This is a genomic window from Pseudomonas sp. R3-41 (assembly GCF_054161485.1).
The window spans coordinates 229,062-1,151,807 of record NZ_CP096421.1; the positions used below are offsets into that span (position 1 = coordinate 229,062).

At 61.2% G+C, this 922,746-nt stretch carries 816 protein-coding genes, 13 tRNA genes, 6 rRNA genes, 1 other RNA gene, 8 pseudogenes and 1 riboswitch (1 of these 845 cut by a window edge); of the genes and pseudogenes, 466 read left to right on the top strand and 378 right to left on the bottom strand.

Annotated features, from left to right (window positions below):
- The 3 genes in view from tssM (M1D99_RS00965) to M1D99_RS00975 are tightly spaced (each overlapping or abutting the next) and all read left to right on the top strand, a layout consistent with a single transcriptional unit that may run on beyond the window.
- Positions 1-671, top strand: partial view of a type VI secretion system membrane subunit TssM gene (gene tssM, locus M1D99_RS00965; RefSeq protein ID WP_458131286.1) — the final stretch only. Its footprint begins 2,797 nt before the window's first position; only the last 671 of its 3,468 coding nucleotides appear in the window; its start codon lies beyond the left edge, outside the window; it ends in the stop codon at positions 669-671.
- Positions 671-1,396: a PP2C family protein-serine/threonine phosphatase gene (locus tag M1D99_RS00970; protein ID WP_458131287.1), complete on the top strand. Its 726-nt coding sequence runs from the start codon at positions 671-673 to the stop codon at positions 1,394-1,396. The genes tssM (M1D99_RS00965) and M1D99_RS00970 overlap by 1 nt, the downstream gene beginning before the upstream one ends.
- Positions 1,393-2,325 (top strand): serine/threonine-protein kinase, encoded by a 933-nt coding sequence (locus tag M1D99_RS00975; RefSeq protein ID WP_458131288.1) that lies wholly within the window; start codon positions 1,393-1,395, stop codon positions 2,323-2,325. Before M1D99_RS00970 ends, M1D99_RS00975 begins: the two co-directional genes overlap by 4 nt.
- A gap of 334 nt (positions 2,326-2,659) precedes the next feature.
- Here the strand turns inward: M1D99_RS00975 and M1D99_RS00980 are convergent, their stop codons facing one another.
- From M1D99_RS00980 to M1D99_RS01015, 8 genes are all read right to left on the bottom strand, one after another.
- Positions 2,660-3,340, bottom strand: coding sequence for a hypothetical protein (locus tag M1D99_RS00980; RefSeq protein WP_346343471.1), 681 nt, complete (start codon positions 3,338-3,340; stop codon positions 2,660-2,662).
- Between the two features lie 9 nt (positions 3,341-3,349).
- Positions 3,350-3,937 carry a hypothetical protein gene (locus M1D99_RS00985; RefSeq protein WP_186729954.1) on the bottom strand — a complete coding sequence of 196 codons (588 nt, stop codon included), beginning with the start codon at positions 3,935-3,937 and terminating at the stop codon, positions 3,350-3,352.
- Between the two features lie 107 nt (positions 3,938-4,044).
- Complete coding sequence (locus M1D99_RS00990; protein WP_434573534.1) at positions 4,045-4,518, bottom strand: SMI1/KNR4 family protein; 474 nt, start codon at positions 4,516-4,518, stop codon at positions 4,045-4,047.
- Positions 4,519-4,605: 87 nt separating this feature from the next.
- Positions 4,606-5,223: a hypothetical protein gene (locus M1D99_RS00995; protein WP_434573536.1), complete on the bottom strand. Its 618-nt coding sequence runs from the start codon at positions 5,221-5,223 to the stop codon at positions 4,606-4,608.
- A 121-nt stretch (positions 5,224-5,344) separates the two neighbouring features.
- The gene (locus M1D99_RS01000) at positions 5,345-5,779 is read right to left on the bottom strand and encodes a tetratricopeptide repeat protein (protein WP_027912816.1); all 435 of its coding nucleotides are present in this window, start codon (positions 5,777-5,779) and stop codon (positions 5,345-5,347) included.
- A gap of 14 nt (positions 5,780-5,793) precedes the next feature.
- Entirely contained in the window at positions 5,794-10,182 is a 4,389-nt protein-coding gene (locus M1D99_RS01005) for an RHS repeat-associated core domain-containing protein (protein WP_458131289.1), read from the bottom strand.
- A 431-nt stretch (positions 10,183-10,613) separates the two neighbouring features.
- A complete protein-coding gene (locus M1D99_RS01010) occupies positions 10,614-11,048 on the bottom strand; it encodes a DcrB-related protein (protein WP_109752757.1) in 435 nt (144 codons plus the stop codon).
- Between the two features lie 18 nt (positions 11,049-11,066).
- Positions 11,067-12,998: a type VI secretion system Vgr family protein gene (locus M1D99_RS01015; RefSeq protein WP_458131290.1), complete on the bottom strand. Its 1,932-nt coding sequence runs from the start codon at positions 12,996-12,998 to the stop codon at positions 11,067-11,069.
- A gap of 276 nt (positions 12,999-13,274) precedes the next feature.
- Here M1D99_RS01015 and M1D99_RS01020 point away from each other — a divergent pair, with 276 nt between their 5' ends.
- The 4 genes from M1D99_RS01020 (at position 13,275) to M1D99_RS01035 (ending at position 15,903) form a co-directional block, all read left to right on the top strand.
- Complete coding sequence (locus M1D99_RS01020; protein ID WP_207966150.1) at positions 13,275-13,709, top strand: DcrB-related protein; 435 nt, start codon at positions 13,275-13,277, stop codon at positions 13,707-13,709.
- A gap of 35 nt (positions 13,710-13,744) precedes the next feature.
- Positions 13,745-15,040, top strand: coding sequence for a PAAR domain-containing protein (locus M1D99_RS01025; RefSeq protein WP_434573544.1), 1,296 nt, complete (start codon positions 13,745-13,747; stop codon positions 15,038-15,040).
- Positions 15,037-15,570, top strand: a complete 534-nt coding sequence (locus M1D99_RS01030) for a hypothetical protein (RefSeq protein ID WP_018611734.1) — start codon at positions 15,037-15,039, stop codon at positions 15,568-15,570. Before M1D99_RS01025 ends, M1D99_RS01030 begins: the two co-directional genes overlap by 4 nt.
- Before the next feature lie 66 nt (positions 15,571-15,636).
- Positions 15,637-15,903: a hypothetical protein gene (locus M1D99_RS01035; protein ID WP_458131291.1), complete on the top strand. Its 267-nt coding sequence runs from the start codon at positions 15,637-15,639 to the stop codon at positions 15,901-15,903.
- A gap of 167 nt (positions 15,904-16,070) precedes the next feature.
- Here M1D99_RS01035 and M1D99_RS01040 read toward each other — a convergent pair whose 3' ends face one another.
- The 11 genes from M1D99_RS01040 to tssA all read right to left on the bottom strand — a co-directional run bounded on the left by M1D99_RS01040 (position 16,071) and on the right by tssA (position 28,998).
- The gene (locus M1D99_RS01040; protein ID WP_458131292.1) at positions 16,071-18,011 is read right to left on the bottom strand and encodes a type VI secretion system Vgr family protein; all 1,941 of its coding nucleotides are present in this window, start codon (positions 18,009-18,011) and stop codon (positions 16,071-16,073) included.
- Between the two features lie 159 nt (positions 18,012-18,170).
- Positions 18,171-20,849 (bottom strand): type VI secretion system ATPase TssH, encoded by a 2,679-nt coding sequence (gene tssH / locus M1D99_RS01045; protein WP_458131293.1) that lies wholly within the window; start codon positions 20,847-20,849, stop codon positions 18,171-18,173.
- Entirely contained in the window at positions 20,842-21,891 is a 1,050-nt protein-coding gene (tssG, locus tag M1D99_RS01050; RefSeq protein WP_186710273.1) for a type VI secretion system baseplate subunit TssG, read from the bottom strand. The genes tssH and tssG overlap by 8 nt, the downstream gene beginning before the upstream one ends.
- Positions 21,855-23,714 carry a type VI secretion system baseplate subunit TssF gene (gene tssF, locus M1D99_RS01055; RefSeq protein WP_186710267.1) on the bottom strand — a complete coding sequence of 620 codons (1,860 nt, stop codon included), beginning with the start codon at positions 23,712-23,714 and terminating at the stop codon, positions 21,855-21,857. Before tssF ends, tssG begins: the two co-directional genes overlap by 37 nt.
- On the bottom strand, positions 23,711-24,223 hold the full coding sequence (tssE, locus tag M1D99_RS01060; RefSeq protein ID WP_039593609.1) for a type VI secretion system baseplate subunit TssE: 513 nt from the start codon (positions 24,221-24,223) through the stop codon (positions 23,711-23,713). Before tssE ends, tssF begins: the two co-directional genes overlap by 4 nt.
- On the bottom strand, positions 24,217-24,642 hold the full coding sequence (locus tag M1D99_RS01065) for a hypothetical protein (protein ID WP_434573554.1): 426 nt from the start codon (positions 24,640-24,642) through the stop codon (positions 24,217-24,219). Before M1D99_RS01065 ends, tssE begins: the two co-directional genes overlap by 7 nt.
- On the bottom strand, positions 24,642-25,094 hold the full coding sequence (locus M1D99_RS01070) for a type VI secretion system amidase effector protein Tae4 (RefSeq protein ID WP_039593611.1): 453 nt from the start codon (positions 25,092-25,094) through the stop codon (positions 24,642-24,644). Before M1D99_RS01070 ends, M1D99_RS01065 begins: the two co-directional genes overlap by 1 nt.
- Positions 25,095-25,175: 81 nt before the next feature.
- The gene (locus tag M1D99_RS01075; protein ID WP_003177228.1) at positions 25,176-25,664 is read right to left on the bottom strand and encodes an Hcp family type VI secretion system effector; all 489 of its coding nucleotides are present in this window, start codon (positions 25,662-25,664) and stop codon (positions 25,176-25,178) included.
- A 209-nt stretch (positions 25,665-25,873) separates the two neighbouring features.
- Entirely contained in the window at positions 25,874-27,370 is a 1,497-nt protein-coding gene (tssC, locus tag M1D99_RS01080) for a type VI secretion system contractile sheath large subunit (protein WP_458131294.1), read from the bottom strand.
- A gap of 2 nt (positions 27,371-27,372) precedes the next feature.
- Entirely contained in the window at positions 27,373-27,879 is a 507-nt protein-coding gene (gene tssB / locus M1D99_RS01085) for a type VI secretion system contractile sheath small subunit (RefSeq protein WP_003177230.1), read from the bottom strand.
- A gap of 81 nt (positions 27,880-27,960) precedes the next feature.
- A complete protein-coding gene (tssA, locus tag M1D99_RS01090; RefSeq protein ID WP_458131295.1) occupies positions 27,961-28,998 on the bottom strand; it encodes a type VI secretion system protein TssA in 1,038 nt (345 codons plus the stop codon).
- A 416-nt stretch (positions 28,999-29,414) separates the two neighbouring features.
- Between tssA and tagH the strand changes: the two genes are divergently transcribed.
- From tagH to tagQ, 12 genes and pseudogenes are all read left to right on the top strand, one after another.
- A complete protein-coding gene (gene tagH / locus M1D99_RS01095; protein ID WP_458131296.1) occupies positions 29,415-30,947 on the top strand; it encodes a type VI secretion system-associated FHA domain protein TagH in 1,533 nt (510 codons plus the stop codon).
- Positions 30,948-31,015: 68 nt separating this feature from the next.
- Positions 31,016-31,522 (top strand): type VI secretion system lipoprotein TssJ, encoded by a 507-nt coding sequence (tssJ, locus tag M1D99_RS01100; protein WP_060740022.1) that lies wholly within the window; start codon positions 31,016-31,018, stop codon positions 31,520-31,522.
- Positions 31,523-31,537: 15 nt separating this feature from the next.
- Positions 31,538-32,872: a type VI secretion system baseplate subunit TssK gene (tssK, locus tag M1D99_RS01105; protein ID WP_116833753.1), complete on the top strand. Its 1,335-nt coding sequence runs from the start codon at positions 31,538-31,540 to the stop codon at positions 32,870-32,872.
- A 6-nt stretch (positions 32,873-32,878) separates the two neighbouring features.
- Positions 32,879-34,189: a DotU family type VI secretion system protein gene (locus tag M1D99_RS01110; protein ID WP_458131297.1), complete on the top strand. Its 1,311-nt coding sequence runs from the start codon at positions 32,879-32,881 to the stop codon at positions 34,187-34,189.
- On the top strand, positions 34,186-37,686 hold the full coding sequence (gene tssM / locus M1D99_RS01115) for a type VI secretion system membrane subunit TssM (protein WP_434573564.1): 3,501 nt from the start codon (positions 34,186-34,188) through the stop codon (positions 37,684-37,686). The genes M1D99_RS01110 and tssM (M1D99_RS01115) overlap by 4 nt, the downstream gene beginning before the upstream one ends.
- Positions 37,683-38,336 (top strand): type VI secretion system-associated protein TagF, encoded by a 654-nt coding sequence (gene tagF / locus M1D99_RS01120; protein WP_411385963.1) that lies wholly within the window; start codon positions 37,683-37,685, stop codon positions 38,334-38,336. The genes tssM (M1D99_RS01115) and tagF overlap by 4 nt, the downstream gene beginning before the upstream one ends.
- Complete coding sequence (locus tag M1D99_RS01125) at positions 38,337-39,068, top strand: PP2C family protein-serine/threonine phosphatase (RefSeq protein WP_186710243.1); 732 nt, start codon at positions 38,337-38,339, stop codon at positions 39,066-39,068.
- Positions 39,065-42,166 carry a serine/threonine-protein kinase gene (locus M1D99_RS01130; protein ID WP_458131298.1) on the top strand — a complete coding sequence of 1,034 codons (3,102 nt, stop codon included), beginning with the start codon at positions 39,065-39,067 and terminating at the stop codon, positions 42,164-42,166. The genes M1D99_RS01125 and M1D99_RS01130 overlap by 4 nt, the downstream gene beginning before the upstream one ends.
- Positions 42,166-42,882 (top strand): ABC transporter ATP-binding protein, encoded by a 717-nt coding sequence (locus M1D99_RS01135; RefSeq protein WP_458132176.1) that lies wholly within the window; start codon positions 42,166-42,168, stop codon positions 42,880-42,882. Before M1D99_RS01130 ends, M1D99_RS01135 begins: the two co-directional genes overlap by 1 nt.
- Entirely contained in the window at positions 42,882-44,078 is a 1,197-nt protein-coding gene (locus M1D99_RS01140; protein WP_458131299.1) for an ABC transporter permease, read from the top strand. Before M1D99_RS01135 ends, M1D99_RS01140 begins: the two co-directional genes overlap by 1 nt.
- Positions 44,071-45,799, top strand: a pseudogene (locus tag M1D99_RS01145) (formylglycine-generating enzyme family protein). The gene M1D99_RS01140 and the pseudogene M1D99_RS01145 overlap by 8 nt, the downstream one beginning before the upstream one ends.
- Before the next feature lie 85 nt (positions 45,800-45,884).
- A complete protein-coding gene (gene tagQ, locus M1D99_RS01150; RefSeq protein WP_250962955.1) occupies positions 45,885-46,826 on the top strand; it encodes a type VI secretion system-associated lipoprotein TagQ in 942 nt (313 codons plus the stop codon).
- A 364-nt stretch (positions 46,827-47,190) separates the two neighbouring features.
- On the opposite strand, the gene M1D99_RS01155 is transcribed toward tagQ, so the two are convergent.
- Positions 47,191-47,319: a DUF6124 family protein gene (locus M1D99_RS01155; protein WP_458131300.1), complete on the bottom strand. Its 129-nt coding sequence runs from the start codon at positions 47,317-47,319 to the stop codon at positions 47,191-47,193.
- Between the two features lie 241 nt (positions 47,320-47,560).
- On the opposite strand from M1D99_RS01155, the gene M1D99_RS01160 reads away from it, so the two are divergent.
- A complete protein-coding gene (locus tag M1D99_RS01160) occupies positions 47,561-47,941 on the top strand; it encodes a helicase (RefSeq protein ID WP_458131301.1) in 381 nt (126 codons plus the stop codon).
- A gap of 210 nt (positions 47,942-48,151) precedes the next feature.
- On the opposite strand, the gene M1D99_RS01165 is transcribed toward M1D99_RS01160, so the two are convergent.
- From M1D99_RS01165 to exbB, 6 genes are all read right to left on the bottom strand, one after another.
- A complete protein-coding gene (locus M1D99_RS01165; protein WP_186706905.1) occupies positions 48,152-49,549 on the bottom strand; it encodes an aminoacyl-tRNA deacylase and HDOD domain-containing protein in 1,398 nt (465 codons plus the stop codon).
- A 79-nt stretch (positions 49,550-49,628) separates the two neighbouring features.
- Positions 49,629-51,704: an ATP-dependent DNA helicase RecG gene (recG, locus tag M1D99_RS01170; protein ID WP_411385958.1), complete on the bottom strand. Its 2,076-nt coding sequence runs from the start codon at positions 51,702-51,704 to the stop codon at positions 49,629-49,631.
- A 9-nt stretch (positions 51,705-51,713) separates the two neighbouring features.
- Positions 51,714-52,634 (bottom strand): hydrogen peroxide-inducible genes activator, encoded by a 921-nt coding sequence (locus tag M1D99_RS01175; RefSeq protein ID WP_186706903.1) that lies wholly within the window; start codon positions 52,632-52,634, stop codon positions 51,714-51,716.
- A 325-nt stretch (positions 52,635-52,959) separates the two neighbouring features.
- Positions 52,960-53,715: an energy transducer TonB gene (locus M1D99_RS01180; RefSeq protein WP_186730335.1), complete on the bottom strand. Its 756-nt coding sequence runs from the start codon at positions 53,713-53,715 to the stop codon at positions 52,960-52,962.
- Entirely contained in the window at positions 53,712-54,140 is a 429-nt protein-coding gene (exbD, locus tag M1D99_RS01185; RefSeq protein ID WP_053126573.1) for a TonB system transport protein ExbD, read from the bottom strand. Before exbD ends, M1D99_RS01180 begins: the two co-directional genes overlap by 4 nt.
- A gap of 6 nt (positions 54,141-54,146) precedes the next feature.
- Positions 54,147-55,130 carry a tonB-system energizer ExbB gene (gene exbB / locus M1D99_RS01190; RefSeq protein ID WP_434573579.1) on the bottom strand — a complete coding sequence of 328 codons (984 nt, stop codon included), beginning with the start codon at positions 55,128-55,130 and terminating at the stop codon, positions 54,147-54,149.
- 186 nt (positions 55,131-55,316) lie between these two features.
- On the opposite strand from exbB, the gene M1D99_RS01195 reads away from it, so the two are divergent.
- On the top strand, positions 55,317-56,174 hold the full coding sequence (locus tag M1D99_RS01195) for an SDR family oxidoreductase (protein ID WP_186706900.1): 858 nt from the start codon (positions 55,317-55,319) through the stop codon (positions 56,172-56,174).
- A gap of 133 nt (positions 56,175-56,307) precedes the next feature.
- Here the strand turns inward: M1D99_RS01195 and M1D99_RS01200 are convergent, their stop codons facing one another.
- The 6 genes from M1D99_RS01200 to M1D99_RS01225 all read right to left on the bottom strand — a co-directional run bounded on the left by M1D99_RS01200 (position 56,308) and on the right by M1D99_RS01225 (position 61,613).
- Positions 56,308-57,048 carry a hypothetical protein gene (locus M1D99_RS01200; RefSeq protein WP_458131302.1) on the bottom strand — a complete coding sequence of 247 codons (741 nt, stop codon included), beginning with the start codon at positions 57,046-57,048 and terminating at the stop codon, positions 56,308-56,310.
- 55 nt (positions 57,049-57,103) lie between these two features.
- Positions 57,104-57,484, bottom strand: a complete 381-nt coding sequence (locus M1D99_RS01205) for a RidA family protein (protein WP_186706898.1) — start codon at positions 57,482-57,484, stop codon at positions 57,104-57,106.
- A gap of 35 nt (positions 57,485-57,519) precedes the next feature.
- Positions 57,520-59,625 (bottom strand): bifunctional GTP diphosphokinase/guanosine-3',5'-bis pyrophosphate 3'-pyrophosphohydrolase, encoded by a 2,106-nt coding sequence (spoT, locus tag M1D99_RS01210; protein WP_053126562.1) that lies wholly within the window; start codon positions 59,623-59,625, stop codon positions 57,520-57,522.
- A gap of 60 nt (positions 59,626-59,685) precedes the next feature.
- The gene (rpoZ, locus tag M1D99_RS01215) at positions 59,686-59,949 is read right to left on the bottom strand and encodes a DNA-directed RNA polymerase subunit omega (RefSeq protein WP_003177259.1); all 264 of its coding nucleotides are present in this window, start codon (positions 59,947-59,949) and stop codon (positions 59,686-59,688) included.
- A gap of 167 nt (positions 59,950-60,116) precedes the next feature.
- On the bottom strand, positions 60,117-60,737 hold the full coding sequence (gmk, locus tag M1D99_RS01220; RefSeq protein WP_053126561.1) for a guanylate kinase: 621 nt from the start codon (positions 60,735-60,737) through the stop codon (positions 60,117-60,119).
- 12 nt (positions 60,738-60,749) lie between these two features.
- Positions 60,750-61,613, bottom strand: coding sequence for a YicC/YloC family endoribonuclease (locus tag M1D99_RS01225; RefSeq protein ID WP_434573584.1), 864 nt, complete (start codon positions 61,611-61,613; stop codon positions 60,750-60,752).
- 265 nt (positions 61,614-61,878) lie between these two features.
- Between M1D99_RS01225 and rph the strand changes: the two genes are divergently transcribed.
- The 3 genes from rph to gltS all read left to right on the top strand — a co-directional run bounded on the left by rph (position 61,879) and on the right by gltS (position 64,563).
- On the top strand, positions 61,879-62,601 hold the full coding sequence (gene rph, locus M1D99_RS01230) for a ribonuclease PH (protein WP_003177262.1): 723 nt from the start codon (positions 61,879-61,881) through the stop codon (positions 62,599-62,601).
- Positions 62,602-62,631: 30 nt separating this feature from the next.
- On the top strand, positions 62,632-63,000 hold the full coding sequence (locus M1D99_RS01235; protein WP_186706896.1) for a DUF4870 domain-containing protein: 369 nt from the start codon (positions 62,632-62,634) through the stop codon (positions 62,998-63,000).
- A 354-nt stretch (positions 63,001-63,354) separates the two neighbouring features.
- A complete protein-coding gene (gltS, locus tag M1D99_RS01240; protein WP_458131303.1) occupies positions 63,355-64,563 on the top strand; it encodes a sodium/glutamate symporter in 1,209 nt (402 codons plus the stop codon).
- Positions 64,564-64,656: 93 nt separating this feature from the next.
- On the opposite strand, the gene M1D99_RS01245 is transcribed toward gltS, so the two are convergent.
- A complete protein-coding gene (locus M1D99_RS01245) occupies positions 64,657-65,436 on the bottom strand; it encodes an exodeoxyribonuclease III (protein ID WP_013694557.1) in 780 nt (259 codons plus the stop codon).
- An 82-nt stretch (positions 65,437-65,518) separates the two neighbouring features.
- Here M1D99_RS01245 and pyrE point away from each other — a divergent pair, with 82 nt between their 5' ends.
- On the top strand, positions 65,519-66,163 hold the full coding sequence (pyrE, locus tag M1D99_RS01250; RefSeq protein WP_186706893.1) for an orotate phosphoribosyltransferase: 645 nt from the start codon (positions 65,519-65,521) through the stop codon (positions 66,161-66,163).
- Positions 66,164-66,208: 45 nt separating this feature from the next.
- Here pyrE and M1D99_RS01255 read toward each other — a convergent pair whose 3' ends face one another.
- From M1D99_RS01255 to coaBC, 6 genes and pseudogenes are all read right to left on the bottom strand, one after another.
- Positions 66,209-67,078: a hypothetical protein gene (locus M1D99_RS01255; protein WP_186706892.1), complete on the bottom strand. Its 870-nt coding sequence runs from the start codon at positions 67,076-67,078 to the stop codon at positions 66,209-66,211.
- Complete coding sequence (locus M1D99_RS01260; protein WP_458131304.1) at positions 67,066-68,124, bottom strand: type IV toxin-antitoxin system AbiEi family antitoxin; 1,059 nt, start codon at positions 68,122-68,124, stop codon at positions 67,066-67,068. The genes M1D99_RS01255 and M1D99_RS01260 overlap by 13 nt, the downstream gene beginning before the upstream one ends.
- A gap of 244 nt (positions 68,125-68,368) precedes the next feature.
- Positions 68,369-69,274 (bottom strand): acetylglutamate kinase, encoded by a 906-nt coding sequence (argB, locus tag M1D99_RS01265; RefSeq protein ID WP_003206871.1) that lies wholly within the window; start codon positions 69,272-69,274, stop codon positions 68,369-68,371.
- A 27-nt stretch (positions 69,275-69,301) separates the two neighbouring features.
- A pseudogene (locus M1D99_RS01270) lies at positions 69,302-70,705 on the bottom strand (phosphomannomutase/phosphoglucomutase); the annotation flags it as partial.
- Positions 70,706-70,957: 252 nt separating this feature from the next.
- Positions 70,958-71,413 (bottom strand): dUTP diphosphatase, encoded by a 456-nt coding sequence (gene dut, locus M1D99_RS01275; protein ID WP_186706889.1) that lies wholly within the window; start codon positions 71,411-71,413, stop codon positions 70,958-70,960.
- Positions 71,414-71,417: 4 nt separating this feature from the next.
- Positions 71,418-72,626, bottom strand: coding sequence for a bifunctional phosphopantothenoylcysteine decarboxylase/phosphopantothenate--cysteine ligase CoaBC (coaBC, locus tag M1D99_RS01280; protein WP_003206865.1), 1,209 nt, complete (start codon positions 72,624-72,626; stop codon positions 71,418-71,420).
- A gap of 145 nt (positions 72,627-72,771) precedes the next feature.
- Between coaBC and radC the strand changes: the two genes are divergently transcribed.
- Entirely contained in the window at positions 72,772-73,446 is a 675-nt protein-coding gene (radC, locus tag M1D99_RS01285) for a RadC family protein (RefSeq protein ID WP_186706888.1), read from the top strand.
- A gap of 86 nt (positions 73,447-73,532) precedes the next feature.
- Here the strand turns inward: radC and M1D99_RS01290 are convergent, their stop codons facing one another.
- On the bottom strand, positions 73,533-75,119 hold the full coding sequence (locus M1D99_RS01290; protein ID WP_434573591.1) for an ABC transporter substrate-binding protein: 1,587 nt from the start codon (positions 75,117-75,119) through the stop codon (positions 73,533-73,535).
- Between the two features lie 436 nt (positions 75,120-75,555).
- Here M1D99_RS01290 and rpmB point away from each other — a divergent pair, with 436 nt between their 5' ends.
- Both rpmB and rpmG read left to right on the top strand, forming a co-directional pair.
- Complete coding sequence (gene rpmB / locus M1D99_RS01295; protein ID WP_003177273.1) at positions 75,556-75,789, top strand: 50S ribosomal protein L28; 234 nt, start codon at positions 75,556-75,558, stop codon at positions 75,787-75,789.
- Between the two features lie 11 nt (positions 75,790-75,800).
- Positions 75,801-75,956 (top strand): 50S ribosomal protein L33, encoded by a 156-nt coding sequence (rpmG, locus tag M1D99_RS01300; protein WP_003177274.1) that lies wholly within the window; start codon positions 75,801-75,803, stop codon positions 75,954-75,956.
- Positions 75,957-76,032: 76 nt separating this feature from the next.
- On the opposite strand, the gene M1D99_RS01305 is transcribed toward rpmG, so the two are convergent.
- Both M1D99_RS01305 and M1D99_RS01310 read right to left on the bottom strand, forming a co-directional pair.
- A complete protein-coding gene (locus tag M1D99_RS01305; RefSeq protein WP_189674365.1) occupies positions 76,033-76,278 on the bottom strand; it encodes an I78 family peptidase inhibitor in 246 nt (81 codons plus the stop codon).
- Positions 76,279-76,436: 158 nt separating this feature from the next.
- Complete coding sequence (locus tag M1D99_RS01310) at positions 76,437-76,808, bottom strand: cupin domain-containing protein (protein WP_186706885.1); 372 nt, start codon at positions 76,806-76,808, stop codon at positions 76,437-76,439.
- A 245-nt stretch (positions 76,809-77,053) separates the two neighbouring features.
- Here M1D99_RS01310 and M1D99_RS01315 point away from each other — a divergent pair, with 245 nt between their 5' ends.
- Both M1D99_RS01315 and M1D99_RS01320 read left to right on the top strand, forming a co-directional pair.
- Positions 77,054-78,547 (top strand): aldehyde dehydrogenase, encoded by a 1,494-nt coding sequence (locus M1D99_RS01315; protein ID WP_003206859.1) that lies wholly within the window; start codon positions 77,054-77,056, stop codon positions 78,545-78,547.
- A 322-nt stretch (positions 78,548-78,869) separates the two neighbouring features.
- Positions 78,870-80,012 carry an MFS transporter gene (locus M1D99_RS01320; RefSeq protein WP_186730327.1) on the top strand — a complete coding sequence of 381 codons (1,143 nt, stop codon included), beginning with the start codon at positions 78,870-78,872 and terminating at the stop codon, positions 80,010-80,012.
- 187 nt (positions 80,013-80,199) lie between these two features.
- Here M1D99_RS01320 and M1D99_RS01325 read toward each other — a convergent pair whose 3' ends face one another.
- Complete coding sequence (locus tag M1D99_RS01325) at positions 80,200-81,765, bottom strand: phospholipase D family protein (protein ID WP_434573594.1); 1,566 nt, start codon at positions 81,763-81,765, stop codon at positions 80,200-80,202.
- Between the two features lie 61 nt (positions 81,766-81,826).
- Positions 81,827-83,260, bottom strand: coding sequence for an aminotransferase-like domain-containing protein (locus tag M1D99_RS01330; RefSeq protein WP_186706882.1), 1,434 nt, complete (start codon positions 83,258-83,260; stop codon positions 81,827-81,829).
- Positions 83,261-83,439: 179 nt separating this feature from the next.
- Here M1D99_RS01330 and M1D99_RS01335 point away from each other — a divergent pair, with 179 nt between their 5' ends.
- Positions 83,440-83,685, top strand: a complete 246-nt coding sequence (locus M1D99_RS01335) for a DUF1127 domain-containing protein (protein ID WP_186706881.1) — start codon at positions 83,440-83,442, stop codon at positions 83,683-83,685.
- Positions 83,686-83,802: 117 nt separating this feature from the next.
- On the opposite strand, the gene M1D99_RS01340 is transcribed toward M1D99_RS01335, so the two are convergent.
- A complete protein-coding gene (locus M1D99_RS01340) occupies positions 83,803-85,116 on the bottom strand; it encodes an NAD(P)/FAD-dependent oxidoreductase (RefSeq protein WP_458131305.1) in 1,314 nt (437 codons plus the stop codon).
- Positions 85,117-85,261: 145 nt separating this feature from the next.
- On the opposite strand from M1D99_RS01340, the gene M1D99_RS01345 reads away from it, so the two are divergent.
- Positions 85,262-85,615, top strand: a complete 354-nt coding sequence (locus M1D99_RS01345; RefSeq protein WP_003206850.1) for a YkgJ family cysteine cluster protein — start codon at positions 85,262-85,264, stop codon at positions 85,613-85,615.
- Positions 85,616-85,767: 152 nt separating this feature from the next.
- Here M1D99_RS01345 and M1D99_RS01350 read toward each other — a convergent pair whose 3' ends face one another.
- Positions 85,768-86,256 (bottom strand): Lrp/AsnC ligand binding domain-containing protein, encoded by a 489-nt coding sequence (locus M1D99_RS01350; RefSeq protein ID WP_003206849.1) that lies wholly within the window; start codon positions 86,254-86,256, stop codon positions 85,768-85,770.
- A gap of 155 nt (positions 86,257-86,411) precedes the next feature.
- On the opposite strand from M1D99_RS01350, the gene dadA reads away from it, so the two are divergent.
- The 6 genes from dadA to M1D99_RS01380 all read left to right on the top strand — a co-directional run bounded on the left by dadA (position 86,412) and on the right by M1D99_RS01380 (position 92,541).
- Positions 86,412-87,716 carry a D-amino acid dehydrogenase gene (gene dadA / locus M1D99_RS01355; protein ID WP_186706879.1) on the top strand — a complete coding sequence of 435 codons (1,305 nt, stop codon included), beginning with the start codon at positions 86,412-86,414 and terminating at the stop codon, positions 87,714-87,716.
- The gene (locus tag M1D99_RS01360) at positions 87,688-88,041 is read left to right on the top strand and encodes a RidA family protein (RefSeq protein ID WP_186706878.1); all 354 of its coding nucleotides are present in this window, start codon (positions 87,688-87,690) and stop codon (positions 88,039-88,041) included. Before dadA ends, M1D99_RS01360 begins: the two co-directional genes overlap by 29 nt.
- 97 nt (positions 88,042-88,138) lie before the next feature.
- Positions 88,139-89,212, top strand: coding sequence for an alanine racemase (gene alr / locus M1D99_RS01365; protein ID WP_458131306.1), 1,074 nt, complete (start codon positions 88,139-88,141; stop codon positions 89,210-89,212).
- A gap of 128 nt (positions 89,213-89,340) precedes the next feature.
- The gene (locus M1D99_RS01370) at positions 89,341-89,889 is read left to right on the top strand and encodes a cupin domain-containing protein (RefSeq protein ID WP_003206841.1); all 549 of its coding nucleotides are present in this window, start codon (positions 89,341-89,343) and stop codon (positions 89,887-89,889) included.
- Between the two features lie 183 nt (positions 89,890-90,072).
- Positions 90,073-90,483, top strand: a complete 411-nt coding sequence (locus tag M1D99_RS01375; RefSeq protein WP_186706911.1) for a c-type cytochrome — start codon at positions 90,073-90,075, stop codon at positions 90,481-90,483.
- 135 nt (positions 90,484-90,618) lie between these two features.
- Positions 90,619-92,541 (top strand): acetyl-CoA hydrolase/transferase C-terminal domain-containing protein, encoded by a 1,923-nt coding sequence (locus tag M1D99_RS01380; protein ID WP_458131307.1) that lies wholly within the window; start codon positions 90,619-90,621, stop codon positions 92,539-92,541.
- A gap of 120 nt (positions 92,542-92,661) precedes the next feature.
- On the opposite strand, the gene M1D99_RS01385 is transcribed toward M1D99_RS01380, so the two are convergent.
- Positions 92,662-93,234, bottom strand: coding sequence for a xanthine phosphoribosyltransferase (locus M1D99_RS01385; protein ID WP_434573604.1), 573 nt, complete (start codon positions 93,232-93,234; stop codon positions 92,662-92,664).
- A gap of 55 nt (positions 93,235-93,289) precedes the next feature.
- A complete protein-coding gene (rep, locus tag M1D99_RS01390) occupies positions 93,290-95,299 on the bottom strand; it encodes a DNA helicase Rep (protein ID WP_186706875.1) in 2,010 nt (669 codons plus the stop codon).
- Between the two features lie 274 nt (positions 95,300-95,573).
- On the opposite strand from rep, the gene M1D99_RS01395 reads away from it, so the two are divergent.
- Positions 95,574-97,244: a putative bifunctional diguanylate cyclase/phosphodiesterase gene (locus M1D99_RS01395; RefSeq protein WP_434573606.1), complete on the top strand. Its 1,671-nt coding sequence runs from the start codon at positions 95,574-95,576 to the stop codon at positions 97,242-97,244.
- A gap of 108 nt (positions 97,245-97,352) precedes the next feature.
- Here the strand turns inward: M1D99_RS01395 and M1D99_RS01400 are convergent, their stop codons facing one another.
- A complete protein-coding gene (locus M1D99_RS01400; RefSeq protein WP_458132177.1) occupies positions 97,353-98,747 on the bottom strand; it encodes a NorM family multidrug efflux MATE transporter in 1,395 nt (464 codons plus the stop codon).
- 159 nt (positions 98,748-98,906) lie between these two features.
- Between M1D99_RS01400 and M1D99_RS01405 the strand changes: the two genes are divergently transcribed.
- The 3 genes from M1D99_RS01405 to M1D99_RS01415 all read left to right on the top strand — a co-directional run bounded on the left by M1D99_RS01405 (position 98,907) and on the right by M1D99_RS01415 (position 103,584).
- Positions 98,907-99,827: a LysR substrate-binding domain-containing protein gene (locus M1D99_RS01405; protein ID WP_186730321.1), complete on the top strand. Its 921-nt coding sequence runs from the start codon at positions 98,907-98,909 to the stop codon at positions 99,825-99,827.
- Positions 99,828-100,013: 186 nt separating this feature from the next.
- Positions 100,014-101,990, top strand: a complete 1,977-nt coding sequence (locus M1D99_RS01410; RefSeq protein WP_186730320.1) for a methyl-accepting chemotaxis protein — start codon at positions 100,014-100,016, stop codon at positions 101,988-101,990.
- 379 nt (positions 101,991-102,369) lie between these two features.
- A complete protein-coding gene (locus tag M1D99_RS01415) occupies positions 102,370-103,584 on the top strand; it encodes an aldose 1-epimerase family protein (protein WP_186730319.1) in 1,215 nt (404 codons plus the stop codon).
- 6 nt (positions 103,585-103,590) lie between these two features.
- On the opposite strand, the gene M1D99_RS01420 is transcribed toward M1D99_RS01415, so the two are convergent.
- The gene (locus M1D99_RS01420; RefSeq protein ID WP_186706870.1) at positions 103,591-105,084 is read right to left on the bottom strand and encodes a YifB family Mg chelatase-like AAA ATPase; all 1,494 of its coding nucleotides are present in this window, start codon (positions 105,082-105,084) and stop codon (positions 103,591-103,593) included.
- Positions 105,085-105,329: 245 nt separating this feature from the next.
- Here M1D99_RS01420 and M1D99_RS01425 point away from each other — a divergent pair, with 245 nt between their 5' ends.
- Positions 105,330-106,571, top strand: coding sequence for a sensor histidine kinase (locus M1D99_RS01425; RefSeq protein WP_458131308.1), 1,242 nt, complete (start codon positions 105,330-105,332; stop codon positions 106,569-106,571).
- A 53-nt stretch (positions 106,572-106,624) separates the two neighbouring features.
- Here the strand turns inward: M1D99_RS01425 and M1D99_RS01430 are convergent, their stop codons facing one another.
- Positions 106,625-106,885, bottom strand: coding sequence for an accessory factor UbiK family protein (locus M1D99_RS01430; RefSeq protein ID WP_053126510.1), 261 nt, complete (start codon positions 106,883-106,885; stop codon positions 106,625-106,627).
- 413 nt (positions 106,886-107,298) lie between these two features.
- Here M1D99_RS01430 and glnK point away from each other — a divergent pair, with 413 nt between their 5' ends.
- The 4 genes from glnK (at position 107,299) to sutA (ending at position 110,070) form a co-directional block, all read left to right on the top strand.
- On the top strand, positions 107,299-107,637 hold the full coding sequence (glnK, locus tag M1D99_RS01435; RefSeq protein WP_002555808.1) for a P-II family nitrogen regulator: 339 nt from the start codon (positions 107,299-107,301) through the stop codon (positions 107,635-107,637).
- Positions 107,638-107,670: 33 nt separating this feature from the next.
- Positions 107,671-109,005, top strand: coding sequence for an ammonium transporter (locus M1D99_RS01440; protein ID WP_186706865.1), 1,335 nt, complete (start codon positions 107,671-107,673; stop codon positions 109,003-109,005).
- Between the two features lie 213 nt (positions 109,006-109,218).
- A complete protein-coding gene (locus M1D99_RS01445) occupies positions 109,219-109,644 on the top strand; it encodes a secondary thiamine-phosphate synthase enzyme YjbQ (RefSeq protein WP_186706864.1) in 426 nt (141 codons plus the stop codon).
- Positions 109,645-109,746: 102 nt separating this feature from the next.
- Entirely contained in the window at positions 109,747-110,070 is a 324-nt protein-coding gene (gene sutA / locus M1D99_RS01450; protein WP_072406034.1) for a transcriptional regulator SutA, read from the top strand.
- A gap of 347 nt (positions 110,071-110,417) precedes the next feature.
- Here the strand turns inward: sutA and M1D99_RS01455 are convergent, their stop codons facing one another.
- The 6 genes from M1D99_RS01455 to lptM are packed head-to-tail and all read right to left on the bottom strand — an operon-like array spanning position 110,418 to position 115,028.
- Entirely contained in the window at positions 110,418-111,122 is a 705-nt protein-coding gene (locus tag M1D99_RS01455) for an HAD family hydrolase (protein ID WP_186730150.1), read from the bottom strand.
- Positions 111,119-112,018, bottom strand: coding sequence for a tyrosine recombinase XerC (xerC, locus tag M1D99_RS01460; RefSeq protein WP_186706862.1), 900 nt, complete (start codon positions 112,016-112,018; stop codon positions 111,119-111,121). Before xerC ends, M1D99_RS01455 begins: the two co-directional genes overlap by 4 nt.
- 2 nt (positions 112,019-112,020) lie before the next feature.
- Positions 112,021-112,743 (bottom strand): DUF484 family protein, encoded by a 723-nt coding sequence (locus M1D99_RS01465; protein ID WP_053126501.1) that lies wholly within the window; start codon positions 112,741-112,743, stop codon positions 112,021-112,023.
- Positions 112,744-112,756: 13 nt separating this feature from the next.
- Positions 112,757-113,587 carry a diaminopimelate epimerase gene (dapF, locus tag M1D99_RS01470; protein ID WP_434573615.1) on the bottom strand — a complete coding sequence of 277 codons (831 nt, stop codon included), beginning with the start codon at positions 113,585-113,587 and terminating at the stop codon, positions 112,757-112,759.
- A 4-nt stretch (positions 113,588-113,591) separates the two neighbouring features.
- Positions 113,592-114,839, bottom strand: coding sequence for a diaminopimelate decarboxylase (gene lysA, locus M1D99_RS01475; protein ID WP_186730152.1), 1,248 nt, complete (start codon positions 114,837-114,839; stop codon positions 113,592-113,594).
- Between the two features lie 9 nt (positions 114,840-114,848).
- Positions 114,849-115,028, bottom strand: coding sequence for an LPS translocon maturation chaperone LptM (gene lptM, locus M1D99_RS01480; RefSeq protein WP_018605419.1), 180 nt, complete (start codon positions 115,026-115,028; stop codon positions 114,849-114,851).
- A 184-nt stretch (positions 115,029-115,212) separates the two neighbouring features.
- Here lptM and cyaY point away from each other — a divergent pair, with 184 nt between their 5' ends.
- From cyaY to rnk, 3 genes are all read left to right on the top strand, one after another.
- The gene (gene cyaY, locus M1D99_RS01485; RefSeq protein WP_250964771.1) at positions 115,213-115,545 is read left to right on the top strand and encodes an iron donor protein CyaY; all 333 of its coding nucleotides are present in this window, start codon (positions 115,213-115,215) and stop codon (positions 115,543-115,545) included.
- A gap of 4 nt (positions 115,546-115,549) precedes the next feature.
- Positions 115,550-115,768: a DUF1289 domain-containing protein gene (locus M1D99_RS01490; protein WP_207963785.1), complete on the top strand. Its 219-nt coding sequence runs from the start codon at positions 115,550-115,552 to the stop codon at positions 115,766-115,768.
- A gap of 285 nt (positions 115,769-116,053) precedes the next feature.
- A complete protein-coding gene (rnk, locus tag M1D99_RS01495; protein ID WP_186706858.1) occupies positions 116,054-116,464 on the top strand; it encodes a nucleoside diphosphate kinase regulator in 411 nt (136 codons plus the stop codon).
- Positions 116,465-116,477: 13 nt separating this feature from the next.
- Here the strand turns inward: rnk and M1D99_RS01500 are convergent, their stop codons facing one another.
- From M1D99_RS01500 to M1D99_RS01510, 3 genes are all read right to left on the bottom strand, one after another.
- A complete protein-coding gene (locus M1D99_RS01500; protein ID WP_458131309.1) occupies positions 116,478-119,318 on the bottom strand; it encodes a class I adenylate cyclase in 2,841 nt (946 codons plus the stop codon).
- Positions 119,319-119,485: 167 nt separating this feature from the next.
- The gene (locus tag M1D99_RS01505; RefSeq protein ID WP_157711860.1) at positions 119,486-119,731 is read right to left on the bottom strand and encodes a TIGR02647 family protein; all 246 of its coding nucleotides are present in this window, start codon (positions 119,729-119,731) and stop codon (positions 119,486-119,488) included.
- A 233-nt stretch (positions 119,732-119,964) separates the two neighbouring features.
- The gene (locus M1D99_RS01510; RefSeq protein ID WP_434573620.1) at positions 119,965-120,249 is read right to left on the bottom strand and encodes a hypothetical protein; all 285 of its coding nucleotides are present in this window, start codon (positions 120,247-120,249) and stop codon (positions 119,965-119,967) included.
- A gap of 124 nt (positions 120,250-120,373) precedes the next feature.
- Here M1D99_RS01510 and M1D99_RS01515 point away from each other — a divergent pair, with 124 nt between their 5' ends.
- On the top strand, positions 120,374-121,033 hold the full coding sequence (locus M1D99_RS01515; protein ID WP_458131310.1) for a glutathione S-transferase family protein: 660 nt from the start codon (positions 120,374-120,376) through the stop codon (positions 121,031-121,033).
- Between the two features lie 135 nt (positions 121,034-121,168).
- On the opposite strand, the gene argH is transcribed toward M1D99_RS01515, so the two are convergent.
- Positions 121,169-122,563: an argininosuccinate lyase gene (gene argH / locus M1D99_RS01520; RefSeq protein ID WP_434573622.1), complete on the bottom strand. Its 1,395-nt coding sequence runs from the start codon at positions 122,561-122,563 to the stop codon at positions 121,169-121,171.
- 462 nt (positions 122,564-123,025) lie between these two features.
- Here argH and M1D99_RS01525 point away from each other — a divergent pair, with 462 nt between their 5' ends.
- The 7 genes and pseudogenes from M1D99_RS01525 (at position 123,026) to rsd (ending at position 129,566) form a co-directional block, all read left to right on the top strand.
- Positions 123,026-123,772: a LytR/AlgR family response regulator transcription factor gene (locus M1D99_RS01525; RefSeq protein WP_060740100.1), complete on the top strand. Its 747-nt coding sequence runs from the start codon at positions 123,026-123,028 to the stop codon at positions 123,770-123,772.
- A 137-nt stretch (positions 123,773-123,909) separates the two neighbouring features.
- Positions 123,910-124,851: a hydroxymethylbilane synthase gene (hemC, locus tag M1D99_RS01530; protein ID WP_411385931.1), complete on the top strand. Its 942-nt coding sequence runs from the start codon at positions 123,910-123,912 to the stop codon at positions 124,849-124,851.
- Positions 124,848-125,594: pseudogene (locus M1D99_RS01535) on the top strand (uroporphyrinogen-III synthase); the annotation flags it as partial. The gene hemC and the pseudogene M1D99_RS01535, both read left to right, overlap by 4 nt.
- A gap of 36 nt (positions 125,595-125,630) precedes the next feature.
- Complete coding sequence (locus M1D99_RS01540; RefSeq protein ID WP_458132178.1) at positions 125,631-126,764, top strand: uroporphyrinogen-III C-methyltransferase; 1,134 nt, start codon at positions 125,631-125,633, stop codon at positions 126,762-126,764.
- Positions 126,761-127,993: a heme biosynthesis HemY N-terminal domain-containing protein gene (locus M1D99_RS01545; RefSeq protein ID WP_458131311.1), complete on the top strand. Its 1,233-nt coding sequence runs from the start codon at positions 126,761-126,763 to the stop codon at positions 127,991-127,993. The genes M1D99_RS01540 and M1D99_RS01545 overlap by 4 nt, the downstream gene beginning before the upstream one ends.
- A gap of 396 nt (positions 127,994-128,389) precedes the next feature.
- Entirely contained in the window at positions 128,390-128,932 is a 543-nt protein-coding gene (locus tag M1D99_RS01550; RefSeq protein WP_458131312.1) for a disulfide bond formation protein B, read from the top strand.
- 175 nt (positions 128,933-129,107) lie between these two features.
- Positions 129,108-129,566 (top strand): sigma D regulator, encoded by a 459-nt coding sequence (gene rsd / locus M1D99_RS01555; protein WP_458131313.1) that lies wholly within the window; start codon positions 129,108-129,110, stop codon positions 129,564-129,566.
- Positions 129,567-129,626: 60 nt separating this feature from the next.
- Here rsd and M1D99_RS01560 read toward each other — a convergent pair whose 3' ends face one another.
- A complete protein-coding gene (locus M1D99_RS01560) occupies positions 129,627-130,292 on the bottom strand; it encodes an FKBP-type peptidyl-prolyl cis-trans isomerase (RefSeq protein WP_458131314.1) in 666 nt (221 codons plus the stop codon).
- A gap of 191 nt (positions 130,293-130,483) precedes the next feature.
- Here M1D99_RS01560 and M1D99_RS01565 point away from each other — a divergent pair, with 191 nt between their 5' ends.
- Positions 130,484-131,686 carry an AlgP family protein gene (locus M1D99_RS01565; RefSeq protein ID WP_434573628.1) on the top strand — a complete coding sequence of 401 codons (1,203 nt, stop codon included), beginning with the start codon at positions 130,484-130,486 and terminating at the stop codon, positions 131,684-131,686.
- On the opposite strand, the gene M1D99_RS01570 is transcribed toward M1D99_RS01565, so the two are convergent.
- Complete coding sequence (locus M1D99_RS01570; RefSeq protein ID WP_434573630.1) at positions 131,683-132,147, bottom strand: TIGR02444 family protein; 465 nt, start codon at positions 132,145-132,147, stop codon at positions 131,683-131,685. The two genes, M1D99_RS01565 and M1D99_RS01570, sit on opposite strands and share 4 nt — an antisense overlap.
- Before the next feature lie 50 nt (positions 132,148-132,197).
- Here M1D99_RS01570 and M1D99_RS01575 point away from each other — a divergent pair, with 50 nt between their 5' ends.
- The 3 genes from M1D99_RS01575 (at position 132,198) to M1D99_RS01585 (ending at position 135,469) form a co-directional block, all read left to right on the top strand.
- Positions 132,198-134,108, top strand: coding sequence for an ATP-binding cassette domain-containing protein (locus M1D99_RS01575; RefSeq protein ID WP_434573632.1), 1,911 nt, complete (start codon positions 132,198-132,200; stop codon positions 134,106-134,108).
- A complete protein-coding gene (locus M1D99_RS01580; RefSeq protein WP_186706844.1) occupies positions 134,108-134,689 on the top strand; it encodes a mechanosensitive ion channel family protein in 582 nt (193 codons plus the stop codon). Before M1D99_RS01575 ends, M1D99_RS01580 begins: the two co-directional genes overlap by 1 nt.
- A gap of 147 nt (positions 134,690-134,836) precedes the next feature.
- Positions 134,837-135,469: a LysE family transporter gene (locus M1D99_RS01585; protein ID WP_434573634.1), complete on the top strand. Its 633-nt coding sequence runs from the start codon at positions 134,837-134,839 to the stop codon at positions 135,467-135,469.
- 224 nt (positions 135,470-135,693) lie between these two features.
- Here M1D99_RS01585 and M1D99_RS01590 read toward each other — a convergent pair whose 3' ends face one another.
- From M1D99_RS01590 to M1D99_RS01605, 4 genes are all read right to left on the bottom strand, one after another.
- Positions 135,694-136,437, bottom strand: coding sequence for a penicillin-binding protein activator LpoB (locus M1D99_RS01590; RefSeq protein WP_434573636.1), 744 nt, complete (start codon positions 136,435-136,437; stop codon positions 135,694-135,696).
- A 3-nt stretch (positions 136,438-136,440) separates the two neighbouring features.
- Positions 136,441-137,028, bottom strand: a complete 588-nt coding sequence (gene lpoB / locus M1D99_RS01595; RefSeq protein WP_053126460.1) for a penicillin-binding protein activator LpoB — start codon at positions 137,026-137,028, stop codon at positions 136,441-136,443.
- 206 nt (positions 137,029-137,234) lie between these two features.
- Entirely contained in the window at positions 137,235-137,606 is a 372-nt protein-coding gene (locus M1D99_RS01600; RefSeq protein WP_186706841.1) for a YcfL family protein, read from the bottom strand.
- An 18-nt stretch (positions 137,607-137,624) separates the two neighbouring features.
- Entirely contained in the window at positions 137,625-139,019 is a 1,395-nt protein-coding gene (locus tag M1D99_RS01605) for a COG3014 family protein (protein ID WP_434573638.1), read from the bottom strand.
- 316 nt (positions 139,020-139,335) lie between these two features.
- Here M1D99_RS01605 and M1D99_RS01610 point away from each other — a divergent pair, with 316 nt between their 5' ends.
- Together M1D99_RS01610 and M1D99_RS01615 are read left to right on the top strand one after the other, a co-directional pair.
- A complete protein-coding gene (locus tag M1D99_RS01610; protein WP_434573640.1) occupies positions 139,336-141,234 on the top strand; it encodes an FTR1 family protein in 1,899 nt (632 codons plus the stop codon).
- Positions 141,235-141,381: 147 nt separating this feature from the next.
- Positions 141,382-141,837 carry a YaiI/YqxD family protein gene (locus tag M1D99_RS01615; protein ID WP_186706838.1) on the top strand — a complete coding sequence of 152 codons (456 nt, stop codon included), beginning with the start codon at positions 141,382-141,384 and terminating at the stop codon, positions 141,835-141,837.
- 135 nt (positions 141,838-141,972) lie between these two features.
- Here the strand turns inward: M1D99_RS01615 and elbB are convergent, their stop codons facing one another.
- Positions 141,973-142,641, bottom strand: coding sequence for an isoprenoid biosynthesis glyoxalase ElbB (elbB, locus tag M1D99_RS01620; protein WP_434573642.1), 669 nt, complete (start codon positions 142,639-142,641; stop codon positions 141,973-141,975).
- A gap of 124 nt (positions 142,642-142,765) precedes the next feature.
- On the opposite strand from elbB, the gene M1D99_RS01625 reads away from it, so the two are divergent.
- Positions 142,766-144,013, top strand: a complete 1,248-nt coding sequence (locus M1D99_RS01625) for a sterol desaturase family protein (RefSeq protein ID WP_434573644.1) — start codon at positions 142,766-142,768, stop codon at positions 144,011-144,013.
- On the opposite strand, the gene M1D99_RS01630 is transcribed toward M1D99_RS01625, so the two are convergent.
- A complete protein-coding gene (locus tag M1D99_RS01630; protein ID WP_186706835.1) occupies positions 143,994-144,617 on the bottom strand; it encodes a DedA family protein in 624 nt (207 codons plus the stop codon). The genes M1D99_RS01625 and M1D99_RS01630 overlap by 20 nt on opposite strands.
- Positions 144,618-144,821: 204 nt before the next feature.
- Between M1D99_RS01630 and hemB the strand changes: the two genes are divergently transcribed.
- Together hemB and ppk1 are read left to right on the top strand one after the other, a co-directional pair.
- Entirely contained in the window at positions 144,822-145,835 is a 1,014-nt protein-coding gene (gene hemB, locus M1D99_RS01635; protein ID WP_072405986.1) for a porphobilinogen synthase, read from the top strand.
- Positions 145,836-145,852: 17 nt separating this feature from the next.
- Positions 145,853-148,069 carry a polyphosphate kinase 1 gene (ppk1, locus tag M1D99_RS01640; protein WP_434573646.1) on the top strand — a complete coding sequence of 739 codons (2,217 nt, stop codon included), beginning with the start codon at positions 145,853-145,855 and terminating at the stop codon, positions 148,067-148,069.
- 179 nt (positions 148,070-148,248) lie between these two features.
- On the opposite strand, the gene ppx is transcribed toward ppk1, so the two are convergent.
- From ppx to M1D99_RS01665, 5 genes are all read right to left on the bottom strand, one after another.
- Positions 148,249-149,751, bottom strand: coding sequence for an exopolyphosphatase (ppx, locus tag M1D99_RS01645; RefSeq protein WP_434573648.1), 1,503 nt, complete (start codon positions 149,749-149,751; stop codon positions 148,249-148,251).
- A gap of 120 nt (positions 149,752-149,871) precedes the next feature.
- The gene (locus M1D99_RS01650; RefSeq protein WP_431080720.1) at positions 149,872-150,606 is read right to left on the bottom strand and encodes an amino acid ABC transporter ATP-binding protein; all 735 of its coding nucleotides are present in this window, start codon (positions 150,604-150,606) and stop codon (positions 149,872-149,874) included.
- On the bottom strand, positions 150,593-151,243 hold the full coding sequence (locus M1D99_RS01655; protein WP_434573651.1) for an amino acid ABC transporter permease: 651 nt from the start codon (positions 151,241-151,243) through the stop codon (positions 150,593-150,595). The genes M1D99_RS01650 and M1D99_RS01655 overlap by 14 nt, the downstream gene beginning before the upstream one ends.
- Complete coding sequence (locus tag M1D99_RS01660) at positions 151,240-151,908, bottom strand: amino acid ABC transporter permease (RefSeq protein WP_053126440.1); 669 nt, start codon at positions 151,906-151,908, stop codon at positions 151,240-151,242. The genes M1D99_RS01655 and M1D99_RS01660 overlap by 4 nt, the downstream gene beginning before the upstream one ends.
- Before the next feature lie 21 nt (positions 151,909-151,929).
- Positions 151,930-152,715, bottom strand: a complete 786-nt coding sequence (locus M1D99_RS01665) for a transporter substrate-binding domain-containing protein (protein ID WP_413793149.1) — start codon at positions 152,713-152,715, stop codon at positions 151,930-151,932.
- A gap of 254 nt (positions 152,716-152,969) precedes the next feature.
- Here M1D99_RS01665 and M1D99_RS01670 point away from each other — a divergent pair, with 254 nt between their 5' ends.
- The 6 genes from M1D99_RS01670 to M1D99_RS01695 all read left to right on the top strand — a co-directional run bounded on the left by M1D99_RS01670 (position 152,970) and on the right by M1D99_RS01695 (position 159,173).
- A complete protein-coding gene (locus tag M1D99_RS01670) occupies positions 152,970-153,677 on the top strand; it encodes a FadR/GntR family transcriptional regulator (RefSeq protein ID WP_186730165.1) in 708 nt (235 codons plus the stop codon).
- Between the two features lie 121 nt (positions 153,678-153,798).
- On the top strand, positions 153,799-154,128 hold the full coding sequence (trxA, locus tag M1D99_RS01675) for a thioredoxin TrxA (protein WP_003206727.1): 330 nt from the start codon (positions 153,799-153,801) through the stop codon (positions 154,126-154,128).
- Between the two features lie 241 nt (positions 154,129-154,369).
- Entirely contained in the window at positions 154,370-155,629 is a 1,260-nt protein-coding gene (rho, locus tag M1D99_RS01680) for a transcription termination factor Rho (protein ID WP_003206716.1), read from the top strand.
- A 124-nt stretch (positions 155,630-155,753) separates the two neighbouring features.
- Complete coding sequence (gene ubiD / locus M1D99_RS01685; protein WP_039590257.1) at positions 155,754-157,220, top strand: 4-hydroxy-3-polyprenylbenzoate decarboxylase; 1,467 nt, start codon at positions 155,754-155,756, stop codon at positions 157,218-157,220.
- On the top strand, positions 157,220-158,188 hold the full coding sequence (locus tag M1D99_RS01690; protein WP_434573654.1) for a CDP-6-deoxy-delta-3,4-glucoseen reductase: 969 nt from the start codon (positions 157,220-157,222) through the stop codon (positions 158,186-158,188). Before ubiD ends, M1D99_RS01690 begins: the two co-directional genes overlap by 1 nt.
- A 316-nt stretch (positions 158,189-158,504) precedes the next feature.
- On the top strand, positions 158,505-159,173 hold the full coding sequence (locus M1D99_RS01695) for a gamma-glutamylcyclotransferase (protein ID WP_434573656.1): 669 nt from the start codon (positions 158,505-158,507) through the stop codon (positions 159,171-159,173).
- Here the strand turns inward: M1D99_RS01695 and glpT are convergent.
- Positions 159,149-160,498 (bottom strand): glycerol-3-phosphate transporter, encoded by a 1,350-nt coding sequence (gene glpT, locus M1D99_RS01700; protein WP_434573658.1) that lies wholly within the window; start codon positions 160,496-160,498, stop codon positions 159,149-159,151. The two genes, M1D99_RS01695 and glpT, sit on opposite strands and share 25 nt — an antisense overlap.
- Positions 160,499-160,822: 324 nt before the next feature.
- Here glpT and M1D99_RS01705 point away from each other — a divergent pair, with 324 nt between their 5' ends.
- On the top strand, positions 160,823-161,428 hold the full coding sequence (locus M1D99_RS01705) for an energy transducer TonB (RefSeq protein ID WP_434573660.1): 606 nt from the start codon (positions 160,823-160,825) through the stop codon (positions 161,426-161,428).
- 41 nt (positions 161,429-161,469) lie between these two features.
- On the opposite strand, the gene M1D99_RS01710 is transcribed toward M1D99_RS01705, so the two are convergent.
- The 3 genes from M1D99_RS01710 to M1D99_RS01720 form a co-directional block, all read right to left on the bottom strand.
- Positions 161,470-161,745: a bacteriocin immunity protein gene (locus tag M1D99_RS01710; RefSeq protein ID WP_434573662.1), complete on the bottom strand. Its 276-nt coding sequence runs from the start codon at positions 161,743-161,745 to the stop codon at positions 161,470-161,472.
- Positions 161,742-164,069, bottom strand: a complete 2,328-nt coding sequence (locus M1D99_RS01715) for an S-type pyocin domain-containing protein (protein ID WP_434573664.1) — start codon at positions 164,067-164,069, stop codon at positions 161,742-161,744. The genes M1D99_RS01710 and M1D99_RS01715 overlap by 4 nt, the downstream gene beginning before the upstream one ends.
- A 429-nt stretch (positions 164,070-164,498) precedes the next feature.
- Positions 164,499-165,476 (bottom strand): NADPH:quinone oxidoreductase family protein, encoded by a 978-nt coding sequence (locus M1D99_RS01720; RefSeq protein ID WP_434573666.1) that lies wholly within the window; start codon positions 165,474-165,476, stop codon positions 164,499-164,501.
- Between the two features lie 150 nt (positions 165,477-165,626).
- On the opposite strand from M1D99_RS01720, the gene M1D99_RS01725 reads away from it, so the two are divergent.
- On the top strand, positions 165,627-166,043 hold the full coding sequence (locus M1D99_RS01725; protein WP_186707593.1) for a flagellar basal body-associated FliL family protein: 417 nt from the start codon (positions 165,627-165,629) through the stop codon (positions 166,041-166,043).
- A 140-nt stretch (positions 166,044-166,183) separates the two neighbouring features.
- On the opposite strand, the gene M1D99_RS01730 is transcribed toward M1D99_RS01725, so the two are convergent.
- Positions 166,184-166,636, bottom strand: coding sequence for an EVE domain-containing protein (locus M1D99_RS01730; RefSeq protein ID WP_434573668.1), 453 nt, complete (start codon positions 166,634-166,636; stop codon positions 166,184-166,186).
- 194 nt (positions 166,637-166,830) lie between these two features.
- On the opposite strand from M1D99_RS01730, the gene M1D99_RS01735 reads away from it, so the two are divergent.
- Complete coding sequence (locus M1D99_RS01735) at positions 166,831-166,977, top strand: hypothetical protein (protein WP_162893876.1); 147 nt, start codon at positions 166,831-166,833, stop codon at positions 166,975-166,977.
- A gap of 35 nt (positions 166,978-167,012) precedes the next feature.
- Here the strand turns inward: M1D99_RS01735 and M1D99_RS01740 are convergent, their stop codons facing one another.
- The 4 genes from M1D99_RS01740 to M1D99_RS01755 all read right to left on the bottom strand — a co-directional run bounded on the left by M1D99_RS01740 (position 167,013) and on the right by M1D99_RS01755 (position 168,466).
- Positions 167,013-167,618, bottom strand: coding sequence for a 5-formyltetrahydrofolate cyclo-ligase (locus M1D99_RS01740; protein ID WP_186707591.1), 606 nt, complete (start codon positions 167,616-167,618; stop codon positions 167,013-167,015).
- Positions 167,619-167,732: 114 nt separating this feature from the next.
- Positions 167,733-167,912, bottom strand: a non-coding RNA gene (ssrS, locus tag M1D99_RS01745) — 6S RNA.
- Between the two features lie 30 nt (positions 167,913-167,942).
- A complete protein-coding gene (locus M1D99_RS01750; RefSeq protein ID WP_053126417.1) occupies positions 167,943-168,260 on the bottom strand; it encodes a cell division protein ZapA in 318 nt (105 codons plus the stop codon).
- Complete coding sequence (locus M1D99_RS01755) at positions 168,257-168,466, bottom strand: TIGR02449 family protein (protein WP_003177365.1); 210 nt, start codon at positions 168,464-168,466, stop codon at positions 168,257-168,259. Before M1D99_RS01755 ends, M1D99_RS01750 begins: the two co-directional genes overlap by 4 nt.
- A gap of 129 nt (positions 168,467-168,595) precedes the next feature.
- Between M1D99_RS01755 and M1D99_RS01760 the strand changes: the two genes are divergently transcribed.
- The 8 genes from M1D99_RS01760 to gcvH all read left to right on the top strand — a co-directional run bounded on the left by M1D99_RS01760 (position 168,596) and on the right by gcvH (position 177,685).
- On the top strand, positions 168,596-169,150 hold the full coding sequence (locus M1D99_RS01760; RefSeq protein WP_058542287.1) for a YecA/YgfB family protein: 555 nt from the start codon (positions 168,596-168,598) through the stop codon (positions 169,148-169,150).
- A gap of 25 nt (positions 169,151-169,175) precedes the next feature.
- Positions 169,176-170,510 carry a Xaa-Pro aminopeptidase gene (pepP, locus tag M1D99_RS01765; RefSeq protein WP_434573673.1) on the top strand — a complete coding sequence of 445 codons (1,335 nt, stop codon included), beginning with the start codon at positions 169,176-169,178 and terminating at the stop codon, positions 170,508-170,510.
- A complete protein-coding gene (gene ubiH / locus M1D99_RS01770) occupies positions 170,507-171,694 on the top strand; it encodes a 2-octaprenyl-6-methoxyphenyl hydroxylase (RefSeq protein WP_458131315.1) in 1,188 nt (395 codons plus the stop codon). The genes pepP and ubiH overlap by 4 nt, the downstream gene beginning before the upstream one ends.
- Before the next feature lie 67 nt (positions 171,695-171,761).
- Positions 171,762-172,979: a 2-octaprenyl-3-methyl-6-methoxy-1,4-benzoquinol hydroxylase gene (locus tag M1D99_RS01775; protein ID WP_186730176.1), complete on the top strand. Its 1,218-nt coding sequence runs from the start codon at positions 171,762-171,764 to the stop codon at positions 172,977-172,979.
- 240 nt (positions 172,980-173,219) lie between these two features.
- A complete protein-coding gene (locus M1D99_RS01780; RefSeq protein WP_434573675.1) occupies positions 173,220-174,224 on the top strand; it encodes an extracellular solute-binding protein in 1,005 nt (334 codons plus the stop codon).
- A 170-nt stretch (positions 174,225-174,394) separates the two neighbouring features.
- Entirely contained in the window at positions 174,395-176,011 is a 1,617-nt protein-coding gene (locus M1D99_RS01785; RefSeq protein WP_434573677.1) for an ABC transporter permease, read from the top strand.
- A gap of 155 nt (positions 176,012-176,166) precedes the next feature.
- The gene (gcvT, locus tag M1D99_RS01790; protein WP_434573679.1) at positions 176,167-177,249 is read left to right on the top strand and encodes a glycine cleavage system aminomethyltransferase GcvT; all 1,083 of its coding nucleotides are present in this window, start codon (positions 176,167-176,169) and stop codon (positions 177,247-177,249) included.
- Between the two features lie 52 nt (positions 177,250-177,301).
- Positions 177,302-177,685 (top strand): glycine cleavage system protein GcvH, encoded by a 384-nt coding sequence (gene gcvH / locus M1D99_RS01795; RefSeq protein WP_434573681.1) that lies wholly within the window; start codon positions 177,302-177,304, stop codon positions 177,683-177,685.
- 180 nt (positions 177,686-177,865) lie between these two features.
- Here the strand turns inward: gcvH and M1D99_RS01800 are convergent, their stop codons facing one another.
- The 5 genes from M1D99_RS01800 to M1D99_RS01820 all read right to left on the bottom strand — a co-directional run bounded on the left by M1D99_RS01800 (position 177,866) and on the right by M1D99_RS01820 (position 182,098).
- On the bottom strand, positions 177,866-178,186 hold the full coding sequence (locus M1D99_RS01800) for a DUF2388 domain-containing protein (RefSeq protein ID WP_186707601.1): 321 nt from the start codon (positions 178,184-178,186) through the stop codon (positions 177,866-177,868).
- A gap of 65 nt (positions 178,187-178,251) precedes the next feature.
- The gene (locus M1D99_RS01805) at positions 178,252-178,701 is read right to left on the bottom strand and encodes an NfeD family protein (RefSeq protein WP_186707584.1); all 450 of its coding nucleotides are present in this window, start codon (positions 178,699-178,701) and stop codon (positions 178,252-178,254) included.
- Between the two features lie 9 nt (positions 178,702-178,710).
- The gene (locus M1D99_RS01810) at positions 178,711-179,631 is read right to left on the bottom strand and encodes an SPFH domain-containing protein (RefSeq protein ID WP_186707583.1); all 921 of its coding nucleotides are present in this window, start codon (positions 179,629-179,631) and stop codon (positions 178,711-178,713) included.
- A gap of 198 nt (positions 179,632-179,829) precedes the next feature.
- Complete coding sequence (locus tag M1D99_RS01815; protein WP_186730173.1) at positions 179,830-181,614, bottom strand: GspE/PulE family protein; 1,785 nt, start codon at positions 181,612-181,614, stop codon at positions 179,830-179,832.
- A 145-nt stretch (positions 181,615-181,759) separates the two neighbouring features.
- On the bottom strand, positions 181,760-182,098 hold the full coding sequence (locus M1D99_RS01820; RefSeq protein ID WP_434573683.1) for a hypothetical protein: 339 nt from the start codon (positions 182,096-182,098) through the stop codon (positions 181,760-181,762).
- A 125-nt stretch (positions 182,099-182,223) separates the two neighbouring features.
- Between M1D99_RS01820 and M1D99_RS01825 the strand changes: the two genes are divergently transcribed.
- The gene (locus tag M1D99_RS01825) at positions 182,224-182,694 is read left to right on the top strand and encodes an Lrp/AsnC family transcriptional regulator (protein ID WP_186707580.1); all 471 of its coding nucleotides are present in this window, start codon (positions 182,224-182,226) and stop codon (positions 182,692-182,694) included.
- A 152-nt stretch (positions 182,695-182,846) separates the two neighbouring features.
- On the opposite strand, the gene M1D99_RS01830 is transcribed toward M1D99_RS01825, so the two are convergent.
- Complete coding sequence (locus M1D99_RS01830; protein ID WP_458131316.1) at positions 182,847-184,214, bottom strand: CYTH domain-containing protein; 1,368 nt, start codon at positions 184,212-184,214, stop codon at positions 182,847-182,849.
- Between the two features lie 147 nt (positions 184,215-184,361).
- On the opposite strand from M1D99_RS01830, the gene argE reads away from it, so the two are divergent.
- From argE to M1D99_RS01845, 3 genes are all read left to right on the top strand, one after another.
- Positions 184,362-185,519: an acetylornithine deacetylase gene (argE, locus tag M1D99_RS01835; protein WP_434573687.1), complete on the top strand. Its 1,158-nt coding sequence runs from the start codon at positions 184,362-184,364 to the stop codon at positions 185,517-185,519.
- A gap of 137 nt (positions 185,520-185,656) precedes the next feature.
- The gene (gene argA / locus M1D99_RS01840) at positions 185,657-186,955 is read left to right on the top strand and encodes an amino-acid N-acetyltransferase (RefSeq protein WP_053126389.1); all 1,299 of its coding nucleotides are present in this window, start codon (positions 185,657-185,659) and stop codon (positions 186,953-186,955) included.
- 460 nt (positions 186,956-187,415) lie between these two features.
- Positions 187,416-188,750: an OprD family porin gene (locus tag M1D99_RS01845; RefSeq protein ID WP_434573689.1), complete on the top strand. Its 1,335-nt coding sequence runs from the start codon at positions 187,416-187,418 to the stop codon at positions 188,748-188,750.
- A gap of 79 nt (positions 188,751-188,829) precedes the next feature.
- Here M1D99_RS01845 and hepT read toward each other — a convergent pair whose 3' ends face one another.
- Positions 188,830-189,258, bottom strand: a complete 429-nt coding sequence (hepT, locus tag M1D99_RS01850) for a type VII toxin-antitoxin system HepT family RNase toxin (protein WP_434573691.1) — start codon at positions 189,256-189,258, stop codon at positions 188,830-188,832.
- Positions 189,248-189,643, bottom strand: coding sequence for a type VII toxin-antitoxin system MntA family adenylyltransferase antitoxin (mntA, locus tag M1D99_RS01855; RefSeq protein ID WP_434573693.1), 396 nt, complete (start codon positions 189,641-189,643; stop codon positions 189,248-189,250). Before mntA ends, hepT begins: the two co-directional genes overlap by 11 nt.
- Positions 189,644-189,975: 332 nt before the next feature.
- On the opposite strand from mntA, the gene M1D99_RS01860 reads away from it, so the two are divergent.
- From M1D99_RS01860 to M1D99_RS01890, 7 genes are all read left to right on the top strand, one after another.
- A complete protein-coding gene (locus M1D99_RS01860; protein ID WP_024617266.1) occupies positions 189,976-190,614 on the top strand; it encodes a peroxiredoxin in 639 nt (212 codons plus the stop codon).
- A gap of 312 nt (positions 190,615-190,926) precedes the next feature.
- Positions 190,927-191,520, top strand: coding sequence for an NADPH-dependent FMN reductase (gene ssuE, locus M1D99_RS01865; RefSeq protein ID WP_434573695.1), 594 nt, complete (start codon positions 190,927-190,929; stop codon positions 191,518-191,520).
- 90 nt (positions 191,521-191,610) lie between these two features.
- Complete coding sequence (locus M1D99_RS01870; RefSeq protein WP_186707574.1) at positions 191,611-192,576, top strand: sulfonate ABC transporter substrate-binding protein; 966 nt, start codon at positions 191,611-191,613, stop codon at positions 192,574-192,576.
- A 24-nt stretch (positions 192,577-192,600) separates the two neighbouring features.
- The gene (gene ssuD / locus M1D99_RS01875; protein WP_186707573.1) at positions 192,601-193,749 is read left to right on the top strand and encodes an FMNH2-dependent alkanesulfonate monooxygenase; all 1,149 of its coding nucleotides are present in this window, start codon (positions 192,601-192,603) and stop codon (positions 193,747-193,749) included.
- A 7-nt stretch (positions 193,750-193,756) separates the two neighbouring features.
- Positions 193,757-194,539, top strand: a complete 783-nt coding sequence (gene ssuC / locus M1D99_RS01880; protein WP_434573698.1) for an aliphatic sulfonate ABC transporter permease SsuC — start codon at positions 193,757-193,759, stop codon at positions 194,537-194,539.
- The gene (gene ssuB / locus M1D99_RS01885; RefSeq protein ID WP_186730212.1) at positions 194,536-195,342 is read left to right on the top strand and encodes an aliphatic sulfonates ABC transporter ATP-binding protein; all 807 of its coding nucleotides are present in this window, start codon (positions 194,536-194,538) and stop codon (positions 195,340-195,342) included. The genes ssuC and ssuB overlap by 4 nt, the downstream gene beginning before the upstream one ends.
- A gap of 106 nt (positions 195,343-195,448) precedes the next feature.
- Complete coding sequence (locus tag M1D99_RS01890; RefSeq protein WP_003177394.1) at positions 195,449-195,664, top strand: TOBE domain-containing protein; 216 nt, start codon at positions 195,449-195,451, stop codon at positions 195,662-195,664.
- A 147-nt stretch (positions 195,665-195,811) separates the two neighbouring features.
- Here the strand turns inward: M1D99_RS01890 and M1D99_RS01895 are convergent, their stop codons facing one another.
- Positions 195,812-196,447, bottom strand: a complete 636-nt coding sequence (locus tag M1D99_RS01895; RefSeq protein ID WP_434573700.1) for a TetR/AcrR family transcriptional regulator — start codon at positions 196,445-196,447, stop codon at positions 195,812-195,814.
- A 286-nt stretch (positions 196,448-196,733) separates the two neighbouring features.
- Positions 196,734-198,110 (bottom strand): glutamine synthetase family protein, encoded by a 1,377-nt coding sequence (locus tag M1D99_RS01900; RefSeq protein ID WP_014340747.1) that lies wholly within the window; start codon positions 198,108-198,110, stop codon positions 196,734-196,736.
- 278 nt (positions 198,111-198,388) lie between these two features.
- On the opposite strand from M1D99_RS01900, the gene M1D99_RS01905 reads away from it, so the two are divergent.
- The 8 genes from M1D99_RS01905 to M1D99_RS01940 all read left to right on the top strand — a co-directional run bounded on the left by M1D99_RS01905 (position 198,389) and on the right by M1D99_RS01940 (position 207,555).
- On the top strand, positions 198,389-199,165 hold the full coding sequence (locus M1D99_RS01905; RefSeq protein ID WP_434573702.1) for a gamma-glutamyl-gamma-aminobutyrate hydrolase family protein: 777 nt from the start codon (positions 198,389-198,391) through the stop codon (positions 199,163-199,165).
- A 40-nt stretch (positions 199,166-199,205) separates the two neighbouring features.
- Complete coding sequence (locus M1D99_RS01910; RefSeq protein WP_053126367.1) at positions 199,206-200,564, top strand: glutamine synthetase family protein; 1,359 nt, start codon at positions 199,206-199,208, stop codon at positions 200,562-200,564.
- A gap of 58 nt (positions 200,565-200,622) precedes the next feature.
- On the top strand, positions 200,623-201,987 hold the full coding sequence (locus M1D99_RS01915; RefSeq protein WP_434573704.1) for an aspartate aminotransferase family protein: 1,365 nt from the start codon (positions 200,623-200,625) through the stop codon (positions 201,985-201,987).
- Positions 201,988-202,169: 182 nt separating this feature from the next.
- On the top strand, positions 202,170-203,267 hold the full coding sequence (locus M1D99_RS01920; RefSeq protein WP_434576339.1) for a polyamine ABC transporter substrate-binding protein: 1,098 nt from the start codon (positions 202,170-202,172) through the stop codon (positions 203,265-203,267).
- 186 nt (positions 203,268-203,453) lie between these two features.
- Complete coding sequence (locus M1D99_RS01925; protein WP_434573706.1) at positions 203,454-204,551, top strand: polyamine ABC transporter substrate-binding protein; 1,098 nt, start codon at positions 203,454-203,456, stop codon at positions 204,549-204,551.
- 60 nt (positions 204,552-204,611) lie between these two features.
- The gene (locus tag M1D99_RS01930) at positions 204,612-205,754 is read left to right on the top strand and encodes an ABC transporter ATP-binding protein (RefSeq protein WP_030138093.1); all 1,143 of its coding nucleotides are present in this window, start codon (positions 204,612-204,614) and stop codon (positions 205,752-205,754) included.
- Entirely contained in the window at positions 205,751-206,671 is a 921-nt protein-coding gene (locus M1D99_RS01935; protein WP_434704234.1) for an ABC transporter permease subunit, read from the top strand. The genes M1D99_RS01930 and M1D99_RS01935 overlap by 4 nt, the downstream gene beginning before the upstream one ends.
- Complete coding sequence (locus M1D99_RS01940) at positions 206,668-207,555, top strand: ABC transporter permease subunit (protein WP_186707565.1); 888 nt, start codon at positions 206,668-206,670, stop codon at positions 207,553-207,555. The genes M1D99_RS01935 and M1D99_RS01940 overlap by 4 nt, the downstream gene beginning before the upstream one ends.
- Positions 207,556-207,890: 335 nt before the next feature.
- Here M1D99_RS01940 and M1D99_RS01945 read toward each other — a convergent pair whose 3' ends face one another.
- From M1D99_RS01945 to M1D99_RS01955, 3 genes are all read right to left on the bottom strand, one after another.
- Positions 207,891-208,232 (bottom strand): carboxymuconolactone decarboxylase family protein, encoded by a 342-nt coding sequence (locus M1D99_RS01945; RefSeq protein ID WP_014340738.1) that lies wholly within the window; start codon positions 208,230-208,232, stop codon positions 207,891-207,893.
- Between the two features lie 105 nt (positions 208,233-208,337).
- Positions 208,338-210,743, bottom strand: a complete 2,406-nt coding sequence (locus M1D99_RS01950) for a penicillin acylase family protein (RefSeq protein ID WP_458131317.1) — start codon at positions 210,741-210,743, stop codon at positions 208,338-208,340.
- Positions 210,744-210,849: 106 nt separating this feature from the next.
- The gene (locus M1D99_RS01955; RefSeq protein WP_434573711.1) at positions 210,850-211,437 is read right to left on the bottom strand and encodes a DUF6436 domain-containing protein; all 588 of its coding nucleotides are present in this window, start codon (positions 211,435-211,437) and stop codon (positions 210,850-210,852) included.
- Between the two features lie 108 nt (positions 211,438-211,545).
- Between M1D99_RS01955 and bipL the strand changes: the two genes are divergently transcribed.
- A complete protein-coding gene (bipL, locus tag M1D99_RS01960) occupies positions 211,546-212,493 on the top strand; it encodes a phospholipase BipL (protein ID WP_458131318.1) in 948 nt (315 codons plus the stop codon).
- A 131-nt stretch (positions 212,494-212,624) separates the two neighbouring features.
- Here bipL and M1D99_RS01965 read toward each other — a convergent pair whose 3' ends face one another.
- On the bottom strand, positions 212,625-213,368 hold the full coding sequence (locus M1D99_RS01965) for a DUF2059 domain-containing protein (RefSeq protein ID WP_434573715.1): 744 nt from the start codon (positions 213,366-213,368) through the stop codon (positions 212,625-212,627).
- 153 nt (positions 213,369-213,521) lie between these two features.
- On the opposite strand from M1D99_RS01965, the gene M1D99_RS01970 reads away from it, so the two are divergent.
- Together M1D99_RS01970 and M1D99_RS01975 are read left to right on the top strand one after the other, a co-directional pair.
- Positions 213,522-214,154 carry a 2OG-Fe(II) oxygenase gene (locus M1D99_RS01970; RefSeq protein ID WP_434573717.1) on the top strand — a complete coding sequence of 211 codons (633 nt, stop codon included), beginning with the start codon at positions 213,522-213,524 and terminating at the stop codon, positions 214,152-214,154.
- 2 nt (positions 214,155-214,156) lie between these two features.
- Positions 214,157-214,648 carry a 2-thiouracil desulfurase family protein gene (locus M1D99_RS01975; protein WP_434573719.1) on the top strand — a complete coding sequence of 164 codons (492 nt, stop codon included), beginning with the start codon at positions 214,157-214,159 and terminating at the stop codon, positions 214,646-214,648.
- A gap of 197 nt (positions 214,649-214,845) precedes the next feature.
- Here the strand turns inward: M1D99_RS01975 and M1D99_RS01980 are convergent, their stop codons facing one another.
- Complete coding sequence (locus tag M1D99_RS01980) at positions 214,846-216,219, bottom strand: GTPase/DUF3482 domain-containing protein (protein ID WP_458131319.1); 1,374 nt, start codon at positions 216,217-216,219, stop codon at positions 214,846-214,848.
- Positions 216,212-217,579, bottom strand: a complete 1,368-nt coding sequence (locus M1D99_RS01985) for a DUF2868 domain-containing protein (protein WP_458131320.1) — start codon at positions 217,577-217,579, stop codon at positions 216,212-216,214. The genes M1D99_RS01980 and M1D99_RS01985 overlap by 8 nt, the downstream gene beginning before the upstream one ends.
- Positions 217,580-217,665: 86 nt before the next feature.
- Here M1D99_RS01985 and M1D99_RS01990 point away from each other — a divergent pair, with 86 nt between their 5' ends.
- Positions 217,666-218,178: a dihydrofolate reductase gene (locus M1D99_RS01990; RefSeq protein WP_186730226.1), complete on the top strand. Its 513-nt coding sequence runs from the start codon at positions 217,666-217,668 to the stop codon at positions 218,176-218,178.
- Positions 218,179-218,292: 114 nt separating this feature from the next.
- Here the strand turns inward: M1D99_RS01990 and M1D99_RS01995 are convergent, their stop codons facing one another.
- Positions 218,293-219,684: an L-cystine transporter gene (locus M1D99_RS01995; RefSeq protein WP_434573726.1), complete on the bottom strand. Its 1,392-nt coding sequence runs from the start codon at positions 219,682-219,684 to the stop codon at positions 218,293-218,295.
- 242 nt (positions 219,685-219,926) lie between these two features.
- Here M1D99_RS01995 and M1D99_RS02000 point away from each other — a divergent pair, with 242 nt between their 5' ends.
- Positions 219,927-220,982: an HAD family hydrolase gene (locus tag M1D99_RS02000; RefSeq protein WP_434573728.1), complete on the top strand. Its 1,056-nt coding sequence runs from the start codon at positions 219,927-219,929 to the stop codon at positions 220,980-220,982.
- Positions 220,983-221,217: 235 nt separating this feature from the next.
- Here M1D99_RS02000 and ilvD read toward each other — a convergent pair whose 3' ends face one another.
- From ilvD to M1D99_RS02015, 3 genes are all read right to left on the bottom strand, one after another.
- Positions 221,218-223,059: a dihydroxy-acid dehydratase gene (gene ilvD, locus M1D99_RS02005; protein ID WP_434573729.1), complete on the bottom strand. Its 1,842-nt coding sequence runs from the start codon at positions 223,057-223,059 to the stop codon at positions 221,218-221,220.
- A gap of 447 nt (positions 223,060-223,506) precedes the next feature.
- Positions 223,507-224,703: a class I SAM-dependent rRNA methyltransferase gene (locus M1D99_RS02010; RefSeq protein WP_003206543.1), complete on the bottom strand. Its 1,197-nt coding sequence runs from the start codon at positions 224,701-224,703 to the stop codon at positions 223,507-223,509.
- Between the two features lie 111 nt (positions 224,704-224,814).
- Positions 224,815-225,354: a type 1 glutamine amidotransferase domain-containing protein gene (locus M1D99_RS02015; protein ID WP_434573731.1), complete on the bottom strand. Its 540-nt coding sequence runs from the start codon at positions 225,352-225,354 to the stop codon at positions 224,815-224,817.
- Positions 225,355-225,587: 233 nt separating this feature from the next.
- Between M1D99_RS02015 and M1D99_RS02020 the strand changes: the two genes are divergently transcribed.
- The 3 genes from M1D99_RS02020 to M1D99_RS02030 are packed head-to-tail and all read left to right on the top strand — an operon-like array spanning position 225,588 to position 227,620.
- On the top strand, positions 225,588-226,403 hold the full coding sequence (locus M1D99_RS02020; RefSeq protein WP_434576340.1) for an HDOD domain-containing protein: 816 nt from the start codon (positions 225,588-225,590) through the stop codon (positions 226,401-226,403).
- 30 nt (positions 226,404-226,433) lie between these two features.
- On the top strand, positions 226,434-227,246 hold the full coding sequence (mutM, locus tag M1D99_RS02025) for a bifunctional DNA-formamidopyrimidine glycosylase/DNA-(apurinic or apyrimidinic site) lyase (RefSeq protein ID WP_186707547.1): 813 nt from the start codon (positions 226,434-226,436) through the stop codon (positions 227,244-227,246).
- Positions 227,247-227,299: 53 nt separating this feature from the next.
- A complete protein-coding gene (locus M1D99_RS02030; RefSeq protein WP_186707546.1) occupies positions 227,300-227,620 on the top strand; it encodes a multidrug transporter in 321 nt (106 codons plus the stop codon).
- Positions 227,621-227,783: 163 nt separating this feature from the next.
- On the opposite strand, the gene M1D99_RS02035 is transcribed toward M1D99_RS02030, so the two are convergent.
- From M1D99_RS02035 to M1D99_RS02055, 5 genes are all read right to left on the bottom strand, one after another.
- Positions 227,784-228,035, bottom strand: a complete 252-nt coding sequence (locus M1D99_RS02035) for a YfhL family 4Fe-4S dicluster ferredoxin (protein ID WP_003195146.1) — start codon at positions 228,033-228,035, stop codon at positions 227,784-227,786.
- 133 nt (positions 228,036-228,168) lie between these two features.
- Positions 228,169-228,648, bottom strand: coding sequence for a pantetheine-phosphate adenylyltransferase (gene coaD / locus M1D99_RS02040; RefSeq protein WP_003177462.1), 480 nt, complete (start codon positions 228,646-228,648; stop codon positions 228,169-228,171).
- A 239-nt stretch (positions 228,649-228,887) separates the two neighbouring features.
- Positions 228,888-230,483, bottom strand: coding sequence for a GMC family oxidoreductase (locus M1D99_RS02045; protein ID WP_434573737.1), 1,596 nt, complete (start codon positions 230,481-230,483; stop codon positions 228,888-228,890).
- A gap of 148 nt (positions 230,484-230,631) precedes the next feature.
- Complete coding sequence (locus M1D99_RS02050; RefSeq protein WP_434573739.1) at positions 230,632-231,177, bottom strand: twin-arginine translocation pathway signal protein; 546 nt, start codon at positions 231,175-231,177, stop codon at positions 230,632-230,634.
- Between the two features lie 27 nt (positions 231,178-231,204).
- Positions 231,205-232,635 (bottom strand): coniferyl aldehyde dehydrogenase, encoded by a 1,431-nt coding sequence (locus M1D99_RS02055; protein WP_458131321.1) that lies wholly within the window; start codon positions 232,633-232,635, stop codon positions 231,205-231,207.
- Positions 232,636-232,783: 148 nt separating this feature from the next.
- On the opposite strand from M1D99_RS02055, the gene M1D99_RS02060 reads away from it, so the two are divergent.
- Together M1D99_RS02060 and M1D99_RS02065 are read left to right on the top strand one after the other, a co-directional pair.
- Positions 232,784-233,455 (top strand): TetR/AcrR family transcriptional regulator, encoded by a 672-nt coding sequence (locus tag M1D99_RS02060; RefSeq protein ID WP_060740184.1) that lies wholly within the window; start codon positions 232,784-232,786, stop codon positions 233,453-233,455.
- A gap of 34 nt (positions 233,456-233,489) precedes the next feature.
- Positions 233,490-234,344, top strand: coding sequence for a sulfurtransferase (locus M1D99_RS02065; protein ID WP_186707542.1), 855 nt, complete (start codon positions 233,490-233,492; stop codon positions 234,342-234,344).
- A 192-nt stretch (positions 234,345-234,536) separates the two neighbouring features.
- Here the strand turns inward: M1D99_RS02065 and M1D99_RS02070 are convergent, their stop codons facing one another.
- Genes M1D99_RS02070 through M1D99_RS02085 form a run of 4 tightly spaced genes read right to left on the bottom strand, consistent with a single transcriptional unit; the run spans position 234,537 to position 239,016 of the window.
- Complete coding sequence (locus tag M1D99_RS02070; protein WP_434576342.1) at positions 234,537-235,535, bottom strand: hydrolase; 999 nt, start codon at positions 235,533-235,535, stop codon at positions 234,537-234,539.
- A 31-nt stretch (positions 235,536-235,566) separates the two neighbouring features.
- Positions 235,567-236,178: a 16S rRNA (guanine(966)-N(2))-methyltransferase RsmD gene (gene rsmD, locus M1D99_RS02075; protein WP_458131322.1), complete on the bottom strand. Its 612-nt coding sequence runs from the start codon at positions 236,176-236,178 to the stop codon at positions 235,567-235,569.
- Positions 236,178-237,668 carry a M16 family metallopeptidase gene (locus M1D99_RS02080; RefSeq protein ID WP_434573744.1) on the bottom strand — a complete coding sequence of 497 codons (1,491 nt, stop codon included), beginning with the start codon at positions 237,666-237,668 and terminating at the stop codon, positions 236,178-236,180. The genes rsmD and M1D99_RS02080 overlap by 1 nt, the downstream gene beginning before the upstream one ends.
- The gene (locus tag M1D99_RS02085) at positions 237,661-239,016 is read right to left on the bottom strand and encodes a M16 family metallopeptidase (protein WP_458131323.1); all 1,356 of its coding nucleotides are present in this window, start codon (positions 239,014-239,016) and stop codon (positions 237,661-237,663) included. The genes M1D99_RS02080 and M1D99_RS02085 overlap by 8 nt, the downstream gene beginning before the upstream one ends.
- A gap of 344 nt (positions 239,017-239,360) precedes the next feature.
- Here M1D99_RS02085 and ftsY point away from each other — a divergent pair, with 344 nt between their 5' ends.
- From ftsY to rpoH, 4 genes are all read left to right on the top strand, one after another.
- On the top strand, positions 239,361-240,800 hold the full coding sequence (ftsY, locus tag M1D99_RS02090; protein ID WP_434573747.1) for a signal recognition particle-docking protein FtsY: 1,440 nt from the start codon (positions 239,361-239,363) through the stop codon (positions 240,798-240,800).
- Positions 240,797-241,468, top strand: a complete 672-nt coding sequence (ftsE, locus tag M1D99_RS02095; RefSeq protein WP_003177474.1) for a cell division ATP-binding protein FtsE — start codon at positions 240,797-240,799, stop codon at positions 241,466-241,468. The genes ftsY and ftsE overlap by 4 nt, the downstream gene beginning before the upstream one ends.
- Entirely contained in the window at positions 241,465-242,487 is a 1,023-nt protein-coding gene (ftsX, locus tag M1D99_RS02100; protein WP_186707535.1) for a permease-like cell division protein FtsX, read from the top strand. Before ftsE ends, ftsX begins: the two co-directional genes overlap by 4 nt.
- Before the next feature lie 112 nt (positions 242,488-242,599).
- The gene (gene rpoH, locus M1D99_RS02105) at positions 242,600-243,454 is read left to right on the top strand and encodes an RNA polymerase sigma factor RpoH (protein ID WP_003177476.1); all 855 of its coding nucleotides are present in this window, start codon (positions 242,600-242,602) and stop codon (positions 243,452-243,454) included.
- Between the two features lie 196 nt (positions 243,455-243,650).
- Here the strand turns inward: rpoH and mtgA are convergent, their stop codons facing one another.
- Positions 243,651-244,373, bottom strand: a complete 723-nt coding sequence (mtgA, locus tag M1D99_RS02110; RefSeq protein WP_434573750.1) for a monofunctional biosynthetic peptidoglycan transglycosylase — start codon at positions 244,371-244,373, stop codon at positions 243,651-243,653.
- Positions 244,374-244,446: 73 nt separating this feature from the next.
- Between mtgA and M1D99_RS02115 the strand changes: the two genes are divergently transcribed.
- The 4 genes from M1D99_RS02115 to trmB all read left to right on the top strand — a co-directional run bounded on the left by M1D99_RS02115 (position 244,447) and on the right by trmB (position 246,717).
- Entirely contained in the window at positions 244,447-244,827 is a 381-nt protein-coding gene (locus M1D99_RS02115) for a DUF423 domain-containing protein (RefSeq protein WP_186707533.1), read from the top strand.
- Positions 244,828-244,932: 105 nt separating this feature from the next.
- On the top strand, positions 244,933-245,133 hold the full coding sequence (gene thiS, locus M1D99_RS02120; RefSeq protein WP_163006804.1) for a sulfur carrier protein ThiS: 201 nt from the start codon (positions 244,933-244,935) through the stop codon (positions 245,131-245,133).
- Between the two features lie 54 nt (positions 245,134-245,187).
- A complete protein-coding gene (locus M1D99_RS02125; RefSeq protein ID WP_003177480.1) occupies positions 245,188-245,982 on the top strand; it encodes a thiazole synthase in 795 nt (264 codons plus the stop codon).
- A 9-nt stretch (positions 245,983-245,991) separates the two neighbouring features.
- A complete protein-coding gene (gene trmB, locus M1D99_RS02130) occupies positions 245,992-246,717 on the top strand; it encodes a tRNA (guanosine(46)-N7)-methyltransferase TrmB (RefSeq protein ID WP_181288180.1) in 726 nt (241 codons plus the stop codon).
- Between the two features lie 145 nt (positions 246,718-246,862).
- On the opposite strand, the gene M1D99_RS02135 is transcribed toward trmB, so the two are convergent.
- The 9 genes from M1D99_RS02135 to M1D99_RS02175 form a co-directional block, all read right to left on the bottom strand.
- Positions 246,863-247,186: a DUF3392 domain-containing protein gene (locus M1D99_RS02135; RefSeq protein WP_014340681.1), complete on the bottom strand. Its 324-nt coding sequence runs from the start codon at positions 247,184-247,186 to the stop codon at positions 246,863-246,865.
- A gap of 18 nt (positions 247,187-247,204) precedes the next feature.
- Positions 247,205-248,404 (bottom strand): radical SAM family heme chaperone HemW, encoded by a 1,200-nt coding sequence (gene hemW / locus M1D99_RS02140; RefSeq protein WP_434573753.1) that lies wholly within the window; start codon positions 248,402-248,404, stop codon positions 247,205-247,207.
- Positions 248,401-248,997, bottom strand: coding sequence for an RdgB/HAM1 family non-canonical purine NTP pyrophosphatase (gene rdgB, locus M1D99_RS02145; RefSeq protein ID WP_250963760.1), 597 nt, complete (start codon positions 248,995-248,997; stop codon positions 248,401-248,403). Before rdgB ends, hemW begins: the two co-directional genes overlap by 4 nt.
- On the bottom strand, positions 248,994-249,428 hold the full coding sequence (locus tag M1D99_RS02150; protein ID WP_186707531.1) for a DUF4426 domain-containing protein: 435 nt from the start codon (positions 249,426-249,428) through the stop codon (positions 248,994-248,996). The genes rdgB and M1D99_RS02150 overlap by 4 nt, the downstream gene beginning before the upstream one ends.
- A 25-nt stretch (positions 249,429-249,453) precedes the next feature.
- Positions 249,454-250,074 carry a methionine biosynthesis protein MetW gene (gene metW / locus M1D99_RS02155; protein ID WP_053126236.1) on the bottom strand — a complete coding sequence of 207 codons (621 nt, stop codon included), beginning with the start codon at positions 250,072-250,074 and terminating at the stop codon, positions 249,454-249,456.
- A gap of 7 nt (positions 250,075-250,081) precedes the next feature.
- Entirely contained in the window at positions 250,082-251,221 is a 1,140-nt protein-coding gene (gene metX / locus M1D99_RS02160; RefSeq protein ID WP_046063237.1) for a homoserine O-succinyltransferase MetX, read from the bottom strand.
- Between the two features lie 265 nt (positions 251,222-251,486).
- Complete coding sequence (locus tag M1D99_RS02165) at positions 251,487-252,077, bottom strand: YggT family protein (RefSeq protein WP_072405911.1); 591 nt, start codon at positions 252,075-252,077, stop codon at positions 251,487-251,489.
- A gap of 10 nt (positions 252,078-252,087) precedes the next feature.
- A complete protein-coding gene (gene proC, locus M1D99_RS02170; RefSeq protein WP_434573757.1) occupies positions 252,088-252,906 on the bottom strand; it encodes a pyrroline-5-carboxylate reductase in 819 nt (272 codons plus the stop codon).
- Between the two features lie 35 nt (positions 252,907-252,941).
- Positions 252,942-253,628: a YggS family pyridoxal phosphate-dependent enzyme gene (locus M1D99_RS02175; protein WP_434573759.1), complete on the bottom strand. Its 687-nt coding sequence runs from the start codon at positions 253,626-253,628 to the stop codon at positions 252,942-252,944.
- A gap of 53 nt (positions 253,629-253,681) precedes the next feature.
- Between M1D99_RS02175 and M1D99_RS02180 the strand changes: the two genes are divergently transcribed.
- On the top strand, positions 253,682-254,716 hold the full coding sequence (locus M1D99_RS02180; protein WP_053126225.1) for a type IV pilus twitching motility protein PilT: 1,035 nt from the start codon (positions 253,682-253,684) through the stop codon (positions 254,714-254,716).
- 174 nt (positions 254,717-254,890) lie between these two features.
- On the opposite strand, the gene M1D99_RS02185 is transcribed toward M1D99_RS02180, so the two are convergent.
- Positions 254,891-255,502 (bottom strand): C40 family peptidase, encoded by a 612-nt coding sequence (locus M1D99_RS02185; protein WP_186729237.1) that lies wholly within the window; start codon positions 255,500-255,502, stop codon positions 254,891-254,893.
- A gap of 248 nt (positions 255,503-255,750) precedes the next feature.
- On the opposite strand from M1D99_RS02185, the gene M1D99_RS02190 reads away from it, so the two are divergent.
- Positions 255,751-256,179, top strand: coding sequence for an NINE protein (locus tag M1D99_RS02190; RefSeq protein WP_057449544.1), 429 nt, complete (start codon positions 255,751-255,753; stop codon positions 256,177-256,179).
- A 132-nt stretch (positions 256,180-256,311) separates the two neighbouring features.
- Here the strand turns inward: M1D99_RS02190 and M1D99_RS02195 are convergent, their stop codons facing one another.
- The 7 genes from M1D99_RS02195 to gshB all read right to left on the bottom strand — a co-directional run bounded on the left by M1D99_RS02195 (position 256,312) and on the right by gshB (position 262,357).
- Complete coding sequence (locus M1D99_RS02195; RefSeq protein ID WP_427002102.1) at positions 256,312-257,583, bottom strand: dihydroorotase; 1,272 nt, start codon at positions 257,581-257,583, stop codon at positions 256,312-256,314.
- Entirely contained in the window at positions 257,580-258,584 is a 1,005-nt protein-coding gene (locus tag M1D99_RS02200) for an aspartate carbamoyltransferase catalytic subunit (RefSeq protein ID WP_003177495.1), read from the bottom strand. Before M1D99_RS02200 ends, M1D99_RS02195 begins: the two co-directional genes overlap by 4 nt.
- Positions 258,585-258,608: 24 nt before the next feature.
- Positions 258,609-259,115, bottom strand: coding sequence for a bifunctional pyr operon transcriptional regulator/uracil phosphoribosyltransferase PyrR (gene pyrR / locus M1D99_RS02205; RefSeq protein WP_053126217.1), 507 nt, complete (start codon positions 259,113-259,115; stop codon positions 258,609-258,611).
- Between the two features lie 84 nt (positions 259,116-259,199).
- Positions 259,200-259,637, bottom strand: a complete 438-nt coding sequence (gene ruvX / locus M1D99_RS02210; protein ID WP_003177497.1) for a Holliday junction resolvase RuvX — start codon at positions 259,635-259,637, stop codon at positions 259,200-259,202.
- Positions 259,637-260,206 (bottom strand): YqgE/AlgH family protein, encoded by a 570-nt coding sequence (locus tag M1D99_RS02215; protein ID WP_186710357.1) that lies wholly within the window; start codon positions 260,204-260,206, stop codon positions 259,637-259,639. Before M1D99_RS02215 ends, ruvX begins: the two co-directional genes overlap by 1 nt.
- Positions 260,207-260,430: 224 nt before the next feature.
- Positions 260,431-261,327 (bottom strand): energy transducer TonB, encoded by an 897-nt coding sequence (locus M1D99_RS02220; protein ID WP_434573766.1) that lies wholly within the window; start codon positions 261,325-261,327, stop codon positions 260,431-260,433.
- A gap of 76 nt (positions 261,328-261,403) precedes the next feature.
- Positions 261,404-262,357 carry a glutathione synthase gene (gshB, locus tag M1D99_RS02225; RefSeq protein ID WP_434573768.1) on the bottom strand — a complete coding sequence of 318 codons (954 nt, stop codon included), beginning with the start codon at positions 262,355-262,357 and terminating at the stop codon, positions 261,404-261,406.
- A gap of 224 nt (positions 262,358-262,581) precedes the next feature.
- On the opposite strand from gshB, the gene M1D99_RS02230 reads away from it, so the two are divergent.
- The 6 genes from M1D99_RS02230 to M1D99_RS02255 all read left to right on the top strand — a co-directional run bounded on the left by M1D99_RS02230 (position 262,582) and on the right by M1D99_RS02255 (position 272,819).
- Positions 262,582-263,010: a response regulator gene (locus M1D99_RS02230; RefSeq protein WP_092170757.1), complete on the top strand. Its 429-nt coding sequence runs from the start codon at positions 262,582-262,584 to the stop codon at positions 263,008-263,010.
- Between the two features lie 49 nt (positions 263,011-263,059).
- Positions 263,060-263,425, top strand: a complete 366-nt coding sequence (gene pilH / locus M1D99_RS02235) for a twitching motility response regulator PilH (protein ID WP_018609535.1) — start codon at positions 263,060-263,062, stop codon at positions 263,423-263,425.
- 10 nt (positions 263,426-263,435) lie between these two features.
- Positions 263,436-263,975: a chemotaxis protein CheW gene (locus M1D99_RS02240; RefSeq protein ID WP_186729233.1), complete on the top strand. Its 540-nt coding sequence runs from the start codon at positions 263,436-263,438 to the stop codon at positions 263,973-263,975.
- 206 nt (positions 263,976-264,181) lie between these two features.
- Positions 264,182-266,242: a methyl-accepting chemotaxis protein gene (locus tag M1D99_RS02245; RefSeq protein ID WP_458131324.1), complete on the top strand. Its 2,061-nt coding sequence runs from the start codon at positions 264,182-264,184 to the stop codon at positions 266,240-266,242.
- 189 nt (positions 266,243-266,431) lie between these two features.
- On the top strand, positions 266,432-272,365 hold the full coding sequence (locus tag M1D99_RS02250) for an Hpt domain-containing protein (RefSeq protein ID WP_458131325.1): 5,934 nt from the start codon (positions 266,432-266,434) through the stop codon (positions 272,363-272,365).
- Positions 272,358-272,819 (top strand): chemotaxis protein CheW, encoded by a 462-nt coding sequence (locus tag M1D99_RS02255; RefSeq protein ID WP_458131326.1) that lies wholly within the window; start codon positions 272,358-272,360, stop codon positions 272,817-272,819. The genes M1D99_RS02250 and M1D99_RS02255 overlap by 8 nt, the downstream gene beginning before the upstream one ends.
- Before the next feature lie 198 nt (positions 272,820-273,017).
- On the opposite strand, the gene M1D99_RS02260 is transcribed toward M1D99_RS02255, so the two are convergent.
- Positions 273,018-273,515, bottom strand: a complete 498-nt coding sequence (locus tag M1D99_RS02260) for a hypothetical protein (protein ID WP_458131327.1) — start codon at positions 273,513-273,515, stop codon at positions 273,018-273,020.
- A 418-nt stretch (positions 273,516-273,933) separates the two neighbouring features.
- On the opposite strand from M1D99_RS02260, the gene M1D99_RS02265 reads away from it, so the two are divergent.
- The 10 genes from M1D99_RS02265 to madM all read left to right on the top strand — a co-directional run bounded on the left by M1D99_RS02265 (position 273,934) and on the right by madM (position 282,304).
- A complete protein-coding gene (locus tag M1D99_RS02265) occupies positions 273,934-274,563 on the top strand; it encodes a nucleotidyltransferase domain-containing protein (RefSeq protein WP_458132112.1) in 630 nt (209 codons plus the stop codon).
- A 487-nt stretch (positions 274,564-275,050) separates the two neighbouring features.
- On the top strand, positions 275,051-276,721 hold the full coding sequence (mdcA, locus tag M1D99_RS02270; protein WP_458131328.1) for a malonate decarboxylase subunit alpha: 1,671 nt from the start codon (positions 275,051-275,053) through the stop codon (positions 276,719-276,721).
- Positions 276,722-277,597: a triphosphoribosyl-dephospho-CoA synthase gene (locus M1D99_RS02275; RefSeq protein WP_186710367.1), complete on the top strand. Its 876-nt coding sequence runs from the start codon at positions 276,722-276,724 to the stop codon at positions 277,595-277,597.
- A complete protein-coding gene (locus tag M1D99_RS02280; protein WP_207966832.1) occupies positions 277,597-277,896 on the top strand; it encodes a malonate decarboxylase subunit delta in 300 nt (99 codons plus the stop codon). The genes M1D99_RS02275 and M1D99_RS02280 overlap by 1 nt, the downstream gene beginning before the upstream one ends.
- A complete protein-coding gene (locus M1D99_RS02285) occupies positions 277,889-278,740 on the top strand; it encodes a biotin-independent malonate decarboxylase subunit beta (protein WP_434573778.1) in 852 nt (283 codons plus the stop codon). Before M1D99_RS02280 ends, M1D99_RS02285 begins: the two co-directional genes overlap by 8 nt.
- Positions 278,737-279,540 (top strand): biotin-independent malonate decarboxylase subunit gamma, encoded by an 804-nt coding sequence (mdcE, locus tag M1D99_RS02290; RefSeq protein ID WP_458131329.1) that lies wholly within the window; start codon positions 278,737-278,739, stop codon positions 279,538-279,540. The genes M1D99_RS02285 and mdcE overlap by 4 nt, the downstream gene beginning before the upstream one ends.
- Complete coding sequence (locus M1D99_RS02295; RefSeq protein ID WP_458131330.1) at positions 279,534-280,157, top strand: malonate decarboxylase holo-ACP synthase; 624 nt, start codon at positions 279,534-279,536, stop codon at positions 280,155-280,157. Before mdcE ends, M1D99_RS02295 begins: the two co-directional genes overlap by 7 nt.
- The gene (gene mdcH / locus M1D99_RS02300) at positions 280,154-281,074 is read left to right on the top strand and encodes a malonate decarboxylase subunit epsilon (RefSeq protein WP_458131331.1); all 921 of its coding nucleotides are present in this window, start codon (positions 280,154-280,156) and stop codon (positions 281,072-281,074) included. Before M1D99_RS02295 ends, mdcH begins: the two co-directional genes overlap by 4 nt.
- Before the next feature lie 67 nt (positions 281,075-281,141).
- The gene (madL, locus tag M1D99_RS02305; protein WP_186710375.1) at positions 281,142-281,534 is read left to right on the top strand and encodes a malonate transporter subunit MadL; all 393 of its coding nucleotides are present in this window, start codon (positions 281,142-281,144) and stop codon (positions 281,532-281,534) included.
- Positions 281,535-281,539: 5 nt separating this feature from the next.
- Positions 281,540-282,304, top strand: coding sequence for a malonate transporter subunit MadM (gene madM, locus M1D99_RS02310; protein ID WP_186729218.1), 765 nt, complete (start codon positions 281,540-281,542; stop codon positions 282,302-282,304).
- Positions 282,305-282,416: 112 nt separating this feature from the next.
- Here madM and M1D99_RS02315 read toward each other — a convergent pair whose 3' ends face one another.
- A complete protein-coding gene (locus M1D99_RS02315) occupies positions 282,417-283,331 on the bottom strand; it encodes a LysR family transcriptional regulator (protein WP_186707073.1) in 915 nt (304 codons plus the stop codon).
- 299 nt (positions 283,332-283,630) lie between these two features.
- On the opposite strand from M1D99_RS02315, the gene trhA reads away from it, so the two are divergent.
- Positions 283,631-284,248 (top strand): PAQR family membrane homeostasis protein TrhA, encoded by a 618-nt coding sequence (gene trhA / locus M1D99_RS02320; RefSeq protein WP_122567374.1) that lies wholly within the window; start codon positions 283,631-283,633, stop codon positions 284,246-284,248.
- Here the strand turns inward: trhA and M1D99_RS02325 are convergent.
- On the bottom strand, positions 284,236-285,159 hold the full coding sequence (locus tag M1D99_RS02325) for a LysR family transcriptional regulator (protein WP_458131332.1): 924 nt from the start codon (positions 285,157-285,159) through the stop codon (positions 284,236-284,238). The genes trhA and M1D99_RS02325 overlap by 13 nt on opposite strands.
- A gap of 105 nt (positions 285,160-285,264) precedes the next feature.
- Between M1D99_RS02325 and M1D99_RS02330 the strand changes: the two genes are divergently transcribed.
- Together M1D99_RS02330 and M1D99_RS02335 are read left to right on the top strand one after the other, a co-directional pair.
- On the top strand, positions 285,265-286,506 hold the full coding sequence (locus M1D99_RS02330) for a D-amino acid dehydrogenase (RefSeq protein ID WP_458131333.1): 1,242 nt from the start codon (positions 285,265-285,267) through the stop codon (positions 286,504-286,506).
- A gap of 21 nt (positions 286,507-286,527) precedes the next feature.
- A complete protein-coding gene (locus tag M1D99_RS02335; protein ID WP_458131334.1) occupies positions 286,528-287,430 on the top strand; it encodes a transporter substrate-binding domain-containing protein in 903 nt (300 codons plus the stop codon).
- Positions 287,431-287,571: 141 nt separating this feature from the next.
- Here M1D99_RS02335 and M1D99_RS02340 read toward each other — a convergent pair whose 3' ends face one another.
- A complete protein-coding gene (locus M1D99_RS02340; RefSeq protein ID WP_434573793.1) occupies positions 287,572-288,291 on the bottom strand; it encodes a 16S rRNA (uracil(1498)-N(3))-methyltransferase in 720 nt (239 codons plus the stop codon).
- A 168-nt stretch (positions 288,292-288,459) separates the two neighbouring features.
- Positions 288,460-289,866: an adenosylmethionine--8-amino-7-oxononanoate transaminase gene (locus tag M1D99_RS02345; RefSeq protein WP_207966844.1), complete on the bottom strand. Its 1,407-nt coding sequence runs from the start codon at positions 289,864-289,866 to the stop codon at positions 288,460-288,462.
- 222 nt (positions 289,867-290,088) lie between these two features.
- On the opposite strand from M1D99_RS02345, the gene M1D99_RS02350 reads away from it, so the two are divergent.
- From M1D99_RS02350 to M1D99_RS02365, 4 genes are all read left to right on the top strand, one after another.
- Complete coding sequence (locus M1D99_RS02350) at positions 290,089-291,852, top strand: flavin monoamine oxidase family protein (protein ID WP_434573797.1); 1,764 nt, start codon at positions 290,089-290,091, stop codon at positions 291,850-291,852.
- A 368-nt stretch (positions 291,853-292,220) separates the two neighbouring features.
- On the top strand, positions 292,221-292,382 hold the full coding sequence (locus M1D99_RS02355; RefSeq protein WP_434573799.1) for a hypothetical protein: 162 nt from the start codon (positions 292,221-292,223) through the stop codon (positions 292,380-292,382).
- A 239-nt stretch (positions 292,383-292,621) separates the two neighbouring features.
- On the top strand, positions 292,622-293,173 hold the full coding sequence (locus M1D99_RS02360) for a cytochrome b (protein WP_434573801.1): 552 nt from the start codon (positions 292,622-292,624) through the stop codon (positions 293,171-293,173).
- A 32-nt stretch (positions 293,174-293,205) separates the two neighbouring features.
- Positions 293,206-293,787 carry a YceI family protein gene (locus M1D99_RS02365; protein ID WP_186707081.1) on the top strand — a complete coding sequence of 194 codons (582 nt, stop codon included), beginning with the start codon at positions 293,206-293,208 and terminating at the stop codon, positions 293,785-293,787.
- 253 nt (positions 293,788-294,040) lie between these two features.
- Here M1D99_RS02365 and M1D99_RS02370 read toward each other — a convergent pair whose 3' ends face one another.
- The 4 genes from M1D99_RS02370 to ahcY form a co-directional block, all read right to left on the bottom strand.
- The gene (locus M1D99_RS02370) at positions 294,041-295,909 is read right to left on the bottom strand and encodes a DEAD/DEAH box helicase (protein WP_186729204.1); all 1,869 of its coding nucleotides are present in this window, start codon (positions 295,907-295,909) and stop codon (positions 294,041-294,043) included.
- A 261-nt stretch (positions 295,910-296,170) separates the two neighbouring features.
- Entirely contained in the window at positions 296,171-296,950 is a 780-nt protein-coding gene (locus tag M1D99_RS02375; protein ID WP_186729202.1) for a substrate-binding periplasmic protein, read from the bottom strand.
- Between the two features lie 199 nt (positions 296,951-297,149).
- Entirely contained in the window at positions 297,150-297,995 is an 846-nt protein-coding gene (metF, locus tag M1D99_RS02380; protein WP_186707084.1) for a methylenetetrahydrofolate reductase [NAD(P)H], read from the bottom strand.
- A 188-nt stretch (positions 297,996-298,183) separates the two neighbouring features.
- Positions 298,184-299,593 carry an adenosylhomocysteinase gene (gene ahcY / locus M1D99_RS02385; RefSeq protein ID WP_434573804.1) on the bottom strand — a complete coding sequence of 470 codons (1,410 nt, stop codon included), beginning with the start codon at positions 299,591-299,593 and terminating at the stop codon, positions 298,184-298,186.
- 23 nt (positions 299,594-299,616) lie between these two features.
- A riboswitch (S-adenosyl-L-homocysteine riboswitch) is annotated at positions 299,617-299,723 on the bottom strand.
- A gap of 192 nt (positions 299,724-299,915) precedes the next feature.
- On the opposite strand from ahcY, the gene M1D99_RS02390 reads away from it, so the two are divergent.
- Both M1D99_RS02390 and M1D99_RS02395 read left to right on the top strand, forming a co-directional pair.
- Positions 299,916-300,317, top strand: coding sequence for an acyl-CoA thioesterase (locus M1D99_RS02390; protein ID WP_072346269.1), 402 nt, complete (start codon positions 299,916-299,918; stop codon positions 300,315-300,317).
- 313 nt (positions 300,318-300,630) lie between these two features.
- A complete protein-coding gene (locus M1D99_RS02395; RefSeq protein ID WP_186729198.1) occupies positions 300,631-301,512 on the top strand; it encodes a formate/nitrite transporter family protein in 882 nt (293 codons plus the stop codon).
- A gap of 4 nt (positions 301,513-301,516) precedes the next feature.
- Here M1D99_RS02395 and M1D99_RS02400 read toward each other — a convergent pair whose 3' ends face one another.
- Together M1D99_RS02400 and M1D99_RS02405 are read right to left on the bottom strand one after the other, a co-directional pair.
- Positions 301,517-303,460, bottom strand: a complete 1,944-nt coding sequence (locus M1D99_RS02400; protein ID WP_458131335.1) for a patatin-like phospholipase family protein — start codon at positions 303,458-303,460, stop codon at positions 301,517-301,519.
- Positions 303,461-303,699: 239 nt separating this feature from the next.
- Positions 303,700-304,860 carry an MFS transporter gene (locus M1D99_RS02405; RefSeq protein ID WP_458131336.1) on the bottom strand — a complete coding sequence of 387 codons (1,161 nt, stop codon included), beginning with the start codon at positions 304,858-304,860 and terminating at the stop codon, positions 303,700-303,702.
- Between the two features lie 302 nt (positions 304,861-305,162).
- Between M1D99_RS02405 and M1D99_RS02410 the strand changes: the two genes are divergently transcribed.
- Positions 305,163-305,996 carry an EamA family transporter gene (locus M1D99_RS02410; protein WP_186707088.1) on the top strand — a complete coding sequence of 278 codons (834 nt, stop codon included), beginning with the start codon at positions 305,163-305,165 and terminating at the stop codon, positions 305,994-305,996.
- Positions 305,997-306,046: 50 nt separating this feature from the next.
- Entirely contained in the window at positions 306,047-306,430 is a 384-nt protein-coding gene (locus M1D99_RS02415; RefSeq protein ID WP_186707089.1) for an MAPEG family protein, read from the top strand.
- 154 nt (positions 306,431-306,584) lie between these two features.
- On the opposite strand, the gene mltA is transcribed toward M1D99_RS02415, so the two are convergent.
- Positions 306,585-307,772: a murein transglycosylase A gene (gene mltA / locus M1D99_RS02420; protein ID WP_434573811.1), complete on the bottom strand. Its 1,188-nt coding sequence runs from the start codon at positions 307,770-307,772 to the stop codon at positions 306,585-306,587.
- A gap of 125 nt (positions 307,773-307,897) precedes the next feature.
- Here mltA and M1D99_RS02425 point away from each other — a divergent pair, with 125 nt between their 5' ends.
- Positions 307,898-308,347 (top strand): c-type cytochrome, encoded by a 450-nt coding sequence (locus tag M1D99_RS02425; RefSeq protein ID WP_186707091.1) that lies wholly within the window; start codon positions 307,898-307,900, stop codon positions 308,345-308,347.
- Positions 308,348-308,435: 88 nt separating this feature from the next.
- Here M1D99_RS02425 and M1D99_RS02430 read toward each other — a convergent pair whose 3' ends face one another.
- On the bottom strand, positions 308,436-308,831 hold the full coding sequence (locus tag M1D99_RS02430) for a DUF1090 domain-containing protein (RefSeq protein WP_186707092.1): 396 nt from the start codon (positions 308,829-308,831) through the stop codon (positions 308,436-308,438).
- Positions 308,832-308,921: 90 nt separating this feature from the next.
- Entirely contained in the window at positions 308,922-310,595 is a 1,674-nt protein-coding gene (gene ligB, locus M1D99_RS02435) for an NAD-dependent DNA ligase LigB (RefSeq protein ID WP_458131337.1), read from the bottom strand.
- 207 nt (positions 310,596-310,802) lie between these two features.
- Here ligB and M1D99_RS02440 point away from each other — a divergent pair, with 207 nt between their 5' ends.
- A complete protein-coding gene (locus tag M1D99_RS02440; protein ID WP_186707094.1) occupies positions 310,803-311,423 on the top strand; it encodes a LysE family translocator in 621 nt (206 codons plus the stop codon).
- Positions 311,424-311,642: 219 nt separating this feature from the next.
- Here the strand turns inward: M1D99_RS02440 and metK are convergent, their stop codons facing one another.
- Both metK and M1D99_RS02450 read right to left on the bottom strand, forming a co-directional pair.
- Complete coding sequence (gene metK / locus M1D99_RS02445; protein ID WP_186729192.1) at positions 311,643-312,833, bottom strand: methionine adenosyltransferase; 1,191 nt, start codon at positions 312,831-312,833, stop codon at positions 311,643-311,645.
- A 19-nt stretch (positions 312,834-312,852) separates the two neighbouring features.
- Positions 312,853-313,847: pseudogene (locus tag M1D99_RS02450) on the bottom strand (ArsR/SmtB family transcription factor).
- A gap of 270 nt (positions 313,848-314,117) precedes the next feature.
- Here M1D99_RS02450 and tkt point away from each other — a divergent pair.
- From tkt to fba, 6 genes are all read left to right on the top strand, one after another.
- On the top strand, positions 314,118-316,115 hold the full coding sequence (gene tkt / locus M1D99_RS02455; RefSeq protein ID WP_186707097.1) for a transketolase: 1,998 nt from the start codon (positions 314,118-314,120) through the stop codon (positions 316,113-316,115).
- A 152-nt stretch (positions 316,116-316,267) separates the two neighbouring features.
- Positions 316,268-317,323 carry an erythrose-4-phosphate dehydrogenase gene (epd, locus tag M1D99_RS02460; RefSeq protein WP_250965091.1) on the top strand — a complete coding sequence of 352 codons (1,056 nt, stop codon included), beginning with the start codon at positions 316,268-316,270 and terminating at the stop codon, positions 317,321-317,323.
- A gap of 24 nt (positions 317,324-317,347) precedes the next feature.
- A complete protein-coding gene (locus M1D99_RS02465; protein WP_434573820.1) occupies positions 317,348-318,511 on the top strand; it encodes a phosphoglycerate kinase in 1,164 nt (387 codons plus the stop codon).
- Positions 318,512-318,542: 31 nt separating this feature from the next.
- Entirely contained in the window at positions 318,543-318,767 is a 225-nt protein-coding gene (locus M1D99_RS02470; RefSeq protein ID WP_122566574.1) for a hypothetical protein, read from the top strand.
- 56 nt (positions 318,768-318,823) lie between these two features.
- The gene (locus M1D99_RS02475; protein ID WP_434573822.1) at positions 318,824-319,159 is read left to right on the top strand and encodes an MliC family protein; all 336 of its coding nucleotides are present in this window, start codon (positions 318,824-318,826) and stop codon (positions 319,157-319,159) included.
- A 244-nt stretch (positions 319,160-319,403) separates the two neighbouring features.
- Positions 319,404-320,468, top strand: a complete 1,065-nt coding sequence (fba, locus tag M1D99_RS02480) for a class II fructose-bisphosphate aldolase (RefSeq protein ID WP_003177554.1) — start codon at positions 319,404-319,406, stop codon at positions 320,466-320,468.
- A gap of 60 nt (positions 320,469-320,528) precedes the next feature.
- Here the strand turns inward: fba and M1D99_RS02485 are convergent, their stop codons facing one another.
- The 5 genes from M1D99_RS02485 to M1D99_RS02505 form a co-directional block, all read right to left on the bottom strand.
- Positions 320,529-320,843, bottom strand: coding sequence for a type II toxin-antitoxin system RelE/ParE family toxin (locus M1D99_RS02485; RefSeq protein WP_434573824.1), 315 nt, complete (start codon positions 320,841-320,843; stop codon positions 320,529-320,531).
- Entirely contained in the window at positions 320,844-321,122 is a 279-nt protein-coding gene (locus tag M1D99_RS02490; protein WP_434573826.1) for a ribbon-helix-helix domain-containing protein, read from the bottom strand. It abuts the gene before it with no gap.
- 628 nt (positions 321,123-321,750) lie between these two features.
- A complete protein-coding gene (locus M1D99_RS02495) occupies positions 321,751-322,035 on the bottom strand; it encodes a fructose-bisphosphate aldolase (RefSeq protein WP_458131338.1) in 285 nt (94 codons plus the stop codon).
- 464 nt (positions 322,036-322,499) lie between these two features.
- A complete protein-coding gene (locus M1D99_RS02500; protein ID WP_053126121.1) occupies positions 322,500-323,168 on the bottom strand; it encodes a polysaccharide lyase family 7 protein in 669 nt (222 codons plus the stop codon).
- A gap of 527 nt (positions 323,169-323,695) precedes the next feature.
- Positions 323,696-324,367, bottom strand: coding sequence for a polysaccharide lyase family 7 protein (locus M1D99_RS02505; RefSeq protein WP_458131339.1), 672 nt, complete (start codon positions 324,365-324,367; stop codon positions 323,696-323,698).
- A 323-nt stretch (positions 324,368-324,690) separates the two neighbouring features.
- Here M1D99_RS02505 and M1D99_RS02510 point away from each other — a divergent pair, with 323 nt between their 5' ends.
- Genes M1D99_RS02510 through M1D99_RS02520 form a run of 3 tightly spaced genes read left to right on the top strand, consistent with a single transcriptional unit; the run spans position 324,691 to position 327,662 of the window.
- Entirely contained in the window at positions 324,691-326,814 is a 2,124-nt protein-coding gene (locus M1D99_RS02510) for a putative bifunctional diguanylate cyclase/phosphodiesterase (protein ID WP_434573832.1), read from the top strand.
- 43 nt (positions 326,815-326,857) lie between these two features.
- Positions 326,858-327,361 carry a M48 metallopeptidase family protein gene (locus M1D99_RS02515; RefSeq protein WP_186707108.1) on the top strand — a complete coding sequence of 168 codons (504 nt, stop codon included), beginning with the start codon at positions 326,858-326,860 and terminating at the stop codon, positions 327,359-327,361.
- Positions 327,362-327,365: 4 nt separating this feature from the next.
- A complete protein-coding gene (locus M1D99_RS02520; RefSeq protein WP_186707109.1) occupies positions 327,366-327,662 on the top strand; it encodes a winged helix-turn-helix domain-containing protein in 297 nt (98 codons plus the stop codon).
- Positions 327,663-327,790: 128 nt separating this feature from the next.
- Here M1D99_RS02520 and M1D99_RS02525 read toward each other — a convergent pair whose 3' ends face one another.
- Positions 327,791-328,243: a GNAT family N-acetyltransferase gene (locus M1D99_RS02525; RefSeq protein WP_186707110.1), complete on the bottom strand. Its 453-nt coding sequence runs from the start codon at positions 328,241-328,243 to the stop codon at positions 327,791-327,793.
- A 260-nt stretch (positions 328,244-328,503) separates the two neighbouring features.
- Here M1D99_RS02525 and M1D99_RS02530 point away from each other — a divergent pair, with 260 nt between their 5' ends.
- Entirely contained in the window at positions 328,504-329,241 is a 738-nt protein-coding gene (locus M1D99_RS02530; RefSeq protein ID WP_186707111.1) for a substrate-binding periplasmic protein, read from the top strand.
- Between the two features lie 121 nt (positions 329,242-329,362).
- On the opposite strand, the gene yccS is transcribed toward M1D99_RS02530, so the two are convergent.
- The 12 genes from yccS to M1D99_RS02590 all read right to left on the bottom strand — a co-directional run bounded on the left by yccS (position 329,363) and on the right by M1D99_RS02590 (position 347,522).
- Entirely contained in the window at positions 329,363-331,546 is a 2,184-nt protein-coding gene (gene yccS / locus M1D99_RS02535; RefSeq protein WP_186707112.1) for a YccS family putative transporter, read from the bottom strand.
- A gap of 236 nt (positions 331,547-331,782) precedes the next feature.
- Entirely contained in the window at positions 331,783-332,961 is a 1,179-nt protein-coding gene (locus M1D99_RS02540; protein WP_411385845.1) for a BaiN/RdsA family NAD(P)/FAD-dependent oxidoreductase, read from the bottom strand.
- Positions 332,962-333,122: 161 nt separating this feature from the next.
- Positions 333,123-334,460, bottom strand: coding sequence for an ATP-dependent RNA helicase DbpA (gene dbpA, locus M1D99_RS02545; protein WP_238349432.1), 1,338 nt, complete (start codon positions 334,458-334,460; stop codon positions 333,123-333,125).
- Positions 334,461-334,780: 320 nt separating this feature from the next.
- Complete coding sequence (mdtD, locus tag M1D99_RS02550) at positions 334,781-336,208, bottom strand: multidrug transporter subunit MdtD (RefSeq protein ID WP_186707115.1); 1,428 nt, start codon at positions 336,206-336,208, stop codon at positions 334,781-334,783.
- Between the two features lie 225 nt (positions 336,209-336,433).
- On the bottom strand, positions 336,434-337,771 hold the full coding sequence (locus tag M1D99_RS02555) for a TldD/PmbA family protein (RefSeq protein WP_434573837.1): 1,338 nt from the start codon (positions 337,769-337,771) through the stop codon (positions 336,434-336,436).
- Positions 337,771-339,213, bottom strand: a complete 1,443-nt coding sequence (locus M1D99_RS02560; protein WP_434573839.1) for a TldD/PmbA family protein — start codon at positions 339,211-339,213, stop codon at positions 337,771-337,773. The genes M1D99_RS02555 and M1D99_RS02560 overlap by 1 nt, the downstream gene beginning before the upstream one ends.
- A gap of 668 nt (positions 339,214-339,881) precedes the next feature.
- A complete protein-coding gene (gene betA, locus M1D99_RS02565; RefSeq protein WP_434573841.1) occupies positions 339,882-341,585 on the bottom strand; it encodes a choline dehydrogenase in 1,704 nt (567 codons plus the stop codon).
- A gap of 219 nt (positions 341,586-341,804) precedes the next feature.
- Complete coding sequence (gene betB, locus M1D99_RS02570; protein WP_458131340.1) at positions 341,805-343,277, bottom strand: betaine-aldehyde dehydrogenase; 1,473 nt, start codon at positions 343,275-343,277, stop codon at positions 341,805-341,807.
- Positions 343,278-343,356: 79 nt separating this feature from the next.
- On the bottom strand, positions 343,357-343,977 hold the full coding sequence (gene betI / locus M1D99_RS02575) for a transcriptional regulator BetI (RefSeq protein WP_186707120.1): 621 nt from the start codon (positions 343,975-343,977) through the stop codon (positions 343,357-343,359).
- Between the two features lie 505 nt (positions 343,978-344,482).
- The gene (gene choV, locus M1D99_RS02580; protein ID WP_186707121.1) at positions 344,483-345,661 is read right to left on the bottom strand and encodes a choline ABC transporter ATP-binding protein; all 1,179 of its coding nucleotides are present in this window, start codon (positions 345,659-345,661) and stop codon (positions 344,483-344,485) included.
- Positions 345,658-346,503, bottom strand: a complete 846-nt coding sequence (choW, locus tag M1D99_RS02585; RefSeq protein WP_014340605.1) for a choline ABC transporter permease subunit — start codon at positions 346,501-346,503, stop codon at positions 345,658-345,660. The genes choV and choW overlap by 4 nt, the downstream gene beginning before the upstream one ends.
- Positions 346,504-346,574: 71 nt before the next feature.
- Positions 346,575-347,522: a choline ABC transporter substrate-binding protein gene (locus M1D99_RS02590; protein WP_186707122.1), complete on the bottom strand. Its 948-nt coding sequence runs from the start codon at positions 347,520-347,522 to the stop codon at positions 346,575-346,577.
- 424 nt (positions 347,523-347,946) lie between these two features.
- Between M1D99_RS02590 and M1D99_RS02595 the strand changes: the two genes are divergently transcribed.
- Both M1D99_RS02595 and gbdR read left to right on the top strand, forming a co-directional pair.
- Positions 347,947-349,323: an L-serine ammonia-lyase gene (locus tag M1D99_RS02595; RefSeq protein WP_434573845.1), complete on the top strand. Its 1,377-nt coding sequence runs from the start codon at positions 347,947-347,949 to the stop codon at positions 349,321-349,323.
- Between the two features lie 576 nt (positions 349,324-349,899).
- On the top strand, positions 349,900-351,003 hold the full coding sequence (gbdR, locus tag M1D99_RS02600) for a choline metabolism transcriptional regulator GbdR (RefSeq protein WP_042731607.1): 1,104 nt from the start codon (positions 349,900-349,902) through the stop codon (positions 351,001-351,003).
- A 127-nt stretch (positions 351,004-351,130) separates the two neighbouring features.
- On the opposite strand, the gene M1D99_RS02605 is transcribed toward gbdR, so the two are convergent.
- The 6 genes from M1D99_RS02605 to choX all read right to left on the bottom strand — a co-directional run bounded on the left by M1D99_RS02605 (position 351,131) and on the right by choX (position 356,607).
- On the bottom strand, positions 351,131-351,394 hold the full coding sequence (locus M1D99_RS02605; protein WP_186707124.1) for a hypothetical protein: 264 nt from the start codon (positions 351,392-351,394) through the stop codon (positions 351,131-351,133).
- A 371-nt stretch (positions 351,395-351,765) separates the two neighbouring features.
- Positions 351,766-352,929, bottom strand: coding sequence for a gamma-butyrobetaine dioxygenase (locus M1D99_RS02610; RefSeq protein ID WP_458131341.1), 1,164 nt, complete (start codon positions 352,927-352,929; stop codon positions 351,766-351,768).
- 20 nt (positions 352,930-352,949) lie between these two features.
- On the bottom strand, positions 352,950-353,426 hold the full coding sequence (locus tag M1D99_RS02615; RefSeq protein WP_186707126.1) for a thioesterase family protein: 477 nt from the start codon (positions 353,424-353,426) through the stop codon (positions 352,950-352,952).
- A 126-nt stretch (positions 353,427-353,552) separates the two neighbouring features.
- Positions 353,553-354,518, bottom strand: coding sequence for an L-carnitine dehydrogenase (locus tag M1D99_RS02620; RefSeq protein ID WP_434573850.1), 966 nt, complete (start codon positions 354,516-354,518; stop codon positions 353,553-353,555).
- Positions 354,519-354,702: 184 nt separating this feature from the next.
- Entirely contained in the window at positions 354,703-355,590 is an 888-nt protein-coding gene (locus tag M1D99_RS02625) for a beta-keto acid cleavage family enzyme (protein ID WP_434573852.1), read from the bottom strand.
- Between the two features lie 72 nt (positions 355,591-355,662).
- Positions 355,663-356,607, bottom strand: a complete 945-nt coding sequence (choX, locus tag M1D99_RS02630; protein WP_186707129.1) for a choline ABC transporter substrate-binding protein — start codon at positions 356,605-356,607, stop codon at positions 355,663-355,665.
- 187 nt (positions 356,608-356,794) lie between these two features.
- On the opposite strand from choX, the gene M1D99_RS02635 reads away from it, so the two are divergent.
- Together M1D99_RS02635 and M1D99_RS02640 are read left to right on the top strand one after the other, a co-directional pair.
- Complete coding sequence (locus M1D99_RS02635) at positions 356,795-357,754, top strand: GlxA family transcriptional regulator (RefSeq protein WP_186707130.1); 960 nt, start codon at positions 356,795-356,797, stop codon at positions 357,752-357,754.
- Positions 357,755-357,822: 68 nt separating this feature from the next.
- Entirely contained in the window at positions 357,823-359,007 is a 1,185-nt protein-coding gene (locus M1D99_RS02640; protein ID WP_458131342.1) for an AAA family ATPase, read from the top strand.
- A gap of 170 nt (positions 359,008-359,177) precedes the next feature.
- Here the strand turns inward: M1D99_RS02640 and M1D99_RS02645 are convergent, their stop codons facing one another.
- The 4 genes from M1D99_RS02645 to M1D99_RS02660 form a co-directional block, all read right to left on the bottom strand.
- Positions 359,178-359,594, bottom strand: coding sequence for a DUF3010 family protein (locus M1D99_RS02645; protein WP_458131343.1), 417 nt, complete (start codon positions 359,592-359,594; stop codon positions 359,178-359,180).
- 32 nt (positions 359,595-359,626) lie between these two features.
- Entirely contained in the window at positions 359,627-359,950 is a 324-nt protein-coding gene (locus M1D99_RS02650) for a helix-turn-helix domain-containing protein (protein WP_003206335.1), read from the bottom strand.
- Positions 359,934-360,188: a type II toxin-antitoxin system RelE family toxin gene (locus tag M1D99_RS02655; protein WP_434573859.1), complete on the bottom strand. Its 255-nt coding sequence runs from the start codon at positions 360,186-360,188 to the stop codon at positions 359,934-359,936. The genes M1D99_RS02650 and M1D99_RS02655 overlap by 17 nt, the downstream gene beginning before the upstream one ends.
- Positions 360,189-360,276: 88 nt before the next feature.
- A complete protein-coding gene (locus M1D99_RS02660; RefSeq protein ID WP_186707151.1) occupies positions 360,277-360,678 on the bottom strand; it encodes a lysozyme inhibitor LprI family protein in 402 nt (133 codons plus the stop codon).
- Between the two features lie 233 nt (positions 360,679-360,911).
- Between M1D99_RS02660 and M1D99_RS02665 the strand changes: the two genes are divergently transcribed.
- From M1D99_RS02665 to M1D99_RS02710, 10 genes are all read left to right on the top strand, one after another.
- Positions 360,912-361,889: a dipeptidase gene (locus M1D99_RS02665; protein WP_030139307.1), complete on the top strand. Its 978-nt coding sequence runs from the start codon at positions 360,912-360,914 to the stop codon at positions 361,887-361,889.
- Between the two features lie 78 nt (positions 361,890-361,967).
- Positions 361,968-362,498 carry a DUF5943 domain-containing protein gene (locus M1D99_RS02670; RefSeq protein WP_018612374.1) on the top strand — a complete coding sequence of 177 codons (531 nt, stop codon included), beginning with the start codon at positions 361,968-361,970 and terminating at the stop codon, positions 362,496-362,498.
- Positions 362,499-362,513: 15 nt separating this feature from the next.
- Positions 362,514-364,574: a dimethylglycine demethylation protein DgcA gene (gene dgcA, locus M1D99_RS02675; protein WP_072405833.1), complete on the top strand. Its 2,061-nt coding sequence runs from the start codon at positions 362,514-362,516 to the stop codon at positions 364,572-364,574.
- Positions 364,575-364,738: 164 nt separating this feature from the next.
- Positions 364,739-366,688 carry a dimethylglycine demethylation protein DgcB gene (gene dgcB, locus M1D99_RS02680; RefSeq protein WP_186729161.1) on the top strand — a complete coding sequence of 650 codons (1,950 nt, stop codon included), beginning with the start codon at positions 364,739-364,741 and terminating at the stop codon, positions 366,686-366,688.
- Complete coding sequence (gene etfA / locus M1D99_RS02685) at positions 366,688-367,908, top strand: electron transfer flavoprotein subunit alpha (RefSeq protein WP_458131344.1); 1,221 nt, start codon at positions 366,688-366,690, stop codon at positions 367,906-367,908. Before dgcB ends, etfA begins: the two co-directional genes overlap by 1 nt.
- Positions 367,909-367,923: 15 nt before the next feature.
- Positions 367,924-368,694, top strand: coding sequence for an electron transfer flavoprotein subunit beta (gene etfB, locus M1D99_RS02690; RefSeq protein ID WP_434573864.1), 771 nt, complete (start codon positions 367,924-367,926; stop codon positions 368,692-368,694).
- Positions 368,695-368,880: 186 nt separating this feature from the next.
- Positions 368,881-369,447, top strand: coding sequence for a GNAT family N-acetyltransferase (locus M1D99_RS02695; RefSeq protein WP_434573866.1), 567 nt, complete (start codon positions 368,881-368,883; stop codon positions 369,445-369,447).
- Positions 369,448-370,602: 1,155 nt separating this feature from the next.
- On the top strand, positions 370,603-374,055 hold the full coding sequence (locus M1D99_RS02700; protein ID WP_434573868.1) for a GMC oxidoreductase: 3,453 nt from the start codon (positions 370,603-370,605) through the stop codon (positions 374,053-374,055).
- Between the two features lie 153 nt (positions 374,056-374,208).
- Positions 374,209-376,077 carry a c-type cytochrome gene (locus M1D99_RS02705; RefSeq protein WP_458131345.1) on the top strand — a complete coding sequence of 623 codons (1,869 nt, stop codon included), beginning with the start codon at positions 374,209-374,211 and terminating at the stop codon, positions 376,075-376,077.
- A 27-nt stretch (positions 376,078-376,104) separates the two neighbouring features.
- Entirely contained in the window at positions 376,105-377,349 is a 1,245-nt protein-coding gene (locus M1D99_RS02710) for a metallophosphoesterase (protein ID WP_458131346.1), read from the top strand.
- 114 nt (positions 377,350-377,463) lie between these two features.
- Here the strand turns inward: M1D99_RS02710 and gbcA are convergent, their stop codons facing one another.
- Positions 377,464-378,759, bottom strand: coding sequence for a glycine-betaine demethylase subunit GbcA (gene gbcA, locus M1D99_RS02715; protein WP_434573874.1), 1,296 nt, complete (start codon positions 378,757-378,759; stop codon positions 377,464-377,466).
- 283 nt (positions 378,760-379,042) lie between these two features.
- Between gbcA and gbcB the strand changes: the two genes are divergently transcribed.
- The gene (gene gbcB / locus M1D99_RS02720; RefSeq protein WP_186707142.1) at positions 379,043-380,143 is read left to right on the top strand and encodes a glycine-betaine demethylase subunit GbcB; all 1,101 of its coding nucleotides are present in this window, start codon (positions 379,043-379,045) and stop codon (positions 380,141-380,143) included.
- 242 nt (positions 380,144-380,385) lie between these two features.
- Here gbcB and M1D99_RS02725 read toward each other — a convergent pair whose 3' ends face one another.
- A complete protein-coding gene (locus M1D99_RS02725) occupies positions 380,386-381,426 on the bottom strand; it encodes a threonine aldolase family protein (RefSeq protein WP_250962164.1) in 1,041 nt (346 codons plus the stop codon).
- 193 nt (positions 381,427-381,619) lie between these two features.
- On the opposite strand from M1D99_RS02725, the gene M1D99_RS02730 reads away from it, so the two are divergent.
- The 8 genes from M1D99_RS02730 (at position 381,620) to fdhA (ending at position 391,757) form a co-directional block, all read left to right on the top strand.
- The gene (locus M1D99_RS02730; protein WP_458131347.1) at positions 381,620-382,324 is read left to right on the top strand and encodes a TraX family protein; all 705 of its coding nucleotides are present in this window, start codon (positions 381,620-381,622) and stop codon (positions 382,322-382,324) included.
- 309 nt (positions 382,325-382,633) lie between these two features.
- Positions 382,634-383,887, top strand: coding sequence for a serine hydroxymethyltransferase (gene glyA / locus M1D99_RS02735; RefSeq protein ID WP_003206308.1), 1,254 nt, complete (start codon positions 382,634-382,636; stop codon positions 383,885-383,887).
- A 22-nt stretch (positions 383,888-383,909) separates the two neighbouring features.
- Positions 383,910-385,160, top strand: a complete 1,251-nt coding sequence (locus M1D99_RS02740) for a sarcosine oxidase subunit beta (protein ID WP_003177603.1) — start codon at positions 383,910-383,912, stop codon at positions 385,158-385,160.
- 14 nt (positions 385,161-385,174) lie between these two features.
- Positions 385,175-385,504: a sarcosine oxidase subunit delta gene (locus M1D99_RS02745; RefSeq protein ID WP_186707145.1), complete on the top strand. Its 330-nt coding sequence runs from the start codon at positions 385,175-385,177 to the stop codon at positions 385,502-385,504.
- Positions 385,501-388,518 (top strand): sarcosine oxidase subunit alpha, encoded by a 3,018-nt coding sequence (locus tag M1D99_RS02750; protein ID WP_458131348.1) that lies wholly within the window; start codon positions 385,501-385,503, stop codon positions 388,516-388,518. Before M1D99_RS02745 ends, M1D99_RS02750 begins: the two co-directional genes overlap by 4 nt.
- Before the next feature lie 194 nt (positions 388,519-388,712).
- Positions 388,713-389,345 (top strand): sarcosine oxidase subunit gamma, encoded by a 633-nt coding sequence (locus tag M1D99_RS02755; RefSeq protein ID WP_458131349.1) that lies wholly within the window; start codon positions 388,713-388,715, stop codon positions 389,343-389,345.
- A 160-nt stretch (positions 389,346-389,505) separates the two neighbouring features.
- Positions 389,506-390,363, top strand: a complete 858-nt coding sequence (gene purU, locus M1D99_RS02760; RefSeq protein WP_053126032.1) for a formyltetrahydrofolate deformylase — start codon at positions 389,506-389,508, stop codon at positions 390,361-390,363.
- A 194-nt stretch (positions 390,364-390,557) separates the two neighbouring features.
- Entirely contained in the window at positions 390,558-391,757 is a 1,200-nt protein-coding gene (gene fdhA, locus M1D99_RS02765) for a formaldehyde dehydrogenase, glutathione-independent (RefSeq protein WP_122566627.1), read from the top strand.
- A gap of 95 nt (positions 391,758-391,852) precedes the next feature.
- On the opposite strand, the gene M1D99_RS02770 is transcribed toward fdhA, so the two are convergent.
- Complete coding sequence (locus M1D99_RS02770; protein ID WP_458131350.1) at positions 391,853-392,926, bottom strand: RHS repeat-associated core domain-containing protein; 1,074 nt, start codon at positions 392,924-392,926, stop codon at positions 391,853-391,855.
- A 128-nt stretch (positions 392,927-393,054) separates the two neighbouring features.
- On the opposite strand from M1D99_RS02770, the pseudogene M1D99_RS02775 reads away from it, so the two are divergent.
- Positions 393,055-393,162: pseudogene (locus M1D99_RS02775) on the top strand (hypothetical protein); the annotation flags it as partial.
- 88 nt (positions 393,163-393,250) lie between these two features.
- Here M1D99_RS02775 and M1D99_RS02780 read toward each other — a convergent pair.
- From M1D99_RS02780 to M1D99_RS02800, 5 genes are all read right to left on the bottom strand, one after another.
- Positions 393,251-394,270 carry an RHS repeat-associated core domain-containing protein gene (locus tag M1D99_RS02780; protein WP_458131351.1) on the bottom strand — a complete coding sequence of 340 codons (1,020 nt, stop codon included), beginning with the start codon at positions 394,268-394,270 and terminating at the stop codon, positions 393,251-393,253.
- A 28-nt stretch (positions 394,271-394,298) separates the two neighbouring features.
- On the bottom strand, positions 394,299-394,511 hold the full coding sequence (locus tag M1D99_RS02785; protein WP_434573886.1) for a cold-shock protein: 213 nt from the start codon (positions 394,509-394,511) through the stop codon (positions 394,299-394,301).
- A gap of 189 nt (positions 394,512-394,700) precedes the next feature.
- Entirely contained in the window at positions 394,701-394,973 is a 273-nt protein-coding gene (locus M1D99_RS02790) for a hypothetical protein (RefSeq protein WP_458131352.1), read from the bottom strand.
- 469 nt (positions 394,974-395,442) lie between these two features.
- Positions 395,443-396,018, bottom strand: coding sequence for a hypothetical protein (locus M1D99_RS02795; RefSeq protein WP_434576345.1), 576 nt, complete (start codon positions 396,016-396,018; stop codon positions 395,443-395,445).
- Between the two features lie 105 nt (positions 396,019-396,123).
- On the bottom strand, positions 396,124-396,546 hold the full coding sequence (locus M1D99_RS02800) for a DUF3757 domain-containing protein (protein WP_434573888.1): 423 nt from the start codon (positions 396,544-396,546) through the stop codon (positions 396,124-396,126).
- Between the two features lie 300 nt (positions 396,547-396,846).
- On the opposite strand from M1D99_RS02800, the gene M1D99_RS02805 reads away from it, so the two are divergent.
- A complete protein-coding gene (locus M1D99_RS02805; protein ID WP_434573890.1) occupies positions 396,847-397,422 on the top strand; it encodes a DUF2780 domain-containing protein in 576 nt (191 codons plus the stop codon).
- A 33-nt stretch (positions 397,423-397,455) separates the two neighbouring features.
- Here the strand turns inward: M1D99_RS02805 and M1D99_RS02810 are convergent, their stop codons facing one another.
- From M1D99_RS02810 to M1D99_RS02820, 3 genes are all read right to left on the bottom strand, one after another.
- Positions 397,456-397,860, bottom strand: coding sequence for a DUF3757 domain-containing protein (locus tag M1D99_RS02810; RefSeq protein ID WP_434573891.1), 405 nt, complete (start codon positions 397,858-397,860; stop codon positions 397,456-397,458).
- Between the two features lie 236 nt (positions 397,861-398,096).
- Positions 398,097-399,110, bottom strand: a complete 1,014-nt coding sequence (locus M1D99_RS02815) for an RHS repeat-associated core domain-containing protein (RefSeq protein ID WP_458131353.1) — start codon at positions 399,108-399,110, stop codon at positions 398,097-398,099.
- An 80-nt stretch (positions 399,111-399,190) separates the two neighbouring features.
- Positions 399,191-400,084 (bottom strand): acyltransferase, encoded by an 894-nt coding sequence (locus M1D99_RS02820; RefSeq protein WP_434573893.1) that lies wholly within the window; start codon positions 400,082-400,084, stop codon positions 399,191-399,193.
- A gap of 353 nt (positions 400,085-400,437) precedes the next feature.
- Here M1D99_RS02820 and rloA2 point away from each other — a divergent pair, with 353 nt between their 5' ends.
- The 4 genes from rloA2 (at position 400,438) to creD (ending at position 404,716) form a co-directional block, all read left to right on the top strand.
- The gene (rloA2, locus tag M1D99_RS02825) at positions 400,438-400,944 is read left to right on the top strand and encodes a retropepsin-like aspartic peptidase RloA2 (protein WP_434573895.1); all 507 of its coding nucleotides are present in this window, start codon (positions 400,438-400,440) and stop codon (positions 400,942-400,944) included.
- Between the two features lie 69 nt (positions 400,945-401,013).
- Positions 401,014-401,694, top strand: coding sequence for a two-component system response regulator CreB (gene creB / locus M1D99_RS02830; RefSeq protein WP_186706919.1), 681 nt, complete (start codon positions 401,014-401,016; stop codon positions 401,692-401,694).
- Positions 401,694-403,112: a two-component system sensor histidine kinase CreC gene (gene creC, locus M1D99_RS02835; protein WP_434573899.1), complete on the top strand. Its 1,419-nt coding sequence runs from the start codon at positions 401,694-401,696 to the stop codon at positions 403,110-403,112. The genes creB and creC overlap by 1 nt, the downstream gene beginning before the upstream one ends.
- Before the next feature lie 230 nt (positions 403,113-403,342).
- Positions 403,343-404,716, top strand: a complete 1,374-nt coding sequence (creD, locus tag M1D99_RS02840) for a cell envelope integrity protein CreD (RefSeq protein WP_458131354.1) — start codon at positions 403,343-403,345, stop codon at positions 404,714-404,716.
- A 181-nt stretch (positions 404,717-404,897) separates the two neighbouring features.
- Here creD and M1D99_RS02845 read toward each other — a convergent pair whose 3' ends face one another.
- The 8 genes from M1D99_RS02845 to M1D99_RS02880 all read right to left on the bottom strand — a co-directional run bounded on the left by M1D99_RS02845 (position 404,898) and on the right by M1D99_RS02880 (position 414,282).
- Positions 404,898-405,527, bottom strand: a complete 630-nt coding sequence (locus M1D99_RS02845; RefSeq protein ID WP_434573903.1) for a glutathione S-transferase — start codon at positions 405,525-405,527, stop codon at positions 404,898-404,900.
- Between the two features lie 175 nt (positions 405,528-405,702).
- Complete coding sequence (locus tag M1D99_RS02850; RefSeq protein WP_346343465.1) at positions 405,703-405,882, bottom strand: hypothetical protein; 180 nt, start codon at positions 405,880-405,882, stop codon at positions 405,703-405,705.
- Positions 405,879-407,009, bottom strand: a complete 1,131-nt coding sequence (locus tag M1D99_RS02855; protein ID WP_186706923.1) for a PepSY-associated TM helix domain-containing protein — start codon at positions 407,007-407,009, stop codon at positions 405,879-405,881. Before M1D99_RS02855 ends, M1D99_RS02850 begins: the two co-directional genes overlap by 4 nt.
- 222 nt (positions 407,010-407,231) lie before the next feature.
- Positions 407,232-409,670 (bottom strand): TonB-dependent siderophore receptor, encoded by a 2,439-nt coding sequence (locus tag M1D99_RS02860; protein ID WP_458131355.1) that lies wholly within the window; start codon positions 409,668-409,670, stop codon positions 407,232-407,234.
- Positions 409,671-409,903: 233 nt separating this feature from the next.
- Positions 409,904-410,878, bottom strand: a complete 975-nt coding sequence (locus M1D99_RS02865; RefSeq protein ID WP_434573907.1) for a FecR domain-containing protein — start codon at positions 410,876-410,878, stop codon at positions 409,904-409,906.
- Positions 410,875-411,393, bottom strand: a complete 519-nt coding sequence (locus tag M1D99_RS02870; RefSeq protein ID WP_018607416.1) for an RNA polymerase sigma factor — start codon at positions 411,391-411,393, stop codon at positions 410,875-410,877. Before M1D99_RS02870 ends, M1D99_RS02865 begins: the two co-directional genes overlap by 4 nt.
- Before the next feature lie 250 nt (positions 411,394-411,643).
- Positions 411,644-412,351: a 3'-5' exonuclease gene (locus tag M1D99_RS02875; RefSeq protein ID WP_458131356.1), complete on the bottom strand. Its 708-nt coding sequence runs from the start codon at positions 412,349-412,351 to the stop codon at positions 411,644-411,646.
- Complete coding sequence (locus M1D99_RS02880; protein ID WP_346343466.1) at positions 412,348-414,282, bottom strand: putative nucleotidyltransferase substrate binding domain-containing protein; 1,935 nt, start codon at positions 414,280-414,282, stop codon at positions 412,348-412,350. The genes M1D99_RS02875 and M1D99_RS02880 overlap by 4 nt, the downstream gene beginning before the upstream one ends.
- Before the next feature lie 257 nt (positions 414,283-414,539).
- Between M1D99_RS02880 and M1D99_RS02885 the strand changes: the two genes are divergently transcribed.
- Positions 414,540-414,986 (top strand): response regulator, encoded by a 447-nt coding sequence (locus tag M1D99_RS02885; RefSeq protein WP_053126003.1) that lies wholly within the window; start codon positions 414,540-414,542, stop codon positions 414,984-414,986.
- 241 nt (positions 414,987-415,227) lie between these two features.
- On the opposite strand, the gene M1D99_RS02890 is transcribed toward M1D99_RS02885, so the two are convergent.
- Positions 415,228-417,405, bottom strand: a complete 2,178-nt coding sequence (locus tag M1D99_RS02890; protein WP_458131357.1) for a malate synthase G — start codon at positions 417,403-417,405, stop codon at positions 415,228-415,230.
- A 525-nt stretch (positions 417,406-417,930) separates the two neighbouring features.
- Between M1D99_RS02890 and M1D99_RS02895 the strand changes: the two genes are divergently transcribed.
- Positions 417,931-418,449, top strand: coding sequence for a glycine cleavage system transcriptional repressor (locus M1D99_RS02895; RefSeq protein WP_186706929.1), 519 nt, complete (start codon positions 417,931-417,933; stop codon positions 418,447-418,449).
- A gap of 217 nt (positions 418,450-418,666) precedes the next feature.
- Here the strand turns inward: M1D99_RS02895 and rarD are convergent, their stop codons facing one another.
- The 5 genes from rarD to M1D99_RS02920 form a co-directional block, all read right to left on the bottom strand.
- A complete protein-coding gene (rarD, locus tag M1D99_RS02900; RefSeq protein WP_411385808.1) occupies positions 418,667-419,554 on the bottom strand; it encodes an EamA family transporter RarD in 888 nt (295 codons plus the stop codon).
- Between the two features lie 224 nt (positions 419,555-419,778).
- Positions 419,779-420,753 carry a serine/threonine protein kinase gene (locus M1D99_RS02905; RefSeq protein WP_434573914.1) on the bottom strand — a complete coding sequence of 325 codons (975 nt, stop codon included), beginning with the start codon at positions 420,751-420,753 and terminating at the stop codon, positions 419,779-419,781.
- A gap of 198 nt (positions 420,754-420,951) precedes the next feature.
- Positions 420,952-422,847, bottom strand: a complete 1,896-nt coding sequence (locus M1D99_RS02910; protein WP_458132113.1) for a PhoX family protein — start codon at positions 422,845-422,847, stop codon at positions 420,952-420,954.
- A gap of 67 nt (positions 422,848-422,914) precedes the next feature.
- Entirely contained in the window at positions 422,915-423,679 is a 765-nt protein-coding gene (locus tag M1D99_RS02915; protein ID WP_458131358.1) for a TOBE domain-containing protein, read from the bottom strand.
- A 58-nt stretch (positions 423,680-423,737) separates the two neighbouring features.
- Positions 423,738-424,478 carry a double zinc ribbon domain-containing protein gene (locus M1D99_RS02920; RefSeq protein WP_458131359.1) on the bottom strand — a complete coding sequence of 247 codons (741 nt, stop codon included), beginning with the start codon at positions 424,476-424,478 and terminating at the stop codon, positions 423,738-423,740.
- Between the two features lie 90 nt (positions 424,479-424,568).
- On the opposite strand from M1D99_RS02920, the gene bioB reads away from it, so the two are divergent.
- The 11 genes from bioB (at position 424,569) to M1D99_RS02975 (ending at position 437,759) form a co-directional block, all read left to right on the top strand.
- A complete protein-coding gene (gene bioB, locus M1D99_RS02925) occupies positions 424,569-425,624 on the top strand; it encodes a biotin synthase BioB (RefSeq protein WP_458131360.1) in 1,056 nt (351 codons plus the stop codon).
- 151 nt (positions 425,625-425,775) lie between these two features.
- Positions 425,776-426,954, top strand: coding sequence for an 8-amino-7-oxononanoate synthase (gene bioF, locus M1D99_RS02930; RefSeq protein WP_186729614.1), 1,179 nt, complete (start codon positions 425,776-425,778; stop codon positions 426,952-426,954).
- Entirely contained in the window at positions 426,947-427,678 is a 732-nt protein-coding gene (locus M1D99_RS02935; protein WP_434573924.1) for an alpha/beta fold hydrolase, read from the top strand. Before bioF ends, M1D99_RS02935 begins: the two co-directional genes overlap by 8 nt.
- On the top strand, positions 427,671-428,483 hold the full coding sequence (bioC, locus tag M1D99_RS02940; RefSeq protein ID WP_186706938.1) for a malonyl-ACP O-methyltransferase BioC: 813 nt from the start codon (positions 427,671-427,673) through the stop codon (positions 428,481-428,483). Before M1D99_RS02935 ends, bioC begins: the two co-directional genes overlap by 8 nt.
- Positions 428,480-429,160: a dethiobiotin synthase gene (gene bioD, locus M1D99_RS02945; RefSeq protein WP_186706939.1), complete on the top strand. Its 681-nt coding sequence runs from the start codon at positions 428,480-428,482 to the stop codon at positions 429,158-429,160. Before bioC ends, bioD begins: the two co-directional genes overlap by 4 nt.
- A 121-nt stretch (positions 429,161-429,281) precedes the next feature.
- Positions 429,282-429,578, top strand: coding sequence for a pyrroloquinoline quinone biosynthesis protein PqqE (locus tag M1D99_RS02950; protein ID WP_434573927.1), 297 nt, complete (start codon positions 429,282-429,284; stop codon positions 429,576-429,578).
- Positions 429,579-429,854: 276 nt separating this feature from the next.
- Entirely contained in the window at positions 429,855-431,660 is a 1,806-nt protein-coding gene (locus M1D99_RS02955; RefSeq protein WP_053125979.1) for a phenylacyl-CoA dehydrogenase, read from the top strand.
- Between the two features lie 366 nt (positions 431,661-432,026).
- Positions 432,027-433,316, top strand: coding sequence for a GGDEF domain-containing protein (locus M1D99_RS02960; protein ID WP_434573929.1), 1,290 nt, complete (start codon positions 432,027-432,029; stop codon positions 433,314-433,316).
- 91 nt (positions 433,317-433,407) lie between these two features.
- Positions 433,408-435,204 (top strand): acyl-CoA dehydrogenase C-terminal domain-containing protein, encoded by a 1,797-nt coding sequence (locus tag M1D99_RS02965; protein WP_458131361.1) that lies wholly within the window; start codon positions 433,408-433,410, stop codon positions 435,202-435,204.
- A 271-nt stretch (positions 435,205-435,475) separates the two neighbouring features.
- On the top strand, positions 435,476-437,254 hold the full coding sequence (locus M1D99_RS02970) for an acyl-CoA dehydrogenase C-terminal domain-containing protein (protein WP_458131362.1): 1,779 nt from the start codon (positions 435,476-435,478) through the stop codon (positions 437,252-437,254).
- A 346-nt stretch (positions 437,255-437,600) separates the two neighbouring features.
- Positions 437,601-437,759, top strand: coding sequence for a YqaE/Pmp3 family membrane protein (locus M1D99_RS02975; protein WP_003177654.1), 159 nt, complete (start codon positions 437,601-437,603; stop codon positions 437,757-437,759).
- A 128-nt stretch (positions 437,760-437,887) separates the two neighbouring features.
- Here the strand turns inward: M1D99_RS02975 and M1D99_RS02980 are convergent, their stop codons facing one another.
- From M1D99_RS02980 to M1D99_RS03020, 9 genes are all read right to left on the bottom strand, one after another.
- The gene (locus M1D99_RS02980; RefSeq protein WP_458131363.1) at positions 437,888-439,717 is read right to left on the bottom strand and encodes an alpha/beta hydrolase family protein; all 1,830 of its coding nucleotides are present in this window, start codon (positions 439,715-439,717) and stop codon (positions 437,888-437,890) included.
- The gene (pqqE, locus tag M1D99_RS02985) at positions 439,683-440,813 is read right to left on the bottom strand and encodes a pyrroloquinoline quinone biosynthesis protein PqqE (RefSeq protein ID WP_434573937.1); all 1,131 of its coding nucleotides are present in this window, start codon (positions 440,811-440,813) and stop codon (positions 439,683-439,685) included. The genes M1D99_RS02980 and pqqE overlap by 35 nt, the downstream gene beginning before the upstream one ends.
- Positions 440,806-441,081, bottom strand: coding sequence for a pyrroloquinoline quinone biosynthesis peptide chaperone PqqD (gene pqqD / locus M1D99_RS02990; protein ID WP_434573939.1), 276 nt, complete (start codon positions 441,079-441,081; stop codon positions 440,806-440,808). The genes pqqE and pqqD overlap by 8 nt, the downstream gene beginning before the upstream one ends.
- Positions 441,078-441,830, bottom strand: a complete 753-nt coding sequence (gene pqqC / locus M1D99_RS02995) for a pyrroloquinoline-quinone synthase PqqC (RefSeq protein WP_186729607.1) — start codon at positions 441,828-441,830, stop codon at positions 441,078-441,080. Before pqqC ends, pqqD begins: the two co-directional genes overlap by 4 nt.
- A 214-nt stretch (positions 441,831-442,044) precedes the next feature.
- Positions 442,045-442,956: a pyrroloquinoline quinone biosynthesis protein PqqB gene (gene pqqB / locus M1D99_RS03000; RefSeq protein WP_434573943.1), complete on the bottom strand. Its 912-nt coding sequence runs from the start codon at positions 442,954-442,956 to the stop codon at positions 442,045-442,047.
- Between the two features lie 80 nt (positions 442,957-443,036).
- A complete protein-coding gene (gene pqqA, locus M1D99_RS03005; RefSeq protein ID WP_003177660.1) occupies positions 443,037-443,111 on the bottom strand; it encodes a pyrroloquinoline quinone precursor peptide PqqA in 75 nt (24 codons plus the stop codon).
- 170 nt (positions 443,112-443,281) lie between these two features.
- Positions 443,282-445,714 (bottom strand): pyrroloquinoline quinone biosynthesis protein PqqF, encoded by a 2,433-nt coding sequence (pqqF, locus tag M1D99_RS03010; protein ID WP_434573945.1) that lies wholly within the window; start codon positions 445,712-445,714, stop codon positions 443,282-443,284.
- 62 nt (positions 445,715-445,776) lie between these two features.
- Positions 445,777-446,571 carry a carbon-nitrogen hydrolase family protein gene (locus M1D99_RS03015; RefSeq protein WP_411385795.1) on the bottom strand — a complete coding sequence of 265 codons (795 nt, stop codon included), beginning with the start codon at positions 446,569-446,571 and terminating at the stop codon, positions 445,777-445,779.
- A 12-nt stretch (positions 446,572-446,583) separates the two neighbouring features.
- A complete protein-coding gene (locus M1D99_RS03020; RefSeq protein ID WP_434573947.1) occupies positions 446,584-448,266 on the bottom strand; it encodes a flavin monoamine oxidase family protein in 1,683 nt (560 codons plus the stop codon).
- A 276-nt stretch (positions 448,267-448,542) separates the two neighbouring features.
- Between M1D99_RS03020 and M1D99_RS03025 the strand changes: the two genes are divergently transcribed.
- Both M1D99_RS03025 and M1D99_RS03030 read left to right on the top strand, forming a co-directional pair.
- Entirely contained in the window at positions 448,543-448,908 is a 366-nt protein-coding gene (locus M1D99_RS03025) for a type II toxin-antitoxin system RelE/ParE family toxin (RefSeq protein WP_186706952.1), read from the top strand.
- Positions 448,901-449,215, top strand: coding sequence for an XRE family transcriptional regulator (locus M1D99_RS03030; RefSeq protein WP_186706953.1), 315 nt, complete (start codon positions 448,901-448,903; stop codon positions 449,213-449,215). The genes M1D99_RS03025 and M1D99_RS03030 overlap by 8 nt, the downstream gene beginning before the upstream one ends.
- A gap of 59 nt (positions 449,216-449,274) precedes the next feature.
- On the opposite strand, the gene M1D99_RS03035 is transcribed toward M1D99_RS03030, so the two are convergent.
- Both M1D99_RS03035 and M1D99_RS03040 read right to left on the bottom strand, forming a co-directional pair.
- On the bottom strand, positions 449,275-449,736 hold the full coding sequence (locus M1D99_RS03035; protein WP_018607342.1) for an Lrp/AsnC family transcriptional regulator: 462 nt from the start codon (positions 449,734-449,736) through the stop codon (positions 449,275-449,277).
- A gap of 36 nt (positions 449,737-449,772) precedes the next feature.
- On the bottom strand, positions 449,773-452,061 hold the full coding sequence (locus M1D99_RS03040; RefSeq protein WP_434573950.1) for a hypothetical protein: 2,289 nt from the start codon (positions 452,059-452,061) through the stop codon (positions 449,773-449,775).
- Between the two features lie 287 nt (positions 452,062-452,348).
- On the opposite strand from M1D99_RS03040, the gene M1D99_RS03045 reads away from it, so the two are divergent.
- Positions 452,349-452,600, top strand: coding sequence for a helix-turn-helix transcriptional regulator (locus M1D99_RS03045; protein WP_434573952.1), 252 nt, complete (start codon positions 452,349-452,351; stop codon positions 452,598-452,600).
- Positions 452,601-452,677: 77 nt separating this feature from the next.
- Here M1D99_RS03045 and M1D99_RS03050 read toward each other — a convergent pair.
- From M1D99_RS03050 to rpsU, 5 genes are all read right to left on the bottom strand, one after another.
- Positions 452,678-452,754: transfer RNA gene (locus M1D99_RS03050), tRNA-Ile, on the bottom strand.
- Positions 452,755-452,769: 15 nt separating this feature from the next.
- Complete coding sequence (locus M1D99_RS03055; protein WP_458131364.1) at positions 452,770-456,513, bottom strand: bifunctional diguanylate cyclase/phosphodiesterase; 3,744 nt, start codon at positions 456,511-456,513, stop codon at positions 452,770-452,772.
- Positions 456,514-456,640: 127 nt separating this feature from the next.
- Positions 456,641-458,488 carry an RNA polymerase sigma factor RpoD gene (rpoD, locus tag M1D99_RS03060; protein ID WP_186706958.1) on the bottom strand — a complete coding sequence of 616 codons (1,848 nt, stop codon included), beginning with the start codon at positions 458,486-458,488 and terminating at the stop codon, positions 456,641-456,643.
- A gap of 67 nt (positions 458,489-458,555) precedes the next feature.
- Positions 458,556-460,514 carry a DNA primase gene (gene dnaG, locus M1D99_RS03065; RefSeq protein WP_024616738.1) on the bottom strand — a complete coding sequence of 653 codons (1,959 nt, stop codon included), beginning with the start codon at positions 460,512-460,514 and terminating at the stop codon, positions 458,556-458,558.
- 478 nt (positions 460,515-460,992) lie between these two features.
- Positions 460,993-461,208 carry a 30S ribosomal protein S21 gene (gene rpsU, locus M1D99_RS03070; RefSeq protein WP_002551877.1) on the bottom strand — a complete coding sequence of 72 codons (216 nt, stop codon included), beginning with the start codon at positions 461,206-461,208 and terminating at the stop codon, positions 460,993-460,995.
- Between the two features lie 199 nt (positions 461,209-461,407).
- Here rpsU and tsaD point away from each other — a divergent pair, with 199 nt between their 5' ends.
- A complete protein-coding gene (gene tsaD, locus M1D99_RS03075; RefSeq protein ID WP_186706959.1) occupies positions 461,408-462,433 on the top strand; it encodes a tRNA (adenosine(37)-N6)-threonylcarbamoyltransferase complex transferase subunit TsaD in 1,026 nt (341 codons plus the stop codon).
- Between the two features lie 8 nt (positions 462,434-462,441).
- On the opposite strand, the gene plsY is transcribed toward tsaD, so the two are convergent.
- Positions 462,442-463,011 (bottom strand): glycerol-3-phosphate 1-O-acyltransferase PlsY, encoded by a 570-nt coding sequence (gene plsY, locus M1D99_RS03080; RefSeq protein ID WP_003206189.1) that lies wholly within the window; start codon positions 463,009-463,011, stop codon positions 462,442-462,444.
- A 74-nt stretch (positions 463,012-463,085) separates the two neighbouring features.
- Between plsY and folB the strand changes: the two genes are divergently transcribed.
- Positions 463,086-463,439 (top strand): dihydroneopterin aldolase, encoded by a 354-nt coding sequence (folB, locus tag M1D99_RS03085; RefSeq protein ID WP_039590767.1) that lies wholly within the window; start codon positions 463,086-463,088, stop codon positions 463,437-463,439.
- Positions 463,430-463,948, top strand: coding sequence for a 2-amino-4-hydroxy-6-hydroxymethyldihydropteridine diphosphokinase (folK, locus tag M1D99_RS03090; protein ID WP_186729599.1), 519 nt, complete (start codon positions 463,430-463,432; stop codon positions 463,946-463,948). The genes folB and folK (M1D99_RS03090) overlap by 10 nt, the downstream gene beginning before the upstream one ends.
- 131 nt (positions 463,949-464,079) lie before the next feature.
- Here folK (M1D99_RS03090) and M1D99_RS03095 read toward each other — a convergent pair whose 3' ends face one another.
- The 11 genes from M1D99_RS03095 to M1D99_RS03145 all read right to left on the bottom strand — a co-directional run bounded on the left by M1D99_RS03095 (position 464,080) and on the right by M1D99_RS03145 (position 478,169).
- Positions 464,080-465,306 (bottom strand): multifunctional CCA addition/repair protein, encoded by a 1,227-nt coding sequence (locus tag M1D99_RS03095; RefSeq protein ID WP_434573957.1) that lies wholly within the window; start codon positions 465,304-465,306, stop codon positions 464,080-464,082.
- Positions 465,307-465,369: 63 nt separating this feature from the next.
- Positions 465,370-466,935 carry a SpoVR family protein gene (locus tag M1D99_RS03100; RefSeq protein WP_186706962.1) on the bottom strand — a complete coding sequence of 522 codons (1,566 nt, stop codon included), beginning with the start codon at positions 466,933-466,935 and terminating at the stop codon, positions 465,370-465,372.
- The gene (locus M1D99_RS03105) at positions 466,932-468,203 is read right to left on the bottom strand and encodes a YeaH/YhbH family protein (RefSeq protein WP_003206179.1); all 1,272 of its coding nucleotides are present in this window, start codon (positions 468,201-468,203) and stop codon (positions 466,932-466,934) included. The genes M1D99_RS03100 and M1D99_RS03105 overlap by 4 nt, the downstream gene beginning before the upstream one ends.
- A 113-nt stretch (positions 468,204-468,316) precedes the next feature.
- The gene (locus tag M1D99_RS03110; RefSeq protein ID WP_003177689.1) at positions 468,317-470,239 is read right to left on the bottom strand and encodes a PrkA family serine protein kinase; all 1,923 of its coding nucleotides are present in this window, start codon (positions 470,237-470,239) and stop codon (positions 468,317-468,319) included.
- Between the two features lie 299 nt (positions 470,240-470,538).
- Entirely contained in the window at positions 470,539-470,868 is a 330-nt protein-coding gene (gene glpE / locus M1D99_RS03115) for a thiosulfate sulfurtransferase GlpE (RefSeq protein WP_434573960.1), read from the bottom strand.
- Between the two features lie 32 nt (positions 470,869-470,900).
- A complete protein-coding gene (locus M1D99_RS03120) occupies positions 470,901-471,776 on the bottom strand; it encodes a symmetrical bis(5'-nucleosyl)-tetraphosphatase (protein ID WP_434573961.1) in 876 nt (291 codons plus the stop codon).
- On the bottom strand, positions 471,776-472,156 hold the full coding sequence (gene apaG / locus M1D99_RS03125; RefSeq protein WP_434573963.1) for a Co2+/Mg2+ efflux protein ApaG: 381 nt from the start codon (positions 472,154-472,156) through the stop codon (positions 471,776-471,778). The genes M1D99_RS03120 and apaG overlap by 1 nt, the downstream gene beginning before the upstream one ends.
- A gap of 116 nt (positions 472,157-472,272) precedes the next feature.
- Complete coding sequence (rsmA, locus tag M1D99_RS03130) at positions 472,273-473,091, bottom strand: 16S rRNA (adenine(1518)-N(6)/adenine(1519)-N(6))-dimethyltransferase RsmA (RefSeq protein ID WP_186706966.1); 819 nt, start codon at positions 473,089-473,091, stop codon at positions 472,273-472,275.
- Positions 473,088-474,077: a 4-hydroxythreonine-4-phosphate dehydrogenase PdxA gene (pdxA, locus tag M1D99_RS03135; RefSeq protein WP_186729596.1), complete on the bottom strand. Its 990-nt coding sequence runs from the start codon at positions 474,075-474,077 to the stop codon at positions 473,088-473,090. The genes rsmA and pdxA overlap by 4 nt, the downstream gene beginning before the upstream one ends.
- Positions 474,074-475,390, bottom strand: a complete 1,317-nt coding sequence (gene surA / locus M1D99_RS03140) for a peptidylprolyl isomerase SurA (RefSeq protein ID WP_139197732.1) — start codon at positions 475,388-475,390, stop codon at positions 474,074-474,076. The genes pdxA and surA overlap by 4 nt, the downstream gene beginning before the upstream one ends.
- On the bottom strand, positions 475,371-478,169 hold the full coding sequence (locus tag M1D99_RS03145; RefSeq protein WP_434573966.1) for an LPS-assembly protein LptD: 2,799 nt from the start codon (positions 478,167-478,169) through the stop codon (positions 475,371-475,373). Before M1D99_RS03145 ends, surA begins: the two co-directional genes overlap by 20 nt.
- 130 nt (positions 478,170-478,299) lie before the next feature.
- On the opposite strand from M1D99_RS03145, the gene M1D99_RS03150 reads away from it, so the two are divergent.
- The 3 genes from M1D99_RS03150 to M1D99_RS03160 are packed head-to-tail and all read left to right on the top strand — an operon-like array spanning position 478,300 to position 480,762.
- Positions 478,300-479,325 (top strand): aminoglycoside phosphotransferase family protein, encoded by a 1,026-nt coding sequence (locus tag M1D99_RS03150; RefSeq protein WP_434573968.1) that lies wholly within the window; start codon positions 478,300-478,302, stop codon positions 479,323-479,325.
- Positions 479,322-479,993, top strand: coding sequence for an N-acetylmuramate alpha-1-phosphate uridylyltransferase MurU (gene murU / locus M1D99_RS03155; protein ID WP_458131365.1), 672 nt, complete (start codon positions 479,322-479,324; stop codon positions 479,991-479,993). Before M1D99_RS03150 ends, murU begins: the two co-directional genes overlap by 4 nt.
- Position 479,994: 1 nt before the next feature.
- Complete coding sequence (locus M1D99_RS03160) at positions 479,995-480,762, top strand: TerB family tellurite resistance protein (RefSeq protein ID WP_434573970.1); 768 nt, start codon at positions 479,995-479,997, stop codon at positions 480,760-480,762.
- Positions 480,763-480,941: 179 nt separating this feature from the next.
- Here M1D99_RS03160 and M1D99_RS03165 read toward each other — a convergent pair whose 3' ends face one another.
- Positions 480,942-481,934: an alpha/beta hydrolase family protein gene (locus tag M1D99_RS03165; protein WP_434573972.1), complete on the bottom strand. Its 993-nt coding sequence runs from the start codon at positions 481,932-481,934 to the stop codon at positions 480,942-480,944.
- Positions 481,935-482,008: 74 nt separating this feature from the next.
- On the opposite strand from M1D99_RS03165, the gene M1D99_RS03170 reads away from it, so the two are divergent.
- The 10 genes from M1D99_RS03170 (at position 482,009) to trpE (ending at position 494,585) form a co-directional block, all read left to right on the top strand.
- Positions 482,009-484,405 carry a PAS domain-containing sensor histidine kinase gene (locus tag M1D99_RS03170; protein WP_458131366.1) on the top strand — a complete coding sequence of 799 codons (2,397 nt, stop codon included), beginning with the start codon at positions 482,009-482,011 and terminating at the stop codon, positions 484,403-484,405.
- Positions 484,406-484,610: 205 nt separating this feature from the next.
- Positions 484,611-485,240 (top strand): response regulator, encoded by a 630-nt coding sequence (locus tag M1D99_RS03175; RefSeq protein WP_003206156.1) that lies wholly within the window; start codon positions 484,611-484,613, stop codon positions 485,238-485,240.
- 346 nt (positions 485,241-485,586) lie between these two features.
- Positions 485,587-486,711, top strand: a complete 1,125-nt coding sequence (locus M1D99_RS03180; RefSeq protein WP_053125916.1) for an ABC transporter ATP-binding protein — start codon at positions 485,587-485,589, stop codon at positions 486,709-486,711.
- Positions 486,712-486,760: 49 nt separating this feature from the next.
- A complete protein-coding gene (locus M1D99_RS03185) occupies positions 486,761-487,804 on the top strand; it encodes an ABC transporter substrate-binding protein (RefSeq protein ID WP_003206153.1) in 1,044 nt (347 codons plus the stop codon).
- A 225-nt stretch (positions 487,805-488,029) separates the two neighbouring features.
- Complete coding sequence (locus tag M1D99_RS03190) at positions 488,030-489,277, top strand: ABC transporter permease (RefSeq protein ID WP_186706974.1); 1,248 nt, start codon at positions 488,030-488,032, stop codon at positions 489,275-489,277.
- 13 nt (positions 489,278-489,290) lie between these two features.
- Positions 489,291-490,115 carry an ABC transporter permease gene (locus M1D99_RS03195; protein ID WP_186706975.1) on the top strand — a complete coding sequence of 275 codons (825 nt, stop codon included), beginning with the start codon at positions 489,291-489,293 and terminating at the stop codon, positions 490,113-490,115.
- Between the two features lie 201 nt (positions 490,116-490,316).
- Positions 490,317-491,465: an iron-containing alcohol dehydrogenase gene (locus M1D99_RS03200; RefSeq protein WP_458131367.1), complete on the top strand. Its 1,149-nt coding sequence runs from the start codon at positions 490,317-490,319 to the stop codon at positions 491,463-491,465.
- Between the two features lie 78 nt (positions 491,466-491,543).
- On the top strand, positions 491,544-492,218 hold the full coding sequence (rpe, locus tag M1D99_RS03205) for a ribulose-phosphate 3-epimerase (protein WP_186706977.1): 675 nt from the start codon (positions 491,544-491,546) through the stop codon (positions 492,216-492,218).
- Entirely contained in the window at positions 492,215-493,033 is an 819-nt protein-coding gene (locus M1D99_RS03210; protein WP_186729591.1) for a phosphoglycolate phosphatase, read from the top strand. The genes rpe and M1D99_RS03210 overlap by 4 nt, the downstream gene beginning before the upstream one ends.
- Before the next feature lie 70 nt (positions 493,034-493,103).
- Entirely contained in the window at positions 493,104-494,585 is a 1,482-nt protein-coding gene (gene trpE, locus M1D99_RS03215; protein ID WP_434573982.1) for an anthranilate synthase component I, read from the top strand.
- A gap of 225 nt (positions 494,586-494,810) precedes the next feature.
- Here trpE and estP read toward each other — a convergent pair whose 3' ends face one another.
- Positions 494,811-496,718, bottom strand: a complete 1,908-nt coding sequence (gene estP, locus M1D99_RS03220; protein ID WP_434573984.1) for an esterase EstP — start codon at positions 496,716-496,718, stop codon at positions 494,811-494,813.
- Positions 496,719-497,128: 410 nt separating this feature from the next.
- Between estP and M1D99_RS03225 the strand changes: the two genes are divergently transcribed.
- Genes M1D99_RS03225 through M1D99_RS03240 form a run of 4 tightly spaced genes read left to right on the top strand, consistent with a single transcriptional unit; the run spans position 497,129 to position 500,319 of the window.
- Positions 497,129-497,722 carry an aminodeoxychorismate/anthranilate synthase component II gene (locus M1D99_RS03225; protein WP_434573985.1) on the top strand — a complete coding sequence of 198 codons (594 nt, stop codon included), beginning with the start codon at positions 497,129-497,131 and terminating at the stop codon, positions 497,720-497,722.
- A gap of 9 nt (positions 497,723-497,731) precedes the next feature.
- A complete protein-coding gene (gene trpD / locus M1D99_RS03230; protein ID WP_092146427.1) occupies positions 497,732-498,781 on the top strand; it encodes an anthranilate phosphoribosyltransferase in 1,050 nt (349 codons plus the stop codon).
- Complete coding sequence (trpC, locus tag M1D99_RS03235; RefSeq protein WP_186729588.1) at positions 498,778-499,614, top strand: indole-3-glycerol phosphate synthase TrpC; 837 nt, start codon at positions 498,778-498,780, stop codon at positions 499,612-499,614. Before trpD ends, trpC begins: the two co-directional genes overlap by 4 nt.
- A 3-nt stretch (positions 499,615-499,617) precedes the next feature.
- On the top strand, positions 499,618-500,319 hold the full coding sequence (locus M1D99_RS03240; protein ID WP_434573988.1) for a lipoate--protein ligase family protein: 702 nt from the start codon (positions 499,618-499,620) through the stop codon (positions 500,317-500,319).
- Here the strand turns inward: M1D99_RS03240 and crp are convergent.
- Complete coding sequence (gene crp, locus M1D99_RS03245) at positions 500,316-500,960, bottom strand: cAMP-activated global transcriptional regulator CRP (RefSeq protein ID WP_458131368.1); 645 nt, start codon at positions 500,958-500,960, stop codon at positions 500,316-500,318. The two genes, M1D99_RS03240 and crp, sit on opposite strands and share 4 nt — an antisense overlap.
- Positions 500,961-501,195: 235 nt before the next feature.
- On the opposite strand from crp, the gene M1D99_RS03250 reads away from it, so the two are divergent.
- Positions 501,196-501,618, top strand: a complete 423-nt coding sequence (locus tag M1D99_RS03250; protein ID WP_003206127.1) for an OsmC family protein — start codon at positions 501,196-501,198, stop codon at positions 501,616-501,618.
- A 129-nt stretch (positions 501,619-501,747) separates the two neighbouring features.
- On the opposite strand, the gene coq7 is transcribed toward M1D99_RS03250, so the two are convergent.
- From coq7 to hemJ, 6 genes are all read right to left on the bottom strand, one after another.
- Complete coding sequence (gene coq7, locus M1D99_RS03255) at positions 501,748-502,395, bottom strand: 2-polyprenyl-3-methyl-6-methoxy-1,4-benzoquinone monooxygenase (protein ID WP_060740380.1); 648 nt, start codon at positions 502,393-502,395, stop codon at positions 501,748-501,750.
- 75 nt (positions 502,396-502,470) lie between these two features.
- Entirely contained in the window at positions 502,471-502,809 is a 339-nt protein-coding gene (locus tag M1D99_RS03260; protein WP_003316306.1) for a histidine triad nucleotide-binding protein, read from the bottom strand.
- Positions 502,810-502,892: 83 nt separating this feature from the next.
- Positions 502,893-503,681 (bottom strand): SDR family NAD(P)-dependent oxidoreductase, encoded by a 789-nt coding sequence (locus M1D99_RS03265; RefSeq protein ID WP_434573992.1) that lies wholly within the window; start codon positions 503,679-503,681, stop codon positions 502,893-502,895.
- 62 nt (positions 503,682-503,743) lie between these two features.
- Positions 503,744-504,709: a DUF805 domain-containing protein gene (locus M1D99_RS03270; RefSeq protein WP_186706986.1), complete on the bottom strand. Its 966-nt coding sequence runs from the start codon at positions 504,707-504,709 to the stop codon at positions 503,744-503,746.
- 51 nt (positions 504,710-504,760) lie between these two features.
- The gene (locus tag M1D99_RS03275; protein WP_186706987.1) at positions 504,761-505,729 is read right to left on the bottom strand and encodes an NAD(P)H-dependent flavin oxidoreductase; all 969 of its coding nucleotides are present in this window, start codon (positions 505,727-505,729) and stop codon (positions 504,761-504,763) included.
- A gap of 35 nt (positions 505,730-505,764) precedes the next feature.
- A complete protein-coding gene (gene hemJ / locus M1D99_RS03280; RefSeq protein WP_186706988.1) occupies positions 505,765-506,196 on the bottom strand; it encodes a protoporphyrinogen oxidase HemJ in 432 nt (143 codons plus the stop codon).
- Positions 506,197-506,331: 135 nt separating this feature from the next.
- Between hemJ and argC the strand changes: the two genes are divergently transcribed.
- A complete protein-coding gene (argC, locus tag M1D99_RS03285) occupies positions 506,332-507,366 on the top strand; it encodes an N-acetyl-gamma-glutamyl-phosphate reductase (protein ID WP_458131369.1) in 1,035 nt (344 codons plus the stop codon).
- Between the two features lie 141 nt (positions 507,367-507,507).
- Entirely contained in the window at positions 507,508-507,858 is a 351-nt protein-coding gene (gene erpA / locus M1D99_RS03290; protein WP_003177727.1) for an iron-sulfur cluster insertion protein ErpA, read from the top strand.
- 67 nt (positions 507,859-507,925) lie between these two features.
- Here the strand turns inward: erpA and M1D99_RS03295 are convergent, their stop codons facing one another.
- Both M1D99_RS03295 and M1D99_RS03300 read right to left on the bottom strand, forming a co-directional pair.
- Positions 507,926-509,017 carry an anhydro-N-acetylmuramic acid kinase gene (locus M1D99_RS03295; RefSeq protein WP_458131370.1) on the bottom strand — a complete coding sequence of 364 codons (1,092 nt, stop codon included), beginning with the start codon at positions 509,015-509,017 and terminating at the stop codon, positions 507,926-507,928.
- A 2-nt stretch (positions 509,018-509,019) separates the two neighbouring features.
- On the bottom strand, positions 509,020-510,438 hold the full coding sequence (locus M1D99_RS03300; protein ID WP_434573997.1) for a peptidoglycan DD-metalloendopeptidase family protein: 1,419 nt from the start codon (positions 510,436-510,438) through the stop codon (positions 509,020-509,022).
- A 212-nt stretch (positions 510,439-510,650) separates the two neighbouring features.
- On the opposite strand from M1D99_RS03300, the gene tyrS reads away from it, so the two are divergent.
- From tyrS to bfr, 56 genes are all read left to right on the top strand, one after another.
- Complete coding sequence (tyrS, locus tag M1D99_RS03305) at positions 510,651-511,850, top strand: tyrosine--tRNA ligase (protein WP_434573999.1); 1,200 nt, start codon at positions 510,651-510,653, stop codon at positions 511,848-511,850.
- A gap of 550 nt (positions 511,851-512,400) precedes the next feature.
- A 16S ribosomal RNA gene (locus tag M1D99_RS03310) occupies positions 512,401-513,937 on the top strand.
- 123 nt (positions 513,938-514,060) lie between these two features.
- Positions 514,061-514,137, top strand: a tRNA-Ile gene (locus M1D99_RS03315).
- Positions 514,138-514,147: 10 nt separating this feature from the next.
- A tRNA-Ala gene (locus M1D99_RS03320) sits at positions 514,148-514,223 on the top strand.
- Between the two features lie 241 nt (positions 514,224-514,464).
- A 23S ribosomal RNA gene (locus tag M1D99_RS03325) occupies positions 514,465-517,356 on the top strand.
- Positions 517,357-517,513: 157 nt separating this feature from the next.
- A 5S ribosomal RNA gene (gene rrf / locus M1D99_RS03330) occupies positions 517,514-517,629 on the top strand.
- Together the 16S, 23S and 5S rRNA genes with 2 tRNA genes alongside form the textbook arrangement of a ribosomal RNA operon.
- A gap of 133 nt (positions 517,630-517,762) precedes the next feature.
- Complete coding sequence (gene birA / locus M1D99_RS03335) at positions 517,763-518,719, top strand: bifunctional biotin--[acetyl-CoA-carboxylase] ligase/biotin operon repressor BirA (RefSeq protein WP_434574001.1); 957 nt, start codon at positions 517,763-517,765, stop codon at positions 518,717-518,719.
- Complete coding sequence (locus M1D99_RS03340; RefSeq protein ID WP_434574003.1) at positions 518,709-519,458, top strand: pantothenate kinase; 750 nt, start codon at positions 518,709-518,711, stop codon at positions 519,456-519,458. Before birA ends, M1D99_RS03340 begins: the two co-directional genes overlap by 11 nt.
- 7 nt (positions 519,459-519,465) lie before the next feature.
- Positions 519,466-519,921 carry a hypothetical protein gene (locus M1D99_RS03345; RefSeq protein ID WP_434574005.1) on the top strand — a complete coding sequence of 152 codons (456 nt, stop codon included), beginning with the start codon at positions 519,466-519,468 and terminating at the stop codon, positions 519,919-519,921.
- A gap of 142 nt (positions 519,922-520,063) precedes the next feature.
- Positions 520,064-520,148: transfer RNA gene (locus tag M1D99_RS03350), tRNA-Tyr, on the top strand.
- Between the two features lie 24 nt (positions 520,149-520,172).
- A tRNA-Gly gene (locus M1D99_RS03355) sits at positions 520,173-520,246 on the top strand.
- Positions 520,247-520,272: 26 nt separating this feature from the next.
- Positions 520,273-520,348 (top strand) — tRNA-Thr (locus M1D99_RS03360).
- Between the two features lie 84 nt (positions 520,349-520,432).
- Complete coding sequence (tuf, locus tag M1D99_RS03365; protein ID WP_458131371.1) at positions 520,433-521,626, top strand: elongation factor Tu; 1,194 nt, start codon at positions 520,433-520,435, stop codon at positions 521,624-521,626.
- A 53-nt stretch (positions 521,627-521,679) separates the two neighbouring features.
- A tRNA-Trp gene (locus M1D99_RS03370) sits at positions 521,680-521,755 on the top strand.
- A gap of 45 nt (positions 521,756-521,800) precedes the next feature.
- Positions 521,801-522,169, top strand: coding sequence for a preprotein translocase subunit SecE (gene secE, locus M1D99_RS03375; protein ID WP_003206102.1), 369 nt, complete (start codon positions 521,801-521,803; stop codon positions 522,167-522,169).
- Positions 522,170-522,178: 9 nt separating this feature from the next.
- Complete coding sequence (gene nusG / locus M1D99_RS03380) at positions 522,179-522,712, top strand: transcription termination/antitermination protein NusG (protein ID WP_003186097.1); 534 nt, start codon at positions 522,179-522,181, stop codon at positions 522,710-522,712.
- 117 nt (positions 522,713-522,829) lie between these two features.
- Positions 522,830-523,261 (top strand): 50S ribosomal protein L11, encoded by a 432-nt coding sequence (rplK, locus tag M1D99_RS03385; RefSeq protein WP_003210097.1) that lies wholly within the window; start codon positions 522,830-522,832, stop codon positions 523,259-523,261.
- A complete protein-coding gene (gene rplA, locus M1D99_RS03390; RefSeq protein ID WP_003186095.1) occupies positions 523,261-523,956 on the top strand; it encodes a 50S ribosomal protein L1 in 696 nt (231 codons plus the stop codon). The genes rplK and rplA overlap by 1 nt, the downstream gene beginning before the upstream one ends.
- A gap of 198 nt (positions 523,957-524,154) precedes the next feature.
- Positions 524,155-524,655: a 50S ribosomal protein L10 gene (rplJ, locus tag M1D99_RS03395; RefSeq protein ID WP_003206099.1), complete on the top strand. Its 501-nt coding sequence runs from the start codon at positions 524,155-524,157 to the stop codon at positions 524,653-524,655.
- 78 nt (positions 524,656-524,733) lie between these two features.
- Complete coding sequence (gene rplL / locus M1D99_RS03400) at positions 524,734-525,099, top strand: 50S ribosomal protein L7/L12 (RefSeq protein WP_003206098.1); 366 nt, start codon at positions 524,734-524,736, stop codon at positions 525,097-525,099.
- Between the two features lie 220 nt (positions 525,100-525,319).
- Positions 525,320-529,393 carry a DNA-directed RNA polymerase subunit beta gene (rpoB, locus tag M1D99_RS03405; RefSeq protein ID WP_053125867.1) on the top strand — a complete coding sequence of 1,358 codons (4,074 nt, stop codon included), beginning with the start codon at positions 525,320-525,322 and terminating at the stop codon, positions 529,391-529,393.
- A gap of 64 nt (positions 529,394-529,457) precedes the next feature.
- Positions 529,458-533,657 (top strand): DNA-directed RNA polymerase subunit beta', encoded by a 4,200-nt coding sequence (gene rpoC, locus M1D99_RS03410; protein ID WP_047230482.1) that lies wholly within the window; start codon positions 529,458-529,460, stop codon positions 533,655-533,657.
- Positions 533,658-533,873: 216 nt separating this feature from the next.
- Positions 533,874-534,245 carry a 30S ribosomal protein S12 gene (rpsL, locus tag M1D99_RS03415; RefSeq protein WP_003186084.1) on the top strand — a complete coding sequence of 124 codons (372 nt, stop codon included), beginning with the start codon at positions 533,874-533,876 and terminating at the stop codon, positions 534,243-534,245.
- A gap of 102 nt (positions 534,246-534,347) precedes the next feature.
- Positions 534,348-534,818 (top strand): 30S ribosomal protein S7, encoded by a 471-nt coding sequence (gene rpsG / locus M1D99_RS03420; protein ID WP_003186074.1) that lies wholly within the window; start codon positions 534,348-534,350, stop codon positions 534,816-534,818.
- Between the two features lie 30 nt (positions 534,819-534,848).
- A complete protein-coding gene (gene fusA, locus M1D99_RS03425) occupies positions 534,849-536,954 on the top strand; it encodes an elongation factor G (RefSeq protein ID WP_053125865.1) in 2,106 nt (701 codons plus the stop codon).
- Positions 536,955-536,984: 30 nt separating this feature from the next.
- Entirely contained in the window at positions 536,985-538,178 is a 1,194-nt protein-coding gene (gene tuf, locus M1D99_RS03430; RefSeq protein ID WP_003186071.1) for an elongation factor Tu, read from the top strand.
- 157 nt (positions 538,179-538,335) lie between these two features.
- Positions 538,336-538,647 carry a 30S ribosomal protein S10 gene (rpsJ, locus tag M1D99_RS03435; RefSeq protein ID WP_003186070.1) on the top strand — a complete coding sequence of 104 codons (312 nt, stop codon included), beginning with the start codon at positions 538,336-538,338 and terminating at the stop codon, positions 538,645-538,647.
- Between the two features lie 80 nt (positions 538,648-538,727).
- Positions 538,728-539,363: a 50S ribosomal protein L3 gene (gene rplC / locus M1D99_RS03440; RefSeq protein ID WP_003186059.1), complete on the top strand. Its 636-nt coding sequence runs from the start codon at positions 538,728-538,730 to the stop codon at positions 539,361-539,363.
- A gap of 12 nt (positions 539,364-539,375) precedes the next feature.
- Positions 539,376-539,978 carry a 50S ribosomal protein L4 gene (gene rplD, locus M1D99_RS03445; protein WP_003186057.1) on the top strand — a complete coding sequence of 201 codons (603 nt, stop codon included), beginning with the start codon at positions 539,376-539,378 and terminating at the stop codon, positions 539,976-539,978.
- Complete coding sequence (gene rplW / locus M1D99_RS03450; RefSeq protein ID WP_002555488.1) at positions 539,975-540,274, top strand: 50S ribosomal protein L23; 300 nt, start codon at positions 539,975-539,977, stop codon at positions 540,272-540,274. The genes rplD and rplW overlap by 4 nt, the downstream gene beginning before the upstream one ends.
- Positions 540,275-540,288: 14 nt before the next feature.
- Positions 540,289-541,113 carry a 50S ribosomal protein L2 gene (gene rplB / locus M1D99_RS03455; protein WP_003186055.1) on the top strand — a complete coding sequence of 275 codons (825 nt, stop codon included), beginning with the start codon at positions 540,289-540,291 and terminating at the stop codon, positions 541,111-541,113.
- A gap of 16 nt (positions 541,114-541,129) precedes the next feature.
- Complete coding sequence (rpsS, locus tag M1D99_RS03460) at positions 541,130-541,405, top strand: 30S ribosomal protein S19 (protein ID WP_002555486.1); 276 nt, start codon at positions 541,130-541,132, stop codon at positions 541,403-541,405.
- Between the two features lie 11 nt (positions 541,406-541,416).
- A complete protein-coding gene (gene rplV / locus M1D99_RS03465; RefSeq protein WP_003103908.1) occupies positions 541,417-541,749 on the top strand; it encodes a 50S ribosomal protein L22 in 333 nt (110 codons plus the stop codon).
- Between the two features lie 13 nt (positions 541,750-541,762).
- Positions 541,763-542,449 (top strand): 30S ribosomal protein S3, encoded by a 687-nt coding sequence (gene rpsC / locus M1D99_RS03470; RefSeq protein ID WP_003176422.1) that lies wholly within the window; start codon positions 541,763-541,765, stop codon positions 542,447-542,449.
- 12 nt (positions 542,450-542,461) lie between these two features.
- Positions 542,462-542,875 carry a 50S ribosomal protein L16 gene (gene rplP / locus M1D99_RS03475; RefSeq protein WP_003186052.1) on the top strand — a complete coding sequence of 138 codons (414 nt, stop codon included), beginning with the start codon at positions 542,462-542,464 and terminating at the stop codon, positions 542,873-542,875.
- Positions 542,875-543,066, top strand: coding sequence for a 50S ribosomal protein L29 (gene rpmC / locus M1D99_RS03480; protein ID WP_002555481.1), 192 nt, complete (start codon positions 542,875-542,877; stop codon positions 543,064-543,066). Before rplP ends, rpmC begins: the two co-directional genes overlap by 1 nt.
- Positions 543,067-543,068: 2 nt before the next feature.
- On the top strand, positions 543,069-543,335 hold the full coding sequence (gene rpsQ, locus M1D99_RS03485) for a 30S ribosomal protein S17 (RefSeq protein ID WP_003176419.1): 267 nt from the start codon (positions 543,069-543,071) through the stop codon (positions 543,333-543,335).
- A gap of 23 nt (positions 543,336-543,358) precedes the next feature.
- Positions 543,359-543,727 carry a 50S ribosomal protein L14 gene (gene rplN / locus M1D99_RS03490; protein ID WP_002555479.1) on the top strand — a complete coding sequence of 123 codons (369 nt, stop codon included), beginning with the start codon at positions 543,359-543,361 and terminating at the stop codon, positions 543,725-543,727.
- An 11-nt stretch (positions 543,728-543,738) separates the two neighbouring features.
- Positions 543,739-544,053 (top strand): 50S ribosomal protein L24, encoded by a 315-nt coding sequence (gene rplX / locus M1D99_RS03495; protein WP_003186046.1) that lies wholly within the window; start codon positions 543,739-543,741, stop codon positions 544,051-544,053.
- 20 nt (positions 544,054-544,073) lie between these two features.
- On the top strand, positions 544,074-544,613 hold the full coding sequence (gene rplE / locus M1D99_RS03500; protein WP_003186044.1) for a 50S ribosomal protein L5: 540 nt from the start codon (positions 544,074-544,076) through the stop codon (positions 544,611-544,613).
- A 13-nt stretch (positions 544,614-544,626) separates the two neighbouring features.
- Positions 544,627-544,932 carry a 30S ribosomal protein S14 gene (gene rpsN / locus M1D99_RS03505; protein WP_003186042.1) on the top strand — a complete coding sequence of 102 codons (306 nt, stop codon included), beginning with the start codon at positions 544,627-544,629 and terminating at the stop codon, positions 544,930-544,932.
- A 210-nt stretch (positions 544,933-545,142) separates the two neighbouring features.
- A complete protein-coding gene (gene rpsH, locus M1D99_RS03510; RefSeq protein WP_003186040.1) occupies positions 545,143-545,535 on the top strand; it encodes a 30S ribosomal protein S8 in 393 nt (130 codons plus the stop codon).
- Between the two features lie 12 nt (positions 545,536-545,547).
- A complete protein-coding gene (rplF, locus tag M1D99_RS03515) occupies positions 545,548-546,081 on the top strand; it encodes a 50S ribosomal protein L6 (RefSeq protein WP_003186039.1) in 534 nt (177 codons plus the stop codon).
- Positions 546,082-546,091: 10 nt separating this feature from the next.
- Entirely contained in the window at positions 546,092-546,442 is a 351-nt protein-coding gene (gene rplR / locus M1D99_RS03520) for a 50S ribosomal protein L18 (RefSeq protein WP_003186037.1), read from the top strand.
- A 3-nt stretch (positions 546,443-546,445) separates the two neighbouring features.
- Entirely contained in the window at positions 546,446-546,946 is a 501-nt protein-coding gene (rpsE, locus tag M1D99_RS03525; protein WP_003186035.1) for a 30S ribosomal protein S5, read from the top strand.
- 2 nt (positions 546,947-546,948) lie between these two features.
- Positions 546,949-547,125, top strand: a complete 177-nt coding sequence (rpmD, locus tag M1D99_RS03530) for a 50S ribosomal protein L30 (RefSeq protein WP_010438202.1) — start codon at positions 546,949-546,951, stop codon at positions 547,123-547,125.
- 3 nt (positions 547,126-547,128) lie between these two features.
- Positions 547,129-547,566: a 50S ribosomal protein L15 gene (rplO, locus tag M1D99_RS03535; RefSeq protein WP_003186032.1), complete on the top strand. Its 438-nt coding sequence runs from the start codon at positions 547,129-547,131 to the stop codon at positions 547,564-547,566.
- Entirely contained in the window at positions 547,567-548,895 is a 1,329-nt protein-coding gene (gene secY, locus M1D99_RS03540) for a preprotein translocase subunit SecY (protein WP_018612224.1), read from the top strand.
- Positions 548,896-548,925: 30 nt separating this feature from the next.
- Positions 548,926-549,042 carry a 50S ribosomal protein L36 gene (rpmJ, locus tag M1D99_RS03545; protein ID WP_002555468.1) on the top strand — a complete coding sequence of 39 codons (117 nt, stop codon included), beginning with the start codon at positions 548,926-548,928 and terminating at the stop codon, positions 549,040-549,042.
- Between the two features lie 130 nt (positions 549,043-549,172).
- On the top strand, positions 549,173-549,529 hold the full coding sequence (rpsM, locus tag M1D99_RS03550; RefSeq protein WP_003194635.1) for a 30S ribosomal protein S13: 357 nt from the start codon (positions 549,173-549,175) through the stop codon (positions 549,527-549,529).
- A gap of 30 nt (positions 549,530-549,559) precedes the next feature.
- The gene (rpsK, locus tag M1D99_RS03555; protein WP_002555466.1) at positions 549,560-549,949 is read left to right on the top strand and encodes a 30S ribosomal protein S11; all 390 of its coding nucleotides are present in this window, start codon (positions 549,560-549,562) and stop codon (positions 549,947-549,949) included.
- A gap of 18 nt (positions 549,950-549,967) precedes the next feature.
- Positions 549,968-550,588: a 30S ribosomal protein S4 gene (gene rpsD / locus M1D99_RS03560; RefSeq protein WP_003176404.1), complete on the top strand. Its 621-nt coding sequence runs from the start codon at positions 549,968-549,970 to the stop codon at positions 550,586-550,588.
- Positions 550,589-550,610: 22 nt separating this feature from the next.
- Entirely contained in the window at positions 550,611-551,612 is a 1,002-nt protein-coding gene (locus M1D99_RS03565; RefSeq protein WP_003186012.1) for a DNA-directed RNA polymerase subunit alpha, read from the top strand.
- Between the two features lie 42 nt (positions 551,613-551,654).
- Positions 551,655-552,041: a 50S ribosomal protein L17 gene (rplQ, locus tag M1D99_RS03570; RefSeq protein WP_003186009.1), complete on the top strand. Its 387-nt coding sequence runs from the start codon at positions 551,655-551,657 to the stop codon at positions 552,039-552,041.
- 223 nt (positions 552,042-552,264) lie between these two features.
- Positions 552,265-553,713: a catalase gene (locus M1D99_RS03575; protein WP_458131372.1), complete on the top strand. Its 1,449-nt coding sequence runs from the start codon at positions 552,265-552,267 to the stop codon at positions 553,711-553,713.
- Positions 553,714-553,871: 158 nt separating this feature from the next.
- On the top strand, positions 553,872-554,336 hold the full coding sequence (bfr, locus tag M1D99_RS03580; protein ID WP_186729628.1) for a bacterioferritin: 465 nt from the start codon (positions 553,872-553,874) through the stop codon (positions 554,334-554,336).
- 92 nt (positions 554,337-554,428) lie between these two features.
- On the opposite strand, the gene uvrA is transcribed toward bfr, so the two are convergent.
- A complete protein-coding gene (uvrA, locus tag M1D99_RS03585) occupies positions 554,429-557,263 on the bottom strand; it encodes an excinuclease ABC subunit UvrA (protein WP_186729629.1) in 2,835 nt (944 codons plus the stop codon).
- A gap of 179 nt (positions 557,264-557,442) precedes the next feature.
- Here uvrA and M1D99_RS03590 point away from each other — a divergent pair, with 179 nt between their 5' ends.
- Positions 557,443-558,840: an MFS transporter gene (locus tag M1D99_RS03590; protein ID WP_186707728.1), complete on the top strand. Its 1,398-nt coding sequence runs from the start codon at positions 557,443-557,445 to the stop codon at positions 558,838-558,840.
- A 9-nt stretch (positions 558,841-558,849) separates the two neighbouring features.
- A complete protein-coding gene (locus M1D99_RS03595; RefSeq protein ID WP_003206078.1) occupies positions 558,850-559,371 on the top strand; it encodes a single-stranded DNA-binding protein in 522 nt (173 codons plus the stop codon).
- Between the two features lie 127 nt (positions 559,372-559,498).
- Here the strand turns inward: M1D99_RS03595 and M1D99_RS03600 are convergent, their stop codons facing one another.
- Positions 559,499-560,566 carry a LacI family DNA-binding transcriptional regulator gene (locus M1D99_RS03600; protein WP_458131373.1) on the bottom strand — a complete coding sequence of 356 codons (1,068 nt, stop codon included), beginning with the start codon at positions 560,564-560,566 and terminating at the stop codon, positions 559,499-559,501.
- Between the two features lie 211 nt (positions 560,567-560,777).
- Here M1D99_RS03600 and M1D99_RS03605 point away from each other — a divergent pair, with 211 nt between their 5' ends.
- Positions 560,778-562,094: an MFS transporter gene (locus M1D99_RS03605; protein WP_186707724.1), complete on the top strand. Its 1,317-nt coding sequence runs from the start codon at positions 560,778-560,780 to the stop codon at positions 562,092-562,094.
- A complete protein-coding gene (locus M1D99_RS03610) occupies positions 562,091-564,478 on the top strand; it encodes a TIM-barrel domain-containing protein (protein WP_458131374.1) in 2,388 nt (795 codons plus the stop codon). Before M1D99_RS03605 ends, M1D99_RS03610 begins: the two co-directional genes overlap by 4 nt.
- A gap of 48 nt (positions 564,479-564,526) precedes the next feature.
- Here M1D99_RS03610 and M1D99_RS03615 read toward each other — a convergent pair whose 3' ends face one another.
- Together M1D99_RS03615 and M1D99_RS03620 are read right to left on the bottom strand one after the other, a co-directional pair.
- Positions 564,527-565,003, bottom strand: coding sequence for a hypothetical protein (locus tag M1D99_RS03615; protein ID WP_458131375.1), 477 nt, complete (start codon positions 565,001-565,003; stop codon positions 564,527-564,529).
- 230 nt (positions 565,004-565,233) lie between these two features.
- Positions 565,234-565,791 (bottom strand): cysteine hydrolase family protein, encoded by a 558-nt coding sequence (locus M1D99_RS03620; RefSeq protein WP_434574023.1) that lies wholly within the window; start codon positions 565,789-565,791, stop codon positions 565,234-565,236.
- 98 nt (positions 565,792-565,889) lie between these two features.
- Here M1D99_RS03620 and M1D99_RS03625 point away from each other — a divergent pair, with 98 nt between their 5' ends.
- The 3 genes from M1D99_RS03625 (at position 565,890) to M1D99_RS03635 (ending at position 569,073) form a co-directional block, all read left to right on the top strand.
- Positions 565,890-566,885 (top strand): GlxA family transcriptional regulator, encoded by a 996-nt coding sequence (locus M1D99_RS03625; protein WP_458131376.1) that lies wholly within the window; start codon positions 565,890-565,892, stop codon positions 566,883-566,885.
- Positions 566,886-567,221: 336 nt separating this feature from the next.
- The gene (locus tag M1D99_RS03630) at positions 567,222-568,325 is read left to right on the top strand and encodes a DUF3182 family protein (protein WP_458131377.1); all 1,104 of its coding nucleotides are present in this window, start codon (positions 567,222-567,224) and stop codon (positions 568,323-568,325) included.
- Positions 568,315-569,073 carry an alpha/beta hydrolase family protein gene (locus M1D99_RS03635; protein ID WP_250962630.1) on the top strand — a complete coding sequence of 253 codons (759 nt, stop codon included), beginning with the start codon at positions 568,315-568,317 and terminating at the stop codon, positions 569,071-569,073. The genes M1D99_RS03630 and M1D99_RS03635 overlap by 11 nt, the downstream gene beginning before the upstream one ends.
- A gap of 160 nt (positions 569,074-569,233) precedes the next feature.
- Here M1D99_RS03635 and M1D99_RS03640 read toward each other — a convergent pair whose 3' ends face one another.
- The 4 genes from M1D99_RS03640 to M1D99_RS03655 are packed head-to-tail and all read right to left on the bottom strand — an operon-like array spanning position 569,234 to position 573,252.
- Entirely contained in the window at positions 569,234-570,235 is a 1,002-nt protein-coding gene (locus M1D99_RS03640; RefSeq protein ID WP_458131378.1) for a lysylphosphatidylglycerol synthase domain-containing protein, read from the bottom strand.
- Entirely contained in the window at positions 570,222-571,520 is a 1,299-nt protein-coding gene (clsB, locus tag M1D99_RS03645) for a cardiolipin synthase ClsB (protein ID WP_458131379.1), read from the bottom strand. Before clsB ends, M1D99_RS03640 begins: the two co-directional genes overlap by 14 nt.
- Complete coding sequence (locus M1D99_RS03650; RefSeq protein ID WP_434574032.1) at positions 571,517-572,329, bottom strand: endonuclease/exonuclease/phosphatase family protein; 813 nt, start codon at positions 572,327-572,329, stop codon at positions 571,517-571,519. The genes clsB and M1D99_RS03650 overlap by 4 nt, the downstream gene beginning before the upstream one ends.
- A complete protein-coding gene (locus tag M1D99_RS03655) occupies positions 572,326-573,252 on the bottom strand; it encodes a DUF72 domain-containing protein (RefSeq protein ID WP_434574034.1) in 927 nt (308 codons plus the stop codon). Before M1D99_RS03655 ends, M1D99_RS03650 begins: the two co-directional genes overlap by 4 nt.
- 288 nt (positions 573,253-573,540) lie before the next feature.
- Here M1D99_RS03655 and M1D99_RS03660 point away from each other — a divergent pair, with 288 nt between their 5' ends.
- The gene (locus M1D99_RS03660; protein ID WP_458131380.1) at positions 573,541-575,628 is read left to right on the top strand and encodes a mechanosensitive ion channel family protein; all 2,088 of its coding nucleotides are present in this window, start codon (positions 573,541-573,543) and stop codon (positions 575,626-575,628) included.
- A 144-nt stretch (positions 575,629-575,772) separates the two neighbouring features.
- Here M1D99_RS03660 and M1D99_RS03665 read toward each other — a convergent pair whose 3' ends face one another.
- Positions 575,773-580,086 carry a DEAD/DEAH box helicase gene (locus M1D99_RS03665; protein WP_458131381.1) on the bottom strand — a complete coding sequence of 1,438 codons (4,314 nt, stop codon included), beginning with the start codon at positions 580,084-580,086 and terminating at the stop codon, positions 575,773-575,775.
- A gap of 284 nt (positions 580,087-580,370) precedes the next feature.
- Between M1D99_RS03665 and M1D99_RS03670 the strand changes: the two genes are divergently transcribed.
- Both M1D99_RS03670 and M1D99_RS03675 read left to right on the top strand, forming a co-directional pair.
- A complete protein-coding gene (locus M1D99_RS03670; RefSeq protein ID WP_053188636.1) occupies positions 580,371-581,255 on the top strand; it encodes a sugar nucleotide-binding protein in 885 nt (294 codons plus the stop codon).
- Positions 581,248-582,177: an NAD-dependent epimerase/dehydratase family protein gene (locus M1D99_RS03675; RefSeq protein WP_186707697.1), complete on the top strand. Its 930-nt coding sequence runs from the start codon at positions 581,248-581,250 to the stop codon at positions 582,175-582,177. The genes M1D99_RS03670 and M1D99_RS03675 overlap by 8 nt, the downstream gene beginning before the upstream one ends.
- Before the next feature lie 205 nt (positions 582,178-582,382).
- Here the strand turns inward: M1D99_RS03675 and M1D99_RS03680 are convergent, their stop codons facing one another.
- The 5 genes from M1D99_RS03680 to M1D99_RS03700 form a co-directional block, all read right to left on the bottom strand.
- The gene (locus M1D99_RS03680; RefSeq protein WP_186707695.1) at positions 582,383-583,081 is read right to left on the bottom strand and encodes an OmpW/AlkL family protein; all 699 of its coding nucleotides are present in this window, start codon (positions 583,079-583,081) and stop codon (positions 582,383-582,385) included.
- Between the two features lie 257 nt (positions 583,082-583,338).
- Positions 583,339-583,857, bottom strand: a complete 519-nt coding sequence (locus tag M1D99_RS03685; RefSeq protein WP_434574042.1) for a DUF3299 domain-containing protein — start codon at positions 583,855-583,857, stop codon at positions 583,339-583,341.
- Positions 583,858-583,868: 11 nt separating this feature from the next.
- On the bottom strand, positions 583,869-585,134 hold the full coding sequence (locus M1D99_RS03690; protein ID WP_458131382.1) for an ABC transporter permease: 1,266 nt from the start codon (positions 585,132-585,134) through the stop codon (positions 583,869-583,871).
- A gap of 1 nt (position 585,135) precedes the next feature.
- Positions 585,136-585,846 (bottom strand): ABC transporter ATP-binding protein, encoded by a 711-nt coding sequence (locus M1D99_RS03695; protein WP_186707691.1) that lies wholly within the window; start codon positions 585,844-585,846, stop codon positions 585,136-585,138.
- A gap of 159 nt (positions 585,847-586,005) precedes the next feature.
- On the bottom strand, positions 586,006-586,599 hold the full coding sequence (locus M1D99_RS03700; protein ID WP_458131383.1) for a DUF2796 domain-containing protein: 594 nt from the start codon (positions 586,597-586,599) through the stop codon (positions 586,006-586,008).
- A gap of 120 nt (positions 586,600-586,719) precedes the next feature.
- On the opposite strand from M1D99_RS03700, the gene M1D99_RS03705 reads away from it, so the two are divergent.
- Positions 586,720-587,067: a hypothetical protein gene (locus M1D99_RS03705; protein WP_458131384.1), complete on the top strand. Its 348-nt coding sequence runs from the start codon at positions 586,720-586,722 to the stop codon at positions 587,065-587,067.
- Here the strand turns inward: M1D99_RS03705 and trxA (M1D99_RS03710) are convergent.
- The 3 genes from trxA (M1D99_RS03710) to M1D99_RS03720 all read right to left on the bottom strand — a co-directional run bounded on the left by trxA (M1D99_RS03710) (position 587,061) and on the right by M1D99_RS03720 (position 589,231).
- Positions 587,061-587,933: a thioredoxin gene (gene trxA, locus M1D99_RS03710; protein ID WP_186707688.1), complete on the bottom strand. Its 873-nt coding sequence runs from the start codon at positions 587,931-587,933 to the stop codon at positions 587,061-587,063. The genes M1D99_RS03705 and trxA (M1D99_RS03710) overlap by 7 nt on opposite strands.
- A 180-nt stretch (positions 587,934-588,113) precedes the next feature.
- Positions 588,114-588,770, bottom strand: a complete 657-nt coding sequence (locus M1D99_RS03715) for a class I SAM-dependent methyltransferase (RefSeq protein ID WP_458131385.1) — start codon at positions 588,768-588,770, stop codon at positions 588,114-588,116.
- Positions 588,767-589,231 carry a YbaY family lipoprotein gene (locus tag M1D99_RS03720; RefSeq protein ID WP_186707686.1) on the bottom strand — a complete coding sequence of 155 codons (465 nt, stop codon included), beginning with the start codon at positions 589,229-589,231 and terminating at the stop codon, positions 588,767-588,769. The genes M1D99_RS03715 and M1D99_RS03720 overlap by 4 nt, the downstream gene beginning before the upstream one ends.
- Before the next feature lie 127 nt (positions 589,232-589,358).
- On the opposite strand from M1D99_RS03720, the gene nrdR reads away from it, so the two are divergent.
- The 12 genes from nrdR (at position 589,359) to M1D99_RS03780 (ending at position 598,328) form a co-directional block, all read left to right on the top strand.
- Complete coding sequence (gene nrdR / locus M1D99_RS03725; RefSeq protein WP_163006734.1) at positions 589,359-589,823, top strand: transcriptional regulator NrdR; 465 nt, start codon at positions 589,359-589,361, stop codon at positions 589,821-589,823.
- Complete coding sequence (gene ribD, locus M1D99_RS03730) at positions 589,820-590,953, top strand: bifunctional diaminohydroxyphosphoribosylaminopyrimidine deaminase/5-amino-6-(5-phosphoribosylamino)uracil reductase RibD (RefSeq protein ID WP_434574048.1); 1,134 nt, start codon at positions 589,820-589,822, stop codon at positions 590,951-590,953. Before nrdR ends, ribD begins: the two co-directional genes overlap by 4 nt.
- A gap of 46 nt (positions 590,954-590,999) precedes the next feature.
- A complete protein-coding gene (locus M1D99_RS03735; RefSeq protein WP_186729645.1) occupies positions 591,000-591,662 on the top strand; it encodes a riboflavin synthase in 663 nt (220 codons plus the stop codon).
- A 16-nt stretch (positions 591,663-591,678) separates the two neighbouring features.
- Positions 591,679-592,770: a bifunctional 3,4-dihydroxy-2-butanone-4-phosphate synthase/GTP cyclohydrolase II gene (gene ribBA, locus M1D99_RS03740; protein WP_053125811.1), complete on the top strand. Its 1,092-nt coding sequence runs from the start codon at positions 591,679-591,681 to the stop codon at positions 592,768-592,770.
- Between the two features lie 246 nt (positions 592,771-593,016).
- Entirely contained in the window at positions 593,017-593,493 is a 477-nt protein-coding gene (gene ribH, locus M1D99_RS03745) for a 6,7-dimethyl-8-ribityllumazine synthase (RefSeq protein WP_003206025.1), read from the top strand.
- The gene (gene nusB / locus M1D99_RS03750; protein WP_186707683.1) at positions 593,490-593,990 is read left to right on the top strand and encodes a transcription antitermination factor NusB; all 501 of its coding nucleotides are present in this window, start codon (positions 593,490-593,492) and stop codon (positions 593,988-593,990) included. The genes ribH and nusB overlap by 4 nt, the downstream gene beginning before the upstream one ends.
- 174 nt (positions 593,991-594,164) lie before the next feature.
- Positions 594,165-595,130 (top strand): thiamine-phosphate kinase, encoded by a 966-nt coding sequence (gene thiL, locus M1D99_RS03755; RefSeq protein WP_186729646.1) that lies wholly within the window; start codon positions 594,165-594,167, stop codon positions 595,128-595,130.
- A complete protein-coding gene (locus M1D99_RS03760) occupies positions 595,127-595,630 on the top strand; it encodes a phosphatidylglycerophosphatase A family protein (protein WP_053125805.1) in 504 nt (167 codons plus the stop codon). The genes thiL and M1D99_RS03760 overlap by 4 nt, the downstream gene beginning before the upstream one ends.
- Before the next feature lie 11 nt (positions 595,631-595,641).
- Positions 595,642-596,400 (top strand): substrate-binding periplasmic protein, encoded by a 759-nt coding sequence (locus tag M1D99_RS03765; protein WP_186707681.1) that lies wholly within the window; start codon positions 595,642-595,644, stop codon positions 596,398-596,400.
- Between the two features lie 109 nt (positions 596,401-596,509).
- Entirely contained in the window at positions 596,510-597,127 is a 618-nt protein-coding gene (gene ribA / locus M1D99_RS03770) for a GTP cyclohydrolase II (RefSeq protein WP_014340439.1), read from the top strand.
- A complete protein-coding gene (locus M1D99_RS03775) occupies positions 597,124-597,543 on the top strand; it encodes an MFS transporter (RefSeq protein ID WP_458131386.1) in 420 nt (139 codons plus the stop codon). The genes ribA and M1D99_RS03775 overlap by 4 nt, the downstream gene beginning before the upstream one ends.
- Positions 597,543-598,328 carry a cobalamin-binding protein gene (locus M1D99_RS03780; RefSeq protein WP_458131387.1) on the top strand — a complete coding sequence of 262 codons (786 nt, stop codon included), beginning with the start codon at positions 597,543-597,545 and terminating at the stop codon, positions 598,326-598,328. The genes M1D99_RS03775 and M1D99_RS03780 overlap by 1 nt, the downstream gene beginning before the upstream one ends.
- 111 nt (positions 598,329-598,439) lie before the next feature.
- Here the strand turns inward: M1D99_RS03780 and M1D99_RS03785 are convergent, their stop codons facing one another.
- The 5 genes from M1D99_RS03785 to M1D99_RS03805 form a co-directional block, all read right to left on the bottom strand.
- Positions 598,440-600,326 (bottom strand): TonB-dependent receptor domain-containing protein, encoded by a 1,887-nt coding sequence (locus M1D99_RS03785; RefSeq protein ID WP_458131388.1) that lies wholly within the window; start codon positions 600,324-600,326, stop codon positions 598,440-598,442.
- 149 nt (positions 600,327-600,475) lie between these two features.
- Positions 600,476-602,374, bottom strand: coding sequence for a 1-deoxy-D-xylulose-5-phosphate synthase (gene dxs / locus M1D99_RS03790; protein ID WP_458131389.1), 1,899 nt, complete (start codon positions 602,372-602,374; stop codon positions 600,476-600,478).
- 113 nt (positions 602,375-602,487) lie between these two features.
- Entirely contained in the window at positions 602,488-603,375 is an 888-nt protein-coding gene (gene ispA, locus M1D99_RS03795; RefSeq protein WP_186707676.1) for a (2E,6E)-farnesyl diphosphate synthase, read from the bottom strand.
- Positions 603,372-603,614, bottom strand: coding sequence for an exodeoxyribonuclease VII small subunit (locus tag M1D99_RS03800; protein ID WP_003185917.1), 243 nt, complete (start codon positions 603,612-603,614; stop codon positions 603,372-603,374). Before M1D99_RS03800 ends, ispA begins: the two co-directional genes overlap by 4 nt.
- A 219-nt stretch (positions 603,615-603,833) precedes the next feature.
- Positions 603,834-604,970: a Fic family protein gene (locus M1D99_RS03805; RefSeq protein ID WP_458131390.1), complete on the bottom strand. Its 1,137-nt coding sequence runs from the start codon at positions 604,968-604,970 to the stop codon at positions 603,834-603,836.
- Between the two features lie 476 nt (positions 604,971-605,446).
- On the opposite strand from M1D99_RS03805, the gene M1D99_RS03810 reads away from it, so the two are divergent.
- Positions 605,447-606,235, top strand: a complete 789-nt coding sequence (locus M1D99_RS03810; protein ID WP_458131391.1) for a YfaP family protein — start codon at positions 605,447-605,449, stop codon at positions 606,233-606,235.
- Positions 606,236-606,749: 514 nt separating this feature from the next.
- On the opposite strand, the pseudogene M1D99_RS03815 reads toward M1D99_RS03810, so the two are convergent.
- Positions 606,750-606,856 (bottom strand): annotated as a pseudogene (locus tag M1D99_RS03815).
- A 42-nt stretch (positions 606,857-606,898) separates the two neighbouring features.
- Between M1D99_RS03815 and M1D99_RS03820 the strand changes: the two are divergent.
- The 13 genes from M1D99_RS03820 to M1D99_RS03880 all read left to right on the top strand — a co-directional run bounded on the left by M1D99_RS03820 (position 606,899) and on the right by M1D99_RS03880 (position 622,857).
- Positions 606,899-607,978, top strand: a complete 1,080-nt coding sequence (locus tag M1D99_RS03820; RefSeq protein WP_434574063.1) for a DUF2138 family protein — start codon at positions 606,899-606,901, stop codon at positions 607,976-607,978.
- Entirely contained in the window at positions 607,963-608,622 is a 660-nt protein-coding gene (locus M1D99_RS03825) for a DUF1175 domain-containing protein (RefSeq protein ID WP_186710539.1), read from the top strand. The genes M1D99_RS03820 and M1D99_RS03825 overlap by 16 nt, the downstream gene beginning before the upstream one ends.
- The gene (locus tag M1D99_RS03830) at positions 608,619-613,187 is read left to right on the top strand and encodes an alpha-2-macroglobulin family protein (protein ID WP_458132114.1); all 4,569 of its coding nucleotides are present in this window, start codon (positions 608,619-608,621) and stop codon (positions 613,185-613,187) included. Before M1D99_RS03825 ends, M1D99_RS03830 begins: the two co-directional genes overlap by 4 nt.
- 1 nt (position 613,188) lies before the next feature.
- Positions 613,189-614,808, top strand: coding sequence for a DUF2300 domain-containing protein (locus tag M1D99_RS03835; RefSeq protein ID WP_458131392.1), 1,620 nt, complete (start codon positions 613,189-613,191; stop codon positions 614,806-614,808).
- Positions 614,809-614,811: 3 nt separating this feature from the next.
- Complete coding sequence (locus M1D99_RS03840; protein WP_186710535.1) at positions 614,812-615,642, top strand: YfaP family protein; 831 nt, start codon at positions 614,812-614,814, stop codon at positions 615,640-615,642.
- A 490-nt stretch (positions 615,643-616,132) separates the two neighbouring features.
- Positions 616,133-616,714: a YjfI family protein gene (locus M1D99_RS03845; protein ID WP_250962602.1), complete on the top strand. Its 582-nt coding sequence runs from the start codon at positions 616,133-616,135 to the stop codon at positions 616,712-616,714.
- A gap of 22 nt (positions 616,715-616,736) precedes the next feature.
- On the top strand, positions 616,737-617,435 hold the full coding sequence (locus M1D99_RS03850) for a PspA/IM30 family protein (RefSeq protein WP_186710531.1): 699 nt from the start codon (positions 616,737-616,739) through the stop codon (positions 617,433-617,435).
- 281 nt (positions 617,436-617,716) lie between these two features.
- Positions 617,717-618,751 (top strand): ion channel, encoded by a 1,035-nt coding sequence (locus tag M1D99_RS03855; RefSeq protein WP_434704060.1) that lies wholly within the window; start codon positions 617,717-617,719, stop codon positions 618,749-618,751.
- Complete coding sequence (locus M1D99_RS03860; protein ID WP_458131393.1) at positions 618,738-619,400, top strand: DUF2491 family protein; 663 nt, start codon at positions 618,738-618,740, stop codon at positions 619,398-619,400. Before M1D99_RS03855 ends, M1D99_RS03860 begins: the two co-directional genes overlap by 14 nt.
- A gap of 15 nt (positions 619,401-619,415) precedes the next feature.
- Positions 619,416-619,844: a DUF350 domain-containing protein gene (locus M1D99_RS03865; RefSeq protein WP_014340424.1), complete on the top strand. Its 429-nt coding sequence runs from the start codon at positions 619,416-619,418 to the stop codon at positions 619,842-619,844.
- A 19-nt stretch (positions 619,845-619,863) separates the two neighbouring features.
- A complete protein-coding gene (locus M1D99_RS03870) occupies positions 619,864-620,565 on the top strand; it encodes a DUF1190 domain-containing protein (protein WP_186729654.1) in 702 nt (233 codons plus the stop codon).
- 12 nt (positions 620,566-620,577) lie between these two features.
- Positions 620,578-621,735, top strand: coding sequence for a glutathionylspermidine synthase family protein (locus M1D99_RS03875; RefSeq protein WP_186729655.1), 1,158 nt, complete (start codon positions 620,578-620,580; stop codon positions 621,733-621,735).
- Positions 621,736-621,981: 246 nt separating this feature from the next.
- Positions 621,982-622,857: an MBL fold metallo-hydrolase gene (locus tag M1D99_RS03880; protein ID WP_434574075.1), complete on the top strand. Its 876-nt coding sequence runs from the start codon at positions 621,982-621,984 to the stop codon at positions 622,855-622,857.
- A gap of 163 nt (positions 622,858-623,020) precedes the next feature.
- Here M1D99_RS03880 and M1D99_RS03885 read toward each other — a convergent pair whose 3' ends face one another.
- From M1D99_RS03885 to M1D99_RS03910, 6 genes are all read right to left on the bottom strand, one after another.
- Positions 623,021-623,953 carry a phosphatidate cytidylyltransferase gene (locus M1D99_RS03885; protein ID WP_053125762.1) on the bottom strand — a complete coding sequence of 311 codons (933 nt, stop codon included), beginning with the start codon at positions 623,951-623,953 and terminating at the stop codon, positions 623,021-623,023.
- A gap of 1 nt (position 623,954) precedes the next feature.
- Complete coding sequence (locus tag M1D99_RS03890; protein ID WP_458131394.1) at positions 623,955-624,575, bottom strand: lysophospholipid acyltransferase family protein; 621 nt, start codon at positions 624,573-624,575, stop codon at positions 623,955-623,957.
- 175 nt (positions 624,576-624,750) lie between these two features.
- Positions 624,751-625,206 carry a hypothetical protein gene (locus tag M1D99_RS03895; RefSeq protein WP_434574077.1) on the bottom strand — a complete coding sequence of 152 codons (456 nt, stop codon included), beginning with the start codon at positions 625,204-625,206 and terminating at the stop codon, positions 624,751-624,753.
- A complete protein-coding gene (locus tag M1D99_RS03900; RefSeq protein ID WP_458131395.1) occupies positions 625,196-626,539 on the bottom strand; it encodes a phosphatase PAP2/dual specificity phosphatase family protein in 1,344 nt (447 codons plus the stop codon). Before M1D99_RS03900 ends, M1D99_RS03895 begins: the two co-directional genes overlap by 11 nt.
- Positions 626,539-628,296 (bottom strand): bifunctional alpha/beta hydrolase/class I SAM-dependent methyltransferase, encoded by a 1,758-nt coding sequence (locus tag M1D99_RS03905; RefSeq protein WP_458131396.1) that lies wholly within the window; start codon positions 628,294-628,296, stop codon positions 626,539-626,541. The genes M1D99_RS03900 and M1D99_RS03905 overlap by 1 nt, the downstream gene beginning before the upstream one ends.
- Positions 628,297-628,306: 10 nt before the next feature.
- Positions 628,307-628,930: a CDP-alcohol phosphatidyltransferase family protein gene (locus tag M1D99_RS03910; protein ID WP_434574083.1), complete on the bottom strand. Its 624-nt coding sequence runs from the start codon at positions 628,928-628,930 to the stop codon at positions 628,307-628,309.
- Positions 628,931-629,472: 542 nt separating this feature from the next.
- Here M1D99_RS03910 and M1D99_RS03915 point away from each other — a divergent pair.
- The 20 genes from M1D99_RS03915 (at position 629,473) to M1D99_RS04010 (ending at position 668,906) form a co-directional block, all read left to right on the top strand.
- On the top strand, positions 629,473-629,880 hold the full coding sequence (locus tag M1D99_RS03915) for a DUF6088 family protein (RefSeq protein WP_411385746.1): 408 nt from the start codon (positions 629,473-629,475) through the stop codon (positions 629,878-629,880).
- Positions 629,861-630,823: a nucleotidyl transferase AbiEii/AbiGii toxin family protein gene (locus tag M1D99_RS03920; protein ID WP_434574085.1), complete on the top strand. Its 963-nt coding sequence runs from the start codon at positions 629,861-629,863 to the stop codon at positions 630,821-630,823. The genes M1D99_RS03915 and M1D99_RS03920 overlap by 20 nt, the downstream gene beginning before the upstream one ends.
- Before the next feature lie 130 nt (positions 630,824-630,953).
- Entirely contained in the window at positions 630,954-635,729 is a 4,776-nt protein-coding gene (locus M1D99_RS03925; protein ID WP_458131397.1) for an RHS repeat-associated core domain-containing protein, read from the top strand.
- On the top strand, positions 635,726-636,106 hold the full coding sequence (locus tag M1D99_RS03930; RefSeq protein WP_458131398.1) for a hypothetical protein: 381 nt from the start codon (positions 635,726-635,728) through the stop codon (positions 636,104-636,106). The genes M1D99_RS03925 and M1D99_RS03930 overlap by 4 nt, the downstream gene beginning before the upstream one ends.
- 589 nt (positions 636,107-636,695) lie before the next feature.
- Complete coding sequence (locus M1D99_RS03935; protein WP_250964866.1) at positions 636,696-637,949, top strand: cystathionine gamma-synthase family protein; 1,254 nt, start codon at positions 636,696-636,698, stop codon at positions 637,947-637,949.
- Positions 637,950-638,083: 134 nt separating this feature from the next.
- The gene (locus tag M1D99_RS03940) at positions 638,084-639,514 is read left to right on the top strand and encodes an amino acid permease (protein ID WP_186730268.1); all 1,431 of its coding nucleotides are present in this window, start codon (positions 638,084-638,086) and stop codon (positions 639,512-639,514) included.
- Between the two features lie 56 nt (positions 639,515-639,570).
- Entirely contained in the window at positions 639,571-640,455 is an 885-nt protein-coding gene (locus tag M1D99_RS03945; RefSeq protein WP_458131399.1) for a LysR substrate-binding domain-containing protein, read from the top strand.
- 30 nt (positions 640,456-640,485) lie between these two features.
- The gene (gene thrC, locus M1D99_RS03950; protein WP_458131400.1) at positions 640,486-641,850 is read left to right on the top strand and encodes a threonine synthase; all 1,365 of its coding nucleotides are present in this window, start codon (positions 640,486-640,488) and stop codon (positions 641,848-641,850) included.
- A gap of 11 nt (positions 641,851-641,861) precedes the next feature.
- On the top strand, positions 641,862-642,299 hold the full coding sequence (locus tag M1D99_RS03955; RefSeq protein WP_053188548.1) for an Lrp/AsnC family transcriptional regulator: 438 nt from the start codon (positions 641,862-641,864) through the stop codon (positions 642,297-642,299).
- A gap of 819 nt (positions 642,300-643,118) precedes the next feature.
- Positions 643,119-644,177 carry a homoserine dehydrogenase gene (locus M1D99_RS03960; protein WP_458131401.1) on the top strand — a complete coding sequence of 353 codons (1,059 nt, stop codon included), beginning with the start codon at positions 643,119-643,121 and terminating at the stop codon, positions 644,175-644,177.
- Positions 644,174-645,586, top strand: a complete 1,413-nt coding sequence (locus tag M1D99_RS03965) for an aldehyde dehydrogenase family protein (RefSeq protein ID WP_458131402.1) — start codon at positions 644,174-644,176, stop codon at positions 645,584-645,586. The genes M1D99_RS03960 and M1D99_RS03965 overlap by 4 nt, the downstream gene beginning before the upstream one ends.
- A gap of 566 nt (positions 645,587-646,152) precedes the next feature.
- Positions 646,153-647,427 (top strand): glycoside hydrolase family 68 protein, encoded by a 1,275-nt coding sequence (locus M1D99_RS03970; protein ID WP_458131403.1) that lies wholly within the window; start codon positions 646,153-646,155, stop codon positions 647,425-647,427.
- A 742-nt stretch (positions 647,428-648,169) separates the two neighbouring features.
- On the top strand, positions 648,170-648,529 hold the full coding sequence (locus tag M1D99_RS03975; protein ID WP_458131404.1) for a DUF6124 family protein: 360 nt from the start codon (positions 648,170-648,172) through the stop codon (positions 648,527-648,529).
- Between the two features lie 227 nt (positions 648,530-648,756).
- Positions 648,757-649,020 (top strand): helix-turn-helix transcriptional regulator, encoded by a 264-nt coding sequence (locus M1D99_RS03980; protein ID WP_060614165.1) that lies wholly within the window; start codon positions 648,757-648,759, stop codon positions 649,018-649,020.
- On the top strand, positions 649,020-650,333 hold the full coding sequence (locus tag M1D99_RS03985; RefSeq protein WP_458131405.1) for a type II toxin-antitoxin system HipA family toxin: 1,314 nt from the start codon (positions 649,020-649,022) through the stop codon (positions 650,331-650,333). The genes M1D99_RS03980 and M1D99_RS03985 overlap by 1 nt, the downstream gene beginning before the upstream one ends.
- 707 nt (positions 650,334-651,040) lie before the next feature.
- The gene (locus M1D99_RS03990; protein ID WP_458131406.1) at positions 651,041-653,905 is read left to right on the top strand and encodes an SNF2-related protein; all 2,865 of its coding nucleotides are present in this window, start codon (positions 651,041-651,043) and stop codon (positions 653,903-653,905) included.
- A gap of 14 nt (positions 653,906-653,919) precedes the next feature.
- Positions 653,920-658,860, top strand: coding sequence for an Eco57I restriction-modification methylase domain-containing protein (locus tag M1D99_RS03995; RefSeq protein ID WP_458131407.1), 4,941 nt, complete (start codon positions 653,920-653,922; stop codon positions 658,858-658,860).
- Positions 658,860-660,464, top strand: a complete 1,605-nt coding sequence (locus tag M1D99_RS04000) for an HNH endonuclease (protein WP_169893913.1) — start codon at positions 658,860-658,862, stop codon at positions 660,462-660,464. Before M1D99_RS03995 ends, M1D99_RS04000 begins: the two co-directional genes overlap by 1 nt.
- 13 nt (positions 660,465-660,477) lie before the next feature.
- Positions 660,478-666,810 carry a DEAD/DEAH box helicase gene (locus tag M1D99_RS04005; RefSeq protein ID WP_458131408.1) on the top strand — a complete coding sequence of 2,111 codons (6,333 nt, stop codon included), beginning with the start codon at positions 660,478-660,480 and terminating at the stop codon, positions 666,808-666,810.
- Positions 666,807-668,906, top strand: coding sequence for a UvrD-helicase domain-containing protein (locus M1D99_RS04010; protein WP_458131409.1), 2,100 nt, complete (start codon positions 666,807-666,809; stop codon positions 668,904-668,906). Before M1D99_RS04005 ends, M1D99_RS04010 begins: the two co-directional genes overlap by 4 nt.
- Before the next feature lie 290 nt (positions 668,907-669,196).
- Here the strand turns inward: M1D99_RS04010 and M1D99_RS04015 are convergent, their stop codons facing one another.
- From M1D99_RS04015 to exaC, 13 genes are all read right to left on the bottom strand, one after another.
- Positions 669,197-669,595, bottom strand: a complete 399-nt coding sequence (locus M1D99_RS04015) for a hypothetical protein (RefSeq protein WP_458131410.1) — start codon at positions 669,593-669,595, stop codon at positions 669,197-669,199.
- Positions 669,570-670,739, bottom strand: coding sequence for an ImmA/IrrE family metallo-endopeptidase (locus M1D99_RS04020; protein ID WP_458131411.1), 1,170 nt, complete (start codon positions 670,737-670,739; stop codon positions 669,570-669,572). Before M1D99_RS04020 ends, M1D99_RS04015 begins: the two co-directional genes overlap by 26 nt.
- Entirely contained in the window at positions 670,736-672,109 is a 1,374-nt protein-coding gene (locus M1D99_RS04025) for a 7-cyano-7-deazaguanine synthase (protein WP_458131412.1), read from the bottom strand. The genes M1D99_RS04020 and M1D99_RS04025 overlap by 4 nt, the downstream gene beginning before the upstream one ends.
- Positions 672,109-672,648, bottom strand: coding sequence for a hypothetical protein (locus tag M1D99_RS04030; protein WP_458131413.1), 540 nt, complete (start codon positions 672,646-672,648; stop codon positions 672,109-672,111). Before M1D99_RS04030 ends, M1D99_RS04025 begins: the two co-directional genes overlap by 1 nt.
- Before the next feature lie 879 nt (positions 672,649-673,527).
- A complete protein-coding gene (locus M1D99_RS04035) occupies positions 673,528-674,259 on the bottom strand; it encodes a LexA family transcriptional regulator (protein ID WP_458131414.1) in 732 nt (243 codons plus the stop codon).
- 194 nt (positions 674,260-674,453) lie between these two features.
- Complete coding sequence (gene ppa, locus M1D99_RS04040; protein ID WP_186613746.1) at positions 674,454-674,981, bottom strand: inorganic diphosphatase; 528 nt, start codon at positions 674,979-674,981, stop codon at positions 674,454-674,456.
- Between the two features lie 111 nt (positions 674,982-675,092).
- Positions 675,093-675,905 carry a M90 family metallopeptidase gene (locus M1D99_RS04045; RefSeq protein ID WP_458131415.1) on the bottom strand — a complete coding sequence of 271 codons (813 nt, stop codon included), beginning with the start codon at positions 675,903-675,905 and terminating at the stop codon, positions 675,093-675,095.
- A gap of 5 nt (positions 675,906-675,910) precedes the next feature.
- Complete coding sequence (locus M1D99_RS04050) at positions 675,911-676,567, bottom strand: DedA family protein (protein WP_305491160.1); 657 nt, start codon at positions 676,565-676,567, stop codon at positions 675,911-675,913.
- A gap of 633 nt (positions 676,568-677,200) precedes the next feature.
- Entirely contained in the window at positions 677,201-677,665 is a 465-nt protein-coding gene (locus M1D99_RS04055) for a GNAT family N-acetyltransferase (protein ID WP_186706590.1), read from the bottom strand.
- Between the two features lie 107 nt (positions 677,666-677,772).
- Positions 677,773-678,597, bottom strand: a complete 825-nt coding sequence (gene eutC / locus M1D99_RS04060) for an ethanolamine ammonia-lyase subunit EutC (protein ID WP_458131416.1) — start codon at positions 678,595-678,597, stop codon at positions 677,773-677,775.
- A gap of 10 nt (positions 678,598-678,607) precedes the next feature.
- The gene (locus M1D99_RS04065) at positions 678,608-680,002 is read right to left on the bottom strand and encodes an ethanolamine ammonia-lyase subunit EutB (RefSeq protein WP_458131417.1); all 1,395 of its coding nucleotides are present in this window, start codon (positions 680,000-680,002) and stop codon (positions 678,608-678,610) included.
- Between the two features lie 57 nt (positions 680,003-680,059).
- Positions 680,060-681,508, bottom strand: a complete 1,449-nt coding sequence (gene eat / locus M1D99_RS04070) for an ethanolamine permease (protein WP_053125697.1) — start codon at positions 681,506-681,508, stop codon at positions 680,060-680,062.
- A 280-nt stretch (positions 681,509-681,788) separates the two neighbouring features.
- Positions 681,789-683,309, bottom strand: coding sequence for an acetaldehyde dehydrogenase ExaC (gene exaC / locus M1D99_RS04075; RefSeq protein ID WP_030140394.1), 1,521 nt, complete (start codon positions 683,307-683,309; stop codon positions 681,789-681,791).
- Positions 683,310-683,916: 607 nt separating this feature from the next.
- Here exaC and M1D99_RS04080 point away from each other — a divergent pair.
- The 4 genes from M1D99_RS04080 (at position 683,917) to M1D99_RS04095 (ending at position 688,329) form a co-directional block, all read left to right on the top strand.
- Positions 683,917-685,821 carry a sigma-54-dependent Fis family transcriptional regulator gene (locus tag M1D99_RS04080; protein WP_434574131.1) on the top strand — a complete coding sequence of 635 codons (1,905 nt, stop codon included), beginning with the start codon at positions 683,917-683,919 and terminating at the stop codon, positions 685,819-685,821.
- 252 nt (positions 685,822-686,073) lie between these two features.
- Complete coding sequence (gene mpl, locus M1D99_RS04085) at positions 686,074-687,423, top strand: UDP-N-acetylmuramate:L-alanyl-gamma-D-glutamyl-meso-diaminopimelate ligase (RefSeq protein WP_186706585.1); 1,350 nt, start codon at positions 686,074-686,076, stop codon at positions 687,421-687,423.
- On the top strand, positions 687,420-688,052 hold the full coding sequence (gene ubiX, locus M1D99_RS04090) for a flavin prenyltransferase UbiX (protein ID WP_053125690.1): 633 nt from the start codon (positions 687,420-687,422) through the stop codon (positions 688,050-688,052). The genes mpl and ubiX overlap by 4 nt, the downstream gene beginning before the upstream one ends.
- A complete protein-coding gene (locus tag M1D99_RS04095) occupies positions 688,045-688,329 on the top strand; it encodes a YceK/YidQ family lipoprotein (RefSeq protein WP_458131418.1) in 285 nt (94 codons plus the stop codon). The genes ubiX and M1D99_RS04095 overlap by 8 nt, the downstream gene beginning before the upstream one ends.
- A 285-nt stretch (positions 688,330-688,614) precedes the next feature.
- Here M1D99_RS04095 and M1D99_RS04100 read toward each other — a convergent pair whose 3' ends face one another.
- The 3 genes from M1D99_RS04100 to M1D99_RS04110 all read right to left on the bottom strand — a co-directional run bounded on the left by M1D99_RS04100 (position 688,615) and on the right by M1D99_RS04110 (position 691,560).
- A complete protein-coding gene (locus M1D99_RS04100; RefSeq protein ID WP_186706583.1) occupies positions 688,615-689,256 on the bottom strand; it encodes an oxidoreductase in 642 nt (213 codons plus the stop codon).
- A 27-nt stretch (positions 689,257-689,283) separates the two neighbouring features.
- On the bottom strand, positions 689,284-691,002 hold the full coding sequence (locus M1D99_RS04105) for a C13 family peptidase (RefSeq protein WP_434574136.1): 1,719 nt from the start codon (positions 691,000-691,002) through the stop codon (positions 689,284-689,286).
- Positions 691,003-691,104: 102 nt separating this feature from the next.
- On the bottom strand, positions 691,105-691,560 hold the full coding sequence (locus tag M1D99_RS04110) for a MaoC family dehydratase (RefSeq protein ID WP_186730290.1): 456 nt from the start codon (positions 691,558-691,560) through the stop codon (positions 691,105-691,107).
- Between the two features lie 349 nt (positions 691,561-691,909).
- On the opposite strand from M1D99_RS04110, the gene M1D99_RS04115 reads away from it, so the two are divergent.
- The 3 genes from M1D99_RS04115 to M1D99_RS04125 are packed head-to-tail and all read left to right on the top strand — an operon-like array spanning position 691,910 to position 693,589.
- Positions 691,910-692,275 carry a CidA/LrgA family protein gene (locus tag M1D99_RS04115; protein WP_250965055.1) on the top strand — a complete coding sequence of 122 codons (366 nt, stop codon included), beginning with the start codon at positions 691,910-691,912 and terminating at the stop codon, positions 692,273-692,275.
- The gene (locus M1D99_RS04120) at positions 692,272-692,988 is read left to right on the top strand and encodes an LrgB family protein (RefSeq protein ID WP_053125679.1); all 717 of its coding nucleotides are present in this window, start codon (positions 692,272-692,274) and stop codon (positions 692,986-692,988) included. Before M1D99_RS04115 ends, M1D99_RS04120 begins: the two co-directional genes overlap by 4 nt.
- Before the next feature lie 10 nt (positions 692,989-692,998).
- Positions 692,999-693,589: an LON peptidase substrate-binding domain-containing protein gene (locus tag M1D99_RS04125; RefSeq protein ID WP_186706578.1), complete on the top strand. Its 591-nt coding sequence runs from the start codon at positions 692,999-693,001 to the stop codon at positions 693,587-693,589.
- Positions 693,590-693,742: 153 nt separating this feature from the next.
- Here the strand turns inward: M1D99_RS04125 and M1D99_RS04130 are convergent, their stop codons facing one another.
- Positions 693,743-695,059, bottom strand: coding sequence for a bifunctional DedA family/phosphatase PAP2 family protein (locus M1D99_RS04130; RefSeq protein ID WP_458131419.1), 1,317 nt, complete (start codon positions 695,057-695,059; stop codon positions 693,743-693,745).
- Positions 695,060-695,393: 334 nt separating this feature from the next.
- Positions 695,394-696,071 (bottom strand): DNA-3-methyladenine glycosylase, encoded by a 678-nt coding sequence (locus tag M1D99_RS04135; RefSeq protein ID WP_250965058.1) that lies wholly within the window; start codon positions 696,069-696,071, stop codon positions 695,394-695,396.
- Positions 696,072-696,475: 404 nt separating this feature from the next.
- On the opposite strand from M1D99_RS04135, the gene M1D99_RS04140 reads away from it, so the two are divergent.
- From M1D99_RS04140 to M1D99_RS04200, 13 genes are all read left to right on the top strand, one after another.
- The gene (locus M1D99_RS04140) at positions 696,476-697,747 is read left to right on the top strand and encodes a glutamate-5-semialdehyde dehydrogenase (protein WP_186730293.1); all 1,272 of its coding nucleotides are present in this window, start codon (positions 696,476-696,478) and stop codon (positions 697,745-697,747) included.
- Positions 697,748-697,775: 28 nt separating this feature from the next.
- Positions 697,776-698,450, top strand: coding sequence for a nicotinate-nucleotide adenylyltransferase (gene nadD, locus M1D99_RS04145; RefSeq protein WP_458131420.1), 675 nt, complete (start codon positions 697,776-697,778; stop codon positions 698,448-698,450).
- Positions 698,451-698,521: 71 nt separating this feature from the next.
- A complete protein-coding gene (gene rsfS / locus M1D99_RS04150) occupies positions 698,522-699,016 on the top strand; it encodes a ribosome silencing factor (protein WP_186706573.1) in 495 nt (164 codons plus the stop codon).
- A gap of 9 nt (positions 699,017-699,025) precedes the next feature.
- Positions 699,026-699,493: a 23S rRNA (pseudouridine(1915)-N(3))-methyltransferase RlmH gene (gene rlmH, locus M1D99_RS04155; RefSeq protein WP_047229490.1), complete on the top strand. Its 468-nt coding sequence runs from the start codon at positions 699,026-699,028 to the stop codon at positions 699,491-699,493.
- Between the two features lie 10 nt (positions 699,494-699,503).
- Positions 699,504-701,399, top strand: a complete 1,896-nt coding sequence (mrdA, locus tag M1D99_RS04160) for a penicillin-binding protein 2 (RefSeq protein WP_186730294.1) — start codon at positions 699,504-699,506, stop codon at positions 701,397-701,399.
- Between the two features lie 31 nt (positions 701,400-701,430).
- Complete coding sequence (gene rodA / locus M1D99_RS04165) at positions 701,431-702,534, top strand: rod shape-determining protein RodA (RefSeq protein WP_186706612.1); 1,104 nt, start codon at positions 701,431-701,433, stop codon at positions 702,532-702,534.
- Positions 702,535-702,551: 17 nt separating this feature from the next.
- Complete coding sequence (gene mltB / locus M1D99_RS04170) at positions 702,552-703,562, top strand: lytic murein transglycosylase B (protein ID WP_186706571.1); 1,011 nt, start codon at positions 702,552-702,554, stop codon at positions 703,560-703,562.
- A complete protein-coding gene (locus tag M1D99_RS04175; protein WP_186706570.1) occupies positions 703,562-704,587 on the top strand; it encodes a septal ring lytic transglycosylase RlpA family protein in 1,026 nt (341 codons plus the stop codon). The genes mltB and M1D99_RS04175 overlap by 1 nt, the downstream gene beginning before the upstream one ends.
- Positions 704,588-704,895: 308 nt before the next feature.
- Positions 704,896-706,053 (top strand): D-alanyl-D-alanine carboxypeptidase family protein, encoded by a 1,158-nt coding sequence (locus tag M1D99_RS04180; RefSeq protein WP_186706569.1) that lies wholly within the window; start codon positions 704,896-704,898, stop codon positions 706,051-706,053.
- Between the two features lie 81 nt (positions 706,054-706,134).
- On the top strand, positions 706,135-706,410 hold the full coding sequence (locus M1D99_RS04185; protein WP_053125656.1) for a DUF493 domain-containing protein: 276 nt from the start codon (positions 706,135-706,137) through the stop codon (positions 706,408-706,410).
- Entirely contained in the window at positions 706,410-707,057 is a 648-nt protein-coding gene (gene lipB / locus M1D99_RS04190; protein WP_186730295.1) for a lipoyl(octanoyl) transferase LipB, read from the top strand. The genes M1D99_RS04185 and lipB overlap by 1 nt, the downstream gene beginning before the upstream one ends.
- Before the next feature lies 1 nt (position 707,058).
- Positions 707,059-708,081, top strand: a complete 1,023-nt coding sequence (gene lipA, locus M1D99_RS04195; RefSeq protein ID WP_014340371.1) for a lipoyl synthase — start codon at positions 707,059-707,061, stop codon at positions 708,079-708,081.
- A 1,696-nt stretch (positions 708,082-709,777) separates the two neighbouring features.
- Positions 709,778-710,710, top strand: a complete 933-nt coding sequence (locus M1D99_RS04200) for a S66 peptidase family protein (RefSeq protein ID WP_458131421.1) — start codon at positions 709,778-709,780, stop codon at positions 710,708-710,710.
- 129 nt (positions 710,711-710,839) lie between these two features.
- On the opposite strand, the gene M1D99_RS04205 is transcribed toward M1D99_RS04200, so the two are convergent.
- The 5 genes from M1D99_RS04205 to leuS all read right to left on the bottom strand — a co-directional run bounded on the left by M1D99_RS04205 (position 710,840) and on the right by leuS (position 717,042).
- Positions 710,840-712,162 (bottom strand): lytic murein transglycosylase, encoded by a 1,323-nt coding sequence (locus M1D99_RS04205; protein ID WP_434574147.1) that lies wholly within the window; start codon positions 712,160-712,162, stop codon positions 710,840-710,842.
- Positions 712,163-712,234: 72 nt separating this feature from the next.
- Positions 712,235-712,399: an alternative ribosome rescue factor ArfA gene (gene arfA / locus M1D99_RS04210; protein WP_030140368.1), complete on the bottom strand. Its 165-nt coding sequence runs from the start codon at positions 712,397-712,399 to the stop codon at positions 712,235-712,237.
- Positions 712,400-712,662: 263 nt separating this feature from the next.
- Complete coding sequence (gene holA / locus M1D99_RS04215; protein WP_186706565.1) at positions 712,663-713,700, bottom strand: DNA polymerase III subunit delta; 1,038 nt, start codon at positions 713,698-713,700, stop codon at positions 712,663-712,665.
- 39 nt (positions 713,701-713,739) lie between these two features.
- Entirely contained in the window at positions 713,740-714,345 is a 606-nt protein-coding gene (locus tag M1D99_RS04220; protein ID WP_186706564.1) for an LPS-assembly lipoprotein LptE, read from the bottom strand.
- Between the two features lie 90 nt (positions 714,346-714,435).
- Positions 714,436-717,042, bottom strand: a complete 2,607-nt coding sequence (gene leuS / locus M1D99_RS04225) for a leucine--tRNA ligase (RefSeq protein WP_186730299.1) — start codon at positions 717,040-717,042, stop codon at positions 714,436-714,438.
- Between the two features lie 293 nt (positions 717,043-717,335).
- On the opposite strand from leuS, the gene M1D99_RS04230 reads away from it, so the two are divergent.
- Both M1D99_RS04230 and M1D99_RS04235 read left to right on the top strand, forming a co-directional pair.
- Positions 717,336-717,656, top strand: a complete 321-nt coding sequence (locus M1D99_RS04230; protein ID WP_434574152.1) for a hypothetical protein — start codon at positions 717,336-717,338, stop codon at positions 717,654-717,656.
- 103 nt (positions 717,657-717,759) lie between these two features.
- Complete coding sequence (locus M1D99_RS04235) at positions 717,760-718,521, top strand: YdcF family protein (protein ID WP_458131422.1); 762 nt, start codon at positions 717,760-717,762, stop codon at positions 718,519-718,521.
- Between the two features lie 142 nt (positions 718,522-718,663).
- On the opposite strand, the gene lnt is transcribed toward M1D99_RS04235, so the two are convergent.
- The 5 genes from lnt to miaB form a co-directional block, all read right to left on the bottom strand.
- Positions 718,664-720,187, bottom strand: coding sequence for an apolipoprotein N-acyltransferase (gene lnt / locus M1D99_RS04240; protein ID WP_434574156.1), 1,524 nt, complete (start codon positions 720,185-720,187; stop codon positions 718,664-718,666).
- A 27-nt stretch (positions 720,188-720,214) separates the two neighbouring features.
- Positions 720,215-721,054: an HlyC/CorC family transporter gene (locus M1D99_RS04245; protein ID WP_186706560.1), complete on the bottom strand. Its 840-nt coding sequence runs from the start codon at positions 721,052-721,054 to the stop codon at positions 720,215-720,217.
- A 40-nt stretch (positions 721,055-721,094) separates the two neighbouring features.
- Positions 721,095-721,553, bottom strand: coding sequence for an rRNA maturation RNase YbeY (gene ybeY, locus M1D99_RS04250; protein ID WP_186730301.1), 459 nt, complete (start codon positions 721,551-721,553; stop codon positions 721,095-721,097).
- A complete protein-coding gene (locus M1D99_RS04255) occupies positions 721,546-722,556 on the bottom strand; it encodes a PhoH family protein (RefSeq protein WP_434574158.1) in 1,011 nt (336 codons plus the stop codon). Before M1D99_RS04255 ends, ybeY begins: the two co-directional genes overlap by 8 nt.
- A gap of 217 nt (positions 722,557-722,773) precedes the next feature.
- Positions 722,774-724,102 carry a tRNA (N6-isopentenyl adenosine(37)-C2)-methylthiotransferase MiaB gene (gene miaB / locus M1D99_RS04260; RefSeq protein ID WP_434574160.1) on the bottom strand — a complete coding sequence of 443 codons (1,329 nt, stop codon included), beginning with the start codon at positions 724,100-724,102 and terminating at the stop codon, positions 722,774-722,776.
- A 133-nt stretch (positions 724,103-724,235) separates the two neighbouring features.
- On the opposite strand from miaB, the gene M1D99_RS04265 reads away from it, so the two are divergent.
- Positions 724,236-724,565, top strand: a complete 330-nt coding sequence (locus tag M1D99_RS04265) for a DUF1820 family protein (protein ID WP_003185742.1) — start codon at positions 724,236-724,238, stop codon at positions 724,563-724,565.
- A gap of 167 nt (positions 724,566-724,732) precedes the next feature.
- Here M1D99_RS04265 and M1D99_RS04270 read toward each other — a convergent pair whose 3' ends face one another.
- The 4 genes from M1D99_RS04270 to M1D99_RS04285 all read right to left on the bottom strand — a co-directional run bounded on the left by M1D99_RS04270 (position 724,733) and on the right by M1D99_RS04285 (position 728,258).
- Positions 724,733-725,287 (bottom strand): tetratricopeptide repeat protein, encoded by a 555-nt coding sequence (locus tag M1D99_RS04270; RefSeq protein WP_053188388.1) that lies wholly within the window; start codon positions 725,285-725,287, stop codon positions 724,733-724,735.
- A gap of 217 nt (positions 725,288-725,504) precedes the next feature.
- Positions 725,505-726,788 carry a glutamate-1-semialdehyde 2,1-aminomutase gene (gene hemL, locus M1D99_RS04275; RefSeq protein ID WP_186706555.1) on the bottom strand — a complete coding sequence of 428 codons (1,284 nt, stop codon included), beginning with the start codon at positions 726,786-726,788 and terminating at the stop codon, positions 725,505-725,507.
- 28 nt (positions 726,789-726,816) lie between these two features.
- Positions 726,817-727,443 carry a thiamine phosphate synthase gene (thiE, locus tag M1D99_RS04280; protein ID WP_458131423.1) on the bottom strand — a complete coding sequence of 209 codons (627 nt, stop codon included), beginning with the start codon at positions 727,441-727,443 and terminating at the stop codon, positions 726,817-726,819.
- 17 nt (positions 727,444-727,460) lie between these two features.
- Positions 727,461-728,258, bottom strand: coding sequence for a hydroxymethylpyrimidine/phosphomethylpyrimidine kinase (locus tag M1D99_RS04285; RefSeq protein ID WP_186706553.1), 798 nt, complete (start codon positions 728,256-728,258; stop codon positions 727,461-727,463).
- 408 nt (positions 728,259-728,666) lie between these two features.
- On the opposite strand from M1D99_RS04285, the gene M1D99_RS04290 reads away from it, so the two are divergent.
- The 4 genes from M1D99_RS04290 to M1D99_RS04305 all read left to right on the top strand — a co-directional run bounded on the left by M1D99_RS04290 (position 728,667) and on the right by M1D99_RS04305 (position 735,704).
- Positions 728,667-731,051: a 7TM diverse intracellular signaling domain-containing protein gene (locus M1D99_RS04290; RefSeq protein WP_458131424.1), complete on the top strand. Its 2,385-nt coding sequence runs from the start codon at positions 728,667-728,669 to the stop codon at positions 731,049-731,051.
- Between the two features lie 70 nt (positions 731,052-731,121).
- Positions 731,122-732,771 (top strand): acyl-CoA dehydrogenase family protein, encoded by a 1,650-nt coding sequence (locus tag M1D99_RS04295; protein ID WP_458131425.1) that lies wholly within the window; start codon positions 731,122-731,124, stop codon positions 732,769-732,771.
- 714 nt (positions 732,772-733,485) lie between these two features.
- Complete coding sequence (gene amn / locus M1D99_RS04300; protein ID WP_186706611.1) at positions 733,486-734,985, top strand: AMP nucleosidase; 1,500 nt, start codon at positions 733,486-733,488, stop codon at positions 734,983-734,985.
- 152 nt (positions 734,986-735,137) lie between these two features.
- Entirely contained in the window at positions 735,138-735,704 is a 567-nt protein-coding gene (locus tag M1D99_RS04305; RefSeq protein WP_207967024.1) for a pseudouridine synthase, read from the top strand.
- Here the strand turns inward: M1D99_RS04305 and M1D99_RS04310 are convergent.
- Both M1D99_RS04310 and M1D99_RS04315 read right to left on the bottom strand, forming a co-directional pair.
- A complete protein-coding gene (locus M1D99_RS04310) occupies positions 735,699-735,908 on the bottom strand; it encodes a DUF2788 domain-containing protein (RefSeq protein ID WP_003228500.1) in 210 nt (69 codons plus the stop codon). The two genes, M1D99_RS04305 and M1D99_RS04310, sit on opposite strands and share 6 nt — an antisense overlap.
- Before the next feature lie 250 nt (positions 735,909-736,158).
- Positions 736,159-736,638: an Lrp/AsnC family transcriptional regulator gene (locus M1D99_RS04315; protein ID WP_003185723.1), complete on the bottom strand. Its 480-nt coding sequence runs from the start codon at positions 736,636-736,638 to the stop codon at positions 736,159-736,161.
- 414 nt (positions 736,639-737,052) lie between these two features.
- Between M1D99_RS04315 and M1D99_RS04320 the strand changes: the two genes are divergently transcribed.
- The gene (locus M1D99_RS04320; RefSeq protein WP_458131426.1) at positions 737,053-738,060 is read left to right on the top strand and encodes a DUF6515 family protein; all 1,008 of its coding nucleotides are present in this window, start codon (positions 737,053-737,055) and stop codon (positions 738,058-738,060) included.
- A gap of 145 nt (positions 738,061-738,205) precedes the next feature.
- On the opposite strand, the gene M1D99_RS04325 is transcribed toward M1D99_RS04320, so the two are convergent.
- Together M1D99_RS04325 and M1D99_RS04330 are read right to left on the bottom strand one after the other, a co-directional pair.
- Positions 738,206-739,099, bottom strand: a complete 894-nt coding sequence (locus M1D99_RS04325) for a cation diffusion facilitator family transporter (RefSeq protein ID WP_186706549.1) — start codon at positions 739,097-739,099, stop codon at positions 738,206-738,208.
- Positions 739,100-739,127: 28 nt separating this feature from the next.
- Complete coding sequence (locus M1D99_RS04330) at positions 739,128-739,547, bottom strand: hypothetical protein (protein WP_053125612.1); 420 nt, start codon at positions 739,545-739,547, stop codon at positions 739,128-739,130.
- A 95-nt stretch (positions 739,548-739,642) separates the two neighbouring features.
- Between M1D99_RS04330 and hrpB the strand changes: the two genes are divergently transcribed.
- Positions 739,643-742,159, top strand: a complete 2,517-nt coding sequence (hrpB, locus tag M1D99_RS04335; RefSeq protein WP_458131427.1) for an ATP-dependent helicase HrpB — start codon at positions 739,643-739,645, stop codon at positions 742,157-742,159.
- 134 nt (positions 742,160-742,293) lie between these two features.
- On the opposite strand, the gene M1D99_RS04340 is transcribed toward hrpB, so the two are convergent.
- The gene (locus M1D99_RS04340) at positions 742,294-743,373 is read right to left on the bottom strand and encodes an endonuclease/exonuclease/phosphatase family protein (protein WP_434574172.1); all 1,080 of its coding nucleotides are present in this window, start codon (positions 743,371-743,373) and stop codon (positions 742,294-742,296) included.
- Positions 743,370-744,029: a YciC family protein gene (locus M1D99_RS04345; protein ID WP_186706546.1), complete on the bottom strand. Its 660-nt coding sequence runs from the start codon at positions 744,027-744,029 to the stop codon at positions 743,370-743,372. The genes M1D99_RS04340 and M1D99_RS04345 overlap by 4 nt, the downstream gene beginning before the upstream one ends.
- A 176-nt stretch (positions 744,030-744,205) precedes the next feature.
- Here M1D99_RS04345 and M1D99_RS04350 point away from each other — a divergent pair, with 176 nt between their 5' ends.
- The 3 genes from M1D99_RS04350 (at position 744,206) to M1D99_RS04360 (ending at position 746,196) form a co-directional block, all read left to right on the top strand.
- The gene (locus tag M1D99_RS04350; protein ID WP_434574174.1) at positions 744,206-744,955 is read left to right on the top strand and encodes a DUF2076 domain-containing protein; all 750 of its coding nucleotides are present in this window, start codon (positions 744,206-744,208) and stop codon (positions 744,953-744,955) included.
- A gap of 128 nt (positions 744,956-745,083) precedes the next feature.
- Positions 745,084-745,563, top strand: coding sequence for a LabA-like NYN domain-containing protein (locus M1D99_RS04355; protein WP_053125603.1), 480 nt, complete (start codon positions 745,084-745,086; stop codon positions 745,561-745,563).
- Between the two features lie 21 nt (positions 745,564-745,584).
- Positions 745,585-746,196, top strand: a complete 612-nt coding sequence (locus M1D99_RS04360; protein WP_186730605.1) for a 3'-5' exonuclease — start codon at positions 745,585-745,587, stop codon at positions 746,194-746,196.
- 128 nt (positions 746,197-746,324) lie between these two features.
- Here M1D99_RS04360 and M1D99_RS04365 read toward each other — a convergent pair whose 3' ends face one another.
- Complete coding sequence (locus M1D99_RS04365; protein ID WP_053125600.1) at positions 746,325-746,777, bottom strand: Lrp/AsnC family transcriptional regulator; 453 nt, start codon at positions 746,775-746,777, stop codon at positions 746,325-746,327.
- A 161-nt stretch (positions 746,778-746,938) separates the two neighbouring features.
- On the opposite strand from M1D99_RS04365, the gene yedA reads away from it, so the two are divergent.
- Together yedA and M1D99_RS04375 are read left to right on the top strand one after the other, a co-directional pair.
- On the top strand, positions 746,939-747,841 hold the full coding sequence (gene yedA / locus M1D99_RS04370; protein ID WP_186706543.1) for a drug/metabolite exporter YedA: 903 nt from the start codon (positions 746,939-746,941) through the stop codon (positions 747,839-747,841).
- Positions 747,842-747,899: 58 nt separating this feature from the next.
- Positions 747,900-749,237 carry a DEAD/DEAH box helicase gene (locus M1D99_RS04375; protein WP_434574181.1) on the top strand — a complete coding sequence of 446 codons (1,338 nt, stop codon included), beginning with the start codon at positions 747,900-747,902 and terminating at the stop codon, positions 749,235-749,237.
- A 111-nt stretch (positions 749,238-749,348) separates the two neighbouring features.
- Here the strand turns inward: M1D99_RS04375 and M1D99_RS04380 are convergent, their stop codons facing one another.
- Together M1D99_RS04380 and M1D99_RS04385 are read right to left on the bottom strand one after the other, a co-directional pair.
- Complete coding sequence (locus M1D99_RS04380; protein ID WP_434574183.1) at positions 749,349-750,590, bottom strand: TIGR03862 family flavoprotein; 1,242 nt, start codon at positions 750,588-750,590, stop codon at positions 749,349-749,351.
- 279 nt (positions 750,591-750,869) lie between these two features.
- A complete protein-coding gene (locus M1D99_RS04385; RefSeq protein ID WP_458131428.1) occupies positions 750,870-751,790 on the bottom strand; it encodes a histone deacetylase family protein in 921 nt (306 codons plus the stop codon).
- Between the two features lie 74 nt (positions 751,791-751,864).
- On the opposite strand from M1D99_RS04385, the gene M1D99_RS04390 reads away from it, so the two are divergent.
- The 3 genes from M1D99_RS04390 to M1D99_RS04400 all read left to right on the top strand — a co-directional run bounded on the left by M1D99_RS04390 (position 751,865) and on the right by M1D99_RS04400 (position 753,999).
- On the top strand, positions 751,865-752,434 hold the full coding sequence (locus tag M1D99_RS04390) for a GNAT family N-acetyltransferase (RefSeq protein ID WP_434574185.1): 570 nt from the start codon (positions 751,865-751,867) through the stop codon (positions 752,432-752,434).
- 105 nt (positions 752,435-752,539) lie between these two features.
- Positions 752,540-753,409 (top strand): acyl-CoA thioesterase II, encoded by an 870-nt coding sequence (tesB, locus tag M1D99_RS04395; RefSeq protein ID WP_039594097.1) that lies wholly within the window; start codon positions 752,540-752,542, stop codon positions 753,407-753,409.
- Positions 753,406-753,999: an HAD family hydrolase gene (locus M1D99_RS04400; protein ID WP_186706538.1), complete on the top strand. Its 594-nt coding sequence runs from the start codon at positions 753,406-753,408 to the stop codon at positions 753,997-753,999. Before tesB ends, M1D99_RS04400 begins: the two co-directional genes overlap by 4 nt.
- Before the next feature lie 143 nt (positions 754,000-754,142).
- Here M1D99_RS04400 and M1D99_RS04405 read toward each other — a convergent pair whose 3' ends face one another.
- Both M1D99_RS04405 and ypfJ read right to left on the bottom strand, forming a co-directional pair.
- Entirely contained in the window at positions 754,143-755,090 is a 948-nt protein-coding gene (locus tag M1D99_RS04405) for an alpha/beta hydrolase (protein WP_458131429.1), read from the bottom strand.
- Positions 755,091-755,975 carry a KPN_02809 family neutral zinc metallopeptidase gene (gene ypfJ / locus M1D99_RS04410; RefSeq protein WP_186706536.1) on the bottom strand — a complete coding sequence of 295 codons (885 nt, stop codon included), beginning with the start codon at positions 755,973-755,975 and terminating at the stop codon, positions 755,091-755,093.
- Positions 755,976-756,227: 252 nt separating this feature from the next.
- Between ypfJ and M1D99_RS04415 the strand changes: the two genes are divergently transcribed.
- A complete protein-coding gene (locus tag M1D99_RS04415; protein WP_186730609.1) occupies positions 756,228-757,106 on the top strand; it encodes a DMT family transporter in 879 nt (292 codons plus the stop codon).
- A gap of 220 nt (positions 757,107-757,326) precedes the next feature.
- Here the strand turns inward: M1D99_RS04415 and M1D99_RS04420 are convergent, their stop codons facing one another.
- The gene (locus M1D99_RS04420) at positions 757,327-758,664 is read right to left on the bottom strand and encodes an MFS transporter (RefSeq protein WP_434574194.1); all 1,338 of its coding nucleotides are present in this window, start codon (positions 758,662-758,664) and stop codon (positions 757,327-757,329) included.
- A gap of 269 nt (positions 758,665-758,933) precedes the next feature.
- Here M1D99_RS04420 and quiC point away from each other — a divergent pair, with 269 nt between their 5' ends.
- Positions 758,934-760,835: a 3-dehydroshikimate dehydratase QuiC gene (gene quiC / locus M1D99_RS04425; RefSeq protein ID WP_458131430.1), complete on the top strand. Its 1,902-nt coding sequence runs from the start codon at positions 758,934-758,936 to the stop codon at positions 760,833-760,835.
- Positions 760,836-760,937: 102 nt separating this feature from the next.
- Complete coding sequence (locus M1D99_RS04430; protein ID WP_186706532.1) at positions 760,938-761,615, top strand: TetR/AcrR family transcriptional regulator; 678 nt, start codon at positions 760,938-760,940, stop codon at positions 761,613-761,615.
- A 117-nt stretch (positions 761,616-761,732) separates the two neighbouring features.
- On the opposite strand, the gene M1D99_RS04435 is transcribed toward M1D99_RS04430, so the two are convergent.
- The 4 genes from M1D99_RS04435 to M1D99_RS04450 all read right to left on the bottom strand — a co-directional run bounded on the left by M1D99_RS04435 (position 761,733) and on the right by M1D99_RS04450 (position 765,686).
- The gene (locus M1D99_RS04435) at positions 761,733-762,584 is read right to left on the bottom strand and encodes a shikimate dehydrogenase (RefSeq protein WP_186706531.1); all 852 of its coding nucleotides are present in this window, start codon (positions 762,582-762,584) and stop codon (positions 761,733-761,735) included.
- 5 nt (positions 762,585-762,589) lie between these two features.
- A complete protein-coding gene (gene aroQ, locus M1D99_RS04440; RefSeq protein ID WP_434574198.1) occupies positions 762,590-763,030 on the bottom strand; it encodes a type II 3-dehydroquinate dehydratase in 441 nt (146 codons plus the stop codon).
- Positions 763,031-763,314: 284 nt separating this feature from the next.
- A complete protein-coding gene (gene trmA, locus M1D99_RS04445; RefSeq protein WP_186706529.1) occupies positions 763,315-764,394 on the bottom strand; it encodes a tRNA (uridine(54)-C5)-methyltransferase TrmA in 1,080 nt (359 codons plus the stop codon).
- Positions 764,391-765,686, bottom strand: coding sequence for an NCS2 family permease (locus M1D99_RS04450; RefSeq protein ID WP_434574202.1), 1,296 nt, complete (start codon positions 765,684-765,686; stop codon positions 764,391-764,393). Before M1D99_RS04450 ends, trmA begins: the two co-directional genes overlap by 4 nt.
- 204 nt (positions 765,687-765,890) lie before the next feature.
- On the opposite strand from M1D99_RS04450, the gene M1D99_RS04455 reads away from it, so the two are divergent.
- Together M1D99_RS04455 and M1D99_RS04460 are read left to right on the top strand one after the other, a co-directional pair.
- Entirely contained in the window at positions 765,891-766,346 is a 456-nt protein-coding gene (locus tag M1D99_RS04455) for a DUF4879 domain-containing protein (RefSeq protein ID WP_458131431.1), read from the top strand.
- Positions 766,347-766,507: 161 nt separating this feature from the next.
- The gene (locus tag M1D99_RS04460; RefSeq protein WP_434574206.1) at positions 766,508-767,074 is read left to right on the top strand and encodes a DJ-1 family glyoxalase III; all 567 of its coding nucleotides are present in this window, start codon (positions 766,508-766,510) and stop codon (positions 767,072-767,074) included.
- 6 nt (positions 767,075-767,080) lie between these two features.
- Here the strand turns inward: M1D99_RS04460 and M1D99_RS04465 are convergent, their stop codons facing one another.
- On the bottom strand, positions 767,081-767,368 hold the full coding sequence (locus M1D99_RS04465) for a HigA family addiction module antitoxin (protein ID WP_186730615.1): 288 nt from the start codon (positions 767,366-767,368) through the stop codon (positions 767,081-767,083).
- Between the two features lie 15 nt (positions 767,369-767,383).
- Positions 767,384-767,662 carry a type II toxin-antitoxin system RelE/ParE family toxin gene (locus M1D99_RS04470; protein ID WP_434574210.1) on the bottom strand — a complete coding sequence of 93 codons (279 nt, stop codon included), beginning with the start codon at positions 767,660-767,662 and terminating at the stop codon, positions 767,384-767,386.
- A gap of 191 nt (positions 767,663-767,853) precedes the next feature.
- On the opposite strand from M1D99_RS04470, the gene M1D99_RS04475 reads away from it, so the two are divergent.
- From M1D99_RS04475 to M1D99_RS04485, 3 genes are read left to right on the top strand one after another with little or no spacing between them, the layout of a single operon-like run.
- On the top strand, positions 767,854-768,381 hold the full coding sequence (locus tag M1D99_RS04475) for a (2Fe-2S)-binding protein (RefSeq protein WP_186706524.1): 528 nt from the start codon (positions 767,854-767,856) through the stop codon (positions 768,379-768,381).
- Complete coding sequence (locus M1D99_RS04480; RefSeq protein WP_434574213.1) at positions 768,378-769,379, top strand: FAD binding domain-containing protein; 1,002 nt, start codon at positions 768,378-768,380, stop codon at positions 769,377-769,379. Before M1D99_RS04475 ends, M1D99_RS04480 begins: the two co-directional genes overlap by 4 nt.
- Positions 769,379-771,580 (top strand): xanthine dehydrogenase family protein molybdopterin-binding subunit, encoded by a 2,202-nt coding sequence (locus M1D99_RS04485; protein WP_458131432.1) that lies wholly within the window; start codon positions 769,379-769,381, stop codon positions 771,578-771,580. The genes M1D99_RS04480 and M1D99_RS04485 overlap by 1 nt, the downstream gene beginning before the upstream one ends.
- Here M1D99_RS04485 and M1D99_RS04490 read toward each other — a convergent pair.
- The gene (locus M1D99_RS04490) at positions 771,577-772,815 is read right to left on the bottom strand and encodes an MFS transporter (protein ID WP_434574217.1); all 1,239 of its coding nucleotides are present in this window, start codon (positions 772,813-772,815) and stop codon (positions 771,577-771,579) included. The genes M1D99_RS04485 and M1D99_RS04490 overlap by 4 nt on opposite strands.
- A gap of 519 nt (positions 772,816-773,334) precedes the next feature.
- On the opposite strand from M1D99_RS04490, the gene M1D99_RS04495 reads away from it, so the two are divergent.
- The 3 genes from M1D99_RS04495 to M1D99_RS04505 are packed head-to-tail and all read left to right on the top strand — an operon-like array spanning position 773,335 to position 775,960.
- Positions 773,335-774,774 carry a cytochrome ubiquinol oxidase subunit I gene (locus tag M1D99_RS04495; protein WP_434574219.1) on the top strand — a complete coding sequence of 480 codons (1,440 nt, stop codon included), beginning with the start codon at positions 773,335-773,337 and terminating at the stop codon, positions 774,772-774,774.
- A 3-nt stretch (positions 774,775-774,777) separates the two neighbouring features.
- A complete protein-coding gene (gene cydB / locus M1D99_RS04500; RefSeq protein ID WP_053125566.1) occupies positions 774,778-775,785 on the top strand; it encodes a cytochrome d ubiquinol oxidase subunit II in 1,008 nt (335 codons plus the stop codon).
- A gap of 10 nt (positions 775,786-775,795) precedes the next feature.
- Positions 775,796-775,960 (top strand): DUF2474 domain-containing protein, encoded by a 165-nt coding sequence (locus M1D99_RS04505; protein WP_003205785.1) that lies wholly within the window; start codon positions 775,796-775,798, stop codon positions 775,958-775,960.
- A gap of 40 nt (positions 775,961-776,000) precedes the next feature.
- Here M1D99_RS04505 and M1D99_RS04510 read toward each other — a convergent pair whose 3' ends face one another.
- Entirely contained in the window at positions 776,001-777,137 is a 1,137-nt protein-coding gene (locus M1D99_RS04510) for a methyltransferase (protein WP_186706519.1), read from the bottom strand.
- A gap of 181 nt (positions 777,138-777,318) precedes the next feature.
- On the bottom strand, positions 777,319-778,032 hold the full coding sequence (locus M1D99_RS04515) for an autoinducer binding domain-containing protein (protein WP_186706518.1): 714 nt from the start codon (positions 778,030-778,032) through the stop codon (positions 777,319-777,321).
- 279 nt (positions 778,033-778,311) lie between these two features.
- Between M1D99_RS04515 and M1D99_RS04520 the strand changes: the two genes are divergently transcribed.
- Positions 778,312-779,088 carry a ferredoxin--NADP reductase gene (locus tag M1D99_RS04520; protein WP_434574222.1) on the top strand — a complete coding sequence of 259 codons (777 nt, stop codon included), beginning with the start codon at positions 778,312-778,314 and terminating at the stop codon, positions 779,086-779,088.
- A 2-nt stretch (positions 779,089-779,090) separates the two neighbouring features.
- On the opposite strand, the gene mscL is transcribed toward M1D99_RS04520, so the two are convergent.
- The gene (gene mscL, locus M1D99_RS04525; RefSeq protein ID WP_003205779.1) at positions 779,091-779,504 is read right to left on the bottom strand and encodes a large-conductance mechanosensitive channel protein MscL; all 414 of its coding nucleotides are present in this window, start codon (positions 779,502-779,504) and stop codon (positions 779,091-779,093) included.
- 281 nt (positions 779,505-779,785) lie between these two features.
- Between mscL and katB the strand changes: the two genes are divergently transcribed.
- From katB to radA, 3 genes are all read left to right on the top strand, one after another.
- Positions 779,786-781,327, top strand: coding sequence for a catalase KatB (gene katB / locus M1D99_RS04530; protein ID WP_458131433.1), 1,542 nt, complete (start codon positions 779,786-779,788; stop codon positions 781,325-781,327).
- Between the two features lie 171 nt (positions 781,328-781,498).
- Positions 781,499-782,026 carry an ankyrin repeat domain-containing protein gene (locus M1D99_RS04535; protein ID WP_434576350.1) on the top strand — a complete coding sequence of 176 codons (528 nt, stop codon included), beginning with the start codon at positions 781,499-781,501 and terminating at the stop codon, positions 782,024-782,026.
- 41 nt (positions 782,027-782,067) lie between these two features.
- Positions 782,068-783,435 carry a DNA repair protein RadA gene (gene radA, locus M1D99_RS04540; RefSeq protein ID WP_030140305.1) on the top strand — a complete coding sequence of 456 codons (1,368 nt, stop codon included), beginning with the start codon at positions 782,068-782,070 and terminating at the stop codon, positions 783,433-783,435.
- A 207-nt stretch (positions 783,436-783,642) separates the two neighbouring features.
- On the opposite strand, the gene M1D99_RS04545 is transcribed toward radA, so the two are convergent.
- The gene (locus M1D99_RS04545) at positions 783,643-783,999 is read right to left on the bottom strand and encodes a PilZ domain-containing protein (protein ID WP_434574228.1); all 357 of its coding nucleotides are present in this window, start codon (positions 783,997-783,999) and stop codon (positions 783,643-783,645) included.
- 158 nt (positions 784,000-784,157) lie between these two features.
- On the opposite strand from M1D99_RS04545, the gene M1D99_RS04550 reads away from it, so the two are divergent.
- The 3 genes from M1D99_RS04550 (at position 784,158) to yjiA (ending at position 787,559) form a co-directional block, all read left to right on the top strand.
- Positions 784,158-786,224 carry a carbon starvation CstA family protein gene (locus M1D99_RS04550; protein ID WP_434574230.1) on the top strand — a complete coding sequence of 689 codons (2,067 nt, stop codon included), beginning with the start codon at positions 784,158-784,160 and terminating at the stop codon, positions 786,222-786,224.
- A 15-nt stretch (positions 786,225-786,239) separates the two neighbouring features.
- The gene (locus M1D99_RS04555) at positions 786,240-786,437 is read left to right on the top strand and encodes a YbdD/YjiX family protein (RefSeq protein WP_434574232.1); all 198 of its coding nucleotides are present in this window, start codon (positions 786,240-786,242) and stop codon (positions 786,435-786,437) included.
- 153 nt (positions 786,438-786,590) lie between these two features.
- The gene (gene yjiA / locus M1D99_RS04560) at positions 786,591-787,559 is read left to right on the top strand and encodes a GTPase (RefSeq protein ID WP_434576353.1); all 969 of its coding nucleotides are present in this window, start codon (positions 786,591-786,593) and stop codon (positions 787,557-787,559) included.
- Between the two features lie 140 nt (positions 787,560-787,699).
- Here yjiA and M1D99_RS04565 read toward each other — a convergent pair whose 3' ends face one another.
- The 6 genes from M1D99_RS04565 to M1D99_RS04590 all read right to left on the bottom strand — a co-directional run bounded on the left by M1D99_RS04565 (position 787,700) and on the right by M1D99_RS04590 (position 796,989).
- A complete protein-coding gene (locus tag M1D99_RS04565; RefSeq protein ID WP_186730502.1) occupies positions 787,700-788,392 on the bottom strand; it encodes a GntR family transcriptional regulator in 693 nt (230 codons plus the stop codon).
- A 22-nt stretch (positions 788,393-788,414) separates the two neighbouring features.
- The gene (locus M1D99_RS04570) at positions 788,415-789,119 is read right to left on the bottom strand and encodes an FCD domain-containing protein (RefSeq protein ID WP_186730503.1); all 705 of its coding nucleotides are present in this window, start codon (positions 789,117-789,119) and stop codon (positions 788,415-788,417) included.
- Positions 789,120-789,178: 59 nt separating this feature from the next.
- Positions 789,179-790,492, bottom strand: a complete 1,314-nt coding sequence (locus tag M1D99_RS04575) for a C4-dicarboxylate transporter DctA (protein WP_458131434.1) — start codon at positions 790,490-790,492, stop codon at positions 789,179-789,181.
- Between the two features lie 396 nt (positions 790,493-790,888).
- Positions 790,889-791,419: a hypothetical protein gene (locus tag M1D99_RS04580; RefSeq protein WP_434574235.1), complete on the bottom strand. Its 531-nt coding sequence runs from the start codon at positions 791,417-791,419 to the stop codon at positions 790,889-790,891.
- Positions 791,420-791,626: 207 nt separating this feature from the next.
- Positions 791,627-792,880 (bottom strand): serine hydroxymethyltransferase, encoded by a 1,254-nt coding sequence (glyA, locus tag M1D99_RS04585; RefSeq protein ID WP_039593914.1) that lies wholly within the window; start codon positions 792,878-792,880, stop codon positions 791,627-791,629.
- 260 nt (positions 792,881-793,140) lie between these two features.
- Positions 793,141-796,989 (bottom strand): sensor domain-containing protein, encoded by a 3,849-nt coding sequence (locus M1D99_RS04590; RefSeq protein ID WP_434574237.1) that lies wholly within the window; start codon positions 796,987-796,989, stop codon positions 793,141-793,143.
- Between the two features lie 271 nt (positions 796,990-797,260).
- Between M1D99_RS04590 and ettA the strand changes: the two genes are divergently transcribed.
- Positions 797,261-798,925: an energy-dependent translational throttle protein EttA gene (gene ettA / locus M1D99_RS04595; RefSeq protein ID WP_186613001.1), complete on the top strand. Its 1,665-nt coding sequence runs from the start codon at positions 797,261-797,263 to the stop codon at positions 798,923-798,925.
- A gap of 65 nt (positions 798,926-798,990) precedes the next feature.
- On the opposite strand, the gene lanM is transcribed toward ettA, so the two are convergent.
- The 5 genes from lanM to M1D99_RS04620 form a co-directional block, all read right to left on the bottom strand.
- Positions 798,991-802,086, bottom strand: a complete 3,096-nt coding sequence (gene lanM / locus M1D99_RS04600; RefSeq protein WP_458131435.1) for a type 2 lanthipeptide synthetase LanM — start codon at positions 802,084-802,086, stop codon at positions 798,991-798,993.
- Positions 802,087-803,455: 1,369 nt separating this feature from the next.
- The gene (locus tag M1D99_RS04605; protein WP_186709812.1) at positions 803,456-803,947 is read right to left on the bottom strand and encodes a GreA/GreB family elongation factor; all 492 of its coding nucleotides are present in this window, start codon (positions 803,945-803,947) and stop codon (positions 803,456-803,458) included.
- A gap of 58 nt (positions 803,948-804,005) precedes the next feature.
- Positions 804,006-804,362: a hypothetical protein gene (locus M1D99_RS04610; RefSeq protein WP_434574242.1), complete on the bottom strand. Its 357-nt coding sequence runs from the start codon at positions 804,360-804,362 to the stop codon at positions 804,006-804,008.
- A gap of 100 nt (positions 804,363-804,462) precedes the next feature.
- A complete protein-coding gene (locus M1D99_RS04615) occupies positions 804,463-806,316 on the bottom strand; it encodes an Lnb N-terminal periplasmic domain-containing protein (RefSeq protein ID WP_458131436.1) in 1,854 nt (617 codons plus the stop codon).
- Positions 806,317-806,403: 87 nt separating this feature from the next.
- Positions 806,404-806,892 (bottom strand): DUF3015 domain-containing protein, encoded by a 489-nt coding sequence (locus M1D99_RS04620; RefSeq protein ID WP_030140293.1) that lies wholly within the window; start codon positions 806,890-806,892, stop codon positions 806,404-806,406.
- 274 nt (positions 806,893-807,166) lie between these two features.
- Here M1D99_RS04620 and M1D99_RS04625 point away from each other — a divergent pair, with 274 nt between their 5' ends.
- The 4 genes from M1D99_RS04625 to M1D99_RS04640 all read left to right on the top strand — a co-directional run bounded on the left by M1D99_RS04625 (position 807,167) and on the right by M1D99_RS04640 (position 811,698).
- Positions 807,167-809,605, top strand: coding sequence for a Lon protease family protein (locus M1D99_RS04625; RefSeq protein WP_186709818.1), 2,439 nt, complete (start codon positions 807,167-807,169; stop codon positions 809,603-809,605).
- A 309-nt stretch (positions 809,606-809,914) separates the two neighbouring features.
- Entirely contained in the window at positions 809,915-810,256 is a 342-nt protein-coding gene (locus tag M1D99_RS04630) for a PA4575 family protein (RefSeq protein WP_013694243.1), read from the top strand.
- A 131-nt stretch (positions 810,257-810,387) separates the two neighbouring features.
- On the top strand, positions 810,388-810,876 hold the full coding sequence (locus tag M1D99_RS04635; RefSeq protein ID WP_186709819.1) for a TIGR00645 family protein: 489 nt from the start codon (positions 810,388-810,390) through the stop codon (positions 810,874-810,876).
- A gap of 204 nt (positions 810,877-811,080) precedes the next feature.
- Positions 811,081-811,698: an FKBP-type peptidyl-prolyl cis-trans isomerase gene (locus tag M1D99_RS04640; RefSeq protein WP_186709820.1), complete on the top strand. Its 618-nt coding sequence runs from the start codon at positions 811,081-811,083 to the stop codon at positions 811,696-811,698.
- Between the two features lie 136 nt (positions 811,699-811,834).
- Here the strand turns inward: M1D99_RS04640 and M1D99_RS04645 are convergent, their stop codons facing one another.
- The 3 genes from M1D99_RS04645 to M1D99_RS04655 all read right to left on the bottom strand — a co-directional run bounded on the left by M1D99_RS04645 (position 811,835) and on the right by M1D99_RS04655 (position 813,807).
- Positions 811,835-812,092, bottom strand: coding sequence for a PA4570 family protein (locus M1D99_RS04645; RefSeq protein ID WP_003205743.1), 258 nt, complete (start codon positions 812,090-812,092; stop codon positions 811,835-811,837).
- A 205-nt stretch (positions 812,093-812,297) separates the two neighbouring features.
- Positions 812,298-812,639, bottom strand: a complete 342-nt coding sequence (locus M1D99_RS04650; RefSeq protein ID WP_139649853.1) for a zinc ribbon domain-containing protein YjdM — start codon at positions 812,637-812,639, stop codon at positions 812,298-812,300.
- A gap of 199 nt (positions 812,640-812,838) precedes the next feature.
- Positions 812,839-813,807 (bottom strand): polyprenyl synthetase family protein, encoded by a 969-nt coding sequence (locus M1D99_RS04655; protein WP_458131437.1) that lies wholly within the window; start codon positions 813,805-813,807, stop codon positions 812,839-812,841.
- A 239-nt stretch (positions 813,808-814,046) separates the two neighbouring features.
- On the opposite strand from M1D99_RS04655, the gene rplU reads away from it, so the two are divergent.
- From rplU to M1D99_RS04685, 6 genes are all read left to right on the top strand, one after another.
- Entirely contained in the window at positions 814,047-814,361 is a 315-nt protein-coding gene (rplU, locus tag M1D99_RS04660; protein WP_003176051.1) for a 50S ribosomal protein L21, read from the top strand.
- A 35-nt stretch (positions 814,362-814,396) separates the two neighbouring features.
- Complete coding sequence (gene rpmA / locus M1D99_RS04665; RefSeq protein WP_003176049.1) at positions 814,397-814,654, top strand: 50S ribosomal protein L27; 258 nt, start codon at positions 814,397-814,399, stop codon at positions 814,652-814,654.
- A gap of 190 nt (positions 814,655-814,844) precedes the next feature.
- Positions 814,845-816,068 (top strand): Obg family GTPase CgtA, encoded by a 1,224-nt coding sequence (gene cgtA / locus M1D99_RS04670; RefSeq protein WP_458131438.1) that lies wholly within the window; start codon positions 814,845-814,847, stop codon positions 816,066-816,068.
- A 324-nt stretch (positions 816,069-816,392) separates the two neighbouring features.
- Positions 816,393-817,511, top strand: a complete 1,119-nt coding sequence (proB, locus tag M1D99_RS04675) for a glutamate 5-kinase (RefSeq protein WP_030140287.1) — start codon at positions 816,393-816,395, stop codon at positions 817,509-817,511.
- 9 nt (positions 817,512-817,520) lie between these two features.
- A complete protein-coding gene (locus tag M1D99_RS04680; protein WP_434574253.1) occupies positions 817,521-817,976 on the top strand; it encodes a CreA family protein in 456 nt (151 codons plus the stop codon).
- A 298-nt stretch (positions 817,977-818,274) separates the two neighbouring features.
- Positions 818,275-820,284 carry a hypothetical protein gene (locus tag M1D99_RS04685; RefSeq protein WP_458131439.1) on the top strand — a complete coding sequence of 670 codons (2,010 nt, stop codon included), beginning with the start codon at positions 818,275-818,277 and terminating at the stop codon, positions 820,282-820,284.
- A gap of 331 nt (positions 820,285-820,615) precedes the next feature.
- Here M1D99_RS04685 and rpsT read toward each other — a convergent pair whose 3' ends face one another.
- Complete coding sequence (rpsT, locus tag M1D99_RS04690) at positions 820,616-820,894, bottom strand: 30S ribosomal protein S20 (protein ID WP_003185593.1); 279 nt, start codon at positions 820,892-820,894, stop codon at positions 820,616-820,618.
- A gap of 254 nt (positions 820,895-821,148) precedes the next feature.
- Between rpsT and murJ the strand changes: the two genes are divergently transcribed.
- The 6 genes from murJ (at position 821,149) to ispH (ending at position 828,665) form a co-directional block, all read left to right on the top strand.
- Positions 821,149-822,687: a murein biosynthesis integral membrane protein MurJ gene (gene murJ, locus M1D99_RS04695; RefSeq protein WP_434574257.1), complete on the top strand. Its 1,539-nt coding sequence runs from the start codon at positions 821,149-821,151 to the stop codon at positions 822,685-822,687.
- A 129-nt stretch (positions 822,688-822,816) separates the two neighbouring features.
- Complete coding sequence (gene ribF, locus M1D99_RS04700) at positions 822,817-823,755, top strand: bifunctional riboflavin kinase/FAD synthetase (RefSeq protein ID WP_186709827.1); 939 nt, start codon at positions 822,817-822,819, stop codon at positions 823,753-823,755.
- A 13-nt stretch (positions 823,756-823,768) separates the two neighbouring features.
- Complete coding sequence (ileS, locus tag M1D99_RS04705) at positions 823,769-826,600, top strand: isoleucine--tRNA ligase (RefSeq protein WP_458131440.1); 2,832 nt, start codon at positions 823,769-823,771, stop codon at positions 826,598-826,600.
- Positions 826,593-827,105 carry a signal peptidase II gene (lspA, locus tag M1D99_RS04710; RefSeq protein ID WP_186709836.1) on the top strand — a complete coding sequence of 171 codons (513 nt, stop codon included), beginning with the start codon at positions 826,593-826,595 and terminating at the stop codon, positions 827,103-827,105. Before ileS ends, lspA begins: the two co-directional genes overlap by 8 nt.
- Positions 827,098-827,535, top strand: a complete 438-nt coding sequence (fkpB, locus tag M1D99_RS04715) for an FKBP-type peptidyl-prolyl cis-trans isomerase (protein ID WP_458131441.1) — start codon at positions 827,098-827,100, stop codon at positions 827,533-827,535. The genes lspA and fkpB overlap by 8 nt, the downstream gene beginning before the upstream one ends.
- 182 nt (positions 827,536-827,717) lie before the next feature.
- Entirely contained in the window at positions 827,718-828,665 is a 948-nt protein-coding gene (ispH, locus tag M1D99_RS04720) for a 4-hydroxy-3-methylbut-2-enyl diphosphate reductase (protein ID WP_122564938.1), read from the top strand.
- Here ispH and M1D99_RS04725 read toward each other — a convergent pair.
- On the bottom strand, positions 828,619-829,158 hold the full coding sequence (locus tag M1D99_RS04725; RefSeq protein WP_458131442.1) for a GspH/FimT family pseudopilin: 540 nt from the start codon (positions 829,156-829,158) through the stop codon (positions 828,619-828,621). The genes ispH and M1D99_RS04725 overlap by 47 nt on opposite strands.
- Positions 829,159-829,286: 128 nt before the next feature.
- Here M1D99_RS04725 and M1D99_RS04730 point away from each other — a divergent pair, with 128 nt between their 5' ends.
- The 9 genes from M1D99_RS04730 (at position 829,287) to M1D99_RS04770 (ending at position 837,581) form a co-directional block, all read left to right on the top strand.
- Positions 829,287-829,757: a GspH/FimT family pseudopilin gene (locus M1D99_RS04730; RefSeq protein WP_186730515.1), complete on the top strand. Its 471-nt coding sequence runs from the start codon at positions 829,287-829,289 to the stop codon at positions 829,755-829,757.
- On the top strand, positions 829,754-830,215 hold the full coding sequence (pilV, locus tag M1D99_RS04735; protein WP_186709844.1) for a type IV pilus modification protein PilV: 462 nt from the start codon (positions 829,754-829,756) through the stop codon (positions 830,213-830,215). Before M1D99_RS04730 ends, pilV begins: the two co-directional genes overlap by 4 nt.
- Positions 830,212-830,925, top strand: a complete 714-nt coding sequence (locus tag M1D99_RS04740; protein ID WP_458131443.1) for a PilW family protein — start codon at positions 830,212-830,214, stop codon at positions 830,923-830,925. The genes pilV and M1D99_RS04740 overlap by 4 nt, the downstream gene beginning before the upstream one ends.
- A gap of 5 nt (positions 830,926-830,930) precedes the next feature.
- The gene (locus M1D99_RS04745; RefSeq protein ID WP_458132115.1) at positions 830,931-831,410 is read left to right on the top strand and encodes a pilus assembly PilX family protein; all 480 of its coding nucleotides are present in this window, start codon (positions 830,931-830,933) and stop codon (positions 831,408-831,410) included.
- Positions 831,397-834,498, top strand: coding sequence for a pilus assembly protein (locus tag M1D99_RS04750; protein ID WP_458131444.1), 3,102 nt, complete (start codon positions 831,397-831,399; stop codon positions 834,496-834,498). The genes M1D99_RS04745 and M1D99_RS04750 overlap by 14 nt, the downstream gene beginning before the upstream one ends.
- An 11-nt stretch (positions 834,499-834,509) precedes the next feature.
- Complete coding sequence (locus M1D99_RS04755) at positions 834,510-834,908, top strand: type IV pilin protein (RefSeq protein ID WP_186709852.1); 399 nt, start codon at positions 834,510-834,512, stop codon at positions 834,906-834,908.
- A 55-nt stretch (positions 834,909-834,963) separates the two neighbouring features.
- A complete protein-coding gene (gene thiO, locus M1D99_RS04760) occupies positions 834,964-836,064 on the top strand; it encodes a glycine oxidase ThiO (RefSeq protein ID WP_458131445.1) in 1,101 nt (366 codons plus the stop codon).
- A 208-nt stretch (positions 836,065-836,272) separates the two neighbouring features.
- Positions 836,273-836,437 carry a hypothetical protein gene (locus M1D99_RS04765; RefSeq protein WP_434576665.1) on the top strand — a complete coding sequence of 55 codons (165 nt, stop codon included), beginning with the start codon at positions 836,273-836,275 and terminating at the stop codon, positions 836,435-836,437.
- A gap of 778 nt (positions 836,438-837,215) precedes the next feature.
- Complete coding sequence (locus M1D99_RS04770) at positions 837,216-837,581, top strand: DUF6124 family protein (RefSeq protein ID WP_458131446.1); 366 nt, start codon at positions 837,216-837,218, stop codon at positions 837,579-837,581.
- Positions 837,582-837,767: 186 nt separating this feature from the next.
- On the opposite strand, the gene M1D99_RS04775 is transcribed toward M1D99_RS04770, so the two are convergent.
- The 4 genes from M1D99_RS04775 to M1D99_RS04790 form a co-directional block, all read right to left on the bottom strand.
- Positions 837,768-839,111, bottom strand: coding sequence for a sigma-54-dependent transcriptional regulator (locus M1D99_RS04775; RefSeq protein WP_458131447.1), 1,344 nt, complete (start codon positions 839,109-839,111; stop codon positions 837,768-837,770).
- Positions 839,108-840,697 (bottom strand): two-component system sensor histidine kinase NtrB, encoded by a 1,590-nt coding sequence (locus tag M1D99_RS04780; protein WP_458131448.1) that lies wholly within the window; start codon positions 840,695-840,697, stop codon positions 839,108-839,110. Before M1D99_RS04780 ends, M1D99_RS04775 begins: the two co-directional genes overlap by 4 nt.
- On the bottom strand, positions 840,687-840,923 hold the full coding sequence (locus M1D99_RS04785; RefSeq protein WP_186708979.1) for a PP0621 family protein: 237 nt from the start codon (positions 840,921-840,923) through the stop codon (positions 840,687-840,689). The genes M1D99_RS04780 and M1D99_RS04785 overlap by 11 nt, the downstream gene beginning before the upstream one ends.
- A 332-nt stretch (positions 840,924-841,255) precedes the next feature.
- A complete protein-coding gene (locus M1D99_RS04790; protein ID WP_458131449.1) occupies positions 841,256-842,272 on the bottom strand; it encodes an outer membrane protein assembly factor BamD in 1,017 nt (338 codons plus the stop codon).
- A 150-nt stretch (positions 842,273-842,422) separates the two neighbouring features.
- On the opposite strand from M1D99_RS04790, the gene rluD reads away from it, so the two are divergent.
- From rluD to M1D99_RS04830, 8 genes are all read left to right on the top strand, one after another.
- The gene (gene rluD, locus M1D99_RS04795; RefSeq protein WP_212798930.1) at positions 842,423-843,385 is read left to right on the top strand and encodes a 23S rRNA pseudouridine(1911/1915/1917) synthase RluD; all 963 of its coding nucleotides are present in this window, start codon (positions 842,423-842,425) and stop codon (positions 843,383-843,385) included.
- Positions 843,382-844,107 (top strand): peptidoglycan editing factor PgeF, encoded by a 726-nt coding sequence (pgeF, locus tag M1D99_RS04800; RefSeq protein ID WP_458131450.1) that lies wholly within the window; start codon positions 843,382-843,384, stop codon positions 844,105-844,107. Before rluD ends, pgeF begins: the two co-directional genes overlap by 4 nt.
- A 130-nt stretch (positions 844,108-844,237) precedes the next feature.
- On the top strand, positions 844,238-846,802 hold the full coding sequence (gene clpB / locus M1D99_RS04805) for an ATP-dependent chaperone ClpB (RefSeq protein WP_186708990.1): 2,565 nt from the start codon (positions 844,238-844,240) through the stop codon (positions 846,800-846,802).
- Positions 846,803-847,116: 314 nt separating this feature from the next.
- A tRNA-Asn gene (locus tag M1D99_RS04810) sits at positions 847,117-847,192 on the top strand.
- Between the two features lie 7 nt (positions 847,193-847,199).
- Positions 847,200-847,276 (top strand) — tRNA-Pro (locus M1D99_RS04815).
- A 5-nt stretch (positions 847,277-847,281) separates the two neighbouring features.
- Positions 847,282-847,357 (top strand) — tRNA-Lys (locus tag M1D99_RS04820).
- Positions 847,358-847,451: 94 nt separating this feature from the next.
- A tRNA-Pro gene (locus M1D99_RS04825) sits at positions 847,452-847,528 on the top strand.
- 147 nt (positions 847,529-847,675) lie between these two features.
- Positions 847,676-849,301, top strand: a complete 1,626-nt coding sequence (locus M1D99_RS04830) for a methyl-accepting chemotaxis protein (RefSeq protein WP_458131451.1) — start codon at positions 847,676-847,678, stop codon at positions 849,299-849,301.
- Between the two features lie 211 nt (positions 849,302-849,512).
- Here the strand turns inward: M1D99_RS04830 and M1D99_RS04835 are convergent, their stop codons facing one another.
- The 5 genes from M1D99_RS04835 to M1D99_RS04855 all read right to left on the bottom strand — a co-directional run bounded on the left by M1D99_RS04835 (position 849,513) and on the right by M1D99_RS04855 (position 853,360).
- Positions 849,513-850,811 carry an NAD(P)/FAD-dependent oxidoreductase gene (locus M1D99_RS04835; RefSeq protein ID WP_186709009.1) on the bottom strand — a complete coding sequence of 433 codons (1,299 nt, stop codon included), beginning with the start codon at positions 850,809-850,811 and terminating at the stop codon, positions 849,513-849,515.
- 60 nt (positions 850,812-850,871) lie between these two features.
- Complete coding sequence (locus M1D99_RS04840) at positions 850,872-851,045, bottom strand: DUF3094 family protein (protein ID WP_039593877.1); 174 nt, start codon at positions 851,043-851,045, stop codon at positions 850,872-850,874.
- Positions 851,046-851,097: 52 nt separating this feature from the next.
- Positions 851,098-851,625, bottom strand: a complete 528-nt coding sequence (locus M1D99_RS04845) for an MOSC domain-containing protein (RefSeq protein WP_186709012.1) — start codon at positions 851,623-851,625, stop codon at positions 851,098-851,100.
- Positions 851,622-852,248: a DUF1780 domain-containing protein gene (locus tag M1D99_RS04850; RefSeq protein ID WP_186709015.1), complete on the bottom strand. Its 627-nt coding sequence runs from the start codon at positions 852,246-852,248 to the stop codon at positions 851,622-851,624. The genes M1D99_RS04845 and M1D99_RS04850 overlap by 4 nt, the downstream gene beginning before the upstream one ends.
- A gap of 218 nt (positions 852,249-852,466) precedes the next feature.
- A complete protein-coding gene (locus M1D99_RS04855; protein WP_186709018.1) occupies positions 852,467-853,360 on the bottom strand; it encodes a LysR substrate-binding domain-containing protein in 894 nt (297 codons plus the stop codon).
- Between the two features lie 151 nt (positions 853,361-853,511).
- Between M1D99_RS04855 and M1D99_RS04860 the strand changes: the two genes are divergently transcribed.
- The 3 genes from M1D99_RS04860 (at position 853,512) to M1D99_RS04870 (ending at position 854,910) form a co-directional block, all read left to right on the top strand.
- Positions 853,512-853,925: a tautomerase family protein gene (locus tag M1D99_RS04860; protein ID WP_434574286.1), complete on the top strand. Its 414-nt coding sequence runs from the start codon at positions 853,512-853,514 to the stop codon at positions 853,923-853,925.
- Between the two features lie 19 nt (positions 853,926-853,944).
- Positions 853,945-854,631 (top strand): energy-coupling factor ABC transporter permease, encoded by a 687-nt coding sequence (locus M1D99_RS04865; RefSeq protein WP_186730376.1) that lies wholly within the window; start codon positions 853,945-853,947, stop codon positions 854,629-854,631.
- A 63-nt stretch (positions 854,632-854,694) separates the two neighbouring features.
- Positions 854,695-854,910 (top strand): hypothetical protein, encoded by a 216-nt coding sequence (locus M1D99_RS04870; RefSeq protein WP_053125334.1) that lies wholly within the window; start codon positions 854,695-854,697, stop codon positions 854,908-854,910.
- A gap of 146 nt (positions 854,911-855,056) precedes the next feature.
- Here the strand turns inward: M1D99_RS04870 and yacG are convergent, their stop codons facing one another.
- From yacG to pilB, 5 genes are read right to left on the bottom strand one after another with little or no spacing between them, the layout of a single operon-like run.
- Positions 855,057-855,263 (bottom strand): DNA gyrase inhibitor YacG, encoded by a 207-nt coding sequence (yacG, locus tag M1D99_RS04875; protein ID WP_458131452.1) that lies wholly within the window; start codon positions 855,261-855,263, stop codon positions 855,057-855,059.
- Complete coding sequence (gene coaE / locus M1D99_RS04880) at positions 855,260-855,883, bottom strand: dephospho-CoA kinase (protein WP_434574291.1); 624 nt, start codon at positions 855,881-855,883, stop codon at positions 855,260-855,262. The genes yacG and coaE overlap by 4 nt, the downstream gene beginning before the upstream one ends.
- A 12-nt stretch (positions 855,884-855,895) precedes the next feature.
- A complete protein-coding gene (locus tag M1D99_RS04885) occupies positions 855,896-856,765 on the bottom strand; it encodes a prepilin peptidase (protein WP_458131453.1) in 870 nt (289 codons plus the stop codon).
- A gap of 1 nt (position 856,766) precedes the next feature.
- Positions 856,767-857,984, bottom strand: a complete 1,218-nt coding sequence (locus M1D99_RS04890) for a type II secretion system F family protein (RefSeq protein ID WP_186730373.1) — start codon at positions 857,982-857,984, stop codon at positions 856,767-856,769.
- A 2-nt stretch (positions 857,985-857,986) separates the two neighbouring features.
- On the bottom strand, positions 857,987-859,687 hold the full coding sequence (gene pilB, locus M1D99_RS04895) for a type IV-A pilus assembly ATPase PilB (protein ID WP_458131454.1): 1,701 nt from the start codon (positions 859,685-859,687) through the stop codon (positions 857,987-857,989).
- A 224-nt stretch (positions 859,688-859,911) separates the two neighbouring features.
- Between pilB and M1D99_RS04900 the strand changes: the two genes are divergently transcribed.
- Positions 859,912-860,334, top strand: coding sequence for a pilin (locus M1D99_RS04900; protein ID WP_186709061.1), 423 nt, complete (start codon positions 859,912-859,914; stop codon positions 860,332-860,334).
- Between the two features lie 343 nt (positions 860,335-860,677).
- Complete coding sequence (locus M1D99_RS04905) at positions 860,678-861,031, top strand: BON domain-containing protein (protein ID WP_186709064.1); 354 nt, start codon at positions 860,678-860,680, stop codon at positions 861,029-861,031.
- Between the two features lie 330 nt (positions 861,032-861,361).
- On the opposite strand, the gene M1D99_RS04910 is transcribed toward M1D99_RS04905, so the two are convergent.
- The 14 genes from M1D99_RS04910 to dksA all read right to left on the bottom strand — a co-directional run bounded on the left by M1D99_RS04910 (position 861,362) and on the right by dksA (position 880,975).
- Entirely contained in the window at positions 861,362-861,658 is a 297-nt protein-coding gene (locus M1D99_RS04910) for a DUF2845 domain-containing protein (protein WP_186709067.1), read from the bottom strand.
- 1 nt (position 861,659) lies between these two features.
- Entirely contained in the window at positions 861,660-864,593 is a 2,934-nt protein-coding gene (locus M1D99_RS04915; RefSeq protein ID WP_458131455.1) for a DUF748 domain-containing protein, read from the bottom strand.
- Between the two features lie 120 nt (positions 864,594-864,713).
- Positions 864,714-865,730: a class I SAM-dependent rRNA methyltransferase gene (locus M1D99_RS04920; protein ID WP_458131456.1), complete on the bottom strand. Its 1,017-nt coding sequence runs from the start codon at positions 865,728-865,730 to the stop codon at positions 864,714-864,716.
- A gap of 238 nt (positions 865,731-865,968) precedes the next feature.
- Positions 865,969-867,906 carry an acetate--CoA ligase gene (gene acs / locus M1D99_RS04925; RefSeq protein ID WP_458131457.1) on the bottom strand — a complete coding sequence of 646 codons (1,938 nt, stop codon included), beginning with the start codon at positions 867,904-867,906 and terminating at the stop codon, positions 865,969-865,971.
- A 191-nt stretch (positions 867,907-868,097) separates the two neighbouring features.
- Positions 868,098-869,762 (bottom strand): glucose-6-phosphate isomerase, encoded by a 1,665-nt coding sequence (gene pgi, locus M1D99_RS04930; protein WP_186709079.1) that lies wholly within the window; start codon positions 869,760-869,762, stop codon positions 868,098-868,100.
- A gap of 372 nt (positions 869,763-870,134) precedes the next feature.
- Complete coding sequence (panC, locus tag M1D99_RS04935) at positions 870,135-870,995, bottom strand: pantoate--beta-alanine ligase (protein ID WP_458131458.1); 861 nt, start codon at positions 870,993-870,995, stop codon at positions 870,135-870,137.
- Complete coding sequence (panB, locus tag M1D99_RS04940) at positions 870,992-871,792, bottom strand: 3-methyl-2-oxobutanoate hydroxymethyltransferase (RefSeq protein ID WP_186709086.1); 801 nt, start codon at positions 871,790-871,792, stop codon at positions 870,992-870,994. The genes panC and panB overlap by 4 nt, the downstream gene beginning before the upstream one ends.
- Positions 871,793-872,165: 373 nt before the next feature.
- A complete protein-coding gene (gene folK, locus M1D99_RS04945; RefSeq protein WP_458131459.1) occupies positions 872,166-872,651 on the bottom strand; it encodes a 2-amino-4-hydroxy-6-hydroxymethyldihydropteridine diphosphokinase in 486 nt (161 codons plus the stop codon).
- A gap of 3 nt (positions 872,652-872,654) precedes the next feature.
- Positions 872,655-874,052, bottom strand: coding sequence for a polynucleotide adenylyltransferase PcnB (locus tag M1D99_RS04950; RefSeq protein ID WP_434703928.1), 1,398 nt, complete (start codon positions 874,050-874,052; stop codon positions 872,655-872,657).
- Between the two features lie 717 nt (positions 874,053-874,769).
- Positions 874,770-876,203: a sigma-54-dependent transcriptional regulator gene (locus tag M1D99_RS04955; protein WP_434574308.1), complete on the bottom strand. Its 1,434-nt coding sequence runs from the start codon at positions 876,201-876,203 to the stop codon at positions 874,770-874,772.
- Positions 876,204-876,225: 22 nt separating this feature from the next.
- On the bottom strand, positions 876,226-879,180 hold the full coding sequence (locus M1D99_RS04960; protein ID WP_186709097.1) for a sensor histidine kinase: 2,955 nt from the start codon (positions 879,178-879,180) through the stop codon (positions 876,226-876,228).
- Entirely contained in the window at positions 879,164-879,340 is a 177-nt protein-coding gene (locus M1D99_RS04965) for a hypothetical protein (protein ID WP_003176118.1), read from the bottom strand. Before M1D99_RS04965 ends, M1D99_RS04960 begins: the two co-directional genes overlap by 17 nt.
- Before the next feature lie 77 nt (positions 879,341-879,417).
- On the bottom strand, positions 879,418-880,299 hold the full coding sequence (gene gluQRS, locus M1D99_RS04970; RefSeq protein ID WP_458131460.1) for a tRNA glutamyl-Q(34) synthetase GluQRS: 882 nt from the start codon (positions 880,297-880,299) through the stop codon (positions 879,418-879,420).
- Positions 880,300-880,531: 232 nt separating this feature from the next.
- The gene (dksA, locus tag M1D99_RS04975; protein WP_186709115.1) at positions 880,532-880,975 is read right to left on the bottom strand and encodes an RNA polymerase-binding protein DksA; all 444 of its coding nucleotides are present in this window, start codon (positions 880,973-880,975) and stop codon (positions 880,532-880,534) included.
- Between the two features lie 337 nt (positions 880,976-881,312).
- On the opposite strand from dksA, the gene M1D99_RS04980 reads away from it, so the two are divergent.
- The gene (locus M1D99_RS04980; protein ID WP_186730366.1) at positions 881,313-882,485 is read left to right on the top strand and encodes a pyridoxal phosphate-dependent aminotransferase; all 1,173 of its coding nucleotides are present in this window, start codon (positions 881,313-881,315) and stop codon (positions 882,483-882,485) included.
- Positions 882,485-883,231, top strand: a complete 747-nt coding sequence (gene sfsA, locus M1D99_RS04985) for a DNA/RNA nuclease SfsA (protein ID WP_458131461.1) — start codon at positions 882,485-882,487, stop codon at positions 883,229-883,231. The genes M1D99_RS04980 and sfsA overlap by 1 nt, the downstream gene beginning before the upstream one ends.
- Here the strand turns inward: sfsA and M1D99_RS04990 are convergent.
- Entirely contained in the window at positions 883,187-883,504 is a 318-nt protein-coding gene (locus M1D99_RS04990; RefSeq protein WP_186709124.1) for a Rieske (2Fe-2S) protein, read from the bottom strand. The two genes, sfsA and M1D99_RS04990, sit on opposite strands and share 45 nt — an antisense overlap.
- 248 nt (positions 883,505-883,752) lie before the next feature.
- On the opposite strand from M1D99_RS04990, the gene M1D99_RS04995 reads away from it, so the two are divergent.
- Genes M1D99_RS04995 through M1D99_RS05010 form a run of 4 tightly spaced genes read left to right on the top strand, consistent with a single transcriptional unit; the run spans position 883,753 to position 887,303 of the window.
- The gene (locus M1D99_RS04995; RefSeq protein WP_434574315.1) at positions 883,753-884,631 is read left to right on the top strand and encodes a heme/hemin ABC transporter substrate-binding protein; all 879 of its coding nucleotides are present in this window, start codon (positions 883,753-883,755) and stop codon (positions 884,629-884,631) included.
- Between the two features lie 50 nt (positions 884,632-884,681).
- Positions 884,682-885,665, top strand: a complete 984-nt coding sequence (locus M1D99_RS05000) for a FecCD family ABC transporter permease (RefSeq protein ID WP_186709154.1) — start codon at positions 884,682-884,684, stop codon at positions 885,663-885,665.
- Positions 885,665-886,432, top strand: coding sequence for a heme ABC transporter ATP-binding protein (locus M1D99_RS05005; RefSeq protein ID WP_186709128.1), 768 nt, complete (start codon positions 885,665-885,667; stop codon positions 886,430-886,432). Before M1D99_RS05000 ends, M1D99_RS05005 begins: the two co-directional genes overlap by 1 nt.
- A 16-nt stretch (positions 886,433-886,448) precedes the next feature.
- Entirely contained in the window at positions 886,449-887,303 is an 855-nt protein-coding gene (locus tag M1D99_RS05010; RefSeq protein WP_458131462.1) for a ChaN family lipoprotein, read from the top strand.
- A 222-nt stretch (positions 887,304-887,525) separates the two neighbouring features.
- Here M1D99_RS05010 and M1D99_RS05015 read toward each other — a convergent pair whose 3' ends face one another.
- From M1D99_RS05015 to M1D99_RS05025, 3 genes are all read right to left on the bottom strand, one after another.
- Entirely contained in the window at positions 887,526-887,798 is a 273-nt protein-coding gene (locus M1D99_RS05015) for a TfoX/Sxy family protein (RefSeq protein ID WP_003205623.1), read from the bottom strand.
- A gap of 222 nt (positions 887,799-888,020) precedes the next feature.
- Positions 888,021-888,362 (bottom strand): pentapeptide repeat-containing protein, encoded by a 342-nt coding sequence (locus M1D99_RS05020; protein WP_186709138.1) that lies wholly within the window; start codon positions 888,360-888,362, stop codon positions 888,021-888,023.
- Positions 888,363-888,453: 91 nt separating this feature from the next.
- Positions 888,454-890,010 carry an AAA family ATPase gene (locus tag M1D99_RS05025; RefSeq protein WP_186709139.1) on the bottom strand — a complete coding sequence of 519 codons (1,557 nt, stop codon included), beginning with the start codon at positions 890,008-890,010 and terminating at the stop codon, positions 888,454-888,456.
- Positions 890,011-890,128: 118 nt separating this feature from the next.
- On the opposite strand from M1D99_RS05025, the gene mrcB reads away from it, so the two are divergent.
- From mrcB to M1D99_RS05040, 3 genes are read left to right on the top strand one after another with little or no spacing between them, the layout of a single operon-like run.
- Positions 890,129-892,447: a penicillin-binding protein 1B gene (gene mrcB / locus M1D99_RS05030; RefSeq protein ID WP_458131463.1), complete on the top strand. Its 2,319-nt coding sequence runs from the start codon at positions 890,129-890,131 to the stop codon at positions 892,445-892,447.
- Between the two features lie 16 nt (positions 892,448-892,463).
- Positions 892,464-893,183, top strand: a complete 720-nt coding sequence (locus M1D99_RS05035; protein ID WP_186709143.1) for a hypothetical protein — start codon at positions 892,464-892,466, stop codon at positions 893,181-893,183.
- The gene (locus tag M1D99_RS05040; RefSeq protein WP_458131464.1) at positions 893,183-893,512 is read left to right on the top strand and encodes a YqcC family protein; all 330 of its coding nucleotides are present in this window, start codon (positions 893,183-893,185) and stop codon (positions 893,510-893,512) included. Before M1D99_RS05035 ends, M1D99_RS05040 begins: the two co-directional genes overlap by 1 nt.
- A 6-nt stretch (positions 893,513-893,518) precedes the next feature.
- Here the strand turns inward: M1D99_RS05040 and M1D99_RS05045 are convergent, their stop codons facing one another.
- Positions 893,519-893,941 (bottom strand): DUF4124 domain-containing protein, encoded by a 423-nt coding sequence (locus M1D99_RS05045; protein ID WP_186709148.1) that lies wholly within the window; start codon positions 893,939-893,941, stop codon positions 893,519-893,521.
- Positions 893,942-894,341: 400 nt separating this feature from the next.
- On the opposite strand from M1D99_RS05045, the gene M1D99_RS05050 reads away from it, so the two are divergent.
- The 14 genes from M1D99_RS05050 (at position 894,342) to M1D99_RS05115 (ending at position 909,880) form a co-directional block, all read left to right on the top strand.
- On the top strand, positions 894,342-896,066 hold the full coding sequence (locus M1D99_RS05050) for an acetolactate synthase 3 large subunit (RefSeq protein WP_186709149.1): 1,725 nt from the start codon (positions 894,342-894,344) through the stop codon (positions 896,064-896,066).
- Between the two features lie 2 nt (positions 896,067-896,068).
- The gene (gene ilvN, locus M1D99_RS05055; RefSeq protein WP_003176102.1) at positions 896,069-896,560 is read left to right on the top strand and encodes an acetolactate synthase small subunit; all 492 of its coding nucleotides are present in this window, start codon (positions 896,069-896,071) and stop codon (positions 896,558-896,560) included.
- A 45-nt stretch (positions 896,561-896,605) separates the two neighbouring features.
- Positions 896,606-897,622 (top strand): ketol-acid reductoisomerase, encoded by a 1,017-nt coding sequence (gene ilvC, locus M1D99_RS05060; protein ID WP_003185459.1) that lies wholly within the window; start codon positions 896,606-896,608, stop codon positions 897,620-897,622.
- Between the two features lie 144 nt (positions 897,623-897,766).
- The gene (pssA, locus tag M1D99_RS05065; protein WP_053125264.1) at positions 897,767-898,612 is read left to right on the top strand and encodes a CDP-diacylglycerol--serine O-phosphatidyltransferase; all 846 of its coding nucleotides are present in this window, start codon (positions 897,767-897,769) and stop codon (positions 898,610-898,612) included.
- 75 nt (positions 898,613-898,687) lie between these two features.
- Entirely contained in the window at positions 898,688-899,701 is a 1,014-nt protein-coding gene (gene msrP, locus M1D99_RS05070) for a protein-methionine-sulfoxide reductase catalytic subunit MsrP (protein ID WP_458131465.1), read from the top strand.
- Complete coding sequence (gene msrQ / locus M1D99_RS05075) at positions 899,701-900,321, top strand: protein-methionine-sulfoxide reductase heme-binding subunit MsrQ (protein WP_434574326.1); 621 nt, start codon at positions 899,701-899,703, stop codon at positions 900,319-900,321. Before msrP ends, msrQ begins: the two co-directional genes overlap by 1 nt.
- A gap of 554 nt (positions 900,322-900,875) precedes the next feature.
- Positions 900,876-902,412 (top strand): 16S ribosomal RNA (locus tag M1D99_RS05080).
- A gap of 160 nt (positions 902,413-902,572) precedes the next feature.
- Positions 902,573-902,649: transfer RNA gene (locus M1D99_RS05085), tRNA-Ile, on the top strand.
- 30 nt (positions 902,650-902,679) lie between these two features.
- Positions 902,680-902,755, top strand: a tRNA-Ala gene (locus M1D99_RS05090).
- Positions 902,756-903,001: 246 nt separating this feature from the next.
- Positions 903,002-905,893, top strand: a 23S ribosomal RNA gene (locus M1D99_RS05095).
- 157 nt (positions 905,894-906,050) lie between these two features.
- A 5S ribosomal RNA gene (gene rrf / locus M1D99_RS05100) occupies positions 906,051-906,166 on the top strand.
- A gap of 148 nt (positions 906,167-906,314) precedes the next feature.
- Positions 906,315-906,974 carry a paraquat-inducible protein A gene (locus M1D99_RS05105; RefSeq protein WP_434574328.1) on the top strand — a complete coding sequence of 220 codons (660 nt, stop codon included), beginning with the start codon at positions 906,315-906,317 and terminating at the stop codon, positions 906,972-906,974.
- Positions 906,961-907,584, top strand: a complete 624-nt coding sequence (locus M1D99_RS05110; protein WP_434576356.1) for a paraquat-inducible protein A — start codon at positions 906,961-906,963, stop codon at positions 907,582-907,584. The genes M1D99_RS05105 and M1D99_RS05110 overlap by 14 nt, the downstream gene beginning before the upstream one ends.
- Entirely contained in the window at positions 907,577-909,880 is a 2,304-nt protein-coding gene (locus M1D99_RS05115) for a PqiB family protein (RefSeq protein WP_186729801.1), read from the top strand. Before M1D99_RS05110 ends, M1D99_RS05115 begins: the two co-directional genes overlap by 8 nt.
- A gap of 195 nt (positions 909,881-910,075) precedes the next feature.
- Here M1D99_RS05115 and mksF read toward each other — a convergent pair whose 3' ends face one another.
- Genes mksF through mksB form a run of 3 tightly spaced genes read right to left on the bottom strand, consistent with a single transcriptional unit; the run spans position 910,076 to position 914,884 of the window.
- Positions 910,076-912,916 carry an Mks condensin complex protein MksF gene (mksF, locus tag M1D99_RS05120; protein WP_458131466.1) on the bottom strand — a complete coding sequence of 947 codons (2,841 nt, stop codon included), beginning with the start codon at positions 912,914-912,916 and terminating at the stop codon, positions 910,076-910,078.
- Complete coding sequence (gene mksE / locus M1D99_RS05125; protein WP_014340217.1) at positions 912,913-913,614, bottom strand: Mks condensin complex protein MksE; 702 nt, start codon at positions 913,612-913,614, stop codon at positions 912,913-912,915. Before mksE ends, mksF begins: the two co-directional genes overlap by 4 nt.
- Positions 913,604-914,884 carry an Mks condensin complex protein MksB gene (gene mksB, locus M1D99_RS05130; protein ID WP_411385637.1) on the bottom strand — a complete coding sequence of 427 codons (1,281 nt, stop codon included), beginning with the start codon at positions 914,882-914,884 and terminating at the stop codon, positions 913,604-913,606. The genes mksE and mksB overlap by 11 nt, the downstream gene beginning before the upstream one ends.
- Positions 914,885-915,064: 180 nt before the next feature.
- On the opposite strand from mksB, the gene M1D99_RS05135 reads away from it, so the two are divergent.
- Both M1D99_RS05135 and rimI read left to right on the top strand, forming a co-directional pair.
- Positions 915,065-915,844: an energy transducer TonB gene (locus M1D99_RS05135; protein ID WP_434574333.1), complete on the top strand. Its 780-nt coding sequence runs from the start codon at positions 915,065-915,067 to the stop codon at positions 915,842-915,844.
- Positions 915,837-916,289: a ribosomal protein S18-alanine N-acetyltransferase gene (gene rimI / locus M1D99_RS05140; protein ID WP_047229376.1), complete on the top strand. Its 453-nt coding sequence runs from the start codon at positions 915,837-915,839 to the stop codon at positions 916,287-916,289. The genes M1D99_RS05135 and rimI overlap by 8 nt, the downstream gene beginning before the upstream one ends.
- 250 nt (positions 916,290-916,539) lie before the next feature.
- Here rimI and M1D99_RS05145 read toward each other — a convergent pair whose 3' ends face one another.
- Positions 916,540-916,944: a serine kinase/phosphatase gene (locus M1D99_RS05145; protein ID WP_434574336.1), complete on the bottom strand. Its 405-nt coding sequence runs from the start codon at positions 916,942-916,944 to the stop codon at positions 916,540-916,542.
- Between M1D99_RS05145 and M1D99_RS05150 the strand changes: the two genes are divergently transcribed.
- Together M1D99_RS05150 and can are read left to right on the top strand one after the other, a co-directional pair.
- On the top strand, positions 916,943-917,071 hold the full coding sequence (locus M1D99_RS05150; protein ID WP_264083867.1) for a hypothetical protein: 129 nt from the start codon (positions 916,943-916,945) through the stop codon (positions 917,069-917,071). The two genes, M1D99_RS05145 and M1D99_RS05150, sit on opposite strands and share 2 nt — an antisense overlap.
- Before the next feature lie 5 nt (positions 917,072-917,076).
- Positions 917,077-917,721: a carbonate dehydratase gene (can, locus tag M1D99_RS05155; protein ID WP_458131467.1), complete on the top strand. Its 645-nt coding sequence runs from the start codon at positions 917,077-917,079 to the stop codon at positions 917,719-917,721.
- 10 nt (positions 917,722-917,731) lie between these two features.
- On the opposite strand, the gene M1D99_RS05160 is transcribed toward can, so the two are convergent.
- The 3 genes from M1D99_RS05160 to M1D99_RS05170 form a co-directional block, all read right to left on the bottom strand.
- Positions 917,732-918,259 (bottom strand): SET domain-containing protein, encoded by a 528-nt coding sequence (locus tag M1D99_RS05160; protein WP_186704993.1) that lies wholly within the window; start codon positions 918,257-918,259, stop codon positions 917,732-917,734.
- Positions 918,260-918,440: 181 nt separating this feature from the next.
- Complete coding sequence (locus M1D99_RS05165; protein ID WP_458131468.1) at positions 918,441-919,601, bottom strand: hypothetical protein; 1,161 nt, start codon at positions 919,599-919,601, stop codon at positions 918,441-918,443.
- A 112-nt stretch (positions 919,602-919,713) separates the two neighbouring features.
- Complete coding sequence (locus M1D99_RS05170; protein WP_458131469.1) at positions 919,714-921,132, bottom strand: short-chain fatty acid transporter; 1,419 nt, start codon at positions 921,130-921,132, stop codon at positions 919,714-919,716.
- Positions 921,133-921,434: 302 nt separating this feature from the next.
- Between M1D99_RS05170 and M1D99_RS05175 the strand changes: the two are divergent.
- Both M1D99_RS05175 and M1D99_RS05180 read left to right on the top strand, forming a co-directional pair.
- Positions 921,435-922,121, top strand: a pseudogene (locus M1D99_RS05175) (PAS domain-containing protein); the annotation flags it as partial.
- A 108-nt stretch (positions 922,122-922,229) separates the two neighbouring features.
- Positions 922,230-922,661, top strand: a pseudogene (locus M1D99_RS05180) (methyl-accepting chemotaxis protein); the annotation flags it as partial.
- Positions 922,662-922,746: the final 85 nt, after the last annotated feature.

A 922,746-nucleotide genomic window follows, 5' to 3' on the forward strand; every position in this document is an offset into this window, starting at 1 on the left:
ACAGCTTTTATGGCAAGGCGATCAACAAGCGGTACCCGTTCAGCGCCCACAGTGCCAGCGACGTTGCGCTCAACGACTTCCGGGTATTTTTCAAGGACCAGGGCATCGTCGATCGATTCTTCAACCACTACATGCAGCCCTTCATCAGCGGCCCCGAAGGAAACTATCGCCTGCGCAGCATCGACGGCCAGAGCTTGCCGATGTCCCGGCTCTACCTGGATCAGATGGCGACCGCGCAGACCATCCGCCGGAGCTTTTTCGCCGACAACCCGAACGAACCGCGAGTGCAGTTCAAGCTTGAACCGTACACGTTGGATCCAGCGGTGAGCCGTGCTGAATTCCGCTTTGGCGACCAGACGCTTGAATACCGCCACGGTCCGATCCTGCCGATGGCGTTTACCTGGCCAAGTGACGCGCAGGATGGTCGAACAGCCTTGGTGTTGGACAAAATGGTCGGACGCGGCATCGGCATAGAAAAAAATACCGGGCCGTGGTCACTGTTTCGTTTGTTCGACCTGATGCAGAGCGAATACCTGACCGGGCGCGATGTACGCGTGTTGAAGGCGGACTTGGGTGGCCTGCGTGCCAATTATTTGCTGACGAGCCAGCGCACACCGAACCCTTTCGACATGAGCGTGCTGCGTACATTCCGTCTGCCGGCGCAGCTTTGATGCCGCCATCAGGCCCCTGGCGCAGCGCCGCGCGTACGCATCCCGGCAAGACCCGGGCACGTAATGAGGATGCCTTTCTCGACAGCTCACAATGGGGAATGTGGGCTGTCGCTGACGGTATGGGCGGCCACTCGGGCGGTGACATCGCCAGCCAGTTGATCGTGGCCAACCTGACGGAACTGCCAGTCTGCCGGGACTTGGATCAACGTTCCAAAGCGGTGCGTCAATGCCTGCGCTGGACCAATCGGCGGCTGAGCCAGGAGCTTACCGTCACCGAAGATCATCCCGGCATTACTGGCAGCACGGTGGTGGTGCTGCTGCTGCAAGGGAACCGCGGCGTGTGCATTTGGGCGGGCGATAGCCGTTGTTATCTGTGGCGCGGCCGACGGTTGTACCAATTGACCAAGGATCACTCATTGCAACAGCAACTGATGGACACGCAACACATCAGCCGCGATGAGGCCGGTGCTCACCCTGCGGCCAAAGCGTTGACCCGCGCAGTGGGCGCCGCGCCAGAACTGAAGTTGGAGGTGTTGGAACTGGATGTTCACCCGGGCGATACGTTCCTGCTGTGCAGCGACGGTCTGTATCAGGGCTTTGGCGCACTGGCCCTTGGCAACGCCTTGAGCCTGACTTCGCCATGTAAGGTCCTGGAGCAGCTTTTCGATGTCGTCTTGCGTGGCCCGGCGCGGGATAACCTGACCGCCGTAGTGATCCGAGCGTGAATGAAGAGGGTGGCCATCCTACGTATTTCGCCTTTGCCAACCCGGTGTCCGCTGTGGCATCCGGTCAGCGTTGCCTCAGCGAAGCGCCGGACCTACTCGCGGGACGCTATCGCCTCGAACGCTTGCTGGGGGCGGGCGGCATGGGTGTTGTTTACCGCGCGCGGGATTTATTGCATGAACAATATGCCGACCCCGATCCGTACCTTGCGTTGAAATTGCTCAGTGGAGCATTCGACGAATCAGCCGATGCGAGTGCGCTGCTCTACAGCGAGTTCGCCCTGATGCGGCGATTGCACCACCCAAATATCTTGCGTCCCTACACCTTCGAAGTGGATGCCGCCCAACGGCGGGCTTTCATCACCATGGAGTTGATGCGCGGGCTGACCCTGGACCAATTGCTGTGCGAACGCCCCCTGGGGCTGCCTTGGCCCGAACTGAAGGCGATCGCCGTGCCGCTGCTCGATGCCCTGGCGTATGCCCATGGACGTGGTGTACTGCACGGCGATATGAAGCCCAGCAACATCCTATTGAGTGAAGAAGGCCTGCGCCTGTTCGATTTCGGCTTGGGCCTGGCCGAGGAGGGTCCTTCGCAGCACCTGCCGAACCTCAACCGTGAACGCCTCAACGCTTGGACCCCAGGTTACGCGGCGCCTGAACTGCTTGAAGGTGCGCCCCTATCAGCGAGTGCCGATGTCTATGGCGTGGCTTGCGTGTTGTATGAACTGGCGAGCGGCAAACACCCGTTCCGGCGCTTACCCGCCACTCAGGCTCGCGATGCCCGGCTGGATCGTTCACTCAAGGCACCGCGCAACCTGCCCAGGCATTGCTGGCCGGCGCTGCGAATGGCGTTGGCGTTTGATCCAGGGCAGCGTCGTATTAGTTCGGCTCGATTGCGTGATGCCTTGGGTGGAGTGTCGTCCTGGTGGTGACATTCTCCCTGTGTGCGAGCTTGCTCGCGAAGGCGGCAGCACGGTACGCACCAGGTCTTAAAAGACACTCGGTCCCCGTGGCGAGGGAGCTTGCTCCCGCTCGGCGGCGCAGCCGTCGTAAACCGGCTGATGCGGTGTGTCTGTAGGAATGCGCCGGCCTGTTTTGGGGCGGCTTCGCCACCCAGCGGGAGCAAGCTCCCTCGCCACGGGATTTGCGTTTCGGATCAAATCCTGTGGCGTTCGCGCATCGGCATTTCACCCGTTTGTAATGGGGGCCGTGATCGATGCGCTGCAGCGCTCGTCGGCCAACGGCACGTCGCTCCTTGGATGGCTGTCAAAGCTTGTCCAGGCTAGACACCGTTGTGGTGTAGAAGGCCACGCCCGACTTGTCGATGACTTTTATTCTGCCGCCTTCCTCCTTCAGGTCTTTGAGGTACGGACCGAACGCTATTTCGTCGGGCGCGGTTCGCAGGATTTCTTTGTCGAGTACCGGTGTGTCTTTCCTCAAGACCTTGAGGTTCATGAGGAAGCAGTCGATGGTTAACTGGCACTCCAGGGCGCAGACATAGTCCGACCCTTTTATTTTTTTCTGCTTGAAGGTCCACTCGTTTTTATAGTGGTTGCGGCGGAACTCATCCATTGCGTTTTTCAGCAGATCAAGCGGCAAGGCTATGTGCGGGCGGCATGTTTCCAGGCCTTCCAGCAACCGTTGTATAAAGAACTCATTGAGCTCGTTGACCGATGTGCATTTTTTATACTGTTCGGTATCCAGGCTGACATTGACGATGAGCGCGCCGCTGGAGTTTACATAGGGCTCGTTGACGGTTTGGCGGGTGCCGACAAAGCAGATTTTCTTGAAGTTGGGCGTTTCGAATTTCTCTGCACTCAGGTGGCGCTCAAGAAAATTGCAGATCGATCGGCTTTGGTCGCGAAACGGATGAATAATGTCGTCGCTGAATTCGCCCAGGTCGGGGTATAGGTAAATTTCTTTTAAGATCATGATTTTGACGCTCACGCCGCCGGTCTATCTAAGCGGCACAGGTAAGCGGCGGGTTAACGGCCTTAGGCTCTCACGGTCCGTCCAAAGCCCTGGGAAGACTTCGAACTTCAGATCGTCGCGGTTAACGCCAGTATCGAAATAGCGGCACAACCTGTCGCTCAAGTCTTCATCTCCCCACATATTGGTGAGCTCGTATTTCTCAATGACGTCGCGGTTTTTCGAAAGCTTCAGATCTTCTTTCAGTGCGGGCACCAAGCTGTAATCGGCAGCGCAATCTGTGCCGATATCGATCAGGTCGGCGCCACGAAACGGGAAACCACCTTCAAAGTTGACGTGTGGCCTGAGCCAATAACGTTCATGGTCTGACAGGGTCAAGGAGGTTGTGCAGGTTAGTTTTTCCACCGCCAGCCGTTGGGTAACCACTTTTCCTACGAAGCCGCTGAATAAAATCATGCTGTTATCCAGTACGAGGTCGGGCCAGGTGCCGTCCTCGCTTTTCACGTCGTAAAAACGCATGACTGAATGCTTGGTCATTTGACCCAAGGTGTATAAATCGTCTCGCAGTTTGAGGCTGACTAGATCGCCTTCCTTCAAGGTGATGCGCTTGGCCATGGGTTCACTCCATTCCGAATATATTGATGATGCTCACGAGCACCGGCCCGCCCGTGCTCCTCGACCTTTGCTGGCGTTTCAGATCAAACCCTGTGGCGTTCGCTGGTTTATTCCTCGTCCAAATCTTCCTCATCGATCAGCCCTTGAACGAAGCGGAGGAAATTCGAGCAGACCAGCTTTTCGGATTGAGCCTGATTCTCTTCAGGGCTGAGGTCGCTATCGAAGCTATCAGTCGTGAAATAGCTAACGGCTTCGGTATCAAGGTTCAGGCAAAAGAAGTTGCCACCCCAGTCATTTGCGAAAGGTAAGAGGTGTGCAGGAAGTACCTGTTTCTTCAGCATCAACTGGTAGGTGGACAACACCGTGGATTCACCATGAGCGATCGACTTGAAGGTAGCCACTTCGATGGGATCGAAAAAGTCTTCGCTGACCCAATAAGCTCGTTCCGGCATGCCGCCGTTGTACTTGAGGTAATGGTTTCGAAAGGGAGCCGGTAGCTTCTTGCCGATGACGGACTCCAGATAATCCAGGTCCGCTGGCGTAAGGGCTGCTTCGCCACCTGAGAATGCGTTTTCAAGCACAGCGATCTCCGAGTATGGGTAGGGATGCGTTGCTGAAGAGGCTCTGCCAACATTCCGCTCGACTTCTCCTATAGCTATTAAGCATTTTCACTCAAGTAGGTTTTTCGCTAACGCCAAGTCGAACTGCTTATTCCCAAATATCGATTTAGTAGCCAGGGCTTTCTTGAGCACATCCGAATCCAGGCTCAGATTGTTTTTGTGCGCTGCAAAGACAATCGTCAGGAATGGAAACGCATAGTTATCCGGCTCGGCCAACACGTCATCGATTAATGCGGGCGAGCCAAGAACGCTGTGCTCTGCCTTGGGCAGGAAAAATTTTTCGAGCCGTTCGCTTATTTTTTTGACGGTTGCGCTGATGGCTTGAGAGGACGGGGTTCTGATGATGCCGCCCAGCTCGTCACCGAATTGCTTTGCTTCCTCCGACAAGGAACTCTTCGACAAAAACGATGCGTTCAACAGCCGGCTTTCGTAGGGCGGGGATTGCTCTTTGCAGAAGCTGAAAGCCTCGCAGGTATAGATCTCCAACCCCGCGTAATAGCCGTCGGCCTTGGTCAAGTGTTGAACGTAGATTTCCCCAAGCTTTTCCTTGGCAGCGAGCAGGTCAAGTTTGTTTTTGCTGGCCTTCAGGTCCAAGTGGGGTGACGTTGTTTGCTTCAGCGCCGCCAGTAACTCCGCTTCTAGGTGCTTGCGAATTTCCACACTCATGACGTAGACCTGAGCGAGTCTCGTGGGGCAATCACTTCATGCTCATCCGTTGGCTCGATCGGCATATAAATGTCAAAGCTTGTCCGGGCTAGAAACCGAGGGCTCTAGAGCCATGCTTTGGTCAGGCCTTTTTTTCCAAGTAAAACTTCAGATATTTTTTGGGTCTTTCTTGAAAGGCTCGAGCTTTGCCGAAGCTGTAGGCGTCATCAAAGTACCTATAAGCCTGCGCGTGGTCTCCCAGCTCAAAATAGACCATTCCCAGGTTAATCAGCGGCCCTGTATCGATATCCGATTCCCGGCCATCCAAGGTCTTTTGTGCCCAGTCTTTAGCAGCCTCGAAATCCCCATTGTCAAAATGCAGGTTGAAAAAAGAACCTGTGACCCAGGCTGACAAAGGTGTCCATTCCAGCTTCGGTTCAGGAAGCAATTCCCAAGCTTTTTGGTACAGGGCTTGAGCTTCATTTTTTTTGTTTTGCTCATCGAGTTCATTACCCGACGCCATGATGCGCATTACTTCGTCTGCCAGCGTCGGGCTTTCATCTGCCAAGTCTTTCATATGACGTTCCTTTACTAGTAAATGGGCTTTTCTGCGGGGCCAATAAAATCGCCGGGGTCCCTATATCGATCCGTCAGGAGCGCGCCTTTGGAGCGGTTATGGGAATAATATTCCAGCTCATAATTGTCAGGGTCGCGCATCCATCCCCTCACTTCTTTGGTTTTAGCCCCATGGAAACCGCCTTTGGAGTTCCAGTATTTAACGGCATCCGTTTTATGAGCCATGTCGGCGTCTTTAATGGAATACCATTTCTTGTCGGTGCTCTGGAATCTCATGTTTTTCCCGGTGCCGATTATTTTACCTTCGGCTCTCATCCGCGCGATCACCGCTTTGCCGGTACGGCTGCTCTTCCCAGGGGTTCTGCCTACAGAGTTCAGGCGACAAGATAGACCCAATGGATCGATCCATCCAAAGGGGTTGGGACTGTAGGCGTAAAAATTCAGACCACCGTTCAACCCAATCGGATCCGGCGTAGTAAACCGCCCCACATCCGGATCATAAAACCTGAACGTATTGAAATGCAGCCCGGTTTCCCGGTCCAGGTACTGCCCCTGGAACCGCAAATTCTGCTCTTCGATGTAATACGGCTCGCGCACCTCTTCCAGCGTGTTGCCCCACACCCGATACGTCGCCAGCCAAACGTTGTGTCCGTCGGCTTCGGTGAGTTGTTCCGGCAGGCCGTTGAGGTCGTTGTGGTAGTAGCGGATCTTTTGCAGCGGGCCGCTGCCGTCGACGCGGGCCAGGGGTTCGTAGCCGTCGTCTTCGTAGAGGTACAGGCTGGTTTGCTGGTGGCGGTGTTCCTGCAACAGACGCATGCCGTCCCAGGTGAAGCGGGTTTCCCCCAGCGGGTAACCATTGTTGTCGTGCTCGGCCTTGGCGATGCGCCGGCCCAGCGGGTCGTAGGCCATTTTCACCACGCTGCCGTTGTCGTTGCGCACTTCAATCAAGCGGCTTTCGGCGTCGTAGGCGAAGTGCTGCACGCCACGTTTGGCGCTGCGTTTTTCGATCATCCGGCCAAAGGCGTCGTAGCGGTAGCGCTTGTCCTGGTAGGTCAGCAGTTTGTTGTGCACCACCAATCCGGCGCCGGGGGCCGGGCCGTCCAGCAGGTTGGCGGCGGCGTCGTAGGTGAATGTTTCGCGCTGGCCGTGCAGGCTGTCCTGGCTGGCGATGATGCGGCCGGTGGCGTCGTAGTGCAGGAGCTGGCGCTGTTGCGCGGCGGGTTGCTGGTCGAGTTTGCCGATGAGGTTATCGGCGGGGTCGTACTCGAAGTGTTTTTGCACCGCCGCCGGCAACAGCGAGGGTTGGCTACTGTGGCGGCGTTGTCGCGTGCGCAGGCGGCCGCTGCGGTCGTATTCGCTGCGGGTGCTGATCTGCCCTTGGGTGCGCAGCACTTCGCGGTGCAGGCGGTCGCGTTCGAAGTCGCTGATGACCTGGCCGTCGAGATTGATCTGGTGCAGATGACCACTGCCGTAGTACAGGCGGTTGACCCAGCGGCCATCGGGCAGTTGGGTCTGGATCAGGTTGCCGAGTTCGTCGTAGTGGTGTTGCAGGCTGCCGCCGGCGCTGTTTTCGGCGAGCAACTGGCCGAGGGCGTCGTAGGCGAAGCTCAGGGTTTGCGCGTTGCCCTGCAGGTCGGTGAAGGTGACGGCGGTGAGTTGGTCCAGCGGGTCGTAACTGTATTCAGTGCGGCCATCGTCGGTGACTTTAGCGATCAACCGGCCCACGGCGTCGCGTTCCAGGCGATGGACGATGGGCGCCGGCGGTGCTTCGGTAATAATCGCCAGGCCCGTGCCGTATGGCGCAGGCATCGCCGTTACTGCCGCGACGTTGTCGAGGCGGTCGTAGTCGTAGCGCTTGGCGCTGCCATCCAGGTCGTGTTGTTCGATCAACCGATCGCCGATATCCCAGGCAAACCGGTAGCTCTCGCCATTCTCGTTGGTCAGCGCTTGCAGCCGGCCGAAGCTGTCGTAGGCGAACTGCACCTGCCGGCCCTGGGCGTCGGTGCGTTGGCGGACCTGACCGCGGCGGTTGTGCTGGTAGAGCGTGGTATGCCCGGCCGGGTCGGTGTAGCTGATGAGTTGGCCGGCGGTGTCGCGCTGGTAATGCTCGGTGCGGCCGTCCGGCAATTGGCTGCCGAGCAGCCGGCCTTGGGCGTCGTAGCTGAATTGGGTGCGTTCGCCGAGGGCGTCGGTGATGGTGTGCAGGTAACCGCGCGCGTCGTAGCTGAAGCGCGTCGGGTAACCCGAGCAATCGACGTGTTCCACCAGTTGGCCGAACGGGTTCCAGCGCAGCTTTTTGCTTTTGCCGGTGGCGTCGATGATTTCCACGACCTGGCCGTGGGCGTCGTAGCGGTAGCGGGTGATGTGGCCCAGCGGGTCGGTTTCCGCTGTGCAGTTGCCGCGCTGATCGTAGCGGTATTTCCAGCTGTGGCCGGCGGCGTTGGTGTCCGCCAGCGGCAGGGCCCAATGTTCGAGCCATAGGGTAGATTCGCTGCGGCCCAACGGGTCGGTTTCGCTGATCAGGTTGCCGGCGTCGTCGTAGTTGAATTGATACTGACCGCCCTGCGGATCGGTAGCACTGAGCATCTGGCGCTCATCGTTCCACTCGAACAACCACGTCTGGCCGAGGTTGTCGCTGAACCGGGTGATCTGGTGCTGGCTGTTCCAGTGCCGAATGCTGACCCGTTGCAGGCTGTCGATGATATGGGTGATGCCAGCGGCAAGGTCATAGTCGAATTGGTAGGCGTCGCCTTCGTCGGTCCAGTGCCGGACCACGCGCCATTCCTGGTCGTCGATCAGGGCCCATTCGTAGGAGCAGTGCAGGCCGCTGGGCAACTGGTGCTCGACCATCCTTTGCCCGGCGTCGTAGCGGAAGCGCCGTTGGACCTGGCCGGTGGCATCGCGCACTTCGGCGAGGGTGTTCGCCGCGTCGTAGGCGTAGCTGACCAGCACTTCGCGGGATTGGTCGGGGTAGAGGCGCTCGATGTGGGTGACGCGTTCGCCTTCGCGAATCAGCTCGACTTGCACCAGGTCGAAGGTGTCGCGCAGCCGCACCAGGCGTCCGGCCTCGTCGTAGTCGAGGTGGATGCGGTTGTCGTTGCGGTCACCCAGTTGGCTCAGGCGCAGGTGCGAAGGGTTGGCGGGCGAAGGTTCGAACAGACGGTACAGGCCGTCTTCGCTTTCGATCAGCAATGGCCCATCCACATGGCGGCGCACGGCCAGGCCTTCGCCGGCGCTGAACACCGCGCCGCCCAAGGGAATGGAGCCCATGTCGATGGGCCGGCCTTGTTCGTCGGTGTAGACCAGGGTTTCGCCGCCGTCGGGGTGGGGCAGGATCTCTACTTGGACTTCGTAGGCCACGCTCCAGCCGGCGCCGAACAAGGTATCCCGGCGTTCGTCGCGGCTGTTGTACACGCGTTGCCAGTCGATGGGCAGGATGCCGGGCAAGACGAAATCCAGCTCCTCGTCACCGCCCAGCACTTTGGCCCCGGTGGCGGCATGCACCGGGTTCGACGAACCCATGGCCGCATTGGCCGCTGCGTTCGCCGCGCTGCTGGCGGCCATGGACACCGCGCCGCCCACCAGCATGCACGGCAGTTTGCTGAAGAACTTGCCCTTGCCGCCCTTGAGCATCAGCAGCGCGGTGACTGCCAGGCCGACGCCCGGGGTCTTGCCGCTGCGAATCTCGCGTACCACCACCGAACCGCCGCCGATGGTCACGTTGGGCGAGATCAGCCCGGCCGACACCACCGTCGCATCGCAGGTGCTGCGGTCGCCACTGCGCACGGCGGGCTGGCCGTTGATGGTGACCTTTTCCGAGCCTTCGGCCATGAACTGCGGTGGCATCGGTGGGTGCTTGGTGCAGATCACCAGGTCTTCTGGCCGGGTCTCCGTACCGGGGGCCGGCGAGGCGACGGTGGGGCGCCACATCTGCGAAAAGAATTCCCCGGCCATGTCCAGGTAACTGGCTTCGGCTTCTTCTTCCGGCTCGGGCATGTCCAGTTCGGTGCCGGCCGGCGCGACGTGGGACACAACAGCGCCGGCGGCGCGGGCCGAGGGGATGTTGTTGGTAAAGGTATCTTTGGAGCCGGTGAGGATGTTGGCCTGCACCGTGGGCGGAAAGAGGGCGTTGCCGATGCCCTCGCATATATTGCTCAGGCCTTTGTCGGCCCCGGTCTTGCTCATGGCCAGGCCGACAATGGTGCCCACCACCAGGCCCAGGACGAAGCAGCCCAGGCCGCCGGTGACCACGGTGATGCCCGTGGCCGCGACCACGGCGGCGGTCGCCAGGGCGGTGATCGCGATGTTCGCCGCCACTTCCAGGACGCCGCCGAGGATGTCGGCCATCATCGAGGTATGGCTGAGTGCATCGCCCAGGCGGGCGGCCCAGAGCGCGTCAGACATGCAAGTCGCTCAGGTGGACAGGGTGGCTGTGGAGTGTGTGTTCAAGCAATTTGATGCCTTCCATTGCGCCGGTGTCCTTGTGGGTGACGTCATGCTGATTGATGCCATTTCTGGCGCTTGATCCGCTTTGGTTTGAGACGATTACAGAGCGGGTGCTTTTGTTCCATCTTCAACTTCCCAACCACCGTCAATCCCCCTGTGGGAGCGAGCCTGCTCGCGATGGGGCCCGATCAGTCAACCTCATCAGCGTCTGACCCACTGCTTTCGCGAGCAAGCCCGCTCCCACATTTGATCCGGGGTGAGTTCGAATTCCCTGGCCGCCGCTAATCCCCTGTGGGAGTGGGCTTGCTCGCGAAGGCGTCGGTACATCCGGCACCCATATAGCTGACCCATCGCAATCGCGAGCAGGCTCGCTCCCACAGGGATGGTCGTCAGGCCGGGGTATCGAACACCAGCGAACCCTTGATCGTCGCCCAATGCGCCGCTTCGGCATCGCCCAGTTTCTCGGCTTTCACGTAACTCAGGGCCAGCATCTTGCGGGTGCCGGGCAGTACCAGTGCGAGCTGATACTGGAAAACCTTTTCATTGCCTTTGTTGAACTGGCTGCGCAATTCGATGGCTTCGACTTCCTGGTTGGCGCCCACGCGCACGGTGGCGCCCGGCTGGCAGCGCAGTTGCTGGACCTGTTTTTCCAGGCGCTTGAGTTGGTCGTCGAGGTTGCTTTGCAGGGTCTCGCCTTCGGCCAGCAAGCTGCGGCTGACGATCAGGGAAGTACCCAGTTCAGGAAACTTGAGGATATTGATCGTCGCGTCCAGCAACTCGCTTGGCGGCAGTTGGAGCTGGAATTCGTTGAGGCGGTAAGTCATGGCGCTTGAATCTCGAAGTTAGCCCTTGGGGAACGCGGCGCTGATGTTGGCGTCGATGCTGCCCTTGACGCCTTGGCCCTCGGGCGTGGCACCGGGGCCGCCGCCGTTGTTCAGGTGCAGCACGCCGCCGGTGTTGAACTCGGCGTCGCCGCTGGCGTAAAAGCTGATCTGCACGCCGGTCAGGTTGATCTGGCCGCTGGCGTTGAGCTCCAGGATGCTTTCACCGCACACCAGGCGCAGGTTTTCACCCACCTCGATGACGTAGCTCTGGCTGATGCTGTCGGTCTTGCGCTGGCCCACCGAGAGGATGTCTTCCTGCTTGACGATGCGCAGGCGGTTGTTGCCGATGGTCACCGTTTCGTTGTGGCCGATGCTTTTGTTGCGGTCGTGGCCCACCGAATGGCTTTCATCCACCTCGACCACGATGTCCTGGTTGCGCTCGGCATGGATGTACAACTGCTCGGCGCCTTTCTTGTCTTCCATGCGGATTTCATTGAAGTTCGCCGGCGTGCCGCCCTTGCTCGAACGGCTTTTCATGCCGCTCTGAGTCGCGTTATCTGGCAGGTCGTAGGGCACGGTCTGTTCGGCGTTGTAGACGCGGCCGGTGATGATCGGGCGGTCTGGATCGCCCTCGAGAAAGCTCACGATCACCTCCTGGCCGATGCGCGGGATTTGCATCGAGCCCCAGTTTTTCCCGGCCCAGGATTGCGACACACGGATCCAGCACGAGCTGTTCTCGTTGGACTGGTCGTGACGGTCCCAATAGAAATGCACCTTCACCCGGCCGAACTGATCGGTCCAGATTTCCTCGCCCTTGGGACCGACCACCAACGCGGTTTGCGGGCCCTTGACGATGGGCCGGTGAGTAATCGCCAGCGGGCGATAACTCTGCTGGGCATCGATGCAGGTCAGGCTGCTTTCGAACTGCGCGGTTGGCGCGCCGCCACCGGTCTCGCCGCTTTCCTGGGAGAGGTAATAGCGAGCGCCGACGATCAGGTATTCGCGGTTCTGGTCCTGGCGGCTGAAACCGGTGAGGCTGAACAGATGCCCCGAGCCCAGGCCTCGGGCATTGCCCGCCAGTTCGACTTGCTCGTGCAGGGTCTGCAAGGCCTCGATGCGGGTGCGGGCGTAGTGTTCGCCGTCCTCGCTTTGTACATAGGTGCCGGGATAGTCGTAGAGCGGATAATCGCCGGCGGTGTGCGGACGGGGCATGGCCGAGCGCACGTCGATGCGCGCGCTGGGGCGTTGGAAGTCGTAGTCATTGAGCTCCAGCGAGCCCGGTTGGACTTCCTGGGCCAAGTGCCAATCATGAATATGATCGCGCTCGCGCTGTTGCTCATTCTTAGGGTAGTAGGGCACCGAACCGTAGCCGGGTGCCGTGGTGTGGGCGCCGTAAGCATCCGCCAACACAAGTACATGTCGGCCCTGCTCGTGACGGAAGAAATAGTAGATCCCTTCCTGCTCCATCAGCCGGCTGACGAAATCAAAACTGGTCTCGCGATACTGCACGCAGTACTCCCACTCCCGATAGGGGTGGCTCAAGGCGTCTTCGAAATCGGAAAAACCCAGGTCGCGGAACACCTGCTTGATGATCTGCGGGATGGTGAGGTTCTGGAAAATCCGGCAATCGGAAGTGCGGCTCAGCAGCCACAGCCACGGGCGCAAGGTGGCCTGGTAGCTGGCGAACTGGCCCTGGTCGACGTTCTGGCTGCAACGGGCGACGATGCCATGGAAGTAGCGTTCGCCACCACCGTCGAGCTGCAGGCTCACGCACATGGGCTTGCCGAGCAGTTGGTTGAGGTCGATGGCGTTGTCCAGCGAATGCAACTGCAACTCGTAGTTGAACAGCCGCCCCAGCTCTTCGCCGCCGCCCATGTCTTTGAGCAGCAGCACCTCAGGTCCGAGGGGGCTGGTAATCTTGGCCAGGCGTGAGGCTTGGTTGAATAACATCAATTATCCCTTGTTGATGCCTTGCATCCTTGTAGGAGCTGTCGAGCAACGCGAGGCTGCGATCTTTGCCCAGACCCTTGAGTCTAAAGCGAAAGATCAAAAGATCGCAGCCTTCGGCAGCTCCTACGAGGCGCTTGATCGCCGGAGTAGTGACGCTGATCGCATAATGTAGTTTGTTACGCGGGGCAGAGGAACCCGGTTCTTGATTGTTCCCAGGCATTACTTGAATATCTGCTCCTTCGCGCGTCACCTCACGTCCCATGGAAAGCGATTACTGTGACCTCTTACCGCATTCAAGAAGCCGATCTCGAAATCCCCGATGCCTGGCAGGACCAGAGCATCAATATTTTCAAGCTGCCGGCCGTCGGTCCCGCTAAAGAAGCCAGTTTCGTGATCAGCCGCGATGCCACCCAGGGCGACGCGCCCTTTGCCGAGTACGTGGACCGCCAGCTCAAAAGCGCGGAGCAGCAACTGCCGGGCTTCAAGCTGGTCCAGCGCTGGGACACGGTGCTGCAGGGGCTCACCACCACGTTGCTGGATTACACCTGGCAACGGGAGGGGCGTGAACTGATGTTGCGCCAGGTGTTCATCGAGCGTAAGCCGGCGGTGCTGATCACCACCCTGACCACTACACCGAGCGATTTCCCTTATCACGAGCCGGCCTGGAAGCTGGCGATGCATTCGTTCAAGCCACAGCCTCCGATTGCCTGAGCATCGACACGTCCCACTGAGTACTCATACACATCATGGATGCACAGGCTGCAGCACGTCTGGGTGATGAAATAGCCCACGGGTTCGGGTTGGCCGCGATGGTCGCCGGAGCCGTGGCCGGCGCCTTGATCGGCGCCGCGGTCGTTGCCGCGACGGTGGCCACGGGTGGAGTGGCCCTGGCGATCATGGCCGGCTCGATTGCCGCCGGCGGCTTGTCGATGTTCCAGATCGTCAAAGGCCTTTCCACCATCTTCAACCTGCCCGAGCCCACCACGGGGGCGTTGATCATGGGCAGCTTCAACGTCTACATCAACGACCGCAATGCCATGCGGGCGGGCGAAGACGTTTCGTCGTCCTGCACCGGGCTGCCGATGAACCACCCGATCTGGCCCTTCCCGGTGTTGATCGCCGAAGGCAGCGCCACGGTGTTCATCAACGGCAAGCCGGCGGCGCGCCTGCACAGCAAAATGGTCTGTGGCGCTCACATCAAGACCGGCAGCCCGAATACCTTCATCGGTGGGCCGACGGTGTCGGTGGCGTTTGTCCTGGATCTTGAAGGGTGGATGCACACGGGGTTGGAAGCGTTGGGGATGCTGGCCATGGGGGGCGCGGCGATTCTCGCGGCCATGGCCGGCGTTGCCGCTTTAGTCGGTTTTGTGGTGATCGGCGGCACGATGATGGCTGGCATGGCGTTGCTAGGGGATTTGGGGGATCGCTTGGGGCCGGGTTACCGGGACCTGCTGCAGGGCGTCGCGGGAATGGCGCTTTTGGGCCTGGGCCCGAAAATGGCAAAAATCGGTACGGCGCCCAAACCGCGCTCGGTGAGCTTCAAACCGGGCTACACGTCAGAGGATATCGCTGCGATACCCAAGTTGAGCCGGCCCAATCCTGCCGATTACCTTGAGGCCTCCTATATCGACAAGCATCTCAAAGTCTTTCAGGATGAAGGCGGTGCGTTTCTGTTTACCCCCGATGACATTGCCAACCCCATGTATGGAACCTTTAGCGACACTAAGTACGTCATGGCCAAGTCAGACCTGCACGGTGTGGTCGCCGAGTTTAAGAAAACCGGTGATCTTTCCATTCTGGAGACCGCTTTGGGTTATGAACCGGGCAGCTTCACCGGCAAGGAGATTTACATGATGAACCTGGAAAATCCCAAGGTTGTCATGCCCTCCGGTAACGAGCGCGGAGCGAACCCGTTATGGCGCCCTGGCGGCCTGACCCATCCCGGCGGTATGCGTGAAGCGGTATTGGATAAGGTGGCCATCCCACACAATAACGACATCAATTTCCTGCTCGCGAACCCGGATGTAGTGAGAATCCAATGAGTGCCACCCTAGATAACGTATTGCTGTTGGCCCTGGCCAATGATGAGCTGGATAAATTCCTTGTCGGCGAGCCGTTCTACTTCCAAGAAGCCCAGAACGATAACGAAGAACCGCAGAACATCGTCGCGGCCTTCGATTTGCTGGTGCTGCGTTACTGGCAACAGACGCGTGACCCTCAGTTTCCTGGGCGTTTCGTGGCGGCTTTGCTCAAGATTCTCGCGACTTACCCGGATCGTAATCGGGCGATTTATGTCGCTGCGGTGTGGGTCTGGTACTACCGGTTTTGCCTGAGCAAGAAGCAGGCGCAGCCCGAGGGGCTTTATGCCGACCTGTTCGAGGTCGATATGGGGGCCGTGGCGCTGGCCCTCCAGCGGCAGCTTGAGCTCAACAAGGCTGAGCTTGTTCAGGACACGCGGTGGGCGGGCGGCACCTGGAACAGCCAGAACGGCTTGTGGGGGCCACTGATGCGCACCGCCCTGGTTGTCCGGGATAAGCTGGGCGGCCCTGACTTCGTGCCGGCCAATCTCTGAGTGATGAATGATGTGCTGAAGGCCTACGTGGAAAGAGCCGACGGTGCCTCGATTCGAGTTCGAATCATGGATAACACGCTGGACTCTCCCCTGAGTGCCCTCGGGTTTTCGAATGCGACAGAACAAGCTACCTACCTTTTGCACGTCGCGGACGACAAGCAGAAGGCTAAGGTCTTCGATGAGCTCCGTTCATTGGGCGTGGCCTTTTCGGCGGGCAAGGAATGGTGCCCCTCCGAAGTGTTCAAATATCTTCGTGACGAGCAACTGCTGAGCGGCAAGTACTTGCGAGTCGCGTGGACGCAGCCCGGTCAGTATCGGCTTACGAACGAGTGAAATTTGAAGATAGACTCTGTGGCGAGGGAGCTTGCTCCCGCTTGAGTGCGAAGCACTCACAAAGGGGGGCTGCTTCGCAGCCCAGCGGGAGCAAGCTCCCTCGCCACGGGATCATCGTTTACTTAAGTGAGCAGCGTTGCAGCCAGGGGTTGCTCCGGTGGTGAACATCAGTGTTTGGCCCTTGTTGGGAACAACGCTTTTACTGCCGCATCGATAACACCCTTGATGCCCTTGCCCTTGGCATCCACTTCGCTGGCGCCTCCGGAGTTCAAGTCCAAACGGCCGCCGGTGTCGATGTTGCCATTGCCGCTGGCGTAGATATTGAACGCAGTGCCCGAGATGTTGATCTCGCCACTGGCATTGAACTCCAGCACGCTTTTGCCACACACCAGTCGAATCTGCGAGCCCGCTTCCACGAGGTATTGGGTGCTGATGCTGTCGCTCTTGGTGCCGCCGACGAGCAAGGCATCGTTGCGCTGCACGGCCCGCAGTCTGTCTTGGCCAATGCGTACGGTTTCGTTGTGGCCGATGCTTTTATTGCGGTCGTGGCCTACCGAATGGCTCTCGTCTACCTCGACCACGATGTCCTGGTTGCGCTCGGCATGGATGTACAACTGCTCGGCGCCTTTCTTGTCTTCCATGCGGATTTCGTTGAAATTCGCTGGCGTGCCGCCCTTGCTCGAACGGCTTTTGGTGCCGCTCTGGGTGGCATTGGCGGGCAACGCATAGGGCACAGTCTGTTCGGCGTTGTACACGCGACCGGTGACGATAGGCCGGTCGGGGTCGCCTTCAAGGAAGCTGACGATGACCTCCTGACCAATGCGCGGTATCTGCACCGAGCCCCAATTCTTGCCGGCCCATGCCTGCGACACCCGAATCCAGCACGAGCTGTTCTCGTTGGACTGGTCGTGACGGTCCCAGTAGAAATGCACCTTCACTCGGCCGAACTGATCGGTCCAGATTTCCTCGCCCTTGGGCCCGACCACCAGCGCGGTCTGCGGGCCTTTGACGATGGGACGATGGGTAATCGCCAAGGGGCGATAGCTTTGCTGGGCATTGATGCAGGTCAGGCTGCTTTCGAATTGTGCTGAAGGCGCGCCGCCCCCGGTCTCGCCACTTTCCTGGGAGAGGTAATAGCGAGCGCCGACGATCAGGTATTCGCGGTTCTGGTCCTGGCGGCTGAAGCCGGTGAGGCTGAACAAATGCCCGGAACCCAGGCCCCGGGCGTTGCCCGACAACTCGACCTGCTCATGCAAGGTCTGCAAGGCCTCGATGCGCGTGCGGGCGTAGTGTTCGCCGTCGGCGCTTTGCACGTAGGTGCCGGGGTAGTCGTAGAGCGGATAGTCGCCAGCGGTGTGCGGACGGGGCATGGCCGCACGCACATCAATGTGTGCACTCGGGCGCTGGAAGTCGTAGTCGTTGAGCTCCAACGAACCCGGTTGGACTTCCTGGGCCAGGTGCCAATCATGAATATGATCGCGCTCGCGCTGCTGCTCATTCTTCGGATAGTAGGGCACCGATGCGTAGCCGGGTGCAGGTGCGTGGGCGCCATAAGCGTCGGCCATCACCAGTACATGACGGCCCTGCTCATGGCGGAAGAAGTAGTAAATGCCTTCCTGTTCCATCAAGCGGCTGACGAAATCAAAACTGGTCTCGCGGTACTGCACGCAGTATTCCCACTCGCGATAAGGCCGGCTCAGGGCGTCTTCGAAATCGGAAAAGCCCAGGTCGCGGAACACCTGCTTGATGATCTGCGGGATGGTGAGGTTCTGGAAGATCCGGCAATCGGAAGTGCGGGTCAGCAGCCACAGCCACGGGCGCAAGGTGGCCTGGTAGCTGGCGAACTGGCCGTGGTCGACGTTCTGGCTGCAACGGGCGACGATGCCATGGAAGTAGCGCTCGCCACCACCGTCGAGCTGCAGGCTCACGCACATGGGCTTGCCGAGTAGTTGATTGAGATCGATGGCGTTGTCCAGCGAATGCAACTGCAACTCGTAGTTGAACAGCCGCCCCAGCTCTTCACCGCCGCCCATGTCCTTGAGCAGCAGAACCTCGGGTCCGAGGGGGCTGGTGATCTTGGCCAGGCGGGTGGCTTGGTTGAATAACATCGAGGGTCTCGTGCAGGTTGAATAGCTAAAGGAGCGCAATCCCCCAATGTGGGAGCGGGCTTGCTCGCGAAGGCGGTGTGTCAGCCAACATCAATGTCGCTGACAGATTGCATTCGCGAGCAAGCCCGCTCCCACAGGGGATAGAGGTGTTCCTAACAGTCAAGCCGCGTCGCTGAAATCGTACTTCAGTTCGTTGTCCACGGCGCTGATCCGCACCCCGGCCAGGGCCTTGCCTTCGAGCATGCGGGTCAGGAACTCGCGGCTCATGTCCGGCAGCAGGCTATTGGTCAGGATGGTGTCGATCATGCGCCCGCCGCTTTCGGTTTCGGTGCAGCGCGAGACGATCAGATCGATCACCGCGTCGTCGTAGTCGAAGGCGACTTTGTGGGTGCTCTCTACGCGCTTCTTGATGCGGTTGAGTTGCAGGCGGGTGATGGCCTTGAGCATCTCATCGCTGAGCGGGTAGTACGGGATCGTCACCAGGCGGCCGAGCAAGGCCGGCGGGAAAATCTCCAGCAGTGGCTGGCGCAGGGCCTTGGCGATTTCTTCCGGCTCGGGCACGTTCTGTGGGTCCTTGCAGACCTGGGCGATCAGCTCGGTGCCGGCGTTGGTGGTCAGCAGGATCAAGGTGTTCTTGAAGTCGATCACCCGGCCTTCGCCGTCCTCCATCACCCCTTTGTCGAACACCTGGAAGAATATCTCATGCACGTCCGGGTGGGCTTTTTCCACCTCGTCCAGCAGCACCACGCTGTACGGTTTGCGCCGCACGGCTTCGGTCAGCACGCCGCCTTCGCCATAGCCGATGTAGCCCGGTGGCGCGCCCTTGAGGGTGGACACGGTGTGGGCTTCCTGGAACTCGCTCATGTTGATGGTGATGACGTTCTGCTCGCCGCCGTACATGGCTTCGGCCAGGGCCAGGGCGGTTTCGGTCTTGCCCACGCCGGAGGTGCCGGCAAGCATGAACACGCCAATCGGCTTGCTCGGGTTGTCGAGGCCGGCGCGGGAGGTCTGGATGCGCTTGGCGATCATCTGCAAGGCATGGTCCTGGCCGATGATGCGTTTTTTCAGGTGCTGGTCGAGGTTGAGCACGGTTTCCAGTTCGTTGCGGGCCATGCGGCCCACCGGGATACCGGTCCAGTCGGCGACCACCGAGGCCACGGCCTGGTAATCCACGGTCGGCAGGATCAGCGGGGTTTCGCCTTGCAGGGCGGTCAGGCGCTGTTGCAGGTCCACCAGTTTTTCGCGCAGGGCATGGCTGGTTTCGCTGCCGTCTTCGCTGTCCACCACGCCGACGCGTTCGCGCAGGGTAGCGCGAGTTTCCAGCAGTTCGTCCACCAGGGTTTTCTCTTCGGCCCAGCGGCTTTCCAGCTCGGCCAGGCGCTCGCGCTCGGCGCTCAGCAGGCTTTCGCTGTGGGTCTGGCGAGTGCCGATGACCACGCCAATCGCGTGCTCACGGGCGATGATTTGCAGCTCGGTTTCCAGCGCTTCGATGCGCCGCCGGCTGTCGTCCACTTCGGCCGGCACGGCGTGCAGGCTGATGGCGACGCGGGCGCAGGCGGTATCCAGCAGGCTCACGGATTTGTCCGGCAACTGGCGCGCGGGAATGTAGCGGTGGGACAGCTTGACCGAGGCTTCCAGGGCTTCGTCGAGGATCTGCACCTGGTGGTGTTTTTCCATGGTCGAGGCCACGCCGCGCATCATCAGCAGGGCCTTGTCTTCCGATGGCTCGGCCACTTGCACCACTTGGAAACGGCGGGTCAGGGCCGGGTCTTTTTCGATGTGCTTCTTGTACTCGGCCCAGGTTGTGGCGGCCACGGTGCGCAAGGTGCCGCGGGCCAACGCCGGTTTGAGCAGGTTGGCCGCGTCGCCCGTGCCGGCGGCGCCACCGGCACCCACCAGGGTGTGGGCTTCGTCGATGAACAGGATGATCGGCTTGGGCGAGGCCTGGACGTCTTCGATGACCTGGCGCAGGCGCTGTTCGAATTCGCCTTTCATGCTGGCGCCGGCCTGCAGCAGGCCCACGTCGAGGCTGCGCAATTCCACGTCCTTGAGGGCCGGTGGCACGTCGCCGGCGACGATGCGCAGGGCGAAGCCTTCGACCACGGCGGTCTTGCCCACGCCGGCTTCGCCGGTGAGGATCGGGTTGTTCTGCCGGCGGCGCATGAGGATGTCCACCAGTTGGCGGATCTCTTCGTCACGGCCGACGATCGGGTCGAGCTTGCCGCTGCGGGCCTGCTCGGTGAGGTCGACGGTGAAGCGCTTGAGGGCTTCCTGCTTGCCCATGGCGGCCGGGGCCATGGCGCCGCTGGCTTCACCCGGCACGGCGCCGGCATTGAAACCGTCGCTGGCGGTCAGGGCGTTTTCCGGCGAGTCGCCGACGTATTCGTCAAAGCGCTCGCTCAAGGCTTCGACCTTGACCTTGTCGAACTCCGACGACAGGCCCAGCAGCGCGTGGCGCAGGCTCGGCGTCTTGAGGATGCCCAGCACCAGGTAACCGGTGCGCACCTGGCTTTCGCCGAACATCAGGCTGCCATAGACCCAGCCACGTTCCACGGCTTCTTCCACGTGGGAGGACAGGTCGGTGATCGACGTCGACCCCCGTGGCAAACGATCCAGTGCCTCGGTGAGGTCGCGGGCCAGGCGCGCCGGCTCGATGTTGAACTGGCGGATGATGCGGTGCAGGTCCGAGTCCTGCAGTTGCAGCAACTGGTGAAACCAGTGGGCCAGTTCCACATAAGGGTTACCGCGCAACTTGCAGAACACGGTGGCGGCTTCGATGGCTTTGTAGGCCACGCTGTTGAGTTTGCCGAACAACGCGGCGCGACTGATTTCACCCATGCTCATGGCTCCTTGAGGTCTGTGAGGTGTTGGCCTGTTCGGCGTAATGCCGGGCCAGTATTAAATCGTTGGCATCTTTTTCAGGACGTCCCAGCCAGGTGTTGAAGCCCAGGCGGAAACGGCCATTGAGTTGTAGTGCGGGCACTTCGGGCTGTTCCAGGACCAGGTTCAGGTCCCAGTCCAACTCGTGGCCCAGGTATTCGGCAACCCAGGCCACCAGCTCGTTGAACGGTTGGCTGCCGGGCAGCATGCCCATGTAGTCAACGAGCTTGAGTGGCCCCAGGCGAATGCGGAATTTGTGCTGGCGGTCCCACACGAAACGGCCCAGGCAGAAGTCCACGCCCAATTGCGCGTTGACACCGACGCGGCTGCGTTCCGGCAGTTCCAGCCATTGGCCGACGTATTCTTCGATCTCCACCGGCAGGCCGAAGTACTCGCTGAGGATCGCTTTCAAACCGTCCGGGTAGCGGGTCTGCGCCGACAGGTGGCCGCTGTAGTGCAGCTTCGCCGTGTCGGGGATCAGCCCTTGGTTGAGCAGGCTTGGCATGCCCCGGCCGCTGAGTGCCGCCAGGCGCGCCGACCAATAGTCATCGTTGGGGCGGTCATGGCTGACCGTCGGCCGCGCTTCGGCCCAGGCCCGGTAGAACAGGCTGAGCAGGCGATGGTGGAACACATCGAGAAAGCGCTTGCTGGTGCTGTCGCCATTGTTGCGCTGGCGCTCGCGCACGTATTCGGTGATGTGCAACGGCATCGGGCCGTTGGGGCCGCCGAGGCCGAAGAAGAATTGCTCCAGGCGCGCCGGCGTACCGTCGCCGCCCGGTTGCACCGAGGCGAGGGTGGCCGGGGCGAAGGTGCAGTCGGCCTGTTGTCCGAGGCGCAACGGGTCATCGGCCAGGCGCAGGGAATGGCCCAGGCGCGGCAGTTCGGGGGATTCGCACTCGATGCGCCGCAACGCCTGGAAGAAGTCGTATTCCCAGGGTTCCTGGTGCATCGCCTCCAGGGTACTCACAGGGTCGGACGACGTCCGGGCTTGGCTTTCCATCGCATGATCTCGCCGCGTTCGGTGGTACGGATCACCGTCTCGGTAAAACTGTTGATCGACACGTAGCGTGCCAGGAAGCGCTCGAACACCGCACCGAGCAGGAACACCCCGGTGCCGCGAAACGCGTTTTCATCAAATTCCAGGGTGATCTCCAGGCCTCGACCGAACACGATCGGGCCGGGCATCGGCAAGCGCCGGGTGCAGGCCTTGCTGCTGACTTCCCGCAGGCCTTCGATCTGCAATTGCAGGGCCGCGTCGTTGCTGTCGCCGTACAGGCGCAGCAGTTCGCGCAGGGCGGCGGCGCCTTGGCCTTGTTCGCTCAACGACAAGTAGTTCAGCGACAACTGGCTGATCAGCCGCCAGGCCTTGGCGTCGTGGGCATGGCTGGCCCGGGGTCGACTGGGGCCGGCCACGCAGCGCACGGCGCCCACCGGGGCACTGTCGGCCAGGGTGAAATCGGTCTTGCCGTTGCCCACGCTCATGAACAGCGGCAGGTCGCGGTTGGTGCACAGCGCGGTCACGCCGAGTTGGCGCAGGTCGTGGCGATAGGGCGCTTGCTGGCTGTCCACCAGGCTGACGAAGGTTTCGCTGCCGATGTAGGTCGAGCGCGGGCCGTTGCGACGTTGGTCGCTGGACAGCACGCGCGGTTCGCGGCGTACGGTGTAGTAGGCCTGGTCGCGGCCATAACGGGACGGATCGCGCACGGCGTAGAACGGCAGGAACGGTTGCTCCGGCCCGGTGCCGTGGCCAGTGAGGCCACTCAAGGAATGCACTTCGAAATCCATCGGCCGGGTGCGGTCGGCGATCACGTGGTGTTCGTTGACCCGTTCCGACAAGTGAATGCGATCCAGGCGCTTGGGAAACAGGTTGATGGCCGGGGTGCAGAACGGCAGGAACTGCGAAGCGCCGACGCTGCCTTCCAGGCTCGGATCGTGACGGTCGAACAGCACGATCAGCTCCAGCTCCTGGCCATCGCAGCGCTTGACCGCGCGACTCAACTGGGTGAAGTCGACAAACAGGAAACGGTGGGGCAGGGCAAAGTATTCCTGCAACAGGCGATAGCCCTGGAAGGCCCGCGACACCACCGGCAACGCGGCATCGGCGTCGTCGAAACCGCGCGAGCGCAACGCATCCTGGGGCAGCCGCTCCACCCAGTCGCCGCCGGGCTTGCGGGCGAACACCGCGCAGGCATTGCCCAGCAGTTGTTCATAGAGGCGGAAAGGTTGCTCATCGGCACCGCTCAAGTACAGCGGCAGGTTGTCCAGGGCCAGGCTGTTGAACGGCAGCTCGGCGCCGGTGCGCAGGGTCAGGCGCAGGCCGGCCTTGGCCTTCGGTTCACTGGCGGCCAGGCGCCCGAGCACGGCGGACGGATTGCCGAAATACTCGGCCTGGCTGACCTGCAACGGCCACAACGTCACCGCGTGGGCGGTGCGGTACTCACAGCAGGTCTGGGTTTCGCGACCCAGGGCGGCGCGCAGGACGGTGTCGCGAGGCAGCGGGAAACCACTGCTCAGCGAGCCTTCGTCCGGGTCGGCCTGCATTTGCACCACGGTCATCGACGGCGTCGGCGCCAGGTAATGCGGGTAGGCGATTTCCAGCAGGTTGTGGGTGAAGGTCGGGTACTCGGCGTCGAGCTTGAGCTGAACCCGGGCCGTCAGGTAGGCGAAGCCTTCGAGCAGGCGCTCGACATACGGGTCGGCGCAGTCCATGCCGGCCAAGGTCAGCCGACTGGCGATCTTGGGATATTCCTTGGCGAACTCCGCCGCGCTTTCGCGCACATGGTGCAGTTCCTGGTTGTACAGCTCCAGCAGGCGCGGGTTCATGGGCGTCTCCGCTGGTCGGCGTTGACCACGCGCACATGGCCGGTTTCCAGGTCCAGGTCGGTCTGCAGCATCAGCCGCAGCGGCACCGGCTGGGCCCAGAGGTCGCCTTCGATCTCGAAACTCAACGCGTTATGGTTCATCTCGGCCGTCGCCCGGGCCCGCACTCGCAGGGTGTGGCGCAGGATCCGCGGTTCGAAGGTGGCAATGGCCTGGTGGATCAAGGTTTCCAGGGCCGAGACATCGACGTTCGACGCGCTGTTGCCGGCCAGGGCCGGCAACCCGAAATTCACCACCGAAGTGCCTGCCGGGGTATGCAGCGTGGCATCGGCGTCGAGCAATGACGTGGTGTTGAGCAGCCACGCCAGGTCACGCAGCACCGAGGCCTTCAATTGGGTCAGGGAGAGCACGCGCTTGTCGGCGCTTTCCTTGGGGTTGGTCGGATCGTCGTCGGTCAACCGGTCCAGCAGGGACGGTTGCAGGCGATCGCGGGTGGCAATTTCGGTTACCACGTGAAAGGCGCTACATACATTTTTTGGTCGCCGCCGGAGCCGCAAGCCGCATAGACGCTGACCGTTCCCGCCTCGAAACCTGCCGGCATCTGACGAATAGCCTGCATTTTGCTCAGGCAATCGCGGCTGGGGGCCGGCATGTGTTCACTGCGCCAGACCGCCAATATCGGAATGTCATTGAACATTTCCACGCGCAGCTTCTGCTGTTTATCCAGACTGAAGCCGCACGGCCATTCCATGTCCAGCTTCATGCGGCTCTGGTCGGGCTTGACCAATGTGCATTGGCCTTGGTCGTCAACCAGGCTGAGCGACTGACCCACGAAAACGGCCTTGGTCGTCAGCGTATCGGCATGCTCGGCGCATGCGCTCAGGCTGACCAGGCTCATGGCCAGGCCTGCGGCGAGCAGGGGCTTTTTCATTACGCGAGCTCCCAGAACCAGACGGCTTTGGATCTGTAGAAAAGATCGTTGGTTTGGGTCAGGCCACGGTTCCATAAATCGATATGGTCACCGGTACGGCCTTCTGCGGACTCCCCTGATTGCTGGAAGCAGTCCTTGAAGAAAATCAGTCCGGTTTTTCCCATCAATTTGCGACGTTCCTCGGCACTGTTGCCCAGGATGGTTGGCCGTCCGAGATGATGTTTCCACAACCAATTGGCCAGCGATTCGGCGCCCCTGGCGTGTTCATGCGCACACTTGGGTTCGGTGTAGGTGGATTTGTTGACCTTGATGGTCTTCTCCGCATTGAGCGTCAGGCTCATGCGTATGGCGCATTGGTTTGCCCAGGGGCCTTCACAAGGTTTTGCGTCGGGGTGGGCCACCAGCAGATCGGAATACGCTTTCCACAAATTGACAAACGAAGGCTTGGCCATGACTCAGATACCACGTGGGAAAGGGTTGGATTCGAGCAAGCACCAAACACCCCCGGCGCGTGGCACCGGGGGCGTGTTCGATTACACCTTGATGTTCTGACGGATGTTCCAGCCGAACTTGACCGGACCGCCTTCCTTGGTGCCGTCGGCTTTCTGTGGCTGGTAGTCCACCAGCACCTTGGCGAAGTTCAGGGTGACGTTTTCGGTCAGGCGATCATCGCTGCCCGAGCCGCCAGTGCTCAGGGACGTGACCAGCACTTCTTCCAGGTTGATGATCATGTACTCGACCTGGCTTTCACCGCCGGCCTTGCGCACGGTCAGCTTGACCTTGTCGATGTGCTTGCCGCTGGCGCAGTGCATCATCAGGTTCGGCGACGCCTTGTCGACGTACTTGGTCAGGGACAGGTCCTGGACGTTGACCTTGCCCGCACCACCGCCGCTGCCGACGTGCATGTTGCCGGACTGGGACATGCCCCAGCTCCAGTTCAGGACGTCGATCTCGTCCTTGTGGGCCTTGTCCATGGACTCGCCCTTGATGTCGCCAATCTTGATGAAAATATCAACAGCCATGTTTTCTCCCTGTGTGGTCTTTACCACATTGTTTGGTTGACGCTGACCTTGCGAAATTACTTTGAATGTCAGTCAAGACACCGAACCTGTGGGAGCGGGCTTGCTCGCGAATGCGGTGGATCATCCAACATCGCAGCCGACTGACCTGACGCCTTCGCGAGCAAGCCCGCTCCCACACAGGAGCGAGCCCTTTCCAACTAAACCTCTGTTTACGCGCCCTTGGCCGAAGGCAGTTTCGATACCAGGCGCAGCGACACGGTCAGCCCTTCGAGCTGGTAGTGCGGGCGCAGGTAGAACTTGGAGTTGTAGTACCCCGGGTTGCCTTCGACTTCTTCGACGATCACTTCAGCAGCAGCCAATGGATGCTGGGCCTTGGTGGTCTCGGTGGAGTGCGCCGGGTCACCGTCGACGTAGTTGAGGATCCAGTCCTGCAACCAGCGCTGCATCTCGTCCTTCTCTTTGAAGGAACCGATCTTGTCGCGCACGATGCACTTGAGGTAATGGGCGAAACGGCAGGTGGCGAACAGGTACGGCAGGCGCGCGGCCAGGTTGGCGTTGGCGGTGGCGTCCGGGTCGTCGTATTCGGCCGGTTTCTGCAGCGACTGGGCGCCGATGAAGGCCGCGAAGTCGGTGTTTTTCTTGTGCAGCAGCGGCATGAAACCGTTCTTCGCCAGTTCCGCTTCACGGCGGTCCGAGATGGCGATCTCGGTCGGGCACTTCATGTCCACGCCACCGTCGTCGGTCGGGAAGGTGTGGGCTGGCAGGTTTTCCACTTCGCCGCCGGACTCCACGCCACGGATGCGCGAGCACCAGCCGAAGTGTTTGAACGAACGGTTGATGTTCACCGCCATCGCGTAGGCAGCGTTGGCCCAGGTGTACTTGGAGCTGTCGGCGCCGTCGGTGTTTTCTTCGAAGGCGAAGGCTTCCACCGGGTCGGTCTTGGCGCCGTACGGCAGGCGCGCCAGGAAGCGCGGCATGGTCAGGCCGATGTAGCGCGAGTCTTCCGATTCACGCAGCGAGCGCCAGCCGGCGTATTCCGGAGTGGTGAAGATCTTGGTCAGGTCGCGCGGGTTCGACAGTTCCTGCCACGAGCCCATGCCCATCACGGTCGGCGAAGCCGCGGCGATGAACGGCGAGTGCATGGCCGCGCAGACTTTCGACAGTTCGCCCAGCAGTTCCACGTCCGGTGGCGACTGGTCGAAGTAGTAGTCGCCCACCAGGCAGCCGTAAGGCTCGCCGCCGAACTGGCCGTATTCTTCTTCGTACATCTTCTTGAAAAGCGGGCTCTGGTCCCACGCGGTGCCCTTGAATTTCTTCAGGGTCTTGTGCAGGTCGGTCTTGGAGATGTTGAGCACGCGGATCTTGAGCTGCTCATCGGTCTCGGTGTTGTTGACCAGGTAGTGCAGGCCACGCCAGGCGCTTTCCAGTTGCTGGAAGTCCGGGTGATGGATGACCTGGTTGACCTGGGCGGTGAGCTTGGCGTCGATGGCGGCGATGATCGATTCGATCGACTTGATGGCGTCGTTGGACACCAGGTCGGTCTGCGCCAGGGCCTGCTCGGCCAGGGTGCGCACGGCCGTTTCAACGGCTTCGCGGGCACGCTCGGTCTTGGGCTTGAATTCTTGCAGCAGCAGGGACGCAAACTCGCTGGTTTCTTGGGTTGCGCCCAGGTTCTGCGCGCCTTCGCGGGCGGTATTGTCAGTCATGATCATTGGTCCTGTGCTGGCTTCGGCGCGCTCGCCAGGGCCTGCAACAGCGCTGGGTCCTTGATCGCCTTCATGATGATTTCTTCGGCACCGGTCTTGCCGTCCATGTAGGTCAGCAGGTTGGCCAATTGGGTGCGCGCTTCGAGCAGCTTGTTCAGCGAGTCGACCTTGCGGGCGACGGCCGCCGGGCTGAAGTCGTCCATGCTTTCGAACGTCAGGTCCAGGCTCAGGTTGCCTTCGCCGGTCAGTTCGTTAGGCACATGGAACGCCACGCGCGGCTGCATGGCCTTGAGGCGCGAGTCGAAGTTGTCGACGTCGATCTCGAGGAACTTGCGGTCGGCCACCGGTGCCAGAGGCTCGGCGGGCTTGCCGGCGAGGTCGGCCATGACGCCCATGACGAAGGGCAACTGGACCTTTTTCTCGGCGCCGTAGAGCTCGACGTCGTACTCGATCTGCACTCGAGGCGCGCGGTTGCGCGCGATGAATTTCTGAGAACTTTGCTTCGCCACGTTGCTGCTCCTGGTCGCTTGAGCGACGGTGTTGGCGTCATCGGGGGTGCCGGTGACGTGACTGCGTGATCCGCTCGCTTTTTATTCGCTGTCTGGGCCGCGCAGGTTTTCAAATTGGCTCATGCCGTCGGGAATCAGGTTGCGCACGATGGCCGCGAAGTCGGCGTGCACCAGATTCTTGGCCCGGTTCAACAGCACCGGCAGCGGGCTGGAGGGCTCATGACGGGTGTAGTAAGCGAGAATCCGGTCCAGGCTGCGCAGCACATCGTCGCGGTTGTTGATGTCGCCGCTGACGGTGCTGGTGTTGGTGTTGCGCGGTGCGCTTGGCGCGCTGGCATATTCTGTTGTTGCGTCGCTGTCATCGCTGACCGGGTCGGCCTGGGCGCTGTCGCCGCTCTGCGGGGCGAACTGACCGAGAATCTGCAGGGCCATCTTCAGCGGCTGCTTCAACGGGCCGAGGTCCACGCCTTGGGCGGAACCGACCTGGTCGCTGACTTGCTGCTCGATGGCTTCGGCGGCACTACGGGCTTCGAGCAGGGCGGCACGGATGATCTCCAGCTGCTCGGGATCGCTGTCGAGCAGGGCCCCGGCGAGCTGTTCGGCGCCGAGGTTTTCATCCGGGAAACTTTGCAGGCCGCTGGCATTGGCGGCGGCGCGCAGGCTGACGGCACCGAAGGTGCGCGAACGGGTCAGGATGCTCTCGCGCAGCAGGCGGATAGTGACATCGGACGTCAGGCCGGCGAGGGCATTGATGCGCACGGTGGGGTCGTTGTCGTCATCGGCGTCCAGGCGCGGATGCAGTTCGGCCCAGTATTGCTTGAGCAGCTCGCTGATCAGCGTCAGCACACGGGCCATGCCCGGCAGGCCTTCGAGGGCCAGGGAGCTTTGCATCAGGTAATGGGTGATGCGCAGGTCTTTGCTGCGCGCAAGCAAGTCCAGGCTCTGCTGCTGGATGCTGCGCCATTCAGGGGGTTCGGCAGGCAGGATCGAATCGCCCATGCTGCGCTCGGGTTGGCCCCGGGAGTCGCGTTCCAGGCGCAGGAAATCCGCGTCATATTCCAGGTCTTCACCGCACGGCGAAGTCGCGGAAACGGCGGCGAGCAGCAAAGGCACATCCACTTGGATCGATCTCCCTATCACCCGCTTGAAGAAGTCGGGCAGTTCACACGCAAGTTTCGGATGAAACTCCACATGTTCCTTGACGGTAATGGCCCTTTAGATCTTTGATGATTTTAAAGTGCCATCATGTATATTCAAGAAGTTGTGCATTTTTGGTGTAGTACTTATCGCTTGTCAAGGTAAGCTATTTCGCCTGTGTATGCCCTATGTAACAGTTGTGATGCGCTTAACAGCCTGCCCGACCCACCGGTCGAAGCGGCAACTGACGTGGGGTTTTTGTCACGCAAGCCGGTTATGATCAGTAATCATGCTGGCAAAAAGCCGTTCCGACGGTTGTTGGCAAGGTTGCCGGCGGGTCGTCAGGGCCTCAAACCCTCACTCCCGCCCGCGCGCGAAGTATTCAGCAAGGAGGCAAGATGCCGCTGTGTTTGACTATCACTAGTTATCACAAAATTACCCCAGGCCAGTGTTCTGAAAAGTCCATGGACCAGGGGGTGATGGCAATTGGCCGCAATTCCGATAATGACTGGGTATTACCGGACCCCGAGCGTCTGGTTTCCGGTAAACATTGCGTTATCCAATACAAAGACGGGCGTTATTACTTGACCGATAACAGCACCAATGGTGTGGAATTGGTCAAGGCCGGCGTGCGCCTGCGCAAGGGCAACAGCGAACCCCTGCAAGACGGCGAAGTGATCCGCATCGGTGATTATGAAATCCAGGCCCGCGTGGATTTCAGCCTGCCGGTCACCGACAGCAACCCGTTCGCCGAGTCCCCCAGCAGTTTCGAGGCCTTGATGGGGCAACAGAGCGCGCCGGCGTATGCGCCGTCTCCGATTCCCGGACCGTCACCGGTTCAGGTGCCTGCGCATTTCCAGGGTGTGTCGGCCATGGACACCCTGCCGGACCTGTTCGATTTCTTGGCCCCGAGCAGCGTCCCGCCGGCCACCCAGCCTGACCATGTCCCGGCCGAGCAACACAATTTCCGCCCGCCGACGCCGATTGCCCAGCCGAGCCCGCCGCCGGTGATAGCGCCGTCCGCCTCGGTGATTCCGGACGACTGGGACCCGTTCAGCGACAAGCCTGCGCCGGTGGCGGTTGCGCCGCTGCCCGTGGCCCCGCCGCCGGTGCCGTTACCGCCGGTGGTCGAGCCAGTCGCGACGCCTGTTGCGCAGCCGCCGCTCGCCGACATCTTTGCTGACATCATTGCACCGCCGCCGGCCCCCGTGCCTGAAGCGTCGGTCACCCGCGTCGAGCCCCCGGTCGCACCGCCAGTTGCGCCAGTTGCGCCAGTTGCTCCGGTTACCCCGGTTACCCCGGTGGCTCCAGTGAGTCCGACTGCTCCGGCCGAGTCTGCCCAGCCCGACTTGCTGCAAGCCTTCCTGCGCGGTGCCGGGCTGGACCAGTTGCGCCTGGACAAGGCCAACGCCGAAGCGCAGATGGAAAACATCGGGCGCAGTTATCGCTTGATGGTCGAAGGCCTGATCGATGTGCTGCGCGCCCGCAGCAGCCTCAAGGGTGAATTCCGTATCCAGCAGACGATGATCCAGCCGGTGGAAAACAACCCGCTGAAGTTCGCCCCCAATGTCGATGAAGCCCTGTTGTTGCTGTTGCGCCACGGCAACCAGGCGTTCATGGCCCCGGACGCGGCGGTGCGCGACAGTTTCGATGACTTGCGCGCCCACCAGTTGGCGGTGATGGCCGGTGTTGAGGCGGCCATCAAGCATTTGCTGGGGCGCTTCGAGCCGTCGCAACTGGAAGAGCGCATGGCCAAGCCCGGCGGCCTGTCGGGTATTTTCAGCGGCTCGCGACAGGCTCAGTACTGGCAGCAATTCACCGAGCTCTACAGCAACATTTCCCGGGAAGCCCAGGAGGATTTCCAGGACCTGTTCGGTCGCGAGTTCAGTCGCGCCTACGAAGAACACAGCACGCGACAGCGACGCCGTTGAGCGGCGTCGCCTTATAACAATACTGATAAGCCCACAACGGATAGCTCAAACGTCATTGAGGACGCAGGATGATTCCCAGGTTTTTACTCGCAGTCGCCACCGCGCTTCTGCTGACGGCGTGCGCCAAGGATGCGGCCAACCCCCAGCCCGAAGAAGCTGAGGCCGACACCGCCGCCATCGAGCTGCATTTCCATGCCATTGCCGGTCTCAACCCCGGCGCCACCGGCCAGCCGGCCCCGGTCCGGGTGCGCATTTTCGAACTGAAAAATGCCGCGACCTTCGGCCGCTCCGATTATTTCGCCTTGGCCGAACGGGCCCAGGCCACGCTGGGCGCCGACCTGATCGACCAAGACGAGGTGCTGATCCAGCCCGGCCAGCAATTGAGCCTGCAACGCGACCTCGACCCGGCAACGCGGCACATCGGAATACTGGTGGGCTATCGCGAGCTGGACCAGTCGCTGTGGCGCACGGTGATGAATGTCCCGGCGCGCGAATACACCGAATACCAGATCAGCCTCGATGTGCGCGCCGTGCGCAGCGCCGTCGTCGTTCCCCCATCCAGCCCTGCCCAATAAGCAATCGGAGCCCCCATGTCCTGGAACAATCGCGTGGTCTGGTCGGAAGGCATGTTCATTGGAACGCAGCACTTCCAACAGCATGACCGTTACCTGGAAAACCTCATCGACGCACGCAGCCGCCCGTTGTCGGCCGGCGCCTGGGGTTTTTCCGAATTGCTGATCGACCAGGGCCTGCTGGCCCAGGGCAAGCTGGCGATCATTTCGGCGCGGGGCCTGTTGCCGGACGGTACGCCGTTCAATATTCCCCAGGATGACCTGGCGCCAACCCCGCTGAACGTCGATGACAACCTGCGCGATGGCCTGGTGTACCTGGCCTTGCCACTCAAGCGTGCCGGTGCCCGCGACACCGTGGATGAAGGCGAAGACCTCGGCGCTGCGCGGTATGTGAGCCAGGTCTGCGAAGTGCGCGACGACAACGCACCGTTCGAAAACCGCGCGCCGGTGGCCCTCGGCTCCCGGGCGCTGCGGTTGCTGACCGAACAGGATGGCATCGGCGACTACGCCGCGATCGGGGTGGTGCGCATCAAGGAAAAACGCGCCGACCGTGCGTTGGTGCTCGACGACGCCTACATCCCGCCGCTGCTGGATGTGATCGCCTCCAAGCCGCTGGCGGCGTTCCGCAGTGAACTGCTGGGCCTGCTGCACCAACGCGGCGAAGCCCTGGCCGGGCGGGTGGTGGCGTCCGGCGCCGGTGGCGCCTCGGAAATTGCCGACTTCATGCTGTTGCAACTGGTCAACCGCGCCCAGCCGCTGATCCAACACCTGAGCCAGTTGAGCCCGCTGCACCCCGAGCGCTTCTACAGCGAACTGGTGAGCCTGGCCGGGGAGTTCTCCACGTTCACCGCCTCCGGGCGACGACCGCAACAGTACCCGCCTTACCAGCACGATGACTTGGCGCTCAGCTACGCGCCAGTGATGCAAGCGCTGCGCGAAGCCCTGTCGATGTTGATCGACAGCAAGGCGACGCCGATTCCGATTGTCGAAAAAGCCTACGGCATCCACGTGGCGATGCTGGCCGACAAGACCCTGCTCGACAGCGCCAGTTTCATCCTGGTGGTGCGCGCCGACGTGCCGGCCGAAACCCTGCGCAGCCGTTTCGGCCAGCAGAGCAAGGTCGGCTCGGTGGAGCACATCCGTGACCTGGTCAATCTGCAATTGCCGGGCATCGGCCTGTTGCCGTTGCCGGTGGCGCCACGGCAGTTGCCGTACCACGCCGGTTCCACCTACTACGAACTCGACCGGGGCAGCGATCACTGGCAGCAGTTGAGCAACTCCGGCGGCTTTGCGTTCCACATCGCCGGCCAGTTCCCAGGGCTGAACCTGGCGTTCTGGGCGATCCGAGGATAATTCGCGATGAGCAACGACGATCGTACCCAGTTCATGCCGACGCCCGGTGGCCGTGGCGCCGATCCCTTTCGCCCGGACCCTGGCCGGCCCCAGCCTGCGCCGACGTCCGCGCCGCTGTCGATGCCGGCCGCGCCGGTCCTGACCGGCAAGGCCCAGGGCCTCAACCCGCTGGAAAGCGCCGCTGGTCCGTTGCTGGCCCTGCTGACGCGCCTGCGCAACACCATCGCCCACCCGGCGCCGGCCAGTTTGCGTGCACAGCTGCTGGCCTACCTGCGCCAATTCGAAGAGCGCGCCGAGGCCGCCGGCGTGGTGCGCAACGATGTGTTGCTGGCCCGCTACGCCTTGTGCACCGCCCTCGACGAAGCGGTGTTGAGCACCCCATGGGGCGGCACCAGCGACTGGGGCAAGCAAAGCCTGCTGATCACCGTGCACAACGAAGCCTGGGGCGGCGAGAAGGTGTTCCAGTTGCTGGAGCATTGCCTGCAAAGCCCGCGCGAGCGCCTGTATCTGCTGGAACTGCTGTACCTGTGCATGTGCCTCGGCTTTGAAGGTCGTTACCGAGTGATGAACGACGGTCGCAGCCAACTGGAAGCGTTGCGTGAGCGCACCAGTGCGGTGATCCGCAGCGCCCGGGGCGACTACGAGCGCGAGCTGTCGCCGCACTGGCGTGGGGTCACCGTGGCCCGCGATCGCCTGGCGCAATTCATGCCGCCATGGATCGCCGTGGCCATCGGCGTGGCCCTGCTGCTGGCATTGCTGTTCGGCCTGCGCATGAAGCTCGCCTCGGATGCCGAGCCGGTGTTCAAGAACATTCATTTCCTCGGTGAAATCCCGGTGCAGACCATCGACCGCCCCGTGGTGCAGCCCAAAGTGATCGAGCGCCCACGCCTGGCCGGCTTCCTCGCCGACGAAATCCGCGCCAACCGCATTGCGGTGGAAGATGCCGTCGACCGCTCGGTGGTGACCATCCGTGGCGATGAACTGTTCGCCTCGGGCAGCGCCAGCATCAAGGACGATTTCCAGCCATTGATGCTGCGCATCGCCGATGCGGTGCGCAAGGTCAAGGGCCAGGTCCTGGTCACCGGCCACAGCGACAATCGCCCGATCGCCACCCTCCGGTTCCCGTCCAACTGGGCGTTGTCCGAAGCGCGGGCGCAATCGGTGCTGCAAATTCTCTCGGCCAAGACTGGCCAGCCCGAGCGCTTCAGCGCCGAAGGCCGCAGCGACACCGAACCGTTGGCATCCAACGCCACCACAGAGGGGCGTGCGCGCAACCGTCGGGTTGAAATCACAGTATTGGCGGAGGGGGTCGAGTGAAGGCGTTTTTCAGTTTTATGACCCGCTGGGTCATCCCATTGCTGGGGCTGATCGCCCTGAGCCTGATCATCTGGTTCGTCGGCCCGCTGCTCGATTGGCTGGTGCCCGAAGGCCGGCGCTGGGCCTTGATCATTCTGGTGTTCGCGGTGTGGATCGCCTATCGGGTGTTCCGCATCATCCAGGCCCGCCGTCAGGCTGCCGAAGTGATGCGCAGCCTGGCCGCGCAAACCCCGCCGGACCCGACCAGCATCGCCACCGCCGAAGAACTCGAAACCCTGCGCCAGCGCATGGACGAAGCCTTGGCCCTGCTCAAGAAAGCCAAGCTGGGCGGTGACGAGCGCCGTAACCTCTACGAGCTGCCGTGGTACGTGATCATCGGCCCGCCGGGTTCGGGCAAGACCACCGCCCTGGTCAACTCCGGGCTGCATTTCCCGCTGGCCGCGCAATTGGGCGCCGGTGCCGTGCGCGGTGTCGGCGGTACGCGCAATTGCGATTGGTGGTTCACCGACCAGGCGGTCCTGCTCGACACCGCCGGCCGCTACACCACCCAGGACAGCGACGCGACCATCGACAAGGCCGCGTGGCTGGGCTTCCTCGGCCTGCTGAAAAAACAACGGGCCCGACGTCCGATTGACGGGGCGTTCATCGCCATCAGCCTGTCCGACCTGCTGCTGGGCAGCGACGCCGAGCGCGCCGCCCACGCCGCGGCGATTCGCTTGCGGATCCAGGAGTTGTACACCCAACTGGGCGTGCGCTTCCCGATCTACCTGATGCTGACCAAGCTCGACCTCGTGCCGGGGTTCATGGAGTATTTCGACACCCTGAGCAAGGAAGAGCGCGCCCAGGTCTGGGGCATGACCTTCGCCCTGGACGATGGCAAGAGCAACGACAGCCCGCTGGCGTACCTGCAAAGCGAATTCACCGGCCTTGAGCAGCGCCTCAACGACCGCCTGGTGGAGCGCCTGCAACAAGAGCGTGACCCGGCGCGGCGTGACCTGATCTACGGCTTCCCGCAGCAGTTCGGCGCCTTGAAGGATTGCCTGCAAAGCTTCCTCGAGGGCGTGTTCAAACCCAACGCCTTCGAAGAGCGGGTGTTGCTGCGCGGCGTGTATTTCACCAGCGGCACCCAGGAAGGCAGCCCGATCGATCGCCTGATCGGCTCCATGGCCCAGAGCATGAACCTGGACCGCCAGCACCTGGCGCGCCAGACCGGCACCGGGCGCAGCTACTTCATCGAAAAACTCTTCACCGCCGTGGCCTTCGCCGAGCGCGGGCTGGTGGGCGTCGATCCGAAAGTCGAGCGTCGACGCAAGTGGATCGCCCGCGGTGTGCTGGCCTCCACGGTGGTGTTGGTGCTGGTGGTCAGCACGTTGTGGTGGGTCAGCTACCGGGCCAACCAGGCCTACATCGCCCAGGTCGATCAGAAGGTCGCGCCATTGGGCCAGACCGTGCAGAACCTCAGCCCGGCACAACGGGATGTGCTCGCGGTGTTGCCGCTGCTCAACGCGGTGAAGCACCTGGCCGACGACGCCCCGAGCTGGGCCGAAGGCCTGGGCCTGTACCAGGGTGACATGCTTGAAGCCGAGTCCGGCAGCGTCTATCGCAAGCTGCTGATCGCGGTGTTCGCGCCACGCCTGCTGACGCGCATCGAAGAGCAACTGCACAGCGGTGGCAATTCGGATTTCCTCTACGAAGGCTTGAAGGCCTACCTGATGCTCGCCGACACCGAGCATTACGACGCCGACTTCATCAAGGCCTGGATCGCCCTGGATTGGGATCGCAGCCTGCCACGGGATTTGCCGGCCGAGCAGCGCCAGGCCCTGACCGGGCATTTGCAGGCGCTGTTCGAACGGCGTCCGCCCCTCGCGCGCCTTGACCCGCGCCTGGTCGAAGACCTGCGCCGCCAGTTGCAGCAATTGCCGGTGGCCCAGCGGGTTTATGACCGGATCAAGCGGCAGAAACTGCCCGAAGGCATCCCGGACTTCCGCATCAACGAAGCCGCCGGGCGTGACGCAGCGCTGGTGTTCAGCCGCAAGAGCGGCAAGCCATTGGGCGAACCCTTGAGCGGGTTCTTCACCGTCAAGGGCTACCGCCAGGGTTTCTTGCTCAGCAGCCTGAGCCAGACCGGCACCCTGGCCGAAGAGCAATGGGTGCTGGGCCACGAAGAGGCCGACCAGCAGAACGTCGCCAGCCTGGCCGCCGACGTGCGTCGCCTGTACTTCCAGGATTATCTGCGCCAATGGGACGCCTTGCTGGCCGACATCGACTTCGTGCCGATCACCAGCGTGGCCCAGGCCGCCGATGTGCTGCGGGTGATTTCCGGCCCGACCTCGCCGTTGAAAAAACTGCTGGTGGCGGTGGCGAAGGAAACCGACCTGCAACAGGACGAACGCCTGCTGGCCGCCCAAGGTGCGCCGGTAGAAGGCGGTGTGGACAAACTCAAGGAACGCCTGGGCAGCTTGCTCGGCCAGGAGCAGGCGACGCAAAACGCACCGGCGCAAAGCGATGACCCGATCACCGCGCACTTCGCCGAGCTCAACAGCATCGTCAGCAAAAGCGAAGGCGAGCCGGCGGCTATCGACGGCCTGCTGGCGGACATGAACGCCCTGTACGTGCAGGTCAGCGCCATGGTCGGTGCCAGCGGCGACGCCTTGCTCGGCGAAGCCAAGAACCAGGCCTCGGCCGCCGCCACCCGCGTCAGCCTCAACGCCGAACGCCAGCCGCCGCTGGTGCAGGGCCTGGTCAAGTCGGTGGTCAACTCCACCACCAACAGCATGATGGGCGGGGTGCGCAACCAACTGAACGCCGCCTGGACCAGCGAAGTGGTGAACATCTATCGCCAGTCCCTGGCCGGGCGCTATCCGATGTCGCCAGGCAGCGCGCGGGACGCGACCCTGGATGACTTCGGCCAGTTCTTCGGCGTCGGCGGGGTGATGGACAACTACTTCCGCAAGTACCTGCAACCTTACGTCGACACCTCGACCCCGACCTGGCGCTGGCAGCCGGGCGCGGCGCAGAAGCTCGGCATCGCCCCCGGCGTGCTGCAGACCTTCCAGCGCGCGGCGACCATCCGCGACGCGTTCTTCCGTTCCGGCGGCACCCAGCCGATGGTGCGTTTCGAGCTCAAGCCGGTGGCGATGGACTCGACCATCACCCAGTTCCTGCTCGACCTCGACGGCCAGCAACTGAGCTACGACCACGGCCCGAGCCGCCCGACCGCCATGCAGTGGCCGAATCCGGGCAGCATCGGCGTGGTGCGGATCTCGATCATGCCGCCGTCGTCCAACGGTCGCTCCGGCATCACCCTGGATGGGCCGTGGGCCTGGTTCCGGCTGCTGGAGCAATCGGACCTGACCGCCGGCAACTCGCCGGATCGCTTCAACCTGCGGCTGCGGGTCGACGGCGCCAGCGCCTCTTATGAGCTGCGGGCCAACAGCGCCTTCAACCCATTCAAGAGCCGGGTGCTTAGCGGCTTCAGCCTGCCGGAGCGGCTATGAGTACACCGGGCTTCTATGGAAAGTTGGCCAGCCGCGGTGACTTCGTCAGCCGTGGCTTGCCCCAGGGCTTTATCGGCCCGTGGGATTCGTGGCTGGCGGCGGGTTTGCTCGCCAGCCAGACCAGCCTCGGCGAGCGCTGGCTGGACGCCTATCTGGTCAGCCCGCTGTGGCGCTTCATGGTCGCGCCGGGGGTGTGTGGCCCGGACGCCGCTGTTGGGGTGGTGATGCCGAGCATCGATCGGGTCGGTCGTTATTTTCCGCTGACCATTGCCGTGCTGCTGGAGCCCGACGCGGACCCGGCCTCGGTGGTGGGCGGTGCGGACGAGTGGTTCGAGCGGGTCGAAAACCTGTTGTTGAGTACGTTGAGCGTCGAGGCCAGTTTCGAGGCGTTCAACGAACAACTGGAAACCCTCGGCAGCCCGATGTACCTGCCGCGCACGCCGAGCAGCCGTTTCGCCAGCCTGCACCGCTTCGATGCCAGCGACCCGCAGCGGCGCATGAGCGCCCTGGCCGAGGCGGCCTGTGAAGGTGTGAGCCTGTGGTGGGGCCAGGGATCGGAGCGCATTGCCCCGGGTTTGATGCGCTGCCAGGGATTGCCGGCGGCGGCTGATTTTGCGCAATTTTTGCTCGGCCAAGAAGGTGTTGTGTAGATGCGTCCAAGTGCCGGAAAAGCAATCAAGTCTGCAAGCAAGAGCCATGTCGGGATGGTCCGCCAGGTCAATGAAGACGCCTGCCTGGACCTGCCGGAAAACGGCCTCTGGGTCGTTGCCGACGGCATGGGCGGGCACGCGGCGGGCGACTACGTCAGCAGCCTGATCGTCGACAGCCTGCGCGGCATTGCCGTGGGGCGTTCGCTGGACGAATACGTCGCGGCGCTGCAAAGCGACCTGCTGCGGGTCAACGCCGCCGTGCGGGAGGAAACCGCCAACCGTGGCGTGACGATGATGGGCAGCACCGTGGTGGTGCTGGCCGTCCGCGACCTGCGTGGCATGTGCCTGTGGGCCGGTGACAGCCGTTTGTATCGCCTGCGCGACGGCGTGCTCGAAGGCATCTCCCGGGACCACAGCTATGTCCAGGACTTGCAGGACAGCGGCCTGCTCAGCGAAGCCGAGGCGCGCGTGCATCCACGGGCCAACATCGTCACCCGGGCCATCGGCGTCGAGGCGCAACTGAACGTGGCGCTGACCGAACTGTTGCTGGTGCCTGGCGACAGCTACTTGTTGTGCAGCGACGGGCTGACCAAGACCGTCGAGGACGATGAAATCCGCGAAGTGTTGAGCCACGACGAGCCCGGCGAAATCGCCAGCAGCCTGGTGTCCCTGGGCCTGATGCGCGGCGCGCCGGACAACATCACCGTGGTGGTCGTGAAGGTGCCGTCATGAGCTTGACCTTGAACATTGTCATCCCCGGCTACGACATCGAAGGGCCGATCGGCGAAGGCGCGATGGCCAGTGTGTATCTGGCGACCCAGCGTTCGCTGGAGCGCAAGGTGGCGTTGAAAGTCATGGCCGCCGCCCTGGCCGCCGACCCGACTTTCTGCGAGCGTTTCCTGCGCGAAGGCAAGACCCTGGCGCGCTTGTCGCATCCGCACACCGTCACCATCCATGACATCGGCAACGTCGGTGAGCTGTATTACATGGCGATGGAATACCTGCCCAACGGCACGCTCAAGGAACGCATCGCCGCGGGCCTGACGCCGGAGCAGGGCCTGACCTACATTCGCCAGATCGCTTCAGCATTGGGTTATGCCCACGGGCTGGGCCTGGTCCACCGTGACGTCAAGCCGGCCAACATCCTGTTCCGCGCCGATGGCACGGCGGTGCTGTCGGACTTCGGCATCGCCAAGTCCCTCGACGACCGCACTCAGTTCACCCAGGCTGGTTTTGCTGTGGGTACGCCCAGCTACATGAGCCCGGAACAGGCCCGTGGGCAAGACATCGACGGCCGCGCCGACCTGTATGCCCTGGGCGTGGTGCTCTACGAAATCCTCGTCGGCAAACTGCCGTACACCGGCAACGACGCACTCTCCACGGCCCTGGCGCACCTGACCGAGCCGTTGCCGGAGTTACCGGTGCATCACGGCCGTTACCAGGACGTGTTGCGCAAGTTGCTGGCGAAGGACCCGGCGGAGCGTTTCCCGGATGCGGCGGCGTTGCTGCGGGCGTTGGATAACCTGCCTGAGGCATCGGCGGAAGCGACGCTGATCCGGCCGTTGTCGTTTGAACTGCCGGCCACGCCGCCTGCGGTGGATGACTTGGCGGGTTTGACGCCCATGTCCATCGATATTCCGAGCGGCCCGGCTTATTCCCCACCGCCGTCACAACCGCAGTCCAAACCCGTTCCGCCGCCGATAAAACCGACGGTTCAATCCTCGGTGTCGGAGCAGCGCAAGGGGCCGGTGTTCGCCCTGGCCGCCGTCGCGGTCGCCGTGGCGCTGGCGTTGGGTGGCGCGGGTTATTGGTGGTTGGCCGGTGACGATGGCAAGGACGTGAAGACGCCCGTGGCCACGAACACCTCGGTCAAACCACCGGAAGTGAAGCCGCCGAAGGCCCCGGAAGTGCCGGCGGTCAAACCGCCCGTCGTCCCTGCGGCTCAGCCCCCCGTGGCGACCGAGGCCGATGGCGGCCAGCGTCCGCTCTTGATGGCCGGCAAGAAAACCCTGTTCCAGCGCGTGCTCAGCAAGCCGGGGGCGAAACTTGCCGAGGCGCCGGGCGCCGCACCGGGCAAGGCCCTGCCAGCGTTTTCGGTGTTGTATGTGTACCAGCGCAAGGACGTGGATGGCAGCGCCTGGGTGCGCGTCGGCGCGGCCACTGACGGGCGCAGCGACGGCTGGTTGCCCGCCGCTCAGGTCAGCGACTGGAAGCAGAGCCTGGTGCTCAAGTTCACTGAACGTTCCGGCCGTGCGCCGGTGATGTTCCTGCGTCAGCCCGGCGAGGTGGAAAAACTCCTGGCTAACCCTTCGGCGGCCAAGAACGTGCTGCTCAAGGCCCAGCAGAGCCCCCAGGAAGACCAGCAAGTGCTGGCCCTGGAACCGGCCGCCAGCGCCGTGCCGCAGAGCCAGTTCTACCTGTTGCCGATCTTCGATTCCCGCGAGAGCCTCGATGAGAACGGCCAGCCGGTGCAGTTGCTGAATGTGGCGTCCATCGATCCGGGCAACACGCCCAGGGCTTCGAACAACAACACGCCGATCACCACTGCCAACGCCGACGCGTTCCGCACCGCCGTGGTGCTGGTGGTGGACACCACCGTGTCGATGCAGCCCTACATCGATCAGGTGCGCGATGTGGTTCATCAACTGCAAACCCGCATCGCCGAGCGCGGCGAGTTGGACAGTGTCAGTTTCGGCATGGTGGGTTTTCGCAGCAGCATCCAGAAAACCCCGGGCCTGGAATACGTCGCCAAGACCTTGATCACCCTCGAACAGGGCCGCGACCCGCAACGCTTCATGGAGCTGGCGCGGCAGGTCAAGGCCTCCACGGCGTCGAGCCATTCGTTCAACGAAGATGCGTTCGCCGGGGTCATGCAGGCCGTCGAAGGCATGGACTGGTCCGGTTACGGCGGGCGCTTGATCCTGTTGGTCACCGACGCCGGCGCCCTGCGCAAGAACGACCCGTTTGCCGCCACGCAAATGAACGAGGCCGAAGTGCGCCAGGCGGCGCTGGGCAAGCAAATCAAGATCTACGCCCTGCACCTGCTCAGCGACGCGGGCAAGAAAACCCATGCCGGCGCCCAGAGCCAATACCGGACCCTGACCGCCGACGCCAACCCGCAGATCGGCGACCTGTACATTCCAGTGCCGGGCGCCGACGTGCGCAAATTCGGCGAGCGGGTCGACGAGATCGGCTCGGTGTTCGCCGACCTGGTGCACCAGGTGCGCAGCAATAAGCCGCAAAGCGTGCCGCTGCTCAGCGCCGCGCCGAGCCTGGCCGACAAATCGGCGGCGGTCGGCTACGCGATGCACATGGACTTTTTGGGGCGTAAATCCGCCAGCCAGGCGCCGCAACTGGTCAGCGCCTGGACCGCCGACCGCGACTTGACCAACCCGGCGCTGCCGGCGTTCCAGGTCTGCGTGATGCTGACCAAGCTGCAACTCAACGACCTGCAGCAGTCGCTGAAGCTGATCGTCGACGCGGCCCGCAAGACCCAGAGCTCGCCCAAGGATTTCTTCCAGGAAATCGCCAGCGCCAGTGCCTACATGAGCCGCGACCCGTCGGCCCTGCGCAAGGGGGGCAACCTTGCCGATGGCGGGATTCTCGGCGAGTACCTGGAAGGGCTGCCGTACCGCAGCAAGTCGCTGAACATGACCCAGGACCTGTGGCTGTCCTTGAGCGTGGCCGAGCAGGAAGATTTCATCGACGAGCTGGATTCGAAAATCCGCCTCTACGAAACCTTCCACAACGACCTCGCCAACTGGGTGCGCTTCGGCGACGCCGAGCCGGGCGACGCCTTGTACCGCGTTCCGTTGTCGACGCTGCCGTGATGCTGACCCTGAACGCCGTGCACAAAAGCCGGGGCGCCGGCAGCCAGCGCTACAGCCTGGTGATTCCACGGCTGTATTTGCGCGGCGGTGAACAACTGGCGGTGGTCGGCCCCAGCGGCTGTGGCAAGAGCACCTTGTTGGATATGTTGGCGCTGGTGTTGGCGCCGGATCAGGCCGGGCAGTTCGATTTCACGCCCGCCGACACGCCGCTGGACATCGCCAAATTGTGGCGTGCGTCGCAACAGGGCACCTTGGCCGAGCTGCGCAGCCGTTACCTGGGTTATGTTCTGCAAACCGGCGGCCTGCTGGGTTTTTTGGATGTGCGTGGCAACATCGCGTTGTCGCGCAAATTGCTGGGCTTGAAGGATGACGCTAGCGTGACGCGCCTGGCTGGGCAGTTGGACATTGCCGATCAACTGGACAAGAAACCGGCGGACTTATCCGTCGGCCAACGCCAGCGGGTCAGTTGTGCCCGGGCGTTGGCCCACGGCCCACGCCTGTTGCTGGCCGATGAGCCGACCGCCGCCCTCGACCCGCTGAACGCCGAGCGCGTCATGCAGTTGCTGGTGGCCCAGGCCCGCGAACACGGCGTCTGCTGCGTAGTTGCCACTCACGACGAAGCGCTGGCCCGGGCCAGCGGCTTGCAGGTACGGCGCATCAGTTGCCGTCGCGATGCCGACGGCGGTGTCACCGCCACACTCGGGGAGGCCCGCTGATGCGCGGCGCGCTGGTGGCTTCCCTGGCCTGGCAGGATTACCGCAACGATGCCTGGCTGTCGGCCTGCTCGGTGCTGGCTTTGGTGGCCGTGGTGGCGCCGTTGCTGGTGCTGTTCGGCCTGAAGTTCGGCCTGGTCAGCAGCCTGACCGAGCGCTTGCAGAACGACCCTGCCACCCGGGAAATCATCCCCTTGGGCGGCGGTCGCTTCAGTGCCGAATTCGTCGAACAATTGAGCCAGCGCGGTGATGTGGCCTTTGCCTTGCCGCGCACCCGGCAGATCGCCGCCACGGCGGATTTGAGCGGCGAGGCGTCGGTTGTCACGGTCGAGATGATTCCCACCGCCGCCAACGATCCGTTGTTCGATCACTTGCCGGTGCCCCAAGGCTTGGATCAAGTGGTGCTCAGCCAGACCGCCGCTGAAAAACTCGGGGCCAAGGCGGGGGATTGGCTGCAGGCCAGTTTCGGCCGGCAGGTGGCCGGTCGCAGCGAGGCCCAGCGCACCCGCGTGCAGGTGCTGCAGGTGCTGCCACTGGAAGCCTTCGCCCGGGACGGCCTGTTCGCGCCGCTGGCGTTGCTGGAGGCGGCCGAGGATTACCGCGACGGCCGTGCCGTGCCTGCGTTCGGCTGGCCGGGCGATGCGGTGGGCGAGGCCGGGCAGCGCGTGTATCCGGCGTTTCGCTTGTATGCTCGCAGCCTCGGCGATGTCGAGCCGCTGCGGCAGTATTTCGCCGGGCAGAACCTGTTGGTATCGACCCAGGCCCAGACCATCGCACAAGTGCAATCGTTGAGCCGCAACCTGTCGATCGTGTTCTGGATCATCGCCGGGTTGGCCTTGGCCGGCGCGTTCGCGGCGATCTTTGCCGGTGCCTTGGCGGCGGTCGAGCGTAAGCGTCGGGAATTGTCGGTGTTGCGCCTGTTGGGGGTTTCCACCGCGGCGCTGTTGCTGTTCGTGGTGTTGCAGGCGCTCTACAGCGCCACGTTTGCGGCCCTTCTGAGTGCCGGCCTGTATGGCCTGGCGCAGTCGGGCCTGAATTATTTATTTGCACAGATGCCCGGCGAATACGCCAGTCATCTGTTGGTGCGTCACTACACCTTGGCCCTGGTGGCCGTGCTCGGCGTCAGCGCCGTCGCGGCGGCTTGCGGCGGCTGGCGAGTGGCGCGCATCCAGGCGTGTGAAGGAATTCGCGATGTATAAGTTATTGGGCGCCGCCGTGGCGCTGAGCCTCGCCAGCCTGACATGGGCTGATGAAGCGACGGACAAGCTGGACAACCCCAAGCCATTGCCCGACGACGTCAGCCTGCCGCTGCCGTGCGAAGGCCAGATGGTGTTCCGCTACGTCTACATCCTCGCCCAGGGCACCCTGGACGACCGCGAGATCAGCCTCGGCTACCCGTTCAGCGAAGGCGAGGCGGGCTATCAGCAGTCGTTCATTTCCGGCTACCGGCGCGACTTCATCAACGGCCAGTTCACCCTCAAGGACCTGCCCAAGGACTGGAACACGACCATCACGCCGTTGATGCCCAAGACCGACGCCAAGACGCCGCTCAAGCCGATGCTGTACTTCATTGGCAAGTACGAGGTCACGGCCCGGCAATACGCCCAAGTCATGGCCCAGGCCCAATCGCTTGCCAGCGGTGAGCCGGCCCCGGCCTGCGAAGCCTTGCAAGCCGATTTGCCCCAAGGCGTGGCCGGGCGTTTGCCCAAGGTGAAACTGTCGAAATTCGAGGCCGAGCGCTTCTCGGCGGTGTACAGCGCCTGGCTGATGAAATACCACAAGGACCTGCTGCCGGTGAGCGGTCGCGGCACCTCCGCCGAAGACGGCGGGCTGGGTTTCGTGCGCTTGCCAACGGAAGTCGAATGGGAATTCGCTGCCCGTGGCGGCCAAGCTGTGAGTCGTCAGGACCTGGAGGGGCGTCTGTTCCCTCGGCGCCTGGAAGGCAGTGAAAGCGACGGGCCCCTGGCCGATTGGGCGGTGTTCAACCAGGTCGCCGGCGGCACTGGCCAGGCGGCGCGGCTGATGCCCATCGGCACCAAGCTGCCGAACCCCATCGGCTTGTTCGATGTGGTAGGCAACGCTGCCGAGATGGTCCAGGAATCCTTCCAGTTGGTGCATGCCGGTCGCCGCCAGGGGCGCCTATGGCGGCTTCGTGGTCAAGGGCGGCAACTACCTGGAAGGCGAGGGCACGCTGTTCACCGGCATGCGCCGCGAGTACCCGTTGTTCACGGCAGATGGCACTGAGCAAAGCAACGAGACCACCGGTTTTCGCGTGGCCGTCGGCGCGTTGTCGGCGCCGCGTTCGCGCTACAAGGAATTGTTCGCCCAATGGCAGAAAGAGGGGCGGCTCGCGTCGCTGACCGACGCCATCGACGACGCCGACGACCCGACCAAGCGCCTGGACAGCATCATCGCCGCCAGCGTCGATCCGCGCCTGCAAGCCGAACTGGGCCTGGTCAACGAGGAGCTCAAGCGCAACGTCTCACTCATCGCCCAGCAGCGCGAGGAAGCGGCGGGCAACCTGATCCAGTCCTCGGCCCTGGTGGCCGAGACCGTCAACAACTACAACATTCGCCTGACCAATCTGCAGAACAGTCGGCAAGCCGCCTTGGACGCCAAGGACGAGGCCAGCGCCACGCTGTTCGCCACGGCCATCGACAACGGCCGCAGCGCGCTGGATGGCGCGGTGGCGATCTACATCGACAACCTGGCCACCGGCACGCGCTACACCGATGCCGTGATCCAGGCGCAGTTTCAGCGCATCAAGGAAGAATTGGAGCGCAAACCGGTGCTGGGCAAGAGCCTGGTGGCGCGTGCAACGTTATTCGTTCGTCATGTCGGGGATTATCGTCAGCAAAAACGAGCCGACCCGGCGGCGATATTGAAGGAATTGCTCGCATCGAACGCTCAGCGGTCTTGAGTGTTCGTTGTCAGCGAGCTTGGAAGGGACTCAGGCGGCGATAGCGCCGTGCTGAGCTGGTCAACACTTAAAAGAGAACACAACTATGCTTTTCTCCCGTAAACCTTTGGCTTCGGTTTCCAAGCGTCACTTGCTGATGGTCGCTGTCGGCTTCAGCACCGTACTGACCGGCTGCGCCACGTCGCCGACGTCCAAGGTCGCGTCGAGCACCAAGGTCGAGTACTACCCGAACTGCTACGAGCCGGTGCAGCACTTGCGCGCCACCGAAGGCAACATGACCAAGTCGGTTGTCACCGGTGCGGCCGTTGGCGCGGTCGGCGGGGCGCTGCTGGGCGCCCTGACCGCTGACAAGGAAGATCGTGGTCGCAACGCCGCCATCGGTGCCGCGGGCGGCGCCTTGGCCGGTGGTGCCGCCGGTTATTACACCGAGCGCCAGAAGCAGATCGCCGATGACAACATGCGCATCGCTTCCTACGCTGCTGATGTCAGCAAAAGCGCTTCGGACATCGACCGTAGCACCGCCTACGCCAAGACCTCGCAGCAGTGCTACCAGAACGCGTTCAGCAAACTGGTTGCCGACCGCAAGGCCAAGACCATCAACGACACCGAGGGCCGTAAGCGCCTGGCGGAAATCGTCGCTGGCCTGAAAGAGTCGAACGACCTGATCGTCGCGGTCAACGGCAAAGCCTCCGAAGACCTGAACAACTACACCCAGGCCTACGAGAAAGACCTGCAGCAAGTGGGTGTGCAGCGTACTGACGTGGTGACCGTGGCCACTGCCGATACCACGCAGGTTGTGGCGGCTCAGACCAGCACCAAGACCAAGAAGAAAGTGACGCCGGCGAAGAAGAAAGAGCTGCCAGTCGTGCCGAAAGAAGCGGTCGCCACTGAGAAGACCTTGCAGGACGCCAAAGCCAAGCAAGATCAAAGCAAGCAGGTTGCCAGCGCGGGTACCACCCAGGTCAACAGCATGTGCAAAAACCCGGACCTGGGCGACTGGGCACCGGTTCCTTGCCCGAATGTTTGATTGAGTGAGGGTGGCTGATCACTTCCCTGGAGTGGTCACTGCTTTAAAACCTGTGGGAGCGAGCTTGCTCGCGATAGCGCCGGTTCAATTGGCATCTTTGTCGACTGACCCACCGCCATCGCGAGCAAGCTCGCTCCCACAGTTGTTTTTGGGGTGATCGAAATGTCCGCAACACCCCCAATCCCCTGTGGGAGCGGGCTTGCTCGCGAAGGCGTCGGTTCAGCTTGCATCATTGTTGCCTGACACTCCGCTATCGCGAGCAGGCTCGCTCCCACAGTGGATTGGGCTCCGGTTCGAAACAGAACCCTGTGGGAGCAAAGCTTGCTCGCGATGGCGCTGGTTCAGCCTGCATCAATGCAAAGCTCTATACCTTGGCCCCAGGCGCCACCGCCTCCTTGGTTTCCAAATGATCCAACGCCCGCTCGACCAACAACTGCACCCCATCGGCCATGCGACTGATCGCCAGGGCGACACAGCGGCGTGGGTCATTCACATCGTTAATGTCCGAGGGTTTGGCAGGGGAAAAGGAGCAAAGGATCGCAGCCTTCGGCAGCTCCTACGGAAATCGATGTAGGAACTGCCGAAGGTTGCGATCTTTTGATTTTGAATTCGTGACTTAGCAGTCATCTTTCGCGAAAACCAGCTGATCTTCCGCTAAAGCGATCCGATGATGGCGTTGCGCCGAAGAATCGCTAAACTGCCAGCCATTGATCTTTTCTCACGAGGCTGTGCCCATGAAATTTCGTTTTCTGTTGTGGATGCTGGGGTTGTTGATGGGCAAGGCCAGCCGGACCAACCCGGCGTTCCAACAGCAGTTGGGCGACAAGGAGTTGGTGTTCCAGTTGCAAACCCTGGACGGCAAGGTCGCCCGGCATTTCACCGTGAAAAACCAGCGCATCACTAGCCAGTCCGGCACTTACTCGGAGCCTGCGTTCGCCATTGCCTTCAAGGACGCCGCCTATGGCTTCGCGACGATGCAGGCCAAGAACAAGCAGTTGGCATTCATGACGGGGATTCAGGACAAGTCGATCCAGATCAAGGGCAACCCGGCGCTGGTGATCTGGTTCCAGGGGCTGACCAAGTACCTGAAGCCGAGGAAACCTAAAGCCAAGTGACTCCCCTGTGGCGAGGGAGCTTGCTCCCGCTGGGCGGCGAAGCGGCCCCAAACGGATTGACACGGTCTTCCAGGCAGATCGCGTCGGCAGGTTTTGCGGCTGCTACGCAGCCGAGCGGGAGCAAGCTCCCTCGCCACAAAAGCTCTTCAGTCAGCAGCCAATGAGCTCATCAGGCAGTTAGCCATCAATGAGCTATGAATCAGCCGGGCATCAGTGGCCGAACTGCGAAGCCAGTTCCCGCAGCAGCACTTCGGCCTCAAGCACCTTGCTGACCACATCGTTGGCCTTTTCCCGGGTCAGGCCCACACGTTCGAGCAACGCATCCGGGATGTCTTCATCCGGGCCGGAGCCGATGCTGCGCGAGCGCAGCAAGCGCACGGCCAGGCATACCAGGTTCGGGTAGGCGGCGTATTCGCCGTCGTAGTGCGGGTCGTGCTGGAAGCGCAGGGCGGTGGCCAGTTCGTCGGGCATGTCCCAGTAGCGCATCAGCCAGGCGCCGATCTGCTCGCGGCTGATGCCCAGCAAGTGTTGCTCCACGTAGCTGTGGCACAGGTGCGGGTTGACCTCCAGGTGTCGGCAGATCAGCGAGAAGTGCGGCGGGAACACATGGGCCAGCAGTAGATAACCAAAGTTGTGCAGCAGGCCGGACAGGTAGGTCAGGCCGCCTTCGGGACGCTGGGCCCGCGGCATGGCGCGGGTCAGGCCTTCGATGACGGCGGCGGTGTAGATCGACTGGTGCCAGTACGGCGTGGTGTGTTGCGGGTGGTCCTTGGGCAGGCTCAGGGTTTTGCCCAGGGCCAGGCCCAGTGCCAGGTTGATCACCAGGTCGAAGCCCAGCACGCGGACGATGGCGTCTTCCACCGAGCGAATCTTGCCGGGCGAGGCGTAGTAGGGCGAGGCGGCCCAGCTCACCACTTGCGCGGCCAGGGCTGGATCGGTCTCTACCACACCGGTGATGTCATCGATGGTGGCGTCGGGGTCGACCCGCAGCTTGATAATTTTTTGCGCGGTTTCAGCCAGCGGCGGGATCTCGATGGTTTCTTCCAGCCGTTGCTGGATACGCCGGGCGGTAAACGCTTGCACAGCCTGGGTGATTTCCGCGCGGTCGTCGTGCGGGCGGTCCAGGTTGGGGGTGATGTTGCTCACGGCTTCGCCAAATGTCGCGGCGCTGGCCTTGGTGAGCATGGTCTTGAACGCTTCGCTGGTCACTTCCAGCAGCAGCCCCGGCTCGCCGGAGTTGATCAGCAATTTGGGTTCGCGCAGCAGGCTTTCTTCGTACAGGCACGGTGAGCTGGTCAGCGCCGGCAGGCCGGGCAGCAGGCTCAGGCTGTGTTTGCCGAGCATGCGCTCCAGGCGTTCGGTCGGCACCGCCGTGAGCTTGCGACCGGTGAGTTCGGCCAGGCGATTGAGGTCCAGCAGCTGGCTTTGTGGAAACAGCACCATGAGCGCGCCAACGGCATCGTGCAGCAACACCGCCTGCACCTTGCGGGCTGGGTTCAGGCCGGGTCGTTCGAGTACTTCGTCATAGCCGATGCCCAATTTCTCGAGCAACAGCCGAATAACAGACGGAGCGTGCGGGGCTTCGGGGACGAGGGCAGCTTCTGTCATGGTCTGTATCCGTTTTCCTACAAGTTGGTCAGTATAACCAGCTTGTCCGGCACGCGGGTCTTGAAAACTGAGCGCGTGCTCACACTTGGCCGTATTGCTGCCCATGACGCAGCCAGCGATCCAGCAGCGGGCTGACGTGGTCGGGCCAGCGTTCCAGCAGGGCCTGGGCGGCGTCGCGTACGGCGGGGAGCAGATCGGCGTCGCGCATCAGGTCGGCTACCTTGAATTGAAGCAGACCGGTCTGGCGCGTGCCGAGCATTTCACCGGGGCCGCGCAGTTCGAGGTCTTTTTCGGCGATGACGAAACCGTCGTTGGTTTCGCGCATGATCCCCAGCCGTTGGCGCCCGATCTGCGACAGTGGCGGGTGATAGAGCAAGACGCAATGGCTGGCGGCGCTGCCCCGGCCCACCCGGCCGCGCAGCTGGTGCAACTGCGCCAGGCCCAGGCGCTCGGGGTTTTCGATGATCATCAGGCTGGCGTTTGGCACGTCGACGCCGACCTCGATCACCGTGGTGGCGACCAGCAGTTGCAGGGCGCCGGCCTTGAATTCAGCCATGACCGCGGCTTTTTCGACGGGTTTCATGCGGCCGTGGATCAGCCCGACCTTCAACTCGCCGAGGGCGGCGGTGAGGTCCTCGAAGGTGGTTTCGGCCGCCTGGCAGGTCAGCTCTTCCGACTCTTCGATCAACGTACACACCCAATAGGCCTGCCGTCCTTCGGCGCAGGCGCTGCGCACGCGCTCGATCACTTCCACTCGTCGGGTATCGGTCACCAGCACGGTGTTGACCGGTGTACGGCCGGGGGGCAGTTCGTCGAGGATCGAGGTGTCGAGGTCGGCGTAGGCGCTCATCGCCAGGGTCCGTGGAATCGGCGTGGCGGTCATGATCAGTTGGTGAGGGCACATGCGCCCACCCACGCCTTTCTGCCGCAAAGCCAGGCGTTGTTGCACGCCGAAGCGGTGCTGTTCGTCGATGATCACCAAGGCCAGGTTCTTGAACTGCACTTCATCCTGGAACAGCGCATGGGTGCCGACCACCATCGGCGCGCCTTCGGCGATCTGCGCCAGGGCGGCGGCGCGGTTCTTGCCCTTGAGCTTGCCGGCCAGCCAGGCGACTTCAATGCCCAGTGGTTCGAGCCAGCGCTGGAAGGTGATGAAATGTTGCTCGGCGAGGATCTCGGTGGGCGCCATCAACGCCACTTGATAACCGGCTTCCAAGGCCTGCAGCGCGGCGAGGGCGGCAACCACGGTCTTGCCGGCGCCGACATCGCCCTGGATCAGCCGCAGCATCGGCTCGGGCTGGCTCAGGTCGTAGGCGATTTCGTTGCCCACGCGTTGCTGGGCGCCCGTTGGGGTGAAGCCGAGGTTGGCCAGGTAGCGGGCCGGCAGGTCCTTGGCCTTGGGCATGGCCGGGGCGCGCAGGGAACGCAGGCTTTCGCGCAGGCGTTGCTGGGACAGTTGATGGGTCAGCAGTTCTTCGAACGCGAGGCGATGCTGGGCCCAGTGATGGCCGAGGGCGAGTTCGTCGACGTCGGCATCGGCGGGCGGATGGTGCAGGTAGCGGATCGCATCGGCCAGCGGCGCCAACTGGTAATCCCGGGCCAGTTCCGTGGGCAGCCAGTCGGGCAGGCTGCTGGGGCCCAGTAGCGTCAGGGTTTGCTGGCAGAGCTGGCGCAAACGTTGTTGGGTCAGGCCTTCGGTGAGCGGATAGACCGGGGTCAGGGTTTCATCCACGGGCGGCGGCTCGTCACCGGTAATGCTGCGGTATTCCGGGTGATAGATCTCCAGCCCCGACGCCCCGGGCCGTGCTTCGCCGTAGCAACGCACGCGGGTGCCGCGCTTGAGACCTTCCTTTTGCGCATTGCTGAAGTGATAGAAACGCAGGCTGAGCCCACCGGTGCCATCCTGCAGGCGCACCACCAGGCTGCGACGACGGCCCATGACTACATCGGCGCCGCTGACGGTGCCTTCGATCACCGCGTCCTGCCCCGGGCGCAGATGGCCGATGGGCACCACGCGGGTGCGGTCCTGATAGCGCAACGGCAGGTGAAACAGCAGGTCCTGGAGGTTTTCCAGGCCGACCTTGGCCAGTTTCTCGGCCATGGCTTCACCGACACCCTTGAGTGTCGTAACCGGCACTTTCGACAGCTCAGTCATGGCAGCGGCTTACTTGGCAGCGGGCGGCTTGGCCACGGAGCACAGGCGGATCGAGTCGGCGAGGATTTCGATGGCCTTGGGCCGCGGGAAGCTGGCGCGCCAGGCGATGGCAACGGTGCGGAACGGCACGGGTGGCGTCAGCGGGCGGACTTCGATCACGCCAGGGGAGTAATGATGGCTGTCCACCGCCGACAGCGGCAGGATCGAAATACCCAGGCCGGAAGCGACCATGTGGCGAATGGTTTCCAGGGAGCTGGATTCCACCGTGGTGTGCTTGGCGCCTTCGCTGCCCTTGGTCAGGGTCGGGCAGGCTTCGAGCACCTGGTCGCGGAAGCAGTGGCCCTCGCCGAGCAGCAGCAGGCTCTTGTCGTTGAGCAGGGCGGCGTCGATGGTTTTTTTCTGGGTCCAGGGGTGCTCTGCCGGCATCAGGACGTAGAACGGTTCGTCATAGAGCGGCAGGGTCAGGACGTCGGCTTCGTTGAACGGCAGGGCGATGATGATCGCGTCCAGCTCGCCGTTGCGCAGCTTGTCGCGCAGCACGTGGGTGAAATTTTCTTCGATGTACAACGGCATCTGCGGGGCGACCCGGTGCAGTTGCGGAATCAGGTGCGGGAACAGGTACGGGCCGACGGTGTAGATCGCGCCGACTTTCAGCGGGGCGGTCAATTGGTTCTTGCCGGCCTGGGCCAGTTCGCGAATGCCTTGGGCCTGTTCAAGGACCTTCTGTGCCTGGGCGACGATGCCTTCGCCTACCGGGGTCAGGCGCACGGCGCTTTTGCTGCGCTCGAAAATCAGCACACCGAGTTCGTCTTCAAGTTTTTTCACACCCACCGACAGCGTCGGCTGGCTGACGTGGCAACGCTCGGCCGCATGGCCGAAATGCTGCTCTTGGGCGAGGGTCACGATGTAGCGTAATTCTGTGAGGGTCATGGCGAGCGTCCGTGAAGTTGCGAGCCAAGCATACCGGCTGCAATCGATAGACGCACGTTATCAGACTGGGGGTGCGGTGGGACACTGGCGAATGTCTGTGGGGCGTTGCTGGATATGAAAAAGGCATCTTTCGATGCCTTTATGTCGGTTGTGCTCATTGTGGCGAGGGAGCTTGCTCCCGCTGGCCTGCGCAGCAGGCCTCTGGTGCGGCGAACGCGGTCTGCCTGATGCAGCACATTCGCTGGTTTTGGGGCCGCTTCGCGGCCCAGCGGGAGCAAGCTCCCTCGCCACAGGATTCAACCTGCCATCGGGTTGCCAGATTGAGTCACCGCCGGCGCTTGTCGATGGAGTACACGAACGGTGCCGTCAGTTCGATGGTGCCGTTGGTCAGTAACTCCGCCGGTGGCTTGGGTAACGGCTGGGCGCGGCGGATCATCTCCAGGGTAGCCCGGTCCAGCAACTCCGTGCCGGAACTGCCCACCAATTCGAATGACAACACGTTGCCGTCGGCATCCACCACGAAACGCAGGCGGTTGGTGCCTTCCTTGTTCATCTGCTGGGCTCTGGGCGGGTACTTCTTGTACTTGCCCAGATGCGCCAGCAGTGTGCCCTGCCAATTGGCCTTGGCAGCCGATTGCGCGGGCGACGGGCCAGGCGCCGGTTGCGCGGACTTCTCGGCCACTGACTGGGTGGGCGGCGTGTCGCTGGGCTTCTGCTCCGACGGCTGTTCCTTCGGCGGCTCAGGTTTTTTCTCCACCGGTTTGGGCTTGGGCGGTTGAGGCTTGGGCTTGGGCTTGACCGGCTTGGGCACGGCGATTTCAGGCTTCGGTGCTTCGGCGAGTTTAGGCAGCGGCAGCTCTTCCACCGGCTCGGGCGGTTGCGGCGGTGTGACGACTTTTGGCGGTGCCGGTGGCGGCGGGGCTGGGACCGGCGCCAGCTCGACCATCATCGCCTGGGGCGGCAACTCGATGGGTGCTCGCGTGGTCCAGTTCAGCGCCAGGGCGATGGCGAGCGCATGCACGCCCAGCACCACTGCCAGGCTACCGCTGTAACGCGTCAGCTTTTGGCGCGTCGTGATCATTTTTTAGGCGCCGTCTCGAGTCCGACCAGGCCGACTTTCAGGTAGCCGGCGCTCCGCAGCGCGTCCATCACGCTCATCAGGTCGCCGTAGTCCACGCCTTTATCGGCCTGGAAGAAGATCGTCGTGTCCTTCTTGCCCTGGGTCTTGGCGTCGAGGGTCGCGCCGAGGGTGTCGGCCTTGACCTCTTCCTCACCGAGGAACAGGCGCTGATCGGCCTTGACGCTGAGGAACACTGGTTTCTCCGGCCGCGGCGAAGGCTTGGCCGTCGACGCCGGCAGGTCGACCTTGATGTCCACGGTGGCCAGCGGGGCGGCCACCATGAAGATGATCAACAGCACCAGCATCACGTCGATGAACGGCGTGACGTTGATTTCGTGGTTCTCGGCCAGATCGTCGTCTGCGCCTTCTTTCAAATGCAGGCCCATGGCCGATTACCCCACTTTCACCATGTGTGGTTGCGAGCCACGCTCGGGCGGCAAGTGGTCGAGGTCACGGCTGACCAGCAGCAGGACTTCAGCCGAAGCGTCGGAAACCTGGGCCTTGTAGCCGGCAATGGAGCGGGCGAAGACGTTGTAGATCACCACCGCCGGGATCGCCGCGACCAGGCCTAGTGCCGTTGCCAGCAGGGCTTCGGCAATACCCGGAGCGACGACGGCGAGGTTGGTGGTCTGGGTCTTGGCGATGCCGATGAAGCTGTTCATGATGCCCCACACGGTGCCGAACAGGCCGACGAACGGCGCGGTGGAACCAATGGTGGCGAGCACGCCGGTGCCGCTGCTCATGTTGCGACCGCAGGCGGCGACCAGGCGCTCGAGGCGGAAGCTCACGCGCTCCTTGATGCCTTCCTTCTCGCGGCTGTTGGCCGACAGGCGCATCTCTTCGAGGGCGTCATGCACCAGCAGGTTGGCGAGGGTGCCTTCCTTCGCGGCGGTGGCGCTGGCTTCCTTGAGGGTGGCTGCTTTTTTCAGGGCGGCGATTTCACCGCGCAAGCGACGCTTGGCACCCAGCAGCTCGAAGCCTTTGGCGATCCAGATGGTCCAGGTGATGATCGAGGCGATGGCCAGACCGATCATCACGATCTTCACGATGATGTCGGCGTTCTGGTACATGCCCCATGGCGACAGGTCGTGGGCCATGCCCAGGGTATTGTCGGCTTCGAGCACTTCAGGTGCATCGGCCTCGACGGCTTGGGCCGGGTCGGTGGCGGCCGGCGTCGCAACGGGAGCGGCTGGATCGGCAGGCGCCTGGGCAGCAGCAGGTGCGGCGGCCGGAGTCGTCGCTGGGGTCGTGGCGGGCGCCTGTGCATCGGCGAAGGCCACGGCAGGTGCCAGCAACAGGCTGAACAACAAGGCGGCTACCGTGCTCCAGGCACGAGGTCGATTGGTTGGCGAAGCGGGGGATAGAGAGCGTTTCATGCTGGCCGGACCTGAGAAAAAAGGAGGTTGATGTTCTTCCAGGCCTCGTGGGCCGAGAACAAAAGTGGCGAGCATTATTGCAAGTAATTCTTGTTAACAAAAGTAATACAGTTACTTTTTTTGTCGCATGGCTAGCCGCTCATCCCCCACGGAGGCTAGTCTGCGGCTTTGCCAGAGGAGTTCTTGATGTCCGCGCCTTCTGTTTTGATCGCCGGCTGCGGTGATATCGGCGGCCGCCTGGCCAGCCAGTTAGTGGCCGAACATTGGCAAGTCCATGGCCTGCGGCGCACGGTTTCGAACTTGCCGGCGGGTGTCATCGGGGTGGCAGGGGATTTGTTCAGCGAGCAATGCCCCGCCGACTGGCCCACCGGGTCCCTGGATTACCTGGTGTACAGCGCGGCGGCCACCGACCATGACGAGGCGGGCTATCGCAGCGCTTACGTCGAAGGGTTGCAGCATGTGCTGGGCTGGCTGAAGCAGCATGGCCAACGGCCCAAGCGCCTGTTGTTTGTGTCCAGCAGCAGTGTGTATGGGCAGCAGCAGGGCGAATGGGTGGATGAAACGTCGCCCACCGTGGCCGGCGGATATTCCGGTCGATTGATGCTCGAAGCCGAGCAAGTCGCCCTGGACAGCGGCATTCCGGCCAGTCGCGTGCGCCTGACCGGCATTTATGGTCCAGGTCGGGAGTGGTTGCTGAGCCAGGTGCGCCAGGGTTATCGCGTGGTGATCGACCCGCCGCTGTACGCCAATCGTATCCACGCTGACGACGCGGCCGGCTTGCTGGCGTTTCTGCTGGAGGCTGATCGCCAAGGCAAGGTGCTGGACGACTGCTACATCGGCGTCGACAATGCCCCTGCGCCGTTGGCCGAAGTCGTGGGCTGGCTGCGGGAATTCATGGGTGTTACCGAGTGGGCCGAAGATGCCAGCGTGCGGCGCGCCGGCAGCAAGCGCTGCAGCAATGCCCGGGCGAAGGCCTTGGGCTGGACGCCGCGTTATCCGAGTTTTCGCGAGGGGTATGCGGCGATTCTGGAAGGGCGCTGCTGATTCGCCTGACACCCCAAAGCACCTGTGGGAGCGGGCTTGCTCGCGAAGGGGCCCTGACATTCAACATCTTCGTTGACTGTCATGCCGTCTTCGCGAGCAAGCCCGCTCCCACATGAGAGTTGCGTCGTGGCTCCTACTGCTTTTCAAGCACCCACTGCCGGTTGCCCGGCGTGAACGACGGCATTTCATCCGCCAATGCCGCATTCACGGTCTGGAAAATTTCCAGCTTCTTGCCGTCGCGGGCAAAGATCCATGTATTGCCCTGGCCGTTTTGTTGCAGCCAGATGTTGTCGTTGCCGCCGCTCATGGAGGCGCAATCGCCGGCCAGGCACAAGGCGTAGCGATCGGCACCCGGCAGGCCGCTGACCTGGCCGTCGGGCTGGAATTGCACGGTGGCGCCCTGGCCGGGGCCGCTGGCGATGTTCCAGGTGCCACCCAGGTAGGCGGCATACAGCGCGCGCTCGAAACTGGCACCGATGGGTGCGCCTTCCGGTACCTGCACTTGCGCGCGGTCGAACACCTGTTGCGGTTCGTTCTCGGTGGCGGCCTGGCTCAACTGGTCGCCGTCGCGCTTGAGTTCGCTGGCGGAGCTGCCGTAGAAGTCGACTTTCCAGGCGCCGTCTTCTTCGCCCAGCAACTTGCCTTCGACGTTTTCAAAACCGTTGGTATAGCGCGCCTGGCCGGCCCGGGTGTTGACGTCCCATTCCAGGTTCGGGCCATAGCCTTGCAGCGCTTCGCGCAGCGGGCCGCCCTTGGCGGCAGCGTCGATGGCCGCCTGGTTGATCCAGGTGCCGCTGATGTCACGGTCGGCAGGGTCGCTGGCGCAGCCGCCCAGAAGCAGGGCTGCCAGCGAGAGAGCAAGCGCTTTGCGCATGGTGGAATCCTTTCAAGACGAAAACGGCGCAGCGGGGGAAGCTGCGCCGACCTTATTACTCGAGGACCAGGATGGCATCCATCTCGACCTGCGAGCCCTTCGGCAGGGCCGCTACGCCGATGGCGGCGCGGGCAGGGTAGGGCTGGTCGAAGTATTTGCCCATGATCTCGTTGACCTTGGCAAAGTGGCTCAGGTCGGTGAGGAAGATATTCAGCTTGACGATGTCCTTGAACGAACCACCGGCAGCCTCGGCTACGGCCTTGAGGTTTTCGAACACCTGCACGGTCTGGGCTTCGAAGCCTTCCACCAGTTCCATGGTTTTCGGGTCCAGTGGGATCTGGCCCGACATGTACACCGTGTTGCCGGCCTTGATCGCCTGGGAATAGGTGCCGATGGCGGCTGGGGCCTTGTCGCTGGTGATTACGGTCTTGGTCATCGATGACTCCTTGTAAGGAATAGGCTATTGAGGCGTTATGCGCGCATCCGGGTGATGCGGATAACGCCGGTCAGGGCGCGCAGCTTCTTGATTACGCGGGCCAGGTGCACACGGTCGTGCACGCTGACCACCAATTGGACGACGCTGATGCGACCATCGCGCTCGTCCATGCTGATTTTTTCGATATTGCCGTCGGCGGCGTTGACGCTGCTGGCCAGCAGGGCGATCAGGCCGCGCTGGTGTTCCAGCTCGACTCGCAGCTCGACATTGAACTCGCCAGTGACATCCTTGGCCCACGAAAGCTGGATGCATTTTTCCGGGTTGTGGCGGATTTCGCTGATGTTGCGGCAGTTGTCCAGGTGCACCACCATTCCCTTGCCGGCGGACAGGTGGCCGACAATCGGATCGCCCGGGATCGGCGTGCAACACTTGGCATAGCTGAGCACCAGGCCCTCGGTGCCGCGAATCGCCAGCGGGCCTTCGGGGCTTGGCAGCTGTTCGCCTTCGCCGAGCAGGCGACGGGCGACGACATAGGCCATGCGATTGCCCAGGCCGATGTCTTCGAGCAGGTCTTCGATCAATTCGAGACGGTATTCGTGGAGCATCACCTGCACCCGCTCACCCGGAATCTTGTCCAGGGAGCTGTCGAAGCCGTTCAGGACCTTGTTCAGCAGGCGTTCGCCGAGGCTGATGGATTCGGAGCGACGTTGCAGCTTCAGCGCGTGACGGATGTGCGTGCGGGCCTTGCCGGTGACCACGAAATTGAGCCACGCCGGGTTGGGGCGCGCGCCGGGGGCGCTGACGATCTCCACCGTGGAGCCACTTTGCAGCGGTTCGGACAACGGTGCCAGGCGGCGGTTGATGCGACAGGCAATGCAGCTGTTGCCGACGTCGGTGTGCACCGCATAGGCAAAGTCCACGGCCGTGGAGCCCTTGGGCAGCTCCATGATTCGGCCCTTGGGCGTGAAGACGTAGACCTCGTCCGGGAACAGGTCGATCTTCACGCTCTCGATGAATTCCAGGGAGTTGCCGGCGCGCTGCTGCATTTCCAGCACGCCCTTGACCCACTGCCGGGCGCGGGCGTGGGTGCTCTTGGGCTGTTCGTCACCGCTGGATTTGTAGAGCCAGTGGGCGGCGATGCCGTTGTTGGCCATCTCTTCCATTTCACGGGTGCGGATCTGGATTTCGATCGGCACGCCGTGCATGCCGAAGAGCGTGGTGTGCAGCGACTGGTAGCCGTTGGCCTTGGGGATCGCGATGTAGTCCTTGAAACGCCCCGGCAACGGTTTGTACAAATTATGCACAGCACCCAGCACGCGGTAGCAGGTGTCGACCTTGTCGACGATGATCCGGAACGCGTAGACGTCCATGATCTCGTTGAAGGCCCGGCGCTTGCCGCGCATTTTCTTGTAGATGCCGTAGAGATGTTTCTGGCGCCCGCTGACTTCGCCTTCGATGCCGTCGATGGCCAGGCAGTGGCTCAGGGACTCTTCGATCTTGTTGACGATTTCCTTGCGGTTGCCCCGGGCGCGCTTGACGGCCTGGTTGATCCGCGCAGAACGCATCGGGTGCATGGCCTTGAAGCCCAGGTCTTCGAACTCGATGCGGATGGCATGCATGCCCAGGCGATTGGCGATGGGGGCGTAGATTTCCAGGGTTTCCTTGGCGATGCGCCGGCGTTTTTCGCCGGACAGCACTTCCAGGGTGCGCATGTTGTGCAGGCGGTCGGCGAGCTTGACCAGGATCACGCGGATGTCGCGTGCCATGGCCATGGCCATTTTCTGGAAGTTTTCGGCCTGGGCCTCAGCCTTGGTCTCGAAGTTCATCTGGGTCAGCTTGCTGACCCCGTCGACCAGTTCGGCCACGGTTTCGCCGAACTGCGCTTGCAGCGCTTCCTTGGCAATGCCGGTGTCTTCGATCACGTCATGCAGCATCGCCGCCATCAGGCTCTGATGGTCCATGTGCATGTCGGCAAGAATGTTCGCCACCGCAAGCGGGTGCGTGACGTACGCCTCGCCGCTGCGTCGGCGTTGGCCGTCGTGGGCTTGTTCGGCGTAGAAATAGGCTCGGCGGACCAGGTTGACCTGGTCCGTGCCGAGGTAGGCCGATAAGCGATCGGCGAGGGCGTCTATGCTCGGCATGATGGTGACTCCTGCCGTTTGCTGTGACCCCGCGCCGTGCTACGTCGACCAGGCATAGGCTTAGACCGCCTCGTTGGACTCGTCCTCGAACGCTGCGAACAGCGGTTCGTCTTCGACGATCTCAGCGTTGGCGATGAACTCGTAGCTCATCAGGCCTTCGGCGATTTCACGCAGCGCTACCACGGTAGGCTTGTCGTTTTCCCACTGGACCAATGGCTCTTTGCCGCCGGTGGCCAGTTGACGGGCACGCTTGGTAGAGAGCATGACCAGCTCAAAGCGGTTTTCCACGTGTTCTAGGCAGTCTTCAACGGTTACGCGGGCCATGGTATTCCTCGGAGCGAATGCAATATGCGCGCTGCCCGGTTGGGCGAGCGGACTCGGCAGTTTAAAAAAACACCAGCGTTTAGGGAAGCGCTGATTTTTTAACCAAACCCCTCGGCGCGCTGCGAGTACCAATGTAAAGCCGTCGCAGCGGTTTTGGGAAGGGCTGTTCAGCCCAGTAGTTCGGCCAATAATTTACCGAAACGTTGCTGCTGGCGTTTCTGTTGCAGCTGGCTGGCGCGGAAAATCGCCTTCAGGTCGTCCAGCGCGTGGGCGAAATCGTCGTTGATGATCAGATAATCGTAGTCGACGTAGTGGCTCATTTCGCTGACCGCTTCACGCATCCGGCCTTCGATGATCTCGTCGCTGTCCTGGCCGCGGTTGGTCAGGCGCTGGCGCAAGGCCTGTTGGCTCGGGGGAAGGATGAAGATCGAGCGGGCCTGGGGCATCAGCTTGCGCACCTGCTCGGCGCCTTGCCAGTCGATTTCCAGGATCAGGTCATGGCCTTCGTCGAGGGTCTGCTGCAGATAGCTTTGCGACGTGCCGTAGAGGTTGCCGAAGACTTCGGCGCGCTCCAGGAAGTCGCCGTGCTCGGCCATTTTCACGAACTCTTCGCGGTCGACGAAGTGATAGTTCACGCCGTTGACTTCGCCTGGGCGCATGGCACGGGTGGTGTGCGAGACCGAGACGCGGATCTGCGGCTCGGCGTCGATCAGCGCCTTGACCAGGCTGGTCTTGCCGGCGCCCGAGGGCGCGGAAATGATGTAGAGAGTGCCGGTGCTGTGGGTCATGTCGGGTTAGCCTTACTCAATGTTCTGCACTTGTTCGCGCATTTGCTCGATCAACACTTTGAGGTTGACCGCTGCCTGGGTGCTGCGCGGGTCGAAGGCTTTGGAGCCCAGTGTATTGGCTTCGCGGTTGAGCTCTTGCATCAGGAAGTCGAGGCGGCGACCGGCCGCGCCGCCGGACTTGAGCACCCGGCGGACTTCGATGATGTGGGTGCTCAGGCGATCCAGTTCTTCGGCCACGTCGCTCTTTTGCGCGAGCATGACCATTTCCTGTTCCAGGCGTTGCGGGTCCAGCTCGGCCTTCATGTCGGCGAAACGATCGAGGACCTTCTGGCGCTGGGTGGCGAGCATCTGCGGGACCAGCTCGCGCAGGGTGCCGACGTCTTCTTCGATGGAGGTCAGGCGCTCGTTGATCAGCCGGGCCAGCTCCGCGCCTTCACGCTCGCGACCGGCCTTGAGCTCTTTCAGGCCTTGGTTGAACAATGCCAGCGCTTCCGCGTTCAGCGCCTGGGGGTCGCTCGCGTCACCCACCAGCACGCCGGGCCAGGCCAGGACTTCCAGCGGATTCAGGGCCGCGGGGTTTTTGATCAGGCTGGCGACGGTTTCGGCGGCAGCGACCAACTGCGCGGCGCGCTCGCGGTCCACTTGCAGGGGTTTGCCAGTGCTTTCTTCGGTGAAACGCAGGGTGCATTCCAGCTTGCCTCGGGACAGGCCCTGGCGCAGCGCTTCGCGTACGTTGCCTTCCAGGTCGCGGAAGGACTCGGGCAGGCGCAGGTGCGGCTCCAGGTAACGGCTGTTGACCGAGCGCAGCTCCCAGCTCAGCGTGCCTTGGGCCCCGGCTTTCTCGACGCGGGCGAAGGCGGTCATGCTGTGCACCATGGGGGTTCCTCGCAATGCAGGCCGGCCACAACCAATGGGTGCGGGGCCTGGGATCTGTGGATAAATGCTGAAGGACAGCAAAGGCGCGGGATTGTAGCGCAGTGGGACCCAAGCGCCCAAACAGCTCCGGCAACAAACCGCTGCAGCCCGTCGGCCGGGGCTTCGGGCGCGTTCACCGGTCGCGTCAGCTTTTTTAAACTGCCCTCTGGCGGCCCACGGCTCTATAATGTCCGGCAGTTTTCCGTCCTCTGTACAGGTGTTCCCTATGAAACGTCCAAGTGGTCGCGCTGCCGATCAGCTTCGCTCGATCCGCATTACCCGCAACTACACCAAACACGCCGAGGGATCTGTACTGGTCGAATTCGGTGATACCAAGGTCATCTGCACCGTCAGCGTCGAAAACGGCGTACCACGGTTTCTCAAGGGTCAAGGCCAGGGCTGGTTGACCGCCGAATACGGCATGCTGCCGCGCGCCACCGGCGAGCGGAACCAGCGTGAGGCCAGCCGTGGCAAGCAGGGCGGCCGCACCCTGGAAATCCAGCGTCTGATCGGTCGTTCGCTGCGCGCTGCGCTGGACATGTCCAAGCTGGGCGACGTGACGCTGTATGTCGATTGCGATGTGATCCAGGCCGACGGCGGCACGCGTACGGCTTCCATTACCGGGGCCATGGTTGCGCTGGTCGATGCCTTGAAAGTGATCAAGAAGCGCGGCGGCCTCAAGGGCGGTGACCCGCTCAAGCAAATGATCGCCGCCGTGTCCGTGGGCATGTACCAGGGCGAGCCGGTGCTGGACCTGGATTACCTGGAAGATTCCGCCGCCGAGACCGACCTGAACGTGGTCATGACCAGCGCCGGTGGTTTCATCGAAGTCCAGGGCACCGCCGAGGGCGCGCCGTTCCAGCCGGAAGAATTGAACGCTATGCTGGAATTGGCGAAGAAAGGCATGAACGAGATCTTCGAACTGCAAAAGGCCGCCTTGGCCGACTGATCGTTGTGCGCTTCAGACAAGGAGAATGTCATGAGTGATGAGCAAGTCCTGTTGCCCCAGCCGAGCAAAGAAGTGCGGCAATGGGCGATGTTTTGTCACCTGTCTGCACTAGTGGGAATTTTCATTCCGTTCGGTTCGCTGATCGGGCCGCTGGTCATCTGGCAGATCAAGCGTGAATCCGACCCGTTCATCGATGCCCAGGGCAAGGAGGCGCTGAACTTCCAGATCACCGTGGCGATCGCCGCGGCGATCAGCCTGCTGCTGATGATCGTGGTGATCGGCTTCTTCCTGTTCGGCCTGGTGGCCATCGGTGCGCTGGTGCTGACGATCATTGGCGGCGTGAAGGCCAATGAAGGGCAGCCGTATCGGTATCCGTTTACCTGGCGGTTGGTTAAATAATCTTCCACGCTGCTCAGAAAATGCCCCGTCTTATCGGGGCATTTTTTTTGACGTCTTAATTGTTTCTCTTTATGTACGATGCCCTTTGCGCACAAAGTTGTTGTGCTTGTATATTGGCCTTACATTTTTAGTCACAACTGCACAGTTTCAGGGCGGTCTCTGTGCTTGGCAATAAGACTCTACGATTGATAGAGTTGGCCCAAGTTATATTCCTTCAGAAATATTTCGATATATTCAGACCATTGAAGGTCATTGAATTTAAAGACAATTAGTGTTGAGGAATCAACCTGTTCAAGAGGCGTGTCCAGGTAAAAAATTCGTCCTTGAAAAGATATGAAAAAAGATTAAGTAATTATGTTTCAGCTCGATTTCTATGGAACCCTTGTCGCCGCCTCGTTAGTGCTTCTGTTGGGGCGCGGCCTTGTTACACGTGTTGGTTTTCTGCGTGCCTACAATATCCCTGAACCTGTAGCGGGTGGGCTGGTAGTTGCCCTGGCGCTCTTGGCTTTGCGGGGACTTGAAGTTGAAGTTCGGTTTGATACTTCTCTGCAAACACCGTTGATGCTGGCGTTTTTTGCCACGATCGGCCTCAGTGCAGATTTGGCCAGCCTGAAGAAAGGCGGGCGCGTCGTGGGGGTTTTCCTGCTCGCGGTGGTTGGTCTGCTGGTGGTTCAGAATGCCATGGGTATCGGGCTCGCAAAAGCGCTGGGGCTCGATCCGTTGATGGGGTTGCTGACAGGCTCGGTCACCTTGGCGGGCGGTCACGGTACAGGCGCGGCGTGGGGGTCGGTGTTCAGTGAGAAATACGGTCTGGCTTCCGCCTCCGAACTTGCGATGGCTTCCGCGACGTTTGGCTTGGTGTTGGGTGGCTTGATCGGTGGGCCGGTTGCGCGGTTGCTCATCAAGCGTGTCCAATCACCCGGCGGCCTTGAGCCAGAAAAAACCCGGATGCCCAAGGGCTTCGAGCAGCCAAACAAAGAGCGCTCGATAACGGCGTTTTCGTTTATCGAGACACTTGCTTTGATCGCGGTCAGCCTGTTGGCCGGCACGCTCTTGAATGGGCAGCTCCACGGTACTGCATTCGAATTGCCGACGTTCGTTTGCGTCTTGTTCGTAGGAGTGGTCTTGCGCAACGGGCTTTCGGCACTTGGCTTGTATCAAGTATTCGAACGAGAAGTATCCGTGCTTGGCAACGTCAGCTTGTCGTTGTTCCTGGCGATTGCCTTGATGTCACTCAAATTATGGGACCTGGCCTCATTGGCCTTGCCGATCTTCATCATCCTGGCGGCGCAGACATTGGTTATGGCACTGTTTGCGATTTTCGTGACGTTCAGGATCATGGGCAGTCACTACGATGCCGCGGTATTGGCGGCGGGACATTGCGGTTTTGGGCTGGGCGCCACGCCGACGGCCATCGCCAACATGCAAGCTGTGACGCAGCGCTACGGACCTTCGCAAATAGCGTTTCTGGTGGTGCCGATGGTGGGAGCGTTCTTCATCGATATCATTAACGTCATCGTCATCAAGTTGTACCTGGCCCTGCCGTTTTTCGCCGTGACTTGATGTTCTGGGCGGTAGCGTGCTCCATGAAAAATGCCCGTATCTTGCGATACGGGCATTTTTTGTCCGGTCTACCGGAGGCTATCGCCGATACGCTTAGATGGTCAGCGTCCAATCGTAATCCACGATCAGCGGCGCATGCTGCGAGAACCGTGGCTGGCGCGGCAGGCGGGCGCTGCGTACGAAGCGGCGCAACCCGGGCGTCAGCAGCTGGTAGTCGAAACGCCAGCCGAGGTTGAGCATCTCGGCCTGCTCGTTGTCTGGCCACCAGCTGTACTGGTCGCCTTCACGGCTGACTTCACGCAGGGCGTCGACATAACCCATGTTGCCAATGATCTCGTCCATCCAGGCCCGTTCCGGCGCCAGGAAACCAGGAGATTGCTGGCTGTCGCGCCAGTTCTTGATATCCAGCTTCTGTTGCGCCACGTACAGCGAGCCACAATAAATGTACTCGCGACGTTTGCGCCGCTGTTTATCAAGGTAACGGGCGAAGTCGTCCATCAACTTGAATTTCTGATTCAAATCTTCATCGCCGTTCTGCCCCGAAGGGAGCAGCAAGGTCGCGATGCTGACCTTGTCGAAATCGGCTTGCAGGTAGCGCCCGTAGCGGTCCGCCGTCTCGAAACCGAGACCGTTGATGACAGCCTTCGGTTGCAGCCGCGAGTACAAAGCCACGCCACCCTGGGCGGGGACTTCGGCATCGCAGGCATAAAGGAAGTAACCATCCAGTTGGAAGGCTGCATCGTCCAGTTCAAAGGCGGAGGCGCGGGTGTCCTGCAGGCAGATGACGTCGGCATTCTGTGCTTGCAGCCAACTGAGCAAACCACGCTCGACTGCAGCCTGAATACCATTGACGTTCACACTGATGATCCGCATAAATGGCCCCAAAAATCACGTGCGTGTATGATACACGCCGTGTACCTATTTAGCTAAATCCGCGGTATTTGAGGCTTTTTTCATGCAGGCGTATCAGCGCGATTTCATTCGCTTTGCCATCGATCGCGGCGTTTTGCGCTTCGGTGAATTCACCCTCAAGTCCGGGCGCACCAGCCCGTACTTCTTCAATGCGGGCCTGTTCAACAGCGGAACCGCCCTGGCACAGTTGGGCCGGTTCTATGCCGCAGCCATCGTCGAGAGCGGCATCCCGTTCGACGTATTGTTTGGCCCGGCCTACAAAGGCATCCCGCTGGCTGCCACCACCGCTGTGGCCTTGGCCGAACACCACGGCCGCGACCTGCCCTGGTGCTTCAACCGCAAGGAAGCCAAGGCCCACGGCGAAGGCGGCAGCCTGGTCGGCGCGCCGCTGACCGGCGAAGTATTGATCATCGACGACGTGATCACCGCGGGCACCGCCATTCGCGAAGTGATGCAGATCATCGGTTCCCAGGAAGGCGCCAAGGCCGCTGGTGTGCTGATCGCCCTGAACCGCCAGGAGCGCGGCAACGGCGAGCTGTCGGCGATCCAGGAAGTGGAGCGCGATTTCGGCATTCCAGTGGTCAGCATTGTGTCGCTGAACCAAGTGCTGGAATTTTTGGCCGATGATCCGCAGCTCAAGCAGCATTTGCCGGCAGTGGAAGCCTACCGCGCCCAGTTCGGCGTCTAAAAACCAAGGCCCCGGAAACAGGGCCTTGTTTTTTTCAGTGAATGTTCACTCCCGTAAATGAAGGGCGCGAAGTAAGGCATCCACTTGCCCGAAAGCATCCTGCTGCCACTGATCTGGCGTCCGATCCTCAAGGATCTGGCTGTCTTCGACGAAACGCCTTACGGACGTCGGGCCATAACCGTCGGCAATATCAAATTTCTGGCAGATGTACAGAAAGCCTTGCTCGCCACTTCCGGTTTCAAGTACGGGGCGGCATTCCTGCGCGAGCGCTGCTATGCCGCCCGGAAAATTGCGAACGCAATAGTAAATGTCGTAGGCGTCTTTCTGCTTGTGTCGTCCATTAAGGGCATAGCCTTTCATTGCGAGCAGTGCCGGGATAGAGCACACGGCAACCTCGACTCGATTTGTACCGCCGGTAGGCATAGGTCCTTCAATTGCGACCATCTGATAAAACCGCATTGCCAGGTCGGCACCGTCGGCACGTTGAACTGCAAAGTCGCTCAGAATGGGCGGTTTGTTTTGAATGATCGCAGCATCGCGTGGCATCAAGAAATCCACGATCACATCTATCGGGGCTCCCCCGTCATCCACGGGAACCTGGCGAACGAGTTGAAAGCGTCGTAACTCTCCTCTCTGCTCGTACCCATTGCCCATCAAGGCTTCGACCAGAGTCGCGTACTCGCCATCACCCAGTGCTTCTGCATCAAGGCTCAAGTCGACATCGAGTGTACCGACATGCTGCATATCGTCATTTGCAAGGAGCAGCCATGGCACTGCACCGCCAATCACTGCGAACTTTCCTTTGAAGCTACCCAGGATCTGACCCATTTCGACGAGTACTGCTTTAACTGCCACCGTCGTCCTGTCTTCATAATCCGAGGCCGATTGAGGTTCCTGCGGTACTACCGGGGCCATGTCAGTTTTTCCTGGCGTAGATATTCGGCCGCTTCCTTTGCGCGCTCGCCAGCAATGGATAGGTCCAAATAGGTTTGAACGGGGCTGGTGCATATCGCATCGGGCGCCGCTTCGACGACGTCCAAAAGGAGCCCTTCGTCCTTAGGGAGGGTAATCACCACATTTTCACCCTTGGTGACGGGGACCAGTTGCAAAGCTGTGATTAATTTTTCCAGGCCTTCACTGTCGGCGTAAAAATAATTCGTGCTGACTCGGGCGTAGGGGGCGAGCCATTGTGCGGCGGAAAACGAGGAAAATACCGTGCGTCCATTGCCTTTTTCGCCGATTACGCTGCGTGCCGCATTCTCCAGGGAGCTGCCGTGTAAGGCGGTATAGAATTTTTTACGCTCCCCGGATGGAGCCTCATAGGCTTGGACCCATGCATCCAGAAGCGATTGAGGATCGCACAGGAAAAATCCATCGCGTGTTGCTTGTCCCCATTCGCGATCAAGTAGGGCCGTGCGCACATTGCTGACTTGGCCCAAGCTCACATTGGCTGCCTCGGAGAGTTCTATCACACGCCATGCATGATCGGGCTCGCGCAACATCGTACGAAGGATCTGTGCTGACTTCGGCTTGAAGAGAGATTTCAGCCCTCTGTTTTCCGAGGGCGGCTTTTCTGCGACTTGGTGGTCGATGAATACACCATCGAACGACAGCCAGGCATTGCCCTCCAGATCCAGATAACCCACGCCTTTTTCCCGGCATGCCTGTCTCGCAGCAAGCGAAAGGTAGGGGGCTATCACGATAGGCGTGATCTCTGTACTCCTTTCACTGACGTAGTCGCGAAGTTGGAGTATGGCTGCGGTAACAAATCGGGGCTGTCCGTTGGCTTTGATGTCGCAGGCCAGGAAATGCGATTTTCCCGAAGCGTCTATTTCAACGATGAGATCAGGGGCCCAGGTTTTGGCTGGCAGCGAGATCTTCACGCTTTTTATCTCGATGACCGGTACTTTGCCTAGGAGGTCTTGAAGCGCCTCTTTCGCGTTTATTGTGAGTATTTTCATTGACAGAGACCTTTTCAACGAATGCTGAAACTACCAATTTCAGTGAAAGTAGTCCACGTATTTCAGCAAAATGGGTGGTTTCAGCGTTTGTTGAAATGGCACCATCGCTGAAAATCAAGACAGGGTAAGCTTGATGTCTTCTTGCTCGCGAAAAAAAACGCGAGCCCTGCCAGTGCAAAATGGACTTCATGTTTTGAATCCACTTTGAAAACTGCCAAGGATCGCGATTTTGGTGTGTCAGCTATCAGGGACGCTTGCGATTGCTGATCAACGTACCCACGCCGGTATCGGTGAAGATCTCCAGCAGGATCGCATTGGGCACCCGGCCGTCGATGATCAGCGAGCTGCCGACGCCGCCCTGTACCGCTTCCAGCGCGCAACGAATCTTCGGCAGCATGCCGCCGTAGATGGTGCCGTCGGCGATGAGGTCATCGACCTGCTGGGTCGACAGTCCGGTCAGGACCTTGCCCGACTTGTCCATCAGGCCGGCGATGTTGGTCAGCAGCATCAGCTTTTCAGCTTTCAGTGCCTCGGCAACCTTGCCTGCCACCAAATCGGCGTTGATGTTGTACGACTCACCGTTGGCGCCCACGCCGATGGGCGCGATGACCGGGATGAAGTCGCCCTTGACCAGCAGGTTCAGCAGGTCGGTGTTGATGCCGACTACTTCGCCCACATGACCGATGTCGATGATTTCCGGCTGGGTCATCTCCGGGGTCTGGCGGGTGACGGTGAGTTTCTTCGCCCGGATCAGCTCGGCGTCCTTGCCCGTCAGACCGATGGCGCTGCCGCCATGGCGGTTGATCAAGTTGACGATGTCCTTGTTGACCTGGCCGCCCAGGACCATCTCCACCACATCCATGGTCTGTGCATCGGTCACGCGCATGCCGTCGATGAAGTGACTCTCGATCGACAGGCGCTTGAGCAGGTCGCCGATCTGCGGGCCACCACCGTGTACGACCACCGGGTTGATGCCCACGGCCTTCATCAGCACGATGTCGCGGGCGAAGCCGGTCTTGAGCTCCTCGCTTTCCATCGCGTTGCCGCCGTATTTGATCACCAGGGTCTTGCCGACGTAGCGTCGGATATAAGGCAACGCTTCGGACAGGACCTTGGCGGTGTTGGCGGCGGCTTCGCGTTCGAGGGTCATTCAGGGCTCCGGTAGTGCTTCAAAAAATCAAAACGGTAGTTGGAGATCAGGTGCAACACGTTTGAGTTGGGCGTGGAATACGTCCTTGATGCGCTGCAGTTCCGCCTCGTTGTCGGCTTCGAAACGCAGCACCAGCACCGGTGTGGTGTTGGAGGCGCGGACCAGGCCCCAGCCTTGTGGGTAGTCGACCCGCACACCGTCGATGGTGGTCAGTTCGGCGCCTTCGCCCCACTGGGCGTCGTGCAGAGCATCAATGATGCTGAATTTGCTCTCTTCGGTCACATGGATATTGATTTCTGGCGTAGAAATATCGTTCGGGAAGGTCGCGAACAGTTCTTCGGCCGTGGATTTTTCCTTGCTGAGGATCTCCAGCAGGCGCGCGGCGCTGTAGATGCCATCATCAAAACCGAACCAGCGTTCCTTGAAAAAGATGTGGCCGCTCATTTCGCCGGCCAGCAGGGCGCCGCTCTGTTTCATTTTCTTCTTGATCAACGAGTGACCGGTTTTCCACATGAGCGGGCGACCGCCATATTCCTTGATCAGCGGCACCAGGCGACGGGTGCATTTCACGTCGAAAATGATCTCGGCATCGGGGTTGCGCGCCACCACGTCCTTGGCAAACAGCATCAGCAGGCGGTCCGGGAACACCACGCTGCCGGTATTGGTCACCACGCCCACGCGGTCGCCGTCGCCGTCGAAGGCCAGGCCCAGGTCGGCGTCGGTTTCCTTGACCTTGGCGATCAGGTCTTGCAGGTTTTCCAACTTGCCCGGGTCCGGATGGTGATTAGGGAAGTTGCCGTCGACTTCGCAGAACAACGGGATAACTTCGCAGTTCAGGGCTTCGATCAGTTGCGGGGCGATCACGCCGGCCGCGCCGTTGCCGCAATCGACCACCACTTTCAGGCGGCGGGAGAGCTTCACGTCCTTGACGATCTCGTCGTTGTAGCGAGGGAGAATGTCGACCTTGGTCACGCTGCCCTGGCCGCTGCTCAGGTCGTTGGTCTTGAGGCGGGTGTGCAGGGCCTGGATCTGCTCGTTGGCGAGGGTGTCGCCGGCGATGACGATCTTGAAGCCGTTGTAGTTCGACGGGTTGTGGCTACCGGTGAGCATCACTCCGGATTTACCGGCCAGCACGTTGGCGGCGTAATACAGCGCGGGCGTCGGCACCAGGCCCACGTCGCTGACGTGGCAGCCGCTGTCGGCAACGCCTTTGATCAATTGTTCGACCAGCTCGGGGCCCGACAAGCGGCCGTCACGGCCGACGCACACGTTCGGTTCGCCCTGGGCCAGGCTCTGGGAGCCAATGGCGCGGCCGATCCAGTAGGCGGTTTCGGCGGTGAGGGTTTCCGGTACCACGCCACGGATGTCGTAGGCGCGGAAAATGCTTTCAGGGAAGATCGGGGCGATTGCGGCTGGGGTGTTCATGGGCGGGGCGCTCTATCAGGAAAGTGACTGGACAGGCCGACACTGGGTGTCGGCAGGCTCAAGCTGAAGGGTATGACGGCGTTTTTGACAGAGAGTTCGTGGTGGGAAAGTGCCATGAGACAGCGGTACCCCGGCCTCGCTCGCCTAATACATTGATTCCGGATGGGAAACCTAGCAGAAAGCCATTGCGCATTTTTTGTCCTGAAACAGAAGCTTCATGAGCGGGCCGGGCAGGACGCCGGGCCCGCAATCGAGCGGTCAATGGCTGCCGGAATGTCCAAAACCACCGGCGCCGCGCTGGCTCTCGTCGAATTCGTCGACCAGTTCGAAGTGGGCCTGGACCACCGGCACCAGTACCAACTGCGCGATGCGCTCGCCCACGGCAATATTGAAGGCCGTTTGGCCGCGGTTCCAGCACGACACCATCAGTTCGCCCTGGTAGTCGGAATCGATCAGGCCCACCAGGTTGCCCAGCACGATGCCGTGTTTGTGGCCCAGGCCCGAGCGCGGCAGGATCAGCGCGGCCAGGCCCGGGTCGCCGATGTACACCGACAGGCCGGTAGGAATCAGTAGGGTCTGGCCTGGCTCCAGGATCGTGTCCTGCTTGAGCATCGCCCGCAGGTCGAGGCCGGCGGAGCCTGGTGTGGCGTATTGCGGCAGCGGGAATTCGCTGCCGATGCGTGGGTCGAGGATCTTGGCTTGTAGAGCGTGCATGACATTAAACCTGGTTCAGACGTTCGGCGATGAAAGTGATCAGCTGGCGGGCAATCTTGCTCTTGCTGGTCTGGGCGAAAAGTGTGGCGTGCAACTGGCGGTCGATCACGCTGCAGGCGTTTTCTTCGCTGTTGAAGCCGATGCTCGGGTTGGCCACATCGTTGGCGACGATCAAGTCGAGGTTCTTGTCCTTGAGCTTGCGGGCGGCGTAATCGAGCAGGTGTTCGGTCTCGGCGGCGAAGCCGACACTGAACGGTCGGTCGGGGCGGGTGGCGATGCTGGCCAGGATGTCCGGGTTGCGCACCATTTGCAGGAGCAGGCCGTCGCCGCTTGTAGGGTCTTTCTTCAATTTTTGCGGGGCAACGACTTCGGGGCGGTAGTCCGCTACCGCAGCCGAGGCGATGAACAGGTCGCAGGGGATGGCCGCTTCGCAGGCCGCGAGCATGTCCCGGGCGCTGACCACGTCGATGCGCGTGACTCGGTCCGGGGTCGGCAGGTGCACCGGACCTGTGATCAGCGTCACCCGGGCGCCGGCTTCGACGGCGGCTTCGGCCAGGGCGAAGCCCATTTTTCCGGAGCTGTGGTTGGTGATGTAGCGCACCGGGTCGATGTTTTCCTGGGTCGGCCCGGCAGTGATCAGCACATGCTTGCCGGTCAGGGCCTGGCGCTGGAAGCAATCGGCGGCGCACTGGGCCAGGTCGGTAGCCTCAAGCATGCGCCCCATGCCGACGTCGCCGCAGGCCTGGCTGCCGGAGGCTGGGCCGAAGACTTTCAGGGCGCGGCTTTCCAGCAATTGCAGGTTGGCCTGGGTGGCCGGATCGCGCCACATGGCCTGGTTCATGGCGGGGGCGACGGCGACCACGGCGTCGGTGGCAAGCACCAGGGTGGTCAGCAGGTCGTCGGCGATGCCTTGGGCCAAACGGGCGATCAGGTCGGCCGTGGCCGGGGCGATCAGCACCAGGTCGGCCCACTTGGCCAGTTCGATATGGCCCATGGCGGCTTCGGCCGCCGGGTCGAGCAAATCCAGGTGGACCGGGTGGCCGGACAGGGCTTGCATGGTCAGCGGGGTGATGAACTCGCTGCCGCCACGGGTCATGACGACCCGTACTTCCGCGCCCTGGTCGATGAGTCGGCGAACCAGCTCGGCGCTCTTGTAGGCGGCAATGCCGCCGCCGACGCCCAGAACGATGCGTTTCCGATACAGCCGCTGCATAGGCCTGCCTTTCGATTTCAGTGGTCAGTGCAAGGCGAACCCCTTGGCAGCAGCCTGCCAGGGTGCAAATCGCCTGCAAAAAAGATGGGCTACGATATCACAGCGACCGCTACGGAACAGCGGCGCCCACAATCAGGGAGATGCCATGAGTATTCGTGACTGGCCCGCGGCCGAGCGACCGCGGGAGAGGTTATTGGCGCTGGGGGCGGGGAGTCTTTCGGACGCCGAGCTGCTGGCGATTTTTTTACGCACCGGGGTGTCAGGCAAAAGCGCGGTGGATCTGGCGCGACAACTGTTGATTCAATTTGGCAGCCTGCGCGCGCTGCTTGAAGCCGATCAGATTACATTCAGCAATCATATGGGGCTCGGGCCGGCGAAGTTTGCCCAGTTGCAGGCGGCTCAGGAAATGAGTCGGCGGCACTTGGCTGAGCGGGCACGGGAAAAGACATCACTGGAAAGCCCATTCGCGGTGCGTGAATACCTCAAATCCATGCTGCGCCACGAACCCCACGAGGTGTTCGGTTGCCTGTTTCTCAATTCCAAGCACCAGGTGCTGACCTTCGAGGCGCTGTTTCGCGGTTCTATCGACAGCGCCAGTGTCCATCCCCGGCAGGTGGTCAAGCGCGCCCTGGCCCATAACGCCGCTGCGTTGATCCTGTGCCACAACCACCCCTCCGGCAACGCCGAGCCCAGCCAGGCCGACCGTGTGCTCACTGAGCGGCTCCAGGAGGCCCTGGAGTTGATCGATGTGCGGGTGCTCGACCATTTCATCGTTGGCGATGGGGAACCGTTGTCGATGGCGGAGCGGGGGTGGATGTAGGCCGGGTCTGACGAAGCGAGGCCCTTTGTGGGAGCGAGCTCGCTCCCACAGGGACCATTGCAACTTCAAATGTCCGTGGGCTGGGGTTACTTGAGGCTGACCTTGGAGTAGTCCTGCCGCCCAAACGGGCTCACCCCATAACCCTGCACATCCTTGCGGGTAAGCGCGAAGGCAGTGGGGTGGGCCAGGGGTAGCCACAGGGCCTGCTGCTGGATCTGGGCCTGGGCCTGTTCGTAGAGCTTGGCGCGCACGCCTTGTTCGCCGGTGGTCTTGCCGGCGCTGATCAGTTTGTCCAGGTCCGGGTTGCAATAACGGGCGAAGTTGGTCCCGGACTTCACCGCCGCGCAGGAAAACTGCGGCGTGAGGAAGTTGTCCGGGTCGCCGTTGTCGCCGGCCCAGCCCATGAACAGCAGGTCATGCTCGCCGGCCTTGGCGCGGCGGATCAGTTCGCCCCATTCGATCACGCGGATTTCCGCCTGGATGCCGACTTCCGCCAGGTCCGATTGCAGCAGCTGTGCGCCTAGGCTTGGGTTGGGATTGAGCAGGCTGCCGGAAGGGCGCGTCCAGATGGTGGTCTTGAAGCCTTCCTTCAAGCCGGCCTTGGCCAGCAAGTCGCGGGCCTTGGCCGGGTCGTGGGCATAGCCCGGCAAGTGCTTGGCATAGCTCCAGGTGTTCGGTGGGTAAGGGCCGCTGGCGGCTTCGGCGGTGCCTTCGAAGACGGTCTTGAGGTAGCTGGCCTTGTCGAAGGCCAGGTTGATGGCTTGCCGCACCTCGGGCTTGTCCAGGGGCGGATGCTGGCTGTTGATCGCCAGGAACGCGGTCATGAAGGCCTCGGTCTGGGCCACGCTCAGGGTCGATTCCTGCCGGGCGGCCTGCACATCCAGCGGCTTGGGCGACAGGGCGATCTGGCATTCGTTGCGGCGCAGTTTCTGCAGTCGCACGTTGGCGTCCGGCGTGATGGCGTATATCAGCGGGTCCACCTGGGGCTTGCCGCCGAAATAGGCGTCGTTGGCCTTATAGCGAATCGAGGCGTCCTTCTGGAATCGGCTGAAAATGAACGGGCCGGTGCCGACCGGCTGGCTGTTGAGTTTTTCCGGCGTGCCGGCCTGCATCAACTGGTCGGCGTATTCGGCCGAATAGATGGAGGCAAAACCCATGCTCAACGTCGCCAGGAACGTCGAGTCGGCGTGATCGAGGGTGAAGCGCACGGTCAGCGGATCCAGGGCGTCGATTTTCTTGATCAGCGCCGGCAACTGCATGGACTGGGCGTGAGGGAAACCGCTTTGCGCGACCTTGTGCCACGGGTTCGCCGGATCGAGCATGCGTTCGAAGCTGAACTTCACGTCCTCGGCGGTCAGGTCGCGGCGCGGCGTGAAGTAATCGGTGCGGTGGAACTTGACCTGCGGCCGCAGCTTGAACACGTAGGTCAGGCCATCGGTGGAGACTTCCCAGCGCTCGGCCAGGCTGGGGACTACTTTGCCGCTGGCGGTGTCGAAATCCACCAGGCGGTTCATCAGCACGTCGGCAGAGGCATTGGTGGTGGTCAGGGAGTTGTACTGGACGACATCGAACCCTTCCGGGCTAGCTTCGGTGCAGACGCTCAGGGCGGCGGCGAATACCTGCGGGGTGATCAGCAGAGGGGCGAGCAACAACGGTAGGGCAGCGAGGCGCATGGTCGGTTTCCTGTGCAAGTCGAAGGCCCATCTGCGAGTGCAGTCTGGAAAAGGCCTACCCTAGTGGGCTCGCTGCCAAATGACTATCCCCTTTTTGCATTTTCCGGCACGCTGCGGCGACGTTTGGGTGGCCAAAACCTGTCGTATGTGAAAAAAACCTGCGTGCGGCGACGAGCGGTAAGGGGTGGCGCCAGCCTCTGTCCCCGCCGTCCCGGGCGGTTGGCCGATGATTCTCCAGGAAGACAAATCACATCGGCTGTTGTTGCACTGTGGTCTTTCTGGTATAAAGCAGCGCTCTTTTCTAGGGGCCCGGTTCCTTCACTGTAGGTGTAGCCGGTAAGACCCTTAAAGAAACGCGGCGCCTGGCGCCAAATGACTGAGAGATTAAGCGGCCAACCCATGCCGGGTTGGGCATGTGGTTTTAGAGGGCTGAGGCATGTCGAGAGTCTGTCAAGTTACCGGTAAGGGTCCGGTGACTGGGAATAACATTTCCCACGCAAACAACAAAACCCGTCGTCGTTTCCTGCCGAACCTGCAGCATCACCGCTTCTGGGTTGAAGAAGAGAAACGTTTTGTGCGTCTGCGCGTATCTGCCAAAGGCATGCGCATCATCGACAAGCGTGGCATCAGTGTCGTGCTGGCCGAACTTCGTCGCGATGGCAAGGTTTAAGGGAGCTAATCATGCGTGAATTGATTCGTTTGATCTCGAGCGCCGGTACTGGTCACTTCTACACTACCGACAAGAACAAGCGTACTACCCCGGACAAAATCGAGATCAAGAAATATGATCCGGTTGTTCGCAAGCACGTGATCTACAAGGAAGGCAAAATCAAGTAATTGATTTTTCCCTTCTTACGAAAAAGGCCCGTATCGCGAGATACGGGCCTTTTTTGTTGTGTTTTGGTCCTGTGGATCAACCGCATTTAATGCCGACGATGATTCCGTCGACATCCGTTACAAGGTTGATGCGTCGCGGGCGCAGATCGTAGGTTATAGGGTGTTTCGGGCCTGCGGGGCGAACCTGGGCCCCGTTGGCCAGCGCGCGAACTTCTTCACGCAGCTCGCGGGTGTATTTTTGGCCAATGGTGTACTGGGCGATAGCGATATCGCACTGGTCGTCTGGCATCGGCACGACAACGGTGTCGTTTTGATTCGGCATTTCTAGCTTCCTTGCTGATCGTTAAAAAGAAAAGGCACTCACCGGTTGGGTTGGTCGCGCATCCTGCGCGTCCCGCTGCGACGATAAATTGCGCGGTGCCTATGGCAGGTTTTAATCGTCACCGTGGCGATTGACCAATGATTTAGTGTCACGGTCTTTTACGGCGCGGTCTTGGCCTGTTCAAACACCACATAGATCTTGCGGCACGGCTCCAGCACTTCCCAGGTGCCCTTGAACCCCGCTGGGATCACGAAGCGGTCGCCGGCCCGCAGGGTCTTGGCGTTGCCGTCATTGTCCCGCAGCACGGAAACGCCCTGGACGATCTCGCAGTATTCATGCTCGGTGTAGTTGACCGTCCACTGGCCAATGGCGCCTTCCCACACGCCAGCGTTCATTTGCCCACAGGGGCTGCTGTAGTGGTTGAACACGGCTTGTTCGGGATCGCCCTTGAACACCTTGGCCGGGTCCGGGCGATAACGTTCGGCGGTGGTATTGGCCTGGCTGAAGTCGACGATGTCCTGAATGCTCATGCGGGTGATCCCCAGTGATCGCTTGGAAAGGCCTCGAGTCTATGTTTATTAAAACGAACATCGCAAGGCCGTTTGCCACCGTTGTGTCAAATATATTGAAACATGACCAGCCGCTGGTTTAGGGTGGCGGGTGCCCCGTACCAATTACAGCGCCGAACAGCGCCGAAAGCAGGCTGGCCGGGCAGAATTCTTTTGAGCGCTGCGCATTGCGCGGCGTTCGTACTCAATAAGAGGAGGACACACGCATGACCACCCTGACTCGTGCCGATTGGGAACAACGCGCCCGCGACCTGAAAATCGAAGGCCGCGCCTTTATCAACGGTGAGTACACCGATGCGGTGTCCGGCGAAACCTTCGATTGCCTCAGCCCGGTCGATGGCCGCCTGCTGGGCAAGATCGCCAGCTGCGACGTGGCCGACGCCCAGCGTGCCGTCGAGAATGCCCGCGCCACTTTCAACTCCGGCGTCTGGTCGCGCCTGGCGCCAAGCAAGCGCAAAACCACCATGATTCGTTTCGCCGGCCTGCTCAAGCAGCATGCCGAAGAGCTGGCCCTGCTTGAAACCCTCGACATGGGCAAGCCGATCAGCGACTCGCTGAACATCGACGTGCCCGGCGCGGCCCAAGCGTTGAGCTGGAGCGGTGAAGCCATCGACAAGCTCTACGACGAAGTGGCCGCCACGCCGCACGATCAATTGGGCCTGGTGACCCGTGAGCCGGTGGGTGTCGTGGGCGCGATCGTGCCGTGGAACTTCCCGCTGATGATGGCCTGCTGGAAGCTCGGTCCGGCGTTGTCCACCGGTAACTCGGTGGTGCTCAAGCCGTCGGAAAAGTCCCCGCTGACCGCCATCCGCATCGCCGCGCTGGCGATCGAGGCCGGCATTCCGAAAGGCGTGCTGAACGTGCTGCCAGGCTACGGCCACACCGTCGGCAAGGCCCTGGCCCTGCATATGGACGTCGATACGCTGGTGTTCACTGGCTCGACCAAGATCGCCAAGCAATTGATGATCTATTCCGGTGAATCCAACATGAAGCGCATCTGGCTGGAAGCCGGCGGCAAGAGCCCGAACATCGTGTTCGCCGATGCTCCGGACCTGCAGGCCGCGGCCGAATCCGCTGCCAGCGCCATCGCCTTCAACCAGGGCGAAGTCTGCACCGCCGGCTCGCGGCTGTTGGTGGAGCGTTCCATCAAGGACACGTTCCTGCCGCTGGTGATCGAAGCCCTCAAGGGCTGGAAGCCGGGCAACCCCCTGGACCCGGCGACCAACGTCGGCGCCCTGGTGGATACCCAGCAGATGAACACGGTGTTGTCCTACATCGAGGCCGGTCACAGCGACGGCGCCAAACTGGTCGCCGGTGGCAAGCGCATCCTTGAAGAAACCGGCGGCACTTATGTCGAGCCGACGATTTTTGACGGCGTGAGCAATGCCATGAAGATCGCTCAGGAAGAGATTTTCGGCCCGGTGTTGTCGGTCATCGCCTTCGACACCGCCGAGCAGGCCATTGAAATCGCCAACGACACGCCGTATGGCCTGGCTGCAGCGGTATGGACCAAGGACATCTCCAAGGCTCACCTCACCGCCAAGGCCCTGCGCGCCGGCAGCGTATGGGTCAACCAGTACGACGGCGGCGACATGACCGCACCGTTCGGTGGCTTCAAGCAGTCGGGCAACGGTCGCGACAAGTCGCTGCATGCGTTCGACAAATACACCGAGCTGAAGTCGACCTGGATCAAGCTTTGACATGGGCGGCCCCGGACCCTGTCCGGGGCTCCATGCAGCGCTGATTCTTTTGTGGGAGCGGGCTTGCTCGCGAAAGCGGTTTAACATTCAGCAACTAAGTTGACTGGCACTCCGCCTTCGCGAGCAAGCCCGCTCCCACATTGGTTGAGAATGAGCGGAAGATTGGCGGTCGAAACAGATCCCCTGTGGGAGCGAGCCTGCTCGCGATAGCGGTATGACAGTCGACGACTTTGTTGAATGTTGCTCCGTCATCGCGAGCAGGCTCGCTCCCACATTTGTTTTGCGTAGGGCTTGAAACATCACTGTCCACAGGAGCGTGGAAATGCGTTGGGCAACCTATTTCGCCGTGTTGGCGTCTGTCCTGAGCGTCGGCCTGGCCCTGGGCGTGAGCATGCCGCTGGTATCGCTGCGCCTGGAGGGCTGGGGTTATGGCTCGTTCGCCATTGGCGTGATGGCTGCGATGCCGGCCGTGGGGGTGTTGCTTGGGGCCAAGGTGTCGAGCCGTCTGGCGGCGCGGTTCGGCACGGCGGCGTTGATGCGCCTGTGCCTATGGGGTGGGGCAGTGTCCATCGGGCTCCTGGCGCTACTGCCCAGCTATACAGTCTGGTTGCTGTTGCGCCTGATGATCGGCGTGGTTCTGACCTTGGTGTTCATTCTGGGTGAAAGTTGGATCAATCAGTTGGTCATTGAAAAATGGCGTGGACGGCTGGTGGCGCTATACGGCAGCAGCTACGCCCTGAGCCAGTTGTCTGGCCCGCTGCTGCTGGGCGCCCTGGGGACCGATCATGACTACGGGTTTTGGGTGGGCGTTGGGCTGTTGTTGATCGCACCCTTGTTGCTGCTGGGCCGTAGCGGTGCACCCAGCAGTGAGGCCGGCAACGTCACGTTCAGTGATTTATGGGCGTTCTGCCGCGGCTTGCCAGCGATTGCCTGGGCGGTCTCGTTGTTCGCTGCGTTCGAGGCGATGATCCTCACCTTGCTGCCCGTGTATTGCCTGCGCCAGGGCTTCACGGCTGACATCGCGCTGGCGATGGTCAGCACCGTGGTGGTCGGCGATGCCTTGCTGCAGTTGCCCATCGGTGCCCTGGCCGATCGTGTGTCTCGCCGGGCTCTGTTGACGGGGTGTGCGGTGGCATTGATGTTATCGAGCCTGGCGGTTCCGCTGCTGATCGATACCCTGCTGATCTGGCCGCTGTGGGTGCTGTTCGGCGCCAGCGCAGGCGGTTTGTTCACGTTGTCGCTGATCCTGATCGGCGAGCGTTACCGCGACGATGCGCTGGTTCGGGCCAACGCCCATGTCGCGCAACTGTGGGGGCTCGGTTGCCTGGTCGGCCCGCTGGTGGCGGGGGCGGGCAGCCAATGGATCAGCGGCCATGCGCTGCCTTTGTTCATGGCGGCCGGGGCGTTCGGGCTGGTGATCCTGCTGGTTCGCCAGGGGGCGTTTGGGAGCACCCAGCCCGCTTGAACACCCGAAACCCTGTAGCAAGGGGGCTTTTGTGGCGAGGGAGCTTGCTCCCGCTCGGTTGCGCAGCAACCGCAAAGCCGGGACTGCTTCGCAGTCCAGCGGGAGCAAGCTCCCTCGCCACAAAAGCGGTCTGCCACAAGGCAGGCTGTCCACAAAGCGGTCTGCCACAAAAGCGACCTGTCCGCCTCTAAAGCATCCGCTCCAGTCCGATCGTCGTGCTGAACCAGGCATTGAACCGGCGCCACCAACTGCCCGGTTCTCGGGCCAGGTCGTGGATCTGGCCGTTATCTTCGGTGGTCCACACAAGCGTTCCATCTTCCAGCCTCGCCTGGTAGCTCAAGGCCGGCGCCATGCCTTGCAAGGCCAGCTCACGGACTTGTCCGGCGAGTTCAGGGCTGTCCACCAGCACGCCGACTTCGGTGTTCCATAGCACCGAACGCGGGTCGAAATTGAACGAGCCAATGAAGGATTTCTGCTGGTCGAAGATGATCGCCTTGCTGTGCAGGCTGGAGTCCGATTCGCCGTAGGACTTGCTGTAGAACAAGTGAGCGCTGCCGCCGGTGTCGCCCGGTTGCCGTCGCAACTCGAACAGGCGCACGCCATGTTGCAGCAGGGCCTTGCGGTACGGCGCGTAGCCGCCGTGCACGGCGGGCACGTCGGTGGCTTCCAGGGAATTGGTCAGCAGGCTCACCGACACACCGGCGTCTGCGCGACTGGTCAAGTACACCAAGCCTGGCTGGCCGGGGACGAAGTAGGCGGAAATCATGATCAGTTCTTTGCTGACGCCCGTCAGTTCGGGGGCCAGTTGGGTGGTCAGCAATAGCTGCGGGTCCGGTTCACCCTTGGCCAGCACTTTACTGGGCGCGTCCCACAGCGCCTGGTTCCAGGCCCAGATCAACTGGTCGCGCCACGTATCCAGGCGCGGTTGGGTCTTGTAGGCAGTCAATTGCTGGTAAAGCGCGTGGTTTTCCTTGTGGGTCTGCTCCAGCGACTCTTGCAGGCGCAGCCGACTGTTGGCCAGGTCCTTGGGCGTGGGGCGATGGGACAGGAACTGTTCGATGGGTTTGCTCAGGGCGCTGTTCCAGTACTGGTCGAAACTGTGGCCCAATTGTTCGGCCACCGGGCCGACGCCGAGCAGGTCGATGTCGGTGAAGTTCAGGTTGGGTTCGGCGTCGAAATACTCATCGCCCAGGTTGCGGCCGCCGACGATGGCCATGCTGTTGTCGGCCAGCCAAAGCTTGTTGTGCATCCGCCGGTGTTGCAGCGACAGGTTGAACAGGCGCCCGAGGCCACGGGTCACGCCGGTAGCGCGTCCGAGGTGCAGCGGATTGAACAGGCGGATCTGGATCTGTGGGTGAGCGGCAAGGGTCGCGATGATCTGGTCGAGGCCATCGCTGGTGGTGTCGTCCAGCAGGATCCGCACGCGCACGCCGCGGTCGGCGGCCTTGAGCAATTCATCCACCAGCATTCGAGTACTGATGCCGTCGTGGACGATGTAGTACTGCAAATCCAGGCTGCCTTGGGCGTTGCGAATCAGCTCGGCTCGGGCGGTAAAGGCCTCGGTGCTGTCCGATAGCAGCCGAAAGCCTGAGCGTCCTTCGTGGGGCGCGGCCTGGGCCTGGACCGAGCGGCCGAACGAGGATTCGGCGGCGGGCAAGGCCTGGGAGGGCTCACGGGTGACATCAAGACCGGCGCAGCCGCTCAGCAGTGAGGCGACTAACAGCAACGCAGGCAGGATCGGTCTGGATCTCACGTAGGATCGTTCCGCTTGTTGGTGGTGATCGGCTGTTGAGTGCTGCTTCCCTGGTTAACGTTCAGACGACATCGCGCTGGGTTTCGTTCAACAGTGCGATGGCGGCCGCTCCGACCTTGCGCACAGCCTCTTCGATCTGGGCCGTTGGCTTGGCAGCGTAGTTCATCCGCAGGCAGTTGCGGTACTTGCCCGATGCCGAAAAGATGCTGCCGACGGCGACCTGTACGCCTTGGTCCAGCAGGACTCGATTGAGCTTCAGCGTATCGAAGCCGTCGGGCAGTTCCACCCACAGCATGAAGCTGCCCCGCGGGCGGCTGGCACGGGTACCCGCTGGGAAATAGCGGCTGACCCAGTCAATCATTGCGTCGCGATTGCGCTGGTATTGCGTGCGCATACGCCGTAAATGGGGTTCGAAGTGCCCGCCCTTGAGAAACTCGGCAATGGCGATCTGCGGCTGTGGCGCGGTAGAGCCGGTGCTGATGTATTTCATGTGCAGCACCCGCTCCAGATACCGGCCTGGCGCGACCCAACCAATGCGCAGGCCAGGCGCCAGGGTCTTGGAAAACGAACTGCAGAGTAAGACGCGGCCGTCTTCATCGAACGACTTGATGGTGCGTGGGCGAGGGTAGGTGTAGGCCAACTCCCCATACACATCATCTTCAATAATCGCCACGTCGAAGCGTTGCGCCAGGTTCAGCAGCGCGCGTTTATTGGCGTCGGGCATGATGTAGCCCAATGGGTTGTTGCAGCTGGGAGTCAACTGTATGGCCTTGATAGGCCATTGCTCCAGGGCCAGTTCCAGCGCATCCAGGCTGATGCCGGTAAGCGGGTCGGTGGGAATCTCCAGGGCTTTCATGCCCAGGCCCTTGAGGGTTTGCATGGCCCCGTGAAAGCTGGGTGAGTCCACCGCGACGATATCGCCTTGTTCGCAGGTGGCGCGGATGCTGACCGACAGGGCTTCATGGCAGCCGGTGGTGACGATCAGGTCATTGGGGCCCAATTGGCAGCCGGAGTCCAGCGACAGCCGGGCGATCTGCTCGCGCAACGCGAGGTTGCCGTAGATGTTGTCGTAATACAGGCCCGGCATGTCTTGTCGGCGGCTGATCTGCGCCAGGCTGCGTAGCAGCGGTTTCATGGTCGGCGAATGGATATCCGGCATGCCTCGGCCCAGTTGCACCACGTCCGGGCGCGGCACGGCGCGTATCAGTTCCAGCACCTGGTCCCATTGGGAAATGTCCACGGGGCGCTGGGCCGGGCGGCCAATCACCGGCAGGTCCGGCAGTTCACGGCTCACGGGCACGAAATAACCTGACTTGGGTCTCGGCATCGCCAGCCCGCTGTCTTCGAGCACGCGATAGGCCTGCTGCACCGTACTCAAGCTGACCCCATGCTCCGTGCTCAATGCCCGTACAGAAGGCAGCCGGTCGCCAGGACGGTAGAAGCCCTGTTCGATGCGGGTGCCGAGCAGTTCGGCGAGGTTCACATAGAGGGTCATGGTGCGCTCCCGATGAGATGAGCAACTGCAACCGATACAGTTGAGTCGGAAAATGACGATTCAGTGCCGGAAATACTAAATCTGTATGCTTATAAAAGAATTGTGTTGAATCTGTATTGCTTTTAGCCGTCCGCGCATCATGAAACCTCTGGCTACCCAAGTAAACAGGAGCGATCAAAATGAACGGCTTGAGCGATGTGCGGCTGACGTTACACAGTCAGGAACTGGCGGCAGGGCAAGAGAAAGGGCTGCGCAGCGCGACATTGCGCAATGCACCGTCCGGCCTCGGTCGCTGGGGCCTGTTCTGGCATCGTCTGCATACACGCAAGGCCTTGTTGGAACTTACACCCGAACAGTTGCATGACGTCGGGCTGAGCCGAGAGCAGGCGCGGGAGGAGGGGCTGAAGCCGTTCTGGCGGCTTTGACGTGATCAAGAACCTGTGGCGAGGGAGCTTGCTCCCGCTCGGTTGCGCAGCGACCGCAAAATCGTAGGGTCGCTGCGCAACCCAGCGGGAGCAAGCTCCCTCGCCACGGTTGTTGGGCTAGACCAACTCTTTCAACCGATGCCACAACATCCCCAACGCCAACAACGGCGAGCGCAAATGCTTGCCACCCGGAAAGGTCATGTGCGGGACCTGGGCGAACAGGTCGAAACCGCTGCTCTGCTGCCCACTGATGGCTTCGGCCAACAATTTGCCGGCCAGGTGCGTGGCATTCACGCCGTGGCCGGAATAGGCTTGGGCGTAATACACATTGGGTTGGTCCTTGAGCCGGCCGATCTGCGGCAAGCGGTTGGCACCGATGCCAATCATCCCGCCCCATTGATAGTCGATGTTCACGCCCGCCAATTGCGGGAACACCTTGAGCATCTTCGGACGCATGTAGGCGCCAATGTCCTGCGGGTCGCGGCCGGAATAGTGACAGGCCCCGCCGAACAACAAGCGACGATCGGCCGAAAGCCGGTAGTAATCCAATGCCACCCGTTGGTCGCAGACCGCCATGTTCTGCGGCAACAACGCCTGTGCCTGCGCTTGGCTCAAGGGTTCGGTGGCGATGATGTAGCTGCCGGCCGGCAACACTTTACCGCCGAGTTGCGGGTTGAGTCCGTTGAGGTAGGCGTTGCAGCCCAGTACCAGCGTCTTGGCGTGGACCGAGCCCTGTTGGGTGTGCACCTTCACTTCAGGGCCGTAGTCGATACGCGTGACCGCCGATTGCTCGAACAGCCGGACCCCCAGTTGCTGCGCGGCGGCGGCTTCGCCCAAGGCCAGGTTAAGCGGATGCAGATGGCCCGAGCCCATGTCGATCAATCCGCCGACGTAGCGATCCGAGCCTACGACGCTGTGCATTTCGTCGGCTTGCAGCAGTCGGGTCGAGTGGCGATAACCGAGGCTGCGCAGTTCTTCGGCGTCTTCGGCGAAGCCTTCCAGATCGCCGGGTTTGTTGGCGAGGTCGCAGTAGCCCCAGGTGAGGTCGCAAGGAATCTGGAAGCGCTCGACCCGCTGCCGAACGATTTCCACCGCCTCAAGGCCCATGAGCTTCATCTGGCGCACGCCGTCGGTGCCGATGATGGGCGCGAACTGGTCGAGGCCATGGCCGACGCCACGGATCAATTGGCCGCCGTTGCGCCCGCTGGCGCCCCAGCCGATCCGGTGCGCCTCCAGCAGCGCCACGCTCATGCCGCGTTCAGCCAGTTCGATCGCCGTGTTCAACCCGGAGAACCCGCCGCCGACGACGCAGACGTCCACCCGCAACTCCCCCTGCAACACCGGATGGTCCGGTTGCGGCAGGCTGCTGGCGGCGTAGTAAGAGGCGGCGTGCGCGTGGTTCGGGACAGGTTGCTGAACACGGGCGTTCATGTGCGTAATCCTGATTGTTCTGTTTGAGAAATTTTACGGAGCATAAGCCGGGGATTCCTCCTCGGGCAACACCGGTCGGTTGGCGCTGTCTGGTCCGCGGCTTTTAAGGCAGAATCCCGGATAGTCCTTCTCGGTAACCGTCTCGATGAGCTGCAACAGTCAAAAAATTCGCACGCTACGCCAGCAGATTCCCTCGTTCGAGTGCGTACCGGGCTGCCATGACTGCTGCGGTCCGGTCACCACCTCGCCCGAGGAGATGGCCCGCTTGCCTCGCAAGACCCGCGCCGAACAGGATGCGGCCATGGAAGCGCTCGACTGCGTGCACCTGGGGCCCAACGGTTGCACGGTCTATGACGAACGTCCGCTGATCTGTCGGCTGTTCGGCACCACGGCGACCTTGCCGTGTCCCAATGGCCGGCGGCCGGTGGAACTGATTCATCCGCGGGTGGAGAAGCAGATTCATGAGTACATGGCCAGTACTCGGCAGGTGTTGGTCTAGCAGGCAGGGATACCGAGTCGCGGCCTTCGCGAGCAAGCTCGCTCCCACAATGGAACTCCGTTGCCCACAAGAAGGTAATCACCACCGCGCGATGTGGGAGCGAGCTTGCTCGCGAAAGCGGTCCTCCAGGCAACCATTGCCTGGAGCCAGGCTCAATCCGGAATCGGCAGGTTCAAGCTCTCCTTCACTTCTTCCATCACGATGTAGCTCTTGGATTCGCGCACGTGGGGCAACTTGAGCAGGATGTCCCCCAACAGTTTGCGGTATGAGGCCATCTCGGAAATCCGTGCTTTCACCAGGTAGTCGAAATCTCCTGACACCAGGTGACATTCCAGCACATGAGGCAATTTCAGCACGGCGCGTCGGAATTCTTCGAAGGTGTCGCCGGATTTGTAGTCGAGGCTGATTTCGACAAACACCAGCAGGCTGCCCTTCAAGTGCTGCGGGTTGAGCCGGGCGTTGTAGCCCATGATGATCCCTTCGCGCTCCAGGCGCCGTACCCGCTCGGTACAGGGTGTGGTGGAGAGACCGACCTTTTCCCCCAGCTCGGTGAAGGAGATCCGTCCGTCCGCCTGGAGGATCCGCAGGATGTTGCGGTCGATCTTGTCCAGCTCGCGTTTGGTCTGGGTGTTGGTACGCACAGGTGATGCGCCTCCATGAAAAGGGGTTTTGCCGAGAATTCTCGCCAAATATAGGTGTTTATATAGTGAAAAGCACTGGCTGATCTTTTTTACACTGCGCCCATCAAAGCTATGTACAACAAACGTCAGCGGTTATCCGCGATGAGGGCATCAACATGCGCGTTCTGGTCTTGGGTAGCGGCGTCATCGGTACCGTCAGTGCTTATTACCTGGCTCGTGCCGGGTTTGAAGTGGTGGTGGTCGACCGTCAGCCAGCACCTGCCATGGAAACCAGTTTCGCCAATGCCGGTCAGGTGTCGCCGGGTTATGCCTCGCCGTGGGCCGCGCCGGGCGTGCCGCTCAAGGCCATCAAATGGCTGCTGCAACGCCATGCGCCACTGGCGATCAAGGCCACTGCCGACATCGATCAATACCTGTGGATGGCGCAGATGCTGCGCAATTGCACCGCCAACCGCTACGCAATCAACAAGGAGCGCATGGTCCGCCTGTCCGAGTACAGCCGTGACTGCCTCGACGAACTGCGCGCCGAAACCGGCATCGCCTACGAAGGCCGTAGCCTCGGGACTACGCAGCTGTTCCGCACCCAGGCCCAGCTCGATGGCGCGGCGAAAGACATCGCCGTGTTGAAAGAGTCCGGCGTACCGTTCGAAGTACTCGACCGCGAAGGCATCGCCCGGGTCGAACCGGCCCTGGCCAACGTCACCGACATCCTGGCGGGTGCCTTGCGCTTGCCCAACGACCAGACTGGCGACTGCCAGATGTTTACCACGCGCCTGGCAGAAATGGCGGTGAAGCTGGGCGTGCAATTCCGCTTCGGCCAGGACATCCAACGCCTGGACTTCGCGGGTGATCGCATCAACGGCGTGTGGATCGACGGCAAGCTGGAAACCGCTGACCGTTATGTGCTCGCCCTGGGCAGCTATTCGCCGCAACTGCTCAAGCCCCTCGGGATCCGTGCACCGGTGTATCCGCTCAAGGGTTACTCCCTGACCGTGCCGATCACCAACCCGGCCATGGCACCGACCTCGACCATTCTCGACGAAACCTACAAGGTCGCGATCACCCGCTTCGACAATCGCATTCGGGTGGGCGGCATGGCGGAAATCGCCGGTTTTGACCTCTCGCTGAACCCACGTCGGCGCGAAACCCTGGAGATGATCGTCAACGACCTTTATCCTCAGGGCGGCGATTTGGCCCAGGCCAGTTTCTGGACCGGCTTGCGTCCGACGACCCCGGACGGCACGCCAATCGTAGGCGCCACACCGTTCAAGAATCTGTTCCTGAACACCGGCCATGGCACCCTTGGATGGACCATGGCCTGTGGTTCCGGTCGCCTGTTGGCCGACCTGATGGCAAAGAAAAAGCCGCAGATCAGCGCCGAAGGCCTCGATATTTCCCGTTACGGCAGCAAACACCAGGAGTCTGCAAAACATGTCAATCCAGCGCCAGCTCACCAATGACCGCATGAGCCAGGTTGTCGTGCACAACGGCACTGTTTACCTGGCCGGGCAGGTCGGCGACGACATGAACGCCGGTATTGAACAGCAGACCCGCGAATGCCTGGCCAATATCGAACGCTTGCTGGACCTGTCCGGGACTGACAAGACGCGGCTGTTATCGGTGACGATCTACCTGAAGGACATCGAGGCCCATTTCGCAGGCATGAATGCCGTCTGGGACCAATGGTTGCCCAAAGGCGTCGCCCCGGCCCGTGCCACGGTTGAGGCCAAGCTGTGTGAACCGGAGATTCTGGTGGAGCTGTCCGTCGTGGCCGCGCTGCCTTAATTCCCGGCCGAAACGATCCCTCTTCCGGCGCTGCGGGCGGTTCATGCCGTCAGCCCGCGCCGGTTTTTTATTGATGACCGCCTAGAAGCCTGCCGCCATGCGTCCTGCCCGTGCCCTGATCGATCTCCAAGCCCTGCGTCACAACTACCAATTGGCCCGCGAAGTCACGGGGGCCAAAGCCCTTGCGGTGATCAAGGCCGACGCCTATGGGCACGGCGCGGTGCGTTGCGCCGAGGCGCTGCAGGACACGGCGGACGGGTTTGCCGTGGCCTGCATCGAAGAGGCCCTGGAATTGCGGGCCGGCGGGATTCGTGGGCCGATCCTGCTGTTGGAAGGGTTTTTCGAAGCCGATGAGTTGCCACTGATCGTCGAGCACGATTTCTGGTGCGTGGTGCATTCGTTGTGGCAGCTTGAAACGATTGAAAAAGCCCCTCTGAGCCAGCCGATCACCGTCTGGCTCAAGCTCGATTCCGGCATGCACCGGGTCGGCCTGCATCCGACGGATTACCAGGCCGCCTACCGTCGCCTGCTCGCCAGCGGCAAAGTGGCGAAGATTGTGTTGATGAGCCACTTCGCCCGTGCCGATGAACTGCACGATCCCAGCAGTACCGAGCAGTTGGCGATCTTCGACAAAGCCCGCCAGGGCCTGGTGGCGCCGATCAGCCTGCGCAATTCACCAGCGGTGCTAGGCTGGCCGCAGATACCCAGCGACTGGGTGCGCCCGGGCATCATGCTCTACGGGGCCACGCCTTTTGATCAGCCCAACGCTGTCGCCTCGCGCTTGCAACCGGTGATGACCCTGGAGTCGAAAGTCATCAGCGTGCGCGAATTGCCTGCCGGCGAGCCGGTGGGCTATGGCGCTCGCTTTGTGACCACGCAACCGACCCGGGTGGGCGTGGTCGCCATGGGTTATGCCGACGGCTACCCACGCCAGGCCCCCACCGGTACGCCGGTGCTGGTGGAGGGGCAGCGCAGCCAGTTGGTGGGCCGGGTGTCGATGGACATGCTGGCTGTCGACTTGACTCATTTGCCCCAGGCCGGGCTCGGCTCGACCGTGGAGTTGTGGGGCAAGCACATCCTCGCCAGCGATGTCGCCAAGGCCGCCGACACGATTCCTTATCAGATTTTCTGCAACCTGCGGCGGGTGCCACGGCTCTATTCCGGGGCCTGACACGAAGCGCAACCTACCGAAAGTCGCTTCACCGCACAGGATTCGGGTCAAAGTGTTGTAAATACTGAACGCTGTCGCCATGATAACGCTCACTTTCCACACAACCTGATTCCCTGGAGGCTCCAGCATTGGACGTCGGTGAACGACTGCAATCCATTCGTAAACTCAAAGGCCTTTCCCAGCGTGAACTCGCCAAGCGCGCGGGCGTCACCAACAGCACTATTTCGATGATCGAGAAGAACAGCGTCAGCCCCTCGATCAGTTCGCTGCGTAAGGTCCTTGGCGGGATTCCCATGTCCATGGTCGAATTTTTCTCCGAAGAGATCCTCCAGGAGAAACCGACCCAGATCGTCTACAAAGCCAACGAACTGATCGACATCTCCGACGGCGCCGTGACCATGAAGCTGGTGGGCAGGGCACACCCGAGCCGGGCGATTGCCTTCCTCAATGAAATCTATCCACCGGGTGCCGATACCGGTGAAGAGATGCTCACCCATGAGGGCGAGGAAACCGGGATCCTGGTGGAAGGGCGGCTGGAATTGGTGGTCGGCGTCGAAACCTTCGTGCTCGAAGCCGGCGACAGCTATTATTTCGAAAGCACCAAGCCGCACCGTTTCCGTAATCCGTTCGACGTGCCGGCGCGACTGATCAGCGCAGCCACACCGGCCAATTTCTAGACCGAGAGGCGCCAGGCCCGCGTGGCCAAGGCGCCCGCTTGTTGGGCTGTCATGACAAACAAGACCCTTGTGACTTTGGGGTTGTTTCAGAGTGACAGGCTTACCGCTATACTTGCGCCCGCCTGCAAACCGTGGCCGCAGGCGTGACTAGCCACCATTGAGGGTGTACGCGTGAACCTAATTATGAAAATGCTGGCTGCACCAGCAACCGTATTGGCCCTATGGGCTGCGACCGCTCAAGCGGCGCCGAACGACGAAATCGCCAAGCGCCTTGAACCCGTCGGCCAGGTCTGCGTCCAGGGCAAGGAATGCAAGGGTATGGAAGTCGTGGCTTCGGCTGGCGGCGGGGCTGCCAAGACGCCGAAAGACGTGATCGCAAAACACTGCAACGCTTGCCACGGCACTGGCCTGCTGGGCGCGCCGAAAATCGGCGACAAGGCTGCCTGGAAAGAGCGCGCCGACCACCAGGGTGGTCTCGATGGCATCCTGGCCAAGGCGATTACTGGCGTGAACGCCATGCCGCCTAAAGGCACCTGCGCCGACTGCTCCGATGACGACCTCAAGGGCGCCATCAAAGAGATGTCTGGCCTGTAATACGCCAACATCTTTCACAAAAAAGCCGCTTACGAGCGGCTTTTTTGCGCCTGGGATTTTTCGGGGCTGTTCATCGCAACCAAGACCCGGCAAGCTCGGTCCAACCCACATTCATGGAATGTCCTGGAGGGTCCGATGGTGCAGTTGTGTTCAATCGAACAGGCGGTGGATGACGTGCTCGAGCGCCTGCCGGCGCATATTCATCTCGGCATGCCCCTGGGGCTGGGCAAGCCCAACCTGTTCGCCAACGCGCTGTACCGGCGCATCGCGCAACTGCCCGAGCGACAGCTGACCATCTACACCGCCCTGAGCCTGGGCCGGCCGAACCTGGGCGACGGTTTGCAGAAGCGCTTCCTCGAACCCTTTATCGAACGGGTCTTCGGTGATTACCCCGAGCTGGATTTCTTGGCGGACCTGCAGCGGGACAGCCTGCCGGCCAACATCCGCGTCCAGCAATTCTTCATGCAGCCCGGCAGCCTGCTGCATAGCACGTCGGCCCAGCAGGACTACGTCAGCAGCAACTACAGCCATGCGGCCCGGGACATCAACGCCGCCGGCTTGAACCTGGTGGCGCAACTGGTGGCGAGCGCCCCGGAGCACCCGGATCGCCTAAGCCTGAGCTGCAACCCGGACATCACCCTCGACCTGCTGCCGATGATCGCCAAGCGGCGCGAGGCCGGGGAGACCATTCTCATGGTGGGCCAGGTCCATAGCGACTTGCCCTACATGCCCGGCGACGCGGAAGTCGGCATCGACGCTTTCGACCTGTTGATCGACGAGAAGGACAGCCACACGTTGTTTTCCACGCCGAACATGCCGGTGGGTTTCCAGGATCATCTGATCGGTCTGCACGCCAGTACCCTGGTGCGCGATGGCGGTACGTTGCAGATCGGTATCGGCTCGATGGGCGACGCATTGACCGCGGCACTGCTGGCGCGCCAGGCCGATAACGCCGGCTACCAGGCGTTGCTGGCGGAGCTGAACCTTAGCCAGTGGGCGCAATTGATCGAGCGTGAGGGCGGGGTCGAGCCGTTTGCCAAAGGGCTTTACGGTTGCAGTGAAATGTTCGTCAACGGTTTGCTGGCGCTGGCGGAGGCCGGGATCATCCGGCGCAAGGTCTACCCCGACGAGGCGACCCAGGAGCGGGCCAATGCCGGGACGCTCGACGAGGCGGCGCAACCCGACGGCATCTGCATACACGGCGGATTCTTCCTCGGCCCGCGCAGTTTTTACGAGCGCCTGAGCGAGCTGCCGCAAAGCCGTCTGCGCGAATTCAACATGACGCGCATCAGTTACATCAACGAGCTGTACGGCCAGGAACAGCTCAAGCGCCTGCAGCGCCTCGACGCCCGTTTCATCAACACAGTCTTCACCATGACCCTGATGGGGGCCGGGGTGGCCGATCAGTTGGCAGACGGGCGGGTGCTCAGCGGTGTGGGCGGGCAGTACAACTTCGTTGCCCAGGCGCATGCGCTGGAGGGCGGACGCTCGATCCTGCTGCTGCGCAGTTGGCGTGAGGCCGGGGGCGAGATCAGCTCGAATATAGTCTGGGAGTACGGCCATTGCACGATTCCCCGGCACCTGCGGGACATCGTGATCACCGAATACGGCATCGCCGACCTGCGCGGCAAGACCGACGCGGCAGTGATCGAGGCGTTACTGAACATCAGCGACTCACGCTTCCAGCCCGGGTTGATCGAGCAGGCGCAAAAGGCCGGCAAGCTGCCGAAGGATTTCCGTCTCGATCCGCGGTTCGCCGACAACACCTCGGAGCGGTTGCAGGCGATCCAGGCACGCCATCCGAACCTGTTTCCCGAGTATCCGCTGGGCTGTGATTTCGATGGGCTGGAGCGGGACCTATTACGGGCGCTGAACTGGCTCAAGAGCAAGTTCAAGCTCACTGAGATCCTGGAGCTGGGCAAAGCCGCGCTGGATGCACCGGAGCCCTGGGAATATGCCGGGCATCTGGAGCGGATGCAGTTGACGAGTCCCGAGGGGTTGAAGGAGGAATTGGCCCAGCGGTTGCTGCTGGCGGGGCTCAAGGCGACTGCGCCATAGCGGTATATACATTCCCCTGTGGGAGCGGGCTTGCTCGCGAATGCGGTGTATCAGTTAGCATTGATGTGGCTGACACACCGCATTCGCGAGCAAGCCCGCTCCCACAGGGGTATGAGGGGGTTATTCGATGAAGGTCACAACCCCACCCGCCAGCGACTTCACCCGAGCCAACGACTCGACGCGATAGCCCTGTGCATCCAATTCCGCGCGGCCGCCCTGGAATGACTTCTCGATCACGATCCCCAGACCTGCCACGGTGGCGCCGGCCTGCTTGATGATGGAAATCAGCGCCTGGGAGGCTTTGCCGTTGGCCAGGAAGTCATCGATGATCAGCACCCGATCACTGCTGGTCAGGTGACGCGGGCTGATGGCGACGGTGCTTTCGGTCTTCTTGGTGAACGAATACACGGTGGCCGACAGCAGATTCTCCGTCAGGGTCAGGGACTGTTGCTTGCGGGCGAAGATCACCGGCACGCCAAGGTTCAGCCCGGTCATGATCGCCGGGGCAATGCCCGAGGCTTCGATGGTGACGATCTTGGTAATGCCAGAATCCTTGAACAGCGCGGCGAATTCGTCGCCGATCAGCTTCATCAATTGCGGGTCGATCTGGTGGTTGAGAAACGCATCAACCTTCAGGACCTGGTCGGACAGCACGATGCCTAGCTCGCGGATTTTCTGGTGCAGGGCTTCCATGAAGCCTCCTCTGATGGCGCGTGAGCGCCTGAAGTCGATGAAAAAGTAAATGATTCTAGCGCTTTAACATCGCGCGTATATCCGCCAGGGCACTGTTGCCGCGAACGACTTTGACTTCCGTTGGCGTGTCGTCATTGCCTTCCCAGGCCAGGTCGTCCGGCGGCAGTTCATCGAGAAAGCGGCTCGGTGCGCAGTCGATCACTTCGCCGTATTGCTTGCGCTTGGCGGCGAATGTGAAGGCCAGCGTCTGGCGTGCCCGGGTAATGCCGACATAGGCCAGGCGCCGTTCTTCCTCGATGGTGTCGGCCTCGATGCTGGAACGGTGCGGCAGGATTTCCTCTTCCATGCCCATGATGAACACGTAGGGAAACTCCAGGCCCTTGGAAGCATGCAGCGTCATCATCTGCACGCCTTCGGCGCCTTCTTCCTCTTCCTGCTGGCGCTCGAGCATGTCCCGCAGCACGAGTTTGCCGATGGCGTCCTCGACCGTCATGTCGCCGTCTTCGTCTTTTTCCAGGGTGTTCTTCAACGCCTCGATCAGGAACCAGACGTTGCTCATCCGGTAGTCGGCAGCCTTGTCGCTGGAGCTGTTGGTGCGCAGCCAGTTCTCATAGTCGATATCCATGACCATGCTGCGCAGCGCCGAGATCGGATCTTCCCCGGCGCACTGCTCGCGGACCTTGTCCATGAAGCGCTTGAAGCGCGCCAGGCGATCGGTGAAGCGGCTGTCCAAGTGCTCGCCCAGGCCGATTTCATCGGTGGCGGCGTACATCGAGATCTTGCGCTCGGTGGCATAGTTGCCGAGTTTTTCCAGGGTGGTCGAACCGATTTCCCGGCGCGGCACGTTGATCACCCGTAGGAAGGCGTTGTCGTCGTCCGGGTTCACGATCAGGCGGAAGTAGGCCATCAGGTCCTTCACTTCCTGGCGTCCGAAAAAGCTGTTGCCCCCCGACAGGCGATAAGGCACCTGGTGATGCTGCAATTTCAGCTCGATCAGCTTGGCCTGGTAGTTGCCGCGGTACAGGATCGCAAAGTCGCTGTACGGCCGGTCGGTGCGCAGGTGCAGGCTGAGGATTTCCATGGCCACGCGCTCGGCTTCGGCGTCTTCGTTGCGGCAACGGATCACGCGGATCTCGTCGCCGTGGCCCATCTCGCTCCACAGCTGCTTTTCGAACTCGTGGGGGTTGTTGGAAATCAGCACGTTGGCGCAGCGCAGGATGCGGCTGGTGGAGCGGTAGTTCTGCTCCAGCATCACCACTTTGAGCGACGGGTAGTCTTCCTTGAGCAACATCAGGTTTTCCGGCCGCGCGCCGCGCCAGGCATAGATCGACTGGTCATCGTCACCCACCACGGTGAACTGGTTGCGCTTGCCGATCAGTAGCTTCACCAGCAAATACTGGCTGGCGTTGGTGTCCTGGTATTCGTCCACGAGCAGGTAGCGGACCTTGTTCTGCCATTTTTCGAGAATGTCGGCGTGGTCCTGGAACAGCTTGACCGGCAACAGGATCAGGTCGTCGAAGTCCACCGCGTTGAACGCCTTGAGCGTGCGCTGGTAGTGGGTGTAGACGATGGCGGCCGTCTGCTCCTTGGGGTTGCGGGCGTTTTCCAGGGCCTCGGGCGGCAGGATCAGGTCGTTTTTCCAGGCGCCGATCATGTTCTTGATCTCATCCACGCCGTCGTCGCCCGAATATTCCTTCTGCATGATGTCGGTCATCAGGGCCTTGACGTCGGTCTCGTCGAAAATCGAGAAGCCCGGTTTGTAGCCCAGCCGCGCGTGTTCCTTGCGGATGATGTTCAGGCCCAGGTTGTGGAAGGTACAGACTGTCAGGCCGCGACCTTCGCCGGCGCGCAGCAGGCCGCCGACCCGCTCTTTCATTTCCCGGGCGGCCTTATTGGTGAAGGTCATGGCGACGATGTACTGGGCGCGGATGCCACAATTCTGGATCAGGTGCGCGATCTTGCGGGTGATCACGCTGGTCTTGCCGGAGCCTGCACCGGCGAGCACCAAAAGAGGGCCGCCGACATAGTTCACGGCTTCTTGCTGCCGGGGATTGAGTCGGGACATGACAGGGTTCAGGGAGTCGTTTGCGAAATGGGCCGGCATTTTAACAGGCTCAGAGAATTGTGCTGCTCTGTCCGACTTGTGACGCACACAGGATTGTCATTTGCCGCTTTTGTCACTTTCACGCAGGATGTGGAGCCAATTGGGTCCTGCGTAGCATTTCGAGCGGAAAAAACCACCGAAAAGCGCGTGTTTGAGAACCATTGGCATTGGTCATTGCCCATCGGCAGGTCATAATGCCCGGCGCCTACCACCTTGCAGAGTCTAGGGAGTCAGCTTGTCAACGCCTGTCGAACCCTTGCGTTTGCTGTTATTGGCCCAAGAGCCAGAGTGGGCAGCAATCTTGCGCGAGTGCCTGGTGCCCTTGGGGCCATCGGTCGTGTTGATCAGCGCCCCGAGCTGGGAGTCAGTCTGCAGCCTGTTCGAAGACAATCGCAATGCGGTGTTGCTGACCGTTGCGGCGTTGCAACCGGCGCCGGGTCGTTGCAGCCTGCCAACCATCCTGTTGCTCGAGCACGAGCCGGCGGCTGCCCCCGACGGTGTCAGCGACTGGTTGGTGCGCGACGTGCTCGACGGTGCGACCCTGCGTCGTTGCCTGCGCCATGTGCGTGAACGCGGCGTGCTGGAAAACACCTTGCAGCGCCTCGCCGAACAGGACCCGTTGACAGGCATCGCCAATCGCCAGGGCTTCCAGACCTTGCTGGCGGCGCGCCTGGCGGAAAACGACGGCCGTGGCCTGGCGCTCGGTCACCTGGACCTGGACAACTTTCGCCACGCCAACGACGCCCTCGGCCACCAGGCCGGTGACCGCTTGATCCTGCAAGTGGTGTCGCGTCTCAAGAGCTCGCTCGAGGCCGGCGATCAATTGGCGCGATTGGGCAGTGATGAGTTCGCCCTGTTGATCGACACCCGCCGCGCACCACAGCGGGCCGAGTGGATGGCCGAGCGTATTACCGAGGCCTTGGCCGAACCTTATTGGGTGGACGGTGAAAGCTTGCTGATCGGCTGTAGTCTGGGCGTCGCCCATGCCCGCGCCCAGGCCGGCGCCGATCCGCTGATGTGGCACGCCCACATCGCCATGCAACAGGCCAAGAGCACCCAGGGCTGCACCTTTCATATCTTCAACGAGCGCATCAATCGCAATGCCCGCAGCCTCGCCGACCTGGAAAGCGAGCTGCGCCGGGCACTGCGCCGCGACGAGTTGGAACTGCATTACCAGCCCCGATTGAACCTCGATGGCGGCCACATCGTCGGCCTCGAAGCCCTGGTGCGCTGGCGTCACGGCGAGCGCGGCTTGCTGCCGCCGAGTGAGTTCGTGCCGCTGGCCGAACAGAGCGGCCTGATCGTGCCGCTGGGCTACTGGGTGATTTCCCGGGCGCTGCGGGACATGCAGGCCCTGCGCGAGCGAGGGCTGGCGCCGTTGCACATGGCGGTCAACCTGTCGTTCCGGCAGTTCCAGGACAGCCAGTTGCTGCCGACCTTGAGCCGGCTGATTGCCGAGCGGGGTGTCGAGGCGCAATGGCTTGAATTCGAACTCACCGAAACCGCCGTCATGCGCCGCAGCGAACTGGTCAAGCAGACCATGGATGCCTTGGGCCGCCTGGGGGTGCGCTTCTCTCTGGACGACTTCGGCACCGGCTTCTCGTCGTTCGTGCACCTCAACAGCCTGCCGATCGCCTTGCTCAAGATCGACAAGAGCTTCGTCGGCGGCATGGAACAGCGCGAAGAGAACCGCAAACTGGTGCACGCCATGATCAACCTGGCCCACAACCTCAACCTGGAGGTGGTGGCCGAAGGTGTGGAAACCCAGGAACAACTGGACCTGCTTCGCGGTTTCGGTTGCGACCAGGTGCAGGGTTTCCTGATCAGCAAGCCGTTGCCGTTGCCGGAGTTGGTTGAATATTTGACGTTCGAGGGTGATCAGCAGTCGATGCTGGAAATCAGCTGACACAAAACCCTGTGGGAGCGGGCTTGCTCGCGAAGGCGGTGAATCAGTCGATATATGTCTGGCTGATACGCCGCCTTCGCGAGCAAGCCCGCTCCCACATAGTGAACCTCAGTCGGCTTGGATGCTTTCGAAACGCCGCAGTCCAGGCTCACTGCGAATCATCCGTTTCATCTTCCATTCGAACGCCAGCGTCAGGCTCACGGCCGCACAGGCCAGCCCCAGGGCCAGGCCCCACCAGACACCGGTTGGCCCCCAGTTCAAGTGGAAAGCCATCCACCACGCCGACGGCGCACCGATCAGCCAATAGCAACCCAGGCCCACCAGGAAGGTGGTCTTGGCGTCCTTGAGTCCGCGAATGCAGCCCATGGCGATGGTTTGCGTGCCGTCGAACAGCTCGAACCACGCCGCCACCGCCAACAGGCTCACCGCCAAGTTGATCACCTCGCGAAACGCCGGGTCGTCGTGGTCCAGGAACAAGCCGATCAATTGATGGGGCAACAACCAGAACACCATGGCGAACGCCAGCATCGCGGCCGCGCCGAAGCCGATCCCGACCCGCCCGGCCAGGCGCGCCATCAGCAGTTGCCCGGCGCCGTAGTGCTGGCCGATGCGCATGGTGATGGCGTAGGACATCCCGGCCGGCACCATGAACGCCACCGAGACGATTTGCAGGGCGATCTGGTGAGCCGCCAACGGCGTGCTGCCCATGGTGCCCATGCACAGCGCGGCGAACGCGAACAGCCCGACCTCCACTGCGTACGTGCCGCCAATTGGCAGGCCCAGGCGCCACAGTTCCTTGAGGTATTGGCGGTTGGGCCGCGACAGCCCATCCAGCAGCGGATAGGCACGGTAGGCCGGGTGCCGATGGATGTGCCAGGCCAGCGCCAGGGCCATGCAATTGGCGACGATGGCCGTGACCAGGCCGATGCCCATCAAGCCGAGTTTCGGCAGGCCGAACATGCCGGTGATGAGCGCGTAGTTGAGCAGGAAGTTGGCCACCGTACCGCCGAGGCTGATCACCATTACGGGTGTGGCTCGGCCGATGGCGCTGGTAAAGCCGCGCAGGGCCATGAAGCTCAGGTAGCCGGGCAGGGCGAATGGCAGCGCCAGCAGGAACTGCCCGGCGGACACTACGTTGGTTTCGGTCTGGCCGAACATCAGCAGCACCGGCTTGAGGTTCCACAGCAGAAACCCGGCCATCAGCGCCATCAACCAGGCCAGCCATAATCCGGCCTGGGTCAGCCGGGTAGCGCCCTCGACATCGCCTGCGCCCTGGCGAATCGCAACCAGGGTGCCCACCGCGGCGATCACGCCGATGCAGAAGATCGACACGAACGAATAGGTGGCCGCCCCGAGCCCGCCACCGGCGAGGGCTTCGGGGCTCAGGCGCGCCATCATCACGGTGTCGGTGAGCACCATCAGCATGTGCGCCAACTGCGAGGCAATCAACGGCCCCGCCAGCCGCAGGATGGCCCAGAGTTCGGTACGCACCGGATGCCGCATGATCATCACGCTCCCTGTTCAAAGAAGGCAGTAAAGCGACGATTCTCGGCGCTCTAGACGGATTGCACAAAAGGATAAAAAAGATCGCTGGCATGATTAAAACTCATGCTGGGCGCGTTTCTGGTAGGGTTTGCAAACACCGCCATGGAGCTTTTTGCGATGCCTCGTCGTCTTCCTCCGCTTTATGCGCTGCGGGCATTCGAAGCCGCGGCACGCTACAGCTCGTTCACCCGGGCCGCCGAAGAGCTGTCGATTACCCAGAGCGCCGTCAGCCGGCACATTCGCACCCTGGAAGATCACTTTGCCTGTCGGCTGTTCCAGCGCAGCGGTCGCAACTTGCAATTGACCGAGGCGGCACGGCTGCTGCTGCCGGGCGTGCGCGAAGGTTTCATGGCGCTGGAGCGGGCCTGCCACACCTTGCATGGCGAAGACGGCATCTTGCGCATGAAGGCACCCTCCACATTGACCATGCGCTGGCTGTTGGCGCGCCTGAGCCGTTTCCGGCATCTGCAGCCTGGTAACGAAGTGCAACTGACCAGTGCCTGGATGGACATCGATTCGGTGGACTTCAACGTCGAGCCCTTCGATTGCGCCGTCTTGCTGAGTAACGGGCATTTTCCGGCGGACTGGGAGGCCAGTCTGCTGTTCCCCGAGGAGTTGATTCCGGTGGGCGCGCCGAACCTGCTGAACGATCAGCCCTGGGATGTGGCGCGGTTGGCCAGCGCCGAACTGCTGCACCCGACGCCGGATCGCCGGGACTGGCGCAACTGGTTGCAACGCATGGGCCTGGCCGACAAGGTCTCGCTCAAGGGTGGGCAGGTGTTCGATACCCTGGAGCTGGGCATGATCGCGGCGGCACGCGGCTATGGGGTGTCCATGGGCGACCTGCTGATGGTGGCCGAGGACGTTGCCCAAGGGCGCCTGAGCCTGCCATGGCCGACGGCGGTTGCCAGTGGCGAGCACTATTACCTGGTCTGGCCGAAAACCCGGCCGGGGGGCGAGCGTTTGCGCCGGCTCAGCGACTTCCTCCAGGGTGAGGTCAAGGCCATGCAGTTGCCCGATGTGCAGCGTCTGGGCTGAAACGTTGCAGTTGGCGTGCTAGCCACTTGGCATTAATCCGTCCAAACCGCTCAAGTATTTGGCTTTGCCGCCGAATCCGTGAAGATGGAACCCTCGTTCAGAAAGGGTCTACTTACACCTCACCCGAATAAAATGCCGAGCGTGCGACGTGATCAGGATGATCCGGTCTCTCGGCCAGGAGCCGTCATGTCTCAACCCCGCGCCCGGATCGCCTCGCAGCTAGGCCTTGCCCTTGCCGTGATACTGGCGGTCGTGATCTCCGGCAGTACCGTCTTCGCCCTGCGTTCGCTGGACACCGCCAACCTTGCCACCCGTGAAGAGCACTTGGCCAGCGAAGCGCGCCTGATGGCCGATCAGCTCAATACCTTCCACAGCACCTTGCGTGAGAGCACCCAGCGCTTGGCCGGCCTGTTCGAAAAGCGCTTCAGCGCGGGTTTGACCGTGCATCCAGACCAGCCGGTGACGGTGGCGGGCGTACAGACCCCAGGCTTGAACCTGGGCAGCGAGGTGTTGAACAACAACTTCAAGGAAGTGGATGACTTCAAAGCGATGACCGCCGGTGTGGCCACGATATTCGTGCGCAGCGGCGACGATTTCATTCGCGTCAGCACCTCCGTCAGTAAACAGGACGGCACGCGGGCCATCGGCACTGTGCTCGACCGCGCCGGTCCAGCCTACGGTCCGGTGATCAGCGGGCAGAGCTACATCGGCCGGGCCCTGCTGTTCGGGCGCTTCTACATGTCGCAGTACACGCCCGTACGCGACAGCAGCGGCAAGATCATCGCCGTGTTGTATGTAGGCTTCGATTACACCGATGCGCAAAACGCGCAGTTCGAAAACCTCAAGCGTTTCCGCATTGGGCAGACCGGTTCGCTGGCCTTGTTGGATGAGCAAAACAAATGGCTGGTGCCGCCGGCAGGTGTACAGGCGCTGGATAATGCGACCGTGGCCATTACGGGCCTGATCAAAAAACCGGGCAAGGGTGCGTTCTGGGCCGATACCGCCGAAGACTTCTACAGCGTTGCCGTGCCGTTCGAGGGTGGGCCGTGGGCGGTGGTGGCGAGCATGCCGAAAACCGAGATCCGCGCCGTGACCTGGAGCGTCGGTACGCAGTTGGCCATCGGCAGCCTGCTGGCGATGCTGTTGGCGGTCGGCTCGGCGATGTGGTTGTTGCGTAGCAAATTGGCACCGCTGGGGGATTTGGTGCGCCAGGCCGAAGCATTGGGCGCTGGCGACCTGAGCGTGCGCCTGAACGTATCGAGCCATGACGAAATCGGTCAGCTGGCCCGTGCCTTCAACCAGATGAGCCAGGCCCTATCGACCATGGTCGAGCACATCCGCAAGGCCTCCCAGGAGGTCAACAGCCGCGCCCAGGCCCTGTCCGGGTTGTCCAGCGGGGCGTACGAGGGCATGGAGCAGCAGTCCGGCGAAATCACCAGCATGGCGGGCGCGGTGGAAGAGTTCAGTGCGACCTCCTTGAACATTGCCGACAACATGGGCAACACCGAACGCCTGGCCCAGGAGAATGCCCAGCAAACCCGCATTGGCCGGACCTCGATGGATGAGGCGTCGTCGTCCCTGGAACAAATTGCCGGCGCGCTGAACAGCACGGCCTCGGTCATCAATACCCTGGGCCAGCGTTCCCAGGAGATCGGCGGCATCGTCGGTGTCATCACCTCGATTGCCGAGCAGACCAACCTGCTGGCCTTGAACGCCGCCATCGAGGCCGCCCGCGCCGGCGAGCAGGGCCGTGGTTTCGCCGTGGTGGCCGATGAAGTCCGCAGCCTGGCGTCCCGCACCCGCCAGGCCACAGACGAAATCTCCAGCATGATCAATAGTATCCAGCAGGAAACCGGCAATGCCATCAGCACCATGGAGCAGGGCAACCTGCTGATGCAGGAAGGCTTGTCGCGCAATGCCAACGTGGCCTCGGCCCTGGCGCGCATCGACGAGCAGAGTCGCTCGGCAGGCCAGCAATTCGCGGCGATCACCACCGCCACCCAGGAACAAAGCAGCACCGCGACCCTGCTCAGCAGCAACCTGCAGAGCATCGCCATGGCCAACAGCGAACAGCGCCAAGTAGTCTCGAACCTGGCGCTCACCGCCAAAGAACTGGAAAAACTCGCCCAGGACCTGCGCCAAGAGGTGGATCGGTTCCGCTGAGGCCTCTGCAACCACCGCGAGCAGGCACCCCCGCGATTAATGTGGGAGCGAGCCTGCTCGCGAAGGCGTCTTGTCAGTCACATCTCTGTAAGCTGACCCACTGCCATCGCGAGCAGGCTCGCTCCCACAAGGGAGTTTACGGGTGATCCCTCTTCTTGCGCCTGCCTGGAATCAGTGTGGGAGCGGGCTTGCTCGCGAAGGCGGCAGTCCAGTCACCCTCATCTCAACCTGACCCACCGCTATCGCGAGCGAGCCCGCTCCCACAAAAGCCCTCAATCCAATGGTCCATCCTTTTTTAAGATTATTGCTGTTTTTTAGCTTGCTGAAACGTTTCTTCAAGTCTATAAAAACCGCACAACTCCAATAAAAGGTCGTGACCATGACTCCGCTCAAACTGCTCGTTACCCTTGGCGCCTTGGGCGCTGCTTCCCATGCGATGGCTTGGGATTACGTCCTGCTGGATACCGATAAAGCCGCCCAACCCTGGCAAATCACCAGCCAGCAACTCGGCGTGAAGACCGACAAACCCTTTTCCGTGACGATGCGCACCCTGCACGGTGGTCGGCAGGAAGGTGTCAGCGTGGTCGACATTGACAACGGCACCCTGAAGCTTTCAGTGGTCCCGACCCGTGGCATGAATGTGCTGCAGGCATCGGTTGGCGACGTGCGCATGGGATGGGATTCGCCCGTCAAGGAAGTGGTCAACCCGGCGTTCATCGAGCTCAACGGCCGAGGCGGGTTGGGTTGGCTTGAAGGCTTCAACGAGCTGGTCACCCGCTGCGGCTACGAATGGGTCGGCCATCCCGGCATGGACAATGGCGAGCTGCTGACCCTGCACGGTCGCGCCGCGAATATTCCGGCTAACAAGGTCACCTTGCACATCGATGAGAAACCGCCCTACGCCATTACCCTGCGGGGCGAGTTGAAGGAGCAGGCCTTCAAGAAGGTCGATTTCTCGGTGCAGACCGAACTGGTCACCGAGCCCGGCAGCGTGACGTTCGCGCTCAACGACACGCTGACCAACAACGGCGATTACCCGAAGGAATATCAAGCGCTCTACCACAGCAATTTCAGCACGCCTTTCCTGGAGCAGGGCGCTCGTTTCGCGGCACCGGTCAAGCAGGTCTCGCCGTTCAACGATAAGGCCAAGGGCGACTTGGCCGACTGGCAGACCTACCGGGGTCCGACCAAGGATTACGACGAAACCGTTTATAACGTCGTGCCCTACGCCGACGCCAAGGGCGACACCCTCACGGTGTTGCACAACAAGGCCGGCAGTCTCGGGGTGTCGGTGGGCTTCAATACCAGCACGCTGCCCGTGTTCTCCCTGTGGAAAAACACGGATACCCAAGGCCAGGGCTACGTGACCGGGCTGGAGCCAGGCACCAGTTTTTCCTATAACCGCCGGTATCAGCGCCCCTTGGGCCTGGTGCCCACCATCGCGCCGAAAGAGCACAAGCAATTCCAGATCCACTACAGCCTGTTGGCAGACAAGGGCGCTGTGGATAAGGCGCTCAAGCGCATCGATACGATCCAGAACGGTCAAAAAACCGAGGTTCGGCAAACACCGTTGGTGGACCTGAGCAAGCCATAAAGCGGTTCAAGCCGTAGCCGGCCGGTACTGCAACGCTTCGGCCAGGTGCTCGCGGCGAATGCTCCCCGCTTGCTCCAGGTCCGCCAATGTCCGGGCGACCTTGAGCAAGCGATGGGCGGCGCGCAGCGACAGCGTCAGCCGCTCGCAGGCGGTTTCCAGCCAGGTTTCATCGGTTGTGGATAACTTGCAATGCCGGCGCAACCCCGGCAGATCGAGGAAGGCATTGGCGCAGCCCTGGCGTTCCTGCTGGCGCTCCCGGGCTTCGGCGACGCGCTCGGCGACCGTGGCCGTATCGTCCCCGGGTTCGCGCTTGGGGTTCAAGGCCGTGGCTTCCCGGGCGACGGTCAGGTGCAGGTCGATGCGGTCCAGCAGCGGGCCGGAGAGTTTGTTGCGGTAGCGCTGCACCATGTCCGGTGTACAGGCACAGCGGCCACTGGGTTCGCCAAGATATCCACAGGGGCAGGGATTCATCGCCGCCACCAACTGGAAGCGCGCCGGGAAGCGCACCCGGTCACGGGCGCGAGACACCACGATGTGCCCGGACTCCAGCGGTTCTCTCAAGACCTCCAACACCTTGCGGTCGAATTCCGGCAATTCATCCAGAAACAGCACGCCATGGTGGGCGAGGGTGATCTCCCCTGGCTGCGGTTTTGACCCGCCACCGACCAGCGCTGGGCCGGAAGCCGAGTGGTGTGGCTGGCGAAACGGACGTTGCGGCCAATGGCTCAACGGCACGCAACTGGCCACCGACTGAATGGCTGCGACCTCCAGGGCTTCGCTCTCGGCCAGTGGCGGCAGCAGCCCGGGCAAACGGCTCGCCAACAGGGTCTTGCCAGTGCCCGGTGGCCCGCTGAACAGCAGGTTGTGAGCCCCCGCCGCGGCAATCAGCAACGCCCGCTTGGCCGCGGCCTGGCCTTGTACTTCATTCAGGTCGGGGTAAGGTTTGCTGGCCGAAAGCAGCCCATTGGAAACGAACGGCTCGACCGGCGTGTGACCGTTGAAGTGCGCCACCGCTTCCAGCAGATGGTCCACGGCGATCACCTTCAGCCCCGAGGCCAGGCAGGCTTCCTCGGCATTGGCCCGTGGCACCACCAGCATGCGCCCGGCCTTGCGCGCCGCCAGCGCCGCGGGCAATACCCCGCGCACCGGGCGTACTGCGCCAGACAAGGCCAGTTCACCGAGGCATTCCACGTCGTCCAAGGTCAGGGTCGGCACCTGCACGCTGGCCGAGAGGATGCCCAGGGCAATGGCCAGGTCGAAGCGGCCGCCGTCTTTTGGCAGGTCCGCCGGCGCCAGGTTCAGGGTGATGCGCCGCGCCGGAAAATTCAGCCCCGAGTTGATGATCGCGCTGCGCACCCGATCCTTGCTTTCCTTGACCGCCGCTTCCGGCAGGCCAACCATCGTCAGCGACGGCAAGCCATTGGCCAGGTGGACTTCAACGGTAACGGCAGGCGCCTCGACCCCTACTTGGGCGCGGCTGTGGACAATGGCAAGCGACATGAATCGTTCCTTGAGTGGATGGGGCGCCGCGTCCTGCGGCTCCTGAAGGTTAGTCGTGGGGATGAATTTGGGCGCGGCAATTGAGGGGCGAAAATTTGGCAGGATGTTTCGACAGCCAGTGACAATCGATACGGTTCAGCGCAGGCCATCCTTAACCCGCTCAAGCGCAATGCCCGGGACCGGCCTAGACTCCGTTTTGCCCAGTCGGCACTTGGCGGTATCAACGGCACAGGGAGGAAGTGGCCATGAACGATCTGCTGGCTCTGTTAACCGACAAGCGCTTCATGCCCCATGGGCACTGCTACATGTGGCGGCCGGATCTGCTGTGGACCAATGTGATCGCCGATGGCTTGATCGCCCTGTCCTACGTCACCATCCCCTTCACGCTCCTGTACTTTATCCACAAGCGCAAGGACGTGCCGTTCGATTGGATGCTGGCGGCCTTTGGCGTGTTTATCCTGGCCTGCGGGACCAGCCATGTGATGGAGATCCTGACCATCTGGCAGCCTTATTACTGGCTGATGGCGCTGGTCAAGGTAATCACCGCGATTGCCTCGGTGATTACCGCCATCCTGCTGGTCCGGCTGGTGCCGGCGGCCCTGAAGATTCCCAGTCCGCGACAATTGGCCAAGGTCAACGACGAGTTGCGCGAGGCACAGGCCGAACTGGTGACCACCGCACGCCGGGCCGGCATGGCGGAGATCGCCACCAACGTATTGCACAACGTGGGCAATGTGCTCAATAGCGTCAACGTGTCAGCCCAGGTCCTCTACGAGAAGGTGCACACCTCCAAGGGACCAGGGGTGGCCAAGGTCGCTCAGTTGATGAAGGAGCATCCCGATGACCTCGGTGACTTCATCAGCAGCGATCCGAAAGGGCGCGCGCTACCCGATTATCTCGACAAGCTGGCCGATGCGCTGGCCGTCGAGCAGCAGGGCATGATCGCCGAATTGGCGCAGTTGACCCGCCGAATCGACCACATCAAGGAAATCGTCGCCACCCAGCAATCCTACGCTGGCAATGCCAGTGTCTTGGAGCCGGGCTCGCTGCAAGAGTTGGTAGAGGATGTCGTGCGCATTTGCGATGTGTCCCTGGCCCGCCACCACATCACGCTGATCAAGGAATTCAGCGATACCCCGCAAATGCCGTTGGATAAGCACCGAGTGCTGCAGATCCTGGTCAATCTGATCAACAACGCCAAGCAGGCGCTGGACGCAGGTACGAACCGGCCGCCGCAGATCGTCTTGCGCCTGAAGATCGTTGACGAGGGGCGCGTCCGGGTCGAGATCGAGGACAACGGCGAGGGGATCGCGCAGGACAATCTGGCGCGGGTGTTCGAGCACGGCTTCAGCACGCGTGTCGACGGCCATGGTTTTGGCCTGCACAGCTGCATCCTGGCTGCGCACGAAATGGGCGGCGATCTGACCGTGCAGAGCGCCGGGCCGGGCTGCGGCGCGCTGTTTATCCTGGAGCTGCCGCGGCACTGACCCCGGACCCATCTCAACATGTTGCGAGGGGTTGAGTGGCCCGCAGGGGCTGCTTATTCCTGTGCCGGAGCCAGTCGCGCTTCCAGCTCCGCGACCTTGGCCTCCAGGCTTTCGAGCCGTGCCCGGGTCCGGGCCAGCACGACCATCTGGCTGTCGAATTCTTCCCGGCTGACCAGGTCCAGCTTACTGAAGCCGCTTTGCAGCAGGGCCTTGAACTGGCTTTCGATTTCGCTTTTGGGCAGCGGCGTGTCACCACTCAAGAGGCGGGAGGCGTGGCCGCTCAGGGCGTCGAGGAGGTCTTTGGGCGCAAGCATGTGCAGGTGTCCTGGAAACGATGGCGGGCAGTGTACCACGCAGTGTCTATAGTCAATTCGCAAGCCAGATGCACGCTTTTCGCGCATTGCGCCGGGCGTTGCTGCACTGTTGTTGTGCGTAACGTTGCGGTTCATGCCGCAGTGCACGTCGAGCAGGTGGCCAAGAGATTGAAATCAGAGGGTTTGGGTGCAGATGGCAAGGTTTCTGCTTAGAGGCTGATGACCCATGCACTGATGCAGTCGCTGTGACGAATGCAGTGCAGCAGGCGGAACGGGGAGTTTCGTCAGGATCGGTTAACTGGCACCTGTCGGGCAACTTGGGCCGACGACGCGTTACAAAGCCAGGCACTGCGCTTAGACTTGAGTCGGGTTTGTTTTCCTGGGGCAAGTCCACCAATTCGGGAGAAAGTTTCATGAAGCTAGTCACTGCCATCATCAAGCCGTTCAAGTTGGACGACGTGCGCGAGTCGTTGTCCGAGATCGGCGTGCAGGGCATTACCGTTACTGAGGTCAAGGGCTTCGGTCGGCAGAAGGGCCACACCGAGCTGTATCGCGGCGCGGAATACGTGGTCGATTTCCTGCCCAAGGTGAAGATCGATGTCGCCATTGACGACAAGGATCTTGACCGGGTGATCGAGGCAATCACCAAGGCCGCCAACACCGGCAAGATCGGTGACGGGAAGATCTTTGTGGTCAATCTGGAACAGGCTATCCGCATCCGTACCGGCGAAACCGATACCGACGCCATCTAAGCCGCCAAACCCAACGCCCCAGGAGAAAACAATATGACTCTGCGTAAATTCGCAGGGCTAGGAGCCCTGTTGTCCTTCGCAATGCCTGGCCTGGCCATGGCAGAAGAAGCGGCAGCCCCTGTCCTGAACTCCGGCGACACCGCCTGGATGCTCACGGCCACTATTCTTGTACTGTTCATGACCATTCCCGGCCTGGCACTGTTCTACGGTGGCATGGTCCGGTCGAAAAACCTTCTTTCCGTGATGATGCAGTGCTTTGCCATTACCGGTCTGATCAGCGTCCTGTGGGTCATCTATGGCTACAGCATCGCGTTCGACACCACCGGCATGGAGCAGGGCGTCGTCAATTTCAACTCCTTCGTCGGTGGCCTGGGCAAGGCGTTCCTGGCGGGCGTCACGCCGGCGAGCATCACCGGTCCGGCGGCGCTGTTCCCTGAAGCGGTGTTCATCACTTTCCAGATGACCTTCGCCATCATCACCCCGGCCCTGATCGTCGGCGCATTTGCCGAGCGGATGAAGTTCTCCGCCATGCTGATCTTCATGGGCGTGTGGTTCACCCTGGTGTATGCACCGATTGCGCACATGGTCTGGTCCGGCAACGGCGGCCTGATGTGGGACTGGGGCGTGCTGGACTTCGCTGGCGGCACCGTGGTGCACATCAACGCCGGTATCGCAGGTCTGGTGGCGTGCCTGGTATTGGGCAAGCGCAAAGGCTTCCCGACTACCCCAATGGCGCCGCACAACCTGGGTTACACCCTGATGGGCGCGGCCATGCTGTGGGTCGGCTGGTTCGGCTTCAACGCCGGTTCTGCTGTCGCCGCCAACGGCACCGCCGGCATGGCGATGCTGGTGACCCAGATCGCGACCGCTGCGGCGGCGCTGGGCTGGATGTTTGCCGAGTGGATCACCCACGGCAAGCCAAGCGCACTGGGCATTGCCTCGGGCGTGGTGGCCGGTCTGGTTGCAATTACCCCGGCTGCCGGTACCGTGGGCCCGATGGGCGCCTTGGTCATCGGCCTGGCGGCGGGCGTGGTGTGCTTCTTCTGCGCTACCACCCTCAAGCGCAAGCTCGGTTATGACGATTCCCTGGACGCCTTCGGCGTACACGGCATCGGCGGTATCCTCGGCGCGATCCTGACCGGTGTGTTCGCCGCTCCGGCACTGGGTGGCTTCGGCACCGTGACCGACATCGGCGCGCAAGTGTGGATTCAATTCAAAGGCGTGGGTTTCACGGTGGTCTACACCGGGATCGTCACCTTCATCATCCTCAAGGTGCTGGATGCCGTCATGGGTCTGCGTGTCACCGAGGAAGAAGAAGCCGTGGGCCTGGACCTGGCTCAGCACAACGAGCGTGGCTACAACCTGTAAATACGCGCCCATAAAAAATGCCCGGTTCGCCGGGCATTTTTTTGCCTGGAATTTGTCATTGCTCACAGGATGCGGCGGTTTTTCCGACGCCTTTTGTTGTGGATGCGACATGGGTTTTTATACCGCCAAAGGCTTACATCGAAGCAAGAATATTAGGGCCTTTGTTTTTTCCCAGAGCGCGCTAGAATGCGCGCCGAACGTGCGGAGATCTGTATGTGGCAACAGACGCTGATAACCCTGCGGGCAAGGCCCCGGGGCTTTCATCTGGTGACGGACGAGTTGCTGGCCGGCCTGCCTGAACTCAAGGCGTGTCGTGTTGGTCTGTTGCATCTGTGGCTGCAGCATACCTCGGCCTCGTTGACCATCAACGAGAACGCCGATCCGGCGGTACGTCGAGACTTCGAACGATTTTTCAATCGGCTGATCCCACAAGGAGCCGCCGGTTATGAGCACAACGACGAAGGCCTGGACGACCTCCCGGCGCACTTCAAGGCCAGCGTGCTCGGTTGCCAGCTCAGCCTGCCGGTTACGGCAGGAAGGCTGGCGTTGGGAACCTGGCAAGGTGTTTATCTGGGCGAGCACCGTGATCACGGCGGTGCTCGTAAAGTCCTCGCCACCTTGTACGGTGAAGAGGCATAACCGCTGATTGCCGGCGGATGTTGAATTTTTTCTGGCAGCCTTCGAACAGATGGCGAAGCTGGGCTATAACTAATCTGCTTTTCGCAAGTCATGAGGTAGAACATGAGCGACGATGATCTGGAAAACGACGACCTCGAAGTAGGCGACGAAGACGAGACCGAAGAAGGCCTTGAAGTGGCGGCGGAAGACGTTGCCGAAGACGATGGCGCCGACGTTCCGGCTCCTACCGCCAAAGGCAAGGCCAAGGCGGCTGTGTCGGTCGACGAATTGCCGAGCGTAGAGGCCAAGAACAAGGAGCGTGATGCGCTCGCCAAGGCCATGGAGGAATTCCTGGCCAGGGGCGGTAAAGTGCAGGAAGTGGAGGCCAACGTGGTCGCTGATCCGCCCAAGAAGCCAGACAACAAGTACGGCAGCCGCCCTATCTGAGTGTCTGCTTCTTGCTTGCTGAAAAAGCCCGCCGTCGCTGCGGGCTTTTTCATGGGCGCAGAGCTTCGGTGCACCGCAGTTCCAGGGTGGGAGCGAGCTTGCTCGCGATGACTTCAGCCCAGACAACCCAATCCGGTGGTGAGGGAGCTTGCTCCCGCTCGGCTGCGCAGCAGTCGCTAAACCGGTCGAAGTGGTCTGCCTGGAAATACGCCGGGGCCCGCTTCGCAGGCCAGCGGGAGCAAGCTCCCTCGCCACGGATCGGTTTGAGGCTCAGGCGGCGGATGGGGGCCGTCTTCGCGAGCAAGCTCGCTCCCACATAGGGATTTGAGGCGCTGCGAAGCAGGGGGTCAGGGCTGGCTATGCCACCCTGCCAATAACCCCGGCAGTTCGGTCAGGCTGCGAATTTCCGCGTCGGGCGCGTGCGCGGCATCCCAGGCCTTGCCCGTCGGGTTGAACCACACCGCGCGCAGGCCGGCCTGTTGGGCGCCGGCGATGTCGTCGCCCGGGTGATCGCCGATATGCACGGCCGTCTGCGCCGTTGCACCACCGCGCTGCAGGGCTTCGTGGAACAGCCGGGCGTCTGGCTTGGCGATGCCGATGTCTTCGGCGCACAGGGCAAACTTGAAGTAGTCGGCCAGCCCGAGGCGACGCACATCGGCGTTGCCGTTGGTGACGACGCCAAGGGCGAACTGGTTGGCGAGGATTTCCAGGGTTGGCTCGACGTCGGGGAAGACCTCCAGTTGATGCCGGGCATGGAGGAATGCCTCGAATCCCTGGTCTGCCAACTCCGAGGCTCGCCACTGATCATAACCGGCGTCTTGCAGCGCCCGGAACAGCACTCGCCGGCGCAGTGCACTGATGCGGTGCTTGAGGTTCGGCTCTTCGCTGAGCACTTGCGTGCGGATCGCCCACAGGCGCTCCACCGGGAAATCGCCCAGGTCGGGCGCGTTGTCGGTCAGCCATTGGCGGAGTACGGCTTCGGCGCTGGCGATCACCGGGGCGGTGTCCCACAAGGTGTCGTCCAGGTCGAAAGTGATGAGCTCGATGGTCATGATTCGTCGCCCTTGATGCGTTTGGCCCTGGGGTGGGCACTGTCATAGACCGTTGCCAGGTGCTGGAAATCCAAATGGGTGTAGATCTGTGTGGTCTTGATGTCCGAGTGACCCAGCAGCTCTTGCACGGCGCGCAGGTCCTGGGAGGATTCCAGCAGGTGGCTGGCGAAGGAATGCCTGAGCATGTGCGGGTGCAGGTTCTGCCCCAGCTCGCGTTCGCCGGCGGCCTTGACCCGCAACTGGATCGCCCGCGGGCCGAGGCGCCGACCGCGTTGGCTGACGAATACCGCGTCGTCGGCAGGGTTGGCCAGTGCTCGCAGGGGAAGCCACTGCTCCAGGGCTTCACGGGCCTTGCGGCCGACGGGCAGCAGGCGGGTCTTGCTGCCCTTGCCGAGTACCTGGACCATGCCATCGGCCAGGTCCAGTTGATCCAGGTTGAGCCCCGTCAGCTCTGAAAGCCGCAGGCCGGAAGAATAGAACAGCTCGAGAATCGCCTGGTCGCGCCGGGCCAGGAAATCATCCTCGACGGCGCCTTCAAGCAATTGCAGGGCGCGGTCGGTGTCGAGGGTCTTCGGCAGCCGGCGTTCGCCCTTGGGCGGCGCCAGGCCGGTGGCCGGATCGTGATCGCACAGGCCTTCGCGATTGAGGTAGTGATACAGGCCACGCACCGCCGATAACAGGCGCGCCAGGCTGCGGGAGGATTGGCCTTGTTGATGCAGGCGGGCGATCAGGCTGCGCAAGCGCTGGATGTCCAGGGCCGACCAACTGCCGATGTTCTGCTTCTGGCACCAGCCCAGCACTTTTTCCAGGTCGCGGCGATAGGCCGATAACGTGTGGGGCGACACCTGGCGCTCACTGCGCAGGTGTTCGCAGTAGGCGTCCAGTTGCCGTTCCATGATCAGCGTACCGGGCGCAGCGAGCCGGCGACCCTTGGCAGCACCCGGCCGGTGACTTCGGCGATGTAGCTCAGGAACAGCGTGCCCACCGAACTCTTGTAGTGCTGCGGATCGCGGCTGGCGATGGCCAGCACGCCGTGCACGCCCTGGTGGGCGATGGCGACGACGGCAGTGGAGCCGATCTGCTTGCGTTGTTCTTCGCCAAACAGGAAATCCAGCTCATGCTCGCGCAGGCTGCCGCTGACGCTTTTGTCTTCCGTGAGCAGGCCGCCAATGGCCGTCTGCGCTTCGGCGTGGGTCACCCAGCGGCCCACCGGCATGGCGTTGTCGCCGAACAGGATCAGGCTGACGAAGGGCACCTGGAAATCCTGGCGCAGGCTGTCTTCGACGCTCATGACCAGGTCTTCAAGGGTGCTGGCGTCCATCAGGGCCAGGATCAGCCGACGGGTCTTGTCGAAGAGCCGGTCGTTGTCCCGGGCCACGTCCATCAGGTGCGACAGCCGATGGCGCATTTCGATGTTGCGCTCGCGCAGGATTTTCATCTGGTGCTCCACCAGCGACACGGTATCGCCGCGCCGGTGGGGGATGCGCATCGTCGCAAGCAGTTCTTCATGCTCGACGAAGAAGTCCGGATGAGCCTCCAGGTAAGCAGCCACGGCCGCGGTTTCTGGAAGACTGGGGGATTCGTCGGGCTGTGGGGCTGGAACCTGTGGCTGATCGGTCATGGGTTTGGCTCACTCAAAGACGAACTTGTCCTTCGTATACGCGCACTGCCGGGCCGGTCATCATCACCGGCTGGCCAGGGCCTGCCCATTCGATGGACAGGCGCCCGCCGGGCAGGTCGATCAACAATGGCGAATCCATCCACCCCTGGCTGATCGCAGCGACGGCGGCGGCACAGGCGCCGGTCCCGCAGGCCTGGGTTTCCCCGGCGCCGCGTTCCCAGACGCGCAATTGTGCGCGGTGGCGGTCGATGACTTGCAGGAAACCGACATTCACCCGCGCCGGAAAGCGCGAATGGTGTTCGATTTTCGGCCCCAGTTCATGCACCGGGGCACTGTTGATGTCGGTCACGCGCAGCACGGCATGGGGGTTGCCCATGGAGACCGCCGCCAGCTCCACCGGGGTGCCATCGACGTCCACCTGATAGCTCAAGGCCTGGGCCGGCGCCTGGAACGGGATGTCCGCGGGCACCAGGCGCGGAGCGCCCATATTGACGCCGATCTGGCCGTCGCTGCGCACATCGAGCTCGATGATGCCGCTCTTGGTCTCGACGCGGATCTGCCGCTTGGCGGTCAGGCGCTTGTCCAGCACGAAACGGGCGAAGCAGCGCGCGCCGTTGCCGCATTGCTCCACTTCCGAACCGTCGGCGTTGAAGATCCGATAGCGAAAATCCACGTCCGGGTTGTTCGGCGCCTCGACGATCAGCAACTGGTCGAACCCGATGCCGGTGTGGCGGTCGCCCCATTGCTTGGCATGCTTGGGCTGGATGTGCGCGTGCTGGCTGACCAGGTCGAGGACCATGAAGTCATTGCCCAGGCCGTGCATCTTGGTAAAACGCAGCAGCATGGTTTTACTCCGGCAGCAGGCTTTCGCCGGCAAACAACTCGGCTACCGTCTCGCGGCGACGCACTTCGAATGCCTGATCACCGTCCACCAGCACCTCGGCGCAGCGGCCGCGGGTGTTGTAGTTGGAACTCATGACAAACCCGTAGGCACCGGCCGAATGCACGGCCAGCAAGTCGCCTTCTTCCAGCGCCAGCTCCCGGCCTTTTGCCAGGAAATCACCGGTTTCGCAGATCGGCCCGACGATGTCGTAGGGGCGGGCCGCGGTGTCGCGAGGGCGCACGGCGGTGACGTCCATCCACGCCTGGTACAGCGCCGGGCGGATCAGGTCGTTCATGGCCGCATCAACGATGGCGAAATCCTTGTGCTCGGTGTGCTTGAGGTATTCGACCTGGGTCAGCAGCACGCCGGCATTGGCCACGATGTAGCGGCCGGGCTCGAACATCAGCGCCAGGTCGCGACCGTCGAGGCGTTCACGCACGGCCTTGATGTAGTCGGCCACCAGCGGCGGCTCTTCATCGCGATAGCGCACGCCGACACCGCCACCCAGGTCGATGTGACGCAGGTAGATGCCGCAGTCGCCGAGGCGGTCGACCAGCGCCAGCAGGCGGTCGAGGGCATCGATGAACGGTTCGAGGGTGGTCAGCTGCGAGCCGATGTGGCAATCGACGCCCAGCACTTCCAGGTTCGGCAGTTGGGCGGCGCGCACGTACACATCCTCGGCGTCGGCAATGGCGATGCCGAACTTGTTTTCCTTCAGGCCGGTGGAAATGTACGGGTGGGTGCCGGCGTCGACGTCCGGGTTCACGCGCAGGGAAACCGGCGCGCGGACGCCCAGCTCGGCGGCGACGACTTGCAGGCGCTCGAGCTCATCGGTGGATTCAATGTTGAAGCAGTGCACGCCGACTTCCAGGGCGCGGCGCATGTCTTCGCGGGTCTTGCCGACGCCGGAGAAGACGATCTTGTCGGCGCTGCCGCCCGCGGCCAGCACACGCTCGAGCTCGCCACCGGAGACGATGTCGAAACCGGCGCCCAGGCGTGCGAGGACGTTGAGCACGCCCAGGTTCGAGTTGGCTTTTACAGCGAAGCACACCAGGTGCGGCATGCCTTCGAGGGCATCGGCGAATGTCCGATATTGCGCTTCGATGTGGGCACGGGAATAGACGTAGGTCGGCGTGCCGAAACGCTCGGCGATCGCGGACAGGGCAACCCCTTCCGCGAACAGCTCCCCGCCACGGTAGTTAAAAGCGTCCATGGCGTTCCCTTAGTAAGTGGTGTGGGTGTCGTGCGAGTGTGACTTGGATTGCGACGACTTGGCCTGTTCTGCTTGTTCTTCGGGAGACTTGCTGTCATCAGGCAGGTACAGCGGACCCTTTTGACCACAAGCTGTCACGAGGCAGGCAACCGCGACGAGCGCAGCAAGGGAAGAGATCAGGCGCTTCATGGCGAAATCCTTGAAAATGCGTTAATTGCGCCGGAGTATACCGGCCACCCGTCAGCTTGCCTATGCAACGGGGCGCCCGTCCGGCGGCACTGGGGTCGTCAGTCGGTATATCCTTTGCAATCGCCGGGAAGCGTCCGTATCTTGCGGCGCTTGAGCATGAGCAGACATTTTCGAGGTTGCCGCAATGAGTTTGACTGAAGCCCGTTTTCACGATCTGGTCGATGCGACCCAGCAAACGCTGGAGGATGTGTTCGATGACAGTGACCTGGACATCGACCTGGAAATCTCCGCCGGTGTCCTCACCGTCAAGTTCGAAAACGGCAGCCAACTGATCTTCAGTCGCCAGGAGCCGTTGCGGCAGTTGTGGCTGGCAGCGGTCTCCGGCGGCTTTCATTTCGACTATGACGAAGAAAGCGAACGCTGGATGTGCGACAAGAGCGAAGAGCAACTGGGCGAGATGCTCGAGCGCATCGTCAAGCAGCAGGCTGGCGTGGAACTCGATTTCGAAGGCCTGTGACGGCGTGAGCCAGACCGCCCCGCCACGGCCACCCAAGCCGCTCTACAGCAACGTCAGCCCCGCCGTACCGTCGCCATGTACCGGCGTGTGCAAGTTGGATGAACGCAAGGTCTGCCTCGGATGTTTGCGCCATGTGGAAGATATCCGCGAATGGCGCTCAGCCGATGACGAGCGCCGGCGGGTCATTTGTGCCGAGGCGCTCAAGCGCAGACTCTTGAAGTAGCCAACACCTGATGGCCAGGCTTTTTGTGGCGAGGGAGCTTGCTCCCGCTCGGCTGCGCAGCAGTCGCAGTTTTTTGGGGTCGCTTCGCAACCCAGCGGGAGCAAGCTCCCTCGCCACAAGGGTTCGGTGGTGTCCATGGGCAGGGCAAATCCTGCCCGGGTTGTTTATTTATTGAGCTGTGGTAGTGTCCGGCTACGCCTCAACTTATCGAGGCCCGTGAAAACCCCGCCTTTTTGTGGCGGGGTTTTGCTTTTTTTGTGCAGAAGAAAGGAGTCTGCCTGGATCATGACCGCACCTTCCATCACCCTTACCCGCCTGGACGTACAGCGTCTGGAACGCCTGATCGACAGTCTTGATGAAACGCTGCCGGGCGTGATTGCGTTGCAAACTGAACTGGATCGCGCCGAGAACGTGGTGGGCCACGAAGAAGTGCCTGCCGATGTCGTGACCATGAACTCGCGCGTGCACTGCCGCGAAGAAAGCAGCGGCAAGGACTATCACCTGACCTTGGTTTATCCACAGGACGCCAAGGCCGACGAAGGCCGGATCTCGATCCTGGCGCCGGTGGGCAGTGCCTTGCTGGGCCTGAAGGTCGGCCAGCACATCGACTGGCCGGCCCCGGGCGGCAAGACGCTGAAGCTGACCTTGCTGGACGTCGAATACCAGCCCGAAGCCGGCGGTGATTTTCAGCTCTGAGTGCCCGGGCGCATCAGGCCAGGGCCAGCGCCTCGTTCAGGGCGCGTTCCAGGTCGGCCTTGTAGCGCAGGTACAAGTTTGTTGAGCAGGCACCGTCGCCCACCAGTCCCGAGAGGTCCAGGTCGGTGATGTAGCAGCGATAGCGCTGGGCTTCGCGGCGCTGTTCGACGATCTCCCTGGCGACCACGCGGAACAGCTGGTCGCCATGCTCCAGTTCGGAAAACTCCTGTTGATCGCAGTACAAGGTGACGTGCACCTGCCCGTGCGCCGCTTTGCCGATGATCGCCTGCACGTCATAGAACGGTTTGTTGACCGGCATCTGCGGGGCTTGCCGCGCTTCGATCCGTCGTGCCCGGCCACCCGAAGGCAGCAATTGGTAGTACAGGGTTTCCAGGCTTAGCGGCTGGGCGGCATCCAGCGGCAGCAAGGCGTCGCGGCGGTACAGCACCGATTGCACAAAGCGCTGCAGCGGCACCAGCAGGCTTTGTTCGTCGTGATACGGCACGTGTTGTTGCCACAGCGCGTTGAATTCATCGAGCACGTACAGGTCGGCCTCGTCCTCGTTGGTCCGGTAGAACACCTGGATGCACTCGGGCTGCCCCATGGGCAGGATCAGCGCCAGGTCATGGTCTTCCAGCGCCATCGGGTCCAGGTGCAAGGGGCTGTAGGCCGTCAGTTCTTCGCCCAGGTAATCCATCAGCGCCGACAAGCTGCCCAGGGCTACGTGATTGACCTGGCCGGGCACCAATTCCAGCACGTGATAGTGCTGCTGGACCTGAAGCAGGTAACGGTAATTGAGCCTGCTCAATAACAGGGTCTGGGCTGTTTCGATGACGTCCTCGACGCGCCGCGCAATGAACTGGGCGCGGTTGTGGCAGAAGCAGCGCACCTGCAAGCGCGGCTGGCGCTGGGTGACGGGCAGGTCGTTGAGATAGTCGCGCAGGCAATCGAGCAGGGCGTGTTCGCCGTCGAAACGGTTGACCAGCACCTCATTCCAACTATTGAGCGTGACTTGGTCGAGGGTCAGCACCAGGTTTTCCCGGACCCCGGCATAGCTCAGGGAATCGGTACGCTCGGTGGTCATCAGAATGTTCAAGTCGCGGTGGTGCTTGAGCGGGTCGACGCCGACGTTCACCAGGATCAACACTTCGCTGGGCACGCTGGCCCGCAACAACTGCGCTTCGTCCACCGTAACCAGGGGCAGGGCGATGGATTGCTGCAGGCTTCCCAGCAGGTTGAACAGTTCGAACTCGCTCAGGTCGCTGCTACCTGGGTGTAGCGCCAGGCGCGTGCTGCTGTCGATCACGCCGTTGCGATGACACCAGGTCAGCAGTTCCAGCAACTCCCGGCAGCGCTTGATCGGCGCGAAGTTCTCCCACTCCAGGGCGTTGAGGCTGCCGTTGTACAGGCCCCACTGGTTCTGCCCGGGTTCTTTCTTGTTGGGCGACTGGACCAGGGTCAAGGTGTCTTCGGCCAGGTCCGGCGCGATGCCGGGGTTGATGAACTCGACCTTGTCGGCCTTGCGCTCGAAGGCGGCGTACAACCGCCGGCCCAGCACGTTGAGATCGCGCTTGTTGATCAGGCTGACGGTTTTCTCGGTGCGGGCGAACTGGGTCAGGAAGCGGTAGCTGTGGGTGAGTTCGTTGACCAGGGCGCGCCGCTCGTGGCTGACCTGGCGGACTTTCCACTGGCTGCGGCTGTCCAGCAAGGCCAACTGACGCTGGTCCCAGCCCCACTCCCGGGCCAGTCGCTCAAGCAGTACCCGTTGCCAGCCATTGCTGCGCGCCTGGCCGGTGAGTTTGCGATTGACCTTCAAGTACAGCGCGCGGCGGATCAGCTCCAGGCGTTCGGGTTCGCCACGGGCATTGAGGTATTCCTCGATGCGGCGGTAAACCAGCATGTATGGGTCCAGCTCTTCCAGGTCCAGGCGATTGGCAAACACCGCCTGCTTGAAACGCAGGCTCAGGCAGCGCACGTTCGGGTGTTCGCTGGCATAGACTTCGGTCAGCAGCAGCTTGAGCACGGACTTATAGGGCGATTCGATGCCCTTGAACAGTTGCCAGAGCCCGGCACCGACGAATTCGCCTGGCGGGATGTAGGCCAGATGCCCAAGGTCCAGGGTTTCATCCGCACGAATGAAACGCTTGGACATCAGCGTATGGGTGTATTGCTCGTAGTTCTCTTCTTCATAGACCGGCACCAGCCACCAGATCGGTGTGCGCCCGGCCAGCCAGATCGCGGTGCGGTAGAACTCGTCGAGCAACAGGTAGTGCTGGGTGGTGCCGCAATCGTCGGAACTGAGCTGGTTGTCCCGCTCGCCCCGCACAAAACGCGCCGGGTCGATCAGGAAAAAGTGCGCTTCGGCGCCCTGGGTCGCGGCCCATATCTCCAGCAACTGGCATTTCTTGCGCAGCTCGGCCAGCTCATCGTCGCTCAGGTCCGGCCCGTGGCAGACCCACACGTCCATGTCGCTCTGATCGGCCTGGGCCAGGGTGCCGAGGCTGCCCATCAGGAACAGGCCCAGGATCGGGCGAGGCGGGTTGCCGCCGTGCCGAGGCTTGTAGGAAAACGAACGGGTCAGCCGCTGGGCTTCGGCAAGGACGTCGGCGTCAGGCTCGTAGTTCGACAGTCCGGCAGGCGTGCTGCCGGAGACGTAGCCGGGCAGCAGCGGATGGTTGACGTGGAAGAACAGCGGCAGCAACGTCAGCACGCCTTGCTGGCGCGGCGACAGGCCTTCGAGGGCGCGCTCCATCCGCACGGTGTTGAGCTTGAGGAAACGTGCGCGCAACTGGCTCAGCACCTTGCGGTCGATTCCTTCGTCCAGATCGGGGCGTATTTCGTGGTTGCGGGTCATGTCGGCTCAAACCGGCTCGCGGCGTCGAACGTGGGGTGATGGCAGGTTAGCGCCCGGTCTTGGGAATACTTAAGCTGAAAACAGGATTTTGAGGTTGGTTTTTTACGCAGGGCGCCAGTGCGCCGGCGGAAATCCCGTAGAGGAGATTTCCGTGGGCGGCAGGGGGATCAGGCGGTTTCTTGAACGCTGAGAATAGTCAGGACCGTTTGTACATTCTGCGCGGCATCACGCCCAAGGCTGGTCAGGTAGCCACCATCGGGTTGATCGATCAGCTCTTTTTCGAACAGGCGTTGGGCAGCGGCAATCGCTTTAGGGGCAGCGGTCTGATGAATTTTCAGGCCTTCCTGGGAACTGTCCAGGTTGAAGAGTGCGAGGATTTCCAGTTCGGCAACCAACTCAGGGGTAAGCGACATAAGGACTCCAGACTTTCTAGGAATTTGGTCGACAGCGTCACTAAGGTGAGCGCACTCGGCCGAGCTGTCCAGTGTCAGTGTCATGCTTTTTTTGTTTAAAGCGATTCTTTTGTGGCGAGGGAGCTTGCTCCCGCTGGGACGCGAAGCGGCCCCAATAGCTTGACGACTGCTGCGCAGCCGAGCGGGAGCAAGCTCCCTCGCCACAAGAGCGGTCCAGTTTTCACAAGAGCGGTTCAGTTTTTTTCCGGCGGCAACTCGGGGAGGGCACGCAAGGCGGCTTCGTACCACTCGGTATTGAACGGGCGGTCCTCTTCCAGGATCGCGTCGATTTCCACCGCGAGCACATGGGCCATCAAGTTGAGGATTTCTTCGCGCTCATAACCCACCAGGGTCAATTTATTGAAAACGGCCTTGGCCGCTGGCGGGTTGTCACTCTCGATCTGGTTTTCAATCGCCTCGATCAGCGTGTTCTCGACGAACGCTTCTTCTTCGTTGTCGATATCGGTTGGCTCGCTCATGGCAGGCTCCTGTAGGAAAGGCCGCCAGTTTACCTGCATTCAGCGTCGTGATGCGCCTGGCAGGAAACGCCTCGACGGTCTATAACGCAAGGCTGCCCACCCCGCACGGCCTGGAGGCTTTGTAATGCTCAAGCTTTATGGTTTCTCCGTCAGTAATTATTACAACATGGTCAAGCTGGCGCTGCTGGAGAAGGGCCTGCCCTTCGAAGAGGTCCAGTTCTTCGGCGCCCAGACCCCGGAAGCCCTGGCCATCAGCCCGCGCGGCAAGGTGCCGGTGCTCAAGACCGAACAGGGTTTTATCAACGAGACCAGCGTCATCCTCGAATACCTCGAGCAGACCCAGCCGGGTAAAGCCTTGCTGCCAGCCGACCCGTTCGAGCGCGCCCAGGTGTTGGCCTTGTGCCGGGAAATCGAGTTGTACATCGAGCTGCCCGGACGGGCCTGCTATGGCGAGGCGTTCTTCGGTATGCAGGTGGCCGAGGCCATCAAGGAAAAATCCAAGGCCGAATTGCTGCTGGGGTTCGCCTCGCTCGGTCGACACGGCAAGTTCTCGCCCTACGTGGCGGGCGACAGCCTGAGCATTGCCGACCTGTATTTCTACTACAGCCTTTCGCTGGCTTTGCAGGTGGGCAAGAAGGTCTTCGATATGGATCTGCTGGCGGACATGCCGGCGGCCAAGGCACTGATGGAGCGGTTGGGGGAGAACCCGAACGTGCAGCGGATCGCGGCGGACAGGGAGGCAAAGATGCCGGCGTTTTTGGCGAGGATTGCCGCCAAGAAGTGAGTTTTGTGGCGCCTTCTTAAAGGACGCCTTCGCGAGCAAGCCCGCTCCCACATGGGATCTCCATATTCACCAAGATTTTGGGTCCACTGGAGATCCCATGTGGGAGCGGGCTTGCTCGCGAAGCTTTTTAGCTTTTTAGCGGCTGGCGAGCAGCGCCTGGCCACGCACCACGGCTGCCTTGACCTGCGCCGGCGCGGTGCCGCCGATGTGGTCGCGGGCATTGACCGAGCCTTCCAGGGTCAGCACGGCAAACACGTCCTGCTCGATCTGATCACTGAACTGGCGCAGTTCGTCCAGGCTCATTTCTGCGAGGTCCTTGCCACTGTCTACGCCGTATTTCACGGCATGGCCGACAATCTCATGGCAATCGCGGAACGGCAGGCCGCGGCGTACCAGGTAATCGGCCAGGTCGGTGGCAGTGGAGAAGCCGCGCAGGGCCGCTTCGCGCATCACCGCGTGCTTGGGCTTGATGGCCGGGATCATGTCGGCGAAGGCCCGCAGCGAATCGCGCAAGGTATCGGCGGCGTCGAACAGCGGTTCCTTGTCTTCCTGGTTGTCCTTGTTGTAGGCCAGCGGCTGGCCTTTCATCAGGGTCAGCAGGCCCATCAGTGCGCCGAACACCCGGCCACTCTTGCCGCGCACCAGTTCCGGCACGTCGGGGTTTTTCTTTTGCGGCATGATCGAGCTGCCGGTGCAGAAGCGGTCGGGCAAATCGATGAATTGGAACTGCGCGCTGGTCCACAGCACCAGCTCTTCGGAGAAACGCGACAGGTGCATCATCGCAATGCTTGCGGCGGCGCAGAATTCGATGGCGAAATCGCGGTCCGAGACATTATCCAGAGAGTTGCCGCCGACGGCGTCGAAGCCCAGCAACTGCGCAGTGTATTCACGATCGATCGGGTACGTGGTGCCGGCCAGCGCGGCGCTGCCCAGGGGCATGCGGTTGGTGCGCTTGCGGCAGTCCACCAGGCGCTCGTAGTCGCGGCTGAGCATTTCGAACCAGGCCAGCATGTGATGCCCAAACGTTACAGGTTGGGCGGTCTGCAGGTGCGTGAAGCCCGGCATGATGCTCTCGGCCTCGCGCTCGGCTTGCTCCAGCAGGCCTTTTTGCAAGCGCGTGATTTCGCCCAGGATCAGGTCGATTTCATCCCGCAGCCACAAGCGGATGTCAGTGGCGACCTGGTCGTTGCGGCTGCGGCCGGTGTGCAGTTTCTTGCCGGTCACGCCGATGCGGTCGGTCAGGCGTGCTTCGATATTCATGTGCACGTCTTCAAGGTCGACGCGCCAGTCGAACTGGCCGGCCTCGATTTCAGTTTCGATGGTCTTCAGGCCGTCGATGATGCTGTCGCGCTCGGCATCGGTGAGCACGCCGACCTTGGCCAGCATGGTGGCGTGGGCGATCGAACCCATGATGTCGTGGCGATACAGGCGCTGGTCAAAATTGACGGAGGCGGTGAAGCGGGCGACGAAGGCGTCGACGGGTTCACTGAAGCGGCCGCCCCAGGACTGATTGGTCTTGTCAGTGCTCATGAATTCGCTCGTGATCGGCTGTGGAGAAAGTAGCGGTTAAAGGCTGCGGCGGATGATAGCAGGGTTGCCGGGACTGGCGCTGGCACTGGTCGGAAGGTTTTTCCGATCGGGCCTTGGGATCCAAGAAGGTTTTCGCACAACGATATTTTTCGATTGAGCAATATCGTCGTGGCAACCGTCTACAGTGGACGGTAGGACTTTTGCTTTTTCCATCCATGGCGCACCGGAAAAATAGAAGAAGGGGGAGCTCATATTGGTCAGATCGACAGTTAACAATCCCTACGGCGACGCCGTGCGACAACGGGCCTCGGGCATCGGTCGGCAAGCGCTGGTAAAGATAGACAACCGCCTCGCGGCACTTTTTGGCCCTCGAACGAGTCTTAGCGTGGATCGCGGTGACGGATGTCACTTCCCCTGTCTACGCTATCCTTGTGCGAGACTCACGCAGGAATCCAGCGCAATATGAATGTCCTGATCGTTGATGACGAACCACTGGCCCGCGAGCGCCTGAGCCGAATGGTTGGCGAACTCGAGGGTTACAGTGTCCTGGAGCCGAGCGCCACCAATGGCGACGAGGCATTGGCCCTTATCGACAGCCACAAGCCGGATATCGTGCTGCTCGACATTCGCATGCCTGGCCTGGACGGCCTGCAAGTGGCGGCGAAGTTGTGTGAACGAGAATCGCCGCCCGCCGTGGTGTTCTGTACCACCCGGGACGACTTCCCACCCGAGGTGTTGCAGGCCGGTGCCGTGGGCTATCTGGTCAAGCCCGTGGCGTCCGAGGCGTTGCTCGAAGCCTTGCGCAAGGCCGAGCGGCCCAACCGCGTGCAACTGGCGGCGCTGACCCGCCCGGCCGCCGAAAGCGGCAGTGGCCCACGCAGCCACATCAGTGCGCGCACCCGCAAAGGCATCGAGTTGATCCCCTTGAACCAGGTGGTCTATTTCATTGCCGACCACAAGTACGTGACCTTGCGTCATGAGAGTGGCGAGGTGTTGCTGGACGAACCCCTCAAGGCCCTTGAGGACGAGTTCGGCGAACGCTTCGTGCGTATCCATCGCAACGCCCTCGTGGCCCGCGAGCGCATCGAGCGTTTGCAGCGCACCCCCCTTGGGCATTTCCAACTGTTCCTCAAGGGCCTCAATGGCGACGCGCTGATTGTCAGCCGACGGCATGTGGCCGGCGTGCGCAAGATGATGCAGCAGCTTTAGCCGGGCGGTCCAAGGCGTTCAAAGCGTTTCATTTCGGGGATCTGGCGGCCAGGGAGGCCTTGAGGTCGTGATTCAAATCAAAGCGGTTTTGGCTGAGCTGTTATTATCTGCCGTATCTTTTAAGTACGGATTGATCCATGTCCCCTCGCGAGATCCGCATCGCCACCCGTAAAAGTGCCTTGGCCCTCTGGCAGGCCGAATACGTCAAAGCCCGCCTGGAAGCGGCCCATCCCGGGCTGAGCGTGACCCTGGTGCCCATGGTCAGTCGCGGTGACAAGCTGCTGGATTCGCCGCTGTCGAAGATTGGCGGCAAGGGCCTGTTCGTCAAGGAGCTGGAAACTGCGTTGCTGGACAACGAAGCCGACATCGCCGTGCACTCGATGAAAGACGTGCCCATGGACTTCCCCGAAGGCCTGGGCCTGTTTTGCATCTGCGAGCGAGAAGACCCCCGCGATGCGTTCGTCTCCAACACGTTTTCCAGCCTTGAGGCGCTGCCTGCCGGGAGCGTGGTCGGCACGTCCAGCCTGCGTCGCCAGGCACAATTGCTGACGCGGCGCCCGGACCTGCAAATCCGTTTCCTGCGTGGCAACGTCAACACACGCCTGGCCAAGCTCGATGCCGGCGAATACGACGCCATCATCCTCGCCGCCGCCGGCTTGATCCGCCTGGGCTTCGAAGACCGCATCACCTCGGCCATCAGCGTCGATGACAGCCTGCCGGCCGGCGGGCAAGGGGCGGTGGGCATCGAGTGCCGTAGCGCCGACAGCGACATCCATGCCCTGCTGGCGCCGCTGCATCATGCAGACACCGCCACGCGGGTGTTCGCCGAGCGCGCGCTGAACAAACATCTCAATGGCGGTTGCCAGGTGCCAATCGCCTGTTACGCCGTGCTGGAGGGTGAGCAGGTCTGGTTGCGCGGTCTGGTGGGGGATCCCAACGGCGGCCGACTGCTTAGCGCCCAGGCGCGGGCGCCGCGCCACGATGCCGAGGCGCTGGGTGTACGCGTGGCTGAAGACCTGCTGAGCCAAGGCGCCGCCGACATCCTCAAGGCGGTCTACGGCGAGGCCGGCCACGCGTGACGGGTTGGCGGCTGTTGCTCACCCGGCCGGCGGACGAGTCGTCGGCGCTGGCGGCGGTTCTGGCCGAAGCGGGGGTCTACAGCAGCAGCTTGCCGTTGCTGGAGATCGAGCCGGTCCCGCTGTCCGATGCCGGTCGCGCGATATTCCAGGCGCTGGATCAATACGCTGCCGTGATCGTGGTCAGCAAACCGGCCGCACGCCTGTGCGTCGAGCTGCTGCGCCAATACTGGCCCCGGCCTCCGGATCAACCCTGGTTCAGCGTGGGCGCGGCCACCGGACAGATCCTCGCCGATGCCGGCCTCACCGTGTTTTATCCCGATCACGGCGATGACAGCGAAGCCTTGCTGGAACACTTGGTCTTGCGCCAGGCTGTATCGCGGCCCGACCCCAAGGTCTTGATCGTGCGGGGCGAAGGCGGCCGCGGCTTGCTGGCAGAGCGTTTGCGTGAGCAAGGTGCTAGTGTCGATTACCTGGAATTGTACCGACGCCACTTGCCCAGTCATGGCGAAGGGGCATTGCAGGCATTAGTCGAAGCGGAACGCTTGAACGCCCTGATGGTCAGCAGTGGGCAGGGCTTCGAGCATTTGCAGCGGCTGGCCGGCGATGCGTGGCCGGCCCTGGCGCGCTTACCGTTGTTTGTGCCAAGCCCAAGGGTGGCCGAGATGGCGCGTGCCGCCGGGGCCCGAACAGTTGTGGGTTGCCGTGGCGCCGATGCCGCGGCTTTGCTGGCGGCGTTACGGGAACACTCCGTGCCGTTTTCTAATGCAAAGGATGGATACGTGAGCGAAACAGCCTTGCCAAAAGAAGATCTGGACCAGCCGGCGATCGATGCGCCGGTTGAAACCCCGCCTCCCGTAGCGCCGCGTCGTGGCAACGGGCTGGCCGTTGTTGCACTGTTGCTCGGCGCTGCCGGCGTAGCCGTTGGCGGTTGGGGCGTATGGCAGGTGCGTCACCTGCAAACCAATAACCAGCAGCAGTCCGCCCAGGTCCAGGCGCTGAACGACCAGGCCCAGGCCCTCAAGCTCAACGAGCAACGCCTGAGCGAGCGCCTGGCGCAATTGCCCCCGGCTGAAGAGTTGGAAGAGCGGCGGCGCCTGGTGGCCCAGTTGCAGAGTGACCAGCAACACTTGAATCAGCGCCTGGAAACCGTGCTCGGTGCCAGCCGCAAGGACTGGCGCCTGGCAGAGGCCGAGCACCTGTTGCGCCTGGCCAGCCTGCGTCTTTCCGCCCTGCAAGACATCAACAGTGCCCAGGCGCTGGTCCAGGGCGCTGACGAAATCCTGCGGGAGCAGAACGACCCTGGTTCGTTCGCCGCCCGCGAGCAATTGGCCAAGACCCTCGCTGCGCTGCGCAGCACCGAACAACCGGATCGCACCGGGCTGTTCCTGCAATTGGGTGCCTTGCGTGACCAGGTGCTGCAACTGACCGAACTGGCACCGGAGTACAAGGATCGCGGCGAATCGCTGCTGGGCCTGACCGCCGACGGCGATGGAGCCAGTCGGTGGGCGCAGTGGTGGGATCAGATCTCGCGCTATATCCGCATCGATTTCAACGCGGACGAGAACGTTCGTCCGTTGCTGGCCGGGCAGAGCCTCGTGCAAGTGCGCCTGGCCCTGAGCCTGGCGCTGGAGCAGGCGCAATGGGCCGCCCTCAACGGCCAGGCGCCGGTCTACACCCAGGCGCTGACCGAGGCGCGGGATGTGTTGAAGAACAACTTCAACCAGGACAACCCGCAAAGCAAAGTCATGCTCGAGCGCGTGGGTGAGCTGGCCAAGCAACCGGTGACGGTGGTCACCCCGGACCTGACCGGCACGCTGAGCAGCGTCCAGGCCTACCTTGAGCGCCGCAACCTCAATGCCGAGGAATCGGTCAAGCCGCTGCCCGCGCCTGGCGCGCAGGAGGCCACGCCATGAAACGTCTCTACGTGATTCTGTTCGTGGTCATCGCCGCCGCCGGCTTGCTGGGCGTGGCGATTGCCGAGCATTCGGGTTACGTGCTGGTGGCGTACAAGAACTTCCGTTATGAAGCCGGCCTGTGGGTCACCCTGGCGCTAGTGGCGGTGCTCTGGCTGCTTTGGCGAGGCCTGAGATTCCTGGTCGGGCTGGTGACCACGTCCAGCGGCGTAGTCAACCCGTGGTCGCGGCGCAACCGCAGCCGTCGGGTGCAAGTGGCGATCGAACACGGCCAGTTGGACCTGGCCGAAGGTCGCTGGGCCAGTGCCCAGCGCCACCTGCACCGTGCCGCCGAAGCCGAGCGCCAACCGCTGCTGTATTACCTGGGGGCTGCCCGCGCGGCTAATGAACAGGGGCTTTACGAACAGAGCGACAGTTTGCTGGAGCGCGCCCTGGAGCGTCAGCCCCAGGCGGAACTGGCCATTGCCCTGACGCACGCGCAACTGCAGACGGACCGGGGCGACACGGACGGCGCATTGAGCACGCTGCAGGCCATGCATGAGCGTCATCCCCATAACGTCCAGGCCCTGCGCCAATTGCAGCGACTGCATCAGCAGCGCGGCGACTGGTCGGCGGTGATCCGGCTGTTGCCGGAGTTGCGCAAGGATAAAGTCCTGCCGCCGGCTGAATTGGCTGAACTGGAACGGCGTGCCTGGGGCGAAAACCTCACCCTGGCGGCCCACCGTGAAGAGGACGGCAGTGTCGGTTTGCAGTCGCTCAATCGGGCCTGGCAACAGCTGACCTCCGCACAGCGCCAGGAACCGGCGTTGGTATTGGCCTATGCCGAGCAACTGCGTCAGTTGGACGCTCAGGTCGAAGCCGAAGAGGTGCTGCGCGGCGCGCTCAAGCGTCGCTACGACAGCCACCTGGCGCGTCTATATGGGCTGGTTCGTGGCAACGATCCGATCCGCCAACTGCAAACGGCCGAGGGCTGGCTCAAGGACCACCCGGCCGATCCAAGCCTGTTGCTGACCCTGGGGCGCCTGTGCCTGCAGAACAGCTTGTGGGGCAAGGCGCGGGATTACCTGGAAAGCAGTTTGCGGGCCCAGCGCAATCCCGAAGCCTGCGCCGAACTGGCGCGCCTGCTGGCGCAACTGGGGGATGCCGAGCGCAGCAACCAGTTGTTCCAAGAGGGGTTGGGGTTGCTGGATGAGCGCCTGCTGGCTGCGCCGCTGCCGGTTCCGGCTTAGGTGTTGTCCACTTGAGAGGGGTATGACTCATTCTTGAAAAGGGTATGAACCATTGTGGCGAGGGAGCTTGCTCCCGCTCGGCTGCGCAGCAGTCGTAAAAAACCTGCTCACTGTTTTCCTGACGCACCGTGTTGAATGGCTTTGGGGCTGCTGCGCAGCCCAGCGGGAGCAAGCTCCCTCGCCACGGGTTGGTGAACCTTAAATGCGCTGTTGCGAATACGGTTTTGGGGCTTTGGTCATACCATCAGTAAAGTCCTACAGCTCATCGCGCCGTATCCTTCTCGGCCTGTTGGGAATTCCCTACACCCCTGGTGAAGTGTCTGCGCGGGGCTGCCTTGAAAGGCCCGAGGGCTTTCCTCTACCGTAACAGCTTGTCTCTTCTGTTACGGAATCGCCATGTCTTTGGCCAGCTCACGTTTCTTGTTTCTCATGGCTTCCATCGCCGCCGCCCTGGCTTTGGGCATTAGCACGTATCTGGAATATTCGGTCGGCCTGGCGCCTTGCAGCCTGTGTGTCTTGCAGCGGTTGTGCCTGATGCTGTTCCTGGTGAACAGTCTCGTGGCCTGCGTACAGGGTCCAGGCCAAAGAGGCACGCTCTTCTACGGTACGGCAGGGCTGGTTTTTGCAGCGGGGGGAATGACCCTGGCCTGGCGTCAGGTCTTGATGCAAAGCGATTCGTTCGAGCCGTTTGCTGATTGTGTTGCCCAGCCCAAGCTGATGGATTCGTGGTGGTGCGCGTTGCATCGTATCTTTGATGGCACCGTCGACTGCGCGAATATCACTTGGACGTTGTTCGACATGAGCATCCCCGAGTGGAGCTTGTTGTTTTTTCTTGCGGTGTCCAGCGTGATGACCTATCTGCTGCTGCGCCTTGCCTGGAGTGCTCTGGTACAACCGCTCAGCGGCGAGACGTCGCAGTTGGTCCGGGCCGTGGATTAAACACTTGTATGAACTTTATCTCCTGCGTACCTTGAAGCCGTTGTCGTGCGGGCATAATCTGGCCCGCACGTGTTATTGGAATTGTGCCGCTCGATCATGTTGTGTCTGGCTTGTCCCTGTTCCATCAGGCGTGCACAGGCTGCGAGGGGCATGACTCACAAGGGAAGAAATCACCATGCTCGAAAGTTGTCAGAATGCTCAGGAACGCTGGGGTGGGGTGCATCTGTTGATCGATCGCTGGCTGCAAGAGCGTCGCGAACTGATTCGGGCCTACGATGATCTTGGCGGCAAGCCTGAAGCCCTGAGCGAAAGCCGCAAACCCTTGCAAGAGTTCTGCGGTGTGCTGGTCGACTATGTGTCTGCCGGTCATTTCGAGATCTATGAACAACTGACGGGCGAGGCCAAGGCCTTCAACGACAAGCGCGGCCTGGAATTGGCCGAGACGATTTACCCGCGCATCGATGTCATCACCGAGAAGCTGCTGGCGTTCAACGACCTGTGCGATGAAGGCAAGTGTGTAGCGGAAAAATTCAAGGAGCTGGGCGGCTTGCTGCACGAGCGTTTCGAATTGGAAGACTGCCTGATCGAAGTGCTGCACAACGCTCACAAGGAAGAAGATACCGTCCAGGCCTGAGGCCTCGCGGTCATGAAAAAACGGTGCGCATTGCGCACCGTTTTTTTTATTGGGTCAACGTCAGGTCGTCGCGCCCAGCAACTCGATCTCAAACACCAATGGCGTGTACGGCGGGATCACATCCCCGGCCCCTTCAGCGCCATAGGCCAGGGACGACGGAATCACCAGTCGCCATTTCGCGCCGACCGGCATTTGCGGCAATGCACTGCGCCAACCGTCAATCACACTGTCGAGGTTGAACCATTGTGCCTGGCGGTTGGAATCGAATACGGAGCCGTCCGGCAGTCGACCGGTATACAGCACCTGGACCTTGCCATGAGGGCCGGCCTTCGCGCCATGGCCTGGCTTGATTTCGGTCAGCAGGATGCCGTCTGCCAGTTGCTGGACGCCGGGTCGGTTCTTTTCTTCGACGAGAAATTGTTGCTCGGTTTTCAATGCGGCTTCGGTCTGCGGCGTTGTCGAAGGCGCGTTCAGTTGCGCCTGGTGCTCGGCCAGGATTTGTTCGATGCGTTCATCCTTGAGCGCCAGCGGCTTGCCCAGGTAGGCCTGTTGCAAACCTTCGACCAAGGCTTTGATCTGCAGGTCCGGCACGTCCTGGCGCAGGCGTTCGCCAAGGCTGGCGCCCAGGCTGTAAGCCAAATCGTGGGCATCGTTTACGCTGGTTTTTTCAGCGGCCTGGACCGTGGCGCAAGCCATGCACAGGAGTAAAAACAGGTGACGCGACATGTGTGCTCTCCGGCCTCGAATCGAGGAATTATGCCAGTGCCGATATCTGTAGAGGTGGATTGCCAAGGCACTGGCGCAGAAGATTTTTCCTCCCTTGCAACGCAACGTCTTGTGTACTGTCAACATGCCCTAGCGGCGGTTGCAGCAGAGGTCTAGTATGAGCCGCACTCACGTCAGTCAGGAGGTAAACCATGTCGGCCACCAAGAAGCCTGTAAACACTCCGTTGCACTTGCTCCAACAACTCTCGGGCAGCCTGCTCGAACATCTGGAAAATGCCTGCTCCCAAGCGCTGGCTGATGCTGAAAAACTGCTCGCCAAACTGGAAAAGCAACGCGGCAAGGCGCAGGAAAAACTGCACAAGTCGCGCACCAAACTGCAAGACGCAGCCACCGCTGGCAAGGCCAAGGCCCAAGCCAAGGCTAAAGACGTCGTGAAAGAGCTCGAAGACTTGCTCGATGCCTTGAAGGATCGTCAGTCCGAAACCCGCGCCTACATTCTGCAACTCAAGCGTGATGCCCAGGAAAGCCTGAAACTGGCCCAAGGCGTCGGTCGCGTGCAAGAAGCCGCGGGCAAGGCGCTGTCGCTTCGTGCTGCCAAGCCTGCCGCTGTATCGGCCAAGAAGCCGGCGGCTAAACCCGCCGTGGCAAAAGCACCGGCCAAAGTCGCTGCCAAGCCTGCCGCCAAAGCACCGGCCAAAGTCGCTGCCAAGCCTGCCGCCAAAGCACCGGCCAAAGCCGCCAGCAAGCCGGCTGCCAAACCCGTCGCTGCCAGCGCTGCAAAACCTGCGGCGAAAAAACCAGTCGTCAAGGCGGCTGCCAAGCCCGCTGCAAAAACGGCGGCCGCTAAACCTGCCGCTGCCAAGCCTGCTGTAAAAGCGGCTGCTAAACCTGCCGCCAAGCCTGCGGCAAAAGCTGTCGCCAAACCTGCCGCTAAAACAGCCGCCGCTAAACCGGCTGCCAAAGCGCCGGTAAAAGCCACTGCAAAACCGGCTGCCGCCAAGCCTGCTGCCAAACCGGCAGCGAAGCCTGCGGCAACCAAAACGGCTGCGGCCAAGCCCGCTGCAAAAACCGCTGCCAAGCCAGTCGCTGCCAAAGCCCCTGCCAAAACCGCGGCTAAACCCGCTGCCAAACCGGCCGCGGCCAAGCCTGCAGTTGCGAAGCCAACGGCTGCCAAGCCAGCCGCCGCGAAACCAGTTGCTGCCAAGCCCGCCGCGAAACCGGCCGTGAAAAAACCAGCCGCTGCAAAACCTGCGACTGCGCCAGCCGCCAAGCCCGCAACATCGGCTCCGGCTCCGACCGCGGCACCTGCGCCAACCGCCAGCACGCCGGCCGCGGCGACCAGCCCAGCTGCCGTTGCGCCGACCGCCAGCAGCACCCCAACCAGCGCTTCCTAAGTGCCGGACACCGCGACGCGCAGCTGATGCAGCGCGTCGCGGCTCGCGGGTTCGGCATTCGCCGCCAGCCCTTGCAGCCATTGCGCTGAATCGTTCTGTTGTGCCCCCGGCCAATCCATGGCCAGCGCTTCCAATCTTTCCAACAATCGCCGTTCGGCGGCCAACTCCAGCTGCTTGACCTGTTCGCGCAGGCCATTGAGTGCCGTGTCCTGAAGGGCGCCGGCTTTCCATTGGTTGCGAAGCGTACGCAGTGGCCGCACCACCTCGGTCTCCCACGGCTCGGCCATTCGTCGAAGTCGCTGCAGCCGGTGTTCATTGCAGGCCACGCCGCGCTGCGCCAGCCACAGGCCACAAAGCAGCAGGCAGACGTTGGCGCCGGCGTCTTGTGCCGCCAGGCACGCAGGCTCTACGCCAGGCTTGGCATAGAGGTCGAGGGAAAAACTCCACAGGTCAGGGGACATCGTGCTACTCGCGCCAGTTGCGAGCGAAGCTGGTAGACTCCGCCGCCATTATGATCCGACTTCAGAACCTGACTTTACAGCGTGGCCCGCAACGTCTGCTAGAAGACGCCGAGCTGACCCTGCACGCCGGCCACAAAGCCGGCCTCATCGGTGCCAACGGCGCCGGCAAATCGAGCCTGTTCGCCTTGCTGCGAGGCGAGTTGCACCCGGACTCGGGCGATTGCCTGCTGCCGGCCGACTGGCGCATCGCCCACATGCGCCAGGAGGTCGACACCCTCGAGCGCCTGGCGGTGGACTACGTGCTCGATGGCGACCTGCGCCTGCGCCAGGTGCAACGTGACCTGGCGGCGGCGGAAGCGGCCCACGACGGTGCCGCACAGGCCCGCCTGCATTCGGAACTCGACAGTGCCGATGGCTACACCGCCGATGCCCGCGCGCGCAAATTGCTCGCCGGGCTGGGCTTTACCAATGAGCAGATGGATCGCCAGGTCGGGGACTTCTCCGGTGGCTGGCGGATGCGCCTGAACTTGGCCCAGGCATTGATGTGCCCTTCGGATCTGTTGCTGCTTGATGAGCCGACCAACCACCTGGACCTCGACGCCATCATCTGGCTCGAAGACTGGCTCAAGAGTTACCCAGGCACGCTGCTGCTGATTTCCCATGACCGCGATTTCCTCGACGCGGTGGTGGATCACGTGGCCCATGTCGATCAGCGCAAGCTCACCTTGTATCGCGGCGGCTACAGCGCCTTCGAGCGCGCGCGTGCCGAACGCCTGGCCCAGCAACAGCAGGCCTACGAGAAGCAACAGGCGCAACGTGCGCACATGGAAAGCTACATCGCCCGCTTCAAGGCCCAGGCCACCAAGGCCCGCCAGGCCCAGAGCCGGATCAAGGCGCTGGAGCGGATGGAAGAACTATCGGCGGCCCACGTCGATTCACCGTTCGATTTTGTCTTCCGCGAATCGACCAAGATCTCCAGCCCATTGATCGACCTGTCCGACGCGCGCCTGGGCTACGGCGACAAGACCGTGCTGGAGAAGGTCAAGCTGCAACTGACCCCTGGAGCGCGGATCGGTCTGCTGGGCCCCAACGGTGCCGGTAAGTCGACCCTGATCAAGAACCTGTCCGGCGAACTCGAGCCTCTGGCCGGGCGCCTGACCCGAGGTGAAAACACCGTCGTCGGCTACTTCGCCCAGCACCAGCTCGACTCCCTGGATTCCAAGGCCAGCCCGCTGCTGCACCTGCAACGGTTGGCGCCGACCGAGCGCGAACAGACCCTGCGCGATTTCCTCGGTGGTTTCGATTTCCGCGGGGCGCGCATCGACGAGCCGGTGCTGAATTTCTCCGGTGGCGAAAAGGCCCGTCTGGCACTGGCATTGATCGCCTGGGGCCGACCGAACCTGTTGCTGCTCGATGAACCGACCAACCACCTGGACCTGGAAATGCGCCTGGCCCTGACCATGGCCTTACAGGAATTCAGTGGCGCGGTATTGGTGGTGTCCCACGATCGGCATTTGCTCAAGAGCACCACGGATAACTTCTTCCTGGTCGCCGATGGCAAGGTCGAGGAGTTCGACGGTGACCTGGAGGACTACGCCCGTTGGCTGGTGGAGTACCGCCAGCGCAACGCGCCGGTCAGCAGCACACCGGTCAACCCGGACAAGACCGACAAGAAAGCCCAGCGCCAGGCCGCCGCCGCACTGCGCCAGCAACTGGCGCCGCACAAGCGCGAGGCCGACAAGCTCGAAGCCGAGCTGGGCAAGCTGCATGAAAAACTGCAGAAAATCGAAACCAGCCTGGGCGACAGTGGTCTCTACGAGGCAGCGCGCAAGGATGAGTTGCGTGACCTGCTGGCCGAACAGGCCAAGCTGAAGGTCCGGGAAGCGGAGCTCGAGGAGGCTTGGATGCACGCGCTGGAATTGCTGGAAAACCTGCAAGCGGAGCTGGAGGCGTTGTCCTGATGGAAGCGTTGGCGTTGCCTGTCCCTGTCATGTGGATCGAGCCGATCTGGCTCGGTGTGCAAATCCTGCTGATCCTGGTGGCCGGTTATGTCTCGCAGCGCTTCGTCGCGCGTGCGCTCACGGGCCTGGGTGAGCGTTACCCGCTCCCACCCCAACTGGTGATTATCCTGCGGGGTGTGCTGCGCTGGCTGATCATGGGCACTGCGGTGCTGGTGGTGCTCGAACGCCTGGGTGTCTCGGCCACGGTGCTGTGGACGGCGCTGTCGGGTTTTGTCGCGGTGGCAGCGGTGGCGTTCTTCGCCATCTGGAGCGTGCTGTCCAACCTGTTCTGCGCCGTTTTGATCTACACCGTGGGACCCTTTCGCCTGGGCGATGTGGTCGAGTTGGTGGATAGCACCGACAAGCCCGGTATCAAGGGGCGCGTGGTGGCAATCAATCTGCTGTACACCACGCTGATCGAACCCGAGGAACTCGGCACCGGCAGCGCGATGGTGCAAGTGCCCAACAGCCTGTTCTTCCAGCGCTCGGTGCGGCGCTGGCGCGGCAGTGAGGCGTTTCCGGTGGGTGGGTTCGTCGAATAACGCATAGGGCCGCTACGCGGCCCAGCGGGAGCGAGCTCCCTCGCCACGGTGTTTGCATCGACTCAAATGCGTGTGCAAAAAACGATGGTCAACGGCGTGACGGCGCATTAGCTTAGTCGTTTCGACGAATCCGAGCCGGGGAGTGCAATGGTGCTGGAAACATGGTTGGCGTTTTTCGCTGCGTGCTGGGTGATCAGTCTTTCGCCGGGTGCCGGCGCGATTGCATCGATGTCCAGCGGTCTGCGATATGGCTTTTGGCGCGGTTACTGGAACGCCTTGGGCCTGCAATTGGGCCTGGCGTTGCAAATCCTGGTCGTTGCCGCCGGTGTTGGCGCGATCCTCACGGCGTCGGCCACTGCGTTCTATGCCATCAAGTGGTTCGGCGTGGCCTACCTGGTCTACCTGGGGGTCAAGCAGTGGCGAGCCATTCCCGGCGACATGACCGACGACGCGGCCCCACGGCCCATAGGTAAGCCCCTGGCGCTGGTGTTTCGCGGTTTCCTGGTCAATGTCAGCAACCCCAAGGCGCTGGTGTTCATGCTGGCGGTGTTGCCGCAGTTCATCAATCCCCATGCACCGTTGATCCAGCAGTACCTGATCCTGGGCGTCACCATGATCGCCGTCGATCTCATCGTCATGGCCGGGTACACCGGGTTGGCGTCTAAAGTCCTGCGTCTGTTGCGCACACCGAAACAACAGCGGCGGATGAACCGTGCCTTCGCGGGTATGTTCATTGGCGCGGCGGGTTTGCTTGCGACGATCAGAAAGGCTGCTGCATAAAGCAAAACCTGTGGCGAGGTAGCTTTTGTGGCTGGCTTTTGTAGAGGGCTTTTGTGGCGAGGGAGCTTGCTCCCGCTGGGCTGCGAAGCGGCCCCAAGATCTTGCGGTCGCTGCGCAACCGAGCGGGAGCAAGCTCCCTCGCCACAAAAGCATTCAGCTCATCACAGAAGCTAAAACAGCTAGCTCGCCACAAGAGCCGCTAAACAGCTACCCGACGGTATGACTCAGCGCAAGATCACCGGCGCCGTATCCCGAGGCAGGTTATTGCGCTGTACCGGTTCGCCAGGTTGCTCGTAGCTCGGGCCGCCGAGTTGTTCGCTCAGTTGCCGCGCCACGTCTTCACCCAGGGCCTTGGACACTTCGCGGACCACCCGCGGGCGGTTGAGGCTGATGCGTGCGTCCCGGTGGTTCAGCAACTTGGTGTCCTGGCCTTCGCCCATGGCCGTGAAGGCCGAGGTGATCTCGTAGGTCTTGGTGTTGATCAGGCTGAAGTCCGCCACCAGGGTCAACGCCAGCACAGCCGAGTAGCTGTCGGTATGGGCCAGCTCGTTGATGTCGCGGGTGAAATCGATGTCCGACACGGTGCCGAACAGCACGTAGTCGGCACCCTTGAAGTTGCCGGCCTTGATGCGCTTGATCACGTCATACACGTCGCCACTGGATGCCGCCGTGTGGGGCGTGCCCTGGGTCAGCTGGAACATGCCGCTGCGCAGGATCTCGCCCTTGATGTCGCCGGTGAACTTGCGCAGTTCGCCCTGCTCGATGTAGCTGCTGGTGGCTTCCATCTCGTCGTAGCTCGAGGAAGCGCTGGCGCTGTAGGGGGTCGCCTGGAAGTTGCTCTGCGCCGAAACGGTGTGGATGTATTCCTCCACCCGTTCCTGGTACGCCAGGTCGGTTACCGCGACTTTTGGGGCCGCCTGGGCACTGAATGCGCAGGCCAGGGCCATGATGCCTATCCATGTGCGCATGGCTTAGCGCTCCGTGGTCTTGCGGATTTCTTTTTCGTCCATCCACTCGGCCAGACCGCTCTCGACGTCGATCAATTGCAGGCTGAATTTGTAGAAGACGTCCTTGTAGTCGCTGCTGCGCTTGACGATCGAGCTGATGGAGCCCTCGAGGCGGTACTTGGCAGCGATCATGTTGCCGGTCTTGGCCACGGTGCTTTTCTTGTACAGGCCGCTCTGGTTCTGCAGCTTGAGCTGGTCGACCTGGCTTTCCATGGCGGTGTTGTCGCTGGCGAAACGGGCCGCGCCGGTCTTCATCAACTGGGTCTTGATGCTGGTGGTGATTTCGCGGGTGTCGATGTATTCGCTGGTCTTGTTCTTCACGTCATAGACCTGGACAACCGGGCGACCCTGCAGGATGCCGGACTGGGCCAGGGAGCGGGTCATGGACTCGGCGATCATTTGCAGGTCGGTGGAGCCGAACTCGTTGGTCACGGTTTCCACGGCCTTGGTATCGCCGTAGCTGATGTTCTTGTTGCCCAGGACCGGCGAGTTGTTGGCACAGCCGCTGACCAGCAGGGCGGCGAGGGCGAGGGAGGAAATGCGTACGAACATGTGGGGGCTCTCGAAAACTGAATGAATATGGGCTTAGGTGCAATGCCGATCGGTAAAGGAACTTGTGCCGACGGTCCCTGTGGCGAGGGAGCTTGCTCCCGCTCGGTTGCGTAGCGACCGCAAGATCTTGGGGCCGCTTCGCGGCCCAGCGGGAGCAAGCTCCCTCGCCACAGGTCCGGTGCTGGCTTGACCGACCGGGATCAGGCTCAAGGGGTATTGATTTCCAAACGGAAGTCCACGGCCTTGGGTGTCGGTGCGATGGCCGGCAGGAAACTGGTCTGTTCGCCATACATCGTCAGGCTTTTCCAGGTTTCTTCTTCGGCGATCGGAAAGCCTTCCGGCCCCAGCCAGGCAAAGCGGTAATACATCGTCTTGTTGTTGTAGCTGGTATTGCTCAACTGGACATTGACGGTCATGTAGCCGTTTTCCCGGGCCACGCGCATGGCGCCGACCACGATGTTCTTGGTCTTGCCCATCGCCACGACCTTGCTGGCGGCGCTGCCCGGCTCCGGTGGCGGCGGGGTGGCGCAACCGGCCAGCAAGGCCAGGGCGCCGACGGCGATCAGTTTTAAACGCATGTGAACAAGACTCCGTTCTTAAGGTTGCTTGAGGGCAATGGCGGTCGGGTTGGCGCTTGGTATCACCTGGGCCGCCAGGCCGCCGGCGAACACTTGGTTACCCACCGCTCGCAGCGTGATGACCTGGTAGCGCTGGTCGACGGTGACCTTGACCACCGAACCGCCCACCGCGCTTGGCAGGGTGACCTGGTGCTCGCCTTTCTTCAGGCGCAGGCGCACCACTTGGGTGTAGTCGGGCAGGGTGCGCCAGGTCCGGGTGTCGGCGCCTTCGAGTACCGCCGAGGTAAGACCCACGGCCAAGCCGGCCAAGGGATTGGTTTCGTTGATTTGCTTTTGCGCCACGCCACGGGTGACGGCGCGCACGGTGGTGCGCAGGATGATGCCCGGCATGTCGTCGCGCAGGGCCCGGCGGGACATGGCGGTGGTGCTGTTGAGCTGGGTCAGGTCCAACTGGCGGCCATCGACACCGATCTGGCCGAAGGTGGCTGTGGAGGTGTCAGGCTTGATCAGCGGGAACGACAACGGTGTGATGACCAAGTTGCCGCTGATCGGCAGCGGAAGGGGAATGCGGATCGAGTCCCGGGACGGCGCCAGGCCACTCTGCACCACGATCAGGATGTCGCTGTCATCGCTTTTGGCGGCAGGCTTGTCCAGGTCGCGCAGGGCCTGCTCCAGCAATGGCGTGTTGGGGCGCAGTTCGGCGGCCTTGCGATAGCCCGGCGCGGCCAGGTCTTTTTCACCCAGGGCTTCGTAGACGAAACCGGCCAGGTAGTGGCTGAACGCGCTTTGGTAACTGTTTTTGAGGCCGACGACTTCCGGGGCGTCGAGGCTGGCCACCGGGTAACCCTGGAGGTCCTTGTATTCGGTCCTGACCCCTTGTTTCTCGGCTTCCTCCTCGCGCTTGAGGTATTCCTTGTCCCGCAGGTCGGCGATCACCGCTTCGCGTTCGTGGGTCTTCTTGATCTGGGTCCGGGCGCCGTCGAAGTCGTTCACTGCCAGCAGATTCAAGGCCATCTGCGTGGTCAGCATGACCTTTTCGTAATCGTAGCCTTCGTAGCGGCGGACTTTATCGTTGACCAGGAAGCTGCCGAACTGGGCCAGGTACTTGGCTGTGTCGAGCTTGACCGCATCCTCCCACTGGCCGACCTGCTGATCGGCGCTGTTCCAGGCGGTCTGGCTGCCGGACAAATCGCCCTTGGCACGCAGCAGCTCACCTTTCTCGAAGTAATACAGCAGGTCTTTGTCCTGGCTGGAGTTGTTCTTTTCCAGCAGGGTCAACGCGCCGTCGACGTTGCCGGACGCCAGCTGCTGGTTGGTCTGGGCCAATTCGCTGTCGTAGTTGCGAAAGGCCGAGCAGCCGGACAACAAGGTGATCGCGCCGAGGGCGACCGAAAGAACGGCACGGGATGCCATGAACATTTTCTTCCCTGATAGCAGCCGGGGGTGTGCGGGCCGGGCTGGAGCGATCCCACGGACGAGCGTCGAAACGCTGTCGGTTCCTCATAAAAAGAGGAGCTTTTATGCCATCGAATGATAAGAAGGCCGCGGGATTATAAACATGGCGCTTGGCTATGTAATGGCTTTTCAATTGCGAAATGCTGTTTTTGTGACATCACCTCCAAAGCATGAAAATCCGATGAAAATCGGCTCCCCAGGCACATCCGCCCTTGAGCCAAAGCCATTGGAAGTGAACAATGTGTTACTTCTTATTACCAACCGAGAGTCATTCATGACTGCGCCGTTCCGTTTGCTGGCCTGGCTTGTATTGCCATTGCTTGCGCTGTGCAGCACTTCGCTGCTGGCCGACACCCTCGAAAGTGCCCCCCAGGCGCTGCATTTATTGGATTACATCGGGGCGGATTACCCGGCTACGGTCGAGGCAGGCAAGGTCATCGACGAGGCGGAGTACCGCGAGCAGTTGGAGTTCACCCAGGCGCTGGAAGGGTTGATCGTCGGGTTGCCGGCCAAACCGGAAAAGGCCGAGTTGGTCCAGGGCATCGGCGCCTTGCGCACGGCGATCACCCAGCGCCAGGACGGCGGCGAAGTCGCCCGCCTGGCGCGGCAGCTGGGGGCCAAGCTGGCGGTGGCATATGAAGTCAGCCAAGCGCCGGTCATCACTCCCGATCCCATTCGCGGTGCGCCGTTGTATGCGCAGAATTGTTCGGTGTGCCACGGTGCCAGCGGTGCCGGCGACGGTCCTGCCGGTGTTGGCCTGGAACCGCCGCCCGCCAACTTGCGGGACGCCCAGCGCCTGGATCGCCTGAGCCTCTATGGGATCTACAACACCCTCGGCATGGGCATCGAAGGCACCGACATGCCGGCCTTCGCCGATCAGCTCGACGACCGTCAACGCTGGGACCTGGCGACCTACATCGCCAGCTTCAGCGCCGACCCGGCCGCGGCCAAAAGTGAACAAGTCTTTAACCTCGCTGACCTGGCGCGCCAGACCCCGGGCGAAGTCCTCGCCGCGCAAGGCCCGGCGGCGGCGGCGACATTCCGTGCCCAGCGTGCCCAGCCGCCACAGGTGCAACGTGGCCCGGCGCAGTTGCTCGACTACACGGCCGCTACTCTGGACAAAAGCATCGCGGCGTATCGCGCCGGTGACCATGACCAGGCCTACGACCTGTCGGTCGCGGCTTATCTGGAAGGTTTCGAGCTGGTGGAAAGCTCGCTGGACAATGTCGATGCCAACGTGCGCAAAGACACCGAAAAGGCCCTGATGGCCTACCGTCAGTCGCTGCAGGACGGTCTGCCGGTGGAGCAGGCCGAACAGCGCCTGGACGCGGCCAAGGCCAAGTTGAAAGCGTCCGCCGACTTGCTGGGCGGCGATGGCTTGAGCTGGTCGCTGAGCTACATCTCCGGCTTGCTGATCCTGCTGCGTGAAGGGTTGGAAGCGATCCTGGTGCTGGCGGCAATCCTGGCATTCCTGCGCAACACCGGCCAGCAGTCGGCGGTGCGCAGCGTTAACGTCGGTTGGGGCCTGGCGCTGCTGGCCGGCCTGGCGACCTGGGGCCTGGCGGCGTATGTGATCGACGTCAGCGGTGCCCAGCGCGAGTTGCTCGAAGGCGCGACGGCGTTGTTCGCCAGCGTGATGGTGCTGTGGCTGGGCGTCTGGATGCACGACCGTCGCCACGCAGCGGCCTGGCAGGACTACATCAAGAGCAGCCTGGTGGGCGGCGGTGGTCGTTTTGGTTTTGCGATCCTGGCGTTCTTCTCGGTCTATCGCGAACTGTTCGAAGTGATCCTGTTCTACGAAACCCTGTGGCTGCAAGCGGGCCCTGCCGGGCACAACGCGGTGCTGGCCGGCGGTGCGACGGCGCTGGTGTTGCTGGTGGGGTTGGCCTGGGTGATCCTGCGCGGCTCGGCGAAACTGCCGCTGACGCTGTTCTTCAGCATCAACGCCGCGTTGTTGTGCGCGCTGTCGGTGGTGTTCGCCGGTCATGGCGTGAAGGCGTTGCAGGAAGCCGGGATTTTCGGCACCCATCCGGTGGCGTTCTTCGACTTCGACTGGCTGGGCATTCATGCCGATGCCTATTCGCTGGCCGCGCAAGTGGTGGCGATCGTGGCGATCGTGGTGCTGTATGGGCGCAGTTGGGTGGCGGAGAAGCGTCGGGTGCAGGTTTCCTGAAAAGCGGCATTCGCTGCGCTCATGATCGCGAGCAAGCTTTGCTCCCACACAAGCCTGCTCCCGCACAAGCCTTGCTCCCACAGCCAGCACTTACCTGTGGGAGCAAGGCTTGCCCGCGATGCTTTTTAATTTAGAGGAAGCCACTCAATGCGCGTATGGATCGACGCCGACGCCTGTCCCAAGGCGGCGAAGGAACTGGTGGTCAAGTTCGCCTTGAAGCGCCGGTTCGAGGTGGTGCTGGTGGCTGGCCAACCGCAGATCAAGCCGGCCCTGGCCTGTGTGAAGTTGATCGTGGTGCCCAGCGGCCCTGACGCGGCGGACGATTACCTGGTGGAGCACGCCGTGCCGGGTGAGCTGGTGATCTGCAGCGACGTGCCCTTGGCCGACCGGTTGGTAAAGAGGGGCGTCGCCGCCCTGGATCCGCGGGGCAAGGAGTTCGACGCGCAAAACATGGGCGAGCGCCTGGCGGTGCGCAACCTGTTCACCGATTTGCGTGAGCAGGGGCATATGGGTGGCGGCCCGGCGGCGTACAGCGAGCGGGACAAGCAAGGATTTGCCAATGCGCTGGATCGGATCCTGACTCGGTTGACTCGAGTTTCCTGAGTCTTGCCTCAATTCCCTTGTGGGAGCGGGCTTGCTCGCGAAGGCGTCGGTTCAGTTGGCTCATCGATGACTGACACACCGCATTCGCGAGCAAGCCCGCTCCCACAGGAAGAAGGTTCAGGAGCGGTTGCGGGGTCAGGCGTCGTTCTCGTGCGTCAATTCCAACACCCGGTCCACCAGCTTGTTGATGCCCGAAGCCGCTTCGCTGATGTTCTGCGCCAGCATGTAGGCCGGGGTACTGACCAGTTTGCGCGCGCGGTCCTCGACGATGTCGGTCACCGCGCAGTCTTCGTGGGTACCGCCCATTTTGCTCACGGCCGCCGCCGTGTCCGGGTCGTTGCCGATGGTGCAGGTCACCCCCGGGCCATAGATTTTTGCTGCCAGGGCCGGGGAGATGCAGATCAGCCCCACCGGTTTACCGGCCTCGGCAAAGGCCTCGGTCAAGGCCAGGACTTCTGGCTGGACCGTGCAACCGACGCCTTCGACGGCAAAGTTGGAGAGGTTTTTCGCCGAGCCAAAGCCACCGGGTACGATCAGCGCATCGAAATCGTCGACGTTGGCGTCACGCAAATCCTTCACGTTGCCCCGGGCGATCCGCGCGGACTCCACCAACACGTTGCGGCTCTCGGGCATCTCCTCGCCTGTCAGGTGATTGATCACATGCAACTGGGCAATGTCGGGGGCGAAGCACTGGACCTGCGCCCCGCGCTGATCGAGGCGCAGCAAGGTGATCACGCTTTCGTGGATCTCGGCGCCGTCATACACGCCACAGCCGGAAAGGATCACTGCAATTTTTTTGCTCATGGGCTTTTTCTCCAGATTCATGGCGTTAAATGTCTACTAATTTGTCACTCGTTGCCATAGGGGGATCGGGCAGCTACACCTAACCTGCCGGTTATCTCCCTGCCTCGCCTGCCCGGGTTGCGTCATGAACTTCATCCTGTATGCCGTGCCGTTCTTCTTTGTGCTGATTGCCGTCGAGTTGTTGGCCGATCGCTGGCGGGGCGTGAGCCACTACCGCGTGGCAGACGCGATCAACAGCGTGAGCACCGGCGTGCTGTCGACCACCACCGGCCTGCTGACCAAAGGCGTGGGACTGGTGACCTATGCCTTTGCGTTGAAGCACCTGGCCGTCATCGAGCTCCCTGCCGACCGGGCCTGGACCTGGGTGTTTGCCTTTGTGCTCTACGACTTCTGCTATTACTGGCTGCACCGCATGGGGCATGAGCGCAACATCCTCTGGGCCGCCCATTCGGTGCATCACCAGAGCGAGGACTACAACCTGTCCACCGCGTTGCGCCAGACCAGCACCGGCTTCCTGTTGAGCTGGGTCTTCTACGTCCCGCTCGCCGTATTGGGCGTGCCGTTGGTGGTCTTCGTCAGCGTTGCGGCGTTGAATCTGCTGTACCAGTTCTGGGTCCACACCCAGCACATTCCCAAGCTCGGCTGGCTGGAGTGGTGTTTCGTGACGCCGTCCAATCATCGTGCCCACCATGCACAGAACCCTCTCTACATGGATCGCAACTACGGCGGGGTGTTCATTATTTGGGACCGTCTGTTTGGCACCTTCCAGGAAGAAGACGATAACGAGCCGGTGATTTTTGGCGTGACCACGCCGCTGGCGAGCTGGAATCCGTTGTGGGCCAACCTGCAGTTCTATGCCCAGCTGTGGGCCGATGCGCGGCGAGCGGGGCGCTGGTGGGACAAGCTGCGAATCTGGTTCATGCCCACCGGTTGGCGTCCGGCGGATGTCGCGGCCCGGTACCCGCTGAACAAGCCGGACTTGAGCCAGTTCCGCAAATTCGAAGTGCCGCTGGACCTGCGCCAGCAGTGGTACGCAGGGCTGCAGTTCGGCGTCTACATTGCCTTGGGCAGTTATTTGATGAACCTTGAAGGCAGCCTGCCGGTCGCCGCCCTGGTGCTGGGTTGGGGCGCGGTGGCGTTCGGTCTGTTCGTGTTGGGCGTGGCCCTGGAGAATCGCCCGTGGGCGCTGAAGCTGGAGCTGTTGCGGCTGGCGTCGAACCTGCCGCTGGTATGGCTGGCGCCCTTGGCCGGGTTGTGGCCGGCCAGCGCTGTGATGAGCCATGGGGCCTGGGTCGGGCTGCTCAGCTACAGCCTGCTCAGCGGCATCGGGCTGTACTGCTGCCGCAGCCGGTTTACTCGGTTGGCGTCGTAGGCTCGGCAGACTTGGCTTGTTCGAGTCGCTCGGCTTCGAGGACTTTCTTGGCCAGCCGCGCATTCTTGATGCGCCGGCGCAGCCACAGGACCAGGCCCAGCACCAGCAGCGCGCCGAGCACCCACAGTTCGTATTTCTTGATGCTACCCAGCATGCCTTCCAGCACCGCGCCGAAGTGGTACGCGGCGGCGGCCAGGGCCGTGGCCCAGATTGCCGCGCCGATGCCGTTGAGCAGCAGGTAGCGGCCCGGCGGGTAGCCTGACAGGCCGATGGCCACCGGCATCACCGTGCGCAGGCCGTAGACGAAGCGGAAACTCAGGACCCAGATGTCCGGATGCCGGCGGATGTGCTCCAACGCGCGATCGCCCATCAACTGCCAGCGCGGCTTGCGCGCCAAGAGCTTGCGGCCGTGCTTGCGCCCCAGGAAATACCACAGCTGATCGCCCGCGTAGCTGCCGCAGAACGCCACGACGACCACCAGGTTGATGTCCATGTAGCCACGGAACGCCAGGAAGCCTGCGAGCACGAGGATGGTTTCGCCTTCGAAGAACGTGCCGATAAACAGGGCCAAGTAGCCGAAGTCATGCAGAAATTGTTGGAGCATTGTCTGGGTGCTGGCGAAATGAACGCGCAGCCTAACCCTTCGGGCACATTCAGGAAAGTATCGAAATGTGTCTCGACGTGAACAATTCCTACAGAAGACAATGACTGCGACTACCGGTCGCGCTTTCGCACAACTGTCACGCGTTCGTCATAATGGCCGCTTATAACTGTCACGCTCGCCCGTCTGCGGGCTCAGGAGTCTGCCGTGAGCTTTACCCCCGCCAATCGTCTGTTCCCTGCTACCCGTCTGCGTCGCAACCGCCGTGATGAGTTCTCTCGTCGGCTGGTGCGTGAAAACGTGCTGACCACCGATGACCTGATCCTGCCGGTGTTCGTGCTGGACGGTGAGAACCGTCGCGAAGCGGTGGCGTCGATGCCCGGGGTGGAGCGCCTGACCATCGACCTGCTGCTCGAAGAAGCCGCCCACTGGGTCGAGCTGGGCATTCCGGCGCTGGCCCTGTTCCCGGTTACGCCGCCGGCGCTCAAGTCCCTGGACGCCGCCGAAGCCTGGAACCCGGAGGGCATTGCCCAACGTGCGACCCGTGCCCTGCGTGCGCGTTTCCCGGAACTGGGGGTGATCACCGACGTGGCGCTGGACCCGTTCACCACCCACGGGCAGGACGGTATCCTCGACGAAGAAGGCTATGTGCAGAACGACATTACCGTCGATGCGCTGGTCCGGCAGGCGTTGTCCCATGCCGAGGCCGGTGCCCAGGTGGTAGCGCCGTCGGACATGATGGACGGGCGCATCCAGGCGATCCGCGAAGCCCTCGAGGTCGCCGGTCACGTCAATGTGCGGATCATGGCCTACTCGGCCAAGTACGCCAGCGCCTATTACGGCCCGTTCCGCGATGCGGTCGGCTCGGCGCTGAACCTGGGCAAGGCCAACAAGGCCTCTTATCAGATGGACCCGGCCAACAGTCAGGAAGCCTTGCACGAAGTGGCGGCTGACTTGTCAGAAGGGGCAGACATGGTCATGGTCAAGCCTGGCATGCCCTACCTCGACATTCTTTGCCGGGTCAAAGACGAATTCAAAGTGCCGACCTTTGTTTATCAGGTCAGCGGCGAGTACGCCATGCACATGGCCGCGATCCAGAACGGTTGGTTGGGCGAAGGGGTGATCCTGGAGTCCTTGACCGCTTTCAAACGCGCAGGCGCTGATGGCATCCTGACTTACTTTGCCGTGCGCGCCGCCCAATTGTTACGAGAGCAGAAATAGCCTCCCAGGAACTTGCGATGAATACCGAAGGACTCACAGAAGTTGCCGTAAAAGACGCTCAACCCGTGGTCGAGCCAGTCGCCGAGACACCGCCGGAGCTGGAGCCCGCTCCCCCGGCTGTGGTCGAGCCTGCCCCGGCGCCGGCGATTGCTATTCCGAACCTGGATGACAGCAGCCTGTACATCCATCGCGAGCTGTCGCAACTGCAGTTCAACATCCGCGTGCTGGAGCAGGCGCTGGACGAGTCCTACCCGCTGCTGGAGCGGCTGAAGTTCCTGCTGATCTTTTCCAGCAACCTGGACGAGTTTTTCGAAATTCGTGTGGCCGGCCTGAAGAAGCAGATCACCTTCGCCCGTGAACAGGCCGGCGCCGATGGTCTGCAACCGCACCAGGCCTTGGCGCGCATCAGCGAACTGGTCCACGGTCATGTGGACCGGCAGTACGCGATCCTCAACGACATCCTGTTGCCGGAGCTGGAAAAGCACCAGGTGCGCTTCATCCGCCGGCGCAACTGGAACACCAAGATCAAGACTTGGGTGCGCCGCTATTTCCGCGACGAGATCGCACCGATCATTACGCCGATCGGCCTCGATCCGACGCACCCGTTCCCGCTGCTGGTCAACAAGAGCCTGAACTTCATCGTCGAGCTGGAAGGCATCGACGCCTTCGGTCGCGATTCCGGCCTGGCGATCATCCCGGCGCCGCGCCTGTTGCCGCGCATCATTCGTGTGCCGGAAGACGTCGGCGGCCCCGGGGACAATTATGTGTTCCTGTCGTCGATGATCCACGCCCACGCCGATGACCTGTTCCAGGGCATGAAAGTGAAGGGTTGCTACCAGTTCCGCCTGACCCGTAACGCCGACCTGTCGGTGGACACCGAGGACGTCGAAGACCTGGCCCGTGCCCTGCGCGGCGAGCTGTTCTCCCGTCGCTACGGCGATGCGGTGCGCTTGGAGGTGGCCGACACCTGCCCCAAACACCTGTCCGACTACCTGCTCAAGCAGTTCAACCTGCACGAGACCGAGCTGTACCAGGTCAACGGCCCGGTCAACCTGACCCGACTGTTCAGCATCACCGGCCTGGACAGCCATCCGGAGCTGCAATATTCGCCGTTTACGCCGCAGATCCCGAAATTGCTGCAAAACAGCGAGAACATTTTCAGCGTGATCAGCAAGCAGGACATCCTCCTGTTGCACCCGTTCGAGTCGTTCACGCCGGTGGTCGACCTGCTGCGCCAGGCCGCCAAGGACCCCCACGTCCTGGCGGTGCGCCAGACCCTGTATCGCAGCGGCGCCAACTCGGAAATCGTCGATGCCCTGGTGGACGCCGCGCGAAACGGCAAGGAAGTCACGGCGGTGATCGAATTGCGCGCCCGCTTCGACGAGGAATCCAACCTGCAACTGGCCAGCCGCCTGCAAGCGGCAGGCGCGGTGGTGATCTACGGCGTGGTCGGCTTCAAGACCCACGCCAAGATGATGCTCATCCTGCGCCGTGAAGCCGGTGAGATCGTGCGTTACGCCCACTTGGGCACCGGCAACTACCATGCCGCCAACGCCCGCCTGTACACCGACTACAGCCTGCTGACCTCCGACGATGCCTTGTGCGAGGACGTCGGCAAGCTGTTCAGCCAGTTGATCGGCATGGGCAAGACCCTGCGCATGAAGAAACTGCTGCATGCGCCGTTCACCCTGAAAAAGGGCATGCTCGACATGATCGCCCGGGAGACGCAGTTCGCCCTGGATGGCAAACCGGCCCACATCATTGCCAAGTTCAACTCGCTGACCGATCCGAAGATCATCCGGGCGTTGTACAAGGCCAGCCAGTCGGGCGTGCGCATCGACCTCGTGGTGCGGGGCATGTGCTGCCTGCGGCCGGGCATTCCGGGGGTGTCCCACAACATCCACGTGCGCTCGATCATCGGGCGGTTCCTGGAGCACACGCGGGTGTTCTACTTCCTCAACGGCGGTGAGGAGCAGATGTTCCTGTCCAGCGCCGACTGGATGGAGCGCAACCTCGACAAGCGAGTTGAGACCTGCTTCCCGGTGGAAGGCAAGAAGCTGATCCTGCGGGTCAAGAAGGAGTTGGAAAGCTACCTGACCGACAACACCCACAGCTGGAGCCTGCAGTCGGATGGCCGTTACATCCGCAACACGCCGACCGGCAACCAGAACCCGCGCAGCGCCCAGGCGACCTTGTTGGAGCGTTTGAGCAGCCCGGTGTTGGCGGTTCGTTAAAAGCTCGAAGGTTGGGTGGCAGGCTTAGCTTTTGTGGCGAGGGAGCTTGCTCCCGCTGGGCCGGTCCGACGCTTCGGGCGCAGCAGCCCCAACTCTTGGGAGGGCTTCGCCCTCCAGCGGGAGCAAGCTCCCTCGCCACAATGGATTGCAGTTGGGCCACTAGGGACTCCAGCAAGCAATCAGTGGATGTTCAACACAATCCCGACCCGCGTCAGCCATTCCGCTTCCTGGGCGAAGTCGGCCTGGGTCAGTTGGTTCTCTTCCAGCCAGCCGTCGGGAAACATCACGTCCAACTGATCGCCGTCGGCATGCAGGGCCACTTGCGGCATTTCCTGGGTGCCACGGATGTGGTGGAACAGGATCGCAAAACGCAGCAGCACGCACAGGCGAATCAGCTTGATGCCGTCGTCGCCGAACTCGGCGAATTTATCCTTGGGAATGTTGCGCCGATGGCCGCGTACCAATAGCGCGAGCATCTGCTGGTCTTCCCGGGAGAAACCCGCCAGGTCGGAGTGCTCGATCAGGTAGGCGCCGTGCTTGTGGTAGTGATAGTGGGCGATGTCCAGGCCCACTTCATGGACCTTGGCGGCCCAGCCCAGCAACTCACGCCAGACCCCGTCGTTAAGGTCCCAATCGTCGGCGACCTGGTCGAAGGCATGTAGCGCCTTGCGCTCGACCCGTACGGCTTGTTCCAGGTCGACGTGATAACGCTCCATGAGCGAGCCCAGGGTGCGTTCACGCACGTCTTCGTGATGATGCCGTCCCAGCAGGTCGTAAAGCACGCCTTCGCGCAGGGCGCCCTCGCAGTGGTCCATGCGTTGCAATTCGAGGGCGTCGAAAATCGCTTCGAGGATCGCCAGGCCCGCCGGGAAAATCGCCCGACGGTCGGGCTTGATGCCTTCGAAATCGATCTTGTCCGCCTCACCGAGCTTGAACACCCTGCGCTTGAGCCAGGCCAGGCCCTCGGCGTTGACTTCGCCAGTGCCGTGGCCACCCGCCTTGAGCGCCAGGCCGATGGCCCGGATGGTCCCCGAGGAGCCGATGGCTTCGTCCCAGGTCAGGCGATGCAGGGCGTGTTCGATGCTCATGATTTCCAGGCGCGCCGCCGTATAGGCCTGGGCATAGCGGGCCGGGGTGATCTTGCCGTCGCGGAAATAACGCTGGGTGTAGCTGACGCAGCCCATCTGCAGGCTTTCGCGCAGCAGCGGCTCGAAGCGCTGGCCGATGATGAACTCGGTACTGCCCCCACCGATGTCCGCCACCAGGCGCTTGCCCGGGGTGTCGGCCAAAGTATGGGAAACGCCCAGGTAGATCAGGCGGGCTTCTTCACGGCCGGAGATGACTTCCACCGGATGGCCGAGGATGGCTTCGGCGCGGCGGATGAACTCGCCCCGGTTGCGTGCCTCGCGCAGGGCGTTGGTGCCGACGATCCGCACCGCGCCCAGGGGCATGCCGTTGATCAGTTGGGCGAACCGCTTGAGGCAATCGAGCCCGCGCTGGATGGATTCTTCGCTCAGTTGGCGTTCTTCATCGATGCCGGCGGCCAGTTGGACCTTCTCGCCGAGCCGCTCAAGAATGCGAATTTCCCCGTTCTGGGCCTTGGCGACGACCATGTGGAAGCTGTTGGAGCCCAGGTCGATGGCGGCGATCAGGGACAGATTCTTGGCTTGGGATGGCGGCATGGTCAAAAAGTCTCGGTCGATAACCTTGCCATCCTGCCACGATCGACCGCTTACGCCAACGCACCTGAAGCAAACCCTTGAGCCAGAGCCATTCGCAGGATGCTTCTGTGGCAGTAAAGATCAGGCAGGCTCGACCGTGCCGATGAAGTTAGCCAGTTCGGCCGTCTGCGGATTGGCGAACAACACCTTGGGATCGCCCACCTCATGCACCTTGCCCTGGTGCATGAACACCAGTTTGTCGCCGACTTCCCGGGCGAAGCGCATTTCATGGGTGACCATGATCAGCGTCATGCCTTCCTTGGCCAGTTGTCGCACCACGCTGAGCACTTCGTTGACCAGCTCCGGGTCCAGGGCCGAGGTGATTTCGTCGCACAGCAGCACTTTCGGCGACATCGCCAGGGCGCGGGCAATCGCCACCCGTTGCTGTTGGCCGCCGGACAAGCGGTCGGGGAAGGCATCGAATTTCTCGCCCAGCCCGACCCTTTCCAGCATCTGCCGCGCCAGCTCGGCCGCCTTGGCCTTGGGCACTTTTTGCACAACCTGCGGCGCGAGCATGACGTTCTCACCGACCGTCAGGTGCGGAAACAGGTTGAACTGCTGGAACACCATCCCGACTTTCTGCCGCAGGCTGCGCAGGTCGGCGCGGGCCGCATCGAGGTATTCGCCGTCGACTTCGATCACGCCATCGTTGATCGACTCCAGGCCATTGAGGGTGCGCAGCAAGGTGGATTTGCCCGAGCCGCTGCGGCCGATGATCGCCACCACCTGGCCTTCCTCGACACTCAGGTCGATGCCTTTGAGCACGTGATGATCGCCGTAGTATTTATGCAGGGCGGTAATTCTAAGCAGAGGCATGCAGTCTCCTTTCCAGGTAGCGCGCACTGAGGGACAAGGGGTAGCAGAGCAGGAAGTAACCGAGGGCGACCAGGCCATAGACCATGAACGGCTCGAACGTGGCGTTGGCGAGCATGCCGCCGGTCTTGGTCAGTTCGGTAAAGCCGATGATCGACGTGACAGCCGTACCTTTGACCACCTGCACGGAAAAGCCCACGGTCGGCGCCACGGCGATGCGCAGGGCCTGGGGCAGGATCACGTAGCGCAACTGTTCGAGCGGGTTGAGGGCCAGGCTTGCGGAGGCTTCCCACTGGCCATCGGAAATCGAGTCGACACAACCGCGCCAGATCTCCGCCAGGTAGGCGCTGGTAAACAGCGTCAGGGCAATCGCCGCCGCCATCCACGGTGAAATCTCGACGCCGGCCAAGGCCACGCCAAAGAACACCAGGAACAACTGCATCAACAGTGGCGTGCCTTGGAACAGCTCGATGTAGGTGCGGGCGATGTTGCGGGGCAGGGCGCGTTTGGAGATGCGCAGGACCATCACCAACAAACCGATCACGCCGCCGCCGATAAACGCCACCAACGACAGCGCCAAGGTCCATTGCAGCCCGGTGAGCAGGTTGCGCACCACGTCCCAGAAAGTGAAATCGCTCATTGGCTGCTCCTGGCAATGTAGCGACGCCCGACCCAATTGAGGAACTGGCGGATCAACAGCGCCATGCACAAATAGATCAGCGTGGTCAGCGCGTACGTTTCGAACGCGCGGAAGTTGCGCGACTGGATGAAGTTGGCGGCAAAGCTCAATTCTTCGGTGGCGATCTGCGAACAGACCGCCGAGCCGAGCATCACGATGATGATCTGGCTGCTCAGGGCCGGCCAGACCTTGCCCAGCGCTGGCAGCAGCACCACGTGGCGGAAGGCCTCGAAGCGGCTCATCGCCAGGGCCGCGGCGGCTTCCAGTTGCCCCCGTGGGATCGCCTGGATGCCGGCACGGATGATCTCGGTGGAGTAGGCGCCAAGGTTGATCACCATCGCCAATACCGCGGCCTGCCATTCGGAAATCTGCAGGCCCAGGGACGGCAAGCCGAAGAAGATGAAAAACAGCTGCACAAGGAACGGCGTGTTGCGGATCAACTCCACGTACACGCCGAAGATCGCCGCGAACGGGCGAATGTTCCACGCCCGCACCACGGCCCCGACGATGCCCAGGCTGACCCCGAGCAACGTGCCGATGGCCGTCAGTTCCAGGGTGAACAACGCACCGCGCAACAGCAGCTCGGTGTTTTGCACCACCGGTAGAAAATCGAACTGATAAGCCATGCTCAGCCTCTCAAGCGACGGTCAGAGATCGGCCGGCAGCGGCTGCTTGAGCCAGGTCTGGGAGTTTTTCTCCAGGCTGCCATCGGTCTTGGCGGTGGCCAGGATCTGGTTGACCTTGTCCAACAGCGCCGGCTCGTTCTTGTTCACGCCCACGTAAACCGGTGAGTCCTTGAGTTTTACCTTCAGCGCCGGAACACGCTTGGGGTTGCGTTCGCTGATGGCGACCATCACCACGTTGCCGCTGGCGATCAGGTCCACCTGGCCGGCCAGGTAGGCGGCGATGGTCGAGTTGTTGTCTTCGAAGCGCTTGATGGTGGCGCCTTCGGGGGCGACTTTGGTCAGCTCGATGTCTTCGATGGCGCCACGGGTGACGCTGATGGTCTTGCCCTTGAGGTCGTCCAGGGTGTTGATGGCGGCATCAGGCGGGCCGAACACGGCCAGGTAGAACGGCGCATAGGCGCTGGAAAAGTCGATGACCTTTTCCCGCTCCGGGTTCTTGCCCAGGCTGGAAATCACCAGGTCGACCTTGCCGGTGGTCAGGAACGGGATGCGGTTGGTGCTGTTGACGGGGGTCAGTTCAAGCTTGACCTTGAGCTGGTCGGCCAGCAGCTTCGCGGTGTCGATGTCCAGGCCGCGGGGTTTCATGTCCGGGCCGACCGAACCGAAGGGCGGGAAATCCTGGGGCACGGCGACCTTGAGGGTGCCACGCTTGACCACGTCTTCCAGGCCGTCGGCGTGGGCAGGCAGCTGACAAAGCATCAGGCTGGCGAACAGGGCTGTGAGCAGGGCGCTGCAACGCTGAATCATGGCGAATCTCCGCAATCGGTGATGTGATTTCTGCGTTCGGACAGAGCACAGGCCATGCCAAGCCGGCTCTTCATCGGTCAAAGCCACGGTTTTGCTGGTGGGAGGCGGTCTTACTGGTCTGAACAGTTGCGCCGCGTTTCGCACCTTTATCGGGCGTCGGCATTTGCCGCCGAACCCTGCTGGGGCACGACTTGCCGGGCGCGGCGAATAGCTTTACAACTAGCCGCTCACTGGCCCGGTTCGTCTGAAAAATCATGAATTCCATCGCTCGTGCCGTTCCTGAAGTGGCGCTGCAAGCCATCCGCAAACTGATCGTCGATGAAGGCTTCGGCCCCGGCGATGCGCTGCCGTCGCAACGGGACCTGGCGCTGCAACTGGGGGTGAGCCGGGCGTCGTTGCGCGAAGCGCTGTCGTCCCTGAGTGCCTTGGGCATGATCAGCGTGCAGCCGGGCAAGGGCGTGTTCGTGCAGGCACCGGTAGAGGCTCCACGCAGCGAGTCCGCGCCGGGGTGGCCGTTCGCGGCCCAGGCTTCGCCGGTGGACATCTTCCAGTTGCGCTACGCCCTGGAAGGTTTCGCGGCGGGGTTGGCGGCGGTGACGCTCAGCGCCGATGAGCTCGACCGGTTGCAAGACAATGTCGAAGCCATGCGCCGGGAATTGAAGGTCGGGGATTTCGACGCCGCCGCGCGGCTGGATTTCGAATTCCATCGGCGAATCCTGCTGGCCAGCGGCAACCAGGCGATGCTGAGCATCCTCACCGCCAGCGCCGACATCTTCCTGGAGAGCCAGAAACTACCGTTCATCCGGGCGGAGCGGGCGATGGAAACCTGGCAGGAGCATCGCAAGATCCTGCGCGCCCTGGCCCGTCGGGCGTCAGGCGCCGCGCAAAAAGCCATGCAGGAACATGTACGTAACGCTGCGCTGCGTACCGGCATTTCCTTTGTCGCTCCCGTAGCTTCTTGAACCGGGCCATACTCAAATACATCGTGCGCCATAGCGAGACTCAATCAACTGCGGCTTCCTGAACCCTGGAAGGGCCGCTATGATGGGCCACGTTTTTTTGCTGATGACCCCGGAGATTTCCATGAGCAGCGATCTGATCAAACACGTTAGCGACGCTAGCTTCGAAGCTGACGTTCTCAAGGCCGAAGGCGCGGTACTGGTCGACTATTGGGCTGAGTGGTGCGGTCCTTGCAAAATGATCGCTCCGGTCCTGGACGAGATTGCCGAGACCTACAAGGGCAAACTGACCGTTGCCAAGCTGAACATCGACGAAAACCAGGAGACGCCGGCCAAGCACGGCGTGCGTGGTATCCCGACCCTGATGCTGTTCAAGAACGGCAACGTCGAAGCCACCAAGGTCGGTGCCCTGTCGAAGTCGCAACTGGCTGCTTTCCTCGACGCCAACATCTAAGCGCCGAATGCCACTGGAAAAGCCCCGCAAATCGCGGGGCTTTTTCGTTATTCGGGGCTAGACGCTTGCAAACCCAGGTGGTACATTCGGCCCCGCACTGGTTTCTCCATTGCCCCCTGCAAGCCGTCGCCGACGCTCTCCTTTCGAATAAGTACGCGATCCTGTCGCCTTCTCCGCGGCGCGGCCTCATTAAGCCAAAAGCTTAATTTCCCCCCTCCATAAATGATTACGTCATTCCTATATGAATCTGACTGAACTCAAGCAAAAGCCGATTACCGAACTGCTCGAATTGGCCGAACAGATGGGCATAGAAAATATGGCCCGTTCGCGCAAGCAGGACGTGATTTTCTCCCTGCTCAAGAAGCACGCGAAAAGCGGCGAGGAAATCTCCGGTGATGGCGTGCTGGAGATTCTCCAGGACGGCTTCGGCTTCCTTCGCTCCGCAGACGCTTCCTATCTCGCCGGCCCAGACGATATCTACGTCTCGCCGAGCCAGATCCGTCGCTTCAACTTGCGCACCGGTGACACCATCGTTGGCAAGATCCGCCCTCCGAAGGAAGGCGAGCGTTATTTCGCCCTGCTCAAGGTCGACACGATCAACTTCGATCGTCCGGAAAACGCGAAGAACAAGATTCTCTTCGAGAACCTGACCCCGCTGTTCCCGACCGTGCGCATGAAGATGGAAGCCGGCAACGGTTCCACCGAAGACCTCACCGGTCGTGTCATCGACCTGTGCGCACCCATCGGCAAAGGCCAGCGTGGCCTGATCGTGGCGCCGCCGAAAGCGGGCAAGACGATCATGCTGCAGAACATCGCGGCCAACATCGCCCGTAACAACCCTGAAGTTCACCTGATCGTGTTGCTGATCGACGAACGTCCGGAAGAAGTGACCGAGATGCAGCGCACCGTGCGCGGCGAAGTGGTCGCCTCGACGTTCGACGAGCCGCCAACCCGTCACGTGCAGGTTGCCGAAATGGTGATCGAGAAGGCCAAGCGCCTGGTCGAGCACAAGAAGGACGTGGTGATCCTGCTGGACTCCATCACCCGTCTGGCCCGCGCCTACAACACCGTGATCCCGAGCTCCGGCAAGGTGCTGACCGGTGGTGTCGATGCCCACGCGCTGGAAAAACCGAAGCGTTTCTTCGGCGCCGCGCGGAACATCGAGGAAGGCGGTTCGCTGACCATCATCGCCACCGCACTGGTTGAAACCGGTTCGAAGATGGACGAAGTGATCTACGAGGAATTCAAGGGCACCGGCAACATGGAGCTGCCCCTGGACCGTCGTATCGCCGAGAAGCGTGTGTTCCCGGCCATCAACATCAACCGTTCCGGTACCCGTCGCGAAGAATTGCTGACCGCCGATGACGAGTTGCAGCGCATGTGGATCCTGCGCAAGCTGCTGCATCCGATGGATGAAGTCGCTGCCATCGAGTTCCTGGTCGACAAGCTGAAGACGACCAAGACCAACGATGAGTTCTTCCTGTCGATGAAACGCAAGTAAATCGTCAGGACAGGCCAGCAAGAGCCGGGGAAACCCGGCTTTTTGCTATCTGTGCATTCACTATTCTGGACGGGCGGCGTTAAACTCGGGCCCCCGAACGCCACGGCGACCATGAGGCTTTTGCATGCAGTATCGCGACTTGCGCGACTTTATCAGTGGGCTGGAACAGCGCGGCGAACTCAAGCGCATCCAGGTACCGGTGTCCCCCGTCCTGGAAATGACCGAGGTCTGCGACCGCACCCTGCGCGCAAAAGGCCCGGCGCTGTTGTTCGAAAACCCGACGGGTTATGACATCCCGGTGCTGGGCAACCTGTTCGGCACACCGGAGCGCGTGGCCCTGGGCATGGGTGCCGAAGCGGTCAGCGAACTGCGCGAGATCGGCAAGCTGCTGGCGTTCCTCAAGGAGCCCGAGCCGCCCAAAGGCCTGAAGGACGCCTGGTCGAAGCTGCCGATTTTCCGCAAGATCATTTCCATGGCGCCGAAAGTCGTCAAGGACGCGATCTGCCAGGAAGTGGTGATCGAGGGTGACGATGTCGATTTGGCTATGCTGCCGGTACAGACCTGCTGGCCGGGCGACGTCGGCCCGCTGATCACCTGGGGCCTTACCGTTACCAAAGGCCCGAACAAGGACCGCCAGAACCTGGGCATCTACCGTCAGCAGGTGATCGGCCGCAACAAGGTCATCATGCGCTGGCTGAGCCATCGGGGTGGTGCGCTGGATTACCGCGAGTGGTGTGAAAAACACCCCGGCCAGCCCTTCCCGGTGTCGGTGGCCCTGGGCGCGGACCCGGCGACTATCCTCGGCGCTGTCACGCCCGTGCCCGACAGCCTTTCCGAATATGCCTTCGCCGGCCTGCTGCGGGGCAACCGTACCGAACTGGTGAAATGCCGCGGCAACGACCTGCAAGTGCCGGCCACCGCCGAGATCATCCTTGAGGGGGTGATCCATCCTGGCGAAATGGCCGACGAAGGACCGTACGGCGACCACACCGGTTACTACAACGAAGTCGACAGTTTCCCTGTGTTTACCGTCGAGCGCATCACCCATCGGATCAAGCCGATCTACCACAGCACCTACACCGGTCGTCCGCCTGACGAACCGGCGATTCTCGGCGTGGCGCTGAACGAAGTGTTCGTGCCTATCCTGCAAAAGCAGTTTCCGGAAATCACCGATTTCTATTTGCCGCCGGAAGGCTGTTCGTATCGCATGGCCGTGGTGACCATGAAGAAGTCGTATCCGGGGCACGCCAAGCGGGTGATGCTCGGGGTCTGGTCGTTTTTGCGACAGTTCATGTACACCAAGTTCGTTATCGTCACCGACGACGATATCAATGCACGGGACTGGAACGACGTGATCTGGGCCATCACCACGCGCATGGACCCCAAGCGCGACACGGTGATGATCGAGAATACGCCGATCGACTACCTCGACTTCGCCTCGCCGGTGTCAGGCCTGGGGTCGAAGATGGGGCTCGATGCCACGCATAAATGGCCCGGTGAAACCACCCGTGAGTGGGGCCGGGTTATCGTCAAGGATGAAGCCGTTACCCAACGGATCGATGCCATCTGGAATCAGTTAGGAATAGATTGATGCGTGTGACCTTGCAGCCTTCCGGCGCGGTGCTGGAGATACAGCCGGCGGAGCGGATTCTCGATGGCGCGCGGCGCCTGGGCTATGAATGCCCGCAAAGCTGCCGCAACGGCAACTGCCACGTCTGTGGCGCGTTGCTGGTGGAAGGCCGTGTGCAACAGGCGGGCGAGGTGCGCGATCACGGTGAGATCTTCACCTGTATCGCCGAGCCGCTGGAGGACTGCGTGGTGCTGTGGGACGGCGTGCTGTCGCCGGGTGAGTTGCCGGTACGCAACCTGGCGTGCCAGGTCATCGAGTGCGCCGACGTAGGCGGTGATGTCTGGCGAGTGCGCCTGCGTGCGCCGGCGGGCAAGCCGCCGCGCTATCACGCCGGGCAGTACCTGATGATCGAGCGGGAAAACGGCGAGAAATCGGCTTTTTCCCTGGCCTCGGCGCCGCATTCCGGGCGCGAGCTGCAATTGCACGTATTGGTGCGCGAAAGCAGTGCACAGGCGCTGCTGGAGCAACTGCGACGCAACCCCAGCGTGCGCGTCGAAATGCCGTTTGGCGACACGCATTTGTCCGAGCTACCGCAAGGCCCATTGGTGCTGATCGCCGCTGGAACCGGCATGGCGCAGATGCACAGCTTGATCGAGCACTGCCGCGCGGCGGGCTTCAAGCACCCGGTGCACCTGTATTGGGGCGTGCGGCGGCCGGACGATTTCTATGAAATCGAGCATTGGGACGAATGGAAAAAACTGCCGAACCTGTTCCTGCATAAAGTTGTCAGCGACTTGTGTGGCTGGGAAGGGCGCTGCGGGATGCTCCATGAAGCGGTGTGCGAGGACATCAGCGATCTTTCCGGCGTGCATGTCTACGCCAGCGGCTCGCCGGCCATGATCTACGCCACGCTCGATGCCCTGGTGGAAGCCGGCATGGATGCTCATCAGATGCGTGCGGATGTGTTTGCGTATGCGCCGCGCGCCTGAGCCGCATTCATCCTCCCAGGCTTAGGTCTGCTTTTTGTGGCGAGGGAGCTTGCTCCCGCTCGGTTGCGCAGCGACCGCCTCTTTTGGGACTGCTTCGCAGTCCAGCGGGAGCAAGCTCCCTCGCCACAACAGCAGATGTCCATCCATCGATATAACATCATATATTTCGTTTCGATATTTAGCCTTGAGGCTAGATACCGATAACGTATATAGGGTACGCAATGGCATTTAACTTGCCTGAATTCCCCTGACCGTCAACACCATGACGGCACCCTGACTACCTTCCGCCCCCGCGAGGAGCCAACCGCTAACGGCCATGACCGCTATCGAATCCGCCATTACCTGTGCCTTGTACCCGCCACGACTCGAACTGGGGCCGCAGCTGACCCGTGAACAATTGCTCGCCTCGATGCAATTGACCATGAGTCTCCACCAGGGCGGTCCGGTCTGGTTGTTCGCGTACGGTTCATTGATCTGGCGGCCGGAATGCACGGCGGTGGAGCGGGTGCGCGGCCGGGTCCATGGTTACCATCGCGGTTTATACCTGTGGTCCCATGAACACCGCGGCACCCCGGAATTGCCAGGATTGGTGTTCGGATTGGATCGCGGCGGTTCATGCAGCGGTTTCGCCTACAGGTTGCCGGAGGAAAATCTCGAGGACTCGCTGTTTGCCCTGTGGCAGCGCGAGATGCCGGTGCCGTCCTATCGCCCGCACTGGCTCAGTTGCCGTCTCGAGGATGGCAGCCGGGTGCAAGCCTTGGGTTTTGTGTTGGAGCGACACCTGCCCAGCTATGCCGGCAACTTGCCGGACCATGTGCTGAGCCAGGTGTTCGAAAGCGCCTGTGGGCGTTACGGCACCACTCGCGATTACGTCGAGCAGACCGTACACGCCCTGCGCAGCCACGCCATGCCAGACCGGAACCTGGAGGCGCGGCTCAGGCGCTGCCAATCAGCGCTGGATCAGGCGACCGCTTCGCGGCTCTGACTGGCGATTTGCTTGTGCCATAGGGTTGGCGCGAGGAATGCCATCGCCAGCAGGCAGGCACCGACCAACAGCACAAAACCGCCATCCCAGCCAAAGTGGTCCACGGTGTAGCCCATGGCGGCGCTGGCCGCGACCGATCCACCCAGGTAACCAAACAGACCCGTGAAGCCCGCGGCGGTACCGGCGGCTTTCTTCGGCGCCAGCTCCAATGCCTGCAAACCGATCAGCATCACCGGGCCGTAGATCAGGAATCCGATGGAAACCAGGGCGATCATGTCGACGGTCGGGTTGCCGGCCGGGTTCAGCCAGTACACCAGCGTTGCCACGGTCACCAGGGCCATGAACACCATGCCAGTCAGGCCACGGTTGCCACGGAAGATCTTGTCGGACATCCAGCCACACAGCAGCGTGCCGGGAATGCCCGCCCACTCGTAGAAGAAATAGGCCCAGGAGCTCTTGTCCACCGTGAAGCCCTTGGCTTCCTTGAGGTAGGTCGGCGCCCAGTCCAGCACGCCGTAGCGCAGCAGGTAGACGAAGACGTTGGCCATGGCGATGTACCAGAGCATCTTGTTGCGCAGCACGTACTTGACGAAGATTTCCTTGGCGCTGAATTCGTTCTCGTGGCTGGCGTCGTAGCCTTCCGGGTAGTCGTTCTTGTATTTCTCGATCGGGGGCAGGCCCACCGATTGCGGGGTGTCGCGCATGGTCGCGAAGGCAAACACCGCAACGACGAGCGCCACGGTAGCGGGCACGTAGAATGCCGCGTGCCAATCATTGAACCAGGCCATGCCCAGCAGGAACAGCGGGCCGATCAGGCCGCCACCGACGTTGTGCGCCACGTTCCACACCGACACCACGCCGCCACGTTCCTTCTGCGACCACCAGTGCACCATGGTCCGTCCGCTTGGCGGCCAGCCCATGCCTTGGGCCCAGCCGTTGATGAACAGGAGGATGAACATGATGGTCACGCTGGACGTTGCCCAGGGCGCGAAACCGAACACGAACATCACCCCCGCCGAGACCAGCAAGCCGAAGGGCAGGAAGTAACGCGGGTTGGAACGGTCGGACACCAGGCCCATCAGGAACTTCGACAGCCCATAAGCGATGGCGATGGCCGACATGGCCAGGCCCAGCTGGCCACGGGTATAACCCTCGTCGATCAGGTACGGCATGGCCAGGGAGAAGTTCTTGCGCAGCAGGTAATACCCGGCGTAGCCAATGAAGATCCCTGCGAAGATCTGCCAGCGAAGGCGTCGGTAAGTGCTGTCTATTTTTTCTTCAGGCAGGACTGCCTGGTGTGCTGCAGGTCGAAAGAAAGCAAACATTCAAGTGCTCCAGGTTCTTGTTATGGCGGCGGATGCGAATGTTACAGTTTCGTTACCGAAAATAGCATCGCTCGTTGTCGCATAAAAAGCAGAAATTTCGATTGATCATGTTCTTAAGTGAACATGTCGTTCAGACGTAAGCGAAGGGCGTCGTAGGAAATGCCTTCGCGACGCCCTTTCATGCGCCGCATCGGTGAATACGGGGCAAAGCAGTGGGAAACATCCTTCGCCCAAATGGGAAGTCTCGCTATAGGGTCCATGAGCCATGGCCTTTACCCTTTACGTTTCTGCCAGGTCTGGCATTTCAACTGAGGGGTAGGGGCAATGAGGTGGTCCGTGGTGATGCTGTTGCTGTGCTTGGCCGGTACGAGCGGGGCAGCGGAAATGTTGTTGGTGCCCGAGCACAATCCCAGGCCGGATTACCCGACGGCCCTGGTCCGCAAGGGCATCATGGGTATGGCCCGGGTCGGCTTCATGGTGCATGCCGATGGTCGTGTCGATGAGGTCACGATCTTGCACAGCGATCATCCGGATTTCGCCGAAGCGGCACGGGAGGCCGTGAGCCAATGGCGCTTCAAGCCTTGGCCGGTGGATCTTGAACACCCGGCGAAGACGCATGTCGTAGCGCCCTTCGAGTTCCGCCTGGATGACTTGCCACTGGACGCCAATAAATGGATCAAGACGTGGAAATGCTCGGACATCAACGCCCACGCCAACGGCCAGCTATGGGTGCAGGACTTGCTCCCGTTCCATTACACACGCCTTTACTTATCCAATGTGTTTTTCGTCAAACAGCTACCGGAAGCTGAGCGCCTGGCGTTGATCGCTCGGTTCAACAGGCTCTTGCCCTCGATCGTGCAGCGTTGCGGGAGTTTTCCAGCGGCGCGGTATGTGCGGATGCTGCCGAAGGAGGTTCGTGAGTTGCTTTAGCCTCGTTTTTAGGGCATCGCCGTTGGCGATGCCCCTACTTGTTATTCTGGCTTGAAACCGGGTTTTCCGTTTTGTTCTCGCCAGATTTTAATTTCATTCAGGATTCCTTCCGGACTGTCTTCTCGACCTTGTTTAGGGTAGAAAATAAGTGCGGATTTTTCTGGGTGCTCAGTAACCTTCTCAAAATGCTTTGCAAGTTTACTGGTGTATTCACCCAGCTCATCTCCAGTAAGTTCGTTATTGTCTTCGAAAAATTCCTTAAGAAAGGATAGAAACTCTGCTTCGGTATAGTCCTCGATTTTTTCTTTGAAGATCATGGCTTTGTTCCTTTTTTGTGAAGCTCAATATGTTCTTTAGGTGTCATGATGCTCAGGTTGTCTAAATCGTAAACTGCACCGCCCTTGGAAATCCATTGTATATGATGAATTTCAAATTTGTTCCTTTCACCTACGTGGTCGTCTGGAGTTGTGAACGGGGCAGCGCCGTTACGCATCAGTTTCAGGTTGGATCTACTGAACTGTGCTGATAATTTTTCATCATTGGCTACCCTCTCCCAAAATTTTTCTCGGAAGGCATCAAAGTCTCTGAAGTCCTGACCTCGAAGTAGATTTGCTATCTCGCGAGGAATGGGGGCACCAACGCCGTGCTCGCTACTTCCTAGCCAGTGTTCCCCAACCTCCTGACCTGCTCCAGTCACCGTCCCCGGCTCATATCGCGGCCCGGTACGACTCGCCATGACATAGACTGGCTGGATTCCCGATTCCATTGGGAATACCAGCACATAATCGTCAATGTCAGCGTCATCGCACGTTGGATGCTCGTCTATTCTCCCCTCTATCTGGGTAATCCTGGCCCCGGGAAGGATCCTGATTTCCGGCTGCGTCACAGGCAATTCGGTCGATCCAAGGAGACTATCCCCTGGAGGGCTGTTCGGCGTCCAAGTCAGTGTCCTTGGAAGAATCCCCTCGGTCGTGAAAGTGTAGAGATTGGTGTGTGGATCCAGTGTTACGTATCTGATCCGAACCTCGTTGGATAAACTTCCACCGGTCGGTGAGAGATAAAACTGAGTATGCTCCCCGCGAACAGATGACACGACGCGAAGCGGTAGGTGGTCTGTTTCAGCATTTGGAGTTAGTTTGAAACCCTCGTCCAATTGGGACAGTGGAATGCTAACCACCACTGGATTACGCTGAAGTTCGCTATTGCCGATTGTCGGAGAATATGACACCGCCACGCCAAATACCGTCAATGGACCACCGGCCAGGGTGGCACTCGCTTTCTTCAGTAGGTCGATGGCGCCTTGCAACGAAACGGGCGAACCCTCATACCCAGCGATCAAGCCGTCGGGAGTCGTCATGAGTGGCCGCGCGGAGGCCATCGCGCCGCTGGCGGTGGACAGTTGTATATTTTCGATGTGATGCTTCAACCGAAAGGTCGCATCGATATCGGCTTGTGCTTTACGCAGCGACGTCTTTCGTGAATCACTCGTCAATACATTGCCTACTGCATGCTCTGCTTTGGTTGCGTCCTGGTGCGCGACAGACAATTCCCGGTGTTTTTGCTGCATCCAAGGCAGTTTTTGATTGATGTCTTCAGGCTGGGCTTGGTTGAACTGATGAAGTAGCGCGTTAAAACGGACTGCCAATGCCGCCGCGATTTTCTGTTTTCGTTCTTGTTCGGCTCGTTGCGCCTCAGCTCGGGCTTGGGCTTGCTTTAGAGCTTGTGCTTTTTTCTCGGCAGCAACACGTAGCTGTTCTTGTAAGCGTTCGGCTGCTAAGGCCCGGTCGATGAGTCCAGCAAAGGCGTTAGTTGTTTTCGTTAAATGTCGAACGGATTCGGAATGAAGAAGGGATACATGGTAGTCCTGCCATCGCTTTCCTAGGTTTGTTTTTGCCTGTAGCGCCACAAGATTGCTGAGGGCTTCGAGCTCAGGTTTACTCAAGGGAGGCTTGATGTTCGGATTGGCTTTCGCAAAAGCAGCGATAGCTGCACGCTCAGTTGCAATCATCTTGGCTAAGGCTGCTTTGTAGTTCCTAAGCGACTGGGAGGCGGTTAGCCCGCCTGTTGCACCCAGCGTTGATGAGACTTTTTTTAGTAAAAATCCTGGTAGAAGCCGGAGGTGAATATTTTTTTCTTGATTGATAATCCTAAGTTTTTCATTTGCTGCTGATGCGGAATCACTTTGTCCGGATTTGACAGCAGCCAGCTCGACTTTTTTTGATGCGTGTTCCAGTTGCCCAGCAAGGATGTCGTTTTGCAATGAAAGCCGTTTCAGCTCCAACGCTGATCGGTACGCGTTGTCGATCGCTGAGTAAGCGACGGCGATATTGGGTGGGGAGGTCTGCAGGCTTTCCATTACTCTTTTGAAGGACAGTTCCTTCATTAGGAAGAATGGATTATGACCATATAGCGAGTAAGCGCTTTTGGTGCGTGCTTGATATTTGGATTCTTTGGATTGAATAGCCTTAAGCGTTGCATCCTGTTCTGTCTTCGCTTTTTCCAATGGCGAAAGTGGGCGAGCGCCTATAGCTGATCTTTTTGCTTGTTCGAGTTCTTTGATGGTTGTCTCGGTAAGTTTTATAAAAGTATTACGATACTCGGCGTCGATGACTTCGCTATTTGCTATACGCTCCTTCATCATGTCATCCCACGCGTGGGGAATAGACGCGTTGTGTCTTTTTGAACTTCTAGTGACTCCTCTAGGAGGCCCCTCGTACAAACCCCAAGCCCCTTGGAAATATCCGCCAGTGAAATTTTCACCTCTGATCGATAAAGGGCCTATTTCGTATGAGCCGGGTCCCAGTTGCTTATGAGGTCCTAAATAGGTGTTCGCATCGCACATATGACTTATCCATGTCGGTTCGTCCGTGACTGAATGGCTCCCCGCTGCTGCGGGGGGCTTTGTGTGTGAGGAAGGTTTGCGCATTTCTTTGGCGAGGATGCGGTATATATCTATCGCCAAATCAAATTTTATTTATGGCTGCCAAGAATTCCGACATGGGTCAAATGGAATAAAAAAAGGCCAGGGCCACCCTCATCGGTGGCCCTGGCCTTTTTGTCTGATGCGGTTTCAACGCACCTGCACAACCACCTTCCCCACCGCCTTGCGCTGCCCCAGGTCATTGATCGCCTGGGCGGCGTTGCTCAGCGGATACACCTGGGACACCAGCGGCTTGAGCTTGCCCTCGGCGAACCAGCCGAACAATTGCTGGAAATTGGCGGCATTGTCCTTCGGTTGGCGCTGGGCGAAAGAGCCCCAGAATACGCCCACTACGGCGGCGCCCTTGAGCAAGGCCAGGTTCACGGGGAGTTCCGGGATGCGTCCGCTGGCAAAACCCACCACCAGCAACCGGCCGTTCCAGGCGATGGCGCGGATGGCCTGGTCGAACAGGTCGCCGCCCACCGGGTCGTAGATCACGTCGGCGCCCTGGCCGTCGGTGAGGCGCTTGATTTCATCCTTCAGGCTGGTTTCGCTGTAGTTGATCAAATCGTCGGCACCGGCCGCCTTGGCCACTGCGAGTTTCTCCGCGCTGCTGGCGGCGGCGATCACCCGGGCGCCCATGGCCTTGCCGATTTCCACGGCCGCCAGGCCAACGCCACCGGAGGCGCCGAGCACCAGCAGGGTTTCGCCGGGTTGCAGGTTGGCCCGTTGCCTGAGGGCGTGCATCGAGGTGCCATAGGTCATGCTGAAAGCCGCGGCGGTGTTGAAGTCCATGGACGCGGGAATCGGCAACACGTTGTAGCCGGGGACCGCCACCTGTTCGGCAAAGCTGCCCCAGCCGGTCAGCGCCATCACCCGGTCGCCGACTTTCAAGTGGCTGACGTTCTCACCCACCTGGCTGACCACGCCCGCCGCTTCGCCGCCGGGGGAAAACGGGAAGGGTGGCTTGAATTGGTATTTGCCCTCGATGATCAGCGTGTCAGGGAAATTCACCCCGGCGGCGTGCACGTCCAACAGCACTTCGTTCTTCTTGGCGACGGGGCTGGCGACGTCTTCCAGCACCAGCGATTCGGCGGGGCCGAATTCTTTGCACAGCACGGCTTTCATCAGGGCTATTCCTTTGGGAGTGATGGCCGATAAGTGTAGGTGTGAGAGATAACGGGTCAACGAGCATGCCCCGCCCTGATAGCCGGCCATAAGCTTGTGCTTGAACGGCGGGTCGGTATGCTGGGCCGCAAACCGGATGAGGAATCGATTGTGAAAGCGTGGATCATGTTGATGCTGGCCCTGTCGCTGCCTGTGGCGGCGATGGCCGAAGAGGCCAAGGAAGCGAAAGAGGGCGAGGCACCGAAAGTCAGTTATATCACCCTCAGCCCGCCGTTCGTGGGCAACTATGGCTTGGACGGCACGGCGAAGCTGAAGGTCTACAAGGCCGACGTGGCCCTGCGCGTGACCGGTGATGCCGCCGCGGCGGCGGTCAAGGCCAACGAGCCACTGATTCGTAACCAGTTGGTGGCGTTGTTTGCCCAGCAGACCACCGAGGGGATGAACAACCTCGAAGCCAAGGAAAAACTGCGTCAGGAAGCGTTGAAGCAGACCCAGCAGGTGATGAACGACGAGACTGGCAAGCCGATGGTGGATGATTTGTTGTTCAACAACCTGATCATTCAATAGGTTTTGTGGTGGCTGGGCGGGCCCTATCGCGAGCAAGCTCGCTCCCACAGTGGATCTCCAGTGGTCCTATTTTGTGAACAACCGAGACCCCTGTGGGAGCGAGCTTGCTCGCGATAGCGGCCTACCGGACAGCGAATCACTCAAGGCTTCAGCGCAACCACCGCCGCCCACTGCTCCGCCGTCACCGGCATCACTGACAGCCGCGAGCCTTTCTGCACCAGCGGCATTTCCGCCAGGGCGGTCTGTTGCTTGAGGCAGTCGAGCTTCAGGACGTGGCGGAACGTCTCGACATGGGCCACGTCGATCGCGGTCCAGGGGTTTTTGTCCGGGCTGGCCTTGGCGTCGAAATAATGGCTGTCCGGGTCCAAGGCGGTCGGGTCGGGGTAGGCCGCCTGGATGATTTTGCCGATCCCGGCGATACCGGGCTCGGGGCAGCTGGAATGGTAGAAAAAGAATGTATCGCCCACCGCCATGGCCCGCAGGAAATTGCGTGCCTGGTAGTTGCGAACCCCGTCCCAACGGGCCTGGCCAAGCTTTTCCAAGCCCTGGATGGACAATTCGTCAGGCTCGGATTTCATCAGCCAATAGGCCATGATTGCTACTCCTTGGCGGTGTGGAAAAAATAGTTCAGCGATTTTATGACAAACCGACAGTCGGTTGACGCCAGAGTTTGCGTGTAGGGGCCGGTTGCCGCAAAATGCCGGCCTTCCAAGCTTGACGCTGCTGCACGGCCAATAAGAAAACCGCTGCTGTCATCGTGTGTGATATGCCTTGAGGGGGGCAATCGATGAAACGCAAACCGGATTTGTTGTGGATCTTGGTCATTCTGTTCGGTCTGGGTGTCGTGACCACGGGTTACGCCCAAAGCCTGTGGGCCAACAAGACCGAGGCGCCGGTGGATATCACCCAACCCGCGCCATCGCTCAAACGCTGAACCCGCTTTCCAGGCGCCGCGGATGACCGTGGCGTCTATCCCGCGATATACCACCGCCTGTCGCTGACCGTTCCCTGTAGCGGTACGTCCCAGCTTGCCTGCGCCAATCGTTCGACCTTCTGGCATTCATGGGCCAGCCCCAATAGCGTTGGCTTGCGCCACTGCTTGCGTCGCGCCAGGTACGCCAGGCTGCGGTCGTAAAAACCGCCGCCCATGCCCAATCGACCTCCCGCATCGTCAAACCCCACCAGTGGCAACAACACCAGGTCCAGCGTCCAGACCTTGCGTTGCCGGGCGACGTTCTTGCGTGGTTCAGGGATACGAAACCGATTGGGCTGCATCTGTTCGCCGGGGTGGATGCGTTGGAATACCATCTTGGTCTGCGGCCACGGGCTGAGTACCGGCAGGTAAGTGGCCTTGCCCCGGCGCTGGGCCGCGCGCAGTAGCAGGCGCGGGTCGATTTCGCCATCGTTGGGCAGGTACAGGGCGATGTGCTTTGCACGGCGAAACAGCGGGTGCTGGGCCAGTTGTTTGTACAGCCCGCGGGCGGCTTGCCGTTGCTGGGCGGGCGTCAGAGCGCGACGGGCCTGGCGCAGCAGGCGTCGAAGTTGCGGGCGGGGCAGCAGCGCGGGTTCGGTCATATCAAGGCTTCACGCAGTGGCGATGTCACAGCGTAACCGCAAAACAGGGTGCCCAGAAATGCCTGCGCCAGAAACGACAATGCCAGTTCATATGAACTGGCATTGTCTGGAGTCAGGCTCCCCGGATGAACCGCTGTCGGCTTAGCCCTTGAACCCGAAAGTTCAAGGTGGAAGTTGCAGGAGGCGTTAAGGCTTTCCGTCAAGCGGACATGCACACCGGCCCCAACGTGCAACCCCCGTGGTTGTGCGTATCGGCTCAGGGACATCACCAACTGGCAAGCACCCCAGGGAGTGACGCGAGTATACCCCAGGCAGCTTCGCGAATCAGCCCTTGGCGACGTCTGGATCGGTGGCGAGCACCAGATCCACCCGATCGAGCAGGTCGCGCACCTGTTCACGGGTCGAGCCGCTGACCTGTACGTCCGGCGTGTCCTGGCGATGCAACAGGTCGTGGGTGATGTTCAAGGCGGCCATCACGGCGATGCGATCGGCGCCGATGACTTTGCCGCTGCTGCGGATCTCGCGCATCTTGCCGTCCAGGTAACGGGCGGCACTCACCAGGTTGCTGCGCTCTTCCTGGGGGCAGATGATCGAATATTCTTTGTCGAGGATCTGCACGGTAACGCTATTGCTTGAACTCATGAGTCTTGCTCCAGGGCCTTGAGGCGCGAAATCATCGATTCGACCTTACGCCGGGCGATTTCGTTTTTTTCAATGAGGTGCGCGCGTTCCTCGCGCCAGGTTTTTTCCTGAGCTAATAGGAGTCCGTTTTGGCTCTTAAGTTGCTCGACCCGGTCAATTAGCAGTTCGAGTCTGGCCATCAGCGCTTGCAGGTCGGTGTCTTCCATTGTGTCCACTGAAGATTGTGTCTGATGGAGGGTATGGGTCGCACAGCCTCTGATAGTCTTGGCGAGTCTGTCGATGTAGGATACAAGGCCTCCATTCTAGACATAGCGCCGTCTGGCGCCTAGCTGCCCATGCCCATTCAGAATTCCCCGTATCAAGCATTCGCCACCCTGCTGAGCACCAGCGGTCATCCTGTCTCGCCCGCCGAACTGCATGGCCTGTTGCTCGGTCGCAGCTGCGCCGGCGCCGGCTTCGAGGCCGACGGCTGGTTGGCCGACGCCGCCGAGCTGTTGGAAGGCGAGCCGGCGGACAACGTCCGTAACGCGCTGATCGGCCTGCAGGAAATGGTCAAGGGCGAGTTGACCAGCGACGACATGACCGTCGTCCTGCTGTTGCCCACTGACGACGCCCCCCTGGCCGAGCGCGCCGCGGCGCTGGGGCAGTGGTGCCAGGGCTTCCTCGCCGGCTTCGGCCTGACCCGCCGCGAATACGCGCTGAGCGAAGAAGCGAAGGAAGTGCTGCAGGATCTGGCCGCGATTTCTCAGGTCCAGGATGCCCTGGAAGAGTCCGACGACGGCGAAAGCGACTACATGGAAGTGATGGAGTACCTGCGGGTCGCGCCATTGCTGCTGTTCACCGAGACCAAGAAAACCGATGCAGCGGCCCCCAAGCCGTCCTTGCATTAATTGTTAGAGGGAACCCCGTCTGCCCATGATTCATATCCCGAAATCGGAATACAGCCGTCGCCGCAAGGCCTTGATGGCGCAGATGGAACCCAACAGCATCGCAATCCTGCCCGCCGCCGCCGTTGCGATCCGCAACCGCGACGTCGAGCATGTCTACCGCCAGGACAGCGACTTCCAATACCTCAGCGGCTTTCCCGAGCCGCAAGCGGTGCTGGTGCTGATGCCCGGCCGCGCCCATGGCGAATACATCCTCTTTTGTCGCGAGCGCAACGCCGAACGTGAGTTGTGGGACGGCCTGCGCGCCGGCCAGGAAGGCGCGATCCGTGACTACGGTGCCGACGACGCTTTTCCCATCGCCGACATCGACGACATCCTGCCGGGCCTGATCGAAGGTCGCGACCGGGTGTATTCGGCCATGGGCAGCAACCCTGAATTCGACCGGCACCTGATGGAGTGGATCAACGTGATTCGCTCCAAGGCCCACCTTGGCGCCCAGCCGCCGAACGAATTCGTTGCCCTGGATCACTTGCTGCACGACATGCGCCTGTATAAATCGGCGGCGGAACTGAAGGTCATGCGCGAAGCGGCGCGGATCTCCGCCCAGGCGCACATCCGGGCGATGCAGGCGGCGCGCCCGGGGTTGCATGAGTTCAGCCTGGAGGCCGAGCTCGATTATGAGTTTCGCAAGGGCGGGGCGAAGATGCCGGCCTACGGCTCGATCGTCGCGGCGGGGCGCAACAGCTGCATCCTGCACTATCAGCAGAACGACGCGTTGCTTAAGGACGGCGACCTGGTGTTGATCGACGCCGGCTGTGAAATCGACTGCTACGCCAGCGATATCACGCGTACCTGGCCGGTCAGCGGCAAGTTTTCGCCCGAACAGAAGGCGATCTACGAAGTGGTGCTGGCTGCCCAGGAAGCCGCGTTTGCCCAGATCGCACCGGACAAACACTGGAACCAGGCCCACGAAGCGACGGTCCGGGTCATTACCGAAGGGTTGGTGCGCCTGGGACTGCTGGAGGGTGAGGTGGACGATTTGATTGCCAGCGAGGCCTACCGGGCGTTCTACATGCACCGCGCCGGCCATTGGCTAGGCATGGACGTGCATGATGTGGGCGAATACCGGGTCGGCGGCGAATGGCGGGTCCTGGAAATCGGCATGACGTTGACAGTGGAACCGGGCATCTATATCAGCCCGAACAACCGCAGCGTCGCGAAAAAATGGCGCGGCATTGGCGTGCGCATCGAGGATGACGTGGTAGTGACCAAGACCGGTTGTGAAATCCTGAGCCGAGGCGTGCCGAAAACGGTCGCCGACATCGAGGCCCTGATGGCCGCCGCCCGGACGCAAGCGGCATGAGCCGGATCAACGTGGCGATCATCGGCGGCGGCCTGGTCGGCGCGAGCCTGGCCCTGGCCCTGCAGGCTGGTGCCAAGGCCCGGGGCTGGAAGATCATGCTGATCGAGCCCTTCGCCCCTGGCGACGCCTGGCAGCCAAGCTACGATGCCCGGTCCTCGGCATTGTCCTACGGTGCCCGGCAGATTTATCAACGCCTGGGTGTCTGGCAAGAGATTTCCCGCCGCGCCGAACCGATCAAGCAGATCCATGTGTCCGACCGCGGGCGGTTTTCCACGGCGCGGCTGTCGGCCATGGAAGAAGGTGTGCCAGCGCTGGGCTATGTGGTGGAAAACGCCTGGCTCGGCCAGTGCCTGTGGCAAGGCCTGGACCCGGAAGTGGTCAGTTGGCGCTGTCCGGCGCAGGTGATGCGCATGGAGCCATTGGTCGGCGGTTATCGCCTGACCCTCGACGACGAAACCACCCTGGAATGCGATCTTGCGGTACTGGCCGATGGTGGTCGCTCCAGCCTGCGCGAGCAGTTGGGCGTCGGCGTGCGCAGTCGCCCATATGACCAAAGCGCCTTGATTGCCAACATCACCCCCAGCGAAGCCCACAATGGCATGGCCTTCGAACGCTTCACCGATGACGGCCCGATGGCCTTGTTGCCGCTGCCGGAGAATCGTTGCGCGCTGGTCTGGACCCGCCAGGGCATGGACGCACAACGGCTGGCAGCCCTCGACGAGCGCAGCTTCCTCAGCGAATTGCAGGGCGTGTTCGGTTATCGCCTGGGGACGCTGAAACAGGTGGGCGTGCGGCACTTGTACCCGCTGGCGTTGGTGGAGGCTGAAGAGCAGGTCCGTCCGCACCTGGCAATCCTCGGCAACGCCGCCCACAGCCTGCATCCAATTGCCGGGCAGGGGTTCAACCTGTCCCTGCGCGATGCCCAGGCCCTGGCCGATGCCTTGCTCGACAGCGACGGCGAGCCCGGAGACTTTGCCGTGTTGCAGGCTTATCGCGAGAGCCAGCGCACGGATCAGGCCCTGACCGTGGGCTTCTCCGACCAGGTCACGCGCCTGTTCGGCAGCAACCTGCCGCTGGTGTCCCTGGGCCGTAACCTCGGCTTGCTGGGCCTCGACCTGTTGCCTCCGGCCAAGCGCTGGTTCGCCCGCCAGGCCATGGGTTTGGGGACGCGTCCCGATGCGTGAGGCTGGCGTGGTCACTTCTTTTCATGGGCGACTGACGTCGCCAGCAAAACAGGCATAGAGCATGGAATTGCGTGCAGATCTGCTGATTGTCGGCGCCGGTATGGTCGGCAGCGCCCTGGCGCTGGCGTTGCAGGGCAGTGGCCTGCAAGTGCTGTTGCTCGACGGCAGCCCGATGAGCGTCAAGCCCTTCGATCCCCAGGCCGCGTTCGAGCCCCGGGTCAGCGCCTTGTCGACGGCCAGCCAGCGAATCCTCGACCGCCTGGGCGTCTGGGACGGCATCACCACCCGGCGTGCCAGCCCTTATACCGACATGCACGTCTGGGACGGCAGCGGCACCGGGCAGATTCATTTTTCCGCCGCCAGCCTGCACGCCGAGACGCTTGGGCACATCGTTGAAAATCGCGTGGTGCAGGACGCGCTGCTGGATCGGTTGCATGATTGCGACCTGGGCCTGCTGGCCAATGCCCGGCTGGAACAGATGCGTCGCTCCGGCGATGATTGGTTGCTGACCCTGGCCGATGGCCGCACCCTGCGCGCGCCCCTGGTCATTGCCGCCGACGGCGCGAATTCGGCTGTGCGCCGCCTGACCGGCGTGGCAACACGCGAATGGGATTACCTGCACCATGCCATCGTCACCAGCGTGCGCAGCACCCGGCCGCATCGAATGACGGCATGGCAGCGCTTCACCGATAACGGTCCGCTGGCGTTCCTGCCCCTTGAGCGTGACGGCCAGCATGACTGGTGCTCGATTGTCTGGTCCACGACCCCCGAAGAAGCGCAGCGTTTGATGGCGCTCGATGACACTCGATTCTGCAACGAGCTGGAACGCGCCTTCGAAGGCCAGCTCGGTCCGGTACTGAGCGCCGACCCGCGCCTGTGCGTGCCGCTGCGCCAGCGCCATGCCAAACGCTACGTGGCCGAAGGGCTGGCGCTGATCGGCGACGCGGCCCACACCATCCATCCGTTGGCTGGGCAGGGGGTGAACCTGGGCTTCCTCGACGCCGCCGTGCTGGCCGAAGTGCTGTTGCAAGCGGCCGCACGCGGCGAGCGCTTGGCGGACGTGAAGGTGTTGAGCCGCTACGAGCGGCGCCGCATGCCCCACAACCTGGCGCTGATGGCCGCGATGGAGGGCTTCGAGCGGTTGTTCCAGGCCGATCCGCTGCCGGTGCGCTGGTTGCGTAACACCGGGTTGAAACTGGTAGACCGCTTGCCTGAGGCCAAGGCGCTGTTCGTGCGCGAGGCGCTGGGGTTGATTGGAGATTTGCCGGATCTGGCCAAGGCTTGAGAGGTGGGTTGGGCTTATGGCCCTATCGCGGGCAAGCCTTGCTCCCACAAGCTTTTGCTTCCCCCGGATGTCCGATGTGGGAGCTGTTGTGGGAGCAAGGCTCGCCCGCGATGGCTGTCGCAAAACACTGCACAGCTCAAGGCTGCAACATTTGGAAATGTGTCCGCCTACTGTTCGATTGTGATGACAAATGTGAGTCCTTATCATTTGCGCTTCGCTCACCATCCAGAGACCGCTACCATGTTGGCAACCAAACGCCTGCTGTCCGCCCTCGCCTTGACCCTGATCGGCACCACTGCCGCCCAGGCCGCCGATGAGGTGGTGGTCTACTCCTCGCGCATCGATGAACTGATCAAGCCGGTCTTCGACGCCTACACCAAGAAAACCGGCGTGTCGGTGAAGTTCATCACTGACAAGGAAGCGCCGTTGATGCAGCGGATCAAGGCCGAAGGCGCAAACGCCACCGCCGACCTGCTGCTCACCGTCGATGCCGGTAACCTTTGGCAAGCCGAGCAGATGGGCATTCTCCAGCCGTTTACCTCCCCGGTGATCGACGCCAACATCCCGTCTCAATACCGCGCGTCCTCCCACGCCTGGACCGGCTTGAGCCTGCGGGCGCGGACCATCGTCTATTCCACCGAGCGGGTTAAACCCAGCGAATTGATCACCTATGAAGCGTTGGCTGGCAAAGAGTGGGAAGGCCGTCTGTGCCTGCGGACCTCGAAGAAGGTCTACAACCAGTCCCTGACTGCCACCCTGATCGAAACCCACGGGGCGGAAAAAACCGAGGAAATTCTCAAGGGCTGGGTCAAGAACCTGTCCACTGACGTGTTCTCCGACGACACTGCGTTGCTTGAAGCGATCAACGCTGGCCAATGCGATGTCGGCATCGTCAACACCTACTACTATGGCCGCTTGCACCAGCAGAAGCCGGACCTGAAGGTCAAGCTGTTCTGGCCGAACCAGGCTGATCGTGGCGTGCACATCAACCTCTCCGGCATTGGCTTGACCCAGCATGCACCGCATCCGGAAGCCGCGAAGAAGCTGGTGGAGTGGATGACCACGCCAGAAGCACAGAGCATTTTCGCCGACGTGAACCAGGAATTCCCGGCCAACCCGAAAGTCGAACCGTCCAAGGAAGTGGCAGCCTGGGGCAAGTTCAAGGCCGACACCCTGCCGGTGGAAGTCGCGGGTAAACGCCAGGCCGAAGCCATTCGCATGATGGATCGCGCTGGCTGGAACTGAGACCCGTCCTGTTCAGTTCATTGAAAACAGGTGGCGAGGGAGCTTGCTCCCGCTGGAGGGCGAAGCCCTCCCAGAGTATCTGCGGGCCATGGCCCGGAACTTTGGGGGCTACTTCGTAGCCCAGCGGGAGCAAGCTCCCTCGCCACGTGACCATTTAACGAGAGTTTTCCTTGGCCCACCCCGCCCAACGCCGTTGGTACCCCCTGGTCTTCGCCATCGCCGCGTTGGTCCTGTTGCCCTTGAGCGTCTTGCTGCTGTCCTGGCAGAGCATCGACCAACAGATCTGGTCCCACCTGTGGGACACGCAAATGCCACGCCTGCTAGGCAACACCCTCACGTTGATCCTTGGCGTGGGGATCGGTGTGACGCTGTTGGGGGTCAGTCTCGCTTGGCTCACCAGCCTGTGTGAGTTCCCGGGGCGACGCTGGCTCGACTGGGCGTTGATGCTGCCGTTTGCGATTCCGGCTTATGTGCTGGCGTTTGTCTTCGTGGGTCTGCTGGATTTTGCCGGCCCTGTGCAGACGCTGATGCGAGAGTGGTTCGGCAGCGGCCTGCGCCTGCCTCGGGTTCGTTCCACCGGCGGGGTAATCCTGGTGCTGGTGCTGGTCTTTTACCCTTACGTCTATCTGCTGGCACGCAGCGCCTTCCTGGCCCAGGGCAAGGGCCTGATGGAGGCTGCCCGGGTGCTGGGGCAATCGCCGTGGCAGGCGTTCTGGCGCGTGGCGCTGCCGATGGCCCGGCCGGCCATCGGTGCAGGCGTGGCGCTGGCGCTGATGGAAACCCTGGCGGATTTCGGTGCGGTGTCAGTGTTCAACTTCGACACCTTCACCACCGCCATCTACAAGACCTGGTACGGATTCTTCAGCCTATCCAGCGCAGCCCAATTGGCCAGCCTGCTGTTGTTGGCGGTGATGCTGGTGCTCTACGGCGAACGCCGGGCCCGCGGCGCCAACCGAGCCAGCAACGAGCGGCCCCGGGTCAAGGCGTTGTACACGTTGCGCGGCTTCAAGGCCGTGGCGGCCAGTGGCTGGTGCTTCCTGGTGTTTGCCTGCGCGTTTGTCATCCCGGTGCTGCAATTGGTGGTGTGGTTCTGGCAACGCGGCCGTTTCGACCTGGATGAGCGTTATGCCGGGCTGATCGTCCACACCCTCTACTTGGGCGGCCTGGCCGCGTTGGTCACCGTCTGCGTGGCCTTGCTGCTGGCGTTCGCCCGGCGGTTGGCGCCGACCCGCCCGATTCGTGCCGGCGTCGGCCTGGCGAACCTGGGATATGCCTTGCCCGGTTCTGTGTTGGCGGTGTCGATCATGCTCGCGTTCAGCTACCTGGACCGTGAGCTGGTCATTCCGCTGTCGACCTGGCTCGGCGGCGCAGGCAAGCCGTTGCTGCTGGGCAGCCTGTCGGCGCTGTTGTTGGCGTATCTGGTGCGCTTCCTGGCCGTGGCCTACGGTCCGTTGGAGAGCAGCCTGGCGCGAATTCGTCCGTCCTTGCCCGAAGCGGCACGCAGCCTTGGGGTCAGTGGGCCACGACTGTTTTTCAAAGTGTATCTGCCGTTGTTGTTGCCCGGGACATTGAGCGCGGCGTTGCTGGTGTTCGTCGATGTGCTCAAGGAAATGCCCGCGACGCTGCTGATGCGCCCGTTCGGCTGGGACACGCTGGCGGTGCGGATCTTCGAGATGACCAGCGAAGGGGAGTGGGCCCGGGCCGCGTTGCCGGCGCTGACGTTGGTCTTGGTGGGGTTGTTGCCGGTCATCGGATTGATACGACGTTCGGCCCATCGAAACAGCTAGGTGTCAGTCCTACTTCATGCGGCTACAATGCGCGGCATTCGGTGCGGTCCGTCTGTCGGACCGGGCAACTGAGAGCGTCAGAAAACTCCTTTTTTCAGGCGTTCGCGCTACGCAGTGTCCGTCCGCACCTTCGCCAAGCCCGGAAGGAGAAACCCATGGGACAGCGTACGCCTCTGTATGACCTTCATCTCGCCCTCGGCGCGAAGATGGTCGATTTTGGCGGTTGGGATATGCCTTTGCACTACGGCTCGCAAGTCGAAGAGCACCATCAGGTGCGTCGCGACTGCGGTGTGTTCGATGTATCCCACATGACCGTGATCGATGTCGCCGGCCCCCAGGCCAAGGTCTGGCTGCAGCGCTTGCTGGCCAATGACGTCGACCGTTTGCAGGGCTCAGGCAGTGCCTTGTACAGCGCGATGCTCAATGAGCGCGGCGGCATTGTCGACGACATGATTATCTACCGTGTCGAGGACGGCTATCGGCTGGTCTTCAACGCCTCGACTCGCGATCAGGACCTGGCCTGGATGCAGGCGCAGCTCGGTGACTACGACGTGCAGTTACATGAGCGCCCCGAGCTGGCGATGCTGGCGATCCAGGGCCCCCACGCCCGGCAAAAGATTGCCGAGTTGGTCACGCAACCGCGTGGGCAAATCATCCAGCAACTCAAGCCTTTCGAAGGCCGCGCCGACGGCGAATGGTTCATCGCCCGGACCGGCTACACCGGCGAAGATGGCCTGGAGATTGTGCTGCCCGCCCAAGAGGCCCCGAGTTTCTTCAACGACCTCGTAGGGGCCGGCATTTCGCCCATCGGCCTCGGCGCCCGCGATACCTTGCGCCTGGAAGCCGGCATGAACCTCTACGGCCAGGACATCGGTCAGGACGTTTCGCCCCTGGCCTCGAACATGGCCTGGAGCATCGCCTGGGAACCGGCGAGCCGTCCGTTCATCGGGCGCAGTGCGCTAGAGGCCGAGCTTGCCAGCGGTGTGCAGCACAAACTGGTCGGGCTGGTGCTGGAAGAGCGGGGCGTTTTACGCGCCCATCAAGTGGTTCGCATCGCCAATGTTGGCGAAGGAGAGATCACCAGTGGTAGTTTTTCTCCTACGCTTAGCAAGTCGATTGCCCTGGCACGTGTTCCGATGGAAACCGCCGACCGGGCCGAGGTGGAAATTCGTGGTAAGTGGTACCCGGTACGGGTGGTCAAACCGACCTTCGTCCGCCATGGCAAAACCCTGATCTAACCTTTTGCGGCGGGCCGCTGGCCGCTGACACTTTCTCTTGAGGACACAGAATATGAGTGATATCCCTGCCGACCTGCGGTTTGCCGAAAGCCATGAGTGGGCCCGTCTGGAAGCTGACGGCACCGTCACCGTGGGCATCAGCGACCATGCGCAGGAAGCCTTGGGCGATGTGGTGTTTGTCGAGCTGACGGAAATCGGTAAGGTCTTTGCCGCGGGTGACCAGGCCGGTGTGGTTGAGTCGGTCAAGGCCGCTTCCGACATCTACGCCCCGGTTGCCGGCGAAGTGGTCGCGATCAACGAAGAGTTGGGCGGTTCGCCGGAGTTGCTGAACTCCGATCCGTACGGCGCCTGGATCTTCAAGCTCAAGCCAAGCGACAAGGCTATGCTGGATAAGTTGCTCGATGCGGCAGGCTACAAGGCCGCAATCGGCGAATAACCCGGATCTAATGTGGGAGCGGGCTTGCTCGCGAAAGCGGTGTGTCAGGTTCAGTAGTGTTGACTGATACACCGCTTTCGCGAGCAAGCCCGCTCCCACAGGGTACTGGGGATAGCTTCGGGATGTTCACGGAGCAAAAAAATGCCGCTCAATCGAGCGGCATTTTTCATGGGCCGGGAATCACTCCTGGGCGACGGCGTTTTTCGCCAGGATCGCGTTGGCCAGTTCCATGTCGGTGGCTTGCAGGCCTGGGTTGTCGGCACGCACTTTCTGCATCGCTGCCTCCAGGTAAGGGCCGCGGATACCGCCATCACTGGCGACGAAGCTGCCGGCATCGTCCTGGGCGGCGACGATCAGCTTGTTATCCTTGAAGGTCAGGTAGGTGGAACCGGTGGTCGCACCGGATGAGATGACGTTACGCCAAAACGTGTCGGCCATTGCCGAGCCAACAGGAAGAGACAGCAAGGCTAGGGTAGCGACAGCAAGTTTGAGACGCATGATAGGTGACTCCACTGGGTTAACTATGACGTTGGATTACCTGCGTCTCGATTCAGTTCCATGACTTGTCAGTCAGCCCGCTCCACTTGCAATACCGCGCCTTCCTGGGCCACCACCTTGACTCGCGTACCAATGGGCGACTCGGGCCCCTTGGCCAGCCAGACGCTGTCGGCCACCTTGATCTTGCCGCGGCCCTCGACGATCGCTTCATGCACCAGGAAGACCTTGCCGATCAGTTCCTGTCCGCGCAGGTTCAGGAGCGGCTGATCGCTTTGGCGCACCGCGCTGCGCTGGCGTTGCCACCAGTACAGTGCCGTGGCGATGGCAAACAGGCCGAACAACAGGAACTGCAGCTCCCACGGCATCTGCGGCAGGATGAACGTGAGTACGCCGACTGCCGCGGCGGCCATGCCGATCCACAGCAAGTAGCCACCGGCGCCGAAGACTTCGAGGATCAGCAGGATCACGCCCAGCGCCAGCCAGTCCCAGTACGACATGTGTTGCAGGAACTCCCACATACGCGCGCCTCAGGCTTTCTTGCTGTCGAAGGTGGCCTTGACGATCTCGCCGATGCCACCGACCGCACCGATGACCTGGCTGGCTTCCAGCGGCATCAGGATCACCTTGCTGTTGTTGGCCGACGCCAGTTTGCCCAGCGCATCGATGTATTTCTGCGCGACGAAGTAGTTCACGGCCTGGACGTTACCGTCGGCAATGGCCTGGGACACGACCTGGGTGGCCAGTGCTTCGGCTTGCGCCTGGCGCTCGCGGGCCTCGGACTCCAGGAACGCGGCCTGGCGGCTGCCCTCGGCCTCGAGGATCTGCGCCTGCTTCTTGCCTTCGGCGGTGAGAATCGCCGACGCGCGCAGGCCCTCGGCTTCGAGGATCTGGGCACGCTTGATCCGTTCGGCTTTCATTTGCCCCGACATGGCGGCCATCAGGTCGGCCGGCGGGCTGATGTCCTTGATCTCGATCCGGGTGATCTTGATGCCCCACGGCGCCGTGGCTTCATCGACGGTGCGCAGCAGTTTTTCGTTGATGCCGTCGCGCTGGCTCAGCATCGCATCCAGCTCCATGGACCCCAGCACGGTGCGGATATTGGTTTGCAACAGGTTGCGGATGGCGTGTTCGAGGTTGTTGACTTCGTAGGCTGCCTGGGCCGTATTGACCACCTGGAAGAAGCACACGGCGTCGATCTGTACCGTGGCGTTGTCGGCGGTGATGACTTCCTGGGGCGGGATGTCCAGCACGCTTTCCATGACGTTGATCTTGCGCCCGATGCGATCCATCACCGGGATGATGATGTTCAGGCCGGGCTTGAGCGTATTGGTGTAGCGGCCGAACCGCTCGACCGTCCATTGGTAGCCCTGGGGTACGACCTTGAAGCCCATGAAGAGAATGACGACCACCAGGCCGATGAAAAGTAAAAGTACGCTACCGATCTGCATGACGGTTCCCTGTGCGAATTGAGATGGACCTGTGAGCCCTGAGTGTAGGGCAAGCGGCCATTATCCTCACTCTGTGGCAGCAAAGCTTGCTCGCGATGCAGGCGCCTCGCTTCCCAGGGAGACCGCGTCATCTTCATCGCGGGCAAGCCTTGCTCCCACGGTGAGGTCAAAACCCTCTCGCCACAGGTGCTGCCGCTATTACTTCTGCTCGCTCTGAGGCGTAACCCGCAACACTTCCTCGACCGTGGTCAAGCCTGCCGCGACCTTTTGTGCCCCTGACAGCCGCAGGCTGCGCATGCCTTCCTTGAAGGCCTGGCGGCGCACCGCCAGCAGGTCGGTGTCGGGGTGGATCAAGGCCTTGACGCTGTCGGTCAGTTGCATGATTTCATAGACGCCGGCGCGGCCGCGGTAACCGGTGTCGCGGCATTCCAGGCAACCGACGGCCTGCTGGGCATTGCTCGGCAGCGGTGCCTGCCAGGGCCGGGTCAGGGTCTGCCAGTCGTCTTCGTTCAGGGTCAGTGGCGCCTTGCATTGTGGGCACAGGGTGCGCACCAACCGCTGGGCCATGACCCCGAGGACGGTGGCCTTGATCAAATAATGGGGCACGCCCAGCTCCAGCAGGCGACTGATGGCGCTCGGTGCGTCGTTGGTGTGCAGCGTCGACAGGACCAAGTGACCGGTGAGCGCTGCCTGGATCGCCATTTCAGCGGTTTCCAGGTCTCGGATCTCACCGATCATGATGATGTCCGGGTCTTGTCGCATGAGGGCCCGCACCCCGGCGGCGAAGCTCAGGTCGATGTTGTGCTGGACCTGCATCTGGTTGAAGGACGCCTCGACCATTTCGATCGGGTCCTCGATGGTGCAGAGGTTCACTTCCGGCGTCGCCAGCTTCTTGAGTGTGGTGTAGAGGGTGGTGGTCTTGCCGGAACCGGTCGGCCCGGTCACCAGGATGATGCCGTTGGGCTGGCGGGTCATGTCCTGCCAGCGGCGCAGGTCGTCGGCGGAGAAACCGAGCTGGTCGAAATCCTTGAGCAGCACTTCCGGGTCGAAGATACGCATGACCATTTTTTCGCCGAACGCCGTGGGCAAGGTCGACAGGCGCAACTCCACTTCGCCGCCGTCCGGGGTCTTGGTCTTGACCCGGCCATCCTGGGGTTTGCGTTTTTCCGCGACGTTCATCCGCCCCAGGCTCTTGAGGCGGCTGACGATCGCCATCGTGACCTGCGGCGGGAATTGGTAGACGGTGTGCAGCACCCCGTCGATGCGAAACCGCACCGTGCCCTGCTCGCGGCGCGGTTCGATGTGGATATCGCTGGCCCGCTGTTGGAAGGCGTACTGGAACAGCCAGTCGACGATGTTGACGATGTGGGCGTCGTTGGCGTCCGGTTCCTGGTCGCTGGCGCCGAGGTTGAGCAACTGTTCGAAATTACTCAGGTTGCTCGGTTGCTGATCGACCGTGGTGGCGCCGCTGACCGATTTGGCCAGGCGATAGAACTCCACGCTCAGGCGCTGGATATCCACCGGATTGGCGACCACCCGCTTGATCGGCAACTTGAGCACATGGGTCAGGTCGGCTTCCCAGCTGTTGACGTAGGGTTGTGCGCTGGCGACGGTGACGGCGTCACGATCGACCGCCACCGCGAGGATCTTGTGGCGCTGGGCAAAGGCATACGACATCAAGGGCGTTACGGCCGCCACGTTGATTTTCAGCGGGTCGATGCGCATGTAGGGCTGGCCGGCCTGCTGGGACAACCACAGGGTCAGGTTCTCAAGGTCCAGGCGCTTGCCGGGCCGACTGAGGTCGTCCAGGTGCTGGTTGGCAATGAACTCCAGCGGATGCAGCTGGCTGTTGGCGCTGTGGCGCCGGCGGGCGTTGAGCGCGGTTTCGGCCGAATCCTGGCTGATGAAGCCCTGGGTGACCAGTTGGCGCAGCAGATCATTGAGGTCCAGCCAGCGGTCCTGAGTGGCGTGTTTGGTGGACATGCGGGTTCCTATTGGACAATTGCAGCAAAGCCGCGATACAGACGCCTCGGCGTCCTCGCTCGGTCTGCAAAAGAATAGTCCCGACCCGGTGGTCCGTTGGGCCACTACCCGACCAATGCGTTACCAATTCTTGCCCGTGGGGGGCTCAACCGGCCGCTTGGGTCGGCTCAACTCGCGCAATATCAGCGTCTTGCAGGTCCACCGAGCACATGCCGATCAGGTTACGTAATTTTTCTGCGATGACCTGGGCACGGTGCCAACTCAGGCCGTCCATGAGGATGTCCAGCGATAGCAGATCGTCGAGGCGCTCGACGCGAACCTGCTGTGGGGTCAGGCCCTGCAAGGCAAACAGGTTCAATGCCCGGCAGAGCAGGTCCGGCTCGGCCTCTGCCAGCATCTGATAGTGCACGCGGCAATGGGCATTGGCGGCGTGCCAGACATCGGCGCGGGTCGGGGTGGTGGCAACGGCTTCGAGTGGGGGCATGTGCGATCTCCTTGGCGGCGGAGAAATATTTACATGCGTCGCCGGGTATTTCTTATCTAAGATGAGTACTTTCGGCGATGTTTCGAATCGCTTGAGTCTCCAGATCATTCATTTTGGGTTTGTCTATGCAAAGCGAGCTGGATAGCTATGACCGCAGGATACTGGCCCTGCTGCAAGAGGATGCCTCGCTGTCCAGCGCGCAGATCGCCGAGCAAGTGGGTTTGTCTCAATCGCCGTGCTGGCGGCGGATCCAGCGGATGAAGGAGGAGGGCATCATCCGCGCCCAGGTGACCCTGCTGGACCGCAAGAAAATCGGCCTCAACACGCAGATCTTCGCCGAAGTGAAACTCAACGCCCATGGCCGTTCGAACTTCACCGAATTCACCGAGGCGATCCGCGGCTTTCCCGAAGTGTTGGAGTGCTACGTGCTGATGGGTTCGGTGGATTTTCTGCTGCGCATCGTCACGGCGGACATCGAGGCGTATGAGCGATTCTTTTTCGAAAAGCTGTCGATGGTGCCGGGGATCCAGGAGGTGAATTCGATCGTGGCGCTGTCGGAGATCAAGTCGACGACGAGTTTGCCGGTGGTGCGCTAGTTGGATCTGAGGTGAATGTGCCGGCCCCTTCGCGAGCAAGCCCGCTCCCACAATGGTCCTCCGCCGTACACACATGTTGTGTTCGCTGAAGATCCAGTGTGGGAGCGGGCTTGCTCGCGAAAGCGGTACTCCAGACGCAGAAGATCTTTCGGTTACAGGCGCAACAACGTCTTCCAAGCCCGATTCTGATACACCGCAATCGCCTGTTGCTTGCGCGCATCCAGCGTTTCGTCGGTGATCGGTTGGTTGGCCAGTTGTGCCAGCTTGTTCAGCTCACCGTAGAGCCGATCCATTTCCGGGATCTCCAGCACCTGGCGGGCATGGTGCAGCCAGGCCTGGATGCGTTCGATGCGCGGCAGTTGTTCGGCCAGGTCTTCCGGTTGCTGTTGATAACGTTGCAATTGCAGGGACGAGGACTCTTCGCCCAACAGGCGTGGCAACCAGCTGCCCAGTTGCGCCGCGCCCTGGCGATTGCCGCGGGTGTTGCGCTCGGCGGCCCAGCTGCGGGCCAGCAGCCAGCGTGACGTGTTGAGGGAAAACAGGCCCCAACGCGGGTCTTGCAGCTCTTCGAGGAACTGTTCCGGCGCGGCCTTGCGCACGTCTTCGTCGTCCAGGCCGGCCTGGACCAGCGGGCGCCAGTCTTCCAGCAACGCGTCCAGGGCCAGGCGCAAGTCGTGGGTCGATTGGCGCGGCGCGGCCTGGCCGAGGCTGCTGAGCAGGGCGCGCAGTTCGGCTAGGCTTTCCACCCAGTCCTGCAGCAGGCGCCAATGGCCGTTGAACCGGTATTGCTCGGCCAGGCGCTGGCTGCTGCCGAGCAAATGCCAGCTCAGCGCGGCGAAGGCATCGTCCAGCGGCGTTTCGGCAGTCAGTTGCGGGGCTGGCAGGCTCAAGGCGTAGCTGCCCGCGTCATGCAGGCGATAGCCACGCTCGGCCTTGCTGATGTCGCAGGGCATCAGGGGCAGGGTCATGGCCAGCTCGGCGGCCAGTTCCAGCAGGGCGGCGGGTTCGCCTTCGCGCAGTTCCAGCTCCAGTTCGCAGATTTCTTCCTTCTGCTTGCCGACCACCACGTGGCCCAGGTCCAGGGCGGCTTCGATGACCACTTTGCTTTTGCCACGGCCCCAAGCGATTTCAGCGCGTTCGCGAACGAAATCGGTGGTGAAGATGGCCTTGAGGGTTTTCTTGTCCAGTTCGGCCAAGGCCTCGGGCCAGCATTCGCCGTCGAGCTTCTTCAGGTCGAGCTTGGCCTTGGGCAGGTGCCAGTCGTATTCGTTGCGCTCGGACAGGCCGGCGATGCTCTGGCCGCGGGTCTTGAGGGTCTGGATCACCTCTTCGCCGTCGCGACGCAGGCGCAGGGCGACCTTGGCCCGGGCCAGGTCACGCTCTGGCGTGTCGAAATACTGGTTCATCAATTCGTGGCGTTCCCAGCCACTCTTGTTGCGTTTTTTCAGCAGCGGATGCTCGCGCAAGGCTGCCAGGGTCTCGCGGCTGACGCGGAGTTTGATTTCGGTTTCTTTCTGCATGGCCGGAAAATCCAGGGATCGGGTGCGCAGCCGGGGGAAGGTGTGGCTGCCAAGGCCGTGCAGTGTACAGGACTGACTCGCCCTAGGTTTATTCCTGGGTCCAGATGGTTCTATGATGAACGCCAATCTGTATGCCCGGAGCCAGCGATGCCTTTGCCGTCCATGAAAGATCAATTCGCTGCCCTGATCGCCACGCCTTCGGTCAGCTGTACCCAGCCTGGGCTCGACCAGTCCAACAGCGCCGTCATCGAGCTGTTGGCCGGCTGGCTCACTGAGCTGGGGTTCTCCTGCGATATCCAGCAGGTCAGCCCTGGCAAATTCAATCTGCTGGCCAGTTTCGGCAGCGGTCCCGGCGGCCTAGTGCTGGCCGGCCACAGTGACACGGTGCCGTTCGACGGCGCCTTGTGGCAGACCGATCCGTTGAAGCTCACTGAGGTCGATGGCCGGTGGGTCGGCCTGGGCAGTTGTGACATGAAGGGTTTTTTCGCCCTGGCCATCGAAGCGGTCAAGCCGCTGCTGGACCAACCGTTCAAGCAACCGCTGCTGATCCTCGCCACCTGTGATGAAGAAAGCTCCATGTCCGGCGCCCGGGCCCTGGCCGATGCCGGCCGGCCCTTGGGGCGGGCAGCGGTGATCGGTGAGCCGACCGGCCTCAAGCCAATACGGATGCACAAAGGCATCATGATGGAGCGCATCGACATTTTCGGGCGTAGCGGCCATTCGTCCGATCCGCGCCTGGGCCACAGCGCGTTGGAGGCCATGCACGATGCCATGGGCGAATTGCGCGGCCTACGCCTGCAATGGCAGCGTGAATTCCGTAACCCGCAGTTCAGCGTGCCGCAACCGACCCTGAATTTCGGCTGCATCCACGGCGGCGACAACCCCAACCGGATCTGCGGCCAATGTTCCATGGAATTTGACCTGCGGCCTTTGCCAGGCATGGACCCGCAAGTGCTGCGGGCGGCGATCCAGCAGAAGCTCAACCCCATCGCCGAGCGCCATCAAGTCAAGATCGACTACGCGCCGCTGTTCCCCGAAGTGCCGCCGTTCGAGCAGGCCGAGGACGCCGAATTGGTCCGCGTGGCCGAACGACTGACCGGCCATCGTGCCGAAGCAGTGGCGTTCGGCACCGAAGCGCCTTATCTTCAGCGCCTTGGCTGTGAAACCCTGGTGCTCGGTCCTGGCGATATCGCCTGTGCCCACCAACCGGGCGAGTACCTTGAAATGTCACGTTTGCAACCTACCGTGGAGCTGTTGCGGCAGTTGATCGGCCATTACTGTCTGACGTCGGCCACGGCCGATTAAATTGCGCCCTTGCGGGCCCGTATTCATCACATGAGGAGAGCGCGCGTGTCGCCAAGCCTGTTCCGACGATAACCACCAGCCCGTTGTGCGTTCTGTTTCGTCTTTTTTTGGCTGTTATTTATTACAGGTCCAGGTTCATGCCCGAATACGTCAATTGGCTTCGTCATGCTTCGCCCTACATCAACGCCCACCGCGATTGCACCTTCATCGTCATGCTGCCCGGCGACGGGGTGGAACACCCTAATTTCGGCAACATCGTCCATGACCTGGTGCTGCTCCACAGCCTCGGCGTGCGCCTGGTGCTGGTCCATGGTTCGCGCCCGCAGATCGAGACTCGCCTCGCTGCGCGGGGCCTGACGCCTCACTACCACCACGGCATGCGCATCACCGACGCGGCGACCCTGGAGTGTGTGATCGACGCGGTCGGCCAGTTGCGCATCGCCATCGAGGCGCGCCTGTCCATGGACATGGCGTCCTCGCCCATGCAGGGCTCGCGGCTGCGGGTCGCCAGCGGCAACCTGGTCACCGCCCGGCCGATCGGCGTGCTCGAAGGCGTGGATTACCACCACACCGGCGAAGTGCGCCGGGTCGATCGCAAGGGCATCAACCGGCTGCTGGACGAGCGCTCCATCGTGTTGCTGTCGCCGTTGGGTTATTCGCCCACCGGAGAAATCTTCAACCTGGCCTGTGAAGACGTCGCCACCCGGGCGGCCATCGACTTGGCGGCCGACAAGCTGCTGCTGTTCGGTGCCGAACAGGGGCTTATCGGCGAGGACGGACGGCTGGTGCGGGAATTACGTCCGCAACAGGTCCCAGGCCACATGCAACGCCTGGGCAGCGACTATCAGGCCGAACTGCTGGACGCGGCGGCCCAGGCCTGTCGTGGTGGCGTTGCGCGCAGCCACATCGTCAGTTATGCCGAGGACGGCGCGCTGCTGGCCGAATTGTTCACCCGCGATGGCAGCGGTACGTTGGTGGCCCAGGAACAATTCGAAGTGGTGCGCGAAGCGGCCATTGAAGATGTCGGCGGCCTGCTGGACCTGATCAGTCCGCTGGAAGAGCAGGGGATTCTGGTGCGTCGCTCCCGCGAAGTGCTGGAGCGCGAGATCGAACAGTTCAGCGTTGTCGAGCGCGAAGGCATGATCATCGCCTGCGCGGCGCTGTACCAGATCGCCGATTCGGATGCCGGGGAACTGGCCTGCCTGGCGGTGAACCCGGAGTACCGCCACGGTGGCCGAGGCGACGAACTGCTGGAGCGGATCGAAACCCGCGCCCGCGCCCAAGGGCTCAAGACGCTGTTCGTACTCACGACCCGTACCGCCCACTGGTTCCGCGAACGTGGTTTCGAGCCCAGCAGCGTCGACCGTCTGCCGGCCGCGCGAGCCTCGCTCTACAACTATCAGCGTAATTCGAAAATCTTCGAAAAAGCCCTGTAACCCCTGGCGCGCTCCCTGCGTGGGAGTGTCGCAGGGGGCGTCTTTTTGATTTCAGACAATGAATCGCCTGACGCATAGCCATCAAGCTCCCATCTCAAGCAGCCTCGGCGCGAAAGGATCAAGGGATCCCTCTACGCCGGGGGTTTCCCGCTGAGCGCTTCTCGACAAAAAGCCATTCAGTAATCCGCCGGCTGGCCGATACGCCGGACCACGGTTGATGAAGCTTTGATGGCAGCTATATGTCGAAAAGAGCTGAAAACTGGCAGAACAATTCTTTTTGGATTTATAGAGAATCCATTATCCTGCGGGCCGTGTAGCGGGGTTAGACCATGGTCGTAGACACAATTGGTTACGATTGACTTGTCAGTCACGGTCTGGCGCTAATCGCGCATCCGCGGATTCCGGGCGTTCGATCCGGAACCAAAGACACACAAGAATTAGAAAACGAGAGGAGCGAAGCATGAACAAGTCCACCTTGGCCCTGGCTGTGGCCGTTGGGGTTTTGGCGCAGCAGGCAGGCGCCGCCGGTTTTATCGAGGACAGCAAGGCTACCTTGGGTCTGCGTAACTTCTACATCAACACGGATAACCGTGATGGCACCGCCAATCCTTCCAAGCAGGAGGAATGGGGACAGGGTTTCATTTTTAACTTCACTTCCGGCTACACCCAAGGCACCGTCGGCTTCGGCGTCGATGCTATCGGTCTGGTGGGTGTGAAGCTGGACTCTGGTAAAGGCACGGCCTACAACGCAACCAACAATAAGGGTGGCACTGTCTTCCCTAGCGAAAGCGACGGTCGTGCGGTAGATGATTTCGGCAGCCTGGGTCTGACCGCTAAGGTCAAGGTTTCCAAGACGGAACTGCGCCTGGGCACCTTGCAGCCGAAGCTGCCTGTAGTGACCTTCAACGATGGTCGCCTGTTGCCACAAACTTTTGAAGGTGGTCAGATCACCTCCAACGATATCGATAACCTGACTTTGGTTGGCGGTAAGTTGGAACATGCGAAAGGTCGTAACTCGACCAACAACGATTCGCTGACAATTGCTGGCTCTAACGGCGCGACCACAACTGCTACCAGCAACCAGCGTAGCAATGAGTTCTACTATGCCGGCGGTGACTACAAAATCACCAAGGATCTGACGGCTCAGTACTATTACGGCAACCTGGAAGATTTCTACACTCAACATTTCCTGGGCCTGGTCCACAACCTGGCGCTGCCAGTGGGTAGCCTGAAATCCGATCTGCGTTACTTCAACAGTGATTCCGATGGCAAGAACGCCAGCCAGGAAGGTCGTCTGACGGGGTATCGCGCTTCTGGCTTCCAGAACAATGGTGGTGAAGTAGACAACCGTACCTGGAGTGCAAAATTCACTTACAGCCTGCAAGGCCATGCGCTCAGCGCCGGTTATCAGCGTGTGAATGGCACCAGCGACTTCCCATTCCTGAACCAGGGTGACGGTGCATCTGCCTACCTGATCACTGACGTTCAAATCGGCAAGTTCCAGCGTGCTGGCGAGCGTACCTGGCTGGCTCAGTACGCCTATGACTTTGCAACTGTTGGCGTGCCAGGCTTGACGACTTCGGTCATCTACCTGAAGGGCGACAACATTGCCACTGCTACCGGTGATAAGAGCGAGTGGGAACGTGACTTCACGCTCGGTTACGTTGTCCCGGATGGCAAGTTCAAAGGCCTGGGCTTGGCGTGGAGAAACGCCTCGCTGCGCTCTGAAGTGGCCAACCAGCGTAACCAGGACGAAAACCGCCTGATCGTGAGCTACACGCTGCCGATTCTGTAATTAGGCGTAAAAAAGCCCCGCCCGGCAATACGCCGGGCGGGGCTTTTGTTTTTTTTGGTTCAATGAACCGGAGATTGCTTTATTCCTTGGTGTTCACCGCGTCCTTACGCAGTATGAACGCGCTGAACGCCAGGAAATCGCCCAGATGCTGGGTAATGATCGCGACCATGATCGGCAACTGCAGGGCTTGGTAGTCATGCACGGCGATGTTCCTGAAACCCACCATGTTCTTCAGGTTTCTAACCAGCCCTTCTTCCACCCAGCCACCTTGGAAAAGCAGTTCGAATGTATCGCGGGCACTTTGCGGGACACCCAATCGTTCACGTCGGATCAAATGCTGTCCCATGTCCAGTGCCGCTTCACACGCACGCTGGATGTTCAGGACTGCCGAATCCTGGCGAGTGAAATCGGTGGCAAACGTAGCGGGATCTTTCTCGTATTCCTCCCGCACCCTTGCGACGCAACGCTCGATACTCGCTGCTTTATTGATCAGTACGTCATCGGCCATACACGCTGCCTTCTTCCTGAATATCCTTGAGCAATCCTGCCCGAGCCTCATCGAGAGCGGTTTTTTCGCTGAGAATAAAGCACTCGAACAACCCAGCCTGTACATCTTTGGCCCAGAGCCTCTGTCCTCGGGTCACGATTTGGTACTGCATGACGGTCGTTGCCCCGCGTAGATCGATCAGGTCCACGGGGCTGCCCGCGATATCCGCCAAATCACCTGAAAGCTGCCATAACGACACAGGATCGACTTCGCCGGATAAAAGCACAGCCAAATCGACATCACTGTCAGGCCCGGCGGTGCCCTGCGCATGGCTGCCGAACAGGTAAACCGCCAGCAGTCCAGGGAGGTGGTTTTGCAGATGAGTCAGCAAGGCTTGAGTGTTCATGCTGCCTATCCTAGCCGCTCGTCCTGAAATCGCGTCAATAATTTCCGTAGTGTAGGTACAAAACAAAAAAAGCCCCGCCCGGCAACACGCCGGGCGGGGCTTTGCGTTTTCGAGTAGGGCCCACCCCTGTAGCCTTCCTCGAATTTCTCCTCTTTTCAGCAACTCGAGGCCTTCTCGAACCTCGCTGACGATCTTGTGCCGGTATGCGAAATGGCGCCAGTGAACAGTTTTATATTCACTAATGATCTAGATAAATGGATATTCATTCTTTTTAAAGCAATCGAAACCGGTGCAAAGTTTGGGCTCACAACAATTCATCCAGGAGCCGCACCATGAGCCTCAGACTCGGCGACATCGCCCCCGACTTCGAACAGGATTCCAGCGCCGGCAAGATTCGCTTCCACGAATGGCTCGGTGACAGCTGGGGTGTACTGTTTTCCCACCCGGCGGATTTCACGCCGGTATGCACCACCGAATTGGGCCTCACGGCCAAGCTCAAGGACGAGTTCGCCCAGCGTGGGGTCAAGGCCATTGCCCTCTCGGTGGACCCGGTGGACTCGCACCACAAGTGGATCGAGGACATCAACGAGACCCAGAACGCCGTGGTCAACTTTCCGATCCTGGCCGATGCCGACCGCAAGGTCTCTGATCTGTACGACCTCATCCACCCCAACGCCAGCGACACCTTGACCGTGCGCTCATTGTTCGTGATCGACCCGAACAAGAAGATTCGCCTGACCATTACCTATCCCGCCAGCACGGGTCGCAATTTCAACGAGATCCTGCGGGTGATCGATTCCCTGCAATTGACCGACAACTACAAGGTCGCCACCCCGGCCAACTGGCAGGACGGCGATGAAGTGGTGATCGTGCCGTCGCTCAAGGATGAAGAAGAACTCAAGCAGCGTTTCCCCAAGGGCTATCGTGCCGTGAAGCCTTACCTGCGCCTCACACCGCAGCCTAACCGTTGACGCAACACCTGACTCTGAACCTGTGGGAGCGAGCCTGCTCGCGATAGCGGTGTACCAGTCGACATCGACACTGGCAGATCCGACGCCATCGCGAGCAGGCTCGCTCCCACAGTTTGATCTTCTGTGCACCAAGGGTTTTGGCCGTTTCGACGGCCTTTTTTATTGCGCCAAGGAAAGTGAATCACATATCCCTTAATCGCATAACCAAATGAATAAATATGATTTAAAGATATATAAATCCCCTGTTATGGTTTGCCCATGCAGCGAGATCGCCCACCGCGAATCGCACGTGACAGTTAAGGAAGGGTAGGCATGTTGGTCGTCTCACTCGGTGGCAGTCCCAGCCAACGCTCCCGCTCCGGGGTGCTGCTGGAACGCTCGCAACGTTGGTTGCAACAGCAAGGTGTGGAGGTGGTGAGCTATCAGGTGCGCGATTTCCCGGCCGAAGATCTGCTCCATGCCCGTTTCGACAGCCCGAAGGTCGTCGACCTGCTCCAGCAGATCGAAAATGCTGACGGCCTGGTGATCGCCACGCCGGTGTACAAGGCGTCTTTTTCCGGTGCGCTGAAGACCGTGCTGGACCTGCTGCCTGAGCGGGCCCTGGCTCACAAAGTGGTGTTGCCCATGGCCACCGGCGGCAGCATCGCCCATATGCTGGCGGTGGATTACGCCCTTAAACCGGTGTTGTCGGCGCTCAAGGCCCAGGAAATGCTCCATGGGATTTTTGCCGAAGACAGCCAGATCGCTTATGGCGAAGGCAGCGCCCAGGCCCAATTGGCGCCGGCCCTGCAGCAGCGTCTGGACGAGGCGCTGGAACAGTTTTACAGCGCCATGGCCCGTCGGCCCCGGCCGTTGGACCCTCATGTATTGAACGAACGTTTGCTGAGTGCTCGCTGGAGCATTTGAACCCGAACACCCCTGATTCAACTCACCTTACTCAGCCGCCAACGGCCCAGCAGGTGCAGCCAAAACCCCACAGCAAAAAGGAGAGGCGCCATGCGCACTGTCATTTTGCGTCGCGGGCTGGTCGCTCTGTTTGCTGCGGCTGTGTCCCTCGGCGTCATCACCCAAGCTCAAGCCGAGACCTTGCGGATTGGTTATCAGAAATACGGCACCCTGGTGCTGCTCAAGGCCAAGGGGTCGTTGGAAAAACGCCTCGCCGCCCAAGGCGTGGACGTGCAATGGACCGAATTCCCCGGAGGTCCGCAGCTGTTGGAAGGCTTGAACGTCGGCTCCATCGACTTCGGCGTGACCGGTGAAACGCCGCCGGTGTTTGCCCAAGCCGCGGGCGCCGACCTGCTTTACGTTGCTTACGAGCCGCCGGCGCCCACCAGCGAGGCCATCCTGGTGCCGAAAGGCTCGGCCATCCAATCGGTGCAAGACCTCAAGGGCAAGAAGGTCGTGCTGAACAAAGGCTCGAACGTCCACTACCTGCTGGTGCGGGCGTTGGAAGATGCTGGCCTGAAGTATTCCGACATTCAAACCGTTTTCCTGCCGCCAGCCGATGCCCGTGCCGCGTTCGAACGGGGCAGCGTAGACGCCTGGGTGATCTGGGACCCGTACCAGGCGGCCGCCGAACAACAGTTGCAGGCACGCACCCTGCGTGACGGCAAAGGCATCGTCGATAACCACCAGTTCTACCTCGCCACCAAGCCCTATGCGCAAAAAAATCCCCAAGTCATTACCGCCCTGGTGGAGGAAGTGCGGGCAGTGGGGGAGTGGTCCAAGGCCAATCCTGAAGACGTGACCAAACAGGTCTCGCCGCTGCTCGGCCTGCCGGCGGACATCACCCTGACGTCGGTGAAACGCCAAGGCTATGGGGCGCTGTTCCTCACGCCGGAGGTGGTGGCGGCGCAGCAGAAAATCGCCGACAGCTTCTACCAGCTCAAATTGATTCCCAAGCCCTTGAGCATCAAGGACGTGATCTGGACGCCGCCGGCGGCCGTTGCGAACGCGCAGTAATTCGACCCCTTAGGAGACCACTCCATGAGCCTCAATATTTTCTGGTTCCTGCCTACCCATGGCGACGGCCATTACCTTGGCACTGCCGAAGGCGCCCGCGCCGTCGATCACGGTTACTTGCAGCAGGTCGCCCAAGCGGCGGATCGACTGGGTTTTGGCGGTGTGTTGATCCCCACCGGGCGTTCCTGCGAGGACTCCTGGCTGGTGGCCGCTTCATTGATTCCCGTGACCCAGCGCCTGAAATTCCTCGTCGCCCTGCGCCCCGGGATCATTTCCCCGACGGTGGCGGCACGGCAGGCCGCGACCCTCGACCGGTTGTCCGGAGGGCGGGCGCTGTTCAACCTGGTGACCGGCGGCGACCCGGATGAATTGGCCGGTGACGGCCTGTTCCTCGACCACGAACAACGCTACCAGGCCTCGGTGGAATTCACCCGCATCTGGCGCCGGGTGCTGGAAGGCGAGACCGTGGATTACGACGGTGAGCACATCAGCGTGAAGGGCGCCAAGCTGCTCTATCCGCCGATCCAGCAACCGCGTCCGCCTCTGTATTTTGGCGGCTCGTCGGAAGCTGCCCAGGACCTGGCGGCCGAACAAGTGGAAATGGTGCTGACCTGGGGCGAGCCGCCGGCCGCCGTTGCGCAGAAAATCGAACAGGTACGGGCCAAGGCTGCGAAGCTCGGACGTACCGTGCGCTTCGGCATCCGCCTGCATGTGATCGTGCGGGAAACCAACGCCGAAGCCTGGCGAGCGGCCGACCGGCTGATTTCTCACCTGGACGACGACACCATCGCCCGGGCCCAGGCCTCCCTGGCGCGCTTCGATTCGGTGGGCCAGCAACGCATGGCCGCCCTGCACGGCGGCAGTCGCGACAAGCTGGAAGTCAGCCCCAACCTCTGGGCCGGTGTCGGCCTGGTACGCGGCGGTGCCGGCACGGCGCTGGTGGGCGATGGCCCGACCGTGGCGGCGCGGGTCAAGGAGTATGCCGACCTTGGCATCGACACCTTTATCTTCTCCGGTTATCCCCACCTGGAAGAGTCCTATCGCGTGGCGGAACTGTTGTTTCCGCACTTGGATGTGGAGCGCCCGGAGTTGCCGAAAAGCCAGGGCTATGTGAGCCCGTTCGGTGAAATGGTGGCCAACGACATCCTGCCCAAAGCCGCGTCCCAGAGCTGAGGCGGCCATGAATAAAATCATCCACAACCTCGCGCCCTGGGCGGTGCCGCTGCTGTTGCTGGCGGTCTGGCAACTGTCGGTGTCGGCCGGTTGGTTGTCCACGCGGATCCTGCCGGCACCCGTGGCGGTGATCGAAGCCGGCGTCAACCTGGTGCGCAGCGGTGAGATCTGGACGCACCTGGCGATCAGTGGTTGGCGGGCGGCGGTCGGTTTCCTGATCGGCGGCGGCATCGGCCTGGCCCTGGGCTTTATCACTGGCTTGTCGAAATGGGGCGAGCGCCTGTTGGACAGCTCCGTGCAGATGGTGCGCAACGTCCCGCATCTGGCGCTGATTCCGCTGGTGATCCTGTGGTTCGGCATCGATGAGTCGGCGAAAATCTTCCTGGTAGCCCTGGGCACGTTATTTCCGATCTACCTCAACACCTACCACGGCATCCGCAACGTCGACCCGGCGCTGGTGGAAATGGCCCGCAGCTACGGCTTGTCCGGCTTCAGCCTGTTTCGCCAGGTGATCCTGCCGGGCGCCTTGCCTTCGATCCTGGTGGGCGTGCGCTTTGCCCTGGGCTTCATGTGGTTGACGTTGATCGTGGCGGAAACCATTTCGGCCAGCGCCGGCATCGGCTACTTGGCGATGAATGCCCGTGAGTTCCTGCAAACCGATGTGGTGGTGCTGGCGATTCTCCTGTACGCGGTGCTGGGCAAATTGGCCGACCTGGCCGCCCGTGGGCTTGAGCGGGTCTGGCTGCGCTGGCATCCGGCGTACCAAGTGAACAAGGGAGGTGCCGCATGACCGCCCAACAACCTCCGCGCCTGCTGCGTGGCATCCCGCTGGCGGTGCGCAACCTGCAAAAAACCTTTGGCACGCGCCAGGTATTGCGCGACATCGACCTGCATATCCCGGCCGGGCAATTCGTGGCTGTGGTCGGTCGCAGCGGTTGTGGCAAAAGTACCTTGCTGCGGTTGCTGGCCGGCCTCGATCAACCCACCGACGGCCAACTGCTGGCGGGCTCGGCGGCCTTGAGTGCGGCGCAACAGGACACGCGGTTGATGTTCCAGGAAGCGCGTCTGCTGCCGTGGAAAAAAGTCATCGACAACGTTGGCCTCGGGCTCAACGGCAACTGGCGTCCGCAGGCCTTGCAGGCACTGGAAGCCGTCGGCTTGGCCGACCGTGCCCAGGAGTGGCCGGCGGCATTGTCCGGCGGCCAGAAACAACGGGTGGCCCTGGCCCGCGCGCTGATTCATCAGCCACGGCTGTTGTTGCTCGACGAACCCTTGGGCGCATTGGACGCCCTGACCCGTATCGAGATGCAGCAACTGATCGAAAACCTCTGGCAGCAGCACGGTTTCACGGTGTTGCTGGTGACTCACGACGTCAGCGAAGCGGTGGCGATTGCCGACCGGGTGATCCTGATCGAGGACGGCCAGGTCGGCCTCGACCTGCCCATCGACCTGCCACGCCCACGGGTTCGCGGCTCTCATCGCCTGGCGAGCCTGGAAACCGAAGTCCTCAACCGTGTGCTGTCCTTGCCCGGCCAACCGCCGGAACCCGAACCCGTTTCACCCTTGCCTACGCAATTGCGTTGGGCGCAATGAAGCAGCTTCAAGCGGCAAGCTACAAGCCGCAAGAAGAAGCACAGCGCTTTTACTTGCAGCTTATAGCTTGCCACTTGCAGCTCATTTCGACCCCAGGAGAAATCGTATGACCATCAAAGCCATCAACGTACGCAACCAGTTCAAAGGCACCATCAAGGAAATCGTCGAAGGCGACGTGCTGTCGGAAATCGACGTGCAGACCGCCTCCGGCATCGTCACGTCGGTCATCACCACCCGTTCGGTCAAGGAGTTGGAACTGGCGATCGGCAGCGAAGTGATTGCCTTCGTCAAATCCACCGAGGTGTCTATCGCCAAGTTGTGAACGATGCTTGACCCACGGCCCCGGACGGCGAGAGCCCTTCGGGGCTTTTGGGCTGCGCACGCATGCACTTTGTTGAGGTGAGGAGGGGGCTGCTGCGCAGCCCAGCGGGAGCAAGCTCCCTCGCCACGATGAGGTTGCTTCTGGGGATTAGAGGGCTTCGCGCTTGGGCAGATACGGCGGCAGGTACAGCCCCAGGTACGCATCGAATACCCGCATGCCTTCTTCGGCCATGCGTGGGGTGATCTGGCCGTGTTGTTGGACCGAGCGGGCGTAGACGCGGTCGCCCAGTTCCATGGCCAGGGCGAACACATCGACGTCGTCGGGCAGGGGTGGCAGGGCGAAATGGTGATCGAAGACCTTGTGCAGCAAGTCGCTCAGCTCGAGGTCGTGCTGGCGGTCGGCCTGGGTGACTTCGGTCAGGCCGTGCTGGGCCAGGATCAGTTGGCGAGCGGCGGCGTCCTGGCTGTAGATGGCGAGCATGCGTTGTTCCACCAGCCGGGACAGGTCGTGCCAATGGTTCAGCGCGGCATGATCGATCGGTGCTTGCAGGCCCGCGCGGAAGGCGGCGTGGACATCGGCGGTCAGGGCTTCGAGCAGGGCCGGGACGCTGGCGAAGAAGTGGTACACGGAAGAGGGCGGGATCCCGGCGCGCTCGGCGACGCTGTAGATCGACAGGCTGGCCACGCCTTCGGCGGCAAGCAGCGTACGGGCGGCATCGAGAATGGTGTCGATCCGGGCCTGGCTGCGTGCGCGGGGCTTGCGGGGTGTGGCGATGCGCGTCATGGACGTCTCCTGCGGGGCTGCCGGGCATTGTACGCAGAGCGAGCGGATGGTCCATACCCGGACTTGTGAGCAGAGCAACTCCTGTGGCGAGGGAGCTTGCTCCCGCTGGGCTGCGAAGCAACCCCGAAACCAGTCGCCGCCGTGGTTCAGGTTGACCGTTTCAGCATTTTTGGGGCTGCTGCGCAGCCCAGCGGGAGCAAGCTCCCTCGCCACAATGTTCGGCGGCAGACATAAAAAAACGCCGCAGGCCATAAGGCCTGCGGCGTTTCTTTTTGACCGCAACCGCTTACACGGTATGCAGGTACCAGTTGTACTCAAGGTCGGAGATGGAGTGTTCGAACTCCTCCAGCTCGCTTTCCTTGCAGGCCACGAAGATATCGATGTATTTCGGGTCGATGTACTTGGCCATGACTTCGCTGTCGTCCAGCTCGCGCAGGGCATCGCGCAAGTTGTTCGGCAAGCTTTGCTCGTTCTGCTCGTAGCTGTTGCCTTCCACCGGCGCACCGGGCTCGATCTTGTTGACCAGGCCATGGTGCACCCCTGCCAGCACGGAGGCCATCAGCAGGTACGGGTTGGCATCGGCACCGGCGACGCGGTGTTCCAGGCGCACGGCATCGGCCGAGCCGGTCGGCACGCGCAAGGCCACGGTGCGGTTGTCCAGGCCCCAGGTCGGCGAGTTCGGCACGTAGAACTGTGCGCCGAAACGACGGTAGGAGTTGACGTTCGGGCAGAGGAAAGCCATCTGCGCGGGCAGGGTCTCGAGCACACCGCCGATCGCGTGACGCAATGCGGCGTTCTGCTCGGGATCCTCGCTGGCAAAGATATTCTTGCCGTCTTTATCCAGGATCGAAATGTGGACGTGCAAACCATTGCCTGCCTGGCCCGGATACGGCTTGGCCATGAAGGTGGTGTCCATTTCATGGTCGTAGGCGATGTTCTTGATCAGGCGCTTGAGCAGGACCGCGTAGTCGCACGCCTTGATCGGATCGGCCACGTGGTGCAGGTTCACTTCGAACTGCGCCGGGGCACTTTCCTTGACGATGGCGTCGGCGGGAATGCCTTGCTCCTTGGCCCCTTCCAGAATGTCCTGGAGGCAATCGACGTATTCGTCGAGGTCATCGATCAGGTAGACCTGGGTCGAATGCGGGCGTTTGCCGGAAATCGGCGAGCGGGGCGGTTGGGGGCGTCCATTCACGTTCTCCTGGTCGATCAGGTAGAACTCCAGCTCGAACGCGGCGCAGATGGTCAGGCCCAGTTCATCGAACTTGGTCACGACCTGGCGCAGGACTTCGCGCGGGTCGGCGAAGAAAGGCTCGCCTTCGAGTTCGTGCATGGTCATCAACAGTTGCGCGGTAGGGCGCTTCTGCCAAGGCTCATTGCACAGGGTGTCAGGGATTGGATAGCAGATCCGGTCGGCATCACCGATGTCCAGGCCCAGGCCGGTGCTTTCCACCGTAGAGCCATTGATATCCAGGGCAAATAGAGAGGCCGGCAGGTTGATGCCTTTCTCGTAAACCTTGTGGAGGCTGGTGCGTTCTATGCGCTTGCCGCGCACCACACCATTCATATCCGCAATCAGAAGGTCAACGTACAGAACCTCAGGATGTTCCTTAAGGAACGCGTTCGCTTCGTTAAGCTGAACGGCACGCGGGGGTACCGACATGATGCAACACCTTTGTTGTTAAAAATATCAATCATTGATCTCTTCGAAAGCCAGTCAACCCGAACGGCATGCCGAAGTCAAGCAGGGCCTTTTTTGCCCTAAAAAAGCACCTGCGAGGCTTTTTTGGGGCAATTTAGGGCGTTTTTTTCCCTTTAGGGGCCTTGGCGCCCGCAGGCTTGAGCGGGCCGTGTTGTATTTTTTACGGGGGTGTTGTGTAAAAAAATGAACAAGGCTAAGCTCGATTCAAACCCATAACAGCAATAATACCGGGGTGCTTCATGTCTCGCCTGCCGTTAATCGGCGTCACCACCTGCTCCAAGCAGATCGGTCTGCATGCTTATCACACCAGTGGCGATAAATATTCCCGGGCTGTCGCGACAGCCGCCAAGGGCTTGCCAGTGCTGCTTCCGTCCTTGGCGGATCTGTTCCAACCGTCCGATATTCTGGACGCCTTGGACGGTATTCTTTTTACCGGCTCTCCTTCTAATGTAGAACCTTTTCACTATCAGGGCCCGGCCAGTGCGCCCGGCACTGCCCATGATCCTGCACGGGACGCCACCACCCTGCCGCTGATCCGCGCCGCTGTCGAGGCGGGCATCCCGGTGCTGGGCATCTGCCGTGGTTTTCAGGAGATGAACGTAGCCTTTGGCGGCAGCCTGCATCAGAAAGTTCATGAAGTCGGAACCTTCATCGATCATCGTGAAGACGAGACTCAAGCGGTGGAGGTCCAATACGGTCCTGCCCATGCCGTGCATATCCAGCCCGGCGGTGTACTGGCAGGCCTGGGATTGCCTCAATCGATAGAGGTCAACTCGATCCACAGCCAGGGCATCGAGCGCCTGGCGCCTGGGTTGCGGGCCGAAGCGGTGGCCCCCGACGGCCTGATCGAGGCTGTTTCGGTGCCAGAAGGCAAGGCTTTTGCTTTAGGTGTGCAATGGCACCCCGAATGGGAGGTAAGCTCTAACCCGTACTACCTTGCGATTTTCCAGGCATTTGGCGATGCCTGCCGAGCAAGGGCAACACAACGCGACGCGGATGCGTCAAACAACGCCTGACGATTAATAGCAGTCAGGAAACTCACGCCTAGAGGCATTTATGAGTAACAACCTCGACCAGCTCACCGATTGGTTGAAAGACCACAAGATCACAGAAGTCGAATGCATGATTGGCGACCTGACCGGTATCACCCGGGGCAAGATCTCGCCGACCAACAAGTTCATCGCCGAAAAAGGCATGCGCCTGCCCGAGAGCGTGCTGCTCCAGACCGTGACGGGCGACTATGTCGAAGACGACATCTATTACGAACTGCTCGACCCGGCTGACATCGACATGATCTGCCGCCCGGACGAGAACGCCGTGTTCCTTGTGCCTTGGGCCATCGAGCCCACCGCCCAGGTCATCCACGACGCCTACGACAAGCAGGGCAACCCCATCGAGCTGTCGCCGCGCAACGTGCTCAAGAAAGTGCTCAAGCTCTACGCCGACAAAGGCTGGCAGCCCATCGTCGCGCCGGAAATGGAGTTCTACCTGACCAAGCGCAGCGACGACCCGGACTTCCCGTTGCAGCCGCCCATTGGCCGCTCCGGCCGCCCGGAGACCGGTCGCCAGTCCTTCTCGATCGAAGCGGCCAACGAATTCGACCCACTGTTCGAAGACGTCTACGACTGGTGCGAATTGCAGGAGCTGGACCTCGATACCCTGATCCATGAGGACGGCACGGCGCAGATGGAAATCAACTTCCGTCACGGCGATGCCTTGTCCCTGGCCGACCAGATCCTGGTGTTCAAGCGCACCATGCGCGAGGCGGCACTCAAGCACGACGTGGCCGCCACCTTCATGGCCAAGCCCATGACCGGCGAGCCGGGCAGTGCGATGCACCTGCACCAGAGCATCATCGACAAGGAAACCGGCAAGAACGTTTTCTCCAATGAAGACGGGACCATGAGCGATCTGTTCCTGCACCACATCGGTGGCCTGCAGAAATTCATCCCCGAGCTGTTGCCGCTGTTCGCTCCCAACGTCAACTCGTTCCGCCGCTTCCTGCCGGATACGTCGGCGCCGGTGAACGTGGAGTGGGGCGAAGAGAACCGCACCGTGGGTCTGCGCGTGCCGGATGCCGGGCCGCAGAACCGTCGGGTGGAAAACCGCTTGCCGGGCGCCGACGCCAACCCGTACCTGGCGATTGCCGCCAGCCTGCTGTGTGGCTTCATCGGCATGGTCGAAGGCATCAGCCCGAGCGCGCCGGTGGTGGGCCGCGGCTACGAACGCCGCAACCTGCGTTTGCCGCTGACCATCGAAGACGCCCTGGAACGCATGGAAAACAGCACCACTATCGAGAAATACCTGGGCAAGAAATTCATCACAGGCTACGTCGCGGTCAAGCGGGCCGAGCATGAAAACTTCAAGCGCGTCATCAGTTCGTGGGAGCGGGAATTCCTGCTCTTTGCCGTCTGAAGCGCCGGGCGGGGCTGCTTCAGGCAGCTTCGCCCTCACCGATAACAGGAGAATTCGCATGACCCGCAATAACCCGCAAACCCGTGAATGGCAGGCCCTGAGCAACGATCATCACCTGGCGCCGTTCAGCGACTTCAAGCAGCTCAAAGAGAAAGGCCCGCGCATCATCACCCACGCCAAGGGCGTCTACCTCTGGGACAGTGAAGGCAACAAGATCCTCGACGGCATGGCTGGCCTCTGGTGCGTGGCCGTCGGTTACGGTCGCGCGGAGCTGGCCGATGCCGCCAGCCAACAGATGCGCGAATTGCCGTACTACAACCTGTTCTTCCAGACGGCCCACCCGCCGGTGCTGGAACTGTCCAAAGCCATCGCCGACATCGCCCCTGAAGGCATGAACCACGTGTTCTTCACCGGCTCCGGCTCCGAGGGCAACGACACCATGTTGCGGATGGTCCGCCATTATTGGGCGATCAAGGGCCAGCCAAACAAAAAAGTCATCATCAGCCGCAAGAACGGTTATCACGGCTCGACCGTCGCGGGCGCGAGCCTGGGCGGCATGACTTATATGCACGAGCAGGGCGACCTGCCGATCCCGGGCATTGTCCACATTGCCCAGCCTTACTGGTTCGGTGAAGGCGGCGACATGAGCCCCGAAGAGTTCGGCGTTTGGGCGGCCAACCAGTTGGAAGAAAAAATCCTGGAGATCGGCGTAGACAACGTCGGTGCGTTCATCGCCGAGCCGATCCAGGGCGCTGGTGGCGTGATCGTGCCGCCGGACAGCTACTGGTCGCGCATGAAGGAAATCCTCGCCAAGTACGACATCCTGTTCGTGGCCGACGAAGTGATCTGTGGCTTTGGCCGTACCGGTGAGTGGTTCGGTACCGACCATTACGGGTTGAAACCGCACATGATGACCATCGCCAAGGGCCTGACCTCCGGCTACATCCCCATGGGTGGGCTGATCGTGCGCGACGACGTGGTCGCGGTGCTCAACGAAGGCGGCGACTTCAACCACGGCTTTACCTACTCCGGTCACCCGGTGGCCGCGGCGGTGGCCCTGGAAAACATCCGCATCCTGCGCGACGAGAAGATCATCGAGCGTGTCCACAGCGAAACGGCACCCTATTTGCAACAACGCTTACGGGAACTGAACGATCATCCGCTGGTGGGTGAAGTACGTGGGGTCGGTTTGCTGGGGGCGATCGAACTGGTCCAGGACAAGGCCACGCGCAAGCGCTACGAAGGCAAGGGTGTGGGCATGATCTGCCGGCAGTTCTGCTTCGATAACGGGCTGATCATGCGCGCGGTGGGCGACACCATGATCATTGCGCCGCCGCTGGTGATCAGCAAGGCCGAGATCGATGAGTTGGTGACCAAGGCGCGGCAGTGCCTGGACCTGACCCTCAGTGCGTTGCAAGGCTAAGTGCTAGGCTCTGAGCGAGGTGCCTGCAAGGGCCTCGCCCAGCGTGAACAAAAGGCTGGGCTTGTGTTGAAAGCCTGGCCTGTAACTTGCCAGACTACCGCCTGTTCAAGTTGCCAGAGAGCCGGCTACTGAACTGTGGCTAAAAAGAATAACTGGAGCATCAATCCATGAAGGCATTAGGTATGAAGATAGCTGGCAAGACCCTCCTCGCCATGTCCCTGATGGGCGTGATGGCGGGCGCCGTCCAGGCGGACGACAAAGTGCTGCACGTCTATAACTGGTCCGACTACATTGCGCCGGACACCGTTGCCAAGTTCGAAAAGGAAACGGGGATCAAAGTCGTCTACGACGTGTTCGACAGCAACGAAACCCTGGAAGCCAAGTTGCTGGCTGGCAAATCCGGTTATGACATCGTGGTGCCGTCGAACAACTTCCTGGCCAAGCAGATCAAGGCTGGCGTCTACCAGGAGCTGGACAAGTCCAAGCTGCCTAACTGGAAGAACCTGGACACCGACCTGCTCAAGGCCGTCGGCGATGCCAGCGACCAGGGCAACAAACATGCCTTCCCTTACATGTGGGGTACCATCGGCATCGGTTACAACCCCGAGAAGGTCAAGGCCGCATTGGGCGTCGACAAGATCGACTCCTGGGACACCCTGCTCAAGCCCGAGAACATCGCCAAGCTCAAGAGCTGCGGTGTGAGCTTCCTCGATTCGCCAACCGAAATGATTCCGGTGGCCCTGCATTACCTCGGTTATCCGACCGACAGCCAAGACAAGAAACAACTGGCCGAGGCCGAGGCGCTGTTCCTCAAGTTGCGTCCATCGATCGGTTACTTCCACTCGTCCAAATACATTTCCGACCTGGCCAACGGCAACATCTGCGTCGCCGTGGGTTACTCGGGTGATATCGAGCAATCCAAGAGCCGCGCTGCCGAAGCTGGCGGCAAAGTGAAAGTGGCCTACACCATTCCGAAGGAAGGTGCCGGTTCGTTCTATGACATGGTCGCCATTCCCAAGGATGCCGAAAACGTCGAGGCCGCTTATAAGTGGATGAACTTCATCCTGCAGCCGGAAGTCATGGCTGAGATCACCGACAACGTGCGTTTCCCTAACGGCAACAAGGCCGCCACCGCTCTGGTGGACAAGGAAATCTCCGGTGACCCGAGCATTTATCCATCGGACGAAGTGAAGGCCAAGCTGTACGCCATCGCCGACTTGCCAGCCGCGACCCAGCGGATCCTGACCCGCAGCTGGACCAAGATCAAATCCGGTAAATAAGCCGGCCTGAAGCACCCTCCTGTTGTCGCGGCCAGCGCGGCGGCGGCAACAGGAACCCATAAATAACTAAAAGTTTTGCGGGATCGGTTTATCGAGGGTAAGTTGCGCGCCGGTTTTGTTGCAGGGCCCCAGCAAGGGTCACGTAACGGGGGCAACTTGGGCCCAACTATTTAAGAGGACCTCCACGTGCCAGTCTTTTCTTTGTTACGCAACGCCTTGCTGGTGGGCGCCGGCCTGACGCTCGCCGTCAGTGCCCAGGCTGCCTCCACTGTGCATATTTATAATTGGTCGGACTACATCGGCGAGACCACCCTGGCGGATTTCGAAAAAGCCACGGGCATCAAGCCGGTGTATGACGTGTTTGACTCCAACGAAACCCTGGAAGGCAAGTTGCTGGCGGGGCGCACCGGTTACGACGTGGTCGTGCCGTCCAACCACTTCCTGGGCAAGCAGATCAAGGCCGGGGCTTTCCAGAAGCTCGACAAGGCGCAGTTGCCCAACTACGCCAATCTCGACCCGGTGCTGCTCAAGCGCCTGGAAAAGAACGACCCGGGCAACCAGTACGCCGTGCCTTACCTGTGGGGCACCAACGGCATCGGCTATAACGTCGAGAAAATCAAGGCAGTCCTGGGTGTCGACAAGATCGATTCGTGGGCCATGCTGTTCGAGCCGGAAAACATCAAGAAGCTGTCCAGCTGCGGCGTTTCGTTCCTCGACTCGGGTGACGAGATGATCCCGGCGATGCTCAATTACCTGGGCTTGAACCCCAACAGCGAAAACCCTGAAGACTACAAGAAGGCCGAGGCCCAACTCCTCAAGATCCGGCCTTACGTGACCTACTTCAACTCCTCCAAATACATCTCCGACCTGGCCAATGGCGAGATCTGCGTGGCCGCCGGTTTTTCCGGGGACATCTTCCAGGCCCGCGAACGTGCCAGCGAAGCCGGCAAGGGCGTCGACATCGCCTACGTGATTCCCAAGGAAGGCGGCAACCTCTGGTTCGACATGCTGGCGATTCCCCGTGATGCCGGCAACGTCAAGCAAGCCCATGCCTTCATCAACTATGTGCTCAAGCCTGAGGTCATCGCCCAGGTCAGCGACGTTGTCGGTTATGCCAACCCGAACCCCAAGGCTGGCGAACTGATGGACCAGAAAGTACGCACCGATGAAGCGGTTTATCCACCGCAAGCGGTCGTCGACAAGCTCTACGTCAACTCCGAGTTGCCGCCCAAGATCCAACGACTCATGACCCGCAGCTGGACCAAGGTCAAGTCGGGTAAATAAACGTCAACACTCTTGTTCGCCTCCTTGGGGCGAACTGCAAATTCTGTGGGAGTTTCGTAAATGGCAGTTGCCTCCGGCGCCTATAAGAAAGCCCTCGAGGGCGACCAGACACCCAAGCAGGTGCTGGTCAAAATCGACCGGGTCACGAAGAAGTTCGACGAGACGATTGCCGTGGACGATGTGTCCCTGGAAATCAAGAAAGGCGAGATCTTCGCCTTGCTCGGCGGCTCGGGATCGGGCAAATCCACCTTGCTGCGCATGCTGGCCGGTTTCGAGCGGCCCACCGAGGGACGGATTTTCCTCGACGGCGTGGACATCACCGACATGCCGCCCTATGAGCGGCCGATCAACATGATGTTCCAGTCCTACGCCCTGTTCCCCCACATGACCGTGGCGCAGAACATCGCCTTCGGCCTGCAACAGGACAAGATTCCGAAAGCCGAGATCGATGCCCGCGTGGCGGAGATGCTCAAGCTGGTGCAGATGAGCCAGTACGCCAAGCGCAAACCGCACCAGCTGTCCGGTGGCCAGCGCCAGCGGGTGGCCTTGGCCCGTTCCCTGGCCAAGCGGCCCAAGCTGTTGCTGCTCGACGAGCCGATGGGCGCCCTGGACAAGAAGCTGCGTTCGCAAATGCAGCTTGAGCTGGTGGAGATCATCGAGCGGGTCGGCGTGACCTGCGTCATGGTGACCCACGACCAGGAAGAGGCCATGACCATGGCCGAGCGCATCGCGATCATGCACCTGGGCTGGATCGCCCAGATCGGCAGCCCGATCGACATCTACGAAACCCCGACCAGCCGCCTGGTCTGCGAATTCATCGGCAACGTCAACATCTTCGAGACCGAAGTGGTGGACGACGCCGAAGGCCACGCGGTGCTGACCTGCAAGGACCTGGACCGCAGCATCTACGTGGGCCACGGCATCAGCACCTCGGTGCAGGACAAGTCCGTGACCTACGCCATTCGCCCGGAAAAACTGCTGGTCACCTCCGAGCAGCCGACCTGCGAGCACAACTGGTCCAGCGGCAAGGTCCATGACATCGCCTACCTGGGCGGTCACTCGGTGTTCTATGTCGAGCTGCCGAGCGGCAAGCTCGTGCAATCCTTCGTCGCCAACGCCGAACGCCGTGGCCAGCGCCCGACCTGGGGCGACCAGGTGTTCGTCTGGTGGGAAGACGACAGCGGCGTGGTGCTTCGCTCATGAACATGCGCAAACTCAAACGCCGACTCGATCGAATAACGCCCGGTGGCCGCCAACTGGTCATCGGGGTGCCTTTCATCTGGCTGTTCCTGTTCTTCATGCTGCCGTTCTTCATCGTCTTGAAGATCAGCTTCGCCGAAGCCGACGTGGCCATTCCGCCCTACACCGAGATCTACAGCTACGTCGACCAGAAGCTGCAGGTGCTGCTCAACCTCGCCAACTACGTGATGCTGAGCGAGGACGAGTTGTACATCGCCGCCTACCTCGGCTCGCTGAAGATGGCCTTGATCAGCACGGTCCTGTGCCTGCTGATCGGTTATCCGATGGCCTACGGCATCGCCAATGCCCGCAAAGAGATGCAGACGGTGCTGGTGCTGCTGATCATGATGCCGACCTGGACCGCGATCCTGATCCGCGTCTATGCGTGGATGGGCATCCTCAGCAACAACGGCTTGCTCAACGGTTTTCTGCTGAGCATGGGCTGGATCAGCGAGCCGCTGCAGATCCTCAACACCAACCTGGCGGTGTATATCGGGGTCGTCTACTCCTATCTGCCGTTCATGATCCTGCCGTTGTACGCCAACCTGGTCAAACACGACCAAAGCCTGCTGGAGGCCGCCTCCGACCTGGGTTCGAGCACCTTCAACAGCTTCTGGAAAATCACCGTGCCGCTGTCCAAGAACGGCATCATCGCAGGCTGCATGCTGGTGTTCATCCCTGTGGTGGGCGAGTTCGTGATCCCGGAACTGCTGGGTGGCCCGGAAACCCTGATGATCGGCAAAGTGCTGTGGCAGGAATTCTTCAATAACCGAGACTGGCCGGTGGCGTCCGCCCTGGCGGTGGTGATGCTGGCGATCCTGATCGTGCCCATCATCCTGTTCAACCGCAGTCAGGCCAAAGAAATGGAGGGCAAGGAATGAAGCGCTTCAGTTTTTCAAGCCTGATGCTGGTGCTGGGTTTGCTGTTCATCTACGCGCCGATGCTGATTTTGGTGATCTACTCGTTCAACGCCTCGAAACTGGTGACGGTGTGGGGCGGCTGGTCGGTCAAGTGGTACGTCGGTCTGCTGGACAACAGCCAGTTGATGGGCTCGGTGATGCGCTCGCTGGAAATCGCCTGCTACACGGCGATTGCCGCGGTGGCCCTGGGGACGCTGGCGGCCTTCGTGCTGACCCGCATCACCCACTTCAAGGGCCGCACGCTGTTCGGCGGCCTGGTCACCGCGCCGCTGGTGATGCCGGAAGTGATCACTGGTCTGTCGCTGTTGCTGCTGTTCGTGGCCATGGCGCAGATGATCGGCTGGCCCCAGGAGCGTGGCATCGTCACGATCTGGATCGCCCACACCACGTTCTGCGCGGCCTATGTGGCGGTGGTGGTCTCGGCGCGCTTGCGTGAGTTGGACCTGTCCATCGAAGAGGCGGCCATGGACCTCGGTGCGCGGCCGTGGAAGGTGTTCTTCCTGATCACCATCCCGATGATCGCGCCGTCACTGGCGGCGGGGGGCATGATGTCCTTCGCGTTGTCCCTGGACGACCTGGTGCTGGCGAGCTTCGTCTCCGGTCCTGGTTCGACGACCTTGCCGATGGAAGTGTTCTCGGCCGTGCGCCTGGGGGTGAAACCGGAAATCAACGCCGTGGCGAGCCTGATCCTGCTGGCGGTGTCGCTGGTGACCTTCCTGGTCTGGTACTTCAGCCGCCGCGCCGAAGAAAATCGCAAGCGCGCGATCCAGCAAGCCATCGAAGAAAGCGCCGCCGATTCCTGGAAGCAACCGGAAGTCCGCCGGGCCGAGACCGCGCCGGTCTGACCCGATACTGGCACCCAATGTGGGAGCGGGCTTGCTCGCGAAGACGGAGGTACATTCAACATTCATGTTGGCTGATACACCGCTTTCGCGAGCAAGCCCGCTCCCACAGGTTTTTGGGAACGCCACGGTCCTGTGGCGAGGGAGCTTGCTCCCGCTTGAGTGCGCAGCGCTCATCGCTTTTTTTGGGGGCGCTGCGCGACCCAGCGGGAGCAAGCTCCCTCGCCACAAAAGCTTCCAAATCATCACGCCATGGATTGATCAACAGTAAATCCTGTGGGAGCCAGCTTGCTCCGGGCGGCGATCCGACGATAGCGACCTGTGGGGTTATTGGCCCGTCACTTCTTCAACGCGTCATGAGCCTCCAGCGCTCGCAGGGAGTAGATGTACGCCGCGCCCGCGTTGAGGGACACCGCGGTGGCCAGGGTGGCGGCGATTTCTTCGCGGGTGGCGCCGGCCTTGATGGCGGCGTCGGTGTGTACGCCGATGCAGCCGTCACAGCGCGTGGTGATGGCGACGGCGATGGAGATCAGTTCCCGGGTCTTGGCATCGAGCACATTGTTCTCCGCCGCGGCTTCGTCCAGGGCCATGTAGGCCTTGACCATCTTCGGATTGCTTTTGCCCAGGGCACCAAAGGCGCTCTTGATGGTGGGCAGCAGCTCGGACCAGTTGTTGAACATAGCGTTGACTCCTGTGGAAGAGACGGGCAAGTGTGCCCCTGTAGTCTTGACCATCCATGACGATCAAGCCCGGCTAACGATGAAAAAAAGTCCTGCACGCCCGATTCAGGGCGCCCGGGCCGGCAACAGCTTCAAGGTGCCATGGGTGTTGGCCGTTACTTCTTCCTCGGCCAGGTGCGCCTGGTGATACAGCCCCTCGATGTACGCCTCGGCCTGATCCTCGTAATGCTTGTCGAACGGAACACCGCTCTGGCCAACGGGGTTGATGGTGACGCTGTGGCTCGGGTCGGCGAAGTCGATGATGCGCCGGGTCGAAGGCCCGTAGGTCACCGGCCACGGCGCCGGGCCGATCCGGGCGGAGAGGTTGTTGGGCACTTCGTGAGTGCCGGGCGCGGCGAACGGGCCGACGTTGAAGATCCGGTCCAGGGGCTTTTGCAGGCCCAGCGGGTGGCCGTGGGTCAGGGTGTGGGCCTTGCCCCATTGCCATTGCGTGGCATCGTCGCCGAAGGTGGCCTTCAAATGGTCGAGGCTCTTGTCCCAGGCCTTTTTCACGGTGTCGGCACGGGTCTCGGTGCCGAGGGTCGTGCGATCGTCCCACCACGGTGAGTCCTCTGCGGTTGCCAAGCGTGGCAGGGCCGCGTCGATCACCCGGGTCGACAGGGCGGTTTCGAAGAACCCGTCGCCCAGTTCATCGTGCAGGGCGGCATCGGCCAGGTTGAACAGGAATTGGTTGAACAGCGTGGCGCTGAGGGAGTCCAGGGGATAATCGCCAGGCCATTGGGCCAATTGTTCCACCCATTTGCGTTGCTGCGGGTCACTGACCACCCCACGCAGCACCGGCACCAGCGGTGCAAGCAGGCGAGGACCGTAGGCGGTGGTGGTGCCCAACTGCAGTTTCTGGGTGCTTTCCAGGTCCCACTTCGCCTGCTTGTCGCTGAGCTGGTGGTTGAGTTGCTGGCCACGGTCGGCAAGGTTGTAGTAGCCGGGGATCTCGATGCCGCTGGCCGGCACCGGTTGGAAATTGGCCGAGACGATGTAGCCCCGCGCCGGATTTTCTTCCTGCGGGTTGCTGCTGAACGGATAGAAACCTTCCTTTTCCGCCTCCGGGCTGCTGCCATCGAGAATGAAGCCAGGCTTCACGCCGGCGGGGCGCTTGAGCAATTGCGCAGCGGCCCACCAGCCGATGTCCCCCTTGGCATTGGCCCAGACCACGTTCAGCCCCGGTGCGTGGATCTTGGCCGAAGCGCCGCGGGCCTTGGCGAGGGTGTCGGCGCGGTTGAGCTGGTAGAAGGCGTCGAGGATCGGATTGCGGCTTTCCAGGAATCCCCACCACATGGCGACCGGAGTCTTGCCGGCATTGGCGCCGAGGGCATCGTTGACGATCGGACCGTGGGGCGACTGGCGCAGCACCAGCGTCACCGGCGCCTGGCCCTTGACCGCGATCTGCTGCTCGCTGCGGGTCATGTCCACCCATTGGTCGCGATACCAGACCTGCTCGGGATTGTCCGGGTTGACCTTCTCGGCGATCAGGTCCAGGTCGTCGTTCTGGAACATGGTGACGCTCCAGCCGAAATCCTTGCTCATGCCCAGCGTCGCAAAGGGCAGCAATGCCTGGTAATGCCCGTAGAGCTCAAAGCCGGGGGCCGACAGGTGCGCCTCGTACCACACCGACGGCGTGGAAAAACGAATGTGCGGGTCGCCCGCCAGCAATGGCTTGCCGCTGCGGGTACGGCTGCCGGCGACCGCCCAGGCGTTACTGCCTTCGAACTGCGGCAAGCCATTGTCGGCCAGGGCCTGCTCGCTCAGGCGGGCCAGGGCGTTGAGGCCTTTCCAATCGGCGGCGGCCAGGGGCAGGCCGGCTTTGCGCCCTTCGGCCAGCACGCCCTGGGGCTGCCAGTCGAGGTCGAAAATATTCAGGTAGTTGGCACCCAGCACATCGCGCACATAGGTCAGCAGGGGTTCGGTGCGAAAGGCAGCGGCGAAGCTGTAGGCCATGTAGCCGGTGATGCTCACGGTGTCTTCGGCGGTGAAGGGGCGCTTGGGAATGCCCAGCACATCGAACTCCACGGGCCGGGTGTGGCTGTCCTGGTAGGCGTTGATACCGTCCAGGTAAGCCTGCATGGCGACCCAGGCGGGGGATTGCGGGTCCTGCTCGGTGATGTAGGCCGCGGCGCGCTCGCGAATACGCAGGCTGCGCATCAGCTTATCGGTGTCCAGCAGCTTCGGCCCCAGCACCTCGGCCAGCTCGCCCCGGGCGAGGCGGCGCATGATCTCCATCTGGAACAGCCGGTCCTGGGCATGGACATAACCGAGGGCGCGGTACAGGTCGGCTTCGTTCTCGGCGCGGATATGCGGCACACCGCGTTCGTCGTAGCGCACCGTCACCGAGCCCAGCAGCCCTTGCATCTGCATCGTGCCTTGGCGGGTGGGCTGCTTGCTGTAGAGGTAGCCGCCCGCGACGATGATCGCGGTGACGATCAATGAGAGGAAGGCGATGAGGGTGCGTTTCATGGTGAGTCCTTATTCTGATGACAGCGGTTCCATGGCCTCGCTGTTCGTTCCCTGTTTAACATGCCGCTGCGCGACTTCGCATCGCTCCTCGGGAGGATTTCCCGTCTTATTCCTTGCCTGATGTGTCCTGGGACCAAGGACAATAACAACCCACCGCCATCGTATGCGTCGCATTGACCGCCCGACCGCCGCTCAACGCTTCAAGAATCGGCTCGATGAAGCTGTTGCTCGAATTACAGGTCAGGCCTTCGCTGTAGGGGCCGAAATACGCGAGCTGGCCGCTGCGATCCCAGATCGCCACGGCCGGGCTGGCGGGGATCTGGCTGGAGCCGGGCAGGCTTGGGAGCGGCTTGAGGTTGTTCAGGGTGGCCGGTAACTGACCCTGGCTGCCGGGCTTTTGTACCGCATAGAACTCGACGCCTTGCGGTACGTATTTATCCACCAGTTCAGAGAGGTGTTGCTGATTGCCGACGTTGCACGGGCACGCCGGGTCCCAGAAATGCACCAGGCGGATCGCGCCGGGGCCGGCCAGGTCGGCGGGCAGGCGCAGAGGGTCGCCGGAAAATATCGCGGTGTGTTGGCTGAAGGCCCGCAGGAAACGGCCCTGGAACCAGTCGTAGGCCACCCACAATACGATGGCGCATCCGAGGGCGAGCAGGCTGGCAAGCAAGGTCGTGCGGTGGGACGGGCGCATGGAGTCGATCCTCTGAGGCCGCGTAGCTTGCCATGCTTGCCGCGACAGATGAATATCGCAGGCCTGTAAAGTCTGTTTCGCGCGCTGCGCCTTTGTCTGGAACTCTTGATGCCTGCCACTTTCGATCCCGATCTCCTGCGTGCCAGCCTGCAACCGTTGGCCCAGTGGCAAGCCCTGTCCGAGCAAGCCCGGGCCTACCAGCGGTTCTATGGGCTGGATTTCCCCCAGCGCAGTGTGCGCAAGGGATTAGGGCGTTTCGAGGTGGGCGGGTATGAAGTGGTCAGCCAGGTCTGGTGGCCGGAAAAAACCGTGGCGACGTTGTTTGTGTTCCACGGTTACTACGATCACATGGGGCTGTACCGGCACCTGATCGAGTGGGCCTTGGAGCAGAAATTCGCGGTGATCGCCTGCGACCTGCCTGGCCATGGCCTGTCCAGCGGCGAACGCGCCAGCATCGGGGATTTCGCCGAGTACCAGGCCACCTTGCAGGGCTTGTTGGCCGAGGCCGCGACGCTGGACCTGCCGCAGCCCTGGCACTTGTGTGGGCAAAGCACCGGCGGTGCCATCGTGGTCGATCACGTGCTCAACCACGGCGCGCAGAGCCCGGCCCAGGGCCAGGTCATCCTGCTGTCACCCCTGGTACGGCCGCGGGCCTGGGGCTGGTCGCGCCTGAGTTATTACCTGCTCAAGCCCTTCGTGACCGGCATCGCCCGGCGTTTCAGCGAGAACTCCACCGACCCGCAGTTCCTGCCTTTCTTGCAAGCCGACCCGTTGCAACCGCTGCGCCTGCCTACTGCGTGGGTGGGCGCGTTGGGGCAATGGATCAAGCGTATCGAAGCCGCCCCGAGCAGCCCGCGCCAGCCCTTGATCGTGCAGGGGGAGGCGGATATGACGGTGGATTGGGTGCACAACCTGAACGTGCTGCGCAGCAAGTTCGACCGGCCGCAGGTGTTGATGTTGCCTGAGGGGCGGCATCATCTGGCGAACGAGGCGCTGGCGATGCGGCAGGAGATGTTTGGGTTCTTGACGAAGCGGATGAGCAGAGTCAGGCGGTGACTGATTAATTGCCTTCGCGAGCAAGCCCGCTCCCACAGGGTCTTGAGTGAACTTAGGTTCTGCGACCGTCGCAAACCCCTGTGGGAGCGGGCTTGCTCGCGAAAGCGGTATAGCCGGCGCTGAAGATCTATCTACTGCCCGAGATCCTGCCCCACCGCCAACCCCGCCCGAATCGCCGCCAGGGCCGCCTGATAATAAGCCTGGCCCTCGGTCGATTCGGCGAAGGTGGCGAATTCTTCCAGCTCGGTATCCGTCAGGTCACGGTAGACGTACAGCAGCGTGTTGTTCAGGTCCGCGCCGATCTGTTCCATCAGGCGCTGGCGCTGGCCGTTGAGCATGCCCTGGGCCTGGCCGGCACCCAAGAGTCCCGGGATCATCGAGCTCAGGCTGTCGGCCGCCACGCCGGCGATCGCCAGGCTGACTTCGGCGCCGGCCTCGCGGGCGGGGAGGGCCTGGGCCAGGTGGCCGATGATCAACAGGCGGTTGTCGCTGGCTTGCATCTTCGGCAGGCCCTTGGCGTTTTTCGCCAATTGGTCGCGCCGGGTCGCCAGCAATTCGGCCGCCACGACCTTGCGGCCCAGGGGCGACTGGAAAAAGGCCAGGGCCGGGTTCGGGTCGCGAAGCTTGCTGCGTATCTGCGCCTCGGCCCGCTGGTCCATGGCCTGGGGAGCAAAACGTTGATTGCTGTTGTTGACCAGCGCCTGGAACACCGCCGGCGGCAGGCTGCTCTGGTAGCGTTGCTGGGCGGCGCTCAAGGCATCATTGAAATGCGCCCGCTGTTCCGGCCAGCCGGCGACCTTGTACAACTGGTCGTAGCTGTCTGCCCAGGCGGGCAAAACGCAGAACATCAACAGTGAGAAAAGCAAACGGCGCATAGGGACTCCTGTCAGCAGCCTACTATTCTCCGTGGGGTGTGGGGTCTTGTCGAGAATTCGTATCAAGTTCGTACGGCGGTGCTCTTGGAGGTAAAGAACCGACGCAGCGAACCCGCTGCGTGGCGCTGTCGGTTTTGCAGGCGCCGGCATACTATGCGCGCCATGCAAATACCTTCTGATCACCCGCTGCTGTTACGTATCGTCGACGACCTGGCCGAGCGCGGCTGGTCGCAGCAGAACCTCTTCCTGCCGGACGCGCTGACCCGCGCCCTGGCGGCCGAATGCCGCCAGCGTGCCGCCGAGGGTGAGCTGGCCCCGGCGGCGGTCGGACGCGGGCCGTTCTCGGAGATTCGCGAAGGGATCCGGGGTGATCGCATTCAGTGGATCGAGCCTGGCCAGGCGCAAGCCTGCGATCAATACCTGACACTGATGGATAGCCTGCGCGAGGCGATGAATCGCGGGTTGTTCCTGGGGCTGGAAGACTTCGAAAGTCATTTTGCCCTGTATCCACCCGGCGCGTTCTACCTCAAGCATGTCGACCGCTTTCGCGACGACGACCGGCGGATGGTGTCGGCGGTGCTTTATCTCAACGACGATTGGTTGCCGGAACACGGCGGCCAGTTGCGCATGTACCTGGAGGACGGCGTGGAGCGTGACGTGGTGCCCATCGGCGGTTGCCTGGTGGTGTTCCTGTCGGGGGACATCCCTCACGAAGTGCTGCCGGCCACCCGGGATCGCCTGTCCTTGACCGGTTGGTTCCGCCGTCGCGGCAACGAGGTGTTCTGACGATGGAAAAGATCCTGGTCAGCCGCTGCCTGCTCGGCCATCGCGTGCGCTACGACGGCGGTGCCAGCGGGCCGTTCGATCAACTCCAGCAATGGCTCGACCAAGGCCGGGTCGTACCGCTGTGCCCGGAAGTCGCTGGCGGCTTGCCCACCCCGCGTGCGGCGGCGGAGATTCCTGGGGGGCAGGGCGGGCAAGTGCTTGACGGTCAGGCCGCGGTGATCACCACCGATGGCGAAGATGTGAGCGCGCAATTTCTGTCAGGCGCGTATCAAGCGCTGGAGCAGGTGCGAGTTCACGGCATCCGCATCGCGGTGCTCAAGGCCAACAGCCCATCGTGTGGCAACCTGCTGACCTATGATGGGACGTTCAGTGGTGTGAAAGTCAGCGGCGAAGGGGTGACGGCGGCGTTGCTCAGGCGCCATGGCGTGCGGGTGTTCAGTGAGCTGGAGTTGCCTGAAGCGGCGGCGGCCCTGAAGGCCTTGAGCCACGAATAACTTCTGGCTGACCGCTTTTGTGGCGAGGGAGCTTGCTCCCGCTGGGCCGCGAAGCGGTCCTGAAACCTGACACTCCGGTGTGTCAGGCCAACCGCGTTCCGGCATTTTGGGGCCGCTTCGCAGCCCAGCGGGAGCAAGCTCCCTCGCCACAGGTTTTGTGTACTGCCAAAGGGTACTTGGCCAGAACCTTGTGTCGCTCAGAGCTGCTCGGCCAACTGCTCGATCTGCTCCTGCCGCTCCGCCTGGCTCAACCGCGGCTGGGGGTTGAGGGATGACCATTGCGGATGCGCCCGGGCCTTGTTCAGGGCTTCGGGCAGCTTGCCCTCGCGCCAAGTCTTGTCCTGGGGCGTGGCGATGCGGATGCTGTCCAGCGCCGCGTGGCCGCGCAGGTTGAGGGCTTGCAGCAACTGTCCTTGGCGCAGGGCCAGCAGGCGCAGCACGCTGTCGTCAACCGTCAGTTCCCGTTGCCCCTTGAGTTTGCCCATCAGCCGGTTGCCGTAGCTGCGGGCGGTTTGCAGGGTGCCGCCGACAATCGCCCCGGCCAGGGCGGCGGCGCCGAGGGTCAGGCCACCTACCAGCAAGTCCACCCCGGCACCGGCCGCCGCGCCCGCCGCGATCCCGCCGCCGACGCGTACACCCAGTTGCTTGAGGGTTTCGGGGTTGAACAGGTCATCGCCCCAGCGCCCGTCGAGCAGCGGCAGGTCGCCGGCGGCGGCGTCCTGGGGACGGAACGCGTAGAGCTGGAGCAGGGCTTCGACACAACGCTGTTCGCGTTGACGTACCGCGTTGCGCAATTCGCCAATGGCCTGGCGTTCCAGTTCGGTATCGCTGGCGACGCTGCGTCGGCAGGCGGCGCAGTCGATCAGCAGTTCGGCGATCAAGCGCGCCGCGCTCTGCTGGCGGGCCAGGCGTTGGGCCTGCTGGTCGGCGACCAGTCGCTGCAGTTGCCCACGGGCGCCTTCCAGCAACAACGCGAGGCTTTCATACAGGCGTCGCTCGCCGTCCTCGGGCGGGGCGACGCTGTCAAAGCGCACCAGGGCGTGCAACCCCAATCGCGCCAGGGCTTCGCGCCAGTCGGGTTCACGATGCTGGGCGCTGCTGACGAAATTCAGCACCGGCAGCAGCGGTTTGCCACAACTGGCGAGGACTTCCAATTCATCGCGGTACTTGGCCAGCACCGGTTCCCGGGCATCGATCACATACAAACCGGCGTCGCTGGCGAGCAATTGCCGCAGCACCTTGGCTTCCTGTTCGAAGCGTTGTCGCGCCTCGCTACCCTCGAGGAAGCGAGCCAGGCGCGCCGGGCCGTCGAGGCGTTCGCCAGGACGCTCCAGGCGCTCGAGGTAATCGAGCAGGGCGATGGCATCTTCCAGGCCCGGCGTGTCGTACAGCTCCAGCAACGCTTCGCCGTCCACCGACAGGCGCGCACCCTCGACATGCCGGGTGGTGCTTGGGCGGTGGGACACCTCGCCGAAGCCGACGTCGCGGGTCAAGGTCCGCAGCAACGAGGTCTTGCCCACGTTGGTGTGGCCGACCACGGCCAGTTTCAGCGGCTTCACGGGGTCAGTCATGGCCGCTCTCCAGCCAGTTCAAGGGCATGCAATCGGCGAACGGCAACTGCAACTGTTGCAGCGCGCTGTGCCAGTCGCCCAGGCGCTCGGCGTCCAGCGCTTCGCCGGGCGGCGCCTGCAACAGCCAGACGCGGGTGGCGCTGGCGCTGCGGGCCAGCTCGGCGATCAGCGCCAGGCTGCCACGGTCCGGCGAGCGACGTGGGTCACAGGCAATCGCCAGGCGTGTCGGCGGAAAACGCGACAGCTGTTCGAGGAGTTTGTGGCGCGACTCGCGGCTGTCGAGGATGCCGGCGCTTTTCACGGTTTCGGGCAGCTTGGGCGGCCAGGGCCGATCATCCAGTTCGATCGCCACCAACAGCGCGCCGTCGCTGTCCATCGCACTGACGGCACTTTCGACTCGATGCAAATGCGCGGGAGCGGCGTCGTTGACGCCCAGGCGTTCGCTGCTGGGCATCAGCCGTTCACGCAACTGGGCGTAGCCCGGCAGGTTCAAATCCAGGCGCAGCGTGGCGCGACCGCGTCGCCAGCGCCACAGGCACAGCAACGCCAGGCCCAGGCGCGGCAGCAGGCCATAGACCAGCAGCACGCCGACCAGCCAGGCGGCCCAGGCCTGACGGGCACTTTCGATGTCCAGCGCGGCGTCGCCACTGGCGCGGATCATGTCCTCTGTCGGCACGCTGAAGCCCAGCAGTGCCGGCAGTGCGCCGAGGGCCTGGGTCATGGCGACGAAGGTTTCGCTGCCCAGCAGGGTAGTTTCCCAGACGAAGCCATAGCGCCGGGTCGCCATCAGCAGCAGGACGATGACCAGCGCGCTGAGCATCGCCAGCAGCCACAGTCCATTGACCAACACACCGAGGGCCCAGCGACTGAGTTTATGCCGTTGCAGCAACAGCAGCAGGGCCGGCGCCAGTTGGGCGGCCTTGGCGTCGCGGGCGAGTTTTTCGCTGAGCCACAGCCACAGGCGGCCCAGTGCGGCACCTTGCTCACCGGCGAAGACCAGGCCCAGGACCCAGCCGATGAGCAGCACCAGATTCAATCCCAACAGGCTGCCCAAGGCCCAGAACACATTGACCGGTGCCTGGCCGTCACCGAGGGCGGCAAACCCGAGGCCGGCGCCGCTGATGACGGCGAGCAGCGCCAAGGCGATCAGCGCCAGGCGCGCCCCTTGCAGCCAATGGCGCAGGGCTTGCGTGAGGCCATCGCGCTCGGCCAGCCAACGGGCGCGCTGATGGATGCGGGCGGATAGATCGCCGCCTGACGCACGGGCCAGGCGATTGGCTTCCTGGTCTTGGAGCGGGCCGGCGTGCTCTTCACGCAGGCGGATCGTCTCGGTCAACCAGAGGTTCTGCAGTACTGTCACGGGGGCTTCCGTTGCTCGAATGAGGGTTGAGCATAACCGCTGTGATGCCTGTCGGGGTACGCCGGGCCTCTGGTATCCTCGCGGCCATGAACAAAACTCTCCCCCTAAGCCTGATCGCAGCCCTCGGTGAAAACCGTGTGATCGGCGTCGACAACAGCATGCCCTGGCACCTGCCGGGGGATTTCAAATACTTCAAGGCCACCACCTTGGGCAAGCCGATCATCATGGGGCGCAAGACCTGGGACTCCCTCGGTCGACCGCTGCCGGGGCGGCTGAACATCGTCGTCAGTCGCCAGCCGGGTCTGGTGCTGGAAGGTGCCGAGGTGTTTTCCACCTTGGAAGCCGCCGTGGCGCGGGCCGAGGCCTGGGCGCTGGAGCAGGGTATCGACGAATTGATGTTGATCGGTGGCGCCCAGCTCTATGCCCAGGCCCTGGAACAGGCGGATCGACTGTACCTGACCCGCGTGGCGCTGAGCCCTGAGGGAGATGCGTGGTTTCCTGAGTTCGATCCGAGCCAGTGGAAACGGGTCTCGAACCAGCCGAACCCGGCTGAAGGCGACAAGCCGGCCTATAGCTTTGAGGTGTGGGAAAAGCTTTAAAGCAAAAGCTTCGCGAGCAAGCCCGCTCCCACAGTCGACCGATTTTTCCTGGCACAACTCGGTTAACTGTGGGAGCGGGCTTGCTCGCGAAGGCGATTGATCAGGCGCCACCCATCAAGCGTGCACCAACTCCCCATGCTCCTGGGCATCAAGCAACGCCTTGTCCGTCTGCTGCATCACCTGGCTGGTAATCGCCCCGGCGGTGATCGAGCCGCTGACGTTCAACGCCGTACGCCCCATGTCGATCAGCGGTTCGACGGAAATCAGCAAGGCCACCAGCGACACCGGCAAGCCCATGGCCGGCAGCACGATCAGCGCGGCGAACGTCGCGCCGCCTCCGACCCCGGCCACCCCGGCCGAACTCAACGTCACGATCGCCACCAGTGTTGCGATCCACACCGGGTCCAGCGGGTTGATGCCCACGGTCGGTGCGACCATCACCGCCAGCATGGCCGGGTAAAGGCCGGCACAACCGTTCTGGCCGATGGTGGCTCCGAACGAGGCGCTGAAGCTGGCAATCGCCCGGGGAATGCCGAGGCGGCTGGTCTGGGCTTCGATGCTCAACGGGATGGTGGCCGCGCTGGAGCGGCTGGTGAAAGCGAAGGTCAACACTGGCCAGATCTTGCGGAAGAAGCGCAATGGGTTGATGCCGGCAGCGGACACCAATAGGCCATGAACCACGAACATCAGGCCCAGCCCGAGGTACGAAACCACGACAAAGCTGCCGAGCTTGATGATGTCCTGCAGGTTGGAACCGGCCACCACCTTGGTCATCAACGCCAGCACACCGTATGGCGTCAGCTTCATCACCAGGCGCACCAGGCGCGTCACCCAGCTTTGCAGGGTGTCGATCGCGTTGATCACTTTCTGGCCTTTCTCCACGTCATCCTTGAGCAACTGCAACGCCGCGACACCGAGGAACGCGGCGAAGATCACCACGCTGATGATCGACGTCGGCTTGGCCCGCGCCAGGTCGGCAAAAGGGTTCTGCGGAATGAACGAAAGCAGCAGTTGCGGGATGTTCAGGTCGGCGACCTTGCCGGCGTAGTCGCTCTGGATCACTTGCAGGCGCGCCAGTTCCTGGGTGCCGGCCACCAGGCCTTCGGCGGTGAGGCCGAACAGGTTGGTCAGGCCGATGCCGATCAGCGCGGCGATGGCGGTGGTGAACAGCAGCGTGCCAATGGTCAGGAAGCTGATCTTGCCCAGGGACGAGGCGTTATGCAGGCGGGCCACGGCGCTGAGGATTGAGGCGAAGACCAGTGGAATCACGATCATCTGCAGCAACTGCACGTAGCCGTTGCCCACCAGGTCGAACCAGCCGATAGAGGCCTTGAGCACCGGATTGCCGGCGCCATAAATCGTGTGCAGGGCGATACCGAACACCACGCCCAGCACCAGCGCCAGCAGCACTTTCTTGGCCAGGCTCCAGGTGCGGTGACGGGTTTGCGCCAGGCCGAACAGCAAGGCGAGGAACACCAGCAGGTTGAGGATCAGCGGCAGATTCATCAAAAGAGACTCCGATAAGACGTACCAGTCGCCCGAAGCCGCGACTGTGAGCCGGGAAGCCTAACAGCCTCATATCTAATGAATTAATACTAAAAAGGCATGTTGATTGTCGTTTATGGAATAAGGACTTGGCGTTTGCGGGTACGTCGCTGGCGTGATCAGGACGCAAGCGGTCGCGGCTGGGCGAGGACTGTCACACGCATTTGTTAGCGTCGAGTTCTTTGAACCCGGGAGAAATGCCGATGAAGCTCGCACCTCGTTTTCTCGCTGTCGCCTTGAGTCTTGGCCTCGTCGGCCAGGCACTTGCCACCGAACTCAAGCACTGGCCAGCGGAGCAGGCCAAGGCCTTGGACGCGATGATCGCCGCCAACGCCAACAAGGGTAACTACGCGGTGTTCGACATGGACAACACCAGTTACCGCTACGACCTTGAGGAATCGTTGCTGCCGTTCATGGAGAACAAGGGCCTCATCACCCGGGAAACCCTCGACCCGTCCTTGAAGTTGATGCCGTTCAAGGACACGGCCGACCACAAGGAAAGCCTGTTCAGCTATTACTACCGCTTGTGCGAAGTCGATGACATGGTCTGCTACCCGTGGGTGGCCCAGGTGTTCTCGGGCTTCACGCTCAAGGAGCTCAAGGGCTACGTCGATGAGCTGATGGCGTCCGGCAAGCCGGTGCCGACCACTTATTACGATGGCGACAAGGTGGTCGAGTACACCGTCAATCCACCGAAGATCTTCACCGGTCAGGCCGAGCTGTACAACAAGCTGATGGAAAACGGCATCGAGGTCTATGTCATGACCGCCGCTTCCGAAGAACTGGTGCGCATGGTCGCCGCGGACCCGAAATACGGCTACAACCTCAAGCCGCAGAACGTGATCGGCGTGACCACGCTGCTCAAGGACCGCAAGACCGGCGAGCTGACTACCGCGCGCAAGCAGATCACCAACGGCAAATATGACGAGAAGGCTAACCTTGGCCTGGAGTACACGCCGTACCTGTGGACCCCGGCAACCTGGATGGCCGGCAAGCACGCGGCGATCCTGACGTACATCGACGAATGGAAAAAACCGGTGCTGGTGGCGGGTGACACACCGACCAGTGACGGCTACATGCTGTTCCACGACGTGGACGTGGCCAAGGGCGGGATTCACCTGTGGGTCAACCGCAAGGACAAGTACATGACCCAGATCAACGGCATGATGGCCAAGCACGCCGCCGCCCAAGCCAAGGAAGGACTGCCAGTGACGGCGGACAAGAACTGGGTGATCGTCAAGCCTGAAGACATCCAATAACCCCCCGTCCCACAGGGATACCAAGGAACCTTGTGGCGAGGGAGCTTGCTCCCGCTGGGCTGCGTAGCAGCCCTAAAGTCAGCCCACGCATTGAGGGGAGGGACGAATTTTTGGGGCCGCTTCGCGACCCAGCGGGAGCAAGCTCCCTCGCCACGAAAGATGACTTGGCTCAAAGGGTCGAACTGAAGCCCAAAAAAATGCCCCGCACTTGGCGGGGCTTTTTTATGGGCAGCGCTTACAGGCCGTCAAGCATCGCCTTGTTACGCACCGCGCCCTTGTCGGCGCTGGTGGCGAGCAGGGCGTAGGCCTTGAGGGCCGTAGTGACTTTGCGCGGACGCACTTCCACCGGTTTCCAGCCCTTGTTGTCCTGTTCGATGCGGCGCCCGGCCAGTTCGTCGTCGCTGATCAACAGGTTGATCGAGCGGTTCGGAATGTCGATCAGGACCTTGTCGCCATCGCGCACCAGGCCGATGGCGCCGCCCGCCGCCGCTTCCGGCGAAGCGTGGCCGATGGACAGGCCCGAGGTGCCGCCGGAGAAACGGCCATCGGTCAGCAAGGCGCAGGCTTTGCCCAGGCCCTTGGATTTCAGGTAGGACGTCGGGTAGAGCATTTCCTGCATGCCCGGGCCGCCTTTCGGGCCTTCGTAGCGAATGATCACGATGTCGCCGGCCTTCACTTCGTCGGCGAGGATGCCGCGCACGGCGCTGTCCTGGCTCTCGAAAATCTTCGCATTGCCTTCGAACACATGGATCGACTCGTCGACGCCGGCGGTTTTCACCACGCAGCCGTCCAGGGCGATGTTGCCGTACAGCACGGCCAGGCCGCCTTCCTGGGAGTAGGCGTGTTCGACGCTGCGGATGCAGCCGTTTTCACGGTCGTCGTCCAGGGTTTCCCAGCGGGTCGACTGGCTGAACGCGGTTTGCGTCGGGATGCCCGCCGGGCCGGCCTTGAAGAAGTGATGCACGGCCTCGTCGGTGGTCTGGGTGATGTCCCACTTGGCGATGGCCTCGGCCATGGTCTTGCTGTGCACGGTCGGCAGGTCGGTGTGCAGCAGGCCGCCACGGGCCAGGGAACCGAGGATGCTGAAGATCCCGCCGGCACGGTGCACGTCTTCCATGTGGTACTTCTGGATGTTCGGCGCGACCTTGCACAGCTGCGGTACGTGACGGGACAGGCGGTCGATGTCGCGCAGGTCGAAATCAATCTCGGCTTCCTGGGCCGCGGCCAGCAAGTGCAGGATGGTGTTGGTGGAACCGCCCATGGCGATGTCCAGGGTCATGGCGTTTTCGAACGCCTTGAAGTTGGCGATGTTGCGCGGCAACACCGACTCGTCGTTCTCGACGTAGTAGCGCTTGCACAGCTCGACGATGGTCCGGCCGGCCTGCAGGAACAACTGTTCGCGGTCGCTGTGGGTGGCCAGGGTCGAACCGTTGCCCGGCAGGGCCAGGCCCAGGGCTTCGGTCAGGCAGTTCATCGAGTTGGCGGTGAACATGCCGGAGCACGAACCGCAAGTCGGGCAAGCGCTGCGCTCATACTCGGCAACCTTCTCGTCAGAAGCGCTGGAGTCGGCGGCGATCACCATGGCGTCGACCAGGTCCAGGCCGTGGCTGGCGAGCTTGGTCTTGCCGGCTTCCATCGGACCGCCGGAGACGAAGATCACCGGGATGTTCAGGCGCAGGGCGGCCATGAGCATGCCGGGGGTGATCTTGTCGCAGTTGGAAATGCACACGATGGCGTCGGCGCAGTGGGCGTTGACCATGTATTCGACCGAGTCGGCGATGATCTCGCGGCTCGGCAGCGAATAAAGCATGCCGTCGTGGCCCATGGCGATGCCGTCGTCCACGGCGATGGTGTTGAATTCCTTGGCAACGCCGCCGACGCGTTCGATTTCCCGGGCAACCAGTTGGCCGAGGTCCTTGAGGTGCACGTGACCTGGTACGAACTGGGTGAAGGAGTTGGCAATGGCGATGATCGGCTTCTTGAAGTCGTCATCCTTCATCCCCGTGGCGCGCCACAAGGCACGGGCGCCGGCCATGTTGCGGCCATGGGTGGATGTTTTCGAGCGGTAATCAGGCATGGAGCACTCCGGGCGGCTAATCAGGTACTTATCAGGTATCAATGGGGAAGTGAGCTTCTGTCGACGTCTGGAGCACCCGGGTTTGGCCGTGTGTCCGCAAGTGGCCGATGACTTTGCAGGATCGCTGCGCGCCTCGGCATGAGCTCATAAACCCGCCGGGGATGAATGGCGATGAATGCCACGATTCTACACCGCTGGCGCCAGGATGAAATGACGCAAAGCGCTGATCGGACGCCAATGTCGTGCGCGGGATGACGACTGGCAGGGTTCAGCCGACTAACAGGCCCCTGCCACGCTGCCGGACCTGGGGGGCAACAGCGGGGCCGGGGTTGATCTTTTGAGCGGAGGCTTATTCAGACGCGCAAAAAAAATCGCAGCCAAGGCTGCGATCAGGATGCAATTGGAGTGTGCGGGGCACAGCGCTATTGGCCCTGGCCCCGCCTGGCCTCAGCTGTTGGGCAACAACCGGCAGGTGATGCTCTTGATATAGCGGGTTTCGGCGATGGCCGGGTGTACCGGGTGGTCTGGCCCCTGGCCGCCGCGTTCGAGCAGTTGGATGTTGCGGTCCAGGTGACGGGCGCTGGTCAGCAGGATGTTTTGCAGGTCGTCTTCGGGCAGGTGCATCGAGCACGATGCGCTGACCAGGATGCCGTCCTTGCTGAGCAGGCGCATGGCTTGCTCGTTGAGGCGGCGATAGGCGCCTTCGCCGTTCTTCAGGTCTTTCTTGCGTTTGATGAAGGCCGGTGGGTCGGCGACGATCACGTCGAAGCGCTCTTCGCTGGCCTTGAGCTCCTTCAGGGCCTCGAAGACGTCGCCTTCGATACAGGTCAGCTTCTCGGCGAAGCCGTTCAGCGCGGCGTTGCGCTCGACACCGTCGAGGGCGAAGGCCGAGGCGTCGACGCAGAACACTTCACTGGCGCCGAACGCCGCGGCTTGCACGCCCCAGCCGCCGATGTAGCTGAACAGGTCCAGCACGCGCTTGCCCTTGGCGTACGGGGCCAGGCGCGCGCGGTTCATGCGGTGGTCGTAGAACCAGCCGGTTTTCTGGCCTTCCATGACCGGCGCCTCGAACTTCACGCCGTTCTCTTCCAGGGCGACCCATTCCGGCACCAGGCCGAACACGGTCTCGACGTAGCGGTTCAGGCCTTCGGCGTCGCGGGCGGCGGAGTCGTTCTTGAACAGGATGCCGCTGGGCTTGAGCACTTGAGTCAGGGCGGCGATCACGTCGTCCTTGTGGGCTTCCATGGTGGCCGAGGCGATCTGCACCACCAGGATGTCGCCGAAGCGGTCGACCACCAGGCCCGGCAGCAGGTCGGAGTCGCCGTAGACCAGGCGATAGAACGGCTTGTCGAACAGCCGCTCGCGCAGGGACAACGCCACGTTGAGGCGATGCACCAGCAGGGATTTGTCCAGCGGCAGCTTCACGTCACGGGACAGCAGCCGGGCGCAGATCAGGTTGTTAGGGCTCATCGCAACGATGCCCAACGGCTTGCCGCCGGCGGCTTCGAGGATGGCCTGGTCGCCGGCCTTGAAGCCGTGCAGGGGCGTGGCGGCTACATCGATTTCGTTGCTGTAGACCCACAAGTGGCCGGCGCGCAGGCGACGGTCGGCGTTGGCTTTGAGGCGCAGGCTAGGCAGGGACATGACGTCGCTCCGGAAAAAAGAGCGGGAGTATACCGTGTTGCAACCTTGGCGGGGCTTGCGGTGGACATGTGGTGAGGGAGTGGGCTCCCTCGCCACGGTGTCGAGCATGCTTCAAGCGGACAACGCGTTGAGCAACTCGCGGTTAAAGGCCGGGATGTCATCAGGCTGGCGGCTGCTGATCAACGTGCCGTCCTTGACCACTTCCTGGTCGACCCAGTTCGCGCCGGCGTTGACCAGGTCATCCTTGAGGGTCTTGTAGCTGGTCATGGTCTTGCCCTTGACCAGCCCGCTCGATACCAGCAGCCAGCCGCCATGGCAAATCACCGCGATGGGCTTTCTCGCCGCTTCGAAGCCCTTGACCAGTTTCTGGGCGTCGGGGTCGATGCGGATGGTGTCGGAGTTCTGCACGCCACCGGGCAGCACCACGGCGTCGTACTGCTCGACATTGGCGGCCTTGAAGGTCAGGTCGATCGGGAAGTCGTCGGCCGGCTGGTCATGGTTCCAGCCTTTGACCTGGCCTTCGCGGGCCGAAACGATGTCCACCTTGACGCCGGCCTGTTCCAGCGCCTGTTGGGGGCCGGTCAGTTCGGCTTGTTCAAAACCGTCGGTCACCAGGATGGCGACACGTTTATTGTTCAGGGAGCCAGGCATGAAAAAATCTCCTCAAGCTGAGTGGCTGGGTTGCCGACTAAAGCCTGTATGCAGGCTCGGCTGTCGGCCCTGTAAAGTCCGAAGCCGATGCCTGAAGGAAAGTTCCGCCGATCTCCCTTGCGGTGTATCGGATCCATCTTTAAGGGTTAGAATCCCCGCCTGACCCAGAGTGTGTACTCATGTCCAAAGAGCTTACTGCCGAACAGATCCAACAGTCCTTGCAAGGCATCAGCGTGCCGCCCCAGCCGCAGATCATGGTGGATCTGCAGATGGAGCAGTACATGCCCGACCCGGACCTGGAGACCATCGCCAAGTTGATTTCTCAGGACCCGGGCCTTTCCGGGGCCTTGCTCAAGATCGTCAACTCGCCGTATTACGGCCTGCGCAACAAGATCACCTCGATCCAGCGCGCGGTGAACCTGCTGGGCAGCCGTTCGATCATCAACCTGATCAATGCGCAGTCGATCAAGGGCGAGCTGCACGACGACGCCATCGTCACCCTGAACCGCTTCTGGGATACCGCCCAGGACGTGGCGATGACCTGCCTGACCCTGGCCAAGCGCGTTGGCCTGGAAAACGGTGACGAAGCCTATGCCCTGGGGTTGTTCCACGATTGTGGCGTGCCGTTGATGCTCAAGCAGTTTCCCAGCTACATGGGCGTGCTGGAAGAGGCCTACGCCAGTGCCAGCGCCGAGTGCCGGGTGGTGGACACCGAGAACCGCGTGTTCAATACCAACCATGCGGTGGTCGGTTACTACACTTCCAAGTCCTGGCGCCTGCCGGATCACGTCAGCCAGGCCATTGCCAACCACCACAATGCCCTGGCGGTGTTCAGCGACGAGTCTTCACGCAACAACAGCCCGCTGAAAAACCTGCTGGCGATCCTGAAGATGTCCGAGAACATCTGTGCCTCCCACCGGGTACTCGGCAATCAGGCCGAAGACCACGAGTGGGAGAGCGTCGGGGGCATGGTGCTCGACTACATCGGTTTGTCGGAATACGACTTCCAGACCCAAAAACAGGAAATTCGCGACCTCGCCTCCCGTTGAGCGCGCGGCTTCGCCTGACGCGAGAACCCCATGCCAGAACTGCCGGAAGTCGAAACCACCCGTCGCGGCATCGCGCCCCATCTTGAAGGCCAGCGGGTCAGTCGCGTGGTGGTCCGTGACCGCCGCCTGCGCTGGCCGATCCCGGAAGATCTCGACGTGCGGCTCTCGGGCCAGCGCATCGTGCAAGTGGAGCGGCGGGCCAAGTACCTGTTGATCAATGCCGAGGTCGGCACGTTGATCAGCCACCTGGGCATGTCCGGCAACTTGCGCCTGGTGGAGGTCGGCATGCCCGCCCTCAAGCATGAGCACGTGGACATCGAGCTGGAGTCGGGCCTGGCCTTGCGCTACACCGACCCTCGGCGTTTCGGCGCGATGCTCTGGAGCCTCGACCCGCTCAATCACGAGTTGTTGATTCGCCTCGGTCCCGAGCCGTTGACCGACCTGTTCGATGGCGAGCGGTTGTTCCAGCTTTCGCGAGGGCGCTCCATGGCCGTCAAGCCGTTCATCATGGACAACGCAGTGGTGGTGGGCGTGGGCAATATCTACGCGACCGAGGCGCTGTTCGCCGCCGGGATCGACCCGCGCCGGTCAGCCGGAGGCATTTCCCGGGCGCGTTACCTGAAGCTGGCGATCGAGATCAAGCGCATCCTCGCCCATGCCATCGAGCGCGGTGGCACCACGTTGCGGGACTTCATCGGTGGGGACGGCCAGCCGGGCTATTTCCAGCAGGAGCTGTTTGTCTATGGCCGGGGCGGGGAACTGTGCAAGGTCTGCGGCACGGGGCTGCGGGAAATCCGCCTGGGCCAGCGCGCCAGCGTCTGGTGCCCTCGCTGCCAGAGCTGATCGGTCCTACGGTCTATAGTCAGTATTAACTGATTTAGCCGAAGGATCGCCCGATGAAATTGCTTCGACCTGTCGCTTTAGCGCTGCTGCTGAGTGTTGGTTTGCCTGCCCAGGCCAACAGTGGCAGCGGCGACCCGCGCTACACCATCCAGAATCCGCCGGCTTTTGCCATGATCGGTGATCTGCTGATCGCCCGCCCACTGCTGCTCGCCGCCACGGTGATCGGGGCGGGGGCGTTCGTGGTGTCGTTGCCCTTTACCGCGCTGGGCGGTGGGGTCGGCGATGCGGGGAAGGCGCTGGTGGTGGACCCGGCGAAAGCCACGTTTGTGCGATGCCTGGGGTGTGTGGGGGAGGGGTTTGAGCGGCAGGAGTGAAGGTCGACAGTTATATCTGGGTGGTTGCTGAGGGCCTCTTCGCGAGCAAGCCCGCTCCCACAAGGGATGTGCTTATGACACAAATCATGTGAACACAGTCGATTTCTGTGGGAGCGGGCTTGCTCGCGAAGTCGTCGGTACAGACGCTACAAAACCACCTGGCTCAAGCCTTGCCAGTGATCTTGCGATATTTCTCCATCAACTGCTCTTCCGTCTCTGGATGAGCCTCGTCCAGCGGGATGCAATCCACTGGGCAAACCTGCTGGCACTGGGGTTCGTCGTAATGGCCGACGCACTGGGTGCACAGGTTCGGGTCGATGACGTAGATTTCCTCGCCTTGGGAAATGGCGGCGTTCGGGCACTCGGGTTCGCAGACGTCGCAATTGATGCAGTCGTCGGTGATGATCAGGGACATGCAGGCTCCTGCCGGGGCGTTGGGCCCGGGCATCTGAAAACGTATGGGCGCAATTGTGCCGCATTGACGAGCGCAGTGCACGCGGGCGCGATGGACTGCGCTGTGCTGCGAGGCGGCTCGCAGTACCCGCCAGCTATTTCTTGAAGCGCAGCGTCAGCGCATCGGCCACGGCCGGGTGGACGAACTTGGTGATATCACCGCCCAACGCCGCAATTTCCCGCACCAAGGTCGAGGAAATGAACGAGTAGCGTTCCGACGGCGTCAGGAACAGGCTTTCGACGTCCGGTGCCAGCTGGCGGTTCATGTTGGCCAGTTGGAACTCATACTCGAAGTCCGAGACCGCGCGCAGGCCGCGCAGGAACACGTTGGCGTTCTTTTCCTTGGCAAAGTGGGCCAGAAGCGTCGAGAAGCCGACCACTTCCACGTTGGGCAGGTGTTTGGTGACCTCGCGGGCCAGCTCCACACGTTGTTCCAGCGGGAACAGCGGATTTTTCTTCGGGCTGGCGGCGACGGCAATGATCACATGGTCGAACAGGCGCGCGGCGCGTTCGACCAGATCGCCATGGCCCTTGGTAATAGGGTCGAAGGTACCTGGGTACAACACTCGGTTCATCGCGTCGTCCTGGCGGGAGTCCGTTGGGGAGTCGGATGGTATCGCAGCCTTCTCGGTCGGCCAAGTCGGCTGTTGCGTAAGAAAGCACTATAGACGCTGCGAATAACCCGGATATCCAGACGTTCGGTAAGCCTGTGGCGAGGGAGCTTGCTCCCGCTGGGCTGCGCAGCAGACCCATTTTGTGAGCGCTTCGCGCTCAAGCGGGAGCAAGCTCCCTCGCCACGGTTTCAATACAGGGTTCATGGGTTTTTCAGGCGTTCGGCCAGGGCCGTCGCCAGTTGTGCGGTCAGCCCGTACACCGACAACTGCGGGTTGGCGCCGATGCTGGTGGGGAACAGCGAGCCGTCATGGATCGACAGGTTGCCCAGTTGGTGGTGGCGGCCCAGGCTGTCGGCGACAGCGGTTTTCGGGTCTTCGCCCATGGCGCAGCCACCCATCACGTGGGCACTGCCCAGGCGCGTGCGATACAAGGCCAGGTCGAGTCCGTCGATCAGTGTGCGGGCTTCGGCCAGGGTCTTCACGTAGTGGGCATCGCTATGGGCGGGCATGACCGCCTTGGCGCCGCCGGCGAATTGTATTTCGGCCATGCTGTGGAAAGCCCGGCGCAGGCCATCCCAGGTATACGGCGAAACGGGGTAGTCGAGCACGGGCGTGCCGTCGCTGCGCAACTCGACGTTGCCGCCGGGACTGTCCGGGTGAAAACCGTCGCGCAACAGCGCCAGCATGGCGTGGGTATGGGGCAGTTGGGCCATGTGCACGGCGTTCTCGGCGCCGAACCCGCCCAATAACGTGGTGGCGAGGGCCGGGTGCAGGGGCGGGACTTCGAGCTTGTAGGCCATCTTGCCGGTAGTCCCGTCCTGCCATTGGAAATGATCCGAATAAATCGATTGCGGCGCGCCGTAGAACGGATTGATGACCTCGTCGAATTGCCCGACGGACATGTTTACCAAGTGCAGGAAGGTGCGCTTGCCCACGCGTTCGTGCGGGTCTGGCGCCTCGGAGCGCAACAGCAGGCCCGGGCTGTTGATGCCACCACCCGCCAGCACGTAGTGCCGCGCCTTGACGGTGATGCGCCGCCCGGTCGGCGCCACGCAACGTTCGTCCATGGCTTGGCACTCGATGCCGACCACCGCGTCGTTCTTGATCGTCAGGCGCTCGGCCCGCGCCAGGTAAAGCAGCGCGCCACCCTTGTCCAGCGTGGCCGGGATGGTGGTGACCAGCATCGACTGCTTGGCGTTGGTCGGGCAGCCCATGCCGCAATAACCCAGGTTCCAGCAACCGCGGACGTTGCGCGGGATGACGTGCCAGGCGTAGCCCAGTTGTTCACAGCCTTTGCGGATCACGTCGTTGTTGGCGTTGGGCGGAACGAGCCACGGCGCCACGCCCAGGCGTTGTTCCATCTGCGCAAACCAGGGTGCCATGTCAGCACGGCCGTGGCCCTTGACGTTGTGCTCGGCGGCCCAATGGTCGAGGGTCTGGTCGGGCGTGCGGAAGCTGGAGGTCCAATTGATCAGCGTCGTGCCGCCGACGGCCCGGCCCTGGAGAATGATAATGGCGCCGTCCTTGCTCATGCGCCCGAGGCCTTCCTGGTACAGGCTGCTGTAGGCCTGGTCTTCGAGCAGCTTGAAGTCATGGCTGGTCTTGAGCGGCCCTTCCTCGATCAGCAACACACGGTAGCCGGCGGCACTGAGGATTTCCGCCGTGGTCCCGCCACCGGCACCGCTGCCGACGATGGCCACGTCCGCTTCCAGGGTCAGGTCTTCGGTCAGCTGCGCGCCGTTGTAGGTGGTCCAGCCACGGGCGAGGCCTTCGCGGAAGGGATCGGGTACGGGCATGTTCAGGGCTCTCTTATTGTTATGTGTCGACGATGAGGAACCCTGTGGAAGCGGGCTTGCTCGCGAAGGCGGCTGTACATTCAACATTTATGCAAGCTGACACACCGCCTTCGCGAGCAAGCCCGCTCCCACAGGATCTCACTGGCTTTCAAATCTTGGGCGGTCCTGGATACCCGCAACGCGCCCAGGACTCGGGGCGGCTGTACCAGGCCATCATCAGCAGTTGCAGCAATGAGCTGTGGCCTTGGCGCAGCAGGTCCAGAGAACTGTTTTCCCACCGGGCGAGGAACTGGCGGATGTCATCGGCGCTGGCGTTCTCCCACGTGCCCCAGACCCCGGTCAGTGGTCCACGGGTAATGCCAAGGGTGAGCACATCGAACAGCTGATGCGTGAGCTTGAGCATGGCGGGGGACAAGTGGGCCAGGCCGTTGTCCAGGCTTTTCAGGGTTTCGTCAGTGGCGGCAGGGATTCGTTCGGGGGTCACTGCGCCCTCCAGCATCACGGGGATGACGCTGCGTAGAAATGGCAGGTCGCTGTCGCGCAGGGCGATCAAGCCCGCGGCCGGTTGGCTTGGCGAGCAACCGCTCAGGCTGACGCCGAGCCCGACGGTGGCCAGGAAGGCGCTGGCGCCGAGGCTGAATTTCAGCAGGCCGCGCCGTGACAGCGCGGGGGTATCGATGAGGCTTGGGTTCATTATTGTTATTACCCGGCAAGAGACGCGTCAGCGGACAAACAGCTTCTGGATCAGTTTCTGCAACGGCTTGCCATAGGGTGGATAAATCAGCTTCGCCGCGTTGAACCGCTGTTTGGTCAGCACGCCCTTGGCCTTGCTGAAGGTCAGGAAACCCTCATGCCCGTGGTAGTGCCCCATTCCCGAGGGCCCGATGCCGCCGAATGGCATGTCATCCTGGGCGACATGCAGCAGCGTGTCGTTCAGGCAGACGCCGCCGGAATGGGTTTCGTGGAGCACGCGATGCTGTTCGGCCTTGTTGTAGCCGAAGTAGTAGAGCGCCAGCGGGCGGGGTCGCTGACTGATGTAGGCAAACGCCTGGTCGAGATTGTCATAAGGCACGATGGGCAGCAGCGGGCCGAAGATCTCGTCCTGCATGACGTTCATCTCATCGTTGACGTTGAGCAGCAGGCTGTGGGCCATGCGGCGACCCTGGCCTTGCTCGAACAGCTCGATCAGCAACGCGCCTTTGCTGGTGGCGTCGCCGATGTAGCCGTTGAGCCGCGCCAGTTGTCGTTCGTTGATGACGGCGGTGTAGTCCGGGTTGTCCGCCAGGGTCGGATAAAACCCTCGAACCGCCTCGCGATAGGCCTCGACGAACTCGCCGACGCGGTTCTGCGGCACTAGCACATAGTCCGGGGCGACACAGGTTTGCCCGGCATTCAGGGTTTTGCCGAAGGCAATGCGTTCGGCGGCGTCCTTGATCGGTACATCGACCGACACGATGGCCGGCGATTTCCCACCCAGCTCAAGGGTGACAGGCGTCAGGTTTTCGGCAGCGGCGCGCATGACATGCTTGCCAATGCTGGTGGCGCCGGTGAACAACAGGTGATCGAAGGGCAACTTGGAAAACGCCATGCCCACGTCCGCCTCGCCCAGCACCACGCACACCAGGTCCTGGGGGAAGACCCGGGCCAGCAATTGCTTGAGCAGCAAGCCGGTCGCCGGTGTCGATTCGCTGAGCTTGAGCATCACCCGATTGCCCGCCGCCAGTGCCCCTACCAGCGGCCCGATGGCGAGGAACAGTGGGTAATTCCACGGGACGATGACCCCGACCACGCCCAACGGCTGATAGATCACTTTGGCGGACGCCGGTTGAAAGGCCATGCCCACCTTGCGCCGGGAGGGCTTCATCCAACCCTGGAGGTGACGGCTGGCGTAATGAATGCCATGCAGGCTCGGCATCAGCTCGGCCAGCAGTGTTTCGTCGGCGCTGCGGTGGCTGAAGTCCTGGCTGATGGCGTCGATCAAGGCTTGGCGTTCGTTGCTTAATACCTCCCGCAGTGCCTTGAGCCATTGGCGGCGCTGTACGGCCGGTGGCATCGGGTGGGCGGCGTAGGCCTGGCGCTGGGCATCGAAGCGCGACCGCAGCTCGTCCAGTTGTTGTTGAGACTCGTGCAGGTAGGCCACGTCGGCAGGCATCGTCAGGCACCAGATATTATTAGAGTGGGTGTTTTTTAGAGCTTATACTCTAAAAAGTCAATGACATCCTTAGCGGCTTTGGGTTTTTCCTGTGGCGGATAGGTCGTAAGATGCCGTTCAATGCTTTCGTCGAATTAAAGCCCAAACCATGGCCCCACGAATGAAAACCAGCGAGCGCATCGTGCAAAACAGCCTCGAGCTGTTCAACCAACAGGGTGAGCGTAGCGTCAGCACCAATCACATCGCCGCCCACATGGACATGTCCCCGGGCAATCTCTATTACCACTTCCCCAACAAGCAGGCGATTATCGCCGTGCTGTTCAGTGAGTATGAGAACCTGGTGGACAGTTTCCTGCGACCGCCCCAGGGCCGGGCGGCGACAGTGGATGACAAACGCTTTTACCTGCAGGAACTGCTGGCGGCCATGTGGCGCTATCGCTTCCTGCACCGGGACCTGGAGCATCTGCTCGACAGCGATCCGGACCTGGCGGCCCGCTATCGGCGGTTTTCCCAGCGCTGCCTGATCCACGGCACCGCCATCTACGAGGGCTTCGTTGCCGCCGGTATCCTGAAGATGGACCGGGTGCAGATCGAATCCCTGACCCTCAACGCCTGGATCATCCTCACGTCCTGGGTGCGGTTCTTGTGCACCACGCGGGAAAATTTCAGCCACCTGAGCGAGCAGGCCATCAAGCGTGGCGTCTATCAGGTGCTGGTGCTGGAGGCCGGTTTCGTGACCGATCAGGCCCGCGAGGCGGTGGATGCACTGTTCAAGGAATATTACGTCCCGCTGGCCCAGACCCTGGAGGAAGGGCAGTAGGAATCGATCCCCGATTTAGTCACAGGAGCTCACCATGCCCATCGCGCAACTCATCAGCCCCCAAGCCCTCGAACAGCGGCGATCCCAGCCCGGGCTGGTGATCCTCGATTGCCGTTTCGCCCTGGAAGACCCGGATTACGGTCAGCGCAGTTATGCCGAGGGCCACATTGCCGGGGCGTCTTTCGCAGACCTTGAGCGCGACTTGAGTGGAGCGGTGACAAAGGGCGTGACCGGGCGTCATCCGTTGCCCGAGCCCGAGGCGTTGATCGAGCGTCTCAAGACTTGGGGGCTGGATAACGACAGCGAGGTCGTGCTGTACGACGACGGTCCCGGCGCCTATGCCGCGCGGGCCTGGTGGTTGCTGGCCTGGCTGGGCAAGCGCGACGGCGTGTACATCCTCGACGGTGGGCTCAAGGCCTGGCATGCCGCCGGCTTGCCCCTGAGTCTTGATCCGCCGCAGAACGGTCGTGGGACCTTCAGCGGTGCGCCGGACGCGAGTTTGTTGATCGATGCGCAAGCCCTGCAACAACGCCTTGGCGAGCCGGCCATGACTTTGCTGGATGCCCGGGCCTTGCCGCGTTTCAAGGGCGAAGTCGAGCCGATCGACCCGATAGCCGGGCATATCCCGGGCGCCCAGTGCGCAGCGTTCACGGACAACCTGGGCGCCGATGGCCGCTTCCTGCCGGCCGAACAGCTCAAGCAACGCTTCGCCGAAAAACTGGGCGAGCGTTCGCCCACCGAACTGGTGGCGTACTGCGGCTCCGGCGTGACGGCGTGTCATAACCTGTTTGCCTTGTGCCTGGCAGGCTATCCGTTGGGACGGCTGTATGCCGGCTCGTGGAGTGAGTGGATCAATGATCCACAGCGGGGCGTGGCGAAGGGCGAATAACGAACACCCGGAATCGATATGGGTGAACACCAGACTGGTGGACACCCCGGAAAAAATTGTGGGAGCGGGCTTGCTCGCGAAGACGGCGGTACATCCAACATTAATGCAATCTGACCCACCGCTTTCGCGAGCAAGCCCGCTCCCACAGGGGATTCGTTTTGTCTGCAGATCCTTTTACTGCCCTTGCCACGCTCAGCCGCGCCCCAGGCTGGCCAGCCAATGGGGAATCCGCCGCTCCAGGTAATACCCGGGGCGCCGCAAGGTTCCGTCGACAAACCCCACATGCCCACCCCGGGCGTGCAATTCAATCCGGGTCGAGGCCGATAATTCGCCCGGTTCGGGCAGGCTGTGGGGGAAGACAAAAGGATCGTCGGCGGCCTGGATGACCAGGGTCGGCGTGCTGATAGCTGCCATGAAATAGCGGCTGGAGGCGCGGCGGTAGTAATCCGCTGCATCGGAGAACCCATGCAGCGGCGCCGTTACCCGGCCGTCAAAGTCCCAGAAGGTGCGCATGTTCTCCAGCGGGCCCAGCGCCGCCAGGGTCGCCAGGCCTTCGTGACGTCCGTCGTGCAGAAACTGGCGTTGCTTGTTGCGCACATAGGCCACCAGTTGTCGCATGAAATGCGCCTGGTAGAGCTTGGAGAATCCCTGGCCGATGCGATCGGCGCACTGGTCGAGGCGAAACGGTACCGAGACCGCCACCGCCCCTTGCAACTGGCTGTCGCCGCCGGTTTCCCCCAGGTGCTTGAGCAACACATTGCCGCCCAACGAATAGCCCACCGCAAACAGCGGCGCCAAGGGGCGTCGGGCGCGCAAATGGGCGATGGCGGCGGCCAGGTCTTCGCTGACGCCCGAATGATAGCTGCGGGGCAGCAGGTTCGGCTCACCCGAGCAGCCGCGCCAGTTCAACGCCGCACTGGCCCAGCCCTGGCGACCGAGCGCCTGCTGCAACCCGGCCACGTAGGGCGAATTGGAAGAGCCGGTCAGCCCGTGCAGCACCAGCACCAAGGGTGCCTCGGCGCTGTGGGGGCCATGCCAGTCGAGGTCGAGGAAATCGCCGTCTTCCAACCACAAGCGCTCGCGTTGGCGCGCGATGTGGGTGGTCGGGCGCCACAAGGGGCCCCACAAGGTTTGCAGGTGCGGATTGCCAAGGCCCGGAGCAGGGACGAAACGTTCAGGTGCGGCGGACATCATTATTATTCTCGATGTACGGGTCAGCCGTTCAGCCTATGTCCTTTGTCAAACGCTGCCACAACGCGTAATACACCCGTCCGGATTTCTGCTCGCGGTGCAAGCGCCAGTTGCCCGGCAAGCCCAGGGTGGACGGGGCGGTCTCGCTTTCAGTGTAGACCCAGGCATCCTCGGCCAGCCACTGGCGTTCTTCGAGCAAGGCGCAGACCGTCGGCAGCAGGTTCTGGTTGAACGGCGGGTCGAGGAACACCAGGTCGAAAGGCGTTGCCGGTTGGCTGTCGAGGTAGCGCAGCGCATCGGCGGTTTGCACCTGGCCGACGGTGCAGCGCAGGGTGCCCAGGTGTTCCTTCAGGCTGGAGACCGCCAGGTTGCTGGCGTCCAGCGCCTGGCCCATGGCGGCGCCACGAGACAGGGCCTCGAGAAACAAGGCGCCGCTGCCGGCGAACGGGTCGAGCACCCGGGCACCCGCCACGTAGGGCGCGAGCCAGTTGAACAGGGTTTCCCGCACGCGGTCCGGGGTCGGGCGCAAGCCTGGGGCATCCGGGAAGCTAAGGCGCCGGCTGCGCCATTCGCCGCCGATGATGCGCAACTGGTTCACACCGTTGTGCACGGGTTTCTTGCTGGAATTGGATGGGCGGGCCATTAGTGCTCCGGAACCCCGAGCGGCTGCTCGGCAGGTTTGTCAGTGGGGGGCGGCAACGGCTTTTGCGGCACGCTCGGGCCGGCGGTGACGATAACCATCTTGTCGGTGCTCAGGTGTTTGTTCAGCGCGGCCTTGACCTGCTCGACGGTCAGTTCCTGGGACTGGCGCATGAAGTCCTCCAGGTAGCTCAGCGGCAAGTCGTAGAACCCCATGGCGCCGAGCTGGCCGACGATGTCGGCGTTGCTGGCGGTGGACAGCGGGAAGCTACCGGCCAGCTCGCGCTTGGCGTCATCGAGTTCTTTTTGGGTCGGACCGTTCTTGAGGTAGTCGGCGAACACGTCCTGCACCAGTTTCAAGGTGCCCTCGCTCATCTCTGCACGGGTTTGCAAATTGATCATGAACGGGCCGCGGGCCTGCATCGCCGTGAAACCGGAGTACACGCCGTAGGTCAGGCCGCGCTTTTCGCGAACTTCAGTCATCAACCGCGTGCCGAAGCCACCGCCGCCGAGGATCTGGTTGCCCAGGGACACGGCGGCATAATCTGGATCGTCGCGGTCGATGCCCAGTTGCGCGAGCATCAGGTTGGTCTGCTTGGAGGGGAACTCGATGTGACCGATGCTCGCCTTCGGCTCCACCGGTGGCGGGGTTTTCGCCAGGGCCGGGCCTTTGGGGAGCGCGGTGGAAACCTGGTTGGCAATCGCTTCTGCTTCGGCGCGGGACAAGTCCCCCACCAGTGCGATCACGGCGTTGCCGGCGGCATAGGCCTTGGCGTGGAACGCCCGGGCCTGGGCCAGGGTGATCGGTGGAATGCTCTCGGCGGTGCCGTCGCTGGAGTGGGCATACGGATGCTCGCCGTACAGGCGCTTCATCAGTTCCAGGCCCGCCAGTTTGCCGGGGTTCTGCTTCTGGTACTCGAAGCCGGCCAGCATCTGATTCTTGATCCGGGCAAGGGAGTCGGCGGGGAAGGTCGGTTTGCCGACGACTTCGGCGAACAACTTCAATGCCGGCTCGCGCTTGTCGGCCGCACTGAGACTGCGCAGGGACGCCACGGCCATGTCCCGGTAGGCACCGTTGCCGAAGTCCGCGCCGAGGCTTTCGAAGCCCTGGGCAATGGCGCTGACATCCTTGCCGGCCACGCCTTCGTTGAGCATGGCGTTGGTCAGCAGGGCGAGGCCAGGGGCGTCGCCGTCCTGGCTGCTGCCAGCGGCGAAGGTCAGGCGCAGGTCGAACATCGGCAATTCCCGGGCTTCGACGAACAGCACCTTGGCGCCGTCGGCGGTTTTCCAGGTTTGCACGTCGAGCTGGCGCCGGCTGGGCGCCTTGTCGTTCAGTTCAGCCAAGGATTGCAGCTTGTTGCCGGACTTGGCCTTGTCCAAGGCCTGGCTGGCGTTGGAGTCGCTGGACGGCGTCAGGTAAAAGGCCAGGGCGCAGGCCAGGGCGATCGACACCAGGCCGATCGGCACCAGGCGCGATGATTTGCGCTCACTCATGAGCTTTCTCCTCGGGCAGGATGTGCGCAACGCTTAGACGCGAGCGGGTGAAATACAGCTGGGCTGCCTTCTGGATGTCTTGCGGGGTCACGCTTTGCAGTTCGGCGAGTTCGGTGTCCATCAGTTTCCAGGACAAACCGACGGTTTCCAGCTGGCCGATGGCGGTGGCCTGGCTGGTGATCGAATCGCGCTCATACACCAGGCCGGCGATGACCTGGGCGCGTACGCGTTCCAGTTCCTCGGCGGTCGGGGCGGTGGTTTTCAACTGTTCGAGCAAGCGCCACAGGCCGGCTTCGGCCTGGGCCAGGGTTTTGTTTTTCTGCGTGTTGGGCGTTGCCGACAAGGTGAACAGCGTGTCGCCACGGGTGAACGCGTCGTAGCTCGACGAACCGCCGGACACCAACTCTTCACCGCGCTCCAGCTGGGTCGGGATCCGGCCGCTGTAGCCGCCGTCCAGCAGGGCCGAGATCAGCCGCAGGGCATTGACCGACGCCTTGTCTGTCGTGGTGGCGATGCTGGGCACGTTGAAAGCCAGCATCACGCTGGGCAGTTGGGTCTGCACATGCAAAGTGATCTGGCGCTCGCCGGGTTCGGCCAGTTCCAGGGGGATTTTCGCGACCGGCACCGCGCGCCGGGCAATCGGGCCGAAATAACGCTGGGCCAGGGACTTGACCTCATCCGGCGTTACGTCGCCAACCACCACCAGGGTCGCGTTGTTCGGGGTGTACCAGGATTGGTACCAGTGACGCAGCTCTTCGACGGTCATCCGGTCCAGGTCGGCCATCCAGCCGATGGTCGGCGTGTGGTAGCCGCTGGCCGGATAAGCCATGGCCTTGAAGCGCTCGTAGGCCTTGGACATGGGCTTGTCGTCGGTGCGCATGCGGCGCTCTTCCTTGATCACCTCGATCTCGCGGCTGAATTCCTCCGGCGGCAGGCGCAGGCTGGCCATGCGGTCGGCTTCCAGTTCGAAGGCCACGCCCAGGCGGTCACGGGCCAGCACCTGGTAATAGGCGGTGAAGTCATCGCTGGTGAAGGCGTTCTCTTCGGCACCGAGGTCGCGCAGGATCAGCGAGGCTTCGCCGGGGCCGACTTTTTCACTGCCTTTGAACATCATGTGCTCAAGGGCGTGGGACAAACCGGTCTGGCCTGGCGTTTCGTAGCTGGAGCCCACCTTGTACCAGACCTGGGACACCACCACCGGCGCGCGATGGTCTTCGCGCACGACGACCTTCAGGCCGTTGTCGAGGGTGAATTCATGGGTGGGTTGTGGGTCGGCAGCCAAGGCTGAAAAGGGCAGACAAACTGTGCTGAGCAGCAGGCCTGCGGCGCGGCGGGCAAGAGCATTCATTCGTGTTTAAACCTGTTGGGTTGCCTGCTAGGTCTTAGCCTCAGCAGGCGAGGAGGTGCTAGGATACTGATCCGTTTTACTGGCGGCCACGCCTATCGGGCCTTTTATCGGCCCGGGGTTGTCTGGGTTCCCCGGAGAAACCTTGGGTTTGCTCGTTGATCCCGACGTTTTCGCCGATGATGCCGTACCAGTCCTTCGAAAAAATCGACTTTGAGGCGTCCTGGGGACGCTTCGACAAAATGTTGCGCGTGAACAAGCTGGATGAAACGCAGTCTGTTCAGCATTGAATATTTATCACCGAGGCGCCCTCGTGGCGCGTCGCTACCGTGAGATAGCCGTCCTCCATGTTTGGTTCCAACGACGACAAGAAGACCCCAGCTGCGGCTGGCGAGAAAAAAAGCCTGTTCGGATGGCTGCGCAAGAAGCCGCAGGAAACCGTCGTCGAACAGCCAGAAGCGCTACCGGAGCCCGCCGCCGAAACAGTGGCCGAAGAGGCCGCGCCCATCGTCCTGCCGATTGCCGAGCCGGTGCTGCAGCCGGCCGAGCCTGAACCCGAGCTCGCGCCTGAGCCGCTGGCCGAACAGCCGCTGACCCCGCCGGCCGGGCAAACCCCTTGGCTGACCTTGCCGGTGGCGGAAGAGCCGGTCGCACTGGTCGAGGACGAGGTTGCGCATACCCCACCACCGATTCCGGCAACGACGCAACCTGTCGAGAAGCCGGTCGAGGCGCCGGTTGCCGAAGCGCCAGCGTCCGTCATTACGCCCGCCGCGCCTCAACCCGTTCCTGAGCCAGAGCCTGCTCCGGCTGAGGTTCCGACTCCGGCCGAGCCGCCACGCACGGCCGAAGAAAACAAGGTCGGCTTCTTCGCCCGCCTCAAGCAGGGCCTGTCCAAGACCAGCGCCAGCATCGGCGAAGGCATGGCCAGCCTGTTCCTGGGCAAGAAAGTCATCGATGACGAATTGCTGGAAGACATCGAAACCCGCCTGCTGACTGCCGATGTCGGTGTCGAGGCCACGTCGGTGATCATCCAGAGCCTGACCCAGAAGGTCGCGCGCAAACAGCTGACCGACGCCGATGCCTTGTACAAATCCCTGCAAGGCGAGCTGACCAGCCTGCTCAAGCCGGTGGAAAAACCCCTGGTGGTGGCTTCGCAGAACAAGCCGTTCGTGATCCTGGTCGTGGGCGTCAACGGCGCCGGCAAGACCACCACCATCGGCAAGCTGGCCAAGAAGCTGCAGCTCGAAGGCAAGAAAGTCATGCTGGCCGCGGGCGACACCTTCCGCGCCGCCGCGGTCGAACAGCTGCAGGTGTGGGGCGAGCGCAACAAGATCCCGGTGATCGCCCAGCACACCGGTGCCGACTCCGCCTCGGTGATCTTCGACGCCGTACAAGCGGCCAAGGCCCGTGGCATCGATGTGCTGATCGCCGACACCGCCGGTCGCCTGCACACCAAAGACAACCTGATGGAAGAGTTGAAGAAGGTTCGCCGGGTGATCGGCAAGCTCGACGCCGACGCGCCCCACGAAGTGCTGCTGGTGCTGGACGCCGGTACCGGCCAGAACGCCATCAACCAGGCCAAGCAATTCAACCAGACCGTCGAACTGACCGGGCTGGCCCTGACCAAGCTCGACGGCACGGCCAAGGGCGGGGTGATTTTCGCCCTGGCCAAGCAGTTCGGCCTGCCCATTCGCTACATCGGCGTGGGCGAAGGCATCGACGATTTGCGCACCTTTGAAGCCGAGCCCTTTGTCCAGGCACTGTTTGCCGAGCGGGAGCATTCATGATTCGTTTCGAACAGGTCGGTAAACGCTATCCGAACGGTCATGTCGGCTTGCATGAGCTGAGCTTTCGGGTCCGTCGGGGCGAGTTTCTGTTTGTCACCGGCCATTCCGGCGCCGGCAAAAGTACCCTGCTGCGCCTGTTGCTGGCGATGGAACGACCGTCTACTGGCAAACTGCTGCTGGCCGGCCAGGACCTGAGCACCATCAGCAATGCCCAGATCCCCTACCTGCGGCGGCAGATCGGCGTGGTGTTCCAGAATCACCAATTGCTGTTCGACCGCACGGTGTTCAACAACGTGGCGTTGCCGTTGCAGATCCTCGGCTTGTCCAAGGCCGAGATCATCAAGCGCGTGGACTCGGCCCTGGAGCGCGTGGCCCTGTCGGACAAGACCGACCTGTACCCAGGCGACCTGTCCACCGGCCAGCAACAGCGCGTCGGCATCGCCCGCGCCATCGTCCATCGCCCGGCCTTGCTGCTGGCGGACGAACCCACCGGTAACCTCGACCCGCGCCTGGCGGCGGAAATCATGGGCGTGTTCGAAGACATCAACCGCCTGGGCACCAGTGTGCTCATCGCCAGTCACGACCTGGCACTGATCGCGCGCATGCGTCACCGTATGCTCACCTTGCAACGCGGTCGACTGATCGGTGACGGGGAGGCCGGCGTATGAGTGCTACTCGCAGCCCGAAAGTGGCCGAACGCGTGGCCCCGAAGGCCTCCGATCCGCAGCCGCAAAAGAAAAAGCGCGACGATGACGACGGCCCGGACTTCGCCACGCTGCTGCGCGCCTGGATCGAAAGCCATCGCGCCAGCCTGCTGGACAGCCTGCGGCGCCTGGGCAAGCAGCCCATCGGCAGCTTCTTTACCTGCATGGTGATGGCGGTTGCCTTGAGCCTGCCCATGGGGCTGTCATTATTGCTAAATAATGTGGAGCGCCTCGGCGGTTCCTGGCAGCGCGCCGCGCAGATTTCCCTGTACCTGCAGATGGACGCCAGTCCTGGTGAAGGCCAGGCGTTGCGTGAGCAAATCAAGGCCATGCCAGGCGTGTCCGATGCCGAATACATCGGGCGCGAGCAGGCGCTGGAGGAATTCCAGCAGCAGTCCGGCCTGGGCGATGCCCTCAAGGAATTGCCGGAGAATCCGCTGCCAGGCGTGGTGCTGGTGACGCCGAACGAGGTCGACAAGCCGGCCCTTGAAGCATTAAGACAAAGACTTTCCGAGTTGCCGAAGGTACAACAGGCGCAACTTGATCTAGTCTGGGTCGAGCGTCTGGCGGCGATCCTCAAGCTGGGCGACCGGTTTGTCTTCGGTCTGACGGTGCTGCTGGTTTCTGCATTACTTTTGGTGATAGGCAATACCATTCGTCTTCATATTGAAAACCGCCGCACCGAGATAGAAGTGATTAAACTCGTCGGCGGTACGGACAGTTATGTACGCAGGCCCTTCCTTTATATGGGGGCGCTGTATGGCTTCGGTGCCGGCATTCTGTCTTGGGGCGTATTGGCGTTTGGCCTGGATTGGCTGAACGATGCGGTAGTGGGGCTGGCCGGTTTGTACGGCAGTGATTTCTCGCTGGCCGGAGTGCCAGTCGCCGACGGTCTGTCGCTCTTGCTTGGCGCGGTGCTGTTGGGTTATATCGGTGCATGGATTGCGGTCGCACGCCACTTGCGTGAGCTTGCGCCAAAATAGTGTTTTTTGCGCGTATTGACCTTTCGGTTTTTGTGGGAACTTGTCCTACGGTTCCCGGTCAATTTTCGCAGTGCTGAACTGCACGAGTTATGTAAGTTGGAGGTTTTTTCGTATGACCACTTCTTTGCAACCTGCTTATGCTCTGGTCCCGGGTGCGAACCTGGAGGCCTATGTGCACACGGTCAACAGCATCCCGCTGCTGACCCCCGAGCAGGAGCGTGAACTGGCCGAGAGTCTCTACTATGAGCAGGATCTTGAGGCGGCTCGGCAGATGGTGCTCGCCCACCTGCGTTTTGTCGTACATATCGCCCGCAGCTATTCCGGCTACGGGCTGGCCCAGGCCGACCTGATCCAGGAAGGCAACGTTGGCCTGATGAAGGCGGTCAAGCGTTTCAACCCGGAAATGGGTGTACGCCTGGTGTCGTTTGCCGTGCACTGGATCAAGGCGGAAATCCACGAGTTCATCTTGCGCAACTGGCGCATCGTGAAAGTCGCGACCACCAAGGCCCAGCGCAAGCTGTTCTTCAATCTGCGCAGCCAGAAGAAGCGTCTGGCCTGGCTGAACAACGAGGAAGTCCATCGCGTTGCCGAAAGCCTGGGCGTGGAGCCTCGGGAAGTGCGCGAGATGGAAAGCCGCCTGACCGGCCATGACATGGCCTTCGACCCGGCCGCCGAAGCGGACGACGACAGCGCTTTCCAATCGCCGGCCAACTATCTGGAAGACCACCGGTACGACCCGGCGCGTCAACTGGAGGACGCCGACTGGAGCGACAACTCCAACACCAACCTGCACGAAGCACTGGAAGTGCTGGACGAGCGCAGCCGCGACATCCTCTACCAGCGCTGGCTGGCCGAGGAAAAAGCCACGCTGCACGACCTGGCGCAGAAGTACAACGTGTCGGCCGAGCGGATTCGCCAGCTTGAGAAGAGCGCGATGAACAAGCTCAAGGTCTCGATCGCGGCTTGACCTGCGATAGCGACAATAAAAAACGCCCCGATCAGTGATGATCGGGGCGTTTTTTATTGTGCTCAATCTCGGACCTGACACTCCACCTGTGGGAGCGGGCTTGCTCGCGAATGCGGTGTGCCAGTCCACATCAATGTATCTGGTGCACCGCATTCGCGAGCAAGCCCGCTCCCACAAGGGGTCTCCAGTGTCTTGGTTATTGGGCCCAAGGCGCTCGCCGCGAATTATTGAGCTCCAGCAAATAACCGGCGCCCCCCAACTGGCTCATCTGCTGGCGAATCCAACCCGCCCGCCGTAGCACGTAGGGGCTCGGCCGGCTTGCGCTCCATTTTCGCGGGTTGGGCAACACCGCCGCCAACAGGCTGGCCTGTTGCCGGGGCAATGCACCCGCGCCCACGCGAAAGTGATGCCGCGCCGCCGCTTCCGCTCCAAACACGCCGTCATCCCACTCCACGCTATTGAGGTACACCTCGAGGATCCGCTGCTTGGGCCAGAACACTTCGATCAGCGCGGTGAACCAGGCCTCCAGGCCTTTGCGCAGCCAGCTGCGGCCCGACCACAGGAACAGGTTTTTCGAGACTTGCTGGCTGAGGGTGCTGGCGCCGCGGATCGAGCCGCCACGGCCATTGTGGGCGAAGGCGGCCTGGATCGCACCGATGTCGAAGCCCCAGTGTTCGGGGAATTTCTGGTCTTCGCCAGCAATTACCGCAACCTTGAGGCTGTCGGATATCTGCTCCCAAGGTTGCCAGTCGCGCTGCAGGTCGATCGGCTCGCCGTTGAACCAGGATTCAACCTTGCGCTCGATCATCAGCGCGGTGAACGGTGGCGGCACCACGCGAAACAGCAGCACCAGCACAACGCTGCCGACGGCGAACCAGAGCAGGGCTTTAAGGAATCGTCGAAACAATGTACGCAGCATAGAGATGGCTTGGCCGAACCCGTCGAGCGGGCCATTATACAGACCCTGCCCACCGAGTCTGATTGGAGTTCCCATGTTGCGTAGCTTTCTGATGCTGGCGGCTTTTTTCGGTTTCACAGGCGTGGCGTTGGGGGCATTCGCCGCCCATGGCCTGAAAAGCCGCCTGAGCGCCGATTACCTGGCGATTTTCCACACCGGCGTCACCTACCAACTGGTCCACACCCTGGCGTTGCTGGGCGTCGCGCTGCTGGCCACGCACATTCCCGGACGCATCGTCACCTGGGCTGGGGTTTCCTTTGTGATCGGTATCCTGTTGTTCTCCGGCAGCCTGTATTTGTTGACCCTTACAGGCGTTACCAAGCTGGGCATCATCACGCCCTTGGGCGGCGTGGCCTTCCTGATCGGCTGGTTGTGCCTGGGCATCGCGGCCTGGCGCCTGCAACTTGCCGCTTGAAGCTTGAAGCTTGAAGCTTGTAGCTCGTAGCTGACCAAGGGGCTTGGGTCACCCAGACTGATCGGGCTAGAATGCCAGCCCCTAAAAATGATGGCGGCATCCGGCATGCGCATTCAGTTGAACGGCGAACCCCTTGAACTGCCCGACGGTGAAACCGTTGCGGCCCTGCTGACCCGTCTGGAACTCACCGGACGCCGCGTCGCGGTGGAACTCAATCTGGATATCGTCCCGCGCAGCCAGCACGCCGAAACCACGTTGAACGACGGTGATTCGGTCGAAGTGGTCCATGCCATCGGCGGCGGCTAGTCGCCTCGGTTTCGCAGCATTTCGCAAGAACCTCACCCCAACAGAGGATTTCCCATGAGCATCGTTCGTAGCGACAAGCCCTTCGTCCTGGCCGGTCGTACCTACCAGTCGCGCTTGCTGGTAGGCACCGGTAAGTACCGCGACATGGAAGAAACCCGCCTGGCCATCGAGGCCTCGGGCGCCGAGATCGTGACCGTCGCCGTGCGCCGGACCAACATCGGCCAGAACCCGGGCGAACCGAACCTGCTGGATATCCTGCCGCCGGATCGCTACACCATCCTGCCGAACACCGCCGGTTGCTTCGACGCCATCGAGGCTGTGCGCACCTGCCGCCTGGCCCGTGAACTGCTCGACGGCCACAACCTGGTGAAGCTGGAAGTGCTGGCGGACCAGAAGACCCTGTTCCCCAACGTGATCGAAACCCTCAAGGCCGCCGAGACCCTGGTCAAGGAAGGTTTCGACGTGATGGTCTACACCAGCGACGACCCGATCATTGCCCGTCAACTGGCGGAGATCGGCTGCATCGCGGTCATGCCGCTGGCCGGCCTGATCGGCACGGGCCTGGGGATCTGCAACCCATACAACCTGCAGATCATCCTGGAAGAAGCCAAGATCCCGGTGTTGGTGGATGCCGGTGTCGGTACCGCCTCTGACGCCACCATTGCCATGGAATTGGGTTGCGAAGCGGTGCTGATGAACTCGGCCATCGCCCACGCCCAGCAGCCGATCCTGATGGCCGAAGCCATGAAACACGCCATCGTCGCCGGTCGCCTGGCGTACCTGGCCGGGCGCATGCCGAAAAAACTTTACGCCAGCGCCTCCTCGCCGCTGGATGGTCTGATCAAGTAAGAGCCATTGATGACTGAATCGAACGACACGCCGGTCCTGCCGGAAGAAGGCGAAGAGCGCCAGCACCGCCGCATCAAGAGTTTCGTAATGCGCGCCGGGCGCATGACTGAAGGCCAGCAGCGTGGCCTGGAGCAGGGCGCGCCGCTTTATGTCCTGCCGTTGGCTGACGCACCGGTCGACTTCGACCAGGTATTTGGCCGCTCGGCCCCGCGCTCGCTGGAAATCGGCTTTGGCATGGGCCACTCGTTGTTGGAGATGGCCGCCGCTTCACCTGAGCAGGATTTCATTGGTGTGGAAGTCCACCGTCCAGGCGTCGGTGCGCTGCTCAATGGCGTACTGACCCAAGGGCTGACCAACCTGCGGGTCTACGATTGTGACGCCATCGAAGTGCTCAACCGCTGCGTGGCCGATAACAGTCTCGATCGGCTGATGCTGTTCTTCCCGGATCCCTGGCACAAAAGCCGTCACCATAAGCGCCGGATCGTCCAGGCGTCGTTCGCTGAGCTGGTGCGTAGCAAGTTGAAGGTCGGCGGTGTGCTGCACATGGCCACCGACTGGGAACCCTACGCCGAGTACATGCTGGAAGTGATGAACGTCGCCCCGGGTTATCGCAACCTGGCCGAAGATGGCAAGTGCGTGCCGCGCCCGGCTGAACGGCCGATCACCAAGTTCGAGCGCCGTGGCGAACGGCTTGGGCATGGGGTTTGGGATTTGAAGTTCGAGAAATTGGCGTAAACACCAGAAATCCCTGCTGAAATGGGATTCCCTGTGGGAGCGGGCTTGCTCGCGAAAGCGGTGTAGCAGTCGACATGGATGTTGAATGTTCTGCCGCATTCGCGAGCAAGCCCGCTCCCACATGTGTTTCGTGGTGTCTGTTGGTTCAGCGCCGATCCGCCACTACGCCAATCAACACCAGCACCACCAACAACACCGGCGCCAGGCTGTAGTTGTTGAACTGGCTCAAGCCCCTGACGATCCACGGCGTGGCATAGATCAGCGCCGCGCCGCTGCCGATCATGCATAGCAGGGCGATCAAGGGGACGCGCAAGGCGCCGGCGATGCTGCCCAGGCGCTGTTCGACCCAGCCCTTGATGTCGGCACCAAACAGCACCAGCAAACAGCCTACCAATGCCAGGGAGATTTCCGACAGGTTGCTGCGGCTCCAGCGGGACACGGTGGCCAGCAGGTCGAGTACCAGATCCATTCGATTTCCTTGTGTTGATCAGCTCAGAAATGTCTGCAGCAAGTCATTGAGAAACAGCTGTCCGCGCTCGGTGGCCGCCAGACGTGTCGGTTCGACCTGCAACAACCCGCTTTGTTCGGCCTCGCGCCGGCCTTCGGCCAGGCTTTCAAGTGGCAGCCCGGTGCGCTCCGGGTACAGCCGCGCTTCCACGCCTGCGGTCAGGCGCAGGGCGTTCATCAGGAACTCGAATGGCAGTTCTTCGTTGGCCAGGATTTTCTCGCCGGCCTGGAAGCTTTTGGCTGGGTTGAGGTAGTCCTTGGGCAGGCGGGTCTTCCAGGTGCGCACGATGCGCCCGTCCGGATGGCTGAGCTTGCCGTGGGCGCCGGCACCGATGCCGATGAAGTCGCCGAAACTCCAGTAATTGAGGTTATGCCGCGCCGCCCGACCGGGCTGGGCGTAGGCCGAGACTTCGTATTGGCCGTAGCCGTGTTCGGCCAGCAAGGCCTGCCCGGCTTCCTGGATGTCCCACAGCGTGTCGTCTTCGGGCAAGGTCGGCGGCTGGTTCCAGAACACCGTGTTCGGCTCCAGCGTCAATTGGTACCAGGACAGGTGGGTCGGCTTCAAGGCGATGGCCTGGCGCAGGTCGCTCAAGGCGTCGTCGAGGGACTGGTCGGGCAGCCCATGCATCAGGTCCAGGTTGAAATTGTCGAACCCGGCCTGGCGGGCCATGCCGGCGGCGCGCACCGCCTCGTCACCGTTATGGATCCGGCCCAAGGCTTCGAGCTTGGCCTGCTGGAAGCTCTGGATGCCGATGGACAAGCGATTGATGCCCAGGGCCCGGTAGGCGACGAACTTTTCCTGCTCGAACGTGCCGGGGTTGGCTTCCAAGGTGATTTCAATGTCCTGGGCGAACGGTATCCGCGCTTCGACACCCTTGAGCAAGCGGCCCAAGGCCTGGGCGCTGAACAGGCTCGGGGTGCCGCCACCGAAGAAGATCGAGCTCAGCGGGCGACCGTAAACCGCGTGCAGGTCCTGGTCGAGGTCGGCCAGCAGGGCGTCGACATACTCTTCTTCCGGCAACTGCGGACTGGCGGTGTGGGAGTTGAAGTCGCAATACGGGCATTTGCGCACGCACCACGGGATGTGGACGTACAACGCCAGGGGCGGCAGCACCGGCAGCGGCGCCCGAGGCGTTTGGACACCGCCATGAATCAGCGGTGCGGGAGCGTCATCGATCATTGCAGGCCCAGGCGTTGACGCAGCAGGGCCATGGCGCGGGCGCGGTGGCTCAGTTGGTTTTTTTCCACCGGCCCCAGCTCGGCGCTGGAGCAATTGCGCTCCGGCACCCAGAACAACGGGTCGTAGCCAAAACCGTGCTCGCCGCTGGCCTCGGTGAGAATGCGCCCGTGCCACAGGCCCTCGCAGAGGATCGGCAACGGATCGTCGGCGTGGCGGACCAAGGCCAGCACACAGACGAACTGCGCGCCGCGCTCGGCTTCGGGCACGTCCTTGAGGGCGTCGAGCAGCTTGGCGTTGTTCGCCGCGTCACCTTTGCCGTCAGCGTAACGGGCCGAGTAAATGCCCGGCGCACCGCCGAGGAAATCCACGGCCAGTCCGGAATCGTCGGCCAGCGCTGGCAGACCGGAGATACGCGCGGCATTGCGGGCCTTGAGAATGGCGTTCTCGACGAACGACAGGCCAGTCTCCTCCGGTTCCACCTGGCTGAATTCGCCGATGGAGCGCAACTGCACCGACCCGCCGAGCATGGCCTGCAGTTCCTTGAGTTTGCCGGCGTTGTGGCTGGCCAGCACGAGTTGGGTAAGGTTGATCATTGGCCCGGGAACAGTTCCTGGTTGAAGTTGAGGGTGTTGATCTTGTCGCCGATCCGCACCTGGATCTCGAAGGTGCGGTTTTCCTGCTGGGGCACCGGATACTGGGCGATGTAGTAGATCGCGCCTTGCTCGATCACCTGCTTGAATTGCAGCGGGATGCTCTGGCTGGTGAGGTCTTTCACCGTGCCGCTGACCTGGGCCATCAAGGGCTTGCCGCCCTTGATCACCGAAATATTGATCACGCCCTGGTTCTTGCTGCGAATCAGCTCGGCTGCCTTGGCGATGTCGGGCGTCAGGAACGTGGAGTTGAAGGTGTTGTAGTGCACGGTGATATCACCGAATTTTTCCATGCGCTCGGCCTTGATGGCGTCGGCGGCCATGGCGCCAACGCTCAGGCAAGCGGTGATCAAAAACAACGCTAGACGTTTCATGTCGTGCTCCTGGTGAGGCCGGGGCTCACACCGCGACCTGATGATCGGCCAGGCCTGGGCTGCTGACCCGATAGATGCCTATTTCCCCTAACAGATTAGGCCATAGCTTGCTGGCCCACCCGTGGCGGTGCTGTTGGTCCACGGCCAGGCGATCGATGACCTTGGCCTCACGTTCGTGGCACAGCGCTTCGAAATCCTTGAAGGTGCAGAAGTGGATGTTCGGCGTGTTGTACCAGGTGTAGGGCAGGAAATCCGAGACCGGCATGCGGCCCTTGCTCGCCAGGTACCAGCGGCAGCGCCAGTGGCCGAAGTTGGGGAAGGTGATGATGCACTGGCGTCCGACCCGCAGCATTTCGTCGAGGATCTTGTCCGGGTAGTGCACCGCTTGCAGGGCCTGGGTCATGACCACGATGTCGAAGCTGTTGCTGGCGAAGTTGCCCAGGCCCTTGTCCAGGTCCTGCTCGATGACGTTGATGCCCTTGGCGACGCACTCGGCAATGTTGTCCGGGTCGTTTTCCAGGCCGTAGCCGGTGACTTGCTTGTTGTCCCGCAGCCAGGTCAGCAGTTCGCCGTTGCCGCAGCCCAGGTCGAGCACGCGGCTGCCGGCGGGGATCCATTCCTGGATGATGTCCAGATCGGCTCTCATGGCGTCCTCACAGCGTTATACGGTTCATGTAGTTGCCGAACGCCTGCAGGTAGCGCGGGATCGGGATCAAAAAGGCGTCGTGGCCCTGGGGCGCGTCGATTTCCAAGTAGCAGACGTCCTTGCGCGCGGCCATCAGCGCATCCACCAGCTCCCGCGAGCGCGCCGGGGAGAAGCGCCAGTCGGTGGTGAACGACATCACACAGAACTTGGCGGTGGCGTTGGCGAAGGTTTTCGCCAGGTTATCGTCGAAGTTCGCCGCCGGATCGAAGTAGTCCAGCGCCTTGGTCATCAACAGGTAGGTGTTGGCGTCGAAACGCCCGGAGAACTCTTCACCTTGATAACGCAGGTAACTCTCGACCTGGAACTCGACGCTGTGGAAGTCGTAGTTGAGCTTCTCGCTCTTGAGTCCTCGGCCGAATTTCTCGCCCATGGAGTCGTCGGACAGGTAGGTGATGTGCCCGACCATGCGCGCCAGCATCAGCCCACGCTTGGGGATCACGCCGTGTTCCTGGAACGAACCGCCGTGGAATTCCGGGTCGGTGAGGATCGCCTGGCGCGCCACTTCGTTGAAGGCGATGTTCTGCGCCGACAGCTTGGGCGCCGAGGCGATTGCCAGGCAGTGGCGCACGCGGTCCGGGTAGGTGATGGTCCATTGCAGGGCCTGCATGCCGCCCAGGCTGCCACCGATCACCGCCGCCCACTGGCCGATGCCGAGGCGGTCGGCCAGGCGCGCCTGGCTATGGACCCAATCTTCCACGGTCAGTACCGGGAAATCGGCGCCGAAGGGCTTGCCGGTGTCCGGGTTGAGGCTGCTGGGGCCGGTGGAGCCGTTGCAACCGCCGAGGTTGTTCAGGCTGACCACGAAAAACTTGCTGGTGTCGATGGGCTTGCCCGGGCCAATGCAGCTATCCCACCAGCCGGGCTTGCGGTCGTCGATGCTGTGGTAGCCGGCGGCATGGTGATGCCCCGACAAGGCGTGGCAAATCAACACGGCATTGCTCGCCGTGGCGTTGAGGGTGCCGTAGGTTTCGTAGATCAGGTCATAGGCTGGCAACGAACGGCCGCAGGCCAGGGCCAGGGGCTCGCTGAAATGCGCCGTTTGCGGCGTCACCAGACCAACGGAATCGGGGGGAAAGGCTGCTGGCATCGACCCTGCTCGCGTTGAAATGAGGCGTAAGTCTAAAGACCGCTGGGGTTAGCGGCAAGCAAACGGCGGCGCTGATTGTCCGCTGATGCAAACCCTGTGGTGACTGGATCAATCTGTGGCGAGGGAGCTTGCTCCCGCTGGGGCGCGAAGCGGCCCTGAAAGCTGCCGCCCGGGGCTGTCTGGACGACGGTGGCGCCCGGTTTGGGGCTGCTTCGCAGCCCAGCGGGAGCAAGCTCCCTCGCCACAGGAAAAGTTGCAGCGTGCTTTAGATCAGCAACCGCAGGATCTCCGGCATCATGGTCATTGCCGCCAGGTTATTGATCACCAGCATGTCGATCAGCTTGAGCACCATGAACGCCAGGATCGGCGAGATGTCCAGGCCACCCAGGTTCGGCACGATGCGGCGGAACGGTGCCAGGGCCGGCTCGCAGATCTGGTTCACCAGTTCGGCACCCGGGTTATGGCTGCCCGGCGCGACCCACGACAGGATCACGCTGATGATCATGGCGAAGAAGAAAATCTTCAGGAACAGCGCGGTCACGCCAATGATCGACCAGATCAGCAGTTGCAGCGGGTTGCCGGTGGTGCCGTAGGTCAGCAGCAAGGTCAGGGCCATCAATGCCAATTGCACCAGGATCGCCAGGACCAGCGACGACATGTCCAGGCCGAACAGGCTCGGGATGATCCGGCGCAGCGGCTTGAGCAGCGGCTGGGTGGCCTTGACGATGAACTGGCACAACGGGTTGTAGAAGTTGGCACGCACCAGTTGCAGCACGAAGCGCAGCAGCACGATCAGCAGGTACAGGCTGCCGAGGGTTTGCAGCACGTAGACCGCTGCAGTGTTCAATCCAATCATGAATGGCTCCTTATTGGCCCAGTTGTTCGGCCATTTCGGCCGAGCGGTGCGCGGCGGCGCCGAGTGCTTTTTCCACCAGGGCTTCGAAGCCCCCGGCCTGGAACGATTTGATGGCCGCTTCTGTGGTGCCGGCCGGCGAAGTCACGCGGCGGCGCAGCTCGGCCGCATCGACGTCGCTGGACACCGCCATGTGCGCGGCACCGAGGGCGGTCTGCAAGGTCAACTGGGCGGCGGTTTCCCGGCTCAGGCCAAGCTTCTCGCCAGCGGCGGTCATGGCTTCGATCAGCAGGAAGAAGTACGCCGGCCCCGAGCCGGAGACGGCGGTGACGGCGTCCAATTGCTGTTCGGTGTCCAGCCACAGGGCCAGGCCCACGGCCGACAGCAGCGTTTCGGCCTGCTGGCGTTGTTCGGCGCTCACCTGTTCGGTGGCGAACAGGCCGCTGACACCCTGGCGCAGCAGCGCCGGGGTGTTGGGCATGCAGCGTACGATCGGCTGCTCGCCGAGCCAGTTGTTCATGCTGGCGCAGGTGATACCCGCTGCAATCGACACCACCAGTTGATGGGGCTTGAGGCTTGGGCGCAGGGCCTCGCAGACGGTTTTCATCGCTTGCGGCTTGACCGCCAGCACGATGACGTCCGCGCCGTCGATGGCCTGGGCGTTGTCGGCAAAGGTCTCGATGCCGTGCTCGGCGCTGACTCGGGTGCGGGTCTCTTCACCTGGATCGCTGGCGCGGATCAGAGAAGCGTCCAGACCCTTGGCCCGCAGGCCGCCGATCAGGCTGGCGGCCATGTTGCCGGCGCCGATGAAAGCAATACGCGTGTTGCTCATGACAGGTCCTTATAAAGAGATGAGTCGGCCATGGTTCAGGAGTGACCGTAGTCGCGGGCGCCAAACAGGGCAGTGCCGATGCGCACCCAGGTGGCGCCTTGAGCAATGGCCGACTCAAGGTCGTGGCTCATGCCCATGGAAAGTGTGTCCAGTGGCAGTGCCAGGCTGGCTTGCAGGCGTTGAACGGCGGCGAAGGCCGCATCCTGGGCGGTGCGGTCATCGGTGGGTTCGGGAATTGCCATCAGCCCGCGAAGCTTCAAGCGTGGCAAAGCACTGATGGCATTGGCGAGGGCGGGCAGGTCGGCCGGAGTGCAGCCGGATTTGCTGGCTTCACCGCTGACATTGACCTGGATGCAGATGTTCAGCGGCGGCAATTCGGCCGGACGCTGCTCGGACAGGCGCTGTGCAATTTTCAAGCGATCCACGGAATGCACCCAATCGAAGTGTTCGGCGATAGCACGCGTCTTGTTCGATTGAATGGGGCCGATGAAGTGCCAGATCAAGGGCAGGTCGGTCAATTCGGCCTGTTTGCTCAAGGCCTCTTGCAGGTAGTTCTCGCCGAAGTCCCGCAGGCCGGCGGCATAGGCTTCACGCAGGGCCTGGGCGGGCTTGGTCTTGCTCACGGCCAGCAGTTGGACGCTGCCTTCGGCACGTTGGGCGGTCTGCTCCGCCGTGCGGATACGCGAACTAACCTGAGCAATGTTGTCTGCTATCGTGGACATAAAGAAGCGCCAGCGGTGAGGTTCGCGGCATTCTACTGGAATTGAGGAGCGCTATGGATATCACTGAACTGCTGGCCTTCAGCGCCAAACAGGGGGCGTCGGACCTGCACCTGTCCGCCGGGCTGCCGCCGATGATCCGCGTGGATGGTGACGTACGGCGGATCAACCTGCCGGCGCTGGACCACAAGCAGGTCCATGAATTGATCTACGACATCATGAACGACCGGCAACGGGTGGATTACGAAAAGTTTCTGGAAACCGACTTTTCCTTCGACGTGCCGGGCGTCGCGCGGTTTCGGGTCAACGCCTTCAACCAGAATCGCGGCGCGGGGGCGGTGTTCCGGACCATTCCATCGAAAGTCCTGACCATGGAAGACCTGGGGATGGGCGAAGTGTTTCGCAAAATCACCGAGGCGCCGCGCGGGCTGGTGCTGGTGACCGGGCCGACCGGCTCAGGCAAGTCCACCACCCTGGCGGCCATGATCGACCACCTCAACAGCCACAAGCACCATCACATCCTCACCATCGAAGACCCTATCGAATTCGTTCACGAACCGCGCAAATGCCTGATCAACCAGCGCGAGGTGCACCGCGACACCCAAGGCTTCTCCACGGCCTTGCGTTCAGCCTTGCGGGAGGACCCGGACGTGATCCTGGTGGGCGAGATGCGCGACCTGGAAACCATCCGCCTGGCGCTGACCGCCGCTGAAACCGGGCACCTGGTGTTCGGCACCTTGCACACCACGTCGGCGGCAAAGACCATCGATCGGGTGGTGGACGTGTTCCCCGGCGACGAGAAGTCGATGGTTCGCTCGATGTTGTCGGAGTCGTTGCAAGCGGTGATATCCCAGACGCTGATCAAGAAGATCGGCGGCGGCCGGGTCGCGGCCCATGAAATCATGCTGGGGACCTCGGCCATTCGGAACCTGATCCGGGAAGACAAGGTGGCGCAGATGTACTCATCCATCCAGACCGGCGGCTCGCTGGGGATGCAGACGCTGGACATGTGTTTGAAGGATTTGGTGAACAAGGGCTTGATCAGCCGCGAACATGCCCGGGAGCGGGCGCGTACGCCGGATAATTTCTAGGGTAGGAGGCAGTACCGCGTTGTGGCGAGGGAGCTTGCTCCCGCTGGGGCGCGGAGCGGCCCTGAAGGCGGCTGCCTGGGACTGTCTGGGTGACGGTGGCGTCTGGTTTGGGGCTGCTTCGCAGCCCAGCGGGAGCAAGCTCCCTCGCCACAAGGGCCATGCGAGCTTTTCGGATCAGCGCTGAACCACGCGCATCGCCCCAGGCTCTTTCGGCAGCACCCGTTTGGCGACCACGTAATGGGTATTCCAGTACGGTTTGTTCAGCGTGTCGATGGTCACCGACTTGCCACGGCGCGGGGCGTGGATGAAGCGGTCGTTGCCCAGGTAGATGGCCACGTGGTTGACCCGGCGGCTCTTGAGCTTGAAGAAAATCAGGTCGCCGGGCTTGAGGTCCTTGCGCTCGACTTTCTCGCCATGACCAGCAGCCATGGCGTTGGAGGTGCGCGGCAGGTCGAACGTGGCGTCGTTGAACGCGTATTTCACCAAGCCACTGCAATCGAAACCTTTACTTGGGCTGCTGCCGCCCCAACGATAAGGTGTGCCGAGCACATTCACGGCGCGGCTCAGCACGTTGCTGGTCGTCTTGGTCGCCATGGGTGGCACCAGGCGACTGTGAGCGGTGCTCACGCGCTGGACGCCCTGCTTGTTCTTGCTCGAAGGAGCAGAAACATGGGATTTCGGGGTGTAGCCGTTGACGTTGGGAAGACGTTGCTCACGATTGGTGGCGTGGGCGGCCAGTGGCAATAATAGGCAAATGGTTAGCCATGTCTTGAAAAATGGACGCATTAGGCAGGGCTCATAAAGGTTAGCGCGCAACTTTATAACAGCTTTTTTTGCCATTCCGAGGCCGTTTGTCGATCCGAAACCCAGCGTAAACCCTGCACCACTGCGGCAATTTGACTTGATTGTCCGACAGAAGCCCGGTACCACGGGCGTTTCCTCGGTCCGAGTCGTCCAGGACCGCTTGTCGGCGAGACACAAAAAAGTCACAAAAAGTCAGAACAAATTTTTCTATCGAGGCAAAAGAGGCATTCATGAACAGCTATCAGCAGGACGCAATCCGCGATACCCACAGCAAAGTCATCGGGTATCTGCTGTGGATTTTCGGTTTTACCGGCGCTCACCGTTTCTATTATGGCAAGCCGGTCACGGGCACGATCTGGTTTTTCACCTTCGGCCTGCTGGGCATCGGTTGGTTGATCGACCTGTTCCTGATCCCGGCCATGGACCGCGAAGCGGACCTGCGTTTCACCCCCGGGCCCATCGAGTACAGCGTGGCTTGGATTCTGCTGACGTTCCTGGGGGTGCTGGGCGTACACCGGATGTATCAGGGCAAGTGGCTCAGCGGGATCCTCTACCTGCTGACCGGTGGGGTGTTTTTCCTTGGGGTGCTGTATGACTTCTGGACGCTGAATGATCAGGTGTCGATTCGGAATGCGCAGAAGCGTGGGGCTTTTCACTAAGCCAGTCAGATCGAGTCGCCTGCATTCGCGAGCAAGCCCGCTCCCACAGGGATCGTCGGTGAGCACATTATTGTGAGCACCTCGGACCAAGTGTGGGAGCGGGCTTGCTCGCGAAGCAGGCGACGCGGTTTTTCAGGCCTGGTGAGTGATGCGCCCATCCATCAGCGTATAACGCACCACGCCCGGCAGGCTGTGGCCGAGGAACGGGCAGTTGTCGCCCTTGGAGCGCCAGGCTTCACCGGCCACGGTTGACGCGGCTGGGTCGAACAGCACCAGGTCCGCTGCTGCGCCCACCGCGAGTTTCCCCGCCGGCAGTTGCAGCGCCTGGGCCGGGCCGGCGCTCAGGCGCGCCAGCAAGGTCGGCAAATCCAGCAAACCGTCTTCCACCAGCGTCAGGGCCAGCGGCAGCAGCAGTTCGACGCTGCTGATGCCCGGTTCGGTGGCGCCGAACGGAGCCAGCTTGGCATCGCGCTCGTGGGGTTGGTGATGGCTCGAGATGGCCGAGATCACGCCAGATTTCACGGCCTCGCGCAGGCCATCGCGGTCGGCGCGAGTGCGCAGCGGCGGCTGGACGTGGTAGACGCTGTTGAAATCGATCAGCGCTTCGTCGGTGAGGATCAACTGGTACAGCGCGACGTCGGCGGTCACCGGCAAGCCGCGGGCCTGGGCCTGGGCGATCAATGCGGCGCCGCGGGCACTGGTCAGTTGGCTGAAGTGGGCGCGCACGCCGCTCTGTTCCACCAACAGCAGGTCCCGGGCCAGGGCCACGGTCTCGGCGGTTTCCGGGATGCCCGGCAGGCCGAGGAAGCTGGCGGTCGGGCCTTCATGGGCAAGGCCACCTTCGGCCAGGTCGTGATCCTGGGAGTTGAAGATGACCGTCAGGCCGAAAGTCGCCGCGTATTCCAGGGCACGGCACAGGGTACGGGTGTTGCGGAAACTGTTCAGGCCATTGCCGAACGCCACGCACCCGGCGTCACGCAGGGCGATGAGCTCGGCCAGTTGTTCGCCTTCCAGGCCTTTGCTCAGGGCTCCGATCGGGAAGACCTTGGTGTTGCCGGCTTCACGGGCGCGGTCGAGGATCAGTTCGGCCACGGCCGAGGTGTCCAGCACCGGTTTGGTCTGCGGCGGGCAGCACAGGCTGGTCACGCCACCGGCAGCGGCGGCGCGGGTCTCGCTGATGATGCTGCCTTTGCGGCTGTAGCCCGGTTCGCGCAGGGCAACGTTCAGATCCACCAGGCCGGGCGCGGCCACCAGACCTTGGGCGTCGAGGATTTCGGCGGCGACGAAACCTGTCGGCGCCGCGCCAAGGGCGACGATCTTGCAGGCATCGATATGAATATCAGTCACTTGATCCAGGCCGCTGGCTGGATCGATCACGCGTGCGCCGAGAATGCTGAGCTTCACTGGGCGTTCTCCTGGTCGAATTGGCGCTGGGCCGTTTGTCCGCTCATGGCCATGGACAGCACGGCCATGCGGATGGCGATGCCGTAGGTCACCTGGTTGAGGATCACCGAGTGCGGCCCGTCGGCCACCGCCGACTCGATCTCCACGCCGCGGTTGATCGGGCCTGGGTGCATGACGATGGCATCCGGCTTGGCCCCGGCCAGGCGCGCCGTGGTCAGGCCGAACAGGCGGTAGAACTCGCCTTCGCTGGGCAGCAGGCCGCCGGTCATGCGCTCGCGTTGCAGGCGCAGCATGATCACCACGTCCACATCCTTGAGGCCTTCGGTCATGTCGGTGTAGACCTTCACGCCGTATTGCTCGACGCCGATGGGCAGCAGGGTTTTCGGCGCGATCACGCGGATGTCCGGGCAACCGAGGGTCTTGAGGGCCAGCATGTTCGAGCGGGCCACCCGCGAGTGCAGGATGTCACCGACGATCGCTACGGACAGGTTCTCGAAGCTGCCCTTGTGCCGACGGATGGTCAGCATGTCGAGCATGCCCTGGGTCGGGTGCGCGTGACGGCCGTCGCCGCCGTTGATGATCGCCACTTGCGGGCAGACATGTTCGGCAATGAAGTGCGCCGCGCCCGAATCACCGTGGCGCACGACAAACATGTCGGCGGCCATGGCTTCAAGGTTGCGCAGGGTGTCGAGCAGGGTTTCGCCCTTGCTCGCCGAGGACGTGGACACGTTGAGGGTGATCACGTCCGCCGACAACCGCTGGGCCGCCAGTTCGAAGGTGGTGCGGGTGCGGGTGGAGTTTTCGAAGAACACGTTGCACACGGTCTTGCCGCGCAGCAACGGGACTTTTTTAACCGCCCGGGCGCCGACTTCGAGGAAGGAGTCGGCGGTGTCGAGGATTTCCGTCAGCAGCTCGCGGCGCAGGCCGTCGAGGGACAGGAAGTGCCGCAGCTGGCCCTGATCGTTGAGCTGCAGCGGGCGCTTGGTTTCGAGAGGCGTCATCGCGATGGACTCTTACAAGGGCAGTTAAAGGGCAAGGTCTTGCAGTTCGAGTTGCAGCGGCGACGGCCCGGAGAGCTTGACCCGCTCGTGGGCGGCCAGCGTCAGCGTCGCGCCGACCACGTTCGGTCGGATCGGCAGCTCGGCGGCGTCCAGGTCCAGCAGGCACACCAACGTCACGCTGGCCGGGCGACCGTAGTCGAACAGTTCGTTCATGGCGGCGCGGATGGTCCGGCCGCTCATCAGCACGTCGTCGATCAGCACCAGGTGCTGGCCTTCGATCTCGAACGGCAGCGCCGAGGGGCGTACCTGCGGGTGCAGGCCGTTCTGGCTGAAGTCGTCACGGTAGAAGGACACGTCCAGGGTGCCCAGCGGCGATTGGCTGCCCAGTGCTTCGAGCAAGGCCTGGGCGACCCAGACGCCACCGGTGCGAATGCCGATGTAGCGCGGTTCGCTGATGCCGCGTTGTTCCAGGTGTGCCGTGAGACGAATCGCCATCTGGCTGATCAGTTCGGCAGGATTGGGCAGGCTCATGCTGGCTCCTTCAGGTTCCCGGGCCGGTGGTGAATGGCGCGGTCTATCGCTAAGAGAAAGCGCCTTGGCGGCGCTTTCAAAAAATCAGGTTTCGAACAGGGCGGCGTTGGCGTCGAGCCAGCCTTGCAGCAGCAGGGCGGCGGCGATGGCGTCCACCGGGTTGTCGCGGTAACTGCCTTTCTGTCCGCCGCGCACCAGGCGCTCGCCCTTGGCCTCGAAAGTGGTCAGGCGCTCGTCATGGGTATAGAAGGGCAGGTTGTAGCGGCCATTGAGCCGGCGGGCGAACTTTTCCGCGCGCAGGCACATGTCACTGGGCGTGCCGTCCATGTTCAGGGGCAGGCCGACCACCACGGCATCGGGTTTCCATTCCTTGATCAGCGCTTCGACCTGGTTCCAGTCCGGCACGCCATTCTGCGCCTTCAAGGTGCACAACTCGCGGGCCTGGCCGGTAATGACCTGGCCGACCGCTACGCCGATCTGTTTGGTGCCGTAATCGAAGCCCAGCAGCAAGCGCAGGGCCATCAGGCGTGTCCTGCCTGGCTGGTGAGCAGGCTGAGGTTGACTCCCAACCGGCTGGCCGCCGCTTCCAGGCGCAGTTCGCTGCTGGTATTGAACAGGATGTCGGCGTCGAACGGGCAGGTCAGCCAGGCGTTATCCGCCAGTTCGGCTTCCAGTTGCCCGGGCTCCCAGCCGGCATAGCCGAGGGCGATCAGGCTTTTCGCCGGGCCGACGCCATCGGCGATGGCGAACAGCACGTCCTGGGAGGTGGACAGCGATAAACCGTCCAGGTCCACCGTCGCCTGGAATTTGGGGCCCGACGGATGGAGCACGAAACCGCGATCGGTTTGCACCGGGCCACCAATGAAAATCGGCACGTGCTGGCACAAGAGTGGCGGTTCCACCTCGGGCCGCAACTGCTCGAGAATGTCCGCCAGGTTCAGCTCCTGCGGCCGATTGACCACCAGCCCCATGGCCCCATTGGCCGTGTGCTCGACGATGTAGGTCAAGGTGTGGGCAAAGTTCGGATCGGCCATGTGCGGCATGGCAATCAGGAAGTGATGCTTGAGGTAGGTGGGGCTGACGTTTTTCATAGGCGCTAGTGTGGCGGCGCAGGGCCGAACTGACAAGCTGGGGATGTGCAGGAAATGCCTCGATCTGGAAGGAGACACCAGTCAAATGTGGGAGCGGGCTTGCTCGCGAAGGGGCCAGTACATCCGACGGATCTCTTGTGGCAGGGCCGCCGTCTTCGCGAGCAAGCCCGCTCCCACAGTAGATCAGCCGCGGGTTCAGGCGCCATGTCCACCACTGATGCAGCTCAGTTACTGGAAAGCCGGTCACCCCGGGCGAACTTCCAGGTGCGGATGATTTCCAGCCGGTCGATGTCCGACAGGTCCCCGGTAAACGGTGCGAACGGTGCGGCCAGGCGCACGATGCGCTGGGCTGCCTGGTCCAGCAGCGGTTGGCCGGAGGATTCGAGCACCAGCACTTCATACAACGAGCCGTCGCGGTTGATTGAGACCATGAGCCGCAGGTTGCCGTAGATCTGTTTGCGCCGCGCTTCGTCGGGGTAGTTGAGGTTGCCGATGCGCTCGACCTTCTTGCGCCACTCGTCCTTGTACCAGGCGCCCTTGTCGCGCATGGTCGAGGCGGCGCTCAGGCGGTGGATGCGCGGGCGCTTGGCGTAGAGCTGTTGCTCCTGGGCCAGTTCGGCTTCCAGGCTGGCGATATCGCTGGACAGCTGGGAGCTGTCGAAGGTGGGCACCGGGGCCTGGGGCTTGGGATCGGGCTTGACCTCTTCCTTGACCGGGGCTTTTTTCGGCTTCGGCGCCACGGTGGTCACGGCTGCCTTGGGCGCCGTTTCCCGCACTTCGGGCTTGGCCGTCGGCGGCGGGGTGACTTTCTGCACCGTGCTGTCCTGGAACGGCGCGATTTCGGTGGTCTTGGGGGTCGCCTTTTTTTCCAGGGTGCCGCTGCCTTGCTGGTTTTCCTGGGCAAGGAAATCGGCCTTCTCGGGCTTGGCCTCGCTCTTGAAAGTGGCCAGGGTAATTTCCAGGGTCTGGCTGATCTGCTTGGGCTCGACTGTGGCAAACCCGACGCCCAGCAGCAGCGCCAGGTGGATCAACGCCGCCAGGAACAGGGTAAAACCGAGGCGATCAGCCGGGCGCACGCCACGATGGGCGAGCTCTTGGGGCAGATCGGACGGAAGTGTCATGACAAGGAAACCAACATCGCGTTTTTTTCAGGCCGGGCATGATAACGCAATGTGGGTTTCCTTCAGCAGATCTGGATCAACGAGCCTTGAGCTTCTGATCGATGGCATCCATCAACATGCCGCCGATGTCCGTGCCAAAGGCGTTGTCGATCTCGCGAATGCACGTCGGGCTGGTGACGTTGATTTCTGTCAGGTGCTCGCCGATCACGTCCAGGCCCACGAACAGCAGGCCTTTCTCACGCAGGGTCGGGCCGACCTGGGCGGCGATCCAGCGGTCCTTCTCGGTCAGCGGTCGCGCCTCGCCACGGCCACCGGCCGCCAGGTTGCCGCGGGTTTCGCCGGCTGCCGGAATGCGCGCCAGGCAATAGTCCACCGGTTCGCCGTCAATCATCAGGATGCGCTTGTCGCCATCGACGATGGCCGGTAGGTAGCCTTGGATCATGATCTGTTGCTGGCCGTGCAGGGTCAGGGTTTCCAGGATCACCGACAGGTTCGGGTGGCCGGCGGTGTGCCGGAAGATCGAGGAACCGCCCATGCCGTCCAGGGGCTTGAGGATCACGTCGCCGTGATGGTCGGCAAATGCGCGCAACACGTCCGGGCGACGGCTGACGATGGTTGGCGGCGTGCATTGCGGGAACAGCGTGGCGAACAGCTTTTCGTTGCAGTCGCGCAGGCTCTGGGGCTTGTTGACCACCAGCACGCCAGCGTTTTCAGCCTGTTCCAGCAGGTAGGTGGAGTACACGAACTCCATGTCGAACGGCGGATCCTTGCGCATCAGGATCACGTCCAGGTCGCTGAGCAGCGCATCGCTTTCATCGCCCAGCTCGAACCATTTTTCAGGGTTGGCGAAGACCTTTAGCGGCTTCATCCGCGCCCGTGCCTGGCCTTCGGCCTGGTAGAGGTCGCGCTGCTCCATGTAGAACAGCTCCCAGCCGCGCTTCTGAGCGGCCAGCAGCATGGCCAGCGAGCTATCCTTCTTATAGGAAATGCTGGCGATAGGGTCCATGACAATGCCGACGCGTACGCTCATGGCTTGGTTCCTCGAAATATGATGGGCACATAATGGCGTGAAAAAGTGGCGTCAGAGTGGCGCCCGGAAGATTGGCGGTCAAGGAAAAACCACCGCGCCGAGCGGCCGATAGATCGGCGATGGAGACTGTGCTAAAAAGGCTGCCATGTGACGTGCGGGCCTTGAACATCAAGGGTTTGCGCTGTCGTTCACACTTACGCGTTAAAAATCGGTCCGCAGTGGCAATGGCAGAGCATCTCACGCAGCAGCAACCCAGCGCCTTGAAGGTCATGGTCATCGACGACTCGAAGACCATCCGCCGCACCGCCGAAACCTTGCTGCGCAACGTGGGTTGCGAGGTGATCACGGCCATCGACGGTTTCGATGCCCTGGCCAAGATCGCCGACCATCATCCGGGCATCATTTTTGTCGACATCATGATGCCGCGCCTCGATGGCTACCAGACCTGTGCCCTGATCAAGAACAACAGCGCGTTCAAGGCCACGCCGGTGATCATGCTGTCGTCCCGGGACGGGTTGTTCGACAAGGCCAAGGGGCGCATCGTCGGTTCCGATCAGTTTTTGACCAAGCCGTTCAGCAAGGAAGAACTGCTGGGGGCGATACAGGCCCATGTCCCGGGCTTTGCCGCTGTCCAGCCGCACCAGGCACATTAATGACACTCGGCCAACGGGCCCGGGGTCAACAAGAAAAATGGGGAACACCATGGCACGAGTTCTGATCGTCGATGATTCGCCGACTGAAATGTACAAACTGACCGGCATGCTGGAAAAGCACGGCCACGAGGTTCTGAAGGCCGAGAACGGCGCCGATGGCGTGGCCCTGGCCCGCCAGGAAAAACCCGATGCGGTGCTGATGGACATCGTCATGCCCGGCCTCAACGGCTTCCAGGCCACGCGCCAGTTGACCAAGGACCCGGACACCGGCCATATCCCCGTGATCATCATCACCACCAAGGACCAGGACACCGACAAGGTCTGGGGGACGCGCCAGGGCGCGAAGGACTACCTGACCAAGCCGGTGGACGAAGAAACCCTGATCGCGACCCTGAACAAAGTATTGGCGGGTTGACGGCGCGGCCATGAGCCAGTCCCTGACGGCCTTCGAACTGCTGTTGCAGATCGACCGGCGTTGCCGGCTTCTGGGGGCGGACCTGCCCTCCCAGCCGACCCACCGCGCCGGCTGGAGCGGCATCGGCTTTCGCCTGGGCGAGCACTGGTACGTGGCGCCGATGGGCGAAGTCAGCGAAGTGCTGCACGAGCCACGTCACACGCACTTGCCCGGGGTCAAGCCGTGGGTACGTGGTGTGGCTAACCTGCGCGGACGCTTGTTGCCGTTGATGGACTTGTGCGGGTTCTTCGGCCATGAACTGTCGACCGTACGCAAGCAGCGGCGCGTGCTGGTGGTGGACCACGACGAAGTGTTCGCCGGGTTGCTGGTGGACGAAGTCCTTGGGCTGCAGCACTTTGCCCAGGACAGCCTGGAACCGACGCTGGTGGACGACCACGACGGCCCGGAAGCAGCCTTCGTCAAGGGCCGGTTTGGCGGCGAGCGCGAGTGGCAGGTGTTCAGCCCGTTTGCCCTGGCGCGGTCTCCGGGGTTCATGGATGTGGCGATTTAACCAGAAATATTGGGTGAATGGGCTGGCCTCTTCGCGAGCAAGCCCGCTCCCACATGGATCTGCCGTGAACTCAAATTGTGTGAGCGCCATAGATCAAATGTGGGAGCGGGCTTGCTCGCGAAGGAGGCGACTCGGTCTGACAGGTGAGTAAAGCAGTTGCCCCAGGAACAGCCGTAAGTTGGATTGGGCAGTACAGGCGAAAATCGATGATCAAAGCAAAAACAGGCAAGCCACTGGAAGCGTCGCGCAGTCGTTCGCAGATCATCGTGCTGTTCGTCGCGCTGATCGTCTTCATCATGCTGCTGTTCGCCAACTTCGCTTACCTCAACACTCAATCCACCTATGACAAACAGTACATCGGCCATGCCGGTGAGCTGCGGGTGCTGTCCCAGCGCATCGCCAAGAACGCCACCGAGGCCGCCGCCGGCAAGCCCGCGGCGTTCAAGCTGCTCAGCGACGCGCGCAATGACTTCGCCCAGCGCTGGGGTTACCTGAAACAGGGCGACCCGGTGACCGGCCTGCCGCCTGCGCCCGCCACCCTGCGTCCACAGATGCGCGCCGTGCAGCTGGATTGGGAGCGCCTGCTCAAGAACACCGATGCCATCCTCTCCAGCGAGCAGACCGTGCTGTCGCTGCATCAGGTGGCAGCCACCCTGGCTGAAACCGTGCCGCAGTTGCAGGTCGAGTACGAAAAAGTCGTCGAGATCCTGCTGCAACGTGGCGCGCCGGCTGCCCAGGTGGCGATGGCCCAGCGCCAGTCGCTGCTGGCCGAACGGATTCTCGGCGCGGTGAATACCGTGCTGGCGGGGGACGAAAATGCCAGCCAGGCGGCTGACACCTTTGGTCGCGACGCGGCGCGTTTTGGCCAGGTGCTCAATGGCATGTTGCAAGGTGATCCGGCCTTGAAGATCTCCCAGGTCCAGGACCGCGATGCCCGGGCACGCCTGAGTGAAATCAGCGAGCTGTTCGAATTCGTCTCAGGCTCGGTGGATGAAATCCTCGAGACCTCGCCGGAGCTGTTCAAGGTCCGCGAGTCGGCCGGCAACATCTTCAACCTGTCGCAGACCCTGCTCGACGAGGCTTCGCACCTGGCCACGGCCTTCGAAAACCTCGCCGGTGGGCGCTCCGTCAACACCATTGGCGGTTATGTGCTGGGGCTGATGGCGCTGATGTCGATCATCCTGATCGGGCTGGTGATGGTCCGCGAGACCAACCGCCAGCTCCACGAAACCGCGGAAAAGAACGAGCGCAACCAGAACGCGATCATGCGGCTGCTGGATGAAATCGAAGACCTGGCCGACGGCGACCTGACCGTCACGGCCTCGGTCACCGAGGACTTCACCGGCACCATCGCCGACTCCATCAACTACTCGGTGGACCAACTGCGCGACCTGGTGGCGACCATCAACCTCACCGCCGGCCAGGTTGCCGCCGCCGTGCAGGAAACCCAGGCCACGGCGATGCACCTGGCCCAGGCTTCCGAACACCAGGCCCAGCAAATTTCCGAAGCATCGACTTCAATTAATGAAATGGCCCAGTCCATCGACCAGGTGTCGGCCAATGCCGCCGAATCGTCGGCGGTGGCCGAGCGCTCGGTGGAAATCGCCAACAAGGGCAACGAGGTGGTGCACAACACCATTCATGGCATGGACAACATTCGCGAACAGATCCAGGACACCGCCAAGCGCATCAAGCGCCTAGGGGAGTCGTCCCAGGAAATCGGCGACATTGTCAGCCTGATCGACGACATCGCCGACCAGACCAACATCCTCGCCCTCAACGCCGCCATCCAGGCGTCCATGGCCGGCGATGCCGGGCGCGGGTTCGCGGTGGTGGCCGATGAAGTGCAGCGCCTGGCCGAGCGTTCTTCGGCGGCGACCCGGCAAATCGAGACCCTGGTGCGAGCGATCCAGGCCGATACCAACGAAGCGGTGATTTCCATGGAGCAGACCACCACCGAAGTGGTGCGCGGTGCACGACTGGCCCAGGATGCCGGCGTCGCCCTGGAAGAAATCGAAGGCGTGTCCAAGACCCTGGCGGCGCTGATCCAGAGCATCTCCAACGCGGCGCAGCAACAGACCACCTCGGCGGGGCAGATTTCCTTGACCATGAACGTGATCCAACAGATCACCACGCAGACTTCGTCGGGCTCCACCGCCACCGCCGAAAGCATTGGCAACCTGGCGAAAATGGCCAGTCAGCTGCGCCGTTCGGTGTCGGGGTTTACCTTGCCGACGGCGCCTGTGGTGGATGAGGACAAGGTGTGACAGGCCGGATCTGCATATTGAGAAGGGTCATGTGGCGAGGAAGCTTTTGTGGCGAGGGAGCTTGCTCCCGCTGGGGGGCGCAGCCGCCCCAAAGATTTCGTGAGCGCTGCGCACTCAAGCGGGAGCAAGCTCCCTCGCCACAAAGGCTGATGTAATCCTGCGGCATACGACTGTTGATTTGGAGTGGTTATGGGTGATCGGCACGACTACGTGGCCCTGGAATGGGTCAAGGGCGAGATTGCCGAAACGCTGAAGCAGGCTCATCTGGCCCTCAACCGCCTGGTGGACGATCCCCAGGCGGCGGATGCCCTCGGGCAGTGCCTGGCCTGCATTCACCAGGTCCACGGCGGCCTGCAGATGGTCGAGTTCTACGGTGCGGCGCTGCTGGCCGAGGAGATGGAGCAGCTGTGCGCCGCCCTCGAGGACAACCGCGTCACCCATCGCGACGAAGCCATCAGCCTGTTGAGCCAGGCCCTGGGGCAGTTGCCGATCTACCTTGACCGCGTACAAGGTGCCCGCCGCGACCTGCCGTTGGTGGTACTGCCCTTGATCAACGACCTGCGCAGTGCCCGGGGCGAGAGCCTGCTGTCGGAAACCAGCCTGTTCAGCCCCGAACTGCCCGATATTGCGCCGCTTGACGACGAGGCCTTGCAGCGCCTTGAACCCGCCGACCTGCCAAACACCTTGCGCAAATGGCGCCAGACCCTGCAAATGGCCCTGGTGGGCCTGCTGCGCGAACAAGACGACGCGACCCACCTCGGTTACCTGGCCAAGGTCTTCCAGCGCCTGGAAACCTTGTGCGCCGGCGCGCCGCTCAATGCGTTATGGCAGGTGGCCTCGGCGCTGGTCGAAGGCATGCGTGACGGGCGCATCGCCAACAGCCCGGCGCTGCGCAGCCTGTTCAAGGAAGCCGACAAGGAACTCAAGCGCCTGCTGGACCAAGGCATGCCCGGCATCAATCAGCCGGCACCGCCGCACCTGCTCAAGAGCTTGTTGTTCTATATTGCCAAGGCCGAACATCCCAGCGGGCAGATGCAGATCATGAAAGAACGCTACTCACTGGACGACGCGCTGCCCGACAGCGCCATGGTCGACGAAGAACGCGCGCGCCTGGCCGGGCCCGACCGCGATGCCATGCGCTCGGTGCTCGCCGCGCTGTGCGAGGAGTTGGTGCGGGTCAAGGAACGCCTGGACCTGTTCGTGCGCAGCGATCGCCAGCACGCCTCGGAACTGGACAGCCTGCTGGCGCCGCTGCGGCAAATCGCCGACACCCTGGCGGTGCTGGGCTTCGGCCAGCCGCGCAAGGTCATCATCGATCAACTGGCGGTGGTCCTGAGCCTTGCCCAAGGCCAGCGCGCGCCGGATGACGCGACCCTGATGGATGTCGCCGGGGCCTTGCTCTACGTCGAGGCGACCCTGGCCGGCATGGTCGGCACCGTCGAGCCCGAGAGCCGCGAAGACACGCACCTGCCCACCACCGACCTGACCCAGATCCACCAGATCGTCATCAAGGAAGCCCACACCTGCCTGCAACAGGCCAAGGACATGATCGTCGACTACATCGACGCGGACTGGAACAGCGAGCAACTTCAGCCCTTGCCGGCACTGCTGACCCAGGTGCGCGGCGCGCTGGCGATGATCCCCCTGGGCCGCGCCGCCAGCCTGGTGGAGGCCTGCAACGCGTTCATCCGCGACCACCTGCTGCTGGAGCAGGCCCAGCCGGGATGGGAGGAGCTCGATCACCTGGCCGACGTGATCACCGGCCTGGAATACTACCTGGAGCGCTTGAGCGAAGACCCGGAAACCCCTGGCGAGCCGTTGCTCGATGGGGTCGAGCGGAGCCTGGCCGCGCTCGGCTATTACCCTGACGAAGCGCGGGTGCCGGTGCTCGATGATGTGTTGAGCCCCAACGAAGCCCAGGTCATGCAGGACTTGCAGGAGCTGGACGACCCGCAGACGGTGCAGTCCTTGGCCGAGGTGCTGGCCAGTCCGGTGTCGGCGGTCAATCCGCCGGCCCGGAGCACCCCGGGCAGCCTGTTGCCGCCACCACTGGACGAAAGCCCGGTGGACGACGAATTGCGCGAGGTCTTCCTCGAGGAAACCGCCGAGGTGCTCGACGTTCTGCGTGAGTACCTGCCGCGCTGGGGCGCGCATCTCGACGATGCTGTTGCCCTGGGCGAACTGCGCCGGGCGTTCCATACCTTGAAAGGCAGCGGCCGGATGGTGCGGGCGCTGGTGCTGGGCGAGCTGGCCTGGGCCGTGGAAAACCTGCTCAACCGGGTGCTGGAGCGCAGCGTCGAGCCGGGGGCGTCGGTCCGTCAGCTGATCGAAGATACCGTGCAGTTGTTGCCGGACCTGGTGGCCGAATTCGCCGCCAATCGCCAGCGCCAGCGTGACGACGTCGACCGCCTGGCCGCCCGCGCCCATGGCCTGGCCAAGGGCGGCGATGAAGACGATGACGACGAGCAGGATGTAGCCGCTCTCGATCCGCTGCTGTTGAAGATCTTCGACAACGAAGCCCAGGGCCACCTCGCCAGCCTCAATCGTTTTCTCGACCAGGCGGCCGACCACCTGCCGTTGCAGGCCAGCGATGAATTGCAGCGGGCCTTGCACACCCTCAAGGGCAGTGCGTCCATGGCCGGCGTGCTGCCCATCGCCGAGCTGGCCGGTGCGATGGATGAGCTCGCCCGGGAATACCGGGCGCACCTGATCGCCCTCGACCTGGATGAGGTGGAATTGCTGCTGGAGGCAGAGGGACTGCTGCGCCTGGGCCTGCGCCGGTTGCACAGCGAACCGCTGACGCCGATCCCCGGCGCCGGGGACCTTATCCAGCGCGCCCAGGCGCTGCTGGCCGAGCGCCTGCACGCCGCCAACAGTGCGCCGGGCAAAGCCCTGAGGACCAAGCGCGATCCACAATTGATCAACAATTTCCTTGCCCAGGGCATGGACATCCTGCTGGACGCCGAGAGCCTCTTGCAGCGCTGGCAGCAGCACCCTGGCGAAGGCCAGGAATTGAGTGCGCTGCTGGATGAACTGACTACCCTCGGCGAAGGCGCGCACTTGGCCGACCTGCACCCGGTGGACGAACTCTGCGAAGCCCTGCTGGACCTCTACGGCGCGGTGGAAGAAAGCAGCCTGGCGGTCAGCGATGAATTTTTCCAGCAAGCGCAGCGCGCCCATGAAGCGCTGATCGACATGCTCGATGAGCTGGCGGCCGGGCAGCACGTGCGTCCGCAACCCGAGCGGGTACAGGCCCTGCGTCGCTTGCTTCAGGAGAGCCTCGACCCGTCGGCCACCGGCCTGATCCGCAGCGACGGCAGCCGCACCTTGAGCATCCGCGAACTGGGCCACGCGACGGCGGAAATGGAACGTGACGCGCCCGCCGAGACCTCGATGGAAGATGACCTCGCGTCGATTTTCCTCGAAGAGGCCCAGGACATTCTCGAAAGCGCCGCCCAGGCCTTGCAACGCTGGTTGGCCGATCCGGACAATGGCGCGCCGTTGTCCTCGCTGCAACGTGACTTGCACACCCTCAAGGGTGGCGCGCGGATGGCCGACATCCGGCCGGTGAGCGACCTGGCCCAGGAGCTGGAAAACCTCTACGAAGGGCTGGTGGACCGGCGCTACAGCTACAACGAGGAGCTGGCGCAGTTGCTCGATAACAGCCACGAACGCCTCGACCTGTTGCTTGGGCAGTTGCAACAGGGCCAGCCGTTGGGCGATCCCGTTGCGCTGATCGACGCCATCCGAAGGTTCCGCCAGGACAAGCCGAACGCCATCGAGACGAGCGCCGCGGCCCAGGCCGACGGCACCGGCCATGATCCCGAGTTGCTGGAAATCTTCCTTGAAGAAGGCTTCGACATCCTCGACAGCTCGGGCGCGGCGCTGCTGCGCTGGCAGGAAGAACCGTCGAACCGCCAGGCCGTGGAAACCCTGCTACGGGATTTGCACACCCTCAAGGGCGGCGCGCGGATGGTGGAAATCGGCCCCATCGGCGACCTCGCCCACGAACTGGAAAACCTCTACGAAGGCCTGTCGGCGGGCCTGCTCCAGCCGACCCCGGCGCTGTTCGCCTTGTTGCAAAGCAGCCATGACCGACTGGCGCAGATGCTCGATGCGGTGCGCGCCGGTCACCCGTGCCCACTGGCCGACCGGCTGATCGCGCAGATCCAGGCGGTGAATCATCCCCAGGAAAGCGCGGCGCCACAGGCTGTTTCGACACCGGAGCCGGTCCCCACCGCTAGCGTAAGTCTTCCCACGGCGCCGGCAAGACCGGACCCTGGCGCAGCGGGCGACGGTGCGGACATGGTCAAGGTCTCCGCCGAACTGCTCGACGACCTGGTGAACCTGGCGGGCGAAACGTCGATTTTCCGTGGGCGCATCGAACAGCAAGTCAACGACGCGCGCGTGGCCCTGGGCGAAATGGAAACCACCATCGAGCGCATGCGCGACCAGTTGCGGCGCCTGGACACCGAGACCCAGGGGCGGATTCTCAGCCGCCAGCAAGTGGAGGCCGAGCGCCTGGGCTACGAAGAATTCGACCCGCTGGAAATGGACCGGCATTCCCAGTTGCAGCAATTGTCCCGGGCGCTGTTCGAGTCCGCGTCGGACTTGCTCGAACTCAAGGAAACCCTGGATCGCAGCAACCACGACGCCGAAGTCCTGTTGCAACAGCAGGGGCGGATCAACACCGAGCTCCAGGAAGGCCTGATGCGCACGCGCATGGTGCCGTTCGAACGCATGCTGCCGCGGCTCAAGCGCATCGTCCGGCAAGTGGCGCAGGAATTGGGCAAGGACGTGGAATTCGTGGTCGGCAATGCCGACGGCGAGATGGATCGTAATGTCCTGGAACGCATGGCCGCGCCGCTGGAACACATGCTGCGCAACGCCGTCGACCACGGCCTGGAGTCGGCCGACGTGCGCATCGCCGCCGGCAAGCCCGCGCGGGGGCGCATCAGCCTCGACCTGTCCCGGGAGGGCGGCGACATCATTTTCGACATCCGCGACGACGGTGCCGGCGTGCCGCTGGAAGCGGTGCGGCGCAAGGCGATCAAGCGTGGCCTGTTGGCGCCGGACAGCGACATCAGTGACCGCGACGTGCTGCAGTTCATCCTGCAACCGGGGTTTTCAACCGCGGAAAAAATCACCCAGATCTCTGGGCGTGGCGTGGGCATGGACGTGGTCCACGAAGAGGTGCGGCAGTTGGGTGGCAGCATGGTCATCGATTCCACGCCGGGGCAGGGCGTGCATTTCCGCATTCGCCTGCCGTTTACCGTGGCGGTGAACCGGGCGTTGATGGTGCATTGTCACGACGACCAGTACGCGATCCCACTGAACGCCATCGACAGCATGGTCCGGGTGTTGCCCGCCGAACTGGACGGCTATTACCAGCTCGATCCGCCGACCTACACCTACGCCGGGCAACGCTATGAGCTGTGCTATCTGGGCGAGTTGCTGAAAACCGACGGCCGCCCGAAATTGCTGGGCCAGAGCCAACCCTTGCCGGTGTTGCTGGTGCAGTGCAACGAGCGGCACGTCGCCGTGCAGGTGGACGCCATCGCCGGGACCCGGGAGATCGTGGTCAAGAGCCTGGGGCCGCAATTCGCGGCGGTGCAGGGCTTGTCCGGGGCGACGATCCTGGGGGATGGCCGGGTGGTGTTGATCCTCGACCTGCTGGCGCCGATCCGCGCCTTGCCCCACCAGGTTCCGCGCCGCCAGGTGCCGGCCGAAGGCGAGGGCGAACCGCAACGGCCACTGCTGGTGCTGGTGGTGGATGACTCGGTGACGGTGCGCAAGGTCACCAGTCGCCTGCTGGAACGCCATGGCATGCATGTCCTGACCGCCAAGGACGGCGTGGATGCCATGGCGCTGCTGGCCGAACACGCGCCCGACCTGATGCTGCTGGACATCGAAATGCCGCGCATGGACGGTTTCGAAGTGGCCACCCAAGTGCGCAACGACCCGCGCCTGGCGCACCTGCCGATCATCATGATCACCTCCCGCACCGGCCAGAAACACCGCGACCGCGCCATGGCCATCGGTGTCAATGACTACCTGGGCAAGCCGTACCAGGAATCGGTGCTGCTCGACAGCATCGCCCACTGGAGCAAAACCCATGCATGAGCATCGCACCAGCCACCTCACCGGGTTATTGCTGCCCTTGGCCGACCGACACCTGATCCTGCCCAACGTGGCGGTGGCCGAACTGATCGACTACCAGAGCAGCGTCTTCGATTTGGACACTCCACCGTGGTTCCTGGGCTGGGTGAGCTGGCGCGAACGGCAGATCCCGCTGTTGAGCTTCGAGTCGGCCTGCGGCCAGAAAACCGTGATGGGCGAGCGCGTGCGCATCGTCGTGCTCAACGCCCTGGGCGGGCGCCCGGAACTGCGCTTCATCGCTTTGCTGGTCCAAGGTATTCCACGTTCCTGCAAGCTCGACAGCCAGTTGAGCTACGTCGACGTGCCGCTGTGCGGGCTGGAGCAGGCGGCGGTGCAGGTCGGGGAACATGTGGCGAAGGTGCCGGATTTACTGGCGATGGAAGAGTTGGTGGTTGCTGCGGGGCTGGTCAGCCACTAGGCCTGACACCGTACTGCGGGCTTGCTCGCGAAAGCGGTATATCAGTCAACATTGAAGTGGCTGACACTCCGCATTCGCGAGCAAGCCCGCTCCCACAAGATAACTATCTCAACTTGATACATCGAGTTAAAACCCGCTGCGAGGGAACGGGTTCCGCTGGGTAAAAACCTCCAAAGCCAGGCGACCTTTCGTGAATGTCTATTTATCGGGAACCCGCTCAACCTTGATGTCATCGATGTCCAGCTTACGGGACACACCGGACTCCCCGAAATCCGTACCAATCACGATATGGGCACTGGTACCCGAGTAGCGAACCCCAATTGAATCACTCTGGAGCCACGTATCGGTTGGAGTGCTCGGATTTATCCAAAAAGCGGAAAAGCCCAGTGATACGTTCGCAGTCACTATGACTCTGATCGTTGTTGCTTCCCCCGCTTCCGGTGGGTGAACGCGGTATCTGAAGGATGTGAAAAGAAAGCCTTTCTCCTGCTTTGGGCCAGGAAAGGTAAACATCTTGGCGAGAGACGGCTGAAACGTTTGTGGGGGTCTGTATTCCAGCTTGCCGGACCAGAACGTATTTTTCTGGCCGCCTGGATCTTGTTCCGACTTGAGCGTCCCATCCGGGGAGCCAATGTCATTCTCCCAGCCGTTCCTTTCTCCATCTTCAAAATCGTGCCCGTACTTGTCGTGGTTCATGTTGTTTCTCCAGTCACAGCGCTTTTGACCCTGCCCGAGGAAACGGGGGCATTGATGATCGCGGCGCAACTATTCGGCGCTGCAACTGACGGATTGGCTACTGTCAGAATTAACAGGTTGAAGCCACAATCCGACTAGCGGTTGCGTATGAAAGGGGCTGACTTGAGAGCCGCTTCGCGAATTCGAATGCATTCCATGGACTTTTGTGGGAGCGAGCCTGCTCGCGATAGCGGTGGGTTAGGCGACATCAATATTGAGTGTGACGCTGCTATCACAAGTAATACCTTCTCTGTCGCGCTCGATAGATAGGTCCCATAAAGGGTCTGTTAAGCCCCTTTATGGGACCGGGTTCGGCGGTAAGGCTTGCTAAGTCCCAATAAGGGACCCATCATTCCCTTTGGGACTTTATGCTGCTTCTATGGACCATCTCTCTCTCAGCGATGCGCTGTTCACGGCCACTCAGCAGCGGGTCTTGGGCTTGTTGTTCGGTAAGCCGGATCAAAGCTTCTATGCCAACGAAATTGCCCGCTGGGCCCAAATAGGTAAAGGCGGTCTCATGCGGGAGTTGGAACGCCTGCAACGCTCAGGCGTGCTCACCATGACTCGTCTGGGCAATCAAACCCATTATCAAGCCAACCCACACTGCCCGATTTACGCTGAGCTGCTAGGCATCGTGCGCAAAACCGTCGGCATCGCCGAACCGTTGCGCCAGGCGTTGGAGCCTTTTTCAGAACAACTGCGTTGGGCGTTCGTCTATGGCTCCATCGCCAAGGGCCAGGCGAACACGTCCAGTGACATAGACCTCATGCTGATCGGCGAGGGCCTGCACTACAGTGAAGTCATGGAGCGGCTCCTGCCTCTGGAACAACAACTGGGCCGCCCCCTCAACCCTACGCTCTACACGCCCCGGGACTGGGCAGCAAAACTTGCGGCCTGCAACAGCTTCGTGGTGCGGGTAGCGCAGCAGGAGAAGATCGACTTGCTGGGTGAAAACCCTTTGGAAACCAAGGATGGACAAGCTCCAAAACCTGGAGAAACTGTTACATAGCGGCGCCCTGAAAACCGAACCACCGGATCGCCAGGAATGTGAAGGCCTGATGCGTTCAGCCGTGGATCGCTTGAAGGATGCCCAAACCACTTCCCTCTCTTTCTCAAGAGTTGGCCCGTGGCGGTGGCCACAAACTTCCAATCCAATCCATATCCCTGTGGGAGCGAGCTGGCCCTCATCCAGATGTCGCAAACCGTGGCGAGGGAGCTTGCTCCCGCTGGGCCGCGCCCGTAGGAGCTGTCGAGTGCAACGAGGCTGCGATCTTTCCCCAGACAATTGAATCTCAAGCGAAAGATCAAAAGATCGCAGCCTTCGGCAGCTCCTACAGCGCTGTCGAGCGGGAGCAAGCTCCCTCGCCACAGAAGCATTGTCCGCTGCGGCATTCAACCATTACTCCCACCGTAACGATCCGCCGCTGAGCTTGATTGATGCCCACGCCACAACACTCCTAAGGTGAGCTCCACGACAGCGAACCCGTGGAGTGGTCATGACAACAACAATATCCCCCGACTCGCGCTGGACGCGGCGGCGCAGCGAGAAACAGCGGCGTCTCGGGCTGGTGAAGGGGCTTGCCGACGGTGTGGTGCTGCCCACCGACAAGATCGTCGCGGCGCTGGAGGCGTTGATCCTGCCCGGCGACCGTGTGGTGCTGGAAGGCAATAACCAGAAGCAGGCGGACTTCCTGTCCCGCTCCTTGGCGAAAGTCGACCCTTCGAAGCTGCATGACCTGCACATGATCATGCCCAGCGTCGGTCGTTCCGAGCACTTGGACCTGTTCGAACGCGGCATCGCCCGTAAGCTCGATTTTTCTTTCGCCGGTACCCAGAGCCTGCGCATCAGCCAGTTGCTGGAAGACGGCCTGCTGGAAATCGGCGCGATCCACACCTACATCGAGCTCTATGCCCGGCTGGTGGTGGACCTGATTCCCAACGTCGTGCTCTCGGCCGGTTTCATGGCCGACCGCGCCGGCAATATCTACACCGGCCCCAGCACCGAAGACACACCGGCGCTGATCGAACCGGCGGCCTTCAGCGACGGCGTCGTGATCGTCCAGGTCAATCAGTTGGTAGACGATGTCAGCGATTTGCCGCGAGTCGATATCCCGGCGTCCTGGGTGGATTTCGTGGTGGTGGCCGACAAACCGTTCTACATCGAACCGTTGTTCACCCGCGACCCTCGCCATATCAAGCCTGTGCATGTGCTGATGGCGATGATGGCGATCCGTGGGATCTACGAAAAACACAACGTCCAGTCCCTCAACCACGGCATCGGTTTCAACACCGCCGCCATCGAATTGATCTTGCCGACCTACGGCGAATCCCTTGGTTTGAAGGGCAAGATCTGCCGCAACTGGACCCTCAATCCGCATCCGACCCTGATCCCGGCCATCGAGAGCGGCTGGGTCGAAAGCGTGCATTGCTTCGGCACCGAGTTGGGCATGGAAAGTTACATCGCCGCGCGCCCCGACGTGTTCTTCACCGGCCACGACGGTTCGCTGCGCTCCAACCGCATGGTCTGCCAACTGGCGGGGCAGTACGCGGTGGACCTGTTCATCGGCGCCACCCTGCAAGTGGACGGCGACGGCCATTCCTCCACGGTGACCCGCGGTCGACTGGCCGGCTTCGGCGGTGCGCCGAACATGGGCCATGACCCTCGCGGTCGCCGTCACGGCACGCCGGCCTGGCTCGACATGCGCCACGGCGATGGCGAGGCGCCGTTACTCGAACGCGGCAAGAAGCTGGTAGTGCAGATGGTCGAGACGTTCCAGGAGGGCGGCAAGCCCACCTTCGTCGACACTCTCGACGCGGTGGACGTGGCGAAGAAAGCCGGCATGCCCCTGGCGCCGATCATGATCTACGGCGATGACGTCACCCACCTGCTCACCGAAGAGGGCATCGCCTACCTGTACAAGGCCCGCTCCCTGGAAGAGCGCCAGGCGATGATCGCCGCCGTGGCCGGCGTCACTGCCATCGGCCTGCGCCATGACCCGAAAGACACCGCACGCATGCGCCGCGAAGGGCTGATCGCCTTGCCCGAAGACCTCGGCATCCGCCGCACCGACGCCACCCGCGAGTTGCTCGCGGCCAAGAGCGTGGCCGATCTGGTGGAATGGTCCGGTGGCCTCTACAACCCGCCCGCCAAGTTCAGGAGCTGGTAAATGCGCGCCCTTAATCTGCAACCCAAGACGTTATCCCTGGCTGAACGTTTGGCCGATCTGGCGGTGGACGCGCTGATCGACGAAGCCGACCTCTCACCCAAACCGGCCCTGGTGGACCGGCGCGGCAGTGGTGCCCACACCGACCTGCACCTGGGCCTGATGCACGCCTCGGCACTGTCGCTGTGGCCGGCCTTCAAGGAAATGGCCGAGGCCGCCCTCGAGTGTGGCGAGATCGGCTTGCCGCTGCGCGAGGCCCTTGGCCGGATCGGCCGAGAAGGTGAAGCCGCGATGCTCGCCACCACGGGCGGCGTAAATACGCATCGTGGTGCGATCTGGGCCTTGGGCTTGCTCGTCGCGGCGGCGGCGCTTGAGCCTGAATCCAACGTCGCGGGCGCCGTCACGCTACGCGCCGCCCGCCTGGCCTTGCTCACCGACCGTTATGCACCCCAACCCTTGAGCCACGGCGCCCAGGTCGCCCAGCGCTACGGCGTGCGCGGCGCCCGGGAAGAAGCGCAACTGGCGTTCCCGGCGGTGACGGGCCTGGGCTTGCCGCAACTCAAGCGCAGCCGCGCGGCGGGGGCGGGCGAGCAGAACGCTCGCCTGGATGCCTTGCTGGCGATCATGACAACACTGGCCGACACCTGCGTGCTTTACCGCGCCGGCGAAGCGGGTCTGCAAGCCATGCAGCAGGGTGCCAAAGCGGTGCTCGACGCCGGTGGCAGTGCGAGCCTGGGCGGCCGTCGCCAATTGCATGCGCTGGACCAACAACTGATTGCCTTGAACGCCTCGCCCGGCGGCGCTGCCGACCTGCTCGCCGCCTGCCTGTTCCTCGATCGCATCGAGCGCGGCGATGGCTTCTTCCCAGGAGTGTGCTGATGGAAACCTTATCCTTTGAATTCCCCGCCGGCCAGCCGCCACGGGGCCGGGCGCTGGTGGGCTGTGTCGGCTCGGGCGATCTGGAAGTACTGATCGAGCCTGGCCTGGCGGGCAAGCTGACCATCCAGGTGCAGACCTCAGTCAACGGCAGCGAGCAGCGCTGGCGGCATCTGTTTGCGCGGATGTTCGACGGTCAGACACCGGCCGCGATGAGCATCGACATCCATGATTTCGGCGCCACCCCCGGCGTGGTGCGCCTGCGCCTGGAACAAGGCTTCGAGGAGATCGGCCATGACTGACAGCGCAGCGTTGCTCAACAAGCACAGCTTCGTCGAACTCGGCGCCCGGCAACGGGCCAAAGCCTTGCTCGATGCCGGTACGTTCCGCGAATTGCTCGACCCGTTCCAGCGGATCATGTCGCCGTGGCTGTTGCGCCAAGGCGTGGTGCCGCAAAGCGACGACGGCGTAGTGATCGCCAAGGGCATGCTCGACGGCCTGCCGGTGGTGATCGCCGCCATCGAAGGCGCGTTCCAGGGTGGCAGCCTCGGCGAAGTCGGCGGGGCGAAGATCGCCGGTGCGTTGGAATTGGCGGCGCAGGACAACCGCAAAGGTATTCCGACCCGCGCCGTGTTGCTGCTGGAAACCGGCGGCGTGCGGTTGCAGGAAGCCAACCTCGGGCTTGCGGCGATTGCCGAGATTCACTCGGCGATAGTCGATCTGCGCCAGTACCAGCCAGTGGTTGGTGTGGTCGCCGGCAGCGTCGGTTGCTTTGGCGGCATGTCCATTGCCGCCGGGCTGTGCAGCTATCTGCTGGTGACCCGGGAAGCACGGCTGGGCCTGAACGGTCCGCAAGTGATCGAACAGGAAGCCGGCCTCGACGAATACGACTCTCGCGACCGGCCATTTATCTGGAGCCTGACCGGCGGTGAGCAGCGTTTCGCCACCGGACTGGTGGACCGTTACGCGGCCGACGACGTGACGCAGATCCGCCAGCAGGTCAGCCAGTTGCTGCACCTGGGCGTGCCCGCGCAGCACCGCAGTGGCCAGGCCGAACTGTTCCTGCAACGCCTGGCCCGCTTGGACACCGGCGTGCAAATCGAACCGGAAGCGGTTCGCCAGCTGTACCAGGGAGAACGCCCATGAGTGCTTATTCGTTGAGAGGCTTGCGCTGGTTCGAGGCCTTGAGTGGTGGTGCCAGCACGGTGCAAGGTTTACCCGCTTCGTTGAAAGTCGCCGATGTCAGCCTGGGCGAACAAACCGTGCGCCTGCTGGCGGTGGTGGCCGATCCCGACAACCGTTTCCCTCGGGCGCGCAATGGCGAAGTCGGCTTGCTGGAAGGGTGGGGCCTGGCCAAGGCGGTGGATGACGCCATCGACGCCGACCGCGATGCAACCCACAAGCGTGCGCTGATCGCCATTGTCGATGTGCCGAGCCAGGCCTATGGCCGGCGCGAAGAAGCGCTGGGCATTCACCAGGCCCTGGCCGGCGCCGCTGACAGTTACGCCCGCGCCCGGTTGGCCGGGCATCCGGTGATTGGCTTGCTGGTGGGCAAGGCGATGTCGGGGGCGTTCCTGGCCCACGGCTACCAGGCCAACCGGTTGATCGCCCTGCGCGACCCGGGCGTGATGGTCCACGCCATGGGCAAGGCTTCGGCGGCGCGGGTGACCTTGCGCAGTGTCGAGGAGCTTGAAGCGCTGGCTGCCAGCGTGCCGCCGATGGCCTATGACATCGACAGCTTTGCCAGCCTGGGCTTGCTGTGGGAAACCCTGTCGGTGGAGCAGATCGAACAGCCCTCGGCGACTGATTTGGCCCGGGTCATCGATTGCCTGCAACAGGCGATCAACGATGTCGCCACTGCGCCTCGCGACTTGAGCAGTCGCCTCGGTGCGACCCATCGGGCGGCCTCCAGCACGGTTCGCCAATTGTTGAGCGCGCAGTGGTGAATACGTACCTGGCCCATGACCTGCTCTGGGGGATGACCCCGGAGCAAGTGCCCGCGGGTGCGCCGGCATGGGTGGTTGAATCGATGGCCGTCGGTCAACCGGTGGTGGTTCGGCGCTCGCTGACGCCAGCGGATCAGATCGCGGTCGGCGTGCGCGGGCGCTTGCGCGAGCAGCGTTATGCAACGTCAATGGCGGTCGTGGCGATTTCCCGTTGCGTCAGGCCGGAAGACCTCTGTCACGTCGAGTCGACTCGCGACCTGCCGGCCCTGCACACGCTGGCCCGCCTGCGCCCGCTGCTCGATGCCAGCGGCTGGGCCTGGGGTGTCAGCGGCAGCGCCGGGTTTGAACTCGCCACCGGTGTCGAGGCACTGCATGAGCGCAGCGACCTGGATCTGATTTTGCGCACGCCGCAGTGCCTGGATCGGCTCCAGGCCAAGGAGTTGCTGGCGCTACTGGATGCTTCGGTATGCGCCGTGGACATGCAGTTGCAAACCCCTTGCGGCGCCGTGGCCTTGCGCGAATGGGCGGGCTCGTCCCGTCGGGTCTTGCTCAAGGATGATGTCCGGGCCCGGCTGGTGAGCGATCCCTGGCAGCCTTCGTTGGAGCAGGTCGCGTGAGCAGCCTCTTGGTCTTTCCCGGCCAGGGTGCGCAGCGCGTGGGCATGCTCCATGGGGTGGCGCCGCGGATCCTGGACGAGGCGGGTGCTGTGCTCGGTGAAGACGTCTTGCGGCTGGACAGCGCTGAAGCCTTGCAATCAACCCGCGCCGTGCAGCTGTGCCTGCTGATCGCCGGCGTGGCGGCGGCCCGCCGATTGCTGGAACGGGCTCCCGCGCCTGATTATGTGGCGGGACTGTCCATCGGTGCGTATCCGGCGGCAGTGGTGGCCGGGGCGCTGGCTTTCGAGGATGCGTTGCGGCTGGTCAGCCTGCGCGGCGAACTGATGCAGCAGGCCTACCCGCAAGGCTACGGCATGACGGCGATCATCGGCCTGGACCTCGCGGCGGTGGAAGCCTTGCTGGCCCAGGTGCACAGTGAAACAACGCCGGTCTACCTGGCCAATATCAATGCCGATAACCAAGTGGTCATTGCCGGCAGCGACGGCGCCATGGGCCTCGTTGCCGAAAAGGCTCGGAGCCAAGGCGCTGGCAAGGCCTGCCGGCTGGCGGTGAGCGTGCCGTCCCATTGTCCGTTGCTGGAGGCGCCGGCCCGGACGTTGGCCGAGGCGTTTGCCGAGGTGCCGTTGAAAGCTCCGACACTGGGCTATCTCAGCGGCAGCCGCGCCCGGCCGGTGATCAAGATCGATGCCCTGCGCGACGACCTGGCCTTCAACATGTGCCGTGTCGTCGATTGGCGCGGCACGGTGCAAAGCGCCTACGAGCGAGGCGTGCGGTTGCAGATCGAACTGCCGCCCGGTGCGGTGCTCACCGCCCTGGCGCGCCGGGTGTTCGAGCAGGGCTCCGTCATGGCCTTCGACGGTGCTCGGCTCGATACCTTGCAAGCGCTGTTGCGTGAGGAGGGAAGCCGCCAACCCTAGACCACCGACTCAAGCTGGCGAAGCACAAAAACAACAACTTCGACGATGCACTTTGAGGACTACGACAATGATTATTTACGGTGTGGCGTTCCTGGCCTTTTGTACCCTGGCGGGTATTTTCATCGGCGAGCTGCTGGGCAAGCTGATTGGCGTGCCGGCCAACGTCGGCGGCGTCGGCATTGCGATGCTGCTGTTGATCGGCCTGGGCAGTTACCTGAACAAGCGCGGCCTGTTCACGGGCAAATCCGAGGCCGGCGTGGAATTCTGGAGTGCGATCTACATCCCCATCGTGGTCGCGATGGCGGCCCAGCAAAACGTCTACGGTGCACTCAAGGGTGGGCCGATGGCGATCCTGGCCGGGACCCTGGCGGTGGTGATTGCCTTTGCGTTGGTACCGGTGCTGGTGCGCATTGGCAACAAAGGGCCTCAGGCCGACATCTCCGTCAAGACGGTCGGGTGATTGCCATGTACGAATCCATGATGAAAGTCATCACCGGCTACGGCCTGATCAGCGGTTTTGCCATTGTCGGCATCACCATGTGGGTGTCCTACTGGATCAGCAATACCTTCACCAAGGGCCGCCTGCACGGTTCGGCCATCGCCATCCTCCTGGGATTGGTACTCTCCTACATCGGCGGCGCAATGACCGGTGGGCAAAAGGGCGTGGTGGACATTCCGCTGCTGTCCGGGATTGGCTTGCTGGGCGGCGCCATGCTGCGGGACTTCGCCATCGTCGCCACGGCGTTCGGCGTGAGTGTCGAGGAACTCAAGCGCGCCGGTTTCGTTGGAGTGCTGGCCTTGTTCGTCGGGGTCGGTACGTCGTTCATTGCCGGGGTTGGCGTGGCGATGGCCTTTGGTTATACCGATTCGGTGAGCCTGACCACCATCGGTGCGGGAGCCGTGACCTACATCGTCGGGCCGGTGACCGGGGCGGCGATTGGGGCCACTTCCGAGGTGATGGCCTTGTCCATTGCCGCCGGATTGATCAAGGCGATCCTGGTGATGGTGGCGACACCGTTCGTGGCGCCGTACATCGGCCTCAACAACCCGCGTAGCGCGGTGATCTTCGGCGGCTTGATGGGCACCTCCAGCGGCGTGGCCGGTGGGTTGGCGGCCACCGATCCGAAGCTGGTGCCTTATGGTTGCCTGACGGCGGCGTTCTACACCGCCCTTGGGTGCTTGCTCGGGCCTTCGCTGCTGTTCCTGATTATGCGGGGGTTGATGGGGTAGGGCTTAGTCTCTTTGTTGAAAGAACTGGCCTCTTCGCGAGCAAGCCCGCTCCCACAGTCGACCCCGAGTCCTCTGTGGGAGCGGGCTTGCTCGCGAAGGGGGCGACTCGGTTTCAAGCTTGCCGATTGGCATACATCCGGCACTCCGCCAACAACGCCAGCAGGTTCGGATCACGCTCCTTGGCCTTCAGGAACACCACGCCGATGTGCTGCTGCAACCGGTACTTTTCCTGTAACGGGATCAGCTTCACCCGGTTTTCATACACCGCCGCAATCCGGCCTGGCAGCAAGGCGTAGCCCACCCCGGAGCTGACCATGCTCAGCAGCGTGAAGATGTCGTTGACCTGCATCGCCACCTTCGGCTCGAACCCCGCCTGCTTGAATACCCGGACACCGTCCTGATGCGTGGCGAAGCCCTGGGTCAGGGTGATGAACGTTTCGTCGCGGACCTCGGCCAAGTCGACTTCGCTGCGCTGGGCAAAGGGCGAGTCGGCCGGCGTGGCGAGGAAGATGTCATCGGAAAACAGCGCGATCTGCTCGCAATCCGGGTCGTTGACGCTGTCGTCCAGGGACACCAGGATCGCATCGACTTCCATGTTCTTGAGCTTGTACAGCAGGTCGATGTTGGAGCCCATGATCAGGTCGATATTGAGTTCGCTGCGGCGGATCTTCAGGCCCATGATCAACTGCGGCACGGTCTTGACCGTCAGCGAATACAGCGAGCCAAGCTTGAAGCGCTCGGCGGAGAAGCCGGCGGCCTCACGGGTCAGGCGCACACTGTCGACCACGTCCTGGATCAGCTTCTGCGCCCGTTCCTCCAGCACATAGGCGCTTTCCAACGGCGTGAGGTTGCGGCCTTCGTGCTTGAACAGCGGGCAGCGCAAGGCGCTTTCCAGCGAGTGAATGGCCCGGTGCACGCTGACGTTGCTGGTCTGCAACTCGGCCGCCGCCCGCGCCAGGTTGCCGGTGCGCATGAAGGCCAGGAACACCTCGAGTTTCTTCAGGGTCAATTCTTCGTCGATCAGCATGGGGGCGGACTCTTATTCGTATGGCTCGATTGTGCCCCATGTCTTCCTGGCGACGCGATTTATGTGGCTGGAGAGCTTTTGTGGCGAGGGAGCTTGCTCCCGCTGGGTGGCGAAGCCGCCCCAAGGATCTTGTGAGCGCTGCGCACTGGAGCGCCAGCCCGGTCAAGCGGGAGCAAGCTCCCTCGCCACAAATGATCTTTTGCCACAGGTTCTGTGTGCGATGCAGAGAGCAAACCATTGCACTTTCAAGCGCCAAGCCTGAGCCTTGGCCCCTGTTTCTAAATGCGAGGTGGTATTGGATGTATCACGGGGAACGACTCAACGCCTGGACGCACCTGGTGGGGGCGGTGGCGGCGTTTATCGGCGCGGTGTGGTTGCTGGTGATCGCCGGGATGGCCGGCGATCCATGGAAGATCGTCAGCGTGGCGATCTACGGGTTCACCTTGCTGGTGCTGTACAGCGCTTCGACGGTCTATCACAGCGTGCGCGGCCGCAAGAAAGAAATCATGCAGAAGGTCGATCATTTCTCGATCTACCTGTTGATCGCCGGCAGCTACACCCCGTTCTGCCTGGTGACCCTGCGTGGGCCCTGGGGCTGGACATTGTTCGGGATCGTCTGGGGGCTGGCCGTGATTGGTATCTTGCAGGAAATCAAGCCGCGTTCCGAAGCGCGGATCCTGTCGATCGTGATCTACGCCGTGATGGGCTGGATCGTGCTGGTGGCGGTCAAGCCCTTGCTGGCGGCGTTGGGCAGCACAGGGTTCGCCTGGCTCGCCTCGGGCGGCGTGTTGTACACCGTCGGCATTATCTTTTTCGCCCTCGACCACCGGTTGCGCCACGCCCATGGCATCTGGCACCTGTTTGTCATGGCCGGCAGTTTGCTGCACTTCGTGGCGATTCTGTTCTACGTGCTTTGAGCGGCGGCGAACAGACGATCCAACTGCGCCTGGGCCTGGCTGGCAAAAATCTCCAGCAACGCGCCGAGGGTATGCACCGGCGCCTCATTGGCACGGGTGACGGCGTACAGGGAAATCGGCAGTGGGGGCGACAGCGGCCGGATAGCGGTGCGAGTGCTCGAAGCGCCGAGCGCGGTGAACGGGTCGATCACCGCCAGCCCGGCACCGGACTCGACCATGGCCCGGGCCAGTGAATAGGTCTGTACGGCGATGCTGATGCGCGGCGGCGGTTCCACGGCCTTGAGATAGCCGTCCAGCTTGGCCGAAAGTGGGTCGGCACTGGACAGGCCGATCAACGGTGCGCCGGCCAGGGCCTGCAACGGCATCGGCTGGCCCACCTGCGCTTCGGGCCAATGACCGCTCGGCGCCAGGGCGACCAATACGCCGCTGGCCAGGGCCTGGGCCTTGAGTCCTGGATGATCGGGCGGTTGCAGGGTCAGGGCCACATCGATTTCGCGCATCAGCAGGTTTTGCGTCAGTTCGCGGCTGTGGGCGCTGGACAACTCGCAGACGATGTCCGGGTAGCGTCGGGTCCATTGATGGATCGCCGCCGGCAATAGCGACAAGGCCAGGGCCGGTGTCGCGCCGATCCGCAGGCTGTGGCCCGGCTCGCGGCGCAGGCTCTGGGCGAGGCGCCGGACACCTTGCAGGCTCTCGCTGACCTTGTCGACTTCGCGCTCCAACTCCAGCGCTTCGGGGGTGGCCTGCAACTTGCCGCGCACCCGCAGGAATAACGCAAACCCCAATTGCTGCTCGGCGTGCTGCAGCACTTTGGTCACCGCCGGTTGCGAAACGTGCAGCAGTTGGGCCGCACCGCTGATGGAACCGGTCTGGCGGATGGCCTGGAAAATCTCGATATGGCGAAGGCGCATGGCAAGCCCATAACCTTTGTTTATAGGGGGCCCATCTTTATTCATTGTTCGCGGCCTGTCACCTGGCCCTAACCTGAAGCCATTCAAAACAGATGTGAGACGGACATGGCTCAGCGGGTTTGCATCATCGGCGGTGGCGTGGTGGGGCTGGCGACGGCTTATGCGCTGGTGCGCGACGGCATCGACGTGAAGGTGGTGGAGGCCCGGGAGACCTTGGGCAGCGAAACCAGTTTTGCCAACGGTGGCCAGCTGTCCTATCGCTATGTCGCCCCGCTGGCGGATGCCGGCGTGCCCTGGCAGGCCCTGGGCTGGATGCTGCGCGGTGACTCGCCGCTCAAGCTGCGGCCACGCCTGGACACGGCGCAGTGGCGCTGGATGGCTGCGTTCATTGGCGCCTGCCGGACTTCGGTCAATCGGCGCAACGGCGCCCACCTGTTGCGCCTGGCGCTATTGAGCCAGGCGACCTTGCAGGGCTGGCGCGAGCAGGACCACCTCGACAGCTTCGAGTGGCGACGCAATGGCAAGCTGGTGACGTTTCGTGACGCGGGGCATTTCCGGCGCGCGCGGCAGGGGTTGGCGGACAGTGCCTCTCAGCAGGTGCTTGGCCCCGCCGAGTGCGCGACCCTGGAACCGGCCCTGGCCGGCGTGCCGTATGTAGGCGGGATCTACACACCGGATGAGGAGGTCGCCGATTGCCATGGGTTCTGCCAGCAATTGGCGGCACGTTTGCGCGCTTCGGGGCGCTGCGAGTTCCTGTTGGGGCAGCCGGTCAGCGCCATTGAACACGCCAATGGCGCGGTGCAGGCCATCGTGCTGGACGGGCAGCGGCTGCCGGTGGAGCACCTGGTGATCGCTGCCGGCCACCGCAGCGCCGCGCTCGCCTTGCCCGGCGTGCGGATGCCGCTGTATCCGCTCAAGGGCTACAGCTTGACCGTGCCCATTGGTCCCGAGCATCAGGCGCCGGAGTTGAGCATCACCGACTACGACCGCAAGGTTGTCTATGCGCGGATCGGCGAACAATTGCGAATCGCGGCGATGGTCGACATCGTCGGCTTCGACCCGACGCCGGACCCCAAGCGCCTGGCCTTGATCAAGCGCCAGGCCCTGGAAACTTTTCCCCAGGCTGGGGATTATTCCCGTGCTATCGAATGGGCCGGCATGCGCCCGGCCACCCCCAGCGGCGTGCCGCTGATTGGCGCCACCGGCTACCGTAACCTGTGGCTCAACCTGGGCCATGGGGCCTTGGGTTTTACCCTGGCGTGTGGCAGTGCTCGCGTGCTCAGCGAGCTGATCCGCCAGCACACACCTTCCATCGACTTGCAGGGCCTGACGCCCCGCGCCGCCTGACTTACCCAACGGAGAATAACAATGCAAAAAATCACGTTGATCGGCTGCACCCTGAGCCTGCTATTGAGCGCCCCGGCTTTTGCCAATGAGGCGCCAACGGCGGGCACGCTGGGCAAGATCGCTAGCAGCAAGACCATCACCCTGGGCTATCGCGACGCCTCGGTGCCGTTTTCCTATGTCGCGGATAACAGCGGCAAACCGATGGGTTATTCGGTGGAACTGGCGAGCAAGATCGTCGAGCGCATCAAGCAGCAACTGGCATTGCCGCAACTGAACGTGAAGTACAACCTGGTTACCTCCCAGACCCGCATTCCACTGGTGCAGAACGGCACCGTGGACCTGGAGTGCGGCTCCACCGGGGTGACGGCCGAGCGGCAGAAGCAAGTGGCGTTTTCCTATGGTTTTATCTACGTGAAGGGCCAGTTGCTGACGGCCAGGGACAGCGGCATTCACAGCTTCGCCGACCTGCGTGGCAAGAACGTGGTGACCACCGCCGGCACCACCAATGAGCGCTTCCTGAAAAGCTACAACCAGGACAACAAGGCCGACATGTTCATCATCAGCGCCAAGGACCACGGCGAGTCCTTCCAGATGCTCGAGACCGGCCGGGCGGCGGCGTTCTACATGGACGATGCGCTGCTCTACGGCGAACGGGCCAAGGCCCGCGACCCGCACAAGTGGGTGGTGGTGGGGCAGGAGCAATCGCGGGAGATCTACAGCTGCATGGTGCGCAAGGACGATCCGCAATTCCTGGCATTGGTCAACGCGACCCTGGCGGATTTATACAAGTCGGGGGAGATCAACGAGATCTACGACCGCTGGTTCCAGAAACCGATTCCACCCAAGGGCCTGAACCTGGAATTTCCGATGACCAGCGAGTTGAAGGCGATCATTGCCAAGCCGACGAGTGAGCCGGTGCAGTAAGTGTCATGCACCGCTGAGCCCTTGTGGGAGCGGGCTTGCTCGCGAAGGCGGTGTGTCAGTCAAGATTGATGCTGGCTGACACACCGCCTTCGCGAGCAAGCCCGCTCCCACATTAAATGGCATCTTCAATGGGGCGGAGCCTTAGAAATCCCCCCACAACTGCTGCGCCACCGCCAACGCCACCACCGGCGCGGTTTCGGTGCGCAGCACGCGGGGGCCGAGGCGGGCGGCGTGGTAGCCGGCGGCTTTGGCCTGCTCGACCTCGGCATCCGACAAGCCGCCCTCAGGGCCGATCAGGAAGGCCAGTGTGGACGGTTTGTCATGGCTGACCAGCGGCTCGGCCACCGGGTGCAGTACCAGTTTCAGTTCGGCCTCGGCCTGCTTCAACCAGTCCGCCAGCAACAGCGGCGGGTGGATCACCGGCACGGTCGAGCGTCCGCACTGTTCGCAGGCGCTGATCGCCACCTGGCGCCAGTGCAGCAAGCGTTTGTCGGCGCGCTCGTCCTTGAGGCGCACTTCGCAGCGCTCGCTGAAAATCGGTGTGATCTCGCTGACCCCCAATTCCGTAGCCTTCTGGATCGCCCAGTCCATGCGCTCGCCCCGGGACAGGCCCTGGCCGAGGTGAATACGCAGCGACGATTCAGGCTGTCCAGCGAACTGTTCGTCCAGTTGCACCCGCACGCGTTTCTTGCCGACTTCGGCCAGGGTGCCGCGAAACTCTTGGCCGGAACCGTCGAACACCTGCACCGCATCGCCCTCGGCCATGCGCAGCACTCGGCCTATGTAGTGGGCCTGGGCCTCAGGCAGCTCGTGATCGCCGAGGCTCAGGGGGGCATCGATGAAGAAGCGGGACAGTCTCATGTTTTGTTCTCTATTGAATCTGAATTAGCCATTGCTGCGAGGGAGCTTTTGTGGCGAGGGAGCTTGCTCCCGCTCGATTGCGCAGCAATCGCCAGGAGGGGCCGCTTCGCCCGAAGCGTCGGACCGGCCCAGCGGGAGCAAGCTCCCTCGCCACAGAGAAATCTGTCGTCAGCCCGGATCGCGATAACCCGGGTGAAAGTCCTTCGGCACCGCCACGCTGACCTTGTCCCGGGTGGCGATGTCGATGCCTTCGCTGGCCACTTCGGCGAGGAAGTCGATCTGCTCGGGGGTGATGACATACGGCGGCAGGAAATACACCACGCTGCCCAGCGGTCGCAACAATGCACCGCGCTCCAGGGCATGCTGGAACACGGCCAGGCCGCGGCGTTCCTGCCATGGATAAGCGGTCTTGCTGGCCTTGTCCTTGACCATCTCGATGGCCAGCACCATGCCGGTCTGGCGCACCTCGGCGACGTTCGGATGGTCGGCCAGGTGGGCGGTCGCGCTGGCCATGCGTTGGGCCAGGGCTCGGTTGTTTTCGATGACGTTGTCTTCTTCGAAGATATCCAGCGTCGCCAGGGCCGCCGCGCAGGCCAGCGGGTTGCCCGTGTAGCTGTGGGAATGCAGGAAGGCGCGCAAGGTCGGGTAGTCGTCGTAGAACGCGCTGTAGACCTCGTCGGTGGTCACGCACGCCGCCAGCGGCAGGTAACCGCCGGTCAGGGCCTTGGACAGGCAGAGGAAATCCGGGGTGATGCCGGCCTGTTCACAGGCAAACATCGTCCCGGTGCGGCCGAAGCCGACGGCGATTTCGTCGTGGATCAGGTGCACGCCGTAGCGGTCGCAGGCCTCGCGCAGCAGTTTCAGGTACACCGGGTGGTACATGCGCATGCCGCCGGCGCCCTGGATCAGCGGCTCGACGATCACCGCCGCCACCGTGTCGTGGTGCTCGGCCAGGGTCTGCTCCATGGCGGCGAACATATTCCGCGAATGCTCCTCCCAACCCATGCCTTCGGGGCGGTGGTAACAGTCGGGGCTCGGCACCTTGATCGTGTCCAGCAGCAACGCCTTGTAGGTTTCCGTGAACAACGGCACGTCGCCCACCGACATCGCCGCGATGGTTTCGCCGTGGTAACTGTTGCTCAGGGTGACGAAGCGCTTCTTGTCCGGTTGGCCGCGATTGATCCAGTAGTGGAAGCTCATCTTCATCGCCACTTCGATGCAGGACGAACCGTTATCGGCGTAGAAGCACCGGGTCAGGCCTTCGGGCGTCATTTTTACCAGGCGCTCGGACAGCTCGATCACCGGCTGGTGGCTGAAACCGGCAAGGATCACATGCTCCAGTTGATCGACCTGGTCCTTGATGCGCTGGTTGATGCGCGGGTTGGCGTGGCCGAACACGTTGACCCACCAGGAACTGACGGCATCGAGGTAGCGCTTGCCTTCGAAATCTTCCAGCCACACGCCTTCACCGCGCTTGATGGGGATCAGGGGCAGCTGTTCGTGGTCTTTCATCTGGGTGCAGGGATGCCACAGCACCGCGAGGTCGCGTTGCATCCACTGGTTATTCAGGCCCATGTACAGTCTCCTCGAGGCGGCTCGCGGCGGGCGCGGGCAAAACAATCGCGCAAGCCTATGCAATGGCGGCCGTGGGGACAACCCATTGTGTCATTCGCGCTACTTTGAGCCAGGCGATAGACGTCGCTGGCGGCGTTTTGATGGCTGACGTATTCTTCGCCGTTCCCTGGGCCGACTGGCTCGAAGCTGAAATTTCCTAGGTTTTAATCCGGAGTTCGTTGAATGTCTGCTGGTTGGCTGCGCGCCTGTGCGCTGGTGATGATAGGGCTGTTCAGCGTTTCGGCGCTGGCCAAGGACAAGCAACCGACGGCCATCGTCATCGGCGGCGGGTTGGCCGGACTGACGGCGGCCTACGAGCTGCAAAACAAGGGCTGGGCTGTGACCCTGCTGGAAGCCAAGCCAAGCCTGGGTGGCCGCTCGGGCATGGCCACCAGCGAGTGGATCGGCAACGAAAAGACCCAGCCGGTACTGAACAAGTACGTCTCCACCTTCAAGCTGAGCACCACGCCGGCCCCGGAATTCGTGCGGACCCCCAGCTACCTGATCGACGGTACGTATTTCACCGCCGCAGACCTGGCGACCAAGCAGCCGGCCACCGCCGAAGCCCTCAAGCGCTACGAAACCACCCTGGACGACCTGGCGCGCTCCATCGATGACCCACAGAATCCAGCGGCCACAAATACCTTGCATGCGCTGGACCAGATCACCGTGTCCAACTGGCTCGACCGCCTGCAATTGCCGGCCACGGCCCGTCAGCTGGTGAACCAGGAAATCCGCACGCGGTACGACGAGCCTTCGCGCCTGTCGCTGCTGTATTTCGCTCAGCAGAACCGCGTCTATCGCGGCGTGTCCGACCGCGACCTGCGGGCCTCGCGCTTGCTCGGTGGCAGTCCGGTCCTGGCCCAGGCGTTTGTCAAGCAGCTGAAAACCATCAAGACCAACTCGCCCGTGTCGGCCATCTCCCAGGACAAGGACGGCGTGACCGTCAAGGTCGGCAGCGTGGGCTACCAGGCTGACTACGTGGTGCTGGCGGTGCCATTGCGAGCCCTGAACAAGATCCAGTTGACCCCGGCCCTGGATGCCCAGCATCAAGGTGCGATCAAAGGCACCAACTACGGCTGGCGCGACCAGATCATGCTCAAGTTCAAGACCCCGGTCTGGGACAGCAAGGCGCGCATGTCGGGTGAGATCTACAGCAACACCGGCCTGGGCATGATGTGGATCGAGCCGGCCCTGAAGGGCGGCGCCAACGTAGTCATCAACCTGTCCGGCGACAACGCCCGGGTGATGCAGGCCTTCGGCGACAAACAGATGGTCGACCAGGTGCTGATCCGCCTGCACGCGTTTTATCCACAGGCCCGTGGCGCGTTCACCGGCTATGAGATCCGCCGCTACAGCACCGACCCGTCCATGGGCGGCGCCTACCTGGCCTTTGGTCCGGGCCAGATCAGCAAGTACTGGCGCCTGTGGGAAAAGCCGTTGCAGCGCGTAGCTTTTGCCGGTGAACATACCGATACGTTGTACCCGGGTACCCTGGAGGGGGCGTTGCGCAGCGGCCAGCGGGCGGCGAGTCAGGTTGAAGACCTGGCGGCCGGCAAGTCGTTCGAACCGGCCAAGGTTGTTCCGGCTGCAACGGCAGCCGCCGCGGGTGCGGTAGCGGCGAAGAAGGGCAACTTCTTCAGCAACCTGTTTGGCGGTTCGGATGACGACAAGAAGCCCGAGCCGGTGAAGGCGCCAGAGTCGGTAGCACCGCCGCCAGCGCCAACGCCTGCTCCCGCCCCAGTACCGGTCCCGGTGGAACCTCCCGCGCCGGCCCCGGCGAAGGTTGAGCCAGCCAAGAAAGCAGCGACCAAACCCGCGGCGAAAAAACCGGCTGCCAAGGCCCCAGCTAAAAAAGTCCCGGCCAAGGCTCCGGTGAAAAAGGCCGAGCCGGTGAAAAAACCAGCAGTCAAGCCGACGACGGCTACTGAGACCAAGGCTCAGTAACCGCACAAATGAGAAAAACGCGGCTAGTGCCAGTCAGTTAAGCAGCAAACCTGTGGGAGCAAAGCTTGCTCGCGATTGCGGTAAGCCAGCCGACAACGATGTTGGCGACTCTGCCGCTATCGCGAGCAAGCTTTGCTCCCACAGGATTTATGCCGTTTGCTCCTAACTGATAGGCATCAGGCTCAAGGGCCGCATTTTTATTCAGCATCAGGCGCGCTGCTGCCACTCAAAGCCAGGCGTCGTGTAATGCTCGCTAACGTCCTACACGCCTCGACGATATATCGGAAACTTCCCACCCTTTAACCAGAAGCAGGTGATAGAGCGCACCAAGCCATGAGTCTAGGCTCCTCAAAAAAACAGGAGCGAGTATGAAAATACTATTAGCGATGGCCGTATTGGTTTCGTTGTATGGCTGTGTGTATGGTGATGACCATGAGCCTCTAATGACTCCGGTGATCCTCGAGCAAGACACTCAGTTGGCGTACAAATGCACCTTCGATCCCTATAACCCAAAATGCGCGGTGGACTAACAATCAAGGCTTTAGCTCGTGGCCGCTTTGGTAGGACTGAGCCTCGCGATTACGTCTTCCAGCCAAGCCGTTCTCTTGGCTGCCCCTCGCCATCACGCAGCGCATCCGCTTTAATCTTTCCTTAACGCTCCCCTCCCAGACTGATGATCGTATTTCTCGATATTTCAAAGCGAAATTTTCCGCTTTAAATCGATAGATAAGTCGCTAGTCTTGAGCGCAGTTTTTACAGGATATGAGCAATGCAGCTACGCAACTCTTCTTCTCGTTATGGTTGGGTCAGTATCGCTGTGCACTGGGCCGTTGCCCTGGCGGTGTACGGGTTGTTCGCGCTGGGCCTGTGGATGGTCGGCCTGGATTACTACAGCACCTGGCGCAAAGACGCACCGGACCTGCACAAGAGCATTGGCCTGGTGCTGCTGGCGGTCATGTTGCTGCGGGTGGTTTGGCGGTTTGTCAGCCCGCCGCCACCGACCCTGCAAACCTATGGCCGCCTGACCCGCGTCAGCGCCAAGCTTGGCCATAGCGCACTGTATCTCGGGTTGTTCGCCGTGATGATTGCCGGTTACCTGATTTCCACCGCAGACGGTGTCGGGATCCCGGTGTTTGGCCTGTTCGAAGTACCCGCGCTGGTGTCCGGACTGCCCGATCAGGCAGACGTCGCCGGCCAGATCCACTTCTACCTGGCATGGGCATTGGTAATTTTTTCCGGCCTTCATGCGTTGGCAGCATTGAAACACCACTTTATCGACCGTGACGCGACCCTCAAGCGAATGCTGGGGCGCGAAGCCTGATGTTCAACCTCGACTCCAAAGGAATAGAAAGCATGTTGAAAAAGACGCTCGCCGCCCTGGCAATCGGTTCTGCCCTGCTGTCCGCCGGCCAGGCCATGGCTGCCGACTACGTGGTCGACAAGGAAGGCCAGCACGCCTTCGTCGACTTCAAGATCAGCCACCTGGGCTATAGCTACATCACCGGTACCTTCAAGGACATCGACGGCAAGTTCAGCTTCGACGCCGCCAAGCCTGAAGCCAGCAAGATCGAGTTCAACGTCAACACCGCCAGCGTGTTCACCAATCACGCCGAGCGTGACAAGCACATCGCCAGCGCTGACTTCTTGAATGCCAGCAAATTCGGCAAGGCCACGTTCGTGTCCACCAGCGTCAAGTCCACCGGCGAAAACACGGCCGATGTGACCGGTGACCTGACCCTGCTGGGCGTGACCAAGCCGGTCGTGGTCAAGGCGACTTTCCTGGGCGAAGGCAAGGACCCATGGGGTGGCTACCGTGCCGGCTTCGAAGGCACCACTACCATCAAGCGTTCCGACTTCGGCAAGCAGAAAGACCTGGGGCCAAAATCCGACACGGTCGAACTGTACGTCTCGTTCGAAGGTGTCAAAGCGAAGTAACTTTCGCGCCTGACAAAAAAACGCCCCTGGTCTTGCGATCAGGGGCGTTTTTGTTGCCACATGTAATCTGACAAACAGCGCAGGATCCTTTGTGGGAGCGGGCTTGCTCGCGAATGCGGTGGGTCAGTCGATAAAGTATTGCCTGATAGACCGCATTCGCGAGCAAGCCCGCTCCCACATTTGGAACTGTGTTGGGGCCAAAAAAATGCCCCAGGTCGTGAGACATGGGGCATTTTTCAAGGCATGGAAAAACTCAGCGATTGCGTGTCAGCAAGGCCGGTTTTTCGCCCCGCGGACGGCTTGGCAACTGGTCCAATTGCTCAGGCGTCGGGAAACGATCGGCTTTCGATTCCTTGTGCATGATCTTCGGTTGGTTGCCGCGCGGGTTCTGCACGGCGGGTTCCTGGCGAGGCTGGTCGTCACGGGCCGGGCGGCGCGGGCGGGTGTCGTCGCGGCGGGCCTGGCCGTCACGGGGGGCACCGTTGCGTGGACCGTTGCGCTTGGCCGGTGGCGTGCCGGTGGACGAGCCGTTGCTGTTGCGCGGACCGTTCTGGCGACCTTGTGGCGTGCCGGTGCGCGGAGCGCCTGCACCGGCGCCCTGTGCCGGGGCACCTGGGCGGCGACCGCGGCCTTGGGCCGGTTTCTGCTGCGGCACGTAGTCGACGCGGTTACCGAAGTTATCCACATCGTCATCCAGGAACTCGTCCGGAGCACGATCGGCTGCGGCACGCGGTGCTGGGCGCTGCTGTTCACGGGCCGGAGTGCCTTCGCGAGGCTTTTGCTCGCGGGCAGGGCGTTCGCCGCGGCCATTGCTGTTGCTGGCCGATTTTTCCTTGCCCTTGTCCTTGCCTTTGTCTTTGCGACCGCCGCCGCCACCGCCGCCATTCGGACCGTCGCCGCGTGGGCCACGGGCGTTGCGCGGATTGCGCACGTCCGGACGTTCGCGCACTTCAGGCTTCTCGGCCTCGATGGTGCTGGCATCAAAGCCCATCAGGTCGCCGTCGGCGATTTTCTGCTTGGTCATGCGCTCGATGCTTTTGAGCAGTTTTTCTTCGTCCGGCGCGACCAGGGAAATCGCCTCGCCGGAACGACCGGCCCGGCCGGTACGGCCGATACGGTGCACGTAATCTTCATCGACGTTAGGCAGCTCGAAGTTGACCACGTGGGGCAACTGGTCGATGTCCAGGCCACGGGCCGCGATGTCGGTGGCCACGAGGATGCGCACTTCGCCGGCCTTGAAATCGGCCAGGGCCTTGGTGCGAGCGTTCTGGCTCTTGTTGCCATGGATTGCCACGGCCGGTAGGCCATGTTTGTCCAGGTACTCGGCCAGGCGGTTGGCGCCGTGCTTGGTGCGGGTGAAGACCAGGACCTGTTCCCAGGCGCCGGCGGTAATCAGGTGCGCCAGCAGGGCACGCTTGTGGCTGGCCGCCAGGCGGAACACGCGCTGCTCGATCCGCTCGACCGTGGTGTTCGGCGGCGTGACTTCGATGCGCTCCGGGTTGTGCAGCAGCTTGCCGGCCAGGTCGGTGATGTCCTTGGAGAACGTAGCCGAAAACAGCAGGTTCTGGCGCTTGGCAGGCAGGCGGGCGAGGACTTTCTTCACGTCATGGACAAAGCCCATGTCGAGCATGCGGTCGGCTTCGTCCAGCACGAGGATTTCGACGTGGGACAAATCGACGCTGCCCTGGCCGGCCAGGTCCAGCAGGCGACCGGGGCAGGCCACCAGTACATCGACGCCACGGGACATGGCCTGGACCTGGGGGTTCATGCCAACGCCGCCAAAAATGCAGGCGCTGACGAACTTCAGGTCGCGAGCATAGATCTTGAAGCTCTCGTGTACCTGGGCCGCCAGTTCGCGGGTGGGGGTCAGGACCAGTACGCGCGGTTGGCGCGGGCCATGACGCTGGGATTTGTCTGGGTGACCGTTAGGAAACAACCGCTCCAGGATCGGAAGGGCGAAACCGCCGGTTTTGCCAGTACCTGTCTGCGCCGCGACCATCAGGTCGCGACCTTGCAACACGGCGGGAATGGCCCGCTGTTGCACCGGGGTAGGCTGGGTATAGCCGGCGGCTTCGATGGCGCCGACTAAAGCCTCGGAGAGACCGAGGGAAGCAAAGGACATGAGTAATCCTGTTTTAGTGAGGGCCTGGCCCAATGGGATAGTCTTGCCGGGCGCGAATGACGTTCAACCAAAAGACGTCATCCCGTCCGGTCCTGCCGGGCCTCGAAGGCGGGTCCGGACAAGGCTCGCGCGGGCTGTAGGCTGCGCTGTAGCGGTGTCGGGATGCCTTTTGCAAGACCGGGCGTCCGGGCGTGAGCCTGGCGGGAAGGCCGGAGTATAACAGAGCAAACGCCGCGCGCCGCTTTCCTGCTGCTCAACGGTTTATTTCAGCACTGGACTGGCTGGGTGAGTGGTCTTCGCCAGGGGGCCGGCGCCATAGCGGGCGCTCAGTTCGGCATAGGCCGGTTCGCGCTTGAAACGCTTGAGTTCGGCACCGAAGCGTTGCACCAGCAAATCCATGCCGGCGTTGCGCCGTACCGCCAGGTATTGGCTTTGACGGCTCACCACCATAGGGTTTTCGGTGATCTGGTCGCCCAGTTGCATTTGTTCGAGCACATGCCGACCGACCCTGCGGTCGGTGATAAGCAGGTCGATCCTACCCAGTTGCAACTTACCGAAGTTGGCTTCGTGGGTGGGCGCCGCTTCACGTTTGAACCGGGGCGACTCACTGAAGGCCTGGCTGTACAGGTAGCCGGGCGAGGTACCAACCGTCAGGCCGGCCAGGTCATCGAGCGTGCGAAATGGGTGGGGCCGGGCGTTGGCGTAGAACATCACAAATTCCACGTCCGACAGCGGTTCGCTGGGATAAAGCAGCGTCGCATCGCGTTCATTGCTGTGGAAAATGTCCAGCGCGCCGTCCGCCAACCCCTGTTCGAGCATCGCCAGGCAACGCTTCCAGGGCAGGAACTGCCATTCCACGTCGATGCCCAGGCGCTTGAACACAATCGCCGTGGCTTCGTAGTCCAGGCCGAGCATCTTGCCGTTCTCTTCGTAGACATACGGGGCCCAGGGCTCGGTGACAATGCGCAACTTCTCGGCCTGAGCGGTCATGCTCAGGCACAAGAGAAAAAAGGAGGTCAGCAGCTGGACAATGACGGGCATGGCCTGAGGTTACGACGAGAACTCATCAAATAGCTAGAGCGCTCTGGCCTGCGCCTTGGTTGCCTTTTGCTTGCCTTTGGTGCTCATTGAGGCCTCGTGGCATTCATCCGATGCGAACGCATTTGCTTGAGGCTGAGGAACTGAATGGAAAAGGCCTTGGTTTTCGCCAAGGCCTCTTTGTACAACCGCATCAAGTCATTCAACGCGGCAGCTTGAGGTTGTTCCATACCGCGAGGCTGGGCTCGGCCTGGTTAAGGGTATAGAAATGCAGCCCCGGTGCGCCGCCTTGCAACAAACGTTCGCACATTTGCGTGATGACGTCCTCGCCGAAGCGTTGGATGCTCGAGGAATCGTCGCCATAGGCTTCCAGCTGCTTGCGGATCCAGCGTGGGATTTCAGCACCGCAGGCGTCGGAGAAACGCGCCAGCTTGCTGTAGTTGGTGATTGGCATGATGCCCGGCACGACCGGAATATCGACGCCCAGCTTGCGGATACGTTCGACAAAGTAGAAGTAACTGTCGGCGTTAAAGAAGTATTGGGTAATCGCGCTGTTGGCGCCGGCATTGGCCTTGCGGACGAAATTGTTGAGATCGTCTTCAAAGTTACGCGCTTGCGGGTGCATCTCCGGGTACGCAGCCACTTCAATGTGGAAGTGATCGCCGGTTTCTTCTCGGATGAAGTTCACCAATTCGTTGGCGTGGCGCAGCTCGCCGCTGGCCATGCCCATGCCCGACGGCAGGTCGCCACGCAGAGCAACGATGCGCTTGATGCCAGCGGCCTTGTACTGGGTCAACAGGCTGCGCAGGTCGTCCTTGCTGTCGCCGACGCAGGACAGGTGCGGAGCGGCCGGGACTTTGACTTCGCCTTCGAGCTGCAACACGGTGTTCAGGGTGCGGTCACGGGTCGAGCCGCCGGCGCCATAGGTGCAGGAGAAGAAGTCGGGGTTGTAGCGGGCCAACTGACGGGCAGTGGCGATCAGTTTTTCATGCCCAGCATCGGTCTTCGTCGGGAAGAACTCGAAGCTGTAGCGACGGTCTTGGGACATGGTCATATCCTTGGAAACTCGTAAGCCTGGACGCCTTGCGCATCACAATATGGGAGCGGGCTGTGTGGGAGCAAAGCTTGCTCGCGATCCAGGCGCTGCGGTCCTCGAGAGACCGCGGCGTTTTCATCGCGGGCAAGCCTTGCTCCCACACAGCCCGCTCCCACAGGGAGAGCAGGCAATAGCGCCGATCAGTAGCGGTAAGCGTGCGGCTTGAACGGGCCTTCGACGGTGACGCCGATGTAGTCAGCCTGTTGCTTGGTCAGCTTGGTGACCACGCCGCCGAAGCCGCGGACCATTTCCAGGGCCACTTCTTCGTCGAGTTTCTTCGGCAACACTTCCACGGTCAGGCGCTCGGCTTTCTGGGCCGGCGACAGGTCGGCGTATTTCTGGCCGAACAGGAAGATCTGGGCCAGGACCTGGTTGGCGAACGAGCCGTCCATGATGCGGCTTGGGTGACCGGTGGCATTGCCCAGGTTCACCAGGCGGCCTTCGGCCAACAGGATCAGGTAGTCATCGTTCTGTGGATCGAAGCTGCCAGTGCCGGTGCGGTGCACCTTGTGGACCTGCGGCTTGACTTCTTCCCATGCCCAGTTCTTGCGCATGAAGGCGGTGTCGATTTCATTGTCGAAGTGGCCGATGTTGCAGACCACGGCGCGCTTCTTCAGGGCCTTGAGCATGTTGGCATCGCAGACATTGACGTTGCCGGTGGTGGTCACGATCAGGTCGATCTTGCCCAGCAGAGCCTTGTCGATGCTGCCCTCGGTGCCGTCGTTGATCCCGTCGATGAACGGCGAAACCAGCTCGAAACCGTCCATGCAGGCTTGCATGGCGCAGATCGGGTCGACTTCGGAGACCTTGACGATCATGCCTTCCTGGCGCAGGGACTGGGCCGAACCCTTGCCCACGTCACCGTAGCCGATCACCAGCGCCTGCTTGCCGGACAGCAAGTGGTCGGTGCCGCGCTTGATGGCGTCGTTGAGGCTGTGACGGCAGCCGTACTTGTTGTCGTTCTTGCTCTTGGTCACCGAGTCGTTGACGTTGATGGCCGGGATTTTCAGCTCGCCCTTGGCCAGCATGTCCAGCAGGCGGTGCACGCCGGTGGTGGTTTCTTCGGTCACGCCGTGGACCTTGTCCAGCACGGCCGGGTATTTCTTGTGCAGCAGCTCGGTCAGGTCGCCGCCGTCGTCGAGGATCATGTTGGTGTCCCATGGCTGGCCATCCTTGAGGATGGTCTGCTCCAGGCACCACTCGTACTCTTGCTCGGTCTCGCCTTTCCAGGCGAATACCGGGATGCCGGCGGCGGCGATGGCGGCAGCGGCCTGGTCCTGGGTCGAGAAGATGTTGCAGGACGACCAGCGCACTTCGGCACCCAGGGCAACCAGGGTTTCGATCAGCACGGCGGTCTGGATGGTCATGTGGATGCAGCCGAGGATTTTTGCGCCCTTCAATGGCTGTTCGCCAGAGTACTTGCGGCGCAGACCCATCAGGGCTGGCATTTCGGATTCGGCGATGATGATTTCGCGACGGCCCCAGGCAGCCAGGGACATGTCGGCGACTTTGTAGTCGGTAAAAGCAGCAGGCGTGATAACAGCGCTCATGAAGAGCCTCCATTCGTAATGTATGCGAATGGGCGCCGTTGTGCGTTTAGTGTCCGTGCGGGTAGCCCCGTACAAACAACGCCCCATCCGAGCCTGACAGGTCGAGCCTGCTGCAGCGCCCCTCGGACAGGTGGCGGGAACGGTCCAAAGCGTGGACCGAGGTAAAACGGTGGCGATTATAACGGGCTAATCGGATCTTCCAAAAGGGTTTCTGTCGGCAAATCGAAATTGCCGATGACCGTCATAGGGCCCACGACGTAGAGCCTGGCCGTGCGGTCTGCCATGATGCAGCAATCCAACGGCCAGACACTCAGGAGTGATCATGAATTTCCACACCCGCAAATGGGTCAAGCCCGAAGACCTCAACCCCAACGGCACGCTGTTCGGCGGTAGCCTGTTGCGCTGGATCGACGAGGAGGCGGCGATCTATGCCATCGTCCAGCTCGGCAACCAGCGCGTGGTCACCAAGTACATCTCGGAAATCAATTTCGTCAGCGCTTCGCGCCAGGGCGACATCATCGAGCTGGGTATCACCGCCACCGAGTTTGGCCGCACGTCCATCACCCTGACCTGCGAGGTGCGCAACAAAATCACCCGCAAGAGCATCCTGACCGTGGAGAAAATGGTCTTCGTCAACCTCGGCGAAGACGGCCTGCCTGCGCCTCATGGGCGGACGGAGATCAAGTACGTCAAGGATCAGTTCAAGGATGATGTCGTCGAGTGAGTTCGGCGGCGCTGCTATCGCGAGCAGGCTCGTACCCACAAGGGGCCCGGGTTGATCACCCGATTTGTGTTCCCCTTGTGGGAGCGGGCTTGCTCGCGAAGGCGGCTGCACATTCAGCCCGATGCAAGCTGACCCGGCGCTTTCGCGAGCGAGCCCGCTCCCACATTATTTGGGGGTGATCACGGGATTTGTGTTCACCGCCGTCCCCCTGTGGGAGCGAGCCTGCTCGCGATAGCGGTTTCAGGCTGAGGTAACTGAACAGCGCTGGACGCCGCGTGTCGTAGGTACATCACGCCACGGCTTCAGGAGCTGTATGGACACCCACAAAGAAGGCAAGACCCCGGACCTTTCGGCTCAGGAGCAGCACGAAGTCGACCGTAACCAGCCGCCGCGGGCGGCCGTGCTGCATGAAATCATCCGCACCCAAGGCAATCTGGAGCTGGAGCGTAGCGTCGCCGCGCTGTGGTGGTCGGCCCTGGCGGCCGGGCTGACCATGGGCCTGTCCCTGATGGCGATGGGCTTGCTCAATTCTCGATTACCGGATCACGAAGGCTTCAAGGTGATCGCCAGTTTCGGTTACTGCGCCGGCTTTCTCGCGGTGATTCTCGCGCGCCAGCAATTGTTCACCGAAAACACCCTGACCGCCGTGCTGCCGATCATGAGCAAGCCGACTTTGGGCAATTTCGGCCGATTGTTCCGGTTATGGGGCGTGGTGCTGGTGGGCAACCTGTGCGGCACCTTGTTGGTGGCCTATGTGATGTTGCACCTGCCGATTTTTGACCGGCGCACCGATCTGGCCTTCCTGGAGATCGGTCGCAAGGTCATGGAGAACGACACTGGCCAGATGTTCGCCAAGGGCATCATTTCCGGTTGGATGATCGCCACCATGGTGTGGATGATTCCGTCCATGGAGAGCGCCAAGATGTGGATCATCATCCTGATCACCTACCTCATGGCGCTCGGGGACTTCACCCACATCGTCGTCGGCTCGGCCGAAGTGTCCTACCTGGTCTTTGCCGGGCAATTGTCCTGGGAGGATTTCTGGATGGTGTTTGCCGGGCCGACGTTGGCAGGCAATATCGTCGGTGGAAGTTTTATCTTTGCGTTGATCAGCCATGCACAGATTCGCAGCGAAGTGGGCCCGCCGAAAGATAAGCACCCCGATAAGCCTGCGCAGCGCATTGACTCGGAGTAGGCGGTTATTTGAATTGCATGTTGCGCAGTGTATTGCGGGTTGTTGAATTCGGATTGGGCATTCCTGTGGCGCGTGATCTGTAGTTCGCGATGACCCCTTCGAGTGCTCCGTTGAACGCGTTCTTCTGGTCCTGTGAGTTGTTGATCTCTGGCACTTTCTGCAGTTTCTGGATGGCCTCGTCTATCAGATGAATGTTCGGATCGGGCTGGCCGAAGAGATAGCGCGCGGGATTCAGCACGTGTTGCGCGGCGTAACGGATGCGCGTGGCAATGTCCTGCAAGTGCATTTGCTCGACGGCGCGACGGGTCACCTTGGATGCGTTGGGCGCGCCTTTATCCCACTCGGCGGCGGCCTGCAGGAACTGCATGAAATCCGGGTCATTGCCATGATTGAGGCGTTTAGCCAGCCATTCCTGCCGGCCGGGTGTTGTTGCAAACTGATCGATTTGCCATATGGCAGTGGAAATTTGCGGGGTGGGTTTAAGTGGGAGGGACTCGCCTTGCGGGTTGGTGAGGTCGTTGGCCTTCTGGATCGCCAGCTTCAACAACGTCAATGCCGTTTTTGCCTCTTGTCTGAAGAAGATCACCTCGGCGCAGGCTTCGTCGCCTTCCAGTTCTGTCCTTAGCTGCTCGAATTCCTTGTCACCCAACGCCAACAGCGCATCCTCGATCGAGTCAAACAAAAAGGTTTGTCGAGTGGCGTTGTGCTCGTCCAGGTGGGTTTGGACTTTCTTGCGCAGTTCTTCCTGGAGATGATCCTTGATCTCCTTGGACATGCCGAAATTGACTGTCCCGCTCAGCAGGCCGCGGTAATCACCTTTATTGGATTTCAGCGGTACGACGACGGTCTGGTCGGCAAAGCGCCTCAGTTGATCGGCATTCCATACAGAGCTGGCCGTATGGGGTGCATTGAGAAAATTGTCCTTTAGGGCCGTGATGCCCGTGCCTCGCTGGTTTTCTGGATTCGTCTCTTGCGCCTCGAATACCAGGATCAAAGACTCGCTGTCCGGGATCGGGCTCATGGAGGTCGTCGGGTTATAGATGTCAGGTACCGGTGTGTTGTTCAGGATGCCGCCATCGGCACATGCCGTGGCTATGTCCATCGGTTGGAACGGTTGCCCTTGCAGGGTCGGTTTGCTGAACACCACCGGCAGCGACGCCGAAATGTGCGCGGCCACGGCAATGTCCATATCGGGGGTCGATTCCGCGCTGAAGACCACCAATTGTGTGCCTTCTTCGAACATGACGGTGCCGGTGATTTCCGCGGTCTTGATCTGTGGGATCTCTTTACTCAGGACGGCCAAGTCGGCGAAGGTGACGTATTGGTTCTTTTCCACATTGGCTACGGCTTGTTGCGCCTCTTTGGAAAGAGGTTCCGGGTGATCTTTGCAGCGTTGTAGAAGCGCCGCGCAGGACTCCTCTCGGATCAAATTCTCCAGCGGCATCCCCTTGGAGCCCAGGCGCGGCAACAGATCACACAGCAGTTGCGCCAGCGGAACGGTTTTGAGTTTTTCGCCCAGCTTCGACCATCCGTTCTGGAGTGTTCTAACAATTGTATGGGTGCTGTCGAGCAAGGACGTGAGGGGGATTGCGTCAAGGATCTCGTCAAAGCGAGCGTGACTCATGCCGTTGGCAAGCATGGCGGCCGATATGGCCCCCGCCGAGGAACCTGAAATCGTTCTGATATCGTTCATGACGCCGTTGGCTTCGAGGGCTTCGACAAGTCCGGAATAAGCCATCCCTTTGGCGCCACCGCCACTTAGCACCAGTTTCGTAATGGGAGGCCGATGCATGCTGAGTTGGACGCTACCGTCTTCCTTTCGAACGACAATGATCGATCGGTATGTCGCGTCGAATGCCAATAGGCAAGGGGCAGGGTGCGCTTGTTTTGCAAGCGGCTCTGTGCTTTCAAAAGGGCGAGAGGGGTGTTGCGAGATTGCGCTTAGCATTTGGTTCGTTCCTTGAACCGTGGGTGGAGGCCGACTTTAAGCAAAGTTCGCAGACGGATGGCGTTGTGTCTCAATTGGATAAACATCCGTCGGCGGCAACAGCGTCCGGCGGATATCAATGAAAAACCTCTGGAGCAAGGCTTCAGTTAGGTAGGTAAAACTGCCCGCGCGGATTAGGGGCAAAGTCTGATGCAAAGCGTCGCCCTTTCACTCACGAGCAGGACAGATTTCCCAGCCCCTCAAATAGCGACGGCCGCCAAGCGGCGCTGTCGATGGATAAAAAACAAGGCGGTCAATACCGTGAGGCCGCCGACAGCCGCCCCGGCCCACGGCAGATCCGCCAGGTCGGCACCGCTGGCGACCACCAATCCACCCATCCAGGCCCCGGCCGCGTTGCCGAGATTGAACGCGCTCTGATTCAACGTAGAGCCGAGGTTCGGTGCTTCGTGGGCCTGGTCGATGATCAGCAATTGCAGGATCGGGCACAGGGCGAAGGCGAAGACGCCCCACAGCACCAGCGTGATCGCCGCCGGGATCACCGACCGGCTGGTCTGGCTGAACGCGGCCAGCACCAGCACCACGGCCAAGGCCATGCCCACCAGCGCAGGCAGCAGGCGCCGGTCCGCCAGGCGTCCGCCAAGGAAGCTGCCCGCCGTCAGGCCGATGCCGAATAACAGCAGCATGACGGTGATGCCGTGGGGGCTGACACCGGTGATGTCCTGCAGGATCGGCGCGATGTAGGTGAACACGCTGAACAAACTGGTGGAGGCCAGCACGCTCATGCCCAGGGCGAGCAACACGTCGACCTTGCCCAGGACCTTGAATTCGCTGGCCAGGTTGGCCTTGTCCATGGGGATTTCCTTGGGCAGCCAGACCCATTGGGCAACGGCGGCGATCACGCCGATGATCGAGACCGCCCAGAAGGTCGAGCGCCAGCCGGCGTATTGACCCAGGGCCGTGCCCAACGGGACGCCCAGCACGTTGGCCAGGGTCAAGCCGGTGAACATCATGGCAATCGCCTGGGCCCGTTTGTTCGGCGCCACCAGCCCGGCCGCCACCACCGATCCAATGCCAAAGAACGCGCCGTGGCACAACGCAGTGATGACCCGGGCGGCCATCAGCGTGGTGTAGTTCGGCGCCAGGGCGCAGAGCACGTTGCCAAGGATAAACATCAGGGTCATGCCCAGCAGCGTGGCCTTGCGCGGCATGTTGGCGGTGCCGATCGCCAGGATCGGCGCGCCGAACACCACGCCCAGGGCGTAGCCGGTGATCAGCAGCCCGGCCTGGGGAATACTCACGGCCAGGTCCCGGGCGACATCGGGCAACAGGCCCATGATGACGAATTCAGTCGTGCCGATGCCAAAAGCGGCAACGGCCAAAGCAAGCAAGGCGAGTGGCATGCGCAAGGTCTCTGTCTGTAGTCTTGACGCCCGGATCAGGCATACGCATGCCGGCGCCCCGGTTCAAGTGAACGGGACAACAGCAAAATTATTGGTATTGGTGTATGCGCAACTGAGTGCGGCGTGATCGGTTTGCAGTATAAACGATAGCGAATCAATTCATGAGCCTTACTGGTGTAGGAGCTGACGAGTGCAACGAGGCTGCGATCTTTCCGCCGACAATTGAGTCTGAAGCGAAAGATCAAAAGATCGCAGCCTTCGGCAGCTCCTACGGGGCGGTGGGACAAGACAAGGAGCGTGCCGTGCTTGCGACGGCCTTGGTGTTGGTAGCGGCACTGTTGCATGCGGCATGGAATACGCTGATCAAGTTCAGTGGCGAGCGTTTGCTGGTGGTGGCATGCATGGACAGCGTCGCCCTGCTGTTCGTCGCGTTGGCCCTGGGTTTCGTGGCATGGCCGCCATTGGAAATCTGGCCGTGGATCCTGGCGTCGGCGGCGTTCGAGCTGTTGTACCGTTATTTGCTGATCCAGGCTTATCGGGTCGGTGACCTGGGGTTGGTCTATCCCCTGATGCGCGGCCTGTCGCCGCTGGTGGTGCTGGCCCTGACGTTTATTTTCGCCGGTGAAGCCCTGACGACCCAGCAGGTCATCGGTATCTTGCTGATCCCGTTCGGCATGCTTTGCCTGTTGTGGCAGGGCGGTGGCGGCGACCGGCTGCCTTGGTCGATGCTGCCGGTGGTGGCGCTGATCGGCCTGTGCATCGGCTGCTACACCTTTATCGACGGGCATGCTTTGCGGCGTTGGTCCCATCCGCTGGATTACCTGGTCTGGGTCACGCTGCTCAGCGCCTGGCCGTTCCCGTTACTGGCGCTGGTGGGCAAGCGGCCGGCGTTCATGCGGTTCTGGCGCGAACAGTGGCGACTGGGATTGGCGGTCGGGTTCTGCGTATTGTTCAGCTACGCTCTGGTGCTGTGGGCCATGCAACTGGGCTCGATCGCCGAAGCGGCGGCGCTGCGGGAGATCAGCGTGATCCTGGTTGTGCTCTTTGGCATGCGCTACCTTAAAGAACCTTTTGGCCGGCCACGGCTCTTAGCCTGCGGGCTGGTGCTGATTGGCATGCTGGTGATGAAATCCTGACCGGCGCCTGATGCTCGATTCTATATAAAACTCAAAAAGGAAAACGCGGTATGACGGTTGCCCTGTGGTGTGTGTTGATTGCTTTTCTCCTGCCTTACCTGTGTGTCGGGATCGCCAAGGCTGGTGGCAGATACCGGTTGCAGGATAACCATGACCCACGGGATTTTCTGGATTCCCTCGAAGGCGCGCCCCGACGTGCCTTCGCCGCGCAACTGAACAGCTTTGAAATCAGCCCGTTCTTTGCCGCCGCGGTGATCGTCGCTCACCTGGCCGGGAATGCCGAACTGGTTACCATCAACGTGTTGGCGGTGTTGTTCATCACCAGTCGCTTGCTCTACATCATTTGCTATCTGGCGGACTGGGCGATTCTGCGGTCTCTGGTGTGGTTCGTGGGGGTGGGGTTGGTCCTGAGTTTCTTCTTTGTTTCGGTCTGAGCCTGGTTCTTAAATCAAGGCGCCTGTACTGGCCTCTTCGCGAGCAAGCCCGCTCCCACATTTTATCTTCAGTGAATCACAACACTTGTGAGCACCCGAAATCCGTGTGGGAGCGGGCTTGCTCGCGAAAGGGCCCGCCCAGTGAACCCAGTCCTCAGGGATTGGCGGTTACTGCATTCGCCACCTGAGGCACTGACGGCAACGCCATGCCCTTGGGCCAGAGCATCCAGATCTGTCCCTGCTGCTTCATATCCCCCGCCAACTGTCCGGCCGCCTCGCCCGTGCCCCAGAACAGGTCCGCCCGCACTTCGCCGGTGATTGCACCGCCGGTGTCCTGGGCGGCGACGGGCCGGTTCAGGACGCTGCCGTCGGGGCGCGTAGTGGATAGCCACAACAGGCTGCCCAGTGGAATCACCTTGCGGTCCACCGCCACGCTGTAGCCGGCGGTCAGCGGCACATTCAGCGAACCTCGGGGGCCTTCATTGCTGTCGGGGTTGCGGTTGAAGAACACGTAGCTGGGGTTGCTGCCGAGCAATTCTGGAATGCGGTTCGGGTTGGCCTTGGCCCAGGCACTGATAGTGCCCATGGTCACGTCTTCCTTCTTCAGCTCACCCTGTTCGACCAGCCAGCGGCCGATGGGGCGGTAAGGGTGGCCGTTCTGGTCGGCATAACCGATGCGCAGTTGGCGGCCATCAGCGAGCTGAATGCGCCCTGAACCTTGGATTTGCAGGAACTGCAGGTTCATGGGGTCGGTCAGCCAGGCAATGACCGGTGCCTTCACCCCGTTGGTTTCGATGGTGGCTGCATCGTCGTACGGCTTGAGCACCCGGCCTTCGAGGCGTCCGCGCAGGCGTTTACCCTTGAGCTCAGGGTAGATGCTGTCCAGCGACACAATGATCATGTCTTCCGGCACGCCGTAAACCGGGATATTCGCCGTGGCGGTCTGGGTGAGGCTGCCGGGGTAGACCGGTTCGTAATAGCCGGTAATCAGGCCGTTGGGGCTGTTGTCTCCCGAGCGCAGGCCATAGACGTCCAGGTTTTGTTTCAGGAAACTGCGTACCGCCACAGCCGTCAGCGGCACGTTGGCCGCCGCCGCGCAGGTCGCGCCCCACACCGCGTCGGCCTTGAGCCGGGTGCATGCGCTACGCCAGGAACCGAAACCGGCCAGCAGGTCTGCATCGGACACCGTTGGCAACGCCTCCCAGGGGGCGCTGACGTAGGTGGCGAGCGCATGGGTCTGCGGTTCCTCGACCTTTTCACCGCGATTGCAACCGGCCAACAGGGCGATCAGCGGTAGGGTCAATGCCAGGCCTTTGTGCCAGGGCTTGATGCGGCTGTTCATGAAGATTTCCTTTGCAGCCATTCGAACACTGTCAGGTGCTCGAACAACCCGTATTGTTGATAGGGGCATTGGTCTTTACCGGTGATCCGAGGATACTAATCGCCGTTTCCTGCCCCGAGGCCAAGATGTTTGTAAAACGATTTTCCATGGCCATGCTGGCCTGTCTGATGTTGTCCGCCTGTGGCGGCGTCGATCCCAATTCTCCCCTGGGCCAGCGCAAGACGATCTTCAAGCAGATGCTCAAGACCAACGAGGAATTGGGCGGTATGTTGCGTGGCCGAGTACCGTTTGACGGCGTACGTTTCGCCGAGGGTGCGGCACAACTGGATCAATTGTCCCATGAGCCGTGGAAACATTTCCCGCAAGTACGCGAGCAAGACCACACCAGCGCCCGGGATGAAGTCTGGCAAAAACAGGCGCGCTTCCAGGAGTTGGCCCGCAACCTTGAAGCAGCCACCGGTGAGTTGGTGATCGTCAGCAAGGTCCAGCCCTACCGGGCCAGCAACCTGGGGCCCGCGGTGCAGAAGGTCGAGGATGCGTGCAGTGCCTGTCATAAAGAGTTTCGGGATTATTGATGGTGGAGCAGTTGCAAGCTTCAAGCTGAAAGCTGCAAGCGTGGCGCTTTGAACTTGCAGCTTGCAGCTAGAAACTTGCAGCTAGAACCTACTTATCCAACTCATCCACCGCTTCCTGCAGCTCCTTGCGGGAGGCCGCCAGCTTGTCCTTGCGTTTGTTGATCCGCTCGGCATCGCCTTTCTTCATGGCCTTTTCCAGGTCGGCCTGGCGCCGGCTGACCTCGTGCTTGGCATCGAGCACCTTGTTTTCCCGCTCCTTGCGCAAGGAAGCATCGGTGCAATGGGTGGTGACTTCGTTCAGGGCCGTTTCCAGGCCAGCCTGCTGATCCTGGTTGCCACGGGACTTGGCCAGTTCGATCTGGTTGATGATGCCCTGGCGCTTGGCCGCGCAACCGGTGAGTTCCGGGGTTTGCTCGTCCGCCATCAAAGGGGCGGCCATGGCGCTGCACAAGAGCAGCAGGGCAGCGGGGGACAGGAAATTCATAGCAACTCCGTAAAAAATCGCGAGCGGTCGGTGCAGATGCGCTGTTGGAACGCATGCTTGCCCCTTGGGTTCAACCGCACGGGCGTCGGATTAAAAACCGTCGACCCCGGCGGTGCGTAATTCGTCACTCAAGGCCAGTACCTGCGGGTCGCGAAAAAAGGCGCTCAATTGCGCGGCGCGTCCCGGTCCGATGCCGGCTTCGGCTTGCCATTGTTCGGTACTGCGTTCGGCCAGCTTCTGCCACGGCCCTTCCAGTCGTGCCTGACCGCTGGGCGGCAGGCCCAAGGCCTTGAGCCATTGTCCGAAAGGGCGTTGTCGGGCGCTGTCCAGGCTGGCGAGCAGGCGGACGCTACTGCGCTCGCCGAAGCCGCCAATGTTAGCAAGCTCGGCGGCGTCGAGGGTCAACCAATCCAGTAATCCGTTGAGTCGACCGGCAGCCAGGAGTTTTTCCCAGGTGCCGGGGCCGACATGGGGCAGGGCAAGCCCGTGCTTGCCGCTGAGCCAGTTCAGGCGTGCGAGGAATTGGCTTTCACAACCGGGCGTCGCTTGCCAGCAACTCAAGAAGTGATGATCGCTCGCCGTGGGGGCATTGACGTCCTGGCGTTCGAGGCTGCGCAGTACCACTTCGTCGAGGCGTGGGATGGTCAGCCCGGCCAGGCTGATGGCGACCCGGTCGCCGGGGCGGATGTCCATCTCCTCCCAGCGCTTGAGAGAGCTGACGCTCACCCGGCGAATCCACCGGTCGTCGAGCCGGATGCGTTCAAGCTCCAATACGGGGGTGATACGCCCGGTACGACCGACCTTGAAGTGCACCTTGCGCACTTCGGCCAAAGCCTGGGCATACGGGTATTTCCAGGCCACGCTCCAGAACGGCGCCCTGGCCTGCCAGCGGTCGGCAGGTGGGCGGCGGCTCTGGCGCAGAACGATTCCGTCGCTGGCGAAGGGCAACGGTGTGCGATACCAGTGGTCGCGCCACTGCTGGGCATCGGCCAATGCCCGGACGGGCTGGTGGTAGTCGCGGGTGTCGGCGAAACCCAACTTGTGCAGCGCGGCCATCCGCTCGGGCAGGGTGTCCGGTCCTTCAGGCCATTCCCATATAAACAGGCCGATATAGATTCCGTCTTGCACAGTCAGGCTATCGCGCGCCATTAAACCCGCCATGGTGCCGCGGGCGTTCACGCTGCCGCTGTTGGCTTGGACATGGTCCAGCAGCCGCCAGTACAGCTCGCCCTGGACGACCAGGTCTATGGGCTGGTGCAGTTGTTGCGGTATGGCGCCGATCTTGCGCGCATTTGTGGTCCAGTCATGCCCCTGGACACCATCGCCGCGGCTGATCGCCTGGTGCAGGCGGCCCTTGCGGTAAACCAGGGAGACCGCCACGCCATCGATTTTCGGCTGCGCCCAGACGTCCTCCCGACCCTGCAGCCAAGCCTCCACGGCGTCGGCGTCCTTGAGTTTTTCCAGGCCGGTATGGACGATGGGGTGTGGCACCTTTCCGCCCGCCGAGCGCAGGGGATCATCGGGCGCCGCGAGATGGAAGCAACCGCGCCATTGGCCCAACTGGTTGCGGGACTGGTCATAAAGTTCATCGGCCACCAGCGTCTGGCCGAGGCGGTGGTAACTGTCGTCCCAGGTGTCGATCTGCTGTTGCAGTGCGGCGATCTCGGCCTGGGCACGTTCAACAGGCCAGTCGGGACAGGGCGCAGCAACCGCGGGAATAGCGATGAAGACGAGACAGGCGAGGGCATGCAGGAACGGTGGCATCGAAGCATCCTTGCTTGGTTGAGTACCTCAAGGCTAGTCAGTGTCTTGATCGTTGCGAGGCCCGGAGCGTTACCGGATTTTGCGGCGTCTGATGGCTAAATCGCGGCGGTACAGTCCGACGCGATTTAGCCGCGCAACTGTCCCTTGAACCCCTCGATGACCGGTGCAGAATGAACCTTCGATCCGCCTCCGCCTGGAACGCTCGAAATGGACCTGTCGACCCTCGCTGTTTTCATTCCGGCCTGCTTTGCGCTGAACATGGCGCCAGGGCCGAACAACCTGCTCTCCATCAGTAACGCCTCGCGTTATGGCTTCGTCCGGGCGTGCGGCGGCGGTGTCGGTCGGTTGCTGGCGTTTGCAATCATGATCGCCCTGGCGGCGGTGGGGCTCACCGCTGTGCTGCACACCTCGGAGTTGCTGTTCCTGGGGATCAAGCTCGTCGGTGCCGGTTACCTGTTCTACCTGGCCGTGCAGTTGTGGCGGGCCCAGCCTGAGGCCGACAACGAAGCCGGGCTCGCCTCGATGAGCCGAGCCGGCCTGGCACGCCAGGAGTTCCTGGTGGCGATCGGGAATCCGAAGGCGATCCTGTTGTTTACTGCGTTCCTGCCGCAATTCGTCGACCGTACCGGCACCGTTACCCAACAATTCGCCGTGCTGGGTGGCTTGTTCCTGGTGCTGGAGTGCATCGCCATCGGGCTGTATTGCTACATGGGCATTTACGCACGGCGGCTGTTTGCCCGGCCCAGCGGTAAGCGCCTGTTTAACCGGATGTGTGCAGGGCTGCTCGCCAGCGCGGCTTCGTTTTTGCTGGTGGCACGGCGATCGTGAATATTGCGTTAAGTCTTTGTGGCGAGGGAGCTTGCTCCCGCTGGGGTGCGAAGCAGCCCCAATCAGTAGTCCGGGCAACTCAATACACCTGAGGGCTGAGGGGGGGCGCTTCGCGCCCCAGCGGGAGCAAGCTCCCTCGCCACAGTGTGTGGTGGTGAACCCAGGGCATGAAAAAGCCCCTGGCGACCGAGTCGCCAGGGGCTTTTTTACAGGCGGGTGTTACAGGCCGGCAGCGGCGCGCAGGGCGTCGGCGCGGTCGGTTTTTTCCCAGGTGAACGTGGTGAAGGTGTCGTCACCCACGGTCTTGGTCTGTGGCGTGCGACCGAAGTGGCCGTAGGCAGCAGTGTCCTGGTACATCGGGTGCAGCAGGTCGAGCATCTTGGTGATGGCGTACGGACGCAGGTCGAACACTTCACGGACCAGGTTGATGATCTTGTCATCGCCGATCTTGCCGGTGCCGAAGGTGTTCAGCGAGATCGACGTAGGCTGGGCCACGCCAATGGCGTAGGACACCTGGATCTCGCAACGCTCGGCCAGGCCGGCGGCTACGATGTTCTTGGCGACATAACGACCGGCGTAGGCGGCCGAACGGTCAACCTTGGAAGGGTCCTTGCCGGAGAACGCGCCGCCGCCGTGACGGGCCATGCCGCCGTAGCTGTCGACGATGATCTTGCGACCGGTCAGGCCGCAGTCGCCCACCGGGCCGCCGATGATGAACTGGCCGGTCGGGTTGATGTGGAACTGGGTGTCCTTGGACAGCAGCTCGGCAGGCAGCACGTGCTTGACGATCAGTTCCATCACGCCTTCGCGCAGGTCTTTGTAGGACACATCAGGGTTGTGCTGGGTCGACAGGACGACAGCGTCGATGCCAACCACCTTGCCGCCTTCGTAACGGCAGGTCACCTGGGACTTGGCGTCCGGACGCAACCACGGCAGCAGGCCGGATTTACGGGCCTCGGCCTGGCGCTGGACCAACTGGTGCGAGAACGTGATCGGGGCCGGCATCAGCACGTCGGTCTCGTTGCTGGCGTAGCCGAACATCAGGCCCTGGTCGCCGGCGCCCTGGTCTTCTGGCTTGGCCCGATCAACGCCCTGGTTGATGTCGGGGGACTGCTTGCCGATGATGTTCATCACGCCGCAGGTCGCGCCGTCGAAGCCGACGTCGGAGCTGTCGTAGCCAATGCCCAGGATGACGTCGCGGACGATCTGTTCCAGGTCGACCCAGGCCGAGGTGGTGACTTCGCCGGCGATGATCGCCACGCCCGTTTTCACCAGAGTCTCGCACGCCACGCGGGCGAACTTGTCTTCAGCAATGATGGCGTCCAGCACCGCATCAGAAATCTGGTCGGCGATTTTGTCCGGATGCCCTTCAGACACGGACTCGGAGGTGAAAAGGGAGTATTCGCTCATCTCGATGTTTTCCTACAAGTTACCGTTGGTGAGTGTCGCCAGTGGCCGCTGAAAGTGGCGAACCTGGATCTGGAAACCATTACGTAAGCCTATATAGAGGCTTTCCCCGGGCACGAGGCCCGCTGTGGTGGCCCAGCGGGCCAGGTCGTCTTGTTCAAAGCCGAGCCAGAGATCGCCGCAGGCTTCCCTGGCCCAACTCTGGTTGTGGCTGCATAACTCGGTCACCAGCAGGCTGCCGCCCGGTTGCAGCAGGCCGGCCATGTGCTTGAGTGCCTCGGCCGGCGCGGCGAAATGATGCAGCACCATATTCAATACAACGCAGTCAGCCTGCTTGTTCATGCCATCCAATGCATCGGCCAGTTGCAGGCGGACGTTAGCCAGGGCCTCGCGCTCACAGACCTGGCGCGCCAGTTCGAGCATGGCCGGGCTGTTGTCCAGCGCCGTCACTTGGCTGAAGCGTCGCGCCAGCTCCGGCAGGAACGCACCGTCGCCGGGGCCGACTTCGATCGCCGTGGCCGTGGGCTCGAAGCTCAATTTATCGAGCAGTGCCACGACGCTTTCGCGGTATTGCGGCAGTCCGGCGATCAGGTCTTGCTGGGCGCGAAACTTCTCGGCGACCCGTGCGAAGAAGTCCTGGCTGGCAGCGGCCCGTTGGCCGTGGACCTGGGCGATGCGAGCCTGTACGTCGCTCGGCAGGGCCAGCGCGTCCACTTCGTCCAGCAGCGCCGCGTGCAGCTTGCCGCCCAACAGGTCGGTGTGGGGTAGGGCGCGGCGATAGAAGATGGCGTTGCCTTCCCGGCGAGTCGCCACCAGGTCGGCCTGGGCCAGGACCTTGAGGTGATGGCTCATACCGGACTGACCGATGCCGAAGATCTGCGCCAGTTCCAGCACGCCGAACGAATCGTTGGCCAGGGCGCGCAAAACATTGAGCCGCAACGGATCGCCGCCGGCCTTGCAAAGGGCCGCCAGCTCATCGCAGTCGTCATGGCGAATGGTGGGCGCGGGTAAGTTCATGAGCGGCAGTCTAGTGAGGGGTTTGGATCGCCGCAAGGTCAATATCAAAAAGTTTTGATATTGGTGGATAAATGGCACCTCCCAACCCGTGCTTGACTCTACAACCCATCAGCGGAAAGGTTTCACCTGGCGAATGCGACTTTATCCACCGGAAAAACGCTCATGGATGACTATCTGTCATTGCCCCGGGGCGGGTGGGTGAGGGAAAATGCTCGCCTTTTTCAGTTTCGTTTTATTCATTCTCGATTCAATACCCGCAGGAGAACAGCGATGCCCAGCCGTCGTGAGCGTGCCAATGCCATTCGTGCCCTCAGCATGGATGCCGTGCAGAAAGCCAACAGCGGCCATCCCGGTGCCCCCATGGGTATGGCGGATATCGCCGAGGTGCTTTGGCGCGACTACCTCAAGCACAGCCCGAGCAACCCAGCCTTCGCCGACCGTGACCGTTTCGTACTGTCCAACGGTCACGGCTCTATGTTGATCTACTCGCTGCTGCACCTGACCGGCTATGACCTGTCGATCGATGACCTGAAGAACTTCCGCCAGTTGCATAGCCGCACCCCGGGCCACCCGGAATACGGCTACACCCCGGGCGTGGAAACCACCACTGGTCCATTGGGCCAGGGCCTGGCCAACGCCGTGGGTTTTGCCCTGGCGGAAAAAGTCCTGGCCGCGCAATTCAACCGCCCTGGTCATAACGTCGTCGATCACCACACCTACGTGTTCCTGGGCGATGGCTGCATGATGGAAGGCATTTCCCATGAAGTCGCCTCCTTGGCCGGCACCCTGGGCCTGGACAAGCTGATCGCGTTCTACGACGACAACGGCATCTCCATCGACGGCGAAGTCGAAGGCTGGTTTACCGACGACACCCCCAAGCGCTTCGAAGCCTACAACTGGCTGGTGATCCGCAACGTCGACGGTCACGATCCGGAAGAGATCAAGATCGCCATCGAGACGGCTCGCAAGAGCTCCCAGCCGACCCTGATCTGCTGCAAGACCACCATCGGTTTCGGCTCGCCGAACAAGCAGGGCAAGGAAGACTGCCACGGCGCGCCACTGGGCGCCGAGGAAATCGCCCTGACCCGCGCTGCGCTGAAGTGGAACCATGGCCCGTTCGAAATCCCGGCCGACATCTATGCCGAATGGGATGCCAAGGAAAAAGGCCGCGCCCTCGAAGCCGAGTGGGACCAGCGTTTCGCCGCCTATTCCGCCGAATTCCCTGAGCTGGCCAACGAGCTGGTGCGTCGCCTCAGCGGTGAGTTGCCGGCCGATTTCGCCGAAAAAGCCTCGGCGTACATCGCAGAAGTCGCCGCCAAGGGCGAAACCATTGCCAGCCGCAAGGCCAGCCAGAACACCCTGAACGCCTTCGGCCCGTTGCTGCCGGAACTGCTGGGCGGTTCGGCCGACCTGGCCGGTTCCAACCTGACCCTGTGGAAAGGCTGCAAAGGTGTCAGCGCCGAAGACGCCAGCGGCAACTACATGTACTACGGCGTTCGTGAGTTCGGCATGAGCGCGATCATGAACGGTGTCGCGCTGCACGGCGGCCTGGTGCCTTACGGCGCGACCTTCCTGATGTTCATGGAATACGCCCGCAACGCCGTGCGCATGTCGGCGTTGATGAAAAAACGCATCCTGTATGTGTTCACCCATGACTCCATCGGCTTGGGCGAAGACGGCCCGACGCACCAGCCGATCGAGCAACTGGCGAGCCTGCGTTGCACGCCGAACCTGGACACCTGGCGTCCTTGCGATGCCGTGGAATCGGCGGTGGCCTGGAAATACGCCCTCGAGCGTAACGACGGTCCGTCGGCACTGATCTTTTCGCGCCAGAACCTGCAGCACCAGAACCGCGGTGCCGACCAGATCGGCGACATCGCGCGCGGCGGCTACGTGCTCAAGGATTGCATTGGCGAGCCTGAGCTGATCCTGATTGCCACCGGTTCCGAAGTCGGCCTGGCCGTCCAGGCCTATGACAAGCTGACCGAGCAGGGCCGCAACGTACGCGTGGTGTCCATGCCGTGCACCAGCGTGTTCGACGCCCAGGATGCCGGTTACAAGCAAGCGGTATTGCCGCTACAGGTCAGCGCGCGGATCGCCATCGAGGCTGCCCATGCCGATTACTGGTACAAGTACGTGGGCCTGGAAGGCCGCGTGATCGGCATGACCACCTACGGCGAATCGGCACCTGCGCCGGCGCTGTTCGAGGAGTTTGGCTTCACCCTGGAAAACATCCTGGGTCAGGCGGAAGAGCTGCTGGAAGACTGATCCGAAAGTTGCGTCGTCTGGACTGCCGCCTTCGCGAGCAAGCCCGCTCCCACATTTGGAATGCAATCTCATGTGGGAGCGGGCTTGCTCGCGAAGGCGGTGGCTCAGGCAACACTGAGCTGAAGGATTCACCACGCCAATCGAGAACCCCCATGCCCCAACCGCGTCCCTACAAAGTTGCACTCAACGGCTACGGCCGGATTGGTCGTTGCGTCTTGCGTGCGTTGTTCGAGCGAGGGGCCAAGGCCGGTTTCGAAATCGTGGCGATCAACGACCTGGCCGACATGGCCAGCATCGAATACCTGACACGCTTTGACTCCACCCATGGCCGGTTCCCCGGCGAAGTGCGGGTCGAGGGCGATTGTCTGCATATCAATGGTGATTGCGTGAAGGTCCTGCGCAGCGCCACCCCCGAAGGCATCGATTGGGCGTCCCTGGGCGTCGATCTGGTGCTTGAATGCTCCGGCGCCTATAACACTCGCGACGATGGCCTGCGCTTCATCGCCGCCGGCGCGCCACGGGTATTGTTTTCCCAGCCGATGGCCAGCGAAGCGGACGTCGACGCCACCATCGTCTATGGCGTGAACCAGGATTGCCTGAGCGGCGAAGAGCTGCTGGTGTCCAACGCGTCCTGCACGACCAACTGCGGCGTGCCGCTGTTGCGCCTGCTGGACCAGGCCATCGGCCTGGAATATGTATCGATCACCACCATCCACTCGGCGATGAACGACCAGCCGGTGATCGATGCCTATCACCACGAGGACTTGCGCCGCACCCGTTCGGCGTTCCAGTCGGTGATTCCGGTGTCCACTGGTCTGGCGCGCGGCATCGAACGGCTGCTGCCGGAACTTGCCGGGCGAATTCAGGCCAAAGCCGTGCGGGTGCCGACGGTCAACGTGTCCTGCCTCGACATTACGATGCAGACCGTGAGCGATACCGACGCCACCGAGGTCAACCGAATCCTGCGCGAAGCCGCCACCAGCGGCCCGCTCAAAGGCCTCCTGGCCTATACCGAGTTGCCTCACGCCAGCTGTGATTTTAATCATGACCCCCATTCGGCCATTGTCGATGCCAGCCAGACCCGTGTATCCGGGCCGCGGCTTGTGAACATCCTGGCCTGGTTCGACAACGAATGGGGGTTCGCCAACCGAATGCTGGACGTTGCCGAGCATTACCTGCAAACCGCTTCGAAAAAACCTGCTCTCTAAACAGTTACCCAGGAATTGCGACCCATGACCGTGTTGAAGATGTCCGACCTCGATCTGCAAGGTAAGCGCGTACTGATCCGCGAAGACCTCAACGTCCCCGTCAAGGACGGTGTTGTCACCAGCGACGCGCGTATCCTGGCTTCGCTGCCGACCATCAAGCTGGCCTTGGAAAAAGGCGCGGCCGTGATGGTTTGCTCCCACCTGGGCCGTCCGACCGAAGGCGAGTTCTCGGCGGAAAACAGCCTCAAGCCTGTGGCTGACTACCTGAGCAAGGCCTTGGGCCGCGAAGTGCCGCTAGTGGCCGATTACCTGGGCGGCGTCGACGTCAAGGCCGGCGACGTGGTGCTGTTCGAAAACGTGCGCTTCAACAAGGGCGAGAAAAAGAACGCCGACGAGTTGGCCCAGCAATACGCCGCCCTGTGCGACGTATTCGTGATGGACGCCTTTGGCACCGCCCACCGCGCCGAAGGCTCGACTCATGGCGTGGCGAAGTTCGCCAAAGTCGCCGCCGCGGGTCCCTTGCTGGCCGCCGAACTGGACGCATTGGGCAAGGCCCTGGGTTCGCCGGCCCAGCCAATGGCTGCCATTGTGGCCGGCTCCAAGGTTTCCACCAAACTGGACGTGCTCAATAGCCTGAGCCAGGTCTGCAACCAGTTGATCGTGGGCGGCGGCATCGCCAACACCTTCCTGGCTGCTGCCGGTCACCCGGTTGGCAAATCCCTGTACGAGCCAGACCTGCTGGACACTGCCCGGGAAATCGCCGCCAAGGTCAGCGTACCGTTGCCGGTGGACGTGGTCGTGGCCAAGGAGTTCGCTGAAAGCGCCACCGCCACCGTCAAGCTGATCGCCGACGTGGCCGACGATGACATGATTCTCGACATCGGCCCGCAAACCGCAGCCAACTTCGCCGAACTGCTGAAATCCTCCCAGACGATCCTGTGGAACGGTCCGGTTGGCGTGTTCGAGTTCGACCAGTTCGGCAACGGCACCAAGGTGCTGGCCCAAGCCATCGCCGAAAGCGCGGCGTTCTCCATCGCCGGTGGCGGCGACACCCTGGCGGCCATCGATAAATATGGCGTGGCCGCAAAGATCTCCTACATTTCCACCGGTGGCGGCGCATTCCTCGAATTCGTCGAAGGTAAAGTGCTGCCTGCCGTGGAAGTCCTGGAAAGCCGGGCCAAGGCCTGACGCTGCGTTGACCAGGCAAAGGAGTGTTCTGATGGTCAAGACGTTCACGTTGCTGCTGGCGGCGACGATGCTGGTGGCTTGCTCAAGCAGCCCGGAGGCCCCGGCCCCGCAAACCGGCACGCCGACGCCCGAAGAAGGCTGTTACCAGGCCGACTGGCAAGCCGAGACCAATCCGGTGCTGAACAAGCGTTCCGGACCGGACGGCCTGGACAAATACGAGACGCAAACCCCGGCCAAGGAACATGGTTGTCCTTGACGGGTCTGACACTTAACTCATGGCGGGCGGCAGGTGCCGTCCGTCGAGGAACACGGATGAAAGGCTTGATCGCCGTCGTGGCGTTGGCATTGCTGGCCGGTTGTTCGCAACTGGGTTTTTTGCAGTCGTCCGAACCCGTTTCAGAGGGCTGGACAAGCTGGACCTGTGACAGCGAGGCCAAAGTGCTCTGGCGCTACACCGATGCCGCACGCAAGGAAGTCGATGTACGCCTGGGCGGCGCCGATAAGGTGTATCGCCTCACGCTGGAGCCGGGTGGCGAAGGTTCGCTGTACAGCGACGACATGCTGGCGTTCCACGTCAAGGGTGAGGAAGGCCTGGTGTACTGGGTCGCCACCAATGATTTGATTGGGCGTGGCTGCAAGGCAGAGTGATTCACTGAGATCCAAGGTGGGAGCGGGCTTGCTCGCGAATGCGGCGGGTCAGCTTGCATCTTTGCTGAATGTGAAACCGCATTCGCGAGCAAGCCCGCTCCCACAGGGACCTCTATACGTTTTGAGATTTTGCTTCACCGAACACGCAGGCCGGGGCCAACCCCCGATCCGCAATGACTTGAATAGCCGCCGCCGCTCCGGCAGGCTGGCACGATTAACGACCCTCGACCGGGAGAGAGACACAATGGCACTTATCAGCATGCGTCAGATGCTGGACCACGCAGCCGAGTTCGGCTACGGCGTTCCAGCCTTTAACGTCAACAACCTTGAGCAGATGCGCGCCATCATGGAAGCCGCTGACAAGACTGACTCTCCGGTGATCGTCCAGGCTTCGGCCGGCGCCCGCAAATACGCCGGCGCGCCATTCCTGCGTCACCTGATCCTGGCGGCGATCGAAGAATTCCCGCACATCCCGGTGTGCATGCACCAGGACCACGGCACCAGCCCGGACGTCTGCCAGCGCTCCATCCAACTGGGCTTCAGCTCGGTGATGATGGACGGTTCCCTTGGCGAAGACGGCAAGACCCCGACCGACTACGAATACAACGTACGCGTCACCCAGCAAACCGTCGCCATGGCCCATGCCTGTGGCGTCTCGGTGGAAGGTGAACTGGGTTGCCTGGGTTCACTGGAAACCGGCATGGCCGGTGAAGAAGACGGTATCGGCGCCGAAGGCGTGCTCGACCACAGCCAAATGCTGACCGACCCGGAAGAAGCTGCGGATTTCGTCAAGAAAACCCAGGTCGACGCCCTGGCCATCGCCATTGGCACCAGCCACGGCGCCTACAAGTTCACCAAGCCGCCTACCGGCGACGTGCTGGCCATCGACCGCATCAAGGAAATCCACAAGCGCATTCCCAACACTCACTTGGTGATGCACGGTTCTTCTTCGGTACCGCAGGAGTGGCTGGCGATCATCAACCAGTACGGTGGCGACATCAAGGAAACCTACGGTGTGCCGGTTGAGGAGATCGTCGAAGGTATCAAGTACGGCGTGCGCAAGGTCAACATCGACACTGACCTGCGTTTGGCTTCCACTGGTGCGATGCGTCGGTTGATGGCGACCAATCCTAGCGAGTTTGATCCGCGTAAGTTCTTTGGCGCGACGGTGACGGCGATGCGGGATGTTTGTATTGCGCGTTATGAGGCGTTTGGTACGGCGGGTAATGCTTCCAAGATCAAGCCGATCTCTTTGGAGGCTATGTATCAGCGGTATTTGAAGGGTGAGTTGAACGCTAAGGTTAATTGATGGTTTAGCGTTGTTAGAAAACCCGCAGTGATGCGGGTTTTTTATGTTTTGGATTTAGCGTCAATCGTTGCGCTCGCACTGCAAAGTGACCTCAAAGTCCTGTCCGCCATAAAAAACGCCCAAGATGGAAACTCGTGAGACATTAACGGAAAAGGCAATAACGGTCCGCTTGCGGTAGTTGGTGATGCGCAGGCCTGGGCGTATATCCTCCCTCAGATTCCCTCGGTGCGGAAACACCCGCAGTTCTTCGCAGTAGGTCACGATGGCGTCGGTATACCGATGGGCAATTTCCGGTGAAGCCTCTGTGGCAATGTAGCGATAGAGCGCAGCTAACTGTTCAAGGGCTTCCGGTGCAAATTCGACGGTACACGTCATTCAGGGTTTTATAGCTGCGTTCTGGTGTTCTGTCGCCAATCGAGAGCGTACCTGATCAGCGCTGAGTGCGCGCGAGGGGTCGGCTTTCAAGGCGTCGTAAGCCGGGGCTACTTGGCCTACCAGCCAGTTTTCCAGCGCCCGATCACGAGCCAGCAGCGCCCGGAGGCCGTCACGAATGACCTCACTTTCAGTGGCGTATTCACCGGCAGCCACCTTGGCTTTCACTACGTCGGCCATCTGGTTAGGCAGCGTGATGCTGAATTGTTGAGTGCTACGCATGATAGGCCTCCTGGATAAGACGGGATTTAATCCTACTCTGCTCAAAAGAATATGCACATGACCTCCTGTCATCCTTGATGACTTTGCGGGCGGATTTAGAAGTGAACTTGCTTTGGCGGTGGTTCAGTCGATGAAAGATTTTGAATGCACCGGCCTCTTCGCGAGCAAGCCCGCTCCCACAGGAGGAACGCGGTCCCCATCAAGAGCCAGGTCGGCTTTAAGGCCGCCTCGTGGTGGACGTTGATCTCGGCGCCCCGTTAACCACGCTGGCCGAACGCAGGCATTGTGGAGTGGGCAACCCGGCATGGATGCCGGGTTAGCCGCGCTGGGCCATGGATGGCCCTTCGCGGCGGGCCCACGGAGCAATGCCGGAGTGAGGGAACACCGAGCCAAAGCGAGGTGCCAAGTGGTGGGGCAGAAGCGTTTTGCTTACTTTTGACTGGGCCGGCTTCCGGGCTTCTCAAAAGTGAGCCGCCGTAAGGGCGGAACCATAGGTAGCCGTTACAAAAAAAACGGATATACACACAGATTCAGATAGTGCTGTGTCAGTCGACATCCATGCTGCTGACCCAGCGCTATCGCGAGCAAGCTCGCTCCCACAGGGTGAACATCTCCCGCCGGGAGGGCTTTATTGGTCTTCGAGGCCGCGTTGTTCTATTACCCCGAACACGTCGGTCACGTCCTGGACCAGGATCCGGGCGACATTGGTGAGGATGTTGAGGTCGCTGGCGGCCGAGTCGCGCAGGGTGGCGCAGGCCATGAACGTCAGGTAATCGAGCGTGGCATGCAGACGTTCGCTCGCACAGGCGTGAAGCTCTGTTAGCGGGACGGTTTTGTCGATGAATAGCACAGGTTGGGTGGTGGCGATTGGAGTGAGAGGGGTGAAGCGGCTAAGTGATTGAGTCGTCGTCATAAGTTTTGGGCTCTATTAATAAAAATTAATTGCCACCTGCTTGCTGCGAAACAAATAGGTGGCAGTTGCGCGCGGGTTCGCAGACCGAGATAGAGACCAAACCCGGCAGACCCGAAGGTCTCCCGCACGCAACCGCCATAAAACGAACGCAGGCGAGTTTGCCTGAATTTTCATTTGACGGTGCAAAGTCTCTGTTCTGTCAGCGGGCTGCGAAACCCTTGCCCACTGACCAAAGCCAGCAGACCCACCGAACTATAGAGCAGATTCCCAAGGCCAAAATCGGCCCTGTAGGACGCACCGACCCCCTGTGGCGAGGGAGCTTGCTCCCGCTCGGGGGCGCAGCCGCCGTAAAACCGGTGCATGAGATGGAGCTGGCGGAAAGAAGGGGCCGCTTCGCAGCCCAGCGGGAGCTAGCTCCCTCGCCACAGGGTGTAAATTCCTACGAGATTTTAGGACGTAAAAGTTCAGGTGTTGTGATCGATATCCAACACGCTGAACGTCACTTTCCCACCTTCACTGGTATAGCCCGTGTTGTCCTGCACATACACCCCGGCCTTGAAGTACAACGGCTTGTCGCGCCACGCCGCGCCGACGGTGGTGTACCAGCTATTACCCGCTGCGGTAATGCCCAGGTCGCCGGTACGATCCAGATGAATCCGGTAAGAGAAGGAGCGATTGAGCTTCACCCCAGTGGCCACGGTAATCACCCTGCCTTCGCTGTCATCGGGCCGCATGCGGACCTTGGCGACGATGTTCCCGGTGGCGCTGTCTTCCTTGTATTGGTATTCCAGCTTGACCATGGGCTTGCTGCTGTCCTTGGCATGGATCTGGCCGATCACGATCTTGCCGCTGCTGGGCACCTGGTTGACCACCAAGCTTGCTCGTAGCTGGTTGTCGGCGTCGGGATAAACCCAGTTGCGCAAGGTGCCGTCCCGGTAGGTCTCGCGTAATTCGCTGCGGGGGTAGATGGCGTTTTCAGTCTTGGTGCCGGTGACCGGAGACCAGAAATACACCGTGCTGCCTTCGGAGTTGAAATATTTGTCCTGGAACCCATCCACCAGTCGAGGGGTTTCGATGGTTTTCGGCGGGCTGCCTTCAGGGATGCTCAGGTTCCAGGTTGCAAGGTCGACCATGTTCGGATCCTTTCTACTGCAAAAGAAATGATTCACGCCATCGCCGGAGGCTCTAGGACGCACTTTTGCTGAGGCCAAGAAGGGGCGCGGACGGGAATTTGGCGCATTCGTCCGGCGGAGAGTTGGCGTCAGCAGACCGTCAGAGTGGTGTTTTCCGGATTTGTGCCCGAGATAATCAACCGTTGGTCGGGTGCCGGGCTTTTTCTTGGAACCATTACGCGATGGCTATTTGGCAGCTATTTAGGGCAGGGCAAAAAAAAGCACCCAAGCCGGATAATGCCGACAGTTAAGCGAAATAAAGCCCGGCAGTAACCCTGTGGCGAGGGAGCTTGCTCCCGCTGGGTCGCGAAGCGGCCCTGTTTTTGGGGCTGCTACGCAGCCCAGCGGGAGCAAGCTCCCTCGCCACGGTTTGTGTGTTTGCCCGTGCTATCCACTTAACTGACAGGTATTACCCAAGCCGGATGCTTTCTAAGGAGGGGCGCCGATAGCAGCGTTCCGTGCCGCTATTACGACGCAGCAGGCTGCAATCAAAGCGTGGTGTGTTTGATTTCCAGCAGGCTGAACGTCACTTTCCCACCTTCGGTGACGTAGCCGGTATTGTCCTGCACATACACACCCGCCTTGAAATAGAGCGGTTTGACTTTCCAGCTCGGATCAACGGTGGTTCGCCAGTTGTAGCCCGCCGCCGTGATGCCGAGTGCGCCCTTCGGGCTCAGGTGGATCATGTAGGAAAAACTCCGGTTGAGGGTCACGCCCGTGGCGATGGTAATGACCTGGCCCGTCGCGTCGTCCGGACGAAGACGCACCTTGGCGACGATGTTTCCGGTGGAGCTGTAGGTTTTGTATTGGTATTCCAGTTTCACCATCGGACTGGTGCTGTCTTTGGTGTGAATCTGGCCGATCACGATCTTGCCGGTGCTGGGCACCTGGTTGACGGTGACGGTCGCGCGCAAGGTGTTGTCCGCCGACGGGTAAAGCCAATTGCACAAGGTGCCGTCGCTATTGGTTTCGCGCAGTTCGCTGCGTGGGTAAATAGCATTGGCCGTCGTGGCGCCTGTCACGGGGGCCCAGAAAAACACCGTGCCGGTTTCAGAGTTGAAGTACTGGTTCTTGAAGCCTTGAACCAATTGTGAGGTTTCAATGGTGGCCGGTGGGGCGCCCTCGGGGATGCTCAAGTTCCAGGTTGCGAGATCGATCATGTCCAGGTCCTGCGTATCAAAGATGTAAAGGTGAATGCCGTAGCGGGAGGCTTTAAACCGCCCTTTTGAAGCGTTTCGGAACGCTGGACTTGGGCTTTTCTTGTAGACCGTTCGGCGGATGTTTGACGTCAATTGTTCGTCGATGAGGTCTTTGCAGTTTCTGTGCCTGGGGAGGGTGACCGTTAGTCGGCTATTTCGGGCTTTGTCTGAATGATGGCGCGTTGACACCTACTGTTTTTCAAAATCCCGGTCTAGAGTGAGGGGACAGTATTTGTCCGCTTTGCTACGTAAAAACGGACGTGGCGCCCGATAAGAGAAGCAGCATGGAATGCGCGCAACCAACGCCCGGCGAAGACAGCTCTGTCCTTTTGATTGTTGATGATTACCCTGAAAACCTGCTCAGCATGCGGGCCTTGTTGCAGCGTCAGGATTGGCGGGTGATGACCGCGTCCTCGGGGGTCGAGGCGCTTAACCTGCTGCTTGAGCACGACATCGATCTGGTTCTGCTGGATGTGCAGATGCCCGACATGGACGGGTTCGAAGTGGCGCGCCTGATGCGTGGCAGCCAGCGCACGCGGCTCACGCCGATCATTTTCCTGACCGCCAACGAGCAGTCCCAGGACGCGGTCATCAAGGGCTACGCCAGTGGCGCGGTGGACTACCTGTTCAAGCCCTTCGATCCGCAAATCCTCAAGCCCAAGGTCCAGGCGTTGCTCGAGCACCAGCGCAATCGCCGGGCCTTGCAGCGCCTGAGCCAGGATCTCGAAGCGGCCAGGGCGTTCAATGCCTCGGTGCTGGACAACGCCGCCGAAGGCATCCTGGTGGTGGATGAGAACGGTTGCATCCGCTTCGCCAACCCGTCCACCTGCCGCTTGCTCAATGCCACCGCCGAGCAGTTGCAGGACATGCCATTCCTGGATTTCCTGCAAAAACCGCACATCCCCGAATGGATCGGTTCCGATATCCACAACGCTTATCAGCGTGGTGAAACCTGGCGATTGCATGACGCAGTGCTGCGCACGGCACCCGGCCAGCAAGTGTCGGTGGCCTTGTCCTGCGCCCCGTTGCCTTCGGAGCAGAAGGCAATGGTGGTGACGCTCCAGGACATGTCCGTTGTGCGCCACCTGCACCAGCAACTCGAATACCAGGCCGTTACGGACCCGCTGACCGGCTTGCTCAACCGCCGGGGGTTCTACCAGACCGCGGAAAACCTGTTGATGCGCAGCGAGCGCCTGGAAAGCAACTGGGTGTTGCTGTACCTGGACCTCGATGGTTTCAAGCGGGTCAACGACTCACTGGGGCACGACGCCGGGGACCGGGTTTTGCGCTGGGTGTCGGAGCAGTTGAAGGCGTGCCTGCGCCCCTTCGATATTCTGGCGCGGCTGGGTGGGGACGAGTTCACGGCGCTGCTGGACCTGGAGTTTCCCGAGCAGGCGGCGAAGATCGCGGAGAAGCTCATCGAGCGCGTCGCGATCTGCCAGCAGATCGAAGGCATGGACGTGGCGCTCGGCGCCAGCATCGGCATTGCGACCTACCCCGACTGTGGCGCCAACCTCGATGGGCTGCTGCGGGCGTCCGACATCGCCATGTACGAAGCCAAGCGTGCCGGCCGCCAGCAATACCGTTTCTACGATCACGAAATGAACGGGCGGGCCCGTTCACGGCTGATGCTGGAAGAGAGCGTGCGCTCGGCTATCGAGAACCGTGATTTCAATATGGTCTACCAGCCGCAGGTGAGTATCGTCGACGGGCGGATCCGCGGATTCGAGGCGCTGTTGCGCTGGCAGCACCCGAGCGTCGGCGATGTGCCGCCGGGGCTGTTCCTGCCGTTGCTGGAAGAGGCGCGGTTGATCAGTCGGCTGGGCAGTTGGATCTATCATCGCAGCGCGGCCCAGCGCAAAGTCTGGGAGCGCTTGTTCGCGGACGACCTGGTGTTGGGCGTGAGCCTGAGCAGCACTCAATTCGGTATGCCGAACCTGGTGACCGAGTTGCGCCAGGTCCTGGAACGCCATGCCTTGAAGCCTCGGCAACTGGAGGTCGAGGTGACCGAGGATGCGCTGATGCGCAACCCCGATGAAACCCAAAAGCAATTGCGTCTGCTGCGCCAACTGGGCGTGCGGGTGGCCTTGGATGACTTTGGTTCGGGGCCTTGTTCGCTGGCGCATCTGCGCGACCTTGAACTCGATACCCTCAAGCTTGATCGGCACTTGATCGCCCGTTTGCCAGGGTCGCCCCGGGATGCGGCGTTGGCGGCCTCGGTGATCGACCTGTGTACGCAGCTGGGCTTGCGGGTGATCGCCGAAGGGGTGGAAACCCGTGAGCAGTATCAGTGGCTGCAGGCCCATGGCTGCGAGTACGTGCAAGGGTTCCTCGTGGCGCGACCGTTGATGGCCGAAGACACCAATGCCTTCGCCACGCCCTTCGACTGGAGCGCGGTGCAGGCCTGAATTCGCTACACTGGCGGCCTCTTGTGACTGTGTTGCCCTCTTGATGACCGCACTCAAATACCTCCAGGCCTATCCTGCCGCCCTGCAAGCCCAAGTGCAGCAATTGATCGCCCAGGACCGCCTGGGCGAATACCTGCAACAGCGCTATCCGGGTCGGCATCCAATCCAGAGCGACAAGGCCCTGTACGGATATGCGCTGGACCTCAAGCAGCAATACCTGCGTAACGCACCGGCCATCGACAAGGTGTTGTTCGACAGTCGCCTGGACCTGACCCACCGCGCCCTCGGCCTGCACACCGCGGTGTCGCGGGTACAGGGCGGCAAGCTCAAGGCCAAGAAGGAAATCCGCATCGCGGCGCTGTTCAAGGACGCAGCGCCCGAGTTCCTGAAGATGATCGTTGTGCACGAGCTGGCGCACTTCAAGGAGTCAGACCACAACAAGGCCTTCTACCAACTCTGCGAACACATGCTGCCGGGCTATCACCAGTTGGAATTCGACCTGCGGGTGTACCTGACCTGGCGGGACCTGCAACCTCACAAGGAATGACCGGATGGACGTGAGCAAGACCAAGACCAGTTTCTACCGTCGCCTGTACGTGGCTTACCTGATCGACAGCGGCCTGGCCAGCAACGTCCCGGCGCTCACCGAAGCCACCGGCATGCCCCGGCGTACCGCCCAGGACACCATCGCCGCGCTGGCTGACCTGGATATCGTGTGTGAGTTCGAGCAAGAGGACGGCGCGCGCAACCATGCCGGGCGGTATCGGATCCGCGATTGGGGGGCGATCGATCGGGGGTGGATCGAGGGGAATTTGCCGCGGATCAAGGCGGTGCTTGAGTATCCCTGAATACTGGTTGTGTCTGGCCTGACGCCTTCGCGAGCAAGCCACACTCCCACAGTGTGGTCTTCTGTGGGCACAAAATCTGTGTCCACCTCGGAACCCTTGTGGGAGCGGGCTTGCTCGCGAAGGGGATCTTAAGGACGATGCATGCCGATGTGTGGAATCCCATCCTCCATGTATTCCACCCCCACCACTTCAAACCCATACCGCCCGTAATACCCCTGCAAATGCGCCTGGGCCGACAACGAGATCGATACGCCGGGCCAATGCTTCTCGGCCTGCTTGAGGGCCTTTTCCATCAGCGTATGGCCCAACCCCTGGCCGCGTGCCTGTGGCGCGATGATCACGCGCCCGATCACCACGTCGCTGTTTTGCGAGTGCGGGTCGAGCAGGCGCAGGTAAGCCACCAAGTGGTTGTCGTGCCAGGCCATCAAGTGGCAGGTGTCGCCCTCCAGGTCCAGGCCGTCAACGTCCGGGTAGGCGCAGTTCTGCTCGACGACGAACACCTCGGCGCGCAGCTTGAGGACGGCATACAGCTGCTCCTTGCTCAGGTCAGTGTGATGTTTGCAGACCCATTCGATATCCATTTTTTGAATTTCCTGAAGAACCTGATGCCGATAGTAAGCGTGCTTGGCTCGGAAGTCTCTTGCTTGCACGACCCGAAAATCTGTGACAAAGACCAAAATGCCATCATTCCTTTGTCGCGGGACTGTCGTCTTTGTGTAATCTTCATGGCAGCGCTGCGCAGCGGTTCCAATGAGCTAATGTTAGGACCGGGTGTCCGAGGATGCCCGTTGGGTTTGGGCTAAAAACAAACCGGGCTTTGAACCCGTCAAGGATGTTTGGCATGCCGCGATTGCATCGAGCTCTTGCATTGATCGGGTTGCTGTTGCTGAGCTACGAAGCCTGTGCGCAGAAGTTGCGCCTGGTTGCCGATGCCTGGCCGCCCTTTACCGATTCCACCCTGATCAATGGCGGCCTGGCGACCGACATCGTCAGCACGGCCCTGGCGCGGGCCGGTTATGCCACGGACTTCGAACAAGTGCCCTGGGCCCGGGCGATGCTGGGTATCGGCGAGGGCCGCTATGATGTGCTGATCAATGCCTGGTACAGCGAGGAGCGCACGCACATAGGCCGGTTCTCGGCCGAATACCTGCTCAACCGCGTGCGCTTCATCAAGCGCAAGGACGAAGCGATCCAGTTTGATAGCCTGCCCCAGTTGCGTGCGTATCCCATCGCCGTGGTGCGTGGTTACGCCTATTCCAAGGCGTTCGACGAAGACCCGAAAATGCAGAAAGTGCCGGTGCACAATTTCGCCATGGCGGTGCGCATGCTGGCGGCCGACCGGGTGAAGTTGACCCTGGAGGACGAGTACGTCGCCCGCTATTACCTGGCCCGTGAATCGCCCACGGTGCGCAGCGCCGTGGAGTTCCTGCCCAAGCCCTTGAGCGAAAACAGCCTGCACATCCTGGTCAGCCTGAAGAACCCGGAGCATGAGCAGATCGTGGCCGGGTTCGATCGGGCGATCGCGGCGATGAAGGCGGATGGGAGTTATGACCGGTTGCTCAAGCAACATGGTATGTGAGCTTAAAGGTTGATTTGCCTGGACTGGCCTCTTCGCGAGCAAGCCCGCTCCCACATTTGGAATGCGTACTCCTGTGGGAGCGGGCTTGCTCGCGAAGGGGGCGGCCCATTCCCTACAACCCTCAAGCCTCGCCAGTGTCCTTGATCAGATGCGCCGCCAACGTGCGCAACGGCCCCAGCTGCCGACAGATCAACCCCAATTGCGTCTGCACCAACCGCTGTCCTTCGTCGATCTCATCAGGCATCTGCTCCAACTCACTGGCCAGGGCTTCCTCTTCATCGCTCTGGATCGCGATCGGCTGTTTGCTTGCCAGGCCTTGTGCGATTTCGTCGATGCTCGCCGCCAGTTTCACCCCGGCACCGTCGATCAATTGTTCGCGTACTTGCGTCGGCAACTCGGTGCCGCGATGGGCGCCCAGGCCTGACAGGTAGCTGAGCAGGGTGTGGGACAGCACCAGGAAGCGGAAGCCCACGTCGGCTTCCTTGCGGAAGTGCCCCGGCTCCATCAGCATGTTGGCCAGCGTGGTGGACAGCGCGGCATCGGCGTTGTGGGCGTTGCGTCGGGCCAGGCGATAAGCCAGGTCGTCGCTTTTGCCGGCGGCGTATTGCTGCATGATCTGGCGCAGGTAAATGCTGTTGCAGGTCAGCGTGTTGGCCAGCACCTTGTTCAGCCGCCGACCTTGCCAGTCGGGCAGGAACAGGAACACCGCCAGCCCGGCGATCAGGCTGCCCAGCAAGGTATCGAACAACCGTGGCAGCAGCAGCCCGTAGCCGTCGCCCACCTGGTTGAAGCAGAACAGCACCATGACGGTGATCGCCGCCGTCGCCAGGGTGTAGCGGGTGGTGCGGTTGGTAAAGAACACCACCCCGGCGGCAATGGCGAAGCACGATTGCACCAGCGGATTGGGAAACAGGTCGAACAGCGCCCAGGCCACGGTCAGGCCGATGGCGGTGCCGATGATCCGCTGGCCGAGCTTGCGCCGGGTGGCGCCATAGTTGGGTTGGCAGACGAACAGCGTGGTGAGGATGATCCAATAACCCTGGGACGGGTGGATCAGGTGCACCATGGCGTAGCCCACGCTCAGGGCCAGGGGCAGGCGCAGGGCATGGCGGAACAGCAGCGAGGTGGGCGTAAGCTGCGTACGCAAGCGCAGCCAGACGTCCTTGAGATTGCGCGGCGAGCGGTCCAGCAGGCTGCTGTCGGTGGCGTCGGCCAGGGCGTCGGGGTTGCTCGCGTCGCTGAGCAGGCGGTCCATGGTGCCCAGGTTCACCGACAGGGCTCGCAACGACCGCAGCAAGCCGCGCCAGGCCGGGTTGCTCTGGATGCGCAGGTGTTCGAGGGACGCGTGCAGGTCGTTGAGGGCTTCGGCAAAAGTATCGTCGTAGATGAATGGCTGGCGCAGTTGGATCGATTCGGCCAGCGCCTGGCAGGCCTTGCCTTGCTGGCGCAGCAGGCGTTGGCAGCGGAACAGCACGTCGCTGTGGAAGAACGCCTCGGCCAGGGCGTTGTAGGGATAGTGGGACGAGCTGGCCCGTTCGTGGATGTCCTGGGCCAGGAAGTACAGCTTCAGGTAGCGGCTGACCTTCGAGCCGGGCCGGCCATTGCCGACGCGGTGCAGGATGATTTCCTTCGCGCTGTTGAGCGCAGCGACCACCCGACCGTTTTGCTGGGCCAGCTCCAGGCGGCGTGCTTCGATGTCCAGTTGGCGGATCGGCTCCAGGAGCGATGATTTGAGCTTGAGGTAGCGTCCCAGTTCGCGAAACAGCCGCGCCAGGCTTTGCTGCACCGGCTGGTTGGAAAACAATGCCTGCCACACGACCGACAGCACGCCGTACCACGCGGCACCGGCGACCAATAGCAGGGGTTCGTGCCAGAAATCGTTGACGGCGACGCCGCGCTGGTCCACGCCGATCATGGTGTAGACCGAAAGAATCAGGGTGGCCGAGGCAATTGCGCCATAACGTTCGCCCAAGGCGCCAAGCATGGTCAGGCCGAATGCCGCCAGGGCCAGGGCGACGATGAACAGGATGGGGTACGGAAACAGCAACTCCACCGACAGCGCTGCGGTGCTGAAACACAGCAGCGTGACTGCCAGCGCATTGAGGCGGCCCTGCCAACTGTCGTCGGTCTCGGCCAGGGCGCTGGCGATGATGCCCAGGAACAAGGGAATCAGCAGCGCCATCTCGTCCAGGTACCAACACAACCCCATGCTGCCGGTCAGGGCGATGAAGACCCGCACGCTATAACTGAACTTATCCAACGCCCAAAGGCGACGCAAAGACTGGCTAAACGAGTTCGCTGACATGAAGTGCACGGGCCTGACGGGCAATGACGCTAAATTGAGGCAGTAATGACGCCGACGCAATGGCGGCGATCACATCTGGCAGCAAAAAGTGTTCCGATGTCCGCCGCCGAGCTACTGTAGGAGCGGGCTTGCTCGCGAAAGCGGTGTGTCAGCCGCTATTGAATTGCCTGATACACCGCCTTCGCGAGCAAGCCCGCTCCCACAGGGTTTATTACCCACATTCGAGTCGTGTCGGCTCAGACGTACTGCGCCGCCGCATACCCGGAAGCCCAGGCCCACTGGAAATTGAACCCGCCCAGGTGCCCGGTGACGTCCAGCACTTCGCCGATGAAATACAGGCCCGGGCTTTTCAGCGACTCCATGGTCTTGGACGAGACTTCCCGGGTGTCGACGCCGCCGAGGGTGACTTCGGCGGTGCGGTAGCCTTCGGTGCCGGCGGGGACGACATTCCAGCTCGCCAGTTTCTCGGCGATGTCCGCCAGCTCTGCGTGGGTGTATTGCTTCATGGGTTTGGACACGAACCAAGTGTCGGCCAGCAGGTTGGCCATTTTCTTGGTGAACAACTCGCCCAGCAGAGTCTTGAGTTCGCTGTTGGGGCGTTCGGCCTGTTGCTGTTGCAGCCATTGCGGCACATCGTGGTCGGGCAGCAGGTTGATCTGCACCGTGTCCCCTGGTTCCCAGAACGAGGAAATCTGCAGGATCGCCGGGCCGCTCAGGCCGCGATGGGTGAACAGGATGTTCTCGCGAAAACTCTGGTCGTTGCAGCTCACCAGGCAATCTACCGAGGTGCCCGAGAGTTCAGTGCACAGGGCCTTGAGCTGATCGGTGATGGTGAACGGCACCAGGCCGGCGCGGGTCGGCAGCAGTTCGTGGCCAAACTGTTTTGCCACCTGATAACCGAAGCCGGTTGCCCCGAGCGTGGGGATCGACAGCCCACCCGTGGCGATCACCAGGGATTGGCAGGCGAGGGCGCCGAGGGTGGTTTGCAGCCGGTAGCCGCCGTCGGTTTTTTCGATCTGCGTGATCGAGGTGTCCAGGTGCAGGCTGACGCCGGCCTGGTCGCATTCATCCAACAGCAGGCCGAGGATGTCGCTGGACTTGTTATCGCAGAACAACTGGCCGAGCTTTTTTTCGTGATAAGGCACGCCGTGCTTGGCCACCAGCGCGATGAAATCCCACTGGGTGTAGCGGGCCAGGGCCGACTTGCAGAAGTGCGGGTTCTGCGACAGGAAATTGCCCGGCTCGGTGTACATGTTGGTGAAATTGCAGCGCCCGCCGCCCGACATGAGGATTTTCTTGCCGGCCTTGTTGGCGTGGTCCAGCAACATCACCTGCCGCCCGCGCGCGGCCGCGGTCAGCGCGCACATCAACCCTGCGGCGCCAGCGCCAATGATCACGACTTCGGTAGAGCGCAAAACGGTGTCCTCGCACAAAAATTTAATGTTCACCGACAAACCAATGTGGGAGCGGGCTTGCTCGCGAAGGCGGTGGGTCAGTCGACATTGAATCGACTGGTCCTCCGCATTCGCGAGCAAGCCCGCTCCCACAAGGGATCTCTGTTGGGTTGGAGATCGCTTTACAGGATCCGCACCCGCAACGAGCGGCCCTTGATCTTGCCATCGTTCAAGCGCTGCAAGGCCTGTTTGGCGATGCCGCGTTCCACGGCCACGTAGGCCTGGAAATCGAAGATCGCGATCTTGCCGACCTGGGCGCCAGGGATGCCGGCGTCGCCGGTCAGGGCGCCGAGGATATCGCCAGGGCGGACTTTGTCCTTGCGCCCGGCGCCGATGCACAGGGTGCTCATGGCCGGCAGCAGCGGGCCGCCACCCTGGGGCTTGAGGTTGTCCAATTGGTCCCAGCTCAGCGGTGACTTCTGCAGTTGCTCGATGGCCTGGGCGCGGTGGGCTTCGGACGGCGCCACCAGGCTGATGGCGATGCCTTTCTCACCGGCGCGACCGGTGCGGCCGACACGGTGGATGTGGATTTCCGAATCCCGGGCCAGCTCGACGTTGATCACCATGTCCAGGGCGTCGATGTCGAGGCCGCGGGCCGCTACGTCGGTGGCCACCAGCACCGAGGTGCTGCGGTTGGCGAACATCGCCAGCACCTGGTCGCGGTCGCGCTGTTCCAGGTCGCCGTGCAGGCCGACGGCCGAGATGCCCTTGGCCGTCAGGTGGTCGACGGTTTCCTGGACTTGCTGCTTGGTGAAGCAGAACGCCACGCAGGAGGCCGGGCGGAAATGGGCCAGGACCTTGACCACCGCGTCCATGCGCTCCTCGGGGGAGATCTCATAGAAGCGCTGCTCGATCTGCGCATCGGAGTGCAGCGCCTCGGCCTTTACTTGCTGCGGGTTGCGCATGAACTTGGACGACAGTTGCTTGATGCCCACCGGGTAGGTGGCGGAGAACAGCAGCGTCTGGCGGCGTTCCGGGGTCTGCTGAATGATATCTTCGATGGCGTCGTAGAAGCCCATGTCGAGCATGCGGTCGGCTTCGTCGAGGATCAGCGTGTTGAGGCCGTCCAGGACCAGCGAGCCCTTGCGCAGGTGCTGCTGGATGCGCCCCGGCGTGCCGACGATGATGTGGGCGCCGTGTTCGAGGGAGGCGATCTGCGGGCCGAAGGACACGCCGCCGCACAGGGTCAGGACCTTGATGTTGTCTTCGGCGCGGGCCAGGCGACGGATTTCCTTGGCGACCTGGTCGGCCAGCTCGCGGGTCGGGCACATCACCAGAGCCTGGCAGCCGAAGAAGCGCGGGTTGATCGGGTTCAGCAGGCCGATGCCGAAGGCGGCGGTCTTGCCGCTGCCGGTCTTGGCCTGGGCGATCAGGTCCATGCCCTTGAGGATCACCGGCAAGCTTTGCGCCTGGATCGGCGTCATCTGGGCATAACCGAGTGATTCGAGGTTAGCCAGCATGGCGGCGGACAGCGGCAAAGTATTAAAAGCGGTGGCAATGGTGGTCACGGGACTGGCCTGCAAAACAAAATGTCGCGCAGTGTAGCAGCCTCGTGCCACTTTCTTCGAAAGTTCTGGACGAGCTGTGGCGCAGTTCTGAAGTGGGCGAATTCCCTGTGGCGAGGGAGCTTGCTCCCGCTGGGGCGCGAAGCGGCCCCAAACCGGCCAACACGGTGCCCCTGGAAGTCCGCGTCGCCTGGATTGCGTCTGCTGCGCAGCCGAGCGGGAGCAAGCTCCCTCGCCACAAAAGCCCTGAAGCCTTAAAACCGTCCGAGTCCTACCTAGTGCTCGATATGCTCATCCGGCCGCTTGTCCCGCCGCCCATCCTGCTTCGACAACTGGGAAAAGATCGTCGCCGCCAGCATCGCCATGATCCCCACCGTCACGAACGTCAGTTGGAATGCGCCCAGCACCGTCTCCACCCCATCGTTGCCCACCTGGGCGGTAAAGCCGCCCAGCAGCGCGCCGGCGCAGGCCACGCCGAGGCTCAGGGACAGTTGCGCCACCACCGACAACAGGCTGTTGCCGCTGCTGGCACTGGCGTCGTCCAGGTCGATCAGGGTCACGGTGTTCATCGCGGTGAATTGCAGCGAGTTGATCGCCCCCAGCACCGCCAGTTGCGCCAGCAGCAGCCAGTACGGCGTCTGTTCGCTGACCAGGCCCATGCTCGCCAGCATCAGGCCCAGGGCCAGGGTGTTGCTGGTCAACACGGCGCGGTAGCCAAAGCGTTCGATCAGCGGTCGGGCCACGGATTTGGCGACCATGGCCGCCGCCGCCAGGGGCAGCATGCTCATGCCGGCCTGGGACGGTGAATAACCCAGGGCGACTTGCAGCAGCAACGGCACCAGGAACGGCAAGGCACCGCTGCCCAGGCGCGCGAAGAGGTTGCCGAGAATACCGACGGCGAAGGTCCGGGTCTTGAACAACGACGGTGGGAACAGCGCATTTTCGACATGCCCGGCCCGCAGCCAATAGGCCGCCAGGCAGGCCATGCCGCCGAACAGCAGCAACATCACCCGTAGGTGCGGCAAGTGCAGTTCACCCAGGCCTTCCATGGCGATGGTAATCAGCACCATCGCCGCGCCGAACAGCAGGAACCCCAGCCCATCGAACCGCGTGCGCTCGCTGCCACGCAGGTCGGGGATGAATTTCCACACCGCGTAGCAGCCGATCACGCCCACCGGCAGGTTGATGATGAAGATCCAGTGCCAGGTCAGGTATTCCACCATCCAGCCGCCCATGGTCGGGCCGATCAGTGGGCCGAGCAGGCCAGGGATCGTGATGAAACCCATGATCCGCACCAGTTCCGAGCGCGGATACGCCCGCAGCACCACCAGCCTGCCCACCGGCAGCATCAGCGCACCGCCCAGGCCTTGGACGACCCGGGCGCCGATCAGCATGCTCAACGAATTGGACAAGGCGCACAGCAGTGAGCCGAAGCTGAACAGCAGGATCGCCCCGAAGAAAATCTTCTTGGTGCCGAAGCGGTCGGCGATCCAGCCCGACGCCGGGATCAGCAACGCCACGGTGAGCATGTAGGCAATGATCACGCCTTGCATGCGCAGCGGGTTTTCCGCCAGGTCGCTGGCCATGGCGGGCAGGGCGGTGTTGAGGATGGTCCCGTCCAGGGACTGCATGAAGAAGGCAATCGCCACGACCCACGGAAGCCAGCGGGCGGTGACGGCGTCGAGCGGGGCGCGGTTGGGCATGGGACCTCTTGTATGAAAAGTGAACAATTACCTGGGGCGAGGGGATCTTGAAAAAAACAATTACCAGTGGCAAGGAAGCTCTTGTGGCGAGGGAGCTTGCTCCCGCTGGGGGGCGAAGCACCCCCAAAACCGGCCAACACGGTGTGCCTGAAAGATTGCGTCGCCTGGATTACGACTGCTTCGCAGCCGAGCGGGAGCAAGCTCCCTCGCCACGGGAACTGCGTGTTATAGCGTCAGCGTGAGCCTCTTCACCAACGCCCCCGGCAACAACATCGAGGCCGTGGCCCGCTGGCTGTAGGTGCTGGCCGAGAGCAGAAGTTCCCGCTCCCGGGTCAGCGCTTCGAGTTGCGAGCCCAGCAGGCTGTAGACGCTGTCGTCGAAACGCATCGTGCTGACCGGTGCCTGGATCTGGCCGTTCTCGACCCAGAACGTGGCGAAACGGGTCATGCCGGTCAGGCGTGCCGCCGGTTGGTCCGAGTAGTTCAGGTACCAGAGGTTGCTGATGTACAACCCTGTGCCAAGTGCCTCAAGGATGTACTTCTGCTCCAGTTGCCCGCCCTGCATGTCCAGCGCCGTGGGGTATTCGTAGCGGCTGGCGCCGTTGGCCGCGAGGCCGTATTCGGCGGCGCTGCGGGAGTTGACCAATTGTGCGTTGGCCATGCCCTTGGCGATCAGCCCCAGGTCGTCGCGGGGATAACCTTCGTCGGAAAACGCCGGGCTCAGGGAGCCGCTGACCTGCTCCGTGAGCCACACGTTGGGACTGAAGTGGGTTTCGCCAGCATAGAACTTCTGCAACGGGCTCTGTTTGCTGGCAATGGCCTGGGCCGAGAACCCGCCCCAACTGAGCATGCCCATGATCTCTTCCAGGGCGGCCGGCGCCAGATAGGCGCGGTATTCGCCGGGCGGCAACGTGCGCAGCGGGCGGCCGAGAAACGCCAGTTGCTCGCGGGCCTGCTCGAAACGTTGGGCAAATCCTTCGCTGCTCCACACATGCCCGGCGTAGCTGGCTTTCACTGCCTGGCCGTTTTCATGGAACAGGCTGAAATCGAAGTTGAAGCTGTTGGCCTGATGCCAGCCGAACGCGCCCGAAGAACTGGCGAAACCTCGGCTGATGGGCCCGGCGGCGTAGAAGCCCACCAGGTCCAGGCCTTCGGCGGCGCGGGTGATTTCGGCAACGGCCTGCTCCGTCTCGGGCAGCGGATGGTCCTGCACATTGTTGCTCTGCCAGTGATGATGGTTGAGCAGCAGGTACGGATCGCGGGGTAGCAGCGGCAAGGTTTCGCGCAGTTGCTGCAAGCCTTCGGACAGGCGTTGCACATCGGCCTCGGGGTCGCCGGACAGAGTAATCTGCAAGTCGGCGTGGCGACCGTCGTCGATCAATTTGAAGCTGACATTGGCCTGCTGCACCTGCCCGGCCTGGCGGACCTTGCCGTGGTTGAAACGCACGAAGGCCGAGGATTCGGCGGCGTAGCCGAGGGTGAACTGTTCAGGCGTACGCAGGGCGCCGCGCAGCCAGTCGACCAGAACCTTGAATGCCTCGGCCTGATTATTGGTGGTGCTCATCAGGCATCTCCCCCAAACACATCAACATTGTTGAACACACAGGCTGGCGACGCATGGCCGACGCGGATGACCTGATTCGGTTCGCCCTTGCCGCAGTTCGGCGTGCCAAGGACTTGCGAGGTGCTGGCGTCGCCCACGGCGCGCAGGCTTTTCCAGAATTGCGCGGAAATGCCTCGGTAGTTGGGGTTCTTCACCACGCCCTTGAGCTCGCCGTTCTCGATCAACTGGCCCCATTCGCAGCCGAACTGGAATTTGTTGCGGGCATCATCGATGGACCAGGAGCGGTTGGTGCGCATCAGCACGCCGTGCTCGATGCCCTGGATCAATTGTTCCAGGGATTGGTCGCCGGGCTCGATGTTCAGGTTCGCCATGCGGTCGATGGGCGGCCGATTCCAGCCGCAGGCGCGGCTGTTGGCGACACCGTCCAGGCCGGCACGGAATTGCGACAGTGCCCCACCCAATGGACGCAGCAGCAGTCCTTCGCGAATCAGGAACTGCTTGCTGGCGGCACTGCCGTCGTCGTCATGGCTGTAGCTCGCCAGTTCTTCGGGAATGTCCGGGTCGAAGGTTACGTTTAGCAGATCGGAGCCGTATTGCAGGTGGCCGAAATCGCTGGCCTTGACGAAGCTGGTACCGGCGTAATTGCGCTCGTCCCCGAGGATGCGGTCCAGTTCCAGCGGATGGCCGATGGACTCGTGGATTTGCAGCATCATCTGGTCGGGCATCAGCAGCAGTTCGCGGGGACCTTGCGGGGTGTTCGGCGCCATCAGCAATTGCAAGGCCTGGTCGGCGATTTTCGGCCCGGCGCCGATCAGGCCGCAGCGGCTGATCACGTCGAAGCCGCCTTGCTGGCCGAAATTCTCCCGACCCAGGGTGCGGGTCTGGCTGTCGTGACCGTCGAAGGCGGTGACGTCCAGGGCCGGGTAGATGAAGCGTTGGGCCTGGCGCAGTTCAGCGCCGGCGCTGTTGAGGTAGATCTGCTCGACCTGGGTCAGGCCGATGCTGGCTTGCCAGTTTACCAGGCGTTCGTCCCGGGGCACCGCGGCCGATTCGTCGCCGAGCAGTTGGTAGCAGTCGCTCAACGGCGGGAAGGCCTGGTCGAAATGCGGCGAGAAGTAATCGGCGCGGTCGCTGGACACCGCTTGCCCGCGCAGGTCGAGCAGGGCATGGGGCTTGAGCTGGCGCGCGTGGTGCTCGGCGCGTTGCAGTGCTGCTTGCAGGCCGGCCTGGGACAGGTCGTTGGTGGCGGCATAGGCTTCGACCCCGTTGACCCGCACGGTGAGCATCGCACCTTCATCACGGTTCAGGCTGGGCGGTTCGGCGACGTTCTTGCGCACGGACAAATGCTGGCCGGATTCGCGCACATAACGCAGGGAAAAGAATTCAGCGCCCGTGCGCAAGGCAGCGAACCGCTGCTTGAGCCGGGGGTGGAAGTCGAACATGAAACCTCCTTGTCTGGAGTGGCGATGCAGCGAGGTGCGGCGCAGTGACGCGGTGGCTCTAGAGTAGGCCTGGGGTGGGGGAGGGATCAAGGTGGATGGGATTTTGCGGTGTCAGGCCGTACACCATCGTCGGATCGCCGCCCGGAGCAAGCTCGCTCCCACAGTGGGTTTTCAGTGGTCACAAAAATCTGTGTTCCACCGCCAATCCCCTGTGGGAGCGGGCTTGCTCGCGAAGACGGCGGTACATTCAACATTGATGCAAGCTGACCCACCGCTTTCGCGAGCAAGCCCGCTCCAACATTGGGATCTTCGGTGGTCACAAAATCTGTGTTCCACCGCCAATCCCCTGTGGGAGCGGGCTTGCTCGCGAAGACGGCGGTACATTCAACATTGATGCAAGCTGACCCACCGCTTTCGCGAGCAAGCCCGCTCCCACAATTGGCATCTTCGGTGGTCACAAAATCTGTGTTCCACCGCCAATCCCCTGTGGGAGCGGGCTTGCTCGCGAAGACGGCGGCACATTCAACATTGATGCAAACTGACCCACCGCTTTCGCGAGCAAGCCCGCTCCCACAATTGGGATCTTCGGTGGTCACAAAGTCTGTGTCCACCACCCAACCCTTGTGGGAGCGAGCCTGCTCGCGAAGGCCGCGCCGCGGTCATGAGTCTTACTGTGCAGCCGTCGCCACTTCACGCAACGGCTTGCCGCGCACCGGCGCATCACCGGCCACGTAGTACGGTGCGGTGCTGCGCGGCAGGGGCTTGCGACCGCGGATCTTGTCGGCGATTTTCTCGGCCATCATGATCGTCGGTGCGTTGAGGTTGCCGGTGGTGATGATCGGCATGATCGAGGCGTCGACCACGCGCAACCCTTCCATACCGTGCACGCGGCCTTCGCTGTCCACCACGGCCATGTCGTCGGTGCCCATCTTGCACGAGCAGGACGGGTGGAACGCGGTTTCGGCGTGCTCGCGGATGAACTGGTCCAGTTGCTCGTCCGTCTGCACCTCGATACCCGGGCTGATCTCGCGACCACGGAACGGATCGAGCGCCGGTTGCTGCATGATCTCGCGGGTCAGGCGGATGCCATCGCGAAATTCCTGCCAGTCCTGCTCGGTCGCCATGTAGTTGAACAGGATGCTCGGGTGCTGGCGCGGGTCCTTGGACTTGGCCTGGATCCGACCACGGCTGGGCGAACGCATGGAACCCATGTGTGCCTGGAAACCATGCTCCTTCACGCCATTGCTGCCGTTGTAGTTGATCGCCACCGGCAGGAAGTGGTACTGGATGTTCGGCCATTCGAAATCCGGGCGCGTGCGGATGAAACCGCCGGCCTCGAACTGGTTGCTGGCGCCGATGCCGGTGCCGTTGAACAGCCATTCGGCACCGATGGCTGGCTGGTTGTACCAGAGCAGCGACGGGTACAGCGAGACCGGTTGGGTGCAAGCGTATTGCAGGTACAACTCCAGGTGATCCTGGAGGTTTTCACCGACGCCCGGCAGATCGTGGACCACCGGGATGTCGAGGTTTTCCAGCAGCTTGGCCGGGCCGACGCCGGAGCGTTGCAGGATCTGCGGCGAGGCGATGGCGCCGGAGCACAGCAGCACTTCCTTGCGCGCCCGGGCTTCGACGCGCTCTTCGGCGGCGCCCACCAGGTAACGCACGCCGACCGCGCGCTTGCCTTCGAACAGGATCTTGTCGGTCAAGGCATGGGTGACAATGGTCAGTGTCGAGCGTTTCTTGGCGACGTCCAGGTAACCGCGGGCGGTGCTGGCGCGACGGCCATTGGGCGTGACGGTACGGTCCATCGGGCCGAAACCTTCCTGCTGGTAGCCGTTGAGGTCCTCGGTACGTGGGTAACCGGCCTGCACGCCGGCTTCGACCATGGCGTGGAACAACGGGTTGTTGCCAGCCTTGGGCGTGGTCACGCTGACCGGGCCGTCGCCACCGTGGTAGTCGTTCGGGCCGATGTCGCGGGTTTCGGCCTTACGGAAATACGGCAGGCAATCGAGGTAGGTCCAGTCTTCCAGGCCCGGCAGCTTGGCCCAGTTGTCATAGTCCAGGGCGTTGCCGCGGATGTAGCACATGCCGTTGATCAGCGAAGAACCGCCCAGGCCCTTGCCGCGACCGCACTCCATGCGGCGGCCGTTCATGTGCGGCTCCGGGTCGGTCTCGTAGGCCCAGTTGTAGCGACGGCCTTGCAGGGGGAACGCCAGGGCAGCGGGCATTTGCGTGCGGAAGTCCAGGCGATAGTCCGGGCCGCCGGCTTCGAGCAGCAGGACGGTGACGCCTTCGTCTTCGGTCAGGCGGGTGGCCAGGGTATTACCGGCCGAGCCGGCACCGATGATGATGTAATCGAATTCTTGGGACATGAAATGCACCCTCTTTTTGAATTGGGTTCAGGTCGCGGTCATCGAGTGCCATATTCTCTGTGGCGAGGGAGCTTGCTCCCGCTCGGCTGCGTAGCAGTCGCAAACTGGGCGACCGTGTTCTGTCTGGATGACCTTGAGGCCTGAGTCGGGGCCGCTTCGCGGCCCAGCGGGAGCAAGCTCCCTCGCCACAAAGGCCCTGGCCTCAGGTCCGGTGTCAGATCAGAACACCGACGTGTAATCGCCCAACTCGACCTGGACCGACTTGATGCGGGTGAAGTTGTTCAGCGAGCTGATGCCATTCTCCCGGCCAACGCCCGATTGCTTGTAGCCACCGACCGGCATTTCCGCTGCCGATTCGCCCCAGGCGTTGATCCAGCAGATGCCGGCTTCGAGCTGGTGGATCACGCGGTGGGCGCGGTTCAGGTCGCGGGTCACGACGCCGGCGGCCAGGCCGAAGTCGGTGTCGTTGGCGCGGCGGATCACTTCTTCTTCGGTGTCGTAGGTGAGGATGCTCATCACCGGGCCGAAGATTTCTTCACGCACGATGGTCATCTCATCGGTGCAATCGGTGAACACCGTCGGCGCAACGAACGCGCCCTTGGAGAGTTCGCCTTCGGTCAGGCGACCGCCGCCGCACAGCAGGCGCGCGCCTTCGGCTTTGCCTTTCTCGATGTAGCCCAGCACGCTTTCCATGTGGGCGAAGCTCACCAGCGGGCCGAAATTGGTGTTTTCGTCTTCTGGGTCGCCGATGCGGATGCGCGCCACGCGCTCGGCGATCTTGGCTTCGAAGGCGGCCTTGAGGTGGCTCGGCACGAACACGCGGGTGCCGTTGGTGCAGACCTGGCCGGAGCTGTAGAAGTTGGCCATCATCGCGGTGTCGGCGGCGCGATCCAGGTCGGCGTCGTCGAAGATGATCAGCGGCGACTTGCCGCCCAGCTCCATGGTCACGTCCTTGAGCGACGAGCTCGAGGCGCTGGCCATGACTTTCTTGCCGGTGTCGGTGCCGCCGGTGAAGGAAATTTTCTCGATGCGCGGATGCTCGGTCAGCCAGGTGCCGACTTCACGGCCGCTGCCGGTCAGGACGTTGAACACGCCCGCTGGAACGCCGGCTTCGGTGTAGATCTCGGCCAGTTTCAGCGTGGTCAGCGAGGTGACTTCGCTCGGTTTGAAGATCATCGCGTTGCCGGCGGCCAGGGCCGGTGCGGATTTCCACAGGGCGATCTGGATCGGGTAGTTCCACGCGCCGATACCGGCCACCACGCCCAGGGGCTCGCGGCGGGTGTAGACGAAGGATGTGGTGCGCAGCGGAACCTGCTCGCCTTCGATGGCAGGCACCAGGCCGGCGTAGTATTCCAGCACGTCGGCACCGGTGACGATGTCGACGTATTTGGTTTCGGAGAAGGATTTACCGGTGTCCAGGGTTTCCAGGGCGGCCAGTTCATCGTTGCGCTCGCGCAGGATTTCCACGGCGCGACGCAGGATGCGCGAACGCTGCATGGCGGTCATGGCGGCCCAGACTTTCTGGCCCTTTTCGGCGCTGACCACGGCGCGCTCGACGTCCTCGAACGTTGCGCGCTGCACCAGGGCAAGTACTTCACCGTTGGCCGGGTTGATGGCTTCGAAAGTGGCGTCGCCGCTGGCATCGCTGTACGCGCCATCGATGTAGAGTTTTTGCAGTTCGAAACGGGCCATAAAGTCCTCGCAAGTGCATGAGTGGTTGGCTGGCCACCGAGCGTGTCGTTTATAGCTGACTACGCGCTGCGGTGACGGTTCAGGAGTCGAGCGGTTCTGTGTGCTCTGGCGCTCCTGTTTTGGCCAGTTGGAAATCCATGTATTCGTAAGCGATCTGGTGCGCCTGGGCGGTATCGAACGCGTCTCCCGACAGCGCGCCGCGCAGCCACAAACCGTCAATCAGCGCGGCCAGGCCCCGTGCCGCGCTGCGTGCCTGGTCAACGGGCAACACGCGGCGGAACTGGCAACACAGGTTGGAATACAGACGGTGATCGTTGATCCGCTGCAACCTGTGCAAAGACGGGTGGTGCATGCTGGTGGCCCAGAAGGCCAGCCAGGTTTTCATTGCCGGGCCGTTGACCTGGCTGGCGTCGAAGTTGCCTTCGATGATCACCTTGAGGTGAGCCCGCGGACTCGAGTCCTCCAGCGCCTGCCGCCGCGCGGTGACGTTCTCGCTCAGGACGCTCATCAGATACTGGGCCGTGGCCGCGATCAGGCCGTTCTTGTCCTGAAAGTAGTGACTGATGATGCCGTTCGAAACACCGGCCAAACGAGCGATCAGCGCAATGCTGGCGTCCCCCATGCCGACCTGATCGACCGCTTGCAACGTCGCTTCGATCAATTGTTGGCGGCGGATGGGTTGCATACCGACCTTGGGCATCTAGCACATCTCCTTAGGCCCGCAGGCGGACGAGTGCAGTCCGTCATGGCGAGGGCCAGTCTATTTTGTTTTGATTGAACGTTCAATCAACAAAAAATAAGTTCTATGACAAGTCGTCGCTATTTGCCGGGGCGAGGACTTTTGGGGATGTCTTTATAACACTCGTCGGTTGGCTGCCCACCCGTCGATTGGTTGAAATGAGGCGATGCAGCGAGCTCTTGTGGCGAGGGAGCTTGCTCCCGCTGGGTTGCGGAGCGACCCCAAACCGGCCAAGCACGATGTACCTGAAGGTTCGTGTCGCCTGGATTGCGACTGCTGCGCAGTCGAGCGGGAGCAAGCTCCCTCGCCACAGTTATCAGCATTCCAAGCTCAGTATCAGCATTCCAAGCTCAGTATCAGCATTCCAAGCCAGTACCAGCATTTCAAACCTGGTATGAGCATCAGCCTTGGAAGGCCCAAACAAAAACGCCGCGATCATCTCGCGGCGTTTTTGTGTGCGGGGGGCTTAGCCCAGGTTCTTGCCGAGCAGTGCGTGGTACAGCTCGCTGTCGCCCAGGATCCCGACGACTTTCTGATTATCGTGGAGCACCAGTTTGTTGCCGGTCTGGTAGCGAATCTGCAACGCATCGCGCATGCCGATGTTGGAGTCCACCAGGGTCGGACGTCGGCCCAGGCCTTCGACCGCTTGGCCTGGAGCCCAGTTTTGCAGGTCCAGGGCCGCGCCGTTCTGCCGGGCGCCCTTGATGGTGTTGCCGTCGGCCAGGTCGAGCCAGGAGTCGCCGCCCGGGTCCAGGCACACCGAGCCGTTGATGCGCTTGCAGTTGTCCAGGGTGCGCATCAGGCTGCGGCCGCAGAGGACGTTGAGCGGGTTGGTGTGGGCGACGAAGGTGCGCACATAGTCGTCGGCCGGGTTCAGCACGATTTGCTCCGGCTTGCTGTACTGGATGATCCGGCCGTCTTTCATGATCGCGATACGGCTGCCCAGCTTCAGGGCTTCGTCGAGGTCGTGGCTGACGAACACGATGGTCTTGCTCAGCTTGCGTTGCAGCTCCAGCAGTTCGTCTTGCAGGCCTTGGCGGATCAAGGGGTCGAGGGCCGAGAACGGTTCGTCCATCAGCAGGATGTCGGCGTCCATCGCCAGGGCGCGGGCCAGGCCGACCCGTTGCTGCATGCCGCCGGACAATTCGTCGGGCTTCTTGTTGCGCCACTGGGTCAGGCCTACCAGCTCAAGCTTCTCATCCACCAGCTTCTTGCGTTCCTTCTCCGGTCGGCCCTGCATTTCCAGGCCGAAGCTGATGTTCTCGCGCACCGTCAGCCAAGGCATCAGGGCGAACTTCTGGAACACCATGGCGATGCGCTTGGTGCGCATCATCTTCAGCTCGGCGGGGGTGCAGGACGCAATGTCGATCTGCCGGCTTTCGTGCTCGACGAACAGCTTGCCGCGGCTGACGGTGTTCAAGCCGTTGATGCAGCGCAGCAGACTGGACTTGCCGGAGCCGGACAGGCCCATCAAGACACAGATTTCGCCTTTCTCGATGTCCAGGCTGGCTTTTTCCACGCCGACGATTTGCCCGGTTTTCTTCAGGATTTCGTTGCGGGTCATGCCCTGGTCGAGCAGCTTGAGGGCCTCGCGAGGGTCCCTGGCGAAGATCACGTCAACGTCTTCAAAGCGAATTATGCTCATGCGTCACCCCCTACTTTGGCGTCGGGTTGTTTGCAGATTCGGTCGAGCATGATCGCCAGCAGGACGATCGCCAGGCCGGCTTCGAAGCCCAGGGCGATATCGGCGGTGTTCAATGCGTTGACCACGGGTTTGCCCAGGCCATCGGCGCCCACCAGCGCGGCGATCACCACCATCGACAACGACAGCATGATGCACTGGGTGATACCGGCGGCGATGCTTGGCATGGCATGGGGCAGTTCGATGCGCGACAGGAGCTGGCGACGGGAGCAGCCGAAGGCTTTACCGGCGTCCATCAGTTCGTCCGGAACGTCGCGGATGCCCAGGTAGGTCAGGCGGATGGGCGCGGCAATCGCGAACACCACCGTGGAGATCAGGCCCGGGACCACACCCAGACCGAACAGGGTCAGGGTAGGAATGAGGTAGACGAAGGTCGGTACGGTCTGCATCAGATCGAGCACCGGACGCATCATCGTGTAGAACATCGGCTTGTGCGCGGCAACGATGCCCAGCGGCACGCCGATCAGTACGCAGACCAGGGTCGCGAACAGCACCTGGGCGAGGGTTTCCATGGTCTCTTGCCAGTAACCCAGGTTGAGAATCAGTAGAAAGGACGCGATGACAAATACAGTCAGGCCCCATTTGCGCTGGATGAAGTGCGCCAATAGCGCAATGAGGCCGATCAGGGCCAGGGGGTTGAACCAGGTCAGCGCAAACGTCACGCCGTGAATCATCGTTTCCAGGAACAGCGCGATTGCGTCGAAGGTGTTGGCGCCGTTTTGCGTCAACCATTCGACAAAGCCCGCGATGTACTGGCCCAAGGGTATTTTCTGATCAATAAGCATGGTAGTGAACGTCCGCATGCAAGGGAATAAACAGCCCGGGCGAGCGAACTCGCCCGGCATAACATAAGCAGTTATTGCGCAAGCTTGGCTTTCACGGCCTCCAGGCCAGGTTTACCGTCAATGGTGGTCACGCCAGCGAGCCAGGTATCGAGTACCTGTGGGTTTTTCTTCAGCCAGGCCTTGGCGGCGGCCTCAGGTTTCATCTTGTCGTCGAGCACGTTGCCCATCAGCGTGCTTTCCATGTCGACGGTGAACTCCAGGTTTTTCAACAGCTGGCCAACGTTGCTGCATTCCTGGCTGTAGCCCTTGCGGGTGTTGGTCGCCACGGTCGCGGCACCGAAGTCGGGGCCGAAGAAATCGTCGCCGCCGGTCAGGTACTGGATCTTGAAACGGGTATTCATCGGGTGTGGCGCCCAGCCGAGGAACACCACGTCGGTGCCACGCTTGGCGGCGCGATCGACCTGCGAGAGCATGCCCGCTTCACTCGACTCGACGACTTTGAAGCCGGCGTCCTTCAGGCCGAAGGCGTTCTTTTCGATCATGCTCTGGATCAGGCGGTTGCCGTCGTTGCCCGGCTCGATGCCGTAGATCTTGCCGTCGAGTTCTTTCTTGAATTTGGGGATGTCGGCGAAGTCTTTCAGTCCCTTCTCATACAGGCCCTGGGGCACTGCGAGGGTGTACTTGGCGCCCTTGAGGTTGGTGCGCACGGTTTCCACGGTGCCGGCTTCGCGGTAGGCCTTGATGTCGTTTTCCATGGTCGGCATCCAGTTGCCGAGGAACACGTCCATGTTTTTGCCATCGGCCAGGGACTTGTAGGTCACGGGTACGGAAATCATGGTGGTCTTGGTCTTGTAGCCCAGCGCATCCAGCACCACGCTGGTGGTCGCCGTGGTCACGGTAATGTCGGTCCAGCCGACATCGGAGAAGTTGACGGTGCTGCACTTTTCGGGTTCTGCGGCGTTGGCCAGCATCGGAAGACTCAGCATGGCGGCCAACAACAACGGCTTGGAACCTTTCATGGGTGGACTCCTGGTGTTTTATCGGCGGTGTCCGGTCAGGACAACCGCGCTTATGGATGTTGCGGTTGGTGGCGCGTGGGCACTCTTCTGACACGCGGCCTTGCAAACGAGCCGTAACCGATCATGTACCAGTGCAAATCTGACGCCTACAGGGTGGGTCGTATCCAGTACAGGGATGGTCGCATCCAGTGTCGGTGACGTCGTTTACAGATTTTTTCCGCCCCCGATGGACCTCTGACACGCAGAAAAACGCCGCAAAACCGGGGGCAGGGAGGGGCGGCGTTGCTGGGCATGATTGCGTCGGTGTCAGACGTCGGGCACCCAGGCAAAAACCGGATGATGCGGCCATCCCGGCGTTGAGCGTAGCAGCTCCGTCACCGGACGCTCCTGCGCCCGGATGTGCCTGTTCTGGAGGTTATCGGCAATGGCAATCAGCGTTTTCGACTTGTTCAAAATCGGTATTGGCCCGTCCAGTTCCCACACCGTGGGCCCCATGCGTGCCGCGGCGCTGTTCGTTGAAGCGCTGAAGGCCAAGGCCCTGCTCAATGATGTGCGTCGGGTCGAAGTGCAATTGTTCGGTTCGCTGTCGGCCACCGGCATCGGCCACGGCAGCGACAACGCCGTGATCATGGGCCTGATGGGGGAGTGGCCGGACGCAATCGACCCGTCGCAGATCGGCCCGCGCATCGAGTTGCTGCGTGGAACCCAGACCCTGCTGCTCGACGGTCGCCTGCCGGTACCGTTCGTATGGTCCCGGGACATGCGCTTGATCGACGAGAACCTGCCGTTCCACCCCAATGCGATGACCCTGGTGGCCGAGGGCGCCGACGGCGAGCTGCACCGTGACACGTATTACTCGGTCGGCGGGGGCTTTGTCGTCGATCAGGCCCAGGCCACCAGCGGCGTGGTGGACTTGGATCGCACTGAGCTGCCGTACGATTTTTCCAGCGCCGAAGAATTGCTCCAGTTATGCCGCACTCACGACCTGCGGGTGGCCGAGTTGATGCTGGCCAACGAAAAGGTCTGGCGTTCCGAGGAAGAGATTCGCAGTGGCCTGATGAAACTGTGGCGGGCCATGCAGGACTGCGTCGAGCAGGGCCTCAAGCACGAGGGCATCCTGCCGGGCGGCTTGAATGTGCGTCGGCGCGCGGCCAAGTTGCACCGCAGCCTGCAAGAGCTGAACAAGCCCAATGTCATCGGCTCGACCCTGAGCGCCATGGAGTGGGTCAACCTGTTCGCCCTGGCGGTCAACGAGGAGAACGCCGCCGGCGGGCGCATGGTCACCGCGCCGACCAACGGTGCGGCGGGAATCATCCCGGCGGTGCTGCATTACTTCATGAAATTCAGCGAAGCGGTCACCGACGCCAACGTCGTGGATTATTTCCTGGGTGCGGCGGCCGTCGGGATCCTGTGCAAGAAGAACGCCTCGATCTCCGGCGCCGAAGTCGGCTGCCAGGGCGAGGTGGGATCGGCTTGCGCCATGGCGGCGGCGGGCTTGGCGGAGATCCTCGGGGCCACGCCGGAGCAATTGTGCAACGCCGCGGAAATTGGCCTGGAACACAACCTCGGCCTGACCTGCGACCCAGTCGGTGGCCTAGTGCAGGTGCCGTGCATCGAGCGCAACGCGATCGCCGCGGTCAAGGCCATCAACGCCGCCCAAATGGCCTTGCGGGGTGACGGCCAGCATTTCATCTCCCTGGACCGGGTGATCCGCACCATGCGCGATACCGGTGCCGACATGCATGACAAATATAAAGAGACTTCGCGCGGTGGCTTGGCGGTCAGTGCGGTGGAGTGCTGAAACCTTGTTTGCACAATGCTCTGTGGCAAGAGGGTTCTCTGTGGGAGCAAGGCTTGCCCGCGATGGCGTCAGTGGATTCAACCTGGATGTCGACTGACATACCGTCATCGCGAGCAAGCTATGCTCCCACAGGGATTCCCTTTATCCACGAGATCGAAAACCGCTCGTAAAATGAACACCCATCCGCAAACGCGCCACCTTTTAGCGCGTCGCAAACAGATAAGGCGTGACTTGTCGGTCACGACTTTGTACGCCGCCCCACCGTCCGTCCCCGCGCTTGCGGTGACAACCCTCGCGCAAACGGCGCAGCCCAGTTCCCACAAGTGCTACCGAACTGCTCACGGCCCTTTGTGACCGGTGCCTGCCGCCATGGATGGCAGCTAAAACCTGGACTTGATCCACCCCTTATATAGACAGGCCGCCATGTCGTTTTCAGGATTTATTGAACACGCATTCAATTTTAGGCATGGCAATTGCTCTATCCCGATAAAGCCCCGTCTCACGCAAGAGAATGATGGGCAATAACAAGAGCCTCCGCCTGAGGCCATCACCCGCTTTGTGTGAGGAGATACCGCGATGACGACGTCCAACTCCGGGGCCCAACCCCAGAACCGTGCGCCTCAATCCATCGGCTTTTTGCTGCTGGACAATTTCACGCTGATTTCCCTGGCGTCCGCGGTAGAACCGCTACGCATGGCCAACCAACTGTCCGGTCGCGAGCTGTATCGCTGGACCACCCTGACCGTCGACGGCGGCCAGGTATGGGCCAGTGATGGCTTGCAGATCACCCCCGACGCCTCCATGCACAAGGCACCGCCCTTGGACACGGTCATCGTCTGTGGCGGTATCGGCATCCAGCGCACCGTAACCCGTGAACACGTGTCATGGCTGCAAGGCCAGGCCCGACAGTCCCGTCGCCTCGGCGCGGTCTGCACCGGCAGCTGGGCCCTGGCCTGCGCCGGCCTGCTGGACGGTTTCGATTGCAGCGTGCACTGGGAATGCCTGGCGGCGATGCAGGAAGCTTTCCCGCGGGTATCGATGAGTACCCGCCTGTTCACCCTCGACCGCAACCGCTTCACCAGCTCCGGCGGCACCGCGCCGCTGGACATGATGCTGCATCTGATTAGCCGCGATCACGGTCGTGAGCTGTCGGCGGCGATCTCGGAAATGTTTGTCTACGAGCGTATCCGCAACGAGCAGGATCACCAGCGTGTGCCGCTCAAGCACATGCTTGGCACCAACCAGCCGAAGTTGCAGGAAATCGTCGCGTTGATGGAGGCCAACCTCGAAGAGCCGATCGACCTGGACGAATTGGCGGTGTACGTCGCTGTATCCAGGCGTCAGCTGGAGCGGTTGTTCCAGAAATACCTGCACTGCTCGCCGTCGCGCTATTACCTCAAGCTGCGGCTGATCCGTGCGCGGCAACTGCTCAAGCAGACGCCGATGTCGATCATCGAAGTGGCCTCGGTGTGCGGCTTCGTCTCCACTCCGCACTTCTCCAAATGCTACCGCGAGTACTTCGGCATTCCACCGCGCGACGAGCGCGTCGGTTCCAACACCACGCAACAGGTGGCGATGATGCCGCTGCCGCAGGCGCTGGTGCTGTCGCCATTGTCCGGGCCGCTGTCGGCGCTGAGCCAGGCGCGTAATGAGTCGACGTTTGCCAGTGTGAGGCTCTAAACCGCAGCGCTTTTGTGGCGAGGGAGCTTGCTCCCGCTGGACCGGGCTGGCGCTCCAGCGCGCAGCGGTCCCAAGCTTTTTGGGGCTGCTACGCAGCCCAGCGGGAGCAAGCTCCCTCGCCACAAGGTCAGGCGCTATGGTTCTGCTGGTATTGCGTCAACGCCGGCAACAGCTGCTTATCGATCGCCTGGCGCACGGCTGGCAGGATGGTGGCGCTGCTGGTGTACATGTCCTTGACCATCCGCCGCAATTCATTGGCGCGGGCCCTGTCCAGCCCGCGCACGGCGCATTCGCATGCCTGCTCGGCGGTGGAGCCGCTGGGTATTTGCAGTCCCAGGGCCTTGAGGTGGCCCAGCAGGTCTTCCTGGTCGATCAAATCGGCGTGCATCATGACGCTTTTCCTTGTTCAGGGATTGGGGTCGTGTCTCGATTCTGGTAGCCACCCGAAGCGGCGGCAAGGGTAAATGGTCGCAATGTCATGAATGACTATGGAGGCGTCGTTTTCGGCTAACTTGCCCGGGCCTGGACTGGGCACACTGGGCCCAAGCTGAATCACGATGGTTTGGTCACCCTCGCGCGACGGCTCCTCCAGTAACGCTCCTGCCCCGATCCTGTCACGGCTTGATCGGGGATTTTTTTGCCTGTGAAAATCAGGGAAAAATTGGGTTATTTGGTCGGGCGCCTTCGCGAGCAAGCCCGCTCCCACATGGGAATGCGGACTCCTGTGGGAGCGGGCTTGCTCGCGAATGGCCGTTACGCGGTCTAACGCTGCAGCACCAGAATCCGCGACAACAACTCATCCCGATCCACATAACACCCCTGGAAATGCCGCGCCCCGGAGGCCGGGTCGAAGGCGTTGCGGGCATGGAGGGTGCGGCGGTTGTCGAAGCACCAAAGCTGGCCGGGTTCGAGGCGTTGCTCCAAGCGAAATTGCGGCTCGCGGGTCAGGGCGATAAAACGGCGGTAGGCGCGGTAGAGCCTGGGCATTTGCTCGACCGAGGTGTCGAAGGGCCCACGCAGGAAGTTCGCCATGCGGATTTCCGCGACCTGCCCCAGCGCATCCAGCGCGATGATGGGCGCCAGGCAGCGGTAGTCGCTGTGGCGGTCCTTGTTGCGAAACTCCACCGGGATCTGGCACAGCGCGTCGAAGGCCTCGGGGGCTTCCTGGCGCAGCGTCTCGGCAATGGCAAAACCGTCGACAAAAATGCTCTCGCCGCCGTCGGCGTCGTTCACCAGGCAATGCAAGAACTGCAGCCCCGGCTGCAACTCACGGGTCGGCAGGTCACTGTGCAGCGGCAGGTTGAAAGCGGTATAGGCGTTGCTGTCGGCATCGGCCTTGGACTGTACGTTGAACAGCACGCCGAAGTTGCTCTCGCGGATAAAGGAAATGCGTTGGGCGATCTGTTTCAGCGAGCCGGGCTCGGTGGGCACGCCGCGTACTTGGGTCAGGCCGATGTCGCGCACCGCCAAAAGCCATTGCAGCAGCGCGTCGGCATCCGTCATCAGTGCCTGGTATTCGAACACCGGCAGTTCCAGGTCATGCCGCCACAGCTGGCGGCGTGGCTTGTTCGCCAGGCGTTCGGCCCTGGATTGATCGTCATACGCATGGGCGCGCAACCAGCCCGGATCGAATAGGCTTCGGTGGCCATCCTGCCAAACCACACACAGATGGCCCGCGTCGTCGATGCTGATGTCGCGAGGGGTCACGTCTTCCGGAACATCGACAATCTCCAGGACCTGCTCCCGGGTAACGCTGTAGACGCATTGCGGGCACGGGCAGTTGTCCCTTAGCCACTGATGATGGAACGGGCTGACCCGGCCGTCGGCCCACGTCACTTGCACCCGGTCGGTCAAGGGGGTGGCAACGGTCAATGTCTGGAGAAGCGGATAGCGTCGGAAGTCGGCAACAGCGGCAGCGGTGTTCATGGCGATTTCCTGGTCGAGGCTTATCGGGCGGGTGGCAGGGCGATGACCCGACCAATGCAGGTCGGTGTCGGCAAGTCGGCTTGGCTGTCCAACAGGGCTTTGAGTCGGTCCAGGGTCTGCTCGGTGAACGGCGCTGAGCGCGGGCCGGCCAGGTCGACATGCAGCAACATCTGTTCATTGCCGGCCAGCTCTTTATCACCGCCGACCAGGTGCAGGCTGTGGTAGAGGTGCAAGCGTTTGGCGTCGTGGCCGATCAGTTGCGTGTGCACCTCGACATCCGCGCCGAGCTTCACTTCGTGCAAGTAATTGAGGTGCAGTTCGAGGGTAAACAACGAGTGGCCGCTGGCTTCGCGGTTCTGGCTGTCCAGGCCGAGCCGGTCCATCAGCGCGTCGGTGGCGTAGCTGAAGATCAGCAAGTAGAAGGCATCACGCAGATGGCCGTTGTAATCGACCCATTCGGGGAGGATGCGGGTTTGGTAGGTGGTGAGGGTGGGCATGATGACGATCCAACAGAAGAGTGGGATTCATGTGGGAGCGGGCTTGCTCGCGAAGACGGTGTATCTACCGCGCGATATTGAGCGGATGTACCGGCCTCTTCGCGAGCAAGCCCGCTCCCACGGGGGTTATTCAGTGAAAGACATTCCGTGCTTGGCCTTGGTAGCCTTCACAGCCTCCAGCACCGCCAGCAGGCAATCATCACGATAGCGCTCCAGGGCCGAGATGCTGTGGTTGCCCAATTGCTCGCTCGTGCCGTCCACCACATCATCGATCAATTTCTCGGTCAGCTCCGGCGCCGGCAGGTAGGTCCAGGGCAGTTGCAACGCCGGGCCGAACTGGGCCATGAAGTGCCGCATGCCGGCATCGCCGCCGGCCAGGGTGTAGGTCAGGAACGTACCCATGAATGACCAGCGCAGGCCGGCGCCAAAACGGATCGCATCGTCGATTTCCCCGGTGGTGGCGACACCGTCGTTGACCAGGTGCAGGGCTTCGCGCCACAGCGCTTCGAGCAGGCGGTCGGCGATGAAGCCGGGGACTTCCTTGCGTACGTGCAATGGCCGCATGCCGAGGGATTCGTAGACTTCCATCGCTGCTTGCACCGCTTCGGGGGCGGTGTTCTTGCCGCCGACCACTTCCACCAGTGGCAATAAGTAGACCGGGTTGAACGGGTGCCCGACCACACAGCGTTCCGGGTGGGTGGCGTTCTCATAGAACTCGCTTGGCAGCAGGCCCGAGGTACTGGAACCGATCAACGCGTTTGGCTTGGCGGCGGCGCTGATCTGGGCGTGCAGTTCGAGCTTGAGTTCCAGTCGCTCGGGAGCGCTTTCCTGGATGAAATCAGCGTCGCGCACGCATTCTTCGATGGTGGCGACAAAGCGCAGCCGATCCTGCGAAGCGCCGGGGGCCAAGCCCTGTTTCTCCAGGGCGCCCCAGGCATTGGCGACGCGTTTGCGCAGTGCCGCCTCGGCACCCGGCGCCGGGTCCCAGGCGACAACGTCGAGGCCATGGGCCAGGGCCCGGCTGACCCAGCCGCTGCCGATCACACCGCTGCCCAGGGCGGCGAAGGTCTTGATGTCGGTGATAAAGCTCATGGTGGTTTCCTGAAAAGGTCGGTGATCTAAAAGTGTGGGAGCGGGCTTGCTCGCGAAGACGGCATTCCTTCCACAGGAGAACCATCGGATGTACCGGCCTCTTCGCGAGCAAGCCCGCTCCCACATTGGGTCAGTGGTGAACATGGAATCTGCCTTCACTGCAGATCCAAGGAATTGATTCGGTTCAGCCGCGCTGCAACAGGCCCATTTTCTTGCGACCTTCCGCCGGCGTAAGCACGCGAGCCCCAAGGCGGCTGAGGATTTCTCCGGCGCGCTCCACCAGTTGGCCGTTGGTGGCGAGCACGCCTTTGTCCAGCCAAAGGTTGTCTTCCAGCCCGACCCGCACGTTGCCCCCCAGCAGCACCGCCTGGGCGGCCATCGGCATTTGCATGCGACCGATGCCGAAGCCGGCCCACACCGCATCGGCCGGCAGGTTGTCGACCATGGCTTTCATGGTGGTGGTGTCGGCCGGAGCCCCCCACGGGATGCCCAGGCAGAGCTGGAACAGCGGGTTGTCCAGCAGGCCTTCCTTGATCAGTTGCTTGGCGAACCACAGGTGACCGGTGTCGAAGATCTCCAGCTCGGCCTTGACCCCCAGCTCAGTGATGCGCTTGGCGCCGGCCCGCAGTTGTGCCGGGGTGGAAACGTAAATGGTGTCGCCGTCGCCGAAGTTCAGGGTGCCGCAATCCAATGTGCAGATTTCCGGCAACAGCTCCTCGACATGAGCCAGGCGGGTCAGCGGGCCTACCAGGTCGGTGTTGGGACCGAACTCCATCGGTCGTTCGCCGCCGCCGATCTCCAGGTCGCCGCCCATGCCGGCGGTGAGGTTGACGATGATGTCCACGTCCGCCTCACGGATGCGCTCCATCACTTCGCGGTACAACGCCACGTCGCGGCTGAACTTGCCGGTCTGCGGGTCACGGACGTGGCAATGGACCACCGTGGCCCCGGCTTTCGCCGCCTCCACGGCAGCGGCAGCGATCTGTTTCGGGGTGACCGGCACGTGGGGGCTCTTGGCGGTCGTGTCGCCAGCACCGGTGAGTGCGCAGGTGATGATGACGTCGTGGTTCATGGTGCGGGTTCCTTCAGGCGTGGTGAGTCACTGCGCAGCCCTTGTACTGCTGCGCAGATGGCGATCGGTTGATCAGTTGCTGGTGAGTTTCAGGTTGTCCGCGGCCGGTTTGCCGTCGAAGGTGGTCACGCCTTCGAGCCAACGTTGTTTGTCTTGCGGATGATCCTTGAGCCATTGCCGGGCTGATTCGAGCGGGTCCTTGTGATCGAGCAACGGTTGCATCATCCGGCTCTCGTCTTCGGCGCTGAAGGTCAGGTTGCTCAGCAAGCGACCGACGTTCGGGCATTGCTCGGCGTAGTTCGGCGCGGTGACGGTCCACACGGTGGCCATGCCTTCGTTCGGGCCGAGGGCGTCTTCGCTGCCGGTGAGGTAGGTCATTTGCACGTTGACGTTCATCGGGTGCGGGGCCCAGCCGAAGAACACCACGGCTTCCTTGCGCCGCACGGCACGGTCCACGGCGGCGAGCATGCCGGCTTCGCTGGACTCCACCAGTTGGAATTTGCCCAGGCCGAACTGGTTCTTGGCGATCATCGCCTTGATCTGGGTATTGGCGCCGGAGCCGGGTTCGATGCCGTAGATCTTGCCGCCCAACTCTTTTTCGAATTTGGCGATGTCGGCGAAGGTCTTCAGGCCCTTGTCGGCCAGGTAGGTCGGCACGGCCAGGGTGGCGCGGGCGTCCTTGAGGCTGGGCTGCTCCAGCACCTTGACCTGCTTGGCCTCGACGAACGGGGTGATGGTCTGGGTCATCAACGGGTTCCAGTAGCCGAGGAACAGGTCCAGGCGCTGGTCGCGGATGCCGGCGAAGATGATTTGTTGGGAGGCGCTGGTTTGCTTGGTCTTGTAGCCGAGGCCGTCGAGCATCACTTGAGTCAGGGCGCTGGTGGCGATGACGTCGGTCCAGTTGACCACGCCCAGGCGTACGTTCTGGCAGGCGGCGGGCTCGGCGGCCATGGCGGCCGGGCTCAGGAGAGGCGTGGCGCTGAGTGCGAGAACGCAGTAGCTGATCAGTCGTTTCATTGTCAGGTTCCTCGGCAGCTTATTGTTATGGGGCCCGGTGTCTGTGCGCCGGTGATGCCACGTTACGCAGCCCCGGGCAGGGCAAAACGCACAGCGGCGACGTGCTCTTGCACTGCAGCGACTCTTGAACGGTTGTTGCAACTGGCGTATCAAGGTCCGCACGCTGCCCGTCAACCGAGTGCGCTCCATGTCCCAGGATTTCTACTTCTTGTTGATGCCGGGTTTCTCGGCCATCGGTTTCATCTCGGCCATCGAGCCGTTGCGGGTCGCCAATCGCTTTCGCGGCGAGTTGTACCGCTGGCATGTGTTGAGCATCGATGGCGGGGCGGTGCTGGCGAGCAATGGCATGTCGGTCAACGCCGATGCCGCGCTGGAGCCCTTGAAGAAAGGCGCGACCCTTTGGGTGGTGGCGGGGTTCGAGCCGCTGAAGTTTGTCACCCCGGCACTGGAACGCTGGCTGCATCGGCTGGACAACGAAGGCGTGATCCTGGGCGGCATCGACACCGGCAGCGTGGTCCTGGCCGAGGCGGGGCTGCTGGAAGGGCACCGGGTGACGTTGCACTGGGAAGCCATCGAGGCATTCAAGGAGTCTTATCCGCAGCTTGGCGTGACCCAGGAACTGTTCGAAATCGACCGTCGCCGTATCACTTGTGCGGGAGGCACCGCGTCCATCGACCTGATGCTCGACCTGATCGGCCAGGCCCACGGTTCGGAACTGGCGATCCAGGTCAGCGAGCAATTTGTGCTCGGCCGCATCCGTCCGCGCAAAGATCACCAGCGCATGGAAATCGCCAACCGCTACGGCATTCGCAACAAGAAGCTGGTGCACGTCATCGGCGAGATGGAAACCCACAGTGAACCACCACTGAGTACTTTGGCCCTGGCCGAGTCGATCAACGTCACTCGTCGCCAGCTCGAAAGGCTGTTCCGCCTGCACCTGAACGACACGCCGAGCAACTTCTACTTGCGCCTGCGCCTGGAAAAGGCCCGGCAGTTGCTGCGCCAGACCGACATGAGCGTGCTGGAAGTGAGCATCGCCTGCGGGTTTGAGTCGCCGTCGTATTTCACCCGCAGCTATCGGACCCGGTTCGCGCGGTGTCCGCGGGAGGATCGGCGGCGACAAGGGGATGGTCGGGAGCTGGTTTGACAGGCTTTTATACTCAATTATACTCGCGACTATAAATTATACCTGTCGCCATAATTGAGTATAAAACCATGTCCAAGCACCCCGGTTTTGTCTTCCGGCGTCCCGATCTGGCCCGCAATATTGTCGATGGGCTGGCCGGCGCCGGGATCCAGGATTACACCTCAGGCCTGTTCCTGGCCGCGCCAAGGCGTACCGGAAAAAGTACGTTCCTGCGCGAGGACTTGATTCCCGAATGCGAGTCGCGAGGTTGGCTCGCGGTCTACGTCGACCTTTGGGCCAACAAGGAGAAGGACCCTGCCGACTTGATCGCTTCGGCCATCGCCGGGGCACTGGTGCCTTATGAGAAGGGCATCCGCAAGCTCGCCAAATCCATGGGCATCGACAAACTCAGCTTCTTGCGCACGTTGTCCTGGGATTTCAGCCAGCCGCAACTGCCCGAAGGGGCGACGCTGACCCAGGCACTGGAGCTGTTGCACCGTGCCGCGGATAAAACCGTGGTGCTGGTAATCGATGAAGCCCAGCATGCCTTGACCACTGAAGCCGGGGGCAACGCGATGTTCGGCCTCAAGGCGGCCCGTGACCAGCTCAACCAGGGGCGCGAGGGCGATACCAGTGGCCTGCGGCTGGTGTTCACCGGTTCCAATCGCGACAAGCTCGCCCACTTGGTGCTGAGTCGCAACCAACCGTTCTACGGATCCAGCATCACGCCGTTCCCTTTGCTGGGCAAAGCCTTCACCCAGGCCTACACCGCCCATTTGAACGCACACTTGGCCCAGACCAATCAGTTCAACGCCGATGACCTGGACCAGGCGTTCGAGTTGGTAGGGCGCCGTCCGGAGATGTTGCGCAGCGTCATCGGCGAAATTGCCCTGGAACTGGGCGAGGCGAGCCATTTGGGGGAGTTGCTGCGCAACAGCGCCGAAATGCTGCGCGCCGGCGTCTGGACCGAATTCGAGAGCGCCTGGAATGCCCTGACGGTGCCGCAACGGGCCGTGTTGCAGGTCATGGCCGATCGCTCGCAGAACAACGAGCCCTTCGCGCCCTTCACCGATTCAACATTGGAGGCGGTGAGCAAGGCATTGAAGAGCATGGGAAGCGAAGTCGTGCCCGGTACCCAGACCATCCAATCGTGTATCGATGCGTTGCGTGAAAAGGAATTGGTGTGGAAATCCAATCGCGGTGGTTATGCGTTGGAGGACAAGGCGTTTGCGGAGTGGTTGAAGGGGTATCGCCAGCAACAGAATCGGTCCTGACCCGATTGGCGGTCGAGCATAGTGAGCTGTGTGGAGAGGGGATTTTGTGGGAGCAAAGCTTGCTCGCGAAACAGTCGACTCGGTTTCTGAAGGACCGCATCGCCTTCATCGCGAGCAAGCTTTGCTCCTACAAAAAACTCCCCACAGGTGCCCGTTCGGCTGGGAAAGGTCTATTTCTTCATCAGCGCCGAGCAGGCTGCTTTATAGGCATCATGCTGATACTTGTTCAGCGTCGCCGGCAGGGCGAAGTCATGTTTCTTGCTCTGGGCGTTGATGGTCTGCGGCGACAGCAGCGTTACCTCACAACCCTCTAGCAACTGGAAAACCCCTTCGATCTTGAACGTGGTCGGGCCACCGGCGAACTCGCCTTTCTTGCTGCGCTTCTTGATGGCGATGCGTTCGATGCCGTTGTCCGTCACGAACGTTCGCACCTGGGCAGCGAAAGCCTTGACGTTGGCGGCTTCGTCATCGTCGTCCAGGGCGATTTTCTTGGTGCTCAGCGCAACGTGGCTCAACGCTTGCTGGTCTAGCGAGGCAACGGCGATGATCGCTTCGCTGCCTTTGATTTCGATGCCGCACGTTTTCATGTGAATCCTTTTGCTGGAGGGTGGCGTGCAGCTTACAGCTCCAACTGGTCAGCATGGATACCAAAGGCCGCAGCAATTTTTTCGCGGGTGGCTCGGCGAGGCTTGGCGACCGACTCTTGCTGGGCAAACGCCGGTTGAGAAATACCCAGGCGCCTGGCGACTTCATCTTGAGTCAGGTTCAGGTGTTCGCGCCAGGCGCGAATGGGCGTGGCGCCGTCGACGATACGGCTGACGACTTCATGGGGAATCAGATCGGGTTCCAGTTTCTGCGCGACGTATTGGGCATATGGAATGACCACAAATGCCGGATGCCCGTCTGCGTCATTGATGATCTGAATATCAGTAGGTACGTTCATCGCGTTTCCTGACCTCTTGAATGCTGACGATCTTGATCGCCCCGTCCCAATCGAACATGACTCGATAGCGGCCTACCCGAAGGCGATAGGCGCAGTCATGGCCGACAAGCGCTTTGACGTTCGCCGCGTCGGGCATCTGGGCGAGCGCCGTAACGGCGTCCCGAACCTGGGCCTGATGGGGAGAATGCAATTTCAGAAGCTGCTTAACGGCTTTTCTGGTCCAGTGGATGGTGTTCATGAAAGGATATAAGTCTTTTATAAGTTTTGCGAATCCTGACTTATATCCCCTCCAAGGCCAACGCATGAAAGGTGTCTGAATATTGCCCTCAGTCTTGCCCAATCGACTCCAAAAACTCCGACCGATCGTCGCTCACCTGGGCCATGCAGTCGTTTTCGGCGATTTTGTAGGCGTCGCTGCCGGGTTTGGCCGGGAAGGCGGCGATGGCGCAGTCGGCGTCGCGCTGTTTTTGCCACAGTTGCTGGGCGGCCTTGACCTTGGCGGTGATGTCGTTGAGCTGGGCCTTGTCGCTGGCGTAGCGGGTTTGCAGGCGCTCCAAGAGGCTCTGCAGGTTTTCGCCCAGTAATTGTTCGGCGGCGGTTTTGCCATAGGCCGAGCAGGCCAGGGTCTGGACGTCGTTTTCAACTTCGTCGCAGGGGTTGGGCTCGGTGTCTTCGGTTGCGTGTGCCAGGGTGCTGATCAGTGCCAATGCCAGGAAAAGTGATTTCATCGCGTTGCCGCTCAAGTCCAGTGAAAACCAGTGATGCGGCGGATTCTGGCGCAAGCGTCGGGTAAAGAACAGACGGGCAGGGTGGGCCCGTTGTAGCCCATTGTCGTGGATTGACGCTTTCGGCAATTCCCCTGTCGTTTTTGCACCGGGTCGCGACGGCCCTCAGGCATATGCTGGCCCCAAAGCGCCGGCACACGATTCGGCGCATGAATCGCTAACAAGGGGACTGCCTGATGAGCCCAGCCGAATTGCACGCCGACAGCATCGTTATCGACGGGCTGATCATTGCCAAGTGGAACCGCGACCTGTTCGAAGACATGCGCAAGGGCGGCCTGACCGCAGCCAACTGCACCGTGTCGGTGTGGGAGGGTTTCCAGGCCACCATCAACAACATCGTCGCCAGCCAGAAACTGATCCGCGAGAACAGCGACCTGGTGATCCCGGTGAAAACCACCGCCGACATCCGTCGAGCCAAGGAGCAGGGCAAGACCGGCATCATCTTCGGCTTCCAGAACGCCCATGCCTTCGAAGACCAGCTCGGCTACGTCGAGATCTTCAAGCAGCTCGGCGTCGGTGTGGTGCAGATGTGCTACAACACCCAGAACCTGGTGGGCACCGGCTGCTACGAGCGCGACGGCGGCCTGTCGGGCTTCGGTCGCGAGATCGTCGCCGAGATGAACCGCGTCGGCATCATGTGCGACCTGTCCCACGTCGGTTCCAAGACTTCCGAAGAAGTCATCCTCGAATCGAAAAAGCCGGTCTGCTACTCCCATTGCCTGCCGTCCGGCCTCAAAGAACACCCGCGCAACAAATCCGATGAAGAGCTGAAGTTCATTGCCGACCACGGTGGTTTCGTCGGCGTGACCATGTTCGCGCCGTTCCTGGCCAAGGGCATCGATTCGACCATCGACGACTACGCCGAAGCCATCGAATACACCATGAACATCGTCGGTGAAGACGCCATCGGCATCGGCACCGACTTCACCCAGGGCCACGGCCAGGATTTCTTCGAAATGCTGACCCACGACAAGGGCTATGCCCGTCGCCTGACCAGCTTCGGCAAGATCATCAACCCCCTGGGCATCCGCACCGTGGGCGAGTTCCCGAACCTCACCGAGACGCTGCTCAAGCGCGGCCATCCTGAGCGGGTAGTGCGCAAGATCATGGGCGAGAACTGGGTGAATGTCCTCAAGGACGTCTGGGGCGAGTAAACCCCGCTGCATCACTGAATCCTTACCTGCGGCCACTCGCGCCGCAGGCACATCACGAATTTCCGGAGTCAAGTTTTCATGGCCAAGATCGCCCCGCAACTGCCTATCGAAGTCGACAGCGAAACCGGTGTCTGGACCTCCGACGCCCTGCCGATGCTGTACGTGCCGCGTCACTTCTTCGTCAACAACCACATGGGCATCGAGGAAGTGCTGGGCGCCGACGCCTACGCCGAAATCCTCTACAAGGCCGGCTACAAATCCGCCTGGCACTGGTGCGAAAAAGAAGCCGAATGCCATGGCCTGGAAGGCGTCGCGGTGTTCGAGCACTACATGAAGCGCCTGTCCCAGCGTGGCTGGGGCCTGTTCAAGATCCAGGACATCGACCTGGACAAAGGCACCGCCAGCGTGAAGCTCGAGCACTCGGCGTTCGTCTATGTGTACGGCAAGGTCGGGCGCAAGGTCGACTACATGTTCACCGGCTGGTTCGCCGGCGCCATGGACCAGATCCTCGCCGCGCGCGGCAGCCAGATCCGCACCGTGGCCGAGCAGGTCTACGGCGGTTCCGAAGAAGGCCACGACGACGGCCTGTTCATCGTCAAGCCGTTGTAAGTCGAGGATCGCGCCATGGCTTTTGAAGCAATGTTCCAGCCGATCCAGATCGGCAAGCTGACCATCCGCAACCGCGTGCTCAGCACCGCGCACGCCGAGGTCTACGCCACCGACGGCGGCATGACCACCGACCGGTACGTGAAGTATTACGAAGAGAAGGCCAAGGGCGGCATCGGCCTGGCGATCTGTGGTGGCTCGTCGGTGGTTGCCATCGACAGCCCCCAGGAATGGTGGAGCTCGGTGAACCTGTCCACCGACCGCATCATCCCGCATTTCCAGAACCTGGCCGACGCCATGCACAAGCATGGCGCCAAGATCATGATCCAGATTACCCACATGGGCCGTCGCTCGCGCTGGGACGGCTTCAACTGGCCGACCCTGATGTCGCCGTCCGGCGTGCGTGAGCCGGTGCACCGTGCTACCTGCAAGACCATCGAGCCGGAAGAGATCTGGCGGGTGATCGGCAACTACGCCCAGGCCGCGCGCCGGGCCAAGGCCGGTGGCCTGGACGGCGTCGAATTGTCGGCGGTGCACCAGCACATGATCGACCAGTTCTGGAGCCCGCGGGTCAACAAGCGTACCGACGAATGGGGCGGCAGCTTTGAAGGCCGCATGAAGTTCGGCCTGGAAGTGTTGAAGGCCGTGCGTGCCGAAGTGGGCGACGATTTCTGCGTGGGCATGCGCCTGTGCGGTGACGAGTTCCACCCGGACGGCTTGTCCCACGAGGACATGAAGCAGATCGCCAAGTACTACGACGACACCGGCATGCTGGATTTCATCGGCGTTGTGGGTTCGGGTTGCGACACCCACAACACCCTGGCCAACGTCATCCCGAACATGAGTTATCCACCGGAGCCGTTCCTGCACTTGGCCGCCGGTATCAAGGAAGTGGTCAAGGTCCCGGTGCTGCACGCGCAGAACATCAAGGACCCGAACCAGGCCACGCGGATCCTGGAGGGCGGTTACGTCGACATGGTCGGCATGACCCGTGCCCACATCGCCGACCCGCACCTGATCGCCAAGATCAAGATGGGCCAGATCGACCAGATCAAGCAGTGCGTCGGCGCCAACTACTGCATCGACCGCCAGTACCAAGGCCTGGACGTGCTGTGCATCCAGAACGCCGCGACGTCCCGTGAATACATGGGCGTGCCACACATCATCGAGAAGTCCACCGGGCCCAAGCGCAAAGTCGTGGTGGTCGGTGCCGGCCCGGCCGGGATGGAAGCCGCGCGCGTGGCCGCCGAACGTGGGCACGATGTGACCCTGTTCGAGAAGAAGGAATTCATCGGCGGGCAGATCACCACCGCCTCGAAGGCCCCGCAACGGGACCAGATCGCCGGTATCACCCGCTGGTTCCAATTGGAGCTGGCGCGGCTGAAAGTCGACCTGCGCCTGGGCGTTGCGGCTGATGCGGCGACCATCATGGACCTGCGTCCGGACGTGGTGGTGCTGGCCGTCGGCGGGCATCCGAACGTGGAGCAGAACGAACACTGGGGCGCCGCCGAAGGGCTGGTGGTCAGCAGCTGGGATGTCCTCGACGGCAAGGTCGCGCCGGGCAAGAACGTGCTGGTCTACGACACCATTTGCGAGTTCACCGGGATGTCGGTGGCCGACTTCCTCGCCGACAAGGGCAGCCAGGTCGAGATCGTCACCGACGACATCAAGCCGGGCGTGGCCATTGGCGGGACGTCGTTCCCCACCTACTACCGCAGCATGTACCCCAAGGAAGTGATCATGACCGGGGACATGATGCTGGAGAAGGTCTACCGCGAAGGCGACAAGCTGGTGGCGGTGCTGGAGAACGAATACACCGGCGCCAAGGAAGAACGCGTGGTGGACCAGGTGGTGGTGGAGAACGGCGTGCGGCCGGACGAAGAAATCTACTACGCGCTCAAGGAGGGTTCGCGCAACAAGGGCCAGATCGACGTCGAAGCCCTGTTCGCGATCAAGCCCCAGCCATGCCTGGAACAGAGCGGCGATGGCTACCTGCTGTTCCGCATCGGCGACTGCGTGGCCCAGCGTAATACCCACGCGGCCATCTACGACGCCCTGCGGTTGTGCAAGGATTTCTAACGGCTTGCACCAAACCCCTGTGGGAGCGGGCTTGCTCGCGAATGCATTTTGTCAGCCACACATAAGCTGACTGTCACACCGCCTTCGCGAGCAAGCCCGCTCCCACAGTGACCGAGTAAGGCATCTCGACCTGCAAGACCCTGAGGTCTTTGGGAGCAACACCTATGTTGAACACCCTTCTTCCAATCCTGCTGTTCGCAGCCCTCGGCCTCGCGGCCCTGGGCGCCTTGCGGCGGATGAACATGTGGCGCCGCGGACGACCGGCCAAGGTCGACCTGATCGGTGGCCTCTTTGCCATGCCCAAGCGCTACATGGTGGATTTGCACCATGTGGTGGCGCGGGACAAATACATTGCCAACACCCACGTCGCCACGGCCGGTGGTGCGGTGGCGTCGATTGTGTTGGCGATCCTGGTCCACGGTTTTGGCCTGCATAACCGCTTCCTCGGCTATGCGTTGCTGCTGATGTCGGCTGTGATGTTCGTTGGCGCGATCTTCATGTACCTGCGTCGGCGCAACCCGCCCGCGCGTTTGTCGAAAGGCCCGTGGATGCGCCTGCCGAAAAGCCTGCTGGCCTTCTCGGCGTCGTTCTTCCTGGTGACCTTGCCGGTGGCGGGCATCCTGCCGGAAAACTTCGGTGGTTGGCTGGTGGCGGCGATCCTGGGTGTCGGCGTGTTGTGGGGCGTATCGGAATTGTTCTTCGGCATGACCTGGGGCGGGCCGATGAAGCACGCCTTCGCCGGTGCCCTGCACCTGGCCTGGCACCGCCGCGCCGAGCGCTTTGGTGGCGGTCGTTCCACCGGTCTGAAGCCGCTGGACCTGAATGATCCGACCGCACCGCTGGGTGTGGAAAAACCCAAGGATTTCACCTGGAACCAACTGCTCGGCTTCGACGCCTGTGTGCAGTGCGGCAAGTGCGAAGCGGCCTGCCCGGCGTTCGCCGCCGGCCAACCGCTGAACCCGAAAAAACTCATCCAGGACATGGTCGTCGGCCTGGCCGGCGGCACCGATGCGAAATTCGCCGGCAGTCCTTACCCAGGTAAACCTGTCGGTGAGCACAGCGGCAACCCGCACCAGCCCATCGTCAACGGCCTGGTGGATGCCGAGACCCTGTGGTCCTGCACCACCTGCCGGGCGTGCGTCGAGGAATGCCCGATGATGATCGAGCACGTCGATGCCATCGTCGACATGCGCCGCCACCTGACCCTGGAAAAAGGCGCCACGCCGAACAAGGGCGCCGAGGTGTTGGAAAACCTCATCGCCACCGACAACCCTGGCGGCTTCGCCCCGGGTGGGCGGATGAACTGGGCGGCGGACCTGAACCTGAACCTGCTCAGCGAGAAGAAATCCACCGACGTGCTGTTTTGGGTTGGCGATGGTGCCTTCGACATGCGCAACCAGCGGACCCTGCGCGCCTTCGTCAAAGTGCTCAAGGCGGCGAAGATCGACTTCGCCGTGCTCGGCCTCGAAGAGCGCGACAGCGGCGACGTGGCCCGGCGCCTGGGAGATGAGGCGACGTTCCAGCTGTTGGCCAAGCGCAACATCCAGACCCTGGCCAAATACAGCTTCAATCGCATCGTCACCTGCGACCCCCACAGCTTCCATGTGCTGAAAAACGAATACGGCGCCTTCGATGGCAACTACCTAGTGCAGCACCACAGCACCTACCTGGCGGAAATCATCGACGCCGGCGCGTTGAACCTTGGCCAGCACAAGGGCGACAGCGTGACTTATCACGACCCGTGCTACCTGGGCCGCTACAACGGCGAATACGAGGCGCCGCGCCAAGTGCTGCGGGCGCTGGGCATCGAGGTCAAGGAGATGCAGCGTTCCGGTTTCCGTTCACGTTGCTGCGGCGGTGGCGGCGGCGCGCCGATCACCGACATCCCGGGCAAGCAGCGCATCCCGGACATGCGCATGGACGACATCCGCGAAACCGGTGCCGAGCTGGTGGCCGTGGGTTGTCCACAGTGCACCGCGATGCTCGAAGGCGTGGTCGAACCACGGCCGATGATCAAGGACATTGCCGAACTGGTGGCCGATGCGCTGCTGGAAGACGCGGCCCCGAGCAAGCCCGTGGCCCCGGCCAAACGTGAACCCGCGGAGGTGCATTAATGAGCGACATCATCCGCCGCGACCCTCGCGCCGAGTGGATCGCCCGCAACCGCCTGCATCCACTGCACGCAGCCATGCAACCGGTGCAGCACAGCTGGATGGGGCCCAACGGCGTCATTCGCAAAAACGTCCATGGCGTCGGTTTCATCGGCCCCAATGGGATCAAACGGATTGATCGCAGCGGTGCCCAGCAAGGTGGGGCGAGCAAACGCACCGCTGCCGTTGAAGTGCAATTGCCGCTGCATCAGGTGCCGCAACCGGCGTTCCACATCTGTGTTGTCCCGGACATGGTCGGTGGCCGCCTCAGCAGTCACGACCGCGATCTGCTGGGCCTGGCCCATCAGTTGGCCGGAAGCGACGGCGCGGTGTTGGCGGTGGTCTTCGGCGAGCACAAGGAAAGCGCTTTCGCCACGGCGGGTGTCGACCGCTTGCTGGTGCTCGATGGCGAAGAGTTCAGCGGTTATGCACCGGAACAACGCGTTCAGGGCTTGCGGGCTGTGGATAACCAGTTCAACCCACGCCATTGGCTGCTGCCTGACAGTCGCAGCGGCGGTGGTGAATTGGGCCGGCGCTTTGCCGCAGCCCTGGGCGAGCGCCCGGCCACGCGGGTCTGGCAGGTCAAGGGCGAAGAATGCATCGGCCGCGCCGGTGCGGGCCTGCAAGACTTGGCCCGGCCGTTGGCGCGCTTGATCCTGGCGGCGGCCGAATGTGCCGAGCCGGTCAGCGAAACCCGTCACGAAGCCTTGCCGGTGGAGTTATCCACAAGCGTGGCGCGCAGCTTGTCGCGCATCGAAGACCTTGGCGCGGTTGCCGTGGACCCGGGTGCGATCCCGATGGCCGAGGCCGAATTCATTTTCTCCGGCGGCAACGGGGTCAAGGACTGGACGCTGTTCCACCAGACCGCCGCCGCCCTGGGCGCCACCGAAGGCGCTTCGCGGGTGGCGGTGGACGATGGTTTTATGGCCCGGGATCGCCAGGTCGGTGCGTCCGGCACTTGGGTCACGGCGCGGGTCTACGTGGCCGTGGGGATTTCCGGGGCAATCCAGCATCTGCAAGGCATTGGCGCCTGCGACAAGGTGGTGGCGATCAACCTTGATCCGGGCTGCGACATGATCAAACGGGCAGACCTGTCGGTGATTGGTGACAGCGCGGCGATTCTCCAGGCCTTGATCGCGGCGGTAGAGGCTTACCGCAACGAAGCCAAGCGCGATGCGGCTTAAGCTAAGGAAACGTTCATGAGTACCCAAGTGATCAGCCTCGTCTCCATCGGCGCCCACCCGACCTCTGGCCGACCTCGACGGGCCGAGCAGGACGCCCGGGCCGTGGAGCTGGGCCTGCAACTGGCCGGCAACGACTTGCAAGTGCTGCACGCCGGCGACGTGGCCGAGCCGGCCCTGCGCGCCTACCTGGGCATGGGCCTGGAGGAACTCCACGTCCTGGAAAATCCCGATGGGGCCGACGCCCTGCCGGCCTTGACCGACTACCTGCGTGATGCTGGCGCCCAAGTGGTGCTTACCGGCAGCCAGGCGGAAACCGGCGAGGGCTCGGGCATGTTGCCGTTTTTGCTGGCGGAAAACCTCGGCTGGCCGCTGGTGGTGGGTCTGGCCCAGGTCGAATCCATCGAAAACGGCGCGGCCCTGGTGCTGCAAGCCTTGCCTCGCGGCCAACGGCGACGTCTCAAAGTGCGCCTGCCGTTCCTGGCCACTGTGGATAACGCTGCGCCAAAACCTCGGCAAAGCGCCTACGGCCCGGCCCGGCGTGGAGCGTTGCATGCCGAGGAGGTCGAAGTGATCGACGACACGCTGCTGGCGGTAGCCACCCTGCAACCGGCCAAGCCACGGCCCAAGCGCTTGAAAGTGATCAAGGCCAAGAGCGGCGCCGACCGCATGAAAGCCGCCACGGCCAAGGCCAGCGGCGGAGGCGGACAAGTGCTCAAGGGCGTGAGCCCGGAGGCAGGGGCCGAGGCGATTCTCAAGTTGTTGGTGGAGGAAGGGGTGGTTCGCTAGACCCAGGCTCAACACAAAACCTGTGGGAGCGGGCTTGCTCGCGAAGGGGAGCATCAGTCAACGAAAAAGGTTGCCTGATACACCGCTTTCGCGAGCAAGCCCGCTCCCACAAGTGAAATATGTGTTGCCCACAATCCTTGTGGGCCCCTTTGTGGATAACCGCCGTCAGCCAAATGGAGCCCAGCAATGGAAGTTGAATTTCGTCCGGCCTTGCCTATGGATGCACGGGAGATCGCCCGTCTGTTCCGGATTTCTTCGGAGGGTGCGTCGGATTACATCTGGAGCCAATTGGCGGAGCCAGGGCAGGACCTATTGGAAGTAGGGGCCGCTCGTTATGCCCGGGAGAATGTCGATTTTTCTTACCAGAACTGTTTTGTCGCCCAAGCGGATGGCCGGGTCATCGGCATGATGCACTGTTACGTCACGCGCGAGGATCCGCTGGCGGCGCCGGTGACGGATCCGGTCCTGGCACCCTACGCCGACATGGAAGTGCCCGACACCCTCTATATTTCAAGCCTGGCCCTGCATGAAGGCTGGCGTAACAAGGGGCTCGGCGTGCGCTTTCTCGAGTTGGCGCAACAGCGTGCCGACCTACTGGCGCTCAAAGGCCTGAGCTTGATCGACTACGCCGCCAATACCGGCGCCCGGCGTTTCTATGAGCGCCAGGGCTTTGGCATCGTCAAAACCTGTCAGGTTTTCCCGCATCCATTAATTCGGGTGACGGGGGAGGCGTACCTCATGCATCGGCCTTGATCGCTATGGCGGTTTCACCAGAACCCCCTGTGGGAGCGGGCTTGCTCGCGAAGGCGGTGTATCAGTCGACGATGGGTTGTCTGACACACCGCCTTCGCGAGCAAGCCCGCTCCCACATAGGATTGGTGGTGCATGTGAATTTTGTATCTATCCAATCATTGTGGGAGCGAGTGTTACCCACAATCCCTGTGCGCGCCTCTGTGGATAACCTGTTCGCCCCTCGCTGCACCCCATGCAAACCAGGCGCTCCAGGCCTGCGGTCAAAAAACAGCCAACCTAACCCACGGTTTTTATTGGCTTTTGTTTGTGAATAACGATCCCTTCCAGCCGAAACTTGCCCCCAATCTCTGTTGGCGCTTCTGTGGATAAGATGTTCGCTCTACGCTGCAAGCCAGACGGACCGGGCTGTTCAGTGAGTTGATCATAAAGTGATCAAACAATCTTTTTTATCAAGAAAATCTTGGGAAAACCCCGATTTACCTGCCGTCCAAAGGGTTTTCCACAGAATCGTCAAATTTACCCCCAAACACTGTTGGCGCTTCTGTGGATAAGGTGTTCGCTCACCTCTACAGCCCAGGAATTACAAGGCTTACAGAGCATTGGTCAAAAAACAACCGATAGGCTCGGCAAACCGTCGTTTTCCATAAGTCACGGTTTTTATTCACTTTGCGGGTGAAAAAATTCCCGACCTATCCCACTTGTCCCCATTTGCTGTGGGTGGCCATGTGGATAACTTGTTCGCCAAACGCTGCAAGCCACGGCTGGCATAGCGCATATCGCTATAGATCAAATTTCATACAGTTCTAAGGAACTGCCTTGACGCAAGCCTGTCGCCTGTCTTCACTTCCATGGCACAAGGACATCGCGACTTTATCCACATCAGGTTCAGGGAGAACACATGATGGATAGCAAGGTTCCCCGCTCACACCCGCTCCCCCCACAGACCTGCGTCCCGGCATCGCCCACTTCGTTGCACAAGCGCATTCATCGTCGCGCCACCAATCAGCGTGCGCGTCTATAGCGAGTACCCGATTTCCCCCCTGTAACACCGTTGACTGCCGCTGGACCCTGCACGGGACAGTGGCCAGGCGTTCGTGCGCCTGTGGATTTTCAGGCAACCGCAGAGTTGCCCCTTCTGCCTGAGAGGACTTGAACATGACACGGATCTCAACCCCCATCAGTGATATCCAGGAGCACTATGACGTGGTCGTCATCGGTTCCGGCTACGGTGGCGGCATTGCTGCCTCGCGCCTGTCCCGGGCCGGACGCAAGGTGTGCCTGCTGGAGCGTGGCCGGGAAATCCAGCCTGGCGAATACCCCAACACCCTGCTCGCGGCTACCGAGGAACTGCAGGTCCATGACCCCGACGGTCACATCGGCTCGCGCACCGGCCTGTTCGACCTGCACGTCAACGCCCAGCAGAACGTGGTGGTCGGTTGTGGGCTGGGCGGCACGTCGCTGATCAATGCCAACGTCGCGTTGGAGCCCGAGCCTGGCGTGTTCGAGGACCCGCGTTGGCCGCAGGCGGTACGGGACCACCAGGACACGTTGCTCAAGGACGGCTACGCTCGGGCTCGGGAGATGCTCAAGCCCAATCCCTACCCGGCGTCGGCACCGAACCTGCCCAAGCTCGACGCCCACAAGAAATCAGCCGATTACCTCAAGCAAGGCGCGCACTTCTACACACCCCCCATCAACGTGACCTTCGACAAGCTGCCCAACAACCTCAACCACGTCGGCGTTGAACAGTTGCCCTGCAACGGCTGTGGCGACTGCGTCTCGGGCTGTAACAACAAGGCCAAGAACACCACACTGATGAACTACCTGCCGGATGCCTGGAACCACGGCACGGAGATTTTCTGCCAGGCCGAGGTGCGGCACTTGGAGCGCGACGGTGACGGCTGGATCGTGCATTTTCAGTACCTGGACAGCGGCCGCGAGCTGTTCTCGGCGCCCACGTTGTTCGTGCGGGCCGATGTCGTCGTGGTCTCCGCCGGCACTCTGGGCTCCACCGAAATCATGCTGCGCTCGCGGGACAAGGGCTTGGCCATGTCCAGCCAGTTGGGCGAGCACATGAGCGGCAACGGCGACATCCTCGGGTTCGGCCACAACTGCGACCAAGTGATCAACGGCATCGGCTTCGGCGCCCATTCGGCCAAGGAACTGGAACCGGTGGGGCCGTGCATCACCTCGATCATCGACATGCGCACCGAAGGCGACTGGCGCAGCCGCATGGTCATCGAGGAAGGTTCGATTCCCGGTGCCCTCGGCCGGGCCATGGTGCCGAGCATGGCGGCGTTTGCCGAGATGATCGGCGTGCCCACCGACACCGGTTTCGGCGCCAGCCTCAAGTACAAGGGCCGGGAGGCCGAGAGCTTTCTGCGCGGGCCGTATTACGGCGCGCTGCACAACATGCAGACCTACTTGATCATGAGTCATGACAACGTCAAGGGGCGCATGTTGCTCGACAACAAGGATCAGTTGCGCATCGACTGGCCTGGCGTCGGCGAACAGGAAAACGTCACCCTCGGCAACGAGCGCCTGCACCAGAGCACCAAGGCCCTGGGCGGAATCTGGGTCGAGAACCCGATCTGGACCAAGCTGCTCAAGCACAGCATCGTCTCGGTCCATCCCCTGGGCGGTTGCGTGATGGGCGAGGACGCGACGCAAGGCGTGGTCAACCACAAGGGCCAGGTGTTCAGTGGCGCCAGCGGCACCGAGGTCTACCCGGGCCTGTACGTGACCGACGGCGCAGTGATCCCCACCTCCCTGGCGGTCAATCCGCTGCTGACCATTTCGGCGGTGAGCGAACGCAACATGGGGCTGCTGGCGGCCGACCGTGGCTGGATCATCGACTACACGCTGCCCTCGGCCCCGCGCAAAGCGGTGGCGGCGCCGACCCTCGGCGTGCAGTTCACCGAAACCATGAAGGGCTACTTTTCCACAGCCTTCACCCAGGCCCAGGGCACCGATCTGAGCCTGTACGAAGCGGCGGCCAAGCGTGGCAAGGCCGACAACTCGCCCATCGAATTTACCCTGACCATTACCGCCGCCGACCTCAATCGCTTGATCAAGGAGCCGGAACACGCCGCGACCCTGGTGGGCACCCTCGATGCGCCGCTGCTGTCGCCCAAGCCATTGGTCGCCAGTAACGGGGTGTTCAATCTGTTCGAGCAGTACCAGGGACAGGTCGGCGTGCGGCACATGAACTACGACATGAAGCTGACCGCCGAAGACGGCAGCGACTATTACTTCAGCGCCTTCAAGACCGTGCCCGAGGACAACGGCGTGCTGAACATCTGGCCTGACACCAGCACCTTGTACGTCACGCTGTATCGCGGACCGGACAAGACCGGCGCGGTGCTCGGCTGCGGCGTGATGCACATCCTGCCGGCCGACTTCGCCAAGCAGATGACCACCATGAAAGTGCTCAACGCCCGCAATGAACGTGAGCGCGTGGAGGCGCTGGCGCGGTTCGGCAAGTTCTTCGCCGGGATCCTGTGGGAGAGCTACGGAGGCGTCTTCGCAGGCGACGTCTACTTCAACCCGGACGCGCCGCCCCGGTTGAAACGGCCATTGGATGCACCGGCGCCGGTGGTGCATTTCTTCCCGACCGAAGACAACGTCGAGCTGCGCCTGACCCGCTATCAGGCCGGCAAAAAAGGCCCGGTGATGTTGGTCCATGGCCTGGGGGTGGGCTCGAACATCTTTTCCACCGACACCATCCACACCAACCTGCTGGAGTATCTGTGCAAGCACGAGTACGACGTCTGGCTGCTGGATCTACGGGTGAGCATCCTGCTGCCGGCCAGCAAGCACGAATGGAACGGCGACCAAGTGGCCCAGTACGATTTCAAGGCGGCCATCGAGCAGATCCAGCAAGCGACGCTGGCCCGTGACGTGCAATGCGTGGTGCATTGCTACGGCGCGACGACCTTCTTCATGTCGATGCTGGCGGGGCTGCAAGGGGTGCGCTCGGTGGTCTGCTCGCAGATCGCCGCCGACACGGTGGTCGCCACCGCCACCGGTCTGAAGGCCGGTTTGCATTTGCCGGGAATGCTCGATGCCATCGGCATCAAGTCCATGACGGCCTACGCCGACACCAAGGAAAGCTGGTTCAACAAACTCTACGACAAGGCCCTCAACGGCTATGCCCGGATCGAGGCCCAGGGCTATTGCACCAACCCGGTCTGCCATCGCATCACGTTCATGTATGCGTCGCTGTACCGCCACGACACCCTCAACGAAACCCTGCACGACAACCTGCATGAGCTGTTCGGCGAGTCGAACATCCAGACCTTCGAGCACCTGGCGCTGATCGTGCGCAAGGGGCACCTGGTGGACTTCAAGGGCAACGACGTCTACATGCCGCATTTCGATCGGTTGAAGTTGCCGATCTGCTTTATCAGCGGCGCCGACAACCAGTGCTACCTGCCGCAAAGCACCCTCAAGACCTACGAGCGGTTGTGCGAGATGCACGGCCCGCATTTGTTCAGCCGCCATGAAGTGAAGGGTTACGGTCATATCGACTGCATGTTCGGCAAGGACGCGGTGGTGGATGTGTATCCGATCATTCTTGAGCACCTGGAGAAGACGGCGTTGGGCTAGCTGACTGCCCTCCGTGGCGAGGGAGCTTGCTCCCGCTCGGCTGCGAAGCAGTCGTCGCTTTTGAAGTCTTGGGGGCCGCTACGCGGCCCAGCGGGAGCAAGCTCCCTCGCCACATGGGTTTTGTGGTGAGTCAAGAATAAGGAAAAGGATGCCATGAACACTTACATCCGCTGGTTCCAACGCATCATTTGGGTCGGGATTGTCATGAACATGTTCTTCGCGATCCCGGCGCTGTTCGCGCCGGCGTTGCTGACGTCCATGATCGGCCTGCCCCCCGTACTGTCCGATCCCTGGCTGGAAAACGCCGGCATGTTGCTGGTGGGGATCAGCCTGTTCTACATGCCCTCGGGGTTCAACGCGCCGCATTTCGTCGTGCACTCATGGTTGTGCGTGCTGTCGCGGCTGGTGGCGGTGGTGTTCTGGATTTACCTGATCAACACCAACAACCAGGGCCAGCTGTTCGTGCCGATGCTGATGGGCGACCTGAGCATGTTCCTGATCCTGGGCGTGCTGCTGTACCTGGGCAGCCCAGTGGCCAATCGTCCGCTGGCCTTGCTTTGCGCCGGTTGGCGGGAGTGGCGCGCCGGCTGGGCGCTGCGCTGGCAGAGCCACGGGTTCAGGGTCGGCACGTTGGTGGTGGTGTTGCTGTTGGGGTTCATCGGCTACCAGACCTGGTATCAGATGATCCGGGAGGTGCCACAGCCGGACTTCGCCTCCGACGAAGACCATTACAAATACGCCGCCATCGGCCTGGGCATCGAGGCGCGGATTCCCTACTACCTGTTCGCCGTGCTGCCGCAGATGTGCCCGGAAAAACTGCCCAAGCCGGGTGGCTACGAGGTATTCGGTTTTCTCTATGAAAACGGCAACGACCTGCCCATCGGCATGGCCAAGCGGCAGCTCGGTTACCCCACCGTGGAGCCGAACTGCGCCCTGTGCCACACCGGTTCCTACCGGGCCAATGCCAGTGACGTCGCGGTGCCGGTCGCCGCCGCGCCGGCCAATACCCTGCAACTTCAAGCCTTCCAATGGTTCGCCTACGAATGCGCCAGCGACCCGAAGTTCACCCCTGATACGGTGATGGCGGCGATCAATGGCAAGTTCCAGCTGGGCTTCTTCGAGAAACTGTACAACCGCTACCTGATCATCCCGATGGCCAAGAGTGCGCTGCTCAAGCAGAAGCAGGCCTACGCCTGGCAGAAGCTGCGTCCGGCCCAGGGACCTGGGCGGACCGACACCTTCAACCCGACCAAAATGGTGGTGTTCGGCTTCCCGGATGATTCCACCATCGGCACCGTGGATCTGCCGCAGGTGTGGAACCAGAAGCCCCGCGAGTCCATGTACCTGCATTGGGACGGCAATAACAACAAAATCCATGAGCGCAACTACGCAGCGGCCATGGCCGTGGGCGCGACGCCGGAATCGGTGCTGCCACCGAGTTTCAACCGGGTGACCAACTGGCTGCTGGGCCACAAGGCACCGGCTTGGCCGTTCGCCCTGGACCAGGAGAAAGTCGCCCAGGGCAAACCGATCTGGGAGAGAAACTGCGCCAGCTGCCATGATTTCGGCCGCAGCGACACCGGCCAGGTCACCACCCACATCGACCAGTTGGGCACCGACCCCCATCGCCTGAATTCCTTCACCACGGGCCTGGTGTCGGCGTTCCACGGCTTCAAGAAACCGCCGTTCGACTTTGGCGCCTACCGCAAGACGCAGAGCTACAGCAATACGCCCACCGACGGCATCTGGTTGCGGGCGCCGTACCTGCATAACGGTTCGGTGCCATCCCTGTGGGATTTGCTGCAAGCGCCGGAGCAGCGTCCGCAGGTGTTCTACACCGGCTCCGACATTTACGACCCGCAGAAGGTCGGCTTCGTCACCAGCGGCGCGCAGATGAAGGCGTCGGCGGATTTCAAATACGACACCCGCCTGGAAGGCAATCACAACGGCGGCCATCTGTACGGCACGCAGTTGTCGGACGTCGACAAACGGGCCCTGATCGAATTCATGAAAACCCTGTAGCCCAGGGCAAAACGAAGGAGCGTTCACATGTCATTACTGCACCATTGGGAACATGAGTTCGACAAGGTCAAGGTCCGCCTGCACGGGTTGGTTACTCGGCTGGAGATGTCCTGGAAGAAGCTCGTCAACGACCTGGAGCCCGAGGAGTTCCAGGCCATCGTCAGGTTGCTGCAGCGAGGCCACGACCAGGCCCGTCACGTCATCGACCACGGGGATTTGCCGGGCGACGAACCGGCCGTGCCCTGGGAGCTGGCTCACGGCTTGTCGATCCTGAAGATCGGCAACGCCACGCCGCTACCGCAAAAAGAAGAGGAATTGCCGACCCGCGTGCTCAAGGACGGCACGTTACTGGGCTGTCGCAAATGGGAACTGTTGGATCTTCTGTGGAGCGAGGCGCTGCTCAAATGGATCGAAAACCTGCGCCACCACGCGCCGTTCGCCACTACCCCGGCGCTGGTGAAGATGGATAACGACGTTGTGCTCGCCATCGCCGGCGACTGGGGCACCGGGCCGTTCGACAGTCATGCCCCGGCGGTGGCGGTGGCCAACCAGATGCAATTGGCCCTGGCCGATTTCACCATCCACCTGGGCGATGTGTATTACGCCGGCACCCATTCCCAGGAAGACGTCGACATGGTCGGTTGGCCCCAGGGCAAGCACGGCTCGTTCACCCTCAACTCCAACCATGAGATGTACAGCGGCGCCCATGGTTACTTCAAGGAGCTTGCGGCGCGTTTTCCGGTGCAGCAGGGCACCAGCTATTTCGCCTTGTACAACGACGACTGGCTGGTGGTTGGCCTGGACAGTGCGTACGCCTCGGACGCGATGAACCTGTACATGGACGGCACCCTCAACACCCAGCAGATCGAGTGGATGAAAACCCTGCCCAAGCGCAAGAAGCTGATGGTGCTCAGCCATCACCAGGGCTTCGATATTTCCGGGCATAACAAGACTGCGCTCTACCAACCGGTGTGCGATGCCCTGGGGCGTGAGCCGGATTATTGGTATTGGGGGCATTTGCACAATGGTATTTGCTATGCGGCGCAAGGCGGGTTGCATGCGCGCTGTGCCGGGCATGGAGCGATTCCCTATGGCACCACCAGCGAGTTGAATGGGCATGCGCGGGTGTTGTGGTCGGAAACGCAGTTGGCGGGGGACGAGGCGTATCCGGAGCGGGTGTTGAATGGGTATGTGAAGGTGCAGTTGAGGGGGGAGGAGATTGTCGAGACGTTTTATGGGGAGGATGGCAGTGTGCGGTGGTCTTCACATTAGTCGTCGGCTGTTAGACCGCCTTCGCGAGCAAGCCCGCTCCCACATTCGATCTCATTCCTTCTGAAGAAACTCGGTCAACTGTGGGAGCGGGCTTGCTCGCGAAGCTTTTAGTTTTTAGCCCTGGACTGGAACACCTTTGAGGTACGGCGCCGGTTCAGCGCCCAGGTTGTTGAGCAGGCGCTCGCTGTACCAGTCCACGAAGTTCACCACGCCAAACTCATAGGTCTTGGAGTACGGGCCTGGCTGGTAGGCGGTGGAGTTGATGCCGCGCTGGTTTTCCTCGGCCAGGCGACGGTCCTGGTCGTTGGTGGCGTCCCAGACTTCGCGCATGCGCGCCACGTCGTAGTCCACGCCTTCGACCGCGTCCTTGTGCACCAGCCACTTGGTGGTGACCATGGTTTCCTGGGCGCTGATCGGCCACACGGTGAACACGATGATGTGGTCGCCCATGCAGTGGTTCCACGAATGCGGCAGGTGCAGGATGCGCATCGAGCCCAGGTCCGGGTTCTTGATGCGGCCCATCAGCTTGGCGCAGCCTTGCTTGCCGTCCATGGTCATCGACACGGTGCCCTTGAGCAACGGCATGCGCACGATGCGGTTGCGCAGGCCGAAGCTGGCGTGGGCGTAAGGAATCTTCTCGGCGTCCCAGGCGGCGGCGGAAGCGGCCACGTGGTCCTTGAAGGCCTGGTCGGCCCGTGGGTCGGTGACATCGTCCCATTCCAGCAGGGTCTTGAGCAATTCGGGGTGCGAGGCGTTGCAGTGGTAGCACTCGCGGTTGTTCTCCAGCACCAGCTTCCAGTTGGCTTTTTCCATCAAGGTGGTTTGCACCGCCACCTTGGTGTTTTCCATGTCGTAGGGTTCCATGTAATGGTTCAGGGTCGACAGGAAGTCATCGATGGCCGGCGGGTTCTCGGCCAGGCTGATGAAAATGTAGCCGCCAGCGGTCTTCACATTCACCGGCTTGAGGCCGTACTGCTTCATGTCGAAGTCGGCGCCCATCTCGGTGCCGGCGAACAGCAGGCGACCGTCCAGCTCGTAGGTCCACTGGTGGTAGTGGCAGACCAGTTTGGCGACTTTGCCTTTTTCGCTGGTGCACAGCCGCGAACCGCGGTGGCGGCAGACGTTATGGAAGGCGTGCACCACACCGTCGGCGCCGCGAATCACGATGATCGGGTTCTTGCCGACTTGCAGGGTCAGGTAGTTGCCCTTGGCCGGGATCTCGCAAGTCATGCCGGCGATCAACCATTCTTTCTGGAAGATTTCCTGCATGTCGATATCAAACAGGCGCTCATCACTGTAGAACGGTTGCGGCAGCGAAAAGGTACGCTCGCGCTCCTGCAGCATTTGCGCGGTGGCCTTGCGTGCGGGTTCCAGCGGATCGCCCAGGCTCAGGGTAGTGGTGACGTCCATCGTTTTATCCTCATGGCCATCTTTGTGGCCGGCGAAAAATGACTAATCGGTTGTGCTACGCAAGGCAGAAAACTTTGTTTATCTGTTGGGGCGAGTGTGGGGCCGCGCAGGGGCGCAACCTTATCCATGGGCGACATGGCCCAATCTGTTCCCGACGCGCTAGCCCCGGTCGTTGGGGGCTGGTCGCGATAAGTATGTGAATGTCGCAGATAGGTAAATGGTCACCCAGGCGCCTGCGCACAATCGCCCTCATGAAGGCCGACAGTCGGCCGTGGAGATCAGCATGTCCAATAACTTCCTGAACCCGGTCACTACCCAGACCTGGGCCAATGGCCGACATATCGTACGTTGCGTCAAAGTCATCCAGGAAACCTGGGATGTGCGCACCTTCTGCTTCATGGCCGACCAGCCGATCATGTTCTTTTTCAAGCCCGGGCAGTTCGTCACCCTGGAGCTGGAAATCGAAGGCCAGCCGATCATGCGCTCCTACACCATCTCCAGCTCGCCGTCGGTGCCCTACAGTTTCTCGGTGACCATCAAGCGCGTGCCGGGGGGCAAGGTCTCCAATTGGTTGCACGACACCCTGCACGAAGGCCAGGAGCTGGCGGTGCACGGGCCGGTGGGGTTGTTCAACGCCATCGATTTCCCGAGCCCGAAAGTGCTTTACCTGAGCGGTGGCGTGGGAATCACGCCGTGCATGTCCATGGCCCGCTGGTTCTACGACACCAACGCCAATGTCGACATGACCTTTATCCACAGCGCCCGCTCGCCCAAGGACATCATCTACCACCGCGAGCTGGAACACATGGCGTCGCGGATCGACAACTTCAGCTTGCACCTGATCTGTGAAAGGCATGGTCTGGGCGAGCCCTGGGCCGGGTATCGCGGTTACCTGAACCACAAGATGCTGGAATTGATGGTGCCCGACTTTCTCGAGCGCGAGGTGTTCTGTTGCGGGCCGACCCCGTACATGACCGCGGTCAAGCGCCTGCTGGAAGCGGCCGGCTACGACATGAAGCGTTACCACGAGGAATCCTTCGGCGCCACGCCACCGGAAGCCCGTGCCGACGCCGTGGAACAGGCCGAACAGGCAGCCGATGCTCCGGAAGTCGATGCGGCGGACCTGCACCTGGTGGAGTTCACCTCTACTGGCAAGAGCATTCGCGTGGGGCCGGGAGAAACCGTCCACGCCGCCGCCGCCAAGCTCGGCATGATGATCCCCAAGGCCTGCGGCATGGGCATCTGCGGCACCTGCAAGGTGCTGAAGCTGGGCGGGGAAGTGGAGATGGAGCACAACGGCGGGATTACCGAGGACGACGAGGCCGAGGGTTATATCCTGTCGTGCTGCAGCGTGCCGAAGGGGGATGTGCGGATCGATTTCTGATTTGCTCGCTCAGGCAGGTGTAAATCCCTCTGTACCTGGAGGGATTTACTTTTACTGGGAGGGGTTTATCTGTGGCGAGGGAGCTTGCTCCCGCTCGGCTGCGCAGCAGTCGTCATCTGGTAAACACGAGCTACCTGATACACCGCATGGGGGCTGCTGCGCAGCCCAGCGGGAGCAAGCTCCCTCGCCACAAAAGCTTAAAAGCCCCAGAGCCCAAAAAACCGAAGATATCGGTCGTTGCTTCAGGCGCTCATCACTTCCCGAATATCCGCCGCCAATTCCCGCACCCGCGCTTCCTCGGTATCCCACGAGCACATGAAGCGTGCGCCGCCCTTGCCGATGAAGGTGTAGAAGCGCCAGCCCTTGGCCGTCAGTGCGGCGATGGCCGGCTCCGAGAGTTGCAGGAACACGCCGTTGGCCTGGACCGGGAACATCAGTTCCACGCCGGGAATGTCGCTGACCAGTTCTGCCAGCAATTGCGCGCAGCGGTTGGCGTGGCGGGCGTGCTTGAGCCAGGCGTCGTTTTGCAACAGGCCGACCCAGGGCGCGGAGAGGAAGCGCATTTTCGACGCCAGCTGCCCGGCCTGTTTGCAGCGGTAGTCGAAGTCTTCGGCCAGGTCGTGGTTGAAGAACAGGATCGCTTCACCGACCGCCATGCCGTTTTTCGTCCCGCCGAAGCACAACACGTCCACGCCGGCCTTCCAGGTCAGGTCGGCTGGAGTACAGCCGAGGAAAGCGCAGGCATTGGAAAACCGTGCGCCGTCCATGTGCAGGTTCAACCCCAGTTCCTTGCAGGTGACGCTGATGGCGCGGATTTCATCCGGCGTGTAGACACTGCCGACTTCCGTGGCTTGGGTCAGGGTCACGACTCGGGGCTTGGGATAGTGAATGTCCTGGCGCTTGAGCGCGATCTCGCGGATCGACTCGGGGGTCAGCTTGCCGTTTTCGGTGCGAGCCACCAGCAGTTTTGAACCGTTGGAGAAGAACTCCGGGGCGCCACATTCATCGGTTTCGACGTGGGCGGTTTCCGAGCAGATCACGCTGTGGTAACTCTGGCACAGTGACGACAGTGCCAAAGAGTTGGCCGCGGTGCCGTTGAACGCAAAGAAAACTTCGCAGTCGGTTTCGAACAAGGCCCGGAAATCATCCGCCGCGCGGTGGGTCCATTCGTCGTCGCCATAGGCGCGCTGGTGGCCCTGGTTGGCTTTTTCCATGAACGCCCAGGCTTCGGGGCAAATGCCGGAATAGTTGTCGCTGGCGAATTGTTGGCTCTTGTCGGTCATGGCCTTGCTCCTTGAATAGAGAGTCCTGGGTAAGAGATCCCTGGCGGAATTCCCGGGTGGGGGTTCCTTGGTTCGACGTGCTTGAGTCCGCAACGTCGTGGTCTATGTTGGTGCGCACTTTACCCAAGATTAGCGAGGGAACATAAGTGATGTTTCTGTCAGAAAATCACAACGTCCCAGGGCCGACGCACACATGAATCGGCGCGACGGTGCCTTGGACCTGCTCAAATGGCTGGCATTGTTGTCGATGGTGCTCGATCACCTGCGATATGTCGGTTTTTCCGCCGATTGGCTCTACGTGCCTGGACGGTTGGCGTTCCCGTGGTTCTGCCTGGCGATGGCGGCCAATCTTGCGCGCAGTGGCGTCGATAATGCGCGATGGCGTTACCTGGGTTGGCTGTTGCTGTTCAGTGCTGTCAGCGAAATTCCTTATCGCTTGTTCATTCCCGACCCCGCCACCTTGAATGTCATGCCTACGTTGGTGCTTGGGTTATTGGTGGCGCGCTGTTGGCAGACGCCCACCTTGGAAGCGCGCTGCCTGGCCGCGACGGCATTGCTGCTGGCGGCGCTGTTTTCGTCGCGGCTGATGTTCGGTTTCTTTGGTGTATTGCTGCCGCTGGTGATGTTGCTGCTATTCAAGCGTTCCTTGTATCTGGCCTTGTTGCCGGGATTGGTCTGTGTCGCGGCCAACCAATGGCGGGTGTTGTATGGCGCGGCGTGGCTGGGGGATGGGGTGGCGTTGTGGGGGCTGGTGGCTTGCCTGATCGCGCCATGGCTGGGGCTGGTGCTTTTGCGACAGGCGGGTCGTTTTCATCCACTGCCAATGCGGCGTTGGGCGTATGCATTGTATCCCGCGCATTTTCTAGTGCTGCTCGCGGTTCGCCAGATCGTCACATAGCCGTTGTGGCGAGGGAGCTTGCTCCCGCTGGGCTACGAAGTAGCCCCAAGACCAAACACCTGGGTTTATCAGGTAGATCTGCGTGGGCCTTTCCGGGAGGGCTTCGCCCTCCAGCGGGAGCAAGCTCCCTCGCCACAGGGGCCACTGTTCGACTCCATTTGAGCACATGTCGTAAACGCACCTTTGCGTGGCGTCCATAGGCATTTGACATGCCTGCGCCAGCCATACCATCGCATCCAAAGGGCACGACCGAAACGGTCCGTGCCTCACCGAGACGAAAGGCGCACCGCCGCCGCTGGGAGAGACGCGATGTTCAGCAAGCAAGACCAAATCCAAGGCTACGATGATGCACTGCTGGCGGCGATGAACGCCGAAGAGCAACGCCAGGAAGATCACATCGAACTGATCGCGTCAGAGAACTACACCAGTAAGCGCGTGATGGAGGCCCAGGGCAGCGGCCTGACCAACAAGTACGCCGAAGGCTATCCGGGCAAGCGCTACTACGGTGGTTGCGAACACGTCGACAAAGTCGAAGCCCTGGCCATCGAGCGCGCCAAGCAGCTGTTTGGCGCCGATTACGCCAACGTCCAGCCGCACTCCGGTTCGTCGGCCAACAGCGCCGTGTACCTGGCCCTGCTGCAAGCCGGCGACACCATCCTGGGCATGAGCCTGGCCCACGGCGGTCACTTGACCCACGGCGCCAAGGTGTCGTCCTCGGGCAAGCTCTACAACGCGGTGCAATACGGCATCGACACCACCACCGGCCTGATCGACTACGACGAAGTCGAGCGCCTGGCGGTCGAGCACAAGCCGAAGATGATCGTCGCCGGGTTCTCCGCTTACTCCAAGACCCTGGATTTCCCACGTTTCCGCCAGATCGCCGATAAGGTCGGTGCCCTGCTGTTCGTCGACATGGCCCACGTCGCTGGCCTGGTTGCCGCCGGCCTGTACCCGAACCCGCTGCCGTACGCCGACGTGGTCACCACCACCACCCACAAGACCCTGCGCGGTCCACGTGGCGGCCTGATCCTGGCCAAGGCCAACGAAGAAATCGAGAAAAAGCTCAACGCCGCGGTATTCCCCGGCGCCCAGGGCGGCCCGCTGATGCACGTGATCGCTGGCAAGGCGGTGTGCTTCAAGGAAGCGGCGGAGCCTGGCTTCAAGGCTTACCAGCAGCAAGTGATCGATAACGCCCAGGCCATGGCTGGCGTGTTCATCAAGCGCGGCTACGATGTAGTGTCCGGTGGTACCGATAACCACCTGTTCCTGGTCAGCCTGATCCGTCAGGGCCTGACCGGCAAGGACGCCGATGCCGCACTGGGCCGCGCCCACATCACCGTCAACAAGAACGCCGTGCCGAACGACCCGCAATCGCCGTTCGTGACTTCGGGCCTGCGCATCGGCACCCCAGCGGTGACCACCCGTGGCTTCAAGGTTACCCAGTGCGTCACGCTGGCCGGCTGGATTTGCGACATCCTCGACAACCTCGGCGATGCCGATGTCGAGGCCAATGTCGCGCAGCAAGTGGCGGCCCTGTGCGCGGACTTCCCGGTTTATCGCTGAGTCGGTTTTGGAGTAAATGACTATGCAACGCTATTCGGGCTTCGGCCTCTTCAAACACTCACTCAGCCATCATGAAAACTGGCAGCGGATGTGGCGCACGCCGACCCCGAAAAAGGTCTACGACGTGGTCATCGTCGGCGGCGGCGGACATGGCCTGGCGACCGCCTACTACCTGGCCAAGGAACACGGCATCACCAACGTGGCCGTGGTCGAGAAGGGCTGGTTGGGCGGCGGTAACACCGCGCGCAACACCACCATCGTGCGCTCCAACTACCTGTGGGACGAATCGGCCCACCTGTACGAACACGCGATGAAACTCTGGGAAGGCCTGTCCCAGGACCTGAACTACAACGTGATGTTCTCCCAGCGTGGCGTCTACAACCTGTGCCACACCCTCCAGGACATCCGTGATTCCGAGCGTCGCGTCAGTGCCAACCGCCTCAACGGCGTGGACGGCGAGCTGCTCAACGCCAAGCAAGTGGCCGACGAGATCCCGTACCTGGATTGCTCGAAGAACACCCGCTACCCGGTGATGGGCGCCACCGTCCAGCGTCGCGGCGGCGTGGCCCGTCACGATGCCGTGGCCTGGGGCTTTGCCCGGGCGGCGGACGCGTTGGGCGTGGACCTGATCCAGCAGACCGAAGTGATCGGTTTCCGCAAGGAAAACGGCGTGTGCATCGGCGTGGAAACCAACAAGGGCTTCATTGGCGCCAAGCGCGTCGGCGTGGTCACTGCCGGTAACTCCGGGCACATGGCCAAGCTCGCCGGCTTCCGCCTGCCGATCGAATCCCACCCGCTGCAAGCGCTGGTGTCGGAGCCGATCAAGCCCATCATCGACAGCGTGATCATGTCCAACGCCGTGCACGGCTACATCAGCCAGTCCGACAAGGGCGACCTGGTGATCGGCGCCGGTATCGACGGCTACAACGGCTACGGCCAGCGTGGCTCGTACCCGGTGATCGAACACACGGTCCAGGCCATCGTCGAGATGTTCCCGGTGTTGTCCCGCGTGCGCATGAACCGCCAGTGGGGCGGCATCGTCGACACCACGCCGGACGCCTGCCCGATCATCTCCAAGACCCCGGTGCCGAACATGTTCTTCAACTGCGGTTGGGGCACCGGTGGCTTCAAGGCCACCCCGGGCTCGGGCAACGTCTTCGCTGCAAGCCTGGCCAAGGGTGAAATGCACCCACTGGCCGCACCGTTTTCCATCGACCGTTTCCACAACGGCGCACTGATCGACGAACACGGCGCTGCTGCCGTCGCCCACTAACAGGAGAAATCCCTATGTTGCACATCTTCTGTCCTCACTGCGGCGAACTGCGCTCCGAAGAGGAATTCCATGCATCCGGCCAGGCGCATATCCCGCGTCCACTGGATCCGAACGCCTGCACCGACGAGGAGTGGGGCGACTACATGTTCTTCCGTGACAACCCACGCGGGTTGCACCATGAACTGTGGGACCACGTCGCCGGTTGCCGCCAGTATTTCAACGCGACCCGTGACACCGTGACCTACGAGATTCTCGAAACCTACAAGATCGGCCAAAAGCCGCAGTTCACCGACAAGGCTGACAGTCCGAAAGCGGCTGCACAGGCTCTGGGAGAGAAGGTATGAGCCAGATCAATCGCCTGTCCAACGGCGGACGGATCGACCGCAACAAAGTGCTGAGCTTCACCTTCAACGGCCAGGCCTACAAAGGCTTCGAGGGCGATTCCCTGGCCGCCGCGCTGCTGGCCAACGGTGTCGACATCATCGGTCGCAGTTTCAAATATTCGCGTCCGCGCGGCATTTACGCCGCCGGTGCCGAAGAGCCGAACGCGGTGCTGCAGATCGGTGCCACCGAAGCCACGCAAATCCCGAACGTGCGCGCCACGCAACAGGCGTTGTACCAGGGCCTGGTCGCCACCAGCACCAACGGCTGGCCGAACGTGAACAACGACATGATGGGGATTCTCGGCAAGGTCGGCGGCAAGCTGATGCCGCCGGGCTTCTACTACAAAACCTTCATGTACCCGCAATCGTTCTGGATGACTTACGAGAAGTACATCCGCAAGGCCGCGGGCCTGGGTCGCTCGCCGACCGAGAACGATCCGGACACCTACGACTACATGAACCGTCACTGCGACGTGCTGATCGTTGGCGCTGGCCCGTCCGGCCTGGCTGCCGCGTTGGCTGCCGGCCGCAGCGGTGCCCGCGTGATCCTGGCCGATGAGCAGGAAGAGTTCGGCGGCAGCCTGCTCGACTCCCGCGAGAGCCTGGACGGCAAGCCGGCGACCGAATGGGTCGCGGCTGCGGTGGCTGAACTGCGCTCGATGCCCGAAGTGGTGTTGCTGCCTCGCGCCACCGTGAATGGCTACCACGACCATAACTTCCTGACCATCCACGAGCGCCTCACCGACCACCTCGGCGACCGCGCACCGATCGGCCAGGTTCGCCAGCGCATCAACCGCGTTCGTGCCAAGCGCGTGGTGCTGGCGACCGGCGCCTGCGAGCGGCCGCTGGTCTACGGCAACAACGACGTGCCGGGCAACATGCTGGCTGGCGCGGTTTCTACCTACATCCGCCGCTACGGCGTGGCGCCGGGCAAGAAACTGGTGCTGAGCACCAACAACGACCACGCCTATCGCGTGGCCCTGGACTGGTTCGACGCCGGCCTGCAAGTGATCGCCGTGGCCGACGCCCGCAGCAACCCACGGGGTGCGCTGGTGGAAGAAGCCCGCGCCAAGGGCATTCGTATCCTCACCGGCAGCGCCGTGATCGAGGCCCGTGGCAGCAAGCGCGTCAGCGGGGCACGTGTCGCCGCGATCGACGTTCGCGCCCACAAAGTCACCAGCCCCGGCGAATGGCTGGACTGCGACCTGGTGGCCAGCTCCGGCGGCTACAGCCCGGTGGTCCACCTGGCGTCGCACCTGGGCGGCAAGCCGATCTGGCGTGAAGACATCCTCGGTTTCGTACCGGGCGAAGCGCCGCAAAAGCGTGTCTGCGTCGGCGGTGTGAACGGCGTCTACAGCCTCGGCGATAGCTTGGCCGACGGTTTTGAAGGCGGCGTGCGCGCGGCCAGCGAAGCCGGCTTCAAGGCGGTGGAGGGCGTGCTGCCCAAAGCCCTGAGCCGTCACGAAGAACCGACCCTGGCGCTGTTCCAGGTGCCTCACGAAAAATCCACTGCCCGGGCGCCGAAGCAATTCGTCGACCTGCAGAACGACGTCACGGCCGCCGCCATCGAACTCGCCACCCGCGAAGGCTTCGAGTCGGTGGAACACGTCAAGCGCTACACCGCACTGGGCTTCGGCACCGACCAGGGCAAGCTGGGCAACGTCAACGGCCTGGCCATCGCGGCCCGTTCGCTGAACGTGAGCATCCCGCAGATGGGCACCACCATGTTCCGTCCGAACTACACGCCGGTGACCTTCGGCGCGGTGGCGGGCCGGCACTGTGGGCACATCTTCGAGCCGGTGCGTTTCACCGCGCTGCATGCCTGGCATGTGAAAAACGGTGCCGAGTTCGAAGACGTCGGCCAGTGGAAGCGCCCTTGGTACTTCCCGAAGAATGGCGAAGACATGCATGCCGCGGTCAAGCGCGAATGCAAGGCGGTGCGTGACAGCGTCGGCCTGCTGGACGCCTCGACCCTGGGCAAGATCGACATCCAGGGCCCGGACGCCCGCGAATTCCTCAACCGCGTCTACACCAACGCCTGGACCAAGCTCGACGTGGGCAAGGCCCGCTACGGCCTGATGTGCAAGGAAGACGGCATGGTCTTCGACGATGGCGTGACGGCTTGTCTGGCGGACAACCATTTCCTGATGACCACCACCACTGGCGGCGCGGCGCGCGTACTGCAATGGCTGGAGATCTATCACCAGACCGAATGGCCGGACCTGAAGGTGTACTTCACCTCGGTCACCGACCACTGGGCGACCATGACCCTGTCGGGCCCCAACAGCCGCAAGCTGCTGAGCCACGTCACCGACATCGACCTGGACAAGGACGCGTTCCCGTTCATGACCTGGAAGGAAGGCCTGGTGGGCGGCGTGCCGGCGCGGGTATTCCGGATCTCGTTCACCGGTGAACTGTCGTACGAAATCAACGTGCAAGCCGACTACGCCATGGGCGTGCTCGAACAAATCGTCGAGGCCGGGAAACAGTACAACCTGACCCCGTATGGCACCGAGACCATGCACGTGCTGCGGGCCGAGAAGGGCTTCATCATCGTCGGCCAGGACACGGACAGCTCGATGACCCCGGACGACCTGAACATGGGCTGGTGCGTCGGCCGGACCAAACCGTTCTCGTGGATCGGCTGGCGCGGCATGAATCGCGAAGATTGCGTGCGTGAAGACCGCAAGCAACTGGTGGGCCTCAAGCCGATCGATCCGAATGTCTGGCTGCCGGAAGGCGCGCAACTGGTGTTCAACACCAAGCAGGCGATCCCGATGACCATGGTTGGCCACGTGACCTCCAGCTATGCCCACAACTCCCTGGGTTATTCATTTGCCATGGGCGTGGTCAAGGGCGGCCTCAAGCGGATGGGCGAGCGCGTGTTCGCGCCATTGGCCGACGGCAGCGTGATCGAGGCAGAGATCGTTTCTTCGGTGTTCTTCGATCCGAAGGGGGATCGGCAGAATATCTAAAGGGACTTTGGTCCTGTGGGTGGGCAGCTTCACCGAGTCGCCTGATTCGCGAGCAAGCCCGCTCCCACAGGATTGAAGTCGCCGAAGGAATTTGAACCAGGCATCAATCCAATGTGGGAGCGGGCTTGCTCGCGAAGACGGCAGAACAGCCACCACAAAGGCCGGAACTACAGAATTCAAGACAGGTGCTCCATATGACCGCAGTCAACGTGTACCAACAACGCCCAACCACCGGGGCCAAGGCCGAGTCGTCGCTGCACCATGCCGACCTCGCCAGCCTGGTGGGCAAGGGTCGCAAGAACGCCGGCGTGACCGTGCGCGAGAAAAAACTCCTGGGCCATTTGACCCTTCGTGGCGACGGCCACGACCCGGCGTTCGCCGCCGGTGTCCACAAGGCCCTGGGCCTGGAATTGCCAGGTGCCCTGGCCGTCGTCATCAAGGGCGAGACCAGCCTGCAATGGCTCGGCCCGGATGAATGGCTGCTGGTGGTGCCCACCGGCGAAGAGTTCGCCGCCGAGCAGAACCTGCGTGAAGCCCTGGGCGACTTGCACATCCAGATCGTCAACGTCAGCGGCGGCCAGCAGATCCTCGAACTGTCCGGCCCGAACGTGCGCGACGTGCTGATGAAATCCACCAGCTACGATGTACACCCAAGCAACTTCCCGGTGGGCAAGGCCGTGGGCACCGTATTCGCCAAGTCGCAACTGGTGATCCGCCACACCGCTGAAGACACCTGGGAACTGGTAATCCGCCGCAGCTTCTCCGATTACTGGTGGCTGTGGTTGCAGGATGCAGCGGCTGAGTATGGGTTGAGCGTGCAGGCGTAGGACTAAAGCCCATCACAGCCTTTGTGGCGAGGGAGCTTGCTCCCGCTGGGGCGCGCAGCGGCCCTCGCTTTTTGGCGGTCGCTACGCAACCGAGCGGGAGCAAGCTCCCTCGCCACGGGGTTCTGCGTCGCTTCGTTAATTTGGAACAGGAGTCACCGCAATGAGCCGCGCCCCAGACACATGGATCTTGACTGCCGACTGCCCGAGCGTGCTCGGCACGGTGGACGCGGTGACCCGCTTTCTGTTCGAGCAGGGCTGCTACGTCACCGAGCACCATTCCTTCGACGACCGGCTCTCGGCGCGTTTCTTCATTCGCGTGGAGTTTCGCCAGCCTGACGGTTTCGACGAGCAGAACTTTCGCGCCGGCCTGGCCGAGCGTGCCGAAGCTTTCGGCATGGTCTTCGAACTGACCCCGCCCAACTACCGGCCCAAAGTGGTGATCATGGTCTCCAAGGCCGATCACTGCCTCAACGATTTGCTCTACCGCCAGCGCATCGGCCAGTTGTCCATGGACGTGGTGGCGGTGGTCTCCAACCACCCCGACCTCAAGCCCCTGGCCGACTGGCACCAGATCCCCTACTACCATTTCCCCCTGGACCCGAACGACAAACCGGCCCAGGAACGTCAGGTATGGCAGGTGATCGAAGACACCGGCGCCGAGCTGGTGATCCTTGCCCGCTACATGCAGGTGCTGTCGCCGGAGTTGTGCCGCAAGCTCGACGGCAAGGCGATCAACATCCACCACTCGCTGCTGCCGGGCTTCAAGGGCGCCAAGCCGTATCACCAGGCCTACAACAAAGGCGTGAAGCTGGTGGGCGCCACGGCGCACTACATCAACAACGACCTGGACGAAGGCCCGATCATCGCCCAGGGCGTGGAAGTGGTGGACCACAGCCACTATCCCGAAGACCTGATCGCCAAAGGCCGGGACATCGAAGGGCTCACGTTGGCGCGGGCGGTGGGGTATCACATTGAAAGACGGGTGTTCTTGAACGCCAATCGTACTGTGGTGCTGTGATGGACGCCTTCGCGAGCAAGCCCGCTCCCACATTCGACCGCGTTCCACCTTTGGAATGCAGTCGAATGTGGGAGCGGGCTTGCTCGCGAAGAGGCCATTACTAACAACGCAAAAACAGCATCTGTAACCCGAGCAATCAACGCGCTGCCTGCCTGGGCAACGCAGTTCCACAAAAACAACAGCGAGGTGAAAGCATGTCTGGTAATCGTGGTGTCGTGTATCTCGGCAACGGCAAGGTCGAAGTACAGAAAATCGACTATCCAAAAATGCAGGACCCGCGCGGCAGGAAGATTGAGCACGGTGTCATCCTGCGCGTGGTCTCCACCAACATCTGCGGCTCCGACCAGCACATGGTGCGCGGCCGTACCACCGCCCAGACCGGTCTGGTCCTGGGTCACGAAATCACCGGTGAAGTGATCGAAAAGGGCAGCGACGTCGAGAACCTGAAAATCGGTGATCTGGTGTCGGTGCCGTTCAACGTGGCTTGCGGGCGCTGCCGTTCCTGCAAAGAGCAACACACTGGTGTCTGCCTGACCGTCAACCCGGCCCGTGCCGGCGGTGCCTACGGTTACGTGGACATGGGTGACTGGACCGGCGGCCAGGCTGAATACGTACTGGTGCCGTACGCCGACTTCAACCTGCTGAAACTGCCGGACCGCGACAAGGCCATGGAGAAAATCCGTGACCTGACCTGCCTGTCCGACATCCTGCCGACTGGTTACCACGGCGCCGTCACCGCTGGTGTTGGCCCTGGCAGCACGGTTTATATCGCGGGTGCCGGTCCGGTTGGCCTGGCCGCTGCCGCTTCCGCTCGCCTGCTGGGCGCGGCTGTGGTGATCATCGGCGACGTCAACCCGGTTCGCCTGGCCCACGCCAAGGCCCAGGGTTTCGAAATTGCCGACCTGTCCACCGACACCCCGTTGCACGAACAGATCGCCGCGCTGCTGGGCGAGCCTGAAGTCGACTGCGCCGTCGATGCGGTAGGCTTCGAAGCCCGCGGCCACGGCCATGACGGCGTCAAGCACGAAGCCCCAGCCACCGTGCTCAACTCCTTGATGGGTGTAGTCCGCGTGGCCGGCAAAATCGGCATCCCCGGTCTCTACGTCACCGAAGATCCGGGCGCCGTCGATGCAGCAGCGAAAATGGGCAGCCTGAGCATTCGCTTCGGCCTAGGCTGGGCCAAATCCCACAGCTTCCACACCGGCCAGACCCCGGTGATGAAGTACAACCGCCAGCTGATGCAGGCGATCATGTGGGACCGCATCAACATTGCTGAAATCGTGGGCGTGCAGGTGATCAGCCTGGATGACGCGCCGAAGGGGTATGGCGAGTTTGATGCGGGCGTGCCGAAGAAGTTTGTGATTGATCCGCATAAGTTGTTTAGTGCGGCGTAAGCGGTAAAGGGTTAGACGGGAAAGGGCGACAGTGATGTCGCCCTTTTTATTCAGCTCAGCGCAAAAGCGATATATCGAGGTCGCTGTGGCCTGCTTCAAGGTCGTCGGATGTTACGCTGCGCTTCTTCGTAAGATGGTGGCAGGTCAGACACACCGTCTAGGCGTTGTCTAATCGCAAGCAGCCGTGGATCATTTTCATCCATCACTACAGCTCTACGAGCGTTCCTTGCTGCGTAGTCGTTTTCAATATCCGCCATAGTCCATGAACCTTGCGAAGGCGAGCGCGAGCGAGGGGAGGATGTGGGTGACGGAGGGCCTGAAGCAAACGGAATGTCCGATGTCTCACCCCCGTCTAAGTAGTAGGAATGCGAGCCGCGACGGGAGGCTGAGGGCGAGTGATGTACTGCTATCGTTTCTCTAGTTGTCCATGCAGCAGTTAAATCGTCCGGGTTCTTTGATGCGATGGGAGAAGGAGGGGGCGTAAGTGGTCTATTGGGAACTCTGTTGGTTGGGAGCACTGAGATGCCTTGTCCTGCTGTCTCTTGCACTGCAAGGTTAAAGGCCCGATCAGCACGCGCTACTCGCGACGATGGCTGTATGAATCCCAGTGCCCTCCCAATGGATTTAACCCATGCCGGTAAGTGCCCCGTCGGATCCACCCGATTTACCGGATCTCCAACACAGTACGTATAAGCATTCACCCCCCCGTCCCCAAACGGACTCAAACTGTCCGGGCTGTTAAACCGCATCAACACCGGATTGAACGCCCGATACCCATTGCCCAACAAATAATGCCCGGTCACCGGGTCCGGCCGTTCGCCGTTGAAGCCGAGCAGGCTGAGTAAGCCGTTTTCCGCAGGGCGATGGCCGTAGGGCGCATAGGCGAGGGGATGAGGCTGCGTGGCGTCGAGCGCGTGCAGCACCGAGCGTTGCTGATCGGTGGTGAGTAACGTGGTTTCGACGGCGCCATCCTGGCGCTGTTGTTGCGCCAGGAGTTGGTCGTCCTGCTGGAAAATCGAGCGCTGTACCAAGCCCTGGATTTCGCTGGTCAGGCGTTCTTTCAGGTAGAAGCGCTGGGTGCGGGCCTGGGCCGAGGGGGTGCAGTCGGCCAGGCGATCCAGTGGGTCGTAGTGGTAGCGGCAGAGCAAGGTTTCATCTGGGGAGGACATGGGCTTTGCTCTGTGGGAAATACAGATAGCACTATCATGTTCAGGCAGAAGGAGGGTTGTCTAGCTAGCAGAAGTGTTAGGTTTGGCTGCCCAGGCCGGCCACGCCATCGGGGTGTGACTGCCAACTGATGCAGGCGATCAGCCTGGATGACGCGCCGAAGGGGTATGGCGAGTTCGACGCGGGCGTGCCGAAGAAGTTTGTGATTGATCCGCATAAGTCGTTTAGTGCGGCGTAAGTGGTAAAGGGCAAGACGGGGAAAGGGCGACAGTGATGTCGCCCTTTTTTAATAATTTTCTCATGTATACCTGAGGGGCGAAATTTCTTTATTGGCGAATTTCCTGAGTTTGGTCAATCGGCCCTTTGCGCCTGAAAGAACTATGGTGTTGGAATGAAATGTCTCCGTAGGTATGGGGGCGGAAAGATTTTATTCCTTCGCTTATACCCTCGCCACGATAATAATCGACGCCGGGAACTTTTAAAGGCATGTCGGTTACGTATACCTTAAGTACGATTGAACGATCGTTTTTTTTAAGCAGCGCGCGAGCGTAATCTCCTGCGAGCGCAGGATCTTTAGCGATGTAAAACCCTTCACCAAGGACCAATTCTTCCAGTCTGCTATTAGTCCCTTCATATCCTTCCTTAACCCCGCTTTTGAGCAGATTTCGCGCGCTGTCTTCCGAGGTGCCGTGGAACCCCACCAAAAATTTTTTTCCGGTAGCCAAGGAGGGTTCAGCTTTGTGGGGTGAGGCTTTTCTTAGGCCCAACAAATTTCTAAATCCTTTTATAGGATTAAACCCTTTTGGGAAAAAAGAAAGGTGGCCTGTCGGGTCCTGTCGATTGACCGGATCCCCTACGCAATACATATAGGCATTCAACCCACCCTCCCCAAACGGACTCAAACTGTCCGGGCTGTTAAACCGCATCAACACCGGATTGAACGCCCGATACCCATTACCCAACAAATAATGCCCCGTCACCGGATCCGGCCGTTCGCCGTTGAAGCCGAGCAGACTGAGCAAGCCGTTTTCCGCAGGGCGATGACCGTAGGGCGTATAGGCGAGGGGATGAGGCTGGGTGGCATCAAGCGCGTGCAGCACCGAGCGTTGCTGATCGGTGGCGAGCAAGGTGGTTTCGACGGCGGCGTCCTGGCGCTGTTGTTGCGCCAGGAGTTGGTCGTCCTGTTGGAATATCGAGCGCTGTACCGAGCCTTGGATTTCACTGGTCAGGCGCTCTTTCAGGTAGAAGCGCTGGGTGCGGGCCTGGGCCGAGGGGGTGCAGTCGGCCAGGCGATCCAGTGGGTCGTATCGGTAATGGCAGAGCAGCGTTTTGCGGTTCGCCGACATGGGGTCGTTCCCTGAATGGACGGGGGCTTTATTCCGGCGCCACTCTCGTGGCCTGCATGCCTTTGTCGCCCTTTTCGATTTCAAAAAAGACCGTTTGCTTCTGTTTCAACGTTTTGTAACCCTCGCCGGCGATAGCCGAATAATGAACGAACAATTCCTCGCCTCCTTTGCCGCAGGTAATGAAGCCATAGCCCTTTGCATCGTTAAACCACTTCACGGTTCCTTTGATTCGGTCGCTCATTTTTATTCTTCCTGCTTGCCCGAATGAAGAAAGGCACAGGGGCTGTGGTTTGCCCAGAGCCTTGTTTGTCGTTGTCACGGCTGAGCTTAGAGGCCGTATAAGCGGCTGCCTACTGTCAACGTTGACAGTAGGCAATACCGAGAGGGAATAACGGCTTGGGCCTTGATAGTCGGATGATTGCGGCCGCGGTCAAACCATGGCTTGTGCCTGCAAGCGGCGGCCGATCACGTCCAGCACGTCGCAGCCGTCGCGCAACGGAATCGCCAGGAGCAGGGCGAAATCGTGGAGGACGACGGCGTCGGAACTGAGCTCTTCGCGAAAGGCGATGTTTTCCAGCAGTTGGGTGACGGCGCGGATGCGGTAGGCGGCGGTTTCGTGGAGGACGTCGAGGGGGGCTTGGGTGTCGATGAGCAGGGCGGCAGGGGAGCAGTCGACGCCGGTGAGGGGTATGTATCGGTTCATTCGGTAAAACTCCGTAGTCTGGTGGATGCCACCACCCCCCCGTCGCCAAACGAATGGGTGGCAGCTGTACGCAGGTTGGCGAACCGGATAACTACGGAAACCGGCAGACCCGAAGATCTCCCGCGCACAACTGCCATTGAGCAGTTCTGCGAGTGCAAAAGCCCGTGCCAAAAAGCAGGGCTTCTGACCGTAGTTTATCGAGTCGCCAAACCCGAGTCGCCATGTGGACGACGGGACGAACTATAGGCATCGCGGATTGGCTTGGGCAAGGCTCGCTGTTGCGGGGGATTTCCCAAGTAGTTGTAAGATTTTTAGTCGACGGTGATCGAGCGCTGTTGTGGCGAGGGAGCTTGCTCCCGCTGGGCTGCGAAGCGGCCCCAAAGCCAGTCACCGGGGTGTATCAGAAAGATGCCATCCGCTTCACTGGGGGCGCTGCGCCCCCCAGCGGGAGCAAGCTCCCTCGCCACGGTTACTCTTGGGCAGCTGCGGTCTCGACCCGTTCACAGAATTCAGGGTAGAACCCTTTGGCGCTGGGGCCTTGGCAATAGTCCTGCGCCTGGGCCAGGGCGTCGCCGCTGAATGTCACGCTACGGGGCATGCCGGCAAAGGTTTCGTAGCCGCCTTGTTGGGTCTTGATGGCGTCGAACCCTGGCATGTCATAGACCAGCTCCACGTCATCATCGGCAAGGATCCGCGCCTTGACCGTCACTTGCGTGTACTGCTTGCCCCCCGGCGCGCCGTTGAGCGCCGCCAGGCCGTGGCCGACGACCCGTAGCATGTGCGCAACCCAGGGCTCGCAGTCATCCGCACAAGTGCCAGGCCGGTAATGCACGGTCAGCGTTTGCTGGTCGCGGGTCACCTCGGTGAGGGTCGGGTCAGAGCGCTTGATGCGGTGTTCGATGGTCAGCCAGGTCTTTTGGTGTTCGCTGGTGCCGTCGGCCAGTTCCGGGTTCAGCGGGCCGCGCTGGCATTCGTTGACGCCCAGGACGATGAGCATGCCGGTCACGATGACCGCGAGGGTGGCGCCGCCGATCTGTACGTTCATGAACACACTCTGCTGGAAGAAGCCGCACTGTACGGTAATGGTGCAGGCGATGGCAGGGCGGTTTGAATGGCTGTGCTGGAACAGTGACGCGGTTGTCATTCCCGATCAATAAATCAAGTTGAAGTAGTCGCCGTCCATCAACCTGCACATTCGAATGTCCGCGCTTTCGCAGCGATTGCTCATCCACTTTGAAAAAGTCGGTTCCAGGATCTGTTGTTCTTCCAGCTTCAGATTGATCGCACCGTACCTGCATGTGATGGTCGCATTGGAGGGTGTCTGCTCGTTCCCGTCATCCTTATGAATCACGTACTCGGCACCTTCGAATTGCAACGATAACGGATTGACCACATCCACCAGGCTTTCGCTCACCCATTCGTACTCGTCCTGTACATCGACGAAAAAAACGTCTTCCACCGATTCGATGTTTCTACGGATGTCAGTGACGGCGGGGCAAGTTATTTCACCGGCCTGGACGTGGCCGATGATCAGCAAAAGCAGCACCGCGCCTCCAGCCAGTATTTTTTTCATGTGCCAGGCTCCAGGGCTCAGTTCAACAATTCACGGCTTTGGTCGGGCGGGCTACTGTCGAGGTTGACAGTTATTTATGTCAATTTAGAACTGTATATGGATGTTTGGTAACTTTTGGCTATATAAAAAAGCGTGGTTTTCGTTAAATCAGACACTTCTTACGCTCCTGGAAGAATTTTCTGTGATGGCTATCGGCTATTAGCTCAGTACGTTTAGGAACAATCTTCGCCTGCGCCAGTCCAACCCACGCTTTAGCCGCCCTTCATGGGCGGCTTTTTCATGTTCAAGAGGATGTCCCGGATGAAGGTTTCACGCGGTTTTGCACTGTCTTGGCTGTTGATACTGGCCGCCAGCCCGGCCTTCGCGCAGTTCAGCCTCAGCGATGCCGCCAATGTGGTGTCGGCCATGCAGGGCAGCTCAGGCGAGGAAGAGGGCGTCGTGGCCGCCGCACCGAAAGCCGCCGGGTTGCTCAATACCCTGGGATCGGAACTGAAGATCACGCCGGAGCAGGCCATCGGCGGTGCCGGTGCGATGCTGGGGCTGGCGAGGAATCGGCTCAGCGAGCCGCAGTTTTCCGAGTTGAGCAAAAGTGTGCCGGGCCTGGATCAGATCGCCGGAAACAGCGCCATCGGCGGGCTCAATGGCTTGGGTGGTTTGCTCGGTGGCGGGTCGGATAACAATGCCTTGCTCGACGGCCTGCTGGGTAACGTCAAGGATACCGGCGACCTGAACAATGCCTTCAGCGCGCTGGGCATGGACAGTGGAATGATTGGTCAATTTGCTCCAATCATTTTGCAGTACCTCGGTCAACAGGGCGTGGCCGGTTCGCTGTTGCAGAACCTGGGGGGCATTTGGGGGAGCGGTGCGGGTGTGTGAGGGTGGCGACACCGAAAATCCGCCACAAGAAGGTCAGAATCTCAAGCTGAGGTAGTCGGTGCTTCCCTGCCTGCAAGTACGGGTGTCCCGGCTGGCGCAACGCATGTCCAGTCCAGGCATTAAGGCCGGTTTTTGGGACGTAGGGTAATCCAGCGTGAGGTTCATCTCACCGTGATTGCAAGTGATGCTGACCCTTGCTGGCGGCTGGTTATCTTCGTCGAGCTCCTGGACCGCGAACTCGGCATCGTTGAAGGGCAGCGCCGCAGGGTTGAGTTCCTGTACGGGGCTTTGGCTTTGCCATTCGGGATCATCCTGCATTTCTACCGTTGCAGTGTTTTCATGGAGTTGTGTCACGGCCGGACAAGTGACTTCTCCAGCGTGGACATGGCCGATCATCAGCAGAATTATTCCGCCGCCGCCTGTCATGAAATTGCGCATGGGTCTGCTTCCGTAATTAGGTCTCGGCGACATGGTTACGGCTGGGTCTGGCGGGGGGTACTGTCAGGGTTGACAGTTTTTTATGTTAATTTGGAATAAGTGGCTTCAATTCGATAGTCATTTTGAATGGAGGCCGTACAGACCAACGGTCGGCTTGGTGTCGCTGCATGAACGAGGATGTCCAGGAGGTAAGCTCGGTCCAGCAGCTTCTGATCATCAAGCTGCCTCAGGATGAATTATTTGGGTGCTCTTATTTCGCGGTTTCTCGATGAAGGTGCTGCTTCAGGTGCTCTAGCAGTTATTGTTTCGTCAACTCTTCTGCGAAGAAATATAGAATCACCCAAATGCTTTATTCGGGCGGATCGGCTTTGATCTGGTGGGCGCCAGTCTGTAAGTTCGGAAATGCCAAGTTTTAGTGGGTTGTTGGTCTTGTTAGAGGCTCCAATAGGGATGGTTGGATTGATATGCTCAAGGTACAGGTTATCGCTATTTGTATTTAATGATTCTGAAATTGAAAGAATTTCATTTTTTTTATATTGGTCTAGTTGAATGGTATTTTCAATGGAGTCCGACGTTTTGCGTGCGATGGTTCGCCCGCCTGCCTTGACTTTTGCCCCGTTTTCTATCGCGATTACGGTATTTTCTATCGCGATTACGGTATTTTCTATTGATGTTTTGGTTCCAAACAAGCGTCTTAAGTATCTAAGTAGCGGTATGTGGCCAGTCTGATCCTCTTTATTTATAGGGTCATTTTCACAGTATGCATAAGCATTCAACCCCCCCCCCTCCCCAAACGGACTCAAACTATCCGGACTATTAAACCGCATCAACACCGGATTGAACGCCCGATACCCATTCCCCAACAAATAATGCCCCGTCACCGGATCCGGCCGTTCGCCGTTAAACCCAAGCAAACTGAGCAGACCGTTTTCCGCCGGGCGATGTCCGTAAGGGCTATAGGCAAGGGGATGAAGCCGGTTCGCATCGAGCACATTCAACAGCGACCGCTGCTGATCGGTCGCCAACAGGGCGGTATCGACCTTCACATCCTCGCGCCGACGTTGCGCCAACAACTGGTCTTCATGCTGAAATACGCTGCGCTGCACCGCGCCCTGTATCTCCGTCGCCAATCGGCTTTTGCAATAAAAGCGCTGGATACCCGCCTCGACGGAAGGCGCACAATCGACCAGACGATCCAGCGGGTCGTAGCGGTAGCGGCACAATACGGTCTCACGAGGGGCAACAGGCATGCTCCGAACTCCGTGTAAGGTCCAAAAAGCCGGACCTCCAGCATCGGAGCTTTTTCAGCCGCTGCCTACTATCAGAACTGTTAGGTTCCCATCCCCTCGTTGCGCAATTGGGCGATGCGCCGGTCCTTTTCAGTCCAGAGCCGGTTGACCCAGTCCTGCACCCGCTGGCGAAACACCGGGTCGTTTTCGTAGTCGCCTTGCCAGAGCGTAGGGTCCAGTTCGCGGGTCTGGATGTCGATGATGACCCTGGGCACCGCGCCGCTGATCAAGTCCCAGAACCCGGGAATGCGGTCTTGCGGATAGACCACCGTCACGTCCAGCACCGCGTCCAGTTGTTCGCCCATGGCCGCCAGCACGAACGCCACGCCACCGGCCTTGGGCTTGAGCAGGTGGGTGAAGGGCGATTGCTGTTGTTGGCTTTTGGTGGCGGTGAAGCGGGTGCCTTCGAGGTAGTTGACCACGGTGACCGGTTGACGCTTGAACAACTCGCAGGCGGCCTTGGTGATTTCCAGGTCCTTGCCGGCCAGTTCCGGGTTCTTTGCCAGGAACACCTTGGTGTAGCGCTTCATGAACGGGTAATCCAAGGCCCACCAGGCCAGCCCCAGGAACGGCACCCAGATCAGTTCTTTCTTGAGGAAGAACTTGAAGAACGGCGTGCGCCGGTTGAGGGCCTGGACGAGGGCGGGGATGTCCACCCAGGATTGGTGATTGCTGATCACCAGGTAAGACGTATCGCCGCGCAGGTCGGCGCCGCCGCGGATGTCCCAGCGGGTGGGGATGCACAGGGCAAAGATCTGCTTGTCGATCTCGGCCCAGGTTTCGGCGATCCACATCACTGCCCACGAGGAATAGTCGCGAAAACGCCCGGGCAGAACCAGTTTGAGCAGTGCGAACACCATCAGCGGCCCGAACAGCACCAGGGTGTTGAGCAACAGCAACAGGGTGACGAAACAGCCGGTGAGCAGGCGGCGCATAGATGACTCTTGCAAACGGGTGGGCGGGCCATGATAAGCAAGCTTCGGGTGGTAGGCCAAATCGGCTTGGACGAAAGTTTCACTTGGGCTTGGCTAGACTGGACTGGCTTCTGTGGCGAGGGGATTTATCCCCGTTGGGTTGCGAAGCAACCCCAAACAGTCAACTCGAATAGCCAGGTGTACCTAGATTTCAGAATCTCAGGGGGCGCTTCGCACCCCAGCGGGGATAAATCCCCTCGCTACAGGGGTAGCGCTTGGCTGGAGTTTCTCTTAGCCATTGCTATCGAAGTCAACCGAACGAATTCATCAGCCACGGTCTAAAAAACCACGCCCACAATGGAAGCCCTAACTACATGAAATCAGTTCTCGCCCTGCTTTCCCTGATGGCCCTTCCGGTGCTGGCCGCCGAGCCGACCCTGTACGGGCGCTACGAATACATCGCGTTGCCGGAAATCGGCGGCGAAGTGCTCAAGGCCAAGATGGATACCGGCGCCTTGACCGCCTCGCTGTCGGCCAAGGACATCGAGACCTTCACCCGTGACGGCGACGATTGGGTGCGCTTCCGCCTGGCGACCAAGGATGCGAGCAACAAGGTCTACGAACACAAGATCGCCCGCATCAGCAAGATCAAGACCCGTTCCGAAGAGGATGAAGAGGACGACGAAAAGATCGCCCCCACCAAGCGCCCGGTGGTCGATCTGGAATTGTGCCTGGGCAACGTCAAGCGCACGGTCGAGGTCAACCTGACCGACCGCAGCAGTTTCAATTACCCGCTGTTGATTGGTGCCAAGGCATTGCGTGAGTTCGGTGCGGCGGTGAACCCGGCGCGGCGGTTTACGGCGGATAAGCCGGACTGCTGATTTCCCTGATTGACTCACCCCAAACCTTGCGGCACCGTTCCGGCAACTTTACTGCCGGGCCCGCAAGCCATGCCTCATATCCTGATTGTCGAAGACGAAGCCGCCATCGCCGATACGCTGGTGTTTGCCCTGCAAGGGGAGGGGTTTGACACCACTTGGTTGAGCCTCGGCGCAGCCGCTCTTGAACACCAGAAAAACACCCCGGCGGACCTGATCATTCTCGATGTGGGCCTGCCGGATATCAGCGGATTCGAGACTTGTAAAAAAATCAGACGTTTCAGCGACGTTCCGGTCATCTTTCTTACAGCCCGGGATGGCGAGATCGACCGGATCGTGGGTTTGGAGATCGGCGCCGACGATTATGTAGTCAAACCCTTCAGCCCCCGCGAGGTGGCGGCCAGGGTTCGGGCGATCCTCAAGCGCGTGGCGCCGCGGCCGGTGGCGGAGGTGGGCACGGCGTTGTTTCAGGTCGATGCGGACCGCGTGCAGATCAATTATCGCGGCACACCGCTGAACCTTACCCGCCACGAATTCCGCCTGCTCAATTGCCTGCTGGAGCAGCCCGAGCGGGTTTTCAGCCGCGAACAATTGCTCGATGCCCTGGGCGTTGCCAGCGATGCCGGCTACGAGCGCACCATCGACAGCCACATTAAAAGCGTGCGCGCCAAGTTGCGCCTGGTCCGCGCCGAGGCTGAGCCGATCCAGACCCATCGGGGCCTGGGCTACAGCTACAGCCCGGGGCACAGTTGATGTCGCTGGGGATCCGGATTTTCCTGGTGTATGTGCTGTTTATCGCCTTGACCGGTTACTTCGTGCTCAACACGGTCATGGAGGAGATCCGCCCCGGCGTGCGCCAGTCCACCGAAGAAACCCTGGTGGACACCGCCAACCTGATGGCCGAGATCCTGCGGGACGATTTCAAGGCCGGCACCCTCAACCAGAATCGTTGGCCACAATTGCTCAGGGCTTATGGCGAGCGCCAGCCGGCGGCGACGATCTGGGGCTTGCCGAAAAACCAGGTCAGCCATCGCATCTATGTCACCGATGCCAAGGGCATCGTGGTGCTCGACTCCAGTGGCGTGGCGGTGGGGCAGGATTATTCACGCTGGAACGACGTTTACCTGACCCTGCGCGGCCACTACGGCGCCCGTTCGAGTCGCAGCGATCCGGACGACCCGGCGTCTTCGGTGATGCACGTCGGTGCGCCGATTCGCGACAACGGCCGGATCATTGGCGTTGTCACCGTCGCCAAGCCCAACAGTTCCTTGCAGCCTTATGTCGATCGCACCGAGCGGCGGCTGTTGATCTATGGCGCCGGGCTGGTCGCCCTGGGCTTGTTGCTGGGCGGCTTGTTGTCCTGGTGGCTCAGCGCGGCACTGCGGCGTTTGACGATCTACGCCCAGGCGGTCAGCCAGGGGCGTCGGGTGGAAGTGCCGCATTATCGCGGCGGTGAATTCGAGCAACTGGCCGGGGCGGTGGAGCACATGCGCACCCAACTCGAAGGCAAGGCCTACGTCGAGCGTTACGTGCACACACTCACCCACGAACTCAAGAGCCCGCTGGCGGCGATTCGTGGCGCCGCCGAACTGCTGCAAAGCGACATGCCCGCCGCCCAGCACCAACGCTTTGTCAGCAACATCGATAACGAAAGCGTGCGTATGCAGCAGTTGATCGAGCGCTTGCTCAACCTGGCCCAGATCGAGCAGCGCCAAGGGCTGGAAGAAGAGGTCGCCGTGCCGCTGGCGGCGCTGATGGCTGAGTTGCTGGAAGCGCGCGGCGGTTGGATCGAAAGTCGCCAATTGACGGTTGAACAGCATATCGCTGCCGACCTGGCGCTGACGGGAGAGCCGTTCCTGTTGCGCCAGGCCTTGGGCAATCTGCTGGAAAACGCCTTGGACTTCACCCCCATCAACGGCCTGCTGCGAGTGAGCGCCGAGCGCCGTGGGAATCGTGTCGAGATCCGCCTGTTCAATCAGGCCGCGCCGATCCCCGACTACGCACTGCCGCGCTTGAGCGAGCGTTTCTATTCCCTGCCGCGCCCGGACAGCGGCCGCAAGAGCACCGGCCTGGGGCTCAACTTTGTCGAAGAAGTGGTGCAGTTGCATGGGGGGCAATTCAGTATTGGCAATGTCGAGGGTGGGGTGGAGGTGGTGCTGAGGTTGCCCTGAAAACCCAGTTACTCAGTTTGGAACACTCTTGTGGCGAGGGAGCTTGCTCCCGCTGGGCTGCGAAGCGGCCCCTTTGCGACTGCTTCGCAGCCGAGCGGGAGCAAGCTCCCTCGCCACAGGTTTCATTGGTCAGGTGAGATTTCAGTCTCCACACAATCTCCACATTTCCCCCATAAACCCCTCACACAGCCACCCCAGACTCTCCCTCATTCGAACAGGGAGAGCCCCACATGAACCGCAGCCTCGCCATTAAACTGGGCATGATCGCCCTCTTGATCCTCTTGCTGATGATCCCGCTGTTGATGATCAATGGCCTCATCGACGAGCGCCAGGAGTTGCGCGACGGTGTGCTGCAGGACATCGCCCGCAGCTCCAGCTACAACCAGCAACTGATCGGACCGATGATCGTGGTGCCGTTTCGCAAGAGCGTGAAGGTCTGGAACACCAATGAGAAGACCGGTGTGCGTTTCCTGGAAACCGTCGAACGAACAGGCGAGTTATATTTTTTGCCTGAGCAATTCGAGCTCGACGGCCAGATCCGCACTGAAACCCGTGCCCGGGGCATTTACGAAGCGCGGATGTTCCACGCCGACAACCGCATCGATGGCCGCTTCAAGGTGCCTGAGCGCTACGGTGTCGCTGCCAAGGATTTCGCCGATTACCGTTTTGACGAGCCGTACCTGAGCGTCGGCATCAGCGATATTCGTGGCATCGAGAATGCGTTGACCTTGACGCTGAACCAGCAGACCGTCGATTTCCTGCCCGGCTCGCGACTCGGCTGGCTGGGGCAGGGCGTGCATGTGCCGCTGCCGATGATCACCGCCCAGGGCGGCCCCGAGCTGACCTTCGGTTTTGACCTGCGCCTGCAAGGCACGGGCGAGTTCCAGATTCTGCCGGTGGGCAAATCCACCAAGGTGCACCTGTCGGCCGACTGGCCGCACCCCAGCTTCATCGGCAACTACCTGCCCACCAACCGCGAGATCAATGAGCAGGGCTTCAGTGCTGATTGGCAAACGTCGTTTTTCTCCACCAACCTGCTGGAAACGCTGCAAGCCTGCGAGCCAAGCGATAGTTGTGAAGCGTTCCGCAGCCGTGCCTTCGGGGTGAGTTTCATCGATCCGGTGGACCAATACCTCAAGAGCGACCGGGCGATCAAATATGCGTTGCTGTTCGTCGCGCTGACCTTCGCCGGTTTCTTCCTTTTCGAAGTGCTCAAGAGCCTGGCGGTGCACCCGGTCCAGTACGCCTTGGTGGGCGCGGCGCTGGCGTTCTTCTACTTGCTGCTGTTGTCGTTGTCGGAGCACATCGGTTTCACCCTGGCGTACTTGGTGTCGGCCAGTGCCTGTGTCGTATTGATCGGGTTTTATGTCTGCCATGTGCTGCGCAGCGTGAGCCACGGCCTCGGGTTTTCGGCGGGGCTGGCGGGCTTGTACGGTTTGCTTTATGGCCTGTTGAGCGCCGAGGATTATGCGTTGTTGATGGGGTCGCTATTGTTGTTCAGCCTGTTGGGCGTGTTCATGGTGCTGACCCGCAAGCTGGACTGGTATGGGGTCGGGTCGAAGCCGGCCGCGGCGATGAACTTCGAGTTGGGGGAGGTGAAGTGAGCCGGTCGCTGGGGTTGCGGGAGGATCAGCGCCAGGGCGAAAAGTTGGTGGCGCTGATTGCTGGGTTGTTTCCTCTGGAATCGTATTGGCCCATTCGCGAGCAAGCCCGCTCCCACAAGTCTTGCGCAGACATTGTGGGAGCGGGCTTGCTCGCGAAGAGGTCGGTGCAGCCAATACAGAACTAAATCCTGGGCACCGTCTCGACCATCGAGGACCGCAGGCTCACCTCGGCAAACCAGGCTGCTAATTGCGGATTGGCCTTGCGCCACTCCAGGTCGGGATGGCGCAGGTCCAGATAGCCCAGGGCGCAGGCCACGCTGATGGAGGCCACGTCGAAATGGCTGGCCAATTCGGCAATCGCCTCGGCTTCGAGCAGGCCCAGGGCACGGCGAATCTTGTCCCGTTGTGCATCGAGCCATTCGTCCCAGTGTTTTTCCACGGGGCGTAGCGCGGTTTCGTAGCGGATCATCACCGCTGCATCCATGATCCCGTCGGCCAGGGAGGCGAGGGTCAGGCGCCGCCAGCGTGCCGCGCCGTCCCGGGGGATCAACGGGTTGCCGACGTGCTGGTGGTCGAGGTAATCGAGGATCACGCGGCTGTCATGGATCACTGTCCCGTTGGCCAGGCGCAGGGCCGGGATCTTGCTCAACGGGTTGTCATCGATAAGCGCCCGGTCCGGCTTGACCGGCGTGAGCTGGCTAAGCTGCAACGCCACGCGGTCTTGCTGGCCGGTTTCGTGCAGCAGCACCAGGACCTTGCGCACGAAGGGCGAAGCGGGATTGTGGAACAGCGTCATGCTGGGGGTGGACATGCGGGTATCCTCGATTGGGCGGGCAGGGGCTTAGCCTAGACAGTTGCTGGGCGGCTGGCGAGTTCCAGTGTGGGAGCGGGCTTGCTCGCGAAGGCGGCCTGTCAGAAACATAATTGCGACTGACACGCCGCCTTCGCGAGCAAGCCCGCTCCCACAGGGGCGTGTTTGTCTGGGGTTATCCGCGTTTGATCAAGCCCCAAGTCCCCAGCACCGTGGGTATGCCCAACCCAACCCAGCTCACCGCATCCCATGCGCCGTCACCCAGCAACGCCGAAAACAGCCCTGCCGCACTAAGCGCACCGATCATCAGGGGAATACCAAACACCTTCCAGAAATTCGACTGCCGAGGCCTCACGAAGCGACCTCCGCGCCGACGGTTGCACGTTTGGCGGCCTTGCGCCGAACTACCCACAGATACACGCCGCTGCCCAGGACGATGATGGTCAGGATATCGAGGGTCGCCCAGAAGATCTGCATCGGCCGGCCACCGTAGTCGCCGAAGTGCAACGGCAGGGACAGGCTCATCATGTCCATGTACCACGGTCGTTCGGCGACGGCGGTGACGTCCAGGGTGGTGGCATCGATCAGCACGGGCGTGAGCAGGTGCGAGGTCAGGTGGGTGTCACCTTTCATGAACACGCTGTAGTGGTGCTCACTGGAGAACAGCGTACCGGGGAAGGCGATGAAGCTGGGCTCCATGCCCGGCGCGACGTCCTTGGCAATGTCCAGCAAACGCGTGGCCGGAGCCAGTTGGGTCAGCGGCGGGGCGTTGCGGTAGGGTTCGACCATGGCACTGAGGCTGTCGTTGCGCCATGCCGCGATGAGCAGGTCGGCGCACGCGGCGATGACGCCGGTGACGCCCACGGTCAGTGCCCAGACCAGCGTGACCACGCCGATCAGGTTGTGCAGGTCGAGCCAGCGCAGGCGCGTGGATTTGTCCTGGCGCACCGTGGCGAACTTCAAGCGGCGCATGAACGGTAAATACAACACCACCCCGGAGACGATGGCAATCACGAACAATAGCCCCATGAACGCCAGCAGCAGCTTGCCCGGCAAGCCAGCGAACATGTCCACGTGCAGGCGCAACATGACCATCATGAAACCGCCATTGGCCGAGGGCATTTCCAAGGCTTCGCCGGTGCGCCCGTCGAGCATGAAGGTGTGGGAGGAATTGGGTTCGGTGCCCGGTGTCGGTGCCATGATGGTGATGACGCCGTTGGGCTCGTCCTCGTCCCAGCCAAAATACTGCACCACTTCACCTGGGCGATGGGCCTTGGCTTTTTCCACCAGTTGCTGCAAGTCCAGCGGCGGCGTGCCGGCCGGCATCTCCCGAAGCTCGGGGGCGTCGCCCAGCAGGTGTTCGATTTCATGGTGGAAGATCAGCGGCAGCCCGGTGATTGCCAGCATCAGCAGGAAGACCGTGCAGATCAGGCTGGTCCAGGTGTGGACGAAAGACCAGCGACGAATGGTTTTGCTTTTCATGATCGATCCGAATGCAAAAGGGCACTTGGGGGGATAACACTGTTCTTTTGGGGGACAGCCATTGTGGCGAGGGAGCTTGCTCCCGCTGGATTGCGCAGCGATCCCAAGCTTTTGGGGCCGCTACGCGGCCCAGCGGGAGCAAGCTCCCTCGCCACGGTTTTCCTTACATGGACAGCTTTGCCAACCGAGCACCCTCAAATAGGTTTTGCAAATGCTAACCGTTTACCATTTGTAATTCACGCTGGCGACGACATTACGTTGGTCACCGTAGTAGCAGTAGAAGCCGTCGCAAGTGGACAGGTAGTCCTTGTTGAAGATGTTTTTGGCATCCACCGCCACGGTGACGCCCTTGAGGGTTTTGTTCAAACGACCCAGGTCGTAATGGGCCGAGGCGTCGTACACGGTGTAGGACCCGACATGGCCCCAGTCGGTGTTGCTGGTGTTGCCGTAGGTGTCGCCGACATAACGCACACCGGCGCCGACACCGAAGCCATCCAGCGGGCCGTTGTGCCAGGTGTAGTCGGCCCAGGCGGTGGCCTGGTTACGCGGCACCTGGGCCATGCGCTTGCCTTCTTCAGCCGCGGTGCCCTTGGTGATTTCGCTGTGGTTGTAGGTGTAGGAACCGACCAGCTTCAAGTTGTCGGTGACATCGCCGGACGCTTCCAACTCAAGGCCACGCACCTGGACTTCACCCACCTGGCGGGTGACGTTGTTTTCAGTAACGGAGTTGTTTTTCTGGGTCAGGTCGAACACCGCGGCGGTCAGCAAGGTCTTGGTGCCGGGCGGTTGGTACTTGATACCGGCCTCGTACTGTTCGCCTTCGGTCGGCTTGAACGCTTCGGTGCTGTTGACGGTTGAACCTGCCGCCGCCTGGAAAGACTGGGCGAAGGAAAGGTACGGCGTCACACCGTTATCGAAGACATAGCTCAATGCCGCGTTGCCGCTGAATTTCTTGTCGCGCTGGGTGTTGGTGACGTTGTTCAGGTTGTGGAACACGGTGCCGGTGTGAATCCAGTCTTCACGACCACCGAGGGTCAGGCGCCAGTTGTCCAGGGCGATCTGGTCCTGGACGTACAGGCCGGTCTGGTGGGTCTTCTGGTTGTAGTCATACATGGTGAAGTACTGGACGTTGGAGAAATCCTGTCCATAGGTCGGGTTGTGGATGTTGCTGGTTGGCACGCCAGTCGAGCCCCAATCCCAGCGCGAATTGCTGTTGGAGCGCTGGTGATCCAGGCCCAGCAGCAGGGTGTGGCTGAGGGCGCCGGTCTGGAAGTCGGCCTGGAAGTTGTTGTCCACGGCGAACTGGCTGATGTCTTCATTGATGACGCTGGCGCTGCGCTTGACGTTGCCGTCGGCGTCCACCGATTGGTCGGGGCCGTCTGGCCAGAATTGGCCGCCAGCCGAGATACCCTGGGTTTCCAAATCGCTCTTGGTATAGCGCAGGTTCTGGCGGAACTGCCAGGTATCGTTCAAGCGATGTTCAAACGCATAACCGAGCGCGTAGTAGGTGCGGTCGTAGAATTCCCAGTCCGGATCGCCCAGGTTCTTGTGGTGGGAAATCTTGCCCGCCGGCGAGGACAGCTTGGTGCCTTGCAGTGGCAGGAATTGCCCGGTGATGCCGGTGTCGTCGCGGGTGTATTGCGACAGGAAGGTCAGGCGCGTGTCGTCGTTGATGTTCCAGGTCAGGCTCGGCGCGAGGTTGTAGCGCTTGTCCGGGATGTGATCGACCTGGGCGTTGCTGTCGCGCACGGTGCCGCTGACCCGATAGAGGAACTGGCCTTCGTCATCGACCTTGCCGGTGCTGTCGAAGTTGATCTGCTTGTGTTCGTAGCTGCCGGCCTGCAGCTCGACTTCATTGCTGCTTTCGGCTTGTGGGCGGCGGCTGACCATGTCCAGCATGCCGCCGGGTGGCGTCTGGCCGTAGACCGACGAAGCCGGGCCACGCAGCACGGCGATGCGCTCAAGGTTCCAAGGCTCGATTTTTGGCGTGATGTAGTTGCCCTTGGGCAGCGGCAGGCCATCGAGGAACTGGGTGGGCACGAAACCGCGCACCAGCAGCCAATCGTTACGCGAGTCCGAGCCATAGCCGCTGCTCTGCACACCGGCGGTATAGCGCAACGCGTCGTTGAGGTTGAGCACGGAGCGGTCTTCCATCTGCTGGCGGTTGACCACGGAGACGGAGCGCGGTAGTTCGACGATCGGCGTATCGGTCTTGGTCCCGGCGGCGGTGCGGGTGGCGGCGTAGCCCTCGGTCGGGCCCCACGCGGTTTCACTGAGACCGGCGCCGATCACGCTGGTTTCCGGCAGGGCCATGACCCCTTCTGGCATGGCCACCAGGCTGTAGGTGCCGGCGCTGCTTTGTTCCAGTTGCAGGCCGGTGCCGCGCAAGGCCTCGTGCAAGGCGCCGGTGGCGTCGAACTGGCCCTGGACGGGGGCCGAGGTCTTGCCCGAGGCCAGGGACGGATTCAGGCTCAGCGCAAGGCCGGCCTGGCTGGCGATCTGGTTCAGGGTGCTGGCCAGGGGCGCGGCGGGCAGGTTGTAGGCGCGCACGCTCGTGGCCTGTTCGGCGGCCAGCAGCGGGGCGCTGGTCAACGGGGCGGCAAAGGCAATGGCAACGGCCAACAAGCTGGGGCGCAACAGGGTGTCTAGCGGGCGGGACATACGGCGGCTCCTGAATGGAAATATTTCTCAATTGCCTGGGTGCCGGATGAAAATCGAAAAGTGATAGGGCTGGATGAAAATAATTTAGATTCGTTTTGCGGGTGATGGTGTCCAGTCTGTTTTTTTACTGGATCAACAGGCCTCTTCGCGAGCAAGCCCGCTCCCACAGGAGTCCGCATTCCCATGTGGGAGCGGGCTTGCTCGCGAAGGCGGCCTAACTGAGCAACGATCTCTCAGGGTTTCGGCGCGGTACTTGGCCCCACCACCACCCACCACCGCGTGTGATGCTCGACCTGCACCGGCAAGGTCGGCAGCAAGGCGGTCAGGGCCAGGTCGGTGTCGTGCAGCGGGAAACTGCCGGTGATGCGCAGGTCGGCCACTTGTGGTTCCACGCCCAGGTAGCCGCGCCGGTAACGCCCCAACTCATGGACCAGGTCTTCGAGGCGGGCGTTGTCCACCACCAGCATGCCGCGGGTCCAGGCATCGGCGCCGGGGTTCAGGGCGATGGTCGGGCCGAGGCCGTCGTGGCGCATCAGCACTTGTTGGCCTTCGCGCAGGATCTGTTCTTCATCGGTGGCCTGCGGGTGCGCGGCTACCGCGGATTTCAGTACGCTCAGGCGTGTGCCTTGGTCTTCGCGCTTAACCAGGAACCGTGTGCCCAAGGCGCGCATGCTGCCCTCGCGAGTTTCAACGATGAAAGGGCGCGGATCGTTATGGCCGGTTTCCACCAGGATCTCGCCTTCCTGCAGGATGATGCGACGCTGTTTGTCATCGAAACGCACGTCCAGGGCGCTGTGGGTGTTGAGGTTGATCAGCGTGCCGTCGGCCAGGCGCAGGGTGCGTTGCTCGCCTGTCGCGGTGCGCTGATCGGCCAGCCAGTAATCCAGCGGCAGGTAACGATCTGCGGCAAACAACGCCAGGCCGATGGCCGCGACAACGCTGGCAAGGCCGCTGCCCACCTTGCGTATCCGTCGGCGAATGCTCACTCGCGATTGCAGCAACGCCGCCCGTGCCGGCCCGTTGGCCAGGCTGAAGCGCTGGTCGAGCATGCCTAGCTGTCGCCAGGCCCGGGCGTGTTCTTCATCGGCGGCATGCCAGCGAGCGAACGCTTCCCGCTCCTGGGCGCTGCTCGAGTCCAGGGACAACTGCCAGGCGATGGCGGCATCCAGCACGCTGGCCGAGACCGGTTTGGCATGGGCCTGGCTCACGTCGGTTCTCCATACAGGGCGATGTAGCACTGGCGGATGCCCTGAGCCAGATACTGCCGCACGCGCGGCACCGAAACCCCCAGGCGCTCGGCGATTTCGGCGTGGCCGAGGCCGTCGAGGCGGTTATAAAGGAAGGCTGCACGGGCCTTGCTCGACAGTTTGCCGAGCAGGCGGTCGATGGCCTTGAGGTCTTCCAGGATGATTTGCTGTTCTTCCACCGAGGGCTGCTCGGCCTCGGGGATCAGCATCAGTTCGGTAAGGTAAGCCTGCTCCAAGGCTGCGCGTCGGAAATAATCGAACAGCAGGCCCTTGGCGATGGCCACCAGAAACGCCCGGGGCTCGCGGGGTGCTTTCAGTTCCTCGCGACCCAGCAAGCGCACGAACGTGTCCTGGCTCAGGTCCTCGGCCCGGTGCGCACACGCCACGTTGCGTCGCAGCCATGCCAATAGCCAAGCGCGATGGTCACGGTACAACGCACCAACCAAATCACTATGGGGAGTGGGGACTGACGACACGGATCATCACCGATGTTTTAAGTAACGAGAATTGTTCGCGATTGTGGCAGAGGGTGGGGAGGGAAAGCAATTGGCGCTGGTCGGGCAGTGGCGATGGTGCGTTGTGCCTGCCAGAATGCAGTACTTATGTGGGAGCGGGCTTGCTCGCGAAGACGGCTGCACATTCAACATCAATGTAAGCTGATCCACCGCCTTCGCGAGCAAGCCCGCTCCCACAAAAAAACTGGGTTCTCAGGCCTCAGGCCTCAGGTTAAAGCGAAGGCGCCTGCTGCCGCCGTTTCCACTGGCCCAGGCGCTGTTGCAGCTCAAGCGCACTCTGGATCTGTTGCTGACGGGCGCGGCTGAACAGGATCAGCGCCAGTTCCGCCGTGGCCAGGGCGTCGGCGCTGGCGTTGTGGCGGTCGAAGACTTGCAGCTTGAACCAGTCGATCCACTCGTCCAGGCCGGACTTGCGCAGATGGGCCTGGGGGCAAAGCATCGGGGCCAGGTCCGCCACGTCGAGAAACGGATGCTGCAGGCGATAGCCCAGGTAGTCTTTCAAGGCGCGCCCGAGCATGTGGGAATCGAAAGGTGCGTGAAAGGCCAGCAGCGGACTGTCGCCGACGAACTCCATGAACGCCAGCAGCGCGTCGGCCGGGTCGCTGCCAGCGGCAATTGTGCTGGGGGCCAGGCCATGGATCAACACACTGGGCCCGAGTTTCTGCTTATCGCACTGCAAGGTCCGTTCGAACTGTTGGCTGAAGTCGATGGCGCCGTCTTCAATGACCACCGCGCCGATGGACAGCACCTGGTCCTTGTTCAGGTTCAACCCGGTGGTTTCCAGATCCAGCACGACCCAGCGTTGCTCCCGCAGGTTGCTTTCACTCAGTGGCGAAGGCGCGGGGAGGCCCTCCAGGCGCTGTTGCAGCGCATCGGGTACCGTCGGTTGGGCCGGGCGCAGCCAGGAAAAAATACTCACAACTGGTACCTCAGCGTCAGGCTGCTTTGCAGGCGTTGGGCTTGGCGCAAGGATTCACGCAGGATGCGTCGATCCAGATGGTTGAGACTGTCGGGGTCGACGCGGTTGGAATAAGGCAGGTTCTCGCGGGTTTGCAGTTGGTGTTGCTGCATGCGGGTCTGTTGGATGAAGTGATAGGCCTCTTCATAGGCCGCGCCATCGAGCGGTTCGATCACCTCCTTGACGACCAATTGCCGCAGGCGCTCCAAGGTGTTGTTGGCTTCGATGCCGTTGGCCAGTGCCAGCAGGCGGGCACCATCGACGAAGGGCGTCAGGCCCTGAACTTTCAAGTCCAGGGTCGCCTTTTCGCCGTTCTTGCGGCTCAGCACGAAATCCCTGAAGCGGCCCACGGGCGGGCGATGGCGCAGCGCATTTTCGGCCATCATGCGCTGGAACAAGCGGTTGTCAGCCACCTGGCCGAGGATCTGCTGGCGCAACTGCTCGCAGCCTTGCTCGTCGCCCCAGACCACCCGCAGGTCGAAATAGATGCTCGATCCCAGCAGGTTTTCCGGCGTCGCTTCACGAATGAATGCCGAGAAGCGCCGGGCCCATTCGGCGCGAGACAGGCACAGCTCGGGGTTGCCGGCCATGATGTTGCCCTTGCACAGGGTGAAGCCGCACAGGGCCAGGCTCTGGTTGATCTGTTGGGCGATGGGTAGCAGCAAGCCACGGATCTGCGCGGCATGGGCGGCGTCCCGGGCTTCGAACAGAATGCCGTTGTCCTGGTCGGTGTGCAGGGTTTGCTCGCGCCGGCCTTCACTGCCGAAACACAGCCAACTGAAAGGCACGCCCGGGTCGCCCTTGTCGGCCAGGGTCAGTTCGATGACCCGGCAGACGGTGTGATCGTTGAGCAAGGTGATGATGTGGGTGATCTGGGTCGACGACGCACCATGGGCCAGCATGCGTTCCACCAGTTGTCCGATCTCGCCGCGCAGGGCCACGAGGTTTTCCAGCCTGGGGGCGTTGCGGATGGTCCGGGCCAGGTGCACCAGGTCGACCCGCTGCAAGGAAAACAGATCGCGCTCCGAGACCACGCCGCACAGGCGATGGTCCTTGACCAGGCAGACGTGGGCGATGTGGCGCTCGGTCATGGCTATGGCCGCGTCGAAGGCGCTGTGGTCCGGCGAGAGAAAAAACGGTGCCTGGGTCATATGTCCTACGATGGCCTGGGAAAAATCCCCGGCCCCATCGGCCACCACATGCCGCAGGTCGCGCAGGGTGAAAATCCCCACCGGCGCTTTTTGCTCATTCACCACCACGATGCTGCCGACCTGCTGCTCATGCATCAGCTTCACGGCTTCGCGTAGCGGTGTGTCCGGGCTGCAACTGACCGGGTGGCGCATCGCCAATTCGCCCAGTCGGGTATTGAGGGAGTATTGGGTGCCCAGGTTTTGCGCCGATTTTTGCTGGACCTGTTGGTTGACCTGGTCAAGCAGGCTGCTGACCCCGCGCAGGGCGAAATCGCGAAACGGGCCGGACAGGGCGAACAGCTTGATGAAGGCGAGTTTGTTCAGTTGCAGGCAGAACGTGTCTTCGCCGGCCCGGTGCTCGGTGCGCGTGGCTCGCTCGCCCAGCAGCGCGGCGAGGGGGAAACATTCGCCGGTGGTGATCTCGAAGGTGGTCTCGGTGCCACCCTTGGCCGAATGCGGACGTTCGCCCACCACCCGGCCCTGCTTGACGATGTAGAAGTGTTCCACTGGGCCGTCGGCCGGCGTGATGATGGTGTCACCGGGGGCGTAGAAACGCAGCAGGCATTGCTCCACCAGGTAGGCCAGGTGGGCGTTTTCCATTTGGTTGAACGGGGGAAAGCGCTGGAGAAACTGCAGCGTCCCCTGGATGTTTTGCAACACCGCGGTTTTCCCTGCCTGGATGAAGGCGTCCGCTTTTTTCATAACCATTACGCAGTCTTATTCGAATTGTTGTGGTCGGATCTGTTCCCATGGTCGACCCCTCGGCGCGGGGTGCCCATTGGACGTAAGTCTAGGTCGCTATCCAGAGGGCCGGCCTACAGAAAAGTCCTACGCTAGACGTCAGAAAAATCTTCGTTGAATGTTCTTGGAAAAAAATCCGACGAAGTGCACATTGAAGCGCCTCGGAACGATGTCTGACCACTGTGCCAGGGGATCGATTTAAGAACGTAGAGAGCACCATGTCCGACCACGATATTTTGAGTGATGCCGAGCGCGAGGCGCTGAGTGCCGTCATGCTGGAACCTGACCTGCCGCCGCAGCGCGTCTTGATCGTTGACGACGACAAGGACGCACGGGAGCTGTTGTCGGAGATCCTGGCATTGGACGGGATTCACTGTATGACCGCCGCCAGTGGCGAAACGGCACTCAAGATGCTGGAAACCAAGCCGTCGATCGGCCTGCTGATCACCGACCTGCGCATGGGCAACGTCGATGGCCTTGAGCTGGTGCGCCTGGTGCGCGAGTCCGAGCGGGCGGCGTTGCCGATCATCATCGTCTCGGGCGATGCCGACGTGAAGGACGCCATCGAAGCCATGCACCTGAGCGTGGTGGATTTTTTGCTCAAGCCGATCGATACCGAAAAGCTGTTGGGGTTGGTCAAGCATGAGTTGGGGATGGACCTTTAGCCAGTCGCTTCTTCCAGGAACGACGCCATGGCGTGATCGCTTTTGTGGCGAGGGAGCTTGCTCCCGCTGGGCTGCGCAGCAGACCTTTTCCAGACGTCGGAATCTCATTGACCTGTATTGCGGTTGCTGCGCGACCGAGCGGGAGCAAGCTCCCTCGCCACAAAGGCAGTCAGGTGTTGCAAACGAAAAAGCCCTGATCGAGAGATCAGGGCTTTTTTTGTGCCGCGTGGCTACTGCTCAATCACAACCCATTGGCGGCCTTGAACTCGCGACGACGACGGTGCAGCACCGGCTCGGTGTAGCCGTTCGGCTGCTTCGTGCCTTCGATCACCAGCTCGACCGCCGCCTGGAAGGCGATGTTGCTGTCGAAGGCTGGTGCCAGCGGGCGGTACAGCGGATCGCTGGCGTTCTGGCGGTCGACCACCGGCGCCATGCGCTTGAGGCTTTCCATCACTTGCTCTTGAGTGACGATGCCATGGCGCAGCCAGTTGGCGATGTGCTGGCTGGAGATACGCAGCGTCGCACGGTCTTCCATCAGGCCGATGTCATTGATGTCCGGCACCTTGGAGCAACCGACGCCCTGATCGATCCAGCGCACCACGTAGCCAAGGATGCCCTGGGCGTTGTTGTCCAGTTCGTTCTTGATCTGCTCCGGCGTCCAGTTCGGGTTGACGGCCAGCGGGATGGTCAGGATGTCGTCCACCGACGCGCGGGCGCGCTTGGCCAGTTCGGCCTGGCGGGCGAACACGTCGACCTTGTGGTAATGCAGCGCGTGCAGGGCGGCGGCGGTCGGCGAGGGAACCCATGCGGTGTTGGCGCCGGCCAGCGGGTGAGCGATTTTCTGTTCGAGCATCGCCGCCATCAGGTCCGGCATCGCCCACATGCCCTTGCCGATTTGCGCGCGGCCTTGCAGGCCGGTGCTCAAACCGATGTCGACGTTCCAGTTTTCATAGGCGCCGATCCACTTCTCGGCTTTCATGTCGGCCTTGCGCACCATCGGGCCGGCTTCCATGGAGGTGTGGATTTCATCGCCGGTACGGTCGAGGAAGCCGGTGTTGATGAACACCACGCGCTCGCTGGCGGCCTTGATGCAGGCCTTGAGGTTGACCGTGGTACGGCGCTCCTCGTCCATGATCCCGACCTTGAGGGTGTTGCGCGGCAGGTTCAGCACGTCTTCGACGCGACCGAACAGCTCGTTGGTGAACGCGGCTTCGTCTGGACCGTGCATCTTCGGTTTGACGATGTACACCGAACCCGTGCGGCTGTTGCGGCGCGAGGTGTTGCCGTTGAGGCTGTGGATCGCCGCCAGGCTGGTGATCAGGCCGTCGAGGATGCCTTCCGGCACTTCGTTGCCATCCTTGTCCAGGATCGCGTCGATGGTCATCAGGTGGCCGACGTTGCGTACGAACAGCAGCGAGCGGCCGTGCAACGTGACGCTCGAACCGTCGACGGAGGTGTAGACACGGTCAGGGTTCATGGTCCGGGTAAACGTCTGGCCGCCCTTGGCGACTTCTTCCGACAGATCACCCTTCATCAGGCCGAGCCAGTTGCGGTAGATCACCACCTTGTCATCGGCATCGACGGCGGCGACCGAGTCTTCGCAGTCCATGATGGTGGTCAGTGCGGCTTCCATCAGGATGTCTTTGACGCCGGCGGCGTCGGTCTGGCCGACCGGGGTGCTGGCATCGATCTGGATTTCGAAGTGCAGGCCGTTGTGTTTCAGCAGCACGGCGGTCGGTGCCGAGGCATCGCCCTGGAAACCGATCAACTGGGCATCGTCACGCAGGCCGCTGTTGCTGCCGCCCTTGAGGGTGACCACCAGTTTGCCGTCGATGATTTTGTACGCGGTGGAGTCGACATGGGAGCCGGCCGCCAGGGGCGCCGATTCGTCGAGGAAAGAACGGGCGAAGGCGATGACCTTGTCGCCGCGGACCTTGTTGTAGCCTTTGCCTTTTTCCGCGCCATCGGCTTCGCTGATGGCGTCGGTGCCGTACAGCGCGTCATACAACGAACCCCAGCGGGCGTTCGAGGCGTTGAGGGCGAAGCGGGCGTTCATCACCGGCACCACCAGTTGCGGGCCGGCCATGCGGGCGATTTCGTCATCGACGTTTTGGGTCGTGGCCTGGAAATCCGCCGCTTCTGGCAGCAGGTATCCAATGTCTTGCAGGAAGGCTTTGTAAGCCACGGCGTCGTGGGCCTGGCCGGCACGGGCCTGGTGCCAGGCATCGATCCGCGCCTGGAAATCATCGCGTTTGGCGAGTAGGGCTTTGTTCTTCGGGGCCAGGTCGTGGATGACCTTGTCGGCACCGGCCCAGAACGCGTCGGCGGTGAGGCCGGTTCCGGGAATGGCTTCGTTATTCACGAAGTCGAACAGGACTTTGGCGACCTGCAGGCCACCGACTTGAACGTGTTCAGTCATTGCTTGCCTCACTCTGCTCAGCTATTTCGCTTTTCAGCTCTTCGATTTTGACAATGAAGCCTCGGGACATTTAAACCACAAACCCCGGAACCAGTACATGCCATCGCTGGCGGCTGGGTATTAAAGCCTTGCTGACGGGGCTTTTCAGGGATGCGACTGGCCTTAAGCAGACATCGGTAAAACAGGGTTTTCGCGATTATGTAGTGCGCGCTGCGGAATACTACATGATCAATTGCGGTTGTGAAAATTAGACTAATTGCGTCGTTCCGCGACCGACTAAAGTGTTACGGTCACGTCGGGATACTGGATGTTCTCAAAAAACAGATGGATTGTTCCAGATAATTTTAGAGTTCGTACACAAATCACTGTGGCGAGGGAGCTTGCTCCCGCTTCAGTGCGCAGCACTGACATTCTGGGACCGCTGCGCGGCCCAGCGGGAGCAAGCTCCCTCGCCACAAAAGCGCGACCGTGCCGATTGTCTCTCTTGCCTATACTGTCCCTTCCATCAACAAGAGGACTGCGCCCATGGACCACCTCGTCATCACTGTTTTCGCCCCGGACAAGCCCGGGCAGGTCGAGCGCATCGCCGATTGCATCGCCGCCCATGGCGGTAACTGGCTGGAGAGCCGCATGTCGCACTTGGCCGGGCAGTTTGCCGGGATCCTGCGAATCAGCGCCCCGGCCGAGGCCCATGAAGAGTTGATCGAAGCGTTGCAAGGGTTATCGGCCCACAGCATTCGTGTGTTGATTGCGGAAAGCGCCGTTGAAGAGTCCTGCTCCTGGAAACCCATCACCATGGAGCTGGTGGGCAATGATCGTCCCGGTATCGTGCGGGACATCACCCGGTTGTTGAGCGAGCAGGGCGTCAATGTCGAACGCTTGGTGACCCATGTCCGGCCGGCACCGATGAGCAGCGAGCTGCTGTTTCATGCCGAGGCGCTCCTGGGCGTGCCCTTGACGCTGTCGCTGGAGGCGTTGCAGGAACGCCTTGAGACCTTGGCCGATGAGTTGATGGTGGAACTCAAGTTCAGCGACGAAGCGTGACGAGGGTTATCCAAGGAAAAACTGCGCCTGCCTGTGGATAACCTGTAGAGACCCGGCTCCAGCCCAGGCCTGCCGGGGCTCAGCGGCAGATGATCAAAAAATCACCAGTTTTCAAGGGCTTGTGCACAAACGGCGGGGATCACGCTGTGGATAACCTTGGGAAGGATAAGCGCAGGCCACGCCAGGCGTGGCCTGTAGAGGTTTGTATGTTTCTTGATCAGTTGCGCCGGCGCATGCTGATCACGGCATCGATGCTGTACACCGCCAGCCCGGCCCAGATAAACAGGAACGCTACCAGCGTGCTGGACGACAAATGCTCACCGAACAGCAGCACGGCGAGCAATAGCACCAGCGTCGGCGCGATGTACTGCAGAAAACCGATGGTCGTGTAGGGTAAATGCCGTGTTGCGGCGTTGAAACACACCAACGGCACCAGCGTCACGGGGCCCGCCGCCACCAGCCACCAGGCTTCGGAGGTGGTCCAGAATGCCGCCTGGGCACTGGTGGCCGTGGGGTTGAACAGCAACCAGGCGATGGCGATTGGCACCAGCATCCAGGTTTCCACCACCAGTCCCGGCAAGGCCTTGACCGGCGCCTGTTTGCGGATCAGCCCATAGAAACCGAAGGTCAGCGCCAGCACCAGCGACACCCACGGCAGGCTGCCCACTTGCCAGACCTGCTGCGCCACGCCGACTGCCGCCAATCCCACCGCCAGCCATTGCATGCGGCGCAGGCGCTCACCGAGGATCAACATGCCCAGCAACACGTTGACCAGCGGGTTGATGTAATAACCCAGGCTGGCTTCGAGCATGCGCTCGTTATTCACTGCCCAGACGTAGGTCAGCCAGTTGGCCGCGATCAGCGTCCCGCTCAGGGCGAGGATCGCCAGGCGTTGTGGATTGTCCCGCAGTTCGCGCCACCAGCCCGGGTGTTTCCACACCAGCAGCAACGCCGCGCCGAACAGGGCCGACCACAGCACCCGGTGGATGATGATTTCCACCGACGGCACGCTGGCGATGGCCTTGAAGTAGATCGGGAACAGACCCCAGATGATGTAGGCACTCAGGCCCAGGATGTACCCGCGACGCGGGTTGGCGGCTTGCATGCAGAATCCTTGCTTAGGCAGCTAACAAAGGGGTGATTGTAAGGAGATTTGTCTGGTCGTGCTGTGAACCTTGTTAGGAATCGTCCCGGCAAAAGTCCTTTGTGGGAGCGGGCTTGCTCGCGAAGGCGGCTGCACATTCAACATCAATGCAAGCCGATCCACCGCTTTCGCGAGCAAGCCCGCTCCCACAGAGGATTTGCGGTGACTGGCGGAACCCAGCCCAATCAGAACAGCTTCAACGGCTCTTCATTGAGCGCCGCCAGTTGCTCGCGCAACGCCAGCACCTGGTCGCCCCAGTAGCGTTCGCTGCCGAACCACGGGAAGCTGCGGGGAAAGGCCGGGTCGTCCCAGCGCCGCGCCAGCCAGGCGCTGTAGTGCATCAGGCGCAGGGCCCGCAGTGGCTCGATCAGCGCCAGTTCACGGGGGGCGAAATCGTGGAACTCCTGGTAACCGTCCATCAATTCCGACAACTGTCCCAGGCATTCCTGGCGATCCCCGGCGAGCATCATCCATAAATCCTGCACCGCTGGGCCCATGCGGCAATCGTCGAGGTCGACGATGTGGAACACCTCGTCGCGGCACATCATGTTGCCGGGATGGCAATCGCCGTGCATGCGGATGTTCTGGTGGGGTGTGGCGGCGTAGACCTCTTCGACGCGCTTGAGCAGGTCCCGGGCGACCGACTCGTAGGCCGGCAGCAGGCCGCGGGGGACGAAGCCGCTTTGCAACACTGTCTCCAACGAGTCGTGGCCGAAATTCTTCACGCCCAAGGCTTCACGGTGCTCGAATGGCCGGGTCGCCCCGAGCGCGTGCAGGCGTCCAAGCAATTGGCCCAGGCGATAGAGTTGGTCGAGATTGCCCGGCTCCGGCGCTCGGCCGCCGCGACGGGGAAACAGGGTGAAACGGAACCCGGCGTGCTCGTGCAGGCTGGCGCCGTTGTGGATCAGCGGCGCCACCACGGGCACTTCGTAGTCTGCAAGTTCGAAGGTAAAGCTGTGCTCTTCCAGGATCGCTTCGTTGGTCCAGCGCTGGGGGCGATAGAACTTGGCGATCAGCGGCTCGGAATCTTCGATGCCGACTTGATAGACGCGGTTCTCGTAGCTGTTGAGGGCCAACACGCGGGCGTCGCTGAGAAAGCCGATGCTTTCAACGGCATCGAGCACCAGGTCGGGCGTGAGGGTTTCAAACGGATGGGACATGCTGACTCCTGCGCAGCGGCAGGGCTGCCGCGTCCGGCCCAGCATGGTAGCGCAAAGCAGTCGGGATTGATTGGTGAGACTTCGTGGCGAGGGAGCTTGCTCCCGCTTGGCCGGGCTGGCGCTCCAGTGCGTAGCGCCCACAAAAAAGTGGGGTCGCTGCGCAACCCAGCGGGAGCAAGCTCCCTCGCCACAGAGGGTTCAGGCGCCGATGACTCCGCCATCCTCCCGCGTGATCACCATCACCGACGAGCGCGGCTTGCCGTTGGGCAGGTGCTCAGGGAAGGTCGAGGCGCCGCTGGGATGCTGGATCCCGACGAACAGCGTCTTGTAGTCCGGCGCGAAACTGATCCCGGTCACTTCGCAGCCTACCGGCCCTACCATGAAGCGGCGGATCTCACCGCTGTTGGGGTCGGCGCACAGCATCTGGTTGTTGCCCATGCCCGCGAAGTCGCCTGCGTTGCTCGAGTCACCGTCGGTCTGGATCCACAGCCGCCCGGCCTTGTCGAAGCCCAGGCCATCGGGGCTGTTGAACATGTTCTGCGGGTTGATATTGGACGAGCCGGCCTTCGGCGTACCCGCGTGTACCGTCGGGTTGCCGGCGACCACGAACAGGTCCCAGTCGAAGGTCTTGGAGGCGTGATCGTCACGGTCGGTGCGCCAGCGCAGGATCTGCCCGTAGACGTTCTTGGCCCGAGGGTTCGGCCCGTCCACTGGCTGGCCGGCATCGCCACGCTTGGAGTTGTTGGTCAGGGTGCAATAGACCTGGCCGTCCTTGGGGCTGACCACGATCCACTCCGGGCGGTCCATGCGCGTGGCGCCAACGGCAGTGGCGGCCAGGCGCGCATGGATCACCACCTCGGCCTGATCAGCGAAACCGCTGCTGGCGTCGATGCCGTTCTTGCCATGGGTCAACTCGATCCATTGGCCTTTGCCCTTGGGATGGTCCGGGTTGCCGTCGCCGGCATCGAAGCGCGCCACGTACAACGTGCCATGGTCCAGCAGGTTGCGGTTGGCCTTGGCATTGCGATGGTTGATGCGCTCGCGGCTGACGAACTTGTAGATGAATTCGCCACGTTCGTCATCGCCCATGTACACCACGGCGCGACCGTCATTGGTCTGCGCCAGGGCCGCGTTTTCATGCTTGAAGCGGCCCAGGGCGGTGCGCTTCACCGGGGTGGATTCTGGATCGAACGGATCGATTTCCACCACCCAGCCGTGGCGATTGAGTTCGTTGGGGTTCTTCGCCAGATCAAAACGCGGGTCGTGCAGGTGCCAATTGATTTCGCTGCTGGTGACGGTGGCGCCATAGCGTTTTTGTGCCGCGTCGAATTGCAGGTCCGACTTGCTGCTGCCGAAGCAGTCAGTGAAGTTCTCTTCGCAGGTCAGGTAGGTGCCCCACGGGGTCATGCCGTTGGCACAGTTCTGGAAGGTGCCGAGCACTTTCTTGCCGCTCTTGTCGGCACTGGTTTTCAGCAGGTCGTGGCCAGCGGCCGGGCCGCGCAGGCGGATCGGCGTATTGCCATGGATCCGGCGGTTGTAGCGCGAGTCCTGGACGAATTGCCATTGGCCGCGACGGCGCTGGATTTCGATCACCGACACGCCTTCGCTGGCCTGGGCCTTGCGCACGTCTTCGGCCGACTGCGGTTGGCCGCCGTGAGGGAACAGGTATTGGTAGTTGGTGTACTCGTTGTTGATCGCCAACAGCGCCCGGTTCTTGTCGCCGGGGAATTCGAACAGGCTCATGCCGTCGTTGTTGTCGCCAAACTGCACTTCCTGTGCGCGGGCGGTGCCATTGCCGCTGGGGTCGAACGCCGGTGCATTTTTCTTCAGCGGCTGGCCCCAACTGATCAGCACCGAGGCCTTGTAGCCCGGCGGCAAGGTAATGGTGTCGGCGGTGGATGCGGCAATGCTGTTGAAGCCCAGCATGCTTTTGTTGCCTTCGCTCACGGCGGCGGCCATGACGCTGCGGCTCAGCAGGTTGCCGCCCAGGAACATCGCCGCGCCGCACAAGGCGCCAGCGCCGATGAAACGGCGACGGCTCAGGCCGACGATCTTTTCCAGGTCGGTGGATTGGTTTTCTTCTAATAGGCTCATCATCAGGCTCCCTGCTGGTTTTGGCAGTCACCTTAAAGCGGGTCGATGAAACTATTGTTGCAACGCGCTACAGCGGTGTGCCGAGCAGCACATTTGTCGCTGAAAACGTCACTTGCACGGGTGAGCCGGTTGCCAGGTCCTGCGCTTGCAACTGTAGCGGATCGGCCAGGGCGCACAGCGTCTGACCGTTGGGCAGGCCAATGCGCACTTCGCTGGGGCCGTCTTGGGCGGCGTCGACCTGCTCGATCACGCCGCGCAAAATATTGATCCCCGGTTTTTCCCCTTGCTCGACAGGATGCAATTGCAGCCAGCCGGCCTTGATCAGCGCCACCACGTCGGTGCCGACACCCAACTCCAGGCGCAGCGTGCTGTCGTGGGTGATCTGCGCTTCGATGACCAGGCCCCGGGCCAGCTCCAAGCGTACCCGGTCGTTATGTCCCTGGGCCTCGATGCCCAGGACCTTGCCGTGCAATTGATTGCGGGCGCTGGTGCGCAGCATCAGGCGGCTGAGCAGGCCCAGGTCGCCAGCGTCTTCGCTGGCTTCGAGCAGTTGTGCCTGCAGTGCTTGCAGGCGCAGATACAGGCGCAGCACCCGTTGGCCTTCCTCCGACAGCTTGGCGCCGCCACCGCCCTTGCCGCCGACGCTGCGCTCCACCAGCGGTTGATCCGCGAGGTTGTTCAACTCATCGATGGCGTCCCACGCCGCCTTATAGCTCAGGCCCGCGCTCTTGGCGGCGCGGGTGATCGAACCTTGTTCGGCGATGTGCTGCAGCAGGGCGATGCGTTGGGGTCGCCGGACGATGTGCTGGGTCAGGAGCGTGGGCAATGACATGACAGAAAACTGCGTGCGAAGGTCGATGGGCGGACGTTGGCGCCTTGGGTGCGGCACGTCAAGCCGGCTCACCAGGTTTCGGCGTGCGGGCCAGGCAGTACACATCGACCCGCGCGGCGCCGGCATCCAGCAATAGAGCCGCCAGCGCCTGGGCGGTGGCACCGGTGGTGAGCACATCGTCGACCAATGCCAGGTGACGGTTACGCAACGTTGCCTGGGGCGCCAGGGCAAAGGCCTGGCGCAGGTTATGTCGCCGAGCCCTGGCATCGAGGGCCTGTTGGGCGGGGGTATCCTGGGTGCGGCGCAGCAGGTTTTCTTCGCAAGGGATCGCCAACGATCCACTGAGCCAGCGGGCCAGCAGCGCCGCTTGGTTGAAACCCCGCTGGCGCAGGCGTCGGGTCGCCAGTGGCACCGGTACCAAGGCGTCGGGCCGTTCCAGCCCTTCGTCGAAATGATGTTGCAGCGATTGCGCCAGCAGTTCGCCCAGCAGCCGGCCTAGAGGCCATTTCGCCTGATGCTTGAAGCGGGTGATCAGGCTGTCCACCGGGAAGTCATAGGCCCAGGGCGCCAGGACCCGTTCGAAGGCCGGCGGTCGCGCGGCGCATTGGCCGCAACGCAACCCGGCCATGGGCAGCGGCAAGGCGCAGACGCTGCATTGATCGCCGAGCCAGGGCAGCTCGCTTTCGCAGGGGGTGCAGATAGGCTGCGGCGTATCGGTGCTGTCGCCACACAGTAGACAGAATTGTTTGTTTTTTAACCAGATGTAAACCGGTCCTTTGTATCGTGGTTGACAGCGCATGACTCTTCCTTAAATATGCCGAACATCCGTGTCGCGCCTGTGGGTATTCCATGCCCCAGGCGCCAGCCAAGCATAATCAAGGAAATGCCCATGAGCGCCAGCACCACTGCCAACCTGCGTCATGACTGGTCTTTGGCCGAAGTCAAAGCACTCTTTGTCCAGCCATTCAATGACCTGTTGTTCCAGGCGCAGACCGTGCACCGCGCGCACTTCGACGCCAATCGCGTCCAGGTTTCCACGTTGCTGTCGATCAAGACCGGCGCTTGCCCGGAAGATTGCAAATATTGTCCGCAGTCCGGTCACTACAACACCGGGCTGGATAAAGAGAAATTGCTCGAAGTGCAGAAGGTCCTCGAAGAGGCTGCACGGGCCAAGGCCATCGGTTCGACCCGCTTCTGCATGGGCGCGGCGTGGAAGCACCCGTCGGTCAAGGACATGCCGTATGTGTTGGAAATGGTCAAGGGCGTGAAGGCCATGGGCCTGGAAACCTGCATGACCCTGGGCCGCCTCGACCAGGAGCAGACCGAAGCACTGGCCCAGGCTGGCCTGGACTACTACAACCATAACCTCGACACCTCGCCGGAGTTCTACGGCAGCATCATCACCACCCGCACCTACAGTGAGCGCCTGCAAACCCTGGCCTACGTGCGTGATTCGGGAATGAAGATCTGCTCCGGCGGGATCCTGGGCATGGGCGAGTCCCTGGATGACCGCGCCAATCTGCTGATCCAGCTGGCGAACCTGCCGGAGCACCCGGAATCGGTGCCGATCAACATGCTGGTCAAGGTCGCCGGCACGCCGCTGGAGAATGCCGAAGACATCGATCCGTTCGATTTCATCCGCATGCTCGCCGTGGCGCGGATCATTATGCCCCAGTCCCACGTACGTCTTTCCGCCGGTCGCGAAGCGATGAACGAGCAAATGCAGGCCCTGGCATTTTTTGCTGGCGCCAACTCGATTTTCTACGGCGACAAGCTGTTGACCACCGCCAACCCGCAGGCCGACAAGGACATGCAGTTGTTCGCACGCCTGGGCATCCAACCCGAAGCCCGCGAAGAACATGCTGACGAAGTGCACCAGGCGGCCATTGAACAGGCGTTGGTGGAGCAGAAGAGCAGCGAGCAGTTCTATAACGCCGCCCTCTGAGCTAACACGACACCAAGTGTGGGAGCGGGCTTGCTCGCGAAAGCGGTGCGTCAGGCAAAGTAATGTTGTCAGACACACCGCTTTCGCGAGCAAGCCCGCTCCCACAGGGGATCTACTTCAGCCCTTTAAATAGCGTTCACCCGAGGCCTGCATGCCCTTCGATCTCGCCGCACGCCTGGCTGCCCGTCGTGCCGACAATCTCTATCGCCAGCGCCCGCTGCTCGAAAGCCCCCAGGGCCCGGAGGTGGTGGTGGACGGCCAGCCCCTGCTGGCGTTCTGCAACAACGATTACCTGGGCCTGGCCAACCATCCGCAAGTGATCGAGGCCTGGCGCGCGGGGGCGGCCCGTTGGGGCGTCGGCGGTGGCGCTTCCCATCTGGTGATCGGCCACAGCGGCCCGCATCACGCCCTGGAAGAAGCCTTGGCCGACCTGACGGGGCGTCCGCGAGCGTTGCTGTTCACCACCGGTTACATGGCCAACCTCGGCGCAGTCACCGCGCTGGTGGGGCAGGGCGACACGGTGCTGGAAGACCGCCTCAACCACGCTTCGTTGCTCGACGCCGGGCTTCTGTCCGGTGCGCGTTTCAACCGATACCTGCACAACGATGCCCGGAGCCTGGCCCAACGCTTGGAAAAAGCAGTGGGCAACACCCTGGTGGTCACCGACGGTGTTTTCAGCATGGATGGCGATGTGGCCGATTTGCCGGCGCTCGCCCGTGAAGCCAAGGCCAAGGGCGCCTGGCTGATGGTCGACGATGCCCACGGTTTCGGTACGTTGGGCGTTTCCGGCGGCGGTGTCGTCGAACATTTCGGCATGAGCCGGGAGGACGTGCCGGTGTTGGTCGGCACGTTGGGCAAGGCGTTTGGCACGGCCGGTGCCTTTGTGGCGGGCAGTGAAGAACTGATCGAAAGCCTGATCCAGTTCGCGCGACCCTACATCTACACCACGAGCCAGCCGCCGGCTTTGGCCTGCGCCACCCTCAAGAGCCTCGAACTGCTGCGCAGCGAACATTGGCGTCGCGAACACTTGCAGGTGCTGATCCGCCAGTTCCGCCAGGGCGCCGAGCAGATCGGCCTGCAATTGATGGACAGCTTCACGCCGATCCAACCGATCCTGATCGGCGATGCGGGGCGGGCCATGCGCATGTCGCAGATGCTGCGTGAGCGCGGGCTGATGGTGACGGCGATCCGTCCACCCACCGTGCCGGCCGGCAGCGCTCGCTTGCGTGTAACCCTGACCGCCGCCCACAGCGAGGCCCAGGTGCAGCTTTTGTTGAATGCACTGGCCGAGTGTTTTGCCCTGTTGGGGCCGGAGCCAAGCCATGCGTGATCGACTGATATTGCTGCCCGGCTGGGGCTTGGGCGTTTCACCTCTGGAGCCGCTGGCGGCGGCCTTGCAAGGGTTCGATGAACACCTGCGGGTGGAAATCGAACCGTTGCCGGCATTGCTGTCGAGCGATCCCGATGAATGGCTCGAAGAGTTGGACGCCACCGTGCCCCAGGACGCCTGGCTCGGCGGCTGGTCCCTGGGCGGCATGCTGGCCTCGGCGCTGGCGGCGCGTCGGGGTGAGCGCTGCTGTGGCTTGTTGACCTTGGCCAGCAATCCGTCCTTTGTCGCCCATGAACAATGGCCGAGCGCGATGGACGGCCAGACCTTCGATGGCTTTCTCGCCGGCTGTGCGGCCGACCCACGCCAGACTCTCAAGCGTTTCAGCTTGCTGTGTGCCCAGGGCTGCAGCGATCCGCGCGGCTTGTCGCGGTTGCTGTTGGCCGGGGCGCCGAACACTTCGTTCGAAGTGCTGATGGCCGGGCTCGAACTGCTGGCGCAGTTAGACACTCGCACTGCATTGCAAAGCTTTCGCGGCCCGCAACTGCATTTGTTTGCCGGGCTCGACGCCTTGGTGCCGGCTGAGGCTGCGGGTGATTTGCTGGCCTTGTTGCCGGATGTTGAAATCGGCCTGATCGAACAGGCCGGCCACGGATTTCTTCTGGAAGACCCCCATGGTGTGGCGGGGGCGATCCAGGCTTTTTTGCATGAGTCCGGTGATGACTGATTTGTCTCTTCCCCTTTTGCCTGGTGCCTTGCCCGACAAACGCCAGGTGGCGGCTTCGTTTTCCCGGGCGGCGAGCAGCTATGACAGCGTGGCCGAGCTGCAGCGCGACGTCGGCCAGCAATTGCTCGACCGCTTGCCGCCTTCGTTCATGCCGCAACGTTGGCTGGACCTGGGTTGTGGCACCGGCTATTTCACCCGCGCCCTGGGCGCGCGTTTCGGCGCGAGCACAGGGCTGGCGCTGGATATCGCCGAAGGTATGCTCAACCATGCTCGACCCCAAGGTGGCGCCGCGCATTTTATCGCTGGTGACGCCGAGCGGCTGCCTTTGCAGGCGGCGAGCTGCGACCTGGTGTTCTCCAGCCTGGCGGTGCAGTGGTGCGAGGATTTTGCCGCGGTGCTGAGTGAGGCGTATCGGGTGTTGAAACCGGGCGGAGTGTTGGCCTTCACCAGCCTCTGCGTAGGTACGTTGTACGAATTGCGCGACAGTTGGCGTCAGGTGGATGGCTTGGTGCACGTCAACCGTTTCCGTGGATTCGAGACGTATCAACAGCTTTGCGCGGCCAGCGGGTTGAACGTTGTCAGTCTTGAAAACCGCCCCCATGTTTTGCATTACCCCGATGTACGTAGCCTGACCCACGAATTGAAAGCATTGGGTGCCCATAATCTGAACCCTGGTCGGCCCGGCGGCTTGACGGGCAGGGCGCGGATCCTCGCGCTGGTTGAAGCTTATGAGCAGTTTCGTCAGGCACAGGGGCTACCCGCGACTTACCAAGTGGTCTACGCCGTTTTGGAGAAACCGCTATGAGCCAGGCTTATTTCATCACCGGCACCGATACCGATGTCGGCAAGACCACCGTCGCGGCGGGCCTGCTGCACGCGGCGCGGCAGGCTGGCATGAGCACGGCTGCCGGAAAACCCGTGGCCTCCGGCTGCGCCGTGACGCCCAAGGGCCTGCGCAACGCCGATGCCTTGGCCTTGCTGGCGGAATGCTCGATACCGTTGACTTATGCACAGGTCAACCCGGTGGCGTTCGAGCCGGCAATTGCGCCGCACTTGGCCGCCCGGGAGGCCGGTGTTGCGTTGACGGTGCAGTCGCTGTTGGGGCCGATGCGCGAAGTGCTGGCGCTGGACGCCGACTTCACGTTGATCGAAGGCGCGGGCGGTTGGCGCGTGCCGCTGGCCGGCCAGGATAATCTGTCCGACCTGGCGATAGCGCTGGGCTTGCCGGTGATCCTGGTGGTGGGTGTGCGCCTGGGTTGTATCAGCCACGCCTTGTTGACCGCCGAGGCGATCGCCCGTGATGGCTTGCCGCTTGCCGGTTGGGTCGCGAACATCATCGACCCGGCCACCTCGCGCCTGGAGGAAAACCTGGCAACCTTGGCCGAGCGACTTCCGGCGCCTTGCCTGGGCAGGGTGGCGCGGATCCAGAGCGTGACGGCTGAAGCCGTGGCCGAACACTTGCAATTGGATCTGCTGGACTGACACACCCCAGCAAGGTTTTGCCTATGGCAAGGCACTGTGCCATTAGTGTTTTTGTCGGGCCTTTTCCCTGGCCTTCTGATTCAATGGCCACTGTCGACCCTTCAAGAAGACGAACTCTGCCATGGAAATCTCAGGAAGCACCGCGTTCTACGCCGGTCTGAGCACGATTCAGACAGGGCAGAACCGCGTCGATCAGGCCGCCAGCCAGATCGCCAACAATACGATCGAGCGATCGGTCACCAGCCAGTCGTCCGAAGTCCAGGTGGATCGCTTGCGGTCAGTGGATCGCAGCCAGCAGTCGGACTTGGTCAGCAACATGGTCGAAATGGCCCAGGGCAAGTCCCAGGTGCAACTGGGTGTGAGCGTAGCCAAGGCATCCGACGAAATGCTCGGTACGTTGATCGATACCTTTGCCTGATCCCGTTCCTCCAGATTTACGAAAACGCCGCGATTATTCGCGGCGTTCTTGTCTCTAACGTCTTATTGCTCAACTAATCTTTTCCTACGCGCATCGCGGATTCTTCATTGCGATGGATTTCCCGTGTCCGACATTTTCTTCGGCTGATGACGAACGGCAAAAGATCGGCGCTTGACAAGATTTGGGCGTAAACGTATGTTTCAAACAACTGTTTGACCGCTACAACAAATCCACGCGGTCGTTCATTCCCGGTTACATCAGCAGAGGTTTATCGCTATGCCTGACTACAAGGCCCCCTTGCGTGATATTCGCTTCGTTCGTGACGAACTGCTTGGCTACGAAGCGCATTATCAGAGCCTTCCGGCTTGCCAGGACGCAACTCCGGACATGGTTGACGCCATTCTCGAAGAAGGCGCCAAGTTTTGTGAGCAGGTGCTGGCTCCGCTGAACCGCGTGGGTGACATCGAAGGTTGCACCTGGAGCGAGTCCGGCGTGAAAACCCCGACCGGTTTCAAGGAAGCCTACAAGCAATTCGTCGAAGGCGGCTGGCCAAGCCTGGCCCATGACGTCGAGCATGGTGGTCAAGGCCTGCCGGAATCCCTGGGCCTGGCGGTCAGCGAGATGGTCGGTGAAGCCAACTGGTCGTGGGGCATGTACCCGGGCCTGTCCCATGGCGCGATGAACACGATTTCCGAACACGGTACGCCCGAACAGCAAGAGGCCTACCTGACCAAACTGGTGTCCGGCGAATGGACCGGCACCATGTGCCTGACCGAACCGCACTGCGGCACCGACCTGGGCATGTTGCGCACCAAGGCCGAGCCTCAGGCCGACGGTTCCTACAAGGTTTCCGGTACGAAGATTTTCATCTCGGCCGGCGAACACGACATGGCCGACAACATCGTCCACATCGTGCTGGCACGCCTGCCCGATGCACCGGCCGGCACCAAGGGCATTTCCCTGTTCATCGTTCCCAAGTTCCTGCCTAACGCCGATGGCACCATTGGCCAGCGCAACGCGGTGAGCTGTGGTTCCCTTGAACACAAGATGGGCATCCACGGCAACGCCACCTGCGTGATGAACTTCGACGCCGCCACTGGTTTCCTGATCGGCCCGGCGAACAAAGGCCTGAACTGCATGTTCACCTTCATGAACACCGCGCGTCTGGGCACTGCGCTGCAAGGCCTGGCCCACGCCGAGATCGGCTTCCAGGGCGGCCTGAAATATGCCCGTGACCGCCTGCAAATGCGTTCCTTGACCGGCCCGAAAGCGCCCGACAAGGCCGCCGACCCGATCATTGTGCACCCTGACGTGCGTCGCATGTTGCTGACCATGAAAGCCTTCGCCGAAGGTAACCGGGCGATGGTCTACTTCACCGCCAAGCAGGTCGACATCGTCAAATACGGCGTGGATGAAGAAGAGAAGAAAAAAGCCGATGCGTTGCTGGCGTTCATGACCCCGATCGCCAAGGCCTTCATGACCGAAGTCGGCTTCGAATCGGCCAACCACGGCGTGCAGATCTATGGCGGCCACGGTTTCATCGCCGAGTGGGGCATGGAGCAGAACGTTCGCGACAGCCGCATCTCGATGCTGTACGAAGGTACCACCGGCATCCAGGCCTTGGACCTGCTGGGTCGTAAAGTGCTGATGACCCAGGGCGAGGCACTCAAGGGCTTCACCAAGATCGTCCACAAGTTCTGCCAGGGCAACGAAGGCAACGAAGCGGTCAAGGAGTTCGTAGAACCCCTGGCTGCGCTGAACAAGGAATGGGGCGAGCTGACCATGAAGGTCGGTATGGCAGCCATGAAGGATCGCGAAGAAGTGGGCGCGGCCTCGGTGGACTACCTGATGTACTCCGGTTACGCCTGCCTGGCTTATTTCTGGGCTGACATGGCACGCCTGGCGGCGGAAAAACTCGCCGCCGGCACCACCGAAGAAGCCTTCTATACCGCCAAGCTGCAGACCGCGCGCTTCTACTTCCAGCGCATCCTGCCGCGTACCCGTACCCATGTGGCAACCATGCTGTCGGGCGCCAACAACCTGATGGACATGAAAGAAGAAGACTTCGCGCTGGGCTACTAAGCCTTAGGCGGTTCTTCCAAAAGCCGCTGCTTCTTCGGGAGCAGCGGCTTTTTTGTGTCTGCCATAACGCCAGTCAAGGCAAATTCGTGGCGAGGGAGCTTGCTCCCGCTGGGCTGCGAAGCGGCCCCCAAACCTGCCAAATGCGGAATATCAGACACACCGCACCCGCCGGTTTACGACTGCTTCGCAGCCGAGCGGGAGCAAGCTCCCTCGCCACGGGAAGGGCGCGGTGATCCTGAAACAATATTCATCCAACCCAACCCTAAGAAATCCTCCCGCTCTGCCGTTACAGCGATGGCAGTGTGACATCGGTTACACAGCGCAGGCACAATGCCATCCTTGATCAGCCGGGTCGGAGCTTTACCCTTGCCGCGTTCTTCCGCTGTACGCCTGAGCCATTTCCTACCGTCGTTGCTGTTGTTGGTGGCGGGGCTTGCGGCTGCCTACGTCAAGGATCTCAACGTTTTCTTCACCTCGTTGTTCAACGTTCTGCCGACGCTGGTGTTGTTGCTGGGCGGGGCGTATTGCTCCGTCTACCGACGTCAACGTGAATTGTTTCTGATGGTCACGGTGTACATCGCCTACTTCCTGCTGGATACCCAGACCGATTTCTACCGCGACAACGGCAAGGTGCGTGAAGACGCGGCGGTGGTGTTCCATCTCGTCTGCCTGTTGCTGCCGCTGTTGTTCGGGCTGTTCGCGGCGTGGCAGGAGCGCACCCATTTGTTCCAGGACATGGTGGCGCGGTTTGCGGTGTTGCTGGTTTTCGGCAGCGTGGCGCTGGCGTTGGAGCAGAGCTTCCCACAGGCGTTGTTGTTGTGGCTGTCGGAGATCCGCTGGCCCGCGTTGCACGGCGCCTGGATGAGCCTGATTCAATTGTCCTACCCGATGTTCGCCGCCGCGTTCCTGCTGCTGGCCTGGCAATACTGGCGTAACCCCCGGCCGTTGCACGCGGCGCAGTTGGTGGGACTGCTTGGGTTGTTCTGGATGCTGCCGAAAACCTTCATCCTGCCATTCACCTTGAACATCATGTGCAGCCAGGTGATGTTGATGATCGCCGCGGCGGTCGCCCACGAGGCGTATCAAATGGCCTTCCGTGACGAGCTCACCGGCCTGCCGGGGCGTCGTGCATTGAATGAACGCATGCAGCGCCTGGGGCGTAACTATGTGTTGGCAATGAGCGACGTGGACCATTTCAAGAAATTCAACGACACCCACGGCCACGACGTGGGCGACCAAGTGCTACGCCTGGTCGCCAGCAAACTGTCGAAGATCGGCGGTGGCGGTAGGGCGTATCGCTACGGCGGCGAGGAATTCGCCCTGGTGTTCGCAGGCAAGACCATCGACGAATGCATGCCCCATCTGGAAGTTATTCGCCAGTCCATCGAGACGTACGCTATCCAACTGCGTAATCCCGACAGCCGTCCCCAGGACGATCAGCAAGGCCGTCAGCGGCGTTCCGGCGCCGGTGCGTCCAGCGTATCGGTGACCGTCAGCATCGGCGTGGCCGAGCGCATCGAGCAGCGTACGCCCGAAGAGGTGCTCAAATCGGCGGACCAGGCGCTCTATAACGCCAAGGGCGCGGGGCGAAACTGCGTGATCGCCTATGGGCAGAATCGCCGCGGCGCAGTGCGCATGGAAGCCGCCGCGGGTTGAGTGATGATGGCGCATTCAGCGTCTGGACTGTGATTGTGGGCCTGGGTGGCCGGCAGTAGGTTGGAACGATCTGCTACCGGAGAAAACCACCATGCCCGAGTACAAAGCCCCCCTGCGCGACATGCGCTTCTTGATCGACCACGTCTTCGATTTCCATGGCCGCTATGCCGAACTGGGTGCCAGCGATGCCAGCCCGGACATGGTCAGCGCCATTATCGAGGAGGGCGCTCGGTTCTGTGAGAACGTGCTGGCGCCCCTCAATCGCCCGGGTGACGAAGAGGGCTGCCATTTCGACAATGGCGTGGTGACTACGCCTACAGGCTTCAGGCAAGCCTTCGCACAGTACGTGGAAGGCGGCTGGCATGGCCTGGCGGCGGACCCTGCTTACGGTGGCCAGGGCTTGCCCAGTTCCCTGGGGTTGGTCATCAGCGAAATGATCGGATCGAGCAACACCTCTTGGGGCATGTATCCCGGCCTGACCCACGGCGCCATGTCGGCCATCCACGCCCACGGCACCGAGGAACAGAAGCAGACCTATCTCAGCAAACTCACCGCCGGCCAGTGGACCGGCACCATGTGCCTGACTGAAGCCCACTGTGGCACCGACCTCGGCATTATCAAGACCCGCGCGGTGCCCCAGGCGGACGGCAGCTACGCGGTGTCCGGCAGCAAGATCTTCATCAGCGCCGGCGAGCACGACATGAGCGACAACATCATTCATCTGGTGCTCGCCAAGCTGCCCGATGCTCCGGCCGGGACCAAGGGCATCTCGCTATTCATCGTGCCAAAGTTCCTGCCGGACGCCACGGGTGAGGCCGGGAAGCGCAACGGCGTTTCCTGCGGATCGATCGAGCACAAAATGGGCATCAAGGCCTCGGCTACCTGCGTGCTGAATTTCGACGGGGCCAAGGGTTTCCTGATCGGCGAGGCGAATAAAGGCCTTAATTGCATGTTCACCATGATGAACCACGCCCGCCTCGGCACCGGCATGCAGGGCCTTTGCCTGGGGGAGGCGAGCTTCCAGGGGGCGATCAAATACGCCAACGACCGTTTGCAAATGCGCGCGCTGACCGGCCCCAAGGCGCCGGAAAAAGTCGCCGACCCGATCATCGTCCATCCCGATGTGCGCAGGATGTTGCTGACCATGAAGGCCTTCAACGAAGGCAACCGGGCGCTGACCTATTTCACCGCGCAACTGCTCGACACCGCGCACCTGAGCCCGGACGAAACCGCTCGCCAGGAGGCCGAGGACCTGCTGGCGTTCCTCACCCCGATCTGCAAGGCCTTCATGACCGACACCGGGCTGGAGGTGACCAACCACGGCATGCAGGTTTTTGGCGGACACGGTTTTATCCGCGAGTGGGGCATGGAGCAGCTTGTGCGCGATTGTCGGATCGCGCCGATCTACGAAGGCACCAATGGCATCCAGGCCTTGGACCTGCTGGGGCGCAAGGTGTTGGGCAGCCAGGGCAAGTTACTGCGTGGCTTCACTAAAATTGTCCATAAATTCTGCACAGCCAATGCCGGGCATCCGCAGCTCAACGCCTATATTGCGCAATTGGACGGGCTCAACCGGGAATGGGGCGAACTGACCACCCAGGTTGGCATGGCTGCCATGAAGAACCCGGATGAAGTGGGCGCCGCCTCAGTGGACTACCTGATGTACAGCGGCTACATCATCCTGGCCTACCTGTGGTTGCGCATGGCCCTGGTGGCCCAGTCGCAACTCGACGGTGGCACTGGAGACAGCGATTTTTGCCAGGGCAAACTGGCGACGTGCGAGTTTTACTTCAAGCGCCTGTTGCCGCGCACGACCGCCCATCGGGCCGCCATCGAGGCGGGGAGTGATTGCCTGATGCAATTGCCTGCGGAGTTGTTTGCACTCTGATGGGCTGAAACATTTCTCTGTGGCGAGGGAGCTTGCTCCCGCTGGGCTGCGCAGCAGACCCTCTTTGTGAGCGCTACGCACTGGAGCGCCAGCCCGGTCAAGCGGGAGCAAGCTCCCTCGCCACGATAAATTACTCGAACTTCTGTGATGACTAAAAATAACAAAACGGTCATGTGTTGACCCTATGTGTCGCAAAAGTTGTTGAGGTACACTCAGGTCACTGCGAAAACCGTCTTTTACGAACAATTGTTTAGATCCTGCGAGGTTTGCCATGGCTGACTACAAAGCGCCCCTGCGCGATATGCGCTTCGTCCTCAATGAAGTGTTCGAGGTCGCGAAACTCTGGGCCCAATTGCCGGTGCTGGCCGACACCGTGGACGCTGAAACGGTCGAAGCGATCCTGGAAGAAGCCGGCAAAGTCACCAGCAAAAGCATCGCGCCTCTCAGTCGCTCCGCTGACGAAGAAGGCTGCCACTGGGCGGACGGCGCCGTCACCACGCCGGCAGGTTTCCCACAGGCCTACAAGACGTATGCTGAAGGCGGTTGGGTCGGTGTCGGCGGTGACCCGGTGTACGGCGGCATGGGCATGCCCAAGGCCGTTTCGGCCCAGGTCGAGGAAATGGTCAACTCCGCGAGCCTGTCCTTCGGCCTGTACCCGATGCTGACCGCCGGCGCTTGCCTGTCGATCAATGCCCATGCCAGCGAAGAGCTGAAGGCGACGTACCTGCCGAACATGTACGCCGGCGTCTGGGCCGGCTCCATGTGCCTGACCGAGCCCCATGCAGGCACGGACCTGGGGATCATCCGCACCAAGGCCGAGCCCCAGGCCGACGGTTCCTACAAGGTCAGTGGCACGAAGATTTTCATCACCGGTGGCGAGCACGACCTCACCGAGAACATCATTCACCTGGTACTGGCGAAGCTCCCGGACGCGCCGGCAGGCCCCAAGGGCATTTCGCTGTTCCTGGTGCCCAAGTTCATGGTCAATGCCGACGGCAGCCTGGGCGCGCGCAACGCGGCCAACTGCGGCTCGATCGAACACAAGATGGGCATCCAGGCGTCCGCCACCTGCGTGATGAACTTCGATGAAGCCGTGGGCTATCTGGTGGGCGAGCCGAACAAAGGCCTGGCGGCGATGTTCACCATGATGAACTACGAGCGCCTCGGGGTTGGCATCCAGGGCTTGGCCACCGGTGAGCGCTCCTACCAGAACGCCGTCGAATACGCCCGCGACCGCCTGCAAAGCCGCTCGCCCACCGGTGCGCAGAACAAGGACAAGGTCGCTGATCCGATCATCGTCCATCCCGACGTGCGCCGGATGCTGTTGACCATGAAAGCCTCGAACGAGGGTGGCCGGGCGTTTTCCACCTACGTGGCGATGCAACTGGACACGGCCAAGTTCAGCGAAGACCCGGTCACCCGCAAGCGCGCCGAAGACTTGGTGGCGTTGCTGACTCCGGTGGCCAAGGCGTTCCTGACCGACCTGGGCCTGGAAACCACCGTCCATGGTCAACAAATATTCGGCGGCCATGGCTACATCCGCGAATGGGGCCAGGAACAACTGGTGCGTGACGTGCGCATCACCCAGATCTACGAAGGCACCAACGGTATCCAGGCGCTGGACCTGGTGGGGCGCAAGATCGTCGGCAGCGGCGGTGCGTTCTATCGCCTGTTCGCCGATGAGATTCGCCATTTCACCGCCACTGCGAGCGGCGACTTGGAAGAGTTCATCAAGCCGTTGAACGGCGCGGTCGACACGCTGGATGAGTTGACCGACTGGCTGCTGGACCGGGCGAAGAGCAACCCGAACGAAATTGGCGCAGCGTCGGTGGAATATCTCCAGGCGTTCGGCTACACCGCGTATGCCTACATGTGGGCGCTGATGGCCCGGGCTGCCTCGGGCAAGGAAAACCAGGATGATTTCTACGCGAGCAAACTCGGAACGGCACGGTTCTATTTCGCTCGCCTGTTGCCGCGTATCCACTCTTTGAGCGCTTCGGTAAAGGCGGGCAGCGAGTCGCTGTTCCTGCTGGAAGCCAGCCAGTTCTGAAACGATGACGTTGTGTAAGCATTTGCTTACACGACGTGCCGGCGTTTTCCCTCTATCGGCCAATTGGATCCAGGACTAACCTAGCTTCCATGGACGTAGCGCAGGACGCGCAAAAGTAACAACACGGACACGTAGGATTCTGCCAGGACGGCGGAGTGAAATGGATGTCAGGGAAACAGTCTGCAAAGCCCCGCTTCGGCGGGGTTTTCTTTTGCCTGCGTTTTTTATTCTTGCAGGCGTCTAACCCTTGGGGCTGCTTCAGCATGCGTCCCACTGAACCCTGACGAGCGGTCTGGGGTCAATGAGCTATATGGCAATTTGGCCATCGTTGATCAGGGAGTCATCCATGGATTTCATTCGCATTATTATCGCCATCCTGCTGCCGCCACTGGGAGTGTTCCTGCAAGTCGGTTTTGGCGGGGCGTTCTGGCTGAATATCCTGCTGACGCTGCTGGGTTACATTCCTGGCATCGTGCACGCGGTGTACATCATCGCCAAGCGCTGAAGTTTCTGTTGTTGGATCTGTGGCGAGGGAGCTTGCTCCCGCTGGGTCGCGCAGCGGCCCCAAGCTTTTGCGATTGCTGCGCAATCGAGCGGGAGCAAGCTCCCTCGCCACAAGTGGTGTTCCACTGCCTACAGATCGCTATCCATCACCTTGCGATAGAACAACCACTCATGCTCCAGGGCATGGGCCTGGTTCTTCGCCTTGCGAAAACCGTGGCGTTCATCTGGATAGTAGTGGGCCTCGACCGCCACGCCGTTGGCCTGTAAAGCGCTGACCATGTCGCGGGTTTGCTGCGGTACCACCACGGCGTCCAACTCACCTTGGAAAAAGATCACCGGCACGCGGATGTTCTCGGCGTGCAACAGCGGAGTGCGGGCGCGATAGCGTTCGACGTCCTGTTGCGGGTCGCCGATCAGCCAGTCCAGGTAATCACCTTCGAACTTGTGCGTGGCCCGGCCGAGGGCGACAGGATCGCTCACGCCATAGAGGCTGGCACCGGCGCGGAATACATCTTGGAACGCCAAGGCGCAGAGGGTCGTGTAGCCACCGGCACTGCCACCACGAATGAACGCGTGACGGCTGTCAATCAGGCCTTGTTCATCCAGATAGGCGACCACCGCGCAGGCGTCCTCGACATCCACCACGCCCCAATTCAAATGCAGCGCCTGCCGATAGGCCCGGCCATAACCGCTGCTGCCGCGGTAATTGAGATCGGCAACGGCAAAGCCGCGCTGTGTCCAATACTGAATACGCGGATCGAACAGGGGATAACAGGCCGAGGTAGGACCGCCGTGAATGAACACCACCAAGGGCGGCTTCGCTTGTGCATTCATGGCCGGGTAAAAGAACCCGTGGGCTTCACCTGACCCGGATGGATAGCGCAGGGTTCGCGGACGACTGATCTGTTCGATGGACAATGGCGTGACGCCGCCGGCCAGCACCACTCCTTCATGACGCTGCCGCTCGATGGCAATGACTGCCGATGGATGAGTCGGCGAGGCGGCAATGGCGTAGATGAACCGCTCATCCAGCGCCAGGCTGCGAAAGCGGCTGTAGGTGTCGGTGAAGTCCTCGTTGGCATCGTCACGGCGACACAGGCCCAGGCGTCCGAAACCTGCTTCGGTCCAACTCGCCAGGTAGGTGTGTTCGTCCAGCGGCAGCCAGGTACAGCCACCCAGTTGCCACGGCGCTGGGGCATGATCGGCTGCGGCGGCGGGCAGGGGTTCTAAGCCCTGGGCCGATTCCATCCAGGGCTGCCAGTAACCGCCGCGATCAGTCAGGCAATAAAGGCGACTGGCCGCGTCGAAGCGCGGTTGCTGGATGGATTCTTCCTCACCGTTGCCGGCCACACAGCGCGGCTCACTCCAGCCCGAAGCAGTGCGCTCGGCCAACATCAACCGCGTCGCTGTCCAGGGCTGATGCGGACGGCTCCATTCAATCCAGGCGAGCCGCTGGCCGTCCGGGCTCAGGGTAGGCGAAGCGTAGAAATCGGCGCCTTCGGCCAACAGATGCCGTTGATGATCCGCCAACCCGATCGACACCAGGCGATGCTGGTTGGCCTGTTCTTCCACCGCCAACACCTGGCCGTCGGCGAAGCCAAGGTCCCCATAGCGGCACTCACCGAAGGTCAGCGCCACGGGCTGTTCGTCACTCAGCGATTGATGGTACAGCTGTTGGTCGGCCTCGTTGACGAACAGCACGCCATCATGGCTCAGGCAGAACGACCCGCCGCCGTATTCATAGACCCGACTGCGGGCGCTGAATCCGTCCGGCGTCAGGCAGCGGGCCTCGGCGTCTTGCCAATGCCAGATCCGGCAGGCGCCGTCCGCGGGGCGGTATTCATTCCAGAACAAGCCCAAGGGCCCGACTTGCAGTTCGGCGAAGTCGGTGCCGGCGGCAACGGCCTGGGCGGCGCTGAAAGGCTCAGCCTTTAGCGATGAGGCGCGAGTTTCGTTCATTGCGAAAGGCCAACTGTTCAATGGTTTGTGTGGCGTGCTCGGCATCTTCACGCGCTTTAAGGATCACCCCGTGATGTTCGGACTTGCTGCACACCGGGTCGGCGTTGCTGGCATCGCCCGTGAGCATGAACGCCTGGCAGCGGCAGCCGCCAAAGTCCTTTTCCTTCTCATCGCACGAGCGACACGGTTCGGGCATCCAGTCATAACCGCGGAAGCGGTTGAAGCCGAACGAGTCGTACCAAATGTGCTGCATGCTGTGGTCGCGCACATTCGGGAACTGCACCGGCATCTGCCGGGCGCCGTGACACGGCAATGCCGTGCCGTCCGGCGTGACGGTCAGGAAAATGCTGCCCCAGCCGTTCATGCAACCCTTGGGGCGTTCCTCATAGTAGTCCGGTGTGACAAAGATAAGCTTGCACGGGTTGCCTTCGGCTTCCAGCTTGGCGCGGTATTCATTGGTGATGCGCTCGGCCCGCACCAGTTGCTCCCGGGTGGGCAGCAGGCCGACGCGGTTGAGCTGCGCCCAGCCATAGAACTGGCAGGTGGCGAGCTCGACGAAGTCAGCTTCGAGGGCGATGCACAGCTCGATGATGCGGTCTATCTTGTCGATGTTGTGCCGATGGGTCACGAAGTTCAGCACCATCGGATAACCGTGGGCTTTCACCGCGCGGGCCATTTCCAGTTTTTGCGCGAAGGCTTTCTTCGAGCCGGCCAGGAGGTTGTTCACCTGCTCGTCGCTGGCCTGGAAACTGATCTGGATGTGATCCAGACCGGCTTTCTTGAAGTCGCTGATCTTCTGTTCGGTCAAGCCGATGCCGGAGGTAATCAGGTTGGTGTAGAAACCCAGCCTGCGCGCCTCGCCAATCAGCTCCGCCAAGTCCTGGCGCACCAGCGGCTCCCCACCGGAAAAACCCAACTGCGCGGCGCCCATCTCCCGGGCTTCGCGAAACACCTTGAACCACTGCTCGGTGCTCAGTTCCTTGCCTTGCTCGGCGAAGTCCAGCGGGTTGGAGCAGTATGGGCATTGCAGCGGGCAGCGATAGGTCAGCTCGGCCAGCAGCCACAGCGGCAGGCCGACGGCGGGCTTCTCAGGCAAGGGTGATCCAGTGCTCTGCACGGGCGACCTCCATGAATTGCTCGATGTCGTCACCGAGCTCTGGCACACCGGGAAATTGTTTATCCAGCTCAGCGATGATCGCCGCCACATCGCGTTCACCATCGATCAGGCCGCCGATCAGCGCCGCGCTGTCGTTCAGCTTGATCATGCCTTCAGGATAGAGCAGCACGTGGCCTTTCTGGGCCGGTTCGTACTGGAAGCGATAGCCGGGGCGCCAGCGCGGGGTTTGGCTGCGGTCGAAGCTCATAAGGTAATTCCTTTGTGCCAGACCCGTTGGTCGGTCACGGTGTGATAGGGCGGGCGGTTCAATTCGTAGGCCATGGTCATGGCGTCGAGCATGCTCCAGAGGATGTCCAGTTTGAACTGGAGAATCTCCAGCATGCGTTCTTGCCCTGCGCGGGTGGTGTAGTGCTGCAAGGTGATCGCCAGGCCATGCTCCACATCACGCCGGGCCTGGCCCAGGCGAGTGCGGAAATATTCGTAGCCGGTCGGGTCGATCCACGGGTAATGCTGCGGCCAGCTGTCCAGGCGCGACTGGTGGATCTGCGGGGCGAACAGTTCAGTCAACGAACTGCTGGCGGCTTCCTGCCAACTGGCCCGGCGGGCGAAGTTGACGTAGGCGTCCACCGCGAAGCGCACGCCCGGCAGCACCAATTCCTGGGAGCGCAGTTGATCGGGGTCCAGCCCCACCGCCTGGCCCAACCGCAGCCAGGCTTCAATGCCGCCGTCTTCGCCGGGCGCGCCGTCATGGTCGAGCAGGCGCTGGATCCACTCGCGGCGGATCTCCCGGTCCGGGCAGTTGGCCAGGATCGCGGCATCCTTGAGCGGGATATTCACCTGGTAATAAAAGCGATTCGCGACCCAACCCTGGATCTGCTCGCGAGTGGCACGGCCTTCATACATCGCCACGTGATAGGGGTGATGGATGTGGTAATACGCGCCTTTGGCACGCAGGGCGGCTTCGAACTCGGCGGGGGACAGGGGGGTGTCAGTCATTTCGGTTCTCCGGGGAATAACCGCTGGCGGTTGGGGTGCCTGTTCTGGCCTTTTCGCGAGCAAGCCCGCTCCCACATTGGTTTTGCGGTGCATGAAATATCAAGTTTTACTCGGTCTCTGTGGGAGCGGGCTTGCTCGCGAATGCGTCCTGTCAGCCAGCAATAATGTTGGCTGACACAACTGCAACCCCACGTCCACCATCGTCCCACCCTTTCTACAACTCAATACTCATTCCGTCGTAAGCCACTTCAATCTTTCGACGTACAAGCTCAGCCCGCTCGGGCGAGTCTTCGTCGAGGATCGGGTTGGTGTTGTTGATATGGATAAGGACCTTGCGCTGCTCGGGCAGTTGCTCCAGCACTTCCAGCATGCCGCCGGGGCCGTTTTGAGCCAGGTGGCCCATTTCCCGACCGGTGCGGGTGCCGACGCCACGGCGTTGCATTTCATCGTCGTCCCACATCGTGCCGTCCACCAGCAGGCAGTCGCTGCCGGCCATGATCTCCAGCAACGACTCGTCGACCTTGCCCAGCCCCGGCGCATAGAACAGCTTGCCGCCGGTGCGCAGGTCTTCGACGATCAGTCCGATGTTGTCGCCCGGGTGCGGGTCGAAGCGATGGGGCGAATAGGGCGGCGCTGCGCTGCGCAGGGGCAGCGGGGTAAAGCGCAGGTTCGGGCAGGCGGCGATGGTGAAGCTCTGGTCGAGTTCGATACGGTTCCAGCTCAACCCGCCGTTCCAGTGGGTGAGCATGTTGAACAGCGGGAAGCCGGTGCTCAAGTCTTCATGGACCATGTCGGTGCACCAGACTTGATGCGGGCAACCTTCACGCAGGCTGAGCAGGCCGGTGGTGTGGTCGATCTGGCTGTCCATCAGGATGATCGCGCCAATGCCCGTGTCGCGCAGGGCCCGGCCCGGCTGCATCGGGGCAAACGCCTGGAGCTGGGCGCGAATGTCCGGGGAGGCGTTGCACAGCACCCAGTTCACCCCGTCATCGGACAGGGCGATGGACGACTGGGTACGCGCCTGGGCCCGCAAGTTGCCGTTGCGAAAACCTGCGCAATTGGCGCAGTTGCAGTTCCACTGGGGGAAACCGCCACCGGCGGCGGAACCTAGAATCTGGACGAACATGGCTGCTCCATCTGCAAACCGAAATAAAAACGCCTCGGCTGGCCGAGGCGTAGTGCTGCGTGCTTGAGCGCCTGCAGCAATCAGCGGCTGGCGAAGTACATGGTGACTTCGAAACCGATACGCAGGTCGATATATGCGGGTTTGGACCAGGACATGGGAATACTCCTTTGGTTGGGGGAATCAGGTTCGATGGAACGATGGAAACCTATACATATAGTCCACCTCCGTTCGGAGATGTTCAGATGCTTAGGCGGCTATGTTACTAAATCTGACAAATTCGTTCGCCGCGATTCTCAAAGAAAGCTCATTACAGCGGCTGCAATGATCATTGCGCCGCTTGCCAACGCTCTGTCGGGCAGGCGCCATTGCTCAGGCAATACCATCCCCCATCAGCATCGACCAAACCCTGGGCGGCGGCTCGTAGTTGTGGGCGATCCAGTTGCAGGATGGCATCGGCCAGTCGCTCAAGATAATCCGACGGGCGGCCAGCCAACTTGCCCTGCCAGAGCAGTTCGGCGGCCTGGGCGCGGGGCAGGGCATCCATTTGGAGTTGAGCGGCGAGCGCCTGTTGCTGATCGGTCAGGGACGCATCATCGAGCTGCTGGATCAGCGCCGGGATCCCGGCCAGGAATGTCTCGATGTGGGCGATCAGTTGCGCCGCCGAGACGCTGGGAGACTGGACGCCGAACAGCAACCCGGTTTGCCCATCGACCTGCTTCAAGCCGCTGAACACGGCATAACCCAACTGCAGCTCCACCCGCAGGCGCTGATAGAACGGTGTCTGGCACAGCTGCGCCAGCAACCGCCAGGCGGCCTCGTCGGCCAGCGCCAGCGTGGCGGTCGGGCAAAACAGCAACACGGCCGCTTCTTCACCGTGGGTCTGGAGCGTATGCCAGATGCGTTGTCCGCGCGGCGCCATCGCCAAGCTGATGTCCTCGCTGGCGATGCCTGGCACCCGGGCCAGCACCGGGCCCAGCGCGCCTTGAGTGGCGGTCGACAGACCGATGGACAGTCCATCCCAGCGGGCCGTTGTCCACACGCTTTGGTCGCTGTCGGGCATGGGCAACGCTGGCGATTGCCGGCAATGATTCGGCAGCGCTTTGAGCAGGTGTCGAATGGGTATCGGTGTGGGCTCGTGGGCGGCCTGAGCCATGGGCAGCGGCTGTGAAAGCTTCGCCAGGACGTGTTCGAGCACCAGCGGCATCGGGGCCTGCAAGCCGACCAGTTTCAGCAGCCATTGATTCCCTGAAGGTTCGAAACTGACGTCCACGCCGGCCTGGCGAGCATCCTCACGCACCTCCTCCAGATGCCGGTCGAGCCGGGATTGAAGATCCAGCGGTGGCTGAGTCGTCAGTTGCCAGCGCAGGTACACCGCGCCTTCACGACCGTTGTCGGGCAGCGCCTGGCTGAACTGCATGGGCGAGCGTTCCCGCCGGCCTCGGGAGCGGTCCTGGGCGAAGGTGCGCAAGCCACGGTGGGCGCTGGTCTGGCCGCGTATCAGCCCGGCGCGAGGCGCTTCGCTTGGCGTTTGCAGGAACGGGTTGGACGCGGGCAGTTGCCATTGTCCCGTGACGTTATCGACAGGGTGCAGTTGCTTGAGGATTTCCCTGAGTCTCACGAGGTCGTGTGCCCACAGCGGCCCGTCACGACCTTCACAATCCCAGCGGGCCAACTGCAACGCCGACCCTGTTTCCTGCCGACGCTGCAACAGCGCGGTGAACTCCTCGCGCAACGGCGCCCAGTCATCCTGGGCGGCAAAGAAACCCAACCAGTCGTGCAGCAACGGCTGGATCTGCGCCGCTGTCTGGGCGTTGGCGTGCTTGAATTCGATGTGCAGCAGCGCCTGCCCGGCAAACTCATACAGCGCGGTGGCCTTGAGACTGTCAGCCAAGTGGCGTTGACGCAACAGGGCGAGCAGGCCGCCCGGTTTGCTGGAGTTCAGCCACGTACAGAGAAAGTCCAAGGCTTGGGGCGAGGCGCTGGGCAAATCTTCGAAGGCGAACAGCAGATCAAGGCAACCCTCGCGGGCCTGTTGATAACTCGTCTGGGACGATGCCATCAGCTGTGGCGGTGCCGGCCTGGCAAGCGCTTCGCCGGCAGGTATGTGGCTGTCGAACTGTTCAGCCAGCGCTTTCAAAACGTCGATACTTTGCGGGCCGGCCAGGCTCAGGCTCATCTGGCCGCTCTGGTAGAAGCTGCGGTAGAAGTCATGCAATGCGCATTGGAATTCGGCGTGCTCCACCGCGAGGCTGTCGCGATTACCCGCATGAAAACCCCGCAACGGATGGATCGTCGACAGGCCGTCCTGCAAGGCAATCTGTCGCTGGGCTGCAGCATCCCGGGACCAGGCGATGTACTCGGCGTGTAGCACTTCCCGTTCACGCAACTGATCGGCCTCATCCAGGCGTGGGTGAGCGAGCATGTCCCCCAGCCGTTCCAGTCCGTCGGCGAAGGTGGCGGGTGGCAATTCGAAGAAGAAATCCGTGGTGCGTTCGCTGGTGCGCGCATTGACCTGGCCGCCATGGCGCTGCACGTAGGCCATCAGGTTCTCCCCAGCGGGAAAACGCTCGGTGCCAAGGAAGAACAGATGCTCGAGCAAGTGCGCCAATCCCGGCCAGGCCAGGGGCGCGTCATGGCTGCCAGCCGCGACTCGCAATACTGCAGCGCTGCGCTTGAGGCCTGGGACGTGACGCAATGTCACCCGCAAGCCGTTGGCCAGGGTTTCAGTGTGGGGGCGGAGGGAGTCGGGGGCCGGCATGAGCGCTTCCAGAACAAAGATGCGCTCATGCTAGCGGATTAGGCCGCGTTCTCAATCCTCAATCAGTGTTTGTGCAGGTCGTCGTAAAGCTCGGGGCGGCGATCATGCAGGTAGTTGTAGGCCGCTCGGGAATCGTCCATCAGTTGTCGATCCAGCTCTGCGACGATCAACGCCTCGTCCAACCCCGCAAGCGCCGGTCGGCTGCCATTCGGTGCGGCGATGCTGCTTTGGCCGCAATACAGCAGTTCACCTTCGTGGCCGCAGTAGTTGGCGTAGGCCACGAAACACTGGTTTTCGATGGCGCGGGCACGGACGGTGATGTCCGCGATGAACTCGTAGGGTTGCATATTGGCGGTCGGCACCAGGATCAGCTCGGCGCCGGCCAGGGCCAGGCGGCGGGCGTTCTCCGGGAACTCCAGGTCGTAGCAGATCAGCAGGCCGAGCTTCCAGCCGTTGAGCTCGACGATAGGCAGCGCTGAGTCGCCGGCGCTGAACATGGCGTGATCGAGGTCACCGAACAGGTGGCTCTTGCGGTAGTTGGCCAGGCGCTCGCCCTGAGCGTCGATCAACTGCACGGCGTTGTAGATCTGCCCGTCTTCGCTGCGTTCGGGGTAGCCATAGACGATCGCCAGGCCGGCCGCCTTGGCAATGCGGCCGATCTGTTGCGCCCACTCGCCGTTGTAGACCTCGGCCAATACATTCACCGCGTCGACGCCGATGTTGTAGCCGGTCATGAACATCTCCGGCAGCACCAGCACATCGGCGCCCCTGGCCTCCAGCGCCACCTGGTGCAGGCGTTGCAGGTTGCCGGCTGGATCCAGTGGCAGCGGTGGGCATTGGTAGAGGGCTACACGCATCAAAAACTCCTTTTATTCGGGCAGGGCGATCGGACCGATCTCGTGGAACACATCACCTGGACCCGGGTTCTCGGCGTGAGTTTCTCCGCCGAAGTGCTTCATGATTCCCCACACGGCATTGAGTGAGGTTTGTACCGCGCCTTCGACCCAGGCAGGTGTCCATGAGACGTCATCGCCGGCGATAAAGATCCCGCGTTGTTCGGTCGGCATGTCGTCCTGCATGAAATGCGCGTACATGCGCTGGTTGTAGCGATAGTGGCCGGGCAAGGCGCCCTTGAAGGCGCCGAGGAAATGCGGATCCGCTTCCCAGGACACGGTGATCGGATCGCCAATGATGCGTGCGGCGATGTCCACCTTGGGGTAGATCTTCTTCAGGGCATCGAGGGCCAGCTTCACGCGTTTTTCCACCGGATGCGGAAGCATTTTCAGCGCATCGCTCATCCAGGAATACGACAGGCAAATCACGCCGGGCTTGTCGTCGCCGTTGTCGAACAGATAGGTGCCACGGGTCAGGCGGTCGGTCAGGGTCATGCTCATCAGGTCGCGGCCGGTCTCCGGGTCCTTGTCCTTCCAGAACGGCCGGTCGACCATCACGAATGTCTTGGACGATTGCATGTAGCGGGTGCGGTCCAGGGCCATCCACATCTTTTGCGAGAACAGCGCTTCTTCACATTCGATCTGGGTGGTCAGTAGCCAGCTCTGGCAGGTGACCAGCACGGCGGCGTACTCGCGGGTGTTTTCCCAGACGTCCGTCACGCTGAACCGGCCATCGGCCGCACGGGCAATGCGCTTCACGCCGCTGCGGGGGGCGCCCAGGTGCAGCGAATTCAGGCTGGTTCCTTCGGGCCAGTGCGCACAGCGTTCCGGCACGTGGTTCCAGATGCCGTGAGGTACCTGTTCGACGCCACCGACCACCAGATGCTGGTGGTCGTCGCAGTTGGTCATCACGACGCGGAAGATTTCCAGCATCGAATTGGGGAAATCAGAATCCCAACCGCCCGTGCCGAAACCGACCTGGCCGAACACTTCGCGGTGCTGGAACGAGAGCTTGGCGAACGCCTTGGAGGTGGCGACGAAGTCGTAGAAGGTGCGGTCGTCCCAGAGGGGCACCAAGGTGTTCCACAGCTCCTTGAGGCGTGGCACGTCGCGGTCGCGGATCGCCTGCTGGATGTCGCCGAAGCGCGAGCCATCCTCAAGCGCATCGGCCCAGGCGTCGGCGACTTCCTGGAACAGTGCGGGAAGGTCCGCCAGTTTCTGGGCGTAATAGGTCTGGCCTTCCAGGTCGATAACCGTACTGCCGGACGCCGGGGTCAGCGGGTTGGGAAACGGTTTGGTCTCCAGCCCCAGTTTGTCGACGTAGTGGTAGAACGCGGTGGACGACACCGGAAAACGCATGCCGCCCAGCTCGGCGATTACCCCTTCAGCGCCGTTGAACGCCTGTGAGCGCAGGCGCCCACCCATCTTCGACGCCTCGTAGACCACGGGCTTGAGTCCCAGCTTCATCAGCTCGTACGCCGCCACCAGACCGGCGATCCCAGCACCGACAATCGCCACTTCCGTACCCTGGTGGTGCGCGGGAATGCTGCCCAGGCCGGCCGGATGTTCGATCCAGTCGTCAAAGGCGAAAGGAAAGTCCGGCCCGAAAATGGTGATGGGCTTCTTACCGTCTGCTGGGTGGCGATTGTTCTTGTTCATGGCTGACCTTGATGGACGACTCGACGCGGCTTCGCGTCTGAGTATAGGAAAGATGCCAGCCATTCTAGGGAGGGTGGAACACGTTAATAAGACACAATATGTCGTCGTTTTGAATATGTTCCAGTCATTTTGACCAATTGTTCAGTCTTAATGACGAAGCCAGCCTCCCACAGAAACTCTCCCTAACAATTACTTGCGCAATCAACGGGAGCAGATACCCGCCGTTACTTCTATGGTTATTCCCTTGAGGTTATATAACCCAGGTGGCATATTTGTATGAAATGGGACGTTGAATACACGGATGAATTTGAGATGTGGTGGAACTGTCTCCGTGCGTCAGAGCAAGACTCGGTACAGGCTTCGGTAATGCTGCTCGGCGACACCGGGCCTTATCTGGGCTTTCCTCACACCAGTGATATCAAAGGTTCGCGTCATGGCAACCTTCGTGAATTACGAGTGCAACACGCAGGTAGGCCTTATCGTGTGCTCTATGCGTTTGATCCGCGCCGCTGCGCCATCCTCCTGATCGGGGGAGACAAAACTGGCCGGGACCGCTGGTATCAGGAATATGTGCCCTTGGCCGAACGCCTCTATGACGAGCATTTGGAAGTATTGAAGAGAGAGGGCTGTGACAATGGCTAAGAAATTTTCCGACTTGATGGCGCGTCGTGCGCCTGACTCCCAGGCGCGTGCACAAGCTCTGTATCAGAAGTTGCGTGCAGAGATGCCATTGCACGAGTTGCGCCAAGCGCAGGAGTTGAGCCAGGAGGCCTTGGCCAAGTCGCTGCATATCAACCAGGCGGCGGTCTCGAAAATGGAGCGCCGTACGGATATGTACATCAGCACGTTGCGAAATTACATCCGTGCCATGGGAGGCGAATTGGAGATTATCGCGACCTTTCCGGAGGGGCAGGTCAGAATCGAAAACTTTGCCTATCAAGCACCATAACTGACGATTTCCCCTATGGGAGCGAGCTTGCTCGCTCCCACGGGTTAAGTTGCGCAGGGCTAGACGGGCTGGCCCCGATCGATCTTGCTGCTGAGGATGATCGAGGTGGTGGTTTTCTCCACGCCATCCACGCTGCCAATCTGGTCCAGCAGTTGATCCAGCTGTTCTGGAGAGTCGGTGCGCAGCCAGGCGACGTAATCGAACTCACCGCTGACCGCGCACAACTGTTGGACCTGGGCCATGGCGCTCAGGCGTCGCAGCACGTCCTTGCCGGAGCGCGGTTGTACCTTGATGCCGACGTAAGCCTGCAAGCCTCCGTCAATCACCCGTTGGCCCAGGCGCACGCCATAGCCGGTAATCACCTTGGTCTTTTCCAGGCGCGCCAGCCGCGACGTCACGGTCGTGCGGGCGATGCCCAGTTGCCGAGCCAGCATCGCGACGCTTTCCCGGGCGTTGATTTGCAGCGCCGCGATCAGTTGCCGGTCGATTTCGTCGAGGACGGGGGGGCGGGTATCAGTCAAGGTGGGCTCCGGCGCAGGCATTCGATGGCGAGCATGTTACAGGCTCTCACGTGCGAAATAGCCAATGGCAGGCAAAGCCAGTGCGCGCCAGACGGGGGCCTGGTACACCTGTGAAACCCTGAACCAGAAACCGTCCTGGCAAACCAACTGTTCAGCGGGCAACTGCAACAGAGCATCCAGGGAGAACGCCTGCACTGAACCAGGGTCCTCATCGTCTTCGGCTGCCCAATCGCGCTCAAAGCAACGTACATGCAGTTGCTCGTCGAAGCGTTCAAACAGCGGCCGGTTGCCCAGCCATTGTGGGTGCACCCGCAACGTGTGCTGCTGGACGTCCAGAAGTAATAATTGCCAGCCCCGGTAGCTGCCACACAGTTCTGCCGCATCGGTCGCCATGCAAGTCAGGGCGAGGTAACGGGCATCCGTCGACCAGATCATCGAGGGCGCCAAGTCGACCAACGCGCAGCCAGAGGCTGTCAGCAGATGGCCTCCGAGCCGGGGCGTCTGGGCACGCACCCAACTGTCGGCATATTCCGTTTCGCTGCCAAACAACCAGGCGGCATCCCGATGGTCAGGCGCGGGCAGGATGAAGTCGCCGTCGGCGTTGGCCACTTGCGGACAATCCACCAGGCGCCAGGGGGCGATGCTGTGCAATTGTGAGCCCGTCACCTGCAGCTCCACGGTGTTGTAGAACAGCCGGGAGCGTTCGTCGGGATGAAAGAATGCCGGATCACCGCCAATCGGCGGCGCAGGAATGTTGAAGCGTTGTAGCGCGCTGCTGTCCAGATCCTGGTCAAGACGACCGGCAACCACCGCCAGGCTCAGCCGGCCATCACGAAAATCGAGGATGCGCTGCACCCACATCGGCGGTCCTACCAGCAGGCGTCGATCCTTCACGTCGGCAACCACCCCATGGGTGGTTACGGTCGTTGACTGTTCGAAGGGCAGCAGTGCCAGGTAACGTCCGCAGCCAGAGACGCGGTGATCCAGCAGCCAACTTCCCGGCAAGTGCCAGCCACCGATCTGGCAGCGATAGCCTCCCAGCCCGTCGGAATTATCGACAAGCCAGGTCAACCGCGCGCGTACTCCGTCCTGCATCGGTTGCGTTTCAATGAATGAATCGCCGCGCTGGCCTTGGCTGTCCAACGGCATCGCGATGGTCATGAGGGTCAGCATAAATTCGCCAACCTGCACGCGCCCTTGGGCGTCGTGACCGGCCTGGGTCTCGGTATCGCCGTGGATGCTGTCCAGGCGATAGCCATACCGGCCGGAGCCCGGTCGCGCATAGTCGAGGTACGAGCCGATAAACACGTGGTTGGTGTCGAGGCCCAGCAATTCATGCCAGTAGAAGGATGGTTCCGCTTCCCGCCTCACCCAGGGCGAAGGCAAGGCCCGCCAACCGTTGTCGAGCTGCCACAACCAATACTGGTCGCCATCTGCTTGGGGATCTTGCGCCTGAGCCAGGCACACCAGGGCGCGATGATCGCTGCTCCAGATCAACGGCGCATCGGCCGCCATCCGCAGGCCGGAGGGTTGCCCGTTGATGCTGATGGTATAGCGCGGGGAAATCAGCGGTTCCAGCGGCTGGGCCAGGTTGCGAAAGGTCGCGGGCAAGGCGATGTCGCCCCGCAGGCAGTGCTGGCCATCGGTGGAGTGCCGTTCAAAGGTCTGTTGAACCTGTTCGGGATGCCAATCGGATTCCAGCCACAGGTCAGCGAAGGGTAGCAGGTGCGTAACACTGGCCGTCTGGAATAGCTCAGGCAACCGAACTTCGCGAACGCTGTCGTTCACCAGTGGGCTATGGCGCCCGCTCAAAACGCCGAGGTCAAAAGCGTCCAGCTCCCAGAGCTCGCTGTCGGCGCAGCGATACACCTGACGCTGCTGGCGGTCGAGAATCAGCAGGCCCCAGTTCTGCCTGGACGGTATTGTCGCGGCGAAGTAGCGCCCGTCGCGGGAGAACAGGGCCGAGGAACCCAAGCCGAGAAGGAGGGCACCATCGGGGAACATATAGTCGCAATAGGTGGGGCCGCCCATGGCGATCTCACTGTGGTTGAAGACCCGGATCGGCTCGCCTTCAGGGGTCAGCAATGGCTCATTTCCACCCCAGGCACTCGGCCCTTTGCTGGAAACGGGTGCCAACCCAAGGCGCCGCTCCCAGCTACTGACGCAGGCGAGCCCGACGATGATGCCGACAATCGCCACCAAAATGCCCCACCACTCAGGCAACGCCCGACCCAGGCTGAAACCCAGGCCAAACACCGCGCCGACCGTCAGCCGGGCAATGCCCCGGCCCATCGCCAAAAAGCCCAGGCGAGCGGCAAGGCCCATTAGCAGTCCGAGGCAGACTACCGCCAGCAAGGCCAATGGGGGCGGCAGTATTGTGACGAAAAAGGCTGGTACCAGGAGGATGCCGAGTTGCCAGAACAGTTCAAGAAACAGGCGGGGGAGGCTGGGGCTGGCGATGATGGGCGTCTCGGTGAGGGGAGGGATTTTTATTGTAATGGAGTGAAAGAGGCTAACGGGGAGAACTGCTCCCCTGTGGGACACAGCGGTTTTGATTTTTTTACAAGTTAGGTATACGTTACATCTCAATTGGTTTGTTGCGTATACAGAACATGGACTATGCCCTTATCACAACGCGTCTTGGCCAACAGGTCCGGCAGCGCCGCCTGAATCGCGGTCTGACCCAAGCCGATCTCGCTACTTTGGCGGGTATCACCCGGCAGAAGGTCATCGCCATTGAAAAGGGTGACCTGTCGGTGGGCATGCTCGCCTACGCGCGAATCCTGGGAGCTCTGGATTGTGAGTTCGCCGTGGTGCCGGCTGCAATGCCCACGCTTGACGAAATCCAGGGAGTGTTCGACTGATGACGACCTTACACCTTCGGATAGGGCGTTATCACTTTCTGAAAACTCAAAAGCCGCGCAATGCGCGGCTTTTAATTTGGTGGGCCCACACGGACTCGAACCGTGGACCAAAGGATTATGAGTCCTCTGCTCTAACCAACTGAGCTATAGGCCCTCAGTAGGCCGCGGATTATAGCGACGGTTTCTCGGCTGTGCTATCCGAAAAATCCGATACGGACACACATAGAAACGTTGCGGCGAACTCCTCGGCGCACAGGGGCAGGCTGACGATGTAGCCCTGGATCTGTTCGCAACCCTCTTCGGTCAGGAATTGCTGCTGGGCCAGGGTTTCGACGCCCTCGGCGATGATGGTGAATTGCATGCTGCGGCCCAGGGCGATGATTGCCCGCACGATGGCCACATCGTGGGGATCATCGGGCAGGCCGCGGACGAAGGACTGGTCGATCTTGAGGATGTCTAGCGGCAGGCGCTTGAGATAACTCAGGGAGGAATAGCCCGTGCCGAAGTCGTCGATGGCCAGTTGCACGCCAAGCTTTTTCAGCTGGTGCAGCACCGTCAGGGCCTCTTCGGCCTGGCTCATGATGAAGTTTTCGGTAATTTCCAGTTGCAATAGGTCGGGCTTGAGTTGGTGTTCGCGCAGCAGTTGTTCGATACGCCCCAGCAAGTTGGGTTGACGCAGTTGGGCACCGGCCAGGTTGACCGACAGTGGGCCGAGGCTTTCGTAGGTGCTGTTCCATTCGCACAGCTGCCGGCAGGCACGTTCCAGAACCCAATCGCCAATTTGCAGGATCATCCCGTTTTCTTCCGCCAGCGGGATGAAGTGTTCGGGCGGAACGTCGCCAAATGTCGGGTGATTCCAGCGAATCAGTGCCTCGGCGCCTACCAATCGATTGTCGACGAGGCTGATTTTCGGTTGGAAGGACAGTGACAGCTCGTTGCGTTCAATCGCCCGGCGCAGCTCGTGTTCCAAGGCCACGCGCTCGCTGGCCTGGGCGGTGAGGTCGCGGGTGTATCTCTCCACCCGGTTGCGCCCCTTGGCCTTGGAGCGGTACATCGCCGCGTCGGCATTCTTGACCAGCGTGGCGACGTCGCAGCCATCCTGCGGGTAGAGGCTGGTGCCGATGCTGGCGCTGATGAAGAACTCGTGTTCGCCGGCCTGGAACGGTGCGGTAAAGCAGTTCAACAGTTTCTGGGCGATGTGCTCGGCATCGCTGGGCTGTTGCAGGCCCGGCAGCAGGATAATGAACTCGTCGCCGCCCAGGCGCGCCACGGTGTCGATGTCACGCAACTGCTCGCGCAAGCGCACGGCGATGCCCTTGAGCAGCAGGTCGCCGACCGGGTGTCCGAGGCTGTCATTGATGTGCTTGAAGCGGTCCAGGTCCAGGAACAGCACGGCACCCTGGCCGCCGTTTTCCTGTTGGCTGTTGAGGGCCGCCAACAAGCGGCTTTCGAACAGTGTGCGATTGGGTAGGCCCGTCAGCGGGTCGTGGTGAGCCTGGTAATCGAGCCGGGCCTGGGCGTGTTTGAGGCTGGAGATATCGGCGAAGACGGCGACGAAATGGGTGATCTGTCGGTCCCGATTGCGCACCGCGCTGATGGTCAGCCAACTGGGGTACAGCTCGCCGTTCTTGCGTCGGTTGGAGATTTCTCCCTGCCAGTGCCCCTCCGCTGTCAACTGGTGCCACATCGCCGCGTAAAACGCGCTGTCATGCAGGCCGGAAGCCAACAGCCGGGGTGTGTGGCCCAGGGCTTCGGTTTCGCTGTAGCCGGTGATTTCGGTGAACGCCCGGTTCACGGCGCTGATGTGTTGTTGGGTATCGGTGATCAGCACGCCTTCGGCAGTGCTTTCGAACACGGTGGCGGCCTGTTGCAGTTTTTCCTGCATCAGGTGACGTTCGGTAATGTCCCGGGCGATGGTCAGCATGCAATCTTCGTTGCCGATGGGCAGCGGGCGGCTGGACACTTCGCAGAGCCGTATCTGCCCGTCGTTGCGACGGATATGGCAGCTGAAATCCCTGACGAAGCCGTCCCGTTTCAGCAGGTCGAGCATCTGCTTGCGCTCGTTGAGATTGACCCAGATGCCCAGGTCCAGGGTAGAGCGGTCGACCGACAGGGCGCTGTTGAAGCCGGTAATGCGGCTGAATCCTTCGTTGACTTCAATCAGCAAGCCATCGCTTTGCCGGGACAGCAGCAATCCATCGGGCGAGGCGTGGAATGCCTTGGCGAACTTCTCTTCGGATGTCTGCAGTTGTTGCTGGGTTTCCTTGAGCTGGCTGATGTCTCGCACCACCACGACCAGGGCGGGCGTCGTGTCGAGGTCGAAGGGCTCGGCGGAGATCAGCCCGGTGAACACCTGGCCATTGCTGCGGCGAAAGGGCATTTCCAGGTTGCGGATGCTGCCAGCCTGCAAACGCTGCAACAGGCCCGGCCCCACACCCTGGATGCCCCAGATATCCAGTGCGGTTGCGCTGCGCCCTATCACGTCTGCGGCACTCAAGCCGATCTGCTCTTCGAAGGCCTTGTTGACCTCCAGCAGGCAACCGTCAAACAGCCGTGCAATCACCAGGATATCCGGGCACTGGCGGAACACCGAGGCAAATTTCTGCTCCGAAAGACGTAGGGCTTCCTCGGTACGCTTGGCTTCACTGATATCGATCATCAACCCGCGCATCAGCGGTTCGTGCCCGTGTTCGATCAGGCTGACAATATCGCGTACCCACAGACAGCGGCCATCGGCGGTGATCACCCGGTAATCGATGCAGTGGTCGCGCCCCGCCAATACTTCTTGATCACAGTAGCTCTGGGCACGGATCAGGTCGGCCGGATGAATGATGTTGCGCCAGAAACCTGGGACCAGCCAATGGGAGAGGGGATAGCCCAACAGGTCTTCGGCGTGGGGCGATACGTAGCTGTAGGTGAAATCGCTGACCCTTGCCTCCCAGGCAATGGCCGACAGGCTCTCCACCAGCCCACGGTAATGGTATTCGCTGCTGCGCAGCTCCTGCTCAAGCTCGACCCGTCGGGCGATCTCCGAACTGAGCCGGCGGTTGATGCGAATCACCACCGCCAATATGCCGACCAGGAGCAGCAGCGCCGGCAGGCCATACAGCAGCAAGTCCGACCAGAGCTGGCGGTAGTCATGCACATTGCCGACCCATTTTTGCTGGATCTCGGCGACCTCGGCCGGGCTCATGTCCGCGATGACCTTATCCAGGATACTGACCAATATCTTGTTGTCTTGAGGGACGGCCATTGCTAGCTGATAGCGATAGGGCGTTTCACCGCTGACATAAAGGCCTTCGAGCTTGAGTTGGCGCAGGCTCCAGACACTGGAAGCCAGATCGCCCACTACCGCATCCACTTCGTCGGTCGCCAGTGCTTGCAGGGCTGAGCTGACGTTGGGCAGTGCCACCAGGTTCAGGTCGGGATGATGGTTGCGTAGCAATTCATGGGGGGCATAGTTCTCCACCACGGCGATCTTCAGCCCGTACAGTTCCTTGAGGTTGTGAGGCCGGGCGCCACCGTGATGAGCCAGGATGACAATGGGGAAGTCCAGGTAGGGGCGGGTAAATGCCAGGTAATTCTGGCGCTCCGGGGTGGACATGATGCCTGGCAAAAGATCGATCTTGCCTTGTGCGACTTGCTCCAGCACGGCCGTCCAGCTGACCGGCTCGATCGGGGTGACCTTGACGGCCAATCGTTCACGGATGATCTCGATGTAATCGGCGGCCAGGCCCTGGTAACGGCCTTGATCGTCGCGGAACTCAAACGGCGGCCAGGAGGCGTCGACACCCAGGCGCAGGTCGGGGTGGTCCTTGAGCCAGCGGAGCTCCTCGTCGGTGAGCGTCAACGCGCCAGCTGTTGCGGTCCAGGTCATCAATGACAGCAAAAGCGCGGCCGTCAGTCTGGGCATCACTGTCTCGTCATGGCTTGGTGAGGATGAGTCGAGTGTAGACGGGCAACAGGGTGGTGAGGAGCGTAACGAAGGGGATTTTATCTGTGCATAACAAAACCCCCGGCAGGGCCGGGGGTTTTGAAGGTCACTCGTCGAGGAAGGAGCGCAGATGCTCGCTTCGCGTCGGGTGGCGCAGTTTGCGCAACGCCTTGGCTTCGATCTGGCGAATCCGCTCACGGGTCACATCGAACTGCTTACCGACTTCCTCAAGGGTGTGGTCGGTATTCATGTCGATGCCGAAGCGCATGCGCAGTACCTTGGCTTCACGGGCAGTGAGGCCGGAGAGCACTTCGCGAGTCGCTTCCTTGAGACTCTCGACCGTGGCGACATCAATCGGAGACTGCATGGTGGAGTCTTCGATGAAGTCACCCAGATGGGAGTCTTCGTCATCGCCGATCGGGGTTTCCATGGAGATCGGCTCTTTGGCGATCTTCAATACCTTGCGGATCTTGTCCTCAGGCATTTCCATGCGTTCGCCCAGCTCTTCCGGCGTCGGTTCGCGACCCATTTCCTGCAACATCTGCCGGGAAATGCGGTTGAGCTTGTTGATCGTCTCGATCATGTGCACCGGAATACGGATGGTGCGGGCCTGGTCGGCGATCGAGCGAGTGATCGCCTGACGGATCCACCAGGTGGCATAAGTCGAGAACTTGTAGCCGCGACGGTATTCGAACTTGTCCACCGCCTTCATCAGGCCGATGTTGCCTTCCTGGATCAGGTCGAGGAATTGCAGGCCGCGGTTGGTGTACTTCTTGGCGATGGAGATCACCAGGCGCAAGTTCGCTTCGACCATCTCTTTCTTCGCGCGACGGGCCTTGGCCTCGCCGATCGACATGCGACGGTTGATGTCCTTGATCTCGGCGATGCTCAGGCCGGTCTCGGCCTCCAGCGCACTCAGCTTTTGCTGGCAACGAACGATGTCCGGCTGCAGGCGGGCAATGGCTTCAGCATATTTGCTCTTGCCCTTGGCCAATGCATCGGTCCAGCTTTCGTCGACTTCGTGGCCAGGGAACTGGCGCAGGAAATCGGCACGTGGCATGCGGGCGTCACGCACGCAGAGCTGCATGATCGCGCGCTCTTGCTGACGAAGGCGATCCAGGGCACTGCGAACACGCTCGACCAGGCCTTCGAATTGCTTCGGTACCAGCTTGATCGGCATGAACAGCTCGGCCAGTGCCAACAGCTCGGCGATCGCCTGCTTGTTGTTGCGGCCATGCTTCTTCAGCGCCTTGCGGGTGATTTCCATCTGGTCGGCCACGGCGCCGAAACGCTGTGCGGCGATGACCGGATCCGGACCGCTTTCGGCTTCTTCCTCGTCGTCGCTGGCTTCGGCGTCGTCGTCATCGGTGTCGTCGTCGGCCTTGACGGCTTTCGCGTCGATCGGCGGCGGCACTTCGGCGGCAGGCGGCGCAATGCCGTCGTCCGGGTCGATATAGCCGCTCAGGACGTCAGACAGGCGGCCACCTTCGGTGGTGACGCGGGTGTACTCGGAGAGAATATGGTCAACCGTGCCAGGGAAGTGCGCGATTGCGCCCATCACTTCGCGGATGCCTTCTTCAATACGCTTGGCGATTTCGATTTCGCCTTCACGTGTGAGGAGCTCTACCGTACCCATTTCACGCATGTACATGCGCACGGGGTCCGTGGTGCGACCAATGTCGGTCTCGACCGCTGCCAACGCTGCGGCCGCTTCTTCAGCGGCCGCCTCGTCGGTATCGGCGTCGGCCAGCATAAGGGCATCCTTATCTGGAGCAACCTCGAATACGTTGATCCCCATGTCGTTGATCATGCGGATGATGTCTTCCACCTGTTCCGGATCTGAAATATCCTCCGGCAGGTGGTCGTTGACCTCCGCGTAAGTCAGGTAGCCCTGCTCACGACCCAATAGGATCAACTCTTTGATACGAGACTGCTGTTGCGCTTTTCCGGACATAACACCCTATCCACTGAAGGTCTTGGCGGGCAAAAAACAAGCCGAGGATTATACCTGAGCTGTGACCTCACGCGCCAGTTGAGGTCGGGTTTGATGCGCAAACATTGCGGCTGAGTAAGTCGCGCAATTGGTTTTTCTCTTCGCTGGTCAACTCACTCTGGCGAGCTTTTCGCAGAAGTTGTTCCAGGTTTCGCTCGCGTTGGCGGGCGGACAAGCTAGTAATGGTGTCGAAAAACTGTTGTTCAAGGTTGTCTCCCTCAATCAGCCATTCCTTCTCGGCCAGGGCCTTCAAGAGGCGTCCCTGCTCGGTACCGTGCCACCGTGCGATCAACTGGAACGAGTTTAGCTTGGGGTTCTTCTGCACGGCTTCAAGGAGTGCCACCAGCAATTGTGTATTGCTGTGGTCCTCGGCGGCGAAGTGCCCTGCGTCCTCGACTTTCTCCGCCAGTTGCGGGTGATGCAGCAAGGTGCGCAGGGCGGCCAGTGTTGGTGGTTCGACGGCGGCCGGCACGCGCGGGGCACGTGGTTGGTCGCGATCGCCGCGCTTGCCGTTCTTGTCCCAGGGTTTTTTGTCCCATTTCTTGCCGCCACTGCCGGGTTTTTTCGGTGTCCATTCCTGCTGGGGGGCGTAATCCTGCTGGGGTTGATGATAGTCGGCGAAATCCGGCATCGCGTCGTAATCGATGCCCGGGTCATAAGCGGGTGGCGCCTCCTGGGGGGCGCTGTGCACCAGTTGATTGACCGCTTCGCTGTTCAGCCCGGTGATCTCGGTCAGGCGCTGGCGCATGAGTGTGCGCAGGTTGGCGCCGGGCACCTTGTCGATCAGCGGTGCCGCGAGGGTGGCCATGTGGGCCTTGCCTTCGAGGGAGCGTGGGTCGGCTTCTTCGGTCAACTGCTGGAAAAAATAATCGGCCAACGGTTGTGCGTGCTGGTTGATCCGCGCACGGAACGCGTCGGTACCCTCGGAGCGCACCAGGGTGTCCGGGTCCTCGCCCTCGGGCAGGAACAGAAAACGTGCCCGGCGCCCATCCTGCAGGCATGGCAAGGTGGCCTCCAGTGCGCGCCAGGCGGCGTTACGGCCGGCCTGGTCGCCGTCGAAGCAGAACAGCACGTTGGGCACCACGCGAAACAGGCGCTTCATGTGTTCTTCGCTGGTGGCCGTGCCCAGGGTCGCGACGGCGTTGCGCAAGCCTTGCTGGGCCAGGGCGATCACATCCATGTAGCCTTCGACGACGATGATTTCGTCGAGGTTGCGGTTGTTCTTGCGCGCTTCGTACAGGCCGTAGAGTTCCTGGCCCTTATGGAATACCGGGGTTTCCGGAGAGTTCAGGTATTTCGGCTTGTCGTCGCCCAGTACCCGGCCACCAAAGGCGATGATCCGCCCGCGTGTGTCGCGGATCGGAAACATGACCCGGTCGCGGAAGCGGTCGTAGCGCTTGCCGGTTTCGGCGTTTTCGATCAGCAGGCCGGCGTCGATCATGGCGCGCTGCTGCAGTGTGTCGCTGCTTAAGTGCTTGTACAGGTTGTCCCAGCCGGGCGGGGCGAAGCCGAGGCCGAAGTCCCGGGCGATTTCGCCAGTCAGGCCGCGGCCCTTGAGATAATCCACCGCGGCCTTGCGCGCCGGATGGCTTTTGAGGGCCTGGCGATAGAAATCGGCTGCAGCCGTCAGTAGCGGGTAGAGCGGCGAATCGGTCGGTTGGCGCGGCTTGTGTTGTCGACCGCTTTCCTCCCGGGGAATTTCCATGCCCGCGGCTTTGGCCAGTTCTTCGACGGCCTGGGGAAAGTCCAGGTTGTCGTGGTCCATGATGAAGCCGAGGGCGTTGCCGCCAGCGCCGCAACCGAAGCAATAGTAGAACTGCTTGTCGGGGCTGACGCTGAAGGAGGGGGTTTTCTCTTTGTGAAACGGGCAGCAGGCGGTGTAGTTCTTGCCTGCTTTCTTCATTTGCAGGCGAGAGCTGACCACGTCGACGATGTCGGTGCGGTTCAGGAGGTCGTCAATAAAGCTCTGGGGAATCAGCCCGGCCATGGCGTTCTCATCATCACTGCGCGAAATAGGGGCCCGAAATCGGCAGGCGTAACCGGGTCTGGGTTTGAGGCACGCTGAATCGGTGGCTCGACCGGGTCGTCTGCATCATCGCTGTCGGGAAGTGTATCTGCCGATAATCCACTGACGTTAATAACTATCAGTATTCGACTGTTTGAATGTGTTGCGCTGAGTCCGGTAACGGCCGGTCGGGCCTCGGATAGCTCATGAAGCGGGCACGCAGGTAGGTGCCTTGGGCTGATCGTCGTTAGAGGAATCAGGGTGTGCTCGTCGGTAGCCTTGGAAGGCTCGTCAGGAAAGACGTGCACCGCTGGCAAAAGAGCCAGGTCTGACGCAGTGAAGCGGTTGTCTTGGTCGCGTCTGCGGCTTTGACGGTGAAGCATCAAGCGTTATTCCGCAAATGCCATAAGCCCGGCTTGAAGGCCGGGCTTGGCAGAAGCTTGCTACGGACGTCTGTGTATTAGTACAGACGTACGGCGCGGCGCTGTTCGCGCTGAACTTTCTTGGCGTGACGCTTAACAGCGGCTGCTGCCTTGCGCTTACGCTCAGAAGTCGGCTTCTCGTAGAATTCGCGGCTACGAACTTCAGCCAGAACACCGGCTTTTTCGCAGGAGCGCTTGAAACGACGCAGAGCTACGTCGAAGGGTTCGTTCTCTTTTACTTTGACGGCTGGCATCCAGAGCTACCTTCATTCATTACCGGGGTCAACATCCTCGCGGCAAAAGAGCACTTGAAGACGTCGGTTTTTAAGGGTTGCGGATGTTAACCCCTCATCGCTCGGAATGCAAAGCCTCTGATCGAAAACCGCTGGTCGGGGCACAACGCGGCGACTATTATGCGCGCCTTCGAATTCAGCCTCTACAAGGCGCAAACCCATGCTAGTACTGGGATTAGAAACCTCCTGCGACGAAACCGGTGTCGCACTTTACGACAGTGAGCGCGGCTTGCTGGCCGACGCGCTGTTCAGCCAGATCGACCTGCATCGCGCCTACGGCGGGGTGGTGCCCGAGCTTGCCTCTCGCGATCACGTCAAACGCATGCTGCCCTTGATCCGTCAGGTCCTGGCTGAAGCCGGCTGCGTGCCGACCGAGATCGACGGCATCGCCTACACCGCCGGCCCGGGCCTGGTGGGCGCGTTGCTGGTGGGCGCTTCCTGTGCCCAGGCGCTGGCCTTTGCCTGGGGCATTCCAGCCTTGGGCGTGCATCACATGGAAGGCCATTTGCTGGCGCCGATGCTGGAGTCGCAACCACCAGAGTTCCCGTTCGTCGCTTTGTTGGTTTCGGGTGGCCATACGCAGCTCATCCGGGTCGATGGAATCGGCCAATACGAGCTGCTCGGCGAAACCCTCGACGATGCCGCCGGCGAAGCGTTCGACAAAACCGCAAAAATGATGGGACTCAATTATCCAGGCGGGCCGGAAATTTCCCGGCTGGCGACGCAAGGGGTCGAGGGGCGTTTCGTGTTCCCGCGGCCGATGTGCGACCGTCCCGGCCTGGATTTCAGTTTCAGTGGGCTGAAGACCTTCGCCCTGAACACCTGGCAGCAGTGCGTCAGCGCCGGGGACGACAGTGAACAAGCCCGTTGCGACATCTCACTGGCGTTCCAGCAGGCCGTGGTGGAGACTTTGACCATCAAGTGCAAGCGTGCCCTGAAGCAGGCCGGACTCAAGCGGTTAGTCATCGCCGGCGGCGTGAGTGCGAACAAGGCCTTGCGGACATCGTTGGAGAAAATGCTCGGCGACATGAAGGGCGACGTTTACTACGCCCGGCCGGAGTTCTGCACAGATAACGGTGCGATGATTGCCTTTGCCGGCTGCCAGCGTTTGCAGGCCGGCCAGCAGGAAAGCCTGGCGATCAGCGTGCAGGCGCGCTGGCCCATGGAGCAGTTGGCACCCTTGTGAAACGTTATTTAAAAATGCCGTTCGCGCCCGGCGAACAGGTCGCGTAGATTGCCGCGGTGACGCCAGACGATCAGGGCAACCAGCGCGGTCATTGGCAGCAAGGCCGCCGGTTCCTGCCAGGCCAGTAACGGCAGGGTCAGCGGTGTGGCGATCAGCGCGGCCAGGGAGCTGGTGCGGGTCAGGTAGAACGTCAGCAGCCAGGCACAGACAGCCAGCAGGGCGGCGGGCGGGTACAGGCCCAGCAGCATGCCGGCGGCGGTGGCGACACCCTTGCCGCCACGAAAGCGAAAGTACAGCGGGAATAGATGGCCGATGACGGCGCAGACGCCGATCCAGGCCTGTTGCTGCAACGAAAGCCCTGCAAGGCTGGCGATCAGTACCGGGACAAGGCCTTTGCAGAGGTCGCCCAGCAGGGTCAGGATGGCGAGTTTGCGTCCGGCCAGGCGCAGCATGTTGGTGGCGCCGGCATTGCCCGAGCCACTCATTCGCGGATCCGGGCGACCGGTCAGGCGGCTGAGCAAAATGGCGAAGGACAGCGAGCCGAGCAGGTAGGCGAGAATCGCCAGTAACCAAAACATGCTAACTATTCCGGGCGAGGACGCCCTGATTCTAACGGGGCATCGCGCCCTTGTCGTGCTGCGGAGAAGAGTGCTTGGACAGAGTGTTTATCGAGGGCCTGGAAGTCGACACGGTAATCGGTGCCTACGACTGGGAGCGAGGCATCCGACAGTGCCTGCGGCTTGACCTGAGCTTCGCCTGGGACAACCGCCCGGCCGCCGCAGGCGACGACCTGACCCTGGCGCTCGACTACGCCAGCGTGTCGTCGCGCATCCAGGCGTTTGCCGAGCAGGCGCAGTTCCAGTTGGTCGAGACCTTCGCCGAACGACTGGCCCAGGAGCTCATGGACGAGTTCAAGATCACCTGGTTGCGTCTGAAAGTGACCAAGCCTGGCGCCGTACCGGCGGCCAGCGGCGTTGGCGTGGAGATCGAGCGCGGATGTCGCTGACTCAGGTTTTTCTCGGGCTCGGCAGCAATATCGAGCGCGAAACCCATTTGTGCGCCGGTCTTGAGGCCTTGGCTGGATTCCTCGTGGACATGCGCTGTTCAGCCGTGTTCGAGAGCCAGCCGGTGGGGATCAAGAGCGGGCCGTTCTTCAATTTTGTCGTCTCGGCCTTCACGGATCTGCCGCTGATGGAATTGGACCGTCGCCTCAAGTTCATCGAGGCGGATAACGGTCGCTATGCGCCGGACCGCAAGGGATTGCCACTGGATATCGACGTGTTGTTGTATGGCGAACAGGTCGGCAACTTCGATGGGCTGATCCTGCCGCGCGCGGAAATTCTCAAGAACGCCTTCGTCCTGTGGCCTTTGTCATTGATGGCGCCGGATCGAATTCATCCGGGCGTGGGCAAGAGCTTCGCCACGCTGTGGGAAGAAGCGCAGATCGACCAGGTGCTGGCACCGGTGGCTTTCGAATGGCGAGGCCAGCCGCTTACGCCGTCGAATCTGTTGTGAGACGGCTGCCGTCATCGCGAGCAAGCTCGCTCCCACATTAGGATTTCAGCGTGCACCTATCTTGTGCTCAACGAGATCCACTGTGGGAGCGAGCTTGCTCGCGATGACGGCGGTTGACCTGAAAACGCCTGTCAGTTCGCCGCTTCCTTGTAGGCTTTCAACGCCCTGAGGCGCTCACGCTTGATTGCCTCTCCCAACTGCGGCCCCTTGAAACCCTTCTCCAGCAAAGGCTGCACCGCCACCGCGCGGGCCGCTGCCGCAGCGCCCCGCAGATACTCAGCCTGTGGATAACTTCGCTCTTCGAGCCCCTTGCGCCCCCGTGCATCCATCTCGCATGCCGCAATGAATTCCTCGAAGCGCTGGGGCCGACGATACACATCAAAACTTTGCAGCAGCTCAAGCAAAGTAGAGGCCTTCAGTTCAAGCGCACGGTGGCCATGGGTGTGGTACTGGCCAACCAGTAACGCCAGTTCCTGACAGTCCCGCGGTGCCTTGAAGCGTTCGCTGACGGCTCTGATCAGCTTCAGGCCCGTGTGCTCATGGGCGATGTGACGCGGCCATTCGTGTTGAGGTGTCAGGCCTTTACCCAAGTCATGGAGCAGGCAGGCCCAGCGGACCGTTAACGGTTGTTGGTGCAATGCCGCCTGCTCCAGCACGCTCAAGGTGTGGACGCCGGTATCGATTTCCGGGTGATGGGCTTCAGGCTGCGGCACGCCGAACAGCGCGTCGACCTCGGGCATCAAGATCTTGAGCGCCGTGCAGTCGCGCAACACCTGGATAAATACCTGTGGCTGTTTTTCCATGAGGGCGCGGGAAATTTCTTTCCAGCTGCGCTCGGCCGTCAACGCCTCCAATTCGCCGGACTCACTGAGCTGGCGCATCAGTTCGAGGGTTTCGTCCGCCACCTTGAAACCCAGCGGCGCATAACGGGCGGCAAATCGGGCAACACGCAGGACTCGGAGTGGATCTTCGGCGAAAGCGGGGGAAACGTGGCGTAATACCCGGGCTTCCAGATCGCGCTGGCCGTGGTACGGATCGGTCAGGTTGCCATGGTCATCTTCAGCCATGGCATTGATGGTCAAGTCCCGGCGAACCAAGTCTTCTTCCAAGGTCACTTCGGGGCTGGCATGGAACACGAAGCCGCCATAGCCGCGGCCGCTCTTGCGCTCAGTGCGGGCGAGGGCGTATTCCTCGCCAGTCTTCGGGTCGAGGAATACTGGAAAGTCGGCCCCCACAGGGCGAAAACCCTTGGCGAGCATTTCCTCGGCAGTCGCCCCCACCACGACCCGATCGACGTCGGTGACGGGAATGCCCAGCAGGCGATCGCGAACGGCGCCGCCAACTTTATAGATCTGCATAAAAAACCTCCGTTGGTTCGACAGGATAACCTTTGCGTCGGACCTCTGGAGGCGAAAACGGGATCAAAGATGGATGACGGCCAGGTCCAGGCGGCCATAGTCGCCTTCGGCTTGTTCGCTTCTTGGAGGGACGTGATGGGTTTTCATCACTTGGTCGCCTTGCAGGGTTTCCAGATGAATATCGAAACCCCAGAGCCGATGCAGGTGCTTGAGCACCTCATCGGTGGAGTCACCAAGAGGTTTACGGTTGTGGGCCTGGTGGCGCAGGGTCAGCGAGCGGTCTCCGCGGCGATCGATGCTGTAGATCTGCACATTGGGTTCGCGGTTACCCAGGTTGTACTGCGCCGCCAGGGTTTCGCGGATGATGCGGTAGCCGCTCTCATCATGAATGGCAGGAACCACCAAGTCATCTTTCTGATCGTCATCAAGGATGCTGAACAATTTCAGGTCGCGGATCACCTTGGGTGAAAGGTACTGCAGGATGAAGCTTTCGTCCTTGAAGCTGCTCATGGCGAATTTGATGGCGGACAACCAGTCCGAGCCGGCGATCTCGGGGAACCAGCGACGATCTTCCTCGGTAGGGTTTTCGCACATCCGCCGGATGTCGCGGTACATGGCGAAGCCCAGTGCGTAAGGATTGATGCCACTGTAGTACGGGCTGTCGAAGCCAGGTTGGAACACCACGCTGGTATGGGACGTCAGGAACTCCATCATGAAGCCGTCGGTGACCAGGCCTTCGTCGTACAGGTCGTTCATCAGCGTGTAGTGCCAGAACGTGGCCCAGCCTTCGTTCATCACCTGGGTCTGGCGCTGTGGATAGAAGTACTGGGCAATCTTGCGCACGATGCGCACGATTTCCCGCTGCCACGGCTCCAGCAACGGCGCATGTTTTTCAATGAAATAGAGAATGTTCTCCTGGGGCTCGGCCGGGAAACGGGCATTGTCTTTTTCGTTGTACTTGTCGGCACCTTTGGGAATGGTGCGCCATAGGTCGTTGATCTGTTTTTGCAGGTGCTCTTCGCGGTCCTTCTGGCGTCGGCGTTCCTCTTCGGCGGAAATCGGATAGGGGCGCTTGTAGCGATCCACGCCATAGTTCATCAGGGCGTGGCAGGAGTCCAGCAAGTCCTCCACCGCGTCGATCCCATGGCGCTCCTCGCATTGCATGATGTACTGCTTGGCGAACACCAGGTAATCGATGATCGAACTGGCATCGGTCCACGTGCGGAACAGGTAGTTGCCCTTGAAGAAGCTGTTGTGCCCGTAGCAGGCATGCGCCACCACCAAAGCCTGCATGCAGATGGTGTTTTCTTCCATCAAGTAGGCGATGCATGGGTCGGAATTGATCACGATCTCATAGGCCAGCCCCATCTGGCCGCGGCTGTAGGATTTCTCGGTACTGAGGAAATGCTTGCCGTAGGACCAGTGGTGATAGCCCAGCGGCATGCCGACCGACGCGTAGGCGTCCATCATTTGCTCGGCGGTGATCACCTCGATCTGGTTCGGGTAGGTGTCCAGGGCATAACGGTCTGCGATACGGCTGATTTCGCGGTCGTAGGCCTTGATCAGCTCGAACGTCCATTCGGAGCCGGTGGAAATGGGCTGGCGCTTCTGCTCTTTTTTGGCGGTCATGTCACTAACCTGCGCTGGAAGAGTTCACGGAAGACCGGGTAGATATCCCCGGCCGAGACCAGTTGCTGTTGGGCAAACGTGTCGGAAAATGCTTCGGCAATCCGTTCGTATTCGTACCACAAGGCCTGGTGTTCCCGTGGGGTAATTTCCACATAGGTGTAGTACTGGACGAACGGCATGATCTGGTTGATCAGGATGTCACGGCAGATCGGTGAATCGTCGTTCCAGTTGTCGCCGTCCGACGCCTGGGCCGCATAGATGTTCCACTCGTTGGCGGGGTAGCGTTCGGCCATGATTTCCTGCATCAGCTTCAGGGCGCTGGACACAATGGTGCCGCCGGTTTCCCTGGAGTAGAAAAACTCCTCTTCGTCCACTTCCCGGGCGCTGGTGTGATGGCGGATGAACACCACGTCGATCTTGTCGTAATTCCGTTTCAGGAACAGGTACAACAGGATGAAGAAGCGCTTGGCGATGTCCTTGGTCGCTTGGGTCATGGAGCCGGAAACGTCCATCAGGCAGAACATCACCGCCTTGGAGCTGGGGTTTGGCTGCTTCACCAGCAAGTTGTACTTGAGGTCGAAGGTATCGAGGAACGGGACGCGATGGATGCGGGCGCTAAGCTTCTCGATTTCCGCTTCGAGGTCTTGAATATCGCCGAAATTGTCGGGTTCTTCGCGTTTGAGGCGAGCCAGTTCTTCCTTGGCTTCGCGCAGCTTTGCCCGGCTGCTGCCCGACAGCGCGATGCGCCGGGCGTGGGCGGAGCGAAGGGTGCGGATGATGTTGATGCGTGATGGGTTGCCTTCATTGCTGATACCGGCACGCACGGTCTTGAAGGTGTCGGTGCCGGTCAGGTTGCGCTTGACCAGGTTCGGCAGCTCCAGGTCCTCGAACATGAACTCCAGGAATTCCTCCTGGGTGATCTGGAAGACGAACTCATCCATGCCTTCGCCGGAGTTGCCGGCCTTGCCGGGGCCCTTGCCGCCACCTCCGCCTTGGGGACGGGGGATATGCTCGCCACTGGTGAACTCCTTGTTGCCAGGGTGCACGACGGTCTGCTTGCCGCCGCGCCCATGGTGCAGCACCGGCTCGTCGATGTCGCGGCCGGGGATGCTGATCTGTTCGCCGTGTTCCATGTCGGTAATGGAGCGTCGGCTGACCGCCTCTTCAACGGCCTTCTTGATGTGGTCACGGTAACGCCGCAGAAACCGCTGGCGGTTCACCGTGCTTTTGTTCTTGCCATTAAGGCGTCGGTCGATCACATAGCTCATAGGCCCCTCCGGGGGAGCTTCAAGTCGTAAGCCTCAAGCCGTAAGGGGCGTGGCGTCGAGCCTTGGGCTCAACGCCGTTCCCTTGCAGTCTGTAGCTAGAAGCTTGCCGCTGCTTATTGCGATTTCCGGACCCGCAGGTACCACTCGGAAAGCAGTCGTACCTGTTTGTCGGTGTAGCCACGTTCGACCATGCGTGTGACGAAGTCGTTGTGTTTTTGCTGGTCCTCCTTGCTGGCCTTGGCGTTGAAGCTGATTACGGGCAGCAGGTCTTCGGTGTTGGAGAACATTTTCTTCTCGATGACCACCCGCAGCTTTTCATAGCTGAGCCAGGTTGGGTTCTTGCCGTTGTTGTTGGCCCGGGCGCGCAGCACGAAGTTGACGATTTCGTTGCGGAAGTCCTTCGGATTGCTGATGCCGGCTGGTTTCTCGATTTTCTCCAGTTCCTCGTTGAGGGCCACGCGGTTGAGTATCTCGCCGGTTTCCGGGTCGCGGTATTCCTGGTCCTGGATCCAGAAGTCTGCATACAGCACATAGCGGTCGAAGATGTTCTGGCCGTATTCGCTGTAGGACTCCAGGTACGCCGTCTGGATCTCCTTGCCAATGAACTCGATGTAGCGCGGTGCCAGGTATTCCTTCAAGAAGCGCAGGTAGCGTTCGCGGGTTTCGGCCTGGAATTGCTCCTGCTCGATCTGCTGTTCCAGCACATACAGCAGGTGAACCGGGTTGGCCGCGATCTCGTGGGGGTCGAAGTTGAAGACCTTGGACAGGATCTTGAACGCGAAGCGCGTGGACAGCCCGTTCATCCCTTCGTCCACACCCGCGTTGTCGCGGTACTCCTGGATCGACTTGGCCTTGGGATCGGTGTCCTTGAGGTTTTCACCGTCGTACACGCGCATCTTCGAATAGATGTTGGAGTTTTCCGGTTCCTTGAGGCGCGACAGCACCGTGAACTGGGCCAGCATTTTCAAGGTGTCGGGGGCGCAATGAGCCTTGGACAGCGAACTGTTGAACAACAGCTTGTCGTAGATCTTCACCTCATCGCTCACTCGCAGGCAGTACGGCACCTTGACGATATAGATCCGGTCGATGAAGGCTTCGTTGTTCTTGTTGTTGCGGAAGGTATGCCATTCCGATTCGTTGGAGTGAGCCAGCAGAATGCCGGTAAACGGAATGGCCCCCAGGCCCTCTGTACTGTTGTAGTTGCCTTCCTGGGTAGCGGTCAGCAGCGGGTGCAGTACCTTGATGGGCGCCTTGAACATTTCGACGAATTCCATCAGGCCCTGGTTGGCCCGGCACAGCGCACCCGAATAGCTGTAGGCGTCGGCGTCGTTCTGTGGGAATTCTTCCAGTTTGCGGATATCGACCTTGCCCACCAGGGCCGAGATGTCCTGGTTGTTCTCGTCACCCGGCTCGGTCTTGGCGACCGCGATCTGGTTGAGGATCGAGGGGTAGAGCTTGACCACCCGGAACTGGCTGATATCACCGCCGAACTCGGCCAGGCGCTTGGTCGCCCATGGCGACATGATGGTATTGAGGTAGCGGCGTGGAATGCCGAAGTCTTCTTCGAGGATCGCGCCGTCCTCGGTGGCGTTGAACAGCCCCAGGGGCGATTCGAACACCGGCGAGCCCTTGATGGCATAGAAGGGCACTTTTTCGATCAGTTGCTTGAGTTTTTCGGCCAGGGACGATTTACCGCCACCTACGGGGCCGAGCAGATAAAGGATCTGCTTCTTCTCTTCCAGGCCTTGGGCGGCGTGGCGGAAATAGGACACGATCTGTTCGATGCATTCTTCCATCCCGTGGAAGTCCGCAAAGGCCGGATAGCGGCGAATCACCTTGTTGGAAAAGATGCGCGAGAGCCTCGAGTTGGTCGAGGTATCCAGCAGCTCCGGTTCTCCGATGGCCAGCAACAGACGCTCCGCAGCCGACACATAGGCACTGCGGTCCTGCTTGCAGAGTTCGAGGTATTCCTGCAGCGAGTATTCCTCTTGCCGCGTGGACTCGAAACGTTGCTGGAAGTGGCTAAAAATGCTCATGACGTCACCTCGCTCGATACGTGGAGCCGGTGTCGGATCAATCAGTCGATGCTGGACAGCCCCTGGGGACCCAGTTGCCGTTTACCCCCCAGAATGCTTTCAAGAATGCAGGCTCCTGAAAGCTGACTCCCGATGACCCGCGCGCCGGTGTACCGGCTCTCCCCTGTTTTGGATGGCCTGAGGCTAAGGATAGTTCGGAATCGGGGAGGTAAAGGTGGAATACGTAATTAGTTGTGGCAGACCGTTCGTCTGCCATCGCTCAAGCCCACGGTTCACGCGGGCTTGGCCGGGATAAAAAATTATTCGTGGGTGCCTTGCGCTGTTTCTGCAGGATAAGTCGCACGCCATAGCTCAAATCCGCCGTCGAGGCTGTAGACGTCGCTGAAGCCCTGGCTGATCAGATAAGCGGCTGCGCTCTGGCTGGAATTGCCGTGATAGCAGACCACGACAGTGGGCGCATCGAGGTCGGCGGCACGGATGAAATCGGCAATGGAATGGTTATCCAGATGTTTGGAGCCACGGATATGCAAAGCGGCAAAAGTGGCCGGGTCGCGAACATCGACGACGACCGCGCCTTGCTCGCGCAGGGCTTGGGCCTGTTCCGGGGGGATGCGTTTGAATTCGGTCATGGGGGACTCCTGTAGCGTGGGCGCAACGCCGGTCAAACGGCGGTGCCGGCCGGCGATGGTGCTGTGGCTGGGGGGTGGGTTTTGGCGTGGCCCTGTTCGTCGCAATCGCAGCGCAGTTGCTCGCCGGTGTCGATGTTCATCAGCGTCAGGGCGCTGCCCCACACGCAGCCGGTATCGAGGGCGAAGACGCCGGGTTCGTCGCACTGGCCTTCCAGCGCCGCCCAGTGCCCGAAAATGATCTTCAAGTGACGGGTCTTGCGCTCGCTGTGCTTGAACCACGGGGCATAGCCGGGTGGTGCGGTCTCGATGCCTTCCTTGCCCTTGAGGTCGAGCTTGCCGTCGCGGGTGCAGAAGCGCATGCGCGTGAAGTAATTGGTGATGACGCGAAGGCGGGCGCTGCCGGTGAGGTCGTTGTCCCACTTGACCGGCTCGTTGCCGTACATGCCATCCAGGTAGGGCGCGAACAAATTGTCGTCGCGTAATGCCTGTTCCACCTCGGCCGCACACTTGAGCGCCTTGCGCAGGGACCACTGGGGCGGGATGCCGGCATGGACCATCGCCAGGTTGCGCTGCTCGTCGTAGTGCATGAGCTTTTGCTGGCGCAGCCACTCCAGCAATTCAACGCAATCGGGGGCGGCGAGGATTTCGCTCAAGGTATCGGATTTTTTCAGGCGCTCGATGTTCTGCCAGGTGGCCAGCAGGTGCAGGTCGTGGTTGCCGAGTACGCACACCACCGACTGGCGGATACCGTGGAGAAAGCGCAGCGTCTCAAGGGACTGCGGGCCGCGGTTGACCAGGTCACCCACCAGCCACAGCGTGTCTTTTTGTGGATCGAAGGCGACGCGCTCCAATAGACACTTGAGCGGGTCGAGGCAGCCCTGCAGGTCGCCGACCGCGTAGGTGGCCATTAGTGCAAGGCCCCGGGCACAGCCAGGCGAAACGGCTTGATGACAGCATCGAAGCGTGTACCGTCCTCGGCCAGCATTTGGTAGGTGCCCTGCATGGTGCCGACCTTGGTGGTCATCACCGTCCCGCTGCTGTAGTTGTGGCTTTTACCGGCGTCGATCAATGGTTGCTGGCCGACCACGCCTTCACCACGCACTTCTTCAACGTGACCGTCGCCGTCGGTGATGACCCAGTGCCGCGACAACAGCCTGGCCGGCAACGAACCGTTGTTGCTTACGGTAATACTGTAGGCGAAGGCGAAGCGGTCATGTTCGGGTTGCGACTGTTCTGCCAGATAACGGGTGGTGACGCTGACGTCGACTTGGTAACGAGGATCAGACATGCAAATAAGGCCTTAAAAACGAAGCGGGACGCGGGCGCGACTCAGGAGATGAGTCTAGGCCAAGTATCGGGTAGTAAACCAGACTGGCGTACTGCCCGATAGCGCTCGACCTCTGTTCAGTTGGCGTCGGCTTGCGGGGCGGCCTGTTCGCTGAGTTTGTCGGCCAAGCGTACGAACGCCGCCAGGTCCAACTGCTCGGGGCGCAGGCTGCCATCAACGCCGGCGGCTTCGATTTCGGCGCTGCTGAGCAACAGTTTCAAGGTGTTGCGCAGGGTCTTGCGGCGCTGGTTGAACGCTTCGCGCACCACCCGCTCCAGCAGGCGATGATCCTTGGCCGGGTGCGGCAGGACGGCATGAGGCACCAGGCGAACGATGGCCGAGTCGACTTTCGGTGGCGGGTTGAATGCACCCGGGCCTACGTTGAACAGGTGTTCGACCCGGCAATGGTACTGGACCATGATCGACAGGCGACCCCAGTCTCCACCACCAGGGCCGGCGGCTAGACGTTCGACCACTTCTTTTTGCAGCATGAAGTGCATATCGCGGATCAGGCCGGCATTGCTCAGCAGATGGAAGATCAGCGGCGTGGAAATGTTGTACGGCAGGTTGCCCACTACCCGCAGGCTGTTCGGCGCGGCGTTCAGGCTATTGAAGTCGAACTTCAGCGCGTCGCCCTGATGCAGGTTGAAGTTGCTCTTGCCGGCGAACTGCTGGTTGAGGATCGGGACCAGGTCTTTATCCAGCTCCACCACGTCCAGTTGTGCGCCGCTGTCGAGCAGGCCCTCGGTCAGGGCGCCCTGGCCCGGCCCGATTTCCAGCAAGCGGTCGTCGGGCTTGGCCCGGATGGAACGCAGGATGCGATCGATCACGCCGGCGTCATGCAGGAAGTTCTGGCCGAAGCGCTTGCGCGCGCGGTGTTGGTATTGCTCGGTCATAAATGGGTCTCGGCCATCTGGTAGGCGGTTTCTAGCGCGACTTGCAGGCTGCCGGTATCGATCTTGCCGCTGCCGGCCAGGTCCAGGGCGGTGCCATGGTCCACGGAGGTGCGGATGATCGGCAGGCCCAACGTCACGTTGACTGCCGCGCCGAAGCCTTTGTATTTCAGCACGGGCAGGCCCTGGTCGTGGTACATCGCCAGCACCGCATCGCAGTGCTCCAGATATTTGGGGGTAAACAGAGTGTCGGCAGGCAGCGGGCCACGCAGGTCCATGCCCTCGCTGCGCAAGCGCTCCAACGTGGGTTCTATGATGTCGATTTCTTCTCGGCCCAGGTGTCCGCCTTCACCGGCATGGGGGTTGAGTCCACAGACCAGGATGCGCGGTCGGGCGATGCCGAATTTTTCCTGGAGGTCTGCGTGCAGGATGCGCGTGACCCGTTCCAGGCGTTCCGGGGTGATGGCGTCGGCGATGTCCCGCAAGGGCAGGTGAGTGGTCACCAGGGCCACGCGCAGGCCACGAGTGGCGAGCATCATCACCACTTGCGCGGTGTGGGTCAGCTCCGCCAGGAATTCGGTGTGCCCGGAAAAGGCAATCCCGGATTCGTTGATCACGCCCTTGTGCACCGGCGCGGTGATCATGCCTGCGAACGCCCCATCCAGGCAGCCTTGACCGGCGCGGGTCAGGGTTTGCAGGACGAACGCGGCGTTGGCCTGGTCCAATTGCCCGGTGACGACCGGGGCGCCCAACGGCGTATCCCAGACGTACAGGCTATTGGCGGGCGCTGGAATATCCGGCCAGGCCTGCGGCGTCACCGGCAACAGGTCGACGACCACCCCCAGTTGCGCGGCCCGCTCAAGGAGCAGGTCGCGACTGGTGATGGCAATCAGGGGATGCGGCTGGGGTTGCGAGGCGAGCAGCAGGCACAGGTCGGGACCGATGCCGGCTGGTTCGCCGGGTGTCAGCGCGAAACGCTTGGGTTTCACTGCGCTGCCTGGTCTGCACCAGGAAGTTTGATTTCAACGTAGGCTTCGTCGCGAATCTGACGCAGCCAGGTTTGCAGCTCTTCGTCGTATTTGCGGTTACGCAATACGGTCATCGCCTGCTGTTCGCGCGCCTGGGTGGTGCTGTCGGTGGCGCGACGGCCGAGGACTTCCAGTACGTGCCAGCCATAAGGGCTCTTGAACGGCTTGGACAGCTGGCCTTGCGGCGTATCAGCCATGACCTGGCGGAACTCGGGAACCAGGGCGTTTGGGTCCACCCAGTTCAGGTCGCCGCCGTTGAGGGCCGAACCCGGGTCTTCCGAGAAGCTCTTCGCCAGTTCGGCGAAGTCTTCACCCGCTTCGATGCGGTCGTAGAGTTTCTCCGCCAGACGCTTGGTCTCGGCTTCGCTGCGAATCTCGCTTGGCTTGATCAGGATGTGGCGAACATGGACTTCGTCACGGACCTGGGTTCCGCCACCGCGTTTTTCCAGCACTTTCAGGATAATGAAGCCACCTGGGGTACGTGCTGGCTGGGTGATGTCGCCGACGGCCATGGCGCTCAGCTCGCGGTCGAACGGAGGCGGCAATTGAGCGGGCTTGCGCCAGCCCATGTCGCCGCCTTCCAGGGCGTTGTCGCTGCCCGACTTGGCAATGGCCATCTGGCCGAAGTCGGCCCCTTGCTTGAGCTGCTGGTAGACATCCATTGCCTGGCGATAAGCACTTTGGATGGCTTCGGAGTTAGCGCTTTCCGGGGTAGGAATCAGGATGTTCGCCAGGTGCAGCTCTTCGGAAAGCTGCATCTTGCCCAAGTCGGAGGCGAGGAAGTTTTTCACTTCCTGTTCCGACACCTGGATGCGTTCGGCGACACGGCGCTGGCGCACACGGCTGATGACCATTTCGCGGCGGATCTGATCGCGGGCGTCCTCGTAGGAGAGGCCGTCGCGAGCCAGGGCGGCACGGAACTGGTCGATGCTCATGTTATTGCGCTGGGCAATGGTGCCGACGGCCTGGTTCAGTTCTTCATCGGTGATGCGGATGCCGGAACGTTCGCCGATCTGCAATTGCAGGTTTTCGACGATCAGGCGTTCGAGCACTTGCTGGTCCAGCACGCCTGGAGGCGGCAGGCCTCCGCCGCGCTTGGCGATGGTTTGCTGCACTTCATGGACGCGCTGGTCCAGTTGGCTCTGCATGACTACGTCGTTGTCGACGATGGCCACTACCTTGTCGATGGACTGTACCGCGGCGTTGGCTGCGGTACCCAGGAACAGCGCGCCCAACATCAGCGGGCGCAGACAATCAGAAAGCTTGGTCTTCACGTTCACGATAACCTTGGATGCCTTTGTCGAGGAAGCTCTCTACCTTGGCGCCAGTCAGGCCGCCGAGTCCCTTCAGAACAATTTGGAGGAAGATGCCGCGGTCGCCTTTTTCGTTTTCCGGGGCGGCTTGACTGAACTCTTCGTAGTCGACCCAGTAACGGTTGATCAGGCGCAGTTTCCAGCAGCAGTTGTCGTATTCGAAACCACCGAAGGCTTCCAGGGTACGGTTGCGGTTGTAGTCATACTGCCAGCGGCTGATGAGGTTCCACTGTGGCACGATCGGCCAGATGACCGAGAAGTCGTGCTGCTTGATCTTGTAGTAGTCCTTCACGTAGCCAGGTGTGCCTGGCGTGCCGTAGTCGCCACCGCCCACGGACCATTGACCCGTAGTCTGGTCGTAACGGACCTGGTCGTTGCGATAGCGATAACCGGCGTTGATGACCTTGTTCGGGTTGTCTTCTGGCTGGTAGTGGAACATCGCGCTGCCCGAGCGAGGGCTGTGGGTGTCCGGATCCCAGTTGTAGGTAGCCGTGGTGCGCCAGTCACGGTTCCAGCGGAATTCGTACTCCAGTGCGTATGGAGATACGTCTGACTTGGCATCTTCACGCGTGTTGAAGTCGATGCCTGGCAGTTGAACTTCGCGGTCCTTGAAGTAAAAGGCCTGGCCGACACTGACGCGCTGGCGCTCGAAACCGTTTTCCTGGATCCAGCGACTGGTCACGCCCAAGGACAGTTTGTTCTCGTCGCCGACACGGTCGGAGCCGGAGAAACGGTTGTCCCGGAACAGCGAGGAATAGCTGAAGGTGGATTCGCCGGTGTCGAAAACCGGAATGTCGCTTTGATCTTTCTCTGGGACATAGAGGTAGAACAGGCGCGGCTCCAGGGTTTGACGGTAGTTGCTACCAAACCACTGGGTGTCCCGGTCGAAGTACAGGCCGCTGTCGATGCTGGCGATTGGAACGCCGCGGCTCTGGCTGCCACTGTAGGTGCCGCGCAGGCGATCAGCCTCGGCCGATTGTGCGGCGATTTGCGACTTGCCGGTGCTATCCAAGTCCAGATCGTACTGGGTGTACTGGTATTTGAGCGACGGCTTGATGAAGCCATAGCTTGCTTCCATCGGTAGGCTCATGACCGGCGCCAGGTTCAGGCGATTGCCGTTAGCCCGTGCCAGGCCGCGAACGTTAGTGTCCAGCCGGTCCTCGGTATTACCGTCTTCGTCAGTGTAGACACCAGTCCGCAAATCTCGATCAAACCGAACCAACTCCGTCCTGTAAGCGAAATCCAGGCCGTACGGATGCTGAGGCAGCGATCCGTCAAAGGTGATCTGAGGCAGGCGATTATACGGTGTGATCTTCGAAATCGTCGCCAGCTGGTAAGCCTGTGCATTCAAGCGGGCAACATAGTTGTCCCCCCGATAGCTGACGATCCCTTGCTGATTGACGCGATCATTGGACTCGATACCAATCTGATCGCTTTCAAGGTCCTGGAAATAGTACGGATCGCTGATCTTGGTGTAGTCGACTTCCGTCAGCACGCGGGAATCGAGGCCGCCCTTGTGCTGCCAGTTGTACATGTAGCGGGTCTTGTCGTAGTCGCTCTGCCCGCTGCGCTCATCGTCTTCGTCGTTGAGGTACGCAGCACCGAACTGACCTTCGCTGGACTTGGTCAGGTAGCGGAACTCGCCTTCCATCAGCAGGCCGCGCTTGGCCATGTAGCGCGGGTACAACGTGGCGTCGTAGTTCGGCGCCAGGTTGAAGTAGTACGGGGTGACCAGCAGGAAGCCGGTGTCGCTGCTGGTGCCGATGGTCGGCGGCAGGAAGCCGGACTGGCGACGGTCGTCGATCGGGAAATAGATGTACGGCGTGTACAGGACCGGGAAGTCCTTGACCCGCAGCGTCACGTTGGTCGCGGTGCCGAAACCGGTGGCCGGGTTCAGGGTGATGTTGTTGCCCTTGAGTGTCCAGGCGTTGCTGCCCGGCTCGCACGTGGTGTACGTACCGTCCTTGAGGCGGATGATCGCGTTCTCGGCGCGCTTGGCGTACAGCGCGTTACCGCGGATGCGCGATTTGTGCATCACGTATTCGGCGTTGTCGACCTTGGCTTCGCCGGTGTCCAGTTGCACATCGGCGTGGTCGCCGACGATCAGCGCACCGTTGTCGCGAACCCGCACGTTGCCGCTCAGCTCGCCACGGTTCTCGGCCTGGTACAGGCTGGCCTCGTCGGCCTCGACCTGCATGCTGCCCTGGCGCATGACCACGTCGCCGGCCAGGGTCGCCACCTGTTCTTCCTGCTGATAGCGCGACGCCTTGGCGCCGAGGAAGGTGGGCGCATCGCTCTTGGCCGTCTTGTCATCCATGCCAGGACGCGTCGGCTCGATATAGGCACCCGCGCAGTAAGGACCAGTTTCAGCCAGTTGCGCCGGGGTGAGGTTCTCGCGTGGAACCCAATCCAGGTGGCTGTAGTCTGCACTGCGCGACTTCAGGCCACGGCCCTTGGCTTCGGTCACGAGCATCGGCTTTTCGCCGGCTTCCTCGCCCGAGCCGCTGTCGGCCGGAGCAGCGCCGCTGTCGGAAACCGCACTGCCATCATGCACGGGACGCGGCGGCAACGCGGCGGCCGGTGTCTTGGGTGCACAGTCCCAGGCACCCGAAGCGGAGACGGAGCAGTCATACTGCTGCGCCGCGACGACGAATGAAGAGGCCAGGGGTTGCAGGGCCAGCAGACTGCCGGTGACCAGCAACGGAAATTTTTTACGAAACGCGGGGGATTTCAATGCCATCTTATTAGTCCGGGCTTCCTGCGTGCCATCTGCCCGCGGTGTGGGCCGCACGCCTCTCGATGGTCTGAAAAAGATGCTGGATAATAAAGCATGACCCGCTTGACGGCTAGCGCCGTCGGAGACCCTTGCAATGCCCGACCAAGATGTACGCTTGCAACACCTGAAACTTTGGCTCGATGAACAGCTGCCGATCCTTTTCACTCAACAGGGGTGGGGGGCTGTACCCCCGGCCACGTTGACCGCCGCCAGCAGTGACGCGAGTTTCCGGCGGTATTTCCGCTGGGAAGGCGAGGGCCGCACGTTGATCGTGATGGATGCGCCGCCGCCCCAGGAAAACTGCAAACCCTTCGTGGATATTGCTTTTTTACTGGCGAAATCCGGCATCAACGTGCCGAAAATTTATGCCGAAGACCTCGAACGCGGCTTTCTTTTGCTCAACGACCTGGGCAACCAGACGTATCTGGACGTGATCGACGGTGAAAATGCCGACGATTTATTCGCAGATGCCCTGCAAGCCTTGTTGGCTTTCCAGCAACTGCCGATGGTCGCGCCGCTGCCGAGCTACGATGTCGCGTTGCTGCGTCGAGAGCTGGAACTGTTTCCCGAGTGGTACGTCAAGCGCGAGTTGGGCATCGAACTCGATTCGGCCCAGCAGCAACTCTGGCAGCAAGCCACCGAGCTGCTGATCGACAGCGCCTTGGCCCAGCCCAAAGTGCTGGTGCACCGCGACTACATGCCGCGCAACCTGATGCTCAGCGTGCCGAACCCCGGCGTGCTGGACTTTCAGGATGCGGTCTATGGCCCGGTGACCTATGACGTGACCTGCCTGTTCAAGGATGCCTTCCTCAGTTGGCCCGAGGCGCGGGTGCACGGTTGGCTGGAGCGTTACTGGCAGCAGGCCGGCGCCCTGGGTATTCCCGTCCAGCCGGATCTTGAGGACTTCCTGCGGGCCAGCGATTTGATGGGCGTGCAGCGTCATCTCAAGGTCATCGGGATCTTCGCGCGCATTTGCCATCGTGACGGCAAGCCACGTTACCTCGGCGATGTGCCGCGTTTCTTTGCCTATATAGAAGCGGTCATTGCCCGTCGTCCTGAGCTGGCACCGCTCGATGAGCTGCTTGGCAGCCTGCGGCAATCGGCCGGGGAAACGGCATGAAAGCGATAATCCTGGCCGCGGGCAAGGGCGAGCGCATGCGCCCCTTGACCCTGACCACGCCAAAGCCGTTGATTCGTGTGGGTGGCGTGCCCTTGATCGAATACCACTTGCGGGCGCTCGCCAGGGCCGGTTTCACCGAGGTCGTGATCAATCACGCCTGGCTCGGCCAGCAGATCGAAGATCATTTGGGGGATGGTTCACGGTTTGGCGTGAACATCCGTTTTTCCCCCGAAGGCGAGCCGCTGGAAACCGGCGGTGGAATCTTTCGGGCCTTGCCGCTGCTGGGCGATGACGCGTTTTTGGTGGTGAACGGCGATGTCTGGACCGATTACGATTTCAGTGTATTGCGCAAGCCGCTGGAAGGACTGGCGCACCTGGTGCTGGTCGATAATCCCGAGCATCACCCGGGCGGTGATTTCACCCTGGTCGACGGAAAGGTTCACGATGGGCAAACACCTGCCGACAACCTGACCTATAGCGGCATCGCCGTCCTGCATCCGCAATTGTTCAATGGTTGCTCGGACGGTGCCTTCAAGCTTGCACCGCTGTTGCGCACGGCCATGGCCGAGGGGCGCGTCAGTGGCGAGCACCTGAAAGGGCATTGGGTCGATGTCGGTACCCATGAACGTTTGGCGCAGGTCGAAACCTTGATAGAAGCGAGCGGTTGATATGTGGTGGCCAGGGACTCTGATTGGAGCCGGGGCGGGCTTTGCCATAGCCAGCATCCCGGGGGCCATGCTCGGCGCGTTGTTAGGGCAGGCGCTGGACCGGCGCCTGAACCTGCAGGGTTGGGCGCAAATACGTGAGCGTCTAGGCGGACGCCCGGCGTTACGCAACGACGAATTATTGTTTGTGTTGCTCGGACGCCTGGCCAAATGCGACGGGCGTGTGGTCGATGGCCATATCCAGCAGGCTCGCCAGGAGATGCGGGCGCTGGACTTGAGCGAATCGGCGCAACGCCGGGCCATCGCGGCGTTCAACCGGGGCAAGTCCGGCAACGATCGCTTGCGCGGCTATATGCGTCGCCTGGCCGCCCAGCCCCATGCGGCCGAAGGGGTGTTGCGCGCCTGTTGGCGGATGGTCTGGGCCGACGGACGCGCCGGTGTCGGCGAGCGAGAACTGGTGACCCAATGGGGACGCTGGTTGGGCTGGACGCCGCAACAGGTCCAGGCGTTGGCGGCTGATTACGAACCGCAGAAACTGTCGCGGCCCAACGTCGGCGTGACCTATCAGGAGGCCTTGCGCCTGCTGGGGGTTTCGGCCACCAGCGAACCGTCGCAGATCAAGCGCGCGTATCGGCGCCTGCTCAGTCGGCATCACCCGGACAAGATTGCCGGCAGCGGTGCGACACCCTTGCAGGTGCGTGAAGCCACCGATAGAACCCGGGAATTGCATAACGCCTATCGGTTGATTCGCGAGCGACGGGATTTTCGTTAGCCTCACCGCCTCTGTGGCGAGGGAGCTTGCTCCCGCTCGGCTGCGCAGCAGTCCGCAATCCGGTTCACGCGATCGTTCTTTGAAGAGCGGCGGCGCCTGGTCTCAGGACCGCTTCGCAGTCCAGCGGGAGCAAGCTCCCTCGCCACGGTGGATGGTGGGCGCACACGCTGGACTAGCCCTTACTCCCCCACCTTCTGCGGATCCAACCAACCCCGCACCCGCCGAAACAGCTGTTCCTGCTCCGCCGACCGGTTCGGCAGGGCCTTGAGGGACACTTGGCTGAATGTGGAACCTTTCAAGCGTTTGCTTCCCTGCAAGCGCTCCAGCGCCGCGTTGCGATCCAACGCCTTGTCCATGTAGAAAATATCGGCGGTGGCCAGTTTCAAGGTCGGGGTCAGTTCGGCCAGGCCAGGCTTGGCGGTGACTGGCGTCTGGGCGGCCACCATCACGAAGCGTTCGACTTGCGAGGGCTGTTTTTCACTTAAGTAACGCGCGGCCCAATAGGCGCCGGTGCCATGGCCCAGCAGCACGATGCGGCGTGCGCTTTGCTGTTCGGCGTAGGCCAGCGCCGCGTCGATGCGGGCAAAGATGCGCTCGGCATCGGCCCTGGTGTGTTCTTCATCGGCTTGGGCAACGACTGGCTCTACCGCATCGGCTTCGCCGCCGGCAACCTGTTCGATCGGCGCTGAAGTGGTCGCGTCCGGTGCCGCTGCAACGGCGTCGGCCGGTTTGGTCTCGGGCGGCGCTTCCACCACGCGCGGTGCAATGACGTCGCTTTGCAGGTCCGGCAGGGTGATACTCAGGCTGCTCCACTGGGCATCGGGCAGTTTTTTACGCAATGGGCCGACGACTTGAGGCCAGTCAGCCGTTTCGCCGGCACCGGGGATTATGATGACCGCACCCCTGGGGTCACTGGTATTGGCCGGTTTCCACAGCGCCAGGAAGGTGTCGCTGCCGGTCTGCAATTGTTGCTGTTCCTGGGGGGGAACCTTTCGTTCAAGTGCCGTCGCTTCCTCCTGGCTACGCTCGAGCAAGGGTTGGCGCTCGACGGGTTTCTCCTCGGCAGGTTGCTCGGCGACGGGGGCCGTTTCGCTGGCCTGGACAGAAAAGGCACTTGGCAGGATCAGCGACAGGCACAATGCTGGCAATGCCAGGCGATAAACAAAGGGCATCGGATATTCCATGACCAGAAGTATTTCCGGCAGCCTAATGGGTTGGTCAGTATTTGTCAGTGCATGAGACTTCAATGATGCGTTTTTGCTGCCTGTGGGTTATCGGCTGTTTATGGCTTCCCTTGATGGCGTGGGCCGCCCCCGCGCCGTCGTCGCCTGGGGTGCAATTGAATGCAGGGCAGCGCCAATGGCTGGTGCAACATCCACAATGGCGGGTCGGCCTGGTCTTGCAGGCGCCTTATGCGCAATACGACCGACGCTTGCAGCGGTTGTCCGGCACCAACGTCGAGTTGATGCAATGGCTGGGCAAGGCATTGAACGTCGAGCTGACCTGGCGCAATTTCCAGGACGTGGCGCAACTGGAATCCGCGGTGCGCGCGGGTGAGGTGGACATCGCTCCCGGCCTGACCCAGTCCCCGGGCGGGCTCAAGCTCTGGCAGTTCTCCAACCCCTACATGCGTGTGCCGCAATTGATCGTCGGAGCGCAGAAGGGCGCCGAGGGGGTGGAGTTGGAAAAACTCGACGCCCAGGCCCGCGTCGCCGTGCGCATGCCCAGCGCCACGGCTGATTACTTGCGCAGCAACTACCCGACACTGAATCTGCAAGGTGTGCCGCTGGAGCGCGAGGCCCTGCAATTGCTGCTGACCCAGCAGGCCCGATACGCGGTGGTCGACGAGGCGCAACTTGGACGACTGATGGTCGAACCCGAATTCGCCGAGCTGGCGGTGGTGGGCGACATTGGCCTGCCGCAGCTGCTGCGGGTCGCCACACGCCGGGATTGGCCGGAACTGGCCGAGATCATCGACAGCGGTTTGCAGGCAATCCCGGCCAAGGAGCTGGAGCAACTGCACAGCCGTTGGCTCAAGCCCAAATACCCGCGCCTGACCGAAACCCCGGGTTTCTGGCAGAACCTGACCCTGTTGATCCTGGCCTTGCTGCTCAGCAGTGTCGCCATCGTGTTCTGGCAGCGCCGCCAGCAACGCGGCCTGGAGCGCCGACTGCGTACCGCGCGGGAAGACATCGCCCAGCGTACGGCCAGCGAGGAGGCCTTGCGCCTGACGCAGTTCTCCATTGATCAAAGCACGGTGGGCATCCTCTGGGTCAATTGGGACAGCCACGTGCGTTATGCCAACCGAGCGGCCGAAACCATGCTCGGCTACGCCTCGGGCGCCATTATTGACCGGCCCCTGATTGACTTCGAACCGGGCTTGCACATGGATCGCTGGCTGAACCTGTGGAAGCGCGCCCGGGCCAGTGAAGACGGACCGCAGAGTTTCGAGACCGAATGCGTGCGAGCCGATGGCAGCATCCTGCCGGCCGACGTTTCCCTGAGCTTCCTGCGTTTTCGCGACGCCGAATATTTGGTGGTCTACCTCAACGACGTGACTGAACGTCGACGTGCGCTGGCGGCGTTGCGCGAAAGTGAGGCGCGATTGCAAGGCATCGCCGCCAATGTGCCCGGCCTGGTCTTTCGCCTGGAGCGGGCGCCGGTGACCGGCCAGATCGACTTCGCCTACATCAGCGAAGGCAGCGAAAGCCTGGTGGGCTATTCCCCTGCAATCCTGGCCCGCAGCGACACTGGGCTGCGCAGCCTGGTGCACCCGCAGGACAAGGCCGATTACCACCGTACCCAGGACCAGGCGCTGGATACCGACAGTGACTGGTCCTGGCAGGGCCGTATCCTGACCCGCGAAGGCCAGGAACGTTGGGCCGAGATCAAGGCGATCACCCGTCGCCTCGAGGATGGCGCCTACGTCTGGGACGGTATCGTTTGGGACATCACGAACAGCAAGCGCATCGAGTTGGAGCTGGCCAGCTCCCGGGAGCAATTGCGCGAATTGTCGGCACACTTGGAGAGTGTGCGGGAAGAGGAAAAGGCCCGTATTGCCCGGGAAGTTCATGATGAGCTGGGCCAGATGCTGACGGTGTTGAAGCTTGAAACATCCATGTGTGAGTTGGCCTATGCGCAACTCGACCCGGGTCTGCAGGAGCGGCTTAACAGCATGAAGCGCCTGATTGCCCAGTTGTTCCAACTGGTGCGGGACGTTGCGACGGCGTTGCGCCCGCCCATCCTGGATGCGGGCATTGCCTCGGCCATCGAATGGCAGGCCCGGCGCTTCGAGGCGCGCACGCAGATTCCTTGCCTGGTGCAGGTGCCGGACAACCTGCCAACCCTGAGCGACGCCAAGGCCATCGGCCTGTTTCGGATTCTCCAGGAGGCGCTGACCAACGTGATGCGCCATGCCCAGGCGCATACCGTGGAGTTGACGCTGGTCCAGCAAGGTGCTGATTTATGTCTGACGGTCAGCGACGACGGTGTAGGATTTATTGCCGATACGAGCCGGCCGACGTCCTTTGGCCTGGCCGGCATGCGTGAACGGGTGCTGATCATGGGTGGGCAATTGACCTTGGACAGCGAGCCGGGGGAGGGGACGACCCTGTCGGTGCGGGTGCCGCTGCATGAGGCCTGATGGTCTTGGGTTGCCTGGGCTGGCGCCTTCGCGAGCAAGCCCGCTCCCACCTTGTATCGGGGTGGATTCAAGATGTGTGTTTACCGCCGATCCATTGTGGGAGCGGGCTTGCTCGCGAAAGCGGTGTATCGGCTTGCAAGGATGTCGAGCGTAAAGTAGCCATTGCGAACCCGTTCGCGATGAGATCCTGAATCTGGAGAGCAATGTGATCCGTGTACTGGTAGCCGAAGACCACACCATTGTCCGCGAAGGCATCAAGCAGTTGATCGGCCTGGCCAAGGATCTGGTGGTGGTAGGGGAGGCGAGCAATGGCGAACAATTGCTCGAGACCCTGCGTCACGTGCCCTGCGAAGTGGTGCTGCTGGACATTTCCATGCCGGGGGTCAACGGCCTGGAGGCGATCCCACGGATCCGGGCGCTGAACAATCCGCCGGCTATCCTGGTGCTGTCGATGCATGATGAAGCGCAAATGGCTGCTCGCGCGCTTAAAGTCGGCGCCGCCGGCTACGCGACCAAGGACAGCGACCCGGCCCTGCTGCTCATGGCGATTCGCAAGGTCGCGGCCGGTGGACGCTACATCGACCCGGACCTGGCCGACCGCATGGTCTTCGAAGTCGGCCTCACCGATACGCGGCCGCTGCACTCGCTGTTGTCCGAACGCGAATTCTCGGTCTTCGAACGCCTGGCCCAGGGTGCCAACGTCAACGACATCGCCCAGCAACTGGCCCTGAGCAGCAAGACCATCAGCACCCACAAGGCGCGGCTGATGCAAAAGCTCAACATCACCTCGCTGGCCGAGCTGGTGAAGTACGCCATGGAGCACAAGCTGCTCTAAACTCCGCAATTTCCTCTGTGGGAGCGGGCTTGCTCGCGAAGGCGGTCTGACATCCAACACATCTGTCGACTTATACACCGCCTTCGCGAGCAAGCCCGCTCCCACAGAAGAGATGTGTCTGCATATCCATTTGCGACACCCCACAACAGCGCTTTTTGCCCCTGCTTGCAGCTCGCCGTTTGAAACTCGCCACTGTCCTTATCCAATCCCGCCATCCTTGTAGGGCAATCCCTACCCCGACTCTTCCATCCGGCTGAGGCGATTCTCTCCTGCCCCCCGATTTGCGCGGCCCCCAGGCTCCACTAGGCTTGATTCACAAGCAGTCATCAAAACAAAAGGTGCGGGTATGAGCCAGGTCGATTCAAGCGCGGGGGCCAGTGATGTGCTGGTCAGCTTTCGTGGTGTGCAAAAGAGCTACGACGGCGAGAACCTGATCGTCAAAGACCTCAACCTGGACATTCGCAAAGGCGAATTCCTGACCCTGCTCGGGCCTTCCGGCTCCGGCAAGACCACCAGCCTGATGATGCTCGCCGGGTTTGAAACCCCAACCGCCGGCGAGATCCTGCTGGCCGGGCGCTCGATCAATAATGTGCCGCCGCACAAGCGCGACATCGGCATGGTGTTTCAGAACTACGCTTTGTTCCCGCACATGACCGTCTCCGAGAACCTCGCCTTCCCACTGACTGTGCGTGGTTTGAACAAGAGCGACGTAAGCGATCGGGTCAAGCGCGTCCTGAGCATGGTCCAGCTGGACAGCTTCGCCCAACGCTACCCGGCGCAATTGTCCGGCGGCCAGCAGCAGCGGGTAGCCCTGGCCCGGGCGCTGGTGTTCGAGCCGCAGCTGGTGCTGATGGACGAACCCCTCGGCGCGCTGGACAAGCAATTGCGCGAACACATGCAGATGGAAATCAAGCACCTGCACCAGCGCCTTGGCGTGACCGTGGTCTACGTGACCCACGACCAGGGCGAAGCCTTGACCATGTCCGACCGCGTGGCGGTGTTCCACCAGGGCGAGATCCAGCAAATCGCCCCACCACGCACCCTGTATGAAGAGCCGAAAAATACCTTCGTCGCCAACTTCATTGGCGAAAACAACCGTCTCAACGGTCGCCTGCACAGCCACACCGGCGATCGTTGCCTGGTGGAGTTGGCGCGCGGCGAGAAAGTCGAGGCCCTGGCGGTGAACGTCGGCCAGCCCGGCGAGCCGGTGACCCTGTCGATCCGTCCGGAGCGGGTGAGCCTCAATGGCGTCAGCGAACAATGTGTCAACCGCTTCTCAGGGAGGGTGGCGGAATTCATCTATCTGGGCGACCACGTCCGGGTTCGCCTGGAAGTCTGCGGCAAGAACGACTTCTTCGTGAAACAGCCGATTGCCGAGCTCGATCCCGCGCTCGCCGTCGGGGACGTGGTTCCGCTTGGCTGGCAAGTCGAGCATGTGCGTGCGCTCGATCCCCTTTTAGAGGCGAATTGATCGCCCCCTGCTGTACCAACACCAACCCTGCACGTGGAGAGAACAATAAATGTTGAGATCCCTGAAGTTCACAGCCCTGACACTGGGCATGATGGGTGCGGCAAGCGCGATGGCGGCGGGCCCGGACCTGACCGTGGTGTCTTTCGGCGGGGCGAACAAGGCGGCTCAGGTCAAAGCCTTCTACGCACCGTGGGAAGCGGCCGGCAACGGCAAGATCGTGGCTGGCGAGTACAACGGCGAAATGGCCAAGGTCAAGGCCATGGTCGACACCAAGAGCGTTTCCTGGGACCTGGTGGAAGTCGAGTCTCCGGAATTGTCCCGTGGTTGTGATGAAGACATGTTCGAGCAACTCGATCCGGCCCTGTTCGGCAAGGCCGAAGATTACGTCAAGGGCGCTATCCAACCTTGCGGCGTCGGTTTCTTCGTGTGGTCGACCGTGCTGGCCTACAACGCCGACAAGCTCAAGACCGCACCGACCAGTTGGGCGGACTTCTGGGACACCAAGCAATTCCCAGGCAAGCGCGGCCTGCGCAAAGGCGCCAAGTACACCCTGGAATTCGCCTTGATGGCCGACGGCGTTGCACCGAAGGACGTCTACAAGGTGCTGGCCGGCAAAGATGGCCAGGACCGTGCGTTCAAGAAGCTCGATGAGCTCAAGCCGAATATCCAGTGGTGGGAAGCCGGCGCCCAGCCGCCGCAGTACCTGGCATCCGGTGACGTGGTCATGAGTTCGGCCTACAACGGCCGGATCGCCGCGGTACAAAAAGAAAGCAACCTGAAGGTGGTGTGGAACGGCGGCATCTACGACTTCGACGCTTGGGCCATCCCTCGCGGCCTGGACAAGACCCGCGCCGAAGCGGCGAAGAAATTCATCGCCTTCTCGGTGGCACCGCAGCAGCAGAAGACCTACTCGGAAAACATCGCCTACGGCCCGGCCAATACCCAGGCAGTGCCGTTGCTGGCCAAGGATGTCCTGAAAGACATGCCGACCACCCCGGAAAACATCGCCAACCAGGTGCAGATCGACGTCAGCTTCTGGGCTGACAACGGCGAGCAACTGGAGCAGCGCTTCAACTCCTGGGCTGCGAAGTAACCCACGTCTTCCGGTGAGGCGAGGCTTTTGTGGCGAGGGAGCTTGCTCCCGCTTGAGTGCGCAGCACTCACAAAATAGGCATTGCCGACAAATTTTGGGGCCGCTTCACGGCCCAGCGGGAGCAAGCTCCCTCGCCACAACCACGCGTACCACCAGGTTGCGGTTTCAAAAGAACAGAGGCGGCTCGCCGCCCCTGTAACGATAAAAAGATTTGCGGAGTTCGCCATGGCCATCGCCGTTCCACTGAACGCGGGCACCAGCCCCACCCTCAAGCAGCGGCTCAAACATGCCGAGCGGGTCAACCGCTGGAAAGCCCAGGCCTTGATCGCGCCGCTGGTGCTGTTTCTGTTGCTGGTGTTTCTGGTGCCAATCGTGGCGCTGTTGTTCAAAAGCGTCAGCAACCCGGAAGTGGTGGGCGCCATGCCGCGCACTGTCGCCGCTGTCGCGGCCTGGGACGGACGCGGTCTGCCGGGCGAGCCGGTGTACAAGGCTGCCACTGAAGACCTGGCCGAAGCCCGCAAGAATCAGACCCTGGGCGATTTGTCCAAGCGCTTGAACATGGAATTGGCCGGCTACCGCAGCCTGCTGACCAAGACCGCTCGGGCGTTGCCGTTTGCCACCGAGCCGGCTTCCTATAAAGAAGCCCTGGAAAACCTCGATGAGCGTTGGGGCGACCCGGCGTACTGGCAGGTGATCCGCCGCAACACCAGTAACGTTACCCCGTATTACCTGCTGGCAGCCGTCGATCACCGCATCGATGACCTCGGCGAACTGGCCCCGGCCACCCCTGACCAGTCGATCTACCTCGACATCTTCGCCCGCACCTTCTGGATGGGCCTGGTGATTACCGCCATCTGCCTGGTGCTGGCCTATCCGTTAGCCTACCTGTTGGCGAACCTGCCATCGCGCCAGAGCAACCTGTTGATGATTCTGGTGCTACTGCCGTTCTGGACGTCGATCCTGGTGCGGGTCGCGGCGTGGATCGTGCTGCTGCAATCGGGCGGCTTGATCAACAGCGCGCTGATGGCCATGGGTGTCATCGATAAACCCCTGGAACTGGTGTTCAACCGCGTCGGTGTGTACATCTCCATGGTTCACATCCTATTACCGTTCATGATCCTGCCGATCTACAGCGTGATGAAAGGCATCTCGCCTACTTACATGCGGGCGGCGATTTCCCTGGGCTGCCACCCGTTCGCCAGTTTCTGGCGGGTGTACTTCCCGCAGACCTACGCCGGTGTTGGCGCCGGTTGCCTGTTGGTGTTCATCCTTGCGATTGGCTACTACATCACGCCGGCGTTGCTGGGCAGCCCGAACGACCAGATGGTCAGCTACTTCGTCGCGTTCTACACCAACACCAGCATCAACTGGGGCATGGCCACGGCGCTCGGCGGGCTGCTGTTGCTGGCGACCATCGTGCTTTATCTGATTTACAGCTGGCTGGTGGGCGCCAGTCGCCTGCGCCTGAGCTAAGGGGAGATCGAAAATGGTGAGTCCTTACATGTCCCCCATTGAGCGGGTGTGGTTCTACAGCCTGCGCATACTCTGCGGGTTGATCCTGTTGTTTCTGATCCTGCCGGTGCTGGTGATCATTCCGCTGTCGTTCAACTCCGGCAGTTTCCTGGTCTACCCGCTGCAAGGTTTTTCGCTGCAGTGGTACCACGATTTCTTCGCCTCGGCCGAATGGATGCGGGCACTGAAAAACAGCATCATCGTGGCCCCGGCGGCGACCTTGCTGGCGATGATCTTCGGCACGCTCGCGGCCATCGGCCTGACCCGCGGCGACTTCCCCGGCAAGGCGCTGGTGATGGCCTTGGTGATCTCGCCCATGGTGGTGCCGGTGGTGATCATCGGCGTGGCCAGTTATCTGTTCTTCGCACCGCTGGGGATGGGCAACAGTTTCTTCTCGCTGATCGTGGTCCATGCGGTGCTGGGTGTGCCGTTCGTCATCATCACGGTGTCGGCGACCTTGCAGGGGTTCAACCACAACCTGGTCCGCGCCGCCGCCAGCCTTGGAGCATCACCACTGACGGCGTTTCGTCGGGTGACCCTGCCGTTGATCGCCCCGGGCGTGATCTCTGGGGCACTGTTCGCCTTCGCGACATCGTTCGATGAAGTGGTGGTGACGCTGTTCCTCGCGGGTCCTGAGCAGGCAACCCTGCCACGGCAGATGTTCAGTGGTATCCGCGAAAACCTCAGCCCTACCATCGCCGCGGCGGCGACGTTGCTGATTGCGTTCTCGGTGGTCCTGCTGCTGACCCTGGAGTGGTTGCGCGGGCGTAGCGAGAAGCTGCGCACTGCCCAAGTCTGACGCCAGCGTTGATCCCTGTGGGAGCGGGCTTGCTCGCGAAAGCGGTGTAACAGTCGACCCAGTTGTTGGATGTTCCACCGCATTCGCGAGCAAGCCCGCTCCCACATTGGGTTTGCGGTGTATTCATAAGCTGAATGGCAGACAACCCTCAATACCGAGCTATCCTTGTGCCAGCCCATACTCGAATAAGAGGCCGCGCACATGAGTCTTTCCTCATTCAAGATCGCCCATAAACTGATCACCGGTGCCGCTGCCATCGAGCAACTGGCCGCCGAGCTGACGCGGCTGGACGTCGACAATCCGCTGATCGTGACCGACGCGGCGCTGGTCAAGTCCGGCACCGTGGACTTGGCCCTGCAGCACCTGGGCGGGCGCGACTACGAGATTTTCGACCGGGTCATGCCGGACCCGGAAATCGCCATCGTCGAAGATTGCATGCAGGCCTACCGCGACGGCGGCCACGATGGCCTGATCGGCCTGGGCGGCGGCAGTGCCATCGACATCGCTAAATGCGTGGGCGTCTATGCCGGTTACCACGGCGAATTGCAGGACATGTTCGGCATCGATCAGGTGCCGCGCAAAGGCCCGCCCATGATTGCCATCCCCACCACGGCCGGCACCGGTTCGGAAGTCACCAACGTGGCGATCCTCTCCGACAAGGCCGCGCAACTGAAAAAAGGCATCGTCAGCGATTTTTTGTTGCCGGACGTGGCGCTGGTCAGCCCGCAAATGACCCTCACCTGCCCGCGCAGCGTCACGGCCGCCAGTGGCGTCGATGCGCTGGTGCACGCCATCGAGGCCTACCTGTCGCTCAATGCTTCGCCGATCACCGATGCCCTGGCCATCGGCGCAATCAAACTGATCACCCGCGCGCTGCCCAAGGCCTATGCCAATCCTAACCATCTGCAAGCCCGTGAAGACATGGCCACGGCCAGCCTGATGGCCGGCATGGCCTTCGGTAATGCCGGGGTCGGGGCGGTCCATGCGCTGGCCTATCCGTTGGGCGGGCGCTTTCACGTGTCCCATGGTGTCGCCAACGCCTTGTTGCTGCCGTATGTGATGGCTTGGAACAAGATGGCCTGCGTCGAGCGCATGCGCGATATCGGCGAGGCCATGGGCATCCGGACCGCTCATTTGAGTGACCTTGAAGCGGCCGACGAAGCCGTGGAAGCCATGGTTGCGTTGTGCGCCGCCGTGCAGATTCCCCAGGGCCTGAGCGGCCTGGGCGTGACCGAGGACGTGATCCCGTCCATGGCGGTGGAGGCGGCGGGGATCGAGCGCCTGATGCGCAACAATCCGCGTCAGTTGAGCGCCGCCGATATCGAGAAGATCTACCGCGCGGCGTATTGATCGACTGTCACGGTGGGCGCGCCAAATCTTGAGGTATACAATGCGCGCCATCGTGATTTCGCTCAAAACAGGTGCGTCATGCAGCCCTTCGCTATTGCTCCGTCGATTCTCTCCGCCGACTTCGCCCGCCTGGGGGAGGAAGTGGACAATGTTCTGGCCGCCGGGGCCGACATCGTGCACTTCGATGTCATGGACAACCACTACGTGCCCAACCTGACCATCGGCCCGATGGTCTGCGCGGCGCTGCGCAAATACGGCATCACCGCGCCGATCGACGCGCACCTGATGGTCAGCCCGGTGGACCGCATCGTCGGTGACTTCATCGAGGCGGGCGCCACCTACATCACCTTCCACCCGGAAGCCACGCTGCATGTCGACCGCTCCCTGCAGTTGATCCGCGAAGGCGGTTGCAAGGCTGGCCTGGTGTTCAACCCGGCGACACCCTTGGACGTGCTCAAGTACGTGATGGACAAGGTCGACATGATCCTGCTGATGAGCGTCAATCCTGGCTTCGGCGGGCAGAAATTCATCCCGGGCACCCTCGACAAGCTGCGCGAAGCCCGTGCCCTGATCGACGCCTCGGGCCGTGACATCCGCCTGGAAATCGACGGTGGCGTGAACGTGAACAATATCCGTGAAATCGCCGCGGCCGGCGCCGACACCTTTGTCGCCGGCTCTGCGATCTTCAACGCGCCCGACTACCAAGAGGTGATCGCAAAAATGCGCGCCGAACTGGCCCTGGCGCGCCCATGAGCGGCTTCGAGCAGCTGTTTCCCGGCAGCTTGCCGCGTCTGGTGATGTTCGACCTCGATGGCACCTTGGTCGATTCGGTCCCGGACCTCGCGGCGGCCGTGGACACGATGCTGCTCAAGCTTGGGCGCCCGCCCGCCGGCATCGACGCGGTGCGCCACTGGGTCGGCAACGGCGCGCCCATGCTGGTGCGCCGGGCCCTGGCCAACGACATCGATGCCCAAGGCGTCGATGAGGCCGAAGCCGAGCAGGCGCTGGCGTTGTTCAATGAAGCCTACGAAGACAATCACCAGCTGACAGTGGTCTATCCTGGCGTGCGCTCCACCCTCAAGTGGCTGAAAAAGCAGGGCGTGGAAATGGCCCTGATCACCAACAAGCCGGAACGCTTCGTCGCGCCGCTGCTGGACCAGATGAAAATTGGCCGCTATTTCCGTTGGATCATCGGTGGCGATACCTTGCCACAGAAAAAACCTGACCCGGCCGCGCTGTTCTTCGTGATGAAAATGGCCAACATCCCGGCCTCCCAATCCTTGTTCGTCGGCGACTCGCGCAGCGATGTACTGGCGGCCAAGGCGGCGGGGGTCAAGTGCGTGGCGTTGAGTTACGGCTACAACCACGGCCGGCCGATCGCCGAAGAGTTTCCGACGCTGGTGATCGACGATTTGCGCCTGTTAATTCCCGGTTGCCTGGACCCGGCCGCTGAGATAACGTTGCCCGACGCTGTTCAATCCTCTTCTGGAAACGCCATCGTGGTGGTCACTCGCAAACTCTGGATGAAAGTCATGAAGGCCCTGGCCCGCTGGCGTTGGCGCACCTGACATGATCCTGGCCGGTTATCCGGCGCGTTTGCATACCTGACTGTCAGTTCCTCTTGCCACGAGGCATCCCATGATCCGTGAAGAATTCCTGCGTCTAGCCGCTGCCGGCTACAACCGCATCCCCCTTGCCTGCGAAACCCTGGCCGACTTCGACACACCGCTGTCGATCTATCTCAAGCTCGCCGACCAGCCCAACTCCTACCTGCTCGAATCGGTACAGGGCGGCGAAAAGTGGGGCCGATATTCCATCATTGGCTTGCCGTGCCGTACGGTGCTGCGGGTCCATGACCATCGCATCAGCGTGACCCACGACGGCGTCGAAATCGAAAGCCTCGAAGTCGAAGATCCGCTGGCCTTCGTTGAAACCTTCAAGGCCCGCTACAACGTGCCGACCATCCCCGGCCTGCCGCGTTTCAACGGCGGGCTGGTGGGGTATTTCGGCTACGACTGCGTGCGCTACGTGGAAAAGCGCCTGGGCACCTGCCCGAACCCCGATCCGCTGGGCGTGCCGGACATCTTGCTGATGGTCTCCGACGCGGTGGTGGTCTTCGATAACCTCGCCGGCAAGATGCACGCGATCGTCCTTGCCGACCCGTCCCGGGAAGATGCCTACGAGCAAGGTCAGAAAAGCCTGCAGGCACTGCTGGAAAAACTCCGTCAGCCGATCACGCCGCGTCCCGGCCTGGATTTCAGCAAGCAGTCGGCGGCCGACCCGGTGTTCCGTTCCAGCTTCACCCAGGACGATTACGAACGGGCCGTCGACACCATCAAGGAATACATCCTCGCCGGCGACTGCATGCAAGTGGTGCCGTCGCAACGGATGTCTATCGACTTCAAGGCCGCGCCCATCGATCTCTACCGGGCGTTGCGCTGCTTCAACCCGACGCCCTACATGTACTTCTTCAACTTCGGCGACTTCCATGTCGTGGGCAGTTCGCCGGAAGTGCTGGTGCGGGTCGAAGACAACCTGATCACCGTGCGCCCGATCGCCGGCACTCGCCCCCGTGGCGCCACGGAGGAGGCTGACCGGGCGCTGGAAGAGGACCTGCTGTCGGACGAGAAGGAAATCGCCGAGCACCTGATGCTGATCGACCTGGGGCGCAACGACACCGGGCGGGTCTCGGAAATCGGTTCGGTGAAGCTCACCGAGAAGATGGTCATCGAGCGCTATTCCAACGTGATGCACATCGTCTCCAACGTCACCGGCCAATTGAAGGCCGGGCTGACGGCGATGGATGCCTTGCGGGCGATCCTGCCTGCGGGCACTTTGTCCGGCGCGCCGAAAATCCGCGCGATGGAAATCATCGATGAACTGGAGCCGGTCAAGCGCGGGGTATACGGCGGGGCGGTGGGTTATTTCGCCTGGAACGGCAACATGGACACCGCGATTGCCATTCGCACCGCGGTGATCAAAAACGGCGAACTGCACGTGCAGGCCGGCGGCGGTATCGTCGCCGACTCGGTGCCGGCATTGGAATGGGAAGAAACCCTGAACAAGCGCCGCGCGATGTTCCGCGCCGTGGCGCTGGCCGAGCAGACCTCGAACGACTGACGTCCTTCAGCATACAACTGTGGCGAGGGAGCTTGCTCCCGCTGGCCTGCGAAGCGGGCCCATCAAATCGATGCGGCTGCTGCGCAGCCGAGCGGGAGCAAGTCCTTCAGGCAACTCAATCTGTGTGGGAGCGAGCTTGCTCGCGATGAGGCCGTCACCTTCAACAAATAGGTTGGCTGAAAGTTCGCTATCGCGAGCAAGCTCGCTCCCACAGGTTCCCCTCGATCAGAAGTCCAGGCTGACCCCCAGGCTCACCCCTTGCTGGGTCATGTCATCGTCCTTGCGCAGTGTATAACCGCCCCGCAACGCCAAGTCCTGCGTCAACTTGTGGCTGACCCCCAGGCTCAGGCGATTCAGGTGGCTCTGTGGTGTGTAGCCTTCCAGCGTGAAGTCGTTGGCCGGCAGGCTGTTGAGGGCGATGTTGACCTTTTGCGTGTCGTCTTCGTACTCGCGTTCGTGGGCATATTCGCCAAACACCTGGGTCTGCCGGGTGATGTTGTATTTGCCCTGCAAGCCAATGCCCAGGCGTTTCGAATCGCGGGTCTGATCATCGAAGGTCAGGGCCGTGGAGCGGTTGCTCTTTTCCGAATAACCATCCACTTCCACCTTCGCATAATCAGCGCTGACAAACGGCGAGAGGTGCCATTCGCTGCCCGGCTGGGCGATGTCGTAGCCCACCCGCGTGCTGAATGCCCAGAGATGGCCGTCGGTGTTGCCTTTCTCCTGCGCTTCGTTGACGCCCAGGTCGAACTTGCGCTCCAGGTTGTCGTAGTCGAGCTTGCCGCCGGTCAGCGCCGCGTCGGCCCACCAGCGGTTTTGCTGGAACTGGGCGAAAGCCGTCGCCAGGTAGCTGTTGAGCTTGTACGTCGAATCGTTATCGCCTGCGTCCATGTCCTGGCGGTAGAAACCGGCGGCGACACCCATGCGCCAAGCCTCGTTGAGGCGATAGCTGCCGCCCACGTTGAGGCTGTAGCCGCTGCCGTCGGCGCTGGCGCCGCTGCCTTGGCTGTCCATGTCCAGGTGCTGGCCGCCACCGGCGACGATGGCTCGCCACTCGCCGACCGTCTGCCAGTCTTCCCAGTCCGATTGCCACTGGCTGCGCAATTCATCCTGGTGAGCACGTAAGGTCGAGTGGGCCATTTCCGGCAGCAGTGTCAGCTCCCAGGGCGCCGCGAGCAGGGAAAAGGCGTAGTCGGCGATCAGTTTCTGTCCGGCTTCGGTGGGATGGACCGCGTCGTTGTAGATCAGCTTGCTGGGATCCGGCGTGGCACTGTTGATGCCATAGGTGGCGTTCTCCGTGCAGCCGTTGCCGCTGAAGCAAGTGGCGGTGAGGTTCTCGCCGGTGGCGAGGCCGAATCTTGCCGGATCGGCGAAGCTCTCCTTCAACAACAGTGGAATGTTCAACGGAATGATTTCGGCATCGATGCCTTGCAGTCGGGTGATCAGTTGTTGGTTGAACTGATTGCCCAGTTGCGAAAAGGTGTCCTGCAAGGGGCCACCGTTGAGGGCCGGGGTCAGGCCCAGGTCGGGCAACAGCCAGACCATCACATAGCGGGCGCCGGCCGTTTGCAGCACCTGGACGCTGTCGGCCAGCCGGTCGGCGGCGGCGTTCGCTTGCGCGGTGTTCAATACCCGGCCTTGAAGGAAGTCGTTACCACCACCGGAAAGGTAATACAGCGCATTTGGATCGGCGCGCAGACCGTTGGATTGCAAGTAGCCAGGACGGCTGCGCTCGCCGGTGTCGGACACGCCAGTAATCGATTCGAGGATCTGGTCGGTGCGATACCCGCCTACCGCCCAGTTATTGCCATCGGCCAGCCCCTGGCCGGCGCGGACCGCCGACGTGGAAGCCGCGGTCTCGTCGGCGGAATAGCCCAGGCGCCCACCAAGCAATTGGGTGGAGTTGGCCGAATAGGCTTCGCCGCTGCCGTCGGTGTAGATCGGACCGGTTCGGTTGGTATAGCGCTCGGTCGAACCGGGCGGGCCGTTCGGGTCGGCGAACTGGCCGGCGTCGTTGAGACTGTCGCCGAATACGATGAACTTGGAATACGGGTTGGGGCCGGCGCTCGCCTGGGTGCAGGCCATCGCCAACAGGCAGCTGGCAATCGGTACGAACAGCGTCTTCTTTATCATGGGAAAGTCCGTTTTTATCTTATTGTTGTTAGAAAACGAAACGACAGTACCAAAAACTTCCGGCGTTTTGCCATCTATCCGGAACGTCGCGATTGTTTCAAAGCCCTTCGGGATCGGTCATATTGCGTGCTCCGCCCAGCTAAGCTACTGTGCCGGGACGTATGAACGAGACTTCCCCTGTGTCGATTGTCAGCAAACTTCTGGATCAAATGATCAAGGCACACGCCCGTTGGCGTTGGCGCGCCTGAACAATCTCCGCCGGCCTCGCCGGACCTGTACCGATTTGCCTTCTTTACCCGCTGTAGAACCGCTTCGCCGGGGTATCAATCGCCGCGCCAAGCGCAGCAGCGTGCGGGTCACTCTCTGAAGGCTGTATTTAAAGTCAGTGAATTCAATAGGTTGCTTACGCCATGTTGCTGATGATCGATAACTACGACTCTTTTACCTACAACGTTGTGCAGTATCTCGGCGAGCTGGGTTCCGAGGTCAAGGTCGTGCGCAACGACGAACTGACCATCGCCGAAATCGAAGCCCTCAAGCCTGAGCGCATCGTGGTTTCCCCCGGCCCGTGCACGCCAACCGAAGCGGGCATTTCCATCGACGCTATCAAGTATTTCGCCGGCAAGCTGCCAATCCTGGGCGTCTGCCTGGGGCATCAGTCGATCGGCCAGGCGTTCGGTGGCGATGTCGTGCGCGCCCGGCATGTCATGCACGGTAAGACTAGCCCGGTATTCCACGAGGACAAGGGCGTGTTCGCGGGGTTGAATCATCCGCTTACCGTAACCCGCTACCACTCGCTGATCGTCAAGCGCGAAACTCTGCCCGACTGCCTGGAGTTGACGGCCTGGACCCAGCTTGAAGACGGCTCCGTCGATGAAATCATGGGGTTGCGCCACAAGACGTTGAATATCGAGGGTGTGCAATTCCATCCCGAGTCTATTCTCACCGAGCAGGGCCACGAGCTGTTCGCCAACTTCCTCAAACAAACCGGCGGCACGCGCTAAGGACTTTTCATGGATATCAAGACAGCCCTGAGCCGTATCGTCGGCCATCTCGACCTGAGCACCGACGAGATGCGCGACGTGATGCGCGAAATCATGACCGGCCAATGCACGGATGCGCAGATCGGCGCGTTCATGATGGCCATGCGCATGAAGAGCGAGAGCATCGATGAAATCGTCGGTGCCGTGTCGGCGATGCGTGAGCTGGCGGACAAGGTCGAACTCAAGACCCTGGACGGCGTGGTCGATGTGGTCGGCACCGGTGGTGACGGCGCCAATATCTTCAACGTGTCCACCGCCTCGTCGTTTGTCGTTGCGGCGGCCGGTTGCACCGTTGCCAAGCATGGCAACCGCGCAGTCTCAGGCAAGAGCGGCAGTGCCGATCTGCTGGAGGCGGCTGGCATCTACCTGAACCTGACGCCGGTTCAAGTGGCGCGCTGTATCGACAATGTCGGCATTGGTTTCATGTTTGCCCAGACGCACCATAGCGCCATGAAACACGCTGCCGCGCCGCGCCGTGAGCTGGGCCTGCGTACGCTGTTCAACATGCTCGGCCCGCTTACGAATCCGGCCGGCGTGAAGCATCAAGTGGTGGGCGTGTTCAGCCAGGCGTTGTGCCGGCCGTTGGCCGAAGTCCTGCAGCGCCTGGGCAGCAAGCACGTGCTGGTGGTCCATTCGAAGGATGGCCTGGATGAATTCAGCCTGGCGGCGCCCACATTCGTGGCCGAACTAAAAAATGATCAGATCAGCGAGTATTGGGTCGAACCTGAAGACCTCGGCATGAAGAGCCAGAGCTTGCATGGCCTTGCGGTCGATGGTCCGGCCCAATCGCTGGAGTTGATCCGCGATGCCCTGGGTCGCCGCAAGACCGAGAATGGCCAGAAAGCCGCCGAGATGATCGTGCTCAATGCCGGTGCCGCGTTGTACGCCGCCGACCACGCCAGCAGCCTCAAGCAAGGCGTGGAACTGGCCCATGATGCACTGCACACTGGCCTGGCCAGGGAAAAACTCGAAGAGTTGGGTGCATTTACCGCCGTATTCAAAGTGGAGAACGAAGGATGAGCGTGCCAACGGTTCTGGAAAACATTCTGGCTCGCAAGGCTGAGGAAGTGGCTGAGCGTCGCGCTCGCGTCAGTCTGGCCGAGCTGGAAAACCTGGCGCGTTCAGCGGATGCGCCGCGGGGTTTTGCCACGGCGCTGATCGATCAGGCCAAGAAAAAACAGCCGGCGGTGATTGCCGAAATCAAGAAGGCGTCCCCCAGCAAGGGCGTGATCCGTGAACACTTCGTTCCGGCCGACATCGCACGAAGCTACGAGAAGGGCGGCGCGACCTGTCTCTCGGTGTTGACCGACGTCGACTTTTTCCAAGGGGCCGACGACTACCTGAAGCAGGCGCGGGCAGCGTGCAAGTTGCCAGTGATCCGCAAGGATTTCATGATCGACCCGTACCAGATCGTCGAGGCTCGGGCCCTGGGCGCCGATTGCGTGCTGTTGATCGTTTCCGCCCTGGACGACGTGAAAATGGCCGAGCTTGCGGCAGTGGCCAAGAGTGTCGGGCTGGATGTGCTGGTGGAAGTCCATGACGGCGACGAGTTGGAGCGAGCCCTGAAAACCCTCGATACCAAACTGGTCGGGGTGAACAATCGCAACCTGCACACCTTTGAAGTGAGCCTGGAAACCACTCTGGACCTGTTGCCGCGCATCCCACGGGATCGCCTGGTCATCACTGAAAGTGGCATCCTCAATCGGGCCGATGTCGAGCTGATGGAAGTCAGCGATGTCTACTCATTCCTGGTGGGCGAGGCCTTCATGCGGGCCGAGAACCCGGGGACGGAATTGCAACGACTGTTCTTTCCTGAACGAGGCCTGCCGGTGAGCGGCTCGACGCTGGACTGATCCATGTCGCCTGTGATGTCCCTTACCGTCGAAGCGGGTCTGCAAGCCGAACAGGATCTGTTGGCCAGCATCTGCGCGGGCGACGCCGAATTCGGCCTGCTGTTCTGGCAGCCCAATGACCGTGCGCTGGTCATGCCGCGCCGCTTGAGTCGCCTGCCGGGATTCGAGCACGCCTGTGAAGTCTCGGCCGCCCATGGCTGGCCAGTCCTGCTGCGCGAAACCGGCGGTGAGCCGGTGCCGCAGTCGGCCGCTACCGTCAATATCGCCTTGGTCTACGCGCCACCGCGCAGCGAAGGTGACCATGGCCGCATCGAAACCGGGTACCGCCGATTGTGCGATCCCATCTGCCAATTGCTGGATGAATTGGGCGGGGTGCCTTCGCTGGGCGAAGTGGAAGGGGCCTTTTGCGACGGACGCTTCAACGTCAACCTCGACGGCCGGAAGATGGTTGGCACCGCTCAGCGCTGGCGCCAGAGCAAGGGCGGTCAACGTCCGGTGGGTCTGGTTCATGGCGCGCTGTTGCTGGAGAACGAGCGCGAGTCCATGGTCGCGGCGGTCAATCGCTTCAATGAAGCCTGTGGCCTGGAGCAGCGAGTGCGTGCCGAGAGCCACATCGCCCTGCATGAAAAATTCCCGGCGCCTCACGCGTTGGAGCGGCTCGAAGCGTTGTATCGGCAAATGCTGACCCAACTGCTGGGCGCTTAACGCGTTCCGAACACCACCATGGTCTTGCCTTTGACGCTGACCAAGTTGCGCTCTTCCAAGTCCTTGAGTACGCGACCGACCATTTCCCGCGAACAACCGACAATCCGTCCAATCTCTTGGCGGGTCACCTTGATCTGCATGCCGTCGGGGTGGGTCATGGCATCGGGCTGCTTGCACAATTCCAGCAGGCAACGTGCGACACGTCCGGTGACATCGAAAAACGCGAGATCGCCGACCTTGCGGGTGGTATTGCGCAGGCGTTGTGCGATTTGTCCGCTGAGGACGTAAAGAATGTCCGGGTCTTGCAGGGACAGTTCTCGGAATTTGGCGTAGCTGATTTCCGCAACTTCACATTCAATCTTGGTCCGCACCCAGGCACTGCGTTCTTGCTCCTTGCCCGCCTGTTCGAACAACCCCAGCTCGCCGAAGAAATCTCCGGAGTTGAGGTAGGCGATGATCATTTCCCGACCGTCGTCATCTTCTATCAGGATGGTAACCGAGCCCTTGAGGATGAAAAACAGCGTGTCGGAACGATCACCTGCACAAATGATGCTGTGTTTGGCTGGATAGCGGCGGCGCTGACAATGCATCAAAAGTTTGTCGAGATTCTTGATCTTGAGCGTGGGAGTAATGGCAACCATGGTTGTATCCCGAAAGACTGCGCAGTGTTGTGGTTTGGTTTTGTTATGAGGGCGAATGGCTATCGCTAAAAGCTGGCCATACGCCAGCGAATTCGCGCCAGCTTAACAGAGGCGTCTTGAATAGATTCGAGAATTTACCTACAGGCTGACAGGAAGAGCTTCCTACGACGGAGAGCCGTCATGACGAGGTGCTGTGCTAAGCTGGCGACCCTTTTTTAACAGTGGAGTCTTGGCGATGAAGGCACGCATCCAATGGGCTGGCGAAGCCATGTTCCTCGGTGAGTCAGGCAGTGGTCATGTGGTCGTCATGGACGGCCCGCCAGAGGCCGGTGGCCGGAACCTGGGTGTTCGGCCGATGGAAATGCTCCTGTTGGGCGTGGGCGGTTGCAGCAACTTCGACGTGGTCAGCATTCTCAAGAAGTCCCGCCAGGCCGTCGAAAGCTGCGAAGCGTTCCTCGAAGCGGAACGCGCCACTGAAGACCCAAAGGTGTTTACCAAGATTCACATGCACTTCGTGGTGAAGGGGCGAGCCCTGAAGGAAGCCCAGGTCAAGCGCGCCATTGAGCTGTCTGCTGAGAAGTACTGCTCGGCTTCGATCATGCTCGGTGCCGCCGGGGTCGAAATCACCCACGATTATGAAATCATCGAGTTGGGTTGAGTCGCCATCAAAGGGCTTGCGATTTTCTGTACTGAAATCGTCGGATAGAAAAAAGGCGACTCCCGTTGGGAAGTCGCCTTTTTTAGTTTCCGAGGAATAAGGATGGGTTATCCAGATTCCCAATCACCGTCAAATCCGATAAGTGCTCTTGGTCATGACCTTGGCCAGCAGGCTCATGCCGAATTTCACCGGGGCCGGGAAACGGAAGCCACCGGCGTCAAGCGCGCTTTCGGCGTGGTGTTCTTCATCCACGCGCATCTGCTCGAGGATCGCCCTGGATTTCTCGTCCTCAGCCGGCAATTGCTCCAGGTGTTCGTTCAAGTGCTTGCACACTTGATGCTCGGTCGCCGCGACGAAGCCGAGGCTGACTTTGTCGCTGATCAGCCCGGCGACGGCGCCGATCCCGAACGACATCCCATAGAACAGCGGGTTCAGGACACTGGTGTGGCTGCCCAGTTGGCGAATCCGTTGTTCACACCAGACCAAGTGATCGATTTCTTCCTCGGCGGCATGTTCCATTGCCTCACGCACCTGCGGCAGCTTCGCTGTCAGCGCCTGGCCCTGATACAGCGCCTGGGCACAGACTTCGCCGGTGTGGTTGATACGCATCAATCCGGCGACGTGGCGGGTTTGCTCGTCACTCAATTGCGCGTCCGGTTGCACGATAGCCGGTGATGGGCGGTACGGCTGGCCACTGAAGGGCAGCAGGGTGCGCATCGCGGTGTCGGCTTGCAGCAACAGACGGTCAATCGGCGAGTAGTGACGTTGGGTAGTCATGCTTACCTCCGGGAAAAATCACAGCGGCCAGTTTAACCCAATCGGCCGTCGAAGATTTGCGTTGGGTCAGGGGTATCAGCCCGGCGGCCAGTTCATCTGGCGCTGACCCAGCACATGCATATGAATGTGATAGACCGTCTGCCCACCCAGTTCATTGCAATTCATCACCACGCGAAAACCTTCTTCACAGCCCAATTCCAGCGCCAGGCGCTGGGCAGTGAACAGAATGTGCCCGGCCAGGCCCTTGTCTTCTTCGGTAAGGTCATTGAGCGTGCGGATCGGTTTCTTTGGAATGACTAGAAAGTGCACGGGCGCTTGGGGGGCGATGTCGTGGAAGGCCAGTACCTGGTCATCCTCGTAAATGATCTTCGCCGGGATTTCCCGGTTGATGATCTTGGTAAACAGAGTATCCACAGCTGTTTTCTCCGTTGGGTTCGTTGAGGTCGAATGCCTCGAAGGCCTCGATCGAGGTGTCTTGGCTGTTCAGCGTGAGGGCATCAGTGCGGGCAGTAAGCCTTGTTGACCATGCCGGCGATCGTCCGGACCAGCCACCGTGATCCTAGCCGCGGCAGTACGGCCAGCCAGCGGTTGCGGCGTCCGGGAATGATGATGGCGCGGTTTTTGTCCAGTGCGCGCACGGCGTACAGGGCGACTTCTTCCGGGCTCATCAGCGATTTGCTGGCGATGAGTTTTTGCTCGTCCATCTGCGCCTTGGAAAAAAAGCCGGTTCGGGTCGGACCAGGACAAAGCACCGAGACCTTGATCGCGCATTTCTTCAATTCAACCCGCAGGGCTTCGGAGAAGTGCAGCACATAGGCCTTACTGGCGTGGTAGGTGCTCATCCAAGGTCCGGGCTGGAACGCGGCGACCGAGGCAACGTTGAGGATCTGGCCGCCGCCAAGCAGCGCCATGCTATTGCCAACGGCATGACAAAGCCGTGTCAGGGCAAGGATGTTGACTTCGATCAGGTCCTGCTCGGTCATCCAGTCCTGGCCCAGGAACGGCCCGCTGGTGCCGATACCCGCGCAATTGACCAGCAGGTCGATTTGCCGTTCACCTTCCTCCAGTTCCAGCAAAAAGCCTGAAAGCCTCAGCGGTTCGCCCAGGTCGCAAGCCCGGAACAGTACCTCCACGCCAAACCGCTGGGTCAGTTCGATTGCAATGCTTTCCAGCCGATCACGTTGTCGAGCCACCAGTATCAAGTTGCGGCCACGCCGGGCCAGCGCTTCAGCCATGGCCAGGCCGATGCCGCTGGAGGCGCCAGTGATCAGTGCGTAACGGGTCATGCAGTTCTCCATCGCAACAGCCCGCCGCCAAATGACTGGGCTGTCACCGGCATGAAGCGCGCTTATTGTTCCTCTTCTTCTTCATAGTCTACAGAAGGCGGAGCGGGCTCGGCTGCCTCAACGGCGGGCTCTTCAGCGGTTTCGCTGCTGGACTCGCTGCTTTCGTAGCTGCTCAGGCTGCTGGTGTCGTAGTCTTCCTGGAGGGCTCCGAAGATGCCTGCAAACGTGGCGATGAAAATCAATACGATCATCACGAGCCAGAGCGAGGCCAACAGCTTGACCCCCGTGGTATTGCGCGGGGGTGGCGGGCCATATTGGTTTGCACCGGTGTTGCCTGGCGCGATGATGAGGATGAACGGGAAGATGCTGCCCACGAAGGGAACCAGGTTGATCAGCCACAACCACCCCGACCAACCGAGGTCGTGCAGGCGCTGGACGTTGAACTGGATGCTCACGAAGGCAAAGGCAAGCACAACGACCGCAGCGAGCAGGCCGCCGACAATGAGCGCCGCTATCGAGTCGGAAGCCAGCAGCCAGGTCGAGGCGAGCCAGAAGCCCACGCCGACCAAGGGCAGTAGAGCCAGGGTCAACGCCATGGTCCAGGCCAGGTAGCGAAGGCGCCCAATACGGCCATCGAAGCTGAAGGGCTTGAGGGTGCTGTACTCGGCAAGCGCTTCACCGACTTCGGCGCGGGGAGGCGCGTAGGGCGAGGCGGGTTCGATGATCGAATCGGGGTGGCGTCCACTCGGTTGCCGTGGCGCGTCCTGTACTTCGCCAAGGCTCAATTGGACGGTGGGTTCGGCTTCGATCCTGGCATCGATACCGCTTTTGTTGAGCGCTTCGAGGTACTGCTGCGCCTCGTTCTGGGACAGGTTGCTTTTCAGGGCCACCTTGCGACCGGTGAACAGTCGTTCAATGGCGGCGACGTCGCTCTTGAACAGCTCGGCGAGGTTGAGTTTGGCGGTGGTGGTATCGACACCCGGCATCACGCCGCCGTCGAACACGATGTTGAAACGGGTTTCGCTCATGCCCGGCATCCTTGTCTCTGAAAGTTAAGTAGTTGTTTTGTTTGGGCTGGTTCAGCGCGGCCATTGCCCGCCAAGCTGTGCCGCCCGGGCTTGTGCTTGACGGTATTCTTCATCCAGGCGCGCCACCAACTGATCGACGCTGGGCAAATCATCGATTCCCCCCACGCCCTGGCCGGCGGACCATACGGTTTTCCAGGCCTTGGCTTCATCGTTCAGCGGTTTGAGTTTCGAGCCAAAATCCACCTCGCCTTTGTTCTGCAGGGCGGCGAGATCGAAACCGGCATTCTCCAGGCTCTGGCGCATGAAACTCGCCGGCACCCCGGATACAGCAGGAGTATGCACGATGTCCGCGGCTCTGGATGTGAGCAACATCTCTTTATAAGCGTCAGGTGCGTGGCTTTCGCTTGTACCGATAAATCGCGTACCGAAGTAGGCCAGGTCCGCGCCAAGCAATTGTGCGGCCAGAATCTGATGGCCGTGGTTCAGGCATCCTGCAAGCAGCAGGGTCTTATCGAAAAACTGGCGGATCTCGGCAATCAGTGAAAACGGGCTCCAGGTCCCGGCATGCCCGCCTGCGCCGGCGGCAACGGCGATCAAGCCATCGACACCGGCTTCGGCGGCTTTTTCGGCATGACGTCGGGTCGTCACGTCATGGAACACCAGCCCGCCATAACCGTGCACCGCGTCCACTAGTTCTTTCACCGCGCCCAGGCTGGTGATGACGATCGGCACCTTGTGTTCGATGCAGATGGCCAGGTCGGCTTGAAGTCGCGGGTTGCTGTGATGGACGATCAGGTTCACGGCGTAGGGCGCCGGGTTTTCCAAGGTCGCCAGGCCTGCTTCGATTTCTTCCAGCCAGGCCTTGAAGCCGCTGCTTTCGCGCTGGTTCAACGCCGGAAAGCTGCCGACGATGCCATTGCGGCAGCAGGCCAGCACCAATTGCGGATTGGAAATCAGGAACATGGGCGCCGCCACGACGGGCAGGCGCAAGCGTTGTTCAAGCAGAGCGGGCAACGACATTGGAAGTACCCCGGATAATGAATGCTGATTGGAGATTAGAACGGTCGGACGACGACCAGAATTACGATAGCCAGCAATATCAGAACCGGCACCTCATTGAACCAGCGATAAAAGACATGGCTGCGGGTGTTTTCGCCACGAGCGAAGCGTTTCACCTGGGCGCCGCACATGTGGTGGTAACCGATCAACAGCACGACCAAGGTCAACTTGGCGTGCATCCAGCCTCCCTGAGTGAAGTAGGCACCGGCGTTGAGGCTCAGCAGCCAGATGCCGAATATGAGGGTGGCGATCATCGCCGGGCCCATGATGCCGCGGTACAGCTTGCGCTCCATGACGCTGAAGCGCTCTTTGCTGACGCTGTCCTCGCTTTGGGCGTGATAGACAAACAGGCGAGGCAGGTAGAACAGGCCGGCGAACCAGCAGACCATGCTGACAATGTGAAGTGCTTTGAGCCACAGATAGAGCATTTTTAGTTATTCCAAGAAATCACGGTAGCTCGATAGTAGAGGTTAGAGCGGCCGCACGTCACCTTGACGGTTGTCGCCACGCCCTGCGGCCCCTATCATCGACGGCTTTCCAGTGGGTTCGTTGAGGGCAGGTTTATGGTCAAGGTCGGTATCGTCGGCGGCACGGGTTACACCGGTGTCGAACTGCTGCGTCTGCTGGCACAGCATCCGCAGGCTGAAGTGGTGGTCATCACCTCCCGATCCGAGGCCGGCCTGGCCGTCGCCGACATGTACCCGAACCTGCGAGGCCATTACGACGGCCTGGCGTTCAGCGTTCCGGACGTCAAGACCCTCGGCGCCTGCGATGTGGTGTTCTTCGCCACGCCCCACGGTGTTGCTCACGCCCTGGCCGGCGAACTGCTGGCCGCCGGCACCAAGGTCATCGACCTGTCGGCGGACTTCCGCCTGCAGGACGCCGATGAATGGGCCAAATGGTACGGCCAGCCCCACGGTGCGCCGGAACTGCTTGAAGAGGCGGTCTACGGCTTGCCGGAAGTCAATCGCGAGAAGATCAAACAGGCACGACTGATCGCTGTACCGGGTTGCTATCCGACGGCGACACAGCTGGGGTTCTTGCCGCTGCTGGAAGCCGGTCTTGCCGATGCTTCGCGCCTGATCGCCGACTGCAAGTCCGGTGTCAGCGGTGCCGGGCGTGGCGCCAGTGTCGGCTCGCTGTATTCCGAGACGTCGGAAAGCATGAAGGCGTACGCGGTCAAAGGGCATCGCCACTTGCCGGAAATTCGCCAGGGCTTGCGCCGGGCAGCGGGCAAGGACGTCGGCCTGACCTTCGTGCCGCACCTGACCCCGATGATTCGTGGTATCCATTCCACCCTGTATGCGACTGTCGTCGATCGTTCGATGGATCTGCAGGCGTTGTTTGAAAAACGTTATGCCAACGAACCGTTCGTCGACGTGATGCCGGCTGGCAGTCATCCGGAAACCCGCAGCGTGCGCGGTGCGAACGTTTGCCGGATCGCCGTGCATCGTCCCCAGGACGGTGATCTGGTGGTGGTGTTGTCGGTCATCGACAACTTGGTCAAGGGCGCGTCCGGCCAGGCCGTGCAGAACCTGAACATCCTGTTCGGGCTGGATGAGCGCCTGGGGCTGTCCCATGCGGGGATGTTGCCTTAAGAGCAGCCACAAGCTGCAAGCTTGCAGCTTTGAACTTGTAGCTTGCCGCTGCTCCGCAAATAGTTGACCAATTTTCTAGGAGAAGCGGATAATGCCCGCCATCACGCATTATGGCGGCGTAAGCGCCGGGAGATATTCAGCATGAGCGTCGAAACCTTCACCCCCACGGCTTTGCAATTCACCCACGGTGCCGCGCACAAGGTGAAGAGCCTGGTCGATGAAGAGGGCAATGATCGTTTGAAGCTGCGCGTATTTGTTACGGGCGGCGGTTGTTCCGGTTTCCAGTACGGCTTCACTTTCGATGAAGAAGTGGCCGAAGACGACACCATTGTCGAGCGCGAAGGGGTCAGCCTGGTGGTCGACCCGATGAGCTTCCAGTACCTTGCAGGTGCCGAGGTAGATTATCAGGAAGGTCTGGAAGGCTCGCGTTTCGTGATCAAGAACCCTAACGCCACCACCACTTGTGGGTGCGGCTCTTCGTTCTCGATCTGAAGGCTTCAATAAAAACGCCGCGGTGCCTTAGGCCCTGCGGCGTTTTTTTTGTCCGTGATTATTGGATTCAGGCCGGGTAGATAGCGCCGAGTATGCGCAGGCCACGGGCGCCCGTGACACTTGGACGGTTACCTGGAATACCTTCAAGACAGCAATGGGCGAGCCAGGCGAACGCCATGGCTTCGACCCAGTCCGGATCCACTCCATATGCCGCCGTGCTGCTGACGGTGGCCTCTGGCAGCAATTCAGCCAGGCGCTTCATGAACGCCTGGTTGTGCGCGCCGCCGCCGCAGACCAGCAACTCCTGAGTATTCGGCTGGGCATACTGAAGTGATTCGACGATGGTCAGGGCGGTCAGTTCGAGTAACGTCGCCTGGACGTTTTCCGGGGCGAAGGCTGGCAACTGCGACAAATGCTGGCTCAGCCACGGCAGGTTGAATACTTCACGACCGGTACTTTTCGGACCCTTGGTGACGAAGAAGGGGTCGCTGAGCAGTGCCTTGAGCAAGGCTGGCTCGACTTTTCCGCTGGCGGCCCATTGGCCGTCGCGATCGAAATGCTCACCGCGTTGTTGATGAATCCAGGCATCGAGCAATACGTTGCCTGGGCCGCAGTCGAAACCGGCGACAGGTTTTGCGGGCGCTATCAGGCTGAGGTTGCTGAAGCCACCGACATTCAGCACGGCACGATGACCGGCTCGTTCTTCGAACAATGCTTCGTGAAACGCCGGGACCAGTGGGGCGCCTTGCCCGCCAGCGGCGACATCGCGGCTTCGGAAATCGCTGACGACGGTGATGCCGGTCAATTCGCTCAACAGTGCCGGATTGCCAATTTGCACAGTAAACCCACGGGCCGGTTCATGGCGGATGGTCTGGCCGTGGCTGCCAATCGCCCTGATGTCTTCAGGCTTGAGTTTCTGTTCGTTGAGCAGGGTATGGATGCCCTGCGCGGCCAGCTTTACCCAGCTTTGTTGGGCAATGGCGGAACGGGCGATCTCATCGGGCCCGCTGCTGCACAATTCGAGCAATTCGGTGCGCAGAACGGCGGGCATGGGGATGTAGTGCGTGGCGATCAATTTGATCGCCGGGGTCAGTTCGATCAGTGCGATATCCAAGCCGTCCAGGCTGGTCCCGGACATCACACCGATATAAAGCGCCATGCTTAGCGCTTGCTCGAGGCCAGCATGGTGGCTTTCTCTTGATCCATGCGAGCCATCAAAGGTTGGCTTTGAGCCAGGAAGCGTGCGCGCTCGCCCTTGGCGATCGGATCGGCCATCGGCAACTTCTGGCCAAGTGGGTCGACATGAACGCCGTTGACCTGGAACTCATAGTGCAAGTGCGGGCCGGTGGAGAGGCCGGTGGTGCCGATGTAGCCAATCACCTGGCCTTGCTTGACGGTGCCGCCAGTCTTCACGCCTTTGGCGAAGCCCTGCATGTGCCCGTACAGGGTGCGATAGGTATTGCCGTGCTGAATGATCACGGTGTTGCCATAACCGCCGCGACGGCCTGCCAGCAACACCTTGCCGTCGCCGGCTGCCTTGATTGGCGTGCCACGAGGGGCGGCGTAGTCGACACCTTTGTGGGCGCGAATCTTGTTCAGGATCGGATGCTTGCGACCTGCGGAGAACTTCGAGCTGATACGGGCGAAATCAACCGGTGTACGGATGAATGCCTTGCGCATGCTGTTGCCGTCGGCGGTGTAGTAGCTGCTGTTGCCTTGCTTGTTGGTGTAGCGCACCGCAGTGTACGTCTTGCCGCGGTTGGTGAAGCGCGCGGAGAGAATCGGGCCGTTGCCGACGCTCTTGCCATTGACCACTTTCTGCTCGTAGATGACGTCGAATTCGTCGCCCTGGCGAATGTCCTGGGCGAAGTCGATGTCGTAGCCGAAGACACTGGCCATATCCATGGTCAGGCTATGGGAAAGGCCGGCGCGCGCAGCGGACTGGGACAGCGAACTGTTGATGACGCCATGGACGTAGGCCGAGCGAACGGTAGGCTTGGCGGTGACGCGGTTGAATACATAACCCTTGTCATTTTTGGTCAGGGTGATGCTTTCCAGGTCACTCAGCTTGGTGTGCAGGTTGGTCAGCTGTCCGTCTGGATTGAGTTCGAATTCGAGTTTCTGGCCGCGTTGCAATTGAGTGAATTGCTTGGCTTGTTTGTCGCTGGCCAGGACTTCATGGACCGAAGTCGAAGGCAGGCCAACCTTTTCGAAGAGTGTGGAGAGAGTGTCGCCCTTGGCAACAATCACTTCGCGATGGTCCGGTCCTTTCTTTTCTTCTGCCACAGGCGCTTCTGCCTGAGAGGCGGCCTGGGCAGGGTCTTGCGGGCTGTTTTCAATCTGTGCAAACGGAGAAGCAGCCGGCTCGTTTGTGGCTTGAACGGCTTCGGCGGCGTCTTGTTCTTGTGTCAGTTGTTCAGCAGGGCTTTCCAGTTCAAGACTCAGAGTCGTCTTTTTGGCTTCAACATCGCTGGAGGGAAACACCAGGAGCGCCAGGCTAAGGAGGGCTGCGATGCCACTTGCGGCAAGCAGGTGGGTCTTCGGGTAAAGCGGCGGCGCTTTAGACGGTTCTGTGGTCATAAGTAATTTTGGCTTTTGAAAAAATGAATTGGAAAAGATGAATGACATGATGAAGATGAAATAACTGTATAAAATATAACCAAAACCCCTGCGAAGCAAGCCCGCGAACGCTCTGTTCTGTGGATTGGCGTCCTTGCGCCTGGCAAACCTTGTATTTGGTGCGCGATCTTGTATGGTTGGGGCCCTTTGAATCTGAGCCTTACGGGTCTGTTATGAAGTCGGTTGAAGAGCAGCTAGCGCTGATCAAGCGTGGTGCGGAAGAACTGTTGGTCGAGTCCGAGCTGATCGAAAAGCTCAAGCGTGGGCAGCCGCTGCGTATCAAGGCTGGCTTCGATCCGACGGCGCCCGATCTGCACCTGGGTCACACCGTGCTTATTAATAAGCTGCGCCAGTTCCAGGATCTGGGCCACCAGGTCATCTTCCTTATAGGGGACTTCACCGGCATGATCGGTGACCCGAGCGGCAAGAGTGCTACGCGCCCGCCGCTGACCCGTGAGCAGGTCCTCGATAACGCCGAGACCTACAAGACCCAGGTATTCAAGATTCTTGATCCGGCCAAGACCGAAGTGGCTTTCAACTCCACTTGGATGGATAAGATGGGGCCGGCGGATTTCATTCGCCTGACGTCTCAATACACCGTGGCTCGCATGCTTGAGCGCGATGATTTCGACAAGCGCTATACAACCAATCAGCCAATCGCTATCCATGAGTTCCTCTATCCGCTTGTACAGGGTTATGACTCGGTTGCGTTGCGCGCGGACGTTGAGCTCGGCGGCACCGATCAGAAATTCAACCTGTTGATGGGGCGTGAGCTGCAGCGCGGTTATGGTCAGGAGGCGCAGTGCATCCTGACCATGCCATTGCTGGAGGGGTTGGATGGCGTGAAGAAGATGTCCAAATCGCTGGGCAACTACGTGGGCATCCAGGAAGCGCCAGGCGCCATGTACGGCAAGCTGGTCTCCATTCCTGATGCGCTGATGTGGCGCTACTTCGAGCTGTTGAGCTTCCGGTCAATGGATGAGATCAATGCGTTCCGTGCTGATGTAGAGGCTGGGGCTAATCCGCGGGACATCAAGATCAAGCTGGCCGAAGAGATCGTTGCTCGTTTCCATGGTGAAGAGGCAGCTGCCAGCGCTCACCGTGCGGCGGGTAATCGTATGAAGGATGGCGAGCTGCCGGATGACTTGCCGGAGATCGAGCTGGTTGCTGCCGAGGGTATGCCGATTGCGGCGGTCCTTAATAAAGCAGGCCTGGTCAAGAATGCGGCGGTGGCACGAGATCTCCTTGGTTCGGGCGGTGTGCGTGTAGATGGTGAGGTTGTGGATCGCACCTATATATATGAGCTGGGTTCTACTCATGTATGCCAGGCCGGCAAGAAGGCTTTTGCGCGGATTACGCTGAAATCCGAATAAAGCTGAAATTAAGGGTTGACGGCAGATTCTGGAAGTCTATAATTCGCCCCACTTCCGGCGCAGTCGAAACGGAAAACTCCTTGAGATTCAATGAGTTAAGTAGGTTTGGAAGGTGCAGGGCTTCAGTTCATCGAAGCTTGGAAGGAGCAGATAGAGCGGTGATGTTTGGCTCTATCGGCGGTTCGATCTTCTCGGTCGAAAGCGGTGAAAAAGAGGTGTTGACAGCAGCGAGTAACGCTGTAGAATTCGCCTCCCGCTAACGAGAGATCGGAAGCGCAAGTGGTTGAAGTTGAAAAGGAAACTTTGAAAACTTCTTAAAATAACCGCTTGACAGATACACCGGGCGCTGTAGAATGCGCGCCTCGGTTGAGACGAAAGACTCAGCCAACCGCTCTTTAACAACTGAATCAAGCAATTCGTGTGGGTGCTTGTGGAGTCAGACTGCTAGTCAACAGATTATCAGCATCACAAGTTACTCCGCGAGAAATCAAAGATGTAACCAACGATTGCTGAGCCAAGTTTAGGGTTTTCTCAAAACCCAAAGATGTTTGAACTGAAGAGTTTGATCATGGCTCAGATTGAACGCTGGCGGCAGGCCTAACACATGCAAGTCGAGCGGTAGAGAGGTGCTTGCACCTCTTGAGAGCGGCGGACGGGTGAGTAATGCCTAGGAATCTGCCTGGTAGTGGGGGATAACGCTCGGAAACGGACGCTAATACCGCATACGTCCTACGGGAGAAAGCAGGGGACCTTCGGGCCTTGCGCTATCAGATGAGCCTAGGTCGGATTAGCTAGTTGGTGGGGTAATGGCTCACCAAGGCGACGATCCGTAACTGGTCTGAGAGGATGATCAGTCACACTGGAACTGAGACACGGTCCAGACTCCTACGGGAGGCAGCAGTGGGGAATATTGGACAATGGGCGAAAGCCTGATCCAGCCATGCCGCGTGTGTGAAGAAGGTCTTCGGATTGTAAAGCACTTTAAGTTGGGAGGAAGGGCATTAACCTAATACGTTAGTGTTTTGACGTTACCGACAGAATAAGCACCGGCTAACTCTGTGCCAGCAGCCGCGGTAATACAGAGGGTGCAAGCGTTAATCGGAATTACTGGGCGTAAAGCGCGCGTAGGTGGTTCGTTAAGTTGGATGTGAAAGCCCCGGGCTCAACCTGGGAACTGCATTCAAAACTGTCGAGCTAGAGTATGGTAGAGGGTGGTGGAATTTCCTGTGTAGCGGTGAAATGCGTAGATATAGGAAGGAACACCAGTGGCGAAGGCGACCACCTGGACTGATACTGACACTGAGGTGCGAAAGCGTGGGGAGCAAACAGGATTAGATACCCTGGTAGTCCACGCCGTAAACGATGTCAACTAGCCGTTGGGAGCCTTGAGCTCTTAGTGGCGCAGCTAACGCATTAAGTTGACCGCCTGGGGAGTACGGCCGCAAGGTTAAAACTCAAATGAATTGACGGGGGCCCGCACAAGCGGTGGAGCATGTGGTTTAATTCGAAGCAACGCGAAGAACCTTACCAGGCCTTGACATCCAATGAACTTTCCAGAGATGGATTGGTGCCTTCGGGAACATTGAGACAGGTGCTGCATGGCTGTCGTCAGCTCGTGTCGTGAGATGTTGGGTTAAGTCCCGTAACGAGCGCAACCCTTGTCCTTAGTTACCAGCACGTTATGGTGGGCACTCTAAGGAGACTGCCGGTGACAAACCGGAGGAAGGTGGGGATGACGTCAAGTCATCATGGCCCTTACGGCCTGGGCTACACACGTGCTACAATGGTCGGTACAGAGGGTTGCCAAGCCGCGAGGTGGAGCTAATCCCACAAAACCGATCGTAGTCCGGATCGCAGTCTGCAACTCGACTGCGTGAAGTCGGAATCGCTAGTAATCGCGAATCAGAATGTCGCGGTGAATACGTTCCCGGGCCTTGTACACACCGCCCGTCACACCATGGGAGTGGGTTGCACCAGAAGTAGCTAGTCTAACCTTCGGGAGGACGGTTACCACGGTGTGATTCATGACTGGGGTGAAGTCGTAACAAGGTAGCCGTAGGGGAACCTGCGGCTGGATCACCTCCTTAATCGACGACCGCAGCTGCTTCATGAGCTCCCACACGAATTGCTTGATTCATTGAAGAAGACGATAGAAGCAGCTTTAAGCTCCAAGCTGATAGCTCACAGCTAACAGTTACAAGCTCGAAATTGGGTCTGTAGCTCAGTTGGTTAGAGCGCACCCCTGATAAGGGTGAGGTCGGCAGTTCGAATCTGCCCAGACCCACCAATTTTGTTATGGGGCCATAGCTCAGCTGGGAGAGCGCCTGCCTTGCACGCAGGAGGTCAGCGGTTCGATCCCGCTTGGCTCCACCATAAACTGCTTCTGAAAGCTTAGAAATGAGCATTCCATCGGTTCGATGGTGAATGTTGATTTCTAGTCTTTGACTAGTTCGTTCTTTAAAAATTTGGGTATGTGATAGAAAGATAGACTGAACGTTACTTTCACTGGTAACGGATCAGGCTAAGGTAAAATTTGTGAGTTCTCTTAGTTGAGAAATTCGAATTTTCGGCGAATGTCGTCTTCACAGTATAACCAGATTGCTTGGGGTTATATGGTCAAGTGAAGAAGCGCATACGGTGGATGCCTTGGCAGTCAGAGGCGATGAAAGACGTGGTAGCCTGCGAAAAGCTTCGGGGAGTCGGCAAACAGACTTTGATCCGGAGATGTCTGAATGGGGGAACCCAGCCATCATAAGATGGTTATCTTGTACTGAATACATAGGTGCAAGAGGCGAACCAGGGGAACTGAAACATCTAAGTACCCTGAGGAAAAGAAATCAACCGAGATTCCCTTAGTAGTGGCGAGCGAACGGGGACTAGCCCTTAAGCTTCTTTGATTTTAGCGGAACGCTCTGGAAAGTGCGGCCATAGTGGGTGATAGCCCTGTACGCGAAAGGATCTTAGAAGTGAAATCGAGTAGGACGGAGCACGAGAAACTTTGTCTGAATATGGGGGGACCATCCTCCAAGGCTAAATACTACTGACTGACCGATAGTGAACTAGTACCGTGAGGGAAAGGCGAAAAGAACCCCGGAGAGGGGAGTGAAATAGATCCTGAAACCGTATGCGTACAAGCAGTGGGAGCCCACTTTGTTGGGTGACTGCGTACCTTTTGTATAATGGGTCAGCGACTTATTTTCAGTGGCGAGCTTAACCGAATAGGGGAGGCGTAGCGAAAGCGAGTCTTAATAGGGCGTCTAGTCGCTGGGAATAGACCCGAAACCGGGCGATCTATCCATGGGCAGGTTGAAGGTTGGGTAACACTAACTGGAGGACCGAACCGACTACCGTTGAAAAGTTAGCGGATGACCTGTGGATCGGAGTGAAAGGCTAATCAAGCTCGGAGATAGCTGGTTCTCCTCGAAAGCTATTTAGGTAGCGCCTCATGTATCACTGTAGGGGGTAGAGCACTGTTTCGGCTAGGGGGTCATCCCGACTTACCAAACCGATGCAAACTCCGAATACCTACAAGTGCCGAGCATGGGAGACACACGGCGGGTGCTAACGTCCGTCGTGAAAAGGGAAACAACCCAGACCGTCAGCTAAGGTCCCAAAGTTATGGTTAAGTGGGAAACGATGTGGGAAGGCTTAGACAGCTAGGAGGTTGGCTTAGAAGCAGCCACCCTTTAAAGAAAGCGTAATAGCTCACTAGTCGAGTCGGCCTGCGCGGAAGATGTAACGGGGCTCAAACCATACACCGAAGCTACGGGTATCACGTAAGTGATGCGGTAGAGGAGCGTTCTGTAAGCCTGTGAAGGTGAGTTGAGAAGCTTGCTGGAGGTATCAGAAGTGCGAATGCTGACATGAGTAACGACAATGGGTGTGAAAAACACCCACGCCGAAAGACCAAGGTTTCCTGCGCAACGTTAATCGACGCAGGGTTAGTCGGTCCCTAAGGCGAGGCTGAAAAGCGTAGTCGATGGAAAACAGGTTAATATTCCTGTACTTCTGGTTATTGCGATGGAGGGACGGAGAAGGCTAGGCCAGCTTGGCGTTGGTTGTCCAAGTTTAAGGTGGTAGGCTGGAATCTTAGGTAAATCCGGGATTCCAAGGCCGAGAGCTGATGACGAGTTACCCTTTGGGTGACGAAGTGGTTGATGCCATGCTTCCAAGAAAAGCTTCTAAGCTTCAGGTAACCAGGAACCGTACCCCAAACCGACACAGGTGGTTGGGTAGAGAATACCAAGGCGCTTGAGAGAACTCGGGTGAAGGAACTAGGCAAAATGGCACCGTAACTTCGGGAGAAGGTGCGCCGGTGAGGGTGAAGCACTTGCTGCGTAAGCCCACGCCGGTCGAAGATACCAGGCCGCTGCGACTGTTTATTAAAAACACAGCACTCTGCAAACACGAAAGTGGACGTATAGGGTGTGACGCCTGCCCGGTGCCGGAAGGTTAATTGATGGGGTTAGCTAACGCGAAGCTCTTGATCGAAGCCCCGGTAAACGGCGGCCGTAACTATAACGGTCCTAAGGTAGCGAAATTCCTTGTCGGGTAAGTTCCGACCTGCACGAATGGCGTAACGATGGCGGCGCTGTCTCCACCCGAGACTCAGTGAAATTGAAATCGCTGTGAAGATGCAGTGTATCCGCGGCTAGACGGAAAGACCCCGTGAACCTTTACTATAGCTTTGCACTGGACTTTGAATTTGCTTGTGTAGGATAGGTGGGAGGCTTTGAAGCGTGGACGCCAGTCTGCGTGGAGCCATCCTTGAAATACCACCCTGGCAACTTTGAGGTTCTAACTCAGGTCCGTTATCCGGATCGAGGACAGTGTATGGTGGGTAGTTTGACTGGGGCGGTCTCCTCCTAAAGAGTAACGGAGGAGTACGAAGGTGCGCTCAGACCGGTCGGAAATCGGTCGTAGAGTATAAAGGCAAAAGCGCGCTTGACTGCGAGACAGACACGTCGAGCAGGTACGAAAGTAGGTCTTAGTGATCCGGTGGTTCTGTATGGAAGGGCCATCGCTCAACGGATAAAAGGTACTCCGGGGATAACAGGCTGATACCGCCCAAGAGTTCATATCGACGGCGGTGTTTGGCACCTCGATGTCGGCTCATCACATCCTGGGGCTGAAGCCGGTCCCAAGGGTATGGCTGTTCGCCATTTAAAGTGGTACGCGAGCTGGGTTTAGAACGTCGTGAGACAGTTCGGTCCCTATCTGCCGTGGACGTTTGAGATTTGAGAGGGGCTGCTCCTAGTACGAGAGGACCGGAGTGGACGAACCTCTGGTGTTCCGGTTGTCACGCCAGTGGCATTGCCGGGTAGCTATGTTCGGGAAAGATAACCGCTGAAAGCATCTAAGCGGGAAACTTGCCTCAAGATGAGATCTCACTGGGACCTTGAGTCCCCTGAAGGGCCGTCGAAGACTACGACGTTGATAGGCAGGGTGTGTAAGCGCTGTGAGGCGTTGAGCTAACCTGTACTAATTGCCCGTGAGGCTTGACCATATAACACCCAAGCAATTTGCTGACTCGAAAGAGCGCCAGATTGCGGTGTGTGAAGACGAAACGAACCGAAAGTTCGAATTTCACAAAACACCGAAAGCTATCACATACCCAATTTGCTGAAGCGCGGCCATCAGGCCACGACTCGGTACCCGAATTTCTTGACGACAATAGAGCATTGGAACCACCTGATCCCATCCCGAACTCAGCAGTGAAACGATGCATCGCCGATGGTAGTGTGGGGTTTCCCCATGTGAGAGTAGGTCATCGTCAAGATTAAATTCCGAAACCCCTATCTGCTGATGCAGGTAGGGGTTTTGTTTTGCCTGCGGGAAAGTCCTTTTCTGTTTCTATGCAACTGTCTTGCGCATGGCTATCATGCGGGCCTCATTATCAGGGCGCAGTCCGCATGCTCACGTTGCTAAAACTTCTGAAGGATGGCCGCTTTCATTCGGGGCAGGCGCTGGGTGTTGCACTGGGTATCAGTCGCAGTGCTGTATGGAAGCAGCTACAGCACTTGGAGGCGGATTTAGGATTGTCTGTGCATAAAGTTCGAGGTAGGGGGTATCAATTGGCGAAGCCCCTGTTGCTTTTGGATGCGGCAGAAATCCGCGCAAAAGGCCTTCCTGAATGGCCTGTCCATATATTTGACTCTATCGACTCTACTAACGCCGAGGCGCTGCGTTGCATTGAGCGTGGCGGAGCAGCACCGTTCTTGGTTTTGGCCGAGCGACAAATAGCGGGGCGCGGTCGTCGTGGTCGTAAGTGGGTCAGCCCCTTTGCTGAAAATCTCTATCACAGCCTGGTGTTACGCATTGACGGCGGCATGCGGCAAATTGAAGGCCTGAGTCTGGTTGTCGGGCTCGCTGTCATGCATGTCTTGCGCGACATGGGCATCGCGGGGGCAGGACTGAAATGGCCCAATGATGTCTTGGTGGGTGAGAAAAAGATTGCCGGCATTCTGCTTGAGTTGGTGGGAGATCCTGCGGATGTTTGCCATGTCGTCCTGGGTGTCGGGGTTAATGTGAACATGCAAGCAACTGATGAGGTCGACCAGCAGTGGACGTCCATGTGCCTTGAGGCGGGCAGGGATTTCGATCGAAATGAGCTGGTGGCGCGATTGGGTGCGAAGCTACAGCAGTATCTGGAGCGTCATCATGCATCAGGGTTTACCGCGATCCAGTCGGAATGGGAGCGGTACCATCTTTGGCAAGGCCGAGCTGTATCTCTGATTGCAGGTGTTAACAAAATTGACGGCATTGTGCTGGGCATTGATCACCAGGGTGCGCTGCGTTTGAAGGTAGATGGCGTGGAAAAGAACTTTAGCGGCGGTGAGCTCAGTTTGAGGTTGCGTGATGATTCTTGAGCTTGACTGCGGCAACAGCTTTATCAAATGGCGTGTTCTTCGTGCTGACGGGATAACGCCGGTCGAGGGGGGCGTGGTCAGCTCTGACGACGATCTGCTGACGAGCCTGAATGACGGAGGGAAGTTCCAGCTCAAAAAATGTCGTCTTGTTAGCGTCAGGACCTTGGCGGAGACGGACTCATTGGTCGCTTCGCTGGTCGACTTATTCGGGGTGTCGGTGGTTCGTGCTGTGCCCGCCCGGGAAATGGCAGGTGTGAAAAACGGCTACGAGGATTACGAGCGGCTAGGCCTCGATCGGTGGCTGGCCTTGCTCGGCGGTTTTCATCTTGCTTCGGGGGCGTGCCTGGTCCTTGATTTTGGTACTGCTGTTACTGCTGATTTCGTGGCGGCGGATGGCGAGCATCTCGGCGGATTCATTTGTCCTGGCATGCCGCTAATGCGTAATCAATTGCGTACCCACACACGAAAAATTCGCTATGACGATATAGCGGCCGAGCGAGCCCATGAAAGTCTCGCTCCAGGTCGCGCGACTGTCGAGGCGGTTGAGCGTGGTTGCATGCTGATGCTCAGGGGATTCGTCCTGACTCAGCTTGAATTGGCGCGGCAATATTGGGGAAAGGAATTCGTGGTGTTTCTTACAGGAGGGGATGCCAATCTGGTTTCCGGGGTTGTTCCAGATGCCAGGGTGGTGCCTGACCTGGTTTTTGTTGGCTTGGCGATGGCCTGCCCTTTGTCTTGAGGTCTCTATGCGGTGGCTGTTTCTGTTATTGCTGGTTTTGAATGTCTTTTATTACATCTGGCATCAGCAGGAGGCTCCGCTTCGCGCCAAGGATGTCACGCCGCTGAGTTTGTATCGTGGTTCGCAACAGGATATCCATCTTTTGAGTGAAACGGCGGATGCCCTTGTCAGGCGCGATTCAGCCAGGTCCGGTGAGGTAGCCCAAACCTGTGTCTACCTGGGTGGTTTTTCCCGTCCGGAGCTGGCCAGGCAGTTGGAGCAGCGTTTGGCGGCTTCGAGTGTCCTGGGTCGTTTCGTGGCGTCGGGCTCACAGGGCGCTCCTGAGGGTGGAGGGTTCTGGGTTCAGGTTTCCCAGGAAAGCGCGGGAAAGGTGAATGAAATGCTGCTTCAAAACCTTTCTAAAGAATTCAATGAGTTAAAACATAAAATAATGCCGTGCGAGGGGGTTGCACCCGCAGGGTAGTTTGCATAGAATGGCGCCCGCTTCGCAGCGAAGACCTTTAAAGGTAAGCGGTACGAAGCGACGTCAACGCAGCTAACCTCAGGTTTTTAATGAGAAAATGCTTGACAGAAGGCTGGCATGATATAGAATGCCGGCTCGCTTAGGAGGGGTTCCCGAGCGGCCAAAGGGATCAGACTGTAAATCTGACGTCTACGACTTCGAAGGTTCGAATCCTTCCCCCTCCACCATTTTTAGCGTGAGCTGCAAGCTCCGCGGGTATAGTTTAGTGGTAGAACCTCAGCCTTCCAAGCTGATGATGCGGGTTCGATTCCCGCTACCCGCTCCAAGTTTGCAGGTTGTGCAAAGTGTTTCGCTCTTGTAGCTCAGTTGGTAGAGCACACCCTTGGTAAGGGTGAGGTCAGCGGTTCAAATCCGCTCAAGAGCTCCATATAACAAGGCAGATATGCAAATATCTGCCTTTGTTTTAATGGCTTGTGTGACTCGCTAAATTCTTCTCCTAGGGGTGATTTCGATGGCTAAGGAAAAGTTCGAACGTAATAAGCCGCACGTCAACGTCGGTACCATTGGTCACGTTGACCACGGTAAAACCACGCTGACCGCTGCTCTGACCCGCGTCTGCTCCGAAGTTTTCGGTTCGGCCAAGGTTGACTTCGACAAGATCGACAGCGCCCCGGAAGAGAAAGCTCGCGGTATCACCATCAACACCGCTCACGTTGAATACGATTCGGCCGTGCGTCACTACGCACACGTTGACTGCCCAGGTCACGCCGACTACGTAAAAAACATGATCACCGGTGCTGCCCGGATGGATGGCGCGATCCTGGTTTGCTCGGCCGCTGATGGTCCGATGCCACAAACCCGCGAACACATCCTGCTGTCCCGTCAGGTAGGCGTTCCGTACATCGTTGTCTTCCTGAACAAGGCTGACATGGTTGACGACGCTGAGCTGCTGGAACTGGTTGAGATGGAAGTGCGCGACCTGCTGAGCACTTACGACTTCCCAGGTGATGACACTCCAATCATCATCGGTTCGGCTCTGATGGCTCTGAACGGCCAAGATGACAACGAAATGGGCACCACTGCTGTCAAGAAGCTGGTGGAAACTCTGGATAGCTACATCCCAGAGCCAGAACGTGCTATCGACAAGCCGTTCCTGATGCCAATCGAAGACGTTTTCTCGATCTCCGGTCGCGGTACTGTTGTGACTGGTCGTGTTGAGCGTGGCATCGTTCGTATCCAGGAAGAAGTTGAGATTGTCGGTCTGCGCGACACTCAGAAAACGACCTGCACTGGCGTTGAAATGTTCCGCAAGCTGCTCGACGAAGGTCGTGCTGGTGAGAACTGCGGCGTACTGCTGCGCGGCACCAAGCGTGACGACGTAGAGCGTGGCCAGGTTCTGGTCAAGCCAGGCACCGTCAAGCCGCACACCAAGTTCACTGCAGAAGTTTACGTTCTGAGCAAGGAAGAAGGCGGTCGTCATACTCCGTTCTTCAAAGGCTACCGTCCACAGTTCTACTTCCGTACAACTGACGTGACTGGTAACTGCGAGCTGCCAGAAGGCGTTGAAATGGTAATGCCAGGTGACAACATTCAGATGACTGTTACCCTGATCAAGACCATCGCGATGGAAGACGGTCTGCGTTTCGCTATCCGTGAAGGCGGTCGTACCGTCGGCGCTGGCGTCGTAGCCAAAGTCATCGAGTAAACAGTTGTAATGTCTTTTTCGGGCCGGCATAATGGTCGGCCTGATTTTGTTTTAGGTCAGTAGCTCAATTGGCAGAGCGACGGTCTCCAAAACCGTAGGTTGGGGGTTCGATTCCCTCCTGACCTGCCAGATTCACTCGGTGTGTCTGGCTTTCTTTTCACAGGATCTTCATAGATGACTCCTAAAGCTGAAGCTCAAGGCTCTCGCTTCGATCTGCTCAAGTGGCTAGTGGTAGTCGCTTTGGTGGTTATTGGCGTTGTTGGCAATCAGTATTATTCTGCTTCGCCGATCCTGTACCGCGTACTTGCATTGCTCGCCATTGCTGCTGTAGCTGCCTTTGTAGGCCTGCAGACAGCCAAGGGCAAGTCTTTCTTTGTACTCGCTAAGGAAGCTCGCACCGAGATTCGTAAAGTCGTATGGCCGACTCGCCAAGAAACCACGCAGACCACGTTGATTGTTGTGGCTGTTGTTCTGGTAATGGCGTTGCTGTTGTGGGGGCTTGATTCCCTGCTCGGCTGGCTTGTTTCCTTGATTGTTGGCTAAGGGTGTCCCGTGGCTAAGCGTTGGTACGTTGTGCATGCTTACTCGGGTTACGAGAAGCATGTCATGCGCTCGCTGGTAGAGCGCGTAAAGCTGGCTGGCATGGAAGATGGCTTCGGCGAGATTCTGGTCCCCACTGAAGAAGTGGTTGAGATGCGCAATGGCCAGAAGCGCAAAAGTGAACGTAAGTTCTTTCCGGGCTACGTGCTGGTACAGATGGACATGAACGAAGGGACTTGGCACTTGGTCAAGGATACCCCTCGGGTGATGGGCTTCATTGGCGGTACCGCCGACAAGCCTGCGCCGATCACGGATAAAGAGGCAGAAGCGATTCTGCGTCGTGTCGCTGATGGTAGCGACAAGCCGAAGCCGAAAACGCTGTTTGAGCCGGGTGAGGTTGTACGTGTCACCGACGGTCCATTCGCTGATTTCAATGGCACGGTTGAAGAAGTTAACTACGAAAAGAGCCGGATCCAAGTGGCAGTGCTCATTTTCGGTCGCTCTACTCCGGTAGAGCTAGAGTTCAGCCAGGTCGAAAAGGTCTGATTGAACAGGCATCCCAACCCCGCAGCCCAAGGCTGTGGGGTTTTGTCGTCACTGGGATAAACGCGCAAGTAACCGGGGAGCCTTTCGAGGCGTTCGAACCCGTAATTGGAGTGCCTCATGGCCAAGAAAATTACCGCTTACATCAAGCTGCAAGTGAAGGCCGCTCAGGCTAACCCAAGCCCACCTGTTGGTCCTGCCCTGGGTCAGCACGGCGTGAACATCATGGAATTCTGCAAGGCCTTCAACGCCCGTACTCAGGGTATTGAGCCAGGTCTGCCAACTCCAGTGATCATCACTGTCTACAGCGACCGTAGCTTCACTTTCGAAACAAAAAGCACCCCGGCTTCGGTTCTGCTGAAGAAGGCTGCAGGTTTGACCAGCGGTTCCGCTCGTCCAAACACCGTTAAGGTTGGCACCGTTACCCGTGCTCAGCTGGAAGAAATCGCGAAAACCAAAAACGCGGATCTGACTGCAGCTGATATGGATGCAGCCGTGCGTACTATCGCCGGTTCTGCTCGTAGCATGGGCCTTAACGTGGAGGGTGTGTAATGGCTAAGCTGACCAAGCGTCAAAAGGCTATCGCCGGCAAAATCGAAGCAGGCAAGGCCTACAACTTTGTAGACGCCGCCGCTCTGCTGGCTGAGCTGTCGACTGTCAAGTTCAGCGAGTCGTTCGACGTTGCTGTAAACCTGGGCGTTGACCCACGTAAATCCGACCAGGTCGTTCGTAGCGCTACCGTGCTGCCACACGGCACTGGCAAGACCGTTCGTGTTGCCGTGTTCACCCAGGGCCCAGCAGCTGAAGCTGCTCTGGCCGCTGGCGCTGATCGCGTAGGCATGGACGACCTGGCTGCTGAAATGAAGGGCGGCGACCTGAACTATGACGTAGTGATCGCATCCCCGGATGCCATGCGTGTTGTAGGTCAGTTGGGTCAGATCCTCGGTCCACGTGGTCTGATGCCTAACCCTAAAGTCGGCACCGTAACGCCAGACGTAGCCACCGCGGTTAAAAACGCCAAGGCTGGTCAGGTTCGTTATCGCACCGACAAAAACGGCATCATCCACACTTCCGTTGGCAAGATCGGCTTCGACGCCGTCAAGCTGAAGGAAAACGTTGAAGCCCTGATCGCTGATCTGAAGCGTATCAAGCCAGCTTCTTCGAAAGGTATCTACGTCAAGCGCGTTACCCTGAGCACCACTATGGGCCCAGGTCTGGTCATCGATCAGAGCTCGCTCGACGCGTAAGACTCAGGTTGGCACGAGCAATCGCGCCAACCACAAAATTGGGGTCCCTGCCTGGCGGGGGCTGTCCAAGACCGTAGGCGACGCAAGTCTTAAACCACAAGCCTACGCAGATGGTGCTCCCGGTTCCTTACCGAATCAGACACCAAAACGACATTCGGTTTCGATCGAATGAAACGGTAACAAGCAGGAGTTAAACCCGTGGCAATTAAACTCGAAGACAAGAAGGCCATCGTCGCTGAAGTCAACGAGGCTGCCAAAGCTGCTCTGTCCGCTGTCGTGGCTGATGCCCGTGGCGTAACAGTAGGCGCTATGACCGGACTCCGTAAAGAGGCTCGTGAAGCTGGCGTTTACGTACGTGTTGTACGTAACACCCTGCTCAAGCGCGCTGTTGCTGACACTGAATACAGTGTCCTCAACGACGTGTTCACCGGCCCGACCTTGATCGCGTTCTCCACCCAACATCCTGGCGCTGCTGCCCGTTTGTTCAAGGAATTCGCCAAAGGTCAGGACAAGTTCGAGATTAAGGCAGCTGCGTTCGAGGGCAAGTTCCTCGCAGCTAACCAGATCGACGTACTGGCAACTCTGCCGACCCGTGACGAAGCAATTTCTCAGCTGATGAGCGTGATTCAAGGCGCAACCAGCAAATTGGCTCGTACTCTGGCGGCACTGCGCGACCAGAAAGAAGCTGCCGCAGCCTAAGGCTCGACACTCCTTTTCGCGTTTTTTGTTTATTTCGATGGTCGCGTAGGCCGTCCCCCAATCCAGGAATTTAGAGTCATGTCTATCTCTCAAAACGATATCCTCGAAGCCGTTGGCAACATGTCCGTAATGGAAGTTGTTGAGCTGATCAAAGCTTTCGAAGAAAAATTCGGTGTTACCGCTGCTGCTGCTTCCGCTGGTCCAGCTGTTGCTGCTGCCGTTGCTGAAGAGCAAACCGAATTCAACGTCATGCTGACCGAAGCTGGCGAGAAGAAAGTAAACGTGATCAAGGCAGTACGTGAACTGACCGGTCTGGGCCTGAAAGAAGCCAAGGCTGTAGTTGACGGCGCTCCTGCCATGGTTCTGGAAGCTGTTGCCAAAGACGCAGCTGACAAGGCCAAAGCAGTTCTGGAAGAAGCAGGCGCTAAAGTCGAGCTGAAGTAAGCATCGACTTTGCGTCTCCAGCCCGAGCGTTAAGCGACAGGCTGATGGCTGGTGGCTCTTGCCACCGGCCTTTTTCCGTTATTGGCAGCCGACTGGGTCGGTGCTGATCGCGAGCTGTAACCACCCGATGTGGTGGCGCAAACCATGGGGTTTGCACGATTTTCTGGCTGCTCCCGTCGGGAGGGGCCAAACAAGCAGGTGACCAAGCTGGGGAACGCTGATGGCTTACTCATATACTGAGAAAAAACGTATCCGCAAGGACTTTAGCAAGTTGCCGGACGTCATGGATGTGCCGTACCTCCTGGCCATCCAGCTGGATTCGTATCGTGAATTCTTGCAAGCGGGAGCGACTAAAGATCAGTTCCGCGACGTGGGCCTGCATGCGGCCTTCAAATCCGTTTTCCCGATCATCAGCTACTCCGGCAATGCTGCGCTGGAGTACGTCGGTTATCGCCTGGGCGAACCGGCATTTGATGTCAAAGAATGCGTATTGCGCGGTGTGACTTACGCCGTACCTTTGCGGGTAAAAGTGCGCCTGATCATTTTCGACAAAGAATCGTCGAACAAAGCGATCAAGGACATCAAAGAGCAAGAAGTCTACATGGGTGAAATCCCCCTGATGACTGAAAACGGTACCTTCGTAATCAACGGTACCGAGCGTGTAATCGTTTCCCAGCTGCACCGTTCTCCGGGCGTGTTCTTCGACCACGACCGTGGCAAGACGCACAGCTCCGGCAAACTGCTTTACTCCGCGCGCATCATTCCTTACCGCGGTTCGTGGTTGGACTTCGAGTTCGACCCGAAAGACTGCGTGTTCGTGCGTATCGACCGTCGTCGCAAGCTGCCTGCATCGGTACTGCTGCGTGCGCTCGGCTATACCACTGAAGAAGTGCTGGACGCGTTCTACACCACCAACGTTTTCCACGTGCAAGGTGAAAACCTCAGCCTGGAACTGGTGCCTCAGCGCCTGCGGGGTGAAATCGCTGTCCTCGATATCCAGGATGACAAAGGCAAGGTTATTGTCGAGCAGGGTCGTCGTATCACCGCTCGCCACATCAACCAGCTGGAAAAAGCCGGGATCAAAGAGCTGCAAGTGCCTCTGGACTACGTCCTGGGTCGCACCACGGCCAAGGTCATCGTGCATCCGGCCACTGGCGAAATCCTGGCAGAGTGCAACACCGAGCTGAACACCGAGATCCTGGCAAAAATCGCCAAGGCCCAGGTCGTTCGCATCGAGACGCTGTACACCAACGACATCGACTGCGGTCCGTTCATCTCCGACACGCTGAAGATCGACTCCACCGGCAACCAACTGGAAGCCCTGGTCGAGATCTATCGCATGATGCGTCCTGGCGAGCCGCCAACCAAGGATGCCGCCGAGACCCTGTTCAACAACCTGTTCTTCAGCCCTGAGCGCTATGACCTGTCTGCGGTCGGCCGGATGAAGTTCAACCGTCGTATCGGTCGTACCGAGATCGAAGGTTCGGGTGTACTGAACAAGGATGACATCGTTGCGGTCCTCAAGACCCTGGTCGACATCCGTAACGGCAAAGGCATCGTCGATGACATCGACCACCTGGGTAACCGTCGTGTTCGCTGCGTAGGCGAAATGGCCGAAAACCAGTTCCGTGTTGGCCTGGTGCGCGTAGAGCGTGCGGTCAAGGAACGCCTGTCGATGGCTGAAAGCGAAGGCCTAATGCCGCAAGACCTGATCAACGCCAAGCCTGTTGCTGCGGCAGTGAAGGAGTTCTTCGGTTCGAGCCAGCTGTCCCAGTTCATGGACCAGAACAACCCGCTGTCCGAGATCACCCACAAGCGTCGTGTCTCCGCACTCGGCCCAGGCGGTCTGACTCGTGAGCGTGCAGGCTTCGAAGTTCGTGACGTACACCCGACGCACTACGGTCGTGTATGCCCGATCGAAACGCCGGAAGGTCCGAACATCGGTCTGATCAACTCCCTGGCTGCCTATGCGCGCACCAACCAGTACGGCTTCCTCGAAAGCCCGTACCGCGTGGTGAAAGATGCCCTGGTCACCGACGAGATCGTGTTCCTGTCCGCCATCGAAGAAGCTGATCACGTGATCGCCCAGGCTTCGGCCACGATGAACGACAAGAAAGTCCTGATCGACGAGCTGGTAGCGGTTCGTCACTTGAACGAGTTCACCGTCAAGGCGCCGGAAGACGTCACCTTGATGGACGTATCGCCGAAGCAGGTAGTGTCGGTTGCAGCGTCGCTGATCCCGTTCCTCGAGCACGACGACGCCAACCGTGCGTTGATGGGTTCGAACATGCAGCGTCAAGCTGTACCCACCCTGCGTGCCGATAAGCCGCTGGTCGGTACTGGCATGGAGCGTAACGTAGCCCGTGACTCCGGCGTTTGCGTCGTGGCTCGTCGTGGCGGCGTGATCGACTCCGTCGACGCCAGCCGTATCGTGGTTCGTGTTGCCGATGATGAAGTTGAAACTGGCGAAGCCGGTGTCGACATCTACAACCTGACCAAATACACCCGCTCCAACCAGAACACCTGCATCAACCAGCGTCCGCTGGTGAGCAAGGGTGATCGGGTTCAGCGCAGCGACATCATGGCCGACGGTCCGTCCACCGATATGGGTGAACTGGCGTTGGGCCAGAACATGCGCATCGCGTTCATGGCATGGAACGGCTTCAACTTCGAAGACTCCATCTGCCTGTCCGAGCGTGTGGTTCAGGAAGACCGCTTCACCACGATCCACATCCAGGAACTGACCTGTGTGGCCCGTGACACCAAGCTTGGCCCGGAAGAAATCACTGCGGACATCCCGAACGTGGGTGAAGCCGCACTGAACAAGCTGGACGAAGCCGGTATCGTTTATGTAGGTGCCGAAGTAGGCGCAGGCGACATCCTGGTGGGCAAGGTCACTCCGAAAGGCGAGACCCAGCTGACTCCGGAAGAAAAACTGCTGCGTGCCATCTTCGGTGAAAAAGCCAGCGACGTTAAAGACACCTCCCTGCGCGTGCCTACCGGCACCAAGGGTACCGTCATCGACGTACAAGTCTTCACCCGCGACGGCGTTGAGCGTGATGCTCGTGCACTGTCCATCGAGAAGACTCAACTCGACGAGATCCGCAAGGACCTGAACGAAGAGTTCCGTATCGTCGAAGGCGCGACTTTCGAACGTCTGCGCTCCGCCCTGGTAGGCCACAAGGCTGAAGGCGGCGCCGGCCTGAAGAAAGGTCAGGAAATCACCGATGAAGTCCTCGACGGTCTTGAGCACGGCCAGTGGTTCAAACTGCGCATGGCTGAAGACGCTCTGAACGAGCAGCTCGAGAAGGCTCAGGCCTATATCGTTGATCGCCGCCGTCTGCTGGACGACAAGTTCGAAGACAAGAAGCGCAAACTGCAGCAGGGCGATGACCTGGCTCCAGGCGTGCTGAAAATCGTCAAGGTTTACCTGGCAATCCGTCGCCGCATCCAGCCGGGCGACAAGATGGCCGGTCGTCACGGTAACAAGGGTGTGGTCTCCGTGATCATGCCGGTTGAAGACATGCCGCACGATGCCAATGGCACCCCGGTCGATGTGGTCCTCAACCCGTTGGGCGTACCTTCGCGTATGAACGTTGGTCAGATCCTTGAAACCCACCTGGGCCTTGCGGCCAAGGGCTTGGGCGAGAAGATCAACCGTATGATCGAAGAGCAGCGCAAGGTCGCGGACCTGCGTAAGTTCCTGCACGAGATCTACAACGAAATCGGCGGCCGCAACGAAGAGCTGGATACCTTCTCCGACCAGGAAATCCTGGATCTGGCGAAGAACCTGCGCGGCGGCGTTCCAATGGCTACTCCGGTGTTCGACGGTGCCAAGGAAAGCGAAATCAAGGCCATGCTGAAGCTGGCAGACCTGCCAGAAAGCGGCCAGATGCAGCTGTTCGACGGCCGTACCGGCAACAAGTTCGAGCGCCCGGTTACCGTTGGCTACATGTACATGCTGAAGCTGAACCACTTGGTAGACGACAAGATGCACGCTCGTTCTACCGGTTCTTACAGCCTGGTTACCCAGCAGCCGCTGGGTGGTAAGGCGCAGTTCGGTGGTCAGCGTTTCGGGGAGATGGAGGTCTGGGCACTGGAAGCGTACGGTGCTGCATACACTCTGCAAGAAATGCTCACAGTGAAGTCGGACGATGTGAACGGCCGGACCAAGATGTACAAAAACATCGTGGACGGCGATCACCGTATGGAGCCGGGCATGCCCGAGTCTTTCAACGTGTTGATCAAGGAAATTCGTTCCCTCGGCATCGATATCGATCTGGAAACCGAATAACACGTGACGCGAATCGAGAGCGGGGCTGTTTTGCCCGCTCTCTGCTCCGCCAGGAGGAAAGGCCTTGAAAGACCTACTGAATTTGCTGAAAAACCAGGGTCAAGTCGAAGAGTTCGACGCCATCCGTATTGGATTGGCCTCGCCTGAGATGATCCGTTCGTGGTCGTTCGGTGAAGTTAAAAAGCCGGAAACCATCAACTACCGTACGTTCAAACCTGAGCGTGACGGCCTGTTCTGCGCCAAAATCTTTGGCCCGGTCAAGGATTACGAGTGCCTGTGCGGTAAGTACAAGCGCTTGAAGCACCGCGGTGTGATCTGCGAGAAGTGCGGCGTTGAAGTCGCGCTGGCAAAAGTTCGTCGTGAGCGCATGGCGCACATCGAGCTGGCCTCGCCGGTTGCCCACATCTGGTTCCTGAAATCGCTGCCGTCCCGTATCGGCTTGCTGATGGACATGACCCTGCGTGATATCGAACGTGTTCTCTACTTCGAGAGCTATGTCGTTATCGATCCAGGCATGACCACTCTTGAAAAAGGTCAGCTGCTCAACGACGAGCAGTACTTCGAAGCGCTGGAAGAGTTCGGTGACGATTTCGATGCCCGCATGGGTGCCGAAGCTGTCCGCGAGCTGCTGCACGCTATCGACCTGGAGCACGAGATTGGCCGTCTGCGCGAAGAAATTCCGCAAACCAACTCCGAAACCAAGATCAAGAAGCTGTCCAAGCGTCTGAAGTTGATGGAAGCCTTCCAGGGTTCCGGCAACCTGCCAGAGTGGATGGTGCTGACCGTTCTGCCGGTTCTGCCGCCAGACCTGCGTCCACTGGTTCCGCTCGATGGCGGTCGTTTCGCGACTTCCGACCTCAACGATCTGTATCGTCGAGTGATCAACCGTAACAACCGCTTGAAGCGCCTGCTCGATCTGTCCGCTCCGGACATCATCGTGCGCAACGAAAAGCGTATGTTGCAGGAAGCGGTCGACGCACTGCTCGACAACGGTCGTCGTGGCCGCGCTATTACCGGTTCCAACAAGCGTCCTCTGAAATCCCTGGCTGACATGATCAAGGGTAAACAAGGTCGTTTCCGTCAGAACTTGCTCGGTAAGCGTGTTGACTACTCCGGTCGTTCGGTAATTACCGTAGGCCCGACCCTGCGTCTGCACCAGTGCGGTCTGCCTAAGAAAATGGCCCTGGAGCTGTTCAAGCCGTTCATTTTCGGCAAGCTGGAAATGCGTGGTCTGGCGACCACCATCAAAGCGGCCAAGAAAATGGTCGAGCGCGAGCTGCCAGAGGTCTGGGACGTTCTCGCTGAAGTGATTCGCGAACACCCAGTGCTGCTCAACCGTGCACCGACCCTTCACCGTCTGGGTATCCAGGCGTTTGAACCGGTACTGATCGAAGGTAAGGCTATCCAGCTGCACCCGCTGGTCTGTGCTGCGTACAACGCCGACTTCGACGGCGACCAAATGGCCGTGCACGTGCCGCTGACGCTGGAAGCCCAGCTGGAAGCGCGCGCGTTGATGATGTCGACCAACAACATCCTGTCGCCAGCCAACGGTGAGCCAATCATCGTTCCGTCGCAGGACGTTGTATTGGGTCTGTACTACATGACGCGTGAAGCGATCAACGCCAAGGGCGAAGGTCGTGTGTTCGCGGATCTGCAAGAAGTTGACCGTGTGTTCCGTGCCGGCGAAGCCGCACTGCACGCCAAGGTCAAGGTGCGGATCAACGAAACCGTGAACGATCGTGACGGCGGCAGCGTGACCAACACTCGTATCGTCGACACTACCGTCGGCCGTGCGCTGTTGTTCCAGGTTGTGCCAAAAGGTCTTTCCTTCGACGTCGTCAACCTGCCGATGAAGAAAAAGGCGATCTCCAAGCTGATCAACCAGTGCTACCGCGTGGTGGGTCTGAAAGAGACCGTGATCTTCGCTGACCAGTTGATGTACACCGGTTTTGCCTATTCGACCATTTCCGGCGTTTCCATCGGCGTTAACGACTTCGTTATCCCGGATGAGAAGGCCCGCATCATCGGTGCTGCCACCGAAGAAGTGAAAGAGATCGAAAGTCAGTACGCCTCCGGCCTGGTAACCCAGGGCGAGAAGTACAACAAGGTGATCGACCTCTGGTCCAAGGCGAACGACGAAGTTTCCAAGGCGATGATGGCCAACCTCTCGAAAGAGAAAGTCATCGACCGTCACGGCAACGAAGTCGACCAGGAATCTTTCAACTCGATGTACATGATGGCCGACTCGGGCGCACGGGGTTCTGCTGCGCAGATCCGTCAGCTCGCCGGTATGCGTGGCCTGATGGCCAAGCCGGACGGTTCCATCATCGAGACCCCGATTACCGCGAACTTCCGTGAAGGCTTGAGCGTACTCCAGTACTTCATCTCCACTCACGGTGCTCGTAAGGGTCTTGCGGATACCGCGTTGAAAACGGCGAACTCCGGTTACCTGACTCGTCGTCTGGTGGACGTTGCCCAGGATCTGGTCGTGACCGAGATCGATTGCGGCACCGAACATGGCCTGGTCATGACGCCGCACATTGAAGGCGGTGACGTAGTAGAGCCATTGGGTGAGCGCGTATTGGGTCGTGTCATCGCCCGTGACGTATTCAAGCCGGGTACCGAGGACGTCATCGTTCCTGCTGGCACCCTGGTTGACGAGAAGTGGGTCGAGTTCATCGAACTCAACAGCATCGACGAAGTGATCGTACGTTCGCCGATCAGCTGCGAAACCCGCTACGGCATCTGCGCCAAGTGCTACGGTCGCGACCTGGCTCGTGGTCACCAGGTGAACATCGGTGAAGCGGTCGGCGTTATCGCTGCCCAGTCCATCGGTGAGCCGGGTACCCAGCTGACGATGCGTACGTTCCACATCGGTGGTGCGGCAAGCCGGACCTCCGCGGCCGACAGCGTCCAGGTTAAGAATGGCGGTACCGTCCGTCTGCACAACCTCAAGCACGTTGAGCGTGTCGACGGTCACCTGGTGGCTGTGTCCCGTTCCGGTGAGCTGGCCATCGCTGATGACTTCGGTCGTGAGCGTGAGCGTTACAAGCTGCCGTACGGTGCTGTGATTTCGGTGAAGGAAGGCGACAAGGTCGACGCTGGTGCCATCGTGGCCAAGTGGGATCCGCATACTCACCCGATCGTCACCGAGATGAAAGGTACCGTGACCTACGTGGGCATGGAAGAAGGCATCACGATCAAGCGTCAGACCGACGAATTGACCGGTATGACCAACATTGAAGTACTCGACGCAAAAGATCGTCCAGCTGCCGGCAAGGACATCCGTCCTGCTGTGAAGATGGTCGACGACAACGGCAAGGATCTGTTGCTGCCAGGCACTGACGTAATCGCTCAGTACTTCCTGCCAGCCAACGCCCTGGTCGGTGTTGCGGACGGTGCGCGGATCGCGATCGGTGACGTAATCGCTCGTATCCCGCAGGAAACTTCGAAAACCCGCGACATCACCGGTGGTCTGCCGCGTGTTGCCGACTTGTTCGAAGCTCGTCGTCCGAAAGAAGCCTCGATTCTGGCTGAAGTCAGCGGCACCATCGCGTTCGGTAAAGAGACCAAGGGCAAGCGCCGTCTGGTCATTACTCCGAACGACGGTAGCGATCCGTACGAAGAGCTGATTCCGAAGTGGCGTCACCTGAACGTCTTCGAAGGCGAACAGGTAAACCGCGGCGAAGTTATCTCGGACGGCCCGAGCGATCCACACGACATCCTGCGTCTGCTGGGTGTGAGTGCGCTGGCCAAGTACATCGTGAACGAGATCCAGGACGTTTACCGTCTGCAAGGCGTGAAGATCAACGACAAGCACATCGAGACCATCCTGCGTCAGATGCTGCGTAAGGTCGAGATCGCTGAATCCGGCGACTCGAGTTTCATCAAGGGCGACCAGATGGAACTGACTCACGTACTGGTGGAAAACGAGCGCCTGGCGACCGAAGACAAGTTCGTCTCCAAGTTCACTCGCGTGCTGCTGGGTATCACCAAGGCGTCGTTGTCCACCGAATCGTTCATCTCGGCGGCTTCCTTCCAGGAAACCACCCGCGTACTGACCGAAGCGGCGGTAACCGGCAAGCGCGATTACCTGCGCGGCCTGAAAGAAAACGTGGTCGTGGGTCGTCTGATCCCGGCCGGTACCGGCTTGGCCTATCACAGCGAGCGCAAGCGTCGCCGTGATGCTGACAAACCGTTGCGCGTAAGCGCCAGTGAAGTGGAAGCTGCACTGACCGAAGCGCTGAACTCGAGTGGTAACTGAGTTCTGCGGTAATTGAGTGCCTGGCCCTGGTCGCCCAGTTCGGCGGATCGAGACAAATTGTCGAGATCCGGCGGGCGGGGAGGTCGGGGCCTTGCCTTGACTGGGGACAAGATCCTCTTTAGACTCTTGATCCCCTAAATTTGGCGGGAATTCGTTCCTGCCATTTTGCTTTTCTTGTAAGACAATAGCGTCGCAAGACAACAGTGGAGCTAGTAGATGGCAACTATCAACCAGCTGGTACGTCAGCCGCGTAAGCGTATCGTCGAGAAATCCGACGTGCCTGCGCTGCAGAACTGCCCGCAACGTCGTGGCGTATGCACCCGTGTGTATACCACCACGCCGAAAAAACCTAACTCGGCACTGCGTAAAGTATGCCGTGTGCGTCTGACCAACGGTTTCGAGGTTTCCTCGTACATCGGCGGTGAAGGCCACAACCTGCAAGAGCACAGCGTGGTCCTGATCCGCGGCGGTCGTGTAAAAGACTTGCCAGGTGTTCGTTACCACACCGTTCGCGGCTCTTTGGATACTTCCGGCGTTAAAGGTCGTAACCAAGGTCGTTCGAAGTACGGTACCAAGCGTCCGAAATAATCGGCCGTTTTGCAGTTTTTAATTTTATTGAGTCGATAAGAGTAAGGTCGGGCACGCATCTGCTGTCCCGGGCTAACCTGAAGACCGTTTGAGGGCTTATCAATGCCAAGACGTCGCGTAGCAGCCAAACGTGAGATTCTGGACGATCCGAAATACGGAAGCCAGATTCTCGCCAAGTTCATGAACCACGTAATGGAAAGCGGCAAGAAAGCCGTGGCCGAGCGTATCGTTTATGGCGCACTGGACAAAGTTAAGGAACGCAAGAACAGCGATCCCCTGGAAATCTTCGAGAAAGCTCTCGACGCCATCGCTCCGCTGGTCGAAGTGAAGTCGCGCCGTGTAGGCGGTGCTACTTACCAGGTTCCGGTCGAAGTTCGTCCGTCCCGTCGTAACGCCCTGGCAATGCGCTGGCTGGTAGACTTCGCTCGCAAGCGCGGTGAGAAGTCCATGGCCCTGCGTTTGGCTGGTGAACTGTTGGACGCTGCTGAAGGTAAAGGTGCTGCAGTTAAGAAGCGTGAAGACGTGCACCGTATGGCTGAAGCCAACAAGGCTTTCTCGCACTACCGCTTCTAATTTTAGCGTCACTCAATTTGCGAGGGCTTTATGGCTCGTACTACACCGATTAACCGCTACCGTAACATCGGTATCGTTGCTCACGTGGATGCTGGTAAAACCACCACCACCGAGCGCGTCCTTTTTTACACCGGCAAAAGTCACAAAATGGGCGAGGTGCATGATGGCGCCGCGACCACAGACTGGATGGTGCAGGAGCAGGAGCGTGGTATTACCATTACTTCTGCTGCTATCACCGCCTTCTGGAAAGGTTCCGAGAAGCAGTACCCGCACGAGCACCGCTTCAACGTTATCGATACCCCAGGCCACGTAGACTTCACCATTGAAGTTGAGCGTTCCCTGCGCGTACTCGACGGCGCTGTCGTTGTGTTCTGTGGTACTTCGGGTGTTGAGCCTCAGTCGGAAACCGTATGGCGTCAGGCCAACAAATACGGCGTTCCACGTCTTGTTTACGTAAACAAGATGGACCGTGCTGGTGCCAACTTCCTGCGCGTGATCGCTCAGATCAAGCAGCGTCTGGGTCACACTCCGGTGCCGATCCAGTTGGCTATCGGTTCCGAAGACAACTTCCAGGGTCAGATCGATCTGATCAACATGCAAGCTGTCTACTGGAACGATTCCGACAAAGGCATGGTTCCTGTTCGCAAGGACATTCCTGCTGAATTGCTGGAAGAAGCCGAGAAGTGGCGCGGCAACATGGTTGAGGCTGCGGCCGAAGCCAATGAAGAGCTGATGAACAAGTACCTTGAGGGTGAAGAGCTCACCAACGAGGAAATCAAGGCCGCTCTGCGTCAGCGTACCATCGCTGGTGAGATCGTTCTGGCTGTTTGCGGTTCTTCCTTCAAGAACAAGGGTGTTCCCCTGGTTCTCGACGCCGTTATCGACTTCCTGCCGGCTCCAACCGACATTCCTGCTATCAAGGGTTCCAACCCGGATAACGAGGAAGAGGAAATGGAGCGTCACGCAAGTGATGACGAGCCTTTCGCGGCGTTGGCGTTCAAGATCGCTACCGACCCATTCGTGGGTACCTTGACCTTTGTTCGAGTTTACTCGGGCGTGTTGGCCTCCGGCGACGGCGTGATCAACTCGGTAAAAGGCAAGAAAGAGCGCGTGGGTCGTATGGTGCAAATGCACGCAAACGCCCGTGAAGAAATCAAGGAAGTACGCGCTGGCGACATCGCGGCCTTGATCGGCATGAAGGACGTCACCACCGGTGAAACCTTGTGCAACGCTGACAAGCCAATCATCCTGGTTCGCATGGACTTCCCGGAGCCGGTTATTTCGGTTGCCGTTGAGCCTAAGACCAAGGACGACCAGGAAAAAATGGGTATCGCTCTGGGCAAGCTCGCTCAGGAAGACCCGTCTTTCCGCGTCAAGACTGATGAAGAGACTGGTCAAACGATCATCTCCGGCATGGGCGAGTTGCACTTGGACATCCTGGTTGACCGGATGCGCCGTGAGTTCAACGTCGAAGCCAACATCGGTAAGCCTCAGGTTTCCTATCGTGAGCGCATCACGAAGAACTGTGAAATCGAAGGCAAGTTCGTTCGCCAGTCCGGCGGTCGTGGCCAGTTCGGTCACTGCTGGATTCGTTTTGCACCGGCTGACGAAGGTCAGGAAGGTCTGCAATTCGTGAACGAAGTCGTAGGTGGTGTGGTTCCTAAGGAATACATCCCGGCGATCCAGAAGGGTATCGAAGAGCAGATGAAGAACGGCGTTGTTGCCGGTTATCCGCTGATCGGCCTGAAGGCAACTGTGTTTGATGGTTCTTACCACGACGTCGACTCCAACGAGATGGCGTTCAAGGTGGCTGCTTCCATGGCAACCAAGCAACTGGCCCAGAAGGGCGGTGGTGAGTTGCTCGAGCCGATCATGGCAGTAGAAGTCGTTACGCCTGAAGACTACATGGGTGATGTCATGGGCGACCTTAACCGTCGTCGTGGCATGATTCTGGGTATGGAAGATACGGTTTCCGGCAAGGTCATTCGTGCCGAGGTTCCGTTGGGTGAAATGTTCGGTTATGCGACCGACGTTCGTTCCATGTCTCAGGGTCGCGCAAGCTACTCTATGGAATTCAAAAAATACAATACAGCTCCGTCGCACATCGTCGAGACTGTTACTAAAAAGCAAGGCTGATTCAGCCCTTTAGGCAAGGAGTTAATTGTCGTGGCTAAAGAAAAATTTGATCGTTCCCTACCGCACGTTAACGTTGGCACCATTGGTCACGTTGACCACGGTAAAACCACTCTGACTGCTGCTCTGACTCGCGTCTGCTCCGAAGTTTTCGGTTCGGCCGTTGTTGCTTTCGACAAAATCGACAGCGCTCCGGAAGAGAAGGCTCGTGGTATCACCATCAACACCGCGCACGTTGAGTACAACTCTTCGATTCGTCACTACGCTCACGTTGACTGCCCAGGTCACGCTGACTACGTGAAGAACATGATCACCGGTGCTGCCCAGATGGACGGCGCGATCCTGGTTTGCTCGGCCGCTGATGGTCCGATGCCGCAAACTCGTGAGCACATCCTGCTGTCCCGTCAGGTAGGCGTTCCGTACATCGTTGTCTTCCTGAACAAGGCTGACATGGTTGACGACGCTGAGCTGCTGGAACTGGTTGAGATGGAAGTGCGCGACCTGCTGAGCACTTACGACTTCCCAGGTGATGACACTCCAATCATCATCGGTTCGGCTCTGATGGCTCTTAACGGCCAAGACGACAACGAAATGGGTACCACCGCTGTCAAGCGTCTGGTAGAAACTCTGGACAGCTACATCCCAGAGCCAGTTCGTGTTATCGACAAGCCGTTCCTGATGCCAATCGAAGACGTATTCTCGATCTCCGGTCGCGGTACTGTTGTGACTGGTCGTATCGAGCGCGGTATCGTCAAGGTTCAGGATCCACTGGAAATCGTAGGTCTGCGTGACACCACCGTCACCACCTGCACCGGTGTTGAAATGTTCCGTAAGCTGCTCGACGAAGGTCGTGCTGGCGAGAACTGCGGCGTTCTGCTGCGTGGTACCAAGCGTGACGACGTTGAGCGTGGCCAGGTTCTGGTTAAGCCGGGTTCGGTCAAGCCGCACACCAAGTTCGAAGCTGAAGTGTACGTTCTGAGCAAAGAAGAAGGTGGTCGTCACACTCCGTTCTTCAAAGGCTACCGTCCACAGTTCTACTTCCGGACCACTGACGTGACCGGTAACTGCGAACTGCCGGAAGGCGTTGAAATGGTAATGCCAGGCGACAACATCAAAATGGTTGTCACCCTGATCAAGACCATCGCAATGGAAGACGGTCTGCGTTTCGCTATCCGTGAAGGCGGTCGTACCGTCGGCGCTGGCGTCGTAGCCAAAATCATCGAGTAAGCTCTTTTTGAGTCAGCTTCGATGAGTTGAGAAAGCCCCCGCCCAGCGGGGGCTTTTTTTATTGGGTTGACACCTATATGGGGCGTCTATAGAATTGCGCCTCCTTTTAACGGGCGTATTGCGCTCGGTGGGAATAGCAGCCGGAGTCTGAAATCCAATGCAAAATCAGCAAATCCGTATCAGGTTGAAGGCTTTCGACCATCGCCTGATCGACCAATCCACCCAGGAAATCGTGGAAACCGCGAAACGTACTGGTGCTCAAGTGCGTGGTCCAATTCCACTGCCTACCCGTAAAGAGCGGTTCACCGTTCTGGTCTCCCCGCACGTCAACAAAGACGCGCGTGACCAGTACGAGATCCGTACTCATAAGCGCGTTCTGGACATCGTCCAGCCAACGGATAAAACCGTTGATGCACTTATGAAGCTTGATCTTGCGGCCGGTGTGGAAGTGCAGATCAGCCTCGGCTAAGACTCGGTCTTAGTCGTGTAACGCTCTGAAATGGGCGGCCATAGCGGGTGAAAGCCCCGTACACTCATGAGGTTTACAACATGACTATTGGTGTAGTCGGTCGTAAATGCGGTATGACCCGTATTTTCACCGAAGAAGGTGTCTCCATTCCGGTCACGGTCATTGAGATCGAGCCGAATCGCGTCACCCAGTTCAAAACTGAAGAGACCGATGGCTATCGTGCAGTGCAAGTCACTGTCGGCGAGCGTCGCGCTTCGCGTGTAACAGCAGCTCAGGCTGGCCACTTCGCCAAGGCGAACGTTGCCGCTGGTCGTACCGTAATGGAATTCCGCCTTGAAGAAGGCGAGTACCAGGCCGGCGATCTGATCAACGCTGAAATCTTCGCCGCTGGTCAACTGGTTGATGTAACCGGTCAGTCCAAGGGTAAAGGCTTCCAGGGTACGATCAAGCGTTGGAATTTCCGCGGGCAAGATAACACCCACGGTAACTCCGTATCCCACCGCGTTCCAGGCTCTATCGGCCAGTGCCAGACTCCTGGTCGTGTATTCAAGGGCAAAAAAATGTCCGGTCATATGGGCGCTGAGCGCGTGACCGTGCAGTCCCTCGAAGTAGTGCGCGTGGACGCTGAACGCAATCTGTTGTTGGTCAAGGGCGCTGTTCCTGGCGCTACTGGCGGCAACTTGGTTGTACGTCCAGCAGCCAAGGCTCGCGGTTAAGGGGAAGCTGACATGCAATTAAATGTAAATGACGCTCAAGCGATCGAAGTTTCCGAACTGACATTTGGCGGCGAATTCAACGAGACGCTGGTTCACCAAGCAGTCGTGGCCTACATGGCTGGCGGCCGTCAAGGTAGCAAGCAGCAAAAGACCCGTTCCGACGTTTCTGGTGGCGGTAAGCGCCCATGGCGTCAGAAAGGTACTGGCCGTGCTCGTGCCGGTACTATCCGTAGCCCAATCTGGCGTGGCGGCGGTACCACTTTCGCAGCTCGTCCTCAGGATCACTCCCAAAAGCTGAACAAGAAGATGTATCGCGCAGCAATGCGTTCCATCCTTGCTGAGCTGGTGCGTACTGATCGTCTGGTCGTGGTTCAGGACTTCGCTGTTGAAGCACCGAAAACCAAAGATCTGCTGAACAAGCTGAACGGCATGGGCCTGACTGACGTCCTGATCGTGTCTGACGCTGTTGATCAGAACCTGTACCTGGCTGCTCGCAACCTGCCGCACGTCGATGTTCGTGACGTTCAAGGTTCCGATCCGGTCAGTCTGATCGCATACGACAAGGTGTTGATCACCGTGTCGGCCGTGAAGAAATTCGAGGAGCTGCTGGGATGAACCAGGAACGCGTATTTAAAGTTCTGCTTGGCCCGCACGTTTCCGAGAAGGCTACGGTTCTGGCAGACAAGAAAGGCCAGTTCGTTTTCAAGGTTGCGACTGACGCAACCAAGCTGGAAATCAAGAAGGCCGTCGAAAGCCTGTTCAGCGTGAAAGTAGAGCGCGTGACTACCCTGAACGTACTGGGTAAAAGCAAGCGCACTGCTCGCGGTCTGGGCAAGCGTAATGACTGGAAGAAGGCAGTTATCTCCCTTCAGCCAGGCCAAGATCTCGATTTCAGCAGCAGTGCTGAGTAAGGAAGGGGTGCATCATGGCAATCGTTAAATGCAAACCGACTTCCCCTGGCCGCCGTTTTGTGGTCAAGGTGGTCAACCAGGAGCTGCATAAAGGCGCTCCTCACGCACCGCTGCTCGAGAAAAAATCGAAGTCTGGTGGTCGTAACAACAATGGCCGTATTACCACTCGTCACATCGGTGGTGGTCATAAGCAGCATTATCGTCTGGTCGACTTCCGTCGCAACGACAAGGATGGCATCGCTGCCACCGTCGAGCGTATCGAATACGATCCAAACCGTACTGCTCACATCGCTCTGCTGCTGTACGCAGATGGCGAGCGTCGCTACATCATCGCCCCTAAAGGCGTGAGCGCTGGCGACCAGCTGATCGCAGGTGCCCTGGCACCGATCAAGCCGGGCAACGCTCTGCAACTGCGTAACATTCCAGTTGGTAGCACCGTACACGGCATCGAATTGAAGCCAGGTAAAGGCGCACAGATCGCTCGTTCCGCTGGTGCTTCGGCTCAGCTGATCGCTCGTGAAGGTGTCTACGTGACCCTGCGTCTGCGTTCTGGTGAGATGCGTAAAGTACTGGCTGAGTGCCGTGCGACCCTGGGCGAAGTCTCGAACTCCGAGCACAGCCTGCGTTCGTTGGGTAAAGCTGGTGCCAAGCGCTGGCGTGGCGTTCGCCCAACCGTTCGTGGTGTTGCCATGAACCCGGTTGACCACCCACATGGTGGTGGTGAAGGTCGTACCTCTGGTGGTCGTCATCCGGTATCGCCATGGGGCTTCCCGACTAAGGGCGCGAAGACTCGTGGTAATAAGCGTACCGACAAAATGATCGTCCGTCGTCGCAAGTAAATAGAGGGATACGACAGTGCCACGTTCTCTGAAAAAAGGTCCTTTTATTGATCTTCACCTACTGAAGAAGATCGAAGTGGCGGCGGAAAAGAACGATCGCAAACCAGTTAAGACCTGGTCGCGTCGTTCGATGATCCTGCCACAAATGGTCGGTCTGACCATCGCAGTACACAACGGTCGTCAACACGTCCCAGTTCTCGTTAACGAAGACATGGTCGGCCACAAACTGGGCGAGTTCGCCGGTACCCGCACTTATCGTGGGCACGTGGCAGACAAGAAAGCCAAGCGTTAAGGGGTTAGGAAATGGAAGTAGCCGCTAAGTTGTCGGGCGCTCGAATCTCCGCCCAGAAAGCCCGCTTGGTCGCCGACCAGATCCGCGGGAAGAAGGTGGGCGAAGCGCTCAACCTGTTGGCTTTCAGCAGTAAGAAAGCCGCCGAGATCATGAAGAAAGTGCTGGAGTCGGCCGTAGCCAACGCCGAGCATAACGAAGGCGCAGACGTTGATGACCTGAAGGTCAGCACCGTTTTCGTCAACGAAGGGCGTTCGCTGAAGCGCATCATGCCACGTGCCAAAGGCCGTGCTGATCGCATCGTCAAGCGGTCTTGCCATATCACTGTCAAGGTTGCTGACAAGTAACGGAGTCGAAGAGATGGGTCAGAAAGTACATCCCATTGGCATTCGCCTGGGAATCGTCAAGGAGCACACCTCCGTCTGGTACGCAGACGGTCGGACTTATGCGGACTACTTGTTCGCTGATCTGAAGGTGCGTGAGTATCTCCAAGACAAACTAAAAAGCGCGTCCGTAAGCCGTATCGATATCCATCGTCCGGCGCAGACTGCACGTATCACCATCCACACCGCTCGTCCAGGTATCGTTATCGGGAAGAAAGGTGAAGATGTTGAGAAACTGCGTCAGGACCTGACCAAGCAAATGGGTGTGCCTGTGCACATCAATATCGAAGAGATCCGCAAGCCGGAGCTCGACGGTATGCTGGTTGCGCAGAGCGTAGCTCAGCAGCTGGAGCGTCGCGTCATGTTCCGTCGCGCTATGAAGCGCGCTGTACAGAACGCAATGCGCATTGGTGCCAAAGGCATCAAAATCCAAGTGAGCGGTCGTCTCGGCGGTGCTGAAATCGCACGTACTGAATGGTATCGCGAAGGTCGTGTGCCACTGCACACCCTGCGTGCCGACATCGACTATGCCAACTACGAAGCTCACACCACTTACGGTGTGATCGGTGTAAAGGTTTGGATCTTCAAAGGCGAAGTAATTGGTGGTCGCCAAGAAGAACTGAAACCACAAGCACCAGCGCCTCGTAAAAAAGCTGCTAAGTAAGGGGTACGCCAAATGTTGCAACCAAAGCGTACGAAGTTCCGCAAGCAGATGACCGGTCACAACCGTGGCCTGGCATTGCGCGGTAGCAAAGTCAGCTTCGGCGAGTTCGCGCTGAAGTCTGTTGCTCGTGGTCGTCTCACCGCTCGTCAGATCGAGTCAGCGCGTCGTGCTCTGACCCGTCACGTAAAACGTGGCGGCAAGATCTGGATCCGTGTATTCCCGGACAAGCCTGTCACCAAGAAGCCACTCGAAGTTCGGATGGGTAAAGGTAAGGGTAACGTGGAGTACTGGGTTGCCCAGATTCAGCCAGGCAAAGTCCTGTATGAGATCGAGGGTGTTTCTGAAGAGCTGGCGCGTGAGGCTTTCGCCCTGGCTGCTGCAAAGCTGCCGCTCGCCACCTCCTTTGTTAAACGGACGGTGATGTGATGAAAGCGAATGAACTTCGTGAAAAATCAGCACAGCAGCTGAACGAGCAACTGCTCGGCCTGCTGCGCGACCAGTTCAATCTGCGTATGCAGAAAGCAACTGGCCAGTTGGGGCAGTCTCATCTGCTCTCGCAAGTTAAGCGTGACATCGCTCGCGTGAAAACTGTGCTCAACCAGCAGGCAGGTAAGTAATCATGGCTGAAGCCGAAAAAACTGTCCGTACGCTGACTGGCCGTGTTGTCAGCGACAAGATGGACAAAACCATCACCGTTCTGATCGAGCGTCGCGTTAAGCACCCGATCTACGGTAAATACGTTAAGCGTTCGACTAAGCTGCACGCGCACGACGAAACCAATCAGTGCCACATCGGCGACAAAGTCACTATTCGTGAAACTCGTCCTTTGGCCAAGACCAAGTCTTGGGCGCTGGTTGATGTTCTCGAACGCGCTGTGGAAGTCTAAGGACTAGGGGTCGGAGAAATTATATGATTCAGACTCAATCCATGCTCGATGTGGCCGATAACAGCGGCGCTCGCCGTGTTATGTGCATCAAGGTGCTGGGTGGCTCCCATCGTCGTTACGCTGGTATCGGTGACATCATCAAAGTTACCGTCAAGGAAGCAATTCCTCGCGGTAAGGTGAAAAAAGGCCAAGTGATGACTGCTGTTGTAGTCCGCACTCGCCATGGCGTTCGTCGTGCTGACGGCTCCATCATCCGCTTTGATGGCAACGCTGCTGTTCTGTTGAACAACAAGCAAGAGCCGATCGGCACCCGTATCTTTGGGCCAGTGACCCGTGAACTTCGTACTGAGAAGTTCATGAAGATCGTCTCGCTCGCCCCAGAAGTGCTGTAAGGAGATCCGACATGCAAAAGATTCGTCGTGACGACGAGATCATCGTGATCGCCGGCAAAGACAAAGGTAAGCGCGGTAAGGTGCTCAAGGTTCTTGCTGACAACCGTTTGGTTGTGGGTGGTCTGAACCTGGTCAAGCGTCATACCAAGCCTAACCCGATGTCGGGCGTACAGGGCGGTATCGTCGAGAAAGAAGCGCCACTGCACGCTTCCAACGTCGCCATCTTCAACGGCGAAACCAACAAGGCTGACCGCGTTGGTTTCAAAGTAGAAGACGGTAAGAAAATTCGTGTCTTCAAGTCGACCCAAAAAGCGGTTGATGCTTGAACACTGCTAGGTAGAAGACCATGGCACGACTAAAAGAGATTTACCGGAAGGAAATCGCACCGAAACTTAAGGAAGAACTTAAGCTTTCGAACGTGATGGAAGTTCCGCGCGTTACCAAAATCACCCTGAACATGGGTCTGGGCGAAGCGATCGGCGACAAAAAAGTCATCGAGCACGCTGTTGCTGACCTGGAAAAGATCACCGGTCAGAAAGTCGTCGTGACTTACGCTCGGAAATCCATCGCTGGCTTTAAAGTCCGTGAAGGTTGGCCGATCGGCGTCAAAGTGACCCTGCGCCGTGAGCGTATGTACGAGTTCCTGGATCGTCTGCTGTCGATCTCCCTGCCTCGGGTTCGCGACTTCCGCGGCCTGAATGCCAAGTCCTTCGATGGTCGTGGCAACTACAGCATGGGCGTTAAAGAGCAGATCATTTTCCCGGAAATCGATTACGACAAGATCGACGCTCTCCGCGGTCTGGACATTACCCTGACCACCACTGCTCGGACGGATGATGAAGGTCGCGCACTGCTGCGCGCTTTCAAATTCCCGTTCCGCAACTGATTGGAGTAGGAAAATGGCCAAGAAGAGCATGAAGAACCGTGAGCTGAAGCGTCAGCTCACCGTTGCCAAGTACGCCACCAAGCGTGCAGCGCTGAAAGCTATCATCGTTGATCTGAACGCAAGTCCAGAAGCGCGTTGGGAAGCTACCGTAGCCCTGCAGAAGCAGCCACGTGACGCAAGCGCCTCGCGCATGCGTAACCGCTGCCGCCTGACTGGTCGTCCGCACGGCGTGTACCGCAAGTTCGGCCTTGGCCGTAACATGTTGCGTCAAGCTGCAATGCGTGGTGACGTTCCAGGTCTGGTTAAAGCCAGCTGGTAAGCACTGTCAAAGTCACGGCGTTCGAGGTCGCAAGATCCTGACCGCCGGTGACCTTGAACTTGAATCAAGCCCCTATTGGGGCTTGATTCATTTGTGGGGTGTGTCTAGAATACCCGGCTCGCCTGAGCCCGTGTTTTTATTGCACGGATGCGCTCGGCGACACGTACTAGCCGAAAGGCTAATTTTTTGTGTATTAGGAGCGTCTAGCCCATGAGTATGCAGGACCCGTTAGCGGACATGCTAACTCGTATCCGTAATGCCCAGATGGCTGAAAAGTCCGTCGTAAGCATGCCATCTTCCACGTTGAAGGTAGCTGTTGCCAAAGTCCTGAAGGACGAAGGTTACATTGCGGGTTATCAGATCAGCAGCGAAATCAAGCCTCTGCTGTCCATCGAGCTGAAGTACTTCGAAGGCCGTCCGGTCATCGAGGAAGTGAAGCGCGTTAGCCGTCCAGGCCTGCGTCAGTACAAGTCCGTCGATGATCTGCCAAAAGTTCGTGGCGGTCTCGGTGTGTCTATCGTCTCCACCAACAAGGGTGTGATGACGGATCGTGCTGCGCGCGCTGCCGGTGTCGGCGGCGAAGTTCTTTGCACTGTGTTCTAAGGGGGGATAAGCATGTCACGCGTCGCTAAGAACCCCGTTAAGCTGCCAGCCGGTGTCGAAGTCAAATTCGCAGGCCAACAGCTTTCGGTGAAGGGTGCCAAGGGCACTCTGCAACTGAACATCCATTCGTCCGTCGAGATCGTTGAAGAAGCTGGTGAGCTGCGTTTCGCTGCTCGCAATGGCGATCAACAGACTCGCGCAATGGCTGGTACCACTCGTGCGTTGGTAAACAACATGGTCCAAGGCGTAAGCCAAGGCTTCGAGCGCAAGCTCCAGCTGGTCGGTGTTGGTTACAAAGCGCAAGCAAAAGGCACAGTGCTGAACCTGGCTCTTGGCTTCTCGCACCCAGTGGATTATGAACTGCCGGAAGGCATCACCGCTGAGACTCCTAGCCAGACCGATATCCTGATCAAGGGCATCGACAAGCAGCTGGTAGGTCAAGTGGCCGCCGAGATCCGCGACTTCCGTCCACCAGAGCCGTACAAAGGCAAAGGTGTGCGCTACGCGGACGAAGTCGTCCGTCGTAAAGAAGCCAAGAAGAAGTAGGGCATAGCAAATGACCGACAAAAAAGTTACTCGACTGCGTCGCGCTCGCAAAGCACGCCTGAAAATGCACGAACTCGAAGTCGTGCGTCTCTGCGTGTTCCGCTCGTCGCAGCACATCTACGCCCAGGTCATTTCGGCCGACGGCAACAAAGTCCTGGCAAGTGCCTCGACTTTGGATAAAGAACTGCGTGATGGCGCCACTGGCAACATCGACGCGGCCACTAAGGTTGGCCAGCTGGTCGCTACGCGTGCTAAAGCCGCTGGCGTCTCGCAGGTGGCTTTCGACCGCTCTGGCTTCAAGTACCACGGCCGCGTCAAGGCGCTGGCTGATGCTGCTCGTGAAGCTGGGCTGGAGTTCTAAGTTATGTCAAATAACGACCAAAAGCGCGACGAAGGCTACATCGAGAAGCTGGTTCAAGTTAACCGCGTAGCCAAAACCGTTAAAGGCGGCCGTATCTTCACTTTCACTGCGTTGACCGTAGTGGGTGATGGTAAGGGCCGTGTTGGCTTCGGCCGTGGCAAGTCGCGTGAAGTGCCTGCTGCGATCCAGAAGGCAATGGAAGCTGCTCGCCGCAACATGATCCAGGTTGATCTGAACGGCACCACTCTGCAGTACGCAATGAAGTCCGCCCATGGCGCTTCGAAGGTGTACATGCAGCCTGCTTCTGAAGGTACCGGTATCATCGCTGGCGGCGCTATGCGTGCTGTCCTCGAGGTTGCTGGCGTTCAGAACGTTCTGGCCAAGTGCTACGGCTCGACTAACCCAGTAAACGTGGTTCACGCCACTTTCAAGGGTTTGAAAGCAATGCAGTCTCCTGAATCCATTGCCGCCAAGCGTGGCAAAAGCGTCAAGGAGATCTTCTGATCATGGCTACCGTAAAAGTTACGCTGATCAAAAGCATGACCGGCCGCATCCCTAACCACAGACTGTGTGTTAAGGGTTTGGGTCTGCGTCGCATCGGTCACACTGTAGAAGTCCTGGATACTCCCGAGAATCGCGGGATGATCAACAAGGCTTACTACATGCTGCGTGTCGAGGGTTAATCGATGAAACTCAATGATCTGAGTCCAGCGCCGGGTTCCCGTCGCGAAAAGCATCGTCCGGGCCGTGGTATCGGTAGTGGTTTGGGCAAGACCGGTGGCCGTGGCCACAAAGGTCAGACCTCCCGCTCCGGTGGCACCATTGCTCCAGGCTTTGAAGGCGGTCAACAGCCGCTGCATCGTCGTCTGCCGAAGTTCGGTTTCGTTTCCCTGAAAGCCATGGACCGCGCAGAAGTGCGTCTGTCCGAGCTGGCCAAAGTGGACGGCGACATCGTCACCGTGCAGTCCCTGAAGGATGCCAACGTGATCAACCAGAACGTTCAGCGTGTGAAAATCATGCTGTCGGGCGAAGTTGCTCGTGCTGTCACCATCGGAAAGGGAATCGGCGCCACCAAAGGTGCGCGTGCGGCTATCGAAGCAGCTGGCGGCAAGTTCGAGGAATAAATGGCTAAGCAAGGTGCTCTCTCTGCGCTCGGCAAAGGCGGTATGTCTGAACTCTGGGCTCGTCTGCGTTTTCTGTTCCTGGCGATTATCGTCTACCGAATAGGCGCACACATCCCGGTTCCAGGTATCAACCCGGACCGACTCGCGGACCTGTTTCGACAGAATGAGGGGACCATTCTTAGCTTGTTCAACATGTTTTCCGGCGGCGCGCTGGAGCGGATGAGCATCTTTGCACTGGGGATCATGCCGTACATCTCGGCATCGATCATCATGCAGCTGATGTCCGCTGTCAGCCCGCAGCTGGAGCAGTTGAAGAAGGAAGGTGAAGCTGGCCGTCGCAAGATCAGCCAGTACACCCGCTACCTCACTGTCGTCCTCGCTCTCGTCCAGGCCGTTGGCATGTCCATCGGCTTGGCGGGGCAGGGCGTAGCGTTCACTGGTGACTTTGGCTTCCATTTCGTTGCGGTAACCACTTTTGTGGCGGGCGCGATGTTCATGATGTGGCTGGGTGAGCAGATTACTGAGCGTGGTGTTGGCAACGGTATCTCGATGTTGATCTTCGCAGGTATCGTCGCCGGTCTTCCGAGAGCGATTGGGCAGTCTTTCGAGTCTGCGCGTCAGGGTGATATCAACATCTTCGCCCTGGTTGCCATCGGTTTGCTGGCAGTAGCGATTATCGGTTTCGTGGTGTTCATTGAGCGTGGCCAGCGTCGTATTGCTGTTCACTACGCCAAGCGTCAGCAGGGCCGCAAGGTGTTTGCTGCGCAGACCAGCCACTTGCCGTTGAAGGTGAACATGGCCGGCGTTATCCCGGCTATTTTCGCGAGCAGCATCTTGCTGTTCCCGGCTTCGTTGGGTGCCTGGTTCGGCCAGTCTGAAGGTATGGGCTGGTTGCAGGACATCTCGCAGTCGATCGCTCCTGGTCAGCCGTTGAATATTCTGCTGTTTAGTGCAGGGATTATTTTCTTCTGCTTCTTCTATACGGCGTTGATGTTCAATCCGAAAGACGTAGCGGAAAACCTGAAGAAGTCCGGTGCCTTTATTCCGGGCATCCGTCCAGGTGAGCAGTCGGCGCGCTACATTGATGGCGTTCTGACTCGTTTGACCTTGTTCGGTGCTCTTTACATGACGGCCGTCTGCTTGCTCCCCCAGTTCCTGGTGGTTGCGGCAAACGTACCGTTCTACCTTGGCGGGACCTCGTTGCTGATCGTGGTCGTGGTTGTGATGGACTTCATGTCCCAAGTACAATCGCACCTCGTTTCGCACCAGTACGAATCCCTGATGAAGAAAGCCAACCTGAAGGGCTACGGCAGCGGCATGTTGCGCTGAGTAGCGTCCATAAGGTTCGAGGAGTTGGTGATGAAAGTTCGTGCATCGGTGAAAAAGCTGTGCCGTAACTGCAAGATTATTCGCCGCGAAGGTGTTGTTCGGGTAATTTGCAGCGCGGAACCGCGTCACAAACAGCGCCAAGGCTGAGTGTGATTGTGCTTTAAGCCCGGCAGCTAGTGCGCTGCCGGGTTGATTATTTGTTATTACAGCGATATTATCTCGCGCCCTATTTCTTGGCTTCCGGGGCGTAGGTAGCTGTCAATTGGAGTCCCACTGAATGGCCCGTATTGCAGGCGTCAACATTCCAGATAACAAGCATACTGTTATCTCGCTGACCTACATCTATGGTGTTGGTCGCACTACTGCACAGAAAATTTGTGCGGTGGCTGGGGTCAACCCAGCGGCAAAGATCAAAGATCTGAGCGACGAGCAGATCGAACAGCTGCGTGGCGAAGTGGCGAAGTTCACCACTGAAGGTGACCTGCGTCGCGAAATCAACATGAAAATCAAGCGCTTGATGGACCTCGGTTGCTATCGCGGTCTGCGTCATCGTCGTGGTCTGCCAGTACGCGGTCAGCGTACCAAGACCAACGCGCGTACCCGTAAAGGTCCGCGTAAGCCGATCCGCAAGTAATCGCCCCAGCGAATCGACAGGAATTTAATCATGGCAAAACCTGCTGCTCGTCCTCGTAAAAAAGTTAAAAAGACAGTGGTTGATGGCATCGCCCACATCCATGCTTCTTTTAACAACACCATCGTGACCATTACCGACCGTCAAGGTAACGCTCTTTCCTGGGCTACCTCCGGTGGTTCGGGTTTCCGCGGTTCCCGCAAGTCCACCCCGTTCGCTGCTCAAGTAGCTGCTGAGCGTGCTGGTCAAGCTGCGCTGGAATACGGCCTGAAAAACCTCGACGTCAACGTCAAGGGTCCAGGTCCAGGTCGTGAATCCGCAGTCCGCGCTTTGAACGGCTGTGGCTACAAGATCGCCAGCATCACCGACGTGACGCCAATCCCGCACAACGGGTGCCGTCCGCCGAAGAAGCGCCGCGTGTAATCCAGGAGATTGTAAAGAATGGCTCGTTACATTGGTCCAAAATGCAAACTCGCTCGTCGCGAAGGCACCGATCTTTTTCTGAAGAGCGGCGTGCGCGCGATCGAATCGAAGTGCAACATTGAAGCAGCACCTGGTATCCACGGCCAACGCCGCGGTCGCCAGTCCGACTACGGCACCCAACTGCGTGAAAAGCAGAAGGTCCGTCGTATCTACGGCGTTCTCGAGCGTCAATTCAGCGGCTACTACAAAGAAGCAGCTGGCAAGAAAGGCGCAACCGGCGAAAACCTGTTGCAACTGCTCGAATGCCGTCTGGACAACGTTGTATACCGTATGGGTTTCGGTTCTACTCGTGCCGAATCCCGTCAGCTGGTATCGCACAAGTCGATCAGCGTTAACGGTCAGACCGTAAACGTTCCGTCCTACCAGGTTCGTGCTGGTGACGTGGTTGCTGTTCGCGAGAAAGCAAAGAACCAACTTCGCATTGTCCAAGCTCTCGATCTGTGTGCCCAACGTGGCCGCGTAGAATGGGTAGAAGTAGACACTGAGAAGAAGTCGGGCGTTTTCAAGAACGTTCCTGCTCGCAGTGATCTGTCCGCCGACATCAACGAAAGCCTGATTGTCGAGCTCTACTCCAAGTAAGGGCTAGAAAATAGGTGCATCCATGCAGATTTCGGTAAATGAGTTCCTGACACCCCGCCATATTGATGTGCAGGTTGTCAGTCCAACCCGCGCCAAGATCACGCTCGAGCCTCTCGAGCGTGGTTTCGGCCACACCCTGGGCAACGCGCTGCGCCGCATCCTGTTGTCCTCAATGCCCGGCTGTGCAGTAGTCGAGGCCGAGATTGACGGTGTGCTCCACGAGTACAGCGCCATCGAAGGTGTACAGGAAGACGTAATTGAAATCCTGTTGAACCTTAAAGGTCTGGCTATCAAGCTGCACGGTCGTGACGAAGTTACGCTGACCTTGTCGAAGAAGGGTTCGGGGGTGGTTACCGCTGCCGATATTCAGCTGGATCATGATGTCGAGATCGTTAACCCCGATCACGTAATCGCTAACCTGGCGTCTAACGGCGCCCTGAACATGAAGCTCACCGTAGCTCGTGGTCGTGGTTATGAACCGGCAGACTCGCGTCAGAGCGATGAAGACGAAAGCCGCAGCATCGGTCGCTTGCAGCTTGACTCTTCGTTCAGCCCGGTTCGCCGTATCGCATACGTGGTGGAAAACGCCCGTGTCGAACAGCGTACCAACCTGGACAAGCTGGTTATTGATCTGGAAACCAACGGTACCCTGGATCCTGAAGAGGCTATCCGCCGCGCTGCAACCATCCTGCAACAGCAGTTGGCTGCGTTCGTCGACCTCAAGGGTGACAGTGAGCCAGTGGTTGTCGAGCAGGAAGACGAGATCGATCCGATCCTGCTTCGCCCGGTTGACGATCTGGAACTGACTGTACGTTCGGCTAACTGCCTTAAGGCGGAAAACATCTACTACATCGGCGACCTGATTCAGCGTACCGAAGTAGAGCTGTTGAAGACTCCGAACCTTGGCAAGAAATCCTTGACTGAAATCAAGGACGTTCTGGCCTCCCGCGGTCTGTCCCTCGGCATGCGCCTCGACAACTGGCCGCCTGCAAGTCTTAAGAAGGACGACAAGGCGACTGCCTGATCGTCGTAATCACCGAACGTTGTGTTTGGTAAGGAATGAACCATGCGTCATCGTAAAAGTGGTCGTCACCTGAGCCGCACCAGCTCGCACCGCAAGGCCATGTTCCAAAACATGGCGGTGTCGCTGTTCGAGCACGAGCTGATCAAAACTACACTGCCGAAAGCCAAAGAACTGCGCCGCGTTGCTGAGCCGCTGATCACTCTGGCCAAGACAGATAGCCTGGCTAACCGCCGTCTGGCTTTCGACCGTACTCGCTCGAAAGCTATCGTTGGTAAGCTCTTCAACGACCTGGGCAAGCGTTACGCTACCCGTGAGGGTGGCTACCTGCGCATCCTCAAGTGCGGTTTCCGCGCTGGCGACAACGCGCCTATGGCGTACGTCGAGTTGGTTGATCGTGCTACCAGCGGTGAAGCTGTATCCGCTGAGTAAGTCGGCAACATACAAAAAACCGGGCCTTGTGCCCGGTTTTTTGTTGCTTGAAGAAAAGCCGGTAGGCCGTTTCGCCTGGCTTGGCTATCGGCAAGTGGTCAGTCTTAGATAATGACTATCGATGTCCATGATTTAATGAATTTGGATACTGTCACTAACATGATCGATACTCCTTTCCAGCCGATTAGCCGGCAGTTCGAAGACCGACCTAGGAAGATTGAGCATGAGCCAGATCAAAACGCTTACGACCGCCAGCGGCGCTCCAGTCGCCGATAACCAGAACTCTCGCTCCGCCGGTCCGCGCGGCCCGCTGCTGCTCGACGACTTTCACTTGATCGAGAAGCTTGCTCACTTCAACCGCGAGAACATCCCCGAGCGTCGTGTGCATGCCAAAGGGTCGGGCGCCTACGGCACCTTTACCGTCACCCAGGACATCACCCGGTACACCAGCGCCAAGCTGTTCGAGTCGATCGGCAAGCAGACGCCCACCTTCCTGCGGTTTTCCACCGTGGGTGGCGAGCGTGGTTCGGCCGACACTGAACGCGATCCGCGCGGTTTCGCCTTGAAGTTCTATACCGAGGAAGGCAACTGGGACATCGTCGGCAACAACACGCCGGTATTCTTCATCCGTGATCCATTGAAGTTTCCAGATTTCATCCACACCCAGAAGCGTCTGCCGCAAAGCAACCTGAAAAGTGCCCAGGCGATGTGGGATTTCTGGTCGCATTCGCCTGAGGCGCTGCACCAGGTCACCATCCTGTTTTCCGACCGCGGCATTCCGGATGGCTACCGTCACATGCACGGCTTCGGCAGCCATACCTACAGCCTGATCAATGCACAAGGTGAGCGGCACTGGGTGAAGTGGCACTACAAGACCTTGCAAGGCATCAAGAACCTCGCGCCGGCAGAAGCGGCACGCCTGGCGGGCACCGACCCGGATTACGCCCAGCGTGACCTGTTCGAGGCCATCGAGCGCGGTGACTTCCCGAAATGGCGCGTTTGCATCCAGATCATGAGCGAGGGCCAGGCCGCGGCGCATTACGAGAACCCGTTCGACGTGACCAAGACCTGGTCGCAGAAAGAATTCCCGTTGATCGAAGTGGGCGAACTCGAACTCAACCGCAACCCGCTGAACTACTTCGCTGAAGTCGAGCAGGCGGCATTTGGCCCGAGCAACATGGTGCCAGGGGTTGGTCTCTCGCCGGATCGCATGCTGCAGGGCCGTGTCTTCGCCTACGCCGATGCCCACCGCTACCGTGTGGGGACCAATCACCAGCAATTGCCGGTGAATGCGTCACGTAGCCCGGTCAACACCTACCAGCGCGACGGCGCCATGGCGTTTGGCAGCAACGGCGGGGCGGCACCGAACTACGAGCCTAACAGCTATGTAGAGGCGCCGAAGCAGGCCCCGCGTTATGCGGAGCCGGCGCTGGCCCTCAGTGGCGCGGCGGATCGTTATGATCATCGCGAAGACACCGACTACTACAGCCATGCCGGTGCGCTGTTCCGCTTGATGAACGATGAGCAGAAAGCCCTACTGATCAACAATATCGCTGGCGCGATGGGCGGTGTCTCGGCGGACGTAGTGGACCGTCAACTGCAGCATTTCTACAAAGCAGATGCTGCTTATGGAGAAGGTATCGCGAAAGCACTGGGCGTAGCGCTTAACTAAGTCTAAACGAGAAGCAGAACCGCCCTCATTAGGGCGGTTTTTGCGTTATTTAGCTTGGTTTTCTCAGATTTTCTTCGCTTTTATTGCGTTGAGGCAGTGACCTTGCGGTCAGCTTGGTTCAAACTACAACCTTTAAAAGCTTGTGGAGATGTAGGGCGATGCAAGGTCACCCAGACGTAATCGATTACCTCAACACGTTGCTGACCGGCGAGCTGGCAGCCCGTGATCAATATTTCATCCATTCGCGGATGTACGAGGATTGGGGTTTTACCGAGCTCTACGAACGTATCAACCACGAGATGGAAGAAGAGACCCAGCACGCCGATGCACTGATGCGCCGGATCCTGATGCTCGAAGGTACACCGCGCATGCGTGCCGATGACCTGGATGTCGGGACCACCGTACCGGACATGCTCGCCGCCGACCTGCGCCTGGAATACAAAGTCCGCGCTGCGCTGTGCAAAGGCATCGAACTCTGCGAGAAGCACAACGACTATGTGACTCGCGAAATCCTGCGTGTCCAGCTCAACGACACCGAAGAAGACCACACCTACTGGCTGGAAAAGCAGTTGGGGTTGATCAAGCTGATCGGGTTGGAGAACTACCTGCAATCGCAGTTCTGATGGATTCATTGTGGAAGCAAGCTCGCTCCCACAGGAAAAAAAGCCCCTGCCATCGATGAGATGACAGGGGCTTTTTCGTGCCCGGGGTGAAATCAGTCCCGATCACGCTCCAGCAGCGGCTTGAGGTAGTAGCCCGTGTGGGACTGCTTCATCTCGGCCACTTGTTCCGGCGTCCCCACGGCGATGATCTGGCCACCTTTGGAACCGCCTTCCGGCCCCAGGTCCACCAGCCAGTCAGCGGTCTTGATCACGTCCAGGTTGTGTTCGATCACCACCACGGTGTTGCCGTGGTCGCGAAGGCGGTGCAGCACGTCGAGCAATTGCTGGATATCGGCGAAGTGCAGGCCGGTGGTCGGCTCGTCGAGGATATACAGGGTCTTGCCGGTATCGCGCTTGGACAGCTCGCGGGACAACTTGACCCGTTGGGCCTCACCGCCAGACAAGGTCGTCGCCGACTGCCCGAGCTTGATGTACGAAAGCCCTACATCCATCAGGGTCTGGAGCTTGCGCGCCAGGGCCGGTACCGCGTCGAAGAACGCCCGGGCCTCTTCGATGGTCATCTCCAAGGTTTCGTGGATGTTCTTGCCCTTGTATTTGATCTCCAGGGTTTCGCGGTTGTAGCGCTTGCTCTTGCACACGTCGCACGGCACGTAGATGTCGGGGAGGAAGTGCATTTCCACCTTGATCAGGCCATCGCCCTGGCAGGCCTCGCAGCGCCCGCCCTTGACGTTGAACGAGAAACGCCCCGGGCCGTAGCCCCGTGAACGGGACTCCGGCACGCCGGCGAACAGTTCGCGGATCGGGGTGAACAGCCCGGTATAGGTCGCCGGGTTGGAGCGCGGTGTGCGGCCAATCGGGCTTTGGTCGATGTCGACCACCTTGTCCAGGTGTTCCAGGCCCTTGATGCTATCGTGGGCGGCCGCTTCCAGGGTGGTGGCGCCGTTCAGGGCCGTGGCGCTGAGGGGGAACAAGGTGTTGTTGATCAGCGTCGACTTGCCGGAGCCAGACACGCCAGTGACACAGGTCAGCAAGCCGATGGGGATTTCCAGGTCGACATTGCGCAGGTTGTTGCCGCGAGCCCCCTTGAGGGTCAGCGACAGCTTCTTGTTGCGCGGCGTGCGCTTGGCCGGGACCTTGATCTTGACCCGGCCCGACAGGTATTTGCCCGTCAACGAGTCAGGGTGCGCCATGACTTCGGCGGCGGTGCCTTGGGCGACGATGTGTCCGCCATGCACGCCTGCACCCGGGCCGATGTCCACCACGTAGTCGGCCAAACGGATGGCGTCCTCGTCGTGCTCGACCACGATCACCGTGTTACCGATGTCCCGCAGGTGCTTCAGGGTTCCGAGCAACCGGTCGTTATCTCGCTGGTGCAAGCCGATGGACGGCTCGTCGAGGATGTACATCACCCCCACCAGGCCGGCGCCGATCTGGCTGGCGAGGCGGATACGCTGGGCTTCGCCACCGGACAGGGTGTCGGCACTGCGGTCGAGGGTCAGGTAGTCCAGGCCGACGTTCACCAGGAACTGCAGGCGCTCGCGGATTTCCTTGAGGATCTTGTCGGCGATTTCGCCGCGACGGCCGGTGAGTTTCAGTCCACCGAAATAATCGGTGGCGTCGCCAATGGGCAGGTTGGTCACCGCCGGCAGCGTCTTCTCGCCGACCCACACATGCCGCGCTTCGCGGCGTAGGCGCGTACCACGGCAATCGGGGCAGGGCTGGGTGCTGAGGAACTTGGCCAGTTCTTCGCGCACGCTGGCCGATTCGGTTTCGCGGTAGCGGCGCTCCAGGTTCGGCACGATGCCTTCGAACGGGTGGGAGCGCTTGACGATATCGCCGCGGTCGTTGAGGTATTTGAAATCGACATTCTGCGAGCCGCTGCCGTGCAGGATGAATTTCTGCTGGTCGGCGGGCAATTCGTTGAACGGCTTGTCCAGGCTGAACTTGTAATGGGCCGCCAGCGAACCGAGCATCTGGAAGTAATAGACGTTGCGCCTGTCCCAGCCGCGAATCGCCCCTTCGGCCAGGGTCAGTTCGCCATTGACCAGTCGCTTGGTGTCGAAGAACTGCTTGACCCCCAGGCCGTCGCAGGTCGGGCAGGCGCCGGCCGGGTTGTTGAAGGAGAACAGCTTGGGTTCCAGCTCGCTGATGGCATGGCCGCAGATCGGGCAGGCGAAGCGTGCGGAGAAAATGATCTCTTCGCCGGGTTCGTCGTCCATCGGTGCGACCAGGGCGATGCCGTCGGCCAGTTTCAGCGCGGTCTCGAAGGACTCGGCCAGGCGCTGTTGCAAGTCGGCGCGGACCTTGAAGCGGTCAACCACCACATCGATCGAGTGCTTCTTCTGTTTATCCAGCTTCGGCAATTCGTCCAGTTCGCACAGCTTGCCGTTGACCCGGGCCCGCACGAAGCCCTGGGCGCGCAGCTCTTCGAAAACCATCAGGTGTTCGCCCTTGCGCTCGCGAATCACCGGCGCCAGCAACATCAGCTTGCTGCCTTCCGGCTGGGCCAGCACCAGGTCGACCATCTGGCTGACGGTCTGGGCTTCCAGGGGAATATCGTGATCGGGGCAACGGGGAATACCGACCCGCGCATACAGCAGGCGCAGGTAATCGTAGATCTCGGTGATGGTGCCGACCGTCGACCGTGGGTTATGGGAGGTCGACTTCTGTTCGATGGAAATGGCCGGCGACAGGCCTTCGATGGTGTCGACGTCGGGTTTTTCCATCATCGACAGGAACTGCCGGGCGTAGGCCGACAGTGATTCGACATAGCGGCGCTGGCCTTCAGCGTACAGCGTGTCGAAGGCCAGGGATGACTTGCCGGATCCGGACAGGCCGGTGATGACGATCAGCTTGTCCCGTGGCAGGGTCAGGTCGATGTTCTTCAGGTTGTGGGTACGGGCCCCACGAATCAGGATCTTGTCCAAAGTGGCCTCGCTCGGCGGGCGTCGAAAACGTAGGAGTATACGGGCAAATACTGGATGGATGCACACTATTGAGGACGCGATTGCGGCCATACATGAAGACTGCGCGGCAAACGGTCGCCATATACCCTCTCAATCGATGGGACTGGTAGAATCGCCGCCGGTTCACATGAGGTTTTTCCATGCAAGATCCCCACAGCGAACGCATGAGTCGTGGCGAGACCCGCGCAGCGAGCGGCCTGGCCCTGGTGTTCGCCTTTCGTATGCTGGGCATGTTCATGGTGTTGCCGGTGCTGGCGACCTATGGCATGGACCTGGCGGGCGCGACGCCGGCCCTCATCGGCTTGGCGATCGGCGCCTATGGCCTGACCCAGGCGATCTTCCAGATCCCGTTCGGGATCATTTCCGACCGCATCGGCCGGCGCCCGGTCATCTACCTGGGGCTGATCGTCTTCGCCCTCGGCAGCGTGCTGGCGGCCAATGCCGACTCGATCTGGGGCGTGATCGCCGGACGCATCCTACAAGGCGCCGGGGCTATTTCCGCGGCCGTCATGGCGCTGCTGTCAGACTTGACCCGCGAACAACATCGCACCAAGGCCATGGCCATGATCGGCATGACCATTGGTCTGTCGTTCGCCGTGGCCATGGTGGTCGGCCCCTTGCTGACCCGTGCCTTTGGCTTGTCGGGCCTGTTCCTGGCGACCGGCGCCATGGCCCTGGTGGGAATCCTGATCGTGGCGTTCATGGTGCCGCGCGCCACCGGACCGCTGCAGCACCGCGAGTCGGGGGTGGCGCGCCAGGCACTGATCCCGACGCTCAAGCACCCGGACCTGTTGCGCCTGGACCTGGGCATCTTCGTGCTCCACGCCATGCTGATGTCCAGCTTCGTCGCCTTGCCGTTGGCATTGGTCGAGAAGGCCGGCCTGCCCAAGGAGCAGCACTGGTGGGTGTACCTGACGGCGCTGGTGATTTCGTTCTTCGCCATGATTCCCTTCATCATCTATGGCGAGAAACGACGCAAAATGAAACGAGTTTTGCTCGGCGCCGTCGTGACGCTGATGCTCACTGAGCTATTCTTCTGGCAGTTCGGCGATAGCTTGCGAGCCTTGGTGATCGGCACGGTGGTGTTCTTCACCGCGTTCAATCTGCTGGAAGCATCGCTGCCGTCGCTGATCAGCAAGGTTTCACCGGCGGGCGGCAAGGGCACGGCGATGGGGGTCTACTCCACCAGCCAGTTCCTGGGTTCGGCGTTGGGCGGGATCCTCGGCGGCTGGTTGTTCCAGCATGGCGGTTTGTCGGTTGTGTTCCTGGGATGCGCCGCGCTGGCTGCACTTTGGCTAGCCTTTGCTGTTACCATGCGCGAACCTCCCTATGTGACGAGCCTGCGCTTGCCCTTATCGCCCGAGGCGATTCGTGAGGCTGGCCTGACCGAGCGTCTGAAGGCCGTCGTTGGAGTAACCGATGCAGTGGTGGTCGCCGACGAGGCGGCCGTATACATCAAACTGGACACCGAATTATTGGATCGCGCGACGCTCGAGCGCCTGGTGAACAACCCGGCCCCGACTACGTGCGAAGCCTAGGAGAACGTTATGGCCCGTGGGGTTAACAAAGTCATATTGGTCGGTACTTGCGGCCAGGATCCCGAAGTTCGCTACCTGCCGAACGGCAACGCCGTGACCAACCTGAGTCTGGCGACCAGCGAACAGTGGACCGACAAGCAGACCGGCCAGAAGGTCGAGAAGACCGAATGGCACCGCGTGTCGATGTTCGGCAAGGTGGCCGAGATTGCCGGCGAATACCTGCGCAAGGGTTCGCAGGTGTACATCGAAGGCAAGCTGCAGACCCGCGAGTGGGAAAAAGACGGCATCAAGCGCTACACCACCGAAATCGTGGTCGACATGCAAGGCACCATGCAATTGCTCGGTGGCCGTCCGCAGGGCGACCAGCAGCAAGGTGGCAACAACTACCAGCAGTCGGCCCCGGCCCCGCGCCAGCAGGCGCCTCGTCCGCAGTCGGCCCCACAGCCACAACGCGAACGCCCGGCCCCACAACAGGCCGCGCCGCAGCCGGCTCCGGATTTCGACAGCTTTGATGACGATATTCCGTTCTGATCTGCCTAGGATTCAGTGGTATTGGTCGATGAGGCTCCTCACTCGCTGATACTTCAAGTTCGAAAAAAACCCTCTTCGCTGCAAAGCCAGGAGGGTTTTTTTCGCCCTGTGCAAAGCTGCGAATCAATCAGTCATAAATAATTTTCTGATAGACAGGCATTTGCTTGGCGCTGTGCTTGATGCGCCGCACTGAGTTGCCGGTGATGAGTTGCCCACCGAGAAGAAGATTGCCACAAGGCGATCGCGGTTCGAAAAGCTGCTGCCTCAAGACCCTTATCGCTTCTGCGCCCAACTCATCGCGGGGCACGTGAAGCGTGGTGAGCGGTATATCGTTGATGTCCGCCAGGTTGAAACCGTCCATGCTCATCACTGAAACATCCTGGGGAACCCTCAAGCCAGCATTCTGGAGCGCTTTAACGGCCCCGGCTGCCATGAAGTCACCCCCGGCCAGGATGGCAGTCGGTCGGTCGTCAGGTGCGCAGTTTTCCATGAAGGCCGCTACCCGCGCTTCGGATTCAGCACTGCCGAAACCCTCGGCAACCAATAGGTGTTTGGCTTCGATAAAATCGAGATTTTGCTCCTTCCATGCCTCACGAATTCCACGTATCCGCAGATCCATCGTGTACCGCCTGAGGCATTGGAGAGTCAGCACATTTCGGTGCCCCATCTGAAACAGATAATTGATCGAATAATGACCGATCAAAAAGTGGTCGGGCGATATCGAGGGCAGGCGCATGCTGCGATCGATGCAGTTGATCAGTACCGTCGGCTTGCTGAGATCGGCCGCCAGTTGGTGTATGTGGGGATCATCGATGCCAATCAGGATCGCCGCACCGGTGTCCTTCTGATTCATCTTTTCCAAAAACAACAATGCGTCGCTATCGACCTCTTCAAGCTCGCAGTAGCGGACTCGTACATCATGTTGCGCGACCGCCTGTGTAATGCCCTGGATAACTTTGTAGTAAAAAATATCCGAGCGTACGTTGAAGGCCCGCGAGGGCGCGAAGATGGTCAGCCCGTTGAGCAGGAAACGACCATTGGCGAGGCCCTCCATCACGCCCTGCTGACGAGCCGCCGCCAGCACTTTTTCTCTCGTGGCCGGGCGGGTATTTGATTTGCCAGCAAGCACCCGCGACACCGTCGCGATGGACAGGCCCGTCTGTGCCGCTATTTCAGCAATGCGTAGTTTCGCCACCGCGGCTTATCCATTGAGACAATTTATGTAAAAGCTTTCATAGCAGAAAAGGGCCATCAATCCTAGCGTGCTTGGGTTTCTACCAAGCAGTGCAAGATCAGAATGTAAATTTATACAGGCTTGCTTCTGTACGAGTCCTGGGCAGTTGCCATAGCGTCAAGCCTCAAATAAAAACAAAACGCCGGAAAATCCGGCGACAGGCGAAGAATTGATGACTATCGATATCGAACGCAATGCTCGACTTTCGGCCAAGCTAAAATTCATCCCGCATCTGCGTTGGTGGATGCTCTCGCTGTTTTTACTCGGCGTCACCGTCAACTACATAACCCGCAATTCATTAGGCATCCTGGCGCCCGAACTAAAAACCACCTTCAGCATGTCGACTGAACAGTACTCATGGGTGGTCGCCTCGTTTCAACTTGCCTATACCGTTTTCCAACCCATCTGCGGGTGGCTGATCGATGCGATCGGGCTCAAGCTCGGCTTCGTGATATGCGCCATCGTATGGTCAGTGATGTGCCTTCTCCATGCCGGGGCAGCGAGTTGGGTACATCTGGCGATTCTGCGTTTTTTCATGGGCGCTTCGGAGGCAGCGGCTACGCCTGCCAATGCCAAGGCAATAGGGGACTGGTTTCCAAAAAAGGAACGACCTATCGCGGCGGGCTGGGCGGGGGTTGGTTTTTCCCTGGGGGCGATGCTCGCCCCTCCCATCATCTATCTGGCTCATGTAAGCCTGGGCTGGCAGGGCGCATTTCTGATTTCCGGGGGGATCGGCCTGATATGGGCCGCCGTCTGGGGATGGCTCTACCACGCCCCCAATATCCACCCGCGCTTGTCGCCCAATGAGTTGGAGCACATCCAACAAGACGGCGAAAAAATCGGCCAGCAAATGCCATTTTTCAAAGCGTTGAAAAAGATTGGTCGGGACAAGCGGTTTTACGGTATCGCGCTTCCCGCCTTCATGGCGGAACCGGCATGGGCGGTCATGAGTTTTTGGGTGCCGCTGTATCTGGCCAACGAAAGAGGAATGGACCTCAAGCAAATCGTACTGTTTGCCTGGGTTCCGTTTCTGGCGGCGGATCTGGGCAGTATCGCCAGCGGTTATCTCTCACGCGCTTACCATCGGTTTTTCAAGTGCACCCGGGTGAACTCGATCGTCGCCAGTTCAATCACCGGCGCGTTCCTGATGTTTTCGTTAGCCGTGATGACTCAGGTAAAAGACCCCTATGTTGCGATTGCGCTTATTTCCGTCGGCGGTTTTGGCCACCAGATTATTTCCTGCATGTTAAGCGCACTGGTTGTCGAAACGTTTGATCGGGATGAGTTGGCGACGGTGAACGGAATGCGAGGTTCATGCGCCTGGATTGCCAGCTTTATTTTCTCGCTGATCATCGGTGTCAGCGTGGACAAAATAGGATTCAACCCATTGTTCATTGCGATGGGGCTCTTTGACTTTATAGGTGCATTTTTCATGATTTTGTTTATCGCCGACAGAGTGTCCAAACCTAAAGCGGTGCGTGCCCAATGAAGTCACTTAAAGTCTGGACGTTGCAGGCCCAGGAAAAAGGCTACATCGAGCTCCTGGTCGAGGGCCGACATCTCTTCAGAATCTATATCCTCGAAGACGGTTTGGCGCGTGTCCTGCTCATGCGCGCAGGCGCCTTGGCATTGGATCGGACCTGGAGCATTGCGCCCCGGGAGGACGTCGCCTGGGAGGGCCGGCCCCGCGAGTCGGTAGCGGATTTCTCTTTGCCCGCGTATCGGGTCGAAGCGTTCCAGGACCGGTTGGTACTGACGACTAAAAAACTGCGTATCACGGTAAATCGTCCGCTGTGGTTGCAGTGGGAATACCACGATGGCCAGGGCTGGAGGCCATTGGTCTCGGATCGGCCCACCGGTGCCTATGCGCTTGACGCTCATGGTGAAGGCCTGGAGCATTACCAACTGCGCGCGCCTGAACATCGCTACTACGGGCTCGGCGAAAAAACCGGCGATTTGAATCGCGCCGGCAAACGTTTTGAAATGCGTAACCTGGATGCAATGGGGTATGACGCTGCGAGCACCGACCCGCTGTACAAGCATATTCCCTTTGTCATCACGCACCAGGAACACGCCAGCTTCGGGATGTTTTATGACAACCTGAACACCAGCCTGTTTGACCTGGGTAACGAGCTGGATAACTATCACCGACCCTATCGTCGGTACAAGGCGGATGCCGGTGACCTCGACTACTGGGTCCTTGCAGGCCCGCGCATAATGGATGTGACAAAGGCGTTCGTTCGCCTGACCGGCCGCACCTTGTTCCTGCCTAAATGGAGCCTGGGCTACAGCGGCTCGACCATGCATTACACCGATGCTGAAAACGCCCAGGAACAGTTGCTGGAGTTTCTTGACCTGTGCCGTCAGCACGATATTCCCTGTGACTCTTTCCAACTGTCATCCGGGTACACCTCCATTGGCGAAAAACGCTATGTGTTCAACTGGAACCATGAAAAAGTCCCGGACCCCAAGGCGCTTGCCCAGGCCTACCGCGATGCCGGCGTCAGGCTGATTGCCAATATTAAGCCTTGTCTGCTGCAGGACCATCCGCGCTACGCCGAGGTGGCCAGGCAAAAGATGTTCATCCGCGACTCTGAACACGACACGCCGGAGCGGTCGGTCTTCTGGGACGATGAGGGCTCGCATCTGGACTTCACCAACCCGGAGGCTGTCAGTTGGTGGCAGTCAAATGTCACCTCACAGCTTTTGGAACTGGGCATCGAATGCACCTGGAACGACAACAATGAATTCGAGGTGTGGGACGGTGAGGCACGTTGCCAAGGCTTCGGGCGCGAGATAGCGATCAAACATATCCGGCCCGTCATGGCATTGCTGATGATGAGAGCGTCTCTGGAGGCACAACAGCGGTTTTCGCCATCGGAACGGCCCTACCTCATCTCACGCTCAGGGTGCGCCGGCATGCAGCGTTATGTTCAGACGTGGAGCGGTGATAACCGAACCAACTGGCAAACACTGCGCTACAACACCCGCATGGGCCTGGGTATGAGCCTGTCGGGGTTGTACAACGTGGGGCACGACGTCGGTGGGTTTTCCGGCAATAAACCGGATCCCGAGCTGTTTGTCCGTTGGGTCCAGAATGGTGTGATGCATCCGCGCTTCACCATTCACTCCTGGAACGATGATGGCACGGTCAATGAGCCCTGGATGCATCCAGCGGTCACCGATGCGGTCCGTGACGCGATCAGGCTCAGATATCGGTTGATGCCTTATTTCTACACCTTGCTGTGGCAAGCCAGTCACGCAGACGAGCCCATTTTGCGGCCTACGTTTCTTGACCACGAGCATGACCCTCAAACGTTCAAGGAAAACGACGAATTCATGCTTGGGCGAGACATCCTCGTCGCCAGCGTTGTGGCGCAAGGCGCACGCGAGCGCGAGGTTTGGCTACCCCTGAATGCGGCAGGATGGTGCGACTGGCATACCGGTGACTGGTACGAAGGCGGCCAACACGTTGTCCTGGATGCGCCTTTGGAACGGTTGCCCTTGTTGGTGCGAGGGGGCGCTGCGATACCGAGCGGTGAATGCCACAAGCTTAACGATCCCTCGCTTGATCGGCGTCGCGAGCTGGTGGTTTTCCCTGCACCTTCAGGCGCCTCCAGCGGTGTGTTGTTTGAAGACGACGGCATCAGTCATGACTGGAAAAATGGAAACTGCCTCGTTATCAAATGGACCCTTGAATATGGCCCGGACTTCATTGATTTGACGATCGCCAAGACGGGGGATTTTCGTCCAGCGTGGGAGCAGCTTGAGGTGTTCTTGAAGGTTGCGGATGCGAGAGCCTTGAGAATCAATGGTCGTAGCGGCTGCGCTTTGAAGTTGGCCGACATTCCGGAGCATAGGCCACTTCATTGATCCCCTGGGAAGGCCTGCCCTCCAGTCCAGGAGGGCAAATCCAAAAGCTCACAAATCCAGATCCAATAGCTCCTGCATCCTCTCGCCAATCGACTGCGTCAGCCACGTGGCATGGAACGCCATTTCCGCCACCGTGATGTCCGTCCGAAACCGAAGCGAAATCGGTTTGCCATCGGCTCCGGTGTAGCCGACATCAAAGTGATTCACGTTGGCAAAAGTGGTCAAGGTGTAGGGCTTGATGTAATGGATATCGCTGTAGGGGACGTTTTCTTCGGTGCTTTGCCGGGCAGGGCGACGCTGGGTGAAGGTGAGGCGTTGCTGGCGTTCGTCGAAGCAGAAGCCAAGGACTTCGGGTCCGGATGCCAGCCATTTGATCACGCAGACGGCCGCGAACGCACTGATGAACATGAGCGCGATAACCAGCGGTTCCATAATGACCTGCTTGTGAATCGGCGACAGGCCTTCGACCTTGAACAGCATCAGGGTAAACACTGCCAGCCAATAGACGGGCAGGGCCAGCAACATCCCCGCAGCGTAAATCATGGTCCCCAGGAATCCCGGCCTGGACACGTCGCTTGAGCAATCCCACGTGGGCGGGTGCCGTGGCGCTGAGGTAGCGATCGGGAAGGGCGATTCGACCAGGCGCGGCGGGCGTCTGCGTTTCATGCGGCTGGCTCTTGGGAAAATACCCGGCCATTCTCGTCGTAACGACTCGCACACGCCTAGTCATTTTCGCTTGCTGTTTATGGCTGCGCCTACGCCTGGCTGTCGCTCAGGAATTGCTCGGTACTCACCACACTCGCATAAGCAAACCCCAGCGCCGACATAAACGCCGCGTGCACGTGGGCGGCCGGGACCACAACGCCGTTGAATTCCAGATCAAGGGTCGCGCAGGCATCATGGATCACCGTGACGCCGTAACCCAGGTCCGCCGCCGCCCGCACGATGCCATCGACGCACATGTGGCTCATGCTGCCGACCACCACCAGTTGCTCGACGCCGTGTTGTTCAAGGAGGGCTTGCAGTTCGGTTTCGCGAAACGAATTGACGAAGTGCTTGAGGACCACCGGTTCGTCGGCATGGTTGAGCACCTTGGGGTGCAACTGTGCGCCTTCGGAGCCTGGGGTGAAGAAGGGCGCGTCGTCGGAAGTGAATTCGTGGCGGATGTGCACCACGCTGTTTCCGGCCTGGCGAAAGGCTTCGATCAGCCGCGCGGCGTTATCGGCGGCGGCGTCGGCACCGACCAGTGGCCATTTTCCCTGGGGGAAGTAGTCGTTCTGGATATCGACTACGATGAGCGCTTGCTTGGACATGAGGGCTTCCTCGATCAGGTTGGGTAGGGCGCCAGTATTGGCGTTTACCACCGGGTCGAGGATTGGCCGCAACGACAATAAGCGAGGGAAAACTGACAATGACGCAGCAAAGGGCAGTTGCCGAGCTTGGGGTGCTCATCTACCCCGGCGCGCAAATGGCGGCGGTGCATGGCTTGACCGACCTGTTCGCCGTGGCCCAGCGGATCGCGGCCGAGCAGGCCAGTGCACCATTGCCACGGCTGCGGGTCAGTCACTGGCAGACCGACAATGGCGAGGCGCCGCGGCGGGTCTTCGACAGCGAAACCGGTCCGGTGGGCCCGTTGGTTGCGTTGCTGATCCCGCCATCCATCGCCGGTTTCGATGAAGGCGTGGCGACGCCGGCGCTGATGGATTGGCTGCGTGCACAACATGCGGGTGGCACCGTGCTCGGCGGTGTGTGTGTCGGCTCGATCCTGTTGGCCGAGAGCGGCTTGCTCGACGGGCGCAGCGCCACCACTCATTGGACATCGGCCAAGAATTTCGCTGCCCGTTACCCGAAGATCAAGCTCAACGCCGACAAACCCATCGTCGACGACGGCGATCTGATCACCACCGCCGGGCTGATGGCCTGGTCGGAACTGGGGCTGCGCCTGGTGGACCGCCTGCTCGGGCCCAGCATCGCTACGCGCACGGCACAGTTCCTGGTGATCGAACACAGCGACAGCGCGAGCCAGTGCGGCAGTAACTTCGCGCCCATCCTTGGCCATGGCGACGGGGCGATTCTCAAGGTCCAGCATTGGTTGCAAGGCAACGGCGCGGTGGAGGTTTCCCTCGGGGCGATGGCCGAACGGGCCGGGCTGGAAGAGCGCACCTTCCTGCGCCGCTTCCGTGCCGCCACCGGGCTCAAGCCCACCGAATACTGCCAGCACCTGCGGGTCGGCAAGGCCCGGGAAATGCTGGAGTTCACCAACGGCACCATCGACCACATCGCTTGGACCGTCGGCTACCAGGACCCCAGCGCCTTTCGTGCGACGTTCAGGAAAATCACTGGATTGGCGCCGAGCGATTACCGGGCGCAGTTTGGGGTAAATCCGCCGAACGCTCCCAAGGGCTGACACTGAACCCTTTGTGGCGAGGGAGCTTGCTCCCGCTGGGGTGCGAAGCGCCCCCCCAAAGGAACTCACCGCGGTGTGTCAGTTGATATATTGGGGCTGCTGCGCAGCCCAGCGGGAGCAAGCTCCCTCGCCACAGGTTGGAGGCTGTGGCTGCAGGCTGGCATCGTGCAATTTGCGTGATGCCTGCCATGGGTCGTGCAGAATGAAACAGGCCAGGTGCTATCAATTGCGCACAATGCGCCCGCTTGGCTGACACTCATCGCTCATGTCACCGTTGGCCTGATCTCTGCACCTTCCCTTTTCTCAAGCCATCGAGCGCAGGAAAAAGGGCACCGCATGACATCAGTCAATCGCAACAAACGGGTCGTGGCCTATTCGGTCAATCCACAAGCGCCGCGTCATGAAGTCGAGACCAACCGTGCACTGGCCCAGTGGCTGGCACAGATCCTGGGATGGGAATGCGGCGACCGTCATGATTCCCAGGCCGGTCATGATCTATATCTGTTGCCCACACAAACCCTGATCGGCCCTGAAGCCTTGATGCGCCTGGGGATCAAGGGGCCGGAGGATGTGTGGGGAGGGTACGTCGAGCACGATTTTATCTGCACCAAGGCGATTACCCACGGTCTGTTGAATAAGGACGCCGTGGCGCCCAAAGGCTGGTCGCCCCTGTTTGCCAAGCTCACCCGCGGCGCGGTGCTTGATGGTGTGACCGTCTTTTCCCTCAAGGATGCGCGTCCGGCCGCCGAACATTTGCTCTACACCGGGCCGATCCGCCTCAAGCCGATCCACGCCTGTGCCGGGCGTGGCCAACGGCTGATCAAGAGCCTGGCGCAGTTCGATGAAATCGTCGCCGATCCTGACGCCCAGGCGCTGTTTCGCGAAGGGGTGGTGCTGGAACAGCACCTCAACGAGGTCAAGACCCAGAGCGTCGGCCAGAGCTTCATCAACGGCAAGGTCATGAGCTATTGCGGCGTGCAGCACCTGACCCACGACAGCCAAGGGCTGGAGGTTTATGGCGGGTCGGACCTGCTGGTGGTGCAGGGCGGCTATATAGAGTTGCTCAGGCTCGAACTGCCCGACGATGTGCGCGAGGCGGTGCGCCTGGCACAAGTGTTCGATGACGCCGCAAACCAGGCCTACCCGAGCTTTTTCGCGTCGCGGCGCAACTACGACATCGCCCAAGGCCTGGATGCCGCCGGCCAGCCCCGTGGCGGTGTGCTGGAACAATCCTGGCGCATGGGCGGGGCCAGCAGCGCCGAGCTGGCGGCCTTGCAGGTGTTCGTCGAAACGCCTGAAACCAGCACGGTGCGGGTGTCCTCGGTGGAGACCTACCGCGACCAACCGCTGCCGACCGGTGCCAGGGAGGTGTATCGCGGCGCGGCGGAAAACGGTGATTTCCTACTCAAATACGTAACGGTTCAATCCTATGACGGCTAGAAGCGAAACGATCCAGATTGCAATTGATGACGAGCATATGAACGGGACCTTCCTCAGCCCCAAGTCGAAGGTCCCTGGCGTGTTGTTTGTACACGGTTGGGGCGGCAGCCAGGAACGGGACCTGGAACGGGCCAAAGGCATCGCCGGCCTCGGTTGCGTGTGCCTGACCTTCGACTTGCGCGGGCACACCGGCGGGGCGGGGATTCCCTTGTCCCGGGTCACTCGCGAGGACAACCTGCGGGATCTGTTGGCGGCATACGACCGCTTGCTCGCCCATCCGGCCTTGGACACTTCGGCGATTGCCGTGGTGGGCACCAGTTATGGCGGTTACCTGGCCTCGATCCTGACGTCGCTGCGTCCGGTGCGCTGGCTGGCCCTGCGGGTGCCGGCGCTGTACCGCGACGAGCAATGGCACACCCCCAAGCGCGACCTGGACAAGACCGACCTGCTGGATTACCGCAGCACCCTGGTGCACGCCAGCACCAATCGCGCCTTGCAGGCGTGTTCGCAGTTCACCGGTGATGTGTTGCTGGTGGAATCCGAGACCGATACCTACGTGCCCCATGCCACGATCATGAGTTATCGGGCGGCGTGCCAGCAGACCCATTCATTGACGCACCGGATCATCGACGGCGCCGACCATGCCTTGAGCGACCCCGTGTCACAACAGGCTTACACCTCGATCCTGGTGGACTGGATCACGGAAATGGTGGTGGGAGAGCGGTTGAGCATTATTCAGGCGCGGTGATCGGGGGGTTTGTATCGTCTGTGTGGGCCTCTTCGCGAGCAAGCCCGCTCCCACGCTGGATCTACGAGAAACAAAAAATTTGTACCCGGCACAAATCCCTGTGGGAGCGGGCTTGCTCGCGAAGGGGCCCGCACAAGCAACTCATAATTCAGGCGACCCATCACTTGAGCCCCGGCTTGACCCGCAACGCCTTGGCCTTCGCCTCGATCACCAAATACATCACCACGGTAATCAGCAACGGCAAGATGAAGTAGATCGCCCGGTAGGCAATCAGCCCCGCCAGCAGGCTGCCCCGCGACACCTCGTGTTGCAACAGCGCGACGAACACCGCCTCCAACACCCCGAGCCCCGCCGGAATATGAGTGATGACCCCGGCAATGCTGCTGATCAGTAACACCCCGAGTACCACCGGGTAATCCAGTTTGCTGGGCAGCAACGTGAAGATCACCGCTGCCATCAGCGACCAGTTCAGCGCGCCCAAGGCCAATTGCAGCACCGCCATGCGTGGCGACGGCAGGTTGATTTCCATGCCGCGCACGGTCCAGGCCCGACGCTTGGAAAACCGACAGGCCGCCAGGTACCCGGCACTTGCCAGCAATAACAGCACGCCCACGCCTTGCAGTGCAGTGCTGCTGAGTTTCCAGCCCGGCGGCATTGTCACCAGGCCGCTGCTGAACACCACCCCGGCCAGGGTCATGTAGCCGAACCAGTTGGTGGCCAGGCTCAGGCCGAGGATCTTGGCGATGTTCCCGCTACTGACCCCCAGTCGCGAATACAGCCGGTAACGCATGGCGATGCCGCCGACCCAGGCGCTGAGGTTGAGGTTGAAGGCGTAGCTGATCACTCCCACCGGCAGGATCTGCCGCCAACCGAGTTTCTGGCGGATGTAGGTGCGGCCGATCAGGTCGAAGCAGGCATAGGTGATGAAACTGGTGATGGTCAGCGCGGCGGCGATGATCAAGGTGCGTACCTTGAAATCGGCCAGGGTGGCAAACACTTCGGACCAGTCGATGCGCCGGGCCAAGGCCGTGAACAGCACGATCAGCAGCAGGAAGAACGCCAGGGTCAGCGGGCGTTTCCAGCGACTCCAGCGGGATTTGGGCTTGGCCTGTTCCGGCGCATGGGCATCCCTCGGCACGGTGTGCGCTTCAGAGTGGTTCATGGGGTTCGCTCCGGACCGCCGTTGGCGGCGAAAAAGGTTTCAGACGCGGTTTGTGAGCCGGCAACCAGCCGGCCCAGGCCGGGAAATGACGCAGAAAGTGGAACACCATGAAACCGATGGTCATGCGCCACAGCAGGCCCCGGGGCGCATGGTTTTCGGGCATGGCGGTGCAGTGTTCGCGGCTCAGGTGATCGAGGCGCTCGAACAGCTCGCGGTTGAACGCCCGGTCGCGGATCAGCACGTTGGCTTCCAGGTTCAGCGACAGGCTCAACGGGTCGAGGTTGCTCGAGCCGACGGTGCTCCAGTCCTCATCCACCAGGGCGACTTTGCCGTGCAGCGGCCGCTCGCAATATTCGTAAATTGTCACGCCAGCCTTGAGCAGATAGTCGTAAAGCATCCGCGCCGCGAGCTTGGCGATCATCATGTCCGGCTGCCCTTGCAGGATCAGCCGCACCTCCACCCCGCGCCGGGCGGCATTGCGGATCTCGCGCAGCAACCGGTAGCCGGGGAAGAAATAGGCATTGGCGATCACCACCCGCCGTTTGGCGCTGCGCAGCACTTGTTGGTAGACCTCTTCGATGTCGGTCTGATGCTCGTGGTTGTCCCGGTAGACCAGGCGCACCTGGCCGTCATGGTCGCTGAACGCCAGCTCGTTGCGCCGGCTGCGGCGGCGTTGCCACCAATATTTGGCCCGGGCGGGCCGGCCGCTCTGCAACAGCGCGAAGTGATGGATATCCACCACCGCCGGGCCTTTGACCTCCACGGAATAATCCTGCTTGGCCTCGGGGCCGAAATCCCCCAGGTGGTCGGCGGAAAAGTTGATCCCGCCGATGAACGCAATCACCCCGTCCACCACCACGATCTTGCGGTGCAGGCGGCGGAACCAGTTGGTGCGGATCCCCAAGTGCCGGGGCGCCGGGTCGAACATCTGCAAGCGCACCCCGGCGTCGCTCAACGACGCCAGGAACTCGGTGGTCAGCTCACCGCAGCCGAAGCCGTCGAGGTTGACGGTGATCCGCACGCCGCGTCGGGCCGCATCCACCAGCAGATCCCGCAGTTCACAGCCGACCTTGTCCTCGAAGAGAATGAAGGTCTCAAGGAGGATTTCTTCCTGGGCACGGCGAATCGCCTCGAACACCCGTGGGAAATATTCCTCGCCATTTTCCAGCAGGATGACGCGGTTGTTGCCGTGCCAGCCGTATTCGATGTCGGCCAGCGCCGGGTTGCGTTCGGTCGGCGGCACCTCGATCTTTTCCATCGTCGCCTTGTTCATCGTCGCGCTCATAATTCGATCTCCACCGACAGCGGTGCGTGGTCGGAAAGGTGCGACCAGGGGCGTACATTCAATACCTTGGCGTGATGGGCCTTGAGGTTGCGCACATAGATGCGGTCCAGGCGCAGGATCGGCAGGCGTGCCGGAAAGCTGCGGGCCGGTTTGCCCCACTGTTCGGCGAACACCTCTCGCAGGCCACAGGGTTGGAGCAGGTCGTTGGCCTTGCCGCGCCAGTCGTTGAAGTCGCCGGCGACAATCACCGGCGCGTCGGACGGCAATTCGCTCAGGCGCTGGCAAAGCAGTTTCAATTGCTCGACGCGATGGCCTTCGCGCAACCCCAGGTGCACGCAAATGGCATGCACCTCCTGCCCTTCGCCGCCTGGCAGGCGCAACACGCTGTGGAGCATGCCGCGGCTTTCGTGGCCGCTGATGGACACGTCGAGATTCTCGTGGCGAATGATCTGGAATTTCGACAGCAGCGCATTACCGTGGTCGCCCGCCGGGTATACCGCATTGCGTCCGTAAGCGAACTGCGGCCAGAGGGTGTCGGCGAGGAATTCGTATTGCGGCATGCTCGGCCAGTTGCTGTAGCGCTGGGGATGGTGCTCGTGGGTGCCGTGAACTTCCTGGAGGAACACCACGTCGGCGGAGACACTGCGCACCGCTTCGCGCAGCTCCGGCAGGATGAAGCGCCGGTTCAAGGCCGTGAAACCCTTGTGGGTATTGACCGTCAGCACGGTGAAACGGCTGACCGGGTCGAGATCGTGGGGCCGTTGTTGGGTCGGCTCATGGGTCGCTTCGCTGTGTTCTGGACGGTTCATGGCAGCACCCCTTCGGCCGGACGCTCGCCGGGCGCGGTGGCGAGGTCCTTGTCCAGATGGAAGCGCTCCAGCAGATGACGTGCGTCGTAGGGCGCGCGGACTTTGATGTCGTTGTCGAAATAGCAGAACACTTCCCGGCTCTTGCGTGCCCGGGGTTTCTTGTCCGGGTCGATCAGGTGCGCATCGCTCGGCTGCTTGCCGTGGCTCCAGGCCTCGATCCGGTCGCCCCAGCGCTTCAACGCCTCGTCGGTGTAGCCGCTGGCGTACAGCTCCTCGGCGCCGTGCAGGCGCAGGTAGACGAAATCGCTGGTGACGTCTTCGCGATAGGGCCATTTACCGGCGGTGTCGGCGACCACCAGGGCCACGTCGTAGCGCTTGAGCAACGTGACGAAGTGCGGGTCGATAAAGCTTTCGTGGCGGATCTCCACGGCGTGGCGCAGTGGGCGTTTCTTATCCGTCTCGGTGCTGGCGTGGCCGTCCAGGCGCGGCTCGTGCTCTCGGGCCAGGGCGGCGGCGCCTTCGGTGTCGTGGGGCAGTTGCTTGAGAAAGTCCTCGAACAGCCCAGGGTCGAATTTGAAGCTGGGCGGGAACTGCCAGAGGATCGCCCCCAGCTTTTCCTTGAGCTCCAGCACCCCGGAGGCGAAGAAGTTGGCCAAAGGCTTGCGGATGTCTCGAAGGCGCTTGATGTGGGTGATGAAACGCGGGGCCTTGACGCTGAACACGAAGCCGGGTGGGGTCTCGGCATACCACTGGGCATACCGTTCGGGGCGTTGCAGGGCGTAGAACGATCCATTGATTTCGATACTGTTGACCGCTCGCGAGGCGAATTGCAATTCCCGTTTCTGGGTCAGCCCCTTGGGGTAGAAGTCCCCCCGCCAAGGCGTGTAGCGCCAGCCGGAAATACCAATGTGGATCGCCGTCATGTATCCCTCCCCGTGCCAATGACCTCGTACCGCCTGTGTCTTTTGATGACCGCCGCGCGAGCTGGAAAGTTTCGATGGTCTTACCGACGGAAGAGGGGGGACGCGGATTCTGTGGCGAGGGAGCTTGCTCCCGTTGGGCTGCGCAGCAGCCCCCAAAAAAACAGGGCCGCTACGCGCCCCAGCGGGAGCAAGCTCCCTCGCCACAGGGGTTGTATTGATCTTTCGGGCGAACTTGCCGGCCCAATATTGATCAGTTCCTTACCGCCCCGTGCAAAGGAGCCTCGTGTTTTGTCTCGATTGAGCACTGTATTGCTGCTGTTTCTGCTGGCAATGACCGGCACCAGCGCCTACGGGACCGCCGCTGTCCCTGGCACCGCCAAGCCCGACGAACCGCCCGCCGAGCCCGCGCCGTTGGTGCAGGGCGGGTTGTTGGGGGCCATCAGTTCGAGCATCGACGACGTCCAGGACAAACTCGACCTCAACCAGAGCCTGGTGGATGCCTGGCGCCTGCGGGCGGACCGGGCGGCGGACGAGGTGGACCGGCTGGTGGACCAGACGTCCCGGTCGTCCTGGCGCGTGGCGGGGGATTTCCTCTTGCTCTCCGGCGTGTGGCTGGGGACGTTTGCGCTGTTATGGGCTGGCGCGCGATTGCTGGTGCGGCGTCTCGGTCGGCGCCGTTGGTTGCGTACCCGTCAGCGCGTGCACGACCTGCTCGGTTACCTGCTGCCCTATACCTTGCCGGCGGTGGCCTGCCTGCCACTGACCCTCTATATCAGCCACTTTCTGCAAGTCTCGGTCGGTCGTGCCCTGGCGCTGTGCTTCGCCTACGCCACCAGCAGCGGTATTTTCTCCACCTCGGTGTTGCTCTGCGTGATCGTCATGTTCAACGCCGGGCACAAGCGTCGCGCGGTGGCGATCATTCGGCGCTTCAGCCCGCGGCCGTTGTTTCTGATCGGCTTTCTCGCCGCCCTCAGCGATGCCCTGACCAGCCCGCAGATCGCCCGGCAACTGGGCGGTAACATCACCAGCAGCGTCGCGGTGTTCACCGGGCTGTCGGCGTCGATGATCTTTGGCTGGCTGGTGATTCACATGCGCCGGCCAGTGGCGCACTTGATTCGCAACCGCCCGCTGGCCCAGCGCTTGAAACAGCCGGCCTTGCAGGAGTCGCTGCGGATTTTCTCCGGGCTCTGGTACTGGCCGATCCTGCTGATGGTGCTGGTGTCGGCGGTGAGCCTGATCGGCGTCGGCGAGGACAACCAGAAAGCCCTGCGTTGTGCCTTGTTCACCACCATCCTGCTGATCGCCACGGTGTTTCTCAGCACCGTGTTCCAACATGTCTTCAAGTCGCCCAAGGCCGAAGCCATCCAGCGCAACAGCGCCTACAAGGGCCGTTTGCTGAGTCTGCTGCACGCCTTGCTACGCATCGTCATGGCGGTGGCATTCATTGAAATTCTCGGACGAATCTGGGGGATATCCCTGTTCGAATTCGCCTCGCGCAATGCCATAGGTCGGGCGATCAGTGATTCCTTGAGCCGCATCGGCCTGATCGTCCTGATGACTTGGCTCACCTGGGTGGTGCTCGACACGGCGATCCAGGAAGCCTTGAAGCCGCCGTTGAACAAGCGCGGCGCGCGCCAGCCCAGCACCCGGGTCAAGACCATCCTGCCGCTGTTGCGCAACGCCGCGAAAATCATCCTGGTGGTGATTTGCGCTATCACCACCATGGCCAACCTGGGCATCAACGTCGCACCATTGCTGGCCGGTGCCGGGGTGGTGGGGCTGGCGATCGGTTTCGGGTCCCAGCAACTGGTGCAGGACGTGATCACCGGGTTGTTCATCATCATCGAAGACACGCTGTCCATCGGCGACTGGGTGGTGCTCAGCTCCGGCCACGCCGGCACCGTCGAAGGCCTGACCATCCGCACCCTGCGCCTGCGCGACGGCAAGGGGTTCGTGCATTCGGTGCCGTTCGGCCAGATCAAGGCCGTGACCAACCAGTCCCGGCAATTCGCCTTTGCGTTCTTCTCCGTGCAATTCACCTACGACACCGACGTGGACGAGGCCATCGAGTTGATTCGCGAAGCCGGGCGTTCGATTGCCGAGGACCCGTTCCTCAAGTTCAACCTGCAAGGGCCGCTGGATGTGTTCGGCGTGGACAAGATGGACCTCAACGGCGTGGTACTCACGGCGCAGTTCCGCACCGTGTCGGGTGGGCAGTATGCGGTGAGCCGGGCGTTCAACCAGCGGCTGAAAAAGCTTGTGGATAACCACCCGGCGGTGCATTTTGCGCAGACTTATCCACAGCAGGTGGTGATGCCGAAGCGGTTGATGGATAGGCGGCAGGAGGGAGATGGAGCACTTGATCAACCTCAATAGCTGCTGAATGTTGTAATGGGGCTTATGGCCTCTTCGCGAGCAAGCCCGCTCCCACACTGGATCGAGAGTGAACACAGAGTCTGAGTACACAGGAGGTCCAATGTGGGAGCGGGCTTGCTCGCGAAGGGGACAGCCCAGGCACCCTCAACCTTTCTGAATGAGCTTGTTCCTCAGTTCAGCCATCCCTTGAACATCCAACTCCACCCAAAGCTGCTGCTTGCCGGCAATCAGCGCCGCCACCGGCAACCCATCCCGGTAAACCAGCCGATTACTTGCCAGCGCCGGCACTTTTGCCCCCGGCAGCAAGGTGCCGGCCAGGTTCAGCGGATCGACCCCGCACACCGCCACCAGGCTGCCGTCAGTCGGACGGCGGCGGGTTTCGCGCAGCAGCGGGATGGCTTCGGGCAGGGCGAATTGCTCGCCCGCCAGGCCGCTGACAAAACGCCCGCCGCGAATCTCGCCCCGCGCCTCCAGGCGATGAAAGGTGCGCAGCAGCTCTCGCCAGCTCGGCAGCCAGTCGGCCTCGCGCTCCAGCAGGCGCCAGAACACCACGCCGTAACGGCGCAGCAAAGTCATGGCGATGTGCTCTAACGTCTCTGGTGCGGTGGGCACGGGGCGGTTGCCCTCCACGGGGGCGGGTGGGCTGCGGCGCAACAAGGCCCAGCGTCCGGCGTCGTCCATGCCGCCGACAAACGCGCCGCGCCCGCGCCGGCTGCTACGGGCCTGGCGTTTGCTGGCCGGCGTAATCAGGGCGCGCAAGCCGGCAAAGCTGTCGGCATTCACCAACCCGGCGCCCACCAGCTCCTGCAAGGCGATTTCCAGTTCGCTGCGCAGCAGGTGGGCTTCGTGGACCAGCTCATCGAAAAACAGCGCGCCGTGTTCACTGAGGGCCTGATGGACTTTTTGCGTCTTGGGCGACAGCTCATCCAGGGGCACTTGCCCGGCCAGGCTGCTCCACAACGCCACCTGACCGCGGGGCAGCAACACCACCGGCGTGCTGCGCAGGGCCGTGGCAGACGGTTTCTGGCGCGCGCTCAGGCGCGTCCATACCCATTTGCCACTGCGGCACAGTTCATCGAGCCAACTGGGCGAATAATCCTTGATCCGCCCGGGCAACAGGTCGCTGTCCCAGGCTGACGCGGCGGCCGGGTAGCCTTCGAACTGGCTCAGGATCGACGGCAGCACGGCATTGCCCCGGCCCTGAGTGGACGAGGACAGGTGCTGCCAGTCGAACAGGAACCGCATGAAGTCCTGCAACATCACCGGCTCGATTTCCCGGCGCAGGCGCTTGACCGTGTAGCGATGGATCCGCGCCAGCAGATGCCGCTCGCACCATTCCTCCTGCCCGGTGCCCGGGGTGAACCGCCCGCGCAGCACGTAGCCTTGCTGCTCAAGCTGCGCCAGGGCTTGGGTGGCCTGTGGAGTCGACAACCCCAACGGGTAAGCGATGGCCTTCAACGGCAACGGGCCAAAGGCGCTGAGGCGGGCGCGGAGCACTTCCACCAGGGCTTCGTCGCTGTCCCAGGCCTCATCGAAACCCGCCAATGGGGCAAGCGCCGGTTGCCACCGGGCCTGTGGATAAATGGCTTGCAAGCAGGTCAGGCGTTCCAGCGGCACCCACAAACCACGCTCGGCGCTGATCTGCAGGTGGCTGGCGCGCCCACTCGCCGCCAATGCCTGCAACCAATCCAGCCACGGCACGTGGGCGTCGACTTCGCTGTCGGCGATGCAGGCCAGGCTCATCAAGGCTTCATGCATCTCATCGAGATTGGCCGGCGTCGGCCAGGCCTCATCCCGGACCGATTGGATGGCCTCGGCGTCCAGCGCGCCCAGGTCGTCGGTGGCCTGTGGATCGCTCCAGCGCCGGTTGATCACCGCCTGGGTCCGCCGTTCTTCCAGTGGCGCGTCGTCGAGAAAGGTGTAGGGGCGGGCGCTGAGGATTTCCGCCGCCAGCGGCGAAGGCGCCGGCAGGTCGCGGCTGATCAGGCGCACCTCGCCCGCTTCCATGCGCCGTAACAATGCCAGCCAGCCTTCGCTGTCCATGGCTTCGTGCAGGCAATCGTCGAGGGTCTGCTCCACCAGCGGGTGGTCGGGGATTTCCCGCTCGCCGGCGAGGTTTTCCAGGCAGGCGATCTGGTCTGGAAACACGCTGGCGATCAGGTCTTCGCTTTTCATCCGCTGGATTTGCGGGGCGACTTTGCGCCCGCCGGTGTAGCGCGGCAACGCCAGGGCCACGCCAGCGTTCCAGCGCCAGCGCACGCCGAACAGCGGCGCATCCAGCACTGCCTGGACCAGGGTCTGCTCGGCGCTGTGGCTGTTGAGGTAACGCCAGACTTCGTCCAGTTCGAAGCTGTGGCTGGTGGACAGCGAGAGCACGATGGCGTCCTCGCTGGCGGCGGCCTGCAATTCGAAGTTGAAGGTGCGACAGAAACGCTTGCGCAAGGCCAAACCCCAGGCGCGGTTGATGCGGCTGCCAAAGGGTGTGTGGATGATCAGTTGCGTGCCGCCGGACTCGTCGAAAAACCGCTCCATCAGCAACGTGTCCTGGGACGGCAGCGCGCCGAAGGCCAGGCGCGCCGGGGCCAGGTAATCGACCAATTGTTCGGCGCTGGCGAGGTTCAGGCGCAAGGTGCTGGTCAGCCAGTCGAGGGCTGGTTGCAGGTGGCCCGGCGTGGCGGCCAGCAGGTAGTCGAGCTGGGCTTGCAGGCGTGCCACGGCGAAAGACAATTCGGCGCTGCGCCCCGGGGCCTCGCCGAGCCAGAACGGGATGGTCGGCGGTTGGCCCTGGGCGTCCTCGACCCGCACGCGGCCGGTCTCGACGCGAATGATGCGGTAGGAGGTATTGCCCAATTGGAATACGTCGCCGGCAATGCTCTCCACCGCGAAGTCTTCGTTGACGCTGCCGATGTTCAAGCCCTGGGGTTCGAGCAGCACGCTGTAGTCGGCATTGTCCGGAATGGTGCCGCCGCTGGTCACCGCCGTCAGCTTGCTGCCCCGGCGCCCGCGCAAGGTCCGGGTCACGGCGTCGCGGTGCAGGTAGGCGCTGCGCACGCCCTGGCGGCCATTGAGGCCTTCGGCGAGCATTTGCAGCAGCGCCTGGTAATGCCCTTCGTCCAACTCGGCGTAAGGCGAGGCGCGGCGGAAGGCTTCCAGCAGCGCCTGTTCCGACCATTCCTGGCAACTGACTTCGGCGACGATCTGCTGGGCCAGCACGTCCAGCGGTGCCTTGGGGATGTGCAGGATGTCCAGTTCGCCTCGGCGCACGCAGTCGAGCAGGGCGGCGCACTCAATCAAGTCGTCGCGGGTGGTGGCGAACAGGCGCCCCTTGGGCGTGCCGCCGACCTGGTGGCCGGAGCGTCCAACCCTTTGCAGGAACGCCGAGATCGAACGGGGTGAGGCAATCTGGCAGACCAGGTCGACGTCGCCGATATCAATGCCCAGCTCCAGGGACGCGGTGGCGATCAGTACCTGCAGTTCACCGCGTTTCAGGCGTTGTTCGGCGTCGAGGCGAAACTCCTTCGCCAGGCTGCCGTGGTGAGCGGCCACGGCGTCCTTGCCCAGGCGTTCGCTCAGGTGTCGGCTGAGGCGTTCGGCCAGGCGCCGGGTGTTGACGAACACCAGGGTGGTGCGATGTTCCCGGGCCAGTTCGGCGAGGCGGTTGTAGACCAGTTCCCACACGTCGTTGGCCATCACCGCCGACAGCGGCACCGGTGGCACCTCGATGTCCAAATCGCGGGGGCGGGCGTGGCCGATGTCGACGATGTCACAGGCGCGTCCTTCGCCGACGAGAAACCGTGATACCGCTTCGATGGGTTTCTGCGTGGCCGACAAACCGATGCGCATCAGCGGTTCGGCGCACAAGGCTTGCAGGCGCTCCAGGCTCAAGGCCAGGTGGCTGCCGCGCTTGCTGGCGGCGATGGCGTGGATTTCGTCGACGATGACCGTGCGGGTGCTGGCGAGCATCTGTCGGCCAGAGTCGGAGCCGAGCAGCACGTAGAGGGATTCAGGCGTGGTCACCAGGATGTGCGGCGCGGTCTTGCGCATCGCCGAGCGGTCTTTTTGCGGCGTGTCGCCGGTGCGCACGGCGGTGGTGATCGGCAAGGGCGGCAAGCCCATTTTCTGCAGCTGTTCAGTGATGCCGGCCAGGGGGTTCTGCAGGTTGATCTGGATGTCGTTGCTCAGGGCCTTGAGCGGCGAGACATAGACCACCAGGGTCTGGTCCGGCAGGCCGCCTTGTTCCAGGCCACGGTGCACCAGGTCATCGAGCACGGCGAGAAACGCCGTCAGGGTCTTGCCCGAGCCGGTGGGCGCCGCGACCAGCACCGAGCGACGCTGGCCGATCAACGGCCACGCCTGGGCCTGGGCGGCCGTGACCGCCGGGAAGGTCTGGCTGAACCAGGCGCGAACGGCGGGGTGAAAGCCTGCCATGGCGTGGTTGGCTGCAAGGGGCAGATTCATGTGGGCAGTTTAGGCGGGTGGGGTGGGGAAGATGCAAGTACCGTCGGGTATCTCTATCGCCTGCCAGTGCCCCTTCGCGAGCAAGCCCGCTCCCACATTTGGAATGCATTCCCCTGTGGGAGCGGGCTTGCTCGCGAAGAGGCCCTTGAAGTCGGCCAAAACCCAGGATCTGCACATTGCGGATGACGGTTGCGCACTAAACCCGCAAAATGCAACGATTCCGACAACGCCTGCGGGCGTTATCGACCAAATTCTTGTGCCAATAGACTGGGCCTGCTGACTTTATGCGAATGCGCCTTATGTTACTGGGCGGCGGAAATGCCCTTGGGCAGGCGCTGATTCGCCTCGGTGCAGAAGAAGACATCGGTTTTCTTGCCCCCCGCCCGCCCGAAGACGGCTGGGATGCCGCGAGCCTGACGCAACTGCTCGACGATACCCGTCCGGACGCCTTGATCAACCTGGCGTACTACTTCGACTGGTTCCAGGCCGAGGCCGTCAGCGAGCAGCGCCTGGCCAGCCAGGAGCGCGCTGTCGAGCGCCTGGCCGAGCTGTGCCAGCACCACAACATCGTCTTGTTGCAACCGTCCAGCTATCGCGTGTTCGATGGCTCCCGCGCCACGGCCTACAGCGAAAAGGACGAGCCGGTGCCCTTGGGCGTGCGTGGCCAGGCATTGTGGCGGATCGAGCAAAGCGTGCGCGCCACCTGCCCGCAACACGTACTGCTGCGCTTCGGCTGGCTGCTGGATGACAGCGCCGACGGTATCCTCGGCCGTTTCCTGGCCCGGGCCGAACAGCCCGAAGAGCTGTTGCTGGCGGACGACCGTCGCGGCAACCCGACGCCGGTGGACGATGCGGCGCGGGTGATCATTTCGGTGCTCAAGCAGCTCGATTGCGCGGCGCCGCTGTGGGGCACCTATCATTACGCCGGGCACGAGGCGACCACGCCGCTGGCGCTGGGCCAGGCGATCCTCACCGAAGCCCGCGCCCTGCATCCGCTGGCCATCGAGTCGCCCACCCCCCAGGCCCACGCCGCTAGGCCGGACGCCGCGGAAGAACCGCAGCATGCGGTGCTGGCCTGCAAGAAAATTCTGCACACTTTCGGGATCAAGCCCCGCGCCTGGCGCGCGGCCCTCCCGGGCTTACTGGATAGGTTTTATCGCCATGGCTGAAGGCCCTGTTTTAATCACCGGCGGTGCGGGTTTCATTGGTTCGCACCTGACCGACGCCTTGCTCGCCAAGGGGCATGCGGTGCGGATCCTCGATGATCTGTCCACTGGCAAGCGCAGCAACCTGCCGCTGGACAACCCGGCGGTCGAACTGATCGAAGGCGACGTCGCCGATGCCGCGCTGGTGGCCCGGGCCATGGCCGGTTGCAGCGCCGTGGCGCACCTGGCGGCGGTGGCTTCGGTGCAAGCCTCGGTGGATGACCCGGTGCGCACCCACCAGAGCAATTTCATCGGCACCTTGAATGTCTGCGAAGCCATGCGCCAGAGCGGGGTGAAACGCGTGCTGTTCGCCTCCAGCGCGGCGGTCTATGGCAACAACGGCGAAGGCGAGCCCATCGACGAAGACACCCCCAAGGCCCCGCTCACACCCTATGCCTCGGACAAACTGGCCAGCGAGTTCTACTTCGACTTCTATCGCCGCCAGCACGACCTGGAGCCGGTGGTGTTCCGCTTCTTCAACATCTACGGCCCGCGCCAGGATCCGTCCTCGCCATATTCGGGCGTCATCAGCATCTTCAGCGAACGGGCGCAGAAAGGCCTGCCAATCACCGTGTTTGGCGACGGCGAGCAGACCCGGGACTTTGTCTATGTGGAAGATCTGGTGGACTTGCTGGTGCAGGCCATCGAGAAGCCCGAGGTGGAAGTGGGCGCGGTGAACGTCGGCTGGAACCAGGCCACGACCCTCAAGCAGATGCTCCAGGCCCTGGCCGCCGTGGTGGGCGACCTGCCGCCGATCAGCTACGGCCCGGCGCGCTCCGGCGACATCCGCCATTCCCGGGCGGACAACCATCGGCTGTTGCAGCGCTTCAACTTCCCACAGCAGACACCGATGAGCGTAGGCCTGGCGCGGTTGTTGGGGCGCTGAGTTTCATGGTCACAAAAAGGCGCCTTCTGGGGCGCCTTTTTTGTGAGTCATGCATCACTGTTGTGGCAAGTGAAACCTGTGGCGAGGGAGCTTGCTCCCGCTCGAGCGCGAAGCGGTCGCACATTCTTTGGGTCTGCTTCGCAGCCCAGCGGGAGCAAGCTCCCTCGCCACAGGGTGTGTAGTCATCTCACCATTGCGTAGGGGCTTAGAACTTGTAGCCCAACCCCACCATGTAGACGAACGGATCCACATCGACGTCCACCTTGGCCCGGGTGCCGCCGGCCACGGCGTTGTTGTCCACATAGGCGGTGGTGTCGATGTCGATGTAGCGGATCTGGCCGTTGATCATGATGTTGTCGGTCAACATGTAGTCGGCACCGACTTGCCACGCCATGCCCCAGCTGTTGCTTGCGCGAAAGTTGCTGAAACCGTTGGCGCTGGCGTCGCTGCCGACGTGTTCGTCATAGATCCAGGTGTAGTTGATGCCCGCGCCGACGTAAGGCTGGAAGGCCGACTTGGCGTCGAGCGGGTAGTAGACCAGGCTCAGGGTCGGCGGCAAGTGCTTGAGAGTGCCGAGCTTGCCATTGGCCGCGCCCAGGGCGGTGCCTTTGAGCTTTACGTCGTGCTCGAACGGCGAGGCCGCCAGCAGTTCGATGCCCAGGTTGTTGGTGATCATGTAGGCGAAGTTCAGGCCCAGTTGCGTGTCGCTGCTCATGGTCGCCTTGCCACCCAGGTCGGCGCCGGCCAGGGGGCCACGGTCGACCTTGACGCTGGAGCTGTCGGCGTCCGGGTTGACGGTGATCGCACCGGCGCGAACGATGATGTCGCCGGCGGTATGGGCCTGGGCGAGCGGGGCCGCGAGGGCGAGGGCAACGAGGGACGCGCTGAGCAAGGACTTGTTCATGGGGGCTCCAAAGGGCATCGAAATTTGATGTCCCATGGTACGAAGCCGTCTGGCCCGGTCTTTTGACACAGCTCAATGAGTCAGGGGGTGTTTAATTGACTCAGCTCAATGAAATGATGATGAGTCAATTTCGAGGGCCCTTTCGCGAGCAAGCCCGCTCCCACAGTTGACCGCATTCCTTCTGAAGAAACCCGATCACCTGTGGGAGCGGGCTTGCTCGCGATAGCTATCTCATCAACAACCCATCACCACCGGATTCAATCCGGCAGCTCATACACATAAATCTTCTCAGCCTCCATCTGATACCCGGCATCGGCCAGTTCACTGGTGGACGGCTTGACCTGCATCGGCCCCTCGACCCAGTACGGTTGGTACAGCTCATCGAGCTTGACCCCGACTTCGCTTTTCACATGCACGATCTGGTTCGACGGCGGTGGCGGCACATGGATGCAGGCGCCGAAATATGGCACCAGCAGGAAATCCGTGGTGCGGCCTTCCTCGCTGACTTCCAGCGGCACGATGTAGCCCGGCAAGCGAATCTGCTGGCCGTCGAGGGCCTTGACCACCGGGGCGTTGGGCAGGTCCTGCTTGGCCGCGGGCGCGGCTTCGGCGGCCAACGCATCACTCATCTTCGACAGGTCATGCAGCGGCGTCATGTTCGGCACTTCCGGCGGTGCGTCCGGCGGGATCATTTCCGACCAGGCCAGGTCCCTCGGCTCGGCCGCCCACAACGGCAGGGTGACCATCATCAACAGCGCTAGCAGGGCGCGGGGCATTTTCAAGGTCCTCATAGACGGATCGACAGGCCGTCGGCCAACGATTGGCGATAGGCGCGCCAGGCCGGCACGCTGCCCATCAGCAGGGCGGCGACCAGGATGCCAGCCAGCAGCGTCCATTCATATTCGCTCGGCCAGCCCAGCGGCAGGTACAAACCGTAGGCCGACTGCACGTAACCCTGGGCGGCGGCGATGCCGATGTACAGCAGTGCCAGCCCGGCGGTGACCCCGGCCAATGCCAGGGCAAAGGCTTCGAGCACAAGCAGCGTCGCGATGTGCCACGGCCGCGCGCCCACCGAACGCAGGATCGCCATTTCCCGGCGACGTTCGTTGAGGCTGGTGAGGATTGCCGTGAGCATGCCGATCAACCCGGTCAGGACCACGAACAGCGAAATCACGAACAGGGCTTTCTCCGCCGTACCCATCAGGCTCCACAATTCCTGTAGGGCTACGCCGGGCAGGATCGCCAGCAGCGGTTCGCCACGGAACTCGTTGATCTCGCGTTGCAAGGCAAAGGTCGAAATCTTGCTGTTGAGGCCAAGCATGAACGCGGTGATCGCCTGGGGCGTGAGGTCCATGTTGCGGGCCTGGTCGGCGCTGATGCGTCCGTTGCCCTGGGCCGGCACACCGTTCTTCCAATCAACGTGGATCGCTTCCATGCCGCCGAGGCTGATGTGCAGCGTGCGGTCTACCGGGGTGCCGGTGCGCTTGAGAATCCCGACCACAGTGAAGGGCTTGTCGTCATGCTTGACCAAGCTGATCGCCGCCACGCCGTGGGCCAGCACCAGTATGTCACCGAGCTTGTAATGCAGCGCTTCGGCGACTTCGGCGCCGAGCACCACTTCGAACGGATCGGTGGCGAACGCCCGGCCATCGGCCAGTTCCAGGTGTTGCCGGCGGCCGTACTGGTAATGCTCGAAGTAGGCCTCGGTGGTGCCCATCACCCGGTAGCCGCGATGGGAGTCGCCGAGGGACATGGGGATCGCCCACTTCACTTTCGGGTTGTTGGCGAACTGCTCGAAGCTGTCCCAGCGAATGTTGTTGGTGGCGTTGCCGATGCGAAACACCGAGTACAGCAACAGGTTCACGGAGCCGGAGCGGGCGCCGACGATCAGGTCGGTGCCGCTGATGGTGCTGGCGAAACTGGCCCGCGCCTCGGTGCGCACCCGTTCCACCGCCAGCAGCAGGCACACCGACAGGGCGATGGCGAACGCGGTGAGGATCGCGGTGAAGTGGCGGTTCGCCAGGCTGGCCATGGCTAGACGGAACAAATACATCTCAAACCTCGAGTGGCGTGGCGGCGCGATTGAGATCGGCCAGCGAGAGGTGGCGGTCGAACAGCGGTGCCAGGCTCTGGTCGTGGCTGACGAACAACAGGCTCGAGCCGGCCTCGCGGCATTCAGCGAACAACAGCCGCAGGAAGTTTTCCCGAGCGTCGTAGTCCAAGGCCGAGGTTGGTTCGTCGGCGATCACCAGTTCCGGTTGGCCAATCAGCGCCCGAGCCGCGGCGACCCGTTGTTGCTGGCCGATGGACAGCGAGTCGGCGCGGCGCTCCAACAGCTTCGCATCGGTCAAGCCCAGGTGGGCCAGCAGCGTGGCGGCGGCTTGATCGACACTGCCGTGGCGCTGGATGGCCCGTTGCGCACGCAGCTTGGAGAAATGGCAGGGCAGTTCGACGTTTTCGCGCACCGAGAGAAACGGCAGCAGGTTGAATTGCTGGAAAATGTAGCCGGTGTGGTCCACGCGAAAGCGGTCGCGGCGGCCGGCGCCCAGTTCGCTGAGTTCCTGGCCGAGCAGGCGGATGCTGCCGCGATCCGGCGTCTGCACCCCGCCCAGAAGCCCTAGCAACGTGGTCTTGCCGCTGCCGCTCGGGCCCTTGAGAAACAAGGTTTCGCCGGCTTCCAGGCGAAACGCCGGGATATCCAGCAAAGGCGGATGCCCGGGCCAACTGAAGCCCAGGTCGGACAGTTCGATGAGTGCTTGGGTCATGTTTGTCGCTTCAAAGTGGAACCTGTGGAAGACCTGTGGGAGCCGAGCTTGCTCGCGATGAGGCCATCACATTCAACTGGGTAGCTGACGGTTGGACTGCTATCGCGAGCAAGCTTTGCTCCCACCAGGCTTGCTCCCACATTTGGGTTTTGCGGTGAATCAGAATTTCAGGGCTGGCGCCTTGGCCGTCACTTCCACACCTTTCTGGCCGCTCGGGCCGATCAGTTGTACCTGAATTTTCTGAGTGGCCGGGAAGGTTTTGAACAGTGTGGCCAGGTCCAGGTTCTTCAAGGCGCCAGGGGCAGCGCAGGTGAACTGGTAGTGGGCATGGATCTCGCTGTGCTCGCCGTGGTGCTCGTCGCCATCAGCGTCCTCGTCATGGTCGTGATCGTGGTCCGGTTCATCGCCAAACAACGGGCTTTCCAGTTCCTGCTGGGCCACGGTGCACGTGGCGGCGGCCGGCAGGTTGAACAGCGCCAGCGGCTTGTCCAACTGCGCCCGTACGGTGGCGACCTTGGCTTTGTCGGCATCGTTGGTGGCGGCGTGTTCGAAGCCCACCAGGTTCATCGCCGGGCTTTCCAGCTCCAGTTCCAGGGTCTGGCCATCCAGGGCGGCGTTCAGTCGAGCAACGCCGTGTTCATGGGCGCCGAGGCTGCCATGTTCGTGATCATGATCGTGGTCATGCTCCACCGCCGCGTGAGCGACAGCCAATGGCAGCAGGGCGAACGGCAAAGCGAGAAGCAGACGACGCATGACGAGTCTCCGAAAAGGTTATGTAATCTTATAACGAAAGTGCGCAGAGTTTGACCGGCTGCTTGGCGTCGCGCAAGGGCCATGGGAGCATGCGTACATGAAATATTCAGGAGCACGGTGATGTTGCGGATACGCGGAACCGTCGGCGAATGGCCGGTGGACTTGACGATTGAAATGGATGAAGGCGATTGGGCGCAGCTCGGCGCGCAGTTGCAAGTGGCCAAGTCCGAGAGCGTAGTGACGCCTGCGGCCAAACCGGCGAATCAAGATGATGGCCAATGGCAGATCGCCAAGGAACTGCTGCGCAAGGCCGGACAACTGAGCGGCCCGGACCTGCTGGAACAGCTCGAAGGCCTGACCGGCAGCGCCTCGGCGGGCAAGCGCCTGTTGGTGCGCTTGCGCCATAGCGCCGAGGTCAAGGTGCTGAGCGGTGCGGATACACCGCTCTACAGTTGGGTCGGTCAGTAAAGCGCGGCGAACAGCTTGCGGCGATAGGTCGTCACCAGCGGATGGTCGTTGCCCAGCAGTTCGAACACTTGCAGCAAGGTCTTGTGGGGCAGGCCTTCGCTGTAGCCGCGGTTGCGCACGAACAGCTTGAGCAGCGCATCGAGGGCCGCTTCGTACTGCTGGCGCGCCAGTTGCTGGATCGCCAGTTGGTACACCGCTTCATCGTCCTGCGGGTCTTTCGCCAGGCGGGCCTTGAGGTCGGCGGCGTCCGGCAAGTGCTTGGCCAAGCCGAGGAACTGGATCTGCGCCTTGGCACCGGCGAGGGCGGCCTTGTGCTCGTCGCTTTTCACCGCGTCGAGTACCGTCTGCGCTTCGTCCAGCTCGCCGCGCTCGGTCAGGCAGCGGGCGTACAGGATCAGGGCCTTGGCGTTGGTGTTGTCTTCACCCAGCAATACCGTGAGCACGGCTTCGGCATCGGCGAAACGACCGTCGTCGAACAGCGCCTGGGCCTGTTCGAACGGATCGGCCGCGGCCGGCGGCGGCATTTGCACATGGGGTTCGAGCATCGTCCGCACCGCCGATTCCGGCTGGGCACCGGCAAAGCCGTCAACCGGCTGGCCGTCCTTGAACAACACCACGGTCGGCAGGCTGCGAATGCCGAAACGGGCGACAATGTCCTGCTCGATGTCGCAGTTGACCTTCGCCAGCAGCAGTTCGCCCTGATAGCTCTCGGCAATGCTTTGCAGCATCGGCATCAGCGCCTTGCACGGCGCGCACCACTCGGCCCAGAAGTCCACCAGCACCGGTTTGTGGAAAGAGTTGGCGATCACCGACTGATCGAAATCGGCCGTGGTGGCGTCGAAGATGTAGGGCGTTTCCTGAGTCATGGGCAATCTCGTAGAGCGCTTGAATGGGGCAACTATACGGCTTGGTGGGGGGTGGCTGAAAGCGGCGAGGACTTTCGTCTTGTGGTGTCTGGTAGGACGCCTTCGCGAGCAAGCCCGCTCCTACAATGGATCCCAAGTGTTCATGCGACCCCTGTGGGAGCGGGCTTGCTCGCGAAGCTTTTAGCCGCGCCGAGCGTGGTACAGGCTCACATGCCGAAACTCCTCCGGCTCGGCCAGGTCCGGCAGGGTCATGGCCTGGAGCATTTCGATACGCCGGTACAGCGGATGCTGGAAATCCCGCACCCGGGAATCGGCCACCAACGCCTCACGGCCACGGCTGAGGAATTGATCGAGCAGCGGCAGGTTGGCCCGGTCGTAGAGCACGTCGGCGACCAGGATCAGGTCGAAGCGATCAGCCTCGGCGAAAAAATCCGTCGAATAACCCAGCGCCACACCGTTGAGCGCGGCATTGGCCTGGCACGCGGCAATCGCCAATGGGTCCAGGTCGCAGGCCACCACTTCCAGGGCCCCGGCCTTGACCGCCGCGATCCCCGCCACGCCGGAGCCGGCGCCAAAATCCAGCACCCGCTTGCCCTCTACCCACCGCGGCTGTTCGGCCAGGTAGCGGGCCATCGCCAGGCCGCTGGCCCAGCAGAAACTCCAATAGGGCGGCTCGTGGAGGATGCGCCGGGTTTCTTCCGGGCTGAAGGCGCGGTCCATGTTGTCGCCGTCGATCAGCCACAACTTCAAATCAGTGCCGGGTAGCGGACAAGCCACCAGGCGCGCGTCGCCCAGCAATTCACTCAACGCCCGTTGCAAGTCTTGCGGTGCACTCATGGGGCTTTGACGAATTGCAGGGTGCCCAACGCCTGGGTAGTCGGTTGACTGATGCGTTGCTCCGGTAAGTGCAGGATCAACTGGCCGGACTGGCTGGCGCGGCCACGCAGTTCCACGCGGGCGCCGACCGGGAAGGCTTGCGGGTTGAAGCGCAGGCGGAAGGGCAGGGCCTGATTGGTGCCGATCAGGCTGGAACTGGCGAGCAATTGCTGAGGACGGTCTTTCTCGTCGATCACCAGCAACGCCAATTCGACCTCGGCACCGGCCGGCACGCCTTGCAAGGTGCCGCTCAACTCACGTTGATGCGCCGGCAGCGGCCCCAGCTCGGTGGCTTGCCGGGCCTTTTCCTGGGCCTGTTTCGGCGCGGGGGCCGGAGCGGGAGCGGCGGGCTTTGGGGCATCGCTGCTGCACGCCATCAGCAGGCTGAAAAAACTGAGCAAAACGAGCGATCGTAGCGGCATGTGTGGCTCCAGCAAGGTGAATTCCATGGATCTGACGGTAAGCCCGTCTGTATACCGTAAACCCTATGGCTTGTCTTGCCAGTGGGATGCGCTACCATGGCCCTCCCTTTTTTTGTTGCCTGCCACCATGCACTGTCCCTTCTGCGGTGCCAACGACACCAAGGTCATCGACTCGCGACTGGTCGCCGAGGGCGAACAAGTCCGCCGCCGCCGCGAATGCCTGGCTTGCGGCGAACGTTTCACGACGTTCGAGACCGCTGAACTGGTGTTGCCGCGCCTGATCAAAACCGACGGCAGCCGCCAGCCGTTCGACGAAGAAAAACTGCGCGCCGGCATGCAGCGCGCCCTGGAAAAACGTCCGGTGAGCGTCGAGCGCCTGGAAGCGGCGCTGGTGCACATCAAGCACAAGCTGCGGGCCACCGGCGAGCGCGAGGTCAAGTCCCTGGTGGTCGGAGAGCTGGTGATGGCCGAGCTGCAGAAGCTCGACGAAGTCGCCTACATCCGTTTCGCCTCGGTATACCGACGCTTCCAGGACCTGAACGAGTTCCGCGAAGAAATCGACCGCCTAGCCCGCGAACCGGTGAAACAATGACCGCCTCGGCGCAGCAGGCCGTCCTCGACGCCCATTACATGGCCCGTGCCCTGGAGTTGGCGCGGCGCGGTCACTACACCACCCACCCCAATCCCCGGGTCGGTTGCGTGATCGTGCGGGACGGGCAGGTTGTCGGCGAAGGCTGGCACATCCGCACCGGCGAGCCCCATGCCGAAGTCCATGCCCTGCGCGCCGCCGGCAATAATGCCAGGGGCGCCACGGTCTACGTGACCCTCGAACCGTGCAGCCATCACGGGCGTACGCCGCCTTGTGCCGATGCGTTGGTCAATGCCGGCGTGGCGCGGGTGGTGGCAGCGATGCAGGACCCCAACCCGGAAGTCGCCGGTCGCGGCCTGCAGCGCCTGGCCCAGGCCGGCATCGCCACGCAAAGCGGCGTGCTGGAAGGCGAAGCGCGCACGCTCAACGAAGGTTTCCTCAAGCGCATGGAGCAGGGCCTGCCGTTCGTGCGGGTCAAGCTGGCCATGAGCCTTGATGGCCGCACCGCCATGGAAAGCGGCGAAAGCCAGTGGATCACCGGCCCGGCCGCACGCTCGGCGGTGCAACGCCTGCGCGCCCAGGCCAGCGTGGTGTTGACCGGCGCCGACACGGTGCTGGCGGACAACGCCCGGTTGACCGTGCGCGCCGATGAACTGGGGCTCGATGCCGAGCAGACCGCGTTGGTCATGAGCCGCCCGCCGCTGCGGGTGCTGGTGGACGGGCGCCTGCGGGTGCCGCTGGATGCGGCGTTTTTCAAGGCCGGCCCGGCGCTGGTCGCTACCTGCATGGCGGTGGAAGAACAATACGCCAACGGTCCCGAATGCATGATCGTGGCCGGCGATGACGGCCAGGTCGATCTGCATCGCCTGCTGGTGGAGCTGGCGGGCCGTGGCGTCAATGAGGTGCTGGTGGAGGCCGGTCCGCGCCTGGCGGGGGCTTTCGCCCGGCAGGGGTTGGTGGATGAGTTCCAGATTTTCATCGCCGGCAAATTCCTCGGCTCTTCGGCGCGGCCACTGCTGGACTGGCCGCTGGCGCAGATGAAAGACGCCCCGGCGCTGAAAATCACCGAAATCCGCGCCGTGGGCGATGACTGGCGAGTCATCGCCATTCCCGTTCCACCGGCCAGCGTATAATTCCCGGCTTTCGCTCAAGCGGCGGCCCGTTCTCGAGGAGGACTCCATGTTTACCGGCATCATCGAATCCATCGGCAGCATCCGTGCACTCACCCCCAAGGGCGGCGATGTGCGGGTCCATGTCGAAACCGGCAAGCTCGACCTGAGCGACGTCAAGCTGGGCGACAGCATCGCGGTAAACGGCGTGTGCCTGACCGCTGTCGAATTGCCGGGCAACGGTTTCCTGGCGGACGTCAGCCGCGAAACCCTCGACTGCACGGCCATGAACGACCTCAAGAGCGGCAGCCCGGTCAACCTGGAAAAAGCCTTGACCCCCACCACTCGCCTGGGTGGGCACCTGGTCAGCGGCCACGTGGACGGCGTCGGCGAAGTGGTCTCGCGCACGGATAACGCCCGGGCCGTGGAGTTTCGCATCCGCGCCCCGAAGGAACTGGCCAAGTACATCGCCCATAAAGGCTCGATCACCGTCGACGGCACCAGCCTGACGGTCAACGCGGTGGACGGCGCCGAATTCCTGCTGACGATCATTCCCCACACCCTGAGCGAAACCATCATGGCTTCGTACCGGCCAGGTCGCCGGGTCAACCTGGAAGTCGACTTGCTGGCCCGTTACCTCGAGCGCCTGCTGCTGGGCGACAAGGCCGCAACGCCTGCAGCCGGTAACATCACTGAAAGTTTTCTGGCCGCCAACGGCTACCTCAAATCCTGACCCAAGGGGGTGCCGCGTGGCGCTCAATAGCATCGAAGAACTGGTTGAAGACATCCGCCAAGGCAAGATGGTCATCCTCATGGATGACGAAGACCGCGAGAACGAAGGCGACCTGATCATGGCCGCCGAATGCTGCAAGGCCGAACACATCAACTTCATGGCCAAGCATGCCCGTGGGCTGATCTGCATGCCGATGACCCGCGAGCGCTGCGAGCTGTTGAAGCTGCCGCTGATGGCGCCGCGCAACGGCTCGGGCTTCGGCACCAAGTTCACCGTGTCCATCGAGGCCGCCGAGGGCGTAACCACCGGGATCTCCGCCGCTGACCGCGCGCGCACCGTACAGGCCGCTGCCGCCCGGGACGCCAAGGCCGAAGACATCGTCAGCCCCGGCCATATCTTCCCGCTGATGGCCCAGGCCGGCGGCACCCTGGCCCGCGCCGGCCACACCGAAGCGGCGTGCGACCTGGCGCGCATGGCCGGTTTCGAACCCAGCGGCGTGATCTGCGAAGTGATGAACGACGACGGCACCATGTCCCGTCGCGCGGAACTGGAAACCTTCGCCGCCGAACACAACATCAAGATCGGCACCATCGCCGACCTGATCCACTACCGGATGATCCACGAACGTACCGTTCAGCGGATTGCCGAGCAGCCACTGGACAGCGAACTGGGCCAGTTCAACCTGGTGACCTACCGCGACTCGGTGGAAGGTGACGTGCACATGGCGCTGACCCTGGGCACCGTATGCGCCGAAGAACCGACCCTGGTGCGTGTGCACAACATGGACCCGCTGCGCGACCTGCTGATGGTCAAGCAACCCGGCCGCTGGAGCCTGCGGGCCGCCATGGCCGCCGTGGCCGAGGCCGGCAGCGGCGTGGTGTTGTTGCTCGGTCACCCGCTCGATGGTGACGTGCTGCTGGCGCACATCCGCGAAACCGCCGACCAGGCGGCGCCGAAAAAACCGACCACCTACAGCATCGTCGGTGCCGGTTCGCAGATCCTTCGGGACCTGGGCGTGCGTAAAATGCGCTTGATGAGCGCACCGATGAAATTTAATGCGATATCCGGTTTCGATCTGGAAGTTGTAGAATACGTGCCCTCTGAATAATGGCCCGGGGATTGCGGCATTATCGTTAAGGCTTGTTGGATTCATTGTGGCGAGGGAGCTTGCTCCCGCTTGGGTGCGCAGCGCCCACCAAAAAGGGCCGCTACGCAGCCCAGCGGGAGCAAGCTCCCTCGCCACAGAGGATGTGCAAGTGAACGAGATGGCGGGATCCACAGCCCTGTATTCGTGGCTAATATCACTGAGGAGCGTGTTATAGAACGCGCTCTGGCTCTTTAAGAGATCTGACGAATGACCCTGAAGACCATCGAAGGTACCTTCATCGCCCCCAAAGGCCGCTACGCTCTGGTAGTGGGCCGTTTCAACAGTTTCGTGGTCGAGAGCCTGGTGGGCGGTGCGGTCGATGCCCTGGTTCGCCATGGCGTGAGCGAAAGCGACATCACTATCATCCGCGCCCCTGGCGCCTTCGAAATTCCGCTGGTTGCGCAGAAAGTCGCTCAAAAGGGCGAATATGCGGCGATCATCGCCTTGGGCGCGGTCATTCGTGGCGGTACTCCGCACTTCGAATACGTGGCTGGCGAATGCACCAAGGGCCTGGCCCAGGTGTCCATGGAGTTCGGCGTGCCGGTCGCTTTCGGCGTGCTGACCGTTGATTCCATCGAGCAAGCCATCGAACGTTCCGGCACCAAGGCCGGTAACAAAGGTGCCGAAGCTGCCCTGTCCGCCCTGGAAATGGTCAGTCTGCTGGCGCAGTTGGAGGCCAAGTGATTAGCGACGAAAGCGATCGTTTCAACCCGCGCGATCCAAAGCCTGCGGATGCCGGCAAGCCGTCGAAAAGCGTCAAGCGCCGTGAAGCCCGTCAGCTCGCGACGCAAGCGCTGTACCAATGGCACATGGCCAAGCAATCGCTGAACGAGATCGAGGCGCAATTTCGAGTCGATAACGATTTCAGTGATGTCGACGGTGCTTATTTCCGCGAGATCCTGCATGGCGTGCCGGCTCACAAGACCGAGATCGACATCGCCCTGGCACCTTGCCTGGACCTGACGATCGACGAGCTGGACCCGGTTGAGTTGGCGGTGTTGCGCCTGTCCACCTGGGAACTGATGCAGCGCGTCGACGTGCCGTACCGCGTGGTGATCAACGAAGGGATCGAGCTGGCGAAAGTCTTCGGTTCCACCGATGGTCATAAGTTCGTCAACGGTGTGCTCGACAAGCTCGCCCCACGCCTGCGTGAAGCCGAAGTGAAGGCGTTCAAGCGCTGATTGGTGCTTGCAGCGGTGTCCTGTCTCGCCCATGCGTTCGTTTTTTGTCGAGTGACTGTTGGTGCCAGACAAGGCGCCGCGACGAGTCATAGCCCGCTATGGCGAGGAGCGGCAACGCAGTATGGCGCCAACGGGCGCCGATAAAAGAACAGCATGGGTGAGACAGGACACTTAATGGGTGAGTTCGAGCTGATCCGTAACTACTTCGCCGCCGCGCCTTGTGCGCAGGGCGGCGAGGGCGTTGCGCTGGGGATCGGCGACGACTGCGCCCTGCTGGCCGTTCCTCCCGGGGAACAGCTGGCGGTGTCCACCGACACGCTTGTGGCCGGCGTACACTTTCCAGACCCTTGCGATCCGTTCCTGCTCGGCCAGCGCTCGCTGGCCGTGGCGGTCAGTGACCTGGCCGCCATGGGCGCCAAGCCCTTCGCCTTTACCCTTGCCTTGACCCTGCCGACGGTGACCACCGATTGGCTGCAAGCCTATGCCCGCGGTTTGAACCTGATGGCCCAGGCCTGTGGCGTGGCGCTGGTGGGAGGCGACACCACACGCGGGCCGCTGAGCCTGACCATGACAGTGTTCGGCCATGTGCCTGGCAGCCAGGCCTTGACCCGCGGCGGCGCGCAGCCCGGCGACCTGCTGTGCGTCGGCGGCGAGTTGGGCAATGCCGCCGGCGCATTGCCGTTGGTGCTCGGCCAGCGTCACGCCGAGCCCGCCATCGCCGAGCCGCTGCTGGCTCATTATTGGTCACCGCGACCACAGATCGCCTTGGGCCTGGCGTTGCGGGGCAAGGCCAGCGCGGCGATGGATATTTCCGATGGCTTGCTGGCCGATTGCGGGCATATCGCCCTCGCATCCGGGGTGGCCTTGCAGGTGGAACGGGACCGACTGCCGCTGTCCAACGCTCTGCTAGCGTTTTTTGGCCGGGCGGATGCTGAGCAGGCCGCCCTGAGCGGCGGTGACGATTACGTGCTGTTGTTCGCCGTGCCACCGAGCCGATGGCCGGCGTTGCAGGCCGAAGGCGGGCCGATCCACGTGATCGGCAGCGTACTGGCCGGGCAGGGCGTCACGCTGGTCGACGACGTCGGACACGACATCACCCCGCAAACACGGGGCTATCAACATTTTCGGGAGACACCGTGACAGATCATCCCAACCAGGTCCCGGCAGAGTTCGTTCCGCCTTCGGTCTGGCGCAATCCCTGGCATTTCCTGGCGTTTGGCTTCGGTTCGGGCACTTTACCCAAAGCGCCGGGCACCTGGGGCTCGCTGGTTGCGCTACCCTTCATACCGTTGTGGCAGATGTTGCCGGACTGGGGCTACTGGTTGATGCTGGGCATCACCATGCTGTTTGGCTTCTGGCTGTGTGGCAAAGTGGCGGACGACCTGCGGGTGCACGACCATGAAGGGATCGTCTGGGACGAAATGGTCGGCATGTGGATCACCTTGTGGCTGGTACCGGAAGGCTGGTACTGGTTGCTGACGGGATTTCTGGTGTTCCGTTTCTTCGATATCCTCAAGCCGTGGCCGATCCGCTGGATCGACCGACATGTGCACGGAGGTGTCGGGATCATGCTCGACGATGTACTGGCCGGGGTGTTCGCCTGGCTGGCAATGCAAGGATTGGTGTGGTGTTTCACCTGAAGGAGCCAGGCATGGGCGTAAGCCGCGCACTACTGCTGTTGCTGTGTTTGGGAGCCTGTGTGGGAGCGGGGGCGGCCCAGTCGGCGCCATTGCCCGACAAGATCCGTGCGGCCAGCGAGGAATGGGCCGATTACACCCAGGCCGATGGCCAGGGCATGGGTTGGGACATCTTGCGCGCGGTGTTCGAGCCCGAAGGCGTCAAGCTGGAGATCCGCAGCGTGCCTTACACCCGCTCGATCGGGTTGGTGCAGCGCGGTGAGGTCGAGGTGCAGGTCGGCGCCTATCGGGATGAGTCCGAAGGTGTGCTGTACCCGAAGTGGCACTATGACGTCGATCACATCTATGCCCTGGGGCTCGCCTCCAAGCCGTCCCCCACGCTGGCGACGGTAGGCAATTACCGGCTGGTGTGGATGCGAGGGTACGAATACAACAACTACCTGCCCAATATCCGACGCTTCAATGAAATCCACCGCGCCGTGGGCATCTTGCCGATGCTGGTCCATGATCGTGCCGATTTTTATATCGATGCGTTGATGGAAATCCAGGATGTGCTCGCCAAGGCCGAGAACCCGAAGCAGTTCAAACTCTCGCCGTTGATCAATTTGCCACTGTATCTGGGCTTTGCCAACAACGCCAAGGGGAAGGCACTGAGCGAACTGTTCGATCGGCGGATGGAAGTGCTGGTGAAAACCGGCCAGTTGAAACCGATTTTCGAACGCTGGAAGCAACCCTATCCTTTTGACGAGCACGGCCAGCCACCGAAGCCTTGATCAAACTTTTCGATAGTGATGGCCGATAATTCAGCCTAAGCGTCTGCCGGATCGTGCTGTTACAATGCCCGCCTCTGCGAATCTCCAGTACTAGATCAGGAGCACACCGGTGCCTGTCGTTTTTGTTGCCGCTTCCAAGCTGCCAACGCCCTTTGCGCAATTCACCATGCATGGTTTTCTCGATGAAGCCACCGGCCGCGAGCACGTTGTGTTGAGCCTGGGTGATTTCGCCGACGGTTCTCCGGTGTTGGGCCGCTTGCATTCCGAATGCCTGACGGGCGATGCATTGTTCAGCCAGCGCTGCGATTGCGGTTCGCAACTCGAGGCCGCGCTGCAGGCCATCGCCCGCGAAGGCCGTGGCGTGTTGCTGTACCTGCGCCAGGAAGGCCGTGGCATTGGCCTGTTGAACAAGATCCGCGCCTATGAGCTGCAAGACGGCGGCGCCGATACCGTGGAAGCCAACGAACGCCTGGGCTTTGCCGCCGACCTGCGTGACTACAGCATTTGCCTGCCAATGCTGGAGCACCTGGGCGTGAAGTCGCTGCGCTTGATGACCAACAACCCGCGCAAGGTCAAGGCGTTGACCGACATGGGCATCGTGGTGGCCGAGCGTGTGCCGCTGCACACCGGTCACAACCCCCACAACAAACTCTACCTGGCGACCAAGGCCAGCAAGCTCGACCACATGATGGGCAACGAGCACCAGGGCGAGGTTGATCGGGCGTGACGCGCGGTCAGGTTCGGCGGCGGCTGTCGGTCAGTTGGTGGCAATACCTGGCCCTGGCCTTGCTGCCCTTGTTTGTGATCAACGCGGTGTTCGGCCAGGGCGAAGCGATTCTGCCGGTGCTGGCGATGCCGCTGTTCATTGCCGGCGTGGCGTCGATGTTTGTCAGCCTGCGCTTCTTCGGGCCGTATAAACAGGCCTTGATCGCCACCCAGAAAGCCCTCGACACGCCCGAAGAACCCCAGGCCTGGATTGATTTGGCGGCCCGTCGCCGCGCCGCTTTGCTGGTGGCCGGGTTGCCGGCCTGGATTGGCGCCCTGGCGGTGTTCGTTGGGCTGGAAGCGGTGCCGTTGATGCTGCTGGCCTTGTCGACCGCCGTGTTGTTCTACTTGTACCGCATCCCGCGTCAACTCGGCTGATGAGCCGCTGGCTGGCGGTCTTGCTGCTGGCCGTCAGCGCCTCGACGATGGCGGCCTCGCGGGTCGTCAGTCTCGCGCCGTCGCTGTCGGAAATCGTCGTTGAGCTGGATTCCGCCGACCTGTTGGTGGGCGTGCTGGATGGCGGTGATCGTCCGCCGGTGCTCAAGGCAGTGCCCTCGGTGGGCCGTTACGGGCAACTGGACATGGAGCGCTTGCTCAGCCTCAAGCCCGATCTTCTCCTGCTCTGGCCCGGCAGTGTCGGCCCGGCCCAGCGCGAGCAGCTTAAAACGCTGGGCATTCCCATCTACATCGCCGAGCCTCGCAGCCTCGACCAACTCATCACGCAAATCGAAACCATTGCCTTGCAACTCGGTCGTCCGGAGCGCGGCGTGCAGCGGGCGGCGCAGTTGCGCGTGCGTCTTGAGGGGTTACGCCAGCGCTATCGACGGGACCCGCCGTTGCCGGTGTTCTACCAAGTCTGGGACCGGCCGCTATACACCGTCGGTGGCGGGCAGATCATCAGTGATGCGCTGGCGGTGTGCGGGGCGCGCAACGTCTTCGCCGACCTGAGCGTGCCGGCTCCGCAGGTGAGTGTGGAGGCGGTGCTGCAGCGCAATCCACAGGTCATCCTCGCCACCGAACAGGCGCAGCTCGATGCCTGGAAAACCTGGCCGGTGGCGCAGGGGCGATTGCTGCTGGTCAATGACAAGGGGCTGGAGCGGCCCAGTGGGCAGATGATCGAGGCGACGGCGCGGTTGTGTGAGTTGATTGCGCCGGACAGGTAGACCGCGGCGCCCCCAATCGCGAGCAGGCTCGCTCCCACAGGGGGTATGCATTTCAACTGTGGGAGCGGGCTTGCTCGCGAAGAGGTCCGCTCAAACGCTACAAATCGCGGATCAGAGAGAGGGTGTCCAAGTCACCCCAAACAACCAACTCCGACCTTCCTCCCGATACCCATACTGCCCACCTTCATGGCTATACAGCGCCCGGCTGTACCCTTTGTCCAACAGGTTATCCACCTTCATCTCCAGCTTCACCTCCCGGGTCAACGCCCAACTGCCGCGCAACCCGAGCAGGGCATAGCCGCCCAGGACGTTGCGGTTGTCTTCGTCGTCGTAACTGCTGCTCACCGCTTGCCAGGTGGCACCCAGGCCCAGCCGATCGAATTGCCGATCCAGGTCCAGGCTCAAGGTCCGTCGGGCGCGGCGGGCGAGGGTGTGGCCGGTGTCGCGGTCCCGTGGGTCGATGATGGCCAGGGCCAGATTGCCCTGCCAGCCGAACAGATCCTGCAGGTAGGCCATCTCGAAACCGTTGATCCGCGCCGAGGCGACGTTCTGCGGGCGGGAGTCGCGGCCAAAGATGATCGCGTCCTCCAGGTCGGTGCGGTACAGCGAGGTTTCCAGGCGGGCGCTGTCGCTCAGTTGGCTGCGCCATTGCAGTTCGTAGCTCTTGGCTGTCTCGGGTTTCAGGTCCGGGTTGCTGTAGTCCGGGTAGTACAGGTCGTTGAAGGTCGGCGCGCGGAAGCTTTCGCTGTAGGTCAGCAGCACGTCGTTGTCCGGGTTGACCGGCAGGGTCAGGGTGCCGCTCCAACTGTTCTGTCCACCAAATTGCTGGTTCTGGTCGCGGCGCAGGCCCAGCTCTGTCGAAAAGCTTTCGGCCTGGAAGCGGTGCTGGATAAACGCTGCGCGGTTCCAACGGCTGTCTTCGTCGAACGGCGTGCTGCTGTTGACCCGGTCCTGATACCAGTCGCCACCCACGATCAGGCTGTTGCGCGCGTTCAGGGTCACATCGTTCTGCCAGGTCACGGAGTCGCGGTAGGTGTTGAAGACTTCGCGGACGTCGCTGAGCTTGTCGAAGGTTTTTTCGCGGTTTTCGCTGTGGCCCAGTTCCAGGCGCGACTTCCAGCTGTCGTTGATTCGGCCGTCCATATAGGTGCTGAAGCTGCTCACCGCAAACTCGCTATAGGGTTGCTGGGGCAGGGATTCGAAGGTGGCCGGGTCGAAGCGGCCGAACGGGTTGTCGTATTCGCTCTTGCCGCGGTTATCCAGCAGGTTCAGGCCAACTTCCAAGTCATCGCTGGCGGCATGGCTCAGGCTCAGGCTGAAGGACTGGTTGCGATTGGCATCGTTGTCGCGGTCGCTGGCGTAGGACTCGTGGGTCCGATTGCTGCCGACGCTGTCGTCGAGGCTGGCGCCGAGGTTGAAGCGGGTCTGCTCATCGCCGCCGGACAGGCCTACACTGCGCTCCCAGGTCTGCTGGCTGCCGGCACCCACATGCAGGCGCGGTTGCAGGCCTTGCTCGTTGCCGCGCCGGGTGAAAATCTGGATCACCCCACCCACCGCATCGGCACCGTAGATCACCGAGCGCGAACCGCGCAGCACTTCCACGCGCTCGATCTGGTTGATGTTCAGGCGTTGCAGGTTGCTGTCGCCGGAGGTGGCGTTGCCGATGCGCTGGCCATCCACCAATACCAGGCTCTGGGCTGATTTGGAGCCGCGAATGTAAATCCCTGGCAGGCTGCCGCGCCCACCCAGGGGCGCCACTTGCACGCCGGGCACACGGCTGAGCAGGTCGGTGACGCTGGCCGGTTGCAGGCGGTTGATGTCGTCGCGGGTGAAGATCGTATTGGCGGCACTGCTGTCATTGCGGGCCTCGACCTGGCGGTTGGCGCTGATGACGATGTCGGGCAGCTTCAGGGCCTGGTCGCGTTCGAAGGTGTCGGCGAGCAGGTTGGGGATGGGGATGGGGAGCAGGGCGAGGGCTAGGGTGAGGCGGCGTTTCATGGGTGTTCCGTGATTTCTTGGTCCACACAAAACCAGTGTGGGAGCGGGCTTGCTCGCGAATGCGGTGCATCAGTCAATATCGATGTCGACTGATACACCGCATTCGCGAGCAAGCCCGCTCCCACAAGGGTTCTGCGTTGTTTGAAAAATTACAAGCCTAACAACTGCAACCGCAGCCGCACCGCGGCTTCGATTCCAACCTCGTCCAAACCGCATTCGGCCAGCATCTGCGCCGGCTTGGCGTGTTCGACGTAGACATCGGGCAGGCCCAGGTGCAGCACCGACTTGAGGATGTTTTCCCGCGCCAGGAACTCGCTGACCGCTGCGCCGGCGCCGCCCATGATGGCGTTCTCCTCGACGGTCACCAGCAGTTCATGGCTGCCGGCCATCTCGCGCACCAGGGTTTCGTCCAGGGGTTTGACGAAACGCATGTCCACCACAGTGGCATCGAGTTTTTCGGCGACTTTCAAGGCCTCGGCCAGTTGCACGCCGAACACCAGCAGGGCGGTTTGCTTGCCCTGGCGGCGAATCACGCCCTTGCCGATCTCGATGGGCTCGAGGTCGGCCGAGATCGTCGCGTTCGGGCCGGTGCCACGCGGGTAGCGCACCGCCGCCGGGCCATTGAACAGGTGGCCGGTGGTGAGCATCTTGCGCAGCTCGTTTTCATCGCTCGGGGTCATCACCAGCATGCCGGGGATGCAGCGCAGGAACGACAGGTCGAAGCTGCCAGCATGAGTCGGGCCGTCTTCGCCCACCAGGCCGGCGCGGTCGATGGCGAACAACACATCGAGGTTCTGCACCGCCACGTCATGGATCAATTGGTCATAGGCCCGCTGCAGGAATGTCGAGTAGATCGCCACCACCGGCTTGGCGCCTTCACAGGCCATGCCGGCGGCGAGGGTCACGGCGTGCTGCTCGGCAATCGCCACGTCGAAATAGCGCTGCGGGTAGCGTTCGCTGAAGGCCACCAGGTCCGAGCCTTCCTTCATCGCCGGGGTGATGCCCACCAGGCGCGGGTCGGCGGCGGCCATGTCGCACAGCCATTGGCCAAAGACGCCGGAATATTTCGGTCCGCCGGCTTTTTTCGGCGCGGCCGCCGGGCCGTCCAGGGGTTCGAGCTTGGTGATGGCGTGGTAGCCAATCGGGTCGACTTCCGCCGGGGCGAAGCCTTTGCCTTTCTTGGTGACCACGTGCAGGAACTGCGGGCCCTTGAGGTCACGCATGTTGCGCAGGGTGGCGATCAGGGTAGGCAGGTCATGGCCATCGATGGGGCCGATGTAGTTCCAGCCCAGTTCTTCGAACAGCGTGCCGGGGACCAGCATGCCCTTGGCATATTCTTCGGTGCGGCGGGCGATTTCCCAGGCGCCGGGCAGGCGCGACAAGACCTTCTTGCTGCCTTCGCGCATGCTTGCGTAGGTGCGGCTGGAGAGGATCTTCGCCAGGTAGTTGGACAAACCGCCAACGTTGCGCGAGATCGACATGTCGTTGTCGTTGAGGATCACCAGCATGTTGGCGTCGACTTCCGGCGCGTGGTTCAGCGCTTCGAAGGCCATGCCCGCGGTCAGTGCGCCGTCGCCGATCACGGCAATCGCCTTGCGCTCGCTGTTTTGCAGGCGGGCGGCAATCGCCATGCCCAGGGCGGCGCTGATGGACGTACTGGAGTGGCCGACGCCAAAGGTGTCGTATTCGCTCTCGGAGCGACGCGGGAAGGCGGCGATGCCATCCTTCTGGCGCAGCGTGCCCATGCGCTCGCGACGATCGGTGAGGATCTTGTGCGGGTAGGCCTGGTGTCCGACGTCCCACACCAGCCGGTCGTCCGGGGTGTCGAACACGTAATGCAGCGCGATCGTCAGCTCGATGACGCCCAGGCCTGCACCGAAGTGCCCACCGGTCTGGCCGACCGTATAGAGCAATTCCAGGCGCAACTCATCGGCCAGGGTTTCCAGCTCGGCTTCACCCAGGCGACGCAGGCCGTCCGGCGTGTTGGCGCGGTCCAGCAGGGGCGTGGTCGGGCGCTTGCGGGGGATCTCTTGAAACGTCGTGGGCATCAGGCGAATCGTTATAGGTATAGAAAGAGGCGGCAGTTTACCTTATGCATCGCAAGCTGCCCACGCGTAGGCCGGAACTTGGCCGATACGCAATCTTTAGGGTTGACCTTGTATCAGCTGCGTCGTTCGACGATATAACGCGCCAAGTCGCGCAACGGCTCTGCCGCCGCGTCAAAGGGTCGCAGCGCGGCCAGGGCCTGGTCGCGCAACTCCAGGGCATAGGCCTTGGCCGCGTCGAGGCCGAGCAGGGCCGGGTAGGTCGGCTTGTCGCGCGCGATATCTGCGCCCTGGCGTTTGCCCAGGGTCTGGGTATCGCTTTCGACGTCAAGGATGTCGTCCTGCACCTGGAACGCCAGGCCGATGGCCCGGGCGTAGGTCTGCAAGGCTTGCAGTTGTGCGGGGGTGGCCCGACCGCTGGCCAGGGCGCCGAGTTTGACGCTGGCTTCGATCAAGGCACCGGTCTTGTGCCGGTGCATGTATTCCAGCGCGCCCTGGTCCAGCTTCAGGCCCACCGAGCCCAGGTCGATGGCCTGGCCGCCGACCATTCCGGCAGGGCCTGCCGCCAACGCCAGGGCGCTGACCATGTCCAGGCGAACCTGCGCTGGGCAATCGCTCAGGGCCGGGTCCAGCAGTGCGCTAAAGGCCAGGCTCTGCAAGCCGTCGCCAGCCAGGATCGCGCAGGCTTCGTCGAATTGCTTGTGAGTGGTCGGCTGGCCGCGGCGCAGGTCGTCATCGTCCATGGCCGGCAGATCGTCGTGCACCAGCGAATAGGCATGGATCAGTTCCACCGCGCAGGCGGCGCCGTTGGCCTGTTCGGCCTGGCCGCCCAAGGCTTCGCACGCGGCATAGGCCAGCAGCGGCCGTACACGTTTGCCGCCGTTCATCACGCTGTAGCGCATGGCTTCGTACAGGCGCGCCAGTTCTGGGCTCGGGGCGCTGAACAAAGTATCCAGTGCAGCATTGACCCGGGCCTGGCTGCTGGCCTGATACGCGCCGATCATTCAGGTTGTTCCGCGTCGAAAGGCTCTTCGGTCAGTTCACCGTCGCGTTCGAGCAGCAATTGCACCTTCTGCTCGGCCTGGGCCAGCGCCGCCTGGCAGTCGCGAGTCAAGCCGATACCCTGCTCGAAGGCGGTCAGCGAGTCTTCCAGCGACAATTCGCCGTTCTCCAGGCGTTCGACCAGCGTTTGCAGGTCGGCCAGAGATTGTTCGAAATCCAGTGCAGCTTTTTTGCGGGCCATGGCGGCTATTCCGGTTGACTGTTAAACCGGCGCGACACTAGCAGACATGGGGTGTTCGGGCAAATCAGGGCGGGGTAACGCGGGCTGTGATCCAGTGCTTTTGTGGCGAGGGAGCTTGCTCCCGCTCGAGCGCGCAGCGGTCGCAAACTGGATCGACCCGGCGGGTTTGGGGCTGCTGCGCAGCCCAGCGGGAGCAAGCTCCCTCGCCACAATCGGTATTCAGTTGTCTGGATAGTTGATTCTGTACCGGGTGCTGCGTCCGCCACCGGGCATCCGCTCCAGGCAGCCTTTTTCCAGCAGTTCCGCCAGGTGTCGCGTGGCCGTCGCCTTTGAGACCTTGGCCACGGCCTGGTATTGAGCGGCACTGATCCCCTGTTCGAACCCTTTTTTATCTCCATCGAGTAGCCGGTTAAGCACTTTGGTCTGTTCAGGGGTGAGAGCTGAGGCGCGATGGGCCTGCCAGAACCGTGTCTTGCCCAGCACGCTTTCGATTTGCGCCATCGCGGTGTGCAGGCTGCGCAACAGCGTTTGCAGAAACCAGGTCAGCCAGGCGGTGATATCCAGCGTGGCCTTCTGGCTGTTTTCAAGGATTCGGTAATAACCGGCGCGGTCATCCAGGATGCTTGCGGACATGGCGTAGAAGCGGATCGCCTGGGCCTCGCCCTGGGCCAATGCCAGGTCGGTCAGGGTGCGGGTCAGGCGGCCATTGCCATCGTCGAATGGGTGCAGGGTGACAAACCAGAAATGAGCGATGCCGGCTCGCAGCAACGGGTCGAGATCGACCTGATGACGGCTCGCCTCGAACCAGTCGACAAACCGCTGCAACTGCTCTTCAATACCCTTGCGCGGGGGGGCTTCGAAGTGAACGGTAGGTCGGTCCAGCCTGCCCGAGACCACTTGCATCGGTTCATCGGCGCGTAGCGTGTCGACGCGGATCTGCCGATGAGCCAGATCGTTGGTTTGATCAGGAAACAGCCACTCGTGCCAATCCAGCAAGCGCTCGACAGTCAGCGGCTGGTTGAAATGCCGGGTTGCGTCCAGCAACAGATTCGCCAAGCCCTCGCTGCGTGGGCTGGCGGGATTATCGTCGACGGGCTCCAGGCCCAGTCGGCGAGCCAAGGACGAGCGCACCGAACCCACATTCAATTGTTCTCCTTCGATGGCCGAGGAGGTCACGATGTTTTGCAGCAAGGCATCCAGTTCGTTCTGGGCGCTTAGCGAAGCCGTGACCGTGCCCGTCATGCCAAGCAATTGACCTTGGGCCTGCACGCATTCTCGCAGCAGCGGTGCCAATGCTTCAGCTTGCCAGTGGAAGTCGGGCCAATCGGGCTGTTGCCAGAGCCAATGAGGTGCCATGAGCCTGTCCAGATATGAATGAGCCGAATAATAGCGCTATTCGGCTCATTTCGTGAGCCGAATAAATCCCCTATTCGGCTCACACCTCTCCCAGTACGTGATTTCCCACACAGAATCGCGTGTTCCCCGATTGTGAAAAATCCGTCAAATGGCTACTCTTCGCGCCATCTACGGCCCCTTGTAACGGCAATGCCGTTCACTTAAGAAGAATGATGACCCTGTGGCGAGGGAGCTTGCTCCCGCTCGGCTGCGAAGCAGTCGTAAACCGGCGGGTGCGGTGTGTCTGATACGCCGCAATTGGCAGGTTTTGGGGCCGCTTCGCGGCCCAGCGGGAGCAAGCTCCCTCGCCACGGGTTTATCGATTGCCTTAAGTGAACAGCATTGCCTTGTAACGGGGCCCTCAGACGAAACCCGAATAATTACAAGCAGCGCCCTGGAAGGGCGCCGGGTTGCGTCGTGCATGGCAGGAGGCATACGTGCGTTTTCTTTCTTTATTGATCGTGTTGCTCGGTGCGCCGTTGGCGTGGGCCGCGCCTTCGGCTGAAATGTCGGAGCCGGTGGGCGGCTGGCGCTACAGCGGCTTGCTCGATCGTACGGAAAACCCTCAAGTCGCGTATCCCACGCCACCCATCGACCGCGGCATCCAGCGCAACCGCACGATGATCGAAGGGCAAATCAAGGCGATGGGCACGGCGCGCCAGCCCCACAGCCTGGCGGTCAACGGCAATCCACTGAATCTCTATACCGACGACGAAGGACGGTTCGCCCGGCCGTATGCGTTCGGCGCCGGCTCCAACAGCGTCGAGGTGCGCAGCTCCGAAGGCCAGTCCCTCAAGCGCGTGCAATTCTATGAAGCCAACAACCTGCGCACCCCGGCGCAGATCCGCGTGGTGCTGGGCTGGGACGACCCCAAGGCCGAGCTCGACCTGCATATCGTCACACCCGACGGCCAACATGCCTTCTTCAGTCGCCCGGCGCTGACCAACGGCGGCGGCCTCGACCCGGATGGCGTCGACGGTCCCGGCCCTGAGATGTTCACCATGACCGCGCCGATGCACGGCATCTACCTGGTCTACGTGAACTATTGGGGCAACTACGGCAGCGGCGGCTACAACTTCGATGAGACCAGCAACCAGAACGAGGTGATCACCTCGCAGATCAACCTGGTGCTCAACGAAAACACCGTCGATGAAAAACGCGAGACCTTTGTCGTGCCCCTGCGCGCCATTGGCGATCTGTTGCTGGTCAAGACTTTCAACTACTAAATCCGCTCCACGGATGAACAGGCCCTTGTGAATATGAGCGACAACACTGCTTCCCCGACCACGCCGACACCTGTCGCCAAACCTGTGCGCCGCTGGCCGGCGATACTGATCGGGCTGTGCCTGGTCGCCGGTGTGGCCGCCGGGCTGGGCTGGTTCATCAACAAGCCCAAGGCGCCGCCCATGGCGTTGGCATTGGAAAAACTCGGCCTGAGCCGTCCCGACGGCTTGCTCGAGACCCATTCCCTGAGCCAGTTGCCCAAGGACCTGTTGGCGGTGCCGTTCCTCAAGGCCACGCTCACCGAGGATTTCGTCTTCTATTACGAAGCCCACGCCGACCGTCTCGGGCTGATCGGCAGCCTGCGCCGGATCATCTACGAGCATGACCTCAAGCTGCAGGACAGCCTGATCGAAGCGCTTTTCGACCAGCCGGCCGACGTCGCGTTGTGGCGCGGTGCGGACGGTCGCCTCAAGGATTTCCTATTGGTGATGGATCGCGGCGGCCTGGCAAAGGTGCTGGAGCCGTTGGCGAAAGTCGCCTTGGATGACACGCAACTGAGCAAGCTCAGCGACCTCAAGGTCGGCGGTGACGACGTCGCGCTTTACCAGCTCAGCTACAACGCCAGCAAATCCCTGGCCTTCGCCTCCCACGGCGACAAACTGGTCGTGCTGTCCAACCCGACCAAGCTGTACGACCCGGCCAGCGGGTCGGCGGTTGAGCCGGGCAGCGTTTCGACGACCGCCCTGGCGGCCTTGCTCAACGGCGAAAAACTGTTCCCTGAAGCCTTTGGCCTGCCGACCAAGGCGCCGGAGGTCAAGCAACGCATTTCGGTCAACGCCAGCGTGCTCGCCATGGGCTACCAGCGGTTCATCCCGAACTTCGCCGGCTTGCGCTTCGACATGGACGACAAGGGCTGGCACAGCTTCCTGGCCCTGGACGAGCAGGAAAACCAGCCGGACTTCGACTTCAAGCCAATCTGGCAAGCCATGCCCATGGGTGCCAGCGCTTGCGTGGCCTTGCCCCTGGCCGCCGAGCAGCAGAAACCATTGCTGGTGAAACTGGGCGCCGACGAAAAAGCCGCCCAGGCCATGGTCGATCATGTGACCGGTGCCGCCGGCCTGTGCTGGTACGCCGATTCGCGGCTGTACACGCCGCTGTTGGTGGCAAGCCTGAATGACGATGACGGCAAGCTCGACGCCGACCTGGGCAACCTGTTCGGTTCGATGGTCGGCGCCTATGAAAACAACGTCGCCGAACACGCTTTCCCGGTAGTGGAAAAGCAAGCAGGTTCGACTCACCAATGGCAACGCCAGGTCAGCTCCAACTTCGGGCCCTATTCGGCCAAGGAAGCCGAGCAACCCGAAGCGATTACCGGCAAGGCGTTCCTGCGGGTCAGCCTGGCCCGTCATGGCTCGACCTTGCTGTTCTCCCTCGACGACAAATTGGTGGACAAGGCCCTCGGCACCCTCGACAAGCGCTTCCCGCCCATGGCCGAGGTGGTGCCCCAAGACCTGCTGATGCCGGTCTACTTCGGCCCGGATTCCATGGCGCAACTGATGCAGCGCGAAACCCTCGACAGCCTGCCCCAGGACATGGAGCCGGTGTTCTACAACGCCGCGCAAACCTACCTGATCCCGAAACTGCGCACCCTCGGCGGCTACGGCAAATACGCCCTGACCTTGCCCGCGGGCAGCGAGCCGGACGGCCATTGGCAGTGGCTGCCGCTGGAATGGAAAGCGCTGTGACCGCACTGATCCGCAACCCTGCGTTGACGCTGCTGCTGGCGCTGCTGCTCGGCGGGCCGGCGCGTGCCGTCGAGGCGCCGGCGTTGGACGTGCAGCAGTCCCAGGTCTTTCGCGCCTGGTTCGTGCGCATTGCCCAGGAACAGCTGACCAAAGGCCCGAGCCCACGCTGGTACCAGCAGGATTGCGCCGGGCTGGTGCGTTTCGCTGCCAACGAAGCCCTGAAGGTCCACGATGAAAAATGGCTGCGCAGCAATGGCCTGTCCAATCGCTACCTGCCCCCGGAACTGCCCCTCAGCGATGCGCAACGGCGCCTCGCCCAGCAGTGGCAGCAGGGCGGCGGCAAGGTCGGGCCCTACGTCAACGCCATCAAGCTGATCCAGTTCAACAGTCGCCTGGTGGGCCGCGATGTCGCCCAGGCCCGCCCCGGCGACCTGATGTTCTTCGATCAGGGCGATGACCAGCACTTGATGATCTGGATGGGCCGCTACATCGCCTATCACACCGGCACCACAACCCCTACCGACAACGGCATGCGCTCCGCAAGCCTGCAACAACTCATGAACTGGAAGGACACCCGATGGATACCCGACGCAGCCAACCCCAACTTCATCGGCGTCTATCGACTCAACTTTCTCTCCCAATGACCGGTGCCCGCATGCTGCGCTTGTGTTCAAAACTGCCCCTGCTGTTCGCCCTGTTGCTGGCACCTCTGGTTAATGCCGAAGACACGGTGGAGCCCAGCGGCTACACGCCGGTGTCCGGCGAAAGCTTTTTCCTGCTGGCCGACAGCAGTTTTGCCAGCGACGAACAGGCCATGGTTCGCCTCGAAGCGCCGGGCCGCGACTACCGTCGGTACCGCATGGAACCCTACGGCGGCGCCGACATCCGCGTCTATCGCATCGAAAAACCGCTGGAGTTCCTCAAGCGCCAGAAAAACCTGCACCGCGTGGTCAGCGACGGCCAGTTCAAGGGCGAAGGCCTGTCGAACACCCTCGCGTACCTGTGGGACAACTGGTACCGCAAGTCCCGTCGAGTGATGCAACGGGCGTTCTCCTACGAATCGCGCCAGCACGTCACCGAGCAAGTGCCGGAACTTAGGATCGGCGACGCCCTGGTCGCGCCGACCCCGTACGAGGCACCGGCCCAATTCGCCTTGATTCCGGGCTTGCCGGTGGTCAGCCAGTTCCGTTATCCGCTGTGGCAGGCCAAGCCGATCCAGCCGCCGGCGGGGGTCAACCTGGCGGGTTCGTCCAGCGAGTTCGTCAGCGTCGCTCCGGGCAACGTCTACGTGCCGCTGGGCCAGTTGAAGCCAGGCCTGTACCTGGTGGAAGCGCTGATCGGCAAATACCGCGCGACCACCATGGTCTTCGTCTCCAACACGGTGGCCGTGAGCAAGATTGCCGGCGATGAATTGCTGGTCTGGGCCGCACGCAAGCATGAAGGGCGTTCGGTGCCCAAGGTCAACGTGCTGTGGACCGACGGCCTGGGCGTGATGAGCAGCGGTGCCACCGATGAAGACGGCCTGCTGCGCCTCAAGCACGTCAGCCCGGAGCGTTCGTTCGTCATTGGTGAGGACGAGGAGGGCGGCGTATTCGTTTCGGAAAACTTCTACTACGACAGCGAAATCTACGACACCAAGCTGTATGCCTTCACCGACCGGCCGCTGTACCGGCCGGGGGATTGGGTGTCGCTGAAAATCGTCGGTCGCGAGTTCAAGAACGCCCGTGACTCGGTGCAACCGACCGCCGCCGACGTCAATGTCAGCGTCCTCGACGCCACCGGCACCGCGCTGCAAACCCTGGCCCTGAAGCTCGACTCCAAGGCCGGCACCCAAGGCCGTTTCCAATTGCCGGAAAACGCCGTGGCCGGTGGTTATGAGCTGCGCTTCAGTTACAAGGACCAGCTCTACAGCAGCGCCTTTCGCGTGGCCGAATACATCAAGCCGCACTTCGAGATCGCCCTGAACCTGGCCAAGCAGGATTACCGCACTGGCGAGCCGGTCAAGGGCAACCTCGTGCTGCTGTACCCGGACGGCAAGCCGGTGGTGAATGCCACGGTGAGCCTGAGCCTGCGGGCCCAGCAACTGTCGATGGTCGATAACGAGCTGCAATACCTGGGGCAATTCCCGGTGGAACTGACCAGCAGCGAAGTGACCACCGATGCCAAGGGCAACGCGACCCTCGACCTGCCGGCCGCCGACAAGCCGAGCCGCTACACGCTCACCGTGTTCGCCAGCGATGGCGCGGCGTATCGGGTCAAGACCACCAAGGAAATCCTCATCGACCGTGGCGCGGCGAATTTCCGCCTGAGCGCTCCCCAGCGGTTCAGCGCCGCCGGCCAGAAGGTGTCGTTCAGCTACGCCAACGAAGGCGGCACCGAACAGGCCAAGGCTGTGACACCCGGCAGCTACGCCTGGGTGCGCCTGGAAGACCAGAGCACCGGCGAAGGCAAGCTGGCGGCCAAGGACAAGGGCTTCAGCCTGACCTTCGAGCGTCCCGGCACCTACAACCTGACGCTCAAGGACGACCACGGTCGGGTCATCGGTGCGGCCGCCCACGCGGTGACCGGTGAAGGCATCAAGGCCGTGCCGGGCACGGTCGAGATTGTCTTCGACAAGCCTGAGTACAAGACCGGTGACGAAGCGCTGGCGCTGATCACCTTTCCCGAGCCGGTCAGCGATGCGTTGCTGTCGCTTGAGCGGGACAAGGTCGAGGCCACGGCGCTGCTGTCCAAGGGTGGCGACTGGCTGAAGATGGAAAAGCTCAGCGACACCCAATACCGCGCGCGCATTGCCGTGAAGGATAGCTTTGCGCCCAACCTGACGTTCTCGGTGCTGTACACCAAGGGCGGCCAGTACAGCTTCCAGAACGCCGGCATCAAGGTGATCACGCCGCAGATCGATGTGGCTGTCGTCACCGACAAAGCCACCTATCGTCCGGGCGACACGGTGACCGTGGACCTGAGCACCCAGTTCGCCGGCAAGGCGATCCCGGCGCACCTGACGGTCAGCGTGGTCGATGAGATGGTCTACGCCCTGCAACCGGAAGTGGCGCCGACCATCGACCAGTTCTTCTATCACCCGCGTCGCAACAACGTGCGCACCAGTGCCAGCCTGTCGTTCATCAGCTATGACGTGGCGCTGCCAGGTAGCCCCGGCGCGCCGGGCAAGGCCAACCGTAGCGAGCGGGGGGTCAAGGTGCTGGAGCGGCCACGGCGTGAAGACGTCGACACCGCTGCCTGGCAACCGGAGCTGGTCACCGACGCCAACGGCAAGGCCCGCTTCACCTTCAAGATGCCGGACTCGCTGACCCGCTGGCGCATCACGGCCAAGGCGATCGCTGACGACGGCCAAGTCGGCCAGAAGAAGCAGTTCATTGCGTCGGAAAAACCGCTGTACCTGAAGTGGAGCGGCCCGACCCGCTTCCGCACGGGCGACAAGCCGCAACTGGGCCTGTTCGCCTTCAGCCAATCGGAAAAAACCCTGAAGGCCGAGCTGCTGATCCGTTACGCCGGTGCTGAACAGCGCGTGGTGGCGGAGCTGAAAAACGGCATCAACTACGTGGCGCTGCCGGCCCTGGAATTGAGCAGCGGCGACTTGACCGTGCAGTTGCAATTGAACGGCGAAACCCAGGACGCCCTGGCCATGCACCTGAACGCCAGCGGCAACGGCTGGCAAGTGACCCAGAGCCAGCGCCTTGATGTGGCCAGTGGCGACACACCGCTGACCTTGCCGACCGACGCCAGCGATATTCGCCTGCGCCTGGATGACAGCCCGCAAGCGTTGTTCCGTTCGGCCCTGGATGACCTGCTGAGCTACCCCTACGGTGGCGTCGAGCAGACCGCCAGCCGCCTGTTGCCGTTGAGCATCGCCTATCCGACCCTGGCGTCGAATCCGCAGATCCGCGACCGCTTGCGCTTGATCATGCAGAACAGCCGCTTGCGCCTGGTGCAGATGGCCGGGCCGTCGGCGAGCTTCACCTGGTGGGGCCAGGACGGTGAGCCAGATGCCTTCCTCACCGCCTATGCCTATTACGCCGACTGGCACGCCAGCCAGGCCCTGGACCTGAGCCTGCCGCCGGAACACTGGCAGCGGGTGTTGGAGGTCTACGCCAAGGAGGCAGCGGATACACCGCTGCTGCAACGTGCGTTGATCCTGTCGTTCGCCAAGCAGATGCAACTGCCGGTGAATACCTTGCTCAGTGGCTTGATGGACGACCTGGCGAAAGCCAGTGAAGACAGCACCGAGAGCGTGCTGGACAGCGGCGAAGACAGCCTGGTCATGTATGCGCCGGACTCCGCCCTTGGCCTGGCCAGCGCCCGTGTCCTGACCGCATCCCTCGCCAAGCAGGCGAAGGTGCCGTTGCCCGCAGCCTTCAGCCGCCAGGCCGACGCCGCGCAACAGCAACTGGAGCTGAGCTCGCAGCCTTTCGTCGAGGCTTTGCTGCTGTCGCTGCAGAGCTTCGATCAAGCCCGCGCCACGGCACTGCTGGAGCGCGTGCTGCCGCAGCAGTCCACCCTGGAACGGGCGCTGGCCCTGACCTGGTTGCAACGCAGCATCGAACAGGCCGCGCCGGCCGTGGCCCTGGCGCCGGGCGAAGGCTGGGTTGCCAAGCAAGGCGCGACCGGTGAAACCTACTGGCAATGGCAGGGCGCGCAGCTTCCAACGATGCTGACCCTGAACGGTGCCGAGGAGCGTCCACTGCAAGCGGCATTGAGCTTCCAGAGCCAGCAAGCGCCGGTGGCACCGATGGCCGTGTCGATCACCCGGCGCCTGTCGCGCTTGGTGCCGGGCGACGAGGCCTTCACCTTCAAGCTCGAAGCCGTGGGCAACAAACCGTTGTCCAGCGACAGCCTCTACCTGGATGAAGTGATCATCAACAGCAAGGCTCCGACGCCACTGCGCTACGGCATGCTCGAAGTACCGTTGCCGCCGGGCGCCGACGTGGAACGCACCACCTGGGGCATCCAGTTGATGGGCAAGGCCGACAGCGAGCCGACGTCCCTGGAAAAGGCGCGCTTCGAGCCGGGCCAGATGGCCTATGCGATACCGCTGGACGCCCTCAGTGGCGAGCTGCGCCTGCGGCACTTGGTGCGCTTCTCCCAGAAAGGCCAGTTCACCTTGCCGCCGGTGCGCTTCACCCAGGTCTATGCACCACAGAATCAGGCTCGCGAACAGAAACCGGCGCTCGGTCAGGTGACGGTCAACTGACATGCGCAGGCCTTGGGGTTGGTGGTGGTTGTGCTTGATTCCTGCGCTGGCGACAGCGCAGGACGAGCCGTTGCGCCTGGCCTTCGACGGTCAATTGCTGCGGGTGAATCAAACCCAGGTGCTGGATCGCCAGCCATTGCCCGACACGTTGCAGGCACCGTTGGGCAGCCTGTGGAAACTGTTTGTCTACGCCTGGCTGGTGGACACCAACGCTCGCGAACCGGTGTATGAGTGCCGCGGCGAGTCGAAGGAAGAAGTCTATTGCTGCAATCCCGGGCAGAGCATCGGTCGTGACCAGGCGCTGGTGAAGTCCTGCGGTTTGTATTTCGAGCCGCAGCGGCTCGGGCTATCGGCCTCGAATTGGCGCGATTACTGGCAGACCCGCCAGGCGCCGGCCTGGTTGTTGGACCTGCCAGCGCTGCAACCCCAGACGCAAGTACCGGTCGCGGGATTGCTCAAGGCCCTGGCCATGCTGCCGGCCCAGGACCAGGCCCGTCGGGTGCTGTTGGACGTGGTCCTCGGGGCGGCGGACGGGCGGCTGGTCGGTGAGTTGGGCAGCCGCCTGCGGGTCAAGACCTGGAGCTGGTTGGGCGACCAGGGGCCTTCCTCGCGGCAGGGCGGTTTTGCCGGTTGGCTGTCTGACGGCACGCCGGTGTGGGCCGGTGGCCGTGGCACCAGCCAGCAGGTCCTCAAGGTTTACGGTGAAGGTCTGGCGGCGGCGTTGCCGTCCCGCTGGCCGGCGGACACCGGGCGCTGCGTGGAAGTCGATCTGTTTGCCCGTTATCCGTTGCAACGGGTGATGGCCGGCGAGCGGCCGGCCACACCGGGTCAACTGCGCGGTGACTACCGCGTCGAATTCACCAACGGCAACCAACTGGACATCCACAGCGATGGCGAGCTGTTCCTGCTGCCCGGCAAGCTGGTGGCGCGCCTGGACCGCGAGGAGTACGTCGCCCGGGTCTTGCAGCGCGAAGCCAAGGCAGAGCCCGCCGAAGCCGCCAAGGCCCTGGCGGTGGCGATTCGCACGTATCTGCTGCAAAACGCCCAACGCAACGGTGATTGCCTGAGCATCGACGACAGCAGCCATCGCCAGCGCGTCGCGCCACGCCCGGCGGCGCCTGGAACCCGGGCCATTGCCGCCTGGACCAGCGACCTGGTCTTGGCCGGCACCGATGTCACCTACCACTCCGACCAGGCGGGCCCGGACAAACTGTCCTGGGCGCAAGCCGTGGAGCAGGCCAACGCTGGCCAACGCTACGACGCCATCCTGCTGCACGCCTACCCGCGCGCCAGCCTCAGCCGTTGGGACAACCCGGTGGCGTCCTGCGAAGCGCTGCCCGCCGCCCAGGACTGGCTGCTGAAGCAGCGCCGGGGCTGGCGCGAGCGGCTGGAAAGTGAAGTCGGCTACAACGAAATCAGCGCTTTCGCCGTCTGCCGCGTCGCCTTCGGCCGGCCGTATGTCGACCGCGAACGCCAGCGCATCTACGTGCGCGGCGTGCTGTCGCTGCAAGACCGTCTCGACCTGACACATGAATATTTGCACCTGGCCTTCGAAGCTCACCCCAACGGCCAGGACGAAACCTATATCGAAGGGCTCGCCCGTCACCTCTTGCTGGAATAGACCATGACACTCCGTTATCCACAGGTCTTGCTGTTGCTCTGCGCCCTGACCGCGTTATCACCGGCCATGGCCGCCGACTCTATAAAGCTCGACACCCCCATTGGCGGCTGGCGCAGCGGTGCGCCGGGGGGGGAAGGCGAAAGCTTCAGCCAAACCGTCAATTACCCAGCCTCGTCGGTCAACACGCCTCCGGGCCAGGCCGACACTGCGCGCATTACCGGGCAGATCAAGGGTGCGCCCAAAGACAGCAACGCGCCGGGCCAGTTGATCGTCAACGGCGTCAGCCTGCCGCTGAAACTGGATGAAGAAGGTCGCTTCGACCGGCCGTTCTCGTTCCCCAACGGCAGCAACAGCGTTGAAGTGCGCAGCGCCGATGGACAGCAGCGCCACCGCACGCAGTTTCTCAACACCAGCGGCGGCGCCACCCCGGCCAAGCTGCGGGTGCTGCTGACGTGGGACAGCGACGGCACCGACCTGGACCTGCACCTGGTCACCCCCGATGGCGCGCACATCTGGTACGGCGACCGCGCCGTCGCCAACGGCGCGGCCCTCGACGTCGACGTCACCACCGGCTACGGCCCGGAAATCTTCGCCATGCCCGCGCCGATCAAGGGCCAGTACCTGGTGTATGTGAATTACTACGGCGGCGGTTATCGCAGTGAGGAGGACGGCGAAGAGGGTGAGTCCGTGGCGCAGGCGCAACAAGCCTTGACCACCGCGCAGGTCACCGTGATCACCGAAGAGGGCACGCCGAACGAGAAAATGGAAACCTTCGTCGTGCCGATGCGGGCGGTGGGGGAGCTGACGTTGGTCAAAAGCTTTAGCTACCCGTAAGCCGCCTATCAGCAGCCAAAGCTGAGGTAGCAGCCTGTGGAGATCCCCTAATGTGGGAGCGGGCTTGCTCGCGAAGACGGCGGCACATTCAACATCAATGCAAGCTGACCCGCCGATTTCGCGAGCAAGCCCGCTCCCACAGAGGAACTGTGGCGAACGTCTGATCTGTGACACTCGAAACCTCCTGTGGGAGCGAGCCTGCTCGCGAAGACGGTGGCACATTCAGCATCAATGCAAGCTGATCCACCGATTTCGCGAGCAGGCTCGCTCCCACAGGGTTGGATGGGCTGCAATAAAAAATCTCACGCGTGAGCTATTGTGGGGTTCGGAAAGTGCCTGTAGTGTTTATCACGCGTGAGTTTTTCACAGTGGGGTCAGTACCATGCCAACCAGCTCTCCATCAGATCCGCCTGACGGGTCTGTGACCGATCCAGCGAGCCGCACGGGAGAGCGCGCCAAACCCTCGGCGAAAAAACCGTCGAGCTTCTACATGAAGCAGATGCGCGCGGGCTTGAGTGCCGCCGGGTATGTGAAACACGAGACTTGGGTGCTTCCCGAAAACAGAAGCCTGCTCAAGCAAATGGAGAAACAGCTACGCCAACCGATTCTGGCTGGCTCATTCATGTCGGAGGATTACATGAGCGCAGGTAATAACTGGAACATCGATCGCCTCTACAGCGCCCTTCAGGCCCTGGACGAAGTGGTCGCGAACGACATCACCCTCTCCCTCGTCCAAGGCTCCGAGTCCAGCATCAAGCTGGAAATGAATGACTTCGGTGGCTTGCCCATCTACATCGCCGTGGTCGGCGACCAGATCATCGTCGATACCGTGCTGGTGGACGTCGAGTCGATCAGCGATGTGGCGGCCTTCAACGACGCGGTGTTGCGCAGTCGGGAAATGTTCCCGCTGTCGTCCATCGGCATCGAGACCATGCCCAACGGACAGGTGGTCTACAACATGTTCGGTGCGTTGAGCGCCGACTCCAGCCTGACCAACGTCGTCACCGAGGTCAAAACCCTCGTCGACAATGTCCAGCGCGCCAGCGAAGCCTTCGAACGCTTCTTCATCTAATTCGCCGAATAGGAACCATCCAATGACTCAGTCCATCTGGAGCAAGTTGTTCACCGCACTGCGTGGCGGTGCCAACGAAGTCGGCGAATCGATCGTCGACCAACAGGCCCTGCGCATCCTCGACCAGGAAATCCGCGATGCCGACAGCGCGCTGGCCAACGCCAAGCGTGAGCTGGTCACCATCATGGCCAAGCACAAGCTGGCGACCGATCGCGTCGGCGAATACAACGCCAAGATCAAGGACCTGGAAGCCAAGGCCCTGGCCGCGATCCAGGCCAACCGCGAAGACCTGGCGCTGGAAGTGGCCGAAGCCATTTCGACCCTGACCAACGAACTGGACGCCGAGCAAAAGCACGCGACCGAATTCGGCGGTTACGCGGACAACATGCGCAAGGACATCACCAAGGCCGAAGCCCGCATCAAGAGCCTGCGCCAGCAAGTGGACATGGCCAAGGCCCGTGAAAGCGTGCAGAAGGCCCAGGTCAGCGCCTCGATCGCCAGTGGCGGCGCCAATGGCAAGCTGGAAACTGCCGTCGGTACGCTCAACCGCCTGCAAGCCAAGCAACAACAACGTGCCGCTGAACTGCAAGCCCAAGACGAACTGGCCGAGGCTTCCACCGGCTCTGACCTGGAGCGCAAGCTGCGCGATGCCGGCATCACGCCAAACGAAGGCAGCGCCAATGCGATCCTGGAACGCCTGAAGAAAAAATCGGCTGAGTAAGTCATGCAGGTGCGCTCATCACCCTGAGCGCACTGAACCTGTGGCGAGGGAGCTTGCTCCCGCTGGACTGCGCAGCAGGCCCCTTTTGGAGCCGCTTCGCGCCTCAGCGGGAGCAAGCTCCCTCGCCACAAGGGTGTGGCACGCCACGGATTTATTGTTACGCAGGTACTTCTATCCAAGCCCCGCAACAGGTTTAATGCTGTCCGGCCACTACGCTCGCGCCCCCAGGCGCCGGAGCGATGATCCCGCCAGGAACCAAGCCCCACGGAGTCAGGGACGCAATGTCGATTTTCCTTTTGTTGCGCACGTACGCATCGTCCTTCTTCCATCGTTTCGGTTGGGCGGGGCTGGCTATTGCGCTGGGCGTGCACCTGTCCACGGCCTGGATCGGCCTGGTGCTGTTGGGCGAGCAACACCTCATCGCCGCCGCCACGTTTATCTACTTCTATCTCACCACCACGCTCACCGTCGGTTATGGCGATCTGTTGCCACAGACCTCCGCCGGACGGATTTTCGTGGCGACCTGGATCATGCTCGGGGGCATTGCCCTGTTGACGACGGTCATCGGCAAAACCACCAGCAGCGTCATCGATGTATGGAGAAAAGGCATGAAGGGCAAAGGCGATTTCACCGGCAAGGTCGGCCACACGGTGCTCATCGGTTGGGAGGGCGCCACCAGCGAGCGGGTCATCGAACTGCTGCTGCAGGACGAAACGTCCAATGACAACCTGATCGTCATCTGCGATTGCGATCTCGAAGAAAACCCCATGCCCGGCAAGGCCACCTACATCAAGGGCGACAGCCTGTCCTCCGTCGCGCTGTTGCAGCGTGCCGGCGTGCCAGGTGCCGAACGCGTGCTGGTGCGCACCCATTCCGACGACCTGACCCTGGCCACCGTGCTGGCGGTCAATCGACTGGGGCCTGTCGGGCATGTGGTCGCCCATTTCAATGACAGCGAAGTGGCCGCCCTCGCCAGCGCCTATGCGCCGAGCCTGGAATGCACCTCCAGCATGGCCATCGAAATGCTGGTGCGTGCCTCCCAGGACCCGGGCTCATCGGTGGTCATCAATGAATTGCTCTGCGTCGGCGAAGGCGCCACGCAATACCTGATGAAGCTGCCCGAAGCGTTTGAAGCGACGTTTGGCGACCTTTATATCCGGATGAAAGAGCAGCACAACGCTACGCTGATCGGTTACCGCGCCCAGGGTGCCCGCCAGCCGTCGATCAACCCGCCCGGTGCCACCCGTGTGGTGGGCGGCGAACTCTTCTATATCGCCTCGGCGCGTCTCAAGGAAATTTCCCATGGGGTGGTTTAAACAGTTGATGGGGCTCGAGGCCCCGAATTCGAGCGCAACAGCCAGCAATAGCGCGCCTGTCGTTGGGCCGCTGGGCCTGGCCTCCGGCAAGCAGGTCATGTTCGATGCCACGCTCAAATTGCTGCTCGACGGCAACACCGCCGTGGTCATCCCAGGCAACCAACAGATCTGGAGCCTGGGCATCGTCGACCTCGGGCAGTCGAACTGGCTGTCGCGCTGCTACATGAACGACGAAGACTACTGGCTGCAAGTGCACACCAGCGGCGACATCGCCGGGCAGGTCGAGTCGGTGATCCTGTTCAACTACCTCAGCTACGTCACGATCAACAGCGAAGCGGAATTGCGTCGCCTGGCCGGCCCGGAAAGCCTGATCGGCTTGCCGACCTACACCCACGACGGCGTCGAGTACAGCCGCGAATGGGGCACCGAGGCGGGCCAGACCGAGCTGGTGGGATTGAGCGAGCGCGTAAGCAATCCGGAAGAGTCCTACAGCGTCGAGCACCGTTCGATGCTGTATGCCCGCGACACCGGCCTGACGGATCGCCGGGAGTTCCTGTTGTTTTCCGTCGAAGAGGACGCCGAAGGCACTGTCAGCCTGAGCACTTCGCTGGGTATTTCGCTGTACACCACTGACCTGAACACTCTTTGAATAAGGAAGAAGTCCATGCTTGAAGCGCTCTCCATTTCCCTGAACAAAGCCGCCGTGCTTGGCTTTGTCATGTACATCCTCGGCGCCGCCGTGCTGTTCGCGCTGTTCCAGTTCATCTACACCCGCGTCACGCCGCACAAGGAATTCGAACTGATCCGTTCGGGCAACGTGGCTGCAGCCATCGCCCTGGGCGGCGCCGTCATCGGTTTCGCCATTCCGGCCAGCAACGTGATCGCCTACTCGATCAGCATGCTGGACTTCGTCGTCTGGGCAGTGATCGCCGCGGTCGTCCAGTTGCTGGCGTTTCTGGTCACCAGCCTGGTGCTCAAGGGCGCTTCCGCGCGCATCAAGAACGGTGAAATCGCCGCGGGTATCTACATCGCCGCCGTGGCCATCAGCGTCGGCATGTTGAACGCCGCGTGCATGACGCCTTCCACGAACTGATTGCGCCACGGAGATCCCGATGAAACGAAGCAAGTACGTCCAGCTCTCGCTGGCCGCGTCGGTCGCCCTGGCGATATCCGGTTGCGGGCCTGCGGAAAAAACCTACAAGTTGCAGAAGAAGTACAACTTCCAGTCCGTCCAGGAATGTGTCGATGAAAAGCTGCCGGTAGACATTTGCTCCACCGCCTACATGACCGCCATGGGTGAGCATCGTCGCATCGCGCCGGTATACGATAGCAAGGCCGATTGCGATGCCGACTTCGTGCCCGATTGGTGCCAGCAGGACTCGGCCGGCAAGTTCCTGCCCAAGCTGGGTGGTTTCGAGCTGAACGCCGATGGCGAAGTCACGCAGTCCGAGGTCGATGCCGCCCGGGCCCAGTTGCCGGCTTCGGAAGCGAACGTCGGCGGTTCAGGCTTTGGCAACCTGCTGACCGGGCTGCTGATCGGCAACATGTTGAGCGGCAACCGCAGCAGTTATTACTCCGAGCCGGTCTACCGCTACCGCGATGACCGCGGCAACTTTGGGTCCTCGACGCTCAGCCAGCGGGTTTCCAGCGGCTCGACCTTTACCAAGTCCAACCAGGCGCGGTATGGCAGCTACACCGACTCCGTCAAGACCAGCAAGGCGATGGCCGTCGCGTCGTCCACCTCGCGCGGAGGCTTCGGCAGCAAGTCCAGTGCCCGCAGCGGTTGGGGCGGTTCGAGCAGCTCCGGCGGCTAAGGAACGAGGGCCATGAAGAAGATCCATTGCGCAGAACGTCCTGACTGGAAACAGACCGCCGAGCAACTCGGCTTTCTGTTCCATACCATCGACGACGAACCCTATTGGGACGAAAGCGCGTACTACCAGTTCACCCTCAAGCAGATCGAGGACGATCTGGAAGACCCGACCACCGAGCTCCATGACATGTGCATGGACCTGGTGGCCCGGGTGGTCCAGAGCGAAGAATTGCTGGAACGCCTGAGCATTCCCGCGCCGTTCTTCGACCTGGTGCGCACGTCATGGCTGGAAGGCCATCCGCACCTGTATGGGCGCATGGATTTCTCCTACAACGGCACGGGCCCGGCCAAGTTGTTGGAACTCAACTACGACACCCCGACCAGCCTCTACGAGGCGGCGGCGTTCCAGTGGGGGTGGCTGGAGCAATGCATCGAACGCGGCATGCTGCCGGCCCATGCCGACCAGTTCAACAGCATCGACACCAAGCTGCACCAGGCCTTCGCCCAGTTGCAGCTCAAGGAGCCGTTCTATTTCGCCTCGATGAAAGGCTCGGTGGAAGACAAAGGCACCACGGATTACTTGCGCCTGATCGCGGAAAAAGTCGGCATTGAATCGCGGCACATCGATATCGAAGACATCGGCCTCAACAGTGACGGACGTTTCGTCGACCTGGAAGAGCGCTGGATTCCTCACCTGTTCAAGTTGCACGCGTGGGAGTTCATCTTCCACGAGCCGTTTGGTGAAGCGATCGCTCAATGCGATACGCAGTTTTTCGAGCCGGCCTGGAAGTCGATCATCTCCAACAAAGGCATCCTGCCGCTGCTGTGGGAATTCAACAAAGGCCATCCGAACCTGCTCGCCGCCCACCTGGACACCGACACTAGCAAAGCGGTGCCGAAAGGCTGGGTGCGCAAGCCGTTTTTTTCCCGGGAAGGCGCCAACATCGAGCTGCAGACCGCTGACGGCTTGATCGTCAAGGAAGACGGCCCCTACACCGACGCGCCGTTCATCCTCCAGGAATTCGCGCCACTGCCGAAGTTCGACGACAGCTACACCCTGATCGGCTCGTGGGTCATCGGCGACCAGGCCGCCGGCATCGGTGTGCGGGAAGACAACAGCCTGATCACCAAGGATTCCAGCCGGTTTTTGCCGCATTTGATTCTTGATTGATTTTCTGGACTAAGCACTGACCCCCTGTGGGAGCGGGCTTGCTCGCGAAGGCGGCGGCACAGTCACCATTGGTGTCGCTTGATGCACCGTCTTCGCGAGCAAGCCCGCTCCCACAGGTGTGTATGTCTCGCCAGGCATACCCACCGCCTGTCGCCTTTGCGGAATTGCGCCCGCCCCCTCCCTGTCGATTTTAAAGAGCCCAAGAAAAACCCGAGAGCGGCACGCCATTCGTGACAGGAGGCCCCCATGCGTATCCATCACCTGAACTGCGGTTGCATGTGCCCCGTGGGTGGGAAGTTGTTCGATGGCTACAGTCGGGGGCTGACGGCGTGCCTGGTGTGTCATTGCCTGTTGATCGAAACCGACAACAATGGCTTGGTCCTGGTGGACACCGGTTTTGGCCAGCGGGATGTCCAGACGCCCGAACGGCTTAGCCGATTCTTCCGGGCGTTCAACAACATCAAGTTCGAGCATCGCCTCACCGCGTTGGAGCAAGTGCGCCGGTTGGGTTTCGACACCGGCGATGTGCGGCATATCCTGCTGACGCACCTGGATTTCGATCACGCCGGCGGGCTCCAGGACTTTCCCCAGGCTCGGGTTCACGTGATGCGCGACGAGATGGCGATGGCGCGTAGCGCCGACACCTGGATCAGTCGACGGCGATTCCAGGCGCGCCAGTGGCAGGGCGTCGACAATTGGGAGTTCTATGCCCCGGACGGTGACACGTGGTTCGGTTTTGATTCGGTGCGCGCGTTGATCGGGGCGGAAGAAGAGGACATTTTCCTGGTCCCGCTCCAAGGCCACACCGCCGGCCACGCCGGGATCGCCCTGAGGACACCGGACGGCTGGATGCTCCATGCCGGCGATGCGTATTTCTTCCACGATGAAGTCCATCAGCCCGAGCGGCGTTGCCCGCCGGGGCTGAAGTTCTATCAGTACATGATGGACACCTATCGCCCGGCACGGCTGCGCAATCAGGATCGCCTGCGGGAACTGGCGGCGGGCCAGAATGGGCATGTCGAGATTTTTTGCAGTCACGATGCCAAGGAATGGGAACGCTCTACAAGCCAGGCGCGTACCGTTCGTGTTGATCCCACGGCCATGCCGTCGACCCACCGCTAAACCACCCGCCCAAGCACACTGTGGGAGCGGGCTTGCTCGCGAAGACGGCTGCACAGTCTACATCAATGCAAGCTGGCCCACCGATTTCGCGAGCAAGCCCGCTCCCACAGGTTAGATATTCACCACAGACCCCCGCAGGTTCAGGGGTTCGCCGCAGGCTTTTTCAAGTCCACCAGTACCGCACCAGGTGGAAGAAGATCGGCGCGGCGAAGCACACCGAGTCCAGCCGGTCGAGCATGCCGCCGTGGCCTTCGATCATGTGGCCCCAGTCCTTGACGCCGCGGTCGCGCTTGATCGCTGACATGACAATGCCGCCGGCAAAGCCCAGCAGGTTGATCAGCAAGGCGATGAGGAACGACTGCCAGGGATTGAACGGCGTGATCCACCACAGCGCACCACCGATCAGCGAGGCCAGGAAGATGCCGCCGACAAAACCTTCCACGGTTTTCGAGGGTGACAGGTTCGGCGCGATCTTGTGTTTGCCGAACAGCTTGCCGCAGACGTACTGCAACACATCCGAGAGCTGCACCACGATCACCAGGTAGGCGATCAGCAACAGGTTGCGCCCTTCGAAACCGGCGATGTCCAGGGTCAGCAGGGCGGGCACGAAGGAAATGCAGAACACCGCGATCATCAAGCCCCACTGCACCTTCGACGCGCGCTCGAGGAAATGCGTGCTGTCGCCGCCCAGGGACGCCAGGATCGGCAGCAGCAGGAATACATACACCGGGATAAAGATCGAAAACAGCCCGTACCAGTCGTAGTAGATCAGCAGGTATTGCAGCGGCAGGGCCAGGTAGAACGCCGCCACCAGGGCCGGGTAGTCACTGCGCCGGGTCGGTGTCAGCGTCAGGAATTCCCGCAGGGCGTAGAACGACACCGCGTAGAACAACAGGATGACCGCCGCGTTACCGAGCCAGAACGCCACGCCGATCACCAAGACCATGATCCACCAGGCGTTGATCCGGGCGTTGAGGTTATCGATGACCGAGTTCGGCGCGCCTTTGGTCCGCAGCCTGAGAATGAAACCAATCAGCGACGCCAGCACCAGAATCGCGCCGATCCCGCCAAACAACATCAGGGTATATCGATCCATGTCAGACGTGCTCCGGGGCCAGTGCCAGCAGCGCGGCGCGGCTGCGTTCAAGGAATTGCTCTTTGTTTTCACCCTCTTCGATGCACAGCGGCGCACCGAAACTGGTGGTGCACAACAACGGCAGCGGCAGCACACGACCCTTGGGCATGACGCGGTTGAGGTTGGCGATCCACACCGGGATCACCTCGACCTCGGGGTGGTTTTTCATCAAGTGATAGATCCCGCTCTTGAAGGGCAACAGGCCTTCCTCCGGATTGCGCGTGCCTTCCGGAAAGATGATCAGCGAGTCGCCGTTTTCCAGCGCATCGAGCATCGGCTGCAATGGGTTGTACGCAGGGTCCTTGCGCTCGCGGTCCACCAGCACGCCGTTGAACACCCGGTTGATGATGTAGCGGCGCACCGGGCTGGTTTGCCAATAGTCAGAGCCCGCCACCGGGCGGGTGAGCTTGCGCAGCGCCGGCGGCAGCGAGGCCCAGAGCAGCACGAAGTCACCGTGGCTGCTGTGGTTGGCGAAGTAGATCCGCTGCACCGGCGTCGGCGCGCAACCGAGCCACAGGCTGCGAGCGCCCGTGACCATGCGAGCGGCGGAGGTGATGAGGTTGGCGACCACGGGTTCGAACATGAGGATTCCTTGTCCTGAGAAACATAAGCATTACTGTGGCGAGGGAGCTTGCTCCCGCTGGGCTGCGCAGCAGCCCCCAAGAGGCTGAATACAACCAATCTGACACACCGCAGTGCTTGGTTTTGGGACTGCTTCGCAGTCCAGCGGGAGCAAGCTCCCTCGCCACAAAAACTCTTTAGATACCTGAAGCTAACCAGGGACTGGCCAGGATGAAGCCCAGCACCAGGACAACTTGTATCGCCAGCAACCGCGACTGCCGACGCAGCAGCAACAACGCGCCGTGCCGTCGTTCGGTCCACAGGCGCCCGGCCCGTTCGGCGGGTTGCAGGCCCAACGCGGTGAGGGCTTGATCCAATTCATAGGTGCGTTCGGCCAGGGAGTGGGTGCTGTCGGCCATGCGCTGGAACAGATCGGCGTCGAACGCCACGCGCAGCGCCCAGTATTTTTCCACCACTCCGATAACCAGGAGCACAGCACTCAACAGCAGCAACCACGGATCGATCAGGCCCACCAGCCATTGCCCCAACCCCAGCAGCGCCGCCAGCAGCGTCAGTCCCGTAGAAAGCTGGTCCAGCGAATGACCCCGGCGCAACAGGCTCGCCACGGTGTGGAGTTCCATATCACTGATCATGAGCATTCCCCCGTGTTGTGGATAACTGTTCCAGTGCCCGACGGTGCGCCGCGTGCAAGACGATGCGCGGTCGAGCGCGCTGGATCTGCACGATCGCTGCGTCAACGTTCGCTGCCCGGCCAGTGTGCAACAACCAGGCAACCACCGCCGTGGCGCTGCGCGAATAACCCAAGGCGCAGCAGACCAGCACTGGCCCATGTTGGCGCAGGCTTTCGATGGCTTCTGCCGCTTTCAGGCATTGCTCGGCGGTCGGCGCCGTGAGGTCGAGCACCGGTAACGAACGATAGGCGACATTCGAGCTGTCCATGGACAGTTCCGCGCAGAGGTCGAGCACGCCGGTAAACGTGCTGTCCTTCAATTCCATCGGCGTAGGCACTCGCCCCAGCCAGACGTTATCCGCGATCAGGTCTGGCTGCGGGTGCTTGCGCGTCCAGCAGCGGGAATTGATCCACGCCGCCGCCAGGTACGGCGCCAGCAACCAACGCACCGCCGGACTCAAGCGACCATCGGCGCGCTTCTGGAAACCATCAGCTCCGAACATCAAGTAATTCAGCTCCACCATGAGCACCGCGACCGCCGGCCAGATCAGCCAGAGCCACGCGCCGCCCAAGGCAAACGCCGGGATGAACAGCGCCGCCGCGCCCAGGCCATAACGCAAGGCCAGGCGTCGGCGGGCCGGATCGGCGGTCAGGCGCGCACTCGACAGCGGACTCGGTCGATCCAGCGGCCACAACCAGACGCACAGCCAACCGGCCAACGCGCCCGTGGGCAGGTCAATGAAGTGATGTTGATAAGTGGTCAGCACCGACACGCCGATCAACGCGAACCAACCGTGCATCACCCAACGCCAGAAGCCCTGCAAGTGCCGCTGGTAACAGACCCAGAGCACCACCAGCAGCGCGATGTGCAGCGACGGCGCCTGGTTGAACGGCTTGTCGAAGCCGGCCAGCACGTCGAACATCCAGCCGAACAGCCCATCCATTTCCGGCCGGGGAAAGGTAAACGTCAGCGGCCAGAGCAAAAAGCAACTGACCGCAATCACCTGGGCCGTGAGCAGGCGCAAGGCATGGCGCTTGAGTTCGTCGCGGCTGTTGGGCAACAGCAGGGACAGGCCGTACAGCAGATCGATCGACCAGTACGGCACGATGGTCCAGGCCATGAACGGCATGTGGCTTTCCCAGGCGAACACCAGCGTGCCGACGTCGTCACGCTGGGCGGTGACCCAGGTGGCGAAGCCGTAGGTGGTGAAGAACAGCGGCGCCAGCAACAGCAGCCACAGCACCGCCGGTTTGAGCAGCGCGGGTTCGCGGGCCGGAGCGATGACGGCGCTCATTACTGCACTCGCTGCGCCAGCGAAACGCTGAAAATGCCCCATTCATCGACACGCAGGGTGATCTTGCGGAAGCCCGCCGCCTCGACCAATTGATCCATTTCCGCCTGGGTGCGTCGACGCATCACCCAGGCTTGCCCTGCGCGGTGGCTGGTGAGGGCGCGGGCGATCAGTTCCAGTTGCGGGTGCCACGGCTGGCCGGTGTAGACCAGGAAGCCACCAGGCTCCACGGCTTCGGCCAGGCCGGCGAGGGAACCGCCGACCATCTGGTTATCGGCGAACAGTTCGTACAGGCCCGACACCACGGCGAGGGTTGGTTTTGGCTCCAGGGCTGCCAGATCCTGGCGGTCGAAGGCATCACCTTTGACGAACTGAGCGATGTCGCCCAAGCCTTTTTCCAGGATCAGCGCGCTGCCGTCGCGCACGTTGATGTCGCTGTAGTCGCGCAGCAGGATCGACTCGGGCAACGGGCTGACGCCTTGCAGCGCTTCGAGGATGTAGCGGCCATGGCCGGCGGCGATGTCGACGATCCGCACTTCGCGGTCCTGGGCGCGCAACTCGGCCATCGCCAGGCGCAGCAGTTCTTCGACGTGCACCTTGCGCTGGCGAATGCCGCGCCAGCCGATGGAGTTCAGGTAGTTCTGGTCGATCATCTTGCCCAGCGCCGACGTGCCGGTAGGGCGGTTGCGGTAGACGTAGTCCAGGGTGCTGCCGGAGTCGAAGCCGGTGTCGAAGCCCAGCTTCACCCCGGCGGACAATTTGCTGCCAAAGCGCATGCTGGCGCGGGTCATGCGCCAGTAAAGATCACGCAACGAGTTGTGGGGCAGCGGGGTGGCCAGGGTTTCGGCTTCGGCGCAGGTCGCGCCCAGGCGATCGGCGTCGAGCAGGGAAGGGCGCTCCAGCGGACGGGCGAAGTTTTGCAGGATGAAGCGGCGGGCGCTGGCCACGGCCGGCGCCCGGTTCTTCTCGCCGAGGGTGTCGTGGAAGAAGCCCGGCAGAATGTGTTTTTCCTTGTGCAGGCTGCCCAGGCGTTCGAAGAACTGCTCCTGGGGTTTGCGGTGCACCACAAAGTCCGAACCGGAGATCAACAACTGCGTCGGCACCTGGATCGCCTGGGCATCGGCCACCACGCGGTCGGCGGCTTCGTACAGGCCCAGCAGCACGTTCACCGAAATGGCCTTGGTGATCAACGGATCGCTGTCGTAGGACGCCACGCGCTCTGGGTCATGGCTGAGGAATTTCGCCTTGACGTAGCTATTGACGAAGAAATTGCCGCGGAACTTGCGCATCAGCGCCAGGCCCGGCCGGGCGAACGGCACGTAGAGCTTGACCTTGAACGCCGGCGAGGCCAGCACCAGCGAGCGAATGCGCGGTGCGTAGTCATGGACCCAGGTGGACACGATCACCGCGCCGACGCTTTGTGCGACCACGGCGATGTTCGCTTCGTCGATCTGATGCGTCGCGCCGATGTGATCGCAGAAGGTCTGCACGTCCCGCGCACTGGTGGCAAAACTCGGGCTGTCGCCCCGTTCGCCCGGCGACTGGCCGTGGCCGCGCGCGTCCCAGGCAAAGAAGTCGAACCCGGGCAAATCCAGCTCATCCACCAGGTGCGCAATGCGCCCGGAATGTTCATGACCACGATGGAACAACAACACAGCCTGGCGGGGTTCGCCCGCTGCGGCATCGATAGCCGGCCAGTGTTGGTAGAACAGTTCCACGCCATCGTGGGTGGTGAATGTCCGGTGTTGGGCTTCGCGCATTGCAACTTCCTTATGCTGAGGGAGCGTTTTCCGTCACCTGGCCCAGGCCATGACGGACCCGATTGACCAAGGTATAAACCAGCAGGGCGGCAACCACCGCCATCACACCATTTATCCAGAGTGCCCCGAGCCAACCCAGGGCAATGCCGGTCGCCAACACGCCAAACACAAAAGCGCGATCGCTCTTGCCCATCGGCCCGTCATACCGCCGCGAAGCCCCCACCATCGCCCCCAGCACGCCGGCGTATTCACTGAACAACGCCAACAGCGTGACCAACAACACGAGCAGAAGACTGGTATCGGCAAACAAGGCAAAAGGCAGGATCAAGGCAACGTCGGCGATGATATCGCATAGCTCGTTGAGGTAGGCGCCCAGATGCGATTGTTGACCAAACTCCCGCGCCAGCATGCCGTCCACGGCATTCAACGCCATGCGCAGGAACATCCAGATCGGCACCAGGACGAAAATCCACGGATGGCTGGCGAACCAGGCAATGACCGCCCCCACCAACACCGAGACGATGCCCGCGAGCAGAGTGACCTGGTTGGCGGTGACACCGTTGTCGTAGAGGCGTTGGACCATGGGGCGCAGCAAGTTTTGAAAGGCGGGCTTGAGTTGGTAGATGGAGGGCATCGGGGTGAGATCTCGGCCGGTGGCGGGGCTGGGCTTATACAGGTGCGAGATTACGATAGGTTGAGGGGTTGCAGGCGGGTATTTCTTGAGAATGCGTGCGGGTAGGCATCTATTCGCGCGTTTTTCTGCGCAAGCCCCCCTGGGAGAATGCAAAAAACGCTAAACCTGTGGCGAGGGAGCTTGCTCCCGCTGGGCTGCGAAGCAGCCCCAAGGCCATTCAACGCGGTGTCCGGGTAGGTTTACGACTACTGCGCAGCCGAGCGGGAGCAAGCTCCCTCGCCACGATGATTCATGCGCCTTAAGTTAAGGGGAGCCTGTGAGAGCAACTGTTCACACATTCCCAACCTCACTGCAGTTCCCCCAGGTTTTGTGTCTGAAACGAATATGCGCTGTGCATTCGATTCTGTTCCGAGGCTGCATTGGCCGATGTTCCAGCTCTGATTTATACTGAGCAAATCATGAGCGCTGTTTGTATTAAAATTTCCTTATAAAACAATTTGTTACTGGTATTTTAAGGCTAGGTGATGTCCGGGGGGGAAGTCATGATTATCGAAGAGCGGCTTAAAAGATCAATCGCCTTGCGAAAGGACGATGTGTTTCTACGCGCCGAATTTTCCGACTTCGGCAGCCCCGCGCAGGTATCCCGAGCGCTGCGTCATCTGGTGGCTAGCGGTGTATTGGTCAAGCTCGGTGTGGGTGTCTTCGCAAAAGCCAAGGCCAGTGTGCTTACCGGCAAGCCGATACCCATTCGTCCCCTTGAAGTCTTGGCGCCTTTGGTTCTGCAAAAGCTTGGCGTGAAGATCACGGCTGGACGCGCAGCGCGTGAATACAACGCCAGCGATAGCTTGCAGCTACCTGCCGGCATCGTTTTTGACACGGGGTCACGGCGTATTAATCGAAAACTCGGCTTCGGTGGTCGTTACGTCGTTTATGAAAATCATCACGCCTGAACAGGTCGAGTTAATCGATGCGGTGTTGGCAGAGGTCGATGTCGGACTGCTGACGGCCAGCATCCTGGAAAAAGACGTCCATGTGACGGATGCTTTGCAAGCTCTGATGGGCATGCAGTTTCCCGGTGTTCGCCTGGTGTTTTGCGGTGGTACAAGCCTGTCGAAGGCTTACCAACTGATCGAGCGTATGTCTGAGGACGTCGACTTAAAAATCGTTCTGAATGATCTTGATGTGTTGAGTGCCTCGGCTCAGAAGCGGCACCTCAGCAATCTGAAGGCTCAGGTTTGTCATGTCCTCGCCGAGCTCGGTTTTGAGGAGATCGTGGAAGAGCGTGTTGCCCGGAATGAAAACCGCTACTTCGCCAGTCGTTGGCAATATGCCCCGCAATACCCTCATGACAGCAGTTTGCGCCCATACCTAAGTCTTGAGCTGACTGCGCGAACCCCACGGTTTAAAGTGACTCAGCAGCCACTGGAATACCTGGTCAATCGACTCGCCGCAAGGTCTGGGCGATTAGGCAATATTGCCTGCGTAGCGGTAGAGGAAACACTTGCGGAGAAAGTCATTTCGTTTCTTCGCCGTTATGCCCAACACCAAGCCGGAGCCATGCTCCAGCCGTGGGACGATACATTGGTGCGGCATATCTATGATGTTTACTGCATAAGCCACGGCGATCCGGCTGTCGGCGAACGAGCCGCTATCGGATTCAAAAGCCTGGTGGAGTTTGATGCGCTGGAATTTGGTCGGCAGTTTCCTCCATTTGCTGACGATCCGGGAAGTGTCATGCAGAGCGCCCTCCATCAGGCGAGTTCGGATGCGCAGATTCGTCGCCAGTATGACGCGAAGCTCATGCCGCTGATTTTTGGCGATGTCCGCCCGAGCTTTGATGAGGCTTATGTCGTGTTTCGTCAGCACGCCGAAGCGTTGATGCGGACGTTGTAAAACGCTCGGTTAAAGGCCAAGCGTTAAATTTAGCGAATCGCCCTACATCCTTCGTCCTCTTCCACTGACTTAATTCCCCTGTCATCCCCGGCAGAGTCTCGCGTCCGTCCCTGCACCGCGAGATTCCTGCATGTTTGCCCCCGACAAGCTCCTGGCCCCGAACAACACCATTGGCTTGTTGGTGGTGGCTGCCATGGACCCCGAGCGGCCAGATGTCGAAGCGGTTTTCCAGGATTTTCGAAACTGCCTGAACGACTACGACGCCTGGGCTGAAAGCTTCTGGGCCGGCTGGACGCTGGATCTTGAGCAAGTGTTCAAGGTCGGTCACGAGGTGTCCCTCGCGGCACCGAAAAACCAGGACACACCCGTCAGCGCCACGGTGGTGGCCTGTCCGGCGTCTGGGTCGCTGACGCTGGTGCACATGTTCCAGGCGGCGCGCTTCGTGCCGATTGGCGACACACCGGTGATGCTGGAACCGGTCATCGGTGGTGCGCCGGGGCAGGAAATTTTCGGCGAGCCGATCCATCACGTGATCGGCCCAAGCGGCATCCTGGAAGTGCCTGAGTGTTGGCGAGGCCAGCGTTATCGCGTCACCTTTTTCCCCCATGTCACGGCTGATCACGTCAAGGCGTTGTACGCGTCTTACCAAGGCTTGATCGACGAACTCGAGGGCTGGCTGAAAGCGGAGTGGGAGCAGTTTCAACCGCTGTGGACGGAGTTTTCCGAGGCCGGGTTTCTCGAACGCTACGACGTGTTGCAGCAAGCCGATTGGCGCGGTTTCAAGAATGCCCTGCATCAACTGTGGGACGACGTTAAGCAGGTTTTCGGGCTGCTAGCGGATCTGCAGGCCAACAGCGAAAAACTGCTGGAGTACCTGACTCAAGCCGAGCTTGAACAGCTATTGAAGGCATCCTCCGAGGCGATTGCCAAAGGGCTGATGGTGTTGAGTGACGAGCCGTTGCTCTTCGTCCACGTGGCCGCGTTCAACAGTTGGGTGCGGATGTTGCCGCCTCAGTACGCGGCCGAAGTTGTCGGAGAGCTGCGCGCCTCGGTACTGATCAATTTCCTGCTGATGCGTTTGACCGGGGGGCTGGGCCTGGGGCTGCGCATGAGCGGTAATGTATTGGGCCGGGTCCGCTCGGAGCGGGCCCGGGAATGGTTGCTGGCGTCGAGCCTGAGACTGGGCCAACTCGCCCCCGACCGGCTCAATCAGCATGCCGATGTGCTCAAGCCGTTGGTGGTCGGCCAGCGCGGGCCTTTAAAGCCGACGCCTGTCGGACCTTTGCACATCACCCCTGAACACTCTGCCCCCTTGTCCGTCAGCAATCCGGCCGCCGTGGCGCGGGAAAAATCCCGGCCATCTACCCGCCTGAGCCAACACGAACCCCACGACGACGCCCCCGCCCAATCGAAAAACCCCAACGGCGACAGCGCCGACACCGCCGCCCAGACCCAGACCAGCGGCTGCCCGGTGTCAATGGTCACCGGCGAAGAACTACTGACCCTCGACGATGGCACCCTCGACGGCCGTTTGCCGTTCGTTTTCACCCGTTTATACCGCACCAGCGCCGCCGACCTGGACGTCGGCCTCGGGCGCGGCTGGAGCCATGCCCTGGCCCATCGCCTGGAGCTCGACGGCGAGCAGGTCACTTGGGTCGACCAGGAAAACCGTCGCACGCTTTTTCCATTGCCCACCACCCAGCGCCCGGCGATCCACAACAGCCTGGCCCGCGCAGCAATCTACCTGGGGGCCGAGCCGGACGAACTGATCGTCGCACAGCCTGGGGAAAACGCCCCGTTCCTGCATTTTCGCGACGGCCACCTGATCGCCCTCAGCGACCGCTACGACAACCGCCTGACCCTCCAGCGCAACATCCACGGCGACATCTGCCGCCTGGATAACGGCGCCGGGCGTTCCCTGCGCCTGCGCTACGAACAGCGCCACCTGATCGCCGTCGACTACCAGAGCTTCCACCCGGCCATCACCCTCGACGAGGCCTGGCGGACCGAGCAGACGCTGGTGTCCTACCGCTACGACGGACGTTTCCGACTGATCGAAGCGATCAATGCCGCCGGTGAAAGCGAACGCTACGACTACGACGACCAGCACGTCATCCTCCAGCGGCAATTGGCCGGCGGGGCGAGTTTTTATTGGGAGTGGCAAGGCGTCGGGCCGGCGTCCCGTTGCGTACGGCATTGGGCCTCGTTTGCGCAGATGGACAGCCGCTACACCTGGGGCGAGGACGGCAGCGTCACGGTCCGGCACCTGGATGGCAGCCAGGAGGTGTATGTCCACGACGACCGGGCGCGGCTGGTGCGCAAGGTCGAGCCCGACGGCGGCGAACACCTCAAGGCCTATGACGAACAGGGTCGGTTGATCGCCGAACAGGACCCGCTGGGGGCGGTCCGTGAATACCGCTACGACGACGTCGGACGGCTGCTGGCGCTGATTCCTCCAGATGAAGCGCCGACGTCCTACGAATACCGCAACGGTTTCCTGCACACCCGTTCCCGTGGCAAGGCAGTGTGGACTTACCGGCGCAATGACCACGGTGATGTGATCGCCAGCATCGACCCGGACGGCCAGCGTACGGAATATGCCTACGACGCCCATGGGCAACTGCTGGCGAAGTATGACCCGGACGGCGGCGAACATCGCTTCACCTGGAGTCGCCTGGGCCAACTGACTGAAGAAATCCTGCCCGAGGGCGGTCACCGGCATTTTTCCTACGATGCCCTGGGACGTTTGCTCAGCCGCCGGGACGAACACGGCGCCCTCACGCACTACCAATGGGACGCCGTCGGCCGACTGCTGCAAGTGACCCTGCCCACCGGCGCCATCCGGGCCTGGAGCTACAACGCCTACGGCAAGGTCATCGCCGAACGCGACGAGCAGGGCCGGACCACCCGCTACGAATACGCCGATGACCTGCACCTGGTCAGTCGTCGCCTGAACCCCGACGGCAGCGAGCTGAAGTACCGCTACGACTCGGCGCGGCTGTTGCTGACCGAGATCGAGAACGAATCCGGCGAACAATATCAGCTGGACTACACGCCCAACGGCTTGATCCGACAGCAAGTCGGCTTCGACGGCCAACGCACCGCCTACGCCTACGACCTCAACGGCCACCTGCTGGAGAAAACCGAGCACGGCGAGGACGGTTCGCAATGGGTCACCCGCTACCAGCGCGACGCGGCCGGGCGGCTGCAACTCAAGACCTTGCCCGACGGCCAGGCCATCGAATACCGCTACGACGAACTGGGCCGGCTGGTCTACGTCGATGATGGCAGCGACCATCCGCTGGCCTTCGAATACGACGCTCAAGATCGGCTGATCACTGAGCACCAGGGCTGGGGCACCCTGCGTTATCGCTACGATGCCTGCGGACGCCTCAACCACCTGCGCCTGCCGGACGACAGCCAGCTCGACTACCACCACGCCCCGGGCGGCGCACTGACCGCCATCGACCTCAACGGCGCGCGCCTGACCGAACACCGCTTTGACGGCAGCCGCGAACGGCAACGCCAGCAAGGCCAGTTGCTCAGTGACTACAGGTACGACGAACAGGGCCGCCTCAAGGCCCAGACCGCGTGGCAGAACCCACAGCAGCAACTGCTCTGGCGCGATTATGCCTACAGCCCCCGGGGCAACCTGCAAACCCTTTCCGACAACCGAAACCGCCGCAGCTACCAGTACGATTCTCTAGATCGCCTGACCCGCATCGACTTTTCCCACAGCGAACCGCCGGAACACTTCAGCCACGACCCGGCCGGCAACCTGCTGATGCAGGACCGCCCCGGCCCGACCACCCTCAAGGGCAACCGCCTGCTGAAGGAGGGCGACCGCCACTACGACTACGACGCCTTCGGCAACCTGATCCGCGAACGCCGCGGCCAGGCCTTGGTCAGCGCCTACCGCTACGACAGCCAACACCGCTTGATCGGCGTCACCACGGCGGACGGCTGCGAAACCTCCTACCGCTACGACGCCTTCGGCCGACGCATCAGCAAGACCGTGGACGGCCTGACCACGGAGTTTTTCTGGCAGGGCGACCAGCTCGTCGCCGAAAACAGCCCGCGCCATCATCGCAGCTACGTCTATGAACCGGGCACCTTCCGCCCGCTGGCGATGCTCGACGGCGAAGGCCCGGAAAACACCACGCCGTTCTACTACCACCTCGACCACCTGGGCACGCCCCAGGAACTGACCAACCCCGTAGGCCAGATCGTCTGGTCGGCGCGTTACAACGGATACGGCAAATTCACCGCACTCAGGCATGGCGACGGCGAACAGCTTGAACAACCGCTGCGCTTCCAGGGCCAATACTTCGACCCCGAAAGCGGCCTGCACTACAACCGCCACCGCTACTACAATCCCGAGACTGGCCGCTATTTAACGCCTGACCCGAGCAAGTTGGTGGGTGGGCTCAATGGGTATCGGTACACCCTGAACCCGACGGGGTGGGTGGATCCGTTGGGGTTGGTGGATTGTCCGGATGGGTGTAAGAAGCCGTTGCGTGGCGAGCAGAGTCCAACCAGCGATGCGGTGATTCAAGCGGGAGAAGTTGAGTTACCGAAGGCTTCCTCTGATATCCCTCAAATGGGATATCACAAGGAGGTCTTCGCAAATAAACCCATTAAGCCCCAGCAGGCTACTGATGAGTGGGAGCGATTTTTAGGTGTGGGGCCCTATACGAATATTCATCCCAGAACAAATATGCCGGACCCAGATAGGTTGGTTTCTGGAGATGGACGTAAGAGTATTCGTTATGGTGTCCATGAAATGAGCAGCAAGCCAACCAAGCACCATTATCATGAGGAGATATGGACGTATGAGTTGAAGGGGAATTTGATGAATGTTAACAATACAGTTGTGCGCGTTCCCTTGGCGAAGGGCAAAAAATGAAAATTAAAATAGACGAAGTGAAGAACGTCAGTGGCAATATCTCAGTAGCTTTTTCGACAGACTTCGGAAGCGCGGTCGCGACATGGTCGGCCGATATTCCGAAAGTCGGAGAGGAGCATGATGTGGAGCTTGAGATAGATGAAGAGTTTGAGTGGGGCAATAACGTCGATGTTTCAGGTGATCGTTTTTCCTTGAACATAAAGGATGGAGTGATTTTTCTAAGCGCGTCTCTAATCTCCATGGCTGATGATGGAGTTGCGATAATTGATATCGATGGAACGATAACAATGATTGAGCTGGAGGACTGCCCTATGCGACCTCCGCTTTTTATAAGTCTGAGTTTCGGAAAATTAACCCTTTATCCAACTAACTTATGAGTTTGATCGTTCCCACGCTCCCGCGTGGGAATGCATCCCGTGACGCTCTGCGTCACATCCAGAAGCGGAACGCAGAGCGTCCCTGGCGACATTCCCACGCAGGAGCGTGGGAACGATTGATAAACGATCGAGGCTGAACCTGTGGCGAGGGAGCTTGCTCCCGCTGGGCTGCGCAGCAGCCCCAAATCCATTCAACACGGTGACCAGGTAGGTTTACGACTGCTGCGCAGCCGAGCGGGAGCAAGCTCCCTCGCCACGATGATTCGTATAGCCTTTAAGTCCGCGGTCGCCTGTAGGACTGGCGTTCACGCATTCCCGAGGCCACCACAATTTCCAGTGTGGGAGCGGGCTTGCTCGCGAAAGCGATTGCACATTCACCCCTTCAGTGACTGACCCACCGCTTTCGCGAGCAAGCCCGCTCCCACAGGTTTTTGTGTTCGCAGATACTCTCAGACCTTCATCCAGCCATTAAAAAAACCACCCCTTTGGCACCGATAACATCGTTTCTCGACCGCCCGGCTTTTCCCTATATTGGCCCTCAGATCCGGTGGATGGCTCAACGTCCACCCCCTCAGTGTGAGTAGCCTCGATGAACAATAAACCTGACAGCACAGGGCTTGATAATGCCGGCGCGGGCACCCGGGCGGTTTGGGGTGGGGAGCAAGTCAGGCATCCCTACAACGCCACGCAAACCCCCATCGTGGCCAGTGCCGCGTACGGCTACGACGACATCGACGTCTGGTACGACGTCGCCCTGGGCAAGGCCCCCGGTTTTATCTACAGCCGCATGAGCAACCCGACCGTCGAGACCCTCGAAGCCAAGATTCGCGAGCTGGAAATGGCTGAGTCCGCAGTGGCCTTCAGCAGTGGCATGGCGGCGATCAGCAGCGTGCTCTACACCTTCCTGGCCCATGGCGATCGGGTGGTGTCGACCAAGGACAGTTACGGCGGCACCAACAAGATTTTCGAAGAGTTCCTGCCGCGCACCGGTGTGGCGGTGACCCTGTGCGAGACCTTCGACCACGACGACCTGGAGCGTGAAATCGCCAAGGGCTGCCAGGTGTTGTACCTGGAAACCCCCACCAACCCGACCCTGAAAATCCTCGACATCCCGCGCCTGGTGGCGGCGGCCAAGCGTGTCGGCGCCGTGGTCGTGGCGGACAACACCTTCGCCACGCCGCTGAACCAGAGCCCGCTGGCCTTGGGCGTGGACGTGGTGATTCACAGCGCGACCAAATTCCTCAGCGGTCATGGCGACGTGCTCGGTGGCCTGGTGTGTGGCAGCGAAGCCTTGATGGCCCAAGTGCGGCACTACCGGGAAATCAATGGCGCGAGCCTCGACCCGTTCTCGGCCTACCTGATCATCCGTGGCATGAAGACCCTGGCATTGCGCATGCGCCAGCAACAACACAGCGCCCGGGCCCTGGCCGAATTCCTCTGCACCGAACCACTGGTGGAAGCCGTGAATTATCCCGGCTTGCCCAGCCACCCGAACCACGCCATCGCCTGTGCACAGATGTCCGGCTTCGGCGCCATCGTCAGTTTTGTCCTGGTCGGCGGCATGGACACGGTCAAGCTGCTGCTGCCACGCCTGCGCTTCGCCCATTGCGCCGGCAACCTGGGCGCGGTGGAAACCATCTACGGACCGGCCCGCACCACCAGCCATGTCGAGAACACCCTGGAAGAACGCTTGGCCCTGGGCATCTCCGAAGGCTTGGTGCGGGTTTCGGTGGGCATCGAAGACACCGACGATCTGCTGGACGATCTGAAACAGGCCTTCGCCTTCGTCAAAAAGACCCTCAATCCGCAACTCAATGAAGTCCACACCGAGACGGCAAGCTGAAGTTTGAAAGTTGATACCCCGCGACAAGGCTGTCAGCGGGGCGTTCATGAATAGGAATAATAATAAAAGCTCAGCGGCGCTTGTCTGACTCGCGTAGACGTCGATGCGCGCCCTGACATTTCATGAGAACAACCATGTCCATAACAGAACAACAAACGAATACGCGGACCGGCTTCAAGCAGGAAATGCAGACGCGCCATATCGTCATGCTGGCCTTGGGTGGCGTGATCGGCACCGGGCTGTTCCTGACCTCCGGCTACACCGTCAACCAGGCCGGTCCGATGGGGGCGGTGATCGCCTACATCATCGGCGCACTCATGGTGTACATGGTGATGATGTGCCTCGGTGAGCTGGCAGTGCAGATGCCGGTAACCGGTTCCTTCAGCACCTACGCCACGCGCTTTCTCGGCCCCGGCACTGGCTACACTGTGGCCTGGCTGTATTGGCTGACGTGGACGGTGGCGATCGGTTCCGAGTTCACCGCCGCCGGTATCCTCATGACCCGATGGTTTCCCGACACCCCGGTGTGGATCTGGAGCGCGCTGTTTGCCGGCGTGGTGTTCCTCACCAACGTGGTGTCGGTGCGTTTGTTCGCCGAGACCGAGTTCTGGTTGTCGTTGATCAAAGTGCTGACCGTGGTGGTGTTCCTGCTGATCGGTGGTGGTGCGATTCTCGGGCTGTTGAACATCGACCAGGCCCACAGCATCGGGTTAAGTAACTTCACTCGCGAAGGACTTTTTCCTACGGGCTTCATGCCGATTGCGATGACGCTGCTGGCGGTGTCCTTCGCCTTCTCCGGCACTGAACTGATCGGCATCGCCGCTGGCGAAACCAAGGATCCGCAACGCAACGTGCCCCGCGCTATCCGCACCACGGTGCTGCGCCTGGCGGTGTTTTTTGTCGGGACCATTTTCGTCCTCGCGACGTTGTTGCCTCGCGAACAGGCCGGTCTGGTGGAGAGTCCGTTCGTCACGGTGTTCACCTACATCGGCATTCCATACTCCGCCGACATCATGAACTTCGTGATCATCACCGCCCTGTTGTCGGCGGCCAACTCCGGCTTGTACGCCGCCTCGCGCATGCTTTGGACCCTCAGCGACCAGGGCCACCTGCCCAAGCAGTTCTCGGCCCTGACCCGCATGGGCACGCCGCTCAACGCGATCATCGTCAGCATGGCCGGCGGCGCCGCGTCGTTGCTCAGCAGCGTGTTTGCCGCCGACACCATTTACCTGGCGCTGGTGTCGATTTCCGGCCTGGCCGTGGTGGTGGTGTGGATGAGCATCGCCGCGAGCCAGATCGGCTTTCGCCGTCACTACGTGGCCAACGGCGGCGACATCCGCGACCTCAAGTTCCGCGTGCGGGGTTATCCGTGGGTGCCGCTGGGGGCGCTGGTGTGCTGCAGCCTGGCGTGCATCGGCATCGCCTTCGACCCTGAACAGCGAGTGGCGCTGTACTTCGGCTTGCCATTCATCGCCTGGTGTTACTTCGTGTATTACATTACCCGCAAAAGCCGCGAGCGACGCTTGTCGGTTGCCCTCGTGGCACAACCGTCCGACGCGTTCTAACCGCATCGACGGGCGGGCAAACGTGCCCGGTGCGTGGGGGTCAGCGAGGTAAGAGCATGAAGCAAAAAACGTTGCCCCCGTTGAACTGGCTGCGGGCGTTCGAAGTGTCGGCCCGCTGCCTGAACTTCACCCACGCCGCCGACGAATTGTTCTTGACCCAGGGCGCGGTCAGCCAGCAGATCCGCCAGTTGGAAAGTCACCTGGGGGTGGCGTTGTTCAAGCGCTTGCCCCGTGGCCTCGGTCTGACGGAAGAGGGCCAGGCGTACCTGCCAGTGGTGCAGGACGCGATCACGCGACTGGCGGTGGGCACCAACGAAATCTTCGGCCAGCACAAGCGTCGGCCGATCAAGGTGCGCGGCAGCCTGGCGTTTTTCGTGCACTGGCTGGCGCCGAAACTGGTGGATTTTCGCCAGGCCCATCCCCACGTCGACATCCGCTACATCAGCAACATCTGGGTCAAGGAACTGGACGGCGAAGACGACATGGAAATCCGCTGGGGCCACGGCCAATGGCCTGGCCTGGTGTCGCAGCGGCTGACCTGGGACACCTTGTTCCCGGTGTGCGCGCCGGCCTTGATGGCGACGCTGAAGGTGCCGGCGGACGTGGCCAGGCATCCGTTGCTGCACGTGCTGGGTTACGAAGAGGGCTGGGGTTACTGGCTGAAAATGGTCGGTGCCGATTCGGTGGATTCCTCGACGGGCATGCAATTCGACACGCTGGTCTGCACCTTGCGCATGGCCGAGCTGGGGCAGGGCATCGCCCTGGCGCGGTCGTCGATGGTCAGTGAATTGCTGGAAGACGGACGCTTGGTCGAACCCTTCGCCCTGCGCATCGAAGCCAGCGAATCGTTCTACCTGGTGCGCAGTTCCGGGGCCGAGCAACACCCGGACGCGGCACGGTTTTCCACCTGGCTGGTGGAGCAGGCGCATCGTTTCAAATGAGCTGTTTTATCTGAGTTTGCGGAGTTGACCATGCGCTACGTGAGTACCCGAAATTCCGCCGTGCAGGTCGATTTCGAAAAAGTCGTGCTGTCGGCCATTGCCGAAGATGGCGGGCTGTTTGTCCCGGTGGAACTGCCGCTGTTCGAACCTCAGGACATCGCTAATTGGTCGACGTTGTCCTACGACGAACTGGCCTACCGAGTGATGCGCCCGTTCGTGGGCGAGGCGATCCCCGAGGCCGACCTCAAGCGCTTGCTCAAGGAGGCCGGCAGCCAGTTCAGCCATCGCTCCCTGGCGCCGCTGCATCAGGTGGATCGCAACGAATGGGTCCTGGAGTTGTTCCATGGCCCGACCCGTTCCTCGAAGGATTTCGCCGCGCAGCTGCAGGCGCGGCTGGTGCAGTACTTCCTGCGTAAACGCGGGCGTCGCGCCGTGGTGATGGGTGTCACCAACGGCCACACCGGCCTGGCCGCCATCGAGGCGTTCAAGCACTGCGACGAGACCGACGTGGTGGTGATCTACCCCGAGGCCGGCGTACCGCAAGACCAACTTCAGGACCTGCAAGCGACGGCGCACCCGCGGGTGCATCAAGTGGCCGTGGAGGGCAGTTTCGATGAATGCCAGACCCTCGTCACCCAACTGTTCCGCCAGCATGCAGCGATCAGTTTCAACTCCAGCAACTGGGTCAGCGTCATGGCGCAGTTGGTGTTTTATTTTCACGCCGTGCTGCAGTTGGGCGGCGGTCAGCGGCCCATCGGTTTCAGCGTGCCGGCGGCGAGTTTTGCCGAAGTCTATGCCGGCTACATCGCCCAGAAGATGGGCTTGCCGATCACGCAAATGATCGTCGCCACCAACCAGAACGACGCGCTGCATCAGTTCTTTTTGAAGAACCACTACTCGCGGTTACGTGCGAGCAAGACCCTGTCGCCGGCCATGGACTTGTCGATCTTTTCCAACCTGGAACGGTTTCTCTGGGAGCTCTATGGGCATGATGATCAAGCCGTGAGCGCGTTGATGCACACCTTCGAAACCGACGGCGAAATGAGCATTGGTAACGAGTTCTGGCTGCAGGCGCGGATGATCATCGACTCGTACGCTGTGAGTGATGAGCAGACGCTGAACGAGATCACTTCGTTGTACCGCGACACCGGTTATGTCATCGATCCACACACCGCCACCGGCGTGCTCGCTGCGCGCTTGTACCGCCGCAGCCTGGTGGCGCCGATGGTGACCTTGGGCGAGATCTCACCGATTAAATCGGCGGTGTTGCTCGGTGAGTTGGGGATCCCCGTGGCGGCGCAACAACGTCCGATGTCCGAGCATGGCCCGGCGCAGATTCATCGTATCCAGCCGGACGACCTCGCTGCCCTCCATCAACTGCTCGGCGCGCTATAACCGGAGGCCCCATGAAGCGAATACTCGACCCCCTCGACGAACGCATCATCGCCGAACTGCGCCTCAACGCCCGCGCCGCCCACGCCGAACTGGCGGCCAAGGTCAACCTCTCGCGCAACGCCGTGCGCCAACGCATCGAACGCCTCGAACGCGACGGCGTGATCCAGGGCTACACGGTGCGCACGGGGGAGGGCGCGCAAGCGTCGTCGAACATCAACGCGGTGATCTTCGTCTACCGCTACGACCGCATGCGCGGTGCCGAGGTGTTGCAAGCGTTGCAGGCGATGCCGGAAGTGCTGCAGTGCGATGTGATGAGTGGCGAATTTGATTTGATGCTGAGGGTCGGCGCGGCGAACCCGGAGCGGGTGCATAAGGTGTGGAAAGAGATCTCGGCGCTGCCGGGAGTGGAGAACACCGTGACGTCGTTTGTGTTGTCGTCGGTGGTCTAGGCACGCTAGCCGTCACAGCAGTGAACCCCGTGGCGAGGGAGCTTGCTCCCGCTGGGTTGCGAAGCAGCCCCAACCAGGCGATCCCAATCAACCTGACCCACCGCGCTGCATGTTTTGGGGCCGCTGCGCAGCCCAGCGGGAGCAAGCTCCCTCGCCACAAGAGCCGGCGGGTGCATGCTCTGCCACTAATAGACCAAACACTGAAGAAAACTGTGGGAGCGGGCTTGCTCGCGATAGCGGTACACCAGCCACCATCAATGTCGCCTGACCTGGCCCTTTCGCGAGCAAGCCCGCTCCCACAGGGGAAGGTGTTCGGTCAGGCCCCGCCTGCTCGCCGCCGCTTCACAGATAAGCCAGCCACCACAAACCCCGTGGCGAGGGAGCTTGCTCCCGCTGGGTTGCGAAGCAGCCCCAACCAGGTTATCCCCAATCAACCTGACCCACCGCGCCGGCCAATTCCAGGGGCCGCTGCGCAGCCCAGCGGGAGCAAGCTCCCTCGCCACAAGAGCCGGCGGGTGCATGCTCTGCCACTAATAGACCAAACACTGAAGAAAACTGTGGGAGCGGGCTTGCTCGCGATAGCGGTACACCAGCCACCATCAATGTCGCCTGACCTGGCCCCATCCCGAGCAAGCTCGCTCCCACAGTGGTCTGTGTTTGGTCAGTCGATTTTGTTGGCTTTCCTCCACCCACCGCTTTGCCCAACCCCTGGTCAAAACGCCCAAGAAATAGAGCAAATTGGCATATTTCACTGCCCACCCCGCACCCCTAACCTAGATCCCAACAACCTCATCACCCGGATCAAGGGACACAACAAAAATGATTGAATACAAACTGGCCCTAGTCGGCTTCGGCGGTGTAAACCGGGCATTGGCCCAACTGATTGCCGAGCGCAACCAGCAGTGGAAAACCGAACTCGGCTTCACCCTGAAAATCGTCGGCGTGACCGACCTGTTCCTCGGTTCGGTGATGAACCGCCACGGCCTCGACGCCGCCTCGCTGGCCCGACTGCCCGCCAGCAAAGGCGCCATGGCCCAACTCCCCGGCGGCACCGTCGACGCCCTCAACGAAGCCGTGATCAAAGACTGCGGCGCCGACATCATCGCCGAAGCCACCTTCACCAACCCGGTGGACGGCGAGCCCGCCACCTCGTTCTGTCGCTGGGCCCTGGAGCGCGGCAAACACGTGGTCACCACCAACAAAGGCCCCATCGCCCTGCACGGCGCCGAACTCAAGGCCCTGGCCCGACGCAACAACGTCGCCTTCGAATACGAAGGCTCGGTCATGAGCGGCACCCCCGTCATCCGCCTGGCCAAACAAGCCCTGGCCGGCAGCTCGATCACTGGTTTCGAAGGCATCCTCAACGGCACCTCCAACTTCGTCCTCACCGCCATGGAAGGCGGCCTAGGGTTCGCCGAAGCCGTCAGCCAAGCCCAAGCCCTGGGCTACGCCGAAGCCGATCCGACGGCCGACGTCGCAGGCCATGACGTGCGCCTCAAGGTAGTCATCCTGGCAAACGAACTGCTGGACGCCAAACTCACCATCAACGACGTCACCTGCAACGGCATCGCCTCCCTCACCCTTGACGACATCGAAAAAGCCCGCCGCGACAACGCACGCTGGAAACTCATCGGCGCCGCCACCCGCAACGCCGACGGCGCCATCAGCGCCAGCGTCGAACCGCGCCTGCTCAGCAACAACCACCCCCTGGCTAGCATCAGCGGCGCCACCAACGCCGTGTCGTTCACCAGCGAACTGCTCGGCGCCGTCACCGTCTCCGGCCCGGGCGCCGGCCGCACCGAAACCGCCTTCGCGCTGCTGTCCGACATCATCCACATCCACAAATCGGCAACCCGCAAACAGGAGCACACCCTGTGAACGTATCGCGCCTGGCCCTGGCGGTCGTCGAACCGCACATCGAAGTCCTCAACCCATTTGACGGCAGCGTCGTCGGCACCGTCGCCGATCTCAAAGCCTCAGAAGTCCCGCACCTGCTCGAAACCGCACGCAGCGGCGCAAAAGCCTGCGCCGCACTGCCGCGCCATCGCCGCGCAAGTATCCTCGAGCAAGCAGCACTGAACATCGAGCGCGACGCCAAAGCCTTCGCCCGACTCATCGTCGATGAAGCCGGCAAGACCCTCAAACAGGCCGAAAAGGAAGTCAAACGCTGCGTCAACACCCTCAAGCTCTCCGCCGAAGAAGCCAAGCGCAACGCCGGCGAAATCGTCCCGTTCGACGCCTACGAAGGCGCCGAATCGCGCCAGGGCTGGTTCACCCGCGAACCCCTGGGCCTGATCGTCGCCATCACCCCCTACAACGACCCGCTCAACCTGGTCGCCCACAAACTCGGCCCGGCCATCGCCGGCGGCAACGCAGTGATCCTCAAACCGTCCGAACTGGCGCCACTGTCGGCCCTCAAACTGGTCTCGTACCTGGTCGCCGCCGGCCTGCCTGAAACCGTGGTCACCGTCGCCACTGGCGGTGCGGAGCTGGGCAAAGCCCTGGTCGCCGCCCGCGACGTGCGCATGATCTCCTTCACCGGCGGCTTCGTCACCGGCGAACAAATCGCCCGCACCGCCGGCCTGAAAAAACTCGCCATGGACCTCGGCGGCAACGCTCCCGTCATCGTCATGGGCGACTGCAACCTCGACGCCGCCGTCGACAGCTGCGTCTCCGGTGCCTTCTGGGCCGCCGGGCAAAACTGCATCGGCACCCAACGCCTGCTCATCCACGCACCGATCTACGAAGCCTTCCGCGAACGCTTCGTCAACCAGGCCCAAGCCCTCGTCGTCGGCAACCCACTGCTCGCCAACACCGACATCGGCCCGATGATCAGCCAACAAGCCGCGCAAAACGCTGAGCAAGTGGTCAACGAAGCCCTGCAACAAGGCGCCACCCTGCTCTGCGGCCATCGCCGTCAGGGCAACTGCTACGCCGCCACCGTCCTGGAAAACGTCGATCATTCCAGCCGACTCTGGCGCAATGAAGCCTTTGCGCCTGTGGTGGTGTTGCAGCCGTTCGAGACGTTTGATGAGGCGATTACGTTGGCGAACGAACCTGAGTACGCGCTGCACGCTGGGATTTTTACCAACGACCTCAGCACCGCCATGAGCGCTGCACGACGGATCGAGGCAGGGGGCGTGATGATCAATGATTCGTCGGATTTCCGGTTCGATGCGATGCCGTTTGGCGGGTCGAAGTACGGGAGTTTGGGCAGGGAAGGGGTGCGGTTTGCATACGAGGAAATGACCCAGCCGAAGGTGGTTTGTTTGAATACGTTGGGGTGAGGGGCGAGTCAGTCCGAAGGAATCACTTCAACCTTTCATGTCGCTAAAACGCCGTTTTGACGACACGTTCTCTTCTCATGTCGCCGGTAGCGACATGAGAATGGAACGTGTCGCAAAAATCAAAAAACAGCGACACGTTGTGTCGGCCCTCTGTGGAAGCAGGCCTGTTCACGAAAAGGCCAGCAAACCCAACCCCGCAACCAAGTCAAACCCTTGTGGGAGCAAGGCTTGCCCGCGATAGCGCAACACCAGCCACATCAAAACAACTGACCCACCGCCATAACAGCCATACCACGCCAACTGTGGGAGCGAGCCTGCTCGCGATAGCGCCAAGCGCTCAGAACACCAAGCGTGCAGGCAACATCGGCGATCTCCCAAAAAACTAACTTCTTCAAACGCTCCAAGCTGAAACGTATCAGCGACGGGAAAAAACCAAAATATGCACAAATGCATTTTTATGCTTGACCTGCATAGGCAAGCCTCTATAAGGTGATTTCACTGTATGCACATACAGCATTTCTAAATCACTACTTATTTAAATCCATTCATGGACGAGGCAGTAACCTATGAAAACCACCATTGAAAAATTCGGTGCAACCCCTCATCAACCCAGCCTCTGGACCCGCGCCGACGCGCTGAAAGTCCGGGCCGATGACCCCACCACCACTCAACCACTGGTCAGCGCGGATTTCCCGGTACTGAACAACGACGTGTTCATCTGGGACACCATGCCCCTGCGCGATTTGGACGGTAACGTGACGTCCGTCGATGGCTGGTCGGTGATCTTCACCCTGACCGCCGATCGTCATCCAAACGACCCGCAGTACCTCGACGAGGACGGCAACTACGACATCCTCCGCGATTGGAACGATCGCCACGGTCGGGCAAAGATGTACTACTGGTTTTCTCGTACCGGCAAGAACTGGGAATTCGGTGGCCGCGTGATGGCCGAAGGTGTTTCGCCCACCGCTCGCGAATGGGCCGGTACGCCGATCCTGTTGAACGACCGAGGTGAAGTGGACCTGTATTACACCGCCGTCACCCCAGGCGCGACCATCGTCAAGGTGCGTGGCCGGGTAGTGACCACTGAACACGGTGTCAGCATGGTCGGCTTCGAGAAGGTCAAGCCGCTGTTCGAGGCCGACGGCAACCTGTACCAGACCGAAGCCCAAAACGCGTTCTGGGGTTTCCGCGACCCATGGCCTTTCCGCGACCCGAAAGATGGCAAGCTGTACATGCTGTTCGAGGGCAACGTCGCCGGTGAGCGCGGCTCCCACAAAGTAGGCGAGGCAGAAATCGGCGACGTGCCGCCGGGTTATGAAGACGTCGGCAACTCGCGCTTCCAGACCGCCTGCGTCGGCATCGCCGTGGCCCGCGACGCCGACGGCGACGACTGGGAAATGCTGCCGCCACTGCTGACCGCCGTCGGGGTAAACGACCAGACCGAGCGCCCGCACTTCGTGTTCCAGGATGGCAAGTACTACCTGTTCACCATCAGCCATACCTTCACCTACGCCGACGGTGTCACCGGCCCGGACGGCGTGTACGGCTTCGTCGCGGACTCGCTGTTCGGCCCTTACGTGCCACTGAACGGTTCCGGCCTGGTGCTGGGCAACCCGTCCTCCCAGCCATTCCAGACCTACTCGCACTATGTAATGCCAAACGGCCTGGTGACCTCCTTCATCGACAGCGTACCGACCGACGAAACCGGCACGCAGATTCGTGTCGGTGGCACCGAGGCACCCACGGTGGGCATGAAGATAAAAGGGCTGCAGACGTTCGTGGTGGGCGAGTACGACTACGGTTACATCCCGCCGATGCTCGACGTCACCCTCAAGTAATAGCAACGCTGGGGTTTCAGGCAGCGGGTTTGTGGTCGATGACAAAACCGTTGTGGATATGATCGAGATATCCCGCCTGATTCATTGCGACGTCGCTCGCAAGCCCCATTGAACAACGCGTCGTAACCCTCTTCGCGACTGGCTGCCAGGATGCAGCCGGTCGCGAATGCATTCCCTCGCTGCGCACTTGGAGCGATGAGTTCTCTTAAGTAGTGCAACAGCCTGCTGCACAATTCCCCAACCGCAGCGTCGCTCCTTGCTAAATGATGCTGACGCACCGCATTCACGAGCAAAACCGCTCCGCCATTCCTATGTTTGAAATGCCTGACGCAAGCTCCTCTGTGGGAGCGAGCTTGCTCGCGATAGCGGTGTGTCAGCCAGCATTTCAGCCCGCTGTTTATCGTGACTCCACGAGACTAGCCACGACCGACATCGCCTTGCGCCATTGCCTACAACTACGCCAGAATCCGCCGGCTTGTGCGTTTTGGGGCCCGTCGGTAGTTTGAGTCTGTCACTGAGCATCAGTGATCGGGTTTCGCAGCCCGGACTCTATAGGCGCACAACGTCACCTTCGAAAGCAGATTACCCATGTCTGTGATTTCGTCAGAGGTGGCTGTGCGTGGGAGACCCCTTGGGTCTGCCGGTCCCTAGAGTCCCGGTCTGCGAACCCGCGTACAGCTGCCACCCCAACTTCGTTTCGCAGCGAATGGTGGTAGCTCCAATAGACTCTAGGAGCTTTACCATGGCTAAAATTACACCGAACCCGCCAACTGAAGGCGAACATGTATCTCGCGCTCAGTCTGCTCGTAACAAGAAGCTCGATGAAGCTGCTGAACGGGCTTTGGATTTTTATCTGAAGCCTACGCCGAAGAAAGAAACGTCTGACAACCCCAACAGCATCTTTCGTATCGCGCCTGATGTTGATTCGGAGTGTCTGCTCGCCAGTCTCAGTGAAAACCTGGCTGCGGCCAATGCCATGATCAATGATCTGGCGTTTGACCTTGAGGGTTCGCGACGGCGTGTTGCGATGGGGATTTTGCAGGTGATTGAGGTGAGTGAACTGCTGGCGAATCGGGCTTTGGATATTGTTGAGGTGAGGTAACAAGGGGACGCGCTTACCCCGGGTATGAAAAAAGGTCTTGCACAGCAAGGCCTTTTTTGTAGGCGAGAGATTGATAGAGGGCTGTTAGGTTTGGGGGCGTCAGAAGATTCATCGCTCAATTTGTGCACAGGGTGCTGCACTAGAGCCAAATAGGAAACTTGTGATGTTGTGTCTCCGGGGCTACAGTAATCAGCAGAATCTAGATTTTTGATGCTCGGGGGCTACAAATGACCACCTTGTTTGACGTGGCTGAAATGCTGAAACAGGCTCGAGGTGAGGCCGATTTGAGCCAGGATGCCTTGGCCAGTCGCGCCGGCGTATCCCGTTCAACAGTGGCACGTATGGAAACAATGGCAAAGGGGGACATGAGCGTCTCGGCCCTTGTCCGATTATTGGAAGCGGCTGGATACGACTTGAAGCTGGTGAAGGCTGGTCACGAGCGCACGGTTGAGGACATTCTCGCCGAGCAGCGTTCCGGAGTTTCTGAATAATGATCTTAGACGTACACGTCAGCGGCAAAACGGTCGCCAAACTTTACCGAGAGCGTGATGAGTACGTCCTGAAATACCTTCCGGGTACAGCTGCGGCGGACTTTGTCAGCTTGGCATTACCCGTGCGTGAAGAGCCGTGGCGCTGGCCTCGTGATCTGTTTCCGTTTTTTCGGCAGAACTTACCTGAAGGGTACTTGTTGGGAGTTATCCGTGAAGAGTTTGGCGCCTTGCTGGATGGCACGGACTTATCACTGCTAGCCGTAATTGGCGGTGCAGGCGTTGGGCGTGTGACGGTAACGCCGGAAGGCATCATGCCGGGCGCCGAAATGGAGCCCTTGGAAATAAATCATCTGCTGACCGCTGAAAACACAACTGAGCATTTTGCGACTTTGGTACGCCGTTATGCACGCGCGGCTATTTCTGGCGTCGTGCCCAAGTTCATCGCGCAGGATGTTGGGCATGACGCGTTGCCCCTGGGCAAACCCACTCTGCGTACCGGATTGCACATCATCAAAGGCTCAGACGACACGACGCCTTACCTAGGCTTCAATGAGTTCTACACCATGCGTGTGTTGGAGCGGTTACATGTTGTACCGGTAGCAACATGCCGTATGTCAGACGATGGTCGAGTTCTGGTGGTGAATCGTTTTGATGTCGATGAAAACGGCCTACCGCGCTGTGGGCTGGAGGACGCATGTGGACTCCTGGGCTTGCCGCCCCATGAGAAATACGCGACCACCACTGAAAGAGTGTGGAACGCCACCCGGGCATACATATCTGGAGAGCGGTTGCGCGAACAGCGTGAGCACTTCGGTTGGCATTTGTTGACGAACTACGTAGTCCGTAACGCCGACTGCCATGCCAAAAACATTGCGCTTTATTACACCTCGCGAGCAGACGTAGCCTTCACGCCAGTCTATGACTTGGTGACCACTCAAGCCTATCCGCGTTTTGCCGCGAACCCGCCAGGTTTGTCCGTAGGCGGTCGGCAAACGTGGACGCCGGGCCGTACGCTTGAGCTTTTTTTCAATGGCCGCTTAAACATCCCTCCGCGTCAGTACGCCGCAATGGTCGAGCAATTGTGCGAATCAGCTGTCGCCGTGGGTAAAGAAGTTATCGAAGCCGCAAAGAACGAGCCCGCTTGGCGAGATGTGGCTAAACACATGGTGCATGCGTGGAATGAGGGTATGGAAACGCTACGTAGCCCAAAATCAGCCCCGCATTTTCGGGGATTGGATGCGGCTATTACCGAGGCAGGCTTCTCTGGTCCTCGAGCGCCCGAAAAAAAATCGCGAACAGATCGGTCGCTCTGAGCTACTTGCACCACGTAAGCGTTAAGGAATACGTAGATAACCCAGATTTGAAAATTACTGGAAGTAAGCCGTTTCAACGCGGTATCTAGCGCCTGATCATCGAACAGCTTGCTTGATGAGTCGCAGCACCCGCTTCGCCATCCCAATGCTCCAGCTCCTGGCGGACTGCCGGAGCAGTCGGCAAAAATGCTCTCCTGGCTCAGTAAACAATCAAGCATTGCCAACAACTCGGTGCTGAAGGGCAACTCAAAACAATCGATCACGTTGTGCGGTTCGCTCCAAGGCTCGCGTGTATCTTTTAGCCGTTGTCTGGATAGCCGATTTCGTCAGTAAGCTGGTAGGGTTCCTTTGATTAGGTCGAGCGCTATCTTTTTTCTCTTTTCATTGGTTTCATGCCCGTAGCGACAGGGCCTAAGGGGCGATCGCATGGATGAACGTAATTAATGACGATCTGGTTGCAGACGTGACATTTTTCTGTTTCCTGCCCTTGGGCTCTGCTTCGACTCCGCGCAGAGCTGTTAGAGTGCCACTCGCCAAACCACTAGCATGATTTGCTGGAACGCAGCTTTCTCATTGTACGGCTGCTTCTGTCTTTGCTTGAAATCAACAGACTGTAACCGAAGCTCCAATCTGGGCGGCTCAATTGGGTATTAGCCTTTGCCGTTCGTAGTTCTGTAGGCATCTAGACCCTGACAAGGATTGCATTAATGCAACTGACACAAGCTCCAGCCCCCGGCGCGCGCGCGGTGATCCGAGATGAAGAATGGATCATTCAGAACGCTGACCAATGTAACCTTGGAGGCTGGCAGCTCTCCTGCATCGGCGTGTCGGAAACCGTGCGAAATCGACATGCGCTCTTTCTCTCAGAGCTTGAAGACATCACTCTAATTGATCCGGCCAAAACCGAACTGGTCTACGACGAGTCGCCCACGTTTATTGCTTCGCGCCTATTTATCGAGGCACGTCTGCGTCAGTCGGCGCTGCAAAACGAATCGGTAGTCATTGGGCAGCATGGAGTAATGGATGCGCTGCCGTTTCAGTTGCAGCCTGCTCATCAGGTCTTGCAGCAACTGCGCCCGCGCTTGCTCATTGCGGACACAGTAGGCTTGGGTAAAACCCTGGAGGCCGGCATCCTTACCGCTGAGTTGATGCGCAGAGGTAAAGCTCGCCGCATTTTGGTGGTCACTACCAAAAGTATGATGCGCCAGTTTCAGCAGGAGTTCTGGAACCGATTTACTATCCCGCTCACCCGCTTGGACTCAGCAGGTATTCAGCGTATTCGTCGCGATATTCCAGCCAATCACAATCCCTTTAACTACTACGACCGCACCATCATCTCGGTCGATACCTTGAAGCGCGACAGCGAGTACCGGCACTACCTGGAAAGCGCCTGGTGGGATCTGATCATCATCGACGAAGCCCACAACGTTTCCTACAAGGGCAATCGCACCCAGAGTAATCGCTTGGCCGAGTTACTCTCGCAACGCTCCGATGCACTGATCTTGCTCACCGCCACACCACACAACGGCAAAAAGGACAGCTTCGCCAGCCTCGTGCGCATGCTCGACCCCACGGTGCTGCCAGCAGGGGCCGATTACACCCGCGAGGATGTCGATCACCTTTTTGTTCGCCGTTTCAAGAAAGACGTGCGCGAGCAGATGAAGCAGGAATTCCCAGAGCGAGAAGTGTTTCGTTTGGCCTGCGCCGCAAGCCCGGCGGAAAACCTCGCCTTCGATGCCCTAGCCGAGCTCCAACTTAATAGTGACGGGACCGGTGCGCGCGACGGCGCCATGTTGTTCCGCACCGTGCTGGAAAAGGCGCTGTTCTCTTCCCCGGCAGCCTGCCTACAAACGCTGAAAGAGCGCATACGTAAGCTCGAGGTAAAGGATGCACGCCATCCTGATCTTGAGGGGCTGCGTGATCTTCACGGTCTAGTGCAGTCCATTAGTGCAGACAAATTCAGCAAATTGCAGCACCTCATCAGCCAACTCAAACAAGGTCAGCACTGGCGTTGGGATGGCAAAGATCCAAGTGACCGCCTGGTGATCTTCACCGAGCGAGTGGAAACACTGAGATTCCTCCAGCTAGAGCTGCCCAAGGCCCTGGGGTTAAAAGATAACGCCGTAGCCATCCTGCACGGCCAATTGCCTGACCAGGACATCCAGCAGACGGTCGAAGATTTCGGCAAAACCCATTCGCCCCTGCGCCTGCTGATTGCCTCGGATGTGGCCTCCGAAGGTCTTAACCTGCACTACCAAGCTCATCGGCTGATCCACTTCGATATTTCCTGGTCGCTGATGGTGTTCCAGCAGCGCAATGGTCGTGTGGATCGCTATGGTCAACTGCATGCCCCGAAAATCAGCTACCTGCTGACCGAGCCGCGCCACGAGAGAATTCGCGGTGACTTGCGCTACCTGGAAATCCTGATCGATAAGGACGAGCAGGCGGCAAAGAATATCGGCGATCCATCAGCCTTTATGGGGCTGTATGACGAGGAGCTGGAAACCGTCGCAGTAGCCAAGGCCATTGAAGGCAACCGCACTGTCGAGGAATTCGCCGCGCTACTGGCTGGGGATGATATCGACCCTTTCGAGGCCCTGTGGGGCGCGAACGTACCCAGCAACGATAGCGTTGCGCCCGCCAGCACAGCAGCGCTCATGGCGCCCACTGCTGAACTTACCAGCCTGTTTAACGACAGCTACATCTACCTTCGTGATGCCTTGCGTTGGCTGGCGCAACAGTCGCCGCGCGAACATGCTGCAATCAAAACGGATGATGCCAGCCGCACACTAAGCTTCCAGCCCAGTCGCGATCTTGCCCAGGTGCTCAAGCGTGATCTGGCCAGCGAAATGTGGCCGACCGATAACACCTTTGCCTTGAGCGCCGATAAGGCTGTGGTTGAAGAGGCCATCAAACAGGCGCGCGACACCAATGCCTGGCCGCAGCTGCACTACCTCTGGGCGCTCAACCCCATTGCCCAGTGGCTCGACTACAAACTTATGGCTCTGTTCCGTCGCCAGCGCGCGCCGCTGCTGCGCGTTGCACAGGGGCTGGCCGCAGGCGAAGCCATTGTGCTGGTGCTTGCCCAGGTGCCCAACCGCCGTGGTCAAGCCGTGCTAGCCGAGTGGCTCGGTGTACAGCTCGATGCTGCTGGGCAGGTACAGGGCGTACTCAGCCTGTCGGAAACCCTGCAGCGCACAGGGCTCACCAGCACCGCAAAAGCCCTGGCCAACGATGGCCAGGCGCCGGACAGCCGTACCTTGCAAAGTGCACTACCCGCGGTTATTCAGGCTGCTGAGAAACACATCAAGCCGATCAAGCAGGCATTCGATGCCAACTGTCGCCAGCGTCTGGAGCGCGAGTTGGCCAAGCTGCAAACCCTGCAGCTCAAACACAACGTACAGCTGGAAATCGATTTCGCCAAAGGTATCGAACAAGTCATCGCAGCCAAACGTAAACAGAAAAAAAGCGCCACCGCAGACCTGTTCAGCAACTACCAACAATGGATACGCGACACCCTGCAACTGGATGACCGCGCTCAGTTCAACGTTGTCGCCGCACTGATGGCTTAAGGAAGGAATACAGCATGAGTTTTGCCATCACCGGCCTCACCAATGCCAACGAGTTCTACAGCCAGCACTATCTGGACGAGATCCTCGAAAAAGACCTCAAGCCGCTGTTTGACGAGTGGAAAGAGCAGGGCGCGCAAAGCCCCGTCGCTCGGCTGCGGACTGCCGCGGGGGCTAATGGTTACTTTCGCGCCCGTGAGCGCTTTCTGAATGAGCGCAAAACCAGCGAGCGCGCCAGCCTGTTTATTGACCTAGTGCAGCCACTGCTCGCCGCTCTGGGTTACGAGCTAGCGCCGCAGAGCCTGACGTTGGCCGAAGGCGAATTGCCGGTGCTCGCAGTGTATCGCGATGCCAAACATCAGCCGCTTTTGGTCATTGCGGCAGCTATTGCCAATGCGGAAGACGACGACAGCAGCCCGCTGCAATTGCTTGCGCCAGCGGCCAGTGAGCAAGGCAAAGGTAAATATGCCCACAGCGACTGGGAAGAAACCCTCAGCAAGCGCCTGTTTGCCGACGACCACCCGCCACGCTGGGTGTTGTTGCTGCACCATGAAGAGTGGCTGCTGATTGAGCGCAACAAATGGGGTCGCAAGGCACTGCTGCGCTTCAACCTGCCGGAGCTGTTCGGCCCGCGTGATGACAAGCAGTTCCGCGCTATGGCCGCGCTGCTCGGCAGCCAGTCAGTACTGCCGGTGGAAGGCGGAGTGGCGCTGCTCGATAGTCTGGACGACAGCTCGCACAAGCATGCCTTTGAGGTATCCACTGACCTCAAATATGCCCTGCGTGAATGCATCGAGCTGATTGCCAACGAGGCTATCTGGTACAAGCGCACGGTTGCCAAGGAGAAGGTGTTCGAGCGTAACGACACCGACCTGGCTGACCAGCTCAGCCGTGAAAGCCTGCGCTATATGTACCGCCTGCTGTTTATGTTTTATATCGAAGCGCGGCCCGAGCTGGGCTATGCGCCCATCGATGCCGAGGCCTACCTCAAGGGCTACAGCATCGAGCACCTGCGCGAGCTGGAGCAAACCCCGCTGACCACCAGCGAAGCCCAGGAAGGTTTCTATTTTCACGACAGCCTCAAGCAACTCTTTGGCCTGATCTGGCAAGGCTATCCGCGACGGGATGCCACAGCGAGTCAGCTCGACCTGAGTGGCAGCCATGATGGCTTGCTCGATAACGGCTTCACCATTGCGCCGCTGCAAGGCCACCTGTTTGACCCGGCTCGCACGCCGCTGTTGGGTAGCGTCAAATTGCGTAACTCGATTCTGCAGAAAGTCATCGAACTGATGTCATTGTCCCGTGGTGGTGGCAAGAGCCGTCGTGGGCGTATCAGCTATGGCACCCTCGGTATCAACCAACTGGGTGCGGTGTACGAATCATTGCTGTCCTTCCGTGGCTTCTTTGCTGAAGAAGATCTCTACGAGGTGCGCCCTGACCCCAAGGGTAAGAAGGTAAGTACGGGCGATGGGAACGAAGAAGACGATTCGAGCGAGAACGATTCGGACAGCGACGAAGGCTTCGATACCCCCAGTGCTGCCGAGAAGAAAAAAGATGCCGAGGTCAACCCGCTGGATGCGGCGTATTTTGTACCTGCCAGCAGCATCAGCCAGTACACCGACGCCGAACGTCTGTTTGGCGGCAATACCAAGATTCATCCCAAGGGCAGCTTCATCTATCGCCTCGCCGGGCGTGCCCGCGAGAAATCGGCCAGCTACTACACACCTGAAGTGCTGACCAAATGCCTGGTCGAGCATGCACTGAAGGAAATCCTGCCCGGTAAAACGGCGGATGAAATTCTGCAGCTCACCGTGTGCGAGCCGGCCATGGGTAGCGCGGCGTTTTTGAACGAGGCTGTCAGCCAATTGGCCGAAGCCTATCTGCAGGCCAAACAGAAAGAGCTAGGGCGCACCATCCCGCACGAGCAGTACACTGAAGAAAAACAGCGGGTGAAGATGTACATCGCCGACAGCAATGTCTTCGGTGTGGACCTTAACCCAATCGCGGTGGAGCTGGCCGAAGTATCGCTTTGGCTTAACGCCATTTTCAAAGGCAGTCATGTGCCGTGGTTTGGCTTGCAGCTGTACAACGGTAACTCCCTGGTGGGCGCGCGGCGCGAGCTGTTTAGCACCGCTCAGCTCAGCCCGGGCAAAGGCGAAAACGGCCAGCCTGAAAGAGACTGGCGCGCTGCCGCGCCGCGTGCTTTGCCACTCACACAAGTGCCAGCCGCTACCGATGTGTTCCACTTTTTGCTGCCTGCTGAAGGCATGGGCATGGTCAGCGATAAGGTGGTAAAGGCGCTGGAACTAGAGGCCTTCGAGCAATTCAAACAATGGCGCAAGGCCTTTACCGCGCCGCTCACCAAAGATGAAATTCGTCGTGTACAAGCCTTGAGTCTGGCCGCTGAACAGCTCTGGCAGCAGCACGTCCAGGAGCTGGCCCGTGTGCGCGCCGCCACCTGCGATGAGCTGCACGTATGGCCCGACCCGGCCGCCAACCGTGCTCCAACTAGCACCGCGCAGAAAGACGCCGCCTACCAGCGGGAAATGCTTAGCGAAGCGCAGAAAAATGCCAGCCCATACCGCCGGCTCAAGCTGGTGATGGATGCCTGGTGCGCCCTATGGTTTTGGCCGCTGGACAAAGCCAGCGAGTTGCCCAGCCGTGAACACTGGTGGTTTATCCTGGAAACCGTGCTGCTCGGCAATGCCAGCCTGAGCAACGCATCGGCGGATGATCTGTTCCCGGAAACTCAACCGCAGCAGGGGCTGGACTTTGCTCCTGAGCGTGACCGCTACGGCCATGTGGATATCGCCGCGCTGATTTCGGCGCTGCCGCAACTGCAGGTAGCCCAAAAGGTGGCCAGCCAGCAGCATTTTATGCATTGGGCGCTAGAGTTTGCCGATGTGTTTAAGGCCGGTGGTGGCTTTGATGTGATTCTCGGTAATCCGCCGTGGATCAAGGTGGAATGGAACGAACAGTCTCTACTGTCGGACTTCGATCCGCGCTTTGCCATTCGTAAGCTCAGTGCCAATCAGGCGGCGGATCAGCGTGAGGCGGTGTTTGCCGCGCTGCCGCAGGCACGGACGGATTATCTGAGCGAGTGCATTGCGACCGAGGGTATGGCGGCGTTCCTCAATGCCCGGCAGAACTACGCGCTACTGGAAGGGCAGAAGGCTAATCTCTACAAGTGTTTTTTGCCGCTGGTATGGCGAGTGGGTAGCGGTGTGCAGGCGCTATTGCATCCGGAAGGGGTGTATGACGATCCCAAGGGGGGGGCGCTGCGGGCAGCGCTCTATCCGCGTCTGCGAGCGCATTACCAGTTCCAGAACGAGTTGTCGTTGTTCGCTGAAGTGGATCACCATATGAAGTTCAGCATCAACATTTTTGGAAGTCAGCAGAATGTTCCTCGATTCCGTCATATGGCCAACCTATTTGCACCCGCCAGCGTGCTGGCCAGTCTCGAACACACCGGCGGTGGAGTGATTCCCGGCATCAAGCGTGACGAAGGTGGCTGGAATACTGCAGGCCATGCCAGCCGGGTGATTGATGTAGATGAAACCCTGTTAGCTACCTTTGCGCAACTCTACGACTCACCTGGTATAGGGCCCATGCAAGCCCGATTACCAACGATACATAGCCGCGAGCTGGTTTCGGTTTTGGAGAAGATTGCTAGTTTTCCGCAGCGTTTGGCTGACGAAAAAGGACGATATTTCCCCTTGGACGTATTTTGGGACGAGACGGCTGCACAGAAGGACGGGACAATCAGGCGTGCGCCAGGGTTTGTAGAATCGTCTTCGGATTTTGTTTTCTCAGGGCCCCACTTTTTCGTCGCGAATCCACTTAATAAAACTTCACGTGCAGTTTGTACGCAAAACAGTCACTACGATGTCATCGATCTGAACGCCGTATCCGATACTTACTTGTCGAGAACAATTTATCGTCCAGCAATAGACTCGATCTCATATAAGAGAAAAATTCCATTAATTTCTTGGCCTGACGAGTCTCCTAACACCGCGCCACGATTGATGACGTCTTACCCAAGGCTGATTCATCGTCGAATGTTGAGTCAGTCTGGTGAGAGAACCTTGATTGCTGCGTTGATCCCACCTGGTCCTGCAGCAATCAACTCATGCATTTCAACATGCTTCAAGAGTGAGAAGCTACTGGTGGAGGTGGCCGCATCATTCGCATCTCTTCCCTTCGATTTTTTTATAAAAAGCACGGGCCGGGCTGACCTGTATGGGGAAGGCGTTGCGAAGCTCCCTCTGATTCGGGGGCGCAGTATGGCGGTCCGGATGCTAAACCTTTCGTGCCTCACTACCCACTATGCCGACCTCTGGCGCGACTGCTGGCAGCCCGAATTCCAGCAAAGCAGCTGGGCCAGCGCTGACCCTCGCCTTCCAAAGGATTTTTTCTCCCAGCTCACCCTCGAATGGCAGCGTAATTGCGCCCTACGCAGCGACTATGCTCGCCGTCAGGCACTCGTGGAAATTGACGTGCTCGCCGCCCAGGCACTCGGCCTGACCATGGACGAACTGCTGACCATCTACCGCGTGCAGTTTCCGGTGATGCGCCAGTATGAGCGCGACACCTGGTACGACGCTAGCGGCCGCATCGTATTCACCGCCAGCAAAGGCCTGATTGGCGTTGGCCTACCGCGTAAGGCCGGCAAGCGCGATGTCGACTGCACAGTTCGCCTGCCCGATGGCAGTAGCAAAACTGGCCGTCTCGGTTGGGAAGACGTGCAACCCACTCTTGACCCTAGCGGCCGCACCGAACCCAAAGTCCCCGACGGCACCATCATCGAGCGCTCCATCCCCGACGACACCCAACCCGGCGGCCCGATACAACGCACCATCCACTACACCGCCCCCTTCACCCTGGCCGACCGCGAAGCCGACTACCGTGTGGCCTGGGAGTATTTTGAATCGAAAACCTCTACGCAAGGAGCACAGTGATGGCCTCGTTGTATCTGAATCGCCTCAGCGTCGATGACCGCGGCATACTGATCGCCAAGCTGCATCAGACCCAGCATGGCCATTGTTTTATCTGCGAGCAGGCGTTGGATCTGGTGTTGCACAAGGACAGCCTAGATATCGACCACGTGGTGCCATTGAAAACTGGCGGTAAGGATGACCCCAGTAACTTTGCGCTGACTCATGCCAGCTGCAACCGCTCCAAGCAAGCCAGCAACCTGGAAGTGGCTCGGGTACTGCAGCGCTTTGCGGCGCTTAAGGAAAAACTGGAGCCGGAAAATCGCAGCCCCAACCTGGGAGACATCTTGAGTCAGGCAGGCGGTGGGAACGCTGAGTTGAACTTCAAATTGGAGGCACAGCAGGTGCAGTACGCCCTGAGCGCCAGTGGCGATGAGCGTATTCATAGGGTGCCGCTGCATGAGGATGAGTTGAGCGGTTTTCGTTACTTTTTCATCAAACTGCCTATTCAGTACCTTCGACATGATGATCGAATCAACCCGCGTGCTATAGGCAGCAATATTGGCAAGCTGGTGGAGGAGTTTTATCAGAAACGCCCGCAGCTGCATGTGCCGCTGGCATGGTTGAGTTCGGCCAACGGCAAGAGCGCCGTGCATGTGTTCGACGGTCAGCACAAGGCCGCGGCGCAAATCATGCTAGGTGCCAAAGCTCTTCCAGTGCGAGTGTTTATTGACCCTGACGCGGACACCCTCATTACTACCAACACCAATGCAGGCACCACACTCAAGCAGGTGGCCTTCGACAAGTCTGTGCAACGTCATTTAGGTAGTACCCTCTACCAGGATCGTATTGAGCGTTACCGTCGCGAGACTGGTCGTAAGGAAGACGACTTAGCATTCAGCGAGCGTGACCTGGTTAGTTACTTTAGGGGGCAGTCACGAGAGATGAAGCGTTACATCCTCGATGCGGTGCGTGACGGGGTGACTTCAGCTGCTGACAACAAGCTGCGCGACTTCATCGACTATGGTGGGCGGGGCAAGGAACGGCCGTTGTCCTATAGCTCCATCGATAAGACCTTCTATTCCTTCTTTATCTTCCAAGAGGTGCTGGAAACCCGACTCGACCATGAGGTTGAGAATGGAGATAACCCGCGCGAGCTAGAAACGGAGCAGCTGATTAAGCTGATGAACGTAATTGCCGAGGAAATCTACATCGGCAAATTCGACAGTGACATCGGTACGGACAAGATCGAGAGTCGGTTGCAGAAGGGAGAAAATTTTGCGCACGCCCACCTGTGTGCCTTCCGGATGAGCAAAGAAGAAGTGATCTACAACTGGCTTCGTTATGTGCAGCAGATAGCCAAGTTTTACTTCATCAATTCGGGTAAGCCAATTCAGGAGGAAAAGCTATTCCAGTACTCCTTCCCGGATCAGCTGTGGACCAATATTCGTAACTTTATCCGCAATCTGGCAGCACTTCCGTTGTGGGTGAATAAGGACCTATCGGCCACTGTATTCGGCGGTAAGCAGAACAATAGCTTCTGGCAAACGGTGTTCGAGACCGGCAAGAGTCCGCAGAGCGTTCAGGTGATGCCGCAGGGCATCAATCTGGTTGAAATGATTAAGTAGGGATACTCAGCGCATGCAGCCACTTATTGTCGCCCAGCAAGTCACTCAGGGCGTGGCGGACTTTCTCCGTACGGCTTTTCCCTCCACTACTTTTGGTTTTGAGGGCTTGCTCGAACGCTTTTTGGCTGAGCGTAGCAATATCTTCAAAGGGCCGTATCTGACGTTACCATTGCCATTTCGCAAGCAACTGAATGGTGGTGTACCGGCTTTCCCTTGGTTGCCCGCGAGCTTTGTGCCTCATGCACATCAGGCCAAGGCTTTTGTGCGGCTGGCAGGCTCAGAGGCTCAATCCACGTTGGTGGCAACGGGCACGGGGTCGGGTAAGACCGAGTGCTTTCTATATCCGATCCTTGAGCATTGTCGTGTAGCGCGTGCCGAGGGGCGGCGTGGCATCAAGGCGATCATCCTGTATCCCATGAATGCCTTGGCCAGCGACCAATCTGGGCGCGTGGCCAAGGAAATCGTCAAGGCCGCTGGCCTTAGTGGGATTCGTGCAGGCTTGTATGTGGGCGATGCACCGGCTGTCGAGTCGCAAACGGTCGCCCAATTGAGTGACGGCAGTTATTCGGTGATTACCGACCGCAATGTCCTGCGTGAAAATCCACCGGATATTTTGCTGACCAACTACAAAATGTTGGACTTTCTGCTGCTGCGTGCAGCAGATGCCCCTTTGTGGGCGCATCAGCAGCCGGATACGCTGCGTTATATGGTGGTGGATGAGCTGCATACCTTTGATGGTGCGCAGGGTACTGATCTGGCGTGTCTGATTCGCCGCCTCAAGGGGCGGCTGAATGCGCCACCGGGCCAGTTGGTGTGCGTCGGTACTTCGGCAACGCTAGGCGACGATGGGGTTAGCGATTTGCTGGCGTTTGCTGGTGATGTGTTTGGTGAAGTGTTGGATGACAGTGCGGTTATCGCCGAGGACCGCGAGTCGGTTGGGGATTATCTCGCTGAGGCCCTGGTTGAGTTCACCCAAAGCCCGCAGCCCAGAGATCTGGATGCCTTGGCACCCGAGAACTATGACGACCTGCATGCCTATCTGGCGGCCCAAGCACCCTTGTGGTTCGGTGAGCCTTGCTCGGTCACGCAGGCAGAGGATTTTGCTTGGCGCTGTGGATTGGGTAAGCACCTGAAGAGCCACTTTGCCTTCCAGAATCTTTTGCGTGACTTGGAGCGTCTTGGACCAAAGTCCGTGTTGCTGGATGACCTGTTGGTACTACTCAAGCGCCGTTTGCCGAGCTGCGATGATGAGCGCTTTGCGCTGCTTTGGTTGTCTAGTCTGCTGTCGTTGGTGGCGCATGCACGCCAGGATGCACATCAGAACTTTTTCTTGCAGGTGAAGGTGGAAATCTGGCTACGTGAGCTGCGCCGCATGGTGGCTGTTCTGGATGCTGAGCCGCAGCTTCGGCATCACGATGACTTACGTAAAACCGATATGGAGCGGCTGCATCTGCCGGTGATCCATTGTCGCGAGTGCCACGCCACCGGCTGGGGTTCTACGCAGCAAAAGATCAGCCCCAATCAACTCACCCATGATTTGCAGGCGTTTTACAGCGCGTTCTTCGCCGAGGATGTGAGTACCCGTTTTATCTTTCCTTCCAGTGCGGGGGCGAACCCAGCGGTGTTCGAGCGCAAGCAGGTATGCCCTGCCTGCGGCTCCTTGCATCAGGCATCGCAAACCGAATGCTCACACTGTGAGGATCAGCCTTTGCTGGCTGTAGATATTGCCAGCAACCTGCGTGAAGGTACGCGCAATGGCGCGAAGTACACCAAGTCGCACCATGATTGTCCTTTCTGTGCCGGTTATAAAACGCTGACGATTGTTGGTTCGCAAGCGGCCAGTCTGGCTGCAGTGATGGTGGGACAGTTGTTTGCAACGCGCTTCAATCCAGACAAGAAGCTGATTGCTTTCTCTGACTCGGTACAGGATGCGGCGCATCGTGCAGGGTTCCTTGCCGCACGAACCTGGCGAATGAACTTACGCCCGGCGTTGGCGCAGGTAATTGCTGATGCCTATGCAGCTGGGCGACCTGTGACATTGGAAAATTTGCCAACAGCATTCGCGCAACGTTGGCGCATGGCGCTAGGTGATGGTCATTACATTGCTAACTTCCTGCCGCCGCAAATGCAGTGGCTACGTGATTACGAGACTCTGATGGAAGAGGGGGCGCTGCCTGAAAGCAGCAACCTACCTGGCGAGTTGGCGAGGGTGTTGCCTTGGGTGCTCAATGCAGAATTTGGCCAGGATGCTCATATTGGTCGTACTCTGGTAGCGACGGGAACTGCCTGCGTAGTGCCACTTGCAGGCAAGTTAGACGAAGCCGCTCAATGGCTGTTGCCACGTCTACGTGACACGCTTGAACCGTTAGCCGCCGCGCAGCTGGACGAAGTTGTTGTTTTACTGCGCGGGCTACTGGAAAACATGCAGCGCATCGGGGCTTGGCGTGATCAGGAGCTAGGGTTTTATGCGCGAATGGGTAGCAGCCCTTGGGGGTATAAGAAGAATCCAAGCCAGTTTAAGCTTCTAACCAGCCCTCGGCCTCCGAGGTTTTTGACACTGGCAGAGTTTGGTCGCTGCGTCAGTGTAACTAAGAGCCATGCCCGTTTGTTTAGCGACTGGGCGTTCAAGGCATTGCCTGCTTTGCATGAACTGGCGCTGGGCACGGATGCCTTGATTGCACCGCTTTATCGGCTTGCTCTTGAGGCATTGGAAAGCGTTAGCTTAGCAGGTTTTGAGGAGGCCACCGAGAAACCGGATATCCGTGTATGGGGGCTGGAGCCCTCTGCTTTCCACGTTATCTTGGGGGGCAAGGTGTGGCGGTGTGCCAGCTGCCACAGCACCACACTCTCTGGTCCAGAGGATGATTTTTCTGAGCAAGCGTGTCGCCGTGTCGATTGTCGGGGCGAGTTGCACGCACTAGATGTACCCGGTGATTTTTATCGCAAGCTCTACCTGAATGCGGATATTCGGCGGGTAGTGGCGCACGAGCATACTGGTTTACTGCCGCGAGAAACGCGCGAGGCGGTAGAGCGCAACTTTAAATCCAACAGTGATCGCCCCGGGGGCATTAATGTGCTGTCCGCGACACCCACTCTTGAGATGGGTATCGATATCGGCGACTTGTCCAGTGTGCTGCAATGTTCGATTCCTCCACAGCAGGCAAACTACATTCAGCGAGCAGGACGGGCAGGGCGTAGCACGGGTAATGCCTTGCTGATGAGCATGGCGACCAGCAAGCCGCATGACTTATATTTCTGGGATGACCCGAAAACCATGATTGCAGGTTCCGTGCAGGCACCTGGGGTTTTCCTTAACGCCTCTGCGGTACTTGAACGTCAACTTACAGCGTTCACTTTGGATTGCTGGGTGCATGAGAACGGACGGGCGGCGCAGATCCCTCAGGAAATTCGTGGGGTGTTCACCGCGATCAATAATCAGACCAACAGCAAGTTTCCTTACCCTTGGTTGAGTTATGTGGAACAGCACCAGGCATCGTTACTGGAGCGGTTCCTGCGCTTATTCAATCAGGGGGAGTTGTGCCCTTTGAGCGACGGTACGTGCCAATGGCTCGCTAATTTCATTCAGGGCAGCAACGGTGATAGCAGCCCGTTGGCGTACAAGATCGTCAACCGTTTGCAGGGCATTGCAAGTGATGTTGAAAGCATCAAGCGCAAGCGTGAGGCTGCAGTGAAGGAGATCGATAAGCTGCAGGCATTGACGGTGCGTGGTGAGGATCAGGATCTGGAGTTAGCACGACTGCTTCAGGATCGAACTGCGCTTTCGCGTTTGATTGGCAGCATTGAGGGTAAGGCTACGCTCAATGTGCTGACTGATGAGGGCTTGCTACCCAACTATGCGTTCCCGGAGCAAGGTGTGCTGTTGCGCTCGATCATTGTGCGCGATTCAAAGCCTGGAACATCCGCTCCTGATCCGCTGACCTTCGAATATGAGCGACCTGGATCAACGGCCATCACTGAGTTGGCACCGAACAACACCTTTTATGCCGAAGGTCGGCGGGTGGTGATCAACCAGATCGACGTATCGAAGATCAAGCCGGAGCACTGGCGTTTCTGTAGGCAGTGCTCCTATACCGAGCCGCTGTCGTCAGGTGATCAACACCCTAACTGCCCACGATGTGGCGATACGCTGTGGCGCGACAGTGGGCGCGTACACGAGATGCTGCGCTTGACCACGGTATTTGCCCGCACGCTGGATCGTGATAGCCGTATTGCTGACGACTCAGATGAGCGTCAGCGCGGCTTTTATGTGCGCCAGGCTTTGGTGGATAGCCCGCCTGATGCGGTGCGTCAGGCTTTTGTGATTGACGAGCAGACATTTCCTTTCGGCTTCGAGTTTCTTGATCGAGTGACTTTTCGCGAAGTGAACTTTGGCGAGCAGTCAGCGGAAGGCATGCCGATGGAGATCGGCGGGAAGGAACTCAGTCGCCCTGGTTTTAGCATCTGCCCCGAGTGCGGCACCTTGCAGCGCAAGCGCAAGGCCGAGGAGCTGTATCGCAACCATTCGTCCTGGTGCGCGAAGCGCAAGAACCCCGAGGCGAGCACGCAGCAATGCGTGTTCCTCTACCGTGAGTTCACTAGTGAGGGCATTCGTCTGTTTTTGCCCGAGGTGGGTTTTGCCGATACCAACGAGGCCCTGCTGAGCTTTGTGTCGGCTCTGGAGTTGGGGTTGGCGCGGCGTTTTAGGGGAGCAGTGGACCATCTGCGTATTGCCCTAGATATGCGTATGGCTGCGGGCTCAGATACGCCGCGTTGTTATCTGGTGATCTACGACAGCGTGCCGGGTGGCACCGGCTATCTCAAGGAATTGATGCGCGCGCCGGAACCGCTGTTGGAAGTGTTCGACATTGCACTGCAAGCCCTCAATAGCTGTACTTGCAACCAGAATGCGGACACCGATGGCTGTTATCGCTGCGTGTACCGCTATCACAACAGTAATGATCGTAAGTCTATCTCGCGACGTACAGCACAGAAGTTGTTGGGCGAGGTGATGCAATACAAGGGAGCACTGAAGCCTGTTACCCATCTGGCCGACGCGCAGCCAGCTAACCAGTTACTGGACAGCATGCTGGAGAAGCGGTTTGTCGAAGCGCTGCGCCGTGAGCATGAAGGTGAGAAGTTCAAGCTGAGTGAGCTGTTGTTCAAAGGCAAGGCGGGCTATCAGATACAGGCTGGTTTGCGTCGCTGGCGGATGGAGTTGCAGGTCAATCTGGGAGCCAGCGATGGTGTGTTGATTCCGTGCAAGCCTGACTTCGTGTTTTGGCCAGACGATGCCGCCGACGACCTGCCCGTGGCGGTCTTTGTAGATGGTTGGCAGTACCACAAAGACAGCATTACTACCGATCTGGCCAAACGCATGGCGGTGGTTAAGAGCGGGAAGTTCTCAGTCTGGACGCTGACCTGGGATGATGTCGAATGCGCTTTGCAAAACCAGGTATTACCTACACCATCGCCTTGGCCAACATTGCTTAATGATGATCCGCAGAAGGTTGTGCAGATACTCTGCGCAGCGCAGGGCATCGCCACACTCTCCAATTTCAAGTCGCTGCCGTCTTTTACCCAGCTGCATCAGCGTTTAGCCTACGGGCAACACCAAGCGTTCAGTAAATTGGCCGTCTCCCTAGCAACGGGAATGTTGATGCCGTCGGGGGACACCACCGCGCTGCAAGTCCTGCGCGAAGGGGCTTTTTGGAAGCGCTTGGATGAGCTAGATCTGCTACCTGACTTGCAACTTCATAGGTTGAGCCTGCGTCAGCTCGGTACGGCCTGGATGCTGGCTATTGCCATGCACCCGGAGCATCTGAAGCAAGTGATGACGGGTAATGGCTCGGCAGACTCTGAGCCTGTTTTGGTTGGCGAGTGGAAAGAAGATGGCCTGCCCGAAAGCGAGCTTCAGTTACGCTGGCAGCAACTTTGGCAGGCACTTAACTTATTGTTGCCGCTGAGTCAGATTTGGGTTGGTAACGCTGAAATGCCAGGGTTACCTGCGCTGCGAGATTGTTCTGCGCTCAAAGCGAAATCCAGCGGGCTGTCTGAGGCCTGGCAGGAAGCGCTGAGTTTGGTTGCTCATGAGGTACAGACTTGGGGCTTGGCTCTGGCTGGTTTGGACGTGACCGCTCCAGAGGTGGGCTATGAGTTGATGGACGAAAAAGGCCGCGTAATAGCAGAAGCTGAGTTGGCTTGGCCAGATGTTCGTACCGCCGTACTACTGCCAGATTGTGGAGCAGAGGCTGCGCTTTTTGCTGGCCAAGGTTGGCATTCTTTCACCGCTGACGGCAGTGAGTTGCCTGATGAGCTGAGAACCCTTTTGATGGAGACACTGGCATGACGCTGGCACTCAAGATTGCAATGTCCGATGACTTCTTGAAGTCGTTTTCAGCAGTTCCCCGCTCCCACCAGCAGGCAGTGCTGACCTTCGTTGCAAAGTTTCGTCAGAACCCAATGGCGACCGGTATCAATTATGAGCGCATTCATGATGCCGCCGATCCGAACATGCGTTCGGTTCGGATCAACGACAATATGCGGGGCATTGTACTCAAGCCGGATGTGGGCAACGTGTATTGCTTGCTGTGGGTCGATCAGCATGACGATGCCTATCACTGGGCGCGTCGCCACCGAGTCGCGATCCACCCGGATGTTGGCAGTATTCAGGTTTATGCAGTGCAGGAAGCTGCTGACACGACGTCATCTGACACACCGGCTGATGTACGAGTAGCAGGCCTGTTTGATGCACTCAAAGATCGTGAGATTCGTCGTCTGGGCGTACCTGACGACCGGCTGGAAGCGGTACGCGCCGTAACTAATGAAGGCGAGCTTGAGGCATTGGAAGCACAATTGCCAGATGAGGCATACGAAGCGTTGTATCTGTTTGCTGCCGGCGAGCCTTTCGACAAAATCATCAATGATCAATCCGCGCCGGAGTCGGTCGACCCTGCAGACTTCGGGGCTGCGCTTGAGCGCGACAGCTCACGGCGTCATTTCGTGGTGCTGACTGATGACAGCGATCTGGAAGCTTTACTAGCCGCACCTCTAGAGCACTGGAGGGTATTCCTGCACCCAAGCCAGCGTAAGTTGGTGGAGCGCGATTGGAATGGTCCTGTGAAGGTGACCGGTGGCGCAGGTACTGGTAAAACCGTTGTGGCTATGCATCGTGCTGCAAGACTTGCCAGACAATACTCGGACTTACCTGGTCGTCCGGTGTTGTTTACCACGTTCACCAAAACACTTGCTGAGGACATCCGCCAACATTTGGCGTTGCTGTGCACACCGCAGGAGTTGGAGAAAATTCAGGTGGTAAACCTAGATCAATGGGCTTCCAGTCTTCTGCGTCGTTTTGGTTACCCACATAACCTGTTGTACAACGAAGGTGACCGTCGCCGTTTCTGGCAAGCAGCCATGTCGGCGATGCCGGCGTCAGTTGATCTCAGCTTACCGTTCATGCGTGCTGAATATGAGCGGGTTGTGCTTCCTCAAGCCTGCGAAACTGCTGAGGACTATATGCGTGCCAGTCGAGTAGGCCGCGGCGGTCAGCTTGGCCGTGCGATGCGTAAGTCTATCTGGCCGGTGTTTGCCGAATACCGGGCCCAACTGCAAGCAGCCAACTTGCGCGAGCCTGAAGAAGCCTTCCGTGAGGCCTCTCAGTTGTTAGTGAAGGAGCAGCCCACACTGGGTATTCGCTCTATGGTGGTGGACGAAGCTCAGGACATTAGCAACGCAGGTTTTGAGCTTATTCGTACTGCAGTAAAGGAAGCCGAAAACGACCTGTTTATTGTTGGTGACGCTCACCAGCGTATCTACCGGCACAAAGTCGTGCTTAGCAGGGTGGGTATCGAAGTTCGCGGCCGAAGCCGTAACCTGAAGGTGAATTACCGAACCACCGACGAAATCCGTCAATGGGCCTGCGCTCAGCTCGAAGGATGTACTGTCGATGACTTGGATGGCAACGCGGATTCTCTGCGTGGTTACCGTTCGCTTACCCATGGTGATGTGCCGGATATCATCGAGTCGTCTTCCGTTAATGAGGATATGCCGCATATACAAGCGATCCTTAAACAACTGCAGGACGATGGCATGGAGCCTCGACAGATTTGCATCACCGCACGTACTAACGAGGATCTGGAAAACATTGCTAGAGCTCTGCAGCAAGCCAATATTGTTCACTTGAAACTGGATAACGCAACCTCGGACGATTCGGCACTATTGGGCGTCCGTCTAGCCACTATGCACCGCATCAAGGGGCTTGAATTTAGCGTAGTGATTGTTGCCGCCTACAAGGGAGCCACTACTTATGCAGGGCAATTTAGCCGTGATGAAGATGCCGGGGTAACCGAAGACACTGAAACTTCTGAAAGATGTCTGCTGCACGTTGCTGCTACTCGAGCAAAGAGAAATTTGTTTCTTCTAGTGCGGCCCTCTGTTGGCTGAAGTCTCAGACCTATACAGCTAAAAATTAGCTGTATAGGTCGGCCCAGCATTACTGGTTAACACTGCGACGCCCTGCCAGCTTAAGCTTTGCAAGCCTCCTAAGGCTTGGGCATAAACCTACGTTTTCGCGTCCGATCACCTTTTCAATCCAGTCGAATTGGCTGTCTCGGACTTGCATTCTGGCGTGTTTCAGCGCTTGAAGCGTTGCAACGGCTAAGGCTTTATCTCCGATTGAAATACGCACGGGCTCGTAAGCAAGAATATCGACTGTTGTAATGAGTCGCAGTGTTTCAAAACGTTGGGAGGAAATTTGAGTCGCTTTTTTTTTCATCAATGGCCGCAGTGAAATCAGCGCTATGCGCTAGCGCGAGCGTGGCGGATTCGCCGTCTCCGAGCGAGGTCGCAGTGTTGCCGGAAACCAAGTCAAAAAAATGCTGCAATGCAACACCTGAAAGTTCTTCACTCTTCAAAATTTGATCTTGAATCAACTCCAAAAGCTGTTTGGGCTCAGCTCGTCCGTTAATTGCCCCTTGCCCAATTTCGCGTACGACATTGTCAGTTACTACGATAGCCGCCGGGACTGCTCGCAGTATTGCGCGGGCATGACCAGTCGCGAGCAGATTTATTATGACGCTGGCGTCGAGAACCAGAGTGCTATCTTGGTCAGTAAGGAAGCTTGAAAAGGTCATCAACCTCATCCTCTTCTGCCTCATCAAGTAACTCGCGTACCTTCGCCCGATCGAGCTTAAGCATGTCGGACAATTGCCCTTCACTGATTAGATCTTTCTTCCAAGCATCAATAGCTAACAAATAAAGTCTTGATGATTGCTCTGCATCCGTAGTTATCGAATCGTCGGCCCTTGAGCCTAGCACCTGCTGAGCTTGTTCGTCGGTAATGCCGCCATTATCCACGAACCAATCCCACGTTCCCTTTTTCGTCAGGTCCAACTCTTCAAGCCGCATCACTATTGCCTGGCGTGAAACGCCAAAGAAGTTCGCGAGCAGGATGATGTGCCGGCGAGTTAGGTGGGTTGATCCAATGGTCACTTCCTTGAATTTCTCCATGACAGTACGGGCTGGCGTTAGGAAAGCGCTGCCGAAGGCATTCGCGTACCGTTCTTCACGCGAATTCTCATACTTGTCGGATTGATAAATCTCAGGTTGGCGACGCGTCGCTATAAAGTGCCCCAGCTCATGGGCCCCAGTCTGAGTCCTACGATCCTTCCGATGTCGCGCATTGATCAGCATACAGGCGCCAACGGCGTCGTCGTAGGCAAACAGCCCAGATACTTTGGATTCAAGTCTACGGGTGTAGACACGAATTCCAAGCTGCATCTCTAGGAGAGCAAATAGGTCATGTATGGGACTCTCACCGAGCCCGAGCCAACTCCGGAGGCTATGAGCATCATGCTCTGCCTGTTTGCGTACATCACCGGGCAAAATGGTTTTTTCGACCGGATAGTTTGAAGATTTCCGAGCACCGAGAATGTTTTCAAGTTCTACTTCAGCTCTAACGAGATCGTTCAATATTTGCGCTGCGTGACTGATACCTGCATCACCGGTATCTGGCAGTGAGCGGAAGCGGGGAACAAGGTCTACATGAATAGCTTCTTGACGTAGTAGTGAATTTACAGACACGCCATAGCAGCGGCTGAGCATTTGAATTTCGTCAAGCCTTGCAGATCGCTTCCCTTTTTCAATAGCGACGAGAGTGGTTCTTGCAAAGCCTACTGCCTTGGCTGCTGCCTCTTGAGTCACTGCCGAAGTTTCGCGCGCGATTTTTAGCCGTTCGCCCAGTACAGCCGGACTCAGTTCAAAGTTTAGTTTGGTCATGATATGCCATCTATCCATTTCCTCACGAACGACCCTTGTTTCATGTCGTTCGTGAAAGCTGACCACTCCTTGGTGTGTTGCTGCAAGAACCTGTCCAGGTTCTGCGCCACAGCCTGTGGCGCCTCGTTCAAAGATCGAGCCAATTCGCTCGACCTGCGGCGTTTGATCAGTTCGTACTGCGAAGAATCCCGAATCGATGCAAGGTGCTCGAAGTGAAGTACCCCTGCGATGGCATATTGTCGCAAGGCTTTGGTAACGCCATTGAAGTCTTTTGCTGCCCCTGCCTCCCAGGTAGGGGTATCTAGGGATTCCCACACATAATTCTCTGGTGGCTCCTGCAATCCTGCAGCATGAACGCTAAGGCGGCGAAGAATGCAGGCCGCGCAGACTCCACATTGTCGTCTTGCGCCTAAGACGGCTGCATGTCTTGATTGTTGCCAGCATGACCTAGTCGTTACCCAATCCGCACTATCACCACAGATTTCGACGAACTCACGAAGGGTCTCGCCCTTCGTCATCCAGAGCCTGGGAAAGGTGTACTGGAATTGATAGCCAAGCAGTGCTTCTATAAAGCGCTCCATGAGCTTGGTGAAGGCAGGGTGGTTTCTATAATCCTCATATCCATGTGCAACAGGAAGGAGAACCGGTGCAAGTGCACCTTGTCCGCTTTCGGGGATGATGGCCATAGGAGCAGCGATCAGGTATCCCGCAATTGCGGATACAATGCTGAACTTGAATCCGCGACTGCGCGCACTTCTTTCGGCCGTTCTCCCATCATCAAGCTTGACCGAATAGGGAATGGCTGTGAATGGAATGCGTAGGCGCTCCTTTTTGGTTATGTCGTGTTGTTTGCTCCCTATTCGCAAACGAATCAGGCGTTTCCCTCGACGCTTGCTTTCAATTTCTGCGACCGCACGTGAGTCCATCCCATCACTGAACGCGATCACAGCCTCAACGTCGGACGGGAAAGTTATGAGACCTTGGCGCGGTATTTCTGCAGCTTGTTTTCGAGGTCGAAAGTTGAAATGCCAGTCATCGCCAGTCAGTAGGTTCAGTGCGTTGACTAGCGCGCGATCGACTTTGTTATTCGACCACCTTTCAACGTCGTGTACTGGAACATTCACAGTGAACCGTCTACCCCATCCCATGGAGCTGCGTACAAGGACGCGATCGCAAAATTCGACTGCCGCCGCTACGAGTAGCGCGTCATGCGTCACCGGCTCCCATTTGTCATGGGACGAGAAGGTTGCCAGGTTCTCGAGGTCGAACTTGATGTTCTTCCCGATGTAGCAGGGAATAGCATCTGGTCGTTTTTGAGTGTCTGGTTCGAGTACATCTACAGTTATCCCCTTAGGCGGAACGATAGTCATCACAGCGATACCCCGTCTTCAATGCCGGTCCTTTTCCGTGGGGGAGAGATTCTGGCTGGCCCTAGGCCTACGAGATCCAGGCCGAACTGGGCCTCTGAGAAAGTAGAAATTACACTCTGAAGTCTCTTACCAACACGATCTGCTCTCTGCTGATTCGAGTCGCGAAGGTAGTGTTCTTCGATCGATCGTATGTTGGCGTGACACCGATCTTTGGCCGCAAGACCGACGGCTTCATAAAAGGCTTCTATTCCAAATTTCCCTTCATGAATAAGGGCAATGCACCACTGAACTAGGTTGGTGCCAAAAACGGAGGCGGCTGCCAGAGTTTTCGCATCTTCAAGTTGTGCTAGCGCTATTTCGCGCATCCCCAGAGAGTTATCAAAGCCGGAGAACACCGCTTTCAAGGCGGTCGTTAATGACCAATTAACCTCCATTTTGAAGTCACTAGCGACAGCATGAATCGTCGCCTCTGTTATCTGGGCAGTATCGTAGGCGTCCTGGTCGGCACGCTTTGCCAGCTCTCTCCATGGCTTCTGCAACTTCAAGCTTCTGTGTGGCCCATCGCTCATTTGCCCAGCCCCCAGTGAATTCCGGTTTCGACATTGTCAGATTTTTAGTATAAAAAAATGACAATGTCAAATGCGTGGCTGGAAAAATGACGAGCCGTTAGGATTGGTTTCTCGGATAGCTACCCAATCCTACCTCTCTTCGTTTGTCGTGTAGCTGAACCGCTACACCCAGTTTTTTGGCCCCGTAGTTTTGACGATAAGGCGCAGCCCTTCACTGTTTTCGTAGGTTCTTGGCTCGATCACATTTTCGACATTCTTTGCGGTCAGCTTGCCCATCTTTTCGGCCCTCTGGTCCCCCACTCGATCTCCCACTTGGCTGTGGAAGACGATGGATGAAGGCGGACGTCACAGGAATACACGTAGGCTGAAACCTTTGATCTAACAAGGTTTCGCGCTTTTTAGTGGATGAGGGTAGTTTCCAAAAGACATAAAAAAGCCGGCTTATGGCCGGCTTCTCGTTGACTGATTCAGCTCGTTTTTGACAAACCTTACCAGCCTTCAAAACGTACATCCGGCTCTTGCGGCCGGCTGTGGGACTTGGTCAGAAAGTGATCTGCCTTGTCGGTGCGAGGCGTGGGCTCGCAAATGTGGGGCGGAGGATACGCGGGTTTTCTTTGGAAGCCCAGTGGTAAGTGGTGTGGAATCATTGGGTTATCGGTGATTCAGATAGAAAAGCAGGGGGCTGCTGCGCAGCCCAGCGGGAGCAAGCTCCCTCGCCACAAAAGCTCTCTGCCACAAGAGCTCTCTGCCACAAGAGCTCTCTGCCACAAGAGCTCTCTGCCACAGAAGCTGCATGACACAAAAGCTCCTCAGCGTAAGGAGCTTTGCTTGTCTGCCCGTTCGGGTGGGTTAGTCAAACACCGGCGGTCTCTGTTTGTTGAGGGTTGACCACCAGAACACCCAGCCGATGACGTGGATGTGTTGCTTGTCGATCTGTTCTGCGCTGAAGACTTCGTCGGGGTAGGCGGCGCTGTTATGGCTGCGCAGGCGCAGTCGGTTGCCGGGGATGCGATGCAGGTATTTGATGCGGAGCATGCCGTCATGTTCGAGGGCATAGATTTGTCCGTCGACAATTTGCGTCAAGCCGCGGTCAATGGCGACGGTGGAGCCGTCTTCTATACGTTCGGCCATGCTGTCGCCGACCATGGTGATGCAAATGGCGTCGCTGGGGTCGATTTCGAGGGATTCGAGGTGGCTGCGGGGCAGGCGGATGGATTGGTCGGGGATTTCGACGATGTGGGTTTTGGTTTCGCCGGGGGCGATGGGGACTTCCTTGTAGAAGGGCAGTTCGATGTCCGTGGGTTCGGCCACGCTGTAGACGCCGTCGTTTTCGGCGGCTTCGTAGGTGGTGCCGGGGCCGAGGCCCAATGGCGTTTGTGGGCCTTCGCCGCGGGCGAGCCATTCCGGGCTGACGGTCAGCAGGCTAGCGATGGAGTGGATGCGTCCGGGCGGGATGCCACGGTTGAACCAGTTGTTCACGTGTTGGGATTTCACGCCGTACAACTTCGCGAAGTCGGCGGATCGGATGTTCGCTTCTCTGAGGAGGGCTCTGAAGCGGTCGCCACTGGAAAGTATTTTCATAAACGGAAAGTTTAGAGACGACTATGTTTTGGGCAATAAACATGTCGTGTGAATTTATAAGATGATCTTTCCGTTTGCGGGAATCGAAACTGGCAATGTAAACGTGGCTAAACGCTATTAATACGAAACCGTATTAAGCAGGGTCCAAACATAAAAAACCCCGGTACTAACCGGGGTTCTTTTTAAGTTCGGTCTCAGCCTTTGTAGGCGGCAACCGATTGGGTGATCGCTTCACGGGCGGCATCAGCACCGGCCCAGCCTTCGATCTTGACCCACTTGCCTTTTTCGAGATCTTTGTAGTTCGCGAAGAAGTGCTCGATCTGCTGGATCAGCAGCGGTGGCAGGTCGGTGTATTCCTTCACGTCGACGTACAGTTGCGACAGTTTGTCGTGTGGCACTGCGATGACTTTGGCATCGCCGCCGCCGTCGTCGGTCATGTTCAGGATGCCGACTGGACGGGCGCGGATGACCGAGCCTGGGGCCACTGGGTAAGGGGTCACGACCAGCACGTCGAGGGGGTCGCCGTCGTCGGCCAGGGTGTTGGGGATGTAACCGTAGTTGGCCGGGTAGAACATCGGGGTGGCCATGAAACGGTCAACGAACAGGCAGTCGCTGTCTTTGTCGATTTCGTATTTGATCGGGGCGTGGTTGGCCGGGATTTCGATTGCGACGTAGATGTCGTTCGGCAGGTCTTTGCCAGCCGGAATCTTGCTGTAGCTCATTGGGCGGTGCCCCCGTTAGTTGACCAAATGACTGGTCGGATTGACCAAAAAGTGGCGGCGATTATAGGCATATTCGGCCGCTGTTGCCACGTTACCAGGGTCTTAGAGACCTTAGTATGACGCCTGATAGACCGGATCTTCGGCCTGAAGTTGCCGCAGCCGGGCCAATGGATCCTGGCGGTAGAACGCCTTGAGCTGTTCATACACCCGTGGATAGGCCTGGTGCAGCAGGTCCGGGGCGCTGAAGAAGTATTCGCTGGTGACGGCGAAGAACTCCGCCGGGTTTTCGGCGGCGTAGGGATCGATGGCGGTTTGTGCGTCGGGGTTGTGGTCGAGTTGGCGGTCGAGGTCGTCGAAGGCTTGCTGCATGGCCTCGGCCCAGTCGCTGACGCGCATGTCGGCGTGCAGCGGTGGCAGGCCGTTGGCGTCGCCGTTGAGCATGTCGAGTTTGTGTGCCAGTTCGTGGATCACCAGGTTGTAGCCGTCCCAGCCGCCACTGGCCATGACGCCGTCCCAGGCCAGGATGATCGGGCCTTGGGGCCAGGCTTCGCCGCTGTGTTCGCCGTCCCACTCGTGTTCGATGCCGCTGGCGTCGCGGTAGCGCTGGGGGCTGAGGAAGTCGTCGGGGTAGAGGATGATTTCGTGGAAGCCCTGGTACCAGTTCAGGTCGCCGAGGTGCATCAGTGGCAATTGGGCTTGGGCGGCGAGCAGCAGGCGTTGTTCCTGGTGCAATTCGACGCCGGGCAGGGCGGTGAGGTGTTTGTCGTGGAGGAACAGCACGCAGGCTTCCCGCAGCCATTGGTCCTCGGCGGCGCTGATGCCGTCGAGGAAGCTCAATTGTTGGCGCACCCGCTGCCAGGTGTCCTCGGCCACGGGGTGTTTGGCGAGGGTGCGTCGGCGGCGCCAGTTGCTCAGGGACCACATGGCGATCAGCGCGGTTGGGCTTTCGAGGCGCGCTGGTTCAGTTTGCTGCGTACCAGGCTGATGATCATCGGCAGCAGCGACAGCAGGATGATGCCCACCACCAGCAGCGACAGGTTTTGCTTGATGAAGGGTACGTTGCCGAAGAAGTAGCCGAGGGTCACCAGGCCGCCGACCCAGAGGACGGTGCCGAGGACGCTGAAGCCAAAGAAGCGCAGGTAGTTCATCTTGCCGACGCCAGCGACGAAGGGGGCGAAGGTGCGGATGATCGGCAGGAAACGCGCCAGGGTCACGGTTTTACCGCCGTGTTTGGCGTAGAAGTCGTGGGTTTGCTGCAGGTAGTCGCGGCGGAAGATTTTCGAGTTGGGATTGCTGAAGAGTTTTTCGCCAGCAGTGCGGCCGATGAGGTAGTTGGTGCTGTCGCCGAGGATGGCAGCGAGCATCAACAGGCCGCCCAGCAGGACGGGGTCCATGGCGCCACCGGCGGCGACGGCGCCGGCGATGAACAGCAGGGAATCGCCGGGCAGGAACGGCATGACCACCAGGCCGGTTTCACAGAAGATCACCAGGAACAGGATGGCGTAGACCCACGTCCCGTAGTTGGTCACCAGCATGTCGAGGTAGACGTCGAGATGCAGAATGAGGTCGAGGGGGTTGAAATCCATGTATGGCACCTGTGGTGGCGGCCCGACTCGGCAGGCGGGTGGGTCTGGCTTTGAGTATGGCTACAGGGTGTGTAGCTTTTTCTTACAAGCTGGGAAGAGCGGCATTATACGGTGGGGCGGGGGGAGTGCGGGGGGAGTTTGTAGCTGGGGATTTCTGAGGGATTGCCTGGATGAGGCGTGGCTCGGACCGCTTTTGTGGCGAGGGAGCTTGCTCCCGCTGGAGCGCGAAGCGGTCCCAACAGCAGCCACTGCGGTCATCCTGATGTACCACATGCTCAGGGATTGGGGCTGCTGCGCAGCCCAGCGGGAGCAAGCTCCCTCGCCACAAGGGGTTACTCGGCCACGAAGTTTCATTCCGTCACAAGGACGGTGGTGCTAAGGGAGGGCTTTGGTTGTTGGGTCTGTAATGGGTGCTGGCGCAGGCTGTCTTGTGTGGCGAGGGAGCTTGCTCCCGCTGGAGCGCGAAGCGGTCCCAACAGCAGCCATCGCGGTCATCCTGATGTACCGCGTGCTCAGGTTTTGGGGCTGCTGCGCAGCCCAGCGGGAGCAAGCTCCCTCGCCACAGGGGTTTCACTCGGCCACAGAGGTTTGATCGCTCCCACGCGGAGCGTGGGGACGATCAGTCCGCGGTCATCAGGTCAAATCTTCGCTGATCGGCAACACGTAGTTCTTGAACTCGGTGTCTTCCTTGAACCCAATCGATTCGTAGGTCTTCTGCGCGACTTCGTTGTTGCTGCTGGTGGAGACGCGCATGCGGACGGCGTTGGTTTCCTTGGCCATTTTTTTTGCGGTGCGGATCAGGTTGTCGGCCACCAGCTGGCGGCGGGCGTCTTCGGCGACGTAGATGTCGTTGAGGATCCACACGCGCTTGAGCGACAGCGATGAGTAGCTCGGGTAGAGCTGGCAGAACCCCAGTAAACGGTTGTCGTCGTCATCGGGCAGGGCCAGGTAGATCACCGACTCTTTGCGGCGCAGGCGCTTTTCGAGGAAGGCTCGGGACGAATCCGGGTAGGGCAGTGAGCCGTAGAATTCCCGGTATTTGACGAACAATGGGGTCAGCAGGTCCAGGTGTTCCAGGGTTGCTTGGATAATCCGCATGGTAGGTCTCGTCTGCAAGGGTCGACAGATATTCTGACAACACTGTCGCGCTGCCGTGCTTTTGATGCTGCCTGAAAGCGGATCAAAAACGCAATCGGATAAACGGGTCAGTCGCGGGGCGGCGCCAGTAGGAAATTACCTTTCATATCGGCAGCGTTTTCCGACTCTAGAGTGTTTACCTGGGCTTCGTCCTTCAGATTGACCCCCGAGAGCTGTCGGCGACAGGCCTCGCGCATCAGGTAGATCAGGCGATGGGCCGCCATGCCGTAGCTCAGGCCTTCGAGGCGCACGTTGGAGATGCAGTTGCGATAGGCATCGTTCAGGCCGACCTTGGGGGCGTAGGTGAAATACAGCCCCAGGCTGTCGGGGGAGCTGAGGCCGGGGCGTTCGCCGATCAGGATCACCGACATCTTGGCACCGAGCCGTTCGGCCACTTCATCGGCCACGGCGACGCGGCCTTGTTCCACCAAAACGATGGGCGACACCGACCAGCCTTCAGCGGTGATCTGTTCTTCCAGCCGCGCCAGGAACGGCAAGGTATGGCGATGCACGGCCAGCGCTGACAGGCCGTCAGCGACGACGATGGCCAGGTCCACGCCGCCAGGGTGGGCCGCCGCGTACGCGTCCAGCATTTGCGCGGATGCCTCATCGAGCCGTCGGCCCAGGTCCGGGCGTTGTAGATAACTGTTGCGGTCGCTGGCCGCGCTATGGAGCAACAGACTCTCACGGCCGCGTTCATCCAGTTGTGCGCGGATGCCCTGGTGGTCGAACGCCAGGTGCACGGCATCACGGGCCTGGGCGTGGGCGAACTGGAAATCCAGTTGCGCCGAGGTCGGCAGGCTGGTGCCGGTGCGGCCCAGGGCGATGCGCGCCGGGGTGAGGTTGCGCAGGTTCAGCCAGGGGTTTTGTGGATCGACAGGTGATTTATCCATGGCGGGTCTCTTATCCCAAGTGCGCTAAGGCATGACGAAACGCCGGTGGCAGGTTGTCGCCGAACCGCACCCGGCCATCGGCCTGGGTGAAGATGCCCATGTTCGCCAGCCAGGTTTCGAATTCCGGCGCCGGTTTCAGGCCCAGGGTCTGGCGGGCGTAGAGGGCGTCGTGGAACGAGGTGGTCTGGTAGTTGAGCATGATGTCGTCGGAGCCGGGGATGCCCATGATGAAGTTGATCCCGGCCACGCCCAGCAGGGTCAGCAGGGTGTCCATGTCGTCCTGGTCGGCTTCGGCGTGGTTGGTGTAGCAGATGTCGCAGCCCATCGGCACGCCGAGCAGCTTGCCGCAGAAGTGGTCTTCGAGGCCGGCGCGGATGATTTGTTTACCGTTGTAGAGGTATTCCGGGCCGATGAAGCCTACAACCGTGTTCACCAGGAACGGGTTGAAATGTCGCGCCACGGCGTAGGCCCGGGTCTCGCAGGTCTGTTGATCGACGCCGTGGTGGGCGTTGGCCGACAGCGCGCTGCCCTGGCCGGTTTCGAAATACATCAGGTTGTTGCCGAGGGTGCCGCGATTCAGGCTGAGCCCGGCGTCGTAGCCTTCCTTCAAGATGCTCAGGCTGATGCCAAAACTGGCGTTGGCCGCTTCGGTGCCGGCGATGGACTGGAACACCAGGTCCAGGGGCACGCCGCGATTGGCCGCTTCGATGGAGGTGGTGACGTGGGTCAGCACGCAGCCCTGGGTGGGGATGTCGTAGCGCTGGATGATGGCGTCGAGCATTTCCAGCATGGCGCAGATCGAGGCGGTGCTGTCGGTGGCCGGGTTGATGCCGATCATGGCGTCGCCGTTACCGAAGAGCAGGCCGTCGAGGATGCTCGCGGCGATCCCGGCGGGTTCGTCGGTGGGGTGGTTGGGTTGCAGGCGGGTGGACAGGCGCCCGCGCAGGCCGAGGGTGCCGCGGAACTTGGTGACGACGCGGATTTTCTGCGCCACCAGGACCAGGTCTTGCACGCGCATGATCTTCGACACGGCGGCGACCATTTCCGGCGTCAGGCCCGGAGCGAGTGCCCGCAGGCTCTGTTCATCGGCGGCGTCGCTGAGCAGCCAGTCGCGAAAACCGCCGACGGTGAGGTGGCTGACGGCGGCAAAGGCTTGTTTGTCGTGGGTGTCGACGATCAACCGGGTGACTTCGTCGACCTCGTAAGGAATCAGCATTTCTTGCAGGAAATGGCTCAGGGGCAAGTCAGCCAACGCCATTTGCGCGGCCACGCGCTCGCCATCGTTGAGGGCCGCGACTTCGGCGAGGAAATCCCCGGAACGGGCCGGGCTGGCCTTGGCCATCAGGTCTTTGAGGCTGTCGAAGCGGTAGGTCTGGGCGCCGACCGTGTGTGCAAAGCTGGCCATACAGGTTCTCCGTGACGGCGCCGCTGGGCGGCGCCGTGGTTTTCGGCACGTTACGGCTTAGTGCAAGGCTTCTTCGGCTTTTTGAATGGCCGCGAATTCCTCTTCGGGCGTGCCTGCGACCAAGTGATGCCGACTGTAGAAAGCAAAGTAAGCAATTAACACTCCATAGATGATCGCGGCGCCGATCACTACCCGTGGGTCGACCAGGAAGCCCGCCACCACGGCGATGCACGCCAACACCAGGGCCACGCCCGAGGTGAAGATGCCGCCCGGCGTGCGGTATGGCCGGTCCATTTTGGGGCGACGGATGCGCAGGGTGATGTGCGCGGCCATCATCAACACGTAGGAAATGGTCGCGCCGAACACGGCTACCAGAATCAGCAAGTCGCCTTGGCCGGTCAAGGACAGGCCGAAACCGATGATGCCGGGAATCACCAGTGCCAGGACCGGTGCCTTGCTTTTATTGGTTTCCGAGAGTTTGCGTGGCAGGTAGCCGGCGCGGGACAAGGCAAAGATCTGCCGCGAGTAGGCGTAAATGATCGAGAAGAAACTGGCGATCAAACCGGCCAGGCCGACGAGATTGACGAAGCTGCCCATCCAGGTCGAACCGCCGTAGGCCTTGGCCAGGGCTTCCACCAGCGGGTTGCCCGAGGTCATCAGCGCGTTGGAGCCGGCGCCGCCCGGGCCAATCACCAGGATCAGCAGGGCGAAGGCCACCAGCACCAGCATGGCGCCGATCAGGCCGCGTGGCAGGTCGCGCTTGGGGTTCTTGGTTTCTTCAGCGGCCAGGGGCACGCCTTCCACGGCGAGGAAAAACCAGATGGCATAAGGGATCGCCGCCCAGACGCCGACGTAGCCGAAGGGCAGGAACGGACTGGCGCCCACCGCTTCCTTGACCGGGATGTCCAACAGGTTGGCGACGTTGAAGTGCGGCACCATCGCCACCAGGAAAACCCCCAGCGCCAGGGCGGCGACGGCGGTGATGATGAACATCAGCTTGAGCGCTTCGCCGACGCCAAATATGTGGATGGCGATGAAGATGATGTAGAACGCCAGGTAGATCATCCAGCCGCCAATGCCGAACAGCGACTGGCAATAGGCGCCGATGAACACGGCAATCGCCGCCGGGGCGATGGCGTACTCGATCAAAATCGCCGTGCCCGTGAGAAACCCGCCCCAGGGCCCGAAGGCGCTGCGGGCAAAACCGTAGCCGCCGCCGGCGGTGGGGATCATCGAGGACAGCTCGGCAAGGGAAAAGCACATGCACAGGTACATCGCGGCCATCAGCAGCGTGGCGAGGAACATCCCGCCCCAGCCGCCCTGGGCTAGGCCGAAGTTCCAGCCGGCGTAGTCACCGGAAATGACATAGGCCACGCCCAGGCCCACCAGCAGGACCCAGCCCGCTGCGCCTTTTTTCAGTTCGCGTTGTTGGAAATATTCGGAACCGACTTTTTCGAAGTCGACCGAGGACGTTGCCGGTTGCGGGTTTGCATGATCGCTTGGCATAAGGGTTTACCTGTTTTTATTGTTGTTTTATCCAACCTGATCGCCGGAGTGGCGCATTACCCCTGTGGGAGCGGGCTTGCTCCGGGCGGCGATCCGACGAAAGCGGTCCTACCTTCAGCATCTAAGTGACTGACACACCGCTTTCGCGAGCAAGCCCGCTCCCACAATGGATCTGTTTCAACCCTGGAAACGAGTTATCCACAGATCCCTGTGGGAGCGAGCCTGCTCGCGAAGGCGATCTAAAGGGCGAAGCAGGGTTGCCTGCCTCGCCCTTTTTTACTTAGAAGAACCCCAACGGATTGATGTCGTAGCTCACCAGCAAATTCTTGGTCTGCTGATAATGATCGAGCATCATCTTGTGCGTCTCACGACCCACGCCGGACTTCTTGTAGCCACCGAACGCGGCATGCGCCGGGTACAGGTGGTAGCAGTTGGTCCATACGCGACCGGCCTTGATCGCCCGGCCCATGCGGTAGGCGCGGTTGATGTCGCGGGTCCAGAGACCGGCGCCGAGGCCGAACTCGGTGTCGTTGGCGATCGCCAGGGCTTCGGCTTCGTCCTTGAAGGTGGTGATGCTCACCACTGGGCCGAAGATTTCTTCCTGGAACACACGCATCTTGTTGGTGCCCTTGAGCAGGGTCGGCTGGATGTAATACCCAGTCGCCAGGTTGCCCTCGAGTTTTTCCACCTTGCCGCCGGTCAACAGCTCGGCGCCTTCGCCCTTGGCGATTTCCAGGTAGGAAAGAATCTTGTCGAATTGCTGCTCGGACGCCTGGGCGCCGACCATGGTGTCGGTGTCCAGCGGGTCGCCGCGTTTGATCTGCAGGACTTTCTTCATCACTACTTGCATGAATTCGTCGTAGATCGACTCCTGCACCAGGGCGCGGGATGGGCAGGTGCAGACTTCGCCCTGGTTGAAGAAGGCCAGCACCAGGCCTTCGGCGGCTTTTTCGATGAAGCTTGGCTCGGCCTGCATGATGTCTTCGAAGAAGATGTTCGGCGACTTGCCGCCCAGCTCCACGGTGGACGGGATGATGTTTTCGGCCGCGCATTTCATGATGTGCGAGCCCACCGGGGTCGAGCCGGTGAAGGCGATCTTGGCGATGCGCTTGCTGGTGGCGAGGGCTTCGCCGGCTTCTTTGCCGAAACCTTGCACCACGTTCAGTACGCCGGGAGGCAGCAGGTCACCGATCAGCTCCATGAGCACGCAGATGCCCAGTGGGGTTTGCTCGGCCGGCTTGAGCACCACGCAGTTACCGGCGGCCAGGGCCGGGGCGAGTTTCCAGGCGGCCATCAGCAGCGGGAAGTTCCACGGGATGATCTGCCCGACCACGCCCAGCGGTTCGTGGATGTGATAGGCCACGGTGTTGCCGTCGATCTCGGCGGCGCTGCCTTCCTGGGCCCGCAGGCAACCGGCGAAGTAGCGGAAGTGGTCGGCGGCCAGGGGGATGTCGGCGTTGAGGGTTTCGCGCACGGCCTTGCCGTTGTCCCAGGATTCGGTGATCGCCAGGGTTTCCAGGTTCGCTTCGATGCGGTCGGCGATTTTCAGCAGGATCAGCGAACGGGCCTGGACCGAGGTGGCGCCCCAGGCATCGGCGGCGGCGTGGGCGGCGTCCAGGGCTTTGTCGATGTCTTCGGCTGTGGAGCGCGGGAATTCGGCGATGGGCTGGCCATTGACCGGGGATGTGTTGGTGAAGTACTGACCTTTGACAGGCGCGACGAACTCGCCGCCGATGTAGTTACCGTATTTAGCCTTGAACGAAACGATAGCGCCTTCAGTACCGGGGTGAGCGTAACGCATGATGAGTTCTCCTTGGCTTTTGTGCTTATTAGGGAGCCGCGCAAATTCGCGCTGGTACTTAAGCCTAGAGCAAAGGTTGGGCCATTGCCTTGCAGGGCCCGGAAATCAAGACTTTAGGAGGAGTTGGCCGGACAAACGGAGGGGCTGTGTGACGCTTGCGATACAGCGGGTGTGACAGTTTGTGCCAGATGCGAGACAGTCTGTGACCGGCAGGTCGCGCCAGCATTGCAAAGGCGGTTGGGCTGGAGGATGCTGGCTTCGACGGCGAGGCCATGGACGGACCGCTTTTGTGGCAAGACTGCTTCTGTTGCAGGACTGTTTGGGTGACAAGGCTGCTCTTGCAGAACTGTTTGGGTGACAAGGCTGCTCTTGCAGAACTGTTTGGGTGACAAGGCTGCTTTTGTGGCGAGGGAGCTTGCTCCCGCTGGACCGCGAAGCGGTCCCAAGGCAGCCAACTCGGTCAGCCTGATACACCGCAAACTCAGGTTTTTGGGGCTGCTGCGCAGCCCAGCGGGAGCAAGCTCCCTCGCCACAAGGTTGGGTGTTCACAGTTGGATATTCACCAGTTGCTCCAGTGAGGCAGATCCTTCGGGGAGAACAATAAGAAATGCACAGCAACCATTTGAGTCGCCATGCCCAGCAAGTCCTGACGGTCACCCAGGGCAAGGCCCATTTGCAGGGCCCTGGCAGCGATCCGTCGATTGCCCGTTCCTGGCTGCGTTGCCTCGAGGACTATCACCTCGACCCGGCCCAGAACCTGGCGCCGACGGTGCTCGAGCATGGCCGGGTGCTGGAAAGTCGCGAGCGCTTGCAGCAAGTGCTGCACATCGCCGGCAATGAAATGACCAGCCTGCACCAGCAACTCTCCGGCGCCGGCCACGCGGTGCTGCTCACCGACGCCCGAGGGGTAATCCTCAACTGCGTCACCGCCCCCAGCGAACGGAAGATTTTCGAACGGGCCGGCCTCTGGCTCGGCGCCGACTGGAGCGAAGCCTGCGAAGGCACCAACGGCATCGGCACCTGCCTGGTGGAACGCCAGGCCCTGACCATTCACCAGGAAGAACACTTTCGTGGCCGCCACACCGGCCTGACCTGCTCGGCCAGCCCGGTGTTCGATCCCCACGGTGAATTGCTGGCGGTGCTCGACGTGTCGTCGGCCCGGCCGGACGTGTCGCGCCAGAGCCAGTTCCACACCATGGCCCTGGTCAATCTCTCGGCGAAGATGATCGAGAGCTGCTACTTCCTGCGTTGCTTCGACAATCAATGGCTGCTGCGCTTCCACTTGCAGGCCGAGTCCGTAGGACTGTTCAGCGAAGGCTTGATGGCCTTCGACGGCGAAGGGCGGATCTGCGCGGTCAATCAGAGCGCGCTCAATCTCTTGGGACATATTCGCGGAGGCTTGCTCGGTCAGCGGGTCGAGGACTTTTTCGACTGTTCACTGGACGAGTTGCTGGGCCGGGCCAGCGCCCAAGCCAGCGCCAGTTGGCCGTTGCGCACCCGTGACGGCCGGCATTTGTTCGCCGTGTTGCGTGGCCAGCCCCGCAGCGTGCCGGTGCCGGTCGCGCCGTTGCTCAAGGCCATCGAGCCCGCACGGTTGCCGGGTATCTGCCTGGGGGACGCGGCGCTGCAGGAGCATTTTCGCAAGGCGCTGCGGGTCTACGAGCGCGATGTGCCGCTGCTGATCCAGGGTGAAACCGGCTCCGGCAAGGAGGCGTTCGCCAAGGCCGTGCACCACGCCAGCCAGCGCGCCGGGAAAAACTTCGTCGCCCTCAACTGCGCGGCCATCCCGGAAAGTCTGATCGAGAGCGAGCTGTTCGGTTATCGCGGCGGCAGTTTCACTGGCGCGCGCAAGGAAGGCATGCGCGGAAAGCTGCAACAGGCCGACGGCGGCACGCTGTTCCTCGATGAAATCGGCGACATGCCCCTGGCCTTGCAGACCCGCTTGCTGCGGGTGTTGGAAGATCGCCAGGTGGTGCCCATCGGCGGCGAGCCCGAGCCGGTGAACGTGCGCATCATCAGCGCCACCCACCGGCAGTTGCTCGACCGGGTTCGGGATGGCAGCTTTCGTGAGGATTTGTATTACCGCCTCAATGGTTTGGAAATCCCCCTCCCGGCGTTGCGCGAACGCAGTGACAAGTCGCAGTTGCTGGATTTCCTGTTGGCTGAAGAGAGCGGCGCCGAGACGGTGTTCATCGACGAACCGGCGCGCCAGGCATTGCTGGGCTTCGACTGGCCGGGCAACGTGCGACAACTGCGCAATGTGCTGCGCACCCTTGCCGCGTTGTGTGATGGCGGGCGGATTGGGTTGGAGGATTTGCCGGCGATGATTCGCCAGCGTCCAGTTACGCCGGTTGAGGCCCCGACTGAACACCCGCTGGCAGATGCCGAGCGCATGGCATTGCTCGATGCCTTGGAGCGCCAGCGCTGGCACATGACCCACACGGCGGAGCAACTGGGGATCAGCCGCAATACCCTTTACCGCAAGCTGCGTAAACACGCCATCGCCCGTTAACCGCGGCGCGGCCATTCGCGAGCAAGCCCGCTCCCACAGTTGACCGCATTCTTCCTGAATGGACTCGGTCAAATTGTGGGAGCGGGCTTGCTCGCGAAAGCGGCGGCATCTTCAACATCTATGCAACTGACCCACCGCTATCGCGGGCAAGCCTTGCTCCCACAGGAGGCCGTCTGTGCACGGGGGGCTCAAACACAAGGTGCGATTTTCCCCTCCCTACGCTAACCTGCGGCCATGTTTACGAGGTCGACTATGCACATCCATATTCTCGGTATTTGCGGCACTTTCATGGGTTCGATGGCGGTCCTGGCCAAGGAGCTGGGCCATCACGTGACCGGTTCCGACGCCAACGTCTACCCGCCGATGAGCACGCAGCTGGAGGCCCAGGGCATCGAGCTGACCCAAGGTTATGACCCGGCGCAACTGGAGCCGGCGCCAGACCTGGTGGTCATCGGCAACGCCATGTCCCGTGGCAACCCGGCGGTGGAATACGTGCTCAACAAAGGCCTGCCGTACGTGTCCGGGCCCCAGTGGCTGGCCGATCACGTGTTGCAGGGCCGTTGGGTCCTGGCCGTGGCCGGCACTCATGGCAAGACCACCACCAGCAGCATGCTCGCCTGGGTGTTGGAGCACGCGGGCATGAGCCCGGGCTTCCTGATCGGTGGCGTGCCGCAGAATTTCTCGGTGTCGGCGCGCCTGGGTGGCACGCCGTTCTTCGTGATCGAAGCCGATGAGTACGACAGCGCGTTTTTCGACAAACGCTCGAAATTCGTCCACTACCGTCCACGCACGGCGATCCTCAACAACCTTGAGTTCGATCATGCCGACATCTTCCCCGATCTACCGGCCATCGAGCGGCAGTTCCACCACTTGGTGCGCATCATTCCCAGCGAAGGCCTGGTGATTCACCCGACCACCGAGCCGGCGTTGCAGCGCGTCATCGAGATGGGCTGCTGGACCCCGGTGCAGACCACCGGCGCGGGCGGTCAGTGGCAGGTAAAGTTGCTCAAGGATGACGGTTCGCAGTTCGAAGTCATGTTCGAAGGCCAGTCCCAAGGCGTGGTCGAGTGGGACATGACCGGCCAGCACAACGTTGCCAACGCCTTGGCGACCCTGGCGGCAGCCCGTCATGTCGGCGTGGTGCCGTCCATGGGCATTGCCGCGTTGAGCGCGTTTAAAAGCGTGAAGCGGCGGATGGAGAAAGTCGCCGAGGTCAACGGCATCACCATTTATGACGACTTCGCTCACCATCCGACGGCCATCGCCACCACCCTCGACGGTTTGCGCAAGCGTATCGGTGACGCACCGCTGGTGGCGATCATCGAGCCGCGTTCCAATTCCATGAAGCTCGGCGCCCACCGCGACGGCCTGCCGGAAAGCGTGGTCGATGCCGACCAGGTGATCTGGTACGCACCGGCCAACCTCGGCTGGGACCTCGGTGCCACCGCCGCGCTGTGCACGGTGCCGTCGATTGTCAGCGATTCCCTGGAGGGCATCATTGAGCGCGTGAAGAGCCAGGCCCAGCCCGGCACCCACGTGGTGATCATGAGCAACGGCGGCTTCGGTGGCCTGCACGGCAAACTCGCCGAGGCGCTGAAATGAGCAACGGCCCGGAACGCATCACGCTGGCGATGACTGGTGCGTCCGGCGCCCAGTACGGCTTGCGCCTGCTCGATTGCCTGGTGCGTGAGGACCGCGAGGTGCACTTCCTCATCTCCAAGGCCGCGCAACTGGTGATGGCCACCGAGACCGACGTGACCCTGCCGGCCAAGACCCAGATGATGCAGGCCTTCCTCACCGAATACACCGGTGCGGCGGCGGGGCAGATTCGTGTGTATGGCAAGGAAGACTGGATGTCGCCGGTGGCCTCGGGTTCCGGCGCCCCAGCGGCGATGGTGGTGGTGCCGTGTTCCACCGGGACGCTGTCGGCGATTGCCACCGGGGCCTGCAACAACCTCATCGAACGGGCGGCGGACGTCACGCTCAAGGAGCGCCGCCAGTTGATCCTGGTGCCGCGGGAAGCGCCGTATTCGAGCATTCACCTGGAGCACATGCTCAAGCTGTCGAACCTGGGTGTGACCATCCTGCCGGCGTCGCCGGGGTTTTATCATCAGCCGCAGACCATCGACGACCTGATCGATTTCGTGGTCGCGCGGATCCTCAATCTGCTGAACATTCCCCAGGACATGTTGCCCCGTTGGGGCGAGCATCATTTGAGCAGTGATGAGTAAGCTGCTGATCGTGCTGCTGGCGCTGCAACTGACCGGCTGCGCCACCGCCCGCACCCTCGACGCGGCCAAGCCGGGTGCGCCGGTGGTCTACGCGGGCACGCGCCTGGACTTGTATGCCCTGAAGGGTGGCTGCTGCGCCAAGGACCGCTTTGGTGCCGAGGCGCCGAGTTACCCGGGCGTGGACCTGCCGGGTAGCGCGCTGTTGGATACCTTGCTGTTGCCGTTGTCGTTGTTCACGGCATTAGGCGTAGGGTTTCAGGCAACGGGTGGGATGTAACAAGCACCACAGTGCCTTGACCTGCCCAAAACCTGTGGCGAGGGAGCTTGCTCCCGCTGGGCTGCGAAGCGGCCCCAAGCTTTTTCCCCCTGAAATCCAAGGCGACTGCTGCGCAGTCGAGCGGGAGCAAGCTCCCTCGCCACAATGAGTGCTTGGCTTTGGATTTGGTAGCGAGCCCTTCGCGAGCAGGCTCGCTCCCACATTCGACCTCATTCTTCCTGACGGAACTCGGGCAACTGTGGGAGCGAGCCTGCTCGCGAAAGCGTCCGACTAGGCGCCACATGACTATTTGCCAAGCCTGCGCAACTCATCCGACTCCACCACCCGCACCCCATCCTGTTCTTCCAGCGCCAGACGCCACATGGCCCGGGCCAGTTGGCAGGCTTCGATGCCATGGTATTTGCCGGGGATCAGCTTCGACAACGGCCCGGCCAGCTGCTCGGCCAGGCGCGGTTCGACGCGGTCGCCCAGCAGCAGGGAAGGGCGGCAAATGGTCAGTTGTGGCCAGCCCTGGGCCTTGAGGGCCGCCTCCATCTCACCCTTGACCCGGTTGTAGAAGAGCGATGACTTGGCATCGGCCCCCAACGCGCTGATCACCACCAAATGCCGTGCGCCAAGCTCCCGGGCGCGCTTGGCAAACGCTACGACCAAGTCCAGGTCCACCGCGCGGAAGGCTTGCTCGGAGCCGGCTTTCTTGAGGGTGGTGCCGAGGCAGCAAAAGGCAATGTCGACCTGGCCACTGAGTTGTGGCAGCACCTGGGCCGGCTCCCCTACCGGGTTTTCCAAGTGTGGATGCTCGGCCAGTGGCCGGCGTGAAGGCGCCAATACACGGGTGATGGTCGGCTCGTTAAGCAGCCGGTCCAGTAGGTGTTCCCCGGTCAATCCGGTGGCACCGGCGAGCAAAACATGCTGAGGCGTCAAGTACATAGTGTTTCCCCCTTGATACGGTTCAGCTTAGTTGCTCTTTGTCGCCTCGTCGTTCAATGCCGCACTTTGCAATGCTTTTCGCGCCTGCTGCTTGCGCAGCAATTGCCAGTGGGACAGGACCGTTCTCGGCGCCCAGATCTGCGGTTCCGAGGCTTCGAAGTTGTCTGCCTGCTCGCGCTCGGCAACGATGCCCTTGGCCCGTTTGAAGGCCTGCTCCAGGTCGTCGGTCTGGTTCAGTGCCTGGGCGAACAGCGCATCGCCGAAATAGGTGAAGTTGGCTTCCTCGGAGCAGCCGAAGGACACCCGGTCGGCCCGGGAGGCGGTCATGATCAGCGTGCGTTCGTCCTTGAGCGCCGGGATGAAACCGCCGGAATAACAGGCCGAGATCACCACGATCTTGTCGCGATGCTTCAGCGGTGCGAGGACCACGGCCAGTTCATCGGCGGGCAGGTCGGCCAGCTCCATGCGCGGCTGGTCGAGCACCAGTTCGTGCTCGCTGGTGCCGTGGCTGGTGAGGTAGATGAAAATCAGATCTTCCGGGCCGCTGCGTTCGGCCAGGGTGGCGGCGGCGCGGCGCAGGCTTTCACGGCTGGCCATGGGCCGGTCGCCGAGGTGGTCGCGGTGGTTCACCAGGCGGATCTGCCCGAACGCGCCGAAGCGGCTGGCGAGCATGTTGGCGACATAGTCGGATTCGCGCAGGAACACGCTTTGCTTGCCGTCGCCGCCGAGGGTCAGGCTGTACAGTTCCACCGCCGGGGTCGAGGCCGGGATGTTCGCCAGGGCATCCTCCAGCAGGCGGCCCTGGGCCAGCAGGCCGAGTTCGAGCACATCAGGCAGCAGCCTGCCGTCGGCGTCGCGCACCCGTTGGCCGTTGGCCCAGGTGCCGCTTTGCACCGTGCCATCGGTGAGCACCAGGGTGCCGCGCCCGTGATAGCTGTCGGCCTCGAACTGGCCGATGTAGAAACTGCCGTCGGGCAGGTTCAGGCGGCCCTCGCCGGTAAAGCGCCAATCATTGAATTGACCGAGGTAGTGGCTACCGTCGGCGCCGATCAGTTCGCCCTTGCCAGTCAGTGCGCCGTCCTTGAACTGGCCGATCCAGACATCGCCGTCGGCATTTTCGTAGCGCCCGCGACCGTTGAGCTGGTTGTTCCGGAAACCGCCAATGTAGACATCGCCTTCGGCGCTGTTGAAGGTGCCCTTGCCCTGCAGTTGCCCATCGACAAAGTGCCCGGTGAATTGGTTGCCGCTGGCGTCGAAGCGCTGGCCTTCACCGTTGGGCTTGCCGTTGACGAACGGGCCCTGGTACTGGCTGCCGTCGTCGAGTTCCAGGCGTCCGAGGCCGGAATAGCGGTCGGCCTTGAACTCGCCCCGGTAGGTCATGCCGTTTTCCTTGAGCGTCCCTTCACCGTCCCGGCGCCCCAGCTTGAAGCCGCCGGTGTAGCTGCTGGTGGGTGTGGTCAGGCTGCCCTGGCCGTGGAACAGGCCTTGGTGGAACTGGCCGCGATAGACCTCGCCGTTGCTGCCATGCCATTCCCCGGTGCCATGCCATTGACCCTTGTCGAACTGCCCGGCGTACCAGCTGCCGTTGGGATAGTCGATGCGCCCTTGGCCTTGCAGCAGGCCGTCCACCAGGTCGCCACGGTAGCGGCCGCCGTCGGGCAGGCGCGCGTCGGGAGGCAGCGGCGATTCGCCGGCGCCACAGGCGGTGAGCAACAGGGTCAGGGTCAGTGGGACGAGTAAGCGCATAACGGGATCCAGGTCATCAGGCCACGAGTATGCCGCAGCTTTGGCTCCTGGATATAGAGAAGCGATGCGAAACTGCCTGGACGGTTTCGCATGTGCGCAGGTTTACACGAAGCAGAGCGACAGCGGCTCGGCGATGTAGGCCGGTTTTTCCGAGCCTTCGATTTCCAGGGTGGCGGTGGCCTTGAGCAGCCATTGGCCGGGTTTTTTCTCGGTGACTTCCACCAGGTCGACCTTGAGCCGGACCTTGGAATCGACCTTCACCGGTTGGATGAAACGCACGCTGTCCAGCCCGTAGTTGACGACCATCTTCACGCCCTCGGGCAGGATCAGGATGTCTTCCATCAACTTGGGCATCAGCGACAGCGACAGGAAACCGTGGGCGATGGTGCTGCCGAACGGGGTCTGCGCGGCCTTGACCGGATCGACGTGGATGAACTGAAAGTCGCCAGTGGCTTCGGCGAACAGGTTGATGCGGTCCTGGTCGATGGTAAGCCAATCGGAACGTCCAAGTTCCTTGCCGACATAATCTTTGAGCGCTGCAACGGGGACGTAGGGCATTGAGACTCTCCTTGGGTTCATCGTTTTTACTTTTTCTGAAGCGGGGATTTTGCGTCCCCGGAAAACCACTGTAGATCAACATGGCGCGCCGGGAAGGTCATCGACCATGCTTTTTACGAATGCCGAACCATAGCGCGGGCATGCTTATAATGCCGGCGCATTCTTTGCAATTCGGTTCATTCAACGTGCGTGTTCGATTGTGGCGAGGGAGCTTGCTCCCGCTTGAGTGCGAAGCGCTCATAAAATGGGGCCGCTGCGCAGCCCAGCGGGAGCAAGCTCCCTCGCCACAGAGTCATGTCGTGAACCGAATTGGCGCGTTCATTGGGGCTGTTGCGGGGGGATAGAGCGGATGTTGCTACGGGGCCTGACCTGGCTGGTGCTGTTTCAATTGCTGGGCACTGCGATCAATCATTTGTTCTTGCCGGTACTGCCGGGGCCGATCATTGGCCTGCTGTTGCTGCTGGGGTATCTGGTGATGCGCGGCGAAGTCAGCGAGCCGTTGAACCTGGCCGCCGGCAGTCTGCTGCGTTACCTGCCGTTGCTGCTGGTGCCGCCTGCGGTAGGGGTGATGGTCTACGCCGGGGCGATTGCCGCCGATTTCTGGGCCATCGTTGGCGCGTTGACCTTGTCCCTGGTGCTGTCCGTGGCGCTGACGGGCGTGCTGATGCAGCGACTGGCCCGCCGTCACGTCGCCGCTCCGGAGGACAGCCAATGATGCTCGACTGGCAGGGCGCCTGGACCTCGGTGATCCATCATCCGCTGTTCGGCATCGGCATTACCCTGGGCGCCTACCAACTGGTGCTGGCGGCGTACGAAAAGACCCGCTGGGTGTTCCTGCAACCGGTGCTGATGTCGATGGTGCTGTTGATCGGCGTGCTGGTGGGCTGTGGCATCGGTTATGCCGAGTACCGCAAGAGCACCGAGATCCTCAGCATCCTGCTGGGCCCGGCCACGGTCGCCCTGGCGGTGCCGCTGTATTTGAACCTGCGACGGATCCGGCAGTTGTTCTGGCCGATTTTTACTACGCTGGTGATAGCCGGGGTGTTTGCCACGGGCTCTGCGGTGGTATTGGGCTGGGCCTTTGGTGCCGAGCACATGATCCTGATGACCATGGCGCCCAAGTCCGTGACCTCGCCGATCGCCATGCTGGTGGCCGAGCAGATCGGCGGCGTGGCGGCCATGGCGGCGGTGTTCGTGTTGATCACCGGGGTGCTTGGGGCGATTCTCGGCCCGAGTATTCTGACCCGGTTGGGTGTCCATAGCCCTGAGGCCCGAGGCATGGCCCTGGGGTTGGCGGCCCATGCGGTGGGCACGTCGGTGGCGTTGCAGGAAAGCGAGGAGTCGGGTGCCTTCGCGGCGCTGGCAATGAGTCTGATGGGCGTGGCCACGGCAGTGTTGCTGCCGTTGGTGGTGTCGATGACGGTTTAAGGAATTGGTTATGAGCTTGCCGCTTTTCCCGTTGAACACCGTGCTGTTCCCCGGTTGCATCCTCGACTTGCAGATTTTCGAGGCGCGTTACCTCGACATGATCGGGCGCTGCATGAAAAAGGGCGAAGGCTTTGGTGTGGTGTGCATCCTCGATGGCGAGGAAGTCGGCGTCGCGCCTGAAGGTTATGCGCGGGTCGGTTGTGAGGCGCTGATTACCGATTTTTCCCAGCAGGACAATGGCCTGCTGGGGATTCGCGTGCAGGGCGGACGGCGTTTTCTGGTGCACAGCAGCAGCGTCCAGGCCGATCAACTCACGGTGGCCGAGGTCGAGTGGCTGGAAGACGAGCCGGAACAACCGCTGCAAGACGAAGATGCCGACCTGGTGGCGCTGCTCAAGGCCCTGGCCGAGCACCCGATGGTCGAGGCGCTGAACATGGGCACCGAAGCCACCGGCCAGCAATCGCTGGCCAATCAACTGGCCTACCTGTTGCCGTTCAATGAGCTGGACAAGATCGACCTGCTGCAACTCGATGATCCCCAACAGCGGCTGGATGCGATCCAGGCGTTGCTCGATGAGTTGCAGGGTGAACTCTTTGCCTGACACCACTCATATCCACCGAACAACACCGGCCCCCTTGTGGGAGCGGGCTTGCTCGCGAAGGCGGTGGATCAGTTAACACATGTGTTGGATGACACTCCGCTTTCGCGAGCAAGCCCGCTCCCACAGGGGATCTCATGCCCACAAATAATGTGTTCAATAGGCATACCGCAACATCGCATGGGGCAAGTGCCGCAGGGCGAAGAAGCTGAACGCCGCCGTCAGCGCCGGCAGGACAAGCCACCAGACTTTCGGTGGCATGGCCGGCAGCAGGGTCTGGCGCTGGCTCAGCCATAGGGCGGCCGCACAGATGCTGGCGGCGAGCATCGCCCCGGCGACGATGTCGCTCGGCCAATGCGCCCCCAGGTAGACCCGCGACAGGGCGATGGCCAAGGCCGGCAAGCAGCCCAGCAACAGCCAGGTCAGGCGCAGGCGTGGCGGTTGGCCGCGGCCGGCCAGCACGGCGAGGGACAGGAACAGCGCAAATGCCCCGGAGGAGTGGCCGCTGGGCATGCTGTAGCTGGTCAGTGGGTCGGTGAGGATTTCCGGGCGCACCCGGGCAAAGAAGTGTTTGCAGCCGGTATTGGCCAGGGCGGTGAACAACATCGTGCCGCCGGCAAAGATCGCCTGGCGCCATTGCCGTGCCAACAGCAGCAGCGCGGTCACCAGGCTGCAGACAATCAACATGTAGCGGAATTCGCCGATCAGCGTGAAGGTCACGGCGATTTCATCCAGCGTCGCGCTGCGATGTTCCTGGACCAGGGCCATCAAGCCCTGGTCGAACGCCGTCAGGTAGCGAAAGCCGATGAACAGGCCGATCAGGATCACCAGGCCGATGCCGGCGATCAGCGCCGTGGCATGGCGATGGCGACGCAGGGTGCTGTTGACGCTCAGCCCGATCATCACCGCGATGCTGCCAATAACCACGCCGGCCTGGGGCCAGAAACCCTCGGGCAGCGGCAGGCGAAACGCCGCCCCGGTGGCCCAGCCCGGCAACAGGTACGCCACGGTCCAGCCGGCGGCGGCCAACACGCTGACGGCGGCGAAGCGCGGGAACGGCATGTCGCACATGCCGGCCACCATCGGCAGCATGGGCCGTAGCGGGCCGATGAAGCGGCCCACCAGCAGGCTGGCGATGCCGTAGCGCTGGAAATAGCTTTCCGCCGCGCTCATCCATTCCGGGTGATGCCGCAGCCCCGGCAGGCGCCGGATGTTCTGGTGAAAATGCCGACCGAGGAAATACGACACCAGGTCCCCCAGCAACCCTCCGAGCAAACCCAACAGCAACGTCTCGCCCAAGGACAGCGCGCCGCTGCCGGCCAGCACTGCAATCGCAAACAACAGCACCGTGCCTGGCACGATCAGCCCGGCGATGGCCAGGCATTCCACGCAAGCAACGACAAAAACCGCCACCGCCAGCCATTGCGGATTGACGGTCAGCCAGGCGGTGATGCTATCGAGCCATGGGCCCATAAATACAACTCCATTGAATATTGATTGGCATGCAGTTTTTTACTGTGTGAACGAAAACTCAAGATCACTGAAACTTCAAACTGTGGGAGCGGGCTTGCTCGCGAATGCGGTGTGTCAGATAGGTCAATATCAATTGACACACCGCATTCGCGAGCAAGCCCGCTCCCACACGGGAATTTCGGGTGTAGCAAATTTCGTATCCACTGAAGATCAACTGTGGGAGCGAGCCTGCTCGCGATAGCGGTGTGTCAGTCGCCATTTAATTCACAGGCCTGGCGCCATCGCGAGCAGGCTCGCTCCCACAAGGGGCCCCAGGGTCATGCAGTGTTTGTGTTCATGAAAGCAAGAAATAATCCCGCCCTTCGACCTGTCCGCGCCGCAACGGGTTGCGGGTGCACCAAGGGGCGTAGGCAGCGTCGACGAAGCGGTAGGGCAAATGCTCGTCCCGTCCCAGGGGAATGCCCAGGCGGGTGGTCTGGATCGCATTGACCGTTGGCACGCCGACGTCTTCCACCAGCAAGCGCTCGGGGTCGAAGCGCTTGGCGTCCCAGTCCGGCACTTTCAGCCCCAAAGCTTTGCACAACAGGGTCTGGCCGGCACAGAGTTTTTGCGGTGTGCGTGGCCGACCTTGGGCGTCGGGGTTGTTCAACAGCATCTGCGCCAGGCTCGCCGGCCCCGAAACGGCATCGACCCACGGGTAGGCCGACTTGATCAACACCGCGTTGCCCGGGCCCTGGGCGCTGAAGTTCAGCGAATCGCCGCCCCGGGCGTAGTACATATAGATGTGCCCGCCATCCAGAAACAAAGCCTTACGTTTTTCCGTGTAGCCCAGGGAGGCGTGGCTGCCTTTTTCGGCGAAGTAATACGCCTCGGTCTCGATGATCCGCGCGCTGAGCCACAGGTCGCCGACCTTGTGGCGGATGACTTTGCCCAGCAGGTCCTTGGCAAGGACCTGGGCGTCGCGATCGAAAAAGGCGTGGGGCAGGGCGTTGGGCGATGGCAAATCGGTCATGGCGATAGACGAAGTGAGGCCAAAGGAAGCGCGATGATAGCAATGGAAAGCTTAATCACCGCTGAACACTCGTTTCAACCGTAATGCCGTTCACTTAGGAAAAATGATGACCCTGTGGCGAGGGAGCTTGCTCCCGCTCGGCTGCGAAGCAGTCGTAAACCGGCGGGTGCGGTGTGTCTGATACGCCGCAATTGGCAGATTTTGGGGCCGCTTCGCGGCCCAGCGGGAGCAAGCTCCCTCGCCACGGGTTTGTCGATTGCCTTAAGTGAACAGCATTGCGTTTCAACGGGCTGTTTATGGCTGTTTTGCTTCTCCGCCGGTCACCACTGCGAGTCCATGCTGTTAGTCGAGGGTTACGACAGCTATAATCTGCCGCTTTCCCCATCGCCAAGACCACACAGACCATGACTGAGTCCGTTCTTGACTACATGACCCGCCTGGGTCGCGCCGCTCGCGAAGCGTCGCGCATCATCGGCCGGGCCAGCACCGCGCAGAAAAACCGCGCCCTGCAGGCCGCCGCCAATGCGCTGGACGCTGCGCGCGCCGAGTTGTCCGCTGCTAACGAGCTGGACCTGGCAGCCGGCCGGGCTAACGGTCTGGAGCCGGCCATGCTCGAGCGCCTGGCGCTGACTCCGGCCCGCATCGACGGCATGATCGTTGGTCTGCGCCAGGTCGCGGCCCTGCCGGACCCGGTCGGGGCGATCCGCGACATGAGCTACCGCCCGTCGGGCATCCAGGTCGGCAAGATGCGCGTGCCCCTGGGCGTGGTCGGGATCATCTACGAGTCGCGGCCGAACGTGACCATCGACGCCGCGAGCCTATGCCTGAAGTCCGGTAACGCGACCATCCTGCGGGGCGGCTCCGAGGCCATCCATTCCAACCGCGCCATTGCCGCCTGCATCCAGCGCGGCCTGGCCGAGGCCGATCTGCCGGCGGCCGTGGTGCAAGTGGTGGAAACCACCGACCGCGCCGCGGTTGGCGCGCTGATCACCATGCCCGAGTTCGTCGATGTCATCGTGCCGCGCGGCGGCAAGGGCCTGATCGAACGGGTCAGCCGTGACGCCCGGGTGCCGGTGATCAAGCACCTGGACGGCATCTGCCACGTCTACGTCAGTGCCCACGCTGAATTGCCGAAGGCCCAGCGCATCGCCTTCAACGCCAAGACCTACCGCTACGGTATCTGCGGCGCGATGGAAACCTTGCTGGTGGACCAGGCCGTTGCCCAGGACTTCCTGCCGTCGATGGCCGCCCAGTTCCGCGAAAAAGGCGTCGAACTGCGCGGTTGCGAGCGCACCCGGGCAATCATCGAGGCTGTCGCGGCCACGGCAGAAGACTGGGACACCGAATACCTGGCGCCGATCCTGTCGATCCGCGTGGTCGACGGGCTGGACCAGGCCATCGAACACATCAACCGCCACGGCTCGCACCACACCGATTCCATCGTCAGTGAGCACCAGGGCGAAACCCGGCGTTTCGTGGCCGAAGTGGATTCGGCGTCGGTGATGATCAACACCCCGACCTGCTTCGCCGATGGCTTTGAATACGGATTGGGTGCCGAGATCGGCATTTCTACTGATAAGCTGCACGCCCGTGGCCCGGTGGGCCTGGAAGGCCTGACCTGCGAGAAATACATCGTGGTCGGTGACGGCCAGTTGCGCGGACAGGAGTCGGTCTGACTTGGGCGACCTTGACCCACTGGCCGCTATGACAACGACCCCTGTGACGGCGACCGCCGCGCCAAAGCGCATCGGTATCCTGGGCGGCACGTTCGACCCGGTGCACATCGGCCATTTGCGCGGTGCGCTGGAAGTCGCCGACGCCCTGGCCCTCGATGAGCTACGCCTGACGCCCAGCGCCCGGCCGCCTCACCGGGATACGCCGCAGGTGTCGGCCCGGGATCGCCTGGCGATGGTCGAGTGCGCGGTGGCCGGTGTGGCGCCGCTGGTGGTGGACGCCCGCGAATTGCAGCGGGACAAACCGTCCTACACCATTGATACCCTGGAGCTGATGCGCGCCGAACTGGCCGTTGATGCCCAGGTTTTCCTGCTTCTGGGCTGGGACGCATTTTGCGGCCTGCCCACTTGGCATCGCTGGGAAGAGTTGCTCCAGCATTGCCACATCCTGGTGTTGCAACGCCCGGATGCCGACAGCGAGCCGCCGGATGCCTTGCGCAACCTGCTGGCGGCCCGCTCGGTGAGCGACCCGCTGGCCCTGAAAGGGCCGAGCGGACAGATTGCATTCGTCTGGCAGACGCCGCTCGCGGTATCCGCCACCCAGATCCGTCAACTGCTGGCCAGCGGTAAGTCGGTACGTTTCCTGGTGCCCGACGCGGTCCTGGCCTACATCGATGCGCACGGGCTCTACCGTGCGTCGAACTGAAAAAGGCGCGCTTCAAGGCACGTGAATGCGTGTAGCGAAGCGCCCGAACATACGAGCAAAACGAGTTTTATATGACTGACAAAGACGTAAACAAAGTAAAGCGCAAGGGCACGTTCAAGAGCGCCCCGCTGCCTGTAGAAGTCCACACCGGCGTGGCGCTGGTTGGCGAAGAACTGGTCAAGGTGGCCGTGGCAGCCCTGGAAGACGTCAAGGCCCAGGACATCCAGGTGATCGACGTTCGTGACAAGCAGAGCATCACCGACTACATGATCATCGCCACCGGTACCTCCAACCGCCAGATCGGCGCGATGCTGGACAAGGTCCGCGAAGCGGTCAAGGCCCAGGGCGTCAAGCCATTGGGTGAAGAAGGCAAGGGCGACAGCGACTGGGTCCTGTTGGACATGGACGATGTCATCGTGCACATGATGACCGCCTCGGCGCGCCAGTTCTACGACCTGGAACGCCTGTGGGCCGGTGCCGAGCAGAGCCGTTCGGCCAGCGCGGCGCACCACAGCCCGGAAAACCCCCATGAGCACTTCACCAAGCTCAACAAAGACCAGCAATAAGGGACCGCTGTGCGACTGCGCCTGATCGCCGTCGGTTCTCGCATGCCCAAGTGGGTGGAAGAAGGCTGGCATGAATATGCCAAGCGTCTTCCGTCCGAGCTGGCCCTGGAACTGGTGGAAATTCCGCTCAACACCCGTGGCAAGAACGCCGACGTGGCGCGCTTCATCCGCCAGGAAGGCGAAGCCATGCTGGCCAAGGTCGGGCCGAACGAGCGCATCGTCACCCTCGAAGTCCACGGCAAGCCCTGGAGCACCGAGCAACTGGCGGTGGAGCTCGATCGCTGGCGATTGGACGCGCGCACGGTCAACTTCATGGTCGGTGGTCCGGAAGGGCTGGCGCCGGAAGTCTGTGCCCGGGCGGACCAGCGCTGGTCGTTGTCGCCGTTGACGTTGCCGCACCCGCTGGTGCGGATCCTGATCGGCGAACAGCTGTATCGTGCCTGGACAGTCCTGTCCGGGCACCCTTACCACAAGTAATCCTGCCCTCATGCCCCAGCCGATCCGCATCAAGGACCACGAAAAAGACGCCCGCCTGGTGCGTGGTCGCGTCGTGTTCGGCGCTATTGCGGTGGTGACGCTGATTGGCGTGCTGATCGCGCGGTTGTATTTCCTCCAGGTGATCCAGTACGAGTATCACTCGACCTTGTCGGAGAGCAACCGCGTACACGTACAGCCGATTCCGCCGACCCGCGGGCTGATTTTCGACCGCAATGGCGTGGTGGTGGCGGACAACCGGCCCAGCTTCAGCCTGAGCATGACCCGCGAGCGCTCCGGCGATTGGCAGAAAGTCCTCGACGTGATCGTCGAAGTGCTGCAGTTGACGCCCGAGGACCGGGCGATCTTCGAGAAGCGCATGCGCCAGGGCCGGCGTCCCTTCGAGCCGGTGCCGATCATGTTCGAGCTGACCGAAGAACAGATCGCCCTGATCGCGGTGAACCAGTTCCGCCTGCCAGGCGTCGAGGTGGTGGCGCAGCTGGTGCGGCATTATCCCCAGGGGCCGCACTTTGCCCACTCGGTCGGCTACATGGGGCGGATCAACGAGAAAGAGCTCAAGACCCTCGACCCGGTCAACTACAGCGGCACCCACCACATCGGCAAGACCGGTATCGAGCGTTTCTACGAGGCCGAGCTGCATGGGCAGGTGGGTTACGAGGAAGTCGAGACCAATGCCCGCGGCCGCGTATTGCGCGTGCTCAAGCGCACCGACCCGATTCCCGGCAAGGACATCGTCCTGAGCCTGGACATCAAGTTGCAGGAAGCCGCCGAGGCGGCGCTGGGCGGCCGGCGCGGCGCGGTGGTGGCGCTGGACCCGAACACCGGCGAAGTGCTGGCGATGGTCAGCCAGCCTAGTTTCGACCCGAACCTGTTCGTCACCGGCATCAGCTTCAAGGCCTATGCCGAGCTGCGGGACTCCATCGACCGGCCGCTGTTCAACCGTGTGTTACGCGGCCTCTACCCGCCGGGCTCGACCATCAAGCCGGCCGTGGCGATTGCCGGGTTGGATGCGGGCGTGGTCACCGCGTCGAGCCGGGTCTACGACCCGGGGTATTACCAACTGCCGAACTACGACCACAAGTACCGCAACTGGAACCGCACCGGTGACGGCTACGTGGACCTGGAAACGGCGATCATGCGTTCCAACGACACCTACTTCTACGACCTGGCCCACAAGCTGGGGATCGATCGGTTGTCGTCCTACATGAACAAGTTCGGCCTCGGTCAGAAAGTCTCCCTGGACATGTTCGAGGAGTCGCCCGGCCTGATGCCGTCCCGGGAATGGAAACGGGCGACCCGCCGCCAGGCCTGGTTCCCGGGCGAAACCCTGATCCTGGGGATCGGCCAGGGCTACATGCAGGCGACGCCCTTGCAACTGGCCCAGGCCACGGCGCTGGTGGCGAGCAAGGGCAAGTGGTATCGCCCGCACCTGGCCAAGACCATCGAAGGCCAGAAGCCGGTGGACCCGGATCCGATGCCGGACATCATCCTGCGCAATCCGGCGGACTGGCAGAGGGTCAACAACGGTATGCAGGCGGTGATGCACGGCGCCCGAGGCACCGCGCGCAAGGCGGCCCTCGGCGCGCAATACCGGATTGCCGGCAAGAGCGGTACGGCCCAGGTCGTCGCCATCAAGCAGGGCGAGAAGTACGACCGCTCCAAGGTCCAGGAACGCCACCGCGACCACGCCTTGTTCGTCGGTTTTGCGCCAGCCGAGAACCCGAAGATCGTCGTGTCGGTGATGGTCGAGAACGGTGAATCCGGTTCCGGCGTCGCCGCGCCGGTGGTGCGCCAGATCATGGACGCCTGGTTGCTGGATGAGCACGGCCAGCTCAAGCCTGAATACGCAAGCCCCATCACTGCGGAGGCTACGGCCCGTGAAGAATAATTTCGACCGGATCCTGTCCAGCGAAGACGTGATGCGCCGCCGTGCCACCTTGCTGCAGCGCATGCACATCGACGGCCCGTTGCTGATCCTGCTGCTGACCCTGGCCGCCGGCAGCCTGTTCGTGCTGTATTCGGCCAGCGGCAAGAGCTGGGACTTGCTGGCCAAGCAGGCCACCTCGTTCGGCATCGGCCTGGTGTCGATGATCGTCATCGCCCAGCTCGAGCCGCGGTTCATGGCGCGCTGGGTGCCGGTGGCCTACATCGTCGGCGTCGGTTTGCTGGTGGTGGTGGACATCATGGGCCACAACGCCATGGGCGCCACCCGCTGGATCAACATTCCCGGGGTCATCCGCTTCCAGCCTTCGGAATTCCTCAAGATCATCATGCCGGCGACCATTGCCTGGTACCTGTCCAAGCGCTCGTTGCCGCCACAGCTCAAGCATGTATGTGTCAGCCTGTTGCTGATCGGCATCCCGTTCATCCTCATCGTGCGCCAGCCGGACCTCGGCACCTCGCTGCTGATCCTGGCCGGCGGCGCCTTCGTATTGTTCATGGGCGGGTTGCGCTGGCGCTGGATCCTCAGCGTGATCGCCGCCGCCGTGCCGGTGTCGGTGGCCATGTGGTATTTCGTGATGCACGACTACCAGAAGCAGCGCGTCCTGACGTTCCTCGACCCGGAAAGCGATCCGCTGGGCACCGGCTGGAACATCATCCAGTCCAAGGCCGCCATCGGTTCCGGCGGCGTATTTGGCAAGGGCTGGCTGATGGGCACCCAGTCGCACCTGGACTTTTTGCCGGAAAGCCACACCGACTTCATCATCGCCGTGATGGGCGAGGAGTTCGGCCTGGTGGGCATTTGCGTGCTGCTGCTGATCTATTTATTGCTGATCGGCCGGGGGTTGGTGATCACCGCCCAGGCCCAGACATTGTTCGGCAAGTTGCTCGCGGGCAGCCTGACCATGACGTTTTTTGTTTATGTTTTCGTCAACATCGGTATGGTCAGTGGCCTGTTGCCGGTCGTGGGGGTGCCGTTGCCTTTCATTAGCTACGGAGGAACTTCGCTGGTGACACTACTGTCAGCGTTTGGGGTTTTGATGTCGATTCATACGCATCGCAAGTGGATCGCGCAGGTTTGAATAAGGTGAAGAGTTCAATGCAAGCAATGCGTGGCTGGTCGACGCGATGTGCGCCGTGGATCGGCCTGGTCGGCTTCCTGGGCAGTGCGTCGCAGGCCTTGGCCGGTGAATACGAAGGCTCGCCACAGGTGGCCGAATTCGTCGGCGAGATGACCCGCGACTACGGTTTCGCCGGTGAACAACTGATGGGGGTGTTTCGCGAGGCCGAGCGCAAGCAGTCGATCCTCGACGCGATCTCCCGGCCCGCCGAGCGGGTCAAGCAGTGGAGCGAGTACCGGCCGATGTTCATCACCGAGGCGCGTGTCGCCCGGGGCGTGGACTTCTGGCGCCAGCACGAGGCGGCCCTGGCCCGTGCCGAGCAGGAATACGGCGTGCCGGCCCAGTTCATTGTGTCGATCATTGGCGTCGAGACCTTCTTTGGCCGCAACACCGGGAATTTCCGGGTGATCGACGCGCTGTCGACCCTGGGCTTCGATTACCCGCCGCGTGCCGAGTTCTTCCGCAAGGAGCTGCGCGAATTCCTGCTGCTGGCCCGTGAAGAACAGGTCGATCCGCTGACCCTCAAGGGCTCCTACGCCGGGGCCATGGGCCTGCCTCAATTCATGCCCAGCAGTTTCCGCGCCTATGCGGTGGACTTCGACGGCGACGGCCACATCAATATCTGGACCAACCCGACCGATGCCATTGGCAGTGTCGCCAGCTATTTCAAGCGGCACGGCTGGGAACCCGGCCAGCCGGTGGTCAGCCGGGCCGATGTGCGCGGCGAGCAAGTGGACCAGGGCCTGACCGAGGGCATCGAGCCGACGAAAACGGTCGGGGAGTTGCGGGCGTTGGGCTGGTCGAGTCATGATGCGCTGCGTGACGACATGCCGGTCACCGCGATGCGCCTGGAAGGCGAACAGGGCCCCGAATACTGGATGGGCCTGAAGAATTTCTACGCGATTACGCGTTATAACCGCAGCGTGATGTACGCCATGGCCGTATATCAACTGTCTGAAGAGCTGGTCAAAGCACGGGGCGTCAAATAATGCGGGCATTGCCTACCTATCAACCCCTGAAAACCAAGCCTTTCAAGCTGGTGGCGCTGGCTGCGCTGTCGCTGCTGGTCGTCAGTTGTTCGACCAGCCGCGCGCCGGTCCAGAAAAACACCACCGCCGTGCGCGCCACGCCGGGCCTGGACATCAACCGGGCACACAAGGACGGCGCGCCGTGGTGGGACGTGGACGTCTCGCGCATTCCCGACGCCACGCCGACCCTGCACACCGGCCCCTACAAGGCCAACCCCTATACGGTGCTGGGCAAGACCTATTTCCCGATGGCCGAGTCCAAGCGCTACGTGGCCTCGGGCACGGCATCCTGGTACGGCACCAAGTTCCACGGCCAGAACACCGCCAACGGCGAAGTGTACGACCTGTACGGCATGAGCGCGGCCCACAAGACCTTGCCGCTGCCCAGCTATGTGCGAGTGACCAACCTGGACAACAACAAGACGGTGATACTGCGGGTCAATGACCGTGGGCCGTTCTATTCCGACCGCATCATCGACCTGTCGTATGCGGCGGCAAAAAAGCTGGGTTACGCTGAAACCGGCACTGCCCGGGTGAAGGTCGAAGGCATCGACCCGCAGGAATGGTGGGCCCAACGTGGCCGTCCGGCGCCTTTGATGCTCAATGAGCCGAAAGTGGCGCAAAATGCCGCGCCCACCGTGACGGCGTCCACCGGCACGGTCGAGCAGTGGACACCGCCGCCGCAGCAACACGCCGCGGCCGTGCTGCCGGTGCAGATCGATGCAAAAAAAAACGCTTCTGCAACAGCGTCTGGCCAGTTTCTGCAAGTGGGCGCGTTCGCCAACCCGGACGCTGCCGAGCTGCTGAGGTCGAAGCTGAGCTCGATGGTGAGCGCCCCGGTGTTCATCAGCTCGATCGTGCGCAACCAGCAGACACTGCATCGGGTGCGCCTGGGGCCGATCGGTTCTCCGGGTGAAGTCCAGAAGGTGCAGGACAGTGTGCGCCTGGCCAATCTCGGTTCGCCGAGCCTGGTCACCGCTGAGTAATTGATTGAGGTCCGCTTGCGGTTGGAGCGGGTCAGGTTGTTGGCTCCATGAATAACAAAAGCCCGGCAAGGGCAGTGAGTGAGCAACTTAAATACGCGGCAGCCCGAGGGTTTGTATGAAAAGTCGCCGAGCGGCGATCAGGCAAGGCGAAAACAGGCGAGGAAGCGGAGTTGACTGGTTGTCAATGAGCATTCCGAGCCTGTTTTCAACGCAGCATGATCGTCGCGCAGGCACTTTTCATACAAAGCCTGAGGTTGCCTGTTTTAGTTCTGCCTTCGGGCAGTCCCATTAGCGATTTCGAGAGACGGATGAACATCACCACCTTTGCCAAACGCCTTTGCCTGCTAGTCCCGCTGCTTCTCTCACCGGCCGCGTTCGCGGTCGAGATGATGCCGGCGCCCCCTCAATTGGCTGCTAAATCCTTTGTGCTGATGGATGCCAGCAGCGGCGAGGTGCTGGTAGAGAACAACGGTGACCAGCGTCTGCCACCGGCCAGCCTGACCAAGCTGATGACGGCCTACATCGCCACGCTGGAAATCCGTCGTGGCCAGATCGGTGAAAACGATCCGGTGACCGTCAGCGAAAACGCCTGGCGCACCGGCGGTTCGCGGATGTTCATCAAGGTCGGTTCGCAAGTGACCGTCAGCGACCTGCTGCACGGCATCATCATCCAGTCCGGCAACGACGCCAGCGTCGCCCTGGCCGAGCACATCGCCGGCAGCGAAGATGCGTTCGCCGACATGATGAACAAAACCGTGGCTGACCTGGGCATGACCAACAGCCACTTCATGAACCCCACCGGCCTGCCGAACCCTGAGCACTATTCGTCGGCTCACGATATGGCGATCCTGGCCCGGGCAATCATTCATGAAGACCCGGCGCACTACGCCATCTACTCCCAGAAGGAATTCTTCTGGAACGGCATCAAGCAGCCTAACCGCAACCTGCTGCTGTGGCGCGACAAGACCGTCGATGGCCTGAAGACCGGCCACACCGACGAAGCCGGCTACTGCATGGTGTCCTCGGCTGTGCGTGACGGCATGCGCCTGATCGCCGTGGTCTTTGGCACCAGCAGCGAAGTGGCCCGTGCCGCCGAGACCCAGAAGCTGTTGACCTACGGCTTCCGTTTCTTCGAAACCCAGACCTTCTACCAGAAGGGCACCGAACTGGCCCAGGCCCAGGTCTGGAAAGGCTCGACCAACCAGGTCAAGGCTGGCCTGGCCCAAGACCTGACCATGACCCTGCCTAAAGGCCAGCTCAAGAAGCTCGCTGCCAGCATGACCATGAACCCGCAACTGACCGCTCCCATCGCCAAGGGCGACGTGATCGGTAAAGTCGAAGTCAAACTGGACGACAAAGTGGTGCACAGCGCTGACCTGATCGCTCTGGACGCGGTCGAGGAAGGTGGTATCTTCCGCCGCATCTGGGATAGCATCCGTCTATTCTTCTACGGCTTGTTCAACTGATTGAAGTGTTGACCTGCATGGCCTCGTTCCCCTCCGGAGCGGGGCCATGTGCGTTACCACGGCTTACGAGGCCGTTACGCCATGACAGACTCCGAAGTAAAGGCGCCAAAAATCGAATTCCCCTGCGCGGATTACCCGATCAAGGTAATCGGCGACACCGGCGTGGGTTTCAAGGACAAGATCATCGCGATCCTTGAAAAACATGCCACCGTTGACCACAAGACCCTGGCCGAGCGCCAGAGTACCAACGGCAAGTACACGACGATCCAGTTGCATATCATTGCCACCGGTCAGGAACAGCTCTACGACATCAACAGCGAGCTGCGCGCCACCGGTTTCGTGCACATGGTGTTGTGATGCCGGGCACGCTGGGCTTTCGCGAGCTGGGCACGATGGCTTACGAGCCGGTCTGGCATGCCATGCAACGCTTCACTAACGAACGCGGCACCAGCGCCGACGATGAAGTCTGGCTGGTGGAACATCCGCCGGTGTTCACCCAGGGCCAGGCCGGCAAGGCCGAGCACCTGTTGCTGCCAGGGGATATCCCGGTGGTGAAGGTCGACCGCGGCGGGCAGGTGACCTACCATGGTCCCGGCCAACTGGTCGCCTACCTGTTGCTGGATGTGCGCAAGCTGGGGTTTGGCGTGCGCGAGCTGGTCACCCGCATGGAGACGTGCCTGATCGAGCTGTTGGCCAGCTATGGGGTGACGGCGGCGGCCAAGCCGGATGCGCCGGGTGTCTACGTCGATGGGGCGAAGATCGCGTCCCTGGGGTTGCGGATCCGCCACGGCTGTTCGTTTCATGGCCTGGCGTTGAACGTGGACATGGACCTGGCGCCATTCCGACGGATTAATCCCTGTGGCTACGCGGGACTGGCGATGACCCAGTTGAGCGAGCACGCAGGATCGATTGAATTTGCCGAGGTAAGTGCCCGGCTGCGCGCGCAGCTCGTCAAACACCTCGACTATGCTGAGCAGACGACCCTCACGGGCGGAATCGACTGATATGACTACTGATGCAGTGCAAACCATGATCCCGACGCTGGACGTCACCGAGCGTCCGGCCCCGCGTGCCAAGGTAGAGGCCGGCGTCAAGCTGCGCGGCGCCGAGAAGGTTGCACGCATCCCGGTCAAGATCATCCCTACCACCGAATTGCCGAAGAAACCCGACTGGATCCGCGTGCGCATCCCGGTTTCCCCGGAAGTCGACCGTATCAAGGCCCTGCTGCGCAAGCACAAGCTGCACAGCGTCTGCGAAGAAGCCTCCTGCCCGAACCTGGGTGAATGCTTTTCCGGCGGCACCGCCACGTTCATGATCATGGGCGACATCTGCACCCGTCGCTGCCCGTTCTGCGACGTCGGCCACGGCCGTCCGAAGCCCTTGGACACCAACGAGCCGGAAAGCCTGGCCATCGCCATTGCCGACCTGAAGCTCAAGTACGTGGTCATCACCTCGGTGGACCGCGACGACCTGCGTGACGGCGGTGCCCAGCACTTTGCCGATTGCATCCGCGAGATTCGCAAACTGTCGCCGAACGTCCAACTGGAAACCCTGGTGCCCGATTACCGTGGCCGCATGGACATCGCCCTGGAAATCACCGCCGCCGAGCCGCCGGATGTGTTCAACCACAACCTGGAAACCGTGCCGCGCCTGTACAAGGCCGCGCGTCCGGGTTCGGATTACCAGTGGTCGCTGACCTTGCTGCAGCGCTTCAAGCAGATGATGCCGCACATTCCGACCAAGTCTGGCTTGATGCTGGGCCTGGGTGAGACGGACGAGGAAGTTATCGAGGTCATGAAGCGCATGCGTGAGCATGACATCGATATGCTGACCTTGGGCCAGTACCTGCAGCCTTCGCGTAGTCACCTTCCGGTGCAGCGTTTTGTGCACCCGGATACCTTTGCCTGGTTTGCCGAGGAAGGGTACAAGATGGGGTTCAAGAACGTGGCTTCGGGGCCGTTGGTGCGGTCTTCGTATCATGCGGATGAGCAGGCTAAGTTGGTCAAGGCTGAGTTGCTGGGGTCCTGATTTTTTAGCGTTGATTTTTGGGGTGGTGGGTATATCCGTTTCTTCGGTAACGGCTACTTATGGTTCCGCCCTTACGGCGGGTCACTTTTGGAAAAGCGCCAAAAGTAACCAAAAGCGCTTTGCCCCACCACTCGGTGCCTCGCCTAGGCTCGGCATGCCTGAACGAAGGCATCGCTCCGTGGGCCGCCGCGAAGGGCCATCCATGGCCCAGCGCGGCTAACCCGGCATCCATGCCGGGTTGCCCACTGCGCAATACCTTCGTTCAGCCATCGTGGTTAATGGGGCGCCCCAGATCAAAAGCCAAAGCGAGGCGGCCTTAGAGCCGACCTGGTTCTTGGTGGGACCGCGTTTCTCCTGTGGGAGCGGGCTTGCTCGCGAAAGCGGTGTGTCAGTTTGCGGTGATGTTGGATGTGCCTGCCTCATCGCGAGCAGGCTCGCTCCCACAGGTTTTTGCGGTGTATAGGGGTTTGTGTCTGCTGAAGATCTAATGTGGGAGCGAGCTTGCTCGCGAAGGCGGTGGGTCAGTTTGCGGGGATGTTGGATGTGCCGGCCTCTTCGCGAGCAGGCTCGCTCCCACAGGTTTTTGCGGTGTATAGGGGTTTGTGTCTGCTGAAGATCTAATGTGGGAGCGAGCTTGCTCGCGAAGGCGGTGGGTCAGTTTGCGGGGATGTTGGATGTGCCGGCCTCTTCGCGAGCAAGCCCGCTCCCACAGGTTTTTGCGGTGTATAGGGGTTTGTGTCTGCTGAAGATCTAATGTGGGAGCGAGCTTGCTCGCGAAGGCGGTGGGTCAGTTTGCGGTGATGTTGGATGTGCCGGCCTCTTCGCGAGCAGGCTCGCTCCCACAGGTTTTTGCGGTGTATATGGGTTTTGTGTCCGCTGAAGATCTAATGTGAGAGCGAGCCTGCTCGCGAAGGCGGTGGGTCAGTTTGCGGTGATGTTGGATGTGCCGGCCTCTTCGCGAGCAGGCTCGCTCCCACAGGTTTTTGCGGTGTATATGGGTTTTGTGTCCGCTGAAGATCTAATGTGAGAGCGAGCCTGCTCGCGAAGGCGGTGGGTCAGTTTGCGGTGATGTTGGATGTGCCGGCCTCTTCGCGAGCAAGCCCGCTCCCACAGGTTTTTGCGGTGTATATGGGTTTTGTGTCCGCTGAAGATCTAATGTGAGAGCGAGCCTGCTCGCGAAGGCGGTGGGTCAGTTTGCGGTGATGTTGGATGTGCCGGCCTCTTCGCGAGCAGGCTCGCTCCCACAGGTTTTTGCGGTGTATATGGGTTTTGTGTCTGCTGAAGATCTAATGTGGGAGCGAGCTTGCTCGCGATAGCAATGGTGCAGCCACATAAATGCCAGCCCCAACCGCTTTTGCTTTTGCTTTTGCTTTTGCTTTGCTTTTGATCTTGATCTTGATCTGAGACGCCCCGTTAAACCACGCTGGCCGAACGCAGGCATTGCGCAGTGGGCACCTCGGCATGGATGCCGAGGTAGCCGCGCTGGGCCATGGATGGCCCTTCGCGGCGGCCCACGGAGCAATGCCGGAGTGAGGGCACACCGAGCCTAGGCGAGGTGCCGAGTGGTGGGGCAAAGCGTTTTTGGTTACTTTTGGCGCTCTTCCAAAAGTGACCCGCTGTAAGAGCGGAACCATAAGTGGCCGTTACACAAAGAACGGATATACACACAAAGCACGCCGAAAAACCCGGGAACCCCATGGCCCTAACCCGACACCACCCAGTCCCAGCTCTCCCTATAAAAGGCCTGATCGGAGTGATAGCCCCCGCCGGCCCCGCCCCCCTGGACACCGAAAAAGCCACCCAATGGATGCGCGCAAGGGGCCACGAACTGCGCATCTTCCCTGGCGTCTACGAAAAAGACGGCTACCTCGCCGGCAGCGACGACACACGCCTCAACGACCTGCACGCCGCCTTCGCCGACCCAGAAATCAAAGCCATCATCTGCCTGCGCGGCGGCTACGGCACCCCCCGGCTGCTGGACCGCATCGACTTTGACCTCCTGAAACGCAACCCCAAACCATTCGTCGGCTACAGCGACATCACCGCCCTGCACCTGGCCATCAACCGCTACGCCGGCTTCGTAACCTTCCACGGCCCACTGCTCAACGCCGACCTCCTCGGCGACAAGGAACCCCCAACCGTCACCTCGTTTTTCAGCCTGCTACGTGGACAGGTGAAAGCCGGCAGCCTGCTGAGCCATCCCGCGGCCTACCCGTTGACCACCGTCGAGCCAGGCATCGCCCACGGACGCCTGCTGGGCGGCAACCTCTCGATGATCGCCGCGACCATGGGCACGCCCTATCAGATCGACGCCGAAGGGGTGATCCTGTTCATCGAAGATGTCAACGAACCGCTGTATCGCATCGATCGCCTGCTGACTCAATTGCGACTGGCGGGCACCCTGGCGAAGTTGCGCGGGGTCCTGGTAGGGGATATAGCGGGGGTAGACCTCGAGGCGTTGAACCGGTTGCTCAAGCAGACCTTCGCACCGTTGCGCATCCCGGTGTTGTCCGGCTGGCGCAGCGGGCACTGCGATCCGAACCTGACCTTGCCCATGGGGGCATTGGTGACGCTGGATGCGGGAGAGAAGCGGTTGGTGTTGGAGCAGGATGTGGTGGTCAGTCGCTAGTCATGTAGCGCCTGCAAGTGAGTCTTCGCGAGCAAGCCCGCTCCCACAGATGATCGCGTTTCTTCATGAGAACACGGTCGAATGTGGGAGCGGGCTTGCTCGCGAAAGCGGTAGTAGCCATACCGCAATTCAGCGGTTGCGCAACGCCTCAAGCAGTTGGTGCGTCGGATACCCATCCGCCGGCCAGCCGAACGACTGCTGGGCGCTGCGGATCGCTTTGCGGGTGTTGGCGCCGATGATGCCGTCGGGGTTGCCCGCGTCGTAGTTGTGCTTGCCCAGCAGGGTTTGCAGTTCCACGCGTTCGCTGCGGCTCAGGGGCAGGTCTTCCTTTGGCCATTGGCCATAGACCAACCCCGCACCGCTGAAGCGCTTCGACAACAACCCGACCGCCAAGGCATAGGACGATGAATTGTTGTACTTGAGGATGGCGCGGAAGTTATCGAAGATCAGGAACGCCGGACCGCGATGGCCAGCCGGCAGGAGCAAGGACGCCGAGAGCTGCTTGTCCTCGGGGGCGATCGGCAAGCCGCCATATTCTGCAACGCCTAGCCGCATCCATTCGGAGACAGGCTTGCGGATCGTGCCATCGGCCAGCGTGTAGTCGAAGCCCTCGTTGAGCGAGACCTCGAACCCCCACGGCTGGCCGCGCTGCCAGCCGGAGCTTTGCAGGTAGTGCGCGGTCGAGGCCAGGGCGTCGGTGGAGCTGCCCCAGATGTCGCGGCGCCCGTCGCCGTCGAAATCCACTGCATGGGTGTTATACGTGGTGGGGATGAACTGGGTCTGGCCCATGGCACCGGCCCAGGAGCCGAGCATTTTTTCTGGTGTGATATCGCCCTGTTGCAGGATCTGCAGCGCGGCGATCAACTGCGCATGGGCAAAGCCCGGGCGCCGTCCTTCGTAGGCCAGGGTCGCCAGGGAGTTGATCACCGACTTGCTGCCCTGGAACTGGCCGAAGTTGCTCTCCATGCCCCATACCGCCACCAGCGCCTCGCGATCGACGCCATAACGCTGCTCGATGCTTTGCAGGATCTGGGCGTGCTGTTGGATCAGGCTCTTGCCCTTGTTGACTCGCAGTGGCGACAGCGCGCCGTCGAGGTATTCCCACACGGGACGGGTAAATTCCGGCTGGCTGCGGTCGGCCTTGATCACGCTCATGTCCGGGCTGACGCCGACAAACGCGCGGTCGAACAAATCGGCACGGATCCCGGCGGCCAGCGCTTCCCTGCGAAACCCGGCCTGCCATTCAGCAAAGGTCTGGGTGGGCGCAATCACCAAGTCGTCACCGGTGGGCACCACGGGCGGCACGATGGCAGGCGCGGTCACGACGGGAGCTGTCGGGAGTGGTTGGGCGTCGGCGGCGGTAGGTTTTTCGGCGCAGGCGACAAGCAGGACAACGCTTGCGGCAACAATCATTTGGCGCAGTGGCCAACGATGGGAAAGACAGAAGGGCATGCACGGGTCCAGAAATACAAATCAGGTGCTGACCTTATCATGCGAAAGGGGCGTAGGGCTTGTCCGAGTGTTTCAAGCGGCCAGAAAGCAAGAAGCCTCCCAGTTGTCAGACTGGAAGGCTTCGCGGCGGTAGCTGCCCTTGCCCTTGGCGGGTCGTTCCTGGCGGCTGCGGAACAGGGGCTGGGCGACGATGGACTTGGCCTTGTTGGGGCCATGCCTGGATGGCTTCTTGCTCATGATGGGATCTCTCGTGGGGTGGTTTTTGCGAGGCAAATCATGGGACAGAGTTGGGTGGTTGTCCAGTCCCTGCATTGCGTAGGAAATGTCATCTGAGGTGAAGCGCTTTTGTGGCGAGGGAGCTTGCTCCCGCTGGGCCGGGCTGGCGTTCCAGCGCGCAGCGGCCCTGTTTTTTTGGGTCTGCTGCGCAGCCCAGCGGGAGCAAGCTCCCTCGCCACAACAGCATTCTTGTCACAAAAAAAAATGTTGTCTGGAAAGGACGTTTATTCAGCGGGCAAGGGCAGCCGCTGCCCGGCCATCAACAGCGACAACCGACTGAGGCTCATCCACGGTGAGCCCGCGGCCTGGCCCTTGATCTGCGCGTCGATGCGTTGGGCCTCGAGCAGCAATTGCGCCCAGCGCGACGCGGAATAACGCTGCAGGGCCTTGCTCATCAGCGGTTTGCGCTTGTCCCACACGGGCGGGCGGGCCTGGCTGAAGGCTTTGTCCAGCGGTACGCCCTGGCTGTATTGCAGGGACAGGTTGGCCAGCAGGCGCAGCTCCCGAGCCAGGGCCCAGAGGATGACCGGCGGCTCGACGCCTTCGCCCCGCAGGCCTTCGAGCATGCGCAAGGCGTGGGCGGCTTCGCCGTTGAGGATCGCATCGGTCAGCCCGAAGACATCGAAGCGCGCACTGTCGGCCACGGCGGCCTGCACCGTTTCCACGGTGATCTGCCCGCCCTCGGCCATCAGCTTGAGCTTTTCGATTTCCTGGGCAGCGGCCAGCAGGTTGCCCTCGACCCGGGCGGCAATAAGCTCCACTGCGTCCTGGGTGGCCGAGAGGCCCGCCTGGGACAGGCGCTGACGAATCCAACTGGGCAACTGGCTGACGTCCACCGGCCAGATCTGCACGAACTGGGTCTGCGGGCCTTCCACCAGGGCCTTGCCCCATTTGGTCTTCTGCGCGCTGCCGTCAAGTTTCGGCAAACTGATGAGCAGCACCGTGTCTTCGGCCGGGCGCGAGCAATATTCGATCAGCGCGGCGGCGCCCTTGTCACCGGGCTTGCCAGACGGCAAGCGCAGTTCCAGCAGGCGTTTTTCGGCGAACAACGACATGCTCGCCCCGGCTTGCAGCAGCGTGCCCCAGTCGAAACTGGCATCGGCGGCGAAGACCTGGCGTTCGTCGAAGCCTTGTTGGCGAGCGGCGCAGCGGATGGCGTCGGCGGCTTCCTGGCACAGCAGCGGGTCATCGCCGCTGATGATGTAGACGGGCGCAAGCGCGCCTTGCAGGTGTTTGCCGAGTTGGGCGGGAGCGAGCTTCATAAGAGAAGGCGAGCGGGGCGCCGGAGCGCCCCGCAAGGCTTATTCAGCCGGGATCTGCATTGGCGACTGCTGCGGGGTTTCCGCTTCAGCCTTGCGTGCCGCTTCCAGCGCTTCGGCTTCGGCCTTGGCCTTGGCGTCGGCGGTCTGTTGCAGTTGGTCCAGTTGGGCCGGGCTCAGCTGTTGCAGACGCAGCATCATGCGTTGCACGAGGTCACGACGCATTTCGTCGCGCACTTCGCTCGACTCCTGGTCGGAACCGGTGATGTTGTTGCCGTCGTGCAGGTAGACCTTCTGTACCTCCAGCTTGTCGTCCAGCAGCACCAGATCGTTCTGGCCGCGGATTTCATAGCTCAGCACGTTGTTCAGTTCGTATTCGGCCGAACGACCGGCGCCGGCATAGCTCAGGCTGCGCTGGCTTTGCTGTTCACGGGTCAATACCAGCTTGTACGGCGCTCCGCCGTAGACTTTCACGCCGCTGTTTTCCAGGTTGTCGCGCAGCATCTTGACGGTTTCGCCATAGGCGTCCCGTGCGCTGAGGTCCAGTTCGTTGATCGCCAGCTCGGTGGTGCCGGTGCCGCGCAGTTGGAAGCCGCAGGCGCTCAACAGGACCGCCAGGCCCACTACCAGCAGATTACGTTTGATCATCTTGTTGCTCCCCTTGAACCCTATGGGGGTCGACCAGGCGACCCCGCAGGTTGTATTCGGCGCCAGGCTCAAGCCTGGCGCCCGATCCAATTAGCTTGCGACGATGTTGACCAGCTTGCCGGGCACGACGATCACTTTGCGAATCGTCAGGCCATCGACGAAGCGCAGCACGTTTTCGTTGGCCCGTGCAGCGGCTTCGACTTCTTCGCGAGTGGCGGCGGCCGGCATTTCGATCTGGCCGCGCAACTTGCCGTTGACCTGGATGACCAGGGTCAGGCTGTCCTGCACCAGCGCGGTTTCGTCCACCAGCGGCCAGCGTGCATCGATCACCGGGTCGGCGTGACCCAGTTGATTCCACAGCTCGTGGCTGATGTGCGGCGTGATCGGCGCCAGCAGCAGCGTCACGGCTTCCAGGCCTTCGTGAATCAATGCGCGATCCTGCTCGGTGCCTTGGGCGGCTTTTTCCAGCACGTTCATCAGCGTCATCACCTGGGCGATGGCGGTGTTGAACTTGTGGTTCTGGCCGACGTCATGGCTGGCCTGCTTGATGGCCAGGTGGATCGAGCGGCGAACGGCTTTCTGCTCGTCGTTCAGGCCGGCGACGTCCAGTTTGCCCGGCAGGCCCTGGGTGACATGGGCTTGGGCCAGGCGCCAGACGCGCTTGAGGAAGCGGTGCGAGCCTTCGACGCCGGAGTCGGACCATTCGGCGCTCATGTCAGGTGGCGAGGCGAACATCATGAACAGGCGGCAGGTGTCCGCGCCGAACTGGTCGATCATCGACTGTGGGTCGACGCCGTTGTTCTTCGACTTGGCCATCTTCTCGGTGCCGCCGATTTCCACCGGCAGGCCGTCGGCGATCAGCTTGGCGCTGATGACCTTGGCCTTGCTGTCGCGTTCGAGTTCGACGTCGCTCGGGTTGAACCAGGTGTAGGCACCGTTGGCTTCGCGACGATAGTAAGTCTCGGCGATCACCATGCCTTGGGTCAGCAGGTTCTTGAACGGCTCGTTGGAGCTCACCAGGCCTTCGTCGCGCATCAGCTTGTGGAAGAAGCGCGCATAGAGCAGGTGGAGAATGGCGTGTTCGATGCCGCCGATGTACTGGTCCACTGGCAGCCAATGGTCAGCCGCGGATTTTTCCACCAAGCCACCTTCATAGTGCGGCGAGGCGTAGCGGGCGTAGTACCAGGAGGACTCGACGAAGGTGTCCATGGTGTCGGTTTCGCGCTTGGCTGGCGCGCCGCATTTCGGGCAGCTGCACTCATAGAACTCAGGCATGCGTGCCAGGGGCGAGCCGGCGCCGTCGGGTACGACGTCTTCCGGCAGGACCACAGGCAACTGGTCTTCCGGCACCGGTACGTCACCGCAGGTGTCGCAATGCACGATCGGGATCGGGCAGCCCCAGTAGCGCTGGCGGCTGATGCCCCAGTCACGCAGGCGGAACTGGGTGCGCGAGGCACCGAGGTTCTTCTTGATCAGGGCGACTTCGATGGCGTCGAACGCACCGGCGAAATCCAGGCCGTTGAACTCGCCGGAGTTGATCAGCTCGCCGTGTTCGCCGTAGGCGTCCTGCCAAGGTGCCGGGGTCTGGTCGCCGGCGCTGGTGCGCACCACCGCCTTGACCGGCAGGTTGTACTTGTGGGCGAATTCGAAATCACGCTCGTCGTGGGCCGGCACGGCCATGACCGCGCCGTCGCCGTAGTGCATCAGCACGTAGTTGGCGACCCACACCGGCAGCTTCTCACCGGTGAGCGGGTGCTCGACGAACAGCGACGTCGGCAGGCCTTTCTTCTCCTGGGTGGCGACGTCGGCTTCGGCGACGCTGCCGCCTTTGCATTCGGCGATGAACGCCTGCAGCTCAGGGTTGTTGCGGGCGGCCAGGGTCGCCAGCGGATGCTCGGCGGCCACGGCCACATAGGTGGCGCCCATCAGCGTGTCGGGGCGGGTGGTGAAGACTTTCAGGATGCCGGCTTCGCCGATGGAGGCGACGTCGTACGGGAACTGTACTTCCATGCCCCGGGACTTGCCGATCCAGTTGCGCTGCATGGTCTTGACCTGCTCGGGCCAGCCGGTCAGCTCGTCGAGGCTCTCCAGGAGTTCATCCGCATAGGCGGTGATCTTGAAGTAGTACATCGGGATCTCGCGCTTTTCGATCAGCGCGCCGGAGCGCCAGCCGCGCCCGTCGATCACTTGCTCGTTGGCCAGTACGGTCTGGTCCACCGGGTCCCAGTTCACGGTGCCGTTCTTGCGGTAGATCACGCCTTTTTCGAACAGGCGGGTGAACAGCCATTGTTCCCAGCGGTAGTAGTCGGGCTTGCAGGTGGTCACTTCGCGGGACCAGTCCACCGCCAGGCCCAGGCTGCGCAGCTGGGATTTCATGTAGGCGATGTTTTCGTAGGTCCACTTGGCGGGCGCCACGTTGTTCTTCATCGCGGCGTTTTCCGCCGGCATGCCGAAGGCGTCCCAACCCATGGGTTGCAGGACGTTCTTGCCTTGCATGCGCTGGTAGCGGGAGATCACGTCGCCGATGGTGTAGTTGCGCACGTGCCCCATGTGTAGCTTGCCGCTGGGGTAAGGGAACATCGACAGGCAGTAGTAAGTCTCCTTGCCTGGCTGTTCACTGACTTCAAAGGACTTTTGCTCGTCCCAGAACGACTGGGCGGCGGCTTCGATTTCACGGGGCTGGTAGTGTTCGTGCATGGCTACTTTTGTACTGAATGGGGTGGCCCAATCCTCTTCGTGGCCATGCTGGACGCAGACGACGCCGAATGCGGCGTTTTCGATGCCCAGCCAAGCTGGAAGTGGAGTTACAGGAAGCGCCGTAGCATACATGACCGCGCTCTACCGAGGGAAACCTTAGATTGCGTGTCGACCATCGACGACCCCAGGCGATGACCCGTGTTCAGGGCCGTTGGTCGCGGCGCCCTGCCGGTTTGCCCAGCGAAGCTAAGCTTCTCAATGGGGAGTGAGTCTTATCTTCAATGAGGTGAGGGATGGTTGAATCACAACGAAAAGTCGCTACACCTGAGTTGTATGAAAAATTGATCGATCGTCTCGGGGTGGCCCTGGACGCTGCAAGAACCGCCGGTCGCTTGCGTGATGAGCGCCCGGCAGAGCTGGAACTGCGTGGCTTGAGCCCCGCAGAGTTCGAACTGGTCAAGGCCTACCTTGAGCAGGTCGGGCACCAGGCCCCTGCGATGGGGGCCCAGGCAAACAAGCGTCTCGATGCGCCCCGTTCGGCCAAAGTCGTGTGGCTCAAGGACCGGACGCCTGACAAGGATGCTGTAAAGGTCCGGTCACTGCAGTTCAAGTAACGCCGGATTCACGCGTGTCGCTTTTTTTGATTCAAGGTTTTTTCGAATCTGTTGTCGCTTTGCGTCAACCCACCTAGGCTTCGGGCATCTATGGAGATGCCCGATGCCGTTTCGCTATTTCATCAAACAACTTTTATTGCCCCCCGGCATTCTTTTGCTGCTGTTGGCGCTTGCCTGGTGGTGGCGCCATTCACGACCGCGCCTGGCCCGCCTGTGTTTCGTCGCGGGCTTGGGCGGCTTCTGGCTGATGAGCCTGCCGGTGGCGGTGCAGTGGAGCGCCAAGGCCTTGGAGCGTGATCCACCGCTGCTGCGCAGTGACTGGGCGACCCTGGCCCAGCGTGCCGACGCCATCGTGGTGCTGGGCTCCGGTCGCGAGCGCGGTGACCCGGCCTGGGGAGCCGACCAGCCCACCGGTGTGGGGCTTGAGCGTCAGCGTTATGCGGCGCGGCTGGCCAAGGCTTCGGGCTTGCCCGTGCTGACAACCGGGGGCTTGCACTACGGCACCCCGCCCAGCGAGGCCAGGCTGATGGCTGACTCGATGCGCGATGATTTCGGCGTGTCCGTGCGCTGGCAGGAAGAGCGCAGCCGCACGACCTGGGAAAACGCCCAGATGAGCGCCGAAATCCTGCTGCCCGCCGGCATCAAGCGAGTGGTGGTGGTCACCCAGGCCTGGCACATGCCGCGGGCGGCCTGGAGTTTCGAACGCTCGGGATTTGAAGTGGTGCCGGCACCTGTGGGTTTCCTGGGCCAGGACAACGCCCGGCCACTGGGTGGCTGGATGCCGGAGTTCAAGTCGATCTGGCAGTCGGGGCAATTGATGAACGAGGCGGTGGGGCTGGTGGGGTATTGGTTGTTTTATCGCTGAATAATTGAAATGAACGCTATTGTGGCGAGGGAGCTTGCTCCCGCTGGGTCGCGAAGCGGCCCCAAAAAAAAGGCCTGCTGCGCAGGCCAGCGGGAGCAAGCTCCCTCGCCACAGGGTTTTTCATTTACATGGGGGGAACGAGTTAAACCGTCCTGGCCATCCGGCTCGCCATCAGCGCCCAGCCCAGCAACAACACGCACAAAACGATCAGCGGCCACGAGCGCCATTGCAGGTACGGGGTCAAGCCGTGCATCGGCACTACTTCGCCATACAGGATGCCGCGCTCGAATTGCGGGATCTGTGCGGTGATCTGGCCAAAGGGGTTGATCAGGCCGGTCACGCCGTTGTTGGTGGCGCGGATCATCCAGCGGCCGGCCTCCAGGGCGCGCATCTGGGCCATTTGCAGGTGTTGCAACGGGCCGATCGAGGTGCCGAACCAGGTGTCGTTGCTGATGGTCAGCAGCAGGTCGCTGCGCGCCGACAGGCTGGCGGCGAACTCCGGGTAGACCACTTCATAGCAGATGAACGGCGCGATCTGGTAACCCTTGGCTTGCAGCAACGGCTGGTCGGCCGGGCCCCGGGCGAAGTCCGACATGGGCAGGTCGAAGAAGGCGATCAGGCCCCGCAGGATGTCCTGCAGGGGCACGTATTCGCCGAACGGCACGAGCTTTTGCTTCAAATAAGTACCGTCACCTTCGCCGGTTACGGTGATGCCGTTGTAGTAACGCTTTTCGTGGCGCACCAGTTGCCGGATCGGCACGCCGGTAATCAGCGCCGACTGCCGTTCGGCGGCGAAGTTGCCCATCATGTCCAGGTAGCCCTGGGCGGATTCCTTGAGCACCGGCACCGCGGTTTCCGGCCAGATCAGCAGGTCGACGCGCTTGGAGGCGAAGCTCATGTCGCGGTACAGCGCCAGCTGCGCGTTGAGCTGGTCGGGGTCCCACTTCATGCTTTGTTCGATGTTGCCCTGGATCGCCGCGACACTCAGCGGGTTGCCCGAGGGGCTGGTCCAGGCGTGGCCCTTGAGCGCCATGCCGGCCACCCATGGGCCGATCAGCAGCAACACGCCCGCGGCAATAAAGCCTTTGCGGGCGCCGCGGAGCAATCGGGGCGCGTTGTACAGCAGCGCGGCGGTCAGGGCGAGGGTGAAGGAGATCAGCCACATCCCGCCCAATGGCGCGAGGCCGGCCAGGGGGCCGTCGAGCTGGCTATAGCCGGAATACAGCCACGGGAACCCGGTGAGAAACCAGCCACGAAACGCTTCCTGGCCCAGCCACAGCGCGGCGAATGCCAGGGCATCGGCCAGTGGCGCCTCGTTGCGGCGCAACCAGCGCGCCCACAACCAGGCGGGCAGGGCGAAGAACCAGGCGATGGCGGCGATGAACAGCAGCATCAAGAACCCGGCGAGCAGCACCGAGGCGCCACCGAAGTTGTGGATGCTGACGTAGATCCAACTGGTGCCGGCGCCAAACAAACCGAAACCGAAACACCAGCCACGGCCCAAGGCCTGGCGCGGCGAAAGCTCGCGCAGCCCGGCGTAGAACAAACCGACCGCCAGCAATGCCAGCGGCCAGATATCGAACGGCGCCAAGGCCAGGGTGGTGATCGCACCGGCCGCCACGGCCAGCAAGTTACCGGGCCAGCCGGGGCGGGTTGTCCAGCGCATGTGTGTCCTTAGCGGGTCTCGCAGGGGTTATCGGCCAATGGGTGACAGGCGCAGCAAGTGAATCCGACGGCTGTCGGCATTCAGGATACGGAAGCGCCAGGAGCCGATTTCCGTGGTTTCGTTGCGCTTGGGCAGGTGCCCGAAAGCACTCATCACCAGGCCGCCGACGGTGTCGAACTCATCGTCGGAGAACTGGCTGTCGAAGAATTCATTGAAGTTCTCGATTGGCGTCAGGGCCTTGATCAGGAAGTCGCCGCTGGGCAGTGGCTTGATGTAGCTGTCTTCCTCGACGTCGTGCTCGTCCTCGATGTCGCCGACGATCTGCTCGAGCACGTCTTCGATGGTGACCAGGCCAGCCACGCCGCCGTACTCGTCGATGACGATGGCCATGTGGTTGTGGTTGGCGCGGAATTCACGCAGCAGCACGTTCAGGCGCTTGGACTCGGGCACGAAGGTGGCCGGGCGCAGCAGGTCCTTGATGTTGAAGCTGTCGCCGTTCTCCTGGAGGATCAGCGGCAGCAGGTCCTTGGCCAGCAGCACGCCCATGACATCGTCATGGCTCTCGCCGACGACTGGGTAGCGCGAGTGAGCGGAGTCGACCACGGCGGGCAGGAATTCACGCGGGGTCTGGGTCGCCTTGATGCTGACCATCTGCGAGCGCGGGACCATGATGTCCCGCACTTGCAGGTCAGCGACCTGGATGGCGCCTTCGACGATGGCCAGCGCTTCGCTGTCCAGCAGTTTGTTCTGGTGTGCATCGCGCAGCAGCTCCAGCAGCTCCTGGCGGTTTTTCGGCTCATGGGCAAAAGCCTGGGTGAGCTTGCCCAGCCATGACTTCTGCCCGTTGGTCGATCGATCTTCGCTCATAGCGATTACTCTGAATCCTTTGTCGTTACAGGTTGATGTATCAGTGTTCGTCGCCGGCGTAGGGGTCGGGATGACCCAGCTCTGCAAGCAACGTTCGTTCCAGCGCTTCCATTTCTTCGGCTTCGTCATCTTCTATATGGTCGTAACCCAATAGATGCAAGCAGCCGTGAATCACCAGATGGGCCCAATGGGCCTCGGATGTCTTGTCTTGTTCCGCCGCTTCACGTTCCACCACCGGGACGCAGATCACCAGATCGCCCAGCAGCGGGATGTCGAGCAGTTCGTCGGGAACATCGGCGGGGAACGACAGCACGTTGGTGGCGTAGTCTTTTTGTCGCCAGGTGTGGTTCAGTTCACGGCCCTCGGCTTCGTCCACCAGGCGGATCGTCAGCTCGGAATCGGCGCTGCGCTGGCGCAGGGCCAGTTCGCACCATTGGCGGAACTGGGCTTCGCTGGGGGCGGCGTGTTCACAGGCCACTTGCAGGTCGAGTTCAAGCATTGCGGCCATTGCCTTTGCTTTCGGCCAACTCTTCCTCGGCGCGATGCTCGAAACGCTCGTAGGCTTCGACAATGCGCTGCACCAACGGGTGGCGCACGACGTCCTTGGGCATGAAATGCGTGAAGCTGATGCCCGGCACGTCCTTGAGGACCTGGATCACATGGTTCAGCCCGGACTTGGTGCCCTTGGGCAAGTCGACCTGGGTGATGTCCCCGGTGATGACTGCGGTGGAGCCGAAGCCGATCCGGGTCAGGAACATTTTCATCTGCTCGACCGTGGTGTTCTGGCTTTCGTCGAGGATGATGAAGCTGTTGTTCAGGGTCCGACCACGCATGTAGGCCAGCGGCGCGACCTCGATGACCTGGCGCTCGATCAGCTTGGCGACGTATTCGAAGCCGAGCATTTCATACAGCGCGTCATAGAGCGGGCGCAGGTACGGGTCGATCTTCTGGGCCAGGTCGCCGGGCAGGAAGCCGAGTTTTTCACCCGCTTCGACCGCCGGTCGCACCAGCAGGATACGCCGCACCTGTTCGCGTTCCAGCGCATCGACGGCGCAGGCCACGGCCAGGTAGGTCTTGCCGGTACCGGCCGGGCCGATGCCGAAGTTGATGTCGTTGCCGAGGATTTCCTTCACGTAGCGCTGCTGATTCAAGCCGCGCGGGCGAATCATGCCTTTTTTCGTGCGCAGGGCCACGGCAGGTTCCGACGGGGCGGGGTTGTCGAGTTCTTCGACAGCCGACTCCTGGAGGAACAGGTGGACCGTGTCCGGCGACAGCTCGCTCCCCTTGGTTTCCCGGTAGAGACGGCGCAGCAGGTTTTCCGCGGAGGTGGTGTGCTTGGGTTCGCCGATCAGTTCGAACTGGTTTCCGCGGTTGCGGATCTCGATGGCCAGGCGCTGTTCGATCAAGCGCAGATGCTCGTCGAATTGCCCGCACAGATTGGCGAAGCGGCGAGCCTCAAAGGGCTCGAGAATAAAGCGATGTGGTTCGATGGGTGCGTTCAAGGTCGTTTTTAGCCGCCCAGGGGCAATTAAGGTGAAATCAAGGATAACGCCAGTAGGCTGGGTGCGAAAGCTCTTAAACAGGCGAATCTGGTTCCGGCGACCGGCGCGGTCTTTTGTGGGAGCGGGCTTGCTCGCGAAGGCGGTCTTACATTCAGCGCATGTGTTGTCTGATCTACCGCTTTCGCGAGCAAGCCCGCTCCCACAGGGGAATAAGTGCTCACTGAATGAGCGAACCCCGCAGCGAGTGCGGTTGCGCGGCGTCGATGTGCACGTCGGCGAACTGGCCGATCAGGGCCGGGGTGTCGCAGCGGAAGTTGACGATGCGGTTGTTTTCGGTGCGTCCTTGCAGCTCGCCCGGGTCTTTTTTCGAATAATCGGTCACCAGAATCCGCTGGACGGAACCGACCATCTGTCGGCTGATCTCGAAGCCCTGCTGGTTGAGGCGGTGTTGCAAGGCGTTGAGCCGTTCTTTTTTCAGTTCTTCCGGGGTTTCGTCCGCCAAGTCGGCCGCCGGGGTGCCAGGACGCTGGCTATAGACGAAGGAATAGGAGAAGTCGAAGCCCACGTCTTCGATCAGCTTCATGGTCTGCTGGAAGTCTTTCTCGGTTTCGCCTGGGAAACCGACGATAAAGTCCGAACTGATACAGATCCCCGGCACTGCCGCACGCAACTTGCGCAGCTTGGATTTGTATTCCAGCGCCGTGTGGTTGCGTTTCATGGCCGCAAGGATCCGGTCGGAGCCCGATTGCACCGGCAGGTGCAGGTGCTTGACCAGTTCGGGGACTTCGGCGTGGGCCTGGATCAGGCTGTCGGAGAACTCCAGCGGATGAGACGTGGTGTAGCGGATGCGGTCGATGCCATCCACTGCCGCCACGACGCGGATCAGTTCGGCGAGGTCCGCCAGGCGCCCGTCATGGGTCAGGCCGCGATAGCCGTTGACGTTCTGCCCCAGCAGGGTCACTTCGCGTACGCCGTGTTCCGCCAGGTGGATGATTTCGGCGATCACGTCGTCGAACGGTCGGCTGACTTCTTCGCCGCGGGTGTAAGGGACCACGCAGAACGTGCAGTACTTGCTGCAACCTTCCATCACCGACACGTAGGCACTTGGGCCGTCGATGCGCGGTTCGGGCAGGTGGTCGAATTTTTCGATTTCCGGGAACGAGACGTCCACTTGCGGCAGCTTGGTGCTGCGCGCGGCGTCGATCATCTCCGGCAGGCGGTGCAAGGTCTGCGGGCCGAAGACCACGTCCACGTAGGGCGCGCGATCACGAATGGCGGCGCCTTCCTGGCTGGCCACGCAACCGCCCACGGCGATGACCATCTCCGGGTTGGCCAGCTTCAGTTCGCGCCAGCGGCCGAGCTGGGAGTACACCCGGTCCTGGGCGCGTTCGCGGATCGAGCAGGTGTTGAGCAGGATCACGTCCGCGTCTTCAGCGCGGGCGGTGACTTCCAGGGCCTGGTGTTCACCCAGCAGATCGACCATGCGCGAGCTGTCGTACTCGTTCATCTGGCAACCGTGGGTTTCGATGTAAAGCTTCTTGGCCATGGACGGGATCATCACGTGATTCAAAGAACCGCGCATTATAGAGAACAAGTCCCTGGGTTCCCACCGCTGTGCGAGCAGTGGCTATGCTATAGTTCGCGCCCTCATTTTTACCCGCCGATGTGTTTCGCCAGCCATGACCAAACGTGAAGCTCCAATCTACAAGGTGATTTTCCTCAACCAGGGCCAGGTGTTCGAAATGTACGCCAAGCAGATCTATCAAAGTGATCTGTGGGGTTTCCTGGAAGTGGAAGAATTCGTCTTTGGCGAGCGCACGCAAGTGGTCGTCGATCCGAGCGAAGAAAAGCTCAAGGCGCAGTTCGAAGGCGTGGTGCGCAGCTTCGTGCCGATGCACTCGATCGTGCGCATCGACGAAGTCGAACGCTTGGGCACCCCGAAAATCAGCGAAGCCCGCGGCGCGGTCGGCAATGTGATGCCGTTTCCGATGCCGATGCCTGAGAAGTAAGCCTGTCGATAGGTTGAGCGCAGTCCTTTGTGGCGAGGGAGCTTGCTCCCGCTGGGCCGGTCCGACGCCTCGGGCGCAGCGGCCCCAAGATCTTGCGGTCGCTGCGCAACCGAGCGGGAGCAAGCTCCCTCGCCACAAAAGCTCCCAGCCACAGGCCTGTGGTGGATTCAGGGCAACGGCGAAAAAGGCGTACGCCCATCGGCGTTCTGCAATTCCATCAGGTATTTGCGAAAGATCTGGCCCAGCACCTGGGTCGCCACTTCCAATTCATCGCGAGGCATCTGCTCGGCGACTTCGTCGGCGGTGTCCAGGGCTTCTTCGGCGCCGTTGACCGCGGCCATCTTCAGCACGATGTAGGCCTGGACGTTGTTGGCCGGCACGCCTTCGCCATGGAAGAACATGCCGCCGAGCTTGAATTGCGCCTGGGCATGGCCTTGCAGCGAGGCTTTTTCGAAGTAGTTGAGGGCTTGCTTGAGGTCGCGGGGTGCAGCCTTGCCTTCGTAGTAGAACTCGCCCAACTCGTATTGCGCTTGTGCATCACCTGCGTCCGCCGCTTTTTGACAGGCGTCGAGTGCCGGTGCGAGATCTTGTGGCTGGGTGTTGAGCGTGCAACGGCCCAGCGCCGGGATCAACAACGAGTTGCCGCCTGCCTGTGCATTCGCCAGCAGCGGCTGAAGGAGCAACAGGCAGCCCAAGGCAAGGGTGCGGCCGGTGCGGTTCATGGGAATCGACTTACCTCTGAGGGGCGCGCGGACCCTCCGGGGGATCCAATAAGCGCGCATTATGAAATAAGCGGGGCCATCCTTACAAAGTCTTTACTCGTTTTTCTGCTGCGAGGGAATGCTAATAGCAGCTTCGGGCATAAATACGTAGGAAAAGGGCGGGGGGTTGTCAGCAATCACTGACGCCGGCGTCAGCCAGCGTCAGTTATCCACAGGCTTACTTCAGTGCCGCGAAGGCCCGTTCGGCCGCGTCGAGGGTAATCTTCAGCTCGGTCTCGCCATGGGCGATGGAGGTGAAGCCGGCTTCGAACGCACTCGGGGCCAGGTACACGCCGCCGTCGAGCATCAGGTGGAAGAAACGCTTGAACCGATCGGCATCGCTGGCCATGACGTCTTCGAAGGTGACGATGTCATCGGCGCCGCTGAAATACAGGCCGAACATGCCGCCGGCCTGGGTGGTCACGAAGGGGATGCCGGCCGCATCGGCGCGGATCTGCAAGCCGTCGAGCAGGCGGGTGGTGTAGTCGGTCAGTTCGGCGTGGAAGCCCGGGCGGCTGATCAGGCGTAGCGTGGTCAGGCCGGCGGCCATGGCCAACGGGTTGCCCGACAGCGTACCCGCCTGGTAAACCGGGCCCAGCGGGGCGATGCACTCCATGATCTTGCGTTTGCCGCCGAAGCAGCCCACCGGCATGCCGCCGCCGATGATCTTGCCAAAGGTGCTCAGGTCCGGCGTGACGCCGTAATGGGCCTGGGCGCCGCCGAGGGCCACGCGAAAGCCAGTCATCACTTCGTCGAAGATCAACACCACGCCATGCTGGTCGCACAGGCTGCGCAGGCCTTCGAGGAAACCCGGCGCCGGTGGTACGCAGTTCATGTTGCCGGCCACCGGCTCGACGATGATGCACGCCACTTCCTGGCCGACTTCGCCGAGCATCTTCTCGACTTCTTCGAGGTCGTTGAACGGCAGGGTCAGGGTGTGCTTGGCGAAGGCTGCGGGTACGCCGGCCGAACTCGGCACGCCTTGGGTCAGTGCGCCGGAGCCGGCCTTGACCAGCAAGCTGTCGGAGTGGCCGTGGTAGCAGCCTTCGAACTTGATGATGCTGTCGCGACCGGTGTAGCCCCGCGCCAGGCGGATCGCGCTCATGGTCGCCTCGGTGCCGGAGCTGACCATGCGCACCATTTCCATCGACGGCACGATCGAGCAGACCAGGTCGGCCATCTCGGTTTCCATCGCGGTCGGGGCGCCGTAGGACAGGCCGTGGACCAATTGCTTGCGCACCGCATCCAGCACGTCCGGGTGGCTGTGGCCGAGGATCATCGGGCCCCAGGAGCCGACGTAGTCGACATAGCGCTTGTCGTCTTCGTCGGTGACGTACGCGCCTTCGGCGTGCTTGAAGAACAGCGGGGTGCCGCCGACGCTCTTGAACGCACGAACAGGCGAGTTCACGCCGCCGGGGATGTGTTTCTGGGCATTGGCAAACAGGGTTTCGGAACGGGACATGGTTGGGCTCTCGAAAACGAAAAATGGACTATTTGATCTGCAGCAGCGCGTTGAAGGCGCGGGCACGGCGCGTCACTTCAGTGGTGCTGTCGGCGCCGAACAGGCCGTGGACCACCGCCAGCAGGTCGACCCCGTGGGCCACCAGCGGGGCGGCGTTCTCCAAGGTGATGCCGCCAATGGCGCAGACCGGGATATGCAGTTTGAGGTGCGCCTGTTCGAGCAGTTCAAGGTTTGCGCTGGGGGCGCCGGGCTTGGTGTTGGAGTTGAAGAAGCGCCCGAACGCGACATAGGTGGCGCCTTCGCTGGCGGCCTGATCGGCCAGTGCCAGGCTGGCGTGGCAGGTGGCGCCGACGATTGCCTTGTGCCCGAGCAATGCCCGTACCGGCGCCAACGGGCCGTCGGTCTGCCCCAGGTGCACGCCGACGCCCAGGCGTGCGGCCAGCTCGGCGTCGTCGTTGATGATCAACTGGGTCTTGTAGCGTTCGCACAGGTTGCGCAGGGCTTCGGCTTCCCGCAGGCGGCGGGCCTCGTCGCTGCTTTTGTCGCGGTATTGCAGCAGGGTCACGCCACCTTCCAGCGCCGCTTCTACATAAGCAAGGAACTTGCCGGCCAGCAATTGGCTATCGGTGATGGCGTAAAGGCCACGTAATTTCATTCCACAGGCCTCCGGTGTTACGAGCAGAAATCCAGCGGCAGGCGACGCGGGACGAACTGGCCTTTGCCCAGTTGTTCGGCATCGCGCAAGGTGCGCCAGGTGTAGTCCAGCGCTGTCTTGACGGCGCTGGCGAGCTGTTCGCCCTGGGCCAGCCGACCGGCGAGGGCGCTGGCCAGGGTGCAGCCGGAACCGTGGTAGCTGCCAGGCAAGCGCTGGCAGGTAAAGGTTTCGCGGCGGCCATCGCGGCTGTACAGGCGATTATGGACTTCATGTTCGTCGCCGTGGCCACCGGTGATCAACAGGTGTTTGACGAAGGGCAGCAGTTTTTCCGCGCACTCGTCGGCGCTGCCGTCGGGCAGTTCGGCGAGGATGCGTGCTTCAGGCAGGTTGGGGGTGGCGATGATCGCCAGGGGCAACAGGCGTTCGCGCATGGCGTAGCCGACCTCATCCTTGCCCAGGCGCCCACCACCGCCGGCGCGCAGCACCGGGTCGCAGACCATCGGCAGGTGCGGGTGCGCCTGGAGCAGTTCGACCACCGTGTCGACCATTTCCAGTGAGCCGAGCATTCCCAGCTTGACTGCTGCCACTTGGGCATCGTTGAGCACGGCATTGGCTTGCGCCAGCACCCACTCACGGTCGAGCACACGGAAATCGCTGACGTTGACGGTGTCTTGCACGGTCAATGCGGTAACGGCCGGGGCGGCGTGACAACCCTGGGCGAGCAGGGCTTCGATATCTGCCTGCAAGCCGGCGCCACCACTGGGATCATGGCCGGAGAGACAGAGGACAACGGGGCGAGAGCTGTAGATATTCATGGTGCGCGAGCTTACCACCAAACCTGTTTTATCGGTGGTAGGACTCCGAGGGTTTTGTGCTGTGTGTGCTTTTGTGGCGAGGGAGCTTGCTCCCGCTGGACCGGGCTGGCGCTCCAGTGCGCAGCGCTCCCAAAAACCGGGGCCGCTTCGCAGCCCAGCGGGAGCAAGCTCCCTCGCCACATTGATCCGTCAGTTATCGACCTGACCAATGCAACAGCTCTATCTCAATGCTTTGCTCTGAAACGCCCGTTCTAGAGCCCTCTGTCGGAAAAATTTCAATGGTGCAAATTGGCCATCAACGGCTATGCTAGAGATGGATCCAACACATAACAGGTAATGCCGGTTTTACGTCTACTCAGGGAATGGGGGGCTTCCTGACTCAACCGGACAGGCCACGCTGGGGCTTAAATGCGCTATTTGCTGATGTTGCTGCTGTGCTTGCCCTCGCTGGCAAGTGCCCTCGAATTCGATGAATTCACCCAAAGCCTGCCCTTGGGCCATGCCCTGCAAGTGTTCGAAGACGCGGCCGGCACGGCCACTATTGACGAGGTCCTGGCCCAATCCGCGGCGGGTGCTTTCAAACCCCACGATAAAACCACGCTGAACGCCGGTTACTCCCGGTCAGCCTTCTGGCTGAAAATCGACCTGCACTATCGCCCCGCCAATCCGGACGCCCAGCGCACCTGGCTGCTGGAGCTGGCGTACCCGCCGCTGGACCACCTCGATTTGTACCTGCCCGACGCGGCGGGAGCCTATCGCCTGGTTCGCCAGACCGGTGACGCGTTGCCATTCGCCAATCGCGAAATCCGCCAGAACAATTACTTGTTCAGCCTGGCGTTCAAGCCCGAGCAGCGGCAGACCGTCTACCTGCGCCTGCAAAGCCAGGGTTCGATCCAGGCGCCGTTGACGCTGTGGTCGAGCACCGCGTACCTCGAGCAACAGCCGGTGCGCCTGTATGTGCTGGGCATCATCTATGGCGTGCTGCTGGGGATGCTGGTGTACAACCTGTTCATCTACCTGAGCGTGCGCGATACCAGCTACCTCTATTACATCTTCTATATCGCCTCGTTCGGCCTGTACCAGTTGTCGGTCAACGGCGCCGCCGTCGAATACTTCTGGCCGGACAACCCCTGGTGGGCCAACGCCGCGACACCGTTCTTCATCGGTTGCGCGGGGCTGTTCGGCAGCCAGTTCGCCCGCAGCTTCCTGCAAACCGCCCAGCATGGCCGCTGGATGGATCGCTTGCTGCTCGCATTGATCGCCTACAGCGCCGTGGTGGTCGGCCTGTCGCTGATGACCAGCTATGCCCTGGCGCTGCGCCTGGCCACGGCGTTGGCGCTGGTGTTCACGGTGGCGATCTTCGCCGCCGGGCTGTTCGCCTGGTGGCGTGGCCTGCGGGTGGCGCGTTATTTCATCATTGCCTGGTCGGCGTTTCTGCTGGGAGGCATCATCAATACCTTGATGGTGCTGGGTTACCTGCCGAACGTCTTCCTGACCATGTACGCCAGCCAGATCGGCTCGGCCATCGAAGTGGCGCTGTTGTCCCTGGCCTTGGCCGACCGCATCAATGCCATGCGCGAACAGCAGGCCCAGACCCTGTTGGACGCCGGGCAGAAGCTCGAAGTGCTCAACCAGCAACTGGCCCACGGCAACAAGCTCAAGGATGAATTCCTCGCCACCTTGACCCACGAGCTGCGCACGCCGATGAATGGCGTGATCGGCTCCCTGGAGTTGATGGAAACCGTCGAGATGGACGAGGAACTGACCCAGTATCAACAGACCGCCGCCGGTTCGGCGCGGGACATGATGCGCATGGTCAACGGCATGCTCACCCTCACCGAGTTGCAGGCCGGCAAGCTCAGGGTCTATCCGGCGCCGTTCAGCCTGCGCGGGGTGGTCGATGCGCTGCAGGTGCAGTTCGGCGCCAATGCCGCGGCCAAGGGCCTGGATTTCAAGGTCGACGTAGCCCCGGGCCTGGCGGACCGCTTGCTCGGCGACAGCGGCAAACTGGCTCAAAGCCTGGAATGCCTGTTGGACAATGCCATCAAGTTCACCCGGGTGGGCGGCCTGGCCCTGCGTGTCAGCGGCCGGCCGACGGAGTTTGGTCGGGTGGTGTTGTCCTTTGCCGTCATCGACACCGGAATCGGATTTACCGACCTGGGTGAAGCGACCTTGTACCAGCGCTTCTTCCAGCTCGACGGCTCGATGACCCGGGAATACGGCGGTCTCGGCGTGGGCCTGGCGATCTGTCGGCAACTGGTTGAACTGCTGGGCGGACGCCTGACCCACACGTCCGAGCCCGGTCGCGGCAGCCGTTTCCAGTTGGACGTGGAATTTGACGTCGCCCTGCCGGCGGCGGTCCCGACGCCGTTTTCCTTCGGGAGCCGCCAGGGCTCGCGCCAGCCCCAGGATTGCACGGTGTTGCTGGCGGATGACAACAACATCGATCAGTTGGTCATGCGCGGTATGTTGCTCAAGCTGGGTTATCGGGTGCGCACCGCCGACAGCGGCCGCGCCGCGCTGGAGCTGCTGCACGGCGAGCGCTTCGATGCGGTAATGCTCGATTGCCAATTGCCGCCGTTGGACGGTGTGTCGGTTTGCTGCCAGATCCGCGCGTTATCCGGCTGTGAAGAGCTGCCGGTGCTGGTGGTCAGCCCGAACCTGGGCCAGGCGTGCTGCCCGTCGGGCGCGTTGATCGATTACCTGGGCAAACCGGTGAAATTCGAGGCATTGCAGGCGACGCTCCAGCGTCGGGTACTGTGCCCAAGGCAGGGCGAAAGCGCCGATATTTAGGCGTATATGACACTTTGTTCGGCCTGGAGGCGGTGCTTAACTGAATCCCTGCCGATCGAGGAGCCCTGTCATGAACCTGCATCAGTTCGCTGAAACCCACGACGTCACCAATCAGCCGCCGTCCCTGGATGGCGCCAACCTGTACCGCATCGACCTGCCGCTGCAACAGTGGTCGCAGCGCTTTGGTGCCGGCTGGGCGCAGGCGCGGATCGATGCGTATGGGGCGCTGGCCGGTGGGCCGTTGATGGAAGCAGGCTTCCTCGCCAACCAGAACAAGCCGGTGTTCTCCAGCCATGACCGTTATGGCCATCGCATCGACCTGGTGGAATTCCATCCCGCTTATCACCAGTTGATGCGCACCGCCATTGAACATGGCCTGCCCAGTTTGCCCTGGGCCCAGCCACAGCCCGGTGCGCATGTCGCCCGTGCCTCGATGACCTACCTGCACAGCCAGGCCGAAGCCGGCACCGGTTGCCCGCTGACCATGACGTTTGCCAGCGTGCCGGCGCTGCGCTTGCAGCCGGACCTGGCCGAGCGTTGGATGCCGAAGGTGCTGGCCACCGAATACGACCCGCGCAACGTCGGCATGGCCCACAAGGCCGGGGTGACCCTGGGCATGGCGATGACCGAAAAACAAGGCGGCACCGATGTGCGCGCCAACACCACCAAGGCCTATCCGGTGGGCGCCAGCGGCCCGGGCCAGGCCTATGAACTGGTGGGCCACAAATGGTTCTGTTCGGCGCCCATGTGCGACGCCTTCCTCACCTTGGCCCAGACCGACAAGGGCCTGACCTGTTTCCTGCTGCCGCGCCATCGCCCCGACGACACGCGCAATCAGTTCTACATCCAGCGCTTGAAGAACAAGCTGGGCAACTGTTCCAACGCCTCCAGCGAAGTCGAGTTCCGTGGCGCCCTGGCCTGGATGGTCGGTGAGGAGGGCCGAGGCGTGCCGACAATCATCGAGATGGTCGCCATGACCCGCTTCGATTGCATGGTCGGTTCCAGCGCGCTGATGCGCCAGGCGCTGACCCAGGCCAGCCATCACTGCGCGCACCGCAAGGTCGGTGGCAAGCTGTTGAGCGAACAGCCGCTGATGCAAAACGTCCTGGCGGACCTGGCGCTGGAAAGCGAGTCCGCCCTGGCCCTGAGCCTGCGCATGGGCCGGGCGCTGGACCACTTGAACGATGAGCACGAGGCCAAGTTCGCCCGGCTGGTGACGGCGGTGGGCAAGTACTGGATCTGCAAGCGCGCCCCCGCGATGATCAACGAAGCCGCCGAATGCATGGGCGGCGCCGGCTACGTCGAGGACAGTATCCTGCCGCGCCTGTACCGGGAGGCACCGGTCAACTCGACGTGGGAGGGTTCCGGTAATGTGCAGTGCCTCGATGTGTTGCGGGCTCTGTCCAAGGAACCCGGTGTATTGGAGGTCTTGTTCAATGAGTTGGGCGACGGCCACGGCGACAAGCGCCTGGCCCGCCATATCGATCAATTGCACGCCGCGTTCAAGGACACCGACGACATCCAGTACCGCGCCCGACAATTGACCGAAGACATCGCCGTGGGCCTGCAAGCCAAGCTGTTGCTCGAAGCGGGCAATAGCGAAGTCAGCGATGCGTTCATCGCCAGCCGCCTGGGTTCGACCGGCCGGGTGTACGGTGCCTTGCCGAGGGGCTTGAATGTCGAGGCCATCGTCGCCCGCTCGACCCCGCACGGCTTTTAAGAAGACTCAGGTCGGCACAGGCCCCTGTGGGAGCGAGCCTGCTCGCGAAAGCGTCGGCCCATTCAGCATCTGTAGTGGCTGATACACCGCTATCGCGAGCAGGCTCGCTCCCACAGTGGACCTGAGTCGTACACAGCATCGGAGTACGCCACCAAACCTTGTGGGAGCGAGCCTGCTCGCGATGGCGTCGGCCCATTCAGCATCTGTAGTGGCTGATACACCGCTATCGCGAGCAGGCTCGCTCCCACAGTGGACCTGAGTCGTACACAGCATCGGAGTACGCCACCAAACCTTGTGGGAGCGGGCTCGCGAAAGCGTCGGCCCATCCAGCATCTGTAGTGACTGATACACCGCTTTCGCGAGCAAGCCCGCTCCCACAGTGGGACCTGGGTCTTACACAGCATCGGAGTACACCACCGAACCTTGTGGGAGCGGGCTTGCTCGCGAAAGCGTCGGCCCATTCAGCATCTGTAGTGACTGATACACCGCAATCGCGAGCAGGCTCGCTCCCACAGTGGACCTGAGTCGTACACAGCATCTGAGTACGCCACCGAACCTTGTGGGAGCGAGCCTGCTCGCGAAGACGTCGGCCCATTCAGCATCTGTAGTGACGGATACACCGCTTTCGCGAGCAGGCTCGCTCCCACAGTGGCCCTGAGTCGTACGCAACATCTAAGTACGCCACTGTTCCCGTCGGGCGGCGATGCAGGCAAGATGAAGACCTGCAAGTCAGAACACAGGAAGCTGATCGTGACCGAAGCGTTTATTGTCGTTCAAACCGCCGAACAAGCCGTGGATCGTCTGGCGGCCCTGCACGAGCGTGCGACCACCGCGCTGAACCAGGCTCTGATGCGGTATCTCAAGGACCGCGTCGAGCCGGATGCCGAGCAGCGTGCATTGTTTCGTTATCCCGCCCTGCGCCTGACCTATCACTGCCACGGTGAAGTCCCGCAAACCACGCGTGCCTATGCCAAGGTCCAGTTGCCCGGCACCTACAGCGTCACCGTCACTCATCCCGCCGCGTTCCGTAAATATCTGCTGGAACAGCTGGTCCCGCTGATGCACGACTTTACCGTCACCGTGGAAGTGGGGGTCAGCGAGCAGAACATTCCGTACCCGTACGTGGTGGAGCAAGGCGACGAACTGGCCGGCTCCGGCGTGACCGCCGCCGTGCTGGCGCGGGTATTCCCCAGCACCGACCTGTCGGCCGCCACCGATGGCATCGCCGACGGCCTCTATGATTGGGAAAACACCGACCCGCTGCCCCTGGCGCTGTTCGACGCCGCGCGGGTGGATTTTTCCCTGCGCCGGCTGGTGCATTACACCGGCAGCGACTGGCGCCATGTGCAGCCGTGGATCCTGCTGACCAACTACCACCGCTACGTCGACCAGTTCATCGTCCATGGCCTGGAGCAACTGCGCAGCGACCCGCGTTTCGTGCGCATGGTCCTGCCGGGTAACGTGATCATCGACAAGAACATGGAGCACAGCGAAGCGTCGGCCATCGCTGCCGGCGTGGTCTGGCACCGCTACCAGATGCCGGCCTATCACTTGCAGGCCAGCGACGGCCATGGCGTGACGCTGGTGAACATCGGTGTCGGCCCGTCCAACGCCAAGAACATCACCGATCACCTGGCCGTGCTGCGCCCGCATTGCTGGCTGATGATCGGCCATTGCGGCGGGCTGCGGCAGTCCCAGACCATCGGCGACTACGTGCTGGCCCACGCCTACATGCGCCGCGACGGGATCCTCGACCGGGTGGTGCCGCCGAATATTCCGATTCCAGCCCTGGCCGAAGTGCAGATGGCGCTTCAGCAGGCCGCGGCGAACATCACTGGCGAGAAGGGCGACGAGCTGAAAAAACGCCTGCGCACCGGCACCGTGCTGACCTACGACGACCGCAACTGGGAATTGCGCTGGGCCCAGGAACGGCCGCTGATCAACCTGTCCCGCGCCGTGGCGGTGGACATGGAAAGCGGCACCATCGCCGCCCAGGGTTATCGCCTGCGGGTGCCCTATGGCACGTTGCTGTGCGTCTCGGACAAACCGTTGCACAGCGAGATCAAATTGCCGGGCTCGGCCAACGCGTTCTATGAGCGAGCGGTCAACCAGCACCTGAAAATCGGCATCGCGGCGTTGGACCTGCTGCGCACCGAACTCAACTCGTTGCACTCACGCAAGCTGCGCAGCTTCGACGAGCCGCCGTTCCGCTGATGTCCTGTTGAAGGGGGATGGTGGTTATTTAACGGTCGGGCCACTAGCATGGTCGGCCCTGACCGTTAGATGTTGTATTTGCCATGCCCCGTCCTCCACGCCCTGCTTCCCGTCGCCCTGGCACGAAGCCTGCAATCGCCGCACCGCGCCGTGTGGCCAAGGCTCCGCCGGCCGAGCCGAAGCTGATCCTGTTCAACAAACCCTTCGATGTGCTGACGCAATTCAGTGACGGTGAGGGGCGGGCGACGCTCAAGGATTTTATCGACATACCGGGCATCTACCCGGCCGGACGCCTGGACCGGGACAGCGAAGGCTTGCTGTTGCTGACTAACGATGGGCAGTTGCAGGCGCGTATTGCCGACCCCAAGCACAAATTGGCCAAGACCTATTGGGTGCAGGTCGAGGGTGAGCCGAGCGCTGAACAGTTGCAGCGTTTGCGTGATGGCGTGGAGTTGAACGACGGCATGACGTTACCGGCCGAGGCGCGCCCATTGGACGAACCGCAATTGTGGCCACGCAACCCGCCGGTGCGTTTTCGTAAAAGCGTGCCGACGAGTTGGTTGGAATTGGTGATCCGCGAAGGCCGCAATCGCCAAGTGCGGCGGATGACTGCCGCAGTGGGCTTGCCGACACTGCGCCTGGTGCGGGTCAGGATTGGCGACTGGACACTCGAAGGGCTCGACCAGGGCCAGTGGAAAGAAGTCCCGGCGCGCTTATAACGCGCCGGATTCGATCAGGCCGATCACCACGCTCTTGATGATGAACGCCGCCACGCCGAGGCCCAGCACGAAAAACAGGATGAACGAGCCAAAACGCCCGGCCTTGGACTTCTTCGCCAGGTCCCAGACGATGAAACCCATGAAAATGATCAGGATGCTGACCAGGCCGGTCATCATCCACTCTTCGAAGACAGCAGGATCCATCAGGACACTCCGGCGTGGGCAGGATTGAAAAGGCGGGGCGAGTATAAGGCATGGGGGGCGGGTGGAGGATTGGCCTGCGGCGGTGTGTCGCAGCTATTCATCGTGAACCCGGATTCAGCAGTGCCAAATTGACTGTGGGAGCGGGCTTGCTCGCGAAAGCGGTCTGTCAATCAGCAAAAATGTTGAATGTGCTGTCGTCTTCGCGAGCAAGCCCGCTCCCACAGTAAAACTGTGTAGAGCATGAAAGCGGTCAGCTACGCAGATGCGTCAACGGCAGTTCAGTGCTGTTAAGCACCTGGTTCAGCACAAAACTCGAACGCACGCTGGTAACGCCATCGATCCGGGTCAGGTGCCCCAGCAGCAGTTTCTGGTAATGATCCATGTCCGGCACGACGACCTTGAGTTGGTAGTCGGCGTCCATGCCGGTGACCAGGCTGCACTCCAGCACTTGTGGCAGGTTGCGGATGGCGGCTTCGAAGTTCTCGAAACGCTCGGGAGTGTGGCGGTCCATGCCGATCAGCACATAAGCCGTCAGGCTCAGGCCGAGCAGCTTGCGGTCGAGCAGGGCGACCTGGCGGGTGATGTAGCCGTCATCCTCCAACTGCTTGACCCGCCGTGAGCAGGGGGAGGGCGACAGGCCGATGCGTTCGGCCAGTTCCTGGTTGGAGATGCGCGCGTCACGTTGCAGTTCCGCCAGAATGCTCAGGTCGTAACGGTCGAGTTTGCTCATCGGTCGGGCCTTTATCTTGATAATTGCGGCGGATTATCTATCCGGGGTTAAAAATTGCGCAAGTGATGTTTATTTCCGCAATCTTCGCAATCATCTATCGGCGCCCCAGGCTTATGCTTACCACCAAGATCACTGCTCGGACAAACAGTCCAGTGCAGCCCGCCCAATCAGGCCGGCTGCGGCCGCAGTACCCACCGGTACTGGCAGGCCCCCGAGCTGCACACCGTCCAGAAGACGGCGTGAGGTGAGCCGACGTCATAAGCGTCGCGCACGGACGAAATTCTCAAGGGGAGGCCGACGGGCCTCCCTTTTTTAATGCCTGCGAAATAAACCCCGTGGCTGATAATCTGTCGCAGAACCGGCCTGGGCTTTCTCAGTCTTATCATCAGGCCTTGAACCGTTGTGAGGAATTTCATGAAGTCGCGCATCTGGCGTTTGGCAGGTGTTGGTCTGTTGTGGGCAAGTGTCAGTGCGCAGGGAATGGCCGACGATCAGCAAAACCGTGGCGGCCCGGACGGCGGTCGCGGGCAGGACGGTCGTGGCGGCAACGGCCAGGGTTACTCAGGCCAGCCACGGCCGCAGGGCAACGAGATCATTCGGGGCGACAACAGTCGTCAGTTCGAGGTCAAGCCGCATGACCCAGGCGGACAGCACTACGATCGTCCTCCCCAGGACCCTAACGTTCATGGGCGGCCGCCGCAGCCGCAACCTGGCAACCACCTGCCGATCCAGGGTCGGCCCGACAGCGTGACCCAGACCCGTGAACCGCAACCGGGCTACTATCGCGATATCCCACGGCGCAATGATGGTTATCCGAACGCAGGTCCGCGACCCGACCATGACGGCCGTCCCGATCAGCCTTGGCCCGGTCGGCCGGGTGGGCATGGCAACGGTTGGGGCCCTGGGCCGCAGTACCGTCCGGGTTATGTGATCGACCGTTTCCCGGATCGCAACTACCGTGTGCCCTATCGCGGCCAGGATTATTTCTACTCAGGCGGCTACTGGTATCGCCCGCAAGGGCCGCGTTATGTCGTGGTCGCGCCACCGCGTGGCATCCGTACCCGTTACTTGCCCGATTATGCCAGGGAAGTGTGGATCGGCAGCTCGCTGTTCTTCCTCGCTGCCGGCGCTTATTACATCTACGAAGCCAACACCCAGGATTACGTCGTGGTCGATGCGCCGGCCGCCAACCCGCAGCCGCAACCCCAGGGCAACAGTTTCGACGTAGTGGCCTATCCCGCCAACGGCCAGCCGCCCGAACAGGTCAATCAGGATGGCTACGACTGCTATCGCTGGGCAGTGCAGCAGAGTGGTTTCGACCCGCGCAACTACACCTACCCACCGGCACCGGAAGTGGTGCAGACCTATCGCCAGGCCCAAGGCAGTTGCTTGAGTAGTCGTGGGTATCAGGTGATGTACTGATTACTCGAAATAGAAAAAACAGCTCCCTGTGGCGAGGGAGCTTGCTCCCGCTGGGCTGCGCAGCGGCCCTAAGATCTTGCGGTCGCTGCGCAACCGAGCGGGAGCAAGCTCCCTCGCCACAGGTTGTGTGTTCAAATCTCGAGCATCAGGCGCTGGCGCGCTTCACCACTTCCGACGGATCGGCGTGCACCAGCACTTCGGCTTTCGGATAAGCGCGGTGGATCGCATCGGCGGCCTGGTCGCTGATGCCGTGGGCCACTGACAGGGTCAGTTCCCCCGGCAGCTCCAGGTGCAACTGCACGAACCAGTGGTTGCCGGAAACCCGCGTGCGCAGGTCATGGGCGCCGAGCACGCCGGGCACCGCGCAGGCCAGTTCCAGCATGCGCTGGCTGACGTCGGGCGGCAGTTCTTCATCCATCAGCACGGCGAAGCTTTCCCGGGCGATCTGGATGGCGCTCCACAGGATGTACGCCGCGATCCCCAGGCCGAACCAGGCGTCGAGTTGATACCAGCCCAACCCTGCCAGTACCAGCGCCACCAGGATGCTGCCGTTGAGCAACAGGTCCGAGCGATAGTGCAGCGAGTCGGCGCGCACGGCGTTGGAGCCGGTGGCGCGGATGACCCGATGCTGCAACGCCAGCAGCGCCAAGGTCAGCACCAGGGAAAACACGATCACACCGACGCTGAGCCAGGGCGCGTCCACCGGCACCGGCTCCTTCAGGCGTTCGAAGGCCTGCAAGGCGATCAGTACCGCACTGCCGCCGATAAACAGCGCCTGGGCCATGCCCGCCAGGGATTCGGCCTTGCCGTGACCGTAGCGATGGTCATCGTCGGCGGGACGCAAGGCGTAATGCACCGCCAGCAGATTGAGCAGCGAGGTGACGCCGTCCAGCGCCGAGTCGGTCAGGCCGGCAAGCATGCTCACCGAACCGCTGAGCCACCAGGCGAAGGCCTTGGCGACAATCAATGTCAGTGCCACGGCCACCGACGCCCGGGTGGCCAGGCGCAACAGGCGAGCGTGTTCGGTGCTGGTGGTCATGGCGCGGTCGTTCCTTCAGTCGCGTCGGTCATGCGGCCGGTTTGAGACCGAGGGCAGCCAGTTGTTGTGCGCTGCCCTTGTGTTGGATCAGGCGCGGATCGTCCAACGGAAAGCTGCGGCCCAGTTCGCGTTCCAGGATCGCCTGCAGTTTTTGGTTATTGACGGTGCCATCGGGGTTGATGGCCGGCTTGAGCTTCTCGGGCTCGATCTGGACGCTGCGGCCCGGTTCGAAATAAATGGCACCGGTGGCAAAGTCCACGGCGAACGCGATCAGGCCAGGGATGATGTAGAACAGCAGGCCGACGGCATCGAGGGCGGCGATGGCCGGGTCGATCTTGCCGTCGATCTGGCCGCGACGGTCCGGGTAGAAGATCGAGCCACAGGCGCTGATCTGGGTCAGCAGGGTGGCGACCAGGACGCCACCGATCACGCGAAAGGGAATACGCATAGCAATCTCCTGAACAGGTAGAGGCGTTGCTGGTTGGAGTCCAGACCACGCTAAACAGTTCGCCGTTATACTCGGCCCTCTGTTTTGGAGCCAGCATGATTTCTTTGCCGATTGATGAAGTTTTACCCGCCCTGCGCCAAGCCTTGGCGTTGCGCCACGAAGCCGTGCTCGAAGCGCCGCCCGGTGCCGGTAAAACCACCCGTGTTCCCCTGGCCTTGCTGAACGAGCCGTGGCTGGCCGGACAGACCATCCTGATGCTCGAACCCCGGCGCCTGGCGGCACGGGCGGCGGCCGAACGGCTGGCCAGCGAGCTGGGGGAAAAGGTCGGCGAGACGGTCGGCTACCGGATTCGCCTCGACAGCAAGGTCGGGCCCAAGACCCGCATCGAAGTGGTCACCGAAGGCATTCTCACCCGCCGCTTGCAGGACGACCCGGCGCTGGAAGGCGTGGGGCTGCTGATTTTCGATGAATTCCATGAACGCAGCCTCGACGCCGACCTGGCCCTGGCCCTGAGCCTCAACGGTCGTGAGTTGTTTCGCGACGACCAGCCGCTGAAGATCCTGTTGATGTCCGCCACCCTGGAAGGCGAGCGCCTGGCCGGGTTGCTGGGCGACGCGCCGATCCTGCGCAGCGAAGGCCGCATGTTTGCGGTGACGGTGCGCTGGGGCCGGCCGTTCCAGCCCGGCGAGTTCATCGAGCCGCGCCTGGTGCAGACCGTGCTCGACGCCCTGCACGATGAAACCGGCAGCGTCCTGGTGTTCTTGCCCGGGCAGGCGGAGATTCGCCGGGTGCATCAGCAACTGGCCGAGGCCTTGGGTGAGGGCGGCAATGTGTTGCTCTGTCCGTTGCACGGCGAACTGGACCTCGCCGCCCAACGCGCCGCCATCGACCCGGCGCCCCCCGGCCAGCGCAAAGTGGTGTTGGCCACCAACATCGCCGAGACCAGCCTGACCATCAACGGCGTGCGGGTGGTGATCGACGCCGGACTGGCCCGGGTGCCGCGTTTCGATCCGGGCAGCGGCATGACCCGTCTCGACACCCAGCGCATTTCCCGGGCCAGCGCCACCCAGCGGGCCGGTCGTGCTGGGCGCCTGGAACCGGGTGTGTGTTACCGGTTGTGGTCCGAAGATCAGCATGAACAATTGGCCGCTTACGGCAGCGCGGAGATTCTGTCGGCGGACCTGGCCGGGTTGGCCCTGCAACTGGGGCGCTGGGGCGTGACGCCGCAGCAACTGGTCTGGCTCGACGTTCCGCCTGCCGCTGCGTATGCCCAGGCCCAAGACCTGCTGCAACGCCTGGGCGCGCTGGAGGGTGAGCAACTGACCCGCCACGGCCAGGCCATGGCCGAACTGCCGGCCCACCCGCGTATCGCCCATCTGCTGTTGCGCGGCCAGGCGCTGGGCCTGGCAGACATGGCCTGCAATGTCGCCGCACTGTTGGGCGAGCGCGACATTCTCCGTGGTGCCGGCGCGGACTTGCACAGTCGCCTGGCCTTGCTGTCGGGCGAAGAACGCGCCGCGCGGGGCGCCCAAGGTGGGGTGCAACGGGCCCGGCAATTGGCTCGGCAGTATCGCGGCTACCTGCGGGGCAAGGCCGAAGAGGCCGTGGCCGATCCCGATCATCCGCGCTGGCTCGGCGCCTTGCTGGCATTGGCCTACCCGGACCGTGTCGCCCAGCAGCGCCGGCCCGGCGGCGCGGAATATCGTTTGGCCAATGGTCGTGCGGCGCTGTTTGCCGAGGCCGACAGCCTGATGAAACAGGCGTGGCTGGTGATCGCCGATTTGGGCAGTCGCCAGGGCCAGCGCGAAGAGCGAATCTATCTGGCGACGGATTTCGACCCGACGCTGTTCGATTCGGTGCTGGCCGAGCAAGTGCGCACCGTGGACCAACTGGATTGGGACGAGCGCGAAGGCGTGCTGCGGGCCGAGCGCCAGCGCAAGGTCGGCGAGCTGGTGCTCAGCCGCGAACCGCTGACCGGCCTGGATGAGTCAGCCCGTAGCCAGGCCTTGGTGAACCTGGTGCGGCGCAAGGGCCTGGAATTATTGCCCTGGACCCCGGAACTGCGGCAATGGCAGGCGCGGGTGGCGCTGCTGCGGCGCATGGACCTGGACGCCAAGGGCGAGAGCGAATGGCCAGACGTCAGCGACGGCGCCTTGCTGGACAGCCTCGAGCATTGGTTGATGCCGTATCTGGGCCGCGTCTCGCGCCTCAGCCATTTCGCCAACCTGGACGTGTCGAGCTTCGTTCACAACCTGTTGCCCTGGCCCCTGCCGCAACGCTTGGATGAACTGGCGCCGCACCATTTGAACGTGCCCTCGGGCTCGTCGATCCGCCTGGACTACAGCGAGCATCCACCGATCCTCGCGGTGCGCCTGCAGGAACTCTTCGGCCTGGCCGACACCCCGCGCATTGCCGGCGGCCGGCAGGTGGTCAAGTTGCACCTGCTGTCGCCAGCGCGGCGGCCGGTGCAGGTGACCCAGGATTTGGCGAACTTCTGGCGCAGCACCTATGCCGAGGTGAAGAAGGACCTCAAGGGGCGTTATCCCAAGCATTACTGGCCGGACGACCCGCTGGTGGCCGAGGCGACGGCGCGGGTCAAGCCGCGTAAGTAATTGGGGCCGAGACAAAACCTTTGTGGGAGCGGGCTTGCTCGCGAATGCGGAGTGTCAGTCAATAATTTATGTAACTGACCCACCGTATTCGCGAGCAAGCCCGCTCCCACAGTTGTTCGGTGATGGGGCTCAAATCACGGCATCGCCGGCAACAGGAACCGCGCGATCACCGGCAAGTGATCGGAGATGCGCAAGGTGTCGTCCTGCCTTACCTGGGCCTGGACCCGTTTGATGTGCGGGCTGTAGAACAGGTAGTCGACGGTGCGGTCGGGGCCGTTGAGGCCGGGGTCGTTCGGGTAGTGGGTCAGCCAATGTTCGCGGTCGATGCCGCTGGCTTCGTTGTTGGTGGGGATCATCGGGTATTTGTCCCACAGCAGGTGCAGCGGGCTGTCGGCGGCGTAGGGCGTGCGTTGCTCGGACGGCAGGCGCCGGTACTGGCCCAGGGGCAGCAGGTTGAAATCGCCACCGATCAGCCAGGGCGTGCCCGCGGATTCGAATTTATCCACTGCCTTGGTGACGGCGGCGATTTGCTTGGGCAGGGTGTCGTCCGGCTCGGTGGCCCGTTCCAGATGGGTGTTGAGCACCGCCAGTTGGCCGCCGTCGCTCAGCGCCAGATAACTCACCAACAAAGCGTTTTTTGGCTGGAACTGACGGCTGATGAAGTTGGCGTCGGCCACCGGCAGTTGCACCCGTTCGGCATGGTCGATGCGGTAGCGACTCAGGGTCGCCAGTTGCCGGCCGACACTGCCGAAGATGCGCGGGTTGGGGATGAAGTCGGCTTTCCAGTCGAAGGCGCTGGTGCCGCACGGATAGAGGTCGGCCAGGCGTTCCTGTAGCAGCTTGAGCTGGTCCTGGTAATCGCTGGCCTTGGCGCCCTTGTCCAGTTCCTGGAGCAAGACGATGTCCGGTTGTTCGTCGCGAATGACCCGGGCCACTTCGTCGAGGCTGAAGGCCATGTCCTCCAAGGTCGGGCTTTCATCGTCGCCCTGGGCCAGGTCGTGCCAGAACACGTAGCGCTTGCCGGCGAGGAACTGGACGTTCCAGGTCATCACCTTCAAGGCCTGGCCGGGCACCAGCGCTGCTGCGTTGGCCGTGCAACTGACGGGCAGTGCTTCCCGGGCCTGGGGGCGCCAGGTCAGGCCATAGGTTGCAAAGGCACCGATGCCGACAATCAACAGCAGGCCCAGCAAGGCGTGGCGCAGTAGACGGGTCATGGCTTGGGTTTTTCTGCAATCAGCATGAACATTCGGAACAACACCACGGTGGTGAACAACTGCAGGAAACTGTGGAGGCTGTCGACCAACAAGCTGATCAACGGATTCTGCGGCGGCGGATACACCGAGACGCTGGCACCCTTGAGCAACCACAGCGGGACCATGACGGCCAGGATGCAGAGCAGGATTCGCCAGAAATGGCCTCGACTCAGGCGCGCGCTTTCCTTCATGGCGGCCAGTGGCGCCAGGCCTTTCAACACCAACAGGTATTCACCGAAGGCCAGGACGACCATCAGCCACAGCCCAGGCAGGAAGTACAAGGAAATGCCGATCAGAATCAGCAACGTGTTGAGAGCGGTCAGCAAGGCAAAGCGCGGCCACTGGAGCAGGGCGGCGGCAAGCAGGTCTCGCGTGCGTGGCGCTTCACCACGGCTGCGGGCATCGAGGAACAGAATCAGCGCCGCGGTGTACAGCGGATAAACCAATAACCCAACGATTACGCTGTAGCCGGAAAAACCGTCGGCCCCCAGGGCGTTGTCCACCCCTTGTTGCAGCACGGCTTCAAGTATCACCAGCGGCAGGCACAACTGGGCGATCCGGCCCAGATGGCGCTTGAAAAAATACAAGGAGTCACGCAGTACTTCTAACGGATTCATGGGTCGGTATCGCAGTTCAAAAAAAGCGGTCCGACACTTTACCCATCAGGTGACCGCAGAAACAAACGTAAACATCAGGTAAAGACCATTGAAAGCTTTTCGACGCGCCCCATTACTGATGGGCACCGGTCTTCGGGATCGGAATGGTTTCTACCCGGCAATCGAATGAGGTCGCCATGAACAGCGAAGAACAAACCCTGATCGATGGACTGTTTTCACGGCTGCAACAGGCCGAAAAGGATTCAGCCCCGCGCGATGCCCAGGCCGAGGCGCGGATCAAGGAGCACCTGGCGAGCCAGCCAGCGGCGGGCTATTTCATGGCCCAGGCGATCCTGGTGCAGGAGGCCGCGATCAAGCGCCTCGATGAGCAGAACAGGCAGCTCTCCCAGCAGGTCGAGCAGTTGCAGGCCGAGCTGCAACAGGCTCGCAGGCAAGTGCCGGCGTCCAGCGGTGGCGGTGGTTTCCTCTCGAGTATTTTCGGCGGTAGCCCACGGGACTCGCGCCCGGCGAGCGCACCGGCCTCCAGCGGTGGTGGTTGGCGCGAACCGGCACCGTCGTCCTTCAATGCCCCGGCGCAACAGGGTTTCGGCGCGCCGTCCGGCAATTATGGCGCGCCGCAGCAGCAGGCGCCGGCAGCGGGCAGCTTCCTCGGCGGCGCGCTGAAAACCGCGGCGGGCGTGGCCGGTGGCGTGATGCTGGCCCAGGGCATCAGCAGCCTGTTCCACAGCAACCAGCAACCGCAGGAAATCGTCGAGATCCTCAAGGAAGAACCGGCGCAACCGGTCAGCGACACCACAGACAGCGGTTGGGGCGATGACCAGCGTATGGCCGATAACGACGCCTACGGTAACGACCCGGGCGGGTTCAGCGACGCGGACTACAGCGACGATTCATCTTCCTTCGGCGACGACGACTCCTTCGTCTGAGCTGCCATTCGTCCGGGGCGCCCAGGCGCCTCGGGCCGATTATTCGCGGAACAATCCCTCTGGCTGGCATACTGGGCGACTTTTCGGCCCTGGTGGTCTGCCTGCGTGTGCATCCAAGAGGAAACGCGGTGAAAAAAATTGCAGTGTTCGCCGATGTCCAGAACCTCTACTACACCGTGCGCCAGGCTTATGGTTGCCATTTCAACTATGCCGCGCTGTGGGCCGATGTCAGCAAACAGGGGCAGATCGTCGAGGCCTACGCCTATGCGATCGATCGCGGTGACAGCAAGCAGCAGCAGTTCCAGCAGATCCTGCGCAACCTGGGTTTCATCGTGAAGCTCAAGCCCTACATCCAGCGCAGCGACGGCTCGGCCAAGGGCGACTGGGACGTGGGCATCACGCTGGACATCATGGACGCCGCCGACCACGTCGATGAAGTGGTGCTGGCCTCCGGCGATGGCGATTTCGACATGCTGCTCGAACGCATCATCAACAAGCACGGCATCCAGGCCGTGGCCTATGGCGTGCCGGGGTTGACCGCCAACTCGCTGATCCGCGCCGCCAGTCGCTATGTGCCCATCGAAGGCGCGTTGTTGCTCAAGAATTGATTTTCACGGAGTTCAAAAGGTTTGGAACGCATCGCAGTCATCGACTTTGAAACCACCGGCATCACCCCGAGCAGCAGCTGCCGGGCCACTGAAATCGCAGTGGTGATGCTCGAACAAGGCCGGATCGTCGACCGCTACCAGAGCCTGATGAATGCCGGTGTACGCGTCCCAGCCTTCATCGAACAACTGACCGGCATCAGCAACGCCATGTTGCGCAGCGCACCGTCGGCGGAAAAGGTCATGAACGAGGTCAACGAGTTTGTCGGCACCACGCCGCTGCTGGCCCACAACGCTGCGTTCGACCAGAAGTTCTGGGATTTCGAGCTGGGACGCATCAAGCGCACCCGCTTGCAGAATTTTGCCTGCTCACTGTTGCTGGCCCGGCGCTTGATGCCGGCGGCGCCGAACCACAAGCTCGGCACACTCAACGTGTTTGCCGGCTTGCCCCACACCGGCCAGGCTCACCGGGCCATGGCCGACGCCGAAATGGCCGCCAACCTCACCGCGCACCTGGCTTCGGAGCTGCGGCAAAAGCATGGGCTGCGGGCGTTGTCCCATGATCTGCTGTGCAGTTTGCAGAAGGTGCCGGCGGCGAAGATCAGCGAGCACCTCAAGCGGCATCGCGGGTTCTAAGCACACCACAAAACCCTTGTGGGAGCGGGCTTGCTCGCGAATGCGGTGTGTCAGTCGCATGTTTACGTACTGACACACCGCATTCGCGAGCAAGCCCGCTCCCACAGTTTTGATTTGTGTTGGGCCGTCTATTTGCCATTCCCTTCCAACTGCCCCAACGGCACGCGCTTTTCAATGGCGCTGGACAGCACGATCGAGGTCTTGCTGAAGCCGAACTTGGCGATGCGGTTGATCAATTCTTCCAACTCGGGCATCGAGCCGACTGCCGCTTGCATGATCACGCATGGATCCCCGGTGACCCGGTGGCATTCGGTCAGTTGTGGGATCTTGCACAGTTCATCGTAGGTCTTCTGGTTGCCGTGCTGGTTCATGCGCAGTTCGATGACGCATTGCACTGGCAGGCCGATCTTGGCCATGTCGACCTTGGCTTGATAGCCGGTGATGACGCCGCTGGTTTCCAGTTTGCTGACCCGCTCAGCCACGGCCGGGGCTGACAGGTTCACTTTGCGGGCCAGTTCAGCGTAGGACGCACGACCGTTTTCCAACAAGGCGCTGAGCAGCATGCGGTCGTATTTATCCACAGGTAGGCTTCCAAATGACGTGACTTTCGAAAGCGCGATTTATAGCGCCGAACGCCGTGTTTTGAAAAGTGTATGGCTTGGATAAACAGGTTTTGTAACTTAAATTCCGTCTGTCGCCTTTCTAGAATAACGTCTCTCATTGTCCTGACTTCGAGTTGAACATGCCTGGCACACGCCGTTTTCCCCTGCCCTTGATCGCTGCCTTCTTTGCCTTGTACGTCATCTGGGGTTCGACCTACCTGGTGATTCGTATCGGTGTAGAGCATTGGCCGCCGTTGCTGCTGGCCGGGATTCGTTTTGTGCTGGCCGGTTCGCTGATGTACGGCTTCCTGCGCTGGCGTGGGGCGCCGGCACCGACCTGGGCGCAGTGGAAGGCCGGGGCGATCATTGGCGTGCTGCTGCTCAGTTTTGGCAATGGCGCGGTGAGTGTCGCCGAGCACACGGGCGTGGCGTCCGGGGTCGCGGCATTGGCGGTGGCGACGGTGCCTTTGTTTACCCTGTTGTGCGGCTATTTCTGGGGCGCGCGTAATACGCGTCTGGAATGGGCGGGCATTGTGCTGGGATTGATCGGCATCGCCATGCTCAACCTCGGTTCCAATCTGCAGTCCAGCCCGTTGGGCGCGACCTTACTGGTGTTCGCGGCGGCGTCCTGGGCCTTTGGCTCGGTGCTGAGCAAACATTTGCCGTTACCGGCCGGGGCGATGGCCAGTGCCGTGGAAATGCTGGTGGGCGGTGTGGTGCTGTTGATCGGCAGCTTCGCCAGCGGCGAACACCTGGACAGCATGCCGCCGCTGGAAGGTTGGTTGGCCTTGTTCTACCTGATCGGCTTCGGTTCGATCATCGCCTTCAACGCCTACATGTACCTGCTCAAGCATGTGCGCCCGGCGGCGGCCACCAGTTATGCCTACGTCAACCCGGCCGTGGCGGTGCTGTTGGGCATCGTGTTTGCCGGTGAAACCATCGGCATGGAGGAGGCCCTGGCGATGTTGGTGATCATCAGTGCCGTGGTGTTGATCGGCTTGCCGCAGTGGCGCAAGCCCAAGCCTGCGCCGGCCGCCGCCTGATTTAGGGTAAACTGCCGCGCATTGCACACCTTGCGCTGATTTTTCCTACGGTACTTCCATGACTTTCGCCACCCTTGGCCTGATCGAACCCTTGTTGCGCGCCCTCGAGACGCTCGGCTACCAGACCCCGACCCCGGTTCAGGCCCAAGCCATGCCGGCGGTGCTCGCCGGTCGCGACCTGATGGCCGCGGCCCAGACCGGCACCGGCAAGACCGCCGGTTTTGCGGTGCCGCTGTTGCAGTTGCTGACCACTGAAGGGCCGAAGGTCGCGGCCAACTCGGTGCGGGCGCTGATCCTGGTGCCGACCCGTGAACTGGCTGAGCAGGTCCATGAAAGCGTGCGTCAGTACGCGCAGAACCTGCCGCTGAGCACCTACGCGGTCTACGGCGGCGTCAGCATCAACCCGCAGATGATGAAGTTGCGCAAGGGTGTCGACCTGCTGGTTGCCACGCCGGGTCGCTTGCTCGATCTGTTCCGCCAGAACGCGCTGAAGTTCAACCAGTTGCAGACCCTGGTGCTGGACGAAGCCGACCGCATGCTCGACCTGGGCTTCTCCGAGGAACTGGCGAATATCTACAAGGCCTTGCCGAAGAAACGCCAGACTCTGTTGTTCTCGGCGACCTTTTCCGATGCGATCCGCCTGTTGGCCGGGCAGATGCTCAACGATCCGCTGAGCATCGAAGTGAGCCCGCGCAACGTCGCCGCCAACACCGTCAAGCAATGGGTGGTGACGGTGGACAAGAAGCGCAAGGCGGAACTGTTCGTGCACCTGATGCGCAAGAATAAGTGGAAGCAGGTGCTGGTCTTCGCCAAGACCCGCAACGGCGTCGATGCGCTGGTGGAAAAACTCCAAGGTCTGGGCGTCAACGCCGACGGCATCCACGGGGACAAACCCCAGGCCACCCGCCAGCGGGCGCTTGACCGCTTCAAGGCCAGCGAAGTGCAGATCCTGGTCGCCACCGACGTCGCTGCTCGTGGCTTGGACATCGAGGATTTGCCGTTGGTGGTGAACTTCGACCTGCCGATCGTCGCCGAAGATTACATCCACCGTATCGGCCGTACCGGTCGGGCGGGCGCCACCGGGCAGGCGATTTCCCTGGTCTGCGCTGACGAGGTGAATTTGCTGTCGGCCATCGAGATGTTGACCCGCCAGACGCTGGCTCGCCAGATGGAACAGGACTTCGAGCCTGAGCATCGGGTGCCGGACACCGATGCCAGCGGCCAAGTGATCAAGAAGCCGAAAAAGCCGAAGAAACCGAAAACCTCCGGGGGTGGCGGCAAGCGCAACCTGGGTAAGTGGGTGGACAGTGGCGACGCTGCGCCTGTGGAACCTTCGGTCAAGCCTGTGCGAAAAGTGCCGGTGTTCAATACTGGGCCGCGTAAGCGTAAGCCTTGATGGTCTGCTCTATCTGATAAACCGCTATCGCGAGCAGGCTCGCTCCCACAGTTGATAGGTGTACGCCGTCAATGTGGGAACGAGCCTGCTCGCGATGGCCGCGCCTAGGTTTCAATCCAGTCGCTGTAACCACTCCACCATCCCCAACCCCGCCGCCCGGCCGCTGGCAAAGCACGCCGTGAGCAGGTAGCCGCCGGTCGGCGCTTCCCAGTCGAGCATTTCCCCGGCGCAGAACACGCCGGGCAGGTGCTTGAGCATCAGGCGTTCATCCAGGGCCTCGAAGGTCACGCCACCGGCGCTGCTGATGGCTTCGTCCAGGGGGCGAGGCTTCACCAGGGTGACCGGCAGGGCCTTGATCGCCTGGGCCAGTTGCGCCGGGTCAGTGAAACACTCGGCCGGCGTGAGCTCGCGCAGCAGCGCCGCCTTGACGCCGTCGATCCCCAACTGGCTGTGCAAATGCTTGGCCATCGAGCGTGAGCCGCGCGGTTTGTTCAAGGCCTGGAGGATTTTATCCACAGGCCGGCCCGGCAATAGGTCCAGATGAATAGTCGCGTGGCCATGCTGGTTGATGGCTTCACGAATGGGCGCCGACAGGGCATAGACCAGGCTACCTTCGAGGCCGGTGACGGTGATCACGCATTCGCCGAGGCGCGGCACATCGTCGTTCAGGCCCATGGCGATGTTTTTCAGCGGGGCGCCGGCGAATTTGCTGATCATCAAGTCGCTCCAGGCCTCGACCTCGAACCCGCAGTTGCTTGGTTGCAACGGCGCCAGCGCCACGCCGCGTTGTTCCAGCGGTAGCATCCAGGCGCCATCGGAGCCCAGGCGCGACCAACTGCCGCCGCCCAACGCCAGCAAGGTCGCCTGGGGGCGCAAGGTTTTTTCGCCTTCCGGCGAGGCGATGCGCAAGCTGCCGTCGGGGTTCCAGCCGAGCCAGCGATGACGGGTGTGGATCACCACGCCTGCATCGCGCAGGCGCTTGAGCCAGGCGCGCAATAGCGGCGCGGCCTTCATGTCGGTGGGAAATACCCGCCCGGAGCTGCCGACAAAGGTGTCGATGCCCAGCCCGTGGATCCAGGTGCACAACGCGTCCGCCCCGAACGTTCGCAGCAGTGGCGCGAGGTTGGGCGCGCGTTCGGCGTAGCGGGACAGGAAGGCCGGGAAGGCTTCGGAGTGGGTGATGTTCATGCCGCCCACGCCGGCCAGCAGGAATTTGCGGCCTACCGATGGCATGCCGTCGTACAGATCGACCTGCAAGCCGGCCTGGCTCAACACCTCGGCCGCCATCAGGCCGGCGGGGCCGCCGCCGATGATGGCGATGTTTGGGGGGGAGGGCTTGGCGGTCGAGGTCATGATCTGGGCTGCGGGGCTGGAATTGGCGAGGCATTCTACCAGCACACATTCCTGTGGGAGCGGGCTTGCTCGCGAATGCGGTGTGCCAGTGACATAAATATCGACTGGCGCACCGCCTTCGCGAGCAAGCCCGCTCCCACAAGGGAATGCAGGTGTTCTTGAGAACTCTGATCAAAAAACAGCCAAGCCTCTGCAAGCCATAGGCAACATAGCCTGTAGGCCGTTTCGCTCAGGTTATCCACAAGCCGCTCCACAGGCATTGTGGGTAAAGCCCAGGTTTCAGTGACAACCTGATGACGTCCAGACCCTTTGTGCGCTGTGGTGCAGGATCCCGTGGCGGCGGGCCAGGGCCTGGCGATCCTTGCTGTAGCCACCGCCGATCACTCCAACCACCGGGATGTCGCGCCCCAGGCAATGGCGCATGACGCTCTCGTCCCGGGCGGCGAGGCCTTCGTCCGTCAGCTTCAGGTAACCGAGGGCATCATCCTTGTGCACATCGACGCCGGCGTCATACAGCACCAGGTCCGGTTGATAGAGCGGCAGCAGGTAGTTGAGCGCATCGTCCACCACGTTCAGGTAAGCGGCGTCGCCCATGCCCATCGGCAGCGGGATGTCCCAGTCACTTTGCGCCTTGCGTGCGGGAAAATTCTTTTCGCAGTGCAAGGAAACTGTCACGGCGTCCGGGGTGTCATGGAGTATTCGAGCGGTGCCGTCGCCCTGATGCACATCGCAATCGAAAATCAGCACCCGCGACACCCGGCCGCTGGCCAGGAAATAACGGCTGATCACCGCCAGGTCGTTGAAAATGCAGAACCCGGCCGGGTGGTCGTAGTGGGCGTGGTGGGTGCCGCCGGCCAGATGACAGGCCAGGCCGTGTGCGAGGGCTTGCTCGGCGGCCAGGAGCGAACCGCCGACGGCGCGCACCGTCCGGCGGGCCAGGGCCTCGCTCCAGGGCAGGCCCAGTCGCCGTTGGTCTTCACGGGACAGCTCGCCGCCCATGTAGCGCTCGATATACGCGCGGTCGTGAGCCAGGGCGAGAATGTCCGGCGGACACAGTGAGGGGCGCAACAGGTCCGCATCGCGGGTCAGGCCGCTCTCCACCAGGTGGTCGCGCAACAGGCGAAACTTGTCCATGGGGAAGCGGTGTTCCGCCGGGAATTCGGGGCTGTAGTCTTCGTGATAGATCAGCGATAGCGGCATGGTGTTTTCAGTGGTGATTGAGCCACGAATCCTACCAGCGATGTAGACTCTGAGGGCATGGAGGGGGAGTGAAGATGGAGCCGATACTGGAACTGGAAAGCGCACGGCTGATATTGCGGCAGTGGCGCGACGATGATTTGCCGGCGTTTGCGGCCATGTCTGCCGATCCGCAAGTGATGCGTTATTTTCCGGCACCCTTGAGTCGCCTGGAAAGCGCTGCGTTGATCGGCCGTGTGCGCGGGCATTTTGCCGAGCATGGTTTTGGCTTGTGGGCGTTGGAGCGCAAGGACACCGGGGCTTTCATTGGCTTTACCGGGCTGGGCGTGGTCGGGTTCGACGCGCCGTTCACGCCAGCGGTGGAAATCGGCTGGCGCCTGGCGCGCGAGCATTGGGGGCTCGGCTATGCCAGCGAAGCGGCGTGGACCGCGCTGCGCTGTGCCTTCGACCGCCTGGGGCTGGATGAAGTGGTGGCGTTTACCGCTGTGGATAACCTGCCGTCGCAGAAAGTCATGCAGGCCATCGGCATGCGGCATGATCCTACCGACGACTTTGAACACCCAAAACTCGCGGTCGATCATCCATTGCGTCACCATGTGCTTTATCGCATCAATCGTGAGCAATGGTTGCAGACCCTTCACGGTTAGCCGACACGGACGTTTACAATGCCCGCCAGAATGGCCTGGGCCAACAATCGATCCACCGCCGCAGCGTAGACTGCGCGGTTTTTGCGCTGTGTGAGGAAAGTCTGAATGAGCCACGTGTTGGAAGATCTGGTCGACCTGCTGACCCTGGAACCGATCGAAGAGAACCTGTTTCGCGGTCGCAGCCAGGACCTGGGGTTTCGCCAGCTATTCGGCGGCCAGGTACTGGGCCAGTCGTTGTCAGCGGCCAGCCAGACCGTGGAAGAGGCGCGCCATGTGCATTCGATGCACGGTTATTTCCTGCGTCCAGGCGATGCCGCGCTGCCGGTGGTCTACCAGGTGGACCGGGTGCGTGACGGTGGCAGTTTCAGCACCCGCCGAGTGACGGCGATCCAGAAGGGCAACCCGATCTTCACCTGCAGCGCCTCGTTCCAGTATGACGAGCAGGGTTTCGAGCACCAGAGCACCATGCCGCAAGTCGTCGGCCCGGAGAACCTGCCGTCCGAGCTGGAGCTGACCCAGCAGCGCGCGCACCTGCTGCCCGAGCACATGCGTGAAAAACTGCTGTGCCCCAAGCCGATCGAAGTCCGCCCGGTCACCGAAAAAGATCCGTACAACCCGCAACCGGCCGACCCGGTGAAATACGTGTGGTTCCGTGCCGATGGCGCCTTGGCGGACATCCCGGCCCTGCACAAATACCTGCTGGCCTACGCGTCAGACTTCGGCCTGCTGACCACCTCGATGCTGCCCCACGGCAAATCGGTGTGGCAGAAGGACATGCAGGTCGCCAGCCTCGATCACGCGTTGTGGTTCCACGCTGACCTGCGGGCCGATGACTGGTTGCTCTACGCCATGGACAGCCCGTGGGCCGGCAATTCCCGTGGTTTCTCCCGTGGCAGCGTGTTCAATCGCGCTGGGCAACTGGTGGCGTCGGTCACCCAGGAAGGCCTGATTCGCCACCGCAAGGACTGGGCATGAGCCTGGCCGAGGTTCGTCACTGGGTGTTCGACATGGATGGCACGCTGACCATCGCCGTGCATGATTTCGCGGCGATCCGCGTGGCCCTGGCGATTCCGGCTGAAGATGACATCCTCACTCACCTGGCAGGGTTGCCCGCTGAGGAGGCCACGGCCAAGCATGCCTGGTTGCTGGAACACGAGCGGGACCTGGCGCTGGGCTCCAAGCCTGCGCCGGGCGCGGTCGAATTGGTGCGCGAGCTGGCCGGGCGCGGCTATCGCCTGGGGATCCTGACCCGCAACGCCCGTGAGCTGGCCCACGTGACCCTGGAGGCCATCGGCCTGGCGGACTGTTTCGCGGTAGACGATGTGCTGGGTCGCGACGAAGCACCGCCCAAGCCGCATCCCGGTGGCCTGTTGAAACTGGCCGAGGCCTGGAACGTGGCGCCCGACACGATGGTGATGGTGGGCGACTACCGCTTCGACCTGGATTGCGGACGTGCGGCGGGGGCACGGACGGTGCTGGTGAATTTGCCGGACAATCCATGGCCGGAGCTGACGGATTGGCATGCGCGGGATTGCCTTGAGTTGCGGCGGATGTTGTCGGCTTGAGATTTGTGTGAACGGGTTAATCGCTTTCGCGAGCAAGCCCGCTCCCACAATGGATCTGCGGTGGATATGGATTTTGTAATCGACAGAGATCCCCTGTGGGAGCGGGCTTGCTCGCGAAAGGGCCTCCCCAGTCGCAACGAGGCTCACTGCCCAAACAACACCCTCAGCCCCTCCGGCGAATTGAACATCCCATCCCCATCGTGCCCAACCCCGGGCACCTCGATCAGCCGCTGGTTCAGCCCCTCGGGATGGCGCCGGGTCAGGTAGTCGAAAAAGAAATGCCCACGCAGTAACCGATACGCCCCCTGGGTCTGTGCTTCACAACCCTTGTCCAACGCCGGATGCTCCGGGTCGATGTCTTGCTGCCCGAGCAGATAAACGATATCGCGCTTGACGTAGTGTTCCTCCAGTTGGGCGGGCGTTCGCCCAGCGGCATAGGCGGGCAGGTCCTGCAGGCCGTATTTCCAGCGGTTGAAGCCCGGGCAACTGGCGGCGTCGAAGGCCATGGGCCGTTGCGCATCGAAATAGGCATAAGACGAGGGGTTGGCGATGACGAAACGCGGGTTGATCCGGTACTGGCCTTGGGCGAGCAGGGCATAGCGCTGCACGACCTGAGCGCCGCCGGAGTGACCGGCGATGACGATTTCCTTTACTTCGGGAAATTGCTGCCGGTCACTGACCCGCGCGACGATGTCGTCGAGGACTTGGAAGGAGCTGACCGGGTTGGGCCCCGTGGACAGGCCTGCGGCCATCCAATCATTGCCCTGCCAGCGCAGTAGATCATTGGGCAACGTGTGGCGAGCCACGTCCTGCTCGTTGAGGAATTGCGGGGCGATGACCAGCGTCGTGCCCTGTTGCCCGGCCTGTTCGGCCGCCTTTTCGGCGCTGTGCAGGTAGGTGTCGGCGTTGCGCAGCCGACCATGAAGGATGATCAGCACGCGTTGAATGGACGCCGGGGGCGGGCTGACGGCGACGGCCATGGCACCGCCCTTGAGTTGCAGGCGTCCCTGGGCGATCACGTTGACGCCGTGTTCATCGGCCTGGGCAGCGGCGCAGCACAGCACCAGCCCGATCAACGCCCACCCCTTCATCTACAGGGTTTTCGCCGCGAAGGTGTCGCACTGACTGACCTGGCCCTGGGCGAAGCCGGTCTTGAACCAACGCACCCGCTGCGCCGATGTACCGTGGGTGAAGGAGTCCGGCACCACGCGGCCCTGGCCTTGCTGCTGCAAGCGGTCGTCACCGATGGCATTGGCGGCGGTCAAGGCCTCTTCGATGTCGCCCGGCTCCAGCCAGTTCAGGCGTTTCTGCGCATGGTTGGCCCAGACCCCGGCCAGGCAATCGGCCTGCAACTCCTGGCGCACCAACAAGCCACCGTCGCCTTCCATCTGCCGGCCTTGCTGGCGTGCTTCCTGAATTTTCGCCGACACGCCGAGCAGCGTCTGCACATGGTGGCCGACTTCGTGGGCAATGACGTAGGCCTGGGCAAAGTCGCCGGCGGCGGCAAAGCGTTGGGACATTTCCTTGAAGAAGCTCATGTCCAGGTAGACCTGCCGGTCCGCCGGGCAATAGAACGGCCCGGTCGCCGAGGAGGCCAGGCCGCAGGCCGAATTGACCCGACCGCTGAACAATACCAGTTTGGGCTGCTGGTACTGGCGTCCGGCCTGCTGGAAGACTTGGCCCCAGGTGTCTTCGGTATCGCCGAGGATCGAGCGCACGAACTCGGCCTGTTCATCGTTGGCCGGTGGCGCCTGGCGGGTTTGTGACGTGGCGGGTGCGGACGTGTCCATCTGCCCGGCCAGTTGCCCGAGAATCTGCATCGGGTCCTGGCCGGTGATCCAGCCGATGCCGACGATCAGGAGAATGGCCGTCAGGCTCAATCCCTTGCCGCCGCCAAAACGCATTCCGCCACCGCCCCCACCATCACCACGGGCGTCCACCACGTTGTCACTGCGGCGACCTTTTTTCCATAACATGTGGGAGATCCTCTAAATGACGCTGCGAGAAATGACTGCTGTGGCGGTGAGTCTAGCTTTTAGGCGCCCAAGGTGCGCGCCGCGCTTGTGCTGTCAGGCAACGGACACGGGTTTTGGTTCATCGAAGTGCCGATCCTGCCTGGCGCCGGAATTTTCATTACACTGCCGATTCAGAACTTATCGGCATGCTCGCTGGCCCAACAACTGCATCGTGCGTCACGGCCCTTACATCAAGCAACGCAGGTTTCCCTCATGACCGTCAGCACACCGCTCTCCGGCGTCAATCAGGCTTTCAAGGGCATCGTGCTGATCCTGGCCGCAACGTTCCTGTTCTCCAGTCATGACGCATTGTCCAAATACCTGTCCGGTTTTTATCCGATCGTCATGGTGGTCTGGGCGCGTTACGTGGTGCACACGTTGTTGATGGCGGGTATTTTCCTTCCACGCTCGGGGCTACGGGTACTGCGTACCAAGCGCCCGTTGTGGCAGTTGGCCCGGGCGTTGTGCCTGCTGGGCACCAGTCTGTTTTTCACCACCGCGTTGATGTTCATACCTCTGGCGGAGGCGACGGCGGTCAACTTCCTCGCGCCCGTACTGGTGACCGCGTTGTCGGTGCCATTGCTGGGCGAACGGGTGACGCGCGGTCAATGGATCGCGGTGATCTTCGGTTTCATCGGGGTGTTGATCATCGTCCATCCCGGCGGCGATCTGTTCACCCCGGCGGTGCTGTTACCGTTCTGTTCGGCACTGTTTTTCTGCTTCTACCAACTGCTCACGCGCAAGCTCAGCGAGATCGACAGCCCGACCACCAGCAATTTCTTCGCCGGCCTGTGCAACACCTTGGTGATGAGCGCGCTGGTGCCGTTCTTCTGGCAGGTGCCGAGCCTGATGCACGGGGCGATGATGTTGGCACTGGGGGCCTGCGGGATGACGGCGCACCTGATGCTGACCCAGGCCTTCCGCTTTGCCGCCCCGGCGCTGCTCGCGCCGTTCGGGTATTGCCAGATCGTGTTTGCCGGCCTGCTGGGCTGGTTGTTGTTCAACCACACGCCGACGCTGACCACCGTGGTGGGCATCGTCTTGATCTGCTTGAGTGGGTTGGCGGCGGCGTGGCAACAGCGGCGGGCGTAACCGCTAACAAACCCTTTTGTGGCTAGCACAGCACTCTCTGGGCTAGCACAGCCCCTGTGGCCAGCACAGTCCTCTGTGGGCTAGTACAGCCCCCAGTGGCGAGGGAGCTTGCTCCCGCTGGGCTGCGAAGCGGCCCTCGCTTTTATGCGATTGCTGCGCAATCGAGCGGGAGCAAGCTCCCTCGCCACAGGTGAATCGCTGCCCGTTAGCGTGTGGACAGTCAGTTTTCCAGCGTAGGCACCTTGCGCGGCGCCATGAAGTACAGCCAGGTCAGGGCAATGAAGTACATCGCCGGAATCAAGGTGAACAGCACCGTGTAATTGTTATTGGTGATCGTGAGAATGTGGCCCACCAGTTGGGTCATGAACATCCCGCCGATGGCCGCGCACATGCCGCCGAAGCCGAACACCGTGCTCATCATGTGCTTGGGCGTATAGTCCATCACCAGGCTCCAGATGTTGGCGGTCCAGGCCTGGTGCGCGCCGATGGCCAGGGAAATGGCGAACACCGCCATCCACAGGCTGCTGGAACCCGCGGCCATGATCACGCCGATGATGCAGCAGGCGAACAGCAGCATGGACACCAGGCGCGCCTTGATCGGGTCGAGGCCGCGGCCGATCAGGAACGACGACAGGATCCCGCCGCCGACGCTGCCGAAGTCGGCGGTGAGGTAGATGATGATCAGCGGGATGCCCATCTGGGTCACGTTGATGCCCAGGTTGTATTGCTGGTTCAGGAACGGCGGCAACCAATAGAGGTAGAACCAGAACACCGGCGCGGTGATCGAGTAGGCCAGGGCGAACGCCCACGTGCCGCGCATGCGCAGGATGCGCGAGAACGGTATGCGGATCGGGTCCGGTTCGTCCTGGGCCTGGATGTAGTCCAGCTCCGACTGTTTGACGGTGGGATGGTCTTCTGGGTTGAAGTACTTCAGGCCCCAGAACAGCAGCCAGATCCCGCCCAGCGCGGCCATGCACAGGAACGCCGCCTGCCAGCCCCATACGTGCAGGACCAGTGGCAGGAGCATCGGCGTGAACATCGCACCGACGTTGGTTCCGGCGTTGAAAATACCGGTGGCGACCGCCCGTTCGCCCGCCGGAAACCACAGCCGGGTGGTCTTCACGCAGGCCGGGTAGTTGGCGGCTTCGGTAAGGCCGAGAATGAAACGGCAAACCATGAAGCCCACTGCCGACGTGGCCAGACCGTGGGCGCCGGTTGCCAGGCTCCAGAGCAGCACGGCGCAGAAGAACACGCGCTTGACGCCGATCCGGTCGATCAGTCGCCCCTGCAACACGAAGCCGATGGCATACCCGACCTGGAACCAGAAGTTGATGTTGGCGTAATCCATCGCCGTCCAGCTCATTTCCTTGGCCAGGATCGGCTGCATGACGCCCAGGGCGGCGCGGTCGATGTAGTTCAGGGTGGTGGCGAAAAACACCAGGGCGAGCATGCCCCAACGGGTCTTGCCCACGGCCATGGCGCCGCGGATCTTGTCACCGACGCTGCCGGTGGAGGCACCCAGGCCAGGGGCCAGGCGGGAACTTTGGGAGGGAATCATAGCGTGTACCCGTTTTTGAAATTCTTATGGTTGGTCTGGGTCTGTCCATCGAGATTGGCGATCAGAGCCGGTGTCAATGTGGAAGCGATGGTGCGCAGTGAGCAAAAAATCGTCAATTCAGCCATGGGCATTGTGTTCGATAATCGCCCAAAAAACTAACCGGATGGTACATATTGAATTGCTGAAAGAAACCGGCAGCTCAATAATCGGCTGACTCTTTAAAAAGCGGCGCACCTATGTAGCCGATGCCTGTCCCGGGAGCCGAAGTCATGCAGCGTTCCATTGCCACCGTGTCCTTGAGCGGTACTTTGCCGGAGAAACTCGACGCCATTGCCGCCGCCGGCTTTGATGGGGTGGAAATTTTCGAGAACGACCTTCTTTATTACGATGGCAGCCCTCGGGAAATCAGGCAGATGTGCGCCGACCTGGGCATCGCCATCACCTTGTTCCAACCGTTTCGTGATTTCGAAGGCTGCCGCCGCGATCGTCTGCCGCGCAACCTGGAGCGGGCCGAGCGCAAGTTCGACTTGATGCAGGAGCTGGGCACCGATCTGGTGTTGGTGTGCAGCAATGCCTCGGCCGACAGCGTCGGTGATGAGCAGATCCTCATCGATGACTTGCGCCTGCTGGCCGAACGGGCCGGTGCCCGCGGCTTGCGCATCGGTTACGAGGCGCTGGCCTGGGGCCGCCATGTGAATACTTATCAACAGGTCTGGAACATCGTGCGCCAGGCTGATCACCCCAACCTCGGCGTGCTGCTCGACAGCTTCCATACCTTGTCCCTCAAGGGCGACCCGAGCGCCATCGCCGAAATTCCGGGCGAGAAGATTTTCTTTGTGCAAATGGCCGACGCACCGATCCTGGCCATGGACGTCCTGGAGTGGAGCCGGCATTTTCGTTGTTTCCCGGGCCAGGGCGAATTCGACTTGCCGGGTTTCCTGGCGCCGATCATCAAGAGTGGTTATACGGGGCCGCTGTCGCTGGAGATCTTCAACGACGGTTTTCGTGCCGCGCCGCCACGGGCCAATGCCGCCGACGGCCTGCGTTCGCTGCTGTACCTGGAAGAAAAGACCCGCCAGCGCCTGGCCGAAGAAGCGAGCGCCGCTGGCAATGCCGACATCCTGTTCGCCACACCCCCGGCCAGCGAATACGACGGCATCGAATTCCTCGAGTTCGCCGTGGACGATAACCTCGGCGCCAAGCTCTCCCACTGGTTGGAACGGTTGGGGTTCGTCAAGGCAGGCCAGCATCGCTCGAAGAATGTCAGCCTGCTGCGCCAGGGCGACATCAACCTGATCCTCAACAGTGAACCGTATTCCTTCGCCCACAGCTTTTTCGAAGCCCACGGGCCATCGTTGTGCGCCACCGCCGTGCGGGTGAAAAACAGCGCCAGTGCCCTGGAGCGGGCGGTTGCCTACAAGGGTCAGCCCTATCGCGGATTGGTGGGGCCCAATGAGCTGGAGCTGGCGGCGGTGCGTGCACCGGACGGCAGCCTGATCTACCTGGTGGACCAGGACGCCGACGTCTATGGCACCGATTTCAACCTGCAACCGGGGGCGGTCATCGGGGCCGGGCTCAAGCGCATCGACCACATGGCGATGGCGCTGCCGGCCGACAGCCTCGACAGTTGGGTGCTGTTCTACAAGAGCCTGCTGGATTTCGAGGCCGACGACGAAGTGGTCTTGCCCGACCCCTATGGCCTGGTAAAAAGCCGGGCGCTGCGTAGCCGCTGCAGTTCGATCCGCTTGCCGCTGAACATTTCCGAAAACCGCAACACCGCGATCTCACATGCGCTGTCGAGTTATCGCGGTTCCGGCGTGCATCACATTGCCTTTGACTGCGACGACATCTTCGCCCAGGTCAGTCGGGCCAAGGAGGCGGGCGTACCGTTGCTAGACATTCCGCTCAATTACTACGACGACCTGGCGGCGCGTTTCGATTTCGATGACGAGTTCCTCAGCGAGCTGGCTTACTTCAACGTGTTGTACGACCGTGACGCCCAGGGTGGCGAGCTGTTCCACGTCTACACCGAGCCGTTCGAGGGGCGGTTTTTCTTTGAGATCATCCAGCGCAAGAACGGTTACGCCGGTTATGGCGCCGCCAACGTCGCGGTGCGCCTGGCGGCCATGGCCAAGTCCCGCAGCGGTGGCTTGCGGCACGCCAAGTTGTAGGGAAATCGTAAACGTGGCGGTAATGGGCGGTGTCGTGGCTTCCTTCAGTGCACGGTGCGGCCCATAATCGCCAGCCTGTGCAGTGATGGCCGTGAGCCCGCAATGACTATGAATCCAGAGCTTTCCGCAGCGCTCGACGAACCTGTCGCCCCGCCGCGCAAGAGTCGCAAGAACAACCCGGAGAAGACCCGGGAAAACATTCTTCAGGAAGCCATCGTCGAATTCGTCCAGCAAGGCCTGGCGGGTGCCCGGGTCGACGCCATCGCCGAGCGCATCCACACCTCCAAGCGCATGATCTATTACTACTTCGGCAGCAAGGAGCAGTTGTACGTCGAGGTGCTGGAAAAACTCTACGGCGATATCCGCACCACCGAGAGCCGCCTGCACCTGGCGGAACTGGCCCCGGTGGACGCAATCCGGCGCCTGGTGGAATTCACCTTCGACCACCACGACCGCAATGTGGATTTCGTGCGCATCGTCTGCATCGAGAACATTCACAACGCCGAGTACGTGAAGCAGTCAGGCGCGATCAAGGCGATGACCAATACCATCCTCGATTCCCTGGGGGTGATCCTGCGGCGCGGCGCCGAAGAGGGCGTGTTCCGTGCCGGCCTCGAACCGCTGGATGTGCATCTGCTGATCAGCTCGTTCTGTTTCTACCGGGTGTCCAATCGCCAGACATTCGGTGAGATCTTTCAGATCGATTTGTCGGATGAAGCGGTGAAGCAGCGGCATCGGCAGATGGTGTGTGAATCGGTGTTGCGGTACTTGCAGGCCTGACACCGAACCTAGTGTGGGAGCGGGCTTGCTCGCGAATGCGGTGTGTCAGTAGGCAAATGTGTGACTGACACACCGCATTCGCGAGCAAGCCCGCTCCCACAGGGGATGCTTCAGGTCTTAGTGGTTCATGCTCTGGAAATGCGCCAGCATCCGTTGCGCGTCCGGCGCCACGCCACTGAACAGTTCGAACGCCTTTACCGCCTGGAACACCGCCATGTTGCCGCCATCCAGCGTGCGGCAGCCGATGGCGCGGGCGTTGCGCAGCAGCTCGGTTTCCAATGGGAAGTAAACGATTTCCGCGACCCACAAAGCGCTCCGCAACAGCTCGACCGGCACCGGCATGCCCGGCAGTTTCGCCATGCCCATGGGCGTGGTGTTCACCAGACCGTCGGCCTCGGCCATGGCCGTTGGCAGGTCATGCCCGGCGCGAGCGCGGCCGGTGCCGAAGTGTTGATTCAAGTTATCGGCCAGTGCCTCGGCGCGGCTGACTTCGACGTCAAAGATGCTCAAGGTTTCCACGTTCTCTAGCAACAGCGCATGGGCCACCGCCGCGCCGGCGCCACCGGCACCCATCTGGACCACGCGCTTGCGCGCCACTTCCCCCAGGCCACGGCGAAAACCTTCGGCGAACCCCAGGCAGTCGGTGTTGTGGCCGATGCGCTTGCCGTCCTTGAGCACCACCGTATTGACCGCGCCGATGCCACGGGCCTCGGGCGACAGCTCGTCCAGCAGTGGGATGATCGCCTGCTTGCAGGGGAAAGTGATGTTCAGGCCGGTGAAGTCCATACGTTCGGCGGCCACCAGCAAATCGGCCAGGGCACCGCTGTCGAGCTTCAACGCGTCCAGGTCGATCAGTCGATAGAGATAACGCATGCCTTGGGCATCGCCTTCGCGCTCATGCAGCGCCGGCGTGCGGGACGCCTGGATACCCGCGCCGATCAGGCCGGCCAGCACAGTGATATTCGACATGCCCATCAACCCTTCAACCGCTGACTGAAATGTTCAAGGGCCAGGCGATAACCATGGCTGCCAAACCCGCACATCACGCCAATGGCGACGGATGAGACAAAGGAGTGGTGGCGGAAGGTTTCACGGGCATGAACGTTGGACAGGTGGACTTCGATGACCGGCACTTCGCTGGCCACCAGGGCGTCGCGGATCGCCACGGAAGTGTGGGTCCAGGCCGCCGGGTTGATGACGATACCGGCGCACCGGTCCCGGGCACCGTGAATCCAGTCCAGCAATTCGCTTTCCTGGTTGGTCTGGCGGAACTCTACCGCCAGACCGAATTCGTCGGCGGCGCGCCCGCACAGTGCAGAGATGTCGGCCAGGGTTTCATGGCCGTAGGTGGCCGGCTCGCGGGTGCCGAGCAGGTTCAGGTTCGGGCCGTTGAGCACCAGAACGATCGGAGGCATCGCAGTTTCTCCACATTTTTATTGTTGGTGTCGGCGGGGTTTCAGCCGGTGGAGATAAATTGTACTAGATGGTTAATTTGGTCAAATAAAGCAGCGGTCGTTGGGCAATAAGTGTTCGATGATCGAACATTGCCGGCCGAAAGGGGAGGGAGAGCAATTGTGGCGAGGGAGCTTGCTCCCGCTGGGCCGGTCCGACGCTTCGGGCGTAGCAGCCCCAAGCTTTTTGCGGTTGCTGCGCAACCGAGCGGGAGCAAGCTCCCTCGCCACAATAGGTATGTGTTGGCTTAACGCCGAGTCAACAAAACCCCGGACTCCATGTGATGGGTCCAAGGAAATTGATCGAACAACGCACAACGCGTGATGCGGTGGGTGTCGTTCAGCTGTGCGATGTTCGCGGCGAGGGTCTCCGGGTTGCAGGAGATGTAGAGGATGTTGTCGAACCGCCGAGTCAACTCGCAGGTGTCCGGGTCCATGCCGGCACGCGGCGGGTCGACGAATACGCTGCCGAATTCGTAGCTTTTCAGGTCGATGCCCTGCAGACGACGGAACGGTCGGACTTCGTTCAAGGCTTCGGTCAGTTCTTCGGCGGACAGGCGCACCAGGGTGACGTTATCCACAGCGTTTTCGCTGAGGTTGCTCAGCGCGGCGTTCACCGAGGTCTTGCTGATTTCGGTGGCCAGCACTTTGCGCACGCGCGTGGCCAGGGGCAGGGTGAAGTTGCCGTTGCCGCAGTACAACTCCAGCAGATCGTCGCTGCGATCGCCCAGCGCTTCATAGGCCCAGTTGAGCATCTTCTGATTCACCGTGCCGTTGGGCTGGGTGAAGGCGCCCTCGGGTTGGCGATAGCTGAAGGTGCGGCCGCCCACTTCAAGTTTCTCCACCACGTAATCGTGGCCGATCACTTCCCGCTTGCCCTTGGAGCGACCAATGATGCTGACGCCCAGGTCGGCCGCCAATTTTGACGCGGCCGCGTGCCAGTGCTCGTCCAGCGGGCGGTGATAACACAGGGTGATCATCGCATCGCCCGCAAGGGTGGTCAGGAATTCCACCTGGAACAGCTTGTGGCTCAGGGGCGCACTGGCTTGCCAGGCGGCCTTGAGCTGCGGCATCAATTGGTTGATGCGCAGGCTGGCAATGGGAAACTCCTCGATGAGGATCGGTGTGCGTTTGTCGTCCTGGGAGAACATTGCGTAATGCCGTTCGCCGGCCTCGCGCCAGAGGCGGAATTCGGCCCGCAGGCGAAAGTTTTTCAGGGGCGAATCGAACACCGCAGGTTCCGGTGCGTCGAACGGCGCCAACAGGTCACGCAAGCGGGTGACCTTGTCCTGTAACTGGGCGGCGTAGGCCTGAGAATCAAAAGTCATGCGTTGAACCAACCCAACTTGATCACGAACAGGATCGACAGAATAACCAGCGCCGGGTTCAGCTCACGGCCACGGCCAGACACCAGTTTGATGGCGGTCCAGGCGATAAAACCGAAAGCGATGCCGTTAGCGATGGAATACGTGAATGGCATCGCCAGGGCGGTCACCACCACGGGCGCGGCGACGGTGATGTCATCCCAGTCGATTTCCGCCAGGCCCGAGGTCATCAGCACTGCGACGAACAACAGGGCAGGCGCGGTGGCGAAGGCCGGGACGCTGGCGGCCAGTGGCGAGAAGAACAGCGCCAGCAGGAACAGGATCGCCACCACGATGGCGGTCAACCCAGTGCGGCCACCGGCGCTGACGCCCGCCGCCGATTCGATGTAGCTGGTGGTGGTGGAGGTGCCCAGCAGCGAACCGGCCATGGCGGCGGTGCTGTCGGCGATCAGCGCACGGCCCATCTTCGGCATGTGGCCGTCCTTGCCCATGAGTCCGGCGCGCTTGGCGACGCCGATCAGGGTGCCGGAGTTGTCGAACAGGTCGACGAACAGGAAGGCGAAGATCACGCTCACCAGGCCGATGTCCAGGGCGCCCTTGATGTCCAGTTGCAAGAAGGTCGGGGCCAGGGACGGTGGCGCGGAGATGACGCCGTTGAACGGGGTGAAGCCCATCAGGATCGAGACGACAGTCACCGCGAGGATGCCGATCAGCACCGCGCCGCGTACCTTCAAGGCTTCGAGGGCGACGATCAGGACAAAACCGAGGGTCGCGAGGATCGGCGCCGGTTGCTTCAAGTCGCCGAGGCCCACCATGGTCGCCGGGTTTTTCACCACGATGCCGGCATTGTTCAGGGCGATCAGCGCCAGGAACAGGCCGATACCGGCGGCAATGGCCGAGCGCAGCGGTAGCGGGATGCTGTTGATGATCCACTCGCGGATGCGGAAGATCGACAGCAGGAAAAACAGCACGGCGGAGACGAACACCGCGCCCAGGGCCACTTGCCAGGTGTGGCCCATGTGCAGGACCACGGTGTAGGTGAAGAAGGCGTTCAGGCCCATGCCCGGCGCGAGGGCGATCGGGTAGTTGGCGATCAGGCCCATGACCGTGGAGCCAATGGCCGCCGCCAGGCAGGTGGCGACGAACACCGCGCCCTTGTCCATGCCGGTTTCGCCGAGGATGCTCGGGTTGACGAACAGAATGTAGGCCATGGCCAGGAACGTCGTGACGCCCGCCAGGATCTCGGTCCGCACGTTGGTGTTGTGTGCCTTGAGTTGAAACAGCCTTTCCAGCATGTCTGCTCCCCGTGGCGCGCCCGGCGCCGTGAATGTATCGACCTCAACAGCAAAGCACAGGTCGCCAGCGGCGCCCGGGAATTTTCTGCGGGTCGGAAAAAGCCGCGCATCATACCAGCAGCGTAGCGTTGTGGCTGCGATCGTCGTCGATGTTTTGCCAACGCGCCAAGTGGGCCATACTGCCCGCGGTTCCGGGAGGTCTCTATGCTTCACATGAATAAAAAGCGGCTGGTGGCCGTGGGCTGCGCGCTGGGCCTGTGGTTGCCCGGCCAGGCTGTCAATGCCGCGTCGGCACCGCCCTTGAGTGAGGTCAAGGTGCTCAAGGTCGAGTCGCCGGCCTGTGGTTTCGAGGACATCGTCCCCGGGCAGGCGCAGACGCGTTGTGATCACAGCGGGCCGAACATCAAGGTCTACGTGCTGGAGGTTGGTTATGGCCATCAGCCCCATGTCACCCTGGACGGCTTTGAAGTCGACGGCACCCGCTCGCCGGTATGTGCCTACAGCAACGGCAATCTCAATGACTGCTCGGTGCGGACCAAAGTCGTCGGCTATGTGTACATCTTCGACCTGAAGGGCAAGCAAGAGGGCACCTTCAGCTTCAGCAACCAGTCGATCAACGCCCCGGGCAACCGGATGTCGACCCAGTTGTACATCAAATAGCCCGGCTCCCGCATGGGAACTGCATAAACGCTGTGTAGGAGCTGCCGAGCGCAGCGAGGCTGCGATCTTTCCCCAGACGCTTGAGTCTCAAGCGCCTGTAAAAAGATCGCAGCCTTCGGCAGCTCCTACACTACAGGCATCACCCAGTGGAGAGAGCGCCCATGATTCCTGGAACCAAGATCCCCCGAGCCCTGATCGCCGTCGCCGAGGGCGTCGACGACTTGCAGACGGTCACCTTGATCGATGTGCTGCGGCGCGCGCAGATCGAAACCGTGGTGGCGAGCATCGAAGGACGGCGCATGCTCACCTGCGCCCGCGGCACGCGCCTGACGGCCGATGGCATGCTGGTGGACATGCTCGTGCAGGATTTCGATCTCGTCGCCCTGCCGGGCGGCATCATCGGCGCTCAGCACTTGGCGGCCCATCAGCCGCTGCAACAACTGATCAAGGACCAGGCCGCCGCCGGGCGTTTCTTTGCCGCCATCGCCGAAGCCCCGGCCCTGGCGCTACAGGCCTTCGGCGTCCTGCGCCAGCGCCGCATGACCTGCCTGCCAGCGGTAAGCCAGCAACTGTCCGGTTGCAGCTTCGTGGATCAGCCCGTGGTGGTGGACGGCAACTGCATCACCGCCCAAGGCTCGGCCGCCGCCCTGGCGTTTGCCTTGATGCTGGTGGAGCAACTCAGCGGCAAGGGCGTTAGGAGCGTGGTGGCGGCGGAGTTGCTGGCCTGACGGAGGTCAAGCGTGTTGGGGGAAAGGTTCGATCGCGGGTTGCTCACGGCGCTCGGCTTGCCACAAGTCATAGTCGGCCTGGACGCCCAACCACACCCTGGCCTTGCCGATCCCGGCACGTTCCAGGCGCACCGCCAGATCGGGGCTGATAGGCGCATGGCCATGCAATACCCGGGAGAGATGAGGCCGGGCGAAGCCCAGGTGTCGCGCCAGTTCGGTGACCGTGATGCCCAGCTCGGGCAACACGTCCAACCGCAAGGTTTCGCCAGGGTGTGGCGGATTGTGCATGGGCATGTTCCAGCCTCCTGATCAGTGGTAGTCCAGATAATCGACCAGTTCGATATCGGACCCGATGAAACGAAAAATAACCCGCCAGTTTCCCGAAACCCCCAGCGACCAGTACCCATCCAGCTCACCCTTGAGCGGATGCAATCGCCATCCCGGGATATCCAGGTCGTTGGCGGCCTGCGCCCTGTCCATGAACTGGAGCATGCGGGCCAGGCGTTTTCCGTGGTCCGCCCGGATACCACGGGTCGACCTCGTCTGATAAAAGAGCCTGAGGCCTTTGTGCTGGAAGGATTTAATCATGGAACAGAGTGTAAGGCGATACATTACACTCGGTGCGGTACATATATACCGCACAGGCCCGCTAATTCATGTTGCTTGCGTTGCCCGCAGCATCGCAATTGCCTTGAACGCTTCACCCCACCCTGAAGTCGTACCCCTTATGACGGCGGTTTCCCAAAACGCTGCGAGTACGACCAACCGTGAGGTGTTCCATGAGCGCGACCCTGTCCGAAGCGACGTCGGCGTCCTTCGTCCGTCATCCGATTCGCCTGACCCTCAATGGCCAGGTGCGAGAGTTGCAAGTGCTGGCCTGGACCACCTTGCTGGACCTGCTGCGTGAGCAACTGGACCTGGTGGGCAGCAAGAAAGGCTGCGACCACGGCCAGTGTGGGGCCTGCACCGTGCTGCGCGACGGCAAGCGGATCAATGCCTGCCTGACCCTGGCGGTGATGTGCGACGGTGCCGAGCTGACCACCATCGAAGGCCTGGCCAGTGATGAGGCTTTGCATCCCATGCAGCAGGCGTTCATCACCCATGACGCGTTCCAGTGCGGCTACTGCACGCCGGGGCAGATCTGTTCGGCGGTGGGGCTGGCCAACGAGGGCAGGGCGCAGACCCGCGCACAGATCAGTGAACTGATGAGCGGCAACCTGTGCCGGTGCGGTGCCTACAACAACATTCGCGATGCCATTGAAGACGCCTTGCCTCGTTGCCGTCAGGAACAAGGGGGTGACCGATGAACCCTTTCCAATACAGCAAGCCGGACACGGTGCAGGCGGCCGTCGATCTGTCGAGCCCGGTGTCCCGCTTCATCGCCGGCGGCACCAACCTGCTGGACCTGATGAAAGAGAACCTCACCCGCCCTGAACACTTGATCGACATCACCGGTTTGCCCCTGGCGGACCTCAGTGAAACCCCGTCTGGCGGAGTGATGATCGGCGCCTTGGTGAGCAACGCCCACCTGGCCTGGCATCCGTGGATCGAGCGCCGTTATCCGCTGCTGGCCCAGGCCATCCTGGCGGGCGCCTCGCCGCAGTTGCGCAACATGGCCAGTACCGGCGGCAATCTGCTGCAACGTACCCGCTGCTATTACTTCTATGACGCAAGCGTGCCGTGCAACAAGCGCCGGCCCGGCAGCGGGTGCCCGGCCCGGAACGGTTTGAACCGCATCCACGCGATTTTCGGTGCCAGCGATCAATGTGTCGCCACCCATCCCTCCGACATGTGCGTGGCCTTGGCCGCCCTGGAAGCGGTGGTCCATGTCCTGGGACGGGGCGGGGCGCGGACCATCGAGTTCGCTGACTTCCATCGTCTGCCCGGCGATGCCCCGGAACGTGATAACCAGTTGGCTGACGATGAATTGGTCACCGCCATCGAGTTGCCTGCCGCCGGTTTTGCCGACCATAGCCACTACCTGAAGATCCGTGACCGCGCCTCCTACGCCTTTGCCCTGGTCTCGGTGGCGGCGGCGCTGGAGCTGGACGGGCCGGTGATTCGCCAGGCCCGCCTGGCCCTGGGGGGCGTGGCGCACAAACCCTGGCGCGACCGGGCGGTGGAGAGCTGGCTGACCGGGCAGACTGTCAGCCGCGAAACGTTCACCGCCGCCGCCGATGCGCTGCTGCAACACGCCGAGCCGCTGGAGCACAACGGCTTCAAGGTCAGACTGGCGCGGCGGGCGATTGTCCGCGCCTTGAGCAATGCCGCGTTGGGTAGCGCACCGCAGGGAGGACACGCCTGATGAACGCTTCGAGCAAATCCATAGGGCAGCCACTCGACCGGGTCGATGGCTTGCTCAAGGTGACGGGCCAGGCACGTTACGCCGGTGAATATCCCGAGGACGGCCTGCTGCATGGCAGCGTCGTCTCCGGTACGGTCGCCCGTGGCCGTGTGCTGCGCATCGATGCGTCCCGAGCCTTGGCACTGCCCGGCGTAGTCGCGGTCATCGACCACACCAACCGGCCGAGAATCGCCAGCTACGACGAGCCCTACCAGGATGCCGATGCGGCGGACGGCTCGCCGTTCCGGCCGTTGTACAACGACCAAGTGCTCTACAGCGGTCAGCCGTTGGCCTTGGTGGTGGCGGAGAACCTTGAGCTGGCGCGGTATGCCGGCTCACTGGTTGAAATCGAATACGCGGCCGAGGATCACCAGACCGATCTGACAATCCTGCAAAACGAGGCCCATCCGGCACCCGCTGAATTGCCCAAGCCTCGTGGGAATTTTCAGGGCGAGTACGCCAGTTCCGCGCTCAGCGTGGATGTGTCCTACAGCACGCCGGTGGAACACCACAACCCGATGGAGCCACACGCCTCCACCGTGCTGTATCAGCCTGACGGCAGCCTGCACATCCACGACAAGACCCAAGGCACGCAAAACTGCCAAGCCTATGTGCAAAAGGTCTTCGGCCTTGAGAAAGAGCAGGTGCGTGTGTTTGCCGCATTTGTCGGCGGCGCCTTCGGTTCCGGACTGCGCCCGCAATATCAATTGCCGTTGGCGGTGATGGCGGCACTCGCCCTCAAGCGTTCGGTGCGGGTCAGCCTGACGCGCCAGCAGATGTTCACCTTTGGCTATCGGCCACGCACGTTCCAGCGCGTGCAGCTGGGGGCGGCGGCCAACGGCCGCTTGCTGGCCGTGGCGCACACCGCCGTCGGCCAGACCTCGCGTTTCGAAGACTTCACCGAGCACGTGGTGGAGTGGAGCGGCATGCTCTATCACTGCGATAACGTGACATTGACCTATAAGTTGGTGCCGCTGGACGTCTACACGCCCCTGGACATGCGTGCGCCCGGCGCGGCCCTCGGGCTGATCGGCCTGGAATGCGCCATGGATGAACTGGCCTGTGCCCTGGCGATCGATCCGGTGCAACTGCGGTTGATCAACTACGCCGAACGCAACGAGAACGAAGGCAAGCCCTATTCCAGCAAGGAACTGCGTGAATGTTATGCCCAAGGCGCCCGTCGTTTCGGCTGGGACAAACGCAACCCGGAACCGCGCAGCATGCGTGAAGGCCGGCAACTGGTCGGCTGGGGCATGGCCGGTGGCGTGTGGGAAGCCATGCAGCAGAAGGCCAGTGCCCGGGCCTCGCTGGATACGAATGGCATGCTGACCGTCAGCAGCGCCACCACCGACATCGGCACCGGCACCTACACGGTCATGACCCAGATCGCCGCCGAGGCGTCAGGGGTTTCCCTTGAGAACGTCAGATTTGTCCTGGGTGATTCGTCGCTGCCCACCGCGCCGTTGCAGGGCGGTTCGTTCACCGTCTCGTCGGTGGGCACCGCCGTGCAGCAGGCCTGTGAAGCGCTGAAGGAAAAACTCCTGGCCGTGGCCCGCCAGGCGTGTCCGGCGTTCAGCGGCGCGACCCTTGAGCAGGTGACGTTTGCCGATGGCCAGTTGCGGCTGGGCGAAGCGAGTGTGGCATTGGCAGAGCTGGCGCAGAAAAGCGGCGAGACACCGCTGCTGGCCCAGGTCACTGCCGAGCCGGACAAAAAACGCCAGGCCTACGCCACGGCCACTCACTCGGCGGTGTTTGTCGAAGTGTGGGTGGACGAGGATTTGGGGACGGTGAAGGTCAATCGAGTGGTCAGTGCCATCGCCGCCGGCCGGGTCGTCAACCCGAAAACCGCCCGCAGCCAGATTCTCGGGGGCGTGGTGTGGGGCGTCGGCATGGCCCTGCACGAAGAGACCCTGACCGACCACGCCCTCGGTCGCCACATGAACCACAACCTGGCCGAGTATCACGTGCCGGTCAGTGCCGACATCGGTGACGTCGAGGTGATTTTCGTCGAGGAACAGGACGATATCGTCAATGCGCTCGGGTCCAAGGGCGTCGGTGAGATCGGCATCGTCGGGGTGGCCGCAGCGGTGGCCAATGCGATCTACCATGCCACTGGCAAGCGGGTGCGGGACTTCCCCATCACCCTCGACAAATTGCTTTAGGCCTTCGCTTCGTCCACCGGTTCGTGCATCCGGTCGCGGTTGGCCAGGGTCGGGAACAGCTTGATCCAGGTCCCGGTCACCAGCAGTGTGCCTACACCGCCCATGACCACCGCCGGCACCGTGCCGAACCAGTGGGCGGTGAGGCCGGATTCGAACTCGCCCAACTGGTTCGAAGCGCCGATGAACAGCCCGTTCACCGCGCTGACCCGGCCGCGCATTTCATCCGGCGTTTCCAATTGCACGAACGAGGCCCGGATCACCATGCTGATCATGTCTGCCGCGCCCAGCACCACCAGCACTGCCAAGGAAAACCAGAACGAGGTGGAAAGGCCGAAGGCAATGGTGGCGACGCCGAACACGCCCACTGCGGTGAACATCACCCGGCCAACCTTGCGCTCCACGGCAAACCGCGCCAGCCACAGCGACATCAGCAAGGCCCCGACCGCCGGCGCCGAACGCAGCAGGCCCAGGCCCCAGGGGCCGGTGAGCAGGATGTCCTTGGCGAACACCGGCAGCAGCGCCGTCGCGCCGCCGAGCAGCACGGCGAACAGGTCCAGGGAGATCGCCCCGAGGATGTCCGGGCGGCTGCGAATGAAGCGAACCCCGGCCAGCAACGAATCCAGGGTCGCCTTGCCTTTATTCAGCGGCGTCTGCCGGGCGGGCAGGTTGAGCATCAGGCAGCAGGCAATGAGGTAAAGCACCACGGTGGGCCCATAGACCCAGACGCTACCGAAGGCGTAGAGCAAGCCGCCCAGCGCCGGGGCGACGATGGTGGCCGACTGCTGGGCCGATTGCGCGGCGGCCACGGCGCGGGGAAACAGGCCGGCCGGCACGATGCTGGGCAGCAACGCCTGGGTGGTCGGCATTTCGAAGGAACGGGCGGCGCCCAGCAGGAAGGCAAGGATGAAGATCATTTCCCGGGAGACATGGTCGGTGGCGCTGCCGATCGCCAGCGCCAGGGCAATCATCGCCTGCAATGACTGGCAAATCGCTGCGACCTTGCGCCGATCGTAGCGGTCCGCCACATGCCCGGTGTGGAGCATGAACAGCACGCGCGGGGCAAATTCCACCAGGCCCACCAGGCCCAAGTCGAGAACGTTGCCGGTCAGTTGATAGAGGTTCCAGCCGATAGCCACGGTGAGCATCTGGAAGCCGCTGGCGGTGAAGATCCGGGCCAGCCAGAAGGCGATGAAGGGACGGTGGTGACGGAGCAGCAGCGGTGCTTGGCTGGGCATCTATGACGGGTCCGGTGATGAAGGCTTTGAGATTATCACCGAGCTGTAACTGGAAGTTGCGGTAGCGGGAAAAAATAGTTAGCCAAACATCTACTTTCACTGGCGGAAGCGGTTGTTCCCGGGAACATGCGGGCCTCTGTGGCGAGGGAGCTTGCTCCCGCTGGGCTGCGCAGCGGCCCCTCGATTTTGCGGTCGCTGCGCAACCGAGCGGGAGCAAGCTCCCTCGCCACGGGGGCCGTGTGGGTTTGGAAAATCACAGCTTGGAGCAGGATTACGACACTGAGACAACCTGTCACGCGACAAAAGACCACGCCGTCCATCGGCAATAATGCGACTACTCTTTGAGCATTGCTTGATCCAGATCAATACCTTTCGGGGTGTTGGGCTGGTGGCCATCCGGCCTGCGTCCTGCGTTGTGACGGTTAAAAAAAGAACGATTTGAAAAGCACTGCACTCCATATCCCTGGGGGTTGGTGCAAGCCCCACCCGCAGCCGGTTTTACCTGACAGAGGAAGACTTATGTTCGGTTTGGAGGCGCTCGATCTCGCCCGAATCCAATTCGCGTTCACAATCTCGTTCCACATCCTGTTCCCGGCCATCACCATCGGCCTGGCGAGTTACCTGGCGGTGCTCGAGGGCTTGTGGCTCAAGACCCGCGATGACACCTACCGTGACCTGTACCACTTCTGGTCGAAGATCTTTGCCGTCAACTTCGGCATGGGGGTGGTGTCCGGGTTGGTCATGGCCTATCAGTTCGGGACCAACTGGAGCCGCTTTTCAGACTTCGCCGGTGCGGTGACCGGGCCCCTGCTGACCTACGAGGTGCTCACGGCGTTCTTCCTCGAGGCGGGTTTCCTGGGCGTGATGCTGTTTGGTTGGAACCGCGTCGGCCGTGGCCTGCATTTCTTTTCTACGGTCATGGTGGCGATCGGCACCCTGATCTCGACCTTCTGGATCCTGTCGTCCAACAGCTGGATGCAGACCCCCCAGGGCTACGAAATCATCGACGGCCGGGTGATCCCGGTGGACTGGCTGGCGGTGGTGTTCAACCCCTCGTTTCCTTATCGCTTGTTGCACATGTCCACCGCGGCGTTTGTTGCCACGGCGTTCTTCGTCGGCTCGTCGGCGGCCTGGCATTTGCTGCGCGGTCGCGACAACCCGGCCATCCGCCGGATGCTGTCGATGGCGATGTGGATGGCTTTGCTGGTGGCGCCGATACAAGCGGTCATCGGCGACTTCCATGGCCTGAACACCCTCAAGCATCAACCGGCGAAGATCGCCGCCATCGAGGGCCATTGGGAAAACGTCGGCAATGAACCGACCCCGCTGATCCTGTTCGGCTGGCCCGACATGCAAGCGGAAAAAACCAAATACGCCGTGGAAATTCCCTACCTGGGCAGCCTGATCCTGACGCACTCGTTGACCGAGCAGGTGCCGGCCCTCAAGGAGTTCCCACCTGAAGATCGACCCAACTCGACTATCGTGTTCTGGTCGTTCCGGGTCATGGTCGGCCTTGGCTTGCTGATGATTTTTACCGGCCTGTGCAGCCTGTGGCTGCGCCGCAAAGATCGGATCTATCAGTCCCGGCCGTTCCTCCACCTGGTGTTGTGGATGGGGCCGTCCGGGCTGGTTGCGATCCTGGCCGGCTGGTTTACCACGGAGATCGGCCGCCAACCTTGGGTGGTCTACGGCTTGATGCGCACGGCCGATGCGTCGTCCGGCCACAGCTTCGCCCAGATGAGCATCACCCTGGTGCTGTTCGTCGTGGTGTATTTCGCGCTGTTCGGTGCGGGCCTGAGCTACATGATGCGCCTGGTGCGCAAAGGGCCGGTGGCCCACGAAGACGAACCGAGCGATGGCGGCCCGGGCCAGAAACGCACCCCGGCCCGGCCATTGTCGGCCGCCAACGAAGGCGACGACGACGTGGACCACAACGACCGCTCGAACAAGGGGAATTGAGTCATGGGTATTGATCTTCCGCTGATCTGGGCCGTGGTCATCATCTTCGGCATCATGATGTACGTGATCATGGACGGCTTCGACCTGGGGATTGGCATCCTCTTCCCCTTCGTCAAGGGCGAGCGCGACCGCGACGTGATGATGAACACCGTGGCGCCGGTCTGGGACGGTAACGAAACCTGGCTGGTGCTGGGCGGTGCCGGATTGTTCGGGGCGTTTCCGCTGGCCTATTCGGTGGTGCTTTCGGCCCTGTACCTGCCGTTGATCCTGATGCTCATCGGCCTGATCTTCCGCGGCGTGGCTTTTGAGTTCCGTTTCAAGGCCAAGGCTGAGAAGCGCCACCTCTGGGACAAAGCGTTCATTGGCGGTTCGCTGACGGCCACCTTCTTCCAGGGTGTGGCGCTGGGGGCGTTCATCGACGGTTTCGAGGTGGTCAATCGCCAGTTCGCCGGCGGCTCCCTGGACTGGTTCACGCCGTTCACGGTGTTCTGTGGCCTGGCGTTGATCGCGGCGTACGCGTTGCTCGGCTGCACGTGGCTGATCATGAAGACCGAGGGCAAGCTGCAAGAGCAGATGCATGACCTGGCCCGGCCGCTGGCGTTCGTGGTGCTGGCCGTGATCGGTATCGTCAGCATCTGGACGCCGCTGGCCCACGCCGACATTGCCGCCCGCTGGTTCACGTTGCCGAACCTGTTCTGGTTCCTGCCGGTGCCGATCCTGGTATTGGTGACCATGTACGGGTTGTTCCGCGCGGTGGCCCGCAATGCCAACTACACGCCTTTCATCCTGACCCTGGTGCTGATTTTCCTCGGCTACAGCGGCCTGGGCATCAGCCTTTGGCCGAACATCGTGCCGCCGTCCATCTCGATCTGGGACGCCTCGTCACCGCCCCAGAGCCAAGGCTTCATGCTGGTGGGCACGCTGTTCATCATTCCGTTGATCCTGGTGTACACCTTCTGGAGCTACTACGTGTTCCGCGGCAAGGTGACCCATGACGACGGCTACCATTGAGGGCGTGAACATGGCCAAACCTGATTTGAAAGACATCGAGGCCGCCGAACGCAAGCCACTCTGGCAGCGGCTTGGCTGGCTGGCGCTGATCTGGGCTGGCAGCGTGCTGGCGTTGTTCATCGTCGCCAGTCTGATGCGGATGTTCATGAATGCCGCCGGGCTGACCACCCACTGATTCCTCTGTGGGGGCAAGCTTTGCTCCCACAGGGCAATCGTTATTTGCGGGCCTTGAGGATCACGAATTTCGGCGTGGCGGCCACTTGCTCGACGCCTCGGAACAGCCGCGCCAGTTTGCTGTGGTAGCCCAGGTGTCGGTTGCCGACGATGTACAGCGCGCCGCCTACCACCAACGCTTCGCGAGCCTGCTGGAACATCCGCCAGGCGAGGAAATCGCCCACCACCTGCTGCTGGTGAAAGGGCGGGTTGCACAGCACCACATCCAATGACTGCGCCTCTTGCCCGGCCAGGCCATCACCGGCCCGGACGGTCACTTCGCGCTCGCCCAAGGCCGCGCGCCAGTTCTCGGCAGCCGATTGCACAGCCATGTACGACTCGTCCACCAAGGTGTAGTGGGCCTCGGGGTTTTGCAGGGCACTGGCGATGGCCAGCACGCCATTGCCGCAGCCCAGGTCGGCGACCCGGGCCGTCCCGAGATTTTTTGGCAGATGGGGCAGGAACGCACGGGTGCCGATGTCCAGGCCTTCGCGACAGAACACGTTGGCGTGGTTGAGCAGTTCGATCTTTGGCTCGTCCAGCCGGTAACGCGTGGGGTAGGGCGATACGGCCGGGGTACTGCCTGGTGGGGAGGCGGCTGGCGTGGCGATCAGCAGCCGCGCCTTTTTCACCGCCAGTGAGGCCTGCACCGGGCCGATGTAACGCTCCAGCAAATCGCCGGCGGCCCGGGGCAGGTGTTTGATCATCGCTCCGGCAATCACCTGGGCGCCCGGCGCCAATTGGCCTTGCAGGCGAATCAGTTGTTCCTCCAGCAGGGCCAGGGTTTTCGGTACTTTGATCAGGACGCGATCGAACGGGCCGCTCAACGGCTCGCTGGCGGGCAACGTGGGCACCGCATCGAAGGGCCGGCCATTGCGCACCAGGTTTTTCTCCAGTGCCTGCAAAGCCAGGAAGGAATCACCGCTGCTGGTCACCAGGACGTTGCCGGCCAGGCTGGCCGCCAGGGCGCCGAAGCCGTCGTTGAGCACCAGGACCCGAGTCTGCGCGACTGGTTGTTGTTCGGCCAGGTACGCGAGCAGGTATTCATCGGCCGCATCGAAGGCTTGCAGCGGTTCGTTCTGCTGTTCGGGTTGGCGGATCAGGTCGAGTTGAGCGAAAGGGCTGTCAAGCAGGGGCATGGCTGGGGACTCTGGAGATCAACGAATGTCCCGCTGCCTGGAGGTAGGTGTCTGTGCGGGACCGCCTGAATGAAAGGCGTCGCGTGCAAGCAGCGGCATCATTCAAGAGGGACCGTAAATGGTACGTTTTTTTGTTGCACATTACTCGCGGGTTTTTCAGCTCGGCAACGCCGGGCCAAGGTTAGATCACATGGATCTGGGCGGCTTTGGCCACCGCTGAAATCTTATTGCTGACGTTCAGCTTTCGCATGCAACTGCACACATGAAAATTCACGGTTCGTTCGGAAAGACAAAGGATCCTGCCCACTTCCGACGCCGTCTTGCCTTCGGCTGACCACCTCAACACTTCGATCTCTCTTGGCGACAAGTGACATTTGGGTTGGGCTGCGATGGCGTCCGCCAGTTTTTTGTTGGCCAGAGCATGCAGCTTTTGACTGGCGTAGATGGCGTAGCCGAGATTGTCATAATGCTCCTCGATATCAATAGGACAATGGGTTCGTACAAGGCTGAACAGACTGCACTGGGCCCCTTGTTCGTCATGAACGGCCTGGGTCCAGCCGTACTTGAGTCCCAGCCGATTAAGTTCTCGCCATAACTTGGGGGCCTGAGCGAAAACAGTCTCATTCCACAAGATAGGGAGTGATGATTGATTGCAATGTGCTACTAGTGGATCGTTCGACGCATAACCGTTTTGTTCATAAAGCCTGTCCCATCCATAAGGGTAGTTATTCAGGTTTACCTTGCTGGTGTGTTTGTCGGGGCTTCCGATATAGGCTGCAAATGCACAGTATTCAAATCCTTGATTATTAAAGAAATTCAATACTAGACGATAGGCCGTCTGCAGGTCCTTTTCACAGGATAACTTTTTCAGCAACAAGTCCTTCCACCTGTCCATCGCTTTCTCCTGGGTTTGATTCGTCCATGCGGATCCAATCCATGATGCGAATTTTTAGTGTAGGACTATTCCTAACTTTGGAGTGAAATTTTTAACTAGCTTACAAAATTGTAATGTGATCTTTCTGTAGATTGGTTTCTTTTGCAGTGTCTCTAACTTTGTACAGTTTTGGTAAAAGTTATAAGTTGGTGAGTGCAGCAAAGTGCTATCACTCGCCCGTCGGTGGTGAAAAGGTTCACTTTGCGGGACACTGCACGTCTTGTCTCATAGGAGTGGCCCATGACCGACAGCGCAGAGAAGTTCACCCGCCAGACCCTGCTCGATGTCCAGCCGTTGACGCCTCATTTGTTTACCTTGCGCACGACTCGGGATCGCGGCTTTCGCTTCCGGGCGGGCCAGTTTGCCCGGCTGGGTGTCGCCAAGGCCGACGGCACCACCGTCTGGCGGGCGTACTCCATGGTGTCGTCGCCGTTCGACGAGTTCCTCGAATTCTTTTCCATCGTAGTCCCCGATGGCGAATTCACCAGCGAACTCAGCCGTTTGCAACCGGGCGATGAATTGTTGGTGGATCGCCAGGCTTTTGGCTACCTGACGCTTGACCGTTTCGTCGATGGTCGGGATTTGTGGTTGCTGTCCACGGGGACGGGCGTGGCGCCGTTTCTTTCGATCCTTCAGGATTTTGAGGTCTGGGAAAAATTCGAGCGGATCATCCTGGTCTACAGCGTGCGCGAGGCACGGGAGCTGGCCTATCAGGAGCTCATCAAGGAACTGCCCCAGCGTGACTACTTGGCCGAGTACGCTCACAAGTTTCGTTTCATTGCGACCATCACCCGTGAGCAGCATCCGGGAGCGCTCAACGGGCGGATTACTACGCTGATCGAAAATGGCGAGTTGGAGCGCGCGGCCGGCGTAGCGCTGACGCCGGAGCATTCACGGGTGATGCTATGCGGCAACCCGCAAATGATCGACGACACGCGCAAGCTGCTCAAGACCAGGGGCCTGCAACTGAGCCTGACCCGTCGTCCGGGCCAGGTGGCGGTGGAAAACTACTGGTAGGCTCAGGGCCGCTCGTTCTGAGCCTTGAGCAGATCGCGAATCTCACTCAGCAGCAGCTCTTCCTTGGTCGGGACCGGCGGGGCGCTGGGAGCCACGGCCTCTTCACGCTTAAGGCGGTTGATGGCCTTGACGCCCATGAAGATGGCGAACGCGACGATGATGAAGTCAATGGTGCTCTGGATGAATTTACCGTAGGCCAGTACCACCGCAGGCGCATCACCCTGGGCGGCCTTGAGGGTGATGGCCAGGTCACTGAAGTCCACGCCACCGATCAACAGGCCAATTGGCGGCATGACCACGTCGCCAACGAATGACGAAACGATTTTGCCAAAAGCGGCCCCGATGATGATCCCGACGGCCATGTCGACGACATTGCCTTTGACCGCGAAGGCCTTGAACTCGCTTAGCACGCCCATGAGTTATTCCTTGTGACAGATGAAAGATGAGTGGCAGTGTAAGTCAGCCCAACGGGTCTTGCTCGAAACGCTTGCTTACAAAGCTTCCGTTATCGACCTGAGCGGGGAGGAAAAGTTTACAAAGTGCCATCAATCGCGCGCGATACGCGGTTTCAGGCCCGAGCCCTATAACGTTTTTTCTATCGGCACGGTACGGCATTTCTATTTAGGTTTTCTTTTTTCCGGCACTAGCCTCTGGATGGCGCACATGGATGCGCTCTATAACATCAGAGGAACATGCTATGAACACTTCCCTTGGCCACGGGGCTTATTCCCATCGCCGCGCTTTTTTTGTGCTGACCGCGAGCCTTCTATCCTTGTCTGTCAATGCGGCCACCCTGACCCGGGACAACGGTGCGGCGGTCGGCGATAACCAGAATTCGCAAACGGCAGGTCCCAACGGTCCGACCCTGCTGCAAGACGTGCAGTTGATCCAGAAGCTCCAACGCTTCGACCGTGAACGCATCCCCGAGCGCGTGGTGCATGCCCGCGGTACCGGTGCCCACGGCACCTTCACGGTGTCCGACGACCTCAGCGACTTGACCAAGGCCAAGGTGTTCGCCTCAGGCCAGGTGACCCCGGTGTTCGTGCGGTTTTCGGCCGTGGTGCACGGTAATCATTCACCGGAAACCCTGCGCGACCCCCGTGGCTTCGCCACGAAGTTCTACACCGCCGACGGTAACTGGGACTTGGTGGGCAACAACTTCCCGACCTTTTTCATTCGTGATGCCATCAAGTTTCCAGACATGGTTCATGCCTTCAAACCCGACCCGCGGACCAACCTGGACGATGATTCGCGCCGGTTCGACTTCTTTTCCCATGTTCCAGAGTCGACCCGCACCCTGACCGAGTTGTATTCCAACGCCGGCACGCCCGCCAGTTATCGTGAAATGGACGGTAATGGTGTGCATGCCTACAAATTGGTTAACGCCAAGGGTGAAGTTCATTATGTGAAGTTTCATTGGAAAAGTTTGCAGGGTTTGAAAAATCTTGATCCGGAAGAAGTTGTGAAAGTTCAGGGTCAAGATTACAGCCACATGACCAATGACTTGGTCAGCCATATCAATAAGGGCGACTTCCCGAAGTGGGACTTGTACGTCCAAGTGTTGAATCCGCAGGACCTTGCCAAGTTTGATTTCGATCCATTGGACGCGACCAAGATCTGGCCGGGTGTGGCTGAGCGTAAGGTCGGGCAAATGGTCTTGAACCGTAATCCGGCGAATGTCTTCCAGGAAACCGAGCAGGTGGCCATGGCGCCGGCCAATCTGGTGCCGGGCATCGAGCCTTCCGAGGACCGTTTGCTCCAGGGACGGGTGTTTTCCTACGCCGATACGCAAATGTACCGGATAGGCGCCAATGCCCTGCAGTTGCCGATCAACGCCCCCAAGGTGGCGGTGAACAACGGCAACCAGGACGGCGCGATGAACCCGGGCAGCACCAGCACCGGCGTGAATTACCAACCGAGCCGCCTGACGCCTCGCGAAGAACCGCAAGCGGCACGCTACAGCCAGGCCGCGCTGAGCGGCAGCACCCAGCAGGCGAAGATCCAGCGCGAGCAGAACTTCAAGCAGGCCGGTGATCTGTATCGTTCGTTCAACAAGAAAGAGCGTGATGACTTGATCGAAAGCTTTGGTGGCTCGCTGGCGACCACCGATGACGAGAGCAAGCACATCATCCTGTCGTTCCTCTACAAAGCCGATCCTGAATACGGCACTGGCGTGGCCCGTGTTGCCAAAGGCGACCTGGCCCGGGTCAAGGCGCTGGCGGAAAAACTGAGCGACTGATCCACAGTCAGGCAGGTGCATGACCTGTGGGAGCAAAGCTTGCTCGCGAAGCGGCGTTGGGTCTGGAATCAGACCGAGTCGTTTGCATCGCGGGCAAGCCTTGCTCCCACAACCATGCTCCCCCAGTCATATGCCAGAGGAGACGTCATGATGGGTAAATGGCTTTTATCGATGCTTGTGGCCTGGTCAGTGAATGTACTGGCCGATCAACCAATAGCCACCGAACCGGCGGCGGTGCAGGAGCAACTGCAAAGTTACTATTTCGACGCCGCTCGCCGAGGCGACGTGCCGATGCTCGATACGTTTATCGAGGCCGGTTACTCGCTGGATACCCGGGATGAGAAGGGCTACACCGCGCTGATTCTGGCGGCCTACCACGGCCACGGTCCGGCGGTGGAGCGGTTGCTGGCCGCGGGGGCCAATGCCTGCGCCCAGGACAAGCGTGGCAATACCGCACTGATGGGTGCCATTTTTAAAGGCGAAGTGCAGATTGCGCGTCGTTTATTGTCCACCGACTGCAGCCCGGACCAACGCAATGGCGCGGGGCAGACCGCCGCGATGTATGCCGGCCTGTTCAAGCGTGGCGAGTTGCTCGATGCCTTGAAGGCCAAGGGCGCCGACCTGGAGGCCAGGGATCCGTTGGGCAATACCGCGACGAATCTGGCCAACGGTGAAATCAGAATGCCGGCCCCGCGATAAAGCCCGACTGCTATCATCGCGGTTTTTACCCCGGAGTTGAGATGGCCAAGGCAAAGCGCATGTACGGCTGCACCGAGTGCGGCTCGACCTTCCCCAAGTGGGCCGGCCAATGCAGTGAATGCGGAGCCTGGAACACCCTGACCGAAACCATGGTGGAAAGCGGCGGCGCGGCGGCTCCTACCGGGCGCACGGGCTGGGCCGGCCAACAGGCGCAGATCAAGACCCTGGCCGAAGTCAGCGTTGAAGAAATCCCGCGTTTCTCCACCGCGTCCGGTGAGTTGGACCGGGTGCTGGGGGGCGGCTTGGTGGACGGCTCGGTGGTGCTGATTGGTGGCGATCCGGGCATTGGTAAATCCACCATCCTGTTGCAAACCTTGTGCAACCTCGCCACGCGCATGCCGGCGTTGTACGTCACGGGCGAAGAGTCCCAGCAACAGGTCGCCATGCGCGCCCGACGCCTGGGCTTGCCCCAGGACCAGTTGCGGGTCATGACCGAGACCTGCATCGAAACCATCATCGCCACGGCGCGCCTGGAAAAACCCAAGGTGATGGTGATCGACTCGATCCAGACCATTTTCACCGAACAACTGCAGTCGGCCCCGGGCGGCGTGTCCCAGGTGCGTGAAAGCGCAGCGTTGCTGGTGCGCTACGCCAAGCAGAGCGGCACGGCGATTTTCCTGGTGGGCCACGTCACCAAGGAAGGTGCGTTGGCGGGACCGCGGGTGTTGGAGCACATGGTCGACACCGTGTTGTATTTCGAAGGCGAATCCGATGGGCGCCTGCGTTTGCTACGGGCGGTGAAGAATCGCTTTGGCGCGGTCAACGAACTGGGGGTGTTCGGCATGACCGACAGGGGCCTGAAAGAAGTCTCGAACCCGTCGGCGATCTTTCTGACACGTGCCCAGGAAGAAGTCCCCGGTAGCGTGGTCATGGCAACGTGGGAAGGGACCCGGCCGATGTTGGTCGAGGTGCAGGCGCTGGTGGACGACAGTCACTTGGCGAACCCACGACGGGTCACCCTGGGCCTGGATCAGAACCGGCTGGCCATGCTGCTGGCGGTGTTGCATCGACACGGTGGGATCCCGACACACGATCAGGACGTGTTCCTCAACGTCGTGGGCGGGGTCAAGGTGCTGGAGACCGCGTCCGACCTGGCGTTGATGGCGGCGGTGATGTCCAGCCTGCGCAACCGGCCGCTGCCCCATGATCTGTTGGTGTTTGGTGAAGTCGGGTTGTCGGGGGAAGTGCGACCGGTGCCCAGCGGGCAGGAGCGGCTCAAGGAAGCCGCCAAGCACGGCTTCAAACGCGCCATCGTGCCCAAGGGGAACGCGCCGAAGGAAGCGCCGGCGGGGTTGCAGATCATTGCGGTGACACGCCTGGAACAGGCGTTGGATGCGTTGTTCGAATAATGTCGAGGCGGATGCAGGCCTCCGTGGCGAGGGAGCTTGCTCCCGCTGGGGTGCGCAGCAGCCCCTCAAATATGCATTGCGATGTGTCAGGTTGGTGGAGTCGCTGCTTTTGGGGCTGCTACGCAGCCCAGCGGGAGCAAGCTCCCTCGCCACGGGGGATCGTGCACAGGGCGGGGGCTGTGCACACGGGGGCTGCGGCGGGGCTTTTCAAATATGGATCAAAGCCTTCAATTCCCGCTCCAGCTCCTTAGGGTCGCCCAGGTTCAGCTCTATCAACCGGCGTAAATGTGCGATGGAAGCCAGGTCGATATGTTCGCAAACGAAGCCCAGGTGACCATGGTCATCATGGGCCAACCGAACTTCCATTTTGATCTCCGCGTCAGGGCTCAAATGGATATCGGCCATGAAGGGTTGGTCGGGATCGCCAAGCCAGGGTTCGGGTTTTGTGATCAGCAGCCCCTTGAGGGATAAATCCAATAACTCCACCGGCCAGATAAACGGGCCCTGGCTCAGTTCGGTCCTGGCATGGAATTCAACTCGTACGAAGCGGCGACGTTCGCTCATTACGCATTCCCTCTGGAGATTCACTGACTATAGACCGAACTGGGAGCGCATCGTCACCGTTCGGCAACAGACAGACGAATGTCGGGTATGGCCTTTGCCCGGGTTAGCGCTAAACTCCAGTGGCTGTCTTTCTTGTCCACCCTGGCTGGAATATAAAAATGAAAAACAATAATAGCCTGCTACGCCATCTGCCCTGGCTACTGCTGGCCGTCATAGGCGCGAGCGCCCTGGGCGTCGTGGCCTTGCGCCGAGGCGAGGCGATCAACGCCCTCTGGATCGTCGTCGCCGCCGTGGCCATCTACCTGGTCGCCTACCGCTACTACAGCCTCTTCATCGCCAACAACGTGATGCAACTCGATGCGCGCCGGGCCACCCCCGCCGTGCTCAACAATGATGGCCTGGACTACGTCCCGACCAACAAACACATCCTTTTCGGCCACCACTTTGCGGCCATTGCCGGCGCGGGGCCGTTGGTCGGGCCGGTGCTGGCGGCGCAGATGGGCTATTTGCCCGGCACGCTCTGGCTGATCGCCGGCGTGGTGCTGGCCGGTGCGGTGCAGGACTTCATGGTCCTGTTCCTGTCCACCCGCCGCAACGGTCGCTCCCTGGGCGACATGGTGCGCGAGGAAATGGGCCGCATTCCTGGCACCATCGCGCTGTTCGGCTGCTTCCTGATCATGATCATCATCCTCGCGGTGCTGGCGCTGATCGTAGTCAAGGCCCTGGCCGAGAGCCCGTGGGGCATCTTCACGGTGATGGCGACCATCCCGATCGCGATGTTCATGGGCATCTACATGCGCTACATCCGCCCGGGCCGCATCGGCGAGATCTCGATCATCGGCGTGCTGTTGCTGCTGGGTTCGATCTGGCTGGGCGGGCAGATCGCCGCCGACCCGGTCTGGGCCAAGGCCTTCACCTTCACCGGGATCCAGATCACCTGGATGCTGATCGGCTACGGTTTTGTCGCGGCGGTGCTGCCGGTGTGGCTGATCCTGGCGCCACGGGACTACCTGTCCACGTTCCTCAAGATCGGCACCATCGTCGCCCTGGCGATCGGCATCCTGGTGACCATGCCCGAGCTGAAAATGCCGGCACTGACCCAGTTCACCGACGGTACCGGGCCGGTGTGGAAGGGCGGTCTGTTCCCGTTCCTGTTCATCACCATCGCCTGCGGCGCGGTTTCGGGGTTCCATGCGCTGATCTCCTCGGGGACCACGCCCAAGCTGCTGGATAACGAAACCAACGCCCGCTACATCGGTTACGGCGGCATGCTGATGGAGTCCTTCGTGGCGATCATGGCCATGGTGGCCGCTTCGGTGATCGAGCCGGGCGTGTACTTCGCCATGAACAGCCCGGCGGCGATCGTCGGTTCGGACGTGGTGGCCGTGGCCCAGACCGTTAGCAGCTGGGGTTTTGCAATCACCCCCGATGCGCTGCAAGCGGTGGCCAAGGACATCGGCGAGACCACCATCCTGGCCCGTGCCGGCGGTGCGCCGACCCTGGCGGTCGGGATCGCGCAGATCCTGCACTCGGTGCTGCCGGGTGAGAACACCATGGCGTTCTGGTACCACTTCGCGATCCTGTTCGAAGCGCTGTTCATTCTCACCGCCGTGGACGCCGGCACCCGTGCCGGACGGTTCATGCTGCAGGACCTGCTTGGCTCGTTCGTGCCGGCCCTCAAGCGCACCGAATCGTGGACCGCCAACCTGATCGCCACCGCCGGCTGCGTGGCGCTGTGGGGTTATCTGCTGTACCAGGGCGTGATCGATCCGCTGGGCGGCATCAACACCTTGTGGCCGCTGTTCGGCATCTCCAACCAGATGCTGGCCGGGATCGCCCTGATGCTCGCCACCGTGGTACTGATCAAGATGAAGCGCCAGCGCTACGTCTGGGTCACGCTGCTGCCGGCGAGCTGGCTGCTGATCTGCACCACCACCGCGGGCCTGATCAAGCTGTTCGACGCCAACCCGGCGATCGGCTTCCTGGCCCTGGCGCGCAAATACAACGATGCCCTGGCCGCCGGCCAGATCCTGGCCCCGGCCAAGAGCATCGAGCAGATGCAGCACGTGGTGTTCAACGCCTACACCAACGCAACGCTGACGGTGTTGTTCCTGTTCGTGGTCTTCAGCATCCTGTTCTACGCGCTCAAGGTTGGCATCGCCGCCTGGGGCACGAAAGAACGCACGGACAAAGAAGCACCATTCCAGGCCCTGCCGGACGCTTGATAGAGGATTGCAACGATGTTCAATGACTTGAGTCGCCTGGGTAAATACCTTGGTCAGGCCGCGCGCCTGATGGTCGGCATGCCCGACTACGACAACTACGTCGAGCACATGCAAACCAAGCACCCGGACAAGCCGATGATGGACTACGAGACGTTCTTCCGGGAACGCCAGGAGGCCCGTTACGGCGGCAAGGGTGGGCCCAAGTGCTGTTGACTTGAGCTGAACCCAACCCCCATGTGGGAGCGGGCTTGCTCGCGAAGGCGTCGGGTCAGTCGCCATTGATGTGGCTGACACACCGCCTTCGCGAGCAAGCCCGCTCCCACATTGGTTTGTGCTTTTCTTTAATTTCGAAACAGGAGAATCATGTTGTCCTCTCCCATCCCGGTCACCATCCTTAGTGGCTTCCTGGGCGCCGGCAAGACCACGCTGTTGCGCCATCTGCTCAAGGCCGAACACGGCCTGAAAATCGCCGTGATCGAGAACGAGTTCAGCGATGCCGGTATCGACACCCAACTGCTGGGCAACGAGCCGGTGCAAGTCATGACCCTGGCCAACGGGTGCGTGTGCTGCACCATTCACACCGACCTGACAAAAGCCCTGTACCTGTTGCTCGAGCGGCTGGACAGCGGCGAAATCGCTTTCGATCGCCTGGTGATCGAATGCACCGGATTGGCCGACCCGGCCCCGGTGGCGCAGACTTTTTTCATCGACGAGGACCTGCGCGAGCGTTATATCCTCGACGGCATTCTGACGTTGGTGGATGCCGCTCACGCCGACATCCACCTGACCCAGGCCATCGCCCAGGCCCAGGTCGGGTTTGCCGATCGCCTGCTGCTGAGCAAGACCGACCTGGTGGACGCCGCCCAAGTCCAGGCCCTTGGCGAACGCCTGACACGCATCAATCGGCGGGCGCCGATCCGGGTGGTCGAGCACGGCCAGATCGACTTGGCCGAGTTGCTCGACATTCGCGGCTTCAACCTCAATGCGGACCTGGGCGCAGGGTTCAGCCTGCGACCGGTGGGCAAGGCCACCCCGGGCGATCGCATCAGCAGCCTGGTGTTGCGCACCGACAAGGCGCTGGATATCGACAAGCTCAGCGAGTTCATGAACCAACTGCTGGAAGAACACGGCAAGCAACTGCTGCGCTACAAAGGCGTGCTGAACATCGCGGGCGAACCCCGTCGATTGGTGTTCCAAGGCGTGCTCAAGTTGTACGGTTTCGATTGGGACACCGAATGGGCCCCCGACGAAGCCCGGGAAAGCGTGATCGTGTTCATCGCCGACGAACTGCCTGAAGAGAAGATCCGCGCCGGATTCGAAGCGGCGCTGCTTTGACTATGCCTGCGTTCGTCAAAACGTCTGCCTGAAGCGCTTTTCGTGGCGAGGGAGCTTGCTCCCGCTCGGTTGCGCAGCAACCGCCAAAAAGCGAGGGCGGCTACGCCCCCCAGCGGGAGCAAGCTCCCTCGCCACAACAGCTATTTGATCAGCAGTTTTTGCTCCAGATGGTCCAGGTGCTCGTCCATCAGCCGCACGGCTTCGTTGACGTTGCGACCTTCCACGGCGTCGACGATCGCCAAGTGTTCCTGCCAGGCGCAATGTCGGCGCGACTTGACCTCGTGTCGCGCCAGGGCCAACGAGGTCAACGGCACCAGGCTGCCGAGAAATTGCAGCAACGGCGCGTTACCGGCCATGGCGGCCAGTTGCAGGTGAAACTCGCCGGACAGGCGTATCGCCGGGCCACGCTCGCCGCGGTCCAGGCAGTGCTGTTCCTGTTCTACCAGATCCCGAAGACGTCGTAGATCCTGCGGTCGCGGCGCCTGGCAGGCCAGGCGCACCAGCGTCTGCTCGGCCAGGCGGCGAGCGTGGAGGATCTGCCGGGTCTGCTCCAGATCTGGCGCGGCGACCTGGGGTCGGTGGTTGGGCCGCAGTATCACCACTTGCTGGTGGGACAGGCGCGCCAGGACGCGGCGAATGATGCTGCGGCTGACACCGAACACGTCTCCCAGGCTTTCCTCGGTGAAGCGGCTGGCCGGGGCAATGCGTTGTTCGAGGATGGCGTCGAAGATCCGCGGGTAGATATCGTCCACCGACGGTTTGCCGATCCGGCCGGGCAGGGGCAGGGCGGCAAGTACGTTGCGGTTATGTTGATGGGAAACGAGAGTGTTCATGGCGGTCTCCGCAGGCCCAGGCTCAAGTGCCGAGGCTGTCGTCCGGAATATTCAATTCGATGCCCATGCGCTGGCCTTCCCGGAGAATGTGCCGACGCATTTCGGCGCTGGCCTGGGCGCTGTTCTTGCCACGGATGGCACGGACCACGGCTTCGTTTTCTTCCAGGCGTTCGGCCAGGTGTTCGGGCGAGTTGCGCAACACATCGGCGCTTTGCTTGAGGGCGTTGCTGGTCTGCTGGACCACGCTCTGGAAGATCGGGTTGGACGTCAGGGCAAACAGTTCTTCATGGAAAGCGATGTAGGCGTTGGCACAGGCGTCGCTGTCATTGGCTTCCAGGGCTTCGCGCATGTCCATGAGGGTCAGGCGCAACTGGCCGACTTCCTTGCTGCTGATGGACTGGGCCACGAGGCCGACGATGAAGGGCTCCAGGGTGTAGCGCAGTTGCAGCAGGTCTTCCAGGCTCGCGCCGGCCATGGCGCTGCCTTCACTGACGGTATCGTTGAGATTGGCCTCCAATACCACGACGCCTTTGCCGGGCATCGAACGCACCAGGCCCAGTGTCTCCAGGACGATCACCGCTTCACGCAGGCTGGGCCGGCTGATGCCCATTTGCTCGGCCAGTTCGCGCTGGCCGGGCAGCATGTCCCCCGAGCGCCACTGGCCCCGGGCGAGGGCGGCGCGGAGTTTCTCCACCACGGAATTGACGACGGTCGATGAGCTGATCACATGTGACTCCTTGGAAATCAATCAGGCAATGCCGGCTCGCGGGCCGGCATCGCCGTCTTTCAGAATTGCTGGTGATGGGCGCTGCCCACCGGTTTTCTGGGTTGAAAGGTATAGCCTTGTTGGCCGGACAGCACCTTGCGCGCCCGAGGAACATCGATGTCTTTCTCCCAGCGGGCAATCGCCACGGTGGCCACGCAGTTGCCAATCAGGTTGGTCAGGGCCCGGCCAATGCCCATGAACCAGTCCACGGCCAACACCAGCACCAGGCCCACCACCGGGATCGCCGGGATCGCGGTCAGCGTCGCCGCCAGGATTACCAATGCCGAGCCGGGAATGCCATGGGCGCCCTTGGAAGTGATCAGCGACACCAACAGGATGGTCAACAGATCGCTCAGGGCCAGGGGGGTACCGGTGGCGTTGGCAATGAAGACAATCGCCAGGGTCAGGTAAATCGAAAAGCCATCCAGGTTGAACGAATAACCGGTTGGAATCACCAAGCCCACGGTGGAGCTGCCGATCCCCAGGTGTTCGAGCTTGCGCATGATCTGTGGCAGCACGGCATCGGACGAAGCGGTACCGAGGACGATCAGCAGCTCTTCGCGCAGGTATTTGAGAAACGGCAGCATCGGCAGGCCCGATGCGCGCATCACCAGACCGAGAATCACGGCGACAAACGCGATGCAGGTCAGGTAGAACAGGCCGACGAGGCTACCCAGGTGCTGCAGCGAGTCCAGGCCATATTTGCTGGTGGTGAAGGCAATGGCGCCAAACACGCCGATAGGGGCCAAGCGCACGATCATGCCCATGATGCGGAAGATCACGTGGCTGAGTTCGTTGATCAGCCGTGAAATACCGGAAGCGGCGTCACCCACGAGGTTCAATGCACTGCCGAACAGCACGGCGAACAGCAGCACCTGCAGGATATTGTTTTCCGCGAACGCTCCGATCACTGAGGTCGGGATCAGGTTCATCAGGAACTGCGTAGTGGTGACCAGGTGCTGGCCACGCTGGGCGATGTCGTTCACGTCCGAGCTGGAGAGCTGCTCCAGGTGGATGTTCGCGCCGCTGCCAATGCCGGTGCTGAAGGCAAGGACCAGGCCGATGACCAGGGCGATGGTGGTAAGGACTTCGAAGTAGATGACCGACTTGAGGCCGATGCGCCCGACCTTCTTGAGATCACCGGCGCCGGAGATGCCGCTGACCACCACGCAGAACACGATCAGGCCGATGAGCATCTTGATCAGCTTGATAAAGCCGTCGCCGAGGGGTTTGAGCTGTGCAGAGTATTCGGGAAGGGTAAGCCCGCAGACGATGCCGAGCACCAGTCCGAGGACAACTTGAAGGAAGATCGACCGCGAGCACCATTTGAGCATGGGAGGGATTCCTGGTTCGGTGTCCTTGTTCGCCAGAGGGGCTGGCGTCGGGACTTCATTATTGTGGTCTTACCGGTTTGTCCAGTGCAGGCGCAGTCTAGGCGCTGTTTTCGTGGGTATGCAAGCCCGGCTACGGCGATTTGGCTTGACCGGTCTTACCAGTTGCGATGAAAGCCCTGTGCTTGAGCGTTTTCTTGGCTTAAAAAAAGTTGCCGCAGATGCCGCTGCGTAGGAGCTGTCGAGTGCAACGAGGCTGCGATCTTGTCCCGGACAATTGGGTCGCGAGCGAAAGATCAAGATCAAAAGATCGCAGCCTTCGGCAGCTCCTACATGGCAGCCCGGTTCCCCCGCCACAATCTGGTTGTTAAGTGTAAAAGAGTGCGACGCGTACTTTTCTCAAAGGATACTAAGAATGAACATCGCTTTTGACTGTTCTTCCGTCTCGGCAAGATAGAGGTAAGGCGAGCCGCGCAATCTTAATCCTCCTACATATTTTTTATTGGCGGTCAGGAGCGAAATACGGGTGTGACCGGACTTTATATTTTCCGGCGTGATGACATTCTGTTGAAAGTCGAGAAGGGTGAAGCGTGTTGGTTTTTTAATGTTTGGGTCTTCTGCGCCAAGTATTTCGAATAAACTTTTGCTAATTAGTTTGTTGTAGTGATCGCCGGTGTTTTTTATGGTCAGGAGATAGCCGCCCGCGGTATGCCGGAAATGCAGTCGCAAGGGCTCGCCACGCGTCCTCGGCTCTTCGGTATGCATGCCAAGCAGGTGTGAGTGATCTTGGGTCTGGGGTTCGCCGGTAAAAAAGCCACCGCTGAAAGCACTGACGGTCGCCAGCGCGGGGATGCCATGCAGCCTTTCCAGTAAGTTGACGTGAGCGTTAAACATATCAAGCGTTGCATGAAAGGAATGTTCACTGTCCATGTGAATATTGACTCCTGTATTGATTAATGAAGTTTGGGGTGCGGCGAGCTGGATCTTATTGAGTTATTAATGGCTTGTGGGATTGTCTGTATTGCAGGACGTTAATTGTTTACGGGTCTTAGTTGTTTGATCGTGAGTTTTACACGCCAATAAAAAAGGCCCGCATCTTTCGGTGCGGGCCTTTTTGGCTACGCGTTGGCGAGCTAATTAAGCGCCGTATACCGGCAGCTTCTTGCAGATCGCCTTGACCTTCTCACGCACGGCGTCGATGACCGCTTCGTTGTTCAGGTCCGCCAGGATGTCGCAGATCCAGCCGGCCAGTTCCTTGCACTCGGCTTCCTTGAAACCGCGAGTGGTCACGGCCGGGGTGCCGAAGCGCAGGCCCGAAGTGACGAACGGCGAGCGTGGGTCGTTGGGTACCGAGTTCTTGTTGACGGTGATGAACGCCTTGCCCAGCGCCGCGTCGGCGTCTTTGCCGGAGATTTCCTGCTTGATCAGCGAGAGCAGGAACAAGTGGTTTTCAGTACCGCCGGACACCACGTCGAAGCCGCGCTCGATGAACACGCCGGCCATGGCCTTGGCATTTTTTACCACTTGTTGCTGGTAAGCCTTGAACTCAGGTTGCAGGGCTTCCTTGAAGCAGATCGCCTTGGCTGCGATCACGTGCTCCAGCGGGCCACCCTGGGCACCCGGGAAGACGGCGGAGTTCAGCTTCTTCTCGATGTCGGCGTTGGCGCGCGCCAGGATCAGGCCACCACGTGGACCGCGCAGGGTCTTGTGGGTGGTGGTGGTGACCACGTCGGCGAACGGCACTGGGTTCGGGTAGACGCCTGCGGCGACTAGGCCGGCAACGTGGGCCATGTCGACGAACAGGTAGGCACCGACCTTGTCGGCGATCTCGCGGAAACGCGGGAAGTCGAGGACCTGGGAGTAGGCGGAGAAACCGGCCACGATCATTTTCGGCTTGTGCTCGAGGGCCAGGCGCTCGACTTCGTCGTAGTCGATCAGGCCGTTGCCGTCGATGCCGTACTGGACGGCGTTGTACAGCTTGCCGGAGGAGGAAACGCTGGCGCCGTGGGTCAGGTGACCTCCGTGGGCCAGGCTCATGCCCAGGATGGTGTCACCGGCCGACAGCAGCGCCAGGTACACGGCGGCGTTGGCTTGGGAGCCCGCGTGTGGCTGGACGTTGGCGTAATCGGCGCCGAACAGTTGCTTGGCGCGGTCGATGGCCAGTTGCTCGACCACGTCGACGTACTCGCAACCACCGTAGTAGCGCTTGCCTGGGTAGCCTTCGGCGTACTTGTTGGTCAGTACCGAGCCTTGAGCTTCCATCACCGCGGGGCTGGTGTAGTTTTCCGAAGCGATCAGCTCGATGTGCTCTTCCTGGCGCTGAGCTTCTTGCTCCATGGCGGCAAAGAGATCGGCGTCGTACTTGGCAATAGTCAAATCACGGCTGAACATGGCGGTCCTCAAGGATCGGGGGCAGAAAAGGGGGGCATTCTACCTCAACCGGTTTTGGAAGGCATATGAAAGGGCGTCATGTCTTGGACGAATGGGTTTCAAGCAAGAGGGGCGTTGCCTGCACTGGCCTCATCGCGGGCAAGCCTTGCTCCCACAGAAGCCCGCTTTCCCCTGTGGGAGCAAGGTTTTCCACAGAAGCCGGTGTTCCCCTGTGGGAGCAAGGCTTGCCCGCGAGAGGCCGGCCCAGATAGTACAAGGCCTCAGTCGAGCATGAACAACGCATCATTGCTGAACTGCGCTTCGAACCGATTGGCCGGCATCGGCCGGCCGAACAGGTAACCCTGGACTTCGTCGCAGCCGTGTTCGCGCAGGAAGTCCAATTGCTCGTGGGTCTCGACGCCCTCGGCGATCACCGCCAGGTTGAGGCTGTGGGCCATGGCGATGATCGCCCGGGCGATCTGCGCATCCTGCTCGCCGGAGGGTAGGCCGTCGACGAAGGTGCGGTCGATCTTCAGCACGTCGATGGGGAATTGCTTGAGGTAGTTGAGCGACGAATAACCGGTGCCGAAATCATCGACGGCAATGCTCAGGCCCAGGTTCTTCAACCCGGCGAGGATCTGCATTGCCTCGCTGACTTCGCGCATCAGGATGCTTTCCGTCAGTTCCAGCTCCAGGCAGGCCGGCGGCAGGCCAGTGCTGCGCAGGATATTGGCGATGCGCGTGCCCAACTGGCCGTCGGAGAACTGCCGGGCCGAAATGTTGACCGAGACTTTCGGCACCCGGACCTTGGCCTGGTGCCAGGTCCTGAGCTGCCGGCAGGCTTCGGTGATGACCCAGTCGCCGACATCCACCACCAGCCCGAGTTCTTCGAGCACCGGGATGAAATCCCCCGGCGGCACCAACCCGCGTCGCGGATGGCGCCAGCGCAGCAGGGCCTCGGCGCCGGTCAGGCGTTTGCCATCGCCGCTGAACTGCGGCTGGTAATACAGCACGAACTCGTTCTGCTCCAGGGCATGACGCAGGTCACTTTCCAGTTCCAGGCGCTCCAGGGCGCTGGCGTTCATGTCGGCCTGGTAGAACTGGAAGTTGTTCTTGCCGCGTTCCTTGGCGTGATACATGGCCGTGTCGGCGTTCTTCATCAACTGGCTCAGCTCGTTGCCGTCCTGGGGACTCAGGGCGATGCCGATACTGGCGGTGACGAAGAACTCACGGCCTTCAAGCACGAAGGGGCGGACCAGACTGGCGAGGATCTGCTCGGCCACGTTGATGGCCCGGTTCAGCGCCATTTCGCGGCTGGCGCGCGGTTGCAGCAGCAGGGTGAACTCGTCGCCGCCCATGCGCGCCACGGTGTCGTCGTCGGCGACGCAGCCGAGCAGGCGCGTGGCCATTTCCTTGAGCATCCGGTCGCCGGCGGCATGGCCGAGGGAGTCGTTGATCGGCTTGAACCGGTCCAGGTCGAGGAACATCAGCACGACCCAGGTCTTCTGCCGTTCGGCCGATTGCAGCGCCGTGTGCAGGCGATCCTGGAACAGCGTGCGGTTGGGCAGGTGGGTCAGGGCATCGTAATAGGCCAGGCGATGAATGCGCTGCTCGCTGGCCTTGCGTTCGCTGATGTCGCTGAAGAAACACACATAGCTGGCCAGGTCGCCTTCGTCATCCAGCACCGCGGTGATGCCGACCCAGGCAGGGTAGTGTTCGCCATTGCGGCGCTTGAGCCAGACTTCGCCTTCCCAGGTGCTGTGCTGTTGCAGTTGCTTGAGCACGTAGCGCAGGTGGGCTTCCTGCTGGTCGTCCACGGTCAGCATGTTGGGCAATTGGTCCAGCACTTGCGACACGGCATAACCGCTGACGCGACTGAAGGCTTCGTTGGCCTGGACAATGTAGCCGGCCGGGTCGGTGATCAGGATCGCCGAGGTCGAATGCTCGAAGACCGTGGCGGCCATGCGCAGGTCTTTTTCGGCGCGACGCTGTTGGCTGATATCACGACCGACGCCGAGCACGCCTTCGAACGCGCCATGTTCATCCCACACCAGCACCAACCGCAGCTCGATGGGGATCTTGCGGCCGTCGGCACGCAGGCAGTCGAACAGGAACAACTGGGTCTGCATCTGGTTGCGCAGCTCGGCCAGTTGCGCGGGCTTGTCGAGGGCCTTGCTGACCCGGTCCATCAGGCTGTAGATGCCGGTCAGTTGTTGCGGGTTGGCGATGATCGATTGCCAGCCGTTCTGGAAAATCCAATCGGCGGTGTAGCCCAGCACCGCTTGCACCGACGGGCTGACATAGTTGAGCGAAAGCTTGTTGTCGGTGGAGAAAATCACGTCGCTGATGCTTTCGGCGAGCATCCGGTAGCGTTGCTCGCTGTCGCGCAGCGATTCGCTGGCCTCGATCTGTTCGGTGACGTCCTTGGCCACGCCGATGATTCGCGTCACCTGGTTATGCCGGTCGCGGGCCAGTGCCTGTTCACGGATGTCGAAACAGCGCCACTTGCCATTGCGATGACGAAAGCGCAATTGGCATTGCAGCAACTGCGTGTAGCCGCCCCGCCGTTGTTCCTGGCGCAGGTTGTGGTAGTGATCGGCATCGTCGCTGTGCAGCAGGATTTCCCAGAAGTACTCGCCCATCTGGTGCAGTTCGGTGCGGTCGTATCCCAGGGTCTGGCCCAGGTGATGGTTGCTGAAGATCATCCGCTGGCTGATGACGTCCTGCACATAGAGATGGTCCGGCACGGTGCGCACCACATCGGACCAGAACCCCTCGCGTTCGAGCAGCGAGAGCTCGATCAGCTTGCGGCTGGTGATGTCGCTGATGCTCAGGATGACCGCGTTGTAGTCGTGCTGTTTTTCCGGCAGGCGCAGCACCAGCCACAGGTGCTGGTCGCGACCGTGGGCGTCCTGGAGCTTGATCTCCAGTTCCAGTTGCTTGTGTTGATCGAGCAGCGCTTCGAGCAGCTTCGAACCGACGGGGTTGTTGTCCTGCGCACCCTTGCCGACCAGCAACTGCCAAGCCTGGTCGCAGGAATCGACGTTGAGCAGTTTCAACGCCATCTGGTTGACTTCGGTGACGTGAACTTCCTGGCGCAGCTGTTCGAGTTGGTGAGTGGTTTGTAGCCAGGCGCGCAATTGATCGCCCGTGTGCAGGCCGGCTCGCTCGAAAAAGGCCTTGAGCCCCGACAGGTCAAGTACGCACAGGGCTACGCCGGTGCCTTCGAAAATATCCTGGTACCGTCGCCGTCCCTCGTGCAACTGCCGCTGGCGCCGACGCATGTTCAACAGCGCGATCACCGGCAACAACGAAAACGCCAGGCCCAGCAGGCATTTGCCGATGAAGGCCGGCAACAGTTGTTCGATCACCTGGCGGCGGTCGAACAGCCCCCGCAGTTGCCAGTCGCTGCTGCTCAGGGGCACGGTCAGTACGGTGCTTTTCAGGTCATCCGGCGACAGATGGGTCGGGCTGCTCGAAGGCAAGCTCTCGTCGCGGCTGATGATTTGCTGGTTGAGACGGTTCTCCACCAGCCACAGCGGGCGCAGCCCCACATCGGCCTGCTTGGTCAGGGTGGCGAAAAAGTTCGGAGTCAGGCGCAGGGCCCAATAGCCACGGCCGCTACCGCTGGCCTGGTGCAGCAATAGATGCACCACGGAGCCGTCTTCGGCATTGCTGAAATAATGGGCCTGGGCCCGGCTGCGTCGAACCAGTTCGCCCAGGTAATCGGCATCGTGGCTGTTGGCATCACTGTCACTGAGCACCCGGCCGGAAGGGCTCAGCAATGCCAAGCTGCGCAGCTCGGGGAGCGACTGCTGGAGTTTGTGAACCAGGGCCTGCTGCTCGTCGATACTTTGTGGTTGTTCGACGATCGGTAGCAGGTTGAGGGCGATTTGCGCGTTCAAGGCCATGTTCAGGCTGACCTGCGCGGCGAGATCGGCGGTGTAGTCGATGGTGTACTGGCGCTGTTGCTGCTGGGTTTCGCGCAGTTGGTCGAGCAGTTGCCAGAACAGCAAGCCGAGCAACAGCAGCACCAGCGTGGCCAGCGCACCCTTCAATGTCCCGCGCAGGGGCGAGCCGGGCACGACAGCGGGTGCGCGAGGGGACAGGGGCGGAGTGACGTTGGACAAGCTGTAATCCTGCGTTTTGCTGGACTGGCGCGACGTGCACTATAAGCCGGACGCCCGAAGGGCGGCTAGCATGCCTTGACTTGTGGCAAAGTGCCAGCCCTGGGCGGCTGGACCTTGACCGACGGTTGAGGTAGCTTTGCCGGTCAAACAAGAGCGTTCCAGCTCCAGATTCCCAGGCTCTATCCGCCCGCAGGCATTGATGATCGTCAAGAGCCCGCGCCGCGCATGGCCTGGCTCGTTCTTTTCACCTGTCACTGACGCTAGGTTCACCATGGCTCAATACGTCTTCACCATGCATCGGCTGAGCAAAGTTGTTCCGCCGAAGCGGGAAATCCTGAAAAACATTTCTCTGTCCTTCTTCCCTGGCGCCAAGATCGGCGTGTTGGGCCTCAACGGTTCGGGTAAGTCCACGCTGTTGAAAATCATGGCCGGCGTCGATAACGAATTCGACGGCGAAGCCCGTCCGATGCCGGACCTGAACATCGGCTACTTGCCGCAAGAGCCACAGCTGGACCCAACCAAGACCGTGCGTGAAGTGGTCGAGGAAGCGGTCAGCGTGATCAAGGACGCCCAAGCGCGTCTCGACGAGGTCTACGCTGCCTACGCCGACCCGGATGCCGATTTCGACAAGCTGGCCGCCGAACAGGCCAAGCTCGAAGCGATCCTGCAGGCCAGCGACGGCCACAATCTCGATCGCCAGCTGGAAGTCGCCGCCGATGCGCTGCGCCTGCCGGCGTGGGACGCGAAGGTCGAACACCTCTCCGGTGGTGAGAAGCGCCGCGTGGCCTTGTGCCGCCTGCTGCTGTCGGCACCGGACATGCTGCTGCTTGACGAACCGACCAACCACCTGGACGCCGATTCCGTCGCCTGGCTCGAACACTTCCTGCACGATTTCCCAGGCACCGTGGTGGCGATCACGCACGACCGTTACTTCCTGGACAACGTCGCCGGCTGGATCCTCGAACTCGACCGCGGCGCGGGCATTCCGTACGAGGGCAACTACTCGGGTTGGCTGGAAGCCAAGTCCGATCGTCTGGCCCAGGAATCCAAGCAGCAGTCGGCCCACGAAAAAGCCATGAAGGAAGAACTGGAGTGGGTGCGCAAAGGCGCCAAGGCCCGCCAGTCCAAATCCAAGGCACGTCTGCAACGCTTCGAGGAAATGCAGTCCCAGGAATTCCAGAAGCGCAGCGAAACCAACGAGATCTACATCCCGGCCGGTCCGCGCCTGGGTGACAAGGTCATCGAGTTCAAGAACGTCAGCAAGGGCTACGGCGACCGCGTGCTGATCGACAACCTGTCGTTCTCCATGCCCAAAGGCGCCATCGTCGGTGTGATCGGTGGTAACGGCGCGGGTAAATCCACGCTGTTCCGCATGTTGATGGGCAAGGAAACCCCGGATTCGGGCAGCATCGAGATCGGCGAAACCGTGCAACTGGCCTGCGTTGACCAGAGCCGCGAAGACCTGGACGGCAGCAAGACCGTGTTCCAGCAGATCTCCGACGGTTCCGACCAGATCCGCATCGGCAATTATGAAATCCCGTCGCGCACTTACGTGGGCCGCTTCAACTTCAAGGGCGGCGACCAGCAAAAGTTCGTCAAGGACCTGTCCGGTGGTGAGCGCGGCCGCTTGCACCTGGCGTTGACCCTGAAGGAGGGCGGCAACGTCCTGCTGCTCGACGAACCGTCCAACGACCTCGACGTCGAAACCCTGCGTTCCCTGGAAGAAGCCTTGCTGGACTTCCCGGGCGCCGCCATTGTGATCTCTCACGATCGGTGGTTCCTCGACCGCGTGGCGACCCACATCCTGGCGTACGAAGACGACTCCCAGGCGGTGTTCTTCGAGGGCAACTACACCGAGTACGAAGCCGATCGCAAGAAACGCCTCGGCGAAGCGGCCGCCCAGCCCCATCGTGTACGACACAAGAAACTGGCCTGATTCGGTCGGTTGTATAAAAAACGGAGCCTTTTAAGGCTCCGTTTTTTATGGGCGCAATACTGCCTTCACCACAGATCAGAAGTGTGGGAGCCCACTTGAGCGGGCACTGCGAAATCGAGCGAGAGTATGTTGGGAATCGTCGGATCGATTTCATACAGCAGGGCATAACCGGCGCCCGTAATGCCCGTCAGCAGGCTGACGTCGGGAACCCGATCGCTGTCGAGGACGGGGCCTTCGAAAAACTGCCGGGCGACTTCGCCAAGGGCCTGTTTGACCTTGTTGATGCCTTCGGGATTGTCCGAATGCCGATACAAGTCATACAGGCAGATCAGGTTGCCAAAGTCGCCATGGCACAAGTTATAACCGTCACCCAAGCCGTGCTGCCACAGGTTGTTCTCGCAGCGCTGTATGTCGTCGAGCACCGTCTGCCGGGTTGTTTCATCCAAGGCAGCTCCCATCGACTTCATGAGTTGTCGCCTGGCGATGAGAATGCCGCCGTCTCCGTGGCACCACTTCGAGGCATGGTCCAGGGGGCCCAGCGCTCTCAGGTCGAGCCAGAAACCTTCCCGGCTCAAGCGGTTTTCACCCTCCAGGATCTGGATGGCCAAGGGCACCAACATTTCATCGCCAGTCACGTCATAGGCTTTGCACAACGCATGGATGACGCCCGAAAGACCATGGGACAGGCCGGTCAGAATGACGGAGCGATCATCGCGTCGCAGAAGCTGGCCGTCTTCAATCAGGACTTGATCCTTTATGTAGTCGACCATGCGCCGAATGGCCGGCAGCACATCCGCGTGCGTCGATAATGCGTGGATGTTGGCCAGTAGCGTTACCGTGCCGCAACAGCCGCCCAAGAAGTCGAAATCGTAGTGTTCAGGCGGTACTTCAATCAATTGGGTCAGCAGGCTGGCAATTTTCTCGTCGTGTTTCGGGTCGCCGGTGATTTGACGACGATTGATGAGCAGATAGATGTAAGAACCCAGGCCATGGTAAGCACTGACGGTCAGGTCGGCTTTGAAGAAACCAAAATGTTGTTCCAATGAGTCCAGTACCTGATCCAGGAGTGACAGCAAGTGCGGTTTGCCGCTGACCTTGAACAGGCTCAGGTAAAACAAGCCAATCCCGGCAATACCGGAGTAAAGCCCGTGATCCATTGGGGAGGGGTATTTCCTGTGAGTCGTGGGGTGCTTATGGAAAGCCAACCAACATACGTCCGTTGCCGTTCCCTTGAGTGCAAGCACTTCGAGGCGGGAGCCGATGCTCAGAATGCCATCGAGTCGACTCTCTGGGGCCGCTTTTTCAGGCGTGGCACGGGGTGATGGCTGCCCATTTGATCCTGGATACAAACACATTTCGAGCAGCGTGAGTTGTAAGGCCCTGTCGGCTTTGGACAGGTTGGCTATTTTCTGTAAGCAACTTTTTATGGGGGGCTGGAGCTGCGTCATTTCGATTGTTTCACCTTGTGCGCTCGTCAGCTGATTGGAGCTGAGCGACAGGGTGAAACATGGAATGGCGGCTCTTTGCAGGTCGGCTATTTCATGACGCGGGATAGCCTTTTCCCGGTAGGGTTCCTTCAAGTCCCTCCACAGGGTTGCAAGCAGAAGTTCCCGGTCAAGCATGTTCTTCATGAAGCGTGGGTGGCGGCTCAATCCGATAAAGTCGGCATAACGCTGTGAGTTTTTAAGCAATACGCGGGTTGATAGTTCGCTGGCGGCTTGTTCCAGTAGTTGCATCATCGGCTGCCGATGGGTCATCAACTCCTCGTAGGCGTACTCAAAGCCATGGAGCAGCTCCGCTTTATATGCCTCAGGTCCCTTGTGTACGCCGTGGAGAAGCGGCAGATGTTTTTGCTCTGGGAAGTGTTCGAATTCGGTTTTGCGTAAATGATAGAAACCCTCTTCGAAAACAAGGGCGTGGCGGGTGGAGATGAACAGCTCCTGCCGAGTCAGTCCGCTCTGGTCGTTATTGGAACCTTGTGAGAAGGGTACAAAGCCGCTGGAACACACCGACTGCTGGACCAATTTGAAGGTATTGGACAGTGCACAATCGGCAGGCAGTTCGAGTAACAGGTCGCTGGTGGACGCGGTGAACAAGCATTCGAGATCAATCATGACCGGGCTGCTGCCACACGCGATGATATTTTCGTAATGAAAGTCGATGCCGTTGAGTGCGTGGATGACGGCGATTTGTGCGCCCATCTTTCTGTAGAACAGCGCCACGTCCGCTGCGCTGGCACAAGGCGTATTGTCGATCTTTTCTACCCAGCTATGCCGCCCGCGGCTGAGGATTCTTGGCGCGTGGACGGCAAAACAATCAGCGCCTGTCCACTCACGTAGTTGTCCAAGCAGTTGATTGAAAAAAAATGCTTCTCGGCTTGCTCGTGGCTTGTAGACCAACGAGGTTGTGCGGAACTTGACCTGGCAGACCGTTTCACCGCGACCGTGGGGATCGCCCAGGCCGAACTCAATGGCATCGATTGTCCGAGACGGAATCGAAAATGCTGTCTCCAGCGCCTCAATATCATCGGCGAAGTCGAGAATGATCGCGTAAAGATAGTTGAGTGTGTCTTCCAGCAAATCAAACAGCAACGTCGCCAACACAGGATAGGCTTCGAAAAAATCAAGCAGAGGCAAGGTGCGCAGATGCTCGCTGAAGCCATCCAGGTCAATGTCGTCGCCATCGGCAATCCGTGTATTCAGATAATGGACCAGACTTTGTTCTGACGTGCGTCCGACTCGGGCCAGGACGTAGCGCTCGAGGCTTGCAAACAGCGCGGGTGCATCGATGTGCATGGCGGCTTTGCTGTAGCGCCCATCTGCCTTGAACATGCCGAGGAAATAAAGAAAAAAACGATAGCCAAACCAATAGAAATTGTCTTTGCCGCTCGAGGCCTGTGGGTCAATGGAAATGCTGTCGAGCCGAGTGATTTTTCCTTTCAAGGTCATCAAGACGGCTTCGCCGTCGCTAGGCAGGTGCCAGTCGTTGATAGGCTCCTTGGCATAGGCAGCCAGTTGCGCCCTGTCCAGCCCAAAGTGATTCAGCAAGGCTTGATCATCGTTATGCAGGCGGGTCAGGTTGTTTTCAAAAAGGGCGATGTCGCCGTCGGAAGAGAATCGATACTGGCCTCGCTGATTCATCTTCAAAGCGTTAACAAGCATGCCGTTGCTCCAGACATGGATAGAGCAGGCAATGCCTGCTCTATGTTTATAGGTGTTGCCTGTTCTTACGATCGGTTGACAGGCTTAGCACCCGAGTGTCGAACATTCCAGATTGGTGCACGTTCCGAAGGTGTTGCACTCCAGCGTCGTCGACAGAATCGACGCCGTGTTGTTCGCAGGGGTTTGGTAAGCGTCGAATTCGCTATAGAAGTCTCCGGACATGTTCAGGATTTTTTCGCTCATGTTTTTTCCTCATGGTTATCAAAAACACATACAGCGACCACGGTCTATTGGGTGCGATTAAACGCATCCGAACTGTAGTGTGTAAATGAAGTTGTGTTATAGCTGGGATTAGGGAGTCGCAAAGACCTGTTGGGCAGGTCTACTTCGATGGCAAAGGATTTAGCATAGAAGCGCGGTGCAGTTTACAGTACCGCACTCTACAATGGTCACTGCCGCTGATTCGGTGCCGAGGTCGGTTACCTGTTTGTAAGACTTAAAGTCGGCGTCGAAGTCGCCCGACATTGCCAGTATTTTTTCGCTCATTGTTGTAGCTCCTTTGTTGTTGCAGTGCGCCGATTGCGGCGCGGAAAAACATTAGCACGGTCCTGATCTAACGCAAATTTGTTGTGATGACTTCATGTTGCGGTTACATGTGACTACATGAAGTTACAGGCTGTTAATTAGTTGTGTCCTGCAAGGATCGGCGATCCGCTGTTTGCTTGACCCCATCGGGTCACCTGCCGGCCGTGCATGGCCCTGGGGCCTGGGGATGGATCGGACGACCTCTGTTGGGACGTAAAGCAGAAGCTCCGCATTGGGGGGAGATATTAGGAGAGAAGCCGGAAGCTCCGATGCTGGTCTGGGCGCTTAGATACCCAAGGCGATACATCAACGGAGCCAAGTTCGCCGATGTGGTTTGTCAGTAGGCAGGAACCGCCGTATACGGAGCTGTACATGCGGTTGTATGAAAGAACGGCGGCCATGACGCCGCCGTCTACTCGATTTACGACTCCGAGTGCTGGGCTTACAAGAAGTTACGGCGCCATGAGGTTAACTCACCGGTATCCTCTACCTGGCAGTATGCCTTGAAGTCGCTATCGAAGTTTCCAGACATTGCTAACAGTTGCTCACTCATCATACATCTCCTTTGTATTGTCGTGATGCACCGGTAGGTGCGAGGAAAACACTAGCACAGCGCTGATTCGGTACAGGTTCGTTGTTGTGGCCTTATGTTGCTGTTATATATTGCTACAAGTAGGTGGGTGTGCCTGGTTGTCGTTAGGTGTTTGACGTGCTTTGCTCGACATTGTCTGTCCCGGGACGTTCTAAAAATTTATCGTCGGAAAAGATTCTTATGATGCCTTGGTCATCCAGTCTTTATCGCAACAACTTCAATGACAAGGTCGCCCGCCGGTCGCTGCCAGACCACCTCATCCCCAACCTTGGCCCCCAGCAGCGCCCGCCCCAGTGGCGAGCCCCAGTTGATTAAGCCACTGGCTGCATCGGCCTGGTCTTCACCGACCAATTGCACTTGCTGCTCCCGATCCTGCTCATCGGCAAAGGTGACCCAATGCCCGATCCGCACCTGATCAGTAGCGTTCGATGCCACGACCTGGGCGCTTTGCAGGCGTTGGTTGAAATACCGCAGGTCTCGTTCGATGTCGGCGATACGCTGTTTATCCGCCCGCTCGCCCTGGGCAGTCTGTTGGCTATGCATTTGCTGCAACTCGGCGACCCGCGCCTGCAATTGAGCAAGCCCTGCCGGTGTGACGTAGTTGGGTTGCGCGCTGACCTGGCGCTCGACCGGCTGGTCGGCCTGGGCAGCGGCGTTGTCTTCATTGACGAAGGCGCGGCTCATGAAGTTCTCCTCTGTCGAAGCTTGAGGGTCTTGGTTTCGGTGAGTGCCTATATGCGACTCACGGCGAGCGATAAGCCCGGGCCGCGTCCAGGTCCTTCTGCTGCTGCCAGGCCCGTTCGCGTTCGTCCCAATGGCGCTCGCGGTAGGCGTTACGCTCTTCACTCTCACGCATCGCCTGGCATTGGCGGAAGCCGTCGCTCCAGCCCTCGGCGTAGCGTGCATCCTTGAGGTAACGCGGCACGTCTTTCCTGAATTGGCCGGTGATCACCCCAGCCGCTTGCCGGCCACTGCTGCAGCCGTCGTCGTAGCCATCGGCGAAGGCCGGTGGATAACCTCGCGCGATCAAGTCTTCGTGGGTGGTTTCACAACCACCGAGCAACATCAGCACACCCAGTACCATCGCCGCGCGCTTCATTTTCGTTTCCTGCAAATCCCACCTTTAATAAGTCTAGAAGTGGATTCGTCAGAAAGGCGTGAAAGCGCGGTGATCAATCCGTTGGTTGCGCAGGCCAGGGTCAGTAGTGATACCACTTCACCTCAAGCATCACCTCGTTCTCCGGCGAGGCCAATTGGCTGAACTCCCGTTGGGCACTCAGGCGCAGGCCGAGGTTGCGGGACAGTTCCCATTGCTGATTGAGGCTCAGGCTACGGCGCACTTCGCCGTTGACGAAATAATCGCCCTTGGCTTCCAGGCTCAGGTTGCCCAGCGGGGTTTTCCACAGCACACCGCTATTGAAACCGGCGGCCGGGGCGATGAACTGGGCGAAATCGTTGTTGTGTTCCACCCGCACCGTGCCCAGGGCAAAGCCCAGCACATCGTCGCCCAGGGCCCAGGTGCCGCCCGCGCCGCCGTTGACGTGGCTGACCAAGGTTTCATCGTCGTGTTTGCCCGGCACCCGCTCCAGGCCGCCGGTGACCTGCCAGGACAGCGGTTGCAGCAACTCGTTGCGCGGGGTCAGGGAGCGAATGGTCGCCAGGTCCAGTTGCTGCACCTGCCAGTCGTTGCCCTCGTATTGGCGCAGCTTCAATTGGAGGATTTCGATCTGTGCCCCCAGCGGAAAGCTCTCTGCATTGTCGTTGAGATCGTGATAGGCCATGCGCAAGCCATATTCGCCGAATGCCCGGTCGCCCCGCGTGCCGAGGCCGGCCTGCCAGGTGCGCGATTGGTGACCATCTTCGGGCAGGCCCGGTTGCGGGATCTCGAGTTCCGGTGCGGGGTTCTGGTTGATCGCCCGCAACAGTTCGAAGCTGCGCTGGGCCCGTTGCGGATCACGTTCCTGGCCGTTGGCGCGATAGCGCTCCAGGCGATAGGCCGCATCGATGATCAGCGCTTGGCGCTCACGCGGCAGCGCCTTGAAGGCCGGCGTTTGCAACTGCTGCTGGTCGGCGCTGACCTTCAGCACCCATTGCTGCTCATCATCGCTGAGCGGTTCGGCGCGGCTGAGCAGTTCCCGTTCCCGGGACGGCCGATACTGGATGCTTTCCACCAAGCCGGCTTCCTTCACCGCCTTGACGGTGTCGGTGGGAATCGCTGTCAGCGGGAATTGTTCGGTCAGGCGCAGGCTGGGGCGGGCCACTTGCAACAGCTCGAGCAAGCGATAGGAGCAGTTTTCGTCGAAGAAGAAATAGTCGAACTGGATCTGCTTGAGTTCCCAGACATGCTCGACCATGCGCTCGGTTTCCGCCTGGCTCAGGTTGAGGCGGTATTCCCACAGGTCGCGGTTTTCCAGGCTACGGTACTCGGAGAGTTTTTCCTGGTACGGCACCAGGGCGAACAGGCCGGGGTAACCGCCCATCAGGCCTTTCCAGGCATAGAGGAGGCTATTGTCGGAGCCTTCGATATAGGCACCGAAGTTGATTGCGTAGCTGAGCAGGGCAGTCTTGTCGCTTTGTACGTCGGCCTGGTCGATGCGCAACAGGGTGTGGCCGAACATAGAGGATGGGCTGTTGAGGTACGCGGCCGGGAAAATCATCACCGCGCTGTGGGGCGAGACGTCCTTGAACCATTGGGTGAAATCGCTGCAATCGACTGCCGGCAGGTCTGTCAGGTTGAGCTGCGCCTTGAGCCAGCGGGTTCGCGCCGGGTAGACGCACTGGGCATGTTGCTGGCCGGCGTTGGCTGGGCCATACAAGGCTTGCAGCGTGGCGGTCAGTTCACGGTCGGGATGTTCGTTGCCATCGGGGGCGAGGAAGAATTTTTTCTCGCTGATATAGCTGCGCCAACCGCCGAGCTTGGCGGTTTCGTAGTGGCCCAGGGAAATCCAGAAGCGGTCATTGGCCAGTTGCTGCAAACGTTGAGGGTCGACATGAGGTGCGGCGGACAGCGGGGCGCACACACAGAGCGCCAGCCAGGCAAGGCGTTTGAGCATAGTCGGCTACTTGGAAAGTCGAAAAATAAAGACCGAAGGGCCCCAAAAAGAAAACCCGCTCCCCGAGAGGAGCGAGTGCTGCCGAGCTTAAGCTTGAGTGGCGTACTTGGCCAGGCGTGGGTCGTTTTTCAGCACGGCCAGGGTGTTGGTATGCACGTCTTCGGCAGTTACGTCAGCTTTGCTGAAGATCTGCTGGAAGTGCTCGTGGGTCACAGCGGAGAAATGCGCGCGGTCTTCCGGCGCCACGCCCAGTACCACGGCGTAGGTAGTCAGCGCTTCGCCCTGACCCTTGGCCATGTCTTCGGACAGCTCGTTCATCATCCCATTCATGGCCAGCCAGGACTTGCCGCCGTAGGTCAGTGCCGCGTTGGTCGAGCAGCCGTTGGTGCCGGAGGTCATGCCGAAGGTGGCGTTACCGGACGTGCCGTTGGTGGTGGATGCCAGGAAGTGTGCCGGAGTGCCACGCTGACCTTCGAACAGCATGTTGCCCCAGCCGCAATCCGGGCCGCCCGGCGCCTGAGCCATGGCGTTGATGGATACAGCGGTGAAGAGAGTACCGAGAAGAATCCGTTTCATAGCTATGTTCTCTTTATGTGCATACCGATGGACAAGGTCTGGCCCCTACAGCAGCCAGTGGGCCGGTTATTGTTCCAGCCGCGCAGTTTGGAGTTTAGGCACGATCCGAGGGTTCCGTGACATTTTGCAAAAACATTACAGGTGATCACCGTTTTACGGGGCCCTGCCCGGGGTTTTGCCGTTGGCTATGCTTTGGTCAGAGGCGCTCCTTGCCAGTCAGGTACAGGCGGCGCCAGAATGCCGCTATCTGCCCCGCCTGATGTAAGGAAGCCCGATGCCTGATCCTGTTGCTGCCAGCTTGCGTCTAGCGCCCGAAGCGCTGACCCGTCCGTTTTCCGCTGAACAGTTCAGCTTCTCTACCACCAATGATCTGGAGCCCTTCCGCGGTGTGCTTGGCCAGGAACGTGCGGTCGAAGCCTTGCAGTTCGGCGTGGCCATGCCACGCCCCGGTTACAACGTATTCGTCATGGGCGAGCCGGGCACCGGCCGGTTTTCGTTCGTCAAACGCTACCTCAAGGCCGAAGGCAAGCGCCTGCAGACCCCGGCGGACTGGGTCTACGTCAACAATTTCGATGAGCCCCGCGAACCCCGCGCCCTGGAACTGCCCTCGGGCACGGCGGGTGCGTTCATCGGTGACATCAACGGCTTGATCGACAACCTGCTGGCGACCTTTCCGGCGGTGTTCGAGCACCCGTCCTACCAGCAGAAGAAAAGCGCCATCGACCGCGCCTTCAACCAGCGCTATGACCGAGCCCTGGATGTGATCGAGCGCCTGGCGCTGGAGAAGGACGTCGCGCTGTACCGTGACAGCAGCAACATTGCCTTCACGCCGATGAGCGAAGGCAAGGCCCTGGACGAGGCGGAGTTCGCCCAGTTGCCGGAAGCCGAGCGTGAGCGTTTCCACGAGGACATCTCTGGCCTGGAGGAGCGCTTGAACGAAGAGCTCGCCAGCCTGCCGCAATGGAAGCGCGAGTCCAGCAACCAGTTGCGCCACCTCAACGAAGAAACCATCACCCTGGCCCTGCAACCGTTGCTGGCGCCGCTGTCGGAAAAGTACGCAGAGAACGCCGCGGTCTGTGGCTATCTGCAGGCCATGCAGGTGTATCTGCTCAAGACCGTGGTCGAGCAACTGGTGGACGACAGCAAGAGCGACGCCATCGCCCGTAAACTGCTGGAGGAACAATACGCCCCGAGCCTGGTGGTCGGGCATCCGTCCAGCGGTGGCGCGCCGGTGGTGTTCGAACCGCACCCGACCTACGACAACCTGTTCGGCCGGATTGAATACAGCACCGACCAGGGCGCGCTCTACACCACCTACCGACAACTGCGTCCGGGCGCCTTGCACCGGGCCAATGGCGGCTTCCTGATCCTGGAAGCGGAAAAAATGCTCAGCGAACCGTTCGTATGGGATGCGCTCAAGCGCGCCCTGCAATCGCGCAAGCTGAAGATGGAATCGCCCCTGGGTGAAATGGGACGCCTGGCCACGGTGACCCTGACGCCGCAACACATCCCGTTGCAGGTCAAGGTCGTGATCATCGGCGCCCGCCAGCTCTATTACGCCTTGCAGGACCTGGATTCGGACTTCCAGGAAATGTTTCGCGTGCTGGTGGATTTCGACGAAGACATCCCGATGGGCGACGAGAGCCTGGAGCAGTTCGCCCAGTTGCTCAAGACCCGCACTTCGGAAGAAGGCATGGCGCCCCTGACCGCCGACGCGGTGGCGCGCCTGGCGACCTACAGCGCCCGCCTGGCTGAACACCAGGGCCGCTTGTCGGCGCGCATCGGTGATTTGTTCCAGTTGGTCAGCGAGGCGGATTTCATTCGCCAATTGGCCGGTGACGAAATGACCGACGCCGGCCACATCGAACGTGCGCTCAAGGCCAAGGCCACCCGCACCGGGCGTGTTTCGGCCCGAATCCTCGACGACATGCTGGCCGGGATCATCCTGATCGACACCGCAGGTGCGGCGGTGGGCAAATGCAACGGGCTGACGGTGCTCGAGGTTGGTGATTCGGCGTTTGGCGTGCCGGCACGGATTTCCGCCACGGTGTACCCGGGCGGCAGCGGCATCGTCGACATCGAGCGGGAGGTCAACCTTGGCCAGCCGATCCACTCCAAGGGCGTGATGATTCTCACTGGCTACCTGGGGAGTCGTTATGCCCAGGAATTCCCGCTGGCGATTTCGGCCAGCATCGCCCTGGAGCAATCCTACGGTTATGTGGACGGCGACAGTGCGTCCCTGGGCGAGGCGTGCACGCTGATCTCGGCCCTGTCGAAGACGCCGTTGAAGCAGTGCTTCGCCATCACCGGCTCGATCAACCAGTTCGGTGAAGTGCAGGCGGTGGGCGGGGTCAACGAGAAGATCGAAGGCTTCTTCCGCCTCTGCGAAGCCCGGGGTTTGACCGGTGAGCAGGGGGCAATCATTCCCCAGGCCAACGTCGCGACCCTGATGCTCGATGAAAAAGTGCTGGCCGCCGTGCGCGCCGGGCAGTTCCACGTCTATGCGGTGCGTCAGGCCGACGAAGCCCTGAGCCTGCTGGTGGGCGAGCCTGCCGGCGAGCCGGATGAAAACGGTGAGTTCCCGGAGGGCAGCGTCAACGCCCGGGTGGTGGAGCGGCTGCGGGTGATCGCGGAGATGATCAGCGAAGACGACATCAAGGAAGCGGAAAAGGAACTGGCGCAGCAGGCCTTGGCGGAGGCCAAGCCGGCTTGAGGCAATATTCGCGGCAATAAGCTGTTGTGGCGAGGGAGCTTGCTCCCGCTGGAGGGCGCAGCACTCCCAATCCAAATGGGGGTCGCTGCGCAACCCAGCGGGAGCAAGCTCCCTCGCCACAAAAGCCGGTAAATAGTCACAGATCTGGCGTCAATATTCACACTGTGACCGCTCGGCGCATTCTGGTCTCGAAATCCCGTGAGGCCGGAACTTTTCTTCTATCCTCAGCTCAAGGATAACGAGAGTCATCATTGGATCGAAACAGTCTCCTCCCGAGGCTGAATACCGGATCTACCGAGGGGCGCCGCCATGTCGCGCAACCTTTGCCTCACTCGTCAATGCCTGGGCCTTGTCACCCGTATCGAATGCGCCATCCGCCCCCTGGCGGGAGATACCGGGATGTGGACCTTGCTCTTCGCCGCTGGAATGGCGGGCGAACAACCCTCCGCCATCAAGGCCCAAGGGCCATTCCCCGGCCCGACTGCCGCCGAATCCATCCTCGATACCATTGTGCAAAGCCTGACCTTGCACGGTTATGAGCTGGCCGACGACCCGCAGATCTGGTCCTTGCACATGCAGGCCCAACTGCGTGAAATCAATGGAGGCCGTTGTCGCAACGTCGGCGGCTTCGAGTTTCGTCCGCTGCATTGAAAGCCAGCACTGCACGGGCAGTGGCAGTAAAGTTTTGACACAAGGCGGGGGCCAGGGAGGGGCCCGGCATTTGTGGGGCTGGTCATGGCTGATATACTCGCCGCGATTTTTCAGCCCAGGTGTGAGATTCAATGGAACGCTTTATCGAAAACGCAATGTACGCCTCCCGTTGGCTGCTGGCGCCGATCTACTTCGGGCTGTCCCTCGGCCTGCTGGCCTTGGCGTTGAAATTCTTCCAGGAAGTCTTCCACGTCATCCCCAACGTCTTTTCCATGGCCGAGTCAGAGCTGATCCTGGTGCTGCTGTCGCTGATCGACATGGCGCTGGTGGGCGGCCTGCTGGTGATGGTGATGATTTCCGGCTACGAGAACTTCGTCTCGCAACTGGATATCGCCGACGACAAGGAAAAGCTCAACTGGCTGGGTACCATGGACTCTTCGTCGCTGAAGATGAAAGTCGCCGCCTCGATCGTGGCCATCTCGTCCATCCACCTGCTGCGCATCTTCATGGATGCCAAGAACGTCGATCCCGACCACTTGATGTGGTACGTGATTATCCACATGACCTTCGTGGTCTCGGCGTTTGCCATGGGCTACCTGGACAAACTGACCAAGCACTGAGGTCTATCGACCGCGCTGATGCAACGCCCGCCTGTAGAGCCACAGGCGGGCGTTGTCGTTTCCGGCGCCGCACTTTGGCGCGAGGGCTCGTCACCCGCCGTGGCATCTGTGCTAGTCTGCTCGCCCTTTTGGTTCCGGGCGCTCCGGGAGGCGCTGTGGCACACACGGCAATTTCTCGAGCCGTCCGCACAGCGGAGCAGCATCATGTCCGAAGTTAACCTGTCCACCGACGAAACCCGCGTCAGCTACGGCATTGGCCGTCAGTTGGGCGACCAACTGCGCGACAACCCACCACCGGGTGTCAACCTGGACGCGATCCTGGCCGGTCTGACTGACGCGTTCGCCGGCAAGCCAAGCCGTGTGGGCCAGGACGAGATGTCCGCCAGCTTCAAGGTCATTCGTGAAATCATGCAAGCCGAAGCAGCCGCCAAGGCTGAAGCCGCTGCTGGCGAAGGCCGCGCGTTCCTGGCGGAAAACGCCAAGCGTGAAGGCATCACCACCCTGGCTTCCGGCCTGCAATTCGAAGTGCTGACCCAGGGTGAAGGCGCCAAGCCGACCCGTGAAGACCAGGTGCGTACCCACTACCACGGCACCCTGATCGACGGCACCGTGTTCGACAGCTCCTACGATCGTGGCCAGCCAGCCGAATTCCCGGTAGGCGGCGTGATCCCAGGCTGGACCGAAGCCCTGCAACTGATGAACGCCGGCAGCAAATGGCGCCTGTACGTGCCGAGCGAACTGGCCTACGGCGCTCAAGGCGTTGGCAGCATTCCACCGCACAGCGTGCTGGTGTTCGACGTCGAGCTGTTGGACGTCCTGTAAGACCCTGCCCGGTTTACCGCCGGACAAATACATGTGGGAGCGGGCTTGCTCGCGAATGCGGGTTGTCAGTCGACTTTTTCGTTAACTGACACACCGCTTTCGCGAGCAAGCCCGCTCCCACATAGAGGTTGCTGCTTCATCCGTGGAACCTGCCGCTGAAATCACCCGTCGGGCGCAACGCCCGGGCATAGCAGAACAGGAACAGATTACGCACCAGCTCCTTGAGCACCAGTGGCTCACTGGAATTGAGGCTGTTGAGGTCCAGGTCTCCTTGGTCCTGCAGCTCATTCAAGGCTTCTTCTTCAAGCACCGCACAGACTTCCCCGGTTTCCCGATGCAGGATCCTGAGGTAGGGATGTGGGCGGTCCAGCCAGGCATCGATCAAATAAGTCATGGTTCTCATCTCCTTGATGGGTTCGATGAGAATAATTCTTATTCGCTAAATAGCAAGTCTCTATTGGTGTTCCGATTGTTTTTCTGACGATGGGTTGTGGTAGCTCAAGACGACTGGCACTTGGCTAACGCCCGGGAAATAGGGCTGAAGCGGGGAGGGTGAAGCTCCATCCCACACGCGGGGCATGGGATGGAATACAGCAGGATCAGACTTTTCTGACGAACTCGGATTTGAGTTTCATCGGGCCGATGCCGTCGATCTTGCAATCGATGTCGTGGTCGCCGTCGCACAGGCGGATGTTTTTGACCTTGGTGCCGACCTTGACCACCAGTGAGGTGCCCTTGACCTTGAGGTCCTTGATCACGGTGATGGTGTCGCCGTCCTGCAGGACGTTGCCGACCGAATCTTTCTTCACGGTGTCGTCGGACGCCGCTTCAACTTCGCCGCTGGCGGACCACTCGTGGGCACACTCCGGGCAGACCAGTTGGGTGCCGTCTTCGTAAGTGTATTCGGAATTGCATTTCGGGCAGGGAGGCAACGTGCTCACTAAGGTTCCTTGGGTATCAGGAGGGCAAAAGGGCGCACATTATATAGGGTTTTGTTACGAGGAGGGTGATACGGGGCTCTTGTGGCGAGGGAGCTTGCTCCCGCTGGGCTGCGAAGCTGCCCCTTATGGCACTTGCGGTCGCTGCGCAACCGAGCGGGAGCAAGCTCCCTCGCCACAAAAGCTCGCCGTTTTCATGCAATCAATGGGTACGGGCGACCGCAAACTCGCTCAGTTCCACCAGCGCATCGCGGTATTCGCTGGCTGGCAGGGCATCGAGGCATTTGATTGCGCGGGCGACGTAGTCCCGAGCCAGTTTCGCGGTGTATTCCAGCGAGCCGGAGGCTTCGACCGCGACACGGATGCTCTCGAGGTCTTCGATCCCGCCTTTCTGGATCGCCTGGCGTACCAGTGCCGCCTGTTCCGGCGTGCCCTCGCGCATGGTGTAGATCAGCGGCAGGGTCGGCTTGCCTTCGGCCAAGTCGTCACCGACGTTCTTGCCCAGGGTTTCGGCGTCGCCCTTGTAGTCGAGCAGGTCGTCCACTAGCTGGAAGGCCACGCCCAGGTGGTCGCCGAAGGTGCGCAGCGCTTCGCTCTGCTCGGCGCTGGCACCGGCCAGGGAGGCGGCGCTGTGGGTCGAGGCTTCGAAGAGCATCGCGGTCTTGCCGCGGATGACTTCCATGTAGGTTTCTTCGGTGGTGCTGGCATCGCGTACCTTGGACAGCTGCAGCACTTCGCCTTCGGCGATGATGCGCGTGGCCTGGGACAGGATCTTCATCACCGGCATCGAGCCCAGCTCGACCATCATCTCGAACGAGCGCGAATACAGGAAGTCACCCACCAGCACGCTCGGGGCGTTGCCCCACATGGCGTTGGCGGTCGAACGGCCACGGCGCATGCCGGACATGTCGACCACGTCGTCGTGCAGCAGGGTCGCGGTGTGCAGGAATTCGATGGTGGCGGCCAGCAGGCGCATGTCGTCGCCTTCGCGACCCAGGGCCTTGCCGCACAGCAGTACCAATAAAGGTCGCAGGCGTTTGCCGCCGGCCGAAGTGATGTAGTCGCCGATTTTCGATACCAGCGGCACTCGGGAAGTCAGCTGCTTCTTGATGATGCCGTCGACGGCACTAAAATCGTCCGCCACTGCGCGGTAGAAAGCTTGGGGTTGCATCAGCGACAGGCGCTCCAGAAGGGTTGCGCGGCATGCTAGGACCCACGTCCGCAGGTGTCAAGGCGCGATAGACGGCTACTTGCAAGGCTGTTGCGGCTTGCGTACAATCGCGCACCCTGAACTTCCTGGGCAGCACCTGCCTTACGCAATTGCATCCGGGCCTTCCAGCCCATGCAGCCATGCCAGCCAATACCTCTTCTTATAAAGCGCTGGGTGAGCAGGATTATCGGAGAAATACCATGTCGTACGCAGTAATTGTTACTGGTGGCAAGCAATACAAGGTCGCCCCAGGTGAATACCTGAAGATCGAAAAACTGGAAATCGCTACCGGCGAATCCGTGACTTTTGATCGCGTTCTGTTGGTCGCCAATGGCGATGACGTGAATATCGGCGCTCCAGTCGTTGCTGGCGCTACCGTTGTGGCTGAAGTGATCTCCCAAGGTCGTCACGATAAAGTCCGCATCATCAAGTTCCGTCGCCGTAAGCACCACATGAAGCGTATGGGCCACCGCCAGTGGTACACCGAGATCAAAATCACCGGTATTCAGGCTTAATTTCAGCCTAATTCCTCACTAGGAGAATTGAACTCATGGCACACAAAAAAGCTGGTGGTAGTACCCGTAACGGTCGCGACTCAGAAGCCAAACGCCTTGGCGTGAAGATGTATGGCGGCCAGAAAATCATTCCGGGCAACATCATCGTGCGTCAGCGCGGCACCCAATTCCACGCCGGTTACGGTGTTGGCATGGGTAAGGATCACACCCTCTTCGCGAAAATCGAAGGCGTGATCAAGTTTGAAGTAAAGGGCGCGTTCAACCGCCGTTACGTAAGCGTTGTCGCAGCTTAATTGCGAGATCGCTGGAAAAGCCCTGTCTTGCGACGGGGCTTTTTCGTTTGTGGGGTGAGTCTCTTGCAAAACTGTTTGTATGGGCTGTCGGCGCTGCGGTTGGGGCGTGTCATCAGGTCGCTGCGCTCATTTTTGCAAGAGTCTTATGTCTTGTTTTTTTGGCTCGTCCGTATGGCGAGAGGCGTGTGTCATGAAGTTTGTTGATGAAGTATCGATTCGAGTGAAGGCCGGCGACGGCGGCAATGGTTGCATGAGTTTCCGTCGGGAAAAGTTCATTGAAAACGGTGGTCCGAACGGCGGCGACGGGGGCGACGGTGGCTCGATCTACATGCTCGCCGACGAAAACCTCAACACCCTGGTGGATTACCGTTACACCCGGCACTTCGATGCCGAGCGTGGCTCCAACGGCGGCAGCACCGACTGCACCGGCAAGAAGGGCGAAGACCTGATCCTGCGCGTGCCGGTTGGCACCACGGTGATCGATTCGGCCACCCAGGAAGTGATCGGCGACCTGACCAAGGCGGGCCAGCGTCTGCTGGTCGCCCATGGCGGTTGGCACGGCCTGGGCAACACCCGTTTCAAATCCAGTACCAACCGCGCGCCGCGCCAGACCACGCCAGGCAAGCCGGGCGAGCAGCGTGACCTTAAGCTGGAAATGAAAGTGCTGGCCGATGTGGGCCTGCTGGGCCTGCCGAACGCCGGTAAAAGTACCTTCATTCGCTCGGTCTCCGCCGCCAAGCCGAAAGTGGCCGACTACCCGTTCACCACCCTGGTGCCGAACCTGGGCGTGGTCAGTGTCGACCGCTGGAAGAGCTTCGTGATCGCCGACATTCCGGGATTGATCGAAGGTGCTTCCGAGGGCGCCGGCCTGGGGATTCGTTTCCTCAAGCACTTGTCCCGTACCCGTTTGTTGCTGCACCTCGTCGACATGGCGCCGCTGGATGAAACCAGTGCTGCCGATGCTGCCGAAGTCATCGTCAACGAGCTGACCAAGTTCAGCCCGGCCCTGGCCGAGCGTGACCGTTGGCTGGTGCTGAACAAGTGTGACCAGATCCTTGAAGAAGAGCATGAGGAGCGGGTCAAGGAAATCGTCGATCGCCTGGAGTGGGAAGGTCCGGTCTACGTGATCTCGGCCATCGCCAAGGAAAACACCGAGCGCCTGTGCCACGACATCATGCGCTACCTGGAAGATCGTGCCGACCGCCTGGCCAACGACCCGGCCTACAAGGAAGAGCTGGCCGAGCTGGATCAGCGTATCGAAGACGAGGCCCGTGCCCAGTTGCAAGCGCTGGACGACCAGCGTGCCTTGCGCCGCAGTGGCGTCAAGTCGGTCCATGCCATCGGTGACGACGATTGGGACGAAGAGGATGTGGATGACGAAGATGGCCCGGAAATCATCTACGTTCGCGACTGATCGTGTGCTGATACCGCTCAGTTGAAGCCAAGACCTGTGTGAGCGAATCTGTAGGAGCAAAGCTTGCTCGCGATAGCGGTTTTGCAGCCAGCAAAGGTGCTGGATGTGATGCCGCATCGCGAGCAAGCTTTGCTCCCACAGGCTTACTCCCTTAAGGATTCTCGGGGGCAGGTTTAACTGGTCCAGTGCGGTGTTATCATCGCTGCCAGCCGGTTTCCAAGGCGCCGCTCATTCGAGCGGCGTTTTGGTATCTGTAAAACGCAAATACGAATAATCCCATGGGCGGCGCTGGGTCGCGCCGTTCGCTGGCAAAGGTTGAAGATGATGCGGAGCAAGGTGACGGGTGCGCAGCGCTGGGTCGTGAAGATCGGCAGTGCACTGCTGACAGCGGATGGCAAAGGCCTGGATCGCCAGGCGATGGCGGTGTGGGTCGAGCAGATGGTGGCCTTGCATGAGGCTGGCGTCGAGCTGGTATTGGTCTCTTCCGGGGCGGTGGCTGCCGGTATGAGCCGCCTGGGCTGGACGTCGCGACCCAGCGCGATGCATGAGCTGCAGGCTGCCGCCGCCATCGGCCAGATGGGCCTGGTGCAGGCCTGGGAGTCGAGCTTTGCCGAGCATGGCCGCCATACGGCGCAGATCCTGCTGACCCATGACGACCTGTCCGACCGCAAGCGCTACCTCAATGCCCGCAGTACCTTGCGGGCGCTGGTGGAGCTTAAAGTCATCCCGGTGATCAACGAAAACGACACGGTGGTCACCGACGAGATCCGTTTCGGCGATAACGACACCCTGGCCGCGCTGGTGGCGAACCTGGTGGAGGCGGACCTGCTGGTGATCCTCACGGATCGCGACGGCATGTTCGATGCCGACCCGCGCAACAACCCCGATGCCAAGCTGATCTACGAAGCCCGTGCCGACGACCCGGCGCTGGATGCGGTGGCGGGCGGCACTGGCGGTGCGCTGGGTCGTGGCGGCATGCAGACCAAGTTGCGTGCGGCGCGTCTGGCGGCGCGCTCCGGCGCTCACACCATCATTGTCGGCGGGCGCTTGGAGCGGGTGCTGGATCGTCTGAAGTCGGGCGAACGCATTGGCACCTTGCTCTCCCCGGAGCGCGGCATGCTGGCGGCGCGCAAGCAGTGGCTGGCTGGGCACCTGCAAACCCGTGGCACGCTGGTGCTGGACGCCGGTGCCGTATCGGCCCTGTCCCAGGGCAACAAGAGCCTGCTGCCGGTGGGCGTGAAGCTGGTCCAGGGCAGTTTCCGCCGGGGCGAAATGGTCGTTTGCGTGGCGCCGGACGGTCGTGAGATCGCTCGCGGCCTGGCTAACTACAGCGCGCTGGAAGCGCAGAAAATCATCGGTCAGTCGTCTGATGCGATTGTCGGTCTGTTGGGTTACATGGCGGAGCCCGAACTGGTTCACCGTGACAACCTGATCCTCGTCTAAGGAAAAATCATGGGTTTGGCAAAAGGATTGATCGGCTTGCTGCTGGCAGTGCCGCTGCTGGCTTCGGCCGAAGAAATTGGTCAGGTGTCCACCGTGTTCAAGTTCGTCGGGCCGAATGACCGGATTGTGGTCGAGGCGTTCGACGATCCTAAGGTGGATGGCGTGACCTGCTACCTGTCGCGAGCCAAGACTGGGGGTGTAAAAGGCGGCCTGGGCCTGGCCGAAGATCGCGCCGAGGCGTCCATCGCCTGTCGCCAGGTCGGGCCGATCAGCTTCAAGGGTGAGCTCAAGGACGGCGAAGAGGTGTTTCGCGAACGCACTTCGCTGGTGTTCAAGACCATGCAAGTGGTGCGGTTCCTCGATAAGAGGCGCAATACGCTGGTGTACCTGGTCTACAGCGACCGGGTGATCGAGGGCAGTCCGCAAAATGCGGTGACCGCCATTCCGATCTTGCCTTGGCGTTAAGTATCGGCTGATGAGCGAGCCAGTCGGCCAATGCCGATCAGTTGAGTGAATGTCACGAGGAAACGCACAGACCGTGGCGAGGGAGCTTGCTCCCGCTGGGTCGCGAAGCGGCCTTGTTTTGGGGCTGCTGCGCAGCCCAGCGGGAGCAAGCTCCCTCGCCACAGGATGATTGCCCGGCTTTATTTCGCTTAACTGACGGGCATTAAGCCAGTCGGCTCGTTTTTTTCAATGTCCATGGATGTTGTGGTGCTTTTGGCGCGAAGGGATTCGTATGCGTTCGTTTTTGCTGCTGTTTGTATTGAGTTGTTCTGTTTCCGTCGGGGCCCTGGCCGAGCCGTTTTATAACGCCAAGCCCCTGGCCCATCCGCTGATAAAAAGCTCCCAGGAGAGTGGGGCGACGCTGGCGTTTATCCGCGAAACGGAAGGTGTCGTGGGCTACTCATGCCTGTGCGATTCGCCGGATGGCGCGCCGCAAGTGCTCGACCGGTATGGCGATGCCAGTGTCGAGTCGGTGTTCTATGCCAGCCTCGACAGTGATCTCCAGACGTTGGTCGTGCTGTCCCGGGCGAAGGGGCAGTACGCCCTTCATGGTTATCGGTTCGTGCCGTCTGCCGGGACGTATCGCCGGCTCGAGACGCTTCAGCCGGTGCTGGATCGTATCGCTGCCAATCGCAAGGTCCTCAATGCCGCCATTGTCCAAAAAGCCCTGGGCGCGTTGCCGCCTTACGCTTACGGCGCCGTGGTGCCCGTGACCGGTATCGTTGAATTCGACACGCTCAATCCCGCTGACGGTACGCTGGTGGGCTACTTCGGTGTCGATGGTGTCCCGGCCTCGGCGGGACAGCCGGCGGAGGATCCTCATCGCGATACCTACAAAAAGACCTTCCAGCAGCGCGAAGGGCGCTGGCTCACGCTGACGTATGAGCGCGTGTCGCCTCGGGATGAGGATGTGGGGGCTGCGTATAGCGTCAGCCGGATGGCTTGGGAAACCCGTCCGGAGCTGTACCGAGGCTCTGAGGATGGGGTGGGAGCGATCGTGGGGGATAGGCAGCTCTGGGCGCTGGGTTCGTATGCCCAGGGCAAGAAATCGGGTCAGTGGAAGGAGTTTGGCCCGGCGGGCGACGAGTCTACCGGCGCCTACGTGGATGGGGTGCGCCAGGGGCCGTGGGTTATCAGTGATAGGGGGACGGTTTCCAAGGGCATGATCGTCGATGACTTCTACGAGGGACGCTGGACGATCGAGGGGTACGACGATGAGGTGCTGATGTCGGGCTTCGATACTTACAAGCACGGTGATTTTGACGGGCCTTCCGAGCGTGTGCGTCAGGGCGAGGTGATCCAGTGCGGCGATTTCGTGGCGGGGGTGCAGCACGGGGATTGGAAAATGCCGTGGGGCGAGGAGCGTTACGTGCAAGGCGTCCGAGAGGGGCGTTGGACTTTGAAGGTGGAGGGCGGTGGCGTCCAGACCGTGGATTTTGTCGCCGACAAGATGCATGGCGAGTTGCGAGAAGTGGATGCCGCCGGGGTGTTGCGGCGGGTCGAGCACTACCGAGCGGGTGTGTTGGATGGGTTGAAAGAGACCTATGCGGCGAATGGCAAGCTCACCTATTCGGCCCACTACGCCAATGGCCAGATCGAAGGGCGAGCGCTGACCTACACGGACGACGGTGCCGTGCTGCTGTCGGATATCTCCTGGCGTTACGGTTCGCGAGAGGGCGCATTTCGTCTTTATCACCCCAATGGTCAGCCCGATACGGTGGCAACGTACGAAAAGGATGAGCCCATTGGCAATGTGCAGTCATTCGACGCGAATGGGGTGTTGATCGCGGACCGCAACTATTGCCATGTGCCGGATGGGAAGTACACCCGCATCAAGTTGTGCGGCAAGCAGCGCGGGGCGTTCAATAACGGCCGCTTCGATTCCGAAAGTGACTACCTGTTTGGTAACGAGCAGAGTGCCCGCTATACCCAGGATGGGCGCAATGTGCGGGAGGTGTTGCTGGGGCCTGATGATCGTGTGACTCACAAGGAATACTACCCCAGCGGTCAGTTGAAGTCCTCCGAGGCTCGGCAGGGGTTCCGGCTGATAACGGTCTACGGGCGCGAATACAAGGACTATTCGTACGCCAGGCGCGAAGGCGAGACGGTCTACTACTACCCGACGGGTGTGGTCGAGCGCCGCATGACCTTCAAGGATGACAAGATCGTGGGCTGCTACACCGGCTACGACGAGGCGGGCGCACAGAACTTCCCGCCATCAGGAGGTTGCCCTCCGCCGAAGCCGGTGGTGTTCAATTTCGGCGAGTAGGGATTCTGATTTCCCTGATCAATGTGGGAGCTTGCTCGCGAAGGCGGCTGCACAGTCAATATCCCTGCTAGCTGACCCATCGCTTTCGCGAGCAAGCCCGCTCCCACAGGGAGGTTGTGGTGAGTGGAAAATGTATGCTCGCTGCAGATCCAGTGTGGGAGCGAGCCTGCTCGCGAAGACGGCGATACCGTCACCCTCTCCATTGGCTGATCCGCCGCCATCGCGAGCAGGCTCGCTCCCACAGGGGAGGGGCTGCTCTGGTTGGGGGGGGGGGCAAATCGCAGGCAATAAAAAACCGACCCTGAGGTCGGTTTTTTAATGAGCGCGTCGCTTAGGCAGCAGCGGCAACGTTCAGGGCCTTTACGTGGCCATTCAGGCGGCTCTTATGGCGAGCAGCCTTGTTCTTGTGGATGATGCCTTTATCGGCCATGCGGTCGATAACTGGCACAGCCAGAACGTAAGCAGCTTGAGCTTTTTCAGCGTCTTTTGCGTCGATGGCCTTGACTACGTTCTTGATGTAGGTACGGACCATGGAACGCAGGCTGGCGTTGTGGCTGCGACGCTTCTCAGCCTGTTTTGCACGTTTTTTGGCGGAAGGTGTGTTGGCCACCGTCGAGCTCCTCGAAAGACTTTTTGGGAAATAGCAAACAAAATAGGCCGCGAATCATGCCGATGAGTTGAAGTCTTGTCAAGGGCGGGTGACGCGTTCCGCTGAATGGCAGGTGCTGCGCACCGAAGGATTTCTTTCCGGCGTGCGACCTGTAAACTCGCGGGCTTTGGCTCTGCACTGTTTAGCGGCGCGGAGTATCGCACAAGTGGGCGCGTTGTTCGCCTGCTGTTTATCGACAGGCAAAAACTCTTTTCATGAATCTGCTCAAATCGTTGGCCGCCGTCAGCTCTATCACGATGCTTTCCCGCGTCCTGGGGTTCGTTCGCGATACGTTGATCGCACGGATATTCGGCGCCGGGATGGCCACCGACGCCTTCTTCATCGCCTTCAAACTGCCCAACCTGTTGCGGCGGATCTTCGCCGAAGGCGCGTTCTCCCAGGCTTTCGTGCCGATCCTGGCGGAATATAAAAGCCAGAAAGGCGACGAGGCGACTCGCACATTCATTGCCTACGTCACCGGCCTGCTGACCTTGGTGCTGGCGCTGGTCACGGCCGCCGGCATGCTCGCCGCGCCCTGGGTGATCTGGGCCACGGCGCCGGGCTTTACCGATACCCCGGAAAAATTCCAGCTCACCGCTGACCTGCTGCGGGTGACCTTTCCTTATATATTGCTGATTTCCCTGTCGTCCCTGGCCGGGGCGATCCTCAATACCTGGAACCGCTTTTCCGTGCCGGCCTTTGTGCCGACCCTGCTCAACGTCAGCATGATCGTGTTCGCGGTATTCCTGACGCCTTACTTCGATCCGCCGGTAATGGCCCTGGGCTGGGCGGTACTGGTCGGCGGCCTGGCGCAACTGTTGTATCAACTGCCACACCTGAAAAAGATCGGCATGCTGGTGCTGCCGCGGCTGAACCTGCGCGACAGCGGCGTGTGGCGGGTGATGAAGCAGATGCTGCCGGCGATCCTCGGGGTGTCGGTGAGCCAGATTTCCTTGATCATCAACACCATCTTTGCCTCGTTCCTGGTGGCCGGCTCGGTGTCGTGGATGTACTACGCCGATCGCTTGATGGAATTACCATCCGGTGTGCTGGGCGTGGCCTTGGGCACGATCCTGCTGCCAACCCTGGCCAAGACCTACGCCAGCCAGGACCGCCACGAATATTCGCGGATCCTCGATTGGGGCCTGCGCCTGTGTTTCGTGCTGGTGCTGCCGTGTGCGCTGGCGCTGGGGATCCTCGCCGAACCGTTGACCGTCTCGTTGTTCCAGTACGGTCAGTTCAATGCCTTTGATGCCTTGATGACTCAGCGGGCACTGATCGCTTACTCGGTGGGCTTGCTCGGGATCATCGTGATCAAGGTGCTGGCCCCAGGGTTCTACGCCCAGCAGAACATCCGCACGCCGGTGAAGATCGCCATTTTCACCCTGGTGATGACGCAACTGTTCAACCTGCTGCTCATCGGCCCATTGGCCCACGCGGGCCTGGCCCTGGCGATCAGCGCCGGTGCCTGCCTCAACGCCGGGCTGCTGTTCTATCAGTTGCGCAAGCAGAAGATGTATCAACCACAACCAGGCTGGGCCAAGTTCGGCCTCAAGCTGCTGGTGGCCGTGGCGGTGATGTCGGCGGTATTGCTGGGGGCCATGCATTTCATGCCGGCCTGGGGCGAAGGGCAGATGCTCGAGCGTTTCCTGCGCCTGGGTGCCCTGGTGGTGGCCGGCGTGGTGGCGTATTTCGGCATGTTGCTGCTGATGGGGTTCCGTCTGCGCGACTTCAACCGCAAGGCCTTGAGCTGAGGGCGGGCCCTCGATAATCCCGGGCCGGGCAGTGGTTTTGTCGGTTCGATCACTTTGGGGTGCGGTGTTGCCTGTCGTCGGCCGCCGGGTGTGGTTATAATCGGCCACTTTATGAGCAAGAAGCGCGTTATGCAGCTGGTTCGAGGCCTCCACAACCTGCGCCCCCAGCATCGGGGCTGTGTCGCCACTATTGGCAACTTTGACGGTGTTCACCGTGGCCACCAGGCTATCCTGGCGCGGCTGCGCGAGCGTGCGCTGGAATTGGGCGTGCCCAGCTGCGTGGTGATCTTCGAGCCGCAGCCACGGGAGTTTTTCGCCCCGGACACCGCCCCGGCCCGTTTGGCCCGGTTGCGGGACAAGCTGCAACTGCTGGCCGCCGAAGGCGTCGACCGGGTCCTGTGCCTGGCCTTCAACCAGCGCCTGAGCAAACTCAGCGCCGCCGAATTCGTCGAGACCATCCTGGTGGACGGTCTCGATGTGAAACATCTGGAAGTCGGCGATGATTTCCGTTTCGGTTGCGACCGGTCCGGGGATTTCGATTACCTGCAACAGGCCGGTATCGCCCAGGGGTTCACCGTCGAAGCGGCGCAGACCGTCGAGATGGATGGCTTGCGCGTCAGCAGCACCCAGGTCCGCAATGCCTTGGCGGCGGCTGACTTCGAATTGGCCGAGCGCTTGCTCGGCCGGCCGTACCGGATTGCCGGGCGGATCCTGCACGGGCAGAAACTGGCGCGCCAACTGGGCACGCCGACGGCCAACGTGCAGCTCAAGCGCCGTCGTGTGCCGCTGACCGGGGTGTTCCTGGTGAGTGTCGAGATCGACGGCAAGACCTGGCCCGGCGTCGCCAACATCGGCGTGCGACCCACGGTCCAGGGCGATGGCAAGGCCCACCTTGAAGTACATGTTCTGGATTTTGCCGGCGATCTGTATGACCGGCGTTTGACGGTGGTTTTCCACCATAAGCTGCGTGAAGAGCAGCGTTTTGCCTCCCTGGAGGCGCTCAAGACGGCGATCCATGCAGATATCGCCGCCGCCCGTGCCCTTGTCGCAACCAGCGCCAATCGCTAATGAAGAGCCTTAAATGACCGACTATAAAGCCACGCTAAACCTTCCGGACACCGCCTTCCCAATGAAGGCCGGCCTGCCTCAGCGCGAACCACAGATTCTGCAGCGTTGGGACAGCATTGGCCTGTACGGAAAGTTGCGCGAAATTGGCAAGGATCGTCCGAAGTTCGTCCTGCACGACGGCCCTCCGTACGCCAACGGCACCATCCACATCGGTCACGCGCTGAACAAGATTCTCAAGGACATGATCATCCGCTCCAAGACCCTGTCGGGTTTTGATGCGCCGTATGTCCCGGGCTGGGACTGCCATGGCCTGCCGATCGAGCACAAGGTCGAAGTGACCCACGGCAAGAACCTGGGCGCGGACAAGACCCGCGAGCTGTGCCGTGCCTACGCCACCGAGCAGATCGAAGGGCAGAAATCCGAATTCATCCGCCTCGGCGTGCTGGGCGACTTCGCCAACCCGTACAAGACCATGGACTTCAAGAACGAAGCCGGTGAAATCCGTGCCCTGGCGAAAATCGTCGAGGGCGGCTTCGTGTTCAAGGGCCTCAAGCCGGTGAACTGGTGCTTCGATTGCGGTTCGGCCCTGGCCGAGGCGGAAGTCGAGTACGAAAACAAGAAGTCCTCGACCATCGACGTCGCGTTCCCGATCGCCAATGAAGACAAGCTCGCCGCCGCGTTCGGCCTGGGCAAGCTGGCCAAGCCCGCATCGATCGTGATCTGGACCACCACCCCGTGGACCATCCCGGCCAACCAGGCGCTGAACGTCCACCCGGAATTCAACTACGCCTTGGTCGACGTCGGCGACAAGCTGCTGGTGCTGGCCGAAGAACTGGTCGAAGCCTGCCTGGCCCGCTACAACCTCGAAGGTTCGGTGATCGCCACCGCCCCGGGTTCGGCGCTGGAGCTGATCAATTTCCGCCATCCGTTCTATGACCGCCTGTCGCCAGTGTACCTGGCCGACTACGTGGAGTTGGGCGCGGGCACTGGCGTGGTTCACTCCGCGCCGGCCTATGGCGTCGACGACTTCGTGACCTGCAAGAAATACGGCATGGTCAACGATGACATCCTCAACCCGGTGCAGAGCAATGGCGTGTACGCGCCATCGCTGGAGTTCTTTGGCGGCCAGTTCATCTGGAAAGCCAACCCGGCCATCGTCGACAAGCTGACCGAAGTGGGTGCGCTGCTGCACACCACCGTCATCGAACACAGCTACATGCACTGCTGGCGCCACAAGACCCCGCTGATCTACCGCGCCACCGCGCAGTGGTTCATCGGCATGGACAAGCAGCCCACCAGCGGCGACACCTTGCGTCAGCGTTCGCTCAAGGCTATCGAAGAGACCCAGTTCGTTCCGGCCTGGGGCCAGGCACGCCTGCACTCGATGATCGCCAACCGTCCGGACTGGTGCATCTCCCGCCAGCGTAACTGGGGCGTGCCGATCCCGTTCTTCCTGAACAAGGAAAGCGGCGAGTTGCACCCGCGCACCGTCGAACTGATGGAAGCGGTGGCCAAGCGTGTCGAAGCCGAAGGCATCGAGGCCTGGTTCAAGATGGATGCCGCCGAGCTGCTGGGCGACGAAGCACCGCTGTACGACAAGATCAGCGACACCCTGGACGTCTGGTTCGACTCCGGCACCACCCACTGGCACGTGCTGCGCGGTTCGCACCCGATGGGCCACGAGACCGGCCCACGCGCCGACCTGTACCTGGAAGGCTCGGACCAACACCGTGGCTGGTTCCACTCGTCCTTGCTGACCGGTTGCGCCATCGACAATCACGCGCCGTACCGCGAACTGCTGACCCACGGCTTCACCGTCGATGAGTCTGGCCGCAAGATGTCCAAGTCCCTGGGCAACGTGATCGCGCCGCAAAAGGTCAACGACACCCTGGGCGCCGACATCATGCGCCTGTGGGTGGCGTCCACCGACTATTCCGGCGAGATGGCCGTTTCCGAGCAGATCCTGCAGCGCAGCGCGGACGCCTACCGGCGGATCCGTAACACCGCGCGCTTCCTGCTTTCGAACCTGACCGGCTTCAACCCGGCCACCGACCTGCTGCCGGCCGAAGAAATGCTCGCGCTGGACCGGTGGGCCGTGGACCGTACCCTGTTGCTGCAACGCGAATTGCAGGAGCACTACGGCGAATACCGCTTCTGGAACGTCTATTCCAAGATCCACAACTTCTGCGTGCAGGAGCTGGGTGGTTTCTACCTCGACATCATCAAGGACCGCCAGTACACCACCGGCGCCAACAGCAAGGCCCGTCGTTCGTGCCAGACCGCGCTGTTCCACATCAGCGAGGCCCTGGTGCGCTGGATCGCGCCGATCCTGGCGTTCACCGCCGACGAGCTGTGGCAGTACCTGCCAGGCGAGCGCAACGAGTCGGTGATGCTCAACACCTGGTACGAAGGCCTGACCGAACTGCCGCAAGGCTTCGAGCTGGACCGTGCGTATTGGGATCGCGTGATGGCAGTCAAGGCTGCGGTCAACAAGGAAATGGAGATCCAGCGGGCAGCCAAGGCTGTCGGCGGCAACCTCCAGGCCGAAGTGACCCTCTACGCCGAAGATGCCCTGGGCGCCGACCTGGCGAAGCTGGGCAACGAACTGCGCTTCGTGCTGATCACCTCCACCGCCAGTGTCGCGCCGTTGGTGCAGGCGCCGGCCGATGCGGTGACCACTGAAGTCAGCGGCCTGAAGCTGAAGATCGTCAAGTCGAACCACACCAAGTGCGCCCGTTGCTGGCACTGCCGCGAAGACGTCGGCGTGAACCCGGAGCATCCGGAAATCTGCGGTCGTTGCGTGGACAACATCAGTGGTGCTGGCGAGGTTCGTCATTATGCCTAACGCAGCGGGCCGCTTCGGGCGGTTGGGCTGGCTCTGGTTGAGCGTGCTGGTCCTGGTCATCGACCAGGCCAGCAAGTACCACTTCGAGAACTCGCTGACGATGTACCAGCAGATCGTGATCATTCCCGATTATTTCAGCTGGACCCTGGCCTACAACACCGGGGCGGCGTTCAGTTTCCTGGCCGACAGCTCCGGCTGGCAGCGCTGGCTGTTCGCCCTGATCGCCATTGTGGTCAGCGCCGTGCTGGTGGTCTGGCTCAAGCGCCTGGGGCGCAATGAGACTTGGCTGGCGGTGGCGCTGGCCTTGGTGCTCGGTGGGGCCTTGGGCAATCTCTATGATCGCATCGCCCTGGGCCACGTCATCGATTTCATCCTGGTGCATTGGCAGAACCGCTGGTATTTCCCGGCGTTCAACTTTGCCGACAGTGCCATCAGCGTGGGCGCGGTGATGCTCGCCCTGGATATGTTCAAGAGCAAGAAAACCGGAGAAGCCGTCCATGACTGAGCAGCGTATCGCTCAAAACACCGAAGTGAAGCTTCACTTCGCCCTGCACCTGGAAAACGGCGACACCGTCGACAGCACCTTCGACAAGGCGCCGGCGGTGTTCAAGGTCGGTGACGGTAACCTGCTGCCGGGCTTCGAAGCGGCGATCTTCGGTTTCAAGGCCGGCGACAAGCGCACCGTGGTCGTGCCACCAGAAAACGCCTTTGGTCAGCCCAACCCGCAAAACATGCAGACCATGCCACGCTCCCAGTTCCAGGACATGGAGCTGTCCGAGGGCCTGCTGGTGATCTTCAACGACGCGGCCAATACCGAATTGCCGGGTGTGGTGAAGGCTTTTGATGACGCCCAGGTGACCGTGGACTTCAACCATCCGCTGGCGGGCAAGACCTTGAACTTCGAGGTGGAAATCCTCGAAGTGAAGGCGTTGTAACTGACTGGATGCGGTTTAGTGTGGGAGCGGGCTTGCTCGCGAAGGCGGAGTGTCAGCCAACATTAATGTTGAATGTAAGGCCCTCTTCGCGAGCAAGCCCGCTCCCACATGGATCTTCATTGTTTTCCGAGCCCTTGGTTCGATCAACAGGCAATTCTTGCGCGCAAGACACGAGGCACAGCATGCAAATCAAACTCGCCAACCCCCGTGGCTTCTGCGCCGGTGTGGACCGGGCGATCGAAATCGTCAACCGCGCCCTGGAAGTCTTCGGACCGCCGATCTACGTGCGCCACGAAGTGGTCCACAATAAATTCGTCGTCGAAGACCTGCGCAGCCGCGGGGCGATTTTCGTCGAGGAACTGGATCAGGTGCCGGACGACGTCATCGTGATCTTCAGCGCCCACGGGGTTTCCCAGGCCGTGCGCAGCGAAGCCGCCGGCCGTGGCCTGAAGGTGTTCGACGCGACGTGCCCATTGGTGACCAAGGTGCACATCGAAGTGGCCCGCTACAGCCGTGACGGTCGCGAATGCATCCTGATCGGCCATGAAGGCCACCCGGAAGTCGAAGGCACCATGGGCCAATACGATGCCAGCAACGGCGGTGCGATCTACCTGGTCGAAGACGAGGAAGACGTGGCGGCCTTGCAGGTACGCAACCCCGAGAGCCTGGCCTTCGTGACCCAGACGACCCTGTCCATGGACGACACCAGCCGCGTGATCGACGCCCTGCGTGCGCGCTTCCCGGCCATCGGCGGCCCGCGCAAGGATGACATCTGCTACGCCACCCAGAACCGCCAGGATGCGGTCAAGCAACTGGCCAACGAATGCGATGTGGTGCTGGTGGTCGGCAGCCCGAACAGCTCCAACTCCAACCGCTTGCGCGAGCTGGCCGAGCGCATGTCCACCCCGGCCTACCTGATCGACGGTGCCGAGGACATGCAGCGCAGCTGGTTCGAGGGCGTCGAGCGCATCGGCATCACCGCCGGTGCGTCCGCGCCGGAAGTCCTGGTGCGCGGCGTGATCCAGCAATTGCAGGCCTGGGGTGCCACCGGTGCCGATGAGTTGGCCGGTCGCGAGGAGAACATCACGTTTTCGATGCCGAAAGAGTTGCGCGTCCGCTCCTTGCTTTAAGACCTTTCTGGCACAGGGGCTCTTCGACTGCGACGCTTTCCAGGCGGACGCGGCCGGAGGGCGCCAATATCACTTGATGATGGCTGATCGCCTCGCTTTTGGCGCAGACATGCAACCTGCCTGCCTGGAATGAGCCGCTGGGGTGCAGGGCTTCCCCCTGGCTGCCGAACCTCACCCTGCGTCTCATCGGCTGGTTACCAACCACCCGGGCGTTTGCGCGGCGCTCCATCAGCACGGTCTTCTCCTTGTCATCCAGGGTGATGCGCCAGCCTCGGCCCCAATCGTTGTCTATCGCCCTGAGCACGACCGTCCGGTTGCGCGCGATGGCTTCGCTGCGTGCGCTGCGTAACCCGCTGATCAGCAACTGCACGGTATCCTCGCGTTCGATAGACTCGATCAGCTCTTTGTAGCCCGCGCTGGCCCACGACAGAACAATTGCGGCAATTGCCAGTCCCATGAGCAGTTCGATCAGGCTGAAGCCCTGTTGATACATGACGTCTCCTCCCTGGAGTCCGAAAACGACGCGCTCCTGGCGCCGCAAACCGAAACAACCGCACACAAAGGCGGTGGTTTGTTCTAGCGTGTAGAAGCAGGTATAGCCGACGGCAACGGAGGGCACCGATGGATCTTCGTACAAAAGGTTTCACGCTGATCGAGGTGCTGGTGGCCCTTGGCGTGCTGCTGATCCTGATCACCATGGCGGTGCCGTCATTTACCGGGTCGCTGCAGAGCACCAAGGCCGACACCGATATCGACGACTTGCGCCGGGCGCTGAACTTTGCCCGGATGACGGCGATCGACCGTGGTATCACCACGCGAATTCGCCCCACCGCCGAGGGCAGCGCCTGGAGCGGCGAACTGACGGTGTATGACAGTACTGGCTCGTCGCCCAATATATTGCGGGTTGTTCCAGCAATGAGCAGCGGCGCGACTCTGACGCTAACCTCAGACGTGACCAACATTGATTTCAACAATTTGGGCGGGCTATCGGCACCGGCCACGCCGGTGAGTTTCAATTATGTACGCGGGGCGCAGAGCAGGACGCTGAGTGTTTGCCTCAATGGACGAATCGTATTGGGAAGTTGCGGATGAAGGGTTGCAGTAAAAGGACGCAGGGGGGCATGACCCTGATCGAGGTGCTGGTGGCGGTGCTGATTCTCGGCGTCGGCTTGCTCGGGGCGGCGATGATCCAGCTCAATGCGCTCAAGTACACCGACAGCTCGCGCATGACCAGCCAGGCCAGTTTCATTGCCTACGACCTGCTGGACCGCATTCGCGCCAATTCCGCCGCCGACTACACCATCACGCCGCCCAGCTCGCCGAATCTCAACGTAGCCCGCGACCAGGACCTTTATGATTTCCAGACCAATATCGTCGCCTTCGGCGGCGCCACGGCCACGGGCACCGTTGCGCTGAACCAGCGGGTCTACACCATCACCATTTCCTGGGATGACGCCCGGGCCGCCAATACCACCGATGCGGCCGAGGCGCGACGCAGCTTTGTCCTGACCAGCCGCGTCGCCGTTGACCCGGTGGGGACGCCGCCATGAACCGGCACAGTCGCGGTTTTGGCCTGATCGAGTTGATGATCGCGCTGGTGCTCAGCCTGATCGTCATCCTGGGTGTCGTGCAGATTTTCATTGCCGCCAAAAACACCTACGTCAGTCAGAATGCCGCCGCGGTGATGCAGGAGGACGCGCGGTTTGCCTTGAGCAAAATGGTCCAGGAAATTCGCATGGTGGGGATGTTCGGTTGCTTGGCGACCATCATCGATGCCTCAACGGATAACAGTTTCGCTGTCAGCCAGACCACGCCAATCCGTTGGGATAACGCCAACCGGAGGTTGACCCTGGTCACCGCTGACATAGGCAGTGGCGGTAGCGATCCAACCTGGACCGTCGTCTCCGATTGCCGTACCTCGGCGACGGCCTATTCCAATGCGCGGCTACCAGCGACGGGGCAGATGGCGTTTCCGATTCGCCGACTGATCTACAGCTTCAATAACAACCAATTGATGCTGGGCAGCGGCACCGGCAATCCGACCCTGTACGTGCTGGTGGACCACGTGCGGGCGTTCGACGTGATGTTTGGCGTGGCTGGCAGCGCGACGGACATCGCGGCGTCGAGCTACACCAGCAACCCGGCTGACCCGGCGCTGATCCGCAGCGTACGCCTGAGCCTGACGCTCTTTGATCCGAGGGACACGGTGCGCGAGCAGACCTTCAATGTGGTTGCCGCCTTGCGCAACCGGCTGCTATGAAGGAGATGACTTCGATGGGGCACATGCATCGCCAACGTGGCATGGCCTTGCTGGTCAGCCTGGTCTTCCTGTTGCTGCTGACGTTGATCGGGTTGTCGTCGATGCAGAGCGCCACCCTCCAGGAAAAAATGACCAGCAGCGTCATGCAGCGCAACCAGTCCTTCCAGATGGCCGAGTCGGCGCTGAGGGTCGGGGAAAGCGCGGTGCAGGTCGAAACGTATTCATTGCCGATGTGCACCACTGCGACCCAGTGCGCGCCACCGGCCGAGTCGGCGACGTTGACGGGAGCGGGGCGCAATTCGTCGTCGGGGGTGCTCTGGGTTGCCGCCGCCGGTGGGTTCTATGGTGTGCAGAACATCGGCACGACGCTCACGGCGGTCAATGTGCCAGTCAATACGTCGGCAACGCTGTACCGGATCACGGCGGTAGCGGTGGTGGGCAATAACCAGCGCAGCGTGGTGGAGAGCATCTATGCGAAATACTAAGGTGCTTCGCGGCAGGTGGCAGGCGTTGTGGGGGGCGTTGCTGAGCCTTTACCTGGCGGCCCCGGCCTATGCGTTCACGCCTTCGGATTCGCCCTTGCTGAGTGCGGCCGCCGTCACGCCGAACGTGATGCTGCTGATCGATGATTCGGGGAGCATGAACAACATCATTTGGGCGGCGGGGTTCGATCCGGCAGCGACGCAAACACGCACTTACGCATGCAACGCCAGTAACAACTGCAACGACAGATATGAGCTGGACCTGGACGACTCGAATATCCTGTTGCTGAGCCTGTTGCGTGGCGGCTGCTCGTCTGGCTGGTACGGTTTCTATCGACCCAGTATCGGCCGGATCTGTCTGCGCTTGCCAGATCCTGTGGGAGGCGGCGATACCCGTTACACCGGCAAATACTTGGCGTATCTGGTGACACTGGCCAACGGCTCGAGCCGCGACTTCACCACAGGTACGATCCCCACGGATTATCGAATCAACGTGGCGCGGGATGTCTCCAATGACTTGGTCGCCAATAACCGCGCCCTGCGTATTGGACTTGCTACCTTCAACCCACCTAATTACAGCAACTCCGGCCCCGGCGGGTACATCGCTCGCGCCATCAGCGACCTGTCGCCGGTCACTGGCAGCGTGACCCAAACCCAGGCCAACGCCAACTACAGCGCCCTGGTCAATGCCATCAATGGACTGGGCGCGGTTGCGAATACCCCCTTGGCCGAGAGCTATTACGAAGTCACCCGCTACTTCAGGGGCATGGCGCCTTATTACAATGGAACGCCCACCACCTACACCAGCCCGATCCAGTACCGTTGCCAGAAAAATTTCGGCGTGGTGGTCACCGACGGCTTGCCCACCTATGACCGGACGTTTCCTACCAACGACCCGCTGGGCCTTTCCCGGCTGCCGAACTGGGATGGCATCAGCAGCAACGATGGCGCCGACCCCTTTGGCAACGCCGAGGGCGACACGCTTTACCTGGACGACATCGCCAAGTTCGCCTTCGACATTGACATGCGCTCCACCGGCACCGACGCCACCGGCAAGAGCTGGAACAGCGTGGATTTTCCTCGGCAGTATCTCAATACCTATACCGTAGGATTTGCCGTCACCAATCAGATGTTGTCCGACGCAGCCCGTTACGGGGCGGGCAAGTATTATCCGGCGAGCGACAGCGAAGGCCTGAATTCGGCGCTGTCGTCGGCCTTGAGCGACATCACGTCGAAGGCCGGTTCCGGGGGCGGTGGCACCACCAACGCCGCCACGTTGTCCAGCACCTCCAGCTACTACCAGACCACTTATGACCCCAAGGACTGGCGCGGGACCATCCGTGCGTTCGGCTTCACCTCGGCGGGCACGGTCAACACGGCAGCGGTGCAATGGACCACCGACACCGCCATCGTGCCCGGCGCCACGGCACCGATCTATCAATCCTGGAACAGCGCGACCAACGTGCCGGTGACCCTGGCCTACGGCAATTTTTCGCCGGCCCAGCAAACCAGCCTCAGCCAGAACCTGCCCACGGGGATTACCGGCAATGACCTGGTGGAGTGGAGCAAGGGCGTCAACAAGACCGGCCTGAAGGTGCGCAGCGCATTATTGGGCGACATCATCAATTCGCCGTTGGTGCTGGCATCGCCCAATGACCAGACCGCTGCGGACCTGCTCAACGACACCAGCTACAGCGCCTACCTGGCGACCAAGGCGACGAACATGAGCACCAGCCTGGTGGTGAATGGCAACGATGGTTTCTTCAGTGTCATCAACAGCGCAAACGGCACGCGGCGTTACGCCTACATGCCTTCGAACGTGCTGCCCTCGTTGCAGGACATTGCCGACGTCAACTACATCAACGGCGTGAGCCACAAATTCCTCGTGGATGGACAGATCGGCGTATTCGACGTGCAATCGGGGAGCGCCTGGAAGACCGTGGCCGTGGGCGGCACCGGGGCTGGGGGCAAGGTGTTCTATGCGGTCCAACTGTTCGATGCGGCGGCCGGCAATGCGTATCGGGCGTTGTGGCAAATCAGTGCGCCAACCGTCGCCAACACGGCCAATGCCTTCAATGACTTGGGCTATGCCTACGCGCGCCCCGAAGTCGCACGCCTGGCGGACGGTCGTTGGGCGGCGTTCATCGCCAATGGCTACGGCAGCAATACGGGTGTGGCGGCGTTGTACGTGGTGGATATCCGCGATGGTTCGCTGATCCGCAAAATCGTCATCAACAGCAGCGAAACCGATAACGGCCTGTCGTCGGTCAAGCTGCGGGTCAACTCGCAGAATATAGTGCAGGCCGCCTACGGTGGTGACTTGAAGGGACGGATGTGGAAGTTTGACCTCAGCGGCACTTCACCCACCGCGTGGGGCCTGGCGTTTGCTGGGCAACCGTTGTTCACCGCCCCCGGCGGCGCGACCCAGCCGATCACTGTGCAACCTCTGCTGGCCGACAATCCCCAGGGCGGCACCCAGGTGTTTTTTGGAACCGGCAAGTTCAACGAAGCAGCCGACAAGCTCAACAAGGATTTGCAGGCGTTCTATTCGATCTGGGACGCCACGGGCGGCGCGGGGCAAATTACCGTGTCGAGCCTGCAGGCCCAGTCGATCACCGGGGTGTTTTCCGGCAGCACCGGGCAGTTCGTCACCACCAGCCAGAGCGACGTGACGTATCCTGCGCAAAAGGGCTGGTACCTGCCCTTGGTGTACAACAACGTGCTGACCGGGGAGCGAGTCATCAACCCGGCCAGCCTGGTGCTCGGGCGTGTGGTCTTTACCACGGCCGCCGTGGACACCACTGACCCTTGCGCCAGCTTCGGCACCGGCAAACTGATCGAATTGGATGCGTTCAACGGTAAGATGCTCAACTATGCGGTACTCGATACCAACAACGATGGTTCGCTCACCAGCCTCGATACCATTTCCGCTGGTGTGGTGTTCACGGGCGGCATCCCGACATTGAGCGCCGTCGTCAGTGCCAACGGGGCCACCAATATGATCGTGAACGACTCCGGTGGTGGTATCACCGACCTGCTGGGCAAAACCGTCGGCGGCAGTCGCCGTATCATGTGGCGGCAAATACAATGAGGGAGCAAGGCATGCGCAGATCCAACCGCGGTTTCACCTTGATCGAAATCATGATCGTGATCGCGATCATCGGTATCGTGATCACCGTCGGCTATCCGAGCCTGACCGAGTATATGAAGAAGGGGCGACGGGCCGAGATTGCCGGGCTCTTGTCGGAGCAGGCGCAAATTCTTGAGCGCTACTATTCGAAGAACAACCGCTACACCGATGCGACTGGTCTGAGCAGCGGCAACGATTTCTACACCATTAACTTGGTACCAACGGACCAGAGCTTCACCCTGACCGCCGTGCGCAAGAGCGGCTCGTCCATGGCGACGGACAAATGCGGTGACTTCAAAATCACCAATACCGGCGTACGCAGCGTGGAAAATGCTACTGGGGTGACTGCCAAGGATTGTTGGGGGCGCTGAGTTTCTTTTATCCGGGCGCGCTTTGCGCCCTTTGTTTTGTGAGTCGAATCAGAACATGACCAGGCAACAGCAAGTGGTGATTGTCGGTGGCGGAGTCATCGGCCTGCTGACGGCGTTCAATCTGGCGTCCGCAGGGCAACGTGTGGTGCTGCTGGACCGTTCCAATGTCGGCCAGGAATCGTCCTGGGCCGGTGGCGGTATCGTTTCGCCGTTGTACCCGTGGCGCTATAGCCCGGCGGTCACGGCGCTGGCCCATTGGTCACAGGATTTTTATCCACAGTTGGGGGAGCGTCTGTTCGCGGCCACCGGGATCGACCCGCAAGTGCATGTGACCGGGCTTTATTGGCTGGATCTGGACGACCAGGACGAAGCGCTGGCCTGGGCCAAGCGGGAAGGGCGCCCGCTACGGGCTGTGGATATCTCGGCGGTTCATTATGCGGTGCCGGTGCTGGGCGCGGGTTTTTCCCGGGCGATCTACATGGCTGACGTGGCCAACGTGCGTAATCCCCGGTTGGTGAAGTCCCTCAAGGCTGCGTTGCTGGCGATGCCGAACGTCACGCTGCATGAGCATTGCGAAGTCAGCGGGTTCATTCGCGACGGTGGGCGTGTGGCGGGCGTGCACAGTTCTGCCGGTGAAATTCATGGCGATGAGGTGGTGCTGGCCGCCGGTGCCTGGAGTGGCGAGTTGCTCAAGAGCTTGGGCTTGAAGTTGCCGGTCGAGCCGGTCAAGGGCCAGATGATTTTGTACAAGTGCGCGTCGGATTTTCTGTCGAGCATGGTTCTGGCCAAGGGGCGTTATGCGATTCCGAGGCGTGATGGGCATATTCTGGTGGGCAGTACGCTGGAGCGTGAAGGCTTCGACAAGACCCCGACCGAGGTTGCGTTGGAGAGCCTGAAGGCTTCGGCGCAGCAGCTGATTCCGGCGTTGGCGGGTGCCGAGGTGGTGGGGCATTGGGCTGGGCTGCGGCCTGGGTCGCCTGAAGGTATTCCCTATATCGGCGAGGTGCCGGGGATTGCAGGGCTTTGGCTGAACTGTGGGCATTATCGCAATGGGTTGGTGTTGGCGCCGGCGTCGTGCCAGTTGTTTACGGATTTGATGTTGGGGCGTGAGCCGGTGATTGATCCTGTGCCTTATGCGCCGGCGGGGCGGTTGTAAGGTTTTATAATCCGATCCAAATTGTGGGAGCGAGCCTGCTCGCGAAGGCGGTTTGATAACTGGCCAGGGTTGTTGACCGAGTACATATCCATTCCTGCGGTAACGGCCACTTAGGGTTCCGCCCTTACGGCGGGTCACTTTTTTCAGACGCCAAAAAAGTAACCAAAAAGGCTTTGCCCCACCACTCGGTGCCTCGCCTAGGCTCGGCATGCCCTCACTCCGGCATTGCTCCGTGGGCCGCCGCGAAGGGCCATCCATGGCCCAGCGCGGCTATCCCGGCATCCATGCCGGGATGCCCACGGATCAATGCCTGCGTTCGGCCATCGTGGTTAACGGGGCGCTTGAGATCAACGTCCGCCCCGAGGCGGCCTAGTAGCCGACCTGGTTCTCCTGGTCGTACTCCGATCCCATTGTGGGAGCGAGCCTGCTCGCGAAGACGGCGGTACATCCAAGGCTGATGCAAGCTGATCCACTGCCATCGCGAGCAAGCTCGCTCCCACAGGGATTTTCAGTGGCCGCAAATCTGTAGATCGTCCCCGACCCAGTGTGGGAGCGAGCTCGCTCGCGATGACGACAGCCAATCCAATTCCTATCTAACTGAACCACCGCCTTCGCGAGCAGGCTCGCTCCCACAGGAGAAACGCGATCACCCTAAATCAGGTCGGCTACTAGGCCGCCTCGTGGTGGACGTTGATCTCGGCGCCCCGTTAACCACGATGGCCGAACGCAGGCATTGTGGAGTGGGCATCCCGGCATGGATGCCGGGATAGCCGCGCTGGGCCATGGATGGCCCTTCGCGGCGGGCCCACGGAGCAATGCCGGAGTGAGGGCACACCGAGCCTAGCCGAGGTGCCAAGTGGTGGGGCATGAGCGCTTTGGTTACTTTCGCGCTTTTCGAAAGTGACCCGCCGTCAGGGCGGAACCCTAAGTAGCCGTTACCGCAGAAACGGATATACACACCGCCCTTACAGCCGACCAAGCTTTGTGGGAATGGTCGGACAAAATTCTGATTCAAAAAGAATTTTCCGACGAGTTCTGGCGGTTGCCGGGTGGGAAGAACCCTGGCTAACCTTTCCCCGTCGCTGCCAATTCAGCGTCCGGGCGTCGCGGCCCGAAAACTTGGTAATCCATTTCCTCTTTGGAGTACCGCAATGAGTGACAAACCACTACCACCTTCAGAAACCAATAACGCTTCTCCTGACTCCAGCCATAACACGAAAGGGCTCGATGAAGCCGCCAAACGCGCCCTCGACTATTACCTCGGCCCAAAACCCGAAGCCAAACAGAAACCCACCTCAAACCAGCTATTCACTGTAGTGGACGGCATCGACACCGAATGCCTCCTCACCAACCTCAGCGAAACCCTGGCCTCCGCCAATGCCACGATCAGCGACCTGGCCTTCGAACTTGAAGGCTCGCGACGGCATGTCGCCTTGGGGATACAGCAGCTGATTGAACTGTGTGCATTACTGGCCAATCGAGTGCTGGACGAACGGGTGCCGGTGGCGGAAGGCTAGAAGAGCTGCGAAGGCGAACGCCGAACCTGTGGCGAGGGAGCTTGCTCCCGCTGGGTCGCGAAGCGGCCCCCAACCTGAGACCTCGGTGCATCAGGTGATCGAGTCGCTGCTTTTGGGGCTGCTGCGCAGCCCAGCGGGAGCAAGCTCCCTCGCCACAGGGGAATACGTGGGCTTCGAAACCGTGGCTCAATCCAGCCCAAGCTTCTTCAACCGATACCGCATCGACCGAAACGACAACTTCAACCGCTGCGCCGCCGCCGTGCGGTTCCAGCGGGTTTCTTCCAATGCCTGGAGGATGAGCTTGCGCTCGACCTCTTCCAGGTAATCCTCGAGATTGTCGACCTGCATCAAATCGGGATTGCCCGCCTCAGTCGCATTGCCCTCGGCCAGACGCAGGTCATCCGCTTCGATCAGTTGCTGTTCGCACAAGGTATAGGCCCGCTCAAGCATGTTCTCCAATTCCCGCACATTGCCCGGGAAACGGTAGTTCTGCAGGGCTTCCAGGGCTCGCGGATGGAGCTTTGCCGCAGGGCTGCCGGTAGCGCTGGCCAGGCGCTGGAGCATGTGGTTGGCCAAGGGCTCGATGTCTTCGCGGCGTTCACGCAACGGCGGTACGCGCAATTCGATGACGTTCAGCCGGTAATACAAATCCTGGCGAAAGCGCCCGGCGGCGACTTCGGCGTCGAGATCCTTGTGGGTGGCGCAGAGGATGCGCACATCCACCACTTCTTCCTGCTGGCCGCCCACGGCGCGCACGGCCTTTTCCTGGATGGCTCGCAACAGCTTGACCTGCATCGCCAAGGGCAGGTCGGCCACCTCATCGAGGAACAAGGTTCCGCCATGGGCGGCCTGGAACAGCCCAGGCTTGTCTTCGATGGCGCCGCTAAAGCTGCCTTTTCGGTGGCCGAAGAACTCGCTTTCCATCAGTTCCGTGGGAATCGCCCCACAGTTGACCGGTACAAAACGCTGGTTGGCGCGGGGGCCTTGTTCGTGGATCAACCGGGCGACCAGCTCCTTGCCGCAGCCCGATTCACCGCTGATGTACACCGGGGCCTGGCTGCGAGCAAGTTTCTCGATCTGCTTGCGTACACCGAGCATGGGGGGCGAGTCGCCTAGCAGGCAGCGTTCGAGGGTGCTGGTCGGTGTGGCGATCGGTGGCAGGCGCAGGGCGCTGGTGACCAGCTCCCGCAGCCGACCCAGGTCGACCGGTTTGGTCAGGAAGTCGAAGGCGCCGGCCTTGAGGGCGTCGATGGCGGTTTCCAGGCTGCCATAGGCGGTGATCATCGCCACGGGCAGTTGTGGATAACGTTGCTGGATGTGCTGCACCAGCTCCAGGCCGGTACCGTCGGGCAAACGCATGTCGGTCAGGCACAGGTCGAAGGCATCCCCTGCCAGCAGGGCTTGGGCCTCGGCAAGGTTCTTGGCGCTGCGGGTGTCGAGTTTCATCCGGCCCAGGGTGATGTCCAGGAGTTCGCGGATGTCCGGTTCGTCATCGACGATCAGGATTCGTTGCCGTGAGCGATTGTTCAAATCTGTTTCCGTCCGTGAGCAAAAGTGATGCGAAAGCAGCCGCCGCCTTGGCGTGGTTTGAAGTCTAGGCGGGCCTGGTTGCTTTCGCACAGCTCACGGGACAGATAGAGCCCAAGGCCGGTGCCCTGGCTGCTGGTGGTAAAGAAGGGTTCGAACAGATGCGCCTGCTGCTCGGGCGTGACACCGGGGCCGTTGTCGATGATGTCCAGGGTCGACAGCTGGCTGTGAGGGTCGATGAACAGTTTCAGCCAGGCGTCGGCCTGTTCATGGGCCATCGCGCTGTGGCGCCAGGCATTGCGCAGCAGGTTGTCGAGCACCTGGGTGAGTTGGTCGGGGTCCATGAGCGTGGTGTGGTCGCCCGGGTCGATGCTCAAGTGCAATCGTTGGTGGTCGGCCATGCTTTCGCGGGTCTGCCGGACGAACTGATCGAGCCAGGTCCGCAAGTCGAGGCGCTGGGGTGTGGTTTGCTGGCGGCGAGACAGCTGCAAGACGTTTTCAATGACGCGATTCATTCGTTGGGAGTGATCTTGAATAATCTGCGTCAGACGCCGATCCGCGTCGTTCAGTTCCTCGGATTCGCGCAGCAATTGCGCCGCGTGGCTGATGGCGCCCAAGGGGTTGCGGATTTCATGGGCGATACCGGCGGTCAGGCGCCCGAGGGAGGCGAGCTTGAGCTGTTGGGCGTGTTGGGCCACCTGGGCCAGGTCTTCGAGAAACACCAGGATCTGCTGCTGGTCGTTGTGGCCCAGGGCGATGAAGCTCGGTTGCAGGGTCAGGCCCGTGCCGCTGATGGTCAGGCTGGGCGGGCGCAGGCTGGGGTTGTTCAGCCAGAGTTGCAGGCGCTCGACCAGGGCGCTGGAGCAATCGTCGATCGGTTGGCCGACCAGGTCGTGCATGCCCAGCAGGTTCAGCGCGCTTTCGTTGGCCAGTTGGACCCGACGCTGGCGGTCGAGCACCAAGATGCCGGTGCGCATGCGTTGCAGGATCAGGGCATTGAGGGCTTCCAGTCCGACCACTTCGCTGGCCCGCTGCTCGGCCAGGGTTTCGCTGGCTTCCAAACGTCGGGTCAGGCCCTGCACCAGCAGCGCGGCGGCAAAACACAACGCCCCGAGGGTGCCGGCTTGCAAGTAACTGCTGGGACGGTTCGAGTCGCTCAAGCCAAGAAATAAACTCGAACCGACGATGCCAAGGGTGGCGACGGCCGCGATCAACAGGCCGATCCGGCCGCGCAGCAGCGTATTGCCGATGGCCACCGAGACGATGATCAGGTTGCCGATGGCGCTGGGGGCGCCGCCCGCGGCGAAGAACAGCCACGAGAGCAGCAGCACGTCGGTCAGGGCCAGGCCGAACAGCCGGGCAGGGCGGCGGGTGTTTTCCAGGAACACCACCAGCAGGATATTCAAGACCAGGTACAACCAGCTGCCACTGCGCAACAGGTCGTCGTTGGCGTATTCCAGCAGGCGGTTGTCCATGTTGCTGGAGATCAGCAGCACCAGGGTGATGCCGATACTCAGGCGGTACAGGTGGTAGAGGCGCAGCAGGCGCTGCGCCTGTTTGATGCGTGGGCTTGTAGCCTCAGCGCTCACGAGTGCCCGGGCCTTGCTCGAGATGAGCCTGGCTGCAATACCATTGCTGTTCGAGGGCCAGTGCCCGGTCACGGGGCAGGTGTACGCCGCAATGGGCGCAACGGACCATGGGCGGTGCGTCCTGTTCCTGGGTGGGGCGGGACGCGCGGCCGCCGGTCTTCTTCACCCCGCGAAAGATCCAGATAGCGAAGGCAACGACTGCGAACAAGATCAATAAACGAAGCATGATGGGCGGCTTTTTGGCTAGAGATCAGGCAGTTTAGCCAAGGACAGGAACGGCGCACAGCGCAATAAAACCCGGGCACAAAAAAGGGAGACCATCGGGTCAATGCTGTTCACTTGAGGCAAACGGCAAACCCGTGGCGAGGGAGCTTGCTCCCGCTGGGCCGCGAAGCGGCCCCAAAACCTGCCAAGTGTGGCGTATCAGACACACCGCACCCGCCGGTTTACGACTGCTTCGCAGCCGAGCGGGAGCAAGCTCCCTCGCCACAGGGTCATCATTTTTCTTAAGTGAACGGCATTAGACCGTCGGGTCTCCCTTTTTGCAGGTGCCTTGGCTCAGTCGAACAGCCCGAAGGTCATGTAGCTGAACCAGGAGCGGTCGCTGGAATCGCTCTCAGGCGCTTCTTCCTCGATCACGTCGCCATTTTCATCCTTGGGCTTGAGTTCGTTCGGGATGGCTTCCTTGGCATCCTGGAACTGGCGCTGTACGTCCTGGTTGGCGCGGGTTTCGCCCGGCGGCAGCGGTGGACGGGACTCGATCAGGCCCAGGGTGGCCTTGCTCAGCCACGAACGGTTGTCGGCTTCGTCAACGCGCGGGGTGAACTGGCCGTCGACCAGCGAAGGGTGATCCGGGTAGTTCAGCTTGAGGGTTTCCAGGCTGGTGGCGGCCAGGTCGTCCAGGTGCAGGCGCTGGTAGGCTTCGGTCATCACCGCCAGGCCATCACCCACCGAAGGGGTTTCCTGGAAGTTTTCCACCACGTAGCGGCCACGGTTGGCGGCGGCGACGTAGGCCTGACGGGTCAGGTAGTAGTCGGCCACGTGGATTTCGTAGGAAGCCAGCAGGTTGCGCAGGTAGATCATGCGCTGCTTGGCATCAGGCGAATAACGGCTGTTGGGGAAGCGGCTGGTCAGCTGGGCGAACTCGTTGTAGGAGTCGCGCGCGGCGCCCGGGTCACGCTTGGTCATGTCCAGCGGCAGGAAGCGCGCCAGCAGGCCGACGTCCTGGTCGAAGGAGGTCAGGCCCTTGAGGTAATAGGCGTAATCGACGTTCGGGTGCTGTGGGTGCAGGCGAATGAAGCGCTCGGCGGCGGACTTGGCGGCTTCCGGCTCGGCGTTCTTGTAGTTGGCGTAGATCAGCTCCAATTGGGCCTGATCGGCGTAGCGACCGAACGGATACCGCGACTCCAGCGCCTTCAGCTTGGCGGTGGCGCTGGTATAGCTATTGTTATCCAGGTCGTTCTGCGCCTGTTGGTACAGTTCGACTTCGCTCAGGTTTTCGTCTACGACTTCCTTCGACGAGCAAGCAGCAGTCAATGCGAGGATGGCGATCAGCAGCAGGTGTTTCACTTGCATGGCGGCTTGCGTCCCTATGACGGCCGCTGTCTTGGGCGGGGCCGTCCTGTTATGATGAGCGCCCCGTTGAAAGCCTCGGGGCAAAAGACGCCGTATTTAACCACAAGCGCGCAGCCGAAACCAAAGGCTGTGCCGACGCCCAGTCCGAGCATGTCCGATAAAATAGAACTTCGCGCAGAGGTGCCGTCCGAATTGGGCGGCCAACGCCTCGATCAAGTCGCCGCACAACTCTTTGCCGAGCACTCTCGCTCGCGCCTTTCCGCCTGGATCAAGGACGGCCGCCTGACTGTGGATGGGGCGGTGATCCGCCCGCGCGACATCGTCCATGGCGGTGCCATCCTCGAACTGACTGCCGAGCAGGAGGCCCAGGGAGAATGGGTCGCCCAGGACATTGCCCTGGACATCGTCTATGAAGACGATGACATCCTGGTGATCAACAAGCCTGCGGGCCTGGTGGTGCACCCGGCGGCCGGTCATGCCGACGGCACGCTGCTCAACGCCTTGTTGCACCACGTGCCGGACATCATCAATGTGCCCCGTGCCGGCATCGTCCATCGCCTGGACAAGGACACCACCGGCCTGATGGTGGTGGCCAAGACCATCCAGGCGCAGACACAGCTGGTCACACAGCTGCAAAGCCGCAGCGTCAGCCGCATCTATGAGTGCATCGTGATCGGTGTGGTCACCGCCGGTGGCAAGATCAACGCCCCGATCGGTCGCCACGGCCAGCAGCGCCAGCGCATGGCGGTGATGGAAGGCGGCAAGCAGGCGGTCAGTCATTACCGCGTGCTGGAGCGTTTCCGTTCCCACACCCACGTGCGGGTCAAGCTGGAAACCGGCCGTACCCACCAGATTCGCGTGCACATGGCCCACATCAACTTCCCGTTGGTGGGCGACCCGGCCTACGGCGGTCGTTTCCGCATTCCGCCGGCCGCCAGCCAGACCATGGTCGAATCGCTGAAGAGTTTCCCGCGCCAGGCGCTGCACGCGCGTTTCCTGGAGCTGGATCACCCGACGACCGGCAAGCGCATGAGCTGGGAATCACCACTGCCGGATGATTTCGTCTGGTTGCTGACGTTGCTCAAGCAGGACCGCGAGGCGTTCATCGGATGAGTGACTGGCTGACACCCGACTGGCCCGCGCCGGCCCGGGTCAAGGCCTGCGTCACCACCCGCGAGGGCGGCGTCAGCCTGGCGCCGTTCGACAGCCTCAACCTGGGCGACCATGTCGGCGACGACCCCACGGCCGTCGCCGAAAACCGCCGCCGCCTCACCGATCCCTTCGCCATCACCCCGGCCTGGCTGCAGCAGGTCCACGGCATTGCCGTGGTCGAGGCTGACCCGACCCAGGTGGCGACCGCCGATGCCAGTTGGACCGCCACGCCGGGTATCGCGTGCACGGCGATGACCGCCGATTGCTTGCCGGTGCTGTTCTGCAACCGTGCCGGCACCCGCGTCGCGGCGGCCCACGCCGGTTGGCGCGGGTTGGCGAACGGTGTGCTGGAAGCCACCCTCGACAGCCTTGCCGTGCCTGCGGATGAAATCCTGGCCTGGCTCGGCCCGGCCATCGGCCCGCACACCTTCGAAGTCGGACCGGAAGTGCGTGAAGCCTTCATCGCGCAGCTGCCCCAGGCGGCACAAGCCTTCGTCGCGAGCCCCAACGCCGGCAAATTCCTGGCCGACATCTACGCATTGGCACGGCTGCGTCTGGCGGCACGGGGTGTCACGGCCGTCTACGGCGGCGGTTTCTGTACCGTGACCGACCCACGTTTCTTTTCCTACCGGCGCAATCCGCGCACCGGTCGCTTCGCCTCGCTGATCTGGATCGAGCGCTAGACTTCTCTGATCTGCATCAAGGGCGCCCGGCTTGAATCTTCCAGAATCGACCACATCTATAACGGTATCTGGCAGGTTTCTTCATTCAGGATGTTTTCTAGGTCCGGCCTGCTCATTAGGAAGGTGACCCATGCGTATTGATCGTTTAACCAGCAAACTGCAATTGGCCCTGTCCGATGCCCAGTCCCTGGCCGTCGGCCTGGACCATCCCGGTATCGAACCGGCGCATTTGATGCAAGCCATGCTCGAACAGCAGGGCGGCTCCATCAAGCCGCTGTTGATGCAGGTCGGCTTTGACGTCAACAGCCTGCGCAAAGAGTTGGCCAAAGAACTCGACCAGTTGCCCAAGATCCAGAATCCGACCGGTGACGTCAACATGTCCCAGGACCTGGCGCGGCTGCTCAACCAGGCCGATCGCCTGGCCCAGCAGAAGGGCGACCAGTTCATTTCCAGCGAGCTGGTGCTGCTCGCCGCCATGGACGAGAACAGCAAGCTCGGCAAGTTGCTGCTTGGCCAAGGGGTGAGCAAGAAAGCCCTGGAAAACGCCATCAACAACCTGCGTGGCGGCGAAGCGGTCAACGACGCGAACCACGAAGAGTCGCGCCAGGCGCTGGACAAATACACCGTCGACCTGACCAAGCGTGCCGAGGAAGGCAAGCTCGACCCGGTGATCGGTCGCGACGATGAGATCCGCCGCACGATCCAGGTGCTGCAACGCCGTACCAAGAACAATCCGGTGCTGATCGGTGAGCCTGGCGTGGGTAAAACCGCCATCGCCGAGGGCTTGGCCCAGCGCATCATCAACGGTGAAGTGCCGGACGGCCTCAAGGGCAAGCGCCTGTTGTCCCTGGACATGGGGGCTCTGATCGCCGGTGCCAAGTACCGCGGCGAGTTCGAAGAACGACTCAAGTCCCTGCTCAATGAGCTGTCCAAGCAGGAAGGGCAGATCATCCTGTTCATCGACGAACTGCACACCATGGTCGGTGCGGGCAAGGGCGAAGGCTCGATGGACGCCGGCAACATGCTCAAGCCAGCGTTGGCCCGTGGCGAGTTGCACTGTGTTGGCGCGACCACGCTCAACGAGTACCGCCAATATATAGAGAAAGATGCGGCCCTCGAGCGGCGCTTCCAGAAAGTGCTGGTGGAGGAACCGAGCGAAGAAGACACCATCGCCATCCTGCGTGGCCTTAAAGAGCGCTACGAAGTTCACCACAAGGTGGCGATCACCGACGGCGCGATCATCGCGGCGGCCAAGCTCAGCCACCGCTACATCACCGACCGGCAATTGCCGGACAAGGCCATCGACCTGATCGACGAGGCCGCGAGCCGCATCCGCATGGAAATCGACTCCAAGCCCGAAGTGCTGGATCGGTTGGAGCGTCGCCTGATTCAACTCAAGGTCGAGTCCCAGGCCCTGAAGAAAGAAAGCGACGAAGCGGCGAAGAAACGTCTGGAGAGGTTGCAGGAAGAAATCGTGCGTCACGAGCGTGAGTATTCCGACCTCGAGGAAATCTGGAACTCGGAGAAAGCCGAGGTTCAGGGGTCTGCGCAGATTCAGCAGAAGATCGAACAGTCTCGCCAGGAACTGGAAGCGGCTCGCCGCAAAGGCGACCTCAACCGCATGGCCGAGCTGCAGTACGGGGTGATCCCGGACCTGGAGCGCAGCCTGCAAATGGTCGACCAGCACGGCAAGAGCGAAAACCAGTTGCTGCGCAGCAAGGTGACCGAGGAAGAGATCGCCGAAGTGGTTTCCAAGTGGACCGGCATTCCCGTCTCGAAGATGCTCGAAGGCGAGCGCGACAAGCTGCTGAAGATGGAAAGCCTGCTGCACCAGCGCGTGATCGGTCAGGAAGAGGCGGTGGTGGCGGTGTCCAACGCCGTGCGCCGGTCCCGAGCCGGGTTGTCGGACCCTAACCGTCCGAGCGGCTCGTTCATGTTCCTCGGCCCGACCGGTGTCGGTAAAACCGAGCTGTGCAAGGCACTGGCCGAGTTCCTCTTCGATACCGAGGAGGCGATGGTGCGCATCGACATGTCCGAGTTCATGGAGAAACATTCGGTGGCACGGCTGATCGGTGCACCACCGGGTTATGTCGGCTACGAAGAGGGCGGCTACCTGACCGAGGCTGTGCGGCGCAAGCCGTACTCGGTGATCCTGCTCGATGAGGTCGAGAAGGCGCACCCGGATGTGTTCAACATCCTGCTGCAAGTGCTGGAGGATGGTCGCCTGACCGACAGCCACGGGCGCACAGTGGACTTCCGCAACACGGTGATCGTGATGACCTCTAACCTGGGTTCGACGCAGATCCAGGAACTGGTGGGTGATCGCGAGGCGCAGCGCGCGGCGGTCATGGACGCAATCTCTACCCACTTCCGGCCAGAGTTCATCAACCGGGTCGACGAAGTGGTGATCTTCGAGCCGTTGGCCCGGGATCAGATTGCCGGGATTACCGAGATCCAGTTGGGCCGCCTGCGCAGCCGCCTGACCGAGCGCGAGCTGAAACTGCAATTGAGCGATGAGGCGTTGGACAAGCTGATCGCGGTGGGTTACGACCCGGTCTATGGCGCTCGGCCGCTGAAGCGGGCGATCCAGCGCTGGATCGAAAACCCGCTGGCGCAGCTGATTCTGTCGGGTCGCTTCATGCCGGGCGAAACCGTGACCGGTACGGTGGAGAACGACGAAATCGTCTTTAACTGATAGCCGGGACTGCTGGCGATTGAAATGGCCTTGCCTTGCGAGGCCATTTTTTTCATCAGGCCGTTGAACTCAAAGGAAAAGGCTTGTAAAGTGCGCCCCGCAGTACGTCACCCCAAGGGTTACTTCTCACTGAGAAGGAATCCAAAATAAGTTGCAAATCATTGTCTTGAAAGCAATTTAAGGGGTTGACAGAGGTTTTGAAAATTGTAGAATAGCGCGCCTCAGACACACGAACGCAGCGATGCAGACGGTGGAAGAGGTTGAAGCGAGATTCAACGATGTAGCTTCAAATAGCAGTAACTTGAAATATCAGTTCCGTGATAGCTCAGTCGGTAGAGCAAATGACTGTTAATCATTGGGTCCCAGGTTCGAGTCCTGGTCACGGAGCCATTTCAATCGGGGTATAGCGCAGTCCGGTAGCGCGCCTGCTTTGGGAGCAGGATGTCAGGAGTTCGAATCCCCTTACCCCGACCATATTTGGGTCGTTAGCTCAGTTGGTAGAGCAGTTGGCTTTTAACCAATTGGTCGTAGGTTCGAATCCCACACGACCCACCATTTTTGAAACCAGCTCGCTGGAATCGAATCTTAAGATCAGAGGCCAAAAGCACTGATCGAGGAAGGCGACTTGCAAAGGTCGCCTTTTTTTTACCGGGGTATAGCGCAGTCCGGTAGCGCGCCTGCTTTGGGAGCAGGATGTCAGGAGTTCGAATCCCCTTACCCCGACCATATTAAAAATCCTCGTATCGAAAGATACGGGGATTTTTTTTGCCTGCGATAAAGTGCACTGACTTAAGTCATCGTACAACCTGCCGATAACCCACCGACAGGGGCCTGGCCCCAACCTCAGGCCAACAATAAAAAAGGCACCCTTATATGTTTCTTCGCCGGTTGAATATCGCCCCCCGTGCGGCGTTGGGTTTTGCTGTGATCGCTGCGCTGGTGGCGTTGCTCGGGGTGTTCGCGCTGGGGCAGATGTCGAGCATTCGTGACAGTGAAGTCGCCGTGGAAACCCAATGGCTGCCCAGCATTCGCGGGGGTGACGAGATTCGCGAGTGGATGTTGCGGATCCGCACGATCTCCCTGCGTATGGCCCTGGACCAGGACCCGAAGAACATCCCGGTGTACCGCGGCCAGATGGACACCCGCGACAAGGAGTTGGGCGAAAAAATCGCGGCCTACGAAAAACTCGTCGTGACGCCTGAAGGCAAGGCCCTTTACGACCAGTTCAAGCAGACGTTCGCTGCGTACCGTACCGGTATCGCGCAATCCTTCACCCTGGCGGAACAGGGGCGTCGGGATGATCTGATCAAGTTGCTGCTGGTGGACATGAAGACCGTGGTGGACGGTTCCGGCAAGCAGCTCAACGATCTGGCGGAGTTGTTCTCCAAGCAGGTGTCCATCGAGAGCCAGAAGTCCCAGGAGCACTACGCCAATTCCCGCATGATCGTCAGCCTGTTCATTGTGCTTGCCGCCCTGGCCACGGTGGCCTTGGCCATGTTGCTCACGCGCAGTATCGTCAAACCCCTGGGCGAGGCGCTGGATGCTGCGGAGAGCGTCGCCCGGGGTGACTTGACCCGACCGATCGAAACCCATGGCAACGACGAAGTCAGCCGTTTACTCAAGGCGTTGGCGGCCATGCAACAGAATCTGCGCGAGACGTTGCAGGGCATCAGCGGCTCGGCCGCGCAACTGGCCACGGCAGCCGATGAGCTGAACGCCGTCACGCTCGACAGCACCAACAGCCTGCAGCAACAGAACAACGAAATTGAACAGGCCGCCACCGCCGTCACCGAGATGACCACCGCTGTGGAGGAGGTTGCTCGCAATGCGGTTTCCACTTCCGATGCCACGCGTCAGTCCAGTGAGTCGGCATCCCTGGGGCAGCAGCGGGTCAGCGACACGGTCGAGGCCATTGGCGCCCTGGCTAACGATGTGCAAGTGACCGGCGGCCTGGTGCAATCTTTGGCCAACCAGTCGCAGGATATCGGCAAGGTGCTGGACGTAATCCGCGCCATCGCCGAGCAGACCAACCTGCTGGCCCTCAACGCGGCCATTGAAGCGGCCCGGGCAGGAGAGAGTGGACGTGGCTTCGCGGTGGTGGCCGACGAGGTGCGGGCGCTGGCTTATCGCACGCAGCAATCGACCCAGGAAATCGAGCAGATGGTCCAAGGCATGCGCAGCGGTGCCACCCAAGCACTCGATTCCATGCAGGCCAGCTCCAGTCGTGCGGCAAGCACCCTGGCGATGGCGGAGCGGGCAGGGGAAGCGCTGCACACCATTACGGCGTCGGTCAGCGAGATCCATGAGCGCAACCTGGTCATCGCCAGTGCTGCCGAGGAGCAAGCACAAGTGGCCCGCGAGGTCGATCGCAACCTGGTGAACATTCGTGATTTGTCGGTGCGCTCGGCTTCCGGCGCGGATCAGACCAGTGCGTCCAGCCATGAGTTGTCGCAACTGGCGAATTCGCTGCGCACGATGGTGCAGCGGTTTCAGGTTTGAATGATTGGCTGCGCAGATCGAGTGTTATCGTTTAGATAACTGTTGACTGCACTGGCGTCTTCGCGAGCAAGCCCGCTCCCACAGGAGATCGCGTACTCATGTGGTACTCGCTCTCCTGTGGGAGCGGGCTTGCTCGCGAAGACGATGGAACAGGCGATGCACCTCTAAAACTCAGCGCCACCACCAGCGGTTGGCGCTTCGCTTTTTATCCTCAATGCAACTTCAGCCGCGGCTCGGTCCCGCGCCCGATCTTGCTGCCCAGCATCAGCATGGCCGTGCGGAACATGCCGTACAGCGCCATCTGGTGCATGCGGTACAACGACACATAGAACATCCGCGCCAGCCAGCCTTCGAGCATTACGCTGCCGGTCAGGTTGCCCATCAGGTTGCCCACCGCCGAGAAGCGCGACAGCGAGATCAGCGAGCCGTAGTCGGTGTATTTGTAGTCGGGCAGGGCCTTGCCTTCGATCCGCAGTTTCAGCGATTTGGCCAGCAGCGAGGCTTGCTGGTGCGCGGCCTGGGCGCGGGGCGGAACGTTACGATCGCTGCCGGGTTGCGGGCAGGCGGCGCAATCGCCGAAGGCAAAGATGTTTTCGTCGCGAGTGGTCTGTAGCGTCGGCAGCACTTGCAGCTGGTTGATCCGGTTGGTCTCCAGCCCGTCGATATCCTTGAGGAATTCTGGCGCGCGAATCCCGGCCGCCCAGACCTTCAAGCTCGCGTCGATCACTTTGCCGTCCGCGGTAATCAGGCTGTCGGCGGTCACCTGGCTGACAGCGGCGTTGGTCATCACGTTGACGCCGAGTTTTTCCAACGTCTTGTGCACCGGTCCGCCGATGCGTTCCGGCAGTGCCGGCAACACCCGTGGCCCGGCCTCGATCAGGGTGATGTGCATGTTCTCTGGTTTGATCCGGTCCAGACCATAGGCGTGCAGTTCGTGGGCGGCATTGTGCAGCTCTGCCGCCAGTTCGACCCCGGTCGCACCGGCGCCGACGATGGCGACGCTGATGCGCTCGACGATATCGGTCTGCCCGGCGTGGGCACGCAGATAGTGATGAAGCAATTGCTGGTGAAAGCGCTCCGCCTGCTTGCGGGTGTCGAGGAACAGGCAGTGTTGCGCCGCGCCTTCGGTGCCGAAATCGTTGGTGGTGCTGCCGACGGCAATCACCAAGGTGTCGTAGCCCAGTTCCCGGGCCGGCAGCAGCTCGATGCCCGCCTCGTCATAGGTGGCGGCCAGCTGGATTCTCTTGCGCTCGCGATCCAGGCCGCTCATGCGCCCCAGTTGGAACTCGAAGTGGTTCCATTTTGCCTGGGCAACGTAGTTGAGTTCGTCTTCGGAAGAGTTGAGGGAGCCGGCAGCCACTTCGTGCAGCAGGGGTTTCCAGATGTGGGTCAGGTTCGCGTCGACCAGCATCACACTGGCCGTGCCGCGCTTGCCCAGAGTCTTACCCAGACGGGTAGCCAACTCCAGGCCGCCGGCGCCGCCGCCAACGATGACAATACGATGAGTCATGGGGATATCTCGCAAGGCTAAAGGAATTCGGTGCCGTTACCCGCGCGAGCATCAAGCGGCTCATAGCGTCAGGTAACTGATCAGTCGGCTCAACAGGCCCAGGCCAATCGTGATGGCCAGTACCACCACTAGGAGCATCCACGGCCGGAAAGGCCGGCGCTCGACTCGGTGCTGGGACAGTTGCAGGTACTCTTCGACATGCTTCTGGTCGTCTGGGTTCAGGCGGCTGGTCATAAAGGCCTCGTCAGGTAGACGTTGCGGAATGTGAAGACGTTACAGCGTCCGGCTAGCCGGCATTGAAAGCAGCATAGCCGCTCGCCGGCACGGGTTCGACGGCCAGGGGGTCGTCCAGGCGAATGATTCCACTTTTTAACACCCGGGCGGTGATTCCGCCATGGCCGCGTACGGCCTGGAATGTACCTTCGCCGAGGTTTCGCTCCAATCGGGCGCAGGGCTGGCACCAGCCGGTGGTTTCAAAAATGGCCTGGCCGATGCGAAAGCGCCGGCCCTTGAGGCTGAACAGATTGATGCCGCTGACCACAATGTTGCGCCGCAGTGCCTGTGGCAGCACCGGCTGGTCCTCGGGGCGGCCCATCAGTGCGCTGATCACGGCCAGGTGCTCCCATTGGATCAGCGTGACTTGCCGCGCATTGCGCACACCGGGGCGGGCATGATCGCCGGTCAGCCCGGCCTCCAGGCGCGCCTCCACGGCGTCCAGTTCGATCATCGGTGCGTGGCCTTGGGGACGCACGCCGATCCAGCGCACACGGCCCTGTTGCGGCACGGCGGCGATCAGTTCTTGCAATGGACTCACAGGCTGATCCCCACATCGAAGACGATGCTGCGGCCCAGGTTGCCGCGCAGGAAATCCGGCGCATCGGGATGGGCGAACAGCACCCGGGCAAATGTCGGCCCCACCAGCGACAGCGAGCGCCAGCCCTGGCGCAGGTATTCGGTGGGCGGTGGAAAGTGACTGTTGAGGTCCAGCACTTCGCGCTTGAGGCTGGCGAAGGCGATGATGTCCAGATCGCCCAAGTCCATGCCGCGCTCGGTGTAGTTGTGGGCTTTCTTGCGCAGCGTCGGGGCCAGGCGCAGCAGGAATTCATTGGCTGGGATCCGCCTGGGCTTGGCTTCGCGCCGCACCAGTTGGCTCAGGGAAAAGGCGCTGCGGCGGCGTTGCAGTTCATCGCGCCATTCATCATTGAGGCGACGGCCCTCGTCGAGCACGAAAAATACCTCGAAATTGGCATCGCGAAACAGTACGTCCGGCGGCTCCCCGGCCGGGGCGAACTCGTCGGCCCGATAAGGCACGTTCAGCCCTTGCAGCAGGCGCTGGCAGACCCAACGCTCACGCTCCCATTTGCGGGCATTGGAAAGAAAGGCGTTGGCTTGCTCGGCCGCGATGGTCAGCAGGCGTAAGTAATCGGAGTCATCCATGAGCCCAAGCTTAGCGTTCAAATGTGGTCAAAAAAAATAAAGCTGCTGTGATGGGGCGAAATTTTCGCTCAGGCAGGTAATGCTGTTGCCACAAAACTCATGTACACCGCAGGCCCCATTGTAGGAGCGGGCTTGCTCGCGAAGAGGACAGCACATTCAACATCATCGTTGACTGTAATGCCGCCTTCGCGAGCAAGCCCGCTCCCACAGGATGAACCTCAGGCAGGCCCCGGCAGGCCATCCTGTTCAGCCTGACGCGCCAACCAGGCGCAGAAAAGATCCCGTTTCTTGCTGTGTTGCGCGCTGCGCTTGGCAATGTAGGTGTAGCGGCTTGGCTGAAATCCGAACGGTGCCACCAGGCGACCCAGGCGAATGTCATCGGCCACCAGGTGCCATGGCGCGACACCAATCCCCAAGCCGGCAATCGCCGCCTCCAACGTAAAGTAATAGTGCTCGTATTCCAGTCCGGCCGGCGCGCTGGCGGGGTATCCCATCGCATCGCCCCAGTTCGCCCAGGCATCCGGACGGGTTTTGGTGTGCAGGAGGGGATGGCGAAAAATCGAGCTCAAGTCAGTCAGTTGGATACGCGCGGATAAGGACGGCGCCAAGACGATGCCCAAGCGTTCGGGGAACAACAGGACGGTGTTTTTGCATTCATCCACGACGTCCTGTTCTGCCGTGATCATCACGTCATAACGGTCCCGCCCCGGGTCGGTCCCATGGATCGGTGAACTCAAGCGGATCTTGATCTGCGGGTAAGTTGTATTGAAGTCGAAAAGACGTGGGATCAGCCACTTGACCGTGAACGTGCTGAAACAGGACACGTCCAGGGTGCCGGTCGCCGTGTCTCGGACCCTGCCCACCGCGGCCTCGATCTGATCCAGCGCGGCCGTCAATTCTGGCAGGAGTTCTTGCCCGGCAGGGGTGAGCTGCGGTTTGTTCTTTGGGCCTTCGAACAGGTCCACGCCAAGGCTCAGCTCCAACTGACGGACCTGGCGACTGACAGCGCCCGGGGTGACGGACAACTCTTCGGCGGCCGCATTCATCTTGCCCAGGCGGGCAGCCGCCTCGAAGGTACGCAGTGCATTCAATGGGGGTAGGTGACGTTTCATGAAGTGACTTTAACTCAATTACATCGGGCGTATAAATCGGTATCCGGTACGGTGGGGATTTCGCAGAATTCCTCGGCTTCCTGGGGCTTGACGATTGTTTGACGTCGCGACGACTGGGGAGAACTTCCCCAATCAATTGAGAGCAACTCACATGCCATTCGTTCGTACAGCCGTCACCAAGGGCACCAGCCAGTCGCAACGCCAGCGCATTGTCGAGGGCATACACCAAGCGCTGGTCGAGAGCATTGGCATGCCCGAGGATGAATTGTTCAACCTGGTCACGGACTACGATCCCGAGCAGTTTTTCTACAGCCGCACGTTTAACGGTGTGGATCGTTCAGACCATTTGATCGTGATTGAGATTACGATGCGCAGGGGCCGCAGTGATGCGATGAAGCGCGAGCTCTACAAAAAAATTGCCGACAACCTCGGTATTCAAGCCCAGGTTCGTCCACAAGACGTTTTCATCTTCATGCATGAGAATGACTATTCGGATTGGTCGGTAGGCTTTGGTAGGTTTGCAATGGCTCTGGTACAACAACCAGGAAGTGTCGCTCCCCAATAGCGAACGAACGGAGTAACCCATGATCGGTGCCGAACTGCTCTCCTCGCAGACCCAGGCGGCCGGCTGGCTGGTGTATGTGCCGGTGTTGGCCTGGGCCGTGGTGCGGGCACCGTGGGTAGAGCTGTTCACCGACAGCCGTCGCCAGCATCTGTTATTCGGCACGGTGCTGGCGTTGTTCATGCTGTGGCTGGTACGCCGGGATTTCGATACGGGTGTCTCGTATCATTTCATCGGCATGACCGCCGTGACGTTGCTGCTGGACTGGCCGTTGGCGATCCTGGGTGGCTTGTGCGCGCAGCTTGCGCTGGTGCTGCTGGGACGCCAGGACATGGCGGCGGTCGGGGTCAACGGCGCGCTGCTGATCTTGCTGCCGGTGCTTATCACCGAATGCTGCGCGATCCTGGTGGAGCGCGCCCAGCCACGCAATCTGTTCGTCTACATCTTCTGTTCGGGGTTTCTCGCCGCCGCGCTTTCGGCATTGGCGTGCCTGCTGCTTGGGCTTGGCCTGCTGTGGTACGACGGGATATTCGCCATGCCTTACTGGCTGGAGGATTTCATCGGCTACCTCTGGCTGATCATTTTCCCCGAGGCGTTCATTAACGGCATGGTGATCAGTGCGTTGGTGGTGTTCAGCCCCGAATGGCTGGAGACCTTCAACCGCACGCGCTACCTGTCGGCGCCGTGGAACGATGATGACAAGCCTTGATTCACGTCAAGGCTGCTCCATCACACGCCCTTCATGCTCTGGAAAACTTCCAGGAGCACAACCATGAGTGTTTATGAGTGGGCCAGACAAGAGATCAGGCGTAGCCACGATGCCGCAATGGAGATCGGTTTCGACCCGGGCTTGAGCCTGCGTGCCTTGCTCAGTGCCATCGTGCAGCAGAGCAAGACCGTGCGCAGCGCTGAAGACCTGGCCGACGAGTTGAGTTTCCTGGCGGAAAACCTCGACGATGAACAGGATTACGGTTTCATGCGGCCTTAGGGGATAACTCCTTTACCTGAGATGACAATGAGCCTGTGGCGAGGGAGCTTGCTCCCGCTTGAGTGCGAAGCACTCATCGTTTTTTGGGGGACGCTACGCGCCCCAGCGGGACCAAGCTCCCTCGCCACAATGATTCAGACCGGGCCTTAGTGATGGGAGCGAGGCTCGAAGTCTTCGCTGAACAACTCATCCTCGGCGTCCGGGGCCACGGGGATCTTGTGTTCTTCCGACGCCCAGGCTCCCAGGTCGATCAGTTTGCAGCGGTCGGAACAGAACGGCCGGAATTTGCTCTCCGGGCTCCATTCCACGGGGGCGCCACAGGTTGGACAATCAACGGTTGGGGTTTGGCTCATGATTGGCCTCCACGCAAAGTAAGGTAAAAGTGATGCAGGCGCTCGACCTCGCTGTGCAGCCAGGCGAGGTCGCGGTCGTTGACCACCACGTCGTCGGCATGGCTCAGGCGATCCTGGCGGCTGGATTGGGCCTTGAGGATCGCTTGGACCTGCTGCTCGCTGGTCTGGTCGCGCTGTAAGGTACGTTCGATCTGCAGTTGTTCTGGCGCGTCGATCACCAGGATCCGCTGGGTCATGGCGTACTGGCCTGACTCGATCAGCAGAGGCGACACCAGGATCGCGTAGGGCGATTGTGCCTGGGCCAGGTGATGGGCGATTTCCTCGGCGATCAACGGATGCAGCAGTGCTTCGAGCCAGCGGCGTTCCTCGGCCTGCTCGAAAATCAGCTTGCGCAGCGCCGCACGGTCCAGGGCGCCGTCGGCCTGTAATACGCCTGGGCCGAAGTGTTCGGCGATTTTCGCCAGCGCCGGGCGCCCGGGCTCGACCACCCAGCGTGCGGCGTGATCGGCGTCGACGGCGTGCACACCCAGATCGATAAAATGCTGGGCCGCCGCGCTCTTGCCGCTGCCGATGCCGCCGGTCAGGCCGAGGATCCAGGGTTTTTCCAAAGGGTTATTCATAAAAGATCGACATTAGAAACCGACAGACCGCCAGTAGAAGTCGGTTATTTGACCACCCCAGAGCAAGGCAATCCAGCCGGCAATGGCCAGATAAGGCCCAAAGGGAATTTGTGTCGACCCGGGAGCGTCACGCAGGCGCAGCACAATGACCCCGATAACGGCGCCCACCAGCGACGACAAGAGCAGCGTCAGCGGCAGGATTTGCCAACCGCCCCAGGCGCCCAGCATTGCCAGCAGCTTGAAGTCCCCGTAGCCCATGCCTTCCTTGCCGGTGATCAGCTTGAACACCCAGAACACCGACCACAGCGCCAGGTAGCCGACCACCGCGCCCCACATCGCCTGGTCCAAGGGAACGAACAGGCCGAAGCTGTTGACGATCAAGCCCAGCCACAACAACGGCAGCACCAAGGTATCGGGCAGCAATTGGTGCTCGGCGTCGATCAGGCTCATGCCCAGCAGGCCCCAGGTCAACACCATCACCATGCCGGCCTGCCAGCCAAAGCCGAAATGCCAGGCGACGAACGCCGACAACGCGCCGCAGGCCACTTCGGTCAGGGGGTAACGCTTGCCAATGGGCGCGGCGCAGCTCGAACAGCGGCCGCGCAACATCACGTAGCTGAGCACGGGGATGTTTTCCCAGGCGCGGATGCGATGGTCGCAGTGCGGGCACTGGGAGTGGGGCAACATCAGGTTATAGACCGGCCCCGGGGCCTCAGCCGGCAGGCCCAGCAAATCGTGGGCTTGCAAGCGCCATTCGCGGTCGAGCATCTTCGGCAGGCGCCACACCAGCACGTTGAGGAAGCTGCCGATGATCAGGCCGAGCAATGCCGCAACGAGCACGAAAGCCAGGGGATACAGCACGAAAAATTCGCTCAAGGGCATGTCAGATCGCAGAGCCGAGTTGAAAGATGGGCAAGTACATGGCAACCACCAGGCCACCGACGACGATCCCCAGGATCACCATGATGAAGGGTTCCATCAGGCTGGTGAGGTTGTCCACCAGATTGTCCACTTCGGCCTCATAAAAGCTCGCGACCTTGTCGAGCATGTCGTCCAGTGCGCCGGATTCCTCGCCGATGGCGGTCATCTGGATGGCCAGGTTCGGAAAGATCCCCGACGCGCGCATGGAAAAATTCAACTGCATGCCGGTGGAGACGTCCTGGCGGATGCGCTGCACGGCGCGCTTGAATACCACGTTGCCGGTGGCGCCCGACACCGAATCGAGGGCTTCGACCAGCGGCACGCCGGCGGCGAAGGTGGTCGAGAGCGTGCGGGCAAAGCGAGCCACCGCGGACTTGTACATCAAGGTGCCGATCAAGGGGAGCTTGAGTAGCCATTTGTCCCGCCAGTCACGAAACGCCTGGGACCGCTTGAGGGCATATTTCACCCCGAAAAACGCCCCGGCCAAACCGCCCAGCAGCATCCACCACCACTCCTGCATGAGCTCCGACAGGCCGATGACCATCACCGTGAAGGCCGGCAGCTGCGCCCCGAACCCGGAGAAGACCGATTCGAACTGCGGCACCACCTTGACCAGCAGGATGCCCGTGACCACCGCTGCGACGAGTATCACCGCCGTCGGGTAAGTCATGGCTTTCTTGATCTTGGCCTTGAGGGCTTCGCTCTTTTCCTTGTAGGTCGCGACCCGGTCCAGCAGCGTATCCAGGGCACCGGCCTGTTCACCGGCGTCCACCAGGTTGCAATACAGCTCGTCGAAGTACTGCGGACATTTGCGCAGCGAGGCGGCGAAGCTGTTGCCGGCGGCAACTTCCTGCTTCACCGTATCCACCAGTTTGCGCATGTTGGGGTTGTCGAAGCCCTCGCCGATGATGTCGAACGCTTGCAGCAGCGGTACGCCAGCCTTGAGCATCGTGGCCATCTGGCGGGTGAAGAGGGCGATGTCCAGCGGCTTGATGCGCTTGCCCTTGCTGAATATCGAGGTGGATTTCTTGCGGACCTTCTCCGGGTTGATGCCTTGCTTGCGCAGTTGTGCCTTGACCAGGGCCGGGCTCTGGCCCGTCAGCTCACCGGTCATTTTCGTGCCTTTGCGGTCCTTGCCTTCCCAGGTGTACACATCGGTTTTGACTGCCTTGACCGCCATGTTCAATCCTTGGTGACCCGGTTGATTTCTTCGAGGCTGGTGACGCCCTGCATCACTTTGAGCAGCCCCGATGCGCGCAGGTCATTGAAGCCGTCGTTGCGCATCTGCAGATCGATTTCCAGCGAGTTGCCCTCGGCCATGATCAACCGTTGCAGCTCGGGCGTGTTCTTGACCACTTCGTAAACCCCCACGCGCCCTTTGTAACCGTGGTTGCACTGTTCGCAACCGACCGGCTCATAGATCGTGAATGTGCCGATGCGTTCCCGGGGGAAACCTTCCTTGAGCAAGGTTTCCTCGGGAATCTCGATGGCCCTCTTGCAGTGGCTGCACAGCTTGCGCGCCAGCCGCTGGGCGATGATCAGGTGCACGGCGGTGGCGATGTTGAACCCCGGAATGCCCATGTTCTGCAAGCGGATCAAGGTTTCGGCGGCGCTGTTGGTGTGCAGGGTGGACAGCACCAGGTGCCCGGTCTGGGCGGCCTTGATGGCGATCTCGGCGGTTTCCAGGTCGCGGATCTCGCCGACCATGATCACGTCCGGGTCCTGGCGCAGGAACGAGCGCAGGGCCTGGGCGAAGTCCAGCCCCTGGCGTGGGTTCACGTTGACCTGGTTGATGCCTTCCATGTTGATTTCCACCGGGTCTTCGGCGGTGGAAATGTTGATGTCCACGGTGTTGAGGATGTTCAGTCCGGTGTACAGCGACACGGTCTTGCCCGAGCCGGTCGGGCCGGTGACCAGGATCAGCCCTTGCGGTTGCTTGAGGGCGGTCATGTACAGGTCTTTCTGATCCGGCTCGTAGCCCAGGGCATCGATGCCCATTTGCGCGCTGGACGGGTCGAGGATCCGGATCACCACTTTTTCGCCCCAGAGTGTGGGCAGGGTGTTGACCCGGAAGTCGATGGACTTGGTTTTCGACAGGCGCATTTTCAGCCGGCCGTCCTGGGGTTTGCGCCGCTCGGAAATATCGAGGCTGGCCATGACCTTCAGGCGGGCGGCGATGCGGGTCGCCAATTGGATCGGCGGCTTGGCCACTTCCCGCAGCATGCCGTCGGTGCGCACCCGCACCCGGTAGGTTTTTTCGTAGGGTTCGAAATGCAGGTCGGAAGAGCCGCCCTTGATCGCGTCCAGCAACATCTTGTTGACGAAGCGCACCACGGGCGCGTCATCGGTGTCCTGGCCGCCGATGGCGTCCTGCTTGGTGTCGTCGATTGATTCGATGTCCAGGCCATCGAGGTCGACGTCGCCCATGCCTTCCAGGCCGGTGCTACTGGATTCGAAGAATTTTTCGATGGCGTCGCTGAGCTTGTCGTCCTCCACCAGGATGGCTTCGGTGGTCAGGCCGGTGCTGAACTGGATGTCGTTGATGGCCTGGTGATTGGTCGGGTCGGAGATGCCCACGTACAGCTTGTTGCCTCGCCGCCACAGCGGCAGGGCGTGGTGCTGACGCACCAGTTTTTCGCTGACCAGGCCGGTGGGTTGGGCTTCCTTGTCCAGGCTGTTGAGGTCCAGCAGGGCCACGCCGAAATGCTCCGAGGCGATTTCCGCGATCTGGCGGCTCTGGACCAGTTTGTTCTGCACCAGGTAGCTGACCAGGGGGATGCGGCTGCGTTGGGCCTGTTGATACGCCTGTTGCGCACTTTGCTCGGTGAGCAGTTCGGCCAGCACCAATTGCTTGGTCAGGCCGCTGAGGGCGATGTCATTCATGGGAATACCGGACGCGGACAGTTCATGACTTATAGCCTAGTCAAGCATCCACGCCAAACCAGCGGGCCGGGGTGACAAAAAACGTCAGATAGTGCGGTTGTTGAGGTAGGACGTCGCCGTTGTGCGGGATCGACACCCTTTATTGATGGGGCTTGAGGGTTGGCATGTGCCCTGCAATGGCGATTTCAGGTCATGAGATTTCGACTCATGCATGGGAGATGTCTATGAACAAGCAAAAGGGCTTTACGCTGATCGAGCTGCTGATCGTCGTGGCGATCATCGGCATTCTGGCGACGTTTGCGTTGCCGCAGTATTCCAAGTACCAGGCGCGGGCGAAGGTGACGGTTGGGCTGGCAGAAGCTTCTTCGTTGAAGGTGCCGGTGGAAGACCTCTTGAATAAAGGGACCACTCCAACGGCTGCCAATACGGGCGTACCGGCGTCGAGCAACAACTGCACGATGTCTGTTTCAGGTGATGCTGCTGCAGGGACGGCCAGCGTCACTTGCACCATAAAGGAAGCGCCTTCTTCCATCGTAGGTAAAACGATCATCCTCAGTCGTGCCGGGACAGGTACCTGGAGCTGCTCTTCCAATGTTGCTGAAGAGTTTTTGCCCGCAGGTGGCTGCACAGTGGCGGTTGCTCCTTGATTATCCTATCCACTGAGGTTTAGTCCGTGACCGCGGCGCGAGATTGCTTGCGCCGTATGGCCAACAAAAGGGCTGCTACGCAGCCCAGCGGGAGCAAGCTCCCTCGCCACAGAAAACCCTTCGCAATTCAGAAGCTTAGAAAGAGGCTAAAACCCGCAAGTTGCATGTCGAAAATCGGCGGCTCATGCATTTTGCATGATCGCCAAAATCGCCGCTTCGCTTAACCTGCTGATTCATAAGCAATTTATAAATGTTTCAAAACTGGCACAGCCTTCGCACTACTCCTGTTAACCCTGCCGGGATTCATCTCCGGCGGTTTCTGAGAAAAACAGGAGTTACTCGTATGAAGAAGTTCGCTATCACTGCCGCCGCTGCTACCGCTCTGACCCTGACCATGGCTAGCGCATTCGCCGAGACCACCCAAGCGACTCAGGCGCCAATGATGCTGGCTGCAGGCGAAGTGACAGAGGCCAAAGAAGACGTTTCCGATACCTGGATCACCACCAAGGTCAAAGCTGACCTAGTCACTGAAAAAGGCATTCCAGGCACAGATATCAAAGTCGAAACCAATAAAGGTGTTGTGTCCCTGTCTTCGATGACCAAAGTCACTGAAGCACAAAAAGACACCGCTGTGGCAATCGCCAAGAAAATCAAGGGCGTCAAGGACGTATCGGCTGACGGCCTGAAGGCCGAGTAAGGCCAAGACTTCTCGCCTGGACTGGGAGAAGGCACGGCAAGCGGGCTGAGTCATACGCTTGCCGTTGCTTTGGAGTTCATGCGAAAGGCCATAGGGATGTGGCCATTACAGGCCTCCGGCATTCGTGTCGGGGGCCTGTTCTATTTCAGGGTGGAAAATGTATATGGGGCTGGGCAGCCAGGGAGACCGAGTTGCCCTTTTCGCGAGCAAGCCCGCTCCCACAGTGAACCGAGTTTCTTCAGGAAAAATGCGATCCACTGTGGGAGCGGGCTTGCTCGCGAAGGCGGCAGCACGATCAACTCATATGCTGCTGATTGTGTAGCGGCCCGGTCACCGCCCCCGCTTGCTGGTGATCTCCACCAGCCGATTGCCCTCGAAACGCAGGTACTGATACATGCCGTTGTTGGGGCCGTAGGTCAATTCTTCCACCGGGTATTCTTCCCGGCGATTGACGCTGCGCTTGTAGCCCAAGTCATCCCGCGCCGCAGGCTGTCCGCACTTCTGCAGCACTTCGCTCAAGCGGTCGCCGACGCTGATCAACTGGTTGCCGCAGCGCAGCGTGGTGGCCGCCGATGCCTGGCCGGCGGCGAGCAATAGACCCAGGCCGAGCCCGTACCAGGGTTTCATCTTATTCGGCATCCAGATGCATAGGCGTGACCACCCGGCCATCGCTTTCGGCCTGGCCGAGGCTGGCGTCGATGAAATACACGCGGTCGTCAGCCAACTGACCTTTGTCCACCAGGAAATCCTTGATGCTGCTGGCCCGTTCCTGTCCCAGTTGGCGCAACAGCACGTCGCTGCCGCTCCAGAACTTGATCACGCCTTCGCGCAGTTTCTCGATGCGCGCCGTTTTATCCAGTTGCGTCCATTCGGCCGGCGGCTGGGTCTTTAGGCGCGTGCGGTAGATGCCTTCGAGCAGCGGTGCCTTTTCATCCTCGGGCACCTCTATCAGCGAAGCCTGGGCCGGAACCTTGTCACCCCGACGCTGGAGCATCTTGTAGTAGTTGTACTGGTATTCGCGCTCCAGCCGCTGGGCCGCGAGCAATGGCCCGTCGCTGCTTTCGGCGGCGGTACCCTCGATCTCCAGGCGCAGCTCGGGCCGTTTGGCCAAGGCTTCGGAGAGTTTGAGCAGCGTGCCTTCGTTATCCTTGCTCAGGTCGCTGGAGCCCGGCGCAAATGCGACGCTGCCCAGGTCTTCCGAACCGCCGCCGGCCACCAGGCCACCAATGAGCTTGAACGGCGCCTGGGCCGCGCGGACCACCAGGTTGCGCAGGGTCTGCCAGACGATCGGCATGACGCTGAATTGTGGATCGTTGAGGTTGCCGCTGACCGGCAGTTCGATGGAGATCTTGCCCTCGGAGTCCTTGAGCAACGCGATGGCCAGTTTCAGCGGCAGGCTCACGGCGTCCGGGCTGTCGACTTTTTCCCCCAACTGCAATTGCTCGACCACCACTTTGTTGTCCGCCTGGAGCTGGCCCTTGGTGATGCGGTAATGCAGGTCGAGATTGAGTCGACCCTTGCGGATGCGATAGCCAGCGAACTTGCCGGAGTAGGGCGTCAGGGTAGTCAGCTCGACCCGCTTGAAGCTGGTGGCGATGTCTAGGCTGGCCATCGGATCGAAAGGGTTGACCGCGCCCTTGATGGTGACCGGCGCGTAACGGTCGACCTTGCCCTTGATGTCCACGCTGGCCGGTTTGGCCTGGCGGCTGTCGATGGTGCCGATCTGGCCATTGAGTTGCTGGATGGCCGTGGCGAAGTTGGGCGTGGGGCTGAAGTCGGCGAAGTTGGCCGAACCGTCATTGATGGCGACGCCGCCGATGTGGATGCCCAGCGGTTTTTCCTGGGCCGCCGGTTTGGCCGCGGTGTTCTTCGCGCCACTGTCGGCCGGTTGCGGAATCAGCAGGTCATCGACGTTGGTGGTGCGGTCGTCATTGATCATGAACCGCGCGTAAGGCTGGAACAGGTTGACCTTGTCGATGGACAGGCTGTCGCCGTGCTGATAGTTGAGGCCTTCGAGAACCAGCTTCTGCCACTTGAGGAAATCACGGGTCTTGAGGGTGTCGAGGGTGTGCAACTGGTCGACCTGGGCGCGGCCAGTGATGGCAAAGGCCAATGGCTCGGTGCTCTTGAGGTCGACCGTCAGGTCGCTGCCGAGCATCCCGGAGCGCAGCTCCAGGCGAATGAACGGGTTGATGTACGCCTGGGCGACGCGCAGGTCGATGTCCTGCGTCTTGACCTTGAGCCTGGCGCTGATCGGGTTGAGGTTGACCTCGCCGTCGGCCAGGATCTTGCCCTGTTTGCCCAAACCGGTGTCGAGCTTGAGGGTAAAGGGCGAGCCGTTGAGGGTGTCGTAGTTCTGCAGGTCGAGGTTCAGTGGGCCGACTTCCAGTGCCACGGCGGGCTGCGCCTGACGGTCGGCCAGGTGCACTTGATAGTCGCGCAGTTGCACGTCCTTCAACAGCACCTGCCACGGTTTGCTCGGTGGTGCCGGTTCAGGTTTTGGCGAGTCGGCTGCCGCCGGGGCGGATGCCGGTTCAGCCTTGACCTGCGGTTTGGCCGGCTGGCTGGCGAAGAGTTTCTGCCAGTCCAGCTGCCCGTCTGCCTCGCGAGCGGCCCAGGTTTCCAGCTTCTGGCTACGGATCTTGCCCACCACCACTTGCTGCTTGGCCAGGTCTACCGTGGTTTCGCTGACATCCAGGCGCTCGAGTTTCACCAATGGACGGCCATCGGGGGCCTTGATGGCGAAGGGAGCGACACTGACCGCGACATTGTTGAGCAGCAGTTCGGTGCCTTTGGCCAAGTTGAGCTTGTAGTCGGTGCTGAGGTTCAGGACGCCGTTTTCCAACACCAGCGGCACCGCGTCGCGCACGTAGGGCCACCAGGCTTTCATCTGGCCACCAGTGACTTTGAGCGTACCCTGGGAAGCAATTGGCGAGAGGCTGAAATTGCCGGTCCAGTCGATCTGCCCGCCCTCGGGGCCGGCGGCCACCAAGGTCATGTCGGCGTTGTCGTCGGGCAGGGTGCTGAGGTTCTTCAGCTCGAAATCGAGGGTGTCGTACAGGAACTCGATGGGCTCGCTGGGACGCAGGTCCTGGAAATGCACGTAACCGCCAGCCAACTTGATTCGATCGACCCGCAGCGGAAAAGGTTTGGCCTCGGGATCGGCGGGCGTCGGTTCGCTGGCCGGTAACTTGAACAGGCCCAGTAGGTTCAACTGACCGTCCTTGGTGAACACGACTTCGGTCTTGGGCTTGTCCAGTTCAATGTCGACCAGGTGCAAGGCGCCGGACCACAGGCTGTCGAGTTGCAAATTGGCGTACAGCCGTTCGAAGCCGACTTGCTCTTTGCCCGGTTCGCCGATGTTCAAGCCCCAGAGGGTGACTTCAAGGCTGAAGGGATTGAGTTCGATGCGCTGGATCTGGGCCGGTACTGTCGCAAGGGCGGCCAATTGCTGGTTGGCGATGCGCAAGGCAATGCCTGGCAGAATCAGGAAACCCAACAGACTGTAGAGGGCCAGTGCGGTCAACAGGGCGCCGATAGCGCGAATCAATCCTTTGGGCATGTGCGGCTTCATCTAGGTGTGAATTCGGAGTGCCTTGGAGTATGGCATGCGTTTACGGTTCCGAAGCCACTGTGATTTATGAGATTTATCTGGTTTCCCTGTGAGAATTCAGTCCGGGGCCTAGAGCTGGAGGATCAGCGTCTTGAGCGGCGGTTGCTGATCCAGGGAGGGGAAATCGCTGCCTGGGGTCAGCACGCTCCAGTCGCGCACCGGGCGGCCGGCTTTTTCCGCACAGCGCAACACCTGCTCGCGCCAGTCATCCATGGGCACTTTTGCCAGGTTGTTGCAGCAGATCAGCACACCATTGTCAGCGGTGGTGAGCAGCGCCGGTTTCAGCAGGCTTTGGTAGTCGCGCAACAGATCGACGGTGCCGAACGCACTTTTGGCCCAGGCCGGTGGGTCGAGGAGCACCAGGTCGTACTGGCGTTGCTCCAGGCGCACATAGCTGGGCAGTTTTTGCCCGCGACGCTGGCTGATGGGCAGGCCGGCCAATTGGCGAATCGCCGGGAAGTAATCCGACTGCACGAATTCCATGGGCTGCAAATCGGGGTTGAGCAGGCCGTTTTCACGGCCCACCGCCAGGTTGCCTTCGGCGAAGTCCAGGTTGCACACTTCACGCGCGCCACCCGCGGCGGCGCTCAGGCCGACGCCGCAGGTGTAGGCAAACAGGTTCAACACGCTTTTGCCGCGGCTGTGTGCCTTGACCCAGCCCCGGGCGTTGCGCAGGTCGAGGAACAGCAGTGGATCCTGCCCGGCATGGCGGCCGCGGACGCGATAATTCAAGCCCCACTCATGCCCGACCAGGTCTTGCAGGGCGGCTTCGTCCGCCTGATAGACGGTGTCCTGGCGGTCGATGCGGGAATTGCCCCGGGCGCGGTCGTTGTAGACCAACAGGGTCTCCAGGCCCAGGCGTTCGTTGATGATGCCGTGCAATTGCAGCAGGTCGTCGCGTTCCAGCGACTGGTGGAAGCTCTGCACCAGCAGTTGCGGGCCATAGCGGTCGATGGTCAGGCCGGGCGCGCCTTCCTGGCTGCCATGGAACAGGCGATAGCAGTCGGTGCCTTGCTGGTGCAGTTGGCCGAGCAGTTCCTGGCGCTGGTCGAGGGCGGCGCGCAGCGCCTGATTCAAGGAAGACATGCCGGGCGCGCCTTAGAGAAATGAGGCGCGGGAGTTTAGCAGTTATGGATACTTGGGTATTGCATACAGATGTGAGCCAAGTACCTCTGTGGCCTGGGGCTTTGTGGGAGCAAGGCTTGCCCGCGATGCAGGTAACGCGGTCTCTCAGAAATCGAGGTGCCTGTTTCGCGAGCAAGCTTTGCTCCCACAGTCCAGCGGCGCAAGGACTCGATGCACCAGGGCAATCGAGTCGTTTGGCCTAGCAATTCAGGCGTTTGTCGATCAACCCCTCCACCACGCTTGGATCGGCCAGGGTCGAGGTGTCGCCAAGGCTGTCGAGTTCGTTGCAGGCGATCTTGCGCAGGATGCGCCGCATGATCTTGCCCGAGCGGGTCTTGGGCAACGCCGGCGCCCACTGGATCAGCTCCGGCTTGGCGAAGCTGCCGATTTCCTTGCTGACGTGAGCCAACAATTCCTTCTTCAGCTCATCATTGGCCTCCACACCGTTCATCGGCGTGACAAACGCATAGATGCCCTGGCCCTTGAGGTCGTGGGGGTAACCGACCACGGCGGCTTCGGCGATGCTGTCATGCAACACCAGGGCGCTTTCCACCTCGGCGGTGCCAATGCGATGCCCGGAGACGTTGATCACATCGTCGATGCGCCCGGTGATCCAGTAGTCGCCGTCTTCGTCGCGGCGCGCGCCGTCACCGGTGAAGTAATAACCCGGGTAGGGCTTGAAGTAGGTGTCGACCATGCGTTGATGGTCGCCGTAGACACTGCGGATCTGCCCCGGCCAACTGGATTTGATCGCCAGCACACCGCTGCCGGCACCGTTGATTTCCTTGCCCACCTCATCCAGCAAGACCGGTTGCACGCCGAACATCGGCCGTGTGGCGCAGCCTGGCTTGAGCCGTGGGGCACTGACCAACGGGCTGAGCATGATGCCGCCGGTTTCGGTCTGCCACCAAGTATCGACAATCGGGCAGCGCTGTTCGCCGACCACGTTGAAATACCATTCCCACGCCTCCGGGTTGATCGGCTCGCCGACGCTGCCGAGCAATCGCAGGCTTTTGCGGGACGTTTCCTGCAACGGTCCGGCTCCTTCACGCATCAACGCGCGCAGGGCGGTCGGCGCGGTGTAGAAGATGTTGACCTGATGCTTGTCGATCACTTGCCAGAAACGCGAACTGGTGGGGTGGCTCGGCACGCCCTCGAAGATCAGCGTGGTGGCGCCGTTCGCCAGCGGGCCATAGACAATGTAGCTGTGGCCGGTGACCCAGCCGACGTCGGCGGTGCACCAGAACACCTCGTTGTCGCGGTAGTCGAGCACGTACCTGAACGTCATCGCCGCTTGCAGCAGATAGCCGCCGGTAGTGTGCAGCACGCCCTTGGGTTTGCCGGTACTGCCTGAGGTGTAGAGGATGAACAGCGGGTCTTCGGCGTCCATCGGTTCGGGCGGGCAATCGTCGCTGATGTCGTGCATGGCCTGGTGATACCAGAGGTCACGACCTTCCACCCAGTCCACTTCGCCCTGGGTGCGCTCGACCACCAGCACGGTGCTGACGTTCGGGCAGCTTTCCAGGGCCTTGTCGACGTTGCGCTTGAGCGGTATGAAGCGCCCGCCGCGTACACCTTCGTCAGCGGTGATCACGGTGCGGCAATCGGCGTCGAGAATCCGGTCGCGCAGGGAGTCCGGCGAGAAGCCGCCGAACACCACCGAATGCACCGCGCCGATGCGGGTGCAGGCGAGCATGGCGTAGGCGGCCTCGGGGATCATCGGCATGTAGATGCAGACCCGATCGCCTTTCTTCACGCCACGGCTTTTCAGCACGTTGGCCAGGCGGCAGACATGATGGTGGAGTTTCTTGTAGGTAATTTGTGCCGATTCGGCAGGGTCGTCGCCTTCCCAGATGATCGCGATCTGGTCGCCCCGTGTGTCCAGGTGACGGTCGATGCAATTGGCGCTGACGTTCAGCTTGCCGCCGGCGAACCAGGTCGCGTCGCCATTCTTGAGGTCATAGCGCTGGACGGTTTGCCAGGGCGTCATCCAGTCGAGAAAGCGCGTGGCCTGCTCGGCCCAGAAGGCGCTGGGGTGTTCGATGGATTCCTTGTAGAGCCGCTTGTACTCGTCCTGACTCAGTTGCGCAGCCCGGCGGACGGCATCGGCGTGGGGGTACTGGCTGATATCGAACATGACGGTTCCTTATTCTTGTTTTGCGACAAGATATAAAGATGCGCCCAGTGAATATTCAGTTCAAGTTGTTCATGGAGCCCGTGTGGGAGCGGGCTTGCTCGCGAAAGCGGTGTGTCAGACACATTAATGGCAACTGACACACCGTCTTCGCGAGCAAGCCCGCTCCCACAGGAGGAATGCAAACCCAGGGATCAGCCGCGATGACGCCCGCGGAAGTAGTTGATCAAGCCTTGGGTCGAGGCGTCTTCGGCCGGGTTTTCTTCGCTGCCTACCAGGCGGTTGTAGACGCCCTTGCCCAGTTCCTTGCCCAGCTCCACGCCCCATTGGTCGAAGGCGTTGATGCCCCAGACCACGCTCTGCACGAACACTTTGTGTTCATACAGCGCCACCAGTGCGCCGAGGCGACGTGGGCTGATGCGTTCGACCACCAGGGTGTTGCTCGGACGGTTGCCCGGGATCACCTTGTGGGAGGCCAGTTTCTGCACCTCTTCTTCGCTGGCGCCCTTGTCCCGCAGCTCGGCTTCGGCCTCGGCGCGGGTCTTGCCCAGCATCAGTGCCTGGCTCTGGGACAGGCAGTTGGCGTACAGCCACTGGTGATGGTCGGCAACCGGGTTGAAGCTGACGATCGGCACGATGAAGTCGGCCGGGATCAACTGGGTGCCCTGGTGCAGCAACTGGTGGTAGGCGTGCTGGCCGTTGCAGCCAACGCCGCCCCAGATGACCGGGCCCGTGTCGGTCGACACCGGGGTACCGTCCTGGCGCACGCTCTTGCCGTTGGATTCCATGTCCAATTGCTGCAAATGCTTGGTGATGTTACGCAGGTAGTGGTCGTACGGCAGGATCGCATGGCTCTGCGCGCCCCAGAAGTTGCCGTACCACACGCCCAGCAATGCCAGCAGCACCGGCATGTTCTGCTCGAACGGGGCGCTCTGGAAATGCTGGTCCATGGAATAGGCGCCGGAGAGCAATTCCTTGAAGTTCGACATGCCGATGGCCAGGGCGATCGGCAGGCCGATGGCCGACCACAGCGAGTAACGCCCGCCAACCCAGTCCCACATCGGGAAGATGTTTTCTTCACGGATGCCGAAGGCCACGGCGGCGGCATTGTTGCTCGACACGGCGATAAAGTGGCGATACAGCTCCGCCTCGGAACCACCCTGGGCCAGGTACCAGGCGCGGGCGGCCTGGGCGTTCTTCAGGGTTTCGAGGGTGTTGAACGATTTCGACGAGACGATGAACAGCGTGGTTTCGGCGCGCAGTTTCATGGTCAGTTCGTGGAACTCGCTGCCGTCGATGTTCGCCAGGTAGTGGCAGCGAACGCCTTTGTGCGTGTAGGACAACAGCGCTTCGGACACCAACTGCGGGCCGAGGAAGGAACCACCGATACCGATGTTCACCACGTCGGTGATGGGCTTTTCGGTGTAGCCGCGCCACAGGCCGTCGTGAATGCGGCCGACCAGGTCAGTGATCTGGTTCAGCACTTTGTGCACGTCCGGCATCACGTTGACGCCATTGACCAGCAATTTGTCCCCCACCGGCCGACGCAGGGCGGTGTGCAGGGCAGGGCGGTTTTCCGAGGCGTTGACGATTTCGCCTTCGAACAGCGCCTTGATCGCGCCCTTGAGGTCGACTTCGTTGGCCAGGCCCACCAGCAGGTCGCGGGTCTGGGCGTTGATCAGGTTTTTCGAGTAGTCGAGAAACAGACCGCAGCTCGACAGGGTGAATTGTGTGAAACGCTGCGGATCGGCATTGAACGCTTCGCGCATGCTGAAATCCTGCATGGCTTTGCGGTGGTCATTCAGCGCTTGCCAGGCTGGCAGAGCGGTCACGTCATGAGGGGTTCGGTAATACGCCATCGCTGCGGGTTTCCTTTTTACTTGAACGACCTTTTGTACACGAAAAATTCCGGCGCGGCTCGAGGTGGGCGTCCGGACACTGCATCGACACGATCGCCAGACACAGGGCGACTACAGTAAACCTCGCGTTGCGATCTGTCTTGACTTTGTCTGACTGGTTCCCGGTACTTTTTTATACATCGAGGATGGGAAGGGGTCGACAGACGGAAGCGCGGTGAGGTCTTGCGGGCAAACTGAATTGCTGTGGGGCGAGCCTTGTGGGAGCAAAGCTTGCTCGCGACGATGCGGTCACATTCAACGCCTATGTCGACTGTCAGACCGATATCGCGAGCAAGCTTTGCTCCCACAGGCACCTGCTCCCACAAGGGGGCTTCAGGCGGGCGTGTCGAGATCCAGATGCAGATTGTCGATCAGGCGCGTGGTGCCCAGGAAGGCGGCGACCAGAATCACCAGGTCGCGGTCCTCGCTCGACGCCGGACGCAAGGTCTTGGCGTGACGGATTTCCAGATAGTCGGGACGCAGGCCGACGGCTTCGAGTTGCTTGAGCTGCGCGCCGATCAGCGCCGGGAAATCCCGCTGACCCTGCTTGATTGCCTCGGCGATCTGGTTCAGGGCGCGATAGACCACGGGCGCGACGGCGCGTTGGTCCGGGCTGAGGAAACCGTTGCGTGACGACAGCGCCAGGCCGTCTTCGGCGCGAACGGTCGGCTCGCCGATGATCTGGATCGGCATGTTCAGGTCATGGACCAGGGCGCGGATCACCGCCAGTTGCTGGAAATCTTTCTGGCCAAACACCGCCAGGTCAGGCTGGACCATGTTGAACAGTTTGCTGACCACCGTCGCCACACCCTCGAAATGCCCGGGACGGCTGGCGCCGCACAAGCCTTCGGACAATTGCGGAACGCTGACCCGGGTTTGTCCGGTCATGCCGTCGGGGTACATCTCTTCGACGCTGGGGGCGAACAGCAAGTGGCAGCCGGCCTGGAGCAGTTTTTCCTGGTCGGCCGCCAGGGTGCGGGGATATTTGTCCAAATCTTCGCCGGCGCCGAATTGCAGCGGGTTGACGAAAATGCTCGCCACCACGAAGTCGGCCCGTTGCGCAGCCTTGGTGACCAACGCCACATGCCCGCTGTGCAGGTTGCCCATGGTTGGCACGAAGGCAATGCGCTTGCCTTCGCCGCGGGCACGGGCCACGGCGGCCCGCAGTTCGCGTACGGTTTTGACGGTGTTCATGCAGAAAACCCGTGTTCGGTGCCCGGGAAGGTCGCCGCCTTGACTTCAGCGACGTAGGCACTCAAGGCGCCGTGGATAGAGGTTTGCCCAGCCATGAAGTTCTTGACGAACTTGGGCACGCGCCCGGTGATCGATAATCCGAGCATGTCGTGCAGCACCAGTACCTGGCCGTCGGTAGCGCTGCCGGCGCCGATTCCGATCACTGGAATCTTCACCGCATGGGTGATTTCTTCAGCCAGCTCGCTGGGCACGCATTCGAGCAGCAACATCGCCGCGCCCGCCTGCTCCAGGGCAATCGCATCGGCGCGCATTTGCCGCGCCTGGTTCTCATTGCGGCCCTGGACCTTGTAGCCGCCGAGGATATTCACCGCTTGGGGAGTCAGGCCCAGGTGCGCGCACACTGGAATGCCTCGCTCGGCCAGTAGCCGAATCGAATCGGCCAGCCACAACGCGCCTTCGACCTTGACCATGTGGGCACCGGCCTGCATCAGCATGGCGCTGTTGGTCATGGTTTGCTCGAGGGTGGCGTAGGCCATGAACGGCAGGTCGGCGAGAATCAGCGCATCGGTGTTACCACGTTTGACGGCGGCCACATGGTAGGCCATCTCGGCGGTGGTCACCGGCAGCGTGCTGTCGTGACCTTGCAGCACCATGCCGAGGGAATCGCCCACCAGCAGCACTTCGACACCGGCCTCGTTGCAGGCGTGGGCGAAGGTTGCGTCATAGCAGGTCAGCATGGTGATTTTTTCACCTTTTTGCTTGAGACCTTGCAGCGTGGTCAGGGTAATAGCTGGCATGAAAAAGTCCTCATTAGGCGCTCGAATTCAGGCGCACCTTCTATGCGTGGTGCTTGTAAGGCCTGGATTACGCCCATTAGCGCCGCGTTGGCGGCGACGGGACGCCTATAGTCGTGAGGAGCACTCGGGAAGTCAATTGGATGTGTTACCGCCGGGTGTTACCGGGGTGACTGATGCGTTTCAGCTTGGGATGGGGTGGCAGTTGCTGATGATGCTGGACCTGCGGGCCTCTTCGCGAGCAAGCCCGCTCCCACATTGGATCTTCAGCGGACACAAACTTTGTGTACCACACAGATCTACTGTGGGAGCGGGCTTGCTCGCGAAGGCGATCTAACAGTCGACATCTTCAGGCCAGGGGCTCCCTTAGGCTGCATCAGTTTGGAGGCAAGCGTTCCAGGCCGACGAATGGGCACGCCGCAAGCAGATCCTCGAGCAGGCGCCCATCGGCCAGGCGCAGGTCGGCGGGGGCCAGTTCGGCCAGCGGGTAGAGCACAAAGGCCCGGGCCTGCATGTGGTAGTGGGGAACCTTGAGGCGTGGCTCGTCGATCAGGCGATCACCGAACAGCAGGATGTCCAGGTCCAAGGTGCGCGGCCCCCAACGTTCGAGACGTTCGCGACCCTGTCCGGTTTCGATGGCTTGCAGCGCATCGAGCAGGTCCAGCGGTGCCAGGCGGCTGTCCAGCGCTGCCACCGCGTTGGTGTAGCGCGGCTGGCCGGGGAGCAGGGAATCGCTTTGATAAAACGCCGAGACACCTACCAGTTGCGTGTCAGGCAACTGCGCGAGCGCCTGGACGGCGCTGCGCAATTGTTCGGCGGGTTCGGCGAGGTTGCTGCCCATGCCGATGTAGATGCGTTCCATCGATTATTCGCCCGAAGCGCTCGGTTCACTGGCCCGTTTACGCTTGGCACCGCTGCTGCGACGACGCTTGCGTGGGCCGCTGGCGCCATCATCCTTGCCGCTGAGCTCGCGAATCATGTCGCGACGCTCGCTGTCGTTGGCGTCCTGGTAATCGGTCCACCATTCGCCCAAGCCATCGGTCTGCTCGCCTGCGCTTTCACGCAGCAGGAGGAAGTCGTAGCCGGCGCGGAACCGCGGGTTGTCCAGCAGCAGGTCGGCACGTTTGCCGCTGCGCCGTGGCAGGCGCTCCTGCATGTCCCAGATCTCGCGGATCGGCATCGTGAAGCGTTTTGGAATGGCGATGCGCTGGCACTGTTCGGCGATCAGCTCGTGGGCGGCTTCCTGCATCGCCGGGATCGGCGGCATGCCACGGTCTTGCAGGCGCAGCACCCGGGCCGGCAGGGCAGGCCAGAGCAGGGCGGCGAACAGGAACGCCGGCGTCACCGGCTTGTTCTGCTTGATGCGCAGGTCGGTGTTGATCAGCGCTTCGCTGATCAAGGTGTGGGTATAGGTCGGATTGTGCTCCAGGGCCTCGGCACTGGCGGGGAACAGCGGATCGAACAACTGCAAGTCCACCAGCATCTCGAAGGTATCTGCCGCGTTGCCCGACAGGAACAGCTTGAGCACTTCCTCGAACAGACGGGCCGAGGGGATTTCTCGCAACATCGGCGCCAGTTCGCGAATCGGCATGGCACTGTGTTTTTCGATGCCGAAATCCAGCTTGGCGGCGAAACGCACGGCCCGCAGCATCCGCACCGGGTCTTCCTGGTAGCGTTGCTTGGGATCGCCGATCAGGCGGATCAGGCGATTGCGGATGTCGTGTACACCGTTGGCGTAATCGAGGATGCGTTCGCTGACCGGATCGTAATACAGGGCGTTGATGGTGAAGTCGCGGCGTTGCGCGTCTTCTTCCAGCGTGCCGTAGACGTTGTCGCGCAGGATGCGCCCGCTCTCGTTGCGGGAAGACTGGTTGCTGTCCTCCTCTTCATCGCTCTGCGGGTGATTGGCCCGGAAAGTCGCCACTTCGATGATTTCGCGGCCGAAATGGATATGGACCAGCTTGAAGCGCCGGCCAATGATCCGGGCGTTGCGAAACTCGGCCCTTATCTGTTCCGGCGTGGCGCTGGTGGCAACGTCGAAATCCTTGGGAGTGATGTTGAGCAGCATGTCGCGCACGCAGCCACCGACCAGGTAAGCCTGGTAGCCGGCGTTCTGCAAACGTTCGACGATGTTCACCGCATAACGGCTGAACTGGGCCTTTTGCAGTGAATGCTGGCCGCTGTTGAGCACTTCAGGCGTGCTGCGAATGTGTTGCGTACGACGCAAGGGAGAACGGAATGACTGGAACAGCTTCTTCAGCATGGGATGCACTGTTTGAAGGAATGTTCGGCCAAAAACGAAGAATGACCGCATGATGGGCGGGGATTCTAGCATTTAGTCGAGGGATGGTGTAGGACAGAGGAGTTTTGGGCTGCAAGCTTTCAGCGATAGGCATGTAGGCTGCGGGGAAGGCGGGACGACAGAAACCACAAGGGGAGCCGAAGCTCCCCCAGAATTAGTTGCGTGCTCTGTTTTTATTATTGGTTTCGGGCTTCTTGTTTTTGTTGAGTGCCCGCGCCACGAGGTTTTCCCTTCGTGACCCTCCCAATCGGGAGCCAAGAGCAAACGGATTGCTTTGGTCGCTGTGTTGCAGTGATCAATCGATCCAACCAGTTCAGGCACCTGTCTTGAGACAGTTTTTATTGTTCTCGGCCTGGTTGTGGGGCAAGCCCCAAATACAACGCCTCTCCAAAAGAATCAGTTAGCTGCGCCTCTCGCCGTCTTGTTTTTATTGTGCGTGAGTCGATTCGTCTTATTTTTATTGTCTTTTGCATTGCTTGTTATTGTTCTTGTACCAAAGCTATAGCAGGGTGCGTGCCAACTTTTGCGAGACCCAGCGAAACCGGGGGTTCTAGGGTTATAGCCATTTTTCCGGGGCGAAAAAAAGCCGGGGTTTCGTTACCGTAAGCCCCGGCTTCTGTTACGTGAAAAAGACTGGGGTAACAGTTTTTTCACATTCAGTGGTGTTACCCCCACACCTCAGCTTTCGCTGGTCGCTCCAGTCTTGCGTCGTGGAATCCCCAGGCGCTGACGACGTTCCCACAGGCACTTGCGACTGACGCCCAGCTTGCGTGCCAGTTCGGTTTCGGTCATGTGGTCCTGGTGCTCGAGGACGAAGTGCTGGAAGTAATCCTCCAGGGACAGGTCTTCGGTAGGTTCGTGGCTGGTGTTGTTGGCGCCGCCGCCCTGTTGCGGGGCCAGGCCGATGAATTCTTCGTCGTCCAGGTCACTGAGCTCGATATCGATGCCCAGCAGGTCGGCGGAAATTTCCGGGCTCTCGCACAGGATCACCGCCCGCTCGACCGCGTTTTCCAGCTCTCGAACGTTACCCGGCCAGGCGTAATGACGAATGGCCTGCTCGGCGTCCGGGGCGAACTTGAGGTCGGTGCGGTTGACCCGCGCGCTCTGGCGGGCCAGAAACGCCTGGGCGATTTCATTGACGTCGGCGCCACGCTCGCGCAGGGCAGGGAGCTTCAAGGCGATCACGTGCAAGCGGTAGTACAAGTCTTCGCGAAATTGGCCAATTTTCGCCAGGCTCTTGAGGTCACGGTGGGTGGCCGCGATCAGGCGGACATCGACCTTTTGCGACTGCACCGAGCCGACCCGGCGGATTTCGCCTTCCTGGAGCACCCGCAGCAACCGCGCCTGGGCTTCCAATGGCAGCTCGCCGATTTCATCGAGGAACAACGTACCGCCGTCCGCCGCTTCCACCAGCCCGGCACGCCCGGCGCTGGCGCCGGTGAACGCGCCCTTCTCGTGACCGAACAGTTCGGACTCGATCAGGCTTTCCGGAATCGCCGCGCAGTTCACCGAAATCATCGGTGCCTTGGCCCGGCGCGACAGGTTATGCAGGGCACGGGCCACCAATTCCTTGCCGGTGCCGGACTCGCCCTGGATCAAGACGTTGGAGTCGGTCGGCGCGACTTTGCGGATCTTGCCGTACAGGTCCTGCATGGGCGGGCAGGAGCCAATGATGCCGATTTCGCCGTTATTGTTGCTGGCGCCGGCTTTCGCCGAGGCGCTGGCCTTGCCGATGGGTTCCGCAGGATTGCTGGTCGCCGCCTGTCGATCCCGCAGGATGCGGGCCACGGCCTGGAGCATCTCGTCGTGGTCGAACGGTTTGGCAATGTAGTCCACCGCGCCCATTTTCATGGAATCGACCGCCGAGCGCAGGCTCGCGTAGCTGGTCATGATCAGCACCGGCGTGCCCTGGCCGAGCTTGATCAGCTCGGTGCCCGGGGCGCCAGGCAGGCGCAGGTCGCTGACGATCAGGTCGAACGTGGGGATGCTGAAACGTTCTTGTGCTTCCTGCACTGAACCGGCTTCGCTGACCTGGTACTGGTTGCGTTCCAGCAGGCGGCGCAAGGCGGAGCGGATAATTGTTTCGTCTTCGACGATCAAAATGTGCGGCATTGATTCGATTCTCTCGACGGTCTCAGTTCACAGCGGACGTCGCTTCGACATGACGCGGCAAGGTCACCCGGATACGGGTGCCGCGTTGGCTCTGAACATCGGCCGGGCTGTCGATGGTGATTTGTCCATAATGCTCTTCAACGATGGAATAGACCAGTGCGAGGCCCAGACCGGTGCCTTCGCCAGGATCCTTGGTGGTGAAGAAAGGTTCGAACAATCGGTCCATGATGTTCTGTGGGATACCGCTGCCTTCGTCTTCGACGATCAGGTCGATCGTGTGTTCGAAAGCTTCGCTCTTGACCCGCACCGCGCTGCCGGCCGGTGAGGCGTCCCGCGCGTTGGAGAGCAGGTTGATCAACACCTGGGCGAGCCGCTGGGGGTCGCCATCGACCCAGTGCTCCGGGTCGCACAGGTTGAAAAATTGCACTTCGAAATTGCGCCGGTTGAGGGCCAGCAGACCAATGGCGTCCTGGGCCACCTCGGCCAGGCAGACGGGTTCGTCATTGTGTTGGTGGCCGCCAGCATGGGCGAAACTCATCAGCGACTGGACGATGCGCGACACGCGCTTGGTCTGTTCGAGGATCTGCCCACTGATTTCCGTCAGCTCGCCGTCGTCCTCGCGCTCTTCGCGCAGGTTCTGCGCCAGGCAGGCGATGCCGGTGATCGGGTTGCCGATTTCGTGGGCCACCCCGGCGGCCAGGCGGCCGATGCTTGCCAGTCGTTCGGAGTGGACCAGCTTGTCCTCGAGCATTTGGGTGTCGGTCAGGTCTTCCACCAGCAGCACCAGGCCACTGTTACCCGGCGCCAACGGTTCGTCGATCGCCGCTTTGTGCAGGTTCAGCCAGCGGGTCTGGCCGTCGAGGGCCAGGTGCTGTTTGTGCAAGTGCTCGTCCGGCAGGTCGATGAAACCTTGCAACAGGCCTTTCCACGGCTCGCCCAGGGTGCTCAGGCGGGAGCCGACCACGCGCTGGGCGGCGATTCCGGTGAGCTCTTCCATGGCCTTGTTCCACATCAGGATTTCCTGGTCCTTGGCCAGGGAGCACACGCCCATCGGCAATTCCTGCAGGGTCTGGCGGTGGTAACGGCGCAAGGCGTCCAGTTCGGCGGCCAGGCCGGTGAGGCGCGAATGGTAATCCTCGAGGCGGCTTTCGATGAAGTGGATGTCTTCGGTGACATAGTTCTCGCCGCCAGCCTTGTAGGGCAGGAACGTCTCGACCATGTCCTGGGCCACGCTGGGGCCCATCAGTCCGGACAGGTTGGCCTCGATCCGGTCCCGCAGGCGACGCAAGGCGTATGGGCGGCGTTCATCGAAGGGCAGGTAGAGGTCGCGCAGGGCCTGTTCGACTTCCTTTTGCGCGGCCTTGGCACCCAAGGGCTTGGCCAGTTGCGTGGCGAACTCCTGGGGTGAGGCGGCGTGTAACTCGCGGCGCTGCGGGCGACGCACGTTGTCCACCGCACAGGCCTCGGCGGCGCTGGCTTCTTCGCTGCTGGCGTTGGTGAACAGCGAGATCAGGGTGAACATCAGCACGTTCGCCGCCAGGGAAGCGATGGCCGCCATGTGCCAACTGGTGTCGTCGAGCACGTAGATCATGTTCAGCAGCGGAATATAGAAGCCCTGCAGGTTGCCCATCAGCGGCAACAGCATCGCCACCAGCCACACCAGGATCCCTGCCAGCAGGCCGGCGATGAAGCCGCGGCGGTTGGCGGTCGGCCAATACAGCACCGACAGCACGCCGGGCAGGAACTGCAAGGTGGCGACGAAGGCGACGATGCCCAGGTTGGCCAGGTCCTGCCCGTCACCGAGCATCAGGTAAAAACCGTAGCCGGCCATGATGATCGCGACGATCAACGCCCGTCGGGTCCACTTCAACCAGCGATAAATGTTGCCTTCGGCCGGCGGCTGGTAGAGCGGCAGCACCAAGTGGTTGAGGGCCATGCCCGACAAGGCCAGGGTGGTGACGATGATCAGGCCGCTGGCCGCCGACAGGCCACCGACGTAGGCCAGCAATGCCAGGGCCTTGCTGTTGGCGGCGATGCCGATGCCGAGGGTGAAGTATTCCGGGTTGGTGCTGGCGCCCAGCTTCAGGCCGGCCCAGAGGATCAGCGGCACCGCCAGGCTCATCAAGAGCAGGAACAACGGCAGGCCCCAACTGGCGCTCACCAGCGAGCGCGGGTTGAGGTTTTCGGTAAAGGTCATGTGGTACATGTGCGGCATCACGATCGCCGAGGCGAAGAACACCAGCAATAGCGTGCGCCACGGGCCTTCCTGCAAAGGCGTGTGCAGGGCGGCGAGGGCGGTCTGGTTCTGCAGCAGCCAGAGCTCAAGCTGCTGCGGGCCATCGAACACGCCGTACAAGGCATAGAGGCCGACACCGCCGATGGCGATCAGCTTGATCACCGACTCGAAGGCGATCGCAAACACCAGGCCTTCGTGTTTTTCCCGCGTGGCGATGTGCCGGGAGCCGAAGAAAATCGTGAACAGGATGATCAACGCACAGAAGCTCAACGCCACTCGGTGCTGTACTGGCTCGCGGGTCAGGATGCTGATGGAATCGGCCACGGCCTGGATTTGCAGGGCCAGCAGCGGCAACACCCCGACCAGCATGAAGATCGTGGTCAGCGCGCCGGCCCAGGTGCTGCGAAAGCGAAAGGCGAACAGGTCGGCCAGTGACGACAGTTGGTAGGTGCGGGTGATTTTCAGGATCGGGTAGAGCAACACTGGCGCCAGCAGGAACGCCCCTGACACCCCCAGGTAACTGGACAGGAAACCATAGCCGTATTGGTAGGCCAGCCCGACCGTGCCATAGAACGCCCACGCGCTGGCATAGACACCCAGCGACAGGGTGTAGGTCAGCGGGTGGCGGATGATCGCCCGGGGGATCATGCCTCGTTCGCTGATCCAGGCTACGCCGAACAGCACCGCCAGGTAGGCGGCGCTGATCAGGATCATCTGGGTCAGGCTAAAGCTCATCGGCATCTTTTTGGCTCTGCAGGATGAAGGTCACGACAATCAGGATCAGCCAGAGCAGATACGGCCGATACCAGGCACCCGTGGCATCGATCCACCAATCCATGATGGCCGGGGAGAACAGGTAAATCCCCACTACCAGGAGCAGGACCAAGCGATAGATATACATCCCGGCCTCTCTAATTTATGCGCGTGCCCGAAAACGTGCGGCGATGGTAACGGATGGGCGCCAAGCTGCAAGGGCCGTCAACGTATTTGCGCTTCGGGCAGGCTCAGTGTGCGCGGGATCTTGCGCGCATCCCAGTGGCGAATGCCCCAGGCCAGCAGTTCCCGTGGGCTGGCATCGGCCAGTTCGAGGCCCGGTTGCTGGCCCAGTGCTCGCAAGGCCCTTAGCAACAGCGGCGTGGCCTGGTCGGCCGCCAGCGGCGGTGAACGGTAGGATTTGCCAAGCTTGTGCCCGTCGGGCTGGGTGATCAGCGGCACGTGCAGGTAACGCGGTTGCGGCAACCCGAGCAGTTCTTGCAGGTAGAGCTGGCGCGGCGTGGAGTCCAGCAGGTCGGCGCCGCGCACGATATCGGTCACCCCTTGCCAGGCGTCGTCCAGGACCACGGCCAGTTGATAAGCGTAGAGCCCGTCTCGGCGGCGGATCACGAAGTCACCGACCTCACGGCCCAGGTGTTGGCGGAACTCGCCCTGGACCCGGTCGGTGAAGTGGTATTCAAGCTCGGGGACGCGCAGGCGGATGGCGGCGTCCTCGGTGCCGTGCCCGGCATTGCGGCACAGTCCCGGATAAATACCCTGGTAGGCCTCCAGTTGCTTGCGCGAACAGGTGCAGGCATAGGCCAACCCCTGGCTGAACAGCCGGTTGATGACTTGATCGTAGGCGTCATGGCGTTCGCTCTGGCGAACCATCTCGCCGTCCCATTCGAACCCGTAGCTTTCCAGCGCCTTGAGAATCGCCGCTTGCGCGCCCGGCTCCTCCCGGGGCGGGTCGAGGTCCTCCATGCGCAGCAACCAGCGCCCACCCACAGCCCGGGCGTCCAGGTACGAGGCCAGTGCGGCGACCAGTGAACCGAAATGCAAATGGCCGCTGGGGGTGGGGGCGAAGCGTCCGATGTAGGCAGTCATAGGGCGAATGTTACTGGGTCTGGGCGAGAGGCATACAAATCTTGATGCCGAAGCATAATTCCCTTGTGGGAGCGGGCTTGCTCGCGAAGGCGGTGAATCTGTTACATCAATGCTGGCTGATCCACCGCTTTCGCGAGCAAGCCCGCTCCCACATGGGTTCACCAGGCTTGGAGAACTTCGGAAACAAAAAACGGAGCGTATGAACGCTCCGTTTCGGTGACAGCCCCAGCAATTACTTGCCGACCTGTTTTTCCTTGATTTCCGCCAGGGTCTTGCAGTCGACACACATGTCGGCGGTCGGACGCGCCTCCAGACGCTTGACGCCGATCTCGACGCCGCAGGACTCGCACCAACCGTACTCTTCGTCTTCGATCAGTTGCAGGGTCTTGTCGATTTTCTTGATGAGCTTGCGCTCACGGTCACGGGCACGCAGCTCGAGGCTGAACTCTTCTTCCTGACTGGCACGGTCGGCCGGATCGGGGAAGTTGGCCGCTTCGTCTTTCATGTGATCCACGGTGCGGTCGACTTCCTGCATCAAGTCCTGTTTCCACTTGTTCAGGATCTTGGTGAAGTGCGCGCGCATGGGGGCGCCCATGTACTCTTCGCCAGCTTGCGGGACGTACGGCTCAAACCCGCTGAGCGTTTGATTTTGATTTTGCTTTGCTTGGGTGGGCATGAATGGACCGCCTCTACTCTTGTAATCCACTACGCAGGATTGCTCCATCACCGACACCTGCCGGCCCTGCGGCTGCAAGCGGGCGAACTTACCAGATCAAATCGGGCCGCGCTACTCCCGGTTGTCGAGCCTGCGGCGGCCGGGGCTTGTAAAACGTGGCCGGGTTCGCTTCGGTGGGGATGTAAACTGCTCAATGCTTGATTCTAGTCAAGCCTGGGCCAATCGCGGGAGTCATTTCCTGCAATCCGAGGGCTCAGACCGCTTCGGGTTCGTGCTCGTTCCCGCAGTTGTTCCCGAGTTGGGTAGAATCGGTTCTTTTTCCCCTGAAGGAAGGCCAATGGCTCAGCCCTACAGTGCGCGCAGCCGCGCCATCGAACCTTTCCATGTGATGGCGCTGTTGGCCCGCGCCAACGAACTGCAAGCCGCCGGGCATGACGTCATCCACTTGGAGATCGGCGAGCCGGACTTCACCACCGCCGAGCCGATCATCCAGGCCGGCCAGGCCGCGCTGGCGGCGGGCAAGACCCGTTACACCGCGGCCCGGGGCATCCCTGAGCTGCGCGAGGCCATCTCGGGTTTCTATGGGCAGCGCTACGGCGTCGACATCGACCCTCGACGCATCATGATCACGCCGGGCGGCTCTGGCGCGCTGCTGCTGGCCAGCGCTTTGTTGGTCGACCCGGGCAAGCATTGGCTGTTGGCCGACCCTGGCTATCCCTGTAACCGTCATTTCCTGCGCCTGGTGGAAGGCGCGGCGCAATTGGTGCCGGTCGGACCGGATGTGCGTTACCAACTGACGCCGGACCTGGTGAACCGCCATTGGGATCAGGACAGCGTCGGTGCATTGGTGGCCTCGCCGGCCAACCCGACCGGGACGATTCTGGCCCGGGACGAGCTGGCGGGACTGTCCAAGGCCATCAAGGCCCACAACGGCCATCTGGTCGTGGACGAGATCTATCACGGCCTGACCTACGGCACCGACGCCGCCAGCGTGTTGGAAGTGGATGACGATGCCTTTGTCCTCAATAGTTTTTCCAAGTATTTCGGCATGACCGGTTGGCGGCTCGGCTGGCTGGTGGCCCCTTCGGCGGCCATCGGCGAGCTGGAAAAGCTTGCGCAGAACCTCTACATCAGTGCGCCGAGCATGGCCCAGTATGCCGCCCTGGCCTGTTTCGAGCCCGCCACCATCGAGATCTTCGAGCAGCGTCGGGCCGAGTTCGCGTTGCGCCGCGACTTTCTGCTGCCGGCCTTGCGGGAATTGGGCTTCGGCATCGCGGTGGAGCCGCAAGGGGCGTTTTACCTCTATGCCGATATCAGCGCGTTCGGCGGCGATGCCTTTGCGTTCTGCCAGCATTTCCTGGAAACCGAACACGTGGCCTTCACGCCGGGTCTGGACTTCGGACGCCACCAGGCCGGGCACCATGTGCGTTTCGCCTATACACAGAGCCTGCCGCGGTTACAGCAAGCGGTGGAGCGAATCGGGCGCGGACTGCGGAGTTGGCAAGGCTGATGCACTTTTCCCCTGCATTGGAAGAAGGCCGCTTGATTCGACGTTACAAGCGTTTTCTCGCTGATATCGAGACCGTTCACGGCGAACTTCTTACTATTCACTGCCCCAACACTGGCTCGATGCTCAATTGCATGGCCGAAGGCGCGCGCGTCTGGTTCAGTCGCTCCAGCGACCCCAAGCGCAAGTTGCCCGGCACTTGGGAAATCGGCGAAACCCCTCAGGGACGGCTCGCCTGCATCAATACCGCACGGGCCAATGCCTTGGTCGAAGAGGCCCTGCGCGCCGGGATCATTAGCGAACTGAACGGGTTTACCGGGCTCAAGCGTGAAGTGGCGTACGGCGTGGAAAACAGCCGTATCGATTTTCGCCTGGACTATGAGCTGGGCTCGGCCTGGGTCGAAGTCAAAAGTGTCACGCTGGGGTTCGATGACACCCATGTGGCGGCGTTTCCCGATGCGGTGACCTTGCGTGGGGCCAAACACTTGAGAGAACTGGCCTGCCTGGCTCGGCAAGGCGTGCGGGCGGTGCAGCTGTATTGCGTGAACCTCAGTGGCATCGAGGCCGTGCGCCCGGCACACGAAATCGACCCGGTGTACGCCGCTGCCCTGCGTGACGCAGTGGCGGCGGGTGTGGAGGTGCTGGCCTACGGGGTCACGCTGACGCCCGAGCAGATGTGGGTGGACCGTGCGTTGCCGGTGTTGCTAGAGCTCGACCCAGACGCCGTGCTCGTCCTCCCGGCTATCTAGGGCTGCGAGGAACTGGCCGGCGCAGGGGCCGGCCACGCATTCACCACTTTCGATCAGGAACAGCGCGCCGTGAGTGGCGCACTGGATCAGGCTGGCGCTGGGGTCGAGGAACTGGTCGGGTTGCCATTCCAGCGGCACGCCACGGTGCGGGCAGCGATTGAGATAGACATACACCTGGCCGGCGCGTCGCACGGCCAGGAGCTTGCGCCCATCGAGCTCGAAGCCGCGACTGCCGTTGTCGGGCAATTGGGCGGCGGTACAAAGAAACTTCATGGGTGTCCTCGGTAAGAACCTGTGGGAGCGGGCTTGCTCGCGAATGCAATGTGTCAGGGGACGCAGTGCTGTATGAGACACCGCATTCGCGAGCAAGCCCGCTCCCACAGGGTTCTCTCATTTGCCGGGGAAGATCCATGCTTGACGGTCAAATGAAAACAATTATCAAATGGCGCCTCCTTCGCAAGTGGCTGAGGATACTTGGCCCTACCCGGTCCTGTGAAAAACTTCTTCGAGGAAGCTGCCCGATGCGCCTGAACATCCGCGTTGTTGCGCTCTGTGTCGCACTGTTGGTCAACCAGGGGATCAGCGCCGCTGAGTCGCCGCAGCGTTGGGTCAGCGCTGGCGGCGCTCTTTCGGAGTGGGTCAGTGCCCTGGGCGGCGAATCGAAACTGGTGGGCGTGGACACCACCAGCCAGCATCCTGAGTCGTTGCGGGCCCTGCCCAGCATTGGCTATCAGCGACAATTGTCCGCCGAGGGTGTATTGAGCCTGCGCCCGCAGATCCTGGTGGGCACCGAAGAAATGGGACCTCCACCGGTGCTGGCGCAAATCCGCAGCGCCGGCGTGCAGGTCGAACTGTTCTCGGCCACCCCTGACCTGCCGACGTTGCAAGGCAATTTGCGTCACTTGGGCCAGTTGCTGGGGGCCGAGGCCGCGGCAGCCCGGGTGTTCGATCGTTATCAGGAACAGCTCACCCAGCAACACGCCCGTGTAGTGGAGGCCCAGCGTAAGCAAAAGGCACCTGGGGTGTTGCTGTTGGTGGGCAGTTCCGGTGGCAAGCCACTGGTTGCTGGCAAGGGCACTTCCGCCGACTGGCTGTTGCAGCAGGCCGGCGGTCACAACCTCGCGACTCACAGTGGCTACAAGTCTTTTTCCGTGGAAAGCCTGGCTGGCCTGAATCCTGAAGTGCTGGTCTTCGCCGACCGAGCCCTGAGCGGTGAAGAGGCGCGAGCGGCGTTGTTCAGGGAAAACCCGATCCTGTCCTCGACCCGGGCCGCGAGGGACGGGCGCGTCATGGAGCTCGACCCGACGCTGTTGGTGGGCGGGTTGGGTCCGCGTCTGCCGCAAAGCCTGGTGAAACTGACGGCCGGTTTCTATCCGGCTGAGTCGGCCACGGCGCCATGACCGCGTTGGTCAAGCCACGCACTTTATTCATCGGCCTGGGCCTGCTGTGTCTGCTGGCGACCTGGTTGTCCCTGGCCCTGGGGCCGGTGAGCCTGCCGCTGCTGGACACTTTGCGCGCCGCCTTGCGCTTGTTGGGTTTGCCAGTGGCCGCCGATGGCCTGGAGCAGGCCGAACTGATCCTTGGCCAGATCCGTTTGCCACGCACGCTGCTCGGCTTGGCGGTGGGCGGGGTGTTGGCGTTGTCCGGCGTGGCGATGCAGGGCCTGTTCCGTAACCCACTGGCGGACCCGGGGCTGGTGGGGGTGTCCAGCGGCGCGGCGCTCGGGGCCGCATTCGCGATTGTCGCTGGCTCGACGCTGGGCGGGTTGCCCGAAGCCTTTGGTCCCTACGTGTTGTCGTTGTGTGCGTTCCTCGGCGGGCTCGGCGTGACGGCGCTGGTCTATCGTCTTGGTCGACGCAATGGCCAGACCCATGTCGCGACCATGCTCTTGGCCGGCATTGCCTTGACCGCGTTGTCCGGTTCCGCCGTCGGCCTGTTCACTTACCTGGCAGACGACGCGACCCTGCGCACCTTGACGTTCTGGAACCTGGGCAGTCTCAACGGCGCCAGCTACGCGAGGTTGTGGCCGCTGTTGCTGGTCAGCGCCGGCGTCGCGCTCTGGTTGCCACGCCGGGCCCGGCAACTCAATGCTCTGTTGCTGGGCGAGTCCGAGGCCGCCCACCTGGGTGTCAACGTCGAAGCCCTCAAGCGTGAGCTGGTGTTTTGTACGGCGCTGGGGGTTGGCGCGGCGGTGGCGGCGGCGGGCATGATCGGCTTTGTCGGGCTGGTGGTGCCGCATCTGGTGCGCCTGGTGGCCGGCCCTGATCACCGGGTCTTGTTGCCCGCTTCGGTGCTGGCGGGCGCAAGCCTGTTGTTGCTGGCCGACCTGGTGGCACGCCTGGCGCTGGCCCCGGCGGAATTGCCGATCGGCATCGTCACGGCGTTCATCGGCGCGCCGTTCTTTCTCTATCTATTGGTGCGAGGGCGCGCCTGATGCTGCGAGCGCAGAACCTGCACATTCAACGTGGCCGGAAAACCGTGCTGGCGGGCGTCGACCTGCTGCTCAACCCCGGCGAAGTGCTAGGTGTGCTCGGGCCTAACGGTGCGGGTAAAAGCACCTTGCTGGCGGGCCTGTGTGGCGAATTGCGCCCAAGCCAGGGGCAGGTCTGGCTCGATGACCGGCCACTGGCCCACTGGCAGGGTGCCGAGCGCGCCCGCCGCCTGGCGGTCTTGCCGCAATCGTCAACCCTGGATTTTGCTTTCCGTGTCGAGGAAGTCGTCGGCATGGGGCGCTTGCCGCACCAGAGCGGCCGGCTGCGGGACGAGCAAATCGTCGCCGCGGCGCTGCAAGCGGCGGACGCCGCGCATCTGCATGGCCGCAGTTACCTGGCGTTATCCGGTGGCGAACGCCAGCGGGTGCATCTGGCGCGGGTGCTGGCGCAGTTGTGGCCCGGTGAAACAGGGCAAACCCTGTTGCTGGACGAGCCCACTTCGATGCTCGATCCGTTGCACCAGCACACGATCCTCCAGGCAGTGCGGGAGTTCACCAGTCGCGGCGCTGCCGTGCTGGTAATCCTGCATGACCTGAACCTGGCGGCGCGTTACTGTGATCGCCTGTTACTGCTCGCCTCCGGTCGACCGGTGGCCCTGGACACGCCCCGGCAGGTGCTGCGCCCGGAACCGCTCAAGGCGGTGTTCGGCCTGGACGTGCTGGTGCAAGACCATCCGGAGCGCGGGCATCCGTTGATCATTGCCCGCTGAGGGCGCCCTGGAGGATATGGACGTGCGCTTGCTCCTGATTCTGGCATTGAGTGTACTGACGGCCTGCCAGAGCATTGCTCCGCCCCCGCTTGGCGGACGGATTCGTGACTTGCACAACGGTCAGGCCGTGACGCCTCAAGTGTTGGTCGAACGCCTGGCAAGGGCGCCACGAGTGGTGGTGGGTGAGCGGCACGACAATCCTGATCACCAGGCGCTGCAGCGATGGCTACTCCAATCCTTGGCCGGGCAGCGGGCCCAAGGCAGCCTGTTGCTGGAAATGCTCACCCCCGCGCAACAGCCACGAGTTGATTCCGTTCGCCAGTTGCCCGCCTTGCCCAAGGATTTACCCGGCGCGCTGGCCTGGTCCCCCGGCTGGGATTGGAATCTCTATAGGCCCATCGTCGAGTTTGCCCTGGCGCAACGTTATCCATTGCTGGCCGCCAATCTGGACGCCGCTGAGATCCAGCGCTTCTATCGGCAAGCGCCCGGCTTGGTGGGCACTCGCTCCAATGCCGTCACGGTGAAGGACGCGTTGTTGGAACAGATTCGTGAATCCCACTGCGGTTTGCTGCCAGAGTCGCAAATGCCGCCAATGCTGGCCGTACAGCAACAGCGTGACCGGCGCATGGCCGAACGCCTGCTGCAAGCGCCGACCCCGGCATTGTTGTTCGCTGGCGCCTGGCATGGGCGAAAAGATGTCGGTATGCCGCTGCATGTGCTGGATCTTGGCGCCAGCGAGGCACCGGTCGTCCTGATGCTGGCTGAGGAGGGCAGTGACGTAACGTCGGCCATGGCCGATTACGTGTGGTACACCCCGGCCATGCCGCCACAGGATTATTGTGTGCAGATGCGTGAACACATCCGTCAATGAAATTGCAGGCAAAAAAAGACCCGGCAAGAGCCGGGTCAAATAACCGTGATTAGCCTGATGAGGAGATATCTGAGAGTCCGAACCAAGGGCTGTTCAAATATCGACCAGTCTCGCGACCGGATGTGGTAATCATAGCGATTCTCATTACCATGTCAAACATTGTTTTACGATTCGTCGAAATAACCTCGCGGCCAGGGTTCGCACAGGGAACGAAAAGGGGTGTCAGGCTTTGTGGCGCGTCGAAATAGCGTCCAGCTGTTTATTCAAGGCTTCCTTGCGTTCAGCGGGGATGTCATTCCAATGCACATCCATCAACGCACCCTCAATGGCGTACAGCAACACCTTGGACGCCCGGAAACCGCGAGTGCGCACGGCGCGATAGGCATCCACGGCCCCGAGCCGGCGTAGATCAGAAGCGCTGTGGATACCCACGGCGTGCAGCCACTGGGCCGATGTCTTGCCCAGATTCTTCAGGTGTTGCAGTTCATCATTCATCGAGCCTCCTTGCGACGGCCGACTGGTGCGGTGGGCAAGCTTCTGAGCAGTGTAGCGGTCAGTAGGAAAAACGTGATTCTTTGGTGGGATTCGACGCAAAAGCTTCTAATGCATTACGCACGATGAGGTGGGAATAGACTGCATTCTCCAGCGCAAGCGAGGGCGCTGGAGATGTGTTCGGTCGTGGCAGGCCCGCGGGTGGACCGGCCTCGTTAGAGACTGTCAGCGGGTGCGGTAGCGCAATCGGGTGCCGAAATTCATCGACATCAGGATTTCGTCCGCAGACAGCTCGGGCGGGAAGTAGGCCCCGGATATCTGCGCATGGGCCAGGCTCGCGCCTTCCAATGATGATTTGCGGAAATCGATGCCGCGTAAGTCGGTGGCACGGAAGTACGCATCGGTGAAATCGACGTCCTCCGCGTTCAGTTCCCGCAGATCGAGGCCGCGAAAATCGCCGCCGCGCATGTCGACCGTGCCTTGAGGGCGCTCCTTGTTGAAGCCTGAAATGTCATCTTTGCGCAGCAGAGCATAAAGCGGGCTGTTGAGAATCTTGGGATGGCTCATTTCATATCACCTGTTGGTTTTATGACGCCAGTATAGTGCCACTATTTATTGGCCGTGAAGCCGGGCATCGCTTCACGGCCAAAATAGTGATTTACAGGCCTGGCAAACGCTGGCGGATTTGCGCGACGACAATGTCGAGCGTACCGCTTTCATTGGTTTGGACCCGTTTGCTGCAGAGAATTTCCGCCGGGGTCAGGGCTTCGCGGCTGGACTGTTGTGCGGCAATGACCGCCAGGTTCGCATCGGAGGGGTCTTGCTGGTCGGCCTGGCGCTGCGCCAGTCGGCTTTCGATGACCGCTTGCGGCGCGTCGCAGTCGAGAATCAGGAACGGAGCGCCGGTGGCCTCGGCGACTTTTGCCGCGGCATCGCGCTGATCGTGCTTGAGATAGGTGGCATCGATCACCACCGGGAAACCGGCGCGCAGGATCGTCGCGGCGACTTCATGCAGGTGGGCGTAGGTGGCGCTGCTGGCGTCGCTGCCATAAATGCCGGCCTGCGGATCGTTGGGGACCTGTTGTTGACCGAACAGGCGCTTGCGCTCCACGTCCGAACGCAGGCGAATGGCCCCCAGTGCTTCGACCAGGCGCATTGCGACATGGCTTTTGCCAACGGCCGAAACACCGTGGGTGATGGCCAGGAAGGGCGAAGGAATGGTGCTGTAGCTTTCGGCCAGGTTGGCGTAGTTGCGGTATTGGCGCAGGGTGGTTGCGCGCTGCACCGGATCGGCTTCGGCCGGCATGCTGAACAGTGCGACTTTGGCCCGGACGAGGGCGCGGTAGGCTTTATAGAAGTTCAGCAGTTCCAAGCCCTGGTAGTCGCCGGTCAGTTCCAGGTATTGGCTGACGAAACGCCGCGCCAACGATTTGAGGCCGCGATCCTCCAGGTCCATCGCCAGGAAGCCGGTGTCGGCGTAGACGTCGGTGAAGCGGAACGGTTCGTTGAATTCGATGCAGTCGAAAATCACCACCTTGCCGTCGATCACGGTGGCGTTGCCCAGGTGGATATCACCGTGGCATTCGCGGATGAAACCGTCGGCCTTGCGCTGGGTGAGCAGCGGCTTGAGGCGTTCGAAACTGCTCTCGGCCCAGGCTTGCAGTGCTTCAAGTTGCAGCAGGTCGGCCTTGTCGTTGAGGAACGGGCGGATCTGTTCGAAGTTCTGCAGCACCGGCGCCATCACGCTTTGCGGCGTGCCGGCGACGTTTTCGGCGGGCACCTTGGGCGTGGAGAGGTGGAACTGGGCGATCTGGGCGGCCATCTCGTCGATGTGCGCGGTGGTCAGTTCGCCGTTGGCTTGCAGTGTGCTGAGCAATTGGCTCTGGGGGAATTGACGCATTTTCAGGGCGTATTCGATGGCCGGGCCGTCGCCACCGAGCTGTGGCGCTTCGGCGCTGCCGGTAACCGGCAGGACTTCCAGGTACAGGTCCTGGGTCAGGCGCTGGTTCAGGCGCAATTCTTCGTCACAGAAATGCTGGCGCGCTTGGAGGTTGGTGAAATCGAGGAAGCCGAAGTTGACCGGCTTTTTGAATTTGTAGGCGTATGGCCCGGTGAGCAATACCCAGGAAATGTGGGTTTCGATGACCTGGAACGCTTCGACGGGATGCGGGTAGAGGGCCGGGTTTTGCAAGGCGGCGATCAGGGATTGGCTCACGGGCGGTCCTTCATAGACTGGAAAATTCAAGGCCGTCATTATGGCCGCTAGCCGCGCTAACGCAAACCGCGTGGGGGGCTCATGTTGAACCGCAGCAAAGTGCGTATAATCCGCCGCCATGACTCGTACCCGATCCCCCCGTACCCCCAAGAAACCACCCGCCAGCCGCCTGCGGCCCTGGCTGGGCTGGGCCCTTAAACTCAGCCTGGTGGGCCTCGTCGTGCTCGCCGGTTTTGCGGTCTATCTCGATGCTGTGGTCCAGGAGAAGTTCTCCGGCAAGCGCTGGACCATCCCGGCCAAGGTCTATGCCCGGCCGTTGGAGCTGTTCGTCGGACAAAAGTTGAGCAAGGCCGACTTCCTGACCGAACTCGATGCCTTGGGTTATCGCCGTGAAAGCGTGGCCAATGGTCCGGGTGCGGCCTCGGTCAATGGCAATACCATCGACCTCAACACCCGTGGTTTCCAGTTCTATGAAGGCATGGAACAGGCGCAACCGGTGCGGGTGCGTTTTTCCGGCGACTACGTGGCTGCGCTGACCGGTGCCAACAACGCGAGCCTCTCGGTGGTGCGCCTTGAGCCGCTGCTTATTGGTGGCCTGTACCCCAAGAACCTCGAAGACCGGATCCTGATCAAGATCGACCAGGTCCCACCGTTCCTGCTCGATACGCTGATCGCCGTCGAAGACCGCGACTTCTACCATCACTTCGGCGTCTCGCCCAAATCGATTGCCCGGGCTATCTGGGTCAACACCTCCTCGGGCCATATGCGCCAGGGCGGCAGTACCCTGACCCAACAGTTGGTCAAGAACTTCTACCTGACCAACGAGCGCAGCCTGACCCGCAAGCTCACCGAAGCCATGATGGCGTTGTTGCTGGAGTTGCACTACGACAAGCAGGAGATCCTGGAGGCCTACCTCAACGAGGTCTTCGTCGGCCAGGACGGTCAACGGGCGGTGCACGGTTTCGGCCTTGCCAGCCAGTTCTTCTTCAGCCAGCCGCTGTCCGAACTCAAGTTGCATCAAGTGGCGTTGCTGGTCGGTATGGTCAAGGGGCCGTCTTCCTACAACCCGCGTCGTAATCCGGAACGTGCCCTCGAGCGGCGCAACCTGGTGCTCGACTTGCTGCAACAACAAGGTGTGGCGACAGCCGAGCAAGTCGAAGCGGCGAAAAAGATGCCGTTGGGCGTGACCAAGCGTGGCAGCCTGGCGGACAGTTCGTTCCCAGGGTTCATGGACCTGGTCAAGCGTCAACTGCGAGAAGACTATCGCGACGAAGACTTGACCGAAGAAGGCCTGCGCATCTTCACCAGTTTCGACCCGATCCTGCAGATGAAGGCCGAAGCCTCGGTCGAGGACACCTTCAAGCGATTGGCGGGGCGCAAAGGCTCCGACGAAGTCGAAGCGGCCATGGTCGTGACCAACCCGGAAACCGGTGAGGTCCAAGCGATGATCGGCAGTCGCCAGGCCAGCTTTGCGGGATTCAACCGGGCATTGGACGCGGTGCGCCCGATCGGCTCGTTGATCAAGCCAGCGGTTTACCTCACCGCTTTGGAAAAGCCCAGCCAGTACACGCTGACGAGCTGGCTGTCCGACGAGTCATTCTCGATCAAGGGCGCGGACGGTCAGGTCTGGACGCCGCAAAACTATGATCGTCGCCCCCACGGCACGGTGTTCCTCTACCAAGGGCTGGCGCATTCCTACAACCTGTCGACGGCTCGCCTTGGGCTGGAAGTCGGCGTGCCGAACGTACTCAAGACCCTGGCGCGCCTGGGGGTAAGCCGCGAATTCCCGGCCTTCCCGTCGATGCTGCTGGGCGCTGGTGGGCTGACGCCAATAGAAGTGGCGGCGATGTACCAGACGTTGGCCAACGGCGGTTTCAATACACCGATGCGCGGGATTCGCAGCGTGCTGACCGTCGATGGCGAGCCGCTCAAGCGTTATCCGTTCCAGATCCAGCAACGTTTCGATCCGGCGTCCATTTACCTGATCCAGAGCGCGATGCAGCGGGTCATGCGTGAAGGCACCGGCAGTTCGGTCTATAACGTGCTGCCCCGGACCCTGACCCTGGCGGGTAAGACAGGCACCAGTAACGACTCGCGTGACAGCTGGTTCGCCGGTTTCAGCCAGGACCTGCTGGCAGTGGTCTGGCTCGGTCGTGATGACAACGGCAAGACCCCGTTCACCGGCGCCACCGGCGCGCTGCAGGTCTGGACCAGTTTCATGCGCAAGGCCGACCCGTTGCCGCTGGACATGCCGCAACCCGACAATATCGTCCAGGCCTGGGTTGATTCGCGTACTGGCCAAGGTTCCGACGCCAATTGCCCGGGCGCAGTACAGATGCCGTATATTCGCGGCAGCGAACCGCCACCCGGTGCAGCCTGTGGCGGCACGAATCCCGCCGAATCGGTGATGGATTGGGTCAAGGACTGGATGAATTAAGCAAAGAGGGTTTCAAGTGAACAAGTGGTTGATTCCAGCGGTAACGGCCGTGGCTTTGCTCAGCGGTTGCTCTACCGTACAACGCGGTTCGATTCCGGTCGTTGACTCCGGCACCGCTGTGTCCAACAGCGAGCGGATCTCGGCCAACGGTGGTTTCCGTCAAACGACGGTGAAACGACCCGTGCAGGGCCAGGCCCAGGCGATTCCGCAAGGCGACACCGGTGTGGTGGTGATGGTGCCCGGTGGCGGCGCGACGACCTCGGCGCCGATCAGCAGCACGCCGATCACGCCGGGCCCGATCACGCCAGGCCCTATCGAAACCTCGCCGATCGATCAGGGCAGCTACAGCATGCCCTCGACGCCGAGCAGCATCCCGTCGGCCAGTGCCGGTGGCTTGTCCGCCGATGAGCAACTGGACGGCCCGGTGCTGGCCCTGCTGACCACGGCGCAACAGCAACAGGCTGGCGGCGACCTCAACGGCGCCTCCTCCAGCCTGGAGCGTGCCCAGCGTGTGGCGCCACGTGAGCCACAAGTGCTTTATCGCCTGGCCCAGGTGCGTATGGCCCAGGGCGATGCGCCGCAAGCCGAGCAATTGGCCCGCCGTGGCCTGACCTTCGCCAGTGGTCGCCCGGCACTTCAGGCCAGCCTGTGGGAATTGATCGCCCAGGCTCGTGAGAAACAAGGCGATTCGGCTGGCGCGGCGTTGGCCCGTCAGAAGGCCAAGGTTTCGCTCTGATGGATACGCGTTTTCCCCAAATCGCCGATCAGTTGCTGCTGATCGAGCGGGAGCTGCGGGTCCAGGGCTGGTGGAGCGATGTTTCACCTTCGGCGCAGGCGCTGGCCAGTGTCGAGCCGTTCGCGGTCGACACCCTGGATTTCGAGCAGTGGCTGCAATGGATTTTCCTGCCCAGGATGAAAGCCATCCTGGAAAACGACCTGCCGCTACCCAACGCCTCGGGCATCCTTGCCATGGCCGAGATGGTCTATGCCCAGCGGCCAGCGCAGGGCGCCCAGTTGCAGCGGCTGCTGGCGCAGTTCGATCAGTTGATCAGCGACGTCGGCTGATCGCCATTACTGGCAGTGTTCCTCGATCTGCTGGCGGGTCTCATCGATCCGCTGGCGTCGCTCTTCATCCGTGAGGCGGCGCATTTCCCCCTCCACGTCTTCGCGCACCCTGGGGTTGTTCTGCAATTGCGCCAGGTTGGTCCGGGCCTGTTCGCAGAACGCCTTGAGCTGGGCTTCCTGCTCGGCAACCTCTTTCTTGACCTGTTGGTCGATGGCCTTTTGATCGCCAACGACCCCGCCTGAAGCGGGGGGCAGTGGTTTGGGCGCTGGCGTCGCGGACTTGCCCACGGTCGTCGCTTCCACGCCTTGGGGCGGCTGGGCGCCAAAGTGGGTCACGCCTTGGGCGTCCACCCATTTATAGATCTGGCCGGCCATGCTCATCGGGCTCAGGCCCACCAGCAGGCTGGCCGTCAATAACATCATTCGCATGCTGTTTCCTTGTCTTGGATTGCGCAATTGAAGCTAACACAGTTGCCGTTTAAGGGTTTTTTCTTGCGTTCTCATGCGCTTACTTCGAATAAAGCACATAGACGACTTGACTTGAAGGAGGCGAAACAGAAGAATCCAAAGTCCGCTGTAGAGGGACTGCCAGAAGCAGACCCACTCGGCAGATCATGAGGCGCATATCCGCGCCGACCTGTTACACCCGCAACGCGTTACCTCGCGCTGGGTGGGAAAGGCCCGCAACACTTGGGACGATCCCAATACTTGCTCAGTCAGTGCTGACGTAGTCGGCGACCACCGTCGCTCATGCTCTGCCGAGAAGTAAACCTATTAAGACCCGTCCCCTTTTGTGGGTCGGTATTCTGGCGTTTTAGAGGTGAACAACGTGGAGCTTTTATCTGGCGGTGAGATGCTCGTCCGCTTTTTGCGTGACGAAGGCGTCAAATATATCTACGGGTACCCCGGTGGTGCTCTTCTTCATGTCTACGATGCCCTGTTCAAAGAGCCGGAAGTGACCCACATCCTGGTTCGTCACGAGCAGGCGGCCACCCATATGGCTGATGGTTATGCCCGTGCTACCGGCAAGGCCGGTGTGGTCCTGGTGACTTCCGGTCCTGGCGCCACGAACGCCATCACCGGTATCGCCACCGCGTACATGGACTCCATCCCGATGGTGATCATCTCCGGCCAGGTGCCCAGCACCATGGTGGGCACCGATGCATTCCAGGAAACCGACATGATCGGTATCTCCCGGCCGATCGTGAAGCACAGCTTCATGATCAAGCACGCGTCGGAAATCCCGGAAGTCATGAAGAAGGCCTTCTACCTGGCCGAATCCGGCCGTCCGGGTCCGGTCGTGGTCGACGTCCCCAAAGACATGACCAACCCGGCCGAGAAGTTCGAATACATCTTCCCGAAAAAAGCCAAGCTGCGTTCCTACAGCCCGGCGGTCCGTGGTCATTCCGGGCAAATCCGCAAGGCCGCCGAAATGCTGCTGGCGGCCAAGCGCCCGGTGTTGTACTCCGGTGGTGGCGTGATCCTCGGCGGTGGCTCCGCGCCGCTGACCGAGTTGGCCAAAATGCTCAACCTGCCGGTCACCAATACGCTGATGGGCCTGGGTGCGTTCCCGGGTTCGGACCGTCAGTTCATTGGCATGCTCGGCATGCACGGCAGCTACACCGCCAACCTGGCGATGCACCACGCCGATGTCATTCTTGCGGTCGGCGCGCGTTTCGACGACCGTGTGATCAACGGCGCGGCGAAATTCTGCCCGAACGCCAAGATCATCCACATCGACATCGACCCGGCGTCCATCTCCAAGACCATCAAGGCAGACGTGCCGATTGTCGGTCCTGTAGAGAGCGTGCTGACCGAAATGGTCGCCATTCTCAAGGAAATCGGCGAGGTTCCGAACAAGGAGTCCGTGGCCAGCTGGTGGAAGCAAGTTGATGAATGGCGTGGCGATCGCGGCCTGTTCCCTTATGACAAGGGCGACGGCAGCGTGATCAAGCCGCAGACCGTGATCGAAACCCTGTGCGAAGTGACCAAGGGCGATGCCTTTGTGACCTCCGACGTGGGCCAGCACCAGATGTTCGCCGCGCAATACTACAAGTTCGACAAACCCAACCGCTGGATCAACTCCGGCGGCCTGGGCACCATGGGCTTCGGTTTTCCGGCGGCCATGGGCATCAAGTTGAGCTTTCCGCAAGCCGATGTCGCCTGCGTCACGGGCGAGGGCAGCATCCAGATGAACATCCAGGAACTGTCCACCTGCCTGCAATACGGTTTGCCGGTGAAGATCGTGATCCTGAACAACGGTGTGTTGGGGATGGTTCGCCAGTGGCAGGACATGAGCTATGGCAGCCGTCACTCGCACTCCTACATGGAATCGCTGCCTGATTTCGTCAAGCTGGCGGAGGCCTACGGTCACGTTGGCGTGCGCATCACCGAATCGAAGGACTTGAAGTCGAAGATGGAGGAAGCGTTCGCCATGAAGGATCGCCTCGTGGTGATCGATATTGCGGTCGATACCAGCGAGCACGTCTACCCGATGCAGATCAAAGACGGCTCCATGCGCGATATGTGGCTGAGCAAGACGGAGCGTACCTAATCATGCGACACATTATTTCCTTGCTTCTGGAAAACGAACCGGGTGCGCTGTCTCGTGTGGTGGGCCTGTTCTCGCAGCGCAACTACAACATCGAAAGCCTGACCGTGGCACCCACCGAAGACCCGACCTTGTCGCGTCTGACGCTGACCACCGTGGGGCACGATGAAGTCATCGAGCAGATCACCAAGAACCTGAACAAGCTGATCGAGGTGGTCAAGCTGGTGGACCTGTCGGAAAGCGCTCACATCGAGCGTGAACTGATGCTGGTCAAAGTCAAGGCCACCGGCGCCCAGCGCGCCGAGATCAAGCGTACTACCGATATTTATCGTGGGCAGATCGTCGATGTCAGCGCCAGCGTCTATACCGTTCAGTTGACCGGTACCAGCGACAAGCTCGACAGCTTCATCCAATCGATCGGCACTGCCTCGATTCTGGAAACCGTACGCAGTGGCGTCACCGGGATTGCCCGTGGCGACAAAGTACTGAGCATCTAAACCAAATTAGCGAATGGCCTGAATGGCCAGATATAGGGGAAATTCATGAAAGTTTTCTACGATAAAGATTGCGACCTGTCGATCATCCAGGGCAAGAAAGTCGCCATCATTGGTTACGGTTCCCAAGGCCACGCCCAGGCGTGCAACCTGAAAGATTCCGGCGTTGACGTAACTGTCGGCCTGCGTAAAGGCTCGGCCACCGTTGCCAAGGCCGAGGCCCACGGCCTGAAAGTGACCGACGTGGCTTCTGCCGTTGCTGCCGCCGACCTGGTCATGATCCTGACCCCGGACGAGTTCCAATCGGCGCTGTACAAGAACGAAATCGAACCGAACATCAAGAAAGGCGCCACCCTGGCCTTCTCCCACGGCTTCGCGATCCACTACAACCAGGTTGTGCCACGTGCCGACCTCGACGTGATCATGATCGCGCCGAAGGCTCCGGGTCACACCGTGCGTTCCGAGTTCGTGAAAGGGGGCGGTATCCCTGACCTGATCGCGATCTACCAGGATGCGTCCGGCAACGCCAAGAACGTGGCCTTGTCCTACGCTGCTGGCGTGGGTGGCGGTCGTACCGGCATCATCGAAACCACCTTCAAGGACGAGACCGAAACCGACCTGTTCGGCGAGCAAGCCGTTCTGTGTGGCGGTACCGTCGAACTGGTCAAGGCCGGTTTCGAAACCCTGGTTGAAGCCGGCTACGCGCCAGAAATGGCCTACTTCGAATGCCTGCACGAACTGAAGCTGATCGTTGACCTCATGTACGAAGGCGGTATCGCCAACATGAACTACTCGATCTCCAACAACGCCGAATACGGCGAGTACGTGACCGGTCCGGAAGTGATCAACGCCGAGTCCCGCCAGGCCATGCGCAATGCCCTGAAACGTATCCAGGACGGCGAATACGCCAAGATGTTCATCAGCGAAGGCGCCACCGGCTATCCTTCGATGACCGCCAAGCGTCGCAACAACGCCGCCCACGGTATCGAAATCATCGGCGAGCAACTGCGTTCGATGATGCCGTGGATCGGTGCCAACAAGATCGTCGACAAAGCCAAGAACTAAGTCGCGAGCTTGATCGAAAAACGCGGCCTTGGCCGCGTTTTTTCGTTTGGGCGATGGCTTCTGGTATAAAGCTGCATCGTTTGCGGCCGAACCGTCGTCCCAGACATCTGTCGAATTTTTTCACACCGTTGCAAGGTATTGTCCATGAGCGAACGTCCCGACGAGCCAAACCAGGCTCCTGACGCCGAAAGCCTGTTGCCCATCGATGAACATATCGAAGAAGGCCATGACGCTGAAGGCCGAAAGGTCCGGCATCGTGGCATCTATCTGCTGCCGAATCTGTTCACCACCGCGAACCTGTTCGCCGGTTTCTATTCCATCATCAGCTCCATGAGCGCCCAGGCCGCCTTGAGCGCCGGCGATAGCGCAGGGGCGAGCCGTTACTTCGCGTTCGCCGCCATTGCGATCTTCGTCGCCATGGTGCTCGATGGCCTGGACGGGCGCGTCGCCCGCATGACCAATACCCAAAGCGCGTTCGGCGCCGAATATGATTCGCTGTCCGACATGGTCGCGTTTGGCGTGGCGCCCGCCTTGCTGGCGTTCGGCTGGGCGCTGGGAGACATGGGCAAGGTCGGCTGGATGGTCGCCTTCATCTATGTGGCGGGTGCGGCGTTGCGCCTGGCGCGTTTCAACACCCAGGTCGGCAAGGCTGACAAGCGTTACTTTATCGGCCTGGCCAGTCCGGCTGCGGCGGGTGTCGTGGCGGGTGTAGTCTGGGCATTCAGCGACTATGGCATCCAGGGTTCAAAAATGTCGTTCCTGGTGGCGCTGCTGGTTGCCGCGGCGGGGATGCTGATGGTCAGCAACATCAAGTACAACAGCTTCAAGGAGCTGGATCTGAAGGGGCGTGTGCCGTTCGTTGCGATTCTAGCGGTGGTGCTGGTATTCGCCGTGGTGTTCAGTGATCCGCCGCGTATCCTGCTGCTGGTATTCCTCGCCTATGCGGCTTCCGGCCCGGTGCAGTACTTGTTGCGTCTTCGCCGACGCTAAACGTTGCCTTAATGTAATTTCCCCCATACTCCGCAGTCTATTGGTGCACCTGCCCTCCAATACTGCGGAGTTGTCATGCTGATCAAGATCCCCAAGTCGTCCGACTGCCGTGAATCGGACGTCACGCCCGAATCCTTCTATCTATCTCGTCGCCAGATGCTCGGTGCAACCATGGCGGGTCTCGCCGTGAGCAGCTTGCCGCAATGGGCCAGCGCTGCCGATGCGGCGCGTTATGCCGATGTCGAACCGGGCAAGGCGCCGTCCTGGTTTGCCGAGAAACTGCCTTCGGTCCAATGGGAGGCGGTCACGGTCAAGAATGAGGCGATCACACCGTTCAAGGACGCGACCCATTACAACAACTTCTATGAGTTCGGCACCGACAAAGGGGACCCGGCAGCCAATGCCGGCTCCTTGAAGACCGAGCCCTGGAGCGTGGTGGTGGACGGGGAGGTGGGTAAACCGGGGCGCTATGGGTTGGAAGACTTCATGAAGCCTTATCAACTGGAAGAGCGGATTTATCGGCTGCGCTGTGTCGAGGCCTGGTCCATGGTCATTCCGTGGATCGGCTTTCCCATCTCCGCATTGCTCAAGCAAGTCGAGCCGACCTCAAAGGCCAAGTACATCCGTTTCGAAACCCTGCAGGACCCCAAGGTCATGCCGGGGCAGCGTTCCGGTTTCGCCTTGATCGACTGGCCGTATGTGGAGGGGCTGCGTTTGGACGAGGCGATGCACCCGTTGGCGATCCTCGCGGTGGGGATGTACGGGCGGGAGTTGCCGAACCAGAACGGCGCGCCGCTGCGGTTGGTGGTTCCTTGGAAGTATGGGTTCAAAAGTGTGAAGTCCATCGTGCGCATCAGTCTGGTGAGCGAGCAGCCGAAGACCACGTGGCAAAGCATTGCGTCTGACGAATACGGTTTCTATGCCAACGTCAATCCAACAGTCGATCACCCGCGTTGGACCCAGGCACGTGAGCGCCGTTTGCCGAGCGGGCTGTTCAGTCCCAATGTGCGCGACACGCTGATGTTCAACGGCTATCAGGATGAAGTCGCTTCTTTATATGCAGGGATGGACCTGAGGAAGGACTACTGATGCGTTTTCCAGTCTGGCGAATCAGCCTCTTCATCGCGGCGGCGGTCTGGCCGTTGTTCTGGCTTTACGAGGCCTTGATGAATTCGTTGGGTCCTGACCCGGGCAAAGTGCTGGTGGATCGGCTCGGGTTGGGGACGCTGATCCTGTTGTTGATCACCTTGAGCATGACGCCGTTGCAGAAATTGACGGGGTGGGTGGGGTGGATTGCAGTCAGGCGTCAGTTGGGGTTGTGGTGCTTTGCTTATGTGGTGCTGCATTTAAGTGGGTATGCGGCGTTCATATTGGGGTTCGACTGGTCGCAGTTGGGCGTCGAGTTGAGTAAGCGGCCTTATATTATTGTGGGGGCGCTTGGGTTTCTCGGGCTATTGGCATTGGCGGTTACATCCAATCGCTACAGTCAGCGACGATTGGGGGTGCGCTGGAAGAAACTGCATCGCCTGGTGTATCTGATTCTGGGGCTGGGGCTGCTGCATATGCTGTGGATCGTGCGGGCGGATCTGAAAGAATGGGCGATATACGCCTTTATAGGTGCCGCACTATTAGTGCTAAGGGTGCCGTCGGTTATGCGTCGGATCCCGCGTTTGCTGGGTAGGAAAGTATCTTCTGCAACAAAAGCGTAATTAGGGGTTGACGGCAGATTCTGGAAGTCTATAATTCGCCCCACTTCCGGCGCAGTCGAAACTGAAAACTCCTTGATTTTCAATGAGTTAAGTAGGTTTCGAGGGTGTAGGGCTTCAGTTCATCGAAGCTTGGAAGGAGCAGGTAGAGCGGTGATGTTTGGCTCTATCGGCGGTTCGATCTTCTCGGTCGAAAGCGGTGAAAAAAGAGGTGTTGACAGCAGCGAGTAACGCTGTAGAATTCGCCTCCCGCTAACGAGAGATCGGAAGCGCAAGTGGTTGAAGTTGTTGATGTTTCCGAAGCGAAACTTTGAAAACTTCTTAAAATAACCGCTTGACAGATACACGGGGCGCTGTAGAATGCGCGCCTCGGTTGAGACGAAAGACTCAGCCAACCGCTCTTTAACAACTGAATCAAGCAATTCGTGTGGGTGCTTGTGGAGTCAGACTGCTAGTCAACAGATTATCAGCATCACAAGTTACTCCGCGAGAAATCAAAGATGTAACCAACGATTGCTGAGCCAAGTTTAGGGTTTTCTCAAAACCCAAAGATGTTTGAACTGAAGAGTTTGATCATGGCTCAGATTGAACGCTGGCGGCAGGCCTAACACATGCAAGTCGAGCGGTAGAGAGGTGCTTGCACCTCTTGAGAGCGGCGGACGGGTGAGTAATGCCTAGGAATCTGCCTGGTAGTGGGGGATAACGCTCGGAAACGGACGCTAATACCGCATACGTCCTACGGGAGAAAGCAGGGGACCTTCGGGCCTTGCGCTATCAGATGAGCCTAGGTCGGATTAGCTAGTTGGTGGGGTAATGGCTCACCAAGGCGACGATCCGTAACTGGTCTGAGAGGATGATCAGTCACACTGGAACTGAGACACGGTCCAGACTCCTACGGGAGGCAGCAGTGGGGAATATTGGACAATGGGCGAAAGCCTGATCCAGCCATGCCGCGTGTGTGAAGAAGGTCTTCGGATTGTAAAGCACTTTAAGTTGGGAGGAAGGGCATTAACCTAATACGTTAGTGTTTTGACGTTACCGACAGAATAAGCACCGGCTAACTCTGTGCCAGCAGCCGCGGTAATACAGAGGGTGCAAGCGTTAATCGGAATTACTGGGCGTAAAGCGCGCGTAGGTGGTTCGTTAAGTTGGATGTGAAAGCCCCGGGCTCAACCTGGGAACTGCATTCAAAACTGTCGAGCTAGAGTATGGTAGAGGGTGGTGGAATTTCCTGTGTAGCGGTGAAATGCGTAGATATAGGAAGGAACACCAGTGGCGAAGGCGACCACCTGGACTGATACTGACACTGAGGTGCGAAAGCGTGGGGAGCAAACAGGATTAGATACCCTGGTAGTCCACGCCGTAAACGATGTCAACTAGCCGTTGGGAGCCTTGAGCTCTTAGTGGCGCAGCTAACGCATTAAGTTGACCGCCTGGGGAGTACGGCCGCAAGGTTAAAACTCAAATGAATTGACGGGGGCCCGCACAAGCGGTGGAGCATGTGGTTTAATTCGAAGCAACGCGAAGAACCTTACCAGGCCTTGACATCCAATGAACTTTCCAGAGATGGATTGGTGCCTTCGGGAACATTGAGACAGGTGCTGCATGGCTGTCGTCAGCTCGTGTCGTGAGATGTTGGGTTAAGTCCCGTAACGAGCGCAACCCTTGTCCTTAGTTACCAGCACGTTATGGTGGGCACTCTAAGGAGACTGCCGGTGACAAACCGGAGGAAGGTGGGGATGACGTCAAGTCATCATGGCCCTTACGGCCTGGGCTACACACGTGCTACAATGGTCGGTACAGAGGGTTGCCAAGCCGCGAGGTGGAGCTAATCCCACAAAACCGATCGTAGTCCGGATCGCAGTCTGCAACTCGACTGCGTGAAGTCGGAATCGCTAGTAATCGCGAATCAGAATGTCGCGGTGAATACGTTCCCGGGCCTTGTACACACCGCCCGTCACACCATGGGAGTGGGTTGCACCAGAAGTAGCTAGTCTAACCTTCGGGAGGACGGTTACCACGGTGTGATTCATGACTGGGGTGAAGTCGTAACAAGGTAGCCGTAGGGGAACCTGCGGCTGGATCACCTCCTTAATCGACGACCGCAGCTGCTCCATGAGCTCCCACACGAATTGCTTGATTCATTGAAGAAGACGATAGAAGCAGCCAAAAGGGTTGTAGCTTGGTTGGTTAGAGCGCACCCCATGCTCTGTGGTAAAGAGCAGGGTGAGGTCGGCCTTAGTAGCTCGAAATTGGGTCTGTAGCTCAGTTGGTTAGAGCGCACCCCTGATAAGGGTGAGGTCGGCAGTTCGAATCTGCCCAGACCCACCAATTTTGTGTGGGAAACGCCTGTAGAAATACGGGGCCATAGCTCAGCTGGGAGAGCGCCTGCCTTGCACGCAGGAGGTCAGCGGTTCGATCCCGCTTGGCTCCACCACTACTGCTTCGATTGTATAAAGCTTAGAAATGAGCATTCCATCGGTTCGATGGTGAATGTTGATTTCTAGTCTTTGACTAGTTCGTTCTTTAAAAATTTGGGTATGTGATAGAAAGATAGACTGAACGTTACTTTCACTGGTAACGGATCAGGCTAAGGTAAAATTTGTGAGTTCTCTTAGTTGAGAAATTCGAATTTTCGGCGAATGTCGTCTTCACAGTATAACCAGATTGCTTGGGGTTATATGGTCAAGTGAAGAAGCGCATACGGTGGATGCCTTGGCAGTCAGAGGCGATGAAAGACGTGGTAGCCTGCGAAAAGCTTCGGGGAGTCGGCAAACAGACTTTGATCCGGAGATGTCTGAATGGGGGAACCCAGCCATCATAAGATGGTTATCTTGTACTGAATACATAGGTGCAAGAGGCGAACCAGGGGAACTGAAACATCTAAGTACCCTGAGGAAAAGAAATCAACCGAGATTCCCTTAGTAGTGGCGAGCGAACGGGGACTAGCCCTTAAGCTTCTTTGATTTTAGCGGAACGCTCTGGAAAGTGCGGCCATAGTGGGTGATAGCCCTGTACGCGAAAGGATCTTAGAAGTGAAATCGAGTAGGACGGAGCACGAGAAACTTTGTCTGAATATGGGGGGACCATCCTCCAAGGCTAAATACTACTGACTGACCGATAGTGAACTAGTACCGTGAGGGAAAGGCGAAAAGAACCCCGGAGAGGGGAGTGAAATAGATCCTGAAACCGTATGCGTACAAGCAGTGGGAGCCCACTTTGTTGGGTGACTGCGTACCTTTTGTATAATGGGTCAGCGACTTATTTTCAGTGGCGAGCTTAACCGAATAGGGGAGGCGTAGCGAAAGCGAGTCTTAATAGGGCGTCTAGTCGCTGGGAATAGACCCGAAACCGGGCGATCTATCCATGGGCAGGTTGAAGGTTGGGTAACACTAACTGGAGGACCGAACCGACTACCGTTGAAAAGTTAGCGGATGACCTGTGGATCGGAGTGAAAGGCTAATCAAGCTCGGAGATAGCTGGTTCTCCTCGAAAGCTATTTAGGTAGCGCCTCATGTATCACTGTAGGGGGTAGAGCACTGTTTCGGCTAGGGGGTCATCCCGACTTACCAAACCGATGCAAACTCCGAATACCTACAAGTGCCGAGCATGGGAGACACACGGCGGGTGCTAACGTCCGTCGTGAAAAGGGAAACAACCCAGACCGTCAGCTAAGGTCCCAAAGTTATGGTTAAGTGGGAAACGATGTGGGAAGGCTTAGACAGCTAGGAGGTTGGCTTAGAAGCAGCCACCCTTTAAAGAAAGCGTAATAGCTCACTAGTCGAGTCGGCCTGCGCGGAAGATGTAACGGGGCTCAAACCATACACCGAAGCTACGGGTATCACGTAAGTGATGCGGTAGAGGAGCGTTCTGTAAGCCTGTGAAGGTGAGTTGAGAAGCTTGCTGGAGGTATCAGAAGTGCGAATGCTGACATGAGTAACGACAATGGGTGTGAAAAACACCCACGCCGAAAGACCAAGGTTTCCTGCGCAACGTTAATCGACGCAGGGTTAGTCGGTCCCTAAGGCGAGGCTGAAAAGCGTAGTCGATGGAAAACAGGTTAATATTCCTGTACTTCTGGTTATTGCGATGGAGGGACGGAGAAGGCTAGGCCAGCTTGGCGTTGGTTGTCCAAGTTTAAGGTGGTAGGCTGGAATCTTAGGTAAATCCGGGATTCCAAGGCCGAGAGCTGATGACGAGTTACCCTTTGGGTGACGAAGTGGTTGATGCCATGCTTCCAAGAAAAGCTTCTAAGCTTCAGGTAACCAGGAACCGTACCCCAAACCGACACAGGTGGTTGGGTAGAGAATACCAAGGCGCTTGAGAGAACTCGGGTGAAGGAACTAGGCAAAATGGCACCGTAACTTCGGGAGAAGGTGCGCCGGTGAGGGTGAAGCACTTGCTGCGTAAGCCCACGCCGGTCGAAGATACCAGGCCGCTGCGACTGTTTATTAAAAACACAGCACTCTGCAAACACGAAAGTGGACGTATAGGGTGTGACGCCTGCCCGGTGCCGGAAGGTTAATTGATGGGGTTAGCTAACGCGAAGCTCTTGATCGAAGCCCCGGTAAACGGCGGCCGTAACTATAACGGTCCTAAGGTAGCGAAATTCCTTGTCGGGTAAGTTCCGACCTGCACGAATGGCGTAACGATGGCGGCGCTGTCTCCACCCGAGACTCAGTGAAATTGAAATCGCTGTGAAGATGCAGTGTATCCGCGGCTAGACGGAAAGACCCCGTGAACCTTTACTATAGCTTTGCACTGGACTTTGAATTTGCTTGTGTAGGATAGGTGGGAGGCTTTGAAGCGTGGACGCCAGTCTGCGTGGAGCCATCCTTGAAATACCACCCTGGCAACTTTGAGGTTCTAACTCAGGTCCGTTATCCGGATCGAGGACAGTGTATGGTGGGTAGTTTGACTGGGGCGGTCTCCTCCTAAAGAGTAACGGAGGAGTACGAAGGTGCGCTCAGACCGGTCGGAAATCGGTCGTAGAGTATAAAGGCAAAAGCGCGCTTGACTGCGAGACAGACACGTCGAGCAGGTACGAAAGTAGGTCTTAGTGATCCGGTGGTTCTGTATGGAAGGGCCATCGCTCAACGGATAAAAGGTACTCCGGGGATAACAGGCTGATACCGCCCAAGAGTTCATATCGACGGCGGTGTTTGGCACCTCGATGTCGGCTCATCACATCCTGGGGCTGAAGCCGGTCCCAAGGGTATGGCTGTTCGCCATTTAAAGTGGTACGCGAGCTGGGTTTAGAACGTCGTGAGACAGTTCGGTCCCTATCTGCCGTGGACGTTTGAGATTTGAGAGGGGCTGCTCCTAGTACGAGAGGACCGGAGTGGACGAACCTCTGGTGTTCCGGTTGTCACGCCAGTGGCATTGCCGGGTAGCTATGTTCGGGAAAGATAACCGCTGAAAGCATCTAAGCGGGAAACTTGCCTCAAGATGAGATCTCACTGGGACCTTGAGTCCCCTGAAGGGCCGTCGAAGACTACGACGTTGATAGGCAGGGTGTGTAAGCGCTGTGAGGCGTTGAGCTAACCTGTACTAATTGCCCGTGAGGCTTGACCATATAACACCCAAGCAATTTGCTGACTCGAAAGAGCACCAGATTGCGGTGTGTGAAGACGAAACGAACCGAAAGTTCGAATCTCACAAAACACCGAAAGCTGTCACATACCCAATTTGCTGAAGCGAGGCCATCAGGCCACGACTCGGTACCCGAATTTCTTGACGACCATAGAGCATTGGAACCACCTGATCCCATCCCGAACTCAGCAGTGAAACGATGCATCGCCGATGGTAGTGTGGGGTTTCCCCATGTGAGAGTAGGTCATCGTCAAGATTAAATTCCGAAACCCCTATCTGCTGATGCAGGTAGGGGTTTTGTTTTGCCCGCCATAAAACTCTGCGAAAGCTCGTGATAAATTTGCACAGTTATTTTCGAGCTGGAGCACTAGAATAGCCCCACCTTAGCTGAGCCAGAGCTGTTTATGCCCGATCCGTCAGACACTGATAGGTTGTCAGATCTACCCCTGAGCGATCTGGTGGCGTGTCATGAATGCGACCTGTTGATGCGCAAGCCCCAATTGGCCAATGGCGAAAAAGCCGAGTGCCCCCGCTGTGGTTACGAGCTGTATGCCCACAGACACAATGTAGTCGAACGCAGCCTTGCCTTGGTGATTGCTGCCTTGCTGTTATTTGTGCCAGCCAACTTCTTACCCATCATGCAACTCAATCTGCTCGGGCAGTCCTCCCAGGACACCGTTTGGAGCGGAGTAGTGGGTTTGTTCGATACCGGCATGCAAGGCGTCTCGGTCGTTGTGTTTTTGTGCAGCATGGGCATTCCGCTGCTCAAGTTGCTTTGTCAGTTGGCGGTATTGCTGACCATTCGCTTGGATATCGGCCGTAGCTACGGTTTGTTGCTGTACCGCATTTATCACCATCTACGGGATTGGGGGATGCTCGAGGTTTACCTCATGGGCGTGCTGGTGGCCATCGTCAAGTTGGCAGACATGGCGGCCATCACCGTAGGCCTTGGCTTGGTGTGCTTCATCAGTTTGTTACTTGTTCAGGTCTGGCTGGAAGTGGTGATGTCACCGCATCAGATCTGGCAGGCGTTATCAGGAGAAGATGCCCATGCGGGCGATTGATGCCGGCATTCTGGTTTGTACGGAATGCCATGAGTTGAATCGACAAGACGCCGAAACCGACAACCAAACCTGTACTCGCTGCGGCGCACTGGTCCATCCCCGTCGCCCGAACAGCTTGATGCGGACCTGGGCGTTGTTGATCACTGCCGCGATTCTTTATATCCCGGCCAATATGCTGCCGATCATGACCATCAACTCGCTGGGCCAAGGCGCCCCGAGCACCATCATGGCCGGTGTCATTGAGTTGGTTCAGCACGGCATGATTCCTATCGCCGCCGTGGTGTTCATCGCCAGTATCCTCGTGCCCACCTTCAAACTGGTGGGCATCGCCTTGTTACTGTTTTCCGTACAGCGGCACCAGCCCATGTCGGCGCGGCAACGCATCCTGATGTACCGTTTCATCGAGTTCATTGGGCGTTGGTCGATGCTGGATATTTTCGTGATCGCCATCCTGGTGGCGGTGGTGAATTTTGGACGACTCGCCAGTGTCGAAGCCGGTCTCGGTGCGATTGCTTTCGCCAGCGTAGTGATTTTGACAATGATTGCCGCAGTAACTTTCGATCCCCGACTGATTTGGGATAACACGGAGTCGGATAACGACCATGACTGATTTGCCTACCGCTAAAACCCGACCGGCTTCGAACTGGTCGGCCATCTGGGTCCTGCCGCTGATTGCGTTGATCATCGGCGGCTGGCTCGGCTGGCGGGCTTATAACGAGACCGGAATCGAAATCAATGTGCGCTTTGAGAGCGGTGAAGGGATTCAGGTCAACAAAACCGAGGTCGTCTACAAAGGCATGACGGTCGGCAAAGTCAAAGACCTCACGCTCGATGATGAAGGCAGCTCGAAGGGCGTCATCGCAACCATCGAGATGAACAAGGATGTCGGGCAATACCTCAAGAGCGGAACACGTTTCTGGTTGGTCAAGCCGAGCGTGAGCCTGGCCGGGATCACCGGCCTGGAAACCCTGGTATCGGGCAACTACGTGGCGATCAGTCCGGGCGAAGGTGAGTCGACCCGTAAATTCAAGGCCTTGGTCGAAGAGCCGCCGCTGTCGGATTCCAAGCCGGGTTTGCACCTGACTGTGAAGGCTGAGCGCTTGGGGTCGCTGGACCGCGGCAGTCCGGTTTTCTACAAGCAGATCCAGGTTGGCCAGGTGAAAAGCTACCTGTTGTCCGAAGACCAGCGCACTGTTGAAATCAAGATCTTCATCGAGCCGACCTACGCCAGCCTGGTGCGTAAACACACGCGTTTCTGGAACGCCAGTGGCATCAGCATCGATGCCAACCTCTCGGGCGTCAAAGTGCGCAGTGAGTCCCTGGCCAGCATTGTGGCCGGAGGCATCGCCTTCGCCACGCCGGAAAGCCGCAAGGACAGTCCACCGACGGATCCAAGCCTGCCCTTCCGCCTTTACGAAGACTTCGATGCAGCGGCAGCGGGCATTCGCGTGAAGGTCAAGCTCAGCGACTTCGAAGGCTTGCAGGCCGGTCGCACACCTGTGATGTACAAGGGCATTCAGGTCGGCAGTCTGAAGACCCTCAAGGTCGATCCGGATCTGGCCAGTGCCACGGCCGAACTGACCCTGGACCCGTTGGCCGAAGATTACCTGGTGACCGGCACGCAGTTCTGGGTCGTCAAGCCGTCGATCTCCCTGGCGGGTATCACCGGCCTGGAAGCCTTGGTCAAGGGCAACTACATCGCCGTGCGACCGGGTGACAAGGGGGGCGCGCCGCAGCGCGAGTACGAAGCCCGGGCCAAGGCGCCACCGCTGGACTTGCGTTCACCGGGCCTGCATTTGGTCCTGCTGACCGAAAACCTCGGTTCCCTGGAAGTCGGCAGTCCGATTCTCTACAAGCAGGTCAAGGTCGGCTCGGTGCAGAGCTACCAGTTTTCTCGCAAAAAGAAGCAACTGATCATTGGTGTACACATCGAGAAGGAATATGAAGGGCTGGTCAACGGCTCGACACGGTTCTGGAACGCCAGTGGCATCACGCTCACGGGCGGTTTGACAGGGGGGATCCAGGTCAAGAGCGAATCCTTGCAAAGCCTGATGGCCGGCGGGATTGCCTTCGAAACGCCGGAACCCAATGTGCCACTGAAAAGACGCATTCCGCGTTTCCGGCTGTTTGCCGATCACGAAGCCGCACAACAGCGCGGCACCGTGGTGACGATCAAGGTCGACCGCGCCGATGGCTTGCGCAGTGGTACGCCGATCCGTTTCAAAGGGCTGGACGTGGGCAAGATCGAAGGTGTCGATCTCAGCGCCGACATGCAATCGGTGTTGCTCACTGCGCGTATCACCGAAGTGCCGGAGCGCATCGCCCGGGTCGGGTCGCAGTTCTGGGTGGTCAAGCCTGAGTTGGGGTTGATGAAGACCTCCAACCTGGAGACGCTGGTCACAGGCCAATACGTTGAAGTGCAGCCTTCGGTGAAAAACCTTGGGCCACAGAAAAGCTTCGTGGCCCTGGCCAACCCGCCGGAAAGCGCTATACCCGAGGCCGGTCTCAGCCTGGTGCTGAGCGCAGCCCGCCGTGGTTCGTTGAAGATCGGCGTGCCGGTCACCTATCGGGAAATCACGGTGGGCAAGGTCACTGGTTATGAACTCGGCCAGACGGCGGACCGGGTGCTGATCCATATCCTGATCGAGCCCAAGTATGCACCGCTGGTGCGCAGCGGCTCTCGCTTCTGGAACAGCAGTGGCTTCGGTCTGGACTTCGGTCTGTTCAAGGGCGCGACGGTGCGAACCGAGTCCCTTGAAACGTTGATCCAGGGCGGCATTGCGTTCGCAACGCCGGATGGTGAGCGGATGGGCAACCCGGCGCGACCGGAGCAAACCTTCCCGTTGTTCGACAAGTTTGAAGATGAATGGCTGACCTGGGCACCGAAGATCAGTCTCGGCAAGTAAGCTATTTGAATGTGATGCCTGTGGCGAGGGAGCTTGCTCCCGCTGAGCCGGTCCGACGCTTCGGGCGTAGCGGCCCCAAAGTCTGCGACCGCTGCGCAGTCGAGCGGGAGCAAGCTCCCTCGCCACAGAGTATGCGATAACAAAAAAGGCCGCGATCCAATGGATCGCGGCCTTTTTCACATCCAGAGATTCACATCACACCGAATCCAGCTCCGGCTCATCGGCCTGGACATTCACCGTGGCCTTCACCGCATCGTGACGACGGATGTATTTCCAGTCCGCTTCGTCGATGTAGATGCCGTTCGGGCCGCTGCCGCCTTCCAGGTCGATGGCGACACTGGCGCAGACTTGCGGCTTTACACTGGCAAGGATCGGCACGAAGCCCAGTTGCAGACTGGTTTCCAGCAGCGCGGCCTGGTTTTTCTCGTCGATGTCCGCCGCTTCGTCCAGGTAGTACGGCAGGCGCACGCGACCGGCCTGCTCGCGGTCCATCAGGTGCAGCAACAAGTACATGTTGGTCAGCGCCTTGATGGTCATGGTGGTGCCGTTGGACGCCGCACCGTCGATGTCGGTGTGGATCACCGGCTGGCCGTTGACCTTGGTGATCTCGAACGCCAGCTCGAACAGGTCCTTGAGGCCGAGCTGGTTGTGGTTCGCCGCCACCAGCCGCGCCAGGTATTCCTTGGCTTCTTCGTTCTTGTTGTCCTGCTCGGCGCTCTGGCTGAGGTCGAACACCGACAGCGTCTCGCCTTCTTCGTACTGGCCGGCGCTGTGGATGATCTGGTCGATGTGCTTGAGCGCTTCCTTGTTCGGTGCCAGGACGATACGGAAGCTCTGCAGGTTGGACACCTGGCGCTTGTTGATCTCGCGGTTGAACAGCGCCAGTTGATGCTCGAGGCTGTCGTAGTCGCTGCGGATGTTGCGCAGGGTCCGGGCGATATCGGTCACGGCCGCACGACGCGCCTTGCCCAGGGTCAGGGCCTCGTCGGTGCGGTGGGCATAGGCGTTGATCAGCAGTTGCAGGCGCCGCTCCATGTCGTCTTCGCTGTCGAACTTGGCCACGCCCTTGAGGCGCACTTGGGCATACAACGCTTCGATCTGGCCGTCGACCCGCAGCAGTCCTTGCCAGCTGTCCTGGTAATCGTTGAGCAGCGGCAGCAGGTTGTCCATGGAGTCATCGACCGGGTCCATGAACGGCGTGCCGAACGGCAGGTCCGCCGGCAGCAATTGACGGCGGCGCAGGGCGTCGTCGAGGGTGCGCTGCTTGGCTTCCATGTCGGCGATCTGCCGGCCCACCAGTTGCAACTTGGCGGACAGCTGCTGGACGCGTTCGGTGAACGCATCGCTGGAGCGCTTCAGCTCGTCCTGGGCGGCTTCCATCTGCGCCAGTTGCTCGAGTTTCTCGCCTTCCTCGGCGCTCAAGGTCTGGGTGCGACGGAAATCTTCCAGGGCTTTCTGTGCGTCCAGGACCTGCTGGTACAGCGCCTCGGTCTGGATCTTGCTCGCGGCGCGGTCGGCGGCCACGGCTTGCTGGGTCTTGAGCTGCTTGAGCTCTTTTTCCAAGCGCTCTTTCTGGTCCCGCAGCGCGGCACGGTCGGCCAGGGCTTGCAGGGCCGGCGGCTCGATGTGGGACAGGTCGATGGACAGGCCCGGCACTTCGAAACGCTCGCCCTTGAAGCCGTCGAGGATCAGCTCCATGGATTTGACCCACTCGCCGTTCTCGTCCAACGCGATGCCGTGTTCGCCCAGTGGCAGGCTGAACAGGGCACTGTTGAACAAGCGCATCAGGCGTTCCACGTCCTGCTGGGAGAATTCTTCCCGCAGGCGGGCGTAGCTGTTGTTGTCGGCGTGATCGAGTTGTTGCTTGACCGACTTCAGGCGCTTTTCCAGGTCCCGCAGACGTTCTTCCAAGTCTTCGGCGCTGAACTGCCGGGACTGGGCCAGGGCGCCGGCCAGTTCGTCGTGGGCGTCCTTGGCGGCGAGCAGTTGTTGTTCCAGGACCTTGACGTCATCCACCAGGGCAAAGCGGTTCTTGAGCACCGACAGCTCGCCGATCCAGCGCTGGATACCGCTGATTTCCCGCTCCAGGCGCATCAGCTCCTGGGTGCCGCCGCGCTGGTCGTTCTGCAGCGAATCCTGCTCGTTGCGGTAATGTTCGGCCTGGATGGTCAGCTCTTCCTTGCGCGCGCTGGCGTAGTCCGACCAGGTGCCCAGCAGTGAGTCGAGCAACGGCGAGAGGCGATGCAATTTGCCGCGCAGGATGTCGCGCTGCTTCACGCCATTGGCCAGGGCTTCCACCAGCGGACCGGCAGCCACCAGGGAGTTGTAGTCCTGCTCCATGCGTCGTACATCGCGGAAGGCTTCTTCGCACGCGGCGATGTAGTCCACGCTGCCGGAGCGCAGGCTGTGTTCGAACGCATCGAGGAACAGTTGCTTGAGCTTGGCCGCGGTGATTTCGCGCATGTGCAGCAGGTTGATAAACAGCGCGCGGAAGGTCTTGAGGCTTTGCTCGCTGGTGGAGCGCAGCGGGATCAGCGTCAGGTCCAGCGGGATCGAGGTGTGACCACCCACCAGCAGGCGGCGCAGTTCATCCGGCTTGAGTTCGTAGGCTTTCAGGCCTTCGCGCTCCAGGTTGGTGAACAGCTCTTTCTGGCGCAGGCAGGTGTCATTTTTCTGATAGTGGGCCAGGTCCAGTTTGCCGGCATAGGCAAAGAACTGGTGACCGAAACCACCACCAGGGCCGCGACCGACCACGCCAATCACGTGTGGGCCGTGGGGCAGGGCGACTTCCACCAGGATGTAGCTGGTGTCCGAGGCAAAGTAGAAACGTCGGGATTGTTCCAGGCTGTACTTGCCGAAGCTCATGTCCGACATGCGCGCCAGGATCGGGAACTGCAAGGCGTTGATCGAGGCGGATTTACCCAGGTTGTTCGCGCCATACACCGACAACGGTTCTTCCAGGGGGAACAAGCCCAGGCTGTAGCCGGCGGTGTTCAAAAGGGCAAAGCGGCGGATGCCGTAGCGTTCCTTGCTCATGCGTCGGTCTCCTGTTCTTCGGCAATGGCGCGGGCCAGTGCGTCTTCTTCGCTTTCACCTTCGAATTCGCTGAGGTCCAGCGGATCATCGGTCTGCAGCAGTTTTTCGTCGCTGTCTTCATCGATCAATACCGGTGCCGGTAGCGGCAGCACGCTGTGCAGGCTGGCGGCCAGGTCGCGGTCCTGCTGGACGGACAGGCAGACGTCGAGGAAGCGATGCATCGGCGGCAGGAAGCGGTACACGCCGTTTTCTTCGCTGGCAAAACCCAGTTGGGTCATGCGGCGCATGATTTTTTCTTCCAGCTCTTCCTGGGTCTGTACTTCGGCCTGGATGAACAGGTCGCGGTATTTCTCCAGCAATGAAGGCAGCTCATCGCGGCCCAGGCTGCCGCCGTCAAGCACGGCGATGGGATCGCGGCCCTGGTCGGCCAGGTGCTCGACGAGGATGAAGGTGAACAGGGCCAGGCGCTGGGCGGTCTTGTTCACCGCCGCAGCGGCCAGGTCCGGCACGAAGTAGTAGAAACCACGGGTGTCGCACACCAGTTCGAAGCCCAGGGCCTTGAACAGCGTGCGGTATTGGTCCTGGAAGTTCGACAACTGGGCGTACAGTTCCGGGTCGCGACGGCTGACGTGGTAACCCTTGAACAGCTCGCGGAAGATCGGCGCCAGCTGGGACAGTTCGGATAGATCAAGATGCATGGGGGATGCTCGCAGAATCCTCGGCGGCGGTGTCGCCGGCCGAGAGCAGGGCGAAGGAGCGCAGGCTGACCTGATGCTCGTGAGTGTGGTATTCGCGGCGTTCCAGACGCTCGCGCTTGAAACGTTTTTCCCGCGACAGGCGCGAGAACCAGTACAGCAATTCGTCGGTGGCGCCGTCCGGCTCCTGCTCCAGCAGCCAGGTCATCAAGTCCGGCATCGGCAGGGCGTCTTCGCAGCGCTCGACCATCTCGCGCACGGTGCGTGGCGCACGCGGTGCTTCGCCGCCCTTGTGGGTCTTGTGGGACTTGGGGAAACGCGCCGGTTTCGGTTCGAAGCGGGCCAGGGCATAGACGTAGGCTTCAACCTGGCTGGCGCTGCCCAGGAAGGTGCTTTGCGGCCGGGTGAACAGCGGCATGGCCGCTTGCGGCACGGCGTCAATGCCTTTGCGGCGAATGGCCGCCAGGGCCAGGGCGGCACCACGGGTCACGGCGTTATGGCGGCGGGCCTCTTCGCGCAACGGCAAAAGCAGTTCCCGGGCGTGGCGCAGGGTCAGCTGGGCGCTGGTCTGCATCTCCAGGATGCGCGCGTGGGTGCGCAGCAGCATGTCGTCGTCCACCAGGTGGCCGAGGCGCTGCTGTTCGGTGAGCATGCGCAACAGCACGTTCTCGACCTTGCGCACGCCTTGCTCGAACGCGCCGTCGGCGTTCACCAACTGGATCATCGGCTCGACGTATTCGTCCCAGGTCGCCAGCACTTCGGCATAGCGCTGGCGCAGCGGGATCTGCCGGTCACTGGTCTTGGCCCGTTCGGCCACGGCGACAAGGGCCTGTTCGTCGTTGGCCAGTTTCTTCAGGACGTCGCGCACGCGCATGTCCAGCAGGCGCAACTGGCGGGCCAGGTCGTTGCCGTCGCGCACATCGAAGGCATCCTGGATGTAGCCGGCCAGGCGTTCGAGGTGACGCAGGTAGGCTTCGATTTCCAAACACAGGCCCAGGCGGTGTTCGCGGCGCAGGTAGGCGAGGAAGTCATGGATCTGGGCGTTGAGCTCGAAGCGGTTCGGGCTTTTCGCCACCGGCACGAGGATGTCCAGGCGGATCCACACGTCCAGCAGGTTGGTGATGTCCTGGGGCGTGCTGTCCAGTTGTTGGGCGGCCAGCTGTGAACGCAATTCGTTGAGGCTCAGGGTGCCCTGGTCGAAGTGCTCGCACAAAGGTTCCAGCAATGCCCAGTGTTCAGCGAGGGCGCGCAAGACGCGCTTGGGTTCGATCATCGCAATGGCCGTCGGGTTGGCAATTAAAAGCGGCGATTGTACTGCATCGGGCCGGTTGCGATTCACCCCTTGGACGGACTGTCGTTCCCTATTGATCGATAATTGACTCACAGGGAAGCGATCCGCGTCGAAGGGCGGTAGAATCGCTTCCACTTTCAGTTATCCACAAGTGGCCGACCCTTGCTTATCGAGTCCCGTCGCCGCGCCTATCTGACCGCCATGCAGGTGGTCAACTGGCTGCCGCGTACCGAATTGCCGTTCGCCGCCCCGTCGCGGCCCGAGCTGTTGGAAACGCCCGAGCCCGAGTACGTCGCGCCGGTCGTGACGGCGCCTGTGGCCAAGACGGTCGCCGAGACGCCAGCCGCCGCACCTGAGCGGCCAAAAATCGAAGTGCCTCGCCCGAGCCTGGCCTCGACCCGCACCAATGCCAAACCGGTGGAAGAGGTGGTCGAGGCACCGCCCAAGGCCCCCTATGTCGCCCCGCCGCGTTTCGCCCTGCAACTGCTGCGGGCCGGGCGTTGCCTGCTGTTGGTGGAGTTGCCCACGGGCGAGCCGTTTCAAAGCCGCGATCCGGCCTACCTGCTGCTCAAGGACATGCTGCGCGCCGCCGGTCTGCCGGACAGCCCGCAGATCATTGGCGAACCGGTGCGGTGGCCGCTGTTGTCGCGAGGCACCATGGACCAGGGGCCGGAAGCGGCGCGGGATTTCGTCCAGGGCTTCGTTTCGGCGCGGCTCGAAGACGAGCCCTGCGTGTGCCTGTGGCTGATCGGCCTGCCAGCGGTGAAGTTTGCCGGCGAGGCGGATGCCGAGGCGTTCAATCGCGAATTGCAGGTCGAAGGCCTGGGCTCGGCCTGGGCGTTGCCCGGGCTGGAATTGTTAATGGAAACGCCACAGCGCAAGGCTGATGTCTGGCAAGCCATGCGCCGGCTGATGGCGCGCTGGAAAGAATCGAATGAGTGACGCTGTATCGTTCCGCCCGATGACCGAGGCGGACCTCGACGCTGTACTGAAAATCGAATACGCGGCCTACAGCCACCCCTGGACCCGCGGGATATTTCTCGACGGGCTGGGCAAGTACCAGATCTGGCTGATGTTCGAAGGCCAGCAGCAAGTGGGCCATGGGGTGGTGCAGATCATCCTGGACGAGGCGCACCTGCTCAACATCACCGTCAAGCCGGAAAACCAGGGCCGTGGCCTGGGCTTGCGCCTGCTGGAACACCTGATGTCGATCGCCTACAAGGCCGAGGCCCGGGAATGTTTCCTGGAAGTGCGCGACAGCAACCGCACGGCGTTCAGGCTGTATGAGCGCTATGGCTTCAACGAAGTGGGCCGGCGCCGGGATTATTACCCGGCGGTGGGTGGGCGCGAGGATGCGGTGGTCATGGCGTGTACCTTGGTGGACTGAACGGCCACGACCCCCTGTGGGAGCGGGCTTGCTCGCGAAGACGGCGGTACATCCAGCATCGATGCGAACTGAACCATCGCTTTCGCGAGCAAGCCCGCTCCCACAGGGTATTGGTGGGGTACATCAAACCTGAGGTCATACACAAAACCAATGTGGGAGCGAGCCTGCTCGCGATGGCTTCGGCCCATCCGACATTTGATACAGGCTGACCCACCGCTTTCGCGAGCAGGCTCGCTCCCACAGGGTCGGGTCAGCGCTTGCCATCCAACGGATCGATATCGGCCATTTCCGCTTCGTCCAGCCCATCGCCTCCGCCAATATCATTTTCGTTCACGACGCTCAGGTCCCAATCCGCCTGCTCGTCGTCGCCGGCCTCGGAGGCGTCCCGAGCGCCGTCTTCGCGGATGAGGGTTTCCGGGCTCATGTCGTCATCGGTGGATTGATGGTCATCCGTCGAGGCGCCGGTCATGCCCGCTTCACGCACGCGCTCACGAGGCATCAGCTGTTCGCGTTCGCCTTGCGGCAATTCGTCGCCGATTTTCGCGCTGGGCTGTTCGTCGTCGAACTCCAACTCATGCATCGAGCCCATGCGATCCTCGTTGTCGTCGATGGGTTCCGGCTGCGTCGCGTCGAAGGGGCGTCGTGAATCATTCATGGCAATTCCTCATACTGTGGGCCTTACTGGTGTCGACCGGCAGCGCAGCCAGGAATTCCAATGCATCACCGACGTGACCCCGACCGGCGGTCGTCTGTCACAGTTGCGCACTCTCTATCGAGGCTAGACAGCATGAACGAATTACAAGATCTGATTGATAACAACGCGCGTTGGGCCGATGCGATCAAGCAGGAGGATCCTGACTTTTTCGCCAAGCTGGCTCGTCAGCAAACCCCGGAGTACCTGTGGATCGGCTGTTCCGATGCGCGGGTGCCGGCCAACGAGATCGTCGGCATGCTGCCGGGTGATCTGTTCGTGCACCGCAACGTGGCCAACGTGGTGCTGCACACCGACCTCAACTGCCTGTCGGTGATCCAGTACGCCGTGGACGTGCTCAAGGTCAAACACATCCTGGTCACTGGCCACTATGGCTGTGGTGGTGTGCGTGCCTCGATGCAGAACCAGCAACTGGGCCTGATCGACGGCTGGCTGCGCTCGATTCGCGACCTGTATTACGAGCATCGCGAGGCGTTGGGCCAGTTGCCGACCGAAGAGGAACGTGTGGATCGCCTGTGCGAACTCAACGTGATCCAGCAGGTCGCCAACGTCGGCCATACCAGCATCGTGCAGAACGCCTGGCACCGTGGGCAGAAACTGTCGATTCATGGCTGCATCTACGGCATCAAGGACGGACGCTGGAAGAGCCTGGACACCACGATCAGCGGTTTCGAGCAATTGCCGCCGCAGTATCGGCTGCGTCCGGTTGGCGCGTCCTGACTGAGGCTCGTCAGTCGCGGTGACATTGACGACGCCAGTGCCGTAGAAATGTCATTCCCTGCTCATTGGGCGGTTCGTCATAGCCGGTAATCCAGCCATGACAGTTGTACGAACCGCAGCGGCAGGCGAACTGCCGGTACAGTTTCTGTTCGGTACTGGCGTAGTCCATCGTCAGGCAGTCACCTTCATCGATACGGGCCAGTGACCACAACCACAGTTCGCTCATGTCGAGGAACACGTTCGGGTTGCAGGAGTGCAGCAGCAATCCGGCGAAGCGTGGGTCATACATGTGCACGTTCGGCAGGATTTGCAACGTGTCCCGGCGCCGTCGACTCACCAGCAACCCCGACACCCTGCACATCCTCGTCATGGGCGCGAAGGGCTTGCGGGCGATGATGCCGTGGCCGCGCCCGTCGGTCGTCTGATGCACTTCAAAGTCGCGCACAGAAGGGTAGCCCAGGCGGGTGCTGAGTTGTTTTTCCGGGTAGATGCAATCCCGGCGCTGTGAACAGGCGCTATCGCGGATGAACAGGCTCATGACAGTCCTTGTCGGTGATAGACACTCGACTTGTTGGCGCTGGCGATCCTGCCGGCGGTCGTTGAAAGAAACTTTTGATAGCTTCGCCCAAGTCGGGGGCAGGATCTACTGTCGACTCTGACAGGAGCCAAAGGCGCCTTCCCGTGTCAGCGCAGGCTTACGCGGGAAAGCGCCCCGAGGTTTACACCGCCTCGGCAGGCAGCGGCATGGGCACCTTCAATTGTGGAAGTTGCGACTTGATCGCCGGTGTTTCGCATTTCTTCGCCGCGTCTGCCTCGCTCAGTTTACGCACCGAGGTGTAGAACAATTCGCAGGTCTTTTCCTTGTCCGTGACCTGCCAGGTCTGCGTGCACTGGTTCAGCAGGGTGCTTGGATCGGTGCCCGGCTTGCTGCCCATGCCGGCCTGCCAGCAGGCAGCACTCAAGTCCTGGCCCATGACCTTCAAGCCGGCGGCATCCGCCTTGGCTTCGTCGCCGTCGTAGTTTTCCTTGTCAGCGGCGTACCAGATATAACTCGGGTGGTTGGAGCCCAGGACCGGCACCTTGACCCCCGCCGTCGGCGTGATGGTTGCCAGGCCGAGCACGCCTATGGTCTGGCCGTACTGGGTCTTGATCCAGTTCCGAACGGGCGCTCCGAAGGCCACCATCGGCAATGCGGCGCCGCTGGCGGTTTGGGTAACCTCTTTGACCATGGTGGTCTGGTAATCGTTGAAGTAGCTGTAGAGCCCCTCCAAGGTGCTGCCAGCATTGGACGGCGCAGCGATGGGCGCAATGTCGATGATGGTCTGGTAAGCGGGTGTGTTTGGCGCGGCGATGCCGTTGACGGTGAGCAGCGTGGCCCAGCGATCAGTGGTCGCCGACTCCAGGTAATCCTGGGCCTGGGTCAGGGAGTAATCCGGCGGGAAGTGCAGCAACTCGACGCTCTTGCGGTTCTCCAGGGCCATGCCCAGCGGCAGGAACAGGTACCAGTTGTAGGACCATTTCTTGTCGTTGTTGAGTTTGGTTGCGCCGTTGTACGCCAGGTCCCCAGCGTCGAGTAGGGCCTTCAGCGGTTGGCCATAGCTTTTCGGCACGCCGCTGATGTTGGCGTAGACGGTGCCGTTGTCGCTTTTGACGCTGACCTTGGCCGCGTCGTAGCCGTCGCGCTGGACACTTTGCGTCAGGTAATGCTCGATGGTCTGTTCCAGTGTCCAGTCGCGAAAACAAATGACGTTGCAGTTGTTGGGATAAGCGAAGAGACGGGTGACGCGTTCGGTGCTGCCAAGGTTTACGTCGATGTCGGCGGCGTGGGCGGCGGCGCTCAGGGTGAGAGCGGCAAGAGGAAGTACGGCGAGTTTGAACATGCTCAGATCCTTTTCAGCGTGGGGGCCCCGGGAAAACAGGGTGTATCCATACTGAAACAGACCGAGCCGAAGAAGAAGTGGGCCGATGGAAATATCGGCCCTGTTTTAAGGCTTATGGCATCACTGGCGGCAAATACGTCAATGTCGTCCCGAGCGCCCACAGCAGCGCCAGTACCAACGGCGTGTGCACCAGCAACTGCACGAAGGAAAACCCGATCAAGTCCCTGGCCTTCAGCCCCAGCACCCCCAGCAACGGCAGCATGTAGAACGGGTTGATGAGGTTCGGCAGCGCTTCGGCGGCGTTATAGATCTGCACCGCCCAACCGAGGTGATAGTTCAGGTCGTTAGCCACTTGCATGACGTAGGGCGCCTCGATGATCCACTTGCCGCCACCGGAAGGAATGAAAAAGCCCAGCACCGCCGAATAGACGCCCATCAGCAAAGCGTAGGTGTCATGGGAGGCGATCTGGACGAAAAAGGTCGAGATGTGGTGAGCCAGGGTCTGGGCATCGCTGCCTTTGACCGTGGTCAGCAGCGCGGCGATCGAGCCGTACAACGGGAACTGGATCAACACGCCCGTGGTGGTCGGCACCGCGCGGGCCACGGCGTCGAGAAAGCTGCGCGGCCGCCAGTGCAGCAAGGCGCCGAGCATGATGAACAGGAAGTTATAGGTGTTGAGCCCGGAAATGACGCTGATCGCAGGCTTGGTCGAAAATTCATGGAACAGCCAGCCGGCGGCCAGTAGCACCAGGGCGATGGTCAGCAGCGGGCTGTGCTCCAGCCATTCTCCCGGGCGGGTACGGGGCTGCAATGCCGGCATGCTGAAACTCGGATCGATTCCACACGCGGCGGCATCACGGGCGCTATTGGGGCCGGGAGCGGTGGCGTAGGCGACAATCAGCGAGATCACGATCAGCGCCAGCAGCATCACGCCAGACTGCCAGAGAAAAATGGTCTGGGTGAAAGGAATGACGCCGGTAATCGACAGGATCGAGGGGGGCAGGCTGGCCGGGTTGGCCTGCAATTGCGCCGCCGACGAAGACAACCCCAGGGCCCATACCGCGCCGAGGCCCAGGTAAGCGGCGGCGCCGGCGGCGCGGTAATCCATCTTCAGGTCGGTGCGCCGGGCGAGGGCGCGCACCAGCAAACCTCCAAATACCAGCGACAGGCCCCAGTTGAGCAAAGACGCGACCATGGAAATCAGCGCCACCCACGCCACCGCGGAGCGGCCGTTGGTCGGAATACGCGCAAGTCGATCGATCAACTTGACGGCCGGCGGCGAGCTGGCAACCACGTAACCGCCAATCACCACGAAGGCCATTTGCATGGTGAACGGGATCAGGCTCCAGAAGCCGTCGCCGAACGCCATGGCCGCGGCCGTGGGCGTGGCGCCGATGAATTGCGTCGCCACGGCGACCACCAGCACCGCCAGCGCGGCGAAGACCCAGGAGTCGGGAAACCAGCGCTCGGCGAAACTGGAACAGCGCAAGGCGAAGCGGGCGGAACGGCTGTCTTCGATGTCAGTGGTCACGGCAATTACCTCGTTTTTATGATTATGAATATTCAAGGCAGCTTCAAAAGCCAGGCGCAACAGTAGAACAATCCAGTGACCGTGGGAGGCTGATCGGGTTCGGCGGGCGACGGTATATTTTCAGTACCGGCTCGCGGCGCTCTTTAGAAAAAAAACGCTGGGCCGATGGCAAGGGAACAGCCTATTCAATTCTTCTGCTGTCGGAGCTGCCCATGTTCAACAACCGCCTGAAGCAGGAGCTACTGGCTCTTCGCCAAGAACTGTCCAGCCTTGTGCAAGTCAAGGAAAGCCTGGATCGCGAAATGCTTGGCCTCACCCTGGATGCCGACGGACGGATTCAATCGGTCAATCAGAATTTCCTCGACGAGATGCGCTACAAGAGCCAGGACCTGATCGGCCGGGCTGTGGATGAGCTGGTTCCCGCGTATCTGAGATCTAATGAATTCCAGGTTCGCTTCAAGTCGGCGCTCACCCGTGGCGAGCACTTTTCCGGTGCCGTGCGCCTGCTGCGGGGCAATGGCCAGGAAGCCTGGCTGCGTTCAATCCTCCAGCCCGTACGGAATGCTGACGGGCGGGTCCGCTATTTTTCGATGTACTCCAATGACCTGACCCGCACCATCGAAGCGTCCCGGGAACATGAAAACCTCATCGGCGCATTGGTGCGTTCAACGGCAGTGATCGAGTTCGATCTGGGCGGGCACGTACTGACGGCCAATGATCGCTTCCTCAACGCCATGGGTTACAGCCTCGCGCAGATCAAGGGCAAGCACCACCGCACGTTTTGTGAGCCTGAGGAATACAACAGCGCGGGCTATCAGCATTTCTGGAAACGCTTGAACAGCGGGGAATTCGTGGCCGGGCGCTTCAAGCGTCTCGACAGCAGCGGTCGTGAAGTATGGTTGGAGGCGTCCTATAACCCGGTGCTCGATGCCAACGATCGACTGTATAAAGTCGTGAAGTTCGCCACCAACATCACCGACCAGGTCAACCAGGAAAAAGCCGTCGCCGAGGCGGCCAACATTGCCTACAGCACCTCGCTGCAGACCGACAGCAGCGCCCAGCGCGGCACGACGGTGGTGACCCAGGCCGTGGACGTGATGCGCGACCTGGCCCGGCACATGCAAACCGCCGGTCAAGGCATCGAGGCGTTGAATGAGCAATCCCTGGTGATCGGCACCATCGTCAAGACCATCAGCGGCATCGCCGAACAGACCAACCTGCTGGCGCTCAACGCCGCGATCGAAGCGGCCCGGGCCGGCGAGCAAGGCCGGGGCTTTGCGGTGGTGGCCGATGAGGTGCGCCAATTGGCATCGCGCACCAGCCAGGCCACCGATGAAATCGTCGGCGTGGTTCGCCAGAACCAGGACATGGCCCGCAACGCCGTGGCGCTGATGACCGACGGCCAGCACCAGGCCGAACACGGACTGGCCCTGGCCGCCGAGGCGGGGACGGTGATCGTTGAGATCCAGGACGGGGCGAAAAAAGTCGTCGATGCGGTGAGCCAGTTTGCCAATCAGCTATCGACTTGAAAACACTGCTGGGCGAGCCGCCGCTATCGCAAGCAAGCTCGCTCCCACAGGATTTTCTGGTGCTCACAGACTGATCATTCCAGCC

Coding starts and splice junctions, on each gene's coding strand:
- M1D99_RS00970 (WP_458131287.1), top strand. CDS start 671: ATGCCGCCATCAGGCCCCTGGCGCAGCGCCGCGCGTACGCATCCCGGC.
- M1D99_RS00985 (WP_186729954.1), bottom strand. CDS start 3,937: ATGGCCAAGCGCATCACCTTGAAGGAAGGCGATCTAGTCAGCCTCAAA.
- M1D99_RS00995 (WP_434573536.1), bottom strand. CDS start 5,223: ATGAGTGTGGAAATTCGCAAGCACCTAGAAGCGGAGTTACTGGCGGCG.
- M1D99_RS01000 (WP_027912816.1), bottom strand. CDS start 5,779: ATGAAAGACTTGGCAGATGAAAGCCCGACGCTGGCAGACGAAGTAATG.
- M1D99_RS01005 (WP_458131289.1), bottom strand. CDS start 10,182: ATGTCTGACGCGCTCTGGGCCGCCCGCCTGGGCGATGCACTCAGCCAT.
- M1D99_RS01010 (WP_109752757.1), bottom strand. CDS start 11,048: ATGACTTACCGCCTCAACGAATTCCAGCTCCAACTGCCGCCAAGCGAG.
- M1D99_RS01015 (WP_458131290.1), bottom strand. CDS start 12,998: ATGTTATTCAACCAAGCCTCACGCCTGGCCAAGATTACCAGCCCCCTC.
- M1D99_RS01025 (WP_434573544.1), top strand. CDS start 13,745: ATGGATGCACAGGCTGCAGCACGTCTGGGTGATGAAATAGCCCACGGG.
- M1D99_RS01030 (WP_018611734.1), top strand. CDS start 15,037: ATGAGTGCCACCCTAGATAACGTATTGCTGTTGGCCCTGGCCAATGAT.
- M1D99_RS01035 (WP_458131291.1), top strand. CDS start 15,637: ATGGATAACACGCTGGACTCTCCCCTGAGTGCCCTCGGGTTTTCGAAT.
- M1D99_RS01040 (WP_458131292.1), bottom strand. CDS start 18,011: ATGTTATTCAACCAAGCCACCCGCCTGGCCAAGATCACCAGCCCCCTC.
- tssH (WP_458131293.1), bottom strand. CDS start 20,849: ATGGGTGAAATCAGTCGCGCCGCGTTGTTCGGCAAACTCAACAGCGTG.
- tssG (WP_186710273.1), bottom strand. CDS start 21,891: ATGGAAAGCCAAGCCCGGACGTCGTCCGACCCTGTGAGTACCCTGGAG.
- tssF (WP_186710267.1), bottom strand. CDS start 23,714: ATGAACCCGCGCCTGCTGGAGCTGTACAACCAGGAACTGCACCATGTG.
- M1D99_RS01065 (WP_434573554.1), bottom strand. CDS start 24,642: ATGAAAAAGCCCCTGCTCGCCGCAGGCCTGGCCATGAGCCTGGTCAGC.
- M1D99_RS01070 (WP_039593611.1), bottom strand. CDS start 25,094: ATGGCCAAGCCTTCGTTTGTCAATTTGTGGAAAGCGTATTCCGATCTG.
- M1D99_RS01075 (WP_003177228.1), bottom strand. CDS start 25,664: ATGGCTGTTGATATTTTCATCAAGATTGGCGACATCAAGGGCGAGTCC.
- tssC (WP_458131294.1), bottom strand. CDS start 27,370: ATGACTGACAATACCGCCCGCGAAGGCGCGCAGAACCTGGGCGCAACC.
- tagH (WP_458131296.1), top strand. CDS start 29,415: ATGCCGCTGTGTTTGACTATCACTAGTTATCACAAAATTACCCCAGGC.
- tssJ (WP_060740022.1), top strand. CDS start 31,016: ATGATTCCCAGGTTTTTACTCGCAGTCGCCACCGCGCTTCTGCTGACG.
- tssK (WP_116833753.1), top strand. CDS start 31,538: ATGTCCTGGAACAATCGCGTGGTCTGGTCGGAAGGCATGTTCATTGGA.
- M1D99_RS01110 (WP_458131297.1), top strand. CDS start 32,879: ATGAGCAACGACGATCGTACCCAGTTCATGCCGACGCCCGGTGGCCGT.
- tagF (WP_411385963.1), top strand. CDS start 37,683: ATGAGTACACCGGGCTTCTATGGAAAGTTGGCCAGCCGCGGTGACTTC.
- M1D99_RS01125 (WP_186710243.1), top strand. CDS start 38,337: ATGCGTCCAAGTGCCGGAAAAGCAATCAAGTCTGCAAGCAAGAGCCAT.
- M1D99_RS01130 (WP_458131298.1), top strand. CDS start 39,065: ATGAGCTTGACCTTGAACATTGTCATCCCCGGCTACGACATCGAAGGG.
- M1D99_RS01135 (WP_458132176.1), top strand. CDS start 42,166: ATGCTGACCCTGAACGCCGTGCACAAAAGCCGGGGCGCCGGCAGCCAG.
- M1D99_RS01140 (WP_458131299.1), top strand. CDS start 42,882: ATGCGCGGCGCGCTGGTGGCTTCCCTGGCCTGGCAGGATTACCGCAAC.
- tagQ (WP_250962955.1), top strand. CDS start 45,885: ATGCTTTTCTCCCGTAAACCTTTGGCTTCGGTTTCCAAGCGTCACTTG.
- M1D99_RS01160 (WP_458131301.1), top strand. CDS start 47,561: ATGAAATTTCGTTTTCTGTTGTGGATGCTGGGGTTGTTGATGGGCAAG.
- M1D99_RS01165 (WP_186706905.1), bottom strand. CDS start 49,549: ATGACAGAAGCTGCCCTCGTCCCCGAAGCCCCGCACGCTCCGTCTGTT.
- recG (WP_411385958.1), bottom strand. CDS start 51,704: ATGACTGAGCTGTCGAAAGTGCCGGTTACGACACTCAAGGGTGTCGGT.
- M1D99_RS01175 (WP_186706903.1), bottom strand. CDS start 52,634: ATGACCCTCACAGAATTACGCTACATCGTGACCCTCGCCCAAGAGCAG.
- M1D99_RS01180 (WP_186730335.1), bottom strand. CDS start 53,715: ATGATCACGACGCGCCAAAAGCTGACGCGTTACAGCGGTAGCCTGGCA.
- exbD (WP_053126573.1), bottom strand. CDS start 54,140: ATGGGCCTGCATTTGAAAGAAGGCGCAGACGACGATCTGGCCGAGAAC.
- exbB (WP_434573579.1), bottom strand. CDS start 55,130: ATGAAACGCTCTCTATCCCCCGCTTCGCCAACCAATCGACCTCGTGCC.
- M1D99_RS01195 (WP_186706900.1), top strand. CDS start 55,317: ATGTCCGCGCCTTCTGTTTTGATCGCCGGCTGCGGTGATATCGGCGGC.
- M1D99_RS01200 (WP_458131302.1), bottom strand. CDS start 57,048: ATGCGCAAAGCGCTTGCTCTCTCGCTGGCAGCCCTGCTTCTGGGCGGC.
- M1D99_RS01205 (WP_186706898.1), bottom strand. CDS start 57,484: ATGACCAAGACCGTAATCACCAGCGACAAGGCCCCAGCCGCCATCGGC.
- spoT (WP_053126562.1), bottom strand. CDS start 59,625: ATGCCGAGCATAGACGCCCTCGCCGATCGCTTATCGGCCTACCTCGGC.
- rpoZ (WP_003177259.1), bottom strand. CDS start 59,949: ATGGCCCGCGTAACCGTTGAAGACTGCCTAGAACACGTGGAAAACCGC.
- gmk (WP_053126561.1), bottom strand. CDS start 60,737: ATGACCCACAGCACCGGCACTCTCTACATCATTTCCGCGCCCTCGGGC.
- M1D99_RS01225 (WP_434573584.1), bottom strand. CDS start 61,613: ATGGTGCACAGCATGACCGCCTTCGCCCGCGTCGAGAAAGCCGGGGCC.
- rph (WP_003177262.1), top strand. CDS start 61,879: ATGAAACGTCCAAGTGGTCGCGCTGCCGATCAGCTTCGCTCGATCCGC.
- M1D99_RS01235 (WP_186706896.1), top strand. CDS start 62,632: ATGAGTGATGAGCAAGTCCTGTTGCCCCAGCCGAGCAAAGAAGTGCGG.
- gltS (WP_458131303.1), top strand. CDS start 63,355: ATGTTTCAGCTCGATTTCTATGGAACCCTTGTCGCCGCCTCGTTAGTG.
- M1D99_RS01245 (WP_013694557.1), bottom strand. CDS start 65,436: ATGCGGATCATCAGTGTGAACGTCAATGGTATTCAGGCTGCAGTCGAG.
- pyrE (WP_186706893.1), top strand. CDS start 65,519: ATGCAGGCGTATCAGCGCGATTTCATTCGCTTTGCCATCGATCGCGGC.
- M1D99_RS01255 (WP_186706892.1), bottom strand. CDS start 67,078: ATGGCCCCGGTAGTACCGCAGGAACCTCAATCGGCCTCGGATTATGAA.
- M1D99_RS01260 (WP_458131304.1), bottom strand. CDS start 68,124: ATGAAAATACTCACAATAAACGCGAAAGAGGCGCTTCAAGACCTCCTA.
- argB (WP_003206871.1), bottom strand. CDS start 69,274: ATGACCCTCGAACGCGAAGCCGCCGCCAACACCGCCAAGGTCCTGTCC.
- dut (WP_186706889.1), bottom strand. CDS start 71,413: ATGCACGCTCTACAAGCCAAGATCCTCGACCCACGCATCGGCAGCGAA.
- coaBC (WP_003206865.1), bottom strand. CDS start 72,626: ATGCAGCGGCTGTATCGGAAACGCATCGTTCTGGGCGTCGGCGGCGGC.
- radC (WP_186706888.1), top strand. CDS start 72,772: ATGAGTATTCGTGACTGGCCCGCGGCCGAGCGACCGCGGGAGAGGTTA.
- M1D99_RS01290 (WP_434573591.1), bottom strand. CDS start 75,119: ATGCGCCTCGCTGCCCTACCGTTGTTGCTCGCCCCTCTGCTGATCACC.
- rpmB (WP_003177273.1), top strand. CDS start 75,556: ATGTCGAGAGTCTGTCAAGTTACCGGTAAGGGTCCGGTGACTGGGAAT.
- rpmG (WP_003177274.1), top strand. CDS start 75,801: ATGCGTGAATTGATTCGTTTGATCTCGAGCGCCGGTACTGGTCACTTC.
- M1D99_RS01305 (WP_189674365.1), bottom strand. CDS start 76,278: ATGCCGAATCAAAACGACACCGTTGTCGTGCCGATGCCAGACGACCAG.
- M1D99_RS01310 (WP_186706885.1), bottom strand. CDS start 76,808: ATGAGCATTCAGGACATCGTCGACTTCAGCCAGGCCAATACCACCGCC.
- M1D99_RS01315 (WP_003206859.1), top strand. CDS start 77,054: ATGACCACCCTGACTCGTGCCGATTGGGAACAACGCGCCCGCGACCTG.
- M1D99_RS01320 (WP_186730327.1), top strand. CDS start 78,870: ATGCGTTGGGCAACCTATTTCGCCGTGTTGGCGTCTGTCCTGAGCGTC.
- M1D99_RS01330 (WP_186706882.1), bottom strand. CDS start 83,260: ATGACCCTCTATGTGAACCTCGCCGAACTGCTCGGCACCCGCATCGAA.
- M1D99_RS01335 (WP_186706881.1), top strand. CDS start 83,440: ATGAACGGCTTGAGCGATGTGCGGCTGACGTTACACAGTCAGGAACTG.
- M1D99_RS01340 (WP_458131305.1), bottom strand. CDS start 85,116: ATGAACGCCCGTGTTCAGCAACCTGTCCCGAACCACGCGCACGCCGCC.
- M1D99_RS01345 (WP_003206850.1), top strand. CDS start 85,262: ATGAGCTGCAACAGTCAAAAAATTCGCACGCTACGCCAGCAGATTCCC.
- dadA (WP_186706879.1), top strand. CDS start 86,412: ATGCGCGTTCTGGTCTTGGGTAGCGGCGTCATCGGTACCGTCAGTGCT.
- M1D99_RS01360 (WP_186706878.1), top strand. CDS start 87,688: ATGTCAATCCAGCGCCAGCTCACCAATGACCGCATGAGCCAGGTTGTC.
- alr (WP_458131306.1), top strand. CDS start 88,139: ATGCGTCCTGCCCGTGCCCTGATCGATCTCCAAGCCCTGCGTCACAAC.
- M1D99_RS01375 (WP_186706911.1), top strand. CDS start 90,073: ATGAAAATGCTGGCTGCACCAGCAACCGTATTGGCCCTATGGGCTGCG.
- M1D99_RS01380 (WP_458131307.1), top strand. CDS start 90,619: ATGGTGCAGTTGTGTTCAATCGAACAGGCGGTGGATGACGTGCTCGAG.
- M1D99_RS01385 (WP_434573604.1), bottom strand. CDS start 93,234: ATGGAAGCCCTGCACCAGAAAATCCGCGAGCTAGGCATCGTGCTGTCC.
- rep (WP_186706875.1), bottom strand. CDS start 95,299: ATGTCCCGACTCAATCCCCGGCAGCAAGAAGCCGTGAACTATGTCGGC.
- M1D99_RS01400 (WP_458132177.1), bottom strand. CDS start 98,747: ATGCGGCATCCGGTGCGTACCGAACTCTGGGCCATCCTGCGGCTGGCG.
- M1D99_RS01405 (WP_186730321.1), top strand. CDS start 98,907: ATGCCTCGTCGTCTTCCTCCGCTTTATGCGCTGCGGGCATTCGAAGCC.
- M1D99_RS01410 (WP_186730320.1), top strand. CDS start 100,014: ATGTCTCAACCCCGCGCCCGGATCGCCTCGCAGCTAGGCCTTGCCCTT.
- M1D99_RS01415 (WP_186730319.1), top strand. CDS start 102,370: ATGACTCCGCTCAAACTGCTCGTTACCCTTGGCGCCTTGGGCGCTGCT.
- M1D99_RS01420 (WP_186706870.1), bottom strand. CDS start 105,084: ATGTCGCTTGCCATTGTCCACAGCCGCGCCCAAGTAGGGGTCGAGGCG.
- M1D99_RS01425 (WP_458131308.1), top strand. CDS start 105,330: ATGAACGATCTGCTGGCTCTGTTAACCGACAAGCGCTTCATGCCCCAT.
- M1D99_RS01430 (WP_053126510.1), bottom strand. CDS start 106,885: ATGCTTGCGCCCAAAGACCTCCTCGACGCCCTGAGCGGCCACGCCTCC.
- glnK (WP_002555808.1), top strand. CDS start 107,299: ATGAAGCTAGTCACTGCCATCATCAAGCCGTTCAAGTTGGACGACGTG.
- M1D99_RS01440 (WP_186706865.1), top strand. CDS start 107,671: ATGACTCTGCGTAAATTCGCAGGGCTAGGAGCCCTGTTGTCCTTCGCA.
- M1D99_RS01445 (WP_186706864.1), top strand. CDS start 109,219: ATGTGGCAACAGACGCTGATAACCCTGCGGGCAAGGCCCCGGGGCTTT.
- sutA (WP_072406034.1), top strand. CDS start 109,747: ATGAGCGACGATGATCTGGAAAACGACGACCTCGAAGTAGGCGACGAA.
- M1D99_RS01455 (WP_186730150.1), bottom strand. CDS start 111,122: ATGACCATCGAGCTCATCACTTTCGACCTGGACGACACCTTGTGGGAC.
- xerC (WP_186706862.1), bottom strand. CDS start 112,018: ATGGAACGGCAACTGGACGCCTACTGCGAACACCTGCGCAGTGAGCGC.
- M1D99_RS01465 (WP_053126501.1), bottom strand. CDS start 112,743: ATGACCGATCAGCCACAGGTTCCAGCCCCACAGCCCGACGAATCCCCC.
- dapF (WP_434573615.1), bottom strand. CDS start 113,587: ATGCTGCTGCGTTTTACCAAGATGCACGGCCTGGGCAATGACTTCATG.
- lysA (WP_186730152.1), bottom strand. CDS start 114,839: ATGGACGCTTTTAACTACCGTGGCGGGGAGCTGTTCGCGGAAGGGGTT.
- lptM (WP_018605419.1), bottom strand. CDS start 115,028: ATGAAGCGCCTGATCTCTTCCCTTGCTGCGCTCGTCGCGGTTGCCTGC.
- cyaY (WP_250964771.1), top strand. CDS start 115,213: ATGAGTTTGACTGAAGCCCGTTTTCACGATCTGGTCGATGCGACCCAG.
- rnk (WP_186706858.1), top strand. CDS start 116,054: ATGACCGCACCTTCCATCACCCTTACCCGCCTGGACGTACAGCGTCTG.
- M1D99_RS01500 (WP_458131309.1), bottom strand. CDS start 119,318: ATGACCCGCAACCACGAAATACGCCCCGATCTGGACGAAGGAATCGAC.
- M1D99_RS01505 (WP_157711860.1), bottom strand. CDS start 119,731: ATGTCGCTTACCCCTGAGTTGGTTGCCGAACTGGAAATCCTCGCACTC.
- M1D99_RS01510 (WP_434573620.1), bottom strand. CDS start 120,249: ATGAGCGAGCCAACCGATATCGACAACGAAGAAGAAGCGTTCGTCGAG.
- M1D99_RS01515 (WP_458131310.1), top strand. CDS start 120,374: ATGCTCAAGCTTTATGGTTTCTCCGTCAGTAATTATTACAACATGGTC.
- argH (WP_434573622.1), bottom strand. CDS start 122,563: ATGAGCACTGACAAGACCAATCAGTCCTGGGGCGGCCGCTTCAGTGAA.
- M1D99_RS01525 (WP_060740100.1), top strand. CDS start 123,026: ATGAATGTCCTGATCGTTGATGACGAACCACTGGCCCGCGAGCGCCTG.
- hemC (WP_411385931.1), top strand. CDS start 123,910: ATGTCCCCTCGCGAGATCCGCATCGCCACCCGTAAAAGTGCCTTGGCC.
- M1D99_RS01545 (WP_458131311.1), top strand. CDS start 126,761: ATGAAACGTCTCTACGTGATTCTGTTCGTGGTCATCGCCGCCGCCGGC.
- M1D99_RS01550 (WP_458131312.1), top strand. CDS start 128,390: ATGTCTTTGGCCAGCTCACGTTTCTTGTTTCTCATGGCTTCCATCGCC.
- rsd (WP_458131313.1), top strand. CDS start 129,108: ATGCTCGAAAGTTGTCAGAATGCTCAGGAACGCTGGGGTGGGGTGCAT.
- M1D99_RS01560 (WP_458131314.1), bottom strand. CDS start 130,292: ATGTCGCGTCACCTGTTTTTACTCCTGTGCATGGCTTGCGCCACGGTC.
- M1D99_RS01565 (WP_434573628.1), top strand. CDS start 130,484: ATGTCGGCCACCAAGAAGCCTGTAAACACTCCGTTGCACTTGCTCCAA.
- M1D99_RS01570 (WP_434573630.1), bottom strand. CDS start 132,147: ATGTCCCCTGACCTGTGGAGTTTTTCCCTCGACCTCTATGCCAAGCCT.
- M1D99_RS01575 (WP_434573632.1), top strand. CDS start 132,198: ATGATCCGACTTCAGAACCTGACTTTACAGCGTGGCCCGCAACGTCTG.
- M1D99_RS01580 (WP_186706844.1), top strand. CDS start 134,108: ATGGAAGCGTTGGCGTTGCCTGTCCCTGTCATGTGGATCGAGCCGATC.
- M1D99_RS01585 (WP_434573634.1), top strand. CDS start 134,837: ATGGTGCTGGAAACATGGTTGGCGTTTTTCGCTGCGTGCTGGGTGATC.
- M1D99_RS01590 (WP_434573636.1), bottom strand. CDS start 136,437: ATGCGCACATGGATAGGCATCATGGCCCTGGCCTGCGCATTCAGTGCC.
- lpoB (WP_053126460.1), bottom strand. CDS start 137,028: ATGTTCGTACGCATTTCCTCCCTCGCCCTCGCCGCCCTGCTGGTCAGC.
- M1D99_RS01600 (WP_186706841.1), bottom strand. CDS start 137,606: ATGCGTTTAAAACTGATCGCCGTCGGCGCCCTGGCCTTGCTGGCCGGT.
- M1D99_RS01605 (WP_434573638.1), bottom strand. CDS start 139,019: ATGGCATCCCGTGCCGTTCTTTCGGTCGCCCTCGGCGCGATCACCTTG.
- M1D99_RS01610 (WP_434573640.1), top strand. CDS start 139,336: ATGACTGCGCCGTTCCGTTTGCTGGCCTGGCTTGTATTGCCATTGCTT.
- M1D99_RS01615 (WP_186706838.1), top strand. CDS start 141,382: ATGCGCGTATGGATCGACGCCGACGCCTGTCCCAAGGCGGCGAAGGAA.
- elbB (WP_434573642.1), bottom strand. CDS start 142,641: ATGAGCAAAAAAATTGCAGTGATCCTTTCCGGCTGTGGCGTGTATGAC.
- M1D99_RS01625 (WP_434573644.1), top strand. CDS start 142,766: ATGAACTTCATCCTGTATGCCGTGCCGTTCTTCTTTGTGCTGATTGCC.
- M1D99_RS01630 (WP_186706835.1), bottom strand. CDS start 144,617: ATGCTCCAACAATTTCTGCATGACTTCGGCTACTTGGCCCTGTTTATC.
- ppk1 (WP_434573646.1), top strand. CDS start 145,853: ATGAATACCGAAGGACTCACAGAAGTTGCCGTAAAAGACGCTCAACCC.
- ppx (WP_434573648.1), bottom strand. CDS start 149,751: ATGCCGCCATCCCAAGCCAAGAATCTGTCCCTGATCGCCGCCATCGAC.
- M1D99_RS01650 (WP_431080720.1), bottom strand. CDS start 150,606: ATGCCTCTGCTTAGAATTACCGCCCTGCATAAATACTACGGCGATCAT.
- M1D99_RS01655 (WP_434573651.1), bottom strand. CDS start 151,243: ATGAGCGATTTCACTTTCTGGGACGTGGTGCGCAACCTGCTCACCGGG.
- M1D99_RS01660 (WP_053126440.1), bottom strand. CDS start 151,908: ATGGCTTATCAGTTCGATTTTCTACCGGTGGTGCAAAACACCGAGCTG.
- M1D99_RS01665 (WP_413793149.1), bottom strand. CDS start 152,715: ATGATTCAGCGTTGCAGCGCCCTGCTCACAGCCCTGTTCGCCAGCCTG.
- M1D99_RS01670 (WP_186730165.1), top strand. CDS start 152,970: ATGAATTCCATCGCTCGTGCCGTTCCTGAAGTGGCGCTGCAAGCCATC.
- trxA (WP_003206727.1), top strand. CDS start 153,799: ATGAGCAGCGATCTGATCAAACACGTTAGCGACGCTAGCTTCGAAGCT.
- rho (WP_003206716.1), top strand. CDS start 154,370: ATGAATCTGACTGAACTCAAGCAAAAGCCGATTACCGAACTGCTCGAA.
- ubiD (WP_039590257.1), top strand. CDS start 155,754: ATGCAGTATCGCGACTTGCGCGACTTTATCAGTGGGCTGGAACAGCGC.
- M1D99_RS01690 (WP_434573654.1), top strand. CDS start 157,220: ATGCGTGTGACCTTGCAGCCTTCCGGCGCGGTGCTGGAGATACAGCCG.
- M1D99_RS01695 (WP_434573656.1), top strand. CDS start 158,505: ATGACCGCTATCGAATCCGCCATTACCTGTGCCTTGTACCCGCCACGA.
- glpT (WP_434573658.1), bottom strand. CDS start 160,498: ATGTTTGCTTTCTTTCGACCTGCAGCACACCAGGCAGTCCTGCCTGAA.
- M1D99_RS01705 (WP_434573660.1), top strand. CDS start 160,823: ATGAGGTGGTCCGTGGTGATGCTGTTGCTGTGCTTGGCCGGTACGAGC.
- M1D99_RS01710 (WP_434573662.1), bottom strand. CDS start 161,745: ATGATCTTCAAAGAAAAAATCGAGGACTATACCGAAGCAGAGTTTCTA.
- M1D99_RS01715 (WP_434573664.1), bottom strand. CDS start 164,069: ATGATGAAGGAGCGTATAGCAAATAGCGAAGTCATCGACGCCGAGTAT.
- M1D99_RS01720 (WP_434573666.1), bottom strand. CDS start 165,476: ATGAAAGCCGTGCTGTGCAAAGAATTCGGCCCCGCCGAATCGCTGGTG.
- M1D99_RS01730 (WP_434573668.1), bottom strand. CDS start 166,636: ATGGCCTATTGGCTGATGAAATCCGAGCCTGACGAATTGTCCATCCAG.
- M1D99_RS01735 (WP_162893876.1), top strand. CDS start 166,831: ATGAAACGCAAACCGGATTTGTTGTGGATCTTGGTCATTCTGTTCGGT.
- M1D99_RS01740 (WP_186707591.1), bottom strand. CDS start 167,618: ATGACCGAACCCGCGCTGCTGCCCCGCCCGCAACTTCGACGCCTGCTG.
- M1D99_RS01750 (WP_053126417.1), bottom strand. CDS start 168,260: ATGAGTTCAAGCAATAGCGTTACCGTGCAGATCCTCGACAAAGAATAT.
- M1D99_RS01755 (WP_003177365.1), bottom strand. CDS start 168,466: ATGGAAGACACCGACCTGCAAGCGCTGATGGCCAGACTCGAACTGCTA.
- M1D99_RS01760 (WP_058542287.1), top strand. CDS start 168,596: ATGCCCATTCAGAATTCCCCGTATCAAGCATTCGCCACCCTGCTGAGC.
- pepP (WP_434573673.1), top strand. CDS start 169,176: ATGATTCATATCCCGAAATCGGAATACAGCCGTCGCCGCAAGGCCTTG.
- ubiH (WP_458131315.1), top strand. CDS start 170,507: ATGAGCCGGATCAACGTGGCGATCATCGGCGGCGGCCTGGTCGGCGCG.
- M1D99_RS01780 (WP_434573675.1), top strand. CDS start 173,220: ATGTTGGCAACCAAACGCCTGCTGTCCGCCCTCGCCTTGACCCTGATC.
- gcvT (WP_434573679.1), top strand. CDS start 176,167: ATGGGACAGCGTACGCCTCTGTATGACCTTCATCTCGCCCTCGGCGCG.
- gcvH (WP_434573681.1), top strand. CDS start 177,302: ATGAGTGATATCCCTGCCGACCTGCGGTTTGCCGAAAGCCATGAGTGG.
- M1D99_RS01805 (WP_186707584.1), bottom strand. CDS start 178,701: ATGTGGGAGTTCCTGCAACACATGTCGTACTGGGACTGGCTGGCGCTG.
- M1D99_RS01810 (WP_186707583.1), bottom strand. CDS start 179,631: ATGCAGATCGGTAGCGTACTTTTACTTTTCATCGGCCTGGTGGTCGTC.
- M1D99_RS01815 (WP_186730173.1), bottom strand. CDS start 181,614: ATGTCCACCAAACACGCCACTCAGGACCGCTGGCTGGACCTCAATGAT.
- M1D99_RS01820 (WP_434573683.1), bottom strand. CDS start 182,098: ATGCCCCCACTCGAAGCCGTTGCCACCACCCCGACCCGCGCCGATGTC.
- M1D99_RS01825 (WP_186707580.1), top strand. CDS start 182,224: ATGCAAAGCGAGCTGGATAGCTATGACCGCAGGATACTGGCCCTGCTG.
- M1D99_RS01830 (WP_458131316.1), bottom strand. CDS start 184,214: ATGCAGAAAGAAACCGAAATCAAACTCCGCGTCAGCCGCGAGACCCTG.
- argE (WP_434573687.1), top strand. CDS start 184,362: ATGCCTTTGCCGTCCATGAAAGATCAATTCGCTGCCCTGATCGCCACG.
- argA (WP_053126389.1), top strand. CDS start 185,657: ATGCCCGAATACGTCAATTGGCTTCGTCATGCTTCGCCCTACATCAAC.
- M1D99_RS01845 (WP_434573689.1), top strand. CDS start 187,416: ATGAACAAGTCCACCTTGGCCCTGGCTGTGGCCGTTGGGGTTTTGGCG.
- hepT (WP_434573691.1), bottom strand. CDS start 189,258: ATGGCCGATGACGTACTGATCAATAAAGCAGCGAGTATCGAGCGTTGC.
- mntA (WP_434573693.1), bottom strand. CDS start 189,643: ATGAACACTCAAGCCTTGCTGACTCATCTGCAAAACCACCTCCCTGGA.
- M1D99_RS01860 (WP_024617266.1), top strand. CDS start 189,976: ATGAGCCTCAGACTCGGCGACATCGCCCCCGACTTCGAACAGGATTCC.
- ssuE (WP_434573695.1), top strand. CDS start 190,927: ATGTTGGTCGTCTCACTCGGTGGCAGTCCCAGCCAACGCTCCCGCTCC.
- M1D99_RS01870 (WP_186707574.1), top strand. CDS start 191,611: ATGCGCACTGTCATTTTGCGTCGCGGGCTGGTCGCTCTGTTTGCTGCG.
- ssuD (WP_186707573.1), top strand. CDS start 192,601: ATGAGCCTCAATATTTTCTGGTTCCTGCCTACCCATGGCGACGGCCAT.
- ssuC (WP_434573698.1), top strand. CDS start 193,757: ATGAATAAAATCATCCACAACCTCGCGCCCTGGGCGGTGCCGCTGCTG.
- ssuB (WP_186730212.1), top strand. CDS start 194,536: ATGACCGCCCAACAACCTCCGCGCCTGCTGCGTGGCATCCCGCTGGCG.
- M1D99_RS01890 (WP_003177394.1), top strand. CDS start 195,449: ATGACCATCAAAGCCATCAACGTACGCAACCAGTTCAAAGGCACCATC.
- M1D99_RS01895 (WP_434573700.1), bottom strand. CDS start 196,447: ATGACGCGCATCGCCACACCCCGCAAGCCCCGCGCACGCAGCCAGGCC.
- M1D99_RS01900 (WP_014340747.1), bottom strand. CDS start 198,110: ATGTCGGTACCCCCGCGTGCCGTTCAGCTTAACGAAGCGAACGCGTTC.
- M1D99_RS01905 (WP_434573702.1), top strand. CDS start 198,389: ATGTCTCGCCTGCCGTTAATCGGCGTCACCACCTGCTCCAAGCAGATC.
- M1D99_RS01910 (WP_053126367.1), top strand. CDS start 199,206: ATGAGTAACAACCTCGACCAGCTCACCGATTGGTTGAAAGACCACAAG.
- M1D99_RS01915 (WP_434573704.1), top strand. CDS start 200,623: ATGACCCGCAATAACCCGCAAACCCGTGAATGGCAGGCCCTGAGCAAC.
- M1D99_RS01920 (WP_434576339.1), top strand. CDS start 202,170: ATGAAGATAGCTGGCAAGACCCTCCTCGCCATGTCCCTGATGGGCGTG.
- M1D99_RS01930 (WP_030138093.1), top strand. CDS start 204,612: ATGGCAGTTGCCTCCGGCGCCTATAAGAAAGCCCTCGAGGGCGACCAG.
- M1D99_RS01935 (WP_434704234.1), top strand. CDS start 205,751: ATGAACATGCGCAAACTCAAACGCCGACTCGATCGAATAACGCCCGGT.
- M1D99_RS01940 (WP_186707565.1), top strand. CDS start 206,668: ATGAAGCGCTTCAGTTTTTCAAGCCTGATGCTGGTGCTGGGTTTGCTG.
- M1D99_RS01945 (WP_014340738.1), bottom strand. CDS start 208,232: ATGTTCAACAACTGGTCCGAGCTGCTGCCCACCATCAAGAGCGCCTTT.
- M1D99_RS01950 (WP_458131317.1), bottom strand. CDS start 210,743: ATGAAACGCACCCTCATCGCCTTCCTCTCATTGATCGTCACCGCGATC.
- M1D99_RS01955 (WP_434573711.1), bottom strand. CDS start 211,437: ATGCGCCCGTCCCACCGCACGACCTTGCTTGCCAGCCTGCTCGCCCTC.
- bipL (WP_458131318.1), top strand. CDS start 211,546: ATGCCTGCCACTTTCGATCCCGATCTCCTGCGTGCCAGCCTGCAACCG.
- M1D99_RS01965 (WP_434573715.1), bottom strand. CDS start 213,368: ATGCGCCGTTTGCTTTTCTCACTGTTGATGTTCTGCGTTTTGCCCGCC.
- M1D99_RS01970 (WP_434573717.1), top strand. CDS start 213,522: ATGCGCGCCATGCAAATACCTTCTGATCACCCGCTGCTGTTACGTATC.
- M1D99_RS01975 (WP_434573719.1), top strand. CDS start 214,157: ATGGAAAAGATCCTGGTCAGCCGCTGCCTGCTCGGCCATCGCGTGCGC.
- M1D99_RS01980 (WP_458131319.1), bottom strand. CDS start 216,219: ATGACTGACCCCGTGAAGCCGCTGAAACTGGCCGTGGTCGGCCACACC.
- M1D99_RS01990 (WP_186730226.1), top strand. CDS start 217,666: ATGAACAAAACTCTCCCCCTAAGCCTGATCGCAGCCCTCGGTGAAAAC.
- M1D99_RS01995 (WP_434573726.1), bottom strand. CDS start 219,684: ATGAATCTGCCGCTGATCCTCAACCTGCTGGTGTTCCTCGCCTTGCTG.
- M1D99_RS02000 (WP_434573728.1), top strand. CDS start 219,927: ATGAAGCTCGCACCTCGTTTTCTCGCTGTCGCCTTGAGTCTTGGCCTC.
- ilvD (WP_434573729.1), bottom strand. CDS start 223,059: ATGCCTGATTACCGCTCGAAAACATCCACCCATGGCCGCAACATGGCC.
- M1D99_RS02010 (WP_003206543.1), bottom strand. CDS start 224,703: ATGTCCCTGCCTAGCCTGCGCCTCAAAGCCAACGCCGACCGTCGCCTG.
- M1D99_RS02015 (WP_434573731.1), bottom strand. CDS start 225,354: ATGCCTGGCTCCCTGAACAATAAACGTGTCGCCATCCTGGTGACCGAC.
- mutM (WP_186707547.1), top strand. CDS start 226,434: ATGCCAGAACTGCCGGAAGTCGAAACCACCCGTCGCGGCATCGCGCCC.
- M1D99_RS02030 (WP_186707546.1), top strand. CDS start 227,300: ATGAAATTGCTTCGACCTGTCGCTTTAGCGCTGCTGCTGAGTGTTGGT.
- M1D99_RS02035 (WP_003195146.1), bottom strand. CDS start 228,035: ATGTCCCTGATCATCACCGACGACTGCATCAATTGCGACGTCTGCGAA.
- coaD (WP_003177462.1), bottom strand. CDS start 228,648: ATGAACCGAGTGTTGTACCCAGGTACCTTCGACCCTATTACCAAGGGC.
- M1D99_RS02045 (WP_434573737.1), bottom strand. CDS start 230,483: ATGCCCGTACCCGATCCCTTCCGCGAAGGCCTCGCCCGTGGCTGGACC.
- M1D99_RS02050 (WP_434573739.1), bottom strand. CDS start 231,177: ATGAACCCAAGCCTCATCGATACCCCCGCGCTGTCACGGCGCGGCCTG.
- M1D99_RS02055 (WP_458131321.1), bottom strand. CDS start 232,635: ATGCCTGCCGACGTGGCCTACCTGCACGAGTCTCAACAACAACTGGAC.
- M1D99_RS02060 (WP_060740184.1), top strand. CDS start 232,784: ATGGCCCCACGAATGAAAACCAGCGAGCGCATCGTGCAAAACAGCCTC.
- M1D99_RS02065 (WP_186707542.1), top strand. CDS start 233,490: ATGCCCATCGCGCAACTCATCAGCCCCCAAGCCCTCGAACAGCGGCGA.
- M1D99_RS02070 (WP_434576342.1), bottom strand. CDS start 235,535: ATGTCCGCCGCACCTGAACGTTTCGTCCCTGCTCCGGGCCTTGGCAAT.
- rsmD (WP_458131322.1), bottom strand. CDS start 236,178: ATGGCCCGCCCATCCAATTCCAGCAAGAAACCCGTGCACAACGGTGTG.
- M1D99_RS02080 (WP_434573744.1), bottom strand. CDS start 237,668: ATGAGTGAGCGCAAATCATCGCGCCTGGTGCCGATCGGCCTGGTGTCG.
- M1D99_RS02085 (WP_458131323.1), bottom strand. CDS start 239,016: ATGAATGCTCTTGCCCGCCGCGCCGCAGGCCTGCTGCTCAGCACAGTT.
- ftsY (WP_434573747.1), top strand. CDS start 239,361: ATGTTTGGTTCCAACGACGACAAGAAGACCCCAGCTGCGGCTGGCGAG.
- ftsE (WP_003177474.1), top strand. CDS start 240,797: ATGATTCGTTTCGAACAGGTCGGTAAACGCTATCCGAACGGTCATGTC.
- ftsX (WP_186707535.1), top strand. CDS start 241,465: ATGAGTGCTACTCGCAGCCCGAAAGTGGCCGAACGCGTGGCCCCGAAG.
- rpoH (WP_003177476.1), top strand. CDS start 242,600: ATGACCACTTCTTTGCAACCTGCTTATGCTCTGGTCCCGGGTGCGAAC.
- mtgA (WP_434573750.1), bottom strand. CDS start 244,373: ATGCTGCGTACATTGTTTCGACGATTCCTTAAAGCCCTGCTCTGGTTC.
- M1D99_RS02115 (WP_186707533.1), top strand. CDS start 244,447: ATGTTGCGTAGCTTTCTGATGCTGGCGGCTTTTTTCGGTTTCACAGGC.
- thiS (WP_163006804.1), top strand. CDS start 244,933: ATGCGCATTCAGTTGAACGGCGAACCCCTTGAACTGCCCGACGGTGAA.
- M1D99_RS02125 (WP_003177480.1), top strand. CDS start 245,188: ATGAGCATCGTTCGTAGCGACAAGCCCTTCGTCCTGGCCGGTCGTACC.
- trmB (WP_181288180.1), top strand. CDS start 245,992: ATGACTGAATCGAACGACACGCCGGTCCTGCCGGAAGAAGGCGAAGAG.
- M1D99_RS02135 (WP_014340681.1), bottom strand. CDS start 247,186: ATGGATCTGGTACTCGACCTGCTGGCCACCGTGTCCCGCTGGAGCCGC.
- hemW (WP_434573753.1), bottom strand. CDS start 248,404: ATGATCGATGACGCTCCCGCACCGCTGATTCATGGCGGTGTCCAAACG.
- rdgB (WP_250963760.1), bottom strand. CDS start 248,997: ATGATCAACCTTACCCAACTCGTGCTGGCCAGCCACAACGCCGGCAAA.
- M1D99_RS02150 (WP_186707531.1), bottom strand. CDS start 249,428: ATGAAACGTCTAGCGTTGTTTTTGATCACCGCTTGCCTGAGCGTTGGC.
- metW (WP_053126236.1), bottom strand. CDS start 250,074: ATGAGAGCCGATCTGGACATCATCCAGGAATGGATCCCCGCCGGCAGC.
- metX (WP_046063237.1), bottom strand. CDS start 251,221: ATGCCAGCAGCCTTTCCCCCCGATTCCGTTGGTCTGGTGACGCCGCAA.
- M1D99_RS02165 (WP_072405911.1), bottom strand. CDS start 252,077: ATGATTGGATTGAACACTGCAGCGGTCTACGTGCTGCAAACCCTCGGC.
- proC (WP_434573757.1), bottom strand. CDS start 252,906: ATGAGCAACACGCGTATTGCTTTCATCGGCGCCGGCAACATGGCCGCC.
- M1D99_RS02175 (WP_434573759.1), bottom strand. CDS start 253,628: ATGTCCACGATAGCAGACAACATTGCTCAGGTTAGTTCGCGTATCCGC.
- M1D99_RS02180 (WP_053126225.1), top strand. CDS start 253,682: ATGGATATCACTGAACTGCTGGCCTTCAGCGCCAAACAGGGGGCGTCG.
- M1D99_RS02185 (WP_186729237.1), bottom strand. CDS start 255,502: ATGCGTCCATTTTTCAAGACATGGCTAACCATTTGCCTATTATTGCCA.
- M1D99_RS02190 (WP_057449544.1), top strand. CDS start 255,751: ATGAACAGCTATCAGCAGGACGCAATCCGCGATACCCACAGCAAAGTC.
- M1D99_RS02200 (WP_003177495.1), bottom strand. CDS start 258,584: ATGACGCCTCTCGAAACCAAGCGCCCGCTGCAGCTCAACGATCAGGGC.
- pyrR (WP_053126217.1), bottom strand. CDS start 259,115: ATGAGCCTGCCCAATCCTGCCGAACTGATCAGCCAGATGGCGATTCGT.
- ruvX (WP_003177497.1), bottom strand. CDS start 259,637: ATGGCCCTGCGCTTGCTGCTGGGCTTCGATTACGGCACCAAACAGATC.
- M1D99_RS02215 (WP_186710357.1), bottom strand. CDS start 260,206: ATGAAAAACGTCAGCCCCACCTACCTCAAGCATCACTTCCTGATTGCC.
- M1D99_RS02220 (WP_434573766.1), bottom strand. CDS start 261,327: ATGACACTTCCGTCCGATCTGCCCCAAGAGCTCGCCCATCGTGGCGTG.
- gshB (WP_434573768.1), bottom strand. CDS start 262,357: ATGAGCGTACGCGTCGGCATTGTCATGGACCCTATCGCCAGCATTTCC.
- M1D99_RS02230 (WP_092170757.1), top strand. CDS start 262,582: ATGGCAGAGCATCTCACGCAGCAGCAACCCAGCGCCTTGAAGGTCATG.
- pilH (WP_018609535.1), top strand. CDS start 263,060: ATGGCACGAGTTCTGATCGTCGATGATTCGCCGACTGAAATGTACAAA.
- M1D99_RS02240 (WP_186729233.1), top strand. CDS start 263,436: ATGAGCCAGTCCCTGACGGCCTTCGAACTGCTGTTGCAGATCGACCGG.
- M1D99_RS02245 (WP_458131324.1), top strand. CDS start 264,182: ATGATCAAAGCAAAAACAGGCAAGCCACTGGAAGCGTCGCGCAGTCGT.
- M1D99_RS02250 (WP_458131325.1), top strand. CDS start 266,432: ATGGGTGATCGGCACGACTACGTGGCCCTGGAATGGGTCAAGGGCGAG.
- M1D99_RS02255 (WP_458131326.1), top strand. CDS start 272,358: ATGCATGAGCATCGCACCAGCCACCTCACCGGGTTATTGCTGCCCTTG.
- M1D99_RS02260 (WP_458131327.1), bottom strand. CDS start 273,515: ATGAACCACGACAAGTACGGGCACGATTTTGAAGATGGAGAAAGGAAC.
- M1D99_RS02265 (WP_458132112.1), top strand. CDS start 273,934: ATGGACCATCTCTCTCTCAGCGATGCGCTGTTCACGGCCACTCAGCAG.
- mdcA (WP_458131328.1), top strand. CDS start 275,051: ATGACAACAACAATATCCCCCGACTCGCGCTGGACGCGGCGGCGCAGC.
- M1D99_RS02275 (WP_186710367.1), top strand. CDS start 276,722: ATGCGCGCCCTTAATCTGCAACCCAAGACGTTATCCCTGGCTGAACGT.
- M1D99_RS02280 (WP_207966832.1), top strand. CDS start 277,597: ATGGAAACCTTATCCTTTGAATTCCCCGCCGGCCAGCCGCCACGGGGC.
- M1D99_RS02285 (WP_434573778.1), top strand. CDS start 277,889: ATGACTGACAGCGCAGCGTTGCTCAACAAGCACAGCTTCGTCGAACTC.
- mdcE (WP_458131329.1), top strand. CDS start 278,737: ATGAGTGCTTATTCGTTGAGAGGCTTGCGCTGGTTCGAGGCCTTGAGT.
- madL (WP_186710375.1), top strand. CDS start 281,142: ATGATTATTTACGGTGTGGCGTTCCTGGCCTTTTGTACCCTGGCGGGT.
- madM (WP_186729218.1), top strand. CDS start 281,540: ATGTACGAATCCATGATGAAAGTCATCACCGGCTACGGCCTGATCAGC.
- M1D99_RS02315 (WP_186707073.1), bottom strand. CDS start 283,331: ATGCTGATCGACGAAGAATTGACCCTGAAGAAACTCGAGGTGTTCCTG.
- trhA (WP_122567374.1), top strand. CDS start 283,631: ATGTATCACGGGGAACGACTCAACGCCTGGACGCACCTGGTGGGGGCG.
- M1D99_RS02325 (WP_458131332.1), bottom strand. CDS start 285,159: ATGCGCCTTCGCCATATCGAGATTTTCCAGGCCATCCGCCAGACCGGT.
- M1D99_RS02330 (WP_458131333.1), top strand. CDS start 285,265: ATGGCTCAGCGGGTTTGCATCATCGGCGGTGGCGTGGTGGGGCTGGCG.
- M1D99_RS02335 (WP_458131334.1), top strand. CDS start 286,528: ATGCAAAAAATCACGTTGATCGGCTGCACCCTGAGCCTGCTATTGAGC.
- M1D99_RS02340 (WP_434573793.1), bottom strand. CDS start 288,291: ATGAGACTGTCCCGCTTCTTCATCGATGCCCCCCTGAGCCTCGGCGAT.
- M1D99_RS02345 (WP_207966844.1), bottom strand. CDS start 289,866: ATGGGCCTGAATAACCAGTGGATGCAACGCGACCTCGCGGTGCTGTGG.
- M1D99_RS02350 (WP_434573797.1), top strand. CDS start 290,089: ATGTCTGCTGGTTGGCTGCGCGCCTGTGCGCTGGTGATGATAGGGCTG.
- M1D99_RS02355 (WP_434573799.1), top strand. CDS start 292,221: ATGAAAATACTATTAGCGATGGCCGTATTGGTTTCGTTGTATGGCTGT.
- M1D99_RS02360 (WP_434573801.1), top strand. CDS start 292,622: ATGCAGCTACGCAACTCTTCTTCTCGTTATGGTTGGGTCAGTATCGCT.
- M1D99_RS02365 (WP_186707081.1), top strand. CDS start 293,206: ATGTTGAAAAAGACGCTCGCCGCCCTGGCAATCGGTTCTGCCCTGCTG.
- M1D99_RS02370 (WP_186729204.1), bottom strand. CDS start 295,909: ATGTCCTTTGCTTCCCTCGGTCTCTCCGAGGCTTTAGTCGGCGCCATC.
- M1D99_RS02375 (WP_186729202.1), bottom strand. CDS start 296,950: ATGCCCGTCATTGTCCAGCTGCTGACCTCCTTTTTTCTCTTGTGCCTG.
- metF (WP_186707084.1), bottom strand. CDS start 297,995: ATGTCCCAAGACCGTCGCTACAGCTTCGAGTTCTTCCCGACGAAGACC.
- ahcY (WP_434573804.1), bottom strand. CDS start 299,593: ATGAGCGCTGTTATCACGCCTGCTGCTTTTACCGACTACAAAGTCGCC.
- M1D99_RS02390 (WP_072346269.1), top strand. CDS start 299,916: ATGAATTTCCACACCCGCAAATGGGTCAAGCCCGAAGACCTCAACCCC.
- M1D99_RS02395 (WP_186729198.1), top strand. CDS start 300,631: ATGGACACCCACAAAGAAGGCAAGACCCCGGACCTTTCGGCTCAGGAG.
- M1D99_RS02400 (WP_458131335.1), bottom strand. CDS start 303,460: ATGCTAAGCGCAATCTCGCAACACCCCTCTCGCCCTTTTGAAAGCACA.
- M1D99_RS02405 (WP_458131336.1), bottom strand. CDS start 304,860: ATGCCACTCGCCTTGCTTGCTTTGGCCGTTGCCGCTTTTGGCATCGGC.
- M1D99_RS02415 (WP_186707089.1), top strand. CDS start 306,047: ATGACGGTTGCCCTGTGGTGTGTGTTGATTGCTTTTCTCCTGCCTTAC.
- mltA (WP_434573811.1), bottom strand. CDS start 307,772: ATGAACAGCCGCATCAAGCCCTGGCACAAAGGCCTGGCATTGACCCTA.
- M1D99_RS02425 (WP_186707091.1), top strand. CDS start 307,898: ATGTTTGTAAAACGATTTTCCATGGCCATGCTGGCCTGTCTGATGTTG.
- M1D99_RS02430 (WP_186707092.1), bottom strand. CDS start 308,831: ATGAATTTCCTGTCCCCCGCTGCCCTGCTGCTCTTGTGCAGCGCCATG.
- ligB (WP_458131337.1), bottom strand. CDS start 310,595: ATGCCACCGTTCCTGCATGCCCTCGCCTGTCTCGTCTTCATCGCTATT.
- M1D99_RS02440 (WP_186707094.1), top strand. CDS start 310,803: ATGGACCTGTCGACCCTCGCTGTTTTCATTCCGGCCTGCTTTGCGCTG.
- metK (WP_186729192.1), bottom strand. CDS start 312,833: ATGAGCGAATACTCCCTTTTCACCTCCGAGTCCGTGTCTGAAGGGCAT.
- tkt (WP_186707097.1), top strand. CDS start 314,118: ATGCCCAGCCGTCGTGAGCGTGCCAATGCCATTCGTGCCCTCAGCATG.
- epd (WP_250965091.1), top strand. CDS start 316,268: ATGCCCCAACCGCGTCCCTACAAAGTTGCACTCAACGGCTACGGCCGG.
- M1D99_RS02465 (WP_434573820.1), top strand. CDS start 317,348: ATGACCGTGTTGAAGATGTCCGACCTCGATCTGCAAGGTAAGCGCGTA.
- M1D99_RS02470 (WP_122566574.1), top strand. CDS start 318,543: ATGGTCAAGACGTTCACGTTGCTGCTGGCGGCGACGATGCTGGTGGCT.
- M1D99_RS02475 (WP_434573822.1), top strand. CDS start 318,824: ATGAAAGGCTTGATCGCCGTCGTGGCGTTGGCATTGCTGGCCGGTTGT.
- fba (WP_003177554.1), top strand. CDS start 319,404: ATGGCACTTATCAGCATGCGTCAGATGCTGGACCACGCAGCCGAGTTC.
- M1D99_RS02485 (WP_434573824.1), bottom strand. CDS start 320,843: ATGACGTGTACCGTCGAATTTGCACCGGAAGCCCTTGAACAGTTAGCT.
- M1D99_RS02490 (WP_434573826.1), bottom strand. CDS start 321,122: ATGCGTAGCACTCAACAATTCAGCATCACGCTGCCTAACCAGATGGCC.
- M1D99_RS02495 (WP_458131338.1), bottom strand. CDS start 322,035: ATGACGACGACTCAATCACTTAGCCGCTTCACCCCTCTCACTCCAATC.
- M1D99_RS02500 (WP_053126121.1), bottom strand. CDS start 323,168: ATGGTCGACCTTGCAACCTGGAACCTGAGCATCCCTGAAGGCAGCCCG.
- M1D99_RS02505 (WP_458131339.1), bottom strand. CDS start 324,367: ATGATCGATCTCGCAACCTGGAACTTGAGCATCCCCGAGGGCGCCCCA.
- M1D99_RS02510 (WP_434573832.1), top strand. CDS start 324,691: ATGGAATGCGCGCAACCAACGCCCGGCGAAGACAGCTCTGTCCTTTTG.
- M1D99_RS02515 (WP_186707108.1), top strand. CDS start 326,858: ATGACCGCACTCAAATACCTCCAGGCCTATCCTGCCGCCCTGCAAGCC.
- M1D99_RS02520 (WP_186707109.1), top strand. CDS start 327,366: ATGGACGTGAGCAAGACCAAGACCAGTTTCTACCGTCGCCTGTACGTG.
- M1D99_RS02525 (WP_186707110.1), bottom strand. CDS start 328,243: ATGGATATCGAATGGGTCTGCAAACATCACACTGACCTGAGCAAGGAG.
- M1D99_RS02530 (WP_186707111.1), top strand. CDS start 328,504: ATGCCGCGATTGCATCGAGCTCTTGCATTGATCGGGTTGCTGTTGCTG.
- yccS (WP_186707112.1), bottom strand. CDS start 331,546: ATGTCAGCGAACTCGTTTAGCCAGTCTTTGCGTCGCCTTTGGGCGTTG.
- dbpA (WP_238349432.1), bottom strand. CDS start 334,460: ATGCTGGCTAACCTCGAATCACTCGGTTATGCCCAGATGACGCCGATC.
- mdtD (WP_186707115.1), bottom strand. CDS start 336,208: ATGCCCAACCGCGCCCCGCTCGACGCCGTCACCGCCCGCTGGCTTCCG.
- M1D99_RS02555 (WP_434573837.1), bottom strand. CDS start 337,771: ATGAGCACCACCAATAATCAGGCCGAGGCATTCAAGGTTCTGGTCGAC.
- M1D99_RS02560 (WP_434573839.1), bottom strand. CDS start 339,213: ATGTTCGACTTCCACCCCCGGCTCAAGCAGCGGTTCGCTGCCTTGCGC.
- betA (WP_434573841.1), bottom strand. CDS start 341,585: ATGTCCCAAGAATTCGATTACATCATCATCGGTGCCGGCTCGGCCGGT.
- betB (WP_458131340.1), bottom strand. CDS start 343,277: ATGGCCCGTTTCGAACTGCAAAAACTCTACATCGATGGCGCGTACAGC.
- betI (WP_186707120.1), bottom strand. CDS start 343,977: ATGCCCAAGGTCGGTATGCAACCCATCCGCCGCCAACAATTGATCGAA.
- choV (WP_186707121.1), bottom strand. CDS start 345,661: ATGAGCATAATTCGCTTTGAAGACGTTGACGTGATCTTCGCCAGGGAC.
- choW (WP_014340605.1), bottom strand. CDS start 346,503: ATGCTTATTGATCAGAAAATACCCTTGGGCCAGTACATCGCGGGCTTT.
- M1D99_RS02590 (WP_186707122.1), bottom strand. CDS start 347,522: ATGAAAGGTTCCAAGCCGTTGTTGTTGGCCGCCATGCTGAGTCTTCCG.
- M1D99_RS02595 (WP_434573845.1), top strand. CDS start 347,947: ATGGCAATCAGCGTTTTCGACTTGTTCAAAATCGGTATTGGCCCGTCC.
- gbdR (WP_042731607.1), top strand. CDS start 349,900: ATGACGACGTCCAACTCCGGGGCCCAACCCCAGAACCGTGCGCCTCAA.
- M1D99_RS02605 (WP_186707124.1), bottom strand. CDS start 351,394: ATGATGCACGCCGATTTGATCGACCAGGAAGACCTGCTGGGCCACCTC.
- M1D99_RS02610 (WP_458131341.1), bottom strand. CDS start 352,929: ATGAACACCGCTGCCGCTGTTGCCGACTTCCGACGCTATCCGCTTCTC.
- M1D99_RS02615 (WP_186707126.1), bottom strand. CDS start 353,426: ATGCCCACCCTCACCACCTACCAAACCCGCATCCTCCCCGAATGGGTC.
- M1D99_RS02620 (WP_434573850.1), bottom strand. CDS start 354,518: ATGAGCTTTATCACCGACATCAAGACCTTCGCCGCCCTGGGCAGCGGT.
- M1D99_RS02625 (WP_434573852.1), bottom strand. CDS start 355,590: ATGAACCACGACGTCATCATCACCTGCGCACTCACCGGTGCTGGCGAC.
- choX (WP_186707129.1), bottom strand. CDS start 356,607: ATGAAACGACTGATCAGCTACTGCGTTCTCGCACTCAGCGCCACGCCT.
- M1D99_RS02635 (WP_186707130.1), top strand. CDS start 356,795: ATGTCCCAGGATTTCTACTTCTTGTTGATGCCGGGTTTCTCGGCCATC.
- M1D99_RS02640 (WP_458131342.1), top strand. CDS start 357,823: ATGTCCAAGCACCCCGGTTTTGTCTTCCGGCGTCCCGATCTGGCCCGC.
- M1D99_RS02645 (WP_458131343.1), bottom strand. CDS start 359,594: ATGAAAACGTGCGGCATCGAAATCAAAGGCAGCGAAGCGATCATCGCC.
- M1D99_RS02650 (WP_003206335.1), bottom strand. CDS start 359,950: ATGAACGTACCTACTGATATTCAGATCATCAATGACGCAGACGGGCAT.
- M1D99_RS02655 (WP_434573859.1), bottom strand. CDS start 360,188: ATGAACACCATCCACTGGACCAGAAAAGCCGTTAAGCAGCTTCTGAAA.
- M1D99_RS02660 (WP_186707151.1), bottom strand. CDS start 360,678: ATGAAATCACTTTTCCTGGCATTGGCACTGATCAGCACCCTGGCACAC.
- M1D99_RS02665 (WP_030139307.1), top strand. CDS start 360,912: ATGAGCCCAGCCGAATTGCACGCCGACAGCATCGTTATCGACGGGCTG.
- M1D99_RS02670 (WP_018612374.1), top strand. CDS start 361,968: ATGGCCAAGATCGCCCCGCAACTGCCTATCGAAGTCGACAGCGAAACC.
- dgcA (WP_072405833.1), top strand. CDS start 362,514: ATGGCTTTTGAAGCAATGTTCCAGCCGATCCAGATCGGCAAGCTGACC.
- dgcB (WP_186729161.1), top strand. CDS start 364,739: ATGTTGAACACCCTTCTTCCAATCCTGCTGTTCGCAGCCCTCGGCCTC.
- etfA (WP_458131344.1), top strand. CDS start 366,688: ATGAGCGACATCATCCGCCGCGACCCTCGCGCCGAGTGGATCGCCCGC.
- etfB (WP_434573864.1), top strand. CDS start 367,924: ATGAGTACCCAAGTGATCAGCCTCGTCTCCATCGGCGCCCACCCGACC.
- M1D99_RS02695 (WP_434573866.1), top strand. CDS start 368,881: ATGGAAGTTGAATTTCGTCCGGCCTTGCCTATGGATGCACGGGAGATC.
- M1D99_RS02700 (WP_434573868.1), top strand. CDS start 370,603: ATGACACGGATCTCAACCCCCATCAGTGATATCCAGGAGCACTATGAC.
- M1D99_RS02705 (WP_458131345.1), top strand. CDS start 374,209: ATGAACACTTACATCCGCTGGTTCCAACGCATCATTTGGGTCGGGATT.
- M1D99_RS02710 (WP_458131346.1), top strand. CDS start 376,105: ATGTCATTACTGCACCATTGGGAACATGAGTTCGACAAGGTCAAGGTC.
- gbcA (WP_434573874.1), bottom strand. CDS start 378,759: ATGGACGTCACCACTACCCTGAGCCTGGGCGATCCGCTGGAACCCGCA.
- gbcB (WP_186707142.1), top strand. CDS start 379,043: ATGTCCAATAACTTCCTGAACCCGGTCACTACCCAGACCTGGGCCAAT.
- M1D99_RS02725 (WP_250962164.1), bottom strand. CDS start 381,426: ATGACCGACAAGAGCCAACAATTCGCCAGCGACAACTATTCCGGCATT.
- M1D99_RS02730 (WP_458131347.1), top strand. CDS start 381,620: ATGAATCGGCGCGACGGTGCCTTGGACCTGCTCAAATGGCTGGCATTG.
- glyA (WP_003206308.1), top strand. CDS start 382,634: ATGTTCAGCAAGCAAGACCAAATCCAAGGCTACGATGATGCACTGCTG.
- M1D99_RS02740 (WP_003177603.1), top strand. CDS start 383,910: ATGCAACGCTATTCGGGCTTCGGCCTCTTCAAACACTCACTCAGCCAT.
- M1D99_RS02745 (WP_186707145.1), top strand. CDS start 385,175: ATGTTGCACATCTTCTGTCCTCACTGCGGCGAACTGCGCTCCGAAGAG.
- M1D99_RS02750 (WP_458131348.1), top strand. CDS start 385,501: ATGAGCCAGATCAATCGCCTGTCCAACGGCGGACGGATCGACCGCAAC.
- M1D99_RS02755 (WP_458131349.1), top strand. CDS start 388,713: ATGACCGCAGTCAACGTGTACCAACAACGCCCAACCACCGGGGCCAAG.
- purU (WP_053126032.1), top strand. CDS start 389,506: ATGAGCCGCGCCCCAGACACATGGATCTTGACTGCCGACTGCCCGAGC.
- fdhA (WP_122566627.1), top strand. CDS start 390,558: ATGTCTGGTAATCGTGGTGTCGTGTATCTCGGCAACGGCAAGGTCGAA.
- M1D99_RS02770 (WP_458131350.1), bottom strand. CDS start 392,926: ATGTCCTCCCCAGATGAAACCTTGCTCTGCCGCTACCACTACGACCCA.
- M1D99_RS02780 (WP_458131351.1), bottom strand. CDS start 394,270: ATGTCGGCGAACCGCAAAACGCTGCTCTGCCATTACCGATACGACCCA.
- M1D99_RS02785 (WP_434573886.1), bottom strand. CDS start 394,511: ATGAGCGACCGAATCAAAGGAACCGTGAAGTGGTTTAACGATGCAAAG.
- M1D99_RS02790 (WP_458131352.1), bottom strand. CDS start 394,973: ATGAACCGATACATACCCCTCACCGGCGTCGACTGCTCCCCTGCCGCC.
- M1D99_RS02795 (WP_434576345.1), bottom strand. CDS start 396,018: ATGAACGTACAGATCGGCGGCGCCACCCTCGCGGTCATCGTGACCGGC.
- M1D99_RS02800 (WP_434573888.1), bottom strand. CDS start 396,546: ATGAAAAAAATACTGGCTGGAGGCGCGGTGCTGCTTTTGCTGATCATC.
- M1D99_RS02805 (WP_434573890.1), top strand. CDS start 396,847: ATGAAGGTTTCACGCGGTTTTGCACTGTCTTGGCTGTTGATACTGGCC.
- M1D99_RS02810 (WP_434573891.1), bottom strand. CDS start 397,860: ATGCGCAATTTCATGACAGGCGGCGGCGGAATAATTCTGCTGATGATC.
- M1D99_RS02815 (WP_458131353.1), bottom strand. CDS start 399,110: ATGCCTGTTGCCCCTCGTGAGACCGTATTGTGCCGCTACCGCTACGAC.
- M1D99_RS02820 (WP_434573893.1), bottom strand. CDS start 400,084: ATGCGCCGCCTGCTCACCGGCTGTTTCGTCACCCTGTTGCTGTTGCTC.
- rloA2 (WP_434573895.1), top strand. CDS start 400,438: ATGAAATCAGTTCTCGCCCTGCTTTCCCTGATGGCCCTTCCGGTGCTG.
- creB (WP_186706919.1), top strand. CDS start 401,014: ATGCCTCATATCCTGATTGTCGAAGACGAAGCCGCCATCGCCGATACG.
- creC (WP_434573899.1), top strand. CDS start 401,694: ATGTCGCTGGGGATCCGGATTTTCCTGGTGTATGTGCTGTTTATCGCC.
- creD (WP_458131354.1), top strand. CDS start 403,343: ATGAACCGCAGCCTCGCCATTAAACTGGGCATGATCGCCCTCTTGATC.
- M1D99_RS02845 (WP_434573903.1), bottom strand. CDS start 405,527: ATGTCCACCCCCAGCATGACGCTGTTCCACAATCCCGCTTCGCCCTTC.
- M1D99_RS02855 (WP_186706923.1), bottom strand. CDS start 407,009: ATGAAAAGCAAAACCATTCGTCGCTGGTCTTTCGTCCACACCTGGACC.
- M1D99_RS02860 (WP_458131355.1), bottom strand. CDS start 409,670: ATGTCCCGCCCGCTAGACACCCTGTTGCGCCCCAGCTTGTTGGCCGTT.
- M1D99_RS02880 (WP_346343466.1), bottom strand. CDS start 414,282: ATGAAAAAAGCGGACGCCTTCATCCAGGCAGGGAAAACCGCGGTGTTG.
- M1D99_RS02885 (WP_053126003.1), top strand. CDS start 414,540: ATGTCCGACCACGATATTTTGAGTGATGCCGAGCGCGAGGCGCTGAGT.
- M1D99_RS02890 (WP_458131357.1), bottom strand. CDS start 417,405: ATGACTGAACACGTTCAAGTCGGTGGCCTGCAGGTCGCCAAAGTCCTG.
- M1D99_RS02895 (WP_186706929.1), top strand. CDS start 417,931: ATGGACCACCTCGTCATCACTGTTTTCGCCCCGGACAAGCCCGGGCAG.
- rarD (WP_411385808.1), bottom strand. CDS start 419,554: ATGCAAGCCGCCAACCCGCGTCGCGGGTACATCCTGGGCCTGAGTGCC.
- M1D99_RS02905 (WP_434573914.1), bottom strand. CDS start 420,753: ATGTCCCATCCGTTTGAAACCCTCACGCCCGACCTGGTGCTCGATGCC.
- M1D99_RS02910 (WP_458132113.1), bottom strand. CDS start 422,847: ATGAGCCTATTAGAAGAAAACCAATCCACCGACCTGGAAAAGATCGTC.
- M1D99_RS02915 (WP_458131358.1), bottom strand. CDS start 423,679: ATGTCATTGCCCACGCTCCTGACCCAGCACATCGTCCGGCGACCCCAA.
- M1D99_RS02920 (WP_458131359.1), bottom strand. CDS start 424,478: ATGCGCTGTCAACCACGATACAAAGGACCGGTTTACATCTGGTTAAAA.
- bioB (WP_458131360.1), top strand. CDS start 424,569: ATGAGCGCCAGCACCACTGCCAACCTGCGTCATGACTGGTCTTTGGCC.
- bioF (WP_186729614.1), top strand. CDS start 425,776: ATGCCCTTCGATCTCGCCGCACGCCTGGCTGCCCGTCGTGCCGACAAT.
- M1D99_RS02935 (WP_434573924.1), top strand. CDS start 426,947: ATGCGTGATCGACTGATATTGCTGCCCGGCTGGGGCTTGGGCGTTTCA.
- bioC (WP_186706938.1), top strand. CDS start 427,671: ATGACTGATTTGTCTCTTCCCCTTTTGCCTGGTGCCTTGCCCGACAAA.
- bioD (WP_186706939.1), top strand. CDS start 428,480: ATGAGCCAGGCTTATTTCATCACCGGCACCGATACCGATGTCGGCAAG.
- M1D99_RS02950 (WP_434573927.1), top strand. CDS start 429,282: ATGGAAATCTCAGGAAGCACCGCGTTCTACGCCGGTCTGAGCACGATT.
- M1D99_RS02955 (WP_053125979.1), top strand. CDS start 429,855: ATGCCTGACTACAAGGCCCCCTTGCGTGATATTCGCTTCGTTCGTGAC.
- M1D99_RS02965 (WP_458131361.1), top strand. CDS start 433,408: ATGCCCGAGTACAAAGCCCCCCTGCGCGACATGCGCTTCTTGATCGAC.
- M1D99_RS02970 (WP_458131362.1), top strand. CDS start 435,476: ATGGCTGACTACAAAGCGCCCCTGCGCGATATGCGCTTCGTCCTCAAT.
- M1D99_RS02975 (WP_003177654.1), top strand. CDS start 437,601: ATGGATTTCATTCGCATTATTATCGCCATCCTGCTGCCGCCACTGGGA.
- M1D99_RS02980 (WP_458131363.1), bottom strand. CDS start 439,717: ATGAACGAAACTCGCGCCTCATCGCTAAAGGCTGAGCCTTTCAGCGCC.
- pqqD (WP_434573939.1), bottom strand. CDS start 441,081: ATGAGCTTCGACCGCAGCCAAACCCCGCGCTGGCGCCCCGGCTATCGC.
- pqqC (WP_186729607.1), bottom strand. CDS start 441,830: ATGACTGACACCCCCCTGTCCCCCGCCGAGTTCGAAGCCGCCCTGCGT.
- pqqB (WP_434573943.1), bottom strand. CDS start 442,956: ATGTTCGTCCAGATTCTAGGTTCCGCCGCCGGTGGCGGTTTCCCCCAG.
- pqqF (WP_434573945.1), bottom strand. CDS start 445,714: ATGCCGGCCCCCGACTCCCTCCGCCCCCACACTGAAACCCTGGCCAAC.
- M1D99_RS03015 (WP_411385795.1), bottom strand. CDS start 446,571: ATGCGTGTAGCCCTCTACCAATGCCCACCGCTGCCACTGGATCCAGCC.
- M1D99_RS03020 (WP_434573947.1), bottom strand. CDS start 448,266: ATGAACAAGAACAATCGCCACCCAGCAGACGGTAAGAAGCCCATCACC.
- M1D99_RS03025 (WP_186706952.1), top strand. CDS start 448,543: ATGAAATGGGACGTTGAATACACGGATGAATTTGAGATGTGGTGGAAC.
- M1D99_RS03030 (WP_186706953.1), top strand. CDS start 448,901: ATGGCTAAGAAATTTTCCGACTTGATGGCGCGTCGTGCGCCTGACTCC.
- M1D99_RS03040 (WP_434573950.1), bottom strand. CDS start 452,061: ATGGGCCTTGCCGCTCGCCTGGGCTTTTTGGCGATGGGCCGGGGCATT.
- M1D99_RS03045 (WP_434573952.1), top strand. CDS start 452,349: ATGGACTATGCCCTTATCACAACGCGTCTTGGCCAACAGGTCCGGCAG.
- M1D99_RS03055 (WP_458131364.1), bottom strand. CDS start 456,513: ATGCCCAGACTGACGGCCGCGCTTTTGCTGTCATTGATGACCTGGACC.
- rpoD (WP_186706958.1), bottom strand. CDS start 458,488: ATGTCCGGAAAAGCGCAACAGCAGTCTCGTATCAAAGAGTTGATCCTA.
- dnaG (WP_024616738.1), bottom strand. CDS start 460,514: ATGGCCGGGCTGATTCCCCAGAGCTTTATTGACGACCTCCTGAACCGC.
- rpsU (WP_002551877.1), bottom strand. CDS start 461,208: ATGCCAGCCGTCAAAGTAAAAGAGAACGAACCCTTCGACGTAGCTCTG.
- tsaD (WP_186706959.1), top strand. CDS start 461,408: ATGCTAGTACTGGGATTAGAAACCTCCTGCGACGAAACCGGTGTCGCA.
- plsY (WP_003206189.1), bottom strand. CDS start 463,011: ATGTTTTGGTTACTGGCGATTCTCGCCTACCTGCTCGGCTCGCTGTCC.
- folK (WP_186729599.1), top strand. CDS start 463,430: ATGTCGCTGACTCAGGTTTTTCTCGGGCTCGGCAGCAATATCGAGCGC.
- M1D99_RS03095 (WP_434573957.1), bottom strand. CDS start 465,306: ATGCAGATCTATAAAGTTGGCGGCGCCGTTCGCGATCGCCTGCTGGGC.
- M1D99_RS03100 (WP_186706962.1), bottom strand. CDS start 466,935: ATGACCGCCAAAAAAGAGCAGAAGCGCCAGCCCATTTCCACCGGCTCC.
- M1D99_RS03105 (WP_003206179.1), bottom strand. CDS start 468,203: ATGAGCTATGTGATCGACCGACGCCTTAATGGCAAGAACAAAAGCACG.
- M1D99_RS03110 (WP_003177689.1), bottom strand. CDS start 470,239: ATGAGCATTTTTAGCCACTTCCAGCAACGTTTCGAGTCCACGCGGCAA.
- glpE (WP_434573960.1), bottom strand. CDS start 470,868: ATGACCGAATTCAAACGCATCCCCCCGGAACAGGCCCAAGCCCTGCGC.
- M1D99_RS03120 (WP_434573961.1), bottom strand. CDS start 471,776: ATGGCCACCTACGCGGTCGGCGACCTGCAGGGCTGCCTCGACCCGCTC.
- apaG (WP_434573963.1), bottom strand. CDS start 472,156: ATGTCTGATCCTCGTTACCAAGTCGACGTCAGCGTCACCACCCGTTAT.
- rsmA (WP_186706966.1), bottom strand. CDS start 473,091: ATGACCGAGCAATACCAACACCGCGCGCGCAAGCGCTTCGGCCAGAAC.
- M1D99_RS03145 (WP_434573966.1), bottom strand. CDS start 478,169: ATGGCATTGAAATCCCCCGCGTTTCGTAAAAAATTTCCGTTGCTGGTC.
- M1D99_RS03150 (WP_434573968.1), top strand. CDS start 478,300: ATGCCCGACCAAGATGTACGCTTGCAACACCTGAAACTTTGGCTCGAT.
- murU (WP_458131365.1), top strand. CDS start 479,322: ATGAAAGCGATAATCCTGGCCGCGGGCAAGGGCGAGCGCATGCGCCCC.
- M1D99_RS03160 (WP_434573970.1), top strand. CDS start 479,995: ATGTGGTGGCCAGGGACTCTGATTGGAGCCGGGGCGGGCTTTGCCATA.
- M1D99_RS03165 (WP_434573972.1), bottom strand. CDS start 481,934: ATGCCCTTTGTTTATCGCCTGGCATTGCCAGCATTGTGCCTGTCGCTG.
- M1D99_RS03170 (WP_458131366.1), top strand. CDS start 482,009: ATGATGCGTTTTTGCTGCCTGTGGGTTATCGGCTGTTTATGGCTTCCC.
- M1D99_RS03180 (WP_053125916.1), top strand. CDS start 485,587: ATGAGCCAGGTCGATTCAAGCGCGGGGGCCAGTGATGTGCTGGTCAGC.
- M1D99_RS03185 (WP_003206153.1), top strand. CDS start 486,761: ATGTTGAGATCCCTGAAGTTCACAGCCCTGACACTGGGCATGATGGGT.
- M1D99_RS03190 (WP_186706974.1), top strand. CDS start 488,030: ATGGCCATCGCCGTTCCACTGAACGCGGGCACCAGCCCCACCCTCAAG.
- M1D99_RS03195 (WP_186706975.1), top strand. CDS start 489,291: ATGGTGAGTCCTTACATGTCCCCCATTGAGCGGGTGTGGTTCTACAGC.
- M1D99_RS03200 (WP_458131367.1), top strand. CDS start 490,317: ATGAGTCTTTCCTCATTCAAGATCGCCCATAAACTGATCACCGGTGCC.
- rpe (WP_186706977.1), top strand. CDS start 491,544: ATGCAGCCCTTCGCTATTGCTCCGTCGATTCTCTCCGCCGACTTCGCC.
- M1D99_RS03210 (WP_186729591.1), top strand. CDS start 492,215: ATGAGCGGCTTCGAGCAGCTGTTTCCCGGCAGCTTGCCGCGTCTGGTG.
- trpE (WP_434573982.1), top strand. CDS start 493,104: ATGATCCGTGAAGAATTCCTGCGTCTAGCCGCTGCCGGCTACAACCGC.
- estP (WP_434573984.1), bottom strand. CDS start 496,718: ATGATAAAGAAGACGCTGTTCGTACCGATTGCCAGCTGCCTGTTGGCG.
- M1D99_RS03225 (WP_434573985.1), top strand. CDS start 497,129: ATGTTGCTGATGATCGATAACTACGACTCTTTTACCTACAACGTTGTG.
- trpD (WP_092146427.1), top strand. CDS start 497,732: ATGGATATCAAGACAGCCCTGAGCCGTATCGTCGGCCATCTCGACCTG.
- trpC (WP_186729588.1), top strand. CDS start 498,778: ATGAGCGTGCCAACGGTTCTGGAAAACATTCTGGCTCGCAAGGCTGAG.
- M1D99_RS03240 (WP_434573988.1), top strand. CDS start 499,618: ATGTCGCCTGTGATGTCCCTTACCGTCGAAGCGGGTCTGCAAGCCGAA.
- crp (WP_458131368.1), bottom strand. CDS start 500,960: ATGGTTGCCATTACTCCCACGCTCAAGATCAAGAATCTCGACAAACTT.
- M1D99_RS03250 (WP_003206127.1), top strand. CDS start 501,196: ATGAAGGCACGCATCCAATGGGCTGGCGAAGCCATGTTCCTCGGTGAG.
- coq7 (WP_060740380.1), bottom strand. CDS start 502,395: ATGACTACCCAACGTCACTACTCGCCGATTGACCGTCTGTTGCTGCAA.
- M1D99_RS03265 (WP_434573992.1), bottom strand. CDS start 503,681: ATGACCCGTTACGCACTGATCACTGGCGCCTCCAGCGGCATCGGCCTG.
- M1D99_RS03270 (WP_186706986.1), bottom strand. CDS start 504,709: ATGAGCGAAACCCGTTTCAACATCGTGTTCGACGGCGGCGTGATGCCG.
- M1D99_RS03275 (WP_186706987.1), bottom strand. CDS start 505,729: ATGTCGTTGCCCGCTCTGCTTGAACAACGCTTGCGCCTGCCCGTCGTG.
- hemJ (WP_186706988.1), bottom strand. CDS start 506,196: ATGCTCTATCTGTGGCTCAAAGCACTTCACATTGTCAGCATGGTCTGC.
- argC (WP_458131369.1), top strand. CDS start 506,332: ATGGTCAAGGTCGGTATCGTCGGCGGCACGGGTTACACCGGTGTCGAA.
- erpA (WP_003177727.1), top strand. CDS start 507,508: ATGAGCGTCGAAACCTTCACCCCCACGGCTTTGCAATTCACCCACGGT.
- M1D99_RS03295 (WP_458131370.1), bottom strand. CDS start 509,017: ATGGCGCTTTATATCGGTGTGATGTCCGGGACCAGCCTGGACGGCTTG.
- M1D99_RS03300 (WP_434573997.1), bottom strand. CDS start 510,438: ATGACCACAGAACCGTCTAAAGCGCCGCCGCTTTACCCGAAGACCCAC.
- tyrS (WP_434573999.1), top strand. CDS start 510,651: ATGAAGTCGGTTGAAGAGCAGCTAGCGCTGATCAAGCGTGGTGCGGAA.
- birA (WP_434574001.1), top strand. CDS start 517,763: ATGCTCACGTTGCTAAAACTTCTGAAGGATGGCCGCTTTCATTCGGGG.
- M1D99_RS03340 (WP_434574003.1), top strand. CDS start 518,709: ATGATTCTTGAGCTTGACTGCGGCAACAGCTTTATCAAATGGCGTGTT.
- M1D99_RS03345 (WP_434574005.1), top strand. CDS start 519,466: ATGCGGTGGCTGTTTCTGTTATTGCTGGTTTTGAATGTCTTTTATTAC.
- tuf (WP_458131371.1), top strand. CDS start 520,433: ATGGCTAAGGAAAAGTTCGAACGTAATAAGCCGCACGTCAACGTCGGT.
- secE (WP_003206102.1), top strand. CDS start 521,801: ATGACTCCTAAAGCTGAAGCTCAAGGCTCTCGCTTCGATCTGCTCAAG.
- rplK (WP_003210097.1), top strand. CDS start 522,830: ATGGCCAAGAAAATTACCGCTTACATCAAGCTGCAAGTGAAGGCCGCT.
- rplA (WP_003186095.1), top strand. CDS start 523,261: ATGGCTAAGCTGACCAAGCGTCAAAAGGCTATCGCCGGCAAAATCGAA.
- rplL (WP_003206098.1), top strand. CDS start 524,734: ATGTCTATCTCTCAAAACGATATCCTCGAAGCCGTTGGCAACATGTCC.
- rpoB (WP_053125867.1), top strand. CDS start 525,320: ATGGCTTACTCATATACTGAGAAAAAACGTATCCGCAAGGACTTTAGC.
- rpsL (WP_003186084.1), top strand. CDS start 533,874: ATGGCAACTATCAACCAGCTGGTACGTCAGCCGCGTAAGCGTATCGTC.
- rpsG (WP_003186074.1), top strand. CDS start 534,348: ATGCCAAGACGTCGCGTAGCAGCCAAACGTGAGATTCTGGACGATCCG.
- fusA (WP_053125865.1), top strand. CDS start 534,849: ATGGCTCGTACTACACCGATTAACCGCTACCGTAACATCGGTATCGTT.
- rpsJ (WP_003186070.1), top strand. CDS start 538,336: ATGCAAAATCAGCAAATCCGTATCAGGTTGAAGGCTTTCGACCATCGC.
- rplC (WP_003186059.1), top strand. CDS start 538,728: ATGACTATTGGTGTAGTCGGTCGTAAATGCGGTATGACCCGTATTTTC.
- rplD (WP_003186057.1), top strand. CDS start 539,376: ATGCAATTAAATGTAAATGACGCTCAAGCGATCGAAGTTTCCGAACTG.
- rplW (WP_002555488.1), top strand. CDS start 539,975: ATGAACCAGGAACGCGTATTTAAAGTTCTGCTTGGCCCGCACGTTTCC.
- rplB (WP_003186055.1), top strand. CDS start 540,289: ATGGCAATCGTTAAATGCAAACCGACTTCCCCTGGCCGCCGTTTTGTG.
- rplV (WP_003103908.1), top strand. CDS start 541,417: ATGGAAGTAGCCGCTAAGTTGTCGGGCGCTCGAATCTCCGCCCAGAAA.
- rpsC (WP_003176422.1), top strand. CDS start 541,763: ATGGGTCAGAAAGTACATCCCATTGGCATTCGCCTGGGAATCGTCAAG.
- rplP (WP_003186052.1), top strand. CDS start 542,462: ATGTTGCAACCAAAGCGTACGAAGTTCCGCAAGCAGATGACCGGTCAC.
- rpmC (WP_002555481.1), top strand. CDS start 542,875: ATGAAAGCGAATGAACTTCGTGAAAAATCAGCACAGCAGCTGAACGAG.
- rpsQ (WP_003176419.1), top strand. CDS start 543,069: ATGGCTGAAGCCGAAAAAACTGTCCGTACGCTGACTGGCCGTGTTGTC.
- rplN (WP_002555479.1), top strand. CDS start 543,359: ATGATTCAGACTCAATCCATGCTCGATGTGGCCGATAACAGCGGCGCT.
- rplX (WP_003186046.1), top strand. CDS start 543,739: ATGCAAAAGATTCGTCGTGACGACGAGATCATCGTGATCGCCGGCAAA.
- rplE (WP_003186044.1), top strand. CDS start 544,074: ATGGCACGACTAAAAGAGATTTACCGGAAGGAAATCGCACCGAAACTT.
- rpsN (WP_003186042.1), top strand. CDS start 544,627: ATGGCCAAGAAGAGCATGAAGAACCGTGAGCTGAAGCGTCAGCTCACC.
- rpsH (WP_003186040.1), top strand. CDS start 545,143: ATGAGTATGCAGGACCCGTTAGCGGACATGCTAACTCGTATCCGTAAT.
- rplF (WP_003186039.1), top strand. CDS start 545,548: ATGTCACGCGTCGCTAAGAACCCCGTTAAGCTGCCAGCCGGTGTCGAA.
- rplR (WP_003186037.1), top strand. CDS start 546,092: ATGACCGACAAAAAAGTTACTCGACTGCGTCGCGCTCGCAAAGCACGC.
- rpsE (WP_003186035.1), top strand. CDS start 546,446: ATGTCAAATAACGACCAAAAGCGCGACGAAGGCTACATCGAGAAGCTG.
- rpmD (WP_010438202.1), top strand. CDS start 546,949: ATGGCTACCGTAAAAGTTACGCTGATCAAAAGCATGACCGGCCGCATC.
- rplO (WP_003186032.1), top strand. CDS start 547,129: ATGAAACTCAATGATCTGAGTCCAGCGCCGGGTTCCCGTCGCGAAAAG.
- secY (WP_018612224.1), top strand. CDS start 547,567: ATGGCTAAGCAAGGTGCTCTCTCTGCGCTCGGCAAAGGCGGTATGTCT.
- rpmJ (WP_002555468.1), top strand. CDS start 548,926: ATGAAAGTTCGTGCATCGGTGAAAAAGCTGTGCCGTAACTGCAAGATT.
- rpsM (WP_003194635.1), top strand. CDS start 549,173: ATGGCCCGTATTGCAGGCGTCAACATTCCAGATAACAAGCATACTGTT.
- rpsK (WP_002555466.1), top strand. CDS start 549,560: ATGGCAAAACCTGCTGCTCGTCCTCGTAAAAAAGTTAAAAAGACAGTG.
- rpsD (WP_003176404.1), top strand. CDS start 549,968: ATGGCTCGTTACATTGGTCCAAAATGCAAACTCGCTCGTCGCGAAGGC.
- M1D99_RS03565 (WP_003186012.1), top strand. CDS start 550,611: ATGCAGATTTCGGTAAATGAGTTCCTGACACCCCGCCATATTGATGTG.
- rplQ (WP_003186009.1), top strand. CDS start 551,655: ATGCGTCATCGTAAAAGTGGTCGTCACCTGAGCCGCACCAGCTCGCAC.
- M1D99_RS03575 (WP_458131372.1), top strand. CDS start 552,265: ATGAGCCAGATCAAAACGCTTACGACCGCCAGCGGCGCTCCAGTCGCC.
- bfr (WP_186729628.1), top strand. CDS start 553,872: ATGCAAGGTCACCCAGACGTAATCGATTACCTCAACACGTTGCTGACC.
- M1D99_RS03590 (WP_186707728.1), top strand. CDS start 557,443: ATGCAAGATCCCCACAGCGAACGCATGAGTCGTGGCGAGACCCGCGCA.
- M1D99_RS03595 (WP_003206078.1), top strand. CDS start 558,850: ATGGCCCGTGGGGTTAACAAAGTCATATTGGTCGGTACTTGCGGCCAG.
- M1D99_RS03605 (WP_186707724.1), top strand. CDS start 560,778: ATGACTATCGATATCGAACGCAATGCTCGACTTTCGGCCAAGCTAAAA.
- M1D99_RS03610 (WP_458131374.1), top strand. CDS start 562,091: ATGAAGTCACTTAAAGTCTGGACGTTGCAGGCCCAGGAAAAAGGCTAC.
- M1D99_RS03615 (WP_458131375.1), bottom strand. CDS start 565,003: ATGTTGCTGGCCCTGCCCGTCTATTGGCTGGCAGTGTTTACCCTGATG.
- M1D99_RS03620 (WP_434574023.1), bottom strand. CDS start 565,791: ATGTCCAAGCAAGCGCTCATCGTAGTCGATATCCAGAACGACTACTTC.
- M1D99_RS03625 (WP_458131376.1), top strand. CDS start 565,890: ATGACGCAGCAAAGGGCAGTTGCCGAGCTTGGGGTGCTCATCTACCCC.
- M1D99_RS03630 (WP_458131377.1), top strand. CDS start 567,222: ATGACATCAGTCAATCGCAACAAACGGGTCGTGGCCTATTCGGTCAAT.
- M1D99_RS03635 (WP_250962630.1), top strand. CDS start 568,315: ATGACGGCTAGAAGCGAAACGATCCAGATTGCAATTGATGACGAGCAT.
- M1D99_RS03640 (WP_458131378.1), bottom strand. CDS start 570,235: ATGAACCACTCTGAAGCGCACACCGTGCCGAGGGATGCCCATGCGCCG.
- clsB (WP_458131379.1), bottom strand. CDS start 571,520: ATGAGCGCGACGATGAACAAGGCGACGATGGAAAAGATCGAGGTGCCG.
- M1D99_RS03650 (WP_434574032.1), bottom strand. CDS start 572,329: ATGAACCGTCCAGAACACAGCGAAGCGACCCATGAGCCGACCCAACAA.
- M1D99_RS03655 (WP_434574034.1), bottom strand. CDS start 573,252: ATGACGGCGATCCACATTGGTATTTCCGGCTGGCGCTACACGCCTTGG.
- M1D99_RS03665 (WP_458131381.1), bottom strand. CDS start 580,086: ATGAATCTGCCCCTTGCAGCCAACCACGCCATGGCAGGCTTTCACCCC.
- M1D99_RS03670 (WP_053188636.1), top strand. CDS start 580,371: ATGCGAATGCGCCTTATGTTACTGGGCGGCGGAAATGCCCTTGGGCAG.
- M1D99_RS03675 (WP_186707697.1), top strand. CDS start 581,248: ATGGCTGAAGGCCCTGTTTTAATCACCGGCGGTGCGGGTTTCATTGGT.
- M1D99_RS03680 (WP_186707695.1), bottom strand. CDS start 583,081: ATGAACAAGTCCTTGCTCAGCGCGTCCCTCGTTGCCCTCGCCCTCGCG.
- M1D99_RS03685 (WP_434574042.1), bottom strand. CDS start 583,857: ATGCCCCGCGCCCTGCTAGCGCTGTTGATGATGGTCACCCTGCCGTTG.
- M1D99_RS03690 (WP_458131382.1), bottom strand. CDS start 585,134: ATGTATTTGTTCCGTCTAGCCATGGCCAGCCTGGCGAACCGCCACTTC.
- M1D99_RS03695 (WP_186707691.1), bottom strand. CDS start 585,846: ATGACCCAAGCACTCATCGAACTGTCCGACCTGGGCTTCAGTTGGCCC.
- M1D99_RS03700 (WP_458131383.1), bottom strand. CDS start 586,599: ATGCGTCGTCTGCTTCTCGCTTTGCCGTTCGCCCTGCTGCCATTGGCT.
- M1D99_RS03705 (WP_458131384.1), top strand. CDS start 586,720: ATGTTGCGGATACGCGGAACCGTCGGCGAATGGCCGGTGGACTTGACG.
- trxA (WP_186707688.1), bottom strand. CDS start 587,933: ATGACTCAGGAAACGCCCTACATCTTCGACGCCACCACGGCCGATTTC.
- M1D99_RS03715 (WP_458131385.1), bottom strand. CDS start 588,770: ATGAGTGCACCGCAAGACTTGCAACGGGCGTTGAGTGAATTGCTGGGC.
- M1D99_RS03720 (WP_186707686.1), bottom strand. CDS start 589,231: ATGCCGCTACGATCGCTCGTTTTGCTCAGTTTTTTCAGCCTGCTGATG.
- nrdR (WP_163006734.1), top strand. CDS start 589,359: ATGCACTGTCCCTTCTGCGGTGCCAACGACACCAAGGTCATCGACTCG.
- ribD (WP_434574048.1), top strand. CDS start 589,820: ATGACCGCCTCGGCGCAGCAGGCCGTCCTCGACGCCCATTACATGGCC.
- M1D99_RS03735 (WP_186729645.1), top strand. CDS start 591,000: ATGTTTACCGGCATCATCGAATCCATCGGCAGCATCCGTGCACTCACC.
- ribH (WP_003206025.1), top strand. CDS start 593,017: ATGACCCTGAAGACCATCGAAGGTACCTTCATCGCCCCCAAAGGCCGC.
- thiL (WP_186729646.1), top strand. CDS start 594,165: ATGGGTGAGTTCGAGCTGATCCGTAACTACTTCGCCGCCGCGCCTTGT.
- M1D99_RS03765 (WP_186707681.1), top strand. CDS start 595,642: ATGGGCGTAAGCCGCGCACTACTGCTGTTGCTGTGTTTGGGAGCCTGT.
- M1D99_RS03780 (WP_458131387.1), top strand. CDS start 597,543: ATGAGCCGCTGGCTGGCGGTCTTGCTGCTGGCCGTCAGCGCCTCGACG.
- M1D99_RS03785 (WP_458131388.1), bottom strand. CDS start 600,326: ATGAAACGCCGCCTCACCCTAGCCCTCGCCCTGCTCCCCATCCCCATC.
- dxs (WP_458131389.1), bottom strand. CDS start 602,374: ATGCCCACGACGTTTCAAGAGATCCCCCGCAAGCGCCCGACCACGCCC.
- ispA (WP_186707676.1), bottom strand. CDS start 603,375: ATGATCGGCGCGTATCAGGCCAGCAGCCAGGCCCGGGTCAATGCTGCA.
- M1D99_RS03800 (WP_003185917.1), bottom strand. CDS start 603,614: ATGGCCCGCAAAAAAGCTGCACTGGATTTCGAACAATCTCTGGCCGAC.
- M1D99_RS03805 (WP_458131390.1), bottom strand. CDS start 604,970: ATGGCACCTCATTGGCTCTGGCAACAGCCCGATTGGCCCGACTTCCAC.
- M1D99_RS03825 (WP_186710539.1), top strand. CDS start 607,963: ATGGAAAGCGCTGTGACCGCACTGATCCGCAACCCTGCGTTGACGCTG.
- M1D99_RS03830 (WP_458132114.1), top strand. CDS start 608,619: ATGACCGGTGCCCGCATGCTGCGCTTGTGTTCAAAACTGCCCCTGCTG.
- M1D99_RS03835 (WP_458131392.1), top strand. CDS start 613,189: ATGCGCAGGCCTTGGGGTTGGTGGTGGTTGTGCTTGATTCCTGCGCTG.
- M1D99_RS03840 (WP_186710535.1), top strand. CDS start 614,812: ATGACACTCCGTTATCCACAGGTCTTGCTGTTGCTCTGCGCCCTGACC.
- M1D99_RS03845 (WP_250962602.1), top strand. CDS start 616,133: ATGAAGCAGATGCGCGCGGGCTTGAGTGCCGCCGGGTATGTGAAACAC.
- M1D99_RS03850 (WP_186710531.1), top strand. CDS start 616,737: ATGACTCAGTCCATCTGGAGCAAGTTGTTCACCGCACTGCGTGGCGGT.
- M1D99_RS03855 (WP_434704060.1), top strand. CDS start 617,717: ATGTCGATTTTCCTTTTGTTGCGCACGTACGCATCGTCCTTCTTCCAT.
- M1D99_RS03860 (WP_458131393.1), top strand. CDS start 618,738: ATGGGGTGGTTTAAACAGTTGATGGGGCTCGAGGCCCCGAATTCGAGC.
- M1D99_RS03865 (WP_014340424.1), top strand. CDS start 619,416: ATGCTTGAAGCGCTCTCCATTTCCCTGAACAAAGCCGCCGTGCTTGGC.
- M1D99_RS03870 (WP_186729654.1), top strand. CDS start 619,864: ATGAAACGAAGCAAGTACGTCCAGCTCTCGCTGGCCGCGTCGGTCGCC.
- M1D99_RS03875 (WP_186729655.1), top strand. CDS start 620,578: ATGAAGAAGATCCATTGCGCAGAACGTCCTGACTGGAAACAGACCGCC.
- M1D99_RS03880 (WP_434574075.1), top strand. CDS start 621,982: ATGCGTATCCATCACCTGAACTGCGGTTGCATGTGCCCCGTGGGTGGG.
- M1D99_RS03885 (WP_053125762.1), bottom strand. CDS start 623,953: ATGGATCGATATACCCTGATGTTGTTTGGCGGGATCGGCGCGATTCTG.
- M1D99_RS03890 (WP_458131394.1), bottom strand. CDS start 624,575: ATGTTCGAACCCGTGGTCGCCAACCTCATCACCTCCGCCGCTCGCATG.
- M1D99_RS03895 (WP_434574077.1), bottom strand. CDS start 625,206: ATGATCAGTGATATGGAACTCCACACCGTGGCGAGCCTGTTGCGCCGG.
- M1D99_RS03900 (WP_458131395.1), bottom strand. CDS start 626,539: ATGAGCGCCGTCATCGCTCCGGCCCGCGAACCCGCGCTGCTCAAACCG.
- M1D99_RS03905 (WP_458131396.1), bottom strand. CDS start 628,296: ATGCGCGAAGCCCAACACCGGACATTCACCACCCACGATGGCGTGGAA.
- M1D99_RS03910 (WP_434574083.1), bottom strand. CDS start 628,930: ATGCCCTCCATCTACCAACTCAAGCCCGCCTTTCAAAACTTGCTGCGC.
- M1D99_RS03915 (WP_411385746.1), top strand. CDS start 629,473: ATGATTATCGAAGAGCGGCTTAAAAGATCAATCGCCTTGCGAAAGGAC.
- M1D99_RS03920 (WP_434574085.1), top strand. CDS start 629,861: ATGAAAATCATCACGCCTGAACAGGTCGAGTTAATCGATGCGGTGTTG.
- M1D99_RS03925 (WP_458131397.1), top strand. CDS start 630,954: ATGTTTGCCCCCGACAAGCTCCTGGCCCCGAACAACACCATTGGCTTG.
- M1D99_RS03930 (WP_458131398.1), top strand. CDS start 635,726: ATGAAAATTAAAATAGACGAAGTGAAGAACGTCAGTGGCAATATCTCA.
- M1D99_RS03935 (WP_250964866.1), top strand. CDS start 636,696: ATGAACAATAAACCTGACAGCACAGGGCTTGATAATGCCGGCGCGGGC.
- M1D99_RS03940 (WP_186730268.1), top strand. CDS start 638,084: ATGTCCATAACAGAACAACAAACGAATACGCGGACCGGCTTCAAGCAG.
- M1D99_RS03945 (WP_458131399.1), top strand. CDS start 639,571: ATGAAGCAAAAAACGTTGCCCCCGTTGAACTGGCTGCGGGCGTTCGAA.
- thrC (WP_458131400.1), top strand. CDS start 640,486: ATGCGCTACGTGAGTACCCGAAATTCCGCCGTGCAGGTCGATTTCGAA.
- M1D99_RS03955 (WP_053188548.1), top strand. CDS start 641,862: ATGAAGCGAATACTCGACCCCCTCGACGAACGCATCATCGCCGAACTG.
- M1D99_RS03960 (WP_458131401.1), top strand. CDS start 643,119: ATGATTGAATACAAACTGGCCCTAGTCGGCTTCGGCGGTGTAAACCGG.
- M1D99_RS03970 (WP_458131403.1), top strand. CDS start 646,153: ATGAAAACCACCATTGAAAAATTCGGTGCAACCCCTCATCAACCCAGC.
- M1D99_RS03975 (WP_458131404.1), top strand. CDS start 648,170: ATGGCTAAAATTACACCGAACCCGCCAACTGAAGGCGAACATGTATCT.
- M1D99_RS03980 (WP_060614165.1), top strand. CDS start 648,757: ATGACCACCTTGTTTGACGTGGCTGAAATGCTGAAACAGGCTCGAGGT.
- M1D99_RS03985 (WP_458131405.1), top strand. CDS start 649,020: ATGATCTTAGACGTACACGTCAGCGGCAAAACGGTCGCCAAACTTTAC.
- M1D99_RS03990 (WP_458131406.1), top strand. CDS start 651,041: ATGCAACTGACACAAGCTCCAGCCCCCGGCGCGCGCGCGGTGATCCGA.
- M1D99_RS03995 (WP_458131407.1), top strand. CDS start 653,920: ATGAGTTTTGCCATCACCGGCCTCACCAATGCCAACGAGTTCTACAGC.
- M1D99_RS04000 (WP_169893913.1), top strand. CDS start 658,860: ATGGCCTCGTTGTATCTGAATCGCCTCAGCGTCGATGACCGCGGCATA.
- M1D99_RS04005 (WP_458131408.1), top strand. CDS start 660,478: ATGCAGCCACTTATTGTCGCCCAGCAAGTCACTCAGGGCGTGGCGGAC.
- M1D99_RS04010 (WP_458131409.1), top strand. CDS start 666,807: ATGACGCTGGCACTCAAGATTGCAATGTCCGATGACTTCTTGAAGTCG.
- M1D99_RS04015 (WP_458131410.1), bottom strand. CDS start 669,595: ATGACCTTTTCAAGCTTCCTTACTGACCAAGATAGCACTCTGGTTCTC.
- M1D99_RS04020 (WP_458131411.1), bottom strand. CDS start 670,739: ATGACCAAACTAAACTTTGAACTGAGTCCGGCTGTACTGGGCGAACGG.
- M1D99_RS04025 (WP_458131412.1), bottom strand. CDS start 672,109: ATGACTATCGTTCCGCCTAAGGGGATAACTGTAGATGTACTCGAACCA.
- M1D99_RS04035 (WP_458131414.1), bottom strand. CDS start 674,259: ATGAAAATACTTTCCAGTGGCGACCGCTTCAGAGCCCTCCTCAGAGAA.
- ppa (WP_186613746.1), bottom strand. CDS start 674,981: ATGAGCTACAGCAAGATTCCGGCTGGCAAAGACCTGCCGAACGACATC.
- M1D99_RS04045 (WP_458131415.1), bottom strand. CDS start 675,905: ATGTGGTCCCTGAGCAACTGGCGCCGCCGACGCACCCTCGCCAAACAC.
- M1D99_RS04050 (WP_305491160.1), bottom strand. CDS start 676,567: ATGGATTTCAACCCCCTCGACCTCATTCTGCATCTCGACGTCTACCTC.
- M1D99_RS04055 (WP_186706590.1), bottom strand. CDS start 677,665: ATGCGGATTATCCAAGCAACCCTGGAACACCTGGACCTGCTGACCCCA.
- eutC (WP_458131416.1), bottom strand. CDS start 678,597: ATGGATAAATCACCTGTCGATCCACAAAACCCCTGGCTGAACCTGCGC.
- M1D99_RS04065 (WP_458131417.1), bottom strand. CDS start 680,002: ATGGCCAGCTTTGCACACACGGTCGGCGCCCAGACCTACCGCTTCGAC.
- eat (WP_053125697.1), bottom strand. CDS start 681,508: ATGCCAAGCGATCATGCAAACCCGCAACCGGCAACGTCCTCGGTCGAC.
- exaC (WP_030140394.1), bottom strand. CDS start 683,309: ATGCGTTACGCTCACCCCGGTACTGAAGGCGCTATCGTTTCGTTCAAG.
- M1D99_RS04080 (WP_434574131.1), top strand. CDS start 683,917: ATGCACAGCAACCATTTGAGTCGCCATGCCCAGCAAGTCCTGACGGTC.
- mpl (WP_186706585.1), top strand. CDS start 686,074: ATGCACATCCATATTCTCGGTATTTGCGGCACTTTCATGGGTTCGATG.
- ubiX (WP_053125690.1), top strand. CDS start 687,420: ATGAGCAACGGCCCGGAACGCATCACGCTGGCGATGACTGGTGCGTCC.
- M1D99_RS04095 (WP_458131418.1), top strand. CDS start 688,045: ATGAGTAAGCTGCTGATCGTGCTGCTGGCGCTGCAACTGACCGGCTGC.
- M1D99_RS04100 (WP_186706583.1), bottom strand. CDS start 689,256: ATGTACTTGACGCCTCAGCATGTTTTGCTCGCCGGTGCCACCGGATTG.
- M1D99_RS04105 (WP_434574136.1), bottom strand. CDS start 691,002: ATGCGCTTACTCGTCCCACTGACCCTGACCCTGTTGCTCACCGCCTGT.
- M1D99_RS04110 (WP_186730290.1), bottom strand. CDS start 691,560: ATGCCCTACGTCCCCGTTGCAGCGCTCAAAGATTATGTCGGCAAGGAA.
- M1D99_RS04115 (WP_250965055.1), top strand. CDS start 691,910: ATGTTGCTACGGGGCCTGACCTGGCTGGTGCTGTTTCAATTGCTGGGC.
- M1D99_RS04120 (WP_053125679.1), top strand. CDS start 692,272: ATGATGCTCGACTGGCAGGGCGCCTGGACCTCGGTGATCCATCATCCG.
- M1D99_RS04125 (WP_186706578.1), top strand. CDS start 692,999: ATGAGCTTGCCGCTTTTCCCGTTGAACACCGTGCTGTTCCCCGGTTGC.
- M1D99_RS04130 (WP_458131419.1), bottom strand. CDS start 695,059: ATGGGCCCATGGCTCGATAGCATCACCGCCTGGCTGACCGTCAATCCG.
- M1D99_RS04135 (WP_250965058.1), bottom strand. CDS start 696,071: ATGACCGATTTGCCATCGCCCAACGCCCTGCCCCACGCCTTTTTCGAT.
- M1D99_RS04140 (WP_186730293.1), top strand. CDS start 696,476: ATGACTGAGTCCGTTCTTGACTACATGACCCGCCTGGGTCGCGCCGCT.
- nadD (WP_458131420.1), top strand. CDS start 697,776: ATGACAACGACCCCTGTGACGGCGACCGCCGCGCCAAAGCGCATCGGT.
- rsfS (WP_186706573.1), top strand. CDS start 698,522: ATGACTGACAAAGACGTAAACAAAGTAAAGCGCAAGGGCACGTTCAAG.
- mrdA (WP_186730294.1), top strand. CDS start 699,504: ATGCCCCAGCCGATCCGCATCAAGGACCACGAAAAAGACGCCCGCCTG.
- rodA (WP_186706612.1), top strand. CDS start 701,431: ATGCGCCGCCGTGCCACCTTGCTGCAGCGCATGCACATCGACGGCCCG.
- mltB (WP_186706571.1), top strand. CDS start 702,552: ATGCAAGCAATGCGTGGCTGGTCGACGCGATGTGCGCCGTGGATCGGC.
- M1D99_RS04175 (WP_186706570.1), top strand. CDS start 703,562: ATGCGGGCATTGCCTACCTATCAACCCCTGAAAACCAAGCCTTTCAAG.
- M1D99_RS04180 (WP_186706569.1), top strand. CDS start 704,896: ATGAACATCACCACCTTTGCCAAACGCCTTTGCCTGCTAGTCCCGCTG.
- M1D99_RS04185 (WP_053125656.1), top strand. CDS start 706,135: ATGACAGACTCCGAAGTAAAGGCGCCAAAAATCGAATTCCCCTGCGCG.
- lipB (WP_186730295.1), top strand. CDS start 706,410: ATGCCGGGCACGCTGGGCTTTCGCGAGCTGGGCACGATGGCTTACGAG.
- lipA (WP_014340371.1), top strand. CDS start 707,059: ATGACTACTGATGCAGTGCAAACCATGATCCCGACGCTGGACGTCACC.
- M1D99_RS04200 (WP_458131421.1), top strand. CDS start 709,778: ATGGCCCTAACCCGACACCACCCAGTCCCAGCTCTCCCTATAAAAGGC.
- M1D99_RS04205 (WP_434574147.1), bottom strand. CDS start 712,162: ATGCCCTTCTGTCTTTCCCATCGTTGGCCACTGCGCCAAATGATTGTT.
- arfA (WP_030140368.1), bottom strand. CDS start 712,399: ATGAGCAAGAAGCCATCCAGGCATGGCCCCAACAAGGCCAAGTCCATC.
- holA (WP_186706565.1), bottom strand. CDS start 713,700: ATGAAGCTCGCTCCCGCCCAACTCGGCAAACACCTGCAAGGCGCGCTT.
- M1D99_RS04220 (WP_186706564.1), bottom strand. CDS start 714,345: ATGATCAAACGTAATCTGCTGGTAGTGGGCCTGGCGGTCCTGTTGAGC.
- leuS (WP_186730299.1), bottom strand. CDS start 717,042: ATGCACGAACACTACCAGCCCCGTGAAATCGAAGCCGCCGCCCAGTCG.
- M1D99_RS04230 (WP_434574152.1), top strand. CDS start 717,336: ATGGTTGAATCACAACGAAAAGTCGCTACACCTGAGTTGTATGAAAAA.
- M1D99_RS04235 (WP_458131422.1), top strand. CDS start 717,760: ATGCCGTTTCGCTATTTCATCAAACAACTTTTATTGCCCCCCGGCATT.
- lnt (WP_434574156.1), bottom strand. CDS start 720,187: ATGCGCTGGACAACCCGCCCCGGCTGGCCCGGTAACTTGCTGGCCGTG.
- M1D99_RS04245 (WP_186706560.1), bottom strand. CDS start 721,054: ATGAGCGAAGATCGATCGACCAACGGGCAGAAGTCATGGCTGGGCAAG.
- ybeY (WP_186730301.1), bottom strand. CDS start 721,553: ATGCTTGAACTCGACCTGCAAGTGGCCTGTGAACACGCCGCCCCCAGC.
- miaB (WP_434574160.1), bottom strand. CDS start 724,102: ATGGCCAAGAAGCTTTACATCGAAACCCACGGTTGCCAGATGAACGAG.
- M1D99_RS04265 (WP_003185742.1), top strand. CDS start 724,236: ATGACCAAACGTGAAGCTCCAATCTACAAGGTGATTTTCCTCAACCAG.
- M1D99_RS04270 (WP_053188388.1), bottom strand. CDS start 725,287: ATGAACCGCACCGGCCGCACCCTTGCCTTGGGCTGCCTGTTGCTCCTT.
- hemL (WP_186706555.1), bottom strand. CDS start 726,788: ATGTCCCGTTCCGAAACCCTGTTTGCCAATGCCCAGAAACACATCCCC.
- thiE (WP_458131423.1), bottom strand. CDS start 727,443: ATGAAATTACGTGGCCTTTACGCCATCACCGATAGCCAATTGCTGGCC.
- M1D99_RS04285 (WP_186706553.1), bottom strand. CDS start 728,258: ATGAATATCTACAGCTCTCGCCCCGTTGTCCTCTGTCTCTCCGGCCAT.
- M1D99_RS04290 (WP_458131424.1), top strand. CDS start 728,667: ATGCGCTATTTGCTGATGTTGCTGCTGTGCTTGCCCTCGCTGGCAAGT.
- M1D99_RS04295 (WP_458131425.1), top strand. CDS start 731,122: ATGAACCTGCATCAGTTCGCTGAAACCCACGACGTCACCAATCAGCCG.
- amn (WP_186706611.1), top strand. CDS start 733,486: ATGAAGACCTGCAAGTCAGAACACAGGAAGCTGATCGTGACCGAAGCG.
- M1D99_RS04310 (WP_003228500.1), bottom strand. CDS start 735,908: ATGGATCCTGCTGTCTTCGAAGAGTGGATGATGACCGGCCTGGTCAGC.
- M1D99_RS04315 (WP_003185723.1), bottom strand. CDS start 736,638: ATGAGCAAACTCGACCGTTACGACCTGAGCATTCTGGCGGAACTGCAA.
- M1D99_RS04320 (WP_458131426.1), top strand. CDS start 737,053: ATGAAGTCGCGCATCTGGCGTTTGGCAGGTGTTGGTCTGTTGTGGGCA.
- M1D99_RS04325 (WP_186706549.1), bottom strand. CDS start 739,099: ATGACCACCAGCACCGAACACGCTCGCCTGTTGCGCCTGGCCACCCGG.
- M1D99_RS04330 (WP_053125612.1), bottom strand. CDS start 739,547: ATGCGTATTCCCTTTCGCGTGATCGGTGGCGTCCTGGTCGCCACCCTG.
- hrpB (WP_458131427.1), top strand. CDS start 739,643: ATGATTTCTTTGCCGATTGATGAAGTTTTACCCGCCCTGCGCCAAGCC.
- M1D99_RS04340 (WP_434574172.1), bottom strand. CDS start 743,373: ATGACCCGTCTACTGCGCCACGCCTTGCTGGGCCTGCTGTTGATTGTC.
- M1D99_RS04345 (WP_186706546.1), bottom strand. CDS start 744,029: ATGAATCCGTTAGAAGTACTGCGTGACTCCTTGTATTTTTTCAAGCGC.
- M1D99_RS04350 (WP_434574174.1), top strand. CDS start 744,206: ATGAACAGCGAAGAACAAACCCTGATCGATGGACTGTTTTCACGGCTG.
- yedA (WP_186706543.1), top strand. CDS start 746,939: ATGCCTGGCACACGCCGTTTTCCCCTGCCCTTGATCGCTGCCTTCTTT.
- M1D99_RS04375 (WP_434574181.1), top strand. CDS start 747,900: ATGACTTTCGCCACCCTTGGCCTGATCGAACCCTTGTTGCGCGCCCTC.
- M1D99_RS04380 (WP_434574183.1), bottom strand. CDS start 750,590: ATGACCTCGACCGCCAAGCCCTCCCCCCCAAACATCGCCATCATCGGC.
- M1D99_RS04385 (WP_458131428.1), bottom strand. CDS start 751,790: ATGCCGCTATCGCTGATCTATCACGAAGACTACAGCCCCGAATTCCCG.
- M1D99_RS04390 (WP_434574185.1), top strand. CDS start 751,865: ATGGAGCCGATACTGGAACTGGAAAGCGCACGGCTGATATTGCGGCAG.
- tesB (WP_039594097.1), top strand. CDS start 752,540: ATGAGCCACGTGTTGGAAGATCTGGTCGACCTGCTGACCCTGGAACCG.
- M1D99_RS04400 (WP_186706538.1), top strand. CDS start 753,406: ATGAGCCTGGCCGAGGTTCGTCACTGGGTGTTCGACATGGATGGCACG.
- M1D99_RS04405 (WP_458131429.1), bottom strand. CDS start 755,090: ATGAAGGGGTGGGCGTTGATCGGGCTGGTGCTGTGCTGCGCCGCTGCC.
- ypfJ (WP_186706536.1), bottom strand. CDS start 755,975: ATGTTATGGAAAAAAGGTCGCCGCAGTGACAACGTGGTGGACGCCCGT.
- M1D99_RS04415 (WP_186730609.1), top strand. CDS start 756,228: ATGACCGTCAGCACACCGCTCTCCGGCGTCAATCAGGCTTTCAAGGGC.
- M1D99_RS04420 (WP_434574194.1), bottom strand. CDS start 758,664: ATGATTCCCTCCCAAAGTTCCCGCCTGGCCCCTGGCCTGGGTGCCTCC.
- quiC (WP_458131430.1), top strand. CDS start 758,934: ATGCAGCGTTCCATTGCCACCGTGTCCTTGAGCGGTACTTTGCCGGAG.
- M1D99_RS04430 (WP_186706532.1), top strand. CDS start 760,938: ATGACTATGAATCCAGAGCTTTCCGCAGCGCTCGACGAACCTGTCGCC.
- M1D99_RS04435 (WP_186706531.1), bottom strand. CDS start 762,584: ATGTCGAATATCACTGTGCTGGCCGGCCTGATCGGCGCGGGTATCCAG.
- aroQ (WP_434574198.1), bottom strand. CDS start 763,030: ATGCCTCCGATCGTTCTGGTGCTCAACGGCCCGAACCTGAACCTGCTC.
- trmA (WP_186706529.1), bottom strand. CDS start 764,394: ATGACTTTTGATTCTCAGGCCTACGCCGCCCAGTTACAGGACAAGGTC.
- M1D99_RS04450 (WP_434574202.1), bottom strand. CDS start 765,686: ATGCTGGAAAGGCTGTTTCAACTCAAGGCACACAACACCAACGTGCGG.
- M1D99_RS04455 (WP_458131431.1), top strand. CDS start 765,891: ATGCTTCACATGAATAAAAAGCGGCTGGTGGCCGTGGGCTGCGCGCTG.
- M1D99_RS04460 (WP_434574206.1), top strand. CDS start 766,508: ATGATTCCTGGAACCAAGATCCCCCGAGCCCTGATCGCCGTCGCCGAG.
- M1D99_RS04465 (WP_186730615.1), bottom strand. CDS start 767,368: ATGCCCATGCACAATCCGCCACACCCTGGCGAAACCTTGCGGTTGGAC.
- M1D99_RS04470 (WP_434574210.1), bottom strand. CDS start 767,662: ATGATTAAATCCTTCCAGCACAAAGGCCTCAGGCTCTTTTATCAGACG.
- M1D99_RS04475 (WP_186706524.1), top strand. CDS start 767,854: ATGAGCGCGACCCTGTCCGAAGCGACGTCGGCGTCCTTCGTCCGTCAT.
- M1D99_RS04480 (WP_434574213.1), top strand. CDS start 768,378: ATGAACCCTTTCCAATACAGCAAGCCGGACACGGTGCAGGCGGCCGTC.
- M1D99_RS04485 (WP_458131432.1), top strand. CDS start 769,379: ATGAACGCTTCGAGCAAATCCATAGGGCAGCCACTCGACCGGGTCGAT.
- M1D99_RS04490 (WP_434574217.1), bottom strand. CDS start 772,815: ATGCCCAGCCAAGCACCGCTGCTGCTCCGTCACCACCGTCCCTTCATC.
- M1D99_RS04495 (WP_434574219.1), top strand. CDS start 773,335: ATGTTCGGTTTGGAGGCGCTCGATCTCGCCCGAATCCAATTCGCGTTC.
- cydB (WP_053125566.1), top strand. CDS start 774,778: ATGGGTATTGATCTTCCGCTGATCTGGGCCGTGGTCATCATCTTCGGC.
- M1D99_RS04505 (WP_003205785.1), top strand. CDS start 775,796: ATGGCCAAACCTGATTTGAAAGACATCGAGGCCGCCGAACGCAAGCCA.
- M1D99_RS04510 (WP_186706519.1), bottom strand. CDS start 777,137: ATGCCCCTGCTTGACAGCCCTTTCGCTCAACTCGACCTGATCCGCCAA.
- M1D99_RS04515 (WP_186706518.1), bottom strand. CDS start 778,032: ATGGACAGGTGGAAGGACTTGTTGCTGAAAAAGTTATCCTGTGAAAAG.
- M1D99_RS04520 (WP_434574222.1), top strand. CDS start 778,312: ATGACCGACAGCGCAGAGAAGTTCACCCGCCAGACCCTGCTCGATGTC.
- mscL (WP_003205779.1), bottom strand. CDS start 779,504: ATGGGCGTGCTAAGCGAGTTCAAGGCCTTCGCGGTCAAAGGCAATGTC.
- katB (WP_458131433.1), top strand. CDS start 779,786: ATGAACACTTCCCTTGGCCACGGGGCTTATTCCCATCGCCGCGCTTTT.
- M1D99_RS04535 (WP_434576350.1), top strand. CDS start 781,499: ATGCTTGTGGCCTGGTCAGTGAATGTACTGGCCGATCAACCAATAGCC.
- radA (WP_030140305.1), top strand. CDS start 782,068: ATGGCCAAGGCAAAGCGCATGTACGGCTGCACCGAGTGCGGCTCGACC.
- M1D99_RS04545 (WP_434574228.1), bottom strand. CDS start 783,999: ATGAGCGAACGTCGCCGCTTCGTACGAGTTGAATTCCATGCCAGGACC.
- M1D99_RS04550 (WP_434574230.1), top strand. CDS start 784,158: ATGAAAAACAATAATAGCCTGCTACGCCATCTGCCCTGGCTACTGCTG.
- M1D99_RS04555 (WP_434574232.1), top strand. CDS start 786,240: ATGTTCAATGACTTGAGTCGCCTGGGTAAATACCTTGGTCAGGCCGCG.
- M1D99_RS04565 (WP_186730502.1), bottom strand. CDS start 788,392: ATGAACACTCTCGTTTCCCATCAACATAACCGCAACGTACTTGCCGCC.
- M1D99_RS04575 (WP_458131434.1), bottom strand. CDS start 790,492: ATGCTCAAATGGTGCTCGCGGTCGATCTTCCTTCAAGTTGTCCTCGGA.
- M1D99_RS04580 (WP_434574235.1), bottom strand. CDS start 791,419: ATGGACAGTGAACATTCCTTTCATGCAACGCTTGATATGTTTAACGCT.
- glyA (WP_039593914.1), bottom strand. CDS start 792,880: ATGTTCAGCCGTGATTTGACTATTGCCAAGTACGACGCCGATCTCTTT.
- ettA (WP_186613001.1), top strand. CDS start 797,261: ATGGCTCAATACGTCTTCACCATGCATCGGCTGAGCAAAGTTGTTCCG.
- lanM (WP_458131435.1), bottom strand. CDS start 802,086: ATGCTTGTTAACGCTTTGAAGATGAATCAGCGAGGCCAGTATCGATTC.
- M1D99_RS04605 (WP_186709812.1), bottom strand. CDS start 803,947: ATGAGCCGCGCCTTCGTCAATGAAGACAACGCCGCTGCCCAGGCCGAC.
- M1D99_RS04610 (WP_434574242.1), bottom strand. CDS start 804,362: ATGAAGCGCGCGGCGATGGTACTGGGTGTGCTGATGTTGCTCGGTGGT.
- M1D99_RS04615 (WP_458131436.1), bottom strand. CDS start 806,316: ATGCTCAAACGCCTTGCCTGGCTGGCGCTCTGTGTGTGCGCCCCGCTG.
- M1D99_RS04620 (WP_030140293.1), bottom strand. CDS start 806,892: ATGAAACGGATTCTTCTCGGTACTCTCTTCACCGCTGTATCCATCAAC.
- M1D99_RS04625 (WP_186709818.1), top strand. CDS start 807,167: ATGCCTGATCCTGTTGCTGCCAGCTTGCGTCTAGCGCCCGAAGCGCTG.
- M1D99_RS04630 (WP_013694243.1), top strand. CDS start 809,915: ATGTCGCGCAACCTTTGCCTCACTCGTCAATGCCTGGGCCTTGTCACC.
- M1D99_RS04635 (WP_186709819.1), top strand. CDS start 810,388: ATGGAACGCTTTATCGAAAACGCAATGTACGCCTCCCGTTGGCTGCTG.
- M1D99_RS04640 (WP_186709820.1), top strand. CDS start 811,081: ATGTCCGAAGTTAACCTGTCCACCGACGAAACCCGCGTCAGCTACGGC.
- M1D99_RS04645 (WP_003205743.1), bottom strand. CDS start 812,092: ATGACTTATTTGATCGATGCCTGGCTGGACCGCCCACATCCCTACCTC.
- M1D99_RS04655 (WP_458131437.1), bottom strand. CDS start 813,807: ATGCAACCCCAAGCTTTCTACCGCGCAGTGGCGGACGATTTTAGTGCC.
- rplU (WP_003176051.1), top strand. CDS start 814,047: ATGTCGTACGCAGTAATTGTTACTGGTGGCAAGCAATACAAGGTCGCC.
- rpmA (WP_003176049.1), top strand. CDS start 814,397: ATGGCACACAAAAAAGCTGGTGGTAGTACCCGTAACGGTCGCGACTCA.
- cgtA (WP_458131438.1), top strand. CDS start 814,845: ATGAAGTTTGTTGATGAAGTATCGATTCGAGTGAAGGCCGGCGACGGC.
- proB (WP_030140287.1), top strand. CDS start 816,393: ATGCGGAGCAAGGTGACGGGTGCGCAGCGCTGGGTCGTGAAGATCGGC.
- M1D99_RS04680 (WP_434574253.1), top strand. CDS start 817,521: ATGGGTTTGGCAAAAGGATTGATCGGCTTGCTGCTGGCAGTGCCGCTG.
- murJ (WP_434574257.1), top strand. CDS start 821,149: ATGAATCTGCTCAAATCGTTGGCCGCCGTCAGCTCTATCACGATGCTT.
- ribF (WP_186709827.1), top strand. CDS start 822,817: ATGCAGCTGGTTCGAGGCCTCCACAACCTGCGCCCCCAGCATCGGGGC.
- ileS (WP_458131440.1), top strand. CDS start 823,769: ATGACCGACTATAAAGCCACGCTAAACCTTCCGGACACCGCCTTCCCA.
- lspA (WP_186709836.1), top strand. CDS start 826,593: ATGCCTAACGCAGCGGGCCGCTTCGGGCGGTTGGGCTGGCTCTGGTTG.
- fkpB (WP_458131441.1), top strand. CDS start 827,098: ATGACTGAGCAGCGTATCGCTCAAAACACCGAAGTGAAGCTTCACTTC.
- ispH (WP_122564938.1), top strand. CDS start 827,718: ATGCAAATCAAACTCGCCAACCCCCGTGGCTTCTGCGCCGGTGTGGAC.
- M1D99_RS04725 (WP_458131442.1), bottom strand. CDS start 829,158: ATGTATCAACAGGGCTTCAGCCTGATCGAACTGCTCATGGGACTGGCA.
- M1D99_RS04730 (WP_186730515.1), top strand. CDS start 829,287: ATGGATCTTCGTACAAAAGGTTTCACGCTGATCGAGGTGCTGGTGGCC.
- pilV (WP_186709844.1), top strand. CDS start 829,754: ATGAAGGGTTGCAGTAAAAGGACGCAGGGGGGCATGACCCTGATCGAG.
- M1D99_RS04740 (WP_458131443.1), top strand. CDS start 830,212: ATGAACCGGCACAGTCGCGGTTTTGGCCTGATCGAGTTGATGATCGCG.
- M1D99_RS04745 (WP_458132115.1), top strand. CDS start 830,931: ATGACTTCGATGGGGCACATGCATCGCCAACGTGGCATGGCCTTGCTG.
- M1D99_RS04750 (WP_458131444.1), top strand. CDS start 831,397: ATGCGAAATACTAAGGTGCTTCGCGGCAGGTGGCAGGCGTTGTGGGGG.
- M1D99_RS04755 (WP_186709852.1), top strand. CDS start 834,510: ATGCGCAGATCCAACCGCGGTTTCACCTTGATCGAAATCATGATCGTG.
- thiO (WP_458131445.1), top strand. CDS start 834,964: ATGACCAGGCAACAGCAAGTGGTGATTGTCGGTGGCGGAGTCATCGGC.
- M1D99_RS04765 (WP_434576665.1), top strand. CDS start 836,273: ATGCCCTCACTCCGGCATTGCTCCGTGGGCCGCCGCGAAGGGCCATCC.
- M1D99_RS04770 (WP_458131446.1), top strand. CDS start 837,216: ATGAGTGACAAACCACTACCACCTTCAGAAACCAATAACGCTTCTCCT.
- M1D99_RS04785 (WP_186708979.1), bottom strand. CDS start 840,923: ATGCTTCGTTTATTGATCTTGTTCGCAGTCGTTGCCTTCGCTATCTGG.
- M1D99_RS04790 (WP_458131449.1), bottom strand. CDS start 842,272: ATGCAAGTGAAACACCTGCTGCTGATCGCCATCCTCGCATTGACTGCT.
- rluD (WP_212798930.1), top strand. CDS start 842,423: ATGTCCGATAAAATAGAACTTCGCGCAGAGGTGCCGTCCGAATTGGGC.
- pgeF (WP_458131450.1), top strand. CDS start 843,382: ATGAGTGACTGGCTGACACCCGACTGGCCCGCGCCGGCCCGGGTCAAG.
- clpB (WP_186708990.1), top strand. CDS start 844,238: ATGCGTATTGATCGTTTAACCAGCAAACTGCAATTGGCCCTGTCCGAT.
- M1D99_RS04830 (WP_458131451.1), top strand. CDS start 847,676: ATGTTTCTTCGCCGGTTGAATATCGCCCCCCGTGCGGCGTTGGGTTTT.
- M1D99_RS04835 (WP_186709009.1), bottom strand. CDS start 850,811: ATGACTCATCGTATTGTCATCGTTGGCGGCGGCGCCGGCGGCCTGGAG.
- M1D99_RS04840 (WP_039593877.1), bottom strand. CDS start 851,045: ATGACCAGCCGCCTGAACCCAGACGACCAGAAGCATGTCGAAGAGTAC.
- M1D99_RS04850 (WP_186709015.1), bottom strand. CDS start 852,248: ATGGATGACTCCGATTACTTACGCCTGCTGACCATCGCGGCCGAGCAA.
- M1D99_RS04855 (WP_186709018.1), bottom strand. CDS start 853,360: ATGAAACGTCACCTACCCCCATTGAATGCACTGCGTACCTTCGAGGCG.
- M1D99_RS04860 (WP_434574286.1), top strand. CDS start 853,512: ATGCCATTCGTTCGTACAGCCGTCACCAAGGGCACCAGCCAGTCGCAA.
- M1D99_RS04865 (WP_186730376.1), top strand. CDS start 853,945: ATGATCGGTGCCGAACTGCTCTCCTCGCAGACCCAGGCGGCCGGCTGG.
- M1D99_RS04870 (WP_053125334.1), top strand. CDS start 854,695: ATGAGTGTTTATGAGTGGGCCAGACAAGAGATCAGGCGTAGCCACGAT.
- yacG (WP_458131452.1), bottom strand. CDS start 855,263: ATGAGCCAAACCCCAACCGTTGATTGTCCAACCTGTGGCGCCCCCGTG.
- coaE (WP_434574291.1), bottom strand. CDS start 855,883: ATGAATAACCCTTTGGAAAAACCCTGGATCCTCGGCCTGACCGGCGGC.
- M1D99_RS04885 (WP_458131453.1), bottom strand. CDS start 856,765: ATGCCCTTGAGCGAATTTTTCGTGCTGTATCCCCTGGCTTTCGTGCTC.
- M1D99_RS04890 (WP_186730373.1), bottom strand. CDS start 857,984: ATGGCGGTCAAGGCAGTCAAAACCGATGTGTACACCTGGGAAGGCAAG.
- pilB (WP_458131454.1), bottom strand. CDS start 859,687: ATGAATGACATCGCCCTCAGCGGCCTGACCAAGCAATTGGTGCTGGCC.
- M1D99_RS04900 (WP_186709061.1), top strand. CDS start 859,912: ATGAACAAGCAAAAGGGCTTTACGCTGATCGAGCTGCTGATCGTCGTG.
- M1D99_RS04905 (WP_186709064.1), top strand. CDS start 860,678: ATGAAGAAGTTCGCTATCACTGCCGCCGCTGCTACCGCTCTGACCCTG.
- M1D99_RS04910 (WP_186709067.1), bottom strand. CDS start 861,658: ATGAAACCCTGGTACGGGCTCGGCCTGGGTCTATTGCTCGCCGCCGGC.
- M1D99_RS04915 (WP_458131455.1), bottom strand. CDS start 864,593: ATGCCCAAAGGATTGATTCGCGCTATCGGCGCCCTGTTGACCGCACTG.
- M1D99_RS04920 (WP_458131456.1), bottom strand. CDS start 865,730: ATGTCTTCCTTGAATCAGGCGCTGCGCGCCGCCCTCGACCAGCGCCAG.
- acs (WP_458131457.1), bottom strand. CDS start 867,906: ATGTTCGATATCAGCCAGTACCCCCACGCCGATGCCGTCCGCCGGGCT.
- pgi (WP_186709079.1), bottom strand. CDS start 869,762: ATGGCGTATTACCGAACCCCTCATGACGTGACCGCTCTGCCAGCCTGG.
- panC (WP_458131458.1), bottom strand. CDS start 870,995: ATGAACACCGTCAAAACCGTACGCGAACTGCGGGCCGCCGTGGCCCGT.
- panB (WP_186709086.1), bottom strand. CDS start 871,792: ATGCCAGCTATTACCCTGACCACGCTGCAAGGTCTCAAGCAAAAAGGT.
- folK (WP_458131459.1), bottom strand. CDS start 872,651: ATGGAACGCATCTACATCGGCATGGGCAGCAACCTCGCCGAACCCGCC.
- M1D99_RS04950 (WP_434703928.1), bottom strand. CDS start 874,052: ATGCTGAAGAAGCTGTTCCAGTCATTCCGTTCTCCCTTGCGTCGTACG.
- M1D99_RS04955 (WP_434574308.1), bottom strand. CDS start 876,203: ATGCCGCACATTTTGATCGTCGAAGACGAAACAATTATCCGCTCCGCC.
- M1D99_RS04960 (WP_186709097.1), bottom strand. CDS start 879,180: ATGCCGATGAGCTTTAGCCTGACCCAGATGATCCTGATCAGCGCCGCC.
- M1D99_RS04965 (WP_003176118.1), bottom strand. CDS start 879,340: ATGTATATCTATCGCTTGGTCCTGCTCCTGGTAGTGGGGATTTACCTG.
- gluQRS (WP_458131460.1), bottom strand. CDS start 880,299: ATGACTGCCTACATCGGACGCTTCGCCCCCACCCCCAGCGGCCATTTG.
- dksA (WP_186709115.1), bottom strand. CDS start 880,975: ATGCCCACCCAAGCAAAGCAAAATCAAAATCAAACGCTCAGCGGGTTT.
- M1D99_RS04980 (WP_186730366.1), top strand. CDS start 881,313: ATGGCTCAGCCCTACAGTGCGCGCAGCCGCGCCATCGAACCTTTCCAT.
- sfsA (WP_458131461.1), top strand. CDS start 882,485: ATGCACTTTTCCCCTGCATTGGAAGAAGGCCGCTTGATTCGACGTTAC.
- M1D99_RS04990 (WP_186709124.1), bottom strand. CDS start 883,504: ATGAAGTTTCTTTGTACCGCCGCCCAATTGCCCGACAACGGCAGTCGC.
- M1D99_RS04995 (WP_434574315.1), top strand. CDS start 883,753: ATGCGCCTGAACATCCGCGTTGTTGCGCTCTGTGTCGCACTGTTGGTC.
- M1D99_RS05005 (WP_186709128.1), top strand. CDS start 885,665: ATGCTGCGAGCGCAGAACCTGCACATTCAACGTGGCCGGAAAACCGTG.
- M1D99_RS05010 (WP_458131462.1), top strand. CDS start 886,449: ATGGACGTGCGCTTGCTCCTGATTCTGGCATTGAGTGTACTGACGGCC.
- M1D99_RS05015 (WP_003205623.1), bottom strand. CDS start 887,798: ATGAATGATGAACTGCAACACCTGAAGAATCTGGGCAAGACATCGGCC.
- M1D99_RS05020 (WP_186709138.1), bottom strand. CDS start 888,362: ATGAGCCATCCCAAGATTCTCAACAGCCCGCTTTATGCTCTGCTGCGC.
- mrcB (WP_458131463.1), top strand. CDS start 890,129: ATGACTCGTACCCGATCCCCCCGTACCCCCAAGAAACCACCCGCCAGC.
- M1D99_RS05040 (WP_458131464.1), top strand. CDS start 893,183: ATGGATACGCGTTTTCCCCAAATCGCCGATCAGTTGCTGCTGATCGAG.
- M1D99_RS05045 (WP_186709148.1), bottom strand. CDS start 893,941: ATGCGAATGATGTTATTGACGGCCAGCCTGCTGGTGGGCCTGAGCCCG.
- ilvN (WP_003176102.1), top strand. CDS start 896,069: ATGCGACACATTATTTCCTTGCTTCTGGAAAACGAACCGGGTGCGCTG.
- ilvC (WP_003185459.1), top strand. CDS start 896,606: ATGAAAGTTTTCTACGATAAAGATTGCGACCTGTCGATCATCCAGGGC.
- pssA (WP_053125264.1), top strand. CDS start 897,767: ATGAGCGAACGTCCCGACGAGCCAAACCAGGCTCCTGACGCCGAAAGC.
- msrP (WP_458131465.1), top strand. CDS start 898,688: ATGCTGATCAAGATCCCCAAGTCGTCCGACTGCCGTGAATCGGACGTC.
- msrQ (WP_434574326.1), top strand. CDS start 899,701: ATGCGTTTTCCAGTCTGGCGAATCAGCCTCTTCATCGCGGCGGCGGTC.
- M1D99_RS05105 (WP_434574328.1), top strand. CDS start 906,315: ATGCCCGATCCGTCAGACACTGATAGGTTGTCAGATCTACCCCTGAGC.
- M1D99_RS05110 (WP_434576356.1), top strand. CDS start 906,961: ATGCGGGCGATTGATGCCGGCATTCTGGTTTGTACGGAATGCCATGAG.
- M1D99_RS05115 (WP_186729801.1), top strand. CDS start 907,577: ATGACTGATTTGCCTACCGCTAAAACCCGACCGGCTTCGAACTGGTCG.
- mksF (WP_458131466.1), bottom strand. CDS start 912,916: ATGAGCAAGGAACGCTACGGCATCCGCCGCTTTGCCCTTTTGAACACC.
- mksE (WP_014340217.1), bottom strand. CDS start 913,614: ATGCATCTTGATCTATCCGAACTGTCCCAGCTGGCGCCGATCTTCCGC.
- mksB (WP_411385637.1), bottom strand. CDS start 914,884: ATGATCGAACCCAAGCGCGTCTTGCGCGCCCTCGCTGAACACTGGGCA.
- rimI (WP_047229376.1), top strand. CDS start 915,837: ATGAGTGACGCTGTATCGTTCCGCCCGATGACCGAGGCGGACCTCGAC.
- M1D99_RS05150 (WP_264083867.1), top strand. CDS start 916,943: ATGGCAATTCCTCATACTGTGGGCCTTACTGGTGTCGACCGGCAGCGC.
- M1D99_RS05145 (WP_434574336.1), bottom strand. CDS start 916,944: ATGAATGATTCACGACGCCCCTTCGACGCGACGCAGCCGGAACCCATC.
- can (WP_458131467.1), top strand. CDS start 917,077: ATGAACGAATTACAAGATCTGATTGATAACAACGCGCGTTGGGCCGAT.
- M1D99_RS05160 (WP_186704993.1), bottom strand. CDS start 918,259: ATGAGCCTGTTCATCCGCGATAGCGCCTGTTCACAGCGCCGGGATTGC.
- M1D99_RS05165 (WP_458131468.1), bottom strand. CDS start 919,601: ATGTTCAAACTCGCCGTACTTCCTCTTGCCGCTCTCACCCTGAGCGCC.